At 71.1% G+C, this 908,325-nt stretch carries 855 protein-coding genes, 1 tRNA gene and 15 pseudogenes (2 of these 871 running past the window's edge); 463 read left to right on the top strand and 408 right to left on the bottom strand.

Annotated elements, in window-relative coordinates:
- The 3 genes in view from ND450_RS12795 to ND450_RS12785 are tightly spaced (at most 18 nt apart) and all read left to right on the top strand, a layout consistent with a single transcriptional unit that may run on beyond the window.
- Positions 1-254, top strand: partial view of an SDR family oxidoreductase gene (locus tag ND450_RS12795; protein ID WP_253326357.1) — the 3' portion only. The gene continues 490 nt to the left of window position 1, outside the view; only the last 254 of its 744 coding nucleotides appear in the window; its start codon lies beyond the left edge, outside the window; its stop codon occupies positions 252-254.
- 13 nt (positions 255-267) lie between these two features.
- Positions 268-864: a TetR/AcrR family transcriptional regulator gene (locus tag ND450_RS12790; RefSeq protein ID WP_256557497.1), complete on the top strand. Its 597-nt coding sequence runs from the start codon at positions 268-270 to the stop codon at positions 862-864.
- A gap of 18 nt (positions 865-882) precedes the next feature.
- Positions 883-2,028, top strand: a complete 1,146-nt coding sequence (locus ND450_RS12785) for an acetyl-CoA C-acetyltransferase (RefSeq protein WP_253326356.1) — start codon at positions 883-885, stop codon at positions 2,026-2,028.
- On the opposite strand, the gene ND450_RS12780 is transcribed toward ND450_RS12785, so the two are convergent.
- Genes ND450_RS12780 through ND450_RS12765 form a run of 4 tightly spaced genes read right to left on the bottom strand, consistent with a single transcriptional unit; the run spans position 2,012 to position 5,307 of the window.
- On the bottom strand, positions 2,012-3,061 hold the full coding sequence (locus ND450_RS12780) for a nitronate monooxygenase family protein (RefSeq protein ID WP_253326355.1): 1,050 nt from the start codon (positions 3,059-3,061) through the stop codon (positions 2,012-2,014). The genes ND450_RS12785 and ND450_RS12780 overlap by 17 nt on opposite strands.
- Entirely contained in the window at positions 3,058-3,771 is a 714-nt protein-coding gene (locus tag ND450_RS12775; RefSeq protein ID WP_253326354.1) for a CoA-transferase subunit beta, read from the bottom strand. Before ND450_RS12775 ends, ND450_RS12780 begins: the two co-directional genes overlap by 4 nt.
- On the bottom strand, positions 3,768-4,565 hold the full coding sequence (locus ND450_RS12770; RefSeq protein ID WP_253326353.1) for a CoA transferase subunit A: 798 nt from the start codon (positions 4,563-4,565) through the stop codon (positions 3,768-3,770). Before ND450_RS12770 ends, ND450_RS12775 begins: the two co-directional genes overlap by 4 nt.
- Positions 4,540-5,307, bottom strand: a complete 768-nt coding sequence (locus tag ND450_RS12765; RefSeq protein WP_253326352.1) for an enoyl-CoA hydratase family protein — start codon at positions 5,305-5,307, stop codon at positions 4,540-4,542. The genes ND450_RS12770 and ND450_RS12765 overlap by 26 nt, the downstream gene beginning before the upstream one ends.
- Before the next feature lie 63 nt (positions 5,308-5,370).
- Here ND450_RS12765 and ND450_RS12760 point away from each other — a divergent pair, with 63 nt between their 5' ends.
- Together ND450_RS12760 and ND450_RS12755 are read left to right on the top strand one after the other, a co-directional pair.
- Positions 5,371-6,129 (top strand): SDR family oxidoreductase, encoded by a 759-nt coding sequence (locus tag ND450_RS12760; protein WP_253326351.1) that lies wholly within the window; start codon positions 5,371-5,373, stop codon positions 6,127-6,129.
- Positions 6,126-6,980, top strand: a complete 855-nt coding sequence (locus ND450_RS12755; RefSeq protein ID WP_253326350.1) for an SDR family oxidoreductase — start codon at positions 6,126-6,128, stop codon at positions 6,978-6,980. The genes ND450_RS12760 and ND450_RS12755 overlap by 4 nt, the downstream gene beginning before the upstream one ends.
- Before the next feature lie 400 nt (positions 6,981-7,380).
- Here ND450_RS12755 and ND450_RS12750 read toward each other — a convergent pair whose 3' ends face one another.
- The gene (locus ND450_RS12750) at positions 7,381-8,508 is read right to left on the bottom strand and encodes a steroid 3-ketoacyl-CoA thiolase (RefSeq protein WP_253326349.1); all 1,128 of its coding nucleotides are present in this window, start codon (positions 8,506-8,508) and stop codon (positions 7,381-7,383) included.
- Positions 8,509-8,636: 128 nt separating this feature from the next.
- On the opposite strand from ND450_RS12750, the gene ND450_RS12745 reads away from it, so the two are divergent.
- Positions 8,637-9,863, top strand: a complete 1,227-nt coding sequence (locus tag ND450_RS12745) for a cytochrome P450 (RefSeq protein ID WP_253326348.1) — start codon at positions 8,637-8,639, stop codon at positions 9,861-9,863.
- 55 nt (positions 9,864-9,918) lie between these two features.
- On the opposite strand, the gene ND450_RS12740 is transcribed toward ND450_RS12745, so the two are convergent.
- From ND450_RS12740 to ND450_RS12720, 5 genes are read right to left on the bottom strand one after another with little or no spacing between them, the layout of a single operon-like run.
- A complete protein-coding gene (locus ND450_RS12740; protein ID WP_253326347.1) occupies positions 9,919-10,362 on the bottom strand; it encodes a nuclear transport factor 2 family protein in 444 nt (147 codons plus the stop codon).
- The gene (locus tag ND450_RS12735) at positions 10,359-11,219 is read right to left on the bottom strand and encodes a TIGR03619 family F420-dependent LLM class oxidoreductase (RefSeq protein WP_253326346.1); all 861 of its coding nucleotides are present in this window, start codon (positions 11,217-11,219) and stop codon (positions 10,359-10,361) included. The genes ND450_RS12740 and ND450_RS12735 overlap by 4 nt, the downstream gene beginning before the upstream one ends.
- A complete protein-coding gene (locus ND450_RS12730) occupies positions 11,216-12,358 on the bottom strand; it encodes a thiolase domain-containing protein (RefSeq protein ID WP_253326345.1) in 1,143 nt (380 codons plus the stop codon). Before ND450_RS12730 ends, ND450_RS12735 begins: the two co-directional genes overlap by 4 nt.
- Positions 12,359-13,414 (bottom strand): thiolase domain-containing protein, encoded by a 1,056-nt coding sequence (locus tag ND450_RS12725; RefSeq protein WP_253326344.1) that lies wholly within the window; start codon positions 13,412-13,414, stop codon positions 12,359-12,361.
- Between the two features lie 7 nt (positions 13,415-13,421).
- Entirely contained in the window at positions 13,422-14,366 is a 945-nt protein-coding gene (locus ND450_RS12720; RefSeq protein WP_253326343.1) for a Zn-ribbon domain-containing OB-fold protein, read from the bottom strand.
- A gap of 45 nt (positions 14,367-14,411) precedes the next feature.
- Here ND450_RS12720 and ND450_RS12715 point away from each other — a divergent pair, with 45 nt between their 5' ends.
- The 4 genes from ND450_RS12715 to kstD all read left to right on the top strand — a co-directional run bounded on the left by ND450_RS12715 (position 14,412) and on the right by kstD (position 19,128).
- Entirely contained in the window at positions 14,412-15,440 is a 1,029-nt protein-coding gene (locus ND450_RS12715) for an LLM class F420-dependent oxidoreductase (RefSeq protein WP_253326342.1), read from the top strand.
- A 25-nt stretch (positions 15,441-15,465) separates the two neighbouring features.
- The gene (locus ND450_RS12710; protein WP_253326341.1) at positions 15,466-16,980 is read left to right on the top strand and encodes an acyl-CoA synthetase; all 1,515 of its coding nucleotides are present in this window, start codon (positions 15,466-15,468) and stop codon (positions 16,978-16,980) included.
- Entirely contained in the window at positions 16,973-17,425 is a 453-nt protein-coding gene (locus tag ND450_RS12705; RefSeq protein WP_253326340.1) for a pyridoxamine 5'-phosphate oxidase family protein, read from the top strand. The genes ND450_RS12710 and ND450_RS12705 overlap by 8 nt, the downstream gene beginning before the upstream one ends.
- Positions 17,426-17,553: 128 nt before the next feature.
- Positions 17,554-19,128 (top strand): 3-oxosteroid 1-dehydrogenase, encoded by a 1,575-nt coding sequence (kstD, locus tag ND450_RS12700; RefSeq protein ID WP_253327906.1) that lies wholly within the window; start codon positions 17,554-17,556, stop codon positions 19,126-19,128.
- Here the strand turns inward: kstD and ND450_RS12695 are convergent.
- Together ND450_RS12695 and ND450_RS12690 are read right to left on the bottom strand one after the other, a co-directional pair.
- Complete coding sequence (locus tag ND450_RS12695; protein WP_253326339.1) at positions 19,125-19,847, bottom strand: HAD family hydrolase; 723 nt, start codon at positions 19,845-19,847, stop codon at positions 19,125-19,127. The genes kstD and ND450_RS12695 overlap by 4 nt on opposite strands.
- Positions 19,848-19,856: 9 nt before the next feature.
- A complete protein-coding gene (locus ND450_RS12690) occupies positions 19,857-20,642 on the bottom strand; it encodes a crotonase/enoyl-CoA hydratase family protein (protein ID WP_371927697.1) in 786 nt (261 codons plus the stop codon).
- An 80-nt stretch (positions 20,643-20,722) separates the two neighbouring features.
- Between ND450_RS12690 and ND450_RS12685 the strand changes: the two genes are divergently transcribed.
- The 3 genes from ND450_RS12685 (at position 20,723) to ND450_RS12675 (ending at position 24,440) form a co-directional block, all read left to right on the top strand.
- Positions 20,723-22,309 carry an acyl-CoA synthetase gene (locus ND450_RS12685; RefSeq protein WP_253326337.1) on the top strand — a complete coding sequence of 529 codons (1,587 nt, stop codon included), beginning with the start codon at positions 20,723-20,725 and terminating at the stop codon, positions 22,307-22,309.
- Positions 22,290-23,378, top strand: a complete 1,089-nt coding sequence (locus ND450_RS12680) for a nitronate monooxygenase family protein (RefSeq protein ID WP_253326336.1) — start codon at positions 22,290-22,292, stop codon at positions 23,376-23,378. The genes ND450_RS12685 and ND450_RS12680 overlap by 20 nt, the downstream gene beginning before the upstream one ends.
- A gap of 81 nt (positions 23,379-23,459) precedes the next feature.
- Positions 23,460-24,440 (top strand): DUF3466 family protein, encoded by a 981-nt coding sequence (locus tag ND450_RS12675; protein ID WP_253326335.1) that lies wholly within the window; start codon positions 23,460-23,462, stop codon positions 24,438-24,440.
- A 54-nt stretch (positions 24,441-24,494) separates the two neighbouring features.
- Here the strand turns inward: ND450_RS12675 and ND450_RS12670 are convergent, their stop codons facing one another.
- Both ND450_RS12670 and ND450_RS12665 read right to left on the bottom strand, forming a co-directional pair.
- A complete protein-coding gene (locus ND450_RS12670) occupies positions 24,495-25,406 on the bottom strand; it encodes an acyl-CoA dehydrogenase family protein (RefSeq protein WP_253326334.1) in 912 nt (303 codons plus the stop codon).
- Between the two features lie 11 nt (positions 25,407-25,417).
- Positions 25,418-26,578: an acyl-CoA dehydrogenase family protein gene (locus ND450_RS12665; RefSeq protein WP_253326333.1), complete on the bottom strand. Its 1,161-nt coding sequence runs from the start codon at positions 26,576-26,578 to the stop codon at positions 25,418-25,420.
- 45 nt (positions 26,579-26,623) lie between these two features.
- On the opposite strand from ND450_RS12665, the gene ND450_RS12660 reads away from it, so the two are divergent.
- From ND450_RS12660 to ND450_RS12620, 9 genes are all read left to right on the top strand, one after another.
- On the top strand, positions 26,624-26,815 hold the full coding sequence (locus tag ND450_RS12660; protein ID WP_253326332.1) for a ferredoxin: 192 nt from the start codon (positions 26,624-26,626) through the stop codon (positions 26,813-26,815).
- Positions 26,816-26,893: 78 nt separating this feature from the next.
- Entirely contained in the window at positions 26,894-27,979 is a 1,086-nt protein-coding gene (locus ND450_RS12655) for a Zn-dependent alcohol dehydrogenase (protein WP_253326331.1), read from the top strand.
- A gap of 9 nt (positions 27,980-27,988) precedes the next feature.
- Positions 27,989-28,837 (top strand): SDR family NAD(P)-dependent oxidoreductase, encoded by an 849-nt coding sequence (locus tag ND450_RS12650; protein WP_253326330.1) that lies wholly within the window; start codon positions 27,989-27,991, stop codon positions 28,835-28,837.
- A gap of 8 nt (positions 28,838-28,845) precedes the next feature.
- A complete protein-coding gene (locus ND450_RS12645; protein WP_253326329.1) occupies positions 28,846-30,351 on the top strand; it encodes an aldehyde dehydrogenase in 1,506 nt (501 codons plus the stop codon).
- Positions 30,352-31,101 (top strand): glucose 1-dehydrogenase, encoded by a 750-nt coding sequence (locus ND450_RS12640; RefSeq protein WP_089921104.1) that lies wholly within the window; start codon positions 30,352-30,354, stop codon positions 31,099-31,101.
- Between the two features lie 74 nt (positions 31,102-31,175).
- The gene (locus ND450_RS12635; protein WP_253326328.1) at positions 31,176-32,657 is read left to right on the top strand and encodes an alpha/beta hydrolase; all 1,482 of its coding nucleotides are present in this window, start codon (positions 31,176-31,178) and stop codon (positions 32,655-32,657) included.
- Positions 32,658-32,747: 90 nt separating this feature from the next.
- Positions 32,748-33,860, top strand: coding sequence for a MalY/PatB family protein (locus ND450_RS12630; RefSeq protein ID WP_253326327.1), 1,113 nt, complete (start codon positions 32,748-32,750; stop codon positions 33,858-33,860).
- A gap of 66 nt (positions 33,861-33,926) precedes the next feature.
- Entirely contained in the window at positions 33,927-34,877 is a 951-nt protein-coding gene (locus tag ND450_RS12625; RefSeq protein ID WP_253326326.1) for an ATP-binding cassette domain-containing protein, read from the top strand.
- Positions 34,874-35,647 (top strand): ABC transporter permease, encoded by a 774-nt coding sequence (locus tag ND450_RS12620; protein ID WP_253326325.1) that lies wholly within the window; start codon positions 34,874-34,876, stop codon positions 35,645-35,647. Before ND450_RS12625 ends, ND450_RS12620 begins: the two co-directional genes overlap by 4 nt.
- Positions 35,648-35,666: 19 nt before the next feature.
- On the opposite strand, the gene ND450_RS12615 is transcribed toward ND450_RS12620, so the two are convergent.
- The gene (locus tag ND450_RS12615) at positions 35,667-38,696 is read right to left on the bottom strand and encodes a BTAD domain-containing putative transcriptional regulator (RefSeq protein ID WP_253326324.1); all 3,030 of its coding nucleotides are present in this window, start codon (positions 38,694-38,696) and stop codon (positions 35,667-35,669) included.
- Positions 38,697-38,775: 79 nt separating this feature from the next.
- Between ND450_RS12615 and ND450_RS12610 the strand changes: the two genes are divergently transcribed.
- A complete protein-coding gene (locus tag ND450_RS12610) occupies positions 38,776-40,044 on the top strand; it encodes a lanthionine synthetase LanC family protein (protein WP_253326323.1) in 1,269 nt (422 codons plus the stop codon).
- Here the strand turns inward: ND450_RS12610 and ND450_RS12605 are convergent.
- The gene (locus ND450_RS12605) at positions 40,041-41,045 is read right to left on the bottom strand and encodes an LLM class flavin-dependent oxidoreductase (protein ID WP_253326322.1); all 1,005 of its coding nucleotides are present in this window, start codon (positions 41,043-41,045) and stop codon (positions 40,041-40,043) included. The genes ND450_RS12610 and ND450_RS12605 overlap by 4 nt on opposite strands.
- Positions 41,046-41,116: 71 nt before the next feature.
- Entirely contained in the window at positions 41,117-41,986 is an 870-nt protein-coding gene (locus ND450_RS12600) for a LysR substrate-binding domain-containing protein (protein ID WP_253326321.1), read from the bottom strand.
- A gap of 77 nt (positions 41,987-42,063) precedes the next feature.
- Between ND450_RS12600 and ND450_RS12595 the strand changes: the two genes are divergently transcribed.
- The 5 genes from ND450_RS12595 to ND450_RS12575 all read left to right on the top strand — a co-directional run bounded on the left by ND450_RS12595 (position 42,064) and on the right by ND450_RS12575 (position 46,710).
- Positions 42,064-43,290 (top strand): aspartate aminotransferase family protein, encoded by a 1,227-nt coding sequence (locus tag ND450_RS12595; protein ID WP_253326320.1) that lies wholly within the window; start codon positions 42,064-42,066, stop codon positions 43,288-43,290.
- Between the two features lie 69 nt (positions 43,291-43,359).
- On the top strand, positions 43,360-44,352 hold the full coding sequence (locus tag ND450_RS12590; protein WP_253326319.1) for a sensor histidine kinase: 993 nt from the start codon (positions 43,360-43,362) through the stop codon (positions 44,350-44,352).
- Complete coding sequence (locus tag ND450_RS12585; protein ID WP_253326318.1) at positions 44,349-44,975, top strand: response regulator transcription factor; 627 nt, start codon at positions 44,349-44,351, stop codon at positions 44,973-44,975. Before ND450_RS12590 ends, ND450_RS12585 begins: the two co-directional genes overlap by 4 nt.
- A 140-nt stretch (positions 44,976-45,115) precedes the next feature.
- On the top strand, positions 45,116-45,634 hold the full coding sequence (locus tag ND450_RS12580) for a VanZ family protein (protein WP_253326317.1): 519 nt from the start codon (positions 45,116-45,118) through the stop codon (positions 45,632-45,634).
- Entirely contained in the window at positions 45,631-46,710 is a 1,080-nt protein-coding gene (locus ND450_RS12575; protein ID WP_253326316.1) for a glycosyltransferase 87 family protein, read from the top strand. The genes ND450_RS12580 and ND450_RS12575 overlap by 4 nt, the downstream gene beginning before the upstream one ends.
- On the opposite strand, the gene ND450_RS12570 is transcribed toward ND450_RS12575, so the two are convergent.
- The 3 genes and pseudogenes from ND450_RS12570 to ND450_RS12560 all read right to left on the bottom strand — a co-directional run bounded on the left by ND450_RS12570 (position 46,707) and on the right by ND450_RS12560 (position 49,587).
- Positions 46,707-47,093, bottom strand: a complete 387-nt coding sequence (locus tag ND450_RS12570) for a carbohydrate-binding protein (protein WP_245786409.1) — start codon at positions 47,091-47,093, stop codon at positions 46,707-46,709. The two genes, ND450_RS12575 and ND450_RS12570, sit on opposite strands and share 4 nt — an antisense overlap.
- A 27-nt stretch (positions 47,094-47,120) precedes the next feature.
- Positions 47,121-48,929 (bottom strand): annotated as a pseudogene (locus ND450_RS12565) (glycoside hydrolase family 3 protein); the annotation flags it as partial.
- 130 nt (positions 48,930-49,059) lie between these two features.
- A complete protein-coding gene (locus ND450_RS12560) occupies positions 49,060-49,587 on the bottom strand; it encodes an SMI1/KNR4 family protein (RefSeq protein ID WP_253326315.1) in 528 nt (175 codons plus the stop codon).
- A gap of 63 nt (positions 49,588-49,650) precedes the next feature.
- On the opposite strand from ND450_RS12560, the gene ND450_RS12555 reads away from it, so the two are divergent.
- The 11 genes from ND450_RS12555 (at position 49,651) to ND450_RS12505 (ending at position 58,857) form a co-directional block, all read left to right on the top strand.
- Positions 49,651-49,974 (top strand): nitroreductase/quinone reductase family protein, encoded by a 324-nt coding sequence (locus ND450_RS12555; protein WP_253326314.1) that lies wholly within the window; start codon positions 49,651-49,653, stop codon positions 49,972-49,974.
- 10 nt (positions 49,975-49,984) lie between these two features.
- Positions 49,985-50,866, top strand: a complete 882-nt coding sequence (locus ND450_RS12550; RefSeq protein WP_253326313.1) for a LysR family transcriptional regulator — start codon at positions 49,985-49,987, stop codon at positions 50,864-50,866.
- A 57-nt stretch (positions 50,867-50,923) separates the two neighbouring features.
- Positions 50,924-51,976 carry a tartrate dehydrogenase gene (locus tag ND450_RS12545; protein ID WP_253326312.1) on the top strand — a complete coding sequence of 351 codons (1,053 nt, stop codon included), beginning with the start codon at positions 50,924-50,926 and terminating at the stop codon, positions 51,974-51,976.
- The gene (locus tag ND450_RS12540; RefSeq protein ID WP_253326311.1) at positions 51,973-52,845 is read left to right on the top strand and encodes an alpha/beta fold hydrolase; all 873 of its coding nucleotides are present in this window, start codon (positions 51,973-51,975) and stop codon (positions 52,843-52,845) included. The genes ND450_RS12545 and ND450_RS12540 overlap by 4 nt, the downstream gene beginning before the upstream one ends.
- Positions 52,846-52,865: 20 nt before the next feature.
- The gene (locus ND450_RS12535) at positions 52,866-53,135 is read left to right on the top strand and encodes a hypothetical protein (RefSeq protein WP_253326310.1); all 270 of its coding nucleotides are present in this window, start codon (positions 52,866-52,868) and stop codon (positions 53,133-53,135) included.
- Between the two features lie 29 nt (positions 53,136-53,164).
- Positions 53,165-54,121 (top strand): bile acid:sodium symporter, encoded by a 957-nt coding sequence (locus tag ND450_RS12530; protein WP_253326309.1) that lies wholly within the window; start codon positions 53,165-53,167, stop codon positions 54,119-54,121.
- A gap of 22 nt (positions 54,122-54,143) precedes the next feature.
- Positions 54,144-55,610 (top strand): sensor histidine kinase, encoded by a 1,467-nt coding sequence (locus tag ND450_RS12525; RefSeq protein WP_253326308.1) that lies wholly within the window; start codon positions 54,144-54,146, stop codon positions 55,608-55,610.
- A complete protein-coding gene (locus ND450_RS12520) occupies positions 55,607-56,263 on the top strand; it encodes a response regulator transcription factor (RefSeq protein WP_089921045.1) in 657 nt (218 codons plus the stop codon). Before ND450_RS12525 ends, ND450_RS12520 begins: the two co-directional genes overlap by 4 nt.
- A 77-nt stretch (positions 56,264-56,340) precedes the next feature.
- On the top strand, positions 56,341-57,606 hold the full coding sequence (locus ND450_RS12515; protein ID WP_253326307.1) for an alpha/beta hydrolase: 1,266 nt from the start codon (positions 56,341-56,343) through the stop codon (positions 57,604-57,606).
- The gene (locus ND450_RS12510; RefSeq protein WP_253326306.1) at positions 57,603-58,220 is read left to right on the top strand and encodes a DedA family protein; all 618 of its coding nucleotides are present in this window, start codon (positions 57,603-57,605) and stop codon (positions 58,218-58,220) included. The genes ND450_RS12515 and ND450_RS12510 overlap by 4 nt, the downstream gene beginning before the upstream one ends.
- Positions 58,221-58,230: 10 nt before the next feature.
- On the top strand, positions 58,231-58,857 hold the full coding sequence (locus tag ND450_RS12505; protein WP_253326305.1) for a glyoxalase: 627 nt from the start codon (positions 58,231-58,233) through the stop codon (positions 58,855-58,857).
- Here the strand turns inward: ND450_RS12505 and ND450_RS12500 are convergent.
- Positions 58,825-61,485 carry a helix-turn-helix transcriptional regulator gene (locus ND450_RS12500; protein ID WP_253326304.1) on the bottom strand — a complete coding sequence of 887 codons (2,661 nt, stop codon included), beginning with the start codon at positions 61,483-61,485 and terminating at the stop codon, positions 58,825-58,827. The genes ND450_RS12505 and ND450_RS12500 overlap by 33 nt on opposite strands.
- Positions 61,486-61,707: 222 nt before the next feature.
- On the opposite strand from ND450_RS12500, the gene ND450_RS12495 reads away from it, so the two are divergent.
- A complete protein-coding gene (locus tag ND450_RS12495) occupies positions 61,708-62,781 on the top strand; it encodes a class I SAM-dependent methyltransferase (protein WP_253326303.1) in 1,074 nt (357 codons plus the stop codon).
- A complete protein-coding gene (locus tag ND450_RS12490; RefSeq protein ID WP_253326302.1) occupies positions 62,778-64,847 on the top strand; it encodes an alpha/beta fold hydrolase in 2,070 nt (689 codons plus the stop codon). Before ND450_RS12495 ends, ND450_RS12490 begins: the two co-directional genes overlap by 4 nt.
- Before the next feature lie 38 nt (positions 64,848-64,885).
- Here ND450_RS12490 and ND450_RS12485 read toward each other — a convergent pair whose 3' ends face one another.
- The 4 genes from ND450_RS12485 to ND450_RS12470 form a co-directional block, all read right to left on the bottom strand.
- The gene (locus ND450_RS12485) at positions 64,886-65,299 is read right to left on the bottom strand and encodes an SRPBCC family protein (protein ID WP_089921032.1); all 414 of its coding nucleotides are present in this window, start codon (positions 65,297-65,299) and stop codon (positions 64,886-64,888) included.
- Positions 65,274-66,365, bottom strand: a complete 1,092-nt coding sequence (locus tag ND450_RS12480; protein WP_253326301.1) for a VanZ family protein — start codon at positions 66,363-66,365, stop codon at positions 65,274-65,276. The genes ND450_RS12485 and ND450_RS12480 overlap by 26 nt, the downstream gene beginning before the upstream one ends.
- 64 nt (positions 66,366-66,429) lie before the next feature.
- Positions 66,430-67,134, bottom strand: a complete 705-nt coding sequence (locus tag ND450_RS12475; RefSeq protein WP_253326300.1) for a spermidine synthase — start codon at positions 67,132-67,134, stop codon at positions 66,430-66,432.
- A 46-nt stretch (positions 67,135-67,180) separates the two neighbouring features.
- Positions 67,181-67,546, bottom strand: a complete 366-nt coding sequence (locus ND450_RS12470) for a DoxX family protein (RefSeq protein ID WP_253326299.1) — start codon at positions 67,544-67,546, stop codon at positions 67,181-67,183.
- Positions 67,547-67,652: 106 nt separating this feature from the next.
- Here ND450_RS12470 and ND450_RS12465 point away from each other — a divergent pair, with 106 nt between their 5' ends.
- Positions 67,653-68,018, top strand: a complete 366-nt coding sequence (locus ND450_RS12465) for a winged helix-turn-helix transcriptional regulator (protein ID WP_371927696.1) — start codon at positions 67,653-67,655, stop codon at positions 68,016-68,018.
- A 3-nt stretch (positions 68,019-68,021) separates the two neighbouring features.
- Here ND450_RS12465 and ND450_RS12460 read toward each other — a convergent pair whose 3' ends face one another.
- Both ND450_RS12460 and ND450_RS12455 read right to left on the bottom strand, forming a co-directional pair.
- Entirely contained in the window at positions 68,022-68,456 is a 435-nt protein-coding gene (locus tag ND450_RS12460; protein WP_253326298.1) for a cupin, read from the bottom strand.
- 14 nt (positions 68,457-68,470) lie between these two features.
- On the bottom strand, positions 68,471-69,049 hold the full coding sequence (locus ND450_RS12455) for an ABATE domain-containing protein (protein ID WP_253326297.1): 579 nt from the start codon (positions 69,047-69,049) through the stop codon (positions 68,471-68,473).
- Between the two features lie 125 nt (positions 69,050-69,174).
- On the opposite strand from ND450_RS12455, the gene ND450_RS12450 reads away from it, so the two are divergent.
- The 4 genes from ND450_RS12450 to ND450_RS12435 all read left to right on the top strand — a co-directional run bounded on the left by ND450_RS12450 (position 69,175) and on the right by ND450_RS12435 (position 74,171).
- Positions 69,175-70,026 (top strand): alpha/beta fold hydrolase, encoded by an 852-nt coding sequence (locus tag ND450_RS12450; RefSeq protein WP_253326296.1) that lies wholly within the window; start codon positions 69,175-69,177, stop codon positions 70,024-70,026.
- A 317-nt stretch (positions 70,027-70,343) separates the two neighbouring features.
- The gene (locus tag ND450_RS12445) at positions 70,344-71,549 is read left to right on the top strand and encodes a hypothetical protein (RefSeq protein WP_253326295.1); all 1,206 of its coding nucleotides are present in this window, start codon (positions 70,344-70,346) and stop codon (positions 71,547-71,549) included.
- Between the two features lie 12 nt (positions 71,550-71,561).
- Complete coding sequence (locus ND450_RS12440) at positions 71,562-73,646, top strand: tetratricopeptide repeat protein (RefSeq protein WP_253326294.1); 2,085 nt, start codon at positions 71,562-71,564, stop codon at positions 73,644-73,646.
- Positions 73,647-73,655: 9 nt separating this feature from the next.
- The gene (locus ND450_RS12435; protein ID WP_253326293.1) at positions 73,656-74,171 is read left to right on the top strand and encodes a flavin reductase family protein; all 516 of its coding nucleotides are present in this window, start codon (positions 73,656-73,658) and stop codon (positions 74,169-74,171) included.
- Here ND450_RS12435 and ND450_RS12430 read toward each other — a convergent pair.
- Positions 74,142-74,987: an AfsR/SARP family transcriptional regulator gene (locus ND450_RS12430; RefSeq protein ID WP_253326292.1), complete on the bottom strand. Its 846-nt coding sequence runs from the start codon at positions 74,985-74,987 to the stop codon at positions 74,142-74,144. The two genes, ND450_RS12435 and ND450_RS12430, sit on opposite strands and share 30 nt — an antisense overlap.
- Before the next feature lie 267 nt (positions 74,988-75,254).
- Here ND450_RS12430 and ND450_RS12425 point away from each other — a divergent pair, with 267 nt between their 5' ends.
- Entirely contained in the window at positions 75,255-76,118 is an 864-nt protein-coding gene (locus ND450_RS12425) for a DUF1963 domain-containing protein (RefSeq protein ID WP_253326291.1), read from the top strand.
- 48 nt (positions 76,119-76,166) lie between these two features.
- Here ND450_RS12425 and ND450_RS12420 read toward each other — a convergent pair whose 3' ends face one another.
- Positions 76,167-76,652, bottom strand: a complete 486-nt coding sequence (locus ND450_RS12420; protein WP_253326290.1) for a glutathione peroxidase — start codon at positions 76,650-76,652, stop codon at positions 76,167-76,169.
- Positions 76,653-76,666: 14 nt separating this feature from the next.
- Positions 76,667-77,008, bottom strand: coding sequence for a (2Fe-2S) ferredoxin domain-containing protein (locus ND450_RS12415; RefSeq protein ID WP_177229942.1), 342 nt, complete (start codon positions 77,006-77,008; stop codon positions 76,667-76,669).
- 89 nt (positions 77,009-77,097) lie between these two features.
- Here ND450_RS12415 and ND450_RS12410 point away from each other — a divergent pair, with 89 nt between their 5' ends.
- Complete coding sequence (locus ND450_RS12410) at positions 77,098-77,628, top strand: M15 family metallopeptidase (RefSeq protein ID WP_253326289.1); 531 nt, start codon at positions 77,098-77,100, stop codon at positions 77,626-77,628.
- A 9-nt stretch (positions 77,629-77,637) separates the two neighbouring features.
- Here the strand turns inward: ND450_RS12410 and ND450_RS12405 are convergent, their stop codons facing one another.
- From ND450_RS12405 to ND450_RS12395, 3 genes are all read right to left on the bottom strand, one after another.
- Entirely contained in the window at positions 77,638-78,462 is an 825-nt protein-coding gene (locus ND450_RS12405; protein WP_253326288.1) for a PaaX family transcriptional regulator C-terminal domain-containing protein, read from the bottom strand.
- A 44-nt stretch (positions 78,463-78,506) separates the two neighbouring features.
- The gene (locus tag ND450_RS12400) at positions 78,507-79,340 is read right to left on the bottom strand and encodes a fumarylacetoacetate hydrolase family protein (RefSeq protein ID WP_253326287.1); all 834 of its coding nucleotides are present in this window, start codon (positions 79,338-79,340) and stop codon (positions 78,507-78,509) included.
- A 71-nt stretch (positions 79,341-79,411) separates the two neighbouring features.
- Positions 79,412-79,828: a RidA family protein gene (locus ND450_RS12395; RefSeq protein ID WP_253326286.1), complete on the bottom strand. Its 417-nt coding sequence runs from the start codon at positions 79,826-79,828 to the stop codon at positions 79,412-79,414.
- Between the two features lie 40 nt (positions 79,829-79,868).
- On the opposite strand from ND450_RS12395, the gene ND450_RS12390 reads away from it, so the two are divergent.
- The 5 genes from ND450_RS12390 to ND450_RS12370 all read left to right on the top strand — a co-directional run bounded on the left by ND450_RS12390 (position 79,869) and on the right by ND450_RS12370 (position 87,717).
- The gene (locus ND450_RS12390) at positions 79,869-80,351 is read left to right on the top strand and encodes a cupin domain-containing protein (RefSeq protein WP_089920977.1); all 483 of its coding nucleotides are present in this window, start codon (positions 79,869-79,871) and stop codon (positions 80,349-80,351) included.
- The gene (locus ND450_RS12385) at positions 80,348-81,238 is read left to right on the top strand and encodes an acyl-CoA thioesterase II (RefSeq protein WP_253326285.1); all 891 of its coding nucleotides are present in this window, start codon (positions 80,348-80,350) and stop codon (positions 81,236-81,238) included. Before ND450_RS12390 ends, ND450_RS12385 begins: the two co-directional genes overlap by 4 nt.
- 27 nt (positions 81,239-81,265) lie before the next feature.
- The gene (locus tag ND450_RS12380; protein WP_253326284.1) at positions 81,266-82,846 is read left to right on the top strand and encodes an AMP-binding protein; all 1,581 of its coding nucleotides are present in this window, start codon (positions 81,266-81,268) and stop codon (positions 82,844-82,846) included.
- On the top strand, positions 82,843-85,200 hold the full coding sequence (locus ND450_RS12375) for a bifunctional salicylyl-CoA 5-hydroxylase/oxidoreductase (RefSeq protein WP_253326283.1): 2,358 nt from the start codon (positions 82,843-82,845) through the stop codon (positions 85,198-85,200). Before ND450_RS12380 ends, ND450_RS12375 begins: the two co-directional genes overlap by 4 nt.
- A 195-nt stretch (positions 85,201-85,395) precedes the next feature.
- Complete coding sequence (locus ND450_RS12370; protein WP_253326282.1) at positions 85,396-87,717, top strand: hypothetical protein; 2,322 nt, start codon at positions 85,396-85,398, stop codon at positions 87,715-87,717.
- A gap of 16 nt (positions 87,718-87,733) precedes the next feature.
- On the opposite strand, the gene ND450_RS12365 is transcribed toward ND450_RS12370, so the two are convergent.
- Positions 87,734-88,366: a response regulator gene (locus ND450_RS12365; protein WP_253326281.1), complete on the bottom strand. Its 633-nt coding sequence runs from the start codon at positions 88,364-88,366 to the stop codon at positions 87,734-87,736.
- Positions 88,354-90,315 (bottom strand): sensor histidine kinase, encoded by a 1,962-nt coding sequence (locus ND450_RS12360; protein WP_253326280.1) that lies wholly within the window; start codon positions 90,313-90,315, stop codon positions 88,354-88,356. The genes ND450_RS12365 and ND450_RS12360 overlap by 13 nt, the downstream gene beginning before the upstream one ends.
- Before the next feature lie 146 nt (positions 90,316-90,461).
- Here ND450_RS12360 and ND450_RS12355 point away from each other — a divergent pair, with 146 nt between their 5' ends.
- Complete coding sequence (locus ND450_RS12355; protein ID WP_253326279.1) at positions 90,462-91,145, top strand: hypothetical protein; 684 nt, start codon at positions 90,462-90,464, stop codon at positions 91,143-91,145.
- Between the two features lie 62 nt (positions 91,146-91,207).
- Here ND450_RS12355 and ND450_RS12350 read toward each other — a convergent pair whose 3' ends face one another.
- Positions 91,208-92,053: an NAD-dependent epimerase/dehydratase family protein gene (locus ND450_RS12350; RefSeq protein WP_253326278.1), complete on the bottom strand. Its 846-nt coding sequence runs from the start codon at positions 92,051-92,053 to the stop codon at positions 91,208-91,210.
- Between the two features lie 143 nt (positions 92,054-92,196).
- Here ND450_RS12350 and ND450_RS12345 point away from each other — a divergent pair, with 143 nt between their 5' ends.
- The 3 genes from ND450_RS12345 to ND450_RS12335 are packed head-to-tail and all read left to right on the top strand — an operon-like array spanning position 92,197 to position 95,206.
- Positions 92,197-93,264 carry a TetR family transcriptional regulator gene (locus ND450_RS12345; RefSeq protein WP_253326277.1) on the top strand — a complete coding sequence of 356 codons (1,068 nt, stop codon included), beginning with the start codon at positions 92,197-92,199 and terminating at the stop codon, positions 93,262-93,264.
- Complete coding sequence (locus ND450_RS12340; protein ID WP_253326276.1) at positions 93,261-93,857, top strand: transcriptional regulator; 597 nt, start codon at positions 93,261-93,263, stop codon at positions 93,855-93,857. The genes ND450_RS12345 and ND450_RS12340 overlap by 4 nt, the downstream gene beginning before the upstream one ends.
- Positions 93,845-95,206, top strand: coding sequence for a PEP/pyruvate-binding domain-containing protein (locus ND450_RS12335; protein ID WP_253326275.1), 1,362 nt, complete (start codon positions 93,845-93,847; stop codon positions 95,204-95,206). Before ND450_RS12340 ends, ND450_RS12335 begins: the two co-directional genes overlap by 13 nt.
- On the opposite strand, the gene ND450_RS12330 is transcribed toward ND450_RS12335, so the two are convergent.
- The 3 genes from ND450_RS12330 to ND450_RS12320 form a co-directional block, all read right to left on the bottom strand.
- The gene (locus ND450_RS12330; RefSeq protein ID WP_253326274.1) at positions 95,203-95,532 is read right to left on the bottom strand and encodes a hypothetical protein; all 330 of its coding nucleotides are present in this window, start codon (positions 95,530-95,532) and stop codon (positions 95,203-95,205) included. The genes ND450_RS12335 and ND450_RS12330 overlap by 4 nt on opposite strands.
- 11 nt (positions 95,533-95,543) lie before the next feature.
- Complete coding sequence (locus tag ND450_RS12325) at positions 95,544-96,632, bottom strand: hypothetical protein (RefSeq protein ID WP_253326273.1); 1,089 nt, start codon at positions 96,630-96,632, stop codon at positions 95,544-95,546.
- 292 nt (positions 96,633-96,924) lie between these two features.
- Positions 96,925-97,527, bottom strand: coding sequence for a histidine phosphatase family protein (locus ND450_RS12320; RefSeq protein ID WP_253326272.1), 603 nt, complete (start codon positions 97,525-97,527; stop codon positions 96,925-96,927).
- A 198-nt stretch (positions 97,528-97,725) separates the two neighbouring features.
- On the opposite strand from ND450_RS12320, the gene ND450_RS12315 reads away from it, so the two are divergent.
- From ND450_RS12315 to ND450_RS12285, 7 genes are all read left to right on the top strand, one after another.
- A complete protein-coding gene (locus ND450_RS12315) occupies positions 97,726-98,172 on the top strand; it encodes a hypothetical protein (protein WP_253326271.1) in 447 nt (148 codons plus the stop codon).
- Between the two features lie 66 nt (positions 98,173-98,238).
- Entirely contained in the window at positions 98,239-98,565 is a 327-nt protein-coding gene (locus ND450_RS12310; protein ID WP_253326270.1) for a lycopene cyclase domain-containing protein, read from the top strand.
- Positions 98,558-98,875, top strand: coding sequence for a lycopene cyclase domain-containing protein (locus ND450_RS12305; protein WP_253326269.1), 318 nt, complete (start codon positions 98,558-98,560; stop codon positions 98,873-98,875). The genes ND450_RS12310 and ND450_RS12305 overlap by 8 nt, the downstream gene beginning before the upstream one ends.
- On the top strand, positions 98,862-99,554 hold the full coding sequence (locus ND450_RS12300; protein ID WP_253326268.1) for a class I SAM-dependent methyltransferase: 693 nt from the start codon (positions 98,862-98,864) through the stop codon (positions 99,552-99,554). The genes ND450_RS12305 and ND450_RS12300 overlap by 14 nt, the downstream gene beginning before the upstream one ends.
- Positions 99,551-101,074, top strand: coding sequence for an FAD-dependent oxidoreductase (locus ND450_RS12295; protein ID WP_253326267.1), 1,524 nt, complete (start codon positions 99,551-99,553; stop codon positions 101,072-101,074). Before ND450_RS12300 ends, ND450_RS12295 begins: the two co-directional genes overlap by 4 nt.
- On the top strand, positions 101,071-102,282 hold the full coding sequence (locus ND450_RS12290; protein ID WP_253326266.1) for an NAD(P)/FAD-dependent oxidoreductase: 1,212 nt from the start codon (positions 101,071-101,073) through the stop codon (positions 102,280-102,282). Before ND450_RS12295 ends, ND450_RS12290 begins: the two co-directional genes overlap by 4 nt.
- On the top strand, positions 102,279-103,721 hold the full coding sequence (locus tag ND450_RS12285; RefSeq protein ID WP_253326265.1) for a cryptochrome/photolyase family protein: 1,443 nt from the start codon (positions 102,279-102,281) through the stop codon (positions 103,719-103,721). Before ND450_RS12290 ends, ND450_RS12285 begins: the two co-directional genes overlap by 4 nt.
- A gap of 31 nt (positions 103,722-103,752) precedes the next feature.
- Here the strand turns inward: ND450_RS12285 and ND450_RS12280 are convergent, their stop codons facing one another.
- From ND450_RS12280 to ND450_RS12265, 4 genes are all read right to left on the bottom strand, one after another.
- The gene (locus tag ND450_RS12280; protein ID WP_253326264.1) at positions 103,753-104,616 is read right to left on the bottom strand and encodes a MerR family transcriptional regulator; all 864 of its coding nucleotides are present in this window, start codon (positions 104,614-104,616) and stop codon (positions 103,753-103,755) included.
- Positions 104,613-104,900: a WhiB family transcriptional regulator gene (locus tag ND450_RS12275; RefSeq protein ID WP_253326263.1), complete on the bottom strand. Its 288-nt coding sequence runs from the start codon at positions 104,898-104,900 to the stop codon at positions 104,613-104,615. The genes ND450_RS12280 and ND450_RS12275 overlap by 4 nt, the downstream gene beginning before the upstream one ends.
- An 80-nt stretch (positions 104,901-104,980) precedes the next feature.
- Entirely contained in the window at positions 104,981-105,967 is a 987-nt protein-coding gene (locus tag ND450_RS12270) for a DUF5914 domain-containing protein (protein ID WP_371927695.1), read from the bottom strand.
- A complete protein-coding gene (locus ND450_RS12265; RefSeq protein ID WP_089918233.1) occupies positions 105,957-106,883 on the bottom strand; it encodes a phytoene/squalene synthase family protein in 927 nt (308 codons plus the stop codon). The genes ND450_RS12270 and ND450_RS12265 overlap by 11 nt, the downstream gene beginning before the upstream one ends.
- Positions 106,884-107,027: 144 nt before the next feature.
- Here ND450_RS12265 and ND450_RS12260 point away from each other — a divergent pair, with 144 nt between their 5' ends.
- From ND450_RS12260 to ND450_RS12245, 4 genes are read left to right on the top strand one after another with little or no spacing between them, the layout of a single operon-like run.
- Positions 107,028-108,104, top strand: coding sequence for a polyprenyl synthetase family protein (locus ND450_RS12260; protein ID WP_253326262.1), 1,077 nt, complete (start codon positions 107,028-107,030; stop codon positions 108,102-108,104).
- 17 nt (positions 108,105-108,121) lie between these two features.
- Entirely contained in the window at positions 108,122-109,582 is a 1,461-nt protein-coding gene (crtI, locus tag ND450_RS12255; protein WP_253327903.1) for a phytoene desaturase family protein, read from the top strand.
- A complete protein-coding gene (locus tag ND450_RS12250; protein ID WP_253326261.1) occupies positions 109,579-109,833 on the top strand; it encodes a DUF3253 domain-containing protein in 255 nt (84 codons plus the stop codon). Before crtI ends, ND450_RS12250 begins: the two co-directional genes overlap by 4 nt.
- A gap of 9 nt (positions 109,834-109,842) precedes the next feature.
- On the top strand, positions 109,843-111,216 hold the full coding sequence (locus tag ND450_RS12245) for an alpha/beta hydrolase (protein WP_253326260.1): 1,374 nt from the start codon (positions 109,843-109,845) through the stop codon (positions 111,214-111,216).
- On the opposite strand, the gene ND450_RS12240 is transcribed toward ND450_RS12245, so the two are convergent.
- The 4 genes from ND450_RS12240 to ND450_RS12225 are packed head-to-tail and all read right to left on the bottom strand — an operon-like array spanning position 111,191 to position 115,637.
- The gene (locus ND450_RS12240) at positions 111,191-112,543 is read right to left on the bottom strand and encodes a GH1 family beta-glucosidase (protein ID WP_253326259.1); all 1,353 of its coding nucleotides are present in this window, start codon (positions 112,541-112,543) and stop codon (positions 111,191-111,193) included. The two genes, ND450_RS12245 and ND450_RS12240, sit on opposite strands and share 26 nt — an antisense overlap.
- Before the next feature lie 15 nt (positions 112,544-112,558).
- Positions 112,559-113,446, bottom strand: coding sequence for a carbohydrate ABC transporter permease (locus tag ND450_RS12235; RefSeq protein WP_089918220.1), 888 nt, complete (start codon positions 113,444-113,446; stop codon positions 112,559-112,561).
- Between the two features lie 4 nt (positions 113,447-113,450).
- The gene (locus ND450_RS12230; protein WP_253326258.1) at positions 113,451-114,362 is read right to left on the bottom strand and encodes a carbohydrate ABC transporter permease; all 912 of its coding nucleotides are present in this window, start codon (positions 114,360-114,362) and stop codon (positions 113,451-113,453) included.
- Positions 114,363-114,380: 18 nt separating this feature from the next.
- The gene (locus tag ND450_RS12225; protein ID WP_253326257.1) at positions 114,381-115,637 is read right to left on the bottom strand and encodes an extracellular solute-binding protein; all 1,257 of its coding nucleotides are present in this window, start codon (positions 115,635-115,637) and stop codon (positions 114,381-114,383) included.
- Positions 115,638-115,852: 215 nt separating this feature from the next.
- Here ND450_RS12225 and ND450_RS12220 point away from each other — a divergent pair, with 215 nt between their 5' ends.
- Positions 115,853-116,887 carry a LacI family DNA-binding transcriptional regulator gene (locus ND450_RS12220; protein ID WP_253326256.1) on the top strand — a complete coding sequence of 345 codons (1,035 nt, stop codon included), beginning with the start codon at positions 115,853-115,855 and terminating at the stop codon, positions 116,885-116,887.
- A gap of 223 nt (positions 116,888-117,110) precedes the next feature.
- Here the strand turns inward: ND450_RS12220 and ND450_RS12215 are convergent, their stop codons facing one another.
- Together ND450_RS12215 and ND450_RS12210 are read right to left on the bottom strand one after the other, a co-directional pair.
- Entirely contained in the window at positions 117,111-117,899 is a 789-nt protein-coding gene (locus tag ND450_RS12215) for a hypothetical protein (RefSeq protein ID WP_253326255.1), read from the bottom strand.
- Between the two features lie 25 nt (positions 117,900-117,924).
- Entirely contained in the window at positions 117,925-119,757 is a 1,833-nt protein-coding gene (locus ND450_RS12210; protein ID WP_253326254.1) for a sigma-70 family RNA polymerase sigma factor, read from the bottom strand.
- Positions 119,758-119,968: 211 nt separating this feature from the next.
- Between ND450_RS12210 and ND450_RS12205 the strand changes: the two genes are divergently transcribed.
- Positions 119,969-122,752: a BTAD domain-containing putative transcriptional regulator gene (locus ND450_RS12205; protein WP_253326253.1), complete on the top strand. Its 2,784-nt coding sequence runs from the start codon at positions 119,969-119,971 to the stop codon at positions 122,750-122,752.
- Here the strand turns inward: ND450_RS12205 and ND450_RS12200 are convergent.
- The 3 genes from ND450_RS12200 to ND450_RS12190 all read right to left on the bottom strand — a co-directional run bounded on the left by ND450_RS12200 (position 122,730) and on the right by ND450_RS12190 (position 125,726).
- Positions 122,730-123,140, bottom strand: coding sequence for a Calx-beta domain-containing protein (locus ND450_RS12200; protein ID WP_253326252.1), 411 nt, complete (start codon positions 123,138-123,140; stop codon positions 122,730-122,732). The two genes, ND450_RS12205 and ND450_RS12200, sit on opposite strands and share 23 nt — an antisense overlap.
- Before the next feature lie 61 nt (positions 123,141-123,201).
- The gene (locus ND450_RS12195; protein ID WP_253326251.1) at positions 123,202-124,143 is read right to left on the bottom strand and encodes a hypothetical protein; all 942 of its coding nucleotides are present in this window, start codon (positions 124,141-124,143) and stop codon (positions 123,202-123,204) included.
- Positions 124,144-124,220: 77 nt separating this feature from the next.
- Entirely contained in the window at positions 124,221-125,726 is a 1,506-nt protein-coding gene (locus ND450_RS12190) for a glycosyltransferase family 39 protein (RefSeq protein WP_253326250.1), read from the bottom strand.
- Positions 125,727-126,505: 779 nt separating this feature from the next.
- Here ND450_RS12190 and ND450_RS12185 point away from each other — a divergent pair.
- The 10 genes from ND450_RS12185 (at position 126,506) to ND450_RS12125 (ending at position 178,778) form a co-directional block, all read left to right on the top strand.
- Entirely contained in the window at positions 126,506-157,357 is a 30,852-nt protein-coding gene (locus tag ND450_RS12185; protein ID WP_253326249.1) for a non-ribosomal peptide synthase/polyketide synthase, read from the top strand.
- Positions 157,358-157,496: 139 nt separating this feature from the next.
- Positions 157,497-169,388, top strand: a complete 11,892-nt coding sequence (locus ND450_RS12180; RefSeq protein ID WP_371927694.1) for an amino acid adenylation domain-containing protein — start codon at positions 157,497-157,499, stop codon at positions 169,386-169,388.
- A gap of 13 nt (positions 169,389-169,401) precedes the next feature.
- Positions 169,402-170,412 carry a guanitoxin biosynthesis L-enduracididine beta-hydroxylase GntD gene (gntD, locus tag ND450_RS12160; protein WP_253326248.1) on the top strand — a complete coding sequence of 337 codons (1,011 nt, stop codon included), beginning with the start codon at positions 169,402-169,404 and terminating at the stop codon, positions 170,410-170,412.
- 14 nt (positions 170,413-170,426) lie between these two features.
- Positions 170,427-172,274 (top strand): ABC transporter ATP-binding protein, encoded by a 1,848-nt coding sequence (locus ND450_RS12155; RefSeq protein WP_253326247.1) that lies wholly within the window; start codon positions 170,427-170,429, stop codon positions 172,272-172,274.
- Positions 172,267-174,051 (top strand): ABC transporter ATP-binding protein, encoded by a 1,785-nt coding sequence (locus ND450_RS12150; RefSeq protein WP_253326246.1) that lies wholly within the window; start codon positions 172,267-172,269, stop codon positions 174,049-174,051. The genes ND450_RS12155 and ND450_RS12150 overlap by 8 nt, the downstream gene beginning before the upstream one ends.
- Before the next feature lie 14 nt (positions 174,052-174,065).
- Entirely contained in the window at positions 174,066-175,184 is a 1,119-nt protein-coding gene (gene vioD, locus ND450_RS12145) for a capreomycidine synthase (protein ID WP_253326245.1), read from the top strand.
- Complete coding sequence (gene gntD, locus ND450_RS12140; RefSeq protein ID WP_253326244.1) at positions 175,171-176,202, top strand: guanitoxin biosynthesis L-enduracididine beta-hydroxylase GntD; 1,032 nt, start codon at positions 175,171-175,173, stop codon at positions 176,200-176,202. The genes vioD and gntD (ND450_RS12140) overlap by 14 nt, the downstream gene beginning before the upstream one ends.
- Before the next feature lie 12 nt (positions 176,203-176,214).
- Positions 176,215-176,448 carry an MbtH family NRPS accessory protein gene (locus ND450_RS12135; RefSeq protein ID WP_253326243.1) on the top strand — a complete coding sequence of 78 codons (234 nt, stop codon included), beginning with the start codon at positions 176,215-176,217 and terminating at the stop codon, positions 176,446-176,448.
- 352 nt (positions 176,449-176,800) lie between these two features.
- Entirely contained in the window at positions 176,801-178,126 is a 1,326-nt protein-coding gene (locus ND450_RS12130; RefSeq protein ID WP_253326242.1) for a TrkH family potassium uptake protein, read from the top strand.
- The gene (locus ND450_RS12125) at positions 178,116-178,778 is read left to right on the top strand and encodes a TrkA family potassium uptake protein (protein WP_253326241.1); all 663 of its coding nucleotides are present in this window, start codon (positions 178,116-178,118) and stop codon (positions 178,776-178,778) included. Before ND450_RS12130 ends, ND450_RS12125 begins: the two co-directional genes overlap by 11 nt.
- Here the strand turns inward: ND450_RS12125 and ND450_RS12120 are convergent.
- Positions 178,744-179,265, bottom strand: a complete 522-nt coding sequence (locus ND450_RS12120) for a hypothetical protein (RefSeq protein ID WP_253326240.1) — start codon at positions 179,263-179,265, stop codon at positions 178,744-178,746. The genes ND450_RS12125 and ND450_RS12120 overlap by 35 nt on opposite strands.
- A 77-nt stretch (positions 179,266-179,342) precedes the next feature.
- Here ND450_RS12120 and ND450_RS12115 point away from each other — a divergent pair, with 77 nt between their 5' ends.
- The 3 genes and pseudogenes from ND450_RS12115 to ND450_RS45710 all read left to right on the top strand — a co-directional run bounded on the left by ND450_RS12115 (position 179,343) and on the right by ND450_RS45710 (position 180,999).
- On the top strand, positions 179,343-179,771 hold the full coding sequence (locus ND450_RS12115; protein WP_253326239.1) for a MarR family winged helix-turn-helix transcriptional regulator: 429 nt from the start codon (positions 179,343-179,345) through the stop codon (positions 179,769-179,771).
- Between the two features lie 220 nt (positions 179,772-179,991).
- Positions 179,992-180,375 (top strand): annotated as a pseudogene (locus tag ND450_RS45715) (glycosyltransferase); the annotation flags it as partial.
- Positions 180,364-180,999, top strand: a complete 636-nt coding sequence (locus ND450_RS45710; protein ID WP_371927763.1) for a glycosyltransferase — start codon at positions 180,364-180,366, stop codon at positions 180,997-180,999. The pseudogene ND450_RS45715 and the gene ND450_RS45710, both read left to right, overlap by 12 nt.
- 12 nt (positions 181,000-181,011) lie before the next feature.
- Here the strand turns inward: ND450_RS45710 and ND450_RS12105 are convergent, their stop codons facing one another.
- Both ND450_RS12105 and ND450_RS12100 read right to left on the bottom strand, forming a co-directional pair.
- Complete coding sequence (locus tag ND450_RS12105) at positions 181,012-181,401, bottom strand: ankyrin repeat domain-containing protein (protein ID WP_253326237.1); 390 nt, start codon at positions 181,399-181,401, stop codon at positions 181,012-181,014.
- Positions 181,402-181,412: 11 nt separating this feature from the next.
- Positions 181,413-183,671: a catalase gene (locus tag ND450_RS12100; RefSeq protein ID WP_253326236.1), complete on the bottom strand. Its 2,259-nt coding sequence runs from the start codon at positions 183,669-183,671 to the stop codon at positions 181,413-181,415.
- A gap of 111 nt (positions 183,672-183,782) precedes the next feature.
- Between ND450_RS12100 and ND450_RS12095 the strand changes: the two genes are divergently transcribed.
- The 8 genes from ND450_RS12095 (at position 183,783) to ND450_RS12060 (ending at position 190,786) form a co-directional block, all read left to right on the top strand.
- Positions 183,783-184,142, top strand: coding sequence for a hypothetical protein (locus tag ND450_RS12095; protein ID WP_253326235.1), 360 nt, complete (start codon positions 183,783-183,785; stop codon positions 184,140-184,142).
- Between the two features lie 314 nt (positions 184,143-184,456).
- Positions 184,457-185,305 (top strand): STAS domain-containing protein, encoded by an 849-nt coding sequence (locus tag ND450_RS12090; RefSeq protein WP_253326234.1) that lies wholly within the window; start codon positions 184,457-184,459, stop codon positions 185,303-185,305.
- Positions 185,305-185,673: an STAS domain-containing protein gene (locus tag ND450_RS12085; protein ID WP_253326233.1), complete on the top strand. Its 369-nt coding sequence runs from the start codon at positions 185,305-185,307 to the stop codon at positions 185,671-185,673. Before ND450_RS12090 ends, ND450_RS12085 begins: the two co-directional genes overlap by 1 nt.
- Entirely contained in the window at positions 185,673-186,086 is a 414-nt protein-coding gene (locus tag ND450_RS12080) for an anti-sigma regulatory factor (RefSeq protein WP_089918180.1), read from the top strand. The genes ND450_RS12085 and ND450_RS12080 overlap by 1 nt, the downstream gene beginning before the upstream one ends.
- Positions 186,083-187,111 (top strand): ATP-binding SpoIIE family protein phosphatase, encoded by a 1,029-nt coding sequence (locus tag ND450_RS12075; RefSeq protein ID WP_253327901.1) that lies wholly within the window; start codon positions 186,083-186,085, stop codon positions 187,109-187,111. The genes ND450_RS12080 and ND450_RS12075 overlap by 4 nt, the downstream gene beginning before the upstream one ends.
- On the top strand, positions 187,108-188,838 hold the full coding sequence (locus tag ND450_RS12070; RefSeq protein WP_253326232.1) for a hybrid sensor histidine kinase/response regulator: 1,731 nt from the start codon (positions 187,108-187,110) through the stop codon (positions 188,836-188,838). The genes ND450_RS12075 and ND450_RS12070 overlap by 4 nt, the downstream gene beginning before the upstream one ends.
- Positions 188,835-190,403, top strand: a complete 1,569-nt coding sequence (locus ND450_RS12065) for a fused response regulator/phosphatase (RefSeq protein ID WP_253326231.1) — start codon at positions 188,835-188,837, stop codon at positions 190,401-190,403. The genes ND450_RS12070 and ND450_RS12065 overlap by 4 nt, the downstream gene beginning before the upstream one ends.
- A complete protein-coding gene (locus ND450_RS12060; RefSeq protein ID WP_253326230.1) occupies positions 190,400-190,786 on the top strand; it encodes an ATP-binding protein in 387 nt (128 codons plus the stop codon). Before ND450_RS12065 ends, ND450_RS12060 begins: the two co-directional genes overlap by 4 nt.
- Positions 190,787-190,849: 63 nt before the next feature.
- Here the strand turns inward: ND450_RS12060 and ND450_RS12055 are convergent, their stop codons facing one another.
- Entirely contained in the window at positions 190,850-192,040 is a 1,191-nt protein-coding gene (locus ND450_RS12055) for a zinc-dependent alcohol dehydrogenase (RefSeq protein ID WP_253326229.1), read from the bottom strand.
- 164 nt (positions 192,041-192,204) lie between these two features.
- Here ND450_RS12055 and ND450_RS12050 point away from each other — a divergent pair, with 164 nt between their 5' ends.
- Positions 192,205-192,576, top strand: coding sequence for a DUF6292 family protein (locus ND450_RS12050; RefSeq protein WP_253326228.1), 372 nt, complete (start codon positions 192,205-192,207; stop codon positions 192,574-192,576).
- Here the strand turns inward: ND450_RS12050 and ND450_RS12045 are convergent.
- Together ND450_RS12045 and ND450_RS12040 are read right to left on the bottom strand one after the other, a co-directional pair.
- On the bottom strand, positions 192,520-193,506 hold the full coding sequence (locus ND450_RS12045) for an iron-containing redox enzyme family protein (protein WP_253326227.1): 987 nt from the start codon (positions 193,504-193,506) through the stop codon (positions 192,520-192,522). The genes ND450_RS12050 and ND450_RS12045 overlap by 57 nt on opposite strands.
- Positions 193,507-193,513: 7 nt before the next feature.
- Positions 193,514-194,503, bottom strand: a complete 990-nt coding sequence (locus ND450_RS12040; protein WP_253326226.1) for a YbdK family carboxylate-amine ligase — start codon at positions 194,501-194,503, stop codon at positions 193,514-193,516.
- An 87-nt stretch (positions 194,504-194,590) separates the two neighbouring features.
- On the opposite strand from ND450_RS12040, the gene ND450_RS12035 reads away from it, so the two are divergent.
- Positions 194,591-194,971, top strand: a complete 381-nt coding sequence (locus ND450_RS12035; RefSeq protein ID WP_253326225.1) for a hypothetical protein — start codon at positions 194,591-194,593, stop codon at positions 194,969-194,971.
- A gap of 218 nt (positions 194,972-195,189) precedes the next feature.
- On the opposite strand, the gene ND450_RS12030 is transcribed toward ND450_RS12035, so the two are convergent.
- Both ND450_RS12030 and ND450_RS12025 read right to left on the bottom strand, forming a co-directional pair.
- On the bottom strand, positions 195,190-195,942 hold the full coding sequence (locus ND450_RS12030) for an SDR family NAD(P)-dependent oxidoreductase (RefSeq protein ID WP_253326224.1): 753 nt from the start codon (positions 195,940-195,942) through the stop codon (positions 195,190-195,192).
- A 90-nt stretch (positions 195,943-196,032) separates the two neighbouring features.
- On the bottom strand, positions 196,033-198,756 hold the full coding sequence (locus tag ND450_RS12025; RefSeq protein ID WP_253326223.1) for a LuxR family transcriptional regulator: 2,724 nt from the start codon (positions 198,754-198,756) through the stop codon (positions 196,033-196,035).
- A 241-nt stretch (positions 198,757-198,997) separates the two neighbouring features.
- On the opposite strand from ND450_RS12025, the gene ND450_RS12020 reads away from it, so the two are divergent.
- Both ND450_RS12020 and ND450_RS12015 read left to right on the top strand, forming a co-directional pair.
- Complete coding sequence (locus ND450_RS12020) at positions 198,998-199,393, top strand: hypothetical protein (RefSeq protein WP_253326222.1); 396 nt, start codon at positions 198,998-199,000, stop codon at positions 199,391-199,393.
- 98 nt (positions 199,394-199,491) lie between these two features.
- Positions 199,492-202,350, top strand: a pseudogene (locus ND450_RS12015) (RHS repeat-associated core domain-containing protein); the annotation flags it as partial.
- Positions 202,351-202,381: 31 nt separating this feature from the next.
- Here ND450_RS12015 and ND450_RS46025 read toward each other — a convergent pair.
- Entirely contained in the window at positions 202,382-203,956 is a 1,575-nt protein-coding gene (locus ND450_RS46025) for a site-specific integrase (protein ID WP_371927693.1), read from the bottom strand.
- 110 nt (positions 203,957-204,066) lie between these two features.
- On the opposite strand from ND450_RS46025, the gene ND450_RS12005 reads away from it, so the two are divergent.
- From ND450_RS12005 to ND450_RS11985, 5 genes are all read left to right on the top strand, one after another.
- A complete protein-coding gene (locus tag ND450_RS12005; RefSeq protein ID WP_253326220.1) occupies positions 204,067-204,255 on the top strand; it encodes a hypothetical protein in 189 nt (62 codons plus the stop codon).
- A 475-nt stretch (positions 204,256-204,730) separates the two neighbouring features.
- Positions 204,731-205,633 (top strand): DMT family transporter, encoded by a 903-nt coding sequence (locus ND450_RS12000; protein WP_253326219.1) that lies wholly within the window; start codon positions 204,731-204,733, stop codon positions 205,631-205,633.
- On the top strand, positions 205,630-206,271 hold the full coding sequence (epsC, locus tag ND450_RS11995) for a serine O-acetyltransferase EpsC (RefSeq protein WP_245786252.1): 642 nt from the start codon (positions 205,630-205,632) through the stop codon (positions 206,269-206,271). Before ND450_RS12000 ends, epsC begins: the two co-directional genes overlap by 4 nt.
- 22 nt (positions 206,272-206,293) lie before the next feature.
- Positions 206,294-207,265: a cysteine synthase A gene (gene cysK, locus ND450_RS11990; RefSeq protein ID WP_253326218.1), complete on the top strand. Its 972-nt coding sequence runs from the start codon at positions 206,294-206,296 to the stop codon at positions 207,263-207,265.
- A gap of 6 nt (positions 207,266-207,271) precedes the next feature.
- Positions 207,272-207,766 (top strand): cupin domain-containing protein, encoded by a 495-nt coding sequence (locus tag ND450_RS11985; protein WP_253326217.1) that lies wholly within the window; start codon positions 207,272-207,274, stop codon positions 207,764-207,766.
- Between the two features lie 34 nt (positions 207,767-207,800).
- Here the strand turns inward: ND450_RS11985 and ND450_RS11980 are convergent, their stop codons facing one another.
- Positions 207,801-208,202 carry a DUF3592 domain-containing protein gene (locus ND450_RS11980; protein ID WP_253326216.1) on the bottom strand — a complete coding sequence of 134 codons (402 nt, stop codon included), beginning with the start codon at positions 208,200-208,202 and terminating at the stop codon, positions 207,801-207,803.
- A 51-nt stretch (positions 208,203-208,253) separates the two neighbouring features.
- Entirely contained in the window at positions 208,254-209,582 is a 1,329-nt protein-coding gene (locus ND450_RS11975) for a hypothetical protein (RefSeq protein ID WP_253326215.1), read from the bottom strand.
- Positions 209,583-209,717: 135 nt separating this feature from the next.
- Between ND450_RS11975 and ND450_RS11970 the strand changes: the two genes are divergently transcribed.
- A complete protein-coding gene (locus ND450_RS11970) occupies positions 209,718-210,515 on the top strand; it encodes an SAM-dependent methyltransferase (RefSeq protein ID WP_253326214.1) in 798 nt (265 codons plus the stop codon).
- Positions 210,516-210,703: 188 nt separating this feature from the next.
- On the opposite strand, the gene ND450_RS11965 is transcribed toward ND450_RS11970, so the two are convergent.
- Positions 210,704-212,047, bottom strand: a complete 1,344-nt coding sequence (locus ND450_RS11965) for an endo-1,4-beta-xylanase (RefSeq protein ID WP_253326213.1) — start codon at positions 212,045-212,047, stop codon at positions 210,704-210,706.
- 367 nt (positions 212,048-212,414) lie between these two features.
- On the opposite strand from ND450_RS11965, the gene ND450_RS11960 reads away from it, so the two are divergent.
- The gene (locus tag ND450_RS11960; RefSeq protein WP_253326212.1) at positions 212,415-212,957 is read left to right on the top strand and encodes an AAA family ATPase; all 543 of its coding nucleotides are present in this window, start codon (positions 212,415-212,417) and stop codon (positions 212,955-212,957) included.
- Here ND450_RS11960 and ND450_RS11955 read toward each other — a convergent pair.
- Positions 212,946-213,569 (bottom strand): TetR/AcrR family transcriptional regulator, encoded by a 624-nt coding sequence (locus ND450_RS11955; RefSeq protein WP_253326211.1) that lies wholly within the window; start codon positions 213,567-213,569, stop codon positions 212,946-212,948. The genes ND450_RS11960 and ND450_RS11955 overlap by 12 nt on opposite strands.
- A 66-nt stretch (positions 213,570-213,635) precedes the next feature.
- On the opposite strand from ND450_RS11955, the gene ND450_RS11950 reads away from it, so the two are divergent.
- Positions 213,636-215,648 (top strand): 2Fe-2S iron-sulfur cluster-binding protein, encoded by a 2,013-nt coding sequence (locus tag ND450_RS11950; protein WP_253326210.1) that lies wholly within the window; start codon positions 213,636-213,638, stop codon positions 215,646-215,648.
- Here ND450_RS11950 and ND450_RS11945 read toward each other — a convergent pair.
- The 23 genes and pseudogenes from ND450_RS11945 to ND450_RS11835 form a co-directional block, all read right to left on the bottom strand.
- Positions 215,641-217,065, bottom strand: a complete 1,425-nt coding sequence (locus ND450_RS11945; RefSeq protein ID WP_253326209.1) for a hypothetical protein — start codon at positions 217,063-217,065, stop codon at positions 215,641-215,643. The two genes, ND450_RS11950 and ND450_RS11945, sit on opposite strands and share 8 nt — an antisense overlap.
- Before the next feature lie 143 nt (positions 217,066-217,208).
- The gene (locus ND450_RS11940) at positions 217,209-217,862 is read right to left on the bottom strand and encodes a caspase family protein (RefSeq protein WP_253326208.1); all 654 of its coding nucleotides are present in this window, start codon (positions 217,860-217,862) and stop codon (positions 217,209-217,211) included.
- Positions 217,863-218,210: a hypothetical protein gene (locus ND450_RS11935; RefSeq protein ID WP_253326207.1), complete on the bottom strand. Its 348-nt coding sequence runs from the start codon at positions 218,208-218,210 to the stop codon at positions 217,863-217,865. It abuts the gene before it with no gap.
- A gap of 5 nt (positions 218,211-218,215) precedes the next feature.
- The gene (locus ND450_RS11930; RefSeq protein ID WP_253326206.1) at positions 218,216-219,334 is read right to left on the bottom strand and encodes a hypothetical protein; all 1,119 of its coding nucleotides are present in this window, start codon (positions 219,332-219,334) and stop codon (positions 218,216-218,218) included.
- Complete coding sequence (locus ND450_RS11925) at positions 219,331-220,233, bottom strand: hypothetical protein (RefSeq protein WP_253326205.1); 903 nt, start codon at positions 220,231-220,233, stop codon at positions 219,331-219,333. The genes ND450_RS11930 and ND450_RS11925 overlap by 4 nt, the downstream gene beginning before the upstream one ends.
- A 203-nt stretch (positions 220,234-220,436) precedes the next feature.
- On the bottom strand, positions 220,437-221,651 hold the full coding sequence (locus tag ND450_RS11920) for a VWA-like domain-containing protein (protein WP_253326204.1): 1,215 nt from the start codon (positions 221,649-221,651) through the stop codon (positions 220,437-220,439).
- Positions 221,648-222,874, bottom strand: coding sequence for a MoxR family ATPase (locus tag ND450_RS11915; RefSeq protein ID WP_253326203.1), 1,227 nt, complete (start codon positions 222,872-222,874; stop codon positions 221,648-221,650). Before ND450_RS11915 ends, ND450_RS11920 begins: the two co-directional genes overlap by 4 nt.
- Before the next feature lie 29 nt (positions 222,875-222,903).
- Entirely contained in the window at positions 222,904-224,202 is a 1,299-nt protein-coding gene (locus ND450_RS11910) for a hypothetical protein (protein WP_253326202.1), read from the bottom strand.
- 66 nt (positions 224,203-224,268) lie between these two features.
- Positions 224,269-224,694, bottom strand: a complete 426-nt coding sequence (locus ND450_RS11905; RefSeq protein ID WP_371927692.1) for a phosphotransferase — start codon at positions 224,692-224,694, stop codon at positions 224,269-224,271.
- 47 nt (positions 224,695-224,741) lie between these two features.
- Positions 224,742-225,053 (bottom strand): annotated as a pseudogene (locus tag ND450_RS46020) (phosphotransferase); the annotation flags it as partial.
- Between the two features lie 56 nt (positions 225,054-225,109).
- Entirely contained in the window at positions 225,110-225,571 is a 462-nt protein-coding gene (locus ND450_RS11895; protein ID WP_253326199.1) for a DNA topology modulation protein FlaR, read from the bottom strand.
- Positions 225,572-225,592: 21 nt separating this feature from the next.
- On the bottom strand, positions 225,593-227,506 hold the full coding sequence (locus ND450_RS11890) for a CheR family methyltransferase (protein ID WP_371927691.1): 1,914 nt from the start codon (positions 227,504-227,506) through the stop codon (positions 225,593-225,595).
- On the bottom strand, positions 227,457-228,200 hold the full coding sequence (locus ND450_RS11885; RefSeq protein WP_253326197.1) for a hypothetical protein: 744 nt from the start codon (positions 228,198-228,200) through the stop codon (positions 227,457-227,459). The genes ND450_RS11890 and ND450_RS11885 overlap by 50 nt, the downstream gene beginning before the upstream one ends.
- Before the next feature lie 122 nt (positions 228,201-228,322).
- Positions 228,323-228,523 carry a hypothetical protein gene (locus ND450_RS11880; RefSeq protein WP_253326196.1) on the bottom strand — a complete coding sequence of 67 codons (201 nt, stop codon included), beginning with the start codon at positions 228,521-228,523 and terminating at the stop codon, positions 228,323-228,325.
- A gap of 23 nt (positions 228,524-228,546) precedes the next feature.
- Positions 228,547-229,275: a GAF and ANTAR domain-containing protein gene (locus tag ND450_RS11875; RefSeq protein WP_253326195.1), complete on the bottom strand. Its 729-nt coding sequence runs from the start codon at positions 229,273-229,275 to the stop codon at positions 228,547-228,549.
- Between the two features lie 42 nt (positions 229,276-229,317).
- Positions 229,318-229,755 carry a DUF4383 domain-containing protein gene (locus ND450_RS11870; protein ID WP_253326194.1) on the bottom strand — a complete coding sequence of 146 codons (438 nt, stop codon included), beginning with the start codon at positions 229,753-229,755 and terminating at the stop codon, positions 229,318-229,320.
- 245 nt (positions 229,756-230,000) lie between these two features.
- Positions 230,001-230,768: an alpha/beta fold hydrolase gene (locus ND450_RS11865; protein WP_253326193.1), complete on the bottom strand. Its 768-nt coding sequence runs from the start codon at positions 230,766-230,768 to the stop codon at positions 230,001-230,003.
- An 88-nt stretch (positions 230,769-230,856) separates the two neighbouring features.
- Positions 230,857-232,014 carry a glycosyltransferase gene (locus tag ND450_RS11860; protein WP_253326192.1) on the bottom strand — a complete coding sequence of 386 codons (1,158 nt, stop codon included), beginning with the start codon at positions 232,012-232,014 and terminating at the stop codon, positions 230,857-230,859.
- 117 nt (positions 232,015-232,131) lie between these two features.
- Positions 232,132-232,365 (bottom strand): hypothetical protein, encoded by a 234-nt coding sequence (locus ND450_RS11855; protein WP_253326191.1) that lies wholly within the window; start codon positions 232,363-232,365, stop codon positions 232,132-232,134.
- A gap of 93 nt (positions 232,366-232,458) precedes the next feature.
- Positions 232,459-233,448 (bottom strand): inorganic phosphate transporter, encoded by a 990-nt coding sequence (locus tag ND450_RS11850; protein WP_253326190.1) that lies wholly within the window; start codon positions 233,446-233,448, stop codon positions 232,459-232,461.
- Complete coding sequence (locus tag ND450_RS11845) at positions 233,448-234,068, bottom strand: DUF47 domain-containing protein (RefSeq protein WP_089918107.1); 621 nt, start codon at positions 234,066-234,068, stop codon at positions 233,448-233,450. Before ND450_RS11845 ends, ND450_RS11850 begins: the two co-directional genes overlap by 1 nt.
- An 86-nt stretch (positions 234,069-234,154) precedes the next feature.
- On the bottom strand, positions 234,155-235,651 hold the full coding sequence (locus ND450_RS11840) for a family 43 glycosylhydrolase (RefSeq protein ID WP_253326189.1): 1,497 nt from the start codon (positions 235,649-235,651) through the stop codon (positions 234,155-234,157).
- Between the two features lie 125 nt (positions 235,652-235,776).
- Entirely contained in the window at positions 235,777-236,514 is a 738-nt protein-coding gene (locus ND450_RS11835; RefSeq protein ID WP_253326188.1) for a D-Ala-D-Ala carboxypeptidase family metallohydrolase, read from the bottom strand.
- A 229-nt stretch (positions 236,515-236,743) separates the two neighbouring features.
- Here ND450_RS11835 and ND450_RS11830 point away from each other — a divergent pair, with 229 nt between their 5' ends.
- Positions 236,744-236,920 carry a CsbD family protein gene (locus ND450_RS11830; protein ID WP_089918104.1) on the top strand — a complete coding sequence of 59 codons (177 nt, stop codon included), beginning with the start codon at positions 236,744-236,746 and terminating at the stop codon, positions 236,918-236,920.
- 132 nt (positions 236,921-237,052) lie between these two features.
- Here the strand turns inward: ND450_RS11830 and ND450_RS11825 are convergent, their stop codons facing one another.
- Together ND450_RS11825 and ND450_RS11820 are read right to left on the bottom strand one after the other, a co-directional pair.
- The gene (locus tag ND450_RS11825) at positions 237,053-238,960 is read right to left on the bottom strand and encodes a PIG-L family deacetylase (protein WP_253326187.1); all 1,908 of its coding nucleotides are present in this window, start codon (positions 238,958-238,960) and stop codon (positions 237,053-237,055) included.
- Positions 238,961-239,229: 269 nt separating this feature from the next.
- Positions 239,230-240,099 (bottom strand): GntR family transcriptional regulator, encoded by an 870-nt coding sequence (locus ND450_RS11820; protein WP_253326186.1) that lies wholly within the window; start codon positions 240,097-240,099, stop codon positions 239,230-239,232.
- A 171-nt stretch (positions 240,100-240,270) separates the two neighbouring features.
- On the opposite strand from ND450_RS11820, the gene rraA reads away from it, so the two are divergent.
- Together rraA and ND450_RS11810 are read left to right on the top strand one after the other, a co-directional pair.
- Positions 240,271-240,750, top strand: a complete 480-nt coding sequence (gene rraA / locus ND450_RS11815; protein WP_253326185.1) for a ribonuclease E activity regulator RraA — start codon at positions 240,271-240,273, stop codon at positions 240,748-240,750.
- Positions 240,751-240,849: 99 nt separating this feature from the next.
- On the top strand, positions 240,850-241,740 hold the full coding sequence (locus ND450_RS11810) for an endonuclease/exonuclease/phosphatase family protein (RefSeq protein WP_253326184.1): 891 nt from the start codon (positions 240,850-240,852) through the stop codon (positions 241,738-241,740).
- A gap of 56 nt (positions 241,741-241,796) precedes the next feature.
- On the opposite strand, the gene ND450_RS11805 is transcribed toward ND450_RS11810, so the two are convergent.
- The 3 genes from ND450_RS11805 to ND450_RS11795 form a co-directional block, all read right to left on the bottom strand.
- On the bottom strand, positions 241,797-242,180 hold the full coding sequence (locus ND450_RS11805) for an STAS domain-containing protein (protein ID WP_253326183.1): 384 nt from the start codon (positions 242,178-242,180) through the stop codon (positions 241,797-241,799).
- A gap of 89 nt (positions 242,181-242,269) precedes the next feature.
- On the bottom strand, positions 242,270-243,583 hold the full coding sequence (locus ND450_RS11800; protein WP_253326182.1) for an MFS transporter: 1,314 nt from the start codon (positions 243,581-243,583) through the stop codon (positions 242,270-242,272).
- 74 nt (positions 243,584-243,657) lie between these two features.
- On the bottom strand, positions 243,658-244,302 hold the full coding sequence (locus ND450_RS11795; RefSeq protein WP_253326181.1) for a TetR/AcrR family transcriptional regulator: 645 nt from the start codon (positions 244,300-244,302) through the stop codon (positions 243,658-243,660).
- A gap of 322 nt (positions 244,303-244,624) precedes the next feature.
- Here ND450_RS11795 and ND450_RS11790 point away from each other — a divergent pair, with 322 nt between their 5' ends.
- The 5 genes from ND450_RS11790 to ND450_RS11770 all read left to right on the top strand — a co-directional run bounded on the left by ND450_RS11790 (position 244,625) and on the right by ND450_RS11770 (position 251,168).
- Positions 244,625-245,473 carry a shikimate dehydrogenase gene (locus tag ND450_RS11790; RefSeq protein WP_253326180.1) on the top strand — a complete coding sequence of 283 codons (849 nt, stop codon included), beginning with the start codon at positions 244,625-244,627 and terminating at the stop codon, positions 245,471-245,473.
- Positions 245,463-247,226 carry a bifunctional sugar phosphate isomerase/epimerase/4-hydroxyphenylpyruvate dioxygenase family protein gene (locus tag ND450_RS11785; RefSeq protein WP_305885218.1) on the top strand — a complete coding sequence of 588 codons (1,764 nt, stop codon included), beginning with the start codon at positions 245,463-245,465 and terminating at the stop codon, positions 247,224-247,226. Before ND450_RS11790 ends, ND450_RS11785 begins: the two co-directional genes overlap by 11 nt.
- Positions 247,227-247,344: 118 nt before the next feature.
- Positions 247,345-248,163 carry an ABC transporter ATP-binding protein gene (locus tag ND450_RS11780; RefSeq protein ID WP_253326179.1) on the top strand — a complete coding sequence of 273 codons (819 nt, stop codon included), beginning with the start codon at positions 247,345-247,347 and terminating at the stop codon, positions 248,161-248,163.
- A gap of 24 nt (positions 248,164-248,187) precedes the next feature.
- The gene (locus ND450_RS11775) at positions 248,188-249,144 is read left to right on the top strand and encodes an ABC transporter substrate-binding protein (protein WP_253326178.1); all 957 of its coding nucleotides are present in this window, start codon (positions 248,188-248,190) and stop codon (positions 249,142-249,144) included.
- 2 nt (positions 249,145-249,146) lie between these two features.
- A complete protein-coding gene (locus ND450_RS11770; RefSeq protein WP_253326177.1) occupies positions 249,147-251,168 on the top strand; it encodes an iron ABC transporter permease in 2,022 nt (673 codons plus the stop codon).
- Here the strand turns inward: ND450_RS11770 and ND450_RS11765 are convergent.
- From ND450_RS11765 to ND450_RS11750, 4 genes are read right to left on the bottom strand one after another with little or no spacing between them, the layout of a single operon-like run.
- A complete protein-coding gene (locus ND450_RS11765; protein ID WP_253326176.1) occupies positions 251,148-252,050 on the bottom strand; it encodes a LysR family transcriptional regulator in 903 nt (300 codons plus the stop codon). The two genes, ND450_RS11770 and ND450_RS11765, sit on opposite strands and share 21 nt — an antisense overlap.
- Before the next feature lie 15 nt (positions 252,051-252,065).
- A complete protein-coding gene (locus tag ND450_RS11760) occupies positions 252,066-252,881 on the bottom strand; it encodes an SDR family oxidoreductase (protein ID WP_253326175.1) in 816 nt (271 codons plus the stop codon).
- A gap of 44 nt (positions 252,882-252,925) precedes the next feature.
- Entirely contained in the window at positions 252,926-253,126 is a 201-nt protein-coding gene (locus ND450_RS11755; protein ID WP_371927690.1) for a LuxR C-terminal-related transcriptional regulator, read from the bottom strand.
- Positions 253,127-253,137: 11 nt separating this feature from the next.
- Positions 253,138-253,485, bottom strand: coding sequence for a DUF2306 domain-containing protein (locus tag ND450_RS11750; protein WP_253326174.1), 348 nt, complete (start codon positions 253,483-253,485; stop codon positions 253,138-253,140).
- 186 nt (positions 253,486-253,671) lie between these two features.
- On the opposite strand from ND450_RS11750, the gene ND450_RS11745 reads away from it, so the two are divergent.
- Positions 253,672-254,424, top strand: a complete 753-nt coding sequence (locus tag ND450_RS11745; RefSeq protein ID WP_253326173.1) for a DUF1990 family protein — start codon at positions 253,672-253,674, stop codon at positions 254,422-254,424.
- Between the two features lie 40 nt (positions 254,425-254,464).
- On the opposite strand, the gene ND450_RS11740 is transcribed toward ND450_RS11745, so the two are convergent.
- The 3 genes from ND450_RS11740 to ND450_RS11730 all read right to left on the bottom strand — a co-directional run bounded on the left by ND450_RS11740 (position 254,465) and on the right by ND450_RS11730 (position 260,745).
- On the bottom strand, positions 254,465-254,764 hold the full coding sequence (locus ND450_RS11740; RefSeq protein ID WP_253326172.1) for a hypothetical protein: 300 nt from the start codon (positions 254,762-254,764) through the stop codon (positions 254,465-254,467).
- 129 nt (positions 254,765-254,893) lie between these two features.
- Positions 254,894-257,605, bottom strand: a complete 2,712-nt coding sequence (locus ND450_RS11735; RefSeq protein ID WP_253326171.1) for a GH92 family glycosyl hydrolase — start codon at positions 257,603-257,605, stop codon at positions 254,894-254,896.
- Between the two features lie 380 nt (positions 257,606-257,985).
- Positions 257,986-260,745, bottom strand: a complete 2,760-nt coding sequence (locus ND450_RS11730) for an EAL domain-containing protein (protein ID WP_371927689.1) — start codon at positions 260,743-260,745, stop codon at positions 257,986-257,988.
- Positions 260,746-260,951: 206 nt separating this feature from the next.
- Between ND450_RS11730 and ND450_RS11725 the strand changes: the two genes are divergently transcribed.
- The 9 genes from ND450_RS11725 to ND450_RS11685 all read left to right on the top strand — a co-directional run bounded on the left by ND450_RS11725 (position 260,952) and on the right by ND450_RS11685 (position 270,076).
- Entirely contained in the window at positions 260,952-262,112 is a 1,161-nt protein-coding gene (locus ND450_RS11725; protein WP_253326169.1) for a beta-ketoacyl synthase N-terminal-like domain-containing protein, read from the top strand.
- 88 nt (positions 262,113-262,200) lie between these two features.
- Positions 262,201-262,386 carry a hypothetical protein gene (locus tag ND450_RS11720; protein ID WP_253326168.1) on the top strand — a complete coding sequence of 62 codons (186 nt, stop codon included), beginning with the start codon at positions 262,201-262,203 and terminating at the stop codon, positions 262,384-262,386.
- 161 nt (positions 262,387-262,547) lie between these two features.
- The gene (locus ND450_RS11715; RefSeq protein ID WP_253326167.1) at positions 262,548-264,059 is read left to right on the top strand and encodes a sugar ABC transporter ATP-binding protein; all 1,512 of its coding nucleotides are present in this window, start codon (positions 262,548-262,550) and stop codon (positions 264,057-264,059) included.
- Positions 264,056-265,087: an ABC transporter permease gene (locus ND450_RS11710; protein ID WP_089918059.1), complete on the top strand. Its 1,032-nt coding sequence runs from the start codon at positions 264,056-264,058 to the stop codon at positions 265,085-265,087. Before ND450_RS11715 ends, ND450_RS11710 begins: the two co-directional genes overlap by 4 nt.
- 44 nt (positions 265,088-265,131) lie before the next feature.
- On the top strand, positions 265,132-266,160 hold the full coding sequence (locus tag ND450_RS11705) for a substrate-binding domain-containing protein (RefSeq protein WP_089918056.1): 1,029 nt from the start codon (positions 265,132-265,134) through the stop codon (positions 266,158-266,160).
- A gap of 37 nt (positions 266,161-266,197) precedes the next feature.
- Positions 266,198-267,334: a Gfo/Idh/MocA family protein gene (locus tag ND450_RS11700; protein ID WP_253327899.1), complete on the top strand. Its 1,137-nt coding sequence runs from the start codon at positions 266,198-266,200 to the stop codon at positions 267,332-267,334.
- 15 nt (positions 267,335-267,349) lie between these two features.
- A complete protein-coding gene (locus ND450_RS11695) occupies positions 267,350-268,357 on the top strand; it encodes a sugar phosphate isomerase/epimerase (RefSeq protein WP_253326166.1) in 1,008 nt (335 codons plus the stop codon).
- A 48-nt stretch (positions 268,358-268,405) separates the two neighbouring features.
- Positions 268,406-269,626, top strand: a complete 1,221-nt coding sequence (locus tag ND450_RS11690; protein ID WP_253326165.1) for an ROK family transcriptional regulator — start codon at positions 268,406-268,408, stop codon at positions 269,624-269,626.
- A 168-nt stretch (positions 269,627-269,794) separates the two neighbouring features.
- A complete protein-coding gene (locus ND450_RS11685) occupies positions 269,795-270,076 on the top strand; it encodes a LuxR C-terminal-related transcriptional regulator (protein WP_089918049.1) in 282 nt (93 codons plus the stop codon).
- A gap of 3 nt (positions 270,077-270,079) precedes the next feature.
- Here the strand turns inward: ND450_RS11685 and ND450_RS11680 are convergent, their stop codons facing one another.
- A complete protein-coding gene (locus tag ND450_RS11680; RefSeq protein ID WP_253326164.1) occupies positions 270,080-270,511 on the bottom strand; it encodes a MarR family winged helix-turn-helix transcriptional regulator in 432 nt (143 codons plus the stop codon).
- A gap of 209 nt (positions 270,512-270,720) precedes the next feature.
- On the opposite strand from ND450_RS11680, the gene ND450_RS11675 reads away from it, so the two are divergent.
- Positions 270,721-272,745, top strand: coding sequence for a serine/threonine-protein kinase (locus ND450_RS11675; protein WP_253326163.1), 2,025 nt, complete (start codon positions 270,721-270,723; stop codon positions 272,743-272,745).
- Here the strand turns inward: ND450_RS11675 and ND450_RS11670 are convergent.
- Positions 272,742-273,632: an SMP-30/gluconolactonase/LRE family protein gene (locus tag ND450_RS11670; protein ID WP_253326162.1), complete on the bottom strand. Its 891-nt coding sequence runs from the start codon at positions 273,630-273,632 to the stop codon at positions 272,742-272,744. The two genes, ND450_RS11675 and ND450_RS11670, sit on opposite strands and share 4 nt — an antisense overlap.
- An 83-nt stretch (positions 273,633-273,715) precedes the next feature.
- On the opposite strand from ND450_RS11670, the gene ND450_RS11665 reads away from it, so the two are divergent.
- Positions 273,716-275,218 carry a molybdopterin-dependent oxidoreductase gene (locus ND450_RS11665; RefSeq protein ID WP_089918044.1) on the top strand — a complete coding sequence of 501 codons (1,503 nt, stop codon included), beginning with the start codon at positions 273,716-273,718 and terminating at the stop codon, positions 275,216-275,218.
- Between the two features lie 83 nt (positions 275,219-275,301).
- Positions 275,302-275,955 carry a fasciclin domain-containing protein gene (locus ND450_RS11660; protein WP_253326161.1) on the top strand — a complete coding sequence of 218 codons (654 nt, stop codon included), beginning with the start codon at positions 275,302-275,304 and terminating at the stop codon, positions 275,953-275,955.
- A gap of 62 nt (positions 275,956-276,017) precedes the next feature.
- On the opposite strand, the gene ND450_RS11655 is transcribed toward ND450_RS11660, so the two are convergent.
- The 3 genes from ND450_RS11655 to ND450_RS11645 all read right to left on the bottom strand — a co-directional run bounded on the left by ND450_RS11655 (position 276,018) and on the right by ND450_RS11645 (position 278,001).
- Entirely contained in the window at positions 276,018-276,401 is a 384-nt protein-coding gene (locus tag ND450_RS11655; RefSeq protein ID WP_253326160.1) for an NAD-binding protein, read from the bottom strand.
- A 44-nt stretch (positions 276,402-276,445) separates the two neighbouring features.
- Positions 276,446-277,159 carry an anti-sigma factor domain-containing protein gene (locus ND450_RS11650; RefSeq protein WP_253326159.1) on the bottom strand — a complete coding sequence of 238 codons (714 nt, stop codon included), beginning with the start codon at positions 277,157-277,159 and terminating at the stop codon, positions 276,446-276,448.
- A 119-nt stretch (positions 277,160-277,278) separates the two neighbouring features.
- Positions 277,279-278,001 (bottom strand): GntR family transcriptional regulator, encoded by a 723-nt coding sequence (locus ND450_RS11645; protein ID WP_253326158.1) that lies wholly within the window; start codon positions 277,999-278,001, stop codon positions 277,279-277,281.
- A 99-nt stretch (positions 278,002-278,100) separates the two neighbouring features.
- Here ND450_RS11645 and ND450_RS11640 point away from each other — a divergent pair, with 99 nt between their 5' ends.
- From ND450_RS11640 to ND450_RS11625, 4 genes are all read left to right on the top strand, one after another.
- Complete coding sequence (locus tag ND450_RS11640; RefSeq protein ID WP_253326157.1) at positions 278,101-279,351, top strand: MFS transporter; 1,251 nt, start codon at positions 278,101-278,103, stop codon at positions 279,349-279,351.
- 23 nt (positions 279,352-279,374) lie between these two features.
- Positions 279,375-280,745, top strand: a complete 1,371-nt coding sequence (locus tag ND450_RS11635; protein WP_253326156.1) for an acyclic terpene utilization AtuA family protein — start codon at positions 279,375-279,377, stop codon at positions 280,743-280,745.
- Complete coding sequence (locus ND450_RS11630) at positions 280,738-281,076, top strand: DUF4387 domain-containing protein (protein WP_253326155.1); 339 nt, start codon at positions 280,738-280,740, stop codon at positions 281,074-281,076. The genes ND450_RS11635 and ND450_RS11630 overlap by 8 nt, the downstream gene beginning before the upstream one ends.
- A gap of 83 nt (positions 281,077-281,159) precedes the next feature.
- Positions 281,160-282,689, top strand: a complete 1,530-nt coding sequence (locus ND450_RS11625; RefSeq protein ID WP_253326154.1) for an ATP-binding protein — start codon at positions 281,160-281,162, stop codon at positions 282,687-282,689.
- Here the strand turns inward: ND450_RS11625 and ND450_RS11620 are convergent.
- Genes ND450_RS11620 through ND450_RS11605 form a run of 4 tightly spaced genes read right to left on the bottom strand, consistent with a single transcriptional unit; the run spans position 282,670 to position 286,067 of the window.
- On the bottom strand, positions 282,670-283,323 hold the full coding sequence (locus ND450_RS11620; RefSeq protein ID WP_253326153.1) for a 3-oxoacid CoA-transferase subunit B: 654 nt from the start codon (positions 283,321-283,323) through the stop codon (positions 282,670-282,672). The two genes, ND450_RS11625 and ND450_RS11620, sit on opposite strands and share 20 nt — an antisense overlap.
- A 1-nt stretch (position 283,324) precedes the next feature.
- The gene (locus ND450_RS11615; protein WP_253326152.1) at positions 283,325-284,101 is read right to left on the bottom strand and encodes a CoA transferase subunit A; all 777 of its coding nucleotides are present in this window, start codon (positions 284,099-284,101) and stop codon (positions 283,325-283,327) included.
- Positions 284,098-284,853, bottom strand: a complete 756-nt coding sequence (pcaD, locus tag ND450_RS11610; protein WP_253326151.1) for a 3-oxoadipate enol-lactonase — start codon at positions 284,851-284,853, stop codon at positions 284,098-284,100. The genes ND450_RS11615 and pcaD overlap by 4 nt, the downstream gene beginning before the upstream one ends.
- Complete coding sequence (locus tag ND450_RS11605) at positions 284,850-286,067, bottom strand: acetyl-CoA C-acetyltransferase (RefSeq protein WP_253326150.1); 1,218 nt, start codon at positions 286,065-286,067, stop codon at positions 284,850-284,852. The genes pcaD and ND450_RS11605 overlap by 4 nt, the downstream gene beginning before the upstream one ends.
- Before the next feature lie 79 nt (positions 286,068-286,146).
- Between ND450_RS11605 and ND450_RS11600 the strand changes: the two genes are divergently transcribed.
- From ND450_RS11600 to ND450_RS11565, 8 genes are all read left to right on the top strand, one after another.
- A complete protein-coding gene (locus tag ND450_RS11600; protein WP_253326149.1) occupies positions 286,147-287,049 on the top strand; it encodes a LysR substrate-binding domain-containing protein in 903 nt (300 codons plus the stop codon).
- 401 nt (positions 287,050-287,450) lie between these two features.
- Positions 287,451-288,479: a LacI family DNA-binding transcriptional regulator gene (locus tag ND450_RS11595; protein ID WP_253326148.1), complete on the top strand. Its 1,029-nt coding sequence runs from the start codon at positions 287,451-287,453 to the stop codon at positions 288,477-288,479.
- Between the two features lie 36 nt (positions 288,480-288,515).
- The gene (locus tag ND450_RS11590; RefSeq protein WP_253326147.1) at positions 288,516-289,793 is read left to right on the top strand and encodes a sugar ABC transporter substrate-binding protein; all 1,278 of its coding nucleotides are present in this window, start codon (positions 288,516-288,518) and stop codon (positions 289,791-289,793) included.
- A complete protein-coding gene (locus tag ND450_RS11585) occupies positions 289,790-290,686 on the top strand; it encodes a carbohydrate ABC transporter permease (protein ID WP_253326146.1) in 897 nt (298 codons plus the stop codon). The genes ND450_RS11590 and ND450_RS11585 overlap by 4 nt, the downstream gene beginning before the upstream one ends.
- A gap of 1 nt (position 290,687) precedes the next feature.
- Positions 290,688-291,506, top strand: coding sequence for a carbohydrate ABC transporter permease (locus tag ND450_RS11580; RefSeq protein WP_253326145.1), 819 nt, complete (start codon positions 290,688-290,690; stop codon positions 291,504-291,506).
- A gap of 20 nt (positions 291,507-291,526) precedes the next feature.
- Positions 291,527-293,107 (top strand): glucoamylase family protein, encoded by a 1,581-nt coding sequence (locus tag ND450_RS11575; RefSeq protein WP_253326144.1) that lies wholly within the window; start codon positions 291,527-291,529, stop codon positions 293,105-293,107.
- 14 nt (positions 293,108-293,121) lie between these two features.
- Positions 293,122-294,942 carry a glycoside hydrolase family 3 protein gene (locus ND450_RS11570; RefSeq protein WP_253326143.1) on the top strand — a complete coding sequence of 607 codons (1,821 nt, stop codon included), beginning with the start codon at positions 293,122-293,124 and terminating at the stop codon, positions 294,940-294,942.
- Positions 294,943-294,955: 13 nt separating this feature from the next.
- Positions 294,956-295,720, top strand: a complete 765-nt coding sequence (locus ND450_RS11565; protein WP_253326142.1) for an SDR family NAD(P)-dependent oxidoreductase — start codon at positions 294,956-294,958, stop codon at positions 295,718-295,720.
- 46 nt (positions 295,721-295,766) lie between these two features.
- On the opposite strand, the gene ND450_RS11560 is transcribed toward ND450_RS11565, so the two are convergent.
- Positions 295,767-298,541: a penicillin-binding protein gene (locus ND450_RS11560; RefSeq protein WP_253326141.1), complete on the bottom strand. Its 2,775-nt coding sequence runs from the start codon at positions 298,539-298,541 to the stop codon at positions 295,767-295,769.
- Positions 298,542-298,757: 216 nt separating this feature from the next.
- Between ND450_RS11560 and ND450_RS11555 the strand changes: the two genes are divergently transcribed.
- The 3 genes from ND450_RS11555 (at position 298,758) to ND450_RS11545 (ending at position 301,395) form a co-directional block, all read left to right on the top strand.
- The gene (locus tag ND450_RS11555) at positions 298,758-299,573 is read left to right on the top strand and encodes a lysozyme (protein WP_253326140.1); all 816 of its coding nucleotides are present in this window, start codon (positions 298,758-298,760) and stop codon (positions 299,571-299,573) included.
- Positions 299,574-299,576: 3 nt separating this feature from the next.
- Positions 299,577-300,755 carry a putative glycoside hydrolase gene (locus tag ND450_RS11550; RefSeq protein ID WP_253326139.1) on the top strand — a complete coding sequence of 393 codons (1,179 nt, stop codon included), beginning with the start codon at positions 299,577-299,579 and terminating at the stop codon, positions 300,753-300,755.
- A 115-nt stretch (positions 300,756-300,870) separates the two neighbouring features.
- On the top strand, positions 300,871-301,395 hold the full coding sequence (locus ND450_RS11545; RefSeq protein ID WP_253326138.1) for a hypothetical protein: 525 nt from the start codon (positions 300,871-300,873) through the stop codon (positions 301,393-301,395).
- A gap of 39 nt (positions 301,396-301,434) precedes the next feature.
- Here the strand turns inward: ND450_RS11545 and ND450_RS11540 are convergent, their stop codons facing one another.
- A complete protein-coding gene (locus ND450_RS11540) occupies positions 301,435-301,794 on the bottom strand; it encodes a hypothetical protein (RefSeq protein WP_253326137.1) in 360 nt (119 codons plus the stop codon).
- A 171-nt stretch (positions 301,795-301,965) separates the two neighbouring features.
- Between ND450_RS11540 and ND450_RS11535 the strand changes: the two genes are divergently transcribed.
- The 4 genes from ND450_RS11535 to ND450_RS11520 are packed head-to-tail and all read left to right on the top strand — an operon-like array spanning position 301,966 to position 305,595.
- The gene (locus tag ND450_RS11535; RefSeq protein ID WP_253326136.1) at positions 301,966-302,760 is read left to right on the top strand and encodes a DivIVA domain-containing protein; all 795 of its coding nucleotides are present in this window, start codon (positions 301,966-301,968) and stop codon (positions 302,758-302,760) included.
- Positions 302,757-303,488: a hypothetical protein gene (locus ND450_RS11530; RefSeq protein WP_253326135.1), complete on the top strand. Its 732-nt coding sequence runs from the start codon at positions 302,757-302,759 to the stop codon at positions 303,486-303,488. The genes ND450_RS11535 and ND450_RS11530 overlap by 4 nt, the downstream gene beginning before the upstream one ends.
- Before the next feature lie 14 nt (positions 303,489-303,502).
- Entirely contained in the window at positions 303,503-304,372 is an 870-nt protein-coding gene (locus ND450_RS11525; protein WP_253326134.1) for a DUF3152 domain-containing protein, read from the top strand.
- Entirely contained in the window at positions 304,369-305,595 is a 1,227-nt protein-coding gene (locus ND450_RS11520; protein ID WP_253326133.1) for a glycosyltransferase, read from the top strand. Before ND450_RS11525 ends, ND450_RS11520 begins: the two co-directional genes overlap by 4 nt.
- Before the next feature lie 28 nt (positions 305,596-305,623).
- Here ND450_RS11520 and ND450_RS11515 read toward each other — a convergent pair whose 3' ends face one another.
- On the bottom strand, positions 305,624-306,691 hold the full coding sequence (locus tag ND450_RS11515) for a glycosyltransferase (RefSeq protein ID WP_253326132.1): 1,068 nt from the start codon (positions 306,689-306,691) through the stop codon (positions 305,624-305,626).
- Between the two features lie 614 nt (positions 306,692-307,305).
- On the opposite strand from ND450_RS11515, the gene ND450_RS11510 reads away from it, so the two are divergent.
- The 3 genes from ND450_RS11510 to ND450_RS11500 all read left to right on the top strand — a co-directional run bounded on the left by ND450_RS11510 (position 307,306) and on the right by ND450_RS11500 (position 308,580).
- Positions 307,306-307,542 (top strand): hypothetical protein, encoded by a 237-nt coding sequence (locus tag ND450_RS11510; protein WP_089917997.1) that lies wholly within the window; start codon positions 307,306-307,308, stop codon positions 307,540-307,542.
- A gap of 133 nt (positions 307,543-307,675) precedes the next feature.
- Positions 307,676-307,978, top strand: coding sequence for a hypothetical protein (locus ND450_RS11505; protein WP_143091630.1), 303 nt, complete (start codon positions 307,676-307,678; stop codon positions 307,976-307,978).
- A 101-nt stretch (positions 307,979-308,079) separates the two neighbouring features.
- A complete protein-coding gene (locus ND450_RS11500; RefSeq protein ID WP_253326131.1) occupies positions 308,080-308,580 on the top strand; it encodes a methylated-DNA--[protein]-cysteine S-methyltransferase in 501 nt (166 codons plus the stop codon).
- Positions 308,581-308,587: 7 nt separating this feature from the next.
- Here ND450_RS11500 and ND450_RS11495 read toward each other — a convergent pair whose 3' ends face one another.
- Positions 308,588-309,232, bottom strand: coding sequence for a dihydrofolate reductase family protein (locus ND450_RS11495; protein ID WP_253326130.1), 645 nt, complete (start codon positions 309,230-309,232; stop codon positions 308,588-308,590).
- Between the two features lie 217 nt (positions 309,233-309,449).
- On the opposite strand from ND450_RS11495, the gene ND450_RS11490 reads away from it, so the two are divergent.
- The gene (locus ND450_RS11490; RefSeq protein ID WP_253326129.1) at positions 309,450-311,471 is read left to right on the top strand and encodes a glycosyl hydrolase family 65 protein; all 2,022 of its coding nucleotides are present in this window, start codon (positions 309,450-309,452) and stop codon (positions 311,469-311,471) included.
- A gap of 42 nt (positions 311,472-311,513) precedes the next feature.
- Here the strand turns inward: ND450_RS11490 and ND450_RS11485 are convergent, their stop codons facing one another.
- Genes ND450_RS11485 through ND450_RS11475 form a run of 3 tightly spaced genes read right to left on the bottom strand, consistent with a single transcriptional unit; the run spans position 311,514 to position 314,162 of the window.
- Positions 311,514-312,185: an AIM24 family protein gene (locus ND450_RS11485; RefSeq protein ID WP_253326128.1), complete on the bottom strand. Its 672-nt coding sequence runs from the start codon at positions 312,183-312,185 to the stop codon at positions 311,514-311,516.
- Positions 312,186-312,192: 7 nt separating this feature from the next.
- Complete coding sequence (locus ND450_RS11480) at positions 312,193-313,548, bottom strand: DUF2867 domain-containing protein (RefSeq protein ID WP_253326127.1); 1,356 nt, start codon at positions 313,546-313,548, stop codon at positions 312,193-312,195.
- An 8-nt stretch (positions 313,549-313,556) separates the two neighbouring features.
- Positions 313,557-314,162, bottom strand: coding sequence for a hypothetical protein (locus tag ND450_RS11475; protein ID WP_253326126.1), 606 nt, complete (start codon positions 314,160-314,162; stop codon positions 313,557-313,559).
- A gap of 63 nt (positions 314,163-314,225) precedes the next feature.
- Between ND450_RS11475 and ND450_RS11470 the strand changes: the two genes are divergently transcribed.
- Positions 314,226-315,566: a deoxyribodipyrimidine photo-lyase gene (locus tag ND450_RS11470; protein WP_253326125.1), complete on the top strand. Its 1,341-nt coding sequence runs from the start codon at positions 314,226-314,228 to the stop codon at positions 315,564-315,566.
- A 58-nt stretch (positions 315,567-315,624) separates the two neighbouring features.
- Here the strand turns inward: ND450_RS11470 and ND450_RS11465 are convergent, their stop codons facing one another.
- Entirely contained in the window at positions 315,625-316,533 is a 909-nt protein-coding gene (locus tag ND450_RS11465; protein ID WP_253326124.1) for an AraC family transcriptional regulator, read from the bottom strand.
- Positions 316,534-316,619: 86 nt separating this feature from the next.
- Between ND450_RS11465 and ND450_RS11460 the strand changes: the two genes are divergently transcribed.
- The 3 genes from ND450_RS11460 to ND450_RS11450 are packed head-to-tail and all read left to right on the top strand — an operon-like array spanning position 316,620 to position 318,962.
- Entirely contained in the window at positions 316,620-317,648 is a 1,029-nt protein-coding gene (locus tag ND450_RS11460) for an aldo/keto reductase (RefSeq protein ID WP_253326123.1), read from the top strand.
- Between the two features lie 40 nt (positions 317,649-317,688).
- Entirely contained in the window at positions 317,689-318,795 is a 1,107-nt protein-coding gene (locus ND450_RS11455) for a DNA alkylation repair protein (RefSeq protein WP_253326122.1), read from the top strand.
- Between the two features lie 26 nt (positions 318,796-318,821).
- Positions 318,822-318,962, top strand: coding sequence for a hypothetical protein (locus ND450_RS11450; protein ID WP_253326121.1), 141 nt, complete (start codon positions 318,822-318,824; stop codon positions 318,960-318,962).
- 50 nt (positions 318,963-319,012) lie between these two features.
- On the opposite strand, the gene ND450_RS11445 is transcribed toward ND450_RS11450, so the two are convergent.
- From ND450_RS11445 to ND450_RS11430, 4 genes are read right to left on the bottom strand one after another with little or no spacing between them, the layout of a single operon-like run.
- Positions 319,013-319,909 (bottom strand): dienelactone hydrolase family protein, encoded by an 897-nt coding sequence (locus tag ND450_RS11445; RefSeq protein WP_253326120.1) that lies wholly within the window; start codon positions 319,907-319,909, stop codon positions 319,013-319,015.
- Positions 319,910-319,961: 52 nt separating this feature from the next.
- On the bottom strand, positions 319,962-320,567 hold the full coding sequence (locus ND450_RS11440) for an acetoacetate decarboxylase family protein (RefSeq protein WP_253326119.1): 606 nt from the start codon (positions 320,565-320,567) through the stop codon (positions 319,962-319,964).
- Positions 320,557-322,302: an FAD-dependent oxidoreductase gene (locus ND450_RS11435; protein ID WP_371927687.1), complete on the bottom strand. Its 1,746-nt coding sequence runs from the start codon at positions 322,300-322,302 to the stop codon at positions 320,557-320,559. Before ND450_RS11435 ends, ND450_RS11440 begins: the two co-directional genes overlap by 11 nt.
- A 3-nt stretch (positions 322,303-322,305) precedes the next feature.
- A complete protein-coding gene (locus ND450_RS11430) occupies positions 322,306-323,751 on the bottom strand; it encodes an NAD(P)/FAD-dependent oxidoreductase (protein ID WP_253326118.1) in 1,446 nt (481 codons plus the stop codon).
- Positions 323,752-323,823: 72 nt separating this feature from the next.
- On the opposite strand from ND450_RS11430, the gene ND450_RS11425 reads away from it, so the two are divergent.
- The gene (locus tag ND450_RS11425) at positions 323,824-324,855 is read left to right on the top strand and encodes an AraC family transcriptional regulator (RefSeq protein ID WP_253326117.1); all 1,032 of its coding nucleotides are present in this window, start codon (positions 323,824-323,826) and stop codon (positions 324,853-324,855) included.
- Positions 324,856-324,980: 125 nt separating this feature from the next.
- Positions 324,981-325,919 carry an alpha/beta hydrolase gene (locus ND450_RS11420; RefSeq protein WP_253326116.1) on the top strand — a complete coding sequence of 313 codons (939 nt, stop codon included), beginning with the start codon at positions 324,981-324,983 and terminating at the stop codon, positions 325,917-325,919.
- On the opposite strand, the gene ND450_RS11415 is transcribed toward ND450_RS11420, so the two are convergent.
- Together ND450_RS11415 and ND450_RS11410 are read right to left on the bottom strand one after the other, a co-directional pair.
- Positions 325,875-326,165, bottom strand: a complete 291-nt coding sequence (locus ND450_RS11415) for an STAS domain-containing protein (RefSeq protein WP_253326115.1) — start codon at positions 326,163-326,165, stop codon at positions 325,875-325,877. The genes ND450_RS11420 and ND450_RS11415 overlap by 45 nt on opposite strands.
- On the bottom strand, positions 326,098-330,303 hold the full coding sequence (locus ND450_RS11410) for a SpoIIE family protein phosphatase (RefSeq protein WP_253326114.1): 4,206 nt from the start codon (positions 330,301-330,303) through the stop codon (positions 326,098-326,100). The genes ND450_RS11415 and ND450_RS11410 overlap by 68 nt, the downstream gene beginning before the upstream one ends.
- Before the next feature lie 176 nt (positions 330,304-330,479).
- On the opposite strand from ND450_RS11410, the gene ribA reads away from it, so the two are divergent.
- The 4 genes from ribA to ND450_RS11390 all read left to right on the top strand — a co-directional run bounded on the left by ribA (position 330,480) and on the right by ND450_RS11390 (position 333,998).
- On the top strand, positions 330,480-331,115 hold the full coding sequence (gene ribA, locus ND450_RS11405) for a GTP cyclohydrolase II (protein WP_253326113.1): 636 nt from the start codon (positions 330,480-330,482) through the stop codon (positions 331,113-331,115).
- A gap of 17 nt (positions 331,116-331,132) precedes the next feature.
- Positions 331,133-331,720, top strand: a complete 588-nt coding sequence (locus ND450_RS11400; RefSeq protein ID WP_253326112.1) for a nitroreductase family protein — start codon at positions 331,133-331,135, stop codon at positions 331,718-331,720.
- A 47-nt stretch (positions 331,721-331,767) separates the two neighbouring features.
- Positions 331,768-332,244: a MarR family winged helix-turn-helix transcriptional regulator gene (locus ND450_RS11395; protein ID WP_218159675.1), complete on the top strand. Its 477-nt coding sequence runs from the start codon at positions 331,768-331,770 to the stop codon at positions 332,242-332,244.
- Between the two features lie 158 nt (positions 332,245-332,402).
- Complete coding sequence (locus ND450_RS11390) at positions 332,403-333,998, top strand: beta-1,3-glucanase family protein (RefSeq protein WP_253326111.1); 1,596 nt, start codon at positions 332,403-332,405, stop codon at positions 333,996-333,998.
- Between the two features lie 55 nt (positions 333,999-334,053).
- On the opposite strand, the gene ND450_RS11385 is transcribed toward ND450_RS11390, so the two are convergent.
- A complete protein-coding gene (locus tag ND450_RS11385) occupies positions 334,054-334,917 on the bottom strand; it encodes an SDR family oxidoreductase (RefSeq protein WP_253326110.1) in 864 nt (287 codons plus the stop codon).
- Between the two features lie 81 nt (positions 334,918-334,998).
- Here ND450_RS11385 and ND450_RS11380 point away from each other — a divergent pair, with 81 nt between their 5' ends.
- The 5 genes from ND450_RS11380 to ND450_RS11360 all read left to right on the top strand — a co-directional run bounded on the left by ND450_RS11380 (position 334,999) and on the right by ND450_RS11360 (position 341,129).
- Positions 334,999-335,577 (top strand): TetR/AcrR family transcriptional regulator, encoded by a 579-nt coding sequence (locus ND450_RS11380; RefSeq protein WP_253326109.1) that lies wholly within the window; start codon positions 334,999-335,001, stop codon positions 335,575-335,577.
- 74 nt (positions 335,578-335,651) lie between these two features.
- Positions 335,652-337,895 carry a glycoside hydrolase domain-containing protein gene (locus tag ND450_RS11375; RefSeq protein ID WP_371927762.1) on the top strand — a complete coding sequence of 748 codons (2,244 nt, stop codon included), beginning with the start codon at positions 335,652-335,654 and terminating at the stop codon, positions 337,893-337,895.
- Positions 337,892-339,169, top strand: a complete 1,278-nt coding sequence (locus ND450_RS11370; protein ID WP_253326108.1) for a glycosyltransferase — start codon at positions 337,892-337,894, stop codon at positions 339,167-339,169. Before ND450_RS11375 ends, ND450_RS11370 begins: the two co-directional genes overlap by 4 nt.
- 167 nt (positions 339,170-339,336) lie before the next feature.
- Positions 339,337-340,047 (top strand): ThuA domain-containing protein, encoded by a 711-nt coding sequence (locus ND450_RS11365; protein WP_253326107.1) that lies wholly within the window; start codon positions 339,337-339,339, stop codon positions 340,045-340,047.
- Positions 340,017-341,129 (top strand): Gfo/Idh/MocA family protein, encoded by a 1,113-nt coding sequence (locus ND450_RS11360; RefSeq protein WP_253326106.1) that lies wholly within the window; start codon positions 340,017-340,019, stop codon positions 341,127-341,129. The genes ND450_RS11365 and ND450_RS11360 overlap by 31 nt, the downstream gene beginning before the upstream one ends.
- 133 nt (positions 341,130-341,262) lie before the next feature.
- On the opposite strand, the gene ND450_RS11355 is transcribed toward ND450_RS11360, so the two are convergent.
- The gene (locus tag ND450_RS11355) at positions 341,263-342,282 is read right to left on the bottom strand and encodes a LacI family DNA-binding transcriptional regulator (RefSeq protein WP_253326105.1); all 1,020 of its coding nucleotides are present in this window, start codon (positions 342,280-342,282) and stop codon (positions 341,263-341,265) included.
- A gap of 146 nt (positions 342,283-342,428) precedes the next feature.
- On the opposite strand from ND450_RS11355, the gene ND450_RS11350 reads away from it, so the two are divergent.
- From ND450_RS11350 to ND450_RS11330, 5 genes are read left to right on the top strand one after another with little or no spacing between them, the layout of a single operon-like run.
- A complete protein-coding gene (locus ND450_RS11350; RefSeq protein WP_253326104.1) occupies positions 342,429-344,051 on the top strand; it encodes a glycoside hydrolase family 13 protein in 1,623 nt (540 codons plus the stop codon).
- Between the two features lie 16 nt (positions 344,052-344,067).
- Positions 344,068-345,429: an ABC transporter substrate-binding protein gene (locus ND450_RS11345; RefSeq protein ID WP_253326103.1), complete on the top strand. Its 1,362-nt coding sequence runs from the start codon at positions 344,068-344,070 to the stop codon at positions 345,427-345,429.
- 3 nt (positions 345,430-345,432) lie between these two features.
- Positions 345,433-346,395: a carbohydrate ABC transporter permease gene (locus tag ND450_RS11340; RefSeq protein ID WP_253326102.1), complete on the top strand. Its 963-nt coding sequence runs from the start codon at positions 345,433-345,435 to the stop codon at positions 346,393-346,395.
- The gene (locus ND450_RS11335; protein WP_253326101.1) at positions 346,392-347,252 is read left to right on the top strand and encodes a carbohydrate ABC transporter permease; all 861 of its coding nucleotides are present in this window, start codon (positions 346,392-346,394) and stop codon (positions 347,250-347,252) included. The genes ND450_RS11340 and ND450_RS11335 overlap by 4 nt, the downstream gene beginning before the upstream one ends.
- Positions 347,253-347,286: 34 nt before the next feature.
- On the top strand, positions 347,287-350,211 hold the full coding sequence (locus tag ND450_RS11330) for a CBM35 domain-containing protein (protein ID WP_253326100.1): 2,925 nt from the start codon (positions 347,287-347,289) through the stop codon (positions 350,209-350,211).
- Positions 350,212-350,259: 48 nt separating this feature from the next.
- On the opposite strand, the gene ND450_RS11325 is transcribed toward ND450_RS11330, so the two are convergent.
- Entirely contained in the window at positions 350,260-350,934 is a 675-nt protein-coding gene (locus ND450_RS11325; RefSeq protein WP_253326099.1) for a TetR/AcrR family transcriptional regulator, read from the bottom strand.
- Positions 350,935-351,005: 71 nt separating this feature from the next.
- Between ND450_RS11325 and ND450_RS11320 the strand changes: the two genes are divergently transcribed.
- Positions 351,006-351,872 (top strand): NAD(P)H-binding protein, encoded by an 867-nt coding sequence (locus ND450_RS11320; protein WP_253326098.1) that lies wholly within the window; start codon positions 351,006-351,008, stop codon positions 351,870-351,872.
- Positions 351,873-351,953: 81 nt separating this feature from the next.
- On the opposite strand, the gene ND450_RS11315 is transcribed toward ND450_RS11320, so the two are convergent.
- The 5 genes and pseudogenes from ND450_RS11315 to ND450_RS11295 all read right to left on the bottom strand — a co-directional run.
- Positions 351,954-352,472 carry a DUF305 domain-containing protein gene (locus ND450_RS11315; protein WP_253326097.1) on the bottom strand — a complete coding sequence of 173 codons (519 nt, stop codon included), beginning with the start codon at positions 352,470-352,472 and terminating at the stop codon, positions 351,954-351,956.
- The gene (locus ND450_RS11310; protein WP_253326096.1) at positions 352,472-353,503 is read right to left on the bottom strand and encodes a DUF1996 domain-containing protein; all 1,032 of its coding nucleotides are present in this window, start codon (positions 353,501-353,503) and stop codon (positions 352,472-352,474) included. Before ND450_RS11310 ends, ND450_RS11315 begins: the two co-directional genes overlap by 1 nt.
- A 92-nt stretch (positions 353,504-353,595) precedes the next feature.
- Positions 353,596-355,797 (bottom strand): cation-translocating P-type ATPase, encoded by a 2,202-nt coding sequence (locus ND450_RS11305; RefSeq protein WP_253326095.1) that lies wholly within the window; start codon positions 355,795-355,797, stop codon positions 353,596-353,598.
- 6 nt (positions 355,798-355,803) lie between these two features.
- Positions 355,804-356,196 carry a cytochrome c oxidase assembly protein gene (locus ND450_RS11300; RefSeq protein WP_253326094.1) on the bottom strand — a complete coding sequence of 131 codons (393 nt, stop codon included), beginning with the start codon at positions 356,194-356,196 and terminating at the stop codon, positions 355,804-355,806.
- Positions 356,197-356,272: 76 nt separating this feature from the next.
- Positions 356,273-357,112 (bottom strand): annotated as a pseudogene (locus tag ND450_RS11295) (cytochrome c oxidase assembly protein); the annotation flags it as partial.
- 7 nt (positions 357,113-357,119) lie between these two features.
- Here ND450_RS11295 and ND450_RS11290 point away from each other — a divergent pair.
- From ND450_RS11290 to ND450_RS11275, 4 genes are read left to right on the top strand one after another with little or no spacing between them, the layout of a single operon-like run.
- Positions 357,120-357,827, top strand: a complete 708-nt coding sequence (locus tag ND450_RS11290) for a hypothetical protein (RefSeq protein ID WP_253326093.1) — start codon at positions 357,120-357,122, stop codon at positions 357,825-357,827.
- A gap of 17 nt (positions 357,828-357,844) precedes the next feature.
- Complete coding sequence (locus ND450_RS11285; protein ID WP_253326092.1) at positions 357,845-358,822, top strand: ABC transporter substrate-binding protein; 978 nt, start codon at positions 357,845-357,847, stop codon at positions 358,820-358,822.
- Entirely contained in the window at positions 358,819-359,823 is a 1,005-nt protein-coding gene (locus ND450_RS11280) for an iron ABC transporter permease (protein WP_253326091.1), read from the top strand. Before ND450_RS11285 ends, ND450_RS11280 begins: the two co-directional genes overlap by 4 nt.
- The gene (locus ND450_RS11275; protein ID WP_253326090.1) at positions 359,820-360,605 is read left to right on the top strand and encodes an ABC transporter ATP-binding protein; all 786 of its coding nucleotides are present in this window, start codon (positions 359,820-359,822) and stop codon (positions 360,603-360,605) included. The genes ND450_RS11280 and ND450_RS11275 overlap by 4 nt, the downstream gene beginning before the upstream one ends.
- A gap of 37 nt (positions 360,606-360,642) precedes the next feature.
- On the opposite strand, the gene ND450_RS11270 is transcribed toward ND450_RS11275, so the two are convergent.
- A complete protein-coding gene (locus ND450_RS11270; RefSeq protein WP_253326089.1) occupies positions 360,643-361,050 on the bottom strand; it encodes a RidA family protein in 408 nt (135 codons plus the stop codon).
- Positions 361,051-361,142: 92 nt separating this feature from the next.
- Here ND450_RS11270 and ND450_RS11265 point away from each other — a divergent pair, with 92 nt between their 5' ends.
- Positions 361,143-361,640, top strand: a complete 498-nt coding sequence (locus ND450_RS11265) for a MarR family winged helix-turn-helix transcriptional regulator (RefSeq protein WP_253326088.1) — start codon at positions 361,143-361,145, stop codon at positions 361,638-361,640.
- Positions 361,641-361,900: 260 nt separating this feature from the next.
- On the opposite strand, the gene ND450_RS11260 is transcribed toward ND450_RS11265, so the two are convergent.
- Positions 361,901-362,503, bottom strand: a complete 603-nt coding sequence (locus ND450_RS11260; protein ID WP_253326087.1) for a TetR/AcrR family transcriptional regulator — start codon at positions 362,501-362,503, stop codon at positions 361,901-361,903.
- Positions 362,504-362,594: 91 nt separating this feature from the next.
- Between ND450_RS11260 and ND450_RS11255 the strand changes: the two genes are divergently transcribed.
- The 6 genes from ND450_RS11255 (at position 362,595) to ND450_RS11230 (ending at position 368,690) form a co-directional block, all read left to right on the top strand.
- Entirely contained in the window at positions 362,595-363,377 is a 783-nt protein-coding gene (locus ND450_RS11255) for an MBL fold metallo-hydrolase (protein WP_253326086.1), read from the top strand.
- A gap of 124 nt (positions 363,378-363,501) precedes the next feature.
- Complete coding sequence (locus tag ND450_RS11250; RefSeq protein ID WP_253326085.1) at positions 363,502-364,854, top strand: S9 family peptidase; 1,353 nt, start codon at positions 363,502-363,504, stop codon at positions 364,852-364,854.
- 108 nt (positions 364,855-364,962) lie between these two features.
- Positions 364,963-365,862 carry a transporter substrate-binding domain-containing protein gene (locus tag ND450_RS11245; protein WP_253326084.1) on the top strand — a complete coding sequence of 300 codons (900 nt, stop codon included), beginning with the start codon at positions 364,963-364,965 and terminating at the stop codon, positions 365,860-365,862.
- Positions 365,862-366,746, top strand: coding sequence for an amino acid ABC transporter permease (locus tag ND450_RS11240; RefSeq protein WP_253326083.1), 885 nt, complete (start codon positions 365,862-365,864; stop codon positions 366,744-366,746). The genes ND450_RS11245 and ND450_RS11240 overlap by 1 nt, the downstream gene beginning before the upstream one ends.
- Complete coding sequence (locus tag ND450_RS11235) at positions 366,743-367,549, top strand: amino acid ABC transporter ATP-binding protein (protein ID WP_253326082.1); 807 nt, start codon at positions 366,743-366,745, stop codon at positions 367,547-367,549. The genes ND450_RS11240 and ND450_RS11235 overlap by 4 nt, the downstream gene beginning before the upstream one ends.
- The gene (locus ND450_RS11230) at positions 367,542-368,690 is read left to right on the top strand and encodes a CapA family protein (protein WP_253326081.1); all 1,149 of its coding nucleotides are present in this window, start codon (positions 367,542-367,544) and stop codon (positions 368,688-368,690) included. Before ND450_RS11235 ends, ND450_RS11230 begins: the two co-directional genes overlap by 8 nt.
- On the opposite strand, the gene ND450_RS11225 is transcribed toward ND450_RS11230, so the two are convergent.
- Positions 368,678-369,586: a PaaX family transcriptional regulator C-terminal domain-containing protein gene (locus tag ND450_RS11225; protein ID WP_253326080.1), complete on the bottom strand. Its 909-nt coding sequence runs from the start codon at positions 369,584-369,586 to the stop codon at positions 368,678-368,680. The two genes, ND450_RS11230 and ND450_RS11225, sit on opposite strands and share 13 nt — an antisense overlap.
- 222 nt (positions 369,587-369,808) lie before the next feature.
- On the bottom strand, positions 369,809-370,729 hold the full coding sequence (locus ND450_RS11220; RefSeq protein ID WP_253326079.1) for a PaaX family transcriptional regulator C-terminal domain-containing protein: 921 nt from the start codon (positions 370,727-370,729) through the stop codon (positions 369,809-369,811).
- Positions 370,730-370,798: 69 nt separating this feature from the next.
- Here ND450_RS11220 and ND450_RS11215 point away from each other — a divergent pair, with 69 nt between their 5' ends.
- From ND450_RS11215 to ND450_RS11195, 5 genes are all read left to right on the top strand, one after another.
- The gene (locus ND450_RS11215; RefSeq protein WP_253326078.1) at positions 370,799-372,031 is read left to right on the top strand and encodes a CaiB/BaiF CoA-transferase family protein; all 1,233 of its coding nucleotides are present in this window, start codon (positions 370,799-370,801) and stop codon (positions 372,029-372,031) included.
- A gap of 2 nt (positions 372,032-372,033) precedes the next feature.
- Complete coding sequence (locus ND450_RS11210) at positions 372,034-373,098, top strand: 2-hydroxyacyl-CoA dehydratase family protein (RefSeq protein WP_253326077.1); 1,065 nt, start codon at positions 372,034-372,036, stop codon at positions 373,096-373,098.
- Positions 373,091-374,338, top strand: a complete 1,248-nt coding sequence (locus ND450_RS11205; RefSeq protein ID WP_253326076.1) for a 2-hydroxyacyl-CoA dehydratase family protein — start codon at positions 373,091-373,093, stop codon at positions 374,336-374,338. Before ND450_RS11210 ends, ND450_RS11205 begins: the two co-directional genes overlap by 8 nt.
- An 81-nt stretch (positions 374,339-374,419) precedes the next feature.
- Positions 374,420-376,903 carry a M12 family metallo-peptidase gene (locus ND450_RS11200; RefSeq protein WP_253326075.1) on the top strand — a complete coding sequence of 828 codons (2,484 nt, stop codon included), beginning with the start codon at positions 374,420-374,422 and terminating at the stop codon, positions 376,901-376,903.
- A gap of 117 nt (positions 376,904-377,020) precedes the next feature.
- Positions 377,021-377,203 (top strand): hypothetical protein, encoded by a 183-nt coding sequence (locus tag ND450_RS11195; protein WP_253326074.1) that lies wholly within the window; start codon positions 377,021-377,023, stop codon positions 377,201-377,203.
- Positions 377,204-377,290: 87 nt separating this feature from the next.
- Here the strand turns inward: ND450_RS11195 and ND450_RS11190 are convergent, their stop codons facing one another.
- The 4 genes from ND450_RS11190 to ND450_RS11175 all read right to left on the bottom strand — a co-directional run bounded on the left by ND450_RS11190 (position 377,291) and on the right by ND450_RS11175 (position 380,172).
- A complete protein-coding gene (locus ND450_RS11190) occupies positions 377,291-378,103 on the bottom strand; it encodes a VOC family protein (RefSeq protein ID WP_253326073.1) in 813 nt (270 codons plus the stop codon).
- A gap of 52 nt (positions 378,104-378,155) precedes the next feature.
- A complete protein-coding gene (tatA, locus tag ND450_RS11185; RefSeq protein WP_253326072.1) occupies positions 378,156-378,419 on the bottom strand; it encodes a Sec-independent protein translocase subunit TatA in 264 nt (87 codons plus the stop codon).
- 192 nt (positions 378,420-378,611) lie between these two features.
- Positions 378,612-379,421: an SDR family oxidoreductase gene (locus tag ND450_RS11180; protein ID WP_253326071.1), complete on the bottom strand. Its 810-nt coding sequence runs from the start codon at positions 379,419-379,421 to the stop codon at positions 378,612-378,614.
- 16 nt (positions 379,422-379,437) lie between these two features.
- Complete coding sequence (locus tag ND450_RS11175) at positions 379,438-380,172, bottom strand: nitroreductase (protein ID WP_253326070.1); 735 nt, start codon at positions 380,170-380,172, stop codon at positions 379,438-379,440.
- A gap of 43 nt (positions 380,173-380,215) precedes the next feature.
- On the opposite strand from ND450_RS11175, the gene ND450_RS11170 reads away from it, so the two are divergent.
- On the top strand, positions 380,216-380,689 hold the full coding sequence (locus ND450_RS11170) for a helix-turn-helix domain-containing protein (RefSeq protein ID WP_253326069.1): 474 nt from the start codon (positions 380,216-380,218) through the stop codon (positions 380,687-380,689).
- Here ND450_RS11170 and ND450_RS11165 read toward each other — a convergent pair.
- Complete coding sequence (locus ND450_RS11165; protein ID WP_253326068.1) at positions 380,686-381,501, bottom strand: MerR family transcriptional regulator; 816 nt, start codon at positions 381,499-381,501, stop codon at positions 380,686-380,688. The genes ND450_RS11170 and ND450_RS11165 overlap by 4 nt on opposite strands.
- An 83-nt stretch (positions 381,502-381,584) precedes the next feature.
- Positions 381,585-382,535 (bottom strand): alpha/beta fold hydrolase, encoded by a 951-nt coding sequence (locus ND450_RS11160; RefSeq protein WP_253326067.1) that lies wholly within the window; start codon positions 382,533-382,535, stop codon positions 381,585-381,587.
- 62 nt (positions 382,536-382,597) lie between these two features.
- Between ND450_RS11160 and ND450_RS11155 the strand changes: the two genes are divergently transcribed.
- Positions 382,598-383,545 carry a YafY family protein gene (locus ND450_RS11155; protein ID WP_253326066.1) on the top strand — a complete coding sequence of 316 codons (948 nt, stop codon included), beginning with the start codon at positions 382,598-382,600 and terminating at the stop codon, positions 383,543-383,545.
- Positions 383,546-383,550: 5 nt separating this feature from the next.
- Here the strand turns inward: ND450_RS11155 and ND450_RS11150 are convergent, their stop codons facing one another.
- Positions 383,551-385,191 carry a CocE/NonD family hydrolase gene (locus ND450_RS11150; RefSeq protein WP_253326065.1) on the bottom strand — a complete coding sequence of 547 codons (1,641 nt, stop codon included), beginning with the start codon at positions 385,189-385,191 and terminating at the stop codon, positions 383,551-383,553.
- A gap of 49 nt (positions 385,192-385,240) precedes the next feature.
- On the bottom strand, positions 385,241-385,678 hold the full coding sequence (locus ND450_RS11145; RefSeq protein WP_253326064.1) for an SRPBCC family protein: 438 nt from the start codon (positions 385,676-385,678) through the stop codon (positions 385,241-385,243).
- Positions 385,679-385,762: 84 nt separating this feature from the next.
- On the opposite strand from ND450_RS11145, the gene ND450_RS11140 reads away from it, so the two are divergent.
- The gene (locus tag ND450_RS11140) at positions 385,763-386,713 is read left to right on the top strand and encodes an NAD(P)-dependent oxidoreductase (RefSeq protein ID WP_253326063.1); all 951 of its coding nucleotides are present in this window, start codon (positions 385,763-385,765) and stop codon (positions 386,711-386,713) included.
- A gap of 74 nt (positions 386,714-386,787) precedes the next feature.
- Positions 386,788-388,335, top strand: coding sequence for a substrate-binding and VWA domain-containing protein (locus tag ND450_RS11135; RefSeq protein WP_253326062.1), 1,548 nt, complete (start codon positions 386,788-386,790; stop codon positions 388,333-388,335).
- Positions 388,336-388,340: 5 nt separating this feature from the next.
- Here the strand turns inward: ND450_RS11135 and ND450_RS11130 are convergent, their stop codons facing one another.
- On the bottom strand, positions 388,341-389,051 hold the full coding sequence (locus ND450_RS11130) for a class I SAM-dependent methyltransferase (RefSeq protein ID WP_253326061.1): 711 nt from the start codon (positions 389,049-389,051) through the stop codon (positions 388,341-388,343).
- A gap of 75 nt (positions 389,052-389,126) precedes the next feature.
- On the opposite strand from ND450_RS11130, the gene ND450_RS11125 reads away from it, so the two are divergent.
- Complete coding sequence (locus ND450_RS11125; protein ID WP_253326060.1) at positions 389,127-393,242, top strand: alpha-(1->3)-arabinofuranosyltransferase; 4,116 nt, start codon at positions 389,127-389,129, stop codon at positions 393,240-393,242.
- Here ND450_RS11125 and ND450_RS11120 read toward each other — a convergent pair.
- Positions 393,211-394,386, bottom strand: a complete 1,176-nt coding sequence (locus tag ND450_RS11120; RefSeq protein ID WP_253326059.1) for a polysaccharide biosynthesis protein — start codon at positions 394,384-394,386, stop codon at positions 393,211-393,213. The genes ND450_RS11125 and ND450_RS11120 overlap by 32 nt on opposite strands.
- Before the next feature lie 95 nt (positions 394,387-394,481).
- On the opposite strand from ND450_RS11120, the gene ND450_RS11115 reads away from it, so the two are divergent.
- From ND450_RS11115 to ND450_RS11105, 3 genes are read left to right on the top strand one after another with little or no spacing between them, the layout of a single operon-like run.
- Positions 394,482-396,086, top strand: a complete 1,605-nt coding sequence (locus ND450_RS11115; protein ID WP_253326058.1) for a hypothetical protein — start codon at positions 394,482-394,484, stop codon at positions 396,084-396,086.
- Between the two features lie 2 nt (positions 396,087-396,088).
- Complete coding sequence (locus ND450_RS11110) at positions 396,089-396,256, top strand: hypothetical protein (protein WP_253326057.1); 168 nt, start codon at positions 396,089-396,091, stop codon at positions 396,254-396,256.
- Between the two features lie 4 nt (positions 396,257-396,260).
- Positions 396,261-397,283 (top strand): hypothetical protein, encoded by a 1,023-nt coding sequence (locus tag ND450_RS11105; protein ID WP_253326056.1) that lies wholly within the window; start codon positions 396,261-396,263, stop codon positions 397,281-397,283.
- Here ND450_RS11105 and ND450_RS11100 read toward each other — a convergent pair.
- On the bottom strand, positions 397,230-398,351 hold the full coding sequence (locus ND450_RS11100; protein WP_253326055.1) for a glycosyltransferase family 4 protein: 1,122 nt from the start codon (positions 398,349-398,351) through the stop codon (positions 397,230-397,232). The two genes, ND450_RS11105 and ND450_RS11100, sit on opposite strands and share 54 nt — an antisense overlap.
- A gap of 102 nt (positions 398,352-398,453) precedes the next feature.
- On the opposite strand from ND450_RS11100, the gene ND450_RS11095 reads away from it, so the two are divergent.
- On the top strand, positions 398,454-399,215 hold the full coding sequence (locus ND450_RS11095; protein ID WP_256557551.1) for a class I SAM-dependent methyltransferase: 762 nt from the start codon (positions 398,454-398,456) through the stop codon (positions 399,213-399,215).
- Here the strand turns inward: ND450_RS11095 and ND450_RS11090 are convergent.
- Positions 399,199-400,155: a DUF3068 domain-containing protein gene (locus tag ND450_RS11090; protein ID WP_253326053.1), complete on the bottom strand. Its 957-nt coding sequence runs from the start codon at positions 400,153-400,155 to the stop codon at positions 399,199-399,201. The two genes, ND450_RS11095 and ND450_RS11090, sit on opposite strands and share 17 nt — an antisense overlap.
- Positions 400,156-400,404: 249 nt before the next feature.
- Here ND450_RS11090 and ND450_RS11085 point away from each other — a divergent pair, with 249 nt between their 5' ends.
- Positions 400,405-401,532 carry a hypothetical protein gene (locus tag ND450_RS11085; protein ID WP_253326052.1) on the top strand — a complete coding sequence of 376 codons (1,128 nt, stop codon included), beginning with the start codon at positions 400,405-400,407 and terminating at the stop codon, positions 401,530-401,532.
- On the opposite strand, the gene ND450_RS11080 is transcribed toward ND450_RS11085, so the two are convergent.
- The gene (locus ND450_RS11080) at positions 401,517-402,629 is read right to left on the bottom strand and encodes a DUF3068 domain-containing protein (protein WP_253326051.1); all 1,113 of its coding nucleotides are present in this window, start codon (positions 402,627-402,629) and stop codon (positions 401,517-401,519) included. The genes ND450_RS11085 and ND450_RS11080 overlap by 16 nt on opposite strands.
- A gap of 260 nt (positions 402,630-402,889) precedes the next feature.
- On the opposite strand from ND450_RS11080, the gene ND450_RS11075 reads away from it, so the two are divergent.
- Complete coding sequence (locus ND450_RS11075) at positions 402,890-404,014, top strand: hypothetical protein (RefSeq protein WP_253326050.1); 1,125 nt, start codon at positions 402,890-402,892, stop codon at positions 404,012-404,014.
- 144 nt (positions 404,015-404,158) lie between these two features.
- Here the strand turns inward: ND450_RS11075 and ND450_RS11070 are convergent, their stop codons facing one another.
- Positions 404,159-406,480, bottom strand: coding sequence for an ATP-binding protein (locus ND450_RS11070; RefSeq protein ID WP_253326049.1), 2,322 nt, complete (start codon positions 406,478-406,480; stop codon positions 404,159-404,161).
- A 94-nt stretch (positions 406,481-406,574) separates the two neighbouring features.
- On the opposite strand from ND450_RS11070, the gene ND450_RS11065 reads away from it, so the two are divergent.
- Genes ND450_RS11065 through ND450_RS11055 form a run of 3 tightly spaced genes read left to right on the top strand, consistent with a single transcriptional unit; the run spans position 406,575 to position 409,515 of the window.
- Entirely contained in the window at positions 406,575-408,500 is a 1,926-nt protein-coding gene (locus ND450_RS11065; RefSeq protein ID WP_253326048.1) for a PP2C family protein-serine/threonine phosphatase, read from the top strand.
- Complete coding sequence (locus tag ND450_RS11060) at positions 408,497-408,952, top strand: response regulator (protein ID WP_253326047.1); 456 nt, start codon at positions 408,497-408,499, stop codon at positions 408,950-408,952. Before ND450_RS11065 ends, ND450_RS11060 begins: the two co-directional genes overlap by 4 nt.
- Complete coding sequence (locus ND450_RS11055; RefSeq protein WP_253326046.1) at positions 408,949-409,515, top strand: biliverdin-producing heme oxygenase; 567 nt, start codon at positions 408,949-408,951, stop codon at positions 409,513-409,515. Before ND450_RS11060 ends, ND450_RS11055 begins: the two co-directional genes overlap by 4 nt.
- An 8-nt stretch (positions 409,516-409,523) precedes the next feature.
- On the opposite strand, the gene ND450_RS11050 is transcribed toward ND450_RS11055, so the two are convergent.
- Positions 409,524-410,198 carry a response regulator transcription factor gene (locus ND450_RS11050; RefSeq protein WP_253326045.1) on the bottom strand — a complete coding sequence of 225 codons (675 nt, stop codon included), beginning with the start codon at positions 410,196-410,198 and terminating at the stop codon, positions 409,524-409,526.
- Positions 410,195-411,361 carry a sensor histidine kinase gene (locus tag ND450_RS11045; protein ID WP_253326044.1) on the bottom strand — a complete coding sequence of 389 codons (1,167 nt, stop codon included), beginning with the start codon at positions 411,359-411,361 and terminating at the stop codon, positions 410,195-410,197. The genes ND450_RS11050 and ND450_RS11045 overlap by 4 nt, the downstream gene beginning before the upstream one ends.
- A gap of 107 nt (positions 411,362-411,468) precedes the next feature.
- On the opposite strand from ND450_RS11045, the gene ND450_RS11040 reads away from it, so the two are divergent.
- Complete coding sequence (locus ND450_RS11040; protein WP_253326043.1) at positions 411,469-413,439, top strand: alpha/beta hydrolase; 1,971 nt, start codon at positions 411,469-411,471, stop codon at positions 413,437-413,439.
- A 230-nt stretch (positions 413,440-413,669) separates the two neighbouring features.
- Positions 413,670-415,193, top strand: coding sequence for a non-reducing end alpha-L-arabinofuranosidase family hydrolase (locus ND450_RS11035; protein WP_253326042.1), 1,524 nt, complete (start codon positions 413,670-413,672; stop codon positions 415,191-415,193).
- Positions 415,194-415,430: 237 nt separating this feature from the next.
- Here ND450_RS11035 and ND450_RS11030 read toward each other — a convergent pair whose 3' ends face one another.
- On the bottom strand, positions 415,431-416,588 hold the full coding sequence (locus tag ND450_RS11030; RefSeq protein WP_253326041.1) for a mandelate racemase/muconate lactonizing enzyme family protein: 1,158 nt from the start codon (positions 416,586-416,588) through the stop codon (positions 415,431-415,433).
- A 72-nt stretch (positions 416,589-416,660) separates the two neighbouring features.
- On the opposite strand from ND450_RS11030, the gene ND450_RS11025 reads away from it, so the two are divergent.
- From ND450_RS11025 to ND450_RS11010, 4 genes are all read left to right on the top strand, one after another.
- Positions 416,661-417,404 (top strand): FadR/GntR family transcriptional regulator, encoded by a 744-nt coding sequence (locus ND450_RS11025; RefSeq protein ID WP_253326040.1) that lies wholly within the window; start codon positions 416,661-416,663, stop codon positions 417,402-417,404.
- A gap of 176 nt (positions 417,405-417,580) precedes the next feature.
- Entirely contained in the window at positions 417,581-419,005 is a 1,425-nt protein-coding gene (locus ND450_RS11020; RefSeq protein ID WP_253326039.1) for an ABC transporter substrate-binding protein, read from the top strand.
- Positions 419,002-421,011 (top strand): ABC transporter permease subunit, encoded by a 2,010-nt coding sequence (locus ND450_RS11015; protein WP_253326038.1) that lies wholly within the window; start codon positions 419,002-419,004, stop codon positions 421,009-421,011. Before ND450_RS11020 ends, ND450_RS11015 begins: the two co-directional genes overlap by 4 nt.
- Positions 421,008-422,270, top strand: a complete 1,263-nt coding sequence (locus tag ND450_RS11010) for a mandelate racemase/muconate lactonizing enzyme family protein (RefSeq protein WP_253326037.1) — start codon at positions 421,008-421,010, stop codon at positions 422,268-422,270. Before ND450_RS11015 ends, ND450_RS11010 begins: the two co-directional genes overlap by 4 nt.
- A 34-nt stretch (positions 422,271-422,304) precedes the next feature.
- Here ND450_RS11010 and ND450_RS11005 read toward each other — a convergent pair whose 3' ends face one another.
- Both ND450_RS11005 and ND450_RS11000 read right to left on the bottom strand, forming a co-directional pair.
- Positions 422,305-423,042 (bottom strand): ribonuclease activity regulator RraA, encoded by a 738-nt coding sequence (locus ND450_RS11005; protein ID WP_253326036.1) that lies wholly within the window; start codon positions 423,040-423,042, stop codon positions 422,305-422,307.
- 139 nt (positions 423,043-423,181) lie between these two features.
- Entirely contained in the window at positions 423,182-423,961 is a 780-nt protein-coding gene (locus ND450_RS11000; RefSeq protein ID WP_253326035.1) for an isocitrate lyase/phosphoenolpyruvate mutase family protein, read from the bottom strand.
- A 143-nt stretch (positions 423,962-424,104) separates the two neighbouring features.
- On the opposite strand from ND450_RS11000, the gene ND450_RS10995 reads away from it, so the two are divergent.
- The 3 genes from ND450_RS10995 (at position 424,105) to ND450_RS10985 (ending at position 426,417) form a co-directional block, all read left to right on the top strand.
- A complete protein-coding gene (locus ND450_RS10995) occupies positions 424,105-424,896 on the top strand; it encodes an SDR family NAD(P)-dependent oxidoreductase (protein WP_253326034.1) in 792 nt (263 codons plus the stop codon).
- 82 nt (positions 424,897-424,978) lie between these two features.
- Positions 424,979-425,815, top strand: coding sequence for an alpha/beta fold hydrolase (locus tag ND450_RS10990; protein ID WP_253326033.1), 837 nt, complete (start codon positions 424,979-424,981; stop codon positions 425,813-425,815).
- 158 nt (positions 425,816-425,973) lie between these two features.
- Positions 425,974-426,417 (top strand): YdeI/OmpD-associated family protein, encoded by a 444-nt coding sequence (locus ND450_RS10985; RefSeq protein ID WP_253326032.1) that lies wholly within the window; start codon positions 425,974-425,976, stop codon positions 426,415-426,417.
- Between the two features lie 3 nt (positions 426,418-426,420).
- On the opposite strand, the gene ND450_RS10980 is transcribed toward ND450_RS10985, so the two are convergent.
- The gene (locus tag ND450_RS10980) at positions 426,421-427,008 is read right to left on the bottom strand and encodes a TetR/AcrR family transcriptional regulator (protein ID WP_253326031.1); all 588 of its coding nucleotides are present in this window, start codon (positions 427,006-427,008) and stop codon (positions 426,421-426,423) included.
- Between the two features lie 66 nt (positions 427,009-427,074).
- Between ND450_RS10980 and ND450_RS10975 the strand changes: the two genes are divergently transcribed.
- From ND450_RS10975 to ND450_RS10960, 4 genes are all read left to right on the top strand, one after another.
- The gene (locus ND450_RS10975) at positions 427,075-427,881 is read left to right on the top strand and encodes a bifunctional 2-polyprenyl-6-hydroxyphenol methylase/3-demethylubiquinol 3-O-methyltransferase UbiG (protein WP_253326030.1); all 807 of its coding nucleotides are present in this window, start codon (positions 427,075-427,077) and stop codon (positions 427,879-427,881) included.
- 71 nt (positions 427,882-427,952) lie between these two features.
- Positions 427,953-429,161 (top strand): MFS transporter, encoded by a 1,209-nt coding sequence (locus ND450_RS10970; RefSeq protein WP_253326029.1) that lies wholly within the window; start codon positions 427,953-427,955, stop codon positions 429,159-429,161.
- 30 nt (positions 429,162-429,191) lie between these two features.
- Positions 429,192-429,596: an ATP-binding protein gene (locus ND450_RS10965; RefSeq protein ID WP_253326028.1), complete on the top strand. Its 405-nt coding sequence runs from the start codon at positions 429,192-429,194 to the stop codon at positions 429,594-429,596.
- A gap of 103 nt (positions 429,597-429,699) precedes the next feature.
- The gene (locus ND450_RS10960; protein ID WP_253326027.1) at positions 429,700-430,089 is read left to right on the top strand and encodes an STAS domain-containing protein; all 390 of its coding nucleotides are present in this window, start codon (positions 429,700-429,702) and stop codon (positions 430,087-430,089) included.
- A 104-nt stretch (positions 430,090-430,193) separates the two neighbouring features.
- Here the strand turns inward: ND450_RS10960 and ND450_RS10955 are convergent, their stop codons facing one another.
- Positions 430,194-430,355 carry a hypothetical protein gene (locus ND450_RS10955; RefSeq protein WP_253326026.1) on the bottom strand — a complete coding sequence of 54 codons (162 nt, stop codon included), beginning with the start codon at positions 430,353-430,355 and terminating at the stop codon, positions 430,194-430,196.
- Between the two features lie 11 nt (positions 430,356-430,366).
- Positions 430,367-430,924 (bottom strand): TetR/AcrR family transcriptional regulator, encoded by a 558-nt coding sequence (locus tag ND450_RS10950; RefSeq protein WP_253326025.1) that lies wholly within the window; start codon positions 430,922-430,924, stop codon positions 430,367-430,369.
- A gap of 99 nt (positions 430,925-431,023) precedes the next feature.
- Between ND450_RS10950 and ND450_RS10945 the strand changes: the two genes are divergently transcribed.
- Positions 431,024-431,899 (top strand): NmrA/HSCARG family protein, encoded by an 876-nt coding sequence (locus ND450_RS10945; RefSeq protein ID WP_253326024.1) that lies wholly within the window; start codon positions 431,024-431,026, stop codon positions 431,897-431,899.
- Here ND450_RS10945 and ND450_RS10940 read toward each other — a convergent pair whose 3' ends face one another.
- The 3 genes from ND450_RS10940 to ND450_RS10930 form a co-directional block, all read right to left on the bottom strand.
- A complete protein-coding gene (locus ND450_RS10940) occupies positions 431,900-432,520 on the bottom strand; it encodes an ankyrin repeat domain-containing protein (protein ID WP_253326023.1) in 621 nt (206 codons plus the stop codon).
- Complete coding sequence (locus ND450_RS10935; protein WP_253326022.1) at positions 432,517-433,473, bottom strand: threonine/serine dehydratase; 957 nt, start codon at positions 433,471-433,473, stop codon at positions 432,517-432,519. Before ND450_RS10935 ends, ND450_RS10940 begins: the two co-directional genes overlap by 4 nt.
- Before the next feature lie 77 nt (positions 433,474-433,550).
- Positions 433,551-434,030, bottom strand: a complete 480-nt coding sequence (locus tag ND450_RS10930) for a molybdopterin-binding protein (protein WP_253326021.1) — start codon at positions 434,028-434,030, stop codon at positions 433,551-433,553.
- Between the two features lie 77 nt (positions 434,031-434,107).
- Between ND450_RS10930 and modA the strand changes: the two genes are divergently transcribed.
- The 12 genes from modA (at position 434,108) to ND450_RS10875 (ending at position 446,186) form a co-directional block, all read left to right on the top strand.
- Positions 434,108-434,896, top strand: coding sequence for a molybdate ABC transporter substrate-binding protein (gene modA / locus ND450_RS10925; RefSeq protein ID WP_253326020.1), 789 nt, complete (start codon positions 434,108-434,110; stop codon positions 434,894-434,896).
- The gene (gene modB, locus ND450_RS10920) at positions 434,893-435,690 is read left to right on the top strand and encodes a molybdate ABC transporter permease subunit (RefSeq protein WP_253326019.1); all 798 of its coding nucleotides are present in this window, start codon (positions 434,893-434,895) and stop codon (positions 435,688-435,690) included. The genes modA and modB overlap by 4 nt, the downstream gene beginning before the upstream one ends.
- Positions 435,687-436,733 (top strand): ABC transporter ATP-binding protein, encoded by a 1,047-nt coding sequence (locus tag ND450_RS10915; RefSeq protein ID WP_253326018.1) that lies wholly within the window; start codon positions 435,687-435,689, stop codon positions 436,731-436,733. Before modB ends, ND450_RS10915 begins: the two co-directional genes overlap by 4 nt.
- An 86-nt stretch (positions 436,734-436,819) precedes the next feature.
- Positions 436,820-436,951 (top strand): hypothetical protein, encoded by a 132-nt coding sequence (locus tag ND450_RS45705; RefSeq protein ID WP_256557486.1) that lies wholly within the window; start codon positions 436,820-436,822, stop codon positions 436,949-436,951.
- A complete protein-coding gene (locus ND450_RS10910; RefSeq protein WP_253326017.1) occupies positions 436,951-438,039 on the top strand; it encodes a YeiH family protein in 1,089 nt (362 codons plus the stop codon). The genes ND450_RS45705 and ND450_RS10910 overlap by 1 nt, the downstream gene beginning before the upstream one ends.
- A gap of 42 nt (positions 438,040-438,081) precedes the next feature.
- Entirely contained in the window at positions 438,082-438,708 is a 627-nt protein-coding gene (locus ND450_RS10905) for a hypothetical protein (RefSeq protein WP_253326016.1), read from the top strand.
- The gene (locus ND450_RS10900; protein WP_253326015.1) at positions 438,705-439,865 is read left to right on the top strand and encodes a PrsW family intramembrane metalloprotease; all 1,161 of its coding nucleotides are present in this window, start codon (positions 438,705-438,707) and stop codon (positions 439,863-439,865) included. Before ND450_RS10905 ends, ND450_RS10900 begins: the two co-directional genes overlap by 4 nt.
- 27 nt (positions 439,866-439,892) lie before the next feature.
- Positions 439,893-440,666 carry an HD domain-containing protein gene (locus tag ND450_RS10895; RefSeq protein WP_253326014.1) on the top strand — a complete coding sequence of 258 codons (774 nt, stop codon included), beginning with the start codon at positions 439,893-439,895 and terminating at the stop codon, positions 440,664-440,666.
- A 46-nt stretch (positions 440,667-440,712) separates the two neighbouring features.
- The gene (locus ND450_RS10890) at positions 440,713-441,735 is read left to right on the top strand and encodes an LLM class flavin-dependent oxidoreductase (protein WP_089928045.1); all 1,023 of its coding nucleotides are present in this window, start codon (positions 440,713-440,715) and stop codon (positions 441,733-441,735) included.
- Between the two features lie 280 nt (positions 441,736-442,015).
- Complete coding sequence (locus tag ND450_RS10885; RefSeq protein ID WP_253326013.1) at positions 442,016-443,095, top strand: SGNH/GDSL hydrolase family protein; 1,080 nt, start codon at positions 442,016-442,018, stop codon at positions 443,093-443,095.
- A 366-nt stretch (positions 443,096-443,461) separates the two neighbouring features.
- Entirely contained in the window at positions 443,462-444,079 is a 618-nt protein-coding gene (locus ND450_RS10880) for a helix-turn-helix domain-containing protein (protein WP_253326012.1), read from the top strand.
- Between the two features lie 7 nt (positions 444,080-444,086).
- Positions 444,087-446,186 (top strand): tetratricopeptide repeat protein, encoded by a 2,100-nt coding sequence (locus tag ND450_RS10875; RefSeq protein ID WP_253326011.1) that lies wholly within the window; start codon positions 444,087-444,089, stop codon positions 446,184-446,186.
- On the opposite strand, the gene ND450_RS10870 is transcribed toward ND450_RS10875, so the two are convergent.
- Both ND450_RS10870 and ND450_RS10865 read right to left on the bottom strand, forming a co-directional pair.
- On the bottom strand, positions 446,102-446,452 hold the full coding sequence (locus ND450_RS10870) for a hypothetical protein (RefSeq protein WP_253326010.1): 351 nt from the start codon (positions 446,450-446,452) through the stop codon (positions 446,102-446,104). The two genes, ND450_RS10875 and ND450_RS10870, sit on opposite strands and share 85 nt — an antisense overlap.
- Complete coding sequence (locus ND450_RS10865; RefSeq protein WP_253326009.1) at positions 446,449-447,639, bottom strand: hypothetical protein; 1,191 nt, start codon at positions 447,637-447,639, stop codon at positions 446,449-446,451. Before ND450_RS10865 ends, ND450_RS10870 begins: the two co-directional genes overlap by 4 nt.
- Positions 447,640-447,829: 190 nt before the next feature.
- On the opposite strand from ND450_RS10865, the gene ND450_RS10860 reads away from it, so the two are divergent.
- Entirely contained in the window at positions 447,830-450,682 is a 2,853-nt protein-coding gene (locus tag ND450_RS10860; protein WP_253326008.1) for a BTAD domain-containing putative transcriptional regulator, read from the top strand.
- Between the two features lie 464 nt (positions 450,683-451,146).
- Here ND450_RS10860 and ND450_RS10855 read toward each other — a convergent pair whose 3' ends face one another.
- Positions 451,147-451,908: an NYN domain-containing protein gene (locus tag ND450_RS10855; protein WP_253326007.1), complete on the bottom strand. Its 762-nt coding sequence runs from the start codon at positions 451,906-451,908 to the stop codon at positions 451,147-451,149.
- A gap of 126 nt (positions 451,909-452,034) precedes the next feature.
- Between ND450_RS10855 and ND450_RS10850 the strand changes: the two genes are divergently transcribed.
- Entirely contained in the window at positions 452,035-452,427 is a 393-nt protein-coding gene (locus tag ND450_RS10850; protein ID WP_253327897.1) for a hypothetical protein, read from the top strand.
- Positions 452,428-452,561: 134 nt separating this feature from the next.
- On the top strand, positions 452,562-452,789 hold the full coding sequence (locus ND450_RS10845; protein ID WP_253326006.1) for a hypothetical protein: 228 nt from the start codon (positions 452,562-452,564) through the stop codon (positions 452,787-452,789).
- On the opposite strand, the gene ND450_RS10840 is transcribed toward ND450_RS10845, so the two are convergent.
- Positions 452,786-453,628, bottom strand: a complete 843-nt coding sequence (locus ND450_RS10840) for a hypothetical protein (RefSeq protein WP_253326005.1) — start codon at positions 453,626-453,628, stop codon at positions 452,786-452,788. The two genes, ND450_RS10845 and ND450_RS10840, sit on opposite strands and share 4 nt — an antisense overlap.
- A gap of 185 nt (positions 453,629-453,813) precedes the next feature.
- Between ND450_RS10840 and ND450_RS10835 the strand changes: the two genes are divergently transcribed.
- The 4 genes from ND450_RS10835 (at position 453,814) to ND450_RS10820 (ending at position 460,939) form a co-directional block, all read left to right on the top strand.
- Positions 453,814-456,330: a glycosyltransferase gene (locus ND450_RS10835; protein WP_253326004.1), complete on the top strand. Its 2,517-nt coding sequence runs from the start codon at positions 453,814-453,816 to the stop codon at positions 456,328-456,330.
- Complete coding sequence (locus ND450_RS10830) at positions 456,330-457,730, top strand: radical SAM protein (RefSeq protein WP_253326003.1); 1,401 nt, start codon at positions 456,330-456,332, stop codon at positions 457,728-457,730. The genes ND450_RS10835 and ND450_RS10830 overlap by 1 nt, the downstream gene beginning before the upstream one ends.
- A gap of 45 nt (positions 457,731-457,775) precedes the next feature.
- The gene (locus ND450_RS10825; protein WP_253326002.1) at positions 457,776-459,134 is read left to right on the top strand and encodes an FAD-dependent oxidoreductase; all 1,359 of its coding nucleotides are present in this window, start codon (positions 457,776-457,778) and stop codon (positions 459,132-459,134) included.
- 143 nt (positions 459,135-459,277) lie between these two features.
- On the top strand, positions 459,278-460,939 hold the full coding sequence (locus ND450_RS10820; protein WP_253326001.1) for a cellulose binding domain-containing protein: 1,662 nt from the start codon (positions 459,278-459,280) through the stop codon (positions 460,937-460,939).
- 27 nt (positions 460,940-460,966) lie between these two features.
- On the opposite strand, the gene ND450_RS10815 is transcribed toward ND450_RS10820, so the two are convergent.
- The gene (locus tag ND450_RS10815) at positions 460,967-461,947 is read right to left on the bottom strand and encodes a YafY family protein (protein ID WP_253326000.1); all 981 of its coding nucleotides are present in this window, start codon (positions 461,945-461,947) and stop codon (positions 460,967-460,969) included.
- Between the two features lie 62 nt (positions 461,948-462,009).
- Here ND450_RS10815 and ND450_RS10810 point away from each other — a divergent pair, with 62 nt between their 5' ends.
- Entirely contained in the window at positions 462,010-462,456 is a 447-nt protein-coding gene (locus tag ND450_RS10810) for a VOC family protein (protein WP_253325999.1), read from the top strand.
- A gap of 1 nt (position 462,457) precedes the next feature.
- Here the strand turns inward: ND450_RS10810 and ND450_RS10805 are convergent, their stop codons facing one another.
- Positions 462,458-463,027, bottom strand: coding sequence for a TetR family transcriptional regulator (locus ND450_RS10805; RefSeq protein WP_253325998.1), 570 nt, complete (start codon positions 463,025-463,027; stop codon positions 462,458-462,460).
- Between the two features lie 101 nt (positions 463,028-463,128).
- Here ND450_RS10805 and ND450_RS10800 point away from each other — a divergent pair, with 101 nt between their 5' ends.
- Together ND450_RS10800 and ND450_RS10795 are read left to right on the top strand one after the other, a co-directional pair.
- On the top strand, positions 463,129-464,142 hold the full coding sequence (locus ND450_RS10800) for an NAD(P)-dependent alcohol dehydrogenase (protein ID WP_253325997.1): 1,014 nt from the start codon (positions 463,129-463,131) through the stop codon (positions 464,140-464,142).
- Between the two features lie 95 nt (positions 464,143-464,237).
- Positions 464,238-464,723, top strand: a complete 486-nt coding sequence (locus ND450_RS10795) for a hypothetical protein (RefSeq protein ID WP_253325996.1) — start codon at positions 464,238-464,240, stop codon at positions 464,721-464,723.
- 49 nt (positions 464,724-464,772) lie between these two features.
- Here ND450_RS10795 and ND450_RS10790 read toward each other — a convergent pair whose 3' ends face one another.
- Entirely contained in the window at positions 464,773-465,621 is an 849-nt protein-coding gene (locus ND450_RS10790) for an endo alpha-1,4 polygalactosaminidase (protein ID WP_253325995.1), read from the bottom strand.
- A gap of 175 nt (positions 465,622-465,796) precedes the next feature.
- Between ND450_RS10790 and ND450_RS10785 the strand changes: the two genes are divergently transcribed.
- The 6 genes from ND450_RS10785 (at position 465,797) to ND450_RS10760 (ending at position 471,890) form a co-directional block, all read left to right on the top strand.
- Positions 465,797-467,065, top strand: a complete 1,269-nt coding sequence (locus tag ND450_RS10785) for an ABC transporter substrate-binding protein (RefSeq protein WP_253325994.1) — start codon at positions 465,797-465,799, stop codon at positions 467,063-467,065.
- Positions 467,062-467,997: a carbohydrate ABC transporter permease gene (locus ND450_RS10780; protein ID WP_253325993.1), complete on the top strand. Its 936-nt coding sequence runs from the start codon at positions 467,062-467,064 to the stop codon at positions 467,995-467,997. The genes ND450_RS10785 and ND450_RS10780 overlap by 4 nt, the downstream gene beginning before the upstream one ends.
- Positions 467,994-468,800: a carbohydrate ABC transporter permease gene (locus ND450_RS10775; RefSeq protein ID WP_253325992.1), complete on the top strand. Its 807-nt coding sequence runs from the start codon at positions 467,994-467,996 to the stop codon at positions 468,798-468,800. The genes ND450_RS10780 and ND450_RS10775 overlap by 4 nt, the downstream gene beginning before the upstream one ends.
- A 23-nt stretch (positions 468,801-468,823) precedes the next feature.
- Entirely contained in the window at positions 468,824-469,732 is a 909-nt protein-coding gene (locus ND450_RS10770) for an SIS domain-containing protein (protein ID WP_253325991.1), read from the top strand.
- A 34-nt stretch (positions 469,733-469,766) separates the two neighbouring features.
- Positions 469,767-471,059, top strand: a complete 1,293-nt coding sequence (locus tag ND450_RS10765) for an alpha-glucosidase/alpha-galactosidase (protein ID WP_253325990.1) — start codon at positions 469,767-469,769, stop codon at positions 471,057-471,059.
- A 72-nt stretch (positions 471,060-471,131) separates the two neighbouring features.
- Positions 471,132-471,890 carry a DeoR/GlpR family DNA-binding transcription regulator gene (locus tag ND450_RS10760; protein ID WP_253325989.1) on the top strand — a complete coding sequence of 253 codons (759 nt, stop codon included), beginning with the start codon at positions 471,132-471,134 and terminating at the stop codon, positions 471,888-471,890.
- A gap of 3 nt (positions 471,891-471,893) precedes the next feature.
- Here ND450_RS10760 and ND450_RS10755 read toward each other — a convergent pair whose 3' ends face one another.
- Both ND450_RS10755 and ND450_RS10750 read right to left on the bottom strand, forming a co-directional pair.
- Positions 471,894-473,597, bottom strand: a complete 1,704-nt coding sequence (locus tag ND450_RS10755) for a VWA domain-containing protein (protein WP_253325988.1) — start codon at positions 473,595-473,597, stop codon at positions 471,894-471,896.
- Between the two features lie 147 nt (positions 473,598-473,744).
- Positions 473,745-474,680 carry a DMT family transporter gene (locus ND450_RS10750; protein ID WP_253325987.1) on the bottom strand — a complete coding sequence of 312 codons (936 nt, stop codon included), beginning with the start codon at positions 474,678-474,680 and terminating at the stop codon, positions 473,745-473,747.
- 87 nt (positions 474,681-474,767) lie between these two features.
- Here ND450_RS10750 and ND450_RS10745 point away from each other — a divergent pair, with 87 nt between their 5' ends.
- Both ND450_RS10745 and ND450_RS10740 read left to right on the top strand, forming a co-directional pair.
- Positions 474,768-475,322: a CGNR zinc finger domain-containing protein gene (locus ND450_RS10745; protein WP_253325986.1), complete on the top strand. Its 555-nt coding sequence runs from the start codon at positions 474,768-474,770 to the stop codon at positions 475,320-475,322.
- 172 nt (positions 475,323-475,494) lie between these two features.
- Positions 475,495-476,406: a TauD/TfdA family dioxygenase gene (locus tag ND450_RS10740; RefSeq protein WP_089928105.1), complete on the top strand. Its 912-nt coding sequence runs from the start codon at positions 475,495-475,497 to the stop codon at positions 476,404-476,406.
- A gap of 98 nt (positions 476,407-476,504) precedes the next feature.
- On the opposite strand, the gene ND450_RS10735 is transcribed toward ND450_RS10740, so the two are convergent.
- Positions 476,505-477,902, bottom strand: a complete 1,398-nt coding sequence (locus ND450_RS10735) for an aldehyde dehydrogenase family protein (RefSeq protein WP_253325985.1) — start codon at positions 477,900-477,902, stop codon at positions 476,505-476,507.
- A gap of 65 nt (positions 477,903-477,967) precedes the next feature.
- Here ND450_RS10735 and ND450_RS10730 point away from each other — a divergent pair, with 65 nt between their 5' ends.
- Entirely contained in the window at positions 477,968-478,558 is a 591-nt protein-coding gene (locus ND450_RS10730) for a TetR/AcrR family transcriptional regulator (protein WP_253325984.1), read from the top strand.
- 12 nt (positions 478,559-478,570) lie between these two features.
- Here the strand turns inward: ND450_RS10730 and ND450_RS10725 are convergent, their stop codons facing one another.
- From ND450_RS10725 to ND450_RS10700, 6 genes and pseudogenes are all read right to left on the bottom strand, one after another.
- Positions 478,571-479,752 carry a putative glycoside hydrolase gene (locus ND450_RS10725; protein ID WP_253325983.1) on the bottom strand — a complete coding sequence of 394 codons (1,182 nt, stop codon included), beginning with the start codon at positions 479,750-479,752 and terminating at the stop codon, positions 478,571-478,573.
- A 199-nt stretch (positions 479,753-479,951) separates the two neighbouring features.
- The gene (locus ND450_RS10720) at positions 479,952-480,749 is read right to left on the bottom strand and encodes an ion transporter (RefSeq protein ID WP_253325982.1); all 798 of its coding nucleotides are present in this window, start codon (positions 480,747-480,749) and stop codon (positions 479,952-479,954) included.
- 131 nt (positions 480,750-480,880) lie between these two features.
- A pseudogene (locus tag ND450_RS10715) lies at positions 480,881-481,442 on the bottom strand (leucine zipper domain-containing protein).
- Between the two features lie 102 nt (positions 481,443-481,544).
- Entirely contained in the window at positions 481,545-482,678 is a 1,134-nt protein-coding gene (locus ND450_RS10710) for a BMP family protein (RefSeq protein ID WP_253327896.1), read from the bottom strand.
- Positions 482,679-482,759: 81 nt separating this feature from the next.
- On the bottom strand, positions 482,760-483,284 hold the full coding sequence (locus ND450_RS10705) for a GNAT family N-acetyltransferase (RefSeq protein WP_253325981.1): 525 nt from the start codon (positions 483,282-483,284) through the stop codon (positions 482,760-482,762).
- On the bottom strand, positions 483,281-484,243 hold the full coding sequence (locus ND450_RS10700; RefSeq protein ID WP_253325980.1) for a hypothetical protein: 963 nt from the start codon (positions 484,241-484,243) through the stop codon (positions 483,281-483,283). The genes ND450_RS10705 and ND450_RS10700 overlap by 4 nt, the downstream gene beginning before the upstream one ends.
- 187 nt (positions 484,244-484,430) lie before the next feature.
- Here ND450_RS10700 and ND450_RS10695 point away from each other — a divergent pair, with 187 nt between their 5' ends.
- From ND450_RS10695 to ND450_RS10660, 7 genes are all read left to right on the top strand, one after another.
- Positions 484,431-485,141, top strand: coding sequence for a MerR family transcriptional regulator (locus ND450_RS10695; protein WP_253325979.1), 711 nt, complete (start codon positions 484,431-484,433; stop codon positions 485,139-485,141).
- The gene (locus ND450_RS10690) at positions 485,138-487,483 is read left to right on the top strand and encodes a VIT domain-containing protein (protein ID WP_253325978.1); all 2,346 of its coding nucleotides are present in this window, start codon (positions 485,138-485,140) and stop codon (positions 487,481-487,483) included. Before ND450_RS10695 ends, ND450_RS10690 begins: the two co-directional genes overlap by 4 nt.
- A gap of 44 nt (positions 487,484-487,527) precedes the next feature.
- A complete protein-coding gene (locus tag ND450_RS10685; protein ID WP_253325977.1) occupies positions 487,528-489,429 on the top strand; it encodes a GH36-type glycosyl hydrolase domain-containing protein in 1,902 nt (633 codons plus the stop codon).
- Positions 489,430-489,489: 60 nt separating this feature from the next.
- On the top strand, positions 489,490-489,783 hold the full coding sequence (locus ND450_RS10680; protein WP_253325976.1) for a hypothetical protein: 294 nt from the start codon (positions 489,490-489,492) through the stop codon (positions 489,781-489,783).
- 64 nt (positions 489,784-489,847) lie between these two features.
- Positions 489,848-491,236 (top strand): fatty acid desaturase, encoded by a 1,389-nt coding sequence (locus tag ND450_RS45845; RefSeq protein WP_305885215.1) that lies wholly within the window; start codon positions 489,848-489,850, stop codon positions 491,234-491,236.
- Between the two features lie 10 nt (positions 491,237-491,246).
- Positions 491,247-491,855: a TetR/AcrR family transcriptional regulator gene (locus ND450_RS10665; RefSeq protein ID WP_253325975.1), complete on the top strand. Its 609-nt coding sequence runs from the start codon at positions 491,247-491,249 to the stop codon at positions 491,853-491,855.
- 18 nt (positions 491,856-491,873) lie between these two features.
- Complete coding sequence (locus ND450_RS10660) at positions 491,874-492,800, top strand: SDR family NAD(P)-dependent oxidoreductase (protein WP_253325974.1); 927 nt, start codon at positions 491,874-491,876, stop codon at positions 492,798-492,800.
- A 102-nt stretch (positions 492,801-492,902) separates the two neighbouring features.
- On the opposite strand, the gene ND450_RS10655 is transcribed toward ND450_RS10660, so the two are convergent.
- From ND450_RS10655 to ND450_RS10640, 4 genes are all read right to left on the bottom strand, one after another.
- A complete protein-coding gene (locus tag ND450_RS10655) occupies positions 492,903-494,126 on the bottom strand; it encodes a wax ester/triacylglycerol synthase domain-containing protein (RefSeq protein WP_253325973.1) in 1,224 nt (407 codons plus the stop codon).
- A 20-nt stretch (positions 494,127-494,146) separates the two neighbouring features.
- On the bottom strand, positions 494,147-494,878 hold the full coding sequence (pflA, locus tag ND450_RS10650) for a pyruvate formate-lyase-activating protein (RefSeq protein ID WP_253325972.1): 732 nt from the start codon (positions 494,876-494,878) through the stop codon (positions 494,147-494,149).
- Positions 494,875-497,136, bottom strand: coding sequence for a formate C-acetyltransferase (gene pflB / locus ND450_RS10645; protein WP_253325971.1), 2,262 nt, complete (start codon positions 497,134-497,136; stop codon positions 494,875-494,877). Before pflB ends, pflA begins: the two co-directional genes overlap by 4 nt.
- A gap of 80 nt (positions 497,137-497,216) precedes the next feature.
- Positions 497,217-497,819, bottom strand: coding sequence for a hypothetical protein (locus tag ND450_RS10640; protein WP_253325970.1), 603 nt, complete (start codon positions 497,817-497,819; stop codon positions 497,217-497,219).
- 108 nt (positions 497,820-497,927) lie between these two features.
- On the opposite strand from ND450_RS10640, the gene ND450_RS10635 reads away from it, so the two are divergent.
- Positions 497,928-499,079: a lycopene cyclase family protein gene (locus ND450_RS10635; RefSeq protein ID WP_253325969.1), complete on the top strand. Its 1,152-nt coding sequence runs from the start codon at positions 497,928-497,930 to the stop codon at positions 499,077-499,079.
- Here ND450_RS10635 and ND450_RS45700 read toward each other — a convergent pair.
- On the bottom strand, positions 499,039-499,170 hold the full coding sequence (locus tag ND450_RS45700) for a hypothetical protein (RefSeq protein WP_256557484.1): 132 nt from the start codon (positions 499,168-499,170) through the stop codon (positions 499,039-499,041). The genes ND450_RS10635 and ND450_RS45700 overlap by 41 nt on opposite strands.
- Before the next feature lie 164 nt (positions 499,171-499,334).
- Here ND450_RS45700 and ND450_RS10630 point away from each other — a divergent pair, with 164 nt between their 5' ends.
- The 6 genes from ND450_RS10630 (at position 499,335) to ND450_RS10605 (ending at position 503,669) form a co-directional block, all read left to right on the top strand.
- Positions 499,335-500,213 carry a universal stress protein gene (locus tag ND450_RS10630; protein ID WP_253325968.1) on the top strand — a complete coding sequence of 293 codons (879 nt, stop codon included), beginning with the start codon at positions 499,335-499,337 and terminating at the stop codon, positions 500,211-500,213.
- A gap of 78 nt (positions 500,214-500,291) precedes the next feature.
- A complete protein-coding gene (locus ND450_RS10625; protein ID WP_089920366.1) occupies positions 500,292-500,852 on the top strand; it encodes a CBS domain-containing protein in 561 nt (186 codons plus the stop codon).
- Positions 500,853-500,924: 72 nt separating this feature from the next.
- Positions 500,925-501,359, top strand: coding sequence for a universal stress protein (locus tag ND450_RS10620; protein WP_253325967.1), 435 nt, complete (start codon positions 500,925-500,927; stop codon positions 501,357-501,359).
- Between the two features lie 45 nt (positions 501,360-501,404).
- A complete protein-coding gene (locus ND450_RS10615) occupies positions 501,405-501,827 on the top strand; it encodes an OsmC family protein (protein WP_253325966.1) in 423 nt (140 codons plus the stop codon).
- Complete coding sequence (locus ND450_RS10610) at positions 501,824-502,276, top strand: universal stress protein (RefSeq protein WP_089920371.1); 453 nt, start codon at positions 501,824-501,826, stop codon at positions 502,274-502,276. Before ND450_RS10615 ends, ND450_RS10610 begins: the two co-directional genes overlap by 4 nt.
- A gap of 10 nt (positions 502,277-502,286) precedes the next feature.
- A complete protein-coding gene (locus tag ND450_RS10605) occupies positions 502,287-503,669 on the top strand; it encodes a DUF4389 domain-containing protein (protein WP_253325965.1) in 1,383 nt (460 codons plus the stop codon).
- On the opposite strand, the gene ND450_RS10600 is transcribed toward ND450_RS10605, so the two are convergent.
- Complete coding sequence (locus tag ND450_RS10600) at positions 503,630-504,100, bottom strand: GyrI-like domain-containing protein (protein ID WP_253325964.1); 471 nt, start codon at positions 504,098-504,100, stop codon at positions 503,630-503,632. The genes ND450_RS10605 and ND450_RS10600 overlap by 40 nt on opposite strands.
- A 238-nt stretch (positions 504,101-504,338) precedes the next feature.
- Here ND450_RS10600 and ND450_RS10595 point away from each other — a divergent pair, with 238 nt between their 5' ends.
- Entirely contained in the window at positions 504,339-504,740 is a 402-nt protein-coding gene (locus tag ND450_RS10595) for a CBS domain-containing protein (RefSeq protein WP_253325963.1), read from the top strand.
- Positions 504,741-504,986: 246 nt separating this feature from the next.
- On the opposite strand, the gene ND450_RS10590 is transcribed toward ND450_RS10595, so the two are convergent.
- The 5 genes from ND450_RS10590 to ND450_RS10570 form a co-directional block, all read right to left on the bottom strand.
- Positions 504,987-505,640: a LiaF domain-containing protein gene (locus ND450_RS10590; RefSeq protein ID WP_253325962.1), complete on the bottom strand. Its 654-nt coding sequence runs from the start codon at positions 505,638-505,640 to the stop codon at positions 504,987-504,989.
- Complete coding sequence (locus ND450_RS10585) at positions 505,637-505,891, bottom strand: DUF4342 domain-containing protein (protein WP_253325961.1); 255 nt, start codon at positions 505,889-505,891, stop codon at positions 505,637-505,639. The genes ND450_RS10590 and ND450_RS10585 overlap by 4 nt, the downstream gene beginning before the upstream one ends.
- Before the next feature lie 62 nt (positions 505,892-505,953).
- On the bottom strand, positions 505,954-507,057 hold the full coding sequence (locus ND450_RS10580; RefSeq protein ID WP_253325960.1) for a glutamate--cysteine ligase: 1,104 nt from the start codon (positions 507,055-507,057) through the stop codon (positions 505,954-505,956).
- Positions 507,054-508,361 (bottom strand): phosphoribosyltransferase family protein, encoded by a 1,308-nt coding sequence (locus ND450_RS10575; RefSeq protein ID WP_253325959.1) that lies wholly within the window; start codon positions 508,359-508,361, stop codon positions 507,054-507,056. The genes ND450_RS10580 and ND450_RS10575 overlap by 4 nt, the downstream gene beginning before the upstream one ends.
- Positions 508,358-509,509 (bottom strand): site-2 protease family protein, encoded by a 1,152-nt coding sequence (locus tag ND450_RS10570; RefSeq protein WP_253325958.1) that lies wholly within the window; start codon positions 509,507-509,509, stop codon positions 508,358-508,360. The genes ND450_RS10575 and ND450_RS10570 overlap by 4 nt, the downstream gene beginning before the upstream one ends.
- Before the next feature lie 161 nt (positions 509,510-509,670).
- On the opposite strand from ND450_RS10570, the gene ND450_RS10565 reads away from it, so the two are divergent.
- Together ND450_RS10565 and ND450_RS10560 are read left to right on the top strand one after the other, a co-directional pair.
- The gene (locus tag ND450_RS10565; RefSeq protein WP_089920387.1) at positions 509,671-509,922 is read left to right on the top strand and encodes a hypothetical protein; all 252 of its coding nucleotides are present in this window, start codon (positions 509,671-509,673) and stop codon (positions 509,920-509,922) included.
- 1 nt (position 509,923) lies between these two features.
- Positions 509,924-511,048, top strand: coding sequence for a Gmad2 immunoglobulin-like domain-containing protein (locus ND450_RS10560; RefSeq protein ID WP_253325957.1), 1,125 nt, complete (start codon positions 509,924-509,926; stop codon positions 511,046-511,048).
- Positions 511,049-511,059: 11 nt separating this feature from the next.
- On the opposite strand, the gene ND450_RS10555 is transcribed toward ND450_RS10560, so the two are convergent.
- On the bottom strand, positions 511,060-512,340 hold the full coding sequence (locus tag ND450_RS10555; RefSeq protein ID WP_253325956.1) for an acyltransferase: 1,281 nt from the start codon (positions 512,338-512,340) through the stop codon (positions 511,060-511,062).
- Positions 512,341-512,500: 160 nt separating this feature from the next.
- On the opposite strand from ND450_RS10555, the gene ND450_RS10550 reads away from it, so the two are divergent.
- Positions 512,501-513,811, top strand: coding sequence for a wax ester/triacylglycerol synthase family O-acyltransferase (locus ND450_RS10550; protein ID WP_253325955.1), 1,311 nt, complete (start codon positions 512,501-512,503; stop codon positions 513,809-513,811).
- Here the strand turns inward: ND450_RS10550 and ND450_RS10545 are convergent.
- The 6 genes from ND450_RS10545 to ND450_RS10520 all read right to left on the bottom strand — a co-directional run bounded on the left by ND450_RS10545 (position 513,768) and on the right by ND450_RS10520 (position 518,129).
- Positions 513,768-514,865 (bottom strand): ABC transporter permease, encoded by a 1,098-nt coding sequence (locus ND450_RS10545; RefSeq protein ID WP_253325954.1) that lies wholly within the window; start codon positions 514,863-514,865, stop codon positions 513,768-513,770. The genes ND450_RS10550 and ND450_RS10545 overlap by 44 nt on opposite strands.
- Entirely contained in the window at positions 514,862-516,031 is a 1,170-nt protein-coding gene (locus ND450_RS10540) for an ABC transporter permease (RefSeq protein WP_253325953.1), read from the bottom strand. Before ND450_RS10540 ends, ND450_RS10545 begins: the two co-directional genes overlap by 4 nt.
- Before the next feature lie 4 nt (positions 516,032-516,035).
- The gene (locus tag ND450_RS10535; RefSeq protein ID WP_253325952.1) at positions 516,036-516,959 is read right to left on the bottom strand and encodes an ABC transporter ATP-binding protein; all 924 of its coding nucleotides are present in this window, start codon (positions 516,957-516,959) and stop codon (positions 516,036-516,038) included.
- Positions 516,916-517,368, bottom strand: a complete 453-nt coding sequence (locus ND450_RS10530) for a universal stress protein (RefSeq protein WP_253325951.1) — start codon at positions 517,366-517,368, stop codon at positions 516,916-516,918. The genes ND450_RS10535 and ND450_RS10530 overlap by 44 nt, the downstream gene beginning before the upstream one ends.
- Before the next feature lie 102 nt (positions 517,369-517,470).
- Positions 517,471-517,794 (bottom strand): hypothetical protein, encoded by a 324-nt coding sequence (locus ND450_RS10525; RefSeq protein ID WP_253325950.1) that lies wholly within the window; start codon positions 517,792-517,794, stop codon positions 517,471-517,473.
- On the bottom strand, positions 517,791-518,129 hold the full coding sequence (locus tag ND450_RS10520) for a spore germination protein GerW family protein (protein WP_253325949.1): 339 nt from the start codon (positions 518,127-518,129) through the stop codon (positions 517,791-517,793). The genes ND450_RS10525 and ND450_RS10520 overlap by 4 nt, the downstream gene beginning before the upstream one ends.
- A gap of 156 nt (positions 518,130-518,285) precedes the next feature.
- Between ND450_RS10520 and ND450_RS10515 the strand changes: the two are divergent.
- A pseudogene (locus ND450_RS10515) lies at positions 518,286-519,172 on the top strand (ATP-binding cassette domain-containing protein).
- The gene (locus tag ND450_RS10510) at positions 519,169-520,749 is read left to right on the top strand and encodes an ABC transporter permease (RefSeq protein WP_253325948.1); all 1,581 of its coding nucleotides are present in this window, start codon (positions 519,169-519,171) and stop codon (positions 520,747-520,749) included. The pseudogene ND450_RS10515 and the gene ND450_RS10510 overlap by 4 nt, the downstream one beginning before the upstream one ends.
- Here ND450_RS10510 and ND450_RS10505 read toward each other — a convergent pair.
- Entirely contained in the window at positions 520,746-521,771 is a 1,026-nt protein-coding gene (locus ND450_RS10505) for an acetate/propionate family kinase (RefSeq protein WP_253325947.1), read from the bottom strand. The two genes, ND450_RS10510 and ND450_RS10505, sit on opposite strands and share 4 nt — an antisense overlap.
- The gene (locus ND450_RS10500; protein ID WP_253325946.1) at positions 521,768-524,086 is read right to left on the bottom strand and encodes a phosphoketolase; all 2,319 of its coding nucleotides are present in this window, start codon (positions 524,084-524,086) and stop codon (positions 521,768-521,770) included. Before ND450_RS10500 ends, ND450_RS10505 begins: the two co-directional genes overlap by 4 nt.
- Before the next feature lie 152 nt (positions 524,087-524,238).
- On the opposite strand from ND450_RS10500, the gene ND450_RS10495 reads away from it, so the two are divergent.
- Complete coding sequence (locus ND450_RS10495) at positions 524,239-524,541, top strand: HPF/RaiA family ribosome-associated protein (protein ID WP_253325945.1); 303 nt, start codon at positions 524,239-524,241, stop codon at positions 524,539-524,541.
- A gap of 6 nt (positions 524,542-524,547) precedes the next feature.
- Here ND450_RS10495 and ND450_RS10490 read toward each other — a convergent pair whose 3' ends face one another.
- The 7 genes and pseudogenes from ND450_RS10490 to ND450_RS10460 form a co-directional block, all read right to left on the bottom strand.
- Positions 524,548-525,003, bottom strand: a complete 456-nt coding sequence (locus ND450_RS10490; protein WP_253325944.1) for a hydrogenase maturation protease — start codon at positions 525,001-525,003, stop codon at positions 524,548-524,550.
- Positions 525,000-526,295 carry a Ni/Fe hydrogenase subunit alpha gene (locus ND450_RS10485; RefSeq protein ID WP_253325943.1) on the bottom strand — a complete coding sequence of 432 codons (1,296 nt, stop codon included), beginning with the start codon at positions 526,293-526,295 and terminating at the stop codon, positions 525,000-525,002. The genes ND450_RS10490 and ND450_RS10485 overlap by 4 nt, the downstream gene beginning before the upstream one ends.
- Positions 526,292-527,029, bottom strand: coding sequence for an oxidoreductase (locus ND450_RS10480; protein WP_253325942.1), 738 nt, complete (start codon positions 527,027-527,029; stop codon positions 526,292-526,294). Before ND450_RS10480 ends, ND450_RS10485 begins: the two co-directional genes overlap by 4 nt.
- Entirely contained in the window at positions 527,029-527,814 is a 786-nt protein-coding gene (locus ND450_RS10475; protein ID WP_253325941.1) for an FAD/NAD(P)-binding protein, read from the bottom strand. Before ND450_RS10475 ends, ND450_RS10480 begins: the two co-directional genes overlap by 1 nt.
- Complete coding sequence (locus ND450_RS10470; protein WP_253325940.1) at positions 527,811-528,272, bottom strand: cyclic nucleotide-binding domain-containing protein; 462 nt, start codon at positions 528,270-528,272, stop codon at positions 527,811-527,813. The genes ND450_RS10475 and ND450_RS10470 overlap by 4 nt, the downstream gene beginning before the upstream one ends.
- A pseudogene (locus tag ND450_RS10465) lies at positions 528,269-528,592 on the bottom strand (4Fe-4S dicluster domain-containing protein); the annotation flags it as partial. The gene ND450_RS10470 and the pseudogene ND450_RS10465, both read right to left, overlap by 4 nt.
- Before the next feature lie 27 nt (positions 528,593-528,619).
- A complete protein-coding gene (locus ND450_RS10460; RefSeq protein WP_253325938.1) occupies positions 528,620-529,333 on the bottom strand; it encodes a hypothetical protein in 714 nt (237 codons plus the stop codon).
- 152 nt (positions 529,334-529,485) lie between these two features.
- On the opposite strand from ND450_RS10460, the gene ND450_RS10455 reads away from it, so the two are divergent.
- Positions 529,486-529,896 (top strand): Hsp20/alpha crystallin family protein, encoded by a 411-nt coding sequence (locus ND450_RS10455; RefSeq protein WP_253325937.1) that lies wholly within the window; start codon positions 529,486-529,488, stop codon positions 529,894-529,896.
- A gap of 24 nt (positions 529,897-529,920) precedes the next feature.
- Here the strand turns inward: ND450_RS10455 and hypE are convergent, their stop codons facing one another.
- The 5 genes from hypE to ND450_RS10430 all read right to left on the bottom strand — a co-directional run bounded on the left by hypE (position 529,921) and on the right by ND450_RS10430 (position 535,002).
- Positions 529,921-530,928 (bottom strand): hydrogenase expression/formation protein HypE, encoded by a 1,008-nt coding sequence (gene hypE / locus ND450_RS10450; protein ID WP_253325936.1) that lies wholly within the window; start codon positions 530,926-530,928, stop codon positions 529,921-529,923.
- Between the two features lie 14 nt (positions 530,929-530,942).
- Positions 530,943-532,040, bottom strand: coding sequence for a hydrogenase formation protein HypD (gene hypD, locus ND450_RS10445; protein WP_253325935.1), 1,098 nt, complete (start codon positions 532,038-532,040; stop codon positions 530,943-530,945).
- On the bottom strand, positions 532,037-532,282 hold the full coding sequence (locus ND450_RS10440) for a HypC/HybG/HupF family hydrogenase formation chaperone (protein WP_089920428.1): 246 nt from the start codon (positions 532,280-532,282) through the stop codon (positions 532,037-532,039). Before ND450_RS10440 ends, hypD begins: the two co-directional genes overlap by 4 nt.
- Positions 532,282-534,474, bottom strand: a complete 2,193-nt coding sequence (hypF, locus tag ND450_RS10435; protein WP_253325933.1) for a carbamoyltransferase HypF — start codon at positions 534,472-534,474, stop codon at positions 532,282-532,284. Before hypF ends, ND450_RS10440 begins: the two co-directional genes overlap by 1 nt.
- Positions 534,475-534,576: 102 nt before the next feature.
- Positions 534,577-535,002, bottom strand: a complete 426-nt coding sequence (locus tag ND450_RS10430) for a hypothetical protein (protein ID WP_253325932.1) — start codon at positions 535,000-535,002, stop codon at positions 534,577-534,579.
- Between the two features lie 107 nt (positions 535,003-535,109).
- On the opposite strand from ND450_RS10430, the gene ND450_RS10425 reads away from it, so the two are divergent.
- From ND450_RS10425 to ND450_RS10400, 6 genes are all read left to right on the top strand, one after another.
- Positions 535,110-537,686, top strand: coding sequence for a cation-transporting P-type ATPase (locus ND450_RS10425; RefSeq protein ID WP_253325931.1), 2,577 nt, complete (start codon positions 535,110-535,112; stop codon positions 537,684-537,686).
- A gap of 154 nt (positions 537,687-537,840) precedes the next feature.
- Complete coding sequence (gene acsA / locus ND450_RS10420; protein ID WP_253325930.1) at positions 537,841-539,583, top strand: acetate--CoA ligase; 1,743 nt, start codon at positions 537,841-537,843, stop codon at positions 539,581-539,583.
- On the top strand, positions 539,580-540,533 hold the full coding sequence (gene pdhA / locus ND450_RS10415; protein ID WP_253325929.1) for a pyruvate dehydrogenase (acetyl-transferring) E1 component subunit alpha: 954 nt from the start codon (positions 539,580-539,582) through the stop codon (positions 540,531-540,533). The genes acsA and pdhA overlap by 4 nt, the downstream gene beginning before the upstream one ends.
- Complete coding sequence (locus ND450_RS10410; RefSeq protein WP_256557481.1) at positions 540,530-541,507, top strand: alpha-ketoacid dehydrogenase subunit beta; 978 nt, start codon at positions 540,530-540,532, stop codon at positions 541,505-541,507. The genes pdhA and ND450_RS10410 overlap by 4 nt, the downstream gene beginning before the upstream one ends.
- Entirely contained in the window at positions 541,500-543,035 is a 1,536-nt protein-coding gene (locus ND450_RS10405) for a dihydrolipoamide acetyltransferase family protein (protein WP_253325928.1), read from the top strand. The genes ND450_RS10410 and ND450_RS10405 overlap by 8 nt, the downstream gene beginning before the upstream one ends.
- Positions 543,032-543,283, top strand: a complete 252-nt coding sequence (locus ND450_RS10400) for a phosphopantetheine-binding protein (protein WP_253325927.1) — start codon at positions 543,032-543,034, stop codon at positions 543,281-543,283. Before ND450_RS10405 ends, ND450_RS10400 begins: the two co-directional genes overlap by 4 nt.
- 63 nt (positions 543,284-543,346) lie before the next feature.
- Here ND450_RS10400 and ND450_RS10395 read toward each other — a convergent pair whose 3' ends face one another.
- The 4 genes from ND450_RS10395 to ND450_RS10380 are packed head-to-tail and all read right to left on the bottom strand — an operon-like array spanning position 543,347 to position 546,257.
- Positions 543,347-544,147, bottom strand: coding sequence for an ABC transporter permease subunit (locus tag ND450_RS10395; RefSeq protein ID WP_253325926.1), 801 nt, complete (start codon positions 544,145-544,147; stop codon positions 543,347-543,349).
- Entirely contained in the window at positions 544,137-545,027 is an 891-nt protein-coding gene (locus ND450_RS10390; protein WP_253325925.1) for an ABC transporter ATP-binding protein, read from the bottom strand. The genes ND450_RS10395 and ND450_RS10390 overlap by 11 nt, the downstream gene beginning before the upstream one ends.
- Positions 545,024-545,617: a hypothetical protein gene (locus ND450_RS10385; protein WP_253325924.1), complete on the bottom strand. Its 594-nt coding sequence runs from the start codon at positions 545,615-545,617 to the stop codon at positions 545,024-545,026. The genes ND450_RS10390 and ND450_RS10385 overlap by 4 nt, the downstream gene beginning before the upstream one ends.
- Entirely contained in the window at positions 545,565-546,257 is a 693-nt protein-coding gene (locus ND450_RS10380; RefSeq protein WP_253325923.1) for a universal stress protein, read from the bottom strand. Before ND450_RS10380 ends, ND450_RS10385 begins: the two co-directional genes overlap by 53 nt.
- A gap of 152 nt (positions 546,258-546,409) precedes the next feature.
- On the opposite strand from ND450_RS10380, the gene ND450_RS10375 reads away from it, so the two are divergent.
- Positions 546,410-547,783, top strand: a complete 1,374-nt coding sequence (locus tag ND450_RS10375) for an MBL fold metallo-hydrolase RNA specificity domain-containing protein (RefSeq protein WP_253325922.1) — start codon at positions 546,410-546,412, stop codon at positions 547,781-547,783.
- 5 nt (positions 547,784-547,788) lie between these two features.
- Here ND450_RS10375 and ND450_RS10370 read toward each other — a convergent pair whose 3' ends face one another.
- Entirely contained in the window at positions 547,789-548,793 is a 1,005-nt protein-coding gene (locus tag ND450_RS10370; RefSeq protein ID WP_253325921.1) for a nitroreductase family protein, read from the bottom strand.
- 135 nt (positions 548,794-548,928) lie between these two features.
- Between ND450_RS10370 and ND450_RS10365 the strand changes: the two genes are divergently transcribed.
- On the top strand, positions 548,929-550,608 hold the full coding sequence (locus tag ND450_RS10365; RefSeq protein ID WP_253325920.1) for a GAF domain-containing protein: 1,680 nt from the start codon (positions 548,929-548,931) through the stop codon (positions 550,606-550,608).
- A gap of 13 nt (positions 550,609-550,621) precedes the next feature.
- Here ND450_RS10365 and ND450_RS10360 read toward each other — a convergent pair whose 3' ends face one another.
- The 3 genes from ND450_RS10360 to ND450_RS10350 all read right to left on the bottom strand — a co-directional run bounded on the left by ND450_RS10360 (position 550,622) and on the right by ND450_RS10350 (position 551,854).
- Positions 550,622-551,275 carry a response regulator transcription factor gene (locus ND450_RS10360; protein WP_253325919.1) on the bottom strand — a complete coding sequence of 218 codons (654 nt, stop codon included), beginning with the start codon at positions 551,273-551,275 and terminating at the stop codon, positions 550,622-550,624.
- Positions 551,276-551,355: 80 nt separating this feature from the next.
- Positions 551,356-551,574, bottom strand: a complete 219-nt coding sequence (locus ND450_RS10355; RefSeq protein ID WP_245786358.1) for an SHOCT domain-containing protein — start codon at positions 551,572-551,574, stop codon at positions 551,356-551,358.
- Between the two features lie 10 nt (positions 551,575-551,584).
- Positions 551,585-551,854, bottom strand: a complete 270-nt coding sequence (locus ND450_RS10350; protein WP_089920459.1) for a DUF1876 domain-containing protein — start codon at positions 551,852-551,854, stop codon at positions 551,585-551,587.
- Between the two features lie 127 nt (positions 551,855-551,981).
- Between ND450_RS10350 and ND450_RS10345 the strand changes: the two genes are divergently transcribed.
- The 3 genes from ND450_RS10345 to ND450_RS10335 are packed head-to-tail and all read left to right on the top strand — an operon-like array spanning position 551,982 to position 554,145.
- Positions 551,982-552,674 (top strand): hypothetical protein, encoded by a 693-nt coding sequence (locus ND450_RS10345; RefSeq protein ID WP_253325918.1) that lies wholly within the window; start codon positions 551,982-551,984, stop codon positions 552,672-552,674.
- A gap of 26 nt (positions 552,675-552,700) precedes the next feature.
- Positions 552,701-553,270, top strand: coding sequence for an HPP family protein (locus tag ND450_RS10340; RefSeq protein ID WP_253325917.1), 570 nt, complete (start codon positions 552,701-552,703; stop codon positions 553,268-553,270).
- Positions 553,267-554,145 (top strand): universal stress protein, encoded by an 879-nt coding sequence (locus ND450_RS10335; RefSeq protein WP_253325916.1) that lies wholly within the window; start codon positions 553,267-553,269, stop codon positions 554,143-554,145. The genes ND450_RS10340 and ND450_RS10335 overlap by 4 nt, the downstream gene beginning before the upstream one ends.
- A gap of 220 nt (positions 554,146-554,365) precedes the next feature.
- Here the strand turns inward: ND450_RS10335 and ND450_RS10330 are convergent, their stop codons facing one another.
- A complete protein-coding gene (locus ND450_RS10330; protein ID WP_253325915.1) occupies positions 554,366-554,821 on the bottom strand; it encodes a universal stress protein in 456 nt (151 codons plus the stop codon).
- Between the two features lie 149 nt (positions 554,822-554,970).
- On the opposite strand from ND450_RS10330, the gene ND450_RS10325 reads away from it, so the two are divergent.
- From ND450_RS10325 to ppk2, 9 genes are all read left to right on the top strand, one after another.
- Positions 554,971-555,180: a DUF1918 domain-containing protein gene (locus ND450_RS10325; protein ID WP_089920469.1), complete on the top strand. Its 210-nt coding sequence runs from the start codon at positions 554,971-554,973 to the stop codon at positions 555,178-555,180.
- A gap of 5 nt (positions 555,181-555,185) precedes the next feature.
- Positions 555,186-556,397, top strand: a complete 1,212-nt coding sequence (locus ND450_RS10320) for a DUF4010 domain-containing protein (protein WP_253325914.1) — start codon at positions 555,186-555,188, stop codon at positions 556,395-556,397.
- 71 nt (positions 556,398-556,468) lie between these two features.
- Entirely contained in the window at positions 556,469-556,981 is a 513-nt protein-coding gene (locus tag ND450_RS10315) for a universal stress protein (protein WP_253325913.1), read from the top strand.
- Entirely contained in the window at positions 556,978-559,239 is a 2,262-nt protein-coding gene (locus ND450_RS10310) for a heavy metal translocating P-type ATPase (protein ID WP_253325912.1), read from the top strand. The genes ND450_RS10315 and ND450_RS10310 overlap by 4 nt, the downstream gene beginning before the upstream one ends.
- A 12-nt stretch (positions 559,240-559,251) precedes the next feature.
- On the top strand, positions 559,252-561,849 hold the full coding sequence (locus ND450_RS10305; protein WP_253325911.1) for a bifunctional GNAT family N-acetyltransferase/acetate--CoA ligase family protein: 2,598 nt from the start codon (positions 559,252-559,254) through the stop codon (positions 561,847-561,849).
- Positions 561,846-562,301: a universal stress protein gene (locus ND450_RS10300; RefSeq protein ID WP_089920477.1), complete on the top strand. Its 456-nt coding sequence runs from the start codon at positions 561,846-561,848 to the stop codon at positions 562,299-562,301. Before ND450_RS10305 ends, ND450_RS10300 begins: the two co-directional genes overlap by 4 nt.
- A complete protein-coding gene (locus tag ND450_RS10295; protein ID WP_253325910.1) occupies positions 562,298-562,699 on the top strand; it encodes an HPP family protein in 402 nt (133 codons plus the stop codon). Before ND450_RS10300 ends, ND450_RS10295 begins: the two co-directional genes overlap by 4 nt.
- Entirely contained in the window at positions 562,680-565,202 is a 2,523-nt protein-coding gene (locus ND450_RS10290) for an HAD-IC family P-type ATPase (protein WP_253325909.1), read from the top strand. The genes ND450_RS10295 and ND450_RS10290 overlap by 20 nt, the downstream gene beginning before the upstream one ends.
- Positions 565,190-566,005, top strand: a complete 816-nt coding sequence (gene ppk2, locus ND450_RS10285; RefSeq protein ID WP_253327893.1) for a polyphosphate kinase 2 — start codon at positions 565,190-565,192, stop codon at positions 566,003-566,005. Before ND450_RS10290 ends, ppk2 begins: the two co-directional genes overlap by 13 nt.
- A gap of 172 nt (positions 566,006-566,177) precedes the next feature.
- Here ppk2 and ND450_RS10280 read toward each other — a convergent pair whose 3' ends face one another.
- Positions 566,178-566,561: a hypothetical protein gene (locus ND450_RS10280; RefSeq protein ID WP_253325908.1), complete on the bottom strand. Its 384-nt coding sequence runs from the start codon at positions 566,559-566,561 to the stop codon at positions 566,178-566,180.
- Between the two features lie 166 nt (positions 566,562-566,727).
- On the opposite strand from ND450_RS10280, the gene ND450_RS10275 reads away from it, so the two are divergent.
- Together ND450_RS10275 and ND450_RS10270 are read left to right on the top strand one after the other, a co-directional pair.
- Positions 566,728-567,321, top strand: a complete 594-nt coding sequence (locus ND450_RS10275) for a hypothetical protein (protein ID WP_253325907.1) — start codon at positions 566,728-566,730, stop codon at positions 567,319-567,321.
- Positions 567,322-567,325: 4 nt separating this feature from the next.
- Positions 567,326-568,231 carry a universal stress protein gene (locus tag ND450_RS10270; RefSeq protein WP_253325906.1) on the top strand — a complete coding sequence of 302 codons (906 nt, stop codon included), beginning with the start codon at positions 567,326-567,328 and terminating at the stop codon, positions 568,229-568,231.
- A 53-nt stretch (positions 568,232-568,284) separates the two neighbouring features.
- Here ND450_RS10270 and ND450_RS10265 read toward each other — a convergent pair whose 3' ends face one another.
- From ND450_RS10265 to ND450_RS10240, 6 genes are all read right to left on the bottom strand, one after another.
- Complete coding sequence (locus ND450_RS10265) at positions 568,285-568,836, bottom strand: DoxX family membrane protein (RefSeq protein ID WP_253325905.1); 552 nt, start codon at positions 568,834-568,836, stop codon at positions 568,285-568,287.
- A 456-nt stretch (positions 568,837-569,292) separates the two neighbouring features.
- Positions 569,293-569,787: a flavodoxin domain-containing protein gene (locus tag ND450_RS10260; RefSeq protein ID WP_253325904.1), complete on the bottom strand. Its 495-nt coding sequence runs from the start codon at positions 569,785-569,787 to the stop codon at positions 569,293-569,295.
- 253 nt (positions 569,788-570,040) lie between these two features.
- Positions 570,041-571,051 carry a type I glyceraldehyde-3-phosphate dehydrogenase gene (gene gap, locus ND450_RS10255; protein ID WP_253325903.1) on the bottom strand — a complete coding sequence of 337 codons (1,011 nt, stop codon included), beginning with the start codon at positions 571,049-571,051 and terminating at the stop codon, positions 570,041-570,043.
- Positions 571,052-571,060: 9 nt separating this feature from the next.
- On the bottom strand, positions 571,061-572,182 hold the full coding sequence (gene fbp, locus ND450_RS10250) for a fructose-1,6-bisphosphate aldolase/phosphatase (RefSeq protein ID WP_253325902.1): 1,122 nt from the start codon (positions 572,180-572,182) through the stop codon (positions 571,061-571,063).
- Between the two features lie 13 nt (positions 572,183-572,195).
- Positions 572,196-574,442, bottom strand: a complete 2,247-nt coding sequence (gene ppsA, locus ND450_RS10245; RefSeq protein ID WP_253325901.1) for a phosphoenolpyruvate synthase — start codon at positions 574,440-574,442, stop codon at positions 572,196-572,198.
- Positions 574,439-575,434 carry a nitroreductase family protein gene (locus ND450_RS10240; protein WP_089920493.1) on the bottom strand — a complete coding sequence of 332 codons (996 nt, stop codon included), beginning with the start codon at positions 575,432-575,434 and terminating at the stop codon, positions 574,439-574,441. Before ND450_RS10240 ends, ppsA begins: the two co-directional genes overlap by 4 nt.
- A gap of 190 nt (positions 575,435-575,624) precedes the next feature.
- Here ND450_RS10240 and ND450_RS10235 point away from each other — a divergent pair, with 190 nt between their 5' ends.
- From ND450_RS10235 to ND450_RS10225, 3 genes are read left to right on the top strand one after another with little or no spacing between them, the layout of a single operon-like run.
- Positions 575,625-576,311, top strand: a complete 687-nt coding sequence (locus ND450_RS10235; RefSeq protein ID WP_253325900.1) for a CBS domain-containing protein — start codon at positions 575,625-575,627, stop codon at positions 576,309-576,311.
- Between the two features lie 13 nt (positions 576,312-576,324).
- On the top strand, positions 576,325-576,936 hold the full coding sequence (locus ND450_RS10230; RefSeq protein WP_253325899.1) for an HPP family protein: 612 nt from the start codon (positions 576,325-576,327) through the stop codon (positions 576,934-576,936).
- Between the two features lie 2 nt (positions 576,937-576,938).
- Positions 576,939-577,151, top strand: a complete 213-nt coding sequence (locus tag ND450_RS10225) for a PLDc N-terminal domain-containing protein (RefSeq protein WP_253325898.1) — start codon at positions 576,939-576,941, stop codon at positions 577,149-577,151.
- 47 nt (positions 577,152-577,198) lie between these two features.
- Here ND450_RS10225 and ND450_RS10220 read toward each other — a convergent pair whose 3' ends face one another.
- Positions 577,199-578,236 (bottom strand): zinc-dependent alcohol dehydrogenase family protein, encoded by a 1,038-nt coding sequence (locus ND450_RS10220; protein WP_253325897.1) that lies wholly within the window; start codon positions 578,234-578,236, stop codon positions 577,199-577,201.
- 458 nt (positions 578,237-578,694) lie between these two features.
- On the opposite strand from ND450_RS10220, the gene argF reads away from it, so the two are divergent.
- The gene (gene argF, locus ND450_RS10215; protein ID WP_253325896.1) at positions 578,695-579,687 is read left to right on the top strand and encodes an ornithine carbamoyltransferase; all 993 of its coding nucleotides are present in this window, start codon (positions 578,695-578,697) and stop codon (positions 579,685-579,687) included.
- Positions 579,687-580,583, top strand: coding sequence for a carbamate kinase (locus tag ND450_RS10210; RefSeq protein ID WP_253325895.1), 897 nt, complete (start codon positions 579,687-579,689; stop codon positions 580,581-580,583). The genes argF and ND450_RS10210 overlap by 1 nt, the downstream gene beginning before the upstream one ends.
- A 17-nt stretch (positions 580,584-580,600) precedes the next feature.
- Here ND450_RS10210 and ND450_RS10205 read toward each other — a convergent pair whose 3' ends face one another.
- From ND450_RS10205 to ND450_RS10195, 3 genes are all read right to left on the bottom strand, one after another.
- Entirely contained in the window at positions 580,601-580,906 is a 306-nt protein-coding gene (locus ND450_RS10205) for a hypothetical protein (protein WP_253325894.1), read from the bottom strand.
- Complete coding sequence (locus ND450_RS10200; RefSeq protein WP_253325893.1) at positions 580,903-581,499, bottom strand: lipocalin family protein; 597 nt, start codon at positions 581,497-581,499, stop codon at positions 580,903-580,905. Before ND450_RS10200 ends, ND450_RS10205 begins: the two co-directional genes overlap by 4 nt.
- Positions 581,500-581,782: 283 nt before the next feature.
- A complete protein-coding gene (locus ND450_RS10195) occupies positions 581,783-582,046 on the bottom strand; it encodes a hypothetical protein (RefSeq protein ID WP_253325892.1) in 264 nt (87 codons plus the stop codon).
- Positions 582,047-582,461: 415 nt separating this feature from the next.
- Between ND450_RS10195 and ctaD the strand changes: the two genes are divergently transcribed.
- Positions 582,462-584,195, top strand: coding sequence for a cytochrome c oxidase subunit I (gene ctaD, locus ND450_RS10190; RefSeq protein WP_253325891.1), 1,734 nt, complete (start codon positions 582,462-582,464; stop codon positions 584,193-584,195).
- Positions 584,196-584,269: 74 nt separating this feature from the next.
- Here the strand turns inward: ctaD and ND450_RS10185 are convergent, their stop codons facing one another.
- Complete coding sequence (locus tag ND450_RS10185) at positions 584,270-585,454, bottom strand: hypothetical protein (RefSeq protein ID WP_253325890.1); 1,185 nt, start codon at positions 585,452-585,454, stop codon at positions 584,270-584,272.
- Positions 585,455-585,504: 50 nt separating this feature from the next.
- Positions 585,505-586,029, bottom strand: a complete 525-nt coding sequence (locus tag ND450_RS10180; protein WP_253325889.1) for a hypothetical protein — start codon at positions 586,027-586,029, stop codon at positions 585,505-585,507.
- A 221-nt stretch (positions 586,030-586,250) separates the two neighbouring features.
- Between ND450_RS10180 and ND450_RS10175 the strand changes: the two genes are divergently transcribed.
- Genes ND450_RS10175 through ND450_RS10165 form a run of 3 tightly spaced genes read left to right on the top strand, consistent with a single transcriptional unit; the run spans position 586,251 to position 589,059 of the window.
- Positions 586,251-587,633 (top strand): rhodanese-like domain-containing protein, encoded by a 1,383-nt coding sequence (locus ND450_RS10175; protein WP_253325888.1) that lies wholly within the window; start codon positions 586,251-586,253, stop codon positions 587,631-587,633.
- Positions 587,630-588,205 (top strand): rhodanese-like domain-containing protein, encoded by a 576-nt coding sequence (locus ND450_RS10170; RefSeq protein WP_253325887.1) that lies wholly within the window; start codon positions 587,630-587,632, stop codon positions 588,203-588,205. The genes ND450_RS10175 and ND450_RS10170 overlap by 4 nt, the downstream gene beginning before the upstream one ends.
- A gap of 5 nt (positions 588,206-588,210) precedes the next feature.
- A complete protein-coding gene (locus tag ND450_RS10165) occupies positions 588,211-589,059 on the top strand; it encodes a sulfite exporter TauE/SafE family protein (protein WP_253325886.1) in 849 nt (282 codons plus the stop codon).
- A gap of 17 nt (positions 589,060-589,076) precedes the next feature.
- On the opposite strand, the gene ND450_RS10160 is transcribed toward ND450_RS10165, so the two are convergent.
- Positions 589,077-589,715 (bottom strand): DUF2202 domain-containing protein, encoded by a 639-nt coding sequence (locus ND450_RS10160; RefSeq protein ID WP_253325885.1) that lies wholly within the window; start codon positions 589,713-589,715, stop codon positions 589,077-589,079.
- Positions 589,716-589,858: 143 nt separating this feature from the next.
- Here ND450_RS10160 and ND450_RS10155 point away from each other — a divergent pair, with 143 nt between their 5' ends.
- Both ND450_RS10155 and ND450_RS10150 read left to right on the top strand, forming a co-directional pair.
- A complete protein-coding gene (locus ND450_RS10155) occupies positions 589,859-590,548 on the top strand; it encodes a response regulator transcription factor (protein WP_253325884.1) in 690 nt (229 codons plus the stop codon).
- A complete protein-coding gene (locus tag ND450_RS10150) occupies positions 590,538-591,869 on the top strand; it encodes a HAMP domain-containing sensor histidine kinase (RefSeq protein ID WP_253325883.1) in 1,332 nt (443 codons plus the stop codon). Before ND450_RS10155 ends, ND450_RS10150 begins: the two co-directional genes overlap by 11 nt.
- Here the strand turns inward: ND450_RS10150 and ND450_RS10145 are convergent.
- Genes ND450_RS10145 through ND450_RS10135 form a run of 3 tightly spaced genes read right to left on the bottom strand, consistent with a single transcriptional unit; the run spans position 591,841 to position 592,845 of the window.
- On the bottom strand, positions 591,841-592,248 hold the full coding sequence (locus ND450_RS10145) for a DUF302 domain-containing protein (protein WP_253325882.1): 408 nt from the start codon (positions 592,246-592,248) through the stop codon (positions 591,841-591,843). The two genes, ND450_RS10150 and ND450_RS10145, sit on opposite strands and share 29 nt — an antisense overlap.
- Positions 592,245-592,622 (bottom strand): thioredoxin, encoded by a 378-nt coding sequence (gene trxA, locus ND450_RS10140; RefSeq protein WP_253325881.1) that lies wholly within the window; start codon positions 592,620-592,622, stop codon positions 592,245-592,247. Before trxA ends, ND450_RS10145 begins: the two co-directional genes overlap by 4 nt.
- A gap of 13 nt (positions 592,623-592,635) precedes the next feature.
- Positions 592,636-592,845: a hypothetical protein gene (locus tag ND450_RS10135; protein WP_253325880.1), complete on the bottom strand. Its 210-nt coding sequence runs from the start codon at positions 592,843-592,845 to the stop codon at positions 592,636-592,638.
- A gap of 110 nt (positions 592,846-592,955) precedes the next feature.
- Between ND450_RS10135 and ND450_RS10130 the strand changes: the two genes are divergently transcribed.
- Complete coding sequence (locus tag ND450_RS10130; RefSeq protein WP_089920896.1) at positions 592,956-593,213, top strand: metal-sensitive transcriptional regulator; 258 nt, start codon at positions 592,956-592,958, stop codon at positions 593,211-593,213.
- A gap of 5 nt (positions 593,214-593,218) precedes the next feature.
- Here ND450_RS10130 and ND450_RS10125 read toward each other — a convergent pair whose 3' ends face one another.
- Entirely contained in the window at positions 593,219-594,916 is a 1,698-nt protein-coding gene (locus ND450_RS10125; protein ID WP_253325879.1) for an aminotransferase class V-fold PLP-dependent enzyme, read from the bottom strand.
- A 107-nt stretch (positions 594,917-595,023) separates the two neighbouring features.
- Here ND450_RS10125 and ND450_RS10120 point away from each other — a divergent pair, with 107 nt between their 5' ends.
- From ND450_RS10120 to ND450_RS10100, 5 genes are all read left to right on the top strand, one after another.
- Complete coding sequence (locus tag ND450_RS10120; RefSeq protein WP_253325878.1) at positions 595,024-596,274, top strand: NAD(P)/FAD-dependent oxidoreductase; 1,251 nt, start codon at positions 595,024-595,026, stop codon at positions 596,272-596,274.
- On the top strand, positions 596,274-596,591 hold the full coding sequence (locus tag ND450_RS10115) for a TusE/DsrC/DsvC family sulfur relay protein (protein ID WP_253325877.1): 318 nt from the start codon (positions 596,274-596,276) through the stop codon (positions 596,589-596,591). Before ND450_RS10120 ends, ND450_RS10115 begins: the two co-directional genes overlap by 1 nt.
- Before the next feature lie 22 nt (positions 596,592-596,613).
- Positions 596,614-597,081: a DsrE/DsrF/DrsH-like family protein gene (locus ND450_RS10110; RefSeq protein WP_253325876.1), complete on the top strand. Its 468-nt coding sequence runs from the start codon at positions 596,614-596,616 to the stop codon at positions 597,079-597,081.
- 185 nt (positions 597,082-597,266) lie between these two features.
- Positions 597,267-598,280 (top strand): zinc-dependent alcohol dehydrogenase, encoded by a 1,014-nt coding sequence (locus ND450_RS10105; protein WP_253325875.1) that lies wholly within the window; start codon positions 597,267-597,269, stop codon positions 598,278-598,280.
- Positions 598,281-598,465: 185 nt separating this feature from the next.
- A complete protein-coding gene (locus ND450_RS10100; protein ID WP_253325874.1) occupies positions 598,466-599,164 on the top strand; it encodes a GAF and ANTAR domain-containing protein in 699 nt (232 codons plus the stop codon).
- A gap of 24 nt (positions 599,165-599,188) precedes the next feature.
- On the opposite strand, the gene ND450_RS10095 is transcribed toward ND450_RS10100, so the two are convergent.
- Together ND450_RS10095 and ND450_RS10090 are read right to left on the bottom strand one after the other, a co-directional pair.
- Entirely contained in the window at positions 599,189-599,950 is a 762-nt protein-coding gene (locus ND450_RS10095) for a sigma 54 modulation/S30EA ribosomal C-terminal domain-containing protein (protein WP_253325873.1), read from the bottom strand.
- 136 nt (positions 599,951-600,086) lie between these two features.
- Positions 600,087-600,935: a metalloregulator ArsR/SmtB family transcription factor gene (locus tag ND450_RS10090; RefSeq protein WP_253325872.1), complete on the bottom strand. Its 849-nt coding sequence runs from the start codon at positions 600,933-600,935 to the stop codon at positions 600,087-600,089.
- A 98-nt stretch (positions 600,936-601,033) separates the two neighbouring features.
- On the opposite strand from ND450_RS10090, the gene ND450_RS10085 reads away from it, so the two are divergent.
- Both ND450_RS10085 and ND450_RS10080 read left to right on the top strand, forming a co-directional pair.
- Entirely contained in the window at positions 601,034-602,365 is a 1,332-nt protein-coding gene (locus ND450_RS10085) for an FAD-dependent oxidoreductase (protein ID WP_253325871.1), read from the top strand.
- Positions 602,355-603,596 carry an MFS transporter gene (locus ND450_RS10080; RefSeq protein WP_253325870.1) on the top strand — a complete coding sequence of 414 codons (1,242 nt, stop codon included), beginning with the start codon at positions 602,355-602,357 and terminating at the stop codon, positions 603,594-603,596. The genes ND450_RS10085 and ND450_RS10080 overlap by 11 nt, the downstream gene beginning before the upstream one ends.
- On the opposite strand, the gene ND450_RS10075 is transcribed toward ND450_RS10080, so the two are convergent.
- Positions 603,593-603,994, bottom strand: coding sequence for an arsenate reductase ArsC (locus tag ND450_RS10075; protein WP_253325869.1), 402 nt, complete (start codon positions 603,992-603,994; stop codon positions 603,593-603,595). The genes ND450_RS10080 and ND450_RS10075 overlap by 4 nt on opposite strands.
- A 52-nt stretch (positions 603,995-604,046) precedes the next feature.
- Positions 604,047-604,688, bottom strand: a complete 642-nt coding sequence (locus ND450_RS10070) for a low molecular weight phosphatase family protein (protein ID WP_253325868.1) — start codon at positions 604,686-604,688, stop codon at positions 604,047-604,049.
- An 85-nt stretch (positions 604,689-604,773) separates the two neighbouring features.
- Here ND450_RS10070 and ND450_RS10065 point away from each other — a divergent pair, with 85 nt between their 5' ends.
- The 3 genes from ND450_RS10065 to ND450_RS10055 all read left to right on the top strand — a co-directional run bounded on the left by ND450_RS10065 (position 604,774) and on the right by ND450_RS10055 (position 607,207).
- Entirely contained in the window at positions 604,774-605,103 is a 330-nt protein-coding gene (locus tag ND450_RS10065; RefSeq protein ID WP_253325867.1) for a helix-turn-helix transcriptional regulator, read from the top strand.
- Positions 605,104-605,172: 69 nt separating this feature from the next.
- Positions 605,173-606,246: an ACR3 family arsenite efflux transporter gene (gene arsB / locus ND450_RS10060; protein ID WP_305885212.1), complete on the top strand. Its 1,074-nt coding sequence runs from the start codon at positions 605,173-605,175 to the stop codon at positions 606,244-606,246.
- Positions 606,233-607,207 carry an ArsO family NAD(P)H-dependent flavin-containing monooxygenase gene (locus ND450_RS10055; RefSeq protein WP_253325866.1) on the top strand — a complete coding sequence of 325 codons (975 nt, stop codon included), beginning with the start codon at positions 606,233-606,235 and terminating at the stop codon, positions 607,205-607,207. The genes arsB and ND450_RS10055 overlap by 14 nt, the downstream gene beginning before the upstream one ends.
- Positions 607,208-607,352: 145 nt before the next feature.
- On the opposite strand, the gene ND450_RS10050 is transcribed toward ND450_RS10055, so the two are convergent.
- A complete protein-coding gene (locus tag ND450_RS10050; RefSeq protein WP_253325865.1) occupies positions 607,353-608,036 on the bottom strand; it encodes an ABC transporter ATP-binding protein in 684 nt (227 codons plus the stop codon).
- Entirely contained in the window at positions 608,033-609,115 is a 1,083-nt protein-coding gene (locus ND450_RS10045; RefSeq protein ID WP_253325864.1) for an ABC transporter permease, read from the bottom strand. The genes ND450_RS10050 and ND450_RS10045 overlap by 4 nt, the downstream gene beginning before the upstream one ends.
- A 169-nt stretch (positions 609,116-609,284) precedes the next feature.
- Between ND450_RS10045 and ND450_RS10040 the strand changes: the two genes are divergently transcribed.
- Positions 609,285-610,490 carry a sensor histidine kinase gene (locus tag ND450_RS10040; protein ID WP_253325863.1) on the top strand — a complete coding sequence of 402 codons (1,206 nt, stop codon included), beginning with the start codon at positions 609,285-609,287 and terminating at the stop codon, positions 610,488-610,490.
- The gene (locus ND450_RS10035) at positions 610,487-611,122 is read left to right on the top strand and encodes a response regulator transcription factor (protein ID WP_253325862.1); all 636 of its coding nucleotides are present in this window, start codon (positions 610,487-610,489) and stop codon (positions 611,120-611,122) included. Before ND450_RS10040 ends, ND450_RS10035 begins: the two co-directional genes overlap by 4 nt.
- 59 nt (positions 611,123-611,181) lie before the next feature.
- On the opposite strand, the gene ND450_RS10030 is transcribed toward ND450_RS10035, so the two are convergent.
- Positions 611,182-612,321: a DICT sensory domain-containing protein gene (locus ND450_RS10030; RefSeq protein WP_253325861.1), complete on the bottom strand. Its 1,140-nt coding sequence runs from the start codon at positions 612,319-612,321 to the stop codon at positions 611,182-611,184.
- Between the two features lie 1,535 nt (positions 612,322-613,856).
- Here ND450_RS10030 and ND450_RS10025 point away from each other — a divergent pair.
- Positions 613,857-614,744 (top strand): IclR family transcriptional regulator, encoded by an 888-nt coding sequence (locus ND450_RS10025; RefSeq protein WP_253325860.1) that lies wholly within the window; start codon positions 613,857-613,859, stop codon positions 614,742-614,744.
- Here the strand turns inward: ND450_RS10025 and ND450_RS10020 are convergent.
- Together ND450_RS10020 and ND450_RS10015 are read right to left on the bottom strand one after the other, a co-directional pair.
- Positions 614,703-615,836, bottom strand: coding sequence for a hypothetical protein (locus ND450_RS10020; RefSeq protein WP_253325859.1), 1,134 nt, complete (start codon positions 615,834-615,836; stop codon positions 614,703-614,705). The genes ND450_RS10025 and ND450_RS10020 overlap by 42 nt on opposite strands.
- Before the next feature lie 200 nt (positions 615,837-616,036).
- Complete coding sequence (locus tag ND450_RS10015; RefSeq protein WP_253325858.1) at positions 616,037-616,795, bottom strand: DeoR family transcriptional regulator; 759 nt, start codon at positions 616,793-616,795, stop codon at positions 616,037-616,039.
- Between the two features lie 152 nt (positions 616,796-616,947).
- Between ND450_RS10015 and ND450_RS10010 the strand changes: the two genes are divergently transcribed.
- The 7 genes and pseudogenes from ND450_RS10010 to ND450_RS46015 all read left to right on the top strand — a co-directional run.
- A complete protein-coding gene (locus ND450_RS10010) occupies positions 616,948-617,736 on the top strand; it encodes a DeoR family transcriptional regulator (protein ID WP_253325857.1) in 789 nt (262 codons plus the stop codon).
- 189 nt (positions 617,737-617,925) lie between these two features.
- Positions 617,926-618,672, top strand: a complete 747-nt coding sequence (locus ND450_RS10005) for an alpha/beta fold hydrolase (protein ID WP_253325856.1) — start codon at positions 617,926-617,928, stop codon at positions 618,670-618,672.
- A 238-nt stretch (positions 618,673-618,910) separates the two neighbouring features.
- Positions 618,911-619,351: a hypothetical protein gene (locus ND450_RS10000; protein ID WP_253325855.1), complete on the top strand. Its 441-nt coding sequence runs from the start codon at positions 618,911-618,913 to the stop codon at positions 619,349-619,351.
- An 11-nt stretch (positions 619,352-619,362) separates the two neighbouring features.
- On the top strand, positions 619,363-619,947 hold the full coding sequence (locus ND450_RS09995) for a hypothetical protein (protein WP_253325854.1): 585 nt from the start codon (positions 619,363-619,365) through the stop codon (positions 619,945-619,947).
- A gap of 65 nt (positions 619,948-620,012) precedes the next feature.
- Positions 620,013-620,621: a DUF1775 domain-containing protein gene (locus ND450_RS09990; RefSeq protein WP_089920555.1), complete on the top strand. Its 609-nt coding sequence runs from the start codon at positions 620,013-620,015 to the stop codon at positions 620,619-620,621.
- Positions 620,618-621,058: a copper resistance CopC family protein gene (locus tag ND450_RS09985; RefSeq protein WP_253325853.1), complete on the top strand. Its 441-nt coding sequence runs from the start codon at positions 620,618-620,620 to the stop codon at positions 621,056-621,058. The genes ND450_RS09990 and ND450_RS09985 overlap by 4 nt, the downstream gene beginning before the upstream one ends.
- A gap of 162 nt (positions 621,059-621,220) precedes the next feature.
- Positions 621,221-621,652: pseudogene (locus tag ND450_RS46015) on the top strand (hypothetical protein); the annotation flags it as partial.
- An 81-nt stretch (positions 621,653-621,733) separates the two neighbouring features.
- Here ND450_RS46015 and ND450_RS09980 read toward each other — a convergent pair.
- Together ND450_RS09980 and ND450_RS09975 are read right to left on the bottom strand one after the other, a co-directional pair.
- The gene (locus ND450_RS09980) at positions 621,734-622,003 is read right to left on the bottom strand and encodes a hypothetical protein (protein ID WP_253325852.1); all 270 of its coding nucleotides are present in this window, start codon (positions 622,001-622,003) and stop codon (positions 621,734-621,736) included.
- A 280-nt stretch (positions 622,004-622,283) separates the two neighbouring features.
- The gene (locus tag ND450_RS09975) at positions 622,284-622,640 is read right to left on the bottom strand and encodes a 5-carboxymethyl-2-hydroxymuconate Delta-isomerase (protein WP_253325851.1); all 357 of its coding nucleotides are present in this window, start codon (positions 622,638-622,640) and stop codon (positions 622,284-622,286) included.
- 82 nt (positions 622,641-622,722) lie between these two features.
- Here ND450_RS09975 and ND450_RS09970 point away from each other — a divergent pair, with 82 nt between their 5' ends.
- Positions 622,723-623,148: a pyridoxamine 5'-phosphate oxidase family protein gene (locus ND450_RS09970; RefSeq protein ID WP_253325850.1), complete on the top strand. Its 426-nt coding sequence runs from the start codon at positions 622,723-622,725 to the stop codon at positions 623,146-623,148.
- A 259-nt stretch (positions 623,149-623,407) separates the two neighbouring features.
- Here the strand turns inward: ND450_RS09970 and ND450_RS09965 are convergent.
- Positions 623,408-623,713 (bottom strand): annotated as a pseudogene (locus ND450_RS09965) (GNAT family N-acetyltransferase); the annotation flags it as partial.
- On the opposite strand from ND450_RS09965, the gene ND450_RS09960 reads away from it, so the two are divergent.
- The 3 genes from ND450_RS09960 (at position 623,706) to ND450_RS45695 (ending at position 624,861) form a co-directional block, all read left to right on the top strand.
- Entirely contained in the window at positions 623,706-624,008 is a 303-nt protein-coding gene (locus tag ND450_RS09960) for a PaaI family thioesterase (RefSeq protein WP_256557479.1), read from the top strand. The pseudogene ND450_RS09965 and the gene ND450_RS09960 sit on opposite strands and share 8 nt — an antisense overlap.
- Positions 624,005-624,514 carry an NmrA family NAD(P)-binding protein gene (locus ND450_RS09955; RefSeq protein WP_253325849.1) on the top strand — a complete coding sequence of 170 codons (510 nt, stop codon included), beginning with the start codon at positions 624,005-624,007 and terminating at the stop codon, positions 624,512-624,514. The genes ND450_RS09960 and ND450_RS09955 overlap by 4 nt, the downstream gene beginning before the upstream one ends.
- A gap of 218 nt (positions 624,515-624,732) precedes the next feature.
- Positions 624,733-624,861 carry a hypothetical protein gene (locus ND450_RS45695; protein WP_256557478.1) on the top strand — a complete coding sequence of 43 codons (129 nt, stop codon included), beginning with the start codon at positions 624,733-624,735 and terminating at the stop codon, positions 624,859-624,861.
- A 211-nt stretch (positions 624,862-625,072) separates the two neighbouring features.
- Here ND450_RS45695 and ND450_RS09950 read toward each other — a convergent pair whose 3' ends face one another.
- Positions 625,073-625,516 carry a winged helix-turn-helix domain-containing protein gene (locus ND450_RS09950; protein WP_253325848.1) on the bottom strand — a complete coding sequence of 148 codons (444 nt, stop codon included), beginning with the start codon at positions 625,514-625,516 and terminating at the stop codon, positions 625,073-625,075.
- Positions 625,517-625,851: 335 nt separating this feature from the next.
- Between ND450_RS09950 and ND450_RS09945 the strand changes: the two genes are divergently transcribed.
- The 4 genes from ND450_RS09945 (at position 625,852) to ND450_RS09930 (ending at position 629,142) form a co-directional block, all read left to right on the top strand.
- Positions 625,852-626,886, top strand: coding sequence for a TerC family protein (locus ND450_RS09945; protein ID WP_253325847.1), 1,035 nt, complete (start codon positions 625,852-625,854; stop codon positions 626,884-626,886).
- Between the two features lie 103 nt (positions 626,887-626,989).
- A complete protein-coding gene (locus ND450_RS09940; protein ID WP_253325846.1) occupies positions 626,990-627,397 on the top strand; it encodes a bacteriophage spanin2 family protein in 408 nt (135 codons plus the stop codon).
- Positions 627,398-627,639: 242 nt separating this feature from the next.
- Positions 627,640-628,233, top strand: a complete 594-nt coding sequence (locus ND450_RS09935; RefSeq protein WP_253325845.1) for a hypothetical protein — start codon at positions 627,640-627,642, stop codon at positions 628,231-628,233.
- A 3-nt stretch (positions 628,234-628,236) separates the two neighbouring features.
- Positions 628,237-629,142 (top strand): universal stress protein, encoded by a 906-nt coding sequence (locus ND450_RS09930; protein ID WP_253325844.1) that lies wholly within the window; start codon positions 628,237-628,239, stop codon positions 629,140-629,142.
- A gap of 124 nt (positions 629,143-629,266) precedes the next feature.
- On the opposite strand, the gene ND450_RS09925 is transcribed toward ND450_RS09930, so the two are convergent.
- The gene (locus ND450_RS09925; protein WP_253325843.1) at positions 629,267-630,199 is read right to left on the bottom strand and encodes a DUF2157 domain-containing protein; all 933 of its coding nucleotides are present in this window, start codon (positions 630,197-630,199) and stop codon (positions 629,267-629,269) included.
- 516 nt (positions 630,200-630,715) lie between these two features.
- Between ND450_RS09925 and ND450_RS09920 the strand changes: the two genes are divergently transcribed.
- Positions 630,716-631,630: an MBL fold metallo-hydrolase gene (locus ND450_RS09920; protein ID WP_253325842.1), complete on the top strand. Its 915-nt coding sequence runs from the start codon at positions 630,716-630,718 to the stop codon at positions 631,628-631,630.
- A gap of 119 nt (positions 631,631-631,749) precedes the next feature.
- Here the strand turns inward: ND450_RS09920 and ND450_RS09915 are convergent, their stop codons facing one another.
- Entirely contained in the window at positions 631,750-632,400 is a 651-nt protein-coding gene (locus tag ND450_RS09915; RefSeq protein WP_305885211.1) for a response regulator transcription factor, read from the bottom strand.
- Positions 632,401-632,814: 414 nt separating this feature from the next.
- Here ND450_RS09915 and ND450_RS09910 point away from each other — a divergent pair, with 414 nt between their 5' ends.
- On the top strand, positions 632,815-633,513 hold the full coding sequence (locus ND450_RS09910) for a type II CAAX prenyl endopeptidase Rce1 family protein (RefSeq protein ID WP_253325841.1): 699 nt from the start codon (positions 632,815-632,817) through the stop codon (positions 633,511-633,513).
- A gap of 18 nt (positions 633,514-633,531) precedes the next feature.
- On the opposite strand, the gene ND450_RS09905 is transcribed toward ND450_RS09910, so the two are convergent.
- The 4 genes from ND450_RS09905 to ND450_RS09890 form a co-directional block, all read right to left on the bottom strand.
- Entirely contained in the window at positions 633,532-633,996 is a 465-nt protein-coding gene (locus ND450_RS09905) for a universal stress protein (RefSeq protein ID WP_253325840.1), read from the bottom strand.
- A gap of 26 nt (positions 633,997-634,022) precedes the next feature.
- The gene (locus tag ND450_RS46010) at positions 634,023-635,969 is read right to left on the bottom strand and encodes a phosphoribosyltransferase (RefSeq protein WP_371927682.1); all 1,947 of its coding nucleotides are present in this window, start codon (positions 635,967-635,969) and stop codon (positions 634,023-634,025) included.
- A gap of 211 nt (positions 635,970-636,180) precedes the next feature.
- The gene (locus tag ND450_RS09895) at positions 636,181-636,981 is read right to left on the bottom strand and encodes a 2-oxo acid dehydrogenase subunit E2 (protein ID WP_253325839.1); all 801 of its coding nucleotides are present in this window, start codon (positions 636,979-636,981) and stop codon (positions 636,181-636,183) included.
- Positions 636,982-637,051: 70 nt separating this feature from the next.
- A complete protein-coding gene (locus ND450_RS09890) occupies positions 637,052-637,432 on the bottom strand; it encodes a VOC family protein (protein ID WP_253325838.1) in 381 nt (126 codons plus the stop codon).
- A gap of 272 nt (positions 637,433-637,704) precedes the next feature.
- Between ND450_RS09890 and ND450_RS09885 the strand changes: the two genes are divergently transcribed.
- Both ND450_RS09885 and ND450_RS09880 read left to right on the top strand, forming a co-directional pair.
- The gene (locus tag ND450_RS09885; protein WP_253325837.1) at positions 637,705-638,139 is read left to right on the top strand and encodes a DUF2267 domain-containing protein; all 435 of its coding nucleotides are present in this window, start codon (positions 637,705-637,707) and stop codon (positions 638,137-638,139) included.
- A gap of 24 nt (positions 638,140-638,163) precedes the next feature.
- Complete coding sequence (locus ND450_RS09880) at positions 638,164-638,913, top strand: slipin family protein (RefSeq protein WP_253325836.1); 750 nt, start codon at positions 638,164-638,166, stop codon at positions 638,911-638,913.
- Here ND450_RS09880 and ND450_RS09875 read toward each other — a convergent pair.
- Both ND450_RS09875 and ND450_RS09870 read right to left on the bottom strand, forming a co-directional pair.
- A complete protein-coding gene (locus tag ND450_RS09875) occupies positions 638,901-640,229 on the bottom strand; it encodes a nicotinate phosphoribosyltransferase (protein WP_253325835.1) in 1,329 nt (442 codons plus the stop codon). The genes ND450_RS09880 and ND450_RS09875 overlap by 13 nt on opposite strands.
- On the bottom strand, positions 640,226-641,365 hold the full coding sequence (locus tag ND450_RS09870; RefSeq protein ID WP_253325834.1) for a site-2 protease family protein: 1,140 nt from the start codon (positions 641,363-641,365) through the stop codon (positions 640,226-640,228). Before ND450_RS09870 ends, ND450_RS09875 begins: the two co-directional genes overlap by 4 nt.
- 297 nt (positions 641,366-641,662) lie before the next feature.
- On the opposite strand from ND450_RS09870, the gene ND450_RS09865 reads away from it, so the two are divergent.
- From ND450_RS09865 to ND450_RS09855, 3 genes are all read left to right on the top strand, one after another.
- A complete protein-coding gene (locus ND450_RS09865) occupies positions 641,663-642,184 on the top strand; it encodes a flavodoxin domain-containing protein (RefSeq protein ID WP_253325833.1) in 522 nt (173 codons plus the stop codon).
- 245 nt (positions 642,185-642,429) lie between these two features.
- Positions 642,430-643,077, top strand: a complete 648-nt coding sequence (locus ND450_RS09860) for a CBS domain-containing protein (RefSeq protein WP_253325832.1) — start codon at positions 642,430-642,432, stop codon at positions 643,075-643,077.
- Between the two features lie 243 nt (positions 643,078-643,320).
- Positions 643,321-644,997, top strand: coding sequence for a GAF domain-containing protein (locus ND450_RS09855; protein ID WP_253325831.1), 1,677 nt, complete (start codon positions 643,321-643,323; stop codon positions 644,995-644,997).
- A gap of 134 nt (positions 644,998-645,131) precedes the next feature.
- On the opposite strand, the gene ND450_RS09850 is transcribed toward ND450_RS09855, so the two are convergent.
- The 5 genes from ND450_RS09850 to ND450_RS09830 form a co-directional block, all read right to left on the bottom strand.
- Entirely contained in the window at positions 645,132-647,228 is a 2,097-nt protein-coding gene (locus ND450_RS09850) for a glycogen debranching N-terminal domain-containing protein (RefSeq protein WP_253325830.1), read from the bottom strand.
- Complete coding sequence (locus tag ND450_RS09845) at positions 647,225-648,280, bottom strand: glycosyltransferase family 4 protein (protein WP_253325829.1); 1,056 nt, start codon at positions 648,278-648,280, stop codon at positions 647,225-647,227. Before ND450_RS09845 ends, ND450_RS09850 begins: the two co-directional genes overlap by 4 nt.
- Positions 648,277-648,468, bottom strand: coding sequence for a zinc ribbon domain-containing protein (locus tag ND450_RS09840; protein WP_253325828.1), 192 nt, complete (start codon positions 648,466-648,468; stop codon positions 648,277-648,279). The genes ND450_RS09845 and ND450_RS09840 overlap by 4 nt, the downstream gene beginning before the upstream one ends.
- A 110-nt stretch (positions 648,469-648,578) precedes the next feature.
- Positions 648,579-649,226, bottom strand: a complete 648-nt coding sequence (locus tag ND450_RS09835; protein ID WP_253325827.1) for a universal stress protein — start codon at positions 649,224-649,226, stop codon at positions 648,579-648,581.
- A complete protein-coding gene (locus ND450_RS09830; RefSeq protein WP_253325826.1) occupies positions 649,219-651,495 on the bottom strand; it encodes a glycosyl hydrolase family 65 protein in 2,277 nt (758 codons plus the stop codon). Before ND450_RS09830 ends, ND450_RS09835 begins: the two co-directional genes overlap by 8 nt.
- Positions 651,496-651,776: 281 nt before the next feature.
- On the opposite strand from ND450_RS09830, the gene ftsH reads away from it, so the two are divergent.
- Positions 651,777-653,657, top strand: coding sequence for an ATP-dependent zinc metalloprotease FtsH (gene ftsH, locus ND450_RS09825; protein ID WP_253325825.1), 1,881 nt, complete (start codon positions 651,777-651,779; stop codon positions 653,655-653,657).
- A 215-nt stretch (positions 653,658-653,872) separates the two neighbouring features.
- Here ftsH and ND450_RS09820 read toward each other — a convergent pair whose 3' ends face one another.
- From ND450_RS09820 to ND450_RS09795, 6 genes are all read right to left on the bottom strand, one after another.
- A complete protein-coding gene (locus tag ND450_RS09820; RefSeq protein WP_253325824.1) occupies positions 653,873-654,043 on the bottom strand; it encodes a CsbD family protein in 171 nt (56 codons plus the stop codon).
- Positions 654,044-654,130: 87 nt separating this feature from the next.
- Positions 654,131-655,648, bottom strand: coding sequence for a catalase (locus ND450_RS09815; RefSeq protein ID WP_253325823.1), 1,518 nt, complete (start codon positions 655,646-655,648; stop codon positions 654,131-654,133).
- Between the two features lie 283 nt (positions 655,649-655,931).
- Positions 655,932-656,822 (bottom strand): class I SAM-dependent methyltransferase, encoded by an 891-nt coding sequence (locus tag ND450_RS09810; RefSeq protein WP_253325822.1) that lies wholly within the window; start codon positions 656,820-656,822, stop codon positions 655,932-655,934.
- Entirely contained in the window at positions 656,789-657,442 is a 654-nt protein-coding gene (locus tag ND450_RS09805) for a cysteine hydrolase family protein (protein ID WP_253325821.1), read from the bottom strand. The genes ND450_RS09810 and ND450_RS09805 overlap by 34 nt, the downstream gene beginning before the upstream one ends.
- Positions 657,439-658,521, bottom strand: a complete 1,083-nt coding sequence (locus tag ND450_RS09800; protein ID WP_253325820.1) for an isocitrate/isopropylmalate family dehydrogenase — start codon at positions 658,519-658,521, stop codon at positions 657,439-657,441. Before ND450_RS09800 ends, ND450_RS09805 begins: the two co-directional genes overlap by 4 nt.
- Before the next feature lie 30 nt (positions 658,522-658,551).
- Entirely contained in the window at positions 658,552-659,082 is a 531-nt protein-coding gene (locus ND450_RS09795; RefSeq protein WP_253325819.1) for an EF-hand domain-containing protein, read from the bottom strand.
- Positions 659,083-660,008: 926 nt separating this feature from the next.
- On the opposite strand from ND450_RS09795, the gene ND450_RS09790 reads away from it, so the two are divergent.
- A complete protein-coding gene (locus ND450_RS09790; RefSeq protein WP_253325818.1) occupies positions 660,009-660,401 on the top strand; it encodes a hypothetical protein in 393 nt (130 codons plus the stop codon).
- Complete coding sequence (locus tag ND450_RS09785) at positions 660,388-661,107, top strand: SDR family oxidoreductase (RefSeq protein ID WP_371927761.1); 720 nt, start codon at positions 660,388-660,390, stop codon at positions 661,105-661,107. The genes ND450_RS09790 and ND450_RS09785 overlap by 14 nt, the downstream gene beginning before the upstream one ends.
- On the opposite strand, the gene ND450_RS09780 is transcribed toward ND450_RS09785, so the two are convergent.
- A complete protein-coding gene (locus tag ND450_RS09780) occupies positions 661,100-661,456 on the bottom strand; it encodes a 5-carboxymethyl-2-hydroxymuconate Delta-isomerase (protein ID WP_253325817.1) in 357 nt (118 codons plus the stop codon). The genes ND450_RS09785 and ND450_RS09780 overlap by 8 nt on opposite strands.
- Positions 661,457-661,540: 84 nt before the next feature.
- Here ND450_RS09780 and ND450_RS09775 point away from each other — a divergent pair, with 84 nt between their 5' ends.
- Positions 661,541-661,966: a pyridoxamine 5'-phosphate oxidase family protein gene (locus ND450_RS09775; RefSeq protein WP_253325816.1), complete on the top strand. Its 426-nt coding sequence runs from the start codon at positions 661,541-661,543 to the stop codon at positions 661,964-661,966.
- 304 nt (positions 661,967-662,270) lie between these two features.
- Positions 662,271-663,283, top strand: a pseudogene (locus ND450_RS09770) (aldo/keto reductase).
- 2 nt (positions 663,284-663,285) lie between these two features.
- On the opposite strand, the gene ND450_RS09765 reads toward ND450_RS09770, so the two are convergent.
- Both ND450_RS09765 and ND450_RS09760 read right to left on the bottom strand, forming a co-directional pair.
- The gene (locus ND450_RS09765) at positions 663,286-663,945 is read right to left on the bottom strand and encodes a GNAT family N-acetyltransferase (protein WP_253325815.1); all 660 of its coding nucleotides are present in this window, start codon (positions 663,943-663,945) and stop codon (positions 663,286-663,288) included.
- Positions 663,945-664,445: a helix-turn-helix domain-containing protein gene (locus ND450_RS09760; protein WP_253325814.1), complete on the bottom strand. Its 501-nt coding sequence runs from the start codon at positions 664,443-664,445 to the stop codon at positions 663,945-663,947. The genes ND450_RS09765 and ND450_RS09760 overlap by 1 nt, the downstream gene beginning before the upstream one ends.
- A 144-nt stretch (positions 664,446-664,589) precedes the next feature.
- On the opposite strand from ND450_RS09760, the gene ND450_RS09755 reads away from it, so the two are divergent.
- Positions 664,590-664,823, top strand: a complete 234-nt coding sequence (locus ND450_RS09755) for a putative quinol monooxygenase (protein ID WP_253325813.1) — start codon at positions 664,590-664,592, stop codon at positions 664,821-664,823.
- Positions 664,824-664,935: 112 nt separating this feature from the next.
- Here the strand turns inward: ND450_RS09755 and ND450_RS09750 are convergent, their stop codons facing one another.
- Positions 664,936-665,685: an SDR family oxidoreductase gene (locus ND450_RS09750; protein ID WP_253325812.1), complete on the bottom strand. Its 750-nt coding sequence runs from the start codon at positions 665,683-665,685 to the stop codon at positions 664,936-664,938.
- 99 nt (positions 665,686-665,784) lie between these two features.
- Between ND450_RS09750 and ND450_RS09745 the strand changes: the two genes are divergently transcribed.
- The gene (locus tag ND450_RS09745; protein ID WP_253325811.1) at positions 665,785-666,624 is read left to right on the top strand and encodes a helix-turn-helix transcriptional regulator; all 840 of its coding nucleotides are present in this window, start codon (positions 665,785-665,787) and stop codon (positions 666,622-666,624) included.
- On the opposite strand, the gene ND450_RS09740 is transcribed toward ND450_RS09745, so the two are convergent.
- Positions 666,617-667,093, bottom strand: coding sequence for a GNAT family N-acetyltransferase (locus ND450_RS09740; protein ID WP_253325810.1), 477 nt, complete (start codon positions 667,091-667,093; stop codon positions 666,617-666,619). The genes ND450_RS09745 and ND450_RS09740 overlap by 8 nt on opposite strands.
- Positions 667,090-668,112 carry an esterase family protein gene (locus ND450_RS09735; protein WP_253325809.1) on the bottom strand — a complete coding sequence of 341 codons (1,023 nt, stop codon included), beginning with the start codon at positions 668,110-668,112 and terminating at the stop codon, positions 667,090-667,092. The genes ND450_RS09740 and ND450_RS09735 overlap by 4 nt, the downstream gene beginning before the upstream one ends.
- 53 nt (positions 668,113-668,165) lie before the next feature.
- Between ND450_RS09735 and ND450_RS09730 the strand changes: the two genes are divergently transcribed.
- The 5 genes from ND450_RS09730 to lnt all read left to right on the top strand — a co-directional run bounded on the left by ND450_RS09730 (position 668,166) and on the right by lnt (position 674,347).
- Positions 668,166-668,747, top strand: a complete 582-nt coding sequence (locus tag ND450_RS09730; RefSeq protein WP_253325808.1) for a TetR/AcrR family transcriptional regulator — start codon at positions 668,166-668,168, stop codon at positions 668,745-668,747.
- A gap of 48 nt (positions 668,748-668,795) precedes the next feature.
- The gene (locus ND450_RS09725; protein WP_253325807.1) at positions 668,796-669,563 is read left to right on the top strand and encodes an SDR family NAD(P)-dependent oxidoreductase; all 768 of its coding nucleotides are present in this window, start codon (positions 668,796-668,798) and stop codon (positions 669,561-669,563) included.
- Positions 669,564-669,837: 274 nt separating this feature from the next.
- The gene (locus ND450_RS09720; RefSeq protein ID WP_253325806.1) at positions 669,838-671,379 is read left to right on the top strand and encodes a sigma-70 family RNA polymerase sigma factor; all 1,542 of its coding nucleotides are present in this window, start codon (positions 669,838-669,840) and stop codon (positions 671,377-671,379) included.
- A 99-nt stretch (positions 671,380-671,478) separates the two neighbouring features.
- Positions 671,479-672,891, top strand: a complete 1,413-nt coding sequence (gene mptB, locus ND450_RS09715; protein ID WP_253325805.1) for a polyprenol phosphomannose-dependent alpha 1,6 mannosyltransferase MptB — start codon at positions 671,479-671,481, stop codon at positions 672,889-672,891.
- The gene (gene lnt / locus ND450_RS09710) at positions 672,878-674,347 is read left to right on the top strand and encodes an apolipoprotein N-acyltransferase (RefSeq protein WP_253325804.1); all 1,470 of its coding nucleotides are present in this window, start codon (positions 672,878-672,880) and stop codon (positions 674,345-674,347) included. The genes mptB and lnt overlap by 14 nt, the downstream gene beginning before the upstream one ends.
- Here lnt and ND450_RS09705 read toward each other — a convergent pair.
- The 3 genes from ND450_RS09705 to ND450_RS09695 form a co-directional block, all read right to left on the bottom strand.
- Positions 674,324-675,247 carry a helix-turn-helix transcriptional regulator gene (locus tag ND450_RS09705; protein ID WP_253325803.1) on the bottom strand — a complete coding sequence of 308 codons (924 nt, stop codon included), beginning with the start codon at positions 675,245-675,247 and terminating at the stop codon, positions 674,324-674,326. The genes lnt and ND450_RS09705 overlap by 24 nt on opposite strands.
- Before the next feature lie 181 nt (positions 675,248-675,428).
- Complete coding sequence (locus ND450_RS09700) at positions 675,429-675,857, bottom strand: peptidase inhibitor family I36 protein (protein ID WP_218159748.1); 429 nt, start codon at positions 675,855-675,857, stop codon at positions 675,429-675,431.
- Positions 675,858-675,988: 131 nt separating this feature from the next.
- Positions 675,989-677,434, bottom strand: a complete 1,446-nt coding sequence (locus ND450_RS09695; RefSeq protein WP_253325802.1) for a phenylacetate--CoA ligase family protein — start codon at positions 677,432-677,434, stop codon at positions 675,989-675,991.
- 133 nt (positions 677,435-677,567) lie between these two features.
- On the opposite strand from ND450_RS09695, the gene ND450_RS09690 reads away from it, so the two are divergent.
- Genes ND450_RS09690 through ND450_RS09680 form a run of 3 tightly spaced genes read left to right on the top strand, consistent with a single transcriptional unit; the run spans position 677,568 to position 681,354 of the window.
- On the top strand, positions 677,568-679,220 hold the full coding sequence (locus ND450_RS09690; RefSeq protein ID WP_253325801.1) for a choice-of-anchor B family protein: 1,653 nt from the start codon (positions 677,568-677,570) through the stop codon (positions 679,218-679,220).
- A 52-nt stretch (positions 679,221-679,272) separates the two neighbouring features.
- The gene (locus ND450_RS09685; RefSeq protein WP_253325800.1) at positions 679,273-680,136 is read left to right on the top strand and encodes a hypothetical protein; all 864 of its coding nucleotides are present in this window, start codon (positions 679,273-679,275) and stop codon (positions 680,134-680,136) included.
- Between the two features lie 36 nt (positions 680,137-680,172).
- Entirely contained in the window at positions 680,173-681,354 is a 1,182-nt protein-coding gene (locus tag ND450_RS09680; protein ID WP_253325799.1) for a glycosyltransferase, read from the top strand.
- Here the strand turns inward: ND450_RS09680 and ND450_RS09675 are convergent.
- The 6 genes from ND450_RS09675 to ND450_RS09650 are packed head-to-tail and all read right to left on the bottom strand — an operon-like array spanning position 681,257 to position 689,283.
- The gene (locus ND450_RS09675) at positions 681,257-682,534 is read right to left on the bottom strand and encodes a cation:proton antiporter (RefSeq protein WP_253325798.1); all 1,278 of its coding nucleotides are present in this window, start codon (positions 682,532-682,534) and stop codon (positions 681,257-681,259) included. The two genes, ND450_RS09680 and ND450_RS09675, sit on opposite strands and share 98 nt — an antisense overlap.
- A 16-nt stretch (positions 682,535-682,550) precedes the next feature.
- A complete protein-coding gene (locus ND450_RS09670; protein ID WP_253325797.1) occupies positions 682,551-683,846 on the bottom strand; it encodes a cytochrome P450 in 1,296 nt (431 codons plus the stop codon).
- The gene (locus ND450_RS09665; protein WP_253325796.1) at positions 683,840-684,835 is read right to left on the bottom strand and encodes an alpha-hydroxy acid oxidase; all 996 of its coding nucleotides are present in this window, start codon (positions 684,833-684,835) and stop codon (positions 683,840-683,842) included. The genes ND450_RS09670 and ND450_RS09665 overlap by 7 nt, the downstream gene beginning before the upstream one ends.
- Positions 684,832-686,370 (bottom strand): NAD(P)-binding domain-containing protein, encoded by a 1,539-nt coding sequence (locus ND450_RS09660; protein ID WP_253325795.1) that lies wholly within the window; start codon positions 686,368-686,370, stop codon positions 684,832-684,834. Before ND450_RS09660 ends, ND450_RS09665 begins: the two co-directional genes overlap by 4 nt.
- 11 nt (positions 686,371-686,381) lie before the next feature.
- Positions 686,382-687,755, bottom strand: coding sequence for a class I adenylate-forming enzyme family protein (locus tag ND450_RS09655; protein ID WP_253325794.1), 1,374 nt, complete (start codon positions 687,753-687,755; stop codon positions 686,382-686,384).
- Positions 687,742-689,283, bottom strand: a complete 1,542-nt coding sequence (locus ND450_RS09650) for an NAD(P)-binding domain-containing protein (protein WP_253325793.1) — start codon at positions 689,281-689,283, stop codon at positions 687,742-687,744. Before ND450_RS09650 ends, ND450_RS09655 begins: the two co-directional genes overlap by 14 nt.
- A 63-nt stretch (positions 689,284-689,346) precedes the next feature.
- Here ND450_RS09650 and ND450_RS09645 point away from each other — a divergent pair, with 63 nt between their 5' ends.
- Positions 689,347-690,843: an aromatic amino acid ammonia-lyase gene (locus tag ND450_RS09645; protein WP_253325792.1), complete on the top strand. Its 1,497-nt coding sequence runs from the start codon at positions 689,347-689,349 to the stop codon at positions 690,841-690,843.
- 129 nt (positions 690,844-690,972) lie between these two features.
- On the opposite strand, the gene ND450_RS09640 is transcribed toward ND450_RS09645, so the two are convergent.
- Together ND450_RS09640 and ND450_RS09635 are read right to left on the bottom strand one after the other, a co-directional pair.
- Positions 690,973-694,932: a CHAT domain-containing protein gene (locus ND450_RS09640; protein WP_253325791.1), complete on the bottom strand. Its 3,960-nt coding sequence runs from the start codon at positions 694,930-694,932 to the stop codon at positions 690,973-690,975.
- Between the two features lie 50 nt (positions 694,933-694,982).
- On the bottom strand, positions 694,983-695,135 hold the full coding sequence (locus ND450_RS09635; RefSeq protein WP_253325790.1) for a hypothetical protein: 153 nt from the start codon (positions 695,133-695,135) through the stop codon (positions 694,983-694,985).
- Between the two features lie 79 nt (positions 695,136-695,214).
- On the opposite strand from ND450_RS09635, the gene ND450_RS09630 reads away from it, so the two are divergent.
- Entirely contained in the window at positions 695,215-695,922 is a 708-nt protein-coding gene (locus ND450_RS09630; RefSeq protein WP_253325789.1) for a DUF6338 family protein, read from the top strand.
- 72 nt (positions 695,923-695,994) lie between these two features.
- Here the strand turns inward: ND450_RS09630 and ND450_RS09625 are convergent, their stop codons facing one another.
- From ND450_RS09625 to ND450_RS09600, 6 genes are all read right to left on the bottom strand, one after another.
- Positions 695,995-697,227, bottom strand: a complete 1,233-nt coding sequence (locus ND450_RS09625; RefSeq protein ID WP_253325788.1) for a HAMP domain-containing sensor histidine kinase — start codon at positions 697,225-697,227, stop codon at positions 695,995-695,997.
- Positions 697,224-697,913 carry a response regulator transcription factor gene (locus ND450_RS09620; RefSeq protein WP_253325787.1) on the bottom strand — a complete coding sequence of 230 codons (690 nt, stop codon included), beginning with the start codon at positions 697,911-697,913 and terminating at the stop codon, positions 697,224-697,226. The genes ND450_RS09625 and ND450_RS09620 overlap by 4 nt, the downstream gene beginning before the upstream one ends.
- Positions 697,914-698,137: 224 nt before the next feature.
- Positions 698,138-698,929 (bottom strand): glycoside hydrolase family 20 zincin-like fold domain-containing protein, encoded by a 792-nt coding sequence (locus tag ND450_RS09615; RefSeq protein WP_256557477.1) that lies wholly within the window; start codon positions 698,927-698,929, stop codon positions 698,138-698,140.
- A 115-nt stretch (positions 698,930-699,044) separates the two neighbouring features.
- On the bottom strand, positions 699,045-700,067 hold the full coding sequence (locus tag ND450_RS09610) for an LLM class flavin-dependent oxidoreductase (protein ID WP_253325786.1): 1,023 nt from the start codon (positions 700,065-700,067) through the stop codon (positions 699,045-699,047).
- Complete coding sequence (locus tag ND450_RS09605; RefSeq protein ID WP_253325785.1) at positions 700,064-700,651, bottom strand: NADPH-dependent F420 reductase; 588 nt, start codon at positions 700,649-700,651, stop codon at positions 700,064-700,066. The genes ND450_RS09610 and ND450_RS09605 overlap by 4 nt, the downstream gene beginning before the upstream one ends.
- 72 nt (positions 700,652-700,723) lie before the next feature.
- Positions 700,724-701,500: an alpha/beta fold hydrolase gene (locus ND450_RS09600; RefSeq protein WP_253325784.1), complete on the bottom strand. Its 777-nt coding sequence runs from the start codon at positions 701,498-701,500 to the stop codon at positions 700,724-700,726.
- 66 nt (positions 701,501-701,566) lie between these two features.
- On the opposite strand from ND450_RS09600, the gene ND450_RS09595 reads away from it, so the two are divergent.
- The 3 genes from ND450_RS09595 to ND450_RS09585 all read left to right on the top strand — a co-directional run bounded on the left by ND450_RS09595 (position 701,567) and on the right by ND450_RS09585 (position 704,218).
- The gene (locus ND450_RS09595; protein WP_253325783.1) at positions 701,567-703,036 is read left to right on the top strand and encodes an ABC transporter substrate-binding protein/permease; all 1,470 of its coding nucleotides are present in this window, start codon (positions 701,567-701,569) and stop codon (positions 703,034-703,036) included.
- Positions 703,033-703,800, top strand: coding sequence for an amino acid ABC transporter ATP-binding protein (locus tag ND450_RS09590; protein WP_253325782.1), 768 nt, complete (start codon positions 703,033-703,035; stop codon positions 703,798-703,800). The genes ND450_RS09595 and ND450_RS09590 overlap by 4 nt, the downstream gene beginning before the upstream one ends.
- A 109-nt stretch (positions 703,801-703,909) precedes the next feature.
- Positions 703,910-704,218 carry a DUF1540 domain-containing protein gene (locus ND450_RS09585; RefSeq protein ID WP_089920614.1) on the top strand — a complete coding sequence of 103 codons (309 nt, stop codon included), beginning with the start codon at positions 703,910-703,912 and terminating at the stop codon, positions 704,216-704,218.
- Positions 704,219-704,223: 5 nt separating this feature from the next.
- Here ND450_RS09585 and ND450_RS09580 read toward each other — a convergent pair.
- Positions 704,224-704,640 (bottom strand): annotated as a pseudogene (locus tag ND450_RS09580) (MgtC/SapB family protein); the annotation flags it as partial.
- Between the two features lie 549 nt (positions 704,641-705,189).
- The gene (locus ND450_RS09575) at positions 705,190-706,014 is read right to left on the bottom strand and encodes an aldo/keto reductase (protein ID WP_253325780.1); all 825 of its coding nucleotides are present in this window, start codon (positions 706,012-706,014) and stop codon (positions 705,190-705,192) included.
- A 30-nt stretch (positions 706,015-706,044) separates the two neighbouring features.
- Here ND450_RS09575 and ND450_RS09570 point away from each other — a divergent pair, with 30 nt between their 5' ends.
- Positions 706,045-706,686: a TVP38/TMEM64 family protein gene (locus ND450_RS09570; RefSeq protein ID WP_253325779.1), complete on the top strand. Its 642-nt coding sequence runs from the start codon at positions 706,045-706,047 to the stop codon at positions 706,684-706,686.
- Positions 706,687-706,743: 57 nt separating this feature from the next.
- Here ND450_RS09570 and ND450_RS09565 read toward each other — a convergent pair whose 3' ends face one another.
- Together ND450_RS09565 and ND450_RS09560 are read right to left on the bottom strand one after the other, a co-directional pair.
- Positions 706,744-707,088 (bottom strand): RNA polymerase-binding protein RbpA, encoded by a 345-nt coding sequence (locus tag ND450_RS09565; RefSeq protein ID WP_030466135.1) that lies wholly within the window; start codon positions 707,086-707,088, stop codon positions 706,744-706,746.
- Positions 707,089-707,326: 238 nt separating this feature from the next.
- Positions 707,327-708,082 (bottom strand): thymidine kinase, encoded by a 756-nt coding sequence (locus ND450_RS09560; protein ID WP_253325778.1) that lies wholly within the window; start codon positions 708,080-708,082, stop codon positions 707,327-707,329.
- Between the two features lie 457 nt (positions 708,083-708,539).
- Between ND450_RS09560 and ND450_RS09555 the strand changes: the two genes are divergently transcribed.
- Positions 708,540-708,887 carry a PadR family transcriptional regulator gene (locus ND450_RS09555; protein WP_253325777.1) on the top strand — a complete coding sequence of 116 codons (348 nt, stop codon included), beginning with the start codon at positions 708,540-708,542 and terminating at the stop codon, positions 708,885-708,887.
- A complete protein-coding gene (locus tag ND450_RS09550; protein ID WP_253325776.1) occupies positions 708,884-709,759 on the top strand; it encodes a hypothetical protein in 876 nt (291 codons plus the stop codon). The genes ND450_RS09555 and ND450_RS09550 overlap by 4 nt, the downstream gene beginning before the upstream one ends.
- On the opposite strand, the gene ND450_RS09545 is transcribed toward ND450_RS09550, so the two are convergent.
- Positions 709,756-711,168, bottom strand: a complete 1,413-nt coding sequence (locus tag ND450_RS09545; protein ID WP_253325775.1) for an MFS transporter — start codon at positions 711,166-711,168, stop codon at positions 709,756-709,758. The genes ND450_RS09550 and ND450_RS09545 overlap by 4 nt on opposite strands.
- Positions 711,169-711,222: 54 nt before the next feature.
- The gene (locus ND450_RS09540) at positions 711,223-711,984 is read right to left on the bottom strand and encodes a glycerophosphodiester phosphodiesterase (protein ID WP_253325774.1); all 762 of its coding nucleotides are present in this window, start codon (positions 711,982-711,984) and stop codon (positions 711,223-711,225) included.
- A gap of 328 nt (positions 711,985-712,312) precedes the next feature.
- On the opposite strand from ND450_RS09540, the gene ND450_RS09535 reads away from it, so the two are divergent.
- The 3 genes from ND450_RS09535 (at position 712,313) to ND450_RS09525 (ending at position 715,399) form a co-directional block, all read left to right on the top strand.
- Positions 712,313-712,654 (top strand): hypothetical protein, encoded by a 342-nt coding sequence (locus tag ND450_RS09535; protein WP_030475304.1) that lies wholly within the window; start codon positions 712,313-712,315, stop codon positions 712,652-712,654.
- A gap of 72 nt (positions 712,655-712,726) precedes the next feature.
- A complete protein-coding gene (locus ND450_RS09530) occupies positions 712,727-714,727 on the top strand; it encodes a bifunctional diguanylate cyclase/phosphodiesterase (protein ID WP_253325773.1) in 2,001 nt (666 codons plus the stop codon).
- A 15-nt stretch (positions 714,728-714,742) separates the two neighbouring features.
- Positions 714,743-715,399, top strand: coding sequence for a VOC family protein (locus ND450_RS09525; RefSeq protein ID WP_256557476.1), 657 nt, complete (start codon positions 714,743-714,745; stop codon positions 715,397-715,399).
- On the opposite strand, the gene ND450_RS09520 is transcribed toward ND450_RS09525, so the two are convergent.
- Together ND450_RS09520 and ND450_RS09515 are read right to left on the bottom strand one after the other, a co-directional pair.
- Positions 715,396-715,782 carry a hypothetical protein gene (locus ND450_RS09520; RefSeq protein WP_253325771.1) on the bottom strand — a complete coding sequence of 129 codons (387 nt, stop codon included), beginning with the start codon at positions 715,780-715,782 and terminating at the stop codon, positions 715,396-715,398. The genes ND450_RS09525 and ND450_RS09520 overlap by 4 nt on opposite strands.
- A gap of 15 nt (positions 715,783-715,797) precedes the next feature.
- Positions 715,798-716,262 carry a PPOX class F420-dependent oxidoreductase gene (locus ND450_RS09515; protein ID WP_253325770.1) on the bottom strand — a complete coding sequence of 155 codons (465 nt, stop codon included), beginning with the start codon at positions 716,260-716,262 and terminating at the stop codon, positions 715,798-715,800.
- A 10-nt stretch (positions 716,263-716,272) separates the two neighbouring features.
- Here ND450_RS09515 and ND450_RS09510 point away from each other — a divergent pair, with 10 nt between their 5' ends.
- Positions 716,273-717,115: an alpha/beta fold hydrolase gene (locus ND450_RS09510; RefSeq protein WP_253325769.1), complete on the top strand. Its 843-nt coding sequence runs from the start codon at positions 716,273-716,275 to the stop codon at positions 717,113-717,115.
- Between the two features lie 203 nt (positions 717,116-717,318).
- On the opposite strand, the gene ND450_RS09505 is transcribed toward ND450_RS09510, so the two are convergent.
- The 3 genes from ND450_RS09505 to ND450_RS09495 all read right to left on the bottom strand — a co-directional run bounded on the left by ND450_RS09505 (position 717,319) and on the right by ND450_RS09495 (position 721,581).
- Complete coding sequence (locus ND450_RS09505; RefSeq protein ID WP_253325768.1) at positions 717,319-718,524, bottom strand: diguanylate cyclase; 1,206 nt, start codon at positions 718,522-718,524, stop codon at positions 717,319-717,321.
- 357 nt (positions 718,525-718,881) lie between these two features.
- A complete protein-coding gene (locus tag ND450_RS09500; RefSeq protein ID WP_253325767.1) occupies positions 718,882-720,084 on the bottom strand; it encodes an MFS transporter in 1,203 nt (400 codons plus the stop codon).
- 3 nt (positions 720,085-720,087) lie between these two features.
- Positions 720,088-721,581, bottom strand: a complete 1,494-nt coding sequence (locus ND450_RS09495) for a carboxylesterase/lipase family protein (protein ID WP_253325766.1) — start codon at positions 721,579-721,581, stop codon at positions 720,088-720,090.
- A gap of 139 nt (positions 721,582-721,720) precedes the next feature.
- On the opposite strand from ND450_RS09495, the gene ND450_RS09490 reads away from it, so the two are divergent.
- Genes ND450_RS09490 through ND450_RS09475 form a run of 4 tightly spaced genes read left to right on the top strand, consistent with a single transcriptional unit; the run spans position 721,721 to position 725,143 of the window.
- Complete coding sequence (locus ND450_RS09490) at positions 721,721-722,377, top strand: HAD family phosphatase (RefSeq protein ID WP_253325765.1); 657 nt, start codon at positions 721,721-721,723, stop codon at positions 722,375-722,377.
- Complete coding sequence (locus ND450_RS09485) at positions 722,374-723,378, top strand: phosphotransferase family protein (protein ID WP_253325764.1); 1,005 nt, start codon at positions 722,374-722,376, stop codon at positions 723,376-723,378. Before ND450_RS09490 ends, ND450_RS09485 begins: the two co-directional genes overlap by 4 nt.
- A 3-nt stretch (positions 723,379-723,381) precedes the next feature.
- Positions 723,382-724,593 (top strand): acyl-CoA dehydrogenase family protein, encoded by a 1,212-nt coding sequence (locus ND450_RS09480; RefSeq protein WP_253325763.1) that lies wholly within the window; start codon positions 723,382-723,384, stop codon positions 724,591-724,593.
- 4 nt (positions 724,594-724,597) lie between these two features.
- Positions 724,598-725,143 carry a GNAT family N-acetyltransferase gene (locus ND450_RS09475; RefSeq protein WP_253325762.1) on the top strand — a complete coding sequence of 182 codons (546 nt, stop codon included), beginning with the start codon at positions 724,598-724,600 and terminating at the stop codon, positions 725,141-725,143.
- Here the strand turns inward: ND450_RS09475 and ND450_RS09470 are convergent.
- The 3 genes from ND450_RS09470 to ND450_RS09460 are packed head-to-tail and all read right to left on the bottom strand — an operon-like array spanning position 725,140 to position 726,707.
- Positions 725,140-725,496, bottom strand: a complete 357-nt coding sequence (locus ND450_RS09470; RefSeq protein ID WP_253325761.1) for a VOC family protein — start codon at positions 725,494-725,496, stop codon at positions 725,140-725,142. The two genes, ND450_RS09475 and ND450_RS09470, sit on opposite strands and share 4 nt — an antisense overlap.
- Before the next feature lie 11 nt (positions 725,497-725,507).
- Positions 725,508-726,221 carry a poly-gamma-glutamate hydrolase family protein gene (locus ND450_RS09465; RefSeq protein ID WP_089920648.1) on the bottom strand — a complete coding sequence of 238 codons (714 nt, stop codon included), beginning with the start codon at positions 726,219-726,221 and terminating at the stop codon, positions 725,508-725,510.
- Between the two features lie 54 nt (positions 726,222-726,275).
- The gene (locus ND450_RS09460; protein WP_253325760.1) at positions 726,276-726,707 is read right to left on the bottom strand and encodes an Hsp20/alpha crystallin family protein; all 432 of its coding nucleotides are present in this window, start codon (positions 726,705-726,707) and stop codon (positions 726,276-726,278) included.
- A gap of 105 nt (positions 726,708-726,812) precedes the next feature.
- Here ND450_RS09460 and ND450_RS09455 point away from each other — a divergent pair, with 105 nt between their 5' ends.
- Positions 726,813-727,352, top strand: coding sequence for an HSP18 transcriptional regulator (locus ND450_RS09455; RefSeq protein ID WP_253325759.1), 540 nt, complete (start codon positions 726,813-726,815; stop codon positions 727,350-727,352).
- Positions 727,353-727,388: 36 nt separating this feature from the next.
- On the opposite strand, the gene ND450_RS09450 is transcribed toward ND450_RS09455, so the two are convergent.
- Positions 727,389-728,237 carry an LD-carboxypeptidase gene (locus ND450_RS09450; RefSeq protein WP_253325758.1) on the bottom strand — a complete coding sequence of 283 codons (849 nt, stop codon included), beginning with the start codon at positions 728,235-728,237 and terminating at the stop codon, positions 727,389-727,391.
- Positions 728,234-730,126, bottom strand: coding sequence for a prolyl oligopeptidase family serine peptidase (locus ND450_RS09445; protein WP_253325757.1), 1,893 nt, complete (start codon positions 730,124-730,126; stop codon positions 728,234-728,236). The genes ND450_RS09450 and ND450_RS09445 overlap by 4 nt, the downstream gene beginning before the upstream one ends.
- 78 nt (positions 730,127-730,204) lie before the next feature.
- Between ND450_RS09445 and ND450_RS09440 the strand changes: the two genes are divergently transcribed.
- From ND450_RS09440 to ND450_RS09415, 7 genes and pseudogenes are all read left to right on the top strand, one after another.
- Positions 730,205-730,771: a DUF3090 domain-containing protein gene (locus ND450_RS09440; protein WP_089920653.1), complete on the top strand. Its 567-nt coding sequence runs from the start codon at positions 730,205-730,207 to the stop codon at positions 730,769-730,771.
- Between the two features lies 1 nt (position 730,772).
- Positions 730,773-731,558: an SCO1664 family protein gene (locus ND450_RS09435; RefSeq protein ID WP_089920655.1), complete on the top strand. Its 786-nt coding sequence runs from the start codon at positions 730,773-730,775 to the stop codon at positions 731,556-731,558.
- Between the two features lie 39 nt (positions 731,559-731,597).
- Positions 731,598-731,819, top strand: a pseudogene (locus ND450_RS46005) (LD-carboxypeptidase); the annotation flags it as partial.
- 52 nt (positions 731,820-731,871) lie between these two features.
- A complete protein-coding gene (locus ND450_RS09430; RefSeq protein ID WP_256557550.1) occupies positions 731,872-732,324 on the top strand; it encodes a hypothetical protein in 453 nt (150 codons plus the stop codon).
- Between the two features lie 155 nt (positions 732,325-732,479).
- Positions 732,480-732,908 carry a hypothetical protein gene (locus ND450_RS09425; protein ID WP_253325755.1) on the top strand — a complete coding sequence of 143 codons (429 nt, stop codon included), beginning with the start codon at positions 732,480-732,482 and terminating at the stop codon, positions 732,906-732,908.
- Positions 732,909-732,913: 5 nt separating this feature from the next.
- Entirely contained in the window at positions 732,914-733,615 is a 702-nt protein-coding gene (locus ND450_RS09420; RefSeq protein ID WP_253325754.1) for an aminoglycoside phosphotransferase family protein, read from the top strand.
- Positions 733,616-733,624: 9 nt separating this feature from the next.
- Positions 733,625-734,431, top strand: coding sequence for a DUF3097 domain-containing protein (locus tag ND450_RS09415; protein WP_253325753.1), 807 nt, complete (start codon positions 733,625-733,627; stop codon positions 734,429-734,431).
- Here ND450_RS09415 and ND450_RS09410 read toward each other — a convergent pair.
- Positions 734,412-734,909, bottom strand: coding sequence for a dihydrofolate reductase family protein (locus ND450_RS09410; protein ID WP_253325752.1), 498 nt, complete (start codon positions 734,907-734,909; stop codon positions 734,412-734,414). The two genes, ND450_RS09415 and ND450_RS09410, sit on opposite strands and share 20 nt — an antisense overlap.
- Before the next feature lie 152 nt (positions 734,910-735,061).
- On the opposite strand from ND450_RS09410, the gene ND450_RS09405 reads away from it, so the two are divergent.
- From ND450_RS09405 to ND450_RS09385, 5 genes are all read left to right on the top strand, one after another.
- Positions 735,062-735,487, top strand: coding sequence for an NfeD family protein (locus tag ND450_RS09405; protein ID WP_253325751.1), 426 nt, complete (start codon positions 735,062-735,064; stop codon positions 735,485-735,487).
- Between the two features lie 46 nt (positions 735,488-735,533).
- Positions 735,534-736,730, top strand: coding sequence for an SPFH domain-containing protein (locus ND450_RS09400; RefSeq protein WP_253327889.1), 1,197 nt, complete (start codon positions 735,534-735,536; stop codon positions 736,728-736,730).
- A gap of 178 nt (positions 736,731-736,908) precedes the next feature.
- Positions 736,909-737,331, top strand: a complete 423-nt coding sequence (locus tag ND450_RS09395; RefSeq protein ID WP_089920672.1) for a YciI family protein — start codon at positions 736,909-736,911, stop codon at positions 737,329-737,331.
- 29 nt (positions 737,332-737,360) lie between these two features.
- Positions 737,361-738,635, top strand: a complete 1,275-nt coding sequence (locus tag ND450_RS09390) for an RNA polymerase sigma factor (RefSeq protein WP_253325750.1) — start codon at positions 737,361-737,363, stop codon at positions 738,633-738,635.
- Positions 738,636-738,719: 84 nt separating this feature from the next.
- Positions 738,720-739,802 (top strand): hypothetical protein, encoded by a 1,083-nt coding sequence (locus ND450_RS09385; protein WP_253325749.1) that lies wholly within the window; start codon positions 738,720-738,722, stop codon positions 739,800-739,802.
- 36 nt (positions 739,803-739,838) lie between these two features.
- Here the strand turns inward: ND450_RS09385 and ND450_RS09380 are convergent, their stop codons facing one another.
- Positions 739,839-741,266: an amidase gene (locus tag ND450_RS09380; protein WP_253325748.1), complete on the bottom strand. Its 1,428-nt coding sequence runs from the start codon at positions 741,264-741,266 to the stop codon at positions 739,839-739,841.
- A gap of 50 nt (positions 741,267-741,316) precedes the next feature.
- Here ND450_RS09380 and ND450_RS09375 point away from each other — a divergent pair, with 50 nt between their 5' ends.
- Positions 741,317-741,829, top strand: coding sequence for a hypothetical protein (locus tag ND450_RS09375; protein ID WP_253325747.1), 513 nt, complete (start codon positions 741,317-741,319; stop codon positions 741,827-741,829).
- Here the strand turns inward: ND450_RS09375 and ND450_RS09370 are convergent.
- Positions 741,813-742,331 carry a CGNR zinc finger domain-containing protein gene (locus tag ND450_RS09370; RefSeq protein ID WP_253325746.1) on the bottom strand — a complete coding sequence of 173 codons (519 nt, stop codon included), beginning with the start codon at positions 742,329-742,331 and terminating at the stop codon, positions 741,813-741,815. The two genes, ND450_RS09375 and ND450_RS09370, sit on opposite strands and share 17 nt — an antisense overlap.
- A gap of 26 nt (positions 742,332-742,357) precedes the next feature.
- Between ND450_RS09370 and ND450_RS09365 the strand changes: the two genes are divergently transcribed.
- The gene (locus ND450_RS09365; protein WP_143091714.1) at positions 742,358-742,564 is read left to right on the top strand and encodes a hypothetical protein; all 207 of its coding nucleotides are present in this window, start codon (positions 742,358-742,360) and stop codon (positions 742,562-742,564) included.
- On the top strand, positions 742,551-743,162 hold the full coding sequence (locus ND450_RS09360) for a TetR/AcrR family transcriptional regulator (protein WP_245786374.1): 612 nt from the start codon (positions 742,551-742,553) through the stop codon (positions 743,160-743,162). Before ND450_RS09365 ends, ND450_RS09360 begins: the two co-directional genes overlap by 14 nt.
- Here ND450_RS09360 and ND450_RS09355 read toward each other — a convergent pair.
- Together ND450_RS09355 and ND450_RS09350 are read right to left on the bottom strand one after the other, a co-directional pair.
- Positions 743,154-743,675 carry an AAA family ATPase gene (locus ND450_RS09355; RefSeq protein ID WP_253325745.1) on the bottom strand — a complete coding sequence of 174 codons (522 nt, stop codon included), beginning with the start codon at positions 743,673-743,675 and terminating at the stop codon, positions 743,154-743,156. The genes ND450_RS09360 and ND450_RS09355 overlap by 9 nt on opposite strands.
- A 73-nt stretch (positions 743,676-743,748) precedes the next feature.
- The gene (locus tag ND450_RS09350) at positions 743,749-744,612 is read right to left on the bottom strand and encodes a sucrase ferredoxin (protein WP_253325744.1); all 864 of its coding nucleotides are present in this window, start codon (positions 744,610-744,612) and stop codon (positions 743,749-743,751) included.
- 100 nt (positions 744,613-744,712) lie between these two features.
- Between ND450_RS09350 and ND450_RS09345 the strand changes: the two genes are divergently transcribed.
- Complete coding sequence (locus ND450_RS09345) at positions 744,713-745,084, top strand: DoxX family protein (protein ID WP_253325743.1); 372 nt, start codon at positions 744,713-744,715, stop codon at positions 745,082-745,084.
- On the opposite strand, the gene ND450_RS09340 is transcribed toward ND450_RS09345, so the two are convergent.
- A complete protein-coding gene (locus ND450_RS09340; protein WP_253325742.1) occupies positions 745,081-746,079 on the bottom strand; it encodes an IS481 family transposase in 999 nt (332 codons plus the stop codon). The genes ND450_RS09345 and ND450_RS09340 overlap by 4 nt on opposite strands.
- A gap of 239 nt (positions 746,080-746,318) precedes the next feature.
- Between ND450_RS09340 and ND450_RS09335 the strand changes: the two genes are divergently transcribed.
- Positions 746,319-747,017, top strand: coding sequence for an SDR family NAD(P)-dependent oxidoreductase (locus ND450_RS09335; protein WP_253325741.1), 699 nt, complete (start codon positions 746,319-746,321; stop codon positions 747,015-747,017).
- A 61-nt stretch (positions 747,018-747,078) separates the two neighbouring features.
- The gene (locus ND450_RS09330; RefSeq protein ID WP_253325740.1) at positions 747,079-747,708 is read left to right on the top strand and encodes a methyltransferase; all 630 of its coding nucleotides are present in this window, start codon (positions 747,079-747,081) and stop codon (positions 747,706-747,708) included.
- Positions 747,709-747,723: 15 nt separating this feature from the next.
- On the opposite strand, the gene ND450_RS09325 is transcribed toward ND450_RS09330, so the two are convergent.
- Positions 747,724-748,473, bottom strand: coding sequence for a ZIP family metal transporter (locus tag ND450_RS09325; RefSeq protein ID WP_253325739.1), 750 nt, complete (start codon positions 748,471-748,473; stop codon positions 747,724-747,726).
- Between the two features lie 91 nt (positions 748,474-748,564).
- Between ND450_RS09325 and ND450_RS09320 the strand changes: the two genes are divergently transcribed.
- The gene (locus ND450_RS09320) at positions 748,565-749,509 is read left to right on the top strand and encodes a YafY family protein (protein ID WP_253325738.1); all 945 of its coding nucleotides are present in this window, start codon (positions 748,565-748,567) and stop codon (positions 749,507-749,509) included.
- A gap of 2 nt (positions 749,510-749,511) precedes the next feature.
- On the top strand, positions 749,512-749,778 hold the full coding sequence (locus tag ND450_RS09315) for a hypothetical protein (protein WP_253325737.1): 267 nt from the start codon (positions 749,512-749,514) through the stop codon (positions 749,776-749,778).
- Here ND450_RS09315 and ND450_RS09310 read toward each other — a convergent pair.
- Entirely contained in the window at positions 749,726-750,877 is a 1,152-nt protein-coding gene (locus ND450_RS09310; protein ID WP_253325736.1) for a hypothetical protein, read from the bottom strand. The genes ND450_RS09315 and ND450_RS09310 overlap by 53 nt on opposite strands.
- A pseudogene (locus tag ND450_RS09305) lies at positions 750,795-752,601 on the bottom strand (NACHT domain-containing NTPase). Before ND450_RS09305 ends, ND450_RS09310 begins: the two are co-directional and overlap by 83 nt.
- A gap of 307 nt (positions 752,602-752,908) precedes the next feature.
- On the opposite strand from ND450_RS09305, the gene ND450_RS09300 reads away from it, so the two are divergent.
- The gene (locus ND450_RS09300) at positions 752,909-753,775 is read left to right on the top strand and encodes an SDR family NAD(P)-dependent oxidoreductase (protein ID WP_253325734.1); all 867 of its coding nucleotides are present in this window, start codon (positions 752,909-752,911) and stop codon (positions 753,773-753,775) included.
- Positions 753,776-753,785: 10 nt separating this feature from the next.
- Positions 753,786-754,346 (top strand): TetR/AcrR family transcriptional regulator, encoded by a 561-nt coding sequence (locus ND450_RS09295; protein WP_253325733.1) that lies wholly within the window; start codon positions 753,786-753,788, stop codon positions 754,344-754,346.
- A gap of 17 nt (positions 754,347-754,363) precedes the next feature.
- Here the strand turns inward: ND450_RS09295 and ND450_RS09290 are convergent, their stop codons facing one another.
- Positions 754,364-755,152, bottom strand: a complete 789-nt coding sequence (locus ND450_RS09290; protein WP_253325732.1) for an LLM class flavin-dependent oxidoreductase — start codon at positions 755,150-755,152, stop codon at positions 754,364-754,366.
- Positions 755,153-755,227: 75 nt separating this feature from the next.
- The gene (locus tag ND450_RS09285) at positions 755,228-755,722 is read right to left on the bottom strand and encodes a DinB family protein (RefSeq protein ID WP_253325731.1); all 495 of its coding nucleotides are present in this window, start codon (positions 755,720-755,722) and stop codon (positions 755,228-755,230) included.
- A gap of 586 nt (positions 755,723-756,308) precedes the next feature.
- Here ND450_RS09285 and ND450_RS09280 point away from each other — a divergent pair.
- From ND450_RS09280 to ND450_RS09260, 5 genes are all read left to right on the top strand, one after another.
- The gene (locus tag ND450_RS09280; RefSeq protein ID WP_089920709.1) at positions 756,309-757,286 is read left to right on the top strand and encodes a tyrosine-type recombinase/integrase; all 978 of its coding nucleotides are present in this window, start codon (positions 756,309-756,311) and stop codon (positions 757,284-757,286) included.
- A gap of 129 nt (positions 757,287-757,415) precedes the next feature.
- Entirely contained in the window at positions 757,416-758,240 is an 825-nt protein-coding gene (locus ND450_RS09275; protein ID WP_089920711.1) for a Ku protein, read from the top strand.
- Positions 758,241-759,683 carry a non-homologous end-joining DNA ligase gene (gene ligD, locus ND450_RS09270; RefSeq protein WP_253325730.1) on the top strand — a complete coding sequence of 481 codons (1,443 nt, stop codon included), beginning with the start codon at positions 758,241-758,243 and terminating at the stop codon, positions 759,681-759,683.
- Positions 759,673-760,557: a non-homologous end-joining DNA ligase gene (gene ligD / locus ND450_RS09265; RefSeq protein ID WP_253325729.1), complete on the top strand. Its 885-nt coding sequence runs from the start codon at positions 759,673-759,675 to the stop codon at positions 760,555-760,557. The genes ligD (ND450_RS09270) and ligD (ND450_RS09265) overlap by 11 nt, the downstream gene beginning before the upstream one ends.
- 33 nt (positions 760,558-760,590) lie before the next feature.
- Positions 760,591-761,628, top strand: coding sequence for a GrpB family protein (locus ND450_RS09260; RefSeq protein ID WP_253325728.1), 1,038 nt, complete (start codon positions 760,591-760,593; stop codon positions 761,626-761,628).
- On the opposite strand, the gene ND450_RS09255 is transcribed toward ND450_RS09260, so the two are convergent.
- Positions 761,606-762,577 carry a GlxA family transcriptional regulator gene (locus ND450_RS09255; protein ID WP_253325727.1) on the bottom strand — a complete coding sequence of 324 codons (972 nt, stop codon included), beginning with the start codon at positions 762,575-762,577 and terminating at the stop codon, positions 761,606-761,608. The genes ND450_RS09260 and ND450_RS09255 overlap by 23 nt on opposite strands.
- 53 nt (positions 762,578-762,630) lie before the next feature.
- On the opposite strand from ND450_RS09255, the gene ND450_RS09250 reads away from it, so the two are divergent.
- Positions 762,631-763,008, top strand: a complete 378-nt coding sequence (locus ND450_RS09250; protein WP_253325726.1) for a cupin domain-containing protein — start codon at positions 762,631-762,633, stop codon at positions 763,006-763,008.
- 54 nt (positions 763,009-763,062) lie between these two features.
- Here the strand turns inward: ND450_RS09250 and ND450_RS09245 are convergent, their stop codons facing one another.
- The gene (locus tag ND450_RS09245) at positions 763,063-765,180 is read right to left on the bottom strand and encodes a choice-of-anchor P family protein (protein ID WP_253325725.1); all 2,118 of its coding nucleotides are present in this window, start codon (positions 765,178-765,180) and stop codon (positions 763,063-763,065) included.
- Between the two features lie 162 nt (positions 765,181-765,342).
- Between ND450_RS09245 and ND450_RS09240 the strand changes: the two genes are divergently transcribed.
- Positions 765,343-768,066: a BTAD domain-containing putative transcriptional regulator gene (locus ND450_RS09240; RefSeq protein WP_253325724.1), complete on the top strand. Its 2,724-nt coding sequence runs from the start codon at positions 765,343-765,345 to the stop codon at positions 768,064-768,066.
- A gap of 685 nt (positions 768,067-768,751) precedes the next feature.
- Here the strand turns inward: ND450_RS09240 and nikE are convergent.
- From nikE to ND450_RS09220, 4 genes are read right to left on the bottom strand one after another with little or no spacing between them, the layout of a single operon-like run.
- Positions 768,752-770,275 (bottom strand): ABC transporter ATP-binding protein, encoded by a 1,524-nt coding sequence (nikE, locus tag ND450_RS09235; RefSeq protein ID WP_253325723.1) that lies wholly within the window; start codon positions 770,273-770,275, stop codon positions 768,752-768,754.
- A 4-nt stretch (positions 770,276-770,279) separates the two neighbouring features.
- The gene (locus ND450_RS09230) at positions 770,280-771,134 is read right to left on the bottom strand and encodes an ABC transporter permease (RefSeq protein ID WP_253325722.1); all 855 of its coding nucleotides are present in this window, start codon (positions 771,132-771,134) and stop codon (positions 770,280-770,282) included.
- Positions 771,131-772,081: an ABC transporter permease gene (locus ND450_RS09225; RefSeq protein WP_256557474.1), complete on the bottom strand. Its 951-nt coding sequence runs from the start codon at positions 772,079-772,081 to the stop codon at positions 771,131-771,133. The genes ND450_RS09230 and ND450_RS09225 overlap by 4 nt, the downstream gene beginning before the upstream one ends.
- Positions 772,082-773,752: an ABC transporter substrate-binding protein gene (locus tag ND450_RS09220; protein ID WP_253325721.1), complete on the bottom strand. Its 1,671-nt coding sequence runs from the start codon at positions 773,750-773,752 to the stop codon at positions 772,082-772,084.
- 127 nt (positions 773,753-773,879) lie between these two features.
- Here ND450_RS09220 and ND450_RS09215 point away from each other — a divergent pair, with 127 nt between their 5' ends.
- The gene (locus ND450_RS09215) at positions 773,880-774,707 is read left to right on the top strand and encodes a M55 family metallopeptidase (RefSeq protein WP_253325720.1); all 828 of its coding nucleotides are present in this window, start codon (positions 773,880-773,882) and stop codon (positions 774,705-774,707) included.
- On the opposite strand, the gene ND450_RS09210 is transcribed toward ND450_RS09215, so the two are convergent.
- Together ND450_RS09210 and ND450_RS09205 are read right to left on the bottom strand one after the other, a co-directional pair.
- Entirely contained in the window at positions 774,708-775,280 is a 573-nt protein-coding gene (locus ND450_RS09210) for a hypothetical protein (protein WP_253325719.1), read from the bottom strand.
- Positions 775,267-776,100 (bottom strand): hypothetical protein, encoded by an 834-nt coding sequence (locus ND450_RS09205; protein ID WP_253325718.1) that lies wholly within the window; start codon positions 776,098-776,100, stop codon positions 775,267-775,269. The genes ND450_RS09210 and ND450_RS09205 overlap by 14 nt, the downstream gene beginning before the upstream one ends.
- A 72-nt stretch (positions 776,101-776,172) precedes the next feature.
- Here ND450_RS09205 and ND450_RS09200 point away from each other — a divergent pair, with 72 nt between their 5' ends.
- Positions 776,173-777,459: a M20/M25/M40 family metallo-hydrolase gene (locus tag ND450_RS09200; RefSeq protein ID WP_253325717.1), complete on the top strand. Its 1,287-nt coding sequence runs from the start codon at positions 776,173-776,175 to the stop codon at positions 777,457-777,459.
- Here the strand turns inward: ND450_RS09200 and ND450_RS09195 are convergent.
- The 4 genes from ND450_RS09195 to ND450_RS09180 form a co-directional block, all read right to left on the bottom strand.
- A complete protein-coding gene (locus tag ND450_RS09195) occupies positions 777,409-777,936 on the bottom strand; it encodes a pyridoxamine 5'-phosphate oxidase family protein (protein ID WP_253325716.1) in 528 nt (175 codons plus the stop codon). The two genes, ND450_RS09200 and ND450_RS09195, sit on opposite strands and share 51 nt — an antisense overlap.
- 52 nt (positions 777,937-777,988) lie before the next feature.
- Complete coding sequence (locus tag ND450_RS09190; protein ID WP_253325715.1) at positions 777,989-778,564, bottom strand: pyridoxamine 5'-phosphate oxidase family protein; 576 nt, start codon at positions 778,562-778,564, stop codon at positions 777,989-777,991.
- Between the two features lie 68 nt (positions 778,565-778,632).
- The gene (locus ND450_RS09185; protein ID WP_253325714.1) at positions 778,633-779,211 is read right to left on the bottom strand and encodes a DinB family protein; all 579 of its coding nucleotides are present in this window, start codon (positions 779,209-779,211) and stop codon (positions 778,633-778,635) included.
- A gap of 69 nt (positions 779,212-779,280) precedes the next feature.
- On the bottom strand, positions 779,281-779,994 hold the full coding sequence (locus ND450_RS09180; protein ID WP_253325713.1) for a class I SAM-dependent methyltransferase: 714 nt from the start codon (positions 779,992-779,994) through the stop codon (positions 779,281-779,283).
- Positions 779,995-780,099: 105 nt separating this feature from the next.
- On the opposite strand from ND450_RS09180, the gene ND450_RS09175 reads away from it, so the two are divergent.
- Positions 780,100-781,758 carry a M14 family metallopeptidase gene (locus ND450_RS09175; RefSeq protein ID WP_253325712.1) on the top strand — a complete coding sequence of 553 codons (1,659 nt, stop codon included), beginning with the start codon at positions 780,100-780,102 and terminating at the stop codon, positions 781,756-781,758.
- Between the two features lie 9 nt (positions 781,759-781,767).
- Here ND450_RS09175 and ND450_RS09170 read toward each other — a convergent pair whose 3' ends face one another.
- Positions 781,768-782,979: an FAD-dependent monooxygenase gene (locus tag ND450_RS09170; protein ID WP_253325711.1), complete on the bottom strand. Its 1,212-nt coding sequence runs from the start codon at positions 782,977-782,979 to the stop codon at positions 781,768-781,770.
- Positions 782,980-783,065: 86 nt separating this feature from the next.
- Here ND450_RS09170 and ND450_RS09165 point away from each other — a divergent pair, with 86 nt between their 5' ends.
- Together ND450_RS09165 and ND450_RS09160 are read left to right on the top strand one after the other, a co-directional pair.
- Complete coding sequence (locus tag ND450_RS09165; RefSeq protein WP_089920746.1) at positions 783,066-783,596, top strand: TetR/AcrR family transcriptional regulator; 531 nt, start codon at positions 783,066-783,068, stop codon at positions 783,594-783,596.
- 215 nt (positions 783,597-783,811) lie between these two features.
- Positions 783,812-784,576, top strand: coding sequence for an alpha/beta fold hydrolase (locus tag ND450_RS09160; RefSeq protein ID WP_253325710.1), 765 nt, complete (start codon positions 783,812-783,814; stop codon positions 784,574-784,576).
- On the opposite strand, the gene ND450_RS09155 is transcribed toward ND450_RS09160, so the two are convergent.
- The 4 genes from ND450_RS09155 to ND450_RS09140 form a co-directional block, all read right to left on the bottom strand.
- Positions 784,573-785,097, bottom strand: coding sequence for a TetR/AcrR family transcriptional regulator (locus ND450_RS09155; RefSeq protein ID WP_371927760.1), 525 nt, complete (start codon positions 785,095-785,097; stop codon positions 784,573-784,575). The two genes, ND450_RS09160 and ND450_RS09155, sit on opposite strands and share 4 nt — an antisense overlap.
- A 29-nt stretch (positions 785,098-785,126) precedes the next feature.
- Complete coding sequence (locus ND450_RS09150) at positions 785,127-786,194, bottom strand: agmatine/peptidylarginine deiminase (protein WP_253325708.1); 1,068 nt, start codon at positions 786,192-786,194, stop codon at positions 785,127-785,129.
- Between the two features lie 78 nt (positions 786,195-786,272).
- Complete coding sequence (locus tag ND450_RS09145) at positions 786,273-787,061, bottom strand: pentapeptide repeat-containing protein (RefSeq protein ID WP_253325707.1); 789 nt, start codon at positions 787,059-787,061, stop codon at positions 786,273-786,275.
- 6 nt (positions 787,062-787,067) lie between these two features.
- On the bottom strand, positions 787,068-787,472 hold the full coding sequence (locus ND450_RS09140) for a helix-turn-helix domain-containing protein (RefSeq protein ID WP_253325706.1): 405 nt from the start codon (positions 787,470-787,472) through the stop codon (positions 787,068-787,070).
- A gap of 48 nt (positions 787,473-787,520) precedes the next feature.
- Between ND450_RS09140 and def the strand changes: the two genes are divergently transcribed.
- Positions 787,521-788,099, top strand: a complete 579-nt coding sequence (def, locus tag ND450_RS09135) for a peptide deformylase (protein ID WP_253325705.1) — start codon at positions 787,521-787,523, stop codon at positions 788,097-788,099.
- On the opposite strand, the gene ND450_RS09130 is transcribed toward def, so the two are convergent.
- From ND450_RS09130 to ND450_RS09120, 3 genes are all read right to left on the bottom strand, one after another.
- Positions 788,039-789,046, bottom strand: a complete 1,008-nt coding sequence (locus tag ND450_RS09130) for a hypothetical protein (protein ID WP_253325704.1) — start codon at positions 789,044-789,046, stop codon at positions 788,039-788,041. The two genes, def and ND450_RS09130, sit on opposite strands and share 61 nt — an antisense overlap.
- Before the next feature lie 288 nt (positions 789,047-789,334).
- Entirely contained in the window at positions 789,335-789,748 is a 414-nt protein-coding gene (locus tag ND450_RS09125; protein ID WP_253325703.1) for a VOC family protein, read from the bottom strand.
- A gap of 87 nt (positions 789,749-789,835) precedes the next feature.
- On the bottom strand, positions 789,836-790,327 hold the full coding sequence (locus ND450_RS09120) for a MarR family winged helix-turn-helix transcriptional regulator (protein ID WP_253325702.1): 492 nt from the start codon (positions 790,325-790,327) through the stop codon (positions 789,836-789,838).
- 60 nt (positions 790,328-790,387) lie between these two features.
- Between ND450_RS09120 and ND450_RS09115 the strand changes: the two genes are divergently transcribed.
- Positions 790,388-791,581, top strand: a complete 1,194-nt coding sequence (locus ND450_RS09115) for an FAD-dependent monooxygenase (protein WP_253325701.1) — start codon at positions 790,388-790,390, stop codon at positions 791,579-791,581.
- 16 nt (positions 791,582-791,597) lie between these two features.
- On the top strand, positions 791,598-792,770 hold the full coding sequence (locus ND450_RS09110) for an epoxide hydrolase family protein (RefSeq protein ID WP_253325700.1): 1,173 nt from the start codon (positions 791,598-791,600) through the stop codon (positions 792,768-792,770).
- A gap of 19 nt (positions 792,771-792,789) precedes the next feature.
- Here the strand turns inward: ND450_RS09110 and ND450_RS09105 are convergent, their stop codons facing one another.
- Genes ND450_RS09105 through ND450_RS09095 form a run of 3 tightly spaced genes read right to left on the bottom strand, consistent with a single transcriptional unit; the run spans position 792,790 to position 796,365 of the window.
- Positions 792,790-794,961: a xanthine dehydrogenase family protein molybdopterin-binding subunit gene (locus tag ND450_RS09105; protein WP_253325699.1), complete on the bottom strand. Its 2,172-nt coding sequence runs from the start codon at positions 794,959-794,961 to the stop codon at positions 792,790-792,792.
- On the bottom strand, positions 794,958-795,920 hold the full coding sequence (locus tag ND450_RS09100; RefSeq protein WP_253325698.1) for a xanthine dehydrogenase family protein subunit M: 963 nt from the start codon (positions 795,918-795,920) through the stop codon (positions 794,958-794,960). Before ND450_RS09100 ends, ND450_RS09105 begins: the two co-directional genes overlap by 4 nt.
- The gene (locus ND450_RS09095; protein ID WP_253325697.1) at positions 795,907-796,365 is read right to left on the bottom strand and encodes a (2Fe-2S)-binding protein; all 459 of its coding nucleotides are present in this window, start codon (positions 796,363-796,365) and stop codon (positions 795,907-795,909) included. The genes ND450_RS09100 and ND450_RS09095 overlap by 14 nt, the downstream gene beginning before the upstream one ends.
- Positions 796,366-796,485: 120 nt before the next feature.
- On the opposite strand from ND450_RS09095, the gene ND450_RS09090 reads away from it, so the two are divergent.
- Positions 796,486-797,052, top strand: a complete 567-nt coding sequence (locus ND450_RS09090; RefSeq protein WP_253325696.1) for a TetR/AcrR family transcriptional regulator — start codon at positions 796,486-796,488, stop codon at positions 797,050-797,052.
- A 9-nt stretch (positions 797,053-797,061) separates the two neighbouring features.
- On the opposite strand, the gene ND450_RS09085 is transcribed toward ND450_RS09090, so the two are convergent.
- Both ND450_RS09085 and ND450_RS09080 read right to left on the bottom strand, forming a co-directional pair.
- Entirely contained in the window at positions 797,062-797,805 is a 744-nt protein-coding gene (locus ND450_RS09085) for a M15 family metallopeptidase (RefSeq protein ID WP_253325695.1), read from the bottom strand.
- 21 nt (positions 797,806-797,826) lie between these two features.
- A complete protein-coding gene (locus tag ND450_RS09080; protein WP_253325694.1) occupies positions 797,827-798,747 on the bottom strand; it encodes a YafY family protein in 921 nt (306 codons plus the stop codon).
- Between the two features lie 63 nt (positions 798,748-798,810).
- On the opposite strand from ND450_RS09080, the gene ND450_RS09075 reads away from it, so the two are divergent.
- On the top strand, positions 798,811-799,209 hold the full coding sequence (locus ND450_RS09075) for a VOC family protein (RefSeq protein WP_253325693.1): 399 nt from the start codon (positions 798,811-798,813) through the stop codon (positions 799,207-799,209).
- 256 nt (positions 799,210-799,465) lie between these two features.
- Entirely contained in the window at positions 799,466-799,957 is a 492-nt protein-coding gene (locus ND450_RS09070; protein ID WP_253325692.1) for an FBP domain-containing protein, read from the top strand.
- 18 nt (positions 799,958-799,975) lie between these two features.
- On the opposite strand, the gene ND450_RS09065 is transcribed toward ND450_RS09070, so the two are convergent.
- From ND450_RS09065 to ND450_RS09050, 4 genes are all read right to left on the bottom strand, one after another.
- Positions 799,976-800,152 carry a hypothetical protein gene (locus tag ND450_RS09065; protein WP_177229930.1) on the bottom strand — a complete coding sequence of 59 codons (177 nt, stop codon included), beginning with the start codon at positions 800,150-800,152 and terminating at the stop codon, positions 799,976-799,978.
- 103 nt (positions 800,153-800,255) lie between these two features.
- On the bottom strand, positions 800,256-800,426 hold the full coding sequence (locus ND450_RS09060) for a DUF397 domain-containing protein (RefSeq protein WP_253325691.1): 171 nt from the start codon (positions 800,424-800,426) through the stop codon (positions 800,256-800,258).
- Positions 800,392-801,348, bottom strand: a complete 957-nt coding sequence (locus ND450_RS09055) for a helix-turn-helix transcriptional regulator (protein ID WP_253325690.1) — start codon at positions 801,346-801,348, stop codon at positions 800,392-800,394. Before ND450_RS09055 ends, ND450_RS09060 begins: the two co-directional genes overlap by 35 nt.
- A 3-nt stretch (positions 801,349-801,351) precedes the next feature.
- Positions 801,352-801,930, bottom strand: coding sequence for a TetR/AcrR family transcriptional regulator (locus ND450_RS09050; protein WP_253325689.1), 579 nt, complete (start codon positions 801,928-801,930; stop codon positions 801,352-801,354).
- A gap of 92 nt (positions 801,931-802,022) precedes the next feature.
- Between ND450_RS09050 and ND450_RS09045 the strand changes: the two genes are divergently transcribed.
- From ND450_RS09045 to ND450_RS09015, 7 genes are read left to right on the top strand one after another with little or no spacing between them, the layout of a single operon-like run.
- On the top strand, positions 802,023-803,054 hold the full coding sequence (locus ND450_RS09045) for an NAD(P)-dependent alcohol dehydrogenase (RefSeq protein ID WP_253325688.1): 1,032 nt from the start codon (positions 802,023-802,025) through the stop codon (positions 803,052-803,054).
- Positions 803,055-803,065: 11 nt separating this feature from the next.
- Positions 803,066-803,218, top strand: coding sequence for a hypothetical protein (locus ND450_RS09040; protein ID WP_253325687.1), 153 nt, complete (start codon positions 803,066-803,068; stop codon positions 803,216-803,218).
- A gap of 38 nt (positions 803,219-803,256) precedes the next feature.
- Positions 803,257-803,823 carry a TetR/AcrR family transcriptional regulator gene (locus ND450_RS09035; RefSeq protein WP_253325686.1) on the top strand — a complete coding sequence of 189 codons (567 nt, stop codon included), beginning with the start codon at positions 803,257-803,259 and terminating at the stop codon, positions 803,821-803,823.
- Positions 803,824-803,828: 5 nt separating this feature from the next.
- Positions 803,829-805,427 carry a carboxylesterase/lipase family protein gene (locus ND450_RS09030; RefSeq protein ID WP_253325685.1) on the top strand — a complete coding sequence of 533 codons (1,599 nt, stop codon included), beginning with the start codon at positions 803,829-803,831 and terminating at the stop codon, positions 805,425-805,427.
- The gene (locus tag ND450_RS09025) at positions 805,397-805,720 is read left to right on the top strand and encodes a hypothetical protein (RefSeq protein WP_253325684.1); all 324 of its coding nucleotides are present in this window, start codon (positions 805,397-805,399) and stop codon (positions 805,718-805,720) included. Before ND450_RS09030 ends, ND450_RS09025 begins: the two co-directional genes overlap by 31 nt.
- Positions 805,721-805,771: 51 nt before the next feature.
- On the top strand, positions 805,772-806,368 hold the full coding sequence (locus tag ND450_RS09020; RefSeq protein ID WP_253325683.1) for a thioredoxin domain-containing protein: 597 nt from the start codon (positions 805,772-805,774) through the stop codon (positions 806,366-806,368).
- Positions 806,365-806,901 (top strand): vitamin K epoxide reductase family protein, encoded by a 537-nt coding sequence (locus ND450_RS09015; RefSeq protein WP_253325682.1) that lies wholly within the window; start codon positions 806,365-806,367, stop codon positions 806,899-806,901. The genes ND450_RS09020 and ND450_RS09015 overlap by 4 nt, the downstream gene beginning before the upstream one ends.
- Here ND450_RS09015 and ND450_RS09010 read toward each other — a convergent pair.
- From ND450_RS09010 to ND450_RS09000, 3 genes are read right to left on the bottom strand one after another with little or no spacing between them, the layout of a single operon-like run.
- Positions 806,898-807,722, bottom strand: a complete 825-nt coding sequence (locus ND450_RS09010; RefSeq protein ID WP_253325681.1) for a MarR family transcriptional regulator — start codon at positions 807,720-807,722, stop codon at positions 806,898-806,900. The genes ND450_RS09015 and ND450_RS09010 overlap by 4 nt on opposite strands.
- An 18-nt stretch (positions 807,723-807,740) precedes the next feature.
- Positions 807,741-808,289 carry an HAD-IA family hydrolase gene (locus ND450_RS09005; protein WP_253325680.1) on the bottom strand — a complete coding sequence of 183 codons (549 nt, stop codon included), beginning with the start codon at positions 808,287-808,289 and terminating at the stop codon, positions 807,741-807,743.
- Positions 808,286-809,023, bottom strand: coding sequence for a DeoR/GlpR family DNA-binding transcription regulator (locus tag ND450_RS09000; protein ID WP_253325679.1), 738 nt, complete (start codon positions 809,021-809,023; stop codon positions 808,286-808,288). The genes ND450_RS09005 and ND450_RS09000 overlap by 4 nt, the downstream gene beginning before the upstream one ends.
- 73 nt (positions 809,024-809,096) lie before the next feature.
- Here ND450_RS09000 and ND450_RS08995 point away from each other — a divergent pair, with 73 nt between their 5' ends.
- The 5 genes from ND450_RS08995 to ND450_RS08975 are packed head-to-tail and all read left to right on the top strand — an operon-like array spanning position 809,097 to position 812,375.
- Positions 809,097-810,260, top strand: a complete 1,164-nt coding sequence (locus ND450_RS08995; protein ID WP_253325678.1) for an MFS transporter — start codon at positions 809,097-809,099, stop codon at positions 810,258-810,260.
- Between the two features lie 10 nt (positions 810,261-810,270).
- On the top strand, positions 810,271-810,942 hold the full coding sequence (locus ND450_RS08990; protein WP_253325677.1) for an RraA family protein: 672 nt from the start codon (positions 810,271-810,273) through the stop codon (positions 810,940-810,942).
- Between the two features lie 4 nt (positions 810,943-810,946).
- Positions 810,947-811,516 (top strand): TIGR03086 family metal-binding protein, encoded by a 570-nt coding sequence (locus ND450_RS08985; protein WP_253325676.1) that lies wholly within the window; start codon positions 810,947-810,949, stop codon positions 811,514-811,516.
- A gap of 44 nt (positions 811,517-811,560) precedes the next feature.
- Entirely contained in the window at positions 811,561-811,959 is a 399-nt protein-coding gene (locus tag ND450_RS08980; RefSeq protein WP_253325675.1) for a VOC family protein, read from the top strand.
- Between the two features lie 5 nt (positions 811,960-811,964).
- The gene (locus ND450_RS08975) at positions 811,965-812,375 is read left to right on the top strand and encodes a YciI family protein (RefSeq protein WP_253327887.1); all 411 of its coding nucleotides are present in this window, start codon (positions 811,965-811,967) and stop codon (positions 812,373-812,375) included.
- A 40-nt stretch (positions 812,376-812,415) separates the two neighbouring features.
- Here the strand turns inward: ND450_RS08975 and ND450_RS08970 are convergent, their stop codons facing one another.
- From ND450_RS08970 to ND450_RS08960, 3 genes are all read right to left on the bottom strand, one after another.
- Positions 812,416-815,568: a S8 family serine peptidase gene (locus tag ND450_RS08970; protein ID WP_253325674.1), complete on the bottom strand. Its 3,153-nt coding sequence runs from the start codon at positions 815,566-815,568 to the stop codon at positions 812,416-812,418.
- Positions 815,569-815,663: 95 nt separating this feature from the next.
- Positions 815,664-816,356 carry an aspartate/glutamate racemase family protein gene (locus ND450_RS08965; protein ID WP_089920826.1) on the bottom strand — a complete coding sequence of 231 codons (693 nt, stop codon included), beginning with the start codon at positions 816,354-816,356 and terminating at the stop codon, positions 815,664-815,666.
- 8 nt (positions 816,357-816,364) lie between these two features.
- Positions 816,365-816,919, bottom strand: coding sequence for a TIGR03086 family metal-binding protein (locus tag ND450_RS08960; protein ID WP_253325673.1), 555 nt, complete (start codon positions 816,917-816,919; stop codon positions 816,365-816,367).
- 61 nt (positions 816,920-816,980) lie between these two features.
- Between ND450_RS08960 and ND450_RS08955 the strand changes: the two genes are divergently transcribed.
- On the top strand, positions 816,981-817,757 hold the full coding sequence (locus ND450_RS08955) for a helix-turn-helix domain-containing protein (protein ID WP_253325672.1): 777 nt from the start codon (positions 816,981-816,983) through the stop codon (positions 817,755-817,757).
- Here the strand turns inward: ND450_RS08955 and ND450_RS08950 are convergent.
- Entirely contained in the window at positions 817,750-818,172 is a 423-nt protein-coding gene (locus ND450_RS08950; protein WP_253325671.1) for a VOC family protein, read from the bottom strand. The genes ND450_RS08955 and ND450_RS08950 overlap by 8 nt on opposite strands.
- A gap of 124 nt (positions 818,173-818,296) precedes the next feature.
- Between ND450_RS08950 and ND450_RS08945 the strand changes: the two genes are divergently transcribed.
- Positions 818,297-818,887, top strand: coding sequence for a LysE family translocator (locus ND450_RS08945; RefSeq protein ID WP_253325670.1), 591 nt, complete (start codon positions 818,297-818,299; stop codon positions 818,885-818,887).
- Here the strand turns inward: ND450_RS08945 and ND450_RS08940 are convergent.
- From ND450_RS08940 to ND450_RS08885, 12 genes are all read right to left on the bottom strand, one after another.
- Complete coding sequence (locus tag ND450_RS08940) at positions 818,884-820,128, bottom strand: RNA polymerase sigma factor (protein WP_253325669.1); 1,245 nt, start codon at positions 820,126-820,128, stop codon at positions 818,884-818,886. The two genes, ND450_RS08945 and ND450_RS08940, sit on opposite strands and share 4 nt — an antisense overlap.
- A gap of 7 nt (positions 820,129-820,135) precedes the next feature.
- Positions 820,136-820,366 carry a hypothetical protein gene (locus ND450_RS08935; protein WP_253325668.1) on the bottom strand — a complete coding sequence of 77 codons (231 nt, stop codon included), beginning with the start codon at positions 820,364-820,366 and terminating at the stop codon, positions 820,136-820,138.
- 64 nt (positions 820,367-820,430) lie between these two features.
- Complete coding sequence (locus tag ND450_RS08930; RefSeq protein ID WP_253325667.1) at positions 820,431-821,267, bottom strand: NAD(P)H-binding protein; 837 nt, start codon at positions 821,265-821,267, stop codon at positions 820,431-820,433.
- On the bottom strand, positions 821,264-822,019 hold the full coding sequence (locus tag ND450_RS08925) for a TetR/AcrR family transcriptional regulator (RefSeq protein WP_253325666.1): 756 nt from the start codon (positions 822,017-822,019) through the stop codon (positions 821,264-821,266). The genes ND450_RS08930 and ND450_RS08925 overlap by 4 nt, the downstream gene beginning before the upstream one ends.
- 61 nt (positions 822,020-822,080) lie before the next feature.
- Positions 822,081-822,389, bottom strand: coding sequence for a MerR family transcriptional regulator (locus tag ND450_RS08920; protein WP_089920844.1), 309 nt, complete (start codon positions 822,387-822,389; stop codon positions 822,081-822,083).
- 398 nt (positions 822,390-822,787) lie between these two features.
- A complete protein-coding gene (locus ND450_RS08915) occupies positions 822,788-823,471 on the bottom strand; it encodes a hypothetical protein (RefSeq protein ID WP_253325665.1) in 684 nt (227 codons plus the stop codon).
- A 70-nt stretch (positions 823,472-823,541) separates the two neighbouring features.
- The gene (locus tag ND450_RS08910) at positions 823,542-823,763 is read right to left on the bottom strand and encodes a hypothetical protein (protein WP_253325664.1); all 222 of its coding nucleotides are present in this window, start codon (positions 823,761-823,763) and stop codon (positions 823,542-823,544) included.
- Positions 823,760-824,269: a general stress protein gene (locus ND450_RS08905; protein WP_253325663.1), complete on the bottom strand. Its 510-nt coding sequence runs from the start codon at positions 824,267-824,269 to the stop codon at positions 823,760-823,762. Before ND450_RS08905 ends, ND450_RS08910 begins: the two co-directional genes overlap by 4 nt.
- Positions 824,270-824,306: 37 nt before the next feature.
- On the bottom strand, positions 824,307-825,005 hold the full coding sequence (locus ND450_RS08900; protein ID WP_253325662.1) for an arylamine N-acetyltransferase: 699 nt from the start codon (positions 825,003-825,005) through the stop codon (positions 824,307-824,309).
- Positions 825,006-825,060: 55 nt separating this feature from the next.
- A complete protein-coding gene (locus ND450_RS08895; RefSeq protein ID WP_256557472.1) occupies positions 825,061-825,570 on the bottom strand; it encodes a GNAT family N-acetyltransferase in 510 nt (169 codons plus the stop codon).
- A gap of 61 nt (positions 825,571-825,631) precedes the next feature.
- The gene (locus ND450_RS08890; protein WP_253325661.1) at positions 825,632-826,882 is read right to left on the bottom strand and encodes a hypothetical protein; all 1,251 of its coding nucleotides are present in this window, start codon (positions 826,880-826,882) and stop codon (positions 825,632-825,634) included.
- Positions 826,879-827,457 carry an RNA polymerase sigma factor gene (locus ND450_RS08885; RefSeq protein ID WP_089920855.1) on the bottom strand — a complete coding sequence of 193 codons (579 nt, stop codon included), beginning with the start codon at positions 827,455-827,457 and terminating at the stop codon, positions 826,879-826,881. The genes ND450_RS08890 and ND450_RS08885 overlap by 4 nt, the downstream gene beginning before the upstream one ends.
- Positions 827,458-827,601: 144 nt before the next feature.
- Here ND450_RS08885 and ND450_RS08880 point away from each other — a divergent pair, with 144 nt between their 5' ends.
- Positions 827,602-827,856 carry a hypothetical protein gene (locus ND450_RS08880; protein ID WP_253325660.1) on the top strand — a complete coding sequence of 85 codons (255 nt, stop codon included), beginning with the start codon at positions 827,602-827,604 and terminating at the stop codon, positions 827,854-827,856.
- Between the two features lie 500 nt (positions 827,857-828,356).
- On the top strand, positions 828,357-829,088 hold the full coding sequence (locus ND450_RS08875) for an SDR family oxidoreductase (protein WP_253325659.1): 732 nt from the start codon (positions 828,357-828,359) through the stop codon (positions 829,086-829,088).
- Here ND450_RS08875 and ND450_RS08870 read toward each other — a convergent pair.
- A complete protein-coding gene (locus tag ND450_RS08870; protein WP_253325658.1) occupies positions 829,070-829,573 on the bottom strand; it encodes a DUF2087 domain-containing protein in 504 nt (167 codons plus the stop codon). The two genes, ND450_RS08875 and ND450_RS08870, sit on opposite strands and share 19 nt — an antisense overlap.
- A gap of 65 nt (positions 829,574-829,638) precedes the next feature.
- Positions 829,639-830,115, bottom strand: a complete 477-nt coding sequence (locus ND450_RS08865; protein ID WP_253325657.1) for a hypothetical protein — start codon at positions 830,113-830,115, stop codon at positions 829,639-829,641.
- 61 nt (positions 830,116-830,176) lie between these two features.
- Here ND450_RS08865 and ND450_RS08860 point away from each other — a divergent pair, with 61 nt between their 5' ends.
- The gene (locus ND450_RS08860; RefSeq protein WP_253325656.1) at positions 830,177-831,145 is read left to right on the top strand and encodes a YafY family protein; all 969 of its coding nucleotides are present in this window, start codon (positions 830,177-830,179) and stop codon (positions 831,143-831,145) included.
- Here the strand turns inward: ND450_RS08860 and ND450_RS08855 are convergent.
- The 5 genes from ND450_RS08855 to ND450_RS08835 are packed head-to-tail and all read right to left on the bottom strand — an operon-like array spanning position 831,133 to position 836,082.
- The gene (locus ND450_RS08855; RefSeq protein ID WP_253325655.1) at positions 831,133-831,876 is read right to left on the bottom strand and encodes a DUF3626 domain-containing protein; all 744 of its coding nucleotides are present in this window, start codon (positions 831,874-831,876) and stop codon (positions 831,133-831,135) included. The genes ND450_RS08860 and ND450_RS08855 overlap by 13 nt on opposite strands.
- Positions 831,869-832,480 (bottom strand): DUF2238 domain-containing protein, encoded by a 612-nt coding sequence (locus ND450_RS08850; RefSeq protein ID WP_253325654.1) that lies wholly within the window; start codon positions 832,478-832,480, stop codon positions 831,869-831,871. The genes ND450_RS08855 and ND450_RS08850 overlap by 8 nt, the downstream gene beginning before the upstream one ends.
- The gene (locus ND450_RS08845) at positions 832,470-833,009 is read right to left on the bottom strand and encodes a sugar O-acetyltransferase (protein WP_253325653.1); all 540 of its coding nucleotides are present in this window, start codon (positions 833,007-833,009) and stop codon (positions 832,470-832,472) included. The genes ND450_RS08850 and ND450_RS08845 overlap by 11 nt, the downstream gene beginning before the upstream one ends.
- Positions 833,006-833,764 (bottom strand): SWIM zinc finger family protein, encoded by a 759-nt coding sequence (locus ND450_RS08840; RefSeq protein ID WP_253325652.1) that lies wholly within the window; start codon positions 833,762-833,764, stop codon positions 833,006-833,008. Before ND450_RS08840 ends, ND450_RS08845 begins: the two co-directional genes overlap by 4 nt.
- The gene (locus ND450_RS08835) at positions 833,761-836,082 is read right to left on the bottom strand and encodes a DEAD/DEAH box helicase (protein ID WP_253325651.1); all 2,322 of its coding nucleotides are present in this window, start codon (positions 836,080-836,082) and stop codon (positions 833,761-833,763) included. Before ND450_RS08835 ends, ND450_RS08840 begins: the two co-directional genes overlap by 4 nt.
- Positions 836,083-836,123: 41 nt before the next feature.
- Here ND450_RS08835 and ND450_RS08830 point away from each other — a divergent pair, with 41 nt between their 5' ends.
- The 6 genes from ND450_RS08830 (at position 836,124) to ND450_RS08805 (ending at position 843,061) form a co-directional block, all read left to right on the top strand.
- A complete protein-coding gene (locus ND450_RS08830; protein WP_253327885.1) occupies positions 836,124-836,891 on the top strand; it encodes a TetR/AcrR family transcriptional regulator in 768 nt (255 codons plus the stop codon).
- Between the two features lie 95 nt (positions 836,892-836,986).
- On the top strand, positions 836,987-838,228 hold the full coding sequence (locus tag ND450_RS08825; RefSeq protein ID WP_253325650.1) for a hypothetical protein: 1,242 nt from the start codon (positions 836,987-836,989) through the stop codon (positions 838,226-838,228).
- On the top strand, positions 838,225-839,181 hold the full coding sequence (locus ND450_RS08820; protein ID WP_253325649.1) for a glutamate ABC transporter substrate-binding protein: 957 nt from the start codon (positions 838,225-838,227) through the stop codon (positions 839,179-839,181). Before ND450_RS08825 ends, ND450_RS08820 begins: the two co-directional genes overlap by 4 nt.
- A gap of 13 nt (positions 839,182-839,194) precedes the next feature.
- The gene (locus ND450_RS08815; protein WP_253325648.1) at positions 839,195-841,321 is read left to right on the top strand and encodes a serine/threonine-protein kinase; all 2,127 of its coding nucleotides are present in this window, start codon (positions 839,195-839,197) and stop codon (positions 841,319-841,321) included.
- Positions 841,321-842,289, top strand: a complete 969-nt coding sequence (locus tag ND450_RS08810; RefSeq protein ID WP_089920870.1) for a PP2C family serine/threonine-protein phosphatase — start codon at positions 841,321-841,323, stop codon at positions 842,287-842,289. The genes ND450_RS08815 and ND450_RS08810 overlap by 1 nt, the downstream gene beginning before the upstream one ends.
- Before the next feature lie 22 nt (positions 842,290-842,311).
- Positions 842,312-843,061: a dienelactone hydrolase family protein gene (locus ND450_RS08805; RefSeq protein ID WP_253325647.1), complete on the top strand. Its 750-nt coding sequence runs from the start codon at positions 842,312-842,314 to the stop codon at positions 843,059-843,061.
- Here ND450_RS08805 and ND450_RS08800 read toward each other — a convergent pair.
- From ND450_RS08800 to ND450_RS08790, 3 genes are read right to left on the bottom strand one after another with little or no spacing between them, the layout of a single operon-like run.
- Positions 843,054-844,301, bottom strand: a complete 1,248-nt coding sequence (locus tag ND450_RS08800) for a Clp protease N-terminal domain-containing protein (RefSeq protein ID WP_253325646.1) — start codon at positions 844,299-844,301, stop codon at positions 843,054-843,056. The two genes, ND450_RS08805 and ND450_RS08800, sit on opposite strands and share 8 nt — an antisense overlap.
- On the bottom strand, positions 844,291-845,568 hold the full coding sequence (locus ND450_RS08795) for a caspase domain-containing protein (protein WP_253325645.1): 1,278 nt from the start codon (positions 845,566-845,568) through the stop codon (positions 844,291-844,293). Before ND450_RS08795 ends, ND450_RS08800 begins: the two co-directional genes overlap by 11 nt.
- A 5-nt stretch (positions 845,569-845,573) precedes the next feature.
- Positions 845,574-845,915: a hypothetical protein gene (locus ND450_RS08790; protein WP_253325644.1), complete on the bottom strand. Its 342-nt coding sequence runs from the start codon at positions 845,913-845,915 to the stop codon at positions 845,574-845,576.
- 54 nt (positions 845,916-845,969) lie between these two features.
- Here ND450_RS08790 and ND450_RS08785 point away from each other — a divergent pair, with 54 nt between their 5' ends.
- Complete coding sequence (locus tag ND450_RS08785; RefSeq protein ID WP_253325643.1) at positions 845,970-846,737, top strand: alpha/beta hydrolase; 768 nt, start codon at positions 845,970-845,972, stop codon at positions 846,735-846,737.
- Here the strand turns inward: ND450_RS08785 and ND450_RS08780 are convergent.
- Positions 846,730-847,758 (bottom strand): LacI family DNA-binding transcriptional regulator, encoded by a 1,029-nt coding sequence (locus ND450_RS08780; protein WP_253325642.1) that lies wholly within the window; start codon positions 847,756-847,758, stop codon positions 846,730-846,732. The two genes, ND450_RS08785 and ND450_RS08780, sit on opposite strands and share 8 nt — an antisense overlap.
- 136 nt (positions 847,759-847,894) lie before the next feature.
- On the opposite strand from ND450_RS08780, the gene ND450_RS08775 reads away from it, so the two are divergent.
- The 3 genes from ND450_RS08775 to ND450_RS08765 are packed head-to-tail and all read left to right on the top strand — an operon-like array spanning position 847,895 to position 850,671.
- Positions 847,895-848,908: a sugar ABC transporter substrate-binding protein gene (locus tag ND450_RS08775; protein WP_253325641.1), complete on the top strand. Its 1,014-nt coding sequence runs from the start codon at positions 847,895-847,897 to the stop codon at positions 848,906-848,908.
- A 3-nt stretch (positions 848,909-848,911) separates the two neighbouring features.
- On the top strand, positions 848,912-849,910 hold the full coding sequence (locus ND450_RS08770; RefSeq protein ID WP_253325640.1) for an ABC transporter permease: 999 nt from the start codon (positions 848,912-848,914) through the stop codon (positions 849,908-849,910).
- On the top strand, positions 849,907-850,671 hold the full coding sequence (locus ND450_RS08765) for an ATP-binding cassette domain-containing protein (RefSeq protein ID WP_089926494.1): 765 nt from the start codon (positions 849,907-849,909) through the stop codon (positions 850,669-850,671). The genes ND450_RS08770 and ND450_RS08765 overlap by 4 nt, the downstream gene beginning before the upstream one ends.
- Positions 850,672-850,692: 21 nt before the next feature.
- Here ND450_RS08765 and ND450_RS08760 read toward each other — a convergent pair whose 3' ends face one another.
- Both ND450_RS08760 and hrpA read right to left on the bottom strand, forming a co-directional pair.
- The gene (locus tag ND450_RS08760) at positions 850,693-851,229 is read right to left on the bottom strand and encodes a hypothetical protein (RefSeq protein ID WP_253325639.1); all 537 of its coding nucleotides are present in this window, start codon (positions 851,227-851,229) and stop codon (positions 850,693-850,695) included.
- 16 nt (positions 851,230-851,245) lie between these two features.
- Positions 851,246-855,112 (bottom strand): ATP-dependent RNA helicase HrpA, encoded by a 3,867-nt coding sequence (hrpA, locus tag ND450_RS08755; RefSeq protein ID WP_253325638.1) that lies wholly within the window; start codon positions 855,110-855,112, stop codon positions 851,246-851,248.
- A gap of 507 nt (positions 855,113-855,619) precedes the next feature.
- Between hrpA and ND450_RS08750 the strand changes: the two genes are divergently transcribed.
- Both ND450_RS08750 and ND450_RS08745 read left to right on the top strand, forming a co-directional pair.
- A complete protein-coding gene (locus ND450_RS08750) occupies positions 855,620-856,180 on the top strand; it encodes a DUF4240 domain-containing protein (protein ID WP_253325637.1) in 561 nt (186 codons plus the stop codon).
- On the top strand, positions 856,180-856,506 hold the full coding sequence (locus ND450_RS08745; RefSeq protein ID WP_089926507.1) for a hypothetical protein: 327 nt from the start codon (positions 856,180-856,182) through the stop codon (positions 856,504-856,506). The genes ND450_RS08750 and ND450_RS08745 overlap by 1 nt, the downstream gene beginning before the upstream one ends.
- Here ND450_RS08745 and add read toward each other — a convergent pair.
- The gene (gene add, locus ND450_RS08740; RefSeq protein WP_253325636.1) at positions 856,422-857,450 is read right to left on the bottom strand and encodes an adenosine deaminase; all 1,029 of its coding nucleotides are present in this window, start codon (positions 857,448-857,450) and stop codon (positions 856,422-856,424) included. The two genes, ND450_RS08745 and add, sit on opposite strands and share 85 nt — an antisense overlap.
- 99 nt (positions 857,451-857,549) lie before the next feature.
- Positions 857,550-858,257 (bottom strand): alpha/beta hydrolase, encoded by a 708-nt coding sequence (locus tag ND450_RS08735; protein WP_253325635.1) that lies wholly within the window; start codon positions 858,255-858,257, stop codon positions 857,550-857,552.
- A gap of 216 nt (positions 858,258-858,473) precedes the next feature.
- Between ND450_RS08735 and ND450_RS08730 the strand changes: the two genes are divergently transcribed.
- The 3 genes from ND450_RS08730 to ND450_RS08720 are packed head-to-tail and all read left to right on the top strand — an operon-like array spanning position 858,474 to position 861,059.
- A complete protein-coding gene (locus tag ND450_RS08730) occupies positions 858,474-858,845 on the top strand; it encodes a DUF4180 domain-containing protein (protein WP_253325634.1) in 372 nt (123 codons plus the stop codon).
- A gap of 52 nt (positions 858,846-858,897) precedes the next feature.
- Positions 858,898-859,944 (top strand): low specificity L-threonine aldolase, encoded by a 1,047-nt coding sequence (locus tag ND450_RS08725; RefSeq protein WP_253325633.1) that lies wholly within the window; start codon positions 858,898-858,900, stop codon positions 859,942-859,944.
- The gene (locus ND450_RS08720; protein WP_253325632.1) at positions 859,941-861,059 is read left to right on the top strand and encodes a site-specific integrase; all 1,119 of its coding nucleotides are present in this window, start codon (positions 859,941-859,943) and stop codon (positions 861,057-861,059) included. The genes ND450_RS08725 and ND450_RS08720 overlap by 4 nt, the downstream gene beginning before the upstream one ends.
- A gap of 553 nt (positions 861,060-861,612) precedes the next feature.
- Here the strand turns inward: ND450_RS08720 and ND450_RS08715 are convergent.
- Positions 861,613-862,062: a nuclear transport factor 2 family protein gene (locus tag ND450_RS08715; protein ID WP_253325631.1), complete on the bottom strand. Its 450-nt coding sequence runs from the start codon at positions 862,060-862,062 to the stop codon at positions 861,613-861,615.
- A 107-nt stretch (positions 862,063-862,169) separates the two neighbouring features.
- Here ND450_RS08715 and ND450_RS08710 point away from each other — a divergent pair, with 107 nt between their 5' ends.
- Positions 862,170-862,544 carry a YciI family protein gene (locus ND450_RS08710; protein WP_089926524.1) on the top strand — a complete coding sequence of 125 codons (375 nt, stop codon included), beginning with the start codon at positions 862,170-862,172 and terminating at the stop codon, positions 862,542-862,544.
- Positions 862,541-863,719 (top strand): RNA polymerase sigma factor, encoded by a 1,179-nt coding sequence (locus ND450_RS08705; RefSeq protein WP_253325630.1) that lies wholly within the window; start codon positions 862,541-862,543, stop codon positions 863,717-863,719. Before ND450_RS08710 ends, ND450_RS08705 begins: the two co-directional genes overlap by 4 nt.
- On the opposite strand, the gene ND450_RS08700 is transcribed toward ND450_RS08705, so the two are convergent.
- From ND450_RS08700 to ND450_RS08690, 3 genes are read right to left on the bottom strand one after another with little or no spacing between them, the layout of a single operon-like run.
- Complete coding sequence (locus ND450_RS08700) at positions 863,691-864,383, bottom strand: histidine phosphatase family protein (RefSeq protein ID WP_177230171.1); 693 nt, start codon at positions 864,381-864,383, stop codon at positions 863,691-863,693. The two genes, ND450_RS08705 and ND450_RS08700, sit on opposite strands and share 29 nt — an antisense overlap.
- Positions 864,384-864,393: 10 nt before the next feature.
- Positions 864,394-865,221 carry an undecaprenyl-diphosphate phosphatase gene (locus ND450_RS08695; protein WP_253325629.1) on the bottom strand — a complete coding sequence of 276 codons (828 nt, stop codon included), beginning with the start codon at positions 865,219-865,221 and terminating at the stop codon, positions 864,394-864,396.
- Positions 865,218-866,267: an LLM class F420-dependent oxidoreductase gene (locus ND450_RS08690; protein ID WP_253325628.1), complete on the bottom strand. Its 1,050-nt coding sequence runs from the start codon at positions 866,265-866,267 to the stop codon at positions 865,218-865,220. Before ND450_RS08690 ends, ND450_RS08695 begins: the two co-directional genes overlap by 4 nt.
- A 72-nt stretch (positions 866,268-866,339) precedes the next feature.
- Between ND450_RS08690 and ND450_RS08685 the strand changes: the two genes are divergently transcribed.
- The 3 genes from ND450_RS08685 to ND450_RS08675 all read left to right on the top strand — a co-directional run bounded on the left by ND450_RS08685 (position 866,340) and on the right by ND450_RS08675 (position 868,373).
- Positions 866,340-867,305 carry an aldo/keto reductase gene (locus ND450_RS08685; RefSeq protein WP_089926535.1) on the top strand — a complete coding sequence of 322 codons (966 nt, stop codon included), beginning with the start codon at positions 866,340-866,342 and terminating at the stop codon, positions 867,303-867,305.
- Positions 867,306-867,507: 202 nt separating this feature from the next.
- A complete protein-coding gene (locus ND450_RS08680; protein WP_253325627.1) occupies positions 867,508-868,164 on the top strand; it encodes a YncE family protein in 657 nt (218 codons plus the stop codon).
- Positions 868,161-868,373, top strand: a complete 213-nt coding sequence (locus tag ND450_RS08675; RefSeq protein WP_089926537.1) for a DUF5703 family protein — start codon at positions 868,161-868,163, stop codon at positions 868,371-868,373. Before ND450_RS08680 ends, ND450_RS08675 begins: the two co-directional genes overlap by 4 nt.
- On the opposite strand, the gene ND450_RS08670 is transcribed toward ND450_RS08675, so the two are convergent.
- Positions 868,366-869,298 (bottom strand): aldo/keto reductase, encoded by a 933-nt coding sequence (locus ND450_RS08670; RefSeq protein ID WP_253325626.1) that lies wholly within the window; start codon positions 869,296-869,298, stop codon positions 868,366-868,368. The genes ND450_RS08675 and ND450_RS08670 overlap by 8 nt on opposite strands.
- Positions 869,299-869,367: 69 nt before the next feature.
- On the opposite strand from ND450_RS08670, the gene ND450_RS08665 reads away from it, so the two are divergent.
- The 3 genes from ND450_RS08665 to ND450_RS08655 all read left to right on the top strand — a co-directional run bounded on the left by ND450_RS08665 (position 869,368) and on the right by ND450_RS08655 (position 874,402).
- Complete coding sequence (locus ND450_RS08665; RefSeq protein ID WP_253325625.1) at positions 869,368-870,090, top strand: helix-turn-helix domain-containing protein; 723 nt, start codon at positions 869,368-869,370, stop codon at positions 870,088-870,090.
- Between the two features lie 46 nt (positions 870,091-870,136).
- Complete coding sequence (locus ND450_RS08660; RefSeq protein WP_253325624.1) at positions 870,137-873,772, top strand: helix-turn-helix domain-containing protein; 3,636 nt, start codon at positions 870,137-870,139, stop codon at positions 873,770-873,772.
- Positions 873,773-873,958: 186 nt separating this feature from the next.
- Positions 873,959-874,402, top strand: coding sequence for a hypothetical protein (locus tag ND450_RS08655; RefSeq protein WP_253325623.1), 444 nt, complete (start codon positions 873,959-873,961; stop codon positions 874,400-874,402).
- Here ND450_RS08655 and ND450_RS08650 read toward each other — a convergent pair.
- The 9 genes from ND450_RS08650 to ND450_RS08610 all read right to left on the bottom strand — a co-directional run bounded on the left by ND450_RS08650 (position 874,383) and on the right by ND450_RS08610 (position 882,616).
- Entirely contained in the window at positions 874,383-875,480 is a 1,098-nt protein-coding gene (locus tag ND450_RS08650; RefSeq protein ID WP_253325622.1) for a hypothetical protein, read from the bottom strand. The genes ND450_RS08655 and ND450_RS08650 overlap by 20 nt on opposite strands.
- Positions 875,481-875,491: 11 nt before the next feature.
- Entirely contained in the window at positions 875,492-876,325 is an 834-nt protein-coding gene (locus ND450_RS08645; RefSeq protein WP_253325621.1) for an alpha/beta fold hydrolase, read from the bottom strand.
- Between the two features lie 64 nt (positions 876,326-876,389).
- Positions 876,390-877,175: an SDR family NAD(P)-dependent oxidoreductase gene (locus ND450_RS08640; protein ID WP_253325620.1), complete on the bottom strand. Its 786-nt coding sequence runs from the start codon at positions 877,173-877,175 to the stop codon at positions 876,390-876,392.
- Positions 877,176-877,185: 10 nt separating this feature from the next.
- A complete protein-coding gene (locus ND450_RS08635) occupies positions 877,186-878,511 on the bottom strand; it encodes a M20/M25/M40 family metallo-hydrolase (RefSeq protein WP_253325619.1) in 1,326 nt (441 codons plus the stop codon).
- A gap of 19 nt (positions 878,512-878,530) precedes the next feature.
- Positions 878,531-879,421, bottom strand: a complete 891-nt coding sequence (locus tag ND450_RS08630; protein WP_253325618.1) for a glutaminase — start codon at positions 879,419-879,421, stop codon at positions 878,531-878,533.
- 27 nt (positions 879,422-879,448) lie between these two features.
- Positions 879,449-880,042 carry a DUF6801 domain-containing protein gene (locus tag ND450_RS08625; RefSeq protein WP_253325617.1) on the bottom strand — a complete coding sequence of 198 codons (594 nt, stop codon included), beginning with the start codon at positions 880,040-880,042 and terminating at the stop codon, positions 879,449-879,451.
- Positions 880,043-880,186: 144 nt separating this feature from the next.
- Positions 880,187-881,272, bottom strand: a complete 1,086-nt coding sequence (locus ND450_RS08620; RefSeq protein WP_253325616.1) for a CdaR family transcriptional regulator — start codon at positions 881,270-881,272, stop codon at positions 880,187-880,189.
- A gap of 118 nt (positions 881,273-881,390) precedes the next feature.
- Entirely contained in the window at positions 881,391-882,053 is a 663-nt protein-coding gene (locus ND450_RS08615; RefSeq protein ID WP_253325615.1) for a GAP family protein, read from the bottom strand.
- Positions 882,050-882,616 (bottom strand): TetR/AcrR family transcriptional regulator, encoded by a 567-nt coding sequence (locus ND450_RS08610; RefSeq protein WP_253325614.1) that lies wholly within the window; start codon positions 882,614-882,616, stop codon positions 882,050-882,052. The genes ND450_RS08615 and ND450_RS08610 overlap by 4 nt, the downstream gene beginning before the upstream one ends.
- 117 nt (positions 882,617-882,733) lie before the next feature.
- Between ND450_RS08610 and ND450_RS08605 the strand changes: the two genes are divergently transcribed.
- From ND450_RS08605 to ND450_RS08590, 4 genes are read left to right on the top strand one after another with little or no spacing between them, the layout of a single operon-like run.
- The gene (locus ND450_RS08605) at positions 882,734-883,618 is read left to right on the top strand and encodes an ABC transporter ATP-binding protein (RefSeq protein ID WP_253325613.1); all 885 of its coding nucleotides are present in this window, start codon (positions 882,734-882,736) and stop codon (positions 883,616-883,618) included.
- Positions 883,615-884,322 carry an ABC transporter permease gene (locus ND450_RS08600; RefSeq protein WP_253325612.1) on the top strand — a complete coding sequence of 236 codons (708 nt, stop codon included), beginning with the start codon at positions 883,615-883,617 and terminating at the stop codon, positions 884,320-884,322. The genes ND450_RS08605 and ND450_RS08600 overlap by 4 nt, the downstream gene beginning before the upstream one ends.
- Positions 884,319-885,458, top strand: coding sequence for a sensor histidine kinase (locus ND450_RS08595; RefSeq protein WP_253325611.1), 1,140 nt, complete (start codon positions 884,319-884,321; stop codon positions 885,456-885,458). Before ND450_RS08600 ends, ND450_RS08595 begins: the two co-directional genes overlap by 4 nt.
- Positions 885,455-886,060, top strand: a complete 606-nt coding sequence (locus tag ND450_RS08590; RefSeq protein ID WP_253325610.1) for a response regulator transcription factor — start codon at positions 885,455-885,457, stop codon at positions 886,058-886,060. Before ND450_RS08595 ends, ND450_RS08590 begins: the two co-directional genes overlap by 4 nt.
- Here the strand turns inward: ND450_RS08590 and ND450_RS08585 are convergent.
- Positions 886,057-886,989 carry a squalene cyclase gene (locus tag ND450_RS08585; protein ID WP_253325609.1) on the bottom strand — a complete coding sequence of 311 codons (933 nt, stop codon included), beginning with the start codon at positions 886,987-886,989 and terminating at the stop codon, positions 886,057-886,059. The genes ND450_RS08590 and ND450_RS08585 overlap by 4 nt on opposite strands.
- Before the next feature lie 122 nt (positions 886,990-887,111).
- Between ND450_RS08585 and ND450_RS08580 the strand changes: the two genes are divergently transcribed.
- Positions 887,112-887,194 (top strand) — tRNA-Leu (locus tag ND450_RS08580).
- A 337-nt stretch (positions 887,195-887,531) separates the two neighbouring features.
- On the opposite strand, the gene ND450_RS08575 is transcribed toward ND450_RS08580, so the two are convergent.
- Genes ND450_RS08575 through ND450_RS08560 form a run of 4 tightly spaced genes read right to left on the bottom strand, consistent with a single transcriptional unit; the run spans position 887,532 to position 890,819 of the window.
- Complete coding sequence (locus ND450_RS08575) at positions 887,532-889,571, bottom strand: FtsK/SpoIIIE domain-containing protein (protein ID WP_253325608.1); 2,040 nt, start codon at positions 889,569-889,571, stop codon at positions 887,532-887,534.
- Positions 889,571-890,155 (bottom strand): hypothetical protein, encoded by a 585-nt coding sequence (locus ND450_RS08570; RefSeq protein WP_253325607.1) that lies wholly within the window; start codon positions 890,153-890,155, stop codon positions 889,571-889,573. The genes ND450_RS08575 and ND450_RS08570 overlap by 1 nt, the downstream gene beginning before the upstream one ends.
- Positions 890,152-890,484, bottom strand: coding sequence for a hypothetical protein (locus ND450_RS08565; protein WP_253325606.1), 333 nt, complete (start codon positions 890,482-890,484; stop codon positions 890,152-890,154). The genes ND450_RS08570 and ND450_RS08565 overlap by 4 nt, the downstream gene beginning before the upstream one ends.
- Positions 890,481-890,819, bottom strand: coding sequence for a WhiB family transcriptional regulator (locus tag ND450_RS08560; RefSeq protein ID WP_371927680.1), 339 nt, complete (start codon positions 890,817-890,819; stop codon positions 890,481-890,483). Before ND450_RS08560 ends, ND450_RS08565 begins: the two co-directional genes overlap by 4 nt.
- Positions 890,820-891,168: 349 nt before the next feature.
- Between ND450_RS08560 and ND450_RS08555 the strand changes: the two genes are divergently transcribed.
- Entirely contained in the window at positions 891,169-891,552 is a 384-nt protein-coding gene (locus ND450_RS08555; protein WP_253325605.1) for a helix-turn-helix domain-containing protein, read from the top strand.
- Positions 891,553-891,610: 58 nt separating this feature from the next.
- Here the strand turns inward: ND450_RS08555 and ND450_RS08550 are convergent.
- Both ND450_RS08550 and ND450_RS08545 read right to left on the bottom strand, forming a co-directional pair.
- A protein-coding gene (locus ND450_RS08550) for an IS3 family transposase (RefSeq protein ID WP_253325604.1) occupies positions 891,611-892,776 on the bottom strand; the annotation gives its coding sequence in 2 pieces (ribosomal slippage) (positions 891,611-892,489 and positions 892,492-892,776; 1,164 coding nt in all).
- Positions 892,777-892,825: 49 nt separating this feature from the next.
- Entirely contained in the window at positions 892,826-894,286 is a 1,461-nt protein-coding gene (locus ND450_RS08545) for a transcriptional regulator (RefSeq protein WP_253325603.1), read from the bottom strand.
- 335 nt (positions 894,287-894,621) lie between these two features.
- Between ND450_RS08545 and ND450_RS08540 the strand changes: the two genes are divergently transcribed.
- Together ND450_RS08540 and ND450_RS08535 are read left to right on the top strand one after the other, a co-directional pair.
- Positions 894,622-895,641 (top strand): helix-turn-helix transcriptional regulator, encoded by a 1,020-nt coding sequence (locus ND450_RS08540; protein ID WP_253325602.1) that lies wholly within the window; start codon positions 894,622-894,624, stop codon positions 895,639-895,641.
- A gap of 20 nt (positions 895,642-895,661) precedes the next feature.
- Positions 895,662-896,510: a helix-turn-helix transcriptional regulator gene (locus ND450_RS08535; RefSeq protein ID WP_253325601.1), complete on the top strand. Its 849-nt coding sequence runs from the start codon at positions 895,662-895,664 to the stop codon at positions 896,508-896,510.
- On the opposite strand, the gene ND450_RS08530 is transcribed toward ND450_RS08535, so the two are convergent.
- Complete coding sequence (locus ND450_RS08530) at positions 896,499-897,323, bottom strand: phosphotransferase (protein ID WP_253325600.1); 825 nt, start codon at positions 897,321-897,323, stop codon at positions 896,499-896,501. The genes ND450_RS08535 and ND450_RS08530 overlap by 12 nt on opposite strands.
- Before the next feature lie 280 nt (positions 897,324-897,603).
- Between ND450_RS08530 and ND450_RS08525 the strand changes: the two genes are divergently transcribed.
- The 3 genes and pseudogenes from ND450_RS08525 to ND450_RS08515 form a co-directional block, all read left to right on the top strand.
- A complete protein-coding gene (locus tag ND450_RS08525; RefSeq protein WP_253325599.1) occupies positions 897,604-898,191 on the top strand; it encodes a hypothetical protein in 588 nt (195 codons plus the stop codon).
- Positions 898,188-899,072 (top strand): TRM11 family methyltransferase, encoded by an 885-nt coding sequence (locus tag ND450_RS08520; RefSeq protein WP_253325598.1) that lies wholly within the window; start codon positions 898,188-898,190, stop codon positions 899,070-899,072. Before ND450_RS08525 ends, ND450_RS08520 begins: the two co-directional genes overlap by 4 nt.
- Positions 899,069-899,665, top strand: a pseudogene (locus ND450_RS08515) (DNA cytosine methyltransferase); the annotation flags it as partial. The gene ND450_RS08520 and the pseudogene ND450_RS08515, both read left to right, overlap by 4 nt.
- A 165-nt stretch (positions 899,666-899,830) precedes the next feature.
- Here the strand turns inward: ND450_RS08515 and ND450_RS08510 are convergent.
- Entirely contained in the window at positions 899,831-900,097 is a 267-nt protein-coding gene (locus tag ND450_RS08510; RefSeq protein ID WP_253328169.1) for a hypothetical protein, read from the bottom strand.
- A 5-nt stretch (positions 900,098-900,102) separates the two neighbouring features.
- Between ND450_RS08510 and ND450_RS08505 the strand changes: the two genes are divergently transcribed.
- The 4 genes from ND450_RS08505 (at position 900,103) to ND450_RS08490 (ending at position 902,286) form a co-directional block, all read left to right on the top strand.
- Positions 900,103-900,552, top strand: coding sequence for an AbrB/MazE/SpoVT family DNA-binding domain-containing protein (locus ND450_RS08505; RefSeq protein WP_253325597.1), 450 nt, complete (start codon positions 900,103-900,105; stop codon positions 900,550-900,552).
- Positions 900,553-900,704: 152 nt separating this feature from the next.
- Positions 900,705-901,577: a site-specific integrase gene (locus ND450_RS08500; RefSeq protein ID WP_253325596.1), complete on the top strand. Its 873-nt coding sequence runs from the start codon at positions 900,705-900,707 to the stop codon at positions 901,575-901,577.
- Positions 901,578-901,655: 78 nt separating this feature from the next.
- Complete coding sequence (locus ND450_RS08495; RefSeq protein ID WP_253325595.1) at positions 901,656-901,985, top strand: hypothetical protein; 330 nt, start codon at positions 901,656-901,658, stop codon at positions 901,983-901,985.
- An 82-nt stretch (positions 901,986-902,067) separates the two neighbouring features.
- On the top strand, positions 902,068-902,286 hold the full coding sequence (locus ND450_RS08490; RefSeq protein ID WP_253325594.1) for a hypothetical protein: 219 nt from the start codon (positions 902,068-902,070) through the stop codon (positions 902,284-902,286).
- Positions 902,287-903,088: 802 nt separating this feature from the next.
- Here the strand turns inward: ND450_RS08490 and ND450_RS08485 are convergent.
- From ND450_RS08485 to ND450_RS08470, 4 genes are all read right to left on the bottom strand, one after another.
- A complete protein-coding gene (locus tag ND450_RS08485) occupies positions 903,089-903,625 on the bottom strand; it encodes a hypothetical protein (protein ID WP_253325593.1) in 537 nt (178 codons plus the stop codon).
- Positions 903,622-904,446 carry a suppressor of fused domain protein gene (locus ND450_RS08480; protein ID WP_253325592.1) on the bottom strand — a complete coding sequence of 275 codons (825 nt, stop codon included), beginning with the start codon at positions 904,444-904,446 and terminating at the stop codon, positions 903,622-903,624. Before ND450_RS08480 ends, ND450_RS08485 begins: the two co-directional genes overlap by 4 nt.
- A 206-nt stretch (positions 904,447-904,652) precedes the next feature.
- On the bottom strand, positions 904,653-905,429 hold the full coding sequence (locus ND450_RS08475) for a transposase (RefSeq protein WP_253325591.1): 777 nt from the start codon (positions 905,427-905,429) through the stop codon (positions 904,653-904,655).
- Positions 905,426-905,758, bottom strand: coding sequence for a hypothetical protein (locus ND450_RS08470; protein WP_253325590.1), 333 nt, complete (start codon positions 905,756-905,758; stop codon positions 905,426-905,428). Before ND450_RS08470 ends, ND450_RS08475 begins: the two co-directional genes overlap by 4 nt.
- 214 nt (positions 905,759-905,972) lie before the next feature.
- Between ND450_RS08470 and ND450_RS08465 the strand changes: the two genes are divergently transcribed.
- Positions 905,973-907,022, top strand: a complete 1,050-nt coding sequence (locus ND450_RS08465) for a DEAD/DEAH box helicase (RefSeq protein ID WP_253325589.1) — start codon at positions 905,973-905,975, stop codon at positions 907,020-907,022.
- A gap of 45 nt (positions 907,023-907,067) precedes the next feature.
- A protein-coding gene (locus tag ND450_RS08460) for an IS3 family transposase (RefSeq protein WP_253325588.1) occupies positions 907,068-908,233 on the top strand; the annotation gives its coding sequence in 2 pieces (ribosomal slippage) (positions 907,068-907,352 and positions 907,355-908,233; 1,164 coding nt in all).
- A 57-nt stretch (positions 908,234-908,290) separates the two neighbouring features.
- On the opposite strand, the gene ND450_RS08455 is transcribed toward ND450_RS08460, so the two are convergent.
- A protein-coding gene (locus tag ND450_RS08455; protein ID WP_253325587.1) for a DUF4238 domain-containing protein crosses the window boundary here: on the bottom strand, positions 908,291-908,325 show its 3' end. Its footprint extends 988 nt past the window's final position; only the last 35 of its 1,023 coding nucleotides appear in the window; its start codon lies beyond the right edge, outside the window; the stop codon is at positions 908,291-908,293.

The following is a 908,325-nucleotide window of genomic DNA, read 5'->3' as shown; positions in this document are numbered from 1 at the left end:
CGCTGACGAGGTGCGCCGCGATGGACGTCGCCGAGCACGGCATCCGGGTGAACGCGGTCGCGCCGAGCTTGGCGGCGCACCCGTTCTTGACCAAGGTCACCAGTGAGGAGTTGCTGACGGAACTGGCGTCCCGGGAGGCTTTCGGGCGCGCCGCCGAGCCGTGGGAGGTCGCGAATGTGATCGTGTTCCTCGCCAGCGACTACTCGTCCTACCTGACGGGCGAGGTCGTCTCGGTGAGCAGTCAGCACCCGTGAGGAAGGTAAGACCGTGAGCACCAGAAGGCAGGAACTGCTCGCGTTGGCGGCGAGGATGTTCGCCGAACGCGGGTACGGGCAGACGACCGTGCGCGACATCGCGGACGCGGCGGGGATCCTGTCCGGCAGCCTCTACCACCACTTCGACTCCAAGGAGTCGATGGTGGACGAGATCCTGCGGACGTTCCTGGACGAGCTGTTCACGCGGTACCGGGAGATCGTCGACGCCGGGCTCGGCCCCAAGCAGACGTTGAAGGCCCTGGTCGTGGCGTCGTTCGAGTCGATCGACACCCGGCACGCCGCCGTCGCGATCTACCAGAACGAGGCCAAGCACCTCACCGGCCTGGAGCGGTTCTCCTACATCGACGACCGCAGCGTGGAGTTCCGCAAGCTGTGGACGGTGCTGCTGGAGGAGGGGATCAGCGCGGGCGTGTTCCGCGCCGACCTCGACGTGGACGTGGCGTACCGGTTCATCCGCGACACGGTGTGGGTGGCCGTGCGCTGGTACCGGCCGGACGGCGAACTGCGCGCGGAGGCGGTGGCCGACCAGTACCTCGCGATCCTGCTCGACGGCATCGCCACGGGCCGCCGGAAGAACTCCAAGACATAGCTTGAAGGAGGGCCCCTCGTGGCCGAGGCGTACATCATCGAGGCTGTGCGGACCCCGGCGGGCAGGCGTGGTGGCGAGCTGAGCCACGTCCACCCGGCAGATCTCGGCGCGCACGTGATCACGGCGCTGCTCAACCGCGTGGACGTCGACCCGACGGACGTGGACGACGTGATCTTCGGTTGCGTGGACACCGTCGGCCCGCAGGCGGGCGACATCGCGCGGACGTCCTGGCTGGCCGCCGGGTTCCCGGAGCAGGTGCCGGGCGTGACGGTCGACCGCCAGTGCGGGTCGAGCCAGCAGGCGCTGCACTTCGCGGCGCAGGCGGTGATGAGCGGCACGGCCGACGTCGTCGTCGCGGGCGGTGTGCAGAACATGTCGCAGGTGCCGATCGGCTCGGCGATGACGGCCGGTTCGCAGGTGGGCAGCCCGTTCGAGGGCTGCGAGGGCTGGCAGCACCGCTACGGCGACGAGGAGGTCAGCCAGTTCCGGGCGGCCGACCTGATCGCCGTCCGGTGGGACCTGTCGCGGCGCGAGATGGAGGACTTCGCGCTGCAGAGCCACCTGCGGGCGATCACCGCGATCAAGGAGGGCCGGTTCGACCGCGAGATCGCGCCGGTCAACGGCATCGCGGCCGACGAGTGCCCACGTCCGGACACCAGCGCCGAGAAGATGGCGAAGCTCCAGCCGTTGCGTCCCGGCGGGCGGACGACGGCGGCGTTGTCGTCGCAGATCTCCGACGGCGCCTCGGCGGTGCTGGTCGTGTCGGAACAGGCCGTGCGCGAGCACAAGCTGACGCCACGAGCCCGCGTGCACCACATGTCCGCCCGCGGCTCGGACCCGATCTACATGCTCACCGCGCCGATCCGGGCGACGAAGTACGCGCTGGAGCGCGCCGGGATGTCCATTTCGGACATCGACCTGTTCGAGATCAACGAGGCGTTCGCGTCGGTGGCCATGGCGTGGGCCAAGGAGCTGAAGGTCGATCTCGGGCGCGTGAACGTGAACGGGGGAGCGCTCGCGCTGGGTCACCCGATCGGCGCGACCGGCACGAAGCTGTTCACCACCTTGCTGCACGAGCTGGAGCGGACGGGCGGCCGGTACGGGCTGCAGACGATGTGCGAGGGCGGTGGTCAGGCGAACGTGACGATCATCGAACGTCTCTGAGCCGGTCGATCGCCGCCTCGGCGTCCTTCACGATCCCCTCGACCAGGTCCGCGCACGTCGGCAGGTCGCCGAGCAGTCCGGCGACCTGGCCGGACGCGAGCACGCCGGCGTCGGTGCGGCCCTCGACGAGGCCTGCCCGCAGCAGCATCGGCGTGTTCGCCGCCATGACGACCTGCGACCAGGTGAGGTCTCTGCCGTGCTTCATGGCCAGGCCCTCGCGGATCATCGCGCGCCACGTCAGCCCGGTGTGCTGCCGGAACCTGGCCGCGTTCGCGACGGCTCGCGCCAGGCCGCTGATCCGGCCGGACCTCTCGAGGTGCTCGACCAGGTCCGAGCGCAGGACGCGGTGCGGGAGTCCGTCGACGCGGGTGGTCACGACCGTGCCGTTGAGATCCCGGTGGAGGTAGGCGTGTTTGACCGCGTCCGGAACGGTGCTTTCCCGGGTGAGCAGGAACCTCGTGCCCATCGCGATGCCGGCCGCGCCGTACGCGAGCGCCGCCGCGAGCCCGCGGCCGTCGAAGAAGCCGCCGGCCGCGACCACCGGGATGTCGACGGCGTCCAGCACGCTCGGGAGCAGCAACGTCGTCGCGACACCGCCGGTGTGCCCGCCGCCCTCGCCGCCCTGCACGATCACCGCGTGCGCGCCCCACTGCGCGACCTTCTCGGCGTGCCTCGCCGCACCGATCGACGGGATCACCACGACCCCGGCGTCGTTCAGCTTCGCGATCATGTCGGGTTTCGGGGCCAGCGCGAAGGAGGCGACCTTCACCTGTTCGCGGATCAGCAGGTCGATCCGTTCCGGGGCGTCGTGCGCGTCGGCTCTGAGGTTCACGCCGAAGGGCGCCGACGTGCGGGAGCGGGTCTCCTTGATGGCGGCTTCGAGCTCGGGGTAGGTCATGGTCGCGGAGGCCAGGATGCCGAGCCCACCGGCCTCGGCGGTCGCGGAGACCAGCCGCGGGCCCGCGACCCACCCCATGCCGGTCTGCACGACCGGGTGCCGCACGCCGACCAGCTCGGTCAGGGCCGTCCTCATGACGGGACCTCCTTGTCCCGCTTGCCCTGCGGGTCGAGCCTCGTCCTGATCAGGTCCAGTTCCCCGCCGGTCGGCAGGCGGGTCTCGCCGACGTCCTCGGCGACGAGCGGGAACGACGTCTGCTTCTGCACCTCGTCGACGGATACGCCGGGGTGCACGGAGACGATGCGCATCGAGTGGTCGGGGGTGCCGAAGTCGAGCACGGCGAGGTTCGTGACCACGCGGTGGACGTCGTGGAACGGCCCGGCCGCGCGGTCGTAGCCGACACCGGACACCACGTCCACGGCCTCGACCAGCACACGGGGGCTGTGCCGAGGCACCCAGTAGCTGGTGCGGTGGTTGACGGTGTTGCCCGGTGCGCCGCGGAAGCCCAGGAGTTGCCGGGTGGGCCTCGCGTGGTCGCCGATGGCGGAGATGTTCTGGTTGCCGAACCGGTCGACCTGGTTCGCGCCCATCACGACGTGCCGGCGGCCGTGCGCGACGACGTCGAACACCTTCCGGTACGGCAGCCAGCCCTCCACAGTGGACTCGGGCGTGAGCAGGAACGCCTCGCCGTCGCTCAGCAGCAGGTCGGGTTCGTCCGTCAGCCTGGCCAGTTTCGCCCCGAGCGACGGGATGAGGCCCATCGGGCTGGCGAGCGTCTCACCGGCGCCGAGGAACAGGTCGGCGCACGCGGCGACGCAGACCTCTGCTCGCGTGATGTCGCTCATTCGAGGAACCTCTCGTAGAAGTCCGGCCACTGCTCCAGGTCCGTGGCGGCGTTGGCGTACTCGCGCTGGAGGGCCTCGTCGCGGCCGTAGTCGGGCACGCAGCTCGTGAACCCCGCTCCACCGGGCGCCTGCACCACGCCGTCGACCATCATCCGGTTGAGCAGCAACGTCTGCGGCGGCCCGTCGAACGACTCCACGACCTGCTCGCACGAGACGTAACGCCGGTCCGCGGCCAGGCAGAACAGGTCGTCGAAGTACGGGTCGGGCCCGAGGTACTGGGCGTTGCCGTGCTTGTCGGCGCGGTTCAGGTGGACCAAGGCGACGTCGAGCTTCAACGCCGGCATCGCGACCAGTTCCTCGCCGTCGTCGTACGGCGACCGCACGGTCTTGAGCTCCGGCGCGTACTTCAGCACGTCCGAGCCGAGGCCCGCCCTGATCGGCAGGAACGGCAACCGGTGCGCCGCGGCCCGCAGCCCCGTCTGGAACATGCCCTCGTCCAGTTCGAGGACCTCGATCGCGCCGGTCTCGCGCGCCCGTTTGAACCACGGGTCGTACGGGATCGAGTCGAGCGAGACGAACCCGTAGACGAGCTTGCGGACCTTGCCCGCCGCGCACAGCAACCCGGCGTCCGGGCCGCCGTACGTGACCACGGTCAGGTCTGTGGCTGGACTCTTCAGCAACGCTTTGACCAGCGTCATCGGCTTGCGCCGCGAGCCCCAGCCGCCGATGCCGACGGTCATCCCGTCCTTGATGGTGCCGACGACCTCGTCAGCCGTCATTCGCTTGTCGCGCATGGTGTCCGTCCAGGAAGGCCTGCCGGGCGTGGTCCGACACACCGGTGAGGTTGAGCTCGAAGGTGAAGCCCTGCTCGAAGCGGTAGCTCTGGTGCACGCGCTGCGGGTCGATGCCGTTGATGGCCTCCTTGGCCGCGCGGATCACCGACGTGTCCTTCTTCGCGATCTCTCCGGCGATCTCGCGGGCCGCCTCGTCCAGCTGTGCGCGTGGCACGACCTCGACGACGCTCCCGTGGTGGTGCAACGTCTGCGCGCTGACGTTGCGCGCGGTGTAGTACAGCGTCCGCATGAGGTGCTGCGGCACGAGCCTGGCCAGGTGCGTCGCCGCGCCGAGGGCCCCGCGATCGACCTCGGGCAGGCCGAACGTGGCGTCGTCCGAGGCGACGATGATGTCCGCGTTGCCGACCAGCCCGACACCGCCGCCGAGGCAGAACCCGTTCACCGCGGCGATCACCGGCACCTCGCAGTCGTACACGGCCGCGAACGCCTTGGCGCAGCCCCGGTTCGCCGCCACGAGCGCGTTGTAGCCCTCGGCGCGCTGGATCTCCTTGAGGTCGACGCCCGCGCAGAAACCGCGGTTCTCGGCCCTGAGGACCACCACCCGCGCGTCCGGGTCCTCGCCCGCGGCCGTCACGGCCCTGGCCAGCTCGAACCAGCCCTGTGACGGGATGGCGTTGACCGGCGGGTAGTCGACGGTGACCTCGATGATGCCGTTTTCGGTGTGGCTGCTGGAGATTCCCATGGAGCCGCCTTCCGAACCAAGCGATTGCTTGGTAATTTAGCAGTGCCGAAGCGACCGGGGTAGGTGCTGGTGGAACTGGACCTTCACGGAGCAGTGGTCCTGGTGACGGGAGGCGTGCGGGGTGTCGGTCTCGGCATCACCCGCGCGTTCCTGTCCGCGGGCGCGACCGTCGTGACATGTGCGCGACGCCCCGCGGAGGTCGACGGCGCGTCGTTCGTGCCGTGCGACGTGCGGGACGCCGACCAGGTGTCCGAGCTGGTGTCCGGGATCGTCGCCGAGCACGGTCGGGTGGACGTGGTGGTGAACAACGCGGGAGGGGCGCCGTTCGCTTTGGCGGACAAGGCCTCGCCGCGCTTCCACTCGAAGATCGTCGAGCTGAACCTGCTGGCGCCCCTGCTGGTGTCCCAGGCGGCCAACGAGGTCATGCAGGAGCAAGGCTCCGGCTCGATCGTCAACGTGAGCAGCGTGAGCGGACGGCGTCCCTCACCTGGTACCGCCGCCTACGGCGCCGCGAAGGCCGGTCTGGACAGCCTGACGTCGTCGCTGGCCGTCGAGTGGGCGCCGAAGGTGCGGGTCAACGCGCTGGCCGTGGGCATGGTGCGCACGGAGCAGTCGCACCTGCACTACGGCTCCGAGGCCGGGATCGAGGCCGTGGCTCGCACTGTTCCGTTGGGGCGTCTCGCGTCACCGGACGAGGTCGGCGCGTGCGCCGTGTTCCTGGCGTCACCGCTGGCGTCCTACGTGAGCGGCGCGACCTTGGTCGTTCACGGCGGGGGAGAGGCACCCGCGTTCCTGACCGCTGCCGATGGGGGTACCGCATGAGCCGGGTCGTGATCGTGACGGGAGCGGGCCGGGGCATCGGCCGGGCCCACGCGCTGGCGTTCGGCGCCGCCGGGTGCAGGGTCGTGGTGAACGACCTGTCCGCGGCCGTAGCGGGCGAGGTGGCGGACCAGATCGGTCCGAGGGCCGTCGTCAACACCGACGACGTCGGCACCTGGGCGGGCGCGCGGCGGTTGGTCGAGACCGCGGTGTCCTCGTTCGGCGGCCTCGACGTGCTGGTCAACAACGCCGGCATCGTGCGCGACCGCATGGTCGTCGGCTGCAGCGAGGACGAGTGGGACGAGGTCGTCCGCGTCCACCTCAAGGGCCACTTCGCCACCCTGCACCACGCCGCCGCCCACTGGCGCGGAGTCGCGAAGGCCGGCGGCGCGGTGTCGGGCCGCGTGATCAACACGTCGTCCGGCGCGGGCCTCTTCGGCAGCGTTGGCCAGGCGAACTACTCGGCGGCCAAGGCGGGCATCGCCTCGATGACGCTGGTCGCGGCCGCCGAACTGGCCCGCTACGGCGTCACGGTCAACGCGATCGCCCCGGCCGCCCGCACCCGCATGACCGAGGCGACGTTCGCGGACATGATGGCGCCACCGGAGGACGGCTTCGACGCGATGGCGCCGGAGAACATCTCGCCGCTGGTCGTGTGGCTCGGCAGCGAGGAGGCCGGGGACGTGACGGGGCGGATGTTCGAGGTCGACGGCGGGCGCGTGTGCGTGGTGCACGGGTGGCGGCGCGGGCCGGAGGTCGACAAGGGCGCGCGCTGGTCGGTGGAGGAGTTGGGGGCGGTGGTGCGCAAGCTGGTCGCGGACGACCACCCGGTGCCGGTCTACGGGGCCGAGTAGGTTCGATCATGTGACCCGTCTCGCCGCACACGCCGCCGTGTCCCGTTGAACTCACCTGCGAGCCGACGACGATGAGGCGACGAGAGCAGCTGTCGATCTGACGTGAGCTGTGGGAGACCGACTGCTGGTGCGCGACCGCGACGCACACCGTTGATGGATCACCGACCGTTCGCCGCACCTCGGCACACGTGGCCCTGGAGGCTGGAGCGGCTGTCGACCGCGGAGATCCGGCGCCGGAGCGGCGCACCGAGGGACTGCGGCGCCGGCGTCGTGTCGTCCTGGTTGCCGTGCTCAGAGCCCTGCACGACGTGCCAACCGCCGTTGGAGGTGGACCGGGGTGTGAGTGGACTCCTCCGCTTCCAGCACGAGAGCAGGCGAACCCCGTACCCGGCGGCCGACCTCAGATCCGTTCGATGATCGTCCCGGACGCCATGGCCCCACCCGCGCACATCGTGATCAACGCCGTACTCGCGTCCCGCCGCTCCAACTCGTGCAACGCCGTGGTGATGAGCCGCGTGCCGGTGCTGCCCACAGGATGGCCGAGGGCGATGGCGCCGCCGTTGACGTTGACCCGGTCGAGGTTCGGCCGGTGCACCGCCGCCCACGACAGCACGACGGACGCGAACGCCTCGTTGACCTCGAACAGGTCGATGTCCGCCATCTTCATGCCGCTGCGCTTCAGCAGCCGCGCGGTGGCGTCGACCGGGCCGTCCAGGTGGTAGTACGGGTCCGAGCCGACCAGGCACTGCGTCACGATCCGTGCGCGGGGTTTCAGGCCGTGCGCTCGTGCGAACTCCTCGTCCACGACCATCACGGCCGAGGCGCCGTCGGAGATCTGCGACGACGTGCCCGCGGTGTGCACACCGTCCGGCACGACCGGCTTCAGCGTCGCGAGTGCCTCCAGTGACGTCTCGCGGAGTCCCTGGTCGGTGTCCACCAGGTCCTCCCCGACCTTCACCGGCACGACCTCGGCGGTGAACCTGCCCGCCGCCCACGCCGCCCGTGCCCGGTTCTGCGACTGGACGCCGAAGCGGTCCACCTCCTCGCGTCCGATGCCGCGGCGGGCGGCGACGCGTTCGGCTGCCACGAACTGGTTGGGCAGGTCGATCGTCCACGACTCGGGGCGCGGCATGCCGGTCTCGCCGATGTTGCTGCGCAGCGGGACGCGGCTCATCGCCTCCACGCCGCACGCGATGCCGGCGTCGATCGCGCCCGCGGCGATCAGGCCGGCGACGAGGTGCGTGGACTGCTGGGCCGAGCCGCACTGGGCGTCGATCGTGGTGGCGCCGGTGGTCTGCGGCAGGCCCGCGTGCAGCCAGGCCGTCCGGGTGATGTTGCTCGACTGTTCGCCCGCCTGGGTGACGCAGCCGCCGATGACCTGTTCGACGGTGGACGGATCGAGGCCTGTCCTGTCAAGAAGACCTCGTTGTGCCGCACCGAGGAGCTCGGCGGCGTGCAGGCCGGACAACCAGCCGTTCCGCCTGCCGATGGGCGTGCGCACCGCTCCCACGATCACCGGACTGCCCACGCGAGCCTCCTCGGCCTAGAAACTAGAACACGTTCCTGTGAAGCTCCAGACTGGCCGTGTGGGGGCTTCAACACAAGGCGCAACCGTGTTTGAATCGGATAGAACGCGTTCCACCTAGGAGGTTGCTCGTGAGCAAGCCGCGCATCCCGGAAGGCTTCGACTTCACCGACCCCGACATGTACGCGAGCAGGTTGCCGTTCGAGGAGTTCGCCGAACTGCGCCAGACCGCGCCGATCTGGTGGAACTCCATACCGCAGGGATCGGCCGGCTTCCCCGACGACGGCTACTGGGTGGTGACGAAGCACCGCGACGTCAAGGAGGTCTCGCGCAACAGCGAGCTGTTCTCCAGTCGCGAGAACACGGCGATCATCCGGTTCAAGGAGGACATGCCGCGCGACAACATCGAGATGCAGCGGCTGCTCCTGCTCAACATGGACCCGCCCACGCACACCAAGCAGCGCGCGATCGTGTCCCGCGGCTTCACCCCGCGCGCCGTGAACAGCCTGCGCGAGGCGCTCGCCTCCCGTGCCGAGCGGATCGTCGCGGAGGCGCTCGAGAAGGGCAGCGGCGACTTCGTCTCGGACGTGGCGTGCGAGTTGCCGTTGCAGGCGATCGCCGAACTGATCGGCATCCCGCAGGACGACCGCCGCAAGATCTTCGACTGGTCCAACCAGATGATCGCCTACGACGACCCCGAGTTCGAGATCGAGCCGCTGACGGCCGCCACCGAACTGCTGGGCTACTCGTGGACGATGGCGGAGGACCGCCGCAAGTGCCCGCGTGCCGACATCGTCACCAAGCTCGTCCAGGCCGACGTGGACGGTGCCGGGCTCGCGTCGGAGGAGTTCGGCTTCTTCGTGCTGCTGCTGGCCGTGGCGGGCAACGAGACCACCCGCAACGCCATCACGCACGGCATGAAGGCGTTCTTCGACCACCCCGAGCAGTGGGAGCTGTTCAAGGCCTCCCGGCCCGCCACCGCCGGCGACGAGATCGTCCGCTGGGCCACGCCGGTCGTGTCGTTCCAGCGCACCGCGATGGCGGACACCGAGCTCGGCGGGGTGGAGATCAAGCAGGGGCAGCGGGTCGGGATGTTCTACTCGTCGGCCAACTTCGACGAGGAGGTGTTCGAGTCGCCGGAGACGTTCGACATCACCCGGGACCCGAACCCGCACCTCGGCTTCGGCGGGAGCGGGGCGCACTTCTGCATCGGGGCGAACCTGGCGCGGCTGGAGATCGACCTGATCTTCAACGCGATCGCGGACGCCATGCCGAACATCAAGCAGGTCGCGGAGCCGCGGCGGCTGCGGTCGGGGTGGCTCAACGGCATCAAGGAGTTCCGCGTCCAGTACGCGTGAGAGACGACTGAGGCCCCTCCACCTGCGGATGGAGGGGCCTCATGCTGTGGTGGGGTCAGGACTCGACGCGCAAGGTCGCCATCGCCCGCTCCGTCTCCCAGAACGCCCGCATCGACTTGATCAACCCGTCCTCGCCCACGTTGTAGACGAACACGCCCTCGGTGTCGACCCGCGCCCCACCGGGCAGGAACGCGCTGATCGTGCCCACGTTCGCACACTCCGACCCCGCCGCGAACGAGTCGTGCATCGCGAACTCGAAGCGTTCCACGTTCGCGATGGCCAGGTCCCAGAAGGCGGCGATCGCCTCCTTGCCATGGTGCCCCTTGCCCTCGTTGTCGAACATCGACGGCCCCACCGGGTCCTCGACCACGGCGTCCTCGGCGAACAGGGCCAGCCACTCGTCCTTCGCGCCGCGCGTCACGCAGTCCATCGAACGCCACGACGCCACGCGGGCCGGGGTCTCGGTCTTCGAGGCCGTCCAGGTCACTGCTGCTGTCACGCGAACTCTCCGATCACCTCGTCGGCGAAGCGCCGAAGTCCGTCCTTCTTGGCCTGCAGGCTGCCGTCGAAACCGACGCCGTAGAAGAGCCACGGCACGACGATCGTGTCCGTCACGCCTGCCTCGGCCAGCTGCTTGTAGCCGTCGAGCCCGAACCGGTCGATGCACACGGCCTGGATCTCGAACGGCCGCTCGAACGCGCCCAGGTCGTCCAGAGTCGCGATGACCGACTTCAGCTCCTCGAACTTGATCATCGCCGACGTCCAGCCGTCGCCGACGCGGGCCGCGCGCTTCAACGCCGCGGGGGAGTGGCCGCCCACGTAGAACGGCACCGGGGACGTGGGGGCCGGCGACATCTGCAGGCGGTCGAAGTCGAAGTAGTCGCCGTGGTACTCGACCATGCCGCCGCCGAGCACGAGCTTCAGCACGTCGATCATCTCGTCCACGCGCGCGCCGCGGTTCTTGAACGGGACTCCGCACCACTCGAACTCCTCCGGCGACCAGCCGAGGCCCACGCCGAAGCCGAAGCGGTCGCCGGTCATGTGCGCGACCGAGCCGACCTGGCGGGCGAGCAGCAACGGGTTGCGGGAGCCCAGTTTCAGCACCTGCGTGTAGAAGTTGATCCGGGACGTCACGGCGCCCATCGCGGCGGCCGCGACGAACGGGTCGACCCACGGGGTGTCGGCGTTCCACATGCGGGAGCCGTCCGGGGTGTACGGGTAGTCCGCGGAGACCTTCTCCGAGAAGAAGAGGGAGTCCGGCAGCGCGATGGAGGCGTAGCCGCACTCCTCGGCGCACCGGGCCAGCTCGGTGAGTTGGTCGAGCGGGCTCATGGCGATGCCAACGGTGAACTTCAAGGCTTCTCCGATCCGACGACCCACATGGCGAAGAACTGCGACCCACCGCCGTACGCGTGGCCCAGCGCGACCCGCGCGCCGTCCACCTGGTGGTCTCCCGCGGTGCCCATGACCTGCATGGCGGCCTCGGCGAAGCGCAGGAGCCCGGAGGCGCCGATCGGGTTGGACGAGAGCACGCCGCCGCTCGGGTTCACCGGCAGGCGGCCGCCGATCTCGGTCTCGCCCGCCTCGGTGAGCTTCCAGCCCTGGCCGACGTCGGTGAAACCGAGGTTCTCGAGCCACATCGGCTCGAACCACGAGAACGGCACGTAGATCTCGGCCGCGTCCACTTCGGACAGCGGGTCGGTGATGCCGGCCTGCTTCCACAGCGCGCGGGCCGCGTCGCGACCCGCCTGCGGGTTGACCTGGTCGCGTCCGGCGAACGTCGTGGGCTCGGTGCGCATCGCGGTCGCGCGGATCCAGGCGGCCCGGCCCGACGTGGGGTCGGCCGAGATGACGACCGCGCAGGCGCCGTCCGATGAGGGGCACGTCTCGTCGTACCGGATCGGGTCCCACAGCATGGTCGAGGCCTGCACGGACTCGACGGTGATGTCCGGCTGTTTGAGGTGCGCGTAGGGGTTGCGGGCGCCGTTGCGGCGGTCCTTGGCAGCGACCATCGCGCCGATGTGCTCGGGTGCGCTCGCCCGGCGGATGTAGGAACGGACGTGCGGCGCGAAGTAGCCGCCCGCGCCCGCGTGCACCGGCATGGTGAACGGCGTCGGCACCGACAGCGCCCACATCGCGTTCGACTCCGACTGCTTCTCGAACGCCACGGCCAGCACGCGGTCGTGGACGCCGGACTGGACGAGCGACGCGGCCACGTTGCCGGTGCTGCCGCCGACCGAACCGGCGGTGTGCACGCGCAGCAACGGTTTCCCGACGGCGCCCAGCGCGTCCGCGAGGAACAGCTCGGGCATCATCACGCCCTCGAACAGGTCCGGTGCCTTGCCGAGGACCACCGCGTCGATGTCCGGCCAGTCCACGCCGGCGTCCGCCATCGCGCGGTCGATCGCCTCGCGGCACAGGCCCGCCATCGACACGTCGAGGCGCTTCGCCGCGTGGTGCGTCTGGCCGGTGCCGACCACTGCTGCCGGTCGCATCTACTCCCGCCCTTCCATGACGCAGACGAGGTTCTGTTGGAGCAACGGCCCGCTGGTCGCGTGCCCGAGGACCTTGGCCGCCGTGCCGTCGTGGATCCGGCGCGCGGCCTCACCGATGCGCGCCAGGCCGGCGGAGAACATCGGGTTGCCCGCGAGCACCCCGCCCGACGGGTTCACCGTCACGTCGTCGCCGAGCCCGAGCGCCTGGCGCAGCAGGATCTCCTGGTGGGTGAACGGCGCGTGCAGCTCGGCGACCTGGACGCCGTCGGCGCCCGCCGCCTTGCCCGCGGCGACCGCGGACGGGGAGGTCGTCAGGTCGCGCGTGCCGAACGACGGCGAGTCGGTGCGGTGCTCGAAACCGGTGATCCACGCCGGGCGTTCGCACAGCTCCCGTGCGCGGTCTCCGGCGGCGAGCACGATCGTGGCGGCGCCGTCGGTGATCGGCGCGCAGTCATGCCGCCGCAACGGGTCCGCGACGTACGGGAGCTCCAGCAGCTCGTCGGCGTCGACTTCGCCGGACAGCTGCGCGAGAGGGTTCGCCACAGCGTTCCTGCGGCTCTGCGCGGCCACGGCGGCCATCGCGCGTTCGTCCCACAGCCCGTTCTCGATGCCCATCCGCGCCTGGATGCCAGCGAGGCCGAGCGTGTCCGGCCACAGTGGAGTGACGAGGTACGGGTCGAGCTGCATCGCCATGACCCGCCGGAGCTGCCCGGCCGAGGACTTGCCGAAGCCGTAGACCAGGGCGGTGTCGACCTCGCCGCAGAGCAGCTTCACCCACGCCTCGTACAGGGCCCAGGCCGCGTCCATCTCGACGTGCGACTCGGCGATCGGCGGGAACGCGCCGATCGCGTCGACCGCCGAGACGAACGAGAACGCCCGCCCCGCCAGGTAGTCCGAGGAACCCGAGCACCAGAACCCGATGTCGGTCTTGGTGAGCCCGAGGCCGCCGAGCACCTCGTGGAAGATCGGGACCAGCATCTCGACACCGTTGGTGGTGCCGTCGGTCTCGCGCACGCAGGGCGTCTGCGCGAAGCCGACTACCGCAATGTCACGCACGCGAGCCTCACAGGTGCTGGGAGTAGGAGTCGAACGGCGCGTCCGGCTCACCGGACGGCCTGAAGTGGTCGATGTTCTGCATCGTCGGGCCCCACTCCTCGCGCGGCTTCCACACCGCCTCGACGCGCATGCCCATCCGCACGTCCTCGGGCGCGACGCCGAGCAGCAGGTGCAGGAACGGGATGTCCGCGCCGTCGAGCAGCACGTACGCCGAGACGTACGGCGGCGGGATGCGCTGGCCCAGGAACGGCACGTTGACCACGCAGAACGTGGTGATCGTGCCGCGGTCGGCGAGCTCGACCTGGTCCGTCGTCGGTACGCCGTCCGTCGGGCAGGCCGGGCGCGGCGGGAAGTAGACCTTCTCGCACGACGGGCAGCGCTGGCCGAGCAGCCTGCCCTCCATGAGACCGCGCAGGAACGGGTCCTCCGTCGGCGACGCCGAATGGGTGTAGTGCAGGGTGACCGGCGTGGTCACCATCGTGACGTCCTCGGCCTCGGTCGGTTCCTCGGCCGGCTCGTCGGAGAGCTCGAAGCACTCGATGTCCGTGATGGCACCGACCCGTTCGCCACGCCATCGCACCCGCACCCGCGCGCCGGTCGAGATCTCCTCCGGCGACCCGGCGTCGACCGCGTGCAGCAACGAGGTGTCCGCGCCGTCGAGCTGGATCAGCGCCCAGGCGAACGGCCGGTCGAGCGGCTGCCCTTCGAGGGGCTCGGGGATCCACGACCACCCGCGCACGACACCGGTCGCCGCCACGTCCACGAACTCGTGGAGGCGTTCGGCGGTCACGGGGTCGTACTCGAGCGGCGGCACGTGCACGCGCCCGTCGCCGCCTCGGATCCCGGTCACCCTGCGGCGGCGCAGATCCGAGAGGAACCGGCCCAGCGTCGGGCCGAGGGAGCGCGTGTAGTCGAAGCCAACGTCGAGCGGAGCACTCAGCGGCCGAGTCACAGATCAAAGTGAAACAGGTTCTCGAAATGGTGGCAAGATGGGTGCATGAAGCTCGGTCTGCAGCTCGGGTACTGGGGTGCTCAGCCGCCCACGAACGCCGCCGATCTCGTGGCGGCGGCGGAGGAGTTCGGCTTCGACGCGGTGTTCGCCGCCGAGGCGTGGGGATCGGATGCCTTCACCCCCCTGGCGTGGTGGGGATCCGGGACTTCGAGGGTCCGGCTGGGCACGTCGGTCGTGCAGATGTCGGCACGCACGCCGGCCGCCTGCGCCATGCACGCGCTGACGCTCGACCACCTGTCCGGCGGGCGGTTCGTGCTGGGGCTGGGCGTGTCCGGGCCGCAGGTCGTGGAGGGCTGGTACGGGCGGCCGTTCGCCCGGCCCCTGGCCAGGACCAGGGAGTACGTGTCGATCCTGCGCCAGGTGATGGCCCGCGAGGCGCCCGTGCGCAACGACGGCCCGCACTACCCGTTGCCCTACCAGGGGCCTGGTGCGCTGGGGCTGGGCAAGCCGCTCAAGCCGATCACCCATCCGCTCCGCGCTGACCTGCCCGTTTGGCTCGGGGCGGAGGGCCCGAAGAACGTGGCGCTGACGTCGGAGATCGCCGACGGATGGCTCGCCATCTACTACGCGCCGCGGCTCGCCGGCATGTACGACGAGTGGCTCGACGAGGGTTTCGCGAAGTCGGGGCGGAGCAGGGAGAACTTCGAGGTCGCCGCCACCTGCCAGGTCGTCGTGACGGACGATCCGGCGGCCGTGCGGGCGATGCTGAAGCCGTTCGTCGCGCTGTACATCGGCGGGATGGGCGCTCCGGGGATGAACTTCCACGCCGAGGTGTTCACGCGCATGGGCTACGGCGAGGTCGTGCAGGACATCGGGAAGCTCTTCCAGGCCGGGCGCAAGGACGAGGCCGCGCAGGTCGTCCCGGACGAGCTGGTGGCCGAGATCAGCATCGTGGGCGATGCCGATCATGTGCGCGAGGAGGTCCGCCGGTGGGAGAAGGCGGGCGTCACGACACTGCTCGTCGGCTGCCGCGACGTTGCCTCGGTCAAGGCCTTGTCGGAGGCTTGTCAGTAGGTGAAACGCGTTCTACTTTGAGGGTGTGGTCACAGGACTCTGGAACATCGCAGCCGATCAGCCGGACCTGACCGCGCTGGTCGATCCGAGCGGTCGCGAGATCACCTACGCCGGGCTCGCGGACGACGCGAACCGCTACGGACGCGGGTTCCGGGCCCTGGGGCTCGAACCCGGCGACAGCATCGTGCTGATGCTGCCGAACAGCGCCGAGCTGGTGGCGGTGTACTTCGCCGCCTACCAGACCGGCCTCTACGTGGTGATGGCCAACTGGCACCTCACCGGGGCCGAGGTCGCGTACCTCGTGCAGGACAGCGGTGCCAAGGCTTTCGTTGCGCACGAACGCTTTGCCGCGGCGGCGACCGAAGCCGCGGCGAGCCTGCCGTCCGGTGCCCGCTTCGCGGTCGGCGAGATCACGGGCTTCGAGCCGTTGAGCACGCTCGGCGCGGGCGAGGAAGGCAGGCCCGACGGACGCACCACCGGTTCGCCGATGCTCTACACCTCCGGCACGACCGGGCGCCCCAAGGGCGTGCGCAGGCCGTTGACCGGGGCCGATCCCGACGTCGTGCCGCCGAGTGCCGCCTGGTTCTTCGGCATCTTCGGGATCAAGCCGCACGACGGGCACGTGCACCTGTGCGGATCGCCGCTCTACCACACGGCCGTGCTCAACTTCGTGACCATCTCCATCCAGCTCGGCCACACCGCGGTGCTCATGGACCACTGGGCGCCGGAGGAGATGCTGCGGCTGATCGAGCGTCACGAGGTCACCCACAGCCACATGGTGCCGACCCAGTTCCACCGCCTGCTGGCGCTGCCGGACGACGTCAAAGCCAAGTACGACATGGGATCGCTCCGCGCGATGATCCACGGCGCGGCGCCGTGCCCGCTCGAGGTCAAGCGCCGCATGCTCGACTGGTGGGGGCCCGTGGTGATCGAGTACTACGCGGCCACCGAGGGCGGCGGTACGGCGATCAGCGCCCAGGAGTGGCTGAAGAAGCCCGGATCCGTCGGACTGCCGTGGCCGACGTCGGAGATCAAGATCCTGGGCGAGGACGGCACCGAGCTCCCGGTGGGCGAGCAGGGGCTCGTCTACATGCGGATGGGCGACTCGACGTTCGAGTACCACAAGGACTCCGAGAAGACCCGTGCCGCGCGCGTGGGCAAGCTGTTCACGTTGCAGGACATCGGATATCTCGACGAGGACGGCTACCTGTTCCTGTGCGACCGCAAGAACGACATGATCATCTCCGGCGGGGTGAACATCTACCCGGCGGAGATCGAGGGGGAGCTGATCTGCCACCCCAAGGTCGCGGACGTGGCGGTGTTCGGCGTGCCGCACCCGGACTGGGGTGAGGCGATCAAGGCCGTGGTGCAGCCGACGGACGGCGTCGAGGGCGATGAAGCGCTCACCGAGGAGTTGTTGGAGTTCGCACGCACGAGGCTCGCCAAGTTCAAGCTGCCGCGCACGGTCGAGTACGTGACCGAGCTGCCGCGTGACCCCAACGGCAAGCTGTACAAGCGAAAGCTGCGCGACCGTGCGTGATGCCATCAAGATGTCGGCCGCCGAGGTCGAGGAGTTCCTGCGCGGGCAGAAGACGTTGGTCGTGGCCACCATCGGCCGCACCGGCCTGCCGCACCTCGCGCCGATGTGGTTCGCCTGGGTCGATGGCGAGATCGTGTTCTGCACGGACCGCAAGTCGCAGAAGATCGTGAACCTGCGCCGGGACCCGCGGTGCAGCGTGCTCGTCGAGGCGGGGGAGTCCTACGAGCAGCTGCGCGGCGTGCACATGGAGGGCGTCACCGAGTTCACCGAGCTGGGCCCGGTCGTGGACGCCGTGGTGGCGCGCAACTTCGGCGAGGTCGGCGACGACCCGCAGGCCCGTGACGCGTTGCGCAAGGCGATGTCGAGGCGCGTCGCCGTGGTCTTCCGCCCGACGAAGACCGCCAGCTGGGACCACCGGAAGACGATGTCTGGAGTGACACCGTGACCCTGAACCGTCGTCAGGTGCTCGCCGGAGCCGGCCTCGCGCTGGCCTCCGGACTGGTCAGACCCGGCTCGGCGTCCGCCGACCTCGGGGAGTTCGACGTCGTGGTCGTCGGTGCGGGCGCGGCGGGCATGACCGCCGCGCTGACCGCCGCCAAGCGCGGCCTCACCTGCGTGGTCCTGGAGAAGGCGCCGACGTACGGCGGCTCGGCCGCGAGGTCCGGCGCGGGCATCTGGATCCCCAACAACGAGGTGATCCTGGCCGCCGGTGTGCCGGACACGCCGGCGAAGGCCGCGCAGTACCTCGCGGCGGTCGTCGGCGACATCCCGCCGGCCCGCCAGCAGGCCTACCTGGCACAGGGGCCGCGGATGATCTCGTTCGTCCTGCGGAACAGCCCGCTGCGCTTCCGGCACATGGACGGCTACAGCGACTACTACCCGGAGTTCCCCGGCGGCATCGCCAAGGGCCGTTCGATCGAACCGGAGGTGCTCGACGGCCGCGTCCTCGGTGCCGAGCTGGCGAACCTGAACGCGCCGTACCTGAGCCCGCCCGCCGGCATGGTCATCTACGGCGCCGACTACAAGTGGCTCGCGCTGGCCCTGGTCAACGCCAAGGGTGCGGCGACCGCGGCCGCCGCTCTCGCCCGCGGCACCGCGGCCGCGCTGGCGGGGGAGAAGCCGCTGACGATGGGCCAGGCGCTGGCCGGTGGTCTGCGCGCGGGCCTGTTGCAGTCGAACGTACCGGTGTGGCTGAACACCGGCCTGCAGGACCTCGTCGTGGAGAACGGCGCCGTCCGCGGCGTGGTGACCTCACGAGGTGTCGTGCGCGCTCGCCGCGGAGTGATCATGGGCTCCGGCGGTTTCGAGCACAACGCGGCCATGCGCGCCCAGTACCAGCAGCAGCCGATCGGTACCCAGTGGACGGTCGGCGCGAAGGAGAACACCGGCGACGGCCACCGCGCGGGCCTCAGGGCGGGCGCCGCCGTCGACCTGATGGACGACGCCTGGTGGGGCCCGGCCATCCCGACGCCCGGCTCCCCGTACTTCTGCCTCGCCGAACGCACGCTGCCCGGCGGCCTGATGATCAACGCCGCCGGCCGGCGGTTCGTCAACGAGGCCGCGCCCTACAGCGACGTCGTGCACGTCATGTACGACAAGAACCCCACCGACCCGTGCATCCCGGCGTGGCTCGTCGTGGACCAGAACTACCGCAACAGGTACCTCTTCGCCGACGTCGCCCCGACCCTGCCGCTGCCCGACGGCTGGTACTCCTCCGGCGCGGTCGTGAAGGACTGGTCCCTCGACGGCCTGGCGACGGCCATCGGCGTGCCGGCGGCGAACCTGAAGTCGACCGTCAGCCGGTTCAACGGCCAGGCCGTGACCGGCCGCGACGCCGACTTCCGCCGCGGCGACAGCGCCTACGACCACTACTACACCGATCCGGCGGTCTTCCCGAACTCGTGCCTCGCACCGCTGTGGGCACCACCGTTCTACGCCTTCAAGATCGTGCCCGGCGACCTCGGCACGAAGGGCGGCCTGGTCACCGACGCGCGTGCCCGCGTGCTGCGGCCGGACGGCTCGGCCATCCCCGGCCTGTACGCGGCGGGCAACGTGAGCTCGGCCGTGATGGGCCGCAGCTACGCCGGGGCCGGATCGACCATCGGGCCCGCGATGACGTTCGGGTACATCGCGGCCAACGACATCTAAGGGCAGCGGCAGAACGCGGCCGCGCCCGCGAACCGCACCTCGTCGGTGATGCGCACGAACGGCCAGCCACCGGTCTTCGCGAGCAGGAGATCGGTGGTCTCGCTGTCGCCTGCGACGAAGCACACCGTCCTGCCGTCCGTCAGCGCGGCGCGGACGGCGTCGGTGAACCCCGCGGTGCCCTTGGGGTGACCGACCTCGCCCGAGACGAACACCCGCGCGAACCGGTCGGCCAGACCGGAGAGCGCGATCTTCGCGCGTTGCAGCGATCGGCACCCGTCGGTGGCCAGCCACAGCTCGTGCCGTTCGCCGAGGGACTCCAACGCCTGTTCCACACCGGGGAACGGGACCACCAAAGCGCGGCGCAGCCTGCGGAACGCGAGCGCGGCGACCTGGGCGTCGACTGAGCTGCCCAGGTCGTCCAGGGCGAGCCGCCACGCGCGCACGTCGTTGCCGACCAGCGCGTCCACGACCTCGGGTGGCATCGGCAGATCGTGGAAGTCCGCCCAGAGCGCCTCCCAGGACGCGACCCGTTCGACCTCGCGGTGAGTGATCTGCCGGTTCTCGCGCCACTCCCGGCGCGCGGCGGCCAGCACGGTGTCGACCGCCTGCTCGTCCGCGGTGATCGCGAGCTCGTCCAGCACCGCGGCGATGGCGGCACGCGCGGCGGTGCCGTCCGGGATCAGGCAGTCGTCGAGGTCGATGATCACAACAGGGCTCACCGGTCGATGCTAACGACCCTTGAACTCCGGCTTGCGCTTCTCGGAGAACGCCCGCGGCCCCTCCTTGGCGTCCTCACTGGAGAACACCTCCATGCCGAGCCGGGCGTCCACTGTGAACCCGTCGTTCTCGTGCATCGCCTCGGTCTCCCGCATGGTCTGCAGGATCTTCCGCACGGCGATCGGCCCGTTGGCCGTGATGAGCGCCGCCAGTTCCAACGCCTTGTCGAGGGCCTGCCCGTCCGGTACCACATGGCCGATCAGCCCGATCTCCTTGGCCTCGGCCGCCCTGATGTGCCGCCCGGTCAGCAGGAGGTCGGCCGCGACCGTGTACGGGATCTGGCGCGGCAGCCGCACCGCCGAACCACCGAGCGGGAACAGGCCCCAGCGCGCCTCGGAGACGCCGAACCGCGCGCTCTCGCCGGCCACGCGGATGTCCGTCGCCTGAAGGATTTCCGTGCCGCCGGCGACCGCCGGGCCTTCCACCGCCGCGATGAGCGGTTTCGTCAATCGACGTCCTTTCAGCAGCGACTCGATGACGGAGAAGTCGAACTTGCCGGCGTTCTCGCTGGGGTGGCTGGACGTCATGGCCTTGAGGTCCGCGCCCGCGCAGAACGAACCGCCCGCGCCGGTCAGGACGGCGACCCGGACGTCCGGGTCCTCGTCCACGCGGTCCCACGCCTCTTTCATGATGGCCAGCATGGGGCCGGACAGGGCGTTGCGGACCTCCGGGCGGTTCATCGTGACGATCAGGACGTTGTCGACCAAGTCCACCAACGCGTGTGGTTCCGTCGTCATCGTCATTCGCGCGCCTCCTGGATCGAGTCTGACCGCACGGGGGATTGTCGAGAACAGTAACACGTTCTACTTTGCGTACCATGGCCCTCAACGTCGCAGACCTCGTTGAACACGCCGCCGACACCGTGCCCGACCGGACCGCGCTCGTCTGCGGACCGAAGAGGGTCACCTACGCCGAACTCGAGGCGCGAGCCAACAAACTGGCTCACCACCTGGCAAAGAACGGCGTGACGCAGGGTTCGCACGTGGGCCTCTACGCGCGCAACTCGATCGAACTGGTCGAAGCCATGCTCGCGGTCTACAAGCTGCGGGCCGTGGCCATCAACGTGAACTACCGCTACACCAAGAACGAGTTGCACTACCTCTTCGGTGAGGCGGACCTGACCGCGCTGGTGCACGAACGGCGGTACTCGCCGTTGGTCGCGGAGGTCGGGGCGCCCGGCCACACGGTCGTGATCGACGACGAGACCGAGGAACCGTTCGAGGGCACCGACTACGAGACGGCACTGGCAGAGGAGTCCGGAGAGCGGGACTTCCCGCCGCGCAGCCCGGACGACCTCTACATCCTGTTCACCGGTGGCACCACCGGCATGCCCAAGGGCGTGATGTGGCGGCACGAGGACGTCTGGCGCACGCTCGGCGGCGGCATCGACTTCGTCACCGGCGAGCGGCTCACCGACGAGTGGCACCAGGCGAAGTCCGGCGAGGACTACGGGCTCGTCCGGCTGTGCCTGCCGCCGCTCATCCACGGCGCGGCGCAGTGGGCCGTGCTCGGCGCGTTGTTCAGCGGCAGCACGGTGGTGCTGGTGCCCAAGTTCGACCCCGTCGAGATCTGGCAGGTGATCGAAAGGGAAAAGGTCCAGGTCGCCGTCATCACCGGGGACGCGATGGGCCGGCCGCTGATCGAGGAGTTCCAGCGCGGCACCTACGACGGCTCGTCGCTCTACATCCTCAACAGCAGCGCCGCGCTGTTCTCCTACACCGTCAAGAAGCAGTACCAGGAGCTGCTGCCGCACACGACGCTGCTGGAGTCGATCGGGTCGAGCGAGACCGGGTCCACCGGCATCGGCGCGGTGCCCAAGGAGATCGTGCAGACCGACGGCACCAAGGTGAAGCTCAACGAGGACACCATCGTCATCGACGACGACGGCAACAAGCTCGAGCCGAAGCCCGGCGTGATCGGCAAGCTGGCCCGCGGCGGGCACATCCCGATCGGCTACTACAAGGACCCCGAGAAGACCGCGCGGATGTTCGTCGAGGTCGACGGCAAGCGGTTCACGGTGCCCGGCGACTTCGCCCGCTTCGAGTCCGACGGCGACATCACGTTGCTGGGACGCGGCAACACGTGCGTCAACACCGGCGGCGAGAAGGTGTTCCCCGAAGAGGTCGAGGGCGTGCTGAAGTCACACCCCGACGTGTTCGACGCGCTCGTGATCGGCGTGCCGGACGACCTGCTCGGCCAACGGGTCGGCGCGATCGTCCAGCCGCGTGACGGCACCACGCCGACGCTGTCCGAACTGGACGCCCACGTCCGCGAGACCCTCGCGGGCTACAAGGTGCCGCGGTCGTTGTGGCTCGTCGGCGAGATCGGCCGCACCCCCAGCGGCAAACCCGACTACCAGTGGGCGAAGCGCCACGTGGAGGACCATGCGCACCAGCCTGTGTGACGAGCTGGGCATCGAGCACCCCGTCTTCGGCTTCACGCCGTCCGAGCACGTGGCGGCGGCGATCAGCAGAGCGGGCGGGCTCGGTGTCCTCGGTTGCGTGCGGTTCAACGACGCGGAGGACCTCGACCGCGCGTTGACGTGGATGGACGAGAACACCGACGGCAAGCCGTACGGCGTCGACATCGTCATGCCCGCCACCGTGCCGAAGGAAGGCACGCAGATCGATCTCGCCGGGCTCATCCCCCAGAGCCACAAGGACTTCGTGGCCCAGACCCTGCTGAAGCTCGGCGTGCCACCGCTGCCCGACGGCGAGGGCGGCGAGGGCGTGCTCGGCTGGCTGCACTCCGTCGCGCGCTCGCACGTCGACGTGGCCCTGGAACACCCGATCCGGCTGATCGCGAACGCCCTGGGCTCGCCTCCCACCGACGTCATCGAACGGGCACACGCCGCGGGAGTGCCCGTGGCGGCGTTGGCGGGCAAGGCCGAACACGCGCGCCGGCACGTGGCGAACGGCGTCGACATCGTGGTGGCGCAGGGGTACGAGGCCGGCGGCCACACGGGTGAGGTCGCGACGATGGTGCTGGTGCCGGAGATCGTGGACGCGGTCGACGTGCCGGTGCTCGCCGCCGGTGGCATCGGATCCGGACGTCAGGCGGCTGCGGCGATGGCGTTGGGCGCGTCCGGGGTGTGGATGGGCTCCTACTGGCTCACCACGGCCGAGTACACCCTCGGCAACTCCAGCACCCAGGAGGCGTTGCTCGCCGCCGGGTCCAGCGACACCGTCCGCACCCGCATCTACACCGGCAAACCGGCGCGGCTGCTGAAGACGCGCTGGACCGAGGCGTGGACGTCGGACGAGGCACCGGACCCGCTGCCGATGCCGTTGCAGAACATCCTGGTCAGCGAGGCGCACCTGCGGATCGCCCGGTCCGACGACCCGTCCGTGGTGTCGATGCCGGTCGGACAGGTCGTCGGGCGGATGAACGAGGTGCGCCCGGTCGCGGACGTCCTGGCTGACCTGCTGCGCGAGTTCGACGAGACGGTCGAACGCCTCACCAAGCTGCGCTGATCGCGGCGGTCACACGACGCTTGACCTCGGGACGCGGCGGGTTAGGGTGTGCGCCGGAAACATCTGTTCTGGGGGAACCACATGAAGCGCACCCGCGCGGCCTTGCCATGCCTTGTCGTGCTCGCGACGCTCGTCGCCGCGCCCCAGGCGTCGGCCGACGCCTGCCAGTACACCAAGCAGGACCTGCCCGTTCCGGCCGGGGCGACGGCGAACGTCTTCCTCAGCGGTGGCAGCGCCGACAACAGCCGGATCGCCGGTTCCGCGCAGGTGGGGCAGGACACCGTCGGAGCCTATTGGGCGAACAGCACCCTGCTGCAACTGCCGCCGTCACCCACGGGCGCGAACAACGTCATCCCGGTCGACGTGAACAACACCGGGGTCATCACCGGCTCCGTGCTGGACACGCGGGACGGGATGCCGCGGACGGTGCGAGCGTTCCGCTACGAGAACGGCGCGTACGAGTTCCTGGAGACCGATGCGGGCGTGGAGTCGGACGGGCGGGCGATCAACCAGGCGGGTGACGTCGCCGGTACGCACGGCACCGACCTGTACCTGTGGCCCCGCGGTGGTGCCCGGAAGCTGATCGCCGCCAACACCGGCCTGGTGCTCGGCATCACCGACGACGGCAAGATCGTGACCGCGGCACCGGGTTTCACGGCGAAGGTGTACGACGTGAACGGTGGTCCGACGGTGGACATCCCCAGGGGGAGTGCCGGCGGGGCGGTGATGGACAACAACAGCGTGTTCATCCGTGAGAAGAACGCGGCGGGTGAGATCACGACCGCGGAGTACGACCTCAACGGCGTGAAGATCACGTCGCGCCCCATCGGGAGCAGGACGTTCGGGCGCAACAGCAGCGGCACCGTGTGGGGCACTTACGTGAAGTCCGGCTTCACCCAGGTCCACGCCCTGTGGAGCACGACAGGCCGGACCGACCTGGTCGCGGACCCGATGCCGCTGGTCAGCACCTACTCCGACATCACCGACGCCGCGACGCTGATCGGCACCTACCGCGCGGACCAGAACATCCGCCCGGCGCGCTGGTTCTGGACGTGCAGCTGACCCGCCTGGAAAGGTGCAGGGCGGACGCGTCCCGCGCGCCGGGTCTGCTCCTGATCACATCACGGCGCTGAGCCTGAGCAGCTGGGCGGTCGCCCCGCCCAGCTCGAACTCGTGGCGCTTGGCCGCGGTGAAGTAGCGGTGCACGTCATGGCTCATGTCGATGCCGGTGCCGCCGTGGACGTGCACGGCCGTGTGCGCCACGCGGTGCCCGGCGTCGGCCGCCCAGAACTTGGCCGTCGCCACCTCCTCCGTCGCGTCCAGGCCCTCGGAGAGCCGCCAGGCGGCCTGCCACAGCGTCAGGCGGATGGCCGCGACGTCGATGTACGCATCAGCGAGCCGTTGTGCCACGGCCTGGAAGCTGCCGATCGGACGGTCGAACTGCACGCGGGTCCGCGCGTACTCGGCCGTCAGCTCCAGGGCGCGTTCCGTCACGCCGAGCTGGAGCGCGCACAGGCCCAGCGAGTACCGCGTGATCAGCCAGCCGGGGGAGAGGCCGGGCACCAGGTCGCCGCCGGAGTGCTCGAACGAGCCCGCGTCCGAGCCGTCGACCAGCTCCTGCGGCGTGATCTCCAGCTCGCCCGCCTCGACGAGGAACACCTGTTCGTCCTGAGGCACCAGGAAAGCGGCCGCGGTGCTCGTGAACGGCACGGTCGTCTTCACGCCGTCGGCCTCGGAGAGCGCGACCGACAGCACGGTGCCGGGCGTCAGCCAGCGTGCGCGCTGCTCGGGCGTGCCGAACTCCGCGAGCGCCGACGCCGCCACCGTCGTGGGCAGGTAGGGGACGTCCGAGACCGCGCGGCCCAGTTCGACCAGCACCGCGCACTGCTCCAGCACACCGAACTCGTCGGGCCGCTCGGGCACGACACCGGACTTCACGAGGTCGGTCCACGGGGAGTCGGACGAGTCGAGGATCTTGCGGGTCAGCGCGGCCAGCTCGCGCTGCGCCTCGGTGAGCGTGAAGTCCATGGCAGTGCTCCTCACCTGGGTACCGCGGGGAGCCCGAGGCCCGCGCGCGCGATGATGTCCCGCTGGATCTCGTTGGTGCCGCCGCCGAACGTGAGGATCAGCGACGAGCGGTGCATGCGTTCGACCCGGCCGTGCAGCAACGCTCCCGGCGAGCCGGCGCGCACGATCCCGTTGGCGCCCAGCACCTCCATCAGCAGCCGGTAACCTTCGGTCGCGAACTCGGTGCCGAACACCTTGGTGGCGGACGCCTCCGCCGGGGAGGGCGCCTCGTCGGAACCGGACGCGATGCGCCAGTTGATGAGCTTGAGGAACTCGGTCTTGGCGTGCACGCGGGCGAGGTGCAGGCGCACCCACTCCTGTTCCGCGGCACCGGTTTCGTCCGCCCATCGACGAACCTCGCGCAACGCGGTCTGCAGCGGCGCGGCCGAGCACAACGCGACGCGTTCGTGGTTGAGCTGGTTGGTGATGAGCTTCCAGCCCTGGTGCTCCTCGCCGATGAGGTTCCCGGCCGGCACCCGCACGTCGTCGTAGAAGGTGGCGCTGGTCGTGGGGCCGGACATCGTCGGCACGGGCGTCCAGGAGAAGCCCGGAGCCGTCGTCGGCACCATGATGACGCTCAGACCCCTGTGTCGCCGCGACTCCTGGTCGGTGCGGCAGGCCAGCCAGACGAAGTCCGCGTACTGGATGAGGCTCGTCCACATCTTCTGGCCGTTGATCACGTACTCGTCGCCGTCGCGCACGGCCCTCGTGCGCAGGCCGGCGAGGTCGGTGCCCGCCTCCGGTTCGGAGTAGCCGATGGCGAAGTGCAGCTCGCCGGACGCGATCTTGGGCAGGTAGAAGGCCTTCTGCTCGGGCGTGCCCAGCGACATGATCGTCGGCCCGATGGAGTTCAGCGTCAGGAACGGCACGGGCGCGCCTGCCGCGGACGCCTCGTCGAGGAAGATGAGCTGCTCGAGCATCGGGCGGTCGCGCCCGCCGTACTCCTCGGGCCAGCCGATGGTCAGCCACCCGTCGAGCCCCATCTGGCGGACGGTGTCCTTGTAGACCGCGGCGTCGCCGTAGTCACCGCCCCCGGCGAGCCCCGCCTTGCGTTCGGGCGTCATGAGCGCGGCGAAGTACGCCCGCAACTCCTGGCGCAACTGCTCCTCTTCGGGCGTGAAACCGATGCGCATGACCGCTACTCTAGAACAAGTTCTACTTGATGTCAGGAGGCCGCGATGAAGGTCGGCGTCGACCCTTCGCTGTGCGAGGCGCACGGGGAGTGCATGTCCATCCTGCCCGAGGTCTTCGATCTCGACGACGATGAAGTTCTGCAGATCCGGGAGGGTGAACTCACTTCCGGCGAGGAGGCTCCCGCCGAACGCGCGGTGGCGTCGTGCCCCAAGGGCGCACTGCGGTTCTCACGCTGATGGGCCTTGTCATGAACAAGAACAGATTCTAGTGTGCCAAACGTACTTCGGCCGTGAGCTCAGCGAGGAGTGATACCGGTGAAGGCTGCCGTGCTCAACCAGGTAGGCGACGACAAGCTCGAGCTCCGCGATGACGTGACCACGACACCCGTCGGGCCGCAGGAGATCCGCATCAGGATCAAGGCGTGCGGTGTCTGCCACAGCGATCTGTCCGCAATGGACGGGACCCTCCCGGCCCTGGCACCCGGCGTCGTCGGTCACGAGGGCGCCGGTGAGGTCGCCGAGATCGGGAGTGCCGTCACGTCGCTCGCGGTCGGCGACCACGTGGCGATCACCTTCGTGCCGCCGTGCGGGAAGTGCGCCCAGTGCGTGACGGGCCAGGCACACCTCTGCCTCGTGCACACCATCTCCGCGTTCACGTCGCCGAGGTTCGTCGTCGGGGGCAACCCGGCCTTCGGCTACGCCGGGCTCGGCGCGTTCGCCGAGGAGATGGTCGTGCCCGCCGACGCCGCGGTGAAGATCGACGACGACGTGCCGTGGGACGTCGCCGCGCTGCTGTCGTGCGGCATCCTGACCGGCGTCGGCGCCGTGCTGAACACGGCGAAGGTCGAACCCGGTTCCAGCGTCGCGGTGATCGGCTGCGGCGGTGTGGGCATCGCGGTGATCCAGGGCGCCCGGCTCGCCGCCGCGGCGAAGATCGTCGCCGTCGACCCGGTCGAGGAGAAGCACGACGTGGCGCGGAACTTCGGCGCGACGCACGCCACCGTGCCCGACGGCATCGCGGACCTCAACAACCAGCTGAACTCCGGCATGGGCTTCGACTACGTGTTCGACGTCGTCGGCCTGCCCGCGACGATCCGCCAGGCGTGGGACCTGACCCGCCGCGGCGGCCACACCGTCGTCGTCGGCGCCGGGCGGGCGGACGCGATGGTGTCGTTCAGCGCCCAGGAGCTCTTCCTGCACGACAAGACACTGCACGGGTCGTTCTACGGGACGGCGAACTTCCGCCGCGACGTGCCGCGCATGATCGCGCTGTGGCGCCAGGGGCGGCTCGACCTCGAAGGCATGATCTCCAAGCGGATCAGGCTCGAGGACGTCAACGAGGGACTGCAGGCGTTGCGCGGCGGTGGATCGCTGATCCGCCAGGTGATCCTCTTCGATTAGGAGTCTTCTGTGGACCTTGCGGGGAAGGTCGCCGTCGTCACCGGCGCCGGTGCGGGGCTCGGCCGCGCGGAAGCGCTGGAGCTCGCGCGGGCCGGCGCGTCGATCGTGCTCAACGACCTGCCGGGAGCGGCGGACGCCGCCGCGGCCGAGATCGAGGAGCTGGGCGCGAAGTGCGTGGTCGTCGAGGGGGACGTGGGGGAGCGGGCCACGGCCGACGCCCTCGTCGCCGCCGCGGTCGAGCAGTTCGGCGGGCTGCACGTCGTCGTCAACAACGCGGGCGTGCTGCGCGACCGGATGTTGTTCAACATGACCGACGACGAGTGGGACCTGGTCGTGCGCGTGCACCTGCGCGGGCACTTCCTGTTGTCGCGCAACGCCGTCGCGCTGTGGAAGCAGCAGTCGAAGGCGGCGGGGGAACCGGTCTGCGCCCGGATCGTGAACACCTCCTCGGAGGCGTTCCTGCTCGGGTCGGAAGGCCAGGCCAACTACGCGGCGGCCAAGGCGGGCATCACGGCGCTGACCGTGGCGACCGCTCGGGGCACCAGCCGCTACGGCGTGCGCGCCAACGCGATCTGCCCGCGCGCCCGCACCCAGATGACCGCGCACGTGTTCGGCGACGCACCGGAAGGCGACGACTCGCTGGCGCCCGAGCACGTCGCGAAGTTCGTGGCGCACCTGGCGGGACCGTCCGGGGACAGGATCAACGGGCAGGTCTTCGTCGTGCACGGCGGCATGGTCGCGCTGATGGCGCCACCGACCGTCGAGCAGAAGTTCGGCGCGTTCACGGATCTCGACGGCCACTTCGCCGATCGGGATCCACAGAGGACTTTCGCCTGTACGGACACGATGGCCCTGTAGGAGGAGCTGTGACGCTCACCGTCCAACCGCACCGCGAGACGCTGGGACTCAAGGACGGCCGGCTCCTCATCGGAGGCGAGTTCCGCGAGGCGGACGAGACCTGGACCCACCACCACCCCGCCACGGGTGAGGAGATCGGCAGCTTCGCCGTCGCCTCCGCGAAGGACGTGGACGCGGCCGTGCTCGCGGCCCGCAAGGCGTTCGACGAGGGACCGTGGCGGCGCTCGACGGCGAGCCAGCGCATCAAGATCCTGCGCAAGTACGGCGACCTGCTCCGCGAGCACTCCGACGAACTGCGCGGCCTGCAGGCGCTCGACAACGGCGTGCCGCTGTCGTTCGGCCAGATCTACGCCACCTCGGTCGGCATCGCGGCCGACATCTTCGACCACCACGCCGGCTGGATCGACAAGGTCGGCGGCCAGACCCTGCCGCCGTACCAGGGCGGCGACCACCTCGCGATGACGTTCCGCGAACCCGTCGGCGTGGTCGCGGCGATCCTGCCGTGGAACGCGCCCTTCGTGCTGTTCGCCCAGAAGCTCGCACCCGCGCTGGCCGCCGGCTGCACGGTCGTCGTGAAGCCGTCGGAGTACGCGTCGTTCTGCGTGATCCGCATGGTCGAGCTGCTGATCGAGGCGGGCCTGCCCGAGGGCGTCGTCAACCTCGTCACCGGCCCCGGCAACCCGACCGGCGAGGCGCTGATCACCCACCCCGGCGTCGACAAGATCAGCTTCACCGGCAGCCGCGCGATCGGCCGCCGGATCGTCGAGGCCTCGGCCGGCACGATGAAGCGGGTCTCCCTGGAACTGGGAGGGAAGTCGCCCGCGATCGTGTTCGCGGATGCCCCGAACGTCGGTCTGGCCGCGATGACCTGCATGGGCATGGTCACGATGGGCCTGTCCGGCCAGGCCTGCGTCGCGCACACCAGGGCGTTGGTGCAGCGGGACGCGCAGGACGAGTTCATCTCGATGGCGCAGATGCTCGCGACCGCCGTGACGTTCGGCGACCCGTTCGACCCTGCGGTGCTCGCCAGCCCGCTGATCAACGGCAAGCAACTCGACCGCGTGCTGGGCTTCATCGAACGCGGCCAGGAGGAGGGCGCGCGCCTGGTCACCGGCGGCACCCGGCTCGACGGCGACTACGCGTCCGGCAACTTCGTCGCCCCCACCATCTTCGCCGACGCCAGCAACGACATGGCCATCGCCCGCGAGGAGATCTTCGGCCCGGTGCTCACCGTCGTGCCGTTCGACGACGAGGAAGAAGCCGTCCGCATCGCGAACGACACCGAGTACGGCCTCGGCGCGGGCGTCTACACCAACGACGTCCGCCGCGCGTTCCGCGTCTCGAAGGCGCTGCGCGTCGGCATGGTCGGCATCAACGGCTTCCAACTCGAACCGCACATCCCGTTCGGCGGCTACAAGCAGTCCGGCCTCGGCCGCGAGGGCGGGCAGAGCGCCTACGAGGCCTACACCGAGCTCAAGACCGTCATGATGCCGCTCACCGACGAGATGATGTAGATGCGGCTCACCGGGAAGGTCGCCCTGATCACCGGCGCGGCACGGGGTCAGGGCGCGGCCGCCGCACGCCGGTTCACCGCCGAGGGTGCCCAGGTGATGATCACCGACGTCCTCGACGACCAGGGCAAGGAACTCGCGGCCGAGCTGGGCGCCGAGTACTGCCACCTGGACGTCTCGTCGGAGGAGTCCTGGGCCGAGGCCGTCGCGTTCACCGTGCAGACCTTCGGCGAGATCACGGTGCTGGTGAACAACGCCGGAATCCTGCACTTCTCCGCGCTGGCCGACACCTCGCTCGCCGACTACCAGCGCGTGATCGGGATCAACCAGGTCGGCACGTTCCTCGGCATGCGCTCGGTCGTGCCGTCGATGAAGGCGGCCGGCGGCGGCTCGATCGTGAACGTGTCGTCCGTCGAAGGCCTGGGCGGGATGCCTTACCTGACGGCGTACACGGCGTCGAAGTTCGCGATCCGCGGCATGACGAAGGTCGCCGCGATGGAGCTGGGCCAGCACGGGATCCGGGTGAACTCGGTGCACCCCGGCGCCATCGACACGCCCATGGTGAGCGAGGCACTGGGGCGTCCGGTCGACGTGTCGCCGATCGGCAAGAAACTCGCGCTGCGGCGCATCGGACAGCCGGAGGACGTCGCGAACGTCGTGTTGTTCCTGGCCAGTGACGAGAGCGCGTACTGCACGGGCGGCGAGTTCGTGGTGGACGGAGGGGCCACGGCCACGCATGCGTTGAACGGTTGACGTTTGACCCCACGCAACCCGGTTGATCTCCACGGCGTCTTCGTGGTCGAGAGGTCAGAACTGGGGAGCTTCATGTGAGATCACTACTGTTGACGGCCGCGCTGCTCGTCGGGCTGGCGCCGGCCGCGCTGGCGGCTGAGGAAGCGCAGACGCCCGTCCTGTCGTGGCAGGACTGCCAGGACGGGTTCCAGTGCTCCACGGCGAAGGTGCCGCTGGACCACGACCAGCCGTCCGGCGCGAAGATCGACCTCGCGCTGATCAGGCTGCCCGCGACCGATCCGGCCAAGCGGATCGGCTCGCTGTTCGTGAACTTCGGCGGGCCCGGAGCGTCCGGTGTGGACCGGCTGCGGGCTCGCGGCAAGTGGGAGTGGCTGTTCTCGCCGGAACTGCGGTCGCGGTTCGACGTGGTGTCGTGGGACCAGCGCGGGGTCGGCCGGTCGGCCACCGTGCGCTGCTTCGACAGCGTCGACGAGCAGCAGGCGTTCCTCAACTCCATCCCGGTCTACCCGGACACGGCGGCGGAGGAACCCGCGTTCTACGACAGCTACCGCGAGTTCGTGCGGCGGTGCGAGGAGAAGTCCGGCGACCTGCTGGACCACGTGTCGTCGGCCAACACGGCCCGCGACCTCGACCTGCTGCGCAAGGCCGTGGGCGACAAGAAGCTGACGTACCACGGCATCTCGTACGGCACGCACCTCGGCGCCATCTACGCGAACCTGTTCCCGGACAAGGTGCGCGCGCTCGCGTTCGACGGCTCGCTCGACTTCGAGGGCAACGCGACCGGGCACGGTGACCAGGGCACGACCGTGCCGCTCGACACCCGCCAGGACGTGCCGCGCGGTGTCGCCGAGACGTTCGACCAGTTCCTGGAACTGTGCGCCGCTCCCGGTGCGCAGTGCGCGTTCGCCGGTGGTGATCTGAAGCAGAAGTGGGCGGACCTCGTCGCGAAGGTGACGGCGTCGCCGGTCACGACTCCGGACGGGCGGTTCGACCGCGTCTCGCTGATCAGCACGGTGTGGGACTCACTGGCCCAGCCGGACACCTGGCAGAACACCGCCCGCGTGCTGCAGGGCGTGTGGGAGGCTCCGGCGTCGCTGACGGCGTCCGCCGACTACGTGTCGAACCGGTTCGAGGCGTTCAACGCCGTGCAGTGCTCGGACAGCGACTTCCCGCGCGACCCGGCCGCGTACTCGCGGTACGGCCGCAGCGAGGACGAGCGCGTGCCGTACTGGGGTCGTGCGGTGGTGTTCGACATGATGGCCTGCGCGTTCTGGCAGGGCCGGGACGAGGACCGCTACACGGGTCCGTGGAACCGCAGGACGTCGGCGCCGATCCTGTTCGTCAACAGCAGGTTCGACCCGTCCACGCCGCTGCACGGTGCCCAGGACGGCGCCGCGGAGATGGCGCGCACGGGGTTCCTGACCGTCGAGGGCTACGGGCACACCTCGATGTACGTGCGCAGCACGTGTGCCGAGAAGGTGAAGCGCGAGTATCTCTTCACCGGTGTGCTGCCCGCTCAGAAGACCTGCGGCATCGACAGGTCGCCGTTCGCCTGAGCCGCTTCGCCGGCAGGGCCGCACTCCCACCGGGGGTGCGGCCCCGCTGGGCACGTGACGGCCCGCGCCGGGTGATCTACCTTGAGGTTCATGCCGAACCCGCTGAGCCAGGTGTCGTGGGAACGGGTGCGGCAGCGCACCAGCGCGAAGTGGCGGGAGTTCCCCGAGGACGTGCTACCGCTGTGGATCGCGGAGATGGACGTCGACCCCGCCGAGCCGATCAGGAAGGCGATCGCCGACGCGCTCGCCCTCGGTGACACCGGCTATCCGGCGGGCACCGCCTACCCCGAGGCGCTCGCGGGCTTCGCGAAGCAGCGCTGGGACTGGGACCTGCCGGTCGAGCGCACCGCTCTCGTGTCCGACGTGATGCTCGGCGTGGTCGAACTGATCAAGCTGGTCTCCGGGCCCGGCGCTCCGGTGATCGTCAGCCCACCGGTGTACCCGCCGTTCTACCTCTTCGTCCGGAGCATGGGCCGCGCGGTCGTGGAGGCGCCGCTGCGCAACGGGCGCCTCGACCCGGAGGTGCTGGAGAGGACGTTCCGGCACGTCAAGGCCGACCGCCCGGTGTACCTGTTGTGCAACCCGCAGAACCCGACCGGCGCCGTCCACACCGTCGAGGAGCTGACCACGCTCGCGCGACTGGCCGCGCGGTACGGGGTCCGCGTGATCGCCGACGAGATCCACGCGCCGCTCGTCTCCGCGAGCACCAGGTTCGTGCCCTACCTCAGCGTCGACCCCGTCGGCCTGTCGCTCATGTCGGCGTCGAAGGGCTGGAACCTGGCGGCGGTGCGGGCGGCGGTCGCGATCTCGAACACCGACGAGCTCGCGACACTGCCCGAGGAGGTCAGCCACGGGCCGAGCCACTTCGGCGCGATCGCCCACGCCGCCGCGTTCCGGGAGGGCGGCGCGTGGCTCGACGCGTTGCTGCAAGGCCTCGACGAGAACCGCAGGCTGCTCCAGGACCTGCTCGCCGAGCACCTGCCGGAGATCGGCTACCAGCCCTCCGAGTCCACCTTCCTGGCCTGGCTCGACTGCCGGGCCGTCAGCGACGACCCGGCGGCGTTCTTCCTCGAACGGGGGCGGGTCGCCCTGATGTCCGGCGCCGGCTTCGGCAGCGGGGGAGAGGGCCACGCCCGGTTCAACATCGGCACCTCGCCCGAGATCATCACCGAGGCCGTGCGCAGAATGGCCGCCAGCCGCTGACAGCGCGCTGCCAGCGGCCTGCCAGCGCGGGGGCGCACAGTTCCTCCTGAACCACAGGGAGGAACGATGGCACTCGCGATCAGGGCAGAAGGCCTGGTCAAGCACTACGGGGAGACCAAGGCGCTGGACGGCGTCGACCTCGAGGTGCCGGAGGGGAGGGTCGTGGGCGTGCTCGGGCCGAACGGCGCGGGCAAGACCACGGCGGTGCGGGTGCTGGCGACGTTGCTGCGCCCGGACGCGGGACACGCGACGGTGCACGGGCACGACGTCGTGAAGGACCCGAGGGCAGTGCGGTCGCTGATCGGGCTGACCGGGCAGTACGCGTCGGTGGACGAGGACCTGTCCGGCACGGAGAACCTCGTGCTGCTGGCCCGGCTCCTGGACTTCTCGCGCGCGGGGGCGAAGGCCAGGGCACGCGAGTTGCTGGAGCAGTTCGAGCTCACCGACGCCGCCGGCCGGGCCGCCAAGACGTACTCGGGGGGCATGCGCCGGCGGCTCGACCTCGCGGCCAGCCTGGTCGGCAACCCGTCCGTGCTGTACCTGGACGAGCCGACGACGGGGCTGGACCCGCACGCCCGCAACGAGGTGTGGGCGGTGGTGCGCAAGCTCGTCGCGAACGGCGTGACGGTCCTGCTCACCACGCAGTACCTCGAGGAAGCCGACCAGCTCGCGGACTCGATCACCGTGTTCGACCACGGCCAGGTCGTGGCGCAGGGCAGGCCCGACGAGCTGAAACGGCGTGTCGGCGGGCAGACGCTGCAGGTGCGGCCGACGTCGTTGCGCGACCTCGACAGCGTTTACCGGATCCTCGGTGACCTCACCGGCGCGCGGCCGACGCGGGACGACGACACGGGACTGCTGACGGCGCCGGTGAACGACCCGGTGCTGCTGTCCACCCTGGTCCGCAAGCTCGACGAGGCCGGTATCACCGCGGACGAGCTGGCGCTGCGGCTGCCCTCGCTCGACGAGGTGTTCCTGGCGCTGACCGGCAAGCAGACCGAGGGGAGCCTGGCATGAGCACGATCGCGCTGGATCGGGGAGCGCGCCACGGCCTCGCGCTGGCCTGGCGGGGAATCCTCAAGATCCGCAAGAACCCCGAGCAGCTGGCGGACGTGACGCTCGCGCCGATCGTCTTCCTGGTGATGTTCACCTACCTCTTCGGCGGTGCGCTCGCCGGGAACACCGACGCCTACCTGCAGATGCTCGTGCCGGGCATCCTGGTCATGAACATCCTGCAGGCCAGCATGACGGCGGGCGTGCAGCTGAACACGGACGTCTCCAAGGGCGTGTTCGACCGGTTCCGCTCGATGCCGATCGCCCGGTCGGCCCCGCTGATCGGCGCGGTGGTGGCGGACGTCGTGCGGTACGTCGTGTGCATCGTCGTGCTGCTGGTCGTGGCCACGGTCATGGGTTTCCGGGTGCAGACCGGTCCGGCGGAGCTGTTGATCGCGGCGGGCCTCGCGATCCTGTTCGGACTGTGCTTCTGCTGGGCCTCGGTGTTCGTGGGCATGCTGCTCAAGACCCCGCAGGCCGTGCAGGGCCTGATGTTCGTGCTGATCATGCCGCTGACGTTCGGCAGCAACGTGTTCGTCGGCACCTCGACGATGCCGGGCTGGCTGAAGGCCTGGGCGGACATCAGCCCGGTCAGCCTCCTGTCGGACGCGCTGCGCGGGCTGCTCAACGGCGGCGCGATCGCCGGACCGCTCACCGGGTCGCTGATCTGGATGGTCGCCGTGGTCGCGGTGTTCTTCCCGCTCGCGATGTGGGCCTACCGCAAGCGCGTGTGATTCGCGGACGAGGCGGGTCTCAGCCGGTGCTGAGGCCCGCCTCCTCGCGCACCCGGCGCAGCGCCTCGGCCTTGGTGATCGTCAGCCGTTCCGGCTCACCCAGCTCGGCGACCAGCCGCCGCACGTCCGGGTCGCCCATGTCGAGGCGGCCGCGGATCACGTGGGCGAGGGCGAGCACGCGCACGGTCGCGTCGTCACGGCCCTGTGCGTGGCGGACGAGGGCGAGCAGTTCGGTGACCGTCGCGAGGTCCGGCATGTCGGCCCGTTCCGACGTCGTCCGGACGGCCTCCGCGGTGAAGGCCGCCGCCTCGTCCAGGTCCCCGTCGGCGAGCGCGATGCGCGCGTCGAGCATGGCGGCCCACTCCGTGACGAACGACCCGAGCGCGGCCGACGCGGTGGCCTGCCGCCTGAACGACCGGCTCAGCGCGCGTGCCTGCTCGACGTCCCCCGCCCGCAGCACGACCTCGGCCTTCGCGTAGCCGAGCATCGCGGACAGCTGGTCGTTGCCGACGTCCCTCACGAACTGCTCCGCCGCGACCACCTCGCGCGCGGCCGCCGCGTGGTCGCCCATCCGGGCGTACTCCACCGCGAGCCGCCACCGCTGCTGCACGGCGTCGTCCTGCGACCGCAGCTCCGTCGCCACCGCCAGCCCGCGTTCGTAGAGGTCGATCGCCGCCTGGTTGTCGCCGGTGTGCGAGACGAACGCGGCCTTCATGCCGAGCGTCATCGCCGAACCCCACCGGTCGCCGATGGCCGTGAACTGGTCGTACGCGCGGTCGCGGGCCTGCTCGGCGCCTTCGAGATCACCCTCGTCGACGAGCATGAAGCTGAGCGCCCACTCCGCGCCCGCCCGCGCCCACGCGTCCTCGCTCGCCGCCGCCCGCTGCACCTCACGCCGCGCGAGCTCGGTGTTCTGGCTCAGGAACGCGAGCATCGGCAGTGCGATCGCGAGAGACGGGTACTTCTGGACGGCGCCGCTGTTCACGCAGCTCTCGATGACCACCGCGGCCTCCGCGGAGTCCGTCACGCCGGGCACCGCGGCCATGATGAGCTGCATCGCCCGGAACGTCGCCGCCCGGTCGGGCGGCAGCAGTTCGCCGAGCGCGAGCACGTCGCGCACGGACATCTCCGCGCGTTCGTTGTCGCCCTTGACGAGCCAGTACCAGAACGAGCCGCCGAGCAGGTCCGCCGCCAGCTCGACCTCGCGGTCGTCGATCGCCCCGCGCAACGCGGAGATGATGTTGTCCTGCTCGGCCTCGTACACGTCGATCGCCTCGAGCTGGCGCGCGGTGCGGGTGAGCGGCTCCCACCGCTCGGTCAGCTCGCGGTAGTAACGCCGGAACCGGCCGACGACCTCCCGCTTCTCCCCGGACGCGTCGAGCTGCTCGTCGGCGTAGACCCTGATCGTCTCCAGCATCCGGTAGCGCGGCTCGCCGTCGATCTCGACGGCGTCCACGATGGACTTCTCGACCAGCGACGTGAGCACGTACAACGCGTCCGGCAGGCAGACGGCCTCGATCGCGGCCAGGTCGGCGCCCGCGGGGAACACCGCGAGCCGCCTGGCGAGCCGCAGCTCCTCGTCGGTCAGCAGGTCCCAGCTCCACTCGACGACCGCGCGCAACGTCCGCTGGCGCGGCAACGCCGTGCGGCTGCCCGAGGTGAGCAACCGGAACCTGTCGTCGAGGCGCTGGGTGATCTGCCTGATCGTCATCGACCGAAGCCGGGCGGCCGCCAGTTCCAGCGCGAGCGGCATGCCGTCGAGCCGGCGGCAGACCAGCCGCACGTCGTCCACAGTGGACTCGTCCAGCCGGAAGCCGGGCTTCACCGCGCTCGCCCTGTCGAGGAACAACCGCACCGAGCCGAACCCGGCCACGTCCGCCTGCCCGTTCGGCACCGCCAGGGGGCCGACCGGGCACAGCGACTCGCCGTCGATCGCGAGCGGCTCCCTGCTGGTCGCGAGCACCCGCAGGTTCGGCACCCGGCGCAGCAGCTCGGTGGTGAACTCGGCCGCGGCGCCGATGAGGTGCTCGCAGTTGTCGAGCACCAGCAACGACTCCCCGGCGCCGAGCACCTCGGCGATCCGGTCCATGCCCTCGGCGGCCCGCCGCCTCGGGTCGCCGGTGAACGTCAGCTCGAACGCGCTGAGCACCGCGCCGGCCAGGTCCTCCGCCGCCCGGATGCCGGCCAGCGCCGCGAACCACACGCGCCCCTTGCCGTGCAACGGATGCCGTGCCGCGATCTCGGTGGCGAGCCGCGTCTTGCCCGCGCCGCCGGGCCCGACGAGGGTCACCAGCCGGGCCTGGCCGAGCAGCGCGGCGATCTCCGCGAGCTCGTCGTCCCGCCCGACGAAACTGGTGAGCCGCACCGGCAACCGGTCGACGACGGGCCGCGGTCCCAGTTCGCCGCGCAACGCCGCCAGGTGGACGTCCTGCAGCTCCTGGGAGGGGTCGACGCCCAGTTCGTCCGCGAGCCGGCCGCGGACCTCGGCGTAGACGCGCAGCGCGTCGGACTGCCTGCCCTGCGCGCACAACGCCCGCATCAGCAGCCCGGCCAGCCGTTCCCGCAGCGGATGCTTCTCGTGCAACGCCGTCAGCGCGGCGACGTTCAGCTCGCCCCGGTCCTCCTCCGCGGAGAGCCGTGCCTCCTCGAGCCGCGCGGCGGTGGGCCCGGCGAACGGCGCCTCCCGCACGTCGGCCAGCGCGTCACCCCGCCACAGCGCCAGCGCCTCGTCGAGTCGCCCCGCGGCTTTGAGCCGTTCGAACCGGAACACGTCGACGTCCTCGGTCGCGACGCCCAGCCGGTACCCGCCCGGCTCCAGCGCGACGGGACAGACCTTGCGCAGCCTCGACACGAGCGACTGCAGCGCGTTCCCGGCGTCCGCGGGCGGCTGCTCACCCCAGAGGTCGTCGATCAGCGTCGTCGTCGGCACCGGACGGCCGGGGTCGAGCGCGAGACGGGCCAGGAGCATGCGGACGCGGGCACCACCGATGTCGACCGGTGTGCCGTCGTCGGCCTCGACGGCCGTCGGTCCCAGCAATGCCACGCGCACGGTTCCAGCTTTCCAGATCACGAGCGGCGACCAGGTGCGAACACCCGGTGCGCGTGGCGGTCGTGCCATGATCGGGCGCATGGCGAAGTTCTGGGGGACCGCCGAGGCTGCTTGGCGATGGGTGCTCGACCAGGTGCGGCACGACGCCGACGGGGTGTGGATCCCGGAGTTCCGGGGTGGTGACCTGGAACGCGGGTGGCGCGAGGACATGTACTCGGGTGTCGGCGGATTGGCGCACGTGCTGGCGGAGATCCGGTTGTTCCGGGAGTGGACGGCACGTGAGCAGGAGCTGGCGGACGCGATCGCGGCGAGGGTCGCGGCGAGGATCAGCGCGACGGACGGCATCAGCTTCTTCAGCGGGACGGTCAGCGCGATCAGCGTGCTGACGGCGCTGGGGGCACCCGGTGCGGACGAGGCGGTCGCCAGGACGCTCGAACTGTCCACACCGGACGGGTGGCCCAACGAGCACCTCGTGCCGCCGAGGTTCCGGGAGGGGGCCCGGTCCCACGACCTGACGGTGGGCACGGCCGGCGTGCTGCTGGGCGCGGTGTGGGCACGGCGTCACGGCGTGGCGGGGGCGGAGGAACTCGCCGACCTCGCGGCCGGAATCCTGCTGGCCGAACGGGAGGAGGTGCCCGCCGGGCTCAACTGGCGGATGGTGCCGGCGCGGTTCTGCGTCGAGCAGAGGGAGCTCCCGAACTTCTCGCACGGCCTCGCGGGCGTCGCGACGGCGCTGGCCCTGGCCGGTGCCGAGTTCGGGCGACCGGACCTCGTCCAGGCCGCCACCGCCGGTGCCGAGCACCTGGTGGTCCTGGGCGACCGGTCCGACGGCGGGTTGCGCCTGCGGACGCGGATTCCGCAGATCGAGGAGGTGGACGAGTTCAGCTACGGCTGGTGCCACGGCCCGACCGGGACCTCGTTGCTCTGGCCCGCGCTGGGGCGTGCGGGCGTGCCCGAGGTGGCGGGTGTGGAGGTCGGGGAGTGGCGGCGGCGTTGCCTGCACAGCGTGCGCGTCTCCGGGCTGCCTGAGCGGAGGTACCCCGGTTTCTGGGACAACGACGGCCGGTGCTGCGGTACCGCTGGTGTCGGTGACGTGCTCCTGGACTCCGGGCAGCACACGGACTTCGCGCTCCACCTCGCCGACGTGGTGGTGGACCGCGCGATCCCGGACGGCGACGGGGTGTGCTGGCGGTTCACCGAGCACCGCGACGAGGAACCGTTGCTGCCACCCGGCGTCGGCTGGATGCAGGGGGCGGCGGGCATCGCCGGGTTCCTGCTCCACGCCGGACGCGTGGCCGGGGGCGACACGCGGTCCGTGCCGCGCATCGACACCTGGTGGACGCTCTAAGCCGGTGACCAGCCCAGCTCCGGGCCGAGATTGGTCGCGACGTCCGTCAAGATCTGCACGTAGTCCTCGTGGTCGAAGCTGAACGGCAGTGCGAACGCCACCTCGTCGACCTCCTGGAACGCGACGTGCGCGTAGAGCTGCTCGGCGATCTCGGCGGAGGTGCCGATCAGGTCGCGCTCGAACATGAACTTGCGCGGGCCGAACGTCCTGCCGGCCCGGTCCGCGCGTCCCTCGACGTAGGCCTGGTACTTCGCGCGCTGCTCCGGTGATGCCGAGTCGGTCGGGATGACCACGAGACCCTGCGACACCCGCCCGCCACCGGCCTCGCGGAACGTCCTGATGTGCGACAGCTGGGTCTCGGCGAAGTCCTCGGAGATCTCGGACTGGGCCACGTTGCTGGTCAGCAGGTTCAGGCCGTGCTCGCCCGCCCACCGCGCCGAGCGCAGGCTGCCGCCGCCGTACCAGATCCGGTCGCGCAGGCCCTGGGCGTGCGGCTGGACGCGGTCCGACCACACCTCGATGCCCTCGACGCCGCTGAACGACACGACCTTCTCGCCGCCCACGAAGTCCAGCAGCCGCTGCACCCGGTCGTAGCTGAAGTTCTCGACGTCCGCCGTCTCGGGGTAGAGCGCGCCCTTGACGTCGTCCCAGTGCATCGGCGGCCCGACGCTGATGCCGGGGTTCAGCCTGCCGCCGGACAGCACGTCGACCGTGGCCAGGTCCTCGGCGAGGCGCAGCGGGTTCTCCCAGCCCAGCGGGATGACGGCGGTGCCGAGCTGGATGCGGCTGGTCCGCTGGGTGGCGGCCGCGAGCACCGCGACCGGCGAGGAGATGCCGAACTGCAGGTGCCGGTGCCGCACCCACGTGCTGTCGAACCCGAGCTCCTCGCCCAGCACGATCACGTCGAGCGTGTTCCGGTGGCCCGCACCCGGATCGTGCTCGTCGAACAGCCCGATGGTGAGAAAACCGAGCTTCCGCAACGGCTCTGACTTCCGCGGCACGGAACCCTCCTTCGACGTCTCCTCCCGATTTTAGATGACATCTCAACTAGTTCCAGATGCTGGAACGAACGTCACCTCTCGTCCGACTGCGAGCGGGTGTGCAGGGCGTCGAGCACCGCGGTGATCGCGGCGCGCGAGTCGCGGCGCACGGCGGCGGTGATCCTTCTCGTCACCGGCAGCTCCCTGGTGACCACGTCGAACCGGCGGTCGACGGCCAGCGCGGGCAGCACGGCGACCGCGAGCCCGGCCTCGACGTGCTCGAGCGTCAGCATGTAGTTGCTGAAACGGCCGACCACCTTCGGCTCGAAGCCCGCCTGCCGGCACAGCCGGGTCGCGAGGTTCGCCATGTACGAGCCGGGGACGTCGAACGCCCACGGCTCGTCCTTGCAGGCCGCGATGTCGTTCTTCGGCTGGCCGGGTGGCGTGAGCAACACGATCGGGTCCTCGCCGAGCGGCACGACGTCGATGTCGCGCGGCACCGGTTGTTCCACGAAGTCGGTGGTCGTGATGATCACGTCGACCTCGCCCGCGAGCAGCGCGGGCATGCTGGCGTGCGGTTCCATCTCGACGATCTCGACGTGCAGGTGGGGGTGGTCGAGGCGTTGGATCGCGGGCACGGCCAGCGTGTGGATGGAGCTCTGGAACGCGCCGAGCCGGATGAGGCCGGACGGTTCCTGGCTGAGCTCTCGCAGCTCGGCCTCGACCGCCTCCATCTGGTCGAGGATGGACCGGGCCCGGCGGGCGAGGATCAGCCCTGCCGAGGTGAGCCGGACGCGCCTGCCGGTCCGTTCGAGCAACTGCGTGCGCGTCTCGTTCTCGAGCACCGCGAGCTGCTGCGACACGCTTGAAGCACTCAGGTTCGCGGCCTGCGCCACGGCCCGCACGGTGCCCAGCGCGTCGAGCTGGCTGAGCAGGCGCAGGCGCCACGGGTTGAGCGTCATGCTGTGCAGTATTTCCGAACAGCGAGCGTGGCATTGTGAGATGGACCTGTTGCTCGGCCGGTTCTAGCGTCGGGGACATGGACACCTTCTGGGACGACGTCGACCGCCACCTCGTCCGCTACGGCGGCACGTTCACGCGCGAGATCATCGACAGCGCGTCGGGGAGCTTCCTGTTCACCGAGGACGGGCGCCGGGTCCTCGACTTCACGTCCGGGCAGATGAGCGCGATCCTCGGCCACTCGCACCCGCGCATCGTCGAGACGGTGCAGCGCCAGATCGCGAACCTCGACCACCTGTTCAGCGGCATGCTCAGCCGTCCGGTCGTCGACCTGGCGCGGCGGCTGTCGGACACGCTGCCCGCCGGGTTGTCGAAGGTGCAGCTGCTGACCACCGGCGCGGAGTCGAACGAGGCCGCGCTGCGCATGGCCAAGCTCGTCACCGGCAAGCACGAGGTGGTGGCGTTCGCCCGCTCGTGGCACGGCATGACCGCCGCCGCGGCCGCCGCGACCTACAGCGCGGGCCGCAAGGGCTACGGTCCCGCCACGCCCGGCAACTTCGCGATCCCGGCGCCGTCCGGTGACTGGCAGGCACAGCTCGACCTGGCGTTCGACCTCATCGACGCTCAGTCCGTGGGCTCGCTGGCCGCCTGCATCGTCGAGCCGATCCTGTCGTCGGGCGGGATCCTCGAACCGCCGGTCGGCTACTTCGCCGCGTTGTCCGAGAAGTGCCGCGAGCGCGGGATGCTGCTGATCTTCGACGAGGCGCAGACAGGCCTGTGCCGCACGGGCACCTGGTACGCGTTCGAACGCGACGGCGTGGTGCCGGACATCCTGACGCTGTCGAAGACCCTAGGCGCCGGCCTGCCGCTGGCCGCCGTGATCACCTCGGCCGAGATCGAGGCGGAGGCGCACGCCCGCGGGTACCTGTTCTTCACCACGCACGTGTCGGACCCGCTTGTCGCCGCGGTCGGCAACACCGTGCTGGACGTGCTGACCGAGGAACGCCTCGATGAACGCGCGGCGAAGCTCGGCGCGTTCCTGCGCAACGGCCTCGACGACATCGCCGCGAGGCACGACCTGGTGACGGACGTCCGCGGGCGCGGGCTGCTGGTGGGTCTGGAGATCGCGGACGAGTCGCTGTCCGCGCCGATCACCCAGAGGTGCCTCGACCTGGGACTGCACATGAACATCGTGCAGATCCCCGGGATGGGCGGGGTGTTCCGGATCGCGCCGCCGCTGACGGCGACGGAGGAGGAGCTGGCGCTCGGGCTGGGCATCCTGGACGAGGCCATCGGCGCCGCCTGACCACTTGGCCATCCGCCTCGGTCCGACAGCCGAGGCGGGTGGTCCACCGGCTCTCCTACGATCGCCCGCATGCGGGTACACCATCGGCCGTTCGTCGCCACCGCGGTCGTCTGTGCGGCCGTGTTCGTGATCACCGGGCTCAGCAACGGGTTCAGCCGGGCGTTCTTCCAGGACGCTCCCGGTGTCGGCCCCACGCTGTTGCGGACCCCGTTCGTGGCGACCGTCCAGGCGCTCCTCGTGCTGGGAGTCGTCTTCTGGCTGGCCTGGAAGGCGCCGCTGTGGCCGGCGGTGGCGTCGGTCGCGGCGCTGGAACTGGTGTCCGCGCACGCCACCTGGGTCAGCTTCCGCTTCACCTACCTCCCGCTGGTGCTCGCGGCCGGTCTGGTCGCCGTCGGCGCGGGGCTGTACGCGCGCCTGTTCGAGCAGTCACGGGCGGAACGGTGGGCTGCGGCGGAGGAACGGGCACGGCGCGACGAACGCCTCGACATGGCCCGCGAACTGCACGACGTGGTGGCGCACCACGTCACGGGCATGCTGGTGCAGGCACAGGCCGCGCTCGTCGTGGCGGAGCAGGACAAGGACAGGGCGTGCGGGATGCTGAACGGCATCGTCGACGGCGGGACCGACGCGCTGGGCGCGATGCGCCTGATGGTCAGGACGTTGCGGGACAACGGTGCCGCTGCCGCGACCGGTGACCTCTCCGCCGATCTGCTCCAGCTGGTGGAGAAGTCCGGGCTGAAGGTGCGCGCGAACGTCGAGCTCCCCGCGGACGTACCGGCGGAGCTGGGGCGGTCGGTGCTCCGGCTGGTGCAGGAGTCCCTGACCAACGTCCGCAAGCACGCCGTGGACGCGACCGACGTGGAGGTGGACGTGCGGCTCGGCGCGGGAGCGGTGATGCTGTCCGTTGTGGACAACGGCACGGCACGGCCCTCGCACTCCGGCGGGTTCGGTCTGGTGGGCATGCGGGAACGCGTGCACGAGCTGGGCGGGCGGTTCTTCGCGGGGCCCACCGGGGACGGCTGGCTGGTCACCGCCGAACTGCCGCTGGAGGTGCGCGCGTGATCTCCGTTCTCATCGCGGAGGACCAGGACATGGTGCGGGCCGGGTTCCGGCTGATCCTCGACGCGCAGCCCGACATCAGCGTGGTCGCGGACGTCGCGGACGGGATCAGCGCCGTCGAGCAGGCCCGTTCGCTGGAGCCGCAGGTGTGCCTGGTGGACGTGCGGATGCCGGGGCTCGACGGCCTGGAGGTCACCCGTCAGCTCGCCCCGCACACCCGCGTCGTGATCGTCACGACGTTCGACAGCGACGAGGTGCTGAACAAGGCGCTGGACCTGGGCGCGTGCGGGTTCCTCACCAAGGACGCGTCGCCCGGGTTGCTCGCCGAAGCGGTCAGGTCCGCGGCGCGCGGGGACGTCCTGGTGTCACCGCAGGTGGTGCTGCGGGTGCTGCGCCGGTCGACGCCACCGGTCGCGTCCGCCGACGCCCAGGTGCTGACCGAGCGCGAGCTCGAGGTCGTGCGCCACGTCGCCAAAGGCTTGAGCAACAACGAGATCGCGGCCGCGATGAAGGTCTCCGTGTCGTCGGTCAAGGCCTACCTGGCGTCGGTGCAGACCAAGGTCGGCGCGCGCAACCGCGTCGAGATCGTGGCGTGGGCGTTCCGCGCGCACGTGGTGGCCGGCTGACCCGAGCCGTTCGGCCAGTTCTGGGCCCGCGGGTGGCCTGATGGCCATGATCTTCCGTCCCCCGGGCCGATCCGGCGGGACCCGCTCCGCCGACAGGATCGTCCACAACGGATTTCGTTGTGGGCGAGGGGTTTCCAGTCGTGCTGAACGTGTCATCGGTGGTGGGCGAGATCGGCAGGGCCTTGGAGAACCCGCTGATCGCGGGTGGTCTCCTGGTCGGGGCCGTGGTGCTGGGTCTCGGCGCGGGGTTCGCCGCGCGGAGATTCGGGTGGCGGCCGGTTCCCGCGGTGTTCGCGGGGATCTTCCTGGGCGTCGTGCTCGGGGTGACGCTCTCGCGGGCGGTGCCCGACTGGGCGCAGTGGCCCGGCCACGAGTTCTGCCACGTCAACGGGTTCTCGCTGAACGGCTCGGGGGAGTTGCTGAACGCGCTGCTCTTCGTGCCGCTGGTGTGGTGCGCGGTCCTCGCGACGCGCCGGCCGCTCGCGGTGGCGGTCTCGGCAGTGGCCCTGAGCGCGTCCATCGAGGTCGTTCAGCCGCTGATCGGCCGCGGACTGTGCGAGACGCAGGACTTCCTCAACAACAGCGCGGGAGCCGTCGTGGCGGCTGTCGCGGCGGCCGGATACCTGGTGCTGCGCGACCGAACTGCGGCACACCGGTGAACGCCCGGAGGTTCTGGGCCGCGATCTCCGGCGGCCTGCTCGTGTGGGTCCTCGTGCGCAGCTTCGGCAGCGGTGTGCTGGACCTGAGGGTCTACCTCGCGGGCGGCGAGGCGTGGCTCGCGGGCACCGGCCTGTACACCGCGGACTTCCACGCGCCGGGCGGGTTGCCGTTCACCTACCCGCCCTTCGCGGCGATGCTGTTCAGCGTCCTGACACCGCTTCCCCTGGCCGCCGCGGCGCTGCTGTTCACCGCACTGGGCATCGGCCTCTTCACGGCGGCCGCCCGCACCTGGGCGGGGTTCGGCGTGATCGCGCTGTGCCTGCTTCTCGAACCCCTGCGCATCACCCTCGACCTCGGCCAGATCAACCTGGTCCTGCTCGGCCTGGTCGCCGCCGACTGCCTGCTGCCGCGCACGCCCTGGCCTCGCGGGATGCTCGTCGGACTGGCCGCGGCGATCAAGCTGACCCCGGCCGTCTTCGTGCTGTTCTTCGTGTGCCGCAAGCGCTGGAAGCCCGCCCTCACCGCCGTCGCGACGTTCGCGGCGTGTGCAGCGCTGGCACCCGGCCAGGCTCGGGAGTTCTGGCTGCACGCGATGCTCGACCCGGACCGCGTCGGCGGCGTCGCCTACAGCGCGAACCAGTCGTTGCGCGGCCTGTTCTCCCGGCTCGGCGCACCGGAGTCCACCTGGATCGTCGCGGCGGTGGCGGTGCTGGCGCTGACGGTCGTGGTGCTGCCCCGGCTGCGCGACGACCTCACGGCACTCGTGGCGACGGCGGCGGCCGGGCTGCTGATCTCGCCGGTGTCCTGGTCGCACCACTGGGTGTGGATCGCGCCGGCGTTGGTGTTGCTGCACGGCCGCGTGAGGATCGCCGTCGTGGCGGTGTTCGCGGTGGGGCCGCACTGGTTGCTGCCGACGGCAGGGGACCGCGAGCTCGCGTGGACGTGGTGGCAGCACGTCGTCGGCAACACCTACGTCTGGCTGGGGCTCGCGTTCCTCGGCTGGTGCGCCGTGCGGGTCGGGCAGAACCGGCTGGACGGGGTTCCAGTGCGGAACCCCGTCCAGCCACAGCACTAGCGCGCGAACTGGAACCAGTTCACGTTGGCCAGGTCGCCTCCGGTGCCCCCGGTCGCCACCAGGTACAGCCGGTGCACTCCGGTCGCCCCGGAGGCCGCGGCCGTGCGGCTCGTCCACGTCTGCCAGCCACCCGTGCTCGCCGCCGAGACGGTCGCGACCAGAGGGCCGGTCGGGCTGTCCAGGCGGAACTGCAGGGTGCCGCCGGCCGTGGAGCCGGAGGCAAGACGCGTGGTCACGGAAGTCGGTGGCGTGGCGCCGAAGTCGACGTCCGCGTAGGCCACGTAGTCGCCCGGCGTCAGGTAGCCGACGTTCTGGCCGCAGCCCGAGTCCGTGCAGCGCTCGACCTGGGTGCCGCGCTGGTCGTCGTAGTACGAGGCGCCGATGATGTTGTAGGGGTTCTGTGTGGTCGGGAACTGCGCGCCGAAGCCGTACGGGAAGAGCGGTGTTTTGCCGTCGCCGACGTTGATCGGCTGTTGCGAGGCGCTCTGCATCCACGTGAACGGCAGCGTGGCGGTCGGTTTGTGGTCGCCGAACAGGACGTCCGCCACGCCGTTGCCCTCGGTGCCGGGCAGCCAGGCCGCCACGAGGGCGTGCCACTGCGGCAGTTGCGCGGCGATGTCCAGCGGGCGGCCGGAGACGAGCACCACGACGACCGGGACACCGGTGGCGCGCAGCGTGTTCAGGGTCGCGACGTCCTCGGCGTCGAGGCCCAGGCTCCCCGGCCGGTCACCCGCACCCTCGGTGTACGGGGTCTCACCGACGACGGCGATCGCCGCGTTGTAGGTGCCGTCGATGCCGGTGCCGTTGCGGTTGTACGTCACCGTGGTGGACGACGAGACGGCCGAGCGGATGCCCTGCAGCACAGTGGTTCCCGGCGTGACGGGCCCGCTGCCGCCCTGCCAGGAGATCGTCCAGCCGCCGCTCTGGTAGCCGATGTCGTCGGCGCTCTTGCCCGCCACGAAGATCTTCGACGCGGTCTTCGGCAGGGGGAGGACGCCGTTCTGGTTCTTGAGCAGCACCTGCGACTTGCGGACGGCCTCGCGGGCCAGTGCGCGGTGAGCGGCGTTGCCGACCGTTGGGGTGTAGGCCCGGTCGGTGAGCGGCTTCTCGAACAGGCCCAGCTCGAACTTCTTGGTGAGGATGCGGCGGTTGGCGTCGTCGATGCGCGACATCGGCACACGGCCCGCCTGCACCTCCTGCTTGAGGTACGTGATGAAGGTGCGCCACGCGGACGGCGCCATGATCATGTCCAGGCCCGCGTTGATCGAGTCGCGCACCTCGGCGGGGGTGAAGCCGGGTTGGCCGTCGATCTGGTCGATCGCGTTCCAGTCCGACACGACGAGGCCGCCGAAGCCGAGCTCGTTCTTCAGCACGTCGGTGATGAGGTACTTGTGGCCGTGCAGCTTCGTGCCGTTCCAGCTGCTGTAGGTGATCATCACCGAACCGACGCCGCGCGCGACGGCCTCGCGGAACGGCGGCAGGTGCGTCGCCCGCAGCTCGGCCTCGCTGACCTGCGTGTTGCCCTGGTCGGTGCCGCCGGTCGTGCCGCCGTCACCGATCCAGTGCTTGGCCGTGGCGAGGACCGAACCGGGGTCCGAGAGCTTCGCGCCCTGCAGGCCGGTGATCATCGTCGTCATCGACGTCGCGTCCTGCGGCGTCTCACCGAACGACTCGTAGGTGCGGCCCCACCGGTCGTTGCGCGCGACGCAGAGGCACGGCGCGAAGTCCCAGTCGATGCCGGTGCCCGACACCTCCTCGGCCGTGGCGCGCCCGATCCGTTGCACCAGCGCGGGATCACGCGTCGCGCCCAGGCCGATGTTGTGCGGGAAGATCGTGGCGCCGACGACGTTGTTGTGGCCATGCACGGCGTCCACGCCGTAGATCATGGGAATTCCCAGCGGGGTGGCCAGAGCCGCGCGCTGGAAGTCGTCGTACATGTTCGCCCACGACGTGGCGTTGTTCGGCGACGGCGCGGAACCACCGCCGGACAGCAGTGACCCGATCCGGAAGTTCGTCAGGTCGGCGTTGCTCACCGCGTTGCGCTCCGCCTGCGTCATCTGCCCGACCTTCTCGTCGAGCGACATGCGGCCGAGCAGGTCGGCGACGCGGGCCGCGACGGGCTGCGCCGGGTCCTTGTAGATCGGGTCGGCCGCGGCGGCCGCGGGAGTCGGGATGACGGCGGCACTGAGCAGAAGTGCGGCCGCGAGGAACGTTCTCACAGGGCAGACCTCCGGGGACTGAGGTCCTGTTTACCTTGCGGCACAACAGGGTTCACCGAGCGTAACCCGCGTGCGCAAAGTGGTATAGACCAGCGGGGAACCGGTCCTGGTTCCGGTTCCCCGCACGCCCCTAACGGCACCAGGACTGGACCGTCTCCTCGAAGTCGGGGAACTCGGCCCGCGCCGCGGCCAGCACCTCGGCGGGCGTGCGCGGCGGGGTCCCGGAGTACTTCTCCGCGACCGCGCGCAGCTCCGCGTGCGGCACCCCGCTGTCGGACCCGAACTCGACGGCCTCCTGCGGCCCCACCCCGCCCGCGAGCAACCAGAGGAACTCACCGAGGTTCGTCGCCACCGGCCCGACCTCGCCCTCCGACCCGAGGAACACGACGGGCTGAGCCGTCAACGGCCCCTCGCGCACCAGCCACAGCACCGCGAGCCCGCCGGTGCCGTCCTGCCCGAACGGCCGGAACGCGGCACCGTCCAGCTCCTTGTTCCCGGTCCAGGAACGGATCCAGTCGGTCGTCTCCTCGGCGGAGTCGAACTCCTGGTACGGCTCGTAGTCGATGCTGCCCTGCGCGGGGTCCTCGCTCCACGGGAAGTCGATGCCGCTGAGAGCGGCCAGCGCGGCGGGGAAGGCGCGGTCGTCGGTGATCTCCACGCGCGCACGCTACTTCAACGGATCGCGCGTCGACGGCGTCTTGGACGAGGAGAGGAGGCCGACATGCCGATGCTCAGGTGGTGGGGCCGCATCCACAGGCGCACGGCCGGCACGCGGGCCGTGCTCACCCACGTCGGCCGCAGCTCGGGAATGCCCTACCGCACCCCGGTGGGAGCGCACCCGGTCGAGGGCGGCTACCTGGTGCGCGGGCCCGGTTCGGACTGGGTGCGCAACGTGGTGGCGGCAGGGCACGCGAAGCTCGCGGTCGACGGCGAGGACGTCGACCTGACGGCGCCGCGCGTGGTGGGGGAGGCGGAGGCGTGCGCGGCGTTGGGGGTGAAGGCGCTCCGCGTCGCCGGGTTCGTCCGGATGGACGTCGCCCGCTAGCCTGCGCAGGATGGACGTCCGGCAGTTGCGCTACTTCCTCGCCGTCGTGGACCACGGCAGCGTGAACAAGGCGGCCGCCGTCCTGCACGTCGCGCAGCCCTCCCTGTCCCAGGCGATCCGGGCGCTCGAACGCGACCTCGGGGTCGACCTGTTCCGCCGGGTCGGGCGCCGGTTGGTGCTGGCGGACGCCGGTGAGGCGTTGATCGGGCCCGCCCGGCAGGTGGTGCGGGTGCTCGCCACGGCGCGGGCCAGTGTCGACGAGGTCGCCGGGCTGCGGGTCGGGCGGGTCGAGATCGCCGCCATGCCGTCGCAGGCGGTGGAGCCGCTCGCCCGGATCGTCCAGGCCGTCACGGAGGAGCATCCCGGGCTGTCGGTGGCGGTGCGGGCCGCCTCGACGGCCGAGGACGTCGTCGACGCCGTCCGGAGTGGACGGACCGAGCTGGGGCTGCTCGGGGCACCGGAGCCGGTGCGGGACGCGCGGGTGCGGGTGTGGCAGTTCGGGCGGCAGCGGTTCGTGCTGGTCTGCCCGGCGGGCGGGCCGTTCGCGGCGGGGGCCGTGGTGCGGCACGAGGACCTGGCCGGGCAGCGGTTGATCGTCGGGCAGCCCGGCACCGGGATGCGGCGGGTGGTCGACGAGATCCGGGCGTCCGGGGTGGAGCTGACCGAGGTCGTGGAGACCGAGCACCGGGAGGCCATCCTGCCGCTGGTGCTCGGCGGTGTCGGGATGGCCGTGCTCGCCGACTCGTGGGCGCCGCTCGCACGCCAGGCCGGTGCGCTCGTGCTGGACCTCGAACCCGCCCGCCACCTGCACCTGGCCCTGGTCACCGGGCACGGCGAGCTGACGCCGGCGGCGAGTGCGTTCCTGCACGTCGCTCATAGCCTGAGCCTCTGACGCTGAGTGGAGCCACGTCTTGGACGGCGGTGTGCGGCCGGTGGTGTCATCGGGGTCATGGTCACTCACCGCATCGCGCTCATCCCGGGGGACGGCATCGGGCAGGAGGTCACGCCCGCCGCCTGCCGGGTGCTCGAGGCCGTCGGCGCGCGGCACGGCATCTCGTTCTCCTACGACGAGTTCGACTGGTCCTGCGCCCGCTACGCCGAGCAGGGCGCGATGATGCCCGCCGACGGCCTCGACCGGATCCGCCACCACGACGCGGTGCTGCTCGGCGCGGTCGGTGATCCCTCGGTACCGGACCACGTGTCGTTGTGGGGACTGCTGATCCCGATCCGGAGGAGCTTCCGGCAGTACGTGAACCTGCGGCCGGTCAAGGTATTCGACGGCGTCGAGAGCCCGGTGCGCGGGGCGGGCGCGATGGACCTGGTCGTCGTCAGGGAGAACGTCGAGGGCGAGTACAGCGAGGTCGGCGGCCGGTTCGGGCGCGGGTTCGCGGAGGAGATGGCCGTGCAGGAGTCGGTCTTCACGCGGGCCGGGGTGGAGCGCATCGCCGACTACGCGTTCCGGCTGGCCGGGCGGCGGCGCGGGCACGTGACGTCGGCGACCAAGTCGAACGGGATCGTGCACACCATGCCGTTCTGGGACGAGGTCGTCGCGGAGAAGGCACTGTCCTTCCCGGACGTCGCGCTCCACTCCGAACACATCGACGCGTTGTGCGCCAAGGTGGTCCTCGACCCGGCGCGGTTCGACGTCATCGTCGGCTCGAACCTCTTCGGTGACATCCTCAGCGACCTCACCGCCGCCGTCGCGGGCAGCATCGGCATCGCGCCGTCTGCGAACATCAACCCCGAGCGCGACTTCCCGTCGATGTTCGAGCCGGTGCACGGCTCCGCGCCGGACATCGCGGGCAAGGGCGTCGCCAACCCGCTCGGCGCGATCTGGACCGCCGCGCTGATGCTCGACCACCTCGGCCACCCCGACGCCGCCGCCGAGGTGGAGCGCGCGATCGCGGACGTGCTGGCCACGACCCCGGTCCGCACGCCCGACCTGGGCGGCACCGCGTCGACCGGCGAGTTCACCGGCGCCGTGCTGGACTCGCTCCGGTGAGCGTCCCGCTGCCGTTCTCCTACCGCACGGTCGACGCGGACGGCGTGCGCATCCGGTGCGCGATCGCGGGCGACGGGCCGCCGCTGCTGCTCCTGCACGGCTATCCGCAGACCCACGTGATCTGGCACCGCGTCGCCCCGCGGCTCACGGCGGGCCACACGGTCGTGCTCACCGACCTGCGCGGCTACGGCGACAGCGACAAGCCCGCCCCCGGCCCGGGAGACCACGAGTACTCGAAGCGCCGGATGGCCCGGGACCAGCTGCTGGTCATGAACGCGCTGGGCTTCGACCGGTTCGGCGTCGCGGGCCACGACCGCGGCGGCCGGGTCGCCCACCGCCTGGCCCTGGACGCGCCCGAGGCCGTGACCGCGCTGGCGGTGCTGGACATCGTGCCCACCCGCCACACCTTCGAGCACGCGGACAAGGAGTTCGGCCTCGGCTACTTCCACTGGTTCTTCCTGGCCGCGGGCAACGGCATCCCCGAGCACCTCATCGGCGCCGACCCGAGGTTCTGGATCACCACCCGCATGAACGCCCGCCACCACGGGGGCGCCGCCTTCGACCCGGCGGCCGTCGAGGAGTACGTCCGCTGCTTCTCCGACCCCGCCGCGATCGCCGCGTCCTGTTCCGACTACCGCGCCGCCGCCGGCATCGACCTCGAGCACGACGCCGCGGGTGGCGTGGTCGAGGCGCCGCTGCTCGCGCTGTGGGGTGAGCACAGCTTCGTCGGCCGCCACTACGACGTGCTGGAGGTGTGGCGGGAGTACGCGCGGGACGTGCGCGGTGAGGCGTTGGACTGCGACCACTACCTGCCGGAGGAACGGCCGGACGAGGTGGCGGCCGCGTTGGGGGACTTCTTCCGATCCTGACGGTGTCCTGCGGTCGTGGCATGGACGACGCAGAAGCGTGGGTGCCGGACGCGTGCACCTTGCCGACGGCGGACAGGCCGTTCCGCGTGGCCGAGTTCGACGACCTGCTCGCCGGCGTCGTGCGCCACCGCCCGGAGAGGACGCGGCTGGTGCTGGAACTGGAGCCGCGGCCGCTGCTCGTTCTTCACGTTCGAGCTGACGGCGACCGGTGGAGCGCTGAGCCTCGCGATCTCGGTGCCGCAGTCGCGGGCCGAGGTGCTGGACGCGCTGGCGACGAGGTGAGGGGATAGCGTCCTGATCGTCCGATCGGGAGGGTGTCGTGCCGGGGTTCGTCGCGGGGGTGGAACGTCACCAGGTCGCCGTGTACCTCGGCGCGCTGGCGGCAGGCGGTGTGGCCGGATGGGCGGCACCGGATGCGGGCCCGGCGCTCGAACACCTCATCAACCCCGTGCTGGCGGTCCTGCTGTACGTGACGTTCCTGCAGGTCCCGGTGGCCGAGCTGGGGCGGTCGCTGCGCTCGGGCCGGTTCCTCGCGGCCGCGCTCGTCGTGAACTTCGTCGTGGTGCCGTTGGTGGTGGCCGCGATGTTCGCGTTCCTGCCCGCGGATCAGGCCGTGCGGATGGGCGTGCTGCTGGTGCTCCTCACGCCGTGCGTCGACTACGTGATCGTGTTCAGCGGACTGGCGGGTGCCGCCAACCAGCGGTTGCTCGCGGCGACGCCGTTGCTGCTCCTCGCGCAGATGGTGTTGTTGCCCGGCTATCTGCTGCTCTTCCTCGGTGACGACCTGGCCGTGGTCGAGCCCGGGCCGTTCGTCGAGGCCTTCGTCGTGCTGATCGCGGTCCCGCTGGCGCTGGCGTGGCTCACCCAGGTGTGGGCGTCCAGGCTGATCGGCACGATCAGCACTTCGATGGTGCCGTTGATGGCGGTGACGCTGTTCACCGTGGTGGCGTCGCAGGTGCCGAAGCTCGGCGGCGACCTGCCGCAGGTCGTGCGGGTGGTGCCGTTCTACGTGGCGTTCCTCGTGGTGATGGCGTTCGGCGGGCTCGCGGTCGCCCGGTTGTTCCGCCTCGGTGTGCCGGACGCCCGCGCGGTGGTGTTCACCGGGGCCACCCGGAACTCGCTGGTCGTGCTGCCGCTGGCGCTGGCGCTCGACGACGTCGCCGCGGTCGTCGTGGTCGCGCAGACGCTGGTCGAGGTGGTCGGCATGGTCGTCTTCGTGCGGGTGGTGCCGCGGCTGGTGCCGTCACGCGCGCGCCCGGCGGACGCTCACTCCTGAGCAGTTCTTCTACGATGAACCGATGAGGTGCGGCTGGGGGCTGCGGTGGCCGGACGCCGTGCTGTGGGTGGTCCTGGTGGTGCCGTTGGTCCCCGGAGCCGTGGGTGATCCCGTCGAGCTGGTCGCCGGTCTGGTCCTGCTGACCGCTGCGGTGGTGCTCTTCCCGAGGTTTCCGGTGTGGACGGTCTGTGCGCTCGTCGCGGCCGCGGCGATACCGGCGCTGGTGCTGGCCCCGACCGTGACGAGTGCGCCGTGGGTCTGGCCGATCCTCGCGGCCGGGGCGTTCGGGTTCCGCGCGGGCCGGCGGGTCGTGGACCCGGTGCTCGTGCCGCTGGCCGCCGTGCTGCTGGCGGGGCTGCCGGTCAGCGTGCTCGCGGACGGCTCGGTGCGGGGAGGGTTCGGCCTGGTCTTCGGTGTCTACGACTGGTTCCTGGTGGTGCTGGTCGTGCTGGTCGTGGTCCTCGGACCGTGGCTGCTGGGCCGGTACCTCAGGGTGCGCGCCGAGCTCACGTCAGCGGGACTGGACCAGGCCGCGCTGCTCGAACGGACCCGCATCGCACGGGACATGCACGACTCGCTCGGCCACGAGTGGGGGCTGATCGCGTTGCGCGCGGCCGCCCTCGAGGTGTCGCCGGACCTGCCCGAACACCATCGGGCGGCGGCCGGTGAACTGCGAGCCGGAGTCGCGGCGGCGACCGAACGGCTGCAGGAGATCATCGGGGTGCTGGGGCCCAGAGACGAGCGGCCCGACACGGGCGCGCTCGTGGAGCACGCGGCCGCGGCGGGCATGGAGGTGTCGTGGATCCCGGCCGAGCGGTCACCCGAGGTCGTCGAACGCGCCGTGCACCGGATCGTCCGGGAAGGACTGACGAACGCGGCCAGGCACGCGCCGGGAGCACCGGTGAGCGTGCGGGTGGAACGGCTGCACGCCAGCACGAAGGTCACCGTGGCGAACGGACCGGCGACCCGCGAACCCGATCCGGCCGGTGGCGGCACCGGGCTGGCGGGCCTGGCCGAACACACCCGGCTGCTGGGCGGCACGCTCACCGCCGAGCCGCGCGACGGCGGGTTCGCGCTGGTCGCCGAGTTGCCGCACGACGCAAGGCCCGCCACCGTCGCCCGGCCCGCCCGCCGCGACCTGGCCGGCGTGGCCCGAGGCCCCGTGCTGGCGGGCCTCTCCGTCGCGGTGCTCGCGATGGCGCTCTACGCCACCGTCGGCGCCGGCAACAGCCTCGACCCCGCTACCTTCGACGAGATCCGGCTCGACGCGCCGCGTGCGGAGGTCGAGGCGCGCCTGCCACCGTTCCAGATCCTGGGAGACCCCGAACGCATGCTGTCCGACCCGCCGCCGGGCGCCGACTGCCGCTACCACTGGTCGACCGAGCAGACGGACGACCGGCTGTTCTTCCGCCTGTGCTTCGCGGCGGACCGGCTGGTGCTCAAGGAGACCGTGCCGCGCAGCGCGATCTCGGCGGGGCAGGCGCGGTGATCCGCGTGCTGCTCGCCGACGACGAACCCCTGACCAGGGCCGGGGTGCGCGCCGTGCTCGGCGCCGAGCCCGAGTTCGAGGTGGTCGGCGAGGCGGCCGACGGACGCGAGGCGGTCGACCTCGCGCAGGCGCACCGGCCGGACGTCGTGCTGCTCGACATCATGATGCCGCGCCTCGACGGACTGGCCGCGGCGGCCGAGATCCGCCGCACCGTCCCGGACACCGGCGTGATCATGCTGACGACCTTCTCCGAGGACGAGCACATCGCCCGCGCGTTCGACGGCGGCGCCAGCGGGTTCCTGCTCAAGACCGGAGATCCGAGGGAACTGTTCGCCGGGGTCAGGGCCGTCGCGGAGGGGGCCGCGTACCTGTCGCCGAAGATCGCGCACTGGGCGATCCGGCGGCTGGGCGGCGAACGGGTGTCCGGCGCGGCGCGCGCACGGGACCTGGTCGCGGGGCTGACCGAGCGCGAACGCGAGGTGCTCGCCCTGGTCGGCGCCGGGCTGCCCAACGCCGAGATCGGGCGGCGGCTGCACGTCGTGGAGGGCACGGTGAAGGTGTTCGTCAGCTCCATCCTGCGCCGGCTGGAGGTGCCGAACCGGGTGCGTGCCGCGATCATCGCGTTCGAGGCGGGGCTGGTCGACCGGGACTGACCTATGTCTTCCGGTCAGTGCGCCGGGTGGCGTTCGACAGATGCCGGTCGGTGGGGGTGATCGACAGGCTGGGTCGCATGAAGATCAGGTACAGGGCCCGTGTCGCGGCGGTGTGCGTGGGGATGCTGGGGGTGGGGGTCGCTCCGGCCTCGGCCGAGATCGGCGCCACCGGCTCGCTCGCGGTTTCGGCCGATGCTGCCGGCGGATCGCCCACGAGGTTCACCGACCGCTCGCCTGCGGCCTCCGCCGCCACTGCTCCCGCTCCCACCGCCACCGGGTCGCCCACCACCTCCATCGAGCTCACCCTGCCGCGTCCGTCGGGCCCCTTCCCCGTGGGCACCACCGAACTCCACCTGGTCGACCCCACCCGCGCCGACCCGTGGGCGCCGGGCCGGTCGCGCGAGTTGATGATCTCCCTCTGGTACCCCGCGCTGCCCTCCCACAGGCCGCCGGCCCGCCACCTCAGCCCGGGCATCGCGGCGTTCTACGACCAGACCTCCGCAGCCTCCGTCGGGCTGGCCCCCGGTGTCGCCGACTTCGCGGGTACCGCTACCCACGCGAAGGTCTCGCCTCCGCTGCCCGGACGCCGTCCGGTGGTCCTCTACTCGCCGGGGCGCGGGCAGTCGCGGTCGTTCGGCACCACGCTCGTCGAGGACCTCGCGAGCCGGGGCTACGTCGTCGTGACGATCGACCACACCTTCGCGGGGCCGGTGGAGTTCCCCGACCGCGTCGAGCTCCCGGTCCGCGGCGCGGACACGGCGCTGATGATGCGGGAACGGGTGCGCGACACGAGTTTCGTGCTGGACCGGCTCGCCGCCACCGGGCTCGACGTGTCGGAGGTCGGCATGGCCGGGCACTCGATGGGCGGGTTCACCGCGGCCGAGGCGATGCTCAGCGACCGGCGCATCGCCGCGGGGGCCAACCTCGACGGCGGCCTGGACCCGAGGTCGGGTCAGGCGAGCGCGCGGGGTGCCGACCGGCCGTTCCTGCTCATGGGCGGCGGGACCAGCGGTGCGGACGACCTGCCGCACGACCACGTGCACGCACCGGACTGGGCATCGTTCTGGGCGAACTCGACGGGCTGGAAACGGGACGTGCACCTGCGCGAGGCGGAACACGCGAGCTTCACCGACGCCCAGGTGCTGCTGCCCCAGATCAACCGGAAGCACCCGCTGCCCGCCGACCGGCTCGCGGCGGCGATCGGTACCATCGACGCCGGCCGAAGCCTTGCCGCACAACGGGAGTACGTCGCCGCCTTCTTCGACCTGCACCTGCGCGGGCGGTCCACCACCCTGTTCGACGGCGACTCGCCCGCCCACCCGGACGCGAGGCTCGTCCCGTGACCGCGTTCCTCGACTGGCTCGCGAACCTGCCGCAGGTCTGGGTGGTGGTCGCGGCCGGGCTGCTGGTGTTCGGCGAGTGCACGCTCGGGCTGGGGTTCATCGCGCCCGGCGAGACCGGGTTGTTCGTGCTCGGCACCACCGCGACGAGTCCGCCCGCGTTCGTGGTGATGTGGCTGGTGACCACGGTGTGCGCGGTCGGTGGCGACTCGGTCGGGTTCTGGCTCGGCAGGCGGTACGGCACGCGGCTGCGCGAGTCGCGGATCGTGCGGCGGCACGGCGGGCGGCACTGGGACCGCGCCACCGCCTTCCTGCGGCGACGGGGAGCCGTCGCGGTGCTGATCGCGATCTTCCTCCCCGTCCTGCGCACGCTGCTGCCCGCGGCCGCGGGGGCCGCCGGACTGCCGTACCGGACGTTCCTGCCCGCCGTGCTCGCCGGCGCGACCGGGTGGTGCGCGCTGCACATCGGGCTCGGCGCCGCGGCGGGGGAGACGGCCCGCAGGATCGAGAAGGTCGTCGGCACCGGAAGCACGGTCGTGGCCGCCGTGGTGGTCGTCGTGGCCGTGGTCGTGGTCCGGTCAGGAATCGAGAAGCACCGGGCACGGGACGGCGCCTAGCGTTTCCCGCATGACCTCACTCGACGCGATCACCCTCGAAGTGGCCGACCTCGCGGCCGCCGAACGCTTCTACGCCAACGCTTTCGGGCTCGGTCCGCTGGTGCGCCTGCGGGCCTCGCAGGAAACGGCCACGGGATTCCGCGGCTTCACCCTGTCCCTCACGGTCGCGCAGCCGGCCGACGTGGACCTGCTGATCGAGAACGCCCTCGACGCGGGCGCGACCGCGCTCAAGCCCGCCGCGAAGTCGTTGTGGGGCTACGGCGGTGTCGTGCAGGCGCCCGACGGCACGATCTGGAAGGTCGCGACCTCGGCCAAGAAGAACACCGGCCCGGCCACCGGCGAGATCGGCGAGGTGGTGCTCCTGCTCGGCGCGACGGACGTGGCCGCGAGCAGGCAGTGCTACCTCGACCACGGGTTCACCGTCGAGAAGAGCTTCGGCCGCATGTACGTCCAGTTCGCCGCGGCGGGTGCGGTGAAGCTCGGGCTGTACCGGCGGCGTGCCCTCGCGAAGGACGCCGGGGTGGCGCCGGAGGGGTCCGGCTCGCACCGGATCGAGCTGCACGGAGCCGGGCGGTTCACCGACCCCGACGGGTTCGCGTGGGCGTCAGGGCAGCCGGTCGGCCAGCTCGGCGCGTGAGCGGATGCCGAGCTTCGTGTAGACCTTGCGCAGGTGGTACTCGATGGTCTTCGGGCTCAGGAACAGGGCGGCGGCGACCTCGCGGGTGGTCTTGCCCTCGGCGAGCAGGAGCGAGACCTGCAACTCCTGCGGCGTCAGGGTTTCGCCCTGCGTCCTGCGCTTGATCGTCTCGCCGGTGGCGCCCAGCTCGACTGCGGCGAGGTCGGCCCAGCGGGCGGCGCGCAGGTTCTCGAACGTCTCCAGCGCGGCGTGCAGGTGTGGCCGTGCGTCCACCCGTCGCCGGGCCCGTCTCAGGCGGGCGCCGTAGGCGAGGCGGGTGCGGGCGGTCTCGAAGTCGTCCAACGTCCTCGCGTGGTGGCGCAAAGACGCCTCGAAGTGGGTGTCGAACCCGTCCTCGCTGAGCATGCCGAGCGTCCGTTCGGCACGGCCCAGCGCCCACGGCTGGCCCTTCGCGGCGGCCTCGGCCCGGTAGCGCCGCGCCACGTCCCAGGCGTCGTCGCGCCGTCCTAGTCGGACCATCGCGTCGGTCAGTTCGGGTGCCGGTGACAGGTCCGGGTCGGTGAGCCGCAGGTCGTCCAGCAGGGCGGCGAGCTCCTCCAGGTGCGCCAACGCCTTGAGCGGGTCGCCGAGCCCCAGTTCCAGTTCTCCCAACGCGAACAGCGACCAGACCCGTCCGATGTGGATGTCACGGGCGCGGCAGATCGGTAGCGCCTCCGCGACGAGCGCACGGCACCGCTCCTCGTCGCCGAGCCGCGCCCGCAGCCACGCGAGCCCCGCCAGGCACATCGCGAGGTCGGTCTCCTGGCCGGTCTCCCGCGCCAGCCGGGTGGCCTCGTCGTAGGTCGCCTCGGCGCGGACCCACTGGTTGGTCGTGGCCTCGTCCCGCGCGACGTGGAACAGCAGCGCGGGCAGCGTTCCGACGGCGGTCTCCGCGCGGGCGTCCGCGACGACGCGGCGCAGCTCCTCGCCGGAGTCGGCGTCGCGCAGGAACAACGGGCCGATCATCAGCCACGACAGGCGGCGCCGGTCGTCGCGCAGCAGGCCGGTGGAGGCGAGCAGGCCGACGCCCGCCCGGATCTGGTCGGCGCCGCCGCGGTTGGCGAGGATCCGCGCGACACCCACCGCCATCTGGCCGAGGCCCTGGGCCTTCGGCGTCACCACCCCGTCCAGCAGGGCCTCGATCTCGTGCGCCAGCTCGACACCGGACCTGGTGTCGCCGAGGTAGAAGCACGCGTGGACGGCGTCGGCCAGAAGCACCACCGCCGAGTCGGCGTCGGCGGACTCGCGGGCGGCGATCCGGCAGAGGTCGCGGGCCTCGGTCAGCGAACCGGTGCGGGCCGCGATCGCCGCCCGCAGCTCGACGGCCCCCGCCCCGCCGCCCACCTCGTCCAGCAACGAGACCGATCGCCTCGTCTCACCGGCGAGCCACGCCGACTCCGCCGCCGCCACGCACAACGAGGCGTGCCGCGACACGTCCGGGCTCAGCCGCGCGGCGCGTTCGAACGCGGCCGCGGCGACGTCGTGCGCACTCCGTTCGTGGGCGCGCCGGGCCGCCTGCACGAGGAGGTCGGCGACCTGGGCGTCCGGTCCGACGACCGACTCCGCCCGGTGCCAGGCGTGCCGGTCGGCGTCGTGCGGACCGACCGCCTCGGCCACCGCGCGGTGGATCACCCGGCGGCGACGCGGATCGGTGTCCCCGTAGACGGCCGCGCGGATCAGCGGGTGCCGGAACTCGACGCGGCCGCCGGCGATCCGCACGAGTCCGGCGCTCTCGGCCTCGGCCAGCGCGTCGACCGCGACCCCGAGCACCCGGCACGCCGACACCACCACCCGCAGATCGGTGCCCGCCACCGAGGCCACCGCCAGCGCGGCCCGTCCACCGGCACCCAGCGACCGCGCCTGCGAGGCGAACGCGCGGGCCAGCTCCGCGGACACCGGCAGCGGCGCCTCGGGCGAGAGGTGCTCGAGCCGGGACCCCGCCAGTTCGATCAACGCCAGCGGGTTCCCGGCCGTCGCGCGGTGCAGCCGTGCGATCAGCTCCGGCGACACCGGCACGTCCGAACGGCTCGACACCAGCTCGTCCGCGGCGGCCAGGTCGATGCCGGTCAGCGCCAGCGACGGCAGCGGCGGGTCCGGCGACCGCGTGGTCGCGAGCAGCACGACCGGGTCGGCGACGAGTCTGCGCGCCGCGAACGCCAGCGCGTCCGCCGACGACCCGTCGACCAGGTGCAGGTCGTCGAGCAGGACGGCGACCGGCCGTTCCTCGGCGAACCGGCAGAGCAGGCTGAGCGTGGCGGCGCCGACCGCGAACCGGTCGATGGCGGGCCCCGGCCGCAACGCGAGTGCGACGGACAGGGCCTGCGCCTGCGGGCCGGGGATCTCGCCGAGACGGTCCAGGGCGGGCCGCAGGACCTGGTGCAGGGCCCCGAACGGGATCTCCTTCTCCGACTCGATCCCGGCCGCCCGCAGGACGTTCATGCCGGCGGCGGACTCGGCGGCGAACCCCAGCAGCGCGGTCTTGCCGACACCGGGTTCGCCGGTGATCGCGAGGGCGCCGCCGTGCCCGATCCGAGCGCTCGCGACGAGTCGCTCGATCCGCTGCCGCTCCGAGTCGCGCCCGATCAGCACACGGGGGAGTGTAGGTCGGCCCAGGTACTAGTGGTGTGGCGCAGAAGGTTGCCGGGGAAATTCGCGGTCAGACGGGTGCATCGTGGGGGCGGTGCCGCGAGGTGCCCTGCTGAGCGTGGATCACCTCGCCGACCTTCTGGGACACACCACTAGGTGGGGCACCTGATGCGATCGTCCCGTGGGCGCTCATAGGTTCCGGCCCTCGGATGGAGGGAAGAGCAGATGACCACGACAAGACCCGAGGTCGACACCGACAAGCTCATGCAGTTCGTGTTCCGGGCCGTCGACGAGGTCGGCGCCACGCTCAACGCCGCTCTCGTCGTCATGGGCGACAAGCTCGGCTACTACCGCGCCATGGCCGATGGCGAGCCGGTCAGCGCGGCCGAGCTCGCGGACCGCAGCGCGACCGCCGAGCCGTACGTGCGGGAGTGGTTGAACGCCCAGGCCGCCGGCGGATACGTCACCTACGACCCCTCGACCGGCCGGTACGCGCTGCCCGTCGAGCACGCGGTGGCGCTCACGGTCGAGGACAGCCCCGCGTTCCTGCCCGGTATGTTCCAGATCGCACTCGGCACCGTGCACGACGCCGGACGCGTGCTGGAGGCGGCCCGCAGCGGGTCCGGGGTCGGCTGGCACGAGCACGACACCGACGTGCACGTCGGCTGCGAGCGGTTCTTCCGGCCGAGCTACGCGGCGAACCTGGTCGGGAGCTGGCTGCCCGCGCTCGACGGCGTGACCGCGAAGCTGGAGAGAGGCGCCAAGGTCGCTGACGTCGGTTGCGGCCACGGCGCATCAACGATCCTGATGGCGCAGGCATTTCCGAACTCCACCTTCACCGGCTCGGACTACCACCCCGAGTCGGTCCGGATCGCCCGCGAACGGGCGGAGGCCGCCGGGGTCGGCGATCGCGTCACGTTCGAGGTGGCGTCCGCCAAGGACTTCAGCGGCACCGGCTACGACCTCGTGACCATGTTCGACTGCCTGCACGACATGGGCGACCCGGTCGGCGCGGCACGGCATGTGCGGGACGCGGTGGCACCCGACGGCACGTGGATGATCGTCGAACCGATGGCGGGCGACCACGTCGAGGACAACCTGAACCCCGTCGGCCGCACCTACTACGGCTTCTCCACGCTGCTGTGCACGCCGGCCTCGCTGTCGCAGGACGTCGGACTCGCGCTGGGCACGCAGGCCGGGCCCGCGCGGATCCGCGACGTCGCGGTGGCGGGTGGGTTCACCCGGTTCGCCGGGGTGGCCGGGACGCCGTTCAACCAGGTCCTCGAAGTCCGGCCGTGAACGCCGAGCCGCGCCCGGTGCGCGAGGCAGACCGGTCGGGGTTCGCCGAGCGCGCCGGGGTGCGGCTCGCGTTCCGCGTGTACGACAACCCCGGCATGCCGACCGTGCTGCTCATGCCGACGTGGTCGATCGTGCCGTCGAGGTTCTGGAAGGCGCAGGTCCCGTTCCTGTCCCGGCACTTCCGGGTCGTCACGTTCGACGGGCGGGGTTCCGGCGAGTCCGACCGGCCGGTCGGCGGTGAGTCCTATGTGGATTCCGAGTGCGCCGAGGACGCGATCGCGGTCCTCGACGCGACGAACACCGAACGGGCCGTGCTGGTGGCGTTGTCACGTGGTGACGCCTGGTCCGTGCTCGCCGCCGCGCAGCACCCCGGGCGCGTCAGCGGGATCGTGGCGATCGGCCCGGCCAGCGGGTCGCTCCTCGGCGTCCAGGAGCAGGAGAGGCTGTCCTGGGAGTCGGGGGACGGGCCGTACAGCCGGCAGCACTGGCTGAACGGCGGCTACGACGACTTCACCGAGTGGTTCTTCGCGAGGATGTTCGCCGAACCCCACTCCACGAAGCAGATCGAGGACGCCGTGCGGTGGGCGCACGAGATCGAGCCCGCCACGCTGGTGGACACGACGGCCGGACGGCTCGCCTCGGCGTCCGTCGAGGACGCGTGCCGCGAGGTGCGCTGCCCGGTCCTCGTGATCCACGGGACCGCCGACCTCATCCGACCGCACGCCATCGGTGAACGCCTCGCCGAACTCACCGGCGGCTCGCTCGTGCTGGTCGACGGCGCCGGGCACGGCGTGCACGCCCGCGACCCGGTGCGGATCAACCTGCTCATCAAGGACTTCGTCGACCGGGTGCACCCCGTCGCGCGGCGAGCGCGGATGTCGCGCGTCCGGCCGCCGCGAGCGCTGTACCTGAGCTCCCCGATCGGCCTCGGCCACGCCCGGCGCGACCTCGCCATAGCCACCGAACTGCGCAAACTCCACCCGCGGCTGGAGGTCGACTGGCTCGCGCAGCACCCCGTGACCGAGGTCCTCGAACCCGCGGGGGAGCGCGTGCACCCGGCGTCGGCGTGGCTCGCGAACGAGTCGTCGCACGTGGAGGAGGACGCCGGCGAGCACGACCTGCACGTGTTCGAGGCGTTCCGGCGCCTGGACGCGGTGCTGGTGAACAACTTCATGGTGTTCCACGACCTGCTGGAGGCCGAGCGGTACGACCTGGTGATCGGCGACGAGGCCTGGGAGGTCGACCACTTCCTGCACGAGAACCCCGAGCTGAAGCGGTTCTCCTTCGCCTGGCTGACGGACTTCGTCGGCTGGCTCCCGATGCCGGACGGAGGCGCCCGCGAGCAGCGCCTGACCGCCGACCACAACCTGGAGATGATCGAGCAACGGGCGCGCCACCGCCGCGTGCGCGACCGGTCGGTGTTCGTCGGCGACCCGGACGACGTGGTCCCGCTGCACTTCGGCGAGGGGCTGCCCGCGATCCGCGAGTGGACGGAGCAGAACTTCGACTTCTGCGGCTACGTCACCGGGTTCGACCCGCCCGAGGTGGCGGCGCGCACCTCGGGGGAGAAGGTCTGCGTGGTCACGGTCGGCGGTTCGGGCGTCGGGTCGTCGCTGCTGCGGCGGGTCCTGGACGCCGTGCCCCTCGCACGGCGGAAGGTGCCCGGGCTGAGGTTCCTGGTCGTCACCGGGCCGCGCATCGACCCGGCTTCGTTGCCGGACGTCCCAGGCGTGGAGCTGCGTGGATACGTGCCGGACCTGCACCGGCAGCTCGCCGCCTGCGACCTCGCGGTGGTGCAGGGCGGCCTGACGACGTGCATGGAGCTGACCGCCGCCCGCCGCCCGTTCCTCTACGTGCCGCTGCGCCACCACTTCGAGCAGAACTTCCACGTCCGGCACCGGCTCGAACGCTACGGTGCGGGCCGGTGCATGACGTACGAGGAGGTGGCGGACCGGGAGGTGCTGGCCGCCGCCATGGCCGAGGAGATCGGGCGGGAGGTCGGCTACCGGGAGGTGGAGGCGGACGGGGCGGCCCGGGCGGCGGCGATGCTCGCCGAGCTGCTCTGAGACGCGTGCCGAGGCTGCGGCACGCGTCTCGGCGAACATCACGCCTGGTCGTTCGCCCGGTCGTCCGCCGCCGCGGTCTGGGTCAGCACGGCGACCGTCTCCTCCAGACCGCGCTGCACCTCGTCGCCCTTCGCCTCCCGCACGCTGTGCAGGCTGATCGTGAGGCGCGACCGGCCGGCCGCCACCTCCTCGACCTGCAGTTCGCCGTGGTAGTCGTCCGGACCCTCGGCACCCCACTCGAGCGTCCGCCGGGAGGCGTCCGGCCGGACCCACGCCTCGCCCTCGACGTGGTGGCCGTGCACCTCGGCCTCCACGTGCACCTGCTCGCCGCCCTCGGGCTCGGCGGCCGTCATCTGCGGGAAGTACCGGGGCAGGTTCGTGGGATCGGCCAGGAACGCGAACAGGGTGTCGGCCGGGATGTCCGCCTCAGCTGTGTGCGTGTACGTCGTCATGGCGCTCGGGGTACCCGGTCTCCCTGACGGCGAACACGTCCCGCGTGCGCGCCACCTGTTCGTGCCACCCGCGCTGGTCGCGGCGGAAGACGGGGAGGACGAACGCGCCGCCGACGAACAGCGCCACGACGACGAGGTCCCACCAGCCGATGTCGATGAGCGGCGACACGACGGTCGCGTAGGCCATGAAGCCGGTGAAGCCCAGCAGTTCGCGCAGGGCGAGCTGGAGCGGGTTGGCGCGCGAGCCGTCGTCAGAACGGATCCGGTAGTGCAGCAGGATCCCGCCGATCGTCATGCCGTTCGCCGCGGCGGGCAGCACGACCCGCGACGCCACCAGCACGCAGACGGCCCAGCGCGGGTCGGAGTGCAGCCACAGCTTCGCGACGACGATCACCAGCACGAGCTCGGCGACCAGGCCGATCAGCCTGCGGGGGATGGTCACGGTGGTCGGCGGCGCGGTCGACTCGTCGGACGACGGCACCCTGGGCACGACGAACGCGGCCGGCGCCATCATCCAGCCCAGGACGCCGCCGGAGGTGTTCGAGATGAGGTCGTCGACGTCGGCGATGCGGTACGGGCACGGGTAGAAGCCGAGGTTGCCGGTGTACTGCACGACCTCGATGGCGAGCGACAGCCCCAGGCTGATCGCGATGACGGCCAGCGGGCCCTTGCCGTACGCCTTGCGCAGCACCACGCCGAGCGGCACGAACAGCGCGACGTTGAACAGCTGCTGCAGGAACGCCTGCGACCGGACCATCGCGAGGATGCCGGAACGTCCGTAGGCCGCCATGTTGTTGCTCATGTCCGTGACCCACTGGAACGGGACCGTGGACAGCATCTGCTCGCCCGTGCACAGGTTCCCGACGTCGCGCGGGAACGGCAGGAAGATCAGCGCCAGCGCGACCAGGCCGTAGGCCAGCAGGCCGTACAGCACGAACGCCCTGCGCGGCTCGACCCGCCGGAAGCGGAAGTAGTGCAACAGGACCAGGGGCACGAGGACCATCAGCCCGACACCCACGAACGCCAGGAAACCGGTCCGGGCGGTCTCCCAGTACGACGCCATCATGAGGGGCTCATTGCCCGCTGTCGTTGACGGCCAAACCACGACCCGCGAAGTTGCGGCGAATGGCTCAGCCGCGCCGCGCGAGGTAGACGGTGTTCGTCGACTCCCTGTCCTGCAACGGGTTGGGGAAGCGGACCACCTCGGCCCGCACGTCGGTGAAGACCGTCGCGAGGGTGGCGGCGTACTCGCCCTCCGGCGGGTCGTTGGACCACAGCGCGAACACCCCGCCGGGCGCGATCAGGTCCGCCAGCCGCCGCGAGCCCTCTGGCCCGTACAGGTCGGCGTTGGTGGGGTGCAGGAGGTGCCGCGGGGAGTGGTCGATGTCGACGACGAGCGCGTCGAGGAGTGCGGGACCGAAGCCCTGACCGGAGCGGACCAGGTCGAAGAAGTCGCCGTGCACCAGGCGGCACCGCTCGTCGGCCGCGAGCGTCCTGCCCGCCGGGATGAGGCCCTGCTCGTGCCACTCGATCACTTCGCTCAACGCGTCGACGACCTGCAACGAGCCGACCCGCGGGTCCTCCAGCACGGTCTGCGCGGTGTAACCGAGTCCGAGGCCGCCCACGACGACGTTCAGCGAGTCGCCGGTCAGCTCCGCGAGCGCGAGGCGGGCCAGCTCGACCTCGGCGACGACGAACATGCTGGACATCAGGAACTCTTCGTTCAGCTTGATCTCGTGGATCTCCCTGCCGGTGCCGGGTTCGAGCCGGCGCCGCAGGGAGAGCTCACCGAGCGGGGTCTGGCGGTAGTCGAGTTCCTGGAACCGAGCACTCATGCGACGGGACGGTACCCCGCGCACCAGGACCCGATCGGGCGACCGGTCAGCCGGCGAACCGTCCGATCGCGACGAACGCGGCCAGGAGCAGCAGGACCACGTTGACGGGCAACGTCTTCGTGTCGGCGATCTTGAGGTGGACGCGGATGGCGACGACCTGGACGACGACCAGCCCGACGGCCGCGATCGGCGTCAGGACCGGGGCGATGCCGGTGAGCCACGGCAGGACCACGCCGAGGGCGCCGAGCACCTCGACGGCGCCGATGCCCTTCACCGCCCCGTCGGAGTAGTCCTTCGCCCACGCGCCGGTGGACGCGATGACCTGCTCACGCGAGCGCAGCAGCTTGACGAGACCACTGCCCAGGTAGACGGCCGCCAGCAGGAACTGGGCCACCCACAGTGCGATGTTCATTGCACACTCCGATTCTTACCACTTGTGCGTAGCCTCATCGTGTGTGTGTTTCGAGGGCGCCACAAAAGGCACACGGATGTATGTGTCCAGGACAGGAGCTGGAGCTGTGACGGGGTTCACTCGGACGAGGAGCTGCCCGCCGCCGATGGACGACGGTGGCGCGGTCCGCGCGGTGCTCGACCGCATCGGCGACAAGTGGAGCCTCCTGGTCGTCGGCGCGTTGCGGGAGGGGCCGCTGCGCTTCGGCGAGCTGGAGAAGGCGGTCACCGGCATCTCGCAGCGCATGCTGACGCTGACGCTGAAACACCTCTCCGAGGACGGCCTGGTGAGCCGCACGGCCTACGCCGAGGTGCCCCCGCGCGTCGAGTACGAGCTGACCGGGCTCGGGAGGACGTTGATGCCGCTGGTGATCGCGCTCGCGGAGTGGGCGCTGGAGCACAGCGACGAGATCAACGCCCACCGCCGCAGGTAGCGCTCACTCGAAGGAGCAGCCGGGGTTCGGCGTGCTGACCGCGAGCGGGTGACCGACCGGGTTGCGGTACAGGACCTCCAGCACGAGCGGGGCGCCCGTGAGGTTCCGCCCGAGGTGGACGTACCCGCTGCCGCTGTCCTCGGTGATGACCTGTCCCGGCCGGTAGACGCCGTCGACCGAGCAGTCGGACTCGTGGTGGGTCAGCACGCCCTTGGCGACGACCCCCTGGACCGGTCCGGGGTGGTAGTGCCAGCCGGTGGAGCCGCCCGGCGCGATGGTGATCTCCCTGAGCACGTACTGCGTGTCGCCCAGCACGTGGTCGAAGATCGTGACGGCGCTGACCCCGGTGCCCGGTGTGGCGCTCGCGGCGCCCGGTGCCACGACCGCTGCCAGGCCGGCGGCCGCGGTGACGAGCGCGAGTCGCTTGATGATCCGCATGGGGTCGAACGTACTCAGCCGCGGGTGCGCTCGTAATGCCGCGCGACCCTCGCCCGGTTGCCGCAGACGTTGGCGGCGCACCAGACCCGGCGCTTGTTCTCCGCCAGGAACAGCATCGAGCAGGTCGGGTCGGCGCACGCCCGCAGCTTCGCCAGCCGCTCGTGGTCGGCGAGCAGCCCGATCGCCTCGCCCGCGACGGCGGCCAGTCCGGGGTGGCCGTTGTAGTCGTCGTGCCACCGGGTCGCGGCGACCGCGCCGGCGCCCCACCCGTCGAGCCGCGGACTGGTCGGGACGGCGGCCGCGACGGCGTTGAGGTCCGCGATCAGCTGAGGATCGGGCGTGGCACCGGTCAGGTGGGCCTCGAACAGGGCCCGCAACACCGAGCGCAGCCTGCGGGTCGCGCTGATCGCCGGCGGCGGGCCCGCGGGCAGCCGGTCGGCCTGCAGCGCCCACCAGCGGGTGTGGCCGGCCTCGTCCGCGATGAAGTCCTTGACCGGGTCCAGGCACAACGCGTGCGTGTCGACCAGGTCGAGCGCCACCAGCGGTTCGGCGCCCATCACGAAGCCCGCGGCCTGGAAGTCGGACAGTCCCAACGCCCTCTCCTAACGGTTGGAGCGACTGATCAGACGTTAGCAGATTCTCGACGCGAGGGCTTGCAGTGCTCAACCTAACGTGTATACGGTCATTCTATACATTAGAACAAACCGAGGAGAACGACATGCCCGCGATCCGCCACCACCACGTCGAGGTCGACGGTCTCAAGGTGTTCGTCCGCGAGGCCGGGGACACGAGCAGGCCCACGGTCGTGCTGCTGCCCGGCTACCCGTCGAGCAGCCGCTCCTACGTGCGGCTGATCGACCGGCTCGCCTCGACCTGGCACGTCGTCGCGATCGACTACCCCGGCTTCGGCTCGTCCGACCCGCTGCCCGGCGAGCCGACGTTCGACCGGCTGGCCGAGGTCACCGGCAGGACGATCGACCTGCTCGGCATCGGCGACTACGCGGTCTACGTGTTCGACTTCGGCTCCCCGGTCGGGTTCCGCATCGCGCTCGAGCACGACCAGCGCGTGCAGGCCGTGATCACGCAGAACGGCAACGCGTACGTCGACGGTCTCGGCCCCGACATGGACGTGCTGAAGAACCACTGGAACGACAGGTCCCAGGACCAGGACAAGCTCGACTGGGTCGTCGGCATCGAGGGCACGCGGCACCAGTGGCTCGTCGGCGCGAAGGACCCCGCGCACATCGACCCCGAGCAGGCGGTCGCCGACCAGCACGTCATCGACCTGCCCGGCCGCGCCGACTACATGAAGGCGCTGCTGTGGGACTACCGGGTCAACCCCGGCCGCTACCCGGCCTGGCAGGAGTGGCTGCGGACCCGTCAGCCGCGGGTGCTCGCGATCTGGGGCCGCAACGACACGTTCTTCGTCCCTGCGGGTGCCGAGGCGTTCCGCCGCGACGTGCCGTCCGCCGAGGTCGTGCTGCTCGACACCGGCCACTTCGCGCTCGAGGAGGAGGTCGACGAGATCGCCGAACGGGTGAGCGCCCTGCTGGCGAAGACCTTCGCGTGACGCCACGCCCGTGTGGAATGAAGTGATACTGCCCATCGGTTTTCGTGTCGCTCATTCGGATCAATCCGCTTTGGAGCGTTCTTGGAGCTTTATTGGAACCCGCGGGCAGACTTCTCGATGTCAGTTGCACATCCGAGGGAGGAGCACTCATGGAGAAGCCCAAGGCGAAGATGAAGCGAATCACCATCCGCAAGGTGGGCCCGGTCCGCCTCACGGCGGCCGCCTGCTCGCAGTACAACGTCAAGCCGGCCTAAGGCGAGACGAGGGTGCGCCGGGTTCCCGGACCCGGCGCACCCGATCCGCGGGGGAGGAACGTCGTGACCGAGTTCGATCTGGACCGCCCGGTGCCGCTGCACCCGCTGGTGTTCCTGGAGGACGGCGACGAGGTGACGATCGGACGCGCCGACGTCGACTCGTACGGCATCTTCCCCGGTGAGGGCGCCGCGCTCGTGCGCAGACTGGTCGACGGGGACACCCCGCGCCAGGCCGCCGAGTGGTTCGAGCGCGAGTACGGGGAGGAGGTCGACGTCGAGGACGTCCTCGCCGGACTCGACGAGCTCGACCTCATTCGCAAATCTGATGAAAAGAGCGCCGAAACCGCACCTGTTCGGTTCAGCGGGCTCGGTGCCGCTTTGTTCTCGCCGATCGCGTGGGTGTTGTACGCGGGACTGATCGCCTGGGCGTTGTCGGCGATGGTGTTCGAAGCGGACCTGCGGCCGACTTATCACAGCATCTTCTTCTCCGACTACTACGTGGTCATCCAGGTCGGGTTGTTCCTCGCCGCGATTCCCCTCCTTTTCCTGCACGAGTCGTTCCACGCGCTGGCAGGGCGGCGGCTGGGGGTGCGATCGAGGTTGCGAATAGGGCGGCGGCTCTACTTCATCGTGCTGGAGACCTCGCTCGACGGGCTGGTCGCGGTCCCGCGCGGGCAGCGCTACCTGCCGATCGTCGCCGGGCTGCTGGCCGACGTCCTCGGCATCGCCGCGTGCACCGTCGCCGCCGACCTGACGCGGCACGCGGACGGCTCGCTGTCGGGGCCAGGGCGGTTCCTGCTGGCCGTCGCGTTCGCCGCGCTGCTGCGGGTGGTCTGGCAGTTCTTCCTGTACCTGCGCACGGACATCTACGTGCTCGTGAGCACCGTGCTCGGCTGCGTGGACCTGCACGGGGCCGCCCTGCGGATCGTGAAGAACCGGTTCCGGCGGCTCGCCGGGCGGCCGGAGGAGGACGAGTCCGCGCTGCACCCCGTCGACCGCAGGGTGGCGCGCTGGTACTCGTGGCTCGTCGTCGTCGGCTACACGGCGAGCCTCACGACGTTCGCGCTCGCCGGCGCCCCGGTGCTCTACCGGTTCATCACCGGCGTCCTCGGACGGCTCACCGGCGACGGCGTGCCCACGGCCCAACTGCTCGACTCGATCGTCTTCGGCGGCGTCGCGCTCGCGCAGTGCGCCGTGCTCGGCTGGCTCGTGGTCCGGGAGCGCGTGCGGGCGCGCCGCGACCGCCGCCTGCACCACGTCATCCACTGAAGGGACGCACCAATGGACAGCCGCTACTGGATCCGCGCCGACCGGCGGCGCGACCGGGCAGACGCCCTCGCCGCACTGGACCTGCCGCCGGTCTGGGCGGTCCTCGACGCCCACCGGCGGCTGCGCGGGCCGTACACGGCTGCCGGGTCGCTGCTGCGCCAGATCGCCGACGACCTGCTGGAGCGGTGTCCCGAACTGGGGGAGCGGCACAACATCGAGCTGCTCACGACCACACCGGAGCTGGCCGGCCGGGTGCCGAGCGCCTGGCACACGCTCGAGTGGGCCGTGCAGGACAGCGAACGCACGCGCTACTACTCGCGGCTGCACACGCGCAACATCGCGAACGGCCTGGCGGAGCTGGTGCGCGACTACCTCGCGGCCCTCGGGGGCGGCCCGCGCACCCTCGTGGTCGAGAACGCGCACGAGGCGGACGCGTCCGACCAGGAGTTCATCGCGGTCCTGCTGCGCCGCGGCGACATCCCGGACCTGACCGTCGTCGTGGGCACGAGCCGTGCGCCGCTCGTGGACCCGCGCGGGGAGATCGACGTGTCGCTGGCGCGGACGATCGCCGCGCACGCCCAGGTCGTCGACGCGGAACCGGTCGAGCTCGGGGAGCTGCCGGAAGACCCCGCTCGGGCCTATGTGGACAGTGACGGCACGGACGACGACCCGCGGCTGCTCGCCGCCTACCTCGCACTGCCGGCCGAATCGCGTGCCGCGCTGCACGACGCCCGTGCCGCGCAACTCGCGCAGTCGGACGAGTTCTCGTTGCGGCTCGGTGCGATTCCGCACCACCTGGAACACGGCAGCGACCCCGCGGGTGCCGGCGCGCAGGCGTTGCGCGTCGCGCTGGACCACTGCCACAAGGTCGGGCTCTACCAGGCCGCCGCGGACCACGGTCTGCGCGGCCGCGCGTCCGCGGACCGGGAGGCCGACCCCGACCTGTGGTGGCACCTCACGTTCCAGACGGGCATCGTGCTCGCGGCCGTCGGTCGTGCCGCCGAGGCCGAGAGGCTGTACGTCGAAGGCCGTGCCGCCTCCCTCGACCCGGCGATCCACCTGGAGCTCTCGTACGCGATGGCCATGCTGTACGCGCGGCACTACTCGGAGGCGGAACGCGACTACGTCCAGGCCAGGGCGTGGATGAACCTCGCGATCGCGCTCGCGTCGCAGCTGGGAGACCCGAAGAAGGAGGCGTTCCAGTCCGTCTTCACGCGCAACGGACTGGCGCTGGTCGAGGTGCGCGAGCAGAAGCCCGAGGTCGCGCTCGCACTCGTCAACGACGGCATGGCGCGCCTCGACCGCGAACTGGGCCCGGACGAGCACGTGCTGCACCGCCTGGTGCTGCGCTACAACCGGGCACAGGTGTACGGCGCGATGGGCCGCCTGGACGACGCGCTCGCCGACTACAGCCACGTCCTCGAACGGGACCCGAACTTCCCCGAGCACCACTTCAACGTCGGCAACGTCCTGCGCAGACTCGGCCGCGACGAGGAGGCGGTCGACGCCTACCGCGAGGCGCTGCGCCTGTCACCGCCGTTCCCCGAGGCCCACTACAACATCGGCGACGCCCTGCTCGCGCTCGGCGACGTCGAAGGCGCGATGGCCGCCTTCAGCTATGTCATCGAGTTGGACCCGCGCCACGTCGACGCCCGGATCAACCGCGCCGGACACCTGCTGGCGCAGGGCGACGTCGAGGGGGCGTGGCGGGACGTGTCGGCCGCTCTCGAACTCGCCCCGGACAACGCGCACCTGTTGTGCCTCAAGGGCCAGCTGCTGGTCGAGCGGGACGAGTACGCCCAGGCGTCCGAGGCGCTGGCCCAGGCCGTGCGGCGCAACGACAGGCTGGCCGAGGCGTGGGCGATCCGCGGCACGATCGCGGTGGCGTCCGGCGAACTCACCGACGCGATCAGCTACCTGAGCCGGGCCATCACGCTCGACGACAACCCGGAGTCCCGCTACAACCGCGCGGTCGCGTACGAGGAGTCCGGTGAACTGGCCGCCGCGATCCTCGACTACGACGCGGTGCTCGCGGTGACCGACGACGAGGACGCCAGGGAGCGCAGGGAACTCTGCGCCGCGGCGTCGACCAGGTAGGAGAGCCCCGTGACAGCGACGGAGGACGTGGCCGCCGGACTTCCGGTGGCCACGTTCACCGATGCCATGAGCCGGCTGGTCTCGGGCCTCGCCGTGGTGACGACGCGGGCGAGCGGCCGTCCGTGCGGGCTGCTCGTCTCGTCGATCTGTTCGTACAGCGTGCATCCACCGTCCGTGCTCGTGGTCGTCGACCACGCTTCCCGCTGCCTCGAACCGTTGACGCACTGCGCCGAGTTCGGTGTGCACGTGCTCGGCAGCGCGCAGGAACGCACCGCGCGGACGTTCGCGAGCCGTGGCGCGGACAAGTTCGCCGACGTGGCCTGGGAGTGGGACGGGCCGGTCCCGCGGTTGTGCGCGGCGCCGATCTACCTGCGCTGCACCGCGACCGCCGTGTTCGACCACGGTGACCACACCGTCCTGATCGGTGAGGTGAGCCGCACCCTGGTGGAGGACGCCGAGCCGCTCGTCTTCTACCGCCGGCTGTTCGACTGGCGGCTAAGGGGAAGCGGTGCGTGCCGGCTCTGACCCGGTCACCCGTTCGTGCCGGTGCACCCGGTCGAGCGGGTCGTCCCCGTTGAGGATGAGCTGGTGCAGGGACCGCAGGCGCGGTCCCGGCTCGATGCCGGCGTGGTTCGACAGCAGCCGGTACGCCCTGGCGTAGGCGGTCAACGCGTCGGCGCGGCGCTCCGCCTGGCACAGCGCGAGCATCAGCTGCTCGTGGAATCCCTCCCACAGCGGGTGGGTCTGGCACAGCTCCTCCAGGTCGAACACGGCCAGGTGCCCGTCGCCGTTGCAGAGCATGACGTCGAACCGGTTGCGCAACAGCTCCAGGTACTCCTTCTCCAGACGCGCGATGTCGTGGTCGAACGCCCCCGTGCCGCGCAGGTCCGCGAGCGGCGAACCCCGCCACAGGCGCAGCGCCGCGCCGAACCTGTCCCACGCGTGGGCGCAGTCGCCGGCCGCCATCGCCACCTGGCCCTCCTTCGCCAGTTCGCGGAACCGGGTCAGGTCGAGCTGGTGCGGCTCCAGGACGAGGACGTAGCCCGACGGGCGCGTGCTGAGGACGGGGTGCGAGTTCCTCGAGCTCACCCGGCCCGGCGTGAGCACGCGCCGCACCGCCGTCACGTACCCGTGCAGCGCCGCGATGGCCGACCGGGGCGCGTCGCGTGACCACAGCTGGTCGACGATGCGAGTCGTCGGCACGAACTCGTTGGCGTGCAACGCGAGCAGTGCGAGGAGGGCCCGTTGCTTCGGGGCCGTGGGTGTGCAACTGCGGCCGCCCCGCGTCACCTCGAACGTGCCCAGCACCCGGAACTGCGGCGGATCGTCTCCCGTTGCCACCTGGTCGCCACCTTCCCGGTATGTCCGACACCGAGAGTGTCAACCAGCCGACGGCCGTTGAGGTAGTGCCCACCTCGAAATTGCCGGTCCGCGCCATGGCACGGGTTTCCGCATGACACTCGCCCGTGCGGACCCCGGTGGGGGCGGCGCTTCGGCGCAACGCGCGGCTCCGAATGCCGACCAGCCCTTGGTCCACTGTGGACGTCCACTTCGGACTCGTGGGAGCGCTTTCAGCGGCCTCGCGCCGGTCTGCGATCATGCTCCGCCATGGACCGCTACGAACAGTTCCGCAGCGCGGCGATCGACCGGGGCCTGCCCGAGGACGAGGCCACCAAGTTCGCCGACCACCTCCGCTTCGTGGTGTGGCTGGGCACGGCAGGCCCCGGCGAGCAGGTCGTGGGCCAGGAGGGCGGGCTTCCCCGGTTACCGGTCGGCACGGACTGGCCGGCCGACCGCGACGGGACCCCGCTGCCGTTCATCGCCTCGATCGACTGCGCGCTCCTGCCGCGGGCAGAGGGACTTCCCCTGCCGGAGGACGGCTCCCTGCTGTTCTTCCTGAACCACGACGACGACGTCGAAGCCGAGGCCCACACGGAAGAGCCGGTGCACGCGCGGGTCCTCCACGTCCCCGCCGGCACGGAGACGGTCGTGGCGTCACCGCCGCCGGACCACGACACCAGGACGTTCTTCCACGAGAACCTCCCGTTCCTGCAGCCGGAGCACCAGCTCACCGCGTGGGTCGAGCCCGCCCTGCCGAAGTGGCTCACCGAGGAGGACCACGACTTCGACTCGCTGGTCGAGGAGCGGCTGTTCGAGGAGCTGAAGCACGTCGAAGAGCTGCGTGAGCTCGTCGACGTGCTCTGGCCGGACGTGGACCGGAGCTCCGGGTTCCGCCTCGGCGGCTACTGCGCGCTGATCGGCGGGTCGGCGACCCCGTGGACGCAGATGACCTACGCAGGCTTCGCCGACCTGAGCGACGCGGGTGAGTACCAGCTGGTCAGGGAGTGGGTGCCGCTCGCCCAGTTCTACACGGCGAGCGAGTTCTACTACGGGTGCTTCCTGATCTGCTTCGACGACCTCGCGGCCCGGCGCTTCGAGAACATGCGCTCGTTCACCATGTTCACCGAGTAGCCGGGTCCGGCGAGCCGCACGACCCCGCCGCACAGGGCGAAACTCGGGCTAGCGCAGGGCGCCTTCGATCGCCTCGGTGATGGAGGCGTCCTCCGGCTCGGTCCGGGGCCGGAACCGCCCGAGCACCTGGCCGTCGCGCGAGACGAGGAACTTCTCGAAGTTCCACTGCACGTCCCCGGCGGTGCCGTCGGCGTCCGCGTGCTTCGTCAGCTCCTGGTAGACCGGGTGCTGGTCTGGGCCGTTGACCTCGATCTTCTCGAACAGCGGGAACGACACCCCGTACGTGGTCGAGCAGAACGTGGCGATCTCCTCCGAGGTCCCCGGCTCCTGCCCCATGAACTGGTTGCACGGGAACCCGACCACGGTGAAGCCCTCGGCCCCGTACTTCTCCTGCAACCGCTCCAGCCCGGCGTACTGCGGGGTGAGGCCGCAGCGCGAGGCGACGTTGACGACCAGCGCCACCTTGCCCCGCAACCCACCGAGGTCACCGGGCTCACCGGCGAGCGTGCGAACGGGGATGTCGTAGATCTCCATGCCCCCAAGTTAGTTCATGCCCCGCGGCCGCCAGGGGCGGGCACGATCCGCGCCAGCACCGAGTCCGGGGGAGCGGCCAGCCCGGGCCCACCGGCGTCGACCCAGTCGGCCACCCCGAGCACCGCGTCGTCGTCCAGCACCTCGCCGACCCAGACGGGCCGGGCACCGGCTTCCCGGGCCGTCCGGCTGGGCTGCACGACGACGACGTTCGACACCTCGCAGGCGTCCAGGCAGTCCGCCACCCGCACCGACGCCCGCGCGCGCAACGCCTCGAGCTGCCGCTCGTGATCGACCCCGGGATGCTTGCGCTCGGTGCCGCAACAACAACCGCGGCACACGGTGATCCGTGACTCCATGATCACCGTTCTACTCAGTCGACAGGTCATTACACAACGCGCACGTTCCGTTCGCCGTCCGGGGACATCGGTTCGGCAGTGTCGAGGACGTGAACAGCAAAGGACGCCGGGCGGTGCTCGCCGGCGCACTCCTCGTGGTGACGGCCTGCACACCCGGCAAGGCCCCGTCGACGAACGGCCAGGTGGCCGGCGACGGCAGCATCCCGAAGAACGAGAGCATCTCGCTCGACGACGACACCCACGCCGCCATCGCGAACCTCGACCCCGCCCTGCTCACCGCCCTGCGCAAGGCGGCGGCAGACGCGAAGCGGGCAGGTGTCGAGTTCCGCGTCACCTCGGGCTGGCGGAGCAAGGAACACCAGCAACGCCTCCTGGACGAGGCCGTCGACCTCTACCGGTCCGAGGAGGAGGCGCGGCGCTGGGTGCACCCGCCGGAGAAGTCCGCGCACGTCACCGGCAAGGCGATCGACATCGGCCCGACGAACGCCGACGACTGGCTCATCCAGCACGGCGCCGACTACGGCCTGTGCCAGGCCTATTCGAACGAGATGTGGCACTTCGAGCTGCTGACGACGCCCGGCGGCGAGTGCCCGCAACCGCAGGGCGACGCCGTCGGGTGAGGCCGGGCCCTACCGCCCGTGGATCACAGCCAGCGCGTGCTCGCGAGCGGGAGCGCTCAACGTCCCGTTGAGCTCCTCGAACAGCGCCTCGGCCGTGACGCCGTTCCACCCCGGCGGCAACAGGGACAGCGGCAAGCCGGGGTCGCTGTAGGGCAACCGCCGCCATGCGGTCAGCATCGGCACGTAGTCCTGGAAGGCCTGCCGGACCGACGAGACCCCGGCCTCGGCCACCGGGCGGTGGCGTCGGAGGAAGTCCGCGTACAGGTCCGTCAGCTCGTCGAGGTCCCACCAGGCCCGGACCTTCGACCGGAGGTCCTCGAAGGCGAAGTGCTCCCCGGCGAAGATGTCGACGTACTCGGCCAGCCCGCGCCGCTCCAAGGTCCGCCGCGTCTCCACCGCGAGGTTCCCGGGAGCGACCCACACCCCGGGAGCCGCGGTCCCGAACCCGAGCTGCGTCAGGCTGGTCCGCAACGCGTGCCGCTTCTCCCGCTCCGATTCCGGCACGGAGAACACGACCACGAGCCAGCCGTCCGCCACGGTGGCGCGGCGGCGTTCGAAGATGCGGGTGTCGCCCTCGGCGAGCGTCTCCAAAGTGGATTCGGACAGCGCGTAGCCGGCGCCGTCACGGCGTTCGGCGCGGACCACCCCGCGGCGCTTCAGGCGGGAGATGGAGGAGCGGACCGCGGCGCCCTCGAAGCCCAGGTCCGCCATGAGCTGCACGACCGAGGCCACGGAGAGCCAGTTGTGCTCGCCGCGCGCGTAGAGACCGAAGATCGTGATGATGAGCGGGCCCAGCCGGTCGCGACCGGCGGGTGCGGTGGTCTCCGTGGTCATCTCCGCGACGTCCAGTGCCCTCTCCTCGTCTCGATCAGCGGAGCTTAACGTCCGCCCAGGTCGGTGAGCGTGACGGTGTTGCGCAGCTCGCCGAGCCCGCTGACCCTCGTCACGACCACGTCGCCGTCGCGCAGGAAGACCTGGGGGTCGCGGGCGTTGCCGACGCCGCTGGGGGTGCCGGTCAGGACGACGTCCCCCGCTCGCAGGGTCATGCCCTCGCTGAGCTCGGCGATGATCTGCGCGAACGAGAACGCCATCTGCGTGCTCGACGCGTCCTGCAGCAGCACGCCGTTGACCTCGCACTGCACCCGCATCCCGGACAGGTCGACCGAGTCCGTGGTCGTGAGCCACGGACCGAGGGGCATCGTCGCGTCGAGACTCTTGCCTTTGAGCCACTGGCCGCCGTGCGCGCGTTGGAGGTCGCGCTGCGAGACGTCGTTGGCGACGAGGAAGCCGAACACGTGGTCCAGCGCCTTCTGCTCGGGGATCGACCGGCCGTCGCGGCCGATGACCATCGCGATCTCGGCCTCGTAGTCCCACTTCTGCGACAACGACGGGTCGTAGGCGATGGGGTCGAACGGGCCGATGACCGTGTCCGGGCCTTTGGTGAAGAAGGTCGGGCGCAACGGGCGTGACGCCGGGTCCTGGCCCTCCCGCTTGCCCGCCGACTCCTCGAAGTGGTCCCAGTAGTTCCACCCGGTGCACAGGACGTCGCGGTTGAAGCGGTGCAACGGCGACTCGAGGCGCACCTCCGCCAGGGGCAGGGCCTCTGTGCGGACGACCGGAGCGCCGCGCACCACGTCGTCGACGGTGTGCGTCAGCAGCGTGATCGACCCACCGTCCACCACACCACCGCGACGCACTCCGTCGATGGTCACGGAAGCCAGCCTCACCGCACCTCCCGAAGATATTGCGCACATGTTTCGTAGATCATGGAAACGCTATCGATTCAGCTGGGACTGACCAGCCGTTCGTCGGGGATCACGGCGACACCGAGGATCTCGATCAGGGCCTCCGGCTGCCACAGCGCCGTGCAGCCGATCCCCGCCATGGCCGGGTACACGGGGCCGGCGAGCTCGCGCCACACCTTGCCGATCTCCTTGCCGTGCGCCTGGTAGTCCGGGATGTCGGTCAGGTAGATCGTGATGCTGACCAGGTCCTCCGGCTCGCCGCCGGCCGCGCGCAACGTCGTCAGCACGTTGCCGAACGCCTGGCGGAACTGCTCGACGATCCCGCCGGGGACGATCTTCATGTGGGCGTCCAGGGCGGTCTGCCCACCCAGGTACAGGGTGTTGCCGGAGAGCGTGCCGTGGGAGTAACCGCTCGGCGCAGGAAGGCTGGCCGGGTTCACTGCTGCTGGCCTCATGAGTATTGACACTATCTGACGGTCGTGAAGAATACGAGATATGGAGCCCGACCTCAGCAAGTACCGGCTCGAAGGCGACAACTCGATGTACCGGCTGCCCAGCGGACTGGTCGCGCCGGTCGTGACGCGCGGCGGCGCCGAGAACCCGGACACCGCGAACTCCGGTGGCGCGATCCGGATCTCGGGCGTGAGCATCCAGCACACCCCGGCGACGCGGCTCTGGTTCGGCAAGGTCACCAACGAGCCCGGCTACCGCTCGGTCACCCACCACCACGGCGAGGCCGAGACCGGCGGGTACGTGCTGTCGGGGCGGGCCCGGATCTACTTCGGCGAGGAGTTCGCGGACTACGTCGACATGGAGGAGGGCGACTGGGTCTTCGTGCCGCCGTTCATGCCGCACATCGAGTGCAACCTCGACCGCAACAGGCCCCTCACGTGGATGACGACGCGGACCCCGGAGAACATCGTCGTGAACCTCGACGACGTGCCGGACGAGGACCTGCGCGACTGGCTGACCCGATGATGACGACATCCGGGATCTTCACCGACGCCGTCACGCTGGAGAAGGCCGAACCGGAGCACTTCGACCTCGCGTTCACCGCCGTCACGCAGCCCTGCCCGTGGCCCAAGGCGTACGGGGGAGACCTGGTCGCCGCCGCGGCCGCCGCGGCCATGCGCTCGGTCACCGACGGCAAGGTGCTGCACTCGATGCACAGCTACTTCCTGCGCCCGGCCGACATCGGCGCCCAGGTGCGCTACGAGGTCGAGCTGCTGCGCGACGGGCGCGGGTACAGCACCCGGCAGGTCCGCGGCTACCAGAACGGCAAGCCCCTCTACGCCGCCCTCGCGAACTTCGCGGCCGGCGAGCCGGGCGGCAGCTACCGGGCCGAGTTGGCCGGTCTCGCGAACCCGGAGGAGCTGCCCAGCTCCGCGGAGTTCCTCGCCGATCGCAGCGGCGGCACGATGACCGACGAGTCGAAGGCGTACTGGGCCGGGGGCCGCAGCTTCGACATGCGGCACGTACCCGGACCCGTCTACCTCGCCGTCGAGGGCGCGAAGGTGCCCCACCAGGCCGTGTGGGTCAAGCCGTTCGACCCGCTGCGCCCCGTCGACGGGCTGACCGACGCCCAGCGGGACCTCGCCGCGCTGGCCTACGTCTGCGACTACACGATCCTCGAACCGGTCCTGCGCGTGCTCGACCTGCCCTGGGCGCGGTCGGGACTCGTCACCGCGAGCCTCGACCACGCCATGTGGTTCCACCGCGAGGGCCCGGTCGACGACTGGCTGCTCTACGCGCAGGAGGCCGTCGCCGCCGACTCGGGCCGAGGCCTCGGGTACGGGCGCTTCTTCACCCGCGAGGGTCTCCACCTCGCCACCGTTGCCCAGGAGGGCATGATCCGCGCTTCCTGACCCGCCGCCCGCGGAAGGACTTCACCGATGGACACCTTCGCCCGCGACCACTTACCCCCCTCGGCGCTGTGGCCGACGATCGAGTTCACCACGCCGGAGCTGCGGTACCCCGGCAGGCTCAACGCCGCCACCGAGCTCATCGACGCCGCGGTGGCGCGGTTCGGGCCCGACCGGCCGGCGCTGCGCACGCCGGCGGGGGAGGTCTGGTCGTACGGCGAGCTGCTGACCCGCGCGAACCAGGTGGCCCGCGTGCTGACCGAGGACTTCGGTCTCGTTGCGGGACAACGGGTCCTGCTCCGCTCGCCCAACAACCCGTGGACCGTGGCGGCGTGGCTCGGCGTGCTGAAGGCGGGCGGTGTCGTGGTGGCGACGATGGCCGCGTTGCGCGCACGCGAGGTCGCCCCCGTCGTCGAACGCACGCGCCCGTCGCTCGCGCTGGCGGACCCGCGGTTCGCCGACGAGATCCGCGACCTGCTGACCGTGGTCGACCACGACGACCTCCGGGCGCGCGCGGCGACGAAGCCGGGGGAGTTCACCGCCGTCGACACCGCGGCCGACGACGTGGCACTGCTCGCGCCCACGTCCGGCAGCACCGGATCACCCAAGATCACCGTGCACTTCCACCGCGACGTCCTGTCCATCGACAACACCTTCGGCCGGCACGTGCTGCGGCTCGAGGAGAACGACCTCGTCGCGTGCACGGCCCCGTTCGCCTTCACGTTCGGCCTCGGCATGCTGGTCGTGTTCCCGCTCAGGGCGGGTGCCTGCGCCCTGCTGACCGAGGCCGCCACCCCCGCCCAGGTCGCGGACTTCGTCCAGCAGCAAGGAGTCACGGTCCTCGCGACCGCGCCGACGGCGTACAAGGCGATCCTGCGCGACGGCGCCGAGGCCAAGCTGAGCGGTCTGCGGACCGCGGTCTCGGCGGGGGAGCACATCCCCCGGGAGACCTGGCAGCAGCTGCACGACCGGCTCGGCCTGCGGGTGGTCGACGGCATCGGCGCCACGGAGCTCCTGCACATCTTCATCTCCGCGGCGGGCGACGACATCCGGCCGGGCGCCACGGGCAGGCCGGTGCCGGGCTACCGCGCCACCGTGCTCGGCGCCGCCGGCGAGGAACTCGGCCCCGGCGAGGTCGGACGGCTGGGCGTCATCGGCCCGGTCGGCTGCCGCTACCTCGACGACGAGCGGCAGAAGGACTACGTCGTGGGCGGCTGGAACGTCACCGGCGACATGTTCCACCGCGACGAGGACGGCTACTTCCACTACCACGCCCGCAGCGACCACATGATCGTGTCCTCCGGCTACAACATCGGCGGTCCCGAGGTCGAGGAGGCGATCGACACCCACCCGGACGTGCTGGAGTCCGCCGTCGTGGCCAAACCCGACGACGAACGCGGCTCGGTCGTGTGCGCGTTCGTCGTCCTGCGCGACGGCCTCGAAGGGGACGACGCGAAGGCCCGGGAGATCCAGGACCACGTCAAGCGCACGATCGCGCCCTACAAGTACCCGCGCGAGGTCCGGTTCCGGACCTCGTTGCCCCGCAACGCGAGCGGCAAGCTGCAGCGCTTCGCACTCCGCAAGATCGTCGAGGAGGAGGTGCTGCGATGAGGATCGCCGTCGTCGGAGGTGGCCCCGGTGGCCTGTACTTCGCCGCGCTGATGAAGCAGCTGGACCCGTCGCATGACGTCACCATCTGGGAACGCGACGCCGCCGACGTCACGTTCGGGTTCGGCGTGGTGTTCTCCGACGAGACGCTGGGCGGGATCGAGAACGCCGACCCGGAGTTCGCCGACGCGATGGCCCGCCGGTTCGCGCGGTGGACGGACATCGACATCCACTACCGCGGCGAGAGCCACACCGTCGGCGGGCAGGGGTTCGCCGCGATGAGCCGCAAGGAGCTGCTCGGCCTGCTGCAACGGCGGTGCCGCGACCTCGGTGTGGTCGTGCACTTCTCGGCACCCGCACCGCCCGTCGACGTCCTGCGGTCCGAGCACGACCTGGTCGTCGGGGCGGACGGCGTGAACTCCCTGGTGCGACAGTCGTTCGCGGACGTTTTCAACTCCACAGTGGACCGCCGGAGCAACAAGTACATGTGGCTCGGCACGGACCGCGTCTTCGAGGCGTTCCAGTTCTTCGTCAAGCAGACGCCGTGGGGGACCATGCAGGTCCACGGCTACCCCTACTCCGACACCGGTTCCACGTTCATCGTCGAGATGCACGAGGACGTCTGGCGCCGCGCCGGTTTCGACACGGGCGAGGAGTTCCCGCCGGGCGCCTCCGACGAACGCGCGGTCGACCGGGTCCGCGGGCTGTTCGCCGAGGAACTCGACGGCCACGAGGTGTTCGCCAACAACTCGAAGTGGCTCAGCTTCACCACCGTGCGCAACGAACGCTGGCACCACGGCAACCTGGTCCTCGTCGGCGACGCCGCGCACACCGCGCACTTCTCCATCGGCTCCGGCACCAAACTCGCGATGGAGGACTCCCTCGCCCTGGCCGCCTGCCTGCACGAACACCGCGACGTCGAAGCGGCCCTGACGGCCTACGAGACCGAACGGCGCCCCGTCGTCGAGTCGACGCAACGCGCCGCGCAGGCGTCCCTGGAGTGGTTCGAGAACATCGGCATGTACGCGGACCAGGAGCCGACCCGGTTCTGCTTCAACCTCCTCACGCGCTCGCGCCGCATCACCTACGACAACCTCCGCACCCGCGACCCGGAGTTCGCCGACCGCGTGGACGCCGCTTTCGCCGCCTCTCAAGGCCTCGAGACCGTCGTGCCCGCGATGTTCCAGCCATTCCACCTCGGCGAACTCGAGCTCGAGAACCGCGTCATCGTCTCCGCGATGGACATGTACTCCGCGACGAACGGCGTGCCGGGCGACTTCCACCTGGTCCACCTCGGCTCGAAGGCCATGGGCGGCGCGGGCCTGGTGATGACCGAGATGGTCTGCGTCTCCCCGGATGGCCGCATCACGCCGGGGTGCACCGGCCTGTGGACCGACGAGCAACGCGACTCGTGGGCGCGCATCGTGTCGTTCGCGCACGAGCGCAGCAGCGCCCGCATCGGCCTGCAACTGGGCCATTCCGGCCGCAAGGGCTCCACGCGCCTGATGTGGGAGGGCATGGACGAACCGCTGCCCGAGGGCGGCTGGGACGTCGTCGGCCCGTCACCGCTGCCGTACGGCCCCGGCTCGGCCGTCCCCGCCGAGGCTAGCCGCGAGGACCTGGACCGGATCACCGAGGAGTTCACGGCGGCCGCCCGCCGGGGCGCCGAAGCGGGCTTCGACCTGCTCGAACTGCACTGCGCGCACGGATACCTGCTGTCGTCGTTCCTCTCGCCCGTCGCGAACCGGCGCACCGACGAGTACGGCGGCTCACTGGCCAATCGCCTGCGGTACCCGCTCCAGGTGTTCGACGCCGTGCGCGCGGTGTGGCCCGCTGAACGACCGATGATCGTGCGCATCTCCGCCACCGATTGGGTCGATGGCGGCAACACCGAACACGACGCCGTGGAGATCGCCCGAGCGTTCGTCGCTCACGGCGCCAACGCGATCGACGTCTCCACCGGCCAGGTCACGGCGGACGAACGCCCCGCGTACGGCCGCAGCTACCAGACCCCGTTCGCCGACCGGATCCGCCACGAGGTCACGGGTGCGGCCGTCATCGCCGTGGGCGCCATCGCTTCCTACGACGACGTCAACTCCATCCTCCTCGCGGGCCGCGCCGACCTCTGCGCGCTCGGCCGCACGCACCTCTACGACCCGCACTGGACGCTGCACGCGGCCGCCGAACAGGGCCACGCCGTCGAGTGGCCCGTCCAGTACCGGGCGGGCAGCCGCAAGCCGCCCTCCGCGCGCACCGACGCCGTGCGACCGCGGTTGTCGCTGCTGCGGGCGGACCCGCCGGACCGGAACGTGCACCTGCGCTGGACCCCGCACCGCGAACATTCGGTTCTCGGATAGGCACTTCAGGGCGCGTTCAGGTGAAACTTGATTCGGCAACGAATTGGAATCTCTTGTCCGGTCACATGTTCCGCCCATCCGCATTGGTCTGATGGGGCAGACATCCCGTGCACGCGGGTGAGGGGGTGTTTGCGGCACACGGGACGTCCCTAGCGTCGGCGGTCAGTTCCCGAACCGCCACCGAAAGGGATCATCGTGCGAAGACGTTTGCCGGCGGTGGTGCTTGCGGGCGTGCTCGCCGGCGCCACCCTCACCGCCGCTGTGCCCGTGGTCGCCCAGCCACCCGTTTCGAGCCTCACCAAGTCCGTGCAGGGCGTGTCCGATCCCGCCTCCCACGGCGACACGGCCACCTGGGTCGTGTCCTACGACAGCGGTGCCAACGGCGCCGCCACCATCACCGACCCGATCGCCGCCGGCCACAGCTACCTCCAGGGATCGCTGCAGGTGCCGCCGGGCTGGACAGGGACCGAGGGGAACCCGCTCAGCGCCACGAACCCCGGCGTGCGCAACGGCGGACGGGCCCTCTCCACCCTGCTCACCCCGCCCGTGCAGGCCAGTGCCGCCTTCACCGGTGGCGACGGGTTCATCCCGATCCTGCACCGCACGCCGGCCGGCCGCCTGCAGGCCTGGAACGTCTACCACCACGCGTCCGCCGCGGCCGCCAAGCTGGTGTGCACCGACGTCACGACCAACGCGCCGTGCGCGGGTGGTCCCTGGCCGAAGCCGCTCAACACGGCGTCCGGCCCCTTCGGGACGGGGAACACCGGGGACATCGCGAGCCCCATGGCGCCGCAGTACGTCCGCGACCCGGCCAACCCCGCCCGCGTGTACTACTCGGCCACCACGGCGACCTCGATCGGTGTCGGCTGCCTCGACCTCGCCGCGCCCGGCAACTGCGGCTACTGGCCGCTGATGAACCGTTCCGCGCAGACGTTCGAGATGGCGGGACTCGTCCAGATCGGCGGAAACCTCTACGGGGTGGCGAACTCCGGGCACGTGGTCTGCTGGACGGCCGCGTCGCAGAGCGCGTGCGGCGGCCAGCCCTACGCGCCGATCGTGCCGTTCACCGAACACGGCGGCTACTACCTCGGCGCGCTGGCCGTCGCCGGGGGCAAGCTGTTCGCGTCGTCGTCGCGGATGAGCGGTGTCGTCCCGACGATGGGCTGCTTCGACCCCGGTCCCGCGGCCACCTGCGCGGGCTGGCTGTCGCCGAAGCCGCTCGGGCCGGTGAACAACCACACCTACAACGCGTACACCGCCTACAGCACAACGGGTGCGGAGACCGGTGCGTGTGCGAGCACGGCCGGCGCCTTCAACGTGACCACGTGCTACGCGATCGACGGTTCGTCCCTGGCGCCCCCCGCCGCCGTGGCCGGGCTGGAGAGCATGAGCCTGGTGTTCACCCCGGAGGTTGTCCGCACCGGTGACCGGGTGCGCAGCTACTTCGGCATCTGGGGCGGCCCGTACGCGGGCGTGACGGCGTGCCACGACTGGAGCACCGGAACGGCGTGTTCCGGCATGCCGTTGCGCGTCACCCACCCGACCGTCAACAACGGTGTGACCCGAGATTACGGCTACGCCTACGACGCTCCCACCGGCTGCCTGCTGGGGCTGGGAGACGCGCAGGTGCTGTTCTCACTGGATCCTGACACGGGGGCGTCGCCGTGCGTACGCAGTGGCGCCTCCGTGTCGCTCACACCCGCGCAGTTCTACTGCGACGGCAAACCGCACGCCACCACCTACACCAAGGCGCGGCTCGTCGGCGTGACCCCGGCGAACGTGAACTTCGGCGCGTCCGCGGTGAAGGTCGTGGACGGCGGCGGGAACCCGGTCACCACACCGGGATTCGCCTCGGACGGCACCATCGACCTCTCCGGTGCCACGGCAGGCTCGCTGACCGTCACCGCGTCGATCGTGCTGAACGACGCCGCGGACTTCGGTGGCGGCAACCAGCCGTCGCTGTCGGTGGAGTTCACCGGTGACGCCCCGCAGGTGTGCTTCCGCACCGCGATCTCCCCGGAGTGCCCCGTCACGTCCGTGGCGAACACGGCGAACGGGACGGACGCCACCGGTTCCCTCACGTCCAACACGGTGACGCGCCAGATCGCACCGGGCCCGGCGTGCGCGCCGAACGTGGTGGTGAACAAGGAGATCTGCGGCTCGTACACGCCGTCGAACTGCAAGGCCGGTGGCTCCGGTCCGTGGGTGAAGGAAGCACCCGTGGGCACGCTCGGGCTGCTGAACGCGACCGCGTACTGGCGGGTCACCGTCAAGAACAACGGCGCGATCCCGGTCGTGGACGCGTACGTCGTCGACGAGGTGGAACCGAACTGTCAGGCAGGACCGTTCACGCTGCAGCCCGGTGAGTCCACAGTGGTGCATTGCTCGACCTACGCACTGCTGGCGCTGTTCCCCTTGACCAACAGGGCGAAGGCGAAGTTCACACCGGTCAACGGCACGAGGACCTACAGCGACTGGTCGTCCGCGAAGGCCTGTTCGCTGCTCTGCGTGCTGTGAGGGGGCGGGAGGAGCATCAGCCGCACTCGGCCAGGTAGGTCAGGACGGCCAGCACCCGGCGGTGCTCCTCCACGTTCGCGGCCAGGCCCAGCTTGGCCATGATGCTGCCGACGTGGGTCTCGACGGTGCGTTCGGTGAGCCAGAGCCGGCGCGCGATCGCCACGTTCGTGCAGCCTTCGGCCATCAGGCCGAGCACCTCGCGTTCGCGCGGGGTGAGCGCCCCGGTGGTGGGCCGTCCGAGCAGCCGGCCCACCACCTCGGGGTCGAGGGCGGACCCGCCGGCGGCGACCCTGGCGATCGACTCCAGGAAGTCGTCGACCTCCAGCACGCGGTCCTTGAGCAGGTAGCCGAAACCGCCCTGGCTGACGAGTTCGACGGAGTGCCGCGTCTCGACGTGCTGGGAGAGCAGCAGGATCGCGACCCCCGGTTGTGCCGCGCGGATCCGGCGTGCGGCTCGTGCGCCGTCGTCGGTCAGGTCAGGTGGCATCCGGACGTCCACGATGGCCAGATCGGGTTCCTGCTCTCCGACGACCGCGACCAGGGTCTCGGCGTCGGCGGCGCGGCCGACCACCTCGTGGCCCGCGTGGGAGAGCAGGCTCGCGAGACCTTCCCGGAACAGCGTCGAGTCCTCACCGATCACGATGCGCACGGCAGCACCGCCCGGATCGTCGTGCCCGCACCGGGCAGGCTGTGGAGCTGGAGCGAACCACCGAGCGCCGCGACCCGGTCGGCGAGCCCGGCGAGCCCGGAGCCGCTCCTCGGGTCGGCGCCTCCGCAGCCGTCGTCCCTCACCCACACGTTGACCTCGTCGGCCTGTTGCGTGACGCGGACGGTGATGGCGCTGGCGTGCGCGTGCTTGGCCGCGTTGGTGATGGCTTCGGCGGCGACGTAGTAGGCGGTGATCGCGATGTCGTCGGCCAGGGGTTCGGGCATGATCTCCAGCTCCACCGGTACCGGCAGCTTGTGCGTCAGGGCGGCCAGCGCGGAGTGCAGGCCGTCGTCGAGGCTGGTGGGACGCAGGCCGTGCGCGATCTGCCTGAGCTCGGCGATGGCGGTGGCCAGTTCGGCGACGCCCTGGTCCAGCAGCGCGTGCACGTCCAGGTCGTGGGTCGGCAACTGGCGTTGGGCGAGCCTCATCGCCATGCCGAGGGACACGAGCCGTTGCTGGGCGCCGTCGTGCAGGTCGCGTTCGAGCCGGTGCCGTTCGGCGTCGCCCGCCTGGATGATCCGGGTGCGGCTGGCCTCGACCTCGCGCAGGGCGTGCGCCAGTTCTCCCCGCAGACGAGCCACCTCGACGAGGCTGGCGGCTGCTGTCGCCACGACCTTGAGCACCGCCGGGGTGGTTCCGGATGACACGAGCACGCCGATCTGCGTGCCGCCGAGGGTGATCGGGACCAGTCCGGTGTCGGTGACCGGAACGCCCGCGGTGTCGACGAAGCCGGACGAGGCGGGGATCAGCAGACCGACGCGGAGGGTGGGGTCCTTGAGCGCCGTGCGCAGGGTGGCTTCGAGCTCTTCCGGTTGTGCGGCCTGGGTGTGCACGCGGTGTTGGAGGTCCTCCACGGCGAGCAGCGCGGCCCTCGTGCGGGGGAAGAGCCGCCGGTCCACCGCCCGGTGCAGGCGCCGGCGGACCGGGGTGAGCAGCACGGCGCAGACCGCGGTGGCACCGGCCGCGGCGACGGGGGAGTCCCGGCCTGCCACGAGACCGAGCGCGAGAGCCGACACCGCGTACGCGCCGATGAGGACCAGCAGGACGATCGTGTAGCTGATGGTGTCGGCCAGCACGCGGTCGACGTCGTAGAGGTCGTGGCGGAGCATGGCGACCCCGACCGAGCAGAACAGCGCGACGATGGTCACCACGCCGAACACCGTGGCCACGACACCACTTCGCCCGGTCACGACGATCTCGGCGAGGCACACCACCGGGTACGCGGTCACCGCCAGCCCGGCGAACGCGAGCCACTTCAGCTGCGCCCGCACGACACCGGCGGACCGGCGGAACCGCACCACCAGCGAGGCACCCGCCGCGAGCAGCGTCAGGACCAGGCCGATGGTCACCACGTAGCTCAGGGCGTGCACGAGGTCGTTCGGCGGCCCCCAGGGGTGCGCGAGGCCCTCCATGGGGTCGGTGAACGGTTCCCTCGGTGTGGCACCGAACGCCTGCTGCACCAAGGCGAGCAGGACGACCAGCGGCGGCAACGCACTCCACCGCCGGCCGGGCAGCGTGCCGTCCGGGAAGTGCAGCAGCAGCAACGCCACGGCGGCGAGGAGCCACCAGCCGCTCTCGTTGAGCAGCGCGACCACGCGGGCGTCCAGCGGCACGGAAGCGGGATCGGCGAGCCAGGTGCGGTAGTAGACGTCGCGCGCGGCCAGGAACACCACGATCGCGCCGACCCAGGCGAGCAGCGGGCCGACGGGATTGCCCCGCACGCGGAACTCGATCGTGACGCCGAGCGCGGCCATCGCCAGCCCGAGGGCGGCGAAGGCGGCGAACGCGAGCGCCTGCCCGGGGGCGCGGACCAGGAGCCAGGCGCCTCCCGCCGTCAGCACGGCGGAGACGCCCAGAAGACCCGCTGCTGCCGGTCGCGGCCACCTCATCGGCCCAGGGTAAGGCCGGTGCGGCCGCCAGGCCTCCGTGTCAGCACGGAGACGCGGTCAGGGGGCGGCACCGATGTGGTGGACGGGTCCGGGCCCGTTGCATGGAGCCGTCCGGTGCTCCTCACCCGCCCGAAAGGCCTGAGACCATGTCCGTCGACGTCACCGCGGCACCTCCCGGCGCCGCCACCTCCACCCGCACCCGCCTCGCCGGCCTCGCGGTCGTCCTCGGCGTCACGTCCGTCGCCGCCGTCGCGGGCGGACTGCTCTGGCCCGAACCGGCGGGCGGCGGCGAGACCTACTCCTACACCGACATCGCACCCCACCGCGCGCTGTGGTGGACGCTGCTCACCGGGCTCGCGGCCATGCAGGTCCTCAACATCCCGCTGCAGGCGCTGGCGACGATGGTCCTCGTCCGGCGCCGCGGCAGCGCGTGGGCGACCTGGGGCGGCGCGCTGATGTGGATCGGCGGCGGCCTGCAGGGGGCGGGGGTCGCGGGCTGGGCGGCCGCGTACTTCTTCCCGACGGACCCCTCGGTCGGCGTGGCCGCGGGGGAGTCCGTGGTGCGGGCGGCGAACGAGTCCGCGCACCTGTTCGCGTTCATGATCCCCGGCGCCGTGCTGGTGCTGGTGGGCACGGTCCTGCAGTGCGTGGGCCTGTTCCGTTCGCACGCCGTCCCGAAGTGGGTGCCGGTCCTGCTGCTGTTCATCGTGATCACGTTCGTGGTGCCGGGCAACGGGATCGCCGGGCTGCTCACGAGCGTTCCCATGGCGGTGGGGGCGATCGGTCTCGGCCACCACGCCTGGCGAGCGGCGGACGTCGCGTCGCGATGACGGCCGCGAGGGCCCGCTGTGGTGCCGGAGGGCGTCCCGCTGCACGGTCGGGCAGGGACGCCTCACCCCCGCGCGAAGACCGCGAGCGGGTCGGTGTGCCGGGGCACCCAGCCGAGCTCCTCCCGCGCCCGAGCCGGTGTGCACCGCTGGTCCAGCGCGAACGCGTCGGCGATCGGCCCCATCCGCTCGCGGGCGTCGTCGAGCGTGATCGAGACGGTCCTGCCCTCCAGACCGGCCCCGTGGCTGACCGCCGTGGCGACCTCACGTGCCGTTGGGTCCACTCCGCCTACGCCCAGGTACACCGCACCGGCGCGGGCCGTGAGCGCGGCGACGTACAGCTCGGCCAGGTCGTCGACGTGCACGAGCGACCAGTGGTTGGCGCCGTCGCCTATGTGGGGGATCGCGCCGATCTCCTTGCCCGGCCGGGTGAAGAAGGCGTCGATCAGGCGGTTCTCCCGGCCGTACAGCAGGCCGGGCCTGATCACGACGGACCGGCCGCGTGAGAGGACCTTCTCCTCCACACTCTCGCGCCACGCGACCAGGGACGGCGGGTTCCACGGGGCGTCCTCGTCGGCGACGCCGGCCGTGTCGCCGTAGACCCAGGTACCGCCCGTGTGCACGTAGACGCCGTCGCCGAGACCGTCCTGCATCGCGGTCGCGGCGGCCAGGTCGGCTTCGCCGCTGTCGGCCTGGGCCAGGTGGATCACGGCGTCGGCGCGGGCCGCGGCGGCGGTGAGGACGTCCAGGTCGGACAGCCCGCCGCTCACCGGGATCGCGCCCGCCTCGCGCACCGCCGTGGCGGCCGCCGCGGACCGGGCCAGGGCTTGGACGGCGTGGCCGTGGCGGAGCAGCGCGGCCTGCGCGGCCCTGCCGATGTAACCGGACGCGCCGGTGACGAACACCTTCATCGTGGGTCCTTTCCTGTGGTGCTTCCAGCTTCGGCGGGATCGAACGGACCGTCCAAGACCTGCTGCGTCGTGCTCGATACCCTCAGGGCATGACATCTCCGATGTTGATGTAATCTGAATGGCGACAACATCTGGAGGGTGTGATGGCACGGCTGACTCGGGTGCAGCAGCAGGCGCGGACGCGGGCCGCGGTGCTGGCGGCGGCGCGGGACGAGTTCGCCGAGCACGGGTTCGTGCCGGCCAAGGTCGACCGGATCGCCGAGCGCGCGGAACTGACGCGCGGCGCGGTGTACTCGAACTTCCCGAGCAAGCGGGCGCTGTACCTGGCCGTGCTGATCGACCTGGTCGAGAGGGCGGCGGAGCCGCGGGCGACGGTGTCGCCGTCCTCCCGGGTCGACGCGCTGGGGGTGTTCGCGCGGGTGTGGCTCGAGCGGTTGCCGCTGGTGGGCGACCCCGCGCCCGGCGGTCGTCTGCAGCTCCGGTCGCTGGACGGCGTGTTCGAGGACGGGCACGGTCCGGCGGTGCTGGCCCAGGTCGCGCGCCTGGAGGCGTTGCTGTTGGCCATCGCGCTCGAACGGGGTGCTCCCGAGCGGCGGGTGCGGCTGGCCGAGACGGTGCTGACCCTGCTGGACGGCGCCGGCCACCGGGCCGGGACGGCGCCGGGGTTCGGTGACCCGTTCGACGTGGCGCACGCGTGCCGGCACCTGGCGTACATCGATCTCGAGGACGTCTGGGCGCCGCCGCACCTGCCGTACGTCGCACCGGCCGTCGCCTGCGCGGACGCCTGGACCGCGCCTCAGGGGCTCGTGGACCAGATCAGCGGCGCCGAGGTCGACCTCGCGAACGGGCTGGTGGTCGTGCTGGGTGCGGGCCGTCTCGGTGCGGCCGAGGAGGCCGTGCGGGCCGCCAAGCCCGGTGAGCAGGTCGTCGTGGCCGTCGTGACCGGGGACCGGGAGGAGACCGGTCGCCTCGTCCGGCTCCGCGTCGCCGACGCCGTCGGGTGCCTGCGGCGGGTGTTCGGGGCCGACGTCTGGCAGCACGTGCGGCTCGTCCTCGACGACGAAGCGCTGGTGGCGTCCGCGATCGGCATCACCGACGCCGACGACGAGACCGAGGCCGCGGTGAGCGTGCGCGACGGCGTGGTCGTCGCCCGTGCCCGCGGACGCGGTGCCGGCCACGCCGCGGGCGCGCGCAGGCGGGAGGCGCTGTGAACTCGCCGGTGCTGCACGCTTTGCGGTGCGTCGGCAGCACGGGGCTCGCCCGCGTGGCGTCGTTCACGGGGCTCACCGAGTCCGATGTGGAGTCCGACCTGATCGACCTCGCGGTCACCGGGCACGTGACGCACGTCTTCGGCGGGTGGTCCCTCACCGAGGCGGGACGCGCCGCCGCCACCGCCGCGACCGAGGGCGAGTTGGAGCCTGCCGGCACCCGTCCCGCGCTGGCCGCGGCGTTCGACGAGTTCCTCGTGCTCAACCCCGAGCTGCTCGACCTCTGCACGGCGTGGCAGATGCGGTCCGCGGACGGAGTCACGACCGTCAACGACCACAGCGACACCGCCTACGACGCCCGTGTGCTCGCGCTGTTCGCCGACCTGCACGAACGTGCCGTCGTCGTCATCGCCGCGCTGGCCGCCGCCGTGCCCCGGTTCGGCCGCTACGAACCGCGCCTGACCACAGCGCTCACCCGTGCACAGGCGGGCGAACTGGCCTGCCTGGCCGACAGCGTGGACTCGTTCCACACGATCTGGGCGGAGCTGCACGAGGACCTGCTCGCGACGCTGGGGATCGCGCGATGGGGTGGGTGAGGCACCTGTCGGGCTCGCTGGCCGACCCGCCGGAAGTGCTGGGCGGCAAGGCACACGGGCTCGTGCTGCTGCACCGGCTCGGCCTGCCCGTGCCCGCCGGGGTCGTCGTCACCACCGACGCGTGCCGGGCGTTCCTCCGCGACGGCGAGCTCCCGGCAGGCCTGCTCGACGAGCTGGTCACCGCCGTCGGCACCCTGGGCGCGCCCGCGGTCTCGGTGCGTTCCGGCGCGGCCGTCTCCATGCCCGGCATGATGGACACGGTCCTGAACCTGCGTCCCACACCGGAAACCCTGGCGCAGGCGCTGAAGTCCGTCTTCTCGTCGTGGCACACACCGCGCGCCCGCACCTACCGGACCCTGCACGGCATCCCGCACGACCTGGGCACGGCCGTGGTCGTGCAGCGCATGGTGCTCGGCGACCGCGACTCCGCCAGCGGTTCCGGCGTCGCGTTCAGCCGTGACCCGACCACGGGCGAGAACGCGCCGTTCGGTGAAGTCCTCTTCGGACGCCAGGGTTCCGCCGTCGTCTCCGGCCGGTCGCTGACCGGGCCACTGCGCGAACTCGACCGCGAACCCGTGGTGCGGCAGGGCCTGTTGGCCGCGCTGCGCCGCCTGGAACAGCACTACCGCGACGCCTGCTACGTCGAGTTCACCTTCGAGTCGGGGGAGCTGTGGCTGCTGCAGGTGCGGCCGGGCGGGTTCACCGGCGCCGCCGCGGTCCGCCTCGCCGTGGACCTCGCCGACGAAGGCGTGCTGACCCGTGCCGAAGCGCTCGTCCGCGTTGCGCCGCACCACCTCCAGCACGTCCGCACACCGCGGATCGCTTCGGATGCCGACGTCATCGGACGAGGGCTGGGCGTGTGCCCGGGAGTGGCGGTGGGCAGGGTGGCGGTCACCTCGGACGACGCGGTGCGCCTCGCCGCCGAGGGCCCGGTGGTGCTGGTGCGGCCGGAGACGTCACCGGACGACATCCGCGGCCTGGCGGCGGCCACCGGCATCGTCACCGCGCGCGGCGGCCCGGCCAGCCACGCCGCGGTCGTGGCCCGCTCGATGGGCAAACCGGCCGTCGTGGGGGTCGCCGACCTCGTCGTGGGCCCCGGCTCCCTCGCGTTCGCGGGCAACGACATCGGCGTGGGGGCGACGATCACCATCGACGGGACCAGCGGCGACGTCGTGCTCGGCACGCCGCCCGTCGTCACGGCAGGGGCGGACGAGCACCTGCGCCGGTTGCTGGGGTGGGCGGACGAGGTGTCGGGGGAGTGCTCGGAGCGACCCGAGGCCGAACGGCTCGCCGCCGCACACGCCGTGCTGGGTGCCAGGCCGTCGCCGGGGCCCGGGAATGCGGCCTAGCGGTCGTCCCACGGAGAGGTGACCGACTCGTCCCAGTCGTCCTCGGCCGGAGCTCGCGGCCGCTCCGGCGGTGGGTCGAGCACGCTCGCGGCCCCTGCCAGCGCGGCCTCCGCCTCGGCCCGCTGCTCGGGCGACGTCGCCTCCACGGTCGCGACCGCGTCCGCGACCGCCTGGGTGATCATCTCACCGTACGCGGCACTGTTCCCCGCGTCCCGCAACGACATCCGGCCGGACAACACCTCGCGCGCCATCTCCGCGGCCGGGTCACGCGGCGCGCCGGTGGACAGCAGCCGGAGCACCGACCGCAGCACGCGTTGCTCGTCCACCGGGGGAAGGTTCACAGCGGCGACCCCGGCGAGAGCAGCAATGCGGGCGGCCGCAACTGGCTGATCCGGCGGTACTCCACCGTCGCGAGCCACGCCGAGACGCGGTCGTAGAACTTCGAGACCTCGGTCTGCTTCTCCGACAGGTACTCGTACGCCTGCCTGAACTTCTGGATCCAGTAGTAGAGGAGCCCGAGCAACGCCGCCCACATCGCGGGGTTCGCCGCACGGGTCAACGCCTTGCTGGTCAGCGCGAAGGCGATGGCGGCATCCACCATCTCGCTGACGGCGGTGGTGACGATGGTGCTGAAGGCACGCACCGCCGTCACGGCGTCCTGGTACCGCTTGGCCACCTCCTGGCACACCGGAGCGAAGTCCGTTGCGGCGTCAGCGAGGGCGAGCAGGTACTCGCGGGCCTCGTTGCCGGACCGCCCCTCCCACACCCACTCGGACCCGGCGCCCGCGTTGGCGATGTTGCGCCCGATCCCCTCCGCGGCCCTGCCGATCTGCGTCCACACGACCGAACAGCGCTGGAACCCCGCCCAGTCACCGGTGAGCCAGGTGAACGCCTCCTGGAACGGGTCCTTGCCGACGATCCACACCGCCGTCCCCCGCACCGCCGCGCTGACGCTGAGCAGGTCCTGCCGCCAGTCGTACTCGAACAGCGGCTTGGTGGTGTGCAGCTCCGGGTCGGTGAACGAGTCCGAAGGCTCACCCTTGTCGGCGAACGAGGGCGAGCCGTCCGAACCGCCGTACCGCCGCGTGAAGTTGGGAAGCGGCCCGTCCAGCGCCCGGAACAGCCGGTCGAACTTCTGCTTCTCCTCACCGTCCAGCTTCGCGAACGCGTCGGAGGTCTGGTCGACGGCCCGCGCCGCGCGGTTCGTGCGGTCGGCCAGCTCCTTGATCGCGCCGCGCATCAGCTGGAAGATCCGCTCGTGGTGACGCGCCGCCAGCGTGTCGAGCAGCACGCCGTGCTCCACCCAGCTCAGGTCGCCGTACTTGGCGACGTGCTTGGCACCGCTCTCGGCGTCGGACCCCGCCCGGTGCAGTTGTGCGGCCATGAGCTGGACGCCGTCGAAATCCATCCGGAATTCGTCCGCCACCTGGCAAGTCCACCACCGGTAGGGGAGCGGTACGAGCTGCCTACGGGGCAAGGAGGGCTACGCCGTCCGCCTGTGGGGGTTGGGTGCGGGCTTGCTCGGGATCGTGGCTGGCGCGCGTGGCTGGGAACGCGAGTGGAGGCGGTGGAGGTTGCGGCCGTTGCCGTTGCCGTTGCCGTTGCCGTTGCCGTTGCCAGCGCCTGCCATGCCTATGCCACCGATGCCCAGCGGCCGCCACCCGGCATCCGGCGGCACCGCCCCCGCCGAGCCGCCCCATCCCCCTGCCGAGCCCCGGCTAGGGCCGCACACCCGGCCCGAACCCCGTCCACCGCAACTCCTCCGGCAGGTGGCTCATGTCGTTGTACACCAGCAGAGCCGGCGGAGTGCCCTCCCGGAACTGCAACACCGTCAGCCCGGTGTTGCCGCAGCTCATCGCCAGCCACCGGTCCGGCGGGGCGCCGAGGGCGTGGCGCACCAGCCACGCCACCGGGTACGCGTGGGTGACCAGGACCTCGTGCGACTCGGCCGCCACCGGGCGGGCGAAACGGGTGGTCAGGGCGTCGGCCAAGGCAGCGCCCGCGGCTGCCTCGGCGGGGTCGTAGCCGTCGAAGAAGCCCGCCCAGGCGGGTGGTGGGTCGGGCGGCACGTGGGGCACGTGGTCGACCAGTTCCGGGGCCTCGTCCACCAGGACGCCCGGTAGGTGTTCGCCGAGGATCTCCGCTGTGCGGGTGGCTCTCGGGAGGGGCGAGTGCCACACGACGTCGATCGGCAGGCGGGACAGGCGTTCGCCGAGGAGGTGGGACTGGCGGGCGCCGGTGTCGGTCAGGATGCCGAACGGGTCTGCTGCGCCGTGCCTCACCACGTGGAGGTGCCGGGTGGCCATTTCACCGTCTTCCATGTTGACGACATTCGGATGTTATCAACATCTGGAGTTCATAGGGGTATCGAATGCGCTGCGTCGGACGGGTGAACTGCGGACCACTCGTCATGCAGCGGGCGCGCGGTCGTTTGACCATGACTGAGTTGTGGTTGTCGCAACACGAAATTCCAGGTGCGGGGGCACTGTCGGGGTCGACTGCGAAGGAGGCAGGAGTCGATGCAGCGGCTCGACGACGTGCAGGCCAGGGAACTGACCCTGGCCGCGGTGGGTGCGGTCAACAGGAGTGACCACCCCTGGTCCGCCGAGGCCGTGCGGTGCCTGGCATCGGACGAGCGGACGAAGGTGGTCGCGATCGACACCTGTGCGGCGATCCTGTTGCGCGGGGTGCCGCGCGGGTCGCTCGACCCGTCCGTGCGGATCCCGGTGTCGGCGGCGGCGCCGGACGAGGTGGCGGCTCAGGTGGCTTCGGACGTGGTGAGCGCCCTGGCCTCGGGTCAGGACCAGCGGGTGGGGTTGGTGCTGGCGCGGTTGTCCGAGGAGCAGCAGTACGAGGCGTTGCTGGTGCTGGTTCGTGGTGCCGCCGCGTGGATCGACGCGTACGTGGGCATCGACGGTGACACGGTGGACGCCTACTACGCGATCGCGAAGTCCGACACGACCTGACGGCCGTCGCTCGGTCGTTGTGCAGAGTCACGTCGCCGCCCATACGGTTTTCGTGGGAGGTCGGCGATGCGAAGCCAGTACGAGTACCTGGCGGTGCTGGGCGTGTGCGTGCTCATCACCATGCCGCTGGAGTGGATGGGACGCGGTGTCTACCGCCGCGCTCCCGAGCTGGCCCGCGCGATCGCGCCGGTGCTGGTCGTGCTCGCGGTCTGGGACGTCGTGGCCGTCCTGCGTGGACATTGGAGCTTCCACCCCGGGGCGACCACGGGGTGGTTGGTCGGCGGGGTGCTGCCGGTCGAGGAGATCCTGTTCTTCGTCGCGATCCCGCTCTGCGCGGTGCTGACCTACGAGGCCGTGCGCGGGCGTTCGGGACGTTGGTCGCGGAATGGTTGAGGAGTACTCGTTCGCCGCCATGACCGCGGTGCTCGTGGTGTTGCTGCTCGAGTTCTGCTTGCTGCGCACGGGGTTGTTCCGGCGGCCCGCCTACTGGATCACGATGGTGATCGTGCTCGGGTTCCAGGTGCCGGTGGACGGGTGGCTGACGAAGCTCGACGCACCGATCGTGCTGTACGCGGACTGGGCGATCAGCGGGGTGCGTGTGCCGTGGGACATCCCGGTGGAGGACTTCCTCTACGGGTTCGCCATGGTCACGGCCGTTTTGTTGTTGTGGGAACGGGGAAGGCTGGCACGTGGACAAGCTTGAGGTACCGGGGAAGTTCGACCGCGCCGCACGCGGCTACGACCTCCTCGTCGGGCTCAACCCCGGCTACCACCAGGCGCTGCGGCGCTCCGCCCGAGCGCTCGGCCTGCGTCCCGGCATGCGGGTGCTCGATCTCGGGTGCGGCACGGGCGCCTCGACGGCGGCGCTGGTCGCGGCCGTGCCCGGGGTGGAGATCGTCGCCGTGGACGCGTCGGCGGGCATGATCGAACGGGCCCGGCAGAAGCGCTGGCCGGCGACGGTGAGGTTCGTGCACAGCCGGGCCGAGGACGTGGACGAGGGCGAGTTCGACGCGGTGTTCGCCGCCTACCTCGTGCGCAACCTGCCCGAGCCGGACGGCACGCTGAAGCGCATCCGGAGTCTGCTCAAACCCGGCGGAACGCTGGTGCTGCACGAGTACTCGGTGCGCGACTCGCTGATCAGCACCGCGGTGTGGACGGCGCTGTGCGCGTTCATCGTCCCGGCGGGGTGGCTCGTCACGGGCGACCGCTCGCTCTACACCTACCTGTGGCGCAGCGTGATGGACTTCGACGGCGCGTCCGCGCTGCGAGACCGTCTGCGGCGCAACGGTTTCAGCGGCGTACGCAGTGCGCCGCTGCCCGGTCTGCAACTCGGCGTGGTGCACACCTTCCGCGGCCACGTGCCGGAACAGGAGCAACGGTGAGGGATCGCAAGGCGGTGCGGATCCCGGCGCCGGCCGGGCGTCCGCACTTCGACGGGGACGCACCGGTGGTCGTCGTGGTGGGTGGTGGCATCGCGGGCCTCTCCGCCGCCACGCTGCTCGCCGAACGCGGCGCGCGGGTCGTGGTGTGCGAGCGCGAGAACTACCTGGGCGGACGCGTCGGCGGCTGGAGCACCAGGCTCGCCGACGGCAGCGAGGCCACGATGACGCGCGGCTTCCACGCGTTCTTCCGCCAGTACTACAACCTGCGCGCGCTGCTGAAGCGCGTCGACCCCGCCGGAGGCGCTCTCACCGGCCTGCCGGACTACCCGCTGCAGCACGCCTCCGGCCACCGCGACGGCTTCGCGGACCTGCCGACGACCGTGCCGTGGAACGTCCTCGCGTTCCTGCGCAGCAGCCCCACGTTCCGGTGGCGCGACCTGCCCGGCGTCAACGCGCGGGCGGCGCTGTCGCTGCTCGACGTGTCCGTACCGGAGGTGTACGAGCGGCTCGACGCCCTCGACGCCGCGTCCTACCTGGACCAGATCCGCTTCCCGGAGGCCGCGCACGCCCTGGCGTTCGAGGTGTTCTCGCGCAGCTTCTTCGCGCACCCCACCAGGATGTCCGCCGCGGAGCTCGCGGTCATGTTCCACATCTACTTCCTCGGCTCGAGCGAGGGCCTGCTGTTCGACGTGGCCGCCGACCCGTTCCCGCACGGCCTGTGGGAGCCGCTGCGCCGCCACCTCACCTCGCTGGGCACGACGGTCTGCACGGGTGTCGAGGTGAAGTCCGTGCTGCCGGGGCAGGAGAAGCGGTACTCGGTCACCATCGGCGAGGGCGCGATCGAGGCGGACGCCGTGGTGCTCGCCGCGGACGTCCGCGGCCTGCGGTCGCTCGTCGGGGAGTCGCCGGCGCTCGGTGACACCGCGTGGCGCGACACCATCGGGAAGCTGGAGACCGCACCGCGGTTCCTCGTGTCGAGGTACTGGCTCGACACACCGGTCGACGCCGACCGGCCGGGCTTCCTCGGCACCGGCGGCCACGACCTGCTCGACAACATCAGCGTGCTGAACCACTACGAGCACGAGGCACGGGCCTGGGCCGCACGCACCGGCGGAAGCGTCGTCGAACTGCACGGCTACGCGCTGCCGTCCGATGTGGATGAACAGTCGGCACGCGCCCGGCTCTGGCAGCAGCTCACCGAGGTGTACCCGGAGACCAAGCAGGCCGGTGTCGTCGACGAACGGCACGAGCTGCGCGAGGACTGCCCGCTCTTCCCGGCCGGCGGGTACGGGCGGCGGCCGGCGGTGACCACCCCGGACGAGTTCCTCGTGGTGGCGGGTGATCTCGTGCGGATCGACCTGCCCGTCGCCCTGATGGAACGCGCCGCCACCACCGGGTTCGCCGCCGCCAACCACCTGCTGGGCCGCTGGGGCGTCGCGGGCACCGAGCTGTGGACCGTGCCGGCCGAGGGGCGCGTGCCGCTGCTGCGCTCGGCCGCCCGTCGCTGGAGGACGTTGTGATCGTTGTGGTGGGAGCCGGACTGGCCGGTCTGAGCGCCGCTCTCGAACTGGCCGCGGCGAGCGTTGAGGTCACCGTGCTGGAGGCGTCGGACGAGGTCGGCGGCCGGGTGCGGACCGACGTCGAGGACGGCGTGCGGTTCGACCGCGGCTTCCAGATCCTGTTGCCCGCCTACCCCGAGCTGGAGCGGCTGAACCTGGACCCGTTCCCGCTGAGGCGCTTCCGGCCGGGCGCGTTCGTGCACGACAACGGCAGGCACGACCTGCTCGCCGACCCTCGCAGCGGGCCATCGGCGTGGGACGGGTTCCTGCGCCAGCACGTCCTCGGTGCGCGGGACGTGGCGGCGGTCGCGAGGTTCTCGGCGCCGGACGCCTTCGGCCCGGTGCGGCCGCTGCTGACACGGCCCGAACGCACGACGCGCGAGGCGTTGAGGCAGCTGGGCGTCTCCGACCGGGCCGTCGAGGCGGTGTTCCGGCCGTTCCTGTCCGGGGTGTTCCTGGAACGCGAGCTCACCACCTCGTCGAGGTTCTTCCACCTGGTGTGGCGCAGTTTCGCCCGAGGCGGCGCCGCGGTGCCGGCGCTCGGCATGGGGGAGTTGCCCAAGGCCATGGCCGAGCGGCTCCCCAGGGACGTCGTCCGGCTGGAGACCGCCGTGAAAGCCGTGCACGACAACGGCGTCGACCTGGAGGACGGCGGGCGGATCGCCGCCGACGCCGTGGTGGTCGCGACGGACGGCACGACGGCGGCACGGCTGCTGCCCGGTCTCGCCGAGCCGCGCTGGAACGGCGTGACGACGTGGTACTTCCGCCCGCCGCGGTCCCCGCTGCGCGACGGGTGCCTGGTGGTCGACGCCAACGGCGGCCCGGTCGTGAACACGGCGGTGATGTCGGAGGTGTCGCGCCCGTACTCGCCGCACGCCCCGCTGGTGCAGGCGTCGGTGGTGGGCGAAGCCGGCGAGAAGGCCGTTCGAGAACACCTGAACCGCTTGTACGGCACCGACACCAGCCGGTGGGAGGTGCTCAGGCGGTACGACATCCCGCACGCCATCCCGGCGATGACCGCGCCGCACCGGTTGAAGCAGTCGGTCCGCGCGGGGGAACGCCGGTACGTGTGCGGTGACCACCGCGACACCAGCTCCATCCAGGGCGCGCTGCACTCGGGACGCCGAGCCGCCCACGCCGTGCTGGCCGACCTGCGCGGTGGGCGGTGACGCTCCTGTTGTTCGGCGACCAGCTCGGGCCGCACTTCCACACCGGCCACGACGAGGTCGTGCTGATCGAGTCGGCGGCGGCGCTGCGCCGCAGGCCGTACCACCGCCAGAAGCTGCACCTGGTGCTGTCGGGCATGCGCCACCTGGTCGCCGAGTACCCCGACCGCATCAGGCTCGTGCGCGCCGGCACCTACCGCGAGGCGATCCGTGAGCTGAACGGCCCGCTGGTCGCCTACCAGCCGGGTTCCATCGCCGCGCGACGGATGCTGACCGAGCTCGGTGTCGAGGTGCTGCCCACGCCCGCGTTCGCGCTGTCCCGCGACGAGTTCACGGCCTGGGCGGGGGCGCGCGAGCGGTTCCTGATGGAGGACTTCTACCACTACCAGCGCACCCGGTTCGACGTGCTGATGGAGGGCGACAAACCGGTGGGCGGCCGGTGGAACTTCGACGCCGAGAACCGCGAGCCACCGCCGAAACGCGGCAAGCTCGGCGTTCCGGCGCCGTGGTGGCCGGACGAGGACGAGATCGACGCGCGGGTGCGGGCCGACCTCGACGCGATGGACCTGCCCGCGGTGGGCAGGGACGGTCCGCGCCGGTTCGCCATCACCCGCGAGGAAGCGCTGAAGGCGTTGGAGGTCTTCCTGCGCGACCGCCTCCCGCACTTCGGTCCGCACGAGGACGCCGTCCTGACCAAGGACTGGACGATGGCGCACTCGCTGCTGTCCGTGCCGCTCAACCACGGTCTCCTGCACCCGCTGGAGGTCGTCTACGCGGCGGAGGACGCCTACCGCGGCGGGGACGCGCCGCTCGCGAGCGTCGAGGGGTTCGTCCGGCAGGTCCTCGGCTGGCGCGAGTACGTGTGGAACCTGTACTGGCACCTGGGCCAGGACTACCGGCACCGCAACGGTTTCCAGGCCACCACCCCGCTGCCGGACTGGTGGGCGGAGCTGCGGCCGGCCACGGTCAGGGCGGCGTGCCTGCGGACCGCGCTGGAGGGCGTCCGCGACCACGGCTGGGTGCACCACATCCAGCGGCTGATGGTGCTGGGGAACCACGCGCTGCAACGGGGTTACGACCCGGCCGCGCTGAACGACTGGTTCGTCACGTCCTTCGTGGACGGGTTCCCGTGGGTGATGCCGGTGAACGTGATCGGCATGAGCCAGCACGCGGACGGCGGGGTGATCGCGACCAAGCCGTACCTCAGCGGCGGCGCGTACCTCAACCGCATGACCGACCACTGCAAGACGTGCTGGTTCGACCCGAAGCAGCGCACGGGAGAACGCGCGTGCCCGTTCACGGCGGGGTACTGGGCGTGGCTCGACCGGAACGAGAAGCAGGTGAGCGGCAACCACCGGATGGTCCGTGCCGTGCAGGGCCTGCGCCGCCTGGCCGACCTGGACGACGTCCGCGCGCAGGAACGCGACCGCGAGGTCTTCTAGCGTCAGGCTCGGTGGATCCGGGTCACAAGGCCTAGCGGACGCGCTCCAGCACCAGGTCGATCGCCTCCTGCAAGGACTTCGGCCGGCGCACGGCCGACGGCAGCGGCACACCCTGCCACCCGGACCCCGCGACCGCGATCACGGCGTCCGATCGCGCGCTCAGGTCCTCCAGCGGCACGCGCAGCGCGAGGTCGGTCCGGTGCGCCCAGACCAGCACCACGGTGGGGCGCAGGCGGTCCACGGCGTCGAGCAACGCCTCGGCGGGCACCCGCGCACCCAGGTTGCCCCACATGCAGCCCTCTTCGGACAGCGCCGCACCCAGCGCCTCCAGCGGCAACCAGTGCTGCTCGTCCGGCGCGCAGGACAGCAGTGCGGAGAGCACTCCCGGACTGCTCGCACGGGGGATCCCGCGCAGCGCGTGCAGCACGCTCCCGCTGGCGAGGTGCTCGATCTCCACGCCCTGCCCGCTGGACACGACCAGTTCGCCCAGGTCCACCAGCGCGGGTACGAACACGTCCTCCCACGCGGACACGACGCCGTGGTCGGCGAGGAGCTTCGACGCGAGGCCGGACATCATCGGCTCGTCGAGGCGCTTCGCCGCGGCCAGGAAACCCTGCTGTGCCACGACGGCCTCGGCGGGATCGATCGGGGTGCGCGGGCCGCTTCGCGCGGCGACCGGCTTCTGCCGTGCCAGAACGGCCGCGGCGGCCGCCGCCACGCCCTGGGCGGTCAGCACGACCATCCGGCGCAGCACCTCGACGTCCGCGTCCTCGTAACGGCGGTGGCCGCCGTCGGTGCGGATCGAAGGGCCCAGGCCGTAGCGCTGGTCCCAGGTTCGCAGGGTGGTGGGGGCGATGCCGAGCATGCCGGCCACCGCCCGGGGCGTGTACGTCACGTCCTACGAGCACGTTTCGCGAGAATCGCCCTCAACTCACTTTCTCCGAGTCCGCCCCAGATGCCGAAGGTCTCGTGCACCTCCAGCGCGTGTGAGCGACATTTTTCCATGACCGGGCAGCGCTGGCAGATGGCCTTCGCCGCGGCCTCCCGCGCGTCGCGCGCGGAGCCCCGTTCGTTGGGCGTGTGGAAGAAGTAGGCGCTGTCCATGCCTCGGCAGAGACCGCGGAGCTGCCAGTCCCACGACTCCACGACCGGCTGAGGCAGACGGGACAATTCGGGCATGGCGCACGTCCTCGGATGAGTCGACCTCGATGGTGGGGACCATCGTAAAATCGACTCAGAAACGACGCAAGTCGACTCGCTCAGTCCGGGAAGCGACCCACCTGGCGCAGTGCGTACCGGCGTTCGGCGTAGGCGAGGTCGTCGCGCCACAACCGTGCCGCGGCCCAGCGCATGACCGGCCGCAACGCGCCCGCCGCAGGCCTGGCCAGCGCGAACCCGGGCCGTTCCGAGTGCGCGATGGTCGCCTCCACCACCGCCGTGCGACCGTCGCGGATGGGCGTCGCGTGGGTCTCGACGACGCTGCCCGCGCCCTCGCCCTCGACGATGTGCATCACGACCGTGCGCGGCTCCGGGCAGGTGAACGCGGCGATGACCGGCACGCCGACGCGGCCGGCGAGCCGGAACGTCACCTCCACCAGGAACCGGTCGTCCGCCTCCGTGGGCGTCTCCAGGACGTGCAGGTTCGCGAACGAGTAGGGGTGGAACCACGCGCCGTGCCACGGGTCGAGCCGGTTCGCGACCACGTCCTCCGGGTCGCAGCGGCCGATCAGCGTGGCCACCGCGTCGATCGACCCCGCCGGCGGCCGCTCGGGCAGCACCGGCGCGTCCAGCGGCTCCTCACCGCCCACCTTGTCGAGGCGGACCCACACCAGCACGCCGTCGTCGTGGGCGGGGTACGGCGTCCACGCGCCGAACCGCGTGCCGTCGAGCGCGAGCCCGTGCCAGCGGCAGATCAGCTTGCCCTCGGCCACCGCGCCGTCGCACAGCGGCGCGCCGAGGTGCGGGCACGAGCCGGACCCGGCCATCAGCACACCGTGGGGGCCGCGCCACAGCACGACCTCCTGGCCCGCGATGGTCCGGCCGCACGGCCTGCCCTTCACGACGTCACGGCTGGCGCCCGCGACGAACCAGTTGCCGGACGGCCGGGCGGTGGCGCGCTTGAGGGCCGCCTCGATCAGCGCGGGCTTGGCGTCCTGCCACGTCGGTCGCTGCTCGCGCCACGGCGGGCTGGAGTAGATCCGCAGCGGGATCCGGTCACGGATGGACTTGCGCTCTTCAGGCCGCACGGGCGAACACCGCCCTCGCCAGCGCGGGCAGGGCGACGGCGAGGCGCCTGCCGTTCGACACGACCACGCGCCGCGACAGCACGTCGCAGTCCGCGCCCTCGACGAGGTCGAGGATCCGCCCGTACAGGCGGTAGGCGGTGAGCACGCACGGCCGCGACCGCGGCGCGAGCATGCCGATGCCCGGCCAGGCCCGGTCGTAGTGCTCCCGCGCCCGGCGCACCTGGTCGCGCAGGGCGGCCCGGACCTGCTGGTCGGCGTGGCCGGCGGCGCGGGCGTGCAGCAGGCGCTCGCGGTCCACACCGAACTCCGCGAGCTCGTCCGCGGGCAGGTACACCCGGCCGCGGTCGAGGTCCTCGCCGACGTCGCGGATGAAGTTCGTGAGCTGGAAGGCGACGCCGAGGGCCGCGGCGGCCGGCTCTGCCTCCTCCCTCGGGACGCTCGTGCCGAGCACCGGGAGCACCTGCAGACCGATCACCGCGGCGGAACCGTGGACGTACCGGTCCAGATCGGCATAGGTGGGGTAGTCGGTGACCGTGAGATCCATCCGCATCGACGCCATGAAGTCCTGGAAGTGCTGGACCGGGATGTCGTAGCGGTGCACCGTGTCGATCAGCGCCGCCAGCACCGGGTCGTCCGTCGCGCCCGCGGCCAGGGCGGCCTGCAGGCGTGCGTCGATCGCACCGAGCTCGGCGACCTTCTCGTCGATTCCACTGTGGACGTCGTCGACGACGTCGTCCACCCACCGGGCGAACCCGTACAGGGCGTGCACGGCGGGCCGTTGCTCCGCACCGAGCAACCTCGTTGCGAGGTAATAGGTCCGGCCGTGCAGAGCGTTGAGCTCGCGGCAGCGCCGGTACGCGTCGCGCAACGCCGGCGAGGTGATCCCCGCGGCGTCCAGTTCGCGTTCAGCCGACATCAGCGGTCCTTTCCGCGGAGTGAGTGCCTCCACGCTAAGTCCGCGAGTTGCCCTCCGCACAACGGCGGCTCTCATCATGCAGACCCGTCACGGCGCTGCTTAGCTCGAACGACCGAACGCCCCTCGACTCCCAAGGGAACGCCGATGTCGCTGCTGACCAGCGTGGACGCCCGCACGTCGCAGGTGGACGACTTCCGCGTCCTGCTCGACGAGGCACTGCACGACTTCCTGCGCGCGAGGCAGGACCTGGCCCCTGAGCTCGCCGCCGAGCTGCGCGGGCTGATCCTGGCCGGGGGCAAGAGGATGAGGCCCACCTTCGCGTGGTGGGGCTGGCGCGCCGCGGGAGGCGCGCCGCCGGTGGACGCCGTGGTGCGGGCGATGGTGGCCCTCGAACTGCTGCAGTGCTGCGCGCTGGTGCACGACGACGTGATGGACCGCTCGGCGACCAGGCGGGGCAAACCGTCGGTGCACGAGTCGTTCGCCGCGCGGCACCGGCGGGAGCGCTGGGCCGGGAGCGCGCGCCAGTACGGCGACTCGGCGGCGGTGCTGGTCGGTGACCTGGCGCTGGCCTGGGCCGACGACGCGCTGGTGACGGCCGGTCTGCCCGCCGACGCCCTGGTCCGCGCCTGGGGCCCGTGGCAGGCGATGCGCACCGAGATGATCATGGGGCAGCACCTGGACCTCCTCGGCGTCGCCCGGCGCGAGGAGTCGCTGGAGGCCGCCATCCGCGTGGCCGCGCTGAAGACCGCGGCCTACACCGTGGAACGGCCATTGCACCTCGGGGCGGCGCTCGCGGGCGCGGATGAGAACGTCGTGGACGCCCTGCGCGCGTACGGGCACGACATCGGTGTGGCGTTCCAGCTGAGGGACGACCTGATGGGCGTGTTCGGCGACTCCACGCTCACCGGCAAGCCGGTGGGGGAGGATCTGAGGGAGGGCAAGCGGACGCCGCTGATGTCGATCGCCCTCTCCCGCGCGCAGGGAAAGCCGGCGGCGCAGAGGTTGCTGCGGCGGTGCCTGGAGAGCGGGGCCGTGAGCGAGCGGACCGTGCACGACGTGTGCGCGTTGCTCGTGGAGCTCGGAGCGGTCGCGGCCGTGGAGAAGCACATCGAGATGCTGGCGGCGTCGGGGGTGGCGGCGCTGGAGCGCACGGCCATCGACGACGATGCCCGGCGTGAGCTGGTGCGTCTCGCCGGCCGCGCTGTGAAGCGAACGACCTGAGCGGGGGAACGCAAGTGGTGCACGTGGTGAAAGGCCGTACCGACCGAGTGGTGGTCGTCGGTGCCGGTCTGTCGGGGTTGTCGGCGGCGCTGCACCTGCGCGGCGCGGGCCACGAGGTGACCGTCGTCGAACGGCATCCGCACCCCGGCGGGCTCGCGGGCCGTCTCGACGTGGACGGCCACCGGATCGACACCGGGCCGACCGTGCTCACCATGCCGGAGTTGCTGGACGACGCCTTCGCGGCGGTGGGCCACAGGCGCGAGGACCACCTCGAGCTGCTGCCGCTGCACCCCGCCTACCGCGCGGCGTTCGCCGACGGCACGGCGCTCGACGTGCACACCGACGCGGACCGCATGGAGCAGGCGGTCCGCGAGTTCGCGGGAGACCGCGAGGCGCAGGGGTACCGCGACCTGCGGGAGTGGCTGTCGAAGCTCTACGAGGTGGAGCGCGAGAAGTTCATCGGCGCGAGTTTCGACTCGCCGCTGGACCTCGTCGGACCCGATCTGGTGAAACTCACCCGGCTCGGCGGCTTCGGCTCGCTGGCCAAGGCGGTGGGGCGTTTCCTGAAGGACGACCGGCTCCAGCGCGTGTTCACGTTCCAGGCGCTCTACGCCGGCGTCGCACCGAAGGACGCGCTCGCCGCCTACGCCGTCATCGCCTACATGGACACCATCGCGGGCGTGTGGTTCCCGCGCGGCGGAATGCGCGCCGTGCCGCAGGCCTTGGCCGACGCCGCCTCCTCGGCCGGGGTGGAGTTCCACTACGGCGTGGAGGTGGAGTCGCTGGAACGGGTCGGCAACCGGGTGAACGCCGTGCGCACGGCCGACGCGCGCATCCCTTGTGACGCCGTCGTCCTGGCCACCGGTCCGGCCCAGAGCGCCCGGCTGCTGCACGGCAGGCCGCGCCGGGTCGTGCCGCTGCGGTGGTCGCCGTCCGCGGTGGTCGTGCACCTCAGCGCGAGCCGGGTGGCGGACGACCTCGCCCACCACACGATCTCCTTCGGCGACAGGTGGGACGGCACGTTCGACGAGATCGTCCGCAGGGGCGAGCTGATGAGCGACCCGTCGTTGCTCCTCACCACGCCCACGCTGACCGATCCCGCGCTGGCACCCGAGGGCAGGCACCTGCAGTACCTGCTCGCGCCCTGCCCGAACCTCGACGTCGCCCCGCTGCGCTGGGACGCGCTGGCGCAGCGGTACGCCGAGGAGATCATCGGCGAGATGTCCGCGCGCAAGCTCCTCGTCGACGCCGAGCCCCTGGCCGTGGTGACACCGGACGACTGGGCGCGCGACGGCCAGGCCGCCGGGACGCCGTTCTCCGCCGCCCACACGTTCGCCCAGACAGGGCCGTTCCGGCCGGGCAACCTGCCGTTCCGCGACGGGAACGTGGTGCTGGCGGGCAGCGGGACCACGCCGGGCGTCGGCATTCCGCCGGTGCTGATCTCCGGCCGGCTGGCGGCCGAACGGCTGCGTCGGTGAGCACGGTCGCGCAGCGGCTGGAGCGGGCGATCCTCGACCTGCTGGAGGCGCGTGGCCCTGGCAAGTCGATCTGCCCGTCCGAGGCCGCGCGTGCCGTCGGGGACGAGGGGTGGCGCGACCTCATGGAACCGGCGCGGGAGGTCGCGCGGGAGTTGGCGGCGCAGGGGCGGGTCGTGGTCACCAGCGGGGAGACGGTGCTGTCGCCCGCTGACGACTGGAAGGGCCCTGTGCGGATTCGCCCCGTCCCCTAGGGTGGGGCGATGAGGCGGGCGCTGGCGACATCCCTGGCTGCTGTGGTCCTGATCATCTCCGCCGGTGCGGTACACGCCGAACCAGCGCCATCCCTCGGCTGGGCGCCGTGCCCGGACAACCCCGAGGGCCAGTGCGGCACGCTGAGCGTGCCGCTCGACTGGAAGAAGCCGGACGGCCCGCGGATCGACCTCGCGATCGCGCGCCACCAGGCCACCGATCCGGCGCGACGGCTCGGTGTGCTGCTGGTCGACCCCGGCGGACCCGGTGGTTCCGCGGCGGAGTTCGCGCTGTCCGGCCTGTTCAGCCCCGAGGTCCGCGCCCGGTTCGACATCGTCGGCGTCGACCAGCGGGGCACGGGCGGCAGCCTGGCGATCCGGTGCGCCGACCTGGTGGCCGGGGGACCGTCGATCCACCCGCGGGACGCGGCCGGGTTCACGGAGTTGTTGCGGCACAACCAGAACGTGCTCGCGCAGTGCCGTGAGCGCAGCGGGCCGGTCTTCGACCACGCCGACGGCGCCACCGTGGCGCGGGACCTCGACGCGGCCCGGCGGGCGCTCGGGGAACGGAAGATCAGCTACTTCGGCCTGTCGTACGGCACGACGTTCGGCCAGACGTACGCCGAGCTGTTCGGCCGCAACGTCCGGGCGATGGTCCTCGACAGCGTCGTCGACCACAGCGCGGAACTCCGGCGGTTCGTCGGAGATCGGGCGGTGGCCTCGGACGACTCGTTCCGGGAGTTCGAGAAGTGGTGTGCGGGAACGACCTCCTGCGCACTGCACGGACAGGACGTCCGCGCTGCCTGGGAGGCGGCGCTGGTGAGGGCCGACGCCCGGCCGGGTGGACGGCAGGGCCTGCTCGACAGCATGTACTTCGCGTTGCGCGGGCCGGACTGGTTCTCCGCGGCGGACCTGATCACGGGCGGCCCGTCGGTGCGCACGCAGGCCTTCGAGCCCAACTACGAGTCGGTCCGTCTCGCTTCCGTCTGCCAGGACTTCTCGTTGCGCATCAAGGACTTCCGCGAGTACGAACGGATGCGGGTCGAGGAGCTGCGCCGCGCGCCGATCATGCGCGGCAGCTTCCTCGGCCACGACGAGGCCACCGCGTGCATCGGCGTTCCCGGGAAGCCCGCGAACCCGCCCCACCGCCTCGACCTCGGTGACGCGCCGAAGATCATGGTCATCAACTCGAAGTACGACCCGACCACTCCGCACGAGTGGGCTGTCAACATCAAGAGGCAGGCACCGCGCAACACGGCGTTGCTCACCTACGAGGGCTGGGGTCACATCGCCTACCCGCGCAGTGCCTGCACCCGGACGAACGTCGACGACTACCTGCTCGAGCTGAGGACGCCCGCGGTCAGCTGCCCCGCCGTGCCTCAGTGATGAAGTCGCGGTACCAGCGGTAACTGGCGCGCGGAGTGCGTTGCAGCGTCTGGTAGTCGACGTGCACGAGCCCGAACCGGTGCTTGTAGCCGTGCGCCCACTCGAAGTTGTCGAGCAGTGACCAGCAGAAGTAGCCGCGCAGGCCGACGTCCGCGGCCTGCGCCGCCGCGATGTGGTCGCGCAGGTAGGCGATGCGGTCGGTGTCCTCGAACCCGTCCACGTCGGGGAAGACGCAGCCGTTCTCGGTGACGTAGATCGGCGGCAGATCGGGGTGCCGGGCCTTGAGGTCCGCGAGCGCGGTCGTCATGCCGACCGGTTCCACCGGCCAGCCCATGCCCGTGCGCGGCACGTCCGGGAGCTGGGTCGTGTCGACGCCGATGTCGTGGGCCGTGCGCTTGGCCGGGTCCGGCTCGCGGTGCGGGGCGTCGGCGACGTGCAGCCGGTAGTAGTAGTTGAGGCCGACGTAGTCGAGCGGCTCGCCGATGATCGCGAGGTCGCCGTCCTGCTGGAACGAGAAGTCGGTGATGTCGCCGAACATCGAGGTCAGCTCGGCCGGGTAGACCCCGCCGAACAGCGGGTCGGAGAACTGCCGGCGCAGCAGGACGTCCTGGCGGGTCGCCGCGGCGACGTCGGCGGGGGAGTCCGTGACCGGCACGGTCGGGGACTGGTTCAGCACGATGCCGAACTCCTGCTCCGCCAGCCCGTTCGCCCGCATCGACTGCACGGCGAGGCCGTGGCCCAGCAGCAGGTGGTGCACCGCCGCGAGCGCGCCGTGGCCCTCGCGCGCGCCGGGGGCGTGCCGGCCTTCGCCGTAGCCCACGATCGACGAGCAGTACGGCTCGTTGAGCGTGGTCCACTTCCGCACGACGTCCCCGAGCGCCTCGTGCACCAGCGCCGCGTAGTCGGCGAACCGGTGGGACGTGTCGCGGTCGCGCCACCCGCCCCGGTCCTCGAGCGCCTGCGGCAGGTCCCAGTGGTAGAGCGTCAGGAACGGCTCGATGCCCCTGCCCAGCAGGGCTTCGACGAGCCGGCGGTAGAAGTCGAGGCCGCGCTGCTCGACCTTGCCGCGGCCCTCGGGCAGGATTCGGGACCACGACACCGAGAACCGGTACGAGTCGACGCCCAGGTCCGCGAGCAGGGCGACGTCCTCGGCCCAGCGGTGGTAGTGGTCCGCCGCCACGTCCCCGGTGTCGCCGGCCGCGACGGCACCGGGGACCTGCGAGAAGGTGTCCCAGATGGACGGACCGCGGCCGTCGAGCGCGGCCGCTCCCTCGATCTGGTAGGCCGAGGTCGCCACGCCCCAGCGAAAGCCGTCCGGAAAGCTCACAACAGTCTCCAACCCTCAGCCCTTGACGGCGCCCGACATGATGCCGCCGACGATCTGGCGGCCGAACAACAGGAACACGGCCAGCACGGGCACCGTGCCGATCGTCGCGGCGGTCAGCACCAGCGTGTAGTCGGTGGTGTAACCGCTGGCCAAAGTGGACAGAGCGGTCTGGACGGTGGGGTTCTCCGGCGTGAGCACCACCAGCGGCCAGAAGAAGTCGTTCCACGCCTGCATGAACGTGAACAGGCCGAGCACGGCCGCCGCCGGGCGCGCCGCGGGTAGTGCGACATGCCAGAACAGCCGCAACGAGTGGCAGCCGTCCATCCGGCCCGCCTCCAGCAGCTCGTCCGGGATCGCCCGCTCGAAGTACTGGCGCATGAAGAACACGCCGAACGCGGTGACGAGCCCCGGCACGATCACCGCGTGGATCTCGCCGGCCCAGCCGAACTCGGCCATCATCATGTAGAGCGGAATGATGCCGAGCTCGGTCGGGATCGCCTGCGTGCCGATGATCAGCAGCAGCAACACGTTGCGGCCGCGGAACTTCAGCTTGGCGAACGCGAAGCCCGCGAGCGTCGAGAACAGCACCACCGAGACGGTCACGGTGCCCGACACGACGATCGAGTTCAGCAACGCGAGCGCGAAGTCGGTGGTGTCGAAGACGCGGGCGATGTTCGCGAAGAGGTTGCCGCCCGGCACCAGGACCGGCGGCACGCTGTCGATCGCGTCCGGTGTCTGCGACGACACCACGAACGACCAGTAGACGGGGAAGGCGGACCCGGCCAGCACGGCGATCAGGGCGGCGTAGGTCCACGGCCCGGCCACGCGCCTGGCCAGCCTGCGCGCCTTCGTGGCGGGGCCGGTGGGCCCGGCCTGCGCGGGGCGTTCCAGCACAGCGGTCATGGGGTCACTCCGTCCGGATCCGTTTGGTCACCAGGTAACCGATCCCGGCGACGATGACGGTGGCGATGGCCAGCACGACCGCGATCGACGAGCTGTAGCCGAAGTCGTACTTCGTGAAGCCCTGCTCGTAGAGGTACAGCGCGGCGGTCTGGAACTGCCGGTCCGACCCGCCCGTCGCGGCCGCGGCGCCGGGGTTGAACAGCAGCGGCTCGGCGAGCAGGCGCATGTTGCCGGTGGTCGCGATGATCGTCGTGAAGATGATCTGCGGCCGCAGCAGCGGAACCGTGATGCGCCAGAACTGCTGCCTGCCGCTCGCCCCGTCCAGGGTGGCCGCCTCGTACAACGACGACGAGATCGCCTGCATCGACGCCAGGAAGATCAGCGCGTGGTAGCCGGTCCAGCGCCACACCACCATCACCGCGATCGCGATGTGCGAGGACGCCGTGCCCGCCTGCCAGTCGATCTGGCCCGCGCCGAAGAGGCCCAGCAGCCAGTTGAACAGGCCGAAGTCGCGCCCGAACAGCTGCGCGAAGATGATCGTCACCGCCGCCACCGAGGTGATGTTCGGCAGGATCACGCCCATCCGGAACAGCGTGCGGGTGCGGACCTTGCGGTTGAGCAGCTGCGCGATGAACAGCGCGAACAGGATCTGCGGAACCGTCGTCAGGAGCCACAGGCTGAGCGTGTTGCCCATGGCGTTCCAGAAGTACGGGTCCGCCATCAGCTTCGCGTAGTTGTCGAACCAGATGATCCGCGCCGCGGCCTCGTCGAGGAGGTTGCGCTCCTGCAACGAGACCCAGATGGTGTAGAGCAGGGGGAACAGCCCGAAGACACCGAAGATCAGGAAGTACGGCGCCACGTACCCGTACGGCGCGAACTTCGTGTCCCAGCGGTGCCTCCGGGTCGCCTTGTCCATCAAGACCATGTCAGCGCGTCACTTCTGCACGTCGCCGACGAACTGGTTCCACGAGTCCTGACCGTTCTGCTTGCCCTGCTCGACGCGCTGCATGGCGTTGCCGATCGCGGTCTGGATGTCGCCCGCCTTCGGGCCCTGGTACTGCGGGTTCAGCTTCTTCGCCGCGTCGGTGAACAGCTTGCCGATCGGGGCGTCGTTGAAGTACGGGTTCTTGTACTCCACGATGGACGGGTCCTCGTACAGCTTCGGGATGGACGGCAGCAGCCCGGCGCTCTTGAACACCTTGGCCTGCTGCTCGGGCGCGGTCAGCCACGCCGCCAGCTCCACGGCCTTGTCGACGTTCTTGCCGGACTTGGGAACCGTGAGGTACGAGCCGCCCCAGTTGCCGCCACCGCCGGGCACGGACGTGACGTCCCACTTGCCCGCGGCCTCCGGACCGGCCTGGTCCTTGATCTTGGCCATCTGCCAGGCGGGGCACGTGACCGTCGCGAACTGGCCCTGCTTGAAGCCGGTGTTCCAGACGGGCGTCGAGTACAGCAGCTTGGACGACAGGCCCGAGTTCACGCCGTCGACCACGAGGTCCCAGCCGGCCTTGATCTCCTTGTTGTCGCCCACGACGATCTTGTCGGTCTTGTCGTAGTAGCCGACGCTCGCCTGCCCGACGATCGCGTTGAGGACGGTCGGGCCGCCGTCGAACCACTTGACGCCCTCGGGCGCCTTCTCCTGGAACTTCTTGCCCGCGGCCATGAAGTCCTGCCAGGTCGGCCAGAGCGCGGCGACCTGGTCGCGGTCAGCCGGCAGCCCCGCGTTCTGCAGCAGGTCGCGGCGGTAGCAGATGGCGAGGCCGCCGACGTCCGTGCCGTAGCCGATCTGCTTGCCGTCCTTGCTGAGCGAACCCTCCCACTTCCACGGCAGCCAGCGGTCCTTCAGCTGGTCACCGCCCTTGGTGTTGAGGTCGACGAACTTGTCCGGCGTGGCCTTGAACTGGTTGATGTAGCCGGTGTCGACGGCCTCGATGTCCGCGGCACCACTGCTGGTGGCGAGGTGCGCGGCGAGGTTCTTGTGGTGGTCGGAGTAGGAGGCGGTGCGGTCCGAGATCTCGACGTCGGGGTGCGCGGCGGCGTACTCCTTGAGTAGTTCGGCGTACCCGAAGTTGCCGAACAACCCGATGGTCAGCTTGGTCTTGCCACCGGACGCGGTGCCACTGCCGCAACCGCTGAGCACCAGCGCTGTCGCCAGCGCGGCGCAGCCGAGTGCGAGTGCTTTGGGGCGCATTTTCCAGGCCTCCGTTGGTTTTTGGGCGCGCTGAAGCAGGAGAAGTGGTTCTCCGGAAGAGGTGCGGCGCGAATGTGTGGCGCCTATGACAGCGGGGTTACGCGGGGCACGTCAAGTAACGAAACGATAACACACTCTGTGGAGGTAGCCGTTTGACGTGGATAACTGCTGCTCGTAAGGTCCATGTAACCGCTTACGGTCAATCAGGAGGTCCGATGGCGACCGGGCGAGAGATCGCCCAGCTCTGCGGCGTGTCCGTGGCGACGGTGTCGCGCGTCTTCAACCAGCCGGAAACGGTCAACGAGGAGACGCGGGAACGCGTGCTGCGCGTCGCGAAGGAGCTGGACTACCGGCCGAACGAGTCGGCCCGCGCGTTGTCGACGAAGCAGTCGACGATGATCGGCCTCGTCTGGGACACCGACCACCGCAGGCCGGGCTGGCGCCACCCGTACCTGCAGGACCTGTTGATAGGCCTCAAATCGGCGTTGAGCGCGCACGGCTACCACCTGCTGATGCTCGCGACGAGCGGCGACGCCCGCGAGGTCGGCGCCTCGCTCGCCGACCCGGTCGGCTACGTCAACCTGACCCGCCGCCACCACCTCGGCGGCCTGGTCCTGATCGACAGCGGCTCGGACGCCGAGGCCTTCGAGGCCTTCGCGCAGTCAGGGGTCCCGTGCGTCGCACTGGACGTCGCCGTCGACGGCCCCCGCGCCACGTACGTCACGTCGGACAACTCCGGCGGCGCGCGGTCGGCCGTCCAGCACCTCCTGGGGCTGGGGCACACGCGGATCGCCACGATCACCGGCCCTGTCGGCAACCAGCCGTCCGAGGCCCGTCTTTCGGGCTACCGGGCGGCTCTGCACGAGGCCGGCGTGCCGGCGCGCGACGAGTACGTGGTCGCCGGTGACTTCTACCGAGCCAGCGGAACCGCCGCGCTGCACCGCCTTCTGGCGTTGCCCGAGCCGCCCACGGCGGTGCTGGCGGCGAGCGACGAGATGGCCGTCGGCGCGCTGCTGGCCGCCCGTGCGGCCGGCGTGCGGGTGCCGGAGGACCTGGCGGTGGTGGGGTTCGACGACATCGAGATCGCGTCGGTGGTGGAACCGGCGTTGACGACGGTGGCGCAGGACAAGCCGGGGTTCGGGGTGGCGGCGGCGAAGGCGATCATGGCGATGATCACCGGGAATGAGCGGGAGGAGCCGGTGGTGCTGCCTACGCGGCTGGTGGTGCGGGGGTCTTGCGGGGCGGGTTAGGGGAAGCGGGTCGCGCGGGCCGGGCTGGGGCGGAGTGGGCGGTGTCGGGCTGGCGCGCCGGGCCCAGGAAGTGGGCGCGGTGCCGGGGTCGTGCGGGCCGGGTTCGGGGAGCGGGGCGAGGCGGGCAGGGGAGTGCGGTGTCGCGGCGGTGGGCAGGCCGCCCGGCACCAGCACTCGGTGCACGACGACCACGCCGGGCGTCAGACGCTCACCACACCACGACTCACGACACCACGAACGGGTGCGCCCGCGTCCAGTCGTCCACGTGGAACGGTGAGCCACCGCTCGCCCGGGCCGCGTGCGCGACCACCCCGCCCGGCAACGTCGCCTCGGTCATCCCCAACCGCCCCCGGTAGTCCTCCACGAACGCCGCCGCCACCTCGCCCGCACCCAAACCGGGCACGTAGTCGGCCAGCCCCGCGATGGAACTCTCCCGCAGGTCGTTCCCCAGGGCCTTCGACACGTCCGCGAGCACCGCGCGCACCCGGTCCGACACCCCGACCTGGACGACGGTGCTGAACAACGAACCGGTCGAGGTCACGCGCTGCGCCGAGCCCACGACCTTGGTGTCGCCGCCGACGTTGATGCTGTACTCGCCGGGGCAGTACTCGCCGTCCACCTCGCCGATGCGGGCGTCGACGTCCCCCAGTCCCCGCAGCACCCGGACGTGGCTCTCTGCGTTCGCCGCGAAGGTCGCGCTGCCCGCGTGGCGGATGTCCGTGGTGCTGTCGAGGTGGTCGATCACCACGGCACCGCTGTCGTAGGCGACCATCCGCCCGCCCGGCGACCTGACCACCGGCTCGAAGCCCGCCGCGCGGGCGACCTCGGTGGCGTCGGCGATGCCGGGTGAGCGGAGGTCGCGGCCGCTGAACGCGACCGTAGGGCCTTGCGGCACGTAGATGTGGACGAGCTGGGCCCACGGTGCGTTCGGGGTGCGCAGCAGCAGCGCCGGGATCAGCAGTTCGGTGATCGCGGTCCCGGCGCTTCCGGACACCAGCAGGTTCTCGGCCACGCCGTGATTCTCGACCACGGTGCCGTCAGCCCGCCTCCCGGTACGCCGCTCCCGCCTGGTTCGGGGTGCCGCCGGGTGCGTAGAGGCCGGTGCCGGGCTTCTCCGCGGGCAGCGCGAACCACGCATAGCGCTCGACGTAGGGGAGTCCCTCCATCATGGCGCTCGAGCCGCGGGCGAACGCGGCCAGCTGGTCCTGGGTCGGGAAGCGGGCGGTGCCGCCGGAGAAGTCGATCAGCGCGTACTCGGTGAGCCAGATCGGCTTGCCGTAGCGGGCGTGCACGGCCGAGAGGTAGTTCTTCAGGTGGCCGACGGCCGCCTCGCTGAAGTCCGAGCCGTACCAGTGCACCGCGATGAAGTCGACGCGCAGGCCGCGTTGCGCCGCGCCGGTCATGAACCTGTCGAGCCAGCCGCCGGCCTTGTCGCCGCTGTGCGCGACGGCGGGGCTGCCGAGGCGCAGTCCGGTCGCCTGCAGCTTCGGCCACAGGTCGAGTGCCTGCTCGGGGGTCATGTTGGCCTGGTCGGGGAAGTCCGGCTCGTTGAACCCGAGCAGCACCTTGCCGTTCGCCTTCGCGCGGGCGAGGGTCGCGTCGTCGGTGGACTTCGTGCCCCAGATCATCGGCACGAACTCGACGTTCGGCGGCGTCGGGATGCCGTCGGGCTGCGCGGCCCAGTTGTAGTACCAGCCCGCGCGGACGTCGGTGAGCGCCTTGCCGACGCCGTCGAAGTTCCAGGTGCTCACGCCCTTCTTCACCGACGCCGTCGCGGGGATCGCGGGCGGCGGCACGGGCTTGGGGGCCGTGGTGGTCGTCGCCGGCGCGGAGGAAGAAGTGGACGAAGGTGTCGTCGTGGGAGGCGGGGTCGTCGTGGTCGTGGCCTCCGAGGAGGTGACGGCGATCGGGCCGGCGGCGGGCTTCTCACCCGACGGCAGCACGGCGACCACGATGCCCGTGACGAGCACGGTCGCCGCCGCGGCGGCCAGCACCTTGGCCGTCGCGCTCTGCAGGAACAGGCCCGCCTTGCCCGCGGTCACCGGGGCCGCGCCGGCCGGGGAGACCTGCGCGGTCACCAGCGTGGCCGGGTCGAGGCCGAACCCGAACGCGGCCGGCAGCGGCACCAGCGGCAGGCGGGCGAGCAGGCCCTCGACGGACGCCAGGTCGTGCCCGCAGCGCTCGCAGCGGACGCAGTCGCGGCTGTGCCGGGCGATCCGCTTGCGCCACAACGGGCTGGGCACGCCGTCCCACTCCGCGACGACGTAGGCCAGGTCGGGACAGCGCGGTGTGCGCTCGAGCGTCCGCACGACGATGCGCGCGGCGTCGAGCTGGGCCTTGACCCGCTGCACGCGCACGGCCGTGTGCTGGGTGGTCAGCTCCAGCGCGTTCGCCACCTCCGCGCGGGTCAGCCGCCCGGCCGCCTCCAGCCACCACAGCGACAGCAGCTCGCGCTCGTCCTCGCTGAGCCAGCGGGTGGCCGTGACGACCTCGCGGCGCTGCCCGGACAGCTGCAGCCGCATGATCGTGAGGTCGACGAAGTCCGCACCCGGATCGGCGACGTCCTCCGGCACCGGACCGGTGATCGGCACGCGCTGGTGCTCGCGGTGCCGCAGCCGGATCTGGTTCATCGCGATCACGACGAGCCACGACCGGAACCCGGCGGGGTCGCGCAGGCCGGGCAGCCCGTGCACCGCCCTGAGCATGGTCTCCTGGACCACGTCGTCGGTGTCGGGGTGCCCGCCCAGCGCGTGCCCGACGATGTTGTAGACCAGTGGCAGGTATCCGCTCACCAGGTCGTCCAACGCGCGCTGGTCGCCGTCGCGCGCGGCCACCACCGTCGCGACGCCGGGTTCCTCCGGTGCTGCCATGCCCACCTCACCTGCCGGTCCGCTGTCTCCTGACCAGGAGATGCGGGATGCATCCGGCGATAACAGAAATTTCTCGGGCCCTGGAGCCGCGTGTGCTTTCTAGCCCACGCCGGTGGTCATGACCAGAGGCGGGGACCGTCCGGCGAACTGCCGGTCCTGTCCCACGATCAGCGCTGCCACCAGGCAAAAGCGCGGATTAACGTATCGGCGTGTGCGGAAGACAGCGGGTGAGGTGCGGATTCTCGGTCCGGTCGAGGTGTGCGGCCCGCACGGCCGCGCGGAGCTGACGGGGGCCAGGCAGCGCAGCATCGTCGCGGTGCTCGCCCTGCGCGCGGGCACGCCGGTCCCGGTCGACCGGCTCGTGGACGTGCTGTGGGGTGAGGACCCGCCGCGCACGGCCGTGCGGTCGCTGCACAGCCACGTCGCGCGCGTGCGGCAGGCGCTCGCCGACTGCGGCCTGCCCGGCGCGCTCGTCACCAAGCCCGGCGGGTACCAGCTGGACGCGTCCGTCGACGCGGAGGTGTTCGGCCGCACCAGGGACCTTGGCCTGTGGCGGGGTGAGCCGCTCGCGGGCACCGAGCTGTTCGGGTGGGGCCGGGCGGAGGCCGACCGGTTGCGGGAGCAGCGGCTCGCGGCGCTGGAGGCGCACTGGGGCGAGCGGCTCGACCGGCCGGACGCCGTCGAGGAGCTGGAACGGCTGGTCGCGGGCCACCCGACCAGGGAACGGCTCGTCGGACTGCTGATGCGGGCTCTGCACCAGGACGGCAGGCACGCCGACGCGCTGGAGGTGTTCCGAAGACTCAGGCAGCGGCTCGCCGACGAGCTGGGCGTGGACCCCGGCCCCGACCTCACCGCACTGCACACCGCCATCCTGCGCCGCGACCCCGCCCTGCACAGCGCGAGGCCCGCCCAGCTGCCGGCCCGCGCCGGGCACTTCACCGGCCGTGCCGCCGAGTTCGCCGCCCTCGCGGACCTGCCGCCGATCGTCGTGGTCTCCGGCGTCGCCGGGGTCGGCAAGACGACCTTCGCCGTCGAGTGGGCGCGCCGCGTCGCCGGTCTCTTCCCGGACGGGCAGGTGTTCCTCGACCTGCAACGGCTCACGCCCGCCCAGGCGCTCACCGAGATGCTGCACGGCCTCGGCGTTCCCGCGGACCGGGTGCCCGCCGACCCGGCCGCGCTGTACCGGACCCTGTTGCACGGCAAGCGGGTGCTGATCCTGCTGGACGACGTGCGCCGCGCGCGGGACGTGCTGCCGCTCGTGCCCGGTGACCAGGGGAACCTGCTGCTGATCACGAGCCGCGACACGCTGTCGGCGCTCGGCACCCGCCACGCCGTGCACACCGTGAACCTCGACCTGCTCAGCGGTTCGGAGGCGCACGACCTGCTGACCGGCATCCTCGGCGAGCAGCGGGTGGGCGCCGAGCCCGGTGCGACGGCGGAGCTCGTGGTCCACTGTGGACGGTTGCCGCTCGCGTTGCGCATCGCCGCCGCCCGGCTCGAGATCCGGCCCGGCAGGCGGATCGCCGACCTCGTGCGGGAGCTGACCCGCAACGACCCGCTGGACGTGCTGACGGTCGACGGCGACGACCGGACGGTCCGCACCGTGTTCGCCAGTGCGCACCGGACGCTGAGCCCGCAGGCCGCGAGGCTGTTCCGCGTGCTCGGCGAACACCCCGGCGCGAGCTTCCCCGCCGACCTCGCCGACGCGATGGGGCCCGGCCTCGACGAGCTGGTCGCGTCGCACCTCGTCAGCGAGGTGGGCAACGGCCGGTACGCCCTGCACGACCTGATCCGGCTGTTCGCGCGGCAGAGCGGTGACCTCGGTGACGGCGTGGAACGCTTGCTGGACCGCTATCTCACCATCGCGCACGCGGCCGGCGAGGTGCTGAACCCTCGTCACGACCTGGTCGTGCGGGAGCGTTCCGACGACCTCCCGTTCGGCGCCGACCGCGTCGAGGTGCTCGCCTACCTCGACGCCGAGCGCGACAACTTGCTGCACGTGATCCGGCTGGCCGCCCGCGAGGGCCTGCACCGCGAGACGTGGCAGCTGGCCTACCTGCTGACGAGCTACTTCGAGGCCCGCGGCAACTGGGCGGCCCGGGTCGAGCAGTGCGAACACGCCGTCCGGGCCGCCCGCGCGCTCGGCGACCGGCGCGCCGAGGCCGAAATGCTGCGCGGACAGGGGATCGCGCTGCAGATGACCTCCCGCATCGCCGAAGCCATGGTGGTGCAACGGGAAGCGCTCGCGCTGGTCCGTGAGGCGGGTGACCCGCGCGGAGAAGCACGGCTGCACAACAACATCGCCAACGCGCACTCCGAGCTGCGCGAGTTCGACCGGGCGCTGGAGTCCTACCGCGCGGCCATGGACGTGCACGGTGCCGTGGGGGACGAGGTCGGTGTCGCGCTGGCCCGGCGGAACCTCGGCTACACCTACGTCCGCATGGGGCGGCCCGAACTGGCGGCCCCGCCGTTGTTCGCGGCGCTGGACACGTTCCGCGCCAAGGAGAACCGGCGGCTGGAGGCGGCGACGTTGATGACGCTCGGCAACGCCTACCACCAGCTCGCCGACCTCGAACCGGCGTTGCGCTGCTTCGGGGACGCGCTGGCGATCAGCCGCGAGATCACCGACCACCGCTTCGAGGCCGACGCGCTGATCGGCCTCGGCATCACCCAGCTCGCGCTCGGAGATCCCGCGGTGGCGGGGAAACGTCTCACCGACGCGCTCGCGGTGTGCCGCACCCTCGGCGACGGGCACCGCGAGGCGTCGACGTTGCGCCGGCTCGCCGAGGCGGGACTGGCGATGAACGACCTGGCCGCCGCCCGCGAGCACTTCGGCGCCGCGCTCCAGGCGAGGACCCAGGCCCCGGACGGGTTCGAGGAGGCCCAGGTCCACCGCGCGCTCGCCGGCCTGGAGGGCCGGTGCGGGCGGTGGACCCGGGCTGCCCGGCACCTGGCTCAGGCCGTCAGCCTGTTCACGTCCTGCCGGCGATCGTGAACACGGCGACCCGCTTGCCCACCTGGCCGTTCTTCACCGCCGTGATCTCCAGCGTGAACTGCTTCTTCTCGTCGGTCACGCGCAACACCCGGTACGGCACACCGGCCTGGGTCCGGCCCGCCTTGATCGTCACCGTTCCACGCGGTGCGGCCTGGTAGTCCTCGCCCTGCTTCGCCGTGCCGTCGACGAACCGGTAGGACACCTCGACGTCCTGCTGCGCCGGGCCGTTGCGCAGTGCCAGCGTCGCGGTGTACGAGTCCGCCTTCTCGTGCACCGGGCCGTCGAACGCGTCCACGACGACCGGGCAGTCCGGCGGTTCGCAGTCCGCTGCTCCGTGCGCGGGCACGATCCCGAGCAGAAGCAGCAACAACACCATGATGGTCTTCATTGACAACCCTTTCGGTGGGTCCGTCTCCGAGTAACGGAGACGGACCCACCGGGGTTGATACTCAGTCCTTCTCGTTGATCAGGTACTGCGCCCCGCCGAGGTCCACGCCCTGGGCGTCGGTCTGGCGCACGTGCAGCTCCGCGGGACCGGCCTCGCGGTCGGTCTCGAAGGTCAGCGCGGTCTCGACGCGTTCGTCGGCCTTGAGCACCAGGCCGTCGAAGCGGGCCTTGGTGTCGACGACCTGGAACTGCGTCTCACCGACCTGCTTCACGCCGGTGGCCCTGCCGCCCGCGGCCTTCCAGCGCGCCGTGAGCTCCTGGCCGAGGTCGAACGTGATCGCACCGGCGAACGGCCGCGGCTGCTCGAGGATCAACGCCTGCCGGGCGTCGGCGCGATCGGGGTTGCCGATCGTGTACGGCACGCGGACAAGCTCGAACGGCCGCACCCGCACGGAGTCGACGTTGCGCCAAGCGATGTTGTTGTTCCGCTGCGCGTTCTGCTGGGTGTTGGGGGTCTCGGCGAACGTCATCGGGTCGGCGTTCGACACCCAGCGGGCGAGCAGGCAGAAGTGCGCGGGGCCGGGGACGTTCCAGCCGGGCCACGTGATCATGACCGTGGTGCCGCCCACCGGCACGGTCGAGCCGGCGGTGCCGATGAACGTCCAGCCGCCCGGCCACGCGGTGCCACCGCCGAGGTTGCTGCGGTAGAGGTGCAGGCTGCCGTCGATGGTGCCGACCGCGCCCGGCTTGCGTCTCAGGTTGACGAAGACGTAGTTGTTGACGCCGACGATCGGGTTCTGGGACACGGCGCACGGCACCGGCGTGTGGCACACCTTGATGTCCGGGCTGTAGTAGATGCTGCCGGTGCTGGGCTCGTTGCCGACGTCGCTCACGTTGTCGCGGACGAAGACGTCGCGCTGGTACGGCGTGGCGCTGACGGCCGGCGCGATGAGCGTCGCGGTCGCCAGCAGCCCCACCAGCACCGTTGCCAGTTTGGCTTTCACCATGGCCTCCCTCGGTTGTGGTCGTGCTGACCGAAGGAGTACCGGCGCGCTGTTGTGGCGACGTTGTCGTGCGGTTGTCAGTACGGCCCGATGAGCCGGTAACCGGGCCACAGCTCGGCCCACGGGGCCTTCGGGCCGCGGCACACCGAGATCGCACGGCCCTGTTCCGTGGTCGCGAGGTCGAGACCGTTGTCGATGCGTGCGAACACCGTGCACTCGCGGAAGTCCTGCGCCAGCCTGTCCTCGGCCACGCCGACCGCGATCACGACGTCCGCGGTGTCGGGCGGCGGTCCGTCGAAGTAGAGCTCGTTGTGCCCGCTGTGGATCCGGGGGAGCGGGCGGTCGTCGCGCATCCAGTGCAACGCGCCCGCCTCGCCGAAGTTCCGCGTCAGCACCACGGCACGAGACCGTTCACCCGCGGGCAGGGCGGCGTAGGCGTCCTTCACCTGCCCGACCAGCCCCTCCCAGCCGATGGTCTCGGTCGTCAGGCTCGACGCGGGGTACTGCGCGAACACGCGCGCGGGCAGCACCGGCAGCGTCACGACCACCTGCACCGCGGCGAAGACCGCGAACAGGGAAACGGCCGCCGGCACCCGCTTCCGGCCCTGGGCCAGCCACTCGTCGACGAGCACGCACCCCGCGGCGATCAGCGGCACCAGGTAGCCCTCGGTGTAGTCGATGCCGCTGGGGGCGATGGCGAGCACCAGCGCCGTGCCGAGCAGGTAGGCCGCGCCCAACGCCCGCACGGGTCGCCACCGCGGCCGGCGCAGGACGCCCGCCAGGCCCACCACCATGATCACGGCGACCACCGGCCCGGCCAGGATGGCGACGTCGAGGGGGAACATCAGCCCGTCGGTCCAGACCCCGTCCGACAACGCGCGTGCCATGACGAGCTGGGGCCAGCCGTTGACCGCCTGGTAGACGAGGTTCGGCGCGCTGATCACCAGCGTCAGCCCGGCACCGGCCCACGGCCACGGGCTGCGCAGTTCCCTGCGCGGTCCCACGAGCAGCAGTGCCAGCAGCATCGTCACCGGCAGGAGGAGTACGACGTACTTGGCGTACGTGGCGACTCCGCACGTGATCCCGACGGCGAGCCACCACCGGCCCTGCCCGCGCTGCAACGCCCGCACGGCGAACAGCGCCACCGCGCACCACGCGACCAGGTCCGGGCTGTTGGTCAGCAGGAAGTGGCTCATCGCGAGCACCATGCCGGACGTGCCCGCGGCGGCGGCCGAGAGCACCTGCGCCCGCGGGCCGCCGCCCAGTTCCGCGGTGATCAGCGCGGCGAGCACGACGATCGCGATGCCGCACAGCAGGGCGGGCGCCCGGATGCCCCAGACGGTGTCGCCGAACAGGACGGAGCCGGCCTTGGCGAGGAGGGGCGCGAGCGGTGGCTGGTCGAAGTAGCCCCAGCGCGGGTCGTCGCCCAGCATCCGGAAGTAGAGCTCGTCGGCCGTGAGCCCGTAGTTCCCGGCGAACGGGAACACCAGGGCCGCGAACAGCCCCGCGACCACCGCCACCGGGTGCCACGCCGGCGCGACGGCGGTGCCGCCCCGCGTTGCCACGCCCTGCACCGTCAACACCGCGATCGCTCCCCTCTTCGGTGACCGGGGGAGCCACCGCGTCGGCGAGGGTAGCGGGAAATGAAAGGTCCCATGATTGAACGACAAGCACCCATAGCAGCTTTCCGAACGCCTTGCCGCAAAACAACGCGAATGTGGAGGATTGGTCCGAGAATGGCACGTGAGCACGTGTTCGGCCATCTCAATTGGTGGGCGCAAAACGCGCACAATTACCAAATCGTGGACGAAGGTGAAGGTTTTTGAGCGTTGTGTGACGCGTCACACAGACTTTCGTCACGCCGTGTGTCGGGGTGGGTGCGGCACGTGACATTACTCAACGGTCCACCGATTGGCCTATAAGCGGATTGATGAAATTTATAAGAGCCGAATTGGGCTGTTCGGCGGATTCGTGCTGGTCGCGGGCCTGGCTAATCTGCGGTTGTCGCTTAGGCGGCTCTGGGGGCTTCTTTGGGGTGGGGTGCTTTCGTCGACCCGGTTATTCGCGTGCACGTTGCGTGAATTTGCGGTATCGGCGGATGACGCAAGGGGGTTTTCATGGCCGTTGTACGAGAATTCATCCGCGAGTCGCGCGCGGGATCGTACCCGCACAGGTGCGGCGTCGGTGATCCGTTGATCTCCGAACGCCCCTGAGCGGTCGACCTCTTCCCGCCGGCACCGCGCTGTCCGGCCCCGGTCCGCGAGCACGGACTTCGCAAAGTGCTCTTCACCCGCTGTATCTGTGACTTCAGCGGTCTCTCTGTCCCGTTGTGTCGGGGCCATCGGCAATGAGGAGCGTTTCAGTGGTTGAGCGGCGCGTGCCCGGCGTCCGGTATTCGCTGACGGCGGCGCAGGTCGACATGTGGCTGTCGGCCGAGTTGCTCGGGGACGCCCCCGAGTTCAACCCGGCCCAGTACGTGGTCCTGCGCGGAGCCGTCGACGAGGAACTCCTGCGGACGAGCGCCCGCGTCGCGGTGGGGGAGACCGACGCGTACCGGCTGTCCTTCGGCGAGCGCGCGGACGGCACGCCCTGGCAGGCGTTCACCGGCGAGCTCCCCGCCGACGTGCTGCCGGTGGTGGACCTGCGCGGCGAGGCCGATCCCGTTGCCGCGGCACGGTTGTGGACGCACGCCGAAGCCGCCCGGCCGCTCGACCACCGGACCGCGCCGCTCTGGCGCTGGGCGCTGCTGCGCGTCGCCGACGCCGAGTACTGGTGGTACCACCGCGCCCACCACCTGATCTCGGACCTCTTCACGTTCCACCTGCTCACCCAGCGCGTGGCGGAGATCTACGCCGGTGAGCACCGGCCCCGCCACTTCGGTTCCTGGGCCGACGTCGTGGCCGAGGACGCGGCCTACCGGCTCTCCGCCGACCGCGAGGCCGACGAGCGGTACTGGCTGGAATCCGTCGCCGCGGCGGTGCAGGGCCGTGGCGAACGCCGCCCCGACCGGCAGCGGCCCTCACGACGGCGCACGGTCGCCGTCGACCCGGCGTTGCGGTCCGCCGTGGTCGACCGGGCGGCCTCGCTGGGCATGCGCGTCCCCCACTTCCTCGTCTCGGCTTTCGCCGCCTACCAGCGTTCCCTGACCGATCGCGACGACGTGGTGTTCAGCCTTCCCACCGCCGCCCGCCGCAGTCCGCTGTCGCGCGCGACTCCCGGTCTGCTGGCGAACGTCGCACCTGTCGTGCTGCACGTGCCGGACTCCCTGACGGTCCGCGAGCTGACCGGCGCCACCACCGCGCGACTGGCGGAGATCGGCGCCCGGTCGCGGTACCGCGGTGAGGACCTGGCCCGCGGGCTCGGCGTCACCGGCAACGGGGCGTGGTTCGGTCCCACCCTGAACGTCGTCGACTTCGTCCGGCCGCACCACTTCGGTCCCGGCGTGGTCGCGGACGTGCCGCGGAACCTGGCCGTCGGGCCGATCCGCGACCTCACCGTCACCACCTACGGCTGGTCGCACGGCTCGCAGGCCTGGCTGGACGTCGACGTCGAGGACGGCGTGGCGGCCGAAGCCGAGCTGGCGCTGCACGAGGAGCGGTTCCTGGACGTGCTGGACCGGCTCGCGACCGGTCCCGCGGGCGGACGCGTGCCGTCGTCCACTGTGGACCTGCCGTCGACCCGCCGGTGGGGTGCCGGGGTGGCGCAGGAGCCCACCGCGACCGTGCCGGAGCTGATCGCCGGGCAGGCGGCGGAGGAGGTCGCCGTGGTGTGCGGCGACCAGCGGCTGACGTTCGGCGAGCTGGGTGCCAGGGCCGGCGGGGTGGCTGCCCGGTTGCGGCAGGCCGGGGTGTCGGTGGAGTCGCCCGTCGCGGTGCTGGTGCCGCGCGGGGTCGAGCTGGCGGTCGCGTTCCAGGGCGTGCTGCGCAGCGGTGGCGTGTACGTGCCGGTGAACCCGGGGTTGCCGCGGGAGCGGCTGGAGTTCGTGCTGGCGGACGCGGGCGTGGTGGCCGCGGTGGTGACGCGGGACCTCGTGGGTGAGCTGGAGTGGTTCACCGGTGAGGTCGTCGTGCTCGACGACACCGTGTCGGACGAGCCGCCGGTGGCGATCGATCCGAGTTCGCTGGCGTACATCGCGTACACCTCGGGTTCGACCGGTCGTCCGAAGGGCGTTGCCGTCACCCACGCCGCCCTCTCGTCGTACGTGGCCGGGTGGCATGACGGGCTGGCCGTGCTGGGTGGTCCGGGCACGGTGTTGTCGATGTCGGGTCCCGGTTTCGACGTGTCGATCGGGGACATGACGCGGGCGCTGGCGTTCGGGCAGACCGTGGTCTTCCTGCCGCACGACGAGGTCGTGTCGGTGGAGTCGCTGCACGAGACCTTGGTGCGCCACGAGGTCGAGATCGCCGAGATCGTGCCGGGCATGCTGCTGCGCGACCTGGCCGCGCACTGCCGCGAGGCGGGACCGGTGGAGTCGTTGCGCCTGGTCATCTCGGGCACCGACATGTGGACGTACGACGCGCTCGTGTCCGCTGTCGGCGCCGTGGCGCCCAACGCCGTGCCGGGCAACGTGTTCGGGGTGACCGAGGCGGCGATCGACTCGATCTTCCACGCGGTGACCGCGCTGCCGGAGCACGAGGGCGAGGTGGTGCCGATCGGCGGCCCGCTCGCCGGGGTCGACGCGTTCGTCGTCGACGGGGCGTTGCGGCCGGTGCCCGTGGGTGTCGAGGGTGAGTTGCTCGTCGGCGGCGCCGGTCTGGCGCGGGGCTACGCGGGGCGCCCGGATCTGACGGCGGAACGGTTCCTGCCGGACGTGTTCGGCTCTGCCGGAGGCAGGCTCTACCGCACGGGCGACCGGGCGCGGTGGCGCGCGGACGGCGTGCTGGAGTTCCTCGGCCGGGTCGACGAGCAGGTCAAGATCCGCGGTTACCGGGTGGAGCCCGGTGAGGTCGAGGTCGTCATCGGCGACCACGAGAACGTGCGCGATGTCGTCGTGGTCGCGCGGGATGGAGGGCCGCACGGCGGTAAGCGGCTGGTCGCGTACGTGGTGGCCGAGGGGGAGTTCAGCGCGAAGGAGCTGCGGTCGTGGCTGCGGGACCGGGTGCCCGACCACCTGGTGCCGTCGGTGTTCGTGGCCTTGGACCGACTGCCGCTGACGCCCAACGGCAAGGTCGACCGGCGCGGACTGCCGGACCCCGAGCCCGAGACCGCGGAGGCCTACGAGGCGCCGCGAACGTCCACTGAGGACGCACTGGCGTCGGTGTGGGCGCAGGTGCTGGGCGTCGGACGCGTCGGTGTGCACGACAACTTCTTCGAGCTCGGCGGCGACTCGATCCTGAGCCTGCAGATCGTGGCACGGGCGCGTGCCGCCGGGCTGGGGCTGGGCGTGGCCGACGTGCTGGCGCACCAGACCGTGGCCGAGCTGGCGGCCGTCGTGCGGGAGACGCCCGCCGTCACCCTGGCGGAGCAGGGCGTGGTCACCGGGCCGGTGCCGATGACGCCGATCCAGCACTGGTTCCTGGCCCAGGACGTCGAGGACCGCGACCACTGGAACTGGTCGGGCGTGTTCGAGCTGGCGCCCGGCACGGACCCCGGACGTCTGGCCGACGCGATCAACGTCCTGGTCGCGCACCACGACGCGCTCAGGATCCGGTTCACCCCCGGCGGCCAGCACAACGCCGGCATCGAGCCCGTCGGCCTGAGGACGGTCGCGGGCGACTCGGACGTCGCCGCCGAGATGACGGTGGCGCAGAGGTCGTTGCGGCTGGCGGACGGACCGCTGGTGGCGGCGGTGTTCTTCGACCGGGGCGACGAGCCCGCGTGGCTCGGTCTCGTGGTCCACCACCTGGTGATGGACGGCGTGTCGTGGACCGTGCTGCTGGAGGACCTCGGCACCGCCTACCGCGGGCAGGAGCTGGGGCCGAAGACGACGTCGTTCCAGCAGTGGGCCGAGCGGCTCCAGGACTTCGACGCGAGAGCGGAACGGGACCACTGGGCCGCGGCGACGTCCGGTGTGGTGGCGCTGCCTGTCGACGGCGACGGACCGAACGACGAACGCACCGCGCGGGTGCACACGACGTTCCTGGACGCGGCGACGACCAGCGCGTTGCTGGGGGATGCGCACAAGGCGTACCGCACGCAGGGCAACGACCTGCTGCTGACGGCGTTGGTGCGCACGCTCGGTCCGTGGGCCGGCACCGACGAGCTGACGATCGACCTGGAGAGCCACGGTCGGGAGGCGATCGCGGACGGGGTCGACCTGTCGCGCACGGTCGGGTGGTTCACGTCGATCTTCCCGGTGCGGCTGAGCCGGCACGAGGACGTCGGCGCGACCGTCAAGGCGGTCAAGGAGCAGCTGCGGGCGGTGCCGCGCCTTGGTGTCGGCTACGGCGCGTTGCGGTGGCTGCACGGCGAACTGGCCGGCGCGCCGGACCGCCCGGTGCTGTTCAACTACCTGGGATCCGGTGCGGCGACGGGAGATCTGCTGCGGCGCGAGCTGCCGGTGGCACTGCGGGGTGCCGCGACCGCCGGTCGTGGCACGCGGTCGCACGTCCTGAACCTGGAGGTGACCCGCACGGCCGACGGGCGGTTGCGGGTCGAGTGGCACTACAGCGCCGGGCTGCACGAGGCCGCGACCGTCGAGCGGCTGGCCGCGACCTACCGGCGTGAGCTGGAGGAGCTGGTCACCCACTGCCGGTCGGGCGCTTCGGGTCTCACGCCGTCGGACTTCCCGCTGGCGTCGTTGGCGCAGCACGAGGTCGACCGGCTGGCCGCGCGGTTCCCGGACCTGGCGGACGTGTACCGGTTGGCGCCGGTGCAGTCGGGCATGCTGTTCGGTGTCGTGGGTGCCCCGGCCGAGGACGGGCTCTACTGGGGCCAGGGGATCTACGAGCTCACCGGGACCGTGGACGCGGACCGGCTCGCCGGTGCGTGGCGGACGGTGGTCGCCCGTCAGGCGGCGTTGCGCAGCGGGTTCGTGTGGGAGGGCGTCAGCGAACCGGTCCAGGTCGTGCTCGGCGACGTCGAGGTGCCGTTGCGGAGGCACGACTGGTCGGGCCTCGACTCGGCGGCCCAGGACGCCCGGTTGCGGGAGTTGCTGGCGGAGGACAGGGCGCTGGGCTTCGACCTCGCCGCGCCGCCGTTGACGCGCCTGTACCTGGTCGACCGCGGTCTCGGGCAGCACTGGCTGGTGTGGGGGCTGTACCAGGGGCTTTGTGACGGGTGGAGTCTGCCCGTCGTCCTGGACGAGGTGCTGGCGGTTTACGACGGTGCGTCGCTCGCTCCGGCGCGGTCGTACCGCGAGTTCATCGCGTGGCTGGACGGCCGTGATGGCGGCGGGTCGTTCTGGCGGTCCTGTTTGGACGGGTTCGAGGCGCCGACGCCGCTGCCGGTGGACCGGCTGGCCACCAGCCACTACGCGCAGGACCGCAGGCGCACGCACCTCGACGCGGCCGTGACCGCCGGGCTGGTCGAGCTGGCCCGCCGCGAACGCGTCACGTTGTCGGCGGTCGTGCAGGCCGCGTGGGCGAAGGTGCTGTCGGCGTCCTCCGGTGAGGACGAGGTGGTCTTCGGCCTGACCGTCTCGGGCCGGCCGCCGGAGCTCGCCGGGGTCGAGTCGACCGTCGGCCTGTTCATCAACACGCTGCCGGTGCGGACCGCGGTGCCGTCGGACACGCCGTTCGCCGACTGGGTGCGCGAGCTGCGGGACAACCAGGCCGCCTTGCAGCAGTTCGAGCACACGCCGCTGGTGGACGTGCAGCGCTGGTCCTCGGTGCCCGGTGGGCGGGCGCTGTTCGACAGCATCGTGGTGCTGCGCAACTACCCCGGTGGCCAGAGCCGCGTCGCCGACTTCGAGCTGTCGCCGCTGGTCGACTCGGTGGAGCAGGGCAACTACCCGCTCACCTTCGCCGTCGACGTGGAGGCGGAGCTCAAGATCGAGGCCGAGTTCTCCACCGCCGCTTTCGACGCCGTGACGGTCGAACGCGTCCTGGACCAGCTCGTGGTCGTGCTGACCGCGATCGTCGAGCAGCCGGGCATGTTCGTGAGGGACGTGCCGTTGCAGCGTCCCGAACAGGCCGCGGCGCTGGTGGCGTGGGGCGAGACCCGCGAGCCCGCCGCCGAACGCCCGGTGCCGGACCTGATCGACGACTGGGCGCGGATCTCGCCCGAGGTCGCGGTGGTCTGCGGTGCGGAGAGCCTGACGTTCGCCGAACTCGGGTTCCGGGCGGAGGCGCTGGCCGGACGGCTCCAGCAGACCGGTGTGGTGGCCGGGTCCCGCGTCGCGGTGCTGGTGCCGCGCGGGATCGAGCTCGCCGTCGCGTTCCAGGGCGTGCTGCGGTCCGGTGGCGTGTACGTGCCGATCAACCCCGGGCTGCCCGCCGAACGGCTCGCGTTCCTGCTGGAGGACGCCGGCGCGACCGTCGCCGTCACGACCTCGGCGCTGGCCGGGGAACTGGCCGGGCTCGCCGAGGTGCTGGTGCTCGACGACTCGCCGGGCTTCGGCGCGCTGCCGGTGCGGATCGACCCCGGCGCGCTGGCCTACGTGGCCTACACGTCGGGCTCCACCGGGCGGCCCAAGGGCGTCGCGGTGACGCACGCCGCGTTGTCCTCGTACGTCGCGGGATGGCGTGAAGGACTGGCCGACCTCGGCGGTCCGGGCACGGTGTTGTCGATGTCGGGGCCTGGGTTCGACGTGTCGATCGGGGACATGACGCGGGCGCTGGCCTTCGGCCGGACCGTGGTGTTCCTCCCGCACGACGAGCACGTGACCGTGGAGTCGCTGCACGAGACCTTGGTGGACCACGAGGTCGAGGTCGCCGAGATCGTCCCGGGCATGCTGCTGCGCGACCTGGCCGCGCACTGCCGGGAGGCCGGGCCGGTCAAGTCGCTGCGCCTGGTCATCTCGGGCACGGACATGTGGACGCACGACGCGTTGACGACCGCGGTGGCGGAGGTCGCGCCGAACGCCTTGCCCGGCAACGTGTTCGGGGTGACCGAGGCGGCGATCGACTCGATCTTCCACCCGGTCGGCGAGGACCACCCTGCCGCCGTGGTGCCGATCGGCACGCCGCTGGCCGGTGCCAGGGCCGTCGTGGTCGACTCGGCGATGCGGCCGGTGCCGGTGGGTGTTCCCGGCGAGCTGCTGGTCGGTGGATCCGGTGTGGCGCAGGGGTATGTGAACCGCCCGGACCTGACCGCGGAACGGTTCGTGCCCGACGTCTTCGGTGCGGCCGGTGGACGGCTCTACCGCACAGGTGACCGGGCGCGGTGGCGTGCGGACGGCACGATCGAGTTCCTGGGACGTGTCGACGAGCAGGTCAAGATCCGCGGCTATCGCGTGGAACCCGGTGAGGTCGAGGTCGTCCTCGGCGACCACCCCGGTGTGCGCGATGTCGTGGTGGTGGCACGGGATGGTGGGCCGCACGGCGGCAAACGCCTGGTGGCTTACGTGGTCGCCGAGGACGTCGGCGTCACCGGTTCGGTGCTGCGCTCCTGGTTGCGTGAGCGCGTACCGGACTACCTGGTGCCGTCGGTGTTCGTTGCGCTGGAACGGCTTCCGCTCACGCCGAACGGCAAGGTCGACCGCCGCGGGCTGCCCGACCCGGAGCCGGAGACTACCGGTGAGGCGTTCGTGGCGCCCCGCAACGCTGTCGAGGAGACGCTGGCGGCGGTGTGGTCGCAGGTGCTCGGCGTCGAGCGCGTCGGCGTGCACGACAACTTCTTCGAGCTCGGCGGCGACTCGATCCTGAGCCTGCAGATCGTCGCCCGCGTCCGCGCCGCGGAGCTGGGTGTCGACGTGGCGGACGTGTTCGCGCACCAGACCGTCGCCGAACTCGCGCTCGCCGTCCGCGAGACGCCCGTGGTGTCCCTGGCGGAACAGGGTGTGGTCACGGGTCCGGTGCCGTTGACGCCGATCCAGCGCTGGTTCGTGGCGCAGGACGTCCCGGACCGCGACCACTGGAACTGGTCCGGTGTGTTCGAACTGGCCCCCGGCACGGATCCGGTTCGGCTCGGGCAGGCGCTGGACGTGCTCGTGGCGCACCACGACGCGTTGCGGATCCGGTTCTCGGCCGACGGCCAGCACAACGCCGGGGTCGAGCCCGCCGGTCTGCTGCGGGTCGTCGAGGGCGACGCGGACGTGGTCGCCGAGATGACCTCGGCACAGAAGTCGTTGCGGCTGGCCGACGGTCCGCTGCTCGCCGCCGTGTTCTTCGACCGCGGTGACGAACCCGCGTGGCTCGGGCTGACCGTGCACCACCTCGTCATGGACGGGGTGTCGTGGAACGTGCTGCTGGAGGATCTCGGCACCGCCTACCGCTCGGAGGCGCTGGGCCCGAAGACCGTGTCGTTCCAGCAGTGGGCGGAACACCTGCGGGAGCTGGACGCGGACGCCGAACGGGACCACTGGGCTGCGGCGACGTCGGACGTGGTCGTGCTGCCGGTCGACGGTGACGGCCCGAACACCGAGGCCTCCGGTGCGGTCGTGAGCACGTGGCTCGACGCCGAGACCACGGCCGCGTTGTTCGGCGAGGCGCACAAGGCCTACCGCACGCAGGGCAACGACCTGCTGCTGGCGGCTCTCGCGCAGGCGTTGGGGGAGTGGGCCGGCAGCGACCACGTCACGGTCGACCTGGAGAGCCACGGCCGCGAGGAGCTCGACCTGTCCCGCACGGTCGGCTGGTTCACGTCGATCTTCCCGGTGCGGTTGAGCCGGTGCGACGACGTCGGCGCGACGGTGAAGTCGGTGAAGGAGCACCTGCGGTCGGTGCCCCGGCGCGGTGTCGGCTACGGCGCCCTGCGGTGGCGGGAAGGCTCGTTCGCCGAAGCCGTCGAACGGCCTGTGCTGTTCAACTACCTGGGCGCGTTCGACGCCGTCGACCCGGACGGCCTGATCCGCCGGGAACTCCCGGCCGACCTGGCCGGTCCGATGCAGGGGCCCGGCGGGACGCGCGCCTACCCGTTGCAGCTCGAGGTGGCCCGCGCGGCCGACGGCCGTCTGCGCATCGACTGGCTGCACAGCACGAACCTGCACCAGTCCTCGACCGTCGAACGCGTCGCGGCCCGCTACGCCGAGGCGTTGCGCGCGTTGGTGGCGCACTGCCAGTCGGGTGCCTCGGGTTTCACGCCGTCGGATTTCCCGTTGGCGTCGTTGGAGCAGGCCGAGGTGGATCGGCTGGCGGAGCGTTATGCGTTGGCGGACGTGTACCGGTTGGCGCCGGTGCAGTCGGGCATGTTGTTCGGTGTCGTGGGGTCGCCGGTCGACGGTCTCTACTGGGGGCAGAGCGTCTACGACCTGGCCGGCCCGGTGGACGTCGACCGGCTGGCCGGCGCGTGGCGGACGGTGATCGCGCGGCACGCGGCGTTGCGCAGCGGGTTCGTGTGGGAGGGCGTCAGCGAGCCGGTGCAGGTGGTGCCGGTCGGCGTCGACGTGCCGTTGCAGGTGCGCGACTGGTCCGATGTGGACGATGCCGCCCAGCAGGTCCGGTTGCGGGAGTTGCTGGAGGACGACCGCGCGCTGGGCTTCGACCTGGCTTCGCCGCCGTTGATGCGGCTGTACCTGGTGGATCGCGGCGAGGGCCGGTTGTGGCTGGTGTGGGGTCTGTACCAGGGTCTGTGTGACGGGTGGAGCCTGCCCGTCGTCATGGACGAGGTGCTGGCGGTCCACGACGGCTCGGCGCTGGAGCCCGTGCGTTCGTACCGCGAGTTCATCTCCTGGCTGGACGCCCGCGACCCGGACGAGTCCGAGTCGTTCTGGCGGTCCTTTTTGGACGGTTTCGAGGCCCCCACGCCGTTGCCGGTGGACCGGTTGGCGGGCGACCACTACGCGCAGGACCGCCTCAGGACGAGGCTCGACGAGGCCGTCACGACCAAGCTGGTCGAGCTGGCCCGGCGTGAGCGCGTGACGCTGTCGACGGTCGTGCAGGCGGCGTGGGCGAAGGTGTTGTCGGCGTCGTCGGGTGAGGACGACGTGCTGTTCGGGCTCACCGTGTCCGGCCGTCCCGGCGACCTGGCGGGCGTGGAGTCGATCGTCGGGCTCTTCATCAACACGCTGCCGGTGCGGACGGTCGTGCCCGAGGACGTGCCGTTCACGTCCTGGCTGCGCGAACTCAGGGACAACCAGGTCGCGTTGCAGCGGTTCGAGTACACGCCGCTGGTGGACGTCCAGCGCTGGTCCTCGGTGCCGGGTGGCCGCGCGCTGTTCGACTCGATCGTCGTGTTCGGCAACTACCCGCACCGCGAACTGCCCGAAGACCACGCGGACCTCCCCGACGGCTACGCCTCGGTCGACTCGGTCGAGCAGGGCAACTACCCGCTCACCTTCGCCGTCGACCTGGAACGCACGCTGCGGATCGAGGCGGAGTTCTCGACGGCGGCGTTCGACTCGGCGACTGTCGCGCGGATCCTGGACCAGCTGGTGGTCGTGCTGACCGCCGTCGCCGAACGTCCCGGGTCGGCCGTCGTGGACGTGCCGTTGCAGCGTCCGGAGCAGGCGGCGGAGCTGGTGGCGTGGGGCGCGACCCCGGTGCCGGAGGCCGAGGCGCCGGTGCCCGAGCTGATCCGGGGCTGGGACGGCGTTGCCGCGGTGTGCGGTGACGAGTCGTTGACGTTCGCGGAGCTGAACGCCCGGGCGGACGGGCTGGCCGCTCGGTTGCGGCAGGCCGGGGTGGCGGTCGAGTCGCCGGTGGCGGTGCTGGTGCCGCGCGGGCTCGACCTGGCGGTGGCGTTCCAGGGCGTGCTGCGGTCGGGTGGCGTGTACGTGCCGATCAACCCAGGGCTGCCGGCGGAGCGGCTGGAGTTCCTGCTGGCCGACGCCGGTGTGGTCGCGGTGGTCACGACCTCGGACGTGCCCGGGTTCGCCGGGCCGGTGCTGCTGGTGGACGACGGGTCCGCGGCCCCTGCCGGGCCTCTTCCGCCGATCGACCCCGGTGCGTTGGCGTACATCGCCTACACCTCGGGTTCGACCGGTCGTCCCAAGGGCGTCGCGGTCACCCATGGCGCGCTGTCGTCCTATGTGGCCGGGTGGCGTGACGGGCTGGCCTCGTTGGGCGGGCCTGGTCCGGTCCTGTCGATGTCCGGGCCCGGCTTCGACGTGTCGATCGGCGACATGACCCGCGCACTGGCGTTCGGGCAGACGGTGGTGTTCCTGCCGCACGACGAGCACGTGTCCGTGGAGTCGTTGCACGCCACACTGGTGGAGCACCGGATCGAGGTCGCCGAGATCGTCCCCGGCATGCTGCTGCGCGATCTCGCCGCGCACTGCCGGGTCGCGGGGCCGGTCGAGTCGTTGCGACTCGTGATCTCGGGTACGGACATGTGGACGCATGACGCGTTGACGACCGCTGTGGCGGAGGTGGCGCCGAACGCGGTGCCGGGCAACGTGTTCGGGGTGACCGAGGCCGCGATCGACTCGATCTTCCACGCCGTCACCGACGACCACCCTGCCGCAGTGGTGCCCATCGGCACTCCGTTGGCCGGTGCGAGGGCCGTCGTCGTCGACTCGGCGATGCGTCCCGTTCCCGTCGGCGTTCCCGGTGAGCTGCTGGTCGGTGGTGCCGGTGTGGCGCGCGGCTATGCCGGACGCCCCGACCTCACGGCCACGCGATTCGTGCCCGACGTGTTCACCGCCTCCGGCGAACGCCTCTACCGGACCGGTGACCGGGCTCGGTGGCGTGCCGACGGCACGATCGAGTTCCTGGGTCGGGTCGACGAGCAGGTGAAGATCCGCGGGTACCGGGTGGAGCCCGGTGAGGTCGAGGTCGTCCTCGGTGATCACGACAGCGTGCGTGATGTCGTTGTGGTGGCACGGGATGGTGGTCCTCACGGTGGTAAGCGACTGGTCGCCTACGTGGTGGCCGAGGGCGAGTTCAACGCCAAGGAGCTGCGGAACTGGCTGCGGAGCCGGGTGCCGGACTACCTGGTGCCGTCGGTGTTCGTGGCGCTGGACCGGTTGCCGTTGACGCCGAACGGCAAGGTGGACCGGCATGGTCTGCCGGACCCGGAGCCGGAGAACGCCGGTGAGGCGTTCGTCGCGCCTCGGACCGCGGCTGAAGAGACGCTCGCGGCGGTGTGGAGTGATGTGCTCGGGGTCGAGCGCGTCGGTGTGCACGACAACTTCTTCGAGCTCGGCGGCGACTCGATCCTGAGCCTGCAGATCGTGGCCCGGGTCCGTGCGGCCGGGCTCGGCGTCGACGTGGCGGACGTGTTCGCGCACCAGACGGTCGCCGAGCTGGCGGGTGTCGTGCGGGACACCCCTGCGATCACGTTGGCGGAGCAGGGAGTTGTCACCGGCCCGGTGCCGTTGACCCCGATCCAGCACTGGTTCCTCGCCGAGGACGTGCCGAACCGGGACCACTGGAACTGGTCCGGCATGTTCGAACTCGCCCCCGGCACCGATCCGGAACGGCTCGGTCGTGCGCTCGACGCCCTCCTGGTCCACCACGACGCGTTGCGCCTCCGGCTGACCCCGGACGGCCAGGTCAACGCCCCGGTCGGTGGTGGCGGGGTTCTCCGCGTCGTCGAGGGCGACTCGGACGTGGTCGCCGAGATGACCGCCGCGCAGACTTCGTTGCGGCTGGCCGAGGGACCGCTCGTCGCCGCCGTCTACTTCGACCGCGGTGACGAACCCGCGTGGCTCGGGCTGACCGCGCACCACTTCGTCATGGACGGGGTGTCGTGGAACGTGCTGCTGGAGGACCTCGACGCCGTCTACGCGGGCCGGGAGCTCGGGCCGAAGACGACGTCGTTCCAGCAGTGGGCCGAGGCCCTGCGGGAACTGGACGCGCGGGACGAACGCGAGATCTGGCTGGCCCAGACCTCGGACGTGGTGGCGCTGCCGCAGGACCGGCACGGCGCGAACAGCGAGATGTCGGCCGGTGTCGTGCAGACCTGGGTGGACGCCGGCACGACGGCCGCGTTGCTCGGCGACGCGCACCGCGCCTACCGCACCCAGGGCAACGACCTGCTGCTGGCCGCTCTCGCGCAGGCGTTGGGGGAGTGGGCCGGCACCGGTCACGTCACGGTGGACCTGGAGAGCCACGGCCGCGAGGCGGTCGCCGACGGCGTGGACCTGTCCCGGACCGTCGGGTACTTCACGTCGATCTTCCCGGTGCGCCTCACGCACGAGAGCGATCCGGCGGCGGCGATCAAGGCCGTCAAGGAGGAGCTGCGGGCCGTTCCACGGCGTGGTGTCGGCTATGGCGCCTTGCGGTGGCTGCGAGGGGATCTGGCCGATGCCGTCGATCGGCCCGTGCTGTTCAACTACCTGGGCGCGTTCGACGCCGTCGACTCGGTCGGGCTGATCCGCCGGGAGCTCCCGGCCGAGCTGGCGGGCCCGAGCGAGGGACCCGGCGGGACGAGGTCGCACGTCCTGCAGGTCGAGGCGCAGCAGGACGCCGAAGGGCGCCTGCGGGTCGACTGGCACTTCAGCCACGACCTGCACGACATCGCCACCGTCGAACGGGTCGCCGCCCGCTACGTCGAGGCTTTGGGCGAACTGGTCGCGCACTGCCGTGCTGCGAGCGGGTTCACGCCGTCGGACTTCCCGCTCGCGACCCTGACGCAGCCCGAGGTCGACCGGCTCGCCGAGCGCTACGCGGTGGCGGACGTGCATCGGCTGGCGCCGGTGCAGTCGGGCATGCTGTTCGGTGTGGCGGGGTCTCCCGTCGACGGCCTCTACTGGGGTCAGGGGGTCTACGACCTCACCGGTCCGCTGGACGCCGAACGGCTGGCCGGCGCCTGGCGGACCGTGATCGCGCGGCACGCGGCCTTGCGCAGCGGGTTCGTGTGGGAAGGCGTCAGCGAACCCGTGCAGGTCGTGCTGACCGGCGTCGACGTCCCGCTCGGCCTGCGTGACTGGTCGGGTCTCGACGACGCGGCTCAGCAGGTCCGGTTGCGGGAGTTGCTGGAGGAGGACCGCGCGCTGGGCTTCGACCTGGCCGCGCCGCCGTTGACGCGGCTGTACCTGGTGGATCGCGGCGACGACCGGTTGTGGCTGGTCTGGGGTCTGTACCAGGGTCTGTGCGACGGGTGGAGCCTGCCGGTCGTGATGGACGAGGTGTCCGCCGCATATCAGGGCAAGGTCCTCGAGCCCGTGCGGCCCTACCGGGACTTCGTCGCGTGGCTCGGCCGGCGTGACCCGGCGGCGTCCGAGGGCTTCTGGCGCACCTACCTGGCCGGTTTCGAGGCCCCCACAGCACTTCCGGTCGATCGGCAGGCGAGCAGCCACTACGACCAGGACCGGCGGCGCCTGCGCCTCGACGAGACGGTCACCGGCGCACTGGTCGACCTGGCCCGCCGTCAGCGCGTGACGTTGTCGACGGTCGTGCAGGCGGCGTGGGCGCTGCTGCTGTCGACCTACTCGGGCGACGACGACGTGACGTTCGGTCTGACGGTGTCGGGTCGTCCGGCCGAGTTGGCCGGGGTGGAGTCGATGGTCGGGTTGTTCATCAACACCCTGCCCGTGCGTGCTTCGGTGCCCGCCGACCTGTCGTTCGCCGAGTGGTTGCCTTTGTTGCAGGACAACCAGGTCGCGGTGCAGCGCTTCGAGTACACGCCGTTGGTGGACGTGCAGCGGTGGTCGGCCGTTCCGCACGGCCGGGCGTTGTTCGACTCGATCGTGGTGTTCGGCAACTACCCGCAGGAGGAGCTGCCCGAAGACCTGGGCGGGTTGCAGGCCGCGGAGTCGGTGGAGCAGGGCAACTACCCGCTCACCTTCGCGGTCGACCTGGAGACCGCGCTCAAGATCGAGGCGGAGTTCTCGACGGCCGCGTTCGACGGCATCACCGTCGAACGGATCCTCTACCAGCTGGCGGTCGTGCTGACCGCCGTCGCGGAACGTCCCGAGCTGGCCGTGCGGAACGTGCCCGTGCAGCGGCCCGAGCAGGCGGCGGAGCTGGTGGTCTGGGGTTCCACTCCCGTGCCCACCGCCGAACGGCCGGTGCCGGAGCTCGTGGCGGGGTGGGCGTCGGACGCGATCGCCGTGGTGTGCGGCGACGAGCGGCTGTCGTTCGCCGAGCTGGGCGCTCGGGCGGACGGGCTGGCCGCTCGGTTGCGGGTGGCGGTCGGGTCGCCGGTCGCGGTGCTGGTGCCGCGTGGGGTCGAGCTGGCGGTGGCGTTCCAGGGGGTGTTGCGCTCCGGTGGTGTTTATGTGCCGGTGAATCCTGGGCTGCCGGCGGAGCGGCTGGAGTTCTTGCTGGCGGATGCCGGTGTGGTCGCCGCTGTGACCACCGCGGCGCTAGCAGGTGAGCTGGAAGTGTTCGCGGGACCGGTGTTCCTGGTGGACGACGTGTCCCCGGCCGTGGGGGAGCCCCTCCCGTCGATCGACCCCGGCTCGTTGGCGTACATCGCGTACACCTCGGGTTCGACCGGTCGTCCGAAGGGCGTTGCCGTCACCCACCGCGCTCTCTCGTCCTATGTGGCCGGGTGGCGTGATGGGCTGGCCTCGTTGGGTGGTCCGGGCACGGTGTTGTCGATGTCGGGTCCCGGTTTCGACGTGTCGATCGGGGACATGACGCGGGCGTTGGCGTTCGGTCAGAAGGTGGTGTTCCTGCCGCACGACGAGCACGTGACCGTGGAGTCGCTGCACGCGACGTTGGTCGAGCACTCGGTCGAGGTCGCGGAGATCGTGCCGGGCATGCTGCTGCGCGATCTCGCGGCCCACTCCCGGACCGCGGGTCCCGTGGAAAGCCTCCGCCTGGTGATCTCGGGCACCGACCTCTGGACGCACGACGCGTTGACGACCGCTGTGGGCGAGGTGGCGCCGAACGCGCTGCCGGGCAACGTGTTCGGGGTGACCGAGGCGGCGATCGACTCGATCTTCCACGCCGTCGGTGAGGACCACCCCGCCGCTGTCGTGCCGATCGGTACGCCGCTGGCGGGCGCTCAGGCGTTCGTGGTGGACGGGTCTCTGCGGCCTGCCCCGGTCGGGGTGCCGGGTGAGCTGCTCGTCGGCGGTCCTGGTGTGGCTCAGGGGTACGTGGGCCGGCCGGACCTGACCGCAGAAAGGTTCGTGCCGGACGTGTTCGGTGCGGTCGGCGGGCGGCTCTATCGCACGGGTGACCGCGCGCGGTGGCGTGCTGATGGCACGATCGAGTTCCTGGGGCGGGTCGACGAGCAGGTCAAGATCCGCGGCTACCGGGTCGAGCCGGGTGAGGTCGAGGTCGTCCTCGGTGACCACCCGGATGTCCGCGATGTTGTCGTGGTGGCGCGGGATGGCGGTCCGCACGGCGGTAAGCGGTTGGTCGCGTATGTCGTGGCGGAGGGTGAGTTCAGCGGGCAGGTCCTGCGCGCGTGGCTGCGTGAGCGGGTGCCTGACTACCTGGTGCCGTCGGTGTTCGTGGCGTTGGACCGGTTGCCGTTGACACCGAACGGCAAGGTGGACCGGCGTGGTCTGCCGGATCCGGAGCCGGAGAAGACCGGCGAGGCGTTCGTCGCGCCCCGGACCGCTGTCGAGGAGACGCTCGCGGCGGTGTGGAGCGGTGTGCTCGGGGTCGAGCGCGTCGGGGTGCACGACAACTTCTTCGAGCTCGGCGGCGACTCGATCGTCAGCCTGCAGATCGTGGCCCGGGTCCGGGCAGCCGGTCTGGGCGTGGACGTGGCGGACGTGTTCGCCCACCAGACCGTCGCCGAGCTGGCGCTCGCGGTCCGGAACGCGGTGCCGGAGACCCTGGCCGAGCAAGGGGTGGTCACCGGACCGGTTCCGTTCACGCCGATCCAGCGCTGGTTCCTGGCGCAGGACATCCCGGACCGCGACCACTGGAACTGGTCGGGCGTGTTCGAACTGGCACCCGGTACCGACCCGGTCCGGCTGGGCCAGGCGCTCGACGTGCTCGTGGCCCACCACGACGCCTTGCGGATCCGGTTCACGCCGGAGAGCCAGTACAACGCACCTGTTGAGGGTGGCGGGTTCCTGCGGGTGGCGGACGGCCAGGACGTCGTCGAGCAGATGACCCAGGCGCAGAAGTCGTTGCGGCTGGCCGATGGGCCGTTGCTGGCTGCTGTGTTCTTCGACCGCGGTGTCGAACCCGCGTGGCTCGGGCTGATCGTGCACCACCTGGTGATGGACGGGGTGTCGTGGAACGTCCTCCTCGAGGACCTCGACACCGCCTACGCCGGTCGGGAACTCGGGCCGAAGACCACCTCGTTCCAGGCGTGGTCGGAGCAGCTCCAGACTCTCGACGCGGGGAACGAGCGTGAGCACTGGGTCGCCACGACCGCGGACGTCACCGCGGTACCGGTGGACGGGGACGGGCCCAACTCCGAGGCGTCCGGTGCGGTCGTGCAGTCGTGGCTGGACGCCGAGACGACGTCCGCCCTGCTCGGCGAGGCGCACAAGGCGTACCGCACGCAGAGCAACGACCTGTTGCTGGCGGCTCTCGCGCAGGCGTTGGGCGAGTGGGCGGGCAGTGATCACGTCACCGTGGATCTGGAGAGCCACGGCCGTGAGGGCGCGGACCTGTCGCGCACCGTCGGCTGGTTCACGTCGATCTTCCCGGTCCGGCTCACGAACCACGGTGATCCGGCAGCGGCCATCAAGGCCGTCAAGGAGGAACTGCGGGCTGTCCCACGTCTGGGCGTCGGTTACGGCGTGCTGCGCGACGAGCTGGTTTCCGCCGATCGTCCGGTGCTGTTCAACTACCTCGGCGCGTACGACGCCGTCGACTCGGTGGGGTTGATCCGCCGGGAGCTTCCCGCCGACCTGGCGGGGCCGAGCGAGGGTGAGGGCGGGACGCGCTCGCACCTGGTGCAGGTCGAGGTGCAGCAGACCGCGGACGGCCGCCTGTCGATCGAGTGGTTCCACTCGACGAACGTGCACGACACCACCACGATCGAACGGGTCGCGGCCCGGTACGTCGAGGCGTTGCGTGCGCTGGTCGCGCATTGCCGTGCCGCCAGCGGGTTCACGCCGTCGGACTTTCCGCTGGCATCGCTCGCCCAGCCGGAGGTGGACCTCCTCTCGGAGCGGTATCCGCTGGTGGACGTGTACCGGTTGGCGCCGGTGCAGTCGGGCATGCTGTTCGGTGTCGTCGGGTCGCCCGTCGAAGGCCTTTACTGGGCGCAGAACGTCTACGACCTCGCCGGCCCGATCGACGCCGACCGGCTGTCGGTGGCGTGGCGCGAGGTGATCGCCCGGCACGCACCGCTGCGCAGCGGGTTCGTGTGGGAGGGCGTCGGCGAGCCGGTGCAGGTCGTGCCGGCCGAGGTCGACGTGCCGTTGCAGGTGCACGACTGGTCCGATGTGGACGATGCCGCCCAGCAGGTCCGGTTGCGGGAGTTGCTGGAGGACGACCGCGCGCTCGGCTTCGACCTGGCTTCGCCGCCGTTGATGCGGCTGTACCTGGTGGATCGGGGCGAAGGCCGGTTGTGGCTGGTCTGGGGTCTGTACCAGGGTCTGTGCGACGGGTGGAGCCTGCCCGTCGTCATGGACGAGGTGACGGCCGCGTACCAGCGGCAGGCGCTGCCGCCGGTGCGCCCGTACCGGGACTACATCGCGTGGCTCGCCCAGCGCGATCCGCGTGACGCCGAAGGGTTCTGGCGCGCCTACCTCGACGGTGTCGAGGCGCCGACGGCGTTGCCGGTGGACCGGCTGGCCGCGAGCCACTACGCGCAGGACCGGCGGCGCGCGCACCTGACCGAGGACGTCACGGCCGGTCTGGTCGAGCTGGCGCGGCGTGAGCGCGTGACGTTGTCCACGGTGGTGCAGGCGGCGTGGGCGAAGGTGTTGTCGGCGTCGTCGGGTGAGGACGACGTGGTGTTCGGTCTGACCGTGTCGGGTCGTCCGGCCGAGTTGGCCGGGGTGGAGTCGATGGTCGGGTTGTTCATCAACACCCTGCCCGTGCGTGCTTCCGTCCCTGCCGACCTGTCGTTCGCCGAGTGGTTGCCTCTGTTGCGGGACAACCAGGTCGCGTTGCAGCGCTTTGAGCACACACCGTTGGTGGACGTGCAGCGGTGGTCGGCCGTTCCGCACGGCCGGGCGTTGTTCGACTCCATCGTGGTGTTCGGCAACTTCCCCCAGGAGGAGCTGCCGGAGGACCTGGGTGGGGTGCAGGCGACCGAGTCGGTGGAGCAGGGCAACTACCCGCTCACCTTCGCGGTCGACCTGGAGACCACGCTCAAGATCGAGGTGGAGTTCTCGACGGCCGCCTTCGACGCGGCGACCGCGGAGCGGATCCTCGACCAGCTGGTGGTCGTGCTCACCGCTGTCGCCGGACGGCCTGACCTGGCCGTCGCGGACGTGCCGTTGCAGCGTCCCGAGCAGGCCGCCGCCCTGGTCGCGCTGGGCAGGACGCCGGAGCCCGTGGCCGAACGGCCGGTGCCGGACCTGATCGCGGGGTGGGCGTCGGACGAGGTCGCCGTGGTGTGCGGTGACGAGCGGCTGACGTTCGCCGAACTGGGTGCGCGGGCGGACGGGCTGGCTGCCCGGTTGCGGGTGGCCGCGGGATCGCCGGTGGCCGTGCTGGTGCCGCGTGGGGTCGAGCTGGCGGTGGCGTTCCAGGGGGTGTTGCGCTCCGGTGGTGTTTATGTGCCGGTGAATCCTGGGCTGCCGGCGGAGCGGCTGGAGTTCTTGCTGGCGGATGCCGGTGTGGTCGCTGCTGTGACTACCGCGGCACTGGCCGGGGAGCTGGACGGGTTCGTCGGTGAGGTCCTCCTGCTGGAGGACGTGGCTCCCGTTGTGGGGTCGACGCTGCCGCGCATCGACCCGAACGACCTGGCGTACATCGCTTACACCTCGGGTTCGACCGGTCGTCCGAAGGGTGTTGCCGTCAACCACGCAGCTCTTTCGTCGTACGTGGCCGGGTGGCGTGACGGGCTTGCCTCGTTGGGCGGTCCGGGCGCGGTGCTGTCGATGTCGGGTCCTGGATTCGACGTGTCGATCGGGGACATGACTCGTGCGTTGGCGTTCGGGCAGACCGTGGTCTTCCTGCCGCACGACGAGCACGTGACCGTGGAGTCGCTGCACAAGACGTTGGTGGACCACGAGGTCGAGGTCGCCGAGATCGTGCCGGGCATGCTGCTGCGTGATCTGGCGGCGCACTGCCGGGTCGCGGGGCCGGTCGAGTCGTTGCGGCTGGTGATCTCCGGTACGGACATGTGGACGCATGACGCGTTGGTCACGGCTGTGGGCGAGGTGGCGCCGAACGCGGTGCCCGGCAACGTCTTCGGGGTGACCGAGGCGGCGATCGACTCGATCTTCCACCCCGTGTCCGACGACCACCCGGCGGCCGTGGTGCCGATCGGCACGCCGTTGGCCGGTGCGCAGGCGTTCGTGGTGGACGGGTCGTGGCGGCCGGTGCCCGTGGGCGTGCCGGGCGAGTTGCTGGTCGGTGGTCCGGGGCTGGCGCAGGGGTATGTGGGCCGGCCGGACCTGACAGCGGAACGTTTCGTTCCGGACGTGTTCACCGGTTCCGGTGAGCGCCTGTACCGCACGGGTGACCGGGCGCGGTGGCGTGCCGACGGGACGATCGAGTTCCTGGGGCGTGTCGACGAGCAGGTGAAGATCCGCGGGTACCGGGTGGAGCCCGGTGAGGTCGAGGTCGTCCTCGGTGACCACCCGGGCGTGCGTGATGTCGTTGTGGTCGCACGGGATGGCGGTCCGCACGGTGGCAAGCGGCTGGTTGCGTACGTGGTGGCGGACGGCGGGTTCGACACCGGGGAACTGAGGAACTGGCTGCGGAACCGTGTGCCGGACTACCTGGTGCCGTCCGTGTTCGTCGCGCTCGACCGGGTGCCGCTCACGCCGAACGGCAAGGTGGACCGTCGTGGCCTGCCCGATCCGGAACCGGAGAACGCCGGCGAGGCGTACGTCGCGCCCCGCACCGCTGCCGAAGAGGCGCTGGCGGCCGTCTGGTCGCAGGTGCTGGGTGTGGAACGCGTCGGTGTGCACGACAACTTCTTCGAGCTCGGCGGCGACTCGATCGTCAGCCTGCAGATCGTGGCCCGCGTCCGCGCGGCCGGTCTCGGCGCCGACGTGGCGGACGTGTTCGCGCACCAGACCATTGCCGAACTCGCTCTCGCTGTGCGGGACACACCCTCGGTCACGTCGGCCGAACAGGGTGTGGTCACCGGACCGGTGCCGTTCACGCCGATCCAGCGCTGGTTCCTGGCGCAGGACATCCCGGACCGCGACCACTGGAACTGGTCGGGCGTGTTCGAACTGGCACCGGGCACCGACCCCGACCGGCTGGGTCTGGCGCTCGACGCCGTGGTGGCGCATCACGACGCGCTGCGGATCCGGTTCACGCCGGACGGCCAGTACAACGCTCCTGTTGACGGCGGCGGGTTCCTGCGCGTGGTCACCAGCGGTGACGTCGTCGATCAGATGACCGCGGCGCAGAAGTCGTTGCGGCTGGCGGAGGGACCGCTGCTGGCCGCGGTCTACTTCGACCGTGGCGACGAGCCGGCGTGGCTCGGGCTGACCGTGCACCACCTGGTGATGGACGCCGTGTCGTGGAACGTCCTGTTGGAGGACCTCGGCACCGTCTACGCCGGTCGGGAGCTCGGGCCGAAGACGACGTCGTTCCAGCAGTGGGCGTTGCAGCAGCAGGACGACGACGCCAGCGGCGAACGTGACCACTGGGTGGCCGCGACCGCGGACGTCACCGAGCTTCCCGCCGATGGCGACGGGCCGAACGACGACGTGTCCGAACAGATCGTGCAGTCGTGGCTGGACGCCGAGACGACCGCGGTGCTGCTGGGTGATGCGCACAAGGCGTACCGCACGCAGGGCAACGACCTGCTGTTGACCGCTCTCGCCCAGGCGCTCGGTGAGTGGGCCGGCACTGATCACGTCACGATCGACCTGGAGAGCCACGGCCGTGAGGGCGCGGACCTGTCGCGCACGGTCGGCTGGTTCACGTCGATCTTCCCGGTCAGGCTCACGCACGAGAGCGATCCGGCGGTGGCGATCAAGGCCGTCAAGGAGGAGCTGCGGGCCGTTCCGCGTCGCGGTGTGGGCTACGGCGTGCTGCGGGACGAGCTGGTCGCCGCTGATCGCCCGGTGCTGTTCAACTACCTCGGCGCGTACGAGGCGGACGACTCGTCCGGGCTGATCCGCCGTGAGCTCGACGCCGACCTGGCCGGGCCGAGCGAGGGTGAGGGCGGGACGCGCTCGCACCTGGTGCAGGTCGAGGTGCAGCAGACCGCGGACGGCCGGTTGTCGATCGAGTGGTTCCACTCGGCGAACGTGCACCATGGCGCCACGATCGAACGGGTCGCGGCCCGGTACGTCGAGGCGTTGCGTGCGCTGGTGGGGCATTGCCGTGCTGCCAGTGGGTTCACGCCGTCGGACTTCCCGTTGGCGTCGTTGGAGCAGGCCGAGGTGGATCGGCTGGCGGAGCGTTATGCGCTGGTGGATGTGTACCGGTTGGCGCCGGTGCAGTCGGGCATGTTGTTCGGTGTCGTGGGCTCGCCGGTCGACGGTCTTTACTGGGGCCAGAGCGTCTACGACCTGGCCGGCCCGATCGACCTGGGGCGGTTCACCGCGGCGTGGCGCGAGGTCATCTCCCGGCACGCGTCCCTGCGCAGCGGGTTCGTGTGGGAGGGCGTCGGCGAGCCGGTGCAGGTCGTGCCGGCCGAGGTCGACGTGCCGTTGCAGGTGCACGACTGGTCCGATGTGGACGATGAAGCCCAGCAGGTCCGGTTGCGGGAGTTGCTGGAGGACGACCGCGCGCTCGGCTTCGACCTGGCCGCGCCGCCGTTGACGCGGCTGTACCTGATCGACCGCGGCGACGGCCGGAACTGGCTGGTGTGGGGGCTGTACCAGGGCTTGTGCGACGGGTGGAGCCTGCCCGTCGTCATGGACGAGGTGTCCGCGGCCTACCAGGGCGGCGCCCTCGAGCCCACCCGCCCCTACCGGGACTTCATCGCGTGGCTCGACGGCCGCGACCCGTCCGGGCCGGAGTCCTTCTGGCGCGGCTACCTCGCCGGGTTCGAGGCGCCGACGATGCTGCCGGTGGACCGGCTGGCCGCGAGCCACTACGCGCAGGACCGGCGGCGCACGCACCTCGACGACGAGGTGACCGCGAGCCTGGTCGAGCTGGCACGGCGTGAGCGCGTGACGTTGTCCACGGTGGTGCAGGCGGCGTGGGCGAAGGTGCTGTCGGCGTCGTCGGGTGAGGACGACGTGGTGTTCGGTCTGACCGTGTCGGGTCGTCCGGCCGAGTTGGCCGGTGTGGAGTCGATGGTCGGGTTGTTCATCAACACCCTGCCCGTGCGGACGGTCGTGCCGGCGGACGTGCCGTTCACCTCGTGGCTGCACGAGCTGCGGGACAACCAGGTCGCGCTGCAACGGTTCGAGTACACGCCGTTGGTGGACGTGCAGCGGTGGTCTGCTGTTCCGCACGGCCGGGCGTTGTTCGACTCCATCGTCGTGTTCGGCAACTACCCGCAGGAGGAACTGCCCGAGGACCTCGGCGAGGACTGGTTGCAGGCCACCGAGTCGGTGGAGCAGGGCAACTACCCGCTGACGTTCGCGGTCGACCTGGAGGCCACGCTCAAGATCGAGGCGGAGTTCTCCACGGCGGCGTTCGACGCGGAGACCGTGGAGCGGGTCCTCGACCGGCTGGTGGTCGTGCTGACGGCGGTGGCGGGGAGGCCTGACCTGCGGGTGCGGGACATCCCGCTGCACCGCCCGGACCAGGCGGCGGAGATCGTCGGGTGGGGCGGCACAGCCGCGCCGGCGGTGGAACGGCCGGTGCCGGAGCTGATCGCGGCCGGGAACGGCGTCGCGGCGATCTGCGGTGACGAGCGGCTGACGTTCGCTGAGCTGGGTGCTCGGGCGGATGGACTGGCCGGGCGGTTGCGGACGGCGGGGGTGGCGGTCGGATCACCGGTCGCCGTGCTGGTGCCGCGCGGGGTCGAGCTGGCGGTGGCGTTCCAGGGGGTGTTGCGGTCGGGCGGCGTGTACGTGCCGGTGAACCTCGGGCTGCCGGCCGAGCGGCTGGAGTTCTTGCTGGCCGATGCCGGTGCGGGTGTGGTGGTCACGACCGCGGCACTGGCCGGTGAGGTGGCGGGATTCGCGGGTGCGGTGCTGCTGGTGGACGAGGCGTCGCCGGCCGTCAGCGGATCCCTCCCGTCGATCGACCCGAGTTCGCTGGCGTACATCGCTTACACCTCGGGTTCGACCGGTCGTCCGAAGGGCGTTGCCGTCACCCACCGCGCTCTCTCGTCCTATGTGGCCGGGTGGCGTGATGGGCTGGCCTCGTTGGGTGGTCCGGGCACGGTGTTGTCGATGTCGGGGCCTGGGTTCGACGTGTCGATCGGGGACATGACGCGGGCGTTGGCGTTCGGGCAGACGGTGGTGTTCCTGCCGCACGACGAGCACGTGTCGGTCGAGTCGTTGCACCACACGTTGCGCACCCACGAGGTGGCGATCGCCGAGATCGTGCCGGGCATGTTGCTGCGGGATCTCGCCGCCCACTGCCGCACGGCCGGGTCCATCGAGTCACTGCGGCTCGTCATCTCGGGTACGGACATGTGGACGCATGACGCGTTGACGACCGCTGTGGCGGAGGTGGCGCCGAACGCGGTGCCGGGCAACGTGTTCGGGGTGACCGAGGCGGCGATCGACTCGATCTTCCACCCCGTGTCCGACGACCACCCTGCCGCTGTGGTGCCGATCGGCACTCCGCTGGCCGGTGCCCAGGCGTTCGTCGTGGACGGGTCGTGGCGGCCGGTGCCGGTGGGTGTGCCGGGCGAACTGCTGGTCGGTGGCGCCGGTGTGGCCCAGGGATACGTGAACCGGCCCGACCTGACCGCGGAACGGTTCGTGCCGGACGTCATCGGCTCGACCGGCGGGCGGCTCTACCGCACGGGCGACCGGGCGCGATGGCGTGCGGACGGGACGATCGAGTTCCTGGGCCGGGTCGACGAGCAGGTGAAGATCCGCGGTTACCGGGTGGAGCCGGGTGAGGTCGAGGTCGTCCTCGGTGACCACCCGGACGTGCGCGATGTCGTTGTGGTGGCGCGGGATGGCGGTCCGCACGGCGGCAAGCGATTGGTCGCGTACGTCGTTGCGGAAGGCGAGTTCAGCGTCAAGGATCTCCGGTCGTGGCTGAGGGACCGAGTGCCGGACTACTTGGTGCCGTCCGTGTTCGTGGCACTGGAGACGCTGCCGCTCACCCCGAACGGCAAGGTGGACCGCCGTGGTCTGCCGGACCCGGAGCCGGAGAAGACCGGCGAGGCGTTCGTCGCGCCCCGGACCGCTGTCGAGGAGACGCTCGCGGCGGTGTGGAGTGGTGTGCTCGGGGTCGAGCGCGTCGGTGTGCACGACAACTTCTTCGAGCTCGGCGGCGACTCGATCCTGAGCCTGCAGATCGTGGCCCGCACCCGCGCGGCCGGACTCGGGGTCGACGTGGCCGACGTGTTCACGCACCAGTCGGTGGCCGAGCTGGCAGCGGTCGTGCGGGAGGCACCGGCGGAAACGCAGGCCGAGCAGGGGGTCGTGACCGGACCGGTTCCGTTCACGCCCATCCAGCGCTGGTTCCTGGCGCAGGACATCCCGGACCGCGACCACTGGAACTGGTCGGGCATGTTCGAACTGGCACCGGGCACCGACCCCGACCGGTTGAGCCGGGCGCTCGACACCGTGGTGGCCCACCACGACGCCTTGCGGATCCGCTTCACGCCGGAGAGCCAGCACAACGCGCCGGTCGAGTCCGGCGGGATCCTGCGGGTGGCGGACGGCCGTGACGTCGTCGAACAGATGACCCGGGCGCAGAAGTCGTTGCGGCTGGCCGATGGGCCGCTCATCGCCGCCGTCCACTTCGACCGCGGCGGTGAACCGGCGTGGCTCGGGCTGACCGTGCACCACCTGGTGATGGACGCCGTGTCGTGGAACGTGCTGCTGGAAGACCTCGACACCGCCTACGCGGGCCGGGAACTCGGCCCGAAGACGACGTCGTTCCAGCAGTGGGCGTTGCAGCTGCAGGACGACGACGCCAGCGGAGAACGTGACCACTGGGTCAGCACGACCGCCGACGTGGTCGCGCTTCCGGCAGACGGCGACGGGCCGAACGACGACGCGTCCGAACGGATCGTGCAGTCGTGGCTGGACGCCGGGACGACCGCGGCGCTGCTCGGCGACGCGCACAAGGCGTACCGCACGCAGGGTCAGGACCTCCTGTTGACCGCTCTTGCCCAGGCGCTGGGGGAGTGGGCCGGCACCGACCACGTCACGATCGACCTGGAGAGCCACGGCCGTGAGGGCGCGGACCTGTCGCGCACAGTCGGCTGGTTCACCTCGATCTTCCCGGTGCGCCTCACCAACGCGGGGGATCCAGGGGCGGCGATCAAGGCCGTCAAGGAGGAACTGCGGTCGGTGCCGCGCCGCGGTGTCGGTCACGGCGTGCTGCGGTGGCTGCACGACGACCTGCCCGCCGCCGAGCGTCCGGTGCTGTTCAACTACCTCGGCGCGCACGACGGCGCAGACGACCCGTCCGGGCTGATCCGGCGTGAGCTCGACGCCGACCTCGCCGGGCCGAGCGAGGCCGACGGCGGGACGCGGTCGCACCTCCTGCAGCTCGAGGTGCAGCAGACCGCGGACGGCCGCCTGTCGATCGAGTGGTTCCACTCGGCGAACGTGCACGACACCGCCACGATCGAACGGGTCGCGGCCCGGTACGTCGAGGCGTTGCGCGAGCTGGTCGCGCATTGCCGTGGTGCCAGCGGTTTCACGCCGTCGGACTTCCCGCTGGCCTCCCTCACCCAGGCCGAGGTCGACGGGCTCGCGGCGAACCGCGCCCTGGCCGACGTGTACCGGTTGGCGCCGGTGCAGTCGGGCATGCTGTTCGGTGTCGTCGGCGCCCCGGACGAGGGTGACGGCCTCTACTGGGGCCAGGGCGTCTACGACCTGGCCGGGCCGGTCGACGCCGACCGGCTCGCAGCGGCCTGGCACCAGGTGATCGCCCGGCACGCCGCGCTGCGCAGCGGGTTCGTGTGGGAGGGCGTCAGCGAACCGGTGCAGATCGTGCTGTCCGAGGTCGACGTCCCCGTGACGACCCACGACTGGTCCGATGTGGACGAAGCCACGCAGCAGGCGCGGTTGAAGAAGCTGCTGGACAAGGACCGCGGGCTTGGCTTCGACCTCGCCCGGCCACCGCTCACCCGCCTGTACCTGGTGGACCGCGGCGACGGGCGGAACTGGTTGGTCTGGGGCCTGTACCAGGGCTTGTGCGACGGCTGGAGCCTGCCGGTGGTGATGGACGAGGTGTCCCTCGCCTACCAGGGGCAGCCGTTGCCGCCGGCGCGTCCGTACCGCGACTACATCGCGTGGCTCGGTCAGCGCGATTCCGCTGACACAGAGGGGTTCTGGCGCACGTACCTCGCCGGGTTCGAGGCACCGACCGCACTACCGGTGGACCGGCTGGCCGCGAGCCACTACGCGCAGGACCGCCGCCGCACGCACCTCGACGACGACGTCACCAGCAGGCTCGTGGAGCTGGCACGGCGGGAACGCGTCACGTTGTCGACGGTCGTGCAGGCCGCGTGGGCCAAGGTGTTGTCCGACAACGCGGGCGAGACCGACGTGGTGTTCGGCCTGACCGTGTCCGGACGTCCGGCGGACCTCGCCGGGGTCGAGTCGATGGTCGGGTTGTTCATCAACACGCTGCCCGTCCGCGCCACGATCCCCGGCGGCACGCCGTTCTCGGCGTGGCTGCACGAGCTGAGCGACAACCAGGTCGCGCTGCAACGGTTCGAGTTCACGCCGCTGGTGGACGTGCAGCGGTGGTCGGCCGTCCCGCACGGCCGCGGCCTGTTCGACAGCATCGTCGTGTTCGGCAACTACCCGCAGGAGGAGGCACCCGGCGAGACGGGCGAGGACTGGGCCGACGCCGTCGAGTCCGTCGAGCAGGGCAACTACCCGCTCACGTTCGCGGTCGACCTGGAGGACACGCTCAAGATCGAGGCCGAGTTCTCCACGGCCGCGTTCGACGCGACCACGGTCGAACGCGTTCTCGACCAGCTCGTCGTCGTGCTGACGGCGGTGGCCCACGAGCCGGAACTGGCCGTGGCCGACCTGCCGTTGCAGCGCCCGGAGCAGGCGGCGCGGCTCGTGGCACAGGGCGAGACGGCGGTTGCCGCCACCGAATTGCCCGTGCCGCGGCTGATCGAGGGGTGGACGGACGGTGTCGCCGCGAGGTGCGGCGACCGGAGCCTGACGTTCGCCGAACTGGACGACCGGTCCGCCGGGCTGGCGGCACGGCTGAAGCGCGCCGGGGTGACCACGGAATCGCCGGTCGCCGTGCTGGTGCCGCGCGGGATCGAGCTGGCCGTCGCGTTCCAGGCGGTGTTGCGGTCGGGCGGCGTGTACGTGCCGGTCAACCCGGGGCTGCCGGCCGATCGGCTGCGGTACCTGCTGGAGGACGCCGGCGTGGTCGCGGTCGTCACGACCACGGACCTCGTCGGCGAGCTGGCGGGGACCGCGGCGTCGGCCAGGTTCGCCGACGCGGTGCTGATGGTCGACGTGCCGTCGGCGGTTCCTGCCGAACCGATGCCGCCGGTGGATCCCGATGCGTTGGCGTACATCGCCTACACGTCGGGCTCGACCGGCCGGCCCAAGGGCGTGGCCGTCACCCACGGCGCTCTTTCGTCCTACGTGGCCGGATGGCGTGACGGGCTGGCCTCGCTGGGCGGGCCCGGTCCGGTGCTCTCCATGTCCGGGCCCGGGTTCGACGTGTCGATCGGGGACATGACCCGGGCGCTGGCGTTCGGCCAGACCGTGGTGTTCCTGCCGCATGACGAGCACATCTCCGTGGAGTCGTTGCACCGCACGCTTTCCGGTGACGGTGTGGCGATCGCCGAGATCGTGCCGGGCATGCTGCTGCGCGACCTGGCCGCGCACTGCCGCACGGCCGGGCCGGTCGAGTCGCTGCGGTTGGTGATCTCCGGTACGGACATGTGGACGCACGACGCGTTGACGACGGCCGTCGCCGAGGTGGCGCCCAACGCCGTTGCGGGCAACGTCTTCGGGGTGACCGAGGCGGCGATCGACTCGATCTTCCACCCGGTCGGCGAGGACCACCCGCAGGCCGTCGTGCCCATCGGCACGCCGCTCGCAGGTGCCCGTGCCGTGGTCGTCGACGACATGATGCGCCCGGCCCCGGTCGGTGTTCCGGGCGAGCTGCTCGTCGGCGGTCCGGGTGTGGCGCGGGGGTACGTGAACCGGCCGGACCTGACCGCCGAACGGTTCGTGCCCGACGTGTTCGGTGCGGCCGGTGAGCGGCTCTACCGCACGGGCGACCGGGCGCGGTGGCGTGCTGACGGGACGATCGAGTTCCTGGGGCGTGTCGACGAGCAGGTCAAGATCCGCGGTCACCGGGTCGAACCCGGTGAGGTCGAGGTCGTCCTCGGTGATCACGACGACGTGCGTGATGTCGTCGTGGTGGCAAGGGATGGCGGCCCGCACGGCGGCAAGAGACTGGTCGCCTACGTGGTGGCCGAGGGTGAGTTCAGCGCGAAGGAGTTGCGGAACTGGCTGAGGGACCGGGTACCGGACTACCTGGTGCCGTCGGTGTTCGTGGCACTGGAGAAGTTGCCGCTCACCCCGAACGGCAAGGTCGACCGGCGCGGGCTGCCCGACCCGGAACCCGAGACGACGGCCGAGGTGTTCGAAGCGCCGCGGACGTCGGTCGAGGACGTGCTGGCCGAGGTGTGGGCGCAGGTGCTGGGCCTCGACCGCGTCGGGGTGCACGACAACTTCTTCGAGCTCGGCGGCGACTCGATCCTGAGCCTGCAGATCGTGGCCCGCACCCGCGCGGCCGGACTGGGGGTCGACGTGGCGGACGTCTTCGCCCACCAGACGATCGCCGAGCTCGCGCCGGTCGTGCGGGACACGCCCACCGCGATGCTGGCGGAACAGGGCGTCGTCACCGGGCCCGTTCCGCTCACGCCGATCCAGCACTGGTTCGTCGAGCAGGACGTCCCGGACCGCGACCACTGGAACTGGTCGGGGGTGTTCGAGCTGGCGGCCGGCACCGATCCGGCAAGGCTCGCGAAGGCGCTCGACACCGTGGTGGCCCACCACGACGCCCTGCGCATCCGGTTCCGCCAGGACGGCGGCACCTGGGTGCAGGACAACGACGGTGAGCAGCACCCGGTGCTGCGCGTCGTCACGGCCGCGGACGACGACGAGGTCGTGGCGCGGATGACCGAGGCGCAGACGTCGTTGCGCCTGGCGGACGGTCCGCTCGTGGCCGCGCTCTACTTCGACCGCGGCGACCGCCCGGCGTGGCTCGGGCTCACCGCACACCACTTCGTCATGGACGGCGTGGCGTGGAACGTGCTGCTGGAGGACCTCGACACCGTCTACCAGGGCGGACCGCTCGGGCCGAAGACGACGTCGTTCCAGCAGTGGGCCGAGGTGCTGCACGCCGACGACCCGCGGGCCGAACGCGAGCACTGGGTGGCGCAGACCGAACGCGTCGCCGCTGTGCCCGTCGACGGTCGTGGTGCCAACACCGAGGAGTCGGCCGACACGGTCCGCGGCTGGCTCGACGCCGGGTCGACCGAACTGCTGCTCGGCGAGGCCCACAAGGCCTACCGGACGCAGATCAACGACCTGCTGCTCGCCGCGTTGCTCAGGACGCTGGGCGAGTGGGCCGGCGTCGGGGACGTCACGATCGACCTGGAGAGCCACGGCCGCGAGGCGATCGCCGACGGCGTCGACCTGTCCCGCACCGTCGGGTGGTTCACGTCGATCTTCCCGGTGCGCCTGCGGCACCACCGCCTGGACGACAGCGGTGAGCTGATCAAGGCGGTCAAGGAGCAGCTGCGGACGGTGCCCCGCCGCGGCGTCGGGTACGGGATCCTCCGTTACCTCGAACGCGACGAGAAATTGGTCGCGGCGCCCGCGCGACCGGTGCTGTTCAACTACCTCGGCGCGTTCGACGCGGCGGGCGACGACGCGGTCGGATTGATCAGCGAAGAATTGTCCTCCGACCTCTGCGGGCCGACGGAGAACGAACAGGGGAACCGCTCGCACCTTCTGCACATCGAAGCCGAGCAGACCTCGGACGGTCGCCTGCTGGTCGAGTGGTATTTCAGCACCAACGTCCACTCGAAGACGACCGTCGAGCGTCTCGCGGCGCGGTACGTGGACGTGCTCCGCGATCTCGTGGAGCACTGCCGGTCAGGAGCGGGCGGCGTGACCCCGTCCGACTTCCCGCTGGCCAACATCGATCAAGCGAGTCTGGCCGCCGTGCTCAAGCAGATGGGAGGGTGACGGGAACGAGCTCGGCGGCATTCAGCGCACTGGGGTCTGCGCATCTGGGGGAGTGAATTCAACGGTGGTGCACGGGTCTATTTTGCGTGCCATTTTAAATGTTCATGTTCGCTGCGCATGACCCTCATTCAAATGTCGTATGACTGCTCGGCAGGAATCGCTTGACCCCTTAAATGACGGTTGTGTAAAAAGTGTGTCAGGGGAGGGCGTATCCGTGATCGAAGATATGTATCCGTTGGCGCCGGTTCAGCAGGGGATGCTTTTCCACGTCCTCGAGGCGCAATCGGACAAGGGCGTCTACTGGGCGCAGGGGCTCTACGAGTTCGACGGGGTGCTCGACCTCGCCGCCATGCGCCGCGCGTGGGAGTCGGTGGTCGCCCGCCACGCCGTGCTGCGCACCGGTTTCGTGTGGGAGGGCGTGCCCGAGCCGCTCCAGGTCGTCCTGGGTGACGTCCAGGTGCCGTTCGAGGTGCACGACTGGACCGCCGTGGCCGACCAGAAGGCGGCACTCGACGAGCTGCTCGCCCACGACCGCGCCCAGGGCTTCGACCTCACCAAGCCGCCCCTCATGCGCGTGCACGTCATCAACGACGGCACCAGCCACCACCGCATGGTCTGGGCGCTCTACTCGGGACTGTGCGACGGCTGGAGCGTGCCCGTCGTCCTCGAAGAGGTCGGCGCCACCTACGACGCCTTCTGCCGCGGCACCACCCCGGACCTCGAGCCCGTGCGGCCCTATCGCGACTTCATCGCCTGGCTGGGCAAGCGTGACCGCGCCGAGGCCGAGGCGTTCTGGCGCGACTACCTCGCCGGCTTCGACGCCCCGACGGCGCTGCCCGTCGACCACTCGGTCCGCGACCACTGGGCCCAGGGCCGCCGCCGGGCCGAACTGCCCGAGGCCCTGACCACGTCGATCATGGACCTCGCCCGCCGCAGGCGCGTCACGCCGTCCACGGTCGTCCAGGCGGCGTGGGCACTCCTGCTGTCGGCCTACTCCGGCGACGACGAGGTCGTCTACGGCCTCACCGTGTCCGGCCGCCCCGCCGACCTGCCCGGCGTCGAGTCGATGGTCGGCGTCTTCATCAACACGCTGCCGGTGCGCGTGCGCATCTCGTGGGAGCGCACCTTCGCCGACTGGCTGGGAGAGCTTCAGGCGAACCAGGTCGCCGTGCAGCGCTACGAGTTCACCGCGCTCTCGGACATCAAGCGCTGGTCGGAACTCCCGCGCGGCAGCGGTGTCTTCGACAGCATCGTCGTGTTCGGCAACTACCCGCAGGCACTTCTGTCCGAAGAGGACGAGGAGAACGACGACGAGGACCGCTTCGGCGCGCTCGACTCCATCGAGCAGGTGAACTACCCGATCGCCTTCGCGGTCGACCTGGAGGACACGCTCAAGATCGAGGCCGAGTTCTCGACGGGTGCGTTCGACGAGGTGACGGTCGACCGGTTGCTGGCCCAGCTGCAGGAGGTGCTGTCAGCCGCCGTGGCGCGGCCCGAGCAGCTGGTGCGCGAGGTGACGCCCGCTCCGGTGACCGGGTGGGGTGTGGGGCCCGCGGCGGACGAGGAGTTCGTCGGGCTGGCGGAGCGGTTCCGGCGTGTGGTGGGGGAGTTCGGGGACCAGGTCGCGGTGCGCGACGGTGCTGTCGAGCTGACCTATGCCGAGCTGGGCGAGCGGGTGGCGCGTGTCGCGTCCGGTCTGCGTGCCGCCGGTGTGCGCGACGAGACCCGGGTCGGGTTGTGGTTCGAGCGGTCGGTCGACCTGGTGGTCGCGATCCTCGCCGTGACGCAGGCGGGCGGGACCTATGTGCCGCTGGACCCGGCGTTGCCGCACGGCCGGTTGAGGGACGTGCAGGCGGCGGCCGGAGTCGAGCTGGTCGTGTCCCGCGGTGACTACGCGCTGGAAGGTCCGCGGGTGGTCGAACTCGTGGAGCTGGAGAGCGCACCCGCCGAGCCTTTCGCGCCGGCGTCCGTGCCGGGGCGTTTGGTCTACACGATGTTCACCTCGGGCTCGACCGGCGTGCCGAAGGGCGTCGAGGTCACCGAGGAGGGCGTCGTCCGGGTCGTGCTCGACCCCGCGGTGGTGGCCCAGCCCGGTGACGTGGTCGCGCACATGGCGGCGGTGTCGTTCGACGCCTCCACGTGGGAGATCTGGACGGCGTTGCTGACCGGCGCCACGCTGGCCGTCGCCCCGGCGAACCTGGCCGAACGCCTCGACGTCGCCAAGCTCTTCGCCCAGCACGACGTGACGTTGTCGTTCATGACGACCGGGCTGTTCCACCAGCTGGCGGACACCGACCCGGCCGTCTTCTCCGGGCACCGCAGGGTGCTGGCCGGCGGCGAGGCGATGTCGCCCGTCCAGGCTCGCAAGGTGCTCGACGCGAACCCGGCCGTGGCGATCTACAACATGTACGGCCCCACCGAGTCCACTGTGTACGCGTCGTTCCACGACATGCACACCGGACGGCTCGGCCCGTCGTCGGTGCCGATCGGAACGGCGTTGCGGGGCCTGCGTTTCCACGTGCTCGACCGCTGGTTGCAACCGACGCCGGTCGGTGTGCCGGGTGAGCTGTACATCGGTGGCACCGGTCTCGCGCGTGGGTACGCGGGCCGTGCCGACCTGGCCGCGGAGCGGTTCGTGGCCGACCCGTACGTGCCCGGCGCCCGCATGTACCGCACCGGCGACCTGGTGCGATGGGGTGCCGACGGTGTCGTGGACTTCGTCGGACGGACCGACGACCAGGTCAAGATCCGCGGGTTCCGCGTCGAGCCGGGCGAGGTCGAGCACGTGCTCGCCGGGCACCCGGACGTGGCCAACGCCGCTGTCGTCGTGAACGACAAGCGGTTGATCGCGTACGTCGTGAGCACGGCGGAGCCGGCGGAGCTCCGGCGCTTCCTCGCCGAACGCCTGCCGGAGTTCCTGGTGCCGTCGGCCGTGGTGCCGGTGGACGAGTTCCCGTTGAACTCCAACGGGAAGCTCGACGTGCGGGCGTTGCCCGACCCCGGTGCGCCCGAGAGCAGCACCGCGTACGAGCCGCCCAGCACAGAGGCCGAGCGCACGCTCGCCGAGGTGTGGACGCAGGTGCTCGGCGTCGACCGCGTCGGTGTGCACGACAACTTCTTCGAGCTGGGCGGCGACTCGATCGTCAGCCTTCAGATCGTGTCGCGGGCCCGCGCCGCCGGGTTGCGGCTCGAGATCGCCGACCTCTTCACCCACCAGACGGTGCGGGAGCTCGCGGCCCGCGTGAGCACGGCCGAGGAGCCGACGGCCGATCAGGGTGCCGTCAGCGGGCCGGTCGCGTTCACGCCGATCCAGAGCTGGTTCCTGCGCCAGGACCTGCCGGAACGCGACCACTTCAACTGGTCCGGCATGGTCGAGCTGGCACCGGGGACCGATGCCGGCGCGATGCGGGCCGCGCTCGCCACCGTGGTCGCGCACCACGACGCCCTGAGGCTGCGACTCGGTGAGGGGACGCAGGAGAACCTCGCCGCCGAGACCGCCGAGCTGGTCTCCGTGCTCGACGCCTCGGGTCTCGACGGTGCCGCGCTGGACGAGGCCGTCACCGCGGCCATGACGAGCGCGCAGACGTCGCTGAGCCTGACCGGCGGGCCGCTGTTGCGTGCCGTGTACGTGGACCGCGGCGACCGGCCGGCGTGGTTCGGCCTCACCGTCCACCACTACGTCGTGGACGCCGTCTCGTGGAACCTCCTGCTGGAGGACCTGGAAACCGCGTACTCCGGCGGTGCGCTGCCGCCCAAGACCACCTCGTACCAGGAGTGGGCCGCCGCGCTGGAGGCGTTCGACCCGCAGGACGAGCTGGCGTGGTGGCGGGACGTCGTGCGGACGACCACGCCCGTGCCGGCCGACCTCGACGGCCCCAACACCGAGGACTCGACCGAGTCCGTGCGCGTCTCCCTCGACGCGGAACGCACTGCGCTGCTGCTGACCCAGGCCCACCGCGCCTACCGCACCCAGGGCCACGAACTGCTCCTGGCCGCGCTGCTGCAGGTGCTCGGCCGGTGGACGGGAGCGGGCGCCGCGGCGATCGACCTCGAGAGCCACGGCCGCGAGCCGATCGCCGACGGCATCGACCTGAGCCGCACCGTCGGCTGGTTCACCGCCATCCACCCCGTCGGGCTCCGGCACTCCGACCTCGACGACGTCGCCGGCGTGATCAAGGCCGTCAAGGAACAGCTGCGGGCCGTGCCCCGGCGCGGTGTCGGGTACACCGTGCTGCGCGAGCGGGACGCCGAACTCCGCGGTGCGCCGGCACGGCCGGTCGTCTTCAACTACCTCGGCGGGGCGGACGCGGACGGGGAGCCGGACGGCCTGGTCACCCGTGAGCTCTCCGAGGACCTGTGCGGCCCCGCGGAGGGCGACGGCGGGCTGCGCTCGCACGTGCTCGGCGTCGAGGTGGTCCAGGCCGCCGACGGGACGCTGTCCGTCGAGTGGCAGTACAGCACCAACCTGCACGAGCGTTCGACGATCGCACGGCTGGCCTCTGACTACGTGGCGGCGCTGGCCGGGATCGTGGAGCACTGCCTCTCCGGCGCTTCCGGCCTGACGCCGTCCGACGTTCCGCTGGCGGGGCTCTCGCAGTCCTCTTTGGACGCGTTGGTCGAGCGGACGCCCGGACTCGTCGACGCGTACCCGTTGTCGCCGTTGCAGCAGGGCATGCTCTTCCACGCCGTCGAGTCGCCGGACAGCGGCGTCTACTGGACGCAGGACGTGCGGGAGCTGACCGGTGACCTCGACGTCGAGGCGATGCGTGCCGCGTGGCAGCTCGTGCTCGACCGGCATCCCGCGCTGCGCACCGGTTTCGTGTGGTCGGGTGAGCCGTTGCAGGTCGTCGTCGGGGACGTCCCGGTGCCGTTCGAGGTGCGCGACTGGACGTCCGTCGAGGATGCCGACGCCGCCGTGGACGAGCTGCTGGCCGAGGACCGGGCCCGCGGTTGCGACCTGAGCACGGCGCCGTTGCTGCGGGTCGTCGTCGCGCAGGGCCGTGACCGCCACTGGATCCTGCTGGCGTTCCACCACCTCTACGCCGACGGCTGGAGCATCCCGCTGCTGTGGGACGAGGTCACGGCCGCCTACCAGGGCGAGTCGTTGCCGCCGGTGCGGCCCTACCGCGACTTCATCGCGTGGCTCGGCCGGCGCGACGCCGCCGAGGCCGAGGGGTTCTGGCGCGACTACCTGGACGGCTTCGACTCACCGACGCCGCTGCCGGTCGACCGCGTGGTGCGCGAGCACTGGTCCCAGGACCGGCGCGAACTGGCGCTGCCCCGTGACGTCACGACCGACCTCATGGCCCTGGCGCGCGACCGCCGGGTGACGCTGTCGACGGTCGTGCAGGCGGCGTGGTCGGTGCTGCTGGCGGCCTACTCGGGCGAGGACGACGTCGTGTTCGGCCTGACGGTGTCCGGCCGGCCCGCCGACCTGCCCGGCGTCGAGTCGATCATCGGCCTGTTCATCAACACGCTGCCGGTGCGGGTGGGCGTGGCGTGGGAGACGTCGTTCGCCGACTGGCTGGGCGAGTTGCAGGAGAACCAGGTCGCGGTGCAGCGGCACGAGCACACGCCGCTCGCCGACATCCAGCGCGTCACCACGGGCGGCCTGTTCGACAGCATGCTCGTCTTCGGCAACTACCCGCAGGGCGCGGCACCGGAGGAGGGCGAGGAGGACCCGGAGGAGCTGTTCGCCTCGACCGACTCGGTCGAGCAGATGCACTACCCGATCATCCTGGCCGTCGACCTCGAGGCGACCCTGAAGGTGGAGGCCAACTTCTCCACCGGTGCCTTCGACGCGTCCACTGTGGAGCGGCTGCTCGGGCAGCTGGCGGAGGTGCTGACCTCGGTGGCACGCCGGCCGTTGACCGTGGTGCGGGAGATGACGCCCGCTCCGGTGACGGGCTGGGGTGCCGGGCCCGCGGTGGACGAGGAGTTCGTCGGGCTGGCGGAGCGGTTCCGGCGTGTGGTGGGGGAGTTCGGGGACCAGGTCGCGGTGCGCGACGGTGCTGTCGAGCTGACCTATGCCGAGCTGGGCGAGCGGGTGGCGCGTGTCGCGTCCGGTCTGCGTGCCGCCGGTGTGCGCGACGAGACCCGGGTCGGGTTGTGGTTCGAGCGGTCGGTCGACCTGGTGGTCGCGATCCTCGCCGTGACGCAGGCGGGCGGGACCTATGTGCCGCTGGACCCGGCGTTGCCGCACGGCCGGTTGAGGGACGTGCAGGCGGCGGCCGGGGTCGAGTTGGTCGTCTCGCGTGGCGACTACGCACTGGACGGTCCCCGAGTCGTCTCACTCGCAGAGCTGGAGTCCGCGCCTGAGGAGTGGGCCGAACTCGCTGCTGTGCCGGGGCGACTGGTCTACACGATGTTCACCTCGGGCTCGACCGGTGTCCCGAAGGGCGTCGAGGTCACCGAGGAGGGCGTGCTGCGGGTCGTCCTCGACCCGGCGGTGGCCGCCCACCCCGGTGACGTCGTGGCGCACATGGCGGCGGTGTCGTTCGACGCTTCCACCTGGGAGATCTGGACCGCGTTGCTCACCGGTGCCACGCTGGCCGTCGCTCCGGCGAACCTGGCTGAACGCCTCGACGTCGCCAAGCTCTACACCGAGCACGGCGTGACGTTGTCGTTCATGACGACCGGGCTGTTCCACCAGTTGGCGGACACCGACCCGGCCGTGTTCTCGGGGCACCGCAAGGTGCTCGCGGGCGGTGAGGGCATGTCCCCGGTCCAGGCTCGCAAGGTGCTCGACGCGAACCCGGCCGTCGGGATCTTCAACATGTACGGGCCGACCGAGTCCACTGTGTACGCGTCGTTCCACGACATGCACACCGGACGGCTCGGTCCGGCGACCGTGCCGATCGGCGATGCGTTGCGGGGCCTGCACTTCTCCGTTCTGGACCGGTGGCTCCGGCCCTCGCCGGTCGGCGTGCCGGGAGAGCTGTACATCGGCGGCGTCGGCCTGGCCCGTGGTTACGCCGGGCGTGCCGACCTGGCCGCCGAGCGGTTCGTGCCGGACCCCGAGGTGCCCGGTGCCCGCATGTACCGCACCGGTGACCTGGTGCGGTGGGGTGCCGACGGTGTCGTGGACTTCGTCGGGCGCACCGACGACCAGGTCAAGATCCGCGGCTTCCGCGTCGAGCCGGGCGAGGTCGAGCACGTGCTCGCCGGGCATCCCGAGGTCACCAACGCCGCTGTGGTCGTTCGCGAGCTGCAGCAGGGCAAGCGACTCGTCGCCTATGTCGTGGGCACCGCCGAACCCGCCGCGCTGAAGGGTTACCTGGGGGAGCGGCTGCCGGAGTTCCTGGTGCCGTCGGCGATCGTGGCGCTGGACGAGTTGCCGTTGAACTCCAACGGGAAGCTCGACAAGCGCGCGCTGCCGTTGCCGGAGGCGCCGGAATCCACCAGCGTGGCGCCCAGCACGGACGCCGAACGCGCACTGGCCGCGGTGTGGTCGCAGGTGCTCGGCGTCGAGCGGGTCGGCGTGCACGACAACTACTTCGAGCTGGGCGGCGACTCGATCATCAGCCTCCAGGTCGTGGCGCGGGCCCGGGAAGCCGGCCTGGAGCTGAAGATCGCCGACCTCTTCACGCACCAGACGATCCAGCAGATCGCCCTGCACACGGGTGTCGCGGCTGGCGCGGAGATCAGCGCGGAGCCGTTGGCCGACCTGGAACCGCTCAAGGCGCGGGTGCCGGGAGCCGTGGACGCGTACCCGTTGTCGCCCATGCAACAGGGCATGCTGTTCCACGTCCTGGAGGCGCCCGCCGACACCGCCGTGTACTGGGCGCAGGACGTGCGGGAACTGCGCGGACCGCTCGACGCGGCCGCTCTGCGCGAGGCCTGGCGGACCGTCGTGGGACGGCATCCCGCGCTGCGCAGCGCGTTCGTGTGGGAGGGCGTCGACGAACCCCTGCAGGTCGTGGCCGGCGAGGTCGACGTGCCGTTCGAGGTGCTCGACTGGACGTCGGTCGACGATCCCACCGCGGCGCTCGACGACCTGCTCGACGCCGACCAGCGGCGCGGGTTCGACGTCACCACCGCCCCGTTGCTGCGCGTGTACGTGGCCGACCGGGGCGACCGCCAGTGGGTCGTGTTCACCTTCCACCACCTGTACCTCGACGGCTGGAGCATCCCGCTCGTCTGGGGCGAGGTCCTCGCCGCCTACCGGGGCGAGGCGCTGCCGCCGGTGCGCCCGTACCGCGACTACATCGCGTGGTTGCAGGACCAGCCCGCCGCCGACGACTTCTGGCGCGAGTACCTCGACGGCTTCACCTCACCCACCGCGCTCCCGGTCGACCGCACGTCGCGGCTGCACTGGGACCAGGGCAGGCACCACCGCGAACTGCCGGAGAGCGTGGCCCTCGCGCTGGAGGCGCTCGCACGGCGCGAGCACGTCACGATCAGCGCCGTCGTGCAGGCCGCGTGGGCTCTGCTGCTGGCCGCGCACAGCGGTGACGACGACATCGTCTTCGGCCTCACCGTCTCGGGCCGCCCGGCCGCGTTGCCGGGCGTCGAGTCGATCGTCGGCCTGTTCATCAACACGCTGCCGGTGCGGGTCCGGGTCCCCGGCGACCGCACGCCGTTCGACGAGTGGCTGCGGACCGTCCAGGAAGGACAGGTCGCCGCACAACGGTTCGAGCACTCGCCGTTGGTGGACATCCAGCGGATCGCCGGCGTGCCGAGGCTGTTCGAGAGCATCGTGGCGGTCCAGAACCTGCCCAGCGGCCTCGACGACGAGGGTGACGACGGCGACGAGTTCGACTCGCCGGCCATGCTGGAGCAAGGTCGTTACCCGCTCAAGCTCGTCGTCGACGTCTACGGGCAGCTCGCGCTGCTGTGCGAGTACTCGACGGGCGCGTTCGACGCGGACACCGTCGAGGCGCTGGTCGACCAGCTCGAGCTCATCCTGACCGCGGTGGCGGAAGCGCCGGGCACGCCGGTGCGGGAGATCGCGCTGCTGGACGCCGGGCAGCGGGCCGAGGTGCTGGAGTGGAGCACGTCCTCGCCACGGGAGCTGGCCTCGGGACACCTGGCGGCGCTGTTCGGGCGGCAGGTCCTGGCCCACCCGGACCGGCTCGCCGTTCGCGGCGGTGTGGACCTCACCTATGCGGAGCTCGACCGGCGGGCCTCGGATGTGGCGCTGTGGCTGCGGGCGCACGGGGTGGGGGCGGGCACGCGGGTCGGGTTGCACCTGGACCGCAGTGTCGAGCTGATCATCGCCATGCTCGGGGTGATCGGGGCCGGGGGCAGTTACGTGCCGCTGGACCCGGCGCAGAACCCGGCCCGCCTCGCGCAGGTGGTGGGGGTGGCCGAGGTCGGGCTCGTGGTGACGGCGGGGGAGTGGCCGCTGGACGTCCCGCGGGTGAAGGTGCTGGCGCTGGCCGGTGCAGACGTTCCGCCTCCGACCGCCCCCGGCCCACGCCTCCCCGCTCCTCCCGGGGCCGCCGGCCCCCTCCCGATCGTCGGCGCCGCCGACAGCGAGCTCTACGTCCTGTTCACCTCCGGCTCCACCGGAACCCCCAAGGGTGTCTCCCTCACCCACGAAGGCGTGGCCAGGGTCTGCACCGACCCGGCCGTCCGCGTCGAGCCCGGCGACGTCGTGTCGCACCTCGCGGGCATCGCCTTCGACACCGGGGCGTTCGAGATCTGGCTCGCCCTGCTGAACGGCGCCACCCTCGTGGTCGGCCCGGCGGACGTCGCGGAGCGGATGGACGTCGGCAGGTTCCTGCGCGACAACGCCATCACGGCCTCGCTGCTCACGACCGGCCTCTTCCACCAGCTGGTCGAGACCTCGCCCGACGTGCTCGACGGGTTGCGGTTGCTCGTCGTCGGCGGTGACGCCCTGCAGGCCCAGCACGCCCGCACCGCCCGCGAACGCCGGCCGGACCTGCGGATCGTGAACGCCTACGGGCCCACCGAGACCACGATGACCTGCACCGTCCACACGCTCAACGGTGTCACCACGCAGGTGCCCATCGGCAGGCCGTTCGCAGGCATGCGGGCGTTCGTGCTCGACCCGTGGTTGCAGCTGGTGCCGCCCGGCGTCGCGGGTGAGCTGTTCGTCGGTGGTCCCGGTGTGGCGCGCGGGTACGTCGGCCGCGCGGACCTCACCGCGGAACGGTTCGTCCCCGATCCGACGCACCGGGGCGAGCGGCTGTACCGCACCGGGGACCGGGCCCGCTGGCGTGCCGACGGGACGCTCGAGTTCCTCGGCCGTGCCGACGACCAGGTCAAGATCCGCGGCTTCCGGGTCGAGCCCGGTGAGGTCGAGGCGCTGCTCACCTCCCACGACGACGTGCGGGCCGCCGCGGTCGTGGCCACGGCCTCGGCGACCGGGAAGCGGCTGGTGGCGTACGTGGTCACCGAGGCTGGGACGAGCGAGCTGCGGGCGTTCCTGCGTGAGCGGCTGCCCGACCACCTGGTGCCGAGCGCCTTCGTCACGCTCGACGCGCTTCCGTTGACCAGCAACGGAAAGCTGGACAGGAAGGCGCTGCCCGAGCCCGCCTCGCCGGAGGCGGACCAGGCGTTCGTCGCGCCGCGCACCGAGCAGGAACGGGCGTTGGCGGGCATCTGGGAGAAGCTGCTCGGTGCCGACCGCGTCGGCGTGCACGACAACTTCTTCGACCTGGGCGGCGACTCGATCGCCAGCCTGCAGGTGGTGGCACGGGCCCGTGCCGCGGGGCTCGGCCTCGCGGTCGCGGACCTCTTCACCCACCAGACGGTCGCGGAACTCGCCGCCGTCGCCACGGTTCCCGTCACGATCGACGAGGGTCCGGCGACCGGACCGGTGCCGCTCACGCCCATCCAGCGGTGGTTCACGAACGCCCCCATCGACGACCGGAACCACTGGAACTGGTCGGGCATCTTCGAACTGGAGCCGGACGTCGACGCCGGCAGGCTCGCCGCCGCGCTCACCACCCTCGTCACGCACCACGACGCCCTGCGCACCCGCCTGCACCACGGCCCCGACGGCTGGCACCAGCACATCGTCGAGCCGGGTGAGGCAGCGAGGTTCGAGGTCGTGCAAGGCGATGTCGGGCAGCACATGGACGCGCTGCAACGCTCGCTGGACCTCGAAAACGGGCCGCTGATGGCCGCGATCCTGGTCGACCGCGGGGACGAACCCGCCTGCCTCGGGCTCGTCGTGCACCACCTCGTGGTCGACGGCGTGTCGTGGAACGTCCTGCTGGAGGACCTCGACGCGGCCTACCGGGGTGAGGAGCTGCCGCCGAAGACGACGTCGTTCCGCAGGTGGGCCGAGTCCGTCGCCGCCTTCGCCGGCAGCGACGAGGTCCGCGCCGAACTGCCGTACTGGCTGGAGAAGGCGGAGACGCCGTTCTCACTGCCGGTCGACGCCACCGGCGCCAACACCGAGGACTCCGCCGCGGTCACGGAGGTCACCGTCGCGGCCGGAGACCTGCCCAACGCCCTGGTGCTCGACGTGGTCCTGGCCGCCCTGCACCAGGCGCTCGGGGAGTGGGCCGGCACCGACACCGTCGTCGTCGACCTCGAACACCACGGCCGCGAGAGCGTCGCACCGGGCACGGACCTGTCCCGCACGGTCGGCTGGTTCACCTCGGTCCACCCGCTGGTGCTCCACCACGACGACCTGACCGACGGCGCCGGAACTCTCCGGGCCGCGACGGAAAGCCTGAAGTCCGTGCCACGCCACGGGGTCGGGTACGGCGCGCTGCGCCACCTGACGGCCGACGACCAGGACGTGCGCCGCCTGCGCGCGGCGCCCGACCGCCAGATCAACATCAACTTCACGGGTGGCCTCGACACCGTGGGCGACGACGAGGTCAGGGGCCTCGTCGCCGACGAACTACCGGGTGACCTGTGCGGCGACAGCACCAGCGGAGGTGTTCGTCCGTACGCGCTGCACCTGGAGATCGAGCGCACCGGCGGGGGAGAGCTCCTCGTCGAATGGCACCACAGCACCAACCTGCACCGCACCGACACCGTGCGACGGGTCGCGTCCCGCTTCCGGGAAGCCGCAGAGGCCCTCATCGCACTCCCGAACAGCAATTGAGGGGGAGCAGTCCTTGTCCACGCCCAAACGGATCTACACCCTGTCGTCGGAAGAGGCCGCCGAGGCCGAGAACCTGACGCTGCGCCTCGCCAAGGAGTACTCGGGTCCCGCGGACGAGCAGCTGCTGCGCGACCTGCCGCTGCTCGCCGCCGAACTGCCCGTGGGCCAGCGCCGCTTCCTGCGCGACTTCGCGCTGGAGGACGAGCTGGGCTACGCCGTGGTCCGCGGCCACACCATCGACGACGCGCGCATCGGCCCGACGCCCGAGCACTGGCGCGGCCGGCCGGTGCCGACCCCGGAGTTCGCCGAGGAGATCCTCCTGCTGCTGCACGGATCCCTGCTCGGTGAGCCGTTCGGCTGGAAGACCCAGCAGGACGCCCGGCTCGTGCACGACATCTTCCCCATCAAGGGGTTCGAGACCGAGCAGATGGGGATCGGCAGCACCGACACGCTCACGCTGCACACCGAGGACGCGTTCCACCCGTGGCGCGCGGACTACCTGCTGCTGGAGTGCCTGCGCAACCCCGACAAGGTCGCCACGATCGTGTCGGAGCCGGACCTGCGCTCGCTCGACGCGGACGTCCTGGAGCTGCTGCACGAGCCGAACTTCCTGATCCGGCCGGACGACTCGCACCTGGCGAAGCACAACGTCACCAAGGGCGTCGACGCCGAGTTCTCCGAGATCGACGAGATGAAGGCCGACGACAACCGCGTCGCGGTGCTCTACGGGTCGCGCGAGCACCCGTACATCCGCATCGACCCGTACTTCATGGAGACGCCGACGGACCCGGCCGCGCGCAGGGCGTTGCAGGCCGTCAGCGACCTCCTGGAGGCGTCCTGCCTGGACGTCGCCCTGGAGCCCGGTGACGTGCTGATCATCAACAACCACCGCCTCGCGCACGGCAGGCAGGCGTTCCAGGCCCGCTACGACGGCACGGACCGCTGGCTCAAGCGGGTCAGCATCACGACCGACCTGCGCAAGTCCCACGAGCGGCGCGCCTCGGCGACCGCACGCCTCATCTGACGGATACGGAAGTCATGCCGAACCCGTTCCACACCCTCCCGCCCACCGCCAGGGGCATCCTCGCCGTCCTCCGGGTCCTGCCCAGGGTCAGCCGGCCGCGCACGGTGCTCCTGGCGGGCGGCGTGGTGGTGAGCGCGGTCCTGCCCATCGGGATCGCGGTCCTCACCGGCCTGCTCATCGGCGCCATCCCGGACGCCGCGCGCGGCGGCGCGGACTCGCCCGCCGCCGACCGGGTGGGCACCCTGCTGATCGCCGTCGCCGTCGCGATCCTGCTGGAGCGCCTCACGTCCCCGCTGCTGCGAGCCGCCGTGTCGACGCTCGGCCGCGACGTCGACCGGTACCTGCAGGAGGTCGTGCTCACCGCGCTCGGCAAACCGAGGGGCATCGCGCACCTCGAGGACTCGGACGTGGTCGACGAGGTCCGCATCGTGCGCGGCCTCGGCATGAGCGCGCACCGGCCGGGCCAGACCGTCGAGGCACTGCCCGAGGTGCTCACGTCGTGGCTGCGGGCGGTCGGCTCGGCGGCCGTGCTCACCTGGTTCCACTGGTGGCTCGGCGCGCTGTGGCTCGTGGTCTGGCCGATCATCGTCTACCGCATGCAGCGCGACTACCTGCGCGTCGGCGAGGAGGGCTTCGGGCAGAGCGCCCAGCTCCGCCAGGCCGAGTACGTCCGCGACCTCGCGCTCGACCCGCCGCCCGCCAAGGAGGTGCGGCTGTGGGGCGTGCTCGACTGGCTCGTGCACCGCTTTGACACGTTGTGGCAGGCGGGGATCGGGCCGATCCGCAAGGCACGGAGGCCGCGGCCCGGCATGGTGGTCGGGTCCGCGTCCGCGATCATGGTCATCAACCTGCTGTCGTACGGCCTGCTGGCTTATGCGGCCGTGCGGGGAGATCTGACGCTGGCCGCGCTCGCGGTGTTCGTGGAGGCGCTGGCCAACGCGAACGAGTACGCGGTCGGCGACGAGCACCTGTACCTGTCCAACGCGGCCGTCACCGTGCCGAAGCTGCTCTCACTGGAGAAGCGCCTGTCGGACAGCGGTCCTCCTCAGTCCGGGTTGCCGGTCGGCGAGGACGTTCCGGCGCAGGAGATCCGGTACGAGGGCGTGCACTTCCGCTATCCCGGCGGTGACCGCGACGTCCACAGGGGACTGGACCTGACCATCCCGGCGGGGCGGTCGCTGGCGATCGTCGGGGACAACGGCGCGGGCAAGACGTCGCTGGTGAAGCTGCTGGCCGGGTTCTACGAGCCCACCGGCGGCAAGATCACCGTGGACGGCGCCGACCTCGCGAGCCTCGACCCGGAGGAGTGGCGCCGGCGCGTCGCCGTGCTGTTCCAGGACTTCACCCGCTACCACCTGCCGGTGCGCGACAACATCGGACTCGGCGCTCCCGAGCACGCGGGCGACGAGGACATGCTGCGCCGCGCCGCCGAACGGGCCGGGATCGGCGATCTGGTCGAATCGCTCCCGAACGGCTGGGACACCGTGCTGTCGCAGGCCTACACCGACGGTGTCGACCTCTCCGGCGGGCAGTGGCAGCGCGTGGCGCTGGCCCGTGCGATGTTCGCCGTCGAGGCGGGCGCCAAGGTCCTCGTGCTCGACGAGCCCGCGGCGGCACTGGACGTGCGGGCGGAAGCCGAGCTGTACGAACGGTTCCTCGACCTCACACAGGGCCTCACCACGATCATCATCTCGCACCGCTTCTCCACCGTGCGGCGCGCGGACCGGATCGTGGTCGTGTCCGGGGGCCGGGCGATCGAGGCCGGTGGCCACGACGAGCTGATGGACCTCGACGGCCGCTACGCCCACCTGTTCCGCCTCCAGGCAGAACGCTTCCAGCCGGTGGGAGGCACCGATGCGTGACACCTGGAAGGCCTTCCTCACCACCATCAGCTTCGGGTTCCGGGCGGCGCGCTGGCACGCGGTCTTCCAGATCCTCACGGAGATCGCGCTCGCGCTCACCGGCCCGTTGATCGCCTACAGCGCCGGCAACCTCGTCGACGCCGCCGCGGACAGCGACCTGGACCGCGCGCTCACCGCCGGGTTCGGCATCGCCGCCGCGACCGGGTTGCTCATCGTCGCCCAGTACTACAACGCCCACTGCGTGTTCGCGGTCCTCGAGCGCACGCAGGCGTTGTCGGACAGGACGTTGATGCGGCTGCTCGGCGGCATCGGCAGCCTCGCGCCGCACGAGCACCCGAAGTACCTCGACCAGATCCAGCTCCTGCGCGAGGAGCGCGAGAGCCTCGCCGAGATGACCAACGCGACGGCCGGCCTGGTCAGCGCGGTCGTGGGCTTCGGCACCACGGCGTTGCTGCTCGCGGACGTCCACCCGGCGCTGATCTCGCTGGCGCTGCTGGCGTTCATCTCGCTGTGGATCACCAGCCGGGCCAACGACCTCGCGGTGGACGCGCAGGAGGACACCGGCGAACCCGAGCGGTTGCGCCGCCACCTGTTCGACATCGGCACGACCGCCGGCGCGGGCAAGGAGCTGCGGATCTTCGGGCTCACCCGCGAACTCGTCCGCCGGCACCACCAGGTGTCCGACGAGGTGCTGGACACCCGCAACCGCGCCGCCTGGCGCGGGGCCGCGCTGAAGAGCGTCGACGCCGTGATCAACGCGGCCGGGTTCTTCGGGGCGATCGCGCTGGTGGTCTGGCTCGCCGTCGAGGGCAGGGCGACCCCCGGTGACGTCGTGATGGTCGTCGGCCTGACGATCGAGATGGCCGCTGTCGTCGCCACCTCCGTCGGGTACAGCGGCGACTTCCTGTGGTGCCTCAAGCAGGCGAAGCGCTACCTGTGGCTGGAGCGGTTCGCCGCCGAGGCCGCCCAGGAGCCCGACGAGCCGGTCGCGCCGCCCGCGACGCTGGCCCGCGGCATCGACCTCGTCGACGTCACCTACCGCTATCCGGGCAGCGAGCGGACCGTGCTCGACGGCGTCTCGCTGCACCTGCCCGCCGGAGCCGTCGTGGCGCTGGTGGGGGAGAACGGCGCGGGCAAGTCGACGCTCGTGAAGCTGTTGTGCGACTTCTACGAGCCGGACGACGGCAAGATCCAGGTCGACGGTGTCGACCTGCGCCGGTTCCCCGTCCCGGACTGGCGTTCGCGCCTCACCGGGGCGTTCCAGGACTTCGTGGAGCTGCGACTGCCGGCGCGCGAGGCGATCGGCGTCGCCGACACCTCGCGGATCAACGACGACGTGGCCCTGCAAGGAGCTTTGACACGAGCCGGAGCGAGGTCCGTTGTGGACGGTCTGCCGCACGGGCTCGACACGCGGCTCGGCCGGGAGTGGGACGGCGGTGTCGAGCTGTCCGGCGGGCAGTGGCAGAAGCTGGCGCTCGCCCGTGGCCTGCTGCGCACCGACCCGTTGCTGGCCGTCTTCGACGAACCGACCGCCGCTCTCGACCCGCAGACCGAGCACGCGTTGTTCGAGCGGTTCGCCGCGGCCGCTCGTGAAGGGAAGTCGCGAGGGACCGTGACCCTCCTCGTGTCGCACCGGTTCTCGACCGTGCGCATGGCGGACCTGATCGTCGTGCTCGACGGCGGCCGCATCCGCGAGATGGGCAGTCACGAGCACCTCATGGCCCACCCCGACCTCTACGCCGAGCTGTACGACCTGCAGTCCTCGGCCTACCGCTGAAAGGAGCCGTCCTGATGAAGTTCGAACCAGCACCTCTCGAGGACTGGATGCGTCTGTACTACTTCGCGGTGGACGACGACATCGGCAGCAGCGGGGTCGAGGACTACTCGCTCGCCGACCTGCGGGCGTTGCTCGGCATCGGCGCCGACGAGCTCGACGCCGTGGTGTTCCGCGACAGCACGTCGTTCGGCGGCGAGGAGGTGCGGACCGCGATCGCCGCGCACTGGGGCACCGGTGACCCTGACACGGTCATGGTCACGCACGGCGGTAGCGAGGCGATCTACCTCGTGCTGAGCACGTTGCTGGAGCCCACCGACGCCGTGGTCGTCACCGAGCCGACCTACCACACGCACACGTCGATCGCCCGGACGATGGGCTGCGACCTGCGGGTGTGGCCGTTGCGCCCGGAGAACGGGTTCCGGCCCGACCTGGACGACCTGCGCGCTGTCGTCGACGGTGCCAAGGCCGTCGTCGTGAACTTCCCGCACAACCCGACGGGCGCGTCGCTGACTCCCGCCGAGCGCGACGAGTTCGTCGAGATCTGCCGGGAGGCCGGCGCGTACCTGGTGTGGGACCAGGCTTTTCGCGAGATGGTCGTGGAGGGTGAGCCGCTGGTCGACCCGGTGCACGACTACGACAGGGCCATCTCGATCGGCACGCTGTCGAAGGGCTACGGCCTGCCGGGACTGCGCGTGGGCTGGGCGATCGGCCCGCAGGACGTCCTGCGCGGCACGCTCGACCTGCGCGACCGCATGACGTTGCACCTGTCGCCGCTGGTGGAACTGCTCGCCACGCGCGTCGCCCAGAACGCGGACCTGCTGGTGGGCCCGCGCATGGACAACGCCCGCACCAACCTGGCACTGCTGCGCGAGTGGGCCGCCGAGCACCCGGACCTGATCGACCTGCCGGTGCCGATGGGCGGCGCGTCCACGTTCCCGCGGCTCCTCGGCCACGCCGACACCACCGATTTCTGCCACGAACTGGCACGCCGGCACCGCACGCTCCTCGTACCGGGGACGTGCTTCGGGGACCCGACCCGCGTCCGGCTGGGTTACGGCGGTCCCGCCGCCTCGTTCGCCCGAGGCCTCGACACGCTCGCACTAGTGGGGGAGAAGGCCCGTGTTCAGAATTGACCTGTCCGCATCCGACGTCGCCGAGGCCGACGCCCTCGTCGCCTCGCTGGCGTCGCGCTACCGCACGGTGGAGGACCCGGAGTTCGTGCGCGAGGCCACGGTCATCGCCCACGAACTGCCCCGCGCCCTCCGTGCGGGCCTGCTGGAGTTCCGCCTGACCGAGCCGCACCCGCTGTGCGTCATCGGCGGCTACCGGCTCGACGACGACCGCATCGGCCCGACGCCCGCGCACTGGAAGGACTGCGGGGGTGAGGACAGGCCGACGCTGGCCGAGGACCTGTTCTTCTACCTGTGCGCGTCGCTGCTGGGCGACCCGATCGCGTGGTCGACCCAGCAGGACGGCCGGCTGCTGCACGACGTGTTCCCCATCAAGGAGCACCAGTACGAGCAGCTCGGCTCGGGCAGCGAGGAGCTGCTGACGTGGCACATCGAGGACGCGTTCCACCCGATGCGCACCGACTACGTGGGCCTCATGTGCCTGCGCAACCCGGACGGCGTCAACACCACGTACGGCTCGCTGGAGGGCATCTCGCTGCCCGACGACGTGGTCGAAGTCCTGCGCCAGGAACGGTTCCCGATCCGCCCGGACCGTTCGCACCTCGCCGCCAACCGCCAGAACGACGGCGACGACGAGCAGTTGCGCCGCCTGCGCGACCGCAGCTACGAGTGGATCTCCGGCCTGGACGCCCACCCGGAGCCGATCGCGGTCCTGTTCGGTCCGCAGGAGGACCCCTACCTGCGCCTCGACCCGTACTTCATGGAGGTCCCGGCCTCCGATCCCGAGGCGGCCGCCGCACTCGACACGATCGTCAAGGCCATCGACGCCGCCATCACGGGCTACGCCCTGAAGCCCGGCGAGGTCCTGTTCCTCGACAACTACCGGGGCACCCACGGCCGCGAGCCGTTCAAGGCCCGCTTCGACGGCACCGACCGCTGGCTGACCCGCCTGAACATCGCCCGCGACCTCCGCAAGTCGCGTGCCCACCGCCGCACCGCCGACGACCGCACCATCTACTAGGCAGGAATTCTGATGCGCACGAGCCCTTTCGACGATGAGGACGGCCGCTTCTTCGTGGTCGTGAACGCCGAGGACCAGCACGCCCTCTGGCCGGCGACGCTCGCCACCGTGCCCGACGGGTGGACCGTGGTGCACGGCGAGGAGAGCCGCCAGTCGTGCCTCGACTACGTCAACGAGCACTGGACGGACATGCGGCCGCGCAGTGTGCGGGAGCAGTTGGACCGGCAGGCCGCCGCCGGTCGGTGACCGATCAGGTGACGTGGGGCGCGGCCTCGCCGGGATTCCGGTGGGGCCGCGCTCGCGCGTGGTGAGGGGGCGGAGGGAACGACCCGCCGTCGTGCCGCGGGGAGTCCGGGTCGTTGTTGTGGGCGGCGCGCGGTGGGCCGTGTGCGTCGGTGGACCGTGCTCGCCGTTGTGGCCGCCGCGCCGCGGGCCTGCTGCGCTCCTCCCGGCACGCCGCGGGCCCGAAGCACGGCCCGCCGCCCTCCTGCCGACGCGCCGCAGGTCCGGATCACAGCCCGCCTCCCTCGCGCGGCCCAGCGACCGGTTGGCCCCGCCGCGTCCCCCGAGTCCGGACAGGACGATCTAGGCTGGCGCGGTGATCACCGGGTGGCGGCACCCCGCCCGCCTCGTCGTACTCGCCTTCCTGGCGGCCACCGCGGCCGGCACCGCGCTGCTGATGCTGCCGGTCGCCGCCGAGTCCGGGCAGGCCACCGCCTTCATGGCCGCGCTGTTCACCGCGGCCTCCGGCATCAGCGGCACGGGGCTCGCGGTGGTGGACACCGGGTCGCACTGGTCGGTGTTCGGCGAGGTCGTGCTGCTGGTGCTGTGGCAGGTGGGCGGGTTCGGCATCATGACGCTCGCGTCGGTGCTGGCGCTGCTGATCTCGCACCGGCTGGGGCTGCACATGCAGCTGACGGTGAAGACCGAGACGAACACGCTGAACCTGGGACAGGTCCGGGCGGTCGTCGCGGGGGTCGTGACGATCAGCCTGGTCGTCGAGGCGATCGGCGCGGTGGTGCTGGCGCTGCGGTTCTGGCTCGGGTACGGGGAGCCGTTCGGGCGGGCGCTGTACTCCGGGGTGTTCCACTCGATCTCGGCCTTCAACAGCGTCGGGCTGGCGCTCTACCCGGACAACCTCATGCGGTTCGCGACGGATCCGTGGATCTGCCTGCCGGTCGTCGTGGTGGCGGTGACGGGCGGGCTGGGGTTCCCGGTGCTGTTCGAGTTCCTGCGGCGGCGCCGGAAGCGGTGGTCGCTGCACACCAAGATCACCGTGCCGGTGTACCTGGGGCTGATGGCGTTCGGCACGCTGGTGGTGCTCGCCGTCGAGTGGGGGCGGGCCGGCACGCTCGGGCCGTACGGGGTGGGGGACAAGCTCCTCATCGGACTGTTCCACGGCGTCATGCCGGGCACGGCCGGGTTCAACACCGTCGACGTCGCCCAGTTGCAGCCCGCGACGATGCTCGTCGGTGACGTGCTGATGTTCATCGGCGGCGGCAGCGCCGGGACGACGGGCGGGATCAAGGTCACGACGTTCGCGTTGCTCGCGTTCGTGCTCTACGCCGAGGTGCGGGCCGAGCCGAGCGTGCACGTGATGGGCCGCCGGATCGGCGCCGAGGTGCAGCGGCAGGCGGTCACGGTCGCGTTGCTGGGCGTCGGCGTGGTGATGGCCGCGACGCTCGTCCTGCTCGCCACCAGCTCGTTCCGCCTGGACGACGTGCTGTTCGAGACCTCGTCGGCGTTCGGTGGCGTCGGGATGTCGACCGGCATCACCGACGACCTGTCCGTCACGGGGCAGCTGGTCATCATCGTGCTGATGTTCATCGGCAGGGTCGGGCCGATCACCCTGGTGTCGGCCCTGGCGCTGCGGGAACGCCGCAGGCGCTACGAACTACCCGAGGAGCGACCCATTGTCGGATAACCAGGAATCCCGCGTCGTCGTGCTCGGGCTGGGCCGCTTCGGCAGCTCGCTCGCGCTCGAGCTCGTCGCCCAGGGCGTGGAGGTCATGGCGATCGACTCGGACCCGAAGCTGGTCCAGCGCCACGCCGACGACCTCACCCACGCCGTCGTCGCCGACACGACCGACGCCGAGGTGATGCGCCAGCTCGGGGTCGACGAGTTCGAACGGGCCGTCGTCGGCATCGGCACCAACCTCGAGGCCAGCATCCTGACCACCGCCGTGCTGGTGGACTTCGGCATCCCGAACATCTGGGCCAAGGCGATCAGCCGCGAGCACGGCCGCATCCTCGAACGCATCGGCGCGCACCACGTCGTCCTGCCCGAGCACGAGATGGGCGAACGCGTGGCCCACGTCGTCACCGGCAAGATCCTCGACTACATCGAGTTCGAGGACGACTACGCGATGATCAAGACCCGGCCGCCCCGGGAGGCGATCGGCAAGCCGCTCGGCCAGAGCAGGCTGCGCGGCAAGTACGGCGTCACCGTCGTGGGCGTCAAACGGCCCGGCGAGGGCTTCGACCACGCCACCGCGGAGACCGTGGTCGAACGCGGTGACGTGCTGATCGTCGCCGGCAAGGTCACCGACGTGGAACGGCTCGCGGACCTGACGTGACGGCCGCGCCGGCCTCCTCGGTGAACACCTGGCGGAGCACGCCGATCCACCACAGGAACGTCAGCGCGATGACCGTCGGGTTCTTCACGAACAGCAGCACGGCCAGGTAGGTCTGCCTGGCCGACGGCGGCAGCAGCGCCGACACCACGTGCTCGGCGAGCACCTCGAACACGGCGAACGCCGCGCCCAGGAAGACGACCTGCCACACCAGGCTGCGCCAGTGCCGGCGGGCGAAGTCACGGTCGGAGCGCAGCTGCCTCCCGGCCACGGCGATCCGCCACACCAGCACCACGAGCAGGACGCGCGCCGCCAGCACCACGACCTCGGACGCCGTCGCGAGGGCGGGGGAGACCTCGCCCGTCCAGTTCACGACGACCAGCCGCTGGACCGAGGCGATCAACGACAGCCCGACGACCAGCGGCAGGTGCCGGGTGTAGCAGCGCCAGGTCCACTTCGGCACTTCCCACGCCAGCTTCAGCTCGCTCACGCTTCCCCCTGATCACTTCAGTTGAGTGAATAATTTAGTTCAGTGTACTGAAATATCGCGCGAGGTAAAGTGACGACGTGGAAGATCGAGATGCCGGACGCGAGCTCAGCACCGCCGTGGTCGCGTTCCACGAGGCCGTCGGCGCGAGCCTCGGCGTGACGGCCGTGGACCAGCGCGCGCTCGCCGTGATCATGGGTGCCGGATCGGTCTCCGCGGGGGAGTTGGCCAAGGAGATCGGCCTGACCCCCGGTGCGGTCACGGGCGTGGTCGACCGCCTCGCACGGGCGGGGCTCGCCCGGCGCGAACCGGATCCGCAGGACCGCCGCCGGCTGGTGATCACCGCGGTGCCCGGCGCGTTCGGCGACGCCTTCTCCGGCCTGGCCAAGGCCATGGCCGAGCTGACGGACCGCTACACGCCCGCCGAGCAGGCCGTGATCGGCGACTGGGTGACGCGCACGATCGCCGTGCTGCGCGAGCAGACGCGGATCCTGAACGAGCGGCGGTAGCGCTCAACGCTTCGTGAGCACCGGAGTGGCCGCCCGGATTCCGCGCGAACTGCGGACGTCGCCCGCCTGGGCTACGGTCGGAATCGGGTTGAGCCGCAGCCCTCCGTCACAGCCGCACCCTGCGGACGGAGGGTGCGCTGTGCTCCCCGAGGGAAGAGGTCCGATGAAGATCGCGATGGTGTAGGCGGAAGACTTACCCGGTTGGGGAGGGTCGCACGCCGCGAGCCTCGCCCAGGCGCTGAGAGGACTCGGGCACGACGTGCGCCTGCACGGCCCGGACGAGGCGGGGACGACGCCGCGAGGCGCTGGTGCGGACCTGCGGCTGGGCGCCTTCGTCGACGCACTGCGGGCGCGGTGGGACCGCACGAGACCGGATCTCGTGCACGCGCACTTCCTGCGGTCCGGCCTCGCCGCCGTGCTGGCGGCGCAACGGTCGGGAGTGCCTGTCGTGCAGTCGTTCCACGGTGTCGCCGCCACCGAGCACAACGGTGTCGAACGGCTGGTGGGCAAGGAGACCGCGCTCGTCGTCGCGAACGCCGAGCAGGAGGTGCTCGACCTGGCGGCCGCCGGGGTGCCCCGCTCGCGGATCGAGGTGGTGGCGCGCGGCGTCGACACGGGCCTGTTCCAGCCGATCGGCCCGGTGAGCGCCCGATCGGAGCTCCGCCGGATCGTCACCTCGGTGGAGTCGTCATCGGACAACGGCGTCGCCGACCTGATCGCCGCCCTGCCACGCCTGCGGGGCGCGGAACTCGTGGTCGCGGGAACGGCGGCCGGCCGCACGGACAAACTGGCGCGGTGGGCGGACAGGCTCGGCGTGCGGGAACGGACGCATCTGCTGGGGCCGGTGGAGCGGTGGGACATGCCCGCGTTGCTGCGTTCGGCGGACGTGGTGGCGTGCGTGCCGCACCGCACGTCGTGGAACCCGATGGTGCTGGAGGCGATGGCGTGCGGCAAACCGGTCGTCGGGACCGCTGTCGGAGGGCTCACCGACGCCGTGATCGACGACGTCACCGGGCTCCTGGTCCCGCCGGGCGACCCGAAGCGGCTCACCAGGGCGCTGTGGGAGGTGCTGGAGGACGAGACGCTCAGGACGTCGTGCGGGATCGCCGCGGCCGACCGCGTCCAGGCCCGGCACACCTGGCAGGACGTCGCCGTGTGCGTGAACCGGCTGTACGGCCGGTTCCCGAGCGCGGCCGAGGCCGCGCGATCGGGAACCGGCGCACGCTGAACGACCAGGCCGTCACCGCGGCGCGGTGAGCAGCTCCAGCATCGGCGTCAGCTCGAAGTACCGGGCCACGTCGAGTGCGGATCTCGGCCCGAGCGCGGGATCCGCGCCCGCGTCCAGCAGCATCCCGGCGATCCGCTCGGAGCGGCGGAAGACCGCCGCCCCGAGCGCCGTCTGACCCCGGTCGTTGACGCGCCCGGTGTCGGCGCCCCGCTCCAGCAACGCCGCCACGGCGTCCTCGTGGCAGTGGTACGCGGCGAGGATCAGCAGGGTGTCGCCGGAGGAGTTGGTGAGGTTCACCGGGATCCCCGCGTCGACCGCCTCGGCGAGCCGGTCGGTGTCACCGGTGCGCGCGAGGTCGAACATCGACTGGAGGAACGCGAGCTCCTGCTCGGTCAGCGTCACGGCCGGGCCCCTCACGCGATCGTCGCGGGGAAGCGGTCCCACACCCGGTGCAGCTTCAGCAGTTCGGTGGCCTCGGCGAGCACCTTCGACGCGTCGTCGCCCAGCACCACGCCCGCACCCGTGCACCCGGCGGCCTCCACGGCGGCGCGGCCGGCTCCCCAGGCGCCGATGCCCTTGGCGTGCCGGAAGCACTCCTGGATCATCAGGACCACCCGCGGGTCGACGGCGGCACCGGGCGCACCGGCCTTCGCGTCCCTCGCGGGCACCGCGTCGGGACCGGGAGGCGGGCTGCCCGCGAGCAGCAGCGCGTCGAACTCGACCGAGCGCGCGGTGAGGAACGTGCGCTGGGCGACCAGGCCGCTGTCCCCGATCGGCCCGCCGGTCGGCGCGATCAGCAACGGCACCATGCCGCCCGCCAGGATCGTCTCGCGGACGGTCCGGACGCCGTCGAGGTCCGCCGGGTCGACGACGATGCCGATGATGCGCCCGTCGGTCGGCCAGGTCTGCCCGATCTGGGACAGGGCGGGGCTCGGCGTGACCTTCCTCGGCCGGGCCGCGGTGCTCGGCACCGGCAGGCCGAGACCCTTCGCCACCTCCGCGCACAGCGTCGGGTCGACGTTGGCCAATACCGCGAGCTGGCGTTCCTTGATGGCCTGCTCGTAGCACTTGCCGAGCTCGAAGGTGAACGCGCGCACGACGTGTTCCTTCTCGACCGGCGTGAGGCTCAGCCAGAACAGCCGCGGCTGCGTGAAGTGGTCCGCGAACGACGCGGGCGACTGCCGGACCTTCACCGCCCTCGGCAACGGCTGCGCCACCTCGACGAACGGCCGGTCCTCCGCCTTCGCGACGAACGGGTTGCCGCCGTCGAGCGTGTTCGGCCGGTAGGGCGCCACACCCCCGTGCACCGCGTGCTGGTGGAACCCGTCGCGCAGCATGTCGTTGACCGGCACGTGCGGGCGGTTGATCGGGATCTGGTTGAAGTTCGGGCCGGCGAGCCTCGACAGCTGCGTGTCGAGGTAGGAGAACAGCCGCGCCTGGAACAGCGGGTCGTCGGTGACGTCGATGCCCGGCACCAGGTTCCCGAGGTGGAACGCGACCTGCTCGGTCTCGGCGAAGTAGTTCGTCGTGTTGCGGTTGAGCGTGAGCATGCCGACCGGCTGCACCGGCGCGAGCTCCTCGGGCACGATCTTCGTCGGGTCGAGCAGGTCGATGCCCTCGAAGGTCTGCTTCGGCGTGTCCGGGAAGAGCTGCAGGCCGAGCTCCCACTGCGGGTACGCGCCGGACTCGATGGCGTCGGCGAGGTCGCGGCGGTGGAAGTCCGGGTCGATACCGTTGATCATCTGAGCCTCCTCCCACACCAGGGAGTGCACGCCCAGCTTCGGCTTCCAGTGGAACTTCGCGAGCGCCGTCCCGCCCTCGGCGTTCACGAGGCGGAACGTGTGGACGCCGAAGCCCTCCATCGTGCGGTAGGAGCGGGGGATGCCGCGGTCGGACATGTTCCACATGACGTGGTGCGTCGCCTCGGTGTGCGTGGAGACGAAGTCCCAGAACGTGTCGTGCGCGCTCTGCGCCTGCGGGATCTCGCGGTCCGGGTGCGGCTTGCCGGCGTGGATGACGTCGGGGAACTTGATCCCGTCCTGGATGAAGAAGACCGGGATGTTGTTGCCCACCAGGTCGAAGTTGCCCTCCTGGGTGTAGAACTTCGTCGCGAACCCGCGGGTGTCGCGCACGGTGTCGGCCGACCCGCGCGACCCCAGCACGGTCGAGAACCGCACGAACACGGGCGTCTCCACGCCGTCGCCCAGGAAGGCGGACTTGCAGACGTTCGCCGCCGTGCCGTAACCGACGAAGACGCCGTGCGCGCCATAGCCACGTGCGTGCACCACGCGCTCCGGAATGCGTTCGTGGTCGAAGTGCATGACCTTCTCGCGCAAGTGGTGGTCCTGCAACAGCGTCGGGCCGCGCTCGCCGGCCTTCAGCGAGTGGTCGGTGTCGTAGAGCCGAGTGCCGGCCGACGTGGTGAGGAACTCGCCCTGCTGGGCGTTCGCGATCTTCGGGGCACCGGTCGGCGCGCCCGTGGGCGACACCGTCTCCGGCGCGTCCTGGTCGGGCTTGGGCGGCAGCGGCCCGCGAGGTTCCGTCGGCTCCTCGAGCGACGGCGGCTCGCTGTTCGGCGCGCCCGGGATCGGCGGGTTCACCAGTTCGGTGACCTTGTCCACCGCCTTTTCGAGCGCCGCCTTCACGAGCTTGCCCGGCTTGTGGGTTGCCACTGCGTCCTCCTCGGGGGTCAACGTCTGAGAAGGCAGTACCCGCGACTTCACCGGATATGCGTCGTTGATCCGGGTACTCCGGCACCGATTCCGAGAGGCTCAGGAGGCCCCATGTTCACGCTGACCCGCTTGCTGGGCGCGGCCACCGCCGCGTACAGCGGCACGATCATCGCCGCCCCCAAGGTGCTCGCGAAGCCGTGCGGCCTCACCACCCCGACAGGTGATGTGTCACGGCCCGTGCGCACCCTGATCGGGGCCATCGGCGCTCGGGACGCGGCGATCGGGACGGCGATGGTGTTCGCGCCTCCCGGTCCGGCGCTGCGGACGGCGGTGGCGGCGCGGGTCGCGTCGGACACCGCGGACGCGCTGGTGTTCGGGCTGACGCTGCCCGATCCGGTGGCCCGCAAGAAGGTGGTGGCGTTCGCGCTGTTCTGGGCGGGGTTGTGCGCGGTGTCGCTGCGGTGGGCGTAGTGCGGTGGGCGGTAGGGGGCCTCAGGTGATGGCCGGCACGGTGGACCGCGTCCGGCGAGGCGCCTCGCCACCCCTCCCGCCACCGTCCCGCCCCGCGTCCCACCGCCGCCCGCTCACCACGTTCCGAACAACGTCGTGAGCGGTGTGTCACAGCAGCTCGGCACGGCCACCTGCTGTGTCATCCCGGCGGATCTTCGCCTGTAGGCTTCGACGCCAGCAGGTGCACACGTCAAGCAGTCGGCGCATGATCCTGCTGCACAGCGGCGGTCGGTACCGTCGCTCGTCCAGCCGTTTCGACTGCCTAGGAGACTTGAGTGACCGACGCAGGGCACGCCCAGCGCCTGACCGAACTGTTGCGGACCAACGCCGACTCACTGATCGGCAGGTGGGTGGACGCGGTCGCGGCCCTGCTGCGCGGACGTGCGACGAAGACGGAGCTCGAAAGCGACTTCCGGGAGTTCTACGACGTGCTGCTGCCGCTCGTCGGCAACGACGGCAAGGACACGGGCTCGCCGGCGTTCGGTGAGATCCGGTCGTTCCTGGACGAGTATTCGCGCGCCAGGGTGCGGGCCGGGTTCACGCCGTCGGAGACCGCGTCGAGCATCTTCTCGCTCAAGCGGGAGGTCTTCGACCTCGCCGAGAACGAGGAGGACCCGCAGATCTTCCGGCAGCTCATGGCGTTCTCCGGGCTGCTGGACGCGCTGGGGCTGCTGACGTTCGAGTTCTACGCGCAGGCCCGCGAGGAGATCATCCGCGAGCAGTCCGAGCAGCTGCTGGAACTCACGACCCCCGTGGTGAAGATCTGGGAGGGCGTGCTCGCGGTGCCGCTGGTCGGCACACTCGACTCCGCGCGCACCCAGGTCGTGATGGAGAAGCTGCTCGAGGCGCTGGTGGAGACCGGGTCCGAGCACGCGATCATCGACATCACCGGTGTGTTCGCCGTCGACACGCAGGTCGCGCAGCACCTGCTCAAGACGGTCGTCGCGGCCCGGCTCATGGGCGCCGAGTGCATCGTGTCGGGCATCCGGCCGCAGATCGCGCAGACCATCGTGGCGCTGGGCATCGAGTTCGGCGACATCATGACCAAGGCCTCGCTCGCCGACGCGCTGCGGTACGCGCTGCGCCGTGACGGCGTCGACGTCGTGCAGCGCGAGGTGCGCTGATGGAGCGCGTCCCGATTCTCAAGATCGGCGGCATCCTGCTCGTCTCCATCCAGATCGACCTGCAGGACCAGAGCGTGCTGGCGCTGCAGGAGGACCTGGCCGAGAAGATCAGCTCGACCGGTGCCCACGGCGTGGTGATCGACATCTCCGCGGTGGAGATCGTCGACTCGTTCATCGGGCGGATGTTCGCCACGATCGCGTCCATCTCGCGGCTGTTCGACGCGGACACGGTCGTCGTCGGCATGCGTCCGGCCGTGGCGATCACACTGGTGGAACTGGGTCTCACGCTCGGTGGCGTGCGCACGGCCCTCGACCTCGAACGCGGTATGAAGATTCTGGGGCAGCTCGGTCGCGGACGGACCACCTGATGCCGCCCCGGTCCGAGGGGCCGGAACAGGTTCCCATCAGTGGAGACGACGACGTGGTGCGCGTGCGCCAGCTCGTGCGCGCGTACGCCCAGCAGACCAAGCTGTCGCTCGTGGACCAGACGAAGCTGGTCACCGCCGCCAGTGAGCTCGCCCGCAACACGCTGATCTACGGCGGGGGAGGGTTCGCCCGCGTCGAAGAGGTGAACGACGGCCGCCGCGCCGGCGTGCGCGCGTCGTTCCACGACGAGGGGCCCGGCATCCCGGACCTCACCCTGGCCCTCGCCGACGGCTGGAGCAGCGGCAGCGGTCTCGGGCTCGGCCTGAGCGGTGCCCGCCGCCTGGTGGACCAGTTCGACCTCGACACCGAGGTCGGGCGCGGAACGGTCGTGACGGTGACCAAGTGGAAGAGATGACCACCGCGAACTGCCTGCCGCTGGTGCGCGACGAGGCCTGGCTGCCGGTCGAGGAGACCGCCCAGGTCGGCAGGATCCGGCGCACGGCCACGGCACTCGCCGAGAAGCTCGGCTTCGAGGCGGCCCGCACGGCGGAGATCGGGCTCGCGGTCACCGAGATCGGCACGAACCTGCACAAGCACGCCCGGCACGGCGTGGTCGTGATCCGTTCCGTGCGCGGCGAACAGGACGCGGCCGTCGAGGTCGTGGCGATCGACCGCGGGCCGGGCATCGCCGACATGGCGCTCGCCTGGCAGGACGGGCAGTCCACGACGGGCACCCTCGGCGTCGGACTCGGTGCCGTGGCGCGGTTGTCGTCGAGCTGCTCGATGACGTCGCGTCCCGGCCAGGGCACCGCGCTGGTGGCCCGGTTCGCGCCCCGGGCCGACTGGGCGCCCGAGTGGGGTGTGGAGAACGCGGCGGGGCTGACCAGGCCGATCGGCGGCGAGGACGTGTGCGGTGACGCGTACGCGTTCTCCCACGGCACGAACCGGATGACTCTGATGATGTGCGACGGGTCCGGGCACGGGCCGCTGGCGGCCTCGGCGTCCGACGCGGCGGTGCGGCTGTTCCGCGAGCAGCCCTTCCTGCCGCCCGAGCAGATGGTCCAGCACCTGCACACGGCGTTGCGCGGCACCCGCGGCGGCGCGGTCGCCGTCGCCGACATCGACCTCGTCGCGAGGACGGTCCGCTACTGCGGCCTCGGCAACATCGGTGCCGCGGTCCTCGCCGACGGCCGCAAGCAGGGCATGATCTCGGTGCCCGGTGTGGCGGGCCACCAGGCGCGCACGATCCGCACGTTCGACTACCCGCTGCCGGAGCGGGCGGTCGTGGTGATGCACTCCGACGGTCTGACCGAGCGGTGGGGCGCCGACCACGGCAGCGACCTGGCCGTCGACGAGCCCGTGCTCATCGCCGCCACGTTGCTGAGGGAGGCGGGAGTGCGCAACGACGACGCCTGCGTGCTCGTGGCCAGACCGGCATGACACCGTCGGAGCTGCTGCGGCTGGCGATCAGCGACGAGCGGGACGTGTTCCTGCTCCGTCAGCGTGGTCGCCAGGTCGCGGCGGCGGTCGGCCTCGACGGCCAGGACCAGGTCAGGGTGGCGACGGCGCTGAGCGACGTCGGCCGGGAGCTGGTGCGCCAGGACGTGAGCACGACCGCGGTGTTCCGGATGCGGCGCGCGCCGGCCCCCGCGCTGCTGGTCGAACTGAGCTGGCAGGCCGTCGTGTCGGGCTCGGGCCCGGGCTGGGACACCGCCCGGCGGTTGATGAACGCCCTGGTCATGACCAGCACCGGCGTGACGCTGGTGAAGAACGTGCCGCAGGGGATCGTGCTCGACCAGGACCTGCTCGGCGACCTGCGCGAGACCACCACCGGCACCTCCGCCCTCGACGAGCTGCGCGCGCAGAACCAGGAGCTCCTCGAGACGCTCGAGAACCTCGAGGTGAAGAGCAAGGAGCTGGAGCGGCTCAACGACGAGCTGGAGGAGACCAACCGCGGCGTCGTCGCGCTCTACCAGGAGCTGTCCGAGGAGCTCGAGACCACGAACCAGGGCGTGGTCGCGCTGTACGCGGAGCTCGACGCCAAGTCCGCGGAGCTGAAGGACGCGGCCGCCGCGCGCATCCGGTTCTGGTCCAACATCAGCCACGAGCTGCGCGCCCCGATCAACTCCGTCGTCGGCCTGACCCGCCTGCTCGGCGGTCCCGGCAGCGACCCCATGACCGACGACCAGCGCCACCACGTCGACCTGATCAACGAGTCGGCGGCGACGCTGCTCGCGCTGGTCAACGAGCTCCTCGACACCGCGAAGGCCGAGTCTGGCAGCCTCCGGCCGCGGATGGCGCCCGTCGCGCTCGACTACGTGATCACCCAGCTGCGCTCGGCGGTCCGGCCGATGCTGCGCTCCGGCGACGTGGAGCTGGTGGTCGGGGACCTGCCCGAGCTGCGGCCGCTGGTCACCGACGAGACGATGCTCGTGCGGATCCTGCGCAACGTGCTGTCCAACGCGGTGAAGTTCACCAAGCACGGCGAGATCCGGTTCACCGCCGACCTCGGCCCCGGTCCCGACGAGGTCCGGTTCGTGGTCACCGACACCGGCATCGGGATCCCGGCGGAGGAGCAGGACAAGGTGTTCGAGGAGTTCTACCAGGTTCCGAACGCGCTGCAGGTAGGCGCGAGCGGTACCGGCCTCGGCCTGTCCTACGCGCGCAAGCTCGCCGAGATCCTCGGCGGGAGCCTGACGCTGAGCAGCAACCCCGGTGAGGGCACCGAGGTCGTGCTCACCCTGCCGATCGCGGACGACGAGTCCGTCCAGCCCACGCCGGTCGCGTGCGCGGTGATCGCGGACGACGACGAGAAGTGCCGCGAGGAGCTGCGCGGCGCGCTCGCGGGCATCGCCACCGAGGTCGTCGAGACGCAGGACGGCCGCAGCGCCCTGAACATCGTCAAGGAGCGGCGCCCTGACCTGCTCCTGGTGGGCGCGAGCACTCCGCTGATGAGCGGCAGCGCCGTGTTGTCCGCGTTGAGGCTTGACCCGGAGCTGGCCGGGGTACCAGTGGTCATCGTGTGCGGCGACGACCCCGGCGGTCTCGCCCGCAGCGTGCACAGCCTCGGCGCGGCCATGCTGCACGAGGCGCGGATCTCCCCGGAAACGGTGGGCCGTGCGATCAGGGACGCACAGCTCACGGCGCGAAGAACGGACCTCCGATGAACCCGACAGCCATGGGTGGCGGACCGGCGAGGGTCCTCGTGGTGGACGACCTGGAGGCCAGCAGGTTCATCGCCTGCAGCTGGCTGCGCCGCAGCGGCCACACGGTGGTCGAGGCGACCACGGCGGCCGAGGCGCTCGTCGCGATCGAGTCCGAGTCGTTCGACCTCGTGCTGCTCGACGTGCACCTGCCGGACATGAGCGGCTACGACGTCACCGAGCGCATCAAGGCCGACCCGCGCACGAGCTCGATCCCCGTGGTGATGCTCTCGGCGACCTACATCGAGCCCGAGGACAAGGTCACCGGCCTGACCCGCGGCGCCGACGCGTACCTGACCGAACCGGTCGACCCCGGCGAGCTGCTGGCCAACGTCGAGGCGGCGCTGCGCTACCACCGCGCCCGTGCGCTCGCCGAGCACCTGGCCGCCAGGCTGACCCGTCTCGCCACGGCCACGTTCGCGATCAACGCGGCGACGACGTTCGGCGCGCTGGTCGAGGCGGCCGCGATCGGGGCGGCGGACGTGCTCGACACGCAGGCGACCGCGGTGCTCACCTCTCCGTCCGGCGACGTCCGCGTCGCGACGGTCGGCGCCCGGCAGCCCGAGGCCCTGGCGCGCCCGGACAGCGCCGACGTCGAACAGTGGATGACCGCGCTCAACCCCGGTGTCGGTGTCGTGGTGGTGGACGAGGCCGACGTGCCGTGGCACCCGACGAAACCCGCCGTGGCCGTGCTCGCGCGCACGAAGCCGCGCAGGCCGCCGATCGGCATCGCCGTGGGGCCCTGGGCCGTGCGCACCGACGACGACCGCAACCTGCTGCGCCAGCTCGCCCAGGCCACGGCACTGGCCGCGGAGGGCCTGCACACGTTCGCCGAGGAGCACTCGCTCGCGCTCACGTTGCAGCGCAGCCTGCTGCCGAGGACGTTGCCGAGCCTCCCGGAGCTGCCGATGACGGCCCGGTACGTGCCCGCGTCGAGCAACGCCGAGATCGGCGGCGACTTCTACGACGTGATCGAGCTCGACGGTCACGTGCTCATCGCCATCGGCGACGTCTGCGGTCACTCCATCGAGGCCGCGACGGTGATGGCCGAGGTGCGCCACACCCTGCGCGCCTACGCCGTCGAGGGGCACCGGCCCGCCGAGATCCTGCGCAGGGTCGACACCCTGCTCGAACGCTTCCACCCGACGGGCGGCCTGACCACCATGTGCCTTCTGCAGGTCGACCCGGAGGCGGGCACGATGGCCGTCGCGAACGCGGGCCACGTGCCCCCGTTGGTCGTGGACGACGAGGGTGCCCGCTACGTCCCGGTCCACGGCCCGTTGCTGGGCATCGGGTTGGACAGGCCGGAGGCCACCGAGATGCCGTTGCCGCGGGGCACGACCGTGCTGCTGACGACCGACGGCCTCGTCGAACGACGGGGCGTCGACCTGGACGAGGGCATGGAGAAGCTGCGCGCGACCGTGTCGAACACGGAGGACATGGACGTCCTCGCCGACCGGCTCCTGGACGAGCTGGGCCGGGGCAAGCAGGACGACATCGCCCTGCTTCTGCTGCGACGGCTCGCGTGACCGCCCTGGTGGTCGACATGCCGGTGCGGCCGGGCATGTCGATGTCGTCGTTGCGGCGCGACGTCACGAAGGCGCTGGGCGAACTGGGGGAGGACCACCTCTACGACGTGCAGCTGGTCGTGACCGAGCTGGTGAGCAACGTCCTCGACCACACCCCGTCGAGCACCGGCCACCTGAGGATCCTGCACGGCCAGGACCCGTGCGCGGTGATCGTCGAGGTGGACGACGAGTCGGCGACCGAACCGGTCTACGGCCGGTCGCGCCTGGGCGAGAACCGCGGCCGCGGGATCGTGGTGGTGGACAACATCTCGCGGCAGTGGGGCAGCAGGCCGCGCGGTGCCGAGGGCAAGACGGTGTACGCGGTGGTCGACTGCACGGGGTGAGGCGGGGAACACGGCGCGCGATGGCCTGCCCGCACCACCGAGCCGGCCACCGCGCCCGTTCCGTCAGCCCGACGGCTGCAGCAGGATCTTCTGCGCGCCGTTCTGCTTCTTCTGGAACATCTCGTACGCCCGCGGCGCGTCCTCGAGCGGCAGCCGGTGCGTCGCGAAGTCGTCCACACCCAGGGGGTCGTCGGAGCCGGTGAGCAGCGGCACGATGTCGTCGACCCAGCGGCGGACGTTCGCCTGGCCCATGTGCAGCCGGATCTGCTTGTCGAACAGCTCCATCATGGGCATCGGGTCGATCATGCCGCCGTACACGCCGGACAGCGAGATGGTGCCGCCGCGCCGCACGGCGTCGATGGCGGCGTACAACACGCTGAGCCGGTCGATGCCCGCCTTCTCGGTGAGCAGCGCGCCGGCCGCCCTGGGCAGTGCGGCGACCAGGTTGTGGGCGATCCGGGCGACCGGGGCGCCGTGCGCCTCCATGCCCACCGCGTCGATGACGGAGTCCGCGCCCCGGCCGCCGGTGAGTTCGCGGATCGCGGCACCGATGTCGTCGTGGTCGCGGGTGTCGAGCACGGTCACGCCCCGCGCTTCGGCACGGGCGAGGCGTTCCTGCACGAGGTCGACGCCGATGACCAGGCCGGCGCCCCGGTGCAGGGCGATGCGGGCGCTCATCTGGCCGATCGGGCCGAGGCCGAAGACCACGACCGAGCCGCCCCGCGGGATCTCGGCGTACTGGACGGCCTGCCAGGCGGTCGGCAGCACGTCGGAGAGGTAGACGAACCGGTCGTCCGGCGGGCCGTCCGGGACCTTGATCGGCCCGTAGTGCGCTTGCGGCACCCGCAGGTACTCGGCCTGCCCGCCCGGCACCCGGCCGTAGAGCCTGGTGTAGCCGAACAGCGCGGCGCCCTTGCCCTGGTCGGTGACCTGGGTGGTCTCGCACTGCGACTGCAGGCCGCGGTCGCACATGAAGCAGTGGCCGCAGGAGATGTTGAACGGCACGACCACCCGGTCACCGGGCTTGAGCGAGGTGACCTCGGCGCCGACCTCCTCGACGACGCCCATCGGTTCGTGGCCCAGCACGTCGCCCTCGGTCATGAACGGGCCGAGGACCTCGTAGAGGTGCAGGTCCGAACTGCACACGCCGGTCGACGTGACGCGGATGACCGCGTCCGTCGGCGTCTCGATCCCGGGGTCCGGCACCGCGTCCACGCGGACGTCGCGCTTGCCGTGCCAGGTGACCGCCTTCATCGTCGCTCCACTTCGACCGGCTGCTGGGGATGGTCGTCGGGTGCCCTGGTGATCTCCTGACAAACCCGGCGCGGATTCCGTTTCGCGTGGCCAGGCCCGGGGTAGGTCTGCCTTACGTCAAGCAGTCGGCGCTTCGAGCTCCTGCGTGCGATGGCGGTGGACTGATGAGCGTGCAGACCGGTTTCCACTTCGACTCAGACGACACGGCCCGCAGGCTGCGCCGGTACGTGGACGACGTCCTCGACGCCGCAGGGCTCTCCGGCTACGGCTACCTCGACCACGTCGACGGCTCCTGGAACGCGTACGTGGCGGTGGACGGCCGGGTGCCGGGCTTCCCCGATCACGACGTGGCGTTGCTGTGGGCCCAGGACGACGGCTGGTCCGTGGCCGCGGAGAACCCGGCGGACGGCTCCCTCGTGGTGATCGACCGGCTCGCCGGACCGCGGCAGTCGCCCGCCGCGGTCGCGCGATGGGTCCGGTCAGTGCTGCGGCGCCGGCCACCGCAGACGGGTGCGCAGCGACGACTCGTCAGCTGACCAGGCCGACAGCAGGTGGTTCGCGAGGCGTGACTCCAGGTGCTCGGTCGCCTGGATGCCGAACACGACGTCGGCCCGGAGACCCGGTTCCTGCTCCAGCAAGGAGCCGATGACGTCGTTGCGCATGATCTGCTCGTGCACGGCGTCGGCCTCGATGTGCTCGGTGAAGAACTCGGCGCAGCGCGGGTCGGCCTCCAGGCGCGTCAACGCCTGCGCCATCCGCTGGGCGCTCGGCGCGGTGGTGATCTCGGCGGCGGCGAAGTGGCCGACCAGGGCGCCCCGCAGCGACCGGTGCAGGCCGAACAGCGACATCATGTTGACGATCGCGATGGCGGGCGCCGGCACGTCGTCGAGGTAGTGCAGGTACTCCGACGACATCCCCGCGCCGTCGAGCAGGTCGGCGTAGAGGCGGGAGTGCATCCGGTCGGCCTTGCCGCCGCCGAACTCGTCGAACTCCACCGCCACCAGAGCTGCCTTCGCCCGGCCGTGCAGCCGGGGGATCACCCACGCGTGCGGGTCCGCCTCCTTGTGGTGATAGACCGAGCGGTGCGCGAAGTACTCGCACATCTGCTCCCAGGTCCCGTGGTCGCGCAGGTGGTGCGAGACGCCGTTGCCGGGGACGTGCTCCACCAGCAACGCCCCGAGCTCGGCGTCGAGGTCGTCGCCGCCGTCCACATCGGACCGCAGGGCGTCCAGGAAGACGCGTTCGGCCTGGGCGCGCAGCCGCAGCAGTTCCGGGTCCCACTCCCACTCCGGGTTCACGCCGTCGAAACCGCGGTAGTGCAGTTCGTACAGCGTGTGCAGGGCGATGGTGAGGTCCTCGCCGTACGGATCGGCGGCCGTGAACGCGATCGGGCGCCCGTCCGGGTCGCCGCTCAGTGCGGCGACGACCTGTTCGGACAGCGGGCCACGAGGTGAGGGAAGGTGCACTCGGGGGTCATACCCGCTGGGCGAGCAACTGATGCACCAGTTCCAGCTCCCCGCGTTCCTCCAGCGCCGGGGTCACGTGCTTCACGAGGTCCTCCAGCACGGCGGTGGCGGGCACCCGGCACTCGCGCCACGGGTCGACGCCGACGCCGTCGATGCCGTACCGCGAGGCGGTCCACACGGCGGCGGCGAGCACGTCGTCCCGGACCGCGGGAGGTTCGTTGCCGCGTTGCACGTCCTCGTTCGCCGCGTGCACGAGAGCGCGCGACAGCGCCGCCTGCAGGACCGCGTCGTCGACCGAGGCGGCGGCGTCGGCGGCCCGGAACTCCACCGTGGGGAACTTCGAGGCCAGGCGCAGCAGCCAGAACGACTGCGCGGAGTCCACCAGCGTCCCGCACGCGACCATCCGCGCGACCTGCGCGTCGTAGTCGGCGGCGTCCGCGAACAGCGGCGGCACCCCGGAACCCGGGAACCGCGACTGCAGCACCATCCGCCAGCTCGCGTAGCCGTGGTCGGGGGAGTTGGCGGAGAGCGCGAGCAGCGTCGGCAGCCAGGGCCTGAGGTGGTTCACCACCGCCACCGCCGTCTCCCGGTCGGGGACGCCGACGTGCACGTGGCACCCGGAGGCCTCGTAGTCCTCGATGACACCCGCATACGTGTCGAGAACGCGGTGGTACCGCGCGCCGTTCGTCACCACCGGGCGGTTCGCCGCCTTGGTCGGCGTGCCGCGGGAGAGCAGTTCCAGACCCTCGGCCTCGGCGGCCGCGGCGACCGACCCCCGTGCCAGGGCCAGTGCCCGCCGGAGCTCGTCCATGGTGGTGCACGGCCCGGTCGCCGCTTCCACCTGCGTGGCGGCCAGCTCCGCGTGGAACTTGGTCAGCTCCGTGTCCCGCAGGCGCGTGAGAACGGCGTTCGCGCGCAACACGGTCCGCCGGGAAGCGGGATCGACGAGCAGGAACTCTTCTTCGACGCCAACGGTGTCGGCACACGCGTCAGGCAAGCGCCATCTCCGGTCTTCGTCGGAACGTTGCCGCCCCGGTTACCCGCCGCCGGTAGAGACGAACCGCCCCGGGGTATTCGGATCGGCATGGACGACAAGACGACCGAGGCGCTCGGCAAGCTGCGCAAGGCCCTCGAGACCACCGAACGGGCCCGCGGCCACCTGTACTCGTTCCACCAGCTCACCGGCACTGCGGACTTCGAGCTGGGCGACGCCATCACCCTGCTGCGCGAAGCAGGACACCCCGACCACGCGAAGCGCGTGCAACGGGAGCTCCTCGGCCGCAACGTCCTGCCGGGCCGGTGGACGTTCCAGGTCGTCGAGGAGTACGACGACATGTACTACGAGGTGTTCCGCGAGGTGGAGCGCGCCGTCCGGGACGACCTCGCGGACGGGCAGCGGCACGTGTTCGAGAAGGAGCTGAAGCGCGAGCGGCAGCGGCGCAGCGCGGAGGCGTACGACGACTGAGGGAGTCGTGCTGGACGACCTCGCACCAGACGTGGCTGCGCGATCCGGCGGGTGGCCGCCGGACGTGTTCCGCGAGCCTCACGAGGACGACGTGGGGACGCGCTGCCGCCGCGCGGGGTGAACCGGGAGCGAGGTCCGGCGGGCCGGCCGGGTCTCGCCCGCCCTGCCGGACCCGGCTCGAGGTGCGCACCACGCGCCCGCCCCCGGGCCTCGGCCCGTCAGCCGCCGTAACAGGCCCCCACCGAGATGTTCACCTGCGTCGACGTGATGCTCCGCCCCTTCTCCGAAGCCACGAACGCGGCCACGGCCCCCACGTCGGACATGGTCGCGGCCCGCTTCAGAGGTGAGCTGTCGATGATGCCCTGCCGCGGCCCCTCCATCTCCGGGATGTCCGGGAACGTGTCGACGATGCCCCCGGTCAGCAGCGTCACCGTGCGCACGCCGTGCGGTGCGAGCTCCACGGCCCACTGGCGGCGCAACGACTCGACGGCGTCGAAGCCGACCTGCACGTTGCCCATGCCCGCCATCGCGTTCGCGGGGTCGGAGCCGCCGAAGAACAGCAGCACGCCCGACTCCTGCTTCACCATGTGGCGGGCGGCGGCCCTGGTGGTGATCAGCTGGGTGGTGAGGGCCCTGGCGACGGCGCCGGCGAGGGCGTCCACCGGGATGTCCGACAGCGGCTGGAAGTTGCCCTCGCCGGTGATGACGTTCACCGACACGTCGACGCTGCCGGTCTTCTCGACGACGGCGTCGACGTGGTCGTTCACGGCGGCCGCGTCGGTGGCGTCGACGACCGCGGTCTCGGCCTGGCCGCCCGCGGCGCGGATGCGTTCCGCCACGGCCTCGAGCTTCGCGGGCGTCCTGCCGGCCAGGAACACGCGCGCGCCCTCGGCGGCGAAGGCGTCGGCCATCGCGCCGCCGATCGAGCCGCCGCCCCCGTAGATCACCGCGGTCTTGTTCTCCAGCAACATGGTGCTCTCCTATTCGTTGCTGGAGAAGCTAGGGGCCGGAGGCCGGGGTCCACATCGGTCACGTGACTGGCGTCAGACCGGCCGGGTAAGTCATCCGAGGCCGAGCTGCGCGAGTTCGATCCGTCGGGTGACGCCGAGCTTGGGGTAGGCGCGGTACAGGTGGTGGCCGATCGTGCGCGGGCTCAGGAACAGCTGCGCGCCGATCTCCTTGTTGCTCAGGCCCGCCGCGGCCAGCCGGACGACCTGCACCTCCTGCGGGGTCAGGTTCCTCAGGACGTCGTCGGCCACCGGGTCGAGCGACGGGCGTTCGCCGAGCGCGGTCAGTTCGGTGCGGGCGCGTGCCTCCCACGCGGGCGCTCCCAGCCGCGTGAAGCCGGCCAGGGCGGCGGTCAGTTGGGTGCGCGCCTCGCCGCGGCGGCGTCGCCGGCGCAGCCATTCGCCGTGCAGCAGCTGCGTCCGGGCCTGGTCGAACCGGCCGCCGTGCAGGGCGTGCAGGTCCAGCGCCGCGCGGTAGTGCTCCTCGGAGTCCTCGACCATCGCCTGGCAGCGCCGCAGCAGTGCCGTCGCGACCGGACTGTTCACGTGCGCCGCCCACCGCTCGAACCCCGCGAGCTGCTCGGTGACGCGGTCCGGGTCGCCGTCCCGCACGCAGGCCTCGACCAGGTCCGGGACCGCGCGGATCAGGAAGTCGTACCGGGCCGGGCCGGTGCAGACGGTGTGCAGCGCGTCGAACGCCGCCCCGTACCGCCCGGCGGCGAGGTCCAGGAGGCCGAGACCCCAGAACACGAGCGCGGTGCCGACGGCGTGCCGTCCGTCGAGGAACGGCAGCACCTCCGCGGCCACCGAACGGCAGTGCTCCTCGTCGCCCCGCACCGCGGCCAGCCACACGGACGCCGCCCGCAGCACCGCGACCTCCGTGTCCATCCCGAACTCGCGGCTGAGCGCCACCGCCTCGGCCAGGGCCGTCTGCGCGCCGAGGAAGTCGCCGCGCAACATCTCGGCGAACGCCAGGACCTCCTGCGCGTAGGGGATCCAGGTCAGCGCACCGCCGGCGCGCACCTCGGCCAGCATCGCCTCCATCACCGCGGCGGTCGCCCGGTCGTCGGCCAGCATCAGGCCGCTGAACCCGGCCACGACCCGGTGCATCGTGTGCTCGCCGGGCAGCCGGCCGATCTCCACCATCGCGCGCAACGGACCGGCGGCGCGCTCCGGCCTGCCGCTCAGCAGGTCGCCCCAGCTGATCTGCGCGTCGGCGGACGCCCTGGCGCGCGAGCCGGGTTCCAGCCGCAGCCGTGCCATGAGCCGGCCGCTCTCGGCGAGCAGGTGCAGCGCGCCCGCGTCCCGGCTCGCGCAGGCCATCTCCGTCAGCATCACGAGAGCACGTTCGGGGTCGCTGTCGAGGACGAGCCGCGCAGCCTCGCACGCCAGCGCCGCGTCCGCCCCTGGCGACTCCCGCTCGTACTCGATCTGGCCGCGCAGCAGCGTCACGTCGGCGACCACGGCCGGATCACCGGTGAGCGAGGTGACCTCGACGGCCAGTCGTGCCGCGCGGTCGGGCTTGCCCGCGTCGTAGGCGGCGAGCGCGGCCTTGGCGATGCGCCTCGCCTTGAGCTCCGGGTCCACGCTCAGGCGTCCCGCGCGGTCGTACGCGGCGGACACGGCCATCGCGCCACCACGGCGTTCGGCGCGCAACGCGGTCCGTTCGAGCTCGGCGGCCACGGCCTCGTCCGGCTCGGTCGTGGCGGCGGCCAGGTGCCAGGCGCGGCGGTCCAGCACCTCCGGGGTCGCGAGCGCCTCGGCGAACGCCCGGTGCACCGCGATCCGCTGGTGGTGCGTGGCGCACTGGTAGGCGGCGGCCCGCACGAGCGGGTGCCGGAACGCGAGCTCGCCGTCCGCCACGCTGATCAGCCCCGCGCGTTCGGCCGCGTCCAGGTCGGAGACGTCCGCGCCGACCGCACGGGCCACCCGCAGCACCGTCTCCATCCCGGCGAACCGGTCGGCGGCGGCGACCAGCAGGATCGACTGGCACGCCGGCGGCAGGCCCACGACCTGCGCGCGGAACGCGTCCTGCACCCGGCGCGTGACCGGCAGCGGCCCGACCTGGTGCGCCGGTTCGGCCCGCCCCTCGCGCTGCGCGGCCAGCCTCGCCGCGCCGAGTTCCAGCAACGCCAGCGGATTGCCGCCCGACTCCTCCAGCACCCGCGCCCGCATCGGCGCCGTCAGCCCCGGGCTGCACTCGTCGAGCAGACCGGCCGCCGCCTCCGGCGACAGGTGCTGCAGGCGCAGCTCCTCGATGCCCGGCGTCGGGAACGGCACCGCCGTGTCGCGGACCGCGAACAGCATCACGACCGGATCCGCCTGGAACCGCCGCGCGGCGAACAGCAACGCGTCCGACGACCCCCGGTCGAGCCACTGCGCGTCGTCGACCACGCACAACAACGGCCGCTCCGAGGCCAGCTCCGCGAGCAGCGTCAAGGTCGCCGCACCGATCAGGAACGGCGTCGTCGCCGTGTCGCTGCTCAAGCCGAACGCACCGCGCAGCGCGTCGGCCTGCGGTCCGGGCAGCAGGTCGAGCCGGTCGAGGTACGGGTACAGCAGGAGGTGCAGCGCGCCGAACGCCAGTTCCGCCTCGGACTCGATCCCGACACCTCGCAGGACCCGCATCCCGTCCGCCGCGGCCACCGCGTGGTCGAGCAACGCCGACTTGCCGATCCCCGCCTCGCCCCGGACGACCAGCGCCGCGCTGCGACCGCCCGACGCCCGCCCCAGCGCCCGCTCGACGTGGTCCCGTTCACCGTCCCGGCCGACCAGCATGGCGAGAGCCTAAGCCGTGTCCCGGACGTCTCGTCGGGCGGTGGTGGCGGGCGAGGGCCCGGAGCCGGCACCGCCGAGACGCCCGGACCGGCGCGGTCCGAGCACGTCGCGGTGACGAAAGACGGAGAGGGACAGCGGCGAACAGGAGCGCCGGACCGCGGCCAGGTCCGAGCACGTCGCGGCGCGGTGGTGCTACCGGTGCGCCAGCGACCTGCTGCGGACGCTGACCAGCGCGGGCGTCGTGGTCACCGCCCGGCAGCTGGTCCGGCCCGTCGAACCGGCCGCGCAGACGCCGGACGAGCCGCACGATCCGGGGTGGACGGTCGATCTCGCCGTCGAGGTGCTGCAGGCGGCGACCCCGCAGGCGGCGCAGCTGGTTCGGGCCCTGGTCGAGCACGAGGGCAGCGCGCCGGCGGAGACGCTGCGCGAGCAGCTCGGCGTGGCCATCGGCCCCGTCACCAAGTCGCTGAACACCGCTGCGCGGAAGCTGTGGGCAGGCGAACGACTCGCCGCCGAGGTCAGCGTCGTGGCCGGCGCGGCGGGCCTCGGTGGCCAGCCTGGAGGCATTGAGTGCCCCGGTCAGCTGGGCCGATCGGGTGTTGTTCTCTGCTGTGGGTTTGGTATCTCGCGGCGCTGAGTACCAAGGGGCGTACGGGGACCGGGGGGTCCCTGTCTGGGGATGTATTTCACTGAGGGGAACAAGACTTGTCACGCACTTCACCAGTGCGCCGCTTCATGCTGCGCGCTTTGTCTGTGAGTGTGGCCGTCGCTCTGACCGCCGCGGTTCCTGCTGTCCTTCCGATGTCCACCGCATCGGCGGCATCTGCGGTCGAGCAGGCGTGGACGCCGGGCGCGGCGAATCGGACCGTGGTGGGAGGGGCGCCGCCTGCGGGCGGGGCCCGGCCGGCAACGGATCAGCGCGGTGTGGCCGGGATCCAAAGCTGGTCACCGTGCCGATCCAGCGACTGGGGGGTGTTGCCGGACTACCCGATCGAACGGTTCCAGGTCAGTGATCGTCTCCAGTTCGGTGTGAACCTTTCCGACGGCAACCTCTGGATCGACCACCGCGACCTCACGATCCGCGGCACCGGGATCGACCTGACCCTGCGGCATTCCTTCGGCTACGACTACAGGTGGCACATCAACGCCGGCCGGGACATGGCGCTGGACATGCGGTTCACCAACCAGGTGCACATGCCCGTGGACGGCGGCGGCTGCGTGTTGTTCCTCCGCAACGCCGACGGCACCTTCGGCACCGCGAGCAATGGTGTCGCGGCGACGTTGACGGAGAACGCGGACGGCTCCTACACCGCGAAGTTCGTCAAGACCGGTGAGACCTGGGTGTTCAACTCCGACGGCTGGCCGCTCAACCGCAAGGACCGCAACGGCAACGCGATCACCTATCACTACCAGTCCGACGGGACGCTGGCCTCGCTGACCGACTCGCAGGGCAGGGTCACCACGTTCCAGTCCAGCGGCGGCAACATCACGCGCATCACCGACCCCAGTGGCACGGTCGTCGGCAACTACTCCTTCGACTCCGAGGGCCGGCTCACGCAGCTGAGCGACCGCGACGGCAAGACGATGAATTTCGGCTACAACGCTGACGGCAGCCGGATCACGTCGCTGGTCGACCAGGCCAACCGCACGTGGGGTTTCACCTATACCGACTACAGACTCACCAAGGTGAGCACGCCGACGCGCACGGGTCCGGTCGACACCTTGTTCGACTACACCAAACCCCTCGTCGAGACGACGCAGACGGATCCGAACGGCAACAAGATCGTCTACAAGTTCGACGACAGGTCCCGGCAGATCTCGGCCACCGACGCGCTCGGCAACGCCCAGTCCAAGACCTGGACCGCCAACAGCGACGTCCAGAGCACGACGGACGGGCGGGAGAACTCCACCACCGCGGCGTACGACACCCTGAACAACCTGATCTCCACCACGCTGCCCACCGGTGCCGCCACCGTCGCGGCCTATACGAGCACCGCGCACCCGAACCTGCCGACGTCGGTCAAGGACCCGGCGGGCAACGAGGTGACGAGGGAGTACGACGCGGCGGGCAACCTCACCAAGCTCCGCTCCACGCCGCTGGCCGCCGACCTGGAGGTCCGCACCTACACCGGTCCCAAGGCGCTGCTGGACACCGTGCGCAACGCCAACAACCAGGTGACCAGGTTCGGCTACGACCAGGCCGGAAACCTGACCAGCGTGACGCCACCCGCGCCGATGGGCGCGACCCGCTACACCTACGACTCGTTGTCGCGCATCACCAGCGTGACCGACGGCAACAACAAGCGCATCGACTACGCCTACGACAAGCTCGACCGCATCGTCTCGGTGAGCCACAACGGCACCGTCCTGCAGGCGAACACCTACGACGCGCTGGGCAACCTCAGCACGCGTTCCCACGGCGGTGTGACGAGCCGGTTCGACTACGACGCCCGTCCCACCGGCAGCCAGGTCACCTCGGCGGTGCGCACGCAGGGCGCGTCAACCGAGACGGTGTCCTACGGCTACGACAAGGCGGGCAACCTCACGTCGTTGAAGGACCCCGCGGGCACGGCGACCTACGGCTATGACGCCGCGAACCGCCTGACCTCACTGGTGGATCCGTTCGGGCAGACCACGACGTTCGGCTACGACGCCGCGGACAACCGAACCTCGACGACGTTCCCCGGCGCGGGAACGCAGACCAACACCTATGACAACGCCAACAGGCTGACCGGCCTGACGGTGAAGAACACCGCGGGCGCGGAGCTTCTCAAGGCCGCATACAGCTTCACCACCACCGGCGGTGCAGACAGCGACAAGATGCAGTCGAAGACGATCGCCGGCACCACCACCGCGTATACCTACGACTCGCTGCGGCACCTGAGCAAAGCCGGCACCACGACGTTCACGGTGGACAAGGCCGACAACATCACCAACCTCGGCGGCACTGCGCACGTCGTCAACGGCGCGGACCAGCTCACCTCCGTGGGCGCTCTGAACCTCAGCTACGACGCGGCCGGCAACATCACCGGCGGCACCAACCCGTCCGGGTCCTTCGAGTACTCGCCGACCAACCAGATGGTGCGCGGTGTCACCGACGGCGCACAGACCTTCTCCGCCTCCTACGACACCATCGACCAGACCCAGCCGCGCACCATCACCGAGAAGGTCGGCGGTGTCTCGACCACGCACACGTTCACGCACACCGCACTGGGCACGAGCACGGTCAACGTCGACAACACGCGGATCAGCGTCGCCCGTGACCCGGACGGCAAGCTCGTGACCGAGAAGGCGGGCACGACCCGCTACAACCTGATCACCGACCACCAGGGCAGCGTCCTGGCCCTGCTCGACACCACCGGCACCCTGGCCGCCACCTACACCTACACCCCCTACGGCGGCACGACCGGCACCGGCGCGGCAGCGGGCGCCAACCCGTTCCGCTACGTCGGCGGCTACACCCTCAAGGGCGGACTGACACTGTTCGGCTACCGCTACTACAACTCCTCGTGGGGCCGCTTCACCGCCCCGGACCCCACCCACCAGGAACGCAACCCCTACGCGTACAGCAAGTCCGACCCCATCAACAACACCGACCCGACCGGCGCCTACAGCGTGAACGACCTCAAATCCGACCTGGGCACCATCGCCGACACTGTGGCCGTCGTCGGCGTCGCAGGCGGTGTCGGCGGGTGCGCTCTCGCCGCAGCGGCCGGTTGCCTACCGGGAGCCGCCTCGGGTGCCTTCTACGGTGGCGCGGTTGGCCTCGGCCTCGGCATCGGCATCGTGATTTTCGACTGATCTGGCAAGCGAAGGGACGATCCTCGTGCTGAAAGGCAAGCCGCAGGCGGCAGCAGTACTCGGTCTGGTGGTGATCGGGATTGTCGTAGGCGCCGTCATGACGGTTCTCGACGTGCAGAAACCGTGGACCTATGTGGTGATGGTGATACTCGGCGTTACCGCCGTGGCGTTCATGAGGTGGCGCTTCCATCGCTGAACGTGGCCGGGGCCTGGTCTCGCTAGTGAGATCAGGCCCCGGACATCGTCTTGTAGGGCATTTTCTGATTGGGGCCTGCGGGCGCCATCCCTTCGCGCCGTCCGGCCGGGCCCCGCACAGGCCGATGCCGACGGGGGCGTTGTCGGACCAGGCATCGACGATCTGCGTGTAGCGGTAGAGCTCGGCGGAGTTCGGTCGCCAACCTCCTTGCGCGGCAATGGTTTTCGCGTCGTGCCCTGCTTTGCGTGCTGAGGTGGCCAGCTCGGAGCGCACAGAGTGTCCGGTCAGTCGCACCGGCAGGCCCGCGGTCATCGCGGCGCGGGCGATGATCTCGCTGATGGCCTTGCCGAGCATGTGCGTGGTGCCGATCGTGCCGTGCTTGCTGATCGAGCGGAACAACGCGCCGTCGACGAGCCCGGCCGCGGCCGTCCAGGCGAGCACCGCGCGGACCGGGCAGGTAGGCGGGTGCGTGCCGCGCAGGACGTGCACCGTGCGGGCACCGGTCTTGCCGAAGCGGATCGTGACGACCAGACCCTGCTCCTCCGCGACGACGTCAGTGACGTCGAGGTTCGCGAACTCGCTGCGCCGCGCGCCGAGGGCGAAGCCGAGCAGGACGACGGCGCGGTCACGGACGCCGGCGAGGGTGTCGGGCAGCGCCGCACAGATCTCCCGCAGCTGGGGCACGGTGACGGCGCGGGCCTGGCCGCGGCCGCGGCGCACGTTGTTCTCGGCCAGCTCGCGCACGTAGTGGGCGATCGCGACCATCGCGGTGCCCATCGCGACCGGCTCCACGGTCAAGCCCAGGTCGCGCATCGTCATCAGCACGCCGTAGACGCGGCGCTCGATCGTGGCCGGCGCGAGCTCCTGGCGGACGTGCCAGGCGACGAACCCGACGAACGCGCCGGTCGTGGTGGTCGCGGGCGGGATCTGCAGCTCGGCGCAGTAACGCTGCCAGGCCCGCCAGTCCGCGGCGTACGCGCGCGTCGTCTCGTCCGGCCGGCGCACGTACTGCTGTGCCGCGTCCTCGAGGTCGGCGAGCCGCTGCCGCAACGCGGCGCCGCTCAACTCCACCGTGGTGCCGTCGAAGTCCGGCGATGTCGACGCGGACGCCCCCGAGGACACCGTCGCCGGCACGACGAGCGCGGTCGAGGGGGGCACGGACTCGACGTGGCGGTTCTTGCTGGCCAGGCGGTACTCGACCACCCTGTGGCCCGATCTTGCTAGAGCCTTCCCGCACGCTTCCAACCGATCACGCGCAACCATCGAGGCGCCGGTCGAAGCCCTGCATGAGCTCCGCAACAGGCTTGCGCACCATGAGCCTGTGGAACAAACCCTTGCTGGCGCGCCAGCAGGACATCCATGCCGTGCTGGATGCCATTGATCCCGCACTCAGGGCCTGGGTCACCAAGAACTGCCGCATCTCAGCCTTGTTGCAGGGATGCGCCTTTCCGCTTCCGCACCCTCTAACGCTCACGGTGGGCTCACGCCGCGTCGGCGGCTGACCCAGAGAAGCCAACCACCACGTCGCTCGGCATTGCCGCAGCTCGCAGGCCACTTCTGTGGAGATCTGGCTTGCCGGCTTCCAGCCAACGAGGTGATGGAGACCTTGCTGCTGCTCCACGCATCATCGCTAGGGACCCCACAGGTACGAGCTGCCCGTCGACGCACATCGGTCAAGGGCGTGAAGGCAGTACTTGATCGAGTCCCGTGGTGATCTGCTCAGGATGCCGGTTTGCTTGTGTGCACCCGTACCCGCGGCATCCCGGCGATGACGCCGACGAGAACGACCTGGCGGCCTATGACGCGATGGCCGGCGGCACCGTCTCCGGGCCCTCGCCCTCGCCTGTCACCGGACGAGCGTCCGGGACACGGCCGATCGGGGGGTCAGCGGTACGTCGCGGACGCTTGAGCGAGGCACTAGTCGCCTCTGCTGAAGTGTCCAAACGACCACTGACTGATGACCCGAATCGAGAAGCAATGGACAAGGCATCTGTCGCGCGCTTCCTGCTGCTGGCGCTGCTGTGGGGAAGCAGCTTCACCTTCATCAAGGTCTCCCTCGAAGGGCTGACACCGGGACAGCTCGTGCTCAGCAGACTCGTCCTCGGCGCGGCCGTGCTGCTGTCGATCGCGGCACTCCGCAAGGTCGCGCTGCCGAGGTCCGCGCAGATCTGGGGCCACATCGCGGCCGCGGGTCTGTTCGGCAACGTGATCCCGTTCCTGCTGTTGTCCTACGGCGAGAAGACCACCGGCGCCGGCATCGCGGGCGTGCTGATCGGCGCCACGCCACTGCTGACGCTGGCACTGGCCACCGCCGCGCTGCCGACCGAGCGGGCCACCTCCCGCAAGGCCGTCGGCCTGGCGCTCGGCTTCGTCGGCGTGGTGCTGCTGATCGGCCCGTGGCACGAGTCGCTCGGCTCGCTCAGCGGACGGCTGGCGTGCTTCGGCGCGGCCGTGAGCTACGCGATCGGCTTCGTGTACGTGCGGAAGTACCTGTCGCCGCTGGGGTTGGCGCCGTTGGCGCTGGCCGCGTCGCAGCTCGTGGCGGCGGCCGTGCTGCAGGCGGTCGTGACGCCGTTCCTGGGGTGGCGCACGCCCGAGTTCACCGGCCCGGTGACGGCGAGCATCGTGCTGCTCGGCCTGCTCAGCACCGGCCTGGCGTACGTGCTGTACTTCCGCCTCATCGGCGACGTCGGCGCCACCACGGCGTCCGCGGTCAACTACGTGGTGCCGGTGTTCGCGGTGCTCGTCAGCGTGCTGTTCCTCGGTGAGCCCGTGACGTGGAACCTCCTGGCCGGCGGCCTGGTCGTGCTGGTCGGCGTGGCCTACGCGGAGAACCGCCTGGGCCAGCTCCGCAAGGAGAAGGCAGGGGCGGTCCGGTGACGCCGCGGGCGCTGCTCCGCGCGATCACCGCCGACCTCGACATGGTGATGGACCGCGACCCGTCGATCCTGTCGCGCAGCGAGGCCTTGCTGCACCCGACGGTCATCGCGATCTGGGGCTGGCGCGTGTCGCACCTGCTGCACCTGCGGGGTCACCGGCGCAGCGCCCGGCTCGTCATGGTCGTCGCCCGGCTGCTGACCGGCGGCATCGAGATCCACCCCGGCGCGACGATCGGCCGCGGCTTCTTCATCGACCACGGCGCGGGTGTCGTGATCGGCGAGACGGTCGTGATCGGTGACGACGTCACGATCTTCCACCAGGTCACCCTCGGCGCCGTCGGGTGGTGGCACGACAACCAGCGCCCCGAGGGCTCCCGCCGCCACCCGAAGCTCGGCGACCGGGTGGTGGTCGGGGCCAACGCGACGCTGCTCGGCCCGATCACCGTCGGCCACGACTCCGTGGTGGGCGCGCAGGCGCTCGTCATCCGCGACGTGCCGGCCGACTCCCGCGTCCTCGCGCCGTTCTCGATCCCGAACCTGAGGTCGAGCCGCAGCGTGGCGAAGGCGGCGAGGCCGCGCCAGTCCGTCGTCGTGGCGGGGCAGAAGCACAAGGGCGCGGCCGTCTTCCCCAGCTGGTGACACCCAACCGATCGGAGAGCTCGTGGAGACCCGGGTCAGTCCGCTCACCAAACGCCCGCCGGCCCGCTCGATCGACGAGCTGATCGGCGGCACGCCCACCGTCCGGCTCGACCTCGGCGTGACGACCGCGCACCTGTACGCCAAGCTCGAGATGGCGAACCCGTTGTCCAGCGTGAAGGACAGGGCCGCGCTGTACATGATCAACGGCGCGGAGGAACGCGGTCAGCTCGTCCGCGGCTCGGGCACGATCGTCGAGGCGACGTCCGGCAACACGGGCATCTCCATGGCCTCGATCGCCGCCGCTCGCGGCTACCGGTGCGTGATCGTCCTGCCGGACAGCGCGACCACCGAACGCCTGCAGCTGCTGCGCGCGTTCGGCGCGGAGATCGTGCTGACGCCGTACCAGGAGGGCTACGTCGCCGCGATCGCCAAGGCCGAGGAGATCTACCGCGAACGGCCGGGGTCGTGGTTCGCCTGCCAGCACGAGAACTCCGACAACGTGGCCGCGCACTACGCCACCACCGGCCCGGAGATCTGGAACGACACCGACGGCGAGGTCGACGTCTTCGTCTGCGGTGTCGGCACCGGCGGAACGCTCAGCGGCACCGCGAAGTACCTCAAGGAGCGCAACCCCGCGGTCCGCGTCGTCGCGGTCGAGCCCGAGGGGTCGCCGGTGATCAGCCAGGGCTGGGGCGGTCTGCACCGCATCCCCGGTCTCAACGGCGGCTTCGTGGCCGACACGACCGACGTCGGCCTGATCGACGAGGTCCTCACGGTGTCGAACGACGACGCCTACAACACCGCACGTGAGCTCGCCAGGACGGCGGGGCTGCTGGTCGGGGTCTCCTCCGGCGCGGCGGCGCACGCCTGCCGTGTGCTCTCCGCACGGCCCGAGTACGCCGGCAAGAACCTCGTCACCGTGTTCCCGGACACGGGCGAGCGCTATCTCTCCTGGTTCAACCAGGACGACGACACCGCCATCAATGAGGAGTGAACAGACATGACGCAAGTGTCCAACATCCTGCTTCCCGGCGAAGGCGAGTCGGTGCAGATCGGCACGACCACCCACACGACCTTCAAGGCGAGGGGCAGCGAGACGGACGGGCGGCTCGGTCTGTACGAGCACCGGATGGCCCCCGGCGCTCCCGGCGCCTCACCGCACGTCCACAACGAGCAGCTGGAGGCGTTCTACGTCCTGCACGGCATGGTGGAGCTGCACCTCGACGGCAAGTCGTTCGCGGCGCCGCCCGGCACGTACGTGAACGTCCCGATGGGCGTGTCGCACGGGTTTCACAACCCGTACAAGGACCAGGCCACGATGCTCATCATCTTCACGCCCGCGCTCAACCGCGAGGAGTACTTCCGGGGCCTCGCCGAGATGTACGCGGACGGCAACAAGCCCTCCGAGGACGAGCTGCTGACCCTCATGGCGAAGTACGACCAGTTCGAGGTCACGATGAACGGCTACGACGTGCCGAACTGGGGCCGGCACTGAGGTGAGGTGGCGGGCGCCCCGCGGGGCGCCCGCCTCAGTCCTCCCGCTCGGGCGTCCAGGCGACGAGGTTCAGGAAGATCCCGCCGAGGACCACCACCCCGAGCATCACGCCGACCACACAGAACGCCTGGTCGTTGTCGGCCAGCGCGGCGTCCACGACCTTGCCGTCCTGCAGGTCGTAGCGGACCGTCACGCGCTCACCAGGCTGCCGCGCGGGCCCGTTCTCCGACAGGGTCGCCACCTGCCTGCTGCCGTCCGGCAACGGGTACTCGACCCGCACCGACACGCTCTTGCCCGACTTGAGGCGCTCCTGCACCGTTCCCTCGGCACTCGCCCAGGACCGCTGCTCCGCCGCCGACTGGAGCACGATCACCAAACCGATGAGCGCGCCCACCAGCGAGAGCCCGGCCAGCAGCCGGCCTCGTCGCGATTTCACCTTCGCCACCACGCCTCCTTCGCAGGAGACATCGTTCCCGGCGGCGAAACGTCACGGGCAGGGCGTGAACAGCTTCCTGGTGCCCGGACCGGTGTAGGCGGCGCGGTCGGTGAACCGGCAGCCGAACGACGGGTCGGCGACCGCGCGGCGGTCCCCGACGGCGTCACCGGCGGGCTTCGTACCGCGGCCGGTCCACTTCACCAGGTCGTCCCACGCCGTGCCCACCTCGGCCGGCGAGAACTCGCAGTGGTCGACGGTCCGCACCGCCCGTTGCACCAGCCACCTCGACTGGCCGTGGCGGGCGACGTCGGTCCGGTACTCCTGTTCCATCGAGAACGGCACGAAGAGGTCGCCCAGGCCGTGCAGGGAGAGCACCGGGACACCCGGCCTGCCCGTGATCCGCGGGATCTCGGTGAGCGCGGGGGAGAGGCGGGACCGCCAGTCGCGCGGCGCCACCCGCTGCACCGCGCGGTTCAGCTCGGCGGGCTGGTAGCGGGTGCCGAGGTTGGTCGCGAGCCTGCCGGGGTCGAACGCGAGCGGAAGGGCGTCCGCGGGCGGCGAGGCGAGGCCGAACAGGAAGTCCTTCCAGTACGCGAACGCGGGCGTCGCGCCGGGACGCGGGCCACCGCTGCGGTCGACGACGGTCGCCCGGAACCGCGCGCCCTCCGGTGTCACGGTGTCGGGCCCACCGGGCACGAGGCCGGTCAGCCCGAGCTCCTCCTGGATGCGCGGCACGACGGTGGTGAGGTAGTCGGCCGGCACCGGGTAGGAACCGATCCCGGCGAGCGCCTGAGCGGTGACCTGGTAGTCGAGGAAGAAGTCGAACAGCTCGTGGTCGCCGAGCACCCCGCACATCGGCAGGGCGCCGTCGTAGAAGCCGGGGAACTGCTCCAGCGACCGGCCGATGACGTGCCCGCCCATCGAGACACCGGCGATGAGCACCTGCTCCGGCTTCGCGACGAGCCTGCCGAAGTGCTTCGCCAGGTCGTGCGTGGCGAGCACGCCCGCCCGGACGTCGTACCCGTTGCCGTAGTAGGAGGATGCGGCCCAGGCGTAGCCCTGGCTCAGCATCCGGGTGCGCAGGCCGTACGACGGCGGGTCCACGGTGAGCACGGTGCCGGTGCCGCGGTAACCGTGCGCCCACATGGCGAGGCGGCCGTTCCACTGCGCGGGCACCTCGACGACGTACGCCGAGTGCTCGTGGACGCCCTGGAGCACCCGCGTCGGCTTGCCGTTCACCACCTCGGGCGCGAGCGGCGGGTTGCTGATCGTGTAACCGGGCAACGGCTGGTCACCGGGGACGCCCGGCGAGGCCGTGGCGGGAGCACCGCCCGCGACGAGGACCAGTCCCAGCAACGACACCACGAGCCGAGCGCGCATGCCCCACCTCCGTGTGCCCATTGCACCCCGCAGACGCGTCGCGGTCACCCGCCGAATGGCCCGATGGGTTGATCTCCGCGCGCGAGCAGGTAGCGTGCCGGTCACGACGTCGATCACGCACGGGTGGGGGCAGGCATGACTGACGAGACCGGCGGTGTCGACCTGACGCGTCCCAGCGCGGCACGGGTCTACGACTACTACCTGGGCGGAGCGCACAACTTCGCCGTCGACCGCGAGATGGCCGAGCGCGCCATCGGCCTGTGGCCGGACCTGCCGATGATCATGCAGCAGAACCGCGCCTTCCTCCGCCGCGCCGTGCGGTTCTGCGTCGATGCCGGCATCCGCCAGTTCCTCGACCTCGGCTCGGGCATCCCGACCGTGGGCAACGTGCACGAGGTCGCCCAGGACGCCGCACCTGACTCCCGCGTCGTCTACGTGGACAACGACCCCGTGGCCGCCGCGTACAGCGAGAACATCCTGCGCGGCAACGACCGCGCCGGCGTAGTGCAGGCCGACCTGCGCCGCCCGGACGAGGTGCTGTCGAGCCCCGGCGTCCGCGCGCTGCTCGACTTCGACGAGCCCGTCGCCGTGATGATGGTCGCGGTGCTGCACTTCGTCCCCGACAGCGACGACCCGCGGGCCATCGTGGCCGAGTACCGCGAGGCGATGGCGCCGGGCAGCTACCTGGTGCTGTCGCACGCCAGCCAGGCGGGACGGCCGGACCAGGCCGACTCGCACCAGGACCTCTACCAGCGCACCGCGACCCCCATGACGATGCGCACGCGGGAGCAGGTGACCGGGCTGTTCGACGGCTTCGAGATCGTCGAGCCCGGTGTGGTGTTCTTCCCGCAGTGGCGGCCGGTGTCGCCGGAGGACGTGGACGACAACCCGGAGCGGTTCACGGGGCTGGCGGCGGTGGGCCGCAAGGCCTGAATTCCGGGGCATTTGAGCCCAAGGACGCTGAGCGCGGTGGGCGCTTCGCCGGTGGCGAAAGCCCCATGTGGGTTCGTGAGCTGAGGTGTGCGGGGAGCCCAGCCGAAGGCTCCCCGCACACCCAGGTCGCGGGCCGCGAGGCCCGACCCCGTGCGGGAGGCCGCCGCCGGAGGCCTCCCGCACGTCGATCAGCCGGCCTGGCAGGAGAGGCTGGGCCAGCTCCAGTTGCCGCCGTGCTGGACGGTGAACCCGAACGTGTTGCCGTTGCCGTTCGGGCGCGCCACCATCACGTTGGCCGACGGCCAGGTGGCGCTGGTGTTCCAGGTCGCGATGATCCGCTGCGGCGAGCTGACGGTCACCGTCACGGTCCAGTTGTCGGTGCCCGAGACGGTCACGTTGCCGTTGAAGCGGTCATTCCACTTCTCGCCCTCCGAGTACGTCGCCGTGCAGCCCCCGCCGCCGGGGTTGGACGTCGTCGTGGTGGTGCTGGTCGGCGGCGTCGTGGTGCCGGTGCCGCTGTTCAGCACGTTGAGGACGGAGTTGTACGCGGCCTTCTTGTTGCCGCTGCCGTCGAACAGCAGCGGGGTGCCGGAGGCGCGCCACGAGTCGCTGTCGCGGATGCCCCACACGGTGATGCCGGTGCAGCGTGCGACGGAGAGGCAGGCCTGGGTGACGCCCTGGTACTGCTGGGCCTGCGAGCTGCCGGAGCCCTCGATGTCCAGTTCGGTGATCTGGACGTCCACGCCGAGAGCGGCGAAGTTGCCCAGCGTCGTGTGGTAGTTGGACGGGACGGGGTTGCCGCTGTTGAAGTGGGCCTGGAAGCCGACGCAGTCGATCGGGACGCCGCGGGACTTGAAGTCCTGCACCATCCGGTAGACGCCCTGGGTCTTGGCGTGCGACCAGTTGTCGGTGTTGTAGTCGTTGTAGCAGAGCTTGGCGTTCGGGTCGGCCGCCCTCGCCGCGCGGAACGCGGCCTCGATCCAGTCGTTGCCGGTGCGCTGGAGGTTGGAGTCGCGACGGCCACCGCTGCTGCCGTCCGCGAACGCCTCGTTCACCACGTCCCAGGCGTAGATCTTGCCGCGGTAGTAGGTCGCGACCTGGGTGATGTGGTTCAGCATCGCGTTGCGCAACGCCGACCCGGACATGTTCTGCATCCAGCCCGGCTGCTGCGAGTGCCACGCCAACGCGTGCCCGCGGACCCGTTTGCCCTGGTTGCGGGCCTGGTTCACGATCCGGTCCGCGTTGCCGTAGCTGAACTGGTTCTGGTTCGGCTCGGTCGCGTCCATCTTCATCTCGTTCTCGGCCGTGACCATGTCGAACTCGCGGTTCAGGATCCCCACGTAGGTCGAGTCACCGAGCTTGTTCGCGGCCACGGCGGTGCCGAAGTACCGGCCGCTCTGCTGCGCCGCCGCGGCGAGGGTGGAGGCCGCACCGTTCGCGGGTGTCGCCGCGAAGAGCGCGGCGGCCGCCGTGGCGGCGACGATCGTCGACACGAGCCCGGCCCGTGCAACTGACTTCGCTGTCAGCGTCATTTTGGCGCCTTCTGAATAGCACCCGCACGAATGCGAGTGGACGGTTGCATTTCGCGTGAACCCGGTTCGAGCGGGCGGAATTGCGCCAAATCCACACGCCGCTCGACTCGGGCGCCGGAAGTATCGACTGACGCGGCGCGTCAGATCAAGACCTGTTCACCCGGCTGGACCCAGGGCCCTGAGCACGGGCGATCCGTGGGCGACTGTCGAATATTCGTCGAACGCGCGGGTGAGCGGCCTGTTTTGGTCCCGTTTTTCATAGGGTCGCTTGTGAATGTTTCGAAAACTTCCGGGCCCTCTGCCGGCTGATGTGCGCCGTGAACGCAAGACTGGCGCGCGGACCGATTCGGCACTAGTTTTCGCCGACGTGAGCGGCGAAGTGATCATCCTGACCGGTCCGCCCGGCGCGGGGAAGACGACGGTGGCCGGGCTCCTCGCGACCGGTGCTCCCCGCCCGTCCGTGCACCTCGTGACCGACCAGTTCTACCGCTGGATCCGGACGGGGTTCGTGCCCCCGTACCTGCCCGCGGCGCAGCAGCAGAACGAGGTCGTCGTCGGGGCGATCGTGACGGCCGCCGCCACCTACGCACGCGGCGGCTACGACGTCGTGGTCGACGGGATCGTCGGGCCCTGGTTCCTCGACCCGTTCCGCGCTCTGGCCGACGAGCTGGCGGTCTCGTACGTGGTGCTCAGGCCCGATCTCGACGTCACCCTGGCGCGGGCGGCCGGACGCGGTGGTGACGAGCTCCAGGACGTCGAGCCGATCACCGGCATGCACGCCGCGTTCGCCCGGCTCGGCGACCTCGAGGGCCACGTGATCGACAACGGCCACCTCGACGCCGGGCAGACCGCGGCCGAGGTGCGGCGGGTGCTCGGGGCGGGGGGCCACCGGCTGACGTCAGCCCGCTGAGGACGGTCCGCGCAGGTAGCGGGTCACCATGTCGACGAGCTCGTTCTCGAACGTGTCCACCGGCTGCTCGAACGCGGCCAGCCGGTGGGTGTTCAGCTCGACGGTGAACACGACGAGGTCGACGGCGGTGTCGAGGTCCCGCACGCGCACGTCCGGGTGGCGGGCGAACACGGCGCGGACCTCGGCCACGCGCTGCTCGCCGTGCCGGGTGATCGTCTCGCGCAGCTCCTCGGAGAGCTGGCCCTCCTCGATCATGATCCGCAGCAGCCGCGGGTCGTCGCGGTGGTTGTCGACCGCGTCGCGGACCAGTGCCCGCACCACGGACTCCAGCGAGCCGGGGGAGAGGTCGAGCCGGTCGGCGTGCGTCCACGTGCCGCGGTCGATGTGCCGGACCATCAGCTCGGCCAGGATCGCGTCCTTGTTCGGGAAGTACTGGTACAGCGAGCCGATCGAGACGCGGGCCTGCTCGGCGATGCGGTTCGTGGTGCCCGCGGCGTACCCGTGCTCGGAGAAAACGTGAGCAGCCGCCGTCAGGATGCGGTCGCGGGTGAGTTCCGCGCGCACCTGACGGGGCTTGCGACGTGGCTCGACGTCGCGGCCGGAGGCAGGCATGGCGTCCTTTCGAAGGCTCTGGAAAAGCGAGTATCCAAGACATGAGCAAAAGCTCACAATAGTGTCATGACCTGCGAAGACGTCAGCTCCGGCCGGATCGGCACTGTGGAGGGGGTGGAAGCCCTCGTCGGACGTCCGGCGTCGATGATCATGTTGAAGCAGCTCGCCGCGCTCGACGAGGGCTGCGTGGACGTGCTCGCGCGCAGCCCGATCGCGGGGTTCGGGCACCGCGACGCCAACGGCACGAGCAGGACGACGTTCGTCGGCGGCGCACCGGGTTTCGCCCGCGTTCTCTCGCCGGCCCGGATCTCCTTCGAGACGGACGCCGCCGACGGACCGGCGTCGTTGCTCTTCCTCCTGCCGGGTGCCGGGGAGACGTTGCGGGTCAACGGTGTCGTGCGCCGCGGCGGCTTCGACGTCGAGGAGGTGTACGTCCACTGCGCCCAGGCCGTGCTGCGTTCCGGGCTGTGGCAACCGCCCGCCTCCGCGCACCCCGCTCCCGAGGTGGCGGACGGTCCACTTGCAACACCCGGTGTCGCGGACTTCCTGGCCAGCGCACCGTTCCTGGTGCTGTCCACCTGGGACGGCGATGGCGGCAGCGACACGAGCCCGCGCGGGGACCAGGAGGCGGTGGCGCGGATCCTGGACGGCCGCACGCTCGTGATCGCGGACCGCAAGGGCAACCGGCGCGCCGACACGCTCCACAACCTGCTCGCGGACGACCGGCTCTCGTTCGCCGCGCTCGTGCCGGGGCGCAACGGCGTGCTGCACGTCCGCGGGCGGGGAACGATCACCGCGGACCCGGCGGTGCTGGCGCCGTTGTCGTTGCGCGGCACGCCACCGCACGCCGCGGTGCTCGTCGACGTCGAAGCCGCCGAGCTGACCACGAGCGACGCCGTGACGCGCGCCCGGCTGTGGAACCCGGCCGCCCGCGGCAAGGTGCCGGACCTGATGGCGCTGGCGGGCCGGCACCTCGCCGCGAACACGGTGAAGGGCCGGTCGGTCCTGCTCAGGATCGCCGGCATCGTGCCGGTGAAGTGGCTGAGGGCGGTCATGAACCTCGCCTACCGCACAGGTCTGCGCAAGGAGGGCTACGAGCTCGCCACCACACCTCCTTCTGTTGTGTCACAGGAAGAACCGCTGCGGGAGGTGCGCGTCGCCGAGGTGCGCCACGAGACGCCGAGCGCCGTCACGCTGGTCCTGGAGGACGGCGAGCCGTTCGACTTCCTACCGGGCCAGTTCTTCACGCTGGTGGCCGACGTCGGCGGCGTCCCGGTGCGCAGGCCGTACTCGGCGTCGTCGGCACCGGGGACCACCCGGCTGGAGGTCACGGTCAAGCAGGTGGAGGGCGGCCGGTTCTCCCGGCACGTCCGCTCCCTCCGCACCGGCGACCGGGTGGCCGTGCGCGGCCCGTCCGGCGCCTTCCGGCTGGAGACCGGCGATGACGTGGTGCTGATCGCGGCCGGCAGCGGTGTGACGCCGATGATGAGCATGATCCGCACGGTGCTGGCCGAGCCGGAAGGCGACCGCATCGCCCTGCTCTACAGCAACCGGACCGAGGAGGAGACCATCTTCGCCGCCGAACTCGCCGCGCTCGCGGAGGAGCACCCCGGCCGGTTCGCGGTCACGCACGTGCTGACGTCGCGTGTCGGCCGGCTCGACGTCCCCGCTGTGCAGCGGTGGACGACCGATCTCTCGCTCTCGCCAGGAGCGCGGTTCTATTTGTGCGGGCCCGAAGCCCTTACGGCCACCGCGCGGAAGGCGCTGGACGGGCTCGGCATCCCCGCCGGGCGGGTGCGGGTGGAGAGCTACGCGGGCTCCGCCACCGCGGCGGGATCCGCCACGCCCCAACGGATGACCGTCGAAGGCGTGGGCACCGCGGTGGTCGAGCCCGGTCAGACGCTGCTCGACGCCGCGCTCGCGGCCGGTCTGCCGATGCCGTACTCGTGCACGGTCGGCAGCTGCCGCGAGTGCGTGGTGAAACTGCTGGCCGGAAAGGTGTCCCCGCAACAGGACGACGGCCAGGTGCTCACCTGCACGAGCGCTCCGCTGACGGACGTCACCCTGGAACTCAGCTGACCGTCGTCTCGGCGACGCGCTCGTTGTCGGCCGGGTTGTTGTCCGCCCGCCCGTCGAGGCGCACGCGGGCCTTGAGCGTGGCCTTGCCGAGCGCCGCGTCGTCCGCCGAGTACGTGTAGCCGAACGGCACGACCTCCGTGCTGTTCACCGCCACGTGCCGGCGAACGGTGCCGACGACGTCGTGGTAGCCGTCCGCCCTGCGGCGCAGCAACTCCACGACGACGTCCTCGGCGTACCGGGTGCCGGTGACCGACACCTCGACCTGGCCGGTCTCCCCGACCTTCGCCGCGGCGGGTGCCTTGACGGCCGCGAGGGTCACGTCGTGCGTCTCGACGCTCAGCGTCGTCGTCGAACTGCCGGTCCTGCCGTCGGCCGTGTACCCGGTGATCGTGACCTGGTACGCGCCGTCGGCGGCGTACCGGTGCCGGACCTCGGCCTGACCGGGAACGGCCGTGATCGGCGCCGACGTGCCGTCACCGAAGTGCACCTCGCCGCCCGCGAGCCAGCGCCCGGCGGGGTCGCCGGAGTCGATCCCGAACCGGACCTCGTCGAACACGCCAGGGGCGGCGGGCAGCACCCACGACGCCGTCGGCGTGATCCGCGGTGCGTCCTCCAGTCGCAGCGTCAGCGGCTCCGCTCCGTAGATGTCGTTCGCGACCCGGACGTAGTACGTCTCACCCGGCGTCGCCGCGAAGACCACCGGGTCGTGGGAGGAGTTGAGGCAGTCCAGTTCGGACAGTGCGTCGAGCGCGGTGCCGCGGTAGACGGTCACCGCGGCGAGGTTGGTGCGCTGGGTGACCTGCGCGGCGAAGATCCCGGCGCGATCGGGCGTGAAGCGGTACCACAGCGACCGGGTGGACAGTCGGTCGCAGGGCGACCTCGGCTCGCCGACCTCGAATGTCGCCGGTCCGGGATCTCCCGCGACGTCGGTGCCGATCGGCAGGGGTGCGGCCGCCGCGAAGTCGTCGTTGACCGACCGCGGCACGAGCTCGAGGCCGAACTCGACGGGACCCGCGAACCGCCTGTCCTGCAGGAGGAAGTGGTAGGTGGTGCCCGCGGTCACCGCGAACGTGGTCGACCCGCCGCCGTACGGGTGCTGGCAGGCGCCCGGCGTCCACGTCAACGCGCCGCGCGTGCCCGTGTAGGCCGAGATGGCGGGCTTCTCGTCCTCCGGCCGGTCGGTCGCCATCCGGACGAAACCGTCGGCGGGCGCGGTGTAGCGGAACCAGACGCTGTTCGTGCCCCAGTCGCAGTACGTCGGGTCGTCGGTCGCCGTCGCCTCAGCGGTGTCCACTGTGGACTTGAACGGGAGCGACGAGATGGTGGTGGCCTCGTCGAAGTCGTCGTTGGACGGCGGCGCCGCGTGAGCCGCGGGCGCGAGTGCCGTCGTCAGCAGGGCCGTGAGGCCGATCGTCAATGCACGCAAATGAAAACCCCAGTTCGTGTTGACCTCTCGGTGGTGAAGACGCGCCACACGACGTGGGGGATGGCTGCGGCGGGAGTTTTGGATCTTCTGCCGCAACGGCGTGCGGCCAACCGGACGCCACCGCCGACGGGAAGCTAGGGCCGCAAAACGAGGTCCGCGCTGTGGTCCACGCAGCGCTGCCGGGGACGCGGCCGCCCCCGCGCGGTCAGCGCCCGGTCGAGCTCGCGGTAGATCCCGCCGAGGTCGAGCGGTCCCGGCCCGTCGAGCACCCGCACGAGCTCGCCGGTGAACTCGGTGTTGCGGGCGCCCGCCCGGTACGCGGCCTTGGTGGTGCGGTTGGTGGCGGTCAGCAGGTGCAGGTCCGCGGCGGCGGGGGAGTCCAGGGCCAGGCCGGAGTAGCAGCAGTCGAGGACGACGACCCGGTGCCGCGCCTTGGCGTGCTTCATGATCTCCAGCACGGAGTCCAGCGGCAACGACGTGCGGCGGGCGTCGCGCGGGGTGTCCACCGAACCGGTCAGCGCCAGGCAGAGGCGGTCGTCCTGGTCGCGCAGGCCGTGCCCGGCGTAGTAGAAGAGCAGCAGGTCTGCCGGGGACGAGGCGCACCCGTCGAGCCGGTCGAGGACCAGCCGCGCCGCCACCGGATCGGTGAACAGGTGCAGGCCACCGGTGTCGACGACGTCGAGCAGGACGTCGTGCAGGTCGGTGAGGTTGGCGGCGGCCTGGTCCAGCTGGGGCAGGCCGCCGACGTAGGTGCTGGTGCCGACCAGCACGGCGCGGGAGTCGGGCACTCAGCCCTCGTCCAGCAGCCGCGTGATGCGCTCCAGCAGCGACTCGGCGTCCGCGGGCGCCTCGACGTCGATCTCCAGCCGCTCTCCGTCGCGGGTGATCCGCAGGCTGATCCGGCGCGCCTTGGCCCGTTCGGTCAGCCAGGTGAAGAACGGCCGGGCCAGCGGCACCGTCGCGGCGGCCACGACGACGGCGTCGGCGGCGCCGCCCAGCTCACCCTCCGCCGGGCCGTTCATGCGGAGGTCGACGCTGCCCCGCAGGTCCTCCTCCAGCCAGGCGGCCAGGTCGCGGGCGTCCCGGTCGCGGTCGGCGGCGTCGCCGTCGAACTCGAAGAGGGTCTTGTCGGACAACGGGTCTACCTCTCGGCGGCGGTGTTGCCCCGGCGGCGGCGCCGCGCGGTGTCGAACAACGGCAGGTGGCCCGGCACCTCGTAGGGCAGCCGGAACGCGAGGGCGGCCTCGTCGAGGTCGACCAGGTCGCACAGGATCCGCTCGGCCTCGCGCAGGCTCCCGGGAGGAGCGCCCTGGCGGTAGGTGTGGTCGAGCCAGTCCCGGTTGAGCGCGGCGAGGTTGCGCCAGGCCGCGTCGAGCTCGGTGGGCGGCGGCGGGCAGGCCACCCCGCCGCCCGTCGTGGCGGCGACCAGGTCCGCGAACCCGTACGGCACCGGGCCCTGCGACGCGACGGAGATCCGCGTGCGGAAGCAGGGTCCCGAGGTGTAGCGGGCGGCGGCCTGGGCGAGCAGCGGTGCCGCGTGCACGGCCATCCGGTCGGCCGGCGGCGCCACACTGGTCCAGATCGGGTTCACCGGGCCGGGGCGGGCGAGCACGTCGTACTCCTCGGCCAGTCGCCTCAGCGCCCCCGCCAGCGCGAGGGAGGGGGCGTAGGGCTCCAGGTAGAGGCTGAGCACGGTCGGCTCGGGCATCCGCGCCAGCTCGTGCCACACCGGTTCCCACGAACGGTCCTCGGGCGGGCGGGGCGCGGTGAAGGCGAAGCAGAACTGCCGGCCGGTGTCGCGCCGGGAGCACGGCGCCCAGCTCAGCCGCTTGCGCACCTCGAAGGTGCCCCGGACGTCGAGTGGGCCCGGCACGAGCTCCTGGCTGATCTCCCGCCCGTCCGGCAACGGCTCGGTCAGCACGTGCGGCGGCGCCGCGGCGAGCCGGTGGCGCAGCCGCACCGCCGCCTCCTCCGCCCGGCGCGGGTCGGGGTCCTGCACCCGGCCGAGCAGCGTGCACGACACCAGCCGCGTCGCCGGGTCGTTGCGGAACCGCAGTTCCCAGCGCTCCTGCGACGCGGTGGTCCACTGGCCCGCGAGCCAGGCGCGTTCGCGGGCCGTGGTCTGCGCGAGCCGTTGCGGCTCCTCCACGTCGGCGAACGCGCGGGTCTCGGCCAGCCGCCGGGCCGGGTGCACGCGCACGCCGACCCACGCCCAGCTCATCTGCGCCGTGCTCTCCACGAGCACGCCGGGAGCGGTCACTGGTGTCCCGGGAGGCTGTGGCGCCCGGTGTCCGGCGGGGCCCCGTGCTGCACCGGCGGCGAGTACCCGCCCGGCACCGGCCCGCTCGCGAACGCGCCCTCCTCCACGGGCGGCATGCCGTAGGGGAAGCCGAACTGCTCGGGCACCTGGATGCCCTCGACCGCGACCATCAGGCCCTCGCGGCAGGCGGCGTGCACGGCCTCGCGCATGGCCCTCGCCCGGTCGGCGCGCAGCATCGCGATCTCCGGGTCGTTCTGGCCGGACATGCCGCGCACGATGCCGACCAGGAACTGGCGGATCAGCGTGGAACCGCGCCGCGAGCGCCACATCTGCCACCCCAGGTACAGGCTCGTGCCGTAGCTGAACACCGAGACGTAGACGCGGAAGTCGCCCTCGGTGAGGAACAACCGGTGGCTCAGTTCCAGCGGACCGGCGCCGGTGCGAATTCGCCGCGTCCCGCCGTCGAGCGGGAGCTGGCGGTGCCGCAGCGTGCCGGAGATCTGGCTGTAGACGGACGGCGCGAACTCGGCGCGGTCGGTCAGCACCACGCGCCACTCGGCGACCGGTTCCGGCAGTTTCGTCAGCAGCAGCACCACGAAGAAGACGACGACGGCGCCCACGTTGCCGATCGACCAGAAGACGAAGGCGCCGGCGGCGGTGTCGATGCTGCCCGCGGACATGCTGCCGAGGCCCACCAGGAAGCCGAGCAGCCCGAACACCGCCCACACCAGGAACGACGCGGCGGCCGCGCGTGCCCACAGCTGGAACACCACGCGCCAGCTCACCGTGTCGTCGAGGTAGAGGTCCATCGGGCGGTGGCACAGGTTCTTGTCCAGGTAGGCGGCGTTGCCGTCGCCACCCCGCCAGCCCGGCAAGGGCTGGACTTGGTTCTCGTTCAACGTGCGGGTCCTTCCGGTGACGGCGTGCGACAACCGGATTAGTAGCGCTCCTCCTCCGGTCTGTTAACGAATTCGAATGCATTCACTCTGATGTCGCAATCTATTTCTCAGCGGGGTGGAATGAGATCTGGGAAAAGCTGCCAAAAAAGTGACACCGATGTCAGTGGAACGGTTCCGTCGCGAAATTCGATTGCGTGTGGCCGTCAGCCGATGGTGACGACGTGCGCCCACTCCGGTGGGGTGTCGGGTTCGTAGTCCGGATCGTCCTCGGAGATCGTCTTCGGGCGGGGGAACAGGCCCACCACCGTGCGGCACGGCGGTGCCGACTCGGGCCACGGGGTCTGGCCGTCGGTCAGGGCCACGACGACGTCGGGACGCGGGAGCGAACGCAGGGCCGTGGCGAAGCCCTCCCGCAGGTCCGTGCCTCCGCCGCCCACGAGAGGAATCCCCTCCGCTCGGCACCACGGGCCGGTGACGTGGGCGGCGGCGTCGCAGGACAGCACCGACACCAGGTCGCGCCGGCAGCCGACCGCCCGGATGATCGCCGCGATCTCGAGGAGCGCGCTACCCAGTTCGGCGTCGCTCACGGACCCGGAGGTGTCGACGACGACGGCGACCCGCGGCGGGCGGCGGCGCAGGCTCGGCATCACCACCCCGGGCACGCCCGCCGACCTGCGGGACGGCCGGCCGTAGGTGTAGTCCTCGCCCACACCGGGGCCGGAGGCGGCCGAGCGGATCGCCGCCCGCAGCAGGCTCCGCCACGGCTGGGGCGGGTGGAACGCCTCCTCCGCCCACCGCTTCCAGCCGTCCGGGACGCTGCCGGGAGCACCTTTGATGCCCTCCGCCACGCGGAACCGGACGGCGTCCCGCTCCTGCTCGCTGAGCCCGTGCGCGCCGTCCGGCCCGAGGTCCCACACCCGCTCCAGGCCGTCGGCGCCGCTGCCGCAGTCGAGCCACGCGAAGGCGTTCGTGTGCCGGCCCAGCCGGAACTGGCGCAGGTAGTCCTCCATCAGCTGGCCCTCGGCCAGCCGCAGCGCCTCCGGGTGGACCGCGCCGTCGGGCCGTGGCAGGCCGTCGCCGAACACGTCGTCGTTGATCTCGCAGTCGCCCGCGATGTTCATCCGCAGCCGCTCACCCGGCCCGTGCAGCTCGTGCTGCACCGCGTACCGGTCGCCGCGCCCGTGGTGGTCGCGCAGCAGGTGGGACACCTCGTGCACCCAGACGCCGGCGAGCTCCTCCAGCGGCGTGCGGTCGACGAACGCGGGCGAGACGTAGCAGCGCCAGTGCCGGTCGACGGCCATCGTCGGCACCTGGTGCGACTCCACCGGGTGCAGCGCGAACAACGCCGTCGCGAGGTAGGGCCGGCAGCGGACCGCGTACAGGCGGGCGGCGAACAGCTTCTCCTCGTCCAGGATCACCGGCCACCACCCCCGGTGCGGGCCAGGGCCCGGTCCGTCCGCTGCGACAACGACACGGCGCCCGCCAGCCGGTCGATCGTCGCGGGGACCTGCCAGTCGTCGCGACGCAGCGCGGCGAGCGTGGCCGCCGGGACCACCACGAGGTCGGGCGCTCCGGTGTCGAGAGCCAGCGACAGCAACGCCCACGCCGCGTTCCAACGGGCCTCGTCCGGCCGGTCGCGCACCGCGGCCACCACCCCGTCGAGCACCACCTGCCGCAGGTCACCGCGCTCGGGCAGCACGGCCACCGCCGGGTCCGCGAGCAGCACCTCGGGATCCGGCAGGTCCATCCGGTCGATGCTCGCCAGCAGCTCCAGCCCGGGCCCGTCCCCGACCGCGCCCCGCACCAGCGCCGAGAGCACCTCGCGGGACGTCCCGGCCGCGGTCGCGAACGCGATCAGCCGCAGCGCCATCTCCCAGCTGCGCGGCGAGGGCCACGGACCGCCGCGCGCCGTCTCGTTCTTCGGCAGCTGGTGCACGAGGTTCGGCCGGACGGCGAGGAGCCCGCACACCGCGCGGCGGGCGAACGCCACGGCATCGGGCAGCAGCGCCGGGTCGAGCAGCGGGAGTGCCGTGGTGGGCCAGGTCCCGCCCAGCCCGCGGACCACGACGTCGTGGTCGTGCTTCCACTGCAGGTGCACGAACCGGTTGGCGAGAGGCGGACTGAGCTCCCAGCCGTCGGCCGCCGACGTCCGCGGGTTGGCGGCGGCGACGATCCGCACACCCGGCGGCAACCGCAGCGCGCCGACACGGCGTTCCAGCACGACCCGCAGCAGCGCGGCCTGCACGGCGGGCGGCGCGGTGGACAGCTCGTCGAGGAACAGCAGACCGCGCCCGGCCCTGACGAGGCGCACCGCCCAGTCGGGAGGCGCCATCGGCACGCCCTGCGTCGCCGGGTCGTCCCCGACCACCGGCAAGCCGGAGAAGTCGGAGGGCTCGTGCACGCTCGCGATCACCGTGGTCAACGGCAACGAGAGCGCCTCGGCGAGCTGGGTGAGCGCCGCGGTCTTGCCGATCCCGGGCTCACCCCACAGCAGCACCGGCAGGTCCGCGGACACGGCCAGCGTCAGCGCCTCCAGCTGGGGATCGTCGCGCGGCTCGGTGGCCGTGTCCCCGAGCAGGGCGAGCAACTCGGCCGCGACGTCCAGCCGGGATCCGTCGGGCACGTTCGAGAAAGCAGGCATGTGTGTGGTCACCTTTGAGCGAAGAGGGGTCAGCGGACGGACGCGCGCTGCCGGCGGCGTTCCTCTGTGGACGGTGCGGGCCCCTGGACGAGCCCGGCGCGGTACAACCCGTGCACGACCTTGCGTCGCGCGGCCGTCTCCAGCGCAGCGCGCAACGGCCCGGTCCGCAGCAGGGCGTCCGGCCCGAGCAGGCCTTCGACCACGGCCAGGGCGCCGGCGACGTCGCCGTGCGCCAGGCGGGCCCGGACGTCCGGGAGGTCTTCCGGATGGCGGTGTGCGGCATCGATCGCCCTCAGACAGGGCAACCCGTTGCCGCCCAACGCGACCAGCAGCTCCTCGCGGCGGATCTCGTCGGGGGAGTGGTCGAGCGGCACCAGGACGCCGCCGACCACCCCGATCTCGTGGTTGGCGCCCCGGCAGTCGACGAGGCGGGAACTCGTTGTGCCGTCCGGGTTTGCGGTGGGGGCGGGCCGTGCTTCGGGTGGGATGAGGGCGGAGGCGACCAAGGGGTGGAGGCGATCGGCGGTGATGAGGCCGGCGCGCACCAGGTCGAGGTCCGGGGATGTCCAGGTCGCGGCGTCGGGGAGGATCGGGAGGGCGGGACGAGAGGTGGCCGGGGTGCCCCTGGGGTCGAGCGGCCCCGAATCCGTTGCCCCGCAGCCACTTCCGTCCAGCACCACCCACTTCCGCGACCCGAGCCGCACCCCGACCGAGCTGCCCTCCACCCCGTCCGCGCGGACCAGCAGCGCGGCCTCCTCACCCCACCGGTCGAGGGCGCGCCCGCCGGGATCCCCGCCGCTCCCGGCGCGGAGCGCCAACTCCGCCGTCCTGCGCGCATCCCACAGGTGGCGGTGCAGGTCGAGGCGGAACCGCCGGTCGGGCCGGGGATGCGGATGCCCGCCCGCGCCGGCCAGCACCCCGGAAGGCGCCCACACGGCAAGGCTGATCCGCTGGCCCGCGGCAGCCCAGGCCGGAGGCGTGCGGGCGACGAGGTGCACCTCGTGGCCCGCGTACCTCGCCAGCGAGACGGTGAGGCCGGGCCTCAGCAGGCCGTCCGGGCCGACCCTCGGGAAGTGCCAGCGCAGCAGGTCAGGTGCGAGGTGGCGCAGGTCGGCGCGCAGCGCCCGTGCCAGCGGTCTGCCGCGGGCACGACTCACGACGCGGAGGTCGAGGTCCACGTCGACCCGTGCCGCGGCGCAGGCACCGGCCCAGTCGCCGGACTCGCGGCGGGTGGTGGAGGACTCGATCATCGACGGCGGCACGGCGAACTCGCGCACGTGCGACCAGAGAAGGAGGCGGGAGGAACGTCCGTTCACGAAGTGGTGCATCAGCACTCACCTTTGGTGAACGGGACCCCCGATCTGCTCGTGGAAGTAGTCATCGCGGGAACCGTATCAGGGCGCGCAAGTGCTTTCCGCTCTTGCCCGCACCGCGGCCACCACCTTGGTGTGCAACGGATGCGTCGCGGGCAGCGTGAGCAGGTCCACCAACGCGAACAGGTCGAGTGCCGCGCTGACCTCGCGCCAGCCGCCGGGCAGCGGTCCGCACCCCGCGACGAACCCGTGCTCGAACGCCGGGCCGGTGTCCTCGGGGAAGCGCAGCACGTTCCCCACGTCCGCGAGCGGGTTGCCGCTGTAGGCGAACTCCCAGTCGAGCACGGCGGTCACCGACCAGCGGCCTCCTCCGCGGGCGACGAGGAGGTTCTTGCCGTTGAAGTCGGAGTGGACGAGCCGGGCCACCGGTGCCACGCCCGCGAGCACCCGCTGGTCGCGCTCGGCGAGGGCGAGCAACGCGGCCTTGTCGCGGGGTTCGAGTGCCATGTCGCCGACGCGGTTCGCGGTGAACGCCGGAAGCCGATCGTGCCGATCGACGCCAGCACCGAACCCACGGCGCGGCCGAGTTCCTCCGCCTCCCCGTCACCTAACGCGGCCACGACCCGGTTGAGCATCACGCCGTCCGCGAACCGCGACAGCAGCACGGGTTCCCCGGCCGCCGAACCGTCCGGATCCGCCGCCACGACCTCGGGGACCGGCACCACGCCGCTCACCCGCACGGCGAGGTCGCGTTCGACCGCGCACGTGTCGCCCCGGAGGTATCGCCGCAGGACGAACTTCTCGCCGCTCCCGCTCACCACGGCGACGTTCTGGTTGCGGTACCCGCCGGACAGCTCACCCGCCACCCGCGCGCCGGGGAGGTGCTCGGCGAGCCACCCGGAGACCGCCGCGGGCAGCTCGGTCACGAGAACCGTGCCAGGAAACGGGCTGTGGCACGCGGACCGCGGAACACGTGCACCTCCGCGTCCTGCGCGTGTGCCGCGAGCGCTTCGAGCAGCACGGGCCTGGACCGGCGGCGCCACGACCAGACCCACTGCCAGAAGTCGGCGTTCTCCCTCGATCGCCACACGGCCCGCCACGCGCACCGCGGGAACGAGTAGTCGAGCAGCAGCACCGTGTCGGCCCTGCGGAGCCGGACGTCGAGCACGTCGTACGGGCCCAGGTCGCCGTCCATGACCCACCGGTCCTCGGCGGCGAGCTCGCCCTGCACGACGACCCAGAGCTCGAGCGGCGTCGATTCCAGACCCGGACCCCAGAAGTGCTTGTCGAGCTCGACGACGGGAAGCCCGGTCGCGGCCCCCAGGGCTGCCGCGAGAGTCGACTTCCCGGCACCGCCGCGGCCCAGTACCACCACACGTTCCACGAGATGATCGTGCCAGAACCCCTAGTCGGTCTGCTGCTCCATCACCAGGATCGCCCCGGCGGGCTCACCGCTGTTGCTGCGCAACGAGCTGCACACGACCCGGACGACGACCTCGCGGCCGCGCCGGTTCACCGCCGTGAGCTTGACCTCGTCGATGAACGCCGGATCGGACAGGGCCGAGCGCACCACCGGGCGCAGTTCGGCGACAGGCAGGCCGATGTCGAGGTTGAGCAGGTGCTCGCCCTCGGCCTCGTCGCGGCGCACGCCCCAGAGCTCCTCGGCGCCGCGGTTCCAGGCGAGGACGCGCATCTGCAGGTCGAGGACGACGACGCCGGCGCGCAGCGAGGTGAGTATCGACTCGAGGAACTCGTTGACCTGGTCGAGCTCGGCGCTGCGTTCGCGCAGGGTGTCGTTGATGGTCTGGAGCTCGTCGTTGGTCGACTGGAGCTCCTCGTTCATCGTCTCCAGTTCCTCGTTGGTGGACTGGAGTTCCTCGTTCGTGGTCTCCAGTTCCTCCACTGTGGACTGGAGTTCCTCGTTGGTCGTCTCGAGCTCCTCGTTGGTGGACTGGAGCTCTTCGTAGGCCGACTCCAGCTGGCGGTTGGCGTACTCCAGGTCCTCGAGCAGCCTGCGCGCCGACGTCACGTCGTGGAACACCACGGAGACGCCGAGGATCGTGTTGTCCACACCGATCAGCGGGTTCACGTGGATCTCGAACCACAGCGACTCGCCGGGTCCGCGCAACCACTCGACGTCCTTGACGCGCAACGACTTGCGTTCCAGCCGGGCCTGTTCGACGTACCCGCGCAGCTCGATCGGGCGGTACGAGAGGTCGAGGTCGCGCAGCGGCCTGCCGACGTCCTTGGGGGACAGTCCGAACGTCGTCTGCGCCTGCTGGTTCGCGAGCGCCACCACGTCGTCCGCCGTCACGACCACCTGCGCGACGGGACTCGCGGAGAAGGCGTGCTCGCGCAGCTCGTCGATGCCGCCGACGTCGACCCGGCGGTCGTGCACCATCGGGTAGGACACGAAGTGCGCCGCGCTGCCGGAACCGTTGGGCGCCTTGCGGAAGATGCGCCGCTTGAGGTCTATCGGGTCGAAGATCCGGCTGTGGCTGAGCAGCATCTCGGCCTTGCCGAGGAACAGCACGCCCTTCGGCACGAGCGCGAAGTGGAACCGGCCCAGGATCTTGGACTGGGTCTCCTGGTTGAAGTACATCAGCGTGTTGCGGCACACCAGCAGGTCGATGCGCGAGATCGGCGCGTCCTGCACCAGGTCGTTGCGGCCGAAGATGACCGAGCGGCGCAGGTCCTTGCGGAAGCTGTAGCGGCCGTTCTGCTGCTCGAAGTACTTGGCGACCAACTCCGGTGGCACGCTCTGCAGGTCGCGCTCGCCGTAGCTCGCGAGCCTCGCCTGGGTGAGGGCCTCGTCGTCGACGTCGGTGGCGTAGATCTTCACCTGCTGCCGGAACCGGTCCGGGCCCAGCGCGTCGGCGAGCACCATGGCGAGGCTGTAAGCCTCCTCGCCGGACGCGCAGCCCGCGCTCCACACACGGATCGGGTCGTCCGGCCCGCGTTCGGCCAGAATCGTCGGCACCACGTCCTCGCGCAGGTACGTCCACGCCTCGGTGTCGCGGAAGAAGCCCGTCACGTTGATCAGGATCGTGTTGAACAGCGCGCCGAACTCGTCCGCGTTGACCTGCAACTGGTCGATGTAGTCCGGGTAGTTCTCGATGCCGATCTGGCTCATGCGGTGCCGCACGCGCCGTTGCAGGCTCGTGCGTTTGTAGCCGGTGAAGTCGAAGCCGCGCGACTCCTTGAGGTAGAGCAGCACGTCCTCGAAGGCTTGGTCAGGGTCGGGGCGACGGTCGTTCACGACGGCAAAGCTACCGCTTCGGCCTGGGGGCCAGCACGGCCCACACGATCTTGCCACCATCGAACGACGGACTCGTGCCCCAGGCGACGCACTTCCCCTGGACCAGCTCCAGTCCTCTGTGGCCCGCCGCGCCTGGCCGCGAGGCGGTCAGGACAGGGGGTTCGGGGTGGCCGTCGCGGACGGCGAGGGACAGTCCGCTGGCCCGCAGTTCGAGGCGCAGGAGGGACTCGGTGCGGGCGTGCCGGACCGCGTTCTCCACGAGCTCGGTCGCCACCAGCAGCGCGTCGTCGACCAGCGCCGGCAGGTCCCACTCCTCACATGCGGTGCGCACCTCCTCCCGCGCCAGGAGCGCGGCGACCAGCGAGTTCGGCAGCGATCGCCGGCGGTAGCGGCGCAACGGCGGTTCCGCGGCGCGCTCGAGCGCGGAGTCCAGGTCCGCCACCGTGGCGATCTGCCGGGAGATGCCGCCGCGGGCGAGCTCGTGCCGGTGCCGGTCGGTCTCCGCGACGAGGACCACGGGCACACCGGGCCACTGGGCGGCCTTCATCCAGACCGAGGTGAAGACGGCCAGCATGGCCCTGCTCGCGACCTCGAACCCGGGTCCGAGCCGAACGACCACCGCGACGGGCGTCTCCGCCACCAGTTTCAGCAGGTCGTCACGCAGCGACGGGTAGGAGGACAGGTCGAGCCTGCCCACGGGCGTCGCCACCACCACGCCGGCCAGCTCGGTCTTCTCGACTCCGAGGCCCGTCATGCGCCCGCGTCCTCCTGGGGATCGGGGTCCGGCGGGTGCACCGGCGCGGAACAGGACGGTAACCGCTGCGCGGCGGTCCTGCTCGGTCGGTCCCTCCCCCCGGCCGGGGGACCGCGCGCCGCTCATTCGGCCCGTGTGCGGGTCATGTGCAGGCACAGGCCCGCCAACAGCACCAGGACGCCACCGAACACCAACGTGAACGAGGCCGCGACGAGCCCTGTCACGAGCCCCAGCCCGCCGAGCAGGTCGACGGCGAACCGGACGGACCGGCGGTTCGGCTGCCACCGCGCGACGCGGGGCGGCGGGGACTGGAGCGTGGTCATGGCGCCCTTCCTGGGATCACTCGTCATCGCCGGGTCAGGACGTCGCTCACGAACTCCTCCGCGACGACGCGCAACTTGCGGTTCTCCCGCTGGGACTGCTCGACCAGCAGCCGGAACGCCTCGTCGGCCGTGATGCCGTGCACCGCCATCATGATCCCCTTGGCCTGGTCGATCACCGCGCGGGAGGCGAGGGCGGTGCGCAGCTGCTCGGAGAGCTCGGACGCCCGCAGATATCTGCTGTGGCTGCGCAGCCCGACCTCGGCCGCCGCGGTGTAGAGACCCAGCAGCTGCACGTCGAGGTCCGCGAAACCGTTGTCGCGCGTCGAATAGACGTTGATCGCGCCGGCGTGCCGCTCGTCGACCGTCAGCGGTGTGGACAGGAAGCTGACCATGCCGGCGGACCGGCACGCCCGCGCGAACACCGGCCAGCGCTCCAGCGCCTCGTCCATCCCGGCCCGGACGAGCTGCCCCGTCTTCGCGGCGTCGACGCACGGCCCGGCGTCCTCCCGGTACTCCACGGCGTCGAGCCCCACCACCAGCTCGCTGGTGGCCGAGGCCGTGTACGGCTCGCCGCCCCTGAGCAGCGTCACCGACACCCCGTCGGCACCGGGCACCGCGCGGTGCACCTGCGCGGGCACCAGCTCGACCAGCGCGGGCAGGTCGTCGGAGCGGCCGAGGGCCTCGTCCAGCGAGTTCAACGCCCTGGTCACCTCGTCGAGGGACTCGCCGAGCGCCGGTTCGTGCAGTGTCACGGGCTTCACCTTCGTCCAGTCGGGTCGCGCGGGGCTCGGGCATCAGTGCCGGCGGCGGCCGCGGCCCGTCACCAGCCCGAGAGCGGTCATGCCGACGCCGAGTCCCAGGTGCAGCCAGTCGTCGGCCGCGTTGACCGGCACGAAGTTGGCCGAGCTGTCGTGGTCGACCAGCACGCCGTACAGCCACAGCAGCAGGTACACGACACCACCGCCGACGAGGTACGAGTACGCGCCGTGCGGCGTCCGCGACATGAGGAGTCCGGCGACACCGAACGCGAGGTGCACGACGTTGTGCAGGACCGACACCATGAACAGCCCCAGCAGCACCGCCTCGGACTCGTGGCCGGCGAACGACATCGTGTCGTAGCCCGTGGTGATGCCGGGGATGAAACCGGCGACACCGACCGCGGTGAACACGGCGGCGACGGCCAGAGCCACGTTCTGCACCGGTGCGCGCGTGGTCATCTCGGTCCGGGCCATGACGACCTCCCGTGCGGAGCGGCTACCGCTTCGGTCATGCGGCTACCCCCCGTGGGCGCCGCGCAAACCGCCCCGGTCGGGTGGTTCGGTGTGGATCGTCCCGAGTGGACGACGGGGTGGGGCTGCTCCTTGGTCGCGTCTCGCATGTGTGGCTCGCGGCGTGGGCGCTACCGCCGGCTCACGTCACCGAGGTGAGGTGCCGCCTCGCCTCACGCTCCGCGCGCAGGTCGGGCCCGCTCACCACCTCACCCGGTCGCGCGCAGGTCGAACCGCTCCGCCGCCCACTCGGCGAGGCGCGGCCGGAGCGCGAGGTACACGTCCGGGTCGACGCCCATGCCGGTGTGCGTGCTGTGCACCTCGACGCACTCGGCGGACGGGTCGAGGGACAGCTGCCACGGCACGATGCCGTCCGACTTGGAGTACACCGACACCGCGGGCACCTCCAGGGCGGCCGTGGCCGCGGCGACGTTGTCCTCGAAGCACGTGCCCGAGAAGCAGTCGGTGTCCATGAGTCCGGGCACACCGAGCGCGGACAGGCCCGCCAGCGCCTTCGCGGCGAGCAGCACGTGCGGGTGCGCGCCCAGCGGGTCGAGCAGCGGGCTGCCCAGCATCACCAGCCCGCGCGCCAGTTCGGGGCGGCGGACGGCGGCCAGCCGGGCGAGGCCGCCGCCGCGGCTCTGCCCGAACAGCACCACCGGTCCGCCGGTGGCCTCGGCGTGCTCCTCCAGGCGTTGCTCGACGCGGTCCACCAGTTCGGAGGTGCACCCGACGTTGAACCCGACCCCCGCGCCCACCGGCACGTAACCGCGGTCGCGCAGCCAGGTGCTCGCGAAGGTCAGGCTGAGGTCGCTCGCCCCGAAACCGGGCACCAGCACCACGCCGAGACCCGCGCCCTCGTGGGGGTTCGCCTTGCGCCACACCGGGTGGCGCAGCAGGCGCGGGATGGTGAGCGCGGCGACGGCGACGTGTTCGCGCGCCAGCGATCGCAGCTGTCCGGTTGAACTCGAGGTCATGGCTCCGCTCGCTTCTGTCGGGGTGCCGAGGAGGTAGCCCCGGCGGGGCGCTCGCAAACGCGGATCGTCGTCACGTTCTCGGCGGCGGTCATCGGGCCACGATCGGCGTACCGGTGGGAGCACCCGCGCGTTCGTAGACGCGCAGGAAGTCCGCGGCGACGTGGTCCCAGGAGTACCGGGCCATGACGCGGTCGTGGCCCGCCACGGAGAACTCGTCGCGCAACGTGTCGTTCAGCAGGAGCGAGCGCAACGCCCGCGCCAGGCCCTCCTGCTCCCCGGCCGGCACGAGCAGACCGGTCACGCCGTCCACGACGACGTCGGCCAGCGCGTCCACGGCACTCGCGACGACCGGCACACCGCAGGCCATCGCTTCGAGCGCCAGCGCGCCGGACGGCTCGTACGACGACGCGCACACGACGGCGTCCGCGGAGCGCAGCAGTTCCGGCGTGACGGCCCTGGCGAACACGACCTTCGTGCCGGCCTGCCGCCCTCGCTCGCGCAGCTTCTCGACCACGGGGTCGCCCTGGGCCGGAAGCCCGCTGACGACCAGTTCGGCACCGTCGATCCGGGACAGCGCGGTGACGACGGCGCCCGTGTGCCGGCGGTGCAGCGGCGTGACGACCCGGAACGGCCGGTCGCGCGGCGCCCGCGGGCCCTCGGGGGTGAACGCCGCGACGTCGACACCGCCGGGCACGACGGAGATCTTCGTGCGCTTCACCCCGGTCCTGGCGAGCTCGAACGCCTCACCGGCGCTGCCGGCGGTGACGTGCGCCGCCTCCCTGCCCACCAGCACCTCGATCCTGCGGCGCTCGTCCGAAGCGGTGTCGACGGGGCAGTCGCGTTGCTCCGCGGCCGCGAGCGAGTGGAACGTCTGCACGACCGGGACACCGGCCCGGCGGCCGCCGAGCACGCTCACCATGCCGGACATCCAGCGGTGCCCGTGCACGACGTCCGGCGGGGACGAGGCCCAGTCCTGCAGGATGAAGGAGGTGAAGTCGCCGATGTGCGGCAGCACGTGCTCGTCCGCGAACGGCTCGAGCGGCCCGGCGGGCACCAGCACCACCTCGACACCGCGATCGGTGCGGATCCTCTCCGGTGCGTCCGGGCGGTCCCGGCGGTGGTAGACCGTCACCTCGTGTCCCTGCCTGGCCAACGCGGCCGACAGTCCGGTGACGGGGGTGTCCTCCTGCGGGCCGGAGGCGTCGGCGAGCGGGCCTCCGTGGACGGACACCATGGCGATCTTCAATTGGTCACTCCGATTGTTGGCGTGACGAGCACGTTGTGACGAGCTGTCTGCTCAACTCGGAGTCCTCAACCGCCCTGGGATCAGGGCGTCTCGGCGATTACCCCGTGGTCCGCCGGCTCAAACCTTGGAGTTGCCGTCCTGGTCGGCCTCCTGCACGCGCAGGACGTTCACGGTGTCGAGGACGGTGGTCGACCCGTTCGGCAGCAGCACCGACACCCACGAGCGCCCGGTCTCCGGATCGACGACGTGCGACCCGGACACCACACCGCGCACGTAGGCGTCGGGGTGCAGCGCGTCCGGGTTGAGGTAGGTGATGACACGACCGAGGCCGGGGGACGGAGAGGCCGGCATGGGAGCTCCCGGTGGCTGGAGGGGCTGCGTGGTGCTCGACGTGCCTGTCGAGTACCCGCCGGGCCCGGCCGAAACCCCTCCCGCGTCACGGCTTCACAACAGTCCCACGACCCCGTAGGCACCGGCCGCGACGGCGGCGGAGGCGGGCAGGGTCAGCACCCACCCCTTGGCGATGTCGGCGGCCACGGACCAGCGCACCGCCGAACGGCGCGTGGTCGCGCCGACGCCCATCACCGCCGACGTGATGACGTGCGTCGTCGAGATCGGGGCGTGGAAGAGGAACGCGGTCGCGTACAGCACCGAGGAGGCCGACAGCTCGGCGGCGAAACCGTGGGGCGGCGTGAGGTGGAAGATCCGCCTGCCCAGGGTCCGCATGATCCGCAGGCCGCCCGCGTACGTCCCGGCCGACAACGCCAGCGCGCACGCCACGATGACCCACAACGGCACGGAATAGTCGTCCTGCCGGCTGCTGACCACCAACGCGAGAACGATGACGCCCATGCTCTTCTGCGCGTCCTGCAGGCCGTGTCCCAGCGCGAGGCTCGCCGCGGAGAACACCTGCGCACGGCGCATCAGGCGGCCCGCCCGGTGGGCGTTGGCGTTGCGGAAGGTCCACAGGATCACCGTCATGACCACGTAGCCGAGCACCAGTCCGACGACGGGGGAGACGACCATCGGGATGACGACCTTCTCCAGCACGCCGGACCAGTGCACGGTCGTCGCGGACGCCAGCGCCGCTCCGACCAGGCCGCCCACCAGGGCGTGCGAGGACGACGACGGCAGGCCGAAGTACCAGGTGACCAGGTTCCAGGTGATGGCACCGACCAGGGCGGCGGTGACGACGTGCAGCGCGTCGTCGCCGACCGGGGTGTCGATGATGCCGGAGGCGATGGTGACGGCGACGCCGGTGCCCAGCAGCGCGCCGACCAGGTTCATCACCGCGGCGAGCGAGAGGGCGGCGCGCAGGGTGAGCGCGCGGGTGGACACGGCGGAGGCGATGGCGTTGGCCGCGTCGTGGAACCCGTTGGTGAAGTCGAAGGCGAGCGCCAGGACCACCACGAGCACCAGTCCGGCGGTCGGCATCACGCTTCCTTGACCGCGATCGAGTGCACCGCGTCGGCCACGTGCTCGAAGGCGTCGGCGGCGGCCTCCAGTTCGTCCACGACGTCCTTGAGCTTCATGACCTCCAAGGCGTCGCGCTGCCCGTTGAACAGCTCCGACAACAGCCGCCGGTAGACCTGGTCGGCCTCGTTCTCGAGCTGGTTGACCTCGACCCAGAACGCCGTCAGCTCCTGCGGCTCCGCGAGCCGCGGCATCGCCTCCGCGGTCAGCCGGGCGGCCCGGCACAGCAGGTCGGTCTGCGCCGCGACACCGTCCGGCAGCTCACCCACGCGGTAGAGGGTCGCGAGGTCGACGGCGGCGTCCATGTGGTCGACGACGTCGTCCAGGGTGGAGGCCAGCCGGTAGATGTCCTCCCGGTCGAACGGCGTCACGAACGACCGGTCGAGGTGCTGGATGATGGCGTGCGTCGCGTCGTCCCCGGCGTTCTCCAGGGCGTGCATCCGCTCGGCCAGCTCCGCGCGTTGCTCGACGGGCGCCCGCACGAACGTGCGCAGCAGCTCCACGCTCGCGCCGATGTTCCTGCCGATCTCGGTGAACAGCTCGAAGAACTTCTCACCCGTGGGCTTGCGGCTGATGCGCATGCGGGGCGGCTACCCGCCGTGGTCGTGCCCAAACGGACGCGGGGTGGCGTTCGGTCCTCCGAGGACCGAACGCCACCACGTGAGGCCTACCGGTGGGCGACGGCGAAGTCGTCGAACGCCGCACCGGTGTTGAAGACGCGCACCCCGTTGGCGCCGCTGGAGAAGCTGGCGTCGGTGACCGTGATCTTCGGCGTGGTCATGTCGCCGACGAACACCTTGATCGACGAGCCGACCGCCTCCACCCGCAGGTGGTGCGCGGTGTTCGGCCGGACGGTCACCGGTGCCGACGCGAGCTGCGTCCAGTTGTTGTCCGCCTTGCCGAGCACGACCCGCCCGGTGCCGGTGATGCCGGCGTAGTAGCCGCGGTAGCTGTCCGTGCCGGTGGCCGCGCCCGTCGCGCGGAACACGACGCCGCTGTCCCCGGCCGCGGACCTCGGGGTGACGTCCACGTCCTGCACGAAGTTGGAGAAGTTCGTGTCCAGCAACGACTTCCCGCCGAACGAGGCCCCGGTCTCGTACCGGCCGCCGCTCGCCGACCAGGTGCCGCCGTGCGTGGTCCAGCCGACGGAGTTGCGGTCGTCGAAGTTGTCCTTGACCCGCATGGTCACCGGCTGGATGGTGCCGTCGGCGTTGAAGGTCATGCGGTCGTAGGCGATCTGGCGGTCGTTGGCGCCCGTGCGGCTCAACGGCCGGCGGTGGTAGACGATGTACCAGATGTCCGTGCCGGGCACGTTGATCACCGAGTTGTGGCCGGAACCCCGTGCCACGGAGGCATCTTGGCTCAGCACGCGGCTGATCTTCGTGAACGGCCCGGTGGGCGAGTCGGAGATCGCGTACGACACCGCGTAGTTCGGGCCGGTCCAGCCGTCCTCGGACCACATGAAGTAGTACTTGCCGTTGCGCTTGAACATCTGCGAACCCTCGGTGAAGTTCGCCGGCGTGATCTCCTTGTACGTGCTGCCGTCGGCGAACCGGCCGAGGCTCGTCATGTCCGCGTTGAGCTTGACGACGTTGGAGTGGCCCCAACCGCCGTAGTACATGTAGGCCTGACCGTCGTCGTCGATGAACACATCCTGGTCGATGGGCTGCGCGCCGTTGACGAACTGGGCGATCAGCGGCTTGCCGATCGCGTCCCGGTACGGCCCCTCCGGCCGGTCGGCGACCGCGACGCCGATGCCGCCGAGTTCGGAGTTGCTCTGGATGTCGTTGGCGCCGAAGTACAGGTAGTACCTGCCGTTGCGCTGCACGGGCGCCGGCGCCCACACGGCCCGGCGCGCCCAGGAGACGTCGGCCGTCGTCAGCACGTTGGGGTGCTTGGTCCAGTTGACGAGGTCGGTGGAGGAGAAGGCGTCCAGGTACGTCTGCTCGTCGTAGGGACGCGACGACGTCGGGAAGATCCAGTGCTTGTTGTCGTAGTACGCGACGTCGGGATCGGCGTACCACCCGTCCACGATCGGGTTGCCGGCCTCCGCTGTGGAGAAGTCGGGCACGGCGGCCGCGGACGAGGCCACGGCCGGCACGCCGCCCAGCAGCAGGGCGGCGAGAACTGAGGTGACGATCTTCGAGGACAACGTCTCGTCCAATCTGCAGGGTTTACAACGTTGTAACCACGGTGTGCATCGATCCAAACACCCACCGTGGACCGCTGTCCAGATCGGGAACGAGAACGCGGTGACCGGCGTGGCCGCCGATCACCGCGTCGCGGCGGTCAGATTCCGCAGCTCGGGGCGGACCAGAAGCGGGACGACTTGTGCGCGACGTGCACGTGGTCGTTGTGGCCGGTGTAGCCCGGGCCGAGGATCTCGTTGAACCCGTGGTTGCGCGCCTGCTGCGCCAGCGCGCAGAAGCCCTGCGGCCCGGCCCCCAGGTCGACCGCGTCGCCGTAGAGGTGGCGGCTGCCCGACGCACCGCCGACGGCGTTGTTGCACGCGACGCTGCGGAAGCCGCCGTTGACGTCGATCGGCCGGTCGCCCATGGCGTGCCGCATCGCCTGCAGCTTCCACATGGACACCAGCGCGTTCGCCCGCGCTGTCGCCGCGGAGACGTTGCCGCCCGCCCACGTGGTGTTGCAGTTGTTGAGCTCGTCGTAGGAGAAGTTGACCGGCGTGCAGTCGTCGTCCTGCAACGCGTAGATCTTCGCGAACGTCGCCGACCCGGCGATGCCGTCCGCACCGAGACCGTACGCCTGCTGGAACCGGGTCACCGCGGCCTTCGTGGCGGGCCCGAACTGCCCGTCGATCCCGAGCACGGCCCCGTAGCCGGGGTAGCCCGCCACCCGGATCTGCAGCTGGCGCACGTCCTCACCCGACGCGCCCTGCGACAGGGTGCGGTTCCAGGTGTAGCAGGCGTCCGCGGCGCTGACGGGGTCCGCCTGGGCCGTCGCCGCCGGTGCGAGGACGGCGGCGGAGAGCAGGGCGGCGACCGGTAAGAGGAAACGGAGTTTCATGACAAGCGGCACCTTTCGATCACAGGGACGTGCAGCCTGTCGAGTCGGTGCCGGATCTGTCAACGAGCCACCAAATGAACATTCAGTTCGGCGAAGAGAAACCACCTGGATGGCCCTGTCCGAGCGAACAGGGTTTCAGCCGGATCGCGATCGGATGGGTTCAGATCGGCCGTTGTGGGAATCCCAGGCCGGACGTCGCACCTGAGACTCAGGTGCCGGGGAAGGACACATGGGCACCGACGACAAGATCGACGCCAAGGCCGACCAGCTCAAGGGCAAGGTCAAGGAAGGCGTCGGCGACGCCACCGACGACAGGAGCCTCCAGGGCGAGGGTCAGGCCGACCAGACGAAGGGCCACCTCAAGGAGGCGGCGGAGAAGGTGAAGGACGCCTTCAAGAAGGACTGAGCGGTGGATGGCCGGGAGCGCGCACCCGTCGGGGTGCGCGCTCCCGGCGTTTCCGGGGTCGTGGGCCTGTTCTCGTTGGCCGGTGCCGATTCCAGTGGACCGGTTGCGTGCCGCCGTAGAAGCCCCGCCGCGCTAGTTGCCCGCCAGCTGCCACGACCCGAAGGGCGCGTCCGGGCCCACGGCCGTCTGCACGCGCTCGTGGAGCCTCATGTCGCCGCCCAGCGCGAACACCCGCACGAGGCCCTGCGCGTCCACCACCGCGGCGGGTGCCGCTTCGGCGTAGCCGCCTAGGTCCTGCCACGGGGTGAACGTGCCTGCCGCGTCCTGGCGGGTGAAGCTCAGACCGTAGGAGTCGTTGCGGGCGAAGGCGAGGCAGCGGCCGCCGGAGGTCACCGCCGCCACCGGACCGAGACCGCCCATGCCGCCCAGGTTCTGGGGCGTCGTCTCCCACGCGCCGTTGGCCGACTGCTCCCGCAGGGTGCCGATGGCGCCGTCGCTGTGGCGGCGGGTGAAGACGCGGACGCGGTTGCCGTCCAGGGTGGTGCCGATGGACGCGGTGCTCTGCGCGGCGACCGTGAGGGCCTGGTAAGTCGTTGCGCCGCCTACGTTCTGATACCAGTGCAACGCGTTGCCGTTGCCGTCGGCGAAGATGTGCATGCGACCGCCCGGGGCGGTGATGGCGGAGGGCTGGGACATCGCCTTGCCGCCCCCGCCGCTCGCGGTGGCCCAGCTGGTGCTGAAACCGTTGCCCACCTGCCACTTGTTGCCGAGCGTGCCGGCGCGGTTCACCACGTACAGCTCGAGGACGCCGTTCGAGACGCCGAAGACCGGTGTCTGGTAGGCGGGTGTGCCGCTGTTGGGGTTGCCGAGCGAGGTCCACGCGCCGAAGCCCTGCGCGCCCGCGGCGGTCTGCGTGCAGGTGCGGATCGCGGCGGTGTCGAGGTCGAGCACCGCCAGCTGCAGGCGGTTGTCACCGCGCATCGCGACCGCGACACCGGGGGCGAACGACCCGGCCAGCAACAGCGACGGGCCCACCCAGGCACCGCCGGTGGGCTGGCGCCACCACATCAGCGAGTCGCCCGCCGCGATGAACGCGTGCAGCGTGCCGGCGCTGTCCCGCGCGACCCACTGCGGTGAGACGGGCCAGCGCTCGTAGCTGCGCGACATGTTCACGTCGAACGTGTCGCCGGTCAGCGGGTCCTGCGCCTTGTACTTGTTGTAGGCGTTGGTCTTCGGCGTCCGCAGTGCCAGCGGCACGTTCGGCTGGGACGTGCGGGTGTTGTAGCAGCGGTAGCGGACGAGCAGCGCGTACGGGCGGCCGGTCGGTCCCTCGTAGGCTTTCACGGCCCGCTGGGCGAACTTCGCCGCGGCGACGTGGTCCCAGTGCTCCGGCATGTCGCCGCCGTAGCGGGCGTCGTCCGGGTAGGGGTCCTGGCAGCGGATCACGGTCGCCTGGAACTGTTGCAGCAGTTCGACGAGGACGTTGACGAGGGCGGACTGCGTGTAGTTCTGGACCTGGCTCGCGGGGCTGCCGGTCGGGACGATCGTGCTGGTGCTGTAGGAGGTGCTGTTCCACAGGTTGGTCAGCGCGTCGAGGTGAAGGTCGTCGCCGCCGTCGGGCAGGTTGAGGTAGACGAGCTGCACGTTCGGCTTGCCGTCGAGGGTGTTGACCTCGACGGTCTTGCCCGCCACGACCATCGCGGTGCGCGTCCAGGTGCTGGCCACCCCCGCGAGGGACGCGTAGGCGTTGCGCTGGCCCTTGTGCAGCTCGGCGGAGAGCTGCTCGCGGGTCAGGTTGCCGGTGCCGTTGAACTCGTCGGCGGTGAGGATGATCGTCCGCACCGGACAGCCGGACAGGATCGCCGGCTGGATGTCCGGGTTGATGAACAGCAGGTCGTCGTCGGAGTGCGCGATGATGTTCACGAAGCTCGCGCCCGTCGGCACGTCGGCGTGCGCGGTTCCGGCGTTGACGCCGACGGCGGTCAGCGCGGCGGCGGTGCCGCCGGCCTTCAGAACCGTGCGTCTGCTGATCTTGGGCATTTCGGCGGCCTCCCGGTGGTGCTCTGATGTCCGGACTTCGGTCGCCGATGAATCTTCGTTACACCGAACCGCTCATCCGGTACGTGCGGACGGTCGTGAACTCGCGGATGCCGGACCACCATCCACGAGCAGCACCTGAGGAAAGCGGAGCCCGGCACCGGAACCCCGGCGGCCGACCACTACAACCCGGAGTGGCACCCCAGGGGCGCTGACCTCCCAGGGCACCCGCCCCTTCGTCCCGCCATCACCCGCGGCGTCACGATCCCCGGTTAGGATCCGGTCTTCTGCGCGGTGACCGTGCTGAGGTGCTCGCGCATCCGCTCGGCCGCCTCGACCCGCCTGTCGGCCAGCAGCAGGTCGGCGATCTCCACGTGCTCGCGGCACCGCACGACACCGCTCTCCCGGGGCAGCGAGCGGCGGTACTCGACCAGGCGGCGCAGGCGGTCGACGCGGCGCAGCGCCTCGATGAAGAAACCGTTGCGGCTGCACTCCGCGATCGTCTCGTGGAAGACGTGGTTGATCGTGAACAGCTCGATGTTGTCCAGGTCGTGGATGGCGCCGTCCGCGAGGCGTTGCTGCTGCTCGCGGACGTGTTCGAGCGCGGCGCGGTCCAGCACGAACGTGGGTTCGAGGATCGCGGCCGGTTCGATGGTGAGGCGGAAGCGGTAACTGTCCGCATAGGACTGTTCGGAGGTCAGGGTCGGCTTGAACTCCCAGCCGTAGCCGGGCAGCCGCTCGATCCAGCCCTCGGACGACGCGCGGCGCAGGATGCGGTTGAGCTGCGCTGGGGTGAGGGAGTACCGGCGGGCGAGTGCGCTCTCGGTGATGCGGTCGGGCAGCACGCCGTCCAGGCGGTCGGAGGCGATGGTCAGGTAGACGGCCTCGCCGGCGCTGTCCTCCGCGTCCTTGTCGAGGTCGAGGTCCGCGGTGTCGAGGACGGTGTAGCCGCCGCGTTCGGCCTCGGCGACGGCGCCCGACTCGGCAAGCAGGCGCAGTGCGTTGCGGACGGGTGAGCGCGAGACGCGCAGCTGGTCGGCCAGGGTGCGTTCGACGAGGCGGGTGCCGGCGGCGACCTGTTCGGCGCGGATGTACTCGACGATGCGCGCGGCGACCTGACGGGTGAGCTGAGTCGGCGGCATGCGTCCATCCTCACGGAGAGATCGTTCGCCGCGCAGTCTACGGAACACCGCCGGGGACGCGGGTCATCTCGATGGTATTAGCTGTTTGCAAAATACCGCGCGCGAGTTACGGTCACGCTGACACCACGAGCTCGGATCGGACCTTCCGATGATCGAACCAGAGGCGACCCGGTGATCACCCCTGTCGCGACGGCCGACCTGGTCGACGAACACGGCGACGCGCTGCGCGTGTGCGACCTGCAGTTCCGCTCCCTCGGCGGCCGCGCCCGGTTCGCCGGCCGGGTCCGCACGGTGCGCTGCTTCGAGGACAACGACCTGGTGCGCGGCCTCCTGCGCACGCCGGGCGAGGGCGACGTGCTCGTGGTCGACGGCCGCGGATCGTTGCGCACCGCGCTCACGGGCGACCTGATCGCCACGGCCGCCGTGGAGAACGGCTGGGCCGGGCTCGTGCTGCACGGAGCCGTGCGGGACAGCGCCGTGCTCGCGGGCATGGACCTCGGCGTGTTCGCGCTCGGCACGATCCCGCGCAAGAGCGGCAAGACCGGCGCGGGTGAGGTGGACGTGCCGGTCACGTTCGGCGGGATCGAGTTCAGGCCGGGAGACGTGCTGCACGCGGACGAGGACGGGGTGGCACTGCTGCCTCCCGCCTGACGCCCCCAGGTTTGCCGGCTGGGCGCAAAGGCTCCCTCCACGCCGTGATCGCTGCCAGGATCAGGAACGCGGTGATCCCAGCCGACTGGAGGGCAAGAGGTGCGGAGACACGGCAAGGTGGCCGCGTCCGTGATGGCGGCGGTCGTGGTGTTCACGTCCATGGCGGCGCCTGTCATGGCGGAAGGTCCGTCGGTGGAGTACCTGGAGGCGTCGGCGGTCGTGGTGCCGCCACGGGAACGTGCGCCCGCGGCGGCCGCGGAACGGTTCTGGGAGCTCCAGCTGAACCTGTGCAACAGCGGGGTGGCGGGCTGTTACTCGCAGGGCCGGTCGGTCCCCGAGGCGGCGGGCCTGATCCGCAGCGTGCGGCCGAACCTGGTGACGCTCAACGAGATCTGCTCGAACGACGTGCCGAGCCAGTTGGCGCCCGCGCTGTCGCAGGCGTGGCCGGGCGACCACGTGTACAACCTGTTCGTGCCCGCGCTCCGCCGCGACACCGGCACCCCGGTGAAGTGCGTCAACGGCCAGGACTACGGCAACGCCGTGCTCGGGCGCGTGGCGGCGGCGAACTACCGCGGCGTGAACGCGTGGAGCGGCCGGTACACCAGCCAGGACGGTGGGAACGAGCAGCGGACGTTCGCCTGCGTGTACGCCGTGGGCGACCATCTCTCGTGCGCGACGCACCTGTCCGCGAGCAGTGAACCGGTCGCGCTGGCGCAGTGCCGGGCGCTGCTGTTCGACGTCGTCCCGAACATCCGGTCCGCGGAGGGCCTGAGCGGGAGGACGGTGGTCGGAGGCGACTTCAACCTCGAGTACGACACCTCCGACCCGGAGAACGCGCAGAACTGCGTGCCGCCGGGGCACGTCCGCAAGGGTGACGGAGACGTGCAGCACGTGGTGTTCTCGAGCGACAACGCGTTCGTCAGCACGACCAAGTACGGCCTGAGCCACACCGATCACGACGGATTCCTGGTGCGGCTGACCAAGCCGTGACGCGGGGGAGCGGCGTCACGGTCCATTCAGGACGGTGACGCCGCTCGGCCGTCTGCTCAGCAGGCGGTCCACACGCTCCGGTCGGCCGACAGCGCGTGCTCGACGTCCGGGTGCAGCTCGAGCACCTCGTCGAGCCCGGTCATCGTGATCGGCCGCAGCACGGCCTTGTGCGCCGCCACGATCCGGAGCGGAACGCCCGTGGCGCGCGCGTCCCGGTGGTGCGTGAGGAGTTCGTTGAGCCCGGACGACCCGAAGAACCGGATGGCGGACAGGTCGACCACGACGGGGTACGGCGGCGTCGCCATCGCGAGTGCGGTCTGCAACTCCATTCGCAGCGGCAGAACGGTGAACTCGTCGATCTCGCCCGTCGCGCGGACGACGACGGCGAGACCGTGCACTTCGCGTTGCACGTGCAGTGGTCCGAGGAAAGTGTTCGGCATGGCAGGAGCCTCCCGGCCTTCGCGAACTGAACTTCGGAAGTGGACGCAGCTGCAAGCTCAACCGCTCGGTCTCTCGACTGTAGCCTCTTCTACGCCGTTCGCACACTTCCAGTGCTGCTCACCGGTGATTCTCGCGTCGTTCGTCCCAATTCCGCCGTGGGACGCTTGAACGTCTCGCGTCCCGTAGCGATCGCCACCGCACTGAGCGCACACACTGCTGCCGTGAACGTTGCGACACCGATCCAGTCCTCACGCGCGGAACCGATCGCCGCCACCACGCTCGGGGCGAGACCGGCGATCGCGAACCCGATCTGCGTGCCGATCGCCATGCCCGACAGCCTGACCTCCGTGCTGAACATCTCGCCGTAGAGAGACGGCCAGATGCCGTTGATCGCGGAGTACGCCACGCCGAACAGCAGGATCCCGAGCGCGAACACCAGGGCGTACGCGCCGATGGAGATCGACCACAGGTACGGGAAGATCAGGACCGCGCACGCGCCGCAGCCGGCGAGGAACACGGGCTTGCGGCCGATCCGGTCGGAAAGACGCGCCAGCGCGGGGATCGCGGCGAGCGCGACGACGTTGGCGAGGACGCCGACCCACAGCATGGGCGTGCGCGCCAGCCCGATCGTGTTCACCGCGTAGCTCAGCGCGTAGACGGTGAAGATCGTGCTGACCGAGGCGATGGTGGCCGCGAGGACCACGCGCAGGACGTCGGCCCAGTGCGTGCGGAACAACGTCGCGACCGGCAGCTTGGCCACCTTGGCGCGCTTGAACTCCGCGGTCTCGTCGATCTTGCGGCGGATGACGAGCCCGACGACCACGACGACCGCGCTGCACCAGAACGGGACCCGCCAGCCCCACGACAGCAGGTCCTCCTGGGGGAGCGCCGCCACGGGCAGGAAGATCGCCGTGGCGAGGATCTGCCCGGCCTGCGTGCCGCTCAGCGTGAAGCTGGTGAAGTACGCCCGCCGGTGCTCGGGGGCGTGCTCCAGCGACATCGAGTTCGCGCCGGCCTGCTCCCCGGACGCCGAAAGTCCTTGCAGCAGCCGGAGAACGACGAGCGCGACCGGTGCCAGCACCCCGGCCGTCTCGTAGGTCGGCAGGCACCCGACGGCGAAGGTCGCCACGCCCATGAGCAGCAACGTGAACACGAGGACCTTCTTGCGCCCGAAGCGGTCGCCGACGTGCCCGAGGACGAACGCGCCGAGCGGCCGCGCGAGGTAGCCGACGCCGAACGTGGCGAGCGCGAGCAGCGTCCCCGTCGCCGGATCGGCCGCGGGGAAGAAGACCTTGTTGAACACCAGGGCGGCGGCGGTGCCGTAGATGAAGAAGTCGTAGTACTCGAGGGCGCTGCCGATCCAGGCTGCCAGCGCAGTCTTGCGGGCCATCGAAGTGGTCACGGCGTACTCCTATGTACGACCTAGTTAGTTAATACAAGGTCGGACATGGGGCCGCCGCGTGTCAAGGATTTGTTTCAGCTGGTCAGGTAGTCGACCAGCATGTCACCGAGCATGCTTCGGTAGTGCTCGCGCCGGCCGGGATCGAGCATGTCTCGCCCGAAGATCGCCGCGAACGTGTGCCGGTTCGCGAGCCGGAAGACGCAGAACGAGCTGATCACCATGTGCACGTCGAGCGGGTCGACGTCCTCGCGGAACCGCCCGGCCGCGCGCCCCCGTTCGAGGATCTGGGCGAGCCCGTCGAGCGCGGGGTTCGCGAGCCCCGCCAGCACCTCGGACCGGGCGATGTGTTCGGCGCGGTGGATGTTCTCGATGCTGACGAGCCGGATGAAGTCCGGATGCGCCTCGTGGTGGTCGAACGTCAGCTCCGCGAGCCGCCGGATCGCGTCCTCCGGCGCGAGGTGCTCGACGTCGAGCTCCGCCTCCAGCGCCCGGATCGCCAGGTAGGCGCGCTCCAGCACCGCGATGTAGAGCTGCTCCTTGCCGCCGAAGTAGTAGTAGATCATCCGCTTCGTCGTGCTGGTCCGCTCGGCGATCTCGTCGACGCGCGCGCCGGTGTAGCCCTTGTCCGCGAACTCCCGCGTGGCAACGTCCAGGATGTCGGCGCGGGTGCGGTCCTTGTCCCGCTGGCGCTCGGCATCGGATGACGACGGTGCGGCCACCGGGCCCCCTTCGATCTGCTGGTGAACAGCCGACTCTAGTGCCTGGGGTGGGGAGGGGCGGGGGAGTGAGGTGCCGGGCGGGTCGGTGGGTGGGCCTGTGGGTGGGGCGGTGCTGCGGTTGGCTGCTCCGGCCTCGCCTCGTCGGCCCGTGCCCACTGCGTCGGGGCCGCCGCGTCGCGGCGGTGGCGGGAGGCGGTGCGGGGACTGCAGGCGTGTGGCCTGGCCGTGTTGCCAAGCGTGGCCGGGCCGAGCGCCCCCTTCCCGCCACGACCCACCTGCGCTACCGTGAACTCACTAGTTCGTACATTAGGCGGGAGGCCGCGTGACCCACTACCTGATCGGGCTCGTCGGCTCCGGCATCGGCCCGTCCCTGAGCCCCGCGCTGCACGAGCGCGAGGCCGCCGAGCTGGGTCTGCGCTACACGTACCGCCTGCTCGACCTCGACGACCTCCGCCGGCCGGTGGGCGACGTGCTCGCCGCGGCGCGCGAACAGGGGTTCCACGGGCTCAACGTCACCCATCCCGGCAAGCAGGCCGTGCTGCCGCACCTGGACGAGCTGGTTCCGGAGGCCGCGGCGCTCGGAGCTGTGAACACCGTGGTGTTCGAGAACGGCAGGGCGGTCGGGCACAACACCGACGCCACCGGGTTCGCGCGCAGTCTCGGCCGCGGGCTTCCCGGTGTGCGTCTGGACGAGGTCGTCCTGCTCGGCGCGGGTGGGGCGGGGGCGGCGGTCGGGCACGCGTTGCTGTCGCTCGGCACTGGTCGCCTTGCCGTGCACGACGTGGACCCGGGGCGCGCGGAACGGCTGGTGGAGTCCCTCCAGCGCAGGTTCGGTGCCGGCCGGGCGGTTCGGTGCGGGCCCGAGGCCGTGCGGACCGCCGACGGGCTTGTTCACGCGACCCCGACGGGCATGGCGGCGCATCCCGGGCTGCCGATCGACGAGTCGTTGCTGCGCGAGGAGCTCTGGGTCGCGGACATCGTCTACCGGCCGTTGGAGACCGCGCTGCTCGCGGCGGCGCGCGCCAGGGGGTGCCGGGTGTTGCACGGGGGCGGGATGGTCGTGTTGCAGGCCGCGGAGTCGTTGCGGCTGTTCACCGGCGTCGAGCCGGACGCCGGGCGGATGCTCGCGCACTTCGAGGAGCTGGAGGGGGAGCCCGCGCATGCTTCCTGACCTGCGCACCGCCATCGCCACCGTGTGCCTGTCCGGCACGCTCGACGACAAGCTCGCCGCGGCCGCCGCGGCCGGGTTCGACGGCGTGGAGCTGTTCGAGAACGACCTGCTCGCGGACCGCCGCGGTCCGGCGGAGATCCGCGAGCGCTGCGCCGGCCTGGGGCTGACGATCGACCTGTACCAGCCGTTGCGCGACTTCGAGGCCGTGCCGCCGGACGTGCTGGCGCGCAATCTCCGGCGGGCGGAGCACAAGTTCGACGTCATGGCCGAGCTGGGCGTGGACACCGTGCTGGTGTGCTCGTCCGTGTCGCCGGACTCGATCAACGACGACGACCTCGCTGCCGAGCAGCTGCACCTGCTTGCCTCCCGTGCCGCCGAGCGGGGTCTGCGCATCGCCTACGAGGCGCTGGCGTGGGGCCGGTTCGTCAACGGCTACGAGCACGCGTGGCGGATCGTGCGCAGAGCGGGCCACCCCGCTCTCGGCGTGTGCCTCGACAGCTTCCACATTCTGTCCAAAGAGGACGATCCCAGGGCGATTCGCGCGATCCCCGGCGAGAAGATCTTCTTCCTGCAGCTGGCGGACGCTCCGACGCTGCCGATGGACGTCCTGCAGTGGAGTCGCCACCACCGGCTCTTCCCGGGACAGGGCGACTTCGATCTGACGACGTTCACCCGCAACGTGCTCGACGCGGGCTATCGCGGGCCGCTGTCGCTGGAGGTGTTCAACGACGTCTTCCGCCAGGCCGATCCCTATCGCGCCGCGGTCGACGCGCGGCGGTCGCTGTTGGCACTCCAGGATTCCTTGGGGCTGCTGGACGTTCCGGCCGCGCCCGGGGCGACCGGCTACGCCTTCGCCGAACTGGTGGGCGGGCCGGACCTGGCCTCGCTGGGCTTCTCCCGGACGGGCGTGCACCGCTCGAAACCGGTGGAGCTGTGGACGCAGGGCGACGCGCGCGTGCTGGTGAACGCGGAGGGCGAGCCCGGCGAGATCGGCGCGCTGGGGATCACCGTGCCGGATCCGGCGGGGGCAGCGCAGCGCGCGAAGGTCCTGCTGGCGCCACCGCTGTCACGCACGGCGGGCCCCGGCGAAGCACCGCTCACCGCGATCGCCGCCCCCGACGGGACCCACGTCTTCCTGTGCGCCGACGACGACTGGCTCGGCGACTTCGTGCCCACGGGGGAGTCGGCGCCGGGCGCGGGCATCACCGGCATCGACCACGTGGCACTGACCCAGCCGTTCGACAACTTCGACGAGGCCACGCTCTTCTACCGCTCGGTCCTGGGGCTCGAACCCGGTGCCACGGCGGAGTTCGCGGCGCCGTTCGGACTGGTGCGGGGCCGCGGCGTGAGCGGCGGTGTGCGGCTCACCCTGGACGCCGCGCTGGTCCGGCGCGGCGGATGGGCTCCCGCCGTGCCCTCACCGCAGCACATCGCGTTCACCTGTGCCGACGCGGTCGCGTGCGCCGAGGCCCTGTGGCGGTCGGGTGCCCGGCTGGTGGACGTCCCCGGCAACTACTACGACGACCTCGCCGCACGCACCGACCTGCCCGCCGAACGCGTCGCCGCGTTGCGGGCGCGGTCGGTGCTGTACGACCGCGACGAGCGCGGCGAATACCTGCATTTCTACACCGAACTCGCCGGGGCGCGCGTGTTCTTCGAGGTGGTGCAGCGCATCGGCGGCTACAGCGGGTTCGGGGTGGTCAACGCGCCCGTGCGGATGGCGGCCCACCACGAGGTGCGCCGAGGTCGGTGAGCCGTGGACGGTTCCGTGATCATCCGGTCGCCGAGCGTGCACGACGACCGTCCTTCGTGGACGAATTGTGAGCTTTGCCCCGCCTGAGGAGCCTGATTGTTAGGTTAGGCTCCCCTTCATGTTGCAGATGGACGGGGTGGTGCTGACCGGGCGCGGCCTGGTGCTCGCACACCACGAGCACGAGGTCGTGCACGGCGTTTCGGTGGAGCTGACGCCGGGTGCCGTCACGGCGCTGGTCGGCCCCAACGGGTCCGGCAAGTCGACCGTCCTGCGGTCGCTGGCGCGGTTGCACCGGCCGAAGGGCGGCGAGGTCCACCTGGGCGACCGGGCGGTCTGGCGCGGATCCGCCTTGTCCGGCAAGGAGTTCGCGCGCAACGTCACCCTGCTCACCCAGCAGCGGCCCACGCCGTCGGGGGTGTCCGTCGAGGACGTCGTCGGCTACGGGCGCCACCCGTACCGCTCCGGCTGGCGCGGCGTCGACCCGGACGGGGCGGCCGCCGTCGCCAGGGCGATGGCGATGACGGGCGTCAGCGACATGGCCTCCCGCGGCGTCGACGAACTGTCCGGCGGCGAGCTGCAGCGCGTGTGGCTGGCCTCGTGCCTCGCCCAGCAGACCTCGGTGCTGCTGCTCGACGAACCGACCAACCACCTCGACCTGCGCTACCAGGTCGAGATCCTCGACGTCGTCCGCGACCTCGCCGACGACCACGGCGTGGCGGTCGGCGTCGTCCTGCACGACCTCGACCACGCCGCGATCGTCGCCGACCACGTCGTCCTGCTGTCTCAGGGCAGGGCGCTGGCGAGCGGCGCCGTGAAGGAAGTGCTCACCGCCCAGCACCTGACCGAGGCGTACGGCGTCGTGGTGCACGTCGCGGACGACCCGGTCACCGGAACCCTGCACTGCCGCCCGGTCGGCAGGCACACACCCCGCCCCTGAACGACCCCTCCTGGAGAACCTGTCATGCGCATCCCGATCCTGGTCGCGACCGCCGCGATCGTCCTCGCCGCCTGCGGCACCACGGAGTCACCGCAGTCGAGCGCACCCGCCGAGAACGCGGGCGGTCCGGTCACGGTCACCGACTCGCGCGGCAAGGCGGTCGAGCTGAAGTCCGCCGCGAAACGCGTCGTCGCCCTGGAGTGGGGCGAGGCGGAGATCGTCGCGTCGCTCGGCGTGATGCCGGTGGGCGTCGCCGACACCGCGGGCTACAAGACGTGGGACGCGGCCGTCGCCCTGGACGCCTCGGTCGAGGACGTCGGCAAGCGCGGTGAGCCCAGCGTGGACTCGATCGTCGCGCTGAACCCGGACGTCGTGGTGATGGCCGCCGAGCGCGACTCGACGGTCGTGCCGCAGCTGGAGAAGTACGTGCCGGTCGTCGTCACGAAGTCCAGTGACGCCGCGCGCAACTTCGACCGCCTGCGCGACGACGTGAAGATGATCGCCCAGGCGATGGGCAAGACCGCGGAGGCCGACCAGCTGCTGTCCGAAATGGACAGCAAGCTCGCCGAGGGCAGGAAGGCGCTGGAGGCCAAGGCGGGTACGCCGTTCTTCATGGCCGACGGTTACCTGGAGGGCAGCACCGTCAGCATCCGCCCGTTCGGCAAGGGCTCGCTCGTCTCCGACACGGCCGAGGCGCTCGGCCTGAAGAACGCGTGGACCGGCCAGGTCGACCCGCAGTGGGCGCTCGGCCAGACCGACGTCGAGGGCCTGACCGCGCTCACCGACCCGAACACCGTGCTGTTCTACAGCGCGTCGGAGGACGACGTCTTCACCACCGGCCTCGCGCAGAACCCGGTCTGGCAGCGGCTTCCGTTCGTGACGGCCGAGAAGGTCCACAAGTTCGAGCCGGGCACCTGGACGTTCGGCGGGCCCAAGTCCGTCATCCGCATCGCCGACCAGTTCGTGAAGGCGCTCTCCTGACCGTGAGGAACGCCGTCGTCACGGCGGCGAGCCTGGTCGTCATCGTCCTGCTCGCCGCCGTCCACCTCACCCAGGGCACCGCCGACACCGGCGTGCTCGACGTCCTGCGCGCCCTGGTCGGTGCCGGTGACGAGCAGACCTACGCGGTGCTCACCGGTTCCCGGGTGCCGCGCCTGCTGACCGCCCTGCTGCTCGGTGTGGCACTGGGCGTCGCGGGCGCGGGCATGCAGTCCGTGGCCCGCAACCCGTTGGCCGCACCGGACACCCTCGCCGTGAACGCCGGCGCGTACCTCGCGGTCGTCACGGTGTCGGCCTTCGGGTTGACGCTGCCGACGCTGCCCGCCGGTGCGACGGCGTTCGTGGGCGCTCTTGCCGCCGCGGCCGTGGTGCTGGGCCTGTCCGGCGCCGGATCGGCGACCCCGCGGCTGGTGCTCATCGGCTCGGCCGTGACGCTCGCGTTGCAGTCGATCACCATCCTCCTGCTGCTGACCTACGAGCAGGAGACGTCCGGGCTGTTCGCGTGGGGGAGCGGCTCGCTCAGCGTCGCGAACCTGGACGCCACGGCCCAGATGGCCCCGATCGTGCTCGCCGCGACCATCGCGCTGGTCGCGATGGGACGGTCGCTCGACGTTCTCGCCCTGGGCGACGACAACGCGACGGTCGTGGGACTGAAGGTCCGCCGCACCCGCGTCGGCGCGGTGCTGCTGACCGTGGCGCTGACCGCCGCGGCGGTGACGGTCGCCGGCCCCGTCGGGTTCGTCGGCCTGTGCGCCCCGGTGATCACGCGGTTGCTGATGTCGCGGGAGGGGCGGCACCGCGTACTGCTGCCCCTGTCGGGTCTTCTCGGCGTCGTGCTGGTGCTCGGCGCGGACGTCCTGCTCCGCGCCGTGATGGGCTCGGCGGAGGCGCTGCGCGTGCCGACCGGTGTGATCACCACGGTGGTCGGCGCGGTGGTCCTCGTGTGGCTCGCCCGCCGCAGCCGTCCCGGCGGCACCCGGCGGCAGCCTCCGGCAGGTCGTGTCGCAGTGGCGGGCTCGCGTCGCCGTCTCGTCGTCACCGGCGTCGCGGTCGGGGTGCTGCTGGTCGCCGCCCCGGTCGTCGGCATGCTGTTCGGCGACCGGCTGGTGTTGCTGGGCGACATGGTGAACTGGGTGTCCGGCCGCACCGGCACGGCGCTGACGTTCGTGCTCGACCAGCGCCTGCCGCGCGTGCTGGCGGCGATGACCGCGGGCGCGGCACTGGCGGTGTCGGGCTGCGGGATCCAGTCGGTGAGCCGCAACCCGCTCGCCGAACCGGGCCTGCTGGGCATCACCGCGGGCGCGGGCCTCGGCGCCATCTCGCTGATCACGTTCGTGCCGCTGGCCGGCGCGTGGCAGATCGCCGGCGCCGCCGGTGCGGGCGCGCTGGTCGCGTTCGTGCTGGTCTACGGCCTCGCCTGGCGTTCGGGCCTCGACTCGGACCGGTTGGTGGTCATCGGCATCGGGCTCTGGTCCGGCGGGATGGCGCTGATCACGCTGATGATCGTGACGTCGGACCCGTGGAACATGGCCAAGGCCCTCACCTGGCTGTCCGGCTCGACCTACGGCCGGACGCTCGACCAGGTGGTGCCCGGACTGATCGCGCTGGCGGTGCTGACCCCGTTGCTGTGGTCGCGGCACCGCGAGCTCGACCTGCACGGCATCGACGACGACACGCCCCGCATCCTCGGCATGCCCCTGGAGCGGTCGCGCGTCGTGATCCTGGCCGCGTGCGGTGTCCTCGCGGCGACGGCCGTGGCCGCGATCGGTGTCGTGGCGTTCGTCGGACTCGTCGCACCGCACCTCGCGCGCTCGCTCGTCGGGGGCAGGCACGCCCGCGTGATCCCTGTGGCGGCGGCGATCGGCGCGATCCTGGTGAGCGCCGCGGACACGCTGGGGCGCACGGTGATCGCTCCGGCGCAGGTGCCGGCGGGACTCGTCATCGCGCTGGTGGGGACGCCGTACTTCGTGCTGGTGCTGTGGCGGTCACGAGCCGCCCGGACCTGAGCGCAACGCCCGCACGAACGCCTCGGCGGCGGGGGAGCGCTCCTGCCCGGTGACGACGACGGTCCGGCGCCGTTCGGCCAGACCGTCGTCGCGGACGGGGACCCACGTGACGCCGCGCGGGACCACGTCCGCTGCCAGTCCGGGCAGGACGGACACACCGAGCCCGGCGGCCACGAGGCCGAGCCGGGTCTGCCAGGTCCTGGCCTCGTGCCCGATGACGGGTGAGGACAGGGTCGGCCACGCGCCGAACTGCGGGTCGCCCTCTCCGCCCGTGCCCACGACCCACACCTGGCCCGCGAGGTCGCGCACGTCGACCTCGGCCTGACCGGCGAACGGGTGCCCGTCCGCCACCGCGACACCGAGCCCGCGCGCGACGGCCACGGACTCCGTGCGCAATCCCTCCAGGTCGTAGTCGGGCAGGCCGTCTCCGACCGCGATCACGCCGACCTCGACCCGCCCGGCCCGCAGCCGTCGCAGCACCACCGGGCTGCCGGCCTCCCCGAGCCGGACGGTCAACGCGGGGTGCTCCTCCTTCACCCGCGCGATCGCCCGCGGCACCAGGCTCGCCGCCGCCGTCGGATAGGCGCCCACCGCCAGCCGGCCCGCGAGCCGGTCGCGCAGCCCCGCGATCTCCAGCTCGGCGGCCTCCACGTGCGAGACGACCTGCCTGGCGTGCGCGAGAAGCGCCCCGCACGCCGTCGTCGGCCGGACCCCGCGCGCCCACCGCTCGAACAGCGGGCTGCCCACCGCCGCCTCCATCGCGCCGACCTGCCGGGAGATCGCGGACTGCGTGTACCCGAGCGCGTCGGCGGCCGCGGTGAACGACCCCCGCCGCGCGACCTCGACGACGACGCGCAACCCGGTCAAGGTCATCTCCGACATGCGGCCAGTATCGCGTCAGACCTCGTGGTCCGCGGCGTGCGCCGACTCCTTCTGCGCCTCGAACGCGGCCAGCCGCTCCCGCACCGAGCCCGTCACCAGGTCGTAGGCGTCGGAGTTGAGCAGCAACCGCAACGGCGGCGCGTCGGAGAGCGCGGCGTTGATCACCGCGTTCGCGACGCCTGACTGACTGCCCGGCATGGAGTCGACCGGCGGCGGTGACGTGTCCGCGGGACCGCCGCGGTAGGGCTCACTGACCGGCACGCGCTGCGCGGACTCGTAGAAACCCGTGCGGACCATGCCGGGCTCGACCAGCACCGTGCTGATGCCGAACGGCGCGACCTCGGTGGCCAGCGCCTCGAAGTAGCCCTCCACACCCCACTTGGTGGCGTGGTAGATCGCGAAGCCGGGGAACGTGATGTGCCCGCCCATGCTCGAAATCTGCACGAGCACCCCGCCGCCCTGGGCGCGCAGCAACGGCACGGCCCGGCGCGCGACCTGGATCGACGCGGTGAGGTTGGTGGCGATGGAGTCCTCGACCTGACGGTCGCTGAGGTCCTCGGCCGCGCCGAACACCCCGCTGCCCGCGTTCGACACCACCACGTCGACCCGCTCGTGGTCGGCGAACGCCTCGCCGAGCACCTGCTCGAGCTGTGCGGTGTCCGTGACGTCGAGAGCGCGGCGCCACAACCGGTCGCCGTACCGCTCCGCCAGGTCGTCGAGCCGGCGAGGGTCACGTGCCGTGGCGGCGACGCGGTGCCCGCGTTCGAGGGCCTGCTCGACGAGCTCGCGGCCGATCCCCCTGGACGCTCCTGTGATGAACCATGTGGACATGCGGTCCACGCTAGGAACGCCGAGGCATGAGCACCAGCGATGGTTTAGCAGGCGAGCCATGCAGGCAGCGCATGGCTCGCTACGGGCGCGAGCCCCGGGTGGTCCCTCAACTGCCGTCGCGACGTCACCCCGAGCTTGGAGAAGATCGCCCGCAGGTGCGCGTCGACCGTCCGCTTGCTCACGAACAGCTGGCTGGCTACCTCGTTCGACGTCGCTCCCGATGCGACCAGCCGAGAGACGGCCACCTGTTGCCGCGTCAGGGTTTCGTGCGCCTGCGCGGGTACACGGCGGCGAGCGAGGCGACGACGACCGCGACCAGGTACACGCGCCCCGTCACCCGGTGCAGCCGCGGGTAGCGCGTCCGCAGCTTCGGGATGAACTGCCACGGGCCGGTGACGAGCGCGATGCCGGCGGGCACGGCGTGGATCACGAGACTGGTGTAGTAGCCGGGCGTGATCCGGTCGAGGCCCGGCACGGTCGTGCCCCCGACCAGGTACGGCGGCACGAAGACGGCGGCGGTGGCGAGGGCGGCCAGGGCGAGCAGTCCCCACAGGAACCACCACCAGCGACTTCCGGCGGTCCGCGACACGACTGCAGTGGACATGCGTGATCCCAACTCCCTGTGCGACACGGTCGGAGCGGACGCGCAGGGCCGTCACCGCGCCGCAGCACGGCGGGGAACGCGTTCCGCGGCTTGATCATCAACCCGGTCCCGGCCGGGCCGCATCGGCACAACATGCCTATTTCGCGGGTCCGGGATCATTCGGCGCACAGCGGGTACTCGGCCTGGATGCGCATCATGCGGGCGAGCGAACTCCCTGTTCACGACGTCATCACGGATCTGCGCGCCCGGTCGGTCAACTACGACCCCGACGAGATCCGCGGGTCGGCGTGGCACTTCGACCACCACAGGTTCGTCCTCGGCACCGATCCGCCCGGCCGTCCGCAGGAGGACTCGGTGTGGTGGCACGCCTACAAGGAGGTCGCCGCCTACGCGTTCACCCCGGCCGGCCTCCTGCGCGCCCACTACCGGCGCGAGGCCCCGCTGCTCGGCAAGGACCTGCTGCTGGTGGGCAGGTTCGCGCCGGCCAGGTTCGTCATGGGCGTGCGGATCACCGAGACAGGGTTCGACGAGGACGGCGTGCGCTACTCGTGGGGCTGGAGCTACGAGACCCTGCAGGGGCACATCGAACGCGGCCGCGTCGACTACCGCGTCGTCAAGGACCTCGAGTCCGGCGTGGTCACGCTCGAGGTGAACAGCTACAACCAGGTCAACCCGCGCGCCCACCCGCTCATCCGGCTCGGCTGGTTCTTCTTCGGCAGGCGCGCCCAGCACCGGTTCTACACCTCGGTCGGCGAGAACCTCCGTCGGCTGGCACGGCAACCGCGGGTCACGGACGCGCGCACGGGTGACGAGGACGTCGTCGAGGTGCCGCGGGACGCCGGTTGCGGCAGGGAACCGTTCTGGGCGATCGCGGTGCTCGACGGCGCCCGCGACCCGGACCCCGCGCACATCGGCCCCTGGCCCGGCCGGCCACGATGACGGCGGTGCCAGGGTGGTGGTCCAGAGTGCCGATCGGGCGCTAGCCGCCGAGTTCGCCGATCCCCTTCTGCACCAGCTTCATCGCGTCCGCCTTGACGTTCTCCAGCCCCCACCACACGGTGGCGAGGCTCGCGGACTTCACGGTGCTCACCTGCCCGACCAGCACCCAGCGGGGGCCGTGACCGGTCCTGATCTCCACGCTGGGTCCGCCGGCCGGTTCGGCCTTGATGATCGGGGCGACCTGCACGGCGTCCTCGCCGCCGTCCTTCAGCCCGGTCTTGAGAACGACGACCTTCTTGTGCGCGCAGGTCCGGACGGAACCGACTCGCAAGGACGGCATGGCTGGATCCTCCCCCTCGGTGCGTGACGAAAGCACTGTGCGGCAAGGAGGTCGACCGTTTGTCGATCAGATGTGGATCGGGAGAAGCGCTCCTGACCGAGCAGCACGGCCCGGTCAGGAGCACATCCGCTAACCGGCGTAGACCTCGAACTCGAAGATCCGCGCCGCGGTGTTGCCGTTGTTGGCCGGTGTGGTGACGTTGAGCCGGACGTACCGCGCCTGCCGTTGCGTGATCGTGTGGTGCGAACGGCTGGCCCGTACCGACGACACGTTCACCACCGTGGTCCAGGTCGTGCCGTCGAGCGACGTCTGGACGTTGTACGCGCCGGTGTTGTAGCCCGTGGTCTCGCCGCCGAGACCCGCGTGCTTCAGGACGAACGACCCGACGTTCTGCGCCGCGCCGAGGTCGACCTGGAGGAACTTCGTGCCCGACGCCAGCGAGCACCACTTGCCGGACAGGCTGCCGTCGAAGGCCTTGGCCGCGGCCTCGTCGGCGTTGCAGGGGGTGGACGCCGTGGCGGCCTTGCCCAGCGCGAGGTTGGTGCCGAGGACCGGGGCGGGCGGCGGAGGAGTGAAACCGTCGTTGTAGGACGGTGGCACGTCCGCCGCGTTGGTGCCCCACGTGCCGGGCGAGGAACCCATGGTGAAGTTCAGCGTCGTGTTGCCGGAGATGTCGCCGTACCGCAACCAGGTCCGCGTCGAGGCCACCCCGTCGCGGGTGACGCCCTGCACGTACTGGGCGGACGGCCCGGCGCCGGTACCGTTGACCGTCAACGTGCCCGACGGCCTGGTGACGGTGATCGACGGGAACAGCGGGCCGTGCAACGCGAGCACGTCCGCTCCCGGCGTGGGCGGGTAGAGGCCCAGGGCGGACCAGACGTACCACGCCGAGGTGGCGCCGAGGTCGTCGTTGCCCGGCAGGCCGCCCGCGGCCGTGGTGAACGACTCGGTCATCACCCGCCGCACCGCCGCACTCGTGCCCTGCGGGTGGGCGGCGTAGTGGTACGCCCACGGGACGCCGTGCTCCGGCTCGTTGCCGATGTAGAAGTACGGCTGGCTCAGGCCGCCGTTGAGCTGCGTGAAGTGGTGGTCGAGGCGCTGGACCGCCGTCTTCGGCCCGCCCATCAGGTTGATCAGTCCGCCGAAGTTGTACGGCACCATCCACGTGTACTGCGACGCGTTGCCCTCGGTGTAGCCGCTCGGGCTCGCCGGGGAGACGGGCCACGCCCACGAGCCGTCGGCGTTGCGCTTCTGCACGTAGCCCGACTCGGGGTTGTAGACGTTGGCCCACCACTGCGCGCGCGTCATGTAGGTGTTGTACTTCGCCGTGTCGCCGACCGCCTTCGCGAACTGGGCGACGGCGAAGTCGGACGCCGAGTACTCCAGCGAGTCCGACGGGTCCTCGGTGATGTAGTGCCTGCCGAGGTAGCCGGACTGCCGCCCGCGGATCGTCCCGCCCTGCGTGGTGCCGCCGTTGGAGCTCTTGTCCATCAACGCGAGCGCGGCGGCGGTGTCGAAGCCGCGCACCCCGAACGCGTACAGGCTCGACAGGACGATCGGGCCCGGGTCGCCGTTCATCACGAAGTGCTCGTTGCTGTTGTGCGACCACTTCGGCAACAGCCCACCCTGCTGCCCGTCGAGGACCATGGACTTGGCTATGTCACTGGACTCCGCGGGCGCGAGCAGCGCTATCAGCGACGCCCACGAACGGTAGATGTCCCAGCCCGAGTAGTTCTGGTAGACGGTGTGCGACGCCGTGCGCACGGCCTGGTCGAAGCCGCGGTACTGGCCGTTGACGTCGCTGGCGATGTTGGGGTTCTGGAACACGTGGTAGAGCGCCGTGTAGAACTTCTGCAGGTCAGCGGCCGAGCCGCCGGTCACCTGCACGCGGTTCAGCACGTCGTTCCACGCGGTGTCGGCCGCGGTCCTGGTGCCCGCGAGGTCGAACCCCGGGCTCTCGGCGGCGAGGTTCGCCTGCGCGTTCGCGACGCTGACGAACGAGACGCCGACCTTCAGCTGCACCACGGGGTTCGCGGACGTGTCGAACGTGACGTAGCCGCCCGAGTTCACACCGCTGGTGCTCGCGGAGCCCGCGGTCACCGTGCCGCCGAGCCACGTGCCGAAACCCGTCGGCGCGCGGTCGAACTGGATCGCGTAGTGCAGCTGGTAGGTCTTGGACGCCCCGCAGAAACCGCCGCCCGTGAAGGTTCCGGTGAGCTGGCTGCCGTTGATCGCGATCGACCCGTTGCGGTTGCCCGTGGCGCTGCGGCTGCTGTTGACGAGCACCCGCGCCGTCGTCGTGCTCGGGTACGTGAGCCTCATGAAACCGGTGCGCTTGGTGGCGCTGAGCTCGACGCCGGTGTTGTAGGTGTCGAGCCGGTTCTTGTAGTAGCCGGGCGCGGCCGACTCGTTGGCCTTCGTGTACGCGCCGGCGTAGCCGGTCCAGTTCGTGCCGGGAGAGGTGCCGAGGGTGCCGGTGACCGGCAGGATGCCGAGGTCCTCGTTGTTGGCGCAGCCCGCGCCGTTGAAGTGGGTGAGGCTGAACTCCTCGATCTTCGTGTCGCTGTAGCGGTATCCGGACGGCGAGGCGGTCGGGGTGTCCGGGCTGAACTGCACCATGCCGAACGGCACCACGGCGCCGGGGTAGGTGCTGCCGCCCGCGCCGCCGGGCACGGGGTTGGGCGAGTTGCTGTTGTCGGTGCCGATGAACGGGTTCACGTGCTGGGTCAGGGCGAGCGCCGCGGGCGCGGCCGCGGCCGGGGTGACCAGGCCCGCGATCAGCAGGGCGGCGACCGTCAGGGGGATCGGGTGTCTGGCACGTCGGTGCAGGGAGCCGAACATCGACCTTCCTCTCCTCGTCAGGCAGGGAAGACAACGTTGTCAACGCGCAGGCCGGCCCCCGAGGAGTAACGACAACGCGACGCTGAGCAGTCGTCTCACCTGCGGGACGCTACTAGTGGTCGCGGTCCGGCACAGGCGACCGTTCGGCCGCAGACGGGTGCGGGGGTGGGGGATGTCAGCGTTGTCGGGGCGTGGGGCGTGGGGCGTGGGGCGTGGGGCGTGGGGCGTGGGGCGTGGGGCGTGTTCGCCGAGCCGCAGCTCACCAGCCGCCGAGCTGCAGTTCATGAGCCGCTGAGCGCAGCTCACCAGTCGGCGAGGCGCCGCGACCCGGGCCGCCCGACTTGCACCGAGCCGACCTCAGCTCCCCGTGCCCCCGGCTCTCACAGGTCCGCGAGCGGCACCGGCCGCCCCAGCAGGAACCCCTGCGCCTGGTCGCACCCCAGGGTCCGCAGGATCTCCAGCTGCTCGACCTGCTCCACCCCCTCCGCGATCACCGTCATGTCCACCGCGTGCGCCATCGCGATGATGCTCGTGACGATCGCCTCCGCCTCGTCGGACCGCCCCAGCCCCGCCGTGAACGACCGGTCGATCTTGAGCGTGTCCAGCGGCAGGGCGAGCAGTTGGGCGAGGGACGAGTAGCCGGTGCCGAAGTCGTCGATCGCGAGGCGCACGCCCAGTTCGCGCAGGGCGGCCAGGGTGCGGGCGGCCAGGGCCGGGTCGCGGGTGAGAGCGCTCTCGGTGATCTCCAGGCAGAGGGAGCTGGGGTCCAGGCCCGCCCGGTGGGTGGCGTGGCGGACCGCGGACACGAGCCACGGGTCGTCGAGCTGGCGGGCCGACAGGTTCACCGTCAGCTCGAGGCCCGGGGTCAGGTCGGCGATCTCGCGGGTGGCGGTGTGGAGCATGTGGGCGCCGACGATGTTGATCAGGTCGCTCTCCTCGGCCAGCGCGATGAACTCGCCGGGGGAGATGAGGCCGTAGCGCGGGTGCGTCCAGCGCAGCAGGCCCTCGACGGCGGTGCGCTCGTCGGTGCGCAGGTCGACGATCGGCTGGTAGGCGAGCCAGAGCTGGTCGGCCAGCGGGGCGGTGCGGAGGTCCTGTTCCAGCTGCAGGCGGCGCTGGATGCTGTCGCGCAGCTCGACGTCGAAGAACGCGATGCGGCCGCGGCCCCTCGTCTTCGCCTGGTACATCGCGAGGTCGGCGTCGCGCAGCAGGTCGGCGCCGCCGCGGGGGTCGCCCGGTTCGGCCAGGACGATGCCGACGCTCGCGTCGACGTGCAGCCGGCGGCCGTCCACCGAGATCGGGCGGTTGAGCTCGGCGCGGACGTGGTCGGCGAGGGCGGTCGCCTCGTCGGGGCCGGTGACGCCGTACGCGATGACGGTGAACTCGTCGCCGCCCAGCCTGCCGACGACGTCGCCGCGGCGGGCGCTGCGGCTCAGCCTCGTGCCGACCACGCGCAGGACCTCGTCGCCGGTGCTGTGGCCGAGGGAGTCGTTGATGACCTTGAACTTGTCCAGGTCGATGAACAGCACCGCGGTGAGGCCCGAGCGGTGGGTGCGGGCGGCGGGGCTGAGGCGGTTGATCGTCACCGTGCGGTTGCACAGGCCCGTCAGCGCGTCGTGCGTCGCCTCGTGCTCCAGCTGGCTGTCGATCATGCGGCGTTCGGTGATGTCGGTGAACGACACGACCGTCGCGGACGGCAGCATGCCTTCCGGGGAGAGGGCGCGGGCGCTCAGCGACAGCCAGACGTGGCTGCCATCGGGGCGCATCGCGCGCAGGATCCGGCCGTGCTGCGCTCTGCCGGTCGCGCGGGTGATGGCCGAGGAGTACTCGTGCTGCGGCACGGGCTGGCCGGACTCGTCGTGCAGTTCGGCGAGCGACGCGGGCTGGCCGATGACTTCCTGCGCGCGCACGCCGAGGATGCGTTCGGCCGCCGGGTTGACGGACTCGACGAGGCCCGTGCTGCCGACGACGAGCACACCCTCCTCGATGGCGGCGACGACCGCCGTGAAGTGGTGCTCGGCCCGCCTGCGCGCGGTCTCGTCCGCGCAGATCAGCACGTACCCGTCGTCCATGCGGGCGGCGGACACCCGCATCGCCAGCGCGCTGCCGTCGGCGCGCCGGTGCACCGCGTCGACGACGCCGCCCGCCTCCAGCACCGCGACCGGGTCCAGGGGCGCGCCCACGACCTCGGCGAGCGGCCGCCCGATGGCCTCGATCGAACGCCGGCCGTAGACCTTCTCCGCGCTGCGGTTCCAGCTCGTCACGACGGCGTCGGACGTCGTCGCGATGAGCGCGTCGCTCACGTGCTCGGCGAGAGCGGCCTGGTAGCGCAGCACCGCGGCGGCCGCCTTCTGCTCGGTGACGTCCCGCATGATCACCTGGAACGCGGGCCTGCCCTCCCAGGTCGTGCGCACCGAGACCGACTCGATGTCGGTGGTGCCGCCGTCGAACCGGACGAGCACGGCGTCCGACGGGTCGCTCGTCGCGCCGGGTTCGGTGAGCTTCGAGATCCGCCGCAGCATCTCCGGGGCCGAGTCCGGGTGCACGAAGTCGGTGATCGGCCGGCCGAGCAGGTCCGCTTCGGAACGCGCCCGCACGAACTGGACCGCCGCCGGGTTCGCGTACACGAGCAGCCCTGACTCGTGCACGACGATCGCCTCGGGGGCGAGGTCGACCAGCAGCCGGTAGCGGTCGGCCAGGTCGGCGAGCTCCTGCTGCTGGACGTGCCGCCGCGTCACGTCGGCGACCACGCCGACCAGGGCGCGCGAGGAGTCGTGGGTCGAGACGCGGGCGCGGAACTGCAGCCAGCGCGTGCCGACCGGCGTGTCGAGGGACTGCTCCAGCTCGAAGTCCTGCCAGGCGGGGGCCGCCTTCGCGGCCACCGTCAGCGGCGCGATCAGCTCGGCCAAACGGTCGCGCACGATGCCCTGTTCGGCGCCGGGCACACCGATCACGGCGTCGAGGCCCGGCTTCCAGCCGAGCCGGTCGGTACCGAGGTCGAGCCACCACACGACGGCGGCGCCGACCGAGAGCGCGAGCTCGACCAGCAGTTCGTGGTCGAACTCGGCATCACCGATCAGGCCGCTCACGTCCTGGTTCCCCGATCCGACGTCTCCCGTGGACCGCGGTGGTGTGACCATCCGGAAGTCCTACTACACAGTCCACCGGAGCCGCATCCGTCTGGCGTGAACATGGTGTTCGGTTATATCGGGTCGCCGCGTCCGGCCGATGATCAGGGCCCGCTCTGCCAGATCCACTGTGGACGATCGATGTATTACCGAGAGTTGGTTTACGCCGTTATCCTCACTCTAATGAGTGTCGACCCTCGGTATGGGGGGAGCTGGATATGGTCGCGCTTGGTATTGGAATCTGTGGAATCGGCGTGGTCAGCGCGTACGGGTGGAACCGCTCGTCGCTCTGGGAGGGGCTGCTCAGCGGCAAACCCTCGGCGTCGATCGTCCCCGAACTGAGCCGGTTCCCCGGCGACACCGTCTGGGCCGCCTGCGTCGGTGAGGGCGGTGACCCGGCGGACGGTCCGAGCCGGTTCGCGCAGGCCATGCGCTCGGCCGCCAGGGAGGCCGTCGAGGACGCGGGCAGACGCGGGTGGACCCCCGGCCGCCGGGTCGGCCTCCTGCACGCGGTCGTGCTGGGCGAGGTCGACCTGTGGCGCGACTTCTACGTCACACGTGGTGGCCGCCTGCCCGTGCACGACTACCTGGCGTTGATGCCGTCCACCCCCATGTCCACGTTCATGCAGGAGTACGGCTTCCACGGGCCCGCGATGAACGTCTCGGCGATGTGCGCGTCGGGCAACGCCGGGCTGATCACGGCCAAGGCGTGGCTCGACGCCGGGATCGTCGACGACGTGGTCTTCGTGGCGACGGATCTCTCCCTCACCCCGGAGAACGTCTCCCACTTCGTCCGGCTCGGCGTGGCGATCGTGGACGCGGAGCCGCTCGACGCCTGCCGGCCGTTCCAGGAGGGCAGCCGCGGGTTCGTGATGGGCGAGGCGTCGGTGGCGTTCGTCCTTTCGCGTGACGCGAAGAACCCCTACGCGCTCACGCTCGGCGGCGCGATGTCGCACGACGCGTACCACGTGACGTCCATCGACCTGGGGCTCGACCAGATCACCGCCTGCTTCACCGACGCCCTCGACAACGCGGCGGTGAGCGCCGCCGACGTCCGCTACCTCAACGCGCACGGACCGGGCACGGCCCAGTGCGACACGGCCGAGGCCGCCGTCCTCGAGCAGCTCTTCGCGCCGGACACCGGCATCTACTCCGTCAAGCCGCTGACGGGGCACTGCCAGGGCGCGGCGTCGGCGATCGAGGTCGCCGTGACCGCCATGGCGTACGACAGCGGGGTCATCCCGGCGCCCCCGGTGGTCGCGTCCGGCCACCCGCGACTCCTCGACGGGCCGACGCCGATGCGGGACGGTCTCACGATCAAGTCGTCGCTCGGCATGGGCGGCCACAACTCGGTGGTCGTGCTCGCGCCGCCCGCCTGACGTGCCGCCGTGGGTGGAGCCTGCTCCACCCACGATCCGGCAGCTGGGGGGATCTCGCGCGGACCGCGCCATCAATAGCGTTCTCGCCATGACGAACCACGAAATCGACGCGAAGACCCGCCGCAACCGCACCCTGCTCTGGACCGCGCTCGCCGTGTTCGCGCTCGGCAACATGGGCGCGTCGTTCGCCGGCCTCACCGCGGTGGGCATCGCGTTCGGCGTCCTGACGCTGCTGTCCGGCACCGCTCTGGTCATGACCCGCCGCCGGCGCTGACCGCCGCACTCATGCCCACGACCGGCTCCCGGTCAAGGCAAAAGATGGCCGATATGTGCCACCCCGGCCACCTTGTCCGGACGGTCCGCCCAAATTAGCTTTGCAGTCCTCAAGCCCGAATTCCCTTCCGGCACAACGGTTGCCGGGCCTCGGAGGACTCAATGACGAGCACGGACGCGACACTGCTGTCGGTCCGGGGCGTGGTGAAGCGCTTTCCCGGCGTGACGGCCCTGGGAGGTGTGGACTTCGACGTCCGCGCGGGCGAGGTGCACTGCCTGCTCGGGCAGAACGGCGCGGGCAAGTCGACGTTGATCAAGGTCCTGTCCGGCGCGCACCGGCCGGACGAGGGCGAGATCCGCTGGCGCGGCGAGGTCGTGTCGTTCGGCAACCCGACCGCCGCGATGCGCAGCGGGGTGGCCGCCATCTACCAGGAGCTCGACCTCGTGTCGGGCCTGTCGGTGGCGGACAACGTGTTCCTCGGCCACGAACTGTCCACGGCGGGCTTCACCCGGCGGTCGGACGCGCGGCGCAGGACGCGCGAGCTGCTGAAGAGGCTGGGGCACCCGGAGATCTCGCCCGACCGCGACGTCGGCCGGTTGTCCGTGGCGCACCAGCAGGTCGTCAGCATGGCGCGGGCGCTGTCGCTCGACGGGCAGCTGCTGATCATGGACGAGCCGTCGGCCGTGCTGGACCCGGACGAGGTGCGCGTGCTGTTCGGGATCATCAGGGAGCTCACCGCCCAGGGGGTGGCGGTGATCTACATCTCGCACCGGCTGGCCGAGATCAGGGAGATCGGCGACCGGGTGACCGTCCTCAAGGACGGCCGCACCGTCGCGACGGGCCTGCCCGCGCGGGAGGTCAAGACGCCGGACCTGATCGCGTTGATGACCGGCCGCGTGCTGGACAACGTGTTCCCGCACCGGAAACCGGTCGATCCCGCCGCGCCCGAGGTGCTGCGGGTGCGCGGGCTGACCGACGGCGACTTCGACCCGGTGGACCTCACGGTCCGCGCCGGTGAGGTCGTCGGCCTCGCCGGGCTCGTGGGCTCCGGCCGGTCCGAGATCCTGGAAACCGTCTACGGCGCGCGGAAAGCGGCCGGGGGCACGGTCGAGGTCGACGGCAGGAAGCTGCGCCGGGGCAGCGTCGGCGCGGCTGTGCGCGCCGGGATGGGGCTGTGCCCGGAGGAGCGCAAGAGCCAGGGGCTGCTGCTGGACGAGGCCGTGTACCGCAACATCACCGTCTCGTCGATGTCGTCGTTCGCGAGGTTCGGCTTCCTCGACGACCGGGCCGAACGCGCCCGCGCCACCACCCTGACCGAGTCGCTGGACGTCCGGCCCGCCGGCGTCGACCGCGTGGTGCGCGGGCTGTCCGGCGGCAACCAGCAGAAGGTCGTCCTCGCGCGGTGGTTGCTGCGCGAGTGCCGCGTGCTGCTGCTCGACGAACCCACCCGCGGCGTCGACGTGGGCGCCCGCAGCGAGATCTACGAACTCGTCCGCGCGCTCGCGGACTCCGGCGTCGCCGTGGTCGTCGTGTCGAGCGACGTGGAGGAGGTCCTGGGGCTGGCCGACCGGGTCCTGGTGGTGCGCGAGGGCCGGGTGGTCCACGACGGCCCCGCCGACGAGATCGACGAGTCCCGGGTCCTCGACCTGGTCATGGAAGGACACGCCGCATGAGCGAGGACACCGCCGCCGTGCCCGCGCAGCAGACCCTGAAAGCACCGCCCGCCAAGGAGTCCGGGATCAAGGCCCTGCTCGGCTCCGCGGCCGGGCGCAACACCGGCCTCGTCGTCGCCCTGGTGCTGCTGTGCCTGGGCGGGGTGGTCACCGCGGGCGACCGGTTCGCCGACGTCGACAACGTGCTCACCATCCTGCGGCTCGCCGCGGTGATCGGTGTCGTGAGCGTCGGCATGACGTTCGTGATCACCGGCGGGGGCATCGACCTGTCCGTCGGCGCGATCGTCGCGCTGTCCTCGGTGTGGGCCACAACGCTTGCCACGCAGGGGATCGCGAACGACACGCACTGGATCGTCATCGTGTTCACCGCACTGCTGGTGGGTGGTGCGTGCGGCCTGGTCAACGGCGCGCTCATCGCCTACGGCAGGGTCGTGGCGTTCATCGCGACCCTGGCGAGCCTCGCCGCCGCCCGCGGTCTCGCCGAGATCATCTCCAACCGCAAGACGCAGATCGTGAACGTGCCCGGCTTCACCGCGTTCTTCGACGCATCGGTGCTGGGGGTACCGGTGCTCGTGGTGATCTTCGCGGTGGTCGCGGCCGGCGGGTGGGTGCTGCTCAACCGCACCACGTTCGGGCGCCGCACGTTCGCGGTCGGCGGCAACCCCGAGGCCGCGCGCCTCGCCGGCATCGACGTGCGGCGCCACACCGTGATGCTCTACACGCTCCTCGGCCTGTGCTGCGGCTTGGCCGCCGTGATGCTCATCGCCCGCACCACCACCGGAAGCGCCACCCACGGCGGTCTGTACGAGCTGGACGCGATCGCCGCGGTGGTCATCGGCGGCACGTTGCTCTCCGGCGGGCGCGGCACGATCGCGGGCACCGTCTTCGGCGTCCTGATCTTCACCACGCTGTCGAACGTCTTCACGCTCAACAACCTCTCCATCTCCGCCCAGGCCGTCGCGAAGGGGGCGATCATCGTCGTCGCCGTCCTCCTGCAGCAGCGGCTCGCCCGGCGCAGCGGCGCTTGACGCCGCACCTCACGACCGCTGCCACCCGAGGAGACAAGAAACCCATGCAGTTCAAGAGAATCGCTGTGCTGGCCGCAGCGTCCGCACTCGTCCTCACCGCCTGCACCGGCAACACGCCCGAGCCCCAGGGCGGCGGCAACCAGGGCGGCGGGGTGAAGGTCGCCAACGACGAGCCGGGCAAGAAGGTCGTCATCGGCTTCTCCGCCCCGGCCGCCGACCACGGCTGGATGGCCGCGATCACCAACGCCGCCAAGGCCGAGGCCGGCAAGTACTCCGACGTCGAGCTGCGCGTCGTCGAGGGCACCAACGACGTCAACCTCCAGATCAGCCAGGTCGAGACGTTCATCAACGACAAGGTGAACGCGATCGTCCTGCTGCCGTTCGACGGCGCCGCGCTCACCCCGGTCGCGTTGAAGGCCATGAAGGCCGGCATCACCGTGATCAACGTCGACCGCCAGTTCGACAGCCCGTTCGCCGCGCGGTCCACGGTGCTGGGCGACAACTACGGCATGGGCGTCTCCGCCGGCACGTACGTCTGCGAGCGGCTCAAGGACAAGCCGGGCTCCGTGGTCGCGGAGATCGCCGGCATCGACTCGCTGCCGCTCACCCAGGACCGCAGCAAGGGGTTCGCCGAGGCGCTCGCGGGCTGCGGGCTGAAGGTCAACAACCGCGTCGCCGCCGAGTTCACCGTCGAGAGCGGGGAACGGGCGGCCGCCAACCTGCTGCAGGCCGCACCGAAGATCGACGCGCTGTGGAACCACGACGACGACCAGGGCGTCGGCGTCACGGCCGCCATCAAGAACTCCGGCCGCAGCGAGTTCTTCATGGTCGGCGGCGCCGGATCGGCGAACGTGATGCGCGAGATCAAGGCGGACAACGGCCCGCACAAGGCGACCGTCATCTACCCGTCCACCCAGGGCGCGGACGGCATCCGGCTCGCGCGGCTCGCGGTGCAGGAGAAGAGCCTCGGTGACCTCGTCGAGGTGGAGATCCCGCGCCAGGTGCAGCTGTACGCCCCGGTCGTGACGAAGGACAACGTCGACCGCTACCTGCCGACCGCCTTCGAGTCCTAGGAGAGATCACGTGACGACGACGCCGTTGGGCATCGCGATGATCGGCCACGCCTTCATGGGAGCCGCGCACTCCCAGGCGTGGCGGGTCGCGCCGCGCTTCTTCGACCTCCCCGTGCACCCGGTGATGTCCGTGCTGGCAGGCCGTGACGCCGACCGGACCCGGGCCGCCGCCGAGCGGCTCGGCTGGGCGGACTCGACGACCGACTGGAAGTCCGTGCTGGACCGCGACGACGTGCACGTGGTGGACATCTGCACGCCGGGCGACACGCACGCCGAGATCGCGGTCGCCGCCCTGGACGCGGGCAAGCACGTGCTGTGCGAGAAGCCGATGGCCAACAGCGTCGACGAAGCGGTCGCCATGGCCGAGGCCGCCTCCCGTGCCGCCGAACGCGGTGTGCGCGCGATGGTCGGGTTCAGCTACCGCAGGGTGCCCGCCCTGGGCCTCGCCCGCGACCTGGTCGCGCAGGGCAGGCTCGGGCGGATCCACCACGTTCGCGCGCAGTACCTGCAGGACTGGATCGTCGACCCGGCCGCGCCGCTGTCCTGGCGGCTCGACAAGGACAAGGCCGGGTCCGGCGCGCTGGGCGACATCGGCGCGCACATCGTCGACGCGACCCAGTTCATCCTCGGTGACACCATCAGCGAGGTGATGGGGACGCTCGTGACGTTCGTGCCGGAGCGTCCGCTCGCGACCAGCCACTCCGGACTGTCGGGGACGGCCTCCGACGAGACCGGGCCGGTCACCGTGGACGACGCCGCGCTGTTCCTGGCGCGCTTCGGTTCCGGCGCGCTCGGCTCGTTCGAGGCCACGCGGTTCGCCAACGGCCGCAAGAACGCGCTGCGCATCGAGGTCAACGGCTCGGCGGGCAGCCTCGCGTTCGACTTCGAGGACATGAACGTGCTGGAGTTCTTCGACGGCACGGAGGATCCGGCGGTGTCGGGGTTCCGCCGGATCCTCGTCACCGAACCGCAGCACCCGTACGTCGGCGCCTGGTGGCCCGCCGGGCACGGGCTGGGCTACGAGCACGCGTTCACGCACCAGGCCGTCGACCTCGTGCGGGCGATCGCCGAGGGCACCGACCCCACGCCGACGTTCGCCGACGGGCTCCAGGTGCAGCGCGTCCTCGCGGCCGTCGAGGGCAGCGCGTCGTCCGGCACGTGGCAGCAGGTCTGAGGAGGGATGAGGGAGATGGCACGTCCGATCACGTTGTTCACGGGCCAGTGGGCCGACCTGCCGTTCGAGGAGGTGTGCCGCCTGGCCTCGGGCTGGGGGTACGACGGCCTGGAGATCGCCTGCTGGGGCGACCACCTCGACCCGTGGCGCGCGGCGGAGGACGACGACTACGTCGCGGACCGGCTCGCGATCCTCGCCAAGCACGACCTGAAGGTGTGGACGATCTCCAACCACCTCACCGGCCAGGCCGTCTGCGACGACCCGATCGACGAGCGGCACCAGGGCATCCTGTCCGCCCGCAACTGGGGTGACGGGGACCCGGAGGGCGTGCGGCAGCGCGCGGCCGAGGAGATGAAGACGACCGCGCGGGCCGCGGCTCGGTTGGGCGTCGACACCGTCGTCGGCTTCACCGGCTCGTCGATCTGGAAGACCGTCGCGATGTTCCCGCCGGCGCCCCAGTCGATGATCGACGCCGGGTACCAGGACTTCGCCGACCGCTGGAACCCGATCCTCGACGTCTTCGACGAGGTCGGCGTCCGGTTCGCGCACGAGGTGCACCCGTCCGAGATCGCCTACGACTACTGGACGACCGTGCGCGCGTTGGAGGCCATCGGGCACCGGCCCGCGTTCGGCCTCAACTGGGACCCGTCGCACTTCGTGTGGCAGGACCTCGACCCGGTCGGGTTCCTGTGGGACTTCCGCGACCGGATCTACCACGTCGACTGCAAGGACGCCCGCCGTCAGCTCGGCAACGGCCGCAACGGCCGGATGGGCTCGCACCTGGCGTGGGCGGACCCCCGGCGCGGCTGGGACTTCGTCTCCACCGGGCGTGGTGACGTGCCGTGGGAGCAGTCGTTCCGGATGCTCAACACGATCGGCTACTCCGGGCCCATCAGCGTCGAGTGGGAGGACGCGGGGATGGACCGGCTCGTCGGGGCGCCCGAGGCCATCGAGTTCATCCGCCGCAACGCCTTCGACCCGCCGTCGGCCTCGTTCGACGCCGCGTTCAGCTCGGGCGGCTGACCCCGGCCGTTGTGCACGGCCTTTTGGAACCGATGTGACAATTGTTCGATGGAGAGCACCTTGGGTGTCGAGGCGGGATCGCCGGCCGCTGTGCTGCGCTTGTTGATGGACGGCAGCCCGCGCACCCGAGCGGAGATCGTGGCCGCGACCGGCCTCGCCCGGTCCACGGTGCGCGCCAGGCTGGACCTGCTCGTGGCCGCCGGGCTGGTGAGCGACAGCGGGACGGGGGAGTCCACCGGCGGGCGTCCCGCGGGCCGCTTCGGGTTCAACCCCACCGCCCACCTCGTGCTGGCCGCCGAGGTGGGCGCCACGCACGCCACGGTCGCCGTCTCTGACCTGGCGTGCCGCCTGCTCTCCGTCGAACAGGTCGAGCTCGACGTGGCGGACGGGCCGGAGGTGATCCTGCCGCTGCTCGTCGCGACCTGGCGTTCGATGCTGCCGGCCGTCGAGCCCGCGGAGATCGCGGGCGTCGGCATCGGCCTGCCCGGCCCGGTCGAGCACTCCACCGGCCGCCCGAACAACCCGCCGATCATGCCGGGCTGGGACGGGTTCGACGTGCCCGCCGCGATCGGGGCGGAGTTCGGCGTGCCCGTGCTCGTCGACAACGAGGTCAACCTCATGGCGCTGGGCGAGCACACCGCCTCGCACCCGGACGTGCGGCACATGATCGTCGTGAAGGCCGCCACCGGCATCGGCGCGGGTCTGATCAGCAACGGCGTCCTGCACCGCGGTGCCGCGGGCGCGGCGGGCGACCTCGGGCACATCCGCGTGCCACAGGGGGCCGAGGTGCTGTGCCGGTGCGGCAACACCGAGTGCCTGGAGGCGGTCGCCGCCGGTCCCGCCCTCGCGGCGAAGCTGCGCGGCCTCGGCCACCCCGCGCACTCGACGGCCGACGTCGTGAACCTCGTCCGGTCGGGGAACCTCGAGGCCGGCCGCGTCGTGCGGCAGGCGGGCAGGGACATCGGCGAGGTGCTCGCCGGCTGCGTGAGCATGTTCAACCCGTCGCTCGTCGTCATCGGCGGGCTGCTCGCGGAGGCGGGGGAGATGCTGCTGGCGGGCGTGCGCGAGTCGATCTACCGCCGTTCGCTGCCCCTGGCCACGGAGAACCTGCGGATCGTCGCGTCGGGCGCCGGGGTCACGGCCGGGGCGCTGGGCGCGGCGGCGATGGTGGTGCGGCACGTGCTGTCGCCGGAGGTCCTGGACGCACGGCTGGGCGCCGTCGCCGCCGGTGTTTCCGCAGGAGAGATGGTGTCGTCGCACGCGACGTAGGCGTGCTTGGTCAGGGCTTCTCGAAGGCCCTCGTGCGGCGCGCACGAGGGCCTTCGCGCGTCTGTCTCGTAGTAACGGCGGGGTACATCCGTAAGTCACGGGCTTTGTGACCTCAACGTGCCCGACTTTTGATTGACTGCCGCCAATAGTCGGACATACCGTCGTCATATGGCTGTGACCCGCACGACATTGGGAGTGGCCTCGGTCCCGGCGCCGCGTCCCAGCGCAGATCACGCGGTCTCCGTGGGCAGCGAGCCCACGGTGGCGACGCAGCACCTGCTGCGGCTCATGCGCACCGGCGCGACCGACCGCGCGATCGCCCGTGAGCTGGACGTCAGTCTGCGCACGCTGAACCGGCGGATCGCACGCCTGCAGTCGATGCTCGGCGTGCAGTCGCGGTTCCAGCTCGGGGTGCTGGCGGCGGAGCTGGAGTGGCTCGCGGTGGAGTGAGGGTCAGTCCTCGTCCGCCGCGGGGTCGTTCCCGAGTGCGAGGTCCAGCAGGTCGCCGAGCTGGTCGAGCTGCTCGGCCGTCAGTGCGCTGAACGACGACCGCACGACCCGTTCCGCGAGCACCTGACCCTCGTTCAGCAGCCGGGCGCCCTCCTCGGTGAGCCGGTGCCGCACCGCCCGGCCGGGGCCGGGGACCCGTTCGATGAGCCCGCGCTCGGCCATGCGCACCGCGAGCGACCCGAACGACTGGTCGGTCTGGAACGTCAGCACGGCCAGGTCGTGCAGTGAGGCATCGGGCTGGCGCTGCAGGTGGCGCAGGGTGTCCCACTGCACGAGGGACAGCCCGAGCGGGGCGAGCGCCTGGCTCATCGCCCGGTGGTGGCGGTGCTGGAGGCGCTTGACGGCGAGTCCGACTTCGGCTGGGTGGTGCTTCACGGCACCAGCTTAACCAACGATGCTTAGATAAGCATCCTTATGTCGCTGGACGTGCCGGAACCGTCACCGCATCAGCAGGGCTTTCGCCTGGCTTCCGCACACCGTCCGACCGCGTGATTTGTAGGCTGTCGACACGTGCTTCCGGCGGAACCAGCAGCCGTCGGCACGCGTCGGTTCGAACGGAACAACGCGCTCGGGACACGGAGACGATGACGGAAGAGACGTTCGGGCCGTACCGGATCGAGGAGCTCCTCGGTCGCGGCGGGATGGGCGAGGTGCACCGGGCCTACGACACGACGCACGACCGCATCGTGGCGCTCAAAAGGCTCTCGCCCGGCTACCACGACGACGAGGACTACCGGGCCCGCTTCCGCCGCGAGGCGCGGATCGTCGCACGGCTGCGCGAGCCGCACGTCATCCCGATCCACGCCTACGGCGAGATCGACGACCGCCTCTACCTCGACATGCGCCTGGTCGAGGGCTCCGACCTGTCGGACCTGATCAACGGCCGGACCCTCGACCCGGCGCGAGCCGTCCGCATCGTCGAGCAGGTGGCGAGCGCCCTCGACGCCGCCCACGCCGACGGCCTCGTGCACCGCGACGTCAAGCCGTCCAACATCCTCGTGGCCGCCGGCGACTTCGTGTACCTGGTCGACTTCGGCATCGCCCGCAGCTCCTCCCCGGCCGCCACCAGCCTGACCGCCTCGGGTTCGGTGGTCGGCACCCTCGACTACATGGCTCCGGAACGCTTCGAGAGCGGCCCGGTCGACGGCCGCGCCGACGTGTACGCCCTGGCCTGCGTCCTGTTCGCGTGCCTGGCGGGCCGCCGCCCGTTCACCGCGGAGGGCACCGCCGCCCAGATCTGGGCGCACATGAAGGAGGAGCCGCCCAAGGCGTCGCCGCTGAACCCCTCCGTGCCGCCGGCGCTGGACGGCGTGATCGCGAAGGGCATGGCGAAGAGCCCGGACGACCGGTACGCGAGTGCGGGGGAGTTCGCCCAGGCGGCGGCTCAGGCGCTGACGGGGTCGGCTGCGGCTGTCGGGATGGCCGGGGTGGCGGGGCTGGTCGGAGTGGTCGGGCCTGCGACGCCGCCGGGTGGGGCGGCGGGAGTCGTTGGGCCTGGGACGCCGCCGGGTGGGCAGCCCATGCCTGGTGGCGCTGCGGGAGCGGCTGGTCCCGCGACGCCGCCGGGTGAGCAGGCCGTGCCCGGTGCCGCAGGGGCACCGGGTGGGCAGCCCGCGTCTGGTGCCGCTGCGGTAGTGGGTGGGCAGGCAGCTCCGGGTGCCGCTGTGGCGCACGGCGGGCCTGTCGCACCTGGCGTCGGCGTGGCACCTGCCGGTAACGCCGGTCAGGTCCGTCCCCTCACCCCTCAGGCACCACCCGCCGGCCAGGCGGCGCACGCCACACCACCCGGAGGCTGGCCGCGGGCCGCCGCGGCGGGGCCGCTCGGCTCCGCGCAGTTCCCGAGGCCGACCACACCCCAGCAGGGACCACCGGCGTTCCACACCGGCCCCCAGCCCGTGCACCCCCAGCCCTACCCGCCGAACCGCACCCGCACCACCTCCCCGGCCAGGCGCGCGGCCCTCGTCGGGGGCGTCATCGCGGTCGTGGCCGGGATCGTCGCCACCGCCCTGATCATCGGCAACCGCGAGAACACCCTCGGCTCCGGCACCTCGACCAGCACCACGACCACCCCGTCCAGCACGTCGAGCACGTCGAGCGCGCCGCCGACCACCACCACGACCCGGTCGCCGCAGGACGACGCGTTGCTGGCCGCGCTGCCGGGCGTCTTCAAGACCGCCGTCAACTCCTGCGTGCCCGTCAAGCCCGACAACGGACCGGTCGCCGCCGTCCGGTGCACCAGGGCGAACGGTCCCGACGACGACATCTACGCGAAACCGGCCGAGTCCGAGTTCCGGCTGTTCGCCGACCGCGCGGCGCAGGACGCGTACTTCCTGGGGCTGGTGACGAGCCGGGGGATTCCGCGCATGGACGACCGCGGCGGGTGCCGGCCCAAGGTCGACGTCATCCACTACGCGCTCTACTACCGCAACACCGCCGGGCCGTTGCCCGGCGAGTTCACCACGTGCTTCATCGCCGACGGCAACGCCCAGGTGTGGTGGGTCGACAGCAAGACGCTCACGATCGGCGTGTTGAAGAGGCCTGGTGACATCAACGTCCTCGACAAGCTCGACCTGTGGTGGAACTCCATGATCCTGTCGAACCCCAACTAGGGACCCGTGAAGTTCACCCGCAGCGCGTACACCGAGCTCGACGCGGTGATGAACAGGTCGTTGCGCCGCGGTCCGCCGAAGGTCAGGTTGGAGCAGACCTCGGGGATCCGGAGCTTGCCGATGCGGGTGCCGTCCGGCGCGAAGCAGTGCAGGCCGTCGTGCGCCGCGGCCCACAGCCGCCCGGTCGCGTCGAGGCGGATGCCGTCGTAGCCGCCGGCGTCGGCGACGGCGAAGACCTCACCGCCGGAGAGCGTGCCCCCGGACACCTGGAAGACCCTGATGTGGCTGGGATCCGCGCCCGTGTCGGTGACGTACAGCAGTGACTCGTCCAGGGAGAACGCGAGGCCGTTCGGGCGGTCGAAGTCGTCCGCCACGACCGTCACCGCTCCGTCGGACGGGTCGGCTCGGTAGACGTGGCACCCGCCGATCTCGCTGGACGCCTGGTGGCCCTCGTAGTCGCTGTCGATGCCGTAGCTGGGGTCGGTGAACCAGATCGCGCCGTCCGAGGACTCGACGACGTCGTTGGGGCTGTTGAACCTCTTGCCCTGGAACGTCTCCGCGATGACGGTGGTCGAGCCGTCGTGCTCGGTGCGGGTCACGCGCCGGTTGCCGTGCTCGCAGCTGACGAGCCTGCCCTGCCGGTCCACCGCGTGTCCGTTGTGGAATCCGGCCGGGTCGCGGAAGACGCCGACGACGCCGGTGGTCTCGTCCCAGCGCAGCACGCGGTCGTTCGGGATGTCGCTGAACACCAGGTAGCGGCCGGCCGGGAAGTACGCGGGGCCCTCCGTCCACCGGCAGCCGGTGTGCAGGCGCTGGAGCCACTCGTCGCCGTTGACGCGCGCGAACCGCTCGTCCAGGACGACGAACTCCGCCTTGACCTCGTCCATGACCACTCCCGGAAGCCGTCACCCGATCCGCCGGATTCACGAGGAACGCCAATCCGGTCAGGGGATCGTTTCGAACCACTCGCGTGAAGGCAACACGATCCGTTCTCATCGGCCTGGTGGCGGTGGCCGCGGCGCTGGCGGCGGGACACCTCGTCGCGGGGCTGGTGAGCCCGCTGGCGTCACCGTTCCTCGCGGTCGGCAACACGGCGATCGACCTGACCCCGCACCCGGTCAAGGACTTCGCCATCCGCACGTTCGGCGAGAACGACAAGGTGGTGCTGCTGGGCGGCATGGCCGTCGTGCTCGCGGTGCTCGGCGTGGTGGCGGGACTCCTGTCGCGCCGCAGCCCGTGGCCCGGCACCGCGCTCGCCGGGGTGCTGGGGCTGCTCGGGATCGCGGCGGTGCTGGCCAGGCCGACCACGACCGGGTGGTCGGTGATCGCCCCGATCGCGAGCCTCGTGGCCGGTGTCGTGGTCTTCCGCTGGCTGTGGTCGCTCGCCCCCGCCGAGGTGCCGGGCAGGCGGAAGTTCCTGCTGACGACCGCCGCGATCGCCGCGGGGGCCGGTGTCTCGGCGGTGGCGGGGCAGTTCCTCGCCGGACGGGTGGACGTCGAGGCGTCGCGGCGCGGCATCACGTTGCGGCCGCGGGACAAGGCTCCGGAGATCCCGTTCGGCGCCGACTTCTCCCGCGAGGGAACGCCGACCTTCCTGACACCGAACGAGAAGTTCTACCGCGTCGACACCGCGCTCAGCATCCCCCGCCTGCGGGCGGAGGACTGGCGGTTGCGCGTGCACGGCATGGTGGACAACGAAATGGTGCTCACCTACGACGACCTGCTGCGGCGTCCGCTGGTGGAGAAGACCATCACGCTGGTCTGCGTGTCCAACGAGGTCGGCGGACCGTACATCTCCACCTCGAACTTCATCGGCGTCTCGCTGCCCGACCTGTTGCGCGACGCGGGGGTGCGCCCCGGTGCCGACCAGCTCGCGACGCGCAGCGTGGACGGCTGGACGTGCGGCACGCCGGTCGAGTCGATCATGGCGCCCGGCTCGAACGCCTTGCTGGCCATCGGGATGAACGGCGAACCGCTGCCGCTCGAACGCGGATTCCCGGTCCGCATGGTCGTTCCCGGCCTCTACGGCTACGTCTCCGCGACGAAGTGGTTGGTGGACGCGGAACTCACGACCTTCGACGCGTTCGACCCGTACTGGGCCCAGCGCGGCTGGGGGAAGAAGGCCCCGGTCAAGGTCATGTCGCGGATCGACCGGCCGAAGTCGTTCGAACGCGTGCCGGCGGGCAAGTTCGTCGCCGCGGGAATCGCGTGGGCGCAGCACGTCGGCATCGACCGAGTCGAGGTCCGCGTCGACGGCGGCCCGTGGCAGGAGGCGACGCTCAGCACCGAGGTCAACGTCGACACCTGGCGGATGTGGCGCATCGAGCTGGACCTGAAGGAAGGCAACCACACCGTGGAATGCCGTGCCACCGACCGCAAGGGCTACACGCAGACCAACGAGCGCGCCGCCCCGATCCCGGACGGCGCCACCGGCTGGCACTCGATGGTCTTCACGTCGGTCGCCGGTTCTTGACCGTGCCAGTGCACCAATCCGTTCCCGCACCGGCACCGAATCACCAGCAACAGAGCCCGAAAACCCTTGGGAGATGTCCTGTCATGAACAAGACCGTCCGCAACACCGTCCTGGCCCTCGGCGCCGCCTCGCTCGCCCTGTTCGGCGCGGCGTGCGGCTCGGGCGACATGGCCAGCAGCGGCAGCAGCTCGTCCGCCGCCGCACCCACTTCGATGGCTCCGTCCTCGTCGGCCATGGCGGACCCGGCGGCGAACCTGGTGGGTCCTGGCTGTGCCGACTACGCGAAGCAGGTCCCGTCCGGTGCCGGTTCCGTGAGCGGCATGGCCGCCGACCCGGTCGCCACCGCCGCGAGCAACAACCCGCTGCTCACCACGCTCGTCAGCGCGGTGTCGGGCAAGCTGAACCCGAAGGTCAACCTCGTCTCGACGCTGAACGGCGGCGAGTTCACCGTGTTCGCGCCGGTCGACTCCGCGTTCGCCAAGATCGACGCGGCGACGATCGAGACGCTCAAGACGGACGACGCGCTGCTGACCAAGATCCTGACCTACCACGTCGTCCCCGGCCAGATCACGCCCGACAAGATCGCGGGCGACCAGAAGACCGTGCAGACCGGCACCGTGAAGGTCACCGGCTCCGGCGACGCCATCAAGGTCAACGACGCCAACGTGATCTGCGGCGGCGTGAAGACCGCCAACGCCACCGTGTACCTCATCGACTCGGTGCTGATGCCCGCCTGACATCTCCAGGGCAACGGCATCGCGGCTCCGGGAACCACGCACACGGCGTGGTTCCCGGAGTTCTAGCGATCGCCGAGCTGTCCCATGTGGACTGTCAGCGTGCCCTCGGACGAGAAGATGGCGTGGTTCTCCGGTTCCCGGATGACGACCACGACCGCGGTGTCGGGGTTGACCGGCCGCAGCGCGCGGGTGATCAGGAACGCGTTGAGGTCGTCCGGCACGGCGATGACGACCCGGTCGGCGAGGTCGGCGGCGGCTTCGTCGAGGGCGCATCTGTCCCGCCCGTCCCCGACCACCGCGGTCGCACCGTTGGCCGCGGCCTCGGCGGCCGCGAGGAAGTCGGTGTCCAGCACGGTCAGCCGCGCGTCCGGCTGAGCCTCCAGCACGGCGTTGACGGCACGGCGCCCGGTGTCGCCGTAGCCGATGACGAGGATGTGATCGGTCACGACCGGTGATTCGGCGCCCGCGTGGAAACGGATTGGCGTCCGATTCAGTGAAGGTCGACGCTCACGACCGGTGACCCCGTCGGACCGGGTGACCCACCGACCGGCTCGACGGTGAGCAGCGCCTCGGCCGCACCGTTGACACCGCTGGTCAGCAGCGAGATCACCTCGCCGGCCGGACTCGTGCCCGCCGACCGCGGCCCGTGGCCGTCCACCAGCCACAGCTGGTAGACCCGGCCGTGCGGCAGCGGGGGCAGGTGCTCCGCCAGGAAGAGCATCTCGTCCCGGCTGCTCGACATCGCCACCGTGCCCCGGGACCGCCCGGCGACGAGCCGCAGGTCCGGCGCCGCCAGCAGGTCACCGACACGGGTGCGCGGAGCGGTGGCCACCGGCGTGACGGTCGACGTCGACAACGCGCCGTACGTGCCGGCCACGACCGCGGCGGCCACGCAGGCCACCGAGATGAGCGCGGCCGCGCGGCGCAGACCCTGGCGCCGCGAGGACACCGTCGAGACCTCGGTGACCGCGGGTATCTGGCGCGCGAACCGGACGGCGTCCAGCACGCGCGGCCGGAGGTCACCGGGAACGGCCTGGGCGACCGCCGCGCCGAGCCGGGCGGCGGTGTGCTGCAGGCCGGCCAGTTCTGCGGTGCAGCTGGGGCAGCCGCTCAGGTGGGCCTCGAACTCCGTCCGCTCGGCGTCGGGCAGCGCACCGAGTGCGTGAGCACCGGTCGGCAGGTGCGGGTCGAGCGCACGCGTCATTCCCGGGTTCACGGTGCTGGTTCGGAACCGTCCGATGACCGGATTGCCGCCGGGGGCGGCGAAGTTGGAGTCCGAAGTGGACACCACCCGGGCGGGTGCGGTCGGGGGTGCCGGTCCCGTCACCGGCGGCGCGTGACCCGGCCCGGTTCGTGCCGCAGGTCCGCGAGGCCGCCCCGCACGTCGTCGATCGCGATCTGCTCGGCCGCCGCGGAGTCACCGGACCGCAGGGCCCGGACGAGCGCGCGGTGCGTGGTGTAGCGGTCGAGACCGAACCGGTGGTCGGCGCGCGCCCGTTCGAGCGTGCGGGTGCGGCGCTCGGCTCTGGTGAAGACCCTGGTCTGCTCGAGCAGCCTGACCAGGACCGCGTTGCCCGCGCAGGCGGCCACGGCGTCGTTGAAGCGCTGCATGGTGTCGAGCAGGGTGTTGAGGTGCTTCTCGACGGGGCGGTCCTCGGCGTCGCGCTGCTTGATGACGATCAGCAGGTCGTCGGCCTCGTCGAGGATCGCGTCGAGGTCGTCCAGCTGGGCCGTGGTCGCGTGGCGGGCGGCGAAGCGGGCGATGAGGCCGCGCAGCGCGATCTCCACCTCGGCCAGGTCCTCGACGGCGGTGCTGCCGATGTCCGCGACCACGACGGTGCGCGGGCCGGTCCTCCTGATCAGGCCGTCCTGCTCCAGGCGGCGGATCGCCTCGCGGACGGGGGTCGGGCTCATCGAGAGCCGTTCGGCGAGGCCGCGTTCGGTGATCTTCTCGCCGGGTGCCAGCTCGCCCGCGCTGATGGCGTCCCCGACCGTGCGGTAGGCGCGGTCGGCCAGCGTCTCGCGCGGATCTTCGTCGGCTGTCACGGGAGCCGATACTACGTCAACGAGCTAAGCTATTGCTTGACGGTTTTGCTATAGCATCCTAGTTTGTGGCGACACGTTCCCGAGCCAACGGAGGCTCTCGTGCCAGCACTCACCGCGGACAGGCGGCTCACCCGGCGCATCACGTTCTTCGTGGCGCTCGCCGTGTTCGCCCAGGAGGCGACCTGGGACTTCTACGACGCGCAGGTGCCCCCGCTGCTGCGCGAGCACATCGCGAGCACGGCACTGGTCGGTCTGCTCATGGGCATGGACAACCTGCTCGGCATCTTCGTCCAGCCGTGGATCGCCAACCGGTCGGACAACACCCGCACGCGGTGGGGCCGCCGGATCCCCTACCTCGCGGTGGGCATGCCGCTCGCCGCGGTGCTGTTCACGCTGATCCCGCTGGCGACCGCGCTGCCGTCGCTGATCGCGGTGATCTTCGTGTACGCGCTGGTGGGCAACAGCTTCAAGCCGATCGCGCAGGCGTTGCTGCCCGACTTCATCGAGCCGGAGCGGCGGGGGAGGGCCAACGCCGTCGTCAAGATCGCGTCCGGGCTCACCGTCATCGTGTCCGCGCTCGTGAGCGCGCTGCTGGTGGACGAGCACCCGAAGCTCGCGTTCACCGTGCCCGCACTGCTGATGCTGGCGTGCACGGCGGTCCTCGTCTGGCAGGTGCGGGACAACACGTCGAGGGGCTACCAGCTCTCGCTCACCGAGGACTCGACCGACGAGCCCACCGCCCGCCTGCTCGACGTCGTGAAGGACATCTTCGGCGACCGCGACCGCAGCCGGCTCCTCGTCGTCACCGCCGTGCTGCTGTTCGCGTCGGCCTGGTTCTCGTCGCGGTCGCTCTTCACGCCGTACGGCATGGAGGCGCTCGGCCTGACCCGCGGCCAGGCCGGGTCGCTGACGTTCCCCAGCGGCATCGCGTTCCTCGTCGCCGCGTACCCCGCCGCGCTGCTCGCCGAACGCATCGGGCGCGTCCGCACCATGACCATCGGCATGACGGTGTTCGGTGTCGCGCTCGCGTGCGGCACGCTCGTGCCGACCCCCACCGCCACCGTGGTCGCCTTCTGCGTGGCGGCGGCCGGGGCGTCCGGTTTCCTGATCAACGCCGCCGTCGTCCTGTGGAACCTGGCGCCGTCGGCTCGCGTGATCGGCGTCTACACGGGCCTCTACACGGTGAGCTGGGCCGCGGGCGGGTTCGTCGGGCCGGGCATCGTCGGCGCGATGGTCGACGTCACCGGCTGGCGGTACATGCTCCTCGACATCGCGCTGGTCACCGCGCTGGCCACCGCCGCGATCCTGCGCGTCGGCGTCCTCGTGCGCCGGCACGCGACCTCTCTCTGAACACCTCCGAAAGGATCTCGCTCATGAAAGCCGTCCGCGTCCTGTCGCCCACGGGCATGCTCGGCGCCGGGTTCGCGCAGTCCACGGTGGACCGCGGACTCGAGCTCGGTGCCGACGTGATCTCCGTCGACGCGGGCTCGACCGACTCCGGCCCGCACTACCTGGGTTCCGGCACCCCCAAGACGACTGCCGCCGCGGTCGCGAGGGACCTGCGCGTCCTGCTGCGCGCCGCCGCGCAGGCGGGCATCCCGCTGGTCGTCGGGTCGTGCGGCACGAGCGGCACCGACTCGGGTGTCGACTGGGTGGCCGGGATGGTCGAGGACATCCTGTGCGAGGAGGGCCTCGACCTGTCGGTGGCGACGATTCGCAGCGAACAGCGCGCCGACTTCCTCAAGGCCCGCCTGCGCGCCGGGGCCGTGCACCCGCTGGCACCGGCCCGCGAGCTCGACGAGGCCACTGTGGACAGTTGCACCCACGTGGTCGGCATGATGGGCCACGAACCCATCGAGGAGGCCTTGCGGGCCGGAGCCGACGTCGTCCTCGCGGGCCGCGCGACCGACACCGCCGTCGCGGCCGCGTTCCCGTTGATGAAGGGCATGCCCGCCGGGCCGTCGTGGCACGCGGCGAAGATCGTCGAGTGCGGCGGCCAGTGCACGACGAACCCGCGCACGGGCGGTGTGCTCGCGACGATCGACGAGGACGGCTTCACCATCGAGCCGCTCGACCCCGACGCCGCGTGCACGCCGATCTCCGTGGCGGCGCACATGCTCTACGAGACGGTGAACCCGTTCCGGATGCGCGAGCCCGCCGGTGAGCTCGACGTCGAGCACGCCACCTACACGGCGCTCGACGACCGGCGCGTCCGCGTCGAGGGATCGCTGTTCCACCTCGCGGACCAGCACACGGTCAAGCTGGAGGGCGCCAGGATCACCGGCTACGAGACCATGTCGTTCACCGCCATCCGCGACGAGCACATCCTCGCGAACATCGAGGCGTGGACCAAGCTGTTCGACAAGATCTTCACCGAGCGCGTCGCCCAGACGCTCGGGCTCGACGGCAGCGAGTACACCTACGACCTGCGCCGCTACGGCTACGACGCGGTCCTCGGTGACCTCGAACCCGCGAGCCGTCCGCCGCGTGAGATCGGTGTGATGCTGCTCGTCCGCGCCGCGACCCAGGAGCTCGCGACCGCCGCCGCCAAGGTCGCGAACCCCCTGATGCTGCACCTGCCGACGCCCGACATGGACTACCTGCCGAGCCTGGCGTTCGCGACGTCCCCCGCCGAGACCGAACGCGGACCGGTCTACGAGTTCGTGCTCAACCACGTCGTCGACACCCGCACCCCCACCGAGATGTTCCGCATCGACCTCCGGAAGGCCCGCACCCATGACTGACCAGAGCACGCCGACCTTCGGGGACCTCGCGCTGGAGGTCCGGTCCAAGAACGCCGGGCCGTTCTGGGTCACGATGGAGCTGTTCATGCGCGACGAGGCGGGGTACGCCCTGGCCGCGGCGCCGGAGAACGTCAACGAGGACGTCATCGCGGCGCTGTACGCCGTGCGCGCCGAGGACGTCCAGATCTTCCGCATCCCGGCGCTGAAGGTCGTCAAGATCTCGTTCCCCAGGCCGGTGTCCCAGGCCGGGCTGCACGACCGCGACGTGCACGCGGGACAGCACCACGTCCCGCTGGCGGCACTGCGCCCCGTCTCGCCCGAGCCCGTGTGAGGCGGGTGGCGGCACGACCCTAAGATTGCGCGACTCAACACGTGTTGAGCGCGGGGGCTCCCGTCGGAGCAGGGGGAGGTGCCGTGCACGCGGATTCCGGTGGTCCGTCGCTGAGACGGTGGTCGGTGTGGATCTCCGTGGCGCTGGTCGCCGTGCTGCTCGCGGCGACCACGGCGGTGCTGCTCGCCATCAGCGACCTCTCCCAGGCGCGGTCGCGGCTGCTCGACGTGGTGGGCCCCGCGGTCGTCAGCGCGCAGCAGCTCGGGGCCGACCTGGTCGACCAGGAGAACGGCGTCCGCGGCTACGTGCTCAGCGGCAGCGCCGACTTCCTCGAACCCTACGAGAACGGGCTCGACCGCCAGTCGGCCGCACGCGCGACCGTCGTCGCGCTGAACACCCCCAAGGTGGCTGAGGGCGTGAACGCCGTGGACGCGGCGCTCGCGGCCTGGCGCAGCGAGTACGCCGACCCCGCGATCGCGGCCGTCCGCGCGGGCACCCCGGTGCCGGACGACGCGGTGGGCAAGCAGCGGTTCGACGCCGTCCGCGCCGCGCTGTCGACGTTGCAGGCGGAACTGGCCGTGCAGCGCACCGAGGGACGGGCGGCGCTCAACGACTCGGCCACCGGGATGGCGGTCACCTGCATCGTCGCCCTGGCGGTGCTGCTGATCGCCGTGCTCGGTTGTGTCGCGGCGATGCTCGTGTACGTCGTGCGACCGTTGAGCAGGCTGCGCGAGCACGTCGGGCAGGTGGCCGGGGGCGACTTCGCGCACGTGGTCACCGCGTCGGGTCCCCAGGAACTCCAGGTGCTCGGCCACGACGTCGACAAGATGCGCGTCCGGATCGTCGACGAGCTGGACCAGGCGCAGGAGCGCAACGCCGCCCTGGACGCCGCCACGGAGGACCTGCGCCGCTCCAACACCGAGCTGGAGCAGTTCGCCTACGTCGCCTCCCACGACCTGCAGGAACCGCTGCGCAAGGTCGCGAGCTTCTGCCAGCTGCTGGAGAGGCGCTACCGCGACAAGCTCGACGAGCGCGGCATCCAGTACGTCGACTTCGCCGTGGACGGCGCGAAGCGCATGCAGCGCCTCATCAACGACCTGCTCGCCTTCAGCCGCGTCGGCCGCCACCGCGACGAACAGGTGGTCGTCGCGGCCGCCGACCTCGTCGAGGAGGCGCGCGGCAACCTCTCCCACGTACTGGAGGAGTCCGGCGCCGTGGTCGAGGTCGGCACGCTGCCGGAGGTCCAGGGCGAGGCCCGCCTGCTGACGGCGGTGTTCCAGAACCTCATCGGCAACGCCGTGAAGTTCCACGGCGACCAGCCCCCGCACGTGTGGGTCGACGCCGAACCCGGTGAGGACGGCATGTGGGAGTTCTCGGTGCGCGACAACGGGATCGGCATCGAGGAGCAGTACGCCGAGCGGGTCTTCGTCATCTTCCAGCGGTTGCACGCCAAGGAGACCTACCCCGGCACCGGCATCGGGCTGTCGATGTGCCGCAAGATCGTCGAGCACCACGGCGGCCGCATCTGGCTCGACACCACGGCCACCGGCGGCACCACGTTCCGCTTCACCCTGCCCGGGGCGGACGCGGACGTCACGGTGCCGGTCGGCTGAGCTCCCCGATCAGCACAGGCGCGCCCGTCCTCGCCACGACGTCCTCGGCCGTGCTGCCCGGTGCGAGCTCGACCAGGCGGAAAGCGCCGTCCTCGACGTCGAGCACGGCCAGGTCGGTGATGACCCGCGAGACGATCCCGCGTCCGGTGAGCGGCAGGGTGCAGGTCTCGACGAGCTTGGCGTCGCCGTTGCGGGCGTTGTGCTCCATCAGGACGATCACGCGACGGGCGCCGCTGACGAGGTCCATGGCGCCGCCCATGCCCTTGACCACGGCGCCGGGCACCATCCAGTTGGCGAGGTCACCGCGCGCGGAGACCTGCATGCCGCCGAGCACGGCGGTGTCGATGTGGCCGCCGCGGATCATCGCGAAGCTGGTGGGGGAGTCGAAGAACGACGCCCCGGGCAGCACGCTCACGGTCTGCTTGCCCGCGTTGATCAGGTCGGGGTCGACCTCGTCGTCGTAGGGGAACGGGCCGACGCCGAGGATGCCGTTCTCCGCGTGCAGCGTCACGGTCGACCCCGCCGGCAGGTGGTCGGGGATCAGCGTCGGCAGGCCGATGCCCAGGTTCACGTACTCGCCGTCGCGCAGTTCCAGTGCGGCGCGGGCGGCCATCTCGTCGCGGGTCCAGGCCATGTCAGTTCGCCTCCTGGCGGGCGCGGGTGGTGCGCTTCTCGATGTCCTTGCGCGAGGCCTGTTCCGGGGTCAGCGCGACGACGTTCTGCACGAACACGCCGGGCAGGTGCACCTGGTCGGGGGCGATCTCGCCGACCTCGACGACGCGTTCGGCCTCGACGACGGTGAACCGGCCGGCCATCGCGGCGGCAGGGTTGAAGTTGCGGGCGGCGGCGTGGAAGACGCAGTTGCCCGCGCGGTCGGCGACGGCGGCCCGGATCAGCGCCACGTCGGTCACGATCGACTCCTCCAGCACCATGTCCCTGCCGTGGAAGGTGCGGACCTCCTTGGGAGGTGAGGAGAGCGCGACGGTGCCGTCGGGGTTGTAGCGCCACGGCAGACCGCCCTCGGACACCAGCGTGCCGACACCGGTCGGCGTGTAGAAGGCGCCGATGCCGGAACCCCCGGCACGCATCCGTTCCGCGAGTGTCCCTTGTGGAGTGAGCTCGACCGTCAGTTCGCCGTTGAGGTACTGGCGGGCGAACTCCTTGTTCTCGCCGACGTAGGACGCGATCACGCGGCTGATCCGGCGGGCTTCGAGCAGCAGGCCGAGACCGGCGCCGTCCACACCGCAGTTGTTGGACACGATCGTGAGGTCGTCGGCGCCCTGCTCCAGCAACGCCTCGATCAGGAACCACGGGATGCCCGCCAGGCCGAAGCCGCCGACCGCGACGCTGGCGCCGGAACGGATGCCCGCCACGGCTTCGGCCGGTCCGCCGACCACCTTGTCCAGGCTCATGAACGGCTCTCCTTCGTCAGGTGGTCGATGATCGCCGCCGTGATCTGGGCGGGCTGCTCGGCGTTGGCGAGGTGGGCGGCCTGCGGGACGACGAGGAGCCGGCCGTCCTGGACCGAATCGGTGATCTCCTCGAGGTGGTGCGGTGGTGTCGCCGGGTCGTCGGCTCCCGCGATCGCCAGCGTCGGCGCGGTGATCCGGTGCAGGTCCGCGCGCTGGTCCATGGCGGCGATCGCCTCGCAGCAGCCCGCGTACCCCTCGGCCGGGGTCGCCGCGACCATCGCCTCCCACCGCGCGCGATCTCCGTACGCGGGGGTGAACCACCGTTGGACGACGGCCTCGGCGACCGCCTGCGTGCCCTCCGCGCGAACGAGAGCGGCGCGGTCGGTCCAGCCGCTCGCCGGTCCGAGGTGGGCGCTCGTGCACAGGACGGCGAGCCGGTCGACGCGTTCGGGATTCCGGGCGGCGACGCGCAACGCGGTCATGCCGCCGAGCGACAGCCCGACCAGATGAGCCCTGTCGGCGCCCACCTCGTCGAGCAGGGCGACGAGGTCGTCGGCCAGCGCGTCGATCGTGGCCGGGCCGGGGAGAACGGGAGAGCGCCCGTGGCCGCGGGTGTCGTAGCGGACCACCCGGAAGTGCTCTTCGAGCGCGGGAACGTTGGCGTCCCACATCTCCAGTGCCGAGCCGAGCGAACCGGAGAGCACGACCGTCGGCCCGCCGGGCCTGCCGGTGACGACGTGGTGGAGGCTCATGAGCGCACCGCCTCGAAGACCGCGGCGAGGCCCTGGCCGCCGCCGATGCACATCGTCTCCAGGCCGTAGCGGCTGCCGCGGCGGCGCATCTCGTGCGCGAGCGTGGCGAGGATGCGCGCGCCGGTCGCGCCCACCGGGTGGCCGAGCGAGATGCCGGATCCGTTGGGGTTCAGGCGCTCGTCCGCGGGGTCGAGCTTCCACTCGCGCAGCACCGCGAGCACCTGGGCGGCGAAGGCCTCGTTGAGTTCGATGACGTCGACGTCGTCGAGGGTGAGCCCGGCCCGGTCGAGCGCGGCGGCCGAGGCGGACACGGGTCCGATGCCCATGACCTCCGGCCCGACCCCGGTCACGGCCCAGGACCTGAGCGCCAGCAACGGACGCAGGCCGCGCTTCTCGGCCTCGGCGCGGGTCGTGACCACGCACAACGCGGCGCCGTCGTTCTGGCCGCTGGCGTTGCCCGCGGTGACCGTGGACTCGGGGTCGAGCTTCAGCCGCACGGGCTTCAGCGCGGCGAGGTCCTCGAGCGTCGTGTCGGGGCGGGGGTGCTCGTCGCGGTCGACGACGACGTCGGGCCTGCCACGCCGTCCGGGAACGGTGACGGGGACGAGCTCGTCGCGGAAGTGCCCCGCCCTGTCGGCGGCACCCCAGCGCTGCTGCGACCGCACCGCCAGTTCGTCCTGCTCGGCGCGCGAGATGCCGTACTCGCGCCGGAGGTTCTCGGCGGTCTCGAGCATGCCGCCGGGCACCGGGTGGAACCGGCCACCCGCGGTCTCCCTGGCGCGGTCGAGGCGGTCGACGAGCGGGATCCCGCCGCTGCGGACACCGGTGCGGAGGTTCAGCGCGTAGTGCTCGACCTGCGACATCGACTCCGCGCCCCCCGCCACGACGATCTTGGCCGCGCCGGTCGCGACCTGCCCGGCGGCGTACAGCACGGCCTGCAGCCCGGACCCGCAGCGCCGGTCGATCTGCACGCCCGGCACCCGCGTGCCGAGACCCGCGTCCAGCGCCGCCACCCGCCCGATCGCGGGCGACTCGCCGTTCGCGTAGCTCTGGCCGAGCACGACGTCGTCGACGTCGCCTTCGGTGAGACCTGTCCGGTTCACGAGCTCCTTGAGCACGGTGGTGGCGAGGTCGGCGGCGCTGAGCGAGGAGAGCGCCCCGCCGAACCGCCCGACCGGGGTCCGCAGGGGCGAGCAGAGGACGACATCGGTCATGCCCCCGACGCTAGGCCTGTGCGGCGATATACAGAAATACTCATTTCGTGATCGGTGAGACTCTGGGAGTATCAATCGGGTGGAACTCCGCCACCTGCGCTACTTCGTCGCGGTCGCCGAGGAACGGCACTTCGGCCGGGCCGCCGCCCGCCTCAACATGGCGCAACCACCCCTGTCCCAGCAGATCCAGCAGCTGGAAGCCGATCTCGGCGTCACACTGCTGCACCGCACGACCCGCAAGGTCGAGCTGACCGGGGCCGGCGCGGTCTACCTGGAACGAGCCCGAGCCGTCCTCGCCGCCGTGGACGACGCCGCCGCCGAGGCCCAGCGGGTGGCGAAGGGACTGCAGGGCCGCCTGGTCGTGGGCTGCGTGGGCTCCGCGACCTACAGCCTCCTGCCCGCCTTCGCCCGAGCGCTTCGCGACGCGCTCCCGGCCGTCGACTTCGCCTTCCGCGGCGAGATGCTGGCACCCGACCAACTCGACTCCCTGCTGGGCCGCCGCATCGACCTCGCCCTGCTGCGCCCGCCGGTCGAGCACACCGCGGTGCGCGTGACCGCGGTCCGCCGCGACAAGCTGATCGTCGCCCTGCCGGAGGACCACCCGCTGGCGCGCCGGAAGCGGCTCGCGGTGACGGACCTGCGCGCGGAGGACCTGATCGTGCACGCGTCCCGGGGCCGGTCCGTCATGCACGGCATCGTCACGGACCTGTGCCGGTCGGCGGGGTTCGAGGCGCGGATCAGGCACGAGGTGGCGGAGACGTCGACGCTGGTCACGTTCGTGGCGTCGGGGCTGGGCGTGGCGGTGGTGCCGGCGCCGGTGGCGGAGCTGGGGGTGCCGGGGACGACCTACCGGCCGCTGACGGGGGAGCAGGGGGTCGACCTGGTGGCGGCGGTGCGGGCGGACGACGACTCGCCGGTGCTGGCGCGGGCTTTGGGGTTGTTGGAGCGGTGGCGGGTGGGGACGAAGCCGCGGAGGCGGTGAGGCCGCGGTGGTGGGGTGGAGCCGCGGGAGCGGTGAGCTTGGTGTGGCGGGGCCGAGCTCGGGAGGCGATGCGGCTGGTGTGGTGGGGGCGAAGCACCGAAGGTCGTGAGGCTGCGCGTGCGACCCGCCGGCCCACCGGCCGGTGTGGCGTCGCGGGTCGAGGCGAGCTGACAGCAGGCCCGGACATTTCTTCACCGTGTGGAATCCTGCTGGTCAGAGCGCCAACAACGCCCTCATTGGCGGCCTCGCTCATGGTCGCGGGCGCCGCCCACCCCTTGTGCCGTTCCTCCATCCGTGCCTATATTTGCCACATCAACCTCATGTAAGCGCTTACATAACAGCAAGTGACATGTAAGCGCTTACATGCAACAGACTGCGACAACGAGGTGGCAGGCAGCACGATGGCCAAGCAGCAGACCTCTTCCGAGGCCAAGCCGGCGGGGGCGACGATCTACGACGTCGCCGGGCGCGCCGGCGTCAGCATCGCCACCGTCTCGCGGGTGTTGCAGGGTGCGACGGTCGTCGCCGAGACCACCCGGCAGAAGGTGCTCGCAGCCGTCGAGGAGCTGGGGTACGTGCCGCTCGGGGCGGCGCGGAGTCTGGCGGTGCGGCACCACGAGGCGCACGGGCTGGTGCTGCCGGAGCTGTCCGGTCCCTACTACGCCGAGCTGCTCATGGGGTTCGAGGCGCGGGCCGCCGAGCTGGCGCAGTCGATCGTGCTCGTGCTCACGAACAGCCGCACCGACCTGGCCGCGGCGGTGCGGCAGCTCGCGACGAGGGTCGACGCCATCGCGGTGCTCGGGTCGCCCGCCATCTCGGGTGACGTGGTGCGGTTGTTGCGCGCCAAGAAGCCCGTCGTCGTGATCGCCGGGGAGCCGCACGACGGCGTCGAGACGATCGCGGCGGAGAACCTGGAGAGCGCGCGGGAGCTGGCCGGGCACGTGCTGGGCCACGGCCGGGAGCGGGCGTTGTTCGTCGGGGATCCGGACACCGGGCCCGACATCCGCCACCGGTACGCGGGGTACGTCGCCGCGCACGAGGAACGCGGGCTCGTCCCCGCCGAACCCGTCCGCGTCGCGTTGAGCGAGGCCGACGGCACCGCGTTCGCGCAGCGGCTCCTCGGGAACGAGTACGACGCCGACGCGTTGATCTGCGCGAACGACGAGCTGGCGTTGTCGATCATGACGACGCTGCAGGACGCGGGCAGGGACGTGCCGGGCGAGATCGCGGTGACCGGCTGGGACGACGTCATGACGTCGCGGTACGTGCGGCCCGGCCTCACGACGGTGCGTCAGCCGGTCCAGGAACTGGGTGCGCTGGCCGCGAACCGGCTGCACGAACTCGTGAGCGGGGAACCGCCGCAGGCGCAGGCGCGGATGCTGCCGACGCAGCTCGTCGTGCGCTCGTCCTGCGGCTGTCCGACCGCCTGACCACTGTCCACCTGAGACGAGAGGAAGCTAGGAGCAATGGTGCGCAAGACTTCCAGGACGCTCGCGGGAGTGTCGGCAGCCGTGGTGCTGCTGCTGGCCGCGTGTGGCCGCGGCGACGACCAGGCTGGTGGCCAGCAGGGCGCCGACGTCGCCGAGGGGCCCGCCACGGGCACGATCACCGTCTGGGCCATGGGCGCGGAGGGGGAGAAGCTTCCCGCGCTCGCCAAGGAGTTCGAGGACGCCAACCCCGGGGCCAAGGTGCAGGTGACGGCGATCCCGTGGGACGCCGCCCACAACAAGTTCACCTCGGCGATCACCGCCGGGCAGGCGCCGGACGCGGCCATGGTGGGCTCGACGTGGATGGGCGAGTTCGCGGGCATGGGCGCGCTCGACCCGACGCCGTCCTCCATCGACAAGAGCGCCTTCTTCGACGGTGCGCAGCGCACGACCGAAGTGGGCGGAACCTCCTACGGCATCCCCTGGTACGTCGAGACGCGCCTGCTCTACTACCGCAAGGACCTCGCCAAGACCGCCGGGTACGAGACGCCGCCGAAGGACTGGGCCGGCCTCAAGGAGATGGCGAAGGCCATGCAGACCAAGGCGGGAGCCAAGTTCGGCATCGGCCTGCAGGCGGGCGGCACCGGGTCGTGGCAGTCGCTGCTGCCCTTCGCGTGGTCGAACGGCGCGCAGCTGACCAAGGACAACGGCGGCGCGTACAACTTCGACAGCCCGGAGATGAAGGAGACGCTCGACTACTACGGCTCCTTCTTCAGCGAGGGCATCGCGGACAGGGAGGCTCCCGCGCAGCCCACGACCGAGCCGGACTTCGTGAGCGGGCGCGTCCCGATGTTCATCTCCGGCCCGTGGATGATGTCCGCGGTCGAGAAGCTCGGCGGTGAGGGCTTCAAGGACAAGTACGACGTCATGCCGATGCCGGTCAAGAAGACGTCGTCGAGCTTCGTCGGCGGGTCGAACTTCGTCGTGTTCAAGGAGACGAAGAACCGCGACACCGCCTGGAAGTTCACGAAGTGGCTGACGGACCCGAAGACGCAGGTCAAGTGGTACCAGCAGTCGACGGACCTGCCTTCGGTGAAGAGCGCCTGGCAGGACCCGGCCCTGACCGCCGACACCAAGCTCGCGACGTTCGGCAAGCAGCTCGACACCGCGCAGTCGCCGCCCACCTTCGCCACCTGGGAACAGGCGATCACCGCGCTCGACACCGAGGTCGAGAAGGTCGCCCGCTCCGGCGCCGACGCGGCGGGCGCGCTCAAGGCGGCGCAGTCCGCGGCCGACTCCATCGGGACCGGGAAGTGAGCTTGCCCGCCCCGGCCCGCCGCCGCGGGGTGGAGCGGGCGGCGTGGGGCCTGATCCTGCCGTTCTGCCTGCTGTTCCTCGTGTTCACGGCGTGGCCCGTGATCCAGTCGCTGTTCATGAGCGTCACCGACACGCGCAACCGCGACCTGCGCACGCCGTTCGCGGTGGAGTTCGTCGGGCTCGAGAACTACGTGCAGGCGTTCACCGACCCGCTGTTCCGCACGGCGGCGGCGAACACCGCGTACTTCGTGGTGGTCGGCGTGCCGCTCACGCTGGCCATCGCGCTCGCGGCCGCCGTCGTGCTGGACAAGGGGATCTCGCGGTTCCGCGCGTTCTTCCGGCTGGGTTTCTACACCCCGGTGATCACGTCGATCGTCGCGGTCGCGGTGGTGTGGAGGTTCCTGCTGCAGGACGAGTACGGGCTGATCAACACCGTGCTCGGCTGGTTCGGCATCACCGGCCCGAACTGGCTCGGTGACCCGGACTGGTCGATGCCGGCGCTCATCCTGATGGCGGCGTGGCGCAACTTCGGCACGGCGATGATCATCTTCCTGGCCGGGCTGCAGGCCGTCCCCGCGTCGCTGCACGAGGCGGCGTCGATCGACGGGGCCGGCGCGTTCAGCCGGTTCCGGCACATCACGCTGCCGTTGCTGCGCCCGACGATCCTGTTCGTGTCGGTGACGACGGCGATCGGCTACCTGCAGTTCTTCGAGGAGCCGTACGTCATGACCAACGGGGGTCCGCTCAACTCGACGATCTCCGCGTCGATGTACACCTACCGGCAGTTCGGGTTCGGCAACTACGGCTACGCCTCCGCGATGAGCTACCTGATCTTCGTGGTGATCGCGGTCGTCACAGCCCTGCAGTTCCGCCTGCTGCGGGAGAGGAGCTGACATGACCGCCAAGAACCGCTGGTGGCTCTACGTCCCGCTCACGGTCGCGCTCGTCGCCGTGGTCTCGCCGTTCGCCTGGATGGTGCTCGGCAGCTTCAAGGGCGAGGGCGAGATCCGCAGGAACCCGCCCACGTGGGTGCCCGAGGCGCCGTCGCTCGACAACTACACGCAGCTGTTCTCCCGCCTGCAGTTCGGGACGTACTTCCTCAACTCGGCGGTCGTCGCCGTGCTGGTGACGGCCGGGAACCTGCTCTTCTGCTCGATGGTCGGGTACGCGCTCGCCAAGCTCGAGTTCCGGGGCAAGCGGACGCTGTTCGTGATCGTGATGGCGACCCTGATGATCCCCGGCGTGGTGACGTTCGTGCCGCTGTACGTGCTCGTCGTCAACGCCGGCCTGGCGAACTCGCTGCCCGCGCTGATCCTGCCGTTCCTCGTCTCGCCGTTCGGCGTGTTCCTGATGCGCCAGTTCATCGTGGGCCTGCCGGGCGAACTGCTCGACGCCGGACGGGTCGACGGCGCGGGCGAACTGCGGATCTTCGCGAGGATCGTGCTGCCGTTGTGCGGGCCCGCGCTCGCCACCCTCGGCATCCTCACGTTCCTGGGCAGCTGGAACAACTTCCTGTGGCCGCTGGTCGTGGCGCAACAGGAGAGCGAGTACACGCTGCCGGTCGCGCTCGCCCTGTACTCGACCGGCCAGAACTCGATCCAGTACGGCCTGCTCCTCGCCGGGGCCACCATCGTCGTCGTCCCGGTGCTGCTCGTGTTCCTCGTCTTCCAGCGGCGCTTCATCGAAGGCATCGCGACCACCGGCATCAAGTGAGAAGTCCGAAGGGGACTCACATGGAACCGCCAGTCAGGATCACCCGCCGAACCCTGCTCGTCGCGAGTGCCGCCGCGCTCGCCGTTCCCGCCTCCGCCGCGGCCGCCCCCGGTCACCGGTTCGACCCGGTCCGCGTGCGCGGCTGGGCCAGGGACACGTGGCGCAGCCTCGTCGCCATGACCCCGTCGGGCACGGGCCTGCCCGCCGACAACATCCCCGAGTCGCTCGCCGCGTCCGACCGCTCGGGCTACACGTCGCCGACGAACATCGGCGGTTACCTGTGGTCGACGATCGTGGCCCGCGAGCTCGGCATCATCTCGAAGGACGAGGCGTCGGCGCGGCTGGTCCGCACCCTCACTGCGCTCGACCGGATGGAACACCACGTCCCGAGCGGCATGTACTTCAACTGGTACGACGAGGAAACGGGCGACGCGCTGCGCTCGTGGCCCGGCACGGGCGCCGTCGTGCACCCGTTCTGCTCCAGTGTGGACAACGGCTGGCTCGGCGCGGCCCTGCTCACCGTGGCGGGTGCCGACCGCGCGGCCGCGGGACTGGCCAGGAAGCTGTTCGCCCGCATGCGGTGGGACTCCTTCTACAACCCCGGTGACGACCCCGCGCACCCCGTGCGGCCCGGCGGCCTGATCCACGGCGGGTTCTTCCCGTTCGACCACGACCGGCCCGGCGGCGTCTACCAGGGCACGCACATCGGCGGCGACCCCGTCTGGCTGACCACGCACCACTACGACACCACGGTGTCCGAAACGCGGATCACCAGCTACCTCGGCATCATCACCGGCCAGGTCCCGCCGAAGCAGTACTTCGCGATGTGGCGGACGTTCCCGGCGTCGTGCGACTGGTCGTGGCACGAGATGCAGCCGGTGGGGGAGAACCGCACCTACTACGGCATCGAGGTCTTCGAGGGCGCCTACACCTACCGCGGCATGCGGATCGTGCCGGGCTGGGGCGGGTCGATGTTCGAGGAGCTCATGCCGGACGTGTTCGTGCCCGAGGCGAAATGGGCACCGAACTCATGGGGCCGCAACCACCCCCTGCACGTCCGCGCGCAGCGGGAACACGGCCTGCTGGAAGCGAAGTACGGGTTCTGGGGCTTCAGCCCGTCCAGCAACCCCGCCGGCGGCTACCGCGAGTACGGCGTCGACGCGCTCGGCCTCGGACCCGGCAACGAGCCGGGCAACGGGGCGAACGGCTACTTCTCCGACCAGGAGATGACGAACTACGACGTCGGATTCGGCTCGTGCAGGCCCGCCACCGCTCCGACGCCGACCTACGGCGACGGCGTGGTGACCCCGCACGCGGCGTTCCTGGCGATGATGCACGAGCGCGACGAGGCGTTCACGAACCTGGCGCGCATCCAGGACGACCTGCGCGCGTACGGCAGGGGTGGGTTCTTCGACGCGGTCGCGGTCCGGTCGGGCACGATCGCGCGCCGCTACCTGTCGCTGGACCAGGCGATGGTCATGGGAGCGATCGGCAACGTCCTGTGCCGGGACGTGATCCGCCGGTCGTTCGCGACACCGGCCGTGGAGCGCGCGTTGCGCCCGGTGATCGGTGTCGAGGAGTTCGGCGCGAGCCGAGTGTGATGGAGGTTCCTGACATGGTTCGGCTGGTCTCCGAGGACGGCGTCGAGTACCGCGACCTCAACGGCAACGGCGTGATGGACCCCTACGAGGACCCGCGCCTGCCCGTCGCCGAGCGGGTGGCGGACCTGCTGGGACGCCTGTCGCTCGAGGAGAAGGCGGGACTGCTGTTCCACACCGTCATCGAGGCGGGCGCGGACGGCACGGTGAAGGAGGCGCCCGGCGACATCAGCAAGTCGCCGACGAGCGTCGTGGTGACGCAGAAGCACCTGTCCCACTTCAACGTCCACGCCCTGCACGACGCCCGCATGGCGGCGCGCTGGTACAACAACCTCCAGCGCATCGCCGAGACCACGCCGCACGGCATCCCGGTGACGATCTCGACGGATCCGCGGCACGCGTTCCTGGAGAACGCGGGCGTGTCCTTCAGCGCCAAGGCGTTCTCGCAGTGGCCGGAGTCGCTGGGCCTCGCCGCGTTGCGCGATCCGTCCCTCGTGGAGCGTTTCGCGGACATCGCCCGCCAGGAGTACGTGGCGGCGGGCATCCGCTGCGCGCTGCACCCGGCGATCGACCTCGCGACCGAACCGCGGTGGGCCCGGCAGGCGGGAACGTTCGGGCAGGACAGCGCTCTGACGGCCGAACTGGCCGTGGCGTACGTGCGCGGGTTCCAGGGACCGTCGCTGGGGCCTGATTCGGTCGCCTGTTGCAGCAAGCACTTCCCCGGCGGCGGCCCGCAGAAGGACGGCGAGGACGCGCACTTCCCGTACGGCCGCGAGCAGGTGTACCCGGGCGGGCGTTTCGACGACCACATGGAGCCGTTCCGCGCGGTGATCGAGGCGGGCACGGCGGCGGTCATGCCGTACTACGGGATGCCCGTCGGCCTGGAGGTGGACGGCGAGGAGATCGACCAGGTCGGCTTCGGCTACAACCGACAGGTCGTCACCGGCATGCTGCGCGAGGGCCTGGGTTTCGACGGCGTGGTGCTCACCGACTGGGAACTCGTCATGGACAACCACGTCGGCGACAAGGTGCTGCCCGCCCGAGCCTGGGGTGTGGAACACCTCGACGCGCACGGGCGCATGGAGCTGATCCTGGAGGCGGGCGCCGACCAGTTCGGCGGCGAGGAGTGCGTCGACGTCCTGCTGGAGCTGGTCGCCCAGGGCCGCGTGACGGAGGAGCGGATCGACGAGTCGGCCCGCAGGCTCCTCGCGGTGAAGTTCCGCCTCGGGCTCTTCGACGACCCGTTCGTCGACGAGGACAGGGCTGCGGAGGTCGTGGGCCGCCAGGACTTCCGCGACGAGGGCCACGCCGCGCAGGCCCGGTCGATCACGGTGCTGCAGGCGGGTGCGGACGCGGCCGCGTTGCCGTTGAAGCCCGGGCTGAAGCTGTACGTGGAGAACGTCTCGCCCGAGGTCGCGGCGCGCCTGGGAACCGTGGTGGCCACACCGGAGGAGGCCGACCTGGCGCTGGTGCGCCTGATGGCCCCGTTCGACCCGCGGGCGGACCTGTTCCTGGAGTCGTGGTTCCACCAGGGTTCGCTCGAGTTCCAGCCGGGTCTGCCCGCGCGCCTGGCCCGCGTCGCGGCCGCGTGCCCGCTGGTGGTCGACGTGACGCTGGACCGCGCGGCGGTGCTGACCCCGTTGCGCGACATCGCCTCGACGCTGGTGGTCAGCTACGGCTCCACCGACGAGGCTCTGGCCGACGCGCTGTCCGGCGTCATCCCGCCGGAGGGCAAGCTGCCGTTCGACCTCCCGCGCTCGATGGAACAGGTGCGGCGGCACCACGAGGACGTTGCGGGCTATGACGATCCGTTGTTCCCCTTTGGACACGGCCTGTAGGTACCGTGGGGGGATGTCGAGTGGAGTGATCATCACCGGGGCGTCGCGCGGGATCGGTCGCGCGACCGCCGCGGCCTTCGCCGAACGGGGCCACCGCGTCGCCGTGCACTACAGCAGCCGCCGCGACGACGCCCAGGAAACCCTGGCCGGACTGGTCGGCGAGGGCCACGTGCTGATCGGCGGCGACCTGTCCGACCCGGAGGTGGCGCGCGGCCTGGTCGCCGAGGCGGTGGACCGGCTCGGCGCGGTGGACGTGCTCGTCAACAACGCGGCGGTCGCCCCGAGCGCCGCCAACCCGCACCGCATCGGCGACACCTCGTGGGACGCGTGGACCAGCGCGTGGCGGTCCATGGTCGACGTGAACCTCCTCGGCGCCGTCAACGTCACCTGGGCCGTGGCGCAGCACCTCATCGACCGCGGCGCACCGGGCAGCATCGTCAACGTCGGCTCGCGCGGCGCGTTCCGCGGCGAACCCGACCACCCGGCCTACGGGGCGAGCAAGGCGGCGCTGCACGCGTTCGGGCAGTCGGCCGCGGTCGCACTGGCACCGCACGGGATCTCCGTGACGTCGGTGGCGCCGGGTTTCGTGGCGACCGAGCGGCAGGCGGGGAAGCTCGCCGGCGACGAGGGTGACGCGGTGCGCGACCAGAGCCCGTTCGGGCGGGTCGGCACGCCGGAGGAGATCGCCTCGGCGATCGTGTACCTGGCCTCGCGCGAGGCGGTCTGGTCGTCGGGGGCGGTCCTGGACCTCAACGGGGCGTCGCACCTGCGCACCTGACACGGACGAAGCCACGGACCGTGGTCCGTGGCTTCGTGGTCGCGCCTCAGCTCGTGGGCGGTGGTGTTGCTGGCCGGGGAGCGGAGGACGACTCCTTGGGTGCGGGTGCCGGCGACGGTCCGGGGATCGGTGGCGGCGGCTTGGGGGCGGGTGAGGACGACCGTCCTGAGGTGGGCGGCCTCGTCGGTTCGGAAGCGGATGTCGACGGCTGTCCAGGAACCGGCGACGTCGGCTCGGGTGCGGGTGTCGACGATCGCCCGGGAGTGGGTGACGACGACGGCTCAGGAGTGGGCGACGGCTGGCCAGGGACCGTGGACGTCGGTTCGGGAGTCGGTGGCGACGGCTGGCCGGGAACCGGTGACGTGGGCCCGGGAACCGGCGACGTCGGCTCAGGAGTCGGTGACGGCGTCCCCGGCTCCGGGGGAGTGACGGCCGGGGGCGCGGGCGCGGCGGTGGTCGCCGGAGGCGCCGCCGGCTTCGGCGGGGGCGCGGACCCGTTGCTCACCGACAGCGTCACCGGCGTGCCCCGCAACGCCATACCGCGCGGCGACTGGTCGACCACCGCACCGGCGGGCTTGTCCGAGGCGACGGACACCGTCGTCACCTCGTAACCCGCGTCGCGCAGCAGGGCCTTGGCCTTGCCGAGCTCCGTGCCGACGACGTCCGGGACCTTCATCTGCGTGTCACCTTTGAGGAAGCGTTCCTCCACCTGCGGCAGGGGCTTCTCCGGCAGGCCGTCGTGCACCTTCATCATCGTGTCGAACCACGTGGCGGCGGGCACGGTGCCGCCGTAGATGTTGCCCTCCGGGCAGAGCGTCGGGGCGCCCGCGCCGACGCAGATGCCCTTCGGCGAGGTGCTGTCGTTGAACACCTGGACGGCACCCGCGTAGTCGGGCGTCGCGCCGAGGTACGCGGCGGACTTGTACTCCTCGGTCGTGCCGGTCTTGCCCATCATCGGGCGCTTCCAGCCGGCCTTCTTCGCCGAGACGGCTGCGGTGCCCTGGCCCTTGCTGTCCTCGCTGAGACCGGTGGCCAGCGCGTTGGCGAGAGGTTCGGGCACGGCCTGCTCGCACGGGGACTTGGCGAGCTCGACGGGCTTGCCGTCGCGGTCGAGGACCCGGCGGATCGGGGTCGGCTCGCACCAGGTGCCGCCGCTCATGACGGTCGCGGCCACGTTCGCCAGTTCGAGCGTGCTGGAGGGAGCGGGGCCGAGGGTGAAGGAGGCGTTGCCGTTGGAGGCGTAGAACTCCGCCTGGGTCATCCTCAGGTCCTTGGCGCCCTTCGGGTCCGGCGGCACACCGGCGATGTTGGTGGCCATCGTCCTGCGCATGCCGAGCTTGGACGCCATGTCCACCACCGCCTGCAGGCCGACCTTCTCCTCGAGGATGACGAACGCCGTGTTGGGCGAGGTCGCGAGCGCCTGCTTCAGCGGCATCTTCGGCGGGTAGCGGTCGTTGTGGTTGGAGAGGCAGTACCAGTAGGTGTTCGGCTCGCCCGTGGCGGGGCAGGAGGGGGCACCGCCCTTGAACACCCGCGAGGTGTAGGTGTTGGGGGAGTCGACGACGGTGTCGACGCCGATCCCCTTCTCCAGCGCGGCGGCCGCGGTGAAGACCTTGTAGACCGAGCCCGTGCCGAACTTGTTCTCCACCCCGCTCGGCAGGTCGAACTGCGTCTCGAACTTGTCCTTGTCGAGGCCGTAGTCGCGGTTGGCCACCAGCGCGACGACCTCGTGCGCGTCCTTGCCCGGACGGACGACGGCCATCGTGTTCGCCACCCCGGGCGTGGTCTTCGGTGCCTGCGCCTCGACGGCCTGCTTGGCGTGCTCGGTGATCTTCGGGTCGAGCGTGGTCTCCACCCGGTAGCCGCCGACCTTCAGCTCCTCCAGGTCGAAGCCCTTCTCGACGAGGTGCTGCACCAGGAACGAGCAGAAGAAGCCGTAGGACGGCCCGGCGCCGACGCACCCGGTCTGCAACGGGCGCACGGGATCCTGGAGACCGAGCGGAACGGCCTTGTGCCGGTCGGCCTCCTCCTGGGACAGCTTCTCGCTGTGGACCATGGCGTCGATCACGAGGTTCCTGCGCTCGATCGCCTTGTCCGGCCGCGCCTCCGGGTCGAGGTACGTCGGGCTGTTCACCATCCCGGCGAGCGTCGCGGCCTGGGGGACCGTCAGCTTGTCCGGTGTCGTGTCGAAGTAGGCCTGGGAGGCGGCGGTGATGCCGAAGATCGTCGAACCGAACGGCACGAGGTCGAGGTAGCGGCGGAGGATCTCGTCCTTGCCCAGCGCCGTTTCCAGACCGATCGCGATGCGCGCCTCCCGCAACTTGCGCGTGATGCTCTGCTCCTGGGCCTCGCGTTGCGCGTCCTTGTTGTTGCGTGCCACGACGTGCACCAGGTAGTTCTTCACGTACTGCTGCGTCAGGGTGGACGCGCCCTGCTGCACCGAGCCGCTCGCGTTGTTGCGGGCCAGGGCGCGCAGGCTGGCGAGCCAGTCGACGCCGTGGTGGTCGTAGAAGCGGCGGTCCTCGATCGCGAGCAGCGCGTCCTTCATGTGCTGCGAGATCTTGTCCGGTGGCGTGCGCACCCGGTACTGGTCGTACAGGTGGGCGATCGGCGCACCGTCCTTGTCGGTCACCGTGGTCATCAGCGGCGGGCCGGTGTTCAGCATCTCGGCCACAGTGGACTGGACCTGGTCGCTGATCTTGTTCGACACGAACCCGAGTGTCGCGGTGGCCGGGAAGAGGAGCCCGGCGACCAGTGCGCCGGCGAGCACGCAGAGCCCGGCCAGTTTGCCCAGGCCGGATCCGATCCGCTTGCGATTCACATCGGACTCCTCTCATTCACAGCGGCTTTCGCCGGTTACCCGGTGAATCACCGATCAGGCGACCACATCGAATGAATCAGGGTCCGGAAAGTGGTCACCGTGAGTGCCTGAACAGCACCGGGGTCACCCTGTGGTGCCAACAAACGCGGGTCTTGTTTTTCCGTGGCTGCCACGGGTAGCTGCGTTTCAAGACCATTCACGCACGGGGAGGAAACGATGTCGCCGCAATCAAGTGCCGGCTCCCGAGTTGTTCGCGCCACCGCGATCGCGTTGGTCGCGAGTTTTCTGAGTCCCGTGCAGACCTATGCGGCCGAAGGAGCCGACGACCACACGGCGGGCTCGCAGATCGCCAAGCACGAGGGCACCGGTGCGATGCTCGGGTCGCCCTCCGAACTCGGTCCGGAGAACGTGGGCAGCGTGCACGGGATCGACGTGAGCAGCCACCAGGGCAACGTCGACTGGGGACACTGGTGGCGCTCGGGAAAGCGGTTCGTCTACATCAAGGCGACCGAGGGAACGAACTACACCAACCCCAACTTCACCCAGCAGTACAACGGTTCCGCGGCCGTGGGCATGACGAGGGGGTCGTACCACTTCGCCCTGCCGAACCGCTCCGACGGTGCGACGCAAGCCCGTTTCTTCGTGCAGAACGGCGGCGGCTGGTCGCGTGACGGCAGGACGCTGCCGGGGACGCTCGACATCGAGTACAACCCGTACGGTGGCGACACCTGCTACGGCCTGAGCCACGCCGCGATGGTGAACTGGATCCGCAGCTTCAGCGACACCTACCACGCGCTCACCAAGCGCTGGCCCGTCATCTACACGTCCGCGCTGTGGTGGGACAAGTGCACCGGCCGATCCGGCGACTTCAGCTCCACCAACCCGTTGTGGGTCGCGCGGTACGCGGCGGCGGTCGGCCCGATGCCGTTCCAGTGGCCGTTCCACACGATCTGGCAGTTCACGTCGTCCCCGATCGACCAGAACGTCTTCAACGGCGGCGCCGACCGCCTCGCCGCACTGGCAACGGGCTGAGCCGTGTCCACCCGGGTCCGCAGGTCCGAGCTCTTCCTCCTCGTCTTCCTCGGCGTGGTGTTCGCCGTGTCGTCGACCCTCGTGGTGGGCTCCGTGGCCCACCTCGACAAGATCGGCCTCACCGTCCACGGCGTGGAGAACGGCGCCGTGCTGCGGGGCGCGGCCTTCCGCGAGGTCAGCGTCAGCACGGGGGAGCCGGACCTCCTGGACCGGGTGGAGGTCCTCGTCGACGACACGGTCATCCCGACGAGCCGCGACCGGGACCGGTTGACGCTCGGGGGTTTCACGCCCGCCGAGGGCGAGCACACGCTGATCGCCCGCGTCCGCAGCGCCACACCTCTCGTCATGGACGCGGTGGTGGATCACCGGTTCACCATCGACGACACCCCGCCCTCCCTTGCCGTGCAGCACGTTCGCGCCGCCGGACCCCGGTCGCCGGTGACCGTCAGGGGCGTCGCCCGCGGCGCGGCGCTCGTGCGGGTCGGCCAGACCCGCGCCCTGGTGGTGAACGGGGTCTTCGCGGCCACCGTGCCCGCGGCGGCGACGGTGTTCGTGGAGGCACGCGACGCGGCCGGCAACTCGTACGGGCGGCACGTGCCGGTGCCGGTGTCCCGGCCGGACGTGCGGGCGGAGTGGGTGACCGCGACCGACTGGGCGGCCGCGCCGTCACGGGAACGGGTGCTCGCGAGGGCGCGCGGAGGGGAGATCGACGCCGTCCGGCTCGACGTCAAGGACGAGACGGGTCAGGTCGCCTACCTGTCGGAAGTGTCGCTGGCGCACCAGATCGGCGCGGTCAGGGACCTGTACGACCCGCGTGCCGCCGTCGAGGAACTGCACCGCGCCGGGGTGCGCGCGGTCGCGCGGGTCGTCGCGTTCCAGGACCCCGTGCTCGCCCGCGCGTCCGCGGCCTCCGGCCTGCGCGACCACGTCGGTGACGCCGCCGGTCTGACGCTGACGAACCCCGCCCACCCCGAGGTGCGCGGCTACGTGGTGGCCCTGGCGCGGGAGGCCGCGTCGCTCGGTTTCGACGACGTGGTCCTGGACCACGCCGGCGTCGAGTCCGATGTGGACTTCGTCGCGGAGGTGAGGGACGCGGTGCGCGCGGGCGGCGCCTGCTTCGGAGTCGTGGCAGCGGACGGGAAGGCGGTGCAGGCGGACTTCGTCGTCCCTTCTGGACGATGACGCAGTGCGACCACGTGTCACTCGATGCGGTCGATCCCGGTGTGACCCGCGTGGGGCACACGGGCGCGCGGGTACCAGTCGGTGCACGGATCGACCGGAGACCCAGGAGGACGGCATGAGGACCAGGACCACCGCACTGGCCGCGCTGATCGCCACGATCCCGTTGGTGCTCGCCCCCGCGGCCGCGAACGCGATCGCCTGCTACGGCGACTTCAGCGACACGGTCGGCAAACTGACGAAGATCGCGCGAGAGGAGTTCATGACGCCTGTGTGCCAGGCGCAACTCCAACCGGGGACAGACCGCCGCGACGTCCAGGAGCTCAAGGACGTCGTGCTCCCGAAGGCCGTGGCGGGCCTGGGCAGCATGGAGATGATCTACAACCGCAGCAAGCCCGTACTCGACGCCGTGGTGGAGAAGTGCTACTCGCCGCAGGACTACTGCAGTCCCGAGGCCGTCGGGCGGGCCACGCGCTGCATGAAGGAAGAACTGCCCGGCATGGCCATGACCGCTCTCGGCCCGGACGCGCTCGCCACCAGCTGCGAGGGTCTGCAGGCCGCGGCGGGCACGGACCCGCAGGCGTTGCGGGACAGGGCCCGCGCCGCCGCCGAGGCCTACATCGGGTACCTGCGCCAGAACTGACCGGAAATCCGCGTGGGCGCGCCGGGACATCCGGCGCGCCTACGGGTCCTTGCTGACCACGCCACGCGCGAGCTCGGCCGCGCGCTCCATGGCCTCGGCGCACAAAGCCATGCGCCCCAACGACTCCAGCTGGTCGGTCAGGCCGTCTCCCGCGGCCGCGGGCTCCAGCCCCTCGTCCGCCATCGCGCGCACGACCACCGCGGTCGCCTTGGACATCCGCTGCGCGAGCGCGGCGAGCGCCAGCATGACGTTCTCCGCCTGCTCCGGGCTGATCGGCGCCGGACGGTCCTCCTCGGGGAACCGCCCCAGGTCCGCGTCCCACGTGGACGCGGCGACGCACAGCGCGTCGACGAACGGTTGCCAGGCGACGTCGCCGGCGGCGGGTTCGTGGTCGTTCACGTGACACCTCCGATCAGGTCTGCGGCGGATACCCCCGGCACGAGCGGCGATGACGGTCCGTGAGGAATTCACTGAACAGGGTGCATGCTCGGTCGGAGATGTCTGGAGGGTCCTCTCCCGGGTACTGCCACCTCGACAGAGGTAACGCCCCGTTCAGGAAAGGACACGGGCATGGCCATGGACGACCTCCTGGACGAGGGCCGCACGGCCTTCCACACGCAGCTGTTCGGGTACAACCGCGCCCAGGTCGACGAGGAGTACGCCCGCCTGGAGCGCCAGCTCGAACTCGCCTGCGCCGACCGCGACGCGGCCCTGGAGACGGCGGACGAACTGACCCGCCACCTCGAGGAGGCCCGGTCGGAGCTCACGGAGTACCGCACTCTCCACGCGGGACACAGCAAGGACAACGCCGTGTCCGGCTGCATCCGCTACCTGCTGCACGTGGCCAGGCGCAAGGCGGACGAGATCGAGTCCGAGGCGCGCGCGCGGGCGGAGGACGCGGTGCACCGCGCGGAGGAGGCGGCGGGCCGGCACGCCCGTCTGCTGGACGAGGCGGAGCAGGAGTCGCAGCGGCGACTGGCGGAGGCGAGCCAGCGCGCGCGGGAGATCGTCGGTGAGGCCTTGGAGCGGTCCCGTTCGCTGTTGTCGGACCTCGCGGAGCGGCAGCGGCTGCTCGACCAGTGGTACGCGGAGATCGGTACCGCGCCGGAGATGCCGTCGCCCCGCAGCCCCGAGCCCGGTGAGATCGGAGTGCACGGGGGAGCGGAGGTGTGGAAGAGCCCCGAGTCCGCGGCGGTTGCGGCACCCGTGGCGCTGGAGGCCGTACCGGAGGACGCGCCCGCGACCGCCGAGGCCGAGCTGATCGAGATGCCGCGCCGCCCCGAACCCGACGTCGAACCCGGGTCCGATGCCGAGCCCGACGAGGAACCCGCCTCCACCACCCAGATGCCGAGCGTGTCGGCATGACCGCCGTCACCAGCGGACCGGCGCTCACCGGCGAGCCCGCGCCTACCGCCACGACCTGTGTGCTGGTGGACGTCCGCGACTCGGGCGTCACCGGTGTGCGCTGGGCCGCCGGCTGCGCGGAGGCGCTCGGCGTGGACCTGGTCGTGCACACCGGCGCGGACGACGATCCCGTGCACACCGAGGTCGCGGCGCTGCTGGCCGAACGACCGGAGCTGACCGTCCACGTCGAACACGGGGAGCGCTACCCGACCGCGGCAGAGGGCGCCCTCGTGGTGCTGTCGCGTCAGCGGGCTCTGGACGCGCCGCCGCTCGCCTGTCGTGACGGGCGCGACGTCGTGGTCGTGGGCGGGTCCGCCACCGCGCTGGCGGGGCGGTTCGGCGTGGTGACGGCCGTGGTGGAGCGCGTCGGGGGTGAGGGCGTGCTGGAGCGCGCCACGGCGCTGTGCCGGGCCCGCGGCGCGACGCGGTTGCGCGTGCTGGCCCGGCCGTCGTGCCCCCTGTCCGGCGGCTGGCTCGACGACGCCGCCGACGTCGCGCACGCGTGCTGTCCCGGCGTGATCGTCGAACTGGTGCGCCAGGGCCGGTCCGTCGCCGAGGAGACGCGACTGTTCCCGAGTGACCTGCTCGTGGTGTCCGGCAGGGAACGGGGCCCGGGAGAGGGTCTGCAACCCGATGCGAGGGCGGCGCTGCACCACGCGTCCTGCCCCGTGCTGTTCAGCTGTTCGTGACGGGGGAGTTCGCCATGACTGCCGGAAGGATCGTCCTGTACGTGCTCGCCGCGGCTCTCGCGGGTGTGACGATCGGTCTGCTCAAGAGTCCGCAGCAGGCCGGGCCACCACCCCACGAGGCGCACTCGCCGGTCGCGGCGGCCAGCATCTCCGTGAGGGCCGTTCCCACGACGACCACGACGACGACACCGCCGTCCTCGTCGTCCTCCCCGCCACCGGCCGCGGTCGTGAAGGACGTGCCTCGCCGTCCTGGACCTGAGCTGCCGCCCGGTGTCCCCGTGCGCGCGCAGGGCGAGGGGTGGTGGCGGACCGTCGCCGGGACGACGCCGCAGGTCGGCACGGGCGAGGTGCGCACCTACTCGGTCGAGGTGGAGCAGGGAGCCGTTCTCCCGGCCGCTCACCAGGCGTTCGCGCAGACCGTGGACTCGGCCCTCGCGGACCCGCGCGGCTGGACGGCGTCCGGGGACGTCTCCTTCCGGCGGGTGGACGTGGCGGAACCGGACGTGCGGATCCGGCTCACCGCGACCGAGACCGCGCGGGCGATCTGCGGGTTCGACCTGCCCTACGACACCTCCTGCTACCGCGAGGGCGTCGTGTACGTGAGCGCGCCGCGGTGGTTCCGGGGCGCCGAATCGTTCGGCGGCGACCTGGAGGGGTACCGCAGGTACGTCGTCAACCACGAGGTCGGCCACTTCCTGGGGCACGGCCACGAGTTCTGCCCCGCCGACGGCGCTCCGGCGCCCGTGATGATGCAGCAGACGTTCTCCGTCTCCAACGACGGGCTGGCCGACGTCACGGCCGAGGTGCCGCAGGGCCCGGCGGTCCCGCGTGACGGCAGGACGTGCACCCCCAACCCGTGGCCGAACCAGGGGGTGGCGCGGTGAGGATCGCGATGATCTCGGTGCGGGACAACCCCTCGACCGCACTGCACGACCCGGACGCCCCCGGCCGGCGCGGCCACGTCGCCGCGCTCTCGCGGGAGCTGCACCGGCTGGGGCACGAGGTGACGATCTACACGCGCCGGGCGGACGAACGCCTGCCGGACCGCGTGCGGGTCGCCGAGGGCCTGGAGCTCGTGCACGTCCCGGCCGGACCGGCGCGGCAGCTGCGCCAGGACGAGGTCGTGCCGCACATCGGGGAGTTCGCGCGGTACCTGAACGACCGGTGGGCCGACGACGTCCCGGACGTCGTGCACGCCCACCACTGGACGTCCGGCCTGTGCGCCGTGCTCAGCGCGCGCCGCACCTCGATCCCGATCGTGCAGAGCTTCCACGGGCTGGCGGGCGGCGACTCGCTCGACGTGGAACGGCTGGTCGGCCGCGGCGCGGCGGGAGTGGTCGCGACGTCCGGCCGCGAAGTGGACGAGCTCGCCCGGCTCGGGGTGCGCCGTTCCCGGATCTCCACCGTGCCCTGGGGCGTCGACACGGCCTCGTTCACGCCGACCGGCCCGGCCGCCGCGCGCACCAGCAGGCTGCGCGTCCTCGTGGCCACCGGCCTGGCGCCGCACGACGGTGTCGACGACCTGGTCGTGGCGCTGACCGCGGTGAGCGCCACCGAACTGGTGGTCGCGGGCGGTCCCGAACGGCGCTTCCTCGCGGGCAACGCGGAGTACAGGCGCCTCTGCGCCCTGGCGGACCGGCACGCGGTCGCCGACCGGATCGCGTTCATCGGCCGGATACCGCACTCGGAGATGCCCGCGCAGATCCGGTCCGCGGACGTCGTCGTGTGCCCGCAACGGCACGCGTCGTTCGGAGTCGTCGCGCTGGAGGCGATGGCGTGCGGTGTGCCGGTGGTGGCGTCGGCGGTCGGCGGCCTGGCCGACTCGGTCGTGCACCAGGTGACCGGCCTGCTCGTGCCGCCCCACAACCCCGCGCAGCTGGCGCGGGCGCTGCGGGCGCTGCTGGGCGACGAGGTCCGCCGCCAGGAGCTCGGGGCCGCGGGCCACGACCGCGTGAGCATCCGCTACACGTGGGACCGCGTCGCGCAGGACGTGCTCCGGGCCTACGAGCAGGCGATCGGTCCCGAGATGATCACGGAGCAGCGCGGGCCCTCCCAGGTCTACGCCCGGCTGCGGCGCGTTCTCGGACGTGACGAACCCACGGGGTGAACGACCGGGTCTGGTCCTGCGGTGCCGGTCAGCACACCCGGCCGGCCCGACCCCGGCGCGGGGTGGCCACCCGCTCGTAGACGGCCAGCGCCTCCCTCGCGAGCCGGCGCCGTGAGTACCGGCTCAGGACGCGGTCGCGCCCGGCGATGCTGAACTGCTCCCCGAGGGTCTCGTCGGCGAGCAACGACTTCAGCGACCGCGCGAGCCGCAGCCCGTCGTGCGGGGGGAGGAGCAGGCCGGTCACGTCCGGCAGCACGACGTCGTTCAAGGCGCCGACCGCGGTGGCCACGACCGGTACGCCGCAGGCCATCGCCTCGAGCGCCGCGGTGCCGTACGCCTCGGTCGCCGGCGCGCACACCGCGACGTCGGCCGACCGCAGCACCGCCGGCCTGTCCCTGCGCGGCACGGTGGCGGCGTCGACCAGTTCGACGTGGTCCATCGTGGACAGCACGGCGCCGATCGCCGCGGAGCCCTCGGCGGGATCCAGCTCCCCGGCCACGACGACGCGCACCCGTCCGTCGTGGACGTCGGCAGGACCTTCCGGGGTGAACAGCGCGGAGTCGACGCCGCTCGGCAGGACCGACACCTGGGTGCGGCGCACACCCGACTGCCACAGCCGGGTCGCCTCCTCCGTGTTCGTGGCGGTGATCCACGCCGCCCTGCGCGCGATGAGCGTCTCGGCGTCGGAGCGCTGCTCGACGTGGGCCTCCCCGGCCCCGTGGCAGCAGTGCACCACCGGGACCCGCAGGCGGTGGCCGCCGATCAGGGAGACGAGCCCGGACGTCCAGTGGTGCGCGTGCACCACGTCCGGCGGCCGCAGCCGCCACCGCTCGGCCAGGAACGTGGCGAAGTCCGCGAGGTGCTCGACGAGCGCCTTCTCGGAGAGCTCGTGAGCGGGCCCCGCGGGAACGTGCACGACGTCGTAGCCCTCGGCGGTCCTGACCTCGTCGGGCGACTCCGGATCGTCGCGCCGCGTGTAGACCACGACCTCGTACCTCGAAGCGCTGAGCCCGGCGCACAGTTCCGCCACGTGGGCGCCCTGTGCCGTGCTTTCCACGAGCGGACTGGCCTGCGCGGACACCATCGCGATTCGCATTCGCCCCGGTACATCCTCGGTCTCTGGTGCGATTCCGAGCTGCCGGCTCAACTCGTTCGGTTCCGGTGGGTGAGCAAGGCGACCGTATTGGTTTTCGACGCCGCCGACAAACGCGGACGTCCGGGCTTCGCGGCCACGGCCGCACCGGCGTGTCGGCCGGGCCTGAGCGCTGTTCGTGGCGCCCCGCCAGGAGGTGGAAAGGGCCGTTCGTCCGGGCTGAACCAGGGCGCTTCTGGTGAAACCGCTGGTCACGGGCGATCCGGTGGTCGGTCGCCGACTGCGGGCGGAACGAGGAGGTGACCGCTTCGCCGTGTGGTTCCGAACGACATCGACGGAGACCAGGGACCGCGGACGGCTCCCGCGCCGGATTGTTCACCCCAAAGCAAGACGCTGGCCTGGAATATCCGGATTGTGGCTGATCATGAGACCGATGATTCTTAAACCTCCGGAACCAGGCATCACCCGAAAGTGTGGTGATCGCGGTGTGAACCGTACTTTCGGGCGGATTCCGATTTGGTCCGGACGAACCGCTTGGATACGGTCCTCCCGGACTTGCGGTTGGTGTGAAGGACCACCGCGATCCGTTCTCGAAAAAATCGAACTAGGAGATTTTTGTGCTGAAGAAGGCAGGGGCGGCCGTCGCTATCGCGGGCGCTTTCCTCGGTATTGGTTCCACCGCTCTGGCCGATGCCCCTGAGCTCGACATCACGGACCAGGTGGGCGTTGCCGACCTGAACGACTCCGAGGTCGCCAGCGACCTGAACGCCTGCTTCATCGACGTCAACGTCATCGCGGTGCCGGTGCTGTCGGACAACGACAGCGGCCTCTGCGCCAACCCCGACGACAAGTGACGTGAGACGGCGCCCACCGCGGTGGTGCGCCGTCCGCAGAGCGGAGGAACGGGGTTTCCGGGCAGGGGTGCCGGCTCCGTTCCTCCCGTCGCAGGTGCAGAACACAAACGACTGGTTCGTGAGGAGAATCGTCATGCTGAAGAAGGCTTTTGCCGCGGCTGCCGTTGGCGCGGGTTTCCTGATGATGGGCTCGCCCGCGTTCGCGACGCAGGGTGACGCGATGGACGACATGATGGACATGGCGTCGAAGTACGACCACGACCACCAGGTCGGCCTGGTCAACATGGAGGACTCCGAGCTCCTCAGCGACATCAACGTCTGCCACGTCGACGTGAACGTCATCGCGGTGCCGCTCTTCTCCAACAACGACGGCGGACCGTGCGTTAACCCCGACATCGAGGCCGAGCACTCCCACGAGGACGACTCGGACCGCTGACCCGGGTCCCCACCAGAGAAGCGTCCGGCTGTGTTCAGCCGGGCGCTTCTCTGCGTCGGATATCGTCGCGGGCGCACAGGAACTTCCCCGGAGAGCCCAGGATGCGCGTCCACCACACCGTCGTCGACTCACCGGTCGGGCAGCTGACCCTGGCCGGGGAGGGCGACGCGCTGCTGGGCCTCTACTTCGAGGGCCACCTGCGGACCCCGCGCCTGACCGACCTCGGTCCCCGCACGAGCACGGGGTTCGAGGAGGCGCGCCGCCAGCTCGGCGAGTACTTCGACGGCGGGCGACGCACCTTCGACCTCCCCCTGGCGCCCCGCGGGTCGGCCTTCGAGCTGAGCGTGTGGGCGCTGCTGGCGAAGATCCCCTACGGCGAGACCCGGACGTACGGGCAACTGGCCGCCGAGCTCGGCGACCCGAGGGCGGCCCAGGCCGTGGGCAACGCCAACGGGTGGAACCCGATCAGCATCATCGTGCCGTGCCACCGCGTGGTCGGGTCGCGCGGCGGCCTCACCGGCTACGCGGGCGGCCTGGAGCGCAAGCGGTACCTCCTCGAGCTCGAACAACCGCCGGCCGAGCTGGACGGCCGCCTGTTCTGACCCGGCGTCACCTCCGCCAGAACAGGTGGTGGACCACGCCGCTGGAGCTGGGCACGACGTCGAGGTGGAACCGGTCGCGCAGCTCGTCGGGCGACTTCCACAGCGGCACGCCGTGGCCGAGCTCGACCGGTGACACCGCGACGTGCAGCGTGTCGATCAGGTCGGCGTCGAGGAACGACCGGATCGTGGTGGCACCGCCACCGATCCGGACGTCCTTGCCCGACGCGGCCTCCTTCGCGCGCTCCAGCACCTCGGCCGGGCCGGCGTTCACGAAGTGGAAGGTCGTGTCGGAGAGCGTGAACGACGGGCGTTCGTGGTGGGTCAGGACGAAGACCGGGGTGTGGAACGGCGGCTCGTCGCCCCACCAGCCCCGCCAGTCGTGGCTCTCCCACGGGCCGCGGTGCGGGCTGAACTTGTGCGCGCCCATGATCTCCGCGCCGATGTTGTTCGCGAAGTCGCGGGTCAGGTAGTCGTCGAGGCCGCGGGTGCCACCGGGGTCGGTGCGGTTCGGCCAGCTCGCCGTCGCGCCCGCCCACGCGAACATGGTGCCGGGGTCGGCGTGGCCGAACGGCCTGTCGAGGGTCTGGTCCTCGCCGGCGCCGAAGCCGTCTCGCGACACGACGAAGTTCTGGACCTTCACCAGCTGGGTCATCGGGTGTCCTTTCCGTTCCTGGTCGACGGTGCAGACCGCGGTGTTCGCGCGAACTCATCGGTCCTGGACCGGAAGGATCATGCCGTTGCGACGACCTGATCGCGAGTGCTGACAGAAGCGGACAGGATCATCGCCGATCCGGGACTGTGGGAGCGCTTTCATGATGCACTGCCGGTTCGGCTCCGGTCGGATCCCGGTGCCGGGAAAGGTGCGAGGGATGAGTCCCCGGCGGCGGATCGGACATGTCCTGCTGGCCCTGACGACGGCGTTCGGCCTGCTCACCGGTGTCCCACCGGCGCACGCGGCCACCACCCCGTCACTGGAGTTCGCGAGCCCGCTGAGCCAGGCGCTGTACGGCTCCGCCTACACGGCCGCGCTGGACAACCTGCTGCGGATCAACACGATGGGCTACGACCCGCGCCACAACAGGAGCGGCCTGCAGGACCCGTCCGTCGGCTTCGTCCGCGCGGGCGGCGGCTACCAGCAGCCGTGGACGCGCGACGCGTCGATCAACAGCTGGAACGCGACCAGCCTGCTGTCCCCGGCGCTCGCGGAGAACACCCTGTGGGCCGTCGTCGACAAGGACCCGGCGGGCGCGTTGCGGGTGCAGCAGGACGACCAGCAGTGGGACCAGGTCGTGTGGCTCACGGCCGCGTGGCACCACTACCTCGTCACCGGTGACCAGGAGTTCCTCGGCAACGCGTACCGCACCGCCGCGACCACCCTGACGATCCGCGAGAACGCCACCACGGCCGGGTTCAACGCCACCTACGGGCTGTTCACCGGCGCGTCGTTCTTCAACGACGGCATCGCCGGCTACCCCGCGCCGCCCGCCGACGCGACCGAGTCGGTCAGCACGGGCAGCATGCCGTGGCCGGGCGTCGCGAGCGGGATGTACCTGAGCACCAACGAGGTCTACTACGCCGCCTACCTCAGCGCGGCGAACATGGCCGAACGGCTGGGCAGGCCGCAGGACGCCACCCGCCACCGCGCGAAGGCCGCCGCGCTGAGGGCCGCGATCAACCGGCACTTCTGGAACCCGGCGACGGGCTTGTACGACTACCAGCTGCTCGCCGACGGCACGCGCGGTGCCCACCAGGAGGGCACCGGCCTCGCGTTCGCGATCCTCTTCGACGTCGCGAGCGCGGCCCAGGCGCGGTCGATCCTCGCGAACGCGCGCTCGATGACGTGGGGCATGCCCGACACCTACCCGCACTGGGACCGCTACTCCGAGGGGCAGCCCGGCCGCCACAACGCGATCGTCTGGCCGCTCGTGCAGGGGCTGTGGGCCAAGGCCGCGGCCAAAGCGGGAGATCCGAGCAAATTCGCGGCGGAGACGGCTCGGCTGGCGAAGCTCGCGAACAACAACAGCGGGTTCTGGGAGATCTACAACGGCACCACGGGTGTGGTGGACGGCGGCTACCAGCGACTCGGCGACACGGTGAAGTTCCACTGGGGTTCCGAGCCCGACCAGACCTGGTCTGCCACGGCGTTCCTCGACATGGTCCACACAGGACTGTTCGGGCTGCGGCACACCGAGGCGGGGCTGTCGTTCGCGCCGACCCTGCCCGCGGGCTGGGGTGAGGTGACCCTGCGGAACCTGCGCTACCGCGACGCCGACCTGACGATCAGGCTGCGCGGGGCCGGTACGACGATCAGCTCCGTCAGGATCGACGGCAGGCCGGCACGCGCCGAGGTCCCCGCCACGCTGCGGGGCGCGCACACAGTCGAGATCACGCTGACGGGAGCGGCCGCCGGCGACCGCGACGGCGACGGCGTGGCCGACGCGCAGGACCGGTGCGCCGACACCGCGGGCACGGTCTCCGGCTGCCCCGCGCCCGGTCGCCTGGAGGCCGAGGACGCGCGCAACACCGGTGGCGTCAAGACGAACGTCAACCACACCGGCTACTCCGGCAGGGCGTTCCTCGACGGGCTCTGGGCGCAGGGCGCCGCGTCGTCGTTCACGCTGCACCGCTCGACGACGGCAGCGGGTTCGGGAGCGATCACGTTGAGGTACGCGAACGCCCACGGCGATGCGCGCACCATGACGTTGTCGGTGGACGGACGTGCCGTGCGGCAGGTGAGCTTCCCGAAGGTCTCCGACAGCTGGGACGCCTGGGGCACGGTGACCTTCGACGACGTGCCGGTGAGCGGGCGCGACCCGGTGGTGACGCTGTCCTGCGGCAGCGGGGACTCCGGTGCGATCAACCTCGACTGGCTCGAGTACCGCGGACCGTGACGCGGCTTCCCCGGCTCGGGCGGACCCGAGCCGGGGCACGCACTACTGCGCGGTCGGGATCGGATGGCCCTCCGAAGCCTGCACGACGACGATGCCGTTGCCCTGCAAGGCGAGCTGGTAGGCCTCACCGGAGCCGCGCCCGATGACGGCGCCGAGCTTGGCCGTCTTGCGGATCGAGGACTGCAGCGAGGTCGACCACAGCACGGCGGACTGCATGTCGACGTACGTCGGCACGTCCACGTTCAGCACGACCGGCGTGCCGTAGGCGGTGACGGCCAGCGCGCCGGTACCGGTGAACGTGGTGTTGAACAGGCCGCCGCTGAGCATCGACGCGCCCTCGGTGCGGTTGATGTCCCACTTGAGTGTGCTGTCGAACGCGAGCACGTTCTTGCCGTTGACGGTGACGCTCTCGTTCTCCAGGTGCAGCACGAAGATCTCGTCGGCGTCCTGGGCGAGGAACACGTCACCGCTGCCCGACACCTTCATCAGCGACATGCCCTCGCCGGTGAAGGCCTTCTTGAACAGCTTGCCGATGCCGCCGGCGCCCTCGTAGGCGAAGTCGACGTCGCCCTGGTAGGCGACCATCGAGCCCTGCTTCGCGAAGAAGAACCCGCCGCTGCCGGTGAGGTCCACCTTGAGCATGCGTTCGTTCTGCAGCTGGAAGCTGCCGGGCTCGACGGCACGTTCCTGGTTGTTGAACAGTGAGCTGCGCATGCGCAGATCATGCCTCAGCCGCCGTCCGGACGATCCCGCGCGCCATCGTGGCGAACACGACGTCGTGCAGGGGTTTCTGCACGACCCAGTACAGCTGCCCAAGCAGGCCGTCGGCGGTGAACGTGACCTTCTGCCGGTAGCGGGTGCGGTCGCCGTGGCGGTCGACGCGCATGTCGAGCAGCGTGTGGCCGGGCATCTTCATGTCCGCCCGCAGCACCAGGCGCTTCGCGTCGTCGTCGCGGTGCACGACGGTCCAGAAGTCGACCACGTCGCCCTCCCCGACGTCGGGCGCCCTGCCGCGGAAGAGGCCGATGCCGCCGAGCAGGTGGTCGACCGCGCCCCGGACCGTCCACACGAGAGGGACGGTGTGCCAGCCGTTCTCGCCGCCCAGCGCGGTGACCGCGTGCCAGACGTCGCCGGGGGAGGCGTCGGTCAGCACGGTCCGCTCCTCGGTGAACACCTCGCCGTCGCCCGCCTCGGCCTGCGGGGCGGTGGCGGCGCGGATGGCGTTGTCGACGCTCGTCGTGCCGCCGGGCGGGGCCGGCAGCACGTCGGTGACGAGCGGGCCGTCCGCCGTGAGGTCGTGGTCGAGCGAGGCGAAGAGCGGTTCCGCCACCGTCGCCGGGACCGGTGTCACCAGGCCGGCGATCTGCGCGGCGAGCTTGTGGGACCACAGCGGCGCGGGCACCGGCATCCTGACCGGCAGCCGCAGCACCCGCGCGCACCGCTGCAGCAGGTCCAGATAGGACAGCCGTTCCGGGCCGGGCACGTCGAACACGCCGTCGACCGGTTCCGCGAGGTCTGCGGCGGCCACGAGGAAGTGCACGACGTCGGCGGCCGCGACCGGACGGCTCGTGTTGCGCATCCACGACGGCACCGGCACCCACGGCGTGAGCCGCGCCGACGAGCGCAACAGCTCGAAGCTCGCCGAACCGGCGCCGATGATCATCGACGCCTGCAGCACGAGCGCGGGCACCGCTCCGGCGGCCAGGACGTCACCGACCTCGGCCCGTGAGCCGAGGTGCGCGGACAGGCTGGGGGAGTCGGGACGGGGTCCGCCGACGTAGACGACCTGCCGCACGCCCGCCCCGGCCGCCGCGGTGGCCAGCACGGCGGCGGCCTCGCGGTCGACCTCGGCGAAGTCCGGCCGGTCCAGCGAGTGCACGAGGAAGTACACGACGTCCTTGTCCGCCACCGCCTGCCGCACCTCGTGCGGATCCGTGGCGTCGCCGACGTGCACCATGACCCGGGTGGGGAAGCGCGTCGCCTGCGTGCGGTCGCGGACGAGGACCGAGACCTCGTGGTCGCGGGCGAGGAGCTCCGGCACGAGCTGCGACCCCAGGTAGCCGGTCGCGCCCAGCACCAGGCACCTCACCTGATGCCCGTCCGGTTCTGGAGGGCACCGATCTTCGTGCCGTACAGGAAGAACACCGCCATGAACACCTCGATCCGCTGCTGCGACGAGAGTCCGTCGAGGTCGATCGCGACCTCCGACTCCCGCACGTCCGCCTCCTGCGCCAGCCTGTGGTTGAACACCGCCCGCGCGACGTCCTGGCTGCGGTCGTCGACGTCCGCGTGGAACAGCCGCCGCAGGTCGCAGTCGGGCGGCAGCGGGTGGTGGACGAGCTCGGCGGGGTAGCGGGCGTTCATGACGCGCGCCGCCGTGTTGAGCGTGTGCGCGATCAGCTCCGGCCCCCGGTCGAAGTGGTCGACCACCGCGACCAGCTCTTCGAGGGTCGCGACGTCCTCCTCGATGCTGACCGGTGTGCCGATGTCGAGGTCGAGGCGCTCCATCGCCATGGCGACGTTCGCGAGCACCTGGCCGGGGTCGACGACGAGCCGGTCACCGAGGTGGACGCTCGCGCGGTGGTGGTGGGGATCGAGTAACTCCTGCGCCTCGCGGCCGAGCTGCGCGGGGAGCAAGTCGTCGTGGTCGGTCGTCACGCGCATGATGTGCCCGGTTTCGGGTACTCGCAACCGTCCTTCCACGAACGGGGGACGACGGGGTTGACGAGACGCGGCAACGGGTAAAGCTCACCGATGACCACGTCGATCGCGCTCTTCACCCGTGACCTGCGGGTCCACGACAACCCGGTGCTGCACGCCGCGGCGGCCGCCGAGCGGTGCATCCCCCTGTTCGTGGTCGACGACGCGATCGTCTCGTCCTCGTTCTTCAACGCCAACCGGGCCGCGTTCCTCACCCAGAGCCTGGCCGACCTCGACGCGTCGCTGCGGGAGCGCGGCGGCAGGCTCGTCGTGCGCCGGGGCAAGGTCGTCGAGGAGGTCGCCAGGCTCGTCCGCGCGCACGACGTCACCGAGGTCCACGTCGCCGCCGACGTCAGCCGGTACGCCCGCCGCCGCGAGGAAGCCCTCCAGGCACTGGACGTGGACCTGCACGTGCACGACGCGTCGATCAACGCCGTTCCGCCGCTCTCCCTCACCCCGTCCGGCGGCGGCGACCACTTCGCGGTGTTCACGCCGTACTTCCGCAAGTGGGAGACCGTGCCCCGCCGGGGAGTCCTGCGCGCACCGCGGCGGGTGACCGTCCCGGACCTCGGCGGCGACCTGCCCGACCTGCGCCACGGCACCCCGTCACCGGACCTGGCCGCCGGTGGGGAGACCGTCGGCCGCGAGCTGATGACGAGGTGGGCGCGGTCCGGTGTGGACGACTACGCCGACGTGCACGACGCACTGGCCGAGGACGCCACCTCCCACCTGTCCCCGCACCTGCACTTCGGCACGGTGTCGGTGACCGAGCTGCTCGACCGCGTCGGCACGGCCTCCGAGGGCGCCCGCGCCTACACCCGCCAGCTGGCCTGGCGCGACTTCCACCACCAGGTGCTCGCCGCCCGTCCCCGATCCTCCACCGAGGACTACCGCACCCGCCACGACCGCTGGCGCCGCTCGGAGCGCGACTTCGCGGCCTGGCGGGACGGCCGCACCGGCTACCCGTTCGTGGACGCGGCGATGCGCCAGCTCGCCCAGGAGGGCTGGATGCACAACCGGGCCCGCCTGGTCGCGGCGAGCTTCCTGTGCAAGACCCTGTACCTCGACTGGCGGCGCGGCGCGCAGCACTTCGTCGACCTGCTGGTGGACTGCGACCTCGCGAACAACCAGATGAACTGGCAGTGGGTCGCCGGCACGGGTACCGACACGCGGCCGAACCGCGTGCACAACCCGATCGCCCAAGCGGGCCGCTACGACGCGGAAGGCCGGTACGTCAAGCGCTACCTGCCCGAACTGGCCGAAGTGGACCCCCGGTACGTCCACGAACCGTGGAAGCTGCCCGAGGACGAACGGGCCGCGCTCGACTACCCGCCGCCGATCGTGGACCTCGGCGAGGCGGCGGACAGGTTCTCGGCGGCCCGCCGCAAGCGGTGAAGCTCTCGCCGTACGGCGCCGGTCAGGTGATCCCGGGGCCGGGACGGCCCGACCGGGTTCACGGCCGGAACCGGCCCGGTGGCACGCCCACCACGCGGGTGAACGCGTGCGAGAACGAGCTGTGCGAGGCGTACCCGAGACGCTGCCCGACCTCCGTCACCGACACGTCGTCGCGCAACCACCGCACGGCGTGCCGCATGCGCAGGCGCAGCAGGTACTCCAGCGGGGGAACGCCCACCACGTCGCGGAAGCGGGCGGCGAAGGTCGACCGTGCCAGGTGGACCCGGTGCGCGAGCTCGGGAACCGTCCACGGGTGGCCTGGTTCGGCGTGGATCGCCCGCAACGCCGGCGCGAGCTGGGGGTCGCCCAGCGCGGCGAGCCACCCGGCGGGACGGTCCGCGGAGTCCACACAGGACCGGAACGCCTGCACGAGGACGATGTGCGCCAGGTGGTTCCGCACGAGGTCGGCGCCCGGCAGCCTCGGGTCTGCCGTCTCGGCGACCAGCAGGTCCATCGCGGCCAGCAGCGCGGGCGACGGGACGTCCGCGGACGGGATCGCCAGCAAGGGCGGCAGGAGGTCGAGGAGCAGGGCCGCGTGGTCGGGGTCGAGGACGAACCGGCCACCGGTGACGACGGTCTCCGGCTCGCCGTCGCCGAGGCGGAGGTTCCCGTCCACGGCGTCGGCGGCGAACCTGACGTCCGCCGCGGCGAACTCGTGCGCGGCCAGGTCGGGTGCGCTCGCCATGGTGTACGGGCCGCCCGCGAGAAGCAGGTAGCAGTCGCCCGCCGTCAGGCGTTCCGGTTCCGAAGCCGCAGTGGCGATCCAGCACTCGCCGCGGTGCACCACGCCGAACTTGGCGTGCGCGCTGCCGGAGAACCGCAGCCCCCACCGGCCCGACGCGTCCAGGCGGGAGGTGACCGCCGCCTCGACGGTGACCATCGACAGGACGTCGGAGAGGGGATCCACCAGCCGAGCGTAGCTCAGAGCATCAAGCACAAATGGCGGCGCTTCTGATACAGATATGCCAGCAGAGGCGGCTTAGCGTGGTGTTCATGAAATACCGCATGCTCGGCAGCACCGGCGTCCACGTCTCCACCGTCAGCCTCGGCACGATGACCTTCGGCGGGGCGGGCACCGCCCTCGGCGATGCTCTCGGAGGTCTCGACCAGGCCGCCGCGGACGCAGTCGTGGGCCGCGCTCTCGACGACGGCATCACCCTTGTGGACACCGCGGACGTCTACTCCGGCGGCGAGTCCGAGGTCCTGCTCGGCCGGGCGCTGAAGGGCCGCCGCGACGACGTCGTGCTCGCGACCAAGTTCAGCGCGCGCGTGGGGGAGGGCCCGAACCGCGTCGGCGCCTCCCGGCTGCACCTCGTCCGCGCGCTGGAGGACAGCCTGCGCCGCCTCGGCACCGATCACGTCGACCTCTACCAGCTGCACAGCTTCGACCCGGTGACGCCGGTCCACGAGACGCTCGCCGCACTCGACGACGTCGTCCGGCAGGGCAAGGTCCGCTACGTCGGGTGCTCGAACCTGGCCGCCTGGCAGCTGATGAAAGCGCTGGGACTGTCCGATCGGAACGGCTGGGCGCGGTTCGTGTCCTCGCAGTCCTACTACTCGCTGCTCGGCCGGGACGTCGAACGGGAGATCGCACCGCTCGCCGTCGACCAGGGCGTGTCGCTGCTCGTGTGGGCGCCGCTCGCGGGTGGGATCCTGTCCGGCAAGTACGGCAGGACCGGGTCGAGCGAGGCGGGGGCGCGCCGTTCGGCGGAGGGTTACCCGGACTTCCCGCCCGTCGACCGCTCGACCGCGTGGGACGTCGTCGACGTCGTGCGCGCGATCGCCGGCGAGCACGAGGTGAGCGCAGCGCGCGTCTCCCTGGCGTGGGTCCTGTCGCGGCCGGGCGTCACCAGCGTCGTCGTCGGGGCGAAGCGCCCGGAGCAGATCGCGGACAGCGCGGCCGCGGCCGAACTGGAGCTCACCACCGAGGACCTCGCCAGCCTCGACGCGGTGAGCCGGGACAGGACTCCCTACCCGGACTGGGTGTGGGACTTCGCGGGCGGCGGCCGCGTCCCCGCCTGACCCGGACGGTGCCGCCGGGCCACTGGGTAGCATCGCGCGCATGCCCTTCGCCGATGAACTGATCGGTGCCCAGACCGTGCGCGCCCTCGTCACCGCTTTGCGAACCGCGCGGCCGCGTGTGCGCCTGAACCGGCTCCGCGACGCCGAGAAGGCGTTGGCACCACTGGCACTCAGGGAGCGCAGCGACCTCCTGCGCGACGCGCTGCTCGACGACCTGCCGGGCGACTACGCGTCGTTCGCCGCGACCGTGCGCGCCGCGGCGGACCAGGCGCCGTCGTTCACCGGCTGGCTGATCTGGCCGGTCACCAGCGCCGTGGCGGCCAGGGCGATCAGCGAGGGCGGCACCGACGCGTTCGACGACGCGCTCGCCCTGCTGGCGGAGCTGACACCGCGGCTGAGCGCAGAGTTCGCGCTGCGGTCCCTGCTGAACCACGACCTCGACCGGGCGCTCGGCACGATCCTCGGCTGGACGCGGTCGGAGGACGAGCACGTGCGCCGGCTCGCGTCGGAGGGCACGCGGCCGCTGCTGCCCTGGGCGGTCCGCGTGCCCGGGGTCCTCGCCGCCCCCGAGGCCACCCTGCCGATCCTCGACGCGCTGTACCGCGACGACAGCGAGTACGTCCGGCGGTCGGTCGCCAACCACCTCAACGACATCAGCCGCCGGCACCCGGACCTGGTCGTCGCGACCGCCACCGCCTGGACTGCCGCACCCGACGGCAACACCGCGCGCGTGGTGCGCCACGGCCTGCGAACCCTGGTGAAACAAGGACATCCGGGAGCGCTGGCGTTGCTGGGCTTCACCTCGGCGCGCCTCGACGTGGTCGGCCCGGTGCTCGCCACCGACACCGTGACGATCGGGGAGGCGTTGTCCTTCACCGGGTCCGTGCGCAACCTCGACCGGGAGCCCGCCCGGCTGGTGATCGACTACGTGGTCCACCACCGCAAGGCCAACGGCACGCTCACCGGCAAGACGTTCAAGCTCACCACCCGGACCGTCGAACCGGGGGAGACCTACGAGCTGAGCCGGGACCACTCGTTCCGGGTGATCACCACCCGCCGCTACCACCCCGGTGAGCACGCCGTGGAGTTGCAGGTCAACGGGGTGCGGTCCGGACGCGCCGAGTTCGTCCTGGTGGACGGCGCCTGACGCGCGTCATTCTTTCACGGACATCGATGACCATCAGGTGCCTGAGGCTCGTCCAGACCCGGCGCGGCCACACCGTCGACTGGTGGTTCATCTCGCTGCGCCGGCTCGACGCCCACCTCGGCGACGACAGCCACTCGCGCCGATCATCCACTTCGAGCCGGAAGTGAGGGCGGCTGCCTCCTGCGTGTGTCCACAGGAGACAGCCGCCCGTCATCCGCTACTCGGTGCCTTCGAACGTGACGGCCGGATCGGTGCGGGCGGGCTGCCCCCACACGAAGTCACGCGCGGCCGGGTCGTTGCCCAGGTGGTGGCGGAACCACGACGTCATGACCCGCTTCGCCGCGGTGAGCTGGGCGGCGCGGGTGATGGAGCCGTTGTCGCAGAACAGGCCTGAGGAGTCCATGAAGCCGCAGTGGAACCCGCCGGTGATGGTGCGCAGCTGCCTCGGCGGTGGTTTCGCGGCGAACATCGGCCGCTGGTGGTCGGCGACCGGTGTGATGGTGTCCTGCGACCCGGCCAGGAACTGGGCCGGTGCCGCGAGGGTGGCGGCCGCCGCCTTGGCCGACGGGGTCGTCTCCGCGGCCGCGTAGGTGGACACCGCGGTGATGCGGGGGTTGCGGGCGGCCGCGAGGACCGCCGCGCCGCCGCCCATGGAGTGGCCCGCGACGCCGAGCGACGTGGTGCTGACGTGGTCGCGGAACCGCGAGCCCGTCGTGGTGTCCTGGGCGACCAGCCAGGTCAGGCCGGTGTTGAGGTCGTCGGCGAACGTGCCGTGGTTCGGGCTGAGTCCGCCCTGCGTGGTCGGCACCACGACGACGAAGCCCCACGACGCCAGGTGGTTGCTGGTGCTCGTGTACTTCGACGTGGCCTGGAAGAAGCCGTGGCCGAACGCGATCGCGGGGAACCGGCCGGTCGCCACCGGCTGGTTCGCCCCGGCGGCCGTGGCGGGGTAGTGGACGCGGGCGGGTACGGACCTGCCGCCCGCGACGGCGGTGACATCGCTGTACGCCACCGGGTACGCGCCGGGCAGGCCGTAGTCCGGTGGCGCGGCTAACGCGCCGGGGGCGGCCAGGACGGAGGCCGCCAGGGTGAGCACGGCAAGGAGAACTCGCATGTACCACTCCTCGTGAGATGGGTGGATCCGCGGCACTGGTGGTGCCGCGAAGTCAGGACGAGCCGAACCGCATGCGCAGGTTCGTGACCGCGAGGTGCAGGCGCGGCCGGGCCTTCGTGAGCCAGCCGAGCGGGCCGTCCGGGGTGGTCCGCCAGCGCAGCCGGGTGGGGCGGACGTGGGCGGACGTGCGCAGCTTCGTGCGGTGTGCCTTGTCTCCCGACGACTGCCAGACCGAGGTGGTGAGCAACGCGGGCAGCCCCGGTGCTTTGCGGGGGTTCTCGTCGGCACCGGCGATGCCGTTGATGGCAGCGGACAGGTTCGGGTTCGCGGTGAACGTGAAGTCCGCCATCTCCTTGGGGATGCCCCACATGGCCCGCGCGCCTCGCTTGGACGTCTCGTCGTCGACCCAGATGTCGGTGATGGTGAGGCCTGGCCGGAGTCCTCGGCGCACCAGGACCGCGGTCATCAGCTCGTGGTAGGAGAGCAGGCCCGGTGGGGTGTAGTCGACGAACGCCGACACCACGACCACCTTGCCGAACAGGGTCAGCGGGGTCACGCCCGGTGGTGGCGGGGGGACGGCGGAGCGGGGTGCGGTCCAGACGGTGAGCCAGCCCCGGCCGCGGAGGTCCCAGGGTTCGGGAGGGAAGTCAGCGGGCATCGGTGGCCTTCCGGATGCGTGGCGGGGTTGATGCTGGTGCTTTTCCGTTGTGCGGAGTGGAATCCTGGGGTGCTGGGGGATGGGCGGCGGCAGCGGGGCCGTGTCCGTTGTGCCGCAACGCTCCCGGCGCACCGACCGGCACCGCGGGCCGCCGCGGCACCACCGCCGCCACCCGCGCGTACCGCGATCCGAGCGGCGGCCGGGGATCCGGCTCGCCCTTGCACGGCCACAACGACATCGCGCGCTCCGCCAGCGCCGTGATCGTCAGCGCCGGGTTGACCCCCAGGTTGGCCGGGATCGTGGAGCCGTCCACCACGTGCAGCCCGGGGTGCCCGTGCACGCGGTGGTACGGGTCGACCACCCCGGTGGCGGGGGAGTCGCCGATCACGCACCCGCCGATGAGGTGCCCGGTCAACGGGATGTCCGCCATGTCGGTCCACGCGCCCCGCGCCACCCCGCCGGACAGCGCGGCCATCCGCCTCGCCACGTCGTGGCCCGCCGGGATCCACGTCGGGTTGGGCTCGCCCTCGCCCTGGGTCGTGGTCAGGCGGCCCCGCCTGGTCCTGGTGGTGAGCGAGTTGTCCAAGCTCTGCATGACCAGCAACGCGATCGTCTCCTCCGACCACCGGCGCGGCGTGTGCAGCCGCAGGGCGGTGCGGATCTCGGAGCGCAGCTGGGCGAGGCCGCGCCGCGTGCGGGAGGGGCCGCCGTCGACGAGCGTGGTCATGAGCAGGCCGAGGAGGTTGCTGCCGCGGCCGTAGCGGACGACCTCGACGTGCGTGTCCGCGTCCGGGTGGATCGACGACGTGATGGCGATGCCGCGCGAGTGGTCGGCGCGTCCGTCGGTCGAGCGGACCGCGATCACCGCCTCGGAGTTGGTGCGGCACAACGTGCCGAGGCGGTCGGACAGGCCGGGCAGGCCGCCGTTGTCGCGGATCTGGTGCAACAGGCGCTGCGTGCCCAGGGACGCGGCGGCGAACACCACCTGGTCCGCGGTGAACACGCGTTCCGCGCGGCCGCCGGTGCGCCGGGTCCGCACGGCGTAGCCGCCCTCGCGTCCCGGCCGCACGTCGGTCACCGTGGTCAGCGGCCACACCTCGGTGCCCGCCTGTTCGGCGAGGTGGAGGTAGTTCTTCGGCAGCGTGTTCTTCGCGTTGTGCCGGCAGCCGGTCATGCACGAGCCGCACGCTATGCAGCCGTTGCGCTTCGGGCCGGCGCCGCCGAAGAACGGGTCCTCGCCGTCGCGTCCGAAGTGGACACCGACGCGGGTGGGGCGGAACGTCGCCTCCACGCCGAGCTCGGCGGACACCTCGCGCAGCAGCCGGTCGGCTTCGGTGCGCAGCGGGTTCTCCACGACCCCGAGCATGCGGCTCGCCTGGTCGTAGTGCGGTGCGAGCTCCGCGCGCCAGTCCGTGATGTGACCCCAGTGCCGGTCGCGGAAGAACGGCTCCGGCGGCTCGTAGAGGGTGTTGGCGTACACGAGCGAACCGCCGCCGACGCCCGCGCCGCTCAGGACCATCACGTCCCGCAGCGGGGTGATCCGCTGGATGCCGGTGCAGCCGATGGCCGGCGCGAACAGGTAGTCGCGCAGCTGCCAGGACGTGCGCGGCAGCTCGTGGTCGGCGAACCGCCGCCCGGCCTCCAGCACGCCCACCCGGTAGCCCTTCTCGGTGAGCCGCAGGGCGGTCACCGCGCCGCCGAACCCCGACCCGACGACTAGCACGTCGTAGTCCACGTCTCACACCCCTTCCGAGGTCAGGTGACGCGTCAGCACGTGGTCCTCGGCCCGCAGGCGCGCGGTCCTGCGGAGGTACTCCCGGGTGCTGCCGGGCCAGTTGGTCGTGACGGACCCGTCGTCGGCGCGGTACCACGAGCCGCAGCCGCTCCACACGCCGTTCGCGAGGCGGGAGCGCATCTCCGCGTCGAACGCCTCGGCGACGTCGGGCCGCACGTCCAGGGCGTTCGCGCCGGACGCGGCGAGGTGGCGCACCGAGGCGACGACGTACCGGCACTGCGCCTCGATCATCGTGACGATCGAGTTGCCGCCGAGGTTGGTATTCGGGCCGTACACGAGGAAGAAGCTGGGGAAGCCGGGCACGGACATGCCGAGGTGTGCCCGTGGCCGGCCGGCCCACACGTCGGCCAGCTCACGGCCGTCCGCGCCGGTGACGGTCATCGGGAGCCGGAAGTCGGCGACCTCGAAACCGGTGCCCCAGATCAGCACGTCCGCGGCGTGCTCGCGGCCGTCCGCGGTCCGCACGCCCCGCGCGGTGATGCCGGTGATCGTCTCGGTCACGACGTCGACGTTCGGCGCGGCGAGCGCCGGGTACCAGTCGTTGCTGAACAGCACCCGCTTGCACCCGGCCTGCTCCCGCGGCCGCAGCCGTTCGCGCAGGTCGCGGTCGCGCACCCGGAGCCACCGGTGGGCCGCCGCGACACCCGCGACCAGGCCGCGCGAGAACCGTCCCGCCGTGAGGAGCCCGGTCAGCGCCTCGCCGGCGAGCCACACCCCGCCGCGGGCCGCCCGTGCGGTCCAGGGGTGCGCACGGCCGCGCAGCCGCGCGTCGGGTTTCGGCAACACGTGCGGCGCGGACCGCTGGAACACGGTGAGCTGGCCGGCCACCGGCTGGATCCGCGGCACGAACTGCACCGCGCTCGCACCCGTCCCCACCACCGCGACCCGCTTGCCGTCGAGGTCGACGTCGTGCCGCCACCGGGCGCTGTGGAACACCGGCCCCTCGAAGCCGTCCAGACCGGGAAGGGCCGGGATCGACGGCCGGTTCAGCTGCCCGACCGCCGACACCAGCACGTCGGCCTCCAGGACCTCGCCACCGGCCAGTTCGACCCGCCACCGGCCGCCGTCGAACGACGCGGCGACGACCGTCGCGCCGAACCTGATCCGGTCCCGCACCTCCTCGGCGCTGCGGCGCAGGTAGGCGAGGATGTCCGGCTGCGCCGAGTACCGGCGCGGCCACGAGTGGTGCGGCGCGAAGGAGTACGAGTAGAGCGACGACGGCACGTCGCACGCGGCACCGGGGTAGGTGTTCTCCCGCCACACCCCGCCCACGCCGTCCGCGCGCTCGAGCACGGTGAAGCGGTCGATACCGGCTCTGCGCAGGGACAACGCGACGCCCAGACCGCCGAACCCGGCACCGATGACGATCACTTCGGGATTTGCTGGCACGAGATCGAAACTAGGAAGAAACCACCCGTTCGCACCAGGACAACAGCGGCCGCGCGATTGACAATCGCGGCCATGAGGACGTTGGCCGAACCGGCGACCCGGCACTGGGACTTCCCGCGGGGGATCGCGAGCGTCGCGCTCCTGCTGCGCTTCGGCGCCGAGCAAGGGTTGTCCCGGGACGTGCTCCTGGAGGGCAGCGACCTCACCGAGGACCAGCTCGCCGACCCGGTGGCCGAGATCAACGCCCGCCAGGAGCTGGCCGTCGTGCGCAACCTGAGCGCGCTCCTCCCGGACGCGGGCGTGGACGTGGGCCGCCACTACCACGCCACCACGTTCGGCGTGCTCGGCCACGCGTTCCTCAGCGCCGCCACCATGCAGGACGCGATCGACGTGGCGTTGCGCTACGTCGACCTCAGCTTCACGTTCACCGCGCCCACCGCGGTGCTGAACGGCGACCTGCTCGTCCTCTCGCTCGATCCCGGCGCCCTGCCCGCGGACGTGGTGCCGTTCCTCGTCGAACGCGACCTCGCCGCCATCCACACCGTGATCGGTGAACTGGTCGGCGGCGACGTGCCGGTGGTCGCCGTCGACTTCGCCCACGCCGCACCGGCCGACGTCCGGGCGCACGAGGAGGTCTTCGGCGTGGCCCCCCGGTTCGCCGCGTCCCGCACCCGGTCCGTCGTGGACGCGTCCCTGCTCGCACGGGCGCTGCCGCTGGCGAGCCCGGAGGCGACCGCGCTGTGCGAGCTGCAGTGCCAGGACATCGCCGCGCGCCGCCGCCGGAAGCCGGGCGTCGCGGACGAGGTGCGCCGCCTGCTCGAACGGTCCGCGCGCTTCGAGGAGACGATGCCGGTCGTGGCCCGCGCCCTCGGCCTCAGCTCGCGCACGCTGCGCCGCCGGCTGAGCGAGGCCGGCACCAGCTACCAGGCGTTGCTCGACGAGGTCAGGTCCGAACGCGCCGCTGTGCTGCTCGCTCGTGGGGGACCGTCGGTGGACCAGGTGGCGGCCGAGCTCGGGTTCGCGGAGGCCGCGAGCTTCATCCACGCGTTCCGCCGCTGGTACGGCACGACGCCGGCGAACTTCGCCCGGACGCGCGGGGTCTGACCGTCCTCTTCGGAACGTGAGGCCGTCGTGCCCGTCGCGCCGGGCACGCGCATAATGCTCAGCATGCTGAACGTTTTGTGGATCGGCCGGGGCGCGCGGTGCGTGCGGAAGCTCCCGGTGGGGTCGTGAACCGGTCACGTCGGTGGCCACTCGGCCCCTCGCCTCGCCGGCAGTCCTCCGGCGCCTCACCCAGCCGGTCGCCTGTCGCCACCTGGACCCGCCGTCTGGCCGCCGCCACCAGCGTCGGCGTCCCACTCGCCCTCCTCGCCACCGCGTGGGGTCCGCTCACCACCGGCCACCCCGCCCACCTGCTCCTGCTGGCCGCGGTCATCGTCATCGGCACGACCGCGGCCGTCTGGCGGCGAGTCCCGCCATGGCTGGCCCTGGCGCTCACCGTCGTCCTCGTCGCCCCGCTGCTGTACCTCCAGCCGTTCGCGTCCACCCAGGACGGTGACGACGCGACGGTGCTCAGGCCGGACGGCCCGGTGCGCGCGGGACTCGTCTTCCACCCCGGCGCCAGGGTCGACCACCGCGCGTACGTCCCGCTGCTGCGCCGTGTTGCCGCACAGGGGTTCCTCGTCGTCGTGGTGAAGGAACCGCTGAACATCGCGCTGCTGGGCGGCGACACGGCACCACTGCGCGCCGAGCACCCCGAGGTGCCGGTGTGGGCGGTCGGCGGGCACTCCCTCGGCGGGGTCGCGGCGGCACGGGACGTCGCGGCGGACCCGGCCGTGCGGGGCCTGGTGCTGTGGGCGTCCTACCCGGTCGACGACCTGTCCGGCCGCGGCGGGCTCCGCGCGTGGTCGATCCGCGGCGAACGGGACGGCTTCACGACCCGGGAGGACGTCGAGGACTCCAGGGGCCTGCTGCCGGCGGACACGCGGTTCGAGGTGGTGCCGGGGGCCGTGCACGCGTTCTTCGGCGACTACGGCGACCAGCCGGGCGACGGTGTGCCGTCCGCCTCCCGCGACGACGCCCAGGAGAAGATCGTCGAGCTCACGGCGGCGGCACTCGGCGACCTAGCGGTCCACGCCGCGAACGGTGGCCATGGACGTGAGCCCTGACATCTCCAGCAACGGTGTGAGCAACGACGTCGCGACCACCTCGACGCGCTCGGCGTGCGCGAACAGCACGCTCATGCCGGCGCTGTCGATGTAGTGCACCTCGGTGAGGTCGATGACGAGAGGGCCCTTCGTGCCCGCAAGGGCCTTCTCGAAGGACTCGGTGTTGCTCAGGTCGATCTCACCCGTCACCTTGAGGACGGGCCTGCCCTGCGGGTCGGTGGTGGTGGTCAGGGTCAGTGGCGTCATGGGGAATCTTCACCTGCATCGTCACGGTGGTGCCGGTCGGGTCGGGGAGGATGGCGACTTCGTCCATCATGGTGTGCATGATCGTCGTACCGCGGCCGCGACTCGCGTCCGGCGGGGAGTTCGGTGTCTTCCACGTGCCGGTGTCCACCACGGTCACGTGCAGGTCGCTGTCGCCGACGGTCTCCAGGCGCAGCTGGACGGCCTGACGCGCCGCGTCCCGGTACGCGTGCTCGATGGCGTTCGCGGACGCCTCGCCGACGGCAACCAGGACGCGCTGGGCGTGGCCGGTGGAGAAGCCGCACTGGCGCAGCCACGTCCGCAGCTTGCCGCGGGCGCTCTGCAACTCGCCGGGTTCGGCCGGGAACGTCACCTCCAGCGGCGCGGGGTGCCGGTACAGCAGCAGGGCGACGTCGTCGTCGTAGCCACCGGACGGGGCGAGGGCCGCCATGATCTGGCCGGCCAGGTCCTCCAGGCCGTTCACGCGGCCTTCCTGGACGGCGTGCGCCGCCTTGTCGATGCCCTCGTTCAGCGAGCTGCTGCGGCGTTCGACGAGCCCGTCGGTGTAGGTGAGCAGCGTGGACCGAGGCGGCAGCACGCACTCCGCCTCCGTGCGCACCACGTCCAGCTTCACCGCCAGCGGGATGGAGCGTCCGCCTTCGAGCAGTTCGGTCGTGCCGTCCACCAGCGCGAGGATCGCGGGTGGATGCCCGGCGCTCGAGTAGACGAGGTGTCCGGTGTCCGGGTCGAGGACGCCGCAGAACACCGTGGTGCACAGGGCACCGGGGACACCGGCCGCGAACTGGTCCAGGGCCATCAGCGCGCGGGCCGGACTGATCTCCTGCAGGAGCAGGGCCCGGCACGCGCTGCGCAACTGGCCCATCACCGCAGCGGCGGAGAGCCCGCGGCCCACGCAGTCCCCGACGACGATGCCGATCCGCCCGTCCGGCAGGGCGAAGGTGTCGTACCAGTCGCCGCCGACCTCCAACGGGCGCGCGGCCGGTTCGTAGCGCACGGCGAACCCGCCGGGCAGGTGCGACGGGCCGAGGATCGCGCGCTGCAACGCGAGGGCCGTTTCCCGTTGCTGGTCGATCTGGCGGGCTCGGGCCAGGCCCTGCGTGAGGTGCCCCGCGAGCAGCGACAGCAGCAGCTCGTCCTGCTCCGTGAACTGGTTGCCGGGGTCCAGGCGCAGCAGGAGCACCATCGGCCCGTCGGGGTGCTCGACGGTGACGGCGATGCTGCCGTCCCCGGTGAACACCGGCATCAGCGCCGAGTGCTCGGTCAGCGCGGCGAGGATGTCGCGTTGCGGCCCGGGCAGGTCGGCCCAGCTGAGATCGGCGCCGCTGACGCGGGGAGCCGAGTCCCTGCCGAAGACGACGGCCAGGACCTGCTCGATCCGCCACAGGTTCTGGAGCTGCTCCAGCGCGCCGGTCAGCGCGTCGGTGGCGCTGGTCGCGCGGGACAGCCGCATGCTCATCTCGGCCAGCGCGGTCTCCCGCCTGCGGACGTGGTGTTCGGCGGTGGCGTCGCGGAACGTGCCGACGGTCACCGTCCGGCCGGTGTCGGGGTCGCGGGCGGGGTTCATGAGGGCGCTGATCCACACCCGCCTGCCGTCGCGGTGGGTGACGGGCAGGGTCCGCCCGCGCTGGTCGCGGCCCGCCTTCGCCTCGAGCGCCTCCGCGAACTGCCTGCGCGCCTCCGCGTCCGTGCGCTCGTCGGGCCACCACGGGTGCGGCACGGCGTACGGCAGACCCTCCGGCCCATAGCCGAGGATCTCGGTGAACGCCGCGTTGACCTCCACGACCGCGCCGTCCTCGTCGCAGACGAAGAACGCCTCCTGCAGCGAGTCGATCAACGCGTCGCGCCAGCGGGCGTGGCGTCCGCGCAGCCGGGCCAGGTCGACGTTCGCCCGCACCCGCGCGAGCAGGTCGGCCGCCGCGAACGGCTTGACGAGGTAGTCGTCCGCGCCCGCCCGCAGGCCTTCGCCCGAGGCCTCCTGCCCCGCGCGGGCGGACAGCAGCAGCACCGGGACGGCCATCGTGCGCTGGTCGGCCCGCAGGGCGGTGACCAGCGACAGGCCGTCCATCCGCGGCATCATCACGTCGCTGACGACGAGGTCCGGCGGGTGGGCACGAGCCGACTCCAGCGCGGCCACGCCGTCGTTGACGGCACGCACGTCGTACCCCGCCCTGAGCAGCAACCGGGTGAGGTACTCCCTCATGTCCGCGTTGTCGTCGGCCACCAGCACCGTGGCCGGGACCTCCGGCGCGGTGGCCGCGGCGGTGCCCGGCAGCAGGTCCTCGGCGGCGGCGCTCGCGTCCGGCAGCCAGCGCAGTGCCTCCTGCACGTACGGCGTGGAGATGTCGGACACCGCGGGGAGCCCGGTCTCCTGCGACAGCGTCCCGGCGGGCAGGTGCTCGGTGCCGAACGGCAGCTCGACGGTGAAGGTGGTGCCCTCGTCCACGGTGCTGTCGGCGTGGATGGTGCCGCCGTGCAGGTGCACGAGCTCCTGCACGAGCGCGAGCCCGATGCCGCTGCCCTCCTGCGACCGCGACCAGGTGTGCTCGATGCGGTGGAAGCGCTCGAACAACCGGCCGATCTCGTCCGGCGCCACCCCGACCCCGGTGTCGGCGACCGTCACGACCGCCTTGCCACCCGCCTCGCGGACGGACACGCGCACCGAACCGTCGATCGTGAACTTGAGGGCGTTGCTCAGCAGGTTGAGCACGACCTTCTCCCACAGGCCGAGGTCGACGTGCACCGGCCGCGGCAGGGGAGGGCAGTCGATCTCGAAGTCCAGCCCCGCCCTCTCGACGGCCGAGCGGAACACGCTGGCGAGCTCGGCGGTGGCCGCGGCGAGGTCGACGGGCTGGAACACCGCCTGCATGCGGCCCGCCTCGAGCCGGGAGAAGTCGAGCAGCGTGTTGACGAGCTTGCCGAGCCGCAACCCGTTGCGGTGGATGACCTCGAGCTCCTGGCCCGCCTGCGGGTCGCCCTGGGAGAGCCGGTCCCGCAGGTCCTGCACCGGGCCCATGATGAGCGTCAGCGGGGTGCGGAACTCGTGGCTGATGTTGGAGAAGAACGCGGTCTTGGCGCGGTCGAGCTCGGCGAGCTCCTCCGCACGTCGTTGCTGGGCGTGGAAGTCCCGAGCTCCCGCCACACCGGCGGCGAGGTGGCCCGCGACCAGTTCGACGAAACCGCGGTAGCCGTCGTCGAGCGGGCGGTGCCGGTTCAGGCCCGCCACCAGGAAGCCGTGCGGCACGCCGCCGGGCCGCTGCAACGGCACCACGAGAGCGCTGGTGGGAGGTCGTTCCCAGGCCCCGCCCGGCAGCCCGGTGATCCCGTCCAGGTCGACCACGGAGGACTCGCCCCGCCGCGCCGCCGCCACCGGCCACAGCGACTCGTCCGCGAGCGGGATGGCCGGGGGAGCCGCGGGGTGCTCCGCCATGGTCCCGGTGGCGCAGGCCAGGCGCGCGTGCCCGTCGTCGAAGAGGTAGGTGAGGGTGAACGGGAGGTCCCGCTGGTTGCCGTCGAGCTGGGCGCAGGCGTAGGACAGGACCTCCTGCTCCTCGCGCGCCACGCTCGGGTCGGAGCCGAGGTCGCGCAACGTCGCCATCCGCCGTTCGCCGATGACGCGTTCGGTCTCCTCGCTGACCACGCACAACATCCCCGCCACCGCGCCGCTCTCGTCGCGCAGCGGGCTGTAGGAGAACGTGTGGTGGCTCTCCTCGCTGTAGCCGGAGCGTTCGACGAACAGCAGCAGCGCCTCGTCCCAGGTCGCCCGCCCGGTGGTGAGCACGGTGTCGACCCTCGGCCCGATGTCGTCCCAGATCTCCGCCCACACCTGTGCCGCGGGCCTGCCGAGCGCCCAGGGGTACTTCCGGCCCAGCGAGTTGAGCCGATAGGCGTCGTTGCAGAAGAAGGTCAGCTCCGGTCCCCACGCCATCCACATGGAGAACCGGGACGACAGCAGGATGCCCACGGCGGTCTGCAGGCTCTGCGGCCAGCCGTCCGGAGGTCCGAGCGGGGTGGCCGCCCAGTCCACGGCGGCGAGGTCGCGCCCGATCTCCCCGCCCTCGGCGAACACGTCGGCGAGCCCGGGACGGTCCTCTCTGGACTCGATGTCGTCAGAGCGTGTCACCGACCGTCCTCTCGTCGCACCTCGCCGTGTCCCCGTCCAGAGTGCCCACGTTCGGCCTCGGCTGCACAACCAGTTGAAGTGATCTTGAGTGACGCAGCACACGACCGCTCTTGTTGAAGTTTCAATAGGAAAGGTGGACAGTGATATGTGAAATCTCAACAAGCTGGAGGCCTGGGATGGACACGGCGATCAGGCCGGCGGAGGTCCGCACGCGGGTGACGGTGCCCCTGCGGTTCCCGGACGGGTACGCCACCACGGCGGAGGTCTTCACCTTCACCGGGCTCGCGGACGGCCGCGAGCACCTCGCGCTCGCGCTGGGGGAGTGGCGGGCCGCGCTCGCCGCCGACGGTGCGCCGCTCGTGCGCCCGCACAGCGAGTGCCTCACCGGCGACGTGTTCGGCTCCGAGCGCTGCGACTGCGGGCCCCAGCTCCGCGAGGCGGTCGAGCGCATCGCCGCCGAGGGCGGCTTCCTGCTGTACCTGCGCCAGGAGGGCCGGGGCATCGGGCTGTACGCCAAGCTCGACGCCTACGCCCTGCAGGACGCGGGCCTCGACACCTACGAGGCGAACCTCGCGCTCGGCCGCGGGGAGGACGAGCGCGACTACTCGGCCGCCGCGCAGATGCTGCGGGCGCTGGGAGCCGAGCGGATCCGCCTGCTCAGCAACAACCCCGACAAGGCGCTGCAGCTCGACGCGCTCGGCATCCAGGTCGTCGGCCGCGTGCCGACCGGGGTGCACCTCACCGAGGCGAACGCCGCCTACCTGTCCGCGAAGGTCTCGCACACCCACCACACCCTCGCCCTCCCGGCGTGACTCCACAGAGGACCGAAATGCTGCTCGACTCCGCAGAGAAGAAGAACGCCGCCACCGACGTACCGGTGCACCCGCTGCTGTCGGCGCGGTGGAGCTCCCGCGCGTTCGACCCCGCCCACGAGCTCGCCGACGACCAGCTGACGGCGTTGCTGGAGGCGGCCCGGTGGGCGCCGAGCGCCTCGAACACGCAGCCGTGGCGGTTCGCCGTGGCCCGCCGCGGCACCGCGGAGCACGGTGCGGTGCTCGGCACCCTGGCCGGTGGCAACCAGGTCTGGGCGCGTGACGCGTCGGCACTGGTCGTCGTCGCGGCCAGGACGACGGGCACCGACGGTGCCGCACAGCCGTGGGCCGTCTACGACGCGGGCCAGGCCGTGGCCCACCTGTCCGTGCAGGCGCAGGCGGAAGGCCTTGCGGTGCACCAGATGGGCGGGTTCGACCGCGACGGGCTCACCTCCGTGCTCCCGGGCGACGTGACGCCACTCGTGGTCGTCGCCGTCGGCCTGCGCGACGAACCGACGCGTCTCGCCGAAAGCCTCGCCGAGCGCGAAACCGCGGCACGGGTGCGCTTGCCGCTCGACGCCCTGCTGCTCACCGTCCGGGCGTGAGCGCGCTTCCGCTGTCCGTCCGGCCCGCGGGAGGGGAGAATGGCGCCGTGACCGACGTTCGACCCGCCGCCGCGGAGCCGCGGTGGCTGACCGCCGCCGAGATGTCCACCTGGCTGACCATCACGCAGTTCATGATGTTGCTGCCCACCGCGCTGGACAGGCAGCTCCGCGACGACGCCGGCCTCACGCACGCCCACTACCGGATCCTCGCGATGCTCAGCGCCGAGGACGACGGCAGCATGCGCATGACGCAGCTCGCCCGCAAGACGGGCACCACCACGACGAGGCTCTCGCACGCGGTGTCCGCATTGGAGGAGCGCGGCTGGGTGCGGCGCCGCGCCTGCGCCACGGACAAGCGCGGCCTGGTCGCGGGACTCACCGCCGAAGGCCACGAGTTCCTGCGCGAGGCCGCGCCCGGCCACCTCGCCGAGGTCCGCAGGCTCGTCTTCGACCACCTGACCGAGGACGACGTCGCGCGCCTCGGGGAGATCACGGCGAAGCTCCTGCCGGCGCTGACCGACTGAGGTCCCGCACCCCCACCGGATTGCCCGTTCGGGCGCGGCGCCGTCGCACCCGGTATTGACAGCGATCGCATCGGCGGCTGACCATGGAAGCGCTCTCATAACCGGTCTGGACCATTACTCGGACCCGACGGTGGAGCATTCCCTGCACAAGGAGCCAGATGCGCACTCGAACGAAGTGGTTGAGCGCGCTCGCCGCAGTGGCGGCGACCGCGTCCGCGGTTATCGCGATGAACCCGGCACAGGCGATCGGTCCCGATCTGCTGCCGCTCAACGTCACCAACAACAGCGGCCGTTCCGAGGCCGTGCACCTGTACGTCCTCGGTACGGACATCCGCAACGGGCGTCTGGGGTACGTGAACCAGGCGGGGGCGTTCACGCCGTGGTCGCCGGGCGGCAACCCGCCCACGCCCGCGCCGGACGTGTCGATCGCTGGTCCCGGTCAGGGCGGCACGACCACCCTGCGCGTGCCGCGGTTCATCTCGGGCCGGGTGTACATGTCGTTCGGGGAGAAGTTGAAGTTCTTCCTGACGCCGGACGGCCTGGTGCAGCCGGCGCCGTGGGCGGGTGGCGACCCGAACAGCGGCATCCTGTTCGACTGGAGCGAGTTCACCTACAACGACGCGGGTCTGTGGCTCAACAGCTCGCAGGTGGACATGTTCGCGGTGCCGCACGCGGTCACCGTGACGGGCGCCAGTGGCGTCACGAAGAAGACCGGTGAGCTGAAGTCCGGCGGTCGTGACGCGGTGATCAACGGCATCCGCAACCAGGCCGGGTGGGGCGGGTCGATCATGTCCCGTTCGGACGGCACGGTGCTGCGCGTCCTCGCTCCGGGCAAGGCGGCGGACGTCGGCAACTTCGACCGCAACTACCTCGACCCGTACATCACGCAGGCGTGGAACTCCTACACGGGCAGGACTTTGACCGTGCAGCCGTTCGGCGACCGTCCGGACGTGAAGTACTTCGGCCGCACGTCGGGCAACACGATGAACTTCACGAACTCCGCCGGCCAGCAGGTGGCGTCGTTCGCGAAGCCGTCCACGGCCAACGTGTGGGGTTGCGACGGCGCGTTGCAGGCGCCCAACGACCAGGTGGTCGGCCCGATCGCCCGCACCCTGTGCGCCGCGCTGCACCGCACCACGCTGGACCGCATCACCACCCAGCCGGGCGGTGGCCCGGCGGACTTCTACCAGGGCGCGATCACCAACCACTACTCCCGGCTGGTGCACCAGAACATGGTGGACGGCAAGGCGTACGGGTTCGCGTTCGACGACGTGCAGGCCCAGGAGTCCCTGGTGCACGACGGCGACCCGCGCTCGGCGGGGATCGTCCTGACCCCGTTCAGCGGTGGCTCGACGCCTCCGCCGACCGGCAGCTTCAGCAGCATCGTCAGCGACTGGCACGGCAAGTGCATCGACGTGCCGAACTGGAACTTCGCCGACGGCCAGCGCCTGATCGTGTGGAACTGCACGGGGGGCACGAACCAGAAGTTCGAGTGGGTCAACGGCACGCTGCGCACCGAGAACAACAAGTGCGTGGACGTGGCGTGGGGTTCGACGGCCAACGGCGCGGCCGTGCAGATCGCGACCTGCTCGGGCAACCCGGCCCAGCAGTTCGTGCTGTCCGGTGCCGGTGACCTGGTGAACCCGCAGGCGAACAAGTGCGTGGACATCGCCGAGTGGAACCCGAACAACGACGCCGTCCTGCACATGTGGGACTGCGTCGGCGGCGCCAACCAGAAGTGGCACCGCGGCTGATCCCGCGGTCGACGCCCGCCTCGCGCCTGACGGTGCGGGGCGGGCGTTTCGCCGTCTAGGCGGGGAAGTGCGGCCGGAGGTTGGCGCCGAGAAGCCGGTCGAGCACGCGATCGGGCAGGAACCGGGCGAGGCGCAGCAGCACGCCGGCGTCGCGCCCGATGGTGTACCGGATGCGGGGCCGGCGGTCGGTCACGGCCTTGGCGATGCGCTCCGCCGCGTGCGCGGACGTCACCCCGGCCTTGGTGAAGGCGGCGACGTGCGACGGCAGCGCCCGCAGCAGAGGCCGGTAGAGGTCCTCCTGCTCCGGCGTGAGCTCGTCGGCGGCCGCGTGCAGGGCCGACGTACCGCGCGCGGCCATGTCGGTCTGCACGCCACCGGGTTCGACGATCACGACCGGCACGCCCTGGGGAGCCAGCTCCTGGCGCAGCGCGTCGCTGACCGCCTCCAGCGCGAACTTGGTGCCCGCATAGGGGCCGTAGCCCGCCATGGAGATCTTGCCGTTCATCGAGCTGATGTTCACGACACGGCCTTTACCGCGGCGCAACGCGGGCAGCAGGGCCTGGGTGACGGCGATGTGGCCGAAGAGGTTCACCTCGAACAGGTGCCGCCACTGGCTGAGTGGCGTGGCCTCGACCGGCCCGGCGCCGGGCACGCCCGCGTTGTTGACCAACGCGTGCAACGGCCGGCTCAGCGGGTCGCCGTCCACGCGCGCGACCAGTGCCGCGACGTGGTCCGGCTTCGTGATGTCGAGGACCACCGGCTCGACGCCCCCGGACCGGACGGCCTCGCCGTCGCTCTCCCGGCGAACACCGGCCAGCACGTGGAAACCCTGCCGTGCGAGCTCTCGCGCGGTCGCCGCGCCCATCCCGGTGGAGGCGCCGGTCACGACGACGAGCCGATTCTTGGATGACGTTGTCACCTCATCGAGGGTGCCCCTGTGAGATGACAATGTCAACACATTGGGATGACCCTGTCATCACACCTCGCTAAGCTGGGCGGCATGACCAGTCGTGCGGAGTCCGCTGCCGCCACCCGTCGTGCGCTGCTCGACGCGGCAGGCGAACTGCTCGACCTGGGTGGTCCGGAGGCGGTGACCCTGCGCGAGGTCGGTGGCCGTGTCGGCATGACCCGCGGCGCCCCCTACCGCCACTTCGCCGACAAGGAAGCGCTGCTGATCGCCGTCGGCACCCAGGCGTGGGAGCGACTCGCGGACACCGTCCGGACCCTCCGCTCCGACCCGGCGATCCCGCCGGCGGACAAACTGCGCGGCGCGCTCATCGCCCTCGTGGACGTCGGCCGCCGCCGGCCCCACCTCTTCCGGCTGATGTTCACCGACCTGCCGAGCGACCCGACCGCGCTGTACCGCGCGGCCCAGCCCAGCCACGACGACTTCGTGGCCATCCTCCTGGACCTGGTCGGCGAGCGGAACGCGCAGCGCTACGGCGCCCTGCTGATCGCGAGCGTGACCGGCATCGCCGGGATGGAGGTCGCCGACCACCTCAAGGGCGAGAAGTGGAACACCTCCGCCGAGGAGCTCGTCGACACCCTGGTGACGCTGATCGCCAACGCGGAGAGGTAGGCGCGACACGCCGGCCGGCCCCGGCCACATGTTCATATGGCTGAAACCAACGTGACGCCCGCGCGACCTACTGTCTGCTCATCCTCGACGAAATAGATCCCTTCATCGGAACGGCTGCCACCTCACTGCCCGCGGCGCAGGGTCTGGCGGCCACCTGGTGGTGGCCGAAAGCGCAGATCGGCAACACCCACCCCGGCGCGACGTCCCCGCTCGGCATGGTGTCCGCCTGCGCCTACTCCGGTGCCTATCCGACCGGGTACGGGCTCTACGCGAAGAACACCGAGGGGCAGCCGGAAGAGCTGTTCGAGCAGCTGCAGGCGTCCGGTTTCACCCACTTCCAGCAGTCCGGCACCGGCGCGATCCGCAAGTACTACAACTACGTGCGGGTGACCCCGATGGTGCAGCCGCTCGACGTCCTCGGCCAGGCCTGGCCGCTGCACGACGAGACCGCGCAGGCCGGCTACTACGCGGCCACCCTCGACACCGGCATCCGGTGCGAGGTCACGGTCGGCGCCAAGGTCGCCGTCCACCGGTACGTCTTCCCCGAGCACCGCAGCGCACGCGTCGTCGTCGACCTGTCGTGCGGCGGGCTGGCCATCGACCTCGGTCGCACGGTGCCGTTGCGGGCGCACGTGGAAAGCCTGGGCAACGGTCGTGCCCAGGGAACCGTGGTCGTCGAAGGCGTGCCGCTGTCGGTGTACATCAGGGTCGACAGCCCCGGCTGGCGGCAGATGCTCTGGCACGACCGCCGGCTGATCGAGGGCGGCACGCGGCTCGACTTCGACCGCATCCGGCAGACCACGCTGCGCCCGTTCGGGATGCTCTACATGGGCCCCACCAGCGCCGGGCAGGCCGTCGAGATCCAGATCGGGTTCTCCCTGCGCGGCTGCGACCAGGCCAGGGAGAACCTGTACCGCGAATGCGGCGACCGGACGGCCTCGTTCGACGTCGTCCGGGCGCAGACCGAGGACCGGTGGCGCGACCACGTGGGCCGGGTGGAGGTCGAGGGCGGCTCACCCGCGAGGCGGCAGGTGTTCGCGACGGCCCTGTACCACTCGCTGATCAAACCGTGCTTCGCCGACGACGAGAGCCCGTTCTGGCCGTCCTCCGGGCCGTTCGTGTTCGACATCTGCACGATGTGGGACATCTACAAGACCCAGCTGCCGTTGCTCATGGCCCTCTTCCCCGGCAAGGCGGTCGACCTCCTCGAGTCGCTGATCCGGGTTTGCGAGGAGGAGGGCAACTTCCCGATCGGCTACCGGATGGCCCGCGGTGCGGACAGGTTCTTCCGGCAGGCGAGCGCGCTGGTCCACACCGCGCTGGCCGACGTGCACGCCCTCGGCCTCGGCGACCTCGACTGGACCTGGGCGCTGGTGCACATGTACGACGACCTGCGCCGGATGTACGGCGAGGACTTCTACGAGCACGGCGTCGTGCACCCGATCTCGCACACGCTCGACCTCGCCTACGCCGCCCACTGCACGGCCGGCGTCGCCCGCAGCCTGAACGACGTCCAGCTCGCCGACGACCTCGACGCGCGGAGCCGCCTGTGGTCCAACGCGTTCGACCCGGACACCGGCCTGCTCGTCGACTCGTCGTTCTACGAGGGCGGCAAGTGGAACTACTCGTTCCGGCTGCTGCACGACATGGCCGCGCGCATCGCGATGGTCGGCGGGAACGACGCCTTCGTCCGCACGCTCGACGCGTTCTTCGGCTACGGCGCCCCGCGGGTGGCGCAGCCCGGCAAGCGGCCCGGTTCGGCGGAGATGGCGGCCGGGTACCTGCTGAACCGGTTCGAGGGGCTCAACAACGAGCCGGACATGGAAGCGCCGTGGTCCTACCACTACGCGGCGCGGCCGGACCGGACGGCCGAGATCGTGCACGCGGCGCTGACGTGGCAGTTCGGCACCGGTCGCGGAGGGCTGCCCGGCAACGACGACTCGGGCGGGCTGAGCTCCTGGTACGTGTGGGCCTCGCTCGGCCTGTTCCCGGTCGCCGGGCAGAACCTGTTCCTCGTCAACGCGCCCGCCTTCAGCCACGCCACCCTGCACCTCGGGGACCGCGACTTCGTGGTCGAGACGCGCGGGCACCGCGAGACCTCCATCAGCTCCGACGGGCTGGAGGAGAACCCGCCACCGCAGTACGTGCAGTCCGCCCGGCTGAACGGCAGACCACTGGACGCGGCGCACCTGCGCGCCACCGACGTCCACGCCGGCGGCCGGCTGGTGCTCGAACTCGGCCCGCAGCCCTCGGAATGGGGACGCAAGATCCTGCCGCCATCGGTGTCCGACCCGCTCGGAAAGGGGGCTCGCACATGAGCAGGCCGAACCGCCGTCTCGTCATCGTCGTCCGGGCCGACCCGGTCATCTGCGGCCACTCGGGAGAGGCCCGCAACCTGGCGGAGGTCGCGCTCACCCGCGGCTTCGACGACGTCCGGCTGCTGACCTGGCCGATACCCGTGCTCCAGGCGGCGGGTCTGCCGCTCAAGCCGCTGGACGGGATCCTGCCCTACAGCGAGGGCATCACCGTGGAGCGGCCCGAACCGGTCGGCGACTACCGGGTGCCCGACGGCCGGTTCCAGGCCGGGCTGACCGGACGCCTGGTCGAACTGCTCGCCGAGCAGGTCCCGACCACGTGCGTGTCGATGTACCTCGCTCCGCACGACGCCGTGGTGCGCGACGCCGTCGACGCGGCCCGCGCGGCCGGCTACGCACCGGACGTCCACACCATCGCGAAGGCGGTCGGCTCGGACGTGACCAACGTGATCCGCTCGTGCCTGCGCGAGGGGCGGTTCGGCGCGGCGGTGGTCCTGTTCACCCGGTTCCTCGCCAACGACGAGGTGATCGCGGTGTCGGAGTACACCAAGCAGGAGATCATCGCGTGCGCGGAGGCCGTCGACGCGCACTGCGGCACCCGGTTCGCCCGCCAGTGCGCGCGCCGGATCACGGTCAGCTACCCGCCGATCGACACCTCGGCGTACCTCGACCTCGACCCGGCGGTCGTGGACGCCGCCCTGCGGCGACGCGGCCTGGAACGCGACGGGTACGTGCTGTTCCTGTCGCGCGTGACCAGGGCCAAAGGGATCTACGACCTCGTGGACGCGTTCGCGAGGAGCCAGGCGCGGTCACGGCTCAAGCTCGTGGTCGCTGGCAACGGCCCCGAACTCGACCACCTCCGCGAGATCACCCGGGACGACGACCGCATCGTCTTCCTCACCGACGTGGAGGACGAGGAGAAGCCGCTGCTGATGAACGGCTGCGCCGTGTACGCGCTGCCGACCAAGCCCGAACCGGACTTCGTCGAGACCTTCGGCATCGCGCTGACCGAGAAGATGCTCGCGGGCGGCGGGCCGGTGATCACGACCACCACCGGGGGCGTCGGCGAGGCGGTCGGCGGGACGGCCATCTTCGTCGAGGCGGGGAACGCCGCCGACATCGCCGCCGCGATCGACCGGGTCGTGCTCGACATGTCGGCCGGCGAACGGCAGCTCATGGCGGACAAGGCCCGCGAGCACGCCCTGTCCTTCGACCGCGTCCGCGTGTTCGACGGCCTCTTCGCCACGTCCGACCCGGCTGTCGCCCTGACGGGGTGAACGCGGGCGGGTCCGCGGCTGGCGTGTCCACAGTGGACTGAATCACGCGCGGCCGCTCGCCGGCTCCGGCGTGGTGCGGGACTGGAGTTCGCCCCGAGCAGGTCCTTGACCAAGTGGTGCCGTGCGCGGCAATGTGCTGTGCGGAAAGCGGTTCCCAGGGGGTGGTCGTGGCACGGCCGAACGCGTTGGTGGTCCGCGGTGGGTGGGAAGGCCACCACCCGGTGGAGGCCACCGAGTTGTTCATCCCCTACTTGGAGCACAACGGCTACGCCGTGCGGGTCGAGGAGTCGACCGAGGTGTACGCCGACGCCGCCGAGATGGCGCGCACGGACCTGATCGTGCAGTGCGTGACGATGTCGGAGATCACCGCCGGCCAACTGGCGGGGCTGCGCGCGGCGGTCGAGGCCGGTACCGGTCTCACCGGCTGGCACGGGGGCATCGCGGACTCGTTCCGCGCGTCGTCGGACTACCTGCACCTGGTGGGCGGCCAGTTCGTCACGCATCCGGGCAAGGAGCCGTGCGCACGCACGGGCGGGCAGGAGGACAACTACCTGCCGCACACCGTGACCATCACCGCGCTGGGCCGGGAGCACCCGATCACCGCGGGCGTCGAGGACTTCGAGCTCGTCACCGAGCAGTACTGGGTGCTGCACGACGACCTGGTCGACGTGCTGGCCACCACGACCCATCCGACCCGGCCGTGGCACCCGTGGCACCGCCCGGTCACCTGCCCGGCGATCTGGACCCGCCGGTGGGGCGCCGGGCGGATCGTGGTGACGACGCCGGGCCACAGCCTGGACGTGCTGGCGCATCCCGGTGTCCGCACCGTCATCACGAGGGGGATGTCGTGGGCGACCCGCACCGCGTCGGCATCGTAGGTCTCGGGTTCATCTCCCGCGCCTACCTGAGCACACTCCACGGCCACCCGGCGGTGCGCGTCACCGCGGTCGCCGACCTCGACACCGCCCGGTCGAGCGCGGTCGCGGCCGAGTTCCCCGGCACCGAGGCGGTCAGCGTCGAGCGCCTGCTCGGCGGGGCGGAGGTCGACACGGTCCTCAACCTCACCGTTCCCGCGGCTCACGCCGAGATCTCCCTCCGCGCGGTCGACGCCGGCAAGAACGTGTTCGTCGAGAAGCCGCTCGCCGTCACGTTCCCGGACGGACGGGCGGTCGTCGAGCGGGCCGCCGCGGCCGGTGTCCTGGTCGGCTGCGCACCGGACACCGTTCTCGGCACGGGCACGCAGACCGCGCGGGCGGCGATCGACAGCGGGCTCATCGGCCGCCCGCTCTCCGCCTCGGCCGTGATGGTCACGCCGGGCCACGAACGCTGGCACCCCGACCCGGACTTCTACTACATCGCGGGCGGCGGTCCGTTGCTGGACATGGGGCCGTACTACATCACCGCGCTGATCCACCTGCTCGGCCCGGTGCGTGCGGTGATCGGCGCCGCCGCCCGCCTGCGCACCGAGCGCGTCATCGGTTCCGGTGTGCGCGCGGGCAGTCGAATCCCGGTCGAGGTCGACACCCACGTCTCCGGCGTGCTCGAACACACCAACGGCGCGCTCTCGACCATCACGACCAGTTTCGACGGCGTGGCCACCACCGCCGCGCCGATCGAGGTGCACGGCGAACTCGGCACGCTCGCGGTCCCCGACCCGAACCACTTCGACGGCGACACCCGCCTGTTCCCGCTCGGCGGCACCGGCTGGCGCACCCTTGCGCCGAGCGCGGGCTACACCGGCGCGGGACGGGGAGTCGGCCTGCTCGACCTCGTCGCCGCCGGAGGGCAACGGGCCCCGCGCGCCGGCGGCGAGCTCGCGCTGCACGTGCTCGAGACGATGACCGCCGTGCTCCGGGCGGCGGACGAGGGGCGGCGGGTGGAGCTGACCACCACGGTGGAGCGGCCGTCGCCGGTGCCCCTCACGTCCGTGGACGAAGTGGTTCCGCAGCCCTTCGCCTGATCACGCGCGGCCCTGCGGCTCGCCCGTCAGGCCGTGCGGATCCTCGGGTCGGCCCGCGGTGTCGGGGTGGAGCCCATCACCGGACCGGTCAGGACCGCCGTGCCCGACGACACGGGCGCCGACCTGGTCGAGGTCAGCACGGTGGTGCCGTCGAGTTCCGGGTCACCAGCCGCACGTCCAGCACCAGCGGTTCGGCCGGGCGGTCGCCGCCGTCGACGAGGGCGAGCAGGCGGTCGACGGCGTGGGTGGCCTTGCCGACGATGTCCTGGGCGATGGTCGTCAGCTTCGGCGTGATGTAGGCGCTGATGTCGAGGTCGTCGAAGCCGACCACCGACACCTGGCCGGGGACGTCGACGCCCGCCTCGAGCATGCCCTCGATGATGCCGATCGCCAGGATGTCGGCGGTCGCGAACACGGCGGTCGCGTCCGGGTGGGTGTCGAGCCAGCGCCTGCCCAGCGCGACGCCGTTGTCGTGCGTGGTGTTGAGAGTCTCGACAGGACAGTCCGCTGTGGACAGTCCGGCTTCCTCGAAGGCCTTCTGGAAGCCCAGGAAGCGTTCGTGGACGACGCCGACGTCGGTGAACGACGGACCGGCGAACACGATCCTGCGGTGCCCCAGGGACAGCAGGTGCCCTGCGGCGAGGCGGGCGCCGGTGAAGTCGTCCGAGCGCACGCCCGTGGTGAGCGGGTTGGCGGAGTAGCTGTCGATCGCGAGGACCGGGGTGGCGCCGGTGACCTGGCGGCGCAGGCCCGCGATCTCCTCGTCCAGGAAGCCCAGCAGCACCGCGCCGTCGAGGCTCCACGAGCGCAGCGCCTCGCCGATCTCGGACGTGTCGGCCACGCCGCGCAGCAGCAGGTGGTAGCCGCGCTTGCGGAGCCTGCGCTCGATCTGGCCGATGATCGCGATGTTGTGCGGGCTGATCGCCAGGCTGTCCTCGTCGGCGGCGGGCACCAGCAGGCCGACCAGGCGGGACTGGTTGGCGGCGAGGCTGCGGGCCGACGCGCTGGGCACGTAGCCGCGTTCGTCGATGATCCGGCGCACGCGCTCGATGGTCTCGGTCGAGACCCGCGCGCTCTTGCCGTTGATCACGTTGGACACGGTCATCACGCTGACGCCCGCCGCCTCCGCGATGTCCTTCAAGGTGACCCGCAAGAGCTGCCCCTCCGAATTCCGTCGTTGACACCTTTCGTGCCGGAGGCTAGCTTTCCACACCACGCAGATGTAGCGCTATACCTAACCTGATCAGCGATGATCGGCGGGTCGTCGCGCGTCTGGACTCGACTGAGGGGAGTTACGCCGTGACGACGGACCTGCCACCGCCCTGGTGGCGTGGCGCGGTGATCTACCAGATCTACCCGCGCAGCTTCGCCGACGCGGGCGGCGACGGGACCGGTGACCTCGCCGGCGTGCGCGCCCGCCTCGGCCACCTGCGCGACCTGGGTGTCGACGCCATCTGGTTCACGCCCTGGTACCTCTCGCCGATGGCCGACGGCGGCTACGACGTGGCCGACTACCGCGCCATCGACCCCGCCTTCGGCACCCTGGCCGACGCCGAGGTGCTCATCGCCGACGCCGCCGCGCTGGGCATCCGCACGATCGTCGACGTGGTCCCGAACCACGTCTCCAGCGACCACGCCTGGTTCCGGCAGGCGTTGGCCGCGGGCCCGGGATCCCCTGAGCGCGAACGCTTCTGGTTCCGGGAAGGCCGGGGCGAGAACGGCGAGCTGCCCCCGACGAACTGGCGGTCGAGCTTCGCGGGCGGTACCTGGACCCGCGTGCCCGACGGCCAGTGGTACCTGCACCTGTTCGCGCCCGAGCAGCCCGACCTGAACTGGAACCACCCCGACGTGCGGCGCGAGCACGAGGACGTGCTGCGGTTCTGGTTCGACCGCGGGGTGGCGGGCATCCGCGTCGACTCGGCGTCCATGCCGGTCAAGGACCCCGCGCTGCCCGAGGTGCCGGAGACCTACGCGGCGGGCGAGCACCCGTTCGTCGACCGCGACGAGCTCCACGACATCTACCGCGGCTGGCGCGCCGTCGCCGACTCCTACGACGAGCCCCGCGTGCTGGTCGGCGAGGTGTGGCTGGACGACCAGAAGCGCTTCGCCCGCTACCTGCGGCCCGACGAGATGCACTCGGCGTTCAACTTCGACTTCATGGGCCGCCCCTGGGACGCCAAGGAGCTGCGCGACTCCATAGCGTCCACTTTGGACGCGCACGCGCCCGTCGGGGCGCCCGCCACGTGGGTGCTGTCGAACCACGACGTGACCCGCCCGGTGACCCGGTACGGCCGCGCCGAGACGTCCTTCTCCTTCCTGGCCAAGCGGTTCGGCGAACCGACCGACCTGGAGCTGGGGGAGCGGCGGGCGCGGGCCGCGGCGCTGCTGACGGCGGCGCTGCCCGGCGCGCTCTACCTGTACCAGGGCGACGAGCTCGGGTTGCCCGAGGTCGAGGACCTGCCCCTGGAGGTGCTGCAGGACCCGATGCACTTCCGGTCCGAGGGCGTCGACCCCGGCCGTGACGGGTGCCGCGTGCCGCTGCCGTGGACGCGCGAGGGGCGCTCGTACGGCTTCGGGCCGGAGGACGGGGAACCGGCCTGGTTGCCGCAACCCGCCGGGTGGGGCGAGCTGTCGGTGGAGGCGCAGCGGGACGACCCGGGGTCGATGCTGTCGCTGTACCGGGCGGCTCTGGCGGTGCGCCGCGAGGAGGCGGGACTGCGCGGGGAGTCCTTCGACTGGGTCGACCTGGGGCCGGACGCGATCGCGTTCCGCCGGGACGACGTGGTGTGCGTGGTCAACTTCGGGCCCGATCCGCTCGTGTTGCCGCCGCACCAGGAGGTGCTGCTGACGAGCACCGCGCTCGGGGGCACGTCGCCCTCCACCACCCTGCCCACCGACGCCGCCGCGTGGCTGCGCGCGTAGTTCCTCTGGAGAGACAATGAAGTCCCACCGTCTGACAGCCGCCGCCCTCGCCCTGCCCCTGGCGCTCACCGCGTGCGGCTCCAGCCCCGACGACGAGCTCAACGCCGAGGGCAAGGTGGTCCTCACCGTGGCCATGGACGCCGGGCTCGAGGCCAAGGCGATCGAGGCGTTCAACGCCCGCGTGGCCCAGTTCGAGCAGGCCAACCCCGACGTCGACGTCAAGCCGCAGGAGTACACCTGGACGGCGGCGACGTTCACCGCGCAGCTCGCGGGCGGTACCGCGCCGGACGTGCTGACCGTGCCGTTCACCGACGGGCGCGGGCTGATCGAGCGCCAGCAGATCGCCGACATCAGCGGGCGGGTCGCGGCCCTGCCGTACGCGTCGGGGCTCAACCCGACCGTCGCCAAGGCCGGGCAGTCGGCCGACGGCAAGCAGTGGGCCGTGCCGATCGCCGCGTACGGCCAGGCGTTGCACTACAACCGCACGCTGTTCACCCAGGCCGGGCTCGACCCGGACAAGCCGCCGACGACCTGGGCGGAGGTCCGCTCGGCCGCGAAGCAGATCACCGAACGCACGGGTCAGGCCGGCTACGCGCAGATGACGCAGGGCAACACCGGCGGGTGGATCCTCACCACGCTCGACTACGCGTTCGGCGGGCGCACCGAGAAGCTGAACGGCGAGACCGCCGAGGCGACCGTCGACACGCCGGAGATGACCGAGGTCCTGACCACGTTGCGCGCCATGCGCTGGGACGACGACTCCATGGGCGCCAACTTCCTCTACGACTGGGCGGGCATCAACCAGGACTTCGCCGCCGGCCGCATCGGCATGTACGTCTCGGGTGGCGGCAACTACGGCAACCTCGTCACCCAGAACGGCCTCAAGCCCGCCGACTACGGCGTGGCCGCGCTCCCGCTGGCGGACAAGCCCGACGCGGGTGTGCTCGGGGGCGGGACGCTCGCCGTCGTCAGCTCGAACACGGGGGAGCGGGGCAAGGACGCCGCCGTGAAGTGGATCGACTTCTACTACATGGGCAAGCTCACGAACCAGGACGCCGCGGTGGCGGACGCCAAGACGTTGGCGGACACCAAGCAGCCCGTCGGCGTGCCCGCGCTGCCGGTCGTGGACCGCGCCACCTACGACAAGCAGCAGGAGTGGGTCAAGCAGTACGTGAACGTGCCACTGGGACAGATGAAGCCCTACACCGACGCGATGTTCGACCAGCCGCTCGTCACCGAGCCGACCAGGTCGACCCAGGAGGTCTACAAGATCCTGGACACGACGGTGCAGGCGCTGCTGACCGACCGGGGCGCCGACGTCGCCGCGCTGCTGAAGAAGGCCGACGCGGACGCGCAGGCCACGATGGGCAGGGGCTGAGCGGTGGCCGTCCAGTCCCCGGTCCGCGCGGTGGCGGCCGTCCCGCCGCCACCGCCCGCTCCCCGTCGCCGGCGCACGCCGGTCACCTGGGTCCGCCGCGGCGGGCTCACCACCCTGCTGTTCCTGGTGCCGCTGCTGGTGGTGTTCGGGGTGTTCTCCTGGGCGCCGATCGTCCAGTCGGTCGTGATGAGCTTCCAGCGGACGAACCTCGTCGGGCCGGTCACGTTCGTCGGCCTGGACAACTTCGCCCAGGTGCTCGCTGACCCCCTCCTGTGGACGGCCGTGCGCAACACGCTGTGGTTCGCGGTGCTGGCGCTGGTGTTCGGCTATCCGATCCCGCTGGTCGCCGCCGTGCTGATCAGCGAGGTCCGGCACCGCCGCGGCCTCTTCAGCGCGCTGGCCTACCTGCCGGTGGTGGTGCCGCCGGTGGTGGCCGTGCTGCTGTGGAAGTTCTTCTACGACGCCGGTCCGTCCGGTGTGTTCAACACCGTGCTCGGCTGGGTCGGACTGGGCCCCTGGCAGTGGCTGCAGGACCCCGGCAGCGCCATGCCCGCGCTGGTGCTGGAGGCGACGTGGGCCGCGGCGGGCGGCACGGTGATCATCTACCTGGCCGCGCTGGCCGGCGTGCCGGCCGAGCAGTACGAGGCGGCCGAGATCGACGGCGCGGGGATCTGGCGCAAGGTCTGGCACGTCACCCTGCCGCGGTTGCGGGGCGTGCTGCTGGTGACGTTCATCCTGCAGATCATCGGCACGGCCCAGGTGTTCCTCGAACCGTTCCTGTTCACCGGCGGCGGTCCGGCCGGCTCGACGACGACGGTCCTGTTGCTGATCTACGACTACGCCTTCGCCAGCAGCCTCGGCGGGGACTACGGCGCCGCGACCGCGCTGAGCATCGTGCTCGCCGCCGTCCTGGCCGTGCTCTCGGCCGTGTACCTGCGCGTCACCCGGTCCTGGAGCGCCTCGTGAAGCGCGGCCTGATCTCGCCGTCGGAGCGCGCCACCCCGGCGATCCGCCGGACGCTCCGCGCGGTCCAGGGGCTGTTGCTGGGTGCGCTGCTGCTCACCGGACTCGGGCCGGTGCTGTGGCTCGCCAAAGCCGCCGTCACGCCCACCCAGGACACGCTGCGCGCACCGCTGGCGATCTTCCCGACGGGCGTCGACCTCGCCAACCTGCTCACCGCGTGGACGCGGGTGGAGATAGACAAGTACTTCCTCAACACGGTGGTGATCGCCGCCGGGTCATGGCTCGTGCAACTCGTCGTGGCCACCACGGCCGGCTACGCCCTGGCGATCCTGCGACCCCGTTACGGCGGGCTGATCACCGCCGTCGTGCTCGGCACGCTGTTCGTCCCGTCGATCGTGCTGCTCGTGCCGCTGTACCTGACGGTCGTGCGCAGCGGGATGATCAACACGTTCTGGGCGGTGTGGCTGCCCGCGGGTGCCAGCGCGTTCAACGTCGTTCTGGTGCAACGGTTCTTCGCGAACCTGCCGCGCGAGGTGCTGGAGGCCGCCCGGGTCGACGGCGCCGGTCCGGCGCGGGTGTTCTGGTCGGTGGTCCTGCCGCTGTCGCGCCCGATCCTGGGCGTGGTGTCGGTGTTCGCCGTCGTGGCCAGCTGGAAGGACTTCCTGTGGCCGCTGCTGGTGCTGCCCGACCCGGCGGTGCAGCCGCTGTCGGTGCGGTTGCCGGCGTTGCAGCGCTACGTCGAGCTCGACGTGTTCCTCGCCGCGCTCACCATCTCGTCGGTCATCCCGGCGGCGCTCTTCCTGGTGTTCCAACGGCTTTTTCTGCAAAGCGGCGCGCTCGAGGGAGCAGTCAAAGGCTAGGCCCCGTCCCGATTCGCCTAGGAGAACAACAACGATGTTGAAGAAACTCCCCGCGGCCGTGAAGGTCGCGGTACTGAGCGCTGCCCTGGCAGCGGGTGGGATCAGCGCGGTCTCGGCCGCCCCTACGATCTACCAGACCGAATCCGCCGCGTTGGCAGGAGGCGCCCAGGTCGAGACCGAGCACGCCGGGTACACCGGCTCCGGCTACGTCGGCGGGTTCTCCGACGCGAACCGCGGCAACGCCGCCCTGACCGTGATCACCAGCGGGTCCGCGGCGGGGGCGCACAGCCTGGTCCTGCGCTACGCCAACGGGACCGGCAGCACCCGCACCGTCACGCTGGCCGTCAACGGGAGCACCCGGCAGCTCTCGCTCCCCGCCACCGCCGGCTGGGCGTCGTGGGGCGCGGTGAGCCAGAACGTGACCCTGAACGCGGGCGCCAACACCCTCGCCGTGCGGTACGGCAGCGGTGACAACGGCAACGTCAACATCGACAGCCTGTCCGTCGAGCGGGTGACCCCCGCCGCCGGGGTGGTGGAGGCCGAGTCCGGCACGCTCGCCGGTGGCGCGCGGGTCGAGTCCGAGCACGGCGGGCACACCGGCAGCGGGTACGTCGGCGGGTTCGTCGATGCCAACCGGGGCGCTGCGGCGACGTTCACGGTCTCCAGCACCGCCACCAGGTCGACCCTGACCCTGCGCTACGCCAACGGAACCGGCTCGTCGCGCACCATGACCGCCGCGGTGAACGGTGCGGCACAGCAGGTCTCGCTGCCCGCCACCGCGTCGTGGGGTGAGTGGGCCACCGCGAGCGTGCCGGTGACCACCGTCGTCGGGTCGAACACCGTCGTGGTGTCCTTCGGTGCCAACGACAACGGCAACATCAACCTCGACAACGTCGCCCTGGCACCGGACGACACCACCCCGACTCCCGAGGGCACCACGGAGCTGGAGTCCGGCTTCCTCGGCGGTGGCGCCGTCACGACCACCACGGCGGGTGCGACCGGGAGCGGCGCGGTGTCGCTGCCCGGAGCGGGCGCGCGGGTGATCCGGACGATCAACCAGGCGAGCGCCGGCAACGCCACGATCACGGTGCGGTACACGGCATCCGCGAGCGGCACGGTGACCGCGTACGTCAACGGCGTCAAGGGCGCGCAGCTGACCCTCACCGGAGGCAGCGGCTGGCGCACCGTCACGCACACCACGGCGTTGCGCGCCGGTCTGAACATCATCGGCTACCAGGACGCGAACGGCGCACAGCTCGACAACATCGCCGTGACCGGCTCGGCCGCACTGGCCGCGCGGGGTGCGACCGTGCCGTTCACCACCTACGAGGCCGAGGCCGGGACCACCACGGGCACCAAGCTCACGCCGGGCCGCAAGTACACCACCGACGTCGCCGAGGCCTCCGGTCGCGGTGCCGTCAAGCTCACCGGCACCGGCCAGCACGTGCAGGTCACGCTGACCGCTCCTGCCAACGCCCTCACCGTCCGCGCGAGCATTCCCGACGGCACCACCGCGCCGCTCGCCGTGTACGCGAACGGCACCAAGGTCACCGATCTCCAGCTGACTTCCAAGTACAGCTGGATGTACGGCGGTTACCCGTTCGCCGAAGGCCCCGGCGGCGCACGCCCGCACCGCTACTTCGACGACGCGCGCGTCCTGCTGCCGCAGACCTACCCGGCGGGCACCGTGATCCGCCTGGCCAAGGACACGAACGCCGGCGCGTACATCACCGTCGACCTGCTCGACGCCGAGGTCGCCACCGCCACGACCGCGCCCGCGGGGTACGTCGACGTCCGCACCCGCGGTGCCAACCCCGGTGACGGCGCCGACGACAGCGCGGGCATCCGTGCCGCCGTCTCCGCCGCCCAGGGCACCGCGACCAGGGGCGTGTGGCTGCCCGCGGGCCAGTACAACCTGAACAGCATCGTGAACCTCAGTGGCGTCGACGTGCGCGGCGCCGGCATCTGGCACACCGTCCTCAACGGAGCCGACCGGCGCGGCGGGTTCGCCGTCGCCGGTGCCGGCACGACGATCGCCGACCTCACCTTCGACGGCGACGTCACCACCCGCGACCCCGACGACGCCCCGAACTCCGACTCGTTCGTCGAGGTGGAGTCGGGCTCCGGCGCGACGGTCTTCAACGTGGCCACCAACCACGCCAAGACCGGGCTGTGGCTCAAGCAGGCCGACGGCTTCTACGCGGCGGGCCTGCGCGTCCGCAACACCATGGCCGACGGCTTGAACGTCAACGGCAACAACGGACCCACGACCAACGTCCGCGTCGAGCAGAGCACCTTCCGCAACACCGGCGACGACGGCATGGCCATGTGGTCGTGGAACCCGAAGAGCGAAGTCAGCCGCAGCGTGTTCGCGTTCAACACCATCTCGCTGCCGATCCTCGCCAACGGCGCCGCGATCTACGGCGGCACGGACAACCGCGTCGAGGACTCGCTGATCAGCGACACGGTGTTCAACGGCGCCGGTGTCATGGTGTCGAGCTGGCACGACGCCAAGCCGTTCGCCGGCACGACCTCCGTGCAGCGCACCACCTTCACCCGCACCGGTACCCGCAACTGGGACTGGGACACCCACACCGGCGCGGTCTGGCTGTTCGCCGAGAAGTCCGACATCACCGCGCCTCTGGTGGTGAAGGACCTGGAGATCGTCGACTCCAGCTACCACGGCATGTTGTTCAGCTGGAACAAGGCGATCTCGAACGTGACGGTCGACAACGTGCGGATCACCGGCACCGGCGGCGCGACCGAGGCCTTCACCGACGACAAGGGCGTGGCGGTGTCCAACGCCGGGTCGCACGGCATCCACCTCAACCTGGTGACCGGCACCGGGCGGTTCGACCGGGTGACCGTGACCGGGGTGAAGGGCACCGGTAGCCAGGGGATGACCAACGACGAGAACAGGTTCACGGTGCAGCGCGGTACCGGCAACTCCGGCTGGTAGCGCGGAGAGGGCGTTCCCACCCCGCGGGTGGGAACGCCCAGCCGCGTCTCAGGGCCGGGCCAGCCACTCCGACAGCAGCGAGCGCTCCGCTTCCGTCAGCTGCCGCAACGCGGGCAGGGCGCGCCGCACCACGTCGGTCGCCGAGGAGGTTTCGCCCGCGGGCTCATCGGTGAGGATCGCCCGCGCCACCGTCTCGAACAGGACGTCGGCGAGCTCCGGATCCCGGTCCTGCGGCGCCGAGGACAGCAGGGTGAGCACCGCCCCCGTTCCCGCGGCGTGCACCAGCTCGACGGCCCGCCGTTCGCTCACCCGGAGCCGTCCCGCCGCGGCGACGCGGGCCACGCGGGCGCGCAGGATCTCGATCCCGCCGGCGATCGCCGGCGACCGGGCCGCGCGGGACGGGTCGAGCAGCAGGCCGGCCAGTTCGGGGTTGGCGAGTCCGAAACCGAGGTGCGTGTCCCACCCGGCCCGCAGGTCGGCGACCGGATCGTTGCCCTGCTCGGTCATCGCCTTGGTCGCGACGTACGCGGCGAAGACGTGCTCGGCGACGGCGTCGAGCAACGCCTCCTTGTCCTCGAAGAACCGGTAGATCGCCGGTGCCTGGGTGCCTGCGGCCTGGGCGACGGCGCGGATGGTGACCGCGGCGGCTCCCTGCTCGCGCAGCAGCCGGGCCGCGACCTCCACGACGTGTGCGCGTGCCTTGTCCCGGTTGCTCTCGACCACGTGGCCCACTCTAGCGCGATGTTGCTAACGTCGGTAGTGTCAACGTTACTACCAACGTTAGCGAGGCAGCGATGATCATCGTCAGTGGAGCGACCGGACAGCTCGGCGCCCAGGTCGTGGAGCGGTTGCTGGAGCGGGTGCCGGCGAGTCGCGTGGGTGTCAGCGTGCGGGACGTCGACAAGGCCGCGGCGCTGGCCGGGCGCGGGGTGCGGGTGCGGCGGGGCGACTTCGCCGATCCCGGCTCGCTCGCCGAGACGTTCGAGGGGGCGGAGCGGGTGCTGCTCGTCTCGACGAACGACACCCGTTCGACGGCGGTCGAGCGGCACGTCAACGCGATCGAGGCCGCCCGCGCGGCCGGAGTGGAACGGATCTTCTACACGAGCCACCAGGGCGCGGCGAGCGACTCGCTGTTCCTGCCGATGCCCGACCACGCCGCCACGGAGCGGTGCCTCGAGGAGTCCGGGGTCCCGTTCACGTCGCTGCGCAACGGCTTCTACGCCTCGACGGTCCCGTTGTTGCTGGGGCGGGCCCTCGCGACGGGGGAGCTGGTGGCGCCCGCGGACGGTCCGGTGTCGTGGACGGCGCACGCCGACCTCGCCGAGGCGGCGGCGATCCTGCTCGCGGGAGAGGAGAGCTTCGACGGTCCGACCCCGCCCCTCACCGCGCGGGAGGCGCTCGACCTCGGCGACGTCGCGGTGCTGCTGGGGGAGATCACGGGCCGGACGATTCGGCGGGTCGTCGTCGACGACGAGGAGTGGGCGGCGGCGCTGGTCGGCAACGGCGTGCCCGCGGACCGGGCCGACCTGCTGGTCGGGATGTTCCGGGCGTCGCGGCGGGGTGAGTTCGCCACCACGGGGGAGGAGCTGGAGAAGCTGCTCGGACGGCCGGTGACTCCGTTGCGGGAGGTGCTGGAGGAGGCCGTGGGCGGCCGGTCCTGAGTGCCTGGTTGGGGAACGGGTTCGGGTGAGGGGCGCAGCCGGGTGCGGATCTCGCCCCGGCCCGCCCCCACCCGCGTCACCTCACTGCCGCGAGCCCCCGAGCAACTCCAGGAACTCCGCGCGCGAGCTGTCGATGTGCTCGCCCAGCTCCAGCGCCGGCCTGCTGGTGCCCGACGCCAGCTCCGCGCGGGCCACCGTGCGCGCCTCCTCGAACTGCGTGCGCAGCAACACCTTCAGCCGCAGGTCGAAGTCGGCGCCCTGCACGTGCTCGACCGCGGCCAGTTCGGCGGCCGTGATCATGCCGGGCATGTCGTGGCCCTCGTGCTGGTCGCTCTCCGCCTTGCCCGCCCTGGCGAGCAACTCGCGTGCCTGCGCCAGTTCGGACCGGTAGCGTTCGCCGACCCGGGCGACCACCGGACCCAGCGCGGAGCCGGGCCGGTCGGCTAGGGCGAGTGCGGCGAGCACCGACTCGTTCTGCGGGATCACCAGGTCCACGAACGCCAGGTCGGTGGCGGACAGGTCGGTCGGGACAGGGGTGCCGGCCGCCGGTGTGCCACAGGCCGCTGCCGCGAGGACCGCGGTGAGGAGGAGGGCTCGCACTAGGGCCGGCCGTCCGGTCCGCACTTGACGATCCGGTTGATGCAGTCGCGGACCCGTTGTGCCATCTCGGCTTCCGGCCACACGTTGAAGAAGTCGCCGTGCATCGTGAAGCCGGGCCCGGACGACAGCTTGAACTTGGAGGGGTCGCCGTTCGCGGGGTAGCGCAGCACCTGGCGCAGCTTCGGCACCGGCACGGGGTGCGTCGCGGGGCAGTCGCCCGCGACCGGGTAGGACATGTGGCTCTTGTGGTCGGGGGAGTCGAGGTCCTTGCCGTTCCAGCACTGCGGGAAGTCCAGGTAGGACTCGATCATCGTGCCGGCCGGGCAGTTCACGAAGTCCTTGGACGCGCCGACGTGGCCCGCGTGCAGGCACGACCAGCGCGACATCGTGGTGTTGTCCGGTGCGGTGGCCTTGGCGTTGCCCGCGACGATGCGCAGCCCGTACGGCAACGGCTGGATGCGCGCGGTCACGTCGTCGCGCACGCCCTCGCCGAGGTAGTAGAACGTCGTGCCGGTCGGCTCGACGGCCTGGCCGTCGACCAGCAGCGTCGGCACCCAGTACGACGAGAGGTCGACCTTCGGGCTGCACGTGCTGCTCGCCTTGCTCAGGCTGGTCACGTCCGAGTGGGCGTTGGTCGAGGTGTTGCCGAAGAAGCTGTGCAGGTGCGAGGCGCCGGCCAGGTTCGGCAGGACGATCGGGTCGTCCGGGAGCTTGTGCGTGAACGGGCACTCGGCCACGAACTCCGCCACGCGCACGGCGTTCGGCGGGATCGGCTCCTGCGGCTTCAGCGGGACGGCCGCCGCCTTCGTCGTCTCGGCGGGCGGCGGCGTGGAGGTGGCGGCCGGCGGGGGCGTCGTGGTGTCCGCGAGCGCGGGCGGTGGCGCGACCGTCGTCGTGGAGGTCGGCACGGCCTTGGGCGGCGCGGGAGGCATGAAGAACATCGCGTTCGCGGTGACCGCGGACGCCGCGACGCCCGCCACGGCGAGAGCGGCGATCCACACGCGCCGCCGCAATCGTGGGGTGAGGGGCACTGAAGGTTCCTTTCGGCAGGGTCCAGGGGTGTTCTGACCAGGAGATGTCCTGGACCCCCGCCGATAACGGAAAAATCTCGCCGGTCTTCCGATCACCCGTCCCGGGAGGGTTCGAGGGCGGTGCGCAATCGCAGGCTGTTCGCCACGACCAGCACGGACGACAACGACATGGCGGCCCCCGCGATCAGCGGGTTGAGCAGTCCGAACGCCGCCAGCGGGAGCGCGGCGGCGTTGTAGCCGAACGCCCACACGAGGTTGCCCCGGATGGTGGCGAGCGTGCGGCCGGCGAGCACGACCGTGTCCGCGATGGCGTCCAGGTCGTCGCGCACGAGGACGACGTCGGCGGCCTGCGCGGCGATGTCGCTGCCTCGGGCGATGGCCATGCCGAGGTCGGCGGCGGCGAGCGCCGGACCGTCGTTGATGCCGTCGCCGACCATCGCGACGTGCCGGCCCTGCGCGCGCAACCGCTCCACGGTGGCGACCTTGTCCGCGGGACGCACGTTCGCGATCACCTCGCCGACGCCGATCTCCGCGCCAACGGCTCGGGCGGCGGCCTCGTGGTCGCCGGTGAGCAGCACGGTCCGCAGTCCGAGCGAGTGCAGCCGCGCGACCGCGCCCCGGGCGGACGGGCGCACGGTGTCGCGCACCGCGATGCCGCCCACCACCTCGCCGTACCGGGCGACGAGCACACCGGTGGCCGGCCCCAGCTCCGACCACCACTCGGAGGCGGCCGCGGGCACCACGACGTCGAGCCGCGCCATGAGCTCGGCGGACCCCACGACGACCGGCACGCCCTCCACCTCGCCGCGCGCGCCAGCGCCGACCAACGCCTCGAACCCGTCCGCCGCGGGCACGTCCGGGCACGCCGCGGCGATCGCGACACCGATCGGGTGCTCGGAGGCGGCCTCCACCGCGGCCGCGAGCCTCAGCACGTCCTCCCCGGTGAACGACGTCGCGGCGGCGACCCGCATGCGGCCGGTCGTGACGGTGCCGGTCTTGTCCAGCACGACGGTGTCGACGGCCCGCGTCGCCTCCAGCACCTCCGGCCCCTTGACCAGGATGCCGAGCTGCGCGGCGCGCGCCACGCCCACCATCAGCGCGGTCGGCGTGGCGAGGCCGAGCGCGCACGGGCACGCGATGATCAGCACGGCAACCGCCGCCGTGAACGCCTCACGGGTGGAGTGGCCGGTGAGCAGCCACCCGGCGAGCGTCAGCGCCGACAACGCCAGCACCACCGGCACGAAGACGGAGCACACGCGGTCGACCAGGCGCTGCACCGCGGCCTTGCGTTCGGCGGCCTGCTCGGCCAGCGCCCGCATCTGCGCGAGCTGCGTGTTCGCCCCGACGGCCGTCGCGCGGACGAGGAGCCGCCCGGCGCTGTTGACCGTGCCGCCCGTGACGTGGTCACCCGGACCGACCTCGACCGGAACGGACTCACCCGTCATGGACGCCGTGTCGACCGCGGAGTACCCCTCCGCCACGACGCCGTCGGCGGGCAACGCTTCGCCGGGCCGCACCACGAGCAGGTCGCCGACGCGCACCTCCGCCGTCGGCACGGTGGTCTCGGCGCCGTCGCGCAGCACCCTCGCGTCCTTCGCCGCGATGCCCGCGAGCGCGGTGAGCAGACCCACCGCGGACCGCCGCGACCGCAGCTCGAAGTAGCGTCCCGCCAGCAGGAACGTCGTGACGCCCGCCGCCACGTCGAGGTAGGCGGCGTCCGCGCCTTCCGCCGTCACACCGAAACCGAGCCAGTAGCCCGGACCGGAGGGCCCGGCCACGAGCGACCACAGCGCCCACCCGAACGAGGCGAGGACTCCCAGCGACACCAGGGTGTCCATGCTGGACGCGCCGTGCCGCAGGTTGCGCAGCGCCGCCCGGTGGAACGGCCACGCCGAGTACGTCACCACCGGCGACGCGAGGAGCACGCACAACGCCTCCCAGCCGGGGAAGCGCAGCGCGGGCACGAGAGCGAGGCTGATCGACAGGTTGCCGAGGGGGATCGCGAGCACGGCCGCGACCACGAGCCTGCGGCGCAGTCCGGTGACGGTGTCGCGGGACTGCTCGCGGTCGCGCCCGGCGGGCGTGGCGTCGTAGCCCGCGTCCCGGACGACCTGCACGGCGTCCTCGGCGTGCATCCCCCGGGGCAGATGGACCACCGCGCGTTCGGTGGCGTAGTTGACGGTCGCGCGCACGCCCTCGACCCCGTTCAGCTTGCGCTCGATGCGCGTGGCACAGGCCGCGCAGGTCATGCCGGACACCGTCAGTTCGACGGCGCCGTCCGTGGTGGTGGTCATGACAGGTCAGTTCTTCCTTCCGGAGAGCTCCGCGAGCATCGCGTTGTAGGCGTCGAGCCGGTCGTCGTGCCCGGTGTCGGTGGCGCGGTCGAACCGCACGGCCTCGCGTCGGTCGGCCACCGCCCACTGCCGCAGCAGCGCGAGCACGACGACGAGCATCGGGACCTCGCCGGTGGCCCAGGCGATGCCGCCGCCGAGGCGCTGGTCGGTCAGGAGATCGGGCATCCAGGTCAGGCCGAGGGTGCGGTAGAAGTACTCGGCGATCACGGTCTGCTTGTTCATCAGGATCACGCCGAAGAACGCGTGGAACGGCATCACCGAGAACACCAGGCCGAGCCGTGCCAGGTGGGGGAGCGCGCGCGGCGCGCGGTCGACGCCGATGACGAGCCAGAAGAACACGTAGCCGCTGACGAGAGAAGTGGAGGTTCATCAGCTGGTGCGCCCAGTGGAAGCGCATCGCGGCACCGAAGAGGTCGGAGAAGTACAGGACGTAGAACGAGCCGACGAACGTCGTCGCGGCCACCGCGGGATGCGCGAACAGCCGTGCGGCGCGGCAGTGCATCAGCGCCGTCACCCACTGCCTCGGTCCGGCCGGCAGCACCCGCAACGCCAGCGTGAGCGGCCCGCCGAGCACGAGCAGCACGGGCGCGAGCATGTTGAGAGACATGTGCGCGACCATGTGCGTGCTGAACATTCCGGCCGCGTACCGGCCGACGCCGGACGAAGTCGCGACCAGCACCACCGCGCACCCGAGCAGCCACGCGGCGGTCCTCCCGAACGGCCAGGCGTCGCCCCTCCGGTGCAGCGTCCGGACCGCGACGACGTAGGCCACCGCCAGCAGGACGGCGCCGAGTCCCAGCACGAGGTCGAACCGCCAGTCCAGCACGATCTCCGGGAACGACGGCGGGTCCGGGAGTTCGTAGCCCAGCACCGTCTCCTGGGGTGACGGCCTGCTCCGCGACCAGGCGGGCGGCACCAGGTGGGTCAGCCCGGCCGACGCGCCGAGCGCCAGTCCGACGGCCACGAGTTCCGCTGCGAGAGGCCTTTGCCAGCGAGCACGCAGCACCAGGACCACCGCACACACGAAGGCCTTGAGCAGCAACAGGACCACGTAACCGCCGTGCGGCCCGGAAGGTCCGGCCAGCACCGCTCCCGCCACCGCTCCACTGAGGACGAGCACGACGAGGCACCACCCCGTCAGGCGGCGGTAGCGCCGCAACACGACCTCAGCGCCGCCTCCCGGCCGGCGCAGGTGGGCGCGCAACGCGACGAGCGAGCCGATCCACACCGCGGCCGCCGGGACGTGCCAGACCATCGCGTTGGTGGCGACGTCGTGCCAGGCGCCGTTGGCCACGTGCCCGGCGATCACCGGTGCCAGCACGCCGGCCAGGGCGGGACCGAGCCACAGCACCGAGGTCGTCCACGTGAGGGTGGACAGGGCGCCCACCGCGACGACCGCGGCGGCCACCGCCGAGCAGATCCACGCCTTGGGCTCCTCGGCCGCGTCCACGAGCCCGCCCAGGTGCCGCAGCGCGACCCCGAACGACTGCCCGGACGCGTCCGCCGCGGACAGCACGATCGCCGCGACGGCCGCGCAGCACCACACCGTCGCCGCCGTCGCGGCCGTGCGCACCGCCGCGTACGCGTGCGCTGTCAGACGGGAGCGCTTCGGTGGTGCGGGCACGACGAACGCGCCGAATGCGAGCGCTCCCACGGTGACGGTCGCGGCGGCGTTCGCCAGCGTCCGCACGAGCCCGAACGCCAGTGACGTCAGCCTGCCGGGGTCGCTGTCGCCGAGGGCGGCGTACACGTCGCCCGCCGCCCAGAGCACGACGACCACGACGCACGACACCGAGCCGACCGACGCGAGCGCGACGGTCCTGTCCACCTTCATGCACTGGCGGTCGGGCGAGACCCCGTTCCGGTTCCCGGGGAACTGCCGAGGTGTGACCGAGGGAACTTTCGTCCACTCGGGATCGTGGCCCGCCGGAACTCGCGGGAACCAACCCGGCCGCCGCCGCGACCTGTAGGCGTGAGAAGCGTCAAGTTGAAGCCGTCACACGGTTTGGCGGCGTTGCTGGTGTCGCTGACCGTGAGCTGTTCCGCCGCGCCCGCGCCACCGGCCGCGCGGGAACAGGGCACCGTCACCGTCCAGGACTGCCAGGGCGAGGACATCACGTTCACCAGCACGCCGGCGCGCGCGGTGACCCTGGACGGGTGGGCCGCCCAGGCGATGGTGCGGCTCGGGCTGACGGACAGGATCGTCGGCACCGGCTTCACCGGACCACTCGCCGTGGAGAAGGAGCCCTACCGCGGCGCGCTGGCGAAGGTGCCGGTGATCAGCGACAAGGTGCCCGGCACGGAAAGCGTCGCCGCCCTGCGGCCCGATGTCGTGCTGACGAGCTTCGCGTCGTTCGGCGGCGGGTCCGGACCCAAGGACGCCGACCTGGTCACCATGGGGGCGCCCGGGATCGCGGGGTGCATCGCCGACCGCACCAGGCCCATGACCGACCTGTCGGTCACCTACGACTACCTCGACCGGCTCGGCAAGGTGTTCCGCGTCGAGGACATGGCGACGGCGCTGATCACGGAACTGAAGGGGCGCGAGGCCGCGGTCAGGGCGAAGACCTCGTCCGGCGCGCGACCGCGCGTCATGGCTCTCGCCGACAACCCGGTCGCGGGCCAGCCGGTGAAGGCCCTGGGCGGGTCGACGCCCGTGAACGCGCTGATCGAACTCGCGGGCGGCACCAACGTGTTCTCCGAGGTGGACGGGATGCACGCGGACGTCTCACCGGAGAAGATCGCGGAACTCGACCCGCAGGTGATCTGGGTCGTGACGGACTTCAGCTTCGCGAAGGCCAAGGGGCAGGAGCTGGTCGGCCAGATCAGGGCGAACCCGTTCCTCGCGACGACGAGCGGCGCCCGTGACGGCCGGATCGTCAGCAGCTCCCAGTACGTCGTCGGGTTCCCGTCCGCGCTCAACCTCGACGGTCTCGAGCAGCTCGCGCGGGAGCTGCACCCGTGAGGACGGGTCTCGTCCTCGCCGTGGTCGTGTCCGTCGTGGTCGCCGTGGGCATCGGGCCGGTGACCGTGCCGGTCGGCGACGTGGCGGGGGTCCTGTTCGAACGGCTGACCGGCGGCATCGCGCATCCGGGCACCGACCTGATCGTGTGGCGGTTGCGGCTGCCGCGCGTCCTGCTCGGCGCCGTGGTCGGTGCGGGGCTCGCGGTGGCGGGCGCCGTCGTGCAGTCCGTCGTGCGCAACCCGGTCGCCGATCCGCACCTGCTCGGCCTGTCGTCCGGCGCGTCCGTCGGCGCGGTCCTCGTGCTGACCTCGGGCACGACCTTGCTCGGCCTGATCACCGTTCCGCTGGCCGCCTTCGCCGGCGCGACGTTCGCGATCGTCGTCGTGCTCGCGATGGCCCAGCAACGAGGCCGCGTGCAACCGTTGCGGCTGGTGCTGGTCGGGGTCGCGTGCGCGCACCTGTTCAGCGGCGTGACGTCGTTCCTGCTCGCGAGCACCAACGACACGGCGGCCCAGCAGCAGATCATCTTCTGGATGCTCGGCGGGCTCTCCGGCACGCAGTGGGACACCCTGCTGGTCCCGGTGCTGGTGCTGGCGTTCGCGATGCTCGTCCTCATGACGCGGTCGCGGCGGATGAACGCCCTCGTGCTCGGCGACGACGCCGCGGCGGGACTCGGCGTGGACGCGGCACGGCTGCGCTGGCAGCTGCTCGTGCTGACGACGCTGCTGACCGGCACGCTGGTCGCCGTGTCCGGCGGAATCGGGTTCGTCGGCCTGATCATCGGCCACCTGGCGCGGATGCTGGTCGGTGCCGACCACCGCCGGATGCTGCCGGTCACCGCCGCGCTCGGCGCGTGCTTCCTCGTGTGGGCGGACGTGCTGGCGCGCATCGTGATCGCCCCCGCCGAACTCCCGGTCGGCGTCGTCACGGCGTTCCTCGGCGTGCCGCTGTTCCTGCTGGTGATGCGCCGCGCCGGCCACAGACTGGAGACGGCCTCGTGAGTCTCGCAGTGGAGGACGTCAGCGCGTCGCTGGGCGGCAAGCAGGTGCTGCACAACGTTTCCTTCACCGTCCCCGACGGCCATTTCGGCGTGCTCGTCGGCCCCAACGGCAGCGGGAAGTCGACGTTGCTGCGCACGGTGTTCCGGGCGGCGCGGCCCTCGGGCGGACGGGTGCTGGTGGACGGCGAGGACGTGTGGCTCTCGACCGCCCGCGACGCGGGCAGGCGCACCGGGGTCCTGTTGCAGGAGCAGCACTCCGGCTTCGAGTTCACCGTCGAGGAGACCGTCGCCCAGGGCCGCACCGCGCACCTCGGTCGGTTCGACCGGTTGACGAAGCAGGACGACGAGATCGTCGCCGAGGTCTGCGAGCGGACCGGCCTGGCGGCCTTCGCGGACAGACGGCTCGCGGAGCTGTCCGGCGGCGAACGGCAGCGCGTGTTCCTGGCCAGGGCGCTGGCGCAACGCCCTCGCCTGCTCGTCCTCGACGAGCCCACCAACCACCTCGACATCCGGCACCAGCTCGACCTGCTGGAACTGATCCGCGACCTCGGCATCACGGTGGTCGCGGCCCTGCACAGCCTCGACCTGGCCGCGGCCTACGCCGACGCGGTCGTCGTGCTCGACGCGGGCCGGGTCGCCGCCTCGGGACCTCCGGCGGAGGTGCTCACCGGGGACCTCGTCAGTGAGGTGTTCGAGGTCGAGTGCACAGTGGACGTGGTGGCCGGCGTGCCCCGGTTCGGTTTCCGGCCGAGGGCCGGTGCGAGTCCAGGTCGGGGGAGGTGAGGTGCCCGGCACGACCACCTGCCCGTGACCGGACCCGTCAGTCCACGACGGCGGTCACCTCCGCCTCCACCAGGATGCCCGGCTCGAACAGCACCTCGACGCCGATCAAGGACGCCGGCGGGGTCGCCGTGATGCCCAGCTCCTTCGCGGCCTGCTCGACCCCCGCGGCGAACGCGTCGTAGCTCTCCCGCCGCCACCCGGCCGCGTACCAGGTGATCCGGACGACGTCGTCGAACGTCGCCCCCGCCGCGGCCAGCGACGTCACCACGTTGCGGTACACCTGCACGACCTGCCCTGTCAGGTCGCCGGGCGCGACGAGTTCGCCGTCGCCGTTCCACGACACCTGACCGGCCACGTGGACCTCCCTGCTGCCGGTGGCCACCGCCACGTGGTGGTAGTCGGGCACCTGGACGAGGCCTTCGGGGTTGATCAGGGACACCGTCATCGCTCACTCCTCGAATAACTTCACGCTTGAAGTGACAACACTATGCAGTGACTTCAAGTGTGAAGTCAAATGAGTCCCGGTAGGGTGTGCGGGTGGCCGCAGAACCCGACCAGGACGCCCCGCGCTGGCTCGACGCCGACGAGAAGGAGGCGTGGACCGGCCTCATCTCGCTGGCGCTGCTGATGCCGGGCCGCCTGGAGGCGCCCGTGCACCAGGTGTCCGGGCTGACGCTGTTCGAGTACATGACGCTGAGCCAGATCTCCGAGGCGCCGGGCCGCGTGATCCGCATGAGCGAGCTCGCGTACCTGACGAACGGGTCGTTGTCGCGACTGTCCAATGTGGTCAAACGGCTGGAGCAGCGCGGCTGGGTGTCGCGGTCGCCCGACCCGGCGGACGGCCGCTACACCCTCGCCGCGCTCACCGAGAGCGGCCATGAGCTCGTCATCTCCACGGCGCCCGTGCACGTGCGCGCGGTGCGGGAGCTCGTGCTCGACCCGTTGAACAAGGCCGACCGGCAGGCGCTGGCGCGCATCGCCGCCAAGCTCCGCACCCGTCCGTCGGACTACGGCCAGGACGCGCGCCGGCCGTAGTGATCACCGACGTTGTCGACGTGATGCCCGGCGCGTGGTGGAGGCTAGGTCTGCATCGCACACGGAGGTCTTCGTGTGCCACCGTAAAGTCCGGCTGACCGTGCGCGGACGGCGCCTGCTCATCGAGCGTGTCGCCGTCGGACGCCCGGCCGCCCACGTCGCCTGCGCCGAGATCCACCCCGACGAGACCGCCACCGCCAGGCGCGCCCGCACCGCGCTCGGCGGACACCCACCCATCGCCGAGCCGAAGTCCGCGCGGATCAGGTCTGGTTCAGTGCGCGTTCCATCGCGCGGCGTGCGCGCCCGGCGGCGGCCTCGTCGTGCTCGACCTGCATGGCCGCGTTGAGCGCGAAGCCTGCGGCGAGGATCTCGAACAGGGCCTGCTCGACGTCGAAGCCCTCCGGTACCTCGCCCTGCTCCACGGCGATCTCCAGGTCGGCCCGCAGTTGGTCCCGCCAGCGCGACCACGCCCCGACCACCGCGTCGCGGACCTCGCCGGGACGGCCGTCGTACTCGCTGAGCGCGGCCGTCAGCAGGCAGCCGCCGGGCAGCAGCGGCTCGGCGAGGTAGCGCACGGAGTTGTCGCACAACACCCGCAGCCGGTGCAGGCCGGGCCGTTCGCCGAGCGCCGGTTCCACGAACTGGTGCCAGAAGTCGACGAACGCCTTGTCCACAGTGGAGATCTGCAACACCGACTTGGTGCCGAAGTGCTTGTGCACCCCGGACTTGCTCATCTCGAGCTCCTCGGCGAGCCGGCCGATCGTGAGGCCCTCCAGCCCCTCCGCGGAGGCGATCTCGGCGGCGCGGCCGAGGATCCGGGCACGGGTGAGCAGTGCTTCGGCGGCGGAACGGCGCGGCGACATGGGACAAGAATAGCGTACGCACGTTCGCTATTGATTTGGAGAACGTTCGTACGCTAACTTCGCCGCGCAGACCACGACGAGGGAGTGCGAAGTGCGAGTACGACGACTGGGCTGGGCGGGGCTCGAGGTCGAGGCGGCCGGCAGGAGGCTGCTCATCGACTACGTGCAGGACCTGACACCGCTCTTCACGGGCTGGCGGCCGGGCATCGGCCTGGTGGAGGCGAGCGGGCGCGCCGACGCGGCACTCGTCACCCACCTGCACCGCGACCACACCGACGCCACCGCGCTGGCGGGTGCCCTGACGCGGGGCGGGCCGTTGCTCCGCCCGGCACCCGGTCACGGCGACGACGTCGACAACGTGGCCACGCTGCTGAGCGAGCGCGAACTGGCGGAGCACGACCTGGGTGCCGAGGTCGTGGACACCTGGTCCGTCCACGAGTTCGGGCCGTTCACCGTCACGGCCGTCCCGTCCGTCGACGGCCTGGGCGACCCGCAGCTCAACTGGGTGGTGGAGGCCGAAGGGCAGCGCGTCTTCCACGGCGGCGACACGATGTTCCACGGCTGGTGGTGGCTCGTCGCCCGTCGCTTCGCCCCGTTCGACGCGGCCTTCCTGCCGGCCAACGGCGCGGTGGTCGACGCACCGCACCTCCAGCCGCCGAGCCCGGTCGCGGCCGCGATGGGCCCGCTCCAGGCCGCGGCCGCGGCGAAGATCCTCGGGGCCCGGCGCGCCGTGCCGATGCACTACGAGACGGAGCAGCCGTTCAAGATCCCGGGTTACGTCGAGGTGGGCGACCCGGAGGGGGAGTTCCGCGAGCACGCCGGACAGCGCGCGCACGTGCTCCCGGTGGGGGAGTGGCTCGACCTGGCCTCGTGAGGAGCGCTTCGCCCAGTCCGCGCACGAAGTTGTTAGACATAATTATTGACGTACGTTGTGATTGCAGCACACTATTGAGCCACGGCGGCCACGCCGCACCCCAGCAGGGCACCTGGAGGCTCGAATGTCCGCAGTGCGCGACCTCGGTGCCGTGGTGGCCGCTGCGGTGGTCCTGGTGGCGGGTGCGCCCGCCGTGAAGGCGGCGCCGTCCGAGCCGTGCCTCGGAACGGCGGCCTGCACGGCCGGACTGCTGTCCGACGGCACCCCGTACCAGTTCGTGAAGCCGTCCGCGTGGAACGGCGTGGTCCTGGTCGACCTGGACTTCGCCGCGGGCGGGCTGACCTCCCCGCTCACGGCGGGTCTCGTCGGGCGCGGCTACGCCGTCGGCGGCACGACCAGGACGTTCACGGGGTGGCGGATCGCCGGGGCCGTCGACAACCAGGCCGCCGCGCTCGACCGCTTCGAGGCGGCGTTCGGCCCGGCGCGGTGGGCGATCGCCGAAGGTCGTTCGATGGGCGGGTTCGTGGCCGCCGGGGTGGCGCAGGTCCACCCCGGACGGTTCGACGCCGCCGTGCCGATGTGCGGCGGGCTGGGCGGCTCGGTGGGGCAGTGGAACCAGAAGCTCGACACCGTGTTCACGCTGAAGACGTTGCTGTTCCGCGACACCGCGTTGCCGGTCACGGGGATCCCCGCCGACGTGCCGGAGGCCCAGCGGCAGTGGATCTCGGCACTGGCGGGCGCGCAGTCCACCCGGGAGGGACGGGCGCGCATCGCACTCGCGGCCGCGATCGGCCAGCTCCCGGCCTGGGGGCTCGCGGCCGACGGCGGCACGACACCGGTGCCGCGGTGGTGGGACGCGGCGGGCCTGCAGAACGGCATGTACCTCGCGCTGGCCGGCGGGCCGCTGCCGTACATCGGGCAGGCGATGAGCAGCAGGCGCGCGATCGAGCAGGTGACCGGCGGGAACCCGTCCTGGAACACCGGCGTCGACTACGGCCGTCAGTTCCTGTCGGCCGAACCGGCCCACCGGCTCGCCGTCGTGCGGCTGTACGCCGAAGCAGGCTTGGACCTCGGCGCCGACCTGAGACTGCTGGCCGGCGCTCCGCGCGTCGCTGCCGACCCGGCCGCCGTGCGGGCCTTCGCCCAGGGGCTCGTGTTCACGGGTGACCTGCGCGTTCCCGTCCTCACCGTCAACGGCACGGGTGACCAGATCTCGACCGTCGCGCAGCAGCAGTCCTACGGGGAACTCGCCCGCCGCGCGGGCAACGGCCCGCTCGTGCGGCAGACGTACGTGCGCACGGCCGGGCACTGCACCTTCACGGTGGGGGAGCAGGTGGCCGCGATCGAGAAGATGTGGCACCGCCTCCGGACGGGCCACTGGCCCGATGTCTCGCCGCGAGCGATGAACGCGCTCGCGGGCGACGGCCGGTACGTCGAGTACGGCCCACCCCGGTTCAACCGGCAGTACGCGGGCTGACGAAGAACGACCGGCGCACCACGACCTTGACACGACCAGGTGTCAAAGTCAGACACTATTGCCCACGTCCGTAAAGCGGATGATGTTGTATCGACGACGGGAGCACCGATGCTCAAGTCTCGTAGATCTCTTGTCGCGCTGCTGGCCGCGGTGCTCGTCGCCGCCACGGGATGTGGCGGCGGGGCGTCCGGCGGTGCCCAGAGCCCTGCCAGAGACGACGGGGCGGCGCACCACGACGCGCTTCCCCAGCAGTTCAAGGACTCGGGCGTGATCCGCTTCGCGGGTGACTCGCACCCGCCCTACCGGATCGTCGGCAAGGACGGCACGACGGTCACCGGGCTCGACCACGACCTCCAGCAGGCCCTCGGCAAGGTGCTGGGCGTGCGCACGGAGATGACCGTCGTGCCGGGACTGCCCGCCGCGCTGTCGGGCATGCTGTCCGGCCGCTACGACGCGTTCAACGGGCCGGTCAAGGACACGGCGGAACGCGAGAAGCAGTTCGACGCCGTCGTCTGGATGGTCACGAGGACCGCCTACCTGATCCCGAAGTCCGGGTCGTCCGGGGTGAAGGCCAGTGACGACCTGTGCGGCAAGAAGGTCGCCGCCGTGTCGGGCAGCATCGTGCAGGACCAGGTCGTCCGGCTGACCGACTGGTGCGTGAAGAAGGGCAAGCCGCCGGTGGAGTTCATCGGCCTGGCCGACACCAACGGCACCATCCTGGCCGCCAAGTCCGGCCGGGCCGACGCCGCGGGGATGACCGAGAGCGCGGCGATCGACGCGCTCGCGGCCGCGAAGGACGACTTCACCTACGTGACGCAGACAGACGAACAGGGCGCGGGCGTCGACAGGCTGGCCATGCTGCTGCCCAAGTCGAGCGGCCTCGGCCCGGTGGTGCACAAGGCGTTCCAGGAGCTGTTCGCGAACGGCGAGTACGACCGGATCATGAAGCAGTACGGGCTGGAGAACGTGAAGGTCGCGAAGCCCGAGATCAACACGGCGGCCGGCTGATGACGACGACCGCCACCCCGCACGAGCTCGGGCACGTGGACGTCGCCACCGCCCGCCCCCGGCCGAGGCCGTGGCGCTGGCTGCTGGGCGCGGTCATCGCCGCCGGCCTCGCCCAGGTCGCCTGGTTCGTCACGCACAACCCGCGGTTCGAGTGGCCCGTTGTGGCCGAGTACCTGTTCGACCCGAACGTGCTGGCGGGCCTCGGCACCTCCGTGCTGCTCACGGTGGTCGCGATGCTCGCGGGCTCGGTGCTCGGGGTGCTGCTCGCCCTCGGGCAGCTCGCGGACTTCGGCCCGGTGCGGTGGGTCTGCACCCTCTACATCGGACTGTTCCGCGGCATCCCGCCGCTGGTGCAGCTGCTGTTCTGGTTCAACCTCGCCTACCTGCTGCCGCGCCTGTCGATCGGCGTGCCGTTCGGGCCGACCTTCGGCTCGTGGTCGACGAACGACCTGATCACGCCGCTGACGGCCGCGTTGATCGGCCTCACGCTGCACGAGGCCGCGTACATGGCGGAGATCGTCCGCGCGGGCATCCTCTCGGTGGACCCCGGCCAGCGGGACGCGGCGATGGCCATGGGCTTCACCGGCGGGCAGACGTTCCTGCGCGTCGTTCTGCCGCAGGCGATGCGGGTGATCATCCCGCCGAGCGGCAGCCAGTTCATCTCACTGCTGAAGGGGACGTCGCTGGTGAGCGTCATCGCCATGACCGATCTGCTGCACGCGGTGCAGACCGTCTACAACCAGACTTACCAGATCGTGCCGATGCTGATCGTGGCGTGCTTCTGGTACCTGGTCGTCGTCACCGCCCTGTCGTTGCTGCAGCAGCGCCTCGAGCGCCGGTTCGGCCGCGGGCAGCGTTCCACGCGGGGGGAGTGGCTCGCATGACCGGGGTTCCCGTGCTGAGCGTCCGGAACATCCGGCGCAGCTTCGGCGAGCACGCCGCGCTCGACGGGGTCAGCCTGGACGTGGCGCAGGGCGAGGTGGTCGCCGTCATCGGACCGTCCGGCTCGGGCAAGTCCACCCTCGTGCGGTGCGTGCACCAGCTCGAACCGATCGACAGCGGCGCCATGTACCTCGACGGCGAGTTGCTGGGTCACGAGCACGCGGGCGACCGGGTGCGGCTGTTGCCCCCGCGCCGGGTGGCGGAACAGCGGCGCCGCATGGGCATGGTCTTCCAGCAGTTCCAGCTCTTCCCGCACTGGACGGTGACGCGCAACATCACCGAAGCCCAGGTGCGGGTGCACGGACGGGACCGCGCCCAGGCCCACGAGCGGGCGGTGGAACTGCTCGCCAAGGTCGGGCTGGCGGACAAGGCCGACGCCTACTCGCGGCAGCTCTCCGGCGGGCAGCAGCAGCGGGTGGCGATCGCCAGGGCGCTCGCCACCCGGCCGCGGATCATGCTGCTCGACGAGCCGACCAGCGCCCTCGACCCCGAACTGGTCGACGAGGTGCTGACCGTGATCAGGGACCTCGCGGCCGCCGGGCTGACGATGATCATCGTCACGCACGAGATCGCCTTCGCCCTGGAGGTCGCCGACCGCTTCGTCTTCATGGACCGCGGCCGCGTCGTCGAGCAGGGCCCCGTCGCGGACGTGCTCGGCGACGGCAGGTCGGACCGCCTGCGCGCGTTCCTGTCCCGCTACACCCAACAGCGCGGTTCCGCGCGGGAGGAGGGGGCCCGTGTCTGACGTGGTGACCGTGCTGTCCGTCGGGGACCTCGTGCTCGACGAACCGGACCCGGCGTCGTTCCTGGTGCCCGCGCGGAAGGCCCTCGCGGAGGGCGACCTGGTGATCGGGCACGTGGAGGTCCCGCACAGCACGACGGACGTCCAGGTGAGCACGGACGTCCCGGCGCCACCGGCCGACCCCGCCGGGCTGGCCGCGCTGGCGGACGCGGGCTTCCACGTCGTGACCCTCGCGGGCAACCACGTCTACGACGCAGGCGAGATCGGCGTCGCGGACACGATCGCCCACGCGCGTGCGGCCGGGCTCGCCACGGCGGGAGCGGGACCGGACCTCGGTTCGGCGCGCCGCCCGGTGGTGCTCGACCGCGGCGGGGTGCGGATCGGCGTGCTCAGCTACAACCTCGTCGGTCCCCGCGAGTCCTGGGCCACCTCCCGCAAGGCCGGCTGCGCCTACGTCCGGGTGCTCACGCACTACGAACTGGACCACGCGACTCCTGGTGGTCCGCCGAGCGTCTACACCTTCGCCGACCCGGTGACCCTGGCCGCGATGGAGGACGACATCCGCGCGCTGGCGTCCGAAGTGGACGTTGTCACCGTGTCGATGCACAAGGGCGTCGGGCACACACCCGCCGTGCTGGCGATGTACGAACGACCGGTCGCGCGGGCCGCGATCGACGCGGGCGCGCACGCCGTGTTCGGCCACCACGCGCACATCATGCGCGGCATCGAGGTCCACCGCGGACGCCCGATCTTCCACGGGCTCGGCAACTTCGTCACCGTCACCCACGCGCTCTCCCCGACCGGCAACGACAGCGCCGAACGCGCTGGCTGGGCGCGCAGGCGGGTCGAGCTGTACGGGTTCGCGCCGGACCCGGACATGCCGTTCTACCCGTTCCACCCGGAGAGCAGGAACACGGTCGTCGCCCTCTGCCGCTTCGACCGCGACGGGATCGTGGCGGCCGGGTTCCTCCCGTGCCGGATCGACGACGCCGGGCGGCCGGTGCCGGTGTCGCGTTCGGACGGTGGCGGCGAGGTCGCCGACTACGTGCGGGCGATCGGCGAGAAGGCCGGGCTGGCGACGGAGTTCGCCTGGGACGGCGACGAGGTCGTGCTGCCGGGCGTCCGCCCCGCTCAGCCCGCGTAGTCGCTGCCGTGTCCGCGCACCAGGGCCGCCACGTCCTCGTCGTACCGGCCGACGACCTGCTTCACGCGCTGCTCGGCCAGCAGCGCCAGTTCGTCGTACAGCTCCCTGAACAACGCCCGGGCTCGTGCCCGCGGCCACGGCTGGGGCAGCAGGGACATCGGCAGTTCCGGGTCGAGGCCCGGGAACCGGCGCCAGGCGTCCATGAGCGCGGTGCGCACGACGAGGGCCTCGGCCGTGCCGATCCGTCCCCCGGCCAGCCTGCGGCGCACGGCGGAGTACTCGTCGATCAGGGCGGCGTACCTGTCGTGCAGTTCGTCGAGGTCCCAGGCGGTGATGGGATGACCGCCGTGGGGACTGCCGTCGGCGACCTCCGCGCGCAGCACCGTGGCGGAGTCGATGCCGAGCTCGGACAGCACGTCCGTGATCGCGGCGACCCGGTCGTGCGGGGAGACCCAGACGCCGTCGAACAGGGACTCGAACCCGAGCCACGCCAGCCGCGAGCGCAGGGCGTGGCGCAGGTCGCGCTGCTCCTCGGGCACCGAGAAGACCGCGATCGTCCACAACCCCGTCCACGCCTCCTCGGTGGCGCCGAACGCGACGATCTGCCGCAGGCCGTCCTCCAGGACCTGCGCGGCACGCGGGCTGAGCGCGTAGGAGGTGTGGCGGCCCGCCCGCGACAGCTCCAGCAGCCCGCGGCGGGACAGCCTGCTCAACGCGGCCCGCGCGCTGATCTCCGTGATGCCGAACTCGCCGAGCAGTTCCACGAGCGCGGCGGAGGGCAGCGGTGCCTGCTGGCCGTACCAGTAGTCGCCGATCAGGGTGAGGAGCAGGTGCTGGGGGCTGCCGCCGGACTGCATCCTGGGGAGCGCGGGCACGTCGTGAGGAGCGGCGGACATGCCCTCACTCTACATTTTCCGCATCGGCCGACACGAGATGAGAAGTATGACCCGTTGAGGTGTTCTTGCTCTCGGCACACGTCTTGGCGCCCTGAGGAGTGTGGAGCGAAAATGCTTGACACTTTGCTTAGCGACTGGTCGAGTATGAGTCGAGCTTTGAGTGGTGCGAGGGGAGTGCGGATGTGGTCGAGTCCTCGCCGCCGAACCGCGCTCGGTGACGGGTCAGGGCGCCCGGTGGGTGGTGTGGTGGCGGACCAGGTCGACGTCCTCCGGGTCGAGCTCGAGGACGACCTGGCGCACCCGGTGCTCGGCCAGCGGCCCGAGCCCGTCGTAGACCTCGGCGAACAACGCCCGTGCGGTGTCACGGGGCCAGTCGGCGGGCAGCAGCTCGTGCGGGAGGTTGGGGTCCTTCCACCGGAACGTGCGCCACTCGTCCATGACCTCCGTGCGGCGCACCAGTGCCTCGGCCGCCGTGACCCGGCCCGCGCGGACCTGCTCGGCCAGCGGCGACACCGCGTCCACGAACCGGTCGTACAGGTCGCGCACCTCGTCGAGGTTCCAGGCCTCCGTCAGCGGCCGTCCACCGACCGGGCCGCTGCTGCGCAGCACGACCGCGCTCGTCACGCCGAGCGCGTCGAGCTCGCTGACGGCGTCCTCGCCGGACGCGGTCGGCGAGATCCAGAAACCGTCGAAGATGGGCGCGAACCCGAGCCACCGCAGTCGCGTGCGCAACTGGTGGCGCACCTCGCGCTGCTCCTCGGGGACGGAGAACGCGACCGTCGTCCACGTGCCGTCCCAGGGCTGCGACGTCAGTCCGAACGACAGCACCCGGCGGACCGAGTCGCCCAGCGTCACCGCCGCGGAACCCTCCACGCCGTAGAACGTGCGGCGCCCGTTGCGGTGCACGGTGATCATGCCGCGGCGGGACAGCCTGCTCAGGGCCGCCCGCCCGCTGGTCTCGGTGACCCCGAACTCGGACAGCAGCCGCACCAGCGCCGCCGACGACGGCCGACCGCCGCTGGAGAGCCAGTAGTCCGCGTAGAGCGTCATGAGCAGGTGCTGCGGCGCGCCGCCGTGCTGCTGGCGGGGGAGCAGGTCGGAGCGGGGTCCGCGCGGAGAGGCGGATCGCGGCGTGGCCGTCACGATCAACGAGTGTAAGGCGGGATGCCGGCCGTCACGGATCGTGCCGGTCGTGACCGAGGAGGTGCGCAGGTGACCGAGCAACCACTCGCCGGGCGGACGGTCGTCGATCTCACGACGGCCCTGGCCGGGCCCTACGCCACCCTGCTGCTCGGGGGACTGGGCGCGCGCGTGATCAAGGTGGAGAACCCGCGGACCGGCGGGGACTCCTCGCGCGGCAACGCGCCGTACCTCGGTCGCGACGGGCTCGGGCTCGGGCGGGTCCACGACGACGACATGTCGGTGTCGATGCTGCTGCGAGGGCGGAACAAGGAGAGCGTGACGCTCGACCTCAAACACCCCGACGGCCGTGGTGTCCTGACCGACCTGGTGCGGCGGGCCGACGTGCTGGTGGAGAACTACAGCGCGGGTGTCACCACCCGGCTCGGCATCGACCCCGCGGCGATGCTGGCCGTGAACCCCAGGCTGGTCTACACGTCGATCAGCGGGTTCGGTGCCCAGGGCGGGCCGGCGAAGGCCATGGACACGATCGTGCAGGCGCTGTCCGGGATCATGGGCACCGCCGGGCAGGAGGGCGACGACCCGGTCCGCAACGGCCTGCCGGTCGGCGATCTGGTGGCGCCGCTGTTCGCGGTCATCGGCACCCTCGCCGCGCTCGTGCAGGCCGACCGGACGGGCGTGGGGCAGCTCGTGGACGTGTCGATGCTCGGCGCGTTGACGTCACTCGTCGCGTGCGAGCCCTTCGACGCGTATGCGGCCGTCGGCCTGGTGCAACGCACGGGTTCTCTTGTGCCGAGACTCGCGCCGTTCGGCTTGTTCGAGGCCAAGGACGGGTGGCTCGCGCTCTGCGGCCCGACCGACCGGTTCGCGGCGGGGGTGTTCCAGGCCATGGAGGAACCGGGACTCGCGGCGGATCCCCGGTTCGCCACCAGGGACGCGAGGGTGGCGAACGCGACCGCGCTGCACGAGCTGATCGGGACGTGGGCGGCGGGGCAGGACCGCGCCGCGGCGGTGGCGTCGCTCGTCGAGAACGGCGTGCCGGCCGCCGAGGTGCGGGAACCCGCGGAGGCCGTCCGGGACCCGCTCGTCCGCGCGCGCAACGAGGTGGTCGCGCTGACCCACCCGTCCCACGGCGCCACCGCGGACATCTCCGCCACCGGGGTGCCGATCGTGTTCTCCGGTTCGGCCGCCGGCTTCGACCGGCCGGCACCGGCCCTGGGCGAGCACAACGACCTGGTGTACGGCGACCTCCTCGGCTACGACGGGGACCGCCTCGCCGCCCTGCGCGCGGATCGGGTGATCTGACCGTGGCCACCCCTCTGGAACAACTGGTCGGCCACTACGAGCGGCGGTACCCGGTCGCCGCGGACGGGCTCGTGATCGGCTGCGTCGGCCAGGACGTCCCGGTGGAGCTCGTGACCGCCGCCGGCGCGCTTCCCGTGCGCCTGGCGGGCCGGCCGGGCATGGACGTCACCGAGGGCGAGACCTACCTGGGCCGCGGCGTCGACCCGTCCGCCCCGTCAGTGCTCACCCGCCTGCTCACGGGGGAGTACGGCAGGCTCGACCGGCTGCTGGTGTCGCGCGACTGCGAGGCCTCGCTGCGGCTGTTCTACGCCGTGCGGGAGCTGCGGCGGCTCGAACCCGGCCTCGGCCTGCCGGAGACGTACCTGGTCGACGTGCTGCACCTGCCGCACTGGACGACCACGCGGTACGTCGAGGGCCGCTTCGCCGAACTGGTCGCCGTGCTGGAGCGGTGGACCGGGACGCGGCTGACCGGGCCGCGGATCGCGTCGGCGATCATGGCGCACGACGCCCGCCGCGACCTGTGGCGCGCGGTGTCCGCCCTGCGTCGCGACCTCCGGCTGACCGGGGTGCAGGCGCTGGCGGCGTTCGGTGCCGTCCTCCCCGTGGTGGAGCACAACCGGTTGCTGCGGCAGCTGCTCAAGTCCGATTTGGACGTCCACGCGGGACGCCGGATCTTCGTCACGGGCAGCTCGCACGACAACCCGGAGGTGTACCGGTCGCTGGAGGAGGCGGGGTGCGTCGTGGTCGGCGAGGACCACGACTGGGGAGACCTCCTCGCCGCGCGGCTCGTGGGCGAACCCACCCTCGCGGCGCTCGTGGAGCGTTACCAGTACAACGGCCCCACCGCCGCCCGCGGCTCCATCGCCGACCGGGCCGCGCACACGGCGCGCGCGGCCGTCGACCGCGCGGCCGAGCTGGTCGTGTCGTACGTCCGCCGCAACGACGACGCCCCGCCGTGGGACTTCCCGGCGCAGAAGGAGGCCCTGGGGCGGCACGGCATCCCGGCCGTGATGTTCGAGCACCAGGAGTACGGCTCGATCGACCTCGCGGAGGTGTTCGTTGGCTGAGAAGCTGCTGGCCTCGGCGACCGAGGCGACCCGCTACCAGCGCGAGTGGTTCCAGGGCCTGCACGAGCCCGTCGCGGCGGGCGGGCCGCTGGCGCTGGTGAACGCCGACGCCCCGCAGGAGATCTTCCGCGCCATGGAGATCCCGTACGTGGTCAACCAGTGGTGGGCCTCCGTGGTGGCCGCCAAGCAGAGGGCGCCCCACCACCTCGAACTCCTGCGCGAGCGCGGCTACCCGGACCACACCGAGCAGTACAGCTCGATCTCGCTGGCGTCGCTCTTCGACCCGGAACCGCACAACGCGCCGTGGGGCGGCCTGCCCCGCCCGACGATCGTGCTGGCCGAGACCGTCGGCGACGGCGGCCGCAAGATCTTCGACGTGTGGGGCAGCCGGCCCGGCATCACCTACTACGCATTGGAGAGCGCGGCCGAGAACGCGGTCCCGGTGAACTGGTGGGACCTGATGCCGCACGACTGGGAGAAGGCGGTCGGCACGGCGAGGCTCGACCTGATGGTGTCCGAGCTGCACAACCTGATCCGCTTCCTGGAGACGACGACGGGTCACGTGTTCAGCGAGCGCGCGTTGCGGCGGGTGCTCGACCTCGTCAACGAACAGGCGGAGTGGAACCGGCGCAGCCGCGACCTCATCGCCCGCACGACGCCGAGCCCGCTCGCCGTCACCGACAGCATCCCGAGCGTCATGATCCCGCAGTGGCACCGGGGATCGGAGTGGGCGCGCGACGCCGCCCAGCGGTTCTACGAGGAGGTCGAGGACCGCGTCCGGGCGGGTGCGGCGGTGTGCGAGGACGAGCGGGCCCGGCTCATGTGGATCGGCCGCGGCCTGTGGTTCGACATGGACTTCTACCGCAGGTTCGAGGAACGGCACGGCGCGGTGTTCGTGTGGTCCATGTACCTCGCCATCGCGGCCGACGGCTATCCCCGCTACGGCGACGACCCGCTGCGGACGCTCGCGGCCCGGTTCGCCTCCTTCCACGACCAGCTCTACACACCACCGTGGTCCAGCGAGTGGTACGTGAAGGAGGCCAGGCTCCACCGCGTCGACGGGGTGGTGCACCTCGTCTCCGACGACGCGCGAGGCGGCTACTTCACCACCCGCGCCCTCCGCGCCGCAGGTTTCCCCGTGTACGAACTCCACGCGGACAACGTGGACACCCGTTCCTTCCCGGAGACCGCGGAACGCGCTATGGAGGAGTGGCTGGAGCGGGAGGTCGTGCGCCGGTGAGGCCGCCGCCCCGGCGCAGGACCACCACGACCGGCATGTGAACACCCCGAACCGGGCACCGACTTCCCCAGGAGACGTCACATGGCCACCCGTTCGTCGACCCGCAGAGCCCTGACCGCGCTGCTGACCGCTGTCACGGCCGGCGCCCTGGTGACCGCGCCGGGCACCGCCGCCGCGGCGGGCAACCCGTGGACCAGGGCGGGCGACGACGTGATCGCGTCGCGATCGGCCCGGCAGGGCACCGCCGGGTTCACCCTCGACCGGTCCGCGATGGCCGCCGCCCTGGCCGGAACGGGCACCGTCGAGGTCGTGCTGCCGACACCCGCGGGCACGTTCGAGCGGTTCGCGCTGGCGGACTCGCCGGTGATGGAGGCCGGGCTGGCGGCGCAACACCCGGAGATCAGGACGTATGCGGGCCGGGGGCTGGACGACCCGGCCGCGTCGGTCCGCGCCGAGCTGACACCACTGGGGTTCCGCGCCTCGGTGAGGTCGCAGCGGGGGCAGTGGTCGGTCGCCCCGCACTCGCACCGCGACCAGGGCCTCTACCACAGCTCCTACGGCCGTGCCCTGAGTCCGTCGGATCCGTTGCGGGAAGCGGAGGTCGAGTACGCGTCACGGCGGCCGGTCCCCGCGCGGGCCACCACGGGTCCGCTCGTGCAGGTGCGCGTCTACCGGATGGCGATCATCACCGACCCGTCCTACGCGCGGTACTTCGGCGTGGAGAACGTGATCGCCGCCAAGGCGTCCCTCGTCAACCGGATCGCGCAGATCTACGAGGACGAGCTCGCCATCCGGCTGCTGCTGGCCAACGGCTCCGAGCGGACCAGCCTCAGCACCGACGCCGAGGCGACCGGCCCGAACGGACCGTGCGGAGCGGCCCCCTGCTTCCGTCCCGAGGAGCTGGAACGGTGCGTCACCGGGACCCTGGGCAACGCCGCGACGGTGCTGGGTCAGCTGATCGGGGCGAGCAACTACGAGATCGGGCACGTCGCGCTGGGCGTGCGCGGCGGCGGGGCGGGGGTGCCGGGAGTGGGCGGCTCCGACAAGGCGGCCGGGTGCTCGGGCATCGCCACCCCCGTCGGTGACGCCTTCGCCGTCGACTACCTGGCGCACGAGATGGGGCACCAGTTCGGCGCCGAGCACACGTTCAACGGCGACCAGTTCGGCTGCGGCACCGGACAGCGCTCGGCCGAGTCGTCCTACGAACCGGGCAGCGGGTCGACGATCATGTCGTACGCGGGCATCTGCCAGCAGGACAACCTGCAGCGCCACAGCGACGCCTACTTCTCCCACCGTTCCCGCGCGGAGATCGCCTCCTTCGCGGCGACTCCCTGGTCGTGGAACGCGGACGAGGTGCAGAACGCGTCCCTGCGCGACTTCGGCGCCGGCGACTCGTTCACGCTGACCCACGACGGCCGGACGACGGCACCGATCACCTACGACGCCTACAGCCGGCAGGCGGTCGAAGCCGCCCTGGAGGCGGTCCTGCCCGCCGGGGGACAGGTCGAGGTCGCGGGCCTCGGGGACAACGTGAACCGACCCACCCCCTTCGACACCACCGGTTTCCAGGTGACGTTCGGGGGGAGCCTGGCGGGGACGAACCCGCCCTCGCTGGGGATCGACGTCGCCGGCGGGTCCGGGTGGGTCGGCGAGACGGTCAAGGGCGGCCCCGCGGTCAACGGCGGCCACCGCGTCCTGACCACCCGCAACCACGTGCCGGTCGTGACCGCGCCCGCGCGGCACACCATCCCGGCGCGCACCCCGTTCGCCCTGACGGGCAGGGCCGACGACCCCGACGGCGACCCGGTGACCTACCTGTGGGAGCAGAACGACCGCGGAGGGGAGAACCCCACGTCGCTCGTGAACAACACCAAGACCGACGGGCCCCTGTTCCGCGTGTTCGGCACCGCCGCCGTCGTGAGCCCCGAGGACGCGCTGAAGTACCGTTCGCCCGGCGCCAACACCGCGACCACCGATCCGAGGCGCGTCTTCCCGGATCTGGCGCAGATCGTGGCGAACAACACCAACGCGGTCAGCGGGCGGTGCCCGGCCGCACCGCCCCCTCCAGCTCCGGAGACCGGCTTCGACACGAACGTGCCCGCCGCTCTCGTCGACTGCTACTCGGAGTTCCTGCCCACCGCCGACTGGATCGGCGTGGACGGTTCCCGCACCCTCCACTTCAGACTCACCGCCCGCGACGGCAGGCAGGGCGGCGGCGGGATCGGCAGCGCCGACACGGAACTCGTGATCGCGCCGAACGCCGGTCCGTTCCTGGTGACCTCGCACGGATCCCGCTCGTCGTACCGCGGTGGCTCGCAGCAGCGGATCACCTGGGACGTGGCCGGCACGGCGAGTGCCCCGGTGAGCGCGGACGCCGTCCGGATCACCTTCTCCACCGACGGCGGGCGGACCTTCCCGCACGTGCTCGCCTCCCGCACCCGCAACGACGGCGCCGAGACCGTGCGGTTGCCGAGGGTGCGGACCGACCAGGGCAGGATCAGGATCGAGGCCGCCGCCAACGTCTTCTTCGACCTGAACGACGCCGATCTGACCATCACCTGGTGAAGCCCGGCGGTTCGACGGTTGATGATCGTCCGCAGTGGGCATCCAGGGCGCGCGACGCCGCGCAAGCCGGCGTCGGGAAGCCCGTGCAGGACACGGACAGCACAGAGAGCCAGTGAATTGCAGATCCAGCACGCCACGCACTCGACGCCCGCACTTCCGGCACACGGGCTCTTCAGCCACCCGGACGTGGTCAGCGCCAGGACGACCGCCGGCGCCTCGCCCGACGAGGGCGGGCGGTCGTACGCCGGACTCTTCCGCGAACCGGCCGACCCGGCCCCGCACCCCGGCGCCGCCGGATGAACCGCGGGACGACGAAGCCCGGCTCGACGCGGGCACCGGCGGGGTCGCGGTCGGAGTTCTCCCGGTCCGCGACCCGCCGGACGGTGGTCAGTCGTCGTAGGGGTCGTCAGCAGGCGTGGCACTGTCCCAGTCCGAGGCCAGTTCCGGATCGATGATCGCGAAACGGGTGCCGAGCGGGTCGGCCAGCACCGCCACCTGGCCCAGGGGCGAGGGATAGGGCTGGAAGCGGAGCCGGGCACCCGCGGAACGAGCCCGGTGCAGCGTCTCGTCGAAGCCCAGGCCTTCCGGTGCGGCGAAGTGCGCGATCCACCTCGGGGGCACGGACGCGGGGGTGTCCGGTGCCATCCGGACGCGGCCGATCACGGTGTCGCCGCCGGTGGAGTACACGACGTGGTCCACGGACGTGCCGTCACCGACCTGCCGCTGCCGATAGCCGAACAGCGCGCCGTAGAACGGGTCGGCGCGGCGCGGGCCGCGCGTGACGAACTCCAGCCACACGAGCGCTCCGGGCACACCCGCGGTGAAACCTCCGCCGTCCACGGGCTGCGCGATGCCGACCGTGGCGCCGCTGGGGTCGTCGACCAGCACCTTGGTCACGAGCCCTGGCAGGACCTGCGGCCGCGCCTCCAGCACGGTGCCGCCGAGACGGCCCACCCGCTCGCTCGCCGCGTCCAGGTCGGCGACGGCCAGGTAGGGGGTCCAGTCCAGGGTCGCCCGGCCCAGCGGGCGGACGCCGGCCACCGGCTCGTCGTCCAGCAGGGCGATCGCGTAGTCCTCACCCGCGTCGTCCCGCGTCCAGTGGTGCTTCCAGCCGAACACGCTCTCGTAGAACCGCGTGCTGCGCTCGGTGTCGTTCGTGGCGAGCTCCACCCAGCACGGGTGCCCCGGTCGGATGATCATGAAAGGCGCCGGCTCCTGGAGGACGTCGTCGGTCGCGATGCGTGCCCGCGCATCACGGGTGGGTCTTGGGCGTCTGCTGCGCGGCCCTGAGTTGCTGCTGCAAGTCGTCGACCTGCTGCTGGAGCCGGGCGACCCGCGCGTCGTCCGCCGTGGGGGCCGCCGGCGCCTCGTCGTCGCGCGAGCCCGAGGTCTCGGCCTTGAGGATCTTGGCGGAGCGCCCGAGCGACCGGGCCATCTCGGGGAGCTTCTTGCTGCCGAAGAGCAACAGGATCACCGCGGCGATGATCAGCAGTTCGGTGGCGCCGAGGTTGGACATGACTCACTTCCTCCGGGACGGGACGAACGGGCCCCGCTTGCCTGAGGCCCGCCACCGACCTTAGCCCGGCCCAGGTGTGTTCAGCGTTGGCGCGACCGCCGTCACACCGTCCAAATCGGACAGTCCGTCTCGAATGTGCTGTGGCGCACCGAATGTCCGGAACGCAGGACCTGGGCCTGCGGGTGAGTGGGATCAGTCCCGCGCCGCGAGCCTGCGCTGCGTCCGGCGGCCCCGCGCCACCATGAACGGAATCGCCCGCAACCCGAACCGCGGGAACGTGTCGGCGAGCCTGGCCAGCGCTCCCCGCCACCGCGGAACGGTGACCACCGGCCGCGGCCGGTCGAGCACGGCGGCGACGGCGGCGGCGATGTCCTCGGGCTGCAACAGGGTGCCGGAGAACGACAGCGCGGCCGCCGGGTCGTCGAGCTTGTCGTGCAGCATCGGCGTCCAGATGCCGTCCGGGCAGACGCACGAGATGTCGACGTCGTGGACACCCGCCTGCCGGAGGTCGGCGAGGGTGCTGAGGCTGAAGCCGATGGCCGCGTGCTTGGAGGCGGCGTACACCGCCTCGCCCACGACGGGCGTGATGCCCGCCAGGGACACGACGTTCACGACGTGCCCGCCGCCGTTGCCGCGCATGGCCTGGATCGCGGCGACGGTCCCGTTGATGGTGCCGAGGGCGTTGACCTCGACCATCAACCTGCGGGTGGTGGCGTCCTGCTCCCACGCGGGCCCGGTCACCAGCACCCCGGCGTTGTTGACCCACACGTCGAGCCGGCCCGCACGGGCAACGATGTCGTCGCGCGCGGCTTCCACGGCCGCCTCGTCGCGCACGTCGAGCACGCGTGCGAGCGCGCCGATCTCGGTGGCCGTCGCGGTCGCGGTTGCCTCGTCGACATCGGTGACGAGCACCGTGTAGCCGCGTTCGACCAGCATCCGCGCGACCAGCCTGCCCACGCCCCGCCCGGCCCCGGTCACGACCGCGCCCGCTTTCGCCGTCATGGCAGGCAGTATCGCGTCATTCGGAGTGCCACGTCACGGCGGAGTCGATGTCCGCGCGCGTCGTGCGGAACCCGTTGGCCGGATGAGTGGTGTCGGGGTGGCCGAACGAGACCCCGACGACGACGCGCCGGGTGTCCGGGAGGGCGAAGTGGTCGCGCAGGAAGCCGGAGTACCCCGCGAGCGCGGCCTGCGGTGCCGCGGCGAGGCCGAGGCTCTGCGCGGCGAGCAGGAACGAGTTGAGGTAGAGGCCGCAGTCGATCGCGCCGTAGACGCCGAGGTCGGCCTCGGTGGTGATGATCGCGACGTGCGGGGCGTCGAACAGCTCGAAGTTGCGCAGCATCTGCCGTCCGGCGGCCTCGTGGTCGCCGCGTTCGACGCCGACGCTCGTGTAGAGCTGCTTGCCGCACTCCCGGCGGCGTTCCTGGTAGACGCCCGTGTACTGCGCGGGGAAGGGGAAGTCCGGTTCGCCCGGGTTCGCCCGCAGGTGCTCGAGCAGCCGCGTGCGCAGCCGGTCCGTCGCCGCGCCCTCCGTGACGACCACGTGCCACGGCTGGGTGTTGCACCACGACGGGGTGCGCTGGGCGAGGGTGAGCATCTGGTCGATGGTGTTCCTCGGGACCGGCTCGGGCAGGAACTGGCGGCAGGTCCACCTCTCGGCGAGCAGCCGGTGCAGCGCCTCGTGCAGGTCCGGGGACGTGTCGGTGTTCAGGACGACCTCCAGGCGGTCTCTTTTCGAGACCGACGCTAGCACGAGAGTGGTCTCGAAAAGAGACCGAATTAGGTAGGGTCGGGTCATGCGGTACGAAGAGCTCGCCGACCTGCCCTGCTCGATCACCCGCCCACTGGTGGTGCTGGGGGACCGGTGGACGTTCCTGGTCCTCAAGGAGGCGTTCGCGGGTGTGCGGCGGTTCAACGCGTTCCAGAACAACCTGGGCATCCCGCGCAGCCGCCTGCAGGACCGGCTCGGCCGGCTCGTCGAGCACGGCATCCTGGTGCGGCAGCAGGCCGCGGACGGCGAGCACGGCGAGTACCGGCTCAGCCGCAAGGGGCACGACCTCTACCCGATCCTGATGGCCGTGAAGGACTGGGGCGACACCCACATGGCACCGGACGGGCCGCCGGTGCACTACCGGCACCGCGACTGCGCCGGCGAGGCACGGGTCACGCTGGCGTGCGACTGCTGCGGCGAGCGCATGACCGCGCACGACGTCGTGCCCGAGGCGGGGCCTGGTCTGCTGGTGCACGCCGAGGCGGCGACGCGGGGTTAGCTTTCCGCGAGGAGCTGTGCCGTGCGTTCGATGCAGCGCATGCGGGCGGGGGAGAAGTCGTACGGCATCTTGGTCAACGCCGTGACCGCGCTCATCTCCCTCACGTGCTCCTCGTCGTCCATGTCGAACAGCTCCTCCTCGGCCGCGTCCAGCCCGGCGGCCTCGATGGCCCGCACCAGTGCCTGGTGGTGGGCGTGGCGCCGCAGGGCGAGTTCCTCGACGCGCGGGTCGTCGGGCTCGACACCGTCGTCGAGGGCGGCTTCGGCCGCGTCGAGACGGTCCTCCTCGGCCCGGAGTTCGGGATCGGTGGCCAGCACGATGAACGTGCTCGCCTGGACCGCGGCGGCCACCCCACCGAAGATCCGCTCGGTGACCATCAGGGCGTCCAGGTCGGACGGGCGCAGCGAGCCGGGCGGCAGGTGGCGGAGCCGGTCCGACACGAGGTCGGAGAGCAGTCCCAGCGGGCTTCCCACGGCGCGCAGCCGCTGGACGGCCAGGCGCTGACGCCTGATGTCGGCCTCCTGGGCGGTCAGGGACTCCTCCAGCCGGCCCAGGTTCTCCTCGATGTCCCACGTCTCGTCGAACGCGGCCCGCACGTCGTCCAGCCTGATGCCGGTCTCCGCCACCCTGCGGATCCACAGCAGCCGGATCATGTCGTCGTGGCCGTAGCGGCGACGGCCGTCCCCGCCCCGTTCGGGCTCGGGGAGCAGGCCGATCTGGTGGTAGTGGCGGATGGCGCGCGGGGTCGTTCCGGCGAAGGCGGCGGCATCACCGATCTTGACCTGGCGGGGCGGCGTGAAGGAGAAGTGCATCGCAGACGGTGCCTTTCGAGCATGTGATGCCCCGAAGGACATCACATGCCGCCGCGTCACGTGCAACACACGAGGTGATCCGCTCAGTCGGCGGTCGCCGAGTCCTGCCGCCGCAACCAGCTCAGGATCGCCCGGGTCGTCTCCTCCGGTTCCTCCTGCTGGATCCAGTGTCCGCAGTCCAGCGTGACCACCTCCGCGTTCGGGACGAAGTCCGTGAGGTTCGGGGACTTCTGGACCGCGTCCCGCTCCCCGTAGATCATCAGCGCGGGCTGGTGGACGACCGGGTCGGCGTCCGCGAGCAGGTGCCAGTTGCGGTCGAGGTTGCGGTACCAGTTGATGCCGCCGGTGAACCCCGACGACTCGAAGGCCGAGACGTAGACGGCCAGTTCGTCGTCGCTCAGCACGGGGTCGCCGAGCGGCGTCTCGTCCAGGGCGAGTTCGATGAACGCCATGCCCGGCCGCGGTGCGCGCGGAGGCTCGTTCTTGCGGTACAGGTTGCGGAGGAACTGCTCGGTGTTCGCCTCGAACACCGCGTCCGCGACGCCCGGCCTCCGGTTGAAGTGGACGAAGTAGGAGTCGGGACCGAGCAGTTCCTCGAGGAACTCGATCCAGGGCTTCTCGCCGCGTTCGAGGTAGGGGACGCTCAGGTTCACGATCTTGTTGACGCGCTTCGGGTGCAGCAGCGCCAGTCCCCAGACGACCGTGGCACCCCAGTCGTGCCCGACGAAGGTGGCGTCCTCGTAGCCGTAGTGGTCGAGGAGGGCGACGAGGTCGCCCGTCAGGTGGTCGAGGTCGTAGGCCGTCACGTCCGCCGGGCGTGAGGAGTTCCCGTACCCCCGCTGGTTCGGGGCGATGACGTGGTAGCCCGCGGCGGCGAGGGCGGGCATCTGGTGGCGCCAGGAGAAGGCGTGCTCCGGCCAGCCGTGGCAGAGCACGACGGCCCCGCCCGTGTTGTGCCGTCCCGCTTCGAAGACTTCGAGCTCCACTCCGTTGACCGGGACGAGGGTGGGCTCAGGACTGGTCGGTGAGGTCATGCGGCGATCTTGCGGACCGAAACCGGTCACCTCGTGACCGGTTTTCGTGGAATCTTGCCCCTGTGCGAACCGACCGGCTGGTGGCCGTCCTGCTCCTGCTGCAACGGCGCGGGCAGGTGACCGCGGCCGAGGTCGCGAGGGAACTGGAGGTCTCCGAGCGCACCGCTCGCCGCGACCTCGACGCCCTGGCCGTGGCGGGGGTGCCGCTCTACTCCACGCAGGGCCGCGGTGGCGGCTGGCGCCTGGTGGGCGGCGCCCGCACCGACCTGTCCGGGCTGACCGAGGGGGAGGCCCGCGCCCTGTTCCTGGTCGCGGGCCCGGCCTCGGTCGCGACGCCGGCCGTGAAGACCGCCCTGCGCAAGCTCGTGCACGCCCTGCCGGAGCCCTTCCGGGACCAGGCCGAGGCGGCGGCGTCGTCGGTGGTCGTGGACCCGCGAGGATGGGGAGCGGGCCGGGCCGGGCGCACCCCGCCGCACTTCCTCACCGCCCTGCAGGACGCGGTGATCCGCGGCGTCCAGGTGCGGCTCGGCTACGTCGACCGCGACCACGCCGCGACCGAGCGGACCGTCCACCCGCTGGGCGTCGTCGCCAAGGGCGAGTCGTGGTACCTGGTCTGCCAGACCGACGCGGGCCGGCGCACGTTCCGCGTCGACCGCGTGACGTCCGCCGAGCCGACCGGCGATCCCGTGCACCGGCCCGCCGGCTTCGACCTCGCCGAGAGCTGGCGCGAGATCGCCGACGAGGTCGACCGCAGGCGAACGCCGCTGGAGGCCAGGGCGCTGTGCGTGCCGCACGGTGTGGGCGTGCTCCGGCTCGCGTTCGGCGGCCGGCTCGAGGTGGGAGGGTCCACTTCGGACGGACGAGTCGAGCTCGTGGTCCGCGGCCACGACGAGCACGTGCTCGCCGGAGAGTTCGCCGGGCTGCTCGAGTGGGTCGAGGTGACCGGGCCCCGGGAGGTGCGGGACCGGTTGGCCTCGATCGGGAAGGCGCTCGTGCGGCGGTACGGCTGACGGACCTACTTCTGCGGCAGCAGCACCGCGGACGGGTGGTCGGCGTCGTGGAAGACCTCCACCGCGGTCTTCCGCGGTTCCGTCGCGGTGTGGGACGGCCGTCCGTCGCCCAGGTTGCGGGCGAAGCGCGGGAACGCCCCGGCCGACACCTGCACCCGGAGCCGGTGCCCGCGGCGGAACACGTGCGCGGTCGGGAACAGCTCGACGGTCACCTTCGTCACGCCGTCCGGCCGCACCTTGACGAGGTCGTCGCAGATGTTGAGCGACCTGCCCCGTTCGTCCACGTCGCACAGCCGGACGAAGAGGTCGCAGGACGGGCGGTCCGCGCGGATCCACACCTCCGCCGTGACCTCGCCGATCACCTCGACGTCGGCGTCCAGCACCGCGGAGGTGAAGACCAGGACGTCGTCGCGCGCCTCCAGTTCGCGGTTGTCGACGGGACCCGCGCCGCGGCTCTCGAGCTTCGGCCCGCCCAGCGACGGCGTCGGCTCGGCGGGGTCGTAGGTGAACGACGTCGGCGGTGCCTGCGTTCCGGGCGCCTGCCGCAACCCGCCGCCGGGCGCGAGGTGCCAGCGCTGCGGGGTGTAGCCGGTGGGCGGCCACTCGTCGAAGTCGCGCCATTCGCCCACACCCATCACGAAGAGCCGGACCGGCGGCTTGCGCGGCGGCTCCGTGCCGCGGGCGTGGGCGGCGGCCCAGCCGACCGTGTCCCCGAGCACCGCGGCCATCCCGCCGGTGTGGCCGTGCCACCACGGCCCGACCGTCAGGTGCGCGTCGCGTCCGGCGGCCCTGAGCACCTGGAAGTCGCGGAGCTGGTCGGCGAGGAAGATGTCGTACCAGCCCGCGATCGAGCTGACCGGCACGGTCACGTCGCCGACGGACGGCGAGTGGTCCTCGTTCTTCCAGTACGGGTCGTCCTGGTCGTGGTGCAGGCACTCCTGGTAGAACGGCCACGTGTGGCCGAGCGCGGCGGTGTCGGCGTCGACCAGCGGCAACGTGCTCATGGCCCGCTGGACGCGCTTGCGCCCGATGCCGAGCACCGCGCGCCACAGCGCACCAGGACGTTCCTGCGTCGCCGTGCTCACCGACCAGCCGAGCAGCGTCTCCATCTCGAACCGGTCCGGCCGCAGGAACGCCAGGGCGAGCCGGGACGACGTCACGTGCGGCACCATCGCCTTGACCCGCACGGGAGCCTCCGCCGCGATGGCCCACTGCGTGTAGCCGAGGTAGCTGCTGCCGGTGAGCACCACGTCGCCGCCCCACGGCTGGTCCGCGAGCCAGCTCAGGGTCGACAACCCGTCCTCGCGCTCGTGCCGCATGGCCCGGAAGTCGCCGTCCGAGCCGAACGTGCCCCGGCAGCTCACCGTCAGCACGTGCAGACCGCGTTCGGCGAGGGCACGCCCGTACAACCAGTCCAGCGGCCCGCTGCGCCCGTACGGCGTGCGCACCACGGCGGTGGGTGCGTCCGGGGCCGGATCGGCGGGCGCCCAGTGGGTCGCGAGGAGCGTCCGCCCGTCGTGGGTCGGGATCCGCAGGTCTCGCTCGACGGTCACGTCGCGGCTGGTGGCCGGGGGAAGCTTCAGCAGCCGCTGGACGAGCAGTCCGATGGCCTTGCCGCCGAGGTCGAAGCGAGGTCGTGTGCCCACCTGATCTTTCCTATCAGGCCGGAGGGCGGACGGCGAGCAGGACCCGTGCTCAGCCGGCGAAGTGCGCCGCCATCAACTCGAGCGACTTCTCCATCGCGGCCTTGTTGCGCCGCGGGAACGACGACAGGTCCAGCAGCAGCGGGATCCGCGCGGTGGACCAGTCGAACGTCTCCGTCACCTCCGTGGCCCCGGCGTCGACCGGCGTGAGCCGCCACCGCCACCGGTGGCCGTTGAAGTGCCGCCACGCGATCAGGCGGTTCTCGTCGAACTCGACGACGGTGTTCTCGATCCGGTAGGCGAGCCCCAGCTTCATGTCCATGCCGAACGTGGCGCCCAGCGCGAGCCTGTCCGGTCCGCCCGGCCTGGCCGCGCGCACGGAACCCGACCCGTCGATCAACGCGTGACCGGCGGGGTGGGCGAGGAGGTCGAAGATCCGGTCGGCGGGCGCGGGGATCGTCCTGGTGACCGAGATGGCTCTCTTGGGCATGGTCCAACCCAAGCACCGCGCCACCGGCGCCGCACGACGGCGAGACGCGGTGCACACTCGCAGTGATCACAGCGGGAGGACTTGGTGGAACTGGACGACGTGGACGGCCGGCCGCTGCGGCCCGGGGCACGTGTCGCGGTGGCCGGGGCCGGCCGGATGGGGCTGCCGATCACCCGCACCCTGGCCGCCGCCGGGTTCGACGTGGTGGTGACCGACGTGCGGCACGACGTGGCCGGGGCGGTGATCGCGAGCGGCGCCCGCTGGGAGCCCGACGCGGGTGCGGCCGCGGCGGGCGCGGAGGTGCTGGTCACGGTCCTGCCGGGCATTCCGGAGATCCGCGAGCTGATGAGCGGTCCGGTGCTGGGGCACCTGCGCCGCGGGTCGGCGTGGCTCGACCTGACCAGCAGTTCGCCGCTGGTCATGCGGCCGATCCAGGACGACGCCCGCGCTCGTGGGGTCGCCGTCCTGGAAGCGCCGATGGGCGGTGGGCCCGATGCCGCGGCCGCGGGCGCGCTGCGGCTCTTCGCGGGTGGTGACGTCGCCACGTTCCGGCGGCTGCGGCCGTTGCTGGAGGTGATCGCCGACCGGGTCGAGCTGGTGGGCGGGCCCGGCCAGGGTTACACCGCCAAGCTGCTCGTGAACCTGCTGTGGTTCGGGCAGGCGGTGGCGACGGCCGAGGCCGTGCTGCTCGGGCAGGCGGCCGGTCTCGACGCCGAGGCGTTGCGCGCGGTGCTGGCGGACAGCGCGGCCGGGAGCGAGTTCCTGCGGCACGACCTGGCCCGCGTGTTCGCGGGCGACTACCTGCCGCTGTTCGGGCTGGACCGCTGCGTCGAGGAACTGGAGGCCGTCGGCGAGCTGTTCCGCGACCACGGCGTGCCGTCGGAACTGTCCGACGTGGTCACCCGTGTGCACCAGCAGGCCGCGGCGCGCTTCGGCCCGGTGGACGGCGAGCTGATGGGGATCGCGTTGCTGGAGGAGTGGGCCGGTTCGCTGTTGCGGCCGGGTGGCGCCGGACAGGTGGCCGATCATCTCTAAAGCTTCAGTGTAGACCGAAAAGCGGAACCGTTGAGTTCTGGTGGTGTCGGGGCCGGTTGTCTAAGGTGTCCGCCATGGTGCGACCACGGCGGGTGACGGCGCCCGTCGTCGGACTCTCGGTGCTGCTCGTGTTGTCCGTCGTCGCCTGGATCGGCGGTGACGCCGTGATCGACCGGCTCAACGCGACCCGCTGCACGGATCCGGCGACGGTCCTGGTCACCGCCGCGCCCGCGGTCGCGCCGGCGCTCAGCGAGATCGCGGACCAGGTCGGGTCCGGCGACGACTGCTACCGCGTCGAGGTGAAGGCGGAACCCGCGCGCGACACCATGACCCGGCTCGTGGACGGCACGGGGTCGCCTTCGGTGTGGGTGCCCGAGTCGACGACGTGGTTGCGGCAGGCGCGGGACTCCGGCGCGTGGCGCGTGCCGGAGTCGGGCACGTCGGTGGCGATGTCGCCGGTCGTGCTCGCCGTGAAGGACCCGGCCAAGGGCAAGAACTGGCGCGAACTCATCGGGCCGGGGACCAAGGCCGTCGCCGGGATCGCGGACCCGGCCAAGGACCCGGCCAGTCTCTCGGCGCTGCTCGCGCTGCGCGGGTTCGCGTCGGGGGAGAAGGACCCCGCGGCCGCGACGGTCGCCGCCATCAGGCCCGTGTCCGGTGACTACGCCGAACGGGCCGAGGACCTGTTCGCCCGCCCGCTGGACGTGTTCCCCACCTCGGAACAGGCGTTGGAGCGGCACAACTCCACGCCCGGCGCGGCCCGGCTCACGGCGGTCGCCGCGGAGAACCCGGTGCCACCGCTCGACTTCCCGTACGTCGTGCTGCCCGACGCGGGCGAGGCACAACGGGCGGGTGCGGAGAAGTTCCTGGCACGCCTGCGATCCGGGCAGGACCTCGGCAGGTTCGGCCTGCGCGCCCCCGACGACAAGGCCGCCGGGCTGGACCAGAACTTCGTGGACGAGACGTTGCGCCTGTGGAGCGGGCTCACGCTGACCGCGCGGGTGCTGGGCGTGCTGGACGTGTCCGGCTCGATGAACCAGGTCGTGCCCAGGACCGGGACGACGCGGATGGCGCTGGCCGTGGCGGCGGCCGAACGCGGACTGGGCATGTTCAAGCCCGGCACGCAGATCGGCCTGTGGAAGTTCTCCACCAGGCTCGACGGGGACAGGGACTACAGGGAGATCATCCCGTTCGCCTCGGTCAAGGAGCACCTCGCGAGCGGGCAGGCCGTCGCCGCCGTCCGCGCCACGCGAGCGACCGCGAACGGCGCGACGGGCCTCTACGACACCACCCTGGCCGCGTACGGGGAGGCCAGGAAGAACTGGGAGCTCGGCCGCATCAACATCGTCGCGATCATGACCGACGGCCGCAACGAGGACCCCGACTCGATCAGCCAGCGCGAACTGCTCGACGAGCTCGCCAAGTTGCAGGACAAGCGCAGGCCGTTGCCCGTCATCGCGATCGGCATGGGTCCGGACGTCGACGTGGACGAGCTGAAGCGGATCGCCGACGCCACCGGCGGCAGGTCGTTCACGACCGTCGACCCCGCCGGCATCAGCGACATCTTCGCGCAGGCGCTGAGCACCATGCTCTGCCAGCCGCCCGCCTGCCGTCCACAGTAGACGGATCAGTACGGGTCGTACTCGCCGTCGTGGCCGAAGAACCGCGCGACCGGCCGCAACCGCAGGCGCAGCAGCACCTTGATGCCCACGTTGCGCAGGAACCAGGGCATTTCGGCGAGCACCCGCCTGCGATCGGCCCAGTCCGGCTGCGCCAGGCGGAAGCGCGCGAGCGAGCCCGCCCGGTCCACGTACACGTAGCGGTTGCCGCACAACACCTTCGCCAGGATGCCGCTCGTGACGCCGATGGACGAGAACGCGTCGTGCACCAGGATCTCGCCGTCCGGCACGAGGTTCTCCGACCACAGCATGTCGTCGGTGTAGGTCCAGTAGTCGTGCTTGCCGTCGATGTAGAGCAGGTCGATGCGTTCGTTCCACCTCTTGCGCAGCCTGGTGCTGTACTCGGCTTCGAGCCGCACGACGTCCGCCAGGCCCGCGCGGGAGACGTTCTGCTCGAGGCGGGCGCGGGTGGACGTGCCGCCGAACAGCTTGCCCTCGACGAACGGGTCGACGGCGACCACCGTCGCGCCCACGGACCTGGCCGCGAGGCCGAGCACGGTGGTGGACCGCCCCTGGTGGCTGCCGATCTCCACGATCCGCGCGCCGGGCCCGAGCCGGGAGGCGGCTCTCCACAACATGGCCGCCTGGTCAACTGTCAACCACCCGGGAACCTGGTCGCCCAGCTCCCACGCTTGCTCGAACGCGGTCGAAGAAGTCATCGCCACCTGCCTGGATGCGCCCCAGAACGGTCGTGGGGGCCCAAGATAGCGATACTCGCCCGCGAGCACTACCCGGTGGTAACTTCCTGCGCCATCACCAGCCTGAAGATCGCACACCGGAACCCGACCACGTGGGTGCTCCTCGCACTCGCGGTGTTGTCGTTCGCCCAGCGCTTCGGTCAGACCACGTTCGACACCAAGCTCGACCTGGTCGTGAACCCGGTCGGCTTCCTGGGCAGGGCGCTGCACCTGTGGAACCCCGAGGCGACGGCGGGCGAGCTGCAGAACCAGGCGTACGGCTACTTCTTCCCGATGGGGCCGTTCTTCGCCGCCGGTCAGGTCCTCGGCATCCCCGCCTGGATCACGCAGCGGCTCTGGTGCGCGCTCCTGCTCTGCCTCGCCTTCTACGGGGTGCTGCGCCTCGCCCGCGCGCTCGGCATCGGCCAGGAGCCGACGAGGTACGCGGGCGCGCTGACGTACGCGCTGGCCCCGCGGGTGCTGACCGAGATCGGGCCGTTGTCGTCGGAGATGCTGCCCGCCGTCATGCTGCCGTGGGTGCTGCTGCCCCTGGTGCTGGCGGACCGGATCGGGTCGCCGCGCCGCGCCGCCGCCCTGTCCGCGCTCGCGGTGCTGGGGATGGGCGGCATCAACGGCGCGATGGTCGTGATGGCGCTGGTCCTCCCGGGGATCTGGCTGCTGACGCGCCGGTGGAACCGCGCGCACGTGAGGCTGGTCCTGTGGTGGGCGGCCTCGGTCATCGCCGTGGCGTTGTGGTGGATCGTCCCGCTGCTGCTCCTCGGGCGCTACAGCCTGCCCTTCCTCGACTACATCGAGTCCGCGGCGAACACCACCTCGCCGATGTCGCTGTTCCAGGTGCTGCGCGGGACGAACCAGTGGGTGGCGTACGTCCTGCAAGGCGAACCGTGGTGGCCCAACGGGTTCCTCCTCGTCGACAACCCGGTGCTGATGGCCGGGACCGCGGCGGTGGCGCTCATCGGCGTCGTCGGCCTGGCCAGGCTCGGGTTGCCGGAACGCCGCTTCCTCGTGCTGGGCACGCTCACCGGCCTGACGCTGCTGACCGTCGGGTACGTCGGGTCGCTCGACTCGCCGCTCGCGGAGACGGTCCGCGGGCTGCTGGACGGCCCGCTCGCGCCGCTGCGCAACGTGCACAAGTTCGAGCCGGTGCTGCGGCTGTGCCTGGTCCTCGGGTTCGTCCACGGACTGCACCTGTCCCGGCCCGCCGGGGTGCGCGCCGCGCCCGAGCACTGGCGGCGGCGCGTGCGCACCGGTGTGGCCCTGCTGCTGATCGCGGTCGTCGCGGCGCCCGCGTGGCTGCTGACCCTGCGACCCGGCCTCGGGTGGTCGGACGTGCCCGGTCACTGGCGCGAGGCGGCGGCGTGGCTCGCGGAGAAGGACGGCCGGGCGAAGACGTTGCTGTTGCCCGCCAACGGTTTCGGCCAGTACACCTGGGGCAGGACCGTGGACGAGCCGATGCAGTCGCTCGCGCAGGCCCCCTGGGCGGTGCGCAACCAGATCCCGCTCGGCTCCGAGGGCAACACGCGGTTCATGGACGCCGTCCACGACGCGCTCGCGGATGGCCGCGGTTCGGCGGGCCTGGCCGACTTCCTCGCCCGGGGCGGGTACCGGTTTCTGCTGCTGCGCAACGACATCGCGCGTGAACCGACCGGGGCGCCACCGCTCACCGTGATGCGCCAGGCGCTGCAGGGCTCTCCCGGCATCGAGCGCGTCGCCGAGTTCGGGCCCGAGGTGCGGATGAGCGACCAGCGGCTCGTCAGCTCGGTCGACGTGACCGCGACCGGAAGGTCGCTCGAGGTCTTCGAGGTGAAACGACCCGTTCCGGTCGTGTCGGCGGTCAACGCGGCGGACGTGCCGACGGTGAGCGGCGGGCCGGAGTCGTTGCTGCCGTTGCTCTCGCAGGGCCTGCTCGAGGCGGACCAGCCCGCGATCCTCGCCGGTGACGCGGCGGAGGGGTCCGCGGAGCTGCTCGTCACCGACGGCCTGCGGCGCAAGGAGCGCAACGTCGGCAGGGTGTCGGACAACCTCAGCCAGACGATGTCGGCGGACGAGGCGTCCCGGCAGGGGCGCGTGGCCCTGGACGTGTCGCCGTTCCAGGACGTGCGGCACCAGACCGTGGCGGAGTACCGCGGCATCCGGGCCGTCCGCGCGTCCACCTCGACCGCCTACGCCGACGCGGCGGGCACGATCGACCCGGCGAACTCCCCGTTCGCGGCGGTCGACGGCGACGGCGGGTCGGCGTGGCACTCGTCGAGCTTCACCGGACCCGTCGGGCAGTGGCTGGAGATCGACCTCGACACCCCGCGCTCGGTCGGTGAGGTGACGCTCGACCTGGTCGACGACCTGCGGGTGGGCTGGGCGGTCACCCGGATCAGGATCACCACCGACACCGGCGCGACCGACCACGACGTGCTCTCCGGCGGCGGTCCGCACTCCTATCCCGTCAGTCCCGGGCTGACCGGCAGCGTGCGCGTCACGGTCCTCGGCGTCGCCGCGGACCGGCAGGACGGCAACGTCGGCGTCAAGGAGCTGAGCGTGCCGGGCATGACGGCGCAGCGGGCGTTGCGCGTGCCCCGCGACCAGGAGGCGGCCGAGCCCGGCTTCTCCTTCACCAGGGGCAGCCAGTCGCGTCCCGCCTGCTACCGGACCGGCGACGCGGTGCGCTGCGACTCGTCGCTGTCCCGCTTCGGCGAGGAGGTCAACGGCCTCACCAGGCTGTTCCGCACCTCGGCCGCGGGCAAGTTCGTCGTGAACGCCACCGTCGTGCCCGCCGCGGGCGCGCGGAACCCGGTCGCACCCGAGGGCGTCACCGTCACGGGCACCTCGTCGCTCGCGGGCGACGTCGCGGCGAGCCCGCTGTCCGCTGTGGACGGTGACGTCGGCACGGCGTGGGTACCGGACGTGACGGACCTGCGACCGACGCTGACGCTGGCGTGGCAGGGGAAGCGGACCGTCTCCGAGTTCCGCGTGGAGGGGCGGAAGGGCTCCAGGACGCCGGTCGAGCTGGAGGCGCGCACCGACGCGGGCACCGAGGTGGTGCGCGTCGGCGCGGACGGGCTCGTCACGATCAGACCGGCGGACACCGAGAAGCTCGAACTCGTCGTGCGCGAGTCGGGAGGTTCCGGCCCCGCCGAGATCGGGGAACTCCGCGTGCCCGCCCTGGACGGCGTGCTCAAGCCGGTGCCGGCGGAGACCCCCTTCACCGTGCCGTGCGGCCGCGGCCCGGTCGTCGACGTCGACGGTGTCAAGATCAACAGCTCGGTCTCCGGCGTGCTCGGCGACGTCGTGAACCACCGTCCGCTCAGGGCCGTGCTGTGCGACGACGACCTGGCCACGGCCCTGGAACTCCCGGCGGGCGACCACGTCCTGAGCACCTCGCGGTCCGACTCGTTCGTGGTGCAGGACGTCTCCGTGACCCACGTCGGCCTGGCGAAACCCGTGGCGACGCATCGCGAGGTGACGATCGGGAAGTGGGACGCCACCGACCGGCGGGTGACCGTGGCGCCGGGCGCCCGCGCGCTGCTCGTGGTGCCCGAGAACGTCAACGACGGCTGGACCGCCACCCTGAACGGCCAGGTGCTCGAGAAGGTCAGGGTCGACGGCTGGCAGCAGGCGTACGTCCTGCCCGAGGGCGACGACGGCGTGGTCGCCCTGGAGTTCGGCCCGGACGCCCGCTACCGCACCGGTCTGCTGGTGGGCGCGCTCGGCGTGCTGGCGGTGCTGCTGCTCGCCGCGATCCCGGTGCGGCGGCGGGTGGCGTTCGTGGCGCCGTCGGAACGCCGGTGGCCGGTGGTCGCGATGCTGGTGCTGCTGGCCGTGCTCGGCGGGATGCTGCCGATCGTGGCGGTGATCGCGTGCCTGCTGGCGCGGGAGTTCTGGGCGGCCGCGCCGAAGGTGATCGCGGTCAGCGGGATGGCGCTGGGGTCGTCGGTCGCGGTGCTCGGCCGGATCCTCGGGCACGGGCAGGAGTGGGCGTACGTGCCGGTGGCGCAGGCCGCGCTGCTGGTGGCGGTGTCGGCCGTGGTGGCGGCCGCGTTCCGGCCGTTCGGGCGGCGGGACGAGAAGAGCAGTGAGGAGGAGGGCGGCGAGGAGGAGGCGGAGCGCACGGCTCCGGTGGAGCCCGTCAGGCCCGCCGCGTCCCCCGAACCTCGATGACCGCCCCCGCCACCACCAACCCGGCCGTGGCGAGCAACGCCCCCGTCACCACCTGTCCGACCGACCCGTTGAGCCACAACGTGATCAGCCCTACCTCGGCCCCGACCGCGATCCACACCGCCACGGTCGACCGCCGGTCCCCGCTCGCGATCCGCGAGAACAGCAGCAACTGCACCAACGCCAGGCACGACCCCACGAGAGCGAACTGCCACAACGGGATCGCCTCCCCGTGGTAGTTCGCCCCACCGATCAGCGACACCCCCAGCGGCCCGAACAACGCGCACCCGGCCACGACGAACGCGTCGAGGCCCGCGCACACCGCCAGCGCCTTGGGCAGCGTGCGGCGCCGGTCGTCCGCGTCGGCCATGCGCGGCAGCACCAGCACACCCACCGCCTGCGGCAGCCAGTACGCGATCTTCGTGACGACCGCCCCGACGGCGTAGCCGCCCGCGAGGTCGGCGAGCTGGTGGCGGGCCAGCACGAGGTCGAGGTTGACCAGCAGCACCAGCGCCAGCATCGCCTGCGACGCGTGCAGCACGTCGGGTCCGCCCGCGGGCCGGGCCGGGCGGGGCGCGCCGCAGAGCCGCCACCCGGTGAGCACGACGAGGAACGAGCCGATGGCCGTGCCCGCGAGCACCGAGGTGGACGTGGGGGAGAGCCACAGGCCGATCACCCCGCCACCGACCTTGCCGAGCCCTTCCAGCGACACCAGCAACGCCAGCGCGCCGAACCGGTGCGTCCCCTGCAGCAGGCCGTGCAGCACGCCCAGGACCGTGAGCGGTGCCAGGGAGAGCGCGAGCCACACGACCGGCCACGGGCCGTCCAGGTGCAGCAGGCGGGCGAGCAGCGGCACCAATGCCAGCGTCAGCACGGTCATGCCGGCGCTCACGGTCAGGCCCAGGCCGAACAGCGGGCGCGGGCCGAGGTTCGTCACGCGCAGGGCCGCGACGGTCTGCAGGCTCATCGCCGGCACGACGCCGATGACCACGAGGGCGAGCAGCGCGCTGAGCTCGCCGAAGACCGCCGGTGCCAGGGCTCGTGCCGCCGCGATGGTGAGCACGTAGCTGGCGGCGTTGGCGCCCAGCAGCGCGCCGGTGATGAGCAGGGCGTCCAGGCGTGTGGTCGTCGTAGCCGGAGCGGACACGCGAGATCCTTCCGGTGGCAGGCAGGGCTACCGGCGAGTACTACCGGCCGGTAGTTTCGGCGACTGTAGCCCCGGTGCGACCGGAGAGGGAGCAAGTGCGGCCGAACGGACTGACGCTCTACGCCACGTGCGCGGCGCTGGCCCTGGCCGCCCTCGCGCCCGTGCTGTCGCCCGGCTACGCCCTCGTCTACGACATGGTCTTCACGCCGGAGCAGCCGCTCAACGCCGCCGCTTTCGGCCTCGGTGACGCCCTGCCGCGGGCGGTGCCGGTCGACGCCGTGGTGGCGCTGCTGACCCAGGTGGTGCCCGGTCAGGTCGTGCAGAAGGTGGCGCTCCTCGCGATCGTCTTCGCGGGCGCGTTGGGTGCAGGACTGTTGGTGCCGACCGAGAAGACCGGCGTGCGGATCGTCGCCGCCGTCGCGTACTCGTGGAACGCCTACGTCGCCGAACGGCTCTTCATCGGTCACTGGACGCTGCTGCTCGGCTACGCGGCCCTGCCGTGGGTCGCCATGGCCGGATTGAAGATGCGGGAGGACCAGCCGCACGCCTGGACCCGGCTCGTGCTCGCGAGCCTGCCCGCCGTGCTCTCGGCGCCGGGCGGGATCCTCGCGCTCGGCACCGCGCTCGCCACGGCCGGGCGCCGCAGGGCCGGGCAGGTCCTGGCGATCGGGCTCGTGCTGAACGCGCCGTGGTGGGTGCCCTCGTTGCTGCACAACGGTCTCTCCGACCCGGCGGGCGTCGAGGCGTTCAGCGCGCGGGCCGAGAACTGGGGCGGACCGGTGCTCGGCGTCCTGGGGCTGGGCGGGATCTGGAACGCCGGGGTCGTCCCGGCGAGCCGCGCCAACCCGGCGCTTCCCGTGATCACGCTGCTGCTCCTGGGAGCGGCGGTCCTCGGACTGCGCGAGCTGTCGAAACGCCTTCCCGTGTGGCCGTTGGCGGGCCTGGGTGTCCTCGGCGCGGTGCTCGCCCTGATCGCCGTGCTGCCGGGCGGTGTGCCCGTGCTGGAGGCGTTGATCGAGCACGTGCCGGGCGCCGGTCTGCTGCGCGACGGTCAGAAGTGGGTGGCGTGGCTCGCGCTGCCGTTCGCGTTGGGGCTCGCGGCCGCGGTCGAACGGCTGCGCGCACGGCTGCTCGTGGCCGTGCTGCTGCTGGGACTGCTGCCCGACCTCGTCTGGGGCGGGCTCGGCCGACTCGACCCCGTCGACTACCCGGCGGACTGGGCCGCGGTGAGGGAGGAACTCGTCGGCCGGCCCGGTGACGTCGCCGTGTACCCGCTGTCGGCGTTCCGCAGGTTCGACTGGAACGACCGCCGCACCCAGCTCGACCCGGCACCGCGCTTCCTGCCCGGCACGACCGTCGTGGACGACTCGCTGTCGGTGGGCGGAAAGGTCGTGGCGGGGGAGGACCCGCGGGCCGCGCGGCTGCGCAGTGGCGACCTGACCGGCATCGGCTGGGTGCTGGTCGAGCACGGCACACCGGGCCGCGTGGACGAGAACCTGCTGGCGCGCCTGGAGAAAGTCCACGACGGGCCCGACCTCGCGCTGTACCGGGTGCCGGGAGCAGTGCCCGCTGAACCGAACGGCCCATCGGCTGCGCCCGTTGTGCTGGCGTGGATCGCGGCCGGGTCACTGATCGGCGTGAGCCTGTTGTGGAGATGGTTACCGGTCGGTAGATTCGCGGCACCCCGACGTGAGGAGTAGACGTGGAACTGGTTTCGGTGCTGGTGGCGATCGTTGCCGGGGCCGCTCTCGCCGGAGGGGTCGGTGTGATCGTCGTCGAGCAGAACAGCCCGGACAAGGTGGTCGAGCAGCGGATCGAGGAGGGCGTGCAGGCCCAGGAGCCCGAGGTCCTCGACTACGGCTCCCGCTGACCGGGTGACCGTGGCCTTCTCCGGGGACCCGGCGGCCTCCTGGAGCATCCTGCTGGAGGCGACCCTGCGCGAGGCGCCGGACCCCGCGGCCGTGGCCGCGCGGATGTCCCGCGCCAGTGCGGACTTCCCGAACCTCGGCCCCGCCGCGCTCGTGGTCCGGCCGTCCGATCGGGACCTGACGCGCGCGGATTTCGCCGACGGTCACTACGGTGTCGGCGATCCGCTGGTCCGGGTGGCGCTGGCCGGGGAGTCCCTGATGATCGCCGCACACCACGGCGCGGTCGACGGGCTCGGCCTGATCGCGTTGCTGGGCATCGCACTCGGTGAACCGGTGCGGAGTTCGGCGACCGGCGTGGCGCTGCGCAGTCCCGACCGGCCGTACCTCCTGAGCGCTCTCGACCGCGTCCGCGAGGCGGTGTGGACGCCTCCCACGCGCATCCAGCCCTCGTTGCGGGGCAACGAATCCGGCGACCACCTGGTGTCCAGGGCGCTGCCCGCGCTGAAGCTGGGCAGCGCCAGACTCACGTCCGCCGCACTGGAGACGACGCGGAAGTGGAACGCGGCCCGTGGCGCCGCGCACGGTCGCGTCGTCGCCGCGATCGGGGCGTCGTGGCGTGGCGGCGCGGATCCGCGGCCCGAGGCCGACAGCGCGTTGCTCAGGCTGCGCCTGCCCGCCGGAGCGGTGGAGGACGACGTGCGTGCGCTGCTGGCGTCGGCCGCACCGGAAGCCGGCTTCCCGAACGCGCACAACCCGCTGGCGCGGTGGGGGATGCGGCTGCTGGCCTCGCGCCTCGGCAGCACCTTCCTCGTGTCGAACCTCGGTGTCGTCGAGGCGGGCGTCGCCGCCCTGCGCTTCTACCCCGCGGCGAGCGGCCGGTCCGGCGTCGCGTTCGGCGTGGTGACGACAGGGGAGGTCACCACGGCCACCGTGCGCGTGCGACGCCGGGACTTCGACGCGGCCGCCGCCGCGGGCCTACTCGACCTGCTGTGCGACGCGGCGCTCACCGGCCACGAGGCGCGGCGGTAGCCGCAACGCGCTGTGCACGGCGCTTTCGAACGCGTCGAGGCTCTCCTCCCAGCTGAACCGCTGGGCCCGTTCCCTGCCCGCCGCGCCCATCGCCTTGCGCAACGGCTGGTCCCGCAACAACTCCTCGGTCTGCCGGACGAAGTCGCGGAAGTCGTCGGCCAGCAGGCCCGTGCTGTGCTCCACGATCGCCTCGGCCACCCCGCCCGCCGAGCGGTACGCGACCGTCGGCACGCCGTGCGAGGCGGCCTCCATGATCACGATGCCCCAGCCCTCCTTGACCGACGGGCACACGTGCACCCACGCGCCGGCCAGGATCTCGTGCTTCGCCTGCTCGTCCACCCAGCCGTGGATCACGACGCTGTCCTGGACGCCGCGGTCGATCGCGTGCTGCCGCAGCACTTCCTTCCACGGGCCCTCGCCGACGAGTTCGAGTCGCAGGTCCGGCCACTTCGGACGGAGCTCGGCGACCAGGTCGATCGCGTGCTCCAGCCGCTTGTGCGGCACCAGCCGGGACACCGCGACGAGCACGGGGGCCTGCGTGCGCCGCGCGGTGACGGCGGGCGGCGCGTCCAGTCCGTTCGGCACGACGACCGTGCGCCGCAGTTCGACGCCGAGCGCGCCCAGTTCGTCCCGCGTGACGTGGGAAACCGTGATGTAGCGGCACTTCCGGTACAGCCGGGGGGCGAGCCACGACTCGATCCACCAGCCGATGCGCCCGAAGAACGGGCCCAGGGCGCTGTGCCACTGCTCGCGGTGCACGTGGTGCACCAGCACGAGGACCGGGCAACGCGCGACCAGGCGGCTGAAGAAGGGCATGCCGTTCTGCACGTCCACGATGACGTCCGCGTCGGAGCGCAGGATCGCCAGCAGGGCGTGCAGGTAGACGGTGAACTTGTTGCCGCGCCTGCGGAAGCGGACGCCCGCCACCCAGTCGCCGGACGGGGCGCGGTTGTGGTCCGCGCACTGGATCGCGACCCGGTAGCCGAGCCGTGCCAGCCCCGCGGCGATGCGTTCGACGTAGCGCTCGGAACCGCCGCCCTCGGGATGTCTCGTGTCGCGCCAATTCACCAGCAGAATGCTCGGCCGGTAATCAGGGCAACGCGACATCTGCCTCTCCCGGTGCTAGGTTACTGTCAAGTAGCCATGGTAGACGGAATGCGGGAGATGGCAATGGTCGAGATCGGTTCAGTTTCGGCCCCCGGAAAGTTGCGAAAGCCAACTCTCCGACGCTCGGTTCACCTTTTTCGCGCATTTCTGAAAGAGCAGACCGACCCCGACCACTTCTACCGGGTCCTGGCGGAGGACTCGGTCGCCCAGGTGTCGTCCTACGTGTCCCTGGAGGGTGCGGTCGTCCTCGACGTCGGAGGGGGACCCGGCTACTTCGCGGAGGCGTTCCGCGGTGCCGGCGCCCGGTACGTGGGTCTCGACCCGGACGTCGGCGAGCTGTCCGCGCGCGGGGAACCCGACCCCGGCATGATCCGCGCGAGCGGGACGGCGCTTCCGTTCCGTGACGGCTCGGTGGACGTCTGCTATTCGTCCAACGTCCTGGAGCACGTCGACGACCCGTGGCTCATGCTGGCCGAGATGGTGCGCGTGACCAGGCCCGGAGGCACCGTCTTCATGTCGTACACGCCGTGGTGGTCACCCTGGGGAGGCCATGAGACGGCGCCGTGGCACTACCTCGGCGGTCACTACGCGCGACAGCGCTACGAGCACCGCAACGGCAAACCGCCCAAGAACGCTTTCGGCGTCTCGCTGTTCCCGGTGAGCGTCGGGGCGGTCCGGCGGTGGGCCCACCGCCAGACCGGCGCCGACGTGGTCGAGACGTTCCCCCGGTACCACCCGTGGTGGGCGAAGTGGATCACCCGCGTGCCGGTGGTCCGGGAGGTCGCCTCGTGGAACTTCGTCGTCGTGCTCAGGCGGCGTGCCTAGCCCGTCGCCCGACCACTCCGACCACAATTCCGGCGAGCAGCAGCACCAGTCCGACGGAAAGCAGGACGATCGGCCCGGTGCTGCTGATCAGCGTCAATTTGTCGCGCGCTTCGGAAGCGCGTTCAACCGATTCTTTGACGGTTTTCTCGTTGAACGTCAAAGTGGCGTCGAGCAGCACCGTGCCTTCTTTTCCGTCCGGCCCGACGAGGACCTGCCGCTGCTGTTCCGAGCCCTTGATGATGATGCCGCTGGCCGGCTCCACCCACATGGTCCGGGTGTTCTGGTAGCGGCGCTCCGCCTTGACCGACGCCTCGGTGCTGTTCACCAGCGTGCCGGGCACCTCCTGGTCGCGGAACCTGGTCGACGGGATCTTCTGGACGAACTTGTAGACCTCGAGCCCGTTGAGCTGCTCCGTGCCCTCGTAGCGCGCGGTCGACGCCTTGCGCAGGGTGGTGTCGAAGTACTCGTAGTCCTGCGGCTGGGTGTCGAAGGGGAACTTGTAGTTCAGGCCCTCCTGGCGCACCTTCTTGTCGTCCTCGGTGGGGTCGCCCTCGGCGTCGGTCACGTACTGCTGGGTGCAGTCCTGCACCGCCATGTTCGTGCGCCGGTCGAGGCACACGCGGTGCTTCATCGCGGAGACGAGCTGGTTCTCCGAGTCGGTGACGACCAGGCCCTGGTCCCACACCATCACGTCGCCGTCGACCTTGGCCTCCGGCCGGGTCAGGTTGCTCTCGACCTTGCGGGTGGCCGTCAGCCGCGCGTCCCTGACGACGAGTTCCTTGGGGTAGAAGACCTTCGCCGCGCCTTCCGCGACGGATTCCGTCTTCTGGTCGAGCGGCACGACGGCGAGCTCGGGGTACACGTAGAAGCGCAGGACTGCTCCGAGCGCCAGCGAGAAGATGCCCAGTCCTACCAGCACGAGGCTCGCAACACGTCGCACTCGTCCTCCTTCCAGGTGCATGCGGGGTGTGAGAGGGACGTCACAGTGGCGAGGAAACTACCGGACAGTAACCTCTGCGCAACCCTTCGGTCGGGGTGACTCAGGTCATCTTGATCGGTCCGCGTGGAGAAAGAAGCTACTCGGCCGCCGCGGCTTGGAGCCGTTCGGCGGAACCCCTGCTGTCCAACGGGTAGCGGCTGAAGGAAGCAGCTCCTTACTCATCGGCGACGATGCCGGAGGAAGAGACACGTGGAAGAAACCCCTGTGTGCTATCCCGGAGCAGTCGAGCAGGCCCGCCTGCTCGCGCGCGGTGCGACGACCGCAGCAGAACTCCTTGCGACCGCGGAACATCGGCTCGGTTCGCGGCGCGTCGTTTTCACAGATGTCGATTTGGCGGCCGCCCGGCGCAGTGCCGAGGAGGCCGATCGGCGGTTGGCGGCGGGGGAGCGCGGTTGCCTGCTCGGCCTGCCCCTTGCGGTCGAGGACTCCCTGCCCCGTTCGGCTTTCGACGCACTGGCGGCGTCCGGGGCGGTCGTGATCGGACGGACGTCCTCGGCCGAGAGACATCGCAACCCGACGCCCGGCCTCCCCACCACGGCACTGGACCCGAAGGTGTCCGGCACCGCCGTCGCCGTCGCCACCGGCGTCGTGTCCGGCGTGCTGGCCCGCCGCGCGCCCGGAGCCGGCCAGGTGCCGGCGGGAGGTGTCGGCGTGGTCGGTTTCGAGACCTCCGGCGGGTCCGGTGTGGTGGCGAGGACCGTCGACGACGTGGCGCACGTGGTGCGCGGCGTCGGCTGGGAGGCCGTGCCCGCCGACCGTCCACTGAGGATCGGCGTGTCGCTGCGCGGCCTCTCGGTGACCACGCGGACCCGCGCGCCGATGCGCCGGGCGGTCGAGGACGTCGCCGCTCTGCTGTCGTTGCACGTGCACGAGGTGGTGGACCACGACCCGCACCTCGCGAGCGCGGCCCGGCTCCTGCTGGCGCCGCACCTCGCGGCGGGCCCGCGCGAGCTGGAGCTGCTCGGACGGTTCGTGCCCACCCCGTTGCGGGGGATCTGCCGGTCGATGCGCGCGGCGGAGCGGGTGATGCTGGACCACATGTTCGCGGGCGTCGACGTGCTGGTGACACCGGGGCACACCGGCCCGGCCGAGACCACCTCGCTGCCCGGCGGCGTCCTGGTGCGCAACGGCGCCACCTCGCCGTTCGCCCCGCTCTGGAGGGTCAGCGGTTACCCGGCCGTGTCCGTCCGCGCGGCCTCGGACGGCGACGGGAACCCGTTGCCGGTGACCCTGATCGCGGTGCCCAGGGCGGAGGGCCAGCTGCTTCGCGTCGCCCGGATCGTCGAGGAGGAAGGCGGCGCTCATCGAAGCCCGTAGTCGACGTTCGAGGACGACACGACGTTCTTGAGGTCCAGAGAACCGTCCGGGTCGCTGGCGTCGGCGACGCCGTAGGTGATCGCGCCGGCGAGGCACGCGCCGATCACCAGCGCCAGCGACCCCGCGACGAGACCGCGCCTGCGCACGAGCAGCAGGACGATCCCGGCCGCGAGCAGCACGCCACCGGCGACCAGCAGCACCACGGGCAGGACGGTGATCGCGAAGAGCTTCGGCAGGTTCTTCCTGACCTGGTCGACGTTCGCGGTGACCGAGGCGTTGGTGAGCCGCAGTTCTCCCGCGAACACGGGCGTTCCGGCGCCTTCGGCCTGGCCGTCGGCGCGCAGCTCCTGCCGGATGTCCTCGCGCACGGAGAGCACCGCGCCGGTCCTGGGCTCGACCAGCAACGTGCGGGTGACGCCGTAGTACTGCGTGACGTCCACGGACGGTTCCGGGCTGCCGACGAGGGAACCCGGCACCGCGAACCGGCCGAGCGCCGTCGGCGGGACGGTGTGCGCGAACCGGTACACGTCGAGTCCCTGCAGCAGCTGCTCGCCGGCGAAGTGGATGTCGACCGGGCGGTTGAGAACCGTGTCGTACCAACGGTGGTCGCGCCGCTCGGTGTCGAACGGGAACACGAAGTTGAGGCCGGGCTGGAGCAACCGCCGGTCGTCCGCGGTGACCCGTTTGCCCTGCTCGGTCTCGTAGAACTCGCCCCGGCACGGCGCGACCGCCTCGCCGGTGCGGCGATCCAGGCAGACCTTGCGGACCTCGGCGCTCAGCACGAGCTTCTCGGCGTCCTCCTTGACGATCGTCGCCCGCTTCCACACGGTGACGTCACCGTTCGCCTGGACCTCGGGTGCCGCGAGATCACCCTCGACGCGCGTGGTCGCCGTGAGCCGCAGGCCGTGGCGGACCTCCGGCGTGCCACCGGGCGGGTACACGACGGCGGTGACACCTTCTCCTTCCGAGACCGAGACGGTGTTGATGTCGTGCTGCAGCTTGGCCAGCAGGGGATAGGCGTGCAGCTGCAGCACCAGGCCTGCCGCGGCGGCGAAGGCGCCGAGTCCGAGCAGGGCGGCGACGACTGCGGTTCGCACAGGTCCTCACAAGTATTCGGTTGGCAGGGAGGCGTTTCCGTGAGGCGCGACTTCCGGTAACCGTGCGTTCAGTTGTACCTGCTCGGTGAGCTAGATCACAAGGGCATACCTGAATCCCATTCGGGTTACCTGGCCGCGACGGCTGGGACACGATCACCGCTCGGTTGGGTCAAGCCGCCGCGAACCCTTGGTGCGCGGGCAGGTCCCGTGAGTGGATCGACCGGCCTGTTCGGGACGAAGAGCTTGGGGGAAACATGAGAGTGCGCAGATGTCTGGCGTTGGCCTTCGCGGTGGTGGCCGCCGCCGCCGCTCCGGCCGCGGCCGCGCAACCCGCGTGGCGACTGGCCTCGATCCCGCAGACCGAGGTGACGAGCAACCTCTGGGACGTCGCCGCCGTGGACGCCGGGAACGCCTGGGCGGTCGGCTTCGAGGGGTACCTGTGGGAGCAGGAGTACGCGACCGGTGACCCGATGATGCTGAGGTGGGACGGCGCCACCTGGTCCCGCACGTCCCGCCCGGCCGTGCAGGGCAAAGTGTCGTTCCAGCGCGTGGCGGCATCGTCCGCGCAGGACGTCTGGGTCAAGGGCTCGCGCCCGTCGCCGGACGGCGACGTCGCCCTGGTGTGGCGCTACGACGGCACCACGTGGACCGAGGTCCCGTACCCGGCCGGCGCCACTCCGAGCACCCTGTCGATCCGTGACCTGTCCGTTGTGGACGGACACGCCTGGCTGGTCGGAACGCGGGGCAACAGGCCGGTGTTCCACGAGTGGACCGCCGGCGCCTGGCAGGAGCACCAGCCGCCCGCGCAGTGCGTGACGGGCGGCGGCTTCGTGAACTTCTGCAACGTCAACGCCGTCAAGGCCTTCGCGCCGGACGACGTGTGGGCGGCGGGCAACGGCATGTGGAACGGCTTCTCGGGACCGCTGCTGTTCCACTGGAACGGCACCGCGTGGCGGACCGTCGACATCGGACTGAACCAGCAACCCCTGTCGCTGCAAGCGATTGACGGACAGTCCTCACAGGACGTCTGGGCGGTCGGTGACGGGGGTGGCATGGGCTCCGCCAACGTGGTGCTGCGAGGGGACGGCACCACCTGGCAGACCGTCGGCGGGCTGAGCACGCCGAAGACACCTGGTGTCGCGGTGGCGGCAGGCGGGGTGCCGTGGGTCATCTCGAGCTTCCCGCTGGCGACCTTCCGCTCCTACGCCTCCGGGAGCTGGAACCTGGCGATGGCACCGGCGCCCGCGGGGTCGTCCGGGGTGACCTGCAACGCGATCGCCGCGGTGCCCGGGACCGATCGGGTGATCGCGGTGGGCAGTGCGGACGTGCCGGGGACGAGTCCGCTGCGGGTGCGGGCGGTGGTGGCGGAGTACGCGGCGGGGTGAGGTGGAGGCGCGGCTGCCCGCTCCTGCGGGTGGCCGCGTGCCGGCGGCGGGGATGCGCGCAGGTGGGGAGGAACGCGGCGTTCGGTCGTGCCGTCCGCCTGGAGTCGCGCGGTCGGCGTGCCTTGCTCAGCCCCGCCCACGCCGTCAACTCAAGCCCAGCGGTCCCTGCCCACCCCCGTCGGGCAGCGTGAACGTCACCGTCGTGCCCCCACCCGGCGTCGCGTCCAGCCGCACCTCCCCGCCGTGCCGCTCGACGATCCGGTGCACGATCGCCAGCCCGGCGCCGTGGCCGCCGCCGTGCGCGTCCCGCTGGTGCAGCCGCCGGAACAGCCGCAGCACCTCCTCGCGGTGCTCGGGCGGGATGCCGATGCCGTTGTCCCGCACGGACACCGCGTCCTGGGCCAGCGTGATCTCCACCGTGCGCGGGAGTTCCGGGCGGGCGTACTTCGCCGCGTTGACCAGCAGGTTCACCAGCACCTCCGACAGCCGGTCTGGGTCGGCGTGCACCACCAGGCCCGGCTCGGGCAGCACCACGTCCACCTCGCGCTCCGCGAGGCGGGGGCCCGCGACCTCCAGTGCGGCGAGGGCGGCGTCGCGCAGGTCGATCCGCTGCGGGCGCAGGGCGCCGTGGCCCAGCTGGGCGAAGTGCAGGAGTGAGTTGATGAGCTCGTCCATGCGCTGGGCCAGGCGTTGGACGGTGTCGAGGCGGCGGACCGTCGTGTCGTCGAGGTCGCCCGCGTCCTCGCGGATGAACGCCGTCGAGTTGAAGATGCCCCGCAGGGGTTCCTTGAGTTCGTGCGCTGCCACGTGGGCGTAGGTGTCGAGGTCGCGGTTCGCGCGGTTCAGTTCCTCGTTCAGGGCGGTGAGACGGGCGTTGTGGCGCAGGACCAGGGTGGTGATCGCCCGGCCGAACTCACCCGCCACAGCCTCGTCGGAGGTGGTCCACGGCACGCTGCAGCCTCGGGTGTAGGCCTGGTAGACGGCCGACGAGCCGCGCGGGGTGAGGCGTTCGCCGTGTTCGCCCAGGCGCACCGGGGTGCTCGGGTCGGTCGCCCACGTCCTGGCGGCACGGCGCTCGGGACGGACCCACGCGATCAGGTCGCCGGTGCCGCCGAGGGCGAGCACGAGCACGCCGCTGAGCTGCTCGGCGTGCGGCGCCAGGGAGGCGTCGTGCGAGGACAGGTTGTCCGTGCTCCACACCTCGCCGGCGGTCAGGTGCGGCATCACGTCCCACAACGCGGCGAGGCCGGGCTTCAGGGCGTCCGGGTCCTGGCCGCTGACGACCGTCGTCTCGCCGTCGAGGCGCAGCACCACGGCCCGTGCGTCGATCAGCTCGTGCAGCAGGTCGACGCTGGTCCGCACGGACTGGGTGATGTCCGTGTTCAGCTCCGTGACCAGGCGCGACAGCGCCGTGCGGGTGTCGTGGCGGGCACGGGAGGTCTGCGCCTCCTCCAGCGCGGCGAGCTGGAGCGACAGCGTCACGCCGAAGAACTCGCACGCCGAACGCACCTCCGGGTCCAGCCGCCGGGGCGTGACGCCGTGGCACGCGATGAGACCCCACAACGACCCGGAGTGCAGCAACGACACCGACATCGACGACGCGACCCCGATGTTGCGCAGGTACTCCAGGTGGAACGACGACACCGTGCGCAACGCCGAGTCGGACAGGTCGAGCGGCTGCGCCGTGCCGGGCAGCACCTGGGGGAGCAGCGTCGCCGTCTCGTCGTCCACGTCGTGGATCACCCGGATCCAGTTGCGCTCGTACAGGCGCCGCGCCTGGGGCGGGATGTCGGTCGCCGGGAACCACAGGCCGAGCCACGGCTCCAGGCCGTCGGCGACCGACTCGGCGATCACCTCACCGGGCCCCGCCTCACCGTCGAAGCGGTAGGCCACCACCCGGTCGTAGCCGGTCAGCGCGCGGATCTCCGCCACGGCCGACGCGCACACGTCGACCACGGTCCGCTCGTGCTGCAGCTTCGTGAGCGAGGTGCGCAGGCGCGGGTAGAACTGGGAGAAGCGGAACGTGTCCTGCACGGGACGGCGTTCGAACTCGAGCACGGTCCGGCCGTCCGCCCGGTGCACGGTGACGTCGAAGCTCTCCCCCGAGGAGGGCAGCACGACCGCGCAGAGACCCCGGTCGCCGGTCGGGGCGTCGAGCGTGGCCCGCACCGCCGCGACGCCCTCGGTCCCGATCACCGCCTCCACCTCGGTGCCGAGCAGGTCCTCGGGCTCGCTGCCGAGCACGGCGCCGGTGTTCGCGCTGACGACCTCGACCACGCCCGCGTCGTCGACGGCCAGCAACGCGCCGTGGGACTGGATCCCGCCCAGCAGGTGGATGGGCTCGGTGAGGCAGACCGTCATGTCGAACGACGTCGTGCCCGCCTCCGCCTCGGCCTGTGCGGCACGGGTCCACTCCGCGTCCAGCCCGTCCTGGCCGGTGAGCGGGAGCGCCTGCTCGTCCTGCATGCTGGTTCCTGCTTCCGGTGGGCGTACGGTTTCCGGGGCGAAGACCGTCCCGCAGGGAGCGGCGGACGAACGCGGGAACGGGGGACCGGATCGGATGAGCGCAGGTGACGCACCGACCTGGCCCGAGCTCCTGCACGCGTTGTGGCGCAGCGCGTTCTCGGCGGGCAGCACCAAGGTCTTCGCCAAGGAACTCTACTTGGGACTGCTGGAACTGCCTCACGTGCGCGGCGTGCTCGGCGCGCGGACGGGCCCCGACGGCACCGTGCTGGTCGTGCGCTGGGCCGACCACGAGCACGGGGTGCTGAGCGGCCCCGCGGGTCTCGCCGCGGACGTCGCGCCGTGGGTCACGGGCTCCGAGGAGCTGGAGGCACGCCCGGCCGGGCAGGCGAAGATCACCGAATTGGGTGTCGCCGAGCTCTCGTCGTTCGCGCCCGCGCTGGGCGAGCGGATGCGCGAGGTCGGAGGCACCGCGGTGGTCGCGGCGTCGTTCCACGCCGCGGAGGGCGACAACGGCCTGCTGCTCGTCGCACTGGACCGGGCCCCCGAGGACGAGGTGGTCGCGCGGGCGCTGGAGCAGATCGCGGACGTCGTCATCGCGGCCGACGACCGGATCGCCGACCAGGCGCTGCTCGACAACCGGCTGGCGGCCGACGCCGTGCTGGCCGAGGTCTCGCTGCGGCTCGCGGGCTCGCTCGACGTGGAGGAGACCCTGCGGTCGGTCGTGCGGATGGCGGTGCCGGGCCTCGCGGACGGGGCGGCCGTGCACGTCCGGCGCGACGGCGCGCTGAAGCAGATCGCCGCCGCGCACGTGGACGTGCACCGCGAACGGCTGCTCAACGACCACCTGCGCCAGGGCCGGTGGGCCGGACTGCCGGTGACGGCGGGCGACGAGGTGGACCCGCTGCCGTCGGGGCTGCCCGCCGACGTGGGCCTGGAGCTGATGACCAGCGCGGTCCTGCGGGCGCGGGGCCGGCTGCTGGGCGTGCTGACGTTCTTCCACCGCGCCGGGGCCCGCCGGGTGCCCACGCGGGAGTTCGTGCGCGACATCGCGGCTCGGGCCGCCCTCGCCATCGACAACGCGACCCTCTACAGCCAGCGCCGCGCCGAGGTCGAGGAGCTCCAGCAGCACCTGCTGCCGTCGGTGCTGCCCGCGATCGACGGCGTCGAGCTGGCGACCGGGTACAACGTGGCGGGCCACCTGCTGGACGTGGGCGGCGACTTCTACGGGGTCGTGCGGCAGCCGGACGACCGCTTCACCGCCCTCATCGGCGACGTCTGCGGCCGTGGCGCCGCGGCCGCCGCGCTCACCGGCCTCGCCCGGCACACCGTGGAGACCATCCTGGAGGAGGGCGGCGGGGCCGAGGACGCGGTGCGCCTGCTCAACGCCAAGATGCTGCGCAACCGCGTCGGCAAGTTCCTCACCCTCGCCGCCGTCACGTTCGGCAAGGCGGGACCGGACGGCCTGCCGATGCGGTCGCTGACGGCCGGGCACCCGCCGCCCGTGATCATCCGGCGAGACGGCGCGGTCGAGGAGACGGCCTGCCGCGGCCACCTGGTCGGCGTGCTCGACCAGGTCTCGTTCACCCAGGCCGACGACGTGCTCCGACCCGGCGACTCGGTGGTGCTGTTCACCGACGGCCTGGTCGAGGCGCGCGACGCCTCCGGGGCGTTCTTCGGCGACGAGGACCTGGAGCCGACGCTCGCCGCGCTGCACGACCTGCCGCTGCCCGAGATGGCCGCCGCACTGGTCGCGGGCGACGGGCGGTACGCCGTGGACGACGACGCGGCCGTGCTGCTCATCCGGTACCGCGGCCCCCGGCACCTCGACGCGGTGCTGCCCGCGGACCAGGCGGCCGACGCCGCGCTCGCCGCCGTGCGGGAGCTGGGCAGACCGGGCCTGCCGGACCGGATCGACGGTCCGGCGGGGCACGAGGACGTGACCGTCATCGTCGACGGGGACGCCGGGTGGGCGCGGATCGAGATCAGCGGAGGAGCCGGCACGTGGTGGGAGGTCCTGTGACCGCGAGCGGCGAACAGGTGGTGCTGGTCGTGGAGGACAGCGAGGAGGACCGGGAGGCGATCCTGCGCGCCCTGTCCCGGTCGCACCCGGAGCTCGTGCTCGAGTTCCTGCACGACGGGCACCGCGTCCCGGACCGGCTGCGCGACGACGCCCTGCCGCACCCGGTGCTGGTGCTGCTCGACCTGAACATGCCGGGCACCGACGGGTTCCGGGTGCTGCAGGAACTCCGGGCCGACGCGGACCCGCGGCTCAGGGACGTGATCGTCGTCGTGTTCACCTCGTCGACCACGTCCGCGGACATCGACCGGTGCTCCGAGGCGGGCGCGGACAGCTACGTCTACAAGCCGGTCAACTTCACGTTGTTCCGGACCGTGCTGCAGGGTGCCGTGGAGTACTGGCACACCAACGGTTTCGTGCGCCCCGGCGCCCCGCCGGAAGTGCCCGTGGCGTGACCCTGCTGACGCGTCTGCGCACCGACACGCGCGCCGCCCACCAGGCGCTGGAGGACGACCTCGCGTTCCTCTCCGGACTCACGCCCGCGCGCTACAGCGAGGTGCTGGCGGCGTTCCTGGGGTTCCACGAACCGCTGGAGAAGGCGCTGACGGCGTCCGCCGCCGCACACCGGCTGCCGTGGGACCTGGCGCCCGACACCGACCGGCTGACCTCCGACCTGCGAGGCCTCGGGTGGAGCTCCTCGCGGATCGCTTCGCTGCCGCGGTCGTCACCGCCCGACGTCGAGGCGTTGCCCGCGCTCGTCGGCTCCCTGTACGTCGTGGAGGGCGCACGGCTCGGCGGGCAGTTGATCACGCGCTGGGTCGGGCAGGCGCTCGGTCCGGTGCCCGTGTCGTTCTTCGCCTCGGACGGGGACGCGCGGCGGCGATTCCGGCGGTTCGGCGCGCTCGCGGAGGCCGTGGTGCCCGACGAGGAGGCGGACGTCGCCGTCGCGGCGGCGAACGCGCACTTCGGGCTGTTCCGGGAGTGGCTGGGCGGCGCCCTGCCCGACCGGAACGGGTAGCCGGCGGCTCACCTCCCGCCGGAAGCCCTGCCCTGCCCGGCGAACCCGGTGAGGTGGGCGTACGCGACCGCGTGCGTCCGGTCGCGCAGTCCGAGCTTGCGCAGGATGCTCGACACGTGGGACTTCACCGTCTCCTCGCCGACGTGCAACAGCGCGGCGATCTCGGAGTTGGTGTGGGCACGGGAGAGCAGCAGCAACACCTCGCGCTCGCGGGCCGTCAGCCGGTCGATGTCGCCGGGGAGAGCGGGAGCGCTGAGGGTGTCGGCGAAGCGCGCGAGGTGCCGCCGCACGATCGACGGGTCGATCAGCACGTCGTCGCGGGCCGCGATGCGCACCGCGGCGATCATCTCCTCCGGCGGCATCGACTTGAGCAGGAACCCGCGGGCGCCCGCGCTCATCGCGCGGTGCACGTACTCGTCGGTGTCGTGCGTGGTGAGCATGATGATCCGGGTGCGGTTGCCGGGGGCGGCCAGGATGGCGGTGGCGGCACCGAGACCGTCGCGGCGCGGCATGCTGATGTCGAGCACGGCCACGTCCGGGCGCAGTCGCAGCGCGGCGTCCACGGCCTGGTCGCCGTCGGCCACCTCGGCGACGACCTCCAGGTCGTCCTCGGTGTCGAGGATGGCGCGCAGGCCCGAGCGGAAGACCGCGTGGTCGTCCGCGACCAGGACGGTGATGGTCATGCGGGGCCTCCGAAGCGGAACGTGACGGCGGTGCGCCAATTCTGGCCGTCCGGCAGCAGGCCCCGGTCGAGCACCCCGCCGAACTCCTCGGCGCGGGCGCGGATGCCCGCGAGACCACGCCCTTCCCGTCCCTCACCGGCGGACGAGGGGTTGACCGTCTCGACGTGGAGCCGGTCGCCGGAGTGGTGGACCGCGACCTCGACGGGACCGCCGTCGCCGTGGCGCAGCGCGTTGGTCAGCATCTCCTGGACGATGCGGAACACCGCGGCGTCGAGGTCCGGCGGCAGGGCGCGCGGCGTGCCCGAGACGTCCAGCCGCACCTCGAGCCCGGTCTCCCGCAGGCGTTCCACCATCGTCGTGACGTCGGCCAGGCCGGGGTCGCGGTCGGCCTTGGGGCGCTGCCCGAGCAGGAGATCGAGCATCTGCCTGAGGTCGTGCAGCGCGGTGCGGCTGGAGTCCTCCACCGACCGCACGGACCTCAGCGCGGACTCGTCGCCCGCGGTCCTGGTGAGCCGCAGTCGTGCCGCGCCCGCGTGCACGCTGATCGCGCTGACGTGGTGGGTGATCACGTCGTGCAGGTCGCGGGCGATCGCCGCGCGGTCCTCGGCGATCGCGGCGTCGACGGCGTCCTTCGCCTCGCGCTCCTCCTGCTCGGCCTGCCGTCTCATCTCGTCGAGGTAGGCCCGCCGGGAGGTGGTGTAGCGGCCGACGAGCCACGAGACCAGCCCGACCTTCGCCGCCGACACGAGCACGTGCCAGTCGAGGACGTACCCGCGGGCGAGGTGGGCGAGCACGAGCCCGCCGATCACCGCGAGCAGCGAGGCCCTCGCCTGCCACCCGCGCAGCCACGCGCCCGCCCGGTAGGACGCGACGAGGACCCCGGTCTCGTTCAGCCGCAGCGTCCGCGGACCGCCGAGCAGCACGGCCACCCCGGCGTTGACCACGACGGCGACGACCGCGACCGCTCCGGACCAGCTCGTCCGTCCGGCGAGTGCCACGTCCGCCACGACGATCGCGACCAGCGCGACGATCCACGCGCCGTTGACCGGGAGGTCCTGCACCAGGAACGACAGCACGTCGGCCACGGCGCAGACGCCCGCGACCACATAGGACTGGCGCTTCAGACTGGTCCGCGCACGGGACAGCGACTGGCTGTTGATCACCCGCAGACGATGTCAGGAGACGGGGCCCGCGGCATCCCCCTCGCGAGGGAGACGGTTCTCCTCGCCGCGGGGAAGATCGCGGACGCGGGAATTCCTAGGTTTCTCCCATGCCTTCGATCAAGCCCTCCCGGCTGACGGTCGCCGCCGGACTCGCCGGTGCCGTGCTCCTCGGCCTCGCCTACCTCGGTGTGAGTCCCGAGGGGACGATGACCGTGCCGGACGGGGCGGCCCCCGGCTCCCTGACGACCGAGCCCTGCGACTACACCACCGAGTCCGGCACCCTCGCCGCCGACTGCGGCACGCTCGTGGTGCCGGAGAACCGCCGCGACCCCGCCTCGGACCTCATCGCGTTGCCGGTGACCAGGATCCGCGCCACCACCCCGGATCCGGGCGCGCCGGTGTTCCGGCTCGGCGGTGGCCCCGGCGCCACGAACATGGACTTCCCGCAGGCGAGCAGGCTCACCGGCACCGGCGACGTGGTGCTCGTCGGGTACCGCGGGGTGGACGGGTCACGACGCCTGGACTGCCCGGAGGTCGCCGCGTCCATGCGCAACGGTGACGGGATCGCCGAGGAGAAGACCCTGCCCGCCACCGGCAAGGCGTTCGAGCTGTGCGCCGAGCGGCTGACCGGGGACGGCGTCGACCTCACCGGGTACTCGATCGTCCAGCGGATCGAGGACTTCGAGGCGGCCCGCACGGCCCTGGGCTACGACCGGATCAACCTGATCAGCTCCAGCGCGGGCACCCGCACCGCGATGATCTACTCGTGGCGGCACCCCGAGTCGCTGGGGCGGTCCGTGATGGTGTCGGTCAACACGCCCGGCCACCTGTTCTGGGACCCGCACACCACCGACTCGCAGTTCGGCCAGTACACCGGCCTGTGCCGCGCCGATGCCGGGTGCGCGGCCCGCACCCCGGACCTCGCCGCGTCGGTCCGCGACATCGCCACCGCGATGCCGCAGCGCTGGGGACCGCTGGCCGTCAAGGACACCAACGTCCGCGTGCTGAGCCAGTACGCCCTGCACCACAACGGGAAGTCCCAGGCGCCGAACAGCGCCCCGACCGTGCTCGACGCGTACCTCAGCGGCGACACCGGTGCCCTGTGGGCGATGTCGGTGCTGGGTGACGTGGTGCTGCCGGACTCGTTGGTGTGGGGCGAGTTCGCCTCGTTCGCCATGATCGACGCACCGGCGAACCGGCGCTACTACGACGCCGGCGGCGACCCCGGCTCGATCCTCGGCAACGCCTCCACCGACTTCCTCTGGGCGGGTCCGTCGGGCGTGGCGACGGTGTGGCCGGACAGCCCCGACAACGCCGACCACCGCACCGTGCGCCCCAGCGACGTCGAGACGCTCGTCGTCAGCGGTGAGATCGACTTCTCCACCCCGTCCCAGCTCGCCACCAAGGACCTGCTCCCGTCGCTGTCCCGCGGCAAGCAGGTCGTCCTGTCCGGACTCGGCCACACCTACGACTTCTGGGACCACCGCCCGGAAGCGAGCAAGCACATGCTCACCACCTTCTACGCCACCGGACAGGTGGACGACTCCGGCTTCGACCCCCGGCCGGTTGCCTTTGGCGACGTGCCCACGAGCATGTCCACCATCGCGAGGCTCCTCATCGGTGTCGCGGTCGGCGGCGCGCTCCTCGGCCTGGTGGTGCTGGCACTGATCGCCCGCTCCGCACGGCGCCGCGGTGGGTTCTCCCCGAGGAGGAGCGCGTGGATCCGTGCCCTCACGGCACTTCCGCTCGGACTGGGCGGCTGGCTCCTCGGCGTGCTGGTGGTGTGGACGGTCAACCCGGACGACTACGTGGTCAGCGCCACCGCGGTCGTTCCCGGCGTCGGCGCGCTGATCGGGCTCGGCGCCTACCTGGCGTGGGTCCGTCCTGAGTGGACTCGAAAGGTCCGGCGCAGGGGCCTGGTCGCGGGTGTCGGTGCGGCCTTCCTCGGTGCGGCGCTGGGAACCTGGGCGCTGCCCGGTCTGGCCGCCCCGCTCACGGCCGTCGTCGGGGCCGCGGTGGCCGTCAACCTGGTCCTGATGTTCCTGCGCGAACCCGCAGCGGGACCGGCCGGCGCGTGACGCGGTAGGCCGACGCCGTTCGACGGCATTCGACGGGGTCGCGGCGAACGACCCCGTCGAACGCGTTCGACGCGTTCTTGACCAGGTGTGGGGCGTCCTCCACAGTGTGGGACGGACCGCTGGAGATCGCGGTCCGTCCGGGGATGCGCACAACCGAACCGCTCGGCGCAAGCGGCCGGTTGACCCTTCGTGCGCTTGTCGCACCGACCTCAACGAAGAGGAGCATGCTCATGGCCGGACCAGGCCATCACCCGCACACCTCCGCCTCCCGCGCCCGCAGCCGCCGGATGGCGGGCATCAGCGCCGCCGTCGCCGTCCTGCTCGGGGGCCTGCTCGCGGCCTTCGGCGCGACGTCCGTCTCCGCGGCCACAGTGGACACCAGCGCCTGGTACGTGCTGGTCAACCGCAACAGCGGCAAGGCGTTGGACGTCTACAACCTCGCCACGAACGACGGCGCGCGCATCACCCAGTGGGCGCGCAACGACGGCAACCAGCAGCAATGGCAGTTCGTCGACTCGGGCGGCGGCTACTACCGCCTCAAGTCACGGCTGTCGGGCAAGGTCCTCGACGTCTACAACTTCTCGACCGCCGACGGCGGCGGCATCGTCCAGTGGTCCGACCTGAACGGCACCAACCAGCAGTTCCGCCTCGCCGACTCGGACAGCGGGTACGTCCGCCTGGTCAACCGCAACAGCGGCAAGGCCGTCGAGGTCCAGGGCGGCTCGACCGCGGACGGCGCCAACGTCGTCCAGTACAGCGACTGGAACGGGACCAACCAGCAGTGGCAGCTCGTCCGAGTCGGCGGCACGAACCCCACCACCACGACCACCACCTCACCGGGCGGCACGTGCCAGCTCCCGTCGACCTACCGCTGGTCCTCGACCGGCCCGCTCGCCCAGCCGAGGCAGGGCTGGGTGTCGCTGAAGGACTTCACCCACGTCATGTACAACGGCAGGCACCTCGTCTACGCGACCACGCACGACACCGGGACCACATGGGGCTCGATGAACTTCGGCACCTTCACGAACTGGTCGGACATGGGCTCGGCGAGCCAGAACGCGATGAACACGGGCGCGGTCGCCCCGACGCTGTTCTACTTCGCCCCCAAGAACATCTGGGTGCTCACCTACCAGTGGGGCCCGACGACGTTCAGCTACCGGACGTCGAGCGACCCGACCAACCCGAACGGCTGGTCGTCGGCGCAGACCCTGTTCACCGGCACCATCCCGAACTCGGGCACCGGCCCGATCGACCAGACGCTCATCGGTGACGGCACGAACATGTACCTGTTCTTCGCCGGCGACAACGGCAAGATCTACCGGGCCTCCATGCCGATCGGGAACTTCCCGGGCAGCTTCGGCTCGTCGTGGACGCAGATCATGAGCGACACGACCGCGAACCTGTTCGAGGCCGTCGAGGTCTACAAGGTCCAGGGCCAGAACCAGTACCTGATGATCGTCGAGGCGATGGGCAGCGGCGGGCGCTACTTCCGCTCGTTCACGTCCAGCAGCCTCAACGGCTCGTGGACACCGCAGGCCGCCACCGAGAGCAACCCGTTCGCGGGCAAGGCCAACAGCGGCGCCACGTGGACCAACGACATCAGCCACGGCGACCTGGTCCGCAGCAACCCGGACCAGACCAAGACCATCGACCCCTGCAACCTCCAGTTCCTCTACCAGGGGCGCAATCCCAACTCGGGCGGTGACTACGGGCTCCTGCCTTACCGGCCGGGTCTGTTGACGCTGCAACGCTGATGAGGGCGTGAGGACGTGGCCGGCTCCCGCATGGTGGTGGGGGAGCCGGCTGCGTTCGGTGTGGGGGCTGCGGCCCGTACGCCGCGGTTCACCTCCCGTGGCCCGCCTCCCACCTCCCGCTGCCGGCTTCCCGCCCGGCGGCGGGCGATCCGGCCGTGCCCTTCCAGGCGGAGCGGGCATTCCACCCGCTCCACCCGCCCAAGCCTCACCTGGTTCCCCGGCAGCGCCTCCCGAGCGCTACTCGAACACCCCGTACCCCGCCACCGCGTGCGCCCGCACCCCGTCCATGTCGAGCTCCACACCGATCCCAGGCGTGTCGGGAAGCGTGATGTACCCGTCTTTCACGATCGACCCGCTCCCGTCGGGCGCGTGCACGTAGCTGTCCCACACCGCGCGCTCGTCGAGCGCGTGCCACTCCTGGACGAGGAAGTTCGGGATCGCCCCGCACTGGTGCGAGGTCGCCATCGTGCCGAGCGGCGTCGACACCAGGTGCGGTGCGAACGGGATGTAGTGCAGCTCCGCCAGGTTGGCGATCTTCTTGGCCTCGGCGAGGCCGCCGCACTTCGGCACGTCGGGCTCGATCACGTCCACGGCTCCGCGTTCGAGCAGTTCGCGGAAACCCCACCGCAGGTAGAGGTTCTCGCCCGCGCAGATCGGGGTGCGGGTCTGCGCGCGGACCCGGACGAGCGCGTCCACGTTCTCCGCGGGCAGTGGTTCCTCGAGCCACATGAGGTCGAACGGCTCGAGCTCCCACGAGATCCGGCACGCGCTCGGCAGGTCGTAGCGGGCGTGCAGGTCGATGGCCAGGTCGACGTCCGGGCCGATCGCCTCCCGGACGGCGGCCACGCGCTCGACCATCGATCTGATCTCGGCGGCGTTGACGGTGTGGTTGTAGTCGTCGTACTTCGCCGGGTGGCGGAGGTTGTCGACGTCGAACTTGAGGGCGGTGAAGCCCTCGGCGACGACGCGCTGGGCGCGGTCGACGCAGCCCGCGATCGAACCCGCCGGGTCGTCGCCGTCGCCGCAGTCGGCGTAGAGGCGGATCCGGTCGCGGAACTTCCCGCCGAGCATCCGGTAGACCGGCTGGCCCGCGGCCTTGCCCGCGAGGTCCCACAGCGCGATCTCGATCCCGGACAGCGCTATCACGAACACCCCGGCCTGCGGGCCCGCGAAGACCTTGTGGCGGCGCAGCTTCTCCCAGCAGCGCTCGACGTTGCGCGGGTCCTCGCCGATCAGCAGGGGGGTCAGGAACTCGATCATGCCGACGACGGCTCCCGCGCCGGCGTCGGGGTTGGCCTCGCCGTACCCGCTGAGGCCCTCGTCGGTGTCGATCCGCACCAGCGTGGCCTCACCGTGGTAGGCCACCACCGCCGTTGTGACGTTCACGATCCGCATAGCTCTCCCGAAGTCGGGTTGTGCAGAAGTACGGACTGTCGCGATGTTCAACTTGTCCTATAAGCTGATGACATGCAAAGGGGACAAGAGTCTCCGGACGCTGTCAAGGTCCGGACTCTTCCGGTGCAGGTGGCCGCACACCTGACCCGGCGCATCGTCAGCGGCGAGATCGAGGACGGGCGGGCGCCGTCGGAACTCGACATCGCCCAGGAGTTCGGCGTGTCCCGCGTGGTCGCGAGGGAGACGCTCAAGATCCTCGCCTCGCTGGACATCGTCGACGTCGCGCAGGGCCGCCGCGTCGTCGTGCGTCCCCCTGCGGAGTGGGACTACCTCAGCCCGTTGCTGGTCGAGTGGCTGCCGTCGGAGCTCGTGGGTGAGCTCCTCCAGGAGCTGCACCAGATGCGCGTGCTGCTCGAGCCCGAACTCGCCGCGATGGCCGCCGCCTGCGTCACCGACGAGGCGCTGGAGCGGCTCAAGGCCGAGGTCGACCGCATGGCCGAGCTCGAGGCGGATCCCAACGCCTACCTCGAGGTCGACCACGAGTTCCACATGGAGATCTGCCGGGCGGCCGACAACCGCATTCTCGACCGGATCATGTACTCGGCCCGCTGGCTCGGCACGGCCAGCCGGCGCATCACCAACGAGGCGCCCGCCGCGTTGCGCAAGGCCACGCACGACCACACGGAGATCTACGAGGCGATCCTCGCGCGCGATCCGGACCGTGCCCGCGCGGCGATGCGCACGCACCTCGCGAACAACTCCGCTCTCATCGCGGAGAGGGAGGAGAAGACCAGACGAGCCGCGGGGCGCCGGTAGCGCACCGCCCGACCGATGCACCGGTGTTCCCGTTCCAGGGGCATCGGCGAGTACTCCGCTTCGCCGTTCTTCGCACATGTTCCACCCGGCAGCGCGGCCCACGCCCCGCTGTCCCGCCGGTTGCAACGTCGCCCCGTCGGTACGCGTCCGCTCGGCCGGACGCGAGAGGAGTTGGCATGGAAGAGAAATCGGACTTATCGAGGCGCACCTTCCTCGGCATGAGCGCGCTCGGCGTGCTCGGTCTCGCCGGGTGCGGGGGCGGTCCAGCGCCCGCACCGCAGGTCGACGTGCAAGTGCCCCAGGCGTTGCTCGACCAGGCGTCGTCGCTGCGCGGCGGGTCGGTGGGCATGCTGTCGCAGAAGCTCTACTCCGAAGCCGCCAACCAGGCGCTCGACCGGTCGCTGCAGGTCTTCGCGCAGGCCACCGGCACCACCGTGCGCAACGACCTGGTCTCCGGCGACGCGGGGGACATGGTCGCGAAGATGGACGCCGAGGTGAAGGCCGGCACCAGCCGCGACTTCGCGTTCGTGAGCGACCGGCGGTTCGTCGGCCAGCTGCACAACCTGGGCGCCCTCACCGACGTCACCGACGTGGTCGAAGAGATGAAGAAGCTCTACGGCGAACCCGCGACGGAGGCGAACAACTACTGCGTCTTCAACGGGCGCTGGTTCGCGATCCCGTACCACTTCATCGCGTCCGCGATGTACCTGCGCAAGGACTGGTACCAGGAGAAGGGCCTCCCGCTCAAACCCCACTACACGTGGGAAGAGTTGCGCGACAACGCCCTGGAGGTCTCCGACCCGGCGAAGAGACGCTTCGGCTGGGGTCTCACGGTCAACCGCTCCGGCGACGCCAACGGGTTCATCGCGAACGTCATCAACTGCTACGGCGGCGCGATGGCGGACAACACCGGCACGAAGGTGGTGTTCAACTCGCCGGAGACCGTCGCCGCCGTCACGTTCATCGGCGACATCTACACGAACCCGAAGTACACGCCGATGCTGCCGCCGGGCATCGGCAGCTGGACCGACTCGAGCAACAACGAGAACTGGCTGGCCCAGATCCTGGGGCTCACGCTCAACCAGTTCAGCGTCTACGCCGACTCGAAGACCAAGAACAACCCGGTGTACGCCAACACCCACCCGTTCAACGGCGCCACCGGACCGGCGATCGACAAGCCGCTCGCCTTCGGCGAGTCCAACTCGTTCGTCGTGTTCAAGGGGGCCAAGAACGCCGACCTCGCCAAGCTGGTCGCGAAGTACATGGTCAGCGGGACCGCGCTGCTCGGTGTCGCGAAGGGAGCGCCGTGCCTCGTGAACCCGTCGTGGGACAAGGTGTGGGACTCCGACCCGTACTACACGACCGGTGACCCGGCGTTCCCCGCGCTGCGCGAGCAGACCCGCACGCCGCTGCCGGTCACCACGAGGACAGGCTTCAAGTTCCCCCAGGCGCCGAGCCCCGGCGAGCAGGCGGCCACCGCCGCCTACCTGCTCACCGACATGATGCAGTCGGTCATCCAGGGCACGAAGCCCGCCGACGCCGTCGCCTCGACGCACGCGCGGATCGTCCAGGTCTTCGAGCAGCAGGGCTACAAGCAGTGACGGTCCTGCGGGAACGGCCGGCGCCGGTCAGCCCGGCGCCGGAGGGGTCGCCCTCGCTCAGCTCGTCGCAACGGCTGCTCGGGCGCGACTGGCGCCTCGCGGCGGTGTTCGTCGGGCCCACGCTGGTGCTCGTCGCGGGCCTGATCCTGTTCCCGATCGTCGACTCGGTCGTCACCAGCACCACCGAACGCCACGGCGCGGAGACGGTCTTCGTCGGGCTGGACAACTACACCGCGCTCGTCGACGACGCGGTGTTCCACAAGGGCGTGCTCAACTCGTTCGTCTTCACCGCGTACGCCGAGATCTTCAAGGTGGTCCTCGGCCTCATCGCGGCGCTGATGCTGCACCACATGAGGCGCGGCAGGGCGATCGTGGCCGGGGTGATCCTGCTGCCGTGGGTGGTACCGACGGTCGTCACGGCCTTCACCTGGCGGTCGCTGTTCGACCCGATCTTCGGCAGCGTCAACGTCCTGCTCACCGACTCCGGCATCGGGCCGTTCCTCGCCACGATCGGGCTCGTCGACCGCTGGCCCGCGGAGTGGCTGTCCGATCCGGCGCTCGCGATGCCCGCGGTCATCCTGGTCAACGTCTGGAAGGGCATCCCGTTCTTCACGGTGACGTTCCTCGCCGGGCTCAAGGCCATCGACAGCGGTCTGTACGAAGCGGCCATCGTGGACGGTGCCTCGCCGTGGCAGCGCTTCGTGCACATCACGTTGCCGGGCCTGCGCCACGTCATGATCGTGACGGTGCTGCTGTCGTCGATCTGGACGTTCAACAACTTCGACCTGATCTGGCTCATGACCCAGGGCGGGCCGGGCGACGCCACCGCCCCGTACGTGATGGTGGCCTACTCCAAGGCGATCCAGCAGCTGCAACTGGGCGCGGGCGCCGCGGTCACGCTGGTGATGCTGCCGGTCATCGCCGTCCTCGTGGTGATCCTCGTGCGGATGATGCGGCGCAACGACCTCCCCGGCACGGGCGGGACGGGAGGCCGGAGGCTGACCCCCGCGCAGCGCAGGGCGATGCCGTGGGTGATCGTTCTGGCCTCGACGCTGGTGCTGGTCTGGGCTTCGCCGCACATCGTGTGGAAGGCCGCGCTCGTGCTCGGCGTGTTCGTGGTGCTCGCCGCCGCGGTGGGGCGGGTCGTCTCCGTGCTGGCGGCGCGGGGCAACCGGCTGGCCGCACGGCTGGTCGGCGGCACGGGCAGCGGGGTCGCGCTCGTCGGCCTGCTGGGCTTCGTGCTCGCCCCGCTCTACTGGATGACGGTCACGGCGTTCAAGTCCGACGACCAGATCGTGGCGCGCACCGACGACCTCTGGCCGACCCCGTGGACCACCCAGCAGTTCACGAACCTGTTCAACGGCAGGGCGTTCGGCACCTGGTACCTCAACACGGTCCTGGTGTCGGTGGCGTCGACCGCGATCGCTCTCGTGTGCGCCGCACTGGCGGGGTACGCGTTGGCACGGCTCAGGTTCCGGGGCTCGGAGAGCTTCACGGTGACGATCCTGCTCACCTACGTGATGCCGGGCGCGCTGCTGTTCATCCCGCTGTACCAGATGATGAGCGGCATCGGGCTGAACGACTCGTTGTGGTCGCTCGTGCTCGCGTACCCGACGTTCACGCTGCCGTTCGCGACCTGGCTGCTCGTCGGCTACTTCAAGTCGATCCCGGCCGACCTCGAAGAGGCCGCGCTGGTCGACGGCTGCACGCGGTTCGGGGCGTTCCTGCGGATCACGCTTCCGCTGGCGAAACCGGGGCTGCTCGCCGTCGCGCTGTTCACGCTCACCAACGCGTGGAACGAGTTCCTGTTCGCGTTCGTGTTCATCACCGACGACGAGTACAAGACGCTGCCCGTCGGCATGCAGTCGATGATCTTCGGTGACGTCGTGCCGCAGGGGCAGCTCGCCGCGGCCTCGCTGCTGATCAGCATCCCGGTCGTGGTGATGTACGCGTTCGGGCAACGGTTCCTGACGGAGGGCCTCACGGCCGGAGCGGTGAAGGGGTGATCACCGAGGAGCACGTCTCGCAGGGGTCCCGGCCGAGCGACCTGCGCATCACCGACCTGCGGGTCGCGAACGTGGCCGGCGTGCCCTTCCGCTCGTCGATCATCAGGATCGACACGAACCAGGGCCTGGTGGGCTACGGGGAGGTGCGCGACCAGGCCAGCGCCACCTACGCGCTGGTGCTCAAGAGCCGCCTGGTGGGGGAGAACCCCTGCAACCTCGACAAGGTCTTCCGCAAGATCAAGCAGTTCGGGCACCACGGACGGCAGGGCGGCGGGGTCTCCGGCGTCGAGATGGCGCTGGTGGACCTCGCCGGCAAGGCCTACGGGGTGCCCGCGCACGCGTTGATCGGCGGCCGGTTCCGCGACGAGGTCCGCTGCTACGCGGACACACCGTCGCTGCCGGACCCGCACGAGATGGGCGCCCGGTTGCTGGAGCGCAAGGAGCGCGGGTTCACGATGCTGAAGATGGACGTGGGCATCGACCTGCTGTGGGACGTGCCGGGAGCGTTGATCGCGCCGAAGGGCGCCCGTGCGGACCTGACGACGATGCACCCGTTCACCGGCATCCAGGTCACCGCCAGGGGAGTCGACCACCTGGCGTCCTATGTGGACACCGTCCGGTCCGTGGTCGGCTACGACGTCGCGCTCGCGGCCGACCACTTCGGCCACATCGCGCTCGACTCGTGCATCCGGATCGGCCGCGCGCTGGAGGACTTCACGCTGGCGTGGATCGAGGACCTGATCCCGTGGCAGCTGACCGACCAGTGGCGGCGGCTCACCGCGTCCGTCGCCGTCCCGACGTGCACGGGGGAGGACATCTACCTGCTCGACGGCTTCCGCCCGTTGCTCGACACCGGCGCCATCCGCGTCGTGCACCCGGACCCGGCGACGGCGGGCGGGATCGCGGAGACCAAGCGGATCGGCGACCACGCGCAGGAACGCGGCATCCCGATGGCCCTGCACCTGGCCGCGTCACCGATCGCGACGATGGCGTGCGTGCACCTCGCCGCTGCCACGGAGAACTTCCTCGCGCTCGAACACCACGCCGCCGAGGTGGAGTTCTGGAGCGACCTCGTCACCGGCCTGCCCCGCCCGCTGATCCAGGACGGCCACATCGCGGTGCCGGACACACCGGGGCTGGGGTTCGGCGACCTCGACGAGGAGGTGCTGCAACGCCACCTCGACCCGCGCGATCCGGTCTTCTTCGCCGAAACGTCGCATTGGGACGGTGAGGCGAGCCACGACCGCTTGTGGAGCTAGGTGGCGCAGCACGCCGGCGTGCTGCGCCACAACGCTAACGCCCCTGCTCGGCCCGCCACCGCTCGTACTCCGGCCGCGCCTGTTCCGACAGCGGGTAGTACAACCGCAGGTCACCGCCCTCGGACAAGCGGATCCGGGAGAACTCCTCCCACTCCGCGTGTTCCTGGGCGGCGGCGATGAGCGCCGGCGCGAGCTTGACCGGCACCACGACCGCCCCGTCGTCGTCGGCGACGACGATGTCCCCCGGCTCGACGAGGGTGCCACCGCAGGCCACCGGCACGTTGACGGCGGTCGGGACGATGCCGGTCTGGGCGTGGAAGTTCGGTGTGGCACCGCGAATCCACAGCCCGAGACCGAGTTTCTTCGCCTCGCCGGTGTCGCGCAGGCACCCGTCGACGACGACGCCGACGCCACCGCGGCCCTTGAAGTAGGTCAGCATCATCTCGCCGAACACGCCGCTGTCCATGTCCCCGCGCGCGTCGACGACGATCATGTCGCCGGGCTGGGCGTGGTACATCACGTGGCGGTGCAACTGCTTCTCCGGCTCGGCGTACTCGTCGACGGGGTAGAGGTCCTCCCGCTTCGGCAGGAACTGCAACGTCAGCGCCGGGCCGGCGACGCGCACGCCGGGCGTCACCGACACGGGACCGCTGATGAACGCGCTGCGGATGCCCATGCGGCTCAGTTCCGCGCTGGCCGTCGCGCTGCCGAGGGCCGCGAGGGCCTCGCTGAACTCGGCGGGCGGGCGAACGATGTCGTGCGTCTCGACCACGTCGGTAGCTCCCTCAGATCCGCGTTGACCGCAACTGCCGGAGAGTTCGTGCGTCCCGGATCCGAGCCTAGTCCGTCGAACCGTTGTGGCGTAGGAGAAAACGTCGGCCCGGCCGAAATGGCCGGGCCGACGTGTCCCGTCAGTTCAGCCTGCGGGTGTCCTCGGGCAGGCCGCCGCCCGCGTAGACGTCCTCGGCGAGCTCGGCCAGCGCGGTCAGCGCGACGTTCTGGCTCCACGGCCCGTAGGACACGCGGGAGACGCCGAGCTTCTGCGCCGTGGCCAGGGGGATCGAGCCGGGGACGCCGATCAGGTTGACCTTGCGTTCGCCCAGCGCCTCGACGAGCCGTTCGACCTGCGAGGTGTCGAGCCTGCCGGGCACGAAGACGTTGGAGGCGCCCGCGTCGAGGTACGCGCGGCCGCGGGTGATCGCGTCGGCCAGCACCTCCTCGGGGTCGCGGTCGCCCGCCTTGACGAACGCGTCGGTGCGGGCGTTGAGCACGAAGTCGACCCCGGCGGCCTGCGCGGCGGCGACCGCGGCCTCGACGGCCCGCACCGACTCGTCGAGCGGCTTCATCTGGTCCTCGAGGTTCGCGCCCGCCGCGCCGGCGTCGATGGCCCTCGCGATGGTGCCGCCGGGATCGCCGTACCCGCCCTCGAGGTCGGCGGTGACCGGCAGGTCGCCCGCCACGCGCACGATCAGCGCGACCTCGGCGATCATCTCGTCGCGGGGGATCTTCTCGCCGTCCGGGTAGCCGCGGGAGGCCGCGATGCCGTGGCTCGGGGTCGCGAGCGCCTGCGTGCCGGGCGTCTCGGCGACCACCTTCGCGGTGATCGCGTCCCACACGTTGACGACGAGCAACAACTCCGGTGCCGCGTGGAGGGCCTGCAGGCGCTTCGCCTTGTCTGCCGTGGAGGTCATGATCACGACCATGCCACACGAACGACGGCAGTGCTCCCACCTGAGTAGAGTGAGCGTTACATGTACAACTGGGTGGCGGGCTCACGCACGTCCGGTGTGGACGGTGTGGCACCGGGCCTCGCCGCGCCGAAGTGGTCGAGGAGATGAAGGCAGTGGGATCGAACCGGTTTGCGGACCAGGTCGCGGTGGTCACCGGCGGCGGGAGCGGGATGGGGGCCGCGATCGCCCTGAGGCTGGCCGAGGAGGGAGCGACCGTCGTCGTCGCGGGGCGGGACGAGCAGAAGCTGAGCCGCACCGCCGAGCGGGCGGCCGGGAACGGCAAGATCGTCCAGCGGGTCGTCGACGTCCGCGACGAGGCGGCCGTCGCCGAGCTCGTGAACGGCACCGCCGAGACTTTCGGCCGGCTGGACGTCCTCGTGAACTGCGCGGGCGCCACCGACTTCGCCCTGTTCGCCGACCTGGACGCGCAGACCTGGAACGACATCATCGCGGTCAACGCCGGTGCCGTCTTCTTCGCGACGAAGGCCGCCCTGCCGCACCTGAAGAAGACCAAGGGCAACGTCGTCACCATCGGCTCGTCCAACGCGCTGCGCAACAACTACGGCCAGCCCGCCTACGGTGCCGCCAAGAGCGCCGCGGAGAGCCTCACCGCCAGCATCGCGATCGAGCACGGCGCGCACGGGATCCGTGCGAACACGGTGCACCCCGGAGTGATCTTCCCGACCGGTATGACCGGTCCGATGGAGGACATCCCCGGGGTGCTCGACGCGTACGCGTCGTACGTCCCCATGCGCCGCCTGGGCACCCCCGAGGAGATCGCCTCGGTCGTGGCCTTCCTGGCGAGCGGTGAGGCCAGTTACGTCAACGGCGCGAGCATCACCGTGGACGGCGGCCTGAACGAGGTCCTGCACCTGCCGCCGTCGGTCGCTCCGTGAGTCCCGCGCCCGGCAGGCGTTGACACGCGTTGGCTAATGCCGTTAGCTTATGGCTAACAGCATTAGCTCCGTGGAGGACGGCATGATCGAGCACCTGGACGTCGCGGGCAACACCCTCGCCTACGAGGTCACCGGCGAGGGGCCGCTCGTCGTGCTGGCCCACGGCATCGGCGACAGCCGCCACTCCTACCGCTTCCTCGCCCCGGCGCTGGCCGCGCGGGGCTACCGGGTGGCGAACGCCGACATCCGGGGCTGCGGCGACTCGAGCGTCGGCTGGGACGGCTACAGCCGCACCGACATCGGGGGAGACCTCGTCGCCCTCGTGCGCCACCTGGGCGGCCCGGCCGTGGTCATCGGCCACTCGATCAGCGGCGGGGCGGCGACCGTCGCGGCGGCCACCGCCCCGGACGTGATCTCCGGCGTCATCGAGCTCGCACCGTTCACGCGGGCGCAGTCCGTCGACCTCGCGGGACTGCTGCGCGTAAAGCGGTTCCGCAGTGGCTACACCCAGCTCGCCAAGGTCATCGTCAGCGGGAGCCTCGGCGCCTGGACGAAGTACCTCGACGTGGCGGTGCCCACCAAGCCGGCCGACTGGGACGCGGAGCTCGCCCGGATCGAGGCCAAGCTCCGCGAGCCCGGCCGGATGGAGGTCCTTCGGGTCATGGGCAAGTCCAGTCCCGCGGACGCCGGCGCGCAGCTGGCCCACGTCACCTGCCCGGTCCTCGTGGTCATGGGCGACGCCGACCCCGACTGGGCGGATCCGCGCGCCGAGGGTGAGAAGGTCCTCGCCGACCTTCCCCGCGGTCTCGGCGAACTCGTCGTCGTCGAGGGTGCCGGGCACTACCCGCACACCCAGACGCCGGACGAGGTCCTCGCGCTCGCCCTGCCCTTCCTGGGCAAGACGCTGGCGCACGCCTAGGGAGAGGCCGGCTCCGGCGTCGGTGGTCGAGGCCGCCGCCCCCGGATGGCCGTCCTGGCCGCGACCGAACTCGGCGACGCGACGCATGGTGGGCGGAGAGGCGCTGGCCGCCTCTCCTGTCGCTACGATCCGGTGAACCGCCGACGGGAGGCCGGACCTTGACGCGTCACACCTTCTCCGCGCTGCTCGAGCTGAACGGCAAGACCGCGACCGGCTTCCGCGTCCCCGCGGACGTCGTCGAGGCGCTCGGGCAGGGCAAGAAGCCCAGGGTGCTGGTGGGCATCGGCGGCCACACCTGGCGCAGCACGGTCGCGGTCTACGACGGTGACTTCATGCTGGGCGTGAGCGCCGCCAACCGGGAGGCCGCCGGTGTGACCGCGGGGGAGACCGTCGAGGTGACGCTCGAACCGGACCTGGCCGAACGCACCGTCGACGTGCCCGAGGACCTCGCGGCCGCGCTCGACCGGAACCCGGCTGCCCGCGCCGCGTTCAGAGCGCTGTCCTACAGCAACCAGAGGCAACGGGCCGAGGCGGTGGCGGGGGCGAAGCAGGCCGAGACCCGCGCCCGGCGGATCGAGAAGATCATCACCGAGCTCTCCTGACGGTCACCGCAGGGCCGCGGCCAGAACCGTCTCCACGACCCTGCGCACCGACTCGGGTGCGGCCGGGCCGTGCTCCTCCTCGGTGAACCGCAGGTGCGCGGCGCCGATCAGGGTCGGTGCGAGCGTGTCGACGTCGGCGTCCGCGGCGATCCGGCCGAGTTCGCGCTCGGCCCTCAGGTACCCGGCGACCATGGCCGCCGCCTCGCCGACGAGCGGGAGTCGCGCGGTGCCGGCCGCGCGGAGCCGGGTGCGGAGCTCGTCCCGTGCGATGACGAGCACGATCATCGCCACCGCGACCGGGTCGAAGCCGCTGACCAGGGCCTCGGTCAGGTTGCCGGTGACGGTGCCGGAGCCCGCCCTGTCCCGCAGGTCGGCGGCACGGGCCTCGATCCGCGCGATGCGGTCCAGCACCAGCTCGGTCAGGAACGCGTCGAAGTCGGCGAAGTGGCGGTGCAGGACGCCCTTGGCGACACCCGCCTCCGCCGTGACCGCCCTGCTGGTCAGCTCGCCGACGCCGTCCCTCACCAGGACGCGCGCGGCGGCGTCGAACAACTGCTGACGCGGATCGCGCAGCGCCACTCCAGTGGGCACCGGGTCCCCTTCCTCCACGAGCGAACACCGCCCCACGAGTGGGCGCCTGCCCACTAGAGTGGGCGCATGGTCACTCTAGTGCCTCCACCTGCGCCGGAACCGCACCGGCACCGCCGGGTCGCGGAGTCGTTCGGCGTCGACCCCGAACGGTACGACCGCACCAGGGCCGCCTATCCCGAAGCGGTGGTCGGCCGGATCACCGCCGCCTGCCCGGGATCCGGACTCCTCGACGTCGGGTGCGGCACCGGCATCGCGGCCCGCCAGTTCCAGGCGGCCGGGCTCACCGTCCTCGGCGTCGAGCCCGATCCGCGGATGGCCGCCTTCGCCCGGAAGACCGGCATCGACGTCGAGATCGCGACCTTCGAGGCGTGGGACTCCGGGGGCCGCGCGTTCGACGCGGTCGTCTCGGCCACGGCCTGGCACTGGGTGGACCCGGTCGCGGGAGCGGCGAAAGCGGCCCGGGTGCTGCGGCCGGGAGGCGTGCTGGCGCCGTTCGGGCACGTCCACGCACTGCCTCCGGCCGTCGCGGACGTCCTGGCCTCGGCCTACCGGCGCCTGATCCCGGACTCGCCGTTCGTCGCCCGGTCGGAGGTGTCCGTCCTGGACGCCTACCGGGGGTTGTACGCCAGGGCGGCGGACGGCATCCGGGAGGCGGGCGGCTTCGGCGAGCCCGAGTTGTGGCGCCACGACTGGGAACGCGCCTACAGCCGTGACGAACTGCTCGACCTGGTGCCGACCTCCGGTGGACTGACCACGCTGCCGCCGGAGCAACTGGCCGGGGTGCTGGCGGAGGTCGGCGCGGCGGTCGACGAGCTGGGCGGCACCGTCACGCTGCCGTACGCCACGTGGGGGCTGACCGCGATCCGCACCTAGATCGTGTCCCGCGCCCACCCGCGCGACGCGCCATCTCCGGGCACGCGAAGAATGCGGCCCGAGGTGATCCCATGATCGAACGTGTCAGGGTGGGCGCGCTCGCGCCGGTGATGGTCGCGCTGGTGTTCCTGGTCGCGCTCAACCTCCGTCCGGCGCTGACCTCCGTGGGGCCCTTGCTGCCGCGGATCGGGGGAGAGACCGGGCTGTCCGAGGGCGCGCAGGGCCTGCTCGGGGCGTTGCCGCTGCTGGCGTTCGCGGTGATCTCCCCGCTGGTGCAGCACCCGGCGCGGCGGTTCGGTGTGGAGCGCACCCTGCTGGCCGCCCTGGTCGTGCTCGCGGTGGGCACGGCGCTGCGCTCGGTCCTCGGCGACGCCGGGCTGTGGATCGGCACCGCCGTCGCGGGCTCGGCCATCGCGGTCGGCAACGTGCTGGTGCCGACGATCGTCAAGCGGGACTACCGCGACCACGTGTCCATGGCGACCGGCGTCTACTCGGCCTGCATCACCGTGGGCGCCTCGATCGCCTCCGCCGTCGCGGTCCCGCTGTCGCACGCCGTCGGCTGGCGCGGTGCGCTGGCGTTCTGGGCGATCCCCGCGCTCGTCGTCACCGTGCTGTGGCTGCCGCGCGCCTGGACCGGCAGGCCGGTCGTCGAGTCCACATCGGACGAGAGCCGGCCGTCCGCGAGCGTGTGGCGCCAGTCGGCGGCGTGGCTCGTGACGGCGTTCATGGGACTGCAGTCGACGACGTTCTACGTCATGGTCACCTGGCTTCCCACCGTGGAGATGTCGTCGGGCGTGCCGGCCGCACAGGCCGGTGTCCACCTCTTCGTCTACCAGATCGTCGGTGTCGCCTCAGGCCTCGCGATCCCGCGGCTCGTGCGCGCGGACAGCCAGGTCGCCGCGGCCGTCACCGCCAGCGTCCCGATGGTCGTCGGCGTGGCCGGGCTGCTGCTCCTGCCGTCGTGGAGCATCGTGTGGGCGGTGGTCGCGGGGCTCGGCACCGGCGCGTCGCTGGTCGTGGCGCTCACGTTGATCAGCCTGCGCGGCCGGGGCCAGCAGGGGACCACGCAGCTGTCCGGCATGGCCCAGTCGCTCGGGTACCTGCTCGCCGCGCTGGGGCCGGTCCTCGCGGGCCTGCTCGCCGAGCACACCGGGTCGTGGACGGCGTCCCTGACCCTGGTCGGCGTGCTCGCGGTCGTGCAGGTCGTCGTGGCCGTGGCCGCCGGTCGCGTCAGCCCCCGCCCGGCGGCGGTTCGCGGTAAGTTCCCAGCCGGGCGGTGATCGGCTCGGCACGTTGGAGGCACTGCGTCCGTGACTACCACTGGTGAGGGTCTCTGGTCGACGGTCACGGACCTGCCGATCGAGCGGAGCACCGTCGTGTCCGCGCTGCGCGGCCACGTCCAGTCGGCGTTGCGGGTCCTGAGCGAGGACCACCGCTACGACGTGCTGCTGGTGGTGACCGAGCTCGTGTCGAACGTCCTCGACCACACGACGGGCGACGGCCGGTTGCGCGTGCTCCTGAGCCGGGTCGGGTGCCAGGTCGCGGTGGAGGTCGACGACTGCTCGGCACAGCAGCCCGTGTACGGGGAGTCGAGGCTCGGCGGCCACCGGGGCAGGGGCATGGTGATGATCGACAACATCACCCACGCCTGGGGCGCGCGGCCTCGTGCCGGGGGCGGCAAGACGGTGTACGCGCTGGTCTGGTGCGCTGACTAGCGGTTGTGGCTTTCGTTGCGGGGCAATAACGTGGGCGCGTGCTCCGGACCGGTCATCGGCTCGCGTCGGCGCTTCGCACGGTGCGCAGAGGGGAGAGCGGGCAATGGGCCAGCAGTCCGACGGGGCGATCAGCACGCTGACGGCGCACACGGTCGACCGCGACGGGATCACGGTCGTGGTCGTCGCCGGCGAAATAGACATGGCGACCGAGGACTCGCCCCTGGACCAGGCGCTCGACGCCGTCCGGCGCCGGCCCGCCGGTCTCGTCATCGACCTGGGCGCGGTGAGCTTCTTCGGTTCCTCGGGCATCAACATGGTGCTGAACGTGTGGCGGCACGCGGTGTCCGAGAGCGTCCCGCTCGCCGTCGTCGCGGGCCGGACGGTGTCGCGCCCGCTGGACATGTCCGGCGCGGCCGCCGTGCTGTCGCTGCACCCGAACCTGGCCGAGGCGCTCGCCGCGGTCCGGACCGTGCCGCCGCAACGGCGGCGCTGATGCGGTCAGAACCCCTTGGCGGGGTCGAGGACGCCGCGCGGGTCCAATGAGGACTTGATGCGCGCGTGGGCGTCCAGCACGTCGTCGCCCGCCTCCCGCACGGGTCAGTCGCGCTCGAGCAGGCCCACGCCGTGCTTACCGGTCACCGTCCCTCCGAGTTCCGTGGCGAGGGCGAACGAGCGGATCTCCACCCTCGCGCGTTCGACGCCCCGGAAGGCCTCGGCCACGCACTCGCTCGCGGTCCGGGAGCGGGTGCGCGCGTGCAAGGCGGCCGTGGTCAGCTACCGGGGCTGATCCCCGCCACCGCCACCGCGAACAGCCGCTCCGCCGCCTTCTGCGGCTCGCTGTGGTGCTCGGTGACCATCGCGATGCCGACGATCAGGCCGACCAGTTCGGCCACCGTGGCCTCCGGTGCGACGGCGCCCTCCTCGACCGCCTTGCGCAGCAACGGTTCCGCGGCCTCCTCGATCGCCGACGCGCACGAGTTCGGGCCCGTCGGGTCGCCGTCGTAGGCCAGGGCGGTGGCGAGCCCCTTGGCGCCCACGCAGTACGTCACGAGATCGGCGAGCCAGGCGAGCAGCGCTTCCCTGCCGTCCGGCGCCCCGGTGAGCTCGCGCGCCCTCTCGCACAGCACCTCGATCCGGTGCCACAGCACGGCTTGCAGCAACTCCTGGCGGGTGGGGAAGTGGCGGCGCACGGTCGCCGAGCCGACACCGGCGACGCGGGCGATCTGCTCCAGTGACGCGTTCGCGCCGTGCGCGGCGACCTCCTGCTCGGCCACGGCGAGGATGCGCGCGTGGTTGCGCCGCGCGTCGGAGCGCTGGCGATCGGTCATGGTCACCTCGTGGTTGATAAATGGCGGGGCCCGCCATATCGTAGCGGAACACGAAAACGGCGGCCCCCGCCGTTTTGCTGTTCGTCATGGAGGAGAGTCATGTCCGTGCTCGTCACCGGAGCCACCGGCAAGCAGGGAGGCGCGGCCGTCCGCGCCCTGACGGCGGCAGGAGTGCCCGTGCGCGCGCTGGTCCGCGACCCGGAGTCGGACCGCGCCAGGGCGCTGGGCGTCGAGCTCGTCACCGGCGACCTGCACGACCGGGAGTCCCTGGTGCGCGCCACGAAGGGCGCGACCGCGGTCTTCTCGGTCCAGATCCCCGAGTTCACCGAGGACGGCATCGACTTCCCCGGTGAACTCGCCCAGGCCACCAACCTGATCGAGGCCGCCTCGGAGCAGGGGGTGCGGCAGTTCGTGCAGACCACGGTCGACGGCGCCGGCCCGCACGTCGTGGACGAGCTCTACCCGGTGCGCGCCGAGTCGCTGAACACCAAGGCCGCGATCCAGGACCGGGTCCGCGAGGCCGGTTTCGAGCGGTGGACGCTGCTCAAGCCCGGCTTCTTCATGGAGAACTTCCTGCCGGACTTCGCCTACCTGTTCCCGCGCGGCGTGGAGGGCGGCATCGTGAGCATGGTCAAGCCGGACACCCGGCTGTCCCTGGTGGCCACGCGCGACATCGGCGCGGCGGTGGCGGCCGCGGTCGCCGACCCGGACCGGTGGCACGGCGTCGAACTGGAGCTGACCAGCGAGCACCTGTCGATGAGGGAGATCGCGGAGGTGCTCTCCGACGCGCTGGGCGTGGAGCTGACCGCGCCGGACATGACGTTGGAGCAGGCCCGTGCCGCCGGGATGCCGGAGATGGGCGCCGGGCACGACCGGATGAACGAGAGCGGCATGGTGGGGCGTCCCGAGTACGCGAGGGAACTGGGCTTGGAGCTCACGAGCTTCGCCGACTGGGCGCGCGAGCACCTGGGCTGATCAGCGTTCCCAGGGCGGAACCCAGTCCGGGTCGGCACCCAGCGCCTCCAGGCGCGCGGCGCACTCGTGCTGACCGCCCTGGCGCGCGCCCCAGAGCGCGAGGTCGAGGTCGTCGCGGGTCGCTGTCGCGAGGAGGGGGTCGAGTCGGTCTGAGAGGCCGAGCGTCGCGGCGTCCACCAGCGCGACCGCCGCGCCGCGCTCGACCAGCCGGTGAGCGGCACGCCACTGCGCGAACGCCCGTGCGTCGGCCAGGGGAGTGCCACCACCGATCACCGCTCCGTCGGCGTTGATGTCCGCACCGGCGTCCAGGAGGGCGTCGAGCACTTCGACGTCATCGGCGCTGGCGGCCCAATGGAGCGGCGTCTCGCGGTGCGAACCCTCGAACCGTGCGTTGACGTCGGCGCCTGCGGCCACCAGCACCTCCACGGTCTGCGGGCCGTTCGGGCACCGGGCGGGCCAGTCCGTCAGCACGTGCAACAGGGTCCGCCCGTTCCCGCCGTCGTCGACGATCCGCGCGGTCGCCAGGCCGGGTTCGCCGGCGAGCAGGCGCCGCAACGCGACCAGGTCCCCGGTCCGGACAGCCGCCACCGCGGCCACCGCCAGCGGGCCGTCGTGCCTCATGCCCCGGTCCAGCGCACGACGTCCGCGAAGCTCACGTTCCCGCCGCACACCACGATCCCCAGCCGAGCACCGGGCCCGACCCGCTCGAGCACGGAGCCCGCCGCCGCCACGAGACACCCGGCGGCGGGCTCCGCCCACACCTTCTGCGTCTCGGCCAGCGCCACCGAGCCCTGCACCGCGTCGGCGTCGGACACGACCAGGACGTCCTCGACCAGCGAGACGACGTGGTCGTAGGTCAGCTGCGAGGCGTGCGGTGCCGACAGGGTCGAGACGATCGAGGTAGGCGCGATGTCGACCGGCCCGCCCGCGTTGAGTGCCTGCCGCATCGCGTCGGCACCCTCGACCTCGACACCCCACACGCGCACGCCCGGCACGAGCGCGCGGAACGCCGTCGCCACACCCGAGATGAACCCACCACCGCCGACGCTCACCAGCACGTCGGTCACGTCCGGTGCGTCGGTCGCGAACTCCAGGCCCACCGTGCCCTGCCCCGCGACCACGACCGGGTCGTCGTAGGGGTGCACGAGGGTGGCGCCCGCCGCGACCAGGTCGTTCATCAGCGCGAACGCCGCCGCGAGGCTGTCGGTGAGCCGCACGTCGGCACCGGCCGCACGGGCCAGCTCGACCGACCGGGCCGGTGCCGACGAGGGCATCACGACGGTGGCGGCCACCCCGAGGGCGTTCGCGGCGTCGGCCAGCGCGATGCCGTGGTTGCCGCCGCTGACCCCGACCACCCCCGCCGCCCGCGCGTCGGCCGGCAGCGACAGGATCTTCGCGAACGCGCCGCGGATCTTGAAGGAACCGCTGCGCTGCAGCAGTTCGAGCTTCACCGTCGTCGGGACGCCGAGCAGGGCGGACAGGCCGGGGGAGGCGAGTGTCGGGGTGCGCAGCACCCGGCCCTCGATCGCCTCGGCCGCGGCGTGGACGTCGTGGATGGTCAGCAGGTCGGCCATGGCGCCACTCTAGGGTTCGGCGGCCGCGTGCCTCGTTGCCAGCTCTGACTGCCCGCAACCGGCCCCGCGCAGCAACTCTAGGCCCGGCCCACCCCGAACCGCGTGATCTCCAGCCGAGCCACGTCCCGCACGTACCGGCTCGCCCGCCCGTCGCGCGGCGTGACCAGGGTCGGCCTGGTCAGCAGCCTGCCGTTGTACCGGGTGGCGAGCAGCGCCGAGCAAGCGCCGAACTCCGGGTCGACCTCCGCCCACGACAGCAGCACGCGGTAGCCGTCGGCGGACGAGGCGACGACCACGAAGCTGAGCTCGTCCATCTTGCTGCCCTCGGACGTGCGCAACCCGACTCTGCCGAGGACGTCGTGCAGCGGCACGCCCTGCACCTGGTGGACCTCGCGGACGCGGGTCGTCCGGTACTGGACGTTTACCGGGTCGCGGGCGTGCGCGTCGAGGTGGGACGTGCGGAAGACCCACTCGTGGTTGATGTCTCCGGTGACCAGGACCTGGTCCTCGGACAGCGGTGTGCGCGGCGTCGGGATGCCGGCGAACGAGGACGTCACGCACCTCAGGGTACTGGCGCATCTGCGGAAGAAAAGGGGCACTTTTGCTCCGTATTGGCGGCATCTAGGATCGATGCATGCCGAATCTGCGGATCAGGTCCAGAATCGTGACCGGCGTGCTCGGGCTCGCGCTGGTGCTCGCGGGGTGCGGGCAGCAGGCCGCGAGCACGTCGTCCGGGTCGCAGGCGGTGACCGGCAACGTCACGGTGTTCGCGGCGGCCTCGCTGACGGAGACCTTCACGCGGCTCGGCGAGGACTTCGAGGCCGCGCACCCCGGCACGAAGGTCAAGTTCAACTTCGGCGGCAGTTCGGCGCTCGCCCAGCAGCTCGACCAGGGGGCGCCCGCCGACGTGTTCGCGAGCGCCGCGCCTGCCAACATGAAGCAGGTGACCGACACCGGGACGATCACCGACGCGCCGAGGACGTTCGCGAAGAACACGCTGCAGATCGCCGTGCCCAAGGGGAACCCGGGCCGGATCGCGGGGCTCGCGGACTTCGCTGACGCGGACAGGAAGATCGCGCTGTGCGCCGAGCAGGTGCCGTGCGGGGCGGCGTCCAAGAAGGTGTTCGAGGCCGCGAAGATCACGGCCGCGCCGGACACGCTGGAGCAGGACGTCAAGGCCGTGCTGACGAAGGTCTCGCTCGGCGAGGTCGACGGCGCGCTGGTGTACAAGACCGACGTGAAGGCCGCGGGCGACAAGGTCGAGGGCATCACGTTCGCCGAGTCGTCCCAGGCGGTCAACGACTACCCGATCGCCTCGCTCGCGCAGGCGCCGAACGCGGCCGCGGCCAAGGCGTTCGTCGACTTCGTGTTGTCCGACAAGGGCCGTTCCGCGCTGAGCGCGGCGGGCTTCGACACCCCGTGACGCGCAACCGGGTGCGAGGGCGGCTCCCCGCCGTCCTCGTCCTGCCCGCCGTGGCTGGCCTTGCGTTCCTGCTGGTCCCGCTCGCCGGGCTGGTGATCAGGACGCCGTGGACGTCGTTGCCCACGTTGCTCGGCGCCGAGGTCGGTGAGGCGCTGCGGTTGTCGCTGATCTGCGCCTCGCTCGCCACGGTGCTGTGCCTGTTCCTCGGCATCCCGCTGGCCTGGCTGCTGGCGCGCTCCGGTCTGCCGGGACGCGGGTTCCTGCGGGCCCTCGTCACCGTGCCGCTCGTGCTGCCGCCGGTCGTCGGCGGTGTCGCCCTGCTGCTGGTCCTCGGCCGGCGCGGCCTGATCGGGCAGCACCTCGACGCGTGGTTCGGCATCTCGCTGCCGTTCACCACCGCCGGGGTCGTCGTCGCGGAGGCGTTCGTGGCGATGCCGTTCCTGGTGATCTCGGTGGAGGGCGCGCTGCGGGCGGCCGACCCGCGCTACGAGGAGGCCGCGGCCACGCTGGGTGCCTCGAAGTGGCTCACGTTCCGGCGCGTGACGCTGCCGTCGGTGCTGCCGGGGGTCGTGGCGGGCGCGGTGCTGTGCTGGGCGCGGGCGCTGGGGGAGTTCGGCGCCACGATCACGTTCGCCGGCAACTTCCCCGGTGAGACCACGACCATGCCGCTCGCGGTGTACCTCGCCCTGGAGACGGATCCGGACGCCGCGATCGTGCTGAGCATCGTGCTGCTGCTGGTGTCCGTCGGAGTGCTGGCCGGTCTGCGCGACCGGTGGATCAGCGGGCCGACGTGACCCTGAACGCGGAACTGCGCGTCACGCGCGGCACCTTCTCCCTCGACCTGGACATGACGATCGCGCCCGGCGAGGTCGTCGCCCTGCTCGGCCCGAACGGCGCGGGCAAGTCCACCGCGTTGCGGGCCCTCGCGGGCTTGCTGCCACTGACGTCCGGGCACATCACCGTCGGCGAGTCCACCTGGGACGGTGCGGACGCGTTCCTGCCCGCCGAGAAGCGGCCGATCGGCGTGGTGTTCCAGGACTACCTGCTCTTCGCGCACATGTCCGCCCTGGAGAACGTCGCTTTTGGACTCAGGTCGCGCGGCACGCGCAAGGCCGAGGCACGGGCCGAGGCGGCGCGCTGGCTCGAACGCGTCGGGCTCGACGGCTACGAGCAGGCGAAACCCCGTGCCCTGTCAGGAGGGCAGGCCCAGCGGGTCGCTCTGGCACGGGCGTTGGCCACCGGCCCGAGCCTGCTGCTGCTCGACGAACCGCTGGCCGCGCTGGACGCGAGCACCCGCCTGCAGGTCCGTTCCGAACTGGGCCGTCACCTCGCCGACTTCGGCGGCCACACGCTGCTGGTCACGCACGACCCGTTGGACGCCATGGTGCTCGCAGACCGCCTCGTCATCCTGGAGGGCGGCCGTGCCGTGCAGTCTGGCCCGCCCGCCGAGGTCGCCCGGCAGCCGCGCACCGACTACGTGGCCAACCTCGTCGGCCTGAACTTCTTCCGCGGCAAGGCCTCCGGCACGCGGGTGGACCTGGACGGCGGTGGCGGCCTCACGATCGCCGCACCCGCCGGCGGTCCGGTGCACGTCGTGTTCCCGCCCAACGCCGTGAGCCTGCACTCGGAGAAGCCGGAAGGCAGCCCGCGCAACGTCTGGCCGGTCGCGGTCGCCGCGATCGAGCAGCACGCGCACACGACCCGCGTCCGCCTGGACGGGCCACCGGGTGTGCTCGCGGACATCACCACGGCCACCCTCGCCGAGTTGCGCCTGAGGCCCGGCGACGAGCTGTGGGCGGCGGTGAAGGCGACCGAGGTCCACGTCTACCCGGCCTGACGCCGTTCCACATCGCGGGAGCCCTTGCCGCTGCTCACCTCCTGCTCGGACCATTGCCGCCACCACGGAGTGGACGGAGGGGCGGAATGAGCGCGGAGGACGGTGTCGGCCGTGAGCGCAAGCTCGCGCTGAACGAGGACTGGGCGGCGACGACAGCCGGGTTGGTGCTGCTCGCCCTGGTGCTGGCGAAGATCCTGCCCGGCTGGCTGGTGCCCTGATGGCGGAAGTCGAGACGCGGCAACGTTCCGAGGTGTGGTGGGCGCTCGGCGGAGTCGCGGTCGTCGTGGTGCTGGGCGCGCTGACCCGGTACCTGGAGCAGAACGTGCCGGTGTTCACCAAGGGCACCTGGCTCGGGGACATCGCGAAGAGCATCGAGTACCCGGTCTACGCGATCGCGCTGGGGTTGCTGGGCAACGCGGTGCTGACCGGGCTCGGGTTCCGCGACAAGCTCGCCGCGGGCTTCCGCACCGAGTTCTTCATCAAGACGGGCCTGGTGCTGCTCGGCGCGTCGATCAACTTCGCGGTCATCGTCAAGGCCGCCGGGCCGGCCATCGCCCAGGCGTTCCTGCTCATCACGCTGGTGTTCGGCTTCACGTGGTGGCTCGGCGGCAAGCTCGGCATCGACGCGAAGCTGCGGGCGCTGCTGGCGTCCGCGGTGTCGATCTGCGGCGTGAGCGCGGCCATCGCGGCGGCCGGCGCGGTGCAGGCCCGCCGCGAACAGCTCGCGTACACCGCGAGCCTGGTGATCATCTTCGCGCTGCCCTCGATCTTCCTGCTGCCGCTGGCCGTGGACGCGCTCGGCCTGTCCGCACCGGTGGCGGGCGCGTGGATCGGCGGCAACATCGACACCACCGCCGCCGTGAGCGCGGCCGGCGCGCTCGTCGGCGAGGAGGCGCTGCAGATCGCGACGATCGTGAAGACGACCCAGAACGCGCTGCTCGGGATCGTCGCCGTCGCGTTGACGGCGTACTTCGCGTTCAAGGTCGAGCGCACGGGCGAGGCGAAGGTCAGCGGCAAGGCGTTGTGGGAGCGGTTCCCCAAGTTCGTGCTCGGCTTCCTGCTGGCGTCGGTCGTGGCGACGATCTTCCTGGAGTCCGGTGGCGACAAGACCGTGATCACGACCGTGAACGACCTGCGCACGCTGTTCCTGATCCTGGCGTTCGTCTCGATCGGCCTGGAGTTCCGGGTCGCGCCGCTGCGCGAGGCCGGGTGGAAGCCGATCGGGGTGTTCGCCAGCGCCGCGGTCTTCAACTTGCTGGTCGGTCTGGGGCTCGCGAGCATTCTCTTCGCGAACTTCAACGGCTGAACCGGCGCCCCTCACCGCGCGCCGGGCGGGAGAGGGCACCGGATGACGGACACAGCACCACACGGATGGGTGCCGGTCGAGCACAGATTCCTGGGGCTCGACCGGCGCACGTTCGCGCCCGCCCTGAGCGTGCTGGCCGTCGCGCTCCTGCTCCTGTACGGGCTGCCCGCTCTCAACGCGCTCATCCCGTGGCACAACGAGATCCGCGCCGGTGACGTGCTGGACCTCGGCGACGGCGCCACGGCCGTGCCGCCGGTGGGCTGGCAGCTCGAGTCCGGCGCCCTGACCGGCGGCTCGGTCTCGCCGGCGAGCGTCCAGGTCGAGCTGACGACGGGCGGCGCGGCCATCTCGCTGCGCGGCACCGCGTTCACCGGATCGGCCGACGCGTTCCTCGACCAGGTGCTGCGCTCCGAGGGCGGCGCGCCGGGGATCGACGGCTCGCGCGGCACCGTCACGACCGCGAGCGGCCTGGTCGGCGTCGCACTGGCCAGCACGTCGCCGCAGGGCGACGGCCTGGACGTCGCGTTCAAGATGGCCAGAACGGCGGCGGAGGCGAACGCGGCACCGGCGCTGCTGGTCAGGGTCCGCGCGGCCCCGAGCCAGTTCGAACGGCAGCAGGACACCGTGGGGACCTTCCTGCGCAGCATCACGCCGGGGGTGGCCCGATGACGACGACCACCGAGGCGAGGACCGCGCAGCTCGCGGCGATCGAGGAGTCGGGCTGGGGGCGGTCCTTCCAGTTCGTCCAGCCGCGCAACCTGGCGTTCTGGGTCTACCTGCTCGGCGTGGGCGGTGGCGCGCTGGGGATCGTGCGCTACTTCGGCCCGGGCGCGCACTTCTACAGTCCGGCCCTGACCGGCGGTGTGCTGCTGTTCGGGCTCTACCTGGTCCCGTGGCTGCTCCTGCTGCGCCACCAGAACCGCTACACCGCCCAGCCCGCGTCGTTGCTGGCCGCGGCGTTCTTCTGGGGTGGCCTCGCGGCGACGTTCTGGATCGCGTTGCCCGCCAACACCGCGCTGCTGGAGATCTGGACCAAGCTCGGCGGCACGGCCTTCGCCGCGGACTGGGCGGCCGGTCTGACCGCGCCGATCAACGAGGAGTTCGCCAAGGCGCTCGGCCTCGTCCTGCTGATCGGGCTCGCGTCACGGCTCGTGCGCGGCGCCTACGACGGGTTCATCATCGGCGCGTTCACCGGTCTGGGCTTCCAGGTCTTCGAGGACGTGCTCTACGTACACAACGGCGCCGCGCAGACCTTCGGCACGGGCCAGATCGTCACGTCGCTGCAGATCTTCCTCGTCCGCGGCGTGGCCGGCATCGTGTCGCACGCGCTGTTCAGCGCCATCTTCTGCGCCGGCCTGATGTGGGTTCTCGGTCGCACGCCGGGGGAGCGCAACGTGCCGCGCGGCGTCCTGACCATGCTGGCCGCGATGGTGTTCCACTTCGCCTGGGACGACATGGCGGGCCTGAGCGGCGGCATCGGCGCGCTGGCGGTCGTGCTCCCGTTCCTGATCGCGCTGGTCGAGCTCGTCACCCTCTTCTACGTCCTGCGGCACGCCGCCCGGCAGGAGCGCGTCTGGATCCGGCAGCTGCTGCGGCCCGAGGCGGACGCCGGTGTGATCGATCCCGCACTGCTGGACGCCGTGAGCGGACTGCGCAAGGACCGCAAGGCGTTCCGCAAGCTCGTGCACAGTCGCCGCAGGTCACGGCATCTCCTCGACGCGGCGGCGGATCTTGCCCGCGAACTGGCCCGCGCGCAAGGGCTGGAGACGAACGAGGTCGCCCACGCCCGCGCCGAGCTGCTCCGGCTGCGCGGGGTCGTTCGCTAGGGCGTCGCGAAGGCTTACGGTGGAAGCGTGACGACCACGGCGGAAGTTGCGAGTCAGGCGGACGAACGGATCCGGCGGCTGGAGTCCCAGCTGGTCCGCGAGTACGACGACGTGCCACCGAGTCTCGTGCACGAGTGGATCGAACGGGCCAGGGCCCGCTTCGGCGGCGCGAGGGTGCAGGAGTTCGTGCCGCTGTTCGTGGCCCGCGAGGTGCGGGCGTCGGCGAGGGCCTTCCCGGTCACCGAGACGACGGGTTCGACCCTGTCGAGCTGGGCCCGCAACACCGCACGCCGCCTGCTCGCCGCGGAGCTGCCACGCCGTTGGGCGCACACGGCAGGAGTGGCCCGCCGGGCCGAACACGTGGCCCGAGTCCTGCCCGAGGACGAACGCGAGCTGCTCGTCGCGGCGGCGTGGGTGCACGACATCGGTTACGCGGCGGAGTTGAAGGACACCGGCCTGCACTCCCTCGACGGCGCGCGGTACCTGCGCCGGGCGGGCGTCTCGGGCCGCATCTGCGGCCTGGTCGCGCACCACTCGGGCGCGTCGGCCGTCGCCGGGCTCGTCGGGCTGGCCGACGGCCTCCGCGAGTTCGCCGACCAGCGCGGCCGGTTGCGCGACGCCCTCTGGTACTGCGACATGAGCACCGGTCCTGACGGCCAGCCGACGACGGTGCAGGGCAGGCTGGCCGAGATCCGGCAGCGCCGAGGTCCCGAAGACCCGGTCGTGCGCGCGCTCGCGATCAACGGCGCCGAACGCCTGGCCGCCGTCCGGCGCACCCACAGGCTCCTCCGCCGCACGTGACGGACGCGGTACAGCGGTTACTTGAAAGTTGAACTATCTTGGTGGCATGAAGAAGATCGGTTTTCTGTCGTTCGGGCACTGGACGGACAGCCCGCACTCGCAGACGAGGTCGGCGGCCGACACGTTGCTGCAGTCGATCGACCTCGCCGTGGCCGCGGAGGAGCTGGGTGCCGACGGCGCCTACTTCCGCGTGCACCACTTCGCGCGGCAGCTCGCGTCGCCGTTCCCGCTGCTCGCCGCGATCGGCGCGAAGACCGACCGCATCGAGATCGGCACGGGCGTGATCGACATGCGCTACGAGAACCCGATGTACATGGTCGAGGACGCCGGCGCCGCGGACCTCATCGCGGGCGGCAGGCTTCAGCTCGGCATCTCCAGGGGATCACCCGAGCAGGTCGTCGACGGCTGGCGGCACTTCGGCTACCAGCCCGCCGAGGGCCAGACCGACGCCGACATGGCCCGCATGCACACGGAGCTGTTCCTCAAGGTGCTGGAGGGCAAGGGCTTCGCCGAGCCCGCACCCCGCCCGATGTTCCCGAACCCGCCGGGCCTGCTGCGCATCGAGCCGCACGCACCGGGCCTGCGCGACCGCATCTGGTGGGGCGCCGCCTCCAACGGCACCGCCGCGTGGGCGGCCCAGCACGGCATGAACCTGATGAGCTCGACCCTGAAGTTCGACGAGGGCGGCGCCCCGTTCCACGTGCAGCAGGCCGACCAGATCAGGGCGTTCCGCAAGGCCTGGACCGAGGCGGGCTGGGAGCACGAGCCGCGCGTGTCGGTCTCGCGCAGCATCTTCGCCCTCACCACCGACCTCGACCGCGCGTACTTCGGCGGCGACGGCAAGAGCACCGACCAGATCGGCTTCATCGACGGCCCGAAGCAGGCCATCTTCGGCCGCTCGTACGCGGCCGAGCCGGACGTGCTGGTCGAGCAGCTGGCGGAGGACGAGGCGATCGCGGAGGCGGACACGGTGCTGCTGACCGTGCCGAACCAGCTCGGCGTGGACTTCAACGTGCACGTGCTGGAGAACATCCTCACGCACGTGGCGCCGGGCCTCGGCTGGCGCTGACCTCACATTGGTCCGCTCGATAGGTTCAGTGTTGACCAAAATCAATCGAGTGGTGGTCAGGTCGTGGGCTGGGGACTCCGAGTCCGACAGGACTCGGAGTCCCCAGGTGCTTCCCACCCGTCTGGACCGCGAGGCGATGCGGTCGTCGAAGGCCGCCCGGATCTCCGCACGCCGCGGGCGCCCCGTCGTTCGACGGCCCGACGAATCGAATTCGTCGATCTGACAGGGGTTCCAGGCTCTCCGCCTTGACGACGGCGGGACGTCCTGCCAGCTTCGAACCATGTCGCGACCGCTCATCGGTGGGCGGTCACTCCGCCCGGCACTGATCGTCCTCGTCGCCGCCCTGGTCGGAGCCCCGGCAGTGCAGGCCGCTCCCGGCGTGCTGGACCACGCGCACACCGCGGGCCGGGTCACGAAGTTCGGTCAGTACTCGTGGCCGGGCGTCTACTTCGAGGGCAGGTTCCGCGGCACCGGTGTCGGCATCGCGCTCAACGACGCGGCGAGCTACTACGACGTGCAGGTCGACGGGCGTACCGTCGCGACCCTGGCCAAGCCCGGCCGGATCACCTACCGCGTGCGGAACCTCGCCAACGCCGAGCACCGCGTGAGAATCGTGAAGAGGTCCGAAAGTCCTTGGGCGGCAGGCGAGTTCGGCGGGTTCATCGGCGCCGTGCTGCCCAAGCCACCCGCTCGCAGCCGGCAGATCGAGTTCATCGGAGACTCGCTGACCGCGGGCTACGGCAACCTGTCGACCACGCGCGACTGCTCCGCGAACGGCGGCATAGACCTGAACACCAACGCAGATCTGACCTTCGGCGCGCTCACCGCACGTGCGCTCGGCGCGGACTACCAGATCAACGCGTTCTCCGGCCGCGGGATGGTGCGCAACTACAACGGTGGTGAGCCCGGTACGAGCTACCGCTCCTACTACGACCGGGCGCTGCTGAACGTCGACGGTGACGTGTGGCAGAACCCCGGAACCTGGCGGCCTCAACTGGTCGTGATCGGGCTCGGCACCAACGACTTCTCCACCGCGCTGCGACCCGGAGAGCAGTGGCCAACGCCGGAAAGCCTGGTGGCGGCGTACAAATCCGCCTACCACGGATTCCTGGACGAGCTGCGTGCCCGGTACGGCCCCCGCACGACGATCGTCGTCAGCGTGCCGGAGGCGACCGGCGCCTTCGCCGACGCGGTCCGGCAGGTCGCGCAGGAGCGAGACGACAGCCGCGTCCGCTACTGGAACTACGCCGATCCCGCGCTGGACCGGCTCGGCTGCGACTGGCACTTCTCCCAGCGGGACCACCGGCTGATCTCCGCGCTGCTGACCGACTACATCGCGAGGCTGAGGCCGGACTGGTGACAGCACGGCGTTCTCGTCCTACCTCGACGCGGCGGAAAACGGGCACATTGACAAGCGACAGAGAATTGTCGGTCTGGTAGCGGAACAATCGCTTGACAATGGCCCAAGATTCTCCACTCGTCCGTGTAACGCGTCCCGCTGACAAACCGAGCCAGGTTCCGGCTAAACTCTTGACTTGTCATCGGACCGGTCTTCCGGATCGTGGCCTGCCCGTGATCGTACTCCTCAAACGTCAGTCGTTCGGTGTGCCTGAGCAGGTGGAACAGTATCCCTGCTAACACGGAGCAAGTCTTGCGCGATGTTCCTCGGACACATCATTCTGAACTTCTGGTGGTGTGCGAACTTGACGGCCGGGGGGCTCCGACCATGCCGAAGGACAGTGAATTAAGATCACAATCCGACGTCCGGCCGGACTCCTTTCACGATCTTGAGGTGTACCAGCCCGCGCTCGGAAAGCACCTCGAACGGTTGCGCAGGGACTCCGGTTTCGCCCGCGAAGAGGCCGCGAGCATGATCGGCGTCAGCACCGACACCTTGCGTTCGTTCGAGGACGCCACCTGGCGCCCGTCGATGACCCGCGTGGTGCGACTCGCGAAGCTGTACGGAACGCATCCGCTGCAGGTTCTGGCGGATGTCACCAAGAGCATCCGGCCGCAGACGCCGAAATCCGATCAGGTGTTGCACGGGTTGTTGTTCTTCTGCGGCGTGACCCCTGAACAGGTGGACAGCAGCGACGATCCGGCCGCCGAGGTCGAGTCACCGTTCGCCGGCGAGCCACTCGGCGACGTCCTGAGGCACCTGCGCAGCGATCACCCGCTGAGGTTGCGCGGCGGCATGGCGATTCGCCGTGAGTACGAGACCGGCATCAGCATTCGCGCGCTCAGCGAGAAGCACGGACTGGCGTTCGGGACCGTGCGCGCGCTCCTCGTGGAGGCGGGCACCGAGCTGCGCGGTCAGGGCGGAGCCCACACCGGCGGTAGGTGAGGTGCCCGTGCCGGATCGTGGCGATGTCGTCGAGAACCGCGCCGAGGGAGTCCGCGGCACCGTCGTGCAGGCCGGGACGATCACCGGAGACCTGCACGTCCACGAGCGCGCTCGCGTGCCGACCCCGCGCCAACTGCCCGCTCCTCCCGCGCTGTTCACCGGCCGTGCGGACGAGTTGGCGGAACTGGAGGCCGCGTTGCGGGCGGCTCATGCCGCCCGGCCCGCGATCTTCGTGCTGACCGGGCCCGCCGGTGTGGGCAAGACCGCGCTCCTGCTCCAGTGGGCGAGTTCGCTGGACGTGCCGGACGGCCAGTTGTTCGTGGATCTCAACGGCTTCAGCCTCGACGAGCCGATGGATCCGGAGGCGGCACTCGGTTCGTTCCTGCGCGCGTTGGGCACACCGCCTGACGAGGTGCCCGTGCGCCTATCCGAGCAGGCGGCGCTGTACCGGTCGCTGACCGCGGACAAGGCCCTGCTGGTCGTCCTGGACAACGCCTTCTCCGCCGCGCAGGCGAGAGTGCTGTTCCCGGCGTCACCGGCGAGTGTCGTGGTCGTCAGCAGCCGGAGCAGACTCACCGGGCTCGTCAGCGACGGCGCCCACCTGGTCGAGGTGGGACCGCTTCCGCCCGCGGCCGCCGTGTCCATGCTGACGGCGACGGTCGGCGAGGTCCGGGTCGCGAAGGAGAGGAAGCGGTCGGAGGACCTGATGGCGTTGTGCGGGGGCATGCCCATCGCCATCCGGGTCGCTGCCGCGCGGCTGCTGCTCCGGTCGCGGTGGCCGGTGCGCAGGATGTACGACGAACTCGCGGCCGAGCAGTCCAGACTGGCGAGGCTCACCTCCTCGGGGGAGTTGTCGGTGCAGGCGTGTTTCGATCTTTCGTACAAGGCGCTCGCGCCCGCCGCGGCGGCGCTGTACCGCCGGCTGAGCGTGCATCCGGACGGTGAGTTCGGCGCCGAGGTCGCCTCCGCGGTGGTGGGCGGGAACGCGGAGGCGCTCCTGGACTCGTTGCTGGAGGCGAGTTTGATCGAGGAGTGCGGTGCCGAGAGGCACCGGTTCCACAACCTACTGAGATTGCACGCCCAGCAGCGCCTCGTGCTCGAAGAGCCCGAGGAGGAGGTGTCGGCGACCCTCCGGCGCATCGCGGAGTGGTATCTCGCGACAGCGCGGAAGGCGGACGAGGTCCTCACCCCGTACCGCAAGCGCACTCCCTACGTGCACTCGGTGCCACCGCGGGAGGTGCGTTCGTTCGACGGACGCGACGAGGCGCTGGCGTGGCTCGAACTGGAGCGGCCGAACCTGATCGCCGTCGGCAAGGCGGTGCTGCAGCGGGGATTCGCTGAACTCGCGTGGCACCTGGCGGATGTTCTCTGGCCACTTTTCCTGCTGCACAAGCATTATCGTGACCGGCTGGTCGTGGACGAGCTCGGTGTCGAGGCGGCGCGGCGGTGGGGCCAGGCGTTCGCCGAGGCGGACATGCGCAAGAGACTCGGCCGGGCCTACACGATCGCGGGCAGGTACGACGAGGCCGAAGGCGAGTACGAGACGTCGATGCGGCTGTGGTCCGAGATCGGTGACCACCGCGCACTGTGCGACACCGGCAGGAGTGCTGCGCGCCTGCACTGGGACAGAGGGCGGCTCGCAGACGCCCGCGCGCAGTACGAACGAGTCGCCGCGGCAGCGGAGGAACTCGGCGCACCGCGGCTCGTCGGGCTGACGCTGGTCAACCTCGGACTCGTCCTGCTCGATCTCGGCAGGCCGCTGGAGGCCGTTCCCCGGCTGGACCGGGCGCGGCGAATCCTCGCGGAGGCGGCCGACTCCGACCCCTACAACGCCGCGCGGGCAGTGATCGCGTCAGCGGTGGCGTTGTGCCGCACCGGTTCCCTCGCCGCCGCCGAGGGGGCGGCGGCAGAGGGCCTGCGGGCGATGACCTCGCTCGGCTCGGTCAACGGCCAGGCCGAGGCGCGGCTGGCCCTCGGCGAGATCGCGGGTCTGGAGGGAGACGTGGGCCGTGCGCGTGCCCACTACCAGTCGGCCGAAGACGCGTTCCGGTCGCTGGGCTCGTCCATGGCAGACGTCGCACGGCAACGGCTGGTCGCGCTGGACTGACCGGCACGGACCCATCGGTGGTAGACCTCCGCGATCAGCCCCGTGCGCGTGCGAGCGGTGCACACCCTGGTCTGCCGCGCCTCGAACACGGAATCCCCGGTCGGCAACTCCACGACGATCAGCGTGAGACCGGGCAGTTGGGCGAACACCCCGAGCGCCCAACCGAGGTCCACGCGGGGTGCGACGATCCGGATGACGTCCGCCAGGGCACAGGCCCGGGGGAGGTGGCCGTCGACCGCGTCCAGCACGACGGGGTCCGGCATCACGGCCGGCGCCAGTCGTGCGGCACGGGCACCGGGGCAAGGGCGCGGTGCGATCCCGGCTGGGACAGCCCGAGCAGCCGGTAGAAGGCCCGCCGCAGGTTGCCCGCAGCAAGAGCGGGCCGGGAGGACACCGCCGGCGCGACGGCCGCCGCGGCTCGGGCGCCGGCCCGGAGTTGTGCCGGCATCGGCTGGTCCAGCCGCAGCCGCGGCGCCAGCCCTGCCAGCACGGACTGGGGCGCTGTGTCCGCCACCGCGAGGTGGGGCGGGGAGTCCACGAGCAGAACGGGCTTGCCGATCGCCGCCGCGTAGGTCGCCGTGGAACCGTGGTCCCCGAGAACGTGGTCGGCGGCCACGAGCACCGCCCGCCAGTCGAGGTCCGGTGGGAACACCAGCAGCCCGGCGTCGACGCAGTCGGACAGCCAGGCCCGCACCTGTCGCGGACCGTGCCCGAACCACACGGCGGGGTGAACGAGCACCGCTGTGCGGAAGCGGTCCGGTGTCAGTTCGGTCAGCAACCGCGGCAGCAGTTCGAGGTGCATGCCGAACAACGAGGTCGCGCCCCAGGTGGACGCCACGACGACGAGTTCCTGCTCCGGCGTGACGCCCAGCGCCTCGCGGTAGGAGTCGCGGCACGGGATGCTGGCGACGAGCCGGTCGTAGCAGAGGTCCCCGATCACCTCCGCCACGCCGACGGCCTCCGGGCACTGTTCCCTCAGCACGTCGAGCTGCTTCTCGTGCGACAACACGACCAACCGCGCCACGGGGTTCCCGTTGTGCAGCAGGCGCTGGCTGTCGAGGCCGTAGGGACGTGTCGTCCCGGAGACCACCTTGCCCTTCGCGTACCCCGCTCCGTGCGGCATCACCACGACCGGTGCGTGCAGCTGGTTCAGCGAGCCGTACGCGCAGGCCAGGGCCAGGTCGAAACTCTGCCGCCTGGCCTGCTCCCACGGCAGCACCACCCCTCCGGCCGCCCGCAGGAAGTCGGACACGCCGTTGCTGAACGCGTCGGGCGCCTGCGTCCACACCACCTGCACGCGCCAGTCGGACTCCAGCAGTTCGACCGCTTCGAGCAACCGCTCGCAGCTGGTGACCGTGTGTCCGACGGCGAGCACCGTGCGGCAGTCCTGCCGCGTGACGCGTCGTGCCGCGTTGATCCCCACGGGAACGTCCAGCCACTCCGTTGCGCCCATGCCTGACCTGCTTTCCAGATCGAAGAGAAATTCGAGAGCTGGAGGAGAGCATCCGGGTGACATTTGCCAGTGAGCTTGCAGTTCGATTGCAGAAACGTTCCTCGTCGTTGGCGATCGCCGTTAGGATTTCTGACGGGAGGGGGGAGGTGGCTTTGTGGTGTTCACGATCCTCGGGCCTACCACTCTGCGCGTGGGTACGCGATCCGCGGACCTCGGCGCGTTGAAACAGCGTGCTTTGCTGACCGTGCTGCTGCTCAACGTTGCTCGTCCGGTAGCGGTGGAGACGCTGGTCAAGGTCCTCTGGCCGGATCGGGAGCGGGTCAGTGCGCGCAAGAACCTGCAGGTGCAGATCTGCAGAATGAGAAAAGCGCTTGTCAATTCCGGCGTCCAGTTCCGGGTTCGCAGGGAGGGCGACGCATATCGTCTCGACCTCGATTCTGATCTTGTCGACTACCACCGCTTCGGGCGCCTGGTGGCCGCCGGGCGGGCCGCGAACTCGGGCGGTGATCATTCACGGGCGAAGCGACTTCTTTTCGAGGCCATCGGCCTGTGGGGTGGAATTCCGCTCGCGGACGTCCGTGGCGATTGGGGGAGGGAAAAGCGCTCCGCCATGGTGGCCAACGACCTGTTGCGGGCGTACCACGCGTTGTTCGAAGCTCAGCTCAGGCTGTCCGAGCACGCCGAGGTCCTGGACCGACTCGTGCCCCTGAGCGAGCAGCACCCCCTGGACGAGACACTGGCCCGGTTCCGGATGCTGGCGATGGAGGGGTTGGGCGACCGCAACGGCGCGACGGCCTTCTACGTGCGGTTCCGGCGGCTTCTGTTCAGCGAGTACGGCAACCCGCCGGCACTCGAACTGGAACGCCTCTACAGCAGGATGCTCGAAACGCCGCAAGCAGACGTCCGGGCGGCCGGCCCGACACCGCCGGCGTACGACTTCCCGAGAGTGCGCGGGCTCTTCACCGGACGGGTGGCGTTGCTCGACCGGCTGGACGCGTTCCTGGACGCGCGGACGTACGCGCATCCGCCCGCCGTGGTGCTGCACGGCATGCCCGCCGTGGGCAAGACCAGATTGGCGGTCCACTGGGCGAACGAGCACGGCGAGCACTTCGCGGGCGGCAGGGTGCTGCTGGACATGAGGGGCTACGGACCTGACGAGCCGCTCACCGCCGACAACGCGCTGTCGCTGCTCCTCGAGCGGCTCGGAGTGCCCGTGGACCACATCCCGATCGCCGCCGAGCACCGATCGCGGGCACTGCGCAGGGCGTTGGCCGGGGGAGGGGTGCTGCTGGTGCTGGACAACGTGCGCGACGCCGAGCAGGTGCGGTCTCTGCTGGACGCGGCGGGGGAGGCGTTCGTCCTGTTGACGAGCAGGGACCGGCTGCCGGAACTCGTGATCAACGAAGGAGCCTACGCAGTCGCCGTGCCGGAACTCCCGCACGCCGAGTGCGTCGACCTCCTGAAGGGCATGATCGGCCAGGACCGCGCGGCACAGGACAGGCGCGGGCTCGACGAGCTCGTGGTCCTGTCCGGAGGACTGCCCCTCGCGCTGAAGATCATCGGGCAGCACGTCGCGGACCGTCCACTGGAGACGCTCACGGAACTCGCGGGGCAGTTCCGGGCGCACCGCACGCTCATCTCGGGACACGAGGAGGCGCAGAGCCTGGACGCGGTCTTCTCCTGGTCCTACCAGGCGCTCGCGCCGGACACCGCACGGGTCTTCCGAGCCGTCGGGCTGCATCCTGGACCTCGCCTGCACGGGGACAGCGCCGCCGCCCTCGCCGGTATCACGCCCACCTGGGCGAACCGGTGCCTCAGGCTCCTCGCCAGGGTGCATCTGCTGGACCACGACATCGCCGACCGGTATCGGTTCCACGACCTGCTCCACCAGTACGCGGCCGAACGCGCCCACGAGATCGACGCGCCGGGGGAGCGGCGCCAGGCAGTCGAGCGGTTGCTGACCTGGTACACGGAGACGGCCATGGAGGTGTTCACCGTGCTGTCCCCGCAGAGCCCGCGCGTGCCGCCGCTGCCCGCCTCGTGCGTCGTGGTGGATCGCATGATCTTCTCCTCCGACGAGGCGGCGTTGGAGTGGTGTGCGATCGAGCGGGAGAACATCGTCGCCGTCACGCGACTCGCGGCCGACAGCGGGTTCCACGAGTACGCCTGGCGGCTGCCCGCGGCGTTGCACGAGGTCTCCGAGAGATCGGGGTACCACGACGACATGCTCGCTTGCCACGAGATCGCGCTGGAGTCCGCGAAAGCCACCGGCGACGGTGAGGCCGAGATGGGCACGAGGAACAACTTGGGGTTGTTGTACCTCAACGTGCACCGGATCGACGACGCCTACCGGCAGTTCGCGGTGAACCTCGCGATGGCGAGGCGGACCTGCTTCGAGTGGTGCGAAGCGGTGAGCCTCAACAACATCGGCATCATCCACTTCGAACGCGGCGACGACCGCACGGCGCTCCGGTACTACCGGGAGTCGCTCCCGATCCACCGCCGGCTCGGGTTGCACGAGGGTGAGGCCTACCAGTTCCACCGCATCGGCATGGCCCTGCACCGGCTGGGTGAGTTCGCCGAAGCGCGAGCGTCCTATGTGGAGGCTTTGAGGATCCGGTTGGAGATCGGGCACGTGCGCGGGCAGGGCGCGACCCTCACCGCGCTCGCCGCGTTGCACCAGGAACTGGGCGAGCCGGAGATCGGGCTCGAGTACTGCCTCCAGGGACTGCGGGCGCACCGAACCACCGGGGACCGCGTGGAGACCTGCAAGGCGCAGTGCACCCGAGCGGCCATCGAGTACGACCTCGGCATGCTGGACGAGGCGCGGGAGCACGCCGGTCAGGCGGCCGCCCTCGCTGAGGAGCTGCACGAACTCCACACAGCCGTGAAGTCGCTTCACCTGACCGGGCACCTGCTCACCGCTCTGGGTGACCCGGAGGCAGCTGTCGCCGCGTGGATGAGGGCACTGGACCTATGTCCGTCGTCCGAGGGACTCCTGCGGGACACGCTCCGCGAGCACCTGGGCCTGAAGATCGACTGAACGGCCGCATCGCCGAGATCCGAACGGCGGAACGGCCAGCTCAAGCAGCTGAATCCGGCACCCCCGACGGAGGGGCAGCACAAGCACGCCCCTACGATCATCCGCGTGAATTCCAACCTCAAAGCGACCATGAGCGCTCAGGGCGAGACCATCTTCTGGCCCTGGTGGATCAAGTGCGGTCACTCCCTGTGACGTGAGTGCCCTGTCGGTTGACCTGACAGGGCCTGTCGGTCCGGCGTGGAGCCGGTCGGCAAGCCGAGTTGAGGCGATGTGTCCCGCAGTGCCTGCCTCGTCGTTGTGAAGACCCGCCGGCATGCAGCTCGCCCTGTGTCACTCCGCTGAGCTGGGAATCCCAGGAGACGCGCGGGATCGCGAACTGTTCGACGTGGTGCCCGCTTCCGGCGGGCACCACGCGGCGGTGCACTTACGGTCGTCCCTATTGCTTCAGTGTTAGCTGAAAAAAATCATCGACGACGGTCCTTCACGAAGATCGCCAACTGCTTGCCCCCGCCATGAACGCGACGGTCGACGTCGAACAGCGTGGTCGCCTTCACCAGGTCGCTGAGCTTGGCGAAGCCGTACGTGCGGGAGTCGAAGTCGGGCCGCTGCTTGGTGATGATGCTGCCGACGGCGGACAGCAACGCCCACCCGTCCTCGTCGGACGCGGCCTCGACGGCGTTGCGCAGCAGGTTGACCAGGGCGGCGTCGCCCTTGAGCTGGGCGGCGGAGACCGAGGGCCTCCTCTCCAGCGGCGCCTGCTCGGGCGCCGAGTCCTCCGGGTGGGCGAGGTTCTCGACGTAGATGAACTTGTCGCAGGCCGCCACGAACGGCTTGGGCGTCTTGCGCTCGCCGAATCCGTAGACGGTGAGGCCCGACTCCCGCAGGCGGGCGGCGAGGCGGGTGAAGTCCGAGTCGCTCGAGACGATGCAGAAGCCGTCGAAGCGGTCCGAGTAGAGCAGGTCCATCGCGTCGATGACCATCGCGGCATCTGTCGCGTTCTTGCCCGTCGTGTACGCGAACTGCTGGATGGGCTGGATCGACTGGGCCAGCAGGTGGTCCTTCCAGCCCTTGAGGTTCGTGCCGGTCCAGTCGCCGTAGGCGCGTTTGACGTGGGCGGTGCCGTACTTCGCGATCTCGGCCAGCAGTGCCTCGGTGATCGAGGGCTGGGCGTTGTCCGCGTCGATGAGCACGGCTAGCTTCACGGCGTTGTCATTGGCTGTGGCCACGGCCGGATCGTACGGGGCGGGTGCGCGGCGGACTGTCCGACACGATCGTCCAAAGCGGCGCGAACGTCGTGGCGGAGCACTACGGTGGTGTCAGAAAAGGCGCACGTGAGAGAGGCGGAACCGGGCGTGACGTCCTGGGTCGAAGTGATCAACTATGTCCGGCTGCGCTACGAGGTGCTGGAGGAGACGGACGCCTGGCTGCGCTTCCGCCTCGACACGGACGGCGAACGCACCCAGCAGGTCTCCGTGCACCACATCGCGGACGGGGACGGCACGGCGTGGGTGGAGATCTCCTCCCCGGTCGGCCGTGCCTCCGAGGTGGACCTCCTGCGGTTCCTCGAACTGGCCGGCGAGTCCCAGGTGGGCGGGGCGGCCGTGGTGGACGGGGTCGCGCTGCTCAAGCACGTGGCACCGCTGGAGGACCTGAGCGTGCGCGAGGAGTTCGAACGGCCGTTGCAGCTGCTGGTCGGCCGTGCGGACGTCGTCGAGCATGAGCTGACGAGCGCCGACGACTTCTAGTCGCGGAGGCCGCGGCCGGGGTCGGGCAGCCCGTGGTGGCCCGCGGTGAACGAGCGCATCGTGCGCGATGGGTGTGAGGCGGTGGCGTTGAGCGGCGGGCTGGGTGGCCCGCCGTCGTCGCACACGGCCGCGTTGTGGCTGGCGTTCGCACGGGGCCGACGGCTCGTGCCTGGTACCGCGCGCACAACGGGAGCGTGGTCGCCGCCTACCTGGAGCACCGCGGGCTCGCCGAGGCGGAGAACGAGCCGGAGCGGTTGTTCCTGAACGTCATCCTGTGCCGGGTGCTCCACACCCACGCGCTGGTGGCGGCGCCGCGGTCAGTTCTGCTGCCGTTGATCCACCGCGCCTTCCCGCCGGGCTAAGGCGTTCCGAGCTTCGTCGGTGGTGTGAGCACGCGCTCGCCGCCGATGACCGTCACCGCGACCGGCCGCTGCGGTCCGAGCACCGGGGTCGCCTGGGTCCAGCACCGCAGCAGGTGCCGGCACAGCCTGGCCTCCACCTCGACGGCGGCGGCCGCGGCGTGCAGGAGGTCCTGCGTCCTGGCCGGGTGCGCGGACAGGTGGTCGCGGCACAGCGCCAGCTCGCGGGTCCACCTCTCCTCGGCGGCTTCCCGGACCTCCTGCGGTGCGGGGTGCGGGAGGCCCAGCCGGTGCAGGCCGGCGGCGAGTTTCCGCTCGGACAGCAGGGAGAGCGCGGCCGATGCCGCCCGGTGGCCGGCGGCGGTGGCCGTGTCCGCGTTGCTCATCACGCGCATCGTGTTGTGCGCGGCCACCGCGACGGTGGGCACGCGTTCGACGGCGGTCAGCGACCTCGCGGTGAGGAGCTCGCCGATCTGCGCGGCGGTCGCCTTGGTCTCGATGAACGAGTGGAGCGCGGTGTGGCCCGTCCTCACCAGGCTGATGAGGTGGTCGCCGATCCGTGCGGGTGAGGCCGTGTCGCCGCCCGCCGCGCGGACCGCCGGCGTGGTCATCCCACGCAGTGCCGCCGTCCAGTGCCTGCTGAGTTCCGCCCGCCAGCGCAGGACCTCGGGGTGCTCGTTGGGTTCCGGTGCGAAGCCGTCCTCGAGCGCGATCCAGAGCGCCAGCTGGAAGTCCGCGCCCTCCGGGTCGTCGACGGCCGGTGGTGGCGGGTTCTGGCCGACGTCGAGCAGAGCGGCGATGACGCCGGCGCTCAGCGGTCCGCGGGCGGTGGGCAACAGCATGAGCGCCTCCGACGGGTGATCCACAATCCCGTGATCAGCTACCCGCCCCCGGAGGGTCCAAACCCGTGGGAACGGATTGCTTCGGAACGGTTTCGCGCGCTGTGCCGATTGAGACGCGAACTGGCGGGTAAGCGCTTTCGTGCTAGGTTCGGATGAGAGTGACATCACTCGAAACGGAGCAGCCCATGCCGGTGCTTTGGGGTGTGTCGTTCGATGCCACGGCCATGTCCGGCGTGGTGGTCGAATTCCTCAAAACCGCCAAATCCTTCACCGACCGCGGTTATCGGGTCCACCTCGACCTCGGGTACGACATCAAGGCCGACAAAGGCCGTTTCTTCCAGGAATACCGGCACGAACGGGTGCCGGAGTGGGTGGTGCTCGACCGCGTCGACGGCGTGGCGGGCATTGCCGGGTACGACCGGGAATTCGTGGCGGCGACGCTGGAATCGGTGCGCCGGGACGAGTCGCCGGACACCGATCGGGTCACCGCCGCACTGGCCGACGCGATCGTGCGGACCTGGGAGGACAGGGGCGTCGAGCTCGTCATGGTCGAGAACGGCACTCTTCCCGAGAACGTCGCCTACACGAAAGCGCTCTACGAGGCCATTGCGACCTATGGCGCGAGACATGATCTTGGCCGATATGTGCTGTGGCGTGATCACGACCTGATGTGGCAGAGCGAGCCCGCCAAGTACGGCAGCTTCCCCTACCCGGCGACGCCGCCGATGGTGAACTCGCCGCACATCCACTACTTCGCGCTGCACGAGGAGGCGAGGCGGCGCACGCTGGAGTGGATGCCGCACCTGCGCAACCTGGACGTGCTGCCGAACACCTTCACCCCGCCGAGCCGTCCCGGCCGGCCGGATTTCCGCGAGCACCACGGCATCGCGCCGGACGCGAGGCTGATCGCCCGGTGCACCCGGATCATCCCGCAGAAGCGCATCGACCGGGACCTGCACCTGCTGGCCCGGTTGCCGGGCACCTGCCTGTTCGTCGCCGGCGACACCGAGGAGGACCCGGCCGAGACCGCGAGGCTGCGGGCGCTGGCGGAGGAGCTCGACGTCAACGTTGTCTTCGGTGGTGTGCTGGAGCCGTGCGAGTCGGCCGGGCCGGGTTTCTCGGTGCGGGACCTGCTGGCGCACGCGGACGTCGTGTCGTTCCTGACGTCGTACGACTACGAGAGCTACGGCAACCCCATCGGGGAGGCGATCGCGGCCGGCGTGCCGTACATCGCGAGCCGCTACGCCCTCTACGACACGGTGTACGCGGGCTTCGAGGCGCCGGTGCTCGAGATCCTCGACCACGACCTGCCGACGGCGGAGTTCGCACGGCAGGTGCACGAGCTCATGACGAACGCGGAGAGGCGGGCGGAAGTGGTGGCGCACAACCGGCAGCTCGGCACGCAGACCCGTGAGGAGGCGGACCACCTGGTGAGCACGTTGTTCCCGCCGGCGATGGGGGCGGAGGTCCGGGCCAGCGTCGTGCTGCCGGTGCTGAACGAGGCCGCGAACATCGAGGCGGTGCTGCTGTCCCTGCGCGATCAGGAGGACGTCGACCCCGGCACGTACGAGATCGTGCTGGTGGACAACAACTCGACGGACGCCACGGTCGAGATCGCGCGCAGGTTCGCCGAGACCTCACCGGTCGACATCCACGTGATCAGCGAACGCGAGCAGGGTGTGGCGTGCGCGCGCAGGGCGGGCATGGAGTTCGCGGTGCGCCGCAGCCGCCACCGCAAGGACCCCGGCGAGCGGTTCTACCTGCTGTCGGCCGACGCGGACTGCCGGGTGGACAAGCGGTGGATCACCGAACTGCTGGCGGTGATGGACGAGGACAAGGCCGCGATCGGTGTGTGCGACTACTACTACAACGCCGAGCACTTCGTCGGCAGGCCACGGCTGTGGGACGCCATCCAGCGCACGTTGCGCTGTCGCGCGGTGACGTTCTCGCTGTTCGGCGGCTTCCCGGACGGCAAGGGCTTCGCCGTCGAACGGGACGCGTACGAGGACGTCGGCGGCATCGAGATCTTCTACCAGCTGCAGAACGGGCGGTTCGTGAACCACCTGTCCGACGACTGGGACTTCGGCATCCGGGTCCGCGGCTCCGGCCACGACATCGCCTACGCGCCGAAGTCGAGGGTCGAGATCAACCCGCGCCGCGTCAACCACGCGATCGACGAGGTGATCACCGGCCGCGCGTACGGCAGCGACGGCATCATCGTCATGCGCGACATCCGGCCGGAGGCGCCGGAGACACCGCAGACCGCCGACCTCACCGAGGCCGAGGCGGTGCAGGCGTGGGAGTTCTCCATCAAGGACTTCACGCCGAAGAACACGATCCTGCCGGTGCTGCTCACGCCGTCGTTCCTGGACGAGGACGCGGTGGTCGAGTTCTTCGGCGAGGACCTGGCGGCACGGCTCGGCGCGCGGATCGCGGAGATCAAGGCCGAGATGAGCGTCGTCGACTTCGTCCCGATCCACTCCTACAAGACGCCGACGTACCGGCTCTACCTCGAGTTCCGCGACGAGATCTTCGCCAGGCTGCGCGCCACCGTCGGCGAGGACGTCGGCTTCCCGCCGTCGTTGCCGGAGTGCTTCGCCGACGTGCCGGAAGCGCGGTTCGCCGAGTTCGTGAAGTACTACTGCGAGGACCGGGAGTCGGGGGAGGCGCACAACTACTTCGGCAATGGAGGCGTGTTCTGATGACCCGTGTTCTGACGGACTCCGAACCGAGGGTGTGGGCCGCGCTGCAGGAACCGGCCAACGCGCACCTGCTCGACTACGTCACCGAGGACCCGTTCGGCGCGCACGTGTTCCCCGGCAACGTGCCCGGCTACGGCGTCGACGACTTCCTCGGCGACCTGAGCGACCAGCTCGCCACCACGGCGCCGATCCACCTCTGGTCCTACATCCCCACCTGCGCCTACAAGTGCCGCTTCTGCCAGTACCCGGTCGTGCTGGTCAAGGGCGGGCGCAACGAGGAGAAGCTCTCGCAGTGGGTCGACTGGAACATCCGCGAGGCGCGGCTGTGGCTGCGGCGGGTGCCGGAGCTCGCGAACGCCCCCGTCGGCGAGTTCAACGTCTTCGGCGGCACCCCGTCGTTGTTGCCGGAGAGGGACATCCGGCGACTGCTCGACTTCTACCGGGAGAACTTCGGGTTCACCGCCGACACCACGATCCGCTTCGAGGGCGACCCGAGCACGTTCACGCCGGCGAAGCTCGAGACGCTGCGGGAACTGGGCTGCACCAAGCTCTCCAGCGGCGTGCAGTCGTTCGACGACCACGTGCTGCGCGAGTGCGGCCGCGAGCACTCGTCGCAGATGTGCGTCGACTTCGTGCGCAACGCGCAGGCCGCGGGCTTCGAGTGGATCAGCATCGACCTCATGTACGGGCTGCTGGACCAGACCGTCGACAGCGTCCGGCGCGACCTCGACGTGGTGCTGGAGAACGAGGTCACGGCCGTGGTGTGCACCAAGCTGCACCTCAAGTCGTACGCGGAGACCAGGACCGGGGTGGCGGGGGAGCAGCCGGCGCCGTGGCAGTTGCCGCAGTACCGCGAGAAGCTGGTGCGGGACGGGCACTTCTGGCCGGCGTTGCAGGAGCAGTACCTGATGCGCGAGGTGCTGACGGACGGCCTGCGGGCCGCGGGCTACACCGAGCACCCCACGATGTACTTCGCCCGCGACGGCCTCGGTCCGGAGAAGTGGAAGTCCATCATGGTGGACCAGGACAAGCAGGAGGCCGAGGTCGCGATCGGCCTGGGCGGCAGTTCGAGCTGCCGCACCTCGGAGGCGATCACCGACGTGAACTGGAAGAACTACGCCCAGGCCGTCGACGAGGGCAGGGTGCCGCTCGGCTCGGCGACCGGGTTCGACGCCACCGCACGGGAGGCGCGGGCGGTGAAGATGGCGCTGTCGACGTTGCAGCCGGTGCGCGACGACCTGCACCGGGCGCGGTTCGGCAGGTCGCTGCACGACAGCCCGTGGCGCGAGAAGTTCGCCTCCCTGGCCGGACGCGGGCTCGTCTCCGTCGACGACGGGGGAGTGGCGCTGACCGAGGACGGCGAGGTGCTGGTGGAGGCGATCATCAACACGGAGCTGTGACCGGGGACCTTGACTGGGGGCCGGTACTGGCCAATCGTGTGCGGCGTGACTGCAGCGGATCATGGTTCGACCGACGTCGTGATCGTCGGAGCCGGCTACGCGGGGCTGGCGGCGGCGTCCCGGCTGGTGGCCGCCGGACTCGGCGTCGTCGTGCTGGAGGCCGCGGACCGGGTCGGCGGCAGGGCGTTCAGCGAGGACCTGCCCTCGGGTGTGCGCGTGGACCACGGCGCGCAGTGGACCGGCCCGTCCCAGCAACGCTTCCGCGAGCTCGCGGCGCGGTTCGGCGTCGCGACGTTCCAGGCGTGGCGGACCGGCGCGCACGTCGAGATCGGGCACGACGGCACCCGCACCGACCACTCCGGCCCCGGAGTCGCCGAGTACCGGCGCGTCACCTCGCAGCTCGACGAGCTCGCGTCGACCGTCGACCTGGAACAGCCGTGGCGCAGCCCGGACTTCGCGGAGTTCGACGCGCAGTCGGCCGAGGAGTTCTTCGCGGCGCAGACCCACGACGAGGACGCGCAACGCCGGCTCGCGCACGCCGTGCAGGCCGTGTGGTGTTGTGAGCCCAGGGAGATCTCGTTCTTCCACGTGCTGTTCTGCCTCGCCTCGGCCGGTGGGTTCGACCGGATGACGGAGAACGGCTTCGCGCAGGAGTCCCGTTTCTCCGGCGGAGGCGACGCGGTCGCCGTGGCACTCGCGGAGTCGATGCCCGGAGTCGTGCGGCTCGGCGAGCCCGTCCTGACCGTCCGCCACACCTCCGACGGCGTCGAGGCGGTCACCGCCAACGGCGTCGTGCGCGCGCGGCGGGCCATCGTCACCGTGCCGCCGGCCGCCCTGGAACGGATCGCGTTCGACCCGGCGCTCCCGCCCGCGCGCCGCGGCTGGGCGGGCTACGCGCCGATGGGCAGAATCGCGAAGGTGCACGCCGTCTACGAGGAACCGTTCTGGCGCAAGAAGGACCGGTCCGGCTCGGCCACCCTGCTGAGCCGCGGCCCGGTGGGCCTGGTGTTCGACAACTCGCCGGAGGACGGCTCGCACGGCGTGCTCGTCGCGTTCCTGCACGGCGACCGCGTCGACGGCTGGGCCACCGCACCCGACTCGGTGCGCCGCACCGAGGTCCTCGCCGCCCTGAACGAGGTCGCCGGCCCGCGGGCGCGCATGCCCGTCGACTACGCCGAGATGGCGTGGTCCGAGGACGGCTGGACCATCGGCGGTGCCGCGTGCTTCGTGACGCCCGGCGGCTGGACCGAGCACGGCGAACTCGGCTGGCGCGCGCCGACCGGTGTCCTGCACTGGGCGGGCACCGAGACGTCGTCGGTCTGGAACGGTTTCCTCGAAGGTGCCGTGGTCTCCGGCGAACGCGCCGCCGACGAAGTCGTGATCGCCTTCAAAAACGCCGAATAGAGTTCTGCAAACGGTCGCAGTTCCCTAATTCACATACCTGACCATTCACGTACTCGAACATTTTCGGGAATTGTTGACTTGGGGTGGAAGAGCTATTCAGAATTCGTCTCCACGGTGATGCGCGATCCCTGCGGAGGCAACTGATGAACACCCGAGCACCGGCGCTCGCCGCGGCGGCCGCGGTCGTCGCGGCACTGCTCAGCGGCGCGCCGGCCCAGGCGGCACCGTCGTTGACGGCGGCGGTGACCCAGACGTCCGTGTGGAACGGCGGTTACGGCGCGGACGTGACGATCGCGAACTCCGGTGACACGGCCGGCACGTCCTGGACGATCGAGTTCGACCTCCCGTCCGGCACGACGATCACCAGTTCGTGGAGTTCCGTGCGCACCAGCACCGGCCAGCACCACAAGTTCACGAACGCGGGTTTCAACGGTGCCGTCAAACCGGGTGCGACCGTGAAATTCGGCTTCAACGCCTCCGGCGGCGGCCTGCCCGCGAACTGCACGATCAACGGCGCCCCGTGCGGCGCCACCCCGCCCGCCGACACGCAGGCCCCGAGCACGCCCACGGGCCTGCGGTCCACCGGCGTCACGTCGAGCTCGGTGTCCCTGTCGTGGACGGCCTCCACGGACGACGTCGGCGTCACCGGCTACGAGGTGCTGCGGGGCGGCGCGGTCAGCGCGACCACCACCGGCACGTCGGCCACGATCAGCGGCCTGTCGCCGGCCACCGCCCACTCGTTCTCCGTGCGCGCCAAGGACGCGGCGGGCAACACGTCGTCGGCGAGCGCGGCCGTGAGCGTCACCACGAGCCCGGACACCGGCGGCGGCAGCACCGTGGACGTCGCCACCGCCGCCCAGCTGCAGGCGGCACTGGCCGCGGCCACCCCCGGCCAGACGATCAGGCTCGCCGCGGGCACCTACCGCGGCTCGTTCGTCGTGAACTCCCGCGCGGGCACCGCGTCCCAGCCCATCACCCTCACCGGCCCCCGCGGCGCGGTCCTGATCAACGACGGCCCGTCCGGCGAGGCCCCGTCCTGCCCGGCGCCCACTGCGGGCTGGGACTCCGGCTACGGCCTGTGGGTCTTCGGCTCCCCGCACTGGAACCTCACCGGCTTCACCGTGCAGGAGTCGAAGAAGGGCATCGTCCTCGACAACTCCCACCACACCACGATCGACGGGGTCTCGGTGCACCACGTGGACGAGGAGGCCGTCCACTTCCGCCGCTCCTCGGCCGACGGCGTGATCCGCAACTCGACGATCACCGACACCGGCCTCGTCCAGCCCGGCTACGGCGAGGGCGTCTACCTCGGCTCCGCCAACTCCAACTGGGCCTGCCACGGCAACACCGGCGGTGTCGACCGCAGCGACCGGGTCCAGGTGCTGGGCAACAGGATCGGCCCGAACGTCGCCGCCGAGGCGATCGACGTCAAGGAAGGCACCTACGACGGCGTGATCCGCGGCAACACCTTCGACGGCCAGGGCATCACCGGCCAGAACTCGGCCGACTCGTGGGTCGACGTGAAGGGCATCGGCTACCTGATCGAGGACAACACCGGCACGTTCCGCAGTCCCGGCACCTTCGCGAACGGCTACGAGACCCACAACACCAGCACCACCCCGGCCCTGCCCAACGGGTGCGGCAACACGTGGCGCGGCAACCGCTCCGACCTCGGCGGGGTGGGGCAGTACGCCATCAACATCACGTCGGTGTCGAAGTGCTCGGCGCTGCCCAACGTCGTGTACGCGTCGAACACCGTGACCGGGGCGGTGAAGGGGCTGACCAACGCGCCCGTGACGCCGTAAGGCTCCTGTGTGGACGGTGGCCCGGCGTCAGCCGACGCCGGGCCGAGCCGCACGGGCGGCCCGTTCGGACAACGCACCGAACGCCTCCCGCAACTCCGGGGGCCCCACCACCTCCACCTCGCAGTCGAACCGCAGGAGGTTCGCGGCGAGCGCGGCCCACGACCACGCCCCCGCCAGCAGCCTGGTCCGGCCGTCCCCGGCCTCCGAAGCGGTGTCACCGCCGGCGAACGGCGCCACCTCCGCTAGCGGCAGGCCGAGCACCACCTCGCCCCGGCACGGCCACTCGGCGGTCTCGGACCCCTTGAACCGCGCGGCGAGGAACGCCGCCACATCGCCCCCCGGCACCTCGCGGGGCCTGAACCGCGGCCCGTTGGGCACGCGCAACGTCATCCGGTCGGCGCGGTAGGTCCGCCAGTCCTCGCGTTCCGCGCTCCACCCGACGAGGTACCACCGCCCGCCCCGGACGACGAGGTGGTGCGGCTGCACGCGGCGAGGAGGCCCGGCGGACTCGGGGCGGCCGGGCGAGGCGTAGTCGAACCGCAGTTCTTCGCACGCGCGGACGGCGCTGCTCAGTGCGAGCAGCACGTCGGTGTCCACCTGCGTGCCGCCGCCGGCCGCCGAGATCTCCAGGGTGTCGACGCGCCGGCGCAGGCGGGACGGCAGGACCTGGCGCACCGTCGCCAACGCCCGTGCGGCGGCCTCCTCGATGCCCGCACCGGTGCCGACGGCGATCTTCAGCGCCACGGCGAGCGCGACGGCCTGGTCCTCGTCGAACAGCAGCGGTGGCACCTGGCTGCCCGCTTCGAGGCGGTAACCGCCGTCGGGGCCCTTGACCGCGTGGACGAGGTAGCCGAGTTCGCGCAGGCGGTCGACGTCGCGGCGCACGGTGCGCTCGCTGACGCCCAGCCGTTCGGCCAGCAGCAGGCCCGGCCAGTCGCGGCGGACCTGCAGCAGGGACAGCAACGACAGCAGTCGGCCCGACGTGGTCGTGGAGGTCGCGATCGGCATGTTCTGAGCTTCGCACAAGTAGCGGACGTTCCCTGTCCGCTACTGCTGACAAAGTCCCTCTCATGTCACTCAACGCAGTTGCCCACCTGAACTTCCGCGGCCAGGCCCGGGAGGCGCTCGAGTTCTACCGCTCCGTCTTCGGCGGCCAGATCAACGTCGTCACCTACGCCGACTTCGGCATGCCCGCCGAGGTGCCCGGCGCCAAGAACGTCGTGTTCGGCGAGGTCGTCGCCGAGAACGGGTTCCGCGTCCTCGCCTACGACGTGCCCGGAGCGGACGAGCCGGTCGCGACCGGCGAGCCCACCACCCGCCGGGAGAACGGCACCACCATCACGAAGGAGCCGTTCTTCCTGTCGGTCAGCGGCGCGTCGGCCGAGGAGGTCCAGCCGATCTGGGACGGTCTCTCCGACGGTGCGTCGGTGATCGAGGAGTTCGGTCCCTCCCAGTGGGCGGCCGGCTTCGGGATGCTCGCCGACAGGTTCGGCGTCACCTGGATCGTCCAGGCCTGACTCACGGCCTGAAGGCGCGGCGCACCGTCTCGGCGAGTGCGCCGCGCCTCCGTTCGTGGTCGGCGGCCGCGTCGGACGGGGTCGCGGTGAAGAAGAGGCTGGCGGGGGACCAGGTGAGCGCGAGCATGGACACCATCGCGAGCACGTCACCCGGTTCCAGCGCCGGGTCGACGCGCCCGGCCCGCTGCTCGGCCGCGATGGCCGCCAGCTTTTGCTCCGTCTCCTCGGCCATCGACGTGACGAGAACGCCCGCGGGGATCCGTTCCAGCCGGGCCCACGTCGCGAGCCGCACCAGGTTCGGCCTGGTCAGGCACGAGTCGTAGAGCGCGACGGCGTAGCCGGGCAGGTCGTCTGCGGTGAACGGCACGGCGGTGACGAGCTCGTCGGCGTGGGTTTGGAACACCGTGTCGAACAGGCGGTCCTTGTCGCCGAAGTAGGCGTAGAGCTGGGCCTTGTTCGCCTTGGCGTTCGCGGAGATGCGGTCGACCCTGGCGCCCGCGATGCCGTACGCCGCGAACTCCTCGGCCGCCGCGTCCAGCAGACGCTGCCGCGTGGCTTTGCCGTCCTTCATGCCTCCATCCTAACTAACTCGTTGGTTTGCGCGATCCGTCACCCCGTGCTTACCTGGAGGAGTAACTAACTAGTTTCTTTGTTGCTTCGAGGAGGCGTGACGTGCGAGTCCAGGCATACGCGGCACAGGAGGCCGGAGGACCGCTGCGGCCGTACGAGTACGACAACGGGCCGCTGGGGGCCAACGAGGTCGACGTGCGGGTGACGCACGGCGGCATCTGCCACACCGACGTCAGCCTCATCGACGACGAGTTCGGCGTCTCCCGCTACCCGCTCGTCGCAGGTCACGAGGCCATCGGGGTCGTCCACGCGGTCGGCGACGCCGTCGAGGGGCTCTCCATCGGCCAACGCGTGGGCGTCGGCGCCATCGCGGGCTCCTGCTTCCACTGCGCGTGGTGCGTCAGCGGTCGGACCAACCTCTGCCCGAGCCGGGACGACACCGTCCTGCGCGGCGACCGCGGCGCGTTCGCCGGCCACGTGCGGGCGAGCGACTGGCGGCACGTGCACCCGATCCCCGACGCGATCCCGTCGCAGCAGGCCGGCCCGCTGCTCTGCGCGGGCACCACGGTGTTCTCCCCGCTCCTGGTCAACGGCGTGCGGCCCACCGACCGCGTCGCGGTGGTCGGCATCGGCGGCCTGGGCCACCTCGCGATCCAGTTCCTGGCCGCGTGGGGCTGCGCCGTCACCGCCATCTCGACCACGCCCGCCAAGAAGGCCGACGCCGAACGCTTCGGCGCCACCGGTTTCATCGCGTCCGGCGAGGAGGGCGCGCTGCGGGCGGCGGCCGGCTCGTTCGACTTCGTCCTGTGCACCGTCTCGGCGAACCTGCCGTGGGACGACTACCTCGGCCTCCTGCGCCCGCAGGGCACGTTGTGCGTCGTCGGCGTGCCGGAGCAGCCCATCGCGTTGTCGCCGATGAGCCTGCTGCCGGCCGCGAAACGGGTCGTCGGCGGGATCGTGGGATCGGCCGCGCACACCCGGCAGATGCTGGACTTCGCCGCGCGGCACGACATCCGGCCCGTGGTGGAGACGTACCCGGTGGCGGAGTTCGAGAAGGCGCTCGGCCGCGTCCGGGAGGGAAGCGCGCGCTACCGCGCCGTCGTCGAGTTCGAGTGATCCGTTCTCAACCCACTTGACCGTGGCCCCCCGGACCTGTTGAGGTCTGCACGCGCGATTCCACTTAGGACGCGCCGGCAGCACTGGGGGAACGGATGAGGAACAGGATCGCGGGTGCGGTGGCGCTCGTGCTGGTGGCGGTCGGCGGGTGTGGCGCCGACGTGCCCGACGGGCTCGCTCAGAAGGTCGCGGCGGACTGCCCCGGGCTGGTCGAGCCCGAGCCGCTGGCGGTGGTCACGCAGGGGTTCGTGGTGTCCCAGATCAGCTCCGAGGCCGAGCAGGCCTGCAAGGTCTGGATCAACGACGGGCGCGAGGTGCTGCTGGTGTCGCTGATCGCCCACACCAGCGAGCAGGAGGCGGTGCAGCGCACCGCCGGGCTGTGCGACGACATGGCGCTGGACGAGCCGGACAAGTCGTGCGCCGCGGCCGTGTCCGGCAACGAGACCTACGCCCTGCACGGCGTGGCCGGGCGGTGGGAGGCGCGGATCACCGTCTACGAGATCCCGGTGGGCGACGACGCGAAGGACGCCGTGCACCAGATGCTCGAGGATCTCAGGAACTCCGGGAAGACCAAGTCGTGAACGCGTGTGGGCTGCCCTGGCACGCGGGGCAGCCCACACGCGGCTCAGATCAGCAGTGGTCGAACGCGTAGTCCGCGTGGCCGGGCCCGACGAGGTAGCGGTCGCGCAACGTCGTCGTGGCCGGGGTGTTCGGGTCGGCGCACACGTCCTCGAACGTGCCGCGCAGGTCATCGGTGTACTCGATGTCCATCACGTGTGAGTCGTACACGTCGGAGTACGACGAGCACTCCTCCCAGCGGTGGCACTCCTCGGAGACCGCGAAGTCGAAGCCGACCTCGGACTTCCCGCGTGCGGCCTGCTCGGCGGAGTTCTTCTGACCGATCGCGAGGCCCTTTGCGTGGGAGCGGTCGGCCAGCAGTTTGGCGTAGGCCAGGTTGTTGTTCACGGTCAGCTTGCCCTTGGACCGCAGGTAGGAGTCGAGGTTGTCCACCTCGACCGCCTTGAAGCCCTTGGACGCGCACGTGTCGATCGTCGCGCCGATGATGCCGGCGAGCTCGGTGCGCTTGGCCGAGGTCGAGGTGTCGAGCAGGAACTCGTCCGGCCAGTTCGGGTCGATGATCGGGTTGCCGCGCGAGTCCTTGAGGATCAGGTGCCCGCGCTGGTTCAGCCAGACGTTCTTGTCGCCGGGCTGCGTCTGGAAGCCGTTGACGTAGCAGATGGTGTAGATGCCGGGCGCCGGTGCCGCGGTGGCATCACGGGTCACGAGGGTGACGCCCTGCGGCGGCGAGTAGGCCGCGCCGAGCTGGTAGTCGAGCACCGCACCGGCCGGAGGCAGCTCCACCGCCGCCGCGGAGCTCCCTTCCGCCGCGCTGGACGAGGTGAGCGGTCCGGCCACGCAGGCCGCCAACGCCAGGGCGGCGAGCGCGGAGCCGGTGAGGGCGCGTGCAGGGGACTTCATAGGCGCCTGTCTCCTTGATCGATCAGAAGTGGTGATCGGGTCTGAGCGACAGTAGCGAGAAGCGCATCATGTGACCAGCAAGCAATCTCATTCGGTCAGAATGCTTGCTTGTTTGAGCGATTCGCGCTTAGTGTTCGCGACCACACAGCCGCACCCACCACGCGAGGGAGTCGACATGGCGCACGGCAGAGGGCTGAGTCGCCGCACGGTGCTGATGATGGGCGCCACGCTCGTCATGACCGCTGCCTGCGGGTCGGGCTCCGGCGGTGACGGCAAGGTCAAGGTGTGGCACGGCTACACCGACAAGGAGGCGGCCGCGCTCGACAAGCTGGTCGCCCGGTGGAACTCGACCCACCCCGAGCAGCAGGTCGAGGCGGTGTTCAACGGCGGCAACGACAACGCGCTGCAGAAGACGCTGGCCTCCTTCGCGTCCGGCAACCCGCCCGAGGTCGCCTACCAGTACGGCTCCTCGATCACCGGCCTCACCGACCGCCCGCAGACCCAGGACCTGACCGACGTCGTGCGCGGCGACACGGCGTTCGACTGGGACGACCTCTTCCCGGCGGGCCGCGAGGCCGCGACGGTCAACGGCAAGATCTACGGCGTCCCCGCCCTCGTCGACAACCTCTCCCTCGTCTACAACAAGAAGCTCTTCGACGACGCCGGCATCGCGCACCCGACCGAGCAGTGGACCTGGGACGAGTTCCGCTCGGCCGCGAAGAAGCTCACCGCCGACGGCCGCTTCGGCTGGGCCTACGTCAACGACGGCACCGAGGACACGGTCTGGCGCTTCCTCGCCCTGCTCTGGCAGGCGGGCGGCGACCTGCTCTCCGCCGACGGCAAGAAGGCGGCGTTCAACTCCGACGCGGGCCGGGCGGCCATGGGGTTGTTGCGGGACATGGCCGTCACGGACAAGTCCGTCTACCTCGACGCCGGTGACCAGCAGTACCTCAACCTCTTCAACTCCGGCCGCATCGGCATGCTGTGGACCGGGCCGTGGGACCTCGGTTCGATCAACGAGGACGTGTCCTACGGCGTGCAGGTCCTGCCCGGCAAGGTCACCCACGCCACCATCGCGGGCCCGGACACGTTCGTCGTCTTCGGGGAGAACGGCCGCAAGAACGCGCTGCCGTTCCTGAAGTGGCTGCTGTCGGCGGAGATCCACCTGGAGTTCGCCATGGAGACCGGCCACCTGCCCATCCGGCAGTCCGAAGTGGACCTCGCGGGTTACGCCGAGTTCGAGGCCAAGTACCCCGGCACCAAGGTGTTCGTCGACAACCTCGCGAAGAACGTCACCAAGGCGCGGCCGAACATCCCGCAGTACCCGAAGATCTCGCAGATCCTCGGCACCGCCGTGCAGTCGGTCCTGCTCGGCCAGGCCGAACCGCAGGCGGCCCTCGACCAGGCGACCGGCGAGGTCGACCAGGAGCTGGCGGCCTCGTGACGGCGGAAGTCCAGGCGCGGCGGGCGGTCGTGCGCGAGCGCCCGCGAGTGGACCGGCGCAAGCTCGACGACCACGTCGCCGGGTGGGGGTTCGCCGCGCCCGCGGTGGTCCTCATCGGGGTGTTCGGCCTCGTCCCGGTGGTGTGGTCGTTCGTGCTCTCCTTCCAGCACACCGACCTCACCTCGCCCGGCACGTTCGCGGGCGGCGACAACTACGCGAAGCTCGTCGCCGACCCGCTGTTCTGGGACGCGGCCCGGCGCACGCTCGTCTACGTCGTGCTGTTCGTGCCGATCACCCTCGCGCTCGCGCTGCCGATCGCGGTGATGCTCAACCAGAAGATCCGCGGGGTCGTGTTCTACCGGCTCGCCGTGTCCGTGCCGCTGGTGACCTCAACGGTCGCGACCGGCATCATGTTCAGCTGGCTCGCGAACCCGCAGTTCGGCCTGGTCAACGCCGCGCTCGACGCCGTAGGCCTGCCCAAGCAGGGGTTCTTCTCCGACCCCGGGCAGGCCCTGTTCGCCGTCGTGGCGATGACGGTGTGGGGCTGGCTCGGCTTCGCGGTCATCATCTACCTGGCGGCCCTGCAGAACGTGCCGAAGGACCTGATCGAGGCGTCCGCCCTGGACGGCTGCGGCCGCGCCCGGTCGTTCTGGCACGTCGAACTGCCGCTGGTCGCCCCCGCCACGGGTTTCCTGCTGGTGTGGCTCACGATCAACGGCCTGCAGCTCTTCGACGCGGTCTACGTGACCACCAAGGGCGGCCCGCTGCGCGCGACCACCGTGCTGGTCTACCACCTCTACAACGAGGCGTTCGTCAGCTTCGACGGCGGGTACGCGGCGGCCATCGGCTGCGCGGTGTTCCTGGTGATCGGCGCGTTCACCCTCGTCCAGCTGCGGTTCAACCGCCGCACGTCCCACTACGAGGTCCGATGAGAAGGCCCAGCGCGCTGCACCTGATCCTCCTGCCGCTCTCCGCCGTCATGGTGACGCCGCTGGTGTGGATGCTGCTCGTGTCGATCTCCACGCAGGCCGAGTCGCGGCGCTTCCCACCCGGCCTGCCCAGCGGGATCGAGTGGGAGAACTACCTCGCGGCGATGCGGGACGCACCGCTCGGCTCGTGGCTCGGCAACAGCCTGGTGGTGTCCGTCGTCTGCGTCGCGGGCAACCTGCTGCTGTGCTCACTGGCCGGGTACGCCTTCGCGCGCATCTCGTTCATCGGCGGCAAGGTCGCGTTCGTGCTGATGCTCGCGACGCTGATGGTGCCGTTCCAGATCGTCATGCTGCCGCTGCTGATCATGATGCGGTCGCTCGGCCTGGTCGACACCCTCGGCGCGTTGATCGCACCCAACCTCGCCACCGCGTTCGGCGTGTTCCTGATGAGGCAGTTCTTCACGACCCTGCCGAGGGAACTGGAGGAGGCCGCCCGGATCGACGGCGCGAGCAGGCTGCGCACGCTGCTCCAGGTGCTGCTGCCGTTGATGCGCCCGACGCTCGCGACCCTGGCCGTGCTGACGTTCCTGCAGACGTGGAACGACTTCCTGTGGCCGCTCATCGCCGTGCAGAGCCCGGACGTGATGACCGTCCAACTGGGACTGCAGAGCTTCCAGGGCGCGCACACCACGAACTGGCCGAAGCTCATGGCCGGCACGGTGCTCAGCCAGCTGCCCGTCCTGCTCGTGTTCTTCTTCGCCCAGCGGTTCTTCGTGCGGTCGGTGGCCGCAGCGGGCATCAAGTGACCGACCGACCAAGGGGTTCCGCCATGCACATCAGCTCCGCCGCACGGCACACCAACGCGGAGATCGCGTCACAACCCGGCTGCTGGCGCCGGGCCGTCGCGCTCGCCGCCGAACCGGAGACCGCGGCCGCCCTGCCCCGGCGCGGGGAACGCGTCGCGGTCGTCGGGTGCGGCACGTCGTTGTTCATGGCCCAGGCCTACGCCCGGCTGCGCGAGGACGCGGGCCACGGCGAGACCGACGCGTTCGCCGCGTCCGAGTTCCCGTTCGGCCGCGCCTACGACCGCGTCGTGGCGCTGACCCGCTCGGGCACCACCACCGAGGTGGTCGACGTGGTGCGGCGGCTGGAGGTGCCCGTCACGGCGGTCGTCGGCACTCCCGGCACGCCGGTGACCGCGCTGGCCGACCAGGTGGTGGCGCTGGAGTTCGCCGACGAGCGCTCGGTCGTGCAGACCCGGTTCGCGACGACCGCGCTGGTCCTGTTCCGCGCCCACCTCGGCGAACGGCTGGAGCGCGCGGTCCTCGACGCCGAGCAGGCCCTCGCCGAACCGCTGCCCGAGGACCTGGTGCAGCGCGACCAGTTCACGTTCCTCGGCGGGGCGCCCTGGACGACCGGCCTGGCCGCGGAGGCCGCGCTGAAGATGCGCGAGGCGTCGCTGAGCTGGACCGAGTCCTACCCGGCCGCCGAGTACCGGCACGGGCCGATCGCGATCACCGACGAAGGCTCGCTGGTCTGGGCGTTCGGCGCGGTGCCCGCGGGCCTCGGCGCCGAGGTCGCCGCGACCGGCGGCCGGTGGTTCGCCCGCGACCGCGACCCGCTCGCCGAGCTCGTGGCCGTGCACCGCCTGGCCGTGGAGGTGGCGCTGCTGCGCGGACTCGACCCCGACACCCCGCGCAACCTGAGCCGCTCGGTCATCCTCGACCCGGCGACCTGACAGCCGTAGACCCCCGGCACCGGAAGGCTGACCAATGTTCACCATCGCGTTCGTGGGCGCGGGTTCCGTCGAGTTCACCCGCCAGCTGCTCCGCGACGTCCTGTCGTTCCCCGAGCTCGCCGGCTGCACGATCTCGTTGCACGACATCGATCCCGAACGGCTCGAGGTGGCGGCCGGGCTGGCCCGTCTCACCGCGGGGGAGGGCGGCGCCCGCATCCGCACCTCGCTGTCGCGCCGCGAGGCGCTGGAGGGCGCCGACGTCGTCGTCAACATGGTCGCGATCGGCGGCCACGAGGCGACGATGCGGGACTTCGACGTGCCGGAGTCGTTCGGGCTGCGGCAGACCATCGGCGACACGCTCGGCATCGGCGGGATCTTCCGCGGCCTGCGCACGTTCCCGTTCCTCGACGGGCTCGCCACCGACATGCTTTCCGTGTGCCCGGACGCGTGGTTGCTGAACTACACCAACCCGATGGCGATGAACGTCCAGTACCTGGCGGCCGTCGCGCCGCGGCTGAAGGCCGTCGGCCTGTGCCACTCGGTGCACTGGACGGTCCACGACCTGAGCGCGCTGGTCGGCGTGCCGCACGACGAGGTCGACTTCCTGTCGGCGGGCGTGAACCACCAGGCGTGGATCCTGCGGTGGCAGCACCGGGGGCGCGACCTCTACCCGGCGCTCGACGCCGCCATCGCCGCGGACCCCGGCCTGGCCCGGCGCGTGCGCGTCGACCTCTACCGCCGGCTCGGCTTCTACCCGACGGAGACGAGCGAGCACTCCTGCGAGTACGTGCCGTGGTACCTCAAGGACGAGTCCGAAGTGGAGCGACTGCGCATCCCGGTCCGCGACTACGCGACGATCAGCGCGGAGAACGTCGCCACGTACGAGAAGACGCGCGACGCGCTGGCCGCCGGGGAGCCGTTGCCTCCCCTGGAGGACGAGGCGGTCGAGTACGCGCCGCAGGTGATCCACAGCCTGGTCACCGGCCGTCAGCGCACGATCCAGGTCAACGTGGCGAACCACGGCCTGATCTCGAACCTGCCCGAGGGCGCCGCCGTGGAGGTGCCGGCGACGCTCGACCGGCTGGGCGTGCACCCGCACCGCGTCGGCGCCCTGCCGCGCCAGCTCGCCGCCGTGAACCGGAGCTTCCTCAACGTGGTCGAGCTGACCGTGGCCGCGGCCGTCGAGGGCGATCCCGCGCACATCCGGCACGCGGCGCTGTGCGACCCGGCGACCGCCGCCGCGCTGACGGTCGACCAGATCGACGACCTCGTCGCGGCGATGACGGCAGCGCACGGCGACCTGCTGCCCGCCGCACTGCGGCGATAACGAGCATCCGAGTGCGTGAAACCTGCTCAACTGATACCAAACCGAGCAGTATTCGTGCGCTATAGTGATCGAATGCGTCAAGAGCAGCGTCTCGCCGCGATCCTCGGCAAGCTCGCGGACGCGGGCTCGGTGAGCGTCACCGGGCTCGCGGAGGACCTGGGCACGTCCGTGGCCTCGATCCGGCGCGACCTCCAGTCACTGGAAGAGCAGAAGCTGCTCAAGCGCACGCACGGCGGTGCGGTGGCGGTCGAGGTGATCTACGAGCTCCCGCTGCGCTACCGGGTGGGCCGCCGCGAGGAGAAGCGGCAGATCGCGGAGGCGGCGGCCAGGTTCGTGACCGAGTCGGTCCACTCGGTCGGCCTCAACGGCGGCACCACGACCACGGAACTCGCGCGCCTGCTGGCCGTCACGAGGCCGCTGAAGGTCGTGACGAACGCGCTCAACATCGCCTCCGATCTCTGCCCGCGCCCGATGATCGACCTGGTGGTCACCGGCGGCGGCGTCCGTCCGGAGAGCTACGAACTGGTGGGCCCGATCGCCGACCGGGCTCTCGCCGGCATCAGCCTCGACCTGGTCTTCCTCGGCGTGGACGGCATCGACGCGCGCAGCGGCATCGCCACCCACGACGAGGTCGAGGCGCAGACCGACCACTGCCTGCTGCGCACCGCCGACCGGGTGGTGGTGCTCGCCGACGGGTCCAAGGTCGGCAAGCGCGCCTTCTCCCGCATCGCGGGCATCTCCGACGTGCACGTGCTGATCACCGACTCGTCCGCACCCGCGGAGGAGCTCGACAGGCTGCGGTCGGCGGGCGTCGAGGTCGTCGTCGCCTGACGGTCACCGCCGCCCGCGGCGCCGGGCGGTCACGAGGAGCAGGATCCCGCAGCCCAGCAGGACGAAGCCGACGCCGGCGGCCGCGGTGAAGGTGAGACCACCCGTCGGCGCAGGCGGCCGCGGATCGCCGCGGTGCAGGGAATCCGGTGCGCGGACCTCGACGTCCACCACGGCCTCGGACGAACGACCGCGGCGGTCGGTGACGACCAGCCGCGCCGTCGTCCCGCCGGGCGCCGGGTAGGTGTGCGTCGCGGTGGCGTCGAGGCCCGACCGGTCGATCACGCCGTCGTCATCGAAGTCGAACGAGAACGTGGCGTCACCGGCGCGGCTGGAGCCGAGACCGCTGAGCGTCGTCCTGGTGCCCGCGAGCACGGTGACCGCCGCCCTGAGCCCCGCGGTCGGCGCGGTCGTCGCGTCCTCGACGACCCGCACGACGCTCTTGCCCACCTCGTCGGATGAGCTGATCGGGAACACGGCACCGCCGGTCGCGGTCGTGATCGGGCCCATCTGAGCGCTCAGGGAGTCGTTGGCCGCCAACACGTAGACGGGCACCGGCGGGATCCTCACGCCGGCGCCGGGCCCGGTGACGGTGCGGGCGGACGCGGCACCACCGGGCAGCGGCGCGACACCCCTCGCGATGTCCGTGACGGCCGCGGCGGTCAGGCCCGTGACCGGTTCGGAGTCGTGCGCGGGACCGTCGCCGAGCACGATGAGAGCACGGGCGGCCCCGCGGTCCCAGTCCGCGCCGAGCGCCGTGACGAGTCCGGAGTGGACGGCCTCCGGCGTGTCGCCGCCACCGTCCGCCCGCAGTCCGCGCAGCCCCGACTCGAACGCGGCGAAGTCCTCCGTCAGCGGGACGACGGTCCGCGCCGCGCGGCCGCCGCCGTGGTCCCGGTACTCGACCAGCCCGACCCGGGCCTTCGAGCTCACGGCCCGCAGCGCGTCGGCGGTGCTCTCGGCGCTCGCGGCCGCGGCGGCGAGGAAGGGCGTCATCGACCCGGTCGTGTCGATGGCGAACATCAGGTCCGCGGGGCCGGGATCGGGAAGGGGTGCGGGAGCGGCCTCCACCAGGTCCCGGAGGCGCAGGGCGAGCTCCTGGCGTTCCTCCGGCACCTCGCCGTAGCCGAAGTGCGGACCGAGGTCCGGTGACGGAGTACCGGCGCAGACGGGGTCGTCGTCGTGGCAGAACAGGAAGACCGGCACCGGCAGGTCGTAGAACGGGTCGCTGCTCGCCGTGCCGTCGTCCTTGCCGACCCGCTGCCGGTGGAGGCCGTTGCCGCCGGCACCGCCGCCGGTGACACCGCGGGCCCCGGCCTTCTGCGCCGGGTCCCCGACGCCGAACACACCGGCGATCCAGCCCGCCGGAACGTCCAGGGCGACCTCGCGCGCGGCGAGGACGCCCTGCGAATGCCCGGCGAGAATGAAACGGGTTCCGGCGGATCCGCATTCCTCGTACCGTTCGCGCAGGTATTCGCCGCCGAGGAGCCGGCTGCGCTCGACCGAGTCGAAGAGGGCCTCGTTCCCGTCGAACAAATCCGTCGACGTGACCGGCGGGTGCTCGACGCGGTGCACCGTGACGCCGGCCGTGTCGATGATCCTGCTCAGGGTCTCACCGGTGTCGCTGAACGCCACGATCTCGACTTCTCCGCAGGTCGCGGGCTGCGCCTGGGCCACCGTGACCGGCGCCGCCGCGAGGAGGACGGACACGGGAACGGAAGCGAGCCGGTTCGTCCACGAGGTCGGGGGTCTTCGTCTGGGCGGCGTCATGCACGGCACATAGTCCGTGCGACGAAAGCTGTTACAAACCCGCCATTCGCGTTCTCGATGCGAAAAACTATTCCACCTCGGGACTTTCTAGGCGGAGGCCGGTGCGACCACCGGTTCCACCTTCTGCCGTTCCGCCTTCACCGAGGCGATGCCGCCCAGGATCAGCAGCCCGCCGACCAGCTGCAGCGGCGAGAGCCCCTCGCCCAGCAGGAGCCAGGCGAACAGCGAGGCGGAGACGACCTCCAGCAGCGCGATGAACGACGCGAGCCGCGAGCCGAGGGCACCGGAGGCGGTGATGCCGCTCGCGTACGCCAGCGCCGTGCCGACGACCGCGACCACGAGCAACGGCACCCACCAGGCGGTGGGCTCGCCGAACAGCGGCACGTCACCGAACGTCGCGGTGTACGGCAACAGCCCCGTCAGCCCCACCAGCGCCAGCACGGGCACCGCCACCAGCAGCCCCGCGCCCGCGAGCGCGACCGGCGGCAGCCCGTTGTTGGGACGGGCGGCGATCACGAAGTACACCGAGCACCCGATGGCGGCGCCGAACGCCGCCGCGAGGCCGACCGGGTCCACGGCCTGGATCGCGCCGGGCCCGATCACCAGCACCAGCCCGCCCACCGCGAGCACCGAACCGACGAGTACGACCGGCGCGGGCGTGCGGCGGCTGACCGCCCAGGTGAACCCGACCAGGATGAGCGGCGCGAGGAACTCGATCAGCAGCGCCGTCGCCACCGGGATCCGCTGGACCGCGGCGAAGTAGAGGACCTGCGTGACCGCCACCCCCACCAGGCCCATGCCCAGCACGGGCCAGCGCGCCTCCCGCAGCAACCCCCACCGCCCGCGCATCACGACGACGACCAGCGGGAGCAGCACCAGACCGGCGGTGAGCGCACGGGCCGTCACCGCGGCGGCGGGGGACCACCCGGCCTCGAGCAGCGGCTTGACGAACGCACCGGAGGTGCCGAACGAGAGGAACGAGACCGCCGCGGCGATCAGACCGGCCGACTTCGAAATCCCCATGCTCGCGTGCCTCCCGGTCCCGAACGGTGTCATGGCCTAACCTGGCCGACACCCCTGACGCTAGGCCGGTCCCGGTAAGGAGTCAATTTGCGTTTTGCCCCTGACACGGAGGAGTCTCTCGAGTTCGTCGTGGCGCTGTGCAACACCGAACCGTCGGCCTCCCGCGGCGGCGACGACGAGCTGGCCACAGTCGCCCAGCTCCAAGCCTTCCTGGCCCGGTTCCCCTACACGGGCCGCATCGACGGCGACGAGGCGGAGCTGCGGGACGTCCACCGCACCCGCGCACTGCTCAGGAGCGTGTGGTCCTTCGCCCGCGACGACGCCGTCGAGGCCGTCAACAAGATGCTGCGCGACGCCAAGGCGTTGCCGCACCTCGTGCGCCACGACGACCTCGACTGGCACATGCACGCCACCGAACCCACCTCCCCGCTCGCCGAGCGCATGCGGGTGGAGGCCGCACTGGCCCTCATCGACGTGATCCGCATGAACGAGATGGGCCGCCTGCGGGTCTGCGCGGCCGACGACTGCGAGGGCCTGCTGCTCGACCTGTCCCGTAACGGCCTCAAGCGGTTCTGCAGCGTGCGGTGCGGCAACAGGATGAACATGATCGCGTTCCGCGAGCGGAGCGCGGACGGGCGGTGAGCAGCGGGTGCCCTCCTCGGACTGACTGTCCTCAGTGGAGTGACGAGGAGTTCGCCGCAACCACGTCCACCCCTTGGGAAGACTTAATTTCTCCGTGTGCAATGTTGCGCGGGCGGCGCCGGTGTCAGCACGGTGGGAGGGCAGGTTCGCCCACCACGAAAGGAAGTCAGCGATGACCGCACAGCTCTCCGTCACGGTCCGCAAACTGGGTGCGGGCATCGGAGCGCGGATCGACGGCGTCCGCCTCGGCGGCGATCTGCCCGAGGAGGTCGTCACCGAGATCCGCACGGCGCTGCTGGCGCACAAGGTGGTGTTCTTCTCCGGCCAGGACCACCTCGACGACGCGGGCCAGCTCGCATTCGCCCGCCTGCTCGGCGAGCCGACCCTCGCGCACCCCACGGTCAAGGGCGAGCAGCACGCCAACGTCCTCGCCATCGACTCCGAGCAGGGCAAGGCCAACAGCTGGCACACCGACGTCACGTTCGTGGACCGGGTGCCCGCCATCAGCATCCTGCGGGCGATCGAGCTCCCGCCCTACGGCGGCAACACGGTGTGGGCCAACACCGCCCGCGCCTACGACGAGCTGCCGGAAGCCCTCAAGGCACTGGTGGACCGCCTCTGGGCCGTGCACACGAATCTCTACGACTACGCGGCCGCCGTCGACTCGACCCGCATCGGGGGAGTGGACGTCAAGGAGGAGGCCTACCGCGACGAGTTCGAGTCGCTGCGCTACGAGACCGAGCACCCGGTGGTGCGCGTGCACCCGGAGACCGGCGAACGCGCCCTGCTGCTCGGCCACTTCGTGAAGCGCATCGTGGGCGTCAGCACCGCCGAGTCGCGGGCGATCTTCGACCTGCTGCAGAACCGGGTGACCCGGTTGGAGAACACCGTGCGGTGGCAGTGGTCGGACGGGGACGTGGCCGTGTGGGACAACCGCGCCACCCAGCACTACGGCGTGGCGGACTACGACGATCTGCGGCGCCGGCTGCACCGGATCACGATCGCCGGGGACGTGCCGGTGAGCGTGGACGGGGTGGCCAGCACGACGGTCGTGGGGGACGCGGCGCACTTCTCCGCCCTGTAGTCCTTGGGACGGCCGTGCGGCCGGCGTGGAGGTGTGGGCGTGCATTGGCCGGTACCGGCTTCAGCGCCCGCCCACACCTCAGGCCATGGCCGTCGTGCTCAGCCTCGCCGCGTCAGCCGTTGCGCGAGCCGCGACCCGAAGCCGGTGAACGGCGGCTGCGCCAGGCGCAGCGTGTCGAGCGCGAGCGGCTTGCGCAGCACCGGCTTGAGGTGCGAGAACGCCCGCCACGAGTAGGACCCGTGGTACGAGCCCATCCCGCTGGCCCCGACACCGCCGAACGGCAGCCCGGCCGCCGCGACGTGGATGAGGCCCGCGTCGTGCACCACCGCGCCGGACGACGTCCGCTGCTCGAAGAGCCTGCGGGTGCGGGCGGAGGAGGTGAACACGTACAGCGCGAGGGGCTTGTCCCAGTTGTTCACGACGTCGACCGCCTGCTCGGCCGACTCGACCGCGACGATCGGCAGGACCGGGCCGAAGATCTCCTCCCGCAGCAACGGGTCCGTCGCGTCCGGGCCGACCACGCGGCCACCGCTCACGACGACCGTGGGCGCGAGGTACCGCTCCGCGCGGTCGTGCTCGCCGCCGACCACCACGTCCGCGCCGTCCAGCAACGCCACGAGCCGGTCGAACTGCCGCTCGTTCACGACGCGGCCGTAGTCGCCGCTCGCCCGCGGGTCGTCGCCCCACAGGTCCGCGATCGCCCGGCGCAACGCCTCGACGAGCGCGGGCACCCGGTCCGGCGTGGTCATCACGTAGTCGGGGGCGACGCACGTCTGGCCCGCGTTGGTGAACTTCGCCCACACCAGCCGCCGCGCCGCCTGGTCGAGGTGCGCGTCGTCGTCGACCCACGCGGGCGACTTGCCGCCCAGCTCCAGCGTCACCGGCGTGAGGTGCTCGGCCGCCGCGCGCATCACGATCCGGCCGACCGCGCCGCTGCCGGTGAACACGATGTGGTCGAACCGCTGCGCCAGCAGCTCGGTCGTCTCCTCGACGCCTCCCTCGACGACGCGCACCTCGCCGCCGGGGAAGTAGGCGGGCACGAGGCGCGCGACCAGCGCCGAGGTCTCCGGGGCCAGCTCGCTCGGCTTGAGCACCGCGGTGTTGCCCGCGGCCAGCACCCCCGCCAGCGGGTCGAGCAGCAGTTGCAGCGGGTAGTTCCACGGCGCGATCACCAGCACCACGCCGAGCGGCTCGGACACCAGCCGGGCCCGCGCCGGCCACAACGCGAGGGGGACCGGGCCGCGCCGCGGCCGCGTCCACCTCCGCAGGTGGCGCAGCGCGTGGCCGATCTCCGCCAGCACCACGCCGATCTCGGTCAGCTGCGCCTCACCGGCACCCTTGTGCAGGTCGGCCCACAGGGCGGCCTCGATCGCGGCCTCGTTGTCGATGATCATCGCGCGCAACGCCCGCAGGCTCGCGGCACGGGCGGCGGGGGAGCGCGTGGCGCCGGACTCGAACATCTTGCGCGCGTCGGACACGACGGCAGGGATGGTCATGCCGCCACCGTACACCAATACGAAACAGATCCTTTTCGTTTCTTCCGCTGGGTACACTGGCCGCGATGACTGAGAAAGCCGAGATCGGGCGCCCCAAGGACCCGCGGGTGGACGAGGCGCTGATCACCGCGGCGATCGAGGTCCTGACCGAGTCGGGCTGGGCCGCGTTCACCACGACGGCCGTCGCGAAGCGCGCGGGCGCCTCCACCGCGTCGCTCTACCGGCGCTGGCCCTCCAAACAGGCGCTCGCGGGCGCCGTCGCCCGGCACATCACCCACGCCGAACTGCGCGGCGTCGACACCGGCTCCCTCGAAGGCGACGTGCGGGAGCTCCTGGCGCGCAAGCGGAAGATCCTCGAAGCCGCCACCGGTCCCGCGCTGCTGTCCCTGATGGGGCAGGCCGCGCACGACCCGGCGCTGCGGCAGATCCTCCGCGACGACGTCTACCTGGCCGTCCGCGAAGAGCTGGAGAGCCTGGTGGCACAAGCCGTCGAGCGGGGGGAGCTGGCCAGGCGGATCGACGGCGCGCAGGTCGAGGTCCTCGCGCTCGTGCTGATCGGGACGGCTCTGGCCAGGTCCGTGTTCGTCGAGTCCGGCGCGGGGCACACCGCGGAAGCCGAGCTCCGCATGCTGCTCGCCGTCATCGCCGGAGCGTGACGCGACCGGGCGTCAGCAGTTCGCGCGCAGCAGCGCGCCGCTCGTGCCGGCCAGGCTGACCGAGCTGACGGCCTTGCCGTCCTGGTCGGTGTAGGTGCGCGGCAGGTCGATCCTGGTCGGGCGGGTCCCGGTCGGGTTGGCGTTGACGAGCGCCACGCCGCAGGTGAAGTCCCTGCGGAACACCTTGTTCGCGACCGGGCGGTAGGTGCCGACGGGGTGACCGAGGTACCAGTCGTACTCGGGGTGCCACGCCGTCGCGTCGCCGTAGCCGTCGGTCTTCGCGACCTCGGCGATCGCGGCCTTGCCGGAGGTGGTCATGAACAGGCTGGCGAGCGCGTAGCGGAAGGCCTGCGTGTCCCCCTCGTCGAAGTGCGGCTGCACCCAGGTCATCTTGCCCTGCGCCTCGTTGACGGTGATCTCGGCGACCTGCCTGCTCCAGCCCTCCGGGTACTCCTCGAGCAGCCTGTCGCTCGAGAACGCCAGCCACCACTCGTCGAAGGCGCCGTCGAGGTAGAGGCCGTACAGCTCCCAGCCGCCGGGGTGCAGCCGCGCGTTGGTCAGGTTGCCGACCGACAGCAGGCCCGCGGCCCTGAACCCGGTCTTCACCTCGGCGAGCATGCCCCGGTACGCCTGCTGGAAGGAGGCGTTGTCCGGGTACTTCGGCGGGCACTCGCCGGAGTGGTAGGCGTCGCAGGTGTACAGGGCGTTGTCGAGGAAGACACCGTCGAATCCGGTGGCCTTCGACGATTCGAAGACGCGTTTCACCCACGCTTTGCGGTATTCGGGATTTCCGACGTCCATCTGCCAGTGGCCGTCGTACCCCGAGTACTCGAGTTCCTGTCCCTTCTTCCCCTTGAGGAACCACTCCGGGTTGGTTCGGCGGACCTCGCAGTACCCCAGTCCGGTGGGCAGGTGCTCGTCGTCCTTCCCGTTCTTGCACGCATAGGAGCGGGTGGAGGAGAGGTCTTTGTAGACGAAGACCTTCACGGACGGGTTCGCGGCCTTGAGCTTGCGCAGGAGGTCTCCCTCCCAGGCGTTCAGCACGACATGAGCACGCCTTTTGGCCTCGACGGCGATCATCTCGTCGGACACCGGCGTGCTGTTGAGGTGCAGCCAGAACGACTGCGCACGTCCCACCGGGGCGAACTCCGCCTGGGCCGTGGGTGTCGCGACGGTGGCCAGCAGAACCGTCAAGGGCAGCAAGAGTTTTCGTACTTTGCCTGCTTTCTCAAGCATTTCGTTCCTCCCCGCTCGGAAGATCTGCCAGTGGCATACCCGGCCCGAGAGGAGGAACGGCTTCGAATTGGTAAACCACCTTTTGCGGTGCTCGGCCGCGGCGAACTGACACCCTCGGTAGGACCGGCCGCTCCTGGCCGGGTGACCACGCCGCCGCTCAGACGGACGTACGGCCGCGCAGTTCTTCCACGTCGGCGCGAATTCTGCGGACCTCGGCGAGGATCTCCATCGTCGCCGCCATCTCCTCGCGGTCGTGCTCCGCGTGCTCCTCGGTCATCTGGGTCTGCATCGCGCTCACCGCCACCGCGATGAACAGGTTGAGCACCGTGAACGTCGTGACGACGAGGTAGCCGACGAAGAACACCCATGCGAAGGGCTTCTCCTGCATGACCTGGCGCGCGACCTCCGACCACGCCTCCCCGGTCATCACCTGGAACAGCGTGAACAGCGAGTCGCCGAGGTCGCCGAAGTACTCGGGCGCGACGCCGCTGAACAGCTTCGTGGCGATCACCGCCGACACGTACAGCACCAGCGACAGCAACGCGGTGATGGAGGCCATGCCCGGCAGCGCGGTCAGCAACGCCGACACGACCCGCCGCATGCTGGGCACCACGGACACGAGCCGCAGCACCCGCAGCACCCTCAGGGCACGCAGCACGGAGAACGCGCCGGAAGTGGTCGGCAGCAACGTGATCGCCACGACCACGGTGTCGAACCAGTTCCACGGGTCGCGGAAGAAAGCGCGTCGGTAGGCGCCGAAGCGGAGCGCGAGCTCGATCACGAAGATCGCCAGCACCAGCCGGTCGACGGCGTGCAGCGCGTCCCCGAAGGACGCCATCAGCTGCAGGGACGTCTCGGCACCCAGCGTGACCGCGTTGACGAGGATCACCGCGGTGATCACCTTGTTGAACCACGGAGCGTCGACCAGGACGCGCAGCCGGTCACGGGAGAGCACGAAGATCAATCTATCGAGTGGATCTTCACAGTCGGCGGTTCGCCCGTTCGGCCGCCGGGCCGTCGAGTCCTGGAACGCGAACGGGGTGTGGCCGATGGGTTTCCATCGGCCACACCCGCCGTCAGCGCGAACTAGATGGGATGTCCGGGGAGGTTGGTCAGCCGGGTGATGGGTGGCTGGCCTGCGAGGGCGGAGTGGGCGCGGTGGTGATCAAAGAAAATGCAGCCGGCTGGGTGGTGCTGTTCTGCGTTCGGTTTCTGAGGCGTGGTGGCGGGCGTGGGCCCAGCCGTCGGCGGGTGTGCGGTGGAAGCGTTCGATGTCGCTGTTGGTCTCGGGACGGTAAGGACGCGTGCGTTCGTGGCGGATGCCGAGCTCGGCGCAGGCGCCGTTGTCGGACAGGAGGCGTTCGACGGTCACGCCACGTCCGGTGAACCAGGCGACAGCGCGCCGCAGGACCGCGATGGCGGTGACAGTGCGGGCAGGACTGCGCCGCGGTCGGGAACTGCGGTCGGTCATGCCCGCTGGGCCTTCGTCGCGGTAACGCTGAGCCCATTCGCGGGCTGCTTTCTCGACGACCATGAACATCTTCGCCGCCTCGGCCGGGCGCCAGTCCTGCTCGACGATCAGACGTGCCAGCCGCAACCGGGTGCGCGGGGTCAGCGTCGCGTTGGGGTGGGACGCGAAGGCCTCCAGACCGTGAAGCGGTTCCTCAGCAGTTCCACTGCACACCCGGAGGCCTTCACCTGTTGTCACACCAGACCAACACGTCCGGAACAACGTCCCCGGACGTCACAACTAGATCTTGTCGGCGACCTTGATCTTGCCCTCGATGATCTGGGCCTTGTAGGCCTCGAGGATGCCCTGCAGCTTGGCGTCGATCTTGCCGCCGGACGTCGCGTACCCCATGCCGTTCGACTTCAGGTCGAAGACCTTCGGCAGCGACGCGAGGTCGTTCGCGGCGGCCGCGTGGAAGAAGTCGTAGACGGCCACGTCCACGCGCTTGAGGCTCGACGCCACGATGACGTCGCGGTTGGCCGCGAGCGCCGGCTGGTTGTACTGGTCGGCGTCGCAGCCGATGCCGAGCACGCCCGCCTCCTTGATCGCCGCGAACACACCGATGCCGGACGCGCCCGCCGCCGGGTAGAGGACGTCGGCGCCCTTGTCGATCAGACCCTTCGCGGCCTCCTGGCCCTTGGGCGGGTCCTGGAAGCCGGTGAAGTCACCGGCAGGGGTGATGTACTTCTTGTCGAGCTTCACCTTGGGCGCCGCGGTCTGCGCGCCCTGGTTGTAGCCCGCCTCGAACTTCTGGATCAGCGGGATGTCCACGCCGCCGACGAAGCCCACGTGGCAGTTCTTGCTCTGGTAGGCGGCGACGACGCCCGCGAGGAACGCGCCCTCCTGCTCGGCGAAGACCAGCGGGGTCACGTTGGTGACACCCTCCACAGCGGAGTCCACGAGTCCGAACCGGACGTTCGGGAACTCCGGTGCCACGACCTTGAGCGACTCGGTGTAGGCGAAACCGACACCGACGATCGGGTTGAAGCCCTCGGACGCGAGCTGGCGCAGGCGCGTCTGCTTCGCGGACTCGTCCTCGTTCGGCGCCGCGGAGAGCTCGCGGGTGTTCTCCTTCTTCACGCCCATGTCCGCGATCGCCTTGTCGAACCCGGCGGCGGCCAGGTCGTTGAACGACGCGTCGCCACGGCCACCGATGTCGTAGGCCAGGCCGATCTTCAGCCCGCTGCCGTCGACCTTCCTGCCGGCGGCGGCGGCGGTGGTGCTGGACGAGGCGGGGGCGGTGGGCGGCGTCGAGAACTCGCAGGCGCTGCCCGAAGGGGCGGAGGTGGTGTCGCCGCCACCGGAGTCCTTCGCACAGGCGCTCACCACCATGAGGCTGGTCAGCGCGATCGCGGCCACGGCGGTGCCACGCATACGACGACGCACGGTTCGTCTCCTCTAACTCGGCTTAGGACGCGGACGGTACCTTCCGGCCCGATCAAACCGGTTGAGAGTTCACCCACTGGGAACGAGATCTTTGCGGAACACCAGGAAGTCGCACGGGCACGCGAGGTGCGGCACCAGAAACGGATAGGTGCTTTGCAGCTCGTCCGTGCGCACGAGGCGGTAGCCGATGCGCGTGTACCAACCTCGCAGGAACTCCTTGACCGGATGGCTCCACTCCCGCGGCACCAGCAGTTCCAGCTGCATCCGCGTGACGCCCTGCGCCCGGCCCCACTCCTCGGCGAACGTCACCAGGTCGCGGCCGATGCCCGTCCCGCGTTCCTCCGGCGCGGCGACGAGCATCCCGAACTCCGCGCAGCCGTCTTCGAGCAGATGGACGCGCACGGAACCCACGACACGGCCGTCCGACCGGACCACCGCGATCTCCCCGGCGGAGATCAGCTCCGCCACCTCGGCCTCGGTGGTCCGGCTGCCGCCCTCCAGCCAGATCCCCTTCTCCGCGTCCGCGTACACGCGGTTGACCAGCTGGGCGATCTCCCCGGCGAGCCCGGTGTCGAAGATCAGGACCGGTGTCACCACGGCGACGGCTGGGTGGTCCGCGCCAGCTCGTCGGCGTGCTGAAGCACCCCGAGCTCGCGCAGCATCCGGTCGCGCTGCGCGGGGTCGTGCGCGACGTGCGAGGCGTGCAGCGCCTTGCGCAGCCGGGCCTTGCGGCGCGGCGTCCACCGCCCGGCGACGGCGAGCTTCGCGGCACGCAGCGCCGCCTTGTCCCGCGTGCGCGCCAGGGCGTCCCGGCCGTCGTCACCCAGACCCAGCACCGAGAGCAGGCGCTCCCGCACCTCACGGCCGACGCGCGCCCACGTCGTGGTGCGCTGCCGCGCCGCGCGGATCTCGATGCCCAGCGCGAGGTGCAGCATGACCAGGCCGAGGACCGGGCCGAGCAGGACGCGGGCGGTGCCGGCGACCGGCCCGGACAGGCTGAAGGCCGCGAACGCCGCGAACGCGGTCAGCGCCCACGCGACGAGGCGGGCCGGTCCGGGGCGGCCGTTCTGGCGCACGCCACCGCGCATCGCCCAGCCGCACGCGACCAGTGCCGCCTCCATGACGGAGAACAGGACGACCCGCTCGACGACGTCGGTGATGCCGAGGCGCTGCTCGAAGAACCGCCACGACGTGTCGACGCTGACACCGATGCTCATCAGCGCGACGGCGTAGAAGCCCTTCGCGCCTGCGGGTTCGGTCTTGCCCTCAGACTTGGTCTCGGCCTTGGGCTCGGTTTCGGGCTCGGCCCCGGCTTCGGGAGCGGGGTTCTCCGCCGCGTCCAGCTGGGCGATCAGTTCCGGCGTCAACGGGATGTGACCGCTCGTGTCGGTCACGCCGTTGCGGGCGCGCCACTCGTTCACGATCGGCGTGGCGTACGGCCGGGTGGGCACGGTCTGGCCCTGCCTGCTCAACCAGCGGCGGACGTCCTCCACCGAAGATTCGCGCGGCAGGTGCTCCAGCGCGTACTGAATCTTCGCCTTCTGGGTCCTCAAGCGGGATAAAGCGGCGTCGTGGCCGGTCAGGGGGCCGGCCTCGTCCGTGATCACTCGTGCTCTCCGTCCTCATCGTGGGGTGTACAGGGGGCACGCGGACCCGCTGGACCCTACCCGGCTACTGGACGTGAACATCATCAGGTTTTGGACATTGACACTATCACGGTTGCAGTGTCACCATCGTGGGGTGTGGACGCTCGACGAGTTGCTGGACCGCGTCTCCGCCGCGCTGGCGGCGGAGTACTCGGGCGCGCCCAACGGCCGGGTGCGCGACGTGCCCGACAAGCGGGCCGTCCGCTGGTACGCGACGACGGGCCTGGTCGACAGGCCGTCGGCGATGCGCGGCCGTTCCGCGCTGTACGAGAGGCGCCACCTGCTCCAGCTGGTGGCGGTGAAGAGACTTCAGTCGGAGGGGAGGACGCTGGCCGACATCCAGGCCGAGCTGGCGGGTGCCACCGACACGACGCTGGCGGCGATCGCCCGCGTGCCGTCGCACCTGCTGGAGAGCGATGGGGCGGGGGTGCCGGCCGAGGAGGTGCGGCCGAGGTTCTGGGCGGCGCCCGCGGCACCTCGACCGGCGGCCGCCGACATGGTGACGGCGGCAGGTATGTCAACCGCACCGCCTGCGGCCGCCGCACCGCCTGTGCCAACCGCACCGCCCGCGGCCACCGCACCGCCCGCGGCCACCGCACCGCCTGCGGCTCCCACCGGAACACCGCCCGCACCGCCACATCCACCCGCGTTCGCCCTCAACGGCGTAGCCCTCCCCGGAGGCGCCGTCCTCCTGATCCCCGGCACCCCGACCGCCGCCGACCGCGCGGAGATCGCCGCCGCGGCCCGCCCACTGCTCGACCTGCTCGCCGCCCGCGGCCTGCTCGACGAAAGGGACCAGTCATGACCATCTCCGTCGCCCCGATGAAGGCCGCCGAAGCCGACCGCATCGGCCGGACGACCGAGGACGCGGGTCTCGGCGCGCTGCGCACCGAACGGGGCAACCTGCCCCTCGAGGCCCTGGACGTGAGAGCGCAGATAACAGGGCTGGTGGGCCGTGTCGTGCTGACGGCCGGGTTCGTCAACACCCACGACACCGCCCTCGAAGCGACGTACGTGTTCCCGTTGCCGGACCGGGCGGCTGTCACCGGCATGAAGATGACCGCCGGTGACCGGACCGTCGAGGCGGACCTGCAGGAGCGGGCGCAGGCGCGGCAGACGTACGACGACGCGATCGCGGCGGGCAAGCGGGCTTCGATCGTCGAGGAGGAGCGGCCGGACGTCTTCACCATGCGGGTCGGCAACATCCCGCGGGGGGAGCGGGTGTCCGTCGAGCTGACGCTGGTGGGGCCGCTGGTGTTCGAGGACGGCGCGGCCACGTTCCGGTTCCCGCTGGTGGTGGCGCCGCGGTACGTGCCGGGCTCGCCGTTGCCGGGGCCGTCGGTCGGGGACGGGCACGCCCAGGACACCGACGTGGTGCCGGACGCGTCCCGGATCACGCCGCCCGTGCTGCTGCCCGGGTTCCCGAACCCCGTGCGGCTCGGCATCGGCGTGGAGATCGATCCCGCCGGCCTCGAACTCGGCGAGGTGCGGTCGAGCCTGCACACCGTGGTCACCGAGGGCAACACCGTGACGGTCACGCCGGGTGAGCGGGTCGACCGCGACTTCGTGCTGCGCCTGCAGTACCGGGGCGGCAGCTCCGCGGTCGTCTGCGTGCCCGACGAGGACGACAGCGGCGAGGGCACCTACCAGCTCACGGTCCTGCCGCCCGAGCCCGAGACGGCCGTGCGGCCGCGCGACGTCGTGCTGCTGCTCGACCGGTCCGGCAGCATGTCCGGCTGGAAGATGGTGGCGGCCCGGCGGGCGGCCGCTCGCATCGTCGACACGCTGACGAACGACGACACGTTCTCCGTCATCAGCTTCGACGACCGGCTCGAACGTCCCGACGCGCTCGGGCAGGGGCTTGTCACGGGCACCGACCGCCACCGGTTCCGCGCCGTCGAGCACCTCGCGTCCGTGCAGGCGCGCGGGGGCACCGAGCTGTACGAGCCGCTGCGGCAGGGGCTCGGGTTGCTGGCCGACGCCGCGTCGGGGCGGGACCCCGTGCTCGTGCTCGTCACGGACGGCCAGGTCGGCAACGAGGACCAGGTGCTGCGCGACATCACGCCGCTGATCAACCGGACGCGCGTGCACGCCGTGGGCATCGACACGGCCGTCAACGCGGGCTTCCTCGGCAGGCTCGCCGCCGCGGGAGCGGGCCGGTGCGAACTGGTCGAGAGCGAGGACCGGCTGGACGAGGCCATGACCCACATCCAGCGGCGGATCGGCGCGCCCGTCGTCACCGACGTGGTGCTGGAGCCGACGTCCGACCTGCCCCGGCAGGCCACGGCCATCTATCCGGGCGTGCCGATGGTCTCGTTCGGCCGGTACCGGGGTGCGGCGCCGAAGGAGTTCACCGTGCGCGGCCGGACCCGCGACGGCGCGGACTGGCAGGAGTCGGTGCCCGTGCGGGAACAGACGTCGCCGGCCGTCCGGGCGCAGTGGGCCCGTGCCGCGCTGCGCGACCTGGAGGACCGGTACGCCGTCGGCGACCGGTCGCTCGAATCGACGATCGTGGAGACGTCGTTGAAGTTCGGCGTGCTGTGCCGCTTCACCGCGTTCGTCGCGGTGGACGAGCGGGTCGTGTCCGACGGCACGGTCCACCGCGTCGTGCAGCCGGTCGAGCAGCCCGCGGGCTGGGAGATGCGCGCTCCGGGTGCTCCGATGCCGGCACCGAGCTTCGCCGGCGGGGCACGCGTCTTCGGCGGAGCCAGCCCGTTCGTCGGCGCACCCGCCTCGTTCGACGCGGCGATGCCCCTGCCACCCGCCCCGCCGATGGCCGCGGCTCCCCAGCCGGGGAGTGCCCCCAAGCGGATGCGGGCGTCCGCACCGATGCCGGTGCCGATGCCGTTGCCCACCAGCGATTCGGGCGACCTGCACGAGGTCGTCGCACGGGAGGTGCGGCGCCTGGAACAGGACTCGGCACTACCCGCGTGGGAGCGCCGCGACCTGCTCGCCGACCTGGCGAGCCGGCTCGGCACCCTTATCGCCGGCAGGCAGGGCCCCGCGTACGCGCCGGTGCACGGCCTCGTCGCCGAGATCGCCGCCGGGGGAGACGTCGACCTGCTGTGGGCGCGTGCGCTGGAGGTCCTGCGGGAGTTCGGGGCGGGCAAGGCCGAACCGCAGCGGCGCAGGAGGTTCTGGCGCTGATCGGACGATTGCCCGTGTGAGGGTTGTGCCGCAACGCTTTCCCCATGAGCGCGTTCGGCGAGTGGACGACGGTCGAGGGCCTGCCCGCGTTCGAGTACCGGACAGGCCCGCGGCCGTGGGACCCGATCCTCGACCCGCCGTCCTCGACGCACCGGGCGCACCTCGGCAACCGCCGGATCACCCTGGCCGCCGACAGCGACGGGCTCTTCGGCTTGTGGGACGAGCACCTCGGCTGCCGGTGGCTCGCCGAGCACACCGGCACCGGCCGATTCGGCGCGGTTGCAACGGAATCGGCGCCCGTGAAGGTGTTCGGCCCCACCTTCGTCCGGCTCGCGGCCGGGGGCGTCGAACGCACGGTGCTGTGCCCGGAAGGCGACGTGCCGTGGGTGCTGATCAAGGCCGAGGTGGTGAACCGGGGCGACGGCGTGCTGCGCGGCGTGCTCACCGAGGAGTGGGAGGTGCGGCCGCGCGAGGTGAACCTGGAGTTCGGGCCGGTGCGGGGAGATCCTCCGCCGGACGCACCCGTCGTGGCGCTGGAGCACGCCGGAGGCGAGCGGGTGCGGACGACCGCCGGAACCCTGACCGTCGGGATCCCGCTGGAACTGGCGCCGGGGGAGCGGACCACCGCGTGGTTCCGGTTCGGGCTGCTCGACGGACCCGTGGACCCGGAGGCGGTCTACGAGACGAGCCTGGCCGCCCTCCGCCGGCGACTCCCGTCCGCGCCGGACGAGATCCGCTGGCACGCGGCACTGCTGACCGGGGGCGCGTGCACCGACGGTCTTCTCGGCGGTCACACCCTGAACCAGGGCTCGGCCTACTCGTTCCGTCACGGTTTCAACGGCGCCGCAAGGGATCCGCTGCAACACGCGCTGCCGCTGGTGCACCTCGAACCGGACCTCGCCCTGTCGGTGCTGCGCAACACCTGCGCCTGGGGCAGCCCGGACGGCGACCTCCCGTACGCGCTCGACGGCCGCAAACAGCCGTGGACGCAGCTGTTCCGCCCGTCCGACCAGAACCTCTGGGCGCTCTGGCTCGCCGCCGAGTACGCCGCCGAGACCGGTGACCTCGCCGCGTTCCACGAACCCGTGCCGTACCACCCGTGCCACGGCGCCGAAGCCGTCCCGCTCGGCGAGAACCTGAGGCGCCAGTTCCGGTTCTTCGCCGACGAGGTCGGGGTGGGCGAGCACGGCCACGTCCGGATCCTCAACGCCGACTGGAGCGACCTCGCCATCCGGGAGTCCGGAGTGGACCGTGAGCTGATGGTCAAGAGCGGCGAGTCGGTGCTGAACTCGGCCATGGCGGCCTGGGTGCTCCCCGTCTACGCCGAGCTCGCCGAACGGGTGGGTGACGCCGCGACGGCTTCCGAGGCACGCCACCGTGCCGCCGCCCTCCGCGAGCTGGTCGCGCAGGAGTGGAACGGCCGCTGGTTCCGCCGCGCCCGCGGCCCGGGGAACGCGGTGGTCGGCGAGAACGACCTGTGGCTCGAGATGCAGCCGTGGGCGATCCTGTGCGGCGCAGCGACTCCGGACCAGGCACGCGCGTTGCTCACCACGATCGACGAGACGTGCCGCGCCGGGTCACCGCTGGGCGCCCGCCACCGCTGGCCCACTCCCGCCGGCGCACAGGGCCAGGTGTGGTTCTCGGTGAACATGACGCTGGTCTGGGCGGCGTCCCTGCACGACGAGGACCTGGCGTGGGACGAGTGGCGGCGCATGACGCTGCACGCGCACACGGCCGCGTATCCGGACGTGTGGACCGGCACGCTGTCCGGCCCCGACTGCTACCTCGCACCGGACAGCGACCGGCCCGGCGAGACGTGGGCGTTGCCGGAGTTCGGCACGGCGATGCAGGCGTACCCCGTCGCGAACCTGCACAGCCACTCCCAGCCGTTGCTCGCCTACCTGCGACTGCGGGGCGTCGTACCCCGATTCGGTGAACGTGCGTGACATTTCCGGATCTCGCGTGCTCTTCGGACCGAAGCCACCCGCGCTGATCGAGGAGTTCCGTTGTCCAGCTGCCGCCACCGAGTCGTCCAGTTGCGCACGCCGCTGTCCGAGGACGAACGGCTGTCGCTCGTCGAGCAGACCGTCCTGTGCCATCCGGCGGTGCACAGCGTCGAGCTGTTCGCCGACGAGGAGGTCCACGCCGAGGTCGTGGTGTGGCGCGGCGGTTCGCCGCAGCGGACCGTTCGCGACATCTCCGCGGCTCTGGAGGCCGTGCTCGGTGAGGTGGCTGTGACCCTGACGGTCGTGGCAATCGCCCACCGCAGGCGCGACCGGGTCCTCTGGGTTTACATCTAGAGGCCTATTGTCAAACGGGCTTTACATCCCCTACCTTTCTGTCAACCTCCCGGAGGAGAGCGACATGAAGGCAACGGTGCCCGTCGGCTCAACCGAGCAGTGGACGGACGGCAAGCGGTACCTGTGGCTGCTGGGACTGGTCGTGCCGTCCCTGGCGTTCCTGGCGATCGGGATGCACGCCGTCACGGGCTGGGGCGTGTGGTTCTGGATCGGCCCGGTCGTGGTCCTGCTGATCGTCCCGGCGATCGACCTGGTCGCTGGGCTCGACCGCGGCAACCCGCCCGACGACGTGATCGAACGGCTGGAGAACGACCGCTACTACCGCTGGATCACCTACCTGTACCTGCCGATCCAGTACGTCGGGTTCGTGGTGGCGTTCTGGTTCATCGCCCGTGGTGACCTGTCCGTCGTGGACAAGATCGGCCTCGCGGTGTCGATCGGGTGCATCGGCGGCATCGGCATCAACACCGCGCACGAACTGGGGCACAAGAAGGAGAGCCACGAGCGGTGGCTGTCGAAGATCGCGCTCGCGCAGAGCTTCTACGGCCACTTCTACATCGAGCACAACCGCGGCCACCACGTGCGGGTCGCCACCCCGGAGGACCCGGCGAGCAGTCGCGTGGGCGAGAGCTTCTACCGCTTCTGGCCGCGCACGGTGTTCGGGTCGGTCAAGTCGGCGTGGCGGCTCGAACGCAAGCGGTACGGGCGTCGCGACCGGCACCCGTACCGGCTGGGCAACGACGTGCTCAACGCGTGGCTGATGTCGGCGGTGCTGTGGGCGGCGATGATCGTGTGGCTGGGCGTCGGCATCGTGCCGTACCTGCTCATCCAGGCGGTGATCGGCTTCTCGCTCCTGGAGGTCGTCAACTACATGGAGCACTACGGGATGTTGCGGCAGATGGTCGGCGCACCAGGCCGCAGGCGCTACGAGCGCGTGGACCCCAGCCACAGCTGGAACTCCAACAACATCGCCACGAACGTGCTGCTGTACCACCTGCAGCGGCACAGCGACCACCACGCCAACCCGACCCGGCGCTACCAGACGTTGCGCGACTTCGCCGAGTCCCCGGTGCTGCCGACCGGGTACGCGGGCATGATCCTGCTCGCCCTGGTGCCCCCGCTGTGGCGGCGCGTGATGGACCCGCGCGTGCAGGCCCACTTCGGCGGCGACATCGGCCGCGCCAACATCCAGCCGGGCAAACGGCGGGAGGTCCTCGCCCGCTACGGCGGCACCGAGGCGAGCGAGGTCGTCGTGGCCGACAGCCGGGGTGACGCGACCGCGGGCGGCATGTGCCCGGGCTGCGGGTACGTCTACGACGAGAGCACCGGCGACCCGCGCGAGGGCTTCCCCGCCGGAACGCCGTGGTCGGCCATCCCGGACTCGTGGTGCTGCCCGGACTGCGGGGTGCGCGAGAAGATCGACTTCGTCGCGCCGGGCCGTGTGACGACCTAGGATCCGACGCATGGGCGGGACTTCTGCGGCAGCGGCCTCCGGCAGGCGGCCGATCATCGACGTGGCGATCGAGATGACCGCCCGTGACGGCTGGGCCGCGGTCACCATGACGCGGCTCGCCGAGCAGGCCGGGGTCAGCCGCCAGACCGTCTACAACGAGATCGGCTCCAAGAACTCCCTCGCCGACGCGATGCTCGCGCACGAGCTCGGCCGGTTCCTCACGGCTATCGGCACCGCGTTCGACCGCCACCCCGGTGACCTGGTCGAGGCGATCCACGACGCCGTCCGGGACGTCCTCGACCTCGCCCGCGGCAACCTCCTGGTCCGTGCGATCGCCTCCGCGACGCACGGCGCCGACACCGAACTCGTGCCGCTGCTGACCACCCAGGCCGAAACCCTGCTCACCGAGGTCAAGGCGATGCTCACGGCACGGGTCGAGGCGTACGGCACCGGCCTGAGCGGCGAGCAGGTCGAGGTGCTGATCGACCTCATGACCCGCACGGTCCTCAGCCACGTCGTCCAGCCGTCGGGCACCCCCGCCGCCACGGCCGACGGCCTGGCGTGGCTCGCGTCACGCGTGCTGGAGGAGCCCGCGAGGAAACCGCTGCGCTTCGGCTGACGAACACCGGAGGTGAGCGTGCTCGACATCATCGCGGACCGGCTCGTCGTCCCCGGCTACTCGAAGTGGGGCTACCGGCTGCGCGAGAAGAGTTGGACGGACCTGGAGCCCGGCGCACTGCGCGGCCGCCGGGCCGTCGTGACCGGGGCCGGCAGCGGCATCGGCAAGGCGACGGCGCTGGGCCTCGCCCGTCTCGGCGCGGACGTCGTGCTGGCCGTGCGCGACGAACGCAAGGGCGAGGCCGCGCGCCGGGAGATCGTGGCCGAGGTACCCGGTGCCACGATCGAAGTCCGGCACTGCGACGTGTCGAGTCCGGAGTCCGTGCGGCGGTTCGCCGCGGAGATGGACCGATTGGACGTTCTGGTGCACAACGCCGGGGTCCTGCCGAAGGAACGCACGGTCACCGCGGACGGCCACGAGCTGACGTTCGCCACGCACGTGCTGGGCCCGTTGCTGCTGACCGACCTGCTGCGCCCGCTGCTCGCGGCTTCTCCGGACGCGCGTGTCGTGTTCGTCTCCTCGGGAGGCATGTACACGCAACGCCTGTACGCCGACGACCCCGAGTACCGCGAGGGCACCTTCAAGGGCGCGACGGCCTATGCGCGCACGAAACGCATGCAGGTCACGCTCGTCCCGCTGCTGACCGAGCGCTACGCCTGCGACGGGGTCGCGGTGCACGGCATGCACCCCGGCTGGGCCGACACGCCGGGTGTCGCCGGCTCGCTGCCGGGGTTCCACCGCCTGACCAGGGCGTTCCTGCGCACACCGGAGGAGGGTGCGGACACCGTCGTCTGGCTCGCCGCGGTGACACCCGCTCCGCGTGCCGGACGGTTCTGGCACGACCGCCGGGAGCGTCCGGCGCACGTGCTGCCCACCACCGCGGAGAAGCCCGGGGACGTCGCCGCGTTCTGGCGGTACAGCACGTCCGCTGCGGGTCTCAGATGACGTTCCCAGGTGGAGCATCGTGGGAGCACGGGTGATGAACACGTTCGCGATGCCTGGTTGATCCTCGTGGAAGGGCAGAGTCGCAGATCCAGCCTGCGGGATTCAGCCGAGCAGGTCCAGTTCGGCCTGCAGCGCCTCGGTGATCGCCGCCAGGTCGGGTGTGCGATCGGGGTCGGCGACCACGGTGACGGTGAACGTGCCGGCGTAGGACAGGGCGGCGAACGCCACGGTCACGTTGCCCGTGGTGGCGGACAACGGGATCAGCCCGACGACAGGCACACCACCCAGCCGCACGGGACGATCAGGGCCGTGCACGTTGGTCACGACGGTGTTCACCATGTGCTGGTGGTTCATGAACCAGTCCGCGATCCCGAGGCCCTGCAACAGCCGGAAGACGGGTGTCATCGGGGTGGCCGTCTTCTTGTGCGACCTGGTCGTGGCGGCGATGCGGGTCAGCCGCGACCAGGTGTCGCCGCCGGTCGGCAGTGCGACGGGCATGACGCCGGTGCTGTTGCCGAGGTGCGCGGCCGTCGTGGATCGCCGCGTCGACACGGGAACGGAGACCACCAGGTCGTCCACGTCCTCCCCGCGCTTGGCCAGGACCGTGCCCAGGGCAGCCATGACGGAGCTGAGCAGGGCGTCATTGATCGTGGCACCGCAGCGGTGCGCGGCGGCGTGCAAGCGGGAGACGCTGGTCCGGGCGATGGTCTGCCGTCTGCGTGGCCCGGTCGGTTGGTTCAAGGAACAGCGTGTGCCACGTGAGGGCCACCGGAAACCTGCGAGCGGAACGTGCTCCGGGAACCTCAACCGGGCCGCCCATGCGTCCTTCACGAGTTCGAGGCGGGACGGCGCGGGTGCTGGAAAGGGTTCGGCCTCGATGGCCGGTGATCCGTCGACCAGGTTCGCCAGCACGGCGAGCCCGCCGATGCCATCGGACAACACGTGGTGGAAGACCACGACCAACGCCGCTCGGTTCTCCGCCAGCCCGGTGACGATCGTCGCGGACCAGAGCGGAGCCGAATGCGGGAGGGGACGAATCACGAGTGAGGAGGCGATGTCCAGCAGTGCCGCTTCGTCACCGGGAGCCGGGCAGACCACGCGGTGCACGTGTCCGGTGATGTCGAACCCGGCGTCGTCGACCCAGATGGGGCGCCCACCTCCGAACGGAGTTGCGACCAGTCGTCGGCGCAACCGGGGAACAGACAGGACGCGCTGGGCGAGCAGGGATTCGACGTCGCCGGGATCGCGTTGCAGCACCAGGACCGCGCCCACCTGCATGCCCGAGGCGAGCGACATCAGGTCGGCGGGGCTGGTCCGGTCGATCATCGAAACGCTCCTCAGCCGCGTCAGTGCGTGGGCAGCCCTCGTTCGGAGAACTGACGGCGAACTCGCTCCAGCAGCACGGCATCAGGCGTGGGCACGTCGTCGAGCGGGAACGGGATTCCCAGCGCGGCGTACTTCGGCGCGCCGAGCTTGTGGAAGGGGAGCACCTCCACGCGCTCGACGGCGTCGAGGGTGCTCACGAAGCATGCGATGCCTTCGACGTTGTCCCACGCGTCGGTGTGTCCGGGAACCAGCACGAACCGGATCCACATCGGCTTGCGCATCGCCGACAGCCTGCGCGCGAACTCCAGCGTCGGGGTGACCTCACCGCCGGTCACGTGCCGGTAGGTGACCGGGTCCCAGGACTTGATGTCCAGCAGCACGAGGTCGGTGTCGGCGAGGAGTTCGTCGGTCGCTCGTGCACCCAGGAAACCGGAGGTGTCGAGGGCGGTGTGCAGGCCGAGCTCCTTGGCACGGCGCAGCACAGCCGCCGTGAAGTCCGATTGCAGCAACGGTTCTCCGCCGCTGATGGTCATGCCGCCACCGGCCACCTCGATGAACCTGCGGAACTTCGCCATCTCGCCCGCCACCTCGTCGACGGTCGTGCGGTGGCCGTCGCGCATGTGCCAGGTGTCGGGGTTGTGGCAGTACAGGCACCGCAGCGGGCACCCGCTCAGGAAGAGCACGAAGCGGGTGCCCGGTCCGTCGACCGCGGTGGAGACGTCCCACGAGTGGACTGATCCGGTGCTGATCACAGCGACTCGTGGAAGGTGCGGTTGATGACGTCGCGTTGCTGCTCGGGCGTGAGGCGGATGAAGTTCACCGCGTAACCCGAGACGCGGATGGTCAGCTGCGGGTGGTTCTCGGGGTGGGCCATGGCGTCGAGGAGCGTCTCCCGGTTGAGCACGTTGGCGTTGAGGTGGAACCCGCCCGCGTCGGTGTACGCGTCCAGCACACCGACCAGGTTGGTCACCTGTTCGTCGGGGGTGCGGCCGAGACCGGTGGGGGTGATGCTGGCGGTGAGCGAGATGCCGTCCTGCGCCTGGTCGTAGGGGAGTTTGGCGACGGACAGGGCGGCGGCGACGAGGCCGTGCCTGTCCCGGCCGTTCATCGGGTTGGCGCCGGGGGCGAACGGTTCGCCGGCGCGGCGACCGTCGGGGGTGTTGCCGGTGTGCCTGCCGTAGACCACGTTCGAGGTGATGGTCAGGACGGACTGGGTGTGCACGGCGCCCCGGTGGGCGGGGTGGCGGCGCACCTTGCTCATGAAGCTCTCGACGAGGTCGACGGCGATCGCGTCGGCCCGGTCGTCGTTGTTGCCGTACTTCGGGAAGTCGCCCTCGACGACGTAGTCGACCGCCAGACCGGACGCGTCGCGGACCACCCGCACCCGCGCGTACCGGATGGCGGAGAGGCTGTCGGCGACGACCGAGAGGCCGGCGATGCCGCAGCCCAGCAGGCGCTGGACGGGGTGGTCGTGCAAGGCCATCTCGATGCGCTCGTAGGCGTACTTGTCGTGCATCGCGTGGATGATGTTCAGCGCCTCCACGTAGGTCTTCGCCAGCCAGTCGGTCGTCCTGTCGAACGCGGCGCGGACCTCGTCGTAGTCGAGGTACTCGGAGGTGATCGGCGGGAAGGGCGGTGTCACCTGGACGCCGGAGATCTCGTCCCGGCCGCCGTTGACGGCGTACAGCAGGGCCTTGGCCAGGTTGACGCGGGCACCGAACAGCTGCATCTGCTCGCCGACGCGCATCGCGGAGACGCAGCAGGCGATGGCGGTGTCGTCGCTGAACCTCGGCCGGATCAGTTCGTCGTTCTCGTACTGGATGGAGCTGGTCTCGATGGAGACCTTCGCGCAGAACCGCTTGAAGCCCTCCGGCAGGCGCGGCGACCAGAGCACGGTCAGGTTGGGCTCGGGAGCGGGACCCAGGTTGTACAGGGTCTGCAGGAACCGGAAGCTGGTGCGGGTGACGAGCGGGCGGCCGTCGGATCCCATGCCGCCGATGGACTCGGTGACCCAGGTGGGATCACCGGAGAACAGCTGGTCGTACTCGGGCGTGCGCAGGAACCGGACGATGCGCAGCTTGATCACGAGGTCGTCGACGAGCTCCTGGGCCTCGCGCTCGGTGAGCCGGCCCTCGTCGAGGTCGCGCTGGAGGTACACGTCGAGGAACGTCGAGGTGCGGCCGAGCGACATCGCGGCGCCGTTCTGCTCCTTCACGGCGGCGAGGTAGGCGAAGTACAGCCACTGCAAGGCTTCGCGGCCGGTGCCGGCCGGTCCCGAGATGTCGTAACCGTAGGAGGCGGCCATCTGCCGCAGTTCCCCGAGTGCGCGGATCTGCTCGGCGAGCTCCTCGCGCTCCCGGATGACGTCCTCGGTCGACCAGAGTTCGTCGAGCGCGGCGCGTTCGTCCCTCTTCGCCTCGATCAGCCTGTCGACGCCGTAGAGCGGGACGCGGCGGTAGTCGCCGATGATCCGGCCGCGGCCGTAGGCGTCGGGGAGTCCGGTGATGACGCCGGCCTTCCTGGCGCGCAGGATCTCGGCGGTGTAGGCGTCGAACACGCCGTCGTTGTGCGTCTTGCGGTACCGGGTGAAGATCTCCCGGACCTGCGGGTCGAGCTCGTAGCCGTACGTCTTGAGGCCCGACTCCACGATGCGCAGCCCGCCTTGGGGCATGATCGCGCGCTTGAGCGGCGCGTCGGTCTGCAATCCCACGACGAGCTCGTGCTCGCGGTCGATGTAGCCCGGTGCGTGGGCCGTGATGGACGACGGGGTGTGCGCGTCGACGTCGTGGACGCCGCGGGCGCGTTCCTCGGCGAACATTCCGGTGAGCCGGTTCCACACCGCGGTCGTGCGCGGCGTCGGGCCGGTCAGGAACGCGGCGTCACCGTCGTAGGGCGAGTGGTTGGCCTGGATGAAGTCGCGGACGTCGATCGCGTCGCGCCAGTGTCCCGCGCGGAAGCCTCGCCAGGCGAAGTCGTGCGCGGGTGCCTCGATCACGGTGCCAGGTCTCATACCTCCACGGTCGTCCCGCCGGGACGCGGGGGACAGGGGCCGTGGGGGGTGACGGGCCCGGGACCATGGTCCCGGCCCCGTCAGGGCTTGCCCAGCAGGTGCACGAGGGCGGCGCCGGTGATCGCGGACATCGTGGCGGCCATCAGCAGGCCTCCGGCGGCGCCGACGAGCAGGACGAGCGCGGTGGGTTCACCGGGCTGCCACAGGGGAGTGGTGAAGGCGGTGAACACGACCAACCCCGCACACCACCCGATCCCCGTGGCCCACACCCACCGGAACGCGTGGTCGGCGTGGCGGCGCAGCACGAACCACTGCCCGAGACCGATCGACAGCAGGACCCCCATGCCCGCGACCGCGGCCAGCGGAAGCAGCACCGCGAGCGGCAGGGTGCCGAGCGGCTGTCCATAATGGACGGCGAGCATCGCGACCGACCAGGCGAACACGGCGCCCAGCGCGGTGACCGCGATCCAGTCCGGCGAGCTCAGCCTGGGGATGATGCGGCGGAGGGCGAAACCCTGCGCCGCACCGAGCACCGCGCCCTCGATCCCTCCCGCGAGAACCAGCAGAGGCCCTGAGGACGTCAACGCGCCCGTGATGGCAGGCGCGAGGAAACCGGTGAACTCCCCGGCGGTGACCCAGACGAACCACGCCCGCCACACGCCGGTCGTCAGCTTGGTGCTCATCGCCCCACGATGGTCGGGTGGCCGGGCCGGTCACAGGGACGAAGGTCCTCGGTTCCGGGGTCCCCAAGCCGTTCCCCCTGCCGCGCGGCGGTGGTGAGAGTGGTGGGCATGACGCGCATCGTGATCGCCGGTGGGGGGATGAGCGGGCTGAGCCTCGCGGCGCACCTGGCCGTCGCGGACCACCGGCATCCCGTGGTCGTCGTCGACGACGGCTCCCGCCCGGTCGAGGACGGGGCGTGGGCGTCCTGGAGCGCGGGAGCCGGGCTGCTCGACGCCGCCGCACACCGGTGGTTCGACAAGATCCGGGTGCACGCGGGCGGCCGGACCACCGTGCTGCCGCTGGGGCGGTACCGGTACCGCGTCGTGCGGGGACGGGACCTCGCCGAAGTCGTCCACCGGTACACCGATCCGCTGCCGGGCTTCACCCGTCAGCGCGGGCACGTCGACGGGTTCACCGACGGCGGCCTCGTCGTGGACGGCCGGTTCGTGCGCGCCCGCTGGGTGTTCGACAGCGTGGTCGGGCCCGGCGAGACGCCGCCCCTCGACGCCCAGCTCGTCTTCCGCGGCTGGCGGGTGTCGAGCGAGCGGGGTGTGTTCGACGCGGAGATCCCCACGTTGTTCGACTTCCGCACGCCCCAGACGCACGGGGCGAGCTTCGTCTACGTGCTGCCCGAAGACGCTCATCACGCGCTGGTCGAGCACACGGCGTTCGTCGCACCGGGAGCCGCGCAGGACGAGACGGCACAGCGGGAGGCGCTCGCCGAGTACCTCGCGGAGGTCGCGGGTGCCACCGGGTACGAGGTCGAGCGGGAGGAGCACGCGGTGCTGCCGCTGTGCGCGGCGCAGCCTCCCCGCGCACACGGGCACGTGCTCACGATCGGAGCGCGGGGCGGCATGCTGAAGGCGTCCACCGGATTCGCCTACCAGCGCGTGCAACGGGACAGCGCCGCGATCGCCTGGTCGATGAGCCGGCACGGCCATCCTTTCGACCTGCCGCGGGCGCCAGGGCGGTTCCCCCTGCTGGACTCCGTGCTGCTCGACGTCGTCACCCGCGAGCCGGTGCAGCTCGAACGCGCGTTCGCCGCCCTGTTCCGCTTTCGCACGGCGGAACCCGCGCTGCGGTTCCTCGACGAGGAAACCACGCTGTCGCAGGAGATGCGGCTCTTCGCGGGCATGCCGGCGGCGACGTACCTCGCGGCCGCGCGGCGCCGTCTCACCTTCAGCGCCGGTGGTGCGTCTCGTGCCACCACGTCACGATGATCGTCGCCGCGGCGGTGAGGGCGGCCCACAGCAGCAGCATGAGCACGGCGGCCATGAAGCCCTCCCAGTCGGGCGTGTCGTACCAGCGCATCGAACGCTCCTCGGGTCGCGAACTCGACACGCCGAGACTCGCGGTCGGCACGGGCGGGCAGGAGGGGCGAAGGGCCCGCGCGGCCTGGGCACGTCCGCCCTGCCGGGGCGTCGGCACAGGGGCGAATCGTGGACGGCATGCGAGGAACTTCCGCGGGTGACGACATGAGATCACCGTCCGCACCGGTCGTCGCGGGCGTCGACGGCTCCGCCTCGGCGCTCGCCGCCGTCAGCTGGGCCGCGGCCGAGTGCGCCCGGCACCACCTGCCGTTGCGGCTGGTGCACGGGTACATGCTGCCCACCAGCGGCTACCCGGAGATGGTGATCACCGGCCCCGAGGCGCGCCAGGCCGTCGAACAGCAGGCCCGCGACTGGCTGACCGAGGCCGCCGCGGCCGCGCGCGCGACAGCACCCGACGTGGAGATCACGACCGAGGTGTTCTGCTGCGGTGCGGGAGGGCTGCTCGTCGAGGAGTCGAGGAAGGCACGGCTCGTCGTGGTCGGGTCCCGCGGGCTCGGCACCGTCACGGGGCTTCTCGTCGGCTCCACGGCGGTGGCGCTGGCGGCCCACGGGCACAGCCCGGTGGTCGTCGTGCGTGGCACGCAGACACCTGGAGGTCCCGTGGTCGTGGGTGTCGACGGGTCACCGACCAGCGAGGCGGCCGTCGCGTTCGCGTTCGAGGCGGCCTCGTTGCGCGGCGCGGTGCTGACGGCGGTCATGACGACTCAGGACTTCACCCTCGACCGCGCCTACAACGTCTCCCGGATGGCGGTCGACTGGGCGCAGGTCGAGGAGGACGCACGCCGGTTGCTCGCACAGCGGCTCGCCGGCTGGCAGGACAGGTACCCCGACGTCGAGGTGCGTCGCGTCGTGGTGCGGGACCGGCCCGCACGAGCCCTCGTGCGCCACGGTTCCGAGGCGCAGCTCCTGGTCGTCGGCAGCCACGGGCACGGCGGATTCGCGGGCATGCTGATCGGCTCGACCAGCCAGGCGCTCGTGCACCACTCACCCTGTCCACTGGCGATCGTCCGCGCGGCGCGGTGAGACAGGGTCCAACGTCACTGCCCCTGCGTGGCCTCCCGCTCTGCCGGACAGCCGGAGCGGGGGCACACGCTCAACGGCATGAACGCTGCAGATGTGATGTCCAGCCCGGCGATCGCGGTGAGTCCCGGCACCACGGTCCGCGCGGCGAGCGCGATGCTGGGCGACCACGGGTTCTCCGCCCTGCCGGTGGTGGACGACGACGGCAGGCTGGTCGGGATCGTCTCCGGAGCCGACCTCCTGCTGGCGGGCATGTCCCCGGAGACGGCCCAGGCACCGGTGTCGAAGGTGATGCGCGGCTCCGTGGTCAGCGCGTCCGCGACGGCCTCGCCGGCGGAACTCACCGCGACGATGCTGGCGAAGCGGCTGCGGTGCCTGCCGATCGTGACGGAGGAGCAGGTGCTCGTCGGGGTCGTGAGCCGCAGTGACCTGCTCCGGATCCTCACCCCGGCGGACGCCGTGCTGGCGGCCAGGGTGGAGACGACGTTGCGGGCGTACAGCGGTGGTCCCAGGTGGACGGTCGCGGTGCGGGACGGGGAGGTCAGCGTGTCCGGCACGTTCGCCGACCAGGCGGAGCGCAAGGTGGTCGAAGCCCTGGTGCGCACGGTGCCCGGCGTGCGCGGCACACGGGTGGCCTGCTGACGGACGAAGGTCCCGGACCACCCAGGTCCCCGGGCACTGACCGGAGTGTGCCCGGACCGAGACGCTGAGACCATGAGCGACAACGAACTCCGCCCCATCGTGGTCGGCGTCGACGGGTCGGCGGCCGGTGCCGCCGCGTTCCGCTGGGCCGCCGCGGAAGCGCGCCGGTGGGGGTGCTCCCTCGACGCCATCTCCGTGTGGCACATGGACTACGGCGTGATGACGAACCCCCGCGCGGCCGCCTCGGGTCTCGACCCCACGAGCATCGAGGCCGAGAACCGGTCCGTGCTCGAAGCCGCGACGGCGGACGCGGAGGACGCGGACGTGCGCCGGATCCTCATCGAGGGCGACGCGAAGAGGCTCCTCGTCGAGATGTCCAGGGACGCGCGGATGCTCGTCGTGGGCAACCGCGGGCGCGGCACGGTCTCCGAACTGCTCCTGGGGTCGGTGAGCGCCTACTGCGTGCACCACGCCACCTGCCCCGTCGTGGTGGTCAAAACGCCGTAGCGGACGCCGTCGCGAAAGATCCGTTCACCAGCGGAGGACCGAGTCATGACACCAGCTCACCGCCAGCCCGTGCTGCACCGGCTGGTAGTCCGGCACGTCCGCGACGACGAGTTCGTCATCCGGCTGCGAGACCACGAACTGCACACCGACCAGCCTGACAGCGACCGGGCGTTGTCACCGGTCGAACTGTTCGTGGCGTCCCTCGCGACGTGCGTCGCTCACTACACCGGCACGTTCCTGCGCCGCCATGGACTCTCGCGAGAAGGCCACGTCGTGAAGGCCGAGTACGCGATGGCGATCGACCGGCCCGCGAGGGTGGCCAGGATCCACCTCACCGTGCACGTCGACACCTCGCTCACCGCACCGCAGCAAGCCGCGCTGCAGGCGGTCGCCAACCACTGCACCGTCCACAACACGCTCCGGCATCCGCCGGAGATCCAGATCCGTGTCGAAGAGGAGTTGCCATGAGCACCGAGAACGCGCCGATCGTCGTCGGTGTCGACGGAACGCCCGCATCCGACCAGGCGTTGCGCTGGGCGGTGGACGAGGCGACCTACCGCAAGCGCCCGCTGCACGTGGTGAACGCGTGGAACTTCGAGCCTTTGGTCGACTGGGACGAGACGAGTGCTCAGAAGCGCTTGCGCGAGTCCGAAGCGCTCGTGGCCGGTGCGGTGGAGAAGGCGTTGTCCGGACGGGTGGACCGGCCGGTGGTCGAACCGCGCAGCCTGCGCGGTGACGCGGCCGAGGTGCTGGAGGAGGCGTCGAAGGGCGCGGCGCTGCTGGTGGTCGCCTCGCACACCGGGCACCGGTTGCGCCAGATCGTGCTGGGGTCGACCAGCATGCACTGCGTGCGGCACTCGTCCGTGCCGGTGGTCGTGATCCCGGTGAACGAGCACTCGGCGAGCGACGAGACGTGAGGTGACGACGATGACCACGGCCGCGACCGGCTATCCGGTGCACGTGCACGCCCGGCTCGACCCCGGCCTGAGCCGGTGGTTGTGGCTGGTGAAGTGGTTCCTCGCGATCCCGCACTACCTGGTGCTCGCCTTCCTGTGGCTCGGGTTCGCCGTGTTCAGCCTCGTCGCGTTCTTCGCGATCCTGTTCACCGGCCGCTATCCGCGGGTGCTGTTCGACTTCAACGTCGGGGTGCTGCGCTGGTCCTGGCGCGTCGCGTACTACACCTACGGCGCCCTCGCGACCGACCGCTACCCGCCGTTCAGCCTGGGGCCCGAGCCCGGCTACCCGGCCACGCTCGACATCGAGTACCCCGAGCACCTGTCGCGCGGCCTGGTGCTGGTGAAGTGGTGGTTGCTCGCGATCCCGCACTACCTCGTCGTCGGGGTCTTCGTCAGCGGGGGCAGCTACATCGCCTACCAGACCGGGCAGATCATCTACAACTCCGGCGGGGGACTCGTCGGACTGATGGCCCTGTTCGCCGGCGTGGCCCTGCTGTTCACCGGCCGGTACCCCAAGGGGCTGTTCGACTTCGTGCTCGGCATGGACCGGTGGGCGCTGCGCGTGGCGGCGTACGCCGGGCTGATGACCGACACCTATCCGCCGTTCAGGTTCGACTCCGGCGGTGACGAACCGGGCGCGACGACGATCGAACAGGCACCACCGCCCGATCTCGGGCACCGCGGCTGGTCAGCGGGACGCGTCATCGCGGTCGTGATCGGGGCGCTGTTGCTACTGACCGGTGGCGCTGTCGCCGGCACCGGCGGGTTCGGCCTGTGGGCCGACTCGACGCAACGCGACCAGGCCGGGTTCCTCAGCACCGGCCAGGAGTCGTTCCGCGGTGAGGGGTACGCGCTGGAGTTCGGCACGCTCGAGCTGCGCTGGACCGACGCGGACTGGGCGCTCGCGGACGGCTGGCTCGGTGAGGTGCGGCTCAGGGCCGACGACGACGTGTTCATCGGCATCGGCAGGACCGACGACGTCAACCGCTACCTGTCGGGTGTGGAGCACGACGAGGTGACCACGACCGGGCCGGCGGCGACGTACCGGCACCGCGGTGGTGGCGCACCCGCGGACCCGGCGGTCCAGACGTTCTGGGCGTCGTCCGGCACGGGACAGGTGACCTGGCGGGCGGAGCAGGGCAGCTGGAGCGCGGTGGTGCTGAACGCCGACCGCTCGCGGGTCGTGGACACCCGGCTCTCCGCGCAGGCCGAGGTGCCCGCGCTGCGCCCGGTGTCGATCGGGCTGCTCGTCGGCGGAGGCGTGCTGCTCCTGCTGGGTCTCGTCGTGATGCTGGTGGCCGCGTTGTCCGCCGGTCAGTCCCGGCGCAACGGGACCACCACCTCGGTGAGGTAGTCGGCAGGGTTCGTCGCGGTGTCCGGCCCGGTGAGGTAGAGCTCCCGGGGCGGGCCCGCCTGGTGGCGGCCGTGTTCGCGGATCCACGCGAACACGGCCTCGTACGCGGCCGGGACGTCCTCGTAGCGGCCGTGGTGGAACGTCTGCGCCGCCGGGCCTTCCGGCAGGACCACGACGTCGATCGGCCCCCGCGCCGCGGGAGTGGCCGAGATCGGCAGGTAGAGGTCGAGCGTGACGTCGCCGTCGGTGAGGGGACCGGCAAGGGCGAGCTGCGGTGGCCCGGTCGGCGCAGCCGAGCAGTCGGCGGCGAACTCGTACAGCTCCTGCAGTCCTCTGCCGACCGCACCGGCGATTCCGGCCGCGGTGGTGTGGACCCGTTGGTGGCAGGTGGTCGTGGATGCCAGCTCCGTCAGCGTCACGTCGTACGTCATGGCTCCGAGAATCGGTCGCGGGCAGGCGGCGGGGCAGAGTCGAACGTCTCGGGGACGAGGGCCACTCGACGGTGGAGGCACACCCGGTGAGGCGGGACGCTGGCCGCGGAGCCGAGGAGGTGGTCGCGGTGCGGGCTTTCGACGTGACGTCCTCTCCCGCGCTGACGGTGACGGGGCGGACCAGGATCGAGGCGGCCGCGGCTCTTGTGGCAGCGCACGGCTTCGCCGCGCGCTGCCCGTGGTCGGTGAGGACGGCGCTCTGGTCGGCCTGGTGTCCGGCGAGGGCCTGGTGCGCGAACAGCTGCGGGCCCGGCGGGTGGCGCGGCGGGTCGAGGACGCGATGACCCCGCTCGTGGTGGCGGTGGACGCCGAGACGCCCGTGGGCGAGGTCGCCCGGCAGTTGCTCGGCCACCACTACCGCTCGTTGCCGGTGGTGTGCGATGGCGTCGTGATCGGTGTGGTGAGCCGGGAGGACCTGCTGCGGGTGCACACCTCGCAGGACGAGGTCCTCGCCGCGAGGGCGAGCAGGTTGTTGTGCGACAACGTCGAGGCGCGTTCGTGGGACCGTGCTGGGGGTGCGGTCCGTCGTGGTGGAGCCCTGCACGTTCCCGGGCTGACCCGCAAGCCGGACGGCGGCTGACGGCAGGTCGTGCCGGCAGCTCGGTGAGGGTGGAGTCAGATGATGTCCTGAAAGGACACACCAGTCAGCTGCCGGCACGGGGAAGTGGCCCCCTGGCACCGGGTACCGACCGGCGCCGAGGCGGGCGGCGACCTCGGCGCCGGTCGGTGACGCGGGCGGACGGACCGGTGTTCGCCGGTGCCGCGACCACAGTGCCCCACCTGCCGCGCCGTCATCCGCGCGGTCGCCGCCTCCCCGGGGCGGCGGTCACGGTTTCGGCTGGTTCGAGACCACCACGGCGCCGAACAGCGCGGTGCCGTTCACCGTCAGCAGGGGAGCGTCCTCGGGCAGCTTGCGCTCGTCGTTGTCCGTCTTGTCGTCGATGCCGCCCATGAACGGCAGCCCGCCGACCGACACCCGCCAGCCGTGCGGGACCAGGACGTCGACGCCGCCGAAGAGCGCGAACGCCTCGATGTCGGCGGTGGAGTCGATCTGCGCCTCGCGCAGGTCGAGCGTCGCGCCACCGAAGATGGCCGACACGTCGGCGTGCCGGAGGTGCTTCGAGCGGTCCTTGGTGCTGGCACCGCCGAACAGCGCGAACGGCGTGCGGGTGCCGTGGTGCCGGCGCAGGCCGACGAGCACGGCGACCCCGACGCCCGCGAGCACCGACGGCACCAGCAGGTCGCCGCTCGTCCAGTCGAGCGTGTTCGCGAGCAGCACGAGGCCGAGCACCGCGATCACGACGGGCCCGACGGACACGCGGCGCTGCGCGGCCATCGCCACGAGACCGAGGACCACCACGGCGGCGGGCCACCAGGCCGCGATGACCTCGCCCGACTCGAGCACGTCGACCGCGTCGAGGATGCCGAACACGCCGAGCGCGAGCAGCACCAGCCCGACCCAGAGCCGCACGGGTTTCACGGCTGTTCTCCCTGCCGTTCCACGACGATCGACCACTCGTTCGCGAACGCGGCGATGGCGCCGATCGCCGTGACGACGGGCGCGGCGATCGCGGCGACCACACCCGCGGTCACCGGGATCTCCATCACCGTGTGCCCCTTGTCGTTCTTGAGGATCAGACGCCGGACGTTGCCCTCGTGGATGAGCTGCTTGACCTTCTCGGCGAGCGCCTCGCCCCGCAGGCGGACCTTGTCCTCGTGTTCGACAGTCATGACGTTTCTCCCTTCCACCACAACGATGTCCCGCGGCGCGTGCCGCGAGCAGTGTCCTTCGGTCATGTGTGCGGGGCCGTCGGCCACTGCCGCTCCGACGGCACGACGGCGAGGTGGTCGACGACGGCGCCCAGGTCGCCTCGTTCATCGAGGACCCGCCGTTGTCGCGTCGCGCCTCCGCCACACCTGCGCAGCCATGACAGACGTCGTTCGACGAAGCCGAGGTCACCGGTGTCCCGCAGCGCGAGCCGCACGTGCGCCACCAACCGGTCGACCAGGTCCCACCCCGTGCAGGGCCGGCCGGACGCGGGATCGAGGCACCGGCCCTCCAGGCCGGCCAGCGCCGCACGGGAGCAGGCGGCGCGCAGCACGGCATCCGGCGCCGGCTCCTCCGCGGAGGAGATCAGGGCGGTGCTGACGAGCGCCCGCGTGAGCGCCGCCTGCAGAAGCGCTTCGTCCACCGTCGCCGCGACGTCCGCGATCCGCACCTCGACGGTCGGGGCGTGGCGTGACGGGCGAACGTAGTAATAGACCATTCCCGGATCGATGATCACCCCGGCGTCGACGAGCCGTCCGACGAGGTCCTCGTAGTGGGCGGCGCTGTGGAAGCGGGGCGGTACACCGGACACGGGCCACCGGGACCAGATGCTCGTGCGCCAGCTGGCGTGCCGGGTGTCCCTGCCGTCGGAGAACGGTGAGTTGGCGCTCAGCACGAGCAGGGCCGGGAGCCACGGGCGGATGTGGTTGCTCGCGCGGATGGCGTGGTCCGGGTCCGGTACGCCGACGTGCACGTGGCAGCCGCAGACACCTTGGTCCTCGACCAGCGCGCCGTACACCGCCGCCATGCGCCGATAACGGGCGCCGGGGGCCACTGGTGGTGGGCCGGGCCGGCCCAGCGGGGGAGTGCCGCTCGCGACGAGGAGTGCGCCGTGGTGCCGGGCCGCGAGCGCGAGCGAGGTGCGGCCTCGTTCGAGCTCGCGCCGCAGCGACCCGAGATCGAGGCACACCCTCGTCGAGAACTCGGCCTGCGTGGCGGAGAACTCGGGGTGGAAGTCCTCTTCGGACAGTCCCGCGAGGATCGAGGAGGCCGCGGCGACCGGGCGTCTGGTCACGGCGTCGACGACCAGGTACTCCTCCTCGACGCCCATCGACAGCGCGGCGATCATGCGCTCGGCCGTGCGGACGAGGTGAGGTGGGCGGTGAACCAGTCGTGGGCGAGGCGGGAGACGGTGTCGAGCGCCTCCGGTTCGTCGAACCGCCCGTTCGCCCGGTGCACCACCACGAACCGGTGTTCGCACCGAAGTCGTGGAACGAGGCGTTCGTGCACCGCGATGCCGGCCGCGTCACCGCTGCCGACGACGAGCAGGGTCGGTGGCCGGACACGGCCGAGCCACGGCTCGGCGAGGTCGAGGTGACCGCTCAGGCCGAGCACGGCGGCGAGCCCGGCCCGCGGATCCGCTCCCGCCCGCAGAGCCGCCGCCGCTGCGCACCCCGTGCCGAAGCACCCGACGGGCAGTGATCGGTGGCCGGGCTCGCTCCTCGCCCACCTCGTCACGGCGGTCAGCCGGTGACCGAGCAGGCTGACGTCGGTCACCGCGGCGCGGTCGAGCTCCTCCTCCTGGGTCAGCAGGCCCGCCAGCACCGTCGCCACTCCGGCCCGGTTGAGCTCGGCGGCGAGGTACCGGACGCGGGAACTGTGCCTGGCGCTGCAGCCGGCCTGGGCGAACACCACGACGGAGACGGGGTGCTGGGGCACCGCCAGGTCCGCCTGGAGCCGGATCCTGCCGACGGGTATCTCGATCGAGCGTTGCCGGGTCACGCGCCGCCGGGGAGGAGGTCCCCCGGTGGCCGGGGTGAGGGCGTGGACGATCTCCGCGTCGCCGACCTGGCGGAAGTCGTCGTAGTGCCGGCCGACCGCGTCGAAGTCCGGAGGCGTCGTGAGCGCCACGACCTCGTCGGCGTCCTGAAGCAGGAGACCGACCACGTCCGCCGGGCACACCGGTGTCGCGAGGACCACCCGCGCCGCCCCGCGGGCACGGGCGACCCGGCAGGCGGCGCGCGCCGACGCGCCCGTGGCGGCACCGTCGTCGACGACGACCGCGACGCGTCCTTTCAGAGGCACCGGGCGGTGACGGCGGAAGCGGCGGAGCCGGCGCAGCAGTTCCCGGCGCTGGTCGTGTTCGACGGCGGCGAGCTCGGACCTGGTCAGGCCGGACAGCCGCGACACGCGCTGGTCGAGCACCCGCACCCCGCCTTCGGCGATGGCGCCGGCGGCAACGTCGGGCTGGAACGGCAGCCCCAGCTTGCGGACGACGACGACGTCCAGCGGAGCTTCGAGGGCGTTCGCCACCTCCACCGCGACCGGGACACCGCCGCGCGGTACCGCGAGCACGACGGCGTTCTGGTCGCGGAGGTGGTCGAGCCGGCCACCGAGCAGGCGGCCCGCCTGGCTGCGGTCGGTGAACCTCATGACGTCACCTCGTGGTGTTCGATCGGCACGCTCCGGGACAGCTCCAGCGCCCAGGCCACGTCCTCGGGTCCCACGACGCCGGCGAGATTCGGGCCGCGCAGCACCAGCACGACGTCGCGATCCCGCCCGAGCGGTGTCCGGGCGAGCAGGTCGAGCAGCGGCTCCTCCGGGGAGGCGACCGGTACGTCCGGCAGTGCCCGGCACGCGTCCGAGATCCGCGTGGTGAGCGGGTCGTCCACTCGCGCGAGCTCCGCGAGGCTGACCACGCCGAGGACCGTTCCGTCGAACGACACGACGGGGAAGACCCGCCGGTGCGGCCCGGAGACGAGACCGCGCAGGAAGCTCCGCACGGTCCACCACCCCGGCGCGATCATCGGATCCGCCGTCATGACGTCGCGCACCAGCAGACCACCGAGGCGGTGCCGAACCTCGCCGGCGGACTGCTCCGCCGCTCCGCTGACCACCAGGTAGGCGCCGAGCAGCACCAGCCAGAGGCCGGACACCGCGCCGGCGAACACCTGCGCGAGACCGGCCGCGGCGAGCACCAGTCCGAAGGCCTTGCCCGCCACGGCCGCCACCGCGGTGCCGCGGCGCTCGTCACCCGTGCGCCACCACACCGCGGCGGCGAGCACCCGCCCGCCGTCCAGCGGCGCCGCGGGCACCAGGTTGAACACGGCCAGGACGCCGTTGGTGACTGCCAGCCACAGCACGGGCGAGACGACCAGGGCGGGGGCGCCCCACGCGGCGAGGACGGTGCCCGCGGCACCGGCCAGCACCCCGACGACCACGCTGGTGGCCGGACCCGCGACGGCGATGAGGAACTCGGCGCGCGGTGCACGCGGGGGCGAGGACAACCGGGACACGCCGCCGAGCAGCCACAGGTCGATGCGCGTCACGGTGATGCCGAAGCGTTGCGCGGTCAGCGCGTGCGCGAGCTCGTGGGCCAGCAGCGACAGCATGAACACGAGCGCGGCCAGCACACCCGCGACCCAGTAGGCGGAGGCCGGGTGTCCCGGTGCCGTCCGGGGCAGCACGGAGACCGCGACGACCTGCGCCATCACCAGCACCGCGACGATCGTCGACCAGTGGGCGCCCACGCCGATCCCGCGCACGCGCCCCAGCGGCACCGAGGGCAGTCCGGTTCTCATGACCTCAGCGTCCCGACCCCGCGGGTCGCGGGAGCAGGGCCCGAGGTCCGTCGCGCGCACGGCAATGGTCCCTCGCCGATGCCCACCTTGTGTTCTGCGTCACGCCCGCGGTGAAGGGCAGGCTCGGCTCAGTTGCCGGAACGCGGAGGAAGGGGAGCGACATGACCATCAACGGCTACACGGCGAGGCACCGGGCGATGCTGCAGGCGATCGCGGACGGACGTGGCGAGCTGGTGTGCGGGCGCACCCCCAGCCTGAGCGTCGACGGTCTGTGGTGCGACTTCACCGCCACGGTCGAGCTGTTCTCCGGCGGACTCTTCCGCCCGGCGCGGCAGGCGGCCGCCGGTGCGTCCGCGCCTGCCGTCCTCACCACCTCCGGTGTCCGCGTTCTGCGGTCGTTCGCGGCGGCGTGACGTGACACGCCGGACCCGGATCGTCATCGCGGCCACCGCGGCCGTTCTCGTGGTCGCGGCCCTCGTGGCCGTGGTGATCACGACGCGGCGCGACAGGAGCGAGCCCGCCGCCCCGACCTCCACCACCGCGACGCCGGCACCTTCCTCGGCGAGCCGGGAGACCACGAACCTGGTCGTCTACTTCCACCGCGGCGCACCGGGTGATCCGCGCGAGGTGGTCGCGGTACCGCGCTCGGTGCCGAAGACGGCTGCCGTCGCCACGGCGGCGCTGAACGCGCTGCTGCCGGGCCCGACCGAGGCCGAACGCGGCAGCGGGCACTGGTCGATGTTCGGGCCGGGGACGGCACGGAGCCTCCGGAGCGTCCGGGTCGCGGACGGTGTCGCCTACGCGGACTTCCAGGACTTCCGCGCCGCCGTTCCCGACGCGAGCTCCAGCTTCGGCTCCGCGGCCCTGCTCGCCGAGCTCGACACCACGCTGAAGCAGTTCCCCACCGTCAAGTCCACTGTGTACTCCTTCGGCGGAGACGTGCCGGCGTTCTACCACTGGCTGCAGCTGCCCGCCCCCGGACTGGGCGACGAGGCGGACGCGGTGGCACAGGCGAGGCTGTTCCTGATCCAGGTCGCCGGCATGAGGGTGGTGTTCGGCGGCCCGTTCCGCCGCACCGGCAACGGCCAGGCGGAGCTCACGTGCTACCCCGCGCACCCGGACGACGACACCAGACCGGTCACGACCTTGCCGACCGTCGTGTCGTTGCAGCGGTCGGGCGACCGATGGGTGGTGACCGGCACCCGTGCGGAGGCGATCCAGGTCGACGCGCCCGAGGGCGGTGACGTGGTCCGCTCCCCGGTCGCCGTGAGCGGCCGGGCGCACGTGTTCGAGGGAACCGTGTCGGTCCGGGTGCTCACCGGGAAGGGCGCGGTGGAGATCGGTCGCGGGTTCGTCACCGGCGGGGGTGATGTGCCGCGTCCGTTCAGCGGCCGGATCGGTTTCGCGCAGCCGAACGGCGGTGACGGCTGGGTCCTGTTCCAGGAGGAGTCCGCCGCGAACGGCGACATCGTCCTGACCACGGCGGTGCCGGTGAGGTTCGCGGGCGTGCCGGAGCCGTCGGCGACCGTGCAGAGCTGAGCCGCGGCTCGTCAGGGACCTCCGCCACCCCTGGTGCGCTTTCGCAGTCCGAAGAGGACGATCACCGGCAGCGTGAACAGCAGAGGCGCGACGACGGCGAGCGGGCGCTGCAACCACCACAGCAGGTCGGGAGCGCGGTCGTCGGTGATCTGGCCACCGAACAGGAGGAACCCGGTCACGCGGGCGAGCGCCATTCCTGTGCTGTGGAACAGGAACAACGGCAGGGCGACCGCGTTCACCTGGGCGACGACCCGCCGCGCCACAGAGCCGGCCAGGAGCCGTTCGACCACAGGGCGGGTCACGACGGCGAAACCGATCTGGAACACCAGCAACGCCACGACGACGAACGTCGGCGGCCCGATGTTGGACAGCCGGTCACCGGGCACGCCGACCATGGAGCCCGGGTAGAGCCCGGAGAACACGAGCCCGGCCAGGCCGAAGAGCCCGCAGAAGAGCAACGCCCACCCGCCGCGTCGGGTCAGCCGGTGGTGGAAGAAGCCGGCCTGGTGGGCGAGCCACCAGACGACGAGCATGTTCACCCAGCCGATCCACGGCAGGTCGTAGCGGAACCGCAGCACGTCCACCGCCATCGCCGTCCCGCCCAGCCACACCGGCACGAGGACGTCGAACCGGCGGTGCAGCCACGAGCTGACCGGCACGAGCGTGATGAGAACGACGTAGACCCCCAGGAACCACAGGGGACTGACGACCAGCAGCACCACACCGCGGATCCAGGGCAGACCGAACACCGCGCCGGCGACCGCCCCGAGCACGACCCACGTGAGCACCAGCCCGACCGCGGGAACCAGCAGATGCCGGACGTGCCGCCACACGTAGTGGCCGACGCCCTGGGTGCGGTCACGCTCCCAGGAAGCGCTGTGCACGCACCCGCCGACGTAGAAGAACATCGGCAGGACCTGGAGCAGCCACGTCAGGATCCACACGCCGGAGAGGAAACCGAGCGGACTCGTCGGGCGCGGGCCGTCCGGTGTCCAGCGCAGGATCGTGAAAGCCCAGTGCCACAACACGACCACGACGAGACTCGTCGCCCTCAGCCAGTCCAGGTACTCGTCGCGCCGGTGCACACCGGAAGTGCCAGCAGCCGCCGTGTCGCGGCGTTCGCCACCGCTGTCGGGCCGGACCGCGTCCGTCGTGCCGGTCTGGGCGGTGTCGGCGGGATGGCGCCGAGGTCGTTCTTCGTGCACTGCCGGAGGCCGGACCTCGCGGTGATCTCGCTGCTCGGCGGTGGTGAGCGTCGGGAGCGGGCGTTCGCGCTCGTCGGGCTGCGGCACGTGCTCACCTCACTCCCGTTGACGCGGAACGCCGCGGTGCGGCGTGGTGCGCTGTCCCCAGGGTGAACGTCGACGTCCTGCCGAGGCAGGGTCGAAGGGCTCCGGCGAAGCGGGCCGCCGGGCGCTGGGCAACCGAGACCGCCGGTGCTGGACTCGACGCATGGACCGACTCAGCCCGTTGGACGCCGCGTTCCTGGAAGTCGAGGACGCCGACCCGCACGCCTCGCTCGCGATCGCCTCGGTCGCCGTCGTCGAAGGTCCGGCGCCGGGTCACGACGAGTTCCTCGGGCTGATGCGCTCGAAACTTCCCGTGCTGCCGCGTGCACGGCAGAAACTCGTTCGCCGGCCGTTGGACCTCGCCACGCCGATGTGGGAGGACGACCCGTCGTTCGACCTCGACTACCACGTGCGGCGCACGGCCCTGCCCGCACCGGGCGGCGACGCGGAGCTGTGCGCGCTCGTCGCGCGGGTCATGGGGCAACGGCTAGACCGCGATCGACCCCTGTGGGAGTACTGGGTCGTGGAGGGCCTGGCGGACGGGCGTTGGGCGATCCTGGCCAAGGTGCACCACTGCATGGCGGACGGCGTGAGCGGCACCATGCTGTACGACGTGATGTACGGCGACGCCCCCGCGCCGGAGCCTCCGGGCGCCGCGCGCCCGGAGAGCCTGATGTCGTTGCTGGCCAACGTGGTCCGCGCGCCGCTCGACCTCCTCGGCGGGATGCTCTCGCTGGTGTGGTCGTTGCTGCCGGTGCGGGCGACGTCGCTCTTCGGGCAGATCGGCTCACCGCGGCTGTACCGCGTCGTGCGGGCCTCGTTGCCCGAGGTGAAGGAGATCGGCCGGTCTTTCGGCGTCACGGTGAACGACGTCGTGCTGGCCGCGATCTCCCAGGCGTACCGGGCGCTGCTGCTGGAGCGCGGTGAAGAGCCGTCGCCGCACAGCGTCCGGGCCATGGTGCCGGTGTCCGTGCGCGGCGACCGCAGGCTGGACAACCATGTGAGCCTGCGGCTCGCGTTCCTCCCGGTCGAGGCGGACCACGCGGTGGACGCGCTGGACCTGGTGCACCAGCGCTTCACGGAGGCGAAGGGCGGGCACCAGGCCGAGTCCGGCCAGACCCTGGCGCAGCTGGCGCGGCACGAGCCGTTCGCGCCGCTGGCCTGGAGCGTGCGGCTCGGCGGCATGATGCCGCAGCGCAGCATCGTCACGGTGACCACGAACGTGCCGGGCCCGCGCAGACCGCTGAGGGTGCTGGGGCGGGCGATCGTCGAGATCCTGCCGTACGTGCCGATCGCGATCCGCATCCGGACCGGGATCGCCGTGCTGTCCTACACCGACCGGGTCGCGGTGGGCATCACCGCCGACCGCGACAGCACCGCGGACGTCGACGTGCTGGCCGAGGCCCTGGACAGAGCGATCGCCGAGCTGCTCACCGCGTCACGGCGCGACGCAGCCGCCAGGCGCCCAGGCTGAACAGCACGGCCGCGAACCCGAGCAGCACACCCAGGTGCGGTGCGACGGCGACCAGGTCGCCGCTGTGCCTGGTCAGCACGGAGAACCCGTCGTTGGCCCAGCCGTGCGGTGTCGCGAACGCCACCTTCCGCAGCGTGGGACCGAAGAACTCGAGCGGGACCATGCACCCGCCGAACGCGGCGAGGCCCAGGCCGAGCAGGATGCCTGCGCCCGCGGTCTGCTGCTGCGTGCGGCAGACGGATCCGAGGAGCAGCCCGGCGGCTCCGGAGACGAGCGCGAACGCGCACAGCAAGGCCGCCGCCGCCCAGGGATCTCCCCAGCGGACACCGAACAGCAACGCGGAGCCCACGAGGACGACGAGGCCCTGCAGCAGAGCGATCGACACCCGTCCGAACGCCTCGCCGGCCACGACGACCCCCGCGGGCGTGGGAGTCGCGAGCATGCGGCGGGTGACGCCCAGCGACCGCGTCTCGACGAGGAACGCGGCGGTCGTCAGGGAGTTCAGGAAGGTGAAGACGATCAGCTGGTTCGCCGCGCCGAGGTCGAAGCCCGAGTACCCCTGGGGGAAGAGCGCCTCGCCGGTCGTGCCGGCCCGCACCTCGACCGGTTCCACCCGCGTCGAGTCCACAACGGACAGTGCGGCGTCACGGTCCGTGCCGGTCCGCTCCGCCACGAAACCGGCTGCCGCGACGCGGTTCGCCTCGCGGGTCAGCGAGCTGGTCACGAGCATCCTGAGCTGCTGACCGGTTCGATCGGCGCGGAGGAGGAGCCGCGGCGTCGCGCCGCCGGCGCGCACCAGCCCGGCGCTGATCTCACCGCGCTCCACCGCCGTGCGCAACGCGCGTTCGTCCGGGAAGTCGCGCACGCGGACCGCGGGTTCGGCGCTCAGCGCACCGGCGCCGCCCACCACGCCGACCACCGGCGTCGTCGCGCCGCCGAACGCCGCACCGATGATGAAGACCAGCATCAGCGGCAGGGCCACGACGAAGAAGAGGCCTGTGCGGTCACGCAACGCGCGGCGCACGCTGGTCCAGCCGATCGACAGCACCTTCACGGTCGCACGACCTTCCGGAAGAGCAGGAGTGCGAGCCCGCACGTCAGGGCCGCGAAGAACGACAGGACGGCGACCGAGGGCAGCACCGCCGCGACGTCACCACCGGCGAGGTCGGCGAGCCCCCGCAGGAACCAGCGGTGAGGTGAGACGAGGCTGATCGCGTCCAGCACCCCGCCCGCCTGCGACACCGGGAAGAACGCTCCTCCCAGCGCCCCGAGGACGATCGCCGTGATGGCCTGCCAGCCGCCCGCCTGCTCCGAGGTCTTCGCGATCGCCGCGACCACGGCCATCGCGCCGGTCGCGGCGAGCACACCCGCCACCACCAGCAGCGCGACACCGGCCGGGTGGCCCCACCGCGCACCCATCAGCACCGAACTGGCCACGACCAGCAACGCCATGCTCACCAGCCCGACGACCACACCGGTCAGCAGCTTGCCGGCCAGGATCGACGTCCGCCGCACGGGCGCCGCGAGCAGGCGGGCCAGCGTGCCGTCGCGGCGTTCGTCCAGCAGGCCCGTGACGCCCGGTTGCACGGCGAAGAACAGGAAGAAGACGGCCATGCCCGCCGCGTACTGCGTCTTCGCGTCGAGCTGACGGCGTCCGGTCGTGTCCTCCACGACGGCCGCCTGCGGCAACGCGGCCGCCGCCGCCGACGCGAGTTCCGAGGGTGGCGTCGGCACGCCCGAACGGACGGTCGCGGCCACCGCCGTGCGGATCGCGAGGAGCCGGTCCGCGTAAGCCTGCGCGAGCGATCGGGCGATGTCGGTGCCGGTCGGCGCGTCGACGTTGCCGACGACCTCGATCCGTGCGGCGCCACCGGTCCGGACGGCCTCGGTCAGCCCCGCGGGCAGCAGGAACGCCGCGGTGGCCGTTCCGTCGCCGACCAGCGTCCTGGCCTCCTGCTCGGACGCCGCGGTGCGCAACCGGATCGCGCCCGAGGCCGCTGCCCGTTCCAGCACTTCTCCGGTGAAGGTCGTCGCGACGACTCCTCCGTCCGAGTCGGCGACGACGAAGGTGAACATCGGGCTGTCCCCGCTGAGGTCGCCGAGGATGAGCGTGAAGATCCCGGCGAGACCGAGCGGGAGCACGATCGCGAGCACGTAGAGGGTGCGGTCGCGGGCCCGCTCGCGCAGGTCGCGCGCGGCGATCAGCAGTGCGTGGCGCATGGACTCACTCCCGCAGCGCTTTGCCGGTGAGGTGCAGGAAAACGGTCTCCAGGTCGGGTTCGGTCACCTCGACCGACCGCACGACGTTGCCGGCGGCGGAGATGGCCGACAGCACCGCCGGCAGGCACTCGCTCGCATCGCCGACCACGAGTTCCAGACCTGTCCCGTGCGCCGCGACCGCCTGGACGTCGCGCATCGCGCCGAGAGCGGACGTGGCGTGCGCCAAGTCGCCGTCCAGCCGCAACGAGATCCTGTCGCGTTCGCCCAGCCGCTCCACGAGCTCGCGGCGCGCGCCTTCGGCGACGAGGCGGCCGGAGTCGATGATGCCGACGCGGTCGCACAACCTCTCGGCTTCCTCCATGTAGTGCGTGGTGTAGAGGATCGCCACGCCCTGGGCGGCGAGAGCGCGCACGTTCTCGATGATCTGGTTGCGGCTCTGCGGATCGACCCCGGCGGTGGGCTCGTCCAGCACGAGCAACCGGGGTTCGTGCAGAAGACCGATCGCCACGTTGAGGCGTCGCTTCATCCCGCCGGAGTACTCGCGGGCGAGGTCGTCGGCGCGTTCGGCGAGCCCGACCACGTCGAGGACGTGGTCCACCCGCTTCCGGCCGGCGCCGTAGAGGCTCGCGAAGAAGCGGAGGTTCTCCCGGCCGGTCAGGTCGGGGTACAGCGCGAGCTCCTGTGGCACGTACCCGACGAGCCGCTTCGCGGCGGTGGCGCGGGTCGACATGGCGATCCCCTCCACGACGACCTCGCCCGCGTCGCGTTCCAGCACGCCGGTGATCATCGAGATCGTCGTCGTCTTGCCGGCGCCGTTGGGACCGAGCAGGCCGTAGGTCTCACCTTCCGCGATCGTGAACGACACGTCGTCCACGGCCGGCACGTCACCGAACCGGCGTTTCAGGCCGGAGCATGAGAGGACCGCCATGGTGTGCTCCTTCCAGCGGCACGACGACCACGGGACACCGGGCGTGGCGCAGGCAGAAACTGGTGACCGAGCTCATCACCAGCACGCCCGCGCGGCGGTAGCCGTGGTCGCCGACGACCAGGAGGTCCGCGTCCGCCGAACGTTCGACGAGCACCGGTCCCGCCTGGCCGTGCGGCACCTCCTGGTCGACGTGCACACCGCTCGCGGAGTCACCGAGGGCCTCGATCGCCGCCGCGAGCTCGTGGCGGTGCGCGTCGCCGAAAGGACTGGCCGAACTGCTCAGTTGACACACGGACACCGCCAGCACGGACGCGCCGGTCCGCCTGGCCTCCTCGACCGCCCAGGCCAGTGCGTTCCTGGCGGAAGGCGATCCGTCGACGCCGACGACGATGCGGGACGGGGAGTTCATGAGCAGCTCCTCTGGTGGGTGTGTCACCCCAGCGTGCCCGGTTCGGCGGGTCGTGCCGCAGGGTCTTTCGTCCCTGGCACGGGTGAGGAAAGCACCGTCCACTCAGGACGCCGAACCGGCGGAGGCCTTCTTCCGCCGGTTCGAGACGTGCCGGTGCGAGCCGAAGACCGTGTGCACCAGCCCGATCCCGACGACGAAGCCGAAGTCGTACCAGTTGCCGTTGTTGCGGACCTCGTAGATGCTCACGTCGTCGGTGAAGAGCGAGATGAAGAACGTGACGGGGTAGATGAAACCCTGCCACACGCCCTTCCAGAACCCGGCGAGCTGCACACCGTCCACAGCGGACGCGGTGTTCGGACCGGCCGCGCACGCCGTGACCCCCAGCAGCGCGGTGGCGAGGAGGAGCCACAGCCGCGTGCTCCTCATTGTGAGGCCTTCGCCCTGACGATGCGCAGCGCCACGAAGAGGGCGGCGATGGCGACCGCGCCGGCCGTGGCGACCAGCCGGTTCAGGTCGACCGCCGGGACCCAGCGGACCTGGCCGTCGGTGATCACGTAGGCGCCGGTGGGCTTGGCGTTCAGTCCGAAGCCGCCGCCCTCGCCCTCCTGGCCCTTGTCGTCGCGGCCCGTTCCCCCGCCGGAGCCACCGGCGATGGTGGCGGCCGCGATCACGGTGATCCCGTCCTTCTCGTAGGGCTCGGCGTAGACGCGCTTCGCCTCGAGCGAGTCCTTCGTCCTCGTCATCAGTTCGTCGAGCTTCATCACCACTCCCTGAGGTCGTGTTCCTCCCGCCAGCCTCGAACCGGACCGCGGTGGCGGGACAGGGCCTCAGGTCCTCGTCCGGCAGGGACAAGGCCCGGTCCACGCCGATGCCCGAAGGCACTCCGGGGAGCGTCGGCGACTCCCTACCGTCGAGTCATGACAGCAGTGATCTCCGTGTCCGGCCTGCGCAAGGCGTTCGGCCGGACGACCGCACTCGACGGTCTCGACCTGACCGTCCGCGCCGGCGAGGTGCACGGGTTCCTCGGTCCCAACGGCGCGGGCAAGACCACGACGCTGCGCATCCTCCTGGGGCTGCTGCACGCCGATTCCGGGGAGGTCACCGTGCTGGACGGTGATCCCTGGAGGGACCTGGCCACGTTGCACCGCCGCATGGCGTACGTGCCCGGTGACATCACGCTCTGGCCGAACCTCACCGGAGGCGAGGTGATCGACCTGATCGGCCGGTTGCGCGGCGGCCTCGATCTGAGGCGCCGTGCCGAACTGCTCGACCGCTTCGAGCTCGACCCCACGAAGAAGGGCAGGGCCTACTCGTCGGGCAACCGGCAGAAGGTCGCACTGGTGGCGGCACTCGCCTCCCACGCCGACCTGCTCGTCCTCGACGAACCGACCGCGGGCCTCGACCCGTTGATGCAGGCGGTGTTCGAGGACTGCGTCCGCGAGGAGAAGAGGGAGGGCCGGACCGTGCTGCTCAGCAGCCACGTGCTCGCAGAGGTCGAGAAGGTGTGCGACCGGGTGAGCATCATCCGGCAGGGCAGGACGGTCGAGGCAGGGACCCTGGACGAATTGCGGCACCTCACCCGCATCTCGATCACCGCGGACCTGACTCGGTCGCCCGACGGCCTCGCGTCCCTGCCCGGGGTGCACGAGTTCCGCGCCGAAGGCATGCGGCTGCACTGCCACGTGGACACGGACCACCTCGACGAGGTCCTGCGCGCCCTGACCTCCCTGGGGTGCGCAACCTCGTCTGCCGGCCGCCCACGCTGGAGGAGCTGTTCCTGCGGCACTACGAGGTGACGGCGTGAACGGCACCGGCGAGCTGATCCGGCTGGCACTGCGCAGGGACCGCGTGCTGCTGCCCGCGTGGCTGAGCGTCTTCGTGCTCCTCGCCGCGGGGTCCGCCGCGGCCACCGAGGGCATGTTCCCCACCGCGGACTCCGTCGTCGCGGCCGCGACGACCATGAACGGGACGCCGACGCTCGTCGCGGTGTACGGGCGGATCTACGACCCGACGTCGATCGGCGCGCTCGCGATGCTGAAGGCGCTCGCGACCGGCGCGATGTTCCTGGCGGTGTTCTCGATCGTCATCGTCGTGCGCCACACGCGTTCGGACGAGGAGACCGGTCGTCGCGAGCTCCTGGGAGCGGGCGTGGTCGGCAGGCACGCCCCGCTCGCGGCCGCGATGGCGGTGGCCGCCGGCGCCAACGTCCTGCTCGGCCTGGTGACCTCGGCGAGCCTGGTCGGCGCGGGTCTGCCCGCGGACGGGTCGCTCGTCTTCGGACTGGCGTGGGCGAGCGTGGGTCTCGCCTTCACCGCGATCGCCGGGATCACCGCGCAGGTGGCGACGACGTCTCGCGGCGCCGTCGGTCTCGCCGTCGCGACGCTCGGCGTCGTGTTCCTGCTCCGGGCGGTCGGGGACACCGCGGACGTGGCGGGACCGCGCTGGTTGTCGTGGCTGTCCCCGCTCGGCTGGGGCCAGCAGTTCCGCCCGTACGCGGGCAACCAGTGGTGGGTGCTGCTGATCACCGCCGCCTTCGCGGTGATCGCCGCGGCTGTCGCGCACCTGGTGGTGGCCAGGCGTGATCTGGGCGCGGGCCTGCTGCCCGACCGCCCCGGCCCCGCGACCGGAACGCTGACCGGTGTCTTCGGGCTGGCGTGGAGGTTGCACCGCGGCGCGCTGCTGGCGTGGACCGCCGGATTCGTGGCCTACGGCGTTCTGGTCGGCAGCGTCGCGGGCACCATCGGGGACATGCTGAGCAGCCCGCAGACCGCGGAGCTGTTCAGGAGGCTCGGCGGCGAGAACGCGCTGACCGACGCGGTGTTCGCGGCCATGTTCGGCTTTCTCGGGGTGATCGCCGCCGCGTACGGGCTCCAGACGGCGATGCGCCTGCACGGCGAGGAGGTGGAGCTGCGGGCCGAGTCCCTGCTCGCCACGCCGGTCGGCAGGGTGCGCTGGGCGTCGAGCCACGTCGTCATCGCGCTGGCGGGAGTCGTGGTGCTGCTGGTCGGCGCGGGCCTGGCGGCCGGAACGGTGCACGCCGCGCGGACCGGGGACCTGTCCGTCGTGGGAGAGGTGCTCGCGGGTGCGCTCGTGCAGATCCCGGCCGCCTGGGTGCTCGTCGGCATCGTCGTCGCCGCATACGGTCTCGCGCCCCGCCTCGTCGTGGTCGGCTGGTTCGCGCTCGCGGTGTTCCTGGTGCTGGGCGAGCTCGGCCCGCTGTTCGGCTTCGACCAGTGGCTGATGGACCTGTCGCCCTGGGCACACCTGCCGAAGGTGCCCGGATCCGCGATCACCGCGACGCCGTTGCTGTGGCTGCTGGCCGTCGTCGTCGCGGGACTCGCGGCGGGGTTCACCGGGCTGCGGCGACGTGACATCGCCTAACCGGCCAGCGCGGCCCGGGTCTGACTCGCGATCTCGAGGTCCTCGCGGGCTCTCACCACGTGCACGTGCTCGATGCCGAGGAACGACAGGCCGTTCACGACGTCGTCGCGCAACACGGCGTCGTGCTCGCCGACGCCGCCGGTGAACACCAGCACGTCGATCCCGCCCAGCGACGTGGTCATGGCGCTGATCGCCTGGCGGAGGCGGTGCGCGTACACCTCCAGCGCCAGGACCGCGTCCTGGTCGCCGCCGTCGGCGGCCCGGCGCACGTCGCGCATGTCGCCGGTACCGGCCAGACCCGCGAGGCCGGACCGGTGTTCGAGGCCGTCCTCGAGCTCGTCGAGCGGCACCCCGGCCCTGAGCAGCCACACCAGCAGGCCGGGGTCGACGTCGCCGCTCCTGGTCGCCATCACCAGTCCCGCCAGCGGGGTGAAGCCCATGGTGGTGTCGACCGAGCGGCCTCCGCGCACGGCCGCGAGCGAGGCGCCGGCGCCCAGGTGGCAGCTGACCACCCGCGCGTCGGCCACCCCGGCCAACTCCGCGGCCTTGCGGGACGCGTACGAGTGGGAGAGCCCGTGGAAGCCGTATCTGCGCAGGTCCCACTTCAGCCGCCACCGCGCGGGAAGGGCGTAGGTGGTGGCGAACGCGGGCATGGTCGCGTGGAAGGCCGTGTCGAAGCACGCGACCTGGGGAACGCGGGGGAGCACCGCGGTGACGGCGTCGATGCCGGCGAGCGCCCGTGGCTGGTGCAGCGGGGCCAGGCCGGTCAGCTGTTGCAGAACGGCTCGAACACCCGCATCGACGCGTTGTGCCGCGGTGAAGCCGGGACCGCCGTGCACGACGCGGTGGCCGACGGCCCGGATCTCGGGGGCTCGGGTGAGGAACCGCTCGAGAGGGTCGGTCTCGCCGTGCCACCGCTCGGCGTGGTGCTCGGCGAGGACGCTGTCGTCCTCGCCGAGCACGGTGAGCTTCAGGCTGGAGGAGCCCGCGTTCACCACGAGCACGTGTCCGGAGCTGCTCACTGCCAGGTCCAGTCGCGGACCTCGGGCAGGTCCTCGCCGTGCTCGCGGATCCAGGCGTGGTGCCGCGTCCGCTGGTCCTGCATGAGCTGGCGCAGCCGGGCGGCCTTCGGGCCGAGCCCGGGGACCCGGTCGATGACGTCGATGACGAGCCGGTAGCGGTCCATGTCGTTGAGCACGAGCATGTCGAACGGCGTCGTCGTGGTGCCTTCCTCCTTGTAACCGCGGACGTGGATGTTGTGGTGGTTGGTGCGGCGGTAGGTCAGGCGGTGGATGAGCCACGGGTAGCCGTGGTACGCGAAGATCACCGGGCGGTCCGCGGTGAACAGGGCGTCGAACTCGCGGTCGGGCATGCCGTGCGGGTGCTCGGTGTCGGGCTGCAGGCGCATCAGGTCCACCACGTTCACCACGCGCACCCGCAGCGAGGGCAGGTGTTCGCGCAACAGCTTCACGGCCGCCATCACCTCGACGGTCGGGGCGTCGCCCGCGCAGGCCATCACGACGTCCGGCTCGTCCTCGTCGTTGCTCGCCCACTCCCAGATTCCGGCGCCGCGGGTGCAGTGCAGGACGGCCTCGTCGATGTCGAGCCAGTCCGGCGTCTCGTTCTTGCCGGCCACGACGACGTTGACGTAGTCCTTGCTGCGCAGGCAGTGGTCCGCGACCGAGAGCAGGGTGTTGGTGTCCGGCGGCAGGTAGACGCGGACCACCTCGGCCTTCTTGTTCATCACGTGGTCGATGAATCCCGGGTCCTGGTGCGAGAAGCCGTTGTGGTCCTGGCGCCACACGTGCGAGCTCAGCAGGTAGTTGAGCGACGCGATCGGCCTGCGCCAGTCCAGCCTCTTGTGCGTCTTGAGCCACTTCGCGTGCTGGTTGAACATCGAGTCGACGATGTGGATGAAGGCCTCGTAGCAGTTGAACAGCCCGTGCCTGCCGGTCAGCAGGTAGCCCTCCAGCATGCCCTGGCAGAGGTGCTCGGACAGCACCTCGATCACCCGGCCGTCGCGGACCAGGTGCTCGTCGACGGGCAACGTCTCGGCCTGCCACTGCTTGCCGGTCACCTCGAAGACCGCGTCCAGCCGGTTCGAGGCGGTCTCGTCCGGTCCGAAGATCCGGAAGTCGGCCTGGTTCAGCGTGATCACGTCGCGCAGCAGCCTGCCGAGCACCCTGGTCGGCTCGGAGTGGGTGCTGCCCTGCTTCACGACCTCGACGGCGTGCGCGCGGATGCCCGGCATCTTCAGCTCGCGCAACAACAGGCCGCCGTTGGCGTGCGGCGTGGCACCCATCCTCCGGTCGCCGCGGGGCACCAGTTCGGACAGCTCGGCGCGTGGCCGGCCGTCGCCGTCGAACAGCTCTCCTGGGAGGTAGCTGCGCAGCCACGACTCCAGCTGCCGCAGGTGCTCCGGGTTCTCCCGCACGCCGGCGAGAGGGACCTGGTGCGCGCGCCAGGTGTTCTCGATCGGCACGCCGTCCACTTCGGACGGTCCGGTCCAGCCCTTGGGGCTGCGCAGCACGATCATCGGCCACCGCGGCCGGTCGGTGCGCTGCTTGACGCGGTGGATCTCGTCGACCACCTGGTCCAGCACCTCGGCCATGCGGGCGTGCATGTCGTCCGGGTCGTCGCCCTGGACGTAGAACGGCGCGTAACCGTAGCCGCGCAGCAACGAGTCCAGCTCGTCGTGGGGGATGCGGGCCAGCAGGCTGGGGTTGGCGATCTTGTAGCCGTTGAGGTGCAGGATCGGCAGCACCGCGCCGTCGCTGATCGGGTCGAGGAACTTGTTGACGTGCCAGCTGGCGGCGAGCGGCCCGGTCTCCGCCTCGCCGTCGCCCACGACGCACGCCACGATCAGGCCGGGGTTGTCGAACGCGGCGCCGAACGCGTGCGCCAGCGAGTACCCGAGCTCGCCGCCCTCGTGGATCGAGCCGGGCACCTCGGGAGCCACGTGGCTCGGCACCCCGCCGGGGAAGGAGAACTGCCGGAACAGCTTCCGCATCCCCTCGCCGTCACGCGGGACGTCCGGGTAGGTCTCGCTGTAGGTGCCCTCCAGCCACGTGTTCGCGAGCAGCGCGGGTCCGCCGTGCCCGGGGCCGGTGAGGAACAGCACGTCGAGGTCGCGTTCGCGGATGATGCGGTTGAGGTGGGCGTAGACGAAGTTCAGGCCGGGCGTGGTGCCCCAGTGACCCAGCAGCCGGGGCTTGATGTGTTCGGGTGCCAGCGGTTCGGTCAGCAGCGGGTTGTCCATCAGGTAGATCTGGCCCGCCGACAGGTAGTTGGCGGCCCGCCAGTACGCGTCGACCAGCGACAGGTCGGCGTGGGACATGACGCACTCCTCAGCTCGGTGTGCCCTCCACGGTGCTGACTGAACGGATCCAGCGACAGGGACCCAGGTCCCGGAGCACCCGGCTCCTTCGGACCTGTCGGTGCCGTCGGGCGTGGGCGAGAGTGCGGTCATCACAGCGCAGGGAGGTTCAGATGAAGCACGCAGGCGCGGCGGAGATCGGCAACGTCGCGGTCGAGCTGGACGACCAGATCGCGGCGAGGGCCAGGCGGTACGCCCACGACAGGATCGCTCCTCTGGCCCGGTACGCGCCCGAACCGACCGACTTCGCACACGTGCGTCTCACCGCGGTGGGGCCTCGCACGATCGCCGTCCACGTGAACCTCGACGTCAACGGCACGCCGGTGGTCGCGAAGGCGGAGGCCGCCACCTTCGAGGAGGCGCTGGACGCCGTGCGGGACCAGTTGCACGGCCGGCTGCTCAGGATGCACAACTGAGCGGATTCACGAATCGGGGATCAGGAGCACCGGGGTGGAGGTGATCTCGTCGCGCACGGCCCTGGCCAGGGGCTCGACGGCGCGTGCCACCGCCGGGGTCATCCGGGTCCCGAACCCGGTGTCCGCCACTTCGACCGCGTAGACCACGAGGCGTTCCGGCCTGCGGTCGAGCGCCTCGGCGAGGGCCACGGCCTCCGGCACGCCGAAACCGTGGGAACTGGCGGCGGGGATGGTGTGCGGCAACGCCGTGCGGTACCACCGGCCAGGCGCGGTCGCCTTCGTGCGCACGGCGTCCACGACCACGACGAGGTCAGCGTCCTCCCAGGTCTCCATCAGCCGGACTGGGTCGCCGTCGCTGATCTCGGCGTGAACACCCGAGGCGGCGAGGAGGCGGGCCACGGCGGGGCCGACACCGTCGTCGCGGCGGAACTCGTTGCCGACCCCGACCACCACGTGCTTCACGTGCCCTCCCGGCTGAAGTCGAGGAAGTGCGCCGAGCACGAGATGCACGGGTCGTGGTTGCGGATGGTCTGCTCGCACAGCGACTGCAACGCGTGGTCGTCCAGGTGCTGGTGGGCGCGGACCACCCTGGTGACGTCGTCCTCGATCGCCGTCTGGTTCTGCGCCGTGGGCGGCACGATGTCCGCGGCGAGGACCCGTCCGTCCGCTCCGAGGTCGTAGCGGTGGTAGAGCAGACCACGTGGTGCTTCCGTGGCGCCGTGTCCCGTGCCCGCTCGCGGGTGCACCTCGACGCAGGGCACCTCCGGGCGTTCGTACGAGTCGATGATGCTCAACGCCTCCTCGATCGCGTACACGATCTCGACGGCGCGCACGACGATGCTCTTGAACGGGTTGCGGCACACCGTTCCCAGGCCCACCGCGGCGGCGGCCTCCCGTGCGATCAGGGACAGGCGGTCGGAGTTGAGGCTGTACCGGGCGAGCGGGCCGACGAGGAAAACCCGGTCGTCCAGCCGTGCGTGCAGCGCGGTGGAGTGCGGAACCTGGTGTTCGACGACGTGGTCGCCGAACTCGGACACCGGGAAGTCGATCCCGGTGCTGACGTGCGGGGTGCCGCGGTCGAGCGGGTACCCGTCGTCCTCGCGCAGCGCCAGCAGGTCGTGCGGTACGTCGAGGTCGGGGAAGTCGAACCCCGCGACCCATTCCGCGGTCGCCAGCGCGTCGTACAGGGCTTCGCGCAGCGTTCCGGCGAGGCCACGCAGTTCTTCCGGTGCGGGAACGCGGTAGAAGCCGCCGACCCGCACGTTCACCGGGTGGATCGCGCGGCCGCCGACCAGGTCCATGATCCGGTTGCCCGCCTTCTTGAGCCGGAGCCCGCGCTCGACGGTGGCCCGGTCGGCGGCGGCGAGCGCGATCCCGTCGGGGAACCCGAGGAAGTCCGGTGCGTGCAGCAGGTAGACGTGCAACGCGTGGCTGGAGATCCACTCGCCGCAGTACAGCAGTCTGCGCAGTGCCCGCAGCTGGCCGCCGACCCGGACCCCGCACGCGTCCTCGATCGCCTGGCAGGCGCTCATCTGGTAGGCGACGGGGCAGATGCCGCAGATGCGGGCGGTGATGTCGGGCGGTTCGCGGAAGTTCCGCCCGCGCAGGAACGCCTCGAAGAACCTCGGGGGCTCGTAGATGTCCAGCCGGACCTCGTCGACCTGGCCGCCGACGGTGCGCACGTGCAACGCGCCCTCGCCCTCGACCCTGGCGAGGCCGGCTACCTGCAGCGTGCGGTTCGCGCGATGCGTCATGTCCACTCCGCGTTGGCGTTGAAGGTGCGGAACACGAGTTCCAGCTCGTCGTCGCTCATCCCGGTGCGTTTCAGCAGCGGCACGAGCGCGGGTGCGTTGGGCCGGGTCATCGGTCCGAAGCAGCCGTAGCAGCCGCGGTCGACGGCCGGGCACAGCGCACCGCAGCCGGCGTGGGTGACCGGTCCGAGGCACGGGGTGCCGCGGGAGACCAACACGCAGGTGAGGCCGCGGCGTTTGCAGTCGGTGCACACGCTGGTGTCCGGCAGGTCGGGTGCCCGGCCGGCGAGCAACGCCGTGATCACCTCCAGCAGCTGGCCCTTGTCGATCGGGCAGCCGCGCAGTTCGTGGTCCACGGTGACGTGCGCGGAGATCGGGGTGGAGGTGTCGAGCGCCGCGATGTGCTCGGGACTCGCGTAGACGATCGAGCGGAACTCGTCGACGTCCGCGAAGTTCCGCAGGGCCTGGACACCGCCGGAGGTGGCGCACGCGCCGACGACGACCAGCACGGCCGACTGCTCTCTGATCCACCGGATCCGTTCGGCCTCTTCGGGCGTGGTGACGGATCCCTCGACGATCGAGATGTCGTACGGGCCGGGTTCGCTCACACCGGTCACCTCGAGGAAGTGCGCGATGTGCACCTGGTCCGTCAGCGGCAGCAGTTCGTCCTCGCAGTCGAGCAACGTGAGCTGACAACCGTCGCACGAGGTGAACTTCCACACCGCGATCGTGGGCATCACAACTCCTTCGCCAGCAGCAGCGGTTCCGCCTCCGGGTAACCGGTGACAGGTCCGTCGCGGCACACCAGCAGCGGCCCGAGCTGGCAGTGCCCGCACAGGCCGATGCCGCACTGCATGCTGCGTTCCAGCGACACCTGGATGTTCCCGGCGGGCACGCCGCGTCCGAGCAACGTCCTGGCGCAGAAGCGCATCATCGGCTCCGGACCGCACAGCAGCGCTGTGGTGCGCTCGGGGTCGAGCGGGATCGAGGCGAGCGGCTCGGTGACGAACCCGACGCGGCCCTGCCAGTCGTGGCCCCCGCGGTCGACGGTCAGCACGACGTCCACATCGGACAGGGCGGGCAGCTCGTCGGCGTACAAGAGGTCCTCCGGCGTCCGGGCACCCGCGACGAGCACCGTGCGCCTGCTCGGGTGCCCGAGCACGGGCCGCAGGGGAGCGAGGCCGATTCCGCCCGCCACGACGAGCAGGTCCTCGACCCCGTCGAGCCGCCAGGCCGTGCCGAACGGCCCCCGCACCCCGATCACCGTGCCGGGTGCGGCGTCGTGCAGCGCCCTGCTCACCGCACCGACCGCGCGCACGGTGTGGACGAGCGTGCCGTCGGCGGGGATGCCGCTCACCGAGATCGGGACCTCGCCCACGCCGTGCGCGTAGAGCATCGCGAACTGTCCTGGGCGGAACGCGGGCAGCGATCCGGTGACCGGCCGCAGAGTCAACGTCACGCAGTCGTGCGTCTCGACGGTGCGCTCCACCACCCGGCACGGAGTCGGGACCCAGGACGTCACGACGGGTTCCGGTACAGGTCGAGCAGGCGGATCCTGGTGGCCTGCAACCGGTTCAGCAGCGCGTCCAGCAAGATCAGCGACAGCTGGTAACCCAGCGCCGGGTCGTCGTCGGCGAGCCGGCGCAACGCCGCGGTGTCCACGACCGCGGCCCTGGTCGGCGTCACGACCGTCGCACCGAAGTGCCACCGGTAGGGCGGCACGAGCCACGACCAGCCGACCAGCTCCCCGGCGCCGATGCTCTGCAGCACCATCCGGCCGTTCCGGGGCACCGCGGTGTCGATCGTGACGCACCCGGACAGCACGACCCAGCACTGGTCGGCGAGCCCGCCCTCGTCGAACAGCCGGACGCCCTGGTCGTAGGTCTCGATTCGGCTCACACCGGCGATCGCCGCACGTTGGGTGTGCGAGAGGCGGGCGAGCAGCGGCAGCGCGTCGAGCTCCGTCATGGGGATCGTCATGGTCGTCCACCGCCTGTCCCGGCCAGGGCCGCTGCTTCCTCGGTGATGTCGATACCGGCCGGGCACCAGGCGATGCACCGGCCACAACCGACGCATCCCGAGGTGCCGAACTGGTCGTGCCACGTACCGAGCTTGTGCGTCATCCACTGGCGGTAGCGAGAGGCACCGGACGTGCGCACCGCGCCGCCGTGGAGGTAGGAGAAGTCGATCTCGAAGCAGGAGGCCCACCGCTGCGCGCGCTCGGCGTTGCCGTCGAGGTCCGTCCGGTCCTCGACGGAGACGCAGAAGCACGTCGGGCACACCATGGTGCAGTTGCCGCAGGTGAGGCACCGCTCGGCGACCGCCTCTCAGTGGGCCGAGTCCCGGTTGGCGGCGAGCAGGTCGCGCAGGTCGACCTCGGGCATGGACCGGCCCATCCGGCCCGCCGCCGCGGCGACGTCCCGGTCCGCCAGCTCGACGTCGTGCCGTGCCGCCGGACGGGACGGCACGCGCGTCAGCACCGCGGCGCCTTCCTCCGTGCCGCTCGTGGCGAGGAACCGGTGGCCGTCGCCGTCGACGCGTTCGGTCAGGGCGATGTCGTACCCGGAGCCGGCGCCGGGCCCGCAACCCGTGGACGAGCAGAAGCACACCTCGCCGGGTTCGGTGCACTGCGCGGCGACGACGAAGGGCACCGGGCCGCCGACGACCTGGCGCAGCTTCGCGATCGCGGCGAGGTCGCACGGGCGCACGCCGAAGAAGGCGTAGGAGACCGGGTTCTCGGGCGCGGCGTGGAATCCGGTGCCGTCGCTGGAGAGCAGGGCGCGCCGCGGCGGATGGAGGAACCGCTTCCAGGACTGCGGCCCGGCGGAATGGCCGAACACGGCCTCGTCCTCCCGCCGGCGCACCCGGTAGTGGCCGGGCCCCGTCTGCACCCCCCACCCCCTCGGCAGGTCGTCCGCGGAGCCGAGCTCGGCGAGGGTGATCGCGTCGTCCCGCAGGACCGGGCCGACGACGACCCTGCCGTCCTGGGCGAGCACGCGGATGAGCGCGTCGAGGCCTCGCAGGTCGAGCACGACGTCCATGTCCGCCACCTCCAAGTCAGAACTGATGGTCACCGGTTCGCCGAGGTGTCCCCAGTGACGAAAGACCCCCGGGCGAGGCTCTTCCGTCCCTGTCCCGCGGGTGGGACGAGTGATGGGCTGGAATCGTTGGAGCGCAGAGGAAAGGAGACGACATGTCAACGTTGGCCCGCCGTCCGGCGAGCTCTCTGCTGCCGGACCTGTGGGAGGTCTTCGACGCCACGTGGCCGTTCGGCACCCGGCACCCGATGCACATCGAGGACTTCGTCGAGGAGGGCGCCTACGTCGTTCGCGCCGAGTTGCCCGGCCTGGACGCGGCGAAGGACATCGACGTGAGCGCGACGGGCGGCATGCTGACCATCACGGCCCAGCGCGAGGAGGCGAGGAAGGAGCAGCACCGCTCCGAGTTCCGGTACGGGTCGTTCACCCGCACCGTGTCGCTGCCGACGGGCGCGGACACCACGAAGATCTCCGCCAAGTACGAGAAGGGCATCCTCGAGGTGCGCGTGCCGGTCGCGGTGCCGCCGGAGGAGCGCAAGATCGAGATCGACGTTCAGCAGGACTGAGCGTGGGTGAGCAGCTGCCCCGGATCAGCAGATCCGGGGCAGCTGCTCACCCACGAGCACGTCCACCACACGCGAGGAACCGACGAGGGTGCGGGCCAGCACGCGTCCGGCCACGCCGTCCACCACCTCACCGACGACCGTCGTCCCCGCGCCCTCCGGCAGGGCCCGCATCGCCGCCACGACGGCATCGGCGGAGCCGGGTGCCACGAAGGCGACCAGACATCCCTCGTTCGCCACGTGCCACGGGTCCAGACCGAGCAGGTCGCACGCGGCCGCCACGGGGACGGGCACCGGGACGGCCGACTCGACCACCTCGACGCACACGCCGGACGCGGCCGCGATCTCGTTGAGCGAACCGGCCAACCCCCCGCGCGTGGGGTCGCGCAGCGCGTGCACGTCCGCGCCGCCGGCCGCGATCATCGCGGCGACCAGGTCGTTCAGCGGCCGGCTGTCGGAGGAGACGTCGGCGTCGAAGCCGAGGCCTTCGCGGGCGCTGAGGATCGCGATCCCGTGCAGCCCGACCGGTCCCGAGACGAGGACGACGTCGCCCGGCTCGGCGCTCGCCGCGGACGGCCGTGCGTCCCGCAGCCGCATCCCGACACCGGTCGTGGTGACGTACAGACCGTCGGCGGCGCCACGGCCGACGACCTTGGTGTCGCCGGTGATGATCGGGACACCGGCCGCGCGGGCCGCGGCCGCCGCCGACCGCGTGATGTCGCGCAGCTCGGAGAGGGGCAGGCCCTCCTCGACGATGTAGGCGAGGCTGAGCGCGAGCGGGCGGGCCCCGCGCATGGCGAGGTCGTTCACGGTGCCGTGCACGGCGAGCGACCCGATGTCGCCGCCGGGGAAGAACCGCGGCGTGACGACGTAGCTGTCGGTGCTGAACACCTGGTTCAGGCCGATCAGCGCGGCGTCCTCCAGCGGTGCGGTGAGACCCAGTTCCGGCGTGATGACGTCGGCGAGCAGCTCGGCCATCAGCTGACCGCCGGAGCCGTGGCCGAGCAGGACGCGCTCGGTCTCCAGGTGGGGCACGGGGCAGGAGGGTGTCATCGGTGCTCCGGGGTTCGGCCGGCGTTGAAGAACGCCGCGCAGGTTCCTTCGCTGGACACCATCGGTGCGCCCAGCGGGGTGCGGGGAGTGCAGGTGCGCCCGTAGGCGGAGCAGTCGGTCGGCAGCCGGGTGCCGCGCAGGACGTCGCCCGCGATGCAGTCCGGTGACTCCCGCGTCACGAGGTCGCCGACCTCGAACCGGACGGCGGCGTCGTGACGGGCGAACTCGGGCCTGAGCGCGAGGCCGCTCGCGGGGATGGGACCGATGCCGCGCCAGGTCCGGTCGGTCACCTGGAAGACGCGCCGGATCGCGTCCTGGGCGGCCGTGTTGCCGGACCTGCGCACGGCGCGCGCGTACTGGTTCTCGACCTCGGCCCGGCCCTGTTCGAGCTGCCGCACGGCCATCAGCACTCCTTCGAGCAGGTCCAGCGGTTCGAACCCGGTCACCACGACCGGTACCCCGTACGCCCGCGCGATCGGCTCGTACTCCGTCCACCCCATCACCGCGCAGACGTGCCCGGCCGCGAGGAACGCCTGCACCTGCGTGTCCGGGTCGTCCATGAGAGCGGTGATGGCGGGCGGCACGAGCACGTGGCTGACCAGCGCGCTGAAGTTCGTCACGCCGGTCGCCGCGGCGTGCAGCACCGCCATCGCGTTGGCGGGAGCGGTGGTCTCGAACCCGACCGCCAGGAACACGACCTCGCGGCCGGGGTTCTCCGCGGCGGTGCGGACGGCGTCGAGCGGTGTGTAGACGACCCGCACGTCCGCCCCGCGGGCCTTGAGCGACAGCAGGTCACCGGACGTCCCCGGAACCCGGAGCATGTCGCCGTAGCTGGTGAAGATCACGTCCGGGCGGGCGGCGATGGCGAGTGCCCTGTCGATGGTCTCGAGCGGTGTCACGCAGACCGGGCAGCCGGGGCCGTGGATCATCCGCATCCCGGCGGGCAGCAGCCGGTCGATGCCCTGCCGCACGATCGTGTGCGTCTGGCCGCCGCAGACCTCCATGATCGTCCACGGCGCCGTGGCGGTGGTCCGCAGCTCCGCCAGCAGGCGGCGGGCGAGCACGGGATCCCGGTACTCCTGCAGGTGCTTCACGGTCCCAGCTCCGTCTCGATCGCGTCCGGCATCGCGCGGAGCACCGCGAGCGTCCTGGCCGCCTCCTCCTCGTCGACCAGCGCGATGGCGAAGCCGACGTGCACGATCACGTGGTCACCGACCTCCGCCTCGGGGGTGTAGACCAGGCAGACCGGTCTGCGCAGCCCGTCGAAGTCGACGGTCCCCGACCGCGGCTCGGTGTCGTCCACGGTCACGATCCGTCCCGGAATCCCCAGGCACATCAGCAGTCCCTCCCCGCCAGCCGGGCAGCGGCCACGACGGCCTGCCCGTAGCTGATCCCACCGTCGTTGACCGGTACCCGTTCGCCCGCGAGCACCGCGAACTCGCCCAGCTCACGGCGGAGGGCGTCGACGAGCCTGCGGTTCTGGAACACCCCACCGCCCAGGCAGACCGTGCGGACGGTGCCCGCCGTCTCCCGCACGAGTGCCGCCGTGACCTCCGCGATCGTCGTGTGGAACCGCGCGGCGGCCACGCCGGTGGGGTCGTCGCACGTGACCAGGTCGCGCAGGGTCGGCACCGGGTCGTACACCCACAACCCGTCGCGCCGGTGCAGCTTCCAGTCGAGCGCCGGCCCGCTGTGCGCGGCGGCAGCGGACTCCAGCAGGACGGCCGCCTCGCCCTCGTACGAGTTCTCGTCGCAGAGGCCGAGCAACGCGGAGGCAGCGTCGAACAACCTGCCCGCACTCGACGTCAGGGGGCTGTTGATCCGCCGTTCGACCATGCGCCGCACGAGCGCCGATTCCGCCGGGGGACGGAGGTCCGGAATGGACGGTCCGCCGAAGTCCTCCGCGCCGTGGCGGTAGGCGAGCACCATCCTGGACGGCCGCCGGACCGCGACCTCGCCGCCGGGCAGCGGCACCAGGCCGAACCGCGCGACCCGCCGGTACCCGCGGTAGGTCGCGAGCAGGACCTCACCGCCCCACAGCGTGCCGTCGTCGCCCAGCCCCAGGCCGTCGTAGGCGACTCCGACGAACGGGCCGCGGACGCCGTGCTCCGCCGCGGTCGCCGCGACGTGTGCGTGGTGGTGCTGAACGGGAATCCGGCGGTCGCGCGGCCACCGCCGGGCGTGCCGGGACGAGAGGTAGCGGGGGTGCAGGTCGTGCGCGCAGTGCTCCGGGGTCACGCCCTGCCACCGGCACAGGGTCTCGGCGGTGTGCTCGAAGGCGGCGAGCGTGTCGGCGTTCTCCAGGTCACCGGTGTGCGGGCCGAGGATCGCGCGATCACCGACGGCGAGCGCCGCGGTGTGCTTGAGCTGAGCGCCCAGCGCGAGCACCGGGACCGGCGACGCGACGGGCAGCGGCACCGGTTCGGGAGCGAATCCCCGTGCCCTGCGCACCATGCGTCCGGCGCGCACCACCGAGTCGTCGTAGCGGGCGAGGATCGGCCGGTCGTGCGAGAGGACGCCGTCGACCAGGGGGCCGAGCACCGCGTGCGCGTGCTCGTCGAGGATGGTGATGGGCTCGCCGGACCGGTTGCCGCTGGTCACCACGAGCGGCTGCGCCAGGTCGTGCAGGAGCAGGTGGTGCAGAGGGCTGTACGGCAGGAACAGGCCGACGTCCAGGTCCCCGGTGCGGGACGGCAGCACGACGATCGGAGCGGCGGGGGACCGCAGCAGGGCCGCCGCCTCGGCGTCCACATCGGACAGTTCGCGTGCTTCGCCGAGGTCGCGCACCATCACCGCCAGTGGTTTGCGCGGCCGGTGCTTGAGCTCGCGGAGCCGGATGACGGCGTCCTCGTCCGCCGCGGCGCACACCAGCTGGTAGCCACCGACGCCCTTGACCGCGACCACGCCACCCCGCCGGACCGCCGCCACGGCCAGTCCCAGCGCCTCCTCACCGGTCGCGTCACCCCAGCGCAGCCGGGGTCCGCAGGCCGGGCAGGCCACCGGCTCGGCGTGGAACCGGCGGTCTGCCGGATCGCGGTACTCCGCCGCGCACGGGGGGCACAGCGGAAAGGCCGCCATCGTCGTGCGCGTCCGGTCGTAGGGCAGCGACGCCACGATCGTGGCGCGCGGGCCGCAGTCGGTGCAGTTGACGAACGGGTACCGGTAGCGCCGGTCCCCGGGGTCGAACAGCTCGGCCACGCAGGCGTCGCACGTCGCCAGGTCGGGCACGACCGTGCGCGGTCCGGCCTCGAACCCGCTGTCCAGCACCGCGAACCCGTCGTGCGCGGTGGTCCCGCCCGGTGTGACGGTGATGCGTTCGACCCGCGCGTGCTTGGGCGCCCGGTCGTGCAGCGCGCGCCGGAACTCCGCGAGCGCCTCCGCCGGCCCGCACGCGGTGATCACGACATGTCCGCCGGCGTTGCGCACGTCGCCGCTGATGCCGAGTTCGGTCGCCAGCCGGTGGACGTGCGGCCGGAACCCGACGCCCTGCACGGCGCCGTGCACCTCGATGCGTTCGGTCGTGCTCACCTCGTCGCTCCCGCCTGCCGCGATACCCGGTCCGACGAACTTCGCACCGGCGGCGGGCGGTCATGAGGGTCGTTGGTCCCGAGCGGGCCGGGACCGTGCCGCTCACATCGCCGAATACGGTTCGTCACGCTCGATCGAACGCGTCACCGAGGGCTTCTTGGCGTGGCCCCGGCGTTCCTCCGCCAGCTCGTCGACGAGGTGCTCCTGGCGTTCCTCGCCGCGGTAGCGGGTCAGCACCGACATCGTGATGGCGTGGGCGACGGCCAGCAGCAGCAACACGATGCCGAGCTTGGTCACGGTCTTCTGCAGCACACCCTCGATCGGCAGGTCGAGGGTGGAGATCAGCGCGACCAGGCCGAGCACGATCAACGTGAACAACGTGGTCGTGAGCCAGCTCGCGGCCAGGCTCGCGCCGGGGTGGTCGTCGTCGCTGAGGTACTTGCGGCCGCTGATCGTGATGATCACCGCGTCGATCACCACCAGCAGCGCGCTGACCACGAGGAAGGCGATGTAGCTGTCGGTGTCCATGCCTCCAGCGTCGGGGCGGTGCGGACGCCGGCCCAGGGGCCATCGTCCCCGGTCCGCCGGGACGTCACGCCCTGTCCGCGGGTCCCGGGCTTCGCTGGACTGCCCCCATGACTGTCGCGACAACCGGCCTCTCGTCGGCCGAAGCCGCCAGACGGCTGCACCGGGACGGACCGAACGCATTGCCGGCCGCGCGACGGCGGCATCCGCTGTTGCTGCTGGTGGAGCAGCTCGTGCACTTCTTCGCCCTGATGCTGTGGGTGGCGGCGGTGCTGGCGCTGGTCGCGGGCATGCCCGCGCTGGCGGTGGCCATCGCGGTGGTCGTCGTGCTGAACGGGCTCTTCGCGTTCGCCCAGGAGTACCGCGCGGACCGGGCCGCCCAGCGCCTCGGCGACCTCATGCCGCTGCGGGCCACCGTGCGCCGGGACGGTCACCTGCGGCAGGTGGACGCGGCGGAGCTGGTCGTCGGTGACGAGTTGGTGCTGGAGGCGGGCGCACGGGTCTGCGCGGACGGCGAGGTGCTGGCCGAGGCGGGACTCGCCGTCGACGAGTCGATGCTGACCGGCGAGAGCGTGCCGGTGAGACCTGTTGCGGGACAACAGGTCCACGCTGGTACCTACGTCGCCGAGGGCGAGGCTTCGGTGCTCGTGACCGCTATCGGTGCGCACACGGCGCTCGCGGGCATCGCGGCGCTGACCCAGGAGGCGAAGCCACCGCGCAGTCCGCTGGCGGCTCAGCTGCACAGGGTCGTGGTGGTGGTCGCGGTGATCGCGGTCGCCGTGGGCACCGCGTTCTTCGGCGTCGCGGTCCTGCTCGGGCTGCCCGTCGCCGAAGGGTTCCTGTTCGCGATCGGGGTCACGGTGGCGCTCGTGCCGGAAGGGCTGTTGCCGACCGTCACGTTGTCGCTGGCCCGTGCGGCGCAGGGCATGGCGGCCAGGAACGCGCTGGTGCGCAGGCTCGACGCGGTCGAGACGCTGGGCGCGACCACGTTCATCTGCACCGACAAGACCGGCACCCTGACCCGCAACGAGATGTCGGTCGTCCGGGTGTGGACACCCCGGGGTGCGGTGACCGTGCACGGCAACGGGTACGAACCGACCGGCAGCGTGGACGGCCCCGCCGAGGCGGTCGACCAGGTGCGCGCACTGGCTTCGAGCGCCAAGAGGTGTTCCCCCACCGCCCACGCGCGCCACCACGACGACCGGTGGCTCCCCGTCGGTGATCCGATGGAGGTCGCGCTGCACGTCCTCGCCGCACGCCTGGGCGTGGACGGCCCCTCGGCGGAAGCCGTGCGGTTCCCGTTCGACCCGAGGCGCCGCCGTTCGTCCGTCGTGGACCTCGACGGTGTGCACGTGACCGGTGCCCCGGACTCGGTCCTGCCCCTGTGCGGCGCGACGCCGGGCGCGCAGGAGGCACTGGCCGGCCTGGCCGAACGCGGGCTGCGGGTGCTGGCGGTGGCGCGGAGGGAGGGCAGAGCGGGTGACGGGGAGTCCTGGCAGCACGCGGAACGGGACCTGGAACTGCTCGGTCTGGTGGGCCTGCAGGACCCGCCGCGCGACGACGTGGCCGACGCCATCGCCTCGTGCAGGTCCGCCGGCATCCGCATCGCCATGATCACCGGGGACCACCCCGCCACGGCGCGGGCCATCGCGCGGCAGGTGGGCCTGCTCGGCCCCGACGCCCTCGTCCTGGAAGGCGCGGACCTTCCCGCCGGGCAGGACGAACTGGGGTCGCTGCTGGACCGCGACGGCGTCGTGGTCGCCCGCGTCACCCCGGAGGACAAGCTGCGGATCGCGACGGCCCTGCAGCACAGGGGACACGTCGTCGCCATGACCGGGGACGGCGTCAACGACGGTCCGGCCCTGCGCGCCGCCGACATCGGCGTCGCGATGGGCGCCTCCGGCACCGACGTGGCCCGGGAGGCCGCCGACCTGGTGCTGCTGGACGACCACTTCGGCACGATCGTCGCCGCGGTCGAACTGGGCCGTGCCACGTTCGCCAACATCCGCCGCTTCCTGACCTACCACCTCACCGACAACGTCGCCGAGCTGACGCCGTTCGTGGTGTGGGCGCTGTCCGGCGGGTCGATCCCGCTGGCCATCAGCGTGCTCCAGGTGCTCGCGCTGGACATCGGCACCGACCTCCTGCCCGCACTCGCACTCGGCGCCGAGCCGCCCACCAAGCGCACCATGCGCGGACGGCTGCACACCGGGGCGCTCATCGACGGGGGACTGCTGCGCCGGGTGTTCCTGGTGCTCGGTCCCGCCGAGGCGGTGATGTCGATGCTGGCGTTCCTCGCGGTGCTGGTCGCGGGTGGGTGGAGTCCCGGCGGCACGGCGAGCGCGGCGTTGCTCGCCACGGCGTCCGGCACCGCGTTCACCGCGATCGTCCTCGGTCAGCTCGCGAACGCCTACGCGTGCCGCAGCGCCAGTCGGTCGGGCTTCCGCGTCGGGTTGCGCGGCAACAGGTTGCTGCTGTGGGCGGTGGCGTTCGAACTGGCCGTGCTCGCGGTCTTCCTCTTCCTGCCACCACTTCCGGAACTGCTCGGGGGACACGCCCCCTCGGCACTGGGCTGGGGTCTGGCGCTGGCAGCCGTCCCGGTCGTGCTGCTGGCCGACGCCGCCGCGAAGGCCTTCCTCGCCAGGAAGGTCGGTATCACGCGGACCGATCGATCCGCGACGACCTGAAACCCCGCGCCGGGCAGGAACGGATCGATCCGGGACGAAGGCCTCTCCAGGGGGACGGTCGTCCGCGCGTCCCGCAACGGCAGCGTGCCAACGGCGGTCACATCGGGGACCTTCGTCCCTGCTGTTCAGGCCCCGGTCGGCACAGCCTGGAGGCATGGGTTGGGAGCCGATCAGGAAACGTCGCACCGGACCGGTCGAGCCGAACCTGGTGGACTACGAGCGCGTGTACGCCGGCTTCAGCTGGGACGAGGCGCGCTCGCAGCTCACCGGGTTGCCGGGCGGCGGTCTCAACATCGCGTACGAGGCCGTGGACCGGCACGCCGCCGGTGCGTCGCGCGACAGGGTCGCGCTGCGCTGCCGCGGTCGCGGCGGGCACACCACCGAGCTGACCTACGACGAGCTGCGCCGTGCCACCAACAGGTTCGCGAACGTGCTCCGGGAACTCGGAGCAGGCAAGGGCGACCGGGTCGCGACGCTGCTCGGTCGTGTGCCCGAGCTGTACGTCACGGCGATCGGAGCTCTGAAGAACACGAGCGTGTACGCGCCGCTGTTCTCCGCGTTCGGCCCGGAACCCGTGCGGGAACGCCTGCGGCTGGGCGACGTGCGGGTGCTCGTCACCACTCCGCAGTTGTACCGCAAGCGAGTCGCCCAGCTGCGGGACTCCCTGCCGGCGCTGGAACACGTGCTGGTCGTCGGTGACGACCCGCCGGCCGGCACCCGCTCGTTCGCCGAGGCGACGGCTCGGGCCGGTGACGAGTTCACGATCCCGCCGACGTCCCCGGACGACATGGCGCTGCTGCACTTCACCAGCGGCACCACCGGAAAGCCGAAAGGTGCGGTGCACGTGCACGGCGCCGTGCTGGCACACCACGTCACCGCGGCGTACGCGCTCGACCTGCACGCCGGCGACGTGTACTGGTGCACCGCCGATCCGGGCTGGGTGACGGGCACGTCGTACGGCATCATCGCTCCACTCACGCACGGCGTGACAGTCATCGTGGACGCCTCGGACTTCGACTCGCACGGCTGGTACGAGGTGCTGCAGGACGAACGCGTGACGGTCTGGTACACCGCGCCGACCGCGCTGCGCATGCTGATGCGCTCCGGCGCGGAGCTGGCCAAGCGCTACGACCTGTCGGCACTGCGGTTCGTCGCGAGCGTGGGCGAGCCGCTGAACCCCGAAGTCGTGGTGTGGGGCCAGGAAGCGCTCGGACTGCCGGTGCACGACAACTGGTGGCAGACCGAGACCGGCGCGATCATGATCAGCAACTACGCGGCGGAGGACGTCCGGCCCGGTTCGATGGGGCGGCCGATGCCCGGTGTCGAGGCCGGGATAGTGACGGGCGACGGCGACGGCGTGACCGAGGTCGGCGATCCGGAAGCGGTCGGCGAGCTCGCGCTGCGGCCGGGCTGGCCGTCGATGTTCCGCGGCTACCTCCACGACGACAAGCGCTACGCCGAGTCCTTCGTGGACGGCTGGTACCTCACCGGCGACCTGGCCCGGCGCGATCCCGACGGCTACTACTGGTTCGTCGGCAGGGCGGACGACGTGATCAAGTCCGCCGGGCACCTGGTCGGGCCGTTCGAGGTGGAGAGCGCTCTCATGGAGCATCCCGCGGTCGCCGAGGCGGGAGTGATCGGCAAGCCCGACCCGGTTGTCGGCGAGGTCGTGAAGGCGTTCGTGACGCTGCGGGAGGGCCACGACCCGACCGAGGAGCTGCGCGCCGAGCTGGTCGCGTTCGGGCGCCGGAGGCTGGGAGCCGTGGCGCCCAAGGAGATCGCGTTCGACCAGCACCTGCCGCACACGCGCAGCGGCAAGGTGATGCGCAGGCTGCTGAAGTCCAGGGAACTGGGACTTCCGGAAGGGGACACGTCCACGCTGGAGGTGGGGCGGTGAAGGAGGAGCTGGAGCTGTTGCGGCAGATGGTGCGCATCCGGCGCTTCGAGGAGCGGTGCGCCGAGCTGTACAGCTCCGCGCAGATCCGCGGGTTCCTGCACCTGTACGTGGGTGAGGAGGCGGTGGCCACCGGTGTGCTGTCCGAACTGGACCCGCAGGACTCGGTGGTGTCGACCTACCGCGACCACGGGCACGCGCTCGCCCGCGGCGTGCCGATGGACGCGGTGATGGCCGAGATGTTCGGCAAGGTGACCGGGTGCAGCCGCGGCCGGGGCGGCTCGATGCACCTGTTCGACGCGAGCCACCGGCTCTTCGGCGGCAACGCGATCGTGGGTGGCGGTCTGCCGATCGCCGCGGGACTCGCGCTGGGACACCTGATGCGCGGCGAACCCCGTGTCGTGGCGTGCTTCTTCGGCGAGGGCGCGGCCGCGGAGGGCGAGTTCCACGAGGTGCTGAACCTCTCCGCGTTGTGGAGGCTGCCCGTGCTGTTCTGCTGCGAGAACAACCAGTACGCGATGGGCACGGCGTTCGCCAAGGAGCACGCCGCCGCCGATCTGGCGTTGCGCGCCGGCTCGTACGGGCTCGCGGCCTGGTCGGTGGACGGGATGGACGTGCTGGCGGTGAAGGAGTCCGCCCGCCGTGCGACGGAGGAGATCCGGGCGGGCGGGGGACCGTGCCTGCTCGAACTGCGGACCTACCGGTTCCGCGCCCACTCCATGTACGACCCCGAGCGCTACCGGGACAAGGAGGAGGTCGCGCACTGGCGTGACCTCGACCCGATCGACCGGCTCAGGAACGCGATGCGGCCCGAGTTCACCGACGACGACCTCGCGGCGCTGGAGGCGGAGGTGGCGGCCGAGATCGACCTCGCCGTCGCGACCGCGGAGGCCGCCGACGTCGAACCGGTCGCCGACCTGACCCGGTTCGTCACCTCGGAGGTGACGCCGTGAAGACCACCTACCGGGAGGCGTTGCGCGAGGCCATCCGCGACGCGATGCGCCGTGACGACCGCGTGTTCCTGATGGGCGAGGACGTCGGCAGCTACGGCGGCTGCTACGCGGTGAGCCTCGGGTTGCTGGAGGAGTTCGGGCCGGAGCGCGTCCGCGACACCCCGCTGTCCGAGTCGGCCTTCGTCGGCGCCGGGATCGGAGCGGCGCTCAACGGGATGCGCCCGATCGTCGAGATCATGACCGTCAACTTCAGCCTGCTCGCGCTCGACCAGATCCTGAACAACGCCGCGACGCTGCTGCACATGTCCGGAGGCCAGTTCGCGGTTCCGGTGGTGATCAGGATGACCACCGGGGCCGGCCGGCAGCTGGCGGCGCAGCACTCGCACAGCCTGGAGGGGTGGTACGCGCACATCCCCGGTCTGCGGGTGCTGGCGCCCGCGACGCTGGAGGACGCGCGGGGCATGGTGTGGCCCGCGCTGTGCGACCCCGACCCGGTGCTGATCTTCGAGCACAACGGTCTCTACAACCTCGCGGGCGAACTGGCCGACGACGCGGGGCCGGTGGACATCACCCGCGCCGCGGTCCGCCGGCCGGGCCGGGACGTCACTCTCATCACGTACGGGGGCAGCCTGACCAAGACCCTGGCCGCCGCGGACGACCTCGCGGCCGGGGGCATCGAGGCGGAGGTGGTCGACCTCCGCACCCTGCGCCCACTGGACTCCGACACGGTCCTCGACTCCGTGCGGAAGACCCACCGCGCGGTGGTCGTGGACGAGGGGTGGCGCAGCGGCAGCCTGTCCGCCGAGATCGCCGCGCGCATCGGCGAGGAGGCGCTGTACGACCTCGACGCACCGGTCCGCAGGGTGTGCAGCGCGGAGGTGCCGATCCCGTACGCGAGACACCTGGAGGAGGCGGCGCTACCTCAGACGGCGTCGATCGCCGCCGCGGCACGGGAGGTGGTGCGCGGTGGCTGAGGCCGGGCCGAGCCAGTTCCGGATGCCGTCGCTGGGCGCGGACATGGACGAGGGCACCGTGCTCGAGTGGCTGGTGAAACCGGGGGACACCGTCGCACGAGGCGATGTCGTCGCGGTGGTGGACACCTCCAAGGCCGCGATCGACGTCGAGTGCTTCGACGGCGGCGTGATCGAGGAGATCCTGGTGCCGCCCGGCAGGACGGTGCCCGTCGGCACCCCGCTCGCGACGATCGGGACGGCGGACGGCGCGCGACCGGGGCCCGCACCACAGGAACCCGTGGTGCCCGCCGCGGAGGCGCCGTCCGCAGCCGCGACTGTGGTGGAGGAGGCGCCTGGTGGACGCGCCGGGGGGCTGCCGTCCACTCCGCCGCCCGCGCCACCGGCCGCGGTGGAGCGGCCCGGTGCGCCCGCTGTCCCCGCCACGGGAACACCGCCCGAACCGACACCCGCGCAGGAGCGCAAGCCCGCCGCACCCCCGGCACCCGTTGAGAGCCACGTACCTCCCGCACCGGTGCCGAAACCCCGCCCCGTGGTGGTGGGGCCCCTCGTGCGCAAGCTGGCGGCGGAACTCGGTGTGGACCTGGAGGCCGTCCGCGGTACGGGCAGGAGCGGTGCGATCACGCGGTCCGACGTGCACCGCGCCGCCGGGCCGCGAAAGGCGCCGGCACCGGCCGTGCGGGTCGAGCACCCGTCGGCCCGGAGGAAGGTGACGCCCTACGCCCGGCGGCTCGCCGGGGAGCTCGGTGTCGACCTGTCCTCGCTGTCCGGGTCCGGCTCCGGCGGCGTCGTGCGGGCGGCTGACGTCCGTGCCGCGAGGCCCGCCCCGGTGGTGACCGGGAAGACCGTCGCACCCGCCGCCGACAGGGCCGCGACCGCACGCAGAGTCACGGCGAAGCTGATGGCCCGCTCCAAGCGGGAGATCCCGCACTACTACCTGAGCACCACCGTCGACATGTCCGCCGCGATGGCGCGCCTGACCTCGTTGAACCGCGACCTGCCGATCGAACGCCACGTGCTGCCCATCGCCCTGGTCCTCGGCGCGTGTGCGCGGGCCGCGGCGAAGGTCCCGCAGCTCAACGGTTTCTGGACCGGCGACCGGTTCGAGGCGGGGGACGGCGTGCACCTCGGGATGGCGGTGTCGTTGCGCGGTGGCGGCCTGATCGTCCCGGTTATCGCGAACGCGGCGGACCTCGGGCCGGTCGACGTGATGGACCGCGTGCGCGACCTGGTCACCCGCGCGCGGAGCGGGCGGTTGCGGGGCAGCGAGCTGACCGGCGCCACGATCACGGTCACGAACCTCGGGGACAGGGGCGTCGAGTCCGTGTTCGGCGTGATCCACCCGCCCCAGGTCGCCCTCGTCGGCGTCGGCAAGGTGGTGGAGCGCCCGTGGGCGGTCGGCGGCCTGCTCGGCGTGCGCCCGGTGGTCACCGTGACGCTGTCGGCCGACCACCGGGCGACCGACGGGCGCACCGGCGCCCGCTTCCTGGAGATCGTGGAGAGACTGCTGACCGCACAGGAGGAGTCATGACACCCGACGAAGCTCGCGAGATGATCCGGGCCGCTCTGGTGAGCGTCGCGCCCGACGTGGTGCTGGACGAGGTGGATCCGGACGCGGACCTGCGCGAGGAGCTCGACCTCGACTCGATCGACTTCCAGGCCTACACGGCGGAACTGGCCAGGCGCAGCGGCCTGGCGGTGACCGAGGACGACCAGCGCCGGCTCACCACGCTGGCGGCCGGAGTGGACTTGCTGACACGTGCCCGGACACACCGCTGAACGTGAACCACGGCAGGGTGGGCGTTCCGCGGAACGCCCACCCTGCCGTGGTTCGGGACGGCGTCAGCTCCTGATGTCACGGCGCTCGAACGCGGCCGCCGCGCCCGCCACGAGGCAGCCGGTGAGCACGACCAGGCCGGCGAGGCCCAGCCAGTTCGGATCGCCGGTCAGCGCGTCGTTCACCGCGGCGTGGTGGAAGGGGGACAGCACCCGCCAGGACCGCAGTCCCCCGGCCAGCGGGGACAGGGCGTCGAGCAGGTACGTCAGCAGCCCCAGGCCGACGGGCACGGCCACGGCCAGGCCCGGCCTGCCGGTGAGCGCGCCGAGCAGCAGTGCCAGTGCGCCGAACGGCAGCGCCACCACGGCACTCGCCAGCACCGCGAAGACCAGGTGCGGCCAGGGGACCCCCAGCCCCGCCACCGAGTCGCCCACCAGCAGCACGACAGCGAACGCGACGGTGACGGCCGTGAGCGAGCCCAGCACCGCGACCCCCTTGTCCAGCACCAGGCGGGTGCGGGAGATCGGGTTCGCCAGCAAAAGGTCCATCGTGTGGGCTTTCTCCTCGCCGGCGGTCGCCCTGGCGGCCTGGCCGATCGCGACGCCCAGCAGGACCAGGGGCGCCAGGAAACCGAACACCTCGCCCTGCAGGTAACCGACACCGCTGGCGAGCGACTGCTCGACGTTGAACAGGGCCTTGAACGCCTCGGGGTACGAGTCGAGCAGCTTCTCGAAGTCGCCGGCCGCGTCGCGCACCGCGGGGTAGACGGCGAGCTGCAACAGCACGCTCGCCACCAGGGCGATGCCCCAGCCGACCGTGCTGCCCCGGTTGTCGCGCAACGACTTCGTCACCAGTTCAGCGGACATCGGAGAGCCCCTCGGTGTAGTGGACGAAGATGTCCTCGAGGTCGGGTTCGTGGCTCGTGACGTTCACCAGCGGGAACCGGGCCGCGGTGCGCACCAGTTCGCCGACGGCGCCGCTCACCCGGCAGCGGACCTCGGTGCCGCTCACCTGGACCGCGTCCCGCACCCCCGGAACACCGCTGAAGGTCGCGGCCGCCACCTCCTCGGCGAAGGCGAAGGTGAGCTCCCGCACCGCGTTCGCCTTCAACGACGCCACGGCGTCCTCCACGACCAGCCTGCCGTCGAGCAGGATGCCGACCCGGTCCGCCACGTGCTCGACCTCGGACAGCACGTGCGAGGAGAACAGCACCGTGCCGCCGCCGTCGACGTACTCGCGCAGGTAGGTGTGGAACTCCCGCTGTGCCAACGGGTCCAGCCCGCTGGTGGGCTCGTCGAGGATCGCCAGGTCGGGACGGTGGCCGAACGCCTGCACGATGCCGAGCTTCTGCCGGTTGCCCTTGGAGAGCTCGTCCGTCCGGCGGTCGAGGTCGAGGTCGAGGCGCTTGGCCAGCCGCTTCGCCTCGCCGGGATCGGGCCTGTCCCGCAGCGCGCCGCAGAAACCCAGGTACTCCGCACCGGTCAGGCGGTCGTACAGCACGAGGTCGCCCGGCAGGTACCCGATGCGGCCGCGCAACCGCGGGGACATGGGCGAACCGAAGAGGGCGATGCTGCCCCGCGTCGGCCTGATCACGTCGACCAGCAGGCGCAACGTGGTCGTCTTGCCCGCGCCGTTCGGCCCGAGCAGCCCGTACACCTCGCCGGGCCGCACCTCGAGGTCGAGGTCCCGCAGCGCTTCCGTTCTCCCGTAGGACTTGCAGAGGCGCTGTGTGCTGATGACGTTCATCGCACACCTCCCGCTTCCGCGGAACGCCGGACGGTGCGCAGGACCGCACGGCTGATCACGCCCACGAAGGGGGTGCTGATCCGCCAGTAGCGGCGGAAACTCAGCCAGGCGCGCGGATCGGTCAGCACCACCCGCACCTCCGCGGTCACCAGCGTGCGGCGCTGGCCGTAGGCGGAGGTGGAGAGGGAGCAGACGACCTTGGCGTAGCCGGGTTCGGCGAAGTCCGCGAAGTCGCGCGCCTCGACGTGCGCCCACTTGACGACCGGGCGCCAGAACTGGCCGACGGCACCGAACGCGATCTCGTGCCCGGGGTCCTCCCCGAGCACGACCCAGTCGGTGCCCGCGTCGAGGTCCTGGAGCGTCAGCCGCGTGCGCTGCCGGGGCGGCCGGTCCTCCCGCCACCTCTCGGGCAGCGCGCGCAGCCCCATGGCGGCGTTCACGAGGAAGCCGTGCAGGTCGGTCAGGTCGAGCGAGTGCAGCGCCTTGTACGTCGACGCGGGGTCGGCCTCGACCACCAGGTGGTCCAGGCGGCCGAAGTCAGACCTGGGCGCGAACCGGTCGGCGAGGAGCGGGGAGGGTGGGGACGACACGGTGTTCCTCCTGGACGGATCGGTGCACCACGAGCACCGGGCAGGGCGCGTGGTGCAGAGCGGCCCTGGTCACGGCGCCGCAGGTGCGGGTCTCGCCGGGGCCCACGACGATCAGGTCCGAGTCGGAGCAGCGGCTGATCGCCTCGTGCGGGTGGCGGCGCACCAGCACGGCGGTGTGGGGACGTCCGGCGAGCAGGGCGGTGGACCGCTCCAGGACCCAGCTGTGGTCCTCGTCGAGGTCGTCGCGCAGCAGCGGCAGCGGCGCGGCGTGCAGCACCCGGAGCGCGGCGTGGTGGACGCTCGCGAAGTCCGCGGCGCGGGCGAGGACGGCGGCGTCGTCGGGGCCACCGCTGACGAGCGCGGTGACGCGGCCGTGCAGTCCGCGCCGGGCGGCCTGCGTACCGCGCACCACCACGGCGTCGCAGTCCACACCGCACACGACGGGCAGGACGTGACCGCCCAGTCCCAGTGCCGAGCCGGACCGCCCCCGGTGGCCCAGCACGACGAGCTGGGCCTGGAAGTCGTCCCCGGGACCGTGCACCTCCACTTCCGCCTCGACGAGCGCGGCGTGGGCGGTGGCCCAGCGCACGACGTCGTCGATCCGGGGAGAGCCGTCTGCGATCACGACAACAGGTTCCATCTCTCCACGGTGGTCCGGCACCGCTCCCGTTCCCAGTGCGAAGGGGGCACACCGCGCAGGACGAAGGTCCTCCCCGCGCGGGGCCCGGAGCCGCTGTGGGCGTGACCGGTGAGGCAGCACCGTGTGGTTCCCCATCACAGAAGGGCACGACCATGAGCACGCTGACGTTCCTCGGCGGCACCGGCACGGTCACCGGCAGCAAGTTCCTGTTCGACACCGGCGGGTCCCAGGTCCTGGTGGACTGCGGTCTGTTCCAGGGCCTGGCGCCGTTGCGCCGGCGGAACTGGCAGCGACCACCGCTGGACCTGGACCGGCTCGACGCCGTCGTGCTCACCCACGCCCACCTCGACCACTGCGGATACCTGCCGGTGCTGGTGCGCAACGGGTGGCACGGACCGGTGTTCACGACTGAGGGCACCGCGGACCTCGCCGGCATCGTGCTGGCCGACAGCGCCCACCTGATGGTGGAGGAGGCGCGGCAGGCCACCGAGTCGGGCTGGTCCAAGCACCAGCCCGCCCTGCCCCTCTACGACGCCGCCGACGCCGAACGCGCGACCAAGCTGTTCCGCCCGATCGACTTCGGCTCCACGCGGTCCGTCGTGAGCGGGGTGGACCTGGAGTTCGGCCGTGCGGGCCACATCCTCGGGTCGGCGTGGGCGCACCTCACGACGGGCGACCGCAGTGTGGTCGTGAGCGGTGACCTCGGCAGGCCCGCGCACCGCGTGCTGCTGCCACCACAGCCGCGCCCCGCCTGCGACGCGTTGCTGATCGAGTCGACCTACGGCGACCGGCCGCACGACGACGCCGCGGCGACCGCGCTGTTCGCGGAGACGATCCGCCGCACGGCCGCACGGGGTGGCAGCCTGCTCGTCCCCTCCTTCGCGGTGGACCGCACCGAGGTGGTCCTGGTCGAGCTGGCGAGGCTGGTGCGGGCGGGGGAGATCCCGGACCTGCCGGTGTTCGTGGACAGTCCGATGGCACTGGCGTCGTTGCGCGTCTACCGGCAGGCGGTCGCGAAGTGCTGGCCCGAGATCCGGCCGGAACTGGGCGACGGCGAGGACGCCTTCGACCCCGGCAGGCTGGCGGAGCTGCACACGGCCGCGCAGTCGATGCGGGCCAACGACCCGAAGGAGCCGTCGATCATCATCTCCGCCTCCGGCATGGCCACGGGTGGCCGGGTGCTGCACCACCTGAAGCACATGCTCCCGAACCCCCGGCACACCGTCCTGGTCGTCGGCTACGCGGCGGTCGGCACGCGGGCGCGCTCGCTCGTCGACGGCGCCCGCGAGATCAAGATCCACGGCCGGTACGTGCCGGTGAAGGCCGAGGTGCAGGTGCTCGACGCGTTCAGCGCCCACGCCGACGCGGACGAACTGCTGGCGTGGGCGACGAGCGGTCCGGCGCCGGCGACGACCTACGTCGTGCACGGCGAGCCGGAGAGTGCGGCCACCTTGGCGAACCGGCTGGCGATCAAGCACGGGTGGACCGCCGTGGTGCCGAGGGACGGTGAGCGGGTTGTGGTCTGACCCGCTCAGTTCGCCGTGTTCGTGGGCTCCAGCAGCAGTTCGGCCACCGCCCGGCGCGGCGTGGCGGGGACCGGGCTGCCGAACCCGATTCGCAGCACGGTCTGGGGCACGAGCGTGCCGCCCAGTTCCCGCCGCAGTTCGTCGCGCACGGGCGCGACCTCGATCGGCTGGGACATGAACGACGCGGACAGGCCGAGCGTCGTCGCCGTGAGCAGCACCCGTTCCATCGCCTGACCGGCCTGGAGTTCGCCGAGCGCGCCGGTGTAGTGGGAGCACACGACGGCGACGAGGGGGTTGGACTCGTAGTCCTTGCCCCGTGGGCGTTCGTGGTTCTGCCCGGGGTGGAAGTCCCGGAACGCCCACTCGTCCTGCGCCTCCGGGCTGAAGCCGGCGGAGGCGGGCGGGATGCCGTCGGTGGCGCCGGGGCGGTGACCGGTGACGGCCGCGAGCTCGGCCATGAGGCCGGGGTCCTCCTGCTGGATCTGGTGTGCCTTGCGCACGAGCTTCTTCAGCCGGGCGATGTCGTCGGGGGAACCGACGACGTGCAACCAGGACCGCTCCAGTTCGGCGGCCCGCACCAGCGCGTACCGGTGCCGTGCGTCCACACCGGACTCGAAGAAGGGCCGCCTGTTGGTGCGGCGTGCGGGAATGGCCCTGAGCAGGGTCCGCGTCTCGTCGTCGGGCGTGAACACACCGCCCCGGCGGACGGTGGCGAGCGCGTCGGGCGCGTCCTTGCCGGGCAGGACCGTGACCAGCGGGCGGACACCGAAGGCCTGCAGTGCGACGCGCAGGTTGAACAGCGCGGCGCCGCAGGCGAGCCGCAGTTCGTGGCCGTCGGGGTCGATGGCCGAGAGCCGGTAGTCCCTGTCGGGGTGGAGCTCGATGCGGTCGGGGCGCACCAGGAACCGCCACGGCTGGCTGTTGTGGACGGACGGGGCGAGCGACGCGGACCTGAGCACGGCCTCCACCTGCTCCGGTGTGAGCCCCAACGCCGCGATCATCTCGACCATCCCGCCACCTCGTCGGCCAGTTTGCAGAGTGTGATCTCCCACTTTCACCCGCGTGTGGCATGCGCCCCAGCGCCGAAGGTCCCGATCTGACCGGGACTGCTTGGCCTGGTGGGACCGACGTGCCAAGGTCGGTTCATGACGGGTTCAGCTGAGAGCCGGTCGCGCAGTCTCCTGGGCGGGCTGAGACTGGACGACCTGCTCGACGAGATGCGCGAGCGCCTGGCCGAGATCGGGTCCACCCGGGACAAGATGCAGGGCCTGCTCGACGCCGTTCTGGCGGTCGGTGCCGGTCTCGAGCTCGACTCGACCCTGCAACGCATCGTCCAGGCCGCGGTGGAGCTCGTGGGGGCCCGGTACGGCGCGCTGGGCGTCCTGGGGCACCGGGACAACCTCTCGCAGTTCGTCTACGTCGGCATCGACCCCGAGACGCGGGCGCACATGGGCCACCTGCCGGAGGGCAAGGGACTGCTCGGCCTGCTGATCAAGGATCCGCGCGTGATCCGCCTGCACGACCTGAGCGAGCACCCGTCCTCGGTCGGCTTCCCGCCGAACCACCCGCCGATGCACAGCTTCCTCGGTGTCCCGGTGCGGGTCCGCGACGAGATCTTCGGCAACCTCTACATGACGGAGAAGTCCGACGGCGCCGACTTCACGCCGGACGACGAGGTGGTGCTGGAGGCACTGGCGGCCGCCGCCGGCGTGGCGATCGAGAACGCCCGGCTGTTCGAGCGGTCCCGTCTGCGCGAGCGGTGGCTGGAGGCCACCGCGGAGATCAACTCCCAGCTGCTGGGCGGCGCCTCCGCCGAGGACGCGCTCCAGCTGATCGTGCACAGGTCGCTCGAGCTGGCGTCGGCCACGAGCGTGGCGGTCCTGCTCACCGACGGGGCGGGTCAGGCGATCCACCCGGCGGCCCAGGCGGGAATGCCGCTGGTCGAGGGAACGATCGACCCCGCGGGCACCGTTCTGCACGAGGTGCTGGAGTCGGGAGCACCGATGCTGGTCGAGGACCTGGAGGGGTTGTTCGGCGAGAACGGCACCGAACTCGGCGCCTGCGTCGTGCTGCCGCTGCGCGCGGGCACCGCGGTGACGGGGCTGCTGGTGACCGCGCGGGAGAAGGGCGTGGTGCCGTTCGGGGCCGACCTCGTGCCCCTGCTGGCCTCGCTGGCCGACCAGGCCGTGGTGGCGCTGGAGTTCGCGGAGAACCAGAGGGCCAGGCGGTTGGTGGACGTGCTGGAGGACCGCGACCGCATCGCCCGCGACCTGCACGACCACGTGATCCAGCGGCTGTTCGCGACGGGGATGAGCCTGCAGGGGGCGCTCGCCTGGGTGAACCACCCGGAGGCCAAGCGCCGCGTCCAGAAGGCGGTGAACCAGCTCGACCAGACGGTGCTGGAGATCCGCACGTCGATCTTCGACCTGCAGGCGGCCGACGACGACGCGGGGTTGCGGCGCCGGTTGCTCGACATCGTCGCCGAGCTGACGGAGGGCGCGGCGGTCACTCCCGCCGTGCGGATGAGCGGCACCATCGACAACCTGGTGCCCGACCACATCGGCGAGCACGCGGAAGCCGTGGTCAGGGAACTGGTGAGCAACGCCCTGCGGCATTCGCGGGCGACCGAGCTCACCCTCACCGTCGAGGCGGGCGATGCGCTGGTCATCAGCATGGTCGACAACGGCGTCGGCCTGCCGCCCTCGGTGGCGCGCAGCGGCCTGCTCAACCTCGAACAGCGGGCTGCCGGGTACGGCGGTTCCTGCACCGCGGCGAACGAACCCGGTGGCGGTGCGAGGGTGACCTGGCAGGTTCCGCTGGAGTGAGCGGGGCCTGCGCTCAGCCCTCTTCGAGCGGCGCCGGTTTGACGAGCTTCGAGGCGAGCACGGCGGCCTGGGTGCGGCGTTCCAGCCCGAGCTTGGCGAGCAGGTGTGACACGTAGTTCTTCACCGTTTTCTCGGCGAGGAACATCTTGTCCGCGATCTGCTTGTTGGTGAGACCCTCGCCGATCAGGTCGAGCACCGTGCGCTCCTGCTCGGTGAGCATGCGCACCGGATCGCCGTTCTCGCGTTCGCGCCGGATCCGGTTCAGCAGCGCCGACGTCGACCGCGCGTCCAGCAGGGACTGCCCGGCGGCCACCGTCTTCACCGCGTGCGTGAGGTCGGTGCCGACGATCCGCTTGAGGACGAACCCGGACGCGCCCGCCATGATCGCGTCGAACAACGCCTCGTCGTCGGTGAACGACGTCAGCATCAGGCACCGGAGGTCGGGCAGGCGGGACATCAGCTCCCGGCACAGCTCGATGCCGTTGCCGTCGGGCAGCCTGACGTCGAGGACGGCGACGTCAGGCGCCACCGCGGGCACCCTCGTGAGCGCCTCGGTGACCGAGGCGGCCTCGCCGACGACCTCCAGGTCCTCCGAGGCGCTGAGCAGTTCCCTGATCCCGACGCGGACCACCTCGTGATCGTCCACCAGGAAGACTCGCGCGACCACCGCTACCACCTCTCGCTCGACGACGTCGAATCGAACGATCCTCCACCGCGGTGACCAGGCACAGGGACCAAAGACTCTGATCAACGGGAGCGCAACGTCTTGCGGACCCGCTCGAACTCCTCGGCGTCGATCTCGCCCCTGGCGAGCCTGTCCTCGAGGATGCGCAGAGCGGAACCGCCGTGGTCGTCGCGGCGGCGGACCAGGAGCACGACGACCGTGAGCAGCACGCTCCAGAAGAGGACCATGCCCAGCATCATCACGACGAATCCTCCCCAGCCCATCGGGGTGCCGTAGTACATCACGTGCTCCTCACTCCGTCAGTCGGGCGGCCGCGTGGGTGACGCCCTCGATGTCGCCGGCGGCCGCGTCGAGCAACTGGTGGGCCAGATCGGCGAGTGCCCGTGACACGGCGAGCTCGTCCCCGATCTCCGGGACGTCGCGGTCGGCGGGGTTCAGCCGGGCCTGGCCGAACCCCACCAGGTGGGTCCTGTCCGCGGTGTGCAGGCGCGCCTCCGCCCGCGTCCGCGACTCGTGCTCGTCGATGCGGATCTCGACCGACCACTTCTTGGCGGTGCTCATGGAGCCTCCTCGTCCGGGGGCTCCAGCGTGGAACGGCGCTCGTGGGTGTTCGCAGAGTCGAACTACCCGTACCGGGCGAGCCCCTCCGCCCTGTCCGGCGGGCCGCCGACGGCCGGATCGTCGAGGTATGCGCTGGAGTGCCGCGGAAGCCGCGGAGATCGTGGAGGCAGCCAGGAGAGCGCCCGTGCACAGCGCGGGCAAACCCTGGGTGCTGGAGCTGCACAACCGGTCGGTCTACCTCTACGAGGTCGCGCACAGGTCGTCGCACGACCCCCTGGGCATGGACCGGCTGCTGACCTGCGGCGCGGCCCTGGAGCACATCGTGCTCGCCGTCCGGGCCGCGGGCTGGCACGCCAAGGTGGTGTTCCCCGCGGACCACGCCACCCCCGACCTGATCGCGATCGTCCGCGCCGACCGGCGGCAGCCGCCGGACGAGCAGGAGCTCGCCCAGCACCGGGCGATGCTGCTGCCCGACGGCACGGCCGACGGCGCGGCCAAGTTCCTCGTGTCCGCCAACCACTGGGCGGGCACCGAGCTCCACCCGGTGGACGACGGCACGCTGGTCGTGGTGACGGTCGGCGACGGCCGTCCCGACCACGTGCGCGGTGGCGCCGCCCTGCAGGCCGCGCTGCTCGCGGCGAGGTCGGCCGGGGTGCGGGTCCGCCCGGTGGTGCACCTGATGCACCGCCAGCAGTGGCGTGCGGGGCTCATCGAGCACCACGAGCTGGCCGGATACCCGCAGGCGTTGCTGCTCGTCGGCACGAAGGACCCGGACGGCGCGGGACCAACGACCGCGTCCGCGGTCGCGCCCCGTTCCTAGCGTCGGAGGAAGAGAGGAGGCGCGCCATGCGTGCTCGCGACATCATGACCAGTCCGGCCGTCACGGTGACTCCGCAGGTGCCCGTGCGCGGCGCCGCGGCGTTGCTGGTGTCCCACGGTTTCACCGCGTTGCCGGTGGTGGACGAGGACAAGCGGATCATCGGCATCGTCACCGAGGCGGACCTGCTGCGCAACGGCTACGTCGACGAGGAGGGCGGCAAGACCGTCGGGGAGGTGATGACCACTCCCGCCGTCGCCGTCGACGCCGACGCGCAGGGCACCGTGATCGCCCGGATGTTCGTCGACGACCACATCCGGTGCGTGCCGATCGTCGACGGCTCGGAGGTCGTCGGCGTCGTCACCCGCCGGGACCTCGTGCGGGTCCTCGCCCGCACCGACACCACCGTCGCCGCCGAGGCGCAACGCGTGCTCGACCTGTACGGCGGAGGTCGCAAGTGGACGGTCGTCGTCCGGGACGGCGAGGCCGTGGTCGGCGCGGAGAACGCCGACGAGGAGACCGAACGCGTGCTGACCGCGCTCGCCGGCTCCGTCGCCGGCGTGCTGCGCGTCCGAGTTCTGACGGAGGGAGAGCGATGAAGGGACCTGACGCCCCGGTCGTGGTCGGTGTCGACGGTTCGTCGTCGGCGCTGGCAGCGGTGCGATGGGCCGCCGAGGAGTGCGCCCGCCACCACACCCGGCTCCGGCTGGTGCACGGGTACTCGCTGCCCGTCCGGGGATACCCCGAGATCATCATGACCGGCAACGAGATCCGGCGGGCCATCCAGGACCAGGCGCACGAGTGGCTGACCGAGGCGACCGCGGCCGCCCGTGCCGCGGCACCCGGTGTCGAGGTCGTCACGGAGGTGGTCGCCGACAGCGGGACGCACCTGCTGATCGAGGAGTCGCGGGCCGCGCGGCTGATGGTGCTCGGGTCCACGGGACTCGGCAACGTCACCGGCCTGCTGGTCGGTTCGACGGCGCTGGCCCTCGCCTCCCACGGCGAGTGCCCGCTGGTCGTCGTCCGCGGTACCGCGGTGCCGGACGGCCCCGTGGTGGTCGGCGTCGACGGCTCCCCGACGAGCGAGGCGGCACTCGCCTTCGCGTTCGAGGAGGCGTCCACGCGCGGCTGCGGGCTGACCGCGATCCTGTGCTGGCAGGACTTCATGGTGGAGAGCGCTTACAGCGCCACTCGGTTCACCGTGGACTGGGGACAGGTCGAGGGGGAGGAACGGCGGCTGCTGGCACAGCGACTGGCCGGGTGGCAGGAGAAGTACCCGGACGTCGAGGTGCACCGCGTGGTCCTGCGCGACCGCCCGGTGAGAGCTCTCATGAGGTACGGCGCCGAGGCGCAGCTCGTGGTCGTGGGCAGCCACGGGCACGGCGGGTTCGCGGGCATGCTGCTCGGGTCGACGAGCCAGGCGCTCGTCTACAACGCCCCGTGCCCGCTGGCGATCGTGCGCCAGGCCGGATGAGAGGACCGGGGCGGTCTCCCGTGGTGGGGAGACCGCCCCGGCGGCGTTCCGGTGCCGGGCAGCGGAGAGGGGTGATGACGGGAGTCGTGTCAGTGGTGTCCTGGCTTCGGGATGGGGTTGTTCACCGGAAGTACGGGCGGCCTTCTGGCGCCAGGCACGGGAAGCGCTGTTCACCGACAGGGGAGAGGGCTGCTCACCGAAGTGGTGAGCAGCCCTCGTCTCAGCACGTCCTGCCGGCCGCGGGTGGCGGGATGACCACCACCGGGCAGTGCGACCGGCGCAGGCACTTCGCCGCCACGCTGCCGAGCACGGCCCCCGCGAGCGGCCCGTGGCCACGCGTGCCCACGACGAGGAGGTCGGCGTGGCGAGAAGCCTCGACGAGGTGGTCGGCTGCCTCTCCGACCACCACGGTCTCGGCGACGTCCGGCGCGTCGCGCACAGCCGCCCGCGCGAGCTCCACGGTGGCGTGCAGCTCCTGCGCGGGATGCCGGCGCGGCCTCTCCCCGTACGGGTGCAGGGCCATCGACGTGGCCGGCACGAACACGGGTTCCTGGTGGTAGGCCAGCAAAGCCTCCACTCGCGCGCCGCGGCGCGCCGACTCGTCGAGCGCCCACCGCAGGGCGGCCTCCGCCTGCGTGGACCCGTCCACGCCCACCACGATCACAGGTGTTCTCATCTTCCGCTCCCATCGCTCTCTCCGAGGGTGGTCGCGGCCCGGTCCCGTCGGCAGGGACCAACGTCACGACCGCGGCGAGCCCATCCGCTCTGCTGACGTGCCGTACCGAAGGCGAACCCTCGAACGACGTGCGACGAGAGGACGGGGTCATGAAAGCCGAAGCGGGTGACTGGCTGGTCGTCGAGGGGCCGGTGATCGACCACGGAGGCCGTCGCGGGCTGATCCTGGAGGTGCGGCACGAGGACGGCACACCGCCGTACCTGGTGCGGTGGCTCGACGACGGGCACGAGACCCTCGTGTTCCCCGGGCCGGACGCGCACGTCCTCGCGGCCGGGGACGTGCACCTGCACGCGGACTGAGGCCCGTGGACACCGCGACCGCGCTGGGGCACCTCGCGACGGCGCTCGCGATCGGCCTGCTGCTGGGCGTGGAGCGCGAGCACGACAACGCCCGTGACTCGGTGCGGCCCGCGGGCTCGAGGACCTTCCCGCTGATCGCGCTGGCCGGTGCGATCAGCGCGGCGGTCTCCCCGATCGCGCTCGGGGTCGGGCTGGTGGCCGTCGCGGCGCTGGTGATCGCCTGGTACCTGCGCACCGACGAGGCCGGTGCCACGACGGAGATCGCCGCCATCACGGCGTTCCTGCTGGGCGCGCTCGCCTGGGACCGGCCCGAGCTCGCGGTGCCGGTCGGCGTCGTGGTGGCCGCCCTGCTCGCCGCGAAGCGACCGCTGCACCGCTTCGCGCGCAAGGTGGTGAGCGATCAGGACGTCCGCGACGCGATGATCCTCTTCGTGGTGGCGTTCGTGGTGCTGCCGCTGCTGCCGGACCGCCCGCTGGGACCGTTCGGGGTGCTCAACCCGACCCGCGTGTGGTGGCTGGTCATCGCGGTGACCGTGATCGGCTGGGCCGGGTACGTCGCGGCACGTGCCTTCGGGCAGCGCTGGGGCCTGCTCGTCAGCGGGTTCGCCGGTGGTTTCGTGTCGGGGTCCGCGACGACGGCGGTGATGGGGCGCCGGTACCGGGTGGTCGGTGCGGCGGCGTTCCCCGGCGCTGTGGCGGTGAACCTGGCCACCCTCGCGCAGGTCGTCGCGGTCACCGCGGTGGCGGGTCCTCCGGTCGCCCTCCGGCTGCTGCCCGCCGCCGGGGCGGGCGCGGTGGTGCTGCTGCTGGAGGTGGCGTGGCTCGTCTGGCGCACCGGCCCCGCCGACACCGACGACGAGACCGCGGTGAACAGGCCGATGTCGGTCAGGGCGGCGGTGACGCTCGCCGCGGTTCTGGTGTCGTTCCTGGTGATCACCCGGTCGGCGGCCGAGTGGTTCGGCGGCGGGGGAGTCGTGGCCGCGAGCGCGCTCGGTGGTCTCGCGGACGCCCACGCGGCCGCGATCGCCGCCGCTTCCCTGGCGCCGCAGGCGATTCCCGTCCACACGGCGGTGCTGGCCTGTGGTGCCGCGCTGGCGACGAACACCGTGGTGAAGCTCGTCCTGGCGACGGTGACCGGCGGGCCGGGATTCGCGCTGCGCCTCGGTGGGTGGCTCGTCCCGGTCGTGGCCGCGGTGGCGCTGGGCATGGCCTGGTAGGACGAAAGTCCTGCCGCCCTGGGGACTCCGGCCACTCTCCGGTGATCACGGCGGCCGGAAGGCTCAGGGGCATGAGCGAAGTGGAGTCCCGGCCCGTGGTGGTCGGCGTGGACGGATCCGCCGCCTCGCGGGCGGCGTTGGAATGGGCCGTGGACGAAGCACGGCGGCGTGGGTGCCGCGTCGACGCGGTCCACGTCTGGCACCCGGACTACGGGATCCTCATCGGTCCCGTGCCAGCCGAGGTGATCATGGCGATGTCCCCGCAGGAGATGGAGAAGACGGCGCGGGCGGAGCTGGACAAGGCGGTGCAGGGCTTTGACGGCGTCGAGATCCGCAAGGTCCTCGTCGAGGGCGACCCCCGGACCGCGCTGGTCGAAGCGGCCAAGGACGCCGACCTGCTCGTGGTCGGCAACCGCGGCCACGGTGTCCTCGCCGAGGTGATCCTCGGTTCGGTGAGCAAGTACTGCGTGCACCGCGCCGCGTGCCCGGTGGTGGTGCTCCGGGATCCCAAGGCCGGCGAACCCGAGCAGGAGCGCCACATCCCCGAGCCCGCGCTCCCGCTGACCCCCGGACCGCTGCTGTGAAAGTCCGCACGGGCCACCTGTTCCTGACCGCGGTGGTGCTCACCACTCTCGCGGGAGGAGTGGTGTGGTTCCAGGACCCGCAGAGCGCGCGTACCTGGTGGGCCGTGGCGACCGCGACAGCCGTCGTTCCCGCGGTGTGGTGGGTCGTCGAGGACCTGCGCGCCAAGCGGTTCGGGGCGGACGTGCTGGCCGTGTTCGCGCTCGTCGGCACGTTCGCGATCGGCGAGCACCTCGCGGGTGCCGTCGTCGCGGTCATGGTCGGAACGGGGCACGCGCTCGACGACTACGCCCGGCGGCGCGCCCGGCGGGACCTGAGCGCGTTGCTGGAACGGGCGCCGAGCCGGACCTGGGTCCGGGCGAACGGCGATCTCCGCACGATCGAGGTCGACGCGGTCCGCCCCGGTGACGAGGTCGTGGTGCGCCCTGGCGAGGTCGTTCCCGTGGACGGCGTCCTGCTCGGTGACGCGACGTTCGACGAGTCCGCGCTGACCGGTGAACCGGAACCGGTGACCCGGCTGCGCGGTGAACGCGTCCGCAGCGGTGTGGTGGCCACCGGATCGGTGGCTGACGTGCGGGCGTCCGCGTCCGCGGCGGAGAGCACCTACGCCGGTGTGGTGCGGCTGGCCGAGGAGGCGGCGGCCCGGAGCGCACCCGTGGTCCGCGTCGCCGACCGCGTCGCCGCGGTCTTCCTGCCGGTCGCCGTGCTGGTGGCGGGGCTCGCCGCGGTGCTGACCGGTGACCTGACGCGCGCGGTGGCGGTGCTGGTGACCGCGACCCCGTGCCCGCTGCTGCTCGCCGTGCCGGTGGCGATCACCGCCGGGATGTCGCGGGCGTCCCGCGCGGGCGTCGTGGTCCGCGACGGCCAGGCGCTGGAGGCGCTGGGGAACGTGCGGACCGCGGTGCTCGACAAGACGGGCACCGTGACGGTCGGACGTCCGGTGGTCGTGGACGTCGTGCCCGCGCCGCGGTGGTTCCCGTCGGGAGTGCTGGGCCTCGCGGCCTCGGTCGAGCAGTTCTCCACCCACGCGCTGGCCTCGGCGGTGGTGGAGGCGGCGAGAACGGCGGGCCTGCACGTGGATCCGGCGCAGGACGTGCACGAGCGCCCCGGCCACGGCGTGGGCGGACGCGTCGGGACCGCGGCGGTCTTCGTCGGTGCCCGTGACGAGGAACCCGAGCAGGCGTGGGAGCTCGCCGCCGCGGCGAAGGCACGGCTGGACGCGGCGACGCCGGTGTGGGTCCGCGCCGACGACGGGTACGTCGGCACGCTGCTGCTCCGCGACCCGCTGCGCCGGGAGGCGGGCCGGACGGTGCAGCGGTTGCGCGCGGCCGGCCTGCGGCGCCTGGTCATGCTGACGGGCGACCGGCCGGCGGTCGCGCAGGACGTCGCCGCGATCCTCGGGCTCGACGACGTGGTGGCGAGGTGCACGCCCGAGGACAAGGTCGCGCGGGTCCGCGAGGAACGCTCCTGCGGGGTCACGCTGATGGTCGGCGACGGCATCAACGACGCGCCGGCGCTCGCCGCCGCCGACGTCGGTGTCGCGCTGGGCGGCCGCGGCAGCGCGGCGGCGGCCCAGGCGGCGGACGCGGTCGTCCTCGACGACCGCATCGACCGGCTCGCGGACGCCGTCGAGATCGCCGGGAACGCCAGGCGGATCGCGGTGCAGAGCGCGGCGGCCGGCATGGGGCTGGCGCTCGTGGCGATGGGTTTCGCCGCGCTCGGACTGCTGCCGCCCATCGGCGGTGCGCTGGTCCAGGAGGCGATCGACGTCGCGGTGATCCTCTACTCGCTGCGCGCGCTGCTACCGCTGCGACACGGCAGGGTGCGCGCGGGAACGGCGGGGCTGCTGTCCCGGTTCGACGCCGAACACGTGGCCCTGCAGGAGGTCCGGGACGCGGTCCGGATCGCGGCCGACTCCCTGCACGCGGGTATGACGGAGGAGGCCGCGACGGCCGTGCGGAAAGCCCACGAGCTGGCGGTCGAGCGCCTGTTGCCCCACGAGCGCGCTGAAGAGCACGAGCTCTACCCGGTGCTGACCGCGGAGTTCCGGGATCCGCACGCGACCGTGCCGATGAGCCGCGGCCACGTCGAGATCGAACGCCTGGTGCGCAGGCTCGGCCGGCACCTCGACGAACCCGGCGGCCTGACCGCGGACCAGGTCGACGACCTGCGCGCCACCCTCTACGGCCTCGACGCCGTGCTGCGCCTGCACTTCGCGCAGGAAGAAGAGAGCTACTTCGTGCTCGCGGACCACCGCTGAGGAAGGAACGCCATGAACCGCCAACTGGTGCCCGTGCGGGCACTTCTCACCGACGGCTCGGTCGTCTCGGTGTGCGAGCTGGGACCGGGTGACGTGATGGCGTTGCTCGACCTGCACAAGTCGCTGCCGGTGGAGGACCAGTACCTGAGGTTCTTCAGCACCTCGCCGCGGCAGCTCGAGGACTTCGTGCAGCGCATGGTGTCGCCGGACGCACCGCACCACGTGGTCCTCGGCGCGTTCCGGGAGGACCGGCTGCTCGGCGCGGTCAGCTACGTCGTGGGCGAGGACCCGGAGGTCGCCGAGGTAGCCCTCGTCGTGTCGCACGCCGAGCAGTCGCACGGAGTCGGCACCTTGTTGCTCGAACACCTCGTCTCCCTGGCCCGCGGCAGGGGCATCCGGCGCTTCACCGCCGAGGTGCTCATGATGAACTTCAAGATGCTGCGGGTCTTCACCGACATGGGTCTGGTGTGGACGGTGGTGCCGGAGGACGACGTCGTCCACGTCGAGCTCGGCCTCGACCCGTCCGACCGGTACCTGGACGCCGTCGCGGAACGCGAGGCCAAAGCGGACGTGGCGAGTCTGAGCCACGTGCTGCGACCGGAGTCGATCGCGGTGGTGGGCGCGAGCCGCTCGCCCGGGTCGGTGGGGCACGTCGTCCTGCGCAACCTCGTGGAGGGCGACTTCACCGGTGACCTGTACGCGGTGAACCCCCACGCGAAGTCGGTGGCCGGGGTGGACTGCTACGGCTCCGTCGCGGAGTTGCCCGAAACCCCGGAACTGGCCGTGGTGTGCGTGCCCGCGGCAGCGGTGCCCGGCGTGGCCGAGGAGTGCGGACGCCGGGGGGTGCGGGCGTTGGTGGTGATCTCCTCGGGCGTCGACGCGGACGAGCTCATGAAACCGGTGCGCGCGCACGGCATGAGGCTCGTCGGCCCGAACTGCCTCGGCGTGTCCACCAGCGCACCGGGCGTACGGATGAACGCGACGTTCTCCGCCCACAGCACGCTGGCGGGCCACATCGGGCTGGTCACCCAGTCCGGCGGCGTCGCCATCGCCCTGCAGGAGGAGCTGCGCAGGCTCGGCCTCGGGCTGTCGAACCTCGTCTCCACCGGCGACAAGCTCGACATCAGCAGCAACGACCTGCTGATGTGGTGGAAGAACGACCCCGAGACCAGGATCGTTGCGCTGTACCTGGAGTCCTTCGGCAACCCGCGCAAGTTCTCCCGCCTGGCCCGCGAGGTCGCGAGGCACAAGCCGCTGATCGCGATTCGTGCCGCGAGCAGCGAGGCCGGTCAGCGGGCGGCGGCGTCGCACACCGCCTCGACCGCGACCCCGTCGGTCATCAGGGACTCGTTGTTCCAGCAGGCGGGCGTGATCGCGGTCGACAGCGTGCCGGAACTGGTCGACGCCGTGATGGCGCTGAGCACGCAGCCCGTGCCCGGCGGCAGGTCGGTCGCCGTGCTGAGCAACGCCGGCGGGCTCGGTGTGCTGGCCGCCGACGCGTGCGTGCGCCACGGCCTGAAGATCGCCGAGCTGTCCGACGCGACCTCGAAGGAGCTGAGCCGCCTGGCCGGACCGGCGGCGAGCGCGCACAACCCCGTGGACACGACCGCGGTCGTCGGCGTGGAGGAGTTCGCGCGCTGCCTCGACGTCCTGGCCGCGGACCCCGCGGTCGACGCGGTGATCACCGTGACCGTGCCGACCGCGCTGGGCGATCCCACGGCCGGAGTGCACGCCCTCGCGGGCACACCGGTCCTGGCGGTGCGCACCGGCCAGACGGAACGGCTCGACGGCGGGATCCCCTGCTACGCCGATCCCGCACGGGCCGCCGCCGCGCTGGCCCTGCTCGTCGAGCGCGGCGAGTGGCTCGACCGGTCCCACGAGTTCACCAGGCAGGACCGGGTCGACCTGGACACCGCGCGGGGGATCGTCACCCGCAACCCCGAGGGCTGGCTGCCCCCGGACGAGGTCGTCCGCCTGCTGAAGGCGTTCGGGCTGCCGGTGCTGGGAGGGACCCTCGCGACGACGGAGGAGCACGCCGTCGCCGCTCACCGCGCGTTCTCCGGACCCGTCGCCATGAAAGCGGTGGCGGACGAACTGCTGCACAAGAGCAAGAGCGGCGGAGTCGTCCTCGGCGTGGACGGCGACACGGCGGTGGCGGAGGCGTTCCGCGCCTTCCAGGACAGGTTCGGCGACCGGCTGCGGGGCGTGTTCCTGCAGCCGATGGCGGCGGGCGGGCGCGAGCTGCTGGTCGGCGTCGCCGCGGACCCGAAGTTCGGGCCCCTCGTCGTCACCGGGCTCGGCGGGGTGGACACCGACCTGATCGACGACAGAGCCGCCGCGCTGGCGCCTCTGTCCACAGCGGACGCGGACGACCTGATGCGCGGCTACCGCGCGGCCGGAGCGGTGCTGGCGGAGACCGACTCGGCAGCGGTGCGCGACGTGCTGCTGCGGGTGGCGGAACTCGCCGCGGAGCTGCCGGAGGTCACCGAGCTCGACATCAACCCGCTCGTGGTGACCGGCGGTGGGTGCCTGGTGGTCGACGCCAGGGTGCGCATCGCGGCCGTTCGTCCGACCGATCACTTCCTTCGGCAACTGAGGAGAACCCGATGAGCACGAACGCAGGCCCGGTCGTCGTCGGCGTCGACGGGACACGAGCGTCGAACCGAGCCCTGACCTGGGCGATGGACGAGGCCGTCGCGCGCGGATGCCCGTTGCACGTCGTCAACGCCTGGAACTACGAGCCGCTGGCGGACTGGCGCGAGGTCACCGCACAGCAGGCGGAAGCCGAGTCGAACGCCGTGATCGACGAGGCGGTGCGCGTGGCGTCGCAGGGACGGGCCCAGCTGCCCGAGATCGTGCGGCTCAGCGTGCGCGGCTACGCGGCCGAGGTGCTCGAGCGCCTGTCGCAGGACGCCGCCCTGCTCGTCGTCGCGTCACACACCGACCACCGGATCCGGCACGTCGTGCTCGGCTCGACGAGCACCCACGTCGTCCGGCACGCCCGGACCCCGGTCGTCGTCATCCCGGTGACCGACAGGGAACACGCGGAGGTGGCGCGATGAAGGCGGGAGATGTCGTCTCACGCCCGCTCGTGGCGGTGGAGCCGCTCGACTTCGTCCGTCATGCCGACGGGCTCATGGACGACTACGGCCTCACCCTGCTGCCCGTGGTGGACCACGGCGTCTTCTGCGGCGTCGTGACCAAGGCGGACTGCGCGACGGCCCGGACGGGACGACGCGCACCCAAGGTCTGCGACGTGATGACCCAGCCGGCGCTGACCGCCGGACTGGAGATGGACGCCGCCGACCTCTACACGGCCATGACGCTCTACGAGGTCCTCAGCGTGCCGGTCCTGCACGAAGGGCACGTCCTGGGGGTGCTGACGCGGCGCGACGTCCTGGAGGCCCTCAGCCACGGGGACCCGCACCTGCGAGCCGGTCATGCCGCTCACGACGGCTGAGCGGGAGGAGGTCGCGCACCACGGGCTGCCGGTGCCCGAGGTCGTCGTGCTCGCCGAGACCGACCAGGACACCGGTCTGTCCTCCGCGCAGTGGCGCCGGCGGTTCGCGGACGTCGGTCCCAACGAGCTGCCGGCGCGGCGGGGGCGGAGCTGGGTGGTGCGGTTGCTCCTGCAGCTGCACCACCCGCTGATCTACGTCCTGCTCGTGTCCGCGACCGTGACCGCCGCTCTCGGCGAGGTGGTCGACGCGTCCGTCGTCTTCGGTGTCGTCGTGGTCAACGCCGTCATCGGCTTCGTCCAGGAAGCGCGCGCCGAACGGGCTCTGGACGCGCTCGTGGCCATGGTGCGCACCGAGGTGACCGTGGTGCGGGACGGCATCGCGGCGAGAGTGCCGTCGTCCGAGTTGGTGCCCGGCGACGTGGTGCTGCTCGACGCGGGGGACCAGGTCGGCGCGGACCTGCGGCTGGTCGTGGCGCGGGAACTGCGCGTCGACGAGTCGGCGTTGACCGGCGAGTCGGTGCCGGTCGCCAAGAACCCGGTCGTGCTGCCGCCGGACACCGCGCTCGCGGACCGGACGAACATGGCCTACTCCGGGACGCTGGTGACGTCGGGCGGCGGGCGCGGGGTCGTGGTCGCCACCGCCGCGGAGACCGAGATCGGCCGGGTGCACCGCCTGGTCGGCTCGACCGCGGGCGTGCAGACCCCGTTGACGCGCAAGCTCGCCCGGTTCAGCCAGGTGCTGACGTTCGTGATCCTCGGGCTCGCCGCCTTCAGCGTGGTCGTGGGCGTGCTGCGCGGCGAACCCCTTCCCGAGATGGTGACCGCCGCGGTGGCGCTCGCGGTCGGCGCGATCCCCGAGGGACTTCCCGCCGCCGTGACGGTGACGCTCGCGATCGGGGTGGCGCGGATGGCCCGGCGCAACGCGATCATCCGGCGGCTGCCCGCGGTCGAGACCCTGGGCAGCACGACGGTGATCTGCACCGACAAGACGGGGACGCTCACCGCGAACGCCATGACCGTCAACGTCGTGCTGGCCGGGGGAGTGCGGCACGACGTCTCCGGGATCGGGTACCGGCCGGAGGGGGAGTTCGCGCCCGGTGTCACCCCCGCGGTCCGGTCCTGCCTGCTGGCGGCCTGGGCGTGCAACGACGCCCGGATCGTGGAGGAGGAGAACGGGTGGGCACCGGTCGGGGACCCGACCGAGGCGGCGCTGGTGGTCGCGGCGAGGAAGGCCGGGCTCGACGCGTCCGAGGTGCCGGCCAGGGTGGACGCGCTGCCGTTCAGCTCGGACCGGATGTTCATGGCGACCAAGCACGTGAACGACGTGGTCTACGTCAAGGGCGCCGCCGAACGCGTGCTGGAACTGGCGGGCCTCGGGCACAGCGAAGAGGCGGACCGGCTCGCCGCCGCCGGGTTGCGGGTGCTGGCCGTCGGCAGGGCACCCGGTGCGGAGCTCAGCGAGGACGGGCTGCGCGGGAACGTGGAACTGCTCGGGCTCGTGGCGATGCACGACCCGGCACGCCCGGAGGCGATCGAAGCGGTGCGTGCCTGCCAGGCCGCCGGCATCGAGGTGAAGATGATCACCGGTGACCACCCCGCCACCGCTCGGGCGATCGCCGCCGAGTTCGGGATCGAGGACGTCCGCGCGCGTGTCGCGCCGGAGGAGAAGCTCCGCCTGGTCGAACAGTTCCAGGCCGACGGCCAGGTCGTCGCGATGACCGGCGACGGGGTCAACGACGCGCCCGCGCTGCGGCGGGCGGACATCGGCGTGGCCATGGGCCGTGGCGGCACCGAGGTGGCGAAGCAGGCCGCGGACATGGTGCTGACCGACGACAACTTCTCCTCCATCCGCGCCGCGGTGGAGGAGGGGCGCGCGGTCTTCGACAACCTGCGCAAGTTCATCATCTGGACGCTGCCCACGAACATGGCCGAGGGCCTGGTGATCCTCACCGCGATCCTGCTCGGCGCGGCGCTGCCGATCCTGCCGGTGCAGATCCTGTGGATCAACATGACCACGGCCGTCGCGCTGGGACTCACCCTGGCGTTCGAACCCCGTGAGCCAGGAGTGATGAGCCGGCCACCGCTGCCACCGTCGTTGCCGCTGCTGACGAGGAGCCTGGTCGGCCGCATCGTGTTCGTCTCGGCGATCCTGCTCGCCTGCTCGTTCGGCGCGTTCCGCTGGCAGCTGTCCTCGGGCGCGTCGCTGGAGGTCGCGCGCACGGTGGCCGTGAACGTTTTCGTGGGCGCGCAGATCGCCTACCTGGTCAACTGCCGTTCGCTGGACCAGATCCGCCCGCGCACCGGCCCGAACCGCTGGCTGCTGGTGGGGGTCGCCCTGACGATCGGCCTGCAGCTGCTGCTCACGTACCTGCCGTTCATGAACGAGCTCTTCCACACGGCACCACTCGGCTGGCAGCCCTGGCTGGTGGTGTTCATGATGAGCGTCATGGCGTACGCGGTGGTGGAGTTGGACAAGTGGCGGCGGCGTCGATGGCGCGGCTGAAGCGCGAGGTGTACGAGGAGGAGCTGTACCGCCTGCAGATCGAGCTGGTGAAGCTGCAGGAATGGGTGCGGGAGAGCGGCGCGCGGCTGGTGGTCGTCTTCGAGGGCCGGGACGCGGCGGGGAAGGGCTCGGCGATCAAGCGGATCACCGAGCACCTCAACCCCAGGTTCGCGCGCATCGTCGCGTTGCCGGCACCCAGCGAACGCGAACGCACCCAGTGGTACTTCCAGCGCTACGTCCCACACCTGCCGGCGGCCGGGGAGATCGTGCTGCTCGACCGCAGCTGGTACAACCGCGCCGGAGTCGAACGGGTCATGGGGTACTGCACGCCCGAGGAACACCGGCTGTTCCTGCGCCAGTGCCCGGTCTTCGAACGGATGCTCATCGAGGACGGCGTCCTGCTGCGCAAGTACTGGTTCTCCGTCAGCGACGCAGAACAGGAACGGCGCTTCCGCAAACGGCTCGACGACCCGCTGAAGCGCTGGAAGCTCTCGCCGATGGACCTGGAGTCGTTGACCCGCTGGGAGGACTACTCGCGCGCCAAGGACGAGATGATGGTCCACACCGACACCGACGAGTCGCCCTGGTACGCCGTCGAGGGCGACGACAAGCGCAGCGCCCGCATCAACATGATCTCGCACCTGCTGAGCACGGTGGACTACCAGGAGGTGACTCCGCCGAAGATCAAGCTTCCGCGACGGCCCTCGTCGAAGGGCTACGAGCGTCCGGCGCGGGTGCTGCAACGCGAAGTTCCCGACCGCGCGGGGGAACTCGACGGCGAGGCCGGCCGCACCGCGCCGTGACACCTCGCCGCGTGGCCGCCCGATGCGGCGGACCGCGTAGCTCCACAAAGGACTCGCGGTCCACGTCCCACGCGTGGCGTGGCGTCGCGAACGGTAGAGGAGCCCACCACCGGTCCCGGGGTCAGGCTCCGCCGCGACGGCGATCGCCACGGTGGTGCGCGGCCAGGACCGCCTACAACCCGTTGCCGGGGAAGAAGCCCCGTGACGCCGCGAGGCTCGCCCGGCAGGCACGCACGATCTGACGCGTGGCGGCCGTGTCCGGGGTCCTCCGGCAGGACTCGCACCGGACCAGCACGTCACCCGTCAGCTCGTCCACTCCGACCGACGCGGGCGAGAAGCAGTCACGGCACCAACGGTGCCCCGTGACCTTGATGACGTGGTCCGCGGAGTGCACGCAGTGGTGCAGCCACCGCCGGTGCAGCCGGCAGGTGACGCGTTCCAGCGCGCTGAGGCCGAGTTCCTCCGCCGCGTCCTCCTCGGCGAGCGCGGCGGCGAGTGCGCGGTCGCGGACGTCGGCGTAGCGCCGGTGGTCGGCTTCGAGAACGGGCGTGGTCATGGTGTGCTCCCGGATTCGGCGTCCTCCCCAGGCTTCTCCGGCACACCGGGCGCCGACACCGCACGGTGACTCCACTTCGACCGAGACCACGGGCTCATCGCGGTCGAGACGTTGGTCCCTGGGGACGCGGGCGACCACCCGGAAACCTGGTACCAGGAGGTGGACCATGACCGCGAAACCGATGTCCAGACTCGTCCGCCAGGCCTTCCCCTACCACAACGAACTCGCCACGGCCGGAGACCGGGCCGAGAGCGCCGTGCTGGTGCTGGGTTTCGTGATCGCGATGCTGGCCGTCCCGGTCGCGGGCGCCGCGGGATCGGAGATCTACGCACTGCAGAGCGCGCGCGTGGCCGTCGACCAGGCGACCAGGAGCCGGACGGACGCGGTCCTGGTCGAGGACGCGCCGCCCGCCGTCGGGATGTCCGAGCGCAGTGGCGCCGTCGAGGCCGCGCCGGTGCTCGCGACGTGGCGGTCGCGGGACGGGAGTCCGCGCAGTGGCGAGGTACAGGCTTCCCCCGGTGCCGAGAAGGGTGCTGTGGTGCCGATCTGGATCGACGAGAGCGGAGCCGCGACGGAGCCGCCCATGACGCCCGAAGGCGCCGCCATCGACGCCGTCTTCCTGGGACTGCTGTTGTGGAGCGCGGTCGCCGGCGCGATGGCGGCGCTGTACTTCGCCGCGAGGTTCGCGCACAAGCGCGTCCGGATGCGCAAGTGGTCCGCCGAGTGGGAGCGGATCGCGCCGGACTGGACGGGCAGGTGACGTCGTGATCACTCCGATCGGACACACCGGCACGGTGGTCGTGGGTCTGGACGGCTCCGAGGCCGCGCAGCGCGCAGTGCGCTGGGCGGCCTCGGAGGCTGCGCGCAGGAAGTCGCCGCTGCGCGTCGTGCACGCCGAACTGCCGTTGCCGCCGGACGCGCCCGACCTGTCCGGCATGGCGCGGCGAGCACTCCACGAAGAGGCGCTGCACTGGACGGAGGCCGCCGTCGAGGCCGCGCTGGCGGTCGCGCCCGGTCTCGCCGTCGAGGTGCGGGTCGAGGTCGGGTCCGCGCTGCGGTTGCTCGAGGAGGAGTCGGAGACGGCGGCACTCGTCGTGGTCGGCTCACGCGGGCTGGGAGGGTTCGCCGGACTGCTGCTCGGCTCGGTCGCGGTGGGACTGTCCTGCCACTCCCGGTGTCCCGTGGTCGTGGTGCGGGGTGATGACCTCGTGCCGGACGGCCCTGTCGTCGTGGGGGTCAACGGCTCTCCGGAGAACTGGCACGTGCTGGACCGCGCGTTCGAGGAGGCCGGGGCCCGCGGTGCCGAGCTGGTGGCCGTGCACGCCTGGAAGCCGCCGCTGGGGACGCCCGGGATCGCCGAGTCCGTCGGCATCGTGTGGTCCGAGCTCGACGTCGTGCGCGGGGCGAAGGTCGTCCAGCGGCTGGAGGCCTGCGCGGACAGGCATCCCGGTGTGAAGGTCAGCACGCACGTCGTGCACGGGTCGGCGGCTCACCGGCTGGTGGAGTTCGCCCACGGAGCCGCCCTGCTCGTCGTGGGTGCCCGCGGGACCGGAGGTCTCACCGGGATGGTGCTCGGTTCGACGAGCCAGGCGGTCCTCCGGCACGCGCCGTGCCCCGTGCTCCTGGTGCGGCCCGTTCTCGCCGAGCAGGTGGAGCACGGGGCGCGGTGAGCAGGACACCGGAACGGGGCGCCGCGGTCGCGGCGCCCCGTTCCGTGGTGCGGTCACTTCAGCCAGGTGTTCGACCGGACGAAGGGCAGCTCGGCCCACCAGCGACTGAGACTCCACACGGCGGTGGACGCCGTCGCCGCAACCACGACGAGGACGAGTGCGTAGACGATGTGGTAGTCGATGAGCGGGTTCGTGGACGAGGTCGCCTCTCCCGCCGCGTTGTGCTGGGCAGGGGGCCATTCGGCGGCCCACATGAGCAGCATCATCACCGTGCCGGCGACGGCCGCGATCCGCAGGCCGATGCCGAGCACCAGCGCCAGACCGATGGCGAGAAGACCGACCATGAAGAGCGTGTCGGCCCACCAGGTCCCCGCCCAGTCCTGGAACATCGACTGGAACGGTCCCACGTCCACGTGACCGAGGAAGCCCTTGGTGGGCGATCCTCCGGAGAACCAGGCGTTCTTCGACTGCGTGGCGTAACCGAGGCCGAAAGCCTTGTCGAAGAAGGCCCACAGGAACAGCAGTCCGGTCGCGATGCGCAGCACCGCGATGGACGCCGCGCTCACGTCCACTCGAGTCCGGACGGGAACGTGCAATGCGGACATCATTACCTCCCAAGTGTTTTCGTCCTGAACCAAGCTTCGCGTTCCTCGAACGCCGCACCCAGGGTCCTTGGGACCGAGGCGGAAGAGCCCGATGGCGGTGGGCGGAGGACCGTCCGCCGCGGAACCTGGCGGTGTGCCGCTCCGTGCTCCCCGAGCACGGTCGGGCGGCCGTCGGCAGGTGAGGTCCTCGGACGGCGTTGGTGCCGTGGAACCCTGCGGTGGAAAGGTTTCGCTTGTACCGCGGCACGACGCGCCGCGCGGCGGAACCCGCACCGCGATCCGCGTCGGCGTGGGATCATCGCGGGACCGGTGTCGGGATCCGCGCTGCAGACCGGGGTCACAGGGCAATCCGTGCCGCGAACCGAGAGGGCGCGTGGGGTTGCGGCGGGACGGGACCGGCGTCGCGATTCGAGCCGGAACGTGGCATCACGACGCAACTCGCGCCGCACCCACGCCTCAGCGCGCGGAGACGAGGTGCTCGGCGATCTTGTAGGCCCAGAGGTCGATCGCGTCCCAGTCGCGGTGGTCACCGGCCATGGGGCCCTGCGCCATCTTCCTGGCGAGGAAACCGACCGCGTTCTCGGGAGTCACCCTGCCGCCGAACGTCGTCGGCTGCTCGGCACCGATCCGGGCCGCCAGCTCGCGGACCTTGCGCGGCGCCTTCTGGGGCTCCACCTCCGCGCCGAGCGGTCCGCTGTGGAACAACCAGACCGGCTTCCTCGCGAGCGCGGGTGCGTTGCGCTTCAGGAACTTCACCGCCTCCGGACGCCACCGCGCCGCGTAGAGCGCGCTGCCCAGCACGACCGCCTTGTACGGCTCGATCGACTCGACGGCGGCGGCGTCCATCACGGTCACCTCGTGCGAGGCCGCGCGGATCCTGGCCGCGATCGCCTCCGCGATTCCCTTCGTACCACCCATCTTGGTCGCGTATGCGACGAGAACTTCGCTCATACCAACACCATCGCGCCGGCGTCGTGACCGGGACAGGGCCCTTGTGCTCGTGCCGGCAGGGACACGTGACGCCGACGTCACCCGGTGGCGCCGGGGTGCGTGGTCGTCGCGGATCAGCATGCCGAGCCGCGGTCGCGCGAGCAGGCCGCACGTGGAGCCAGGGGCCGGCTCCCCAGGCGGCGGTCCGGAGCGCAGGCGTCCCGGGCCGCGTTCGTGGGGGTTCCCGCGTCACGCGCGAACCCCCACGACGGTGTCACGGCAACGTGCGGGCGACGCGGTCCGCCAGGTCGACCGTGCGGTTGGCGTAGCCCCATTCGTTGTCATACCACCCCATCACCTTGACGACGTTGCCCTGCACCTTCCTGAGCGACGCGTCGAACACGCACGACGCCGGGTCGCCGATGATGTCGCGGGAGACGACCGGGTCGGTGGTGTAGCGCAGGATTCCCTTGAGGTGCCTGGCGGCGGCCTCGGAGAAGGCACGGTTCACCTGTCCCGCGGTGGCCGGCTCGGCGAGCCGCACCGTCAGGTCGGTGAGCGAGCCGTCCTCGACCGGCACCCGCACCGCCAGGCCGTCGAGCTTGCCGTTCAGCGAGGGGATGACCTGCCCGATGGCGCGCGCCGCTCCCGTGGACGTCGGGATGATGTTCACGGCCGCCGAACGTGCCCGGCGCAGGTCCTTGTGGGGGCGGTCGAGCAGCGCCTGGTCACCGGTGTAGCTGTGGATCGTGGTCATGACGCCCTCCACGACGCCGAACGCCTCGTCGAGCACGGCGGCCATCGGGGCGGCGCAGTTGGTCGTGCAGGACGCGTTCGAGATGACGTGGTGCGAGCGGGCGTCGTAGGTGTCGTCGTTGACGCCCAGCACGATCGTGGCGTCCACGTCCTTGCCGGGAGCGGTGATGAGCACCTTGCGCGCACCTCGTTCGAGGTGGATTCCCGCGGTCTCGCGGGTGCGGAACTTCCCGCTGGCCTCGATCACGACGTCGACCCCGAGCATGCCCCAGTTGAGGTCCTTCGGATCCGCCTCGGCGGTGACGAGGATGCTGTGGTCGTCGACCGTGATCGTGTTCCCCTCGGCGGAGATGTGCCGGCGCCACGGCCCGTAGGTCGAGTCGAACGCGAGCAGGTGCGCCAGGATCTCCGGTGTGGTGATGTCGTTGACGGCGACGATCTCGATCGCCGTGTCGTTGCGGTCGAGGGCGGCGCGCAGCACGTCCCGCCCGATCCGACCGAACCCGTTGATGGCGACGCGAACCGGCATGTGCTCCTCCTACTGGGCTGGAACGGGCAGCGGTGCGGGAGCCATCGGCTCCCAGCGGGCGGCGAGGCGCTCTTCGAGCAGCCGCATGGTGGTGTACTCGAGGTCTTCCAGCGGCAGGCGGTGGGGCTCGAACGGACCATGGCGCCGCATGTAGTCCATGACCTCGTTGGCCGTGCTCCGCGCACGGTCGAACGACGGGTCGTCGAACATGTCGCGCGGGCCGATCAGCTTGCCGTCGCGCACCTGGAAGCCCAGGGCGGTGACGCGGGGCGGTCCGTCGAACCGGGCGGGATGCGCCTGGCCGATGGCCACCGGCATGATCGGCGCGTGGTGGGAACCGCGCATGCACCCGGCGACGCTGTGCGGGAAGGCGAAGGGCTCCAGCACCTCACCGACGGCGGGCAGGCCGGACTGGGCCCGGACGATCATCACCGGGTCGTCCTTGCCGACGTACTTGCCCGCGATCAGGGACAACCGCTGCGTCGAGGTGGCGGCCGCCTGCTCGTCCAGCGTCTTCGACCGCACGGAGTGGATGACGTACCGCGCCGGGGCGCCGATGTACATCAGCATCTCGTAGAGGTCGGCCGGGCAGTCGAACCAGATCTTCTTCTCCTCGTGCAGGTCGTAGACCTCGAAGCGGAAGCCGGCGTGCATGTTGGCGTCGATCACCAGACCGGCGGTGTTGAACGGGTCGGCGAACATCTTGTACAGCGGCAGGTTCCACGCACCGGGCTCGGTCTTGTCGGCCAGGAAGCAGATGATCGGCTCGCTGGGACGTTCGGTGAACTCCAGCTCGGCGTAGCCGGGTCCCATGCCGCGCAGGTTGCCGCTGAACGCGTCGGACAGCAGGTCCTGCCCGGCGCCGTAGAGCCCGAGGCGCTTCGCGATCTCCGTGGTGCGCAGGAACGTGTCCCAGGCGAACGAGTGGATCGGCTCGGCGTCGGCGCCGTGCTCGTGGGTCATGATGAGCGAGATGTCGTCACCGCAGCTCGCGACCTGGGCGTCGACCAGCAGACGATCGCTGACGGCGGTGGCCAGGGCGTCCTGGGCGGCGGCCAGCATGTCGGGGTGCACGGAGGAGTGCCCGACGTAGCCTCCCGTGTCCGCCTTGATGATGCTGAGCGTGATCATGGTGGTCTCCGGTTCAGTGGAGGGTGCGCAGCAGGAGCCGGCGCTCGGCGGAGCCGATCGCCGCCCTCGCCGCGGGAACGGCGTCGGGGTTCACCGAGATGGAGGTGATGCCGAACTCCACGAGCTTCTCGGCGAACTCCGGCTTGTTGGACGGTGCCTGGCCGCACAGCGACGAGGTGATGCCCGCGTCGCGGGCGGCGCCGACGATGCGGCCGATCATGTCGAGCACGGCCGGGTCGGACTCGTCGAACAGGTCGGCGCACAGCTCGGAGTCGCGGTCGACGCCGAGCATCAGTTGCGTGAGGTCGTTGCTGCCGATGGAGACCCCGTCGATGCCGGACCGGGCGTACTCGGGGATCCAGTACGCCACCGAGGGAACCTCGGCCATGACCCACCGGTGCAGGCCGCGCTGCTTGCCGAGGGTGCTGCGGTCGATGTGCTCCAGGCAGGCCTCCAGCTCCCACTTGGTGCGGACGAACGGGATCATCAGATGCAGGTTGGGCGTCTGCTCGCGAACCCGCGCGAGCGCCCTGAGTTCCAGGCCGAACAGCATCGGGTCGTCCACGTACCGGAAGCAGCCGCGGTAGCCGATCATCGGGTTGTGCTCGTGCTTCTCGAACGCGTCCCCGCCCTTGAGCTCGCGGAACTCGTTGGTGCGGAAGTCCATCGTGCGGTAGACGACCGGACGCGGTGCGAACGCGTGGGTGATCTTGAGCAGCGCGGACGTCATCGCGTTGAGGAAGTCCTCGGCTCCGTTGCGGGCGAGGAAGCGGCGCGGGTGTTCGGCGCCGAGCGCCTCGGTGAGCATGAACTCCGCCCGCAGCAATCCGACGCCGTCGACCGGCATCGCGGCCACCTCGGAGGCGTGCTCGGGCAGTGCGAGGTTGACGTACACGCGGGTGCCGAGCGCCTCGGTGGACGGCATGGCGGGCGCGACGATCCGGGGTGCCGTGGTGATCGGCGCCGACCCGGCGCGGACCTCACCGGCGCTGCCGTCGACCGTGATCAGCTGCCCCTCCTTCAACACCGACGTCGCCGAGCCGGTGCCCACGACACACGGCACGCGCAGCTCGCGCGCCACGATCGCGGCGTGGCAGGTGATGCCGCCGCCGTCGGTGACGACCGCGGACGCGCGGCGCATGGTCGGCACCCAGTCGGGGTTGGTCATCTCGGCGACGAGCACCTCGCCGTCACGCAGCCGGGAGCCCTCGTCGGGGGAGTTCAGGACCCTGACCCGTCCCGACGCGACGCCGGGCGACGCGGCCAGTCCCGCGACCAGCGGTCCGTCCAGCGGGACGACGGTCTCGGGCAACGTCGTGATGGGACGGGACTGCACCAGCCAGGTCTTGCCGTCGGCGATCGCCCACTCGGTGTCCTGCGGTTCGCCGTAGTGCCGCTGCACGCGCACGCCGAGCCGGCCGATGGCGACGGCCTCCTCCTCGGTGAGCACCTGCGCGCTGGACTCCTCGGAGCTCAGCTCGACGCGCTGGTCGGCCCCGTCCGGGCCGCGCACGATCTTGTGGGATTTGCGGCCGATGCGGGTGTCCACAAGGGACACCGTGTCACCGTTGCGGCGCAACACGTACGTGTCCGGCTCTACCGAGCCGCTCACCACGACCTCGCCGAGGCCGAACGAGCCCTCGACGAGCAGCTTGTCCCGGTCGCCCGAGGACGGGTCGGCGGTGAACATGACGCCGGAGCGTTCGGAGTTCACCATCTTCTGCACCACGACGGCGATCGCGGGCTCGTCGGTGATGCCCTGCTCGGCGCGGTACGCGACCGACCGGGTGCCGAACAACGAGACCCAGCAGTCCAGCAGCCGGTCGAGCAGGGCGTGCGCGCCGCGGGTGTTGGTGAAGGTGCTGTTCATGCCCGCGAACGACGCTCCGGCGGTGTCCTCCGAGGTCGCGGAGGACCGCACGGCGACGGACTCGTCCTGGCCCAGGTCGCGGTAGGCCTGCAGCACCTCGTGCCGGACGTCGTCCGAGATCCCGGCCTTGCGCACCAGGTCCCGCATCCGTTCGGCCGCCTCGGCGAGGCGCTCCGGCGAGCTCGCCCGGTCGAGTGCGACCGCGAGCTCCCCGGCGAGCTCCTCGCGGACCTGGCCCATCGACTTCAGGAACGCCTCGGCCGTGACCACGAATCCCGGTGGGACGGGAAGGCCCGCGCGGGTCAGCTCACCGAGGTTGGCGCCCTTTCCGCCGGCCGTCTCGGTGTCGTCCTTGCCGAGCGTGCTGAAATCCCGGATGTAACTGCTCATGACCGCTCCTGCGGGGTGAGGACGTCGACGAGGGGACGGCGGGGCGTGGAGGGCAGCGGGTCGGCGTTGAAGCCGGCCCAGCCGGCCCGGATGACGAGCTGGGGACAGGTGGAGCCGCCCAGCACCTGGTCGCGGACGAGATCCCTCGTCTCGACGACCTCCAGAGGCTGGCTGAGCGGGCAGCACGCGAGTCCGGCGGACGTGGCCTCGAGGAGGACCGCGCTGGTGGCCTCGCCCGCGCGCAGCCGCGACAGCGCGTCGTCGGACGAGGTGCTGAGCACCAGCAGCGAACCGGCGTCCTCGCTCAGCAGCAGCCGGTCGGTCTGCCTGAGCTCGCCCGGGGCGAACTCGCGCATCTGGAGGTTCCCGTACTGGTGCGGGCCCGAGGGGATGTTCGCCGCGGGGACTCCCGCGGAGGCGCCGGGGTAGACACCGGTCCACTCGCGGATCTCGTCCCGGTACGCGGGATCGGCCTCCTGCGCGGTGGCGGCCTTGGCGATGGCCATCAGCAGTTCGTCGCGTGCCCGGCCCCGCACCTCCTGGGCCTCGACACCCTCCGCGAGCGCGGCGGCGACGAGCTGCGCGACGATCTCGTCCGGCACGGCCCAGGACGAGAACGCCCGCCGGTCCGTGCGCCTGCGCGGAATCGCCGCCGCGAGAGCGACGTGCGCCTTGCTCGGTTCGGCCGCCTGGAACTCGACGGCCGCGAGGTGGTCGGGCTGTCCGGGGTTGGGCAGCCGGTGGACGACCGCTCGCCACCCGAGAGCCGCCAGTCCGACGCGCAGGTGGTGCAGTGCGGCCCCGCAGCTGATGACGAGGTCGGCTCCCAGCGGGTCCACGGCGGGCAGGCCGCGCGTCCGATCGGCGTACAGGTGCAGGCTGTGCTTGCCGAGTTCCCAGCGCCACGGCTGGGAGTTGTGCACCGAAGGCGCGCGGCACGCGAGCGCGACCGCCGCCCGCAGCGTGTTCTCGTCCGGCTGACCGCGGTCCATCCGGATCACCTCCCTGTGTCCAGTTGCGCTTTTCAACCTTTCAGCGCCGGCGGACGCGGGTGAGGGGCCTAGGTCCCCTGCGAAGCGGGACCGCCGTCCCGGCGGGCGCCGCCTTTGGCACGTGGCCGGCGGCCGGGTGCACGACGACGCTGGGGCACACGGGAACGAACAGATCACCGGAGGGTGTGTCATGCGTGAACCGACTGTCTCCTCGCTGATGACGCGCGAGGTGATCACCGCGGACGTGGAGAGCACGTTCAAGGACGTCGTGCAACTGCTGGAGGACAACGGGATCAGCGCCGTACCCGTCCTGGACGGCGGATATCCCGTCGGTGTCGTGTCGGAGGCCGATCTGCTGCCGAAGGAGGAGTTCCGCGGCGGCACCGCCGACGCACCCGGCCTGTTCGCGGGACGCGACGCCAAGCACCGCTGGGACAAGGTGTCCGGGCTGACGGCCCGGGACGTGATGACCAGCCCCGTCAGGAAGGTGTCACCGGGTGCCGGCGCCAGCGCGGCCGCCAGGGAGCTCGCCGAGGCCGGTGTCCGCAGGCTCTTCGTGATGGACGACGACGGAGCGCTCGTCGGTGTGCTGTCCCGGCGCGACCTGCTGAAGCTCTACCTGCGCGAGGACGACGATCTCAGGACGACGATCCGTGACGAGGTCTTCGGGCGCACGCTGTGGGTCGACCCGGACACCGTCGACGTCGTGGTGACCGACGGGGTGGTGAGTCTGCAGGGACGGCTCGAACGCCAGAGCGAGATCGACATCGCCGACCACCTCGTGCGCTCGCTGCCGGGAGTCGTGGACCTCCAGAACCGGCTGCGGCCGGGGTGGAACGACACCGTGCAGCCCCGCCAGACCGAGATCTTCGGCTGAAGGGAGGCGACCCGTGAGGACTCGAGACGTGATGACCGCCGACGTCGTGGTGGCCAGCCCGGACATGGGAGCCCGCGACGCGGCGCGACTGCTGGCGGAGCGCGGTTTCACGACGTTGCCCGTCGTCGACGCCGCCGGCGTGTTCGTCGGTGTGGTGGGCGAGGCCGAACTGCTGAGGGACCGGCTGCCGCAGGACCCACGTGGACTGGTGCACGGTGAACCGCCCGCACCCAGGCGCGCGCCTCAGGAGCTGGTGGCGCAGGTGATGACGAAACCCGTGGTGACGGTCACGCCGAACACCGATCTGGCCGAGGTCGCCGATCTCATGCTCGAGCACGGGGTGCGCAGCATCCCGGTCGTGTACGAGGGACACCTCGCGGGGATCGTGACCCGGCGGGACATGCTCCGCTCCATCAGCCGCGCGGACTCCGCCATCGAGGCGGAGATCCGTCACCGGCTCGTCGTCCTGGGCCCCGCCCACCAGTGGCAGGTGGAGGTGCACGGCGGCAATGTGTCCATCGTGGACGATCTGGACGACGCGACGGACCGGCACGTGGCCGAGGTGCTGGCACGCGCGATCGCCGGCGTGACGGACGTGCGCATCACATCGAGGGAGAGGATCTGACCGTGGCCGCGCACTGGAAGGACCTGTCCGAGGGCAGGCGCAGGACCCTCGTTCTCCTGAGCGTCGTGCAGGTCCTGCTCGCAGGGGCTGCCTGGACCGACCTGGCCCTGCGGCCCGACGAGTTCGTCCGCGGGCGGAAGAAGTGGTGGGCGCTCGCGATTCTGGTGAACTTCGTGGGGCCCCTGGCCTACTTCAGGTGGGGGCGGCGAACGTAGCCGAACGGAAGGGCGCCAGGACGGTCCCGGCGCCCTTCCGTTCGGTTTCACGCCTGCAGAACGACTTTCAGAGCGCCGCTGTCGCCCGCGTTCTCGAACACCTCGTACGCCTCGGCCATCTCGTCGAGCGCGAACCGGTGCGTGATGAACCGCTCGCCGTCGATCCGCCCGGCTTCCACCATCCGCAGCAGCGTCGGCGTGGACACCGTGTCGACGAGTCCGGTGGTGATGGTGAGGTTGCGGATCCAGAGGCTTTCCAGGTGCAGCGTCGCCGGCTTGCCGTGCACCCCGACGTTCGCCACGTGCCCGCCCGGCCGCACCAGCTTCGCGCACAGCTCGAACGTGTCCGGCACGCCGACCGCCTCGATCGCCACGTCCGCACCGAGCCCGCCCGTCAGCTCGCCGACGACCCGCTCGGCCTCTTCCGCCGTGGCGGCGGTGACGTCGGCGCCGAACTGCTTGGCCGCCTCGAGCCGTGACGCCGCGAGGTCCACGGCCACCACGTGGCCCGGGCTGTAGAGCTGGGCGGTCTGGATCGCCGCCAGCCCGATCGGACCGGCTCCGACGACCACGACCGTGTCCGCGGGCTTCACCGTCCCGTTGAGCACGCCCACCTCGTACGCGGTGGGCAGGATGTCCGCCAGCACCACCGCCGCGGTGTCGGAGACGTCCGGGGGCAGCAGGTGGGTCGACGTGTCGGCGAAAGGCACACGCACGTACTCGGCCTGCACTCCGTCGATGGTGTGGCCGAGGATCCAGCCACCGCCGCCGAGGCATTGCCCGTAGCTGCCGGTCCGGCAGTAGGAGCACCGCCCACAGGTGGTGATGCACGAGATGAGCACTCGGTCACCGGGCTTGAGCCCGGTGACCGACGCACCGACCTGCTCGACCACGCCGACGGCCTCGTGGCCGAGGACCCGGCCGGGCTCTACCTCGGGCACGTCCCCCTTGAGGATGTGCAGGTCGGTGCCGCAGATCGTGACCGCGGTGACCCGCACGACCGCGTCCGCCGGGTCCTCGATCACGGGCTTCGGGACGTCCTTCCACTCGCGTGTGCCAGGACCGCCGTAGACCAGCGCCTTCATCGCTTCCTCCTCGCGAGTCGCTTGCCCGTCCAGCCTTCTCGCGGGCACGGCGGGAGCGCAGGGACCGGGGTCCCGCACGGGAGAGGACCAAGTGCCCGGCGGCGAGGTGCCCTGGGCAGGTGGGGCCACGTGTGCCGGGAGCGGAGGCTGACAGCCGGAGGGTCCACGGCGGAGTGAGGAGCGCCTCGTGACCACTGAGGTCGCGAATCCGGGTTCCGCGACGCGTCCGTCATCGGCACCGGTGTCTTCGGCCTGCCTTCCGCGCTGGCGACGTTCGTGCCCGTCAACCTGGTGGCGTTCGGCGGCTCCGGTGGACCGCACGTCTGCGCGCGACGCCTTCGGCGAGTTTCGCCGGTTTCCTCAACGCCGGGTGTGCCCGGCGGCGAACGCGGCCGCGGTGGAGCCCGGTGCATGACCTGCCCGATCCAGCGCGACGGCATCTGAAAGGACACAACGCGATGCGCCACCCCGGCACCCTGCTCAAGGAGCTGGACCTCACCCAGGACCGGTTCCTCGACCTCGTCTCCCAGGCCCGCGGCCTGAAGCGGGCCAAAGCCTCCGGCACCGAGCACCCGCTGCTCGTAGGCAAGAACATCGCCCTGGTCTTCGAGAAGAGCTCCACGCGCACCCGCTGCGCCTTCGAAGTGGCGGCCCACGACCAGGGTGCCCACGTCACCTACCTCGACCCCACCGGGTCCCACATGGGCCGCGAGGAGTCCGTTGTGGACACCGCCAAGGTCCTCGGCCGGATGTTCGACGGCATCGAGTTCCGCGGCTTCGCCCAGGACACCGTCGAGGAGCTCGCCGACCACGCGGGCGTCCCGGTCTGGAACGGCCTGACCGACTCGTGGCACCCGACCCAGATGCTCGCCGACGTGCTCACCATGGTCGAGAACCACCCCGGGCCGGTGGAGGAGATCGCCTTCGCGTTCGTGGGCGACGGCCACAACAACGTCGCCCGCTCGCTGCTCATCACCGGCGCGTTGCTCGGCATGGACGTCCGCATCGCCGCACCCGCCTCGCTGCAGCCACCGGCCGACGTCGTCGCCAAGGCCCACGAGCTCGCCATCGGGACCGGCGCCCGCGTCCTCGTCACCGCCGAACCGGAGAAGGCCGTCCGCGGCGCCGACTTCCTCTACACCGACGTGTGGGTCAGCATGGGCGACTCCCCGGAGGCCTGGGACACCCGCGTCCCGCTCCTGACCCCGTACCGCGTCACCGCCGAGCTGATGAAGGCCACCGGCAACCCGAACACCAGGTTCCTGCACTGCCTGCCGTCCGTCCACGACCGCACCACCCAGGTCGGCCGCCGCGTGTACGAGCAGTACGGCCTCGACGGCGCCGAGGTCACCGACGAGGTCTTCACGTCACCGAACTCGGTCGTCTTCGACCAGGCCGAGAACCGCCTCCACACGATCAAGGCGGTCCTGATCGCCGGACTGGCCTCCTGATGCGCGTCGTCGTCGCTCTCGGAGGCAACGCCCTGCTGCGGCGCGGCGAACGCGCCGACGCCTCGGTCCAGCTGCACCACGTCGAAGCGGCGGCGCGAGCACTCGCGCCCCTGGCCGCCGACCACGAGCTCGTCGTCTGCCACGGCAACGGACCGCAGATCGGCCTGCTGGCCCTCGAGAGCTCGGCCGATCCCGCGCTGACGCGTCCGTACCCGCTCGACACGCTCGGCGCCGAGACCCAGGGCATGATCGGCTACTGGCTGGCCCGGTCCCTGCGCAACGCGGGTGTGCGCAAGCCGGTCCTCGCGGTGCTGACCCAGACCGTCGTCGACGCGGCGGACCCCGCGTTCGCGTCGCCGACGAAGTTCATCGGCCCGGTCTACGAACGCGAGCACGCCGAACGCCTGGCCGAGCGGAACGGCTGGACCATGGCCGCCGACGGGCCGCACTGGCTCCGGGTCGTGCCGTCACCGGAACCGGTCCGCCTGGTCGAGCAGGAGTCGATCGAGCACCTGGTCGGGTCGGGAACGGTCGTCGTCTGCGCCGGCGGGGGAGGCGCACCGGTCGTCGACGACGGGAAGCTGGAGGGTGTGGAAGCTGTGGTGGACAAGGATCTCACGGCCGCCGAACTCGCGATCGCGCTCAAGGCCGACCGCCTGCTCCTGCTGACCGACGTGTCCGCGGTCATGTCCGACTTCGGGCTGCCGAGTGCCGAGCCGCTGGACCACCTGGACCTCGGCGAGATCGATCAGCTGCAGTTCCTCGCGGGTTCCATGGGACCGAAGGTCGAAGCGTGCCGCCGGTTCGTCCTGGCGACCGGCTCCGAGGCGGCCATCGGCGCCCTCCCCGACGCCGCACGCGTCCTGGAGGGTTCGGCGGGCACCGCTGTGCGGTGATCCACTCCCAGAGGGCTTCAGGCCGCCACCGGGGCGGAGCACCTCGTGCGCACCTCGTGGAGGATCCACGTGACCGCCTCCGCCGAGCTCGGCGGCCGGGACGACCGGTGCAGCAGCGCCGGCGCGTTGCGCCAGATGTGCGTCCACGCGTCGAGGGCGGCGTCTTCGGCCGCGGCGGGATCGGCGTGACCGGTCTCCGCCCTCAAAGCGTCCGTGACGAGACCGAAGACCGCGCCCGCGAGGAGGTCGTACAGCCGACCGAACGCGGCCTGGTCACCCCGTGCGACGGCGGTCATGAGCTCGCCGGCGCAGGCCGTCCTCATCGCTGCCCGGGGCACACGGGAGCGGGCTCCGGAGCGCCGCCGTCCTGTGCGGTGATCCTGAATGCGCAGAGGTCGTACCCGTTGCGGAGCAGTGCCCTGGTCATGCCGAGCACGTCCTGGCGGGACGGAGTGGGCGTGCGCGCCAGCACGAAGCCGGTCCGGCGGTCCGGCGCGCCGACCACCGCCCAGCGGTAGTCGCGGTCGAGCCCGATCACCCAGTAGGTGCCCGGCCTGTCGAAGCTCCAGCCGTCGGCCGTCCGGACGAACGACACCTGCAGCTTCGAGGTGGAGGCGGGGTCGGTCAGGCGGGCCCTGCCCTCCAGCGACGTCGTCACGCCACCCTCGCGCGTGCACGAGTTCACGACCTTGACCTGGCCTTCCGGCAACAGGGTGTACACCGCGCCGTCGTTGCGGACGCACTGCGCCTGGAACGGCTGGGGGATCGCCGCCACCTGCACCCAGCGACCCTGGTAGCGCTCGAGGTCGACCGAGCGGACCGGCCGCACCTCGGTGTCGGGCGTGCCGGCGGTCGCCGGGACGGGGACCAGACACAGACCGAGTGCGAGGGCCGCCGCCACCGCCGTGAAACGCATGAGATCACCTTTCGACACCCAACGAGCCCTGCGCACAGAACGCTAGGGCCGGGGACGACGGCCTGCATGATGGCGGGACGGCCGGGTCGGCGTGGGTGGTTCGCCCTGGGCGGACCACGGCGCACCGCGGGCTTGCCGGGTGGCTCGGACCGGACAGGGCGGTCCGTTCGGGTCGGCGTGGGCGTGGCCGACCGCGGTCCGGGCAGGGCGAGCAAGAGCTTCACGGACCAGGGTCGTCGGGGGAGAGCCGGGGCTCACGGGCCAGGTCGCCGGGCAGCACCGGTCACATCCGGTCGAGCAGCCCCGCGACGTCATCGGGCTGCGCACCGGGGCTGGTCGTCCTGATCCCGTTGCTCCAGCCGAGGTCCTCGCGCCAGCGCAGCACCGGCCCGCGTCCGGTCACCACCTGACCGCGCATCGGACGCGCCGGTTCGAGGTCCAGGACCACCTGGGTCACGTCGATGCCCTCGCAGGCGAGGTAGTCGACGACGTTGTCGAAGTACTGGGCGATCGCGATGGGCGTGCGTCTCTCGCGGGTGTGGTGCACCGCGAACCTCCTTTGGGGCCGTGTGAACTCACACACCTTGCTGCCGTCGGAGCAGCGAAGTCAGAGCACAAGGTCCCGATCTGCCAGGGCCGGTAGGAGGAGTCGATACGCCCGTTCTCGCACAGGCGCGGCTGCCGGACGCCGGACCAGCCCACCGGATGACCGGGCCCGTCCGAGGCCGGACGTCGGCGAGCGAGTCGCCGGAGGGGCGTCCACGCGCACGCAGGGCCGGACCGGCCGCTGGTCGAGCTCCGTTGCTCCTGGAGGTCGTCGTGCCGCCGGGCGACCAGTGCTCCGCCGCGGCCGGTGCGGAAGCGGCGAAGGTCCCCGCGCGGGATGACTTCGGGCCCTCCAGACCCGCCGCCACGGGGACGAGCCTGGAAGTGCGCGTCCACGAACGACACTGGAGACATCTGTGACGGCACTGGTCCCGGCCCCGATCGAGATCCACCCCGGATCCGCCCGCCGCAAGGGCAAGGGGGCGACACTGCTCGGCCTGCTCCGCACCACCGACCACAAGCAGATCGGCGTGATGTACCTCGTCACCACCTTCGCCTTCTTCATGGTGGGCGGGGCCATGGCGATGCTCATTCGCGGCGAGCTGGCCCGGCCGGGACTGCAGTTCCTCTCCGCGGAGCAGTACAACCAGCTGTTCACCATGCACGGCACGGTGATGCTGCTGCTCTACGCGACGCCGAGCGTCTTCGGTTTCGCCAACTTCGTGCTGCCGCTCCAGATCGGCTCGCCGGACGTCGCGTTCCCGCGGTTGAACGCGTTGTCGTTCTGGCTCTTCCTGTTCGGTGGCCTGATCATGCTGGGCGGCTTCGTGACGCCGGGCGGCGCCGCCGACTTCGGCTGGTTCGCCTACGTCCCGCTCTCCGGCGCGGCCCACTCGCCGGGGGTCGGCGCCAACCTCTGGATCGTCGGGGTCGCGGTGGGCGGGCTCGGCACCATCCTCGGCGCGGTCAACATGGTCACGACGGTGGTGTGCCTGCGCGGCCCCGGGATGACGATGTGGCGGATGCCGATCTTCACCTGGAACGTCCTGGTCACCAGCATCCTGGTGCTGATCGTGTTCCCGATCCTCACCGCGGCGGGGTTCGGCCTGCTCGCCGACCGGCTGCTCGGGGCGCACGTCTTCGACCCGGCCAACGGCGGAGTCGTGTTGTGGCAGCACATGTTCTGGTTCTTCGGCCATCCCGAGGTGTACATCCTGGCGCTGCCGTTCTTCGGGGTGATCTCGGAGATCGTCCCGGTGTTCTCGCGCAAGCCGATCTTCGGCTACAAGGGCCTGGTGTGGGCGACGCTGTCGATCGCCGCGCTGTCCCTCGCGGTGTGGGCGCACCACATGTACGCCACGGGCGCGGTGCTGCTGCCGTTCTTCGCGCTGCTGACGTTCCTGGTCGCCATCCCGACGGGCATCAAGTTCTTCAACTGGATCGGCACGATGTGGAAGGGCCGGCTGACCTTCGAGTCGCCGATGCTGTTCTCCGTCGGCTTCCTGGTGACCTTCCTCTTCGGCGGGCTGAGCGGTGTCCTGCTCGCCGCACCGCCACTGGACTTCCACGTGTCCGACACCTACTTCGTGGTGGCCCACTTCCACTACGTCCTCTACGGCACGATCGTGTTCGCCACGTTCGCCGGGATCTACTTCTGGTTCCCGAAGATCACCGGCAGGATGCTGGACGAACGCCTGGCGGCGGTGCACTTCTGGACGACGTTCGTCGGCTTCCACCTCACCTTCCTGCTGCAGCACTGGCTCGGGAACCAGGGCATGCCCCGCCGTTACGCCGACTACCTCGCCACGGACGGCTTCACCGGCCTGAACACCCTGTCGACGGTCGGCGCGTACGTGCTGGGCGCCTCGACGTTGCCGTTCATCTGGAACGTGGTCAGGAGCTACCGGTTCGGCGAGGTCGTGACCGTCGACGACCCGTGGGGGTTCGGCGGCTCGCTGGAGTGGGCCACGTCGTGTCCACCGCCGCGGCACAACTTCACGGAGCTGCCCCGAATCCGGTCGCACCGGCCGGCGTTCGACCTCCACCACCCGCACATGATCGAGCGCAGCCATCGCGAAGCCCGCGTCGGGTTCACCGGGCGGGCGCTGGACGGAGCTGGTGACAACGAGCAGACCGGGGAGACGCCGTGACAGCCGAGCGGTGAACCGGGGGAATGCCGGGGTGTGCAGGTCGCCCTTTGCCGACCACGCGCGGACTTCCACGCTCACGGGGTCGTTTCCGAGCGCGGACGGACGGTGGGCCACAGAACGGCACGGCTGTGATCGGCCGTCGTGGCCCAGCCCGTGATCGTGCCCCTGTTGTTGATCTGCGCGGCTGTGCTCGAGGTGGCTCCGGGCAGCGTGCCGAGGTCGGAAGCCCGGCCGGTGCGGCTCCACCGCACGGCGTGTGACTCGAAGCTCCGCGGACTCACGTCCGCCCAGCCGACCACGGTGCCTTCGTCGTTGATGTCGTTCGACATGCTCTGCCGGCCACCCAACGTGCCCAGGTCTCTCGCCCGTCCGTTCTCGTCCCACCTCACCGCGTGCGAGAAGCCCTCCGGACCGGAGACCACCGCGAAGCCGGCGATCTCGTCGTGCGAGTCGATCTCGACCGGTGTGGACCTGGTGCTGTCGCGCAGATCGCGCAGGACCGCGACCCTGCCCTCGGAATCCCAGCGCACGGTGTACTGGCGGCCGTCCGCGGTGCCCGCGTACCCGAACGCCGTTCCCCTGTCGTTGATGCCTCGGGCGACGCTCCACGCCTCGTCCGGCAGCCTGTCCAAGGGCAGCCGACCGCCGTGCCGGTCCCACTTCCTCGCGACGGCGCCTTCGTTTCCGACGACCACGTCGAGGTTGTTGAGGCCGCTGAGCGTCGCGCGCGGCGAGATCTCGGTGATCGCACCGGTCGCGTCCCACAGCACCCCTGGGCCCGGCGACAGGCCGTTCCCGGCTTCTCCGATGACGGTCCCACGGTCGTTGATCACACGCGCGGTGGAATCCACCTCGCCTGGAAGTGTGCCCAGATCCGCGACCGTCCCGTCCCTCGCCCAGCGGACGGCCCGCGTGTGCCCGTTCTCACCGGCTGACGTGCCCACAGCGGTTCCGGCGTCGTTCAGATCCACCGCCGTGCTGCTCGTCTCACCGGAAAGTCTGCCGAGCCTGGTGATCCTTCCTCTGCGGTCCCACCGCACAGCGCGTGCCGAGCCGTCCCCGAGGTAGGCGATGCCGGCGACGAGATCGTGCTCGTTGAGGGCGTTCGGGTAGGCGGAACCTCCGAGGGATTCGAGCACGACCACGGGCGTGGACGTCGTCGTGACCGCGCCGGCGGGAGTGGGGAGGACCCCGCCGCTCGATCCGAAGGCCAGGACGGCCGCGGCACTGCCGCGGAGAACGGTTCGAACGGTGTTCACAACGCACCTCTTCCGTGAGTCGAGGGCTGCAACCGTGCCGGAGGCCGGTGTCACCGTTGCGGCCGATGTGCACCTGACCGAAGTGGGTGCGCGCCGTCCGCGCGGTGACCGGCGTGACCGCGCCGGACCTCCTGCCGCAGCAGGAACACGAGCGGCGGCAGCATGATCAGCACGTAGACGGTCTCGTACCACCCGAAGAGCCACAGCGGGACGTGGAACGCGATCACGGCCAGGTAGCCGAGGCGGGTCCACCGCCCGCCGGCCACCACGAGGATCCCCGCCGCGGCCTCGAAAGCGATGAGCAGGCAGATCAGCAGGACGTGGTTCGGCGGCACGACGGCCCGCCACGCCCGCGTCACCCAGTCGAAGTGGGCGGGATCGGCGAAGCCCGCGTAGTCGTCCCCGCGCGCCAGGTTGATCACGTGGAGCAGTGCGCCGCCGACGACGAACAGCACGCCCACCGCGATCCTGCCCACATAGAGCCCGACCTCCCAGCGGAGAGCGAGCAGTGCGCCGCTGATGGTCGCCACGACGCACACGAGCCACAGGGCGATGAAGAAGACGTAGTTCTGCACCGGTTCCACCTCCCGCTCCCATGGCAGCACCGGCTTCTCGCGGCACTCCAGTGCCGAACGGATCGCCCGGCCGGGGCACAGTGGCCCCGTTCGGATACCCCCGGGGGTAGTTGCAGGCGTGTCGCCATGCCGCGTACGGTGGTGTCACGGGTACCCCCGGGGGTATCTACGCAAAGTGTGGGCGACCAGCTGAAAGCCTTGTGCGGAAGAGGGAAATGACCATGTCGTTGGAAGTCGAGGTCGTGGCGACCTCGTCACTGGGAGACCGCAGCTATCTGGCGCACGACGGACGCGTGGCGGTCGTGGTGGACCCGCAGCGCGACATCGACCGGCTCGTGGAGCTGGCGGGCCGGCGCGGGATCAGGATCACCCACGTCGTGGAGACGCACCTGCACAACGACTACGTGTCCGGAGGCCTGGCGCTGGCGAGGCTGATGGGGGCGGTGTACGTCGTGGCCGGTGCCGACGACGTGGCGTTCGACCGGTTGCCCGTGGTGGACGGCGACGAGATCGTGCTGTCCGAACGGATGCGGCTGACCGTGCTGGCCACACCGGGGCACACGTTCCACCACGTCTCGTACGTCCTGCACGGGCCAGGAGGCCCACAAGGTGTGTTCACCGGTGGTTCATTGCTGTTCGGCACCACAGGTCGGACCGATCTGCTGGGCAAGCAGCACGCGAACACCCTTGCGCACCACCAGCACTCGTCGGTGCGCCGCCTCGCGGACCTGTTGCCGGACGGGGCGGAGATCTGGCCCACGCACGGGTTCGGCAGTTTCTGCTCCGCCACGCAGGCCGACGCACCGTCGTCGACGATCGGCAGGGAGAGGGCGAGCAACCCCGCGCTGTGCCTGGAGGCGGACGACTTCGTCGGCCAGGTGCTCGCCGGACTCGACGCCTATCCCGCCTACTACGCGCACATGGGCGTGCGGAACGCCGAAGGCGCCGGCCTGATCGACCTGACGCCGGTGCGGATCGCGGACGCCGCCGAGCTGCGCGGCCGCATCGAGGCGCGGGAGTGGGTCGTGGACCTGCGTTCGCGCAAGGCCTTCGCGCACCAGCACCTGATCGGCACGCTGAGCTTCGGGCTGGACGGGCCGATGTCCACCTGGCTCGGCTGGATGGTGCCGTGGGGCGCTCCGATCACGCTGCTCGGCGAGTCCGCCGAGGAGGTGGCGCAGGCGCAGCGGGAGCTGGCGCGGATCGGCATCGACCGTCCCGCTGCCGCCGCGACCGGCACACCGGAGCAGTGGGCGCGGGACGAGAGCGGTCTCGGGGAGCTGGCCGTGGCCACGTTCGCCGACCTGGCCGCCGCGCGAGCCGGCGACCCGCCGCACGGCCTGCCGCCCGCCGACGTCGTCCTGGACGTGCGGCTGGCCGGCGAGTGGCGGCAGGGACACCTCGAAGGCGCCGTCCACGTGCCGTTGCCCGAGTTGCCGCGGAGAGTGGCGGAACTGCCCGCCGGAACCGTGTGGGTGCACTGCCAGTCCGGGTACCGGGCGTCCATCGCGGCGAGCGTGCTGGCCGCGGCGGGACGTCGGGCGGTGCACGTCGACGACGACTTCGGCAACGCCGGCGCGACTGTCGCGGGGGAGCGGGCATGAGCTCACCGGTGACCCTGGACGCGGCCGGGCTCCGCCGGCAGCTGGAGACCGGAGCCGGCCCGCGGCTCATCGACGTGCGCACGCCCGGCGAGTTCGAGGCCGCGCACGTCCCCGGTTCCTACAACGTGCCGCTGGACCTGCTGCGCGAGCACCGCGACGAGCTGCGCGCGCACCTGGACGAGCAGGTCGTGCTGATCTGCCGAACCGGGCGGCGGGCCGTGGAGGCCGAACGGGCGCTCGCGGCCGCGGGACTGCCCAACCTTCGCCTGCTCGACGGCGGCATCACCGCGTGGCAGGCGGCGGGCGGGCCGGTGCGGCACGGGACACCGCGCTGGGACCTGGAACGCCAGGTCCGGCTGGTGGCGGGTGCGGTGGTGCTCCTCTCGGTCCTGGTCGGTCTGCTGGTGCCGCCGGTGACCTGGCTCGCGGCCCTGGTCGGCGCCGGGCTGGCCACGGCGGCCCTCACCGACACCTGTGTGCTGGGCACGGCGCTCTCGCGGCTGCCCTACAACCAGGGCCCGCGCACGACGTTCGCGTCCGTGGTGGCGGCGCTGGGCGATCGGAGCAGGTGAGCGGGATGGTGGTGCTCACGCTGCTCGCCGCGGTGCTCGTCGGCCTCGCGCTGGGGGTGCTCGGCGGTGGCGGGTCGATCCTGACCGTGCCGGTGCTGGTCTACCTGGCAGGCCAGGAACCCAAGCAGGCCATCGCGATGTCGTTGTTCGTCGTCGGTGTCACCAGCGCGTTCGGTGCCGTGTCGCACGCACGGGCCGGTCGGGTGCGGTGGCGGACGGGACTGGTGTTCGGAGCGGCGGGCATGGCCGGCGCCTACGGCGGTGGCCGCCTCGCGGAACTGGTGCCCGGAACGTGGCTGCTGGTGGGCTTCGCCGTGATGATGATCGCAACGGCGGTGGCGATGCTCCGCGGCCGGCGGGAGGGCGGCCCGGTGAAACCGCACGGGGAGCTCCCCGTGCCGCGGGTCGTCGCCGAAGGGCTCGTGGTCGGCGCGGTCACCGGCCTGGTCGGTGCCGGGGGCGGGTTCCTCGTGGTCCCCGCGCTGGCGTTGCTGGGCGGTCTGCCCATGGCGGTCGCCGTGGGCACGTCGCTCGTGGTGATCGCGATGAAGTCCTTCGCGGGGCTCGCGGGCTACCTCGCGACCGTCCACGTCGACTGGACGCTCACCCTGCTGGTCGCCGCCGCGGCGGTGGTGGGCAGCCTGGCCGGCGGGCGGCTGACCGGGCTGATCCCGGACACCGCGCTGCGCAAGGGGTTCGGCTGGTTCGTGCTCGTGATGGGCGGCTTCGTCCTCGCGCAGGAGCTCCCGGTGGCGGTCTGGGTGGTCCCGGTCCTGCTCCTGGGGGGCGCGGGCGGTGCGTGGCTGGTCGGACGCGTGCGGCAGAAGGCGGACAGGGGTGGCGGCCCCGAGTAGGGGCCGCCACCCTCGTCTCACCGGCTCAGCCAGCGGTCGAACGCCGCGAGGTGGCGTTGCGACGCGGTCAGCAGGCTGCCGTAGACGCGCTGGACATCGGGTGCGGTGAGTCCGCCGAGCGACTCGCGCAGCAGTGCGATGTCCGCCGTCTCCACGGCGCGTCCGGCCTCGAGCGCGGCGTCCTGGTTCGCGGCTCCCTGCGCCAGCAACCGGTCGTAGGTCGCCTGCACAGCCGGTGTCGCGAACTTTCCGGGCGCCTGGTTCGCGGTGGGATCGGTGATCCCGTAGCGGCTCAGCAGCGTCCGGACCGCTTCGAGGTGCGTGGTCTCCGACGCGGCGATGTGGTCGAAGACCGGCGCGTCGTAGCGGCGGGCGAACTCGGCGTACAGGTCGTGGGCCAGCTTCTCCTCCTCGGCGTTGGCCGCGAGCGCGGTGCGCTGCACCTCTGTGAGCGTGCCGCTCGGGTCGGTGATGCCGGGAACGGCGAGGCATCCTCCGTCGCGCGGCCCGCCGCGCGGCGTGGTGACCGGGCCGTGGCCGGGGCCGGGGCCGTTCATCGGCGGTGAGGCGGTCGCCAGTGCGACCGTCCCGGCGAACGCACCCGCCGTGACGATTCCGGCCGCCGTGATCGCGGCGATCCGGGTCCGGGTCTTCATGGCTCCTCCTTTCCTCGTGACGGTCCCATCGTCGGCCTCGCCCGCGAAGGCGGTGCGCAGATCGTGTGGAGATGACGTGGAGCCCTTGCCCGGCAGGTACTTCGTCCCTCGAACGGGGAGATCCGTCCGCGTAGACAGGACCTGTGGCAGACACCGTGCTCGTCGTGGAGGACGAGAAGGAGATCCGCGAGCTGCTGCGCCGGTACCTCGAACGCGCGGGGTTCACCGTGCTGACGACGGGTTCCGGCGCGCACGCGCTTTCGGTGGTGGCCGACGGCACGGCCGCCCTGGTGGTGCTGGACCTCGGCCTGCCCGACGTCGACGGGATCGAGGTGCTGCGCGCGGCACGGGAGTCGGGGCGCACGCCGGTGGTCGTGCTGACCGCGCGGGGCGAGGTGGAGGACCGCATCCGCGGTCTGGAGCTCGGCGCCGACGACTACGTGACCAAACCGTTCAGCCCCACCGAACTCGTGCTGCGGGTGCAGGCGGTGCTGCACCGCGTGAACTCCGCCGCACCGCCCGGACCGGTGTCCTTCGGGCAGGGGCGCCTCCTGCTCGACGAGGAGAGGCGCGAAGCGCGCTGGGACGGTGAGCTGCTGGAGCTGACTCCCACGGAGTGGGGGATCCTCGCCGCGGTCGCGTCGGTTCCCGGCCGGGTGTACTCGCGCTACGAGCTGATCAACCGCGTGCGCGGCTACGAGTTCGAGGGGTACGAGCGCACGATCGACTCCCACGTGAAGAACCTGCGCCACAAGCTCGGCCCCGGTGGGCCGGACGTGGTGCGAACGGTGATCGGCGTCGGCTACCGGCTGGGGCTGAGCCGTGATCCGTGACCGCTTCGGCCCGTTGAGCACGCGCCTGCTCGCGGCGTTCCTCGTCGTCGCGCTGTCGTCGGTGGTCGTGCTCACCGGCGGCGCGCTGTGGGGAACGGGCCGGGGCCTGGAGGCGGCGGAGACGGCCGCGCGGCGGCAGGCCGCCGACCGGGTGGCCGCTGCTGTCGCCGCCGCCTACACCGCCGCGGGCGGGTGGGGCGGCGTGAACCTCGCCGCGGCCGCCGACCTCGCGACGGGCGCCGGGGCCCGCCTCGTGGTGAGGACGGCCGACGGCGTGACGGTGTCCGGTCACGGCCGCGGCATGCCGATGAACACCGGGACCGGAGCGGGTCGGGTGGAGACGCAGGTGGTGGCGGGCGGTGCGGTGGTGGGCTCCGTCCTGCTGGTCTTCGGCTCCCCAGCCGATCCCGCCGCGCGGGACGTCGCCTGGGGCTGGATCCTGCTCGCGGCGGGCGTCGCCCTGGTGGTCGCCGGCCTCGCCACGTGGTTCGTGGGCCGGCGGATCGTCGTGCCGCTCGCCCGTCTCACCCGCGCCGCGAGGCGCATCTCCGCCGGGGACCGCTCGGCGCGAGCGGGGGTGCACGCACCGGGAGAGCTCGGCGAGCTCGCGACCGCGTTCGACCACATGGCGGAGGAGGTCGCGCGCGCCGAGCGGACGCGTCGCGACCTGACCGGTGACGTCGCGCACGAGCTGCGCACGCCGCTGGCCGCGCTGCAGGCGGGGCTGGAGGAGCTGCGGGACGGGCTGGCCGAGCCGGACGCCGCCCGCCTGAGCGCCCTGCACGACCAGGCGCAGCGACTCGGCCGGATCGTGCGGGACCTGGCCGAGCTCGCCGAGGCGGAGAGCGCGGCGCTGTCGTTGCAGTGGCGGGAGACCGACCTCGCCGAGGTCGCGCGGACGGCGGTGCGCGCGCACGACGCCCACCTGCGCGCCGCCGGCCTGGAGGTGGTCACCGAACTGGAACCCGGAGTCGTGGTGCGCGCGGATCCCGACCGCCTGCACCAGGCGCTGGGCAACCTGCTGTCGAACTGCGCGCGTCACGCCCGCCGCGGCGCGAGGGTGACGGTGCGCGTCCGTCGTGCCGGCGAGGCCGCGCTGGTGGAGGTGCACGACACCGGACCCGGCATCCCGGCGGAGGAGCTCGGGCACGTCTTCGAACGGCGCTGGCGCGGGGACTCCGCGCGCGGCACGGCCGGAACCGGTATCGGGCTCGCCGTCGTCAAGGAGCTCGTGACCGCCCACGGCGGCACCGTCACCGCCACTTCCGGCGGTGACGGCACCCTGTTCACCATCACCCTGCCGCGGTCACCCGCGCGGTGAGCGCGTCCAGCGCGGCGCGCAGACGCACGCCCGCCTCCTCGGCGACCGGGCCCAGTCCCTCCTGCCCGGTCATCTCGGTCATCACGTCCGGGGCGAGGGCCTGGACGACCGTGTGTCCGGCGTCCGCGCGGACGACCACGTTGCACGGCAGGAGCAGGCCGATCGTCCGGTCGACGTCCAGCGCCCGCTGCGCCAGCGGTGGGTTGCAGGCTCCGAGGATCACGTACGGCTCCATCTCGGCGCCGAGCTTCTCCCGCAGCGTCGCCCGGACGTCGATCTCGGTCAGCACACCGAAACCCTGGTCCTTCAGGGCCGTGCGGACGGCTGCCACGGCGTCGTCGTGAGGCAGGTCGAGGGTGACGGTCAGGTCGTACTTCACGGTCGTCGCTCCTCTCCGCGGCGGGATCGTGCGGCGGCGCGCACCTGGTCCATGTCGAGCTCGCCGACCTTGGTGATCAGCTCCTCGAGGGCGGTGGCGGGAAGAGCGCCGGGCCGGGAGTAGACGACGACGCCGTCACGGATGACCATCAGCGTCGGGATGGACGAGATGCCGAACGCCTCCGCCAGTTCCGCCTCCGTCTCGGTGTTCACCTTGCCGAACGTGAGGTCGCCGTGCCGTGACGCGGCCTGTTCGAAGACCGGTGCGAAGACCCTGCAGGGGCCGCACCAGGACGCCCAGAAGTCGACCAGGACCGTGCCCGGGCGGGTCGTGACGTCGGTGAAGTTGTCCTTGTTCAGTTCGATGGTGTCCACAGCGGACTCCTCCTCAGTTGGTCGCCGCGCGTGCGATCAGCGCCGCACCGAGCTCGGACGCCTCGGCGGGGCTCAGGCTGATCCACTCGCTGCGGTGCCCCTGGTGACCGGACGAGATCCGCACGGTCACCCAGCGGATCGAGCTCGCGGGAATGGCCGCGTGCCCCACGGTGATGTGGCGCCCGCACCTGGTCGTGATCACCTTCAGTTCGCCGTCGTTCATCTGGTTCCTCCGGTCACATACACCCAGGGGTATCTGGTTCAACGTCGCCCGGCGGTTCTCCATTCCCCTTCAGGTACCCTGGGGGGTACTCGAGGAGGTAGCCGGTGGAGATGGACGAAGACGTGCTCGCGGACGTGGTCAAGCGACTGCGCCGGGTGCAGGGCCAGGTCGGCGGGCTCGTGCAGATGATCGAGTCCGGACGCGACTGCAAGGACGTGATCACGCAGCTGGCGGCCGCGTCGCGAGCACTGGACCGGGCCGGCTTCAAGCTGATCGCCAGCGGTCTGGAGAAGTGCGTCTCCGACGACTCCGAGCAGGCGGTGGCCGACCGCGCCCAGCTCGAGAAGCTGTTCCTCGCACTGGCCTGACCCGGTCACGGCGCCAGCAGGCAGACGGGCGGCAGGACGAACCAGCGCAGCGCCTCGAAGTCCTCAGGCAGGCCGGTGGGCCCGTCGTCGACGAGGTCGGCGCGGGCCGCGAACAGGCACCTGGCCTCGTCGAGCTGAGTCGCGAGCGCCGCGTCGCCGGCGCGAGCCGGTGCGGCGGGGACCTCCCCGGTCACGGCCGCGCGCAGGTCCGGCAGTCCCAGCGGGACCGTCGCGGCGGCACGATGGGTCCAGAGTCCCGTGTGCGGGTCGAAGACGTAGTCGGTCAGCAGCCGGTGGCCGTGACGGGCGACGAGCCGGACCGCCTCGACCAGGTAGTCGCGGACCGCGTCGGTGATGAAGTAGTTGAAGCCGAGCCGCACCCAGCCGGGCTTCACGCCCTCGCAGCCGATGGCGACCTCGTGGTCGTAGCCGTGGGAGTGCGCGGTGTCGATGGCCAGCAGCCGGTGGCCGTACGGTCCCGCGCACGAGCAGCCACCGCGCGCCTGGACGCCGAACAGGTCGTTGAGCACGGCGACCACGAAGTTGTGGTGCAGGAACCGGTCGCCCGAGCGGATCCGGAACGACACGATCGGCAGCCGCGCGGCGCCGTGGTCGCCGAGGATCTCGATGCCCGGCTCGTCCTCCCACGTCGCGAAGGCGTGCCGCCACAGGCGTTCCTCGCGGTGCTGGATCGTCCGGGTGCCGACGGCCTCCTTGAGCGCGAACACCAGGCCCGCCCTGATGGACTCGACGATGGCCGGTGTGCCGCCCTCCTCGCGCGCCACGGGGTCGTCCAGGTAGCGGTGACCGTCCGGCCGCACGAAAGCGACCGTGCCACCACCCGGCACGGTGGGCACGGTGTTGGTGACGAGCTCCCGCCGGACGACGAGGACCCCGGGGGTCTGCGGACCGCCGACGAACTTGTGCGGTGAGAGGAAGACGGCGTCCTTGTGGTCACCACGGCCCGGAGCGCTCTCGCGCACGCGGATCGGCACGTACGGGGCCGCCGCGGCGTAGTCCCAGAAGGACAGTGCGCCGTGGTCGTGCAGCAGCGCCGCGATGCTGTCGGTGTTGGTCAGCACGCCGGTCACGTTCGAGGCGGCGGAGAAGCTGCCGATCCTCAGTGGACGGTTTTCGAACCGGACGAGCTGCCTGCGCAGCTCGGCGAGGTCGATGTGCCCGTGGTCGTCCTCGCCGATCACCACGACGTCCGCTGTCGACTCGCGCCACGGCAGCTCGTTGGAGTGGTGCTCGTAGGGGCCGACGAACACGACCGGTCGCTCGTGCGGTGGGATGCGCCGGCTCAGCGAGTACTCCTGGTCCAGCCCGGCCGGGATCCTGATCTCCAGGATGCCGATGAGCTTGCTGATCGCGGCGGTCGCACCGGAACCGCAGAAGATCACGAGGTCGTCCTCGGTCCCGCCGACCGAGTCGCGGATCAGGCGCCGCGCCTGCTCCCGCAGCCTCGTGGTGTACCGGCCGGTGCCGGAGCTCTCGGTGTGGGTGTTGGCGTAGCGCGGCAGGACGTGCGCGCGCAGGAAGTCCTCGACGAAGTCCAGCGCCCGGCCCGACGCGGTGTAGTCCGCGTAGATGATCCGGCGCGGGCCGTACGGACCGTCGAGCACGTCGTGGTCTCCGATGAGCCCGCGGCGGATGCGTTCCAGCAGAGGCGATGCCGGTGCTGCGAGGACGTTGCTCGTCACGGTTCCATCCTGGATCCGGCGGCACGGCGGGGACGCGGTCGATGGGCCCGCTCGTGCGGGGACGTTGGCCCCTGGGAGCTCCTCCCCGCGGATCGAAGACTGTGACCATGACCAAGCGGATCGTGATCCTCGGCGGTGGCACCGGCGGAACCCTCGCCGCGAACAGGTTGCGCCGCGCGCTGGACGCGGAGTGCGAGATCACCGTCGTCGACCGCGACGACGACCACGTCTACCAGCCCGGGCTGCTGTTCCTGCCGTTCGGGCTCGCCCACGCGGACGACCTGGTGCGGTCCCGGCGGCGGCAGCTGCGCGAGGGCATCGCCTACCGCGACAGCGGGGTGGACCACGTGGACGTCGAGGCGAACGTCGTGCACCTCGCGAACGGCGAAGTGCTCGGTTACGACGTCCTCGTCATCGCCACCGGCGCCCGGCTCGCGCCGGAGGAGACCGAGGGTCTGACCGGTGCCGGCTGGTTGTCGAGGACCTTCAGCTTCTACGACCTGCCCGGGGCGACGGCGCTCGCACGGGCGCTGCGCGAGTTCACCGGCGGCCGGATCGTCGTCAACGTCGTGGACCTGCCGATCAAGTGCCCGGTCGCACCGCTCGAGTTCTGCTTCCTGGCGGACTGGTACTTCCACGAGCGCGGCATCCGCGACCGCGTCCGGCTGACCTACGTCACGCCGCTCGACGGCGCCTTCACCACCCCCGTCGCCGCCCGGTCGCTCGCCGGAATGCTGCAGGAGAAGGGCATCGAGCTCGTCACCGAGTTCAACACCGGTGAGGTCGACGGCGAGGAGGGGAAGCTGGTCTCCTACGACGGGCGCGAGGTCGAGTTCGACCTGGCGGTCGTCGTGCCGGTGCACGGAGGCGCCGAATGCGTGGAGCGCTCCTGGGGACTGGGTGACGCGCTCGGTTTCGTGCCCACCGACGAACACACCCTGCAGTCCGAGGTGAGGGACAACATCTTCGTCATCGGCGACGCCGCCGCCGTCCCCACGTCGAAGGCGGGGTCCGTGACCCACTTCGAGGGAGAGGTGCTCGTCCGCAACGTCGAGCGGCACCTGGCGGGACAGGATCTCGACGCGAGCTTCGACGGCCACACCAACTGCTTCATCGAGAGCGGCTTCGGCAAGGCGTTGCTGATCGACTTCAACTACGACACCGAGCCGGTGCCCGGTCACTACCCCGCTTCGGTGGGGTTGCCGCTGCTCAAGGAGTCGAGGCTCAACCACCTCGGCAAGCTGATGTTCTCCTGGCTGTACTGGCACAGCCTGCTGCCCGGACGGAACCTGCCGGGCGTGTCCACCGCGATGCCCAGAGCGGGCAAGCGGTTCGAAGTGGCCCAGGGAGGAAGCTGATGCCCACCAAGCTGTACGCGGGGACCGAGGTGACGGTGACCGACGAGGGTTTCTTCACCGACCCCGGCCAGTGGAACGAGGACATGGCGCCGGAGATCGCGCGGGAGGCCGGCATCGGCGACCTGAGCGCGCGGCACTGGCAGGTCATCGACTTCATGCGCGCGGAGTTCGCCGAGAAGGGCAGCGGGCCCACGGTCCGGGCGCTCGGCAAGACCTCGGGCGTCAGCGTGAAGGAGCTCTACCAGCTCTTCCCGAAGGGCCCGGCGAAGCTCGCCGCCCGGATCGCGGGCATCCCGAAGCCGCGTGGCTGCATCTGATCGCAAGAAAGGACGGTCCGCGATGACCGACAAGATCGAGAAGGTCTCCGTCATCGTCTCCAAGGGCTCGCTGGAGGGGATCTACCCGGCCCTCATCATGGCCAACGGCGCCCGCGCCGAGGGCATCGAGGCGAACCTGTTCTTCACGTTCTTCGGCCTCGACGCCGTGCACAAGGCCAAGCACGAGCACATCAAGCTCGCCACCGTCGGCAACCCGGGCCTGCACCTCGCGACCTGGGCGGGCGGACTGCCCGGCATGTCCGCGGTGATGACGCACCACCTCGCGCGCAAGATGGACGACCTCGACATCCCGCCGATCCCCGAGTTCGTCGAGCTGATCGCGGACACGGGCGCCGGCCTCTACGCCTGCCAGGCCTCGGTCGACCTGTTCGGACTGTCCAAGGAGGACTTCGTCGACCAGGTGCGGGACATCATCACGGTCGGCGAGTTCTACGACCTCGCGGCGGGCGGCCAGATCATCTTCACCTGACCGCCCGTCCGGGCGGGAACCGGATGCGGGCGCCTGTACCGCCGTCGTCCCGAACACGTGGCCTGAAGGTGTTGTCCGAAGCGCCCAGGGCGCGCGGGCCTGACCTCGATGCGGGGCTGGTGCGGCTACGCGGTGCCGCGTTCGGGCGCCTGGCGCCCGGCAAACTCTCGAGAAAGGACACCGAGGTGAAAGCAGCGGTCGTGACCGACTTCAGCAAACCGTTGGAGATCCAGGAGTTGCCGACACCCGAACCGGGACCCGGTCAGATGCTGGTGCGGATCGAGGCGTCGGGGCTGTGCCACACCGACATCCACGCGGCGCACGGTGACTGGCCGGTCAAACCCCGGCCGCCGTTCGTTCCCGGCCACGAGGGGATCGGCCGCGTCGAGGCGGTCGCCCCCGGCGTCGCGAGCGACTGGGTGGGCAAGCGGGTCGCCATTCCGTGGCTCGGATCCGCCTGCGGCAGCTGCCGGTACTGCGTCTCCGGCTGGGAGACGCTGTGCGAGAGCCAGGTCAACAGCGGCTACTCGGTCGACGGCGCCTACGCCGAGTACGCGCTCGCTCACGCCAACGGCGTGGTCGAGGTTCCGGACGGCGTGTCCTCGGTGGACGCCGCGCCGCTGACGTGTGCCGGGGTGACCACGTACAAGGCCATCAAGGTGGCGAAGGTCGTGCCGGCGGAACGGGTCGCGGTGTTCGGCATCGGCGGACTCGGGCACATGGCGGTGCAGTACGCGCGTCTCGTCGGTGGCTTCGTCACCGCCGTCGACGTCGAGCAGGGCAAACTCGACCTTGCCCGCGAGCTGGGCGCGGACCACCTGGTGAACGCCGCGCAGACCGATCCGGTCGAGGCGATCCGCGCGGTCGGCGGCGCCGACGTGGCCGTGGTGCTGGCCGCCTCGCCGAAGCCGTTCGCGCAGGCGTACCGGTCACTTCGCCGCGGCGGCCGGCTCGTGATGGTGGCGCTGCCCGCCGACGACGCCGCGATCACGGTCCCGATCTTCGACACCGTTCTCGGCGGGATCTCGGTGATCGGCTCGATCGTGGGCACCCGTGCCGACCTCGCCGAGGTGTTCGCCCTGCACGCGGCGGGCCGCACCAGGGTGATCACGCAGACCCGCGTGCTCGACGACGTCAACGAGTCCTTCGACGACGTGCTCAACGGCCGCGTACCGGCACGGCTGGTCTTCCAGTTGTGAGGCTCCGCCGTTCTGCCTGAGTCCGGAGCAGGATCGGGCGTTCCGGCTCTGTCCGGAAGAGTCGTTCGTCCTCCGGAGCCGGAACTTCCGGTTCTGCACCGGGGCGACGCGCCTGCCTACGGTGCTGGACGGGCAGGGAGTGCGCACTTGGTCGCACCAGCGCGCGGAGGTGGGAGTGAGGGCAGATGGGCGAAGGCGCGACACGGCCGGGGGAGGCGGCTCTCTGGAAGCTCGTGCCTCTCCTGAACTCGATCGTCGGGGACGTCCGCGGCACGCCGGACGTGAGCGCGACGAGCAGGTCTGTCGTGGAGGCGGCGGTGAGCGATCTGGCCGGAGCCGAACACGCGAGCGTGGTGGTGGTCGGCGAGAAGTGGCCGGTCGCGGCGTCGAGCCGGCTCGCGTCCGAACTGGACGATGCACAGCACGCGCTGAACGAGGGACCGTGCGTCGACGCTCTGCGCGAACGGGCCGTGCACACCGGTGACCTCACCCGCGAAACCCGGTGGCCGGGGTTCGCCGCCTTCGCGGCAGGACGGAGGATCCGTTCCGCCCACGTGGTTCAGCTCTTCGTCACCGGGTCCGTGCGGGGAACGCTGAACCTCTACTCGTCACAGGTAGGTTCGTTCACCGCGGACGAGGAGAAGCACACCCACCTGTTCGCGAGCCACGCCGCCATCGCCATCGCGGCCGCGCGGCACAAAGCGCAGATGCTGCAGGCGATCGAGATGCGCGACACGATAGGCATGGCCAAGGGCATCCTCATGGAGCGCGACGACCTCGGCCCCTCGGAGGCGTTCCAGCTTCTCGTGAGGACGTCGCAACGCTCGAACATGAGGTTGCGGACGTTGTCCAGCTGGATCGTCGCCAACAGACGTGCTCTGTGACCCCACCGGCTCCGGGGTGCCCGTTCAGATCGGAGCGATCAGCCCGTAGTGGCCGTCGTAGCGGTGGTAGAGCAGGTGTCCCCGGCCAGTGGTGAGGTCCCGGTAGAACAGGAACGGGTACTCGGTCTCGGTGAGCCGGTGCACGGCCTGCTCACCGGACAGGTCCGGGATCGGATGCGGGGTGAACGTCAGGGGCAGGCGCGGAGGCGTCGCGGGTGGAGCCGGTGAGCCCAGGCGTGCCATCCGGTAGCCGGTGGGCCCGATCCGGTAGACCACGCCGTCCTGCCCGCTGTCGCCGTCGACGAACAGGTGCGCGTCGAAGTCCATCAGGTCCATCGTCAGGGCCGCCTCGTCCGGGGTGCGGCGTGCCGGTGGCACCTCCTTGCGGCGCACGACCTCCCGCTGCCCGGCCGGCCTGGCCTGCGGCCGGGGGCGTCCCCGGCGGCCGGGCTCCGGCCACCGCCGGGGACGCCACGGTGCGTCCAGCCGCGCGAGCTGCTCGCCCAGCCGGACGCCGATCAGAGCGCCCGTCTCCTCCCAGCGGGCGGTTCCCGCCTGCACCCGTACCGGTCGTCCGTCGGCCACGAGGTTCACCTGGGCGAGGGCCGGCCACGACGCGCCGGACGAGGTGTCGGCGGTCAGCCTGATCCGCGCCGCGGACCACCGGCCCCGCAGAGGGCGGAGCACCGCGGCGACCTGCGACCGGACGAGCTCCCGCGCGTCCTCGGCCGCCTGGCCCGCTGTGGTGATCGCGATCTCTCCCACCGAAGCCACCTGCCCGCTCACCCGGCCTCCTCAAGTCTCCAGAGCGCATGATCATGGTGCGACCGCACGTTGACGCCCAGCAGTGCCGAACGTCCCGACCGGTGGCTGCCAACGCCTCTGGAGCCGTGCGCCGTGCGCGGGTGGCCGGTGGTGGCGCTCAGCCGGTGGGCCGGTCGGCGGTCCGGCGTTCGAGGAAGACGGTGTCGCGCCAGACCCCGTGGTGCCGGGCGATGCGTTCGCGGACACCGAGGGTGCGGAAGCCGGCGGAGTGGTGCAGGGCGAGGCTGGCGCGGTTCTCCGGGAAGATCGAGGTCTGCAGCGTCCAGACCCCGGCGTCGTCGGCCGCGGTGACCTGCCGGTGCACCAGGGCCTTGCCGACGCCCCGGCCGCGGAAGTCCGCACCCACGTACACGGAGGTCTCGGCCACTCCGGCGTAACAGTCCCTTGTGGACACCGCGGTGAGGGCGGCCCAGCCGGCGACCTGGCCGTCGACCTCGGCGATCCAGCGGTGGTCCGGGAGCCACTTGGCGTCGAGCGCCCTGCGCAGGGGCACTTCGGTTTCGAACGTCGCGTTCCCCGTCGCGATGCCTTCGCCGTAGATGCGGCGCACGGCGTTCCAGTCGTCGCCGTGCAGTGGCCGGACGTGGACGTCCGCCGGGAGGTCGCCGGGGCAGCAGGGACGCGGTGCGAGCAGGCCCATGACGACGTCGGCGGCGTGGGGGAGGCCGGTGCAGCAGGACGGGTTCACGCTGACGTGGGTCGTGGTGCCTTCCCTGTGCTGCCGGAGGAAACCGACCTCGACGAGCTTGCGCACGTGGTGCGAGCAGGTGGACTGGCTGATGCCCGCGAGCTCGGCGAGTTCACCGACGGTCACAGCGCGGCCCGCGGTCGCGACGGCGTGCAGCAGGCGCACGCGGGTCGGTTCCGCCAGGCACGCGAACCAGTCGGCGTAGGTCGCGGCGTCCTCGGCGGGGAGCACGGCCGGCGTGGGCGCGGTGGTCGTCATGGATGAAGTATCGATCGTCATCGATGGTTGCGTCAATCGATGGCGGTCGATACAGTCCCACTCGCTGATTCGAGATACTTCGATACAAGGGGTGTGTGGTGAGCGAGTTTCCTGTCGTCGTGGTGGGTGCCGGGCCTGCGGGTTTGTCCGCGGCGGCGCATCTGGTCGAACGGGGAGAGCGGGTGCTCGTGCTGGAGGCGGGCGAGCGCGCCGGTGCAGCGGTGTCGCAGTGGCACCACGTCCGGCTGTTCTCGCGGTGGAGCGAACTGGTCGACCCGGCGGCCGCACGACTGCTGGCCGGAACCGGCTGGGCGCGGCCCGACGGCGACTCCTACCCGACCGGGGCGGAGTGGGCCGACCTCTACCTGACCCCGCTGGCGGACGCCCTGGGTGACCGGGTGCGCTTCGGCGCGCGGGTGGTCGGTGTGGCCCGGCGCGGGCGCGACCGGGTGGTGGACGCCGGTCGTGAGGTCGAGCCGCTGACCGTGCACGTCAGGACCGGTGACGGCGAGGAGCGCCTCACGGCCCGGGCGGTGATCGACGCGTCCGGCACGTTCGGCTCCCCGAACCCGCTGGGTGGCGACGGACTGCCCGCGGTGGGGGAGGAGGCCGCGTCCGCCCGGATCAGCTACCGCGTGCCCGACCTCGTCGCGGAGCGCTCCCGGTACGCGGGCAAGCGGGTCGTCGTGGCGGGCAGCGGCCATTCGGCGCTCACCGCGCTGGTCGCGCTGGGGGCGCTGGCCGAGCAGGAGCCCGGCACGCGGATCGTGTGGCTGCTGCGGCGCGGCGCGGTGGGCACCGTCTTCGGTGGCGGCGAGTCCGACCAGCTGCCGGCGCGCGGTGCCCTGGGGACGCGGGCGAGGCAGGCGGCCGAGGCGGGGCACGTCGAGACCGTCACCGGGTTCCGCACCGCCGCGGTCGAGCGGGGTGCGGACGGCAGGCTGGCGCTGGAGTCGTTCGACGGGCACCGGGTCGAGGGCGTGGACGAGGTCGTGGTGCTGACCGGGTTCCGTCCCGACCTGTCGTGGCTGTCGGAGGTCCGGCTGGACCTGGACCCGGTGCTGCAGGCGCCGGCGAAGCTCGCGCCGCTGATCGACCCGAACGTCCACTCGTGCGGCACGGTCTACCCGCACGGTGAAACCGAGCTGCGGCACCCCGAACCGGGTGTTTACCTGGTCGGCATGAAGAGCTACGGCCGCGCGCCGACGTTCCTGTCGCTCACGGGCTACGAGCAGGCCCGCTCCGTCGTGGCCGCGATCGCGGGCGACCACGAGGCGGCGGCGCGCGTCGACCTGGTGCTGCCCGAGACCGGGGTGTGCGGTGGTGCGGGTGTGTTCGACGCGCCGCAGGAGCAGAAGAACAGCGGCGGCTGCTGCGGTGCTCCCGAAACCGTCGGCGTGACGATCGGTCTCGCGCCCGGTGCCCGCTGACATCGCGACGACGCGGCCGGGTGTCGGCACCGGGCCGCGTCGCGTGCTGGTCGTGTTGTGCACCACCGAGATCATCAGCTGGGGAGTCCTGTACTACGCGTTCCCGGTGCTGCTGCCGACCATCGGCTCGCGGACGGGGTGGTCGCTCGCGGCGATCACGGCCGGGTTCTCGGCGAGCCAGGTCGTCGCGGGTCTCGTGGGGATCCCCGTCGGGAGGGTGCTCGACCGGCACGGACCGCGCGCGATCATGACCACCGGTTCGGTGCTCGCCGTGCTCGCGCTGCTGGCGCTGGCGCGGGCGACGTCGCTGATGTGGTTCACCGCGGCGTGGTTGCTGGCCGGCGTGGCGATGGCCGGGGTGTTCTACGCGCCCGCGTTCGCCGCGTTGACGCGCTGGTACGGGCCGCGCCGGGTGTCCGCGCTGACCGCGCTCACCCTGGTGGCGGGCCTGGCGAGCACGGTGTTCGCGCCGCTCACGGCCGTGCTCAACGACCGCCTGGACTGGCGCGGCACCTACCTCGTCCTCGCCGGGTTCGTCGCCGTGACCACCATTCCGCTGCACCTGCTGGGCCTGCGCCTGCCGTGGCCCGCGGTCGAGCACGAGACCGCGCACGCACCGGCGGCGGTGGCGCGCAGCAGGCCGTTCCTGGTGCTCGTCGTCGCGATGAGCCTGGCCGCGTTCAGCGTCTACGCCGTCGTCGTCAACCTCGTGCCGCTGCTGGCCGAACGCGGCATGACCACCTCGGCCGCCGCGGTCGCGCTCGGCCTCGGCGGGGTCGGTCAGGTCCTCGGCCGCCTCGGCTACGCCCGGCTGGCCGCGCGGACCTCGGTGCGCTTCCGCACCCTCGTGGTCCTCCTGGTCGGCGCCGCCGTGACCACGGCCCTCGGCGTGGTGCCCGGTCCGGCGTCGCTGCTGGTCGCGGGCTCGGTCCTCGCGGGAGTCACGCGCGGGATCTTCACGCTGGTGCAGGCGACCGCGATCACCGACCGCTGGGGTGCCACCCACTACGGACGGCTCAACGGCCTGCTCACCGCACCGGTGATGCTCACGGCGGCGATCGCGCCGTGGGCGGGGAGCGCGCTGGCGGAACGGCTCGGCGGGTACCCGGCGGTGTTCGTGGTGCTGGGCGCGATCGGCGTGCTGGCGGCCGCGTTGTCGACCGTCGGCGTGCCGGACCTCCACGGCCTGTCGAGGTCCGGCACGCGACAGCCCGGCCCTGGCCACACCTAGTCGAGGAGTTCCGCGACCAGGCCGCGCACGCGGCGGTCGATGTCGTCGCGGATCGGCCGGACCGCGTCGACGCCCTGACCCGCCGGGTCGTCGAGCTGCCAGTCGAGGTAGCGCTTGCCGGGGAAGACCGGGCAGGTGTCACCGCAGCCCATCGTGATCACCACGTCGGAGGCCTCGACGTCGGCGGTGGTGAGCTTCGAGGGAACCTCGGCGGTGATGTCGAGGCCCCATTCGGCCAGCGCCGCCGCGGCGGCCGGGTTGACCTTCTCGGCGGGTTCGGACCCCGCCGAACGCACGGCGATGCGGCCCATGCCGTAGTGCTGCAGCAGCGCGGCGGCCATCTGGGAACGCCCGGCGTTGTGCACGCAGACGAACAGCACCTCGGGGGTCTCGGACACGGTCATCTCCTCGTTGCGGGTGGTGCGGGTCGGGTGAGCAGCGGGTGCCGTCTCAGTCCCGGAGAAGTTCGGACAGCAGTCCGCGGACTCGGCGGTCGAGCTCGTCGCGCACGTCGCGGACTGCGCTCAGCGACGCCCCCGCCGGATCGGCGACGTCCCAGTCGAGGTAGCGCTTGCCGGGGTGGACCGGGCAGGAGTCGCCGCAGCCCATCGTGACCACGACATCGGCCGCGCGCACGACCTCGTCGGTCAGCGGCTTGGGGAACGCCTCGGTCAGCTCGATGCCGAGTTCGGCGAGGGCGTCGGTGACGGTCTGCGGGATCGACCCGGTGGGCCTGCTGCCCGCCGAGCGCACGGAGACCTTGCCGAACGCGTGGTGCTCGAGCAGGGCGGCGGCGATCTGGGAGCGGCCCGCGTTGTGCACGCACAGGAACAGCACCTGCGGCACGGTGGTGGTCGTCAGGCCGTCGGCGCGGCCGTGGTCGGTCAGCCTCTGCCGGGCGAACCGCGCGGTCAGGACCGGCAGGTAGGTGGTGACGGTGGCGTTGGCGGCGAGCAGGTCGTAGGTCTCGTCCACGACGTGCTCGACGGTCTCCCGGCTGAACACCCCGTGGAACCTGTCGCAGAGTTCGTCGGTGATCCGGAGCAGCTGGGCACTGAGCTCGTGCCGGGGGAGTCCGCTGGTGCGGGACATCAGATCTCCTTGGACCGAAGTTCGTCGATGCAGATCACACCCGGTGTATCGACTTTTGTCAATCCAAGCGGCTATGGTCTTGCTCATGACGAGCCCCGACCAGACGCTGCTCGACTCGACGGCCGCCGCACGCCTGTTCAAGGCGCTCGGCGATCCGGTCCGCGTCGAGCTGGTCGGGCTGGTGCGCCGGACCGAGGGCCAGGAGGCGTGTTTCTGCGACCTGGCAGACCAGTTCGACATGCCGCAGTCCTCGCTGAGCCACCACCTCAAGATCCTCGTGCAGGCCGGCGTGCTCAGCCGGGAACGCCGCGGCACCTGGAGCTGGTACCGCGTCGAGAACGCCGCCATCGACACCCTCGCGGCCGTGCTCGCGCCGGGAGGACCGTTGCGCGACAGCGGCGCCTGCTGCGACTGACCTGACCGCGACCCGCCGCCGGCACCACCCCGCCGGGCGGTGACGCCTGCCCACCTCCAGGAGAACCCGTTGACCACCAGGGAAACCGCGGCACCGGACGTGCTGCACCGACTGTCCTTCCTGGACAGGCTGCTGCCGGTGTGGATCGGCGTCGCCATGGCCGCCGGACTGCTCCTCGGCCGGTTCGTGCCGGGCCTGCAGGGCGTGCTGGACGCGGTGAAGATCGGTGAGGTGTCGCTGCCGATCGCCCTCGGACTGCTGCTGATGATGTACCCGGTGCTCGCGAAGGTCCGCTACGACAGGCTCGACACCGTCACCCGCGACACGCGCACGATGGTGCTCTCGCTCGTGCTGAACTGGGTGCTCGGCCCCGCGCTGATGTTCGCGCTGGCCTGGATCTTCCTCGCCGACCTGCCGGAGTACCGCACGGGCCTGATCATCGTCGGCCTGGCCCGCTGCATCGCGATGGTCATCATCTGGAACGACCTCGCCTGCGGCGACCGCGAGGCCGCCGCGGTGCTCGTGGCCCTGAACTCGGTCTTCCAGGTGATCATGTTCGGCGTGCTCGGCTGGTTCTACCTCGACCTGTTGCCCGGCTGGCTCGGCCTCGACACCGCCACGGTGGACTTCTCCGCCTGGGAGATCGCCCAGTCCGTGCTGATCTTCCTCGGCATCCCGCTGCTGGCCGGCTACCTCAGCCGCAAGCTGGGGGAGCGCTCGAAGGGCCGGGAGTGGTACGAGTCGAAGTACCTGCCGCGCGTCGGCCCGATCGCGTTGTACGGGCTGCTGTTCACGATCGTCGTCCTGTTCGCGCTGCAGGGAGAGACCATCACGAGCCGCCCGCTGGACGTCGTGCGGATCGCCCTGCCGCTGCTGGTGTACTTCGCGATCATGTGGGCCGGTTCGTACGCGCTGGGCAAGGTCTCCGGCCTGTCGTACGAGCGCACCACGACCCTGGCGTTCACCGCCGCGGGCAACAACTTCGAGCTCGCCATCGCGGTCGCGATCGGTGTGTTCGGCGTGACCTCGGGCCAGGCCCTGGCCGGTGTGGTCGGGCCGCTGATCGAGGTGCCGGTGCTGGTCGGGCTCGTCTACGTGAGCCTGTGGCTGCGGCGCCGTTGGGTGGCCCGTGCGGAAGTCTGATGTCGTGGTGATCGGCGGCGGCCAGGCAGGTCTGGCCGCCGCGTACCACCTCCGGCGCGCGGGTCTGTCCTATGTGGTGCTCGACGCTCAGCCGGTTCCTGGTGGGGCGTGGCCGCACGGGTGGGACTCGTTGCGGCTGTTCTCGATCGCGCGCCACAGCTCGTTGCCCGGCTGGCCGATGCCGGCCTTTTCGGACGGTTACCCGACCGCCGCGCACGTCGTCGACTACCTGACCGCGTACGAGAAGCGCTACGACGTGCCCGTGCACCGGCCGGTCGTGGTGAACTCGGTGAGCCGCGAGGGCGACGAGCTGGTGGTGCGCACCGACTCCGGGGACTGGTCCGCGCGGCACGTGATCAGCGCGACCGGCACCTGGTGGCGGCCCTTCCGGCCGCTGGTGGACCTGCCGGGCCGTCAGCTGCACACCGTCGACTATCGCGACCCGCGCGAGTTCGCCGGGCAGGAGGTCGTCGTGGTCGGCGGCGGCAACTCCGGCGCGCAGATCGCCGCCGACCTCCTGCCGCACGCGTCCCTGACGTGGATGACCAGGAGGCCACCGCGGTACATGCCCGACGAGATCGACGGCAAGGCGTTGTTCGACATCGCCGGGCGTAGCGCGGGCGGAGTCGGCGAGCTCGGCGACATCGTGGCGGTCCCACCGGTCCGGGAGGCACGCGACAGCGGTCTGCTCGTCGCCACCCCGGTGGACGCCGGTGCGCTCGCGGAGGCCGACGTCGTGATCTGGTCCACCGGGTTCCGCCCCGCGCTGGGACATCTGGCACCGCTGCGGCTGCGGGACGAACGCGGCCGCGTCGCGGTGGACGGCACGACGGCGGTGGAGGAACGGCGCCTGCACCTGCTCGGGTACGGCGGGTGGACCGGCGCCGCGTCCGCGACCCTGATCGGCGTCGGACCCACCGCGAAGGCCACGGCGGCGAACATCGCCGCGGCACTCGGCTGACGCCTCGGTGATCCACGGGGGTCAGCGGGTTCCTCCGCGCCTTCGTCCGGGAGGCGACCGGTGCCCGCCGTCGCGAAGGTGATCGGTGCGCTCCACGCCTCCACCCCGAAGGTGACCGGTGCCCGCCGTGCCCAGAGAGGCGAGGTCAGCGGACTCCTTCCAGAAGGCTCAGGCGTCCGTCGTGGACCTCCGCCACCTGGTCGGCCCCGCTGAGGTGGCTGCGGTCGTGGGTGACCAGGACGGTGGCGGTCTCCCGCTGGTGGGTGAGGCGGCGGAGGAGTGCGATGACGGCCGCTCCCCGTTCGTGGTCGAGAGCGCTGGTGGGTTCGTCGACCAGCAGGACGGCGGGGTCGTTCATGAGGGCCCTGGCGATGTTCACGCGCTGCCGTTCGCCCCCGGAGAGCTGATGGGGGCGTCGTCCCGCCACGGCCGCGAGGCCGACCGCCTCCAGCAGTTCCACCGCGCGGGTGCGCGCCCCGGCCGCGGAACGGCCGTCGATGTGGGCCATGACCTGGAGCTGTTCGACGGCGGTCAGGGCCGGCAGCAGGTTGGGTTGCTGGAAGACGATGCCGATGCGGTGGCGTCGCAGATCGGCGAGCTCGCCACGGGTCATGCCCGTGGTCGTGGCACCGTCGACGGTGACCGTGCCCGAGTCCGGGGTGATGAGGGTGGCGGCGACGGCGAGCAGGCTGGACTTGCCGGAGCCGGACGGGCCGGCCACGACGGTCAGGCTGCCCCGCGGGACGTTCAGGACGACCCGGTCGAGCGCGGTGACGCGGGCGCCGCCGTCGGGGTAGGTGAGGGTGACGTCGGTCAGCGTGAGGCTCATCGGGCGCTCCCCAGGGCGGTCAGCGGGTCGACGGAGGTGATGCGGCGGATCGCGAGTGCGGCTCCGAGCGTGCCGAGCACGACCATCACGACGGCCGGGACCAGCACGGTCGCCGGTGTCAGGACGAACGGGACGGAGGAACCGGCGAGGAGCGCGCCGACACCGGCGGCGAGTGCGGTGCCGGTGAGGGTGCCGGCCGCGAGCAGCACGACCGCCTGTCCCAGCGCGTCCGCGAGCAGCCCGGCCGTGGTGGCGCCCAGGGCCTTGAGGACGGCCAGGTCCCCGCTGCGCTGGATGGTCCAGACGGTGAAGAACGCGCCGATGACGAGGGCGGAGATGGCGAACAGGAGACCGCGCATCAGCTGCAGCGAGCCGTTCTCGGAGCTGTAGGAGCCGATCGCCTGCAGGGACTCGTCCACGGTGACCGTCCGGGTGCCCGCCGCCGCGTCGGTCGCGGAGAGGCCGGTGCCGGGCGTGGTCGTCAGGGCGATCACGGTCGCCGCCGGTCCTGCGTCGGTGGGAGGTGCCGTGGCGCGCCAGACGTCGAGAGTCGTCCAGATGACCGGGGTGTGGCTGAAGGAGGCCTCTCCGGACACCTCGGCCACGGTCAACCGCCGTCCGCCCACGACGACCTGGTCACCGGGCTTCGCTCCCAGATCGCCGGCGGCGGCGCTGGACAACACCGCGGAGTCCGCGGTGAGCCGATCGCCGTGCGGGGCGAGCGGGGATCCGTCGCGGACGCCGAAGACCGAGACCCCGGTGCTGCGGTCGCCCGAGGTGGCCTTCGTCGTGGTGATGCCCAGGGGTTCGGCGTTCGTGACCCCGGGGGTGGTGGCCCAGCGCCGCCACTGCTCCTCGGTGACGGAGGAGTCCGCGAAGGACGGAGACCGGTCACCGGCGGGTGCGGCGAAGGCGATCCTGTCGGCGGGAAGGCCGGTGATGGCGGAGACGTTCTGCCGGCCGAGCCCGGCGGTCAGGCCGGACAGCAGCACGACCAGCAGGGTGATCAGCACGATCACGGTCCCCATCAGGGCGAAACGCCCTCGGGCGAACCGGAGTTCTCTCCAGGCTGTGAACACGGCCTCGACTGTCCTTTCCGGAGGGTGGAGCGGATGACTCCACAGTGGTCTCCGGCACCCCGGTGCCACATCCGGCCGTCGATGGCACTTGCGGAACCGGAAGGTGGCGCCTCATCTCCACCTTTCGACAGAGGCGGCTCGGGCGGGCTCCGCGTAGCCTTGACCCACCGTGAACGCCGCTCCCGCCCTGACCCCGACCAACCGGGTCCTCACCTGGTGCCTGCACCTGTTGCTCGCCGCCCTGCTCGTCCTGGCGGCGGTACGGGCCGTGGCGGGAGACCAGTCCCGGGCGGCGGCGGTCGTCGCGGTCGCGGTGGCCTGCGGGGTGGCCTACGCGGCAGGACCGCTGTGGTCCCGCGTCCGCACGTCCCGGCGGGCCGCCGCGGCGTGGCTGGGCGTCGTCTGCGCACTGTGGCTGGTCCTGGTGGTGCTGACCGCGGACGGGGTGTGGGTCGCCTTCCCGTTGTACTTCCTCCAGCTCCACCTGCTGTCGCGCCGGGCCGGCCTCGTCGCGGTGACCGTCACCGCCCTGGCCGCGATCACCGCGTTCGCCGCGCACCAGGGGGTCTTCAGTCCGGTGGCGGCGATCGGTCCTGCGCTGGGCGCCGCCGTCGCGGTCGCCGTGGTCCGGGGCTACCAGGCGCTGTACCGAGAGAGCGAGCAGCGCCGCCGCCTCATCGAGGAGCTCACCGCGACCCGCGCCGACCTGGCCGAGGCCCAGCACACCGCCGGGGTCCTGGCCGAACGGGAACGCCTCGCCCACGAGATCCACGACACCCTCGCCCAGGGCCTGTCCAGCATCCAGCTGCTGCTGCGCGCCGCCGAACGGTCCCTGCCGGACGACTCGGGGAACGCCGCCCGCCACGTGGGTCAGGCCCGCCAGGCCGCCGCGGACAACCTCGCGGAGGCACGCCGCTTCGTCGCCGCGCTCACCCCGCCCGCTCTCGACGGCACCACCCTGGCAGGGGCCCTGGAACGCCTGTGCGCCACCACCGGCACCCGCCACCGCCTCACCGCGCGGTTCCGGCTCACCGGCGATCCCACCCCACTGCCGACGACGCACGAGGTCGCCCTGCTGCGCATCGCCCAGGCCGCGGTGGCCAACACCGTCCGCCACGCGGAAGCCACCACCGTCGAGATCACCCTGAGCCACCTCGGCGACGAGATCGCGCTCGACGTCGTCGACGACGGAACCGGCTTCGACCCGGAGGCTCTTCCCGCCTCCGACCCCGGCGAGGGAGGGGTGGGCCTGGAGGCCATGCGCACCCGTGCACGAACGCTGGGCGGGTCACTCACCGTCGAGTCGTCGCCCGGCCACGGCACCGCCCTGACCGCCAGGCTGCCCGTGCCCCGATCCGCGGAGGTTCACCCGTGACCGGCGGCCCGATCCGCCTCCTCCTGGCCGACGACCACCCCGTGGTGCGCGCGGGCCTGCGAGCCGTGCTGGAGACCGAACCCGGCCTGGTCGTGGTCGCCGAGGCCGCGACGGCCGAAGCCGCCGTCGCCCGTGCCGCGGAAGGCGACGTGGACGTCGTCCTGATGGACCTGCGGTTCGGCGCGGGGATGACCGGCGCCGAGGCCACCGCCGCGATCACCGCGCGTCCCGGGGCACCCCGGGTCGTGGTCGTCACCACCTACGACACCGACGCCGACACGCTGCCCGCCATCGAGGCGGGCGCCACCGGCTACCTTCTCAAGGACGCCCCTCCCGAAGAACTCGCCGCCGCCGTCCGCACCGCCGCCGCCGGACGATCCGCTCTGGCCCCGGCCGTCGCCGACCGGCTTCTCACCCGGATGCGCGCACCCGGCACCGCGCTGACCCGCCGCGAGACCGAGGTCCTCGCCCTGGTCGCCGCCGGGCTGTCGAACCGGGCGATCGCGGCGCGCCTGCACCTCACCGAGGGCACCGTGAAGTCACATCTCGCCCGCAGCTACACCAAACTCGGCGTCGACTCGCGCACGGCCGCCGTGGCGACCGCGACCGACCTCGGCCTCATCCGCCGATGAGCACCGCGCCTTCCACGCCCCGCGGGTGACCGGGCTCAGCGGTCCGCGCGGGAAGGACGTCAGAGCGAGATGAACGACGCCCACTCCTCCTCGGCGAACGTGCCGGAGAGCGTGTAGGGCCGCTCCGGAGTGACCGGGGCGCGCCGGGTGCCCAGCTCGCCGACGTCGATCGGACGGTCACGGGTGTGCCGCACGCGGACCTCCGCGGTGACGGGGAGGTGGGGGTAGGTGTTGTGCAGTCCCCGCAACGCGTCCAGGACGCGGTCCGCGACGGCCTGCGTCGCCAGGGGCGACGAGCCCGGCAGCACCAGCACGAACTCGTCGCCGTTCAGCCTCGCGGCCCGGTCGACGGGGCGCAGGTGGACGCGCAGGACGTCGGCGATGTTGTTCTCCGTGTGGACCGCCGCACTGGGACCGTGGACGTCCGGGAAGCTGCTCAGACCCGGTACGCGGATCACCACGAGCCCGATCCGCACGGTGTCCGCCACCTGCCTGCCCAGCCACGCGTTCACCGAGTCCAAGGTGTGCAGACCGGTCCACGGGTCGAGGGCGTCCCGCGCCTCCTCACCGGCGCCGGACACCGCGTGCCCGGTGGCGTCGCGGGCGTCCACCAGTCGTGTCGCCAGGTGCCGGACCACCGCTTCCGCGCGGCGTTCCACCTCGCCGGACGGAGGGTCCACGACGCTGTTCAGGACGGACTCGAAGCGCCTGCGCACGTCCGGTGGCACCCGGTCGCCGAGCGCGTCGCGCAACCGGACCGCCTCCGCGTACGCCTCCTCCCGCCGGAACCCCCACCGCCCGCGGAACAACCGGCTGGCTTCGAGCGTGGCGCCGTCCGGATCGAGCTCCTCGAGGTCGATCGCGACGACACTGGCGCCGAACGTCGGCGTGAGCACGACCACCGACCACTCCCTGGCCAGGTCTTCCTCCGGCCGCAGCAACACGGGGGTGACACCGAGCGGCAGGTCGGGCCGGGCGTCGGACACCATGCCGACGACCGTCACCGACGCCAGCGCCGCGATCCGCCGGTACACCTCGGCCTCCCGCTGGAAGTACGGCAGCCGCTGGAACAGCGCGAGGACGATCACCGGCTCGTGGCGCTCACCCGCCAGCGCGGCCTGTTCCACGGCGTGCGACGCGACCACCAGCGTCCGCTTCGAGAGCAGGCCCGCTCGCACGCCGGTGTCCGGGATCGCCACTGATGAGCTCCTGTTCGGCTGTCGGCACGGCAGTCTTCGAAACTAGAACCTCCGGTCGGCCCGACCAACTGCACGAACGGGTGATGGGGCGGCGTTGCGGTCGCGCGGCGACACGGACCGCTACCCGGTGGGGCGCACCTGCGTGGAGAAGTCCCGGTCGGGACCTCGGCCGGCGGCCGCACACGTGCGGCCATCCCGGCGGTCCGCGGTGCGGTTCCGCGACGGCGTCCACGTTCAACCGCTGCCGCACCGGCCGCGGAGGCGGCACCCAGGCCGAGTACGTGCCGAGCCGTCGCGCAGTCACCGCGAGGTGGAGGTGCCACCCGAGAACCCGTTGCGCCCCTGGGCGACATGACACCGCGGGCCGTCGTGCTGCGGGCCCCCGCGAGCCGTCCGGCCTCCGGCGCTTCGAGCACGGCGATGCCGAACTCCTCCTTCGCGCTGGAGCGGACGTCCACGTGCGGGGCATCCGAGGCCGCCGGGGTCGTGCCCAGTTCGTGCTGGAGCCGTCCGACGTCGTCGCCCACGACGCGGAGCAAGTGGGCGGGCGCCGGGTGTGTCCCGATCCCCACGCCGACACCGCCGACGACGCGGACAACGCGTTGAGGGCGGCGGTGCCGCGAGCCCCTGACCCGTTCGCGGGGTTGGGAGGAGGCGGTGCGGGTGGGCCTGGACCCGATCGCGATGGCGCGCACGGCTGCGGGAGGTGCTGGAGCGGGTCCCTCGGTCTTGGCGGCACGTTCGGCCGCCCTCGGGGCGGCGTCCGGCCGTCGTCGGGGGACCCACGACGCGGCCCGCCGCGCCGCGCGGGGAGGAAGTCCGGTGTCCCCGTCAGCAATGGATCGATCGTCACCTCGCGCGTCCGGGTGTGCATGATGAGCGGTGCCGCGGAGCAGGGGGCTCGGCGGCCGGGCACGACGACTGGAGAGGACGCCGCCGGGCTCCCGCCCGCCGAGGTTCCTCACCGGGGGGGGGGGGGCGGGAGCGCACCGGTCAGGCCAACGGAGTGGTGCGCCGCCTGTTCACGCCACCGCGGAGCCTGGTGCACCGCGGTGCCTGTCGCACCCCTGGCGCCGTTGCACGGCGGTGTCGGTTGCCCCTGGAGGCCGGTCAAGTGGTCAACCAAGTTGCCGTGGAAGTCGGGACATTCTTTCGAAAATGAAATGCACGGGGAATGTGGACAGGTCCCGGCGTGTGCGCCTGATCCGCCCTGCCTGCCGAGGGTCGGCGTGCAGGCTGCATGAAGTCGTTTTCCTTGCTATAGCGCATTTTCCATGTTCTGAATGGGTTCGATGCTGCCGCCCAACGCTGGTCGTGCGAGCGCTCCTCATCTTCTGCCGATCTTCCATTTGAGACGGAAGTTCCGTTTTCTTGACATTTTGGAAAAGTTGAACTTACAGTTCCGAAAGTAATCGAAAGCGCCGCGACAACCGGTCACCTGTGGTCGGGCGCACTCGCGGACACGAGCGAGATGGCGCGACGAGGGGCGGGTGTGGCCGCCAACACTTCGTGGACGCATGGAGGTGTGAGCAGACGTGGACGAGACGAAGCCCGTCGGTGAACCGGTGCTCGAACGGGCGTTTCGGGTACTGCGCACGTTCGGCGCGGAGCAGCGGCCGCTGACGCTGACTTCACTGAGCGCGCGTTCGGGTCTGCCCAAGTCCACCGTGTTGAGACTGACGAGGACGCTGGTGCGCCTCGGAGCGCTGGAACGGTGTGCCGAGGGCGGCTACACCATCGGGCTGGGTCTGTGGGAACTCGCGACGCTCGCGCCTCGTGTCGAAGCACTTCGAGGCAGGGCTTTTCCGTTCATGCGGGAGTTGCACGGCGTCACGGAGCAGCACGTGGTTCTGAGCGTGCTCGACGGCGTGGAGGCGGTGACGACCGAGTTGCTGTCGGCGCCTGGTGCGGTGCGGATCCCGTACCGCCTCGGCAGCCGGTTCCCCCTGCACGCGACCGCACAGGGACAGTGCCTGCTGGCACACAGTCCGGCGACCCTGCAGGAGCAGGTCCTGTCGAGCGAACTGGTGGCTGTGCCGGAGAACGTCCCGACGTGTCCTCGACGGCTGCGGACGCGTCTGGCGGCGGTGCGGAACGAGGGCGTGGCGGTGGTCAGCTGCGCTGTGCCCGAAGCCCACACCGCGGTGGCCGCACCGGTGGTGGACCGGAGAGGTCTGGTGATCGCTTCGCTCACCGTCGTCGTGCGGGCCCCCGGCTGCAACGTGCCGGCATTGCGCTCCGCGGTCGTGGCGGCGTGTCAAGGTTTGAACCAGAGCATCCGCAGCGCACCCGTCCACGGCTTCCCGGACCACCCGCGACCGCCGGCGACCGGAGTTCTGCCCGGCGACGGCGACCGTCACCGCGGTCAGCCCGGCCTCCGGTCATCCCGCGATGCGCCGGACGACGTCGCGCATGGTCCGTGACCGAAGCCCTGCGAACCGCGCTCGCTCCAGCCGTGCGGTCCAATCCAGCTCGTCGAGGGCCGCTTCGTACCGTTCTCGTACCGCCGCGCACCGCAGCGGGTCCCCGCCGAGCCGGGTGACCTCCAACTGGATGCGAGCCGTTTCGGCTTGCAGCACCAGTGTTCTGGTGCGGTGTGCGAGCCGGGTGAGGCGGTCTGTCAGGCATTCCCAGCGCGCGGGGTCGATCGCGTTGTCCTCCAGACCGATGCGCAGCTGGCACAGACCCCACATGATCTCCGTGGTCGCGCCCACGGCGTCGAAGGGTTCCACGACCCCGGTCACCGACACCGAGCGCACGATTTCCTCGACCTCGGCGGCCTCGCCGATCGCGATCTTGGCGAAGCACAGGTGAGCGAGGTACAACTCGGCGGGCCGCGCCGCCAGCGATCCGTTCGGCCGCTCTCCGCGGAGGTCGACGCCGATCTTGGTCGCCAGGTCGAGAACGCTGCGGTAGAGGCTTGCCGATTTCGCGGGTTCCCGTTGTTCGAGTTCGATCGCGAGCTGACAGCGGCGTGTCGTCATGAGCGCGTGCAGGAACGCGACGATTCCCGCGGGGACGACTCCCTCCGGAGCGGTGGCCACCTGCTCCACGAGACGACTGAGCAGCAGGTCGCTCAGCTCCGTCAGGCCGATCATGCCGGATCCGATCGCCGCGGCGGCTACCGTGGACATCCGCTCGGGCCCGACCGGCATGTCCTCCGCGGTGGCGAGCACCTCGTCGAGCCGGCCCACCGCCTCCTCCGTCTTGCCGAGGAAGTACGCGGTGGCCAGGCCGTACCCGAGGACCCTGGCACGGGCCATGTGGTCGTCGTCGGCCTCCGCGGACTCGAGAACCAGTCGGCAGGCGTCCTCGGCCTCCGCGTAGCGCACGAGCACGACCAACGCCGTCAGTCGCAGGCGAAGCAGTTCGCGCCAACGAGCTCGCGAAGCCGAACAGGCCGGTTCTGCGGCGAGATCGTCCGTGCGGTCCACGACCTCGATGAACCGGCAGGCGCTCAGGAAACACCGCAACTGCGCGATCAGGGGGTCCTCGGCGAACTCGCTCTCGAACACGGGTGGTCATCCTCGTGCACGCCGAACGGGCACGCAACCGCATCGGTCCAGGTGGACTTGCGTTGACCGTCCACTGTGGCCTGTTGCTGGCCGGGGAGTGCGAGATGTTCCACCGGGCGGCACACGAGTTGATTCACGGGAGCGGTCGTGCCTCCGCTGCCTCCCGGTGGTGAGCGCGCTCCCACCAACCGGTGTGGAGGTCAGGGTGCTGCGGCGAGCAGCTGCACTCCGGTGGCGCGCAGTCGTTCGAGGGCCCGGCGGTCCTGGACCGGTGCGGTGATGAGGGTGTGCTCCTCGCCCAGCGTGAGCCAGGGTGTTCCCCCGGTGGCGGCGAGCACGTCGGTGGCGGCCAGCAGGACGGTGCGTCCCGAGGAGACGGTGGACCACCTCGCGACGGCGGCCAGCTGGTCCTCGTCGAGATGTGCCACGCCGTGGGAGTCGACGCGGTGGCACGGGACGAAGGCGAGGTCGACGCGGTCGTGCCGGACGTCCTCCGCAGCCGGCTTCAGCACCTCGCCGTGCAGCGTTCCCCCGGTGACGCGCACGGTGAAGCGGTCCAGGTGGTCCGCGAATTGCTCGCACGCCGGCAGGTCGCCCGTGACGACCGTGACCCCGGTGAGGTCCGGCCGCTGGGTCAACGCCGCGGCCACGTCGGCCGAGAGCGTGCCCGCGCCGAGGAACACGGCGTCGTGCGAGCGCAGGAGCGCCGCGGCCATCACCGCCGTCGCACCGGGGCTGCGGCGGTCCTGGACAGCGGCGTGCGCGGCCGGTTGCGCGCCTCCCCACACCCGGCGCACGTGCCCTGCCGCCTCGAGGTCGCGCAGGTCCGACCGGATCGTCACTTCCGAAACCCGGAGCCGGCGGCTGAGGTCCGCGATGCCGACGAAGTCCGCCCGCGTCACGATCTCCAGGAGCTGTCCCTGCCTGCGGACACGGTCCGACAGTGGTCGTCCCGCCATCCCGCCCTCCTCGCCACTGATCAACGCCGCCACGGGCTGTGAGCGTCCTGGAGACTCCGCTCACCCAGTGTACATTTAGTTTTCAACATCCCGGCCTTCGAATGTGAAGGCTCGTGCGGTCGGCGGGGACGGAACGGCGGGGAGGAGAGGCTGTGGCCACCGGGCAGGCACCAGGCGACCTCACCGTCACCGAACGGCGGCAGCGCATCGTCGCGCTGGTCCGCCGGCTCGGGTTCGTCCAGGTGCGCCCGCTCGCGCACGACCTCGGAGTCTCCGAGGTGACGATCCGCCAGGACCTGCGGTCGCTCGAGGAGTGCGGCGCGCTGCACCGGGTTCGCGGGGGAGCGGCCGCCACATCCGGCTCGGCCACCCCCGGCACGGCCGTCCCGTCGCGAGGGGCACGTGCCGACTGGGCCGAGCCCGCAGTGGGCACCACGGTGGCCGCGTTCGTCCGCAGCGGTGACGTTCTCGTCCTCGACCACGCCCCTGGCATCCGCGCCGTCGCCGAGGCGCTCGTCTCCCGGCGCGACCTGTCCGGCGTGGTGGTGCACACCGAGTCGCTCCGGGCGCTCGCGCCGTTCGCCGGCCACTCCGACCGGTTCACCGTCGTCGTGCCCACCGGCACCCTGGACGCGACCCACCGCGTCGTCCCCGATCGCGAGACCGAGGTCGACGCGGATCTCGCGGTGCTCGGGTGCGCGGGCGTCAGCGTCGAGGGAATCCTCGCGCGCACCGAACCCGAGGCCTTCGCCCGTCGCCGCGCCGCTTTCGCGGCCAGGAGGGGCATCGTCGTCGTCCCGCCCGACGCCTTCGACGCGCCGGGGGACCACCTGGTGTGCTCGCTCGACCACGTCGACGCCTGCATCACCGGCCAGGCCCTCGACGAAGCCGTGGCCGGGCCGCTGCGCGCGGCCGGGCTTCGGATCTTCGCCGTCACCTGACCCGGCGGAGCGCCTTTCCGGGCGGCGGCGCGAATGCGGTGCGCGAAGTTGTGCCGCTGGGTGAAACGCGGGCTCTTCTGCCCGGCAGGCCTTGTTAGCGTCCGGAACGCACTCGCCGATCTCTTTTCTCCCGCACTCTGCCGAATGTGGGATTTACGGCGTTTCCTCGTTCCTGGGCAAGGAGGCCTTGTGGTTCGACGAATCTCTGCGGTCTGCATTTCTTCTCTGGTGGTCGCCTGCGCCATCTCAGCGCTTCCCGCCACCGCCACCGCCGCCACCGAGCGTCCGGTCGTCGTCGTGGCGGGCACCTTCGGACCCGCCTTCTTCTACGAACCACTCGCCGGCCGGCTTCGTGCGGACGGACGCCGGGTCGCGGTCTTCCAGCTCACCGGGCTCGGCACGGCCGACATCCGCGTCTCGGCACGTGATCTCGACAGGTTCGTCGACGACGTCCGCGCCGCTGCCGGCGCGAGCCAGGTGGACCTCGTCGCGCATTCGCAAGGCGGTCTGGTCGCACGGCAGTACATCAAGAACGAGGGCGGTGCTCGTGAGGTCGCCAACCTGGTCAACCTGTCGGCGCCGAACCGCGGCACCGTCGTCGCGAACATCGCCGACTTCTTCGGGGGCGGCGACTGCCTGAGGATCGTCGCCTGTCAGCAGATGAAGGTGGGATCGACCTTCCTGGAGGGTCTGAACGCGGGCGACGACACGGTCGGCGCGGTGCGCTACACCAACCTCTACACCGGCTTCGACGCGCTCGTGCGACCGATCGACAACGCCCGGATGAGCGACGGCGCCACGAACGTCCTGGTCCAGTCGCAGTGCCCGTACCGCGCCGTGGTGCACCTCGGGATGCCGTTCGACGGAGCGGTGTACAGCGGTGTCCAGGACGCCCTGCAGGGCAGGCAGATCACGCTGGACTGCTTCAGGGGCTGACCGGCATCCGACATCGGCCGGCGAGTTCTTGTTTCGGTGGACGGCACTTCCGTGGAGATCGCCGCCGCCGTCTCGCTAATGTTCGCCACAGATCTCCGGTGAATGGAGTGGCCGAGATCTGATCCAGTGGGAATTGACGAATCGGAACGCGTTGTCCGCAATTCGGGCTTCGGTCTCCGTGGGGCAGGCAATTCCGTGCCGGATCCCCTGCAAGTGTTCTGCAGAAGGGTTCAGTGGTATGAAAACGATGTTCTCGCGGAAAGTCGCGGCCGTGCTGGCCGTGAGCGCCGCGATCTCCGGTCTGTTGCCCGCGGGCGCGGCCAGCGCGGCGCAGCAGTGCGACTTCTCCTTCAGCACGGGCAAGTTCGGCTGCACCGGCGCGAACAGCGTCCGCAAGAGCTCGGACGTCATCGGTGCCCGCATCTACACCGGCACCGACTACACCGGCGACATGCTCACGATCTGGGTGCCGCAGCCGTGCCCGAAGAACGACAGGGTCGACCACTTCCTGGCGCTCAACAGCAGTTCGTGGCGCAACCGGGTCAACTCCGCGCAGGCGTTCTCGACCTGCTGGATCTGGCTCTACCGCGAGGACGGCAACCGCGACGGTCCGTTCCAGGCCAACCACCCGGACCTCACCTTCGCCGGGTACCGCACCTCCCAAATCGGCCTGAGCTGAAGGAACACGACATGATCAGCAGGAGCAAGGTCCTGGCGGCACTCGCGATGGCGGTCGCCGCCATGTTCACGGCCCTGCCGGCCGCGAATGCCACGCACGCCGGCCAACCGACCGTGCAGGAACTCATGTACAGGTGCACGAGCGCGGACTACTGCCAGTTCAAGCCCTACGGCGCCATGGAGATCTTCAGCGGGTCCCGCCAGCTGGCGGGCAGCGGGACCAACTGCACGAGTGGCCTGATGACCAGGGTCATCAACTACTCCGCGACCACCGGCACGAAGAACACGTTCGGTGTGGAGATCAGCGGCAGCGTGGAGCTCGGCGAGATCTTCACGGCGTCGATCAAGGTGAGCTACTCCCGCGAGTGGTCGTTCTCGGAGACGAAGACCGACGAGGTCCGCCAGGAGATCGCGCCCCGCAAGAAGGTGCACATCTACGCGTCGAAGCAGAAGTCGCGTGTCAACGGCACGTGGGAGATCCACTTCGGCAGCCGCTACTACGGCCACTACTACTGGTACGTGAACGGCAGCGTCGAGGGCCAGACCAAGGGTCAGGCGTGGGACATCCGATCCGAGCAGGTCAACGCGGTCTGCTGAGTCCCGTCGTCCACCGGGGCCCCGGCACTCTCCCGGCCGGGGCCCCTCGTCCCGCGAGGTCCACCATGCTGATCAAGTCGCTCGCGTGCCTGACCGTGTTGTTCGCACTGGGCACAGCCACCGCCTCCGCCCACGTGACCGCACACGCTCCGGACGGCCCTCCGGAGAAGGGCGGGCACGGCACCGTCGTGTTGCGCGTGCCGAACGAGGAGATGTCGTCGACCACGCGCTTCGAAGTCACCCTCTCGCCTGCTTTCGGCATCACGACCGCGCGCACCCGTCCCGTTCCCGGATGGGACGCCGCGGTGCGGCGCGGCGACGGCGGTGTCGTCACCTCCGTCGTCTGGACAGCGCGCTCGGACAGCGGAATCCCCGGCGGGAACGAGCACTACGAGGACTTCGGCCTCACCCTCGGGCCGCTGCCCGCCGACGCTGACCACGTCCTGGTTCCCGCCACCCAGTTCCTCTCCGACGGCAGCAGCGTGAGGTGGGACGACCAACCGGGCCGTCCGGCACCGGTGGTGGCGCTCGCCGAGCCTTCCGGGCACGGCCACCACGCCACCCTCGCCACCGGGGCCGACGTGCCCTGGGCGGCGGTGGTGGGTCTGCTGGCCGTGGGTCTGCTGCTGGCCGTCAGCGGGTTCGTCCTCCTCCGCCGCAAGGGGATCTCATGACGCGCGTGCTGCTGGTGCTGTCCTTTCTCCTCCTCTGCCTGGCGCCACCCGCCTCCGCGTCGCCCGCTCTGGTCAACGCCACCCCGGCGGAGGACTCGACGATCTCGGTCGCGCCGCAGATCCTCCGGTTGACCTTCGACCGGACCATCGCTGGCGCCGGTCCCTACTCGATCGCCGTGACCGGGGGTGGCCGGCAGTGGACCGAGCCGATGATCGGCGCTGACGACACCGTGCTGGCCGTGCCGCTGCGCCCCGCGATGCCGGCTGGGGACTACCTGGTGAGCTACGAGCTGACGCCTCCGGACGGCGTGCCGCTGAAGGGGGAGTACCGGTTCGTGCTCCGAGACCGTGCTTCGCCCCCGTGGTGGAGCTGGCTCCTGATCGGGTCGGCGGTCGTCGCCGCGGCGGCAACGGCCTACCGGCTGGCTCGACGCTGAGGTGGTCGACGGGGTGAGGCCGGACGCCCCACCTCGATCACGGCGGCCAGGGCACTCGGGCGCATCGCCTACCCGAGCCGGGGTCGCCGACGGGTTCTGCGCGAGGGTGCCGCGGCGCCCGCCCCGTGCTCGTCGAGGCGTGCCGCGAACTCGCACGTCGGTATGCGGCCACATCCACGCCGTGACTACTTCGCCATACCTCCGCCGGACACCCCGTACGGACGCCCGGCGATCGGTTCGACCGTGACGGCCGTGTCCCGCACGGCCAACGCACGGACGGTCCGCAGTGGACAGTCCGCAGTGGACGCTTCGCAGTGGATCGAACGGCATGACGCCCCGAGGATCTCCGGTGCCAGGAGGGCACCGACGACCGTGCAGACAGCGGGAGCGGTGAGCGGGCATGCTGAGGCGGTGCGACAGGTCACGGTGCTCGGTGGTCGTGGTGCCGTCCGGAGCCGGGGAGGGCGGTGCGGCAGGACGAGGCGCGCAGATCACGGACTGGGGCTCTACCTCAGCCGGGAGATGGCCCGGGCTCACGGCGGGGACATCGTCCTCGACGAGTCGGGTCCGGACGGGTCGACCTTCACGTTGCACCTGCCACTCGTCCGCACGTCGCAGGGAACTCGTCACCACCGCTGCCGGGGATCGACCGAGTTCGCGTTCCCGCCGAAAGGCTCAGGCGACCTCGTCGAGCGGCAGAACCCCGCTCAACGAGGCACCCCAGTCCTCGTCCTCGAAGAGGCGAACGGGACGATCAAGGCGGTACTGCACGACTTCGCGGTCCGGGTCCGTGGTGAGGATGCGGACGGTACGACCGTGCCGGCTGGTCGCGGCGACGCGGAGCAGTACTCGATAGCCGGGCCAGGGCTCGTGCCAGAACCACTGACCGGCGACGACGTCGGAGGCGGTGGTGCCGGCTCGCTCCAGGGCGGTGCAGGTGTTCATGATCGTTCCTCGTGAGCCGGACCTCGCGGTGATGGGAATCTTCGAGCTTCTCTACCCGTTCCGAGCACCGGTCACACACGTCTCACTTCGTCGCTTCGGCAGGTCTTGGTGGTCGACGCTCCCGAGGAGGGGTGAGCGGTGCCTGTTCCGTCCAACCTGTCCGCGCAGCTCGCGGTGCTGCGCCGGTCGGGCAGAACGAGCTCCTCGCCCAGTTGCGCGAGGACTCCGCGTGAGAGCCGTCCTGCCGGTCGAGGCGGACTGGGTCACCGCCACACCTATGTCACAGGACGACCTTCTGGTACTGGTCGCGGTCCATGTCGTAGACCTCGAGCGTCAGCTGGGTCGGCAGCCCCTCGACCGGCTCGAGGTGGTCGCGGACGAGCCCGATGCCCACCCGCCCGACCTCCTGCTTGAGCTCGACGGACCGGCCGGTCAGCAGCCCGATCCTGACGTGGACCATCGCCGCGGGTGAGCCGTCGCCGATCACCGACTCCTCGATCTGCCGGAACCGCGTCTTGAACGCCTCGACCTCCGCGCTGACCAGCGGCCCGACGGTCCGGTGCAGGGCGAGGGCGAGGGCGCGGCGGTCGAGCGCCCCGCCCAGTTCGGCGGAGTACTCGACGGTGATCTGGGGCATGGCCCCAACCTACGAGAACACGGCGTGGCGCCGGAAGCCGGGCGAGCCCTGCGTGCCGCGCCCCTGGGGCAGAGTGGATCTCATGACCGCCGACACCGCGCTGAACGCCGACGACCTCGAGTTCCTGCGCCGCCCGCTGCACGGGTTCCTGTCCGTGGCGGCGGGACCGGTGCCCGCCCAGCCCCGGCCGGTCTGGTTCGAGGCCACGGCCGGCGGCACGATCGAGCTGTTCACCGCCCCGGACTCGCTCAAGGTGCGCCGGCTGCGCCGCGACCCCCGTGCCTCGCTCGTCGTCGCCGCCCCGGTGGCGGAACGCGAGCGCTGGGTGTCGGTCGCGGGCCGCGTCGAGGTGGAGACCACCGGTGCGCACGACCTCGCCGAACGCCTCGCCGCCCGCTACTGGGACCTGGGCGACCCGTCCCGCGCCGGAGACCTCGCGGAGATCCTCGGCGCGGACCAGATCCGCCTCGTGCTGCACCCGGAGGAAGTGCGCCGGTTCAGCTACTGAGCGGGATCACACGTCGCGGCAGGGCAACCGGCGCGGCACGCCGAACAAGGACCACCGCGGCCGCCACGACGGCGAGCGTGGTGGAGCGCACCGAACGGAACTCGACCCACTCACCGCGCACGACCCCTGGGAACGTGAGTGAGGTGCTCGACGGGTGAGGACCCCATACCGGAGCGGCGGTTCACGGCGCCGCCTCTTCAACCGGGGCGTCGAACGTGCCGCCGCAGCTGCAACGGCCCGCCCTGCGCCGTCGCAGAGCTCACCTGCCGGGGTTCAGCACCAGCAGTTCGGTCTCCAGGCGCAGGCGGAAGCCGAGCCTCTCGTAGAGCCGGACGGCGCCGGTGTTGGACGTCAGCACGTGCAGGAACGGCGTCTCGCCGCGCTCGCGGATGCCGTGCGCGACGGCCAGCAGCAGCCTCGTGCCCAAGGCCTGCCCGGCCGCGTCCGGGTGCGTGCAGACGGCGCTGATCTCGGTGTGACCCGGTACGTGGAGGCGTTCCCCGGCCATCGCCACCAGCCTGCCTTCACACCGGATGCCCAGGTAGGTGCCCATATCGATGGTGCGGCACTACAACCCGATCGGGTCCGTGCACGGCGGCATCCACGCCACGATGCTCGACACCGCGGCGGGCTGCGCCGTCCACTCGGTGCTGCCCGCGGGGATCGGGTACACGAGCCTCGACCTCGCCGTGCGGTTCCTCCGTCCGATCAGGACGGACACCGGCACGGTCACCTGCGTCGGGAACCTCGTGCACCACGGCAGGCGCACGGCGCTCGCCGAGGCGCGGCTGGTCGACGGCGCCGGACGCCTGCTCGCCACCGCGACCAGCACCTGCCTGATCCAGGAGGTGGGGAGTTGACCTCGATCCTCGTCACCGGCGCCACCGGACGTCACGGCGGTACCGGCGCCCACGTGGTGCGACGGCTGCGCGAGGAGGGCAGGGACGTCCGCGTGCTCGCCCGCAGCCGCGGTGACCGCACGGAGGCCCTCGAAGCGATCGGCGCCGAGGTGGTGATCGGTGACCTGCAGGACCGCCGCGGCATCGTGCCCGCGCTGGAAGGCGTCGCACAGGCCTACTTCACGTACCCGATCGACGCCGGGGTGATCGGCGCCGCCGCCAACTTCGCCGCCGCGGTAAGGGAGTCCGGTGCCTCGCCCCGCACGGTCGTGATGTCCATGGGACCCGCACATCCCGGGCACCCCAGCGGCCGCGGGCGCGACCAGTGGCTCGCGGAGGAGGTCCCTCCGGTGGGCAGGTCTCGACCTGCTGGTCCTGCGCGTCGCGGCGGCGTTCCACGAGAACGTCCCCGCACTGCACGGGCGGTCCGCGCGGGAGGAGGGCGTGATCCGCAACTGCTTCGGTGAGGGCCCCGTCGCCTGGATCAACGGGCGTGACGCCGCCGAGTTCGCGGTGGCCGCGCTCCTGCACCCCGAGAGGTTCGACGGCCCGGTCTGCCACCCCGCGGGTGCGGAGGAGCTGACCCACCACGAGATCGCGGCCGTGCTGGCCGAGCAGTGGGGCAGACCCGTCCGGTTCGAGCCGGTCTCCGCCGAGCGGTGGCGCGAGGAACTGCCGCGACCCGGTGCTCGACGGCGCCATCGCCGACCTCGGCGTGCCGACGCTCGTGAGCGCGTTGCGGGACAACAAGAACTCCGTCATCACGTGGGACCCGGTGGCGACCGCGACCGACCTCGGCCTCATCCGCCGATGAGTACCACGCCTTCCACGCCCCGCGGGTGACCAGTGCCGTGGACGATCCACCGGCCGGAGCGGGCCCGCGGTCCGGGAGTCGTCCACACCGGGGAAGGTCTCCGACGGGTTGGCATCACCGAGGAGGCCAGGCAGGTGCCGGCCCGCTTTCCCGTACTGGGCAGGGGCTGCGCGGAGCGTCGTGAGTCCTGGCGCGACAGCGGGCACGCCGGTCAGCCTGTGTGGCGACGCAGTCGGGGCGCGGTGCTCTCGTCGGTGGTGTGCGGGTGTGCGGCGGGCCCCAGCGCGGTGATGAGGTCGGCGATGCTGTGGTGGGCTTCCAGCGGGTGACGCAGGTGCCCGTCGGGGTTGATGTTGTAGTGGTTGCGTCGGCCGACCTTGGTGCGCTCGACGTAGCCGCCCTCGATGAGGTCGGTGAGGATGAGCTGGACGCCGCGGCTGGTGATGCCGACCCGCTCGGCGATCACGGGCAGCGTCTGGTCGGGGTCCGCGGCCAGGCACAGCAGCACGTGCGCGTGGTTGCTCAGGAACGTCCACCCGGCGCCCGCTGTCCTGCCGGGGTCCCGCGCACCGGTTCCCGGCCCGGCCTGGTCCGGCGAGCCGGACGTGTCCTCGGCGGTCGTGTCGTGGTCGCGTGACGGTGGGGCGGGCCGCATACGAGCGACCATAGGGCATCTGCGGTGGTGTCGAGGCCGGTGCCGGCAGCGACGTGCGGGTGCGAGGGTGCCGGCGTGGGACCGCCGCCGTCCGGTGCCGGCGGTGATCAACGAGTTCCCGGGGTTGACGAACGTCACTTCGCCTATCAGACCTTGACAGGCGAAGTGTGGTTCGTCATTCTGGTGGTGCGGAGGGGAGTACCCACCACGTCCGGGATCGTCAGTACGGCAACCCTGTGAGGTCTGCCCGGTCCCGGTGCCATCAGCGCACGCACACCACGCGCGATGGTCGGGGAGACCTCCGGTCCACGAGATGTGACCGGAGGTGTTCTGTTGTGAGTGTTCCCCTGTGGGCCTGGGCCGCGGTGCTCGGCGTGATCCTGCTGATGCTCGCCATCGACCTGTTCGCCCACCGCCGCGCGCACGTGGTCGGCGTCCGCGAAGCCGCCCTCTGGTCGGCGGTGTGGGTCGCGTTCGGACTCGGCTTCGGCGTGATCGTGTGGTGGGTGTGGGGCGCGGAGTTCGCCGGCCAGTACTTCGCCGGTTACGTGATCGAGAAGTCGCTCGCGGTGGACAACGTGTTCGTCTTCGCGATCATCTTCGGCTACTTCGCCGTGCCCCGGGAGTACCAGCACCGGGTGCTGTTCTACGGCGTGCTCGGCGCACTGGTGTTCCGCGCCGCCTTCATCGCCGCCGGCTCGGTGCTGATCGCTTCCTTCGCCTGGATCCTCTACGTCTTCGGCGCGTTCCTCGTCGTCACCGGAATCAAGATGGCCCTGCACCGCAACGACACCATCGATCCCGACCGCAGCATCGTGCTGAAGCTGTTCCGCAAGGTCGTCCCCACCACGGACCAGTACCACGGGCAGAAGTTCCTGGTACGACAGGCCGGACGCTGGGTGGCCACGCCGCTGCTGGCGGTGCTGGTCCTGGTCGAGGTCACCGACGTCGTCTTCGCCGTCGACTCCATCCCGGCGATCTTCGCCATCACGCAGCAACCCTTCCTCGTGTTCACCTCCAACGCCTTCGCCATCCTCGGCCTGCGCGCCATGTACTTCCTGCTCGCCGACCTCATGCACCGGTTCGTCTACCTCAAGCTCGGCCTCGCCCTGGTCCTGGTCTGGGTCGGCGTCAAGATGCTGCTGCTCGACCTCTACAAGATCCCCACCTGGTTCTCGCTGGCCGTGGTCGCCGTCCTGCTCGCCGTCGCGGTCACCGCCAGCTGGATCCGCACCCGCACCACCACCGCCACCACGGGATCCGCCGGGCCCGGCCCTGCCGGCGCGGCCGGTGACGCGGCCCCCACCGACGCGCTCACGGCGCAGCCGGTGCCGTCCGAGCCGACGACCAGCCGGTCGACGCGCGACTGACGCGCATCGAGCACTGCCGCTGCGGCGCACCGCCTTCCCCTCCACCGCGGTGCGCGGCACCACCCCTCGACCGCCTTGACACCTTCTCGGAGAGGAACCCACCATGCGCAACTCCACTCGCCTGACCTCCGTGCTGCTCGCCATCGGCGTCGTCGTGGCGGTCGGCGGCTGCAGCACCGTGCAGCAGGCCGCGGACGCCGTCGGCTCGGGTGCGGCCGCCGTGACCGGGGCGATCTCGACCGCCGAGGTCTGCGCCAAGGCTCTCGAATCGGTGGGCACCACTCCCGATCTCACCGCGCCTCAGACCGCGCTCGACACCGTCCACGCCCAGGCGAACGAGCTGACCGGCCTGGCCGCCTCCCTCACCGACACCACCATCAGCCAGGCAGTCACCGCGCTCGCCACCACCCTGAGCCGGACCACCCTCGCCGACCTCACCACCACTCCCGCGACCTGGTTGCAGGCCAGGGCGGACGAGGTCAGCGCCCTCACCACCGCGTGCACCCCCTGACGAACCGCGCAGGGATCCGCAGCATCCCCCGGTCGCCTGCGCGTCATCCTGCGACCGGCCACACCGGCGGCCGGCTCCGGAATCCGGTCACGGCGCGGGAGGTGCCCGGAACGCCCTCGCACGACCCCGGCGGCACCGCACGGCGACTCACTTCCGCTGAGGCCACGGTCTCATCGGGGTCGAGACGTTCGTCCCTGGGGGCCGGGAGCGCCGCGCGGAAGCCTGGAGGCAGGAGGTGGACCATGATCGCGACTCCGATGTCCAGGCTCGTGCGGCAGGCCTTCCCGTACCGCAACGAACTCGCGGCACTCGGCGACCGGATCGAGAGCGCTGTGCTGGTGCTGGGCATCGCGCTGGCGCTGGTGGCCGTTCCGGTGTCCGCCGCGGCGGGTTCCGAGATCTACGCCGCCCGACGCGAACGCGCCGCGGCGGAGCAGTCGATCCGCAGCCGTGCCGAGGCGGTCCTGCTCGAGGACGCGCCCAAGGCCGTCGGCGTGTCCGAACGAGGTGGGGTCGCGCGGACGGTCACCGTGCTCGCCACGTGGCGCATGCCGGACGGAAGTGCGCGGCAGGGCCTCGTGAAGACGCACTACGACGCCGTGGCCGGTGCGAAGGTGCCGATCTGGGTGGACGAGCACGGCGCCACCACCGCGCCGCCCCTCAGCACCGAAGGCGCCGCGGTCGACGCCATCCTGCTCGCATTCCTGCTGTGGTCCGCGGCCGCGGGATCGGCCGCGCTGCTGTACCTGGCCGCGAGGCTCGCACACCGGCGGACCCGCCTGCGGCAGTGGGAAAGGGAGTGGGAGCGCGTCGCGCCGGACTGGACGGGCAGGTGAACCGTGACCGTCCTCATCGGACACAGGAACACCGTCGTGGTCGGCCTCGACGGGTCCGAGTCCGCGCGTGGGGCAGTGCGCTGGGCGGCGGGGGAGGCGGCACGCCGGGGCGCGTGCCTGCGCATCGTCCACGCCGAACTGCCGCTGCCGATGGACGCGCTCGACCTTTCGGGATCGGCGAGGCGCGCCCTGCACGACGAGGCGGTGCGCTGGGTGGAGTCCGCCATCGAGACGGCGGGCGAGACCGCGCCCGGCGTCGGGGTGCAGGTGCGCATCCAGGTCGGGTCCGCCGCCGCGCTGCTCGAGCGGGAGTCGGGGAGCGCGGCACTGGTCGTGGTCGGCTCGCGCGGACTCGGCGGGTTCGCCGGCCTGGTGCTCGGCTCGGTCGCCGTCACGCTGTCCGGCCGCGCCCTGTGCCCGGTCGTCGTGGTGCGTGGCGACGATCCCACACCGGACGGCCCGGTTGTCGTCGGGGTGAACGGCGGGCCGGAGAACCGGCACGTCCTGGACAGGGCGTTCGAGGAGGCCGAGGTGCGCGGGACGCGGCTGGTGGCCGTGCACGCCTGGCAGCCGCCGCTGCGCACCGCGAGGATCGCCGAGTCGGTCGGCATCGTGTGGTCGGAGCTCGACACCGTGCGCGAAGCCCTGATCTCGCAACGGCTCGATGCCTGCGGCGACCGGCACCCCGGCGTGGAGGTCACCGTGCACGTCGTGCACGGCTCCGCTGCCCGCCGCCTGGTGGAGCACTCCGCAGGGGCCTGCCTGCTCGTCGTGGGCGCCCGCGGTGCTTCCGGGATCAGGGGCGTGGTGCCCGGGTCGACGAGCCAGGCCGTGCTCCGGCACGCACCGTGTCCGGTGTTGCTGATACGGCCGCTCGCGGAACAGGCCGAGCGGGCGCAGCAGTCCTGAGCGGCGCCCAGGTCCTCTGTCCACCACGTCGTCGCCGCTGCCGACGGTGACGCGGCCGGCACCGCACTCGGCGGTCGTCGAGGCCCGCACCGCCGTGAGATGCGCGGCCTCCCGGCGTCCGATCTCAACGCCCGCACTTCATCCGAAGGCCGACCAGGCCGGTGGCGAGCACCATCCCGCCGGCGACGAGCAGCAGCACTCCGCCGCCCACCGCGCCGCCGGTGAGGTCCCACACCACTTCCGGCACGACCACCGTCGTGGCGACCACTCCCGCCACGAGCAGAACCGTGGAACGTTCGCCGAAGTAGGTGACGAAGCAGACGACCGCCAGACAGGCGGTGAGCGCGTAGGCCACCGGAGCGTTACCTCCCAGTGGTTGCTGGGCACCGAACAGGGCCGTCGCGGCCCCGACCGCCAGTGCGAGCCGTGCCGGTCGCAGGACGTTCACAACGGACAAGAAGATGCCGGCCACGCCGAGTGCGAACAACGCGGCACCGCCGAGGAGCGCGCTGTCCGGCACCGACTCGCCGACCCACGCGAGGGTCGCGGCGACCGCTGCCGCAGCCGTGACCAGGTAGCTCAGCGCCGTGGTGATCAGGACGTACCCGGTCACCGCCACGAGCAGGCCCGCGGTGGCACCGATCGCGAACTCGTGCGAGCGCACGGCCGTGCCGGCGGTGAACGCCGCGGTCACGGCGGCCAGGGAGAACACCGTGCTCACGACACGGCGCCGACGGTGGCGCACGGTCCGCACAGCGCTCATCCCGCCCGCCACGACCAGTCCCGCGACCACGAGCGCCACCGTGGCGGCGCCCAGCACCGCGACCCTGGCGGTTCTGGACATGTCCTCCCAGGACACGCCGAGCACCAGCGCGGCGCCGCCGAGCACGAGCCCTGCTCCGACGTAGGCCGCGGCCTCCGCGAACCGGTCGGTGACCCGGCCGGGATCACCCGTGTCGCCCAGAGCGTTCAGGACGGCGTTCTCCTGCTGGGCCGTCAGCGTTCCCCGGGTCATCAGCTCGTGCAGGGCGCGCTTCTGCCGTGAGTTCATCGCCATGACCGTCACCTCCTCGGCGTCCCGTCCCGTGCACCCGCGTGCGCACGACCCAGGGCAGGCCGTGCTTCGTGCTCCCAGCGTCGCGATCCGGCCCGCCGCCGCAGCAGAGCCCCAGGTCCGCCACGTGCGCGGCGATGGTCCCGTGACAGCACCTACCTTTCGTTCTGGGGCTCACCCACCACGGGGAGCACACTTCAACCGGTGGTGCCGCAGAAGGAACAAAGGGGCGGAATGGCGCGCCTCACGTGTTCCGGTGTGAGGACACCGCTTCGGTCGCGGTGGCACGACCCGCCACACGTGGATGTCCGTCATGGCGGTCGCCGTGCTGGTCGTGGTGTGAATGGACCGCGCGGACGAGACTCCACCACCGTCCGGTGAGACCCGACTGGATCCTGTCGCAGGAGCGGTCCGCCGCCAACGACGACATCGTGCTGACCGCAGCGGCCCGAGTGGTCTTCGCGGTCGCGGCGGAACCGTCGGCGACGCGCAGCGTTCCGCGGGGAGGACGTCGAGGCCATGCGATTCCCGTTGAGCCGCCCCGATCTGGAGCGGTATGCGACCTGCTCCGAGGCGCCGGCCACCAGCGGAGGGGTGATCGCGCGGTTCCTCGGTGCGAGTTCGGTGCTGCTGAGCGACGGGACCACCGCGGTGCTCACCGACGGTTTCGTCAGCCGGCCCGGCGCCCTCCGGGTCGCGATCGGCTTGATCACGCCGGACGTCCGCGCCGTGTGCGAGGCCCACGACAGGCTGGGCGCTCCGCCGATCGACGCGGTCGTGTGCGTGCACTCCCACTACGACCACGCGCTCGACGCGCCCGTGTGGACGGGGATGACCGGAGCGGACCTGGTCGGGTCGGAGTCGACCGCGAACATCGGGCGCGGCCTGGGCGTCCCGGAACACCGCCTGCGTGTCGTCGGCGACGGCGACGTCCTGGTGTACGGGGCGTTCCGGCTCTCGTTCGTCGAGTCGGAGCACAGCCCGGGCGACCGGTTCCCCGGCACGGTCGACGTGCCGCTGGTCCCACCGCGCCGCAGCGGCGCGTGGCGCACCGGCACGGTGTACTCCGTGTTCGTGGAGCACCCCGCCGGAACCCTCCTGCTGCACGGGAGCGCGGGTTTCCGACCAGGGGCGCTGCACGGCAGGAACGCCGACGTGGTGTACCTCGGCGTCGGCATGCTGAGCAGGCGGCGGCCGGCGTTCGTCGAGGCGTACTGGGACGAGGTGGTGCGGGTGACGGGCGCCCGCCGCGTGGTGCCGGTCCACTGGGACGACTTCTTCGCCGCTCTGAACCGCCCGCTCCGTCCGCTGCCGCGGCTGGTGGACGACCTGGACGTGACCATGGGTCGCTTGCGGGTGCTGGCCGAACGGGACCACGTGGAGGTTCTGCTGCCGGCGGCCTGGCTACCGGTCGATCCGTTCGCGCACCGGTAGGAAACGTCACGTCCCCGGGGCCGCCCGCGTTCGCGCTGAAGGCGGGCGTGGCTGGAAGGCGGACAGGGGCTGGAACGCGGACTTCACCGGAGCGACCATCGTGTCCGGTGGAACACGGCTCAACGTCCGCGCGGCGCCGGCCGAGGAAGCCTCGAGGCGAGCACGGCGGCCTGGGTTCGGCGCTGCAGTCCCAGTTTGGCGAGGATGCGCGACACGTGGTTCTTCGCCGTCTTCTCCGCCAGGAACAGCCTTTCCGCGATCTGCCTGTTCGTGAGGCCTTCACCGATCAGGTCGAGGACCATGCGCTCCTGCTCGGTGAGCATTCGCACAGGGTCCTCCGTGTCGCACTGACGGCGGATCCTGTTCAGCAGCAACGAGGTCGAGCGGGCGTCCAGCAGAGACCGGCCGGCCGCGATCGCCTGGACCGCGCTGGTGAGATCACTGCCGGCGATCCGCTTGAGCACGAACCCGGACGCGCCCGCCATGACCGCGTCGAACAGCGCCTCGTCGTCGGTGCACGACGTGAACATCAGGCACTTGAGGCCGGGCAGGCGGGACATGAGCTCCCGGCACAGTTCGACACCGCTGCCGTCCGGCAGCCGGATGTCGAGGACGGCGACGTCGGGCGCCACGGCGGGCACCCTGGTGAGCGCCTCGGCGACCGAGGCGGCCTCGCCGACGACCTCCAGGTCGTCGGCGGCGCTGAGCACTTCCCTGGTCCCGGCTCTGACCACCTCGTGGTCGTCCACCAGGAAGACCCGCGACACCATCGTCACCACCTCCGCCTCGACGTCGCCGGACCGGACGATCCGCGACAGGAACGACCGGTACCTGGGCCCGCGCGCCGGCCGTGCGCACTGACCGGACGACCGGCGCGCGCCGGCCAGGACTCCAGGACGGTGAGCACAACGGCCCGGGAGATGCCGACGTGCGGCGTCATCAGCTCGCGGTCCCGTTGTGCCACCGGGCACTTCAGCGTGCAGCGTCGCGCGTGCCCGCTCGCAGAGTCGAACGTCCCGCAAAGGCAGGAGTCGCCTGCGACGAAACCTCGGCGGGAGAACCGGCACGGCGGTGTGGTGTTCGGCGCAGAATCGTGAAAGCCCGGTGCCACAACGCAAAGACGATCAGTTCGGTGGCGCGCGGCCGGCCAGGTGCTCCTCGGGCAGGCGCATACTGGAAGAACCATGAGTCGTCGTTGGGCGGCGTTCGCCGCCGCAGTAGTCCTGCTCGTCCTCTCCACCACCCTCGTCAACCGCCTGCTGCCGGGCTGGGCCTATCCGGTCTGCGGAGTCGTGACCACCGTCGGCCTGCTCGGTCTCGCGCGCTGGTCCGGCCTGCGCGCCGCCGCCATCGGACTCGACCGGGTGCACCTGCGGCGTGCGGGTCTCTTCGGGCTCATAGGCCTCGGCGTGATCGCCCTCGGGTTCGGGATCGCCCTCGCCGTGCCGGCGCTGCGGACCTTCTTCCACGACGGCCGGGTGCACGACCTCGCCGTCGGGCCGTTGCTGTGGGCCGTCCTGATCCGCATCCCGTTCGGCACGGTGCTGCTGGAGGAGGTCGCTTTCCGCGGTGTGCTGCCCGCCCTGCTGGGCGGCGGTGACCGCTGGCGCTGGGGACCGGTGCTCGGTGCGTCGGCGCTGTTCGGGCTGTGGCACGTGCTTCCCTCGCTGGCGTTGACGAGCAACGCCGCCGTGGGCGCCGTCTTCGGTGGTGCGTCCCTGGCACTGGTGTCGGCGGTGGCGATGCTGGCCGCCGCGGTCGCCGGGGTGTTCCTGCTGTGGTGGCGGCACACCGGCAGGGGCGTGCTGGCACCCGCGCTGGTACACCTCGCGACCAACTCCGGCGGGGTCCTGGTCGCGTGGTACGTCCTGTCGTCGGTGTGATCCGCGTTCGGCCGGGGCTCACCTGAACTGGGGCTCGGGCAGGAGCATCAGCGGACCGTCGTGGTGCGCTCCCTCCACGGGGACCACGACGACGGGACAACCGGCGTGCCGGAGGCAGTAGCTCGTGACGGGGCTCATCACCCGCACGGAGTTCTTCCACGCGCCCTGCCCGCCGACGACCAGGCAGGCCGCGTCCGCCGAGCGTTCCACGAGCACCGGACCCGGCACGCCCTGCGGCACCTCGGTCTCGACGCGCACGCCGAGCGCGGCCCGGCCGAGTGACTCGACCGCCGCCTCCAGGTACTCGTGGTGCCTGTCCCTGAACGGAACGACGTCCTCGCCCGGTGACGGATCGAGCCGGCAGACCGAGAGCGCCAGGACGGACCTGCCGGTGCGCGCGGCCTCCTCGACGGCCCAGGAGAGGGCGGCCCGCGCGGCGGGAGAACCGTCGACTCCGACGACGATGCGGGACGTGGCGTTCATGTGGCGCTCCTCGGTCGTGTCGAAGATCAGCCTGCCGAGGTTCTGGCGCGGTGGGCAGTGTCCTTGGTCCCACGGGGATGACGGCTTTGGCACGTGTCGTCCAGGACGGCCGCCTGGCACGTCCCATCGGCCCGAGGTGGACCTGGCGGCGACGGGTCGGGGTCGGACCCGGCGGGCGCGGAGGGCGAGCTGACGTGGACACGGTGCGGGGACGGCCCGAAACGGTGCGGCGACGTGGACCTCGCGTTCCGCCGGGCCGTCGGCGGTCCTCCCGGCGTCAGGGCGGACCGCCGCGTCACCGGAGCGGTGACGCGGCGGTGTCCCCCTGGTGGTGGCCGGTGTCGCTCCCCGGGGTGCCGGCACCGGGGGTACCGGCACCGCTGTGGAGCGGAATCGGGTGGCGACGCCGGCGCGCGGTCTCGACTGTGACATCTGCGTCCGGAGCGCCGGCGTCGTGTCCAGCCTGTGCCACCGGGTGAGGACCCACCAGGGACCTCCGGCCCGGACAAGGGGCATGTCTTCACCGCGCCCTGGGACGTTCGAACACGTGGGGCACGCGCGAACGGTGGAATCGGCGGGCGTGGTCGCCCACGACGGCTCGGCGAACGCCAGCGCGAAAAGTCCCGCCATGATCGGGACGTGCGATAGTTCTCCCCGGTGATGTGCGGAACTAGCGTCCTTGTGTCGGCGTGGACGATCACAATGGTGGTGGCGAGGACTCTGTGGATCACGGCCGGGCAGCCGCGACGTGGGCTGCGATCAGACAGGTGGCGCGCGCCGAGGGCGAGAGAGTCTCGCTGCGCCATGCGTGTTCCGCGTGTGCGCAGACCCTGAAGGCGCTCGGCGTCGGTGTGTCGCTGAAACCCTCGAAAGGTCAGGCTGAGCCTGTCTGCGCGGTCGGCCCGGGGGTGGACGAGTTGGAGGAGCTCCAGTTCACCCTGGGGGAGGGGCCCACCGTGGACGTCGTCGTCGGCCACGCCCCCGTGCTGGTGGCGGACCTGCGCACGAGCGGCAGGTGGCCGATGTTCGTCCCGGCGGCCCTGGACCGCGGTGTGCGGGCGATGATCGCCGTGCCGCTGGGAGCCGGTGCGATCCAGGCCGGAGCATTGACGGTGTACCGCGCCGAACCCGGTATCCCTCCGGCGGAGGAGATCGCGGACCTGCTGGTGCACGCCGACGTGGCGCTGTTGCTCCTGCTGGGCCTCAACCACGAGGGCGTCGTGGAACCCCCGGACATCGCCGGGAACGGTTTCGACGAGCGGAGAGCGGAAGTGCACCAGGCGGCTGGCATGATCCCGGGCCCCGGTCGCGACGGCCGGTGGATCCTGGACATGGGCCTTGCCGGTGGCGGTGCGCAGGAGGTCCACGACCTCGGCGTCGGCGGTCTGCTGGAAGTCGCCGTACCACTGGCCGACCGCCTGGAACCGGGACGGGGATTCCAGGCACACCACGTCGTCCGCCTCGTCGCGCAGGGCGGCCAGGGCGTCGGGCGGGGCCACCGGCAGCGCGAGGACCACCTGGGCCGCTCCGCGCGCTCGGGCCACCCGGCACGCCGCGCGGGCGGTGGTCCCGGTCGCGGCGCCGTCGTCGACGAGGACCGCGGTGCGGCCGGTGAGGGGAATCAAGGGGCGATCGCCTCGGAAGAGGCGGACGCGGCGGTCGAGCTCAGCACGTTCCCCTGCTTCGACCGCCTCCAGTTGCCGGGGCGTGATCCGGCACACCCGCAGCACCACGGGCTCGACCACGTGGACACCGTCCTCGCCGATGGCGCCCATGGCGAGCTCGGGCTGGTAGGGCACTCCGAGCTTGCGGACCACGATCACGTCGAGCGGCGCGCCGAGCGCGCGGGCGACCTCGGAGGCGACGGGCACTCCGCCTCGGGGGAGCCCGATCACGACCACGTCGCGGTCGCGCAGGCGCGACAGCCGGGCGGCGAGTCGCTGCCCGGCTTCGGTTCTGTCGGCGAAGGGCATGAGTCGATGGTGTCCCCGCCCGTCAGCGGGCGACAGGGACGTTGGTACCGCGCCGGAACGACGAACGGACGAACGAGGCCCGGCCTGCGGGAGGTGGGTCGGCGACGGTGACGGCCGTAGCCCGGCCCGGTGCGCCGGGCTACGGCCGCTCGTGCGGCGCCACCGCCGTCCCGATCCCGCCGCCCGGAGGTCTGGTCGAGCGCCCCGCGCGTCACACGGGTTCGTAGGCGGGAGGATCGGCGCAGTACTCCCTCGCCGCCGCCGCGAACCGCACTGCCTGTGCTCCATCGAGATAGCGGTGGTCGAACGTCGCCGTGACGCCCAGCACCGGGCGGGCCACCACCTGGCCGTCGACGACCACGGCGCGTTGCTCCACCGCGCCGACCAGCACCAGGACCGGTACGCGGTAGTACGCGGCGAGAGGCGAGAACGCCCGCCGCACACCCCACATCCCCACCGAGGTGACCATCGCGCCACCGAACGCCTGGCGCGGCATGCCCAGGACCTTCAGGTCGAGGTCAAGTGCGGTGGTGAGCCAGGCGCCGCACCTCATCACCGCGCGCAACGACCAGATCGGCAGGAGACCGAGCAGCGCCTTGCTCCGGCCGAACTCCGGGTCGACGCCGTCGGCGATGGCGGCGTGGCGGCGCGTCAGCTCGTCGGCGACCTCCACGACGGACTTGCGCGCGACATCGGTGATCTTGACGCCGCTGAGTTCCTTGTCCTCCGCCACCGAGGTGATGAAGAAGACGTCGGCGGTCTCGCGCTCGAACTCCCGTCCGAGCGCCATGCGCACCCGCAGCTCGGGCACCTCGGCGAGCCCGTGCGCCACCGCACGGCCGATGAGGTGCGTGATCGTCACCCTCGTGCCGCTCACCTCCCGGACGTGCTCGAGGTAGGCGAGCATCGCGGTCGCGTCGATGTCCAGTTCGCCGTAGAACTGCGGATCCGACGGGGGCCGCCAGGCCGCCCAGGCCAGTCTGCGCCAGGTGGGAATCCTCCGTGAGCTCATGCTGGTCTCCCATGCCGGAAAGGACGCGTGCACGACCGCACGGCCTGCGGATGGTGCGGGAGCCGACGACTCAGGCGCCCGCCGGTGCCGACTCGTCGCTCTGGAACAGGCCGATCAGGTTGCCCTCGCTGTCGCGCACGTGCGCCGACCACCCGATGGAGGGGATCGCCGTCTTGCCGGTCACCACGGACCCACCGGCGTGCTCGGCCGACTTCACGGCGGCGTCCACGTCGTCGACGGCGACGTAGACCAGTACTCCCTCCGGTGCTTCCGCGCGCGGCGTGAGCGCGCCTTCCGCGCCGGGGCCGACGCCGGGCTGCTCGCCCGTGGCCATCGGCCAGTAGTCCGCCCCGCCCCAGTCCTGCGCCTGCCAGCCGAACACCGCCCGGTAGAAGGCTGCCGCCCGTCGTGGTTCGTCGACGGGGATCTCGAAGTGCACGACCCTGCTCATGTCGCACCTCCGTCGGCCATCGTCGCCCAGATCACCGCGTCCGGAGAGGGGCCTACGTCCCTGTCTTGCCGGGACCGCGCCGCTCGTCGCAGCCCACAGCGACCGGCGAACGGGTATCGACCCTCCACAAAGGACAGCCGACCGCATCGTGTCCCGGCCGTGGTCCCGCGGTTCAGGGACGAAGGACTCCCGCACTGCAGTGCTTCGGCCCTTTCCGGTCGCCTCGGCCGGTGGTGTCGTGGAGGACGAGCAGCGTGGACGGAGGAGAGAAGATGTCGACGACCAGGGCCGGCGTGTTCGACCACACCGTGCAGACCGCGAACATCTGGGTGCACGACGTGGCGGAGCAGTTCGCCACCGACGACCGCCACTTCGCCTACCGCGTGTTGCGCGCATGGCTGCACGCGATGCGGGACAGACTGACGGTGCAGGCCAGTGCGCACTTCGCCGCACAGCTGCCCGAACTGGTGCGGGGCATCTACTACGAGGGCTGGAACCCCAGCCACGTTCCGGAGAAGTACGGTCTGCGCGAGTACGTGACCAGGTTCGCCCGCGAAGCCGGCATCTCCGACAAGGACGTGCCCAAAGCCGCCTCCGCCGTCGCCGTCGTGATGGCGCGGCACCTCACCCCCGGGCTGCTGGACAAGACCCTCGAACAGCTCCCGCCACCGATCCAGGACCTGGTGGACCCCTGGCCGCGGAGCTGACGGCAGACGCTGCAGGAGGACGTCGTGAGCAATCTGGGTATGGCGATCGTGCGGCAGTACGAGCGCGGTGTGGTGTTCCGGCTCGGCAGGCTGCGCGGTGTGCGCGATCCGGGCTGGCGGTTCATGATCCCGCTCGCCGACAAGATGAGGAAGGTGTCGCTGCGGACGGTGACGATGCCGATCCAGTCGCAGCAGGTGATCACCAAGGACAACGTCTCCATCGGCGTCGCGGCCGTCGCGTACTTCCGGCGGGTCGACCCGGTGAAGTCGATCGTCGAGATCGAGAACGTCCAGGCGGCGATCAGCCAGATAGCCCAGACGACGGTGCGCAACGTGGTGGGGCGTTCGCCGCTGGACCACGTGCTGGCCGAGACCGAGACGCTGAACGAGAAGATCAAGGAGATCCTGGACGCCACCACGGAGCGCTGGGGTGTGCTGGTCGAGCTCGTTGAGCTCAAGGACATCGAGTTGCCGCAGTCGATGCAGCGTGCCATGGCCCGCGAGGCCGAGGCGGAGCGGGAGAAGAGGGGCAAGATCATCGCGGCGGAGGGCGAGGCGTTGTCGGCGGGCAAGCTGGCCGAGGCGGCGGACGTGATCGGACGGCACCCGATCGCGCTGCAGCTGCGCAACCTCCAGGTGCTCGGCGAGATCGCGATCGAACGCAACTCCACGATCCTGTTCCCTGCGCAGCTGATGGACAGCGTCCGCGCCGTGAACACCTTCCTGGACCGCGAGATCCCGGCCGCCCGTGACTCGTTGAGTCAGATCGGCTGAGCGGTCAGCGACCGGCGCACGTCCTCGGTGAGGGCGTGCAGCCGGTCGCTGACGCGCACCCGGACCGGCGTCGGGTCGACGATGTCCCTGGCGTGCGCCGGCAGCCACGCGAGATCGTCGTCGAACCGGTTCCCCGCCTCTCGCACCAGCTCTGCCTCGGTCCTGGCCGGACCGGTGCGCCGACCGTGTCGCATCACCACGTCCAGCAGCGGCGCGTGGCCGTCCGGAACCGGTTCGTCGTGGGTGGAGAGCACGTCCGCGGGCCGATCCGCCGCGCGGAAGACCTGCTTGCGGCCCGGAAGCCCGACTTTGCCGGTGGACAGCTTCATCGTGGGTCTCCCGCCGATGTCGACCAGCTTGTACGCGCTGTCGAGAGCGGGCGCGTCGGAGGAGACGCCCATCCTGGTGCCGACGCCGAAGACGTCGATCGGTGCGCCGCTCGCGACGAGCCGGGCGATGGCGTGCTCGTCCAGGCCGCCGCTGACGATGACGCGGGAGTCCCTGAGTCCGGCGAGATCCAGCCGCCGGCGCGCCTCCCGCGAGAGCACGAGGAGGTCGCCCGAGTCGAGGCGCACGCCGATCGGCCTGGGCGAGGGCAGGAGCTTCGCCGTGGCGATCGCCCTGTCCACCCCGGTGAGCGAGTCGTAGGTGTCGACCAGGAAGACGGCGGAGGAGGGGAAGTCCGCGGCGAACGCCTCGAAGGCCGCGCACTCGTCCGGGAACGCCTGCACGTACGAGTGGGCCATCGTGCCGGTGGGCGTGAGGCCGTAGCGGTCCGCGGCCACGACGTAGCTGGTGGCGGTGAATCCCGCGATGGCCGAAGCCCTCGCCGCCGCCATCGCGGCGTCCGGGCCGTGCGTGCGGCGCGCGGCGAAGTCGACGACCTCGCGCCCGGCCGCCGCGATCCGGCAGCGGGCCGCCTTGGCCGCGATCGAGGTCTGGTGGGTGACGAGGTTGAGCAGCGCCGTCTCGACCAGTTGGGCTTCGGCGAGAGGGGCGGTGACCTCGAGCAGCGGTTCGCCCGCGAACACCACGCGTCCTTCCGCGATCGCGCGCACCGAACCGGTGAACCGGAGGTTTGCGAGCGGTGTGACGTCGAGACCCGTGACCCGGTCCAGGTAGGCGAGTTCGGCGTCGGTGAAGGCGAAGTCCTCCAGGAACGACAGGCAGTCGGCGAGCCCGGCGGCGACGAGGAACCCGCGTGACCGCGGCAGACCCCGGGCGAACAGGCTGAAGGTCGCCTCCTCGTCCATTCTCCGGCGCAGGTAGCTCAACGCCATGCGGATCTCGTAGAGATCGGTCCGGGTCCCGCTCATGACGCCTCCCGCTCCTCGAGCCGGACCGCCCGGCTGATCTCGCTCGCCCACGCGACGTCGTCGACCCCGAGAACGCCGGCGAGCCGGCCGTCCCGCAGCACCGGCACGATGTCCGTGCCGTGCCCCAGCGACGTTCTGGCGATCACCTCCAGCACCGATTCGTCCGCTTGCACCACCGGAACGTCTCTCGCGATGTCCGACACCTTCGTGTGCGCCCGGTCCGGCACCTGCACGAGTTCGGAGATGCTGACGACACCTTCAGGTGTTCCGTCGGGAGCGACCACGGGAAAGACCCGCCGATGCCGATCGGTCGCCAGGTACCGCAGCAGGTCCTCCGCAGTCCACCAGCCGGGCGCCACCGGCGGATCCGGCGTCATCACCTCCTGGACGAGCACGTCCTGCAGCTGGTGCCGCAGCTGGTTGGAGGAACGTTCCGCGGAGGCGTAGAAGGCCAGGAAGGCACCGACCACCGCGAGCCACAGGAGGGGAACCCTGCCCGCGACCGCTCCGCCCGTCCCGACCGCGACGAGGCCCAGGCCGAACACCCGGCCGGCGACGGCGGACACGCGCTCACCGCGCAACTGATCACCGGTCCGCCACCAGACGATCGCCCGGACCACCCGCCCACCGTCCAGCGGCGCGGCGGGGACGAGGTTGAACAGGGCGATCAGCAGATTGACGATGGCCAGCCACATCAGAGGTGCGACCACCAGCGCGGATCCGCCGGTGACGTCCAGCGTCGTGGCGGCCAGGCCGGTCGCGACGCCGGTGGCCACGCTGGTACCCGGCCCCGCCGCCGCGACGAGCAGATCGGCGCGCGGTGTCGGAGGCAGGGCGCCGAACTCGGTCGCACCACCGAGCAGCCACAGGCTGACGCGCTTGACCTCGATGCCGAACCGCTGGGCGGTCAACGCGTGGGACAGCTCGTGCAGCAGCAACGAGAGCATGAACGCCACAGACGTCAGCGCTCCGGCCACCCAGTAGACCGTCGGTGATCTCCCCGGGGCGATGACGGGCAGGAAGGAGAACGTGAGCACCCAGGTGACGAGCAGGACCGTCATGAGCGCCGACCAGTGCGCGACCACTGTCACACCGCGGAATCGGCCGATCGGGACAGGGCGGAGGAGTGTTTTCATGCACTCCAGGGTCTCGACCGGAATTCGTGGCCGGGCAGGGCCTCAGGTCTCACCGGACGCGGCGATGGTCCCGGGATGTCACGGGCAGATCGTGGTCCTGGGCCACTGGGGGCCGCTCGTCGCCGATCTCCGGTGTGCGTGGGCATGCCGCCGGGCGAGAGGCCTTCGAGATCAGGGGAGGAGGTCCTGGAACCACCCCGGCGAAATGCCGTTCTGGAAGCCGGACGGCGGCGAAAGACTGAAGCGGTCAGACGGGTTCGCCGTCCCGGCGAGGCTTGGCGATCGCAGGAGGTTCGGATGAAAGTGCTCGTTGGCTTCGCGACGGCCGCCGGATCCGCGGGGGACATCGCACGGAGGATCGCGGGAGTCCTGAGCGGGTACGGCCACGAGGTGGTGGCCCTCGACGTGGACGACGTGAGGGATGTAGGCCGTTACGACGCGTTCGTGCTCGGGAGTGCGGTGCACGACCAGGCGTGGTTGCCGAGAGGGTCGGAGTTCCTGTCCCGGCACCGGCGGGCACTGGCGGGCAGACCCGTCTGGCTGTTCAGCGTCGGCCTGCCCGGAGCGTTTCGCGGCCCGATGAGGAAGTGGGCCACCCTGGAGGAGGCCGACATCCTGGCGGAGTTGACGGGCGATGTCAGTCCGCAAGGACATCGTCTGTTCACGGGTGTCGTCACACCGCAGGGCCTGGGCAGGGTCGGTGCCTGGGTGTTCAGGCTGCTGGGCGGCCGGTTCGGAGACTTCCGCGACTGGGGCGCGATCGAGGCCTGGACCAAGCAGATCGCGGAGGACCTGGTCGACATCGAGTCGCTGGCGTGAGCAGGACGGTGCCGGAGCGCGTCGCCTGACCCCGACGAGGTTTTCGGACGCCGAAGGCCTCGGGGCGCGGCCAGGAAGCGTCGCGCGAGGGGTGTTCCCACTCCGTGGACGGGGCCGGTACGTGCCTCTCCGAGGACCAAGGGCCCTGTAGCAGGACGGTGGTCGTCGTCCAGAGTCGGAGATCCGAGTCCTCGACCACCCGACGAACGGGGAGCGCCGTGCACCAGCCTTCCATCGCCTCGCTGATGACGCGTGAAGTGATCAGCGCACACCCGCGGACACCGTGCAGGGAACTGGCGCAGCTGATGCGGCGGCGCGGAGTCAGCGCTGTTCCGATCGTCGAGGACGGTCGTGTCGTGGGTGTGGTCTCCGGCTCCGACGCCCTGGCCAGTTACGAGGCGGTCGCCGCGAGACCCGCGATCCTGGCCGGCCGGGAGGAGAAACAGCGGTGGCGAAGGGCCCGAGGTCGCACCGCGCGTGACGTGATGACGACGCCGGAGGGCGTCATCCGCGTCGACACCTCGGCGAACGTCGCGGCCGGCGAGATGCTGAGGTCGGGTGCGCACAGGTTGTTCGTCGTCGACGCGCGGGGCGCGCTCGTAGGTGTGCTGTCGCGGCGTGACCTCCTGAAGGCGTTCGTGCGGGACGACGAGACGCTGCTGGCCGAGATCCGGGACGAGGTGTTCGGCAGCTCGACGTCCCTCGATCCGACCACAGTGGACTTCTCGGTGCGCGACGGTGTGCTGGTGGTGCAGGGACTTCTCCAGCGGCGGGACGACGTCATGTTCACAGCGCTGTTCGCGCGGACGACGTCGGGAACCCCGGACCCGTACTGCGCAGTGGCGCCCCGCCGGGAGGTCCGGCGTCCTCACCAGTCCGGGGTGTTCGGCTGAGCTGGTCCGGGTCGCGATCGGCACGGCCGCGGGCACGCGGTGGAGGAAGGCCGCGGCTCACCGGGTTTCCGGCCGGTGCCAGGTCCGCCCCGGACGGCGAGGCCGGGCAGTGCTGACCGGTGCTCCGGACGCCGGTGCACCCTCACCCCCATCTGCGTCCGGCGGAGGGTCTTCCCGCTGCCGAAGGACCCGATTCGGCGGCGATCCCTTGGTGCGGTGGAGGGGACGTGCCAGTGTCGAGCGATGACGGGTTCAGGAGGGAGCCGGTCGCGCAGCCTGCTGGGCGCGTTGCGCCTGGACGAGTTGCTGGACGGGATGCGGGAGCGGCTCGCGGAGATCGGGTCCACGCGGGACAAGATGCAGGGCCTGCTGGACGCGGTGCTCGCGGTGGGCGCGGGCCTGGAACTGGACTCGACCCTGCGGCGCATCGTCCAGGCAGCGGTGGAGCTCGTCGGGGCTCGTTACGGCGCGCTGGGCGTTCTCGGGCAGAGGGACAACCTCTCGCAGTTCGTGTACGTCGGCATAGCGCCCGAGGTCCGCGCGCAGATGGGACACCTGCCGGAAGGCAGAGGCCTGCTGGGACTGCTGATCGAGGATCCGAGAGCGATCCGCCTGCACGACCTGGCGGAACACGCGGCGTCGGTGGGCTTCCCTCCCAACCACCCGCCGATGCACAGCTTCCTCGGCGTTCCCGTCCGGGTGCGCGACGAGGTCTTCGGCAACCTCTACATGACCGAGAAGGAAGGCGGTGCCGACTTCACCGCCGACGACGAGGTCGTGCTGCAGGCGCTGGCCGCCGCGGCCGGTGTGGCCGTCGAGAACGCCCGCCTCTTCGAACGGTCCAGGCTGCGCGAGCGCTGGCTCGGAGCGACGGCCGAGATCAACTCGCAGCTCCTGAGCGGCGCGTCGGCCGAGGACGCGCTGCACCTCATCGCGGAGCGGGCCGTCGAGCTCGCGTCGGCGAACAGCGTCGCGGTGCTGCTCACCGGCGAACGGGACCACCAGCTGCATGCCGTCGCCCAGGCGGGAACTCCGCTGGTCGAGGACGCACTGGACCAGCGTGAGCCCGTGTTCGCCGAGGTGCTCGACTCCGGCGCGCCCCTGGTCCTCGAGGAGCTCGAGGGACTCTTCGGTGCCGACCACACGCCGGGGGCGTGCGTGGTCGTGCCGATGAGGGCGGGCGACACCGTGACCGGACTCCTGATGACCGTGCGGGAGAAGGGCGCGGCGTCGTTCTCACCAGATCTGGTGCCGCTGCTCGCGTCGTTGGCGGACCAGGCCGTCGTTGCGCTGGAGTTCGCGGAGAACCAGAGGGCGAGGCGCCTGGTGGACGTGCTGGAGGACCGCGACCGGATCGCCAGGGACCTGCACGACCACGTGATCCAGAGGCTCTTCTCGACCGGGATGAGCCTGCAGGGATCGCTGACCTGGCTGACGCATCCGGAGGCGCGCAGGCGCGTGCAGAAGGCGGTCGGCCAGTTGGACCAGACCGTGCTGGAGATCCGCACGTCGATCTTCGACCTGCAGGGGGAGTCCGACGACACCGGCTTGCGGCGCAGGTTGCTCGACATCGTCGCCGAGATCACCGACGGCGTGGAGCTGAGCCCCGTGGTGCGGCTGTCCGGGGCGATCGACACGCTCGTGCCCGCTTACCTCGGCGAGCACGCGCAGGCGGTGGTCACCGAGTTGCTCAGCAACGCGCTGCGGCACTCGCGGGCCACCGAGCTGACCCTCACCGTCGACGCGAGGGACGCACTGGTCATCAGCGTGGTGGACAACGGCATCGGCATGCCGGGCGAGGTGGCGCGCAGCGGGCTGAGGAACGTCGAACAGCGCGCGGACGACTGCGGCGGGCTCTGCACCGTCGCGGCGGAACCGGGCGGAGGCACTCGTGTCACCTGGCAGGCGCCCCTGCGCTGAACGGCGACGGCCGCGTGTCGCGTCGGCTCCGTCACCGGCAGGACGACCGCGCACCACGGGTTCCGCCATGGAGGTTCCACTCCCGGACCGCGACGGGATGGCATCCCGGATCCGGCCTCGGCCGTGCGGAGCCGTCAGCCGGAGTGCGTGTCCGCCGCCGGACGTCCGTCCCCGAGGCCGTTGAGACCGGTGATCCACGCGCCGTCCGTGCTGACGTCGACGGTGAGCAGGTGCGCGCCCACCCGGAGGCCTCGGATCCGCAGGGGCAGGTAGCGGCCGGGTAGCGCCGGGGTGAACCGGAGCGACCCGACGCCGGCCTCAGGTCTGAGCCCCAGCAGGGTGCGCAACAGGTGCAGGGGCGTGGCGGCCGCCCACGCCTGCGGCGCGCACGAAGTCGGATAGGGCACCGGCACGGCGAACTCGTCGCGCGAGAAGCCGCAGAACAGCTCGGGCAGCCGGTGTCCGAAGTGGACGGCCGAGTCGAGCACGGCCACCGCCACCCGTCGCGCCTCCTCGACGAACCCGTACCGCATCAGCCCCGCCGCGCACAGGGCGTTGTCGTGGGGCCAGACGGAACCGTTGTGGTAGCTCATCGGGTCGTAGGCCGCCATCGACTCCGCGAGGGTCCGGATGCCCCAGCCGCTGAACATCTCCGGTGACATCAGGTGTCCGGCCACGGCCGCGGCCTTGTCCTCGTCCACGATCCCGGTCCACAGGCAGTGGCCTATGTTGGACGTCAGCGAGTCGATCGGGCGTTTGCCGGCGTCGAGACCGACCGCGTACCAGTTGCGGTCCGGGAGCCAGAACCTCTCGTTGAAGGCGCGTTTGAGCGCGAGCGCCTTGTCGGTCCAGACCTGGCGCCGCTCCTCGGTCTCCGCGAGGTCCGCACGTGCCCGGTAGGCGGCGTAGGTGTAGGCCTGCACCTCCGCCAGCGCGATCGGCGCCCGCGCGATCTCGCCGTCGGCGAAGGTGATCGCGTCCCAGGAGTCCTTCCAGCCCTGGTTGGGCAGCCCGCGTTCGGTCGTTCGCCGGTACTCGACGAAGCCGTCACCGTCGGCGTCGCCGTGCCGTTCGATCCACTCCAGCGCGCGGTCGGCGTGCGGGAGCAGTGCTCGTGTCCACTGCGGTTCGACGCCCCAGCGATGCAGCTCGCCGAGCAGCATGACGAAGAGACTGGTCGCGTCCGCCGTGCCGTAGTAGGCGCTGCCGCCTCCGAGGGCGAGGGACGCGGCCGGGCCGAAGCGCATCTCGTGCAGGATGCGGCCGGGCTGTTCCTCCGTCTCGGGGTCGGTGCGGGTGCCCTGGTGCTCGGCCAGGGTGCGCAGGGTGCCCAGGGCCAGCCGGTGCTCCAGCGGAAGCAGCATCCAGGAGGTGATGAGCGAGTCACGGCCGAAAAGCGCCATGTACCACGGCGCGCCCGCCGCGACGATCGGCCGGTCCGGGTGTGCGGGATCCACCATGCGCAGGGCGCCGAGGTCTTCGACGCTGTGGGCCAGCACGGTGGCGAGGTCCTGGTCGGCGGTGGTCACCTCGGGTACGAGGCTTCGCCACTCGCGCAGTTCACGGGCTGGGACGGTGTGCTCGAGAGGCTGGCCGCACGGGTGCCGCGGACTGAGGGTGACGCCGTCGCGCACCTCGCGGATCTCGATGCACGCGGTCCACGAGGCGTGTGGGGGAATCGACGCGTTCCAGCGGATGACGCGGTCCTCGACGCTCGCGTCCCCGCCGGCGAACAGGGCGGTCCCGCGGCCCCTGCTGGCGAACTTCAGCACGCCCCGCTCCGCGGTGACGGTGACATCGCGCCGTTCGGGCGGTCTCCCCTCCTTGACCTCGAAGAGGTCGGCGAAGTCGGTGTCCACGCGCAGTTCGACGAGGCAGTCCGCGGCGACGCCGCGAGGATTGCGGACCTCCAGATCGACCCGCATGCCGTCGCCCACGTGGTGGCGCTGCAGGACCAGCATCGCGCCGGCCGGCTGGACTCGGCCCACGAACGTCGCGGAGTAGGGCTCGGTGCGCCACACGGCCAGCGGCTCGGGACTGCGTCCGGCGACGAGCAGCTCCCAGCGGGACACCAGCCGGGTGTCGCGGACGAACAGGCCGCGCGGAAGCGGAGGCCGGACGCGACCCGAGGTGTCGGTGATGCAGAACGAGGAACCGTCGATCGTGGTCACGACATCGCCCGGCGTCGCGTGCGGCTCCGGCTCCGTGGTGACGGCCCACGGCGCGGTCATCGCCGCGCCCCCGCGCTCCGCCGGTGCACCCCGTAGCCCCTGAGCACCGCCTCGTAGAGCCGTTCGTGGGCCGCGGCCATCCGCTCCAGGGAGAAGCGTTCGCGGGCGGAGCGCCGGCAGTCGGCCCGGTCGAGACCCGCCACGTCGTCGAGTCTGGCGATCATGTCGTCGATGCCCCGGCAGAGGAATCCCGTGCGGCCGTGCTCGACGATCTCCGGTGCCGCGCCGCAGGGGAAGGCGAGCACCGGCGTGGCACAGGCGAGTGCCTCGGCCATGACCAGTCCGAACGGCTCGGGCCACGCGATCGGGTTGAGCAGCGCGTCGGCGTGCTGCAGGAGCCGGAGCCGCCGCGGGAACGGCTCGTCCGTCAGCACCTCCGTGCCGGCGGACAACATCGGCCGCACGACCTGCTGGTAGTAGGCGTGCTCCGCCGGTTCGCTGATCCTCGTGACGACGACGAGTTCGCGACCCGCCTCCTGCGCGACGCGCACCGCTCGATGCACGCCTTTGTCCGGGCTCATCCTGCCCACGAACACCAGGAAATCGCCCGTGCCGGCGTCGGGCCGGTAGACGTCGACGTCGACCCCGTGGTGGATGACCGCCGCGATCGGCACACCGGCGGCCGAACGCGCATGCGCGTGGGAGATCGCCACGACGGCGGCGTTCCTGGCGATCTCGTGGAAGATGCGGACGTTCTCCGGTGTGAACGGGTTGTGGTTCGTGCAGACCACGGGAGGCGTGCCAGGGGCGTGGCGGGCCGCGACGAGCGATCCCAGCAGGGTGTGGTCGTGAATGACGTCCACGTCCGACAGGGCGTCGTAGGCGGCGAGGACGTGTGCCGCCTCCGGGGCGTCCGCGCCCATCGGTTCCACGGCGACCGGGTAGAGGCTGCGCACGGTGACCGGACTGGCCGACTCGCCCACGGTGAACAGGACGACGTCGTGGCCGCGTGCCATCAGACCGCGGGCGAGGTCTGCCACGACGGCCTCCGTACCACCGTAGGTCGTCGGCGGCACCGGGATCCACGGAGGCGCGATCAGCCCGATTCTCACGGCGTTCCCTCCTCGGTCCGTATGACGTGGCCGAGTTCGAAGCGCCATCGCGCTCCGCAGGAACGACAGCGGAAGACCGTCCGCTCGTCGTCGGGGGCCGCCGCGGCATCGGGGGATCCGCACTGCGGGCAGAACGTCGCCGCGTCGAAAGCGGAGGAGAAGTCGAGCTTCGTCGTGTAACCGCGCATGACGTCATGCTCATCAGCGGCCGGTGTCCGGGGACAGAGACCAATGTCCCGGTGGGGGCGGGCCGGTCGTCGTCGTCGTCGGCGGCGGCGGGCCCCGCCGGTGGCACGCCTCAGTCGTGTCGCAGTGGTACCAGGATCACGGGGACGGTGGCGTCGTGCACGGTGCCGCGCACGGTGCGCGCCCGGCCGTCACCCAGACCCTGGGACCAGCCGAGCGCGATGAGGTGCGCGTGTTCTTCCGCCGCGACCTGGGCCACGTGCTCCTCCGGCGCCCCGTTGCGCAGTTCGACCCGCGCGTCCGGGGGCGTGCAGAAGCGGGCGCGGAACTCGTGCTCCCAGTCGCGGCGCGCGTGCGCGGCCTGGTCCCAGAACGGGGGCACGGTGTCGCGGTCGAACACGTGCAGGACGACGAGTTCGCTGTGGGGGAACAACTTCAGGGCCTCGGCCACGGCACCTGCCGACTCGAGCGTGCCGTCGAGCGGTGCGAGCACCCGCGAGATCTTCGACGGCGCCGGTGTTCCCGGCGGCGGGACGAGCACCACGGGTTTCGCCGCCGCGGTGGCGATCCGCCACGACAGCGGATCATCGCGTGCGACCACGCCCAGCACGGTGTCCTGGCGTTGCAGATGTCGCAGCACCGCCTCGCCCTCCTCCGAGGTCGTCGACACCTCGACACCGAGCAGGTCGGCGAGCGCGTCCGCCACCGGAGCGACCACCGCGGGCGCACCAGGGCGTTGCACCGCCAGCACCTCAGCCATCGCTGCTCCGATCGATTCGCGCGGAACCGGTGACGAGGACTTCGCCACCTCCGCAGACCTTCACACGCAGGGGAGCGTTCACCTCGACCCGCACCTCCTCCTCGCCGATCCGCAGGCGGACGAGCCGTCCGAGGCAGTGGAACCGCACCCCGAGGCTGCGCCACGACGTGGGCAGCACGGGGTCGACGTGCATCACGTCGCCGTGCACCCGGACTCCGGCGAACCCGAACAGCACCGCCTGCCACGCCCCGCCCATCGCGGCGACGTGGAGTCCGGCGGCCGTCGTCCCGGTGAGGTCGTCGAGGTCGACGCGCAACGCGATCCGCAGCAGTCGCAGAGCCTCGTCGGGGCGACGCGCCCTGGCCAGCAGCGCCGCGCTGATCGCGGGCGAGAGCGACGAGCCGTGCGTGGTCCGGGGACCGTAATAGTCGAGGTTGGGCACGAGCGAGTCCGGGGCGACCTCGTCCGGCACCAGGTGGTGGAGCATGAGCACGTCCGGTTGCTTGATCAGCTGCGTGGCCGCGATCCTGTCCTTGCCGAGCAGCACGTCGGCGGCGACCGGCGTCCGGGCGATCTCCGCCGCCTCGAGCGGCCGGAGGTCGAAGTACCCGGTGAACTGCTCGTACAGCCCGCTCCGGGGGTCGTGTCCGTCCACGATCGCGTCCGCGAGTCGTCGCCACCGCGCGGCCTCGTCCCGTGACGCGGCGAGACCGGCCGCCGCACGGAGGTTCCAGCGCGCCATGACGTTGGTGAAGGCGTTGTCGGACACCTGCTCGTGGTACTCGTCGGGACCGATCACGTCGTCGACGTGGGCGCGACCGTCGCCGTCCACCCGGCACCGCGAAGCCCAGTAGCGAGCCGTCTCCTCGAACAGCGCCCGGCGGGCGACGAGCAGGCTCCGCCGGCCCGACCACCGGGCGCAGTGCCAGGCCGCCCAGGCCACGTCGGCCGTGATGTGCTCTTCGAGGGCACCGGTGCGGATCGCCACCGGCGCGGCGCCCAGGTAGCCCGAGGTCGGCGTGACGTCCAGGCCACCCGAGGCGGACTCCCAGGGAAAACGCGCTCCGGCGTGCCCGGCGGCACGGGCGGTCGCGCGTGCGGCGGGCAGCCGGTGGAACCGGTAGTCGACCATCGCCGTCGCGAGCCGCGGGTCCATGGTCGCGAGGGCGGGCAGCACGAACACGTCGGCGTCCCAGAAGACGTGTCCCGAGTAGCCGCGACCGGACAGGCCCCGCGCTCCCACGGCGGCGTCGACCTGGGAGCCTGCGTTGCACCACAGCTGGAACAGCGCGAACCGGATCTCCCGCTCGACCTCGGGTGCGTCGGGCACCTCGACGTTCACGGAGTCCCAGCGGCGCTCCCAGACCTTCCTGTGCTCCAACAGCAGGAAGTCGAACCCGAGCCGCTCGGCTGCCTCCAGCCCGGCGGCGAGGCCGGAGGGCGGCGGTGCGCTCGGACCGCTGCCGAGCACCGCGAGCCGTTCCACCGTGCGCACGCCACGATCACACCCCTGCCGTTGCCACGCCAGCGCTGTCATCCCCGAGACGCCCTGCACCTGTGCCCAGCGGTACGGACCGTGGGTGCCCGTCGCCATGTCCTCGTCGGCGGGCCGCCGAAGCGGTTCGCCTCCGTCGAGGCGTCCTTGCGCTCCTTCCGCCCGCAGGGCCACCAGACCGGGGCGGGCCGCCGACGCGAACCGCAGGGAGCGGAACGGGATCTGTCCCTCGGTCTCCCGGCGCAGGAGGGTCGCGGTGAGCAGATCGAGGACGTGCTCGTCGGCGCTCGGAGCGGGCGAGAGGTCGAGGGCCGTCCAGAGAGGTCCCTGCATCAGGTGCTCGTCCGGGCCGTGACCGGTGTAGACACCGGCCGCCAGCACCATCGGAACCGAGTCCTGCCTCTCCTCCTCCACCGAGCCGCGCGTCGCGAAGCCGCCGGAACCGAGGGTGAACAGCGACTCGATGACGCGGTGCCGCAACGGATCCCCACCGGCTTCCCGCAGTGTCCACCCGGGATCGAGGCCGACCTCCGGCACGCGACCGCGGGCCCGCCGGCGCAGCTGCTCGTCGAGCACCTGGCGGAGCTGGTCCGAGCTCCCGTCGAGGACGAGGTCGCCCGCCGAGGCGGCGTCCTCCCGCTCGTCGTCGCCGATGGAGCGCACCCGCACGCCCAGTGCCCGGAGCGCGTCGACCCGCCTGGCGATGCACGGCTCCAGCGAGGCTCCCGGCCTGACGAGCGCGAGTGAGTCGGCCGTGCGCCGCGGGTTCGTCACCTCCTCACCCTGACCACCCGCACCTCGCCGTTGCCATGGACGAAAGTCCCTCACCGCGGGTACGACCGTCCCGTCGGAGAGGTGGGGGAGGACGTGCTGATCGAGCGCCACCTCGCGTTCGCCGCGGTGCGGAGCCACCAGCCGCGCAAGTGCCTCGTTCCGGAGTGCTCGCCGGGTGCCGCCACCGGACCAAAGTCCCGCCTCGGCGGATGCGGTGGTCCCTGGGGCCCTGCACGGACACTGCCTACCGTCGAGGTCGGAGACGGCGAGAGGAGGCCGCGGTGTCGCGTGCGGCGAAGTCCGGGCCACCGCCCGACCACCTGCCTGCGCCGATGCCCGCCAAGCCGTGGCGGTGGGGTTGGTGGACGGCCCTGTTCGCGCTGATGGTGGTGCTGGTGCTGGTGTCACTGCCCGCGCTGTGGTCGGGCACCGCGAAGACGCTGTCCTACACGGACTTCGTGTCCGATGTGGACGCTGACAGGGTCGCGTCCGTGACGATCGACGACCGCGGCTACGTCCGCGGCGAGTTGCGCGACGGGAACGAGTTCGTGACGCAGATTCCGACCGCGCTCGACACGGGCGGCCTCAGCGCGCAGCTCGCGTCGAAGAAGGTGCCGGTCACCGGTACGCAGACGGACGGCGGCTGGGGAGGACTGCTCTCCTTCCTCCTGCCGCTCGTGCTGCTCGTGGCGATGTTCATGTGGCTGAGCAGGCGTGCCAGGGGAGTTCTGTCCGGGGGCAACCTGGGGTTCGGCAGGTCGCGGGCGCAGATCATCGAGGCGGAGCGGCCGACGACGAGGTTCGCCGACGTCGCGGGGTACGACGGGGTCAAGCAGGAGGTGAGCGAGGTCGTCGACTTCCTGCGCGATCCGGGCAAGTACGCCGCCGCCGGCGCGAAGGGGCCGCGTGGCGTGATCATGGTGGGTCCGCCCGGTACGGGCAAGACGCTGCTGGGCCGGGCGGTGGCCGGTGAGGCGAGCGTGCCGTTCCTGTCGGTGACGGGTTCGGCGTTCGTGGAGATGTTCGTCGGTGTGGGCGCGTCGCGGGTGCGCGACCTCTTCCGGGAGGCGCGGACTCGGGCGCCCGCGATCATCTTCATCGACGAGATCGACGCCGTGGGCAGCAGGCGAGGCAACGGGATCGGCGGCAACGACGAGCGGGAGCAGACGCTCAACCAGCTGCTGTCCGAGATGGACGGCTTCGACCAGAGCAGCGGGATCGTGGTGCTCGCGGCGACGAACCGGCCGGAAGCGCTCGACCCGGCTCTGCTGCGGCCCGGCCGGTTCGACCGGCAGGTGATGGTGCCGCTGCCCAACCAGACCGAGCGGGCCGCCATTCTCGCCGTGCACGCGGAGGGCAAGCACCTCGACAGCGACGTCGATCTCGGCAGGGTCTCCCGTGCCACGCCCGGCTTCTCCGGCGCGGATCTGGCGAACCTGATCAACGAGGCCGCGATCTTCGCGGTGCGGGACGACCGCACCGACATCACCGCGGCGGACCTCGTGGCCGCACGCGACCGCGTGCTGCTCGGCCGCCGGGACTCCTCCAACGCGCTGCTCCCAGACGAGCGGTGGGCGGTGGCGGTGCACGAGTCGGGGCACGCGCTGCTGGCGGCGTTGTGCGAGCACGCCGACCCGGTGGAGAAGGTGACCATCCTGCCCGCGGGCATGGCGCTGGGAGCGACGGAGCAGCTGCCCGAGGCCGAACGGCACCTCTACAGCGAGGCCTACCTGAACGACCGGCTCACCGTCCACCTGGGTGGACGCGCCGCCGAACTCGTCGTGCTGGGCCAGGGATCGACCGGCGCCACCAACGACCTCGTCGGAGCCACGGAGCTCGCGACCCGCATGGTGACCGAGTTCGGTCTGTCGCCCTCGCTCGGACCCGTCGGCTACCCGCAGTCCCAGCTCGGGTTCCTTCCCGCAGGACGGACGAGCACCGGCGTCCGGTCCTACTCCGAGCAGACCCAGCGGCAGGTCGACCAGGAGGTCTCGAGGCTGCTGCGCAAGGCGGAGGACCGCGCCGTCGCCCTGCTCGCCCGCAACCGCGACGCGCTCGAACGCCTCGCCGGCCTGCTCGCCGAACAGGAGACCCTCGACGGCGCCGCCGTGCTCTCGGTTCTGCGCGGCAGCGCGCTCACGACCGTGAGCCATGCTTCCTGAGGCCTGGCGGCGATTTCTTCGCGATGGCCACGGCCGATTCCCGGTCCGGACCCGCGGGCGGCGGTTCCGCGGGGCGCTGGGCGGGAAAGAAGCCGGAACAGGGCCTGAGGAATTGTGTCCTTCGTCTCAAGGCATTGTCGTGAAGCGTGGGTCAGCAAAACGCCGGGGTCCCCGCACGCATTGCGGGGACCCCGGCGTTTCGTCGATGTGGAGCTTTACTTGAAAGCGTCCTTGACCTTCTCGACGGCTTCCTTCAGGTGGCCCTTGGACTGGTCGGCCTGACCCTCGGTGCGCAGCCCCGGGTCATCGGTGGCGTTGCCGACGCCTTCCTTGACCTTGCCCTTGAGCTCGTCGCCCTTGGCTTCCAGCTTGTCATCGGCGCCCATGACTCCCTCTTTCCTTTCGACACCCGAATCCCAGGTGAGAACGTCGAGGTCCGGTTTCCCCCGGTCTCGTCGTTCGAAACGGGGGGCTCAGGCTTTGCGCTGCATGCTTTCGCGGGCCGGATTCGCCTGCTTGTCCGCCTTCGGGTCCTTCTCGTCCTGCTTGGCCCGCACGCCCTCTTCGACCCGCTTGCCGATTTCGGTGTCGACGTTGCGCCAGTATTCGAAGGCCCGCAGGAGGACCGGTTCGGAGACGCCGTTGAGCAGGTGCCCCACGACGTTGTCGACCAGCCGCGTCCGCGCGTCGTCGTCGAGGACCTCGCGGACCATGGTGCGGGCCTGTCCCCAGTCGTCGTCCTCGGCGTGGGCGACGTAGGCCGAGCGCACCATGTCCCCTTCCGCGCCCCAGCCCGCGGTCGGGCCGTACCGCTCGGCGTCGGCGCGCGGCCCGCCCTTGGAGTTCGGCGCGTACACCGGGTCGGAGACCGGCGTGTAGCGCATCGCGCCGTCCTTGCTGTAGCTGTGCACGGGCGACTTGGAGGCGTTCACCGGCAGCTGCTTGTAGTTGACGCCGATGCGGTAGCGGTGCGCGTCGGCATAGGCGAACAGCCGGCCGAGCAGCATTCGGTCCGGGCTCGCGCCGATGCCGGGCACCAGGTTGTTCGGCTCGAACGCGGCCTGCTCGATCTCCGTGTGGTGGTCGGTGGGGTTGCGGTCCAGCGTCAGCCGGCCGACCTCGGTGAGCGGGTAGTCCCCGTGCGGCCAGACCTTCGTCAGGTCGAACGGGTTGAAGCGGTAGTCCCCGGCCTCGTCGAACGGCATGACCTGGACGAACATGGTCCAGCTCGGGTGCTCGTCCCGCGCGATCGACTCGAACAGGTCGCGCGTGTGGTAGTCGGTGTCGGCGGAGGCGAGCTGGTCCGCCTCGTCCTGGGTGAAGAACTCCACGCCCTGGTCGGTCTTGAAGTGGTACTTGACCCAGAACCGCTCACCGGCGGCGTTGACCCACATGTACGTGTGGGAGCTGTAGCCGTTCATGTGCCGCCACGTGCGGGGGATGCCCCGGTCGCCCATCAGCCAGGTCACCTGGTGCGCCGACTCGGGGGAGAGCGTCCAGAAGTCCCACTGCATGTCGTGGTCGCGCAGGTTGTTGTCCGCGCGCCGCTTCTGCGACCGGATGAAGTGCTGGAACTTCATCGGGTCCTTGATGAAGAAGATCGGCGTGTTGTTGCCGACCATGTCGTACACGCCCTCGGACGTGTAGAACTTCACCGCGAAGCCGCGGGGGTCCCGCCAGGTGTCCGGGCTGCCGCGCTCTCCGGCCACGGTCGAGAACCGCGCCAGCACCTCGGTGGTGGTACCCGGCTGGAACACCGCCGCCCTCGTGAAGCGCGAGACGTCCGCGGTCACCTCGAACCGCCCGAACGCCCCGCTGCCCTTGGCGTGCGGCTGGCGTTCCGGGATCCGCTCGCGGTTGAACTGCGCCATCTGCTCGATGAGGTAGTGGTCCTGCAACACGATCGGACCGGCGGGACCGATCGTCAACGAGTGCTCGTCGCTCTCGACGGGGATGCCGGCGTCGGTGGTGGTGGCGGGCTGCTCAGCCATCTGTTCCTCTCAACAGTGCGGGAACGGCCCCGGGCAGGCGGCCGTCGCCACGACGGGTCGACTGCGGCGGAAGCGCCCAAACCTGTCGTCCGCGGGCGAGCTCCGCCTCGTCATCGCTCCTCCGTGACCGGAGACCGCCCACACTGCCTGCTCCGGCGCCACTCCGCGCGTCGAAGCCACGTCCCGCCGAGGTGGGTGCGCGGCGCCGGGGAGACCCCCCGCCCGAGGGTGCGGCGCTTCAGCGGGAGCCCGGCCTCCGTCCTGCGCGTTCGCGGTCCCGCCGTCAGGGCTTGACCGCGAAGATCCACCGGTTGCTCGCCAGCGCGTCGTCCCGCTCCGGTTCGGGACCACGCCCGAAAGCCCTGGTGAAGTCGAACGGGGTCGTCACCCGCGTGACCCAGCCCCTGCCCGTGAGGTCCGCGGCGGAGTCGGGGCGGGGTTCCGCGTCGAAGAGGGTGAGGAGGTCGACACCGATCTGCTGCTGGGCGGCCGAGTAGACGGCACTGGACCGGACCTCCGGCGTTTCGGCGCCGAGCTTCACCTCGAACGCGAACGAGCTGCCTCGTGCGCCGAACCTGTCCACGACGTCGACCAGGTGGCGCTCGGCTTCGCCCGGCAGGTAGAGCATCAGCCCCTCGGCGAGCCAGACGGTCCGCGCGGCGGGATCGAACCCCGCGTCGACGAGCGAAGCCTCCCACCCGTCGCGCAGGTCGGCCTCGATCGGCACCCGTCGCGTGCGCGGTTCCGCGCCCAGACCGTCGAGGACGTCCTGTTTGAACCGCAGCACCGAGGCCTGGTCTATCTCGAACACGACGCTGCCGCCGGGCCAGTCGAGCCGGAACGCCCGCGTGTCGAGACCGGCGCCCAGCAACACGACCTGTCGTGCTCCGCCCCGCACGGACCGCAGCACGAAGTCGTCGAGGACCCTCGTCCGCAGGCCGAAGTAGCGTCCCAGCCTGCCCCACAACGGGTCGTCGTCTCCCGCAGGGACCTCGTGCGGTCGCAACGGCCAGCCTTCACAGGTGCCGGCGGCACGCACGAAGTGCTCGGCGTAGTCGTCGCGAGCGAGCGAGTCGGGCCGGTGGCTCTCGATCGCGCGGGCCGCGGCCACCATGAGCGCGGTCCGCGCGACCCCGCGCTCTACGGTCTGGCCGCCGTGTCCGGTAGGGGACACCTGTCCTGCCTTTCCTGGTCGTGGTGTGCGGTGAGGGGCGCCGACCAGACGTCCGGATCGTCCAGCGTCGTCAGCCGGGCGCCGTAGACGGTGCTCATGAACCGCAGGATCGTCTCGTCGGGCAGGTGCAGGCTCGTGGTGCAGTCGGTCAGCACACTGACGTGAAAGCCTTGCTGGAACGCCGTTCTCGCTGTGGTGTCCACGCAGACGTCGGTGTACAGGCCCGCGAAGACCAGGTGCTCGGCCCCTTCCCGCAGCAGGTGGCGCTCGAAGCCCTCGGTGAGGAACGCGTCGAACCGGGCGTGCTTGGTGAACACGCGCTCCCCCCGTGCGGGCACCACTCGGTGGAACTCGGCTCCCCAGGTCCCCTCCCGGCACTTGGGTTGCTTGCCGAGCGCGAGGTCACGGCGGCGCCAACTGGGGCCCTGGTGCCGTGTGTCACCGTGGAACCGGACGAAGACGACCTCCACGGCCCTGGTCCTCGCCACGGCGACGGCACGCGCCGCGTTGCCGGCCACGGTGTCCAGGAGTGCGGGATCACCGCGGTACCTGGCGGCCACGGCCGGGCCCGCGCAGAAGTCGTTCTGGAGGTCCACGACGACGAGCGTCGTCGCGGTCACGCCCTCACCGTCGCCGCGCGGTGCTGGTCGAAGTCCGGCTTCTCCAGCACGTCCACCACCGCGGACACGACCTCGGTGGTCGAACTCCGTCCGCCCAGATCCGGCGTGCGGACTCCCCGGCCCGTCACGGAGGCGAGAGCGTTCTCCGTGCGCTCGACCGCTCCGGCGCAGCCGGCGTGCCGCTCGGCGATCGCGGCCGCGGCGCGCATGGTCGCGGTCGGGTTGACGACCCCCAGGCCCTCCAGGTCGTCGGCCGAACCGTGCACCGTCTGGTACTCGACCAGATCGCTCACGTCGGGGTGGAGGTGGATGTTCTCGGTGCACCGGTTCTCCTGGCGCTTGGCGCCCAGGCGGTCCAGCAGCACGACGTGCATGATGTCGGCCCACTCGTTGGCACCGATCACGACCGTGCGCGGGGGCAGGCCGTGCTCGACGAGGTTGCGGTTGACCGTGTCCGGCTGGGCGAGCCTGATGTCCACGCCGTGCCGGGCGCCGATCTCGGCCACCCACGCACCGAGCGCGCCGTCGAGCAGGTGGAACTTGTAGGCCATGACGACCTGGCGCACCTGTTCGCCCGGCCAGTGCCGCCGGGCCTGCCGGAGGGCGGTGAGCACGACCTTCTCGGTGATGTCCCTGCTGAACGACATGGTGCGGTGCACCACGCCGGGACCGTGGCGGTTCTCGCCCGTGTAGAAGCCCTGGGCCTCGTCGCGAACCAGCAGGAGCGACGTGTCCCCGTCCTCGATGAGGTCGACCTTCACCGCCTGGAGCCGTTCGCGGACCAGGTACAGCGACTGGGCGTTGATCGCGGTGCGGAAGACCGCGGTCGAGCCCGCGCGAGCCAGGTCGCGGCAGAACTGCTCGTAGTGGTCGGCGTCCCGCTCCGTGAGCAGCCCGACCTCCTCGACCCCGTCCGCCTCCGCCTTCAGCGAGAAGTACGAGTGGTAGAGGCGTGGTGAACGGGTGAGGGCGACGGGGACCGACGACGCGTTCGCCAGCGTGGTCAGCACGTGTTCGAAGACGTCGGCGAGCTCCGGGCCGGTGCCCCGGCCGACAGCGAGTCCGATGGTGGGGACCAAGGTGTTCCTCTCCGCTGGGGTGGGCGCCGCTCAGGTTCCGCTGGTGACCAGGTGGTCGCCGGGGATGCCGGCCTTCGTGGGGCTGTAGTAGTCCTTGATCCCCGCGACCCAGGTCGGCACGGTGATCTGGTCGGACTCGGAGGGGCCGAACGCGTCGAAGAGCGCGTTGATCGCGTCGTGCTCGAAGCCGATCGCGGTCATGAGCGCGAGGAACACGGGACGCTCGATGAGCCCGTCGCCGTCCGGGTCGCCCAGCGCGGCGAGCGCCTCGGCGAACTCCCGGACCGTGTCGTCGAACCGTTCCGGCGCCAGCACGCAGGCCGTGAACTCGTCGAAGCTGATCGTTCCGTCGCGATCGGCGTCCAGCTCGGCGGCCAGGGTGGTCCAGTAGCGCTCGAACGCTCCGCGCATCGTGTTCCTGGCGGCTTCGCTGGACAGCGGCGCCGCCCGCACGACGTCCGCGCCCATGATCTCGAAGTCCTCGGCCTCGAGTCGGCCGTCCCCGTCGCGGTCGAACAGCGTGAAGATGACCGTGACGCGTTCGAGTGCGTTCTTCTGCATTCTCTGAACCATTCTTTCCGAGTGGGCGTGGACGAGAGCCGGACTCCCGTTCCGTGATGATCTCGTCCGCAACTATGGCAGTCGAATGCCGGGAAGGGACGGGAAGCGTCCCGCGCCACCGCAAAGTGTGAATTTACGCCGTCACGCCGAAATCGCTCGAATGCGGGTTGTCCTTGTGGTGATGGCATCTGTTCAGGTCATGTCGAAACGGAAGAAGAGCACTGGTGTCATGGACTGTTCCGACAAATGATTCATCTCGGCCTGGCCCGTCGTCCCCGTCGGTGTCACCGGTTCGACGCAGAGTGATGTTGACGTTCTGACGTGGAATAGGCGGGCATCTTCGGGTCGTGTGGTCGCGAAGATGCATCCCCGGCACCGCGAGCCATACCGGCTCCACGAGCGGTGCGGTGGGTGCCGAGCCGCTGTGCCGTGGCGGCGAAACCGGCTGAGATCGCCGGGACCGCCCCGTCGGGGTGAACGACCTGGGGCATGTGACGGCCTTGTCCCTGCTGCTCGAGTGAGTGCACTGCCACTGCTACAGGCGACCGGTCGTCGATTCCGTCGGCCTGGAGGTGCTCGCGGGGCCGAGGGTCGCGCTGATCGGCGCGGACGGTTCCGACAAGACGGCACTCCTGTGTGCTGTCCTGGGGTTTCAGCCCGTCTCCGGGAGATCGAGGTCAGCTGGCGGAGGGCGGCGACCTCGGCGCAGGCGCCGTGGATTCCGCAGCTCCGCTCGACCGGCGGGTTTCCCCTGCTGGGCGAACTTCTCGACGTACTGCGACGAGCACCGCACCCGCCGATCCCTCGCCGCCGAAGCGCCCTTGCGAGACCGACTACGACCTCTTGGACCTGACCGGATCGAACGCCTCGCGGTACTTCGCGGGATGCCGAAACGCCTCGGGCGAAGTGGCGCCGAGGTCCACGCCGTGATCGATTCGCTCGGCGACGTGGAGAAGGTCATCAGGCAGGCGGACCCCGACGAGCCGCAACGGGTCTGCGAAGCGCTGAACGCGGAGATCGTCCGCAACGCAACAGGGCGGACGCTCGATGGGAGCATCCGCCCTGTTGGTAGGGATGAAGCCAGTGTTCGAGAGGGACTCGAGTTCCCCTGCGCAGCGAGCTTGTGCAGTTCGCGTGTTCCTGCGCTGCTGGATAGCTCGAAACGAGTGTGGGGGCCAGTCGGTGTATTTCGACCTTTGGTCGTTCGCGATGTCGGCTATTCGTGGAACACCACCGACCAGCGAACGTGGCTCTCAGCTTTCGCGCACTCCACCACGGCCGGCCGCTTGATCAACGAGTACGAATCTGCGGCGGCCTGAAGAGCAGGTCAGACCACCAGGCACAGTTTCGGCACCCCACACGATCGAAGTCCGGCAGTGCGACGTGTCGAGTCCGGAGTCCGTGCGGCGGTTCGCCGCGGAGATCGACCGGCTGGACGTTCTGGTGCACAACGCCGGGGTCCTGCCGAAGGAACGCACGGTCACCGCGGACGGCCACGAGCTGACGTTCGCCACGCACGTGCTGGGCCCGTTGCTGCTGACCGACCTGCTGCGCCCGCTGCTCGCGGCCTCACCGGACGCGCGTGTCGTGTTCGTCTCCTCGGGAGGCATGTACACGCAACGCCTGTACGCCGACGACCCCGAGTACCGCGAGGGCACCTACAAGGGCGCGACCGCCTACGCGCGCACGAAACGCATGCAGGTCACGCTCGTCCCGCTGCTGACCGAGCGCTACGCCTGCGACGGGGTCGCGGTGCACGGCATGCACCCCGGCTGGGCCGACACGCCGGGTGTCGCCGGCTCGCTGCCGGGGTTCCACCGCCTGACCAGGGCGTTCCTGCGCACACCGGAGGAGGGTGCGGACACCGTCGTCTGGCTCGCCGCGGTGACACCCGCTCCGCGTGCCGGACGGTTCTGGCACGACCGCCGGGAGCGTCCGGCGCACGTGCTGCCCACCACCGCGGAGAAGCCCGGGGACGTCGCCGCGTTCTGGCGGTACAGCACGTCCGCCGCGGGTCTCAGATGACGATCTTCTGATATTGGTCGCGGTCCATGTCGTAGACCTCGAGCGTCAGCTGGGTCGGCAGCCCCTCGACCGGCTCGAGGTGGTCGCGGACGAGCCCGATGCCCACCCGCCCGACCTCCTGCTTGAGCTCGACGGACCGGCCGGTCAGCAGCCCGATCCTGACGTGGACCATCGCCGCGGGTGAGCCGTCGCCGATCACCGATTCCTCGATCTGCCGGAACCGCGTTTTGAAGGCCTCGACCTCCGCGCTGACCAGCGGCCCGACGGTCCGGTGCAGGGCGAGGGCGAGGGCGCGGCGGTCGAGCGCCCCGCCCAGTTCGGCGGAGTACTCGACGGTGATCTGGGGCATGGCCCCAACCTACGAGAACACGGCGTGGCGCCGGAAGCCGGGCGAGCCCTGCGTGCCGCCGGCCGCTGGGGCAGAGTGGATCTCATGACCGCCGACACCGCGCTGAACGCCGACGACCTCGAGTTCCTGTGCCGCCCGCTGCACGGGTTCCTGTCCGTGGCGGCGGGACCGGTGCCCGCCCAGCCCCGGCCGGTCTGGTTCGAGGCGACGGCCGGCGGCACGATCGAGCTGTTCACCGCCCCGGACTCGCTCAAGGTGCGCCGGCTGCGCCGCGACCCCCGTGCCTCGCTCGTCGTCGCCGCCCCGGTGGCGGAACGCGAGCGCTGGGTGTCGGTCGCGGGCCGCGTCGAGGTGGAGACCACCGGTGCGCACGACCTCGCCGAACGCCTCGCCGCCCGCTACTGGGACCTGGGCGACCCGTCCCGCGCCGGAGACCTCGCGGAGATCCTCGGCGCGGACCAGATCCGCCTCGTGCTGCACCCGGAGGAAGTGCGCCGGTTCAGCTACTGAGCGGGATCACACGTCGCGGCAGGGCAACCGGCGCGGCACGCCGAACAGGACCACCGCGGCCGCCACGACGGTGAGCGTGGTGGAGCGCACCGAGCGGAACTCGACCCACTCACCGCGCACGACCCCTCGGAAGGTGAGTGAGGTGCTCGACGGCGTCGCGGGTCAGCCATCTCGCTCATCAGGCGCGACGAGAGGAAGACCCGTGCGGCCCCTCCTGTGCGAGGTCCTCGAGGAGCTGAGGTAGCGGACCTTCCCCGTCCGCTTCTGCTGGCACCGTGCCCTCGTCCCCGTGAGGGGAAGCACCATGCACACCCGGCCCCTCGGTCGCACCGGCATCCAGGTCAGCGCGTTCACCCTCGGCACCATGATGTTCAGCCGGTTCGGCAACCCCGACCGCGACGAGTGCGTGCGGATCATCCACAACGCGCTCGACCGCGGCATCAACACCATCGACACCGCCGACGTCCACGGCGGCGACGGCGAGACCGAACGGATCGTCGGCCAGGCCCTGCGCGGGCGCCGCGACGACGTCGTGCTCGCCACCAAGTTCAACGGCCCGATGGGCGAGGACGCCAACCGGCGCGGCAGTTCACGGCGCTGGGTCGTCTCGGCCGTCGAGGGCTCCCTGCGCCGGCTCGGTGTGGACCACGTCGACCTCATACCAGGTGCACCACCCGGATCCCGGCACGGACGTCGAGGAGACGCTGGACGCGCTGACCGACCTGCTGCGCGCGGGCAAGGTGCGCGCCATCGGGCACTCCAACCTGCCCGCGTCGGACATCGTCGAGGCGCAGTGGGCCTCCGAACACCGCGGCCTGGCCCGCTTCCGCAGCGAGCAACCACTACTCGCTCCTCAACCGGGGCGTCGAACGCGAGATCCTCCCGGTCTGCGAGCGGTGCGGGCTGGGCGTCCTGGTGTGGAGCCCGCTGTCGATGGGCCTGCTCTCCGGCAGGCTGCGCCGCGGCAACGGGGAGACGGCGTCGGCCGGGCGGCTGCACTGGGCACCGCGGCACATGACCGACGAGCGCGAGCTCGACGCCGTCGAGGCACTCGCCGCGCTCGCCCGCGACGCCGGGATGTCGTTGCCGCACCTCGCGCTCGGGTTCGTCACTGCCCACCCGGCCGTCACCTCGGCGATCATCGGTCCCCGCACGCCGCAGCGGCTCGACGACCTGCTCGCGGGAGCGGACGTCGTGCTGGGCGACGACGTGCTGGACCGCGTCGACGAGATCGTGGCACCCGGAACCGACGTCGGGCCGATCGACGTGGCGTACGTGCCGCCGCAGCTCGAGCGGCCCGCCCTGCGCCGTCGCTGAGCTCACGTGCCGGGGTTCAGCACCAGCAGTTCGGTCTCCAGGCGCAGGCGGAAGCCGAGCCTCTCGTAGAGCCGGACGGCGCCGGTGTTGGACGTCAGCACGTGCAGGAACGGCGTCTCGCCGCGCTCGCGGATGCCGTGCGCGACGGCCAGCAGCAGCCTCGTGCCCAAGGCCTGCCCTGCCGCGTCCGGGTGCGTGCAGACGGCGCTGATCTCGGTGTGGCCGGGCACGTGGAGGCGTTCCCCGGCCATCGCCACCAGCCTGCCTTCGCGCCGGATGCCCAGGTAGGTGCCCATCTCGATGGTGCGGGGCAGGAACGGGCCCGGTTTCGTCAACTCCACCAGGGCGATCATCTCGGGAACGTCCGAAGTGGACAGCCGGACGGCCTCGGGTTCCGGTGCCGCCGCGATGTCCTCGCCGACGTACTGCCGCAGCGACAACCGCGCCTCGACCTGCCAGCCGTCCGGCGGTTCGAGGCCGGTCACCGTCGGACGCGGGTCCAGTGCCGCGAGGGTGAGCCAGTCGGCGTCGGTCGGGTCCGGCGGCATGGCGATGAAGGGCGACATGTCGGACGGATAGCGCAGCACGTTGCCCTTGTGCTCGGCGAACCGGGCGTGCGGTCCGGTCAGGGCCGAGCGGGCGGGGTCGTCGAGGGGGTGCACTACAGCGGCTCCAGGAGTCGGCGCGGGGTGTTCAGCAGGGCGGACACGGGGTCGGGGGTGGCGTTGCCGGGGTCGAACCCGGGACCGGGCTCGATGCGGACGTCCGGTGCGGACACGACCTCGCCGCAGGCGGAACAGCGGTCGCCGGTGTCGAGCAGGCCGCCGTCGGCGTCGTGCCGGAACGTGCGCCGCGCGCCGCCGGGGGAGTAGTGCTCGTCGCCCCAGGCCATCATCGCCCGCAGCACCGGCCAGAGCCGCAGGCCCTTGGCGGTGAGCAGGTACTCGCCGTCGACGCGGTCGAGCACGTCCTCCTGCACGAGGAACTTCAGGCGGTTGGTCAGGACCGCGCGCGGGATGCCGAGCTGCGAGGCGAAGTCGCCGAACCGGCGGATGCCGAAGAACGCGTCACGGACGATCAGCAACGTCCACCGCTCGCCGACGATCTCCAGCGCTCGCGCCAGGGAGCAGTTGCGGTCCGCGTAGGTGCTGGGCAGTGCCATGGCCCGCACTGTAGTTCATTCACTGAACTCCTCGTGCCGCGGTTCGGCCATTTCAATGAAGGAACTGCCGATTCCCGGTCAGGGCCGCCATGAACCAGTTCCTGGTGTCGTTCACCGTCGATCCCGCCCACCGCGGGGGACATCGTGGAGATCGCGCGCAGGACCGCCGAGGCCTCTCTGGCGAACGAGCCCGGCTCGCTGCGGGTCGAGGTCATCGCGGACGAGGAGGACCCGGATCTCTTCTGCCACAACGAGGTCTACGCCGACGTCGACGCGTTCAACGCCCACGTGAGCGGTCCGCACTTCGGTGCGTTCTCCACCGAGGCGAGCGCGTACGCCCAGGGTCCGGCCTGGCTCATGAGGGGCACCGTCGCCTGATGCCGGACGGTCACCTGGACCGGCCCGCGGCCGTGCTCCGCTGACGTTCCGGCAATTCGCCCGGGCCCTGTGAACGGGTGCCGGGGACCGACGTCCCCGGCACCGGTCGACCTCAGTGTCCGTTGAGTGCGGCGACGACCTGGTCGTAGTCGCCGCGCGCCTCGCCGTAGCGCAGGAACTTCACGCGCTCGACCTGGATCTCGCGGGCGTCGGGCTGCGTTTCGATGAGTTCCACGACCTCGGTGATGAACTCGTCGAGCGGCATGGCGTGCTCGTTCTCCTTGTGGCCCGGCATCAGGTCCGACTGCACGGCCGGCGGCTCCAGTTCCACGACCTTCACGGACGTGTCGGCGAGCTGCAGGCGCAGCGACTCGCTGAGCATGTGGATGGCGGCCTTGGACGCGTTGTAGCTCGGCGTGATCGTCAGCGGCGTGAAGGCGAGTCCGGACGAGACGGTCATGATCGTGGCGTCCGGCTGCGCCTGGAGGTGCTCGACGAACGCGGCGATCAGGCGGATCGGGCCGAGGACGTTCGTGGTCACGACGCTTTCGGCGGACTCCAGGAACGACTCGGGGCGGTGCCAGTCCTCGGCGATCATGATGCCGGCCATCGTGATCAGGACGTTGACCGACGGGAAGCGCGTGAGGACGTCCTTGGACGCGGCCTCGACGCTCGCGGGGTCGGCCGTGTCGATGCGGACGGTCTCGACACCGGGGTTCTCGGCGGCGATCTTCTCGAGCAGTTCGGTGCGCCGGCCGCCCACGATCACGGTGTTGCCGCGCTCGCGCAGGGCGAGGGCGAGCGCCAGGCCGAGACCGCTGGTGGCGCCGGGGATGAAGACGGTGTTTCCGGTGATCTGCATGCACCCAGCGTCTGCCGATCGCCGGGTCCGCGGCAGAGAGCCCTCATCGGGGGATCGGCGGTCCCTGGTTCGCGTCCCCGGTCCACGGATACTGGAACCATGGATCGGGTCGAACTCGCGGCATTCCTCCGCCGCCGCCGGGAGGAACTGAGGCCGGAGGACGTCGGCCTGCCGGCGGGGGCGCGCAGGCGGGCACGGGGGCTCAGGCGCGAGGAGGTCGCGGCGCTCGCCACGATGTCCACGGACTACTACACGCGCCTGGAACAGCAACGCGGCCCGCAGCCGAGCGAGCAGATGCTGGGCGCGCTCGCCAGGGCGTTGCGGCTGAGCGTCGAGGAACGCGACTACCTGTTCCGCGTCGCGGGCCGCAACGCCCCCGCGCGCTCCGCCGTGCCGACGCACGTCGCGCCCGCGTTGCAACGGGTGCTCGACCGGCTGAACGACACACCCGCGCTGATCCTGTCGAACCTCAGCGAGGTGCTGGTGCAGAACCGGTTCGCCGAAGCGCTGTACGGCGACTCGTCGCACTTCACCGGACTGGCCCGCAGCGGGATCTACCGCTGGTTCACCCACCCCGGCGAGCGGCTGGTCTACCGGGAGCAGGACCGCGAGCGGCAGGGCCGTGCCCAGGTCGCGACGCTGCGCGCCGCCTACGCCTCGATGGGCGCGCAGTCACGGGCGGGCGAGCTCGTCCAGGCGCTGCTGAAGGAGAGCGCGGAGTTCGCGGCGTTGTGGGAACTGCACGAGGTGGGCAAGCGGTTCGAGGACCACAAGGTGCTCGTGCACCCGCAGCTCGGCGAGATCGAGGTCGACTGCCAGGCGTTGCTCACCGAGGACCAGACGCAGGCGCTGCTCGTGCTGACCGCGCCGCCGCGCACCGAGGCGTTCGAGAAGCTGCAGCTGCTCGGCGTGCTGGGCACGGAGACGTTCGTCAGCTGAGGACGAGGATCGTCTCCTCGATCTCGGCCTGGCGCGCGTTCGCGTAGCCGACGGCGGTGCCGACCGGCCGGAAGCCCGCCCTGGTCAGCACCCGCAGCGACGCCGCGTTGTCACTGGCGGCGCTGGCGCGCAGCGGCCTCGTGGTCACCATCTCCAGCAGCAACGCGACCGCGCGCCCGGCGACGCCCTGGCCCCAGAACTTCCGGTCGACCCAGTAGGTGATCTCGGTGTCGCCGTCCAGCACGAAGCTCGCGATGGAGCCCACGACCACACCGTCACCGAGGATGACCTGGTTGAAGGTCTCGGGGTTGGCCCGGATCCTGCGCATGTGCGCGTCGAACGCCGCGCGGTCGTCCGGGTCCTCCGCGGTGAACGCCGCCATCCGGACGGCCTCGGGATCGCGCATGAACTCGAACAGCACGTCGAGATCAGCGTCCTCGAGGCCGCGCAACGCCACTTCACGGATCATCGAGCCAGCCTAGTCGCGAGCCAGGCCAGCGAGAGGGGATAGCGGAAGTCGATCGCGCCGTGGCCCGCGTCGAAGAGTTCGAAGCGCACCCGTTCGTCGGGAAGCCCGGCCTGGGCGATCTCCTTGCGGAACGCCTCGGCACCCAGGTCGAGGAAGTACTCGTCCCGCGTGCCCGCGTCGATCCACACCGCCCGGAGCGACCGGACGGCGTCGGCGTGCGCCGGCACCATCCGCACGGGGTCCCAGTCGAGCCAGCGCTGCCACACCTCGGGCCTCGGCGCGCCGGTGACGGCGTCGAACGGCAGCTCGGGCGTGCCGTCCTCGTTCGCCGAGAAGCACGCCGCCACACCGTAGATGCCGAGCAGGTCCATGTCCGCGGGCTTCGTGAACGCCGTGCGCGTGGTGAAGTCCTCCCACCACTTCCGGATGTCGTGGTCGTAGCCGCGCAACGCCCGTGCGGCCTTGCCGAAGTCCGCGAGGTAGCAGAGTTCGTAGAGCGCGTCACCGGCGTGCGTGGCCAACGCGCCGAACAGGTCCGGCCGCAGCATCGGCGTGATCATCGCGCCGAACCCGCCCGACGACTTGCCGGCGATCGCCCGCGACTCCCGGTCCGGGATCGTGCGGTAGTGCGCGTCCACCCACGGCACGATCTCGTCGCACAGGTACGAGTGGTAGCGCCCGGTGCCGGGGGAGTCGACGAACTGCGAGCCACCGTAGGACGTCCACGCGTCGACGTACACGACCACACAGCCCGGGGCCCCGTTCGCGAACACCGCGTCCGCCGTCTCGATGAACGGCTGGCGGAACGGTGTGCGGTTCGCCCACATCTGCAGGTGCCCGGTGTAACCCTGGATCATGTACACGGTGGGATAGCGCTCAGCGCTCTCGTCGTAGCCCGGCGGCACGTACACCCACAACGGCCGTTGGTGCGGATCGCCGAGCGGGTTGTCCCGCAACAACGCGGAGTCGACGGTGTGCCGGTCGAGCCGGCCGGCCAGTGGTCCCTCCCAGGGCAGCATGGTCCCAGTCAACCACAGTGGACTCACCAGTCCAGAAAACTTACGATCGAACCATGGCACTGACGACCAAGGGCCGCGCCACCAGGCAGCGCATCATCGAGGGCGCCGCGGCCTACCTGCGCAGCGACGAGCCCGCCGGCGTGACCCTGGACGACATCCGCGCCGTCACCGGCACGAGCAAGAGCCAGATCTTCCACTACTTCCCCGACGGCAAGGAGGAGCTCTTCCTCGCCGTGGCCCGCTACGAGGCCTCCCGCGTCCTGGAGGACCAGCAGCCGCACCTGGGCGCGCTCACGTCGTGGGCGGCCTGGGACCGCTGGCGCGACTCCGTCGTGACCCGTTACCGCCTGCAGGGACGGCACTGTCCGCTGGGCACGCTGATGGGTGAGGTCGGCAGCACGCCGGGCGCGCGGGAGGTGGTCACCACGCTGCTCGGCCAGTGGCAGACCCACGTCCGCAAGGGGATCGCCGACATGCAGGAGTCGGGCCTGGTGCGCCCCGCCCTGGACCCCGACCAGGTCGCCGCGGCGTTCATCGCGGGCATCCAGGGCGGCGTGCTGGTGCTCATGTCGACCGGCAGCACCACCCATCTCGAAGCCGCCCTGGACACCCTGATCGCCCACCTCCGAGGCTGAGTTTTTCTGGACTTGCAGGTCCAAAAAATGGCTCGTAGCGTCGAGCCCATGACACAGCGACTGGAGGGCAGGACAGCCCTCGTCACCGGTTCCACCAGCAACATCGGCCGCGCGATCGCGGTCGCCTTCGCCGCGGAAGGCGCCCACGTCGTCGTCTCCGGCCGCGACGCGTCCAAGGGCGCCGCGGTCGTCTCGCAGATCCGCGCCGCGGGCGGCGAGGCCGACTTCGTCCGCGCCGACCTCGACGGCACCCCCGCCGTCAGCCACGCCCTCGCCGCCGAGGCGACGGAACTCCTGGGCCGGGTCGACGTCCTCGTCAACAACGCCGGCATCTACCCGCCCTCGTCCACCGCGACGACGGACGAGGAGACGTTCGACAGCGTCTTCGGCGTCAACGTGAAGGCACCGTTCTTCCTGACCCAGGCCCTGGTCCCGGCGATGATCGAGGCGGGCGGAGGTGTGGTCGTCAACCTCGGCTCGTGGATCACGAGGCTGGGCGTGCCGAGCGGCTCGATCTACAGCACCAGCAAGGGCGCGATGGAGACGCTGACGCGGGCGTGGGCGTCGGAGTTCGGGCCGCGGGGAGTCCGGGTGAACGCCATCTCGCCGGGCGTGATCGCTTCCGACGGCTGGGACGACGCGACCCGTGCCGCCGCCGACTTGATGATGCACGGCACGCCGGCGGGCCGGTCGGGTCACCCGGACGCGATCGCGGCGGCGGCCGTGTACCTGGCGTCGGAGGAGGCAGCGTTCGTGCACGGGATCGTGCTGGACGTGGATGGCGGGCGGACCGGGGTGGCGGTGGTGGCGGCTTGAGGGTGGCGGCGCAGGTGGGGTGACGGCGCCGCCAGGTCAGGCGCGCCGGGCTTGGTGGCCACCGGCTTGGCTCGACCACAGCTGCTCCACCCCTGCCTCAGGCGGCTCGGCTGGGGCGCCACCTCACCCACCCGGTCCACCACGCCACCCCTCCACCCACCCCACCCCCGGCGACATGTGACCCCGGTCACCTATCCGCCCGCTTTCTGTGACCTGAGGCGACACTCGCCGGTCTCCCATGACGAGCGAGGACAAGCCGGCGAAGGGTGCGGAAGTGACGGGTCGGGAGTGGCTGGGGCAGGTGGACGCGGAGCAGGTGCGGGCCGCGCGGGCCGGTGATCGGACGGCGCTCGACGCCGTGGTCGCGGGTTGCCTGCCGCTGGTCTACAACGTCGCCGGTCGGGCGTTGCACGCCGATTCCGACGTCGACGACGTCGTGCAGGAGACCATGGTCCGGGTGATCCGCGGGCTCGACGCCCTGCGCGAGCCGGACCGGTTCCGCAGCTGGCTGGTGGCCGTCACGATCAACCAGGTGCGCGAGCACTACCGGCGGCGGGATCTGGCGCCGGCGCCTCTGGAGGAGTACGACCGGGCCGATCCCGGGGCCGAGTTCGTCGAGACGGCGCTGTCGCGGCTGCACTTCGCGCAGCAGCGGCGGGAGGTCGACGAGGCCGCGCGGTGGCTCGACCCGTCCGACCGCGAGCTGCTGGCGTTGTGGACGCTCGAACGCGTCGGGCAGCTGACCCGCGGCGAGGTGACAGACGCGCTCGACCTCAACGCGCACGCGGTGACGGTGCGGGTCAGCAGGTTGAAGGGGCGGCTGGAGACGATCCGGCACCTGGTGCGGGCGTTGTCGGTGGAACCGCGGTGCGCGGGGCTGGAGAAGGCCGCGCAGGGGTGGAACGGCGAGCCGAACCCGTTGTGGCGCAAGCGGCTTCTGCGGCACGTCGACGAGTGCGGGCGGTGCGGGCGCGGGGTGGACGACGCGATGCCCGTCGAGCGCATCCTGACCGGGGCCGCGTTGCTCGTCGTGCCGGCCGCGTACCTGCCGCGGCTGCTCGAGAACCTCGGTGACGTCGAGCCCGTCGCGCACGTGGCCGCGCACCTCTCCGAACCCGCGGGCCTGTTCGCGAAGCTCACCGCCAAGCCCGTCCTCGCCGTCGCGGGGGCAGCGGCCGTCTGCGGGCTCGTCGGCGTGGTCGGCACGCTGGTGCTGATGCCGTCCGACCCGCCCGCCGCGGTCGCCGGTCCGGCCACCACCCAGAACCTCGCGCTCACCACCTCCTCCTCCTCGCAGCCGGCGGAGAGCACCACCACGACGACGACCACCACGACGACCACGACCACCACCACGACGACGACCAAAGCGCCCGAGCCCGTTCGCGTCGCCACGCCGGAGGAACGCGTCCTGGCGCTGATCAACGAGACCAGGGCGAAGGACGGGCTGGCCCCGCTCAAGATCGACCCGGCGCTGGTCACCGCCGCGGAACGCCACACGGCGGCCATGATGAGCAACGGCTGCGGCCTGTCGCACCAGTGCCCCGGCGAGAGCGGACTCGGCGAGCGCAGCACGGCGGCGGGCGTCAAGTGGAGCTCGGTCGCGGAGAACGTCGGCATGGGCGGACCGGTCAAGGACGACGTCGAGGCGATCTCCAGGATGGCGCTCGGTCTCACCCAGGGCATGATCGACGAGAAGCCGCCGAACGACGGCCACCGCAAGAACATCCTCAGCAGGTCGTCCACCCGCATCGGCATCGTCGTCGTCCGCGACGCCAAGGGCACCGTGTGGATGACGCACGACTTCGCCGGAAGTTGAGTCGCGAAAACGAAAACCAAAAGATCATCCTGTAGTCGTACGTGAGAACGCGACCACAGGCGGACGCGTGACGATCTGTCCGGAAAGCACTGTCCTACCGTGCAGACCGTCACCTACCGCTGGCCGACCTCGGTCACGACCGACACCCCGGAACTGCTGCGCTGGACGGGTTTCGGTGGTGCGCTCCTGCTCACCGCCGGTGCGTGGGCCGTCAGAGCCGGCGGTGCGGTGGCACTGGGCCTGGCGATCGCGGGTGCCGGGCTGGTCGTGCTGACGTGGGCGCTGCTCGGCCGCACCGGACCGGACGCCCCGTGGCTGCGCCGGACGCTGGCCTGGTGGTGCGCCCCGCTGCTGGTCGCACCGCCGTTGTTCAGCGGTGACGTCTTCAGCTACCTGGCCCAGGGCGAGGTGGCGGCGAACGGCTTCGACCCGAACACCATGAGCCCGGCGGCCGGTGCGAGCGCGGAGGCCGTGGCACGGGTCGGCGTCCACTGGCAGGACACGCCGTCGCCCTACGGCCCGTTGTTCAGCGCGGTCGAACGCGCGATCACCGAGGTCACGGGCGGGAACCCGGCGCTGGGCATCGGCCTGTACCGGCTCGCCGCGGTGCTGGGCCTGCTGCTGGTCGTGTGGGCGGTGCCCAGGCTCGCCGAACTGGCCGGGACGAACGAGCGCACGGCGTTGTGGCTCGGCGTGATGAACCCGTTGGTGCTGTGGCATCTCATCGGCGGTGTCCACAACGACGCGCTGATGCTCGGCCTCATGCTGTCCGGCACCGTCGTCGCGTTGCAGGCGTTGCCCGAAATGAGGTGGTGGCAGTACACGGCCGGTGTCGTGCTCATCGGGCTGGGCGCACAGGTCAAGCTGCCCGCACTGGTGGCGCTCGCGGTCGTCGGCACCGCTCTCGCACGCAGGCTGGGCGGTGGCTGGGTCCGCTTCACCGCCGCCGGGTTCGCGATGGTCGCGGCGGCGGCCACCGTGTCCGTCGTGACGTCTCTCGCGGGCGGGTCCGGTTTCGGCTGGGTGCAGGCGCTCGGCACACCGTCCAAGGTGAACAGCTGGATGGCGCCGACCAACTGGCCGGGCTACCTGGCGGGTGCGGTGTTCGGCCCGGAAAGCGGTCAGGCGATGATTTCCGCGGCACGGGTCGCGGGTCTCGTGCTGATCCTGTGCGGGGTGGCGGTGGTGGTGCACCGGCAGCTGCGCGGCGGGATCTCCGAGGTGACGTCGCTGGGAATGATGATGAGTCTGATCGTCGTGCTGGGGCCGGTGATCCAGCCGTGGTACCTGCTGTGGGCGGTGCTGCCGCTCGCCGCGTGCCTGCCGGAGGGGATCTGGCGGACGAGGGTCGCCGTTATCGCCGGGGTGTTCGCGCTGCTGGTGCCGCCGCTCGCGGGAAACTTCACGGGCCGTGTGCCCGAGCTGGTCGCCGCCTACGTCGTGGGGACCGTCCTCGTCGGTGGCGCGTACCTCGTCCTGCGGCGGGCGAGGGTGTCCGTTGCGCAAGCCTGATCTCGCTCGCCACGGCGCGGCGGCCCTGGCCGGTGGTGCGCTGGCGCTCAGCTTCCCTCCGCGCACGCTCTGGTGGCTCGCCGTACCCGCGTTCGTCGTGCTGTGGCTGGCCCTCCAAGGCACCACGGCCCGGCGCAGCGCGGGCCTCGGGTTCACCTTCGGGCTGACGTTCTTCCTGCCGCACCTGTGGTGGATCCAGCACTTCCTCGGCAACGACTTCGGCCCGTGGCCGTGGCTCGTGCTCAGCGCGCTGATGGCGTTGTTCATCTGCGCCGTCTGCGCGCTGTTCCCACTGGTCGGCAGGCTTCCTGCCGCGCCCGTGTGGGCCACGACGCTGTTCGTGCTGCAGGAGACGCTGCGCGGCCTGATCCCGTTCAACGGCTTCCCGTGGGGCCGGGTCGCGTTCGGCCAGGTCGACGGCCCGTTCGCGCGGCTCGCCGTGATCGGGGGCGCGCCGCTCGTGACGTTCGCGGTGGTGTTCACCGGCTTCGGCCTGGCGGCCTGGCTGCCGCGGTGGACCCGCGCCTGGGCGCTGGTGCCGGTCGTCGCCTCCCTCGCGATCACCCCGCTGATCTCCGTCGAGGCCCAGGCCGGTGACCGGACCGTGGCCGTCGTGCAGGGCAACGCCCCCGACATCGGCCTCGGCCTGCTGTCCGAAGGCGCCACGCTGCGCGCCAACCACCTGCGCAAGACCGCCGAACTGGCCGCGCTCGTGCGCGGCGGCGCGCTGCCGAAGCCGGACCTCGTGGTGTGGCCGGAGAGCGCGACGAGGACCGGCGACCGCGACCCGGTTCTGGACGGCGCCATCGCCGACCTCGGCGTGCCGACGCTCGTGAGCGCGTTGCGGGACAACAAGAACTCCGTCATCACGTGGGACCCGAAGACCGGCGCGGGGCAGTCGTACGCGAAGCAGGAGCTCGTCCCGTTCGCCGAGCACATCCCGCTGCGCCCGCTGGCCCGCATCTTCACGCCGTTCGCGGACCAGGGCGACCTCGACGCGGGCACCGAACCTGGCGTGCTCGACATCGCGGGCACGCGCGTGGGCGTCGGCATCTGCTACGAGGTCGCCTACGACTACGTGCTGCGCGAAAGCGCGGCCGCGGGCGCGCAACTGCTGGTCGTGCCGACGAACAACGCCTGGTACGGCCGCGGCGAGATGACCTACCAGCAGCTCGGCATGGCCAGGCTGCGCGCCATCGAGCACGGGCGTGCGGTCGTCGTGGCGGCGATCAGTGGCGTGAGCGCGGTGGTCCGCCCGGACGGCAGCGTCGTGCGGTCGACCGGGATGTTCACCGACGACCTGATGGTGGACACCGTGCCGTTGCGGACGGACGTCACGTTCGCGACGAGGTTCGGCGGCGCGATCCACGTCCTGCTCACGGGTGCGGCACTGGCCGCGTGCGCGCTGGGGCTGTGGAGGCGCCGCCGGTCCTCAGTTCCTGCCGAGCAGGGCTGACCCCAGCACCGTGCGCTGGTGCAGCACGGACAGCCCCTGCCGTTCCGTGGTCAGCAGCCCGGCCTCCCGCAGCACGGACGTGTGCCGGCTGACCGACGACGGCGACGCGCCGAGCCGTTCCGCGAGTTCGGTCGTCGTGGCCCCGGCGCCGACCGCCGCCAGCACGGCCGAGCGGGTGGAGCCGAGCAACGCCGCGAGCGCGCCCTGCTCACGCCGCCCGCTCGCGATCTGCCGCTGCCAGGTCCAGTCGTGGTGCAGCGGGTACACCACGGTCGGCGGCAGTCCCGGGTCGGCGAGCGCGACGGGGGTGCGGCGGCAGAAGTACGACGGCACCAGCCGCAGCCCGCGCCCGTTGAGGTGCAGGTCGCGGTCGTAGGCGTACTGGACCTCCAGCACCGGTTCCCGCCAGTTCATCAACGGCCACATGCCCCGCAGCAGACCCTCCACCGTGCACGCGAGACCGTTGCGGTGCACGCGGTCGGTCTCCACGGCCTCCTCGATCAGGTCGGTGTAGGGCTCGACCACCGCCCGGTGGTAGCGGGTGAGCGCCTCGGTGAGCTCCACCAGGGACTCGCCGTCGCCCGCCACGAGCGGACGCGTCCACTCCGGAAGCGGCCGCACGTCCCGCAGGCGCCCGAACTCCTCCTTGAGCCGGTGCCGCGGTGTGGACCGGATCGCGGCGAGCGCGCTCCCCAGGCCCTGCGCGCCCTCCGGCGGGGTGAGGAAGTCCGGGAAGTACGGCCCCAGCGGCGCGAGCACGGACAGCACGCGGACGCCGGACGTGATCACCTGCCGGTCGCCGTTGCGGAGGATGTCGCGCAGCCACGGCTGCAACAACAACCCGCTGTCCGACTCGGTCAGCCGAAGCCGGCTGAACACCATTTCCCAGAGCGGATCCACCCTTTCTGCTACCTGCGTACGCTCCAGATCACCGTCGGAAAAATGGATGCGCAACACAGCAACCTCCCCAGTCCAGGTCACCGCGCACAACCATACTGGGCGTGTCGATCCGCCGAATCGAGCAACGAAAACCGTGCGCGGGACGATTGCCCCGCGCACGGTTCTGCGCTAGTGCCGCGGATCAGCCGCAGCTGGTGGTGACCCACTGGTGGGAGCGGACCTGGTAGGTGCCGGCGAGGTCACCCTTCTGGCCCTGCTTCGTGCAGCCGATCGAGTTGTTGTAGCCGGTGTTGCGGTAGAACCGGACGCCCTTGAAGTTGGACGACGTCCCGCGGTTGTAGACGGACTTGACCTCCTTGGTCGTGGCCCAGGAGCACTTGTAGGTGCCCGCGGTCCAGTCCGCGTCCGCCACGTCCCACATGCACCGGCCGCCGGTGCCGCCGAAGCCGTTCCAGAAGCAGACGTTGCCGGTGTTGCAGTCCCAGGCCGCGAGCGCCTGGCCGGTCTCGGTGTCGTACGCCGCGCCGACGGCGGCGGCCTGCGCGTCAGGAGCCTCCGCCTGCGCACTCGGGGCCGCGAGGGCGACGGAGAAGAGCATGGCGAGCGGCATCAATGCCAGAACAAAACGCCGAACGAACCTCAAAGGATTCCCTCCCTAACCCGCAAATGAATTCGCCGATGCCACTTTAAGCAGGCGGGGGAGTTTCGAAAAGCTATTGCTGCGTGGTGCAAAAGCGCTTTTCAGGATCGTCGGGTGTACCTGTGTTTCACGCCGGCCGGGAAGAACTCGGGATCGCCGTGCGGCCGCAGCACGACCTCGGGCAGCTGCCGCGGCGCCGGGACGTAGTGCGCGAACTCGCTGTTGAGCCGCAGCAGCTGGTCCCGGATCGCCTCCGCGATCACCGCCGAGTCCGCCACCGCTCCCGGCGCGGTCTCGACGGTGATCCGCAACGACCGGTTCCGATCTTCGTCCTCGACCGACTCGATCACGAACTTGCCCGTGACGGTGTCGCTGATGCCGGGCTGTTCCAGTCCCACCGTCACGTTCTCGGGGTAGACGTTCGCGCCGAAGAACGACACCGTGAAGAGCGATCGTCCGAACAGGAAGACGAACGGCAGTTCCGGCCCCGGTGGGGGAGTGACACCGGCGCGGGCGCAGAGCTCCAGCACCTCGGCGTGCTCCAGGACGCCGCCCTCGTCGGCGATCCGGTACCGGATCAGCGGGATCCCGCCGTCCGCCGTGAACACCAGGGTGCCGTCGTGCACCTCGAAGAACCGGCTCGCCGGGTCGTACTGCACGAGCGTCGGCAACCGCGAGTCGCCGAAGACCTCCCGCGCCTTCTCCGGGCGCTCCGCGAAGAACCTGCGCACGCCCACCGACAGCGCGGTCTCGTTGCCCAGCACACCGGAATCCGCTGTGCCGTAGAGGGAAGCGATGTCGGTCACCGGGTCCGCGATGCCGGCGCGCTGCGAGACCAGGTCCCGCCACTGCTCGCTGAACACCTCGCCCGCCAGCACGAGCTTGATCCGGTACGCCGGCCAGTCGACGCCCTCCGCGAGCCCGGTGTCGACCACGTCCTTGACGAACGGCGGGTAGCCCAGCAGCACCACCTGCTCGAAGTGCGGCGCCAGCTCCGGCAGCACCCGCAGGATCTCGGCCTTGTTGTTGCCCGGCGCCACCACGGTGATCGGGCAGCCCTTGGCCGCGAGGTGCCGCACGCACGCCTGCGTGAACAGCCCGCCGACCCACGTGCCGAGCGGGAAGCACACCACGGCGAGGGTCTTGCGCTCGCCGGCGTGGAACCCGTCCACGAGCACCTGCTCGAACCGGCGGGCGACCTGCAGCTCGTCCTCCAGCGACCGCGGCCAGATCGTCGGCCTGCCGCTGGAGCCGGACGACACGGCGATCATGTCCAGCGCGCTCAGGTCGCCGTCGCGGCACAGCTCGGGCAGCGGGTACCGCTCGTGGTAGTTCGCCTTGTCGAGCAGCGGCAACCGCTGGAAGTCCTCGAACGTCCGGATCGTCGCGGGGTCGATCCCGTTGTGCCGCAGCAGGTCGCGGTAGGCGGGGACCGTCTCGGCGGTGCGCCGGAACAACTCCAGCACCCAGCTCGGCGACCTCGGTTCGGCCGACGCGAAGAAGTCGTCGAACGCCTGGCGCACGCGGGCTTGTCGGCTGCTGTCCACACGTCCGAGCCTATCGGCCCTGCTCGTCCCGCCCGGACCAGACGTTCGAGGGTTCACGGCGGATGCCCGGGGCTCCTAGCGTCTGGGGTTGACCGGGAACACCCTGCCTCCCGGTCCGAAGGAGTCCAACCACATGCGATCCCTGCGCATGGGCGCCCTGGCCGTTCTGACGGTCTCCGCAGTCGCCCTCTCGATGACGGGCGCCTCCGCCCACGACCCCAACACCGCCGAGGGGCAGGCCGCCGCCAGGACGTTCCTGGCCGACCACCTGCCCGCCGACCGCCACACCGTCTCCGGCACCGCCGCCGGCGTCCCGTGCGTGAACGGCAAGGCCGACATCTACCCCTGCAAGAACGTCGACCTGCTGAGCGTGCTGCCCCTGTCCGCGATGGGCGGTGGCAACGGCAACGACATCTGGGGCTGGACCGACCCGTCCTCCGGCAAGGAGTACGCGGTCGTCGGCCGCACCAACGGCACGGCGTTCGTCGACGTCAGCACGCCGACCGCGCCGAAGTTCCTGGGCAACCTGCCGTCCAACGGCGGCAGCAGCTCGTGGCGCGACATGAAGGTCTACAAGGACCACGCGTTCATCGTCGCCGACTTCATCACCGGCCACGGCATGCAGGTGTTCGACCTGACCCGCCTGCGGACCGTCACCACACCGCAGACCTTCACCGCCGACGCCCTGTACAAGGACTTCGGCCCGGCGCACAACATCGCCATCAACGAGGAGACCGGGTACGCGTACGCGATCGGCTCCAACACGTGCAGCGGTGGCCCGCACATGGTCGACATCCGCACGCCGAAGCAGCCGAAGAACGCGGGCTGCGTGGCGCAGGACGGTTACACGCATGACAACCAGTGCGTCGTCTACCGCGGCCCGGACGCGACCTACCGCGGCCGGGAGATCTGCTTCAACTCCAACGAGGACACGCTGACGATCGTCGACGTGACCGACAAGGCGAACCCGGTCCAGATCGTGCGCAAGGCCTACTCCGGTGCGCAGTACTCGCACCAGGGCTGGCTCACCGAGGACCAGCGGTACTTCCTGCTCGACGACGAGCTGGACGAGTCGCGTGGCACCGACAAGCGCACCAAGACCTACATCTGGGACCTGGCGTCGCTCGCGAACCCCGTGCACACCGGCGTGTACAACTCGCCCGCCACGGCGATCGACCACAACCAGTACATCAAGGGCCAGTACTCCTACCAGGCCAACTACCAGGCGGGCCTGCGCATCCTCGACGTCAGCGGTGTCGGCTCGGCCCAGCTCACCGAGGCCGGGTACTTCGACATCTACCCGTCCGCGAACGAGGCGAAGTTCAACGGGGCGTGGAGCAACTACCCGTACTTCGCGAGCGGCATCGTGCTCGTCAACGGCATCGAGCAGGGCCTGGTCGTGGTCAAGCCGAACCTCGGCGCCGTCGAACCGCCGCCCACCGGGGGCAGGTTCGAGAACACGGCCGACGTGTCCATTCCGGACGCGGGCGCCGCGGTGACGTCCCCGGTGACCGTGTCGGGCGTGTCCGGCAAGGCTCCGAGCACGCTCAAGGTGAACGTCGACATCAAGCACCCGTACCGCGGTGACCTGGTGATCGACCTCGTCGCACCGGACGGCACCTCGTTCCGGCTCAAGGGCTCGAACAACGACTCCGGCGACAACGTCGTGACCACGTACGAGGTCAACGCGTCCGCCGAGGACGCCGCGGGCACGTGGCAGCTCAAGGTGCAGGACCTCTACCGCTCCGACGTCGGCTACATCGACGCCTGGAGCCTCCAGTTCTGACCTGACGCGGGCGGGCGGCCCCGGTCGCCCGCCCGCGCCGTGAGGAGTTGTCATGCGCAAGCTCAGCGTCGCCGACTGGTTCTTCGCCCTGCTGGCCCTCACCGTGGTGGTGGGCGGCGGGGTGATGATGTTCGCCCGGTCCGCGCCCCCGATGCAGCACCAGAACATGGGCGCCGTCGTGCCCGCCGCGCACAGCGACGGACTGTCCGATGTGGAGAGCGGGTACCGCTTCGACCCCGTCACCACGCCCGCTTCGCGTGGTGAGGCCGTGCCGGTGGCGTTCCGGATCCTCGACGGCGCGGGGAGGCCCGTCACCCGGTTCCTGGACAACCAGACCAAGCAGATGCACTTCTTCTCGGTGCGCGAGGACATGCACGTCTTCGAGCACCTGCACCCCGTGCTGGACGGCGACACCTGGCGCACCACGCTGTCGCTGCCCGACGGTGGCGTGTACCGGATGTTCGCGGAGTTCGTGCCGCTCGACACGGCCGACGCCCGCCACCCGGTGGTGCTCGGCGTGCCGTTCAGCGTGCCCGGCGACACGACGGTGGTCCCGGTGCCGGCGCCCGAGGCCGGCGTGAGCACCACCGGCGGGTACACCGTGGTGCGCGTGGACGAGGACCGGCCGAAGTCGCTGAACCCGCACGTGCTGCGGCTGTCGATCCGCGCGCCGGACGGCACACCGGTGAGCTCGCTGGAGCCGCACCTCGGTGCCAACGGCCACATGACCGGCTTCCACACCATGCTGCTCTCGGCCACGCACCTGCACCCGGTCGAGCTGGCCGGGATCCCGCTGAACAACGGTGAACTCAGCTTCCAGGCCGTGTTCGCCGACCGGGGGGAGTACCGGCTGTTCCTGGAGTTCCGCCACGGTGGCGAGCTGCGCCGGGCGGCGTTCACGGTGGACGTCGGCTGAGCCCGTTCTCAGCAGACGATCTCCACACTGGGACGGGTGCGCATCCTCTTCTCGTGCCGCCCCGCCCACGGTCACCTGTACCCGCTGGTCCCGTTCGCGAGGGCGACCCGGGAAGCCGGTCACGACGTCGTGTTCGCGACCGGCGCGGCCTTCCTCGGCACCGTGCGGGCTCTCGGGTTCGACGCGCACGCGGCGGACATCTCCGTCGGGGAGGCCGAAGCCGAGGCCCGCGCGCGGCACCGCGATGACGACGTCGCCCGGCTGCTGATCACGATGTTCGCCGACGTGCTGCCCCACGCGACCGTGAAGGATCTGGCACGTCTGTTGCCCCGGCTGCGTCCGGACCTCGTCGTCCACGAGCAGAGCGACGTCGGCGCCGCCAAGGCCGCGCGGGACGCGGGCGTTCCGTTCGTGTCGCACGTGATCGGCCGGTCGATGCCGCCCGAGCTCCTGCGCCTGGCCGCGCCGGAGATGGCGTGGCTGTGGGACGGCACCACGCCGGCCGACCCGATGCTGGGCGACACCGTCGTCGACGTGTGGCCCGATCTCGTGCGCGATCCGGTCGTCGCGGCCCTGCCCACCGTGCTGCGGATGCGGCCGGTCGCGTTCGACCTGGACGTGCCGATGCCGGCGGTCGACCCGGCGAAACCGCTGGTGTACCTGACGCTCGGCACGGTGTCGCACACCGCGACGGACGTGCTGCGGCAGGCGATCACCGGTCTCGCCCGGCTTCCGGTGACCGTTCTGGTGGCGCTCGGCCCCGGCGCGCTGCCGGGTGACGTGCCGCCGAACGTGCGGATCGCGGGGTTCGTGCCGCAGGCGGAGGTGCTGCGGCGGGCCGATCTCGTGGTGCACCACGGCGGAACCGGCGCGGTGCTCGGCACCCTGGCGGCCGGTCTGCCGCAACTCCTGTTGCCCCAGGGCGCCGACCAGTTCGTCAACGCCGACGTGGTCGAGGCGACCGGAGCGGGCGGGAAGCTCGCCGGGCCGGAGATCACCGCGGACGCCGTCACCGCGGCGGCGGGCCGTCTGCTGGACGACCCGGCCGTGCGGGAGGTGGCGGGGAGGGCCAGGTCCGAGATCGCGGGGATGCCGGACCCGGCCGCCGTCGTCGACCAGCTCACGGCACTGGTGCGGGGGAGGGTTCGACGTCGGCCTGCGCCTCCAGGTGGTCGGGCAGCGACGCCCGGTAGATCGGCATCGCGGCGGCCGTCGTGACGATCGCGACGGCCACGAGGATCGCGAACATCTCCGGTGTCACCAGGTCGTAGGCGAGGCCGATGTTGATGAAGATCAGGATCATCAGGCCGCGGGCGTTCATCAGGCCGCCGACCGCGGAGGCGTAGCGCCACGAGTAGCCCTGCGCCTTCACGACGAGGCCGCAGCCGAGGTACTTGCCGGCGAACGCGGCCAGCATGATCACGGCGAGCGGGAACCACAGCGCGCCACCGGAGCCGAAGCCGTCGATCCGCGTGTTGAGGCCGCTGAACGCGAAGAACACCGGCAGCAGCAGGATGGAGTTGAGGTCGGAGAGCTTGGCGTCGAGCTCCCGGCGCACGACCTTCGAGTTCGGCATCGCGAGGCCCGTGATGAACCCGCCGAACACCGAGAACACGCCGATGAGGTCGGTGTACCAGCCGGCGAGCAGGACGATCAGCAGGATCACGGCGACCATGTCGCGGCTGAGCTTGCCGTCGCGTTCGGCGCGTTCCCCGAGCTTCGCGAGCCACTTGCGGCCGACCGTCAGCATCAGCACCGCGAAGATCGCCGCGCCGAGGATCGTGCGCACGGCGCCGGACGGGCTGCCGGACGCGCCGACGGCGATGATCAGCGCGAGGAAGCCCCACGCCACGGCGTCGTCGATCGCGGCGGCGACCAGGGTCAGGCCGCCGATGGGGGTGTTGGCGATGCCGCGTTCCTGCAGGATCCGCGCCAGCATGGGGAACGCGGTGATCGACAGCGCGCCGCCCACGAACAGCATGAAGATCCACAGGCTGGAGCCCTCGGGGCTCAGCGAGTCGTAGAAGAGCACCGCCGCGCCCGCGCCGAGCAGGAACGTGGGCACGATGCCGGAGACGGCGAGCACGCCCGCCTTGCGCGCGTTGGCCCCTGTGGTGAGCCCGTGGTCCAAAGAGGACCCGACGAGGAACATGTAGAACGTCAGGCCGATCGTGCTGAGCACGTACAGGGTGCTCTTGACGTCGGCGGGGAAGAGCTGGGCCTGCACACCGGGGGCGACGGCGCCGAGCAGCGCGGGGCCGAGCAGGACTCCGGCGACCATCTCGCCGACGACCCTCGGCTGCTTGATCAGCATCGCGAGGCGCCCGCACACGGTGGTCGCGGCGAGCACGACCGCCAGCGCGGCGAAGACCTGCAACGCGAAGTGGATCTGGTTCACGGGGGATCTCCTGGGGTCAGTGCCGGACCGGGCAACCCTGCGTGTCGTGGGTGTCGAAGTAGCGGCCCGCCAGCCGGAGGTGGTGGGCGTGCAGCACCATCGCGGTGCCGAGCACGAGCTGGACGACGCTGCGCCAGACGTCCTCCCAGCGGTCGCGCACGCGCAGGAAGGCGAGGCGCCGCCGGGGGACGGGGCCGTCGCGGACGAGCAGGCAAGGGCCGCGGCTCGGCAACGAGCGGGTGTGCGTCACGGTGGAGTGCAGGCTGACGCGGCGCAGCACCTCCCTGGCGGACGCGCGCATCGCGAGGGGGGACAGGCGCCAGGCCGGGCAGGGCCGGTTGGCGGCGACGCCGAACGGGATGTGGTGCTCGTGGCGGGCGGCGGTCGACTCCCAGCGGCCGGGGTCGAACACGTGCGGGTCGTCGTAGCCGGTGGCGTGGTAGTCCGGGTAGCTGAAGCACAGCACCGAACCCGCCGGGAACGTCGTGTGCTCGTCGAGCACGATGTCGTCGGTCGTGATGCGGTGGGCGATGCCGAACAACGGGTAGAGCCGGAACGTCTCGTCCAGCACGTGCGCGAAGTAGCGGTCGTCGCCGATCCGTTCCGCCACCTCGGGATGCTGGGCCAGCGCCAGCAGCAGGTGCGCCATCGCCTCGGACATCTGCACGACCGCGGTGTTGAAGTAGGTGCCCTGCAGGTAGTGCACCTGCTCGGTCTCCGACAACGTCCCGGGCAGCGGGTGCCGGACGTCCGCGAGCCGCACCCCCAGGTAGCGGGTCAGCCGTGCCCTCCGGGCGGGGTGGCGCAGTCCTGTGCACTTCAGCGAGGTCACGACGTCGTTCGCGTGCCCGACGATCAGGTCCCGCGCGTACCGCGGGCACGGTTCGCCGAACACGAGCTCGTAGAAGTACTCGGCCCACACCGGCATCATCAGGTCCCGCAACCGGACCTCGGTGACGCGGCCGGTGAGCACCTCGTCGAGCACCTTCGCCGTGCACCGGGAAGCGGCCTGCTCCAGCGCGTCGCTCGGCCCGGCGAGGAACGTGCGGGTCGCGCGGGCCACGTCGTCGTAGCGCGGCCCGGCCTCCAGGTGCTCCTGGTGCACCTCGGGGCCGGGGGAGAGCCAGTACCAGAAGAGGTCCGAGAGCCCGGCGCCCCGGCTGCGGCCGTTCGCGGCGGGGTGGCTGTAGAGCTCCTGGAAGCGGTCGGGGCCGACCTGCTCGTTCGGGAACGTGATCGCGTTGTCCCCGTTGACCTTCTCGAACACCCTGGCGCGCAACGCGACCACCCGTGCGGGCAACCGGCTCAGCACCGCTTCACCACCATGTCCCGGCTCAGTTCGCCGCCGCACAACGTCAGGACGTGCAGGAACTCGTCGCGCAGCACGTCGAGGACCCGCCGCACGCCTTGGTCGCCGTCCGCCGCGAGCCCCCACAGCACCGGTCTGCCGATGCCGACGGCCGACGCCCCCAGCGCCAGCGCCAGCGCGACGTCGCCTCCACTTCGGACACCGCCGTCGAGTGCCACCGGGACCCGTCCGGCCACCGCGTCGACCACGGCGGGCAACGCGTCGAGCGACGCCGGGACGAGGTCGAGCTGCCGGCCGCCGTGGTTGGACACGACGATCCCGGCGACCCCGTGCCCCACCGCCAGCTCCGCGTCCTGCGGGTGCAGGATCCCCTTGACCCACAGCGGAAGCGTGGTCATCTCACGCAACCGGTCGACGTGCTCCCACGACACCGTCGGCGACATCGCGATGTTCCGCAGGCCCGGCTCGACCAGGTCGCGCATGTTCTCCGCCGCCAGACCTGGTGGCAGGTCGTGGAAGCCGTGTGCGAGGTCGCGCCGGTGGCGGCCGAACACGGGGGAGTCGGCCGTCACCACCAACGCCCGGCAGCCCGCCTGTTCGGCACGCCGCACCAGCGCTTCCGTGACGGCCATGTCCGGCTGCACGTACAGCTGGAACCACACGGGCCCGGTCGCGGCAGCCACGACGTCGGCGATCGGCACGGTCGAGGCCGTGCTCGACACGAGCGTGGTCCCCGAGAGCGCCCGCGCGGTGGCCAGTTCGCCGTCCGGGTGGGCGAGCTTGTGGAACGCGGTGGGCGAGATCATCACCGGGAAGTCCTCGCCGATGTCCCTGCCCCGCAACACCCTCGGCAGCAGGGCCAGGCGCCGGAACGCGGCCTCGTTCTCCGCGAGCACGACCTCGTCCCCGGCCCCGCCCGCGAAGAAGTCGTGGTGGACCGGGTCGAGCATCGCGCGCGCCTTGTCGTGCAGCTCCGCGAGCACCGGGTTCACCGCAGGTACTCCCGCAGCGGTGCTTTGTGGACGGTGTCGCTGTCCCACTCGTTCTCGAGGTTCTCGGTGACGTGGTGCTCGTCGACCAGTTCACCGGCGCGGAACCGCCGCACGACCGGGTGCAGGTAGCGGCCGTCGAGGCCGCTGGTGTCGTCCTGCGAGTTCCGTCCGGCGGTGATGTCGAACGGGTTGACCTTGTCGTGGTCGGCGCCGTACTCCAGCGTCACCGTCAGGTACGACTCGACGTCCCCGAACTCGCCGCGCGCCACGGCCTCGTGCAGGTGCGCGACCGGCACCTCCTCGAGGTAGCGGGTGGTGCCGTCCTCTCCGGTCAGCACGACGTCGGCGAGGAACCCGAACAGCTGCCACAGCGCCGAGGTCCGGTTGACCCGCTCGATGATCTCCTCGGTGACGTCCTCGACGGGGCGACTGGGCCAGTCCACGCCGTGGTAGCGCTGCTCGGCGATCCGGTGCAGCGCGCGGACGCCGTAGCGGAAGCCGTGGATGAACCCGCTGGTCGACTTCTTGAAGTCGCGCATCTGCGTGATCGTGCCCGCGAAGAACAGGTCCGGGACGTTCACCGACTCCCACGCCGCGGTCTGGTCGGGGAAACGGGACTTGATCGTGAGCTGCGGCCTGCACTCCGGCGCGAAGATCGAGGCGTCGAACCGGAAGCCCGTCGCGAGGATCACCCGGTCGTAGCGGATCGCCTTCACGACCTCGTTGACGCGCTGGAAGCTCACTTCGACCAGGAAGCCCTCGTCGTCGCGGCGGATGCTCCTGATGTGCCCGTCCAGCAAGGCGTTCTGCGACTTGAGCTGGTAGGTGTCGAGGAAGTTGTTGTTCACCGCCCGCAGGTGCCCCACGAAGTGCGTCTGCCACGCGAGCTTCAGCGAACCGGGCCCGGCGACGTGGGTGACCGCCGTGGTCTCCATCAGCGCGTCGGCGGTCTCGAACGCGGAGTTGCCGCGCCCGATGATCAGCACCCGCTTGTTCGTGAAGTCCTGCGGGTCGACCGACACGTCGTAGTAGTGCTCGGCGTGCTCGACGCCGTCGATGTCCGGCACGTACGGCTGCGAGACACCGGTCGCCACGATGACCCGCTTCGCCCGGTAGGTGCCGCCGTGCTGGTCGCGCACCACGAAGTCGTCCGGCCGCGTCACCGACACGACCCTGGTGTCGTACCGGACCGGCAGGTCGTTCTTCACGGCGAAGTCGCCGAGGTAGCGGACCATGTCGTCGGCGTTCGGGAAGTAGCGCGGGGTGTAGCCGGTGAACAGCAGCTCGGGATCGTCGGACAGCAACGAGTTCCAGTCGACGCGCAGGTTCAGCTCCGGGTCGTCCCAGCCCGTGTACACCTTGTTGATGGAGATCAGCTGCCGGTGCCGCGGGAAGCGGGTGAAGAACGTCCCCGCGCCCTGGCCCGCCTCCAGCACCAGGTGGTCACGCCCATCCCTCTTGAGCAGGTAGGACGCCTGCAGCCCCGCCGGGCCGGCGCCGATCACGAGACACTCGGTCGTTACCTCGCTGGACACGACGTTCTCCTTCACGCGGTGAGCTGACGCTTGTCGGGTTTGCCGCTGGGGGCGACGGGAGGTTCGGCGATCGCGGTGAGCCCGATGGGCGCGCAGGCCGCACCGAGCCGTGCGGTCACGAGCTCGCGGAGTTCTTCGAGCCGGGGCACGCGATCGGCCTTCGGGACCACGAACGCGTGCACGGCCTCACCGGTCTCGTCGTCCGGCACCGCGACGACGTAGGCCTCGGCGACGTCCGGGTGCTCGGCGAGCACCTGTTCGATCGGTCCGACGTAGTGCAGGTTCGCGTTGACGATCACGACGTCGCGCGCCCGGCCGGTCAGCCGCAGGTGGCCGTCGTCGTCGAACCGGCCGAGGTCGTGCGTGCGGACCCAGCCGTCCACGAAGGTCTCGGCCGACTCCCGCGGGTTCCCCCAGTACTCCTGGGCCTGACCGGGAGTCCGGACGTAGAGCTCGCCGTCGCGGATCTCGACGTCCACCGGCGGTCTTCCCACCGTGCCGGGGGGATCGTCCGGGGTGGCCATCGAGATCATGCCGGTCTCGGTCTGCCCGTAACCGTGGAACAGCACCGGCCCCAGCGTGTCCAGGGCGTCGCGGTGGCGTTCGGGGGTGAGGGGGGAGCCGGAGACCAGGAGCGCCTTCAACGTCGACAGGTCGGCCGGGTCGCGCTTCTGGGCGGCGACGAGCCTGGCCAGGCCCGGCACGGTGATCACGCGGGCGGTGGCCTTCAGCTCTGTGATCGCGTCGGCCGGGTTGCCGGCGACGACGACCGTGCCGCCCGCGGTCAGGGTGAGCATCGCGTACTCGAACATCACCTGGCTCGACAGCGATCCGAACACGAGGTAGCGGTCGAGCCGCGCCGCCAGCTCCCGGATCGCGGGAGGCCAGGCTTCGGGGTGTGCGGCCCAGGCCTCGGTCATCGCGGCGTAGGACTGCGCGCAGGCCTTGGGCGCGCCGGTGCTGCCGCTGGTGTGGATGAGGCGGGCGATGTCGTTCGGGCGGCCGTCGCACCGCAGGGGTTCGGCGGAGTGGTCGAGCAGGCCCGGGAGGTCGGCGTCCCTGATCGCGAGCTTGATGTCGAGCCCGAGCAGGTGCTCGACCTGGGCCTCCGTCAGCCCCGGCCGCACCCCCACCACCCGCGCCCCCACCACGTGCCCCGCGAGGATCGCCGCGAACGCCTCGGCGGTCACCCCGAGCAGCAGCGCCAGCCCGTCCCCAGGCCCGATCCCGTTCCCGCGCAACCCGGACGCGATCCGCGCGACCATCCCGAGCATCTCGTCGCCGGTCACCACGCGGGTGCCGTGCTCGAACACCGGCCGTTCCCCGGCGGCGGCGAGCACGTCGAGCACCGCACGCGGGAACGGCTCGGCGTCACGCGCCGGCAAGGCATTCCTTCACGAACACCGCGAGCGGCTGCTGGTGCACCTCGGGCATGTCCCAGTGGTTCTCCAGGTTCTCCGCCAGGTGGTGCGTCGCTTCCAGCACGCCGTCGCGGTAGTAGCGGACCACCGGGTGCAGGTAGCTCGCGTCGGCCGCGTTGACGGCGTCGTTCTCGGCGACGCGCGGGATGCTGATGTCGAACGGGTCCACGGTGTCGTGGTCGGGCCCGTACTCGAGCGTCGCGACGAACCGGTGCTCGGCCGGGCCGAGGCCGCCGTCCGCCACGTACGCGACCGGCACTTCCTCCGAGTAGCGCGCGGTCTGCCCGTGCACGCTCACGACGTCGCCCATCACCGCGAACTGCTGCCACAGGCACGAGGACGTGTTCACCCTGGCGATGACGGCGTCGCTGATCGCCTCCGGCGAGAGCTCCAGGTCCTCGCCCTGCCACGGGGTGCCGTGGTTGCGGGCGCTCAGGACGCGGTGCAGCGCGCGGGCGCCGTAGCGGAAGCCGTGGATGAACCCGCTGGTGGACTTCTTGAAGTCGCGCGACTGCGTGATCGTGCCCGCGAAGTACAGGCCGGGCACGTTCGCCGACTCGAACGCCGGGGTCAGCTCCGGGAACCGGTCCTTGATGACCAGCGACGGCCGCGTGTCGTCCGCGAAGATCGAGGCGTCGAACCGGAAGCCGGTGCACGCGATGATGCGGTCGTACTCCAGTTCGCGCAGCTTCTCGACCGTGCGCGCGTAGCGGAACTGGATCCGGAAACCGCCTTCCGGCCTGCGCTCGATGCGTTCGATCGTGCCGTCGATGACCGCGTTCTCGCTCTTGAGCTGGTAGGTGTCGAGGAAGTTGTTGTTCACCGCCCGCAGGTGTCCGACGTAGTGCGTCTGCCAGGCGAGCTTCACCGAGTGCGGCCCGGCGACGTGGATGACGGCCGCGTGCTCGACCAGCGCGTCGGCGGTCTCGAAGCCCGAGTTGCCCTTGCCGATCACGAGCACCCGCTGGTCGGTGAACGACTCGGGGTCCGTGTCGAAGGTGTCGTAGCGCTCGGCGTGCTCGATGCCGGGGATCTCCGGCACGTACAGCTGGGAGACGCCGGTGGCCATCACGAGGTTCTTCGCGTGCCAGGCCTTCTCGCCGCTGTGGACGACGAACCCGTCGTCGTCGCGGGAGATGCGCGTGACATCGATGTCGTACCGCACGTTCAGGCCGGCCGCGCAGTCCTGGAAGTAGCGGACGATGTCGTCGGCGTCCGGGAAGTACCGGGGCGTGTAGCGGGTGAACAGCAGATCGGGGTCGTCGAGCAGCAGCGAGTTCCAGTCCATCCGCATCCGCTGCTCCGGGTCGGTGAACCCGGTGTGGACCTTGTTGATGGAGATGAGCTTGCGGTGCCGCGGGTACCGGGTGAAGAACGTGCCCGCCCCGCTGCCGCGTTCGAGGACGGCGTAGTCGCGACCGTCGCGCTCGAGCAGTGCGGCGAGCTGCAAACCGGCCGGTCCCGCGCCGATGATCAGGTAGTCGTACGCCATGACCGGGGAAGCTACCCACGCGATCTCAGAACTTTCTGAGATCGGCTGCCTACCGTCCGTCAGGTGACCACGACCGCATCAGACACGTCCGTGGACCTGGGTTCGCCCCTGACCGTCGCGCACCTGCGGCGCGCCTCGACACCACACCCCGTGCTGGTCGGCTCCTCGGTGCTGGACCGGGTCGAACGCGGGCGCGCGTACCTGCGCACGGTGCTGGCCGACGACGAGCGACCCGTCTACGGCGCCAAGACCGGGTTCGGTGCCCTGGTGGGCTTCGCGGGCCGCTCCACCGAGGCGGACCAGTGCGACAACACCCTCGCACACCTCGGTGCGGGCCAGGGCCCCGACCTGCCCCTCGACATCACCCGCGCCGCCCTCCTGGTCCGCACCTGGTCGCTGGCCCAGGGCCTGTCCGGCGTGTCCGCGCACGTCGTCGCGGGGCTCTCGGCGATGTTCGCGACGACGTTCGTCCCGGCCGTCCCGCGCTACGGCTCCGTCGGAGCCAGCGGCGACCTCATCCCCCTGGCCTACGCCGCCCAGGCCCTGCGCGGCCGCGGCCACGCGTACCTCGACGGCGTCCGGCTGCCCGCTGCGGAGGCGCTGACGTCAGCAGGCCTGGAACCGCTGGTGCTGGACGGCCGCGACGCCCTGGCCCTGGTGAACGGCACGTCCGTCACCACCGCCGCCACGGCCCTCGCCCTGGCCTCGGTACGGGCCTCCCACCGAGCCCTGACCTCTCTGACCTGTCTCCTGGTGGACGTCCTGGGCGCCGACCCCGGCTTCGCCGACCCCAGGCTGATCTCCGCCTTCGGCCACCCCGGCGCCGCCGCGGTGGCGTCGTGGATGCGCTCCACACTGGCCGGCACCGAGCCCAGCGGCCTGCGCGCCCTCCAGGAGCCCTACAGCATCCGCTGCTCACCCCAACTCCTCGGCGCCGCGGAGGACGCCCTCCGCTACGTCGACAGCGTGGTCGCCGCGGACCTCGGCGGCGTCAGCGACAACCCGCTCTTCTTCCCCGACGACGACCTCGTGGCCCACGGCGGCAACTTCTTCGGCCAACCGGCCGCCTTCGCCGCCGACGTCCTGGCGATGGTCACGGCCTCCCTGGGCAACCTCGCCGAACGCCAGCTGGACCTCCTCGTCGACCCGGCCCGCAACACGGGCCTGCCCCCGATGCTCGCCGCGGGCCCCGGCCGCCAGCACGGCTTGCAGGGCGTCCAACTCGCCACGACGGCGTTCGTGGCGGAGATCCGGCGCGGGGTCCTGCCCGCCAGCACCCAGAGCCTGCCGACCAACCTGCACAACCAGGACGTGGTGCCGTTCGGCACCCAGGCCGCCCTGCGCGCCTACGACCTGGCCGAGCTGCTGCGGCTGTTGTGCGGGTCGTTGGCCTTGGGGTTGCGGCAGGCGGTGTACGTGGGCGGTCGGCGGCCCACCGCGCCCCGGTGCGCGGCGTTGCTGGACGCGCTGGCCGCTGTGATCGAGCCGGTGGATCCGGACCGTCCGTTGGACGAGGACGTGCGGGTGGCGGCGGAGGTGGTGGTCTCGGAGGAGTGGTGAGGGCGGCTGAGACCTGGGGGTGTGGCGCAAGGAGGGTGCCGGGGGATCCGCGGTCGGACAGGTGGATCGTGGTGCCGCCAGGCGCCCTGCTGAGCGTGGATTACCTCGCCACCCTCCTGGGACACGCCACTAGACGCCGATGTGGACGTATCCGGCCCATAGCAACGGTTCCGCCTTGCGTTGGGCACGAACCATCAGCGCGACCTCACCGATGGCGACGGCCGCGGCGTCCGGTCCGGACGCGGCCACCTTGCGGTAGAACGCCTCCGCGACCTTCGCCGCCAACTGGTCGCCCACGGCCCACAGCGTGCCGACCACCTGCCGGAACCCGGCGAGGAACAACGCCGCGCCGAGGTGGATAGACTCGTCGGACAGCTGCGCCGCGCCCATCGCCGTCCGGCATGCCGACAGGTAGGCGAACTGGGCGTCGTCGGTGCGCACCTCCGCGATGTCCAGCACGGTGAGCACCCCGTCCGACAGCACGAGGCCGCTCGCCGACGGGGCGTTCGGGTCGTGCGCCCCGTGACACGACACGTGCACGAACCGGTGCCGCGCGAGTTCCGCCGCCGCTGCCGCCCGAGTGGCCTGGAGGTTCAGCAAGGCCTTGTGCCGCGCACCCGGCAGCAGCCGTTCCACGGTGGCGACTTCGGCCTTGACGTGCACGAGTGCCAGCTTCTCGTCGGGGTGGTCGTCGAGTGCGATGGTCAGGAACTCCTCGATCTCCTGCCCGCTCCCGCGACGCGCGAGCGCCGTCGCCAGCGACCGCAGACCAGGCACGTACGACGACACCGCGACATCAAGGCAGGAACGTCCGCTCCCGGCATCCGTCGCGGCGTGCCACGGCAACATCGCCAACTGTCCGACAGGGCACCAGAACAACCTCGGCCGCCCCTCGGGCAGTGCCGCCAGCACGGGCCCCACGACCGCGTGCCACAACCGGTCGAGCACGGCCGCCGCTGCCTGCTGCGCCTCGTCGTACGCCTGCCGGTCGGCGACACCGAGCGCCTGCGTCGCACGGTCCAGGACCGCACACCACCGGTCGATCTCGGGCGCCACCAGACCGGGGAGCTCCACCGCCCGAACCCCATCGCGTCCGATGATGATCGCGTGGCCGGACCCCCCGTGCGCTATCAGCACCACCGCGGACTCGGACGGACCGAGGTCCAGCTCGGCGGAACCCTCCTGCTGCCACAGGATCGACCGTCCGTGCTCCAGCAGGTCCAGTGCGCCCCGCACATCGCCCGCGTTGATCGCGAACGTGGCCGCACGCGCGACGTGGTGCTGGTACTGCAGCAGGAACCGCTCCTGGTCGCCGCGCGGCAACCCCTGCCACGCAACGGCGCCGAGCAGCCGCACGACCTCGTCCCAGACGGCGATCGCCTCCGCGGGAGGAGCGGTCTCCTCCGTCAGCACCGCCAGGCGCACCCCGGCGGTCAGGCGGGTCTCCGCTGCCGCCTGCGGCGCCCGGACGACCTCCCGCAACAGCCGCATCGCCTCCGCCGTCGAGTCCCTCCGGTTCAGCAACGCGGCAGCGAGGACGTGGGCCGCGCCGAACCGCCTCGGTTCGTCCGGACCGTACGCCGCCAGCTGTTCCCGCAGGATCCGCAGCGCGTCGGTCTGGTCGTCCGGGTGCGCGGACGACGTGTCGGAGCGGTGCAGAAGCGCTTGTGCGAGTGACGTTCTCCGGCTGACCTCGGCCGGGTGCCCGGCGGGGGTGGCCTCCAGGGCCGAGGTGATGAGCCGCACGACCTCCTCGGGATCCGAGTCCTGTCCGTGCAGCGTCCGGTAGAGCAGGAACGAGCCGAGGTTGTGCTGGGCCATCGCCCGGTCCGGGTGCCCGCCGGGCAGGACGTCGAGCGCCGCACGCAACGCCGTGAGCGCGAGGTCCAGGTCCGCCGGGTCGGAGGTGAAGACGGACCTCTTGCGGTAGAGGCCGGCAAGTCCGTTGTGGACGAAGAACGCCACCGAGGCGTCGTCGCCGAGGAGCTCCCTCGCGTGTTCGCTGTGCATCAGGGCTTCGGTGAGATCCGCCGTGCTGCCGAAGGCCTCGAACCGCTCCGTCAGCTTGTGCGACAGGTTGGCCAGCATCAACGCGTCGTCAGGCTTGAGCCGCACCACCTCGCGCATCACCGTGACCGACCTGTCGAGATCCGCGCTGTCCCCCGCTTTCGCGAACCGCGCGATGTGCGCGCCGGCGAGGTCGTTGAGGACCTGAGCGCGGAACTGCCGTCCCTGCGCGGTCGACAGGACCTCGTCCAGCAGCCGGATCGCACGGTCGAGATCGCTGATGGGGACGTTGTCCCCGTGCGTACCGGCAAGGGAACGAGCGAGAACCCACTTCGCGTGGTCGTCGGCCGGTGGCGGCGTCTGCTTCTCCACCTCCGGCAGTTCCCGGCGCAGCACGGCGAGCTGGTACCGGAGGGTGTCGAACAGGTCCTTGCCGCCGACCACCAGCATCGCTCGTTCGCACATCCCGCACAGCCGCCGCACGACCTCGGCGTCCGGTGACTGCACAGCCGTGGCCGCGACGTCGACGAGCCGTCGCACCAGCTCACCGAAGCCCTCGCGGATGTTCGCGTTGTCGGGGAGCGGGGCCTCCGGCTGGTCCATCAGGCGCACCGCCGCGAACCAGTCCGCGGACTCCTGGTCGCGGTCGAACCGCGTCAGCAGCGCTCTCGCCAGCAGCAGGGCGTCCGCGTAGTCGCGCGTGCCGATCCGCCCCAGGATCGAGATGGCCTCGTCGAGGTCGGCGGGGTCACCGGCCCGCCGGTAGTTGGAGAGCAGCGCGTTGGCGAGCCCACCGAGCCCGAGCACGTCGCCGTCCTCGGCGAGCCTGCGGTTCACCTCGATGAAGGCCCTGCCGTCGCCGGGGTCCTCCACACGGTTGAGGTACTTGAGGTGCAACTCCGACAGGGTCGCGAGCACGGGCTTGCGGTGGGTCGCGGGAAGGGCGTCGACCACCGGCTCGATGGTCTCGATCACCCTCTTCAGGGTGTCGGTCGACAGCGCGGCGCCCGAACCGCTCCACAGGCTCGCGACCAGCAGGAGCCGGCCCAGCAGGAAGCCGACCAGATCGCCGGAGGTCGTGTGCGTCCTGATCGCGTGCACGCACAGACCGAGCAGGAGGACCACCTCCTCGTCGGCGAGCTCCAGAGGGGCGCGCGGGTCCTTCCGCCGTCCGGCCCACTCGAGCACGATCTCCCTGGCGAGGAGTCCGCGCGTGTCGTCGTACCCGGTCCCGGTGTAGAGCCCGAACAACATCCGCAGCAGGCTCGGCTTCCCACTCTCCTCGTACGCTTTGGTCACGAGCACGAAGACCAGTTCCTGGTGGAACTGCCGGTCGCCCTTCTCGTGGAGCGCCTCGCACAGCACGGTGACGGCGAGAGCCGCTGCGGCGGCCGTGTCGGGGAGGCTCCGCAGGCAGCCCATCACCAGCCCTCCGGCCTGCAGCCGCCACTCCTCGTCGTTCTGCTCGTCGGCCGTCAGCATCACCGACACCGCGAGACCCAGTGCCCGGACGAGGTCGTCCTCGCGGTGGAACGACTCGTACCTGGTGCGGAGCAGGCTGCTCAGCATCGAGCGGGTGCGCAGGTCCGTGACAGCGCGCCGGGACCGCGCATCGAGCTTGGTGATCGCCTCGTTGAGGTCGGACGGCCGGTGTGCGACGGTGTAGCGCAGTACGAGCAGGTCCGCCTCTTCGTCGGCCGCCTCGGGGAATTCGTCGGCGTGAGCGCTCACCTCCGCGAGCGCGGCGTCCAGCGTCGCTCGCGACGGGTCCCGCTCCGCGCGCACGCGCCACGCGTGGACCATCGCCATCACCGCGTTCTCGCGGAACGGGGGAAGCATCGCGACGAGCCGATACATCGCGATGGCGTCGTCGAAGACTGCGGGCTCACCGCCGAGGTCCCACGAGACGAACAAGGCGCGGGCGAACATCCAGGCGTCCGCGGGATGGAGATCGTCCGGCGGGCTGCTCGCCACGACGGCGCGGGACGCCTCGACAGCGGCTTGCGCGGCCTCGGGAGTGGGTCTCTGCGCCACCTCCGACAGCAGGTCCGCCGCGTGCGCGCGAAGAGCGACGATGTCCATCGGTCGACGGTAGCGCTACCGTCCTGATCTTCGGATGCGAACGGAGTGGTTCACTGTCGTGCCGGCGGTGGCGGCGGGGGAGGAGGCACGTCCGCAGTGGGGGGCGGCTGCGCGTGACCTGCCACGGCCTGGCCCCGGAAGTCGTCGGAGCCGTCGTCGGTGAAGTCGATGTCGGTGAAGTCCGGGTTCGGTGGTGACGGCACGGGAGTGGGCTCCGTCCAGCTGGCGGAAACGATCTTCGTGTGACAATCATAGGCCGCGGAGCACCACTGGGAGGGTGGAATGGTCCCCACGACGCTGGTCGGGCTGGTTCTGTTCGTCGCACTGCTGACCCCCGGCTTCGCCCACAGCGCGCGGAGGGAGCGGTCGGGGCCGGAACGACAGTTCTCGGCACTGCGCGAGACCGTGGCGATGGTCGTGGTGAGCGTCGTCTGCGACCTGCTGGTGTTGTCGCTCGCTCTGGTGGTGTGGTCGGCCGCGCCGAAGCGGACCATCGACCTGACCGCGCTGCTCACCAGGCCCGGCGACTACGCCGTGCGGAACCACGTGGCGCTCTGGATCTGGGGCGTGGGCCTGGTCGGCGCCGCCACGCTGCTCGCGGTGCTGGTCGCGGGGCCTGCGTTCGACCGGCTGCGCGGCAGGAACGAGGCGCCGTTCCTCTCCGCGTGGGGCCGCCTGTTCACGGCACACCCCGACTGCCGGGTGCACGTGGGCTGCCACCTGTCGGACGGCACGTACGTCGCGGGGTGGCTGCTCACCTACAGCCGCTCGGCGGCGGAGGTCGCCGACCGCGAGCTCACGATCAGCGGCCCGGTGCAGTACCGGGCCGCCGGGCAGCAGGAGGCGGTGGAGCTGCCGAACGTCGGCGCGCTGGCGGTGAGCGCGCGGCAGTTGACGCTGTTGCAGGTCAGCTACGTCCGCGTCGCCCAGTCGAGTGCGCAGGCTGACGTTCGCGAGGTCAGGACATCAGTGGACGACGCAGCGCGCTGACCGGCGAATGCGAGCGGGCCCGCACGTTCGTGACGCCGAAGCGGTCCTCTCGCGGCCGTCCCACGTGCACGGTCACGCGCTGGTCACCCGCTCCCGCACCACCACGTCCCCGACCTCCGCCACCGGTATCCGCAACGTGAACCGGGCCCCCACCCCAGGCGCCCCCGACGCCTCCACGGTTCCGCCGTGCCCGCTCACGATCTCCCGCACCAACGCGAGCCCCAGCCCGAACCGCCCCTCCCCACCCCCGTGGTGGAACCGCTCGAACAACCGCTCCGCCTCACCCGGCTCGAACCCCGACCCGGTGTCGGCCACCGACAACTCCACGACCCCGGTCACGGCCCGCACCCCCACCGAGATCCGCCCACCCTCGGGCGTGTGCCGCACCGCGTTGGCCAGCAGCTCGTCGACCGCCCGCCGCAACCCGGTCTCCACCCCGAGCACCACCACGGGACGCCCGGGGTGGTCGAGCGACACCGTGATGCGGCGTTCGGCGGCCCGCTCGGTCTCGCCCACCACCGCTGCCTCCGCCACGTCCGCCAGGTCGACGGGCGCGTGGTCCTGGCGTTGCGTCAGCTGGGCCGAGGCGAGGAGGTCGTCGACCACGTCGGCGAGGCCGCGGATCGACCTGGCCAGGGCGTCGAGGTCGGTGCGCTGGTCGGCGGGGAGGCCGGCGGCGAGGAGCTGGGCTCGCAGGTAGGCGCGGGCTATCGGGGTGCGGAGCTCGTGGCTCGCGTCGGTGACGAAGCGGCGTTGGCGTGCCAGGGCCTCCGCCCAGGGGGCGACGGTGCGGCGGCCGACCGTCAGACCGATCAGCGCGGCCACCAGCAGGCCCGCGGCGAGGGCGATCGCCAGGGCCTGCACCAGGTGTGCCCGGTCGGAGAGCTGGTAGCGCAGGTCGAACACGGCCTGCACGGTGGTGCCGTCGGCGCCGGGGGCGGTGAGCACGCGGTACTCGGTGCCGTTCGCGGACACGTTGCGCGAGACGGCCGATCCGGACGAGTGGACTGATGAGAGGTCGTCGCGCAGAGGGAAGCCGCCGGGCACCTCCAGGGGGCCGAGGTGCAGTTCGCCGTCCTCCAGCACGAACACCCACGCGCAGCGGGGTGCGATGCCGGGCACGCCGTAGACCGCGTTGTACCGGAGTTCGCGTGCCACCTGGGTTTCCTGCGAGTGCGCCATCACGACGTACGCGATCGCGCCGACGAACGTGATCATCACGGTGATCGCGAGGCCCACCAGCACGCTCACCTTCAGCCGCGCGCGGCGGACCTCCGCGCGTTCCGCCTCGGCCCACGCCCTCACAGCGCCCCCAGCCGGTAGCCGATGCCCTGCACGGTCTGCACGACCGAGCGGCCGACCTTCGACCGCAGGTAGTGCACGTACGTGTCCACAATGGACTGGGAGGGCGCGTCCTGGAACACCGTGCGCCGCAACGCCGCCCGCGTGTGCACCGTCTCGGGATGTGTGGCGAGCACGCGCAGCAGCGCGAACTCCCTGGTGGTGAGCGGTACCTTCTCGCCGTCGGGCAGCACGACCTGGTGTTGTTCGAGCTCCAACCGGCCGGCGCCGATCCGCAGCACCGCGGCCAGTTCCGCGGCGCGCCGGCACAGGGCCCGCAGCCGGGCGACGAGCTCGCCCAGGTCGAACGGTTTGGTCAGGTAGTCGTCCGCGCCGGCGTCGAGGCCGTCGATCCTGTCGCGCACCGATCCCATCGCGGTGAGCATCAGCGCCTGCGACCGCACGGACCGGGAACGCAACCGGGACAACAGGTCCAGCCCGTCGATCACCGGCAGACCCCGGTCGATCACCACCACGTCGTAGGGGTGGGTGAGCGCGAGGTGCAGCCCGCGTTGCCCGTCCAGGGCGACGTCGACGTCATAACCCTCGCCGCGCAGCACCGCGGCGAGCAGCTCCACCAGTTCCCGGTCGTCGTCCACGAGCAGCAACCGGAAGCGGTGGGCCGATCTGATCTTCGAAGATGCCCGCACGGCAACCACAATGCACCCGCGAGCAGGGGCGGACCAGGTCGCCGGTACCGGGCAACAGGCAATGGACAGGCACCGGGAAATTCACAGTTGTGATCACAAAGCCGGGTGCAGCGGAATTCACTCCCGCACGCGGTTCCGCACCGGTTGAGACGCGCTGGAGCCAAACTTCCACATGTGAAAGGAGTCGTCGCGTGACCTGCGATCACGCGACGACTGTGAACGCGCTACCAGGCGGGCGCGACGGCGGAGGCGGTGCGCAGCTCGCCCACCCAGCCCGCGGTCGCGACGGCACGCAGGCCGTCGTCGCCCTCGGCGAGCTTGCCGTGCGGGCCGAGAACGGCCGTGCTGCCGTCGTGCCACCGCACCGGCAGCTTGCCGTGGCGTTCCAGCAGACCGGCGAACTTCGTCGTCAGCGTGGCGGTGCCGATGTGCACCCAGCGGCTCGGGAAGAGGTCCAGCAGCTCGATCGTCGCCGGGCTCAGCTCGGGCACGACAGTGATGCCGTGATCACGCCCGTACTCGACCAGGTCGCGCAGCGCGTCCGGGTCACCTTCGGGGAACACGTGCAGCACGTTCAACTTGTACGCGGCCATCTTGTCGATGGCCTTGCGCATCTCGGCCGGCGGCAGCAGCGCGCTGGACACACCTCGCCACGCGAACGCGGGGGAGTCGCGCACGTCGGCCGCGCGGACCGTGCCGTCGTTCGTCATGAGCTGCCGGAACGTCTGCACGCCGTGCCGCAGCCCCGCCTGGGTGCCGGCCCGGAGCATCACCGCGTCGTTGCTGACCAGCAGCGCGTACCCCTCGGGGCCGAGCCCGCGCATGGCCGGGTCGTGCGACACCATCAGCATGCCGTCGGGCGACTCCGCCAGCAGGTAGCCGGTCTGCCGGAAGACGTGCTCGCGCAACATCGCCGCCGCGGTGCGCGCCTGGCCGGTCACCCGGACGGTCACGTCCTCGGTCAGTACGAACGAGCCCGTGCGACGGGGCGCGCTCGTGGGCATGGGAACAATCACCGGTTTCCTCTCCAGCGGATCAACGCTGGGTGTATCAGGAGAGTTCCGGTGAAGTGACGCGCAACGTCGTTCCGACGCCTGTCGTGCTGGTCACACCCGCGGTGCCCCGCCGACCTCAGGCGAGCATGTCGCGCACCAACGGCACGACCTTGGTGCCGTACAGCTCGATCCCCCGCATCAGCGACTCGTGCGACAGCCCGCCCATCCCGTACTTCAGGTCGAACCGGCTCGCGTCGAGCTTCTTCATGGTGCGCGCCATCTTCTCCGCGACCGTCTCCGGCGAGCCGACGAACAGCGCGCCGTGCGGGCCCACCTCGTGCGCGTACGACTCCGGCGTCGGCGTGGCGAAACCGCGCGTCTTGCCGAGCCTGCCGATCACGTCGAGGTAGTGCGGCCAGAACTCCTCGCGGGCCTGCTCGTCGGTCTCCGCCACGTGGCCGGGGGAGTGGATGCCGATCGGCAGCGGGGCGTGGCCGAACTTCTCCAGCGCGTGCTTGTAGAGCTCGGAGAACGGGGCGAAGCGGCCGGGGTGGCCGCCGATGATCGCGAGCATCAGGTTGAAGCCGTAGGAGGCCGCGCGCACGACGGACTGCGGGCTGCCGCCCACGCCGATCCACGTCGGGAACGGCTCGGTGTACGGCACGACGTCCTGCTCGTGCAGAGCCGCTCGGGTCTTGCCCTCCCAGGTGATCTTGCCGCCCTTGAGCAGTTCGGCGAAGAGGTGCGTCTTCTCCTCGAACAGGTCCTCGTAGTCGGCGAGGTCGTAGCCGAACAGCGGGAACGAGTCCACACTGGACCCGCGGCCCAGGATGATCTCGGCGCGGCCGTCCGACACCGCGTTGAGCGTCGAGAAGCGCTGGTAGACGCGCACCGGGTCGTCCGAGCTGAGCACCGTCACGGCCGAGCCGAGGTGGATCGACGACGTGCGGGCGGCGATGGCGGCCAGGACGACGTCGGCGGCCGACAGCGGCATGTCCGGGGTGTGGTGCTCGCCGATGCCGAAGAAGTCGAGGCCGACCTGGTCGGCCAGCACGCCCTGCTCGACGAGGTCGCGGATGGTCTGGCCGTGGGTCAGCGGGGTGCCGTTGGCGTCGTGCGTGACGTCGCCGAACGTGTCGAGCCCGAACGTGGTGGTCATGACTGCTGCTCCTTGACGAAGTTCTCGAATTCCTGCCTGGTCGCCGCGACGCCGAACAGCGGGCTGCCGGGTTCCAGCAGCCGTCCGGCGGCCAGGGGGCCCACCGGCACGGGGTCGAACCCGAGGCGCGCCAGGAAGTCCGCGACCGCGCCGAGTGCGGCCGGCGAGTCACCGGCGTACCCCACCGCGCCACCGTCCGCGGGTTCCATGTCCTGGTAGGCGACGTGGTTGAGGGTCTTGACGACGTGCGCGCCCACGAGCCGTGCGGCCACCTCTTCGCTGGTGCCCAGCGGCGCTTCGGCGGGCGGCCAGTGGTTCATCGAGTCGATGACGACCTTGCCCGCGAACGTCGCGGGATCCACCGACCCGAAGCGGTGCCACGGGATCGCCAGCACGACGAGGTCGGCGTCGGCGACCGCGTCGGCCGCCGAGGTGGCGACGGCACCGGGCGCGAGGAAGTCGGTGATCATCTCGATCCGCGACGGGTCACCGGACCCCGCGATGGCCACCTCGTACCCCGCAGCCAGGGCGAGGCGCGCGATGACGGGGCCGACGTGGCCCGCACCCAGAACAGCGATCTTCACAGCGCACCCGGTCCTCGCTAGTTGATGTGTCACCTAGCTTAACCGGACCGCACCCCGTTTATTCCGGCGGGGTCAGGCGTGCGCGCGGAGGAACCGCTCCAGGTGGGGGTTCACATCCGCGGCGTGCGTCAGGCTCAGGAAGTGCGCGCCACCGTCGACCAGCACGAGCTCGGCCCGGGGCAGCGCGGCGACGAGCGACTCGGCCTTCGTCACGGGGTAGGCGAGGTCGGCGGTGCCGTGCAGCACGAGCGCGGGCACATCGACCTCGGCGACCCGGTCCAGCACGCCCTCGCGGCCGACCAGGGCGGTCATGACCAGCCGCAGCCGGTCCGGCTCCACGGCGGCCCACTTCGGCGTCCAGTCCGACGGGTCGTACTCGCCCAGGCAGATCTTCGCGACGGCCTCGGTCACCGTCTCCGGTCCCTGCGCGATCCACACCTCGGCGAGCTGCTGGTACGCGGCGGAGATCTGCTCGTCCTCGGGCTCACCGGACGTGCCGAGCAACGCGAGCGCCGTGACCCGTCCGGGTGCCAGCAACGCCATCCGCAGCGCCACGAACCCGCCCTGACTGGTGCCGACCACCGCTGCCCGGCCGACCTCCAGCGCGTCCAGCACCGCGAGCGCGTCGCGGGCGACGTCCCAGTGGTCGAACGGCCCGGTCGCGGGCGTGGCGCCGTGCCCCCGCTCGTCGACCGCGACGAGCCGGTAGCGGTCACCGAACTCCTCGACCTGGGGCGCCCACATCGAGGAGTCCATCAGGAAGCTGTGCAGCAGCAGGACGACCGGGCCGTCACCGCCGTGGTCCACGTAGGACACGAGCTGCCCGTCTGCCGTGGTCACCGTGGTCATCCGCGCACCCCGTCCCGCATAGTGGATCTTCAGCGCCGTCTGCCCGATCGGCAATACCCTGCCTGGATGCGACAAGTGTTCAGGGGCGCGGTGCTGCTCCTGCTGCTGTTGATCGTCGTCCCCGCACCGGCGAACGCGCAACAAGAGCAACCACCCTTGGTCCGTGTCGGCACCGAGGGCACCTACCCGCCGTTCTCGTTCCACGACCCCGGTGGCCAGGAGCTGACCGGCTACGACATCGAGGTCGTCAAGGCGATCGCCGCGAAGGCGGGGTGGCGGCTCGAGTTCGTCGAGACGCAGTGGGACGCGATCTTCCCCGCCCTCGACGCGAGCAGGATCGACCTCATCGCGAACCAGGTCTCGCGCAACCCCGAACGCGCCGCGAAGTACGGCCTGTCGAGCACCTACACCTACTCGCGCGGCGTGATCGTCCGCCGCACCGGCGACGAGCGGATCTCCTCGATCGCCGACCTGAGGGGCAAGACCACCGCCCAGTCCAGCACCAGCAACTGGGCGAAGGTCGCCAGGGACGCCGGCGCGAACGTGGAGGCCGTCGAAGGCTTCGCCCAGGCGGCGGCGCTGCTGCGGCAGGGACGCGTCGACGCCATCGTCAACGACAACATCGCCGTCCTCGACTACCTCGCCACCACCGGCTCGAAGGACGTCGAGATCGCGGGCGACGCGGGCCAGTCCGGCAGCGAACAGGTGCTGGCGCTGCGGCAGGCCGACTCCGCGCTGCTGTCCCAGGCCGACCAGGCGATCGAGGCGCTGAAGGCCGACGGCACGTTGCGCGGCATCTCGCAGAAGTACTTCAAGGCCGACGTGTCCGTGGAGAACGGCGGCGCGGCGGACCTGTCGGAAGGACGCGGCCCGCGCAGCACGGGGGACGTCCTGGCCTCCACGGCGTGGCCGATGTTCGTCGGCCTGGTCAAGGTGACCATCCCGCTGACGGCGCTGTCGTTCGCGATCGGCCTGGTGCTCGCGCTGCTGGTGGCCCTCGCCCGCATCTCGCCGTACAAGGTGCTCTCGGGGCTCGCCAGGGCGTTCATCTCCGTCATCCGCGGCACACCGTTGCTGCTGCAGCTGTTCATCGTGTTCTACGGCCTGCCGCAGATAGGCCTGAAGTTCCCGCCGTTCACCGCCGCCGTGGTCGCGTTCTCGCTGAACGTCGCCGGCTACGCCGCGGAGGTGATCCGCTCGGCGATCCTGTCCGTGCCGCGCGGCCAGTTCGAGGCGGCCTCGACGATCGGCTTCGGCTACGCGCAGACGTTGCGCCGCATCGTGCTGCCGCAGGCCGCCCGCACCGCCGTGCCCCCGCTGTCCAACACGCTGCTGTCACTGCTCAAGGACACATCGCTCGGCTCGGTCGTGCTGCTGACGGAGCTCTTCCGCGAGTCGCAGCTCGCCGCGGCCGAGAGCAACGAGTTCCTCGCCCTGTACTCGTTCGCGGGGCTCTACTACTGGGTGATCTGCGTGGCGCTGTCCGCCGGGCAGAAACGACTGGAGACCAGGCTGAACAGGTACGTGATCGCATGACCGACATCCGCATCGAGGTCACGGGACTGCACAAGTCCTTCGGCTCGCTCGACGTGCTGCGGGGCATCGACTTCACCACCCCGCGCGGCACCTCGACCGTCCTGCTGGGACCGTCCGGCTCCGGCAAGACCACCCTGTTGCGCTCGCTCAACGCCCTCGACACCCCGAACCGCGGCGTCGTCCGCATCGACGACGTGTCGGTCGACTTCTCCGCGCTGCCGCCGGGCAAGGCCGGTCGTGCCGAGAGCGCACGCCTGCGGGCGCAGAGCGGCATGGTGTTCCAGTCGCACAACCTCTTCCCGCACCGCACGGTCCTGCAGAACCTGACCGAGGGCCCGGTCGTGGCCCAGAAGCGCCCGCTGGACGAGGTCGTGGGGGAGGCGCGGACCCTGCTCGACCAGGTCGGCCTCGCCGACAAGGCCGATTCGTACCCGCACCAGCTTTCCGGCGGACAACAGCAACGCGTGGGCATTGCCCGTGCGCTGGCTTTGAAACCTCGAGTCGTCCTGTTCGACGAACCGACTTCCGCACTCGACCCGGAACTGGTGGGGGAGGTGCTCGCCGTGATCAAAGATCTCGCCTCGGAAGGGTGGACCACGGTCATCGTCACGCACGAGATCCGGTTCGCCGAACGCGTCGCCGACCAGGTGTTGTTCCTGGACGGCGGGGTGATCGTGGAGCGCGGAACGCCTGGTCAGGTGATCGGCGAACCCCGGGAAGAACGCACCAGGAGGTTCCTGCGACGCGTTCTGGACCACGACTGAAATGATTCTTGAGGATAGGCTCGCCTAATTCATCCTCGAATTGCGAGCCCCCTGCCGTGGTGGCATGGTCCGGAATAACCGAACCTTTCCCACCACGGCAGGAGCGGACATGACCACTCTCGAGAACCCGGCGATGCCCGCAGTCCACGATTGCACCGTGAGCGACTGCTCCTACAACCACGACGGCTGCCACGCCTTCGCGATCACCGTCCGCGGCGACAACGGCGCCGCCGACTGCGGCACGTTCATCCCGCTCGGCACGAAGGGCGGCCTCGACAAGGTCGTCGCCCAGGTCGGCGCCTGTTCGCGCACCGACTGCGTGCACAACGCCTCGCTGGAGTGCACGGCGCAGAGCGTGCGGGTCGGCCAGGGCGCGGGGGACCACCACGCGAACTGCCTGACGTACCAGCCGCGTTAGACCTCCTCGTCCTTGCGGTCGACGGCCCGGCCGAGCTCCCGCAGGCCGACGTTGACCGCGATGACGGCCACCGTGCCGGCGGCCGCGACGACGTGCAGCCCGGCACCCGCCAGTGACCCCACCGCGGCCGCGCACCACAGCGTGGCCGCGGTGTTGAGTCCGCGGACGGACAACCCGTCGCGCAGGATCACCCCGGCCCCGAGGAACCCGATCCCGGACACCACCTGGGCGGCGACGCGCGTGGGATCCCCCTGGCCGTCGAAGCCCTGCGCGGACAGCAGGACGAACAGAGCGGCACCCACCGCCACGAGGGCGTTGGTCCGCAGACCGGCCGTGCGGGCGCGGTACTGGCGCTCGAAGCCGATCAGTGCGCCGAGGCCCATGCTCTCGGCGATGCGCAATGTCATGTCGAAGACGTGCATCGTGTGACTCCCCTTGCGTGCAGGGGTGTGCGTCACACGCCAGATCTACGTGCGTGCGAGGTGCGGTGACCTGCGCCGGCTACTGACGCCTGGCATGTGTCGCTCACCTCGCTTCCTCGTGTCCGGTTGGCAAGACCTGGTCACGGTAGCGGCACGGCCGTGAAGCCGGCGTGGGAGTGGGACGCGCGTCTCAGTCCCGCCCGATGTGACCGTCGTCGTAGCGGAGGAGCCTGTGCTCACGGTCGCGGCCTTGTTCGAAGAGCCGCAGGACGTGGTCGAGCATCGCGCCGACACTCGGCCACTCGGTCGCCGGTGCACGGCCACCCTGACGTCCAGCGGGTGCCAGTACCGGGGGAGGAGCGGGCTCTCGTCGCCGAGCGCTCCGCGGTCGACCCCGCCGAAGACCCACCACGCGGCCAGGTCCGGCGGCAGGCCGGTGATCCCGGGGTCGGCGGGTGCCGGCAGTGAACCGTGCGGCCTCGGGGCGTCCGCGCGCAGCCGTTCCGCCGGCCGGGACCCGGTGTCCTCAACGGTCATTCAGCGCTCCGGCTAGAGCATCTCCAGCGGCGACGGGCCCTGCGGAGGAGGGAAGGCGCGGTCCAGCTCGGCCAGGTCCTCGGCCGTCAGTGCCAGCTCCACCGCCCGAGCGTTCTCCCGCGCGTGCTCGACCGTGCCCGCCTTCGGGATCGCGCAGACCTGAGGCCGCCGCAGCACCCACGCCAGCGCCGCCTGGGCGGGCGTGGCGTCGTGCCGCGCGGCGACGGCGGCCAGCGCGGGGGAGTCCAGCAGGCGGCCCTGCTCGACGGGGGAGTAGGCCATCACCGGGATGCCGGCCGAGACCTGCCACGGCAGCAGGTCGTGCTCCGGTCCGCGGCGGCTGAGGTTGTAGAGGATCTGGTTGGTCTGGCACGCGTCGGACAACGCCGTCAGTTCCTGCATGTCCCCGAGGTCGAGGTTGCTGACGCCCCAGTGCCGGATCTTGCCCGCCTCCAGCAACGCCGCGAAGCCCTCCAGGGTCTCGGCGAACGGCACCGAGCCACGCCAGTGCAGCAGGTACAGGTCCAGGCGGTCGGTGCCCAGGCGGCGCAGCGAGGCCTCGCACGCGCGCACGGTGCCGGCCGCGGAGGCGTGGGACGGCAGCACCTTCGACACGAGGAACACCTCGTCGCGCCGGTCCCCGAGCGCCTCCCCGACGAGTTCCTCCGACGCGCCGGAGCCGTACATCTCGGCGGTGTCGACCAGGGTCAGGCCCAGGTCGAGGCCGGTGCGCAGGGCGGCGATCTCGGCGTCGCGCCGGGACGGGTCCTCGGCCATCCTCCAGGTGCCCATGCCGAGCGCGGGGACGGTCTCGCCGGAGGGCAGCAGCACGGTCATGCTCCCCAGCCTGACGGGTAGGTTGGAATGATGCGACTCGCGGGCCTGGTGCTGCTGGTGCTGCTCGTCGTGGCGCTGGCGGTCGCGGCGCAGCTCGCCGACCTCCCGGACGGGGCCGGGCTCCGCGCGCTCGTCGACGGCGCGGGCAACGCCGCACCGGTCGTCTTCGTGGCGGTGTGCGCGCTCGGCACGGCGGTCTTCTTCCCGAAACCGGTCCTCGCCACGGCGGCGGGGCTGCTGTTCGGCGTGGGGTGGGGGAGCGTGCTCGCGATCGCGGGCTTCACGGCGGGCGCGATGATCGCGTTCACCGTCGCCCGCGTGCTGGGGCGCGACACGGTGCAGGGATGGCTCGGGGAGCGGCTCGCGGTGCTCGAACGGGTCTTCGCGCGCCGGGGGGTCGAGGCGACGCTCGTGATCCGGTTGCTGCCGGTCCTGCCGTTCGCGCTGGCGAACTACGGCGCGGGCGTCACGGCGGTGCGCGGCCGGCACTTCGCGCTCGGCACGGCGCTGGGCCTGGTGCCCTCGACCGTGCTCGCCGCGGTGCTGGGCGACGCCCTGAGCGACCTCGGCTCACGCCGTTCCCTCGTCGCGTTGGCGATCTGGGCGGTGCTGGCGGCCCTCGGGGTGTGGTGGGGCCGGAACCTGATCAGGACGGCCGCACGGGCCTCCTAGAGGCGCGCAAAAAGCCGCCCCGGCGGGAGACCGGGACGGCTTGAAGCGTCTGCGAGATCAGGCCGTGCGGGTGCGGCGTCCGCGGAGCTCTTCGAGGCGCTCGTCGAGCAGCTCCTCGAGCTCGGGGATCGACCGGCGCTCCAGGAGCATGTCCCAGTGCGTCCGCGGCGGCTTGACCTTCTTCACCTCCGGCTCGACCCCGTCGATGATCTTCGACTCGGTGCCGTGGAGGCGGCATTCCCAGGTCGGCGGCAACTCGGCGTCGTCGGAGAAGGGGACCTCGAAGTCGTGTCCCTTCGGGCAGGCGTACCGCGCTGCCCGGCGCGGAGCGAGATCGTGGTTGCGGTCGGTCTCGTAGCTGACTGCTCCGAGCCGGCTGCCACGCAAAACGCGGTCGGCCATGGCGGTGTCCTTTCGCTCGGCTCAGGGCCGGGGCCCAGGCTTCTTGCTCACCGTGTGCAACGCCCGGATTGCTCCGTTTGTTTCCGGTTCGCTCTCATGGTCGCCCACAGTGACGTCGTTCACTCGTCAACGAAGGCTTCCTACTAATGGATGCGATCGCCACAGGATCGTGACGCGTTATCAAGCTCCTGCGCTCATGCATCACTCTAATGGCCCAGCGGCGGCCGTGGGTAGTCGCCTATGCCAACCGAAGTTGACCACTTTGTGCGACGTCAGGGCCGAGGTCACCCAACCTAAAGTGACGCCGACAGAGCACCTGATAACGGACGGTAGTTTCCGTGGTCTCGGTTACACCGTTGCTCTCCGTACCCGATCGGTGCTGTTCCGTGTCCGTTTTGGTGTCGGCGACCAGGACCGTGTTCCCGGCGCGAATCACCTGACCGGCTCGCACCCGCGCGTTGAACCGTCCCGGCACCCCGCACCAGCACAGGACCTCGACCTGGATCGCGTTCAACTCGTCGGCGAGCTCGAACAGCCGCCGCGACCCCGGGAACATCTCCCCGCGGAAGTCCGTGGCGAGCCCGAAGCAGTACACGTCGACCTGGACGTCGTCCGCGAGCTCCGCGAGCTGCTCCACCTGGGCGCCGGTGAGGAACTGCGCCTCGTCCACGATCAGGTAGTCCACCCGCCGGCCCTCGGCCCACTCCGCCCGCACCAGGCGGCGGAGGTCGTCGTCGCGGATCTCCGCGGCCTCGCGCGTGATGCCGATGCGACTCGAGATCTGGGGGCGCCCCGACCGGTCGTGCCGCACCAGCAGCAGCCCGCGCCTGCCTTGGCGCGAGTTGTTGTGGTCGATCTGCAGTGCGAGCGTCGACTTGCCGCAGTCCATGGGCCCGAAGAAGAACTTCAGGTGCCCCACCACCGGCGTCGAGCGCCGGGAACCGGCGACAGGTACGGCGGACAGGGCGTCTGTCGGATCGGGAAGGGCGTCCACGGCGGGTCACCCTAGTGCCTGGATCCCGATCATGAGGAATCCCCGCGGTCTGTCCCTCGCCATCGTGCGCCCCCTTGAGTGCGACCTGCTGTTTCGCGACGACATAGCCGCTGGGAGGGGACTCTAAACACACTTCTGAAGTCGACCCCCTCGAAACGTTCAGTGCGGACTGAAGAACATATCCCGGGTCGGAACCGGGGGAGGGGAGTGGCTCGCGAAGCAGAACGGCTGACGACAACGCACCCGCCTCCTCGTGTCGGCCGTGGGAGCCCGTCGTTTCTGGGTTCGCCCGAGGAAGCGGTTCGGTTCGGCTGTCGCCGGCCGACGTCTGGCGCCTCCATCCGCGGTGGGCCTCTGAGTCTTCTCGCCATACTCGATAGCTTCAGTGTTGAACGAAATCAACGACTTCGGAAGTTCAGGCTCCCGATATAACTCGCGCCGCGATATATTCAGCGACATGAGTGGTCGGATCATGTCCGAGCAGACGTTCCTCGTGCTCACCGCACTGGCGGAGGAGCCGCTGCACGGGTACGCGATCGTCCAGGCGGTCGAGCAGCTGTCCGAGGGGCGCACGGTGTTGAGGGTCGGCACCCTCTACGGGGTGCTGGACCGGCTGGTGGCGGACGGACTGGCCGAGCGCGACCGGGAGGAGGTGCACCAGGGCCGGCTGCGGCGCTACTACAAGCTCACCGACTCGGGTGTGCGGGCGTTGCAGGCGGAGGTCGCGAGGCTGAGCGCGAACGTGCGGGCGGCGACGGCGGTGCTGAGGGGGAGAGGTGTCCAGGCGTGGGCGAGTCGGGCATGAGCAATCTGGAACGGCGGTACCGGTCGCTGCTGCGGGTGTTGCCTCGGTGGTACCGCGCGGACCGCGAGGAGGAAATGGTCGGGATCTTCCTGGCTGATCGGACCGACGAGCTCGACCTGGAGCACAGCTGGCCGGGGTGGGGGGAGACGGCCGCGATCCTCGGGCTCGCGGTGCGCACCCACCTCGCGGCGGGAGCGGGGCTCTCGAGCGTGCCGGTGAAGGCGATGTGGCGTGGTGAGGTGGTGCGGGCGCTGGGGATGCTCGGGCTGCTGCTCGGTGTCTTCTACGCGACGGCGGCGGTGGTGGACGTCGTCGCCGGTGATCCCGGTGAGCCCGCGCCGGGGTGGTGGCGGGTGCTGGAGCTGGGGCCGCTGGTGGCGTTCGGCGTGTTGCTGAGCGGGCGGCGGACGCTCGCGAAGGTGGCGGCGGGGGCTCCGGTGGTGCTGTCCCTGGTCGCGTTGGCGCAGCCCGAGTACGCGCTGGCGTGGAGCGTGTTCCAGTTGCCGTCGCTGGTGACGTTCGCGTGCCTGTGCCTGGGGTTCCACCGGGAGGCACCGACGCCGCCCGCGCGCAGGCTGCTGTGGTGGGGTGGGGGAGCGGTGCTGCTGGGGGTGCTCGGCGGGGTCGCGACCGGGGCGGGGGTGCTGGCGGTCGGGCTGGTCACCGTGCTGGCGCGGGGCGTGGCGTTCGTGCGGGGTGACGTGGTGCTGGGGCGCGCGTTGTCGTTGTTCGCGGCGCTGCAGCTGGTGCCGTTGCTGCTGCTGGCGTTCGTGGGGGGAGACGTGGTTTCGGCCGGTCTCGGCGTGCTGCTGGTGTTCGCCGTGGTGTGGCCGCTGCGGCGCCGCCCGAAGACGGCGCCGCACACGCCCTAGACGAGCGCGGGTTCCTTGTTGCCCACGGCCTTGATGGCGCGCCGGACGGGTACGAAGATCAGCAGGACGAACCCGGCCACGAAGAAGACGATCAGGGCCAGGATGGCGGGGCGCAGGCTGCCGGTGGCCTGGCCGACGCCGGCGAACACCAGCGGGCCGAGCCAGCTGGTGGAGCGCTCGCCGACCTCGTAGAGCGAGAAGTACTGCGCCTCGCGTCCCGGCGGGACCATCTGGCTGAACAGGCTGCGGGACAAGGCGTTCGTGCCGCCGAGCACGATGCCGATGCCGGCCGCGACGAAGTAGAACTGGAGTTCGTCGCCCACCTGGACGAAGAAGGCCGCGGTGATGACGACGATCCAGACGACCAGGGAGCCGAGGATCGTCTTCTTGGCGCCGACGCGCTTGGCGACGAAGCCGTGCAGGACGCCGCCGATGAAGGCGACGAACTGGACGATGAGGATCACGGTGATGAGCGTCTGCTGTTCGAACTTGAGCTCGACGCTGCCGTACTGGGCGGAGACGTTGGCGACGGTGGCGATGCCGTCGGTGTAGATCAGGTAGGTGCCGAGGAACGCGAGCGTGAGCGGGAAGGCCTTGGCCTGCCTGAGGGTCGTGCCGAGTTCCTTGAAGCCGGCGGAGATCACCGAGGCGCCGTGCTCGCCGCCGTGCGGGCTCTGGTGTTCGGTGAGGGCGCGCAGCGGGATGATCGTGAAGGCGGCCCACCAGATGCCGGAGATGACGAACGCGATCCGCGCGGCGTCGCCGGAGGTGATGCCGAGGGCGTCGGCGGACAGGGTGATGCCGAGCTGGATGGCGAGGGCCACGCCGCCGCCGAGGTAGCCGAACGCCCAGCCGCGGCTCGACACGGCATCGCGTTCGTCCGGTGTCGCGATCTCGGGGAGGAAGGCGTAGTAGACGACGACGCTGGAGCCGTAGCAGATGTTGGCGATGACGAAGAGGAGGACGCCGAGCTTCCAGTTGGTGCCTTCGACGGCGGCGAGCGCGATGGTGGCGGCGGAGCCGGTGAAGGCGAAGAAGCCGAGCATCTTCTTCTTGTTCTGGGTGCGGTCGGCGATGGCGCCCATGACGGGCAGCACGAGCACCTGGATCACGGTCGCGATGGAGAGCAGGTAGCCCCACAGCGATCCGGAGGGGAACTGCAGGCCGAGGATCGTGACGTCGCAGTGGTCGAAGGCGTTGTCGTTCGCGCACGGGTTGGCCCCGTTGAGCGCGGTGTCGGCCTTGGCCGCGTTGGTCGCGATGCTCGTGAGGTAGAGCGAGAGGAAGACGGTGATCACCGACGTGGGGAACACGGAGTTCGCCACGTCGTACCAGACCCAGCCGCGTTGTTCCTTCTTGCGGCGCCCGGCGTTGTTGGCGTCGGCGGTGTCGTCGCCCTTGACCTTCATGTCGGCGGACTGTACTTGTCCGCCGACACGGCAGTTGATCGACTGTCCAACCTGTTACCAGCTGTTGCGGGACCGGAGGACTTCGCGCAGGACGTCGGGCCGGTCGGTGACGAGTCCGTCCACTCCGAGGTCGAGCAGGGCGCGCATGTCGGCCTCGTCGTCGATGGTCCACACGTGCACTTCGAGGGACCTGCGGTGGGCGGCCTGGACGAACCGGCGGTCGACGATGTGCAGGCGTCCCTGGCTGACGGGCACCTGGGCGACCTGTCCGCGGACGGCGAGTCCGGCGAACGGCACGCGGCTGGCGGCCCACAGCGCGCCGGCGGAGCGCGGCCCCATGGACGTGAGCAGTTCGGGTCCGGCGATGCGGCGCAGGCGGGCGAGGCGGTTGTCGGAGAAGCTCGCGAGGCAGACGCGGTGCAGGGACTTGCACCTGCGCAGCAGGGTGATGATCGGTTCGACCGCGTTCTCCGACTTCACGTCGATGTTGAAGAAGGTGTCGGGCAGTTCCTCGAGGACGTCGGCGAGTCGTGCGATGGGTTCGCGTCCGCCGACGTTGGCGCGTTTGACCTCGGTCCAGGGGAGGGCGGAGACGACGCCTTGCGCGTCCGTGGTGCGGTCGAGCGTGTGGTCGTGGTGGACGACGACCTCGCCGTCGGCGGTGGCGTGGACGTCGGTCTCGATGTAGCGGTAGCCCTCCTGCACGGCCCGGCGGAAGGAGCTCAGCGAGTTCTCCATGCCGGTGAGGTCGTCGACGTGCCAGCCGCGGTGGGCGAAGGCGCGGGGGCGCGGGCCTGCGAGGTAGGGGTGGGTCACGGCAGGTGAGTCTGCCTGGTGGTGGTGGCTCCGGGGTGGACGGTGGGTGGCGGCACACTTTCTTCTTTTTCTCTATTGCTTCAGTGTTGCCTAAAATAAAACCTGACGACCGACCGAACCCACACCAGGTCACGTACGACAAAAACAAAGGACCGAGAGACCTACCTGGGTGTCCGGGACTTCGCCAGAACTCGGCCACCCGAGGCCGCCGTCTGCACCCGAATGCGACACCAACGGCCCGGCGGGTAGTGTCCGGTTCCCTACGAAGGTCGGGCTTTCTGGCGCGTCGCTGGAGACCACCCACCGCGATTCGCTACCGTCGCGCGCCATGGAGCGCTCCATGGAGGCGGATGAGCCCAGGCACTGCGCGTGGTGCGGGAGGCGGTTGCCGGGGAGTGGGCGGATCGGCCGGCCGAGGCGTTATTGCGCGCAGCCGTGTCGTCAGCGTGCGTACGAGCGCCGGGCGGCGTTGCAGCGCGGTGGTCTGCCGGAGGACGCGGTCGTGTTGAGCACGGCGGAGCTGGCGGATCTGCAGGACAGGTTGTTCCAGCTGCGGTGTGCCGCCGAGGACGTGGTGACGGCGGCGCAGGACGGGGCGGAGAACGAGGAGCTGAGGAAGCTGGCGGCGGAGCTGGTGGAGTCGGCGAAGGGTTTGGAGCGGCTGCGATAGCCGTTCGCACAACAGCGAACTGACCGGCGTAGCGGGTTGCTTACGTCCGGTGATCGGACGATCATGACGCGCGTGACCTCCTACTGCCGCACGGTGCTGGACCGGGCGGGTGTCGGCTATGCCGTGACGGATGCGCGCGGGAACCTGTTGTGGTGCAACCGTGCGCTGGGTGCTGTGCTTGGGGTTCCGGTCGAGCAGGCGTACGGGCGGTCGTTGCCCGCGTTGCTGCCGGGGGTGCCCGAGGTGCCGGCGCCGGTGCGGGAAGTGCTGGTGCCGGGGCCGCGGTGGCTCGAGGTGCGGTGTTCGAAGCTGGGTGACGACCTGATGTACGAGGTCGTGGACGTGTCGTCGTGGCGTGATCGTGAGTTGACGGTGACGCAGGAGGCGGACGCTCTGCGGCGGGCTCAGGCGCTGGGGCGGATGGGCACGTGGGAGTGGTCGATCCGGGACGACCGGGTGACGTGGTCGGACAGCTTCCTGGAGATGTTCGGGTTCGCGCCGGGGACGGCGTTCGACTTCGAGATGTACTCGCAGCTGGTGCATCCGGACGATCTTCCGATGATCGAGGAGACGCTGGACGCGGCGTTGAAGACGGGGTCGGTGTTCACGTACACGCATCGGATGTTGCGGCCGGACGGCAAGGAGCGGGTGTTCGAGTGCTTCGGTGAGGTCGTCGTGGGGGATGACGGCACGCCGTTGCGGGCTTTGGGGACGGCGCACGACGTGACGCAGTCGAGCCGGGTGCACGACGAGCTGGTGCGGATGGCGGAGCAGGATCCGCTGACGGGGTTGCCGAACCGGCGTGCGTTGACGCGGGCATTGGAGCAGGAGCTGGCGAACAACGGTTCGGGTGCGTTGCTGGTGCTGGACCTGGACAACTTCAAGGACGTCAACGATCTGCGCGGTCATGCGGTGGGTGACCGGGTGATGCGGATGCTGGCGAGTGCGTTGCAGTCGCGTCTGGGTGACAGGTTGATCGCTCGTCTGGGTGGTGACGAGTTCGCGGTGGTGTTGCCGGGGGCGTCGCCGCAGGACGCGTCCGAGGTGGCGGACGGGTTGCGGGACGCGGTGGCGGGTTTTCCGCTGGCGGGGATCGGGACGCCGGCGCGGATCACGGTGAGCACGGGGCTGGCGGAGTTCGGTCCGGGTGATTCGTGGGAGTTGGTGCTGGCGAACGCGGATCTGGCGTTGTACGCGTCGAAGGCGGCGGGCCGGGACCGGGTGACGGTGTACGAGCCGAACCATTACGCGGACACGGTGAAGCGGGTCAGTGTGCTGGACCGGTTGCGGGCGGCGCTGGCGGGTGGCGGGCTGGCGTTGTACGGGATGCCGATGGTGGAGCTGACGTCGGGTCAGACGCTGGGGCACGAGTTGTTGTTGCGGTTGGAGGACGGGCAGGAGCCGTATCTGGGGCCTGCGGACTTCCTGCCGGTGGCGGAGCGGTCGAACCTGATCCTGGAGGTGGACCGGTGGGTGTTGACGACGGCGATCGACGCGTTGGTGGCGCAGCCGGATCCGCGGTTGCGGTTCAACGTGAACGTGTCGGGCCGGACGTTGGAGGATCCTGATTTCGGTGGCTTCGTGCTGGACAAGCTCGGTTCGGCGGGGGTGGCTCCCGGCCGATTGGGGTTGGAGATCACGGAGACGGCGGCGGTGACGAATCTGGACGCGGCGGTGGCGCTGGCGACGCAGCTGCGGGGGTTCGGGTGCCGGATCACGCTGGACGACTTCGGGTCGGGGTTCGGGTCGTTCGTGCACCTGAAGCACCTGCCGATCACGGGGATCAAGATCGACGGTGAGTTCGTGAAGGGCATCGAGACCAGCGAGGCGGATGCGGTGCTGGTGTCGGGGATCGTGCAGATCGCGAACGGGCTGGGGTTGTCGGCGGTGGCGGAGTGGGTGGAGCGTCCGTCGCAGGTGGAGGCGTTGCGGGGGCTCGGAGTGCGGGTGGGGCAGGGTTTCCACCTGGGCAGACCGGTGCCGTTGCGTGACGTGGTGAGCGCGGAGCGCATGCCGCCGAATGGCGCATTGTCGTCTCAGGTGGTCGGAGCAGAGGATGGTGCGCGCTCCTGATCCCCGCCTGATGGGATGTCCGTGTCGTCTTGTGGTGTTCGTCGTCTCGAGTTGTGCGTTGCCGAGCCGGAGTCGTCGGTGGACTTCTTCGCGGGGGTTCTGGGGTGGACGGTGATCGCGGAGCCGGGTGGGTCGTTCTCGGGTTTCGTGGGTGATCGGCTGGCGGCGCGGGTGGTCGCGGGGGATCTGGGGTGGCTGGTCGTCTTCGGTGGTGACGGGGCCCGTGAGCTGAGGGCGAACTCTTCTGTGGACGGTGGGCGGGTGTTGCACGGTCCGTGGGCGCCGCCGCCGAGGCATGGTGAGCCGTGCTGGGTGGAGTTGCTGACGGGCACGCCGGATGAGGACGACGAGTACTGGACGCGGGAGCTGGGGTGGGAGGCGGCGTCCGGTGCGCGGGCGCTGGGTCTGTACACGTCGGCGCGGCACGGTGGTCCGCGTCCGGTGGCGGGGACGATGCAGTCGTGCCTGGGCGCGGAGTCGTCGTGGGGTGTGTACTTCGCGGTGGACGACGTCGAGGCGGCGTGTGCCCGGGTGGTGGAGCTGGGCGGTGCGGTGACGTCGGGTCCCGGTCCGTTGCCGATCGGCAGGGTCGCGTCGGTGCAGGGCCCGCACGGCGGCTCCTGCGCGTTGCTGGAGAAGCCGGCGGGCTGGGGCGGGAACTGGGCTGGTTAGGCCGGGTCGCGGTCGAACCAGGCCACGGCGAGCAGGGTGAGGCCGGTGGCGGTGCTGACTCCGGCGTTGATGAGCAGGTCCGAGGTGGCCATGCCGATCTCGCTGCCCCAGTGGGCCAGTTGTGAGCCGGCGTCCCAGAGCAGGTACATCAGTGCGTTGACGATGATGATCTTGCGTCGGTCGGCGGCCCGGTGCAGGCCCATGGCGATGATCGTGACGGCGATGATGAGGACGTGGTAGCCGGCGACGGCGTACCACTGGAACGCGCGGGTGGGGGTCATCTCGCCGCCGAGGTAGGCGCGGTCGGTGAGTTCGGGGGCGATCGTGAGGACGACGGCCTGGAGCAGGTTGAACGCGATGTAGACCCAGAGGGCGGTCTTCATCCAGGGCTTCACGGGCTACTGGTCCAGTTCGGGCGGGAAGCCGCCGGTGGCGATGGGGCCCCAGGTGTCGATGGTGATGCGGATGAGTGATTTGCCCTGGCGGAGCATGGCGGCGCGGTACTCGTCCCAGTCGGGGTGTTCGCCCGCGATGCAGCGGTAGTACTCGACGAAGTCGTCGAGGGCGTCGGGGAGGTCGAGGACCTCGGCGGTGCCGTCGATCTGGACGTAGGCGCCGTCCCAGTCGTCGGAGAGCACGCACATCGTGACGTGGGGGTTGCGGCGGGCGTTGCGGACCTTGGCGCGCTGGGGGTAGGTGGAGACGACGATGCGGCCCTGGGTGTCGACGCCGCAGGAGACGGGGGAGACCTGCAGGCCGTCGGTGGTGCTGCGGCGGGTGATGAGGACGCCGTGGTGGCGGGTTGCGAGGAACTCGAGCAGCTGCGGCCGGTCGACGAGGTCGGCCGTGGCGATCTTCGGCATGATAGGCAGCATGGCACGCTTCACCTCGTTTGACGGCACGGAGCTCGCGTATCGAGATGTGGGCGAGGGTCCCCCTCTGCTCGTGTTGGCGGGTGGTCCGGGGCGGGCGTCGGAGTACTTGGAGACGTTGGGCGGGCTGGACGCGTCGCGGCGGCTGGTCGTGCTGGACAACCGGGGTACGGGTGAGTCGGACGAGCCGGCGGATCCGTTCACCTACCGGCGGGACATGCTGGTGCGGGACGTGGAGATGCTGCGCCGCCACCTCGGTCTGGACGTGGTGGACGTGCTGGGGCACTCCGCGGGTGCGGGGATCGCGATGGGCTACGCGGCGGACTTCCCGGACCGGATCGGGAAGCTGGTGCTGCTGACGCCGGCGTTGCGCAGTGTGGGGTTGTCGCCGGAGCAGAGCGACTGGGACGCGTTCCTGGAGGCCCGTGCGGGTGAGCCGTGGTTCGAGGCGGCGACGACGGCGCTGGAGCGCACCGCGGCCGGGGACGATTCGGTGAGCAACCGGGTGGCGGCGTCGCCGTTGTTGTACGCGCGGTGGGACGCGCGCGCTCAGGCCCACGCCGAGGCGGAGCTCGGGCAGTGGAAGTACGAGGTGGCGCTGGGGTACAACGCCGAGGGGGCGTTCGTACCGGGGGTGTTGCGGCGGGCGCTGGTGGACTTCGGGCGTCCGGTGCTGGTGTACGCGTGTTCGGAGGACCCGATCTCGCCGGTGCGGCGGTGTGCGGAGCTGGTGGGGTTGTTCCCGGACGCGACGTTGTCCGTGCACGAGGGTGTGGGGCACTTCCCGTGGGTGGAGGAGCCGGAGCGGGTGGCGCGGGAGGTCGAGGCGTTCCTCGGGCGCTAGGGGCGGGCCCGGGCGGCGGTGGCGTGAAGGGCTAGCGCCGCCGGTGTGCCGGGCGTGGCCTGGCGGCGGATCCGGGGTGCGTGGATGCCGAAAAGCTGCTGCTTCGCCCTCTGCGGTCTCCCGCCTCTGCGGCCTGCCGCTTTTGCACGCGAGGCGCCCTGCCGCTCCCCTGGCCGCGCTCTTCCTGCTGGCCTGCGGTGCTCCTAGCGGGCCGCGGCGGTGGCGACGCGGTCGCGGCCGTTGTTCTTGGCCTGGTAGAGGGCCTCGTCGGCGGCGAGGAGCAGGGGGCTGAGTTCGGTGGCGGTGTCGGGGAACACCGCGGCGCCTACGGAGCCGGTGAGGCCGGTGATGACGCGGGTCTCGCCGAGGCGGTCGACGACCTCGACCTCGAGGCGGGCGATGTCGAAGCGGATGCGTTCGGCGGTGGCGCGGACCTCGCCTGATCCGACGCCGGGGAGCAAGACGGCGAACTCCTCGCCGCCGAAGCGGCCGACGAGGTCGTAGGAGCGGACGGCGTGTTTGAGGGTGTCGGCGACGGCGCGGAGCACGCGGTCGCCGGCGAGGTGGCCGTAGGTGTCGTTGATCTGCTTGAAGTGGTCGAGGTCGAGGATGAGGACGCCGACGGTGGAGGTGAGGCGGCGGGCTCGGGCGAGTTCTCGTTCGGCGACGTCGTGCCAGAAGGTGGCGTCGACGAGGCCGGTCTTGCTGTCGGTGCGGGCGGCGACGCGGAACTGCGGCAGCAGCAGGCCCATGTGCAGGGCGAGCACCGTGAGCAGCAGGATGGGGGAGAGCCAGGGGCGTGCGGTGGCGATGACGGCGATGCCGGAGCCGAGGCCGACGGACGCGGTGACGATGAGGACGTCGCTGGCGTGGCCGAGCGCGGTCTTCAGGGGGTTGGCGGGGTTGGTCATGATGATGGCGCCCACGACCAGGGCGTAGTTGACGAACCAGTAGAGCAGTCCCGCGATCACGAGGGCGACGAGTCCTCGTGGGCCGTCCAGGTCGGACGGTGTTGAGGCGGAGAACATGTGCAGCACCCATTGCGCTGCGGCACAGCCAAGTACGACAGTGGCGGCGGAGAACAGTTTCCGGTAGAGAACGGCCCGGCGTTTGTAGACCCGCAGCCACGCGTGCAGGTAGATGGTCACGACCATCAGGACGACCAGTGGCATCGGGAGTACGAGCACGCCCGCGAATTGCCACACCGACTGCATCTGCGCGTGAGGGACGCCCTCAGAGGAGATCTCGCGGATGCGTTCGATTCCGCGCGCCGCTTCGAGGTGGATCAGCGCTGCCGCGGTGAGTGCCGCGAACCAGACCCAGTGGCGCACCTCGACAGGGGTAAGCCGTGCGGTCGCGACCGTGACGAGTGCCGCGAGCAGGGCAATCGTCAGGACGTAGGTCAGCACGACAGGAGGAAGGGACCATAACTTCCACCGGCGCGGGTCGAGCCAAGGCACGCTGCCACCCCCACCGAACACCATCAGGAACAAACCACTGTAGCTACCGGGTCACGCGAAGTCGTGGCTCCATGTGGGGGACCTCACCCTGAGTAGTCCTCGTGTTCTCACCCCTCGTTGCACACCCCGCATTCCCACAAGGAGACGGTCATGATGAACCGCGCGCTGTCCACCGACTGGACCTTCACCTCCACTGACTGGACTTTCGCGAAGTCGACGGACTGGACGTTCGCGTCGACCGACTGGACCGTCTGAGCCCTGGGGTTCGTGGTGACGAAGGAGGGTGTCCGCCAGCACCCTCCACCGTCACCGTGACGCTTGTTCGGCCTGTTTGCAGGCTTGCGTCCAGTCCCGTGCGGCACCGGCCGCCGCCAGCACGCCCACCCCGGCGACGGCGGCGACGACGTGGTGCACGGGCCAGGCTTGCGCGGCCGCGCCCGCCGCGGCGATCCCGAGGCCCTGCGAGACGCGCAGGGCGGTGACGGCGAGCCCGAACGCCTGCCCGCGGGTGGCGTCGGGCACGGAACGGACGAACGTCGTGTTCGCGAGCAGCTGGTAGCCGCTCGCGGCGCCGGAGAGGCCGAGCAGCACGAGCGTCCACAGCAGACCCGGCTGCAACGCCATCGGCAGCAGCACCGCGCACGACGTGACCGCGAGCACGGGCATCCACCGCAGCCCGCGTTCGGCGGGGACGCGGGCGAGGACGACCATGCCCGCCGCGGTGCCCGCCGAGACGACACCCAAGATCGCGCCGACGGCGGCCGGTCCGGCGCCGAGCCCGGACGCGAGTGGTGCGGCGAGCGCTTCGGCGGTGATGTAGAAGCCGGACACGCAGGCGAGTGCGACCAGTGCGCGCAGCCGCCGGTCGCCCCACACCAGTCTCGCGCCGCCCACGAGGTCGGCGGGCCAGGCCCGCACGTGCGGGTGGGCCGGTGGTGGCCGGTGCAGCAGGAACACGGCGACGAGCAGTGCGGACACCGCGAACGTCGCCGCGTCGGCGACGAGCACCGGGCTCGGTCCCAGGGTGGCGACGAGCACGCCGCCGCCGAGGAATCCGGCGACCTGGGCGAGCTGGGTGACGGTGTTGAGCGCGGCCTGGGCGAGGGGGTAGCGCTCGTCGGGCAGGATGGTGGGCAGCACCGCGGCCCTGGCCGCTCCGTGCGGGGCGCCCGCGAGCTGCACCGCGACCAGCAGTGCCGCCAGCACCCACAACGGCAGCCCCGGCACCGCCATGACCAGCAGCAATGCGGCGCGCACGAGGTCGGCGGCCACCATCACGCCGCGGCGCGCGAACCGGTCGGCGAGCCCCGAGAGCAGGGGCCCGCCGAGCAGGTCCGGCAGGAACGTCAACGCGTAGGTCAGCGCCGTGAGGCCCGCGCTGGCGGTGCGGTCGTAGACGTGCACCGTCAGCGCGACCCTGGCGAACTGGTCCCCGGCCACCGACACCACGTGCGCCACGAACAGGGCGCGGAACTCGCGATCGCGGGCGAGTCCGCGGTAACCGGGCATGCGTTACAGGATGGACGACCAGAACCCGCACTGGTGATCCAGGGCGAAATCGGTGCCGCCGATCGCCCCCGGCGCGAGTGACTGCACCGGCGCGCGCCACCCCGGGTCACCGGTGCGGGCGAAGCGGCCCCACGCCGCGATCACGTAGTCCGACACCTGCCGCTGTGCCGGTGTGAGCGTCTGGCCCAGGTCGAACAGCATCAGCAGTTCGGAGCCGTGGTAGGCGCCGTAGTCGGGGAACGGCGGGAAGCCGGGGAAGATCATCGGCACGTCGGGGTCGGCGAACTCGTACCCGGACACCCGCGTGTACCGGCCCAGCTCCGCGCGTGTGGTCTGGCTCGTGCACGCCCACGACCGGTCGGTCAGCACGCGGGCGATCTCGTCGCGGGCGTCGCCGTTGCCGTTGACCGGGTAGCGGGCCGCGACCTTCCCGGCGTCCGCGCCGAAGATCCAGGCCAGCTGGTCGCCGTAGGCGGAGTCCGGGATCGGCTGCGGCCAGAACAGCGGCGCGAACAGCGTCATCTCGTCGTGCGTCGACCCCACCAGCGTCGGCACCCGGTGGATCCTGCCCGTGCGTTGCGCGACGACCGGGTCGATGGGCAGCACGGCGGTGTCGTAGGACGGTGACGCGAACTGCTCGTGCACCGTCAGCAGCTGTGCCACCGGCTTGGCCCGCAGGCAGGCGAGGTCGGCGCACCCGAGCGTGCCGGTACCGGCCTTCTCCGTGTCCTGACGCGACCGCCACACACCGGTGAACTGACCCGGCGTGGTGAACGAGGGCAGCGTCAGCGCGCACGGCCCCGACTGGATGATCGCCTTGGCGAACAACCCGGCCGCCCGCGGGGACGCCAGCTGCGCGCACACGCTCAGCCCGCCCGCGGACTCGCCGAACACCGTCACGTTGCCGGCGTCGCCGCCGAACGCGCGGGCGTTGCGCTGCACCCACCGCAGCGCCGCCTGCTGGTCGGCCAGCCCGAACGCCCCGGATCCCGGCAGTCCGGGGTGGCCGAAGAACCCGAACACGCCCAGCCGGTAGTTCACCGTGACCACGACGACGTCGTTGTTCGCCGCGAGCCACGACGCGTCGTACATCGACGCCGCCCCGGCGGTGAAGCCGCCGCCGTGGATCCACACCATCACCGGCCGCGCCCGGTGGGAGCGCTGCGCCGGTGCCGTCACGTTCAGGTAGAGGCAGTCCTCGGTCTCCGAGGCGGGCTGCCCCAGCTGCGAGGTCTGCGCGCACGCCGGCGCGGGCGTCGTCGCGTCCCGCACACCCCGCCAGGCCGTCACCGGCTGCGGGTCGCGCCACCGGTTCGCCCCGACCGGCGCGGCGGCGAACGGGATGCTCCCGAACGTCCGCACCCGCTCGGTCACCTTCCCCCGCACCGCGCCCTTGTCCGTGCGCACCACCGGCTCGTCCGCCGAGGCAGACGCCGCGGGCGGCACGACGGCCAGTGCCATCACGGCGGCCAGCACCGCCACTGCTGTCCTTCTCATGAATCCCCCTTTCGGGGTCGAACGTAGCGAGGACCACACGGCGGGGAAACCGCATAAAGGCGACAGGACGCGTCCATCGAAAGTCGGACGCGACGACCACCGGTTGCTGACATACCGACCGGTCGGTACCCTCCGGTGCGTGGGTGACTCAACGCTTCCTCCGCAGCCCGAGGTCGACGCGCTGGTGTTCGACTGGGGCGGCGTCATGACGGTCTCCGTGCCCGAGTTCGTCGGCGCCTGGATGCACGCCGAGGCCATCGACCGCGACGTCTACGGCCGCATCATGCGCGAATGGCTCAGCCGCGACGCGCTCCCGGACAACCCCGTGTTCCGCCTGGAGACCGGCGAGCTCACGGTGCCCGAGTTCGAACGGCTGCTCGCCGCCGAGCTCATCACCACCACCGGCACGGCCGTGAACGGCGACGGGCTGCTCAAGCGCATGTTCGGCGGCGCCACCCCCGACCCGGCGATGGTCGAACTCGTCCGCAAGGCGCGCGCCGCCGGTCTGCACACCGCGCTGCTGTCCAACAGCTGGGGCGAGGGCTACCCGAAGGACCTGCTGCTCGAGCTGTTCGACACCGTCGTGATCAGCGGCCGCATCGGCCTGCGCAAGCCCGACGAGCGCATCTACCACCACACCCTGGAGCGCATCGGCGTCCCCGCCGGACGCGCCGTGTTCTTCGACGACGCGCCGATCAACGTCGAAGCAGCCCAGGCCGTCGGCATGCACGCCCTGCGGCACACGAGCGCCGACGCCACCCGCGCCCACCTCGCCACCCTCGGAGTGAACCTGTGACCGACCTTCCCGGCCTCGACCTGCAGGCACTGGCCACGCACCTGGGCACGGGCCCGCTCACCGGCGAGCTGTTCCGCGGCGGCCGCTCCAACCTCACCTACCGCGTCAGCGACGGCACCGACACGTGGGTGCTGCGCCGCCCGCCGCTGGGCCACGTCCTCGCCACCGCGCACGACATGGCCCGCGAGTTCCGCGTCATCTCCGCCCTCGCCGGCACCGCCGTCCCCGTACCGGGCGCGAAGCTGCTGGTCGAGGACCCGTCCGTGATCGGCGCGCCGTTCTACCTCATGCAGGAGATGCCCGGCGCCGCCCTGCGCGAGCGCGGCCAGTGCCCCTGGATCACCCCCGAGCAGGCCCGCACCCTGTCGCAGCGGCTCGTCGACGTGCTCGCCGACCTGCACGCCGTCGACCCCGAGTCCGTCGGGCTCGGCGACTTCGGCCGCCCGGAGGGGTTCCTCGCCCGCCAGGTCAAGCGCTGGGGCAAGCAGCTCGACGCCTCCCGCAGCCGCGACCTGCCCGGCATCGACGAACTGCGCGACAAGCTCGCCGCCACCGTCCCCGGCTCACCGCGCGCCGCGATCATCCACGGCGACTACCGCCTCGACAACGCCCTCGTCACCCAGAACCCCCTCGCCATCAGCGCCGTCCTGGACTGGGAGATGGCCACCCTCGGCGACCCGCTCGCCGACCTCGGCCTGCTCTACGTCTACTGGGCGGGCCTGGGCTCCGACAACGACCCCATCACCGGCGGCGTCACCTCCCTGCCCGGCTTCCTCTCCGCCGACGAGCTCGTCGCCCGCTACACCGCCCGCACCGGCACCGACACCTCCGGCCTCGGCTGGTACATCGCCTTCGGCTACTTCAAGCTCGCCGTCATCGTCGAAGGCATCCACTTCCGCTTCGCAGGCGGCCAGACCGTCGGCGCCGGCTTCGACAAGCTCGGCGCGTTCACCGTCCCCCTCGTGCGGCAGGGACTCGCCGCCGCCCACAAGGAGCTCTGAGTCATGGACTTCGCCTACGACGCCAAGACCGAGGAACTGCGCACCAGGCTCCTCACCTTCATGGACGAGTTCGTCTACCCGGCCGAGGCCGTGCTGGAGCAGCAGCTGCACGACGCCGACGACCCGTGGCAGCGCCAGCCGGTCCTCGAAGAGCTCAAGGCCGAGGCCCGCCGCCAAGGCCTGTGGAACCTCTTCCTCCCCGACGCCGACCACGGCGCGGGCCTGACGAACCTGCAGTACGCGCCCCTGGCCGAGATCACCGGCCGCAGCCCCCACCTCGCCCCCGAAGCTCTCAACTGCGCCGCTCCGGACACCGGCAACATGGAAGTGCTCGCCATGTTCGGCACCGACGAGCAGAAGAAGCAGTGGCTGCAGCCCCTGCTCGACGGCGAGATCCGCTCCGCGTTCTGCATGACCGAACCCGACGTCGCCAGCTCCGACGCCACCAACATCGCCACCCGCATCGAACGCGACGGCGACGACTACGTCATCAACGGCCGCAAGTGGTGGTCCTCGGGCGCCATGAACCCCAACTGCGCCATCTTCATCGTCATGGGCAAGACCGACCCCGGCGCCGACCGCCACCGCCAGCAGTCCCAGATCCTCGTCCCGCGCGACACCCCCGGCATCACCGTGCAACGCGAGATGCGCGTCTTCGGCTACGGCGACCACGCCCACGGCGGCCACGCCGAGATCGTCTTCGACGACGTCCGCGTCCCCGCGTCGAACCTCATCGCGGGGGAGGGCGAGGGCTTCGCCATCGCCCAGGCCCGCCTCGGTCCCGGCCGCATCCACCACTGCATGCGCCTGATCGGCATGGCCGAACGCGCCCTCGAACTCATGTGCCGCCGCGCCGTGTCCCGCGTCGCCTTCGGCAAGCCCATCGCCACCCAGGGCGTCGTGCAGGAGTGGATCGCCGAGGCCCGCGTCCGCATCGAACAGGCCCGCCTGCTCGTGCTCAAGACCGCGTGGCTCATGGACACCGTCGGCAACAAGGGCGCCCACACCGAGATCCAGGCCATCAAGATCGGCACCCCGCTCATGACCGAATGGGTCCTCGACAAGGCCATCCAGGCCCACGGCGCCGGCGGCGTCAGCCAGGACACCCCGCTCGCCGAGCTCTGGGTCGCCGCCCGCACGCTCCGGCTCGCCGACGGACCCGACGAGGTCCACCGCATGTCGCTGGCCAAGCGGGAGCTCAAGAAGTACCTGTAGAGGCATGGAGATCACGCGAGGCGGGCCGGCCGACGTCCCGGCGATCCTGCAGATGCTGGATGACGCGCAGGACTGGCTCGCCTCGCACGGTCGCACCGGTCAGTGGGGGACCGACCACTTCTCCGGTGCCCCGGCCTCCGTCGAACGGTTCACCACGCTCGCCACGACGGGCACCGTGTGGCTCGCCGTCGACCGTGGCGACGAGGGCACCGCCGACAACACGGGCAACGCCGGCAACGCCGTCGCCGGTGTGGTCATCACCTCCACCACCGCCGCCGCATACGTCCCGCCCGCCGACGAGCCCGAGCACTACATCTCCCTGCTCGTCACCGCCCGCGCGTTCACCGGCCGGGGCGTCGGCGCCGCGCTGCTGCGCCACGCCCTCGCCGAAGCCCGCGCCGCCGGGGTCGGCCTCGTCCGCGTCGACTGCTACGACGGCGACGACCACCGCCTCGTCGCCTACTACGAGAAGCAGGGCTTCACGTCGCTGGGCACATTCACCGCGCGCGGCGGCACCTGGCCCGGCCGGCTGCTCGGGCAGCGCGTCTAGCCGGTGAACAGGCAGAACGGGTGCCCGTCCGGATCGAACAGCACCCGCACGTCCTGCTGCGGCTGCACCTGCGCCAGCACCGCCCCGCACGCCACCGCGTGCTCCACCGACACCTCCAGGTCGTCGACCTCGATGTCGAGGTGCTGCGTCGACACCTGCTCACCCGCGACCGCGGGCCACACCGGTCGCCGGAACGCCTGCTCCCGCTCCAGGTTCACCGTCAGCCCGCCGGGCGTCCGCACCTGCGCCCAGCCGTCGTCCGCCGCCCGCACGGTGCCGCCGAGCAGACGGGCGTAGAACGCGGCGAGCGCGACGGGCTGGGACGTGCCGATGGTGACCGACGTGAGGCGCATGCGGCCTGACGCTAGTTGTTGAGCGCCTCACGCGCGGCCAGCGCGGCCCGGCAGGCGTGCACGAAGTCCCAGAACACCTCGGTCGTGGTGTGCCGCCGGTCCGAGCGCGAGTTCTCCGCGAACATCGCGGTGCGCAGCGGTGTCGTCAGCTCCAGCTGCGCGCCCTGGCGCGACTTCGTGCGGTTCGCGATGTTCGCCCGGTCGAAGCCGCCCAGCACCGGGTGGTCGACCGCGTCGATCGTGTGGAAACCGGCCCGCCGCAGCCTCGTCAGCAGCTCCAGGCGCAGCAACGCGTCCCGGCCGCCGACCAGAACGGCCCGGTCGTGGTCCTCCAGGCCCGCGGCCGCGGCGGTGCAGCCGTGCAGACCGAGGGCGTGCGAGGCACCGGAGACGAGCTGGCGGGCCACGCGGTCGTCGCAGTTGGACGAGGTGACGTGCAGCTCGTCGTTCGCCGCGGTGCGCAGGCCCTCGAACATCCAGTAGTCGTGGGTCTGCCCGATCGGCACGCGCGTACCGGGGTGCAAGCCCGCGATCGCGAGGCACAGTTCCGAGGTGCCGACCTCGATGCCACCGCCGTGCGGGGCGAGAACGACCGAGGGCGTGCGGGGGCGGTGACGCTTGAAGCGGCGCCGGTAGTCCACCCGTTCCACCAGTCGGGGATCGGCGTAGAGGTCGGAGTTGGACGCGTAGACGTCTAACGCCGTCCACTGGGGCTGGGGTCTCATGGCGGGCGGAAGCCTACCCGGCGTCACCCGGACGGCCGCCGCCCGCCAGGCGGATCAGGCGTCGATCTGGCGGGGCGACTCGTCCCCGGCGGAGATCGCGATCTTGCGGGGCTTCGCGCGTTCCGCGATCGGGATCCGCAGCGTCAGCACGCCCGCGTCGTACTTCGCGTCGATGCGCTCGGCGTCGAGGGTGTCACCGAGGAACAGCTGCCGCGAGAACACGCCCAGCGGCCTCTCCGACACCTGCATCTCCACGTCCTTGCCCACCGGCCTGCGCTCCGCCTTCACGGTCAGCACGTTGCGCTCGACGTCGAGGTCGATCGCGTCCGGCGCCACCCCGGGCAGGTCGAAGGCCACCACGAACTCGTCCCCGTCGCGGTAGGCGTCCATCGGCATCGCCGCGGGCCGCGACCACGTGCCCGCCGACCCCAGCACCTGCTGCGTCAGCCGGTCGAACTCACGGAACGGGTCAGTGCGCATCAACATCTGACACCTCCAGTCATCACTCATCGGGACTGTCAATGCGCTGCCCCACCGTTGTAACATGTCGTCGAAAAGATGACAAGTACCAAATGTCGTCGGGAGGATGACATGACGAACGACTACGACGCCGTCCGCGCCGCGGCCGCCACCCCCGGCACCGCCACCGAGGTCCTCGCCGCGCTGATGCTGCTGCGGCAGCTGCGCGACGAGCTGTCCGAATGGGAACCCCAGCTGATCGAAGCCGCACGGGCACTGGGCACCAGCTGGGCCGACCTCGCCCCGGCACTGGGCGTCGCGAGCCGCCAGGCCGCCGAGAAGCGGTACCTGCGGGTGCGCCGCACCGGGGAGAGCGGCACCGGCGACGAACGCGTCCAGGCCGAACGCGACCGCCGCGCCGGCGACAAGGCCGTCGCCGCCTGGGCCCAGCGCAACGCGGGCGTGCTGCGCGGCCTCGCCGCCCAGGTCGGCCCGCACGACGCCGCCGTGCAACACGCGCTCGGCGGGTCGGACGCCGCGGACCTGCTCACCCCGCTCGCCCAGGCCGAGGCGGGACTGCGCGAGCACCAGCCCGGCCTCGCCGAGCAGATCGCCGGCATCGGCCGGCAGACCGACCGGCTGCGCCTGGACCAGCGCCACCGCCGCGGCTGAGCGGTCCGGCGGCCCGATCCGGCGGCCCGATCCGGTTCAGACGAGCGTGAGCGACCGCGCCGCGACGTCGAGCTCCGCCGCCACGCCCAGCGGCAACGACCACGACCCCGCGCAGTGCCCGAACCCGAAGTCCCCCAGCACCGGCACGCCGAGCCCCGCGAGGCGGTCGGCCAGCACCGCGGACACGTCACCGCAGTCCGTCCACGACCCCAGCACGATCCCCGACACCGGCGCGAACCAGCCCGCCCGCAGCAGCTGCGTCAGCAGCCGGTCCAGCCGGTAGGCCTCCTCGCCGATGTCCTCCAGCACCGCGATCGCCCCCGGCTGCGGAGGCGACCACCGCGGGCCGCCCACCGACGCCGCCAGCAACGCCACGTTCCCGCCCGTGAGCACCCCACGCGCACGACCCGCCACCACGGGCGTTCCGGCCGTCCACGACCGCACGCCGTCGAACAGCACCGCCCGCAACCGCCGCTGCGCCAGCGGGTCGTCGACGAAGTCCGCCGTGCCCGGCATCGGCCCGAACACCGTCGGCTGCCCCACCGCGTTGAGCTCGGTGTGCAGCACCGTCACGTCCGACGAGCCCACGAACACCCGCGCCGGCAGGTCCTTCCACGGCACCAGATCGGTCATCCGCAGACAGCCGTAGCCGCCGCGCACGCAGAACACCGCCGCCACGTCCGAACACCAGCCCGCCACGAACTCGTCCGCCCGTGCCTGGTCAGAGCCCGCGAGATACGGCAACGACCACGGCGCCACCACAGGTGTGGTGACCTCCAGGCCCCACGAGCGCAGCACCTCCACTCCTGCGGCCAGCCGCGACGGCAGGGCCGGGCCGGCCGGTGACACCAGCGCGACCCGGTCCCCGCGCGAGAGCAGGGTCACTGCGACAGTTCCAGCACCGGAACACCCGGCGGGACGAACCCGAACGCCTGCCCGTAGAACGACAGCTCCGCCTCCAGCGCCGTCTTGATGTTCTCGGCCATCCGGAACCCGTGCTGCTCGCCCTCGAACGTGAGGTACGCGTGCGGGATCCCCGACCCCGCCAGGTCCGCGGCGAACCGGTCGGCCTGCTCCGGCGGGCAGATCTCGTCCTCCAGGCCCTGCAGCAGCAGCACCGGACCCGACACCGACCTGGCCTTCGTCGACGGAGACCTGTCGGAATACCGGTCGGCGGCCTCGGGCAGCGTGCCGACCAGGCCCTCCACGTACCGCGACTCGAAGTCGTGCGTCTCGCCGCCCTCCGACGTCCAGCCCGCCAGGTCCAGGATCGGGAACGCCACCATGCCGCACCGGTACACGTTCGTCGAGGTCAGCGACGCCGCCGAGGTGAACCCGCCCGCCGAGCCGCCCCGGATCCCCAGCCGCGCCGGGTCCGCCGTGCCCTCCTTCGCGAGCTGCTGGGCCACGAACGCGCAGTCCTCCACGTCCACGACACCCCACTGCTCGCGCAGCCGCTCCCGGAACGCCCGCCCGTACCCGGTCGAGCCGCCGTAGTTCACCGCCACCACGCCGATGCCGCGGCTGGTGAAGTAGGCGATGTCCGTGTCGAGCTTGGGCAGCGCACGGCCCGTGGGGCCGCCGTGCACGTGCACCACGTACGGCGGCAGCTCGTCCTCAGGGCCGGCGAAGTCCGGGTTCGACGGCGCGTACACGTACGCCGGGATCTCCCCGAACATCCGCTCCACCGGCGTCGGCAGGTACGCCGCCTCCGAGGACGGCGCGGCTTCCGAGCCGGTCAGGTAGGTCAGCTCGCCGTTGGACAGGTCCAGGCGCACCACCGCGTAGTCCGACGTCGGGCCCGCCGCGCCGCAGACCACCACGCCGTCGCGCACCGACAGGTCCGCCGCCCACGTCGGCAGGTCGGTCTGCACGTCGGTGACGGTCGCGCTGCGTTCGTCGAGCACCGCCAGGTGCCCGGAGCGCACCACCAGGTACCGGCCCGGCGACAGCGTCGCGAACCACCGGTTGCCCAGCCGCCACATCGGGCCGCCCAGCTCCTCCTCGCACGGCGCCAGGTTCGTGCGCGTGCCGTCGGGGGAGACGCGGAACAGGTTCCACCAGCCGTCCGGATCGGTCAGCGCGAGCAGCGAGTCGCCCTCCCACTCGAACTGGCACACCGCCTCGGTGTCCGAGCCCGCCACGACGCGGTGCTCCGAGGACCCGACGTCGGCGACGCACAGCTCGGTGCCGTCCCACGGCATCCGCGGGTGGTCCCAGCCGATCCAGGCGACCTTCGTGCCGTCCGGGCTGATCTTCGGGCCCGTCATGAAGTGGTGCGACGCGCCCAGCACCCGGACATCACCGTCGCGGGTGATCGCCACCAGGTCGCGGCGCACGTCCGTGCGCGCCTCCCCGGTCACGGTCTCCCGCACGCACCACACCTCGCCGTCCGGGCCCGCCGACAGGTCCGAGTACCGGATCCCGTGGTGGCGCCCCGGCTCCTCGGTCAGGGGCGTGGGCTCCGGGGAGGCGGGGTCGAACACGTAGACGCGCTGGTCGGCCCAATGCGTGAACGCCACCCTGTCCTCGGCGAGCACGACGAACGGCCGCCCGCCGTACTCGTGCACCCGGTTGCGGGCGTTCCACGGCGCGGGCAGCACCTCCACACCGTCGCGCACCAGCGCCACCCTGCCGCCCTCGGCGGGCCGGCTCTCCGCCCACCACACGTTCTCACCGTGCAGGTCGGCCCACTGGAACCCACCCCCCGGCTTCGAGGTGTCGCCGGCCGTGATCGGCGAGGTCCAGGTCCCGTACGAAGCGATCTTCACCACAACCCGACCCTATACGCGGAGTGTTTGGTGGGGGAGGACCTGCCGACGATCTCCGCGTGGCCTAGGGTCGTATCTGCCATGGCTCGCGTCATTCACGTATTCCGCGCACCCGACCGGTTCATCGCAGGGACCGTCGGGCAGCCCGGCGACCGCACCTTCTACCTGCAGGCCTCCGAGCAGAGCAGGTTGATCAGCGTCGCCCTGGAAAAGCAGCAGGTCCAGGTCCTCGCCGAACGCATCGGCTCGCTGCTCGAGGAGGTGCACCGCCGCTTCGGCACCGACGTGCCCGACGACGCCCCTCCCGACGACCTCGACACCCAGCCCCTCGACGTCCCCGTCGAGGAGGAGTTCCGGGTCGGCACCATGGGCCTCGGCTGGGACGCCGAGTCCAAGGCGGTCGTCATCGAGCTGCTCGCGATCTCCGAGGAGGAGGTCGACGAGGCCGTCGTGCTCGACGACACCGAGGAAGGCCCCGACGCCGTGCGGGTCTTCCTGTCGCCGTCCGCCGCCCGGGCCTTCGCCGAACGCGCCGACCGCGTCGTCAACGCCGGCCGCAAACCGTGCCCGCTGTGCGCCGAACCGCTCGACGCGGACGGCCACATCTGCCCGCGGCAGAACGGCTACCGCCGCACCGAAGAAGACTGACGTGGACACCTCCGCGGCCCTGCACCTGCTCGAACACGGCCGCATCGAGGTCGAGGGACGCCTGGTCGACGCCTCCAACGCCACCTTGTTCTGCAAGATCTCGTTGGACGGCGTCGACGCCCAGTGCGTGTACAAGCCCGTGCGAGGCGAACGGCCGCTGTGGGACTTCCCCGACGGCACGCTCGCCGGCCGCGAGGTGGCCACCTACCTGATCTCCGCCGCGTCCTTCGGCCTCGTCCCGCCCACCGTGCTGCGCCCCGGCCCGTTCGGCAGCGGCATGGTCCAGCTGTGGGTCGAGACCCGCGAGGAGGACGAACTCGTCGACATCGTCGCCGCCGACGACGTCGAACCCGGCTGGATCCCCGTCTTCCACGCCCACGACCGCTTCGGCGAACCCGCCGTGCTCGTGCACGCCGACCACCCCCGCATCGCCGAGATGTCCGCCTTCGACGTCGTCGTCAACAACGCCGACCGCAAGGGCGGCCACGTCCTGCACGCCCTCGACGGCTCCGTGCACGGCGTCGACCACGGCATCTGCCTGCACACCGAACCCAAGCTCCGCACCGTGCTGTGGGGCTGGGCCCGCGAACCGCTGCCCGGCACCGTCGTCGAGACGCTGCGCCGCCTGCGGTCCTCGCTCGACTCGCAGCTGGGGGAGACGTTGCACGACCACCTCACCCGCGCCGAGGTCCGGGCCGTGGGGGAGCGCGTCGACAAACTGCTCGCCGACGGCGTCTACCCGGAGCCCTCCGGCGACTGGCCCGCCATCCCCTGGCCCGCGTTCTAGCGCCGCGCGGGACAGCACCGGGCAGGACGCGCTCCGGCCATCGGGCCGCCGCACGTGTGGTCCCGACCGGCCTGCGAACTGGGCCCGCGGCGCCTGGAGACCGACTTCGGCCTCGTCCCCGTCGAGTACGCCACCACCCGCAAGGTGGGCGCGACCCCGCGGGAACGCGCGGCCGACCTGCACGCCGCGTTCGCCGATCCGTCCATCACGGCCGTGATCGCGACCATCGGCGGCGACGACCAGATCACCGTCCTGCCGCACCTCGACGACGACGTTCGAGAACGAACCCGTCCTCGAACCCAGCGGCGGCTGGATCTGGCACCAGCCGCACACCACCGTCCGAGCCGGGTCGTGGGGCGGCAACCTCGAGATCCTGTCGTGGCTGATGATGGCCGGCCGCGAGATCCTCGACCCCGCCCACTACGACGGCAAGGTGCTGTTCCTCGAGACCAGCGAGGAGATGCCGTCCGCGACCGAGGTCTACCGCATCCTGCGCAACATGGGCGAACGCGGCCTGCTGCGGCGCTTCCCCGCGGTGCTCGCCGGCCGCGCCAAGGCCTGGTCCTTCACCGACCAGGACACCGACCGCGCCACCTGCACCACCGCGCAGCGCGAGGCCGTGCTGAAGGCGTTCGCCGAGTACGCGCCCGAGGCGATGATCGTGTTCGACGTCGACCTCGGCCACACCGACCCGCAGGTCGTCATCCCCGTCGGCGGCACCATCGAGGTCGACGGGCCCGCCCGCACGATCACCGTCACCTACTGAGCGTGGCCGCCATCGGAGATCCATTCGGTGCCCATCGATCCACGCCCCAGTTGAGACGCTGCCGGGGTTTGACGTGTCGATCATCGTGCCCCTATCTTCTGTGAAGCGTTCTGACCTGCGTGAACAGTCGAATCGCGACTGCGGGACACGGTGACATGAGCTCTTTCGAACGGATCGTCGTGGTGGGCGCCGCCGGTCTCGGTGCGCGGGCCGCGACGTGCCTGGCGCGGCGCTTCGGGCCCGTGCACCTCATCGGTCCCGGCAGCGACGCGCTCGGCGACGTCGGCGTCCGCCGCTACCCGCTCGCCACCGTCCGCGACCTCGACCTCGACACCCCCGCCGTCGTCGTCGACAACGACGGCGGACGCCTGCAGCGCCTGGTGTGCGACCGGCTCGTCATCGCGGGCTGGCCCGTGCCGCTGCTGCCGTGGGGCCGGTGGGTCGTCGACGGCAAGGTCGCCATCGCCGGCGACGGCGCCGACCTGAAGCTGCTCTCCACCTGCTTCGACGTCAACGGGCTGTGGCGCCCGGCCCTGGCCGACTACCAGTTCCGCCGCCAGTCGGGAGCGAACTCGCTACTCTGAGGCGAGTGATCGACGAGGACGCCAGAGCCCGCCTGGTCCGCCGTTTCGGCACCGGCGTGAACGCCTGGATCGACGCGCTGCCCGACCTCCTCGCCACCCTCACCGCACGCTGGGACCTCACGGTCGTGCGGCACATGCCCGGCGGCACCGGCGCCACGTTCCGGTGCACCACCGCGGTCCTCAAACTCACCCCCGACCACGACATCGCCCGGCACGAGGCCCGCGCCCTCACCGCCTGGGCCGCCACTCCCGCCGTGGTCGGCCTCCTCGACACCGACCTCGCCCGCGGCGCGCTGCTGCTCGACACCATCGACCCCGGCACCCCCGCCGCCGAGCCCGCCAAGGTCGTCCCGCACCTGCACCAGGCCAGCCCGAAGGGCTTCCCGCCACTCAAGGCCCGTGTCGACTTCCTGTTCGAAACGGTGCTGACCCGCCGCACCGGCACCTACTACGCCACCGAACACCACCGCGCCCGCAAACTCGCCGAGGACGACATCACGCCCGTGCTGCTGCACGGCGACATGCACCCCGGCAACGTCCTGCAAGGCCCGCACGGCCCGGTCGCCATCGACCCCCGTGCCTGCGTCGGCGACCCGGCCGTCGACTGGCTCGACTTCGTGCACGGCGGCTACGACCTGCACGGCGCCGACGTCGACCTCGACCGCGTCCACGAGTGGCTCGCCGCCTTCAAGCCCTTCTACGGATAAAGTTCTCGGGTGCGTTCCCACGACTACGGCCGCGACGTCCTGTCGAACCCGAAGCGCAAGAAGGTCCCCGAGATCACGGCCGAACCCGGCCTCGTCGTCGAGGACCCCGCCAGCGGCTTCTGCGGGGCCGTCGTGAAGTTCGAGTACGGCCAGGTCGTGCTGGAGGACCGCCACGGCCGCCACCGGCTGTTCCCGCTCAACCCCGCCGGGTTCCTCGTCGACGGCAGGCCCGTCACCCTCGTCAAGCCCATGCCGCAGGCGCAGAAGCCCAGGACCAGCGCGTCGGGCTCGGTGCGCGTCGAAGGGCTGCGCGCGCAGACCGCCAAGGCCAGCCGCATCTGGGTCGAGGGCAAGCACGACGCCGAGCTCGTCGAACGCGTCTGGGGCCACGACCTGCGCGTCGAGGGCATCGTCGTCGAACCCCTGCACGGCGTCGACGACCTCCCGCGCCTGATCACCGAGTTCGGCACCGCCCCGCACCGCCGCCTCGGCGTCCTGGTCGACCACCTCGTCGCCCGCTCCAAGGAACAGCGCGTCGTCGACCAGATCACCGACCCCCACGTGCTGGTCACCGGCCACCCCTACGTCGACATCTGGCAGGCCGTCAAACCCGCGGCCGTCAAGATCGAGGCCTGGCCGAGCGTGCCGCGGGGCACCGATTGGAAGACCGGCGTCTGCGCCCAGCTCGGCTGGGGCGAGACGTGGGAGGGCTGGCAGCGCGTCCTGGGCGCCGTGAGCAGCTACAAGGACATCGAGTCCGACCTGCTCGGCGCCGTCGAACGGCTCATCGACTTCGTCACCGTGCCCCAGGACTGACCCGCGTGTAGTGCGCGACCACCACACCTTTGGGCGTCGTCACCGTGCCGGTCAGGTCGAACTCCGTGCGCGGCGCCGGCCCGCCGAGCAGGGCGGCGCCGCCGGCGACCGACAGGTCGCCGGCGAGTGCGCCGACGTCGTCGAGCGACCGCAGCAGCTCCGAGTTCTCCCGCGCGTCCGTCGACGTCAGCGAGCCGGACACGACGTACTTGCGGGCGGCGTTCATGTGCGCGGTGAACGGGTTGCCGTCGTCGGCGCAGGCCCACACACCGAGGAAGTCCTGCCAGGTGCGGCGCCCGAACAGCATCGCCCCGCCCTGCGCCATGCCGTTGCCCGTCTCGGCGCCCAGCACCTCGTCGCCGTACGCGGCACCCCACCCGCCGTGGGGGAAGCCGCCTCGCGTGTCCTCGTCCGGGCGGCCGAAGCCCTGCACCACGCCGTCGAGGGTCACGAACATCGTCGCGGAGATCGAACGCATCACCGCACCCCTGTCGAAAGGCCGAAGTCACCGCTCACACGAACGGCGACATGCGGTTTCGACACCGTCGGATGATCGATTTCGCAACGGTCCGGGGCCCGGCACGGTGAATCTTCACGCTGCGTGGTCCCCGTTGGTGTATGTATGGGCTCATGGCCGCGCTGATCTGGCTGATCGTCGGGATACTGCTCGTCGTCGCCGAGGTTCTCTCCGGTGACTTCGTGCTGGTCATGCTCGGCGCCGCCGCGCTGGCGGCCGCGGGCGTGTCCGCGCTGGGTGCCGCCGACCTGGTGAGCGTGCTCGTGTTCGCGGCCTCGTCGCTGGGTCTGATCGTCACGGCCCGGCCGCTGCTCAAGAAGCGGCTGCAGCTCGGGTCGACCGTGCGGATGCACCACGAGGCGCTGCTGGGCGGCAGGGCCGTCGCGGTGACGAAGGTGGACGAGCACGGCGGGCAGGTGAAGATCGGCGGCGACACCTGGAGCGCGCGCACCCTCGACGGGTCCGTGATCGAAGAAGGCGAAGCCGTCACCGTTGTCGAGATCTCGGGAGCCACCGCCGTCGTCATCGCCGCGGTGTGACCCCCTGGGTGCGAACCCAAGAAGGATGTGAACCGAGTTGGACCCGATCACCCTCGTGATCGTCGCCGTCATCGCGATCTTCGTGCTGACCATCGCCGTCAAGTCCGTGCTGGTCATCCCGCAGGCGCAGGCCGCCGTCATCGAACGCCTCGGCCGTTTCCGCACCACTGCGGCACCCGGCCTCAACATCATGGTCCCGTTCATCGACAAGGTGCGCGCCCGCATCGACCTGCGCGAGCAGGTCGTGTCGTTCCCGCCGCAGCCGGTGATCACCCAGGACAACCTCACCGTCTCCATCGACACGGTCGTGTACTTCCAGGTCACCGACCCGCGTTCCGCGGTGTACGAGATCTCCAACTACATCGTCGGTGTCGAGCAGCTCACCATCACCACGCTGCGCAACCTCGTCGGCGGCATGAGCCTCGAGGAGACCCTGACCTCCCGCGACCACATCAACGGCCAGCTGCGCGGTGTGCTGGACGAGGCCACCGGCCGCTGGGGCCTGCGCGTGGCCCGCGTCGAGCTCAAGTCGATCGACCCGCCGCCCTCCATCCAGGACTCGATGGAGAAGCAGATGCGCGCCGACCGCGAGAAGCGCGCCATGATCCTCACGGCCGAGGGCCAGCGCGAGTCCTCGATCAAGACCGCCGAGGGCCAGAAGCAGTCGCAGATCCTCGCCGCCGAGGGCGCCAAGCAGGCCGCGATCCTGTCGGCCGAGGGTGAGCGGCAGTCGCAGATCCTGCGCGCGCAGGGTGAACGGGCCGCCCGCTACCTGCAGGCCCAGGGTCAGGCCAAGGCCATCGAGAAGGTCTTCGGCGCGATCAAGGACGGCAAGCCCACGCCGGAGGTGCTGGCCTACCAGTACCTGCAGACGCTGCCGCAGATGGCGCAGGGCGACGCGAACAAGGTCTGGATGATCCCGTCCGACTACGGCAAGGCCCTCGAAGGGTTCGCGCGCATGCTCGGCGCGCCCGGTGACGACGGCGTGTTCCGCTACGAGGCGCCGGCCGACGACGCCGAGCGGCCCAAGCCCGAGGACGACGACGAGTCGGTCGCCGCCTGGTTCGACCTCAAGTCGGACCCGAAGGTCGCCGAGGCCGTCGCCGCCGCGGAGGCGGTGGCGCGTCAGGAGGTGCCCGGCCCGCTGGGCACCTCGCCGCGTCCGGTGGCCGCGCCGTCCCCGGTCCCGGAGCTGGAGGCGGAGCAGCCCCGGTCGCTGCACCAGCCCGACGAACGGCTCTGAGCACCACCCGCGAGCGGCCCATCCCGATCACCGGGGTGGGCCGCTCTGCTGTGTGACCAGCGGAAAAAGAAAGTTCCAGATTTTTCCGGGCGCGTGTCGATCGAAGCACCCGCCCGTTCGACCTCGGCGTGAAAGGGTCCACAAGGGACCCGCACGAACCACCCGGGAGAGACTGACCATGAAGTTCATGCTGATCTGGCGCGTGACCTCCGACGAGGCCTGGGGCAACCTCGGCGAGATCGACTTCGACCAGATGCTCGAGACCGTCGGCCGGTTCAACGAGGAGCTCATCAACGCGGGCGTCCTGGTCGCCGCCGAAGGCCTCGCGCCGGCCGAGGAGGGCGTGGTCGTCGACTTCTCCTCCGAGCCGCCCGTGGTCACCGACGGCCCGTACGGGGAGACCAAGGAGCTGTTCAACGGCTTCTACCTGATCAACGTCCCCACCATCCAGGACGCGATCGAGTGGGCCAAGCGCACCCCGATGACCGCCGCCGGGTTCAAGACCGAGATCCGCCGCGTGCCGACGATCGACGAGTTCCCGCAGGACAACGAGTGGATCAAGAAGGAGCGGGCGTGGCGCGAGTCGACCGGCCAGCTCTGAGCTGCCGCGCCTGAACTACTTTGGGCGCCATGAGCGACCCCACGGGACGCAAGGCCGTAGCCGCGGTGTGGCGCATCGACTCCGCGAGGATCATCGGTGCGCTCACCCGCTACACCGGCGACTTCGCCCTCGCCGAGGACCTCGCGCAGGAAGCCCTCGCCGAAGCGCTGGTGACGTGGCCGCGCGAGGGGGTGCCGAACAACCCTGCGGGCTGGCTGCTCACCGTCGGCCGGCGCCGCGCGATCGACGCGTTCCGCCGCCGCAGCGCCCGCGACGAGAAGTACGCGGCCATGGCCCACCACCTGCCCGAAGGCGGCGCGCTCACCGGCGCCGAACCCGGTCCCGCGCCCGACGACGTGCTGTGGGACCCGGACCAGATCGACGACGACACCCTCGCGCTGATGTTCACCTCCTGCCACCCGGTGCTGTCGCGGGAGGCGGGGGTGGCGCTGACGTTGCGCGTGATCGGTGGTCTGACCAGCGACGAGATCGCGCGGGCGTTCCTGGTGCCGACGGCGACGGTGCAGGCGCGCATCACGCGGGCCAAGAAGACCCTCGGGGCGGCGGGGGTGCCGTTCGAGGTGCCGCCGGTGAGCGAACGGCCCGCACGACTGGCGCAGGTGCTCAGCGTGCTCTACCTGATCTTCACCGAGGGCTCCTCGGCGAGCTCCGGTGACGAGGTCATCCGCTTCGACCTCGCCGGCGAGGCGCAACGGCTCGCCCGGATCCTGTCGCGGCTGATGCCCGAGGAACCCGAGGTCCACAGCCTGCTCGCGTTGCTCGAACTGACCGCCGCGCGGTTCCCGGCCCGCCGCGGCCCCGACGGCGAGACCGTGCTGCTGCAGGAACAGGACCGGCGGCGCTGGGACCGCTCGGCCATCGCCCGCGGCCGCGCCGCGCTCGCCAAGGCCACCGACGCCGGCCGCGGGTACGGCTACTACGGGCTGCAGGCGGCGATCGCGGAGTGCCACGCGCTGGCGTCCTCGGTCGAGGACACGAACTGGGACCGCATCGTCGCCCTCTACGACGGCCTGGGCCGTCTCGCCCCGTCCCCGGTCGTGGACCTCAACCGCGCGGTCGCCGTCTCGATGGCCCAGGGGCCTGCCGCCGCCCTGCCGCTCGTCGACTCCCTCGCGGGCAGCGACGCGTTCAAGGACTCGCACCAGCTGCCGGGTGTGCGCGGAGAGTTGCTGCGCCGCCTGGGCCGCGTCGACGAGGCCCGCACCGCGCTGGAGCAGGCCGTTCGTCTCTGCGGCAACGAACGCGAACGCGCCGTGCTGGCCCGCAAGCTGGCCGAACTGTAGGCGATCCGCCACGGAGGGTGAACCTTAAATCGTACGGGGGACATCGGTGGCACTCGACCGGGTGACACGGGAATGATGTTGTGAATGGACTCGCTGCCCGCCACCGTGGCCTCCGCGCTCGTCGAGGCCGACGACGAGGCGGACGACGCTGCCTGGCCCGCCCGCTGGCAGGCCCTGACGGCGGTGTCGGTCGAACTGCAGTCCCTGCTCGTCACCGACCCCGGCCCGCGGCTCGTCGCCCTGATCGAACAGATCGTCACCCAGCTGGCCGACGGGGTCGCCGCCAGCCGCCGCCACCGCGTCGAGCTCGCCGAACTGGCCCACCGCGTCCTGACCACCCACGCCCGCGCCTGCGCCGAGACCGCCCCCGACCCGCGGCGGCTCGCCGACTGGCTGCTCGGCCTGCAGCTGCACCACCCCGAGGCGCCCGACGTCAGCCTCGCCGCCTACGCCCCCGCGCTCGACGACGAGGGACTGGCCGCCTACCGGGAGCGGGCGGTGGCGTTGTTCGAGCCGCTGCCGGTGATCGGGTTCGGTGAGACCGGCCGCTACGACCGCGCCCGCTGGGCGTTGCTGCGCGTCATGGAGGAGCTCGCCGAGTACACCGAGGACGTCGACCTGCAGCTGCTCGTGCTGTCGAAAGACCTGTCCTCGGGCTGGCACTACCTGCAGGTCGCGACCGTGCTGCGCGACAACGACCGCTCCGACGAGGCCCTGGAGTGGGTGGAGCGAGGCCTGCGGGCCGTCGGCGGCCGGGGCGCGGCGCTGCGGCTGATCGACCTCGCCGTGGAGGAGCACCTGCGCCGCGGCTCGCCCGGGCGGGCGGTGCAGGTGTGCCGGGAGGCGTTCTTCCTGCGCCCGAACCTCGACATCTACCTCAAGGCGCGGGCCCTGGTCGTGCACACCGACGACTGGCCGCCGTTGCGCGCGGAGCTGGTGCAGCACCTCGTGCAGGACGGCAGCAGGCTCGCGGTCGAGGTCTACCGGCGCATCGTCGAGGTCGAGCTGGCGCGGCGGGGGATCGAGGAGCAGGAACTGGTCGTGGAATGGCTCGCGCAACTACGCGGTCTGCAGCCCGACGCGTTCGCCGACTACCTGGACCACATCAAGTCCCGCCACGTCGCCGACCGGGAACTGCTCGACGAGTTGTCCCGCCGCGGCTTCTGACCGATCCCACCTCGGATAGTACGTACTCGTAATATCCTAGTTCGCATGATCGAGGCCGGAGGGGATCCGGTCCGCCCACGGCCGCGCGCGCTCCAGCTGAGCGGACACCGACAGCAGCGTGCACTCGTCGTGCTGGCGGCCCACGAGCTGCACCGCGAGCGGCAGTCCCCGCGACGTGCGGCCCGCCGGGACCGAGGCGGCGGGGTTGCCGGTGATGTTCCACAGCGGCAGGAACGTCGTGTAGCGCGAGGCCGCGAGCAACGCCGTGACCGCGCCGCGGCCGTCCCACTCGCCGACGCGGATCGGCGGGCGGGTCAGCACCGGGGTGAGCAGCACGTCGACCGAGGTGAAGATCCGGTTCGCGTACGCGGTGAGGTCCGCGTCGCCGCCGCACGCCCACCGCGCCACCCCGCGCGGCACCCGGCGGCCCAGCTCGCCGACCGCGCGGGTGCGCGGCTCGACCAGGTCCGGGAACTCCATGCCGGCGCGGGCCAGGTGGGCGTTGTGCAGGTAGCGCACGGCGAACCGGGTCGAGGCGGTGACATCGCGCATCGGCGGGTCCAGGCGCACCACGTCGTGGCCGAGGTCGGTGAGCAGCGCGGCGGTGTCCTGCACGGCGTCGCGGACCTCGCCGTCGATGGTGATGCCCGGACCCCACGGCCGCAGCGACACCCCGATCCGCAGCCTGCCCGGATCCGTGCGCGCGGCCTGGGTGAAGCTCGTGCGCGGCGGGTGGGCGACGTGCGCGTCACCGGGGGCGGCGCCGCGGATCTGGTCGGCGACCAGCGCCCAGTCCTGCACGGTGCGGGTGATCGGCCCGGCCACGACGAGTCCGCCGAGCATCTGCGGTTCGGGGGACAGCGAGACGCGGCCGCGCTGGGGCTTGAGCCCGAACAGGCCCGTGACGGCCGACGGGATGCGGATCGACCCGGCCCCGTCGGTGCCGATCGCCGCGGCGGCGAGACCTGCCGCCACCGCCGCGGCCGAGCCTCCGCTCGAGCCGCCGGGGGAGTGGGTCGGCGACCACGGGTTGCGCGTCGGGCCCGCCCAGGAGCTCTCGGTGTGGGGCCACAGCCCCAGTTCGGGCATGCGGGTGCGACCGATGACCACCGCTCCGGCCGCGCGCAGCCGGGCCACGATCGCGGAGTCGGCCGGCTGCGGGGTGCGGGCGGCGTTGGTGCCCTTGGTCGTGGGCAGGCCCGCGATCGCGATGTCCTCCTTGACCGCGATCGGCACGCCCCGCAACGGCAGGTCGTCGGAGCCGTGCGCGTCGAGCCGGGCCGCCTCCTCGAGGGCCTGTTCGGCGAAGACCAGGCGGAACGCGTTGAGCCCCGGGTCGATCCGCTCGATGCGGCGCAGGTGTTCCGCGACCAGTTCCCGGGCGCTCACCTGACCGGATCGCACGGCGTGCGCCTGTGCGGCGACGCCCGCGAAACACAGCTCCGACAGCTCTGACGGCTCCATGGGCCGACCCTAAGCGCCCGCTGGTGATCTACGGAATGGGAGAAGCACGCATGAGAGTCCTCGCGATGGCCGCCGCGGTCCTGGTCGCGGTGAGCACGACCCTGGTGTCGACGGCGCCCGCGCACGCCTACCCGCAGGTGTCGCGCGCCGAGGTGATCGCCCGCGCGAAGTCGTGGCTGACGGCGGGGCCGGGCGGGGGTCCGGTGCCCTACAGCCAGAGCGTGGGGTTGCAGGGGTACCGGCAGGACTGCTCCGGCTACGTGTCGATGGCCGCGCGGATCGACGCGCCGGGCAAGATCACCATCGATCTCGCCGACCGGCTGCACTCCGCGCCGATCGCGATGGCCGACCTGCGGTGGGGCGACATCGTCGTCAACACCACCGGCGACACCGCCGACGGCCGGCACGTCGTGATCTTCGAGAAGTGGGCCGACCCGTACAGGACGGCGTACCACGCCTACGAGCAGCGCAGCACCTACGGCACCACCTACCGCGTGCTGCGCTACGGGATCTCCGGGACCGACGACTACCGGCCGCGGCGGCTGCTCAACGTGACCGGCTGAGCGCCGCGGTCGTTCTCGTGCGGTGGTTGGCGACGGCGACGCGGTTGGCGCACCTGGTCGAGCAGAAGCGCCTCTTGCCGTTGCGGCTGGTGTCGACGAACACCGTGTCGCAGCCGTCGCGCCCGCACGCGCCGATGCGCCCGGCGTCCTCGCAGAACAACGCCGCCATGCCCGCGGCGGTGTAGGCCTTCACGCGCACGTCGGTCGGCGCGTCCTCGCGGGCGTAGTGCAGGTGCGGGGCGCGTCCGTCGTGCGTGGAGATGTAGTGCGTGGTCGAGGAGCGGGCGAGCAGGTCGTTGAGCAGCTCCACGGTGGGCTCGCGGAACACCTGCCGCAGCCGCTCGACCCAGTCTCGTACGTCACGTTCCTGACGTGCGTCGAGCGAGCCCAGGGGCTTGTAGTCGGAGGATTTCAGCACGTCGAGCAGGGGCAGCGCCGGGTCGGCGTTGACCAGCTTCGCGGCGAGCTCCGCCGCCGCCCCGCCGTAAGGGTTGAAATGCACTAGACCATGACAGCACGCTGGGGTCCATGATCGCCACCTGCCCCGCCTGCCACTGGCCCGCCACCTCCGCCGTCTCCCGGCACGGCACCGTCGCCTACGTCCGCTGCGTGTGCGGCCTGTTCCTCGTGCTCGAACGCGGGACCGTCACCGCCACCGCCGGGACCAGCGCGTTCGCCCCGGCACGCCGGACCGGCGGTGATCTTGCTAGTGTCCCGGACCGTGAGCCGTCGTGATCTCCTGTGCGACACCGCGATCCAGATCCTCGCGGTGGACGGCGGCCGGGGCCTGACCCACCGCGCGATCGACCGCGAGGCCGGCGTCCCCCTCGGCACCACCAAGAACTACTTCCCGACCCGCGAGGCGATCCTCACCGCCTGCGCCGCCCGCATGACCTCCCTGCACCAGGCCGCCGTGCAGCGCCTGCGCGAGACCACCCCGCCCGACGTCACCGCGAGCGACGTCGCCGAGCTCTACCCGGCCCTGCTGCGCCGCGCGGTCGCCGACGACCCGACCCAGATGCTCGCGATGGTCGAGCTCTACCTGGAGGCCGTGCGCCGTCCGGGGGTGCGGGCGGCGCTGTCGGGCATGGTGCTCGCCAACGCCGAGGCCGCCGCAGCGCTGCAGCAGGCCGCGGGCCTGCCCTCGACCGTGCGCGACACCGGCCTGCTCGACGCCTACTTCCTCGGGGTGGCGATCTCGCTGCTCGCCCTGCCGGCGGAGACGCTCGAGACGGTGGGCCTTGACGACCCGTACGCGCTGGGGATCGGCGTGTTCTCCGCGACCGCGCCGAACACGGCCGCCGTGCCGCGGCGGCCGGCGGAGTCAGGCTGACAGGGCCGCCAGCAGCGCCTCGTAGGTGTGCTCGACGTCGGCGGCGTCGGTGTCGAGGACGACCGAGTCGGACGTGAGGTAGGCGGCGAGGTGGGTGTGGATGCGGCGGATGACCGCCACCCCGCCCATGTCCTCGACGGCCCGGTCGATGTGGTGCTCGCGCGCCTGGAACCGGTCGATCGTGGTCTCGGGTGAGGCGAGCAGCACGAACTCGATGTACTCGGCGCCCGCCGACGCCGCCGCCCGCGCGAACGCGTCGCTCTGGGCGCGGTCGGTGATCAGCTGCGGCATGACGACGTCGTGACCGGAGCGCAGGTGCGTGGTCGCCATCGTGATCGCGAGCGGGCGCACCAGGTTCACCGCGCCGGAGAAGTCGTCCTCCCACGCGCCGACCAGCCGGACGATCTCGTCGGCGTCGAGGTTGAGCGTGCGGGGGTGGTCGGCGGCGTAGCGGGCGGCGATCGTGGACTTGCCGACGCCGGTGGGACCGTTGAGGTGGATCAGCCTGGGCACCCGGCCGAGCCTAGGCCGTGACCCTGAAGTCTCTTCGGGCGGCCGAGCGGCGCCCCGTCACCCCCGGCGTTCATCAGCGGCAGACGCGCACCAGTTCGTCGATCGCCGTCGCCACCAGCGCGATGGCGACGTCCGGGGACTTGCCGCAGCTCGCCGGCCGCGGCGGCACGGACTTCTCGGTCAGCGCCACCCGCCACTCGCGGCCGTCGGCGTGCCGCACCGTCGCGGAGTCCCCGGTCTCGGCGACGACGGTGAGCACGTCGCGGGTCTCGCCGATCTGCTGCCGCACGGCGACCTCGGCGACCTGACCCCGGGGGGTGAAGCAGGAACGGCCCCGGCACCGGTCGGCGACGATGCCCTCCGTGACCACACGCTGCGCCAACCGGTGGTCCAGTCGCCCGTACAGGTGACCGGTGGGCAGCAGCACACCGGTGGGCGCGAAGCGGTGCCCGCCGGTGTGGGTGCACTCCCACAGGTTCAGCGCCGTGGCGATCGGACGGCCGTACAGGGCGCAGCAGACGTCGCGTTTGCTGTTCGTGCAGACCAGCAGCAGTGGATCGTCGACCGGCGTGCCGAACGCGGTGGAACGGCCCGCGCCCAGCGCCGCGAAGTCGAGCTCGAGGGCCTCCTCCGGCGAGGCGAGATCGACCTGCTCCAGCCATGATCCACCGGGCTTCGTCGAGGCCAGGTACAGGCGGCGGCGTGCGGGCACGTGGTCGTCGGCGTGCCTGCCGGGGCGGCGGATCAGTAAGATGCGCACCCCGGTGCCGTCGGCACGGCGCTGCAGCTCGGCACCCAGTTCCGGGTCGAGGTGGCTCTCGGTCAGCGCGTCGCGGCCCCACGGGCCGGGCTGCTCCAGGCACAGCCACGCCGTCGCGGTCGCGGCCGTGCCGGCCAGCGGTTCGCCCGCGAAGTCGGAGAGTATCGAGCACCTCATCTGCACACTCTATACGGCCGTTCGGGTGATGAGTAAGGACACCCTTACTCGGTTGGGTGTGATGTAGGACATCGCCGTCCGGATCGCTAGGTTCCCGGTCATGAACGTCGTGGTGTGGATCGTGTCGGGTGTTCTGGCCGCCCTGTACCTCATGGCGGGCTTCACCAAGCTGGCGAAGACGAAACAGGACCTGCTCGCCGAGCCTCGCATGGCGTGGGCGGCGGACTTCACGCCAGGGCAGGTCAAGGGCATCGGCGCGGTCGAGGTCGCGGGCGCGCTCGGCCTGGTGCTGCCGTGGCTGACCGGCGTCGCGCCGGTCCTGACGCCGATCGCCGCGGCGGGCCTCGCGGTGGTGCAGGCCGGGGCGGCGGTCACGCACCTGCGGCGCGGCGAGAAGGCCACGCTGCCGATCAACGCCGTGCTGTTCGCGCTCGCGGTGTTCGTCGCGGTCGTGCGGTTCGGTCAGCTCTAGCTGTGATGTCCAGGGAGGTTGGTCAGCCGGGTGATGGGTGGCTGGCCTCCGAGGGCGGAGTGGGCTCGGTGGTGATTGTAGAAATGCAGCCAGCCGGGCAGGGCTGCTCGGCGCTGGGTTTCTGAGGGGTAGTGGCGGGCGTAGGCCCAGCCGTCGGCCAGGGTGCGGTGGAAGCGTTCGATCTTGCCATTGGTCTGCGGACGGTAGGGCCGGGTCCGTTTGTGCCGGACGACGAGCTCGGCGCAGGCGTCGCGCCAGGCATGCGAGCGGTAGCAGGATCCGTTGTCGGACAACACTCTTTCGACGGTGACATCGCGGTCGGCGAACCAGGCGATCGCTCGTTGCAGGACACCGATGGCGGTGGCGGCGGTCTCGTCGGCATGGATTTCGATGTAGGCGACGCGGGAGTGGTCGTCGATCACGGTGTGCAGGACCGCGGTGCCGACGTTGGGTTCGTAGTGGGCGTGCCGGGCGCCGGTGCGTTTGGCGGTGGCCTCGCGGTTGCGATCGCCCTGTTTCCTGCCGACGAAGCGCCAGCCGCCGCCGTCGGGAATGTTGCCGAACTTGGTGACGTCGACATGCAGCAGCGAACCGGGATGTGGATGTTCGTAGCGGCGCAACGGTTCGCCGGTGACCCGGTCGATCCGGGACAGCCTGTTGATCCGGCAGCGCACCAGCACCGCGTGCACTGTCGAGGCCGCGAGACCCAGCCGGCCCGCGATCTGCACGGGTCCGAGCCGGTGGCGCCGGCGCAGCGTCACGATCTGCCGCACCACGGGATCGGGCGTCTTGGCCGGGCTGTGGTGCGGCCGCGAGCTGCGGTCGGCCATCCCGGCTTCGCCCTCGAGCCGGTAGCGCTCAGCCCATTTACGTGCTGTTCTGACCGAGGTCATGAACATTCTCGCGGCCTCGGCGGGACGCCAGTTCTGCTCGACGACCAGACGCGCCAGGCGCAGCCGGGCACGCGGCGTCAGCGCCGCGTTAGGGTGGGACACGAAGGCCTCCGGGTGGTGAAGCGGTTCCTAGACAGCTCCACTTCACATCCAGAGGCCTTCACCTGTCTTCACGACAGGCCGTCACCCGCCCAAACCGGAACAACGTCCCTGGACATCACATCTAGCCCTCCCGGTCTCGGCCGCGGTCTCGTGGTGGAAGTGCGGCGAGTCCTCGCCGCGATACCACCGCGTTCGCGCGCCCCCACGGCCGGTGCCGGGCCCGAAGTTAGGGTGGCGGCATGACAACGGTGATCACCGGGGGAAGCCGGGGCATCGGTGCCGCGACCGCCCGCAGGCTCGTGCGCGACGGCCACCGCGTCGTGATCGGCTACCGCCAGGCCGAGGACGAGGCACGACTGCTCGAGAAGGAACTCGGGGTGCTCGCCGTGCGCGCCGACACCGCCGACGAGGACGACGTGGCGCGCCTGTTCGACGCGGCGGGCGAGGACGTCACCGGCGTGGTCAACAACGCCGGCGTCACCTCCCCGGTCGGGCCGCTCGCGCAGCTGCGCACCGAGGACCTGCGCCGCGTGGTCGACGTCAACGTCGTCGGCGCGTTCTTCGTCGCGCGGGAGGCGGCGCGGCGGATGACCCGCGGGTCGATCGTGAACGTGTCGTCGGGGGCGGCGACGCTGGGCAGCCCGGGGGAGTACGTGCACTACGCCGCCACCAAGGCCGCCGTGGACGCGTTGACGATCGGCCTGGCCAAGGAGCTCGCGCCGAGCGGGATCCGGGTCAACTGCGTGCAGCCCGGCACCGTGCGCACCGACATCCACCGGCTCTCCGGCGTGCCCGACCGCCCCGACCGCGTCGCCTCCCGCATCCCGCTCGGACGACCCGGCGAGGCCGGTGAGATCGCGAACGCCATCGCGTGGCTGCTGTCCGACGAGGCCTCGTACACGACGGGCGCGATCCTGCGGGTCGCGGGCGGCATGTGACCGCGCGCGAGGCCTTTCGCCTCTGCGGCGGGACTCCGGCCTGCCCGTAGGCTTCTCCGTCATGTCCGCGCCCACGCTCACCGACTTCGTGCTCGCCCACACGACGCTGACGCCCGTGCCGCTGGTGTCGGAGGTGTCGCTGCACAGCGCGGCCGAGGCGATGGACCTGTGGGAGCTCACCCGCCACGACCAGCCGCCGTTCTGGGCGTTCCCGTGGGCCGGCGGGCAGGCCCTGGCACGGCACCTGCTCGACAACGCGGGCCTGGTGCGCCACAAGAAGGTGTTCGACCTGGCGTCCGGCTCCGGTCTCGTCGCGATCGCCGCCGCACTGGCGGGCGCGGACTTGGTGACGGCCAACGACATCGACCCGCTCGCCCTGACCGCCGTGGGGCTCAACGCCGCGGCCAACGGCGTCACCGTCGCCACGCTCGGCGGCGACCAGCTCGGCAGCGACGCCCACGGCGCCGACGTCGTGCTGGCGGGAGACGTGTTCTACGACGGCGAGATCACCGCGCTCGTGCTGCCGTTCCTGGCCAGGGCCGCCGCACGGGGCGCGCTGGTGCTGCTCGGCGACCCCGACCGCGCGCACCTGCCGGCCGGCCGGTTCACGGCGCTGGCCCGCTACGAGGTGCCGGTGCCGCTGACGCTGGAGAGCACCGAGACCCGCGGCGCCACGGTCTGGCGCGCCTAGCGCCGCGGCACACTGCTAGCCGAGGCGTTCCACCACGAACGCCGTCAGGAACCCCGCCGTCGTGCACAGGCCCGTGTAGAGGTGGGCGCGGTCGAACGCCTCGGGGATCATCGTGTCCGCGACCATCGCCAGGATCGCCCCCGCCGCCACCGCCGTGATCACCGCGACGAGCTGCGGCGAGGCGCCGTCGAGCAGCAGGTTGCCCAGTGCTGCCGACACCCCGCTCGCCACCGCGATCACACCCCACACCCCGAACACGTACCTCGGCCCGCGCCCCGCCTGCTTCATGCCCGCGACGCTGGAGAGCCCCTCCGGCACGTTCGAGATGACCACCGCCGCGAGCATCGCCACGCCGACGCCGCCACCGCCGAGCAACGACACGCCCAGCACCACCGACTCCGGCACGCCGTCGAGCAGCGCGCCGACCGCGATCGCCGTGCCGCTGCCGGACTGCTCGGACTCCGTCGGCTGATTCGCGCTGCGCTTGCGGTGCCGCGCGCCGTGCCGGGCGAGCAGGACGTTGGCCAGCACGTACGCCACCGCGCCGCCCAGGAACCCGGCCGCGGTCGCGAGCAGCCCGCCGGTCCTCTCCGCCTCGTCCACCAGCTCGAACGACGCCGCCGCGATCAGCACCCCGGCACTGAACGCCATCACCACCGCGACCACGTCCCGCGGCACCCGCACGAACCAGGCGACGAGCGCCCCCACCACGAGCGCGCCGCCGCCCGCCAGTCCCCAGACACCCGCTTCGACCCACTGTGGCATGCCCCCGGATGACCTGGATCTTGCTCGCGTACACCTGACCGCGGCTCACCACCGGGCGTTGGGGACAAGAGCTGTCCTAAAGTGTGGGTCCATGTTGGAGACCTCGGCCCGGCTGCTGCGCCTGCTCGCCCTGCTGCAGTCCCGCCGCGACTGGCAGGGCAGCGAACTCGCCGACGAACTGCGGATCAGCCCCCGCACCGTCCGCCGCGACGTCGACCGGCTGCGCGAGCTCGGCTACCCGGTCAACGCCACCACCGGCACGTTCGGCGGCTACCGCCTCGGCGCCGGCGCCGAACTCCCGCCCCTGCTCCTCGACGACAACGAGGCCGTCGCCGTCGCCGCGGCCCTGCGCACCAACGCCGTCACCGGCCTCGAAGAGGTCTCCCTGCGGGCGCTGCTCAAGCTCGAACAGGTCCTGCCCTCCCGGCTGCGCCACCGCGTCTCCGCCCTCGAACAGGTCGAGTCCGTGCCGCGCGACACGCCGGCACCGGCCCTGGACCCCGAACTCCTCTCGACCCTCGCCGCCGCCTGCCGCGACAGCGACACCCTCCGCTTCGACTACAGCTCCCACGACGGCGTCCCCACCCGCCGCCGCGTCGAACCCCACCGCCTCGTCAACTGGGGCCGCCGCTGGTACCTCGTCGCCTGGGACGCCGACAAGCAGGACTGGCGCAGCTTCCGCGTCGACCGCATCACCCCGCCCCAGCCCCCGCACGGCCCCCGCTTCACCCCGCGCGACTTCGACGCCACCACCTACGTCGCCGCCCGCGCCAGCCAGGCCGCCTGGCGCGTGCAGGCCCGCGTCCTCGTCCACGCGCCGGCCGACGTCGTCGCCGCCCGCATCAACGCCTCCATCGGCACCGTCGAAGCCGTCGACGACACCACCTGCGTCTTCGTGACCGGCTCCGACTCCGTCGAGACCCTCGCCGTCTGGGTGGGCATGCTCGGCCTCGACTTTGAGGTCACCTCACCACCCGAGCTCGTGGCACACGTTCGCTCTCTTGCGGCGCGCTACGCCCGAGCCGTACAAGACTGAGCATGGCCATCACCGGACGGGACATCGAGCGCCTGCTCTACACCGACACGCCCGACCCGATCCTGGTCGTGCACAACGGCTCGCCGGAGATCGTGGCGGCCGCGGAGCTGGGACGGCGGCCCGGTGCCGTCGTGGTGTGCTCGCGCAGCGAGCTGTTGCGGCGGGTGGGGGAGAGGGACCTGACCGAGGGGGAGCTGGCGGCACTGGCCGCCGAGCTCACCAGCTCGACTCGAGACCCAGCTCCTCCGCCGCCCGCCTGGCCCGCGTGAGCAGATCCGGCCGCAGCCCCCGCAGGTCCCTGTGGGCGAGGAACGCCGCGAGCAGGCCTTGGTCCACCCCGAGATCGCGGAGCCGCAGCAGCGCTTCCAGCTCCTGCGCCGCGTCCTCGGAGCGCCCCGTCACCGGGTACAGCTCCAGCAACGAGGCGTCGTCGCCGCCCGTGCCCAGCCTCGCGAAGAGCTCGCGCCGGAACACCACCTGACCGCTGTCGGCCTCCCGCAACCTGCGCAGCGCCGGGACGCACCTGCCGACCGGGGTCGCCATCAGGCCGACCAGCGCCGCCGTGACCTCGATGCCGTGCTGCGACACCAGCGGCGTCACCGCGTCCCGCAACGTCATCGCGACCTCGTCCAACGTCACGTACGGCTCCGCCATGAGCAACCACTCGGGACCGGTCTCGCGCTCCCGGCTGTTCAGGCACACCGAGAAGTGCCGGGCCGCATCGCGCTCCACCCACAACCACAGCACCACACCCGCCCACTCGCTCGACGGCAGCCGCGACTTCCAGAACAGCGTGAGCCGACGCCAGCCGTCCACGCCCAGCCCCAGCTGGTCCGAATAGCACCTCCCGCGCAACACCAGCGCCAGCACCACCAGGTTCAGGGAGTACTTCGCGTCCCGCACGGAGTCCGTCAACCGCACCGGCGTGTACGCACCGCGGGAGGCCCGTGACTCGTCGCGCCAGAAGAACAGCCGCGTCACCAGGTCGCACAGCCCGTCGCGGTCGGCGCCCTCCGCGAACCCCCTGAGGAAGTCCAGCACCGGCTTGCTCGACGTCAGCGCCGCGAACGACAGCACCGCGTACAGGTCGGTGTCGTCGACCACGGCCTTGCGCCGGGACCGCGCCTCGTCCTCGCGGCGCAGCTCCACCAGCCTGTTCCACACCAGCCGCGCCACCAGGTACTCGCCGAACGTCGCGTGCAGGAACTCGTAGGTCCGCAGCGTGGTGCGATCCTCCCGGACCGCCTCCGTGCGCTGCACGAAGAAGAAACGCCCCAGCACCGTCTCACCGGCCGTCAGGGGAGTGCGCGTGCCCTGCTGCCGCTGCGGCGAATGGACGTCGAGCAGCTGCACCAGATCCGCGGTCACGTCGTGCTCGGCCACCCACTGCACGCCGCGGGTGAACATCGCGAGCGCCACCACCGACAACCGGTCCAGCTCGAACTCGACATCCCGCGCGAGATCGGCCCCGCTCCGGTCGGGCCCCGGACTTGGCGACCTCGCGCTCCGCGAACCGGGCCAGCAACCGCCCGTACAGCTGACCCCGGCTCAGCCCGAGGTGATCGCGCTGGAACGAGCTGTCGAGCGCGTCGTACAACGCCAGCATCACCAGCAGCAGCGGCTGGCACGCGAGGTCCAGGTACCTCAGCACCGTCTCCGCCGGCAGGGGGCGGTTGACCGCGTTCCACACCCGCAGCCAGTCCCGCACCTGGCCCTCGTCGAACGGCGTCAACCGCACCACGTGCGTGCCGTCGGGCAGCGCCAGACCCGCACACGCGCTCAACCGGCTCGTCACCACGAACACCGCCGGCCTGCCCATGTCCTCGAGACGCCGCTGGAACTCGGCGATCGCCGTCAGGTACCGGGTCTGGTGCACCCCGGTCGCCTGCAGCAACTCGTCGAACCCGTCCAGCACCACCACCGGCAGCGCGCCGCCGGTGGTGCGGCAGAACTCCGCCCAGCTCACCTGCTCGTGCAGCAGCGCGCGCAGCCCGTGCTCGACCTGCTCCTCCAGCGTGCAGCCCGCCGGAGCGCACCGCAGCTCCACCCGCACCACCGCGAAGTCCGACGCGGGCAACCGCGCCGCCACCACCTCCGTGAACACCGACTTGCCCGACCCGGGATCACCCAGCACCAGCAGGGGAGCGGTCACGGCCTCCGGCGAGGTCAGGTAACCGGCCAGGTAGGCGTGCAGGTCGTCACGGACCGGCACGTCGTCCCACCACGCGAGCAGCGACGGCGCGGCCGCCCGCTCGGGGCCGATCACCACCTGGAACCGCGGATCGACGTACGCCTCGGCCAGACTCGGGATGCGCACCCCCTCCGGCACGTCCGCCGACGGCACCAGAGCACGCCGCAACGCACCCCGGTAGGCACCCGCCAGCTCGGCCAGCCGCACCTCGGGCGTCAGATCGGTCGTGGTCTCCCGGAGCACCTCCTCCAACCGGCCCAGCGCCCGCCGCGTCGACCGGCCGTCCTCGACGGCGCACCAGAACCCGACCTCGGGGTAGTCCGCCGCCAGCTGCCCGAGCAGCTCCTGGTACCGCTCGAGCGCCCGCACCGGGGTGTCCACCGCCGCCGCGCGCTGCACCCGGCCGCGCTCGGTCTCGTCGAGCTCGTCCCACTCCGCGAGGCACGTCAACGCCCTGCCCAGCGAGTCACCGAGCGACCGGTAGACCTCGCCGAGCGCCCGCAGGTTCTCCTCCACCGGACGTCCCACCGAGGGCAGCGGCAGGCCCAGGTCCCACGGGCCGGAGTCGACGTCGACCAGGTGGCGGTCCCGCTCGTCGAGCCTCATCCTGACCCGCTGCTCGTCGAAGGCCTCGAAGAACGCGGTCATCACCAGCACGGCGTGCGCGGCGTGCAGCTGCTGGGTGCGGGTGTACCGGCTCACACCCCGGCGCTTCGCCGACAGCTTCGTCAGCAGCTCGTTGCTCAGCCGCACGAAGTCCGGCTTGGCGTCGAACAGGTCCAGCACGTGCCACAGCCCCAGCGAACCCGCCACCCAGGAGCCTGTCCATGGCGGCGACGACAGGGTGGTCGCGACCTCCGAGGATCTTGACGGCCTCGTGGTAGCTGTAGGTCCTGCGCACCCGGAATGTTTACCGGACCCCGGGCTCGACCAGCCGGGGAACAACACCAACAGACCAGTCGTGACCGTGCGCGCTTCGCCCACGCGCAGGTCACCGGAGACCGTGCCACCGCGTCCAACGACTTCTCACCGAAGCTGCCGGTGTCCAGGTCCGCCGACACCGTGCGCGGTCACGCTGGACCGCTCGGCCACCACCGCGCGACCGCACCACCCTCCGCCCGTACCGGTCCATGAAACGGATAGGTCATCCGAATGTGTGCTAACGTCGGCCACAACAAGCGGATGATCTATCCGGATCGAGGAGTGGCATGACCCCCACAGCAGTCATCACCGCCGGCACCGGCGGCATCGGACTCCACACCGCCCTCGCACTCGCCCAAGCCGGCTACGCCGTCACCGTCGTCGGCCGCAACCCCGAACGCGGCGCCAACGCCGTCCACGCCATCAACACCAGGGGAGGGGAGACCGCCCGCTTCCTGCAGGCCGACCTCTCCTCACTCGACGAAGTACGCACCCTCGGCGCCCGCATCGCAGCCGAAGGAGAACTCACCGTCCTCGTCAACAACGTCGGCGCCATGTTCGCCGACCACACCCACATCAACGGCGTCGAAGGCTCCTTCCTCGTCAACCACCTCTCGCCCTACCTGCTCACCGAAACACTGCTCCCCGTCATCACCGGCCGCGTCGTCAACGTGACCTCCAAAGCCGTCGTCGTCGCCAAGACGACTTTCGACCAGGTCGAACCACCCGGCGCCTACTACTCTTTCCACTGGTACGGACGCGCCAAGCTCGCGAACCTCGCCTACACCCTCGACCTCGCCCACCGGCAGACCGCCGTCCCCGTCCTCGCCGCCGACCCCGGCGCCGCCGCCACCGACATGACCAACGGCACCCTCACCGACCCCGAAGTCGTCTCACCCGCCCTGCGACTCGCCTGGCCGTTCGTCCGCCGCACCTTCGAACGATCCACCTCCGGCCCCGCCTCCCTCGCCGCCCGCTCCTCGATCCGCGCCGCCACCGACGCCACCCTCACCACCGGCACCGTCCTCGGACCCGACACCACCCCCGTCACACCCCACCGCGCCGCCCGAGACCCCCGCGTCCACCAAGCCGTACGCCGCCACAGCGAGAGGCACGCACCACTCCACCGCATTCCGGATGGCGTATCCAATTAGGCTGGACACCATGACGCCGCAGCGAAAGGACGCCGCCCGCAACTGGGAGCACATCCTCACCGTCGCCCGCGAACTCGTCGACGAAGGCACCCCGCTGCAACTCAACGACGTCGCCAAACGCGCAGGCCTCGGCGTCGGCACCGTCTACCGCCACTTCCCGACCCCCGAAGCACTCCTCGAAACCGTCGCCACCCCCTGCCTCGAAACCCTCGCCGCCCAAGGCGAACAAGCACTCACCCACGACGACCCCTGGACCGCCTTCGCCGACTGCCTCACCCGCCTCGTCGAAGGCCAGGTCACCGACCCCGCACTCGCCAAGGTCGCCGCCTCAGCACAGGACGTCCTGCCCCGCACCGCCGAACTCAAGCAGCAGATCCTCGCCACCGGCGCCAAACTCCTCGACCGCGCCCGCGCGGCCGGAGCCATCCACCCCGACATCGACAACGCCGACCTCGTCCCCCTCATGTGCGGCATCTCCTACGCCACCTACGTCCACAGCACCGACACCGACGACCGGCTCACCGCCGCCCGCCGCTACGTCGACACCCTGCTCCGAGGCCTACGCGCCTGAACGCAGGCCCACGCGCCTCAACGCAGGGGACCGGCCGCCACGAACGACCGCAACTCCTCCCACCCCCGCGCGCCGCCGTCGGTCAACATCCACGTCACACCCGCGGCCTCGTACTCCGCCACCTCCACCGGTAACACCGGCCCACCCCACAGCACGACATCACCGCCCTCAGGCCCACCCGACGCCACGAAATCCGCCTTCAACCGCGCCGCGTCAGCAGGGGAGAGCACCACCAGCCCCTCCGGCCCGAACGTCGCCGGCACCACCCCCGCCGCGTGCTCCGCCGCACGGAACGGCACCGACCGCGGCCACGCACCCCCCACCCAGACCGGCACGTCGACCGGCGCGAACCGCACCCCCGACACCTCGAACACCGAACCCCGGTGCTCCACCTCCGCACCCGACAACAACGCCCGCACCAGACCCACCCCCTCCGACATCGCCTCCGCACGCGACACCCGCTCGCCGAAGGGGGAGAAGTCCTGCGGCACCCCCGCACCCACCCCCAGCACCAGCCGCCCACCCGACAACCGCTGCAACGTCGACGCCTCCAACGCCACCTTCCACGGACGCCGCCGCCCCAACGACGTCACCAACGGCCCCAGCCGCACCCTCGACGTCCGCGCCGCCACCGCCCCCAACGTCACCCACACGTCCGCCACCACCGGCTCACCCGGCACCACCACGTGGTCCCACAGGAAGAACCCGTCCCACCCCGCCGCCTCCGCCTCCACGGCGAGCGACACCAGCACGGACGGATCACCGAACGACGGACCGAAACCGGGCACGTAGATCGCGTATCGCATGCACCGAGTGTCGCAACCACCCCCGACAAGATCATCCACAAGCGCCTGAACAGCCAAAACAGGGGAGTAGAGGAGTCAGCGACCCTCGCCCACCGCACCGTCCAACTGCTCCCGCAGGATGTCCGCGTGCCCGGCATGCCGCGCCGTCTCCGTCACCACGTGCACCAAGACGTTGAACAACATCACGTCCGGACGCGGCCACCACGGCACATGCCCAGCAGCGTCCACCGCAAGCGAAGAGATCGTCGCGTCCGAATGCGCCCACGCGCGCCGATAACGAGCAACGACGTCCTCACGCGACTCCGACTCGTCCGCCCGCATGTCCGAACCCCGCGCCGCCAAGTCGTCCCACCGCGGCATCGGCTCGGGAAACGGCCGCCCGAACACCTCGCCGAAGTACCGGGACTCCGTCAGCGTCAGGTGCTTCACCAGCCCCAGCAAGTTCGTCCCGGACGCCACCAGCGGGCGTCGCACCTCGGCCTCGGACAAACCGTCGAGCTTCCACACCAGCACCTCCCGCAACTCACGCAGGTCACCGTGCAGGTAGTCCTTCGCGAACTCATCGATCATGACCGCAGAGCATGACAGCGCGGCCACACCGGCCTCTAACGCCACGGTGACGAAAGACGGAGAGGGACAGCGGCGAACAGGGGCGCCGGACCGCGGCCGGCCACGAGCCCGCCGTCGGCGAACGCCAGGAGAATCCGTCTGGACGAACCGCCGCGCGACGCGGCACGGCCGACGGCTGTCACGCAACGGCCGCGGGGTGGTCGAGGGGCGCCGGGAGAGTCCTGTCAGCGGGCCGGGATCCACGTTACTTGACATAATGTAGATTATCGGCGAAACGGCGACCTGCGAAGATCGCTTCAGAAGGGGCCGAAAACGCCGTGTTGGCGCGTCTGCAAGCCGCACCCGGCGGGCAGGCCGGCCCGCTTGCAGACGCCCACAACATCAGATCCACGGCGATGCCGGAGCGCGGTCGACATCGACGTGTCGTCAGTGAGGACGTACGTGGCGGGGCGCCATTACGCTCACGATCCCCGACAAGTGACGCCACCTGGTCCAGCAGCTTCGTCCGGCCGTCAGCAATCCGACGAAACGGACATTTCATGCATAATCGCCATTATCCAGCACGGAACACAGAATTGTCGGTGCTGTGCGGTACAAGATCCATATGCACGTGCTCGCCGCCCAGGACGCCTTCTTCCTCGCCCGCCGGACTCGCAAGGACTCGCCGCACACCACGGCCGCCTACCAGCGAGATCTCGCCGGCGTGAACACACTCCTGGCCGAGACCCTCTCCTCCCCCGTCGAGGACCTCACGATCGGGCACCTCACCGGGGCGAATCTCCGTCAGGCTTTCGGGTTGTTCGCGGACACCCACGCGAAGAGCTCGGTGCTGCGGGCCTGGTCCACCTGGAACCAGTTCCTGACGTTCTGCGTGGCCGAGGACCTGATCGCCGGTAACCCGATGGGCGCGGTCGCCCGGCCGAAGACTCCTCCCCTGGTCCCGAAGCCGCTGCGCGGTGAGGACACGCCGGAGCAGCTGCTCACGGCGGCGGCGGAAGGTGCGCGCAAGGGGCGTGACCCGTGGCCGGAGCGGGACGTGCTGGTGATCGCGCTGGGGCTGGTCGCGGGTCTGCGGAGTGCGGAGATGCGGACGCTGACGTTGTCGAGCATCGTCGGGCGTGAGGGTGACAGCCGGTTGCACGTGAAGGGCAAGGGCAACCGGGACCGGAGCGTGCCGATCGAGCCGCCGATGGAGCGGATCGTGCAGGCGTACCTGAAGAGCTGCCGGCAGCGGTTCCCGCAGGGCCGGTTCGACCGGGACAGCGCGTTGTTGCGGGATCGGCACGGTGAGCCGATCGGGCGGGGTGGGCTGGAGTACCTGGTGAAGTCGTGTTTCCGGTGGGCGGGGTTGCACGACCGGGTGCCGACGGGGGCGAACCTGCACGCGTTGCGGCACACGTTCGCGACGCGGCTGGCGGAGGACGGTGCGTCGGCGAGCGAGATCATGGCGTTGCTGGGGCACGCGAGTCTGGCGACGAGTCAGAACTACATCGAGGCGACGGCGCGGGAGCGGCGGGCGGCGGTGGCGAGCAACAGGACGTATCGGGCGCTCAAGGACATCTAGCGGTGCTCGACTGTGGTGCGGGACGCTCGGTGGCAGGACGATTGCCGGGGGTCGCTCAGTTGCCGGATCGTTAGGCCACTCGGGTGACCTGAGAGTGCGAAAACCGCATTTCAGGGGTACCCAATGAGAATGAGATCCGTGTGGCGTGGGGCCATCTCCTTCGGGTTGGTGACGATCGCCGTGCGCCTCTACACGGCTGTCGAGGAGCACGACTTCCGTTTCAACCAGGTGCACCGGGCGGATGGCGGGCGCATCAAGTACAAGCGCGTGTGTTCGGTGTGCGGTGAAGAGGTGGAGTACGGCGACATCACCAAGGGCTACGAGTTGGACGACGGCCGGATGGTGATCATGGAGAACGAGGACTTCGAGAAGTTGCCGGTGAAGACCGACAAGTCGATCGACGTCCTGGAGTTCGTGCCGGCGGAGGAGATCGATCCGATCTACTTCCAGAAGACGTATTACCTGGAGCCGGACAAGGCGGCGGCGCGTCCGTACGTGTTGTTGCGGGATGCGCTGGTGAAGACGGGTCAGCTGGCGGTCGTGAAGATCACGATCCGGCAGAAGGAGACGCTGGCGACGATCCGGGCGCGGGATGACGTGCTGGTGATGCACACGATGTTGTGGCCGGATGAGATCCGGAAGGCGGAGTTCGACTTCCTGGACCAGGACGTGGAGGTGCGTCCGCAGGAGTTGAAGATGGCGACGTCGTTGGTGGAGTCGATGGCGGGTGACTTCGATCCGGACACGTTCACCGACGACTACCGGGACGCGCTGGAAAAGGTGATCGCGGCGAAGGCGGAGGGTGCGGAGTTGCCCGAGCAGCCGGAGGCCGAGGACAAAGGTGACGTCATCGATCTGATGACGGCGCTGGAGCGCAGTGTGGAGAAGGCGAAGGCCGGTCGGAAGGGCGCGGAGAAGAAGGCGGCGCCGAAGAAGAAGGCCTCGTCGGCGTAGATGGCCGGGCTCGACGAGTACCGGCGCAGGCGGGATCCGGCGAGGACGCCGGAGCCCGTGCCGAGTTCTGAGGATCTCCCGCGGGGCGATGACGACACGTTCGTGATCCAGGAGCATCACGCGAGCAGCCTGCATTGGGATGTGCGGTTGGAGCGTGGTGGTGTGCTGGTGTCGTGGGCGGTGCCGAAGGGGTTGCCGCCGACGACTGATGTCGTGAGGCTCGCGGTGCACACGGAGGACCATCCGCTGGAGTACGCGGAGTTCTCCGGTGAGATCCCGAAGGGTGAGTACGGCGGCGGTGAGATGTTCATCTGGGACCGCGGCCGGTACGAGACGGTGAAGTGGTCGGACCGCGAGGTCGACGTGGTGTTGCACGGGCAGCGTGCGCGGGGTCAGTTCGTGTTCTTCCGGTCGGGGCGGGACGGGAAGAACTGGATGGTGAAGCGGCGGCATGCGCCGGCGCGTCCGGACTGGGAGGCGTTGCCGGAGCTGGTGAAGCCGATGCTGGCGGTGCCGGGTCCTCTCCCCCAGGACGATGATGATCTGTGGGCTTATGAGTTCAAGTGGGACGGTGTGCGGGCGGTCCTGCGGGTGGAGGGTGGCCGGGTGCAGGCGTGGTCGCGTCTGGGCAACGACATCACGGTGGCGTATCCGGAGTTGCAGGGTGTCGGTGAGCAGCTGGGGTCGACGGAGGCTCTGCTTGACGGGGAGATCGTGGCGCTGCAGAACGGGCGGCCGAGTTTCAGCGCGTTGCAGAACCGGATGCACGTGACGAAGTCGGAGGCGGCGCGCAGGGCTGCGCGTCAGTATCCGGTCACGTTGTTGTTGTTCGACCTGTTGCACCTGGATGGCACGTCGACGATGGGGCTGCCTTTCCGGCAGCGTCGTGAGCTGCTGCGGGAGCTCGAGCTGAAGGGGCCGAGCTGGCTGACTCCCCCGTCGTACGACGAGGACGGGGCGGCGGTGTTGTCGGCGAGCCGGGAGCAGGGGTTGGAGGGTGTGGTCGCGAAGCGGCTGGATTCGCCGTATCAGCCGGGGGTGCGGTCGCCGGTGTGGCGCAAGATCACCGATCTGATGGCGCAGGAGGTGGTGATCGGGGGCTGGCGGATGGGTGAAGGCAAGCGTGCGGGGGTGATCGGCGCGTTGTTGCTGGGTATTCCGCAGGACGGCGGGCTGGCGTTCGCGGGGTCGGTGGGCACGGGGTTCAACGACGCGGAGCTGGCGGTGCTGACGCCGCGGTTGGAGGCGTTGGCGCGGGCGCGGTCGCCGTTCGTGACGGAGATGCCGCGGGAGCGGTCGAAGGGCGCGAAGTGGGTCGAGCCGGAGTTGGTGGCCGAGGTGGTGTTCCGGCAGTGGACGCCGGACGGGCGGATGCGGTTTCCGGCGTGGCGTGGTTTGCGGCCGGACAAGTCGCCTGAGGAGGTGCGCCGGGTTGAGCAGTGACACCCCGAAAGAAGTGGCGGTGCGGGTCGAGGGCCGGACGGTGAAGCTGACGAACCTGGAGAAGGTGTTGTATCCGGGGTTCGGGTTCACCAAGGGTGAGGTGATCGACTACTACACGCGGATCGCTCCGGTGCTGCTCCCCCATCTCAAGGATCGTCCGGTGACGCTGAAGCGCTTTCCGAACGGTGTCGACGGGAAGTGGTTCTTCGAGAAGAACGCGCCGGAGCACCGTCCGGAGTGGGTGCGGACGATGCGGCTGGAGTCGCCGGGCAGCACGAAGGGCAACGAGACGGTCAACTACGTGATGGTGGACGAGTTGGCGACGTTGGTGTGGCTTGCGAACTTGGCGGCGTTGGAGTTGCACGTGCCGCAGTGGACGGTGGGGCCGCGTGGGGGCAAGCGGGATCCGGATCTGCTGGTGTTCGACCTGGATCCGGGGGCGCCGGCGACGGTGGTGGAGTGTGCGCGGGTGGCGCAGTTGATCCGGGTGGTGCTGGACGACGACGGGGTGGACTGCTGGGCGAAGACGTCGGGGAACAAGGGGATGCAGGTGTACGCGTACGCGCCGGCGAAGGACACGTCGGAGTACGCGAAGGTGGTGGCGCAGCGGTTGGCGCGGGAGCAGCCGGGGTTGATCGTGTCGACGATGGCGAAGGCGCAGCGCAGCGGGAAGGTGTTCATCGACTGGTCGCAGAACAACACGGCGAAGACGACGGTGGCTCCGTATTCGTTGCGGGCTCGGGAGCGGCCGGCGGTGTCGACGCCGGTGACGTGGGACGAGGTCGAGGAGTGCGAGGTCGTGGAGGACCTGGTGTTCACGGCGGACGAGGTGCTGGAGCGGGTCGAGAGCGCGGGTGACCTGTTCGGGAGTTGATATTCTGGCCGACTGCCTACGAGGGGGTCTGCTGTGAACATCGAGCTCGCCGAGTACGACGACGCGTGGCCGGGTCTGTACGAGAGGGAACGGGCGCGGGTCGTGGCCGCGTTGCCGGGTGCGGTGCTGGAGCACGTGGGGTCGACGTCGGTGCCGGGGTTGTGTGCGAAGCCGGTGGTGGATCTGCTGCTGGTGGTGGACGAGCCGCTGGTCGAGGGGTCGTACGTGCCGGCGTTGGAGGCGGCGGGGTACCGGGTGGTGGTGCGGGAGGACGAGTGGCACGAGCACCGGGTTCTCAAGGGTCCGGACACCAATGTGAACCTGCACGTGTTCCCGCGTGGGTGTGCGCAGGTGCGCAGGCATGTGATTTTTCGGGACTGGTTGCGTTCCAACGCTGAGGACCGGGAGTTGTACGCGTCGGCGAAGCGGGAGCTGGCGGCGCGGCCGTGGGATCGTGTGCAGGACTACGCGGTGGCGAAGAACGCTGTGGTGCTGGAGATCCTGGAGCGGGCGTATTCGGCGTGGCGGTTGCCGTCGGACGACGTGGAGTTCGTGACGGAGGACCCGCCGCACAACGCGCCGGTGGCGCTGGCGGAGTACGACCCGGCGTGGCCCGATTGGTACGCGGTGGAGGAGGCGAAGATCCGGGGTGCGCTGGGGTCGGGGATCGTGCGGCTGGAGCACGTGGGGTCGACGTCGGTGCCGGGGCTGGCCGCCAAGCCGCTGATCGACATCTTGCTGGTGGTGCCGGACTCGAACGATGAGGACGCTTATGTGCCGGCATTGGTGGAGGCGGGTTATTACCTGCGGTTGCGGGAGCACGGCTGGTACGAGCACCGGTTGCTCAAGGGTGTGTCGCCGAACGTGAACCTGCACGTGTTCTCCCCCAGGTGCGAGGAGGTGGACCGGATGCTGGCGTTCCGCGACCGGCTGCGGACCCACGACGCGGATCGGCTGGAGTACGAGCGGACGAAGCGGGAGCTGGCGGGGCGGACGTGGGCGCGGGTGCAGGACTACGCGGATGCGAAGACGCGGGTGGTGGAGCGGATCATCCTGCGGGCGCTGGGCTGAAGCGGCGGCGGTAGTCGGACGGGGTGAGGCCGGTCTGGCGGCGCATCAGCGCGCGGAGGTTGGCGGCGGTGCCGAGGCCGGTGCGGCGGGCGACGACGTCGAAGCGCCTCTCCCCCAGTTCGATGAGCCGGCAGGCGAGGGTGACGCGTTCGCCGGTGAGCCATGCGAGGGGTGTGGTGCCGAGTTGGTGCTGGAAGCGGCGGTGCAGGGTCGCGGGGCTCACGGCGGCGCGGGTGGCGAGGTCTGCGACGGTGAGGGGTGTGTCGAGGTGGTGTTGTGCCCAGGCGAGGACGGGGGCGAGTGACTCGTCGCGCAGGTCGGGTACGGGGCGTTCGACGAACTGGCGCTGGCCGCCGTCGCGGTGGGCGGCGAAGACGAGGCGGCGGCTGACGGAGGCGGCGATCTCGGCGCCGTGGTCGCGGCGGACGAGGTGCAGGCCGAGGTCGAGGGCGGCGGCGCTTCCGGCGGAGGTGAGGATGTCGCCGTCGTCGACGAACAGGACGTCGGGTTCGAGGAGCACCTGGGGGAAGCAGGTGCGGAACTCGTCGGCCCATTGCCAGTGGGCGGTGGCGCGGCGGCCGTCGAGGATTCCTGCCTCGGCGAGGGTGAAGGCGCCGCTGCAGAACCCGACGAGTCGTGCTCCGCGTCGGTGGGCCGCGCGGATGGCGTCGAGGACTTCGGGGCGGCGGGGTGTCTCGACGTCGGGGCGGTTGGGGACGATGAGGGTGTCGGCGTGTTCGGTGGCGTGCAGGCCGGTGACTCCGGTGAGGGTGAAGAAGCCGTCGCGCATGGGTGTGGCGGGTTCGGGGGCGCAGAGGCGGAAGTCGTAGAGGTGGCCGCCGAGTTCGGGGCGGTGCAGGCCGAAGATCTCGGTGGCGCAGCCGAGTTCGAACGGGTTGGAGTTCTCGTCGACGATGACGACCACGCGGTGCGAGGATTCTTGCGGCATGTGCGATTCCTAGCACTCACGCCGGGGTGGTGTCACCCGCCAGGCTTTTCGGCATGAACCCCATCGCCCTGGACGACGCCCTGGCCTCGTTCGACGCCCTGTGGAGCCCTCGGATCGTCACCCACGTCAACGACTACGACGTGCGCGTGTCGAAGGTGGAGGGTGAGTACGTGTGGCACGTGCACGACGACACCGACGAGTTCTTCCTCGTGCTGGACGGTGAGCTGCACATCGCGCTGCGGGATCCGGACCGCACGGTGGTCCTCGGCAAGGGCGATGTGTTCACCGTGCCGCGCGGGATGTTCCACAAGCCGTCGGCGCCGCACGGCGCGAAGCTGCTGCTGTTCGAGCCCACGGGGACGCTGACCGTGGGTGATCGGCACGACGAGGTCCCGGCGCACGTGGACGCGACGACCGGGCACGCGTTGTGACGCTGGGGAGGTAGCGCGGGCCTCCCCAGCGTCACCGTGCGCTGATCAGCGGGGTCAGCCCAGGCGGCAGGCCGACAGGACGATCTCCTGGCCGAGCAGCGTGCGGACGCGGACGGCGTTCTGGATCAGCTGGCCGTTCGGTCCGGTCGCGGTCTCGTTGAGGTGCACGGTCGCCACGCCGGGAATGCCGACGGTGGCGGGTCCGGTGCCGATCGGCTGGCCGTTGAGCGTGCCGACCTTCGACGTGCCGGTGATGCCGTTGGCGTCACTGACGCACGTGGCCTCGATGGCGTTGAGCTTGATCGCCCCACCGAGCAGGGTGGCTCCCTCCACCCGTGCGCTGGCCACGGTCGCTCCGGTGTCGGCGTTGAGGGTGCAGTCGGCGTGCAGGGCGTTCACCGAGGCGAGGCCCGCCACGGTGACGGTGGCGACGGTCTTGTCCTCGTTGGGCGGGCATTGGGCGTGCGGGGTCTTCGCGACCGTGACCAGACCGGTCGCGTTGAGCGCCCACGCCTCACCGCGCAGGTAGACGACGACCTTGACGACCGCGGTGGCGGAGGCGCCGTCGTCGTCGGTCACGCGCACGAGCACGTTGTGCGGGCCCAGAGCGGTGAACGTGCGGGAGGCGGTGCAGGTGCCGGAGCCCGCGCCCTGGGCGACGGTGCCGTTCACGACCGGGCTGCCGTCGTCGAAGTTCAGAGTGCAGGTGTGCTTGTCGTTGGTGGCGATGTCGGTGAACGGCGCGGTGAAGTTCACGGTCGTGCCGCGGGTGACGAGCGTCTTGTCGGCGGTGATGGTGACGGCCGGGGCGACGTTGGTCAGCGTCAGCGTGGTGGCCTGGGTGACGGGCGGGTTGAGGCCGTCGCCGGCGGTGAGCTTCAGTTCCCACACTCCGTCGTCGGTGCACCGGACGGTGGTGGTCTGGGCGGCGGCGTCACCGAACGAGCAGGTGGCGCCCGCGTCGACGCCGGACTGCGGGGTGGCGGTCCACGTGGTGCTCAGAGAGGGGCCGTCGGGGTCGGTGACGGTGCCGGCGAGGCCGACGTCGGTGCCTTCCTGGCCCGCGTACGGGCCGCCGGGGGCGACCACGGGCGGGGCGTTGACCTTGACGGTGACGCACTCGGTCACGTCACCGGCTCCGCCGCCGTCGGTGCCGCGCGCGGTGACGCAGAGCTGGTGGCTGCCGGGCGTGAGGGCCGGGGTGCCGACGGTGTAGTCGACGGTCGCGGGCCCGTCCTGCGGCAGGCCCGGCGTGATCGAGGTGATCGGGATGTCGGCGCCGCCGTCGACCTTCAGCGTGAGCTGGGTGAGCTTGGAGGCGATGACGCCGGGGACGACGTCGGGCAGCTGGGAGACGTCCGGGACCTCGGTGCAGGTGCCGCCGGTGGTCTGGGCGATCTTGCGCAGCGAGTCCGGGCCGATGTCGCAGCCGGAGCCGCTGGACACGGCGAAGGTGAAGATCTTGATGCCCGCGTTGACGGCCTGCTGCAGGGCGGCGTCGACGTTGCCGCTGCCGGCGCCGTCGGACAGGAACACCATGAGCTTGCGCTGCTGCGGCGCCGTGACCGCGGTCGCGAGGCCCGCGTCCAGGCCCGCGGCGAAGTTCGTGCCGGTGGGGACGCTGTAGTTCGTGAACAGGCCGACACCGCCGACGCGGGCGCTGACCATCGCCTCGACGACGTCGTTGGTGCCGTTGGCGTTGGCGTCCGATCCGGGGGCGACGGTCTTCTGCTCCCCCGCGGCCGGGCTGATGTCGACGGTCGCGCCGGACGAGCCGAACACGGCACCGCCGACGCTGCCGACGACGGTGTTCGGGACGGCGGCCTTCGCGTGCAGCGCCTTGACCGCGGCGACCTCGCAGTCGAGGACCCTGTCGGCCTGGCCGTCGCCGTTGACGTCACCGCCGCAGCCCGCGGCCACACCGGCCGCGGTGGAGCCGGACACGTCGACGACGTAGGTGAGCGCGGTGTCGACGACCGCGGCTCCGGTGCCGATGGAGGCCTTGCCGGTGACGGTGACCGGGCCCGGCAGGACGACGGCGTTGTCCGCCGGGCTCGTGATGGTCACCTCGATGCTGGTGCCGCCGGGCAGGGCGCCGGTGGCGGCGTGCGCAGGGATGGCGAGTGCCACGGTGGCCGCGAGCGCGGCGCCGACCGTGATGCTGGGTCTCATGGTTCTCCGCTCGAATTCCGTTTCGTCCCCGACCGAACGGAAGGAGACCGCACGTGGCCGGGCGGATACGGCGGGTCACCGGATTGCATCGATAGTCGACCTATTCGGCGCAGTCGCGATTCCGGCCTCGTGGGTGTGCGGACTCGGGGAGAATCAGGCCCTGTGAGGTTCGGGGTGCTCGGTCCGGTGCTGGTCGACGGCGTGGAGGTCGCGGCGCCGCGGCAGCGGGCATTGCTGGCGATGCTCGTGCTCGGCGCTGGTCGGATCGTGGGGCACGACCAGCTGATCGGCGGCTTGTACCCGCGGCCGCCGGCGGGTGCCGCGAATGCCCTGCAGTCGCAGGTCTCGCGGCTGCGCCGCACGGTCCCGGGCGTGGTGATCGAGCACCACCCAGGCGGGTACCGGCTCGTCGCCGAGGCCGCCGACGTCGATCACCTGTGGTGCGCGGAACTGCTGGGTGCCGGACGGGCCTGCGAGGCGCTGGCGTTGTGGCGCGGGCCCGCACTGGCCGATGTCGACGCGCCGTTCGTGCAGGTGGCGCGGCACACGCTGACAGAACTGCTCATCAACTGCGCACTTTCCGGCGGGACCACGAAAGACCTCCGCGACCTGCTTTCCGAGCATCCGCTGCGCGAGGACCTGCGGGCCGCGCTGGTGCGGTCGCTGCACCGCGACGGCCGGCAGGGCGAGGCGCTGGAGGTGTTCGCGCGCGGCCGGGAACTGCTGGCCGAGGAGCTCGGTGTCGACCCCTCCCTCGAGCTCGCGGCGGCGCACCTGGAGGTGCTGCGCGCGCAGGCGCCCCATCGGGGTGTGCCCGCACAGCTGACCAGCTTCGTCGGCCGCGACGAGGACCTGCGGCGCGTGGCGGAGTGGCTGCGGGAGAGCCGGCTGGTCACGCTCGTCGGCCCCGGTGGCACGGGCAAGACCCGGCTCGCCGTCGAGGTCGCGCACCGCGAGCCGGGCGAGGTCGCGTTCGTCGACCTCAGCGCCACCGCCGACGTCGTGCGGGCGTTGCTCGACGGGATCGGGGTGCGGGAGTCGGGGATGCTGGCGTCCGGCCCGGTCGGTGCCGGGCAACGGCTGCGGGCAGCACTCGCGTCCCGGCACGTGCTGCTGGTCGTGGACAACTGCGAGCACGTCATCGACGACGCCGCCCGCGTGCTCGGCGGCGTCCTCGCCGCCTGCCCGGACGTGCGGGTGCTCGCGACCAGCCGCGAGCCGCTCGGCATCACCGGCGAGACGCTGAGCCCCGTCACCGCCCTGGACGACGACGCCGCCACCCGGCTGTTCCTGGACCGCGCGCAGGCCGTGAAGCCCGGTTTCCACGCCGGCCACGAGGTGGTCGCCGAGGTGTGCCGGCGCCTGGACGGGATCGCGCTCGCCATCGAGCTCGCCGCCGCCCGCGTCCGCACCCTGCCCCTGGCGGAGATCACCGCGCGCCTGGACGACCGGTTCCGGTTGCTGTCGAAGGGAAGCCGCACCGCCGCGCCCCGCCACCGCACGCTGCACGCCGTCGTGGAGTGGAGCTGGGACCTGCTCACCGACGCCGAACGCGACCTCGCCGCCCGCTTCACCGTGTTCTCCGGCGGCGCCCGCCTCGACGCCGTCACCACCGTGTGCCAGTCCGATGTGGACACACTGACGTCGTTGGTGGACAAGTCACTCGTCGAGGTCGCCGACGACCGCTACCGGATGCTCGAGACCGTCCGCGCGTTCTGCGCCACCCACGCACCCGACCTGCGGCACGAGCACGCGCGCTGGTTCCTCGCACGGGCGCAGGAGGCCGAGCCGCACCTGCGCGCGGCCGACCAGATCGCCTGGCTCGACCGGCTCGCCGCCGATCACGACGACCTCGTCGCGGCCGTCACCTGGGCCACGACCCACGACCTCGGCCTCGCCCTGGAACTCGTCGCCGCCCTGGCCACCTACTACTGGTGCCGCGGCCTGCGCACCGAGGCCGCCCGGCTCGCCGACGCCGTCCTGCACGCGTGCGGTGAGACCCCGCCCGGAGGCCGTGAGCAGGAGTACGCGCTGTGCCTGCTGATCGCCTGGCCCGTCGCGACCGGCGACCAGAGCGCCCGCATCCACCAGGCCGACGCGCTGCTCGCGACGTTCGAGACCCCGCCGCGCTACCCGATCATGACCATGATGTGGGGCATGGCGCTCGGCGCCCCGGAGAACGACTCGCCGTTGTGGCACCACCGCACCCGGCTGCTGGGCGACGACCCGTGGAGCGCCGCGCTCGCCCTCGTCGGCGACGGCCTGGTCGCGCGCATGGGCGGCGATCCTGCGACCGGCAAGGCCATGCTGCGTGACGCCGCGGCCGCGTTCACGCGCATCGGTGACCGGTGGGGCGCCGCGCTCGCGTTCACCCAGCTCGGCGAGATCCTGCTGACCGAAGGCGACGCCACCGCCGCCCTGGAGCACGTCGAACGGGGCCGCGGCCTGCTCGCCGAGCTCGGCGCCACCGAGGACACCGCCGAGGCCGTCACCGCACGGGCCCAGGCGAAGGCCGCGGGAGGCGACCTGGACGGCGCGCGGGAGGACTTCGAGCTCGCGCTCACCCTGGCCCGGCGGTCCGGGGCGTTGGTCGTGCAGGCGGGCGCGCACCTCGGCCTCGCCGCGCTCGCCCGCGTCACCGGCGACCACCTCGCCGCCCGCGCCGAGTGCGACCGGGCCTGGGGCCTCACCCCCGGCGGCTGGTACGGGCCCGACGAGATGCGCTGCCACATCGCCCGCGAACGCGGCCGGATCGCGCAGGCCGAAGGAGACCTCGAGCAGGCCCGGCGGCACTTCGGCGAGGCGCTGCGCCGCGCCCGCGGGCAGCGCAACCGCGTAACTGAGACCGCCGTGCGCGCGGAACTCGCCGCCCTGCCCGTGACCTGACCCGCCGCCACCACAACCACGCCGGCAGCCGGTGGTGCGCGATGAACGTCCACAGGTCGTCCTCGGCCACCTCGTCCGGATGGCGGCGCAGCACGTCCAGGCACTCCCGCGACACCACGCCGTGGATGCGGGCCACGTGCGCCAGCGCCGTCGCGCCCTGGCGGCGGACCTCCAGGCGGTTGTGGTCCAGCGCCCGCGCCACCCGCCGCAACACGGGCACCGGGTCCGGGTGCGACAGCGCGAGGCCGATGACCGCCACCCCGACCATGTCCTCGCCGCGGTCGAACGCCGCGTCGAGGTCCTCGGGGCGGGCGATGCCCATCAGCGCGGCGTAGTCGTGCCAGTCCACGCCGAGACCGCGTTGCACCCGGTCCAGCAGGAACCGCTGCCGGCCGTCGGAGCGTTCACCGGTGCGGTCCAGGTCCGCGGCCAGGTAGCGCCACACCGCCGCGGTGTCGGCGCGCGAGGTCGAGGCCAGGATCCGGCACAGCTCCAGCACGTGCTCCGGATCGTCCGCCCTGGCCAGTTCGGCCAGCACACCGGGCGGGCGGCCCAGGTCGTGCCACGCCAGCCGGGCCAGCTCCGGCACGTCGCCGAGCGCGACCCAGCCGTCGGCTCCGCCCCGCCCTATCTCGGCAGGCGTCAGCGACGCCCGATAGCGGGCGTGTTCGATCGGGATCACGCTCTAGACCTGAGGCACCGCGCGCAGCAGGGCGCGCGTGTAGTCGTGCGACGGGGTGAGGAGGACTTGTTCGACCGGGCCTTGTTCCACGATTTTCCCCTGGTGCATCACCGCGACCCGGTCGGCGATCTGCCACGCCAGCCCTAGGTCGTGCGTGATGAGCAATGAAGCAAGGCCCAGTTCCGCGCGCAACCGGAGCAGCAGTGCCACGACCTCCCCGCGCACCGACGCGTCCAGGGAGGCGACGGGTTCGTCGGCCACCAGCAGACGGGGCTGCAGCACCAGCGCGCCGGCGATCACCACGCGCTGCTGCTGGCCCCCGGACAGCTCGTGCGGCAGGGCGTCGAGGTACAGGTTCGCCGGGCGCAGCTCCGCCCGTTCCACAGCGGCCGTGACCAGGGCTTCGTGGTCGCCGTCGACGCCGTGCACCCGCAGTCCCTCGGCGACCGCGTCGAACACCCGGTGGCGTGGGTTGAGCGCGCTGGAAGGATCTTGGAGCACGAGCTGCACCTGGCGGCGGAACGCCTTGAGCGCCCTGCCTCTGGTGGCCACCTCGGCCCCGTCGAAGATCACCCGACCGGAGGACGGCTTCCGCAGCCCCATTATGGTACGGGCCAGTGTCGTTTTGCCGGAGCCGGACTGCCCGACCAGCGCCACGATCTCGCCCCGCCCGATCGTCAGGTCCACCCCGTCCACGGCGCGCGTCCGGCCGTAGTCCACCACCAGGTCCCGGACCTGCAGCAGCGGCCGCGGTGCCGGCGCCGGCTCGGTCCAGCGGTGCTGCGGGGCGCCGATGACGGGGAACGCCGCCGTCAGCGCCGCGGTGTGCGGGTGCCGCGGGTTCGCGATCACCTCCCGGGCACGGCCGCGTTCGACCAGCTCACCGCCCTGCATCACCGCCAGGTCCTCACACGTCTGCGCGAGCACCGACAGGTCGTGGCTGATCATCAGCAGGCCCAGGTCCTGCTCGGCGACCAGGCGCGTCAGCACCGCCAGCACCTGCGCCTGCACCACCACGTCCAGCGCCGTCGTCGGCTCGTCCGCGATCACCAGCCGCGGCCCGCACGCCAGCGCCATCGCGATCATCACCCGCTGCTTCTGCCCGCCGGACAGCTCGTGCGGGTACGCGCGGGCCTTCTCCCGCGGCAGCTCCACCTGCTCCAGCAGCTCGGTGACGCTGCCGGGGGTGCCGTGCAGCCGCATCGGCTCCGCGATCTGCTCACCGACGCGCCGCACCGGGTTGAGCGAGTGCATCGCGCCCTGGAACACGATCGACGCCGACGCCCACCGCACCGCCCGCAGCCGGCCCCACGACATCGTCCGCACGTCCTCGCCGTCGAGCAGGACCTCGCCCTCGACGCGCGCGGTCCTGGGCAGCAACCGCAGCACCGACATCGCCACGGTCGACTTGCCCGACCCCGACTCACCGGCCAGCCCCAGCGTCTGACCGGGAGCGAGGGTGAGGCTCACGTCGTGCACGACGCGCTTGTGCCCGTAGTGGACGGTGAGGTTCTTCAACTCCAGCATGCGGCTACCTCTTCGGCGTCACAACGGCTTCGAGCGCCCGCCCGACGAGCGTGAACGCCAGCACCACGACCACGATCGCGAGCCCCGGCGGCAACAGGAACCACCACGCCCGCTGCGGCACCGCCCCGTGCAGCTGCGCCTGGTGCAGCATCGCGCCCCACGAGATCCGCGTCGGATCGCCCAGCCCGAGGAACGCGAGCGTCGACTCCGCCACGATCGCCGACGCCACCGCCAGGGTCGCGTTCACCAGCACCAGCGGCACCACCGACGGCAGCACGTGCCGGCCGATCACATGCGCGTGACCACCACCCAGCGCCCGTGCGCGTTCCACGAACGGCCTCGCCTCGATCGTCAGCGTCTGCGCCCGCACCATCCGCGCCGTCGACGGCCAGCTCGTCAGCCCGATCGCGAGGATGATCGTGCCCAGGCCGCGCGGCAGCACCGTCGACAACGCGATCGCCAGCACCAGCGCGGGCAGCACCAGGAAGAAGTCCGTCACTCGCAGCAACGCCCCCGCGAGCAGGCCCCCGAAATGACCGCTGACGACACCGACGAGCGTGCCGATGCCCACCGACAGCACCGCCGCCGTCAGCCCCACGAACAACGACGTGCCCGTGCCCTGCACCACCAGCAACGCCACCGAACGCCCGGTGTGGTCGGTGCCCAGCCAGTGCCCCGCGCCCGGCGGCTGCCACGCACCGGCCGTCACGCGGGTGACGTCCAGCGCGTCCGCGGGGACGAACAGCGGCGCGAGCAGCGACACGAGCGCGGCCACGGCCAGCACCACCGCACCCGCCACACCGGCCCGGTGCGCCAGGAACCCCGCCCGGCGTCCGCCGAGCCTCGAGAACACGCTCATACGACCTTCACCCGTGGATCCAGCACCCCGTGCAGCACGTCGGCCAGCAGGTTCATCACCACGACCGCGCCCGCCGTCACGACCAGCAACCCCTGCAGCAGGAAGTAGTCCGGCCCGGTCAGCGCGTCGTAGAACAACAACCCCAGACCCGGCCAGGAGAACACCGTCTCCGTCGTGATCGCCCCCGCCACCACCAGCCCGAACCGCAGGAACACCAGCGTGATCGCCGGCAGCACCGCGTTCGGCACGGCGTGGCGGCGGCGCACCAGGTCGTCGCGCAGCCCCTTCGCCCGCGCCGTCGTCAGGTACGGGGCGTGCATCTCCTCCAGCAACGACGACCGCATCACCAGCGCGTACTCCGCGCACACCACCGCCACCAGCGTGACCGACGGCAGCACCAGGTGGTGGCCGACGTCGAGGGCCTGCGACAGGAAGTCCGGTGCCGTGTCGGTGTCGCGCATGCCCCGCGACGGGAACAGGTCGCCGGTCACCATCATCAGCAGCATGCCGAGCCAGAACGTCGGCACCGCCCACAACGTCAGCGACACCCCCGTCGTCATCCGGTCGAACGCCGAGTCACGACGCCACGCCGCCCGCACCCCGAGCCACAGCCCCAGCAGCACCGCGATCAGCGTCGCCGTGCCGACCAGCAGCACCGTCGGCCCCAGCCGTTCCAGGATGACCTCGGAGACCGGGCGCCGGAACGTGAACGACGTCCCGAGATCGCCCTGCAGCAACGAGGTGAAGTAGCTCCAGAACTGCTCGTGCAGCGGACGGTCCAGGCCGAACTGCGCGCGCAGCTCGGCCTGCAACGCCTCGGTGGTCGGGCGGCCCCGCGTCATCGACACCACGGGATCGCCCGGCACCACCCGGAACAGGAAGAAGCCCAGCACCGCGACCATCAGCAGGCTGAGCGCGGCACCACCGATCCGACCGGCCAGGCGCACCTACTCGCGCTCCCCGGCCGTGGCGCTGCGCCGCCGCGCCATCCACACCACCACCAGCGCCAGGCCGCCGATCAGCACACCGCCGATCGCGAGCCCGGTCCACCGGCTGCCCTGCGCCTGCGCGGTGCGGTCGGCCGGTTCGGCGCCGTAGTAGCCCCACATGCCGTTCTGGGCCATGATCACGCCGCCCTGCGCGGGCTGGGTGGTGAAGCGGGCGAAGTGGTCGGACCGGTAGCCCTCCAGCGCGTTCTCGTACGCCAGCACCACCGCGGGCACCTGGTCGTAGAAGCGGGCCTGCATCTGCTTGACGATCTCGACGCGCTTGGCCTCGTCGAACTCCGAGAGCTGCTGGGCGTAGAGCCTGTCGTAGGTCTCGTCGCAGAAGTACGTGTCGGTCGTGCCGCCCTTGCCGTCCGCGCCCGGCCGCTGTGCGCACGTGTGCAGGCCCAGCACGAAGTCCGGGTCGATGTTGGTCGACCAGCCCGAGAACGCCAGGTCGTAGGTCGCGGCGGTGGTGGCCTCGTTGAGCTGGTTGTCCGACACCAGCCGTACGTCCAGGGCGATGCCGATGTCGCTCATCGACCGCTTCAGGTACTCGCTGGCCTGCTCGTCGTAGGCGCGTCCGGCGCGTCCGATCAGCCGCAGCCCGAACCGCGTGCCGTCGGCTCCGCGCGGGTGGCCGGCGGCGTCGAGTGCCGCGTTCGCCGCGGCCGGGTCGAACCTGCGCTCCGCCTCGCCCGGCTGCCAGTGCCACTTGCCGAACACCGGCGGCACCAGCCCGGCGCCCTTGACCGCGTAGCCGAGGTTGACCCGCTGGACCAGCGCGTCGAGGTCGATGGCCTGCGCGATCGCCCGGCGCACCGCGACGTCCTTGAGCTGCGGGGCGCCGTCGCCGATCGGCACGCCGGTGCGGGTCTGCGCGCCGGGGTTGATCATCAGCTCGGTGAAGCGGCGGCCCTGGGCCTTGTTGCGGGTGACGCCGGCCTTGCCCTCGAGCGAGTCGAACTGGGCGGGCGCCATCCGGTTGACCAGGTCGACCTCGCCCTTGCCCAGCGCCTGCACGGCGGCGTCGGAGTTCTGGAAGTACACGAAGTGCAGCTCGTCGTACTTCGGCGCGCCCCGCCAGTAGTTCTTGTTGGCCTTGAGCTTGATGAACTGCCCCGGCACGTGCTCGGTGAGCACGAACGGCCCGGAACCCACGACGGGCATCCGGTCGTTGGCGTAGTCCTTGATGCTGCCGGCCTTCTCCCACACGTGCCGGGGCACGATCGGGACGTCCAGCGCCAGCATCGTCACCTGCGGCGTCTTCGTCCTGATCACCACGGTCCGGTCGTCCGGCGCGGTGACGGACTCGAAGTTGGTGACGAAGCTGCCGTTCGCCGTGCGCGCGACCTCGTCGGTGAGCATCAGGTCGTAGGTGAACGCCACGTCGTGGGCGGTGATCGGCTGCCCGTCGGACCACTTCTTGCCGTCCGGGACGGTGAAGGTCCAGGTGAGCTTGTCGGGCGAGGGCTCCCACCTGTTCGCGATGCCCTCGGTCACCGACTGGTCCGCCGCGGCGTAGGCGGTCAGGTAGTCGTACATCAACCGGCCGATCTCGGTGCTCGACTGGAACACCGCGAGGAACGGGTTCAGCGAGTCGATCTGCTGCACGATCGCGACCTTCAGCACGACCGGCGCCTGTGCCGTTGCCGGAGGTGCCGCCAGCCCCATTGTCGTTGCAATTGCAAGCAACGCGCACAACTTCACCCGCACGAAAACCCCTCTTCCCCAGCAGCCCGCCGCTAACTTACCGAGTGTGCGGATCATGATCTCGGCGGACATGGAAGGCGCCACCGGAGTCACCTGGACCGGGGACGTCGTTCCCGGCACCGAGCAGTGGCAGCGGTTCCGGCGCCTGTTCACGGCGGACGTCAACGCCTGCGTGACCGGCCTGCTCGCGGGCGGCGCCACGGAGGTGCTCGTCAACGAGGCCCACTCCTCGCAACGCAACCTCCTGCTCGAAGACCTCCACCACGGGGCACGCCTGCTCACCGGCCGCCACAAACCGCTGTCGATGATGCAAGGTATCGACTCCGGAGTGGACGGTGTCGTCTTCCTCGGCTACCACACCGCCGCGGGCACCCGAGGCGTGCTCGCCCACACCTACATGGAGAACTCCATCACCGGCGTGTGGCTCGACGGCGTCCTCGCCTCCGAGGGACGGCTCAACGCCGCCCTGGCCGCCGAACACGGCGTTCCCGTGCTGCTCGTGACCGGTGACGACCTCACCTGCGCCGACGCCGCCTCCTACGCCACCACCGCGTGGACGGTGGCCGTCAAGGAATGCGTCTCGCGCTACGCCGCCGTGTGCCTGCCACCCGCCGTGACTTCTTCACAGATCACAGAAGCCTCGACCGCCTCCATGGCCTCGGCCGGGCGCACCGAAGGTGTGGTGGCACCTCACCGGATCGAGGTGGAGTTCGATGCCTCGCACCTCGCGGACGCGGCCGCCGTCGTGCCGACCGTGGAGCTGATCGGCGTGCGGCGGGTCGGGTTCGACGCCGTGTCCATGACCGACGCCATGAAGGCCTTCAAGGTCGTCACCCACATCGCGGGGGCGGCGATGGAGGACGTGTACGGCTGACTACAGGCCCGCGAGCCGCAACAGCCGTTCCCTCTGCTCCACCGGCAGCCGCGGCGAACGGGCCGCACGCTCGACGGTCGCGCGGTCGGAGTCGTCGAGCAACGCGAGCAGCGCCTCCACGGGCAGATCGCGGTGGCCCGCGACCGCGCACCGGACAGCGGCGTCGGGATCGGTGGCCAGGCGGGCGGCGACCTCCGCGGGCAGATCGGGGTCGCGCGGCGCCAGGCACCGCATCCGCGGGTCCTCGTCGGCGGCGAAGCGGCGCAACACCTCCGCGGGGAACGTCAGCACGTCCGCCGGCCGCCACGGGGAGAACTTCGTGTCCGCGGGATCGAACTCGCGTTCCAGGCGCTCCGCGGCCGCCGCGTCCACCAGGTGCGGGGCGTGCTCGGCCATGACCCACCGGACGTCGTGCTCGACGTCGGCGAGCAGCCGGGCCACCGCCTCCGCCGGCAACGCCTCACCACTGGAGGCCGCTGACGCGCGGAAACACGGGTACGGGGAGTCGACGTGAGGCGCCGGGTCGGCCCGCACCCAGTCCAGGCGCAGCATCCGCAGTTCACCGGCCGCCACCACCCGCTCGACCTGCTCGGCGTCGCCCAGCGGGTCGAACGACAGGGGCGCGGAGCCGACCTGGGCGTGGATGGCCGCCCGCAGCGGTTCGGGGGTGTCCTGCCGCCCGAACACCCCGACCCTGACCTGCGGGTTCGGATCCGCGCCGAGCGCGTCGCGCAGCTCCGGCGGCAACCGCGAGTTCGGCCCGGACGTCGGGGTCGGGGTCCTGGGAGAGCCGGTGCGCGGTCGCGTCGCCGAGGGTGAGGTGGCGGATCGTCCCGGCTCTGGTGACCGGATCGGCGAGCAGGGCGGGGACCAGGTCGGGCGGTGGTGCCTGGTGCGTCGAGCACGCCGCCTCGCGGACGGTGGCGTCCGGGTCGGTCAGCAGGGTGCGCCGCACGTGCTCGGGCGCGGCCGGCCAGTGGCCGGCCAGCTCCGCCCTGACCTGCGCGCTCGGGTCGGTGGCGAGCCGTGCCCGCAGGTCGTCGGGCACGGCGCTGTTGCGGACGAGGTGCCTGCGGGGCTCCGGTTCGAGATCGGCCAGCAGCAACTCGACCACCTCACGCGACGTGCCCTGGACACAGCCCGCGGCGACACCGGCCCGCACGGAGGTGTCGGAATGGCGTGCCAGCCGCAACCGGGACGAGCCGGGCAGGCTCTCGTTCATCGTCAGCTGCCGCAGCAGCCGGGGCCGGCCGGTGGCGATCATCTCGTCCACCACCTCCGGGGTCAGGTCCGGCCGTGTCCCCACCGCGTCGTGAGCGATCAGCCGCCGGACCATGGCCGCGGACAGCGCCGGGTTCAGCGCGAGCCCTTCCAGGGCGTTCTGCAGGTGCACCGGCGTCCCGCCAAGTCGATCGGCACAGGCCCATGACGATTCCACACGACGGCGGCGGATACGGTGAGATCCATGGCGCTCGACGTCGCGCAGGTGTGCGCGCAGCTGATCCGCTTCGACACCACCAACCGCGGCGGTGGCGACTCCGCGGGCGAACGGGAGGCCGCCGAACACGTCGCGGCGCTGCTGCAGGACAGCGGGGTGCCGCCGACGCTGCTCGAACCGGCGCCGCGGCGCACCAACGTCCTGGCCCGCGTCCACGGCACCGATCCGTCGCTGCCCGCCGTGCTGGTCCAGTGCCACCTCGACGTCGTGCCCGCCGACCCGGCCGAGTGGAGCTTCGACCCGTTCGCCGGGGAGGTGCGCGACGGGTTCGTGCACGGCCGGGGCGCGGTGGACATGAAGGACATGGCCGCGATGACGCTCGCCGTGCTCGACCGCTGGCACGCCGAGGGGCGCCGCCCGCGCCGGGACGTGGTGCTGGCGTTCGTCGCCGACGAGGAGGACCAGGGCGCCTACGGGGCGCATTGGCTCGTGGAGCACCACGCCGCGCACTTCGCCGGGGTGCAGGCGGCGATCAGCGAGTCCGGGGCGTTCTCCTACGACGTCGGCGGCGTGCGGCTCTACCCGGTCGGCACCGCCGAACGCGGCACCTCGCACATGAAGCTCACCGCCACCGGACGCGCCGGGCACGGGTCGCGGCGCAACGACGAGAACGCGGTCACCGCGCTGGTCACGTCCCTCGCGCGGATCGCGGCGTTCCGGCACCCGGTGCGGCTCACCCCGACCGTCGAGGCGTTCCTCGTGGGCGTGGGCAAGGCGCTCGGGGTGGAGGTCGACCTCGACGACGTCGACGGCACGCTCGCCCGTCTCGGCCCGGCGGCGAAGCTGGTGGAGAACACCGTGCGCTGCTCGACCACGCCGACGATGCTGTCCGCCGGCTACAAGGTCAACGTCATTCCCGGCACCGCCACCGCGCAGCTCGACGTCCGCACCCTGCCCGGCACCGTCGACGAGCTCGTCGCCGACATCGACTCACTGCTCTCACCCGGCGTGACCCGCGAGTTCCTCGAACACCAGCCGCCCGTCGAAGCCCCGGTCGACACGCCCTGGTTCACCGCCATGGCCGACGCCCTGCGCGACGAGGACCCGGCCGCGCACGTCGTGCCCTACTGCCTGGGCGGCGGCACCGACGCCAAGGCCTTCAGCCGGCTCGGCATCCACTGCTACGGCTTCTCACCGCTGCGGCTGCCCGCCGGGTTCGACTACCGCGCGATGGCCCACGGCGTCGACGAACGCGTCCCCGTCTCAGGCCTCGAGTTCGGCGTGCGCGTGCTGGACCGCTTCCTGTCGCGCTGACCGGCGCTGCACCAGTTCCTGCACCGCGCTGGGCAGCGTCGTCTCGAAGTCGATCAGCTTCGCCCACGTCGGCGTCACCACGATCCGCACCATGCCGTCGTAGAGCGAGCGGACCTCCCGCTCCCACCCCACCCGCTGCTCGGCGGTCATCTCGTAGCTGCCGTTCATCCGCAGGTACTCGTCCGGGATGCCGTCGACCACGTCCAGCTCGACCGTGCCGCGGATCAGCAGGATCTTCGGCGGGTGCACCTCGGTGTCGATCGTCAGCGCCACCGCCGGGTTCGCCCGCAGCGCGTGCAGCTTCGGCGCGTTCGTCGACGTGCACAGCACCAGCCGCTCACCGTTCCAGTCGAACGCGATCGGCACCGTCCGCGGTGTGCCGTCCTTCGCCACGTACGCCAGCCGGCACAGGTCGCGGTGCAGCAAGTCCCTGCTGTACGGCCGGTTCAGCACCTCGGTGATCTCGCTCTTCGTCATCGTCATGCCCCCGGGACGAAGCCACGACGACGTTCTCGACATCACCCGCGCATCAGCGCGGCGGCAACGGCAGCGGCACGGCGGGCAGGCCGTCGATGCTCGCGATGTTGTACGGCTTCTTGTTCGTGTACTCGCGGAACTCGTCATCGGTCTTGCGCCCGAAGTAGTCCGCGTGCAGGTCCCGTTCCGACCGGTAGTCCATGAACGGCACCGCGAACCCGCACGTGTCGCTGATCAGCTCCGCCGTCACCACGACCACCGCCCGCAACGCCGGTGCGTCCGCCTCCCCGAACCCCGCCACCAGCGCGGCGAACCGCGGGTCGTCGCGGAACACCGGGTCACCGCGCCCGTGCACGCGCACGATGTTCGGCGGACCCTCGAACGCGCACCACATCAACGTGATCCGGCCGTTCTCCCGCAGGTGCGCGATCGTCTCCGCGTGGCTGCCGCCGAAGTCGAGGTAGGCCACCGTGCGGTCGTCGAGGATCCGCAGCGTGCCCTGACGGCCCTTGGGCGAGAGGTTGACGTGCCCGTCCCCGGCCAGCGGCGCACTGGCCACGAAGAACACCTTCTGCTCCTCGATGAACTTCCACAGCCGCGGCTCGATGCGCTCGTATTCCTTACCCATGCCCCGCAGTATTGATCGTTCCCGCCGCCCTGTCAGCCGCGATTCCAGCACGTGAACGGCCTGGCTTCCTACGCCTGTCCCGACGCCTTGCGCGCCTGCGCCTCCACCCGGTTCCAGTACGCCTGCCAGTCCTGCTCCGGCAGGTTCGAGCCGCCCGCCCGCAGCCCGGCCACCCCGTCGAGGCCCTCCCGCAGGATGTCCGCGTGCCCGGCGTGCCGGTTGACCTCCGCGATCTCGTGCACCAGCAGCAGGTGCAACGTCACGTACTTGTGCTCCTCCGGCCACCACGGCACCACACCCGGCGCGTCCAGCGGCAGCTCCTCGATCGTGGTGTCCGCGAACGCCGTCGCCCGCGCGAACATGCCCAGCACGTCGTCGCGGGACTCGTCCGCGGTGGCGAACATGTCCGCGTTCGGGTCGGCGTCGAGGTCGAACGGCGCCTTCTCCGGGAACGGGCGGCCCAGGCAGTCACCGAAGTAGCCCGCCTCGACCCACGCCAGGTGCTTGGCCAGGCCCAGCAGGTTCGTGCCCGTCGGGGTGAGCGGGCGGCGCACGTCGTACTCCGAGAGGCCCTCGAGCTTCCACAGGAACGACTCGCGGGCGGTCCTGAGGTAGCGGTGCAGGTCGGCTTTGGGATCTGAGGCCATGCCCGTCACCCTGTCAGAGCGCGCCCGGCCGCGACGGCGATTTCCCGCAGCCGGGCGCGCCGACGCGCCTCAGCCGGCGTCGAGCACCAGCAGGTCCAGGTGGTCGACCACCGGACCGGTCTCCACCGCCGCAGCCGCCACCAACCGCTCCCGGCCCGCCTCGAACTCCTGCACCGACAGCGACCGCAGCAGCGTGTCCGCCTCCCGCCGCACCGTCGCCGCCTTGGCCGACAGCGACGGCGCCGTCACCTGACCCACCGGCTCGAGCCGCGCCACGGCGAACCCCAGCCCGTCCGCCACCTCGGCCACCGTCGGGAACCCGGACATCCCGCGCACGGCCTCCGGGAAGAACCGGAACAACCCGATCCCGTCGTGCCGCTCGCGGAACAACGACCGCAGCACCACCACACCACCCGGCCGCAGCACCCGCCGCAGTTCACGCCCGGCCGCGGGCAGGTCCCGCACGTGGTGGACCACCGTCGACATCCACACCACGTCCACCGACGCGTCCGGCAGCGGAATCGCCGCGGCGTCCCCGGTCAGCATCGGCATCCCCGACGCCGCACGCATGTCCTCCGACGGCTCCACGGCCACCACGGACACCTCCGGGAACCACTGCGCGAACGCCCGCACGAACAACCCCGTTCCCGCGCCCAGGTCCAGCACCACCCGTCCCGGCCGCAGGTACGGCTCCACCGCCTCCCGCCACGCCGCCAGCCCCTCGAACGAAATCTCGCGGGCCACCCGGTACGCGGAGGCCTCCACTGCGTCGTAGCGCGTCATCCCACCAGCCAACCCCATACGAATGGCGGGCTGACAGTGAGCCTTCACACGGACTAAACATTGCGGAGCCATGACCCTGCACGTGGTACGAAAGGGTTGCCCTGCATGCGAAAGAGCCATCTCAGACCCCTGATCGGGGTCACCGTCGCCGCGAGCGTCGTGTTCGCCATGGGAGGCGTGCCCACCGGCGCGGCACCCGGCGCCGAGGAGTCGTCGACGAACTACCAGGTCAGCAACGTTCGCACCGCTGAACAGCGCTCCAAGCTCGCCAAGTCCGGTGCCGCCATCGACTCGGTCGAGGAACACGGCATCGTCGTGATCACCGCGACCGGCCGCGAGGCGAAGAGCCTGCGCGCACAGGGCTTCGAGGTCACCGAACTGCCCAAGCGGATGGAGGCGAACGCGGCCGTCGGCCCGTTCGACTTCCCCGCCGCGGACTCGAACTACCACAACTACGCCGAGATGACGACGGCGATCAACAACGCCGTCGCGGCGTACCCGAACCTGATCAGCAAGCAGGTCATCGGCAAGTCCTACGAGAACCGCGACATCGTCGCCCTCAAGATCAGCGACAACGTCGGCGTCGACGAGAACGAGCCGGAGGTGCTGTTCACGCACCACCAGCACGCCCGTGAGCACCTCACCGTCGAGATGGCGCTGTACCTGATCAACCAGTTCACGACCCAGTACGCGACCGACGCGCGCATCAAGGGCCTCGTGGACACCCGCGAGATCTGGATCATCCCGGACGTCAACCCCGACGGCGGCGAGTACGACATCGCGACCGGCAGCTACCGGTCGTGGCGCAAGAACCGGCAGCCCAACGCCGGTTCCAGCAACGTCGGCACCGACCTCAACCGCAACTGGAACTACAAGTGGGGCTGCTGCGGCGGTTCCAGCGGCAGCACCGGGTCGGAGACCTACCGCGGGCCGAGCGCGGAGTCCGCGCCCGAGGTGAAGGTCGTGGCCGACTTCGTGCGCGGCCGCAACGTCGGCGGCAAGCAGCAGATCACCGCGTCCATCGACTTCCACACCTACAGCGAGCTCATCCTGTGGCCGTGGGGCTGGACCTACGACGACGTCGCGCCCGGCCTGACCCAGGACCAGCGCGACACGTTCGCCACCATCGGCCAGTCCATGGCGCAGACCAACGGCTACACGCCCGAGCAGTCCAGCGACCTCTACATCACCGACGGGTCGATCCCGGACTGGCTGTGGGGCACGCAGGGCATCTTCGCCTACACCTTCGAGATGTACCCCGGCAGCGCCGGCGGTGGCGGTTTCTACCCGCCCGACGAGGTGATCCCGGCGCAGACCTCCCGCAACAAGGAGGCCGTGCTGCAGCTGCTCGACCGCGCCGACTGCCCGTACGAGGCCATCGGCAAGGAAGGCCAGTACTGCGGCACCACGCCGCCGCCCACCGGCAAGTACTTCGAGAACGCCACGGACTTCCAGATCCGCGACAACACCACGATCAACTCCCCGATCGCGGTGACCGAGGTGACCGGCAACGCGCCGTCGACGCTCAAGGTCGCCGTGGACATCAAGCACACCTACCAGGGCGACCTGAAGGTGGACCTGATCGCCCCGGACGGCACCGTTTACGTCCTGCACAACCGCTCCGGCGGCGGCACGGACAACATCAACACCACCTACACCGTCAACGCCTCCAGCGAGGTCGCCAACGGCACCTGGCAGCTGAGGGTCAACGACAACGCCAACCAGGACACCGGCTACCTCGACAAGTGGAGCCTGCAGTTCTGACCTGAGGGTTCAGGGCGCCGGTACGCCGGCGCCCTGAACCCCGTAGTCGCGCACCCGCATCGAGTCGTGCATCCGCACACCCCGCGAGTTCAGCCTGGCCAGCGGCCGCACCAGCCACGACGGCAACGCCGTGAGCAGCTGCGCGCCCCGCGTCAGCCCCCACACGCCCAGCCGTGACGCCGGGATCAGCGTCTTCGCCACCCCGAGCGCGAACGCCCTGCTGCGATGCACGATGTCGCGCATCTCGTGCTCGTAGCGCGCGAACGCCGCCTCGTGATCGACCCCCGCGCCCAGCTCACCGGCCAGCACGTACGCGCCCAGCACCGCGAGGCTCGTGCTGCCGCCGATCGCCGGCCCCGGGCAGTACCCGGCGTCGCCGACCAGCGCCACCCGCCCGCGTGACCAGGTGTCCTCCCGCAGCTGCGTGATCGAGTCGAAGTAGAACGCCCGCCCGGAGTCCAGGTGCGACAACCACCCGTCCACCTGCGGGTGCAGCCCCGCGAACGCCTCCCGCAGCAGCTCCTTCTGCCGCGGCACGTCGCGGTGGTGGTAGGTGAGCTCCGAGGAGCGGAACAGGAACACCGCCCGCGCGTCGTCCAGGTGCCGCGCCCCGTACACCGCCGCACTGCGCCCCGGCCCGATGTGCCCGGTCATCGCCCCCGGCACCCCCAGCTCCCGCGGCACGGACAACACCGCCAGATACGCCCCCACGAACGTCTTCGCGACCTCGCCGAACACCAGCCGCCGCACCGTCGAGTGCAGCCCGTCCGCCCCGACGACCAGGTCGAACCGCCGCGGCGCGCCGCTGTCGAACGTCACGTCGCCGTCGTCGCCGATGGAGGCGATCGAGTCGCCGAACACGTACTCGACGTCCGCGCGGGTGGCGTCGTAGTAGATCTCGCTCAGGTCGTCGCGCATCACCTCGACGTGCCGGTCCGACGCGGCCGCGAACAGCTTCGTCGCGTCCACGCCGATCGGCCTGCGCGTGCCCTCGCGCACGAACGCCAGCCGCGTGGTCCCGGTCGCCAGCGCCTCGATCCGCGGCAGCACGCCCATGCGTTCGGAGATGTCCATCGCCGGCTTGAACAGGTCCACCGCGTGCCCACCGGTCTTGCGCAGCACCGGCGACCGTTCCACCACCGTCACCTGGTGCCCGTTGCGCACGAGCCAGTAGGCGAGCACCGGACCGGCGATGCTGGCTCCAGAAACGAGTATCCGCACGTCACGCCTCCTTACTTAACGGTCGGTAAGCCAGAGTGCTCGACTCTAGCACCGTGACTTACCGACCGTTAAGTAAGATTCGGCACGTGGCCAAGTCCGACACCAAGCAACGCATCCTGCAGACGGCACGCGAGCTGTTCGCGACCAAGGGCGTGCAGCAGACCAGCCTCCAGGAGATCGCCGACCGCCTCGGCATCACCAAACCCGCGCTCTACTACCACTTCGCCTCACGCGAGGAGCTCGTCCGCAGCATCGTCACCCCGCTGCTCGACGACGGCGAGGGGTTCCTCGCGCGCATGGAGGCCAGAGCCGAGGTGCCGGTGACCGAGCTGGTCGAGGGCTTCTTCGACTTCCACCACCGCCACCGCAAGGACATGATGCTGCTGCTCACCGAGCTGACCACGCTCGCGGAGCTCGGCCTCATCGACGTCGTGCTGTCCTGGCGCGCCCGCCTCACCCTGCTCGTGTACGGCCCGGAAGCGACGCTGGAACAGCAGGCCCGCGCCGTGCTGGCGTTCGGCGGCATGCAGGACTGCACCATGCAGTTCCCCGACGCGCCCGTGGACGAGCTGCGCGCGGCGACCGTGACGGCGGCACGCGCGGCCCTCGGACTCTGAGGCCGAGGCCAAAAGCCGCCGTTCGGTCGCTGTCGGTCCGCGCCACAAAGGACGAACATCACGCGGTGCTCCCGTTCGGGAGCGCTACCAGGCCGCCCTAGGATTCAGCCACACCCACGCGGCTCGTCGATCAGCCGAGAACGGACTCTCGAATCCGCCCTCGGCCGATCCGGCCGCGGGGTAGGGTCCGCACACCGATTACCGCCGGGAGAGACATGCGTGCCGTCGAGATCAGACCTGGGGTCCGGATCCGCTGGGTCGAGGTGCCGGGCGCCACGCCGGCCCGCGTCTACCTGCACGGTCTGGGCGCCTCGTCCGCTCCCTACTACGCCGAGGCGGTCGCGCACCCGCTGCTCGCGGGCCGCCGCAGCCTGATGATCGACCTGCTCGGCTTCGGCATCAGCGACAGGCCCAGCGGTTTCGCCTACTCCCTCGAAGGCCACGCCGACGCCCTCGCCGTGTCGCTGGCCAAGATCGGGCTGCGCCGCAGCGAGATCATCGGCCACAGCATGGGCGGCGCCGTCGCCATCGTGCTCGCCGCGCGCCACCCCGAGATGGTGCGCTCGCTCGTGCTCGTCGACCCGACCATCGACCCCACCACCCCGTCGCTCGGCGCGCCCGGCAGCCGGGGCATCGCCGCCTACAGCGAGGCCGACTTCCTCAGCCACGGCTTCGACCGCGTCCTGCGCGACGTCGGTCCCCACTGGGCCGCCACCATGCGCATGGCCGGCCGCGAGGCCCTCTACCGCAGCGCCGTCGACCTCGTGCGCGGCACCTCGCCCACGATGCGCAAGCTGTTGCTGGAACTGGAGATCCCGCGCGTCTACCTCTACCCGGAGGACGCGCCGCCCAGCGGCGGCCGCGAGCTCGCCGGCGCCGGTGTCCAGCTCGTGTCCGTGCCGAACACCGGCCACAACATCATGATCGACAACGTCGACGGCTTCGCGCGCGCCGTCGCCCAGCAGCGCCTGTCGGTCTAACCCAGCTCCCGCTCGACCGCGCCGGTCAGGAGTTCCCGCGCACGCAGCAAGGTGAGCGAGCCGCTGTGCCAGCGCTCGCTCAGACCCTCGACCAACGCCGTGAGCCGCTCGGCCACCGCGGCGGCGTCCACGTCCGGATCCGCCTGGCGCACAAGGATTTCGACGTCGGAGTTCCACGCCTCGGTGGTCGTCCGCAACGTCTCGCGCAGCTCGGGGTGGAACGCCGCGCTGGCCCGCAGCTCACCCCACGCGATGCTGGTCTCCCGCACGACGTCGACGTCCTGCAGCTCCGCCAGCAGCATCTGCTCGACCCGCACGCGCGGATCGGCGGACTCCACCTCGTCGGTGTAGGCCTGCGCGCGGTGGTTCACGTGCTCCAGCGCGGCCCGCAGGATCCCGGCGCGGTCCTTGAAGTGGTAGTAGATCAACGCCGTGGACACCCCGGCCTCCGCGGCGAGCTTCTCGACGCGCAATCCGCGCACGCCGTCCTGCGCGATCACGCGCACCGCGGCCTCGAGCATCTGGGTCCTGCGCTGCGACACCGGCTCCCTCACTTCGGTTCCTGCTGCGTCGTGCAGTGGATCCCGCCACCACCCGACGCGATCCCGTCGATGTTGATCTGCACCACCGTACGTCCGGGGAACAACCGCTCGAGCGTCGCCTTCGCCGCGGCGTCGGTGCGCCGGTCCCCGAACTCCGGCCCGACCACCGCCCCGTTGCACACGTAGAAGTTGATGTACCCGGCCGCGAAGTCGTCGTCGCGCACCCGCACCGTGTCCGGCCCCTCCAGCACCTCGACCCGCAACGGCCGCCCGGCCGCGTCGGTGGCACCCCGCAGGACCTCCAGGTGACGGCGCGTCACCTCGTAGTCGAACGACTCGGGGTCGTTGTCCAGCCCTGCCACCACCACACCGGGCCCGGCGAAGCGCGCGTAGAAGTCGGTGTGGCCGTCGGTGATGTCGCGCCCGGCGATCCCGGGCAGCCAGATCACCTTCCTGATGCCGAGCAGGTGCGCGAGCTCCTCCTCGACGTCGCTCTTCTTCCAGCCGGGGTTGCGGTTGGAGTTGAGCACGCAGCTCTCGGTGATGATCGCCGTGCCCTGACCGTCGACCTCCAGCGCACCACCCTCCAGCACGAGATCTGTGCGCACCCGCTCCGCGCCGGCCCTCCCGGCGACGAACCCGGCGACCTTCGCGTCGCAGCGGTGCTCCTGCTTGCCACCCCAGCCGTTGAAGTTGAAGTCGACCGCGCCGCCGCCGCGCACGAACACCGGCCCGGTGTCACGCATCCACAGGTCGTCGAGCTCCGCGGTGACCAGCTCGACCCCCGGCATCATCGACCGCGCGAGCTCCAGGTCCTCGGCGCGCACGAGCATCGAGACGGGCTCGAACCGGGCGATCGTGGTCGCGATCGCCGCCTGGTCGCGCCGCACCTGCGGCAGCAGGTCACGGCCCCAGATCCGCTCACCGGCCGCGAACGCCATCCAGGTCCGCCGGTGCGGCTCACCCTCCTCGGGCATCACCCAGGACCGGGCCGCACTCGTGGTGCCGGACGTGCAGCCGGCGAGCAGACCGCTGATGACGGTGGCCGCGGACTGGACGAAGTTGCGCCTGTTCATACCCGCACGGTAATCCTGACTGAAATTTCAGTCAAACCGAAGCCGCTGGCAGGAGCACTGGATCACTCGATGGTGAGGTCAGCGGCGCCTAGTCGGCCGCGTCTGCCAGTGCGCGGGACGCGACAGCGCGGCCGGCAGCTTAGTGCGGGCGTCACCCCGCGCGGCGTTGACCTGGGGCTGGGTCAGGAACAGGCACGTGCCGAGGTCGGCGCCAGACAGGTCGGCTCCCCGCAGGTCGGCGCCGATCATGTCCGCCCGGGACAGGTCCGCGTTCGTCAGGTCGGCACCGATCAGGTACGCGCCGCGGAAGTCCGCGGCGGTGAGGTTCTTGTTGCGCAGCCGGGCGCCGATGAGGTCGGCACCGCGGTACGACTTCGCGCTGGTCCGCAGCCGTTCGCTGGTGCGCAGCAGCAGGACGTTCACCTTCGCGCGGATCTCCGCGACGTCGAGCGCCAGGACGGCCTCGGGTGCGGCGACGGTGTGCTGCTCGACCTCGGTGTACGCCGAGGCCAGGTCGTCGTGCGGGTCGAGGCGCTGTGCTTCGGCGAGGTACCAGAGCAGTTCGTGCAACTGCCTGACCAGCGGGAACACCGCGAACATCTGCTGCCGCCCGGCGGTGCGCCAGTCGACGCCGGCGAAGGTCGTCTGCGAGACCTTCTGACCCGCGCCGAAGCAGTCGTAGACGGTGCAGCCCGCATAACCCTTGGACCGCAACGAGTCGTGGATGCCGCAGCGGTGGTCGGCCAGCAGGTTCCGGCAGGGTGTGCCCGCGTCCTTGGTGGCGGCGAAGTCGGCCGACTTGGCGAACGGCAGTGCGACGCAGCACAACCCGAAGCAGTTGGCGCAGTCGCCCTTCAACTCGTCCATCGCTGCTCAGCGTACTGGGTCGCCGCTGAGCAGCCGGACCTCCGCGGTGACGGCCACCGCGCCGGGCGGGCGGGTGCCCCGGTCGCGGTAGCGGAACAGCAGGCGCCGGATCGACGCGCTGATCTCCGCCATCTCCTGCGGCGTGACGTGGACGAGCGTGCTGAACGACTCGTCCGCCGCCGGCTCGTCGTCGCTCTCCCAGCGCAGCTGCCACGGACGCGCCTTGCCGCCCTGGTGCGGCGCCTCCTCGATCAACCCCAGCTCAGCGAGTTTGCGCAGGTGAAACGAACACAGCCCGGAACTCTCGCCCAGCCGCGCGGCGGCCTGGGTGGAGGTCAGCGTGCCGTGTTCGGCGAGCAGGTCCAGCAGCGCGAGGCGCACGGGGTGGTCGGGGAGCGGCCGTCGGGACATGGGCACCACCCTACCGATTGCTTTGCAAACACTGCTACTTTGCAAAGCATGTCCGACCGAGGCACACCGCGCCGCATCACCGTCGTGGGCGAAGAGATCCTGACCCGCCGCTGCCGCGCGGCCACCGAGTTCGGCACGCCCGAGCTCTCCCGGCTGATCGACGACATGTTCGCCACCAACCACGTGGCCGAGGGCGCCGCCATCGCCGCCAACCAGGTGGGCGTCGACCTGCAGCTGTTCGTGTGGGACATGACCGACGAGTGGGGCACCCACCACGTCGGCCACATCCTCAACCCCGTCCTCGACGACCTGCCCTCCGGCCGGCGCACACTCCTCGAGGAACCGGAGGGGTGCCTGTCGGTGCCGGGCCCGTACCGCGTGGTCGCCCGTCCTGACCGCGCCGTCGTGCGCGGTGTCGACCAGCACGGTGACCCGGTCGTCGTCGAGGGCAGGGGCTACTTCGCCCGCTGCCTGCAACACGAGACCGACCACCTGCACGGACGCCTCTACCTGGACCGGCTCACCCAGCGCGAACGCAAGTCCGCGCTCCGGGAGATGGCCGCCTCTCAGGACGAGGTCTTCGCCCGCCGCGCCGCCCGCAGCTCCTCGGCGGCCTCGTCCAGCTGACGTTCCGCGCGCTCGGCACGGGTCAACGTCTGGGCCCGCGCGTCCTCCACCACGGCCAACGTCTGCCGCACCGCCGCGACCTGGTCCGCACCCTCCTGCCGGACCTGCGCCAGCCGCGCCTCGAACTCACCGCGCGTCCGCTCCAACTCGGCCCGCGCGTCCGCGGCCGCCTGCTCGGCGCGTTCGGCCCGCACCACGGCCTGATCACGCGCCTTCGCGGCCCGGCTCACCGTCTCGGCTGACTCCGCGCGCGCCTTCTCGACCTGCACCGCCGCCTCGCCGCGAGCCTGCCCGGCCGACTGTTCCGCGGCCAGCACCGCAGCCTCGGCCCGGTCTGTCACGGCCCGTGCCTCCGCACGCACCCGCTCGACCTCCGCCTGGGCCTCAGCGCGCGCGTGCTCTACCTTGGTCCGAGCTTCGGCGCGCGCCTGCTCGATCTCCTTCGCCGCCTGCCGGCGGGCCTGTTCCGCGTGCTTGACCGCGTCGGCTTTCGCCTGCTCCGCCTCGGCCCGGATCTCCTCGACCACCGCGGCCGCCTGCACCCTGACCTCGGCGATCTCCGCCTCGGCCCGTTCGGCGGCGGCCCGCGCGGCCTCCCTGGCCTCGTCCCGCTCGCTGATGGCGGTGTCCACGGCGTCGTCCGCTTCCTCCGCCGCACGCACCGCCTGCTCCGTCGTCTCCTCGGCGGCCTTGCGCGCCTGCTCCGCGTCGTGCCGACGGCGCTCGGCGGAGGCCAGTTCCGCCTGAGCCTCCGCGACCCTGCGGGCGGCCTCGGCCTCGGCGGCCTGGATCTGGCTCTCGGCGACGCTCGGATCGGCCATGGCGTTCAGCTCGCCGACGGCCCTCCCGAGCGTCTGCGTCATCTGCTCCGACAGCACCCGGAAGCGGTCGAGGAGCTCTTCAGCCCTGATCTTGGCGGTACCGGAGACCCTCGGGAGATTCGTCACGGTGACGACCTCCAGGTTTTGCTCGGGGGTTTCCGCCAGCCGTTGCCGCTCCCTCCACGCACGCCACCGCGTGTGCTCCGGCAGATCGCAGTACTCCGAGGGCCTGCCAGGCCCTCCACCTCGAAAAACGGGGCGTTCACAGCCGGGAAAGTTGCAGCTCGTCTCCACGCGGATATCGTAGCAGAATTACGTGTGCACTAACGTTATCCAACGCAACGCAACTCAATTGAGCACGAAGAAGCTGGCCGCCGATAAGTGAACATTATCGGCGGCTAGACACGGACGGAGTCAGCCCTCGTACGCGGCGATGACATCGACGATCCACGTGACGCCGAAGCGGTCGGTCAACTTGCCGTAGAGGGGCGAAAACACGGAGGGCCCCAGAGGCACCTCGACGGAGGCCTCCACGGAGAGGCCCTCCCAGTACCGGGTGATCTCCCCCGCGTCGGAACTGCGCAGCGCGAAGAAGAACTCGTTCTCGCCCCGGCTCCACGGCCTGTCGTGCTGCACGTCGTAGGCCATGACGTGAAAACCGCTGGGAGCCTGCACCTGGCCCCAGACGATCTGCTCGGGGTCCTGACCGGCGAGGGAGTCGCCGTACGGCACGAGCACGATCTCGCCCCCGAACACCGACTGGTAGTACTCCAACGCCGCACGGGCGTCGCCGCGGAAGTTGAGGTGCAGGGCGCTGATCACGCTCACGGTCGTCTCCTTGAACTGGGTGTACGACCACAGTCGCAGGAGTAGCGGACAGAGAACGTCCGGTACTAGGAAGAAGACGAGCGCTGGTCAGCTCTCGCGGCCGAGGCGCAGGTTCGCCTCGTCGGCGGCCGCCGTCATCCGCGCCAGAAAGGTCGCCACGGCGGTGAGCTCGTCCGGCGGCGTCGTGCGCAGGACGGTCGCGATCTCGGTGCCGGCGAGCCCGAGGAACTGCCGGGCCCGGTCGCGCGCGGCCGCTGTCGGCCGGAGGGTGACGCGGCGGCGGTCGGCGTTCTCCCTGCTGCGGTGGACGTGACCCGCGGCTTCGAGCCGGTTGAGCAGGATCGTGGTCGCGCCGGTGGTCATGCCGAGCTGCCGGGCGAGCTGCGCCGGGGACAGCGGGGTGCCCGCCTCGGCCGCCCAGATGATCTGCCCCAGGGCGTTGGCGTCGGTGCCCGGCAGCCGCATCCAGGCGGCGAGGTGCTGGTTGAGCTCGCCGAAGTCGACGACCCAGTCGCGCAGCCGGTGCATCACCTCGACCTGCGCCGAAGTCCACTGCGCGGTCAACGGGTCGTCTGTCATGCGGGTGCCTTTGCTCCAAAGTAGCTTTGTGGCAAAGCTACCACTGATGGGGAGTTGCAGATGGCTGCACGACACGCGGTGATCTCCGGTGCGAGCATCGCCGGCCTCTCGGCCGCGTTCTGGCTGCGGCGCACGGGCTGGGACGTGACCGTGCTCGAACGCGCCGAGGCCTTCCGCGACGGCGGGCAGAACGTCGACGTCCGCGGCGTGGCACGGGAGGTGCTCGAACGGATGGGGCTGACCGAGGCGGTGAAAGCGCGGAACACCACCGAGACCGGCACGGTCTTCGTCGACGAACGGGGCGAGGTGCTCGCGGAACTGCCCTCCCACGGGCCGGACGGCGCCACCGCCGAACTCGAGGTGCTGCGCGGCGACTTCGCCCGCGTGGTCCTGGAACACCTGCCGGCGGGCGTCGAGATCACCTACGGCGACACGATCTCCGAGGTCGTCTACGACGCCGACGCGGTCACCGTCACGACCGCGTCCGGCCGCGTCCTGACCGCCGACCTGCTGGTGGTCGCCGAGGGAGTCCGGTCCGCCACCCGCGACCGGCTCTTCGGCGACCAGGTCGACCGCCGAGACCTCGGCATCGCCATGGTCTTCGGCACGATCCCACGCACGGCCTCCGACGACAGCCGGTGGCGCTGGCACACCACCACCGGGGGACGGCAGATCCACCTCCGCCCCGACCAGTACGGCACCACCCGCGCGATGCTCGCCTGCACCAGTGAGGCGGACGTCGCCCGGCTCGACCGCGCGGACGCCCTGGCCTGGTTCCGGCAGCGCTACGCCGGCACGGGGTGGGAGACCGGCCGCGTCCTCGACGGGTTCGAGGTCTCCGACGACGTCTACGTCGACCAGCTCACCCAGATCCGCATGCCGGTGTGGCACCGCGGGCGGGTGTGCCTCGCCGGGGACGCCGGCTGGTGCGTGACGCCCATGGGCGGGGGCGGCGCCTCGCTCGCGCTGGTCAGCGGGTACGTGCTGGCGGCGTGCCTGTCGTCGGCGGACCGGTTCGAGGACGGGCTCGTGGCCTACGAGGAGTGGATGCGGCCGTTGGTGGACGACGTGCAGAACTTCCCCGGCTGGCTCGTGCGGTTCGCCTACCCGCAGACCCGGACCGGACTCGCCTTGCGCCGGATCGCCGACAAGGTCGTCACCTCCCGCCTGTTGTCGCCGCTGACGGCGAAGCTCACGCAGGTGGCGGCCACGACCAGGCCTCTTCCGCCCATCGCGGCGAGGCCCCACGTGTGATCACTATCGTCGGGGCGTGACCCTGGAACCCACGCCGATCCACGTGTCCGACGAGGTCCTCGACGACCTGCGCGCTCGTCTGGCGGTGACCCGCCCACCGCTGGACGAGGGCAACGAGGACTGGTCCTACGGCGTCCCCGCGAGTTACCTCGGAGAACTGGTCGCCTACTGGCGCGACGGCTTCGACTGGCGCAGGGCCGAGGCCGCGATCAACGCCTACGAGCACTACGAGGTGACCGTCGCGGGCGTCCCGGTCCACTTCATGCGCAACCCCGGCCGCGGCCGCGACCCGGTCCCGCTGATCCTCACGCACGGCTGGCCGTGGACGTTCTGGCACTGGTCGAAGGTGGTCGACCCGCTCGCCGACGACTTCGACGTGATCGTGCCGTCGCTGCCCGGCTTCGGCTTCCCCGGCCCGCTCACCGGCTTCCCGGACGTCAACTTCTGGAAGGTCGCGGACCTCTGGCACACCCTCATGACCGAGACGCTGGGCCACGAGAAGTACGCCGCGGCCGGCTGCGACATCGGCGGCCTCGTCACCAGCCAGCTCGGCCACAAGTACGCCGGCTCGCTGCACGGCATCCACATCGGCTCCGGACTGCCGCTCGACTTCTTCACCGGTGACCGTGCCTGGGACCTCACCCGAGGCCGCGCACTCCCCGAAGACCCGGACCTGCGCGCCCGCGCGATCGAGCTCGACCACCGCTTCGCAACGCACCTGAACGTGCACATGCTCGACGGCGCCACCCTCGCGCACGGTCTCAGCGACTCCCCCGCCGGCCTGCTCGCCTGGCTGCTGGAGCGCTGGAACGCGTGGAGCGACGGCGACCTCGAGTCCGTCTTCACCAGGGACGACCTGCTCACGCACGCGACGATCTACTGGGCGACCAACTCCATCGGCACGTCCCTGCGCTACTACGCCAACGCCAACCGCTACCCGTGGACCCCCGCCCACGACCGCGTTCCGGTCGTGGAGGCGCCGGTCGGGCTCACGTTCGTCGCCTACGAGAACCCGCCCGGCGTCCACACCGCCTCGCACCGCGTCGAGGCGTTCAAGTCCGGACCGATGGCCGGCTACTTCAACCACGTCAACGTCAACGCCCACGAGCGTGGTGGTCACTTCATTCCGTGGGAGAACCCCGAGGCGTGGGTGAGCGACCTGCGCCGCACGTTCCACGGCCGGACGTGACGTCCGGCCGTGGAGTCGCTCAGTCGATCAGCAGGTCCTCGATGGTGATGGGGATGTGCCGGACGCGGATGCCGGTGGCGTTGTAGACCGCGTTGGCGACGGCCGCCGCCATCCCGACGATGCCGACCTCGCCGACGCCCTTGGCGCCGAGGGCGTTGTGCAGGGTGTCCGGGTGGTGCACGAACTCGACGTCGACGTTCGGGATGTCGGCGTTGACCGGTACCAGGTAGCCCGCGAAGTCCCCGTTGGCGAGCCGCCCGTTCTCCTCGAACTCCAGGGCCTCGTGCAGGGCCGCCGAGACGCCCCAGATCATGCCGCCGGCGATCTGGCCGCGGGCCGTCTTCTCGTTGATGATCCGGCCCGCGTCGAACACGCCGAGCATGCGCGTCACCCGTGCCTCCCGGGTCCACCGGTGCACCCTGACCTCGCAGAACTGGGCGCCGAACGAGCCGAAGGAGTGCTTGGTGACCTCCTCGCCGGGTGCGGAGGTCCCCGTGGCGGTCAGCGACTCGCGGCCCAGCGCGTGCAGGAGTTCACCGAACGGCATCGTGCGGCCGCCGCCCACCACCGCGCCGCCCTCGTAGGACGCCTCGACGCCCTCGAACGGTGCGCCCGGCGCCGTGGCCAGGCCGAGCAGGTCGTCGATCACCTGGGCGGCCGCGACCATGACCGCGGTGCCCGCGCTCGCCGTGCCGGTCGAGCCGGCCGAGAACCCGCCCGCCGGGTAGGTGGAGTGGCCGAGCCGGGGCGTGACGCGGTCGGTCGCGATGTCCAGGGACTCGCCGCTCACCTGCGCGAGCACCGTCAGCAGACCGGTTCCCGGGTCGGCGCCGCTCGTGGAGACCACCGCGGTGCCGTCGGCGCGCAGCGTGAGCTCGACCGAGGCCGGGAAGCGTCCCGCGGGGAACAGCGCGCTGGCCGTGCCCATCCCGACGAGCCAGTCGCCTTCGGTGCGCCCGCCTGGGGTGCGTTCGCTCCAGCCGAACCGGTCGGCGCCGATGCGGAAGCACTCGTCGAGGTGCTTGCTCGACCACTGCAGGTCCTTGCCGATCGGTGCCGTGGAGGCGTTGCGCAGGCGCAGTTCGATCGGGTCCACGTCCAGGGCGACCGCGAGTTCGTCCATCGCGCTCTCCAGGGCGAACGACCCCGGTGCCTCGCCGGGCGCCCGCATGAACGTCGTCGGCGGCAGGTTCAGCGGCACGATCTTCTGGCTCAGCGACAGGTTCGGTGTCGTGTAGTACTGCCCCGAGGTGCCCTGTCCGGTCGGCTCGACGAACGAGCGGTCCATCGCGGTGCTGCACCAGGAGTCGTGCCGCACGGCGATCAGCGTGCCGTTCTTGTCGGCGCCGAGGGTGAGCTTCTGCACGGTCGAGGCGCGGCCCGCGGTGGCGGTGAAGACCTGTTCCCTGGTCAGTGCCGCCTTGACCGGACGCCCGAGCGCCCTGGACGCGGCCGCGGCGAGGAACGCGGGCGCGGACGTGCGCCCCTTGCCGCCGAAGGCACCGCCGACGAACGGGTTCACCGCGCGGACCCGGTCCCCGTCGACGCCCAAGGCGCCGGCCAGTTCGTCTGCCTGGAGGTTCGACGCCTGGTTGCCGCTGTACACGGTCAGCACGCCCTCCTCCCACGTGGCGATCGCGGAGTGCGGTTCCATCGCGGCGTGGTTCTGGGGCGCCGTGCTGTAGGTGGCCTCGACGACGACCGGGCTCGCCGCGATCGCGTCGTCGATGGAGGCGACGCCGTCCGCGAGCAGTTCCAGCGCCGCCTGCGAACCGAACCGCGACGGGGGCGGGTCCTCGGCGGTGGCCATCCCCTCGGTCATCGACGTCACGGCGGGGAGCACCTCGTAGGTGGCGTCGACCAGCATGGCCGCGTCACGGGCCTGCTCGAAGGTCTCCGCGATCACGACACCGATCGGCTGGCCGTAGTAGGCGACCTCGCGGTCCTGCAGGGGAACCCATGTCTCCCCTAAGAACGTGCTCGGTTTGTGCAGCACCAACGGGTCGAACGGGGTGTAGACGGCGATCACGCCAGGGGCGTTCTTCGCGCTCGTGACGTCCATGGCCTCGATCCGGCCGTGGGCGATCGTGCTGAGCACCAGGTAGCCGTAGGTCATGTCGGGGAACCAGTGGTCTGCCCCGTACCGCGCCTGGCCGGTGACCTTGAGCGGCGCGTCCACGCGGGCGGTCATCGGAGTTCCCCCTCGGTGAGTTCCAGCAGGGCGCGGATGATCGTCCGCTTGAGCAGTGAGCCCTTGAAAGCGTTGTGGGCCAGCGGCTTGACGCCCTCGGTCGCCTCGGCCGCCGCCTCTTCGAACGAGGCGAGGGTGGCCGGCTTGCCCCGCAGCGCCTCCTCGACGGCGCGCAGTCGCCACGGCACGGTCGCGACGCCACCCGCCGCCACGCGGGCGTCGGTGATGTGCCCGTCCTGGACGTCCAGGGCGACCGCGGCCGAGCACAGCGCGAACTCGTAGGACTGGCGGTCGCGGACCTTGACGTAGGTGGAGCGGCTCGCCCAGTCGAGACGCGGGACGCGCACCTCGGTGATCAGCTCACCGGGACGCAGGTCGTTCTCCACCTCGGGGGTCTCACCGGGCAGGCGGTAGAAGTCGGCCAGCGCGACGACGCGTTCCCCCTCCTCGCTGACCAGCGTGATCTCGGCGTCGAGCGCCACGAGGGCGACCGCGACGTCACTGGCGTGGGTCGCCACGCAGTGCTCGCTGGTGCCGAGGACGGCGTGCATGCGGTTCGCGCCGGTGATCGCCGGGCAGCCGCTGCCGGGGTCGCGCCTGTTGCACGGCATGGCCACGTCGCGGAAGTACGTGCAGCGGGTGCGCTGCAGGAGGTTTCCGCCGATGCTCGCCATGTTGCGCAGTTGCTGCGACGCGCTCAGCAGCAGGGCGCGGGAGACCACCGGGTACACGCCGGGGTGCGCGGCGATGTCGGCCATCCGTTCAAGTGCGCCGAAGCGCAGCCCGTCCGAGGTGTCGATGCCGCGCAACGGGAGGCCGTTGATGTCCAGGACCTGCTGGGGCGTCAGCACGTCGAGCTTCATCAGGTCGACGAGCGTGGTGCCGCCCGCGAGGAACGTGCCCCGCGTGGCGAGGGCGTCGTCGACGGTCGTGGGCGCCGTGAGCTCAAACTGCCGCATTCGCGCTCACCGCCTTCGCCTGTTCGACCGCGGCGACGATGTTCGGGTAGGCCGAGCACCGGCACAGGTTGCCGGACATGAACTCCCGGACTTCGCCGACGTCGTCGCGCACCGCGGCCACCGCCGACAGGATCTGCCCTGACGTGCAGAAACCGCATTGCAGCGCGTCCTGGTCGACGAACGCCTGCTGCACCGGGTGCAGTCCGTCCTCGGTCGCCAGTCCCTCGACGGTGGTGACGGGTTGCCGTACGGTCGCGGCCAGGGTGAGGCACGAGAGCACGGGGCGGCCGCCGACGTGCACCGTGCAGGCACCGCACTGCCCGCGATCACAGCCCTTCTTGGTGCCGGTCAGGCCGAGGCGTTCGCGCAGCGCGTCCTGCAGCGTGACGCCAGGATCGACGGCCAGCTGTTCGGTCCTGCCGTTGACTTCGAGAAAGATGTCCACCGGATCTCTCTTCGTCGCGGTCCGAAACGGATAGTCATCCGCTTCCTTTTTCGAAGGTAGCGGATGAGAATCCGCTGTGCACCGACGTGCTGTCTCAACACGCGACGAGGGGAGGGAGGGATGACGGGATCGGTCAGCCCTCGCAGGGCGGACACCAGGCGCAACCACGAGCGGATCCTCGCGGTCGCGACGGAGTCGCTCCTGAGCTCCGCGGAGCTGTCGTTCAACACGATCGCGAAGAAGGCCGAAGTCGGGGTCGGCACGGTCTACCGCCACTTCCCGACCCCGGAGGCGCTCATCCTGGCGGTCTACGAGCGCGAGTTCAGGCACCTGGTCGACGTGGTGCCCCGCCTGCTCGCCGAGCACCCGCCGCAGGACGCGTTCCGGCGCTGGACGAGCGAGTACCTGGCGCACTACATGATGACCAAGCGCGGCCTGGCCGACGCCATGACGGTCGCGACGAAATCCCCCGCGAAGCTGCCGGCGAACGCGTACGAAGCCCTGGTCGAGGCGGTGTCGGTCCTGGTCGCAGCGAACGTCGCCGCCGGAACCGTGCGCAGCGACCTGGACCCGCAGACGGTCCTGCGCGCGCTGGGAGGACTGTTCTACCTCAGCCCCGCCGAGTCCTGGCGGGAGCAGACCGCGGACCTGGTGGACCTGCTGTGGCGCGGCATGCGCAAGGACTAGCGACCCGGCTCAGCGCGTGACGGGGAAGTCGAAGTAGGTGTCGGGGAACGGCTCGTCGTTCAGCGTGAAGTGCCACCACTCCTCGGGCAGGTTGCGGAACCCGGCCTGCGCCATCGCCGTCTTGAGCAGTTGCCGGTGCGCCTTCGCCTGCCCGGTCACGCGCGGGTCGTCGGTGTGCGAGAGCGTGTCGAAGCAGTCGTAGCCGGTCGCCATGTCGACGGTGTTGTCGGGGAACCGGTCCGGCGCGGCGCAGTCCACCAGCCGCTCCCCCGGCACGTACGGCCGCTGGTACCGGGGCGGCAGCTTCACGATCGTCAGGTCGAGCGTCGACCCGCGGCTGTGGCCGGACTTCTCGGCGATGTAGCCGTCCTCGAACAACCGGGTCTTGTCGACGCGCGGGTAGAACTCGGGCTTCATCCGCTGGTCGCCGAGGTCGCGCGCCCAGCGCACGAAGTGGTCGACGGCGCGCTGCGGGCGGTAGCAGTCGTAGACCTTGAGCGTGTACCCCTGCCGGAGCACCTGGCGCTGCACGGTCCGCAACGCCTTCGCGGCCTGCCTGGTCAGGATGCACAGGGGCGCGCGGTAGCCGTCGACGCGGGTGCCGACGAAGTTGTGCGCGGTGTAGTAGCGGATGTCGTGCCGGATGGTGGGGTCGACGTCGCTCAGCACCACGAAGCCGCTGGTGGCGTGGGCGGGCGTGGCGACCGCGGCGGTCAGGAGCAGGGAGAGCAGCAGGGCTCGCATGGAGCTCATCCAAGCAGCCTTCGCGGGATCTCAGTGCCGCCGAGCAGACCGCAGGAGCCGATCCGCCAGTGCCGCCACGAGGTCGCGGAGCTCGTCCGGTCGCTCCACCACGAACGGCAGGTCCAGCGACGCGAGCACACCCGGCAGCCAGTCGAGCCGTTCCACCTTGAGCTCGACGCGGTACCAGCCCTCCGGGAGAGGTTCCACCAGCGCCACGCTCGCGGGCAGACGGGTGCGGATCTGCTCGACGGTCCCCTCGATCCGCACCGTCACCTCGTGTCGGCGCGGGGCGGTGGCGAGGCCGGTCAGCAGCCGCTCGGCCGCGTCGAACCGCTCCGGCGGGTCGAACGTGCCCGGCACGGTTCTGGCCGAGGCGATCCGGTCCAGCCGGAACGTGCGCTGCTCGCCGACCGACTGGTCCTCGCCCACCACGTACCAGCGGCCCGAGTGCGTGACCAGGCCGAACGGGTGCAGGGTGCGTTCGCGGGAGGCATACCTGATCGACACCGGCCTGTGGTGCGTCACCGCGTCGGCCAGTGCGAGGAGCACCGCGGCGTCCGGTACGCCCGTCGAAGCCGGTGACGTGAACGCGAGCGAACCGAGCAGGGCGTCGAGCCTGCCGGCCAGTCGTGCCGGCAGCACCCGGCGGATCTTCGCGGCCGCGGTTTCGCTCGCCGTGCCCGTCATGGGGGTCAGCCCGACGAGCACGGCGAGGGCCTCGTCGTCGTTCAGCATCAGCGGCGGCATCCGGTAGCCGGGTGCGAGGCGGTAGCCGCCGTAGCGTCCACGCACCGACTCGACCGGGACGTCGAGGTCGAGCAGGTGGTCGACGTAGCGGCGGACGGTGCGTTCGTCGACCTCGAGCCGTTGGGCGAGTTCGGCCACCGTGCGGACACCTCCGGATTGGAGGAGCTCCAACAGGGAGAGCACGCGGGCGATGGGCCGGGTCATGTTCCTGATTCTGCTGCAAATACCGGGCGGGTTCTGTCCGGTATTGCTCCTAGCGTGCCTGGCATGAACTTCGCATCGATCCGCATCATCACCGCCGACGTCGCTCGCCTCGCAGGCTTCTACGAACGTGCCACCGGGACGGCGGCGACCTGGGCCAACGACGACTTCGCCGAGCTGAAGGGCCCCGCGGTGACCCTCGCGATCGGCAGCACCCGCACCGTCGCCCTCTTCGCCGCCGGGTCGGCCGAACCGGCGGCGAACCGCAGCGTCATCATCGAGTTCGAGGTCGACGACGTGGAGGGCGTGCACGAGAAGCTGACGGACGTCGAGGTCGTCCAGGAACCCACGACGATGCCGTGGGGCAACCGGTCGCTGCTGGTCCGCGACCCCGACGGCAACCTCGTCAACTTCTTCAGGCGGGCCACGACCGCAGCAGCGAGTCCGGCGCGTCCAACGTCCTGAGCCACGACGCCTCGCCCCCGCGTAGCCGCGCAGGACGGCGCGGGTCATCTCGGCGTGCCTGCCGGCCGCGCTGTCCGCGGCGGTGTCCGGGTCGAGCGCCATCTGCGTCGCCGCTCTCGAAACCGAACCCGTCCGCCAGGTCCGCCGCCGCCCGCGTGAGGCGGTCGGCCGCGGGCCCCGCACGTGCCATCCGTCACCCTTCCTAGACACCTTAATGATTTGCCTAAGACCTATAGGCAAGCCTAGCGTCGAAGGCATGAAGCCACTGACCGAACAGGACATCCGCGCGTCCTTCGTCAACTCCACCAAGGGCGAGGCGAAGCGCATGCACGTGCCCAAGGACCTGGGCGAACGGCGCTGGGACGACCTGGACTTCCTGGGCTGGACCGACCCCGCCGCACCCGACCGCTCGTACCTGGTGACCGAGCTGGACGGCAGGCTCGTCGGCATCGCGCTGCGCAGGGCGGCCCAGGCCGGGCGGGCGCGCAAGACGATGTGCTCGTGGTGCCTGACGACGCACTCCGGTGACGGCGTGTCGTTGATGAGCGCGCGCAAGGCCGGGAAGTCCGGGCAACTGGGCAACACGGTCGGCGTCTACGTGTGCGCCGACCTGGCGTGCTCGCTCTACCTGCGCGGCAAGAAGAGCGCGGGCCCCGGCTCGCGGTTCAAGGAGGCGATCACGCTCGACGAGCAGGTCGAGCGGATGAACGCCGGGATCAGCGCGTTCCTCGAACGCGTGAACTCGTAGGCGCCGGAGCGCTCGGTGTCAGAGTTCGAGGACCAGCTCGGCCGTGCACGCACGGGCGCAGGGCCACGGGTCGCCGCACTCGGTGCAGCCGGTGGTGGCGGGCAGGTGCGTGTCGAGCACCTGGACCGCCCTGGTCCGGTAGCGCTCCAGGTCGGACTCCCAGTTGTGGCGGGAGGCCGCGGTCGCACTCGTCATGGTCATCATTCCTCGGCTCTGAGGTGGTCGAGGACAAGGATGCACCCGGAACCGGTCGTTTGGGTGGGAAATCCGTTCAAACCCGACGTTCGGCGGGTCGGCGTCACCTGTCCGTGGCTCCGGACCTGATCATGCGCAGGAGCGGTGCCCACTGGTGAGCGGAGAGCGGGAGTTCGATGGCGGGTGACTTGCTGTCGCGCAGGCCGACGCCACGCCCCACCTCGACGCAGTTGCCGTCGCTAGCGCTGTAGGTGCTCTTCCGCCACCTGGTCACCACGAGCCTCCTCACCGATGATGCTGGTGATCAGCTTCCTCGTTTCGACCTCGTCCAACGCCGTCCGGTCGAGTGACTTCAGGACGGTCGCGTAGCGGTCGACGGAAGCTTGATCTTCGAGGAAGACGTTAGCCCCTTCGCTCTCGACGTAGACGATCTCCGGGATCTTCTTGAACGTCAGGCGGTCGAAGTCGCCCGCGAGTCCGGCGTGCGGCCCGAACGCGGTCGGGATCAGGCGAATCGTGAGATAGGGCCGCACGGACAGCCGCAGCAGGTGGTGGAGTTGTTCCCCCATCACGTCGGCGTTGCCGACAGGTAGTCGGAGGGCCTGCTCGTGCATGAAGATCTTGACGGCCCGGTTGCCGTCGAGCACCGCCGTCTGACGCACGACCCGGTTCTCCACCAGCACGCGCGCCTCGGATTCATCAAGCGGCTTGGCCAGTCCGAGGTGCCAGGTGTAGGCGGGCACCTGCAGAAGGCCGTGGACGACGTTCATCGACCAGCCGGTGATGTCCGACGCGATCTTTTCGTGTTCTCGCAAGGTGCGGTTCGGCGCACCGGAACCGGTGGGCTGCAACCAATCCCGTATGTGGGCGTCGTGGTGCAACGCCATCAGGTGGTCGCATTCGGCGGGAGGCGTGCGCAACAGGCCCAGCAGCTTGGCCAGGTCGATGTCGCTGACGCCTTCCTTGCCGTTGACCAGCTCCGAGACCTTCGCCTCCTGCCATCCCAGCAACTCCGCCGCGGCCCGGTTGGTGAGGTCGGCCGCGCGCAGCAGCGCTCGCATCGCGTCGCCGAATTCGCGGCCGCGCACCGTTGATCTCCGCAAAGGCATGCGGGACAAGGTAGGGGCGCCATTCCGTTTGGCTCCACCCATTCCCCGCAGGTGAACCTGAAAGAATGTCGTTTGGACGATTTCCAAAGCTCACGGGGCGACTGCGCGCCGCACGCTGTCGCGCAGGAACTCGCGCCGGCGTTCGTGGGTCTCCGCGGGCTCGCCTGCAAATGCCGCGTACACGTTGCTGACCGGGGACCACGCCATCGACATCGCGATCACCATGGCCATCACGTCGAACGGGTCGCCGTCGCGCACGAGGCCGTTCGCCTGGGCCTCCGAGATCGCCTGGAGCTTCTGCGCGTCGAGGCGGTCGGCCACCAGGTGGCCGGTGGGGCGGCGTTCCAGGCGCGTCCAGGTGGCGAGCCGGATGAGCTCGGGGTTCTCCAGGTATTCGTCGTAGAGGCGGACCGCCCAGTCCGCGAGGTCCGCGGCGTCGATGGGGACGACGTCGACGATGCGTTCCAGCGAGGCGAAGAAGATCGCGTCGAACAGGCCGTCCTTGTTGCCGAAGTAGGCGTAGAGCTGGGCCTTGTTCGTGCGTGCCGCGGCGACGATCCGTTCGACGCGGGCCCCGGCGATGCCGTGTTCGGCGAACTCGCGGGTGGCGACGTCGATGATGCGCTGCCGGGTGGCGGCGCCTCGGGCGGTCAGCTGCTGGTCTGGCATGACGGACACCTTACCTACAGACCAGTCGGTTTACTTTGCCGTCGACTCGGGCTAGCGTGAAATAAACCGAACAGTCTGTTTGAAGGAGCGTCATGCGAAGCACCACCGGCTGGCAGGCCCACGGCACCGAGCTGCGCCAGGTGCCGCTCTCCCGGCGTGACCTGCGGCGCGACGACATCGCGGTGCGCGTCGACTTCTGCGGGGTCTGCCACACCGACCTGCACTCCCTGCGCGGGCACGACGGCGAGGGCGCCCTCGTGCCGGGCCACGAGTTCACGGGTGTCGTGACCGAGGTCGGTCCGGACGTGACGGTCTTCCGGGTGGGCGATGCCGTGGCCGTCGGCAACATCGTCGATTCCTGCGGCGTGTGCTCGATGTGTGAGGCGGGCCAGGAGAACTTCTGCCGTGAGTTCCCGACGCTCACCTACGGCGGCAAGGACCGTCACGACGGGACGACGACTCTCGGCGGCTACTCACGCGAGTACGTCGTGCGGGAGAAGTTCGCCTATCCCCTGCCGTCCGGGCTGGACCCGGCCGCCGCGGCGCCGTTGATGTGCGCGGGGATCACCGTGTGGGAACCGATGCGCGCGCTGAACGTGGGGCCGGGTACGCGCGTCGCGGTGGCGGGCCTAGGCGGGCTGGGGCACCTGGCCGTCAAGTTCGCGGCGGCGCTCGGGGCCGAGGTGTCGGTCGTGAGCCGGTCTGCGGAGCGGGCGAAGGACGCGTTCCGGCTGGGGGCCAGCGGGGTCGTCGTCTCCACCGACCCGGAGAGCGCGGCCGCCGCACGGGACTCGTTCGACGTCCTCGTCGACACGATCCCCGTGGCCCACGACCTCGCGCCCTACCTCGCGCTGGTGGCCGTCGACGGGACGCTGACCCAGGTCGGGTACCTCGGCAGCGTCACCGTGGAGACGATGGACCTGCTCGCCGGACGCAAGAAGCTGAGCTCCGGTGGCAGCGGCGGCCTTCCCGCCACCGCCGCCATGCTGGAGTTCTGCGCCGCACACGGCATCACCGCCGACGTCGAGGTGCTGCCGTCGAAGCGCGTGGGCGAGGCGCTCGACCGCCTGGACCGCGGTGACGTCCGGTACCGGTTCGTGCTCGACCTGTCCGACCTCGGCTGACGGGTCAGGCGATGGGGCCGAGCAAGATGCCGCCGTCCGCGATCTCCTCCGGACTGGCCTGGCTCAGCTGGGACGCCGCGTCGTTCTCCCTCAAGGCGCTGCGTGCCGAGGAGGGGCCGTTCACCAGTGGGAAGGCGGCCGTGGCGAGCCTCGTCCGGCCCTGAGGCCGTCAACTTTTGCTCACGCGTGCTAAATTTTGCTCATGCGAGCAAAGTCCGTGACCGAGCAGGCCCGGCGGGCGCAGATCGTGGCGGCGGCGATCGCCACGATCGCGGAGCTGGACTACGCGGAGACGTCGTTCAAGGCGATCGCGGCGCGGGCGGGGCTGAGCAGCACGGGGCTGATCTCGTACCACTTCAGGAACAAGCAGGAACTCGTCGACGTGGTGTTCGCGGACGTCTTGGAGCGCTTCCAAGAGTTCGTGCGCGCCCGGATGGGCCAGGCCGCAGCACGGGAGGAGCTGCGGGCGTTCCTGGTCGCCAACATCGCCTTCCTGCGCGAGCACCGCGCGGACATGGTGGCGTTCCTGCGGATCAGGGCCAACGCGGCGGTGACGGACGGGGGCATCGCCGATTCCGATCGCGTGGGGCTCGCCGACCTGCTCAGGCAGGGCCAGCAGGCCGGCGAGTTCCGCGCGTTCGACCCGGACGTGATGGCGGTGTTCGTGCTCGCCATGCGCAACGGCGTCGTGCTGCGGTCCGGGTCACTCGACCTCGACGTCTGCGAGAGGGAGTTGGTCGCGGCCGTCGACCTGATGACGAGGAGTTGATCGCCGTGCGTCGGGGCACGTTGTTGATCGCCGCAGTGCTGCTGGTCAGCGCCTGCGGGAAGGGGGAAGCCATGCCGCCGGACGTCGTCACGACCGACACCGGGCAGGTCAAGGGGGAACAGCGCGACGGTCACCTGAGGTTCCAGGGCGTCCCGTACGCCCGCGCGGCCCGGTGGGAACCGCCGGTGCGTGCCGCGTCGTGGAGCGGGGTCCGCGACGCGGCACAGCCCGGAAGTCCTTGTCCGCAGGTCGGATCGAGCTACTCGGAGACGAAGAGCACGAACGAGGACTGCCTGTTCGCCAACGTCACGACGCCGTCCGTGCACGGCCGCAAGCCGGTGCTGGTGTGGGTGCACGGCGACGGCGCGATCGGCGCGGGCCACCACTTCGACGCGGAACGCCTTGCCCGGCAGGGGGACGTCGTCGTGGTGACGTTCAACTACCGCATGGGCGTCTTCGGCGGCTTCGGCCTACCGGGCCTCGAGCACTCCGGTGAGTTCGGTCTGCTCGACCAGCGGGCGGCCTTGGAGTGGGTCCAACGGAACATCTCCGGTTTCGGCGACGACCCGGGCAACGTGACGTTGTTCGGGGTGTCGTTCGGCGCGACGGCTGTGAGCGCGCACCTGATCGGGCGTGAGCCATTGTTCCACAAGGCGATCATGCACAGCTCGTTCACGCTGGTGGACGTGCCCGAGGAAGCGTGGTTCCCCGGCCTGGAGGCGCTGCCGTCGCTCGCGTGGAGGCCGGTGTCGGAGATCCAGGCGAGCGGCGCCCAGATCAGTTCCGAACTGGGGTGCGCCGACGTCGACTGCCTCCGGCAGTTGCCCGTGGAGACGCTGCTCGACCACCCGCAGGTCATGAACATCTTCCAGCCCGTCGGCTACGGCGGATCGCTGCTGCCGCGCCTGCCGGCCGAGTCGTTGGAGGCGGGCGAGTTCGCTCAGGTCCCGATCCTGGCCGGGGCGACGCGCGACGAGCACAACAGCTTCGTCGGCCTGTTCCGCCCGGACCCGATGTCCGCCGAGGACTACTCGCGATTGCTGCGGGAGGCGTTCCCCGACCGCGCGACCGAGATCGAGCGCGAGTACCCGCTCAGCGCGTTCGCGTCGCCGAAGCAGGCGTGGGCCCGCGTGCTGACGGACCGCATGTGGGCGCGTTCGACCTTCCAGCAGAACACGCTCTACGCGAAGAAAGCACCCGTCTACACGTTCGAGTTCGCTGACCCCAATGCGTTCACGGACCCGTCCGTCCCGCCTGAGCTGCACGGCGCGAACCACTCGTCCGACATCGACTACCTGTTCCCGGACTCCGGCTTCGCCAAGGACCGCGGGCTGTCCGATTACATGATCAAGGCGTGGACGGACTTCGCCCGTGCGGGAACACCGGGGTGGCCGCGGTTCTCGGAGGGGCGGTACGTGCAGTCGCTGGCGCCGGGGCGATCGGGCCGGTCGACTACGCGGCCGAGCACAGACTGGGGTTCTGGAACTAGGCCCGGCGGCGGCTCGCTACCCTGGATCACGTGCCAGGCACCCGCAGCTCGCGAACCCGCGCGTATCTCGCGCGGGTCTTCGCCGTGCTCGCGCTGGTCGCCGGTGTCGCGATGATGCAGGGCACCCCGTGCGAGACGGAGTTCGCCTGGACCGCGCAGTGCCCGACGTCCGCCACGTCCTCGATGGCCTACGTGGCCGACGATGTGGACACCGGGTCGTCGGTGCTCGACGGGATCCTCGTCGCGGGCTGTTGCCTGGTGGTGGCGCTCGCCGTGCTGATCGGGTTCGCCGTGCTGCGGCGCACGGGCTCGTTCGCGCTTCTGCAGGTGCGTCTGCCTGCGGTTCTGTCTCCCCCTTCACGTCGGCTGGAAGTGCGGCTGGCGCAGCTCTGCGTGCTGCGCGCCTAGACCGAACCCGTAGTTCGGTCCCCTTCCCGACACCACACGTGGAGTTCTGCCATGTCCAAGAACGCTCGTCTGTCCCTGGTCATCATCGCCGTCGTGGCGGTGGTGGTCGGTGTGTTCCTCCTGTTCGGCCGCAACGACACCACCGCGGCACCCCAGGCACAGGACGGCAAGGTCACCGTCGTCGAGTACCTCGATCTCGAATGCCCGTCCTGCCGCGCCGCGTTCCCGAGCGTGGAGCGCCTCAAGACCGAGTACGGCGAGCGCGTGACGTTCGACGTGCGGCACTTCCCGATCCCGAGTCACCGCAACGCCGAGCTGGCCGCGGTCGCCGTCGAGGCGGCGGGCGCGCAGGGGAAGCGGGACGACATGTTCCGGATGATGTTCGACGCCCAGCAGGAGTGGGGCGGGCAGCAGACGTCGCAGCGCGCGGTGTTCGTCGGGTTCGCGCAGCAGCTCGGGCTCGACCAGGCGGCGTTCGAGAAGGCGCTGGACGACCCGGCGTTGCGGGAGCGCGTGCTGGCGCAACGGACCGAGGGCAGCAAGGCCGGGGTCACGGGCACGCCGACGTTCTTCATCAACGGCACCAAGTTCACCGGCGCGCCCTCCTACGACAAGCTCAAGGCCGCGATCGACGAGGAGCTCTCGTGAACCGGATCGTCGCCTGGGTGCTGGCCGTCGGCGGGTTCGTCGGGCTGGTCGCCTCGTTCGTGCTGACGGTCGAGAAGATCGCGCTGCTCAAGGACCCGTTCTACGTGCCGACGTGCAGCATCAACCCGGTGCTGAGCTGCGGCTCGATCATGAAGACCGAGCAGGCCGAGCTGTTCGGGTTCCCGAACCCGCTGATCGGCATCGCGGGCTTCGCGGTGGTGACGACGCTGGGCGTGCTGCTGCTCGCCGGTGTGGAGCTGCCGTCGTGGGTGTGGATCGGGCTGCAGGTCGGGGTCACGTTCGGCGTGCTGTTCGTGCACTGGCTGATCGTCCAGTCGCTGTACGAGATCGGCGCGCTGTGTCCGTACTGCATGGTCGTGTGGGCGGTGACGATCCCGATCTTCTGGTACACGACGCTGCGCAACATCAGGCCGACGTTCCAGTACCACAGCGTCGTGCTGATCCTGTGGTACCTGCTGATCGCGGCCGGTGTGTTGCAGGCGTTCTGGTTCTACTGGTCGTCGTTGGTCTAACGCGACCCGGCGGCCTGCAGCCGCTCCGCGATCGGGCTGAGCTCGGCGATGAGTTCGTCGAGCTCAGCCGCCGGCAACGCCTCGTACGGCGGCGCGGCCACCTCGTCGGTGAGGGCTTCGAGCCGTTCGCGGGTCTCGCGGCCGAGGTCGGTGAAGTGGCCGTCGGCGGTGACGAGCCCGCGTGCGCGCAGGCCGTTCATGACCTCGGCCAGGCGTTTCTTCGGCAGGTGATGGACGCGGCCGAAGGACTCCGGTGGGTGGATGCCCATCGCGATCGCGGAGACGATGTGCGCCTCCGTGCCGCCGATGCCGAGGCTGACGAGCGCCGCCACGTGCCCGTCGCCGCGGTGTTCGCGCAGCATCGTCGCGGAATGCCACAGCCGGGTGACCGGGTCGGCCGGGATCTCCAGCGTCCGCATGCCCGCGTACATCACCCGGCCCGCCGTGGGCGCGCTGACCGCGGCCTTCGTGGTCAGGTCGGCCGCGCGCACCAGGCCCGGCGAGGAGGCCAGGTCACCCAGGATCCGCCGGAGCGCGGCGGCGGACGCGCGTTGCCACGCGGCGAGGGACACCTCCGGCGGGATCGTTTCCCACGCGCTGGGGATGTGCCGGGCCGCCTCGCCCTCGGCGAAGCTGTAGAACGCCGCGTGCACGACCTCCGCCGGCACGCGTCCCAGTGGTGCGGCACGGCTCGCGAAGTAACCGTCCCAGTAGGTGCGGTGGCCGAGCGCGGCCATCTCCTCGTTGATCTCGTCGGCGAAGTAGGTGACGAGGCAGATCGGCTCCAGGAGCTCGAACATGTGACGAGCGGTGCGCGACATGGCGCCCATCGTATGGATCTACAACTGCCTCACGGCGCCCAAAGCCGGACGCAACGAGTCGATCCCGGTGAAGTGGTGCCCGCGCATCCCCACCAGCTCGGCGCCCCGCACGTTCTCCAGGCGGTCGTCCACGAACAGGATGTCGTCGTCGCCCAGCGCGTCGCGGCACCACTCGAACGCGGCGCGGTCCGGCTTGGCGTGGCCGATGCGGCACGAGAACGCGCGCAGCTCGAACAGCTCGAGCCACGCGTAGGTGCGTTCGAAGTGCCGGGCGAGGTCCTCGGGGATGTTGGACAGCAACGCGATGCGCCGGTCCGCGTTGTGCAGCTCGTGCAGCAGCGCCACCATCTCGTAGTCGACGCGGCTCCAGCTCGCCACGTCCTGCTCGACCAGCGGCGGGTGGCCCACCCGGGCCCAGTACTCCTCGGCCGTCACGTCGCCGCGGTCGTAGGCGGGGCGGTGTTCCCAGTACGCGGCCCAGAAGTCCGGGGAGGTGCTCATCGTGTCCATGACCTCGCGGGACTGGTGGCGCGCGATCACCCCGAACATGTCGAACAGCACGATCACGCCGTCACCACCGCCACCCCGGCCGCGGTCAGGCCGTCGTCGCCTGCGGCGTCGGTGACCACGGCGTCCAAGGTGGACACCGGAGCTACGTGGGCCAGGGCCGTGCGGGTCAGCTTCGAGGCGTCGACGGCGGCGATGACGCGCCGGGCCGAGGCGATGGCGGTGCGTTTCACCGACGCGTCCTCCAGGTCGAACGCGGTCAGGCCGTGCTCGGCGGACAGGCCACAGCAGCCGATCACGGCGGTGTCGAAGCGCAGCGCCTGCACCGAGGCGAGTGTCAGCGGTCCGGTCAGGGCCAGCTCACCGGGGCGGGGGCGGCCGCCGGGCACGAGCAGCGTCACCGACGACGAGGACGACAGCGCGTTCACCGAGTGCAGGGACAGCGGCATGACGGTCACGCGCCGGTCGTGCAGCAGGCGGGCAACCTCGAGGCACGTGGTGCCGCTGTCGAGCACCACCGACTCGCCGTCCGCGATCAGGCCAGCCACGACGGCGGCGATGCGGCGCTTGGCGTCCATGTTCTCGTCCGAGCGCAGCGCGAACGGCGGTTCGGAGCCGCGCAGCAACAGGCTGCGCGCGCCGCCCCGGTAGCGTTCGAGGACGCCCTGGGCGGCGAGGACCTCCAGGTCACGGCGGATGGTCATCTCGGAGGCGCCGGTCAGCGACGCCAGTTCCGCGACACCGAGGGAGCCCGCGTCGCGCACCGCCTCGGAGATCTGCTTCAGTCGGGACACGATCGCGATTGAACAACAGTGATGTGCGAAACTCAACCTTTCGAACAAGCGAGACGTTAGTTAGCTTAGGCATGTGAGCGCTCTCAAGGCCGCGCGGGCGGCGACCTTCACGTACTTCGCCCTCAACGGGTTCCTGCTCGGGCTGTGGCTCGTGCACATCCCGACCGTCGAGGACCACACCGGCATCTCGCACGCCGAGCTCGGCCGGTTGTTGCTGCTGCTCGGGCTGGGCGCGTTCGTCGGCATGCGGGCCGGCGGCAAGGTCACCGACCGCATCGGCGTGAAGCTCATGGTGCCGGTCGCCGGTGTCGTGTGCAGCGTGACGGCGTTCCTGCCCGGTGTGGCCGTGAACCAGTGGACGCTCGGTCTGGCGCTGCTCATCTTCGGCTTCGGCAACGGCCTGATCGACGTCACGATGAACGCGCACGCCGTGGTGGTGGAACGGCGCTACAGCCGTCCGGTGATGTCGGCGTTCCACGCGACGTGGTCCCTCGGCGGTGTCGCCGCGGCACTGACCGGCGCACGCACGCTGAGCTGGGAGCTCTCCCCCGCCACCACCCTCGGCGCGGCCGCGGTGCTCGGTGTCGTCGTCAGCCTCGTCACCGCCCGGTTCCTCCTCGACGAGAAGGAAGAGCAGCACGCCGCCGCGCAGACCACGGGCAAGCGCAAGGCCCCGCGCCGGATCTGGATCATGGCGGTGCTCGCCCTGCTGGTCATGCTGAGCGAGGGCGCCGCCAACGACTGGAGCGTGCTGCACCTGCAGGACGTCCTCGGCGCCGCACCGGAGGTCGCCGCCTTCGCCTACGGCGCGTTCGCCACCACGATGACGGTCGGACGGCTGATCGCCGACCGGGTCACCGCGAGGATCGGGCCGATGGCGGTGCTGCGCTGGGGGTCGGCGATCGGCGCGGTGGGCATCGCGACGGCGGCGCTCTCGCCGTACATCTGGCTGGCCCTGGTGGGCTGGGCGATCGCCGGCATCGGCCTGTCGGGCACGGTCCCGCAGCTCTTCAGCGCCGCGGGCCACTTCGAACCGGGTGCCGCGGCGGCCAACGTCTCGCGCGTGGCCGGGCTCGGTTACCTCGGCGTGCTGGCCGGACCGGCCGTGATCGGCTGGCTGACCCACCTCGTGCCGCTCAACATCGCGTTCCTGCTGCCCGTCGGGTTGTGCCTGGTCGCGGCGTTGTCCGCGGGCGTTCTGCGCACCGCTCCCGCCGAGGACAAGGTGGCGGCGTAAGAATGCGCGCATGGATCTCGCCAGTCTCGACCTGACCACCGCGCACCTGGCCGACGCGTGCATCCGCGCGAACATCCCGGTGCGCACCGCCGTTCTCACGCCGGTCATCCCCGGCTCGAAGACCGGTGGCCGCGTCCTGCCCGCCCGGCACGCCGGGAGCGTGGACGTGTTCCTGGAGGCCATCGACCGCAGCCGGCCCGGTGACGTGCTGGTCGTCGACAACGACGGCCGCACCGACGAGGCGTGCGTGGGCGACCTGATCGTCCTCGAAGCACAGCAGGCCGGGCTGGCCGGCGTGGTCGTCTGGGGCCTGCACCGCGACACCCAGGACATCCGCGCGATCGGACTGCCCGTGTTCAGCCTCGGCGCCAACCCGACGGGACCGTTGAGCCTGCGCGACCGTGCGCCGGAGGCCCTTTCGACGGCCGAGGTCGACCAGTGGACCGTCACCTCCGACGACGTCGTGTTCGGCGACGACGACGGCGTGCTGTTCGTGCCGGCCTCGGACGTCGACGCGCTGATCGAGAAGGCGCGAGGAATCCGGGACGTCGAACGAGCGCAGGCGGACCGCGTGCGGCAGGGTGAGTCCCTGCGCGCCCAGCTCCGGTTCAACGAGTACCTCGCGAGCGGACTCACGTTCCGCGAGCACCTGCGCAAGATCGGCGGCGCCGTCGAGGAGTGAGGCCATGACCATCGCGGACAGGTACCGGGCTCGTGCGGACGCGTTCGAGCAGAAGGTCGCGAACGTGCGCCCGGAGCAGTGGGGTGATCCGTCGCCCTGTGCGAAGTGGACGGCCCTGGAGGTCGTCGACCACGTCATCGACATGCACGGCGTGATGCTCGGTGAGGCGATCCCCCGCACCGAGGACCCCCTCACGGACTTCCGCGAGGCCCGCCGCCAGGTCCTCGACGCGCTCACCTCTGACCGGGCGACGACCGAGGTGAGCACGCCCGGCGGCCCGATGACGCTGCAGGACCACGTCGACCAGGTGGTGAGCGACGACCTGGTGCTGCACGGCTGGGACCTCGCCCGCGCCACCGGCCAGGACGAGACGATCCCCGCCACCGACGTCGAACGCCTCTGGGCCACCGCGACCGCCGTGCCGCCCGAGCTGATGGAACGCTTCCGCACACCCGGCGCGTTCGGTCCCGGCATCGAGGTCTACGGCGCCGAGGTACCGGTGCCGGAGGACGCCCCGCTGCAGGACCGGCTGCTCGGGTATGTGGGCCGGGACCCCGTGTCGAAAAACCTCTGAGCACTTCGACGGTTCCGCAAAGGCCGCTGAAAGGAACCACGGACATGGACTGGACCCTGGAAGTCATCGTCGTACCGGTGTCGGACCTCGACCGGTCGAAGCGCTTCTACTCCGAGCAGCTCGGCTTCACCGTCGACCACGACACGACGTTCAGCGAGGACGCCCGCGTCCTGCAGCTCACGCCACCCGGCTCCGGCTGCTCGATCGTGATGGGCAAGGGCATCGTCAAGGGCGAGCCCGGCAGCCTGAAGGGCGTGCAGCTCGTCGTCTCCGACCTGGAGAAGGCCCGCGCGCAACTGCTCGAGCGCGGCGTCGAGGTCGGCGAGATCGTGCGGATGAACGAGGCGGACGGAGGGTCGTTCATCTTCTTCGACGACCCGGACGGCAACAGCTGGGCCGTGCAGGAGATCAAGGCCCGCGCTACCGGTGGGGAGTGGAAGTGAAGTACATGCTGGTCAGCTACGGCGGCAGCCAGGAGGACTGGGAGGGCCTCGCCGCCTGGTCGGACGAGGACATGCACCGCATGATCGCCTACATGCGCGACCTGGACGCCGAGCTGCGCGCCTCCGGTGAGCTGCTGCAGTCCGAGGGGCTCAGCGGTCCGGCGCGGGCGTTCGTGGTGCGGGGCAGCGACTCCGGCCCGGTCGTCGTGGACGGTCCGTTCGCGGAGTCCAAGGAGGTCATCGCCGGGTACTGGGTGGTCGACGTCGACAGCGAGGAACGCCTGCTGGAGATCGCGCAGAAGGCGTCGGCCTGTCCCGGGCCCGGTGGGACGCTGCTGAACCAGCCGATCGAGGTGCACCCGATCATGAGCGCGCCCGACGTGGACCCGGAGACGCTGGCGCCGTACCAGAAGTAGCGGTGAGGGGGCCGGCGCGCGCCGGCCCCCTCACCGGTGATCACTTCAGGTCGTACGCGCGCAGGATCGTCTGCTGGACGTCACCGCCCGCGTCCGCCGCCCGTGCCTTGAACGACACGTTCTTGGCGCCGTGCGGGTGGACCAGCGTGACCTGCCAGCCCGCCTTGGTCTTGCGCAGCGACACCGGCTTCCACGTCCTGCCCTCGTCGTAGGACACCTGCACGGCGGGCGCCTTGACGTTCGTGACGGGGCCCGTTCCGTTGCGCTCCACCGTGATCGGCACGGTGAGGACGCGTCCGGCGCGGTTGCGGTCGTCGAGCTGCGGCGCGAACCGCACGGCGAGCAACGGCACCGACTGGTACAGATCGCCGGGCACGTGCTCGGAGTAGAACGACCAGTCCGTGGTGACCTTCGACGTGAACGAGTCGCGGGTCGCCTCGGTGTGCACGGTGTAGCGCTTCCTCTCCGCCGGCGCGTCCGGGATGTAGGCGTAGCCGGACTCGGGCTGGTCGGAGATGACCTTGCCGTCGACGGTGACGGTGGTGCGGCCGGTGCTCGTGCTGAAGCCGTACATGCCCTGCGCGCTGTGCAGGGGCACGTCGAGGCGCAGCACGTTGCCGACGCGTCCGGCGAAGCGCACGGTGCCGGGCTGGTGCGGCACGCCGGGGCCGTAGACGGCGCTGTTCCAGTGCTCGGTGGTGGTGCGGCCGAGCTTGAACACGCGCGGCGCGATGGAGAACTGCGAGCCGAGGCTCGGGTACTCGCCGAGCGTCACGAACTCGGTCAGCGCGCCGGCCCACTCGACGCCGGGCGTGTAGAACTCCTTGAGCCGCAACGGCAACGGGCCGGAGGCGCCGCTGTCGCGCTGGCCGACCGAGCCCGGCACGCGGGCGTGCGTGACCGAGTCGACGCGGGCGAGCTCGCGGTCCTTGACCGAGCGCTGCACGGTCGCGGGCACACGGGTCTTCTCGCCGATGCGCACGTGGTACTGGTACGGGCTGCCGTCGAACGCGCCGTTGGCGTCCGGCTTCGCCAGCACCGACTCCGCGTAGAACTCGAACGTCGGCCACGAGGTCGTCGACGGCACGACGCGGACGTAGTCGAACGAGTTCAGGTACCAGGTCCCGCCGGTCTGGCCCCAGGGCGCCTGCATCAGGAACCCGAGGCCCGCGGTGGCCGCCTTCGCGTCCTTCGCCTCGATCGCGATGCCGGGCTGGTTGCCCTTGCGCGCGTCGAACACGACCTCGGCGTTGCCCGTGACGTCGAGCGCGGGTTCGGTCAGGGTCGTGATCAGGCTCTTGGCCGGGTCGGGGTCGCGCGTGCTGATCGTGCCGTCGAGGAAGTACTTCCCCTTGGGCAGGCGCTGCACGAGCGTGCCGGACGGGTCGTAGCGGAAGTAGGCCTGCGGCTGGGCGAGGCTGACGAACCGGTAGTCGTAGTACTGCGTCGGCGCGCCGTTGTTGTCGAGGAACGTGAGCTTGAGGTCGTAGCTCTCGACCTCCTTCACGACGCCGATCGGCACGCGCACGCCGTCGGAGGACAGGACCACCGCGCCGTAGATGCCGTCCGGCACGGCCGCCTTCGTGTCGGCGGTGACGGTGGCGTCCGCGCTGCCCCCTGCGGGAACGGTGAGCTTCGCGGGCGAGACGCTGAACAGGCCGGCGCCCGCGGGCTTGACCTCGGTGACGCTCAGGTCGAGGGTCACGTCGGACGTGCCGTTGTTGCGGTAGGTCAGCTTCTGCGTGATGGGCTGGTCGTCGTCGTGCGGCCACAACGCGGTGCCCAGCGAGAGGCTGCCGTGGTTCGTGGAGACCCCGGTGGAGACGGCGCGGTTCACGTCGAGGCGCCCGGCGCCCTGCTCGTAGATCGAGAGCGACGGGTTGGGCTTGGCGCTGTTCATCAGCGCGGCCTTGATGTCCTCGGCCTTCCACGACGGGTTCTTCGACGCGAGGATCGCCGCTGCCCCGGCCACGTGCGGGGTGGCCATCGACGTGCCGGACATCGACACGTGCCCCTCGTCGACGGGCGTGCCGATCTGGCCGTTCTTGGCCTTGGCGGCCACGATGTCGACGCCCGGCGCGGTGATGTCGGGCTTGACGGCGTTGTTCACCCAGCGCGGGCCGCGGGAGGAGAACTCGGCGAGGCTGTCGTCGCGGTTGACGGCGCCGACGGTGAGGGCGGCGTCGGCGGACGCGGGCGAGCCGATGGTGCCACCGGAGTTGCCCGCGGCGACGACGAACAGCGCGCCGGTCTGCTCGGTGATGCGGTTGAGCGCGAGCGACATCGGGTCGGTGCCCTCGTCGGGCCACGAGCTGCCGAGGCTCATGTTGATGATCTCGGCCTTGGTGGCGGCCCACTCCATGCCGGCGATGATGTCGCTCTCGCGGCCGCCGCCGTAGTCGCCGAGCACCTTGCCGTTGACGAGCTTGGCGTCGGGCGCGATGCCCTTGTACTTGCCGTCACCGGTCACGGTGGACGCCACGTGCGTGCCGTGGCCGAGGCGGTCGTCGGTGGTGTCGCTGTCGGAGAAGTTCTTCGACTCCACGACCGCGCCCGCGAGGTCCGGGTGCGTCTCGTCGACGCCGGTGTCGAGGATCGCGACGGTGACGTCCTTGCCGGTGAAACCCTTCTCCCACGCCTGGGGCGCGCCGACCTGCGCGGCACTGCGGTCCAGGGACGCGGTCACCTTGCCGTCGAGCCAGATCCTGCCGCTGCCCGCGGCCCGTGCCCCGGCCCAGAAGGAGCCGTCCTTGCCGACCGTGATCGCGTGCGCGCCGATGCTCGGCAACGACTCGGCGCCCGCCGCGCTGATCGCCTGCCCCTGCACGATCAGCGGGATGGTCCTGCTCGCCTTGTCGTCGTAGCCGGATCTGGCGAGCAGCGAGACGTCGAAGAGCCGCTCGTCCAGTTCGCCGGAGTTGAGCCGGTCCTGGGCGTCGAGCGGGACGACGTGCAGGTCGCCTCTCTGGTCCTTGAACGAGCGGAACCCTACGTTCTCCCTGCCCTTCGCGCCTCGGGCGTGGACCTTGCCGTTGCTGACGGTGATCTCGTCACCGGTGACGAGCGTGACCTTGGTGGTCAGTCCCTCTGCCGCGACCGCCTGTTCCTGCGGTGCCGCCGAAGCAGGAACGGCTGCCGCCGTGGCGGCCACCACGACAGCCGTCAGCCCGGCGGCGATGTGTGATCGTTTCAACGCGAACTCCCCTAGTTCACTGAAGAAGGAATAGCCCTCAGTGACTAAGACACTCCGGTCGGTGGCGGCGTTGCAGCCGCGATCACGTCACGTGTTCACAGAACCGTCTGGATGGCCCGTTCGACGGCCGCCTCGACGTGCAGGCGGGTGGTCGGGAACACCGGCAGTGGCACGTCGGCCTGCGAGATCAGCAGTTCGATCTCGGTGCACCCGAGGATGACGCCCTGCGCCCCGTCGAACCGCGCGATCACGTCTTGATAGGCGCGGCGCGACTCGTCGCGGACGATGCCGAGGCACAGCTCGTCGTAGATGATCCGGTGCACGGTCGCCCGGTCCTCCTCCGACGGCACGAGCACCTTCAGGCCGTGCGACTCCAGGCGTTCGCGGTAGAACGCCTGGTCCATGGTGAAGCCGGTGCCGAGCAGACCGACGGTGGTGAGCCCGGCGGCCTTGATCGCCTGGGCCGTGGTGTCGCCGAGGTGGACCACCGGGACGTCGACCGCGGCCTGGACCTGGTCGTACACCTTGTGCATGGTGTTGGTGCAGATCAGCACGAAGTCGGCGCCCGCGGCCTGCAGACCTGCGGCCGCCTCGGCGAGGGCCTTGCCGGCGTCGTCCCAGCGGCCCTCGACCTGCATGCGTTCGATCTCGGCGAAGTCGACGGAGTGCAGGACCACCTTCGCGGAGTGCAGACCGCCGAGCCGTTCGCGTACGAGCACGTTCGCCAGCCGGTAGTACTCGGCACTGCTCTCCCAGCTCATCCCGCCCAGCATTCCGATCGTCAACATGACACCAGTCAAGCACTCCACCGCGGCGCACGGCCGGTGGTGGCCAGCAGCCGCTCGAACGGCGAGGCGTCGGCCGGTGCGGCGACCGGGGCCTGGAAGACGTTCATCTCGACGGCCATCGGGCCCATCTGCTCCACCAGCGCCTTGACCTCGGTGAACACCTCCGGGTCGGGCTCGAAGGTCTGACCGGTGGCCTGGGCGAGGTCGGAGACGTGCACGGTGAGGTCGAGCAGCACGAGGCCGCCGACGGTCTGGGCGGGCATCCGCATGTTCCCGGCGATGCCCTCGGTGGCGCCGGGAACACCCCACGCCTCGACGAGCTTCGCCGTCTCGGCCGGGTACCGCGTGCGCCAGTCCGGGTAGGACGGCGTGTGGCTGAAGTCGGCGTCCTGCTTCGCGGCGAGCTTCTGGAACTCGACGACGACGTGCAGCAGGTGGTCGAGCAGCGCGCGGACGTCGTAGTCGGCGCACGGCGTGGGCTTGGTCAGGTCGTCGTCGGTGATGGCCGCGATGACGGGCAGCGCGTGGTCGCGGGCTCGGTCGAGCAGAACGCTGAGCTTCATGGTTCCGAGGCTATTTCCGGTGTTGCCGGCGTTCTTGAAGAAACGCGCCAACCTAGGATCCGTGGTTGTGCAGGGGCCACGCCGGGATACCAGGGGGATCGTCGACGCACGCGAGCTGTTCGCCCGCGTGCGGTTCCGCCGCCGCATGCCGTGCACCGCGCTGCAGCCGTACCTGGAGCACTACTGGCTGATCGACGGCGAGCTGGACGAGCCCTACACGTCCCATGTCGTGCCGCACCCGTCGGTGAACGTCGTGTTCGAGCGCGGCTTCGACCGCCCGGAGATCGCGGGCGTGGGGCTCGGCCTGTTCAGCCGCGTGCTGGACGGCCGGATCCGGGTGGCGGGCGTGCAGTTCCGGCCCGGCGGGTTCCGGCCGTTCCGCCCGGAGCCGGTGTCGGAGTGGACCGGGCGGCACGTGCGGCTCGACGTGCCGTCGTCGCTGGTGCTCGACGTGGAGGACGAGGACGAACGGGTGGCCGCGCTCGACGCGTTCCTGCTCGGCCTCGGCCCGGTCGCCGACCCGCAGGCGACGCTCGCCATGGAGCTGGTGCAACGGATCCGCGACGACCGCTCGGTGCAGCGGGTGTCGGGTTTCGCGCGCGACTGCGGCGTGGCGGTGCGGACGATGCAGCGGCTGTTCGCGGACTACGTCGGGGTGAGCCCGAAGTGGGTCATCCTGCGCTACCGCATCCACGAGGCCTTGGAGCGCGCCGAGACGGAGGTGGAGTGGGCGGGGCTGGCCGCCGACCTCGGGTACAGCGACCAGGCGCACCTCGTCCGGGACTTCACGCAGACCGTGGGCGTCTCCCCCACGGCGTACGCGCGCGCTCTCACCTGAAGTACTCGCACAGCTCGATGAGGATGCCCTCGGGCCCGCGGACGTAGCAGGTCTTGAGCACGTTCTCGTAGGTCTCGACGTTCCTGACGACCTCGGCGCCGTGCGGCCGGAGACGGGCGAGGGTGTCGTCGAGGTCGTCGACGACGAACGCGACGTGCCGCAGCCCGAGGGCGTGGATCGGGGCGTGCGAGCCGCCGTCGACGCTCGTCGGCGCCTGGAACTGGCTGAACTCGATGCGGTAGCGGTCGTCCGGGGTCTTCATCATCGCGATGTCGCTGGTGGAGCCGTCGAGGCCGATGACGCCGTCGACGAAGTCGCCCTCCATGTGCGCCTTGCCCTCCAGCTCCATGCCGAGCTCCTCGAAGAACGCGACGGCGGCCGCGAGGTCGGTGACGGTCATTCCGACGTGGTGCATGCTCTGGATGCTCATGTCTCAGGGACGGAGCCGTCGGCGCGGTTTCTACCTCCGAAGTGGTCCAACTTCGTGAGTGGTTTTTGGCTCTCCTGACTGGACCGCTTTCCCGGCAGAGTCCTGCGGCATGAGCCTCGCATTCCTGATCACGACGTTGATAGCGGTCGCCACCCCCGGAACCGGTGTGCTGTACACGTTGTCCGCCGGCCTCGCGCACGGGCGGAAGGCGAGCGTGGTGGCCGCGTTCGGCTGCACGCTGGGGATCGTGCCGCACGTGCTGGCCACGGTGACCGGGCTGGCGGCGTTGCTGCACGCGAGCGCGCTGGCGTTCGAGATCGTGAAGTACCTGGGCGTCGCGTACCTGCTGTACCTGGCGTGGGCGACGTTGCGGGACAAGGACGAGCTGGTCGTGGAGTCGTCCGCGGCACCGGCGTCCGCCCGGAAGGTCGTGGTGTCGGCGGTGCTGGTCAACCTGCTCAACCCGAAGCTGACGATCTTCTTCGTGGCGTTCCTGCCGCAGTTCGCGACGGGGTTCGGGCAGATGGTGACGCTGAGCGCGGTGTTCATGGCGCTGACGTTCGTGGTGTTCGCCGTGTACGGGGTGTTCGCGGCGTCGATGCGCGACCGCGTGCTGGCCCGGCCGCGGGTGGTGGTGTGGTTGCGGCGGTTCTTCGCGGCGTCGTTCGCGGCTTTGGGCGCGAAGCTCGCGCTGACTTAGCAGCTGGCGGCGCGTTCCAGCAGCAGCGTGCGCTCGCGTTCGTTGCGCGTGAGCGAAGCCGCCTTCTCGAACTCGGCCTTCGCCTCGGCGGTGCGTCCCAGCTTGACCAGGAAGTCGCCGCGCACGCTGGGCAGCAGGTGGTAGCCCTGCAACGCCTTCTCACCCGCGATCTCGTCCACGAGCGCGAGGCCGGCGGCGGGCCCGAACGCCATCGACAACGCCACGGCACGATTGAGCTCCACGATCGGGGACGGCGAGATGCCCGCGAGCACCTGGTAGAGGGCGGCGATGCGCTGCCAGTCCGTGTCCTCGGCCTTGCGCGCACGGGCGTGGCACGCGGCGAGGGCCGCCTGCACGTAGTACGGGCCGGGCGGCTGGTTCAAAGCTTCGGCGCGCTCCAACGCCTTCAGGCCGCGGCCGATGAGCAGCCAGTCCCACCTGCCGCGGTCCTGCTCCAGCAGCAGGACGGGCTCGCCGCCGGGGCCGGTGCGGGCCTTGGTCCGCGACGCCTGGATCTCCATCAGCGCGACGAGGCCGTGGACCTCGGCCTCCTTGGGCGCGAGCTCGGCGAGCACGCGGCCTAGGCGCAGCGCCTCGGCGCAGAGTTCGGGGCGCAGCCAGTCGTCGCCCTGCGTGGCGGAGTAGCCCTCGTTGAAGATCAGGTAGAGGACCTCGAGGACGCTGGCGAGGCGCGAGGCGAGCTCGGGGCCTTCGGGAACCTCGAACGGGACGCCGGCGTCGGCCAGGGTCTTCTTGGCGCGGACGATGCGCTGGGCCACGGTGGCGTCGCTGACGAGGAACGCGCGGGCGATCTCCTCGGTCTTGAGGCCGCCGAGCATCTTGAGCGTGAGCGCGACCCGTGCCTCGGTGCCGAGCACCGGGTGGCAGGCGGTGAACATGAGGCTCAGGAGGTCGTCGCCGATCTCGTCCTCGATGCCCTCGGCGGCGTCCGGCGTGGTCTCCTGGACGTCGCGGCCGATCTCCTCGACCTTGCGGGCGAAGTTCTCGCGCCGCCGGATCTGGTCGACGGCCCGCCGTTTCGCCGTGGTCATCAGCCAGGCGCCGGGGTTGCGGGGCACGCCCTGTTCCGGCCACTGCTCGAGTGCCTGGACCAGGGCGTCCTGCGCCATCTCCTCGGCCAGGCCGACGTCGCGCACGTACCTGGCCAGCGCGGCGATGACCTTCGCCGACTCCATCCGCCAGACCGCGTCGACGGTGCGGTGCACCGAGGTAGCCCCCATGGGGGCATCAGACCACAGCCACCTGACGTATTTCCACGACGCACGCCGGGAGGTCGATGCGCTTCACCCGCTCCACGGCCTCTTCGTGGTCGCGCACGTCGATCAGCCAGTACCCCGACACCCCGCACGCGCCGGGGACGAGGTCTCCGGCGTCGAGCAGGACGCCCGCGTGCCGCAGCACGTCCCCGTGCAGCGCCGCCAACGGCCTCGGGCTCCTGACGAACACCATGAACCGCACCGGACCTCCTCGTTCGCCCTCTCGTGAAGACGTCGAACGGGGAGGTCCGGGATCGACGCGGTGATCAGCCGCGGAAGTCGGCGGCGTGGTCGCGGGCCCACCGCGCGAACGTGCGGTAGGGCCTGCCGGTGAGGTTCTCGTAGTCCGGTGACACGACGAACTCGTAGTCGCTGAAGTCGTCGGGCTCGCCGCCCTCGTAGCCGCCGAGGCCGAGGACGTACCGCGCGATCTCCTCGGGCCAGCCGACGCTGACGTAGTAGGCGAGCGCCTCGTCGACGGTGACGTCGCGGAACGTCAGCGTGCGGCCGATCGCGGCGCCGATGTCGCGGGCCATGTCCCGCTGCGTGAGCTGCGGAGGCCCGGACAGGTCGTAGGCCTTGCCGGCGTGACCGTCCTCCTGCAGGACCTTGATCGCCACGTCGGCGATGTCGGCTTCGTGGATCGGCTGCCCGAGCGAGTCCGGCTCGGGGTGCACGACCGTGCCGTCCTCACGGATCGAGGGGCCCCACAGATCGATCTTGTTGGCCGCGAACTCTCCGGGCCGCAGGTGGGTCCACTCGACGCCGGACGCCTCCACGGCCCGCTCGACGGGCAGGTGGTGGGTGGTGTCGTAGCCGTAGGTCACCGCGCCCGAGGACAACGTGACGATCCGGCGCACCCCGGCCCGCACCGCGCGCTCGACCACGGCCTGCGCGGTCGGCGGGTGGGCGAACAGGTAGAGCCTCTCCACGCCGTCGAACGGGAGGCCATCCGGATCGTCGAGGTCGGCCTTCACCACCTCGACGTGCGGCGGGAGGTCCGCCTTGGCCGGGTCGCGGGTGATCGCCCGGACGTGGCCGGACAGTCCCCGCACCACCAGCCGGCCGACGTTGCCCGTCGCGCCGGTGACCAGCGTCGTCATCGCATGCCCCCTTCGATGCCGTCGAGCAGCTTCTCGAGCCCGTAGTCGAACGAGCCGGTGATGGTGTCCGCGAGCGTGCCCTCGGTGTCGTAGGCGCCGGCGTTCCACAACGCCGTCATCGCCGGGTACCGCTCGACGTCGAAGTAGTCGTCCCAGAAGACCTGCCGCGCGCCCCACCACGAGTCGCCGGACTCGCCGGTCGTCTCCGCGAGCTGCTGGTCGTCGACCTCGGACGCCGCCGCGCCGTGCACGAACCCCTCGATCGCGACGTGGGCGACGGTGACCTGGCGGGGCTCCAGCCCGGAGTCGGCCAGCGCGGCCAGCACGAACTCCTGGCCGTCCATCAGCCCCGGCCCGAGCGGCGGCCGCACCATCGACACGTCCCGCATCCACGGATGCGCCTGGTAGACCGCGCGCGTGCGGTCCGCGTAGTGCTTGACGCGCTCACGCCACGTGCCCTCGGACGCGAGGTCGCGTTCCTGCAGGACCGTGTCGGCCATGAGGTCGATCAGCTCGGCCTTGCCGGGCACGTGCGTGTAGAGCGACATCGTGCCGACGTTCAGCTCCTGCGCGACCTGGGCCATCGACATCGCGCCGAGCCCGTCGCGGTCGGCCACCGCGATCGCCGCGGTGACGATCTGGTCGACGCTCACCTTGGGCTTCCTGCCGACCGGTTTCGGCTCCGGCGGCCTGCGCCAGAGCAGCGCGAGCGTCCTGGCCGGGTCTCCCCCGCCGCTGCGTTCGGCGGCCATCCGTCCACCCCATTTCCGTAGGCCATACGGAAACAATACCGTATGACGTACGGAAACCGGGTCAGTTCTGGCGCAGCCGCGCCTGCAGCGCTTCGACCTCGGCGTTCGCAGCGGCCAGGTCGTCCTGGAGCCGCACGATCACCGCCGCCGAGACGAGTGAATGGCCCTCGTCGAACAGGACGCGGTAGCGGCGGGCCAGGCCGAGCTGGCGGCGGGAGTACCGCCGGTGGCCGCCGCCGGAGCGGCCCGGGACGAGCACCTCCGCAGCGTCGAGGCTGCGCAGGAACGCCTGCTGGACGCCGAGCACCTCGGCGGCCCGCCCGGTGGTGTACGCGGGGTAGTCCTCGTCGTCGAGGTCGCTCAGCGGCACACGAACTCCTCAAGTAGGCGCTTGACACAATTTACAGTCAGCGCTACAAAAAATATGTACCTGGTAACTCTTCCTCAGGGAGTGAGACGAGGTGCCGACCACCACTGAGAGGGCTTTCGCGGACCTGGTGTACGCCGATCCGGCCTGGGTGAGCGCCGAGTTCGAAGCGCTCATCGACGCCAACTTCGGTGCGTCGCCGGCGCCGCGTCCTCGCCCTCGCGTCACCGCGGCGGGGTTCGCCGAACCCCGTCCGATGCGAGGGGTGTGGCGCGCGGGGTTCGCGAGATCGCGGCAGCGATCTCCTCCGGCCTGACGACGAACGCTCGTTCCCGTCCGGCCGACACGAGAGGAGCCCGTACAGCAGAAGAGGGGCGGCGGACCACGTGCCCGCCGCCCCTCTAGTTCACGTACCAGGTGACTTCGACGGCGTCCGGCCCGGCCGTCGCCAGTTCCGCGCACACCTCGTGCGTGAACACGAGGCCGGTCTCCCGGCACATCCGCTCCGGAGTCCTGGCCGAGAACCCGCGCGAGTCGAGGTGCTCCCGCACCACCTCCGGCGCCCGCGCACCGGACAGCGTCACCTCGCGCGAGCAGTTGCCCGAGCCGCAGTACCCGGTCCCCTCCGCCACCCGCAGCCCGGACGGCGCGGGCAACACGCCCTCGTCACCAGGCTTCGCTTCCAGCCGGTCGAGCAGGACGACCGCCGTGACCAGGAACCCGATGCCGACCATCGCCACGAGCCCCAGCGAACTGGAGGTCAGGCCGCGCTCGCGGGGCATGGCGACCAGGCAGACGACCGCCGCGATGATCGGGTAGAGCCAGCACACCTCGACGGCCGACGGCACGAGCGGTCCGGACCAGCCCAGTCCGCGCGGGACCACGAACCACGCCAGCAGTGCCAGCAGGACGAGCCCTGGGACCACACCCTCCTGCGGTGATCGGGCGAGGGCGCACCAGATCAGGATCGGCACCACCGCGGCCAGCCCGATCGGCGCGCCGCTCCACGGGAACGTCCCCACCACCACGGCGGTCACGACCAAAGCCGCCCGCCACGCCCACCGCGACACCCCCAGGTTCCCCATGATCGCCAGTAAAGCGGAAACGCCGCCCCGGTGTCCGGAACGGCGTTTCCTGTGGTGGGAGCTGGGTCTTCTAGGCTGCCAGGTCGGCGCGGGCCGGTTCCAGCAGCAGCTGGGCGACCCGCAGCTGACGGGCGGCGGCCCGCAGGTCCTTCACGATCTCGGCGACGTCGCGGCCCAGGTCCTGGTCGGCACGCGCGGCCAGGTTGGTGGCCTGCGCGCCGAGCTTGGCGCTGGTCTGCCGGATCTCGTCGATCGCGGTGCGCAGTTCGTCGACCGTCAGCGGGGTGGTCATGAGCGCCAGGCCAGTGCCGTCAGCATCTCGCGGCCGCGCTCGGCGCTGCGCGGGTGGCTGAGCACGTCGTAGCGGCCGGCCACGAGCTGGGTGGTCGAGGCGAAGTCCCGCTTGCCGCGCGTGGCGGCGTAGCGCGTGGCGGCGCTGGCGAGTCCGAAGACCGTACCGACGACCAGACCCGTGACGATCGGGGCGAGGGCGCCGCCGGTCGAGAACAGGCCGAGCAGCAGACCGACGAACAGACCGAACCAGGCACCCGACGCGGCACCCGCGCCGAGGACGCGGCCCCAGGTCAGGCGTCCGGTGACGCGCTCGACGATCATCGGCTCGACGCCGACGATGGTGACGTCCGCGACCGGGAAGTCGTTGTCCGCCAGGTGGTCCACGGCGCGCTGGGCCTCTTCGTAGGTCCCGTAGGAACCGATGGGCCAGCCCGTGGGCGGGGTGGGCAGTGCGTTGGCGCCCGTGGAATTCGTTCCCGTGGCGAACGGAGTCGCGGTGGTCATTTCCAACACCTCCGAATTGCGATCCCTACACCTGCTACTACGAACGGGCCCCCGATTCTGTTCCCAAACCTGATCCGATGTGACTCAGCTCCCTGTCGGTAAGCGTGATGTCCAGCGATTCCAGCGTTTTCCCGAGGTCGTCGACCTGAGAATTCTCAGGTTTCTCCCCCGCCCGCTCGACGGTGAACTCGCGCCCCACCAAACGGCGGCTCAAACCGGGTTCGAGCCGCATGACGACGAGCTGACGGCTGAACGGCGAACGCTCGTGCGTGGCGACGTAGTAGTTGGCGGCCATGTAGTCGACGGGCCGCTGTTCGATGCCGGTCTCGAACGCGTGCTGCGGCTCCCAGCCGTCCTCGACCTGCTTCTCCAGCACCCAGCGGCCGTCCTCGCGGCGCAGGCGGTGCGGCCACCCGGCCTGGTCCACGACCGCGCCGTCGACGAGCGGCATGGGGTGCAGCTTCCCGGCGCCGAAACCGACGTCGACGAGTTGGTCGTCCACGACGGACATGAAGTGCGTGCGGGGTCCGGTCTTCACCCGGCTCATCTGCCGGCTCACCGCGTAGCCGAGTCGTTCGAGCACTGCCGTGAACAGCAGCTGGTGCTCGTAGCAATAACCGCCGCGCCGACTCCTCACCATCTTGTCTTGAATGTCGACCAGGTCGAGTGAGGGCACCCGGCCGAGCATCACGTCGATGTTCTCGAACGGAATGGCGCGCACATGCGCTTCGTGCAACTCCGTCAACGAACTCGACGCCGATGCGCCCGTTCGCGCGAAGTACGCGCCCAAATCAACCGATTCCGTCTGCCACACGACGTTCCCCCCGAGCCCGGTGCCACTCTTCTCCTGTAAGCGCGTACTCCACCTCTCCGTATTCCGCGCCGGGCAGCGGATCCGGGAAGTCGACGTGGAACGTGCGCACGTGCCGCAGCCCGCACTTGACCATCACGCGCCGCGAGCCGGTGTTGACGAACATCGTCGTGGCGACGACGCGCTGCACGCCCGCAGTCGTGAAACCGCGTTCGATCAGGGCTTTCCCGCCCTCGGTGGCGTAGCCGAGGCCCCAGAACTCCCGGTGCAGCCGGTAGCCGAGCTCGACGACACCGGTGCCCTTGAACTCGAACCAGCCCACGAACCGGCCGCTCGCGTTCTCGTGCGCGGCGTGGAAGCCGTCGCCGAGGTAGTCCTCGACCGGTGCCGGGTCGAGGAACCGCATGACCTCGGGGTCGGCGTGCAGCGCGCGCACCGCGTCGGCATCGGACGGCCGCATCGGGCGCAGGGTCAGGCGTTCGGTCCTCACGGACGAATCGTGACGCGGCTGTCCACCGCTTTACCCGCCTTCACCCTGCTGGTCGTCCTCGCTAACGCCCGTGCTGCGGAGTGATCGACTCCAGGACGTTCCCCGCCGCGTCCCGCACGACCACACGCGCGTCGGGATGCTGGTCGATCAGCGGCGCCGCCAGGACGAACGTGCCGCCGCCGAGCGAGGCGGGCACGTCGGCCACGCCGGGCCGGGTGTAGGTGATCGAGGCGACCCTCGGGTCGAGCACGAGGCCGACCGCCGCCAACGACGTGCTCCCGTTGTACTCCACGCCCTCCAGCGACAGGTGCGTCTTGAAGTCGTAGGAGGCGCCGAGCGCCGCGATCGTGGACCCGCGCACCTCCTGGAGGTCGGCGGACTCGTGGACGCGGCCCGGCACCGGTCCCCCGGTGTCGTTGCACAGCAGCAGGAGGTCTCCGAAGCGGCCCGCCATGATCGTCTCGTTCGGTCCCACCTTCGCGGCGACGCCGAGCGCGAACTGGTCGGGGTCCGGGATCGGGCGGTCGCGCAGGCACTGGGCGAACCGCTGTTCCTGGGGCGTGTCGCGCGGTGCGGGCGGCTGCGGGCGGTCGACCACCGGCGGGGTGGGCCTCGGCACGCCGCTGACCAGCCACTCCCGGCCCGCGGACATGGCCGTCGTGCCGGTCTCGGCCTTGGTGTAGCCGTTCGGTTCGAGGAACAGGCCGTCCACCACGGCCGGGAGGGCGTTGTTCAGGCCCTGGTCGCCGACGCGGGCGAGGTTGAGGATCGCGACGTCCGGGGACACCAGTCCGGCCATGGCGCCCGAGGTCGTGGTGAAGAGGATCTTCGCCTGGCGGTCGCCCGGCTGCAGCCTGGCGGGGTCGGGCGCGGAGATCGTGGTCGTGACCGCGGTGGTGGCGCAGAAGAAGACACCGGCGGGCACCCGGAAGGCGGTCAGGACGGTGCCGGCGTTGCGGCTGGTCGCGATCGTCTGCCACTCCCCGGCCGGTGGGTGGTCCTTCGCGGCGGCCGCGCAGCGGGCCAGCACGTCCGGGTCCACCTCGCCGCGCCGGACCTCGTAGACGATCTTGCGGTCGGTGCCGACGAACTCGCCGTTGTGCTGCATGGGCGGCGCGGCGGGGTCGGCCGACCCGCCGAGCAGGACCTGCCCGGCGACCACGGCGCCGGCCGCGAGCATGCTCACGCCGGCGGCGATGAGCGCGGGGCGGCCGTTGCGCGCGGCCGGCCGCATGCCTTCGCTGATGCGCTGACGGGCTCGCATGCGCACGTCGTCGGGCAGTGCGCGGTGTTCGGGCATCTGGTCGATCACGGGGTGTCCTCGGGAGTCAGGTCGCGCAACCGGGCGCGGGTGCGGGAGACGCGGGCGCGCACGCTCGACTCGGTGATGCCGAGGAGCGCGGCGGCGTCCGCGGTGGACACGTCGCCGAGCAGGCACAGCTGCGCGATCTCCCGCTCGGACGCGGGCAGCTTCGCGATGGCCGCCACCACCTCGGCCAGTCGGCGCTGGGCGTCGGTGCGGGCGGCGACCTCGTCGGCGTGGTCGCGCTCGTCCTGCGGGGTCAGCCTGGTGACCAGCCGCAACGCCCGGCGCGAGGCCCGCCATTCGGTACGCGCGCGGTTGGCGGTCACGGTGTAGAGCCACGGCAGCGCCGAGTCCCGCACGAGCTGGGCGTCTCCCCGCTTCCTCCACGCCGTCAGGAACGTCGCGGAGAGCAGGTCCTCGGCCTGCGACCAGGAGGCCGTCAGCCGGTAGGCGTAGTTCCAGACCGCTTCGGCGTGGCGTTCGAACAACTCCGTGAACGCGGCGTGGTCGCCCTGCGCGATCTGTTCCCAGAGCCGCGTGTCGGGCGGCCCGACGTTCGCGCGCTCGGTCGTCTCAGTCATCACACTCCGCCTGGGGCCGTCACGCCCCAGTGTGCTGCGTGACGCCCGCCACACACACGGCGCGGCGGTGTCCAAACGTGACCGTGCGCACGACAGGCGGCCCCTCGTTCGAAGCGCGAACGACCCCGATGGCAAGATCTCCGCGTGCCGATCGAGCAGCAGCAGCCCGGCAATGTCGAGGCCGAGACCCAGGTGTTCGCGAAGATCTCACCCCTGCCGCCGGAGCCGGCGACGGTTCCCGGTGTCGCTCCGGTGACCCCGGCTTCCACCCCTGCGGCGACCACTCCACCGGCAACGCCCACCACCGCGGCCGCACAGGCGGCCGCGCGCAAGCCGAAGTCGTTGACCCGGCGGTTGGCCCGCCGGATCCTCGGCCCGACCTTGATGACGAAGAAGTAGGCTCGGCTAGCGGTCCGGGACCTGACCCAGGCCTCCGCAGACCCGGCAGGCGGTCCGGTCCTCGTTGAGCCCAGAACCAAGGCAACGGCTGCACTCCTTCACAGAAGAACAGTGTCCGCTCGCACTCGGAGTGGGCGCAGCCGCCAAGCAGGGACCCTCCTGGCAATAATGGGTGACCCCCACCGTTCACGCTCGGTGATCAGGCCTGGGTGGACGGACCGGCTGGAATCTCGTTGGCACGTGCGACATTGCCTGTGACATTCCCGGGGACGACCCCTCTGCTCTCCCCGTGCGGGAGCCTCCACCAGCCGGAGCACCCGCGTGGGCACGGGTGCGACATCTCGTGCAGCACAAGGCCTTCAGCACCGGGGACGGGTTGTTGCCACGACATGGTTCCGGACCCCGCGCACAGCAGGCAGGTGTCCTCTTCACACTCCACACCCAGGATCTACTCCACACGGGACACTGGGTGCAATCGCTGAATAGAGGGGAGAGCACCGATGGCGGTCGCGGTCGTGACGGGTGCGGGTTCCGGGGTGGGGCGCGCGGCGGCGCGCACCCTGCTGGCGGCGGGGTTCCAGGTGGCGCTGGCCGGTCGGCGGGAGGACGCGCTGGCGCAGACGGGAGAGGGCTTTCCCGAGAGCGCTCTCGTGGTGCCGACCGATGTGTCGCGTGAGGACTCGGTCGTCGCGTTGTTCGAGGCGGTGGTGGCGCGCTTCGGTCGCGTGGACGTGTTGTTCAACAACGCCGGCATGAACGTGCGCGCGACACCGATCGAGGAGTTCTCCTTGAGCGCGTGGGAGAAGGTCGTCGGGGTGAACCTGACGGGCGCGTTCCTGTGCGCCCGCGAGGCGTTCAAGGTGATGAAGGCGCACGGCGGCGGGCGGATCATCAACAACGGCTCCATCTCCGCGTCCGTGCCGCGCCCGCACGCCGTCGCCTACAACGCGACCAAGCACGCGATGACCGGGCTGACGAAGTCGCTGTCGCTGGAGGGCCGTGCGTTCGACATCGCGTGCGGGCAGATCGACATCGGCAACGCCGCCACGGAGATGACCGAGCGCATGGGCGCCGGTGTGCTGCAGGCCGACTTCGAGGTCCGGGCGGAGCCGACGTTCGACGTGCAGCACGTGGCCGACGCCGTGCTGTACCAGGCGCGGTTGCCGCTGAACGCCAACGTGCAGTTCATGACCGTGATGGCCACGGGGATGCCCTACATCGGCAGGGGCTGAGCCTGGTAGAGGCCGCCGCCGCGCTCGAGCAGGCCGAAGTCGACGAGGTAGCGGCGGATGGTGACGTGGTCGAGCTCTCCCCCGTCGCACCACGCCTGGAGCCGCTCGTTGATCTCCTGCTCCTCGTAGTAGGTCCGCGCGGTGAAGGCGTGCGAGGCAACGTGCTCGAGGATCTTGCGGCGGCGCTCGTGCGCCACGGGCAACGACACGAGCCTGTCGCCCCGGATGAACGGCGCGAGCCCGTCGGCGGGCATCGCCTCGGTGAGCGTCGCCGCGAGCGGCTTGAGGTCGGCGGGCCGGGCCGGTTCCCCTTCGACCAGCCCGGCCTCGCGGAGCTTGCGCAGCGCGGTGCCGGCGTCCTTGACCTTCAGCCCGGAGGCGGCGGCGACGTCGGCCAGGGTGCCCGCGCCGAGGACGACGGCGGCGAACGCCCGCAGCCTCGTGGGTTCGGCCAGTGCGCGCACAACGGATTCCGGAGTGGTCATGCCTGCGAACCTAACGCCGCCGTCCACCGTTTTTCAGCGCGAGGGCGCGCCCTGCCAGTCGGCGTTCACCGGCCCACCAGGCCTTCGGCCATGACGTCGCCGAGGTAGCCGTCGAAGTCCGGCGTGTCGGGCTCGAGCACGTGCCGGACCCACGCGGTGCGCTCGTGGGCCAGCGGCGGGAGCTCCCAGACGCAGCCGATGAGGTCCTTCGGGATGACGGTGAAGCGCGTGAGGTCGGGATCGGTCGACCCGAGGAACGGCTGGTCGCCGGACACGGCGGTGCGGCAGTGCAGGACGTTGTCCCAGACCCAGTTGTAGGCGTTGAGGTACATGCCCGCGGCGCTGCGGTGCAGGACCGTCACGGTGGCAGGCGGGGTCGGGTCGTCGAAGTCCGGGTAGATCGCCGGCAGGAACGCACAGGCGGCGTCGCGGATGTCGTCGGTGATCTCGAGCCCCGGGGTGACCACCTCGTAGCGCTTGACGTGCCTGCCCGCGACGACCAGCGGTTCCTTGACCGCCAGCTGCTTCTCGTAGAAAGCCATGCGTCGAACATATGAGCTATCCCTGACAGGGTGTGTCAGTGGTTTGTGGCAGTGTGGCCGCGTGCGCGCGAGCCGGTTGGTGTCCTTGCTGCTGCTCCTCCAGACCAAGGGGCGGATGACCGCGCAGGCGCTGGCCGACGAGCTGGAGGTCTCGGTCCGCACCATCTACCGCGACGTCGAGTCGCTGCACGCGGCCGGCGTGCCGCTGTACGGCGACGCGGGCCCGTCCGGCGGCTACCAGCTGCTCGACGGCTACCGCACGCGGCTGACGGGCCTGACCGAGCAGGAGGCCGAGTCGTTGTTCCTGGCCGGGCTGCCGGGGCCGGCGGCGGACCTGGGGCTCGGGGACGCGGTGTCGGCGGCGCAGCTCAAGCTGATGGCGGCGTTGCCGTCGCCGATGCGGGACCGGGCCTCGCGGATGGCGACGCGGTTCCACCTCGACGCGCCCGCCTGGTACTACGACCCGGAGCGCTCACCGTTGCTGGGGCTGGTGGCGGACGCGGTGTGGCGGGAGCGGTTGCTGGAGGTCAGCTACCGGCGGTGGCGTTCGCCCGAGGACGTGACGCGGGTGCTGCGGCCGCTGGGGCTCGTGCTGAAGGCGGGGCGCTGGTACCTGGTGGCGCAGGGGTTGTCGCGGATCTCCACGTACCGGGTGGCGCAGATCCAGGCGGCCGCGGTGCTGGAGGAGTCGTTCACCAGGCCGGAGGGGTTCGACCTGGCGGCGCACTGGGCGGAGTCGCTGGAGGACTTCCAGTCGCGGCAGTACACCGGCGAGGCTGTGATCAGATTGTCGGAGCGCGGCTGGGAGTCGTTCGCGTCGCACGTGCTGCCGGTGGTGGCGAAGGCGGCGGAGGAGTCCGTTGTGGACGACGGTGGCGGTTTCCGGGTGACGATCCCGATCGAGTCGCTGGGTCACGCGACCGGGATGTTGCTGCGGCTGGGCGGCGAGGTCGAGGTGCTGCACCCCGCCGAGCTCCGGGAGCAGGTGACGGCGGCGGTGCGGCGGCTGGCGTCGATCTACCTGGGGTGACCGAACCGCGCGAGGTGGTGCCACAGGTGTTTGACGACCTGCGGGTCCGCGTCGCTGTGCTCGAGCAGGTCCGGGGTGAGGACGCCGTCGCGGGCCAGTCGCAGTCCCAGCGCGACGGACTCGGGTGTGCGGTAGCCGGGGTGGCGCAGCAGGTCCTGTGTGGACAGCCGGAAGCCGGGATGGCGTTCGACCGGGCACGGCAGGTCGACCGGAGGGTGGCTCGGGTCGAGCACGAGGGCTTCGACGTCGTCGAGGGTGACGGGACCGTGGACGTGGGCCTCGACGTAGTTGTCGAGGGGGTCCAGGCTCTCGTCCTCGGTCAGCGAGAAGTGCCGGGCGGTGCCGAAGTCGACCGGTTCGAAGACGCTGTCCGGGTAGCAGAACGTCGTGCGGTCGAGCACGTCCTCGCGGAGCCGCAGGTGCGCCGAGCCGAACCGCGGGGCGGCGCCGCACACCAGCCGGCGGTGGTTGAGCGCGCCGTACTTCGGCCGGTCCGAGGGTGCCGCGTGGTCGTAGGCGCCGCCGAACAGGCGGCTCTCCCAGTCGCGGCGCGCGCCGCCGAGTCCGCCGTTGCTGGTGCCCGTCTCGAACTGGGAGCGGTAGACGCCGTCGCGCACGAGGCTGTCGAGCACACCGCGGCCGGGGTGGAAGTTCAGCGTCACGCGGAGATCGCGCGGCAGCGGATCACCCGCAGAGAGGCGGTCGACGTGCGCGATGGCCTGCTCAAACACGCGCGAGCTCACGGTCGTGCACGCGTGCGAGCGCCAGCTGTGCCGCCAGGGCCCCGAACAGTGCCATGAACATGTCCCACTGGGTGTCCCACACGTCGCCCTGGGTCCCGAGGAACTCGTCCGCGGCCGACCCGCCGAGCACCGCCGCGAGCCACTCGCCCAGTTCGTAGGTCGCGCTGAACGCCAGGCACACGCACACGACGAGGAAGAACAGCCAGCCGCCCGGCCGCAGCGGGGAGCGCCGCAGCAGGATCTCGCGGGCGAGGACCGCGGGCACGAAGCCCTGCACGAAGTGGGCGAACCGGTCGTAGTGGTTGCGCGCGAGGTCGAGCCAGTCCTGCACCCAGAACCCGGCCGGCACGCGGGCGTAGGTGTAGTGGCCGCCCAGCAGCAGCACCAGGGCGTGCAGGAAGATCAGCCGGTACAGCAGCGGCGTCAGCCGGAACCGCCGGTAGGTCGCGGCCAGCAGGGCCCCGCCGATCACGACGGGGGCGACCTCGAGGTACCAGGTGGCGCGGTCGTACGGGCCGATGCCCGACGCGACCAGCGCCACCACCGTCAGCCCGAGCAGGACCAACGGCTCGATGTGCGTCTTAGAGCTCACGGACCACCTTGCAGGGATTGCCGACGGCGAGCACGCGCGGCGGGATGTCGCGCGTGACGACGCTACCGGCTCCGATGACCGAGTTCTCGCCGATCGTGACACCGGCGCAGACGATGACGCCGCCGCCGAGCCACGCGTTGTCGCCGATCACGATCGGCGCGGCGGACTCGAAGCGTTGCCGGCGGGCCTCGTGGTCCTCGATCGGGTGCAGCGCGGTGAGCAGCTGGGCGCGGGGCCCGATGGAGACGTCGTCGCCGATGGTGATGGTGGCGCAGTCCATGAGGATGGCGTCGTAGTTGAGGAAGCTGTTGGAGCCCAGGTGGATCTGGTAGCCGTAGTCGCACTGGAACCGCGGCATGACCCACGAGCCCTCGCCGATCGAGCCGAAGAGCTTCGTGATCACCTCGCCGGAGCGGGTGGCGTTGAACTCGTCCACCAACGCCTGGGCGCGCTGCCGTTCGGCGACCAGGTCGGGGTCGGAGTCCTTGTACAGCAGGCCGGTCATCATCTTCTGCTTCTCGGTGATCACCCTTCGAGAGTGCCCGAACGCAGCAGCGCGCGGGCGCGGGACGCGGCGGTCTCCATCAGCGCCACGAGTTCCGCGGCCTCGAAACCGGGGGGCGGCTCGACCGCGAGCACCACAGGTGTGGTGGCGGGAAGCGGTGGACGATCAGGCAGCTGACCTGCTTCTTCGTGTGAAACCACCACAGGTGTTCTGGTGCCGACGGGACCGGCGACGCGCTCGCGCAGGGCGTCGAGGAGTTCCTGTTCCGGTTTTCCCTTGAGCAGCAGCAGGACGAACGGGTCGGCGTCGAGCAGCCAGCCGACCTGGAAGGCGAGCGCGGCGGCGTGGCGGCACGGCAGTTCCCAGCCGTCGCAGTCGCAGTCGGGTTCGAGGTCGCCGATGCCGGGCAGCAGGTCCACTCCGGACTCCTCGGCGGCGAGGACGAGGTCGCGCGGCATGTCGTTGTCCAGCAACGCGGCGATGTGCGCGGAGTTCTCGGCGACGCGGTCGAGTAACCGTCCCCATTGGACCTCCGTGAGCACCGGGACGCTGACGGTGGTGCTGTGGACGGTGTCGTCGTCGTGGACCTGCGCGTGCAGGCGGCCGGGGCTGACGGTGATCGGGCCGACGACGCCGGCGTGGGCGTAGCGGCGGCCGAGCTTGAGCATGCCGGAGTCGAGCGCGGTGTCCTTGAGGGCCTTGTCCCAGGCCTTGCCCCACCACGAGGTGGCGATGCGGCGCTTCACCTTGGGGAACGCGGCGTACCCGCGTGCGGTCATTGCGCGCTCCTGAGCTGGACGAGTTCGGCGAGTTCGGCGTCGGTGAGTTCGGTGAAGGCGGCCTCTCCCCCGTGCAGGACGGCGTCGGCGAGGTCGCGCTTGCCCTGCAGGAGCGCGGCGATGCGTTCCTCGACGGTGCCCTCGGTGACGAGCTTGTGCACCTGGACGGGCCTGGTCTGGCCGATGCGGTAGGCGCGGTCGGTGGCCTGGTCCTCGACGGCGGGGTTCCACCAGCGGTCGAAGTGGATCACGTGGTCGGCGCGGGTGAGGTTGAGCCCGGTCCCGGCGGCCTTGAGCGACAACAGGAACACGGGCGCGCGGCCGTTCTGGAAGTCGTCGACCATCTGCTCGCGCTGCGGCACGGGGGTGCCGCCGTGCAGGAACCGGGTGGGCTGCTTGATGTGGCGCTCCAGCAGCCGGGCCATGCCGACGTACTGGGTGAAGATCAGCGCGGAGCCGTCCTCGGCGACGATCGTGTCGAGGAGTTCGTCGAGCAGGTCGAGCTTGCCGGAGGTGCCCTGCAGCGCGTCGTGACCGAGGTAGTGCGACGGGTGGTTGCAGATCTGCTTGAGGCCGGTGAGCAGTTTCAGCACGAGCCCGCGGCGGGCGATGCCGTCGGAGTGCGCGATCTGGTCGAGGGTTTCGCGGGTCAGTGCCTCGTAGAGCGCGGCCTGCTCGACCGACAGCGAGACGTAGCGGTCGGTCTCGGTCTTGGCGGGCAGTTCGGGGGCGACGCCGGGGTCGGTCTTGCGGCGGCGCAGCAGGAACGGGCGGACGACCTTGGCGAGGGTGTCGTCGGGTTCGGGCCAGCGGGTGCGGAACGCGCGGTGCGTGCCGAGCAGGCCCGGGGTCGTCCAGTCGAGCACGGCCCACAGCTCCGACAGCGAGTTCTCCACGGGCGTGCCGGACAACGCGACGCGCGCGCCGCTGGGGAGGGAGCGCAGTGCCTTGGCGGTGCCGGAGTGCGGGTTCTTCACGTGCTGGGCCTCGTCGGCGACGACCATGCCCCAGTCGTGGCCGCGCAACGCCTCGGCGTCCAGGCGCATGGTGCCGTAGGTGGTGAGCACGACGCCGCCGGACGACAGGGTCCGTTGTGGACCGTGGTAGCGGGTGACGGGTGTGCCGGGGGCGAAGCGGCGGATCTCGCGTTCCCAGTTGCCGAGCAGTGAGGCCGGGCAGACGACGAGCGTGGGACGGGGGTCGGCGCGGTGCAGGTGCAGGGCGATGAGGGTGATGGTCTTGCCGAGGCCCATGTCGTCGGCGAGGCAGGCGCCGAGGCCGAGGCTCGTCATGTGGGCGAGCCAGCGCAGGCCGTGCAGCTGGTAGTCGCGCAGCCGGGCCCGCAGCGCGGCGGGCTGGGGGAACTCGGGCACGGTGGTGATCGCGGCGGTGAGGCTGTGCGGCGCGACCTCGGCGCGTTCGCCGTCGATGATGGCGACGCCGGTGAGGGCGGCGGTGACGGCCTGCGCGGCGGTCAGCGGCTTGAGCTGCTGACGGGCTTTCTTCTTCAGACCGGGGTCGACGAGCACCCACTGGTCGCGCAGCTTCACGACCGGCCGGGACGCCTCGGCGACGAGGTCCATCTCGGCTTGGGTCAGCTCCTGGCCGCCGAGGGCGAGCCGCCAGTCGAACGCGAGCAGGTCGCCTGCCTGGAACGCGCCACCGGGCTCGCCGATGACGGCCTTCGCGGACAGGCCGGTGGTGAGCTCGCGCGGCCAGTGGACCTCGATGTCGGTGGCGAGCAGTTCGCCGACCTCGCCGTCGGTGAGCTCGGCGGCGTCGAGCAGGCGTTGCAGCGGCGGCCAGTCGACGCGGCTGATCGCGCGGATGGCGTCGAGCTCGCGGCCGGAGCCGCGCACGTCGCGCGGGTAGGGGTCGGTGACGGCGCGGACCTGCACGATGCCGCGGAAGCGCAGGTCGTCGGTGGTCTCGATGCGCAGGGAGATCGTGATCTGCTCGTCGGCCCACGCCTTGAGCGCGGAGACGTCGCAGGCCTCGGTGCCCGCGAACGGCCCGGTGCCGGTGCGGGGCAGGGTGTCGGCGACGGCGTCGAGGAACGCGCGGAGCCGGTCGTAGTCGTCGTGGGCGGCGAGCTGGCGCAGGTGCAGCTCGTCGGCGTGGTCGAGGGGTCCGACGCGCCAGGTGTCGTGACCCGCGGCCGTCACGCCGGGCACGATGCGGCCCCGCGCGACGAGGGTGAGCGCGGTCGCGGCCGCCACATTCCAGTAGCCGTCGCTCGCAAGCACCTCCGGCAACGCTTCGATCAGCGGTTTTCCGTCGAACTGGCCGAAGCGGGGCGGATCGGCAGGCACGAACATACCTTGTACCGTACACCATACGGTACGGTAGTGTCGTGCCCGTGATCGAACACACGGGCAGCGGTGACCCGGCGCGGACGCTGGCGTTGCTGTGGCGCACCCAGGAGCGCGTGTCGCGCAAGGGCAAGCCGGACCTGAGCGTGGACCGCATCGTGCAGGCGGGCATCACCCTGGCCGACGCCGACGGGCTCAAGGCGCTGTCGATGCGGCGTGTGGCCGAGGCACTGGGCGTGGGGACGATGTCGCTCTACACCTACGTGCCGGGCAAGGGCGAGCTGGTTGACGTCATGGTCGACACGGTGCAGGCGGCCACGGGCCGGGAGCCCGCGCAGGGCTGGCGGGCGCACCTGACGTACGTGGCGCGGGAGAACCTGGCGCTGTACCGGCGGCACCCGTGGTTGTTGCAGGTCGCGCCGGCCCGCACGGTGCTGGGCCCGCAGGTGGCGGCGAAGTACGACTTCGAGCTGCGCGGCCTGGAGGGCGTGGGGCTCTCGGACGTGGAGATGGACTCGGTGCTCAACCTGGTGCTCGGGCACGTGCAGAACTCGGCGCGCGACCTCACGGCGGCCGCGGTGACGGAGAAGCAGACCGGGCTGACGGACCAGCAGTGGTGGGACGCCGCCGCGCCGGTGCTGATGACGGTGTTCGACCCGGCCCGCTTCCCCGTCGCCGCACGGGTGGGGGCCGCTGTCGGGGAGGCGCACCAGAGCGCGTTCAGCCCGGAGCACTCGTTCGAGTTCGGGCTGGAGATGATCCTGGACGGGGTGGCGCGGCTGGTCGCGTCGCGCGGGGGTGTAACTCCTGAGTGACGTCTCACGGGATGGGTCGTTAATTCCGACGCGGTGTCACTGAGGTGCCTACAGTTACGCCACGCCGATCAACTCGCCGTTCGGGAGGCTCGCTCGTGGTGGTCGACTCGCAGCCGCGGCAGGCGCTGGTGCGCCGCGTCACCGGTCTGGCGCGGTCGACGCCGGGACGGCTCAGCCTCATCGTCGTGGTGCTGGTCGTGGCGAGCCTGGCGAGCGGCTGGCTGACGACGTGGAGCGTGAACCGGCAGGAGCGGGCGCTCGAGGACCTGGCGACGCGGTCGGAGCCCCTGGCGCACGCGGCGCAGGAGGTCTACCGGGCGTTGCAGGACGCCGACGCGACGGCGGCGAGCGCGTTCCTCTCGGGCGGCCTGGAGCCCTCCGAGCTGCGGGAACGCTACGAGGCCGACATCGCGCAGGCGCAGGCGGCGCTGTCGGTGGCGACGGCCACCTCGCCTGAGCTCACGGCGACGCTGGCCGCACAGCTGCCGGTGTACACGGGGCTGATCGAGACGGCGCGCACGAACAACCGGCAGGGCTTCCCCGTGGGCGCCGCGTATCTGCGTGAGGCGTCGGGGCTGATGCGCACGCAGCTGCTGCCGGCGGCGCAGGAGCTGTACCGGGCGGAGACCGGCCGGGTGGCGCGGGCGCAGGACGAGGCGAGCTTCCCGTGGGGCTCGGTGGCGGTGGCGCTGGCGTTCGTGATCGCGCTGGTGCTCACCCAGCGGTACCTGACGCGCAAGACGAACCGGCTGCTCAACGTCGGCCTGCTCGTGGCCACGGGGGCGGCGGCGCTGTCGTTGCTGTGGATGACGACGGTGTCGGTGCTGGTCATGAACGACGTGGCGGACTCGCGGGCGGCGTCGCAGAAGGTCGACGTGCTGGCGCAGGCGCGGATCGCGACGCTGACCGCCCGCGGCGAGGAGACGCTGACGCTGGTCGCGCGCGGTGCGGGGCAGACGTACGAGAAGAACTTCGTCGAGGTGTCCGAGCGGCTGGAAGGGCTGCTGGACCAGGCGATCAAGCTCGACGACACCGCGGCGGTCGACGAGGCGATGAAGCAGTTCCGGCAGTGGCAGCAGGTGCACCAGCGCATCCGCGAGGCCGACGACGCCGGGCAGTACACCGAGGCGGTGTCGTTGATCGGCAGCCCGTACTTCGACTCGCTGGACCAGGCGCTGGTGCGCGGGATCGGCGAGGCGCGGCAGGACTTCAGCGACGAGGTGGCGGTGGCGCGGGTGTCGCTGTCGGGCACGGCGGTCGGGGTGCTGGTGCTCGCGGTGGTCGGTGCGGCGGGCGCGGCGATGGGGTTGTGGCAGCGGCTCAAGGAGTACAGGTGAGGCGACTGGCGCTGGCAGCGGTGCTGCTGCTCGGGGCGTGTGCGGCGGGACCGGCGCCCAGCGAGGTCGTGCCGCGATCGGCCCCGGCCCCGCAGCCGGCGAACGCGAGCACGGTGTCGGCGGCGCCGAGCAGCCAGGCGAACCCGCCGCCCTCGTGCGACGCGACGGCGAGTCTGCGGCCCGGCGCGCTGCCGCAGCCCGGGCAGATGCCGGACGGCTCCACGATGGCGAGGATCGCGCAACGCGGCCGCCTGATCGCCGGGGTGGACCAGAACTCGTACCTGATGGGGTTCCGCAACTCGTTCACCGGCGAGATCGAGGGCTTCGACGTCGACGTGGCGCGGCAGATCGCGAAGGCCGTGTTCGGCGACGAGAAGAAGGTGCAGTTCAAGGTGGTGACGGCGGCGGAGCGGATCCCGATGCTGCAGAGCGGCGCGGTCGACGTCGTGGTCCGCACGATGACGATCACGTGTGACCGGCTCAGGGACGTGGACTTCTCGCAGGTCTACTACCAGGCCGGGCAGCGGGTGCTGGTGCGCCGCAACTCCGGGATCACCGGTGTGGAGGGCCTCGCGGACAAGCGGGTGTGCGTGGCGTCGGGGTCGACGTCGCTGAACAACGTCGTGAACAGGGCGAAGACGACGGTGAGCGTGCCGAACTGGACGGACTGCCTGGTGATGCTGCAACAGGGGCAGACGGACGCGATCTCGACCGACGACACGATCCTCGCGGGCCTCGCGGCGCAGGACCCGTACACCGAGGTGGTGGGGTCGCGGTTCACCGACGAGTCCTACGGGGTGGGGGTCCCGAAGGGCCAGGAGGACCTCGTCCGGTTCGTCAACGGCGTGCTGGAGCGGATGCGCACCGACGGCACGTGGCGCGGGATCTACGTGCGGTGGCTGACACCGCTGGGTCCGGCACCGACGCCGCCGGTCGCGCGTTATCGGGACTGAAAGGGGGGCCTCGATGAGTGACGAGTTGCCGGAGACAGGGCCGTCGACGGCGCCGGGCACCGCGCCCTGGTCGGCGTCGCAGGAGGTGACGCGGTCGGCGTCGGCACGGGCGCGCCGCGGCAGTGCGCGGTCGATGAGCCGCGGCCGGCTCGGCGCGGGCCTGGTCGAGGTGCCCCGGATCCCCTACCGCGACCCGAAGACCGCGGTGCTGGAGAACCCCGAGGTCCCGGAGGCGAAGCGGTTCTGCTCGAAGTGCGGCAAGAAGGTCGGGCGGGCCAAGGACGGCAAGCAGGGCCGGGTGGAGGGGTTCTGCCCGCAGTGCGGGCACGCCTACTCGTTCACGCCGAAGCTCGAACCGGGTGAGGTGCTGCACGACCAGTACGAGGTGCTGGGGTGCCTGGCGCACGGCGGCCTGGGCTGGCTGTACCTGGCGCTGGACCACGCGGTGAGCGACCGGTGGGTGGTGCTGAAAGGCCTGCTCGACTCGGGTGACGCCGACGCGATGGCGGCGGCGCTCGCGGAGCGGCGGTTCCTCGCCGAGGTCGAGCACCCGAACATCGTGAAGATCCACAACTTCATCCGGCACGAGAGCCGCGTGAGCGAGAAGCTCGTCGAGTACATCGTGATGGAGTACGTCGGCGGCGAGTCGATCAAGGACATGATCACGCACCGGCGCCGGGAGGGCCGCGGCGACGAGGCGCTGCCGCTCGCGCAGGCCATCGCCTACGTGCTGGAGATCCTGCCCGCAGTCGGCTACCTGCACGGCGTGGGCCTGCTGTACTGCGACTTCAAGCCCGACAACATGATCCACACCGAGGAGCAGCTCAAGCTGATCGACCTGGGCGCGGTGCGGCGCATCGACGACCACCACTCCCCCATCTACGGCACGGTCGGCTACCAAGCGCCGGAGATCGGCACGATCGGGCCGTCGGTGTTCTCCGACATCTACACGGTCGGGCGCGCGCTGGCGGTGATGAGCTTCCCGTTCGACTTCCGCGGCACCTGCAAGGACCGGCTGCCGACGGTGGACGAGGAGCCGCTGCTGGGCCGGTTCACCTCGTTCCACCGGCTGCTGCTGCGCGCGACGAACCCGAACCCGGAGCTGCGGTTCTCCTCGGCCGAGGACATGGCCGAGCAGCTCACCGGGGTGCTGCGCGAGGTGCTGGCGATCGAGGACGGCGTGCCGAGGCCGGGGCTGTCGCGGCAGTTCACGCCGGAACGCCGCCGGTTCGGCGTGGAGGGCGCCCTGGACCTGCGCGAGGTCGCGGTCGCGTTGCCCGCGCCGTCGGTGAACACCTCCGACGCCGCGGCGTCGTGGCTCGCGACGGCGACGACGTCGGACCCGGCGGGCCTGCGCAAGGCACCGGAGCTGACGGTGGAGGTGCGGCTGCGGATCGTGCGGGTGCTGATCGAGTCCGGCGACACCGAGGCGGCGCTGCTCGAGCTGGGGACGCTGACGGCGCCGTCGATGTTCGACGAGCCGGAGCTCGACCCCGCCGAGGACTGGCGGCCCGACTGGTACCGGGGTCTCGCGGCGCTGGTCGACGGACGGGCGCAGGACGCGCTGGGCTTCTTCGACGCGGTCTGCTCGGCGATCCCGGGCGAGGCCGCGCCCAAGCTCGCGCTGGGCGTGTGCGCGGAGGCCGTCGGCGACCTCAAGGGCGCGGTCGGCTGGTACGAGCTGGTGTGGCGCACCGACCACGCGTACGTGTCGGCGGCGTTCGGGCTGGCGCGGGTGCTGCTGGAGTGCGGGGACCGGGCGCGGGCCGTCGAGGTGCTGCTGTCGGTGCCCGACACGTCGTCGCAACATCTGCCGGCGCAGATCGCGGCGGTGCGCGCGCAGCTCGGCGACTGCGCTGCCGAGGACCTCGTCGCGGCCGGGGAACGGTTGCGCGCCTTGGACATCGACGTGCATTCGCGCACGCAGCTGTCGGCGGAGGTGCTGGAGGCGGCGTACGACTACGTGACCCGCAATCAGGCCGCCGAGGGCCAGGTGCTGGACTGTGCACTCTCCGAACACGAACTTCGGCTGGGTCTGGAGCGTCGCTACCGCACGCTGGCCCGGTTCGCGGCCACGCCGGAGGAACGGATCGCATTGGTGGACCGCGCGAACGCGGTAAGGCCTAGGACGTTGGTTTGATGGACACCCTGAAGTGCCCGGAGTGCTTCGCGCCCGTCGCGGCGGAGGACCGGTTCTGCGAGGCGTGCGGACGCAACCTGCTGGTCCGCCGCACGCCGCTGGGCGGACCGACCGGTCCCGCGCAGGCCTCGTGCATCCTGTGCGGGTCGCCGGACATCGATGACGAGGACTACTGCACCCAGTGCGGCCGGCACCAGCCGTCGGCGCGCGACCGGGTCGAGTACGCGCTCGGCGCGGTGTCCGGGGTGAGCGACCGCGGCAAGCGGCGGGCCCGCAACGAGGACTCGATGGCGTTCGGCCACGTCGCGGGCAAGGGTGTCGCCGCCGTCGTCTGCGACGGCGTGGCCTCTTCCGAACGCGCCGAGCAGGCCTCGCAGGCCGCCGCCGACGCCGCCGTGGACGTGCTGCTCAACGCCCTGATCGACACCGCGGATCCCGAACAGGCCATGGTGGACGCGGTCGCCGCGTCCTGCTCGGCTGTGGAGAAGCTGGTGGAGGACGAGCCGCTGGAACCGGGCGGCCGGGGCGTCGCCCCGTCGTGCACGTTCGTCTCCGCGCTGGTCACGGAGTCGTCGGTGACGATCGGCTGGGTCGGCGACTCGCGCGCCTACTGGCTGTCGGACGAGGGCTCGAAGCAGCTCACCGCGGACGACACGTGGGCGGCGCAGCTGGTCGCCGAGGGCGTGCTGACCGAGGAGCAGGCCCGCACGGACCGCCGCGCGCACGTGCTGTCGCGGTGGATCGGCGCGGACGCGGGCCAGGTGGTGCCGCAGGTCGTGACGCTGCAGCCGACCTCGCCCGGCGTGTTCCTGCTGTGCTCGGACGGCCTGCACAACTACAAGCCCGAGCCCGAGGACCTGCAGCCGCTGCTGCCGTGCGGGCCGGAGGAGTTCGTGAAGGTCGCGCTGGACGCGGGCGGTCACGACAACATCACCGTCGTGCTGGTGCCGTTCGCACCGGCGTCGTAGTCGATCCGGAAGGACCCTGTTGATGCCCGGCACCACCGTGGACGTGACCACCGAGGACGGCACCGCGGACGCCTACCTGGCGCGTCCCGGCGGCGACGGCCCGTTCCCCGCGGTCCTGTTCTACATGGACGCCTTCGGTCTGCGCCCGCACCTGGAGAAGATGGCCGACCGCCTCGCCGAGGCCGGCTACGTGGTGCTGGTGCCCAGCGTCTTCTACCGCGCGGGCCGCTCCCCGGTGTTCGACCTGCCGGAGTTCATCGACCCGGCGGCCCGGCCCGGCCTGTTCGAGAAGATCGGGCCGCTGATGCGGTCGCTGACGCCGGAGGCGTTGATGAACGACGCCGGCGCGTACCTGCGTTTCCTGGCCGACTCGCCGCTCACGACGGACGGCCCGGTGGGCATCACGGGCTACTGCATGGGCGCGGGCCTGGCGTTGCGCACGGCGGGCACCTACCCGGACCGGGTGGCGGCCGCGGCCGGGTTCCACGGCGCGTACCTGGCGTCGGAGGCGGACGACAGCCCGCACCTGCTGGCCGGGAAGGTCACGGCGGAGCTGTACTTCGCGCACGCCGACCAGGACGCCGCCATGCCGCCGGAGCAGGTCGAGCGGCTGGAGAAGGCGCTGACCGAGGCCGGTGTGACGCACCGGTGCGAGGTGTACGCGGGCGCGCACCACGGCTACACGCAGGCCGACACCGCCGCCTACAACGCGGAGGCGGCGGAGCGGCACTGGACGGAGCTGCTGGCGCTGTTCTCCCGCACGCTCAGCTGATCATCCACACGTCCGCGTCGGAGCGCGCGAAGGGGTCGGGCACCGCCGATGTGCGCGTGGTGGTGCGGGGCGGCGGGAGGTACGACTCCGCGAGGACGTCGTCCAGCACACCGGTGACGGTCGTCTCGGTGACGGTGACCGGCCCGTCCGGTGCGGCGCCGAGCGGGTGGCTGCGGGCGCAGACCTCGTCGAGCAGGTCGATCGCGCTGCCCGGCAGCGGGCTCGTGGTGACGCGGAGCCGGGCGGAGTGCACCACCTGCGCCAGGGCCCCGTCGGTGATCGACAGTCCGTGATGGCTCTGCATGCGGTCGCGCAGGCCGTGCAGCACCTCCAGGGCGGTGGCCTCGTCCATCTCCGCGACCGGAATGGGTTGCAACCACCGTGCCAGGGCCGGGTCCAGTGCGGCGAACGACTCCGGGGTGGCGATGCTGAGGACCTGCCACCGGCCGCTGGTGATCGCGTTGACGAGGTGGGCTCCGGCGTCGCGCAGGTCGTCCACGTACAGGATGGACCGCGGCGGTATTCCGGCGGTCTCCTGACCGGTGAGCCGGTGCACCCGTCTGTCCCGGAGCACCGGCGTCACCTGGCCCGCGGCCAACGCCTCGGCGAAGCCCGCGACGACGCTCTTGCGGCCGACGCCGGGTTCGCCGATCAGCACGGGGTTGTTGCGGTGCTGCCTGCTCAGGGTCCGCGCGACGCGCTGGATCTCCCGCTGCCTGCCGCACACGCGCGGGATCGCGGGTCCGAACGCGGCGTCGAGGGCGGCTTCGAGACCGGAGCCGCTGGACACCTGGACGGTGATCGCGCCGGCGGACGGGGCGGCCATCGTGCGCAGCGTGTGCAGGCCGGGGCAGCCGAGTCCGGTGAGGACCTGTGCGGCGGCGTTCTGCTGGTCGCGGACGATGCCGAGCAGGACGTGCTCCGGTCCGGCGCGGTCGCGCACCGCCCTGCGGGCCTCGTCGAGGGCGCAGTGCAGCACCTCCTCGCACCGTGAGGTGAAGGGCAGCCGCCCCGCGCGGGAGGCTCGCCCGTGCCCTGCCGCGCGGTCCAGTGCCGTGCGGGCGGCCTCCACCGTGACCTGCATCCGCGCGAGGACCGAGAGCGTGAAGCCGTCCCTCTCGCTGATCAGCGCGAGCAGCAGGTGTTCCGGGCCGACGAAGACCTGGCGTCGTCGTCGAGCCTCCTGCTGGGCGGCGTCGAGGACCTGGCGGGCGCGGTCGTCGAACAGGTCAGGTTCCATCGCGTGCCTCGTCGTCGGTGAGCAGGGCGAGGTCCTGCCGGACGCGGATGGCTGTCAGCCTGTCGCAGTCCGCGCGGGAGGCCAGTTCGGTGAGCAGCGAGATCGCTTCGTCGGTCGCACCGGTCATCGCGGCCGCGCGGGCGAGCAGGTGCTGGGTGCGCAGGGTCTCGTCGTGGTCGGGACCGAGGACCCGGCGCCGGTCGGGCAGCAGGGTCCGCAGGCCGCGCAGGGCTTCGCCGGTGCGTCCCAGGGCGAGCAGGGTCGCCGCGATGAACTGCCGGGTGCGCAGGGTGTCGGCGACGGGCGCGGGGTGCTCCAGCATCGTGCGCAACGAGGACAGGGCCTGTTCCGGATCGCCCGACGCGCCGACCGCGAGTGCGAGGTGCTGGCCCGTGCGCAGGCAGGTCACGTGGTCGTCGCCGTGCAGCGCGCGTTGGGTGGCGAGCAGTGCGCGCAGCTCGTGCAGCACCGTGGCGTACCCGTTGGTGCGTGCGCGGTGCACGAGGGTCGCGAACTCCTCATCCAGCGCTTCCGGGGTGGCCCGGGCCGCCCTGTTCGGGGCGATGCGGAACCGGTCGGCGGTGTAGGTACCGCGTTTCTGCGGCCGCGGCAGGCCTTCGCTGTTCATGACGGCGGTGAGCTGCCGGTAGAGGTCGTCGATCGTCAGGTGGTCGGCTCCGCCGGGGATGCCGCGTTCCAGCACGCGCAGCAGGCGGCCGGTGAAGGCGGTGTGCGGTTCGCCGGGCAGGACGAGGGCGACCTGGTCGCGCTGGGCGGAGGTGAGCAGGTAGGTGCCGTCGATGTCGAGCTGGCCCAGGACGGCGGTGACGGGGTCGGCCATCGGTTCGCCCATGGCGCGGCCGGAGTAGCAGCAGTCCAGCACCACGATCTTGGTCTTGGCGGTGCTGTCGAGGACGCGGTCGCGCAGCGACACGTAGGACAGGGACCCGAAGGCGGGGTCGTCGGGGTCGCTGTCGCGCATGCCGAGGTAGAGCTCGTGGCGGCGGCCGACGATGCCGTGGCCGACGTAGTAGACGACCAGCAGGTCCTCGGCACCGGACATGGCCGTGGTGAGCTCGCGGCCGAGGACGGGCATCGAGGAGGCGTCGCGCAGGACGGTGCAGTCGCCGGGGGCGGCGAGCCCGGTGGCGGGGTCGGTGAAGACGCGGCGCAGGTCGTCGAGGCATCGCCCCACGACGGGGATGGGCGGGAGGCGGTCGTCGGTGTACTGGGAGGTGCCGAGCAGGACGACCTTCGTGCCGGCCACGACGGTCAGTCCTTGTCGAGGATCCGGGCCAGCATCGCTTCCACGTCGGCCGCGGCGACGCGGTCGGCGTCGATCTCGGCGGTGACCTCGCCCTCCACGGTGCGGCGCACGGAGATCTTGACCTTGGAACGGCGTGGTTGCTGCAGGAAGCCGCGCAGGGTGGCGATCAGCACGGTCAGGGCGCCGCCGCTGCCCACGGAGATGACGAGGGCGTCGCTGAGGGCGCCGAGCTCGCCGGGGCGTGGTGTGGCGCTGTGCTTGCGCACGGCGATCTCCGGGTCGCCGTCGAGCCAGGTGTGCAGGGATTCGAGGTCGGCGGGGTCGTCGGTCGAGAGTACGAGGTGCACAGCCCTTGAGTCGGTGCTCTGTCACCTTCTGTTACCAGGCCTCATGATGGCCTCATGCGCAGGGCGGTGTTGATCGCGGTCGCGGTGGTTGTCACCATCGTCGCCGTGGTCTTCACCTTCCAGCGCAAGCTCGTGTACTTCCCCGAACCCGGCCCGCTGCCCTCGGCGGACGAGGCGATGCCCGGCGGCCGGGACGTCCGGCTGGTCACGGCGGACGGCCTGATGCTCGACGGCTGGCACTTCGAACTGCCCGAGGCACCGGCGACGGTCATCGTGTTCCCCGGCAACGGCGGCAACCGGTCCGGGCGGCTGTCGCTCGCGCGGGGGCTGACGGCGCGCGGGTTGTCGGTGCTGCTGTTCGACTACCGCGGCTACGGCGGCAACCCGGGCACGCCGTCGGAGGAGGGCCTGACCTACGACGCGCGGGCGGCGCTGGACCTGATCGACGGGCCGGTCGTGTACTTCGGCGAGTCGCTGGGGGCGGCGGTGGCGGCGGAGCTCGCGACGTTCCGGGCGCCGAAGGGCCTGGTGCTGCGGTCGCCGTTCACGTCGCTGGCGGCGGTCGGGTCGCACCACTACCCGTGGCTTCCGGTGCGGATGTTGTTGCAGGACAAGTACCCGGTGGTGGAGCGGGTGTCCGCTGTGGACGTCCCGACCGTGGTGGTGCTGGGCACGCGGGACTCGGTCGTGCCCGCCGCGCAGAGCCGCGAGGTGGCGACGGCGGCACGGGCGACGCTGGTCGAGATCGCGGACGCGGACCACAACGACGAGGTGCTGAACTCGGGGCCGCGGGTGGTCGACGCGATCGTGTCGGTCAGCTAGGCGCGATCTCGCCGGAGCCGCGGTGCACGAGCGCCGAGGGGACGACGGCGTGCACTGGTGGTGAGGTGTCGCCGTCGATGCGGGCCAGGACGAGGTCAGCGGCTTTGCGGCCGAGGCCGGGGACGTCCTGGCGCACGACGGTGATGCCGGGGTCGAGCAGGTCGGCGAGCGGGAAGTCGTCGAAGCCGATGACGGCGACGCGGTGGTGCAGGCCGCGCTCGCGCAGCACGCGCTGGGCGCCGACGGTGACGAGGTTCTGGGCGGTGAACAGCGCGGTGGGCGGCCGGTCGAGGTCGAGCAGCGCGGTGGTGGCGGCCGCGGCGAGGTCCTCGCCGTGCAGGTCGGTGCGCACGAGTTCGCCGCGCAACGGCACTCCGGCGTGCGCGAGGCCCTCCACGTAGCCGGCGTAGCGCTCCTGGCTGGTCCACAGGGTGCGGCGGTCGCCGAGGAACGCGATGTCGCGGTGGCCGAGCGCGGCCAGGTGCCCGACGGCGTCGCGGGAGCTGGCGCGGTTGGTGGTGGTGACGCAGTCGGTGGCGCCGAAGGTGGGCGGCCGGTCGACGAGCACCATCGGGGTGCCGCGTTCGCGTTCGTGCTGCAGGGCGTCCTGGTGGCCGCCGGCGGCCATGACGACGAGGCCGTCGACGCGGCGCGCGGACAGCGAGACGAGCAGTTCGCGTTGCTGGGTGTGGTCGTCCTCGCTGCTGCCGGCGAGGACGAGGACGCTGCTGTGGCGGGCGCGGTCCTCGACGGCGCGCAGCAGGGCCGCGTCGAAGGGGTTGGAGAGGTCTTCGAACAGCACGCCGATGGTGGCGCTGCGGCGGTCGGAGCGGCGCAGGCTGCTGGCGGTGAGGTTGGGCCGGTAGCCCAGGGTGCGGGCGGCGTCGCGGACGCGTTCGGTGACCTCGGCCCCGGCACCGGGCAGGCCGTTGATCACCCGCGACACGGTCTTGGTGCTGACCTTCGCGAGCGCGGCGACATCGCGCATGGTGGGTTCGCGTCTGCCCGCTGCGGGGTCCATGGCCACGTCCTTTGGACTCTTGCGTCAACGATGACGTAAACGGTATACCCGATTGAGTCCACACGTAGCTGCTCTTCCGTTACTCACGGTGAGACTGCGGAGTGCTGGTTACGTCAACGTTGACGTAGGAGTTGTCATGCGCAGAACGGTCGGGGTTGTCAGCGCAGCGGCGTTGCTCGTGCTCACCGCGTGCGGAGGTGGTGGCTCGTCCGGCGGCGGGTCGACACTGGTCGGGCTGGTCACGAAGACGGACACGAACCCGTTCTTCGTGAAGATGAAAGAGGGCGCGCAGCAGGCTGCGTCGTCGTCGGGCGCGACGGTGCAGTCGTTCGCGGGCAAGCAGGACGGCGACAACCAGACGCAGGTCGACGCGATCGAGAACCTGATCGCCTCGGGCGCGAAGGGCATTCTGATCACGCCGAGCGACTCGAAGGCGATCGTGCCGTCGGTGGACAAGGCGCGGGCGGCGGGCCTGCTGGTGATCGCCCTGGACACGCAGCTGGAACCCGCGAACGCCGCCGACGCGACGTTCGCGACCGACAACTACAAGGCCGGGCTGCTGATCGGGCAGTGGGCGAAGGCGAAGTTCGCGAAGGAGGGCAAGCAGGCCAAGATCGCGCTGCTGGACCTCAACCCGAACCAGGTGTCGGTGGACGTGCAGCGCGACCAGGGGTTCCTGGAGGGCTTCGGCGTCGATGTGAAGGACAAGAACCGCATCGGTGACGAGTCCGATCCCCGGATCGTGGGACACGATGTGACCGACGGTGACCCCGCGGGTGGGCGCACGGCGATGGAAAACCTGCTGCAGAAGGACCCGGCGATCAACCTCGTGTACACGATCAACGAGCCGGCCGCGGCGGGCGCGTACGAAGCGTTGAAGGCGGCGGGCAAGGAGAAGGACGTCGTGATCGTGTCGGTCGACGGCGGCTGTCCGGGCGTGAACAACGTCAAGGCCGGGGTGATCGGGGCGACGTCGCAGCAGTACCCGCTGAAGATGGCGCAGCTCGGCGTGGAAGCGGTCACGAAGTTCGCGAAGGACGGCTCGAAGCCGCAGAACACCGACACCGGCGTCACGCTCATCACCGACCAGCCCGCCGACGGAGTGGAGTCCAAGGACTCGGCGTTCGGCCTGCAGAACTGCTGGGGCTGAGCCATGACCGTGGTGGAGGAACGGGACCGGTCCGTCCTGACACGCGTGCAGCACCTGCTGCACGCGCAGGCCACGATCGGCCCGGCGGTGGTGCTGCTGGTGTCGGTGGTGGTGTTCGCCCTGTTGTCGGACAGGTTCCTGACGCCGGGCAACATCTCGCTGGTGCTGCAGCAGGTCGCGGTGGTCGGCACGCTCGCGGTGGGGCAGACGATCGTGATCCTGACGGCGGGCATCGACCTGTCGTGCGGGGCGATCATGGTGCTGACGTCGATCGTGATGGCGAAGGTCGCGGCGGAGACGGGCCTGCCCGGGCTGCCGGCGCTGCTGCTCGGGTTCCTGGTCGGCACGCTGTGCGGGCTGCTCAACGGCCTGCTGGTGACGCGGCTGAAGCTGCCGCCGTTCATCGTCACGCTGGGCACGCTCAACGTGTTCTTCGCGCTGAACCTCTGGTACTCGGGCAGCGCGACGATCCGCGGCACGGACATGCCGTCGTTGCTGCTGTGGACGGGGCAGACGTTCACGGTCGGCGGCACGCGCATCACCTACGGCTCGATCCTGCTGGTGCTGCTGGTGGCGGTGATGGCGTTCGTGCTGAAGAACACCGCGTGGGGCCGGCACGTGTACTCGACCGGCGACGACCTGGAGGCCTCGCGCCTGTCCGGGATCCGCACCGCGCGGGTGCTGCTGAGCGTGTACGCGACGGCGGGGTTGATCTACGCGGTGGCGGCGTGGACGTTGATCGGCCGGATCGCGTCGGCGAGTCCGCAGGCGGGGCAGACCGACAACCTGGACTCCATCACGGCCGTCGTGATCGGCGGGACGTCGCTGTTCGGCGGCCGCGGCGCGGTGGTGGGGTCGCTGATCGGCGCGTTGATCGTCGGCGTGTTCCGCAACGGCCTCGCGCTGGCCGGTGTGGACGTGCTGTGGCAGACCATGGCGGTCGGCGTGCTGATCATCGTCGCGGTGTCGCTGGACCAGTGGATCAGGAAGGTGAAGGCATGACCACCCCGATCCTGCAGGCCACAGGCCTGGTCAAGCGGTACGGCAAGGTGACGGCGCTGGCCGGGTCGGACCTGGAGCTGTTGCCGGGCGAGGTCCTCGCGGTGATCGGCGACAACGGCGCCGGCAAGTCGTCGCTGATCAAGGCCCTGTCCGGGGCGGTGATCCCGGACGAGGGCGAGATCCTGCTCGACGGGCGGCCGGTGTCGTTCCCGAGCCCGCTGGACGCGCGCCGGGCGGGCATCGAGACGGTGCACCAGTCACTGGCGGTCGCGCCGTCGCTCGACATCGCCGCGAACCTGTTCCTGGGCCGCGAACGACGCCGTCCCGGCGTGCTGGGCTCGGTGTTCCGCATGCTCGACCGCACGGGCATGCGGGAGGAGGCGCGCCGCCAGCTCGACGCGCTGGGGATCATGACGATCCAGAACCCCGGCCAGGCCGTGGAGACCCTCTCGGGCGGTCAGCGCCAGGCGGTCGCGGTGGCGCGCGCGGCGGCGTTCGGCAGCCGGGTGGTGATCATGGACGAGCCGACCGCCGCACTGGGCGTGCGGGAGTCCCGCGCGGTGCTGGACCTGATCCTGCAGGTCCGCGACCGGGGTCTGCCGGTGATCCTGATCAGCCACAACATGCCGCACGTGTTCGAGGTCGCCGACCGCATCCACATCCAGCGCCTGGGCCGCCGCAAGGCGGTGGTGGACCCGAAGTCGGTGTCGATGTCGGACGCGGTGGCGATCATGACCGGCGCGCTGGAGCCCCCCGCCTGAGGTGCTCCGGTGGTCCGCGGCCTACCGGAGCAGGTCGCGGACCACCGACTCCAGCGGCGCGATGAGGTGGGGTGAGGCCATGAGCTCTTCCGAGAGCAGCACCGTGTCCGTGCCGACGCGCCGCCAGAACTCGCCCTCAACGGGGATCTCGATGAGGCTCAGCGAGAACACCGGTTCGCGGCCGAGTTCCCCGGTGAGCTGCGCGACGACCTCGCGGAGCACCGCGGAGAGGTTCTCCCTGGCCTTCGGGGCGACGTCGGGGACGTGGGGCCGCCAGTTCTCGTAGGCGGCCCGGACCTCACCGGGCAGCCCGACCGGCCAGCGGCTGGGCACGTGTTGCGCGCCGCGGGCGAGGAACGACTGGCTCCACCACCGGTCCCACGCCGACCCGAAGGTCTCGGGCACGTACACGTCGTGCACGCGCGGCACCGGCGGGCTCAGGCGCGGGATCGAGTCGGCGGTGGGGGTGCTGATGCCGAGCGCGTCACGGACGTAGAGCGCGAACGTGTCCCCGTCGCCGCTCGACACCTGCCACGTGGAATCCCCGGGGAAGCGCATGTTCCACGGTAGCGGCTCACAGGGGCACGGCGTCGAGCGCTTTGTAGATGCGCTTGTCGCTGATGGTGTAGCGGGTCTTGATGGTCTGGGCGAAGTAGGACAGGCGCAGTTCCTCGATCATCCAGCGGATCTCGTCGAGCTCGGGCGCGGGTTCGTCGGCCGGGGTCTGGGCGCGCAGTTCCCGGTACTCGGCGTGGACCTGGTGGACCTGGTTGGTCCAGTCGAGGTCGCGGCGCGGGTTCTCGGGCAGCTTCTCGATGCGCCGGGCGATGCCTTTGAGGTAGCGCACGAGGTCCGGGAGCCGGTCGTAGCCGGTGTGCGTCACGAAACCCTTGTACACCAGCGAGTTGAGGTGTGCGCGGATGTCGTTGGCGGAGTCCGGTGCGCCCTTGAGGCCGGTGAGCGCCAGTTCGGCCTGGTGGGCGGCTTCGAGGACCTTGCGGACCTCCTGCACGACGACCCAGGTGGTGTCGTTGAGGGCGGCCTGGACCTTCTTGAGCTGGGCGGCGTAGGCCTTGGCGTCCCAGGCGGGGTCGCCCATGAGCCGGTCGACGGCGGCCATGATGCAGTCCGCGAGCAGCGCGGCGACACTGCCGTGCGGGTTGCGGGTCAGGGCGAGCTTGGCGGCGTTGTCGAGGTGGCGCTGCAGGTGCTTGACGGGTGAGTTGACGCCGAGCAGCAGGAGTCTGCGCACGCCGCGGCGGTGGGCGTAGGCCTGTCTGCCGGGGGTGTCGAGGACCTTGATCGCGACGTTCTCGCCGCGGTCGACCAGGGACGGGTAGGCGGTGACGGTGATGCCGGACTGCCGTTGCTCGATCGTCTGGGGCAGGGCGTCGAAGTCCCAGGTGGTGATGCCGGTGCGTTCGAGGTGGCCGGCGGCCTGGCTGAGCGATTCGCGGACCTCGTCGCGCAGCTTCTCCTTCAGCACGGCGATGTCCTTGCCCTCGGCGAGGGTGCGGTTGTGCTCGTCGACGACCTGGAAGGTGAGCTTGAGGTGGTCGGGGACGGCGTCGAACTGCCAGTCCTCGCGGTGCACGGTGACGCCGGTGAGGGCCTTGAGCTCGCGTTCGACGCCGCCGAGCAGGCTGGTCTCACCGGGCTTGATGCGGGCGAGCACGGCGGTGGCGACGTCGGGGACGGGCACGAAGTTGCGGCGGATCTGCTTGGGCAGCGACCGGATGAGGGCGACGACGAGGTCGTGGCGCAGGCCGGGGATCTGCCAGGAGAACGCGTCGTCGTCCAGGGTGGTGAGCGCGGGGAGCGGGAGCTGGACGGTGACGCCGTCGTTCTTCGTGCCGGGCTCGAAGTGGTAGCTCAGCGGCAGCGTGAGCTCGCCCTGGCGCCACTGGTCGGGGTAGGCGTCGGGCGTGACGTCGGCGCGGTCGTTGACCAGCATCTCCCTGGTGAAGGTGAGCTGGTTCTTGTCCTTCTGCTTCTTCCACCACGAGTCGAAGTGCCGCGCCGAGACGACCTCGGGCGCGACGCGCTTGTCGTAGAAGTCGAACAGGGTCTCCTCGTCGACGACGATGTCACGGCGCCGGGCCCGGTTCTCCAGCTCGCCGACTTCCTCGAGCATCGCGCGGTTGGTGTGGAAGAACCGGTGGTGCGTGGTCCACTCCCCCTGCACCAGGGCGTGGCGGATGAACAGCTCCCGCGACAACTCGGGGTCGATGCGGCCGTAGTTGACCTTGCGGCCGGCGACGATCGGCACCCCGTACAGCGTCACCTTCTCCAGCGCGACGACGCTGCCGCGTTTGGTCTCCCAGTGCGGTTCGGAGTACTGGCGTTTGACGACGTGCTCGCCGAGGCGTTCGGCCCACTCGGGTTCGATCTTGGCGACGATGCGGCCCCACAGGCGGCTGGTCTCGACGAGTTCGGCGGCCATCACCCACTGCGGTGGTTTCTTGGCCAGCGCGGAGCCGGGGAAGATCGCGAACTTGGCGTTGCGGGCGCCGAGGAACTCCGTCATGGGACGGCGTTTCTCGTTGGGGGCCTGCTTCTTGAGGACGTCCTTGACGCCGATGTGGCTGAGCAGCCCGGACAGCAGCGCGATGTGGATGTTGCGCGGGTCGCCGGGCTGGTCGTTGAGGTGCATGCCGATCTGCTTGGCGACCTGCCGCAGCTGCAGGTAGATGTCCTGCCACTCGCGCACGCGCAGGTAGTTGAGGAACTCGGCCTTGCAGCGCTTGCGGAACTGGTTGCCGGACAGTTCCTTCTGCTGTTCCTTGAGGTACTGCCAGAGGTTGAGGAACGTGACGAAGTCGGATTCTTTGTCGACGAACCGCGCGTGCTGCTGGGTCGCCGCCTCCTGCTGGTCGGCGGGGCGTTCGCGGGGGTCCTGGATGGACAGCGCCGCGGCGATGATCATGACCTCTTTGAGGCAGCCGGTGGTGTCGGCCTCGAGCACCATGCGGCCCAGCCGCGGGTCGACCGGCAGTGCGGCGAGCTTGCGGCCGGTGGGGGTGAGCTTCTTCTCGGCGGCGTTGATGGCGCCGAGTTCCTGCAGCAGGCCGATGCCGTCGTTGATGTTGCGGCTGTCGGGCGGGTCGATGAACGGGAACTTCGCGACGTCGCCGAGGCCGATGTTGGTCATCTGCAGGATGACGCTGGCGAGGTTGGTGCGCAGGATCTCCGCGTCGGTGAACTCCGGGCGCGCCTCGAAGTCCTCCTCGGAGTACAGGCGGATGCAGATGCCTTCGCTGACGCGGCCGCAGCGGCCTTTGCGCTGGTTCGCCGACGCCTGGGAGATGGGTTCGATGGGCAGGCGCTGGACCTTGAGGCGGTGGCTGTAGCGGGAGATGCGCGCGTTGCCGGGGTCGATGACGTACTTGATGCCGGGCACGGTGAGGCTGGTCTCGGCGACGTTGGTGGACAGCACGATCCGCCGGCCGCTGTGGCGCTGGAACACGCGGTGCTGCTCGCCCACGGACAGCCGCGCGTAGAGCGGGAGGATCTCGGTGTTCTTCAGGTCCTCGGCCTTGAGGGCGTCGGCGGTGTCGCGGATCTCGCGTTCGCCGGACAGGAACACGAGGACGTCGCCGGGGCCTTCGGCCTGCAGTTCGTGGACGGCGTTGATGATGCCCTGGGTCTGGTCGTCGTCCTCCTCCAGCGGCCGGTAGCGGGTCTCGACGGGGTAGGTGCGGCCGGAGACCTCGATGACCGGGGCGTTGTCGAAGTGCTGGCTGAACCGCTGCGGGTCGATCGTCGCCGAGGTGATGACGACCTTGAGGTCCGGGCGGCGCGGCAGGAGCTGCTTGAGGTAGCCGAGCAGGAAGTCGACGTTGAGGCTGCGTTCGTGGGCCTCGTCGATGATGATCGTGTCGTAGCGGGACAGCTCGCGGTCGGTCTGGATCTCGGCGAGCAGGATGCCGTCGGTCATGAGCTTGACCAGCGTCTCGTCCCCGGACTGGTCGGTGAACCGGACCTTGTACCCGATCGTGTCACCGAGCTTGGTGCCCAGTTCCTCGGCGACGCGCTCCGCGACCGTGCGCGCTGCGATGCGACGCGGCTGGGTGTGCCCGATCTGACCGGTGATCCCGCGCCCCAGCTCGAGGCAGATCTTCGGCAGCTGCGTCGTCTTGCCCGAGCCGGTCTCGCCGGCGACGATCACGACCTGGTGCCGCGCGATCAGGTCCTTGATGTCGTCCTTGCGCTGGCTGACGGGCAGCTCTGCGGGATAGCTGATCTTCGGGACGGACTCCCTGCGCAGCGCGACCTTGAGCGCGGCCTCATCGATCTGGGCGGCGATCTCCTCGGTGATCTTCCTGCGCGCGAGCGGGTCCTTGACCTTGCGTGCGCCGTCGAGGCGCCTGGCGAGCCTGCGTTGATCACGCGGCATGAGCTCGGGCAGGCGTTTGTGCAGTTCAGCGTGCGGGGTGTCCATTTGGGTTCAAGGATAGTCAGGCCATGCGAATCGTTCGCGCCAATAACGGCCGGAGCGTGCCGGCGGTGGCGGGGAGCACGTCCGGTGGCGAGGTGGCCGGGGGTGTTGAGCTGGGAGAACGTCTGCGGTGGTGGGCGGGGCGGCTCGGCCGGTGCGGGGAGGTGAGATCGCCGACTCCGGCTGCGGCTCGGTGAACATCGGGACGGACCACCCCTCCGCTTCCCCACACCCATCCGGCTTCCCCACCGCCCTTCCTCCGGCTCCCTCACCGCCCTCCGCTCACCACCGCCCTTCCTCCGGCTCCTCCGAAGCTCCTCGCCGCCCAGCTTCCCGGTGCCCGGCCCCCTCCGCTCCCGTCACTCAAGTCCTCCCCCACCCGCACGCTCTCCTCCCGCTTCTCTCTCCACCCGCGCTCCGCACCCCGCCTCGCCCTTCCCGCAGACCTCTGAACTGCGGCGATACGGCGGCGTCCAAAATTGTCAGACCCACTCGCTAGCGTCTGCGGGCATGGACCTGAACGCGTTCTGGGGCCTGGTGGAGTCCTCCGCTGCGGGGGCGTCCAGCCAGGACGACCGGCTGGAGCGGCTGACGGCCGCGCTGGCCGCGCTGCCTCCCGGTGAGGTGGTGGAGTTCGCGGTGCGGCTCGACGAGGTGCGGCGCCGGGTCGACACGTGGGCGCACTGGCACGCGGCGGATCTGATCTGCGGCGGGTTGTGCTCGGACGACGGGTTCTTCTACTTCCAGGCGTGGCTGGTGGGTCAGGGGCGGGCGGTGTTCGAGGCGGTGGCCTCGTCGCCGGACGCGCTGGCGGAGCTGCCTCACGTGCGGCTGCTGGCGTCGCGCGGTGGTGTGCACGCGTGGGCGGATGACGACTGGCCGGACTGGGAGGGTCTCGACTACGTGGCGGCCGAGGCGTTCGACGGGGATCTGGAGGCGGAGCTGGCCGCGCGGGGGCTCGAGCTGCTCGCGTGGCCGGATCCGGTGGGTGAGTCGTGGGATTTCGCTGATCCGGCGGAGATCGCCGCGCGGGTGCCGCGGCTGGGTGCGTTGTTCGGGAAGGTGGCGTGATGGACGTGCCGGTCGATGTGGTGGTGTGGCGGGCTCCCGGTCCGGCGTCGTTTCCGGAGGCGGCGGCCCGGTACGCGGAGTTGCGGTCTTCGCCGCTGGGCGCGTTCGAGCCCTCGGTGGCGGCGTTCGTGCGGGAGTTGCGGCAGACGTCGCCGGATCCCGCCTCGCCCGTGTCGTGGGACGAGGCGCTGACGGTGGGGGTGGACGCGGTGATCGTGCACGTGGTGTGGCCGGGGCGGCGTCAGGTGCTGGAGCTGGTGGCGTTGCTGGCGTCGCGGCACGGGCTGGTGTGCTTCGAGCCTGCCCGCCAGGCGGCGATGTCCTGACGCAGCGCGGTCTTCGTGCTCTCGGGTGCGAAGGAGGCGTCGACGGCGTTGGTGGCGAGGTCCGCGAGGGTGTCGTCGTCGAAGCCGAGGTGGTCGCGCAGCAGCCGGTACTCGTCGGTGAGCGTGGTGCCGGTGGAGGCGGGGATGTCGGTGCTGAGCGTGACGGTCAGCCCGGCCTCCAGTAGTAGCGGCAGTGGATGAGAGGAGAGGGATTCGACCAGTCCCAGTGCGACGTTGGACGACGGGCAGGCCTCGAGCGGCACGGCGCGGTCCCGCAGCAGGGCGACGACCTCGGGGTCGTCGAGTGCGCGGAATCCGTGGCCGATGCGGTCGGCGAGCCCGGCGGTCACGGCTTCGGCGACGCTGTGCGCCCCGCAGATCTCTCCGGCGTGGTGCACGAGTCCGACTCCGGCGTCTCGCGCGGCGCGGAACACGTCGGTGAACGGGGTGAGCGGGTGGTCCTCCGCTCCGGCCATCCCGATCGCGACGACCTGCGGGTGTGCGCGGGCGAGCCGCAGGGAGTCCTGAAACCGCGTGACCGAGCGTTTCCTGGGGTGGTCCACGATCACACGGCATTCGATGCCGTGGGCGGCCTGTCCTGCGGCGAGCCCGGACAACACCGCCTCGAGCGGCATGTCCGGATCACCGAGCCGTTCTCCGTGCGCTGCCGCGGTGAACGTGACCTCGGCGTACCGGGTCCCCTGCGCTGCTTCCTCGGCGCAGAACTCGTACGCGATCCGGTGGAAGTCCCCGGCTCGCCGCAGGCAGTCCCGCACTGCGCCGTTGTGCGCGGCGAACTGCGCGAACCCGTCGAACGTGCCGGCCTGCACGGCCGGCACGTCGATGCCGTGGTCCTCGGCGAGTTCCGCGAGGGTGTCCGGGCGGACAGTGCTTTCGAGGTGCACGTGCAGGTGGGCCTTGGGCAACGTCGCGAGATCACGCATGGGACGCGACGCTACCCAGGCCGACCGGCCGCACGCCTGGGGATTTTTCGCCGCGTCACCGCCGGCGGGTGACACCGCATGTCCTGGTGCGCGGTCGCGTTACCCGGCGAGGAACGCCACGGCGGTGTCGAGTTCGTGCTCGGGCACGTCGCCGTGCCCTCCCGGGTTGGCGTGCAACGACTTCCCGGGCGCGGCGAAGGCGTCGAACAGTGCCAGTCCGGCGTCGCGGCCGACGAGCCGGTCGTCCCACTGCAGCAGGAACCGGACCGGCACGGTGATCGCCCTGGCGGCGGTCACGAGTGCGTCGGTGGCGCCGATCAGCCCGAACACGGCGGTGTCGACGCGGGGTTCGCGGGCGACGAGCGGGATGCCGATGGCGCTGCCCATCGACGTCCCCCAGAACCCCACGTGGTCGCCGAGATCGGGCAGGGCGTCGAGCACCGACCGCCACTCCGGGATAGCTCGGGTGGCCTGCAGGGCGTTGTACTCGGCGAGAATCGAGGAGGCGTCGCGTCCGCAGGCGAGGGCGGCGCGGATCTCGGTGATGTACCGGGCGTCCTCGGTGGTGCGGGCGCGGTCGCCGTGGGCGGGTGAGTCGAGGGTGATGACGGCGAGTCCGGCGGCGGTGCAGCGGTGGGCGCGGTCCACGGTGCGGGCGGCTCGTTTGTGCTGGCCACCGCCGTGGGCGCTGAGCACGAGGCCCGCGGGGTCGCCGGGCGGGGTCCACAGCACGCCGGGGACGCCGTCGTGGGTGAAGCCGCGTTCGGTGGTGCCGTCGGGGGACGTCGTGGTGGAGCTGAAGCGCATGGGAGGAGCCTTTCGGGGCTGCTGGAGCGCTCCCGTGGCGACGCGCTGAGGGCGTCAGGCCGCTACGTGGGAGGAGCGCCCATCGGGGTTGACCGCGTTGATGGGACTCACCTCCTCGGGTCGTTCGCGTGGGCCGGACCCTACCAAGCGGTGATCACCGGCCGCAGCGGAATTCGGCGCGACAGCGGGTGTGGGCGGAGATTAGGTTGCGGTGCCATGCCTGATGTTGTGCAGACGCGCCACGGCGCGACGGTGCTGATGTGCGCCCCGGACGGTCCGAAGATCGCCGACGAGCAGTCCGCCGTGGACCTGATCGGCACGTTGTGGGGCCAGGACGTGCAATGGCTGGTGCTGCCGGTGCAGCGGTTGCCGCAGGACTTCTTCGTGTTGCGCACGCGGGTGGCGGGCGCGGTGGTGCAGAAGATGCAGCAGTACGGGTACCGGGTCGCTGTGGTCGGTGACATCTCCGGGCACGTGGAGGCGAGCACCGCGCTGCGGGACTTCGTCCACGAGTCGAACCGGGGCCGGCAGCTGTGGTTCGTGCGCGACGAGACGGAGCTGGACGCACGCCTGCACGACGCGGCCTGACCACGGCGAACGGACCTATTGCAACTTACTGGCAATAGCTAGGCTGGGCGGCATGGACATCCGCCGTTCCCTCTCGCAGCACAGCGGCCCGCGCAAGTCGCCCCACGAGCTCGCCCGCAGGCTCGCCGGGTACCTCACGCCCGAGACCCGCCCGGAGGATCCGGTGCGGGAGCTGGAACTGCGGGTCGCGGACCTGCTCGGCAAGCCGGCGGCGTTGTTCTTCCCGTCGGGGACGATGGCGCAGCAGGTGGCACTGAGGGTGCACGCCGAACGCACGGGCCGGCGCGCGTTCGCCGGGCATCCGCAGACGCACCTGCACGTGTGGGAGAACCAGGGCTACACCGCCCTGCACGGTCTGCGGTTCCACCCGGTCGGCGACCGCAACGAACTGTTCGGCCTCGACGACCTCAAGGCGGTGCACGAGCCTCTCGCGGCCGTGGTGTTCGAGCTGCCGCAACGCGACATCGGCGGTGTCCTGCCCGCGTTCGGGGACCTGGCGGCGCAGGCGAGGTGGACCAGGGAGTCCGGGGCGGCCGCGCACTGCGACGGCGCCCGGCTGTGGGAGGCGCAGACCGGCTACGACGCCACGTTCGCCGAGATCGCCGCCCTGTTCGACACGGTGTACGTATCGCTCTACAAAGGACTCGAAGGCGTGCGGGGCGCGGTGCTCGCCGGGGACGCCGAGACGATCGGGCAGGCCGCGGTGTGGCGGCGCCGGATGGGCGGCGCGATCGCGGACGCCTGGCCGCTCGCGGCGATCGCCCTGATCGGCATGGACACGAACCTGCCGCGCATGGCCGAGTTCCGGCGGCACGCGCGGGCGATCGCCGAGGCGATCAACGCCGACGGGTTCGCGCACACCACCCCGGACGTGCCCGTCACTCCCCTGTTCCACGTCCACCTGCCGATGTCGCGCCACGACGCGCAGAAGGCCGCCCAGCACCTCACCGGGGAGACCGGGATCAGGCTGTTCCTCTACGCCCGGTCGAACCCGGACCCGCGCCGCTGCAGCTTCGAGGTGAGCATCGGTGTCAGCGGCCTGGAGTTCACGCCGCACGAGGTCGTGGAGTTGATCAAGGGACTACCATCTCGGGTGTGAGCCTGCCCGAACCCGTCCAGCACGCCCTGGTCAGGGTCTCGCACTCGGTGCTGATCGACGTCGACGCGCTCGCGAGCGTGCGCGAGAGGTTCGACGACGAGCAGGCCGCGTCGCTGAGCGGCTACCTGCGCAGCGCCCAGTCCCCCAACACCGTGCGGGCCTACCGGTCGGACTGGATCGCGTGGGCGGGCTGGTGCCAGGCCGAGGGCCGCCAGGCGTTGCCGGCCGACCCGCTCGACGTCGCGGTGTACCTGGCGGTCGCCGCGGACACGCTCAAGCCCGACGGCACGCCCGCGTTCGGCGCCTCGACCCTGGAACGCAAGTCCGCGGCGATCTCCGCCGTGCACGCGGCGAACGGCCTGCCGAGCCCGACCCGCAGCGACGTCGTGCGGCTGACGTTGCGCGGTATCCGCCGCACGCGCAAAACGCAGCCACGCCGCAAACGGCCCGTGCTGCTCGACACCCTCGAAGCACTGCTGCACGAACGCCCCCAGGACGGCCCGGCGCGCGCGAGGGACGCCCTGCTGCTGCTGGTCGGCTTCGCGGGCGCGCTGCGGCGCAGCGAACTGGCCGCGATCGAGTTCGACGACGTCACGGTCGACCTCGACCCGCGCACCCACGAACCGCTGCTGCTGATCCGGCTGGGCACGACCAAGACCGACCAGACGGGCAAGCACCAGCAGTCGGTGGTCCTGCCGCGCGGCAGCAGGCGCCCGACCTGCCCGGTGTGCGCGTTCGCGGACTGGGCCGACGTCCTCGACGGCCGCGAGATCTCCGAGACCGGCCTGCACCGCTGCCACGGCTACCAGCAGACCGGGCGCCACGGCGCGGTGTTCCCGATCATCAACCGGCACGGCGGCATCAGCGGCAAGGCCATGTCGGGCCGCGCGGTGGCGGAACTCGTCAAGCGGTACGCGGTGCGGGCGGGCCTGGACCCGGACCTGTTCGGCGGGCACTCGCTGCGGGCCGGGTTCGCGACGCAGGCGGCGCTGGGCGGGGCGAGCGACCGGGAGATCATGCGCCAGGGCCGCTGGACCAACCCGCGCACGGTGCACCGCTACATCCGCACCGCGAACCCCCTGGAAGACAACGCCGTCACCCGCCTGGGCCTCTGATCCTGTGAGCCACATCTCACGCAGCGTAGTTAACTGTAAACAAGATCCCCTCCGGCAGGACTGGACCGGACAGACCAGCCCGCTAGGCCACACGCAGCATCGAAGTGGAAAGTTTCCGCTTTGTTTCCACACCCCGTGAGCTGCTCTTTTACCGTCCGATCCGTCCGAATCCCGACTGTCTGACCAGCACACGAGCGAGATTCGTGAATCGGTCTCGCACTCTGGGAGTGGCACGAACACGTGCACCGACAGCAATACGATCACCACACCCGGTCATCGACGATGGTCGGGGCGTCCCACCGGTGATCACCCCGGCCCCCTGTAACGCCGGAGCGAACACCCCCTGCAGCGGAACAAGGAGCGTTCATGAAGAGCGTCACCACGCGACTCGGAGCTCTGCACGCGACAACCGGGCAGGCGGAGACGACCTCTCCCGCCCCCGGCCCGTCCCGCCGAGCACCGCTCGCCTCCTAGAACCACGCGGGATCCGCCGCAGGAACGCCGAGGTCCGGACCGACCCCCTGCACGGTCCGGGCCTCGGCACAGCGGCGGCTCAGGGCTCCAGGTCGGTCGCCGCCAGGAACGACCCGTCCATGTGGAACGGCACCGACTCGTGCGAGTGCGTCACCAGCCACCGCCCCTCACGCCGCCGCAGCCCCACCGTCACCCGCATCCACATCGAGAACCCCTCCGGATACCCGACCGGCACCGCCGCCAGCCGCGCCAGCCCGTGCGCGAACGCCACGTCCCCCGACACCACCACCTCGAGATCGCGGTGCTCCAGCGTGATCGGCCCGTCGAACCCGGCCATCCACCCCACCACCGCCTCCGGGTCCCGCGCGTCCAGCCCCGTGTTCCGCAACGGCGGCGCCAGCGTGCACGTCACCGCGTCCCCCGCGAACCGCGCCACCACCCGCGCCGGATCCCGCAGCCGCATGCCCTCCTCCTGCTCGGTGAACAACGCCAGGATCTCGGCCTCGTCCCGCACCAACGTCCCAGTCATCTCACAACCTCCGTCTCGAAGTGACACTCCGATGTCGAGATACGGCCCGCGGTCTCGACACGGCGGTGAGAAGATTTTTCGGGCGACCAGCCACGAGGAGGCCGGAAGTGAAGTACCTGATCCTCATCTACAGCAACCCCAAGTCGCGGGCCGCGTGGGACAAGCTCACCGAAGAGCAGCAGCGCAAATTCGGCCAGGACCACTACGACCTCACCGACAAGCTCCGCGCCTCCGGCGAACTCGTCGTCAGCGAAGGCCTGCCCGGCCCCGAGACCGGCAAGGGCGTCAGCATCCGAAACGGCGAGGTCGTCGTCACCGACGGGCCCTTCGCCGAGGCCAAGGAGTACCTCGCCGGCTTCTACCTCGTCGAAGCCGACACGATCGACCAGGTCATCGCCCACGCCGCCACCCTGCCCGACGCCCACAACGACGGCATCGAGGTCCGCCCCGTCTGGGACATGTCGATGCTGGACGGCGCGTGACACCAGAGCTGGAGGTCCTGCTGCGCACCCTCGCGCCGCAGGTCCTCGGCGTGCTCGTGCGCCGCCACGGCCAATTCGACATCTGCGAGGACGCCGTGCAGGAAGCCCTGCTCGCCGCCACCCAGCAGTGGCCCGCTCAGGGCGTCCCGGACAACCCCAAGGGCTGGCTCATCACCGCCGCCTCACGCCGCTGGATCGAGCAGTACCGCGCCGACACCGCACGCCGCCAGCGCGAAGACAAGGTCGCCGCCCTCACACCCCCGCCACCCGACCCCGTACCCGCACAGGACGACACACTCACCCTCCTCGCCCTGTGCTGCCACGAGACCCTCACCACGGCCTCCCAGATCGCCCTCACCCTGCGCGCCGTCGGCGGCCTCACCACCGCCGAGATCGCCCGCGCGTTCCTCGTCCCCGAAGCCACCGTCGCGCAACGCATCAGCCGCGCCAAGCACAAGATCAGGCAATCCGGCGCGAAGTTCCGGCCACCCCGCGACCTCACCGCCGTCCTGCACGTGCTCTACCTGATCTTCACCGAAGGCTCCACCGCCAGCTCCGGCGACGACCTGCTCCGCGTCGACCTCACCGCCGAAGCCCTCCGCCTCACCCGGCAACTGCACCACCGCCGTCCCCACGACGGCGAACTCACCGGACTGCTCGCGCTCATGCTGCTCACCGACGCACGCCGCCCCGCCCGCACCGACCCCCACGGCGCCCTCATCCCACTCGCCGACCAGGACCGCACCCGGTGGGACCCGCACGCCATCGACGAAGGCACACAACTCATCAGGACCGCGCTGCAGACCGCCCAGATCGGCCCCTACCAGCTCCAAGCCGCCATCGCCGCCGTCCACGCCGAGGCCAAGACCGCCGACGACACCGACTGGCCCGAGATCCTCGGCCTCTACGACCTGCTCACCGTCACCGCACCCGGCCCGATGGTCTCACTCAACCGCATCGTCGCCGTCGCCATGGTCCACGGCCCCCAGCAGGCAATCGACGAACTGTCCACACTGGAACTCGACCACCATCGTGTACACGCCGTCAGAGCACATCTGCTCGACCTGCGAGGCGACCACGACCAAGCACGCCAGGAGTACGAGAAAGCCGCCAGGCTCACCCTCAGCGTCCCCGAACAGCGCTACCTCAGGTCCCGGTCGCGCCACCCACGGTAGCGTCCGACGACGGCGCCTCCTGCGGCGGCGCCACCGGAACCACACCCGACAGGTCCCCGCCGTTGTCGTTGGTCCGCAACACAAAAGGCCGCGTCTGCGTGTACTGCACCACCGAGATCGAACACGGATCCACCACGATCCGCTGGAACCCGTCCAAGTGCACACCCAACGCGTCCGCCAGCACCGCCTTGATCACATCACCGTGCGAGCACAACACCCACACAGCACCAGGACCGTGCTCCTCCGAAATCCGCGCGTCATGCGCCCGCACCGCCGCCACCGCACGAGCCTGAACGTGCGCCAACCCCTCACCCTCGGGGAACACCGCGGCGGACGGATGCTGCTGCACGACCTTCCACAAAGGCTCGTCGTACAGGTCCTTCAACGCCTTACCGGTCCACGCCCCGTAATCCACTTCGGACAGATCCGGCTCCGCCACGGCCTCCAACGACCGATCGGCCAGCAACGGCGCCAACGTCTCCTCACACCGCTGCAAAGGAGACGACACCACCGCGCTGACCGGAACGTCCTTCAACCTGCCCACGAGAGCCGCCGCCTGCGCCCGCCCCCGCTCGTCCAACCCCACACCCAACGATCTCCCGGCGAGCACACCGGAACCGTTGGCGGTCGAACGAGCATGTCGGAGCAGGATCACCGTGGCCACGGCACCCACCTTAGATCGGCTGCAACAACCCCATCGACAGCAGCCCCATCAGCACCAGGCCCAGCATCAACCGGTACCACACGAACGCAGAGTACGAATGCTTCGACACGTACTTCAACAACCACGCGATCGTCGCGTACCCCACCACGAACGAGATCAGCGTCGCCACGACCATCTGCGGGATCGACGCCTGCACACCCTCACCCGAACGCTCCAGCACGTCCGGGATCGAGAACAACCCCGCCCCGAACACCGCCGGAATCGCCAGCAGGAACGAATACCGCGCCGCCGCCTCACGCGTCAGCCCCAGGAACAACCCCGCGGTCAACGTGCCACCCGAACGCGACACACCCGGGATCAGCGCCAACGCCTGCGCCAACCCCATCCCGATCGCGTCCTTCATCCGCAACTCGTCACGCTGCTGCTTCGCCAGATGATCCGCCAGACCCAGCAGCAGGCCGAACACCACCAGCATCGTCGCCGTGATCCACAGGTTCCGCGCCGACGTCCGGATCTCGTCCTTCAACAGGTAACCCAGAACCGAGATCGGCACGGAACCGATGATCACGTACCAGGCGAGCCGGTAGTCCTTCTCCTTGCGCGCCTCGGCGTTGAACAAGCCCCGGAACCAGGCGCTGATGAAGCGCCCGATGTCCTTGGCGAAGTAGATCAGCACCGCCACCTCGGTACCCAACTGGATCACCGCGGTGAACGAAGCGCCCGCGTCGTTGCCGAAGAACAGCGTCGACGTGATGCGCAGGTGCGCACTGCTGGAAATCGGCAGGAATTCCGTCAGTCCTTGGACGAGTCCGAGGACAAGAGCCTGCAACCAGCTCAACTACCCACTCCTGCCAGATCCAGAGCCTCGGCCGCGGTGCGAAGACCCGCGATCCCCTGCTCCAGATCTTGCAGCATCGGCGAAACGGACAGCGTGGTGACCCCCGCCGCGGCGAGCGCCTTCATCCTGTCTGCTATGCGCTCCTTCGACCCCAGCAACGCCGTCGCGTCCAGGAACTCCAGCGGGATCGCCGCCATCGCACCCGCGTAGTCCCGCGACAGGTACTTCTCCTGGATCTCCTCGGCCTGCGCCGGAAAACCCATCCGCACCATCAGGTTGTTGTAGAAGTTCTGCTTCCGGCTGCCCATGCCGCCCACGTACAGCGCCGTGTACGCGCGAACTGGATCAGCACACGCCTTCCAGTCCTCACCGACCACCAGTGGAACCGTCGGAACGACGTCGAAGCCCTCCATCGTCTTGCCGGCCTTCTCCCGGCCCGCCTTCACGCTCGCCAGCGACTCCGCCGAGAACTCAGGCGAGAAGAAGATCGCCAGCCACCCGTCCGCGATCTCCCCCGTCAACTCCAGGTTCTTCGGCCCCACCGCCGCCAGGTAGATCGGGATCTGCTCCCGCACCGGGTGCACCGTCAGCTGCAACGCCTTACCGGGACCATCCGGCAACGGCAGGGTGTAGTGCTCACCCTCGAACCGCAGCTTCTCCCGCGTCAGCGCCTTCTTCACGATCTCCACGTACTCACGCGTCCGCGCCAGAGGCTTGTCGAACCGCACACCGTGCCAGCCCTCCGACACCTGCGGCCCCGACACACCCAGCCCCATCCGGAACCGGCCACCCGACAACGTGTCCAAAGTGGCCGCCGTCATCGCCGCCATCGCGGGCGTGCGAGCCGGGATCTGGAAGATCGCGCTACCGACGTCGATGCGTTCGGTCTGCGCGGCCACCCACGCGAGCACCGTCGGCGCGTCGGAGCCGTAGGCCTCCGCGGCCCACACCACCGAAAAGCCGAGCCGGTCGGCCTCTTTGGCCAGCTCAAGGTTCGCGGCGTCGTTGCCGGCGCCCCAGTATCCGAGGTTCAGTCCGAGCTTCACGCAGCGAGACCCTACCGGTCAGTAACACCGATTGCCAGGCTGACACGATGATCACCCCTTAGCATCGCGCACGTGGAACAGCGATACCTCGGCCGCAGCGGCCTCCGCGTCTCCAGGACCGCGCTGGGCACGATGACGTGGGGCCGCGACACCGACCCGGACGAGGCCGCCACCCAGCTCATGGCCTTCGCCGACGCCGGCGGCACCCTCGTCGACACCGCCGACGTCTACACCGACGGCGAAGCCGAACGCATCCTCGGCGGCCTCCTCGGCGAGATCGTCCCCCGCGACGAACTCGTCCTCGCCACCAAAGCCGTCGCCCGCCGCACCGAAGGCCCCTTCGGCGGAGGCGCCTCCCGCGGCGCCCTCCTGCACGCCCTCGACGGCTCCCTGCGCCGCCTCGCCGTCGACCACATCGACCTCTGGCAACTCCACGCCTGGGACGCCGGCGTCCCCGTCGAGGAATCACTCTCCGCCCTCGACCACGCCATCACCTCCGGCAAGGTCCGCTACGCCGGCATCTCCAACTACAGCGGCTGGCAACTCGCCACCGCCGCCATGACCCCCACGACCTACCCGCTCATCTCCACCCAGGTCGAGTACTCACTGCTCGAACGCGGCATCGAACGCGAAGTCGCCCCCGCCGCCCTGCACCACGGCCTCGGACTCCTCCCGTGGGCCCCCCTCGGCCGCGGCGTCCTCACCGGCAAATACCGCAATGGCACCCCACCCGACTCCCGCGGCGCCTCCACCCACTTCGCCGGCTACGTCGAACAACACCGCAACGACCGCGCCGCCCGCATCGTCCAGGCCGTCGCCACCGCCGCCGAAGGCCTCGGCACCTCCGCCCTGTGCGTCGCCCTCGCCTGGGTCCGCGACCGCCCCGGCGTCGTCGCACCCGTCGTCGGCGCCCGCGACACCAACCAGCTCATCGCGTCTCTCGAAGCCGAGCAGCTCACCCTGCCCCCGGCCATCCGCGCCGCGCTGGACGACGTCAGCGCCATCGAGCTCGGCTACCCCGAACGCCCGATGCCCTGAACCTGCCCCGCTGTCTGTGTGGTTGTTGGTCTGTCTGTCAGCTGGTTCGTGACGACCTGTCGGGTTTTAATTTTGGTCCACACTGAAGCTATAGAGGTAAGTACACCAAACGCCGGATGAGTTTCACCCCACCCCTTGCGTGACCTCCGGCCGAACGTCGTGGATCCTGGAAGACCACGACGTATGCCAGGAGGAACCGATCTTGCGCCGGCTCGCTGCTCTGATCCTGACCACCGCCACGCTCGCAGCGTGCGGCCAGAGCGAGGGGTCACAGGATCCGCTGCAGGTCGCGGAAGTCCTCGAAGCGGCCAAGCCCGCCCACTCCCCCGCCCAGAACGCCACCCCGCCCGGTGACATCACCCCCGGCGGCACGTTCACCGAGGGCGACAGCACGCAGAAGTTCCAGGTCAACGGCCGCAACGTCGAGCTCGACCGGCTGCGCAGCGCCGTCTTCGAGATGACCACCGACGACAAGGGCGCCGAGACCAGGGGCACCGGCCTGCGCGCCGGCGACGGCGCCACCAACGGCGTCCCCGACCGCTTCGGGCGCCTGCTCGTCGTCGACACCCGCGGCGGTGAGTTCATCGCGTTCTCGATCAACCCGCTGATCATGCGCCAGCGCTACCCCGTGCCCGGCACGCCCTACGGCATCGCCTACGACGGCAAGCGCGACATCGCGTGGATCACGCTCACCGACCGCAACGAGGTCGTCGGCCTCGACGTCGCCGCGGGAGAACCGGCCGAGAAGTACCGGTTCCCCACCGTGCGCCAACCGAACACCGTCAGCGTCGACCAGGAGTCCGGACGCGTCACCGTCACGTCCGGCGACAACGGAGGGGTACAGGTGATCTCGCCATGACCGAAGGGGTGATCGACGGAGACTGGGAGTACCGGCCGCTGCGTCTGCCGCCCGGCATCTCCCGCCGCACCGCGACCACGCAGCTGGCCATCCAGGCCGAGTTCGCGGGCTGGGAACTGTCCCGCACGCTGCTCTACAGCGACGGCTCCCGCAAGATGTGGCTCCGCCGCAAGGTCCAGCCCTCGTTGCTGCCGGGTCTCATCACCTGACGACGACGGCAGGTCCGAACGCGCCGGGATCGCACCCGGCGATGAAGTCCGCCGGAAAGCCCCGCTCGAACGGGGCCGACGCCTCCAGGCGCGCGACCGCTTCCGGCGGCAGCACCACCTCGCCCAGGCAGTCGAGCACCTGCTCCGGCGTCCGCGCGCCCACCAGCGGCAGCGCACCGGACGAACGCAGCCACGCCAGCGCCACCCGAGCCGGCGTCGCCCCCACCGAGTCCGCGACCTCCCGCACGGCCCGCGCCGCCCGTTGCTCCCGTTCGGACAGCCGCCCCGAACGTCGCGTGCCACCGGAGAGCTTCCCCGCCGCCAACGGCGCCCACGCCGCCACGGTCAACCCCAGCGCGTCCGCCATCGGCAGCAACTCCCGCTCCACGTCGCGCTGGAGCAGGTTGTACGGCACCTGCAACCCCGCGAACGGCGTCCAGTCACGCCACTCCGCCAGCGTGTTCGCCCGTGCCACGAACCACGCCGGCGCGTCGGACACCCCGACGTAGAGCACCTTCCCCGCCCGCACCACGTCGTCCAGCGCCCGCATCGTCTCCTCGACCGGCGTGTGCCGGTCCCACAGGTGCACCCACAGCACGTCCACGTAGTCCGTGCGCAACCGCCGCAACGACCGCTCCAGCGACGACACCAGTTTCTTGCGGTGGTTCCCACCCGCGTTCGGATCCGCCGGATCCCGCGTCAACGAGTACTTCGTCGCCAGCACGAACCGGTCCCGCCGGCTCAGCACCGCGCCGAGCACCTCCTCGCTCTCGCCGTAGGCCGAGGCGGTGTCGAGGAAGTTCCCACCGGCGTCCGCGTAGGCCTCGACGACGGGCCGCGCCACGTCCTTCGAACGCAGGGTCATGGTGCCCAGCAACAACTCCGAGATCCGCAGGCCGGTCCATCCGAACAGTCGGTATCGCATGATCCACAGCATCGCCGCGTCCGCCGGACCGAGGGAGTCCCGCCCAGGGCCCCTCTAAGCTCGCCGGTCATGGCCGACAACGCCCTGGGCCGGTTCCTGCGCGCCCGCCGCGAAGCCACCACTCCCCCGACGACGGAACGACGCCGCACCCCGGGCCTGCGCCGCGGCGAACTGGCCGACCGCGCCGGCATCAGCGTCGAGTACCTCACCCGCCTCGAACGCGGCACCGACCGCTCCCCCTCCGGCCAGGTCCTGTCCGCCCTCGCCGACGCGCTGGCGATGACCGCCGACGAACGCGTCCACCTCCACCGGCTGATCAAGGCCGGCACGACCTGCGCCCCTCCCCCGCCACCGGCGCTGCGGCCGACTGTGCGTGCGACCTTGGCCGCACTCGAACCCACCGCGGCCGCCGTCCTGTCCCCCGCGGGCGACGTGCTCGCGTGCACCCCGAGGTTCCGCGAGATCTCCGGCCTGGACGACGAGCCGAACCTCGTCCGGTTCGCGTTCGGCCCGCGAGCCCAGGCCCACCACCCCGACTGGGACCAGGTCGCCCGTGACCGCGCCGCCGCTCTGCGTGCAGCCGCTGACCTGGGCGATCCCACCGCCGCCGCGCTCGCGTTCGAACTCTCGATCACCGCCGGCGCCGCCTTCACCGACCGCTACGACGCCGCGGCCTCACTCCCGCCCACCACCGGCACCGAACGCTGGGGTTCCCACCTCGTGGCGTTCGAGACGCTCTACCTGTCGGGTGAGGGCGAGCTCCGGTTGATGGTTGTTTTTAGTCCACACTGAAGCTATAGAGATTGACGATACACGAACGAATGACAGACTCTGCGGCATGCCTCGCCCGGAAAAACCGCTCGACCCGTTCGCCGGGCCTGTTGAACAGTTCGCGTTCGACCTGCGCAAGCTCCGCGAGAAGGCCGGCTCCCCCGGCTACCGCGAGCTCGGCAAGCTCAGCCACTACTCCGCCAGCACCCTCGCCGACGCCGCCCGCGGCCAGCGGCTCCCCTCCCTCGCCGTGGCGCTCGCGTTCGTCCGCGCCTGCGGAGGCGACGAGGAGCTGTGGGAACAGCGCTGGCGCGACATCAGCGAGCGGGACGGGCACCTCGAGAACGGCTCCTCCCCCTACGTCGGCCTCAAGGCGTTCACCGAGCACGACGCCGACCGCTTCTTCGGACGGGAACGGCTCGTCGGCAAGCTGCTCGGCAAGCTCGAGCACCACGACACCGTGCTCGTCGTCGGTGCCTCCGGCTCCGGCAAGTCGTCGCTGCTCAGGGCCGGTCTGCTGGCCCGCACCCCCGGTGAGCTGATCACTCCGGCCACGCACCCGCTCCCCCGGACCGAGGGCCTGCTGGTCATCGACCAGTTCGAGGAGGTCTTCGCCCTCCCGCACCGCGACGAGTTCATCGCCGCCGTCACGGCACGCACCGGCAAGACCGTCATCGGCATGCGCGCCGACTTCTACGGCCACTGCGCCCGCTACCCCGCCCTCGCGAAGGCCGTCGAGGACGCCCAGGTGCTCGTCGGCCCCATGACCACCGACGAGCTGCGCAAGGCCATCACCCAGCCCGCCGTCGAGGTCGGCTGCGCGCTCGAGACCGGACTCGTCGCCCGCCTCATCGCCGACGCCACGGGCGAGGCGGGTGTGCTCCCCCACGTCAGCCACGCACTGCTCGAGACGTGGCAGCGCAAGCGCGGCAACACCCTCACGCTCACCAGCTACCACGAGAGCGGCGGCATCGCCCGCGCCATCGCGAACACCGCCGAACACGCGTTCACCGGCCTCGACGAGCAGCAGCAGGTCCAGGCGCGCCAGGTGTTCCTGCGGCTCGTGAACCCCGGCGAGGGCACCGAGGACACCAAGCGGCACGTCAAGCGCTCCGAGCTCGCGGCGGACGACGTCGTCGAGCACCTCGCCGGCGCACGCATCCTCACCGTCGACGACGACAGCGTCGAGATCAGCCACGAAGCCGTCATCCGCAGCTGGCCGCGCCTCAAGGACTGGCTCGCCGAGGCGCGCGACGACCTGCGCGTGCACCGCAGGCTCACCGCCGCCGCGGCCGACTGGGAGGCCCACGACCGCGACCCCGGTTCGCTCTACCGCGGCGTGCCGCTGACCCAGGCGAGCGACTGGGCCCAGCGCGAGCCGGCGGCGCTCAACGCCGCCGAGAAGGCGTTCCTCGACGCCAGCAAGGCCGCCGTCGAACACAAGCAGGCCGTCGAGAAGCGCCGCACCACGAACCTGCGCCGGGTCGTCTCACTGCTCGCGGTACTGCTGCTCGTGGCGACCTCAGCGTCCGTGTTCGCCGTGCGCGCTCAACGGCAGACGACCGAGCAACGCACCATCGCGCTCGCCCAGAAGGCCATCGCCGAGGCCAACGGCGTGCAGGCGCGCGATCCCGGGCTGGCGAGCCAGCTCCGCCTCGCGGCCTACCGCCTGACCGGGCTGCCCGCCGCACGCGACAGCCTGCTGAGCACGTTCGCCGGTCCCCAGGTCACCATCGCCAGGGGCCACGCGGAATCCGTGGCGTTCGCCCTGTTCAGCCCGGACGGCAGGCTCATGGCTTCGGCCGCCGACGACAAGGCGCTGATCATCTGGGACGCCACCGACCGCTACCACCCCGTCGAGGTCGGCCGCACGCACGTCGGTGACGACGCCACCCACGGCATGGCGTTCAGCCCGGACAGCCGCACGGTCGCCACCGCGGGCTGGGACGGCTTCATCCGCCTGTTCGACGTCTCCAACCCCCGCAAGCCCGTCGAGAAGGCCCGCATCACGGGGCACAAGGGCCAGGTGCAGGAGGTCGAGTTCGCCCCGGACGGCCGCACGCTCGTCAGCGCCGGCTCGGACGGGACGGTCCGGGTCTGGGACATCTCCGGCCCCGCTACCCCGGTGCGCACCATCCAGGCCCACGAGGACACGGTGCACGCCATCGCGCTGAACGCCGCGGGCACCACAGTCGCCTCGGTCTCCTGGGACGGCTCCGCCCGGCTCTGGGACCTCGCGACCGGGGAGAGGCTCTCCACCATCTCGTCCGTCCTGGGCGACGTCTCCTCCGACGGCATCGCCTTCTCCCCCACCGGGCTGCTCGCCACCGGCGGCGAGAACGGCGGTGTGCGGATCTGGGACGCCGGCGACCCGCGCAACCCCGTGCTGCTCAGCGTCGCGCCCGGACACATCTTCTCCGTGCACACGATGGCGTTCTCCCCCGACGGCAGGTTCCTCGCCACCGGCGGCGGCGACAAGACCACCCGCCTGTGGGACGTCACCGAGCCGCGCGACGTCCGACTCGTGAGCACCACCTCCGGCCACACGGACACGGTCTGGTCGGTCGCGTTCAGCGCCGACTCCCGTCAGATGGTCACCGCGACCACCGACGCCGACGTCCGCGTGCTCGACGTGGCGAACCTCAACCCCGCGCGCCACCGCGAGACGGTCTGGAAGCTCGACCAGGATCCGGCCGGGAAGTTCCTCACCACGGTCTCCTCCGACGGCGACATCAGGCTGTGGCGCCAGGAGGACCGCCATGTCGAGCCCCTCTCGACGCTGCCGAAGCTTCCCGCGACCGAGCAGTCGGCGACCGTCGACGTCCACCCCGGCGGCAAGCTGCTGTTCGGCTCGACCGACACCGCCGGCGTCCTGTGGGAGGTGAGCGACCCGGCGCGGCCACGGGAGCTGAGCAGGGCGATCACCGCCGTCGAGGTCATCGAGTCCGCGACGTTCAGCCACGACGGCACCACGCTCGCGGTCGCCGAGAAGAACGGCGTGGTGGGGCTCTGGAAGATCACCGATCCCGCGAACCCGGTGAAGACGGGCACCTTCGCGGTGCCCGAGGCGGACCACGTGTGGCAGATCGAGTTCTCCCAGGACGACCGGACGCTCGTCGTCGCGAGCGGCACCCGCGAGCTCCAGCTCTGGGACGTGAGCGACCACGCCTCGCCTCGCGCGCACCCGCCGCTGCGCATCGACGACAACCCCGACCCGATCCGCCGCGGCGGGCAGGCCGGGCGGCAGGAAGTCATGACGGTGGTCATCCACGGCACGGTGATGGCGTTCGCGAACAAGGACAGCAGCGGTGCCCTCTACGACATCAGCGATCCCGCCCACCCGCGTGAGCTGGGAACGCTTCCCAACGACGGCGGGCCGCTGCAGCGCCTCGCCTTCTCCCCCGACGGCACCCTCCTCGCGGCCGGCACGACCGACGACGTGATCCGCGTGTGGACCGTGAGCGATCCCCGGAACCCCCAGCTCCGGGCAGTGCTGCACGGTCACACCGAACGGGTGTGGGGTGTGGCCTTCGCACCGGACAACCGCACTCTGGCGACCACCGGCGCCGACCGCACCGTCCGCGTCTGGGACATCGACGTGGAAGCCACAGCGGCCCGCGTGTGTGCGACTACGACGGCGCACCTGTCCACTCGTCATTGGGAGCAATACTTCCCCGGCGTCGAACCGAGGCCACTCTGCTGAACAAACCCCCACCCTTCCTCTCCACCGCATTTGTACTGGGAAAACGTTGTGCGGTGTCGATGTCCGGGCGCCGTACAACAACTTTCACGCAACGCGGTGGGCAGAGCGCAGGAAGGTGATTCTTCAGTCAACACTGAAGCAATAAAATTTACCGAACTGGTTGTCGATGTGATCAGATTCTGGGTCATGGAGCTCGTGCCGCACGAAGTCGGGGTCGCTCACAGCGCACTGCCGCACGACGAAACGTCCGCCCGTGCCCTGCTCGCCGATGCGGCGGCGCAGGGCCTGCACACCGTTGTCGTCACCGCCGAGGAGGGTGACGAACGCGCTCTCACCGTGTTGCGCGAACTGCGCGCGGAATGGCACACGGAGGACGGCAAGGTCACCGCCCAGCTGGACACGGACGCCGAGGGCCAGCTGGCCCACCTCTGGGCGTTGCCGGAGGAGGGCAGGGCCGCGTGGCTCGCCGCGTTCCCCCGCCACGACGACCCGAACTGGTGGATGCACCGCCTGCTCGTGCTCAACCACCACCCGGAGTGGGCACCGCTCAGGGACTGGCTGGTCGGCGAGCACGTCCGGTTGTTCGGCCGGCCGCCGGGCAGGCGCCGCTCTAGCGCGGCAGGCCGCTGAAGTCCGGCTGGGTGAAGCGCTGGATCCAGGGGATCGGGTCCTCCTCCGGGACGTCCCGGTCCGGCTGGACGGCGGCGAACGTCAGCACCGGCACGCGCGGCACACCGACCGCGATCACGTCGTCGTGCGTGCCGGCGATCCACATGACGCCCGTGTCCGCGATGTTCGCGATCACGTTCAGGTCCGGTAGCACGAACTGCACCAGCGCGAGCCCGCCCGGCATCTCCGCCAGGCCGGCGACGTGCTGGTTGGGCTGCCACGGGAACAGCGTGACCGTCACCGGTGTCCACTGCGCCGAGTTGTCCACGGCCGTGACGGCGTCGCGGTACCAGCGGCTGATCTCGACCGACGTGTGGACGCCGAGCAGTCCCACCACCAGCACGAGCCCGCCGACGACGAGCCCGGCCGGTGCGAACGGGACCAGGCTCAGCAGGACCACCACCGCGCCGAAGGCCGCGGGAACGGCCGACCACAGCCACGCCCGCACTCCCCACCGCATGCCCCGGTAGGCCTTCGCGGTCGCCGGGTCGTCGAGCGGACGGCCGAGGGGCCGCTCCACCCGTTCGCGCACCGGGCGATCGTCCGGGCCCGTGTCCACCTTGGCGTTCTCCATCTTCGCGAACCCGGCGACGCGCACGACGGCCCTCCCACCGGCGTCCGGGCCGCAGACGAAGGCCTCCTGCCGTTCGAGCGCCATGTCCGGGAAGTCCTCGAACCAGCCCCGGAGCACCACGCCGTCGTCGAGCAGCAGCCGGTCGGTCCCGTCGTCGTGCTTCTCCGCCACCCGCACCGCGACCCGCCGCCACGGCTGTTCCAGCAGGCCACGACGCTCGGCCCTGGTCTCCGCGCGGTACATCAGCGGCCCCAGCCCGCACAGGACGGCGACCAACGCCAGGACGACGAGCGCGCCGATGTTGCCCGGCGCCGGCGGCAGCAGCCAGCACGTCACCGCGCCCGCTCCCGCCACGACCGCGATGCCGCCGAGCGCCTTCGCGCCCCAGCGCAGGTCCTGCAGGATGAGGCCGGTGGACCAGTCGTCCTTCGCGGGCACGTCGGTCCGCGGCTCCAGGTACTGCACCGGTCCCCCAGCTATGCCTTCGCGGCCACCTCGCGGATCAGGTTCGCGAGCTCCGCCGGTCGTTCCAACGGGAGCATATGTCCGGCGTCGGCCAGGACGACCGACGTTCCGCCGAACTTCACGGCGTCGGCCTCGGGCACCAGCCGGTCCTCGTCCCCCACCACCGCGACGACGGCCTTCTCCTGGGCGACCATCAGCCCGGCCTCGCGGTCGTAGCGGTCCACGGCGGGACGGAACAGCGCGACCGTCTCCGGCCAGTGCCCCCACACCATGTCCGCGGTGAGCTCCACGTCCTCGTCCGAGGGCTCGTCGCCGAAGAGCCACCACCGCAGCCCCGCGGTCTTGGCGGGCTCGATCTTCTCCCGCACGGCCCGCACGATCGGCCCGAAGGCCCGTTCCAGCTCCCGCACGAGCTTGCCGACGGCCTTGGGCCACGCCAGCGTCGTCTCGGACACCCCGCTCGCCGCCATGGACACGAACACGTTGCCGAGCACCCGCTGCCGGAACAGCCGCGGCCGCCGTTCGGCCATCGCAAGTGCCGCCATGGCGCCCATCGAGTGCCCGGCGATCACCACGTGGCCCTGCGGCACGGCGCGTTCGATCAGCTCGCCGAGGTCCTCCCCCAGTTGCTCGATCGTCGCCGTCTCCTTCGACGCCGCCGACGAGCCGCCGTGGCCGCGGTGGTCGTACGCGATGACCTGGAACTCCCCGCTCAGGTGCTCGACGACCTTGTGCCAGCTGCGGTGGTCGAGCGCGTAGCCGTGCGCGAGCACGATCGTCACCGGTGCCTCCGGATCACCCGCGCGCACCACGTTGAGCTCGGTCCCGTCCTCCAGCAGCACCATGCGCAGTCCTTTCACCGTGGTCGTCTTGTTCGTCCTAACGAGACAACCCGGTTCCGGACACGCCCTATCCGCTGCCGAGCACCACCTGCGGCGGTATCTGCCCGCCACCGACCCCCGGCACACCGCGGAACCGGTACGGCTCCGCCTTCCCTCCCGGCTGGATGGTCCAGGCCTCCCCCGGCTTCCCGTCGGCCAGCACGGACTGGAACGCCTCGGCGACGTCCGACGGCGTCAGCAGCGGGAACGCGACCGCGTCGAACTCCTCCTTCGCCGCACCCAGCAGCAACGTGTCGACGAAACCCGGGCACAGGGCGGAGACCGTGATGCCCTCCCCCGCCACGGCCTGGCCCGCCGCCCGCACGTACCCGACCACCGCGTGCTTGGTCAGCGTGTAGAGCGGATCGGAGGACATCGCCGTGAGACCGGCCAGCGACGCGGTGATCACGATCTTCCCGCCGCCGTGGCGCCGCAGGGCCGGGACCGCCGCGCAGACGCCGTACACGACGTGGTCGACGTTGACGCCGACCAGCTTGCGGTAGCGGGCGAGGTCCAGGGAGTCCACGCCGGGCTGGCCGCCTCCGATGCCGGCGTTGAGGTGCACGACGTCGAGGCGTCCGAGCTCCCTCTCGACCTGCTCCACGACCGCGGGCATGGTCGCGGGATCGGTGACGTCGCCCGCTATGGCGATGCCGTCCACCGCGGAGGCGACCCGGTGCGCGCCGGCGGCGTCGAGGTCGACCACCGCCACACGCGCACCGAGTTTCGCGAGCCGCCGCACCACCGCGGCGCCGATCCCACCCGCCCCGCCGGTGACCAGGGCGACCTGACCGGTCAGATCCACAGTGGACACGACGGCCTCCTCAGCTGTTGCTCAGGAAACGGTCCAGCACGCGAACACCGAACTTGAGCGCGTCGACGGGCACGCGCTCGTCCACACCGTGGAAGAGCCCGGAGAAGTCCAGGTCGGCGGGCAGCCTCAGCGGCGCGAAGCCGAAGTTGCGGATGCCGAGCTGCTGGAACGACTTGGCGTCCGTGCCGCCGGACAGCATGTACGGCAGCACGCGGGCGCCGGGGTCCTCGGCGGTGATCGACGCCGTCATCGCGTCCACCAGGGCGCCGTCGAACGTCGTCTCGACCGGCGGCAGGCCGACCCACTCGCGTTCCACGTCGGGTCCGAGCAGCTCGGCGAGCTCGCGGTCGAACGCCTCCTCGCGGCCCGGCAGGATCCGGCAGTCCACAGTGGCCTCGGCCGTGGACGGGATGACGTTCGCCTTGTAACCGGCGGAGAGCATCGTCGGGTTGGCCGTGTCGCGCAGCGTCGCGCCGATCATCCGCGACAGCGCGCCGAGCTTGCCGATCGAGCCCTCGACGTCGTCGTCGGGAAACTCGAGGCCGGTGATCTCGGTGACGCCGTCGAGGAACTCGCGCACCGACGGCCGGATGATCAGCGGCCACTGGTGCTGGTCGAGCTTCGTGACGGCGGCGGCGAGCTTCGCCACGGCGTTGTCGCGGTGGATCATGCTGCCGTGGCCCGCGGTGCCCTTGACCCGCAGCTTGAGCCAGCGGATGCCCTTCTCGGCGGTCTCGACGAGATACGCGCGGACGTCGTCCTTGAGCGTGATCGAGAAGCCGCCGACCTCGCTGATCGCCTCGGTGACGCCCTCGAACAGCTCGGGCCGGTTCTCCACCAGCCACTTGGCGCCGTAGAGGCCGCCCGCCTCCTCGTCGGCGAGGAAGGCGAACACGATGTCGCGCGGCGGCACGACGTTCTCGCGCTTGAAGTGCCGCGCGAGGGCCAGCGTCATGCCGACCATGTCCTTCATGTCGACGGCGCCGCGGCCCCAGACGTACCCGTCCTGCACGGCGCCGGAGAACGGGTGCACCGACCACTCGGAGGCGTCGGCGGGCACGACGTCGAGGTGGCCGTGGACCAGGAGCGCCCCGCGGCTCGGGTCGGCGCCCTGCAGCCGGGCGACGACGTTGCCGCGGCCCTTCGCCCCGGACTCGACGTAGGTGGTCTCGTAGCCGACCTCGGACAGCTTCTCGGCCACCCACTCGGCGGCCGCGCGCTCCCCCACCACCGTCGCGGGGTCACCCGTGTTGGTCGTGTCGATCCTGATCAGCTCGCTGACCAGCGTGACGGCCTCGTCTTCTGCCAGTGCCAGTGCGTTCCCCGTTGTGCTCACCCCGTCTTCCTACCATCCGTCAGAACACGGACCAGCCCGTGAGAGTGGTGAAACGGTCCAGCGCGTCGACTCCCGCGACGGAGTTGCCACGCGCGTCCAATCCTGGACTCCACACGCAGATCGCGCACTTCCCCGGCACGACGGCGATGATGCCGCCGCCGACGCCACTCTTGCCGGGCAGTCCGACGCGGTAGGCGAACTGGCCGGCGGCGTCGTAGGTGCCGCACGTGAGCATGACCGCGTTGACGCGTTTGGCGCCGCTGACGTCCAGCAACCGGGTGCCGTCGTTGCGGACTCCGTGGCGGGCGAGGAACAGGGTGGCCTGGGCGAGGTCGGCGCAGCTCATCGCGATCGAGCACTGGCGCACGTACTCGTGCACCACGACGTCGACCGGGTTGCGCATGTTGCCGTAGGAGGCCATGAAGTGCGCGAGCGCGCGGTTGCGGTCGCTGTGGTCGAGCTCGGACTTCACGACCTCGGGGTCGATCGTGATCGCGGGGTTGCCGCTCTCCTGCCGGAGGAAGCCGAGGAGGCGGTCGGAGGCGCCGAGACCGAGGTGGTCGGTGACGACGAGGGCGCCCGCGTTGATGAACGGGTTGCGCGGGACGCCCTGCTCGGTCTCGAGCTGCACCAGCGAGTTGAACGGGGACCCGGACGGCTCGCGGCCGACGCGGGTCCACACGTCGTCGTTCTCGGCGAGGGCCAGAGCGAGCGTGAACACCTTGGAGATGCTCTGGATCGAGAACGGCCTGTCGTGCCGCCCGGCGCGGAAGACCTCGCCGTCCAGTGTCGCGACGGCGAGGCCGAAGGCGTGCGGGTCGGTCCTGGCCAGTGCTGGGATGTAGTCGGCCACGGCGCCACCGGGCGTCACCTCGGCGGCGATGCGGTCCACCAGCTGCTGGAGCTCCATGGCCGCCATCCCATCACGGGACGGGTGTCACGCCACCTGGAACTCGTAGAACTTGGTGGGCTGGCCCGCCTTGACGGTGCACGGGACGTGGACGACACCGATCCAGGTCGGCTCGCCGTTCTGGTAGCGCGGTGTCAGGGCGAGGTCCGCGTTGCCGAGGTTGATCGACGTCGTGCCCGCGTTGGGCAGCGTCAGCGCCGGGAACGAACCGGAGGCGACCACCTGGAACGTGCCGGAGGAGGGCACCGGCGTGTTCGGGATGATGAGCGTCGACGTGAGGTTCTGGGTGGTGCCGGCGTTGTCGACCGCGATGGTCGTGGTGAGCGTGCCGTCGACGGAGCGGCCGCCGATCCACCACAGCGTGTTGCGGACGTCGTCGGACACGGTGGACGTCACCGTCGCCGAGGCCGGTGCGGTCGGCACGCCGACGGCCGCCGAGTCCGGCAGGTTCGGCGAGCTGACCACGGACGGCACGTCGTGCGTGCCCGCGATCGAGAACTGGCAGGAGTAGGTGATGCTCAGCTCGGCGGTCGCGGCGGAACCCGTGCCGGCGGTCGCCACGCTCAGCGCCCCGGCGACCACCAGAACTGCGGCGGCGCGCGCGAAAAGTCCGGTCTTCATCTGCAGGGACCTCCAGGAGTACGACATTGAACTGCAAGAAGGCGGTGTTGCTTTACTCGTCAGTAAAGTAACCATCGGCCAATACCGGAGGCAAGCGAAAAACCGCTTTTGTCATCCGGGTGCGAAATCGCTTTCGGTGTTTTGTCAGTCACACCGCAAGAAATAGTGCGCGCGGAGGGCGAGTTCGAGGGTGAACCGTTCCTCGGCGTCGTGCATCCGGTCGCCGAACAGTTCCTCCAACTGGTTCACCCGGTACCGCACGGTCTGCGGGTGCACCTGCAGCCGGGCGGCGACCTCGGGGGCCCCGCCGCGCGCCGACAGCCACACCAGCAGCGTCTCGGCGAGCTTGGTGCGCTGCCGATCGGTGAGCGGGGCCAGGGGCTCCAGCGCGCGTCGCGCCAGCTGCCGGGCCAGGAACTCGTCGGCGAGCACGGTCAGTTCGACGAGGTGGTCTGCGGCGTGCACGACCGGCCCGCGCTCCCCGGCGAGGGCGAGCACCCGCCGTGCCGAGGCCAGTGACCGGGGCGCGTCCTGCGGTTCGACGGGCACCCCGACCGCCGCACGCCAGCCGGGCAGCGCCCCGCGGAGCCAGCGCGCGCCGGCGGGCGGGTTCGGCACCAGCAGGTACGGGTGCGCGTCCTCGAAGTCGACGAGGACGTCGGCGGGCAGGCCGTCCGCGGGCGCGTCGGACGGCTCCAGCGCCACGGCCACCAGCCGTTCAGGCATAGGCCACGCCGCCGCCCGCGCCGCGTCGAGGACCGCCTGCCAGTTGCCCGCGGGATCACCGGCGAGCAGTTCCATCAGCTTGCGCCGCTTGCGTTCCAGCGTGCCCGCGGCGCTGGCCTGCGCGGCCGCGTAGCCCTCGACCGACAGGCTCACCAACTCGTCGACGTGGGCGATCATCGCTTCGCCGAGCACGGACATCTCTCGCAGCGACAACGCCCGTTGCTCGGCGAACGCGCAGACGTGCCGCCACGCCACCCGCGCGCCGATGCGGTAGGCGGCCTGGAGGCTGTCGAGGCTGCGACCGGACTTGAACTCCCACGCGCCGAGCTTGCGGTGGATGTCGTCGTGCGGGTCGGGCTCGGCATCCGGCGAGGCGATCCGGTCGACGAACTTGACCAGAGCCTGCCGGATTCCGTCGACCACGTTCTCCCGAAAGTCGCTGTATTCCGGAATGGCTTTCTCGATGGCGTCGAAAATGCTCACCGATACGGGTGCGACTTCCATTCGGAGCAACGGTGCCAGTGCGCGCGGGACCGATCTGCGCGGATCGTCCAGCCCGGTCACCCTGGCGAGTGTAGAAGCGAAACGAAACCGGGTCGTTCAGCCAACCGGGCCAACCGGTTCACACGAAGAACAGCCTCACGAAGGCGTCGCGCGCCACCAGGAACCCGGCGATGCCGAGGATCCACCCCGTCGTGCTCGCACCCTTCTCGGCGAACCAGGTGCTGATCTTCGTGAGGAACGGCTCGATCCTCGAGCGCAGGGCGATGCGGCCACCGAGCAGCAGCAGCGCCGGCAAGATCATGACCAGGCAGTACCCGGCGAGCAGCAGCCCGATCTGGCCCGCGCTCAAGTCGGCGGCGCTCATCATGCCGATCGCGCCGAGGTACGGCAGCATCGTCGCGAGCTCGACCACGCCCGCCAGCACCGCGACCCCGGCCAGCGCCGCGGTCGACCCGTTGGCGCGGTTCTGCCACTTGGTCGTGTCGAGCTTCTTCTTGCTGTCGAAGCGGAAGCTCACCGCGAACAGCAGCACACCGAGCACGAGCTGACCCCAGAGCGCCACCTGGCCGTCGAGGCGGTCGATCACCTGCGAGGCGCCGAGGACGATGAGGACGCCCACGACGAAGTAGAAGATCGTGATCGTGCCGAGGTAGACGGCGAACCTGCTCAGCTTCAGCCTGCCCGGGGTGAGCATCAGCCAGATCGGGACGAACAGCGTCCCGATGCTCGTCGAGTCGAGCAGCGCCAGCCCCGCCAGCGCCGCCACCAGTCCCAGTGTCACGTGCTCCCCCACAGTCGTTCGAGGTGGCGTGCGATCACCCGCTCCGCCACCTCCTCGGTCATCTCCTCCGGCTCCAGGGCGCGTTGCGCCGTGACGCCGTCCACCAGCGCCGCGAGCCCGACGGCCTCCTCGCCGTCCACACCCGCGGCCTCCAGCACGTGCCGGCACAGGTCCCTGACCACCTGTGCGCCCTGCTTGTGGCGTTCGAGCAACACGGGATTCGCCGCGGCACGGGCCGCGAACGCGAGCCACACCCGTGCGCGTGCTGGGTCGCCCACGAGCGCGATGGCGCACAACGCCTCACGCAGCTGGTCCTGGAGGCCGCCCTCCTGGTTCAGGACCTCCTGCACGCTCGCCGTCAGCTCCTCCACGAGCTGGTCCTGCGCGAACAGCAACAGCTCGTCCTTGCTGCGGAAGTACTTCTGCAGCAAGCCCGTCGTGGCGTCGAGCTCCCTCGCGATCCTGGGCAGGCTCGCCGCGTCCAGCCCCTCGGCGTCGACCACCCGGTAGAGGGCGGCCACCACCTGCTGACGCCGTTCGACGGGGTCTGCGTGTTTTGGCACGACTGTGAGATTACGGTCTTAATCTAACGAATGCAAGCCGCCCGCATGACATCTGTCATGAGCAACTGGTGTGGGACGGCACTGCCGCCCGCGGCTGTCGCCCGAGATCGTTCTCGCATGACGGCGATCGAGGTGCGGGGGCTGACCCGCCGGTACAGCGGAGGTTTCGAAGCTGTGCGGGGCGTGTCCTTTGAGGTCGAGCGGGGCGAGATGTTCGCGTTGCTCGGCACGAACGGTGCGGGGAAGACCTCGACCGTGGAGGTGGTGGAAGGGCTGTCGCGTCCGGCAGAGGGGACCGTGCGCGTGCTCGGCCACGACCCGTTCGCGGAGCGTTCGTCCGTGCGGCCGCGGATGGGCGTGATGCTGCAGGAAGGCGGTTTCCCGCCGGACCTCACGGTGTCCGAGGCGGCGAGGATGTGGGCGGGGACGCTGACGTCGCCCCGGCCCGTCGAGGAGGCGCTGACCCTCGTCGACCTGGCGCATCGGGCGTCCGTGCGGGTGAAGCAACTCTCCGGTGGTGAGCGGCGGCGGCTGGACCTCGCCCTGGCGTTGCTGGGGAAGCCGGAGGTGCTGTTCCTCGACGAGCCGACCACCGGGCTCGACCCGGAGAGCCGGCGCAACACGTGGGAGCTGATCAGGTCGTTGCTGCGCGACGGCGTGACCGTGCTGCTGACCACGCACTACCTCGAGGAGGCGCAGGCGCTGGCCGACCGGCTCGCGATCATGCACCGCGGCCGGATCGTCGCGCAGGGAACGGTCTCCGAGGTGGTCGACGCGTACCCGGCGCGCATCTCGTTCGTGCCGCCGGCGGGGGTGTCGTTGCCGGTGGTGGCCGACGCGGAGCCGTCCGGACGCGTGACCGTGCGGACGAACGACCTGCAGTCGACGCTGCACGACCTGCTCGCGTGGGCTCACCACAACGGCGTGGAACTGTCCGGTCTGGACGCCCGGTCGGCGTCGCTCGAAGAGGCGTTCCTGGCGATCGCGGAGGAGGCGGCATGAGGGCCGTGGCTGTGGGGCAGGCCGAGCTGAAGTTGTTCTGGCGCAACCGGACCGCGCTGTTCAACTCGCTGCTGCTGCCGTTGTTGCTGGCGCCGGTGCTGTACTCGGTGGACGCCGACGGCGTGCCGCTCGTGGTCGGGCTGATCGGGTTCGCGCTGCTGATGGCGGTGTACTACAACCTCGTCACCACCTTCGTCGCCCGGCGCGAGGAGCTCGTGCTGAAGCGGCTGCGCGTCGGCGAGCTGACGGACCCGGAGATCCTGGCCGGCGCGGCCCTGCCGTCCGTCGTGGTGGGGCTCGGCCAGATGGCGCTCTACTGCGTGGTCGTCGCGGTGATCACCGGCGTCGAGGTGCCGTCCCGGCCGTGGTTCCTGCTCCTGGGCGTGCTCGGCGGCGTCGCGGTCTTCGCACTGCTGGCCGCGGCCTCCTCGGCGTTCACGAGGACCGTCGAGATGGCGCAGGTGACATCGCTGCCGATCCTGATGGCGTGCCTGTTCGGCTCCGGCATGATGTTCCCGCTCTCCGTGCTGCCCGACACCCTCGCCAAGGTGCTGCAGTACCTGCCGCTGACCCCGGTGCTCGAACTCCTGCGCGCCGGCTGGGCCGACGGCCCCGTGCTGAAGCCGTTGATCGTCCTGGCGGTCTGGATCGGCCTCGGGACCTACGCTGTGCAGCGGTATTTCCGGTGGGATCCTCGGAGGTGAACTTGCTCGGCTGGTGGCGGTCCCGCGGCAGCGCGGCGCGGTTCGACCTCTTCGTCCGCTACACGTTCTACCTCAGCTTCGTGTTCCTGCCGCCGTTGCTGATCACCAGCTTCGCCCGCGAGGTCAGCACCACCGCCCTGATCGTGATCATCGCGGCGGTGCTGACCTACGCGCTGCTCAGCTTCCGCCTGGTCCACGTGGGAATCGAGCACCACCTGGGCCACGGCCCGTTCCCGCGCCGCCTGATGGCGATCTACCTGGCCACCACCGGCGCCCTCCTGGTCGCCGGCCAGCTCGCGTACCCGGACCCGTTGCCCGGCAGGCAGGACAGCACCGGCGACGGCATCTCGGTGATCTTCCTGGTCCTCGCGATCACCACCCTGTCCGCGGTGCTCCGGCCCCGCACCCTGCTCCTCATCGCCCTGGCAGGCGGCGCGTGGATGCTCCTCACCGCCCCGCCGGACAACGCCCTTTTCATGACCTTGATGCTGGTGTTCCTGGTGGGCGCGTTCCGCTCCACCCTCTGGATGCTGCGCATCGTCTGGGAACTGGACCGCTCCCGCGAGGTCCGCGCCAACCTGGCCGTGGCCGAAGAACGCCTGCGGTTCGCGAGAGACCTCCACGACGTAGTGGGCCGCAACCTCTCGGTCGTGGCTCTCAAGGCAGAACTGGCAGCCCAACTGGCCCGCCGAGGCCGAGACACGGCCATCGACGAAATGCTCGAGGTCCGCCGAATAGCCCACGAATCCCTCGACGAACTCCGCGCCGTCGTCAGCGGCTACCGAACAGCAGACCTCTCCGCCGAACTGGCAGGCGCCCGCTCCCTCCTAGCCTCAGCGGGCATCGACTGCCGAGTGATCGGCGACGTCACCTTCGAAGGCGAACCGGCCGGCGCCCTGGGCTGGGCGGTCCGCGAGGGCGTCACCAACGTCCTGCGCCACAGCGAGGCCCGCACGTGCACGATCACGTTGCGCGGCAAAGTGCTCACCATGACCAACGACGGCGTCGCCACCTCCGCGTTCCGCTTCGGCAGCGGCCTAACAGGCCTGCACGAACGCATAGCGGCCCTAGGCGGCTCCGTAACGGCAACTCCGGAAGCCCCGAACCGCTTCGTCCTGACCGTGGAGCTCCCGTGATCCGCATCCTCCTGGCCGACGACGAGCACCTGATCCGAGGCGCCATGGCCGCCCTCCTGTCCCTGGAGGACGACCTGAAGGTCGTGGCCCAAGCAGCCACAGGCGCAGAAGCGCTAGCGACAGCCAGAGTCGTCCGCCCGGACGTGGCCGTGATCGACCTGCAAATGCCAGACCTCGACGGCGTCTCCGTAGCCCAATCCCTGGCCGCGGAGCTGCCGTCCTGCTCCACGATGATCGTCACCAGCCACGGCCGCCCAGGCCACCTCAAACGAGCACTGGCAGCCGGCGTAAGAGGCTTCCTCCCGAAAACGGTCTCGTCCGACGTCCTCGCCACCGTCGTCCGAACCGTCCACGCAGGCGGCCGCTACGTGGACCCGGCCCTGGCAGCAGAAGCCATCAGCGCAGGCGACAGCCCCCTGACCCCACGAGAAGCAGACGTCCTAGAACTAGCTCTCGAGGGCGCCCCCATCGACGAAATAGCCCGCCGCGCGTCCCTCTCCCCAGGCACAGTCCGCAACTACCTGTCCTCAGCGGTAGGCAAAACAGGAGCCTCCAACCGCCACGAAGCAGCCCGCTTCGCCAGAGCGAGAGGCTGGATCTAACTCTCCCACCACCGCAACACCCTGGCCGCGTACAACGTGAGCCACTTGGACGGCTCCCCCGCGGCAACGTCGATCTCGAACCAGACCCGCCCAGGATGCCGCCCACCCTGAAGCCACGTCCCATCAGCCTGCCGAGCACCCCTGATCACCTCAACAGCCTCAGCCATCCGAGGGTCCTTCCTGCCCGCCGCCCGGAAGTACTCCATGGCGTTCAACACGCTGTACCCCCACCGCGCCGGCGACCGAAACGTCGTAACCCATTCCCCCACAACCTCCCCGGTGGACAGCCGCCGCATCAACGCCCGCTCGAGCAGGTACTCCTCCCCACGTTCCCGAGCAGCCCGACTCCGAGCCGTTCCCCCAGTAGCAAGTTCGTGAGTCAGCAACCCCTTCAACGAGTTGAGCGTCGAGTGGAACGACGACCGCACCGACCCCTCAACCCACTCGCAGTTCCACCCGCCATCCCCAAGCTGATGGTCGACAAACCACTCGGCAATCCCCTCCACAGGCGCCCCAAGCCACACCCCGTTGCCCAAGGTCCACGAGTTGATGCAGCAATCAACCTCCCCACCCCAATAGGGCAGGTCCTGGTACTCCCACCGACACCCAGCAGCAAGCAGCTCGACAGTCCCCCGCTCCACCAGCACAGCCGGATCGAGCCCCCACTCACGCAACGACGTCAACGACCACGTCGTAGCCGTCCAGGGCTGCCCCTCCTCCCCGCCCTCGAAGCCGGCGGGAAAGAAGGCCCCACCAGCCCACATCCCGTCGTCCCCCTGAGCAGCCAGCAACCGAGCCCCAAATCCCTCCGTCGCCACCAGTGCCCGCGTGGCCCGCCACACCTCCGCAGGCGCCCCCACCAGATCCCGCTCCACCTGCCACCGCACCGCAGAGTCGGAGTCCAGCAACCACCCGGTCAACTCACGCATGCACCGACCCTAGCGGGCCCTGACCAGCACAAACAGTCGACCGGCCCCCCGATTTTGGCCCGCACGGACGATCATGTAATCTATGCACACACCACGGCGCGAGCCGCGGCACAACTGAACAGGTCCGGGTGGCGGAATGGCAGACGCGCTAGCTTGAGGTGCTAGTCCCCGAAAGGGGGTGGGGGTTCAAGTCCCCCCTCGGACACAAAAGCGAAGAAGATGGGCTGTTGACCAAGTGGTCAACAGCCCATCTTCTTCGCAACAAACACAGCGAGCTCATCTTGAGAATCCGCAACTAAACGCTTCTCTGCCAGGCGACCAGATTCTGTTTTTGCAGCTGGCGGCACGTGTCCCGGGACAGGCTGGCCGTGACCCTCCAGTCCGATCCGGAGCGAGCACAGGCGCCCAGATGGAGCCGCCTCGCTCACCCGTCCCACCCGACCGATCACACCATCCTCGCAGTTCAAGTGCCTACTTGAACCCGTCCCACCCACCTGTCCCGACGACGCTCCTGGCAGGACAGGTGGGACAGGTGGCGTCCTTCACGCGGACTCGGCAATCGCCGCTCGGATATCGGCCGTCAGATAGCCACGGACGCGTCGCGTGGCTTCACCTTCGTGGACGTACTGGCGCACAGGGCGACATCCGAGATCGCCCATTTCCTTCCCGAACATCGTGGGCTCGACATCCAACGCCTCCACCAATTCCGCAGTGGGCACGAACTCGCGCTCCTGCAGGTCCTCGCCCAAATAACGCGCCACCGAAACCAACGGCTCAGGAAGCCTGCCGCCGGACCTCCTACCCGCCTCAGCAACCGGTGCGTGATCTCGGACCGGGAGTGGGTCCCGCCCGGTGGCCTGACCGGTCAACGTCCCTTCGGCTTCGCGAAGCGCACGGCCGCGTTCGCAGATCACCCTCCAGTCGTCGTTCGGCATGTAGAACGTCCGCACCGTCAGGGCCAGCACATCTGTGCCAGACTGCGTCTCGCCGTCCGGACGCAGGATTCCCACGCCCTTGTGCGACGGGAGCAGCCTGCTGCTGTCGTACCCGCGGGTGTTCATCTGGTCGCCCAGCACGATGTTGCTGTCGCGCCAGTCCATGACCCGCAACGCGAACCGCGACCCGAGCACCGCCCGCAGCTTCGACGGGATCGTGGTGCTGTCCGGCCGCTGCGTGGCCAGCACGATCACCACCCCCGCCGCCGGTGCCTTCTTCGCCAGCCACGTCAGCAGCTCACCGACCCGCTCCCCCGCTGTCAGCCTCTTGCCCTGCACCACCACAGGCGTGCGGTCCTCCAACGCGACGTGGACCTCGTCGACGATCAACGCCGTGATCGGCATGCCAAGCGACCGGTCCCGGGACATAGCCGGCGTCACCTTCGATTCCGGACAGGTCACGTCGTCCAGGTGCTGCATCCGGCGATACCGCTGCTGGACGTCCTCGACCAACTCGTCCAACCAGTCCAGAAGCACCAGCACGTGCTCGCTGTCATCCCCGGTCATGAACCGGTGCGCGACCTGCTCCACCGCCCGCCAGTCCTTGCCACTCTTGAAGTCAGCGACGTACAGGCGTGCGTGTGGATCGAGGACGAGCCCGGCGGTAGCGAGCCGTTCGGCCATCGTCTTGCCCTGGCGCGGGATCGCACCGATGAGCAACGACGTCCACACCAGCGGCAAGTCGATCTGCCGCCCGCGCGCGTCCGTCCCGAACGGCACCGCCTTCCACGCATCCCACCGCCTTACCTGGAGCAACGGTGTCCGAACAGGCGGCGAGGCATACGGGTCCTTGTCCGCCACCCACAGCGCGACACGACCAGCATGACCGCCCTTGCCTCGCACCCGTTCGACGCTGAGCTGGACCTCGTCCACCGCCAGAGCCGACGCCAACTCCTCACGGTTCCTCACCACGTCGGCGGCCTTGCGGGTAGCGGGCAGATCCACCGTGACCGCCCAGCCCGCACCCTCCCGGCAGGGCCGTTCGACCAAGCGCAAGGTCTCATCCCGGCCGATCAGCTTGGCGTCGCGGAACACGTCGATCAGTACCTGGGCGTCCATCGTCCACATGAGGATCCGAGGGCCGCCCAGCACAGTCTTCCGCCCTGGCGACCCGTCCTTGGCCCGTCCCGCGACCGCCAGCACAACCGCGCCCACACCTCCGACCGCCCACAACACCAGATCGCCGTAGAACAACCGGGCACCAGTGACCACCAGAAAGCCGACCAGCACCACCGTCGCCGTCACCTTCCAGCGAAACAGCGTCAAGGCGCGGATCTCCACGAACTTGTCCGCGAGCTTCTCCGACTTCTCCGCCGCCGCGCGGTAGTCACCAACCCGCACCCAGTTCCGCCACCCGCGCACCGCGATCACCAGGCCACGCCCGACAGCCTTCCCACAGCGAAACGGCACTCGAACCACCCACGCGAGCGCGTCCTTCATCGCTCGGTTCAGCGCCTGCCGAGACCTCAACACCGGCGGAACGACACGAGCACCGGTCCACGCTCTCTCGATCCGCTGCATCAACGCGCGCTCTTCAACCAACTCGGCCTCAAGCACCTGCTCGGAAGGAACCAGCTCGCCGGTCATCACTGCTCCCCGTTCAACGCCGCGGCCAGCTTCGACGACAAACCACGCGAACACCCGGTGACCCCGCGGACCCACGCGGGCGAGACCGTCTCACCCGACTTCCGGGCTTTACGGGCAACCGCGAGGTATTCCGCGAACGACGTCCGAGGCACCCGCGGCACATCGTCACCCGCGGCAACAGCCCCCAGCTTGTCCCGCAGATCCGTCACCGCTTCCGCGGCCACGAACACCACCAGCGGTGGGACGGAGTGCAGCACCACGAGCGCCGCAGACCCGGCCACGAACGCACTCCAGGTGTTCATGACGTACGTGGCACCGAGCGTGAACCACTTCGCTGCTCGCACCCATCCCCCGAGCCGCACACCCCTGCGAGCGGTCACTTGCTCCGCACGGAGGATCGCCAGCAGCACCAGGGACACCATCGGATCCAACAGCCACGCCGCGAACCACGTCAGCGACCACACCGGCGCACCAGCGGCGGCGAACTGCTGCACGTTGGTCATCGTGAACGCGAGCCCGAGCAGGATCCCGGTCCAGCACAACCGGTCCACCTGCACCGCGACCCGTTCGATCGGCTCGCTCACCTTCGGCCACCACCACGACGACGCGGCACGTAGGCAGTCACCATGAGCGCCTTCGTCAGCGTGTAGGACGCAAGCAACGCAGGCGCTCCAAGCACCGTGAACAGCAGCCAGCCGCTCCCGCCGTGTGTCACGACCACCCACTGAACGATCACGATCAGCACGGCGTTCACGACCACACGCCCACCGAGCGACATCAGCCGAACACTTGTCCGCGCCGCAGTCGTCGCTGCCTTCGCCCGACGAGAACCAGCCCGCCAGACCAACACCAGAACCAGGAGCACACCGACCGCAGCCAGTACTTGAGTCGGAGTCACGCTGATGGCGTTCATGAACGCGGCCCCCTCTCGGCCCGTTCACCGCGCTGGAGCCAGTGCCGATGCACCTCGCGCCGCTCGTCCTCCAGCAGCGCGCCCCACACCCCGACCGTCTCAGCGCCGGCCGTCCGCAACTCCAGCTCCAGGCACTCATCCCGCACCGGACACCCAGCGCACTGCCACTGGGCCAACTCCCGATCGGTCAGTTCCTCGTCCGCCCACGGCGGTTCGCCCGTGAACGCCCACATGCACAGCCCGTCGCTCTGAACGACGTCGGTCAACTCATCGGTCGGTACCCACCGCAACCGGTCCAGCGACCAGGCGATCCCGACCAGCCGCAGTTCAGTCACGGAGCACTCCCGGCTCCGAGAGCACTCGCCGAAGCGAGCTACCGGAGACGACGAGGCGCCCGTACTGGCGCTCGGCGGTCAACAGCCCGAGCCGGATAGCCCGGAACACACGTCCCTGACTGATGCCGAGCACCCAGGCGGTCTCGCGGATGGAGTGAACAGAAGACACAGAAGTACGCATAGGAATTAGGCCTTCCAAGAGGCGAGCTGGCGATTTCAGCTCGAATTGATTGATTTCAGCGCACTCGAAGGCGCACTTGATCGCACACAGCGGGAAATGCGCCGTGTCGCGTAACCGAGGAACGAAAAGCGGCTAATCTCAGCGCTGAGGCGAAGCGCGGAGGAATACGTGTCGGAGGATTGGGCGGCAGTCGCCAGAGCGATCAACGAGCGCGTGAACGAGCTCGGCTGGCGTCAACGCGAGCTCGCGGAGCGTTCGAACGTCTCCCAGGCGATCGTCCGCGAGATCCAGCACCACACGGTGGAGCGCCGGCGGGGGCCGCGGACGCTGGAGTCGTTGTCTACAGCCATGGGCTGGCACCCGCTGCACCTCGACGCGGTGCTCCACGGCCGCCGTCCACCCGAGCGAGACGAGCCGATCACCGACCCCGGTGACTCGCTCTGGTCGCGTTTGGACAGTGTCGAACAGCGCCTGATCGACATCACCGAACGCCTCGACGACCTGAAGTCGGATCTCGCGTCGGTGGCGAAACAAGTCCGCGAGAACCGGTAGCCGAGTGCGTTTCCGCTGGTTGAGTGGGGTCTGCTGCACCGATAGGTGACAGTTGTAGTCACGCAGCCTGACTGGCTGGCGTGGACATGATTACTTCGTATTCGATGGGGGTCAACCTGCCGAGGGCGGCTTGGCGTCGGCGGCGGTGGTAGGTGCGTTCGATCCAGGTGACGATCGCGATCCGCAGCTCGTCACGGGTGGACCAGGAGCGCCGGTCGAGAACATTGTTCTGCAGCAACGCGAAGAAGCTTTCCATCGCCGCGTTGTCACCCGCCGCGCCCACCCTGCCCATCGACCCGGACAGGCCGTGGCGAGCAAGTGCACGGACGAACTTCCTTGATCGGAATTGCGATCCGCGGTCGGTGTGCACCACGCAGCCGGCGACGTCACCGCGGCGGGCGAGGGCGTTGGTGAGCGCGGTGACGGCGAGGCGGGACTTCATCCGGGAATCGATCGAGTAGCCGACGATCCGGTTGGAGCAGACGTCCTTGACCGCGCACAGATACAACTTTCCTTCTGTGGTGCGGTGTTCGGTGATGTCGGCCAGCCACAACAGGTTCGGCGCGGTCGCGGTGAAGTCACGCCGGACCAGATCGTCATGGACCGGCGGGCCGGCCTTCTTGCCGTTGCGGCCGCGTTTCTTGCCGAACGCGCTCCACCAGCCCATCGACGAGCAGATCCGCCACGCGGTCCGATCCGACATCGACAGGCCGGCGTCGCGCGCCTCGTCGGCCAGGAACCGGTAGCCGAACTCCGGATCATCGCGGTGCGCGTCGAACAACGCGTTCGCCCGCCGCGCCCGCTCGAGTTCAGTGACGGCGACCGGGCGGGCACGCCACCGGTAGTACGGCTGTCGAGCGATGTTCAACACCCGGCACGTCACCGCGACGGGAATCCCGTCCGCGGCCAGCTCGTTCACGAGCGGGTAGAGCCTTTTCCCGGCAGGTTCGCCTGCGACAAGTACGCGGTCGCCCGGCGCAGGACCTCGTTCTCCTGCTCCAGCAGCTTGATCCGCTTACGCGCCTCGCGCAGCTCGGCCGACTCGGCCCGGCTCGCACCGGGCTTGGCGCCGTCCTCGATCTCGGCCTGGCGCAGCCACTTGAACAACGTCATTGGGTGGACCCCGAAGTCCTTGGCGATCTGCTCGACGGTCACGCCGGGCTCGCGGTCACGGGCGACCCGCACGACATCGTCGCGGAACTCCTGGGGATAGGGCTTGGGCACAGCGACATCCTCCCAGCTCGCCATCACGGCAAGCCAACTCAGATGTCACCTATCGGTGCAGCAGACCCTCCTGCTGCACCAGATCTGTGACGAGCTCCCCGTCCAGACTCGAGTACAAAGTCAGCCCAGACGCCTCCCAGTTCGCTTCGAGCCGACCACCGAACTGCGGCCAGAACTCCTCGTCCTCGATCACCACCAGCGTTGCGAACTCGTAGTTGCCGCTCACGAGGTTCAGTCCGAAACCGGTGCACTCCATCCGCATGCGCCCAGGTTCGTTCTCCAGCCACCTCATCGGCTCTGACCAACGGCCCGGATGCATGGGCGATGCCGCACGCGGAACGCCCGCGGTCCCGTCCACATCGCTGCGCCCGAACAACTCCTCCTCCAGTTCTCGACGGATTGTGGCGTCGATGCGGACATCAGCCCGAGGATCGGTCAGCGGCTGGTGAAAGCCTTTCGGGATCACGGCCAACTTCCCGGCGGCGTTCACGACTTTGTCTGATCGCCTCTGCACGATCAGCGCGTAGTCTGCGGCTCCACGCAACCGGTCGGCAGGCCGCGCGATCGCCACAAGCGACAGAACCCCGCCGGCGCAAGTTCGTCCGGCGATGTCGAGCACGGCGTCCATGTCCGGCAGGTACATGTCGCGCACTGGCTGCGGCGCACCGGCCCCGTCCGCCACAGTGTCGAGCAGTTCCGCTTCGAGCAGGTCCATGGTCAGCGCGTATTCCACGAAGCTCCCGATGTCGAAGGTGCCGCTGAAGCTCTCTGCGCCGAAGTCGATCTTCACGAGCCTGTACAACGGCAAGTCCGCGAGACGCACCTCCAGAGCCGCAGCCGCCGTGAGCTGCTGAACGGCTGCCTCTGCACAGTCTGCGGTCAACGGAAGCCTCACCCCTGTTCGCTGGCCCAGTGCAAGCCGCTGGTCACCGACGCCAAGAGGTAGACGAAGTTCGTTCCACTCGGCCGGCATCAGCACACTCGTCCGGACATCGATGCCGGGCCCACGGACAGCGAACGTGTCACAGGTTCGGTAGTACCGCCGCGTCTGGTCCGCGACTTGGCTCCGACCAATCCCGCTCCTTCGCGACCGCCGCTCCCGAAAAGTCTCAATGTTGGTCCGTTCCATCCGCGCGCGCACCTTCGCAGCAGTTGATCCCGAAGCCCAACCCGCAGCCTCGTCCAACCATCCAAGAGCGCCCGCCAGTTCAGGACGGCTCGCCATCTGATCTGCAATTCCTATCTGTCCGGCCCCTGTTGGCGGAGCCAACAACTCCTCGACCGAGGCGCCGAGCATGCTCTCCAACAGCCGGGCGGTGCTCGCCTTCACCTGCCCCAGGGCCTGCCCATCAGACCGCCGACCGGCTACAAGCCGTTGAAGGTGCCGCAGCCCGAGGGTTCCTGGTTCTCGGTGCTCGCGGGCGTACAGCTCGGCCTCCTGCACGAACTCCTCCAAGGTCAGCCGGCGATCCCAAATCCGCTGTTCAAGCACCGTGCGAAAGGTGCGCATCACTCCTCCTGCGTAATTCAGGTCGCAACAGGTCGTCCCAAGCCATCCGCAGGACGTACCGCTGACTGTGCGCTGATGAAACATTGATTTCAGTCTGACACGTCTGCTCGGCATTCGTCAGACCGTCCGGTGGCGTGAGGACTCCGCGTCCGCCTCAAACACGCCACCGGACGTCACCTACCCATAGCGAAGGGAGCTCCGATGATCGCGAGCACGATCACCCTCGCACTCTTGGCAGCGGCGACGTGGGCCTGGATCGTCGGCGACCACTTCGACTGGTGGCAGCGAGCGGCCGCGCGCCGCCGACACCAAAGCACTGCCTCTAGGCGGCGCCGATGAACGAACCCACTGCCGAGGCCATGGGCGAAGCGTGGCTGTCGCTGACCAACGAACAGCGCTCCGATTTGCTGTCACAAAGACGCGAGCACCAGCTCATCGAGAACGTCCGAAGGAAGTCAGACATGCCCAAGAGGCACTCCACCGCACGCGGCCGTGAGTTCGGCGAAGGAATGCGTGCGGCAATCGCGGGCTCGGGCATGTCCTCTCGACAACTGGCCGATCTGCTGGGCTGGCAGGAGGCCAAGGTCTCGGACATGGTCAACGGCAAGGGCGGCGTCACCGCCCACGAGGTAGCGGTGGCGCTCGGGGCTTGCCGAATCCCTCAGGTTGAGCGTGAACACCTGCTCGACCTGTTCCCCACCACAGAGGTGAGCGGCTGGTGGCAGCCCCACGGTAGGTGCGCACCAATCAGGTCACGCACCGCTCAAGCGCATCTCGCCGCAGCGGACACCATGGTGAGCTGGAATCCGCACACGATCCCTGACCTACTTCGGACGAACGGCTACGCACACCAGTTGCTGACTGCTTCGGCCAACGTAGCCCCGAACGAGATCGACGCGCGACTGCTTGCCCTGAGCGAAATGCAGCAGTCGCTCGGTGGCGGCCTCAGCTGCGCCTTCTACCTCCACGAGTTCGCACTCGACCTACAGGTCGGCGGACGCCAGGTCCACATCGCTCAGCTGCAACACCTGATGCGCATGGCCTCTTGGGCGAAGGTCAGCGTGCTGGTCGTGCCTGCGGAGGTCGGCGCTCACGCCGGCATTGCAGGGCCGTTCACCCACTTGGCGTTCCCGAGGTATCGATCGCTGGTGTGGATCACCACTGAGAACTCCAGCCTCTTCGTCGAGGAGGAGCAGGCGGTCAAGGGGTACGAGGCGATCATCCGCGCGCTCGACGACGTCAGTCTCGACGACGACGAGTCCTTGAAGTGGATCTCCCGCCGGTACGTCCGGCTTCTGGAGCACGATGGGTCAGATGAAGTGGTCCACGAGAACGACTCCTTCCCGCCGCTGTAAACGAAAGGCGGTGCTCGTTCGTGCCGAAGGATTTCCGGCCGACTGCCCTAGAACGCGCAGTCGGTCGAAAGCTCAGCAGATGGCGAGACGAACGCGACCTGAGCCTCTTCGAAGCAGGCCGACGCGTTGGCTTCAGCAGCGCCAAGCTGTCCATGATGGAGAATGCGATACAGCCTTCCGCGATCTTCGATGTCATGGCGCTGGGCTACGTCTACAAGGTGCCCACAGCCGAGTGGCAACACTTGATTTCTCAGGCGCAACACGCCGCCGACCTCAGAAAGTCCGGGCATCCACGAGCACCCGTCTTCGACCCGGCCGAAGACTTCCCGTTCCTCATCACCGACGCAACTCGGCTACGTGTCTTCGCCGTGGACGCCCCACCGACAATCTTCCAACTCGCCGAATACACAACAGCAACGATGTCGGACAATTTGATCAACATCGCACAGCTGACGCGCACCAGGGAGGCGTGGGCAACACGAGCCGCTGGCAGTGAGCCGGTTCCCGTCGAGGCTGTGCTCACAGAAGCGACGGTGCGAGGCGCATCGGGTAATCAGCGCGCAATGCGGGCACAACTACTGCACCTCATGGAAATGAGCAAACTTCCCGAGGTGAGTCTTCGCGTGGTACCGCAGTCGGTCACAGCCTGCCCCGCCATGAACTTCTCCTTCACATGGCTGAGCTTCGCGCACCGACAGCACGACGACGTCGTGTACACGGAAACGTTCCTGCGCTCTGAGTACGTGGAGACCCGCGCTCAAGTCGAGCGGGTGGCCGACCGGTTCTCCGCGCTGCAGGCGTTGACGCTTGATGAAGGCGACTCGCTGGAGTTGATCGCCGGAGTCGCTGCCCGCATGTCACAACAGTGAGTTGGCATGCGCCAGCAGCGGTTGCGCGAGATCTGGATGATCACCCTTGTCCATACGGCGAAGAAGGCGAGAAGCAGCATAGAGCTGAGCCACGCGTCCAGATTCGCTGTCGAGCGCATCGCCGAAATTCGCCTGGATCTGCTCTACTGCGGAAGGAACCAGCAGGCTGTAACAGAGCAACGTCGCCACATCCGTTCCTGCAGGACCGGTCCCCCACATCTCCCAGTCCAGCAAGCCGAACTCCGGCTGTATCAAGTTGTTCCAATGCAGGTCGCCATGCACAGTCGCCCACGCCGTCACGTCGGTGTCGACACTCGTCCCGAATCGTTGCTGTATTCTCTCGGTGACGAGATCTTGAGGAATGCTGACCCTGTCCGTAGGCGTGGTTGCGACGACCTCGAGCGTTCGGCGAAGCTCTGCCCACCAGCGGTCCGGCAGATCAATCACCTCACGCAAAGCGTCAGTGCGAGCACACGGTGAGCCAGCCACGACTGTCATCACCTCAGCACGCTGTTGACGCACCTCCTCCCACTCGTACACGTCGAGCACGCGCGGCTTCATCAGACCGGTGAACACGTTCGAATCAAGGTTGCCAGTCCAGAAAGCTCCACCGGTCCATCGCTTGTCCTCGGAGACCACACGAAGCCAGTAGTTGGTCTCGCCTCGATGCGCGAGAGCACCCACGGAACGGTCAAGCCACCCGTGCCGCGGCTCGCTGATGACGATCAGTCCGAAGTGGTCGGCCGCCCGATAGAGGTTCTCCAACATCCACTCGCGATATTGAGTATCAGCGTCACTCATGTCAGCGGCCATCGGTTGCCATCACTCTTCAAGTTTCTCAGCCACAATCACAGCCGGCGAACTAACACGCCGCACGTGCGATCATCTAACATGTTGATCGGGTTCAACATGAGCTGACGGCAACCGCAGGCCCTGCCCGTCTGCCGTCAACATCAGCACGGCCCGACCGGCGAAGTGCTCTCTCTCTCTCTCTCTCTCTCTCTCCCCCCCGACGGCGCGGGCAACGGCCTGAACCCGTGGATCGATACCGGTACCGCTCGACGAGACGTGGCCGACGCAGCTCATCATCAAGATGGTCAGCGCGTTCAGCCGTACTCGCGATCAAGTGGTCGTCCTGCCCTGGCCGACGAACTCGAGCTCCACTTCGGACGCGGTCGACGCCGCGAACAACCTCGGCCGCCGCGCGAGTTGCGGCTCCGAAGTGGACTGGAACGCCTCCGGCTTCGCCGACCTCGTGGTCACCAGCGCGCCGCCGAACCAGACCACCGCGGAACTCACGGATGAAGCCGTGCTCACCGCAGCACGGCTGCTCCGCCTCGGGGGCATCTTCGTCGCGCTGACCCACAACAGCACGACGGCCGGTGAACTCACCGACCGCACCGGCCAACTCGTCACCAGCGCCCAGTTCGCCGATCTGCTCTACCTGCAGCACATCGTCGCGCTGCACACCCCGATCCGTGACAGCCGGTTCCAGGTCAACCTGAACGACCGCGAAGCAGAGGAACTCGGCCGCGCGCGGCACCGCGCCGCGGTACGCGGGCTTCCGTCACCACACCTGCGCATCCACTCGGACGTGCTGGTGTTCGCGCAGCCGCACGACCACCTCGCTCGACCGCTCACCCCAGCCCGTGCAGCCGCCGAGACGGGAGTCATCCGATGAGCAACGACCTGCCGGTATCGGTGTGGACAACCGCACAGGCCTCACCGACAACCCAGCGCAAGAACCGTTACACCCGCGAATCGATCGCCCATCCCGCGAAGATGCTGCCCGACATCGTGCGGTACGCCATCGCGCACTACACCGAACCGGACGACCTCGTGCTCGACCCGATGTGCGGCATCGGCACCACGCTCGTCGAAGCCGTCCACCTCGGACGGCGCGCCGCGGGCATCGAGTACGAACCGCACTGGGTCACCGTCGCGAACAACAACCTCGCCCTCGCAACCGAGCACGGCGTCGAACACGACGCTCGTGTCGTCCACGGCGACGCCCGCCAGCTGGCGACGTTGCTACCGCAAGACCTGCGCGGTGAGGTCTCGCTCGTCGTGACCTCACCGCCCTACGGGCCGTCGACACACGGCCGCGTTGCCGTCGCCCCCGGCGAAGGCATCCAGAAGTACTTCCACCAGTACGGCAGCACGCTCGACCGCGGCAACCTCGCCAACATCGGGCACCACCGACTGCTCGCCGGCTTCACCCGCATCCTCGCCGCAGTCGCCGAGTTCATGCGCCCCGGAGGACACATCGCCATCACCGTGCGCCCGTGGCGCGAGCACGCCGAGCTCATCGACCTGCCCTCGCAGATCCTCACCTGTGGACGCGACGCCGGCCTCATCCCGGTCGAACGCTGCGTCGCTCTCCTGGCCCGCGTCGCCGAGCACGACTTCGTCGCCCGAGGCTCCTTCTTCCAACGCGACTTCCTCCGCAAGCAACGCGAGGCAGGACTCCCGCTCCACCTCATCGCACACGAAGACGTCCTCGTCTTCCGCACACCACCGCGCCCGGCTCACGAAGCCGCAACCGAAGTCCGTGCGGCATGACGGCGCCACCCAACACCACCATCCGCTCCAGCCCAGGACCTGTCCTAGGGTCGCTGTGCACCGGATACGGAGGCTTGAACCTAGGTGTGCTCGCCGCGTTCGGTGACGGACACATCGCCTGGTGCGCCGACATCGACCCCGCGGTGCAACTGGTCCTCGCCGCGCGCATGCCCGGCGTGCCGAACCTCGGCGACCTCCGCCTCGTCGACTGGACCACCGCCGATCCAGTCGACGTCCTCACCATCGGCTTCCCATGCCAAGAGATCTCCGCCGCCGGACAACGCAAGGGCATCACGGAAGGAACGCGAAGTGGGGTGTGGATCGACGCCGTCCAAGGCATTCGCGTACTACGACCGCAACTCGTCGTCGTGGAGAACGTCGCCGCCCTCCGATGGAAGAACGGCGGGCTCCACCGCGTTCTCGGAGACCTGGCCGAGGCAGGGTACGACACGGGCTGGCGCAGCGTTCGCGCCTCCGACATTGGCGCACCGCACCGCCGAGAACGCGTGTTCCTGCTCGCCTGGCCCGCTGCTACCGACGCCACAAGCCCGCGACGGCGACAACCGAGGCCCCGCAGATCCCACCCGGCGCCGTGCCCTCGGTCGCCAGGTGAGTCTGCACGACGTCGTCAACGCGACGTTTGCCGCAGACCGGCCAACAACGCACGGACGCAAGCGCAGGTCGACTCAGTCACCTGCTCGTCCCACACGCGCACCCTCCCGACGCGGAGAACGCACCCGCGGTGGCGCAACTACTCATCAGCCATAGCTGGTTGGGAAAGCATCACGGGCCGATCCACGCCACACCCGACCACGCCCGGTAGACACGGCGGTCCTGTGCTCGCCCCGGCCTTCGTCGAGCACCTCATGGGCCTTCCACCCGGCTGGGTAACCGACCTGCCAATCCCCCGAGTCGACCAGCTGCGCATCCTCGGCAACGGCGTTGTCCCGCTCCAAGCTGCTTGCGCAGTAGCGATGTTGCTGGACGACTTCCACGCCGCCGCGCACGCACCGGAACGAGGTCATGCTTCATGAACCTCGTCGAAGCGCTGGCCGAAAGCCTCTCGAGCAACTCCGCCAGCCGCGTCACACGGTCACCCCGAATCGTCAGCCTCCCGGTGCCCCGTCTCCCCGGACCTGTGGAACGGAGTTCATCGCGCTACGCGTTCACCACCATTGACGAGCGCGGGCGCCTCGGCGACCGGTCGTTGGTCAGAGCACTGGACTGGTTGCCGGGCACCTCGCTGAAACCTGCAGTGATCGACGACCAGGTCATCGTGCTCACCAGGTCTCCCGGGACCGCCAAGGTGACCAAACTGGGCCACGTCCGACTACCAGCCGCAATCCGACACAGATGCCACCTGCGCGCGGGTGACGGACTCCTGCTCACGACGTCCGACGGCCACGACCTCCTGGTCGTCTGCACAGCTGGGGCACTCGACCAGATGCTCGGTGCGCACGTGCGCGGAGAACGAGAGTGAACGAGATCGACCTCGAGGCGGTACGACTCCTGCTCAACCGCCTCGGGGTCCGTCCCGAACAACTACTCGACCAACCAGCACCCGCGGCGATGCCGAACATCCGCGACTACGTCGAGCGCGTCACCAAGGCCGTTCCCGTCGGAACGTCACGCGTGTACGAGCCGTACTGGAACCGCATCGTCGACGAGTGGGGCGACCGGCCGCTCAACGAACCGACACCGCTCGAGATCAAGCAACTCGCCGAGCTCACCAAGGCGAACGCGATCGTCCGCAGGAACTCCCGTGGCGGGCGCAGCGCAGCCGAGCACCTCATCGCCGCAACACGGTGCCTCTACCAGCACGCGGTCGCCGACCGTCTCATGTCCGAGACCGACAACCCAGCACGTCGTGTCTCCAAACCACGCCGTCTCGCCAGCACCCGGCGCGCACTTCCCGACAACCGACTCCGCGAGATCAGTGAAGTTGCCGGAGCGACCGGCAACGACCCCGAGCTCGACCTCGTCCTGCTCCGCTTCCACACCGAAACCGCCGCACGTCGTGGCGGTGCGCTCGCGCTGCGACGGTGCGACCTGGATCCCGACCAATGCCTTGTCAGACTTTTCGAGAAAGGTGACACCCTGCGCTGGCAGCCCGTGTCACCGTCGATGATGGAGCACCTCCTACAGCTCGGCGACGAACGCGGAGCCGTCGGCAACAACCAACTTCTGCGCTACCGCAACGGCGACCCCATCACGAGGCGCCGCTACGACTACTTGTGGCAACGCCTCGGCAAACACCTGCCCTGGGTCGCGACCCAACAAGTGAGCACCCACTGGATCCGCCACACCACCCTGACGTGGGTAGAACGCAACTTCGGCTACGCGGTCGCGCGGGAGTTCGCCGGACACGTCGGCAAAAGCGACGCCGGCACCACGACCACCTACGTCCGCGCCACAATCGAAGAGGTCGCCACCGCACTCGCCGCGCTCACCAACGAACCGCATCCGCTCGCACTCTCCGGCGCCTCCCCTTCGCTCGGCAACTGACCCGGTTGGACAGACACCGAACACGCCACACGCATCCAATCGAACATATGTGCGATTGCAGTGATAGGTTCTCGCGTCATGGATCGGCAGCTTCTCAAACCGTCCCCAATGGACGGCCAGCTCACGCACAGGTACGACTCGACCGGACGGTCGGTGGCCATCTTGCCCGCGAGGTGCAAACTCGGCCGGCACACGCTCGGCCACTCTCAGTTCCGCGCGATCGCGCACGACGGTGAAGCTCACATCAGCTGCCTGGCCTGCGCCACCGACAACGCCGACCACTCCTGGCGCCTGACCGCCACCGCACCGCCACCCGACAGCGCCGAACTGTCCGAGGAACGGTACTTCGAGCTCGTCCTGCACCGCACCCAACGAGCTTTGATCCCGGCGGGCAGCCATGGGGCTTAACAGTCCATTCACGACATGGGAAGGCGACAACATCCACGGCCGAAGGCCCGTTCTCACGGGCGTAGGTGTCCGGCTGGACAAGTTGTTCGCCCGACCACCCGGCGCCGAGAGGCACGCCATCGCGACCGGACTCGACCTGACCGGCGAGGTGCAAGGCCGACTGCACGGACGCTTTCCCAGCATCGAGGGTGACTGGCTCGGCGTGGTCAACTACGAGATCAGCTACGCCGACGGCCGCCGCGACAAGCTGTACCTCGTCGACCAACTCGTACCGTTCCACGTCTTACGCAAACGCGGTTAGGGATGTAGCGACGCCCCCTGAGCGGCGGGAAGCACCACGCTGCTTCAGGGTTCAACGCCGAGGAGCCTCAGAGTGGGCGCCCCTCGGTGTTCTCAACGAGAACGCGGGCGAGTGAGGGAGTGCCCATCGTTCGGGGTACTGGCGTTACCTCCTCCACCTCCACCCAGCGGCCTAGCCTGAGTCATGGCCCAGATCGACCACCGCGCCGAGGTCCGCGAGTTCCTCATCTCGCCGCGGGCGCACATCGCCCCCGAACAGGCAGGACTACCCGCCTACTGCGGCAGCAACCGCCGCGCTACGGAACCGGATGTTGCGCGAAGTACCACTCACGCGGTTATTTCGTCACCGCCTTCCTCCGCAAGCAGGTCCGCCGTTGAGCGGGCCGCGCCCGGTCACGTTGCCGCCGCTTATGAACTGGCCGAGGGGGAACCGCCGGCGACAGCGCAACGGAGCGCGCCGCGCGAGGCTAGTGAACGCATTCCCGGTCGGCTCAACCCCGCGTCGTCGAGCCGCCCGGAGTGGCTGGACAGCTGACTTCGCCATCCTGCCCTAATCTCAGACGGCCGAACGCGGTATCCACAATGGCCTCAAGCCGCCCCATGACGGCAAACCACGTGCAGTAGACGCGCTGCTCCCCAAGGAGGTGCTAAGGACGCCCCGATGCTTAATATCGCGAAGATCGCACAAGCGCATGATCATGAACAGGAGAAGGCACCTTTGCGAAAGGCGGAGAGATAAGGCAAAATATGGAGAGAAAGTTGCACTGCCTACGAACCGAATTACCGATGTTTAGATATCAGGGCTAGGAGTACTTTCGGGCTAGCCGTTCAATTCTCCGCAAGATGTCGTCCCAAACAGATGCCGTCGGCTCTACTTCGATCAACAAACGCATAGTTTCCTTCGGGTCGACGCGGCATCTTTCTGCAACCATGTGCAACGCAGCGGTAGAGACTTCGTCGGCGTCTTCGACTTGAAGATCTGCTAGTACCAGCATTTCAAAACCAATGACGGACGCAACCCGCCTACGCAGAATGACGCGCTCGCTGTAAGAAAGAAGTTGAGAGCAAGCGTTGGTCGAGATCGCGAGCTCAAGAGCAGAAGCGAACAGTGCATCAACCTCAACCTCTTGGTTCTCCAAGCGTAGCAGTCTAATTTTCTTGTAGTCATGCCGGTAGATGCGAATGGCTTTACCGAGCTTCATTCGCGCCTCGATTCGACGCTTCCCTCGTTCTTCCCTCTCCGCTTTCCTTGCGCCAATGAGCAAGCTCGTTAACCCGCCAGATATCGCGCCAAATATCGCGCTGACCACGAACGTCGGTACGTTCCACATTTCACTCATCGGACCTGCCCGCATTGATGCGTGGTGTCTCGGCAATGGTAATCACAATGCACAGACATCCAGGGGACGGCAGGCAGAGATCTCGCGAGCCGCTTCTGCTGCCGCTTCCTAGCGCGCCGCTCCTCTCTACCTTCCGGGGCAAATAGGCACTGACGGTACAGGTCGATCGGTATAGGAGCATGACACGCTAGCTGCGCCTCGAGCTCCAAAAGGTCCTTCTCCTGCTCACCAAAGTGCAGCTCATGCCGAGTTATTGGATAGACCCAGATAAAATCGACACATCTTCCACTCGGAAGTTTCAGGTGATCGACGTCTTCCGACTCATGGATGAGAGACCGGAAGAACCAGTGGGTAAATATCGAACCAGGAAACAGGGCGTTTGCGATCCCGTTTTTCTCGTCGTATACGCACCACGTGTGGTGCTTACCGATAACCTCACGCACCTCGTGTGGAAAACGCGCGACTTCGATCATCCTGCGAAGGAGCCATTGCGTTTCAGGCGAAGAGAAGTCCCAGTCGGCTGGCAAGTATGTCACGATCTCCACGGGATGACCACGCTCGCCACCTCTCCAATGAACATCCACAGCACCCATACCAGAGGTCGCAACCGTGACATAGGACCGATCAACGGTTGCCCCGTATGTGTAGACATCTACATGAACTGCAGTGGAGACCTTTTCATGCCGCACACTGTTATAGTGGCCTCCGAAGAATCTCCGATAATGCTCTTCAATCGCACGACGGTCATCGTGCGAATATCGAATTGCATCATCGGAAGGTTCTCTGGAGTGAAGTTCGTCGTGCGGCAGGTCCAGGTCCATTGGGTCGCCTTCTTCTATCCGAAACTGTAACGTCCAGGCACCTCATTGAGACGTCGTAATTGGCTGCATCATCGTTACGGGTGCTGCGCTCGACCGCTGAGCTACCGTTTCAAGGTGTGACGAACCCATGTGAGGTGCCAAAGCTAGGCCCGGCGGTCTGACCTGCGCCTCAGTCCTGTGCGTGCCGAAAACCTCATCCACGCAGGTTAAGCGGCATAGCGATACTCATGGATGACTCCGCCTAGACGATCATGCCGCTCTACTCTGAAGCGTTCGATCTGATCGGGTTCGAGAGGCTGGGGCCGGACCTGCAGGGGCGCCGCGGCGGCAAGTGATCGGTGGGTGCGGTGCTCACTGTAGTACCGCTCGTACTCCCGCAGCGCGTGGCGTCGGTGTGCCTGATTCCAGATCAGTGTGCGGTTCAGCGATTCGGCACGAAGTGTCCTGACCCAGCGTTCCATGATCGAGTTCATGCGGGGCATCCGGACGCCGGTCGGCACCGTGTCGATCCCGGCGGTGCCGAGGATTTTGTCTATCAACGCTGGGTATTTGGCGTCGCGGTCGTTCGCCGTGGATCCGTCGATACCCGCACGAGGGGTTCTCGGTTGCCAGGTGCAGGACGAGACGCGGATCGAAGCAACCGTGCATGGACGTCCAGGCCCTCGGTTCACGCTCGTACGGGCATGGTGGCGCTTCATCAAGTCGCGATGCCACCTCAGCACCGTGTCCGGGTTGACCAGCAGCCGAAGTCGGCGCAGCGTCGCGCGTCCCAAGGGAACGAGCAAGGCTGCGAACAACGCCCTATGCTCAGGCCGCGATCGAGGGCGCTGATCGCCGAGCTGTCGTTGCAGGACCGCGAGTTGGTGGCGTGGCGCCAGGATCTCGACGTCCTTGTCTCGATCGGTCATGCGCAGAAGCCACAGCGCGGCGAAGGCGTGGGAGACGGCGAGGTAGGCAACGCGGACCAGCACGGCCGCGATCATGCCGGATGATGATCGCTAACACGCCGATCACTGCTGACCTGCACGGACGTATTTCCCGGCACGCACAACGAGTCGGCCTCGCTCTCACGATCGAGGCGCCGATGCAGGGCAGCGACAGTGCGGTCGCACAGCACGATCATCACCTTACGGGGCACGACGCTGCCGCCCAGCCGCGAACCAAGGAAGTTGACGAGATCGAACGGCTTCGTGGCCGCGTTGAGCAACCTCGCCCACCCGCGACCTACCGGGCTCGGCAGCCGCGCGACAAGCCGTACCAGCGCCAGCAACGCACGCATGATCAGGAAGCCGAGCAGCATGTGGAACAGCAACTGTTCCAGTGTGCACCTGCGACAACCACCGCCGTCGAATGCATCTAACACAGCTGGTCGGCGGCAAGCACTGTGTCTGAACCGTTGCACTCATTCCTCCTAATAGGTGAACTTGAACTAGCCCGGTTAACGAAAAGGCCTGTTCAGTTCGATGGCTCGCACACAGGGGGCAAGCGGGGTTCTCCTGTAGCGCGGCCGAACGGGAGGGGCCAAGGTGACGGAACTGCAGTCGAACCTCTGGTCGTTCGAGAACATCCGATTCACCCTGTACGAATCGGCGACCACACCTCGGTGGCGCATCCCTCAACGCGGCGCCTTGGCGGCTTTGCTCGCCCACTGGTCCCTTCCAAGAACCACACCCGCCTTGATTTCGTTGCCCACCGGCACCGGAAAGTCCGCCGTTGCCTTGGCCGCGCCGTTCTTGCTGTCCGCGAAACGGGTACTTGCCGTTGTTCCTTCGATAGAACTGCGTCAGCAGCTCAGCAGCGCCTTCTGCGATCTCTCCCTGCTGCAACGCATCGGCGCCATCGATGGCGGCGCACCGCGAGTTCTCGAGCTCAAGGCTCGCGTCCAGGACTGGACAGACATCGACCAGTACGAGGTCGTCGTCGCTTCGCCTGGAACCATCAGCCCAGTTCACTACATCGACTCGCCGCCACCTGCCGACCTCTTCGACCTGATCATCATTGACGAGGCACATCACAGCACCGCTCCCACGTGGCGCGCGATCCTCGAGCACTTCGACCAAGCGAAGTCCGTCCTCCTCACGGCAACGCCACGGCGACTCGACGGTCAAAGGCTGCCTGGCGAGCACGTCTACCACTACCCCCTGCGGCAGGCACTCGAAGAGCACATTTTCAAACCGATCAAGCCGGTCATCCTCGACCAGGCCCACTGGGGAACCCGCGGCGAGACCGATCAGGCCGTGCTGGAAGCCATGGTCAAACTTCTCAGAACCGACGAGCACAAGAGCAGCACCCTGCTGGTACGCGCAGCGTCCAGGCAACGAGCAGCCCAGCTCGCAGAGCTATACCGGGCCGCCGACGTTGACATCGAAGTGCTCCACTCAGGACTGTCCGCCGCCCGCCAGAGACAGATCACTTCAGACCTCCGGTCCGGCCGACTGCGAGCTGTATCAGTGGTCGGCATGCTGATCGAGGGTTTCGACCTGCCAAGCCTGAGGCTCCTCGCCTATCACGACAAGCACCGGTCGTTGCCCGCCACAGCACAACTGATCGGAAGGGTCTGCTGCACCGATAGGTGACATCTGAGTTGGCTTGCCGTGATGGCGAGCTGGGAGGATGTCGCTGTGCCCAAGCCCTATCCCCAGGAGTTCCGCGACGATGTCGTGCGGGTCGCCCGTGACCGCGAGCCCGGCGTGACCGTCGAGCAGATCGCCAAGGACTTCGGGGTCCACCCAATGACGTTGTTCAAGTGGCTGCGCCAGGCCGAGATCGAGGACGGCGCCAAGCCCGGTGCGAGCCGGGCCGAGTCGGCCGAGCTGCGCGAGGCGCGTAAGCGGATCAAGCTGCTGGAGCAGGAGAACGAGGTCCTGCGCCGGGCGACCGCGTACTTGTCGCAGGCGAACCTGCCGGGAAAAGGCTCTACCCGCTCGTGAACGAGCTGGCCGCGGACGGGATTCCCGTCGCGGTGACGTGCCGGGTGTTGAACATCGCTCGACAGCCGTACTACCGGTGGCGTGCCCGCCCGGTCGCCGTCACTGAACTCGAGCGGGCGCGGCGGGCGAACGCGTTGTTCGACGCGCACCGCGATGATCCGGAGTTCGGCTACCGGTTCCTGGCCGACGAGGCGCGCGACGCCGGCCTGTCGATGTCGGATCGGACCGCGTGGCGGATCTGCTCGTCGATGGGCTGGTGGAGCGCGTTCGGCAAGAAACGCGGCCGCAACGGCAAGAAGGCCGGCCCGCCGGTCCATGACGATCTGGTCCGGCGTGACTTCACCGCGACCGCGCCGAACCTGTTGTGGCTGGCCGACATCACCGAACACCGCACCACAGAAGGAAAGTTGTATCTGTGCGCGGTCAAGGACGTCTGCTCCAACCGGATCGTCGGCTACTCGATCGATTCCCGGATGAAGTCCCGCCTCGCCGTCACCGCGCTCACCAACGCCCTCGCCCGCCGCGGTGACGTCGCCGGCTGCGTGGTGCACACCGACCGCGGATCGCAATTCCGATCAAGGAAGTTCGTCCGTGCACTTGCTCGCCACGGCCTGTCCGGGTCGATGGGCAGGGTGGGCGCGGCGGGTGACAACGCGGCGATGGAAAGCTTCTTCGCGTTGCTGCAGAACAACGTTCTCGACCGCCGCACCTGGTCCACCCGTGACGAGCTGCGGATCGCGATCGTCACCTGGATCGAACGCACCTACCACCGCCGCAGACGCCAAGCCGCCCTCGGCAGGTTGACCCCCATCGAATACGAAGTAATCATGTCCACGCCAGCCAGTCAGGCTGCGTGACTACAACTGTCACCTATCGGTGCAGCAGACCCCAATGTGGTCGAGATCGCGTACTCTCTAATCGCTCCCGTCGTCGTACGGCACGTAGGAGT

It is taken from the genome of Lentzea sp. HUAS12, assembly GCF_024125735.1.
GTDB lineage: Bacteria > Actinomycetota > Actinomycetes > Mycobacteriales > Pseudonocardiaceae > Lentzea > Lentzea albida.
This window is presented reverse-complemented; position numbering and strand designations above follow the sequence as displayed.

Excerpts from the sequence above, each read along its gene's own strand:
- ND450_RS08925 (WP_253325666.1), bottom strand. The coding sequence starts at position 822,019 with ATGGCCGCCGAACGCAGCGGCGGGGGAGACCCGGCCAGGACGCTCGCG.
- ND450_RS08660 (WP_253325624.1), top strand. The coding sequence starts at position 870,137 with ATGCCTCGCCCGGAAAAACCGCTCGACCCGTTCGCCGGGCCTGTTGAA.
- ND450_RS10815 (WP_253326000.1), bottom strand. The coding sequence starts at position 461,947 with ATGCCGATCGCGACCTCCACGACCACGTCGGGCCGACTGCTGTCGTTG.
- ND450_RS09925 (WP_253325843.1), bottom strand. The coding sequence starts at position 630,199 with ATGGCGATGAACTCACGGCAGAAGCGCGCCCTGCACGAGCTGATGACC.
- ND450_RS11460 (WP_253326123.1), top strand. The coding sequence starts at position 316,620 with ATGAAATACCGCATGCTCGGCAGCACCGGCGTCCACGTCTCCACCGTC.
- ND450_RS08630 (WP_253325618.1), bottom strand. The coding sequence starts at position 879,421 with ATGGAGCTCCAGCAGCTGGTGGACCGCATCGCCGCCGAGGTGACGCCC.
- ND450_RS11050 (WP_253326045.1), bottom strand. The coding sequence starts at position 410,198 with ATGACCATCACCGTCCTGGTCGCGGACGACCACGCGGTCTTCCGCTCG.
- def (WP_253325705.1), top strand. The coding sequence starts at position 787,521 with ATGTCCGACCGAGGCACACCGCGCCGCATCACCGTCGTGGGCGAAGAG.
- ND450_RS09890 (WP_253325838.1), bottom strand. The coding sequence starts at position 637,432 with ATGAGCAGGGTCGTGCACTTCGAGATCCCCGTCGACGAACCACGACGG.
- gap (WP_253325903.1), bottom strand. The coding sequence starts at position 571,051 with ATGCCGGTTCGCGTCGCCATCAACGGGTTCGGTCGGATCGGGCGGGAC.
- ND450_RS10865 (WP_253326009.1), bottom strand. The coding sequence starts at position 447,639 with ATGGGCGCAACGGAGTGGCTGGACGTTCCCGTGGGGATCAACGCGGCA.
- ND450_RS09700 (WP_218159748.1), bottom strand. The coding sequence starts at position 675,857 with ATGCCGCTCGCCATGCTCTTCTCCGTCGCCCTCGCGGCCCCGAGTGCG.
- ND450_RS08725 (WP_253325633.1), top strand. The coding sequence starts at position 858,898 with ATGGACATCCGCCGTTCCCTCTCGCAGCACAGCGGCCCGCGCAAGTCG.
- ND450_RS09610 (WP_253325786.1), bottom strand. The coding sequence starts at position 700,067 with ATGACCACCACGTTCGGGCTCGACACGTTCGGCGACGTCACGCACGAC.
- ND450_RS09390 (WP_253325750.1), top strand. The coding sequence starts at position 737,361 with ATGAGCGACCCCACGGGACGCAAGGCCGTAGCCGCGGTGTGGCGCATC.
- ND450_RS11725 (WP_253326169.1), top strand. The coding sequence starts at position 260,952 with ATGGTCGCGCTTGGTATTGGAATCTGTGGAATCGGCGTGGTCAGCGCG.
- ND450_RS12405 (WP_253326288.1), bottom strand. The coding sequence starts at position 78,462 with ATGACCACGGAGACCACCGCACCCGCCGGTCGCGACCGGCTGGGCCCG.
- ND450_RS08945 (WP_253325670.1), top strand. The coding sequence starts at position 818,297 with ATGAGCCTCGCATTCCTGATCACGACGTTGATAGCGGTCGCCACCCCC.
- ND450_RS10600 (WP_253325964.1), bottom strand. The coding sequence starts at position 504,100 with ATGACGTACGACGTGACGCTGACGGAGCTGGCATCCACGACCACCTGC.
- ND450_RS11635 (WP_253326156.1), top strand. The coding sequence starts at position 279,375 with ATGAAAGCCGTCCGCGTCCTGTCGCCCACGGGCATGCTCGGCGCCGGG.
- ND450_RS11525 (WP_253326134.1), top strand. The coding sequence starts at position 303,503 with ATGACTGCCGGAAGGATCGTCCTGTACGTGCTCGCCGCGGCTCTCGCG.
- ND450_RS10305 (WP_253325911.1), top strand. The coding sequence starts at position 559,252 with ATGAACCGCCAACTGGTGCCCGTGCGGGCACTTCTCACCGACGGCTCG.
- ND450_RS11660 (WP_253326161.1), top strand. The coding sequence starts at position 275,302 with ATGAACAAGACCGTCCGCAACACCGTCCTGGCCCTCGGCGCCGCCTCG.
- ND450_RS10995 (WP_253326034.1), top strand. The coding sequence starts at position 424,105 with ATGAAGGCAGTGGGATCGAACCGGTTTGCGGACCAGGTCGCGGTGGTC.
- ND450_RS11805 (WP_253326183.1), bottom strand. The coding sequence starts at position 242,180 with ATGCCGAACACTTTCCTCGGACCACTGCACGTGCAACGCGAAGTGCAC.
- ND450_RS10265 (WP_253325905.1), bottom strand. The coding sequence starts at position 568,836 with ATGTCCGCATTGCACGTTCCCGTCCGGACTCGAGTGGACGTGAGCGCG.
- ND450_RS09780 (WP_253325817.1), bottom strand. The coding sequence starts at position 661,456 with ATGCCCCAGATCACCGTCGAGTACTCCGCCGAACTGGGCGGGGCGCTC.
- ND450_RS12730 (WP_253326345.1), bottom strand. The coding sequence starts at position 12,358 with ATGCGACCGGCAGCAGTGGTCGGCACCGGCCAGACGCACCACGCGGCG.
- ND450_RS08495 (WP_253325595.1), top strand. The coding sequence starts at position 901,656 with ATGGATCGGCAGCTTCTCAAACCGTCCCCAATGGACGGCCAGCTCACG.
- ND450_RS08780 (WP_253325642.1), bottom strand. The coding sequence starts at position 847,758 with ATGGACCCCGCAGCGGGCAGACGCGAACCCACCATGCGCGATGTCGCC.
- ND450_RS10000 (WP_253325855.1), top strand. The coding sequence starts at position 618,911 with ATGAAAACGATGTTCTCGCGGAAAGTCGCGGCCGTGCTGGCCGTGAGC.
- ND450_RS09090 (WP_253325696.1), top strand. The coding sequence starts at position 796,486 with ATGACGGGATCGGTCAGCCCTCGCAGGGCGGACACCAGGCGCAACCAC.
- ND450_RS12765 (WP_253326352.1), bottom strand. The coding sequence starts at position 5,307 with ATGGGAATCTCCAGCAGCCACACCGAAAACGGCATCATCGAGGTCACC.
- ND450_RS10950 (WP_253326025.1), bottom strand. The coding sequence starts at position 430,924 with ATGACCGATCGCCAGCGCTCCGACGCGCGGCGCAACCACGCGCGCATC.
- ND450_RS09330 (WP_253325740.1), top strand. The coding sequence starts at position 747,079 with ATGTCCGCGCCCACGCTCACCGACTTCGTGCTCGCCCACACGACGCTG.
- ND450_RS10665 (WP_253325975.1), top strand. The coding sequence starts at position 491,247 with ATGGGCGGGACTTCTGCGGCAGCGGCCTCCGGCAGGCGGCCGATCATC.
- ND450_RS08510 (WP_253328169.1), bottom strand. The coding sequence starts at position 900,097 with ATGACCTCGTTCCGGTGCGTGCGCGGCGGCGTGGAAGTCGTCCAGCAA.
- ND450_RS12085 (WP_253326233.1), top strand. The coding sequence starts at position 185,305 with ATGGAGCGCGTCCCGATTCTCAAGATCGGCGGCATCCTGCTCGTCTCC.
- ND450_RS09990 (WP_089920555.1), top strand. The coding sequence starts at position 620,013 with ATGCTGATCAAGTCGCTCGCGTGCCTGACCGTGTTGTTCGCACTGGGC.
- ND450_RS10775 (WP_253325992.1), top strand. The coding sequence starts at position 467,994 with ATGAGAAGGCCCAGCGCGCTGCACCTGATCCTCCTGCCGCTCTCCGCC.
- ND450_RS10620 (WP_253325967.1), top strand. The coding sequence starts at position 500,925 with ATGAGCGACAACGAACTCCGCCCCATCGTGGTCGGCGTCGACGGGTCG.
- ND450_RS45845 (WP_305885215.1), top strand. The coding sequence starts at position 489,848 with ATGAAGGCAACGGTGCCCGTCGGCTCAACCGAGCAGTGGACGGACGGC.
- ND450_RS10120 (WP_253325878.1), top strand. The coding sequence starts at position 595,024 with ATGACCAAGCGGATCGTGATCCTCGGCGGTGGCACCGGCGGAACCCTC.
- ND450_RS10300 (WP_089920477.1), top strand. The coding sequence starts at position 561,846 with ATGAGCACGAACGCAGGCCCGGTCGTCGTCGGCGTCGACGGGACACGA.
- ND450_RS10765 (WP_253325990.1), top strand. The coding sequence starts at position 469,767 with ATGTTCACCATCGCGTTCGTGGGCGCGGGTTCCGTCGAGTTCACCCGC.
- ND450_RS09180 (WP_253325713.1), bottom strand. The coding sequence starts at position 779,994 with ATGACGCGCTACGACGCAGTGGAGGCCTCCGCGTACCGGGTGGCCCGC.
- ND450_RS09565 (WP_030466135.1), bottom strand. The coding sequence starts at position 707,088 with ATGGCCGACCGCGTTTTGCGTGGCAGCCGGCTCGGAGCAGTCAGCTAC.
- ND450_RS10840 (WP_253326005.1), bottom strand. The coding sequence starts at position 453,628 with ATGCTGTTGCCCACCGCCCGCGGACCGCTGAGCGCCGGCGTCATCGCC.
- ND450_RS11845 (WP_089918107.1), bottom strand. The coding sequence starts at position 234,068 with ATGCGCATCAGCCGCAAGCCCACGGGTGAGAAGTTCTTCGAGCTGTTC.
- ND450_RS10280 (WP_253325908.1), bottom strand. The coding sequence starts at position 566,561 with ATGACCACGCCCGTTCTCGAAGCCGACCACCGGCGCTACGCCGACGTC.
- ND450_RS11855 (WP_253326191.1), bottom strand. The coding sequence starts at position 232,365 with ATGCCGGCCTCTCCGTCCCCCGGCCTCGGTCGTGTCATCACCTACCTC.
- ND450_RS11490 (WP_253326129.1), top strand. The coding sequence starts at position 309,450 with ATGAGTCCCCGGCGGCGGATCGGACATGTCCTGCTGGCCCTGACGACG.
- ND450_RS12475 (WP_253326300.1), bottom strand. The coding sequence starts at position 67,134 with ATGAGTGCTCGGTTCCAGGAACTCGACTACCGCCAGACCCCGCTCGGT.
- ND450_RS10735 (WP_253325985.1), bottom strand. The coding sequence starts at position 477,902 with ATGACCATCCCTGCCGTCGTGTCCGACGCGCGCAAGATGTTCGAGTCC.
- ND450_RS09690 (WP_253325801.1), top strand. The coding sequence starts at position 677,568 with ATGCGATCCCTGCGCATGGGCGCCCTGGCCGTTCTGACGGTCTCCGCA.
- ND450_RS11905 (WP_371927692.1), bottom strand. The coding sequence starts at position 224,694 with ATGGCACTCGAACCCCGCGACAAGGCCGCGTTGCTCGCCCTCGCCGAG.
- ND450_RS09245 (WP_253325725.1), bottom strand. The coding sequence starts at position 765,180 with ATGAGACCCAGCATCACGGTCGGCGCCGCGCTCGCGGCCACCGTGGCA.
- ND450_RS11760 (WP_253326175.1), bottom strand. The coding sequence starts at position 252,881 with ATGTCCACATGGTTCATCACAGGAGCGTCCAGGGGGATCGGCCGCGAG.
- ND450_RS10480 (WP_253325942.1), bottom strand. The coding sequence starts at position 527,029 with ATGCCCACGATCGCGGTGTGGAAGTTCACCTCGTGCGACGGTTGTCAG.
- ND450_RS09085 (WP_253325695.1), bottom strand. The coding sequence starts at position 797,805 with ATGAGCTCCATGCGAGCCCTGCTGCTCTCCCTGCTCCTGACCGCCGCG.
- ND450_RS10685 (WP_253325977.1), top strand. The coding sequence starts at position 487,528 with ATGAGCGCGTTCGGCGAGTGGACGACGGTCGAGGGCCTGCCCGCGTTC.
- ND450_RS08975 (WP_253327887.1), top strand. The coding sequence starts at position 811,965 with ATGCTGGTCAGCTACGGCGGCAGCCAGGAGGACTGGGAGGGCCTCGCC.
- ND450_RS11000 (WP_253326035.1), bottom strand. The coding sequence starts at position 423,961 with ATGACCTCCACGGCAGACAAGGCGAAGCGCCTGCAGGCCCTCCACGCG.
- ND450_RS08915 (WP_253325665.1), bottom strand. The coding sequence starts at position 823,471 with ATGGGGAACCTGGGGGTGTCGCGGTGGGCGTGGCGGGCGGCTTTGGTC.
- ND450_RS10350 (WP_089920459.1), bottom strand. The coding sequence starts at position 551,854 with ATGAGCACCGCCAAGAAGTGGTCGGTCGAGATCCGCATCGACGAGCAC.
- ND450_RS08665 (WP_253325625.1), top strand. The coding sequence starts at position 869,368 with ATGGCCGACAACGCCCTGGGCCGGTTCCTGCGCGCCCGCCGCGAAGCC.
- acsA (WP_253325930.1), top strand. The coding sequence starts at position 537,841 with ATGGGTTGGGAGCCGATCAGGAAACGTCGCACCGGACCGGTCGAGCCG.
- ND450_RS09195 (WP_253325716.1), bottom strand. The coding sequence starts at position 777,936 with ATGACGAAGAGCGAGATCACCGAGGTGCTGAACCGGCCGTACAGCAGG.
- ND450_RS09820 (WP_253325824.1), bottom strand. The coding sequence starts at position 654,043 with ATGGGCGCCGATGACAAGCTGGAAGCCAAGGGCGACGAGCTCAAGGGC.
- ND450_RS10610 (WP_089920371.1), top strand. The coding sequence starts at position 501,824 with ATGAGCACCGAGAACGCGCCGATCGTCGTCGGTGTCGACGGAACGCCC.
- ND450_RS11200 (WP_253326075.1), top strand. The coding sequence starts at position 374,420 with ATGGCCACCCGTTCGTCGACCCGCAGAGCCCTGACCGCGCTGCTGACC.
- ND450_RS10135 (WP_253325880.1), bottom strand. The coding sequence starts at position 592,845 with ATGAACGACGGCGAACTGAAGGTGATCACGACCAGGTGCGGGCGCCAC.
- ND450_RS11970 (WP_253326214.1), top strand. The coding sequence starts at position 209,718 with ATGACTGACGAGACCGGCGGTGTCGACCTGACGCGTCCCAGCGCGGCA.
- ND450_RS11775 (WP_253326178.1), top strand. The coding sequence starts at position 248,188 with ATGCGCATCCCGATCCTGGTCGCGACCGCCGCGATCGTCCTCGCCGCC.
- ND450_RS09020 (WP_253325683.1), top strand. The coding sequence starts at position 805,772 with ATGTCCAAGAACGCTCGTCTGTCCCTGGTCATCATCGCCGTCGTGGCG.
- ND450_RS12690 (WP_371927697.1), bottom strand. The coding sequence starts at position 20,642 with ATGACGACGGAACCACACGCGTTGGTGGACTTGGTCGACAACGTCCTG.
- ND450_RS11615 (WP_253326152.1), bottom strand. The coding sequence starts at position 284,101 with ATGAGCCTGGACAAGGTGGTCGGCGGACCGGCCGAAGCCGTGGCGGGC.
- ND450_RS12200 (WP_253326252.1), bottom strand. The coding sequence starts at position 123,140 with ATGAAGACCATCATGGTGTTGTTGCTGCTTCTGCTCGGGATCGTGCCC.
- ND450_RS10885 (WP_253326013.1), top strand. The coding sequence starts at position 442,016 with ATGTCGCGACCGCTCATCGGTGGGCGGTCACTCCGCCCGGCACTGATC.
- ND450_RS09495 (WP_253325766.1), bottom strand. The coding sequence starts at position 721,581 with ATGAGAAGGACAGCAGTGGCGGTGCTGGCCGCCGTGATGGCACTGGCC.
- ND450_RS11605 (WP_253326150.1), bottom strand. The coding sequence starts at position 286,067 with ATGACCGATGTCGTCCTCTGCTCGCCCCTGCGGACCCCGGTCGGGCGG.
- ND450_RS08485 (WP_253325593.1), bottom strand. The coding sequence starts at position 903,625 with ATGAGTGAAATGTGGAACGTACCGACGTTCGTGGTCAGCGCGATATTT.
- ND450_RS11165 (WP_253326068.1), bottom strand. The coding sequence starts at position 381,501 with ATGCACTTCTCCTTCACGCCGCCCCGCCAGGTCAAGATCGGTGATGCC.
- ND450_RS12420 (WP_253326290.1), bottom strand. The coding sequence starts at position 76,652 with ATGGAGATCTACGACATCCCCGTTCGCACGCTCGCCGGTGAGCCCGGT.
- ND450_RS10380 (WP_253325923.1), bottom strand. The coding sequence starts at position 546,257 with ATGGAACCTGTTGTCGTGATCGCAGACGGCTCTCCCCGGATCGACGAC.
- ND450_RS12305 (WP_253326269.1), top strand. The coding sequence starts at position 98,558 with ATGGTTGAGGAGTACTCGTTCGCCGCCATGACCGCGGTGCTCGTGGTG.
- ND450_RS12135 (WP_253326243.1), top strand. The coding sequence starts at position 176,215 with ATGCGCACGAGCCCTTTCGACGATGAGGACGGCCGCTTCTTCGTGGTC.
- ND450_RS09915 (WP_305885211.1), bottom strand. The coding sequence starts at position 632,400 with ATGGTGTCGCGGGTCTTCCTGGTGGACGACCACGAGGTGGTCAGAGCC.
- ND450_RS10220 (WP_253325897.1), bottom strand. The coding sequence starts at position 578,236 with ATGAAGGCGCTGGTCTACGGCGGTCCTGGCACACGCGAGTGGAAGGAC.
- ND450_RS11705 (WP_089918056.1), top strand. The coding sequence starts at position 265,132 with ATGCAGTTCAAGAGAATCGCTGTGCTGGCCGCAGCGTCCGCACTCGTC.
- ND450_RS10260 (WP_253325904.1), bottom strand. The coding sequence starts at position 569,787 with ATGAGCGAAGTTCTCGTCGCATACGCGACCAAGATGGGTGGTACGAAG.
- ND450_RS08870 (WP_253325658.1), bottom strand. The coding sequence starts at position 829,573 with ATGACCACTCCGGAATCCGTTGTGCGCGCACTGGCCGAACCCACGAGG.
- ND450_RS09980 (WP_253325852.1), bottom strand. The coding sequence starts at position 622,003 with ATGAACACCTGCACCGCCCTGGAGCGAGCCGGCACCACCGCCTCCGAC.
- ND450_RS09050 (WP_253325689.1), bottom strand. The coding sequence starts at position 801,930 with ATGCCAGACCAGCAGCTGACCGCCCGAGGCGCCGCCACCCGGCAGCGC.
- ND450_RS08730 (WP_253325634.1), top strand. The coding sequence starts at position 858,474 with ATGCCTGATGTTGTGCAGACGCGCCACGGCGCGACGGTGCTGATGTGC.
- ND450_RS09350 (WP_253325744.1), bottom strand. The coding sequence starts at position 744,612 with ATGAGGTGCTCGATACTCTCCGACTTCGCGGGCGAACCGCTGGCCGGC.
- ND450_RS12680 (WP_253326336.1), top strand. The coding sequence starts at position 22,290 with ATGCGCACCAGCCTGTGTGACGAGCTGGGCATCGAGCACCCCGTCTTC.
- ND450_RS11850 (WP_253326190.1), bottom strand. The coding sequence starts at position 233,448 with ATGCCGACCGCCGGACTGGTGCTCGTGGTGGTCCTGGCGCTCGCCTTC.
- ND450_RS12070 (WP_253326232.1), top strand. The coding sequence starts at position 187,108 with ATGACACCGTCGGAGCTGCTGCGGCTGGCGATCAGCGACGAGCGGGAC.
- ND450_RS09535 (WP_030475304.1), top strand. The coding sequence starts at position 712,313 with ATGGAGCGCTCCATGGAGGCGGATGAGCCCAGGCACTGCGCGTGGTGC.
- add (WP_253325636.1), bottom strand. The coding sequence starts at position 857,450 with ATGCGTGATCTCGCGACGTTGCCCAAGGCCCACCTGCACGTGCACCTC.
- ND450_RS11555 (WP_253326140.1), top strand. The coding sequence starts at position 298,758 with ATGTCGCCGCAATCAAGTGCCGGCTCCCGAGTTGTTCGCGCCACCGCG.
- ND450_RS10785 (WP_253325994.1), top strand. The coding sequence starts at position 465,797 with ATGGCGCACGGCAGAGGGCTGAGTCGCCGCACGGTGCTGATGATGGGC.
- ND450_RS08775 (WP_253325641.1), top strand. The coding sequence starts at position 847,895 with ATGCGCAGAACGGTCGGGGTTGTCAGCGCAGCGGCGTTGCTCGTGCTC.
- ND450_RS11730 (WP_371927689.1), bottom strand. The coding sequence starts at position 260,745 with ATGGTCACACCACCGCGGTCCACGGGAGACGTCGGATCGGGGAACCAG.
- ND450_RS12025 (WP_253326223.1), bottom strand. The coding sequence starts at position 198,756 with ATGCTGGTCGGCCGGGACGGTGAACGGGACCACGTCGAGCGGGCGCTG.
- ND450_RS12780 (WP_253326355.1), bottom strand. The coding sequence starts at position 3,061 with ATGAGGACGGCCCTGACCGAGCTGGTCGGCGTGCGGCACCCGGTCGTG.
- ND450_RS09875 (WP_253325835.1), bottom strand. The coding sequence starts at position 640,229 with ATGAGCGGGACCCGGACCGATCTCTACGAGATCCGCATGGCGTTGAGC.
- ND450_RS11865 (WP_253326193.1), bottom strand. The coding sequence starts at position 230,768 with ATGACCTCGAGTTCAACCGGACAGCTGCGATCGCTGGCGCGCGAACAC.
- ND450_RS11260 (WP_253326087.1), bottom strand. The coding sequence starts at position 362,503 with ATGTCGCCGCGCCGTTCCGCCGCCGAAGCACTGCTCACCCGTGCCCGG.
- ppsA (WP_253325901.1), bottom strand. The coding sequence starts at position 574,442 with ATGAGCAGTTACATCCGGGATTTCAGCACGCTCGGCAAGGACGACACC.
- ND450_RS09120 (WP_253325702.1), bottom strand. The coding sequence starts at position 790,327 with ATGACAGACGACCCGTTGACCGCGCAGTGGACTTCGGCGCAGGTCGAG.
- ND450_RS11785 (WP_305885218.1), top strand. The coding sequence starts at position 245,463 with ATGCTTCCTGACCTGCGCACCGCCATCGCCACCGTGTGCCTGTCCGGC.
- hrpA (WP_253325638.1), bottom strand. The coding sequence starts at position 855,112 with ATGGACACCCCGCACGCTGAACTGCACAAACGCCTGCCCGAGCTCATG.
- ND450_RS09065 (WP_177229930.1), bottom strand. The coding sequence starts at position 800,152 with ATGACGAGTGCGACCGCGGCCTCCCGCCACAACTGGGAGTCCGACCTG.
- ND450_RS09320 (WP_253325738.1), top strand. The coding sequence starts at position 748,565 with ATGTTGGAGACCTCGGCCCGGCTGCTGCGCCTGCTCGCCCTGCTGCAG.
- ND450_RS12235 (WP_089918220.1), bottom strand. The coding sequence starts at position 113,446 with ATGACCGCTGTGCTGGAACGCCCCGCGCAGGCCGGGCCCACCGGCCCC.
- tatA (WP_253326072.1), bottom strand. The coding sequence starts at position 378,419 with ATGTCCAACCTCGGCGCCACCGAACTGCTGATCATCGCCGCGGTGATC.
- ND450_RS09080 (WP_253325694.1), bottom strand. The coding sequence starts at position 798,747 with ATGACCCGGCCCATCGCCCGCGTGCTCTCCCTGTTGGAGCTCCTCCAA.
- ND450_RS10430 (WP_253325932.1), bottom strand. The coding sequence starts at position 535,002 with ATGGACACCGACAGCTACATCGCCTTCCTCGTGGTCAGCGCGCTGCTG.
- ND450_RS11235 (WP_253326082.1), top strand. The coding sequence starts at position 366,743 with ATGACCGGGGTTCCCGTGCTGAGCGTCCGGAACATCCGGCGCAGCTTC.
- ND450_RS45705 (WP_256557486.1), top strand. The coding sequence starts at position 436,820 with ATGAGCGCGGAGGACGGTGTCGGCCGTGAGCGCAAGCTCGCGCTGAAC.
- ND450_RS08655 (WP_253325623.1), top strand. The coding sequence starts at position 873,959 with ATGGAGCTCGTGCCGCACGAAGTCGGGGTCGCTCACAGCGCACTGCCG.
- ND450_RS09380 (WP_253325748.1), bottom strand. The coding sequence starts at position 741,266 with ATGGAGCCGTCAGAGCTGTCGGAGCTGTGTTTCGCGGGCGTCGCCGCA.
- ND450_RS12230 (WP_253326258.1), bottom strand. The coding sequence starts at position 114,362 with ATGGACAAGGCGACCCGGAGGCACCGCTGGGACACGAAGTTCGCGCCG.
- ND450_RS12225 (WP_253326257.1), bottom strand. The coding sequence starts at position 115,637 with ATGCGCCCCAAAGCACTCGCACTCGGCTGCGCCGCGCTGGCGACAGCG.
- ND450_RS10900 (WP_253326015.1), top strand. The coding sequence starts at position 438,705 with ATGACGACGACCACCGAGGCGAGGACCGCGCAGCTCGCGGCGATCGAG.
- ND450_RS11750 (WP_253326174.1), bottom strand. The coding sequence starts at position 253,485 with ATGTCCACTGCAGTCGTGTCGCGGACCGCCGGAAGTCGCTGGTGGTGG.
- ND450_RS10605 (WP_253325965.1), top strand. The coding sequence starts at position 502,287 with ATGACCACGGCCGCGACCGGCTATCCGGTGCACGTGCACGCCCGGCTC.
- ND450_RS11835 (WP_253326188.1), bottom strand. The coding sequence starts at position 236,514 with ATGAAACTCCGTTTCCTCTTACCGGTCGCCGCCCTGCTCTCCGCCGCC.
- ND450_RS11415 (WP_253326115.1), bottom strand. The coding sequence starts at position 326,165 with ATGACGCCACTGACCCTGACCACCACCACCGACCCGCAGGGCAGGCCC.
- ND450_RS08620 (WP_253325616.1), bottom strand. The coding sequence starts at position 881,272 with ATGGAAGTCGCACCCGTATCGGTGAGCATTTTCGACGCCATCGAGAAA.
- ND450_RS12050 (WP_253326228.1), top strand. The coding sequence starts at position 192,205 with ATGAGCGTGCAGACCGGTTTCCACTTCGACTCAGACGACACGGCCCGC.
- ND450_RS09555 (WP_253325777.1), top strand. The coding sequence starts at position 708,540 with ATGAGTGGTCGGATCATGTCCGAGCAGACGTTCCTCGTGCTCACCGCA.
- ND450_RS12460 (WP_253326298.1), bottom strand. The coding sequence starts at position 68,456 with ATGCGGATCATCAAGCGACTCGCGCTCGTCACCGCGGCCGCCGGCCTG.
- ND450_RS09525 (WP_256557476.1), top strand. The coding sequence starts at position 714,743 with ATGTCCGTGTCGTCTTGTGGTGTTCGTCGTCTCGAGTTGTGCGTTGCC.
- ND450_RS12310 (WP_253326270.1), top strand. The coding sequence starts at position 98,239 with ATGCGAAGCCAGTACGAGTACCTGGCGGTGCTGGGCGTGTGCGTGCTC.
- ND450_RS10375 (WP_253325922.1), top strand. The coding sequence starts at position 546,410 with ATGAGCACGCTGACGTTCCTCGGCGGCACCGGCACGGTCACCGGCAGC.
- ND450_RS09475 (WP_253325762.1), top strand. The coding sequence starts at position 724,598 with ATGGAGATCACGCGAGGCGGGCCGGCCGACGTCCCGGCGATCCTGCAG.
- ND450_RS10615 (WP_253325966.1), top strand. The coding sequence starts at position 501,405 with ATGACACCAGCTCACCGCCAGCCCGTGCTGCACCGGCTGGTAGTCCGG.
- ND450_RS11975 (WP_253326215.1), bottom strand. The coding sequence starts at position 209,582 with ATGCGCGCTCGGCTCGTGGTGTCGTTGCTGGGACTGGTCCTCGTCGCG.
- ND450_RS11030 (WP_253326041.1), bottom strand. The coding sequence starts at position 416,588 with ATGCGGATCGTGAACGTCACAACGGCGGTGGTGGCCTACCACGGTGAG.
- ND450_RS09835 (WP_253325827.1), bottom strand. The coding sequence starts at position 649,226 with ATGGCTGAGGTGCTGGCGGTGCAACGCCCTGGTGCGCCCGCGGTGGTC.
- ND450_RS10205 (WP_253325894.1), bottom strand. The coding sequence starts at position 580,906 with ATGAGGACGGCCTGCGCCGGCGAGCTCATGACCGCCGTCGCACGGGGT.
- ND450_RS10295 (WP_253325910.1), top strand. The coding sequence starts at position 562,298 with ATGAAGGCGGGAGATGTCGTCTCACGCCCGCTCGTGGCGGTGGAGCCG.
- ND450_RS12005 (WP_253326220.1), top strand. The coding sequence starts at position 204,067 with ATGAGCCTGTGGAACAAACCCTTGCTGGCGCGCCAGCAGGACATCCAT.
- ND450_RS08840 (WP_253325652.1), bottom strand. The coding sequence starts at position 833,764 with ATGACCGCACGCGGGTACGCCGCGTTCCCCAAGGTGAAGCGCCGCATC.
- ND450_RS08810 (WP_089920870.1), top strand. The coding sequence starts at position 841,321 with ATGGACACCCTGAAGTGCCCGGAGTGCTTCGCGCCCGTCGCGGCGGAG.
- ND450_RS11425 (WP_253326117.1), top strand. The coding sequence starts at position 323,824 with ATGAGGACGTTGGCCGAACCGGCGACCCGGCACTGGGACTTCCCGCGG.
- ND450_RS11095 (WP_256557551.1), top strand. The coding sequence starts at position 398,454 with ATGGTCGAGATCGGTTCAGTTTCGGCCCCCGGAAAGTTGCGAAAGCCA.
- ND450_RS12495 (WP_253326303.1), top strand. The coding sequence starts at position 61,708 with ATGACCACGACAAGACCCGAGGTCGACACCGACAAGCTCATGCAGTTC.
- ND450_RS09545 (WP_253325775.1), bottom strand. The coding sequence starts at position 711,168 with ATGAAGGTCAAGGGCGACGACACCGCCGACGCCAACAACGCCGGGCGC.
- ND450_RS09910 (WP_253325841.1), top strand. The coding sequence starts at position 632,815 with ATGAGTCGTCGTTGGGCGGCGTTCGCCGCCGCAGTAGTCCTGCTCGTC.
- ND450_RS11820 (WP_253326186.1), bottom strand. The coding sequence starts at position 240,099 with ATGCCGCCGACTCAGCTCACCCGTCAGGTCGCCGCGCGCATCGTCGAG.
- ND450_RS08475 (WP_253325591.1), bottom strand. The coding sequence starts at position 905,429 with ATGATCGCGGCCGTGCTGGTCCGCGTTGCCTACCTCGCCGTCTCCCAC.
- ND450_RS09470 (WP_253325761.1), bottom strand. The coding sequence starts at position 725,496 with ATGCGCCTCACGTCGGTCACCATCGGCACGTCCCAGCCCGTCGCGCTC.
- ND450_RS12075 (WP_253327901.1), top strand. The coding sequence starts at position 186,083 with ATGACCACCGCGAACTGCCTGCCGCTGGTGCGCGACGAGGCCTGGCTG.
- ND450_RS08675 (WP_089926537.1), top strand. The coding sequence starts at position 868,161 with ATGACCGAAGGGGTGATCGACGGAGACTGGGAGTACCGGCCGCTGCGT.
- ND450_RS11370 (WP_253326108.1), top strand. The coding sequence starts at position 337,892 with ATGAGCAGGCCGAACCGCCGTCTCGTCATCGTCGTCCGGGCCGACCCG.
- ND450_RS10830 (WP_253326003.1), top strand. The coding sequence starts at position 456,330 with ATGACCCGTGTTCTGACGGACTCCGAACCGAGGGTGTGGGCCGCGCTG.
- ND450_RS12775 (WP_253326354.1), bottom strand. The coding sequence starts at position 3,771 with ATGAGCGACATCACGCGAGCAGAGGTCTGCGTCGCCGCGTGCGCCGAC.
- ND450_RS09190 (WP_253325715.1), bottom strand. The coding sequence starts at position 778,564 with ATGGGTAAGGAATACGAGCGCATCGAGCCGCGGCTGTGGAAGTTCATC.
- ND450_RS11330 (WP_253326100.1), top strand. The coding sequence starts at position 347,287 with ATGTTGAAGAAACTCCCCGCGGCCGTGAAGGTCGCGGTACTGAGCGCT.
- ND450_RS11765 (WP_253326176.1), bottom strand. The coding sequence starts at position 252,050 with ATGTCGGAGATGACCTTGACCGGGTTGCGCGTCGTCGTCGAGGTCGCG.
- ND450_RS12595 (WP_253326320.1), top strand. The coding sequence starts at position 42,064 with ATGGACACCTTCTGGGACGACGTCGACCGCCACCTCGTCCGCTACGGC.
- ND450_RS11690 (WP_253326165.1), top strand. The coding sequence starts at position 268,406 with ATGGAGAGCACCTTGGGTGTCGAGGCGGGATCGCCGGCCGCTGTGCTG.
- ND450_RS10935 (WP_253326022.1), bottom strand. The coding sequence starts at position 433,473 with ATGGCCGACCTGCTGACCATCCACGACGTCCACGCCGCGGCCGAGGCG.
- ND450_RS10175 (WP_253325888.1), top strand. The coding sequence starts at position 586,251 with ATGTCGTTGGAAGTCGAGGTCGTGGCGACCTCGTCACTGGGAGACCGC.
- ND450_RS09335 (WP_253325741.1), top strand. The coding sequence starts at position 746,319 with ATGACAACGGTGATCACCGGGGGAAGCCGGGGCATCGGTGCCGCGACC.
- ND450_RS11345 (WP_253326103.1), top strand. The coding sequence starts at position 344,068 with ATGAAGTCCCACCGTCTGACAGCCGCCGCCCTCGCCCTGCCCCTGGCG.
- ND450_RS09185 (WP_253325714.1), bottom strand. The coding sequence starts at position 779,211 with ATGGCCTCAGATCCCAAAGCCGACCTGCACCGCTACCTCAGGACCGCC.
- ND450_RS08585 (WP_253325609.1), bottom strand. The coding sequence starts at position 886,989 with ATGCGTGAGTTGACCGGGTGGTTGCTGGACTCCGACTCTGCGGTGCGG.
- ND450_RS10820 (WP_253326001.1), top strand. The coding sequence starts at position 459,278 with ATGAACACCCGAGCACCGGCGCTCGCCGCGGCGGCCGCGGTCGTCGCG.
- ND450_RS11500 (WP_253326131.1), top strand. The coding sequence starts at position 308,080 with ATGCGCGTCCACCACACCGTCGTCGACTCACCGGTCGGGCAGCTGACC.
- ND450_RS11225 (WP_253326080.1), bottom strand. The coding sequence starts at position 369,586 with ATGTCCGCCGCTCCTCACGACGTGCCCGCGCTCCCCAGGATGCAGTCC.
- ND450_RS12415 (WP_177229942.1), bottom strand. The coding sequence starts at position 77,008 with ATGGAGTCACGGATCACCGTGTGCCGCGGTTGTTGTTGCGGCACCGAG.
- ND450_RS09950 (WP_253325848.1), bottom strand. The coding sequence starts at position 625,516 with ATGCGGCCCGCCCCACCGTCACGCGACCACGACACGACCGCCGAGGAC.
- ND450_RS10460 (WP_253325938.1), bottom strand. The coding sequence starts at position 529,333 with ATGGACGTCGTGCTCGACCTGCGAGGCCTCGACGCGCTCATCCGCGTG.
- ND450_RS10345 (WP_253325918.1), top strand. The coding sequence starts at position 551,982 with ATGCGCTGGAGTGCCGCGGAAGCCGCGGAGATCGTGGAGGCAGCCAGG.
- ND450_RS09405 (WP_253325751.1), top strand. The coding sequence starts at position 735,062 with ATGGCCGCGCTGATCTGGCTGATCGTCGGGATACTGCTCGTCGTCGCC.
- ND450_RS11720 (WP_253326168.1), top strand. The coding sequence starts at position 262,201 with ATGACGAACCACGAAATCGACGCGAAGACCCGCCGCAACCGCACCCTG.
- ND450_RS10655 (WP_253325973.1), bottom strand. The coding sequence starts at position 494,126 with ATGATCGACCGGACCAGCCCCGCCGACCTGATGTCGCTCGCCTCGGGC.
- ND450_RS09515 (WP_253325770.1), bottom strand. The coding sequence starts at position 716,262 with ATGCCGAAGATCGCCACGGCCGACCTCGTCGACCGGCCGCAGCTGCTC.
- ND450_RS12610 (WP_253326323.1), top strand. The coding sequence starts at position 38,776 with ATGGCGAAGTTCTGGGGGACCGCCGAGGCTGCTTGGCGATGGGTGCTC.
- ND450_RS11695 (WP_253326166.1), top strand. The coding sequence starts at position 267,350 with ATGGCACGTCCGATCACGTTGTTCACGGGCCAGTGGGCCGACCTGCCG.
- ND450_RS09685 (WP_253325800.1), top strand. The coding sequence starts at position 679,273 with ATGCGCAAGCTCAGCGTCGCCGACTGGTTCTTCGCCCTGCTGGCCCTC.
- ND450_RS09140 (WP_253325706.1), bottom strand. The coding sequence starts at position 787,472 with ATGTCCCGACGGCCGCTCCCCGACCACCCCGTGCGCCTCGCGCTGCTG.
- ND450_RS12315 (WP_253326271.1), top strand. The coding sequence starts at position 97,726 with ATGCAGCGGCTCGACGACGTGCAGGCCAGGGAACTGACCCTGGCCGCG.
- ND450_RS08835 (WP_253325651.1), bottom strand. The coding sequence starts at position 836,082 with ATGTTCGTGCCTGCCGATCCGCCCCGCTTCGGCCAGTTCGACGGAAAA.
- ND450_RS09510 (WP_253325769.1), top strand. The coding sequence starts at position 716,273 with ATGGCACGCTTCACCTCGTTTGACGGCACGGAGCTCGCGTATCGAGAT.
- ND450_RS10340 (WP_253325917.1), top strand. The coding sequence starts at position 552,701 with ATGCGTGCTCGCGACATCATGACCAGTCCGGCCGTCACGGTGACTCCG.
- ND450_RS09385 (WP_253325749.1), top strand. The coding sequence starts at position 738,720 with ATGGACTCGCTGCCCGCCACCGTGGCCTCCGCGCTCGTCGAGGCCGAC.
- ND450_RS11180 (WP_253326071.1), bottom strand. The coding sequence starts at position 379,421 with ATGACGGCGAAAGCGGGCGCGGTCGTGACCGGGGCCGGGCGGGGCGTG.
- ND450_RS10090 (WP_253325872.1), bottom strand. The coding sequence starts at position 600,935 with ATGACGACCACCGCGCCCACGCCGGCCGTGCTCCCCGCCGAGGACGCC.
- ND450_RS09395 (WP_089920672.1), top strand. The coding sequence starts at position 736,909 with ATGAAGTTCATGCTGATCTGGCGCGTGACCTCCGACGAGGCCTGGGGC.
- ND450_RS08985 (WP_253325676.1), top strand. The coding sequence starts at position 810,947 with ATGACCATCGCGGACAGGTACCGGGCTCGTGCGGACGCGTTCGAGCAG.
- ND450_RS11890 (WP_371927691.1), bottom strand. The coding sequence starts at position 227,506 with ATGGTGGCAAGATCGTGTGGGCCGTGCTGGCCCCCAGGCCGAAGCGGT.
- ND450_RS11715 (WP_253326167.1), top strand. The coding sequence starts at position 262,548 with ATGACGAGCACGGACGCGACACTGCTGTCGGTCCGGGGCGTGGTGAAG.
- modA (WP_253326020.1), top strand. The coding sequence starts at position 434,108 with ATGCCGAATCTGCGGATCAGGTCCAGAATCGTGACCGGCGTGCTCGGG.
- ND450_RS11380 (WP_253326109.1), top strand. The coding sequence starts at position 334,999 with ATGACCAGTCGTGCGGAGTCCGCTGCCGCCACCCGTCGTGCGCTGCTC.
- ND450_RS11985 (WP_253326217.1), top strand. The coding sequence starts at position 207,272 with ATGACGCAAGTGTCCAACATCCTGCTTCCCGGCGAAGGCGAGTCGGTG.
- ND450_RS08885 (WP_089920855.1), bottom strand. The coding sequence starts at position 827,457 with ATGACTGAGACGACCGAGCGCGCGAACGTCGGGCCGCCCGACACGCGG.
- ND450_RS11130 (WP_253326061.1), bottom strand. The coding sequence starts at position 389,051 with ATGACTTCTTCGACCGCGTTCGAGCAAGCGTGGGAGCTGGGCGACCAG.
- ND450_RS09570 (WP_253325779.1), top strand. The coding sequence starts at position 706,045 with ATGCGACTCGCGGGCCTGGTGCTGCTGGTGCTGCTCGTCGTGGCGCTG.
- ND450_RS12675 (WP_253326335.1), top strand. The coding sequence starts at position 23,460 with ATGAAGCGCACCCGCGCGGCCTTGCCATGCCTTGTCGTGCTCGCGACG.
- ND450_RS10760 (WP_253325989.1), top strand. The coding sequence starts at position 471,132 with ATGCGTCAAGAGCAGCGTCTCGCCGCGATCCTCGGCAAGCTCGCGGAC.
- ND450_RS09640 (WP_253325791.1), bottom strand. The coding sequence starts at position 694,932 with ATGGACATCGTCGCTCTTCGCGCGCACGCGGCGGACCTGCTGTCGGAG.
- ND450_RS10835 (WP_253326004.1), top strand. The coding sequence starts at position 453,814 with ATGCCGGTGCTTTGGGGTGTGTCGTTCGATGCCACGGCCATGTCCGGC.
- ND450_RS11950 (WP_253326210.1), top strand. The coding sequence starts at position 213,636 with ATGACCTGCGAAGACGTCAGCTCCGGCCGGATCGGCACTGTGGAGGGG.
- ND450_RS09775 (WP_253325816.1), top strand. The coding sequence starts at position 661,541 with ATGACCGCCGACACCGCGCTGAACGCCGACGACCTCGAGTTCCTGTGC.
- ND450_RS10905 (WP_253326016.1), top strand. The coding sequence starts at position 438,082 with ATGACGGACACAGCACCACACGGATGGGTGCCGGTCGAGCACAGATTC.
- ND450_RS11830 (WP_089918104.1), top strand. The coding sequence starts at position 236,744 with ATGGGCACCGACGACAAGATCGACGCCAAGGCCGACCAGCTCAAGGGC.
- ND450_RS12640 (WP_089921104.1), top strand. The coding sequence starts at position 30,352 with ATGCGGCTCACCGGGAAGGTCGCCCTGATCACCGGCGCGGCACGGGGT.
- ND450_RS09855 (WP_253325831.1), top strand. The coding sequence starts at position 643,321 with ATGACGGGTTCAGGAGGGAGCCGGTCGCGCAGCCTGCTGGGCGCGTTG.
- ND450_RS11035 (WP_253326042.1), top strand. The coding sequence starts at position 413,670 with ATGGCCGGACCAGGCCATCACCCGCACACCTCCGCCTCCCGCGCCCGC.
- ND450_RS10960 (WP_253326027.1), top strand. The coding sequence starts at position 429,700 with ATGGGCCAGCAGTCCGACGGGGCGATCAGCACGCTGACGGCGCACACG.
- ND450_RS08530 (WP_253325600.1), bottom strand. The coding sequence starts at position 897,323 with ATGGCCGCTGACATGAGTGACGCTGATACTCAATATCGCGAGTGGATG.
- ND450_RS08565 (WP_253325606.1), bottom strand. The coding sequence starts at position 890,484 with ATGAACGCCATCAGCGTGACTCCGACTCAAGTACTGGCTGCGGTCGGT.
- ND450_RS12555 (WP_253326314.1), top strand. The coding sequence starts at position 49,651 with ATGCCGATGCTCAGGTGGTGGGGCCGCATCCACAGGCGCACGGCCGGC.
- ND450_RS09250 (WP_253325726.1), top strand. The coding sequence starts at position 762,631 with ATGAACCCCATCGCCCTGGACGACGCCCTGGCCTCGTTCGACGCCCTG.
- ND450_RS09995 (WP_253325854.1), top strand. The coding sequence starts at position 619,363 with ATGATCAGCAGGAGCAAGGTCCTGGCGGCACTCGCGATGGCGGTCGCC.
- ND450_RS12055 (WP_253326229.1), bottom strand. The coding sequence starts at position 192,040 with ATGAAGGCGGTCACCTGGCACGGCAAGCGCGACGTCCGCGTGGACGCG.
- ND450_RS10485 (WP_253325943.1), bottom strand. The coding sequence starts at position 526,295 with ATGACGCATCGCGCGAACCGCACGCTGCAGGTAGCCGGCCTCGCCAGG.
- ppk2 (WP_253327893.1), top strand. The coding sequence starts at position 565,190 with ATGGCGCGGCTGAAGCGCGAGGTGTACGAGGAGGAGCTGTACCGCCTG.
- ND450_RS09750 (WP_253325812.1), bottom strand. The coding sequence starts at position 665,685 with ATGCAGATCACCGGAAACACCGTCTTCATCCCCGGCGCCACCAGCGGT.
- ND450_RS09745 (WP_253325811.1), top strand. The coding sequence starts at position 665,785 with ATGGATCGGGTCGAACTCGCGGCATTCCTCCGCCGCCGCCGGGAGGAA.
- ND450_RS09725 (WP_253325807.1), top strand. The coding sequence starts at position 668,796 with ATGACACAGCGACTGGAGGGCAGGACAGCCCTCGTCACCGGTTCCACC.
- ND450_RS11735 (WP_253326171.1), bottom strand. The coding sequence starts at position 257,605 with ATGTTCGGCTCCCTGCACCGACGTGCCAGACACCCGATCCCCCTGACG.
- ND450_RS08960 (WP_253325673.1), bottom strand. The coding sequence starts at position 816,919 with ATGAAGCTCAGCGTTCTGCTCGACCGAGCCCGCGACCACGCGCTGCCC.
- ND450_RS09895 (WP_253325839.1), bottom strand. The coding sequence starts at position 636,981 with ATGAGCTCACGGAGGATTCCCACCTGGCGCAGACTGGCCTGGGCGGCC.
- ND450_RS10290 (WP_253325909.1), top strand. The coding sequence starts at position 562,680 with ATGCCGCTCACGACGGCTGAGCGGGAGGAGGTCGCGCACCACGGGCTG.
- ND450_RS12505 (WP_253326305.1), top strand. The coding sequence starts at position 58,231 with ATGACCTCACTCGACGCGATCACCCTCGAAGTGGCCGACCTCGCGGCC.
- ND450_RS10635 (WP_253325969.1), top strand. The coding sequence starts at position 497,928 with ATGACGCGCATCGTGATCGCCGGTGGGGGGATGAGCGGGCTGAGCCTC.
- ND450_RS10065 (WP_253325867.1), top strand. The coding sequence starts at position 604,774 with ATGACGAGCCCCGACCAGACGCTGCTCGACTCGACGGCCGCCGCACGC.
- ND450_RS11160 (WP_253326067.1), bottom strand. The coding sequence starts at position 382,535 with ATGACCTCACCGACCAGTCCTGAGCCCACCCTCGTCCCGGTCAACGGA.
- ND450_RS09840 (WP_253325828.1), bottom strand. The coding sequence starts at position 648,468 with ATGCGCGGTTACACGACGAAGCTCGACTTCTCCTCCGCTTTCGACGCG.
- ND450_RS10470 (WP_253325940.1), bottom strand. The coding sequence starts at position 528,272 with ATGACGATCCCCATGACGGAGCTCGACGCGCTGCCGCTGCTCGCCCGC.
- ND450_RS10540 (WP_253325953.1), bottom strand. The coding sequence starts at position 516,031 with ATGCGCCACGCACTGCTGATCGCCGCGCGCGACCTGCGCGAGCGGGCC.
- pflB (WP_253325971.1), bottom strand. The coding sequence starts at position 497,136 with ATGAGACCTGGCACCGTGATCGAGGCACCCGCGCACGACTTCGCCTGG.
- ND450_RS10495 (WP_253325945.1), top strand. The coding sequence starts at position 524,239 with ATGAAGCACGCAGGCGCGGCGGAGATCGGCAACGTCGCGGTCGAGCTG.
- ND450_RS08990 (WP_253325677.1), top strand. The coding sequence starts at position 810,271 with ATGGATCTCGCCAGTCTCGACCTGACCACCGCGCACCTGGCCGACGCG.
- ND450_RS09075 (WP_253325693.1), top strand. The coding sequence starts at position 798,811 with ATGAACTTCGCATCGATCCGCATCATCACCGCCGACGTCGCTCGCCTC.
- ND450_RS11390 (WP_253326111.1), top strand. The coding sequence starts at position 332,403 with ATGCGCACTCGAACGAAGTGGTTGAGCGCGCTCGCCGCAGTGGCGGCG.
- ND450_RS09155 (WP_371927760.1), bottom strand. The coding sequence starts at position 785,097 with ATGCTCGAGGCCGCGGTGCGCGTGATCGCGCAGGACGGCGTGCGCGGA.
- ND450_RS12625 (WP_253326326.1), top strand. The coding sequence starts at position 33,927 with ATGGCACTCGCGATCAGGGCAGAAGGCCTGGTCAAGCACTACGGGGAG.
- ND450_RS11170 (WP_253326069.1), top strand. The coding sequence starts at position 380,216 with ATGCGGTACGAAGAGCTCGCCGACCTGCCCTGCTCGATCACCCGCCCA.
- ND450_RS09590 (WP_253325782.1), top strand. The coding sequence starts at position 703,033 with ATGACCGACATCCGCATCGAGGTCACGGGACTGCACAAGTCCTTCGGC.
- ND450_RS10690 (WP_253325978.1), top strand. The coding sequence starts at position 485,138 with ATGACCATCTCCGTCGCCCCGATGAAGGCCGCCGAAGCCGACCGCATC.
- ND450_RS09465 (WP_089920648.1), bottom strand. The coding sequence starts at position 726,221 with ATGAGACCCCAGCCCCAGTGGACGGCGTTAGACGTCTACGCGTCCAAC.
- ND450_RS11650 (WP_253326159.1), bottom strand. The coding sequence starts at position 277,159 with ATGACGCGTGCGCTCGACCCGCACCTGCCGACCGGTGCTCACGCACTC.
- vioD (WP_253326245.1), top strand. The coding sequence starts at position 174,066 with ATGAAGTTCGAACCAGCACCTCTCGAGGACTGGATGCGTCTGTACTAC.
- ND450_RS12515 (WP_253326307.1), top strand. The coding sequence starts at position 56,341 with ATGAAGATCAGGTACAGGGCCCGTGTCGCGGCGGTGTGCGTGGGGATG.
- ND450_RS09985 (WP_253325853.1), top strand. The coding sequence starts at position 620,618 with ATGACGCGCGTGCTGCTGGTGCTGTCCTTTCTCCTCCTCTGCCTGGCG.
- ND450_RS12525 (WP_253326308.1), top strand. The coding sequence starts at position 54,144 with ATGAGGTGCGGCTGGGGGCTGCGGTGGCCGGACGCCGTGCTGTGGGTG.
- ND450_RS11620 (WP_253326153.1), bottom strand. The coding sequence starts at position 283,323 with ATGGCCTGGACCCGCGACGAGATGGCCGCCCGCGCCGCACTGGAACTG.
- ND450_RS10585 (WP_253325961.1), bottom strand. The coding sequence starts at position 505,891 with ATGACTGTCGAACACGAGGACAAGGTCCGCCTGCGGGGCGAGGCGCTC.
- ND450_RS11485 (WP_253326128.1), bottom strand. The coding sequence starts at position 312,185 with ATGCGCAGCTCACTGTTCAACAACCAGGAACGTGCCGTCGAGCCCGGC.
- ND450_RS08645 (WP_253325621.1), bottom strand. The coding sequence starts at position 876,325 with ATGGTGCTGCTGGAGGACGGGACCGAGCTCAACGTGGTGCGCGCGGGT.
- ND450_RS10130 (WP_089920896.1), top strand. The coding sequence starts at position 592,956 with ATGGACGAAGACGTGCTCGCGGACGTGGTCAAGCGACTGCGCCGGGTG.
- ND450_RS09300 (WP_253325734.1), top strand. The coding sequence starts at position 752,909 with ATGACCCCCACAGCAGTCATCACCGCCGGCACCGGCGGCATCGGACTC.
- ND450_RS12660 (WP_253326332.1), top strand. The coding sequence starts at position 26,624 with ATGAAGGTCGGCGTCGACCCTTCGCTGTGCGAGGCGCACGGGGAGTGC.
- ND450_RS10370 (WP_253325921.1), bottom strand. The coding sequence starts at position 548,793 with ATGGTCGAGATGATCGCGGCGTTGGGGCTCACACCGGAGCAGGTGGAG.
- ND450_RS11505 (WP_143091630.1), top strand. The coding sequence starts at position 307,676 with ATGCTGAAGAAGGCTTTTGCCGCGGCTGCCGTTGGCGCGGGTTTCCTG.
- ND450_RS12150 (WP_253326246.1), top strand. The coding sequence starts at position 172,267 with ATGCGTGACACCTGGAAGGCCTTCCTCACCACCATCAGCTTCGGGTTC.
- ND450_RS09365 (WP_143091714.1), top strand. The coding sequence starts at position 742,358 with ATGATCGCCACCTGCCCCGCCTGCCACTGGCCCGCCACCTCCGCCGTC.
- ND450_RS10580 (WP_253325960.1), bottom strand. The coding sequence starts at position 507,057 with ATGATCGCCGCGCTGTCGATGGGCGTCGAGGAGGAGTACCTGGTCGTC.
- ND450_RS11135 (WP_253326062.1), top strand. The coding sequence starts at position 386,788 with ATGGTGCGACCACGGCGGGTGACGGCGCCCGTCGTCGGACTCTCGGTG.
- ND450_RS11020 (WP_253326039.1), top strand. The coding sequence starts at position 417,581 with ATGGAAGAGAAATCGGACTTATCGAGGCGCACCTTCCTCGGCATGAGC.
- ND450_RS11320 (WP_253326098.1), top strand. The coding sequence starts at position 351,006 with ATGATCATCGTCAGTGGAGCGACCGGACAGCTCGGCGCCCAGGTCGTG.
- ND450_RS10630 (WP_253325968.1), top strand. The coding sequence starts at position 499,335 with ATGAGATCACCGTCCGCACCGGTCGTCGCGGGCGTCGACGGCTCCGCC.
- ND450_RS09740 (WP_253325810.1), bottom strand. The coding sequence starts at position 667,093 with ATGATCCGTGAAGTGGCGTTGCGCGGCCTCGAGGACGCTGATCTCGAC.
- ND450_RS10325 (WP_089920469.1), top strand. The coding sequence starts at position 554,971 with ATGAAAGCCGAAGCGGGTGACTGGCTGGTCGTCGAGGGGCCGGTGATC.
- ND450_RS11745 (WP_253326173.1), top strand. The coding sequence starts at position 253,672 with ATGCGCATCATGCGGGCGAGCGAACTCCCTGTTCACGACGTCATCACG.
- ND450_RS12000 (WP_253326219.1), top strand. The coding sequence starts at position 204,731 with ATGGACAAGGCATCTGTCGCGCGCTTCCTGCTGCTGGCGCTGCTGTGG.
- ND450_RS09115 (WP_253325701.1), top strand. The coding sequence starts at position 790,388 with ATGGCTGCACGACACGCGGTGATCTCCGGTGCGAGCATCGCCGGCCTC.
- ND450_RS12155 (WP_253326247.1), top strand. The coding sequence starts at position 170,427 with ATGCCGAACCCGTTCCACACCCTCCCGCCCACCGCCAGGGGCATCCTC.
- ND450_RS09630 (WP_253325789.1), top strand. The coding sequence starts at position 695,215 with ATGGTCCCCACGACGCTGGTCGGGCTGGTTCTGTTCGTCGCACTGCTG.
- ND450_RS10455 (WP_253325937.1), top strand. The coding sequence starts at position 529,486 with ATGTCAACGTTGGCCCGCCGTCCGGCGAGCTCTCTGCTGCCGGACCTG.
- ND450_RS11700 (WP_253327899.1), top strand. The coding sequence starts at position 266,198 with ATGATCGGCCACGCCTTCATGGGAGCCGCGCACTCCCAGGCGTGGCGG.
- ND450_RS09585 (WP_089920614.1), top strand. The coding sequence starts at position 703,910 with ATGACCACTCTCGAGAACCCGGCGATGCCCGCAGTCCACGATTGCACC.
- ND450_RS10440 (WP_089920428.1), bottom strand. The coding sequence starts at position 532,282 with ATGTGCCTGGGGATTCCGGGACGGATCGTGACCGTGGACGACACCGAG.
- ND450_RS12630 (WP_253326327.1), top strand. The coding sequence starts at position 32,748 with ATGCCGAACCCGCTGAGCCAGGTGTCGTGGGAACGGGTGCGGCAGCGC.
- ND450_RS10425 (WP_253325931.1), top strand. The coding sequence starts at position 535,110 with ATGACTGTCGCGACAACCGGCCTCTCGTCGGCCGAAGCCGCCAGACGG.
- ND450_RS10795 (WP_253325996.1), top strand. The coding sequence starts at position 464,238 with ATGAGGAACAGGATCGCGGGTGCGGTGGCGCTCGTGCTGGTGGCGGTC.
- ND450_RS11025 (WP_253326040.1), top strand. The coding sequence starts at position 416,661 with ATGCAAAGGGGACAAGAGTCTCCGGACGCTGTCAAGGTCCGGACTCTT.
- ND450_RS11825 (WP_253326187.1), bottom strand. The coding sequence starts at position 238,960 with ATGCCCAAGATCAGCAGACGCACGGTTCTGAAGGCCGGCGGCACCGCC.
- ND450_RS10880 (WP_253326012.1), top strand. The coding sequence starts at position 443,462 with ATGCCGAAGGACAGTGAATTAAGATCACAATCCGACGTCCGGCCGGAC.
- ND450_RS10170 (WP_253325887.1), top strand. The coding sequence starts at position 587,630 with ATGAGCTCACCGGTGACCCTGGACGCGGCCGGGCTCCGCCGGCAGCTG.
- ND450_RS10910 (WP_253326017.1), top strand. The coding sequence starts at position 436,951 with ATGGCGGAAGTCGAGACGCGGCAACGTTCCGAGGTGTGGTGGGCGCTC.
- ND450_RS11440 (WP_253326119.1), bottom strand. The coding sequence starts at position 320,567 with ATGCCCGCTGACTTCCCTCCCGAACCCTGGGACCTCCGCGGCCGGGGC.
- ND450_RS09100 (WP_253325698.1), bottom strand. The coding sequence starts at position 795,920 with ATGCGGCAGTTTGAGCTCACGGCGCCCACGACCGTCGACGACGCCCTC.
- ND450_RS11040 (WP_253326043.1), top strand. The coding sequence starts at position 411,469 with ATGCCTTCGATCAAGCCCTCCCGGCTGACGGTCGCCGCCGGACTCGCC.
- ND450_RS10750 (WP_253325987.1), bottom strand. The coding sequence starts at position 474,680 with ATGGGGATTTCGAAGTCGGCCGGTCTGATCGCCGCGGCGGTCTCGTTC.
- ND450_RS09175 (WP_253325712.1), top strand. The coding sequence starts at position 780,100 with ATGCGAAAGAGCCATCTCAGACCCCTGATCGGGGTCACCGTCGCCGCG.
- ND450_RS10970 (WP_253326029.1), top strand. The coding sequence starts at position 427,953 with ATGATCGAACGTGTCAGGGTGGGCGCGCTCGCGCCGGTGATGGTCGCG.
- ND450_RS09885 (WP_253325837.1), top strand. The coding sequence starts at position 637,705 with ATGTCGACGACCAGGGCCGGCGTGTTCGACCACACCGTGCAGACCGCG.
- ND450_RS09200 (WP_253325717.1), top strand. The coding sequence starts at position 776,173 with ATGGCGCTCGACGTCGCGCAGGTGTGCGCGCAGCTGATCCGCTTCGAC.
- ND450_RS10625 (WP_089920366.1), top strand. The coding sequence starts at position 500,292 with ATGAACGCTGCAGATGTGATGTCCAGCCCGGCGATCGCGGTGAGTCCC.
- ND450_RS11190 (WP_253326073.1), bottom strand. The coding sequence starts at position 378,103 with ATGATCATCCGACCGGGGCACCCGTGCTGGGTGGAGCTCGCCACGAAC.
- ND450_RS08670 (WP_253325626.1), bottom strand. The coding sequence starts at position 869,298 with ATGCGATACCGACTGTTCGGATGGACCGGCCTGCGGATCTCGGAGTTG.
- ND450_RS11245 (WP_253326084.1), top strand. The coding sequence starts at position 364,963 with ATGCTCAAGTCTCGTAGATCTCTTGTCGCGCTGCTGGCCGCGGTGCTC.
- ND450_RS10940 (WP_253326023.1), bottom strand. The coding sequence starts at position 432,520 with ATGAGGCACGACGGCCCGCTGGCGGTGGCCGCGGTGGCGGCTGTCCGG.
- ND450_RS12180 (WP_371927694.1), top strand. The coding sequence starts at position 157,497 with ATGACTGCTCGGCAGGAATCGCTTGACCCCTTAAATGACGGTTGTGTA.
- ND450_RS10890 (WP_089928045.1), top strand. The coding sequence starts at position 440,713 with ATGAAGAAGATCGGTTTTCTGTCGTTCGGGCACTGGACGGACAGCCCG.
- ND450_RS11580 (WP_253326145.1), top strand. The coding sequence starts at position 290,688 with ATGACCGCCAAGAACCGCTGGTGGCTCTACGTCCCGCTCACGGTCGCG.
- ND450_RS10770 (WP_253325991.1), top strand. The coding sequence starts at position 468,824 with ATGCACATCAGCTCCGCCGCACGGCACACCAACGCGGAGATCGCGTCA.
- ND450_RS10790 (WP_253325995.1), bottom strand. The coding sequence starts at position 465,621 with ATGAAGTCCCCTGCACGCGCCCTCACCGGCTCCGCGCTCGCCGCCCTG.
- ND450_RS12275 (WP_253326263.1), bottom strand. The coding sequence starts at position 104,900 with ATGCCCGAATTGTCCCGTCTGCCTCAGCCGGTCGTGGAGTCGTGGGAC.
- ND450_RS12095 (WP_253326235.1), top strand. The coding sequence starts at position 183,783 with ATGTTCACGCTGACCCGCTTGCTGGGCGCGGCCACCGCCGCGTACAGC.
- ND450_RS09460 (WP_253325760.1), bottom strand. The coding sequence starts at position 726,707 with ATGTTGATGCGCACTGACCCGTTCCGTGAGTTCGACCGGCTGACGCAG.
- ND450_RS08715 (WP_253325631.1), bottom strand. The coding sequence starts at position 862,062 with ATGACTGGGACGTTGGTGCGGGACGAGGCCGAGATCCTGGCGTTGTTC.
- ND450_RS08540 (WP_253325602.1), top strand. The coding sequence starts at position 894,622 with ATGAACGAACCCACTGCCGAGGCCATGGGCGAAGCGTGGCTGTCGCTG.
- ND450_RS10575 (WP_253325959.1), bottom strand. The coding sequence starts at position 508,361 with ATGAGGTTCACCGACCGCAGCCAGGCGGGCCGCCTGCTCGGTGGCCGG.
- ND450_RS10730 (WP_253325984.1), top strand. The coding sequence starts at position 477,968 with ATGACTGAGAAAGCCGAGATCGGGCGCCCCAAGGACCCGCGGGTGGAC.
- ND450_RS12030 (WP_253326224.1), bottom strand. The coding sequence starts at position 195,942 with ATGTTGCTGGAGAACAAGACCGCGGTGATCTACGGGGGCGGCGGCTCG.
- ND450_RS08520 (WP_253325598.1), top strand. The coding sequence starts at position 898,188 with ATGAGCAACGACCTGCCGGTATCGGTGTGGACAACCGCACAGGCCTCA.
- ND450_RS12670 (WP_253326334.1), bottom strand. The coding sequence starts at position 25,406 with ATGGACTTCACGCTCACCGAGGCGCAGCGCGAGCTGGCCGCGCTGACC.
- pcaD (WP_253326151.1), bottom strand. The coding sequence starts at position 284,853 with ATGAGCCTCCACCACGTCGTCACCGGCAGGCCCGGCGGGCCGACGGTC.
- ND450_RS09375 (WP_253325747.1), top strand. The coding sequence starts at position 741,317 with ATGAGAGTCCTCGCGATGGCCGCCGCGGTCCTGGTCGCGGTGAGCACG.
- ND450_RS09010 (WP_253325681.1), bottom strand. The coding sequence starts at position 807,722 with ATGTCGCGCACCGCTCGTCACATGTTCGAGCTCCTGGAGCCGATCTGC.
- ND450_RS12080 (WP_089918180.1), top strand. The coding sequence starts at position 185,673 with ATGCCGCCCCGGTCCGAGGGGCCGGAACAGGTTCCCATCAGTGGAGAC.
- ND450_RS09815 (WP_253325823.1), bottom strand. The coding sequence starts at position 655,648 with ATGGCTGAGCAGCCCGCCACCACCACCGACGCCGGCATCCCCGTCGAG.
- ND450_RS09520 (WP_253325771.1), bottom strand. The coding sequence starts at position 715,782 with ATGAAGACCGCCCTCTGGGTCTACATCGCGTTCAACCTGCTCCAGGCC.
- ND450_RS11670 (WP_253326162.1), bottom strand. The coding sequence starts at position 273,632 with ATGGACGAGGTCAAGGCGGAGTTCGTCGTCCTGGACGAGCGGTTCGCG.
- ribA (WP_253326113.1), top strand. The coding sequence starts at position 330,480 with ATGGACACGGCGATCAGGCCGGCGGAGGTCCGCACGCGGGTGACGGTG.
- ND450_RS08980 (WP_253325675.1), top strand. The coding sequence starts at position 811,561 with ATGGACTGGACCCTGGAAGTCATCGTCGTACCGGTGTCGGACCTCGAC.
- ND450_RS11270 (WP_253326089.1), bottom strand. The coding sequence starts at position 361,050 with ATGACGGTGTCCCTGATCAACCCCGAAGGCCTCGTCCAGGTGCCCGAC.
- ND450_RS09325 (WP_253325739.1), bottom strand. The coding sequence starts at position 748,473 with ATGCCACAGTGGGTCGAAGCGGGTGTCTGGGGACTGGCGGGCGGCGGC.
- ND450_RS08965 (WP_089920826.1), bottom strand. The coding sequence starts at position 816,356 with ATGTTGACGATCGGAATGCTGGGCGGGATGAGCTGGGAGAGCAGTGCC.
- ND450_RS11515 (WP_253326132.1), bottom strand. The coding sequence starts at position 306,691 with ATGCGAATCGCGATGGTGTCCGCGCAGGCCAGTCCGCTCGTGGAAAGC.
- ND450_RS10400 (WP_253325927.1), top strand. The coding sequence starts at position 543,032 with ATGACACCCGACGAAGCTCGCGAGATGATCCGGGCCGCTCTGGTGAGC.
- ND450_RS10110 (WP_253325876.1), top strand. The coding sequence starts at position 596,614 with ATGACCGACAAGATCGAGAAGGTCTCCGTCATCGTCTCCAAGGGCTCG.
- ND450_RS11470 (WP_253326125.1), top strand. The coding sequence starts at position 314,226 with ATGACCACGTCGATCGCGCTCTTCACCCGTGACCTGCGGGTCCACGAC.
- ND450_RS08950 (WP_253325671.1), bottom strand. The coding sequence starts at position 818,172 with ATGCACCACGTCGGAATGACCGTCACCGACCTCGCGGCCGCCGTCGCG.
- ND450_RS09255 (WP_253325727.1), bottom strand. The coding sequence starts at position 762,577 with ATGCCGCAAGAATCCTCGCACCGCGTGGTCGTCATCGTCGACGAGAAC.
- ND450_RS08525 (WP_253325599.1), top strand. The coding sequence starts at position 897,604 with ATGGTCAGCGCGTTCAGCCGTACTCGCGATCAAGTGGTCGTCCTGCCC.
- ND450_RS12470 (WP_253326299.1), bottom strand. The coding sequence starts at position 67,546 with ATGAACATCGCACTGTGGGTGGCCCAGTTCCTGCTGGCGGCCGTCTAC.
- ND450_RS08745 (WP_089926507.1), top strand. The coding sequence starts at position 856,180 with ATGGACGTGCCGGTCGATGTGGTGGTGTGGCGGGCTCCCGGTCCGGCG.
- ND450_RS11685 (WP_089918049.1), top strand. The coding sequence starts at position 269,795 with ATGGCTGTGACCCGCACGACATTGGGAGTGGCCTCGGTCCCGGCGCCG.
- ND450_RS08480 (WP_253325592.1), bottom strand. The coding sequence starts at position 904,446 with ATGGACCTGGACCTGCCGCACGACGAACTTCACTCCAGAGAACCTTCC.
- ND450_RS11250 (WP_253326085.1), top strand. The coding sequence starts at position 363,502 with ATGTCCGCAGTGCGCGACCTCGGTGCCGTGGTGGCCGCTGCGGTGGTC.
- ND450_RS09410 (WP_253325752.1), bottom strand. The coding sequence starts at position 734,909 with ATGCGTTCGATCTCCGCGACGATGTTCGTGACCCTCGACGGCGTGGTG.
- ND450_RS12545 (WP_253326312.1), top strand. The coding sequence starts at position 50,924 with ATGGTCACTCACCGCATCGCGCTCATCCCGGGGGACGGCATCGGGCAG.
- ND450_RS09230 (WP_253325722.1), bottom strand. The coding sequence starts at position 771,134 with ATGAGCGTGTTCTCGAGGCTCGGCGGACGCCGGGCGGGGTTCCTGGCG.
- ND450_RS10165 (WP_253325886.1), top strand. The coding sequence starts at position 588,211 with ATGGTGGTGCTCACGCTGCTCGCCGCGGTGCTCGTCGGCCTCGCGCTG.
- ND450_RS11880 (WP_253326196.1), bottom strand. The coding sequence starts at position 228,523 with ATGACCACGCTCCAGTCCCCGCCGCCCCGCGTCGCGCGGTGGCAGCCG.
- ND450_RS11400 (WP_253326112.1), top strand. The coding sequence starts at position 331,133 with ATGCTGCTCGACTCCGCAGAGAAGAAGAACGCCGCCACCGACGTACCG.
- ND450_RS11240 (WP_253326083.1), top strand. The coding sequence starts at position 365,862 with ATGACGACGACCGCCACCCCGCACGAGCTCGGGCACGTGGACGTCGCC.
- ND450_RS09455 (WP_253325759.1), top strand. The coding sequence starts at position 726,813 with ATGACGAACGACTACGACGCCGTCCGCGCCGCGGCCGCCACCCCCGGC.
- ND450_RS12375 (WP_253326283.1), top strand. The coding sequence starts at position 82,843 with ATGAGGATCGCCGTCGTCGGAGGTGGCCCCGGTGGCCTGTACTTCGCC.
- ND450_RS12210 (WP_253326254.1), bottom strand. The coding sequence starts at position 119,757 with ATGGCAGCACCGGAGGAACCCGGCGTCGCGACGGTGGTGGCCGCGCGC.
- ND450_RS12665 (WP_253326333.1), bottom strand. The coding sequence starts at position 26,578 with ATGCGCATCGGTTTCACGCCCGAAGAGGAGCAGTTGCGCCAGGAGTTG.
- ND450_RS12770 (WP_253326353.1), bottom strand. The coding sequence starts at position 4,565 with ATGCGCGACAAGCGAATGACGGCTGACGAGGTCGTCGGCACCATCAAG.
- ND450_RS08815 (WP_253325648.1), top strand. The coding sequence starts at position 839,195 with ATGAGTGACGAGTTGCCGGAGACAGGGCCGTCGACGGCGCCGGGCACC.
- ND450_RS09970 (WP_253325850.1), top strand. The coding sequence starts at position 622,723 with ATGACCGCCGACACCGCGCTGAACGCCGACGACCTCGAGTTCCTGCGC.
- ND450_RS11740 (WP_253326172.1), bottom strand. The coding sequence starts at position 254,764 with ATGCCGTCCTTGCGAGTCGGTTCCGTCCGGACCTGCGCGCACAAGAAG.
- nikE (WP_253325723.1), bottom strand. The coding sequence starts at position 770,275 with ATGCTGGAGTTGAAGAACCTCACCGTCCACTACGGGCACAAGCGCGTC.
- ND450_RS12220 (WP_253326256.1), top strand. The coding sequence starts at position 115,853 with ATGGCGACCGGGCGAGAGATCGCCCAGCTCTGCGGCGTGTCCGTGGCG.
- fbp (WP_253325902.1), bottom strand. The coding sequence starts at position 572,182 with ATGATCACGCTCAGCATCATCAAGGCGGACACGGGAGGCTACGTCGGG.
- ND450_RS11595 (WP_253326148.1), top strand. The coding sequence starts at position 287,451 with ATGGCCAAGCAGCAGACCTCTTCCGAGGCCAAGCCGGCGGGGGCGACG.
- ND450_RS11870 (WP_253326194.1), bottom strand. The coding sequence starts at position 229,755 with ATGGCCCGGACCGAGATGACCACGCGCGCACCGGTGCAGAACGTGGCT.
- ND450_RS11885 (WP_253326197.1), bottom strand. The coding sequence starts at position 228,200 with ATGACGGGCCTCGGAGTCGAGAAGACCGAGCTGGCCGGCGTGGTGGTG.
- ND450_RS09045 (WP_253325688.1), top strand. The coding sequence starts at position 802,023 with ATGCGAAGCACCACCGGCTGGCAGGCCCACGGCACCGAGCTGCGCCAG.
- ND450_RS12425 (WP_253326291.1), top strand. The coding sequence starts at position 75,255 with ATGGACCGCTACGAACAGTTCCGCAGCGCGGCGATCGACCGGGGCCTG.
- ND450_RS11780 (WP_253326179.1), top strand. The coding sequence starts at position 247,345 with ATGTTGCAGATGGACGGGGTGGTGCTGACCGGGCGCGGCCTGGTGCTC.
- ND450_RS10395 (WP_253325926.1), bottom strand. The coding sequence starts at position 544,147 with ATGTCCGCTGAACTGGTGACGAAGTCGTTGCGCGACAACCGGGGCAGC.
- ND450_RS46010 (WP_371927682.1), bottom strand. The coding sequence starts at position 635,969 with ATGCCCTTCGCCGACAGAACCGAAGCCGGGCAGCGACTCGCCGCCCGG.
- ND450_RS11955 (WP_253326211.1), bottom strand. The coding sequence starts at position 213,569 with ATGCCTGCCTCCGGCCGCGACGTCGAGCCACGTCGCAAGCCCCGTCAG.
- argF (WP_253325896.1), top strand. The coding sequence starts at position 578,695 with ATGCGCCACCCCGGCACCCTGCTCAAGGAGCTGGACCTCACCCAGGAC.
- ND450_RS12345 (WP_253326277.1), top strand. The coding sequence starts at position 92,197 with ATGGCACGGCTGACTCGGGTGCAGCAGCAGGCGCGGACGCGGGCCGCG.
- ND450_RS08940 (WP_253325669.1), bottom strand. The coding sequence starts at position 820,128 with ATGGGGGCTACCTCGGTGCACCGCACCGTCGACGCGGTCTGGCGGATG.
- ND450_RS10200 (WP_253325893.1), bottom strand. The coding sequence starts at position 581,499 with ATGCGTTTCACGGCGGTGGCGGCGGCCCTCGCACTCGGTCTGTGTCTG.
- ND450_RS09795 (WP_253325819.1), bottom strand. The coding sequence starts at position 659,082 with ATGCAGAAGAACGCACTCGAACGCGTCACGGTCATCTTCACGCTGTTC.
- ND450_RS09500 (WP_253325767.1), bottom strand. The coding sequence starts at position 720,084 with ATGCCCGGTTACCGCGGACTCGCCCGCGATCGCGAGTTCCGCGCCCTG.
- kstD (WP_253327906.1), top strand. The coding sequence starts at position 17,554 with ATGACCGCCGCGCTGACCGCCGCCAAGCGCGGCCTCACCTGCGTGGTC.
- ND450_RS12320 (WP_253326272.1), bottom strand. The coding sequence starts at position 97,527 with ATGGAAGACGGTGAAATGGCCACCCGGCACCTCCACGTGGTGAGGCAC.
- ND450_RS10550 (WP_253325955.1), top strand. The coding sequence starts at position 512,501 with ATGGACCGACTCAGCCCGTTGGACGCCGCGTTCCTGGAAGTCGAGGAC.
- ND450_RS10335 (WP_253325916.1), top strand. The coding sequence starts at position 553,267 with ATGAAGGGACCTGACGCCCCGGTCGTGGTCGGTGTCGACGGTTCGTCG.
- ND450_RS09595 (WP_253325783.1), top strand. The coding sequence starts at position 701,567 with ATGCGACAAGTGTTCAGGGGCGCGGTGCTGCTCCTGCTGCTGTTGATC.
- ND450_RS09070 (WP_253325692.1), top strand. The coding sequence starts at position 799,466 with ATGAAGCCACTGACCGAACAGGACATCCGCGCGTCCTTCGTCAACTCC.
- ND450_RS08865 (WP_253325657.1), bottom strand. The coding sequence starts at position 830,115 with ATGGCTTTCTACGAGAAGCAGCTGGCGGTCAAGGAACCGCTGGTCGTC.
- ND450_RS10015 (WP_253325858.1), bottom strand. The coding sequence starts at position 616,795 with ATGGCGGGACGACCACTGTCGGACCGTGTCCGCAGGCAGGGACAGCTC.
- ND450_RS09865 (WP_253325833.1), top strand. The coding sequence starts at position 641,663 with ATGAAAGTGCTCGTTGGCTTCGCGACGGCCGCCGGATCCGCGGGGGAC.
- ND450_RS12450 (WP_253326296.1), top strand. The coding sequence starts at position 69,175 with ATGCCCGCGATCCGCCACCACCACGTCGAGGTCGACGGTCTCAAGGTG.
- ND450_RS08505 (WP_253325597.1), top strand. The coding sequence starts at position 900,103 with ATGAACCTCGTCGAAGCGCTGGCCGAAAGCCTCTCGAGCAACTCCGCC.
- ND450_RS12245 (WP_253326260.1), top strand. The coding sequence starts at position 109,843 with ATGAGGCGGGCGCTGGCGACATCCCTGGCTGCTGTGGTCCTGATCATC.
- ND450_RS12755 (WP_253326350.1), top strand. The coding sequence starts at position 6,126 with ATGAGCCGGGTCGTGATCGTGACGGGAGCGGGCCGGGGCATCGGCCGG.
- ND450_RS08735 (WP_253325635.1), bottom strand. The coding sequence starts at position 858,257 with ATGCGCTTCAGCTCCACCACGACGTCCCCCGACGGCACCACCGAACGC.
- ND450_RS08625 (WP_253325617.1), bottom strand. The coding sequence starts at position 880,042 with ATGAAGACCGGACTTTTCGCGCGCGCCGCCGCAGTTCTGGTGGTCGCC.
- ND450_RS12265 (WP_089918233.1), bottom strand. The coding sequence starts at position 106,883 with ATGTCGGCTGAACGCGAACTGGACGCCGCGGGGATCACCTCGCCGGCG.
- ND450_RS09975 (WP_253325851.1), bottom strand. The coding sequence starts at position 622,640 with ATGCCCCAGATCACCGTCGAGTACTCCGCCGAACTGGGCGGGGCGCTC.
- ND450_RS11305 (WP_253326095.1), bottom strand. The coding sequence starts at position 355,797 with ATGACCACCACCACGGACGGCGCCGTCGAACTGACGGTGTCCGGCATG.
- ND450_RS11965 (WP_253326213.1), bottom strand. The coding sequence starts at position 212,047 with ATGACGCTGACAGCGAAGTCAGTTGCACGGGCCGGGCTCGTGTCGACG.
- ND450_RS12350 (WP_253326278.1), bottom strand. The coding sequence starts at position 92,053 with ATGAAGGTGTTCGTCACCGGCGCGTCCGGTTACATCGGCAGGGCCGCG.
- ND450_RS08545 (WP_253325603.1), bottom strand. The coding sequence starts at position 894,286 with ATGCGCACCTTTCGCACGGTGCTTGAACAGCGGATTTGGGATCGCCGG.
- ND450_RS08765 (WP_089926494.1), top strand. The coding sequence starts at position 849,907 with ATGACCACCCCGATCCTGCAGGCCACAGGCCTGGTCAAGCGGTACGGC.
- ND450_RS09105 (WP_253325699.1), bottom strand. The coding sequence starts at position 794,961 with ATGACCGCCCGCGTGGACGCGCCGCTCAAGGTCACCGGCCAGGCGCGG.
- ND450_RS08750 (WP_253325637.1), top strand. The coding sequence starts at position 855,620 with ATGGACCTGAACGCGTTCTGGGGCCTGGTGGAGTCCTCCGCTGCGGGG.
- ND450_RS10975 (WP_253326030.1), top strand. The coding sequence starts at position 427,075 with ATGGTCACTCTAGTGCCTCCACCTGCGCCGGAACCGCACCGGCACCGC.
- ND450_RS10275 (WP_253325907.1), top strand. The coding sequence starts at position 566,728 with ATGACCGCGAAACCGATGTCCAGACTCGTCCGCCAGGCCTTCCCCTAC.
- ND450_RS12715 (WP_253326342.1), top strand. The coding sequence starts at position 14,412 with ATGAAGCTCGGTCTGCAGCTCGGGTACTGGGGTGCTCAGCCGCCCACG.
- ND450_RS08575 (WP_253325608.1), bottom strand. The coding sequence starts at position 889,571 with ATGACCGGCGAGCTGGTTCCTTCCGAGCAGGTGCTTGAGGCCGAGTTG.
- ND450_RS10210 (WP_253325895.1), top strand. The coding sequence starts at position 579,687 with ATGCGCGTCGTCGTCGCTCTCGGAGGCAACGCCCTGCTGCGGCGCGGC.
- ND450_RS11710 (WP_089918059.1), top strand. The coding sequence starts at position 264,056 with ATGAGCGAGGACACCGCCGCCGTGCCCGCGCAGCAGACCCTGAAAGCA.
- ND450_RS09870 (WP_253325834.1), bottom strand. The coding sequence starts at position 641,365 with ATGAAAACACTCCTCCGCCCTGTCCCGATCGGCCGATTCCGCGGTGTG.
- ND450_RS11675 (WP_253326163.1), top strand. The coding sequence starts at position 270,721 with ATGACGGAAGAGACGTTCGGGCCGTACCGGATCGAGGAGCTCCTCGGT.
- ND450_RS09315 (WP_253325737.1), top strand. The coding sequence starts at position 749,512 with ATGGCCATCACCGGACGGGACATCGAGCGCCTGCTCTACACCGACACG.
- ND450_RS09850 (WP_253325830.1), bottom strand. The coding sequence starts at position 647,228 with ATGACCGCGCCGTGGGCCGTCACCACGGAGCCGGAGCCGCACGCGACG.
- ND450_RS10100 (WP_253325874.1), top strand. The coding sequence starts at position 598,466 with ATGGGCGAAGGCGCGACACGGCCGGGGGAGGCGGCTCTCTGGAAGCTC.
- ND450_RS11575 (WP_253326144.1), top strand. The coding sequence starts at position 291,527 with ATGGAACCGCCAGTCAGGATCACCCGCCGAACCCTGCTCGTCGCGAGT.
- ND450_RS10740 (WP_089928105.1), top strand. The coding sequence starts at position 475,495 with ATGACCGCACAGCTCTCCGTCACGGTCCGCAAACTGGGTGCGGGCATC.
- ND450_RS09290 (WP_253325732.1), bottom strand. The coding sequence starts at position 755,152 with ATGCGATACGCGATCTACGTGCCCGGTTTCGGTCCGTCGTTCGGTGAT.
- ND450_RS09150 (WP_253325708.1), bottom strand. The coding sequence starts at position 786,194 with ATGAACAGGCGCAACTTCGTCCAGTCCGCGGCCACCGTCATCAGCGGT.
- ND450_RS10525 (WP_253325950.1), bottom strand. The coding sequence starts at position 517,794 with ATGAGGAGCACGCGGCTGTGGCTCCTCCTCGCCACCGCGCTGCTGGGG.
- ND450_RS09920 (WP_253325842.1), top strand. The coding sequence starts at position 630,716 with ATGCGATTCCCGTTGAGCCGCCCCGATCTGGAGCGGTATGCGACCTGC.
- ND450_RS09905 (WP_253325840.1), bottom strand. The coding sequence starts at position 633,996 with ATGAACGCCACGTCCCGCATCGTCGTCGGAGTCGACGGTTCTCCCGCC.
- ND450_RS10330 (WP_253325915.1), bottom strand. The coding sequence starts at position 554,821 with ATGAGAACACCTGTGATCGTGGTGGGCGTGGACGGGTCCACGCAGGCG.
- ND450_RS09575 (WP_253325780.1), bottom strand. The coding sequence starts at position 706,014 with ATGACCGTGCTGCTGCCCTCCGGCGAGACCGTCCCCGCGCTCGGCATG.
- ND450_RS09345 (WP_253325743.1), top strand. The coding sequence starts at position 744,713 with ATGAACGTCGTGGTGTGGATCGTGTCGGGTGTTCTGGCCGCCCTGTAC.
- ND450_RS10355 (WP_245786358.1), bottom strand. The coding sequence starts at position 551,574 with ATGTACTACGGCACCCCGATGGGCTGGGGAGGATTCGTCGTGATGATG.
- ND450_RS08760 (WP_253325639.1), bottom strand. The coding sequence starts at position 851,229 with ATGCGCTTCCCCGGGGATTCCACGTGGCAGGTGTCGAGCGGCGACGGG.
- ND450_RS45700 (WP_256557484.1), bottom strand. The coding sequence starts at position 499,170 with ATGCGCTGGTACGACACGCCCGACTGGGAGGGCTTCATGGCCGCCGTG.
- ND450_RS09145 (WP_253325707.1), bottom strand. The coding sequence starts at position 787,061 with ATGGACGAGTTGAAGGGCGACTGCGCCAACTGCTTCGGGTTGTGCTGC.
- ND450_RS10235 (WP_253325900.1), top strand. The coding sequence starts at position 575,625 with ATGCGTGAACCGACTGTCTCCTCGCTGATGACGCGCGAGGTGATCACC.
- ND450_RS10710 (WP_253327896.1), bottom strand. The coding sequence starts at position 482,678 with ATGCGTGGCACCGCCGTGGCCGCGATCGCGCTGACCAGCCTCATGGTG.
- ND450_RS12385 (WP_253326285.1), top strand. The coding sequence starts at position 80,348 with ATGATGACGACATCCGGGATCTTCACCGACGCCGTCACGCTGGAGAAG.
- ND450_RS11630 (WP_253326155.1), top strand. The coding sequence starts at position 280,738 with ATGACTGACCAGAGCACGCCGACCTTCGGGGACCTCGCGCTGGAGGTC.
- ND450_RS10520 (WP_253325949.1), bottom strand. The coding sequence starts at position 518,129 with ATGAAGCTCGACGAACTGATGACGAGGACGAAGGACTCGCTCGAGGCG.
- ND450_RS10945 (WP_253326024.1), top strand. The coding sequence starts at position 431,024 with ATGTCCGTGCTCGTCACCGGAGCCACCGGCAAGCAGGGAGGCGCGGCC.
- ND450_RS10070 (WP_253325868.1), bottom strand. The coding sequence starts at position 604,688 with ATGTCCCGCACCAGCGGACTCCCCCGGCACGAGCTCAGTGCCCAGCTG.
- ND450_RS10365 (WP_253325920.1), top strand. The coding sequence starts at position 548,929 with ATGACGGGTTCAGCTGAGAGCCGGTCGCGCAGTCTCCTGGGCGGGCTG.
- ND450_RS12065 (WP_253326231.1), top strand. The coding sequence starts at position 188,835 with ATGAACCCGACAGCCATGGGTGGCGGACCGGCGAGGGTCCTCGTGGTG.
- ND450_RS09600 (WP_253325784.1), bottom strand. The coding sequence starts at position 701,500 with ATGACCACGGTGACCACGGCAGACGGGCAGCTCGTGTCCTACGTGGAC.
- ND450_RS09650 (WP_253325793.1), bottom strand. The coding sequence starts at position 689,283 with ATGGCGTACGACTACCTGATCATCGGCGCGGGACCGGCCGGTTTGCAG.
- ND450_RS09425 (WP_253325755.1), top strand. The coding sequence starts at position 732,480 with ATGAGCTCTTTCGAACGGATCGTCGTGGTGGGCGCCGCCGGTCTCGGT.
- ND450_RS12440 (WP_253326294.1), top strand. The coding sequence starts at position 71,562 with ATGGACAGCCGCTACTGGATCCGCGCCGACCGGCGGCGCGACCGGGCA.
- ND450_RS08905 (WP_253325663.1), bottom strand. The coding sequence starts at position 824,269 with ATGACCACCGCGACTCCGTTCGCCACGGGAACGAATTCCACGGGCGCC.
- ND450_RS11065 (WP_253326048.1), top strand. The coding sequence starts at position 406,575 with ATGAGCGCAGGTGACGCACCGACCTGGCCCGAGCTCCTGCACGCGTTG.
- ND450_RS08785 (WP_253325643.1), top strand. The coding sequence starts at position 845,970 with ATGCGCAGGGCGGTGTTGATCGCGGTCGCGGTGGTTGTCACCATCGTC.
- ND450_RS09760 (WP_253325814.1), bottom strand. The coding sequence starts at position 664,445 with ATGGCACTGCCCAGCACCTACGCGGACCGCAACTGCTCCCTGGCGCGA.
- ND450_RS12600 (WP_253326321.1), bottom strand. The coding sequence starts at position 41,986 with ATGACGCTCAACCCGTGGCGCCTGCGCCTGCTCAGCCAGCTCGACGCG.
- ND450_RS08930 (WP_253325667.1), bottom strand. The coding sequence starts at position 821,267 with ATGACGACGCTGGTCACCGGCGCGACGGGCAACGTCGGCCGGCTGGTG.
- ND450_RS09550 (WP_253325776.1), top strand. The coding sequence starts at position 708,884 with ATGAGCAATCTGGAACGGCGGTACCGGTCGCTGCTGCGGGTGTTGCCT.
- ND450_RS08600 (WP_253325612.1), top strand. The coding sequence starts at position 883,615 with ATGAGGGCCGTGGCTGTGGGGCAGGCCGAGCTGAAGTTGTTCTGGCGC.
- ND450_RS09285 (WP_253325731.1), bottom strand. The coding sequence starts at position 755,722 with ATGATCGATGAGTTCGCGAAGGACTACCTGCACGGTGACCTGCGTGAG.
- ND450_RS09940 (WP_253325846.1), top strand. The coding sequence starts at position 626,990 with ATGCGCAACTCCACTCGCCTGACCTCCGTGCTGCTCGCCATCGGCGTC.
- ND450_RS08605 (WP_253325613.1), top strand. The coding sequence starts at position 882,734 with ATGACGGCGATCGAGGTGCGGGGGCTGACCCGCCGGTACAGCGGAGGT.
- ND450_RS10390 (WP_253325925.1), bottom strand. The coding sequence starts at position 545,027 with ATGAACGTCATCAGCACACAGCGCCTCTGCAAGTCCTACGGGAGAACG.
- ND450_RS11590 (WP_253326147.1), top strand. The coding sequence starts at position 288,516 with ATGGTGCGCAAGACTTCCAGGACGCTCGCGGGAGTGTCGGCAGCCGTG.
- ND450_RS11145 (WP_253326064.1), bottom strand. The coding sequence starts at position 385,678 with ATGCCCAAGAGAGCCATCTCGGTCACCAGGACGATCCCCGCGCCCGCC.
- ND450_RS10315 (WP_253325913.1), top strand. The coding sequence starts at position 556,469 with ATGAGCGAAGTGGAGTCCCGGCCCGTGGTGGTCGGCGTGGACGGATCC.
- ND450_RS08910 (WP_253325664.1), bottom strand. The coding sequence starts at position 823,763 with ATGACCACCCCGCTGACGGTCGACGAACTGCGCACCGCGATCGACGAG.
- ND450_RS10160 (WP_253325885.1), bottom strand. The coding sequence starts at position 589,715 with ATGAAGACCCGGACCCGGATCGCCGCGATCACGGCGGCCGGAATCGTC.
- ND450_RS11495 (WP_253326130.1), bottom strand. The coding sequence starts at position 309,232 with ATGACCCAGCTGGTGAAGGTCCAGAACTTCGTCGTGTCGCGAGACGGC.
- ND450_RS09960 (WP_256557479.1), top strand. The coding sequence starts at position 623,706 with ATGGTGCGGCACTACAACCCGATCGGGTCCGTGCACGGCGGCATCCAC.
- ND450_RS11915 (WP_253326203.1), bottom strand. The coding sequence starts at position 222,874 with ATGCCTGCTTTCTCGAACGTGCCCGACGGATCCCGGCTGGACGTCGCG.
- ND450_RS12395 (WP_253326286.1), bottom strand. The coding sequence starts at position 79,828 with ATGAGGCCAGCAGCAGTGAACCCGGCCAGCCTTCCTGCGCCGAGCGGT.
- ND450_RS11535 (WP_253326136.1), top strand. The coding sequence starts at position 301,966 with ATGGCCATGGACGACCTCCTGGACGAGGGCCGCACGGCCTTCCACACG.
- ligD (WP_253325730.1), top strand. The coding sequence starts at position 758,241 with ATGGCCGGGCTCGACGAGTACCGGCGCAGGCGGGATCCGGCGAGGACG.
- ND450_RS09480 (WP_253325763.1), top strand. The coding sequence starts at position 723,382 with ATGGACTTCGCCTACGACGCCAAGACCGAGGAACTGCGCACCAGGCTC.
- ND450_RS10530 (WP_253325951.1), bottom strand. The coding sequence starts at position 517,368 with ATGAACTCCCCGTCCCGCATCGTCGTCGGCGTCGACGGATCGCCTTCC.
- ND450_RS11070 (WP_253326049.1), bottom strand. The coding sequence starts at position 406,480 with ATGCAGGACGAGCAGGCGCTCCCGCTCACCGGCCAGGACGGGCTGGAC.
- ND450_RS09440 (WP_089920653.1), top strand. The coding sequence starts at position 730,205 with ATGGCTCGCGTCATTCACGTATTCCGCGCACCCGACCGGTTCATCGCA.
- ND450_RS09860 (WP_253325832.1), top strand. The coding sequence starts at position 642,430 with ATGACGCGTGAAGTGATCAGCGCACACCCGCGGACACCGTGCAGGGAA.
- ND450_RS09160 (WP_253325710.1), top strand. The coding sequence starts at position 783,812 with ATGCGTGCCGTCGAGATCAGACCTGGGGTCCGGATCCGCTGGGTCGAG.
- ND450_RS09735 (WP_253325809.1), bottom strand. The coding sequence starts at position 668,112 with ATGCTGCCCTGGGAGGGACCACTGGCCGGCCGGCTCGACCGGCACACC.
- ND450_RS12035 (WP_253326225.1), top strand. The coding sequence starts at position 194,591 with ATGGACGACAAGACGACCGAGGCGCTCGGCAAGCTGCGCAAGGCCCTC.
- ND450_RS10565 (WP_089920387.1), top strand. The coding sequence starts at position 509,671 with ATGACCATCAACGGCTACACGGCGAGGCACCGGGCGATGCTGCAGGCG.
- ND450_RS11450 (WP_253326121.1), top strand. The coding sequence starts at position 318,822 with ATGACCATCAGGTGCCTGAGGCTCGTCCAGACCCGGCGCGGCCACACC.
- ND450_RS10570 (WP_253325958.1), bottom strand. The coding sequence starts at position 509,509 with ATGAGAACCGGACTGCCCTCGGTGCCGCTGGGGCGCGTGCGCGGGATC.
- ND450_RS12535 (WP_253326310.1), top strand. The coding sequence starts at position 52,866 with ATGGACGACGCAGAAGCGTGGGTGCCGGACGCGTGCACCTTGCCGACG.
- ND450_RS12685 (WP_253326337.1), top strand. The coding sequence starts at position 20,723 with ATGGCCCTCAACGTCGCAGACCTCGTTGAACACGCCGCCGACACCGTG.
- ND450_RS08800 (WP_253325646.1), bottom strand. The coding sequence starts at position 844,301 with ATGGAACCTGACCTGTTCGACGACCGCGCCCGCCAGGTCCTCGACGCC.
- ND450_RS08770 (WP_253325640.1), top strand. The coding sequence starts at position 848,912 with ATGACCGTGGTGGAGGAACGGGACCGGTCCGTCCTGACACGCGTGCAG.
- ND450_RS12355 (WP_253326279.1), top strand. The coding sequence starts at position 90,462 with ATGTCCGTCGACGTCACCGCGGCACCTCCCGGCGCCGCCACCTCCACC.
- ND450_RS12260 (WP_253326262.1), top strand. The coding sequence starts at position 107,028 with ATGTCGCTGCTGACCAGCGTGGACGCCCGCACGTCGCAGGTGGACGAC.
- ND450_RS10050 (WP_253325865.1), bottom strand. The coding sequence starts at position 608,036 with ATGAGCCTCACGCTGACCGACGTCACCCTCACCTACCCCGACGGCGGC.
- ND450_RS10640 (WP_253325970.1), bottom strand. The coding sequence starts at position 497,819 with ATGAGCACCAAGCTGACGACCGGCGTGTGGCGGGCGTGGTTCGTCTGG.
- ND450_RS09935 (WP_253325845.1), top strand. The coding sequence starts at position 627,640 with ATGATCGCGACTCCGATGTCCAGGCTCGTGCGGCAGGCCTTCCCGTAC.
- ND450_RS10240 (WP_089920493.1), bottom strand. The coding sequence starts at position 575,434 with ATGGACCGCGGTCAGCCGGACGAGAACACGCTGCGGGCGGCGGTCGCG.
- ND450_RS11545 (WP_253326138.1), top strand. The coding sequence starts at position 300,871 with ATGAGGACCAGGACCACCGCACTGGCCGCGCTGATCGCCACGATCCCG.
- ND450_RS10810 (WP_253325999.1), top strand. The coding sequence starts at position 462,010 with ATGTCACTCAACGCAGTTGCCCACCTGAACTTCCGCGGCCAGGCCCGG.
- ND450_RS11455 (WP_253326122.1), top strand. The coding sequence starts at position 317,689 with ATGCCCTTCGCCGATGAACTGATCGGTGCCCAGACCGTGCGCGCCCTC.
- ND450_RS10805 (WP_253325998.1), bottom strand. The coding sequence starts at position 463,027 with ATGAAGGACGGCAAAGCCACGCGGCAGCGTCTGCTGGACGCGGCGGCC.
- ND450_RS09730 (WP_253325808.1), top strand. The coding sequence starts at position 668,166 with ATGGCACTGACGACCAAGGGCCGCGCCACCAGGCAGCGCATCATCGAG.
- ND450_RS08875 (WP_253325659.1), top strand. The coding sequence starts at position 828,357 with ATGGCGGTCGCGGTCGTGACGGGTGCGGGTTCCGGGGTGGGGCGCGCG.
- ND450_RS09295 (WP_253325733.1), top strand. The coding sequence starts at position 753,786 with ATGACGCCGCAGCGAAAGGACGCCGCCCGCAACTGGGAGCACATCCTC.
- ND450_RS12360 (WP_253326280.1), bottom strand. The coding sequence starts at position 90,315 with ATGAGGTGGCCGCGACCGGCAGCAGCGGGTCTTCTGGGCGTCTCCGCC.
- ND450_RS11570 (WP_253326143.1), top strand. The coding sequence starts at position 293,122 with ATGGTTCGGCTGGTCTCCGAGGACGGCGTCGAGTACCGCGACCTCAAC.
- ND450_RS10990 (WP_253326033.1), top strand. The coding sequence starts at position 424,979 with ATGATCGAGCACCTGGACGTCGCGGGCAACACCCTCGCCTACGAGGTC.
- ND450_RS10535 (WP_253325952.1), bottom strand. The coding sequence starts at position 516,959 with ATGGCGGTCCTCTCATGCTCCGGCCTGAAACGCCGGTTCGGTGACGTG.
- ND450_RS12620 (WP_253326325.1), top strand. The coding sequence starts at position 34,874 with ATGAGCACGATCGCGCTGGATCGGGGAGCGCGCCACGGCCTCGCGCTG.
- ND450_RS11910 (WP_253326202.1), bottom strand. The coding sequence starts at position 224,202 with ATGCACCACTTCGTGAACGGACGTTCCTCCCGCCTCCTTCTCTGGTCG.
- ND450_RS10500 (WP_253325946.1), bottom strand. The coding sequence starts at position 524,086 with ATGTCCCACGCCGACCTGTCGCTGGTCGACGCGTACTGGCGGGCCGCC.
- ND450_RS12550 (WP_253326313.1), top strand. The coding sequence starts at position 49,985 with ATGGACGTCCGGCAGTTGCGCTACTTCCTCGCCGTCGTGGACCACGGC.
- ND450_RS11445 (WP_253326120.1), bottom strand. The coding sequence starts at position 319,909 with ATGCGAGTTCTCCTTGCCGTGCTCACCCTGGCGGCCTCCGTCCTGGCC.
- ND450_RS09035 (WP_253325686.1), top strand. The coding sequence starts at position 803,257 with ATGCGAGCAAAGTCCGTGACCGAGCAGGCCCGGCGGGCGCAGATCGTG.
- ND450_RS08805 (WP_253325647.1), top strand. The coding sequence starts at position 842,312 with ATGCCCGGCACCACCGTGGACGTGACCACCGAGGACGGCACCGCGGAC.
- ND450_RS12485 (WP_089921032.1), bottom strand. The coding sequence starts at position 65,299 with ATGACGACGTACACGCACACAGCTGAGGCGGACATCCCGGCCGACACC.
- ND450_RS09275 (WP_089920711.1), top strand. The coding sequence starts at position 757,416 with ATGAGATCCGTGTGGCGTGGGGCCATCTCCTTCGGGTTGGTGACGATC.
- ND450_RS12480 (WP_253326301.1), bottom strand. The coding sequence starts at position 66,365 with ATGATGGCGTCGTACTGGGAGACCGCCCGGACCGGTTTCCTGGCGTTC.
- ND450_RS11530 (WP_253326135.1), top strand. The coding sequence starts at position 302,757 with ATGACCGCCGTCACCAGCGGACCGGCGCTCACCGGCGAGCCCGCGCCT.
- ND450_RS09040 (WP_253325687.1), top strand. The coding sequence starts at position 803,066 with ATGGGGCCGAGCAAGATGCCGCCGTCCGCGATCTCCTCCGGACTGGCC.
- ND450_RS12590 (WP_253326319.1), top strand. The coding sequence starts at position 43,360 with ATGCGGGTACACCATCGGCCGTTCGTCGCCACCGCGGTCGTCTGTGCG.
- ND450_RS12390 (WP_089920977.1), top strand. The coding sequence starts at position 79,869 with ATGGAGCCCGACCTCAGCAAGTACCGGCTCGAAGGCGACAACTCGATG.
- ND450_RS12335 (WP_253326275.1), top strand. The coding sequence starts at position 93,845 with ATGGGGTGGGTGAGGCACCTGTCGGGCTCGCTGGCCGACCCGCCGGAA.
- ND450_RS10115 (WP_253325877.1), top strand. The coding sequence starts at position 596,274 with ATGCCCACCAAGCTGTACGCGGGGACCGAGGTGACGGTGACCGACGAG.
- ND450_RS11565 (WP_253326142.1), top strand. The coding sequence starts at position 294,956 with ATGTCGAGTGGAGTGATCATCACCGGGGCGTCGCGCGGGATCGGTCGC.
- ND450_RS12380 (WP_253326284.1), top strand. The coding sequence starts at position 81,266 with ATGGACACCTTCGCCCGCGACCACTTACCCCCCTCGGCGCTGTGGCCG.